Genomic DNA, 922,746 nt, shown 5'->3' with positions numbered 1-922,746 from the left:
CGAAAAATGAATAAAGGCCCACAGAATTTAATTGATGATGATGATGACCCGGAGGGATATCGTAAGATAGACCATTACAATCATGATTCATTAAACAAATTGTCACAAAGTTATTTTGAAGTTTTGCAGAACCTGGGAGAAAATACTTCACGCGAGGGTATTGTTAAAACACCGGAACGTGTTGCAAAAGCAATGCAGTTTCTCACACAGGGCTATCACTTGAATGCAAAAGAAATTTTAGAGTCGGCACGCTTTCGAGAAGATTACAAACAAATGGTTATTGTAAAAGATATTGAAGTATATTCTTTATGTGAACATCACATGTTACCATTTTTTGGCAAAGCACATGTTGCCTACATTCCCAACAATTACATTGTAGGGCTGAGCAAGATACCACGTGTTGTTGATGTCTTTGCCCGCAGATTGCAGGTGCAGGAAAGACTTACTGTTGAGATTCGAGATGCCATTCAGGAAACCTTGTCGCCTCTTGGAGTGGCAGTAGTTATTGAAGCCAGACACCTTTGCATGCAAATGCGCGGTATTCAAAAACAAAACTCTGTAACAACAACTTCTGCATTTACTGGCGAATTCGAAAATGACAGAACACGTAGTGAATTCTTACGCTTAATAGCTGACAAACATATTTAAAGCTCATGACGCAGAAAAAGTTTTTGGTATTTGTTGTTGAAGATGATCGTCATCTGCAGAAAATGATTGTAGATTACCTAACAGAGCATTTTCCTGATATTGAAATCAACCTATATAAGACTGGTGAGGATGCCCTCATTGATTTAAAATTAGGTCCCGATTTAATTATACTTGATTACTTCCTGAGTCTTTATGATAAAGATGCCATGGATGGATTAACCGTTCTTTCACACATCAGGCAAGCCAATAAAACTGTACGTGTAGTAATGTTTACCGGACAGGAAGACCCTGATGTAGCAGCTATGGCTATTAAGATGGGCGCATTTGACTATATTGTAAAATCACCTGAAAGTTTCAACAAACTAAGTGATATTATCACGCAGCTCAAAAAGCAAATTATAAACGAAACTCCTCCCTTTGACAAACGATTGTTGATAGTACTACTCATTGGTATCATCATGCTTAGTGCCTTATTTATATTCAGGCATTAAAAGTGAAAGTAAGACAATAAAAAAATGAAGTTGCCTTATTTAATAGTAGTAATAATATTTGCATTCGGCAGTATCAATTGCCATGCTCAAACAAAAAAGAAAATGGAGAAAAACAATCCTTTATTATGCAATCCTGACAGTGGTATTTGCGAAATCCCGGTTAAAGGACATACTATAACAGAAAGCAGCAACATAAAATCAGAAAAGAAACTAATAAAAGTAATTTACTATACTGACCCGATTTGTTCTTCTTGTTGGGGCATTGAGCCACAGCTACGCAAATTAAAATTGGAGTACGGTAACATTATTGAAATAGAATACAGAATGGGAGGTTTGTTGCCCGACTGGAGTTACAATAGTGGAGGAATAAGTAAGCCATCAGATGTTGCTCACCATTGGGATGAGGTTAGTGTTTATTATGATATGCCAATTGACGGTGATGTTTGGTTAGAAGACCCATTACAATCATCCTATCCACCCTCTATTGCAGTAAAGGCAGCCCAAATGCAAGATCATGAGAAAGCAATTCTGTTTTTAAGAGAGATAAGAGAAATGGTTTTTCTAAAGAAACGGAATATAACAAAGTGGGAAAATTTAGAATCGGCAGCTAAGTCTGTGGGATTAAATTTAAATAAGTTTAAAGAAGATTACGATGGAAGAGCAAAAGAGCTTTTTAATGAAGACTTAGCATTAGGCAAGCAGTTAGGTGTAAGAGGTTTTCCGACTATGTTTTTTACAGATACATTGGGAAGGACAGAAACTGTATTTGGATCAAAACCCTATGATGCCTTTGAGAGCACAATCATTAAACTTCTGCCTGATGTACAAAAAATCAACTATGACAAAAGTACGGCAGCAGTATTTTCACACTATCAGTCATTAACAGCAAAGGAATTTTCTGTACTGACAGGAACAGCAAGACAACAAAGCGAACAAGTACTTACTGATTTGGTGGCAAATGGTAAGTTAGAAAAACTTACAACAAAAAACGGATCCATTTGGAAATTGAAAAATGCAGAACAATAATAAATAGTGAATTGCTTGTATTTGTCAGGTTGCAAGGCTCAAATAGTCGTAATTAAAGAAACACCATTAAATTCCACATTTCACGCTCTTCAAATCACCAATTCTCCAACACGATAATTTCCAAATTCTTCAAACTTCTAACTGTTCATCGAAATAAGAAACTCTTCGTTTGATTTTGTTCCTCTTAAACGGTCAAGCAAAAATTCCATAGCTTCCATTGGGTTCATGTCGGCTAAGTGATTTCTTAAAATCCACATACGCTCCAACATTTTTCTGTCCAGCAAAAGATCTTCACGTCTTGTACTTGAAGCAACTAAATCAATTGCCGGATAAACGCGTTTGTTACTTAGCTTGCGGTCAAGCTGCAACTCCATATTACCCGTACCTTTAAATTCTTCGAAGATTACTTCGTCCATTCTTGAACCGGTGTCAATTAACGCTGTTGCAATGATGGTTAATGAACCGCCTTTTTCTATTTTACGTGCTGCACCAAAAAATCTTTTTGGCTTGTGAAGTGCGTTCGAGTCAACACCACCGGATAATATTTTTCCGGACGCAGGTGCAGTGGTATTATAGGCACGAGCCAGTCGTGTAATGGAATCCAATACAATTACAACATCATGCCCACATTCTACCAAACGTTTAGCTTTTTCTAAAACAAGGTTGGCAATTTTTACATGCTTGTCGGCAGGTTCATCAAAGGTCGAAGAAATAACTTCGGCTTTCACACTGCGTGCCATATCTGTAACCTCTTCAGGCCTTTCATCAATCAACAATACTATCAGATATACTTCAGGATGGTTGGCCGCAATAGCATTGGCAACTTCTTTTAAAAGTACTGTCTTACCTGTTTTCGGTTGCGCAACTATTAACCCACGTTGTCCTTTTCCAATAGGTGAAAACATATCCATAATTCTTGTGCTCATGGTGCTGTTCTCTCCGGAAAGATTTAGTTTCTCAAATGGGAAAAGTGGTGTCAGATAATCAAATGGAATACGGTCGCGAACAATTGTAGGTTCAAGGCCGTTTATCAATTCTACCTTCGTCAGTGGGAAGAATTTTTCTCCTTCACGTGGTGGACGAACTTTGCATTTTACAGTATCACCTGTTTTTAATGCAAACGCTTTAATCTGTGATTGTCCAACATACACATCATCCGGTGAACTTAAATAGTCATAGTCTGATGAGCGCAAAAAGCCATATCCTTCAGGCATAATTTCTAAAACACCTTCTGCATTGATGGCATTATCAAACTCAAAGTAGTCGTTCTGCGGACGAAAATTATTTTGTTGTTGATTGTCCGGAAATCTACGCTCTCTGTTCCTTTGTTGAAAATCGTTTTGCTGTTGTTGCTGCGGCTGTTGATTTTGTTGTGGTCTTTCTTCAATAGCTGTTTTTGCAGGTGGTGTTATAACTTCCTGTGGTGCAGGAGTAACTTCAGTTGTTTTATTGACAACTTGTTGAGGAGATTCATTTTTTTGTGGTACTCCGGCAGGAATAATTCTTTTTCTTCTAGGCTTATCGGCATCATCCTGGGCTTTTGTTTCTGATGTTACTTCATTAGCAACAGATGCTGTTACAGGTTCTTCAACAGGTTTTTCTGCAGCAGCTGGTGCGGCAGCAGGTTTATGTTCCTTTTTCTCATGACGCGGTTTCTCATGACGCGGTTTTTCATCTTTGGGCTTATCGGCTTTTTTTGATTTTGCCAATTCCGGATGTATAGCCTGATGGTCAAGAATCTTATAGATAAGGTCCTGTTTTTTTAAGCCTTCGTAGTTTTCAATGTTAAGCTCTTTGGCAATTTCGCGTAGCTCGGCTACAAGCTTGTCACTAAGTTCGAGAATATCGTACATGAATTTGTAGGTATAAAGTAAAAAGAATTATGTTCTTGTGGATGATAAAATATTATATTGGAATCGGATTTTTGAACGGGGAAAAATGCTTTGGCTTTCGTTCAAATTCTGTGCAAACGTAAAACAATTATTTTTCTTTTGCAAAAAAGATTCTTTAAAAAGCATAATTTCACCACATAACCTATTTTTGACACATTAAAATTTCAGAAACATGATTCAAAGGATACAGTCAATCTATCTTCTTGCAGTAGCTGCTAGTATGGCCAGCTTGTTTTTCCTGCCTTTCAGCTCGGTAGAAACCGCTGAAAATGGTGTTGTTTCCATGCATGTTTTTGATGTTATGGGGCATAAAACTTTTCAGGACAATATTCAAACTCAAAATGCACCATTTTACCCTATTCTGATTCTGACTCCTGTTGTTATTGCTTTAAGTTTATTGAACTTGTTATTATATAAACACCGTTTAAAGCAAATCAGACTTTGCCAGTTGATAATGCTATTGATTGTAGTACTTGTGGTTTTGATTTTTCAACAATCAGAGACCAGAGCAACAGACGTTACACATGTAGTCTATCATATTGGAACCTATATTACAGTTGTTGCAATAGTTTGGGTTTTTCTTGCTTCAAAGGCCATTAAGAAGGACGAAGAATTAGTTCGTTCAGCTGACCGGTTACGCTAAGATATTTTTGTTTTCGAGAGAGCCTCTTTGCGCGAGCTCAATCACATCAAGCTCACCAATTTTATTTTTATCAACGGTAAACTTTACCATTGTGCGTACATGATGAAAACCATGAACACCAGCTGCCCCAGGGTTGATGTGCAGCAGCCCCGGAATTTTAGGGTCTGGCATAACTTTCAAAATATGTGAATGACCGGAAATAAAAAGAGAAGGTCTTTCCGTATAAATGGATTTCTTAATTTCAGATGCATAATTTCCGGGGTAACCGCCAATATGTGTCATCCAGACTTTAACGCCTTCGACTTGAAATTTCTGATGAAGCGGATGAACTTTCCTTACATCCTGCCCGTCAACATTTCCATAAACCCCCTTCAACGGTTTTATAGAAGCTAAAAAATCGCTGACTGCCATATTGCCAAAATCACCTGCATGCCATATTTCGTCCACATCTAACAAATATTTTACTATTGTCTGATCAATAAACCCATGTGTGTCTGAGAGCAGTGCAATTTTTTTCAAAGTGTTGTAAAAAAATCGGTTATTTTCTGACAAATGAATTCCACTTCATCATTCTTTAAATCATAAAACATAGGCAGACGTAATAGTTGATTGGTCAGCATATCCGAAACAGGCAATACACGCCCATCATGCTTAGTGGCATAGTATGCAGATGTATGTAAAGAAATGTAATGAAATACAGCACTGATATGATTCTTTTTAAGATGATCAATTAACTTACTTCTGGTTTCAAGATCGTTTAAAACAATAAAAAACATGTGTGCATTATTGGTAGCATAATCCGGAATTACAGGAAGCTTTAAAAAGCCTTTTGCTTCAAGTGGTTTCAGTAAGTTAAAATAACGATTCCAAATTTCTAGTCTTCTGGTTTGAATTTTATCTATTGATTCTAGTTGTGCCAACAACATGGCTGCAGTAACTTCGCTTGGCAAGAAAGATGAACCTACATCAACCCAACCGTACTTGTCCACTTCTCCTCTGAAAAACGCAGAACGGTTTGTGCCTTTCTCCCGGATTATTTCAGCGCGTTTTTCAAATCGCTCATCATTGATAACCAACATTCCGCCTTCACCGCTTATAATATTTTTTGTGTCATGAAATGAAAATGCAGACAAATGGCCTAAACTGCCCAATGGTTTTCCTTTATAAAAAGAATCAATTGCCTGTGCTGCATCTTCAACAACAAATAAGTTGTGCTTTGCTGCAATGGCATTAATACTATCCATGTCGCAGGCAACACCGGCATAATGAACAGGTACTATAGCCTTTGTGCGCAATGTAATTAATGATTCAATTTTATTTACGTCAATATTTGCTGTATCAGGATTGCTGTCTGCAAAAATTATTTTAGCACCTCGCAGCACAAAAGCATTTACTGTTGATACGAATGTGTATGATGGCACAATGACCTCATCACCTTCTTTTATATCAAGCAGAATAGCGCATGCTTCTAATGCATCAGTGCATGATGTGGTAAGCAAAACTTTTTTAAAGTTATATTTCTGTTGTAAAAACTGATGGCAGCGTTTTGTGAAATTCCCATCACCCGAAATTTTTCCTGAGGTAAATACTTCTTTTATGAAGTCTATTTCCTTGCCGGTAAGATGTGGTTTGTTAAATGGAATCATAATTTTTACTGTCTGATAAATTTTACTCTTTTATTTAATGATTCTGATGTAGCTCCAATAATGTAAACACCTTTACTCAGATAGGGGAGTCTAAAGCTCAAGTTTTTGAAACCGGCATCTGAAGCACCCTGATAAAGTGTGCTTAATTTTTTACCTGCTGCATCATAAAGTATTAAGGTTATTTCTGCACTTGCAGGTAAATTCAACTGAATAGATAATAAATCATCAATTGGATTAGGACTTACCGTCATACTTCCATTTTCCGGCATTAATGAAATGCATTTCTCGTTGTTATCCGGATTCAGATCATTGCTATTGTTTACATTTTTTATACGCACACAAATAAAGTCGGGCAAATCTGACGGATTGATGGCAATACTGGTATGTAAGTCATAATTTTTTTCTGTTGCATAAGGTATTGTTTCATTACCGTTTTCTATAAAAGAACCTTTTCCTTCAGGCTGTATCAATAAATCAAAATTGTTGACAGTTGTGTTTCCTACATTTGACAATAATGCAGATAATGAAAGATAATTGTCGTTAATGGTATAAGACAATGATTTTAACCAAAGGTCAACATAAGGAACAATAACATCAAAAGGTTTTAGCATTTGAGCGGTACAATTAAAAATACTTGAGGCAGTAAGTGTAATTACATAACTTCCGGTATCATTAAAAATATGCGTTGGATTCTCATTTAGGTTCAAGGGTGATCCATCGCCAAAATCCCATGAATAGGATGTTGCACCGGTGGTACTATTAATAATCTGAACATTATTGCCGGGAGCACCTGTTGGCGGCACAATACTGAATGCAATGACCGGTACAGGTTTCATATTCACTACTGAAACAACGGTGTCATTACAACCTCCGGCAGCGTAAGCTATTAGTGATACTGTGTAGTTGCCGGTACCGTTATAAATATTTTGAGGTGAATGTTGTGAAGAAGTATTGCCGTCACCAAAATACCAATGCCATCCGTTTATCTGTGCGCTAACACTATCTGTTTGGTTAATAAAATCAACAGGTGAATTCTGGCAGATTCCATTTGATATGAAAGCTGCATCAGGAGTAGGATATATGGTCAATGTGTCGTAAATTGTTTTTTGGCAACCGAATGAATCTGTCACAGCCATTGAAAACGGATAGGTTCCTGTGGAAGCATATAAGTGTGTGGCGTTAGGTGTAAAGGCATAAGTGTTGTCACCAAAATACCATGTCCATGCATAGGCAGATATATTTCCATTCGGATAATAATTAAATGCAGTTTGTTTTCCTTTACAAACACCGTTATGTGATATGGTAAAATCCGGTTGTGATCGCACAGTAAAATTAAATGATTTGCTATTGCTGCAACCATCTAATGTCGTCACAGTCAATGTTGCTGAAGCACTTCCTGCATTGTTAAATATAGCAAACGGATTGGGAAGATTGCTTGTGTTGCCATTGCTGAACTGCCATTGCCATTGTGAAATGCTGCCATTACTTATAATGCTGGTATCAAGAAAATATATTTCTGTATTGGCACAGCGTAGCGGTTGAACATAGAAGCCTGCAACAGGATTTTCAAAAATCTGAACAAACTGTGATGTGGTGTCCTGGCAACCGTTGTTTGATGTTACACGCAATAACGCATTATAACTTCCCGGAACTGCGTAAATGTGTGAGGGGTTTTGTGTCTGAGAAGAATCACCATCACCAAAATACCAGTTCCATAGCACAATGCTGGAACCACTGCTTACAGTTGATTGATCTGTAAAATTGGTTAAAACTCCCTGACAGCCGTTGCCTGTAACGAATGCTGCAGAAGGCCCTTCGAGAATTTGTATAGTTTGAGAGTAGGATGCAGCACAATCATTACCTGAAGAAACGGTTAGTTGCACTGTGTAATTGCCTGCATTATTATAAACGTGTGATGGATTTTGAAGAGAAGAAGTATCACCATCACCAAAATCCCATTGCCATGATGAAAGATTAAAACCAATTGTACTATCACTGAAAGCAATAGCATTGTATTGACAGTTACTTGTTGGAAAACCAAAGTTTACAGAGGGCGGTGTTGAAATGACTATATTCTGATTGAGTGTGTCGGAGCAACCTTGTGATGAATATGCAATTAATGTTGCCGGATAGCTTCCTGCTGTGGTAAAATAAATAACAGTATCTGTTTGCGTTGAAGTAATACCGCTGCCAAAGTCCCAAAAGTAGCTTAGTGCAGTGCTGTCACTAATTGTTGAAGTGTTTGTTAGGTTTACTGTGTCGCCAAGGCATGTTTGCAATGTCAGAAAAGCAGCATTTGGGGTTGCTTTTACCTGCACAGTATTGACTAAGGAATCAATACATCCCAAACTATCTGTTACTGTGAGTTGCACGTTGTAATTACCACCAGACTGAAATATATGATCAGGATTTTGCAGCTGACTGCTAAGGCTGCCATCACCAAAATTCCATACCCACGACTGTAAGCCTGCAGCCGATGAAGACTGGTCTGTTAATGTTGTTGCAGAATTGGCACACGATAAATTATAAGTGAAGTTTACAACCGGTAGTGCATGAATAGTTATCGGTATTACTGTATCTTTTTCACATCCAGCAGTGATGGTGAGTTTAACTTGATAGGTTCCTGGTGAGGTAAATGCATGTTGTGGATTTTGTTGTGTGGAGGTGGTTCCATCATCAAAATCCCACAGCCATCCTGTAACTGGTCCGGAGGGAGAAGAAGATTGATCTGTAAAAGAGATGCTGTCATTAGGGTTAAAACAAGTATTGCCTGAAAAACTAAACTGCGATGTGGGTCCGGTTATAACAAACACACTATCGAAGGCGATGGATTGATATCCATTTGAATCAGAAACGGTCAATGATAATTTATTCCACCCTGTATTGAAGAAACTGTAAACAGGATTTTGATCTTCACTGTATTTGGTATAACAACTATCGAAATAAAGCATGTCAACAAAGTTCAGGGTAGGAATGTCATTTACAATGAACCTTGTAATTGATGAATCAGTAATTGATTCGGCTTGGTTGGGGCCAAAATAAAAAGCAGGTGATGTATAAACGGTTGGTGTATTAGCGAAGTTATTATCGTTAAACTGCAACCATTTTAATTGTTTATTAGCTGAATCTGTAAAACAAACAAAATAGCTTTCAAATTCTTGTGTAATTGTAACAGATTTGTTGCCAATTGAGCCTGTGCCTGTAAAAACAGATAAGGTAGGGGCGTTGCCAAATCCATTGGCGAACGACAATTTAGTCAGATCGCCATTTTTTGAATCAGTAACAAAACCTACAGGTGGTGCACAAGTTGTTACAATGTCAATGTCTGATAATTTAATACTTCCGGAAATGTTAAAGTTATATAATTCTGTAGGCGTATTTGTCATTGTGTTGCCAAATGAAAGGCAGGAAACATTTCCGTTCCCTGTACTTGCTATAAAGGCATAATAATTTTGGTCAGCATGAACAATTTTAATATCTGCAGGGTTTGCTATTGAGTTAAATGATGGCAATGGAGTTAAAACAGGTGTTGACTGAATTCCACCCGGGAAAGTCATCAAATATAATGTGCTGGTAGGAGAGTAGGCGGCTAATCCATAAACATTGGTATCGCCTTCAACAATAAAGTCAAAGCAATTTAATTTTGTAAAACCACCATTAATTATTGGGCTGATTGCTTCATTTGAAAGATGGTTACCAATATAGCCTACCACAAAATTATTGCTTATGCTGTCCATGGTTATCAGATAATAGCCATTTCCTACTTTTAGCAAATCCATATCAGTCATTGTATTTAAGACATAGTTGCTATACCTGAAATATTTATAGGATGTTAAGCCATGAATTTCGCGTGGACAGAAATCCCATTGATAGGTTAATCCGTTTCCTGTAGAGGTATTTATCAGGGGTAGCGCAGTGCCGCTGCAAACAGTGTCAGGTAATGAGAATGAGGCAGTAGGGCATTGTGCTTGTGCATTTCTGCTTAAACTGAATAACAGTGATAAAGCAAAAAATATTTTCTGCATTTTAAGGTGGTTTTTAAAACAAAGTAAATGTATATATTTTTGACTTAAAAAATGAATGAGTTAATATTTTGTTCCAACAATAATCATAAATTGCAAGAGATACGTAAAATGCTGCCCTTCGGTTACATTTTTCATTCTCTTTCTGAGGCCGGAATTGAATCCGATATTGATGAAACCGGAACCACTTTTCAGGAAAATGCCTTTCTAAAAGCCAGTGCCGTTGCATTACTTACTAAGAAGAATTGTTTTGCTGATGACAGTGGCTTGTGTGTTACAGCATTAAATGATGCACCGGGAATCTATTCGGCACGCTATGCCGGTAAAAATGCCACCGATGCCGAAAATAGGAGGAAGTTGTTGGCGGATCTTTCAGGAATAAAGGACAGAAAGGCCTGTTTTGTTACCGTTATTTGCCTAATTTGTGGTGGTAAGGCAAATTATTTTGAAGGAAGAATCTATGGAAATATCACCCATACAGAACGTGGCAGTTCAGGATTTGGATATGATCCTGTTTTTATGCCTGATGGCTATAATCGAACCTTTGCAGAAATGACAGCTGACGAAAAAAATAAAATCAGTCACAGACAAATTGCATTAGGCAAAATGATTACCTTCTTGAGTAATCTTAAAGTTTAAAGGATTGTAATTCTTCCGGAATTTCAACATTTTTAAAACCAGCCTCAATTAATTTCTCTTTAAACTCTTTTTGAACTTCATATTCGCCATGTACCAAAAAAAGTTTTTTAACCGCAGAGGCATCCTGACAAGACAGATATTTTATCAACTCCAAATAATCGGCATGTGCACTGAAGGAAGAAATTACTTCAACATTGGCTTTCACAGGGTATTCATTACCAAAAATTTTAATGATTTTATCCCCTCGCATTAAATGCCCGCCAATTGACTCAGGTGTACAATAGCCAACAATAAGAATGGTGTTTCGGCTGTCATTAATGTTGTTCTTAATATGATGTTTTATCCTGCCGGCTTCAATCATTCCTGAAGCAGAAATAATGATACAAGGACCTTTCAGGTCATTAATTTTTTTAGACTCTTCAACTTTTCTAACATATTTGAGATTGCTGAATCCAAATGGGTCATCATCATAATGAAGGTAATTTACAAGGTCAGCATTAAAAAACTCACTGTGTTTGCGCATAATATTAGTTGCATCAATAGCAAGAGGGCTGTCAACAAAAACAGGTATTGATGGCAGTTTGTTTTCTGTCTTAAAACGGTCTAATGTGTAAATAATTTCCTGAGTACGGCCCAGGCTGAATGCCGGTATTATCAGTTTGCCTTTTTGATCAACACATGTTTTATTGACAATTTGTAATAATTTCTGTCGTGCATCTGTTGATTGGTCGTGGAGTTTGTTTCCATAGGTAGATTCACACAAAATGTAATCAGCCTGCGAAAAAGGGGCAGGGGCTTTTAAGATTAAGTCATTAAAACGACCTACATCACCACTAAAAGTTATTTGTTTTGTATTGCCTTTTTCTGTAATGAAAACATGTACACTCACGCTACCTAAAATATGGCCTGCATCGGTAAATTCAAAGGCAATTTCATCGTCAAAATGAAAACGTTTGTTGACAGCCACAGGTGCAAAAAGCTTCATGGCTTTTTCTACATCTTCAATTTCATAAATGGCTTCAAGTGCACTTTGTCCGTTCCTTTTTCGTCTTCTGTTGACATATTCAATATCTCCACTTTGAATATAGGCACTATCGGCAAGCATCACTTCACAAAGATCAATAGTAGCTTGTGTGGTAAAGATGGTTTTATTAAATCCTTGTTTTACAAGATTTGGAATATTACCGGAATGATCTATGTGGGCATGTGACAAAATCATCAGGTCAATTTGTTGAGGGTCAAAGTTAAAGCTGCGATTAAGCCTGTCATTATCTTTACCTCTGTTTTGAAAAAATCCGCAATCAAGTAATATTTTTTTGCCGGATGAAGTCTCTATCAGGTGCTTACTGCCTGTAACATTTCGGGCAGCACCATAAAAAGTTATATTCATAAGGATTCAAAAATAATGTATTTATTTGAATAACTTTTTATTAACATTACTTCGATTTTTGCTCAGTGTTTTTAGTTTTGCGGCATAATTCTTTTAAATAAACATCGGTTTATGTCATTTATTCAATATTTTATCCCTCAGGATAAAAAGTTTTTTCCACTTTTTGACCAGGCAGCATTAAACCTGCAGGAAGCCGGAAAAACCATGTGTCAGTTAGTTACCTCAACCGATGCCACTCAACGCAAACAATTAATTCGTGAAATAGAAAGACTTGAACACCGTGGAGATGAAATTACACATGAGATTTTTAAGGAACTGAGCCGAAATTTTATTACACCTTTTGATAGAGAAGACATTCACAGACTGGTGAGTGCTATAGATGATATACTTGATTATATTCATGGTTCATCAAAAAGAATAGATTTATATAAAGTGAAAGAATTTTCTTCAGACATGGTGAAACTTTCTGAGTTGCTTCAAACACAAACAGAAGAGCTAAGACGTGTTATTTATGAGCTGAAGAATAAAAAGAATATGCGCAATATCTCAGAGTCGCTGGTTCTGATTAACTCAATTGAAAATCATGCTGATGATATTTTTGATAATGCAGTAGCAAGGCTGTTTGAAACAGAAACTAATGCAGTTGAGATAATTAAGACCAAGGAAATTTTGTCAGCACTGGAAACGGCAACTGATATGTGCGAAGATGCTGCCAATGTCATAGATTCTATTATAGTTAAAATGGCTTGATGATATGACCCATGCACTTATTGCGATAATCATTCTTGCCTTAGTTTTCGATTTTATTAATGGGTTTCATGATGCTGCAAACTCCATAGCCACAGTTGTATCAACAAAAGTGTTAAGCCCGCTGACAGCAGTTATTTGGGCGGCTTCATTTAATTTTCTTGCTTATTGGATTTTTAAACTAAAAGTCGCAGACACCGTTGCCAAAACAGTAACACCCGACAGTGTAACCTTAATGGTAGTTGCATCGGGTCTTGTTGCTGCTATTATTTGGAATTTGCTTACCTGGTGGTGGGGAATTCCAAGCAGTTCATCGCATACACTTATTGGAGGTTTTGCAGGTGCAGGTATTGCAAATGCAGGAAGCTTTAGTGCGTTGCAGGTTGATAAAGTAATGCCAACGGTCTATTTTATCATTTTAGCTCCAATTCTTGGAATGATTGTGTCGTGGATAATTTCTGTTATTACAATTCATTTGTGCCGAAAATCAAATGTATCTCAGGTAGATAGGATTTTCAGAAAATTGCAATTGCTATCATCAGCGGCATATAGCCTTGGACATGGTGGCAACGATGCTCAAAAAGTAATTGGAATTGTTGGAGCTGCTATGCTCTCACATGGAATGATTTCGGATATTGACCACATACCTGAGTGGGTTCCTCTTTCTTGTTATACAGCTATTGCTTTAGGAACAATGTTTGGCGGATGGCGAATTGTAAAAACGATGGGACAACGGGTAACCAAGCTTACTCCCTTTGAAGGATTTAGTGCTGAAGCAGCAGGTGCATTTACATTGTTTTTTACACAACATTTTAAAATACCGGTAAGTACAACACATACCATTACAGGTTCTATTATTGGTGTTGGACTTACAAAAAGAATTTCTGCAGTTCGTTGGGGTGTTACACTTCAACTTGTTTGGGCATGGGTTCTTACCATTCCTGTTTCCGGGGCTTTGGCAGCTATTATTTTTATTATAGCACGTAAAGTCTTCAGTTAGTTTTTCATTTCACTTTTTCTGTTATGCCGAAAGCAATTTTTATATTAATAAAAGGCATCAATAACTTTTTACGTCAGGACATTAGTTTTTTATCCAACTAAATAGGAGAGTCCGCTATTGACATGTTGATATAAATCACAAACTCTTTTTTGTGTACACATACTTTTGAACATCTCACGCACCGGTTTAAAATCATTATGAAAAGGGCAAGGATGCGACTCTGAACATTTTGTTAAACCTAAGCCGCATTGTTTAAAAACATCTTTGCCGTCAATTGCCTCAACAATATTAATGACGGATTGGTTTCGTTGTTTTAGTGTAATATAAAAACCACCATTAGGACCTTTAACGCTATTTATGATATTGTTCTTTACCAGCTTTTGTAAAATTTTCCCAACGGTATGTTCGTTTTCATTGATGTGTTTAGAAATTTCTTTTATACCGCTTTTGTCTCCCGATTCATACTTCGAACCGAGAAAAATGACTGCTTTAATTGCGGCTTTACAACTTAAACTTAGCATAACTATCGTCCTAAAAATGTTCGACCTTCTTCCGAAATCATTTCCGGATTCCATGATGGATCAAAAGTCAGGTTCAAATCTATTGAATATTCCGGAAACACTTGTTGTACTGCATTTCTAGCATTTTCTGTTATGGATTCACCCATCGGACAAAATTCAGTTGTTAAGGTCATTGTACATGCTATTTTTTTTGCTTCCTCATCGAAATTAATTTCATATATCAATCCTAAGTCAACAACATTGAGTCCTATTTCAGGATCATCAACATGCTCAAGTGCTGCCAAAGCAACTGTACACTTTAAATTGTTATTTGTTTTTACATTCATATTTGCCGGGGTTTATGTGTAACTACTTTTAAAACATTAAACACGTATAGTGAGGCTGCAGTAAGTATGAGAACAGCACCACATTGAATTAATAACAGTTGAATCATTAAACTACCTGTTACAAATAAAAGTAATCCTGCAATATAGGACATACTCATAACTTTAAAAGCTGTGTTACTAAATAAATCTTTTGGGTTAGGAGTTTTTCCGATTCCGGAGCGTTTATGATAAACCTTATTCCACACAATAAATGGTAGTGTTTTAAAGGTCATTCCCAAAATAATTGCAGTTATCCATCCAAAGAAAATTAAAAATCCATAACTCAAAGACAATGCAATATTTTCCTGCGCGTATAAGGTGGCAGTAACAATAGCAATAAGCAACAATATTAATGGAATTATTATCAGCATTACAGCAAGTAATGAAACCTTCATGGGCTCATCAACCTGTTTTCTTATACGATGTTTGAAAGCCGAATAGCAATAAAAAATGAAGAGTGCAATTCCTGCAAAAAGCATTAGCCAGGGCAATAAAATAACTTCTGTAATTTTAATAAAATAGAAAATCAGGATATAAGATATTAGCGCCCCGTTTATGAGTACAAAAATCCACTTCAGCAGTTTTGTGCTGGTATATTTTGAAATCAAGAACATGGGAATCAGTCTTGAGCCTACACCTATTATCAACATCAGAAACCAGCCAATTACACCTGCATGCACATGAAGTGGAAGGTAGTGTAAAGAATCATGCGGAAACATATTGAAAGTAAAGTTATATACTAAGGCAAGTCCTAAAGCACCTGTAAGAAACAACCACAATACCGAGGTAAAAACAAATAAAGCGTGTATGTTTTCTTTCTTGCTATGCGACATGCTTACCCCAAGATTAATTAAATATGCAATGATTGACAATAAGATGAATCTGCCACCCCATTTGGCAGGATTGTGCATGTTGAATGCATAAAATCCATAGACTAGTAATGGAATACCAATTCCGGCAAAAACAAATGAAGCATATGCTAATTTATCACTGTAAAGTTTTCCTTCAATCAGTACAGGTACAAGTTGATGACTAGCACCTAGAATAATCATTGTTCCCCAACCCAATGCCATCAGGTGTGTGATGGCTAAAATGTGAGGCTGAAAGTAATGATCTGTAAAAGCAGAAGAAGACGTTAAAAGTAGTATGGCAGAAATTAAAAAAGCAAATGCGGCATAAATATAAAAGGGCAACACTACTTTATAGGAGGTTGTTTTTATAGAATCAGTAATGATCATACTTTAATTCATAACATCTTAAAAATAAGCAGGTGCACTTCACCATCAGAAATTTCTTTTATTCGATAATCGAATTTTTTTTCAGCTAATTCGGGTAGCAAAAATACAGGAATACGTTTATGATAAACATATAATGCATAATCAGATGGTAGTTTTTCTAATGAATCAAGAATGGTTAACATTGGAAGTGGCATCTCCAAAGCACGAACATCAATAGTTTGAAGTTTGTTGCTGTAATGTTGTATCATTTCATCCCATCCACCAGAAGCGTTAATAGCAGGATTTATTTCGCCCTTGTTGTCTGACTTTTTGTAGAAGTATGTTTCTATGAGGTCATCACTAATGGTGTCTGTATAAGTTATAAAACCTTTTTTCTCTAACATGTTGATGAGTGGAGTAGGCTCAAAAGTGTTAATGATTTTTAAGCATTTTCCCGCTTCCAGACTGTTGACTTTTTCAAGAATCAGGTTTAATGGATCACTGCCTGTAGCTAAAACAGGTCTTACATCAAGTGAAACAATATTCTCCTTTTTTAATGAATTAAAAACCTCAGGCATTTTACTGACCGGTTTCTCAATTGCTTGAATTGTGCTGTCAATCTCAAAACCTAAAGGTTGCAGCTTTACAAAAAAGTCATTTACACTACATCCACCAATTTTTGATGCCATTGCCAAACTTGTACGACCTGCCATAATTTTTCTTAACAACGGATTACGTAGTTTTTCAAACTTAGGACTGATACTTACAATAGCATCAAGTGCATCGGCATTGTGTTTTAGTATAGTAGCAATTTTTGTATTGGCATTTATAGTCATCGAAGAACATTTAATAACAGTACATAATTATAGTAAGATATTGGTTTGATTCACTGTTTTAAACCGTTATAGCACCAATCAGTAATGTACATTCTAAAGGTGTATTATTTTGTATGGCATGCTTTTTCGCTGATGGGAAAATAAAAAATTCACCCGGCTGACCTGAATAATGAGTGCCTTCGATAAAAAACTCCGGATTGCCTTCTAAAACAAATGCATATTCTGTTTTGTCCGGATGTATATGTTCCGGATACTTTGCATGTGGATCAATTTTTACTAACTTAACTGTACCATTGTTGAGATTCAGTAAATCTTTGCCGTAAAAACCACTCACTCTTCCTGATGTCCATGTTTGAAGTGCAGGGTTTATAGTATTTTCCATTGTGTAATTATTTAAAATTTAGTGTTCTGAATACTTTGAATTTGGAAAAACGAGCTTTTTCAGGTTTAATTTATAAAGATGAAATTCACTCATAAGTAACCTGACATAAATACAGAGCTAAAATTGCATCTGGTATCACAAACATAACAAACCATACCTTTCTGCTGCTCTGTATTTATTGACTTTTCGTCTATGTCAGATTTAATGAAACACTACCGGAATTAAATGAACTATAAAGTAATACTAAATGTTTTTTTTATTTTGTTATCAGCTCTTTTTCAAGCTCTAGTGCTTTTGGAAAAAGAATGTTGTTTTCCAGGTGCACATGAGTATGCAAATCTTCTTCAAATTCTTCAAGTAATCTGAACAGTAAACTGTAACTTGCACAAGCATCTTCCGGTAAAGTAAAATCATTACTGAGTGTTCTTATTTCACTCATATTTTTACCTGCCGATTCATGTTCAATCTCCATCATATTGATTGGCCCTTTTACTGATCCGATCGATGATTGCTGGACAGATTCTTTGTTGTTTTTTGCTGCTACCATACGTTTAATATAAGGAAACAACACCTGCTCTTCTTTTACCAGATGTGATGAAAACTCTGAACTGATTGCCTCAACCAACTGATTTATTCTTAATAACTCAGGATGATTATGCCCATGTACCCTTGCAACTTTAGCTGCATATCCGCTGATTTCAGGAAGATTATTTTTTACATACGTGTGATGTGTGTTCACAATATAATCTGCCAGAAAATCCAGATTCCATTCATTGTAGGGTAGTGGTCTGTTGGAAACTACTTTTTGTGCTTTCTGTAACTCTTGTTCAACTAGGGTAACATCAATTCCTTTTTCTTCACAAGCTTGTTTAACCGTTTTCTTTCCACCACAGCAAAAATCAATACCATATTTTTTAAAGATTTGTGCCTTGTGCATGTCTTTTGCTACAATTTCTCCGAGGGTCTCATCGCTTTCGCCACTAATGCGTTTTGAAATTTTTACTTTCCACCACTGGGGACCTTGTTCCAGATATTCCCATGTAAATATGTTGCCACGTTCACCTAAAAGCTGATAATAAAGAGGCTTTGGGTCATGATCGTTATGAATAGTTAAACTCTCTCCCGGACTCAGTTCATCAAAGCGTGCGAAAATGGTAGGATGTTTCATTCTTGGCTCTAATAACGTTACGTTTAAAATGTTGTCAACTTCTGCTTGCATAATAATATGTGTTTGTATAATTAATGGCACAAAAGTAATCAAAGAATTCCAATAAAAGTAAATAAATACTTTTAATATTTACTGATTTTTGTCAGTAATTCGTCAGTTTTTGGTGATTGCCATCAAAAGAAATGAATAATATACTATTCCTAATACTTCAATGTAATGGGGTGTTTAATGCTCTGGTTTAGTCACAGAAAAAAATAGAGAGAAGTTTATTCTTTGTTTTCTTCTGAAAGTGCCGCTTCAATATTTTTATCAGGAATTACCCAAAGAACAGCTGGTATGACAATCAAAATCATACTAATCCATGTTTGCATAAATGCCATCAGGCCGGCTAGTATGTAAATTGCAAATGAGATCATTCCTTTGGTTTTCTGTTTTTTAACAGCTTCAATAAGTTTGGTAGAATAAATATGGTGTGACATGATACACATTTGAAGAGCATAGAAGGCAATAGCACAAGCAGCCAAATTAACAGCGTAAATAAATAGTGGTATTTTCTCTGTAATATTTTCACCCATCCACGCACTAGTAAATGGCAGTAGTGAAAGACAAAATAGTAAACCCATATTGGCCCAGATTATTTTTCCGTTTACGTGATGAACGGTGTGCAATAAGTGATGATGATTGCCCCAATAGATTCCAACATAAATAAAGCTGATTACGTAACTAAAAAATACCGGCCATAAAACTATAAGTGCTTTTAAACTTGTTTCATGCGGTACTCTTAATTCTAAAACCATGATGGTAATTATTATGGCAAGCACACCATCGCTGAATGCTTCAAGTCTTGTTTTATTCATTTGTGTAGTTAATGTCAGGTGATTATAAAATACTTTTTTTAGAAGGAGTTATTAATTTTGTTGCTTATTGATTTTTCAAAACAAAGACTGCTTGTTATATTTTCATACGGGCCGTAGTTTTTCGTTTTTTGAAATTGATGTTTTTGATAAAGTCCTATTGCTTCTTTCATTTTATCACCGGTTTCAAGAATGCATTTTTTGAATTGAAGTTCTGTTGCCCATTTTTCTAATTCATTTAATATTTCAGAAGCAATACCCTGACAACGAAAATCTGGTGCAACATACATTCTTTTTATTTCAACAGTATCTGAATCAAATTCTTTAAATGCTCCACAACCTACAGGCAATTCATCAACATAGGCTATTATTACATTGTTGATTGCATCTGAATGGTTGTATTGTGCAAAGAAATCATTTTTGTCTCCATTTTTAATTTTTAAATCTTTATCAAGTTCTGTTACTAATTTTTTAAAGTTTATATCTTGTGATGTAGCTCTAACTGTTTTTATTTTCGACACTTTAATATTGGTTTAAATTATTACTGTAAAAATATAAATACAATTTAAAAAGTAAAAAGCAAGGTTGCCACAATATTTTTAAGTCAGAATATTACTTAGCTATTGGTTAAATTATTTGTATTAATATTATATTCAGAAAACAAATTTAAGTTTGCTGAATATATAAACACTACGGCAAAACTAATCTATTTTGTTATTTTAAAATTATAGCTATATGAAATTGCAAAACTGGTGGTTTACCACATTACTTGGAACGGAAGAATCAATATTACCCCCACTAAAAGGTGACATAAAAGCGGATGTTGTTATTGTTGGAGCAGGAGCAGCAGGCTTGGCTGCTGCCCATAGGTTCATAGATAAAAAACTTAAAGTTGTTATACTAGAAAAGAATATTTGTGGTGGTGATACGTCCGGAAAGAGTGCCGGATTTTTGACTCCCGACAGTGAGCTGGAGTTGTCACAGCTGATTCGCAGATTTGGAATTACAGGTGCAGCAGACCTCTGGAAAATTGCAACTACAGGTGTAAAAATGATGCATAGCATTGTTGAAACCAATAATATAGTTTGCGATTTTCAGGTTCAGGATAGTTTGTTTTTGGGCATTGGCAAAAGCGGCTGGCAAGACATTATTGAAGAAATGGAGTCCAGAAAATTATTGAAATTCGATCAGCAACTCTATACCAAAGAGAACATTAGAAGTATCATCGGATCTGATGCTTATTCAGGTGCAGTTCGTTACACAGGCACTTTTGGCATTGATGCACTTTTGTATTGTCAGGGAGTGAAGAAATTGTTACTGGAAAATGGAATTGAAATTTATGAATCGTCAGAAGTTGTTAAAATTGAAGATCATTGTGTAAGAACACACTTAGGCTCTGTTAAGGCCGATCAGGTTATTTTTTGTGCTGATAAGCTACAACATGAATTGACACATTATGCCGATAAAGTTTATCATGCACAGACATTTCTTTCTGTGAGTGAACCAATGAGTGATGCTATGATTGCTGACCTGTTTCCGTCAGGCAAGTTTCAGTGCTGGGATACAGATGTGGTTTATTCCTATTTCAGACTTTTGGGAAGTAATCGTTTATTGTTAGGTGGTGGCGATATGTTGACTACTTTTTCTAAACAAGATGTTAACTCTTCAATTGTTATAGATAGGGTTATCAAAAAATTTAAGCATAAATTCCCTCAATTTAATAATCTTGAATTTGTTCAATATTGGCCGGGACGAATTGATTGTACACGTGATTTATTGCCAACTATTGCACGAGATGAAAATAAAAAATGGTTGCATTTTGTTTTAGGCTGCGTAGGACTTCCCTGGGCAACTTTTTGTGGCGACTTTGCTGCACGACATGCGTATGATGACAGCGCCTGTGACGACCATCATTACTATGATTATCTTAGACCCGACAGAGGATTTTTTGTCCCACTTTGGCTCGAAAAAATCTTGAGCAAACAAATAGTTTTTTCACTCAACAATGGTTGGGCCAAATATTATCAGATTGATATAAACACTGCAGAAACAAAACGTATCACACGCATGCGTGAAGCTGAAAATGCTAATCTGCAATAGTTGATTTTTTGTGATAAATATTATACTTCCTTCAACATCAAAAATTAATCTGATTTTTAGTTTCAACTGACAGATATTTGTTCAGTGAATAAATAGTTGTTTTGATTCGAATCTACTTCTATTTCTATATTTTTGTTTTTTTATGTAACATTAAAGAATGGCAATATCAATAAAGACACGTTTTCTGGATACAATTCGCATGGTGAATAAACTGCCTTTGGTAGAAAAATGGTTGGTTCAACAGTCGCAAAACAAACATAGTATTGCACGGAAATTAGTTGGCAGTCAGTATTTGTACAAACCCGGTACCATTCGTAACTGCACCAGAAACGGCATTAATTATCAATTGCACATTAACGATTATCTCGATCATGGTATCTATTTCGGCATGCAAGATCATCTCGATTTTGACAGAGAAAGTCTTCTCCGTTTCATAAAACCTGATTCGAATATTTTGGATATAGGTGCCAATATTGGTGATACCACCTTACAAATGGCAAAAAAGTTAAATGGCAAGGGTCAGATATTTTCATTTGAACCATCACCGGCTGTTTTTGAACGAATGAGAACCAATGTAAGTCTCAATAACTTTAAAAACATTAATCTTTTTAATGCAGGAATGGGTGATGAAGTTGGAGTGCTCAATTTAATATCTCATGGAAGCAATCATTCAGGGGGGGCATTTATAAGTAAGGATGCAAACGATGCTATCAAAGTCGCAGTCGCAACAATTGATAAATTTGTTGCTGACCAAAAACTTTCAAAACTTGATTTTCTAAAAATTGACACCGAAGGTTTTGAGGTTTTTGTCATTAAAGGTGGTGTAAATACTTTTCGGAATTTGAAGCCTTCATTGTTTATCGAAGTCAGTGATTCACTACTGCAGAGAGCAGGCACTTCCGCAAAAGAACTTATTAATCTGTTAAATGAGTTGAATTATCAATGTGTAAGAGTTGACACTCAGGAAAATATTACCGGAGATTATAACTTTGCCAATCAGCATTTTGATATTTACTGCACACCGCTTACATAGTTGAGATTGAGCTAATTAGGTGTTATAATTGATTGCCTGATATTTCAGAAAAAAAACTATCTTTGCCCGCTCAAATTTTTGCAGAAACAATGACTGATAAAAAATCAACCGGTTTTGATGTAGAAGAATCCTTTGATAGGGCTGAATCCTATATACACGAAAACAAAAAGAGTCTCACCATAATACTTGTAGTTGCAGTAGTATTGGTTGGCGGATATTTTGCATACAATCAATTTATTGTAAAGCCACAGCAGGCTAATGCCGAAAAACAAATGTTCATGGCGGAATATTATTTCAAAAATGATTCATTGGATAAGGCTATCAAGGGTGATGGAAACTTTCCAGGTTTTGAAGAAATTATTTCCAGCTATGGTTCATCAAAGTCTGCTAATCTGGCACACTATTACCTTGGTGTAAGCTTGCTTCGTAAAGGTCAATACGATGATGCTATTGCTGCTTTATCTAAATACGATGCCGAAGACGATATTACCGGTGCCATTGCATTAGGTTGCATTGGCGATGCCTACATGGAAAAAGGCAATAAAGAAGAGGCAATGAGCTTTTATAAAAAAGCATCGGATTATGATCAGAATCAATTTACAGCACCAATATATCTGATGAAACAGGCAATGATTTTAGAAATGAACAACGACTATAAATCTGCCTACGATATCTATAACAGAATAAAGAGAGACTTTCCAAACTCCACAGAAGCCCGTCAGGTAGCCACCTACATGGCACGTGCAGAAGCACACATGAACTAATATTCATGGCACTGTATCAGGAAAATAATGCTTTATATAACCCTGCTGAATATCCTGATGCTTCTTCAGTAAAAGTAGGAATTGTTACAGCAAGCTGGAACAGTAAAATCACTTCAAAACTTTTTGACGGAGCTGCAGAGGTTCTTAAAAAATCATCTGTAAAAGAAAATAACCTCATCAGCATTCAGGTTCCGGGTAGTTACGAACTCACTGCCGGTGCACAATGGCTTTTTCAGCATCATACACCGGATGTTGTCATTGCATTGGGCTGTGTCATTCAGGGCGAGACACGTCATTTTGATTTTATCTGTCATGCAGTTGCCAATGGACTGAATCATGTTTCTTTAAAATTCGGCAAGCCTGTAATTTTTGGTGTACTCACTACCGACAATGAAATGCAAGCCCTTGAACGTTGCGGAGGCACTCACGGACATAAAGGGCGCGAAGCTGCTTTCACTGCTTTGAGTATGGCACTTCTCAAATCACCTGCTGCCAAAATCGGTTTTTAAATTTAAAATTGATTTTTGACTGATTAAATTCAGTAACTGTTCTGTTTATTTTTACAATAACGTGATGCTGTATTCTTTACTTTAGCACATTGTAAAAAATTACTATGCCAGTTAATAAAGAAGCACTCGATTATCATGCATCCGGTCGTCCGGGCAAAATAGAAGTAATACCCAGTAAACCATACAGCTCACAACGCGATTTATCATTAGCCTATTCGCCCGGTGTTGCAGAGCCCTGCCTCGAGATTGAAAAAAACATTGACAACGTCTATAAATACACTGCCAAAGGAAATCTTGTTGCCGTAATCTCTAACGGCACTGCTGTCCTTGGCCTTGGCAACATAGGCCCCGAAGCATCAAAACCTGTCATGGAAGGCAAAGGACTTCTGTTTAAAATTTTTGCAGACATTGATGTATTCGATATTGAAATCAATCAAACCAACGTTGATGAATTTGTAAATACTGTAAAAGCTATTTCACCAACTTTTGGTGGCATCAACCTCGAAGACATTAAAGCACCCGAATGTTTTGAAATTGAAAGCCGCCTGAAAAACGAGCTCAACATTCCTGTCATGCATGACGATCAGCATGGCACGGCCATCATTAGCGGTGCAGCACTCATCAATGCATTGGATATTGTAAACAAAAAAATTGACCTCGTAAGAATTGTTGTCAATGGAGCAGGAGCATCGGCAATCTCCTGTACCAAACTTTTTGTTTCGCTTGGTGCACAGAAAAAAAACATCACCATGCTCGACAGCACAGGTGTAATCAGAAAAGACCGGGAAGGTTTAGACGTCAACAAAAGCGAATTTGCTACTGACAGAAACATTAACACACTGGAAGAAGCCATGCATGGTGCCGATGTATTTATCGGTCTCAGCAAAGGAAATATTCTGAGTGCCGCCATGCTCAAATCTATGGCGGAAAAACCTGTTGTTTTTGCTATGGCCAATCCCAACCCCGAGATTACTTATCCTGATGCCAAGAGTGCACGCGAAGATGTAATCATGGCAACAGGCCGCAGCGATTTTCCCAATCAGGTAAACAACGTTATTGGTTTTCCATTTATTTTCAGAGGCGCATTAGATGTTCGTGCAACAAAAATCAACGAAGAGATGAAACTGGCAGCGGTGCACGCCATTGCGCAGTTGGCACGGCAGCCCGTTCCGGAAATGGTTAACCTTGCCTACAACACAAAAAACCTGCAATACGGCCCCGAATACATCATCCCCAAGCCACTCGACCCACGATTAATCTACACCGTTGCACCTGCTGTGGCTCGTGCCGCTATGGAAACAGGGGTGGCACAGGTTAGCATCAACAACTGGGAACACTATGTAGAAGACCTCAAAAAACGACTCAACCTCGACAACAAACTCATTCGTGCCATCGTAACACGCGCCAAACAAAACCCGCAGCGAATAGTCTTTGCCGAAGCCGACAACTACAAAATTCTAAAAGCAGCACAACAGGTCAAAGAAGAAGGCATTGCTCGACCCATTCTGCTCGGTAACCGCGAGCGTATAAAACAAATCGTTACAGAAAACCACATTGACATAACAGACATTCCTATTGTTGACCCACGTGTTGACACAGAACACCTCAACACCTTTGGCGAACTCTTTTTCGAAAAAGCAAAACGCAGAGGCTTCTCTGTTTACGAAGCCAAAAAAGTTATGCGCGAAAGAAACTACTACGGTGCTATGATGGTAGAAACCGGACAGGCCGATGCACTCATCTCAGGACTAACACGCAACTATGCCGACACCATACGTCCTGCTTTACGAATCATTGGTGTGCAGGAACATGGTACCCGCGTTGCAGGCATGTATATCATGATGACAAAAAAAGGACCCTTGTTTTTTGCAGATACCACCATCAACGTAAACCCCACATCAGAAGACTTGGTTGAAATAACGCTGCTCACCGCCAAAGCTGTGCAGCAATTCAACATCAAGCCACGCATTGCACTGTTGTCTTTCTCAAACTTCGGCACGTCAAACGACCCCTCTGCAGTACGCATCAGAAAGGCTGTAGAAATAATGCACGACAAATTTCCGGGCATGATAGTAGATGGCGAAATGCAGGCAAACTTTGCACTTAACATGCAGATGCTGCACGACAGTTATCCCTTCTGCGAACTCATCAATGGTGGTGTCAACACACTCATCTTTCCAAACCTCGATGCCGGAAACATTGCATACAAACTTCTGCAATCTATGGAAGCAGCCGAAGCCATTGGCCCTGTGCTTCTGGGCATGAAAAAACCCGTACACATTCTTCAACTTGGCAGCAGTGTCCGCGACATTGTGAACATGGTTACCATTGCTGTTATTGATGCACAAAGCAGGAAGCAACAGTAGCATTTTGTCTTTGTGTAGAGAATTTTTTGGAGCACAAGCTTCAGTAACTCCATCAGTGGTTCCGTCCTGCTGTCGCCCCGGTGCATGGCACCGCTCTCGCACATAATCCTTGCAGGTCTCCATCAGGGCTAATAGCATCGGCATAAAACATTTTCATGCTGTATAATTATTTGGGCTTAACACTTTTCACCTCATCGCTTTTTCCTTTTACATTGTACGTTAAGTATTTTACTTTCTGCATACCCTGTGCTATAACTATGTCACCCACCTGCTTAAAATTGTCACCGACCTTTTGAGCATTAAACAGCTATTAGGTCATAAAAGTCTGTGCACTACCATGATATATACACATGTAAGTAAAAACACCTAAGCAAAATACAAAGCTCGTTAGACAAAATAGGGTATGAACTGTAAATTTGTACAACTTCTTAATACCGCTATATTTGTGAGGTATTCGGCATGTTTTAGATGAAAAACTTCTTATATATAAATGTTATGTGCAACCCTATTTGACCGACATTGCTAACTTTAAACAGACAAAAAACAAATGACAATGATAAAATTAATACAAGTTACGATTGACAAATACAAAAGTATTCAGAAATCACAAACCGTAAATATTGACCCTTCAATTACGACTATTGTTGGAATGAATGAAGCAGGAAAAACTTCTTTTCTAACTGCCATTGCAAAGACAAACTATTTTACCGCAGACCCAGACTTTGTTTTCGACATAACTCAAGACTACCCAAGAAATGAGTTAATTGATTTTCAACATAGCGAAGATGACTGCGATATTATTCAATGCAAGTATGAAATTTCGACTGACTTGTTAAAGGAGATTGAAGAAGAATTTGGTAAAGGCGTTTTTACAACAAAAGAGTTTACTTATACCTGTCATTATAAATCTAAAACAAGCACATTTGGAGGACTTTCTGCTAATCAGAAAAAGTTTTTAGAGCTTCAAGTTTCTGAATATGCTCTATCAGATGCAACCAAAGAAGCCATAAAGAAAACCGCATCATTGAAAGACATTGCAAACATTGTTGCCGTAGAGGGGGATGATGATTTAGCAGCGTTCAAAACAGAAATAAAAAGAATTATTGACGGAGGCTACAACACGGCATCTTGGACAAATTTGTTAGAATCCTATATTGCTAAAAATTGGATAAAAGCCAAAATGCCTAAGTTTTGGTATTTTGATGATTATTACCCATTAAGAGGAAAAATAAACATCAATAAACTGAAAAATGAACCACCTACAAACGAAAAAGATAAAACTTCAAAGGCGTTATTTGAATTAGCAAGAATAAAACCTGAAGAAATATTAAATGCAACCGAACAGGAATACGAAAAATATATCGCTCTATTGGAAGCATCTTCCAATAAAATAACTAATGAAATTTTCAAATATTGGTCAACCAATAAGAATCTTGACATTGAATTCAAAATTCAGAATACAACTAACCCACAAGGACAGCCAGAAAAAATACTCGATATACGAGTTAAAAGTCAACGACATAAAATAACTCTGCCTTTAGATAGACGGAGCAAAGGATTTAATTGGTTTTTCTCCTTCATAATTTGGTTCAGCAAAATTCAAGCTGATAAAAACTCCGATTATGTTCTTCTATTGGATGAACCAGGTTTAAATCTACACGCCTCTGCACAAGCTGATTTACTTCGCTTCTTTGACGATCTTTCTAAAAAGTATCAAATAATCTATACGACACACTCTCCCTTTATGGTAGAAACAGAACATCTTGACCGAGTTCGCACTTGTTTCGAGACAGAGGAAGGAACGATAATTTCCGATTCCATACAAGAGAAAGACCCTAACACATTATTCCCATTACAAGCTGCATTGGGCTACGACATAGCACAAAATTTATTTGTATCTAAAAACAATTTGCTTGTTGAAGGTCCGGCTGATTTAATTTACTTGACTTTAATATCAAGCATACTTGAATCAGAAAAAAGAACTTTCCTTAAAGACAACATCACAATTGTTCCTGTTGGAGGTTTAGACAAAGTTTCAACTTTTATTTCATTGCTTCGTGGCTCTAAATTAAATGTTGCTTGTTTACTTGACACATTCACCGACCAAAAAGGAAAGCAAAAAGTTGCAGACCTGATTATGCACAAAATTATTAAAGAGAAAAATATTAGATTCTTTAATGAGTTCGCTAACAACGGTAAAACAACAGCTGACATTGAAGACCTTTTCGATAAGGAAGAATATTTGAAAATCTTCAATGCTGCATTCGATAAAGAACATCCAACTATCAAAGTTGCAGACCTTGACAATACTATTGACACTATATTAAAGCAGATAAATAAAGTAATTGGTAAAGAAAGGTTTAATCATTACAGACCAGCTAATAAACTCAACCAACTTGGAGTTGACAAAAGCTACTTCAAACCAAAAACCTTAGACAACTTTGAGAAAATGTTTGCTGAGATAAATAAGTTATTCTAGTGGAATGAGAAGAAGGGCAGCACATAACAGGCGTTTGGCTCAATGGCGGGTGACGTGGTTAATTGAACATTCTACCTCGCATCAACTTTTGTGGTGTATTGACAGTTTAGTGCTCCGAAATCCGCCACTGCGCCAAGCGCCAAACCGTTACCAGCAAGCGTAAAACGACACGACACAACAGACAAAGACGAACTTAGACGAGAAAAAAGTAAACCATTTTGACAGGTGAACACAGACATAGAAACGATACAACAAACGGACAGCGATTAAACCGACACTCATTGCCAACCCTTCTGTGTTTTAATTTTTTCCCCACCGCACAAAAAAAATTGAATTTCTATTGTCATCGCACAAATGGCACATTTGCTTTTGCCCCAACCACACAAGCCAGCCCTTCAGCAAAAGCAAAAGAGCCATTTTTTGCCACCGCACCGATTAAAAACGTAAATTTCGGGATTGAAATATGACATACGAATCAGAGAAAATAACAAGAAAGAAAAGAATTGACCAGCAGCTAATAGCTGCCGGTTGGCATATCATTCCTTACTCTGAGGGAATGGACTTGTCTATTTTGACAAATCACGCAATTGAGGAATTGCAAACAAAAAACGGACCTGCGGACTATGCTTTGGTTGTAAATGGAAATTTATTAGGTGTGGTTGAAGCAAAGAAATTGGAGGTTGGTGCAGCAAATGTGTTGGAACAAGCCAAGCGATATTCAAAAGGTGCAGATAAGACAATTGGTGAATGGAATCAATATCGAGTTCCATTTTTGTATTCTTCTAATGGTGAATTGATTTACTATTTAGATGTAAGAGACAACAAAAACTTAAGCCGACAGATTTACAGTTTTCATAAGCCAGAAGCGATGGAAACTTTATTTAACGCAAAACGAGATACGGCTTTGCAATGGCTGAAAGTCAGGCCCATTAATACTCCCGGACTTAGGCCTTACCAAAAAGAAGCTATACAAGCTTTTGAAAATAATTTGGAAGACGGCAAACGCCTGATGCTTTTAGCAATGGCAACAGGAACAGGAAAAACTTTCACCACAGTTAATCTTGTTTACCGAATGTTGGCTTCCGGTTATGCTAAACGCATTTTGTTCTTGGTTGATAGAAAGTCGTTAGCCGCACAAGCCGTTACTGCTTTTGCATCATTTGACACACCGAGAAATATCAAGTTTAAAGACGAATACGAATTATACTCACAACGCTTTAAGAAAGAAGATTTTGAAGGGGAAGCATACGACCCAACTGTGTTGCCTAATTCCTATTTGACAAATCCTGATGGAACAAAAACCTTTCTTTATGTCTGCACCATCCAGCGAATGGCAATTAACCTTTACGGCAAAGCGGGTGCATTTGGTGAGGATGAAGACCTGTCTGCCGAGCAGGCAGGAAGTGGAGACGATGATGCAGAAACGCTTTCAATTCCATCGCATGCTTTCGATTTGATTATTGCTGACGAGTGCCACAGAGGTTACACTTCAAAAGAAACGAATGTTTGGCGAAATGTTTTAAATCATTTTGATGCCGTTAAAGTTGGTTTAACTGCAACGCCTGCATCACATACGGTTGCCTATTTTGGAAAACCTATTTTCAATTATCCATTGCAACAAGCCATTGACGAAGGGTTTTTGGTAGATTATGATGCTGTGGCTATCAATTCGGAAGTGTTGATGAACGGAGCTTTTTTGAAAGAAGGCGAACAAGTGGGGATGATTGACACTGAAACAGGCAGAGAACAAATTGACCAATTGGAAGATGAGCGGGAATTTACTTCAACAGAGATTGAAGAAAAAATTACAGCCCCCGACACCAACCAAAAAATAATTGAAGAACTAAAAAAATATACTGACGAGTGGGAACAACGCACAGGGCGTTTTCCAAAAACCTTGATTTTTGCATCCAACGACATACCCATGATTTCACATGCTGACCGTTTGGTGAGCATTTGCAAACAGGTTTTTAATCAGGGTGACGATTTTGTGGCAAAGATTACAGGCAGCCCAACGGTGGACAGACCTTTGAAAAAAATTAAAGAGTTTAGAAACAGACCCAATCCGAAAATTGTGGTTACCGTTGATATGTTAAGCACAGGAGTTGACATTCCTTCTCTGGAATACATTGTTTTTCTCCGACCTGTTAAAAGCCGTATTCTTTGGGAACAAATGTTGGGCAGAGGAACACGAAAATGTGATGACATCGGCAAAACTCACTTTGTAATCTTTGATTGTTTCAACGGAACATTGATAAAGTATTTTAAAGATGCCAGCTACAACTTTAAAATTGACCCACCGGGAACCGATACCATAACCATTAAAGAACTGATAGAAAAAATATACAACAACGAAGACCGCAGAGCCAATGCCAAGCGTTTGGCAAAACGACTGCATAGAATTGAAAAAGATATGAGTGGAAATGCCCGTGACAAATTCAAAACCTATATTCCTGATGGCGATATGGGAAAATTTGCCGAGCAGATTTCTAATTTTTTTGATAAGTATAAGTAATGGCAAAATCGTTACCCGAAATATTTGAAAGCTTCACCAGTGTGATGGAATTGCTCCGAAACGAGCAGTTTCAAAAGCTATTGGTGGACTACGAAAGAGCCAAAAAGGTTTTTCTGGTTGGGTATGAGGTGCAGGACGAAGTGAGTTCGATGGTGTTGTTTGAAGCAGAAGGAAGATACGGTTTACAACCAATGGATTATTTACTGGCATTTTCTGAATTTGTAAAACGAAAAGAAAATGAAATTGCCGCCATCAGCATTTTGTTAAACAAGCCAAAAGATTGGAACACCAATGCTTTGAACGAACTAAGGCAAAAACTAAAAGAGAGCAATTATGATGAAGCCAGTTTGCAAAAGGCACACAAAATCGTTTATCAGAAAGATGCCGTTGACATCATCAGCATGGTAAAGCATGCAGCCAAAGAAACCGAACCTTTGTTAAGCCCCGAAGAACGGGTGAACCAAGCCATTCAGAAAGTAACAACCGGAAAAAGGCTGAATGACGAACAACAAAAATGGATGGAATACATCAAAGAACATCTAAAACAAAACATGACTTTAGACGAAGAAGATTTGCAGGAATTACCCGTTTTTGCTGACAGAGGCGGACTGAACAAATTCAAAAAAGTATTTGCAGACGATTACACCAAATTGATTCAAGAAATAAACTTAGCAATAGCAGCATAATATGAGTGATGTAGTAAATAAATTGTGGGGCTTTTGCCATACGCTTCGCCACGAGGGCATTGATTATAACGATTACATAGAGCAACTGTCGTTTCTTCTCTTCCTGAAAATGGCAGATGAAAAAGAAGTGCATCTGCATAAAAAATACAACTGGCAATCGCTGACCAAATTAAGCGGTGGCGATTTGATGGACCATTACACCGACACCCTGCGTGAACTGGCCAAAGAGCAAGGTCTGTTAGGTGAAATATTTACACAAGCACAAAATCGCTTCAACAACCCGGTGAGTTTGAAAAAACTGCTGAACCTGATTGAAGAAGACGAATGGACGAGCATGGATGTGGATGTAAAAGGTGCTGCCTTTGAGGGACTGCTGGAAAAAGCCGCCAGCGAAGGCAAAAAGGGTGCAGGGCAATACTTTACACCACGACCTTTGATACAAAGCATGGTGCGGTTAATGAAGCCCGACCCGAGAGGCAAAAGTTCATTTACCATTTCCGACCCCAGTTGCGGCACAGGTGGTTTCTTAGTATCGGCTTATGAATGGCTGATGCAGGAAAGCAAAGGTGCGCTGCCCCGTGAAGATGTAAAACGCATTCGTGAAAAAACCTATTACGGACAGGAGTTGGTGGCAAGGCCAAGGCGACTGGCTTTGATGAATATGTATTTGCATGGCGTTACCCCGAAAATAAAACTGGGCGATACCATTTACAACACACCCGACAGCACCAGGTTTGATGTGGTGTTGGCCAATCCACCCTTTGGAACAAAAGGAGCAAACCAGGTTCCCGAACGGGATGATTTTACGGTAGAAACCAGCAACAAGCAGTTGAATTTTGTGCAGCACATTATGAGCACTCTGAAACCGGGTGGACGTGCTGCCATAGTGTTGCCCGACAATGTGTTGTTTGAAGACAAAGCAGGTGAAGTATTTGAAATACTGATGCAGGATTGCAACCTGCACACCATTGTGCGTTTGCCCAGAGGAACCTTTACTCCCTACGCACAGGGTGTAAAAGCCAATGTGATTTTCTTTCAGAAAGGTTTGCCCACCGAAAAAGTTTGGATTTACGACAACCGCAGCAACATTGAAGGCATTACCAAAAAAGACCGTCCGCTAACCGACAAGCATTTTACCGATTTTGAAAAATGCTACGGCACCGACCCTAACGGAAAAAGCAAACGAAAAGACGAAGGCGAAACAGGGCGTTTCCGTTGTTTTACAATAGAGGAAATTACAAAACGGAATTACAAACTCGACATTACCTGGCTGAGAGACGAAAGCATAGAAGATGCCGACAGCTTACCCGAACCCAACGACCTTGCCACAGAAGCCATTGCAGAACTGGAAGCTGTGGTGGACGATTTAAAAGAAATATTAACCCTACTGGAATTCAATGGAGAATAGTTTACCACAAGGTTGGGAATTCCCGTTATTAGGTGAAGTAGTTAATATTACTTCTGGTAATTCTTCTTTAACTAAAAAGGTTTACAAAGAAGATGGGAAATATATTGCATTTAGTGGAACTGGCCCTGATGGCAAAGTTGATTTTTTTGAGGAAGAAGGTGAAGCTATCATATTGAGTGCTGTTGGAGCAAGATGTGGTAAATGTTTTAGAGCAAATGGGCAATGGACAACTATTGCTAATACTTCGGTAATTAGAGCATTTGCAAATGACGATAAACATGTTGACTACCTGTTCTATTTATTGAATAATGAAAATTTTTGGCCAAAAGGGGGTTCAGGCCAACCGTTTGTTCAAACGGGAAAGGCACAAAAAGAAATACATATCCCCCTTCCACCCCTTGACGAGCAGCACCGCATAGTAGCCAAGCTAGATGCGGTAATGCAAAAAGTAGAAAGCAACAAACAACGGTTAGAAAAAATACCAATCATTTTAAAACGATTTCGGCAAAGTGTGTTGGCTGCTGCTGTAAGTGGTAAGTTGACGGAGGAATGGAAGAAGAAGAATGGATTTAAAGAATGGGACGAAGTTGAATTAAACTCCGTAATTCCGAAAGGTGGAATTTTTGATGGCCCATTTGGTTCAAATTTAAAAACTGCTGATTACACTGATAAAGGTATTCGAGTTATTCGTCTTGAAAATATTGAACATCTATATTTTGTTCACGAAAAGGAAACTTATATAACAAAAGAAAAATATCAGTCTTTATTGCGTCATACAGTTGGCGAAGGTGATATAATTTTCTCTTCTTTTATTTCTGAAGAAATAAGGGCTTGCATTTTACCTTATTTACCAACTAAAGCAATTGCAAAAGCTGATTGCTTTTGTATTCGACCAGATGAAAATAAAATAGACAAGTTCTTTCTGCTTTTTGTATTGACTTCAATGCGTTCATTTGAACAATTGGTTTTGAATATTCACGGTGCAACAAGACCTAGGATAAACACTACCCAACTAAAAACACTATCGATCCCGCTTCCTGAAGTCGTAGAACAAAAAGAAATCGTCCGAAAGGTAGAACAACTCTTTGCATTTGCCGATAAGTTAGAAGCCCGCTACACCAAAGCCAAAGCCATGCTGGATAAACTTCCCCAAAGCATTTTGGCAAAAGCATTCCGTGGCGAGTTGGTTGCACAAAATCCGGAAGATGAACCTGCCAGTGTTTTATTGGAAAAGATTAAAGCAGAAAAGGAAACCCTTCGGCAAGCTCAGGGGAAAAAAGGCGGCAAAAAAACCAAAGCATATTCCATTGAAGAAAAGCCCATGAAAATAGCTGCGGAGAAAAAAGTAAAATACAAAAAGGTAAAAGCGTAAATGTATTACGCCCTTACTGGGATAAGTTCCAATTGCTTTTTCTGTTTCCAAAACGAAGCAATTTTTACAATGGCACCGATGCCTACAATTAAACCGGTAGCGTTCAGGTAATCGTCCAGCTTTTGATTTAGTGTGTGGTCTTCTTTGTTGCGTATGGTTTTTACGCCAAGAAAAAACTGCAACTCTACATCGCTTATTTTTTTGTCCTTATTGCAATAGGTAAGCAAATGATGTAGGTCCGCCCTGCGGTTTTTCAAGAAGGCAACAAAGCCGTTGTCTTTTTTGTAATAATCTTCCAGCAGGTTTTCCATGATTACGGCCAAATCTTCAATGGCATTTTCGGTTTGGTTTATTTCTATCAACTGAATGGCTTTAGCAATTTTAGCCGTTACATTCGGTTCAATGTCTTCAAAATGTTTGGCCAGATTATCCAGTTCCAGTTTCACCGCTTCGGTAAAACCTTTTTGCCTGCGTATGCTGTCCATAATCAACCGCACATTGGCTTGTTCGGCTTCCTTTCGCTTTTTTCTTTCTTCTTGTAAGGTTTCATTCACCTTCCAAAGACCTAATCCCATAATCACAATGACAACGATTAGGATGATGATTGTATTCTTGTTCATGTAAAAGTATATTCGATAGTTTCAGATTTTATATGATTATTTATTTCCTGCAATGGCACTTATCAAGAGGAAAGCAAGCGAACCCAACACAAGCCCACCTACCCATTTTTCGGCATCGGCACTTTTGCGTTGATTATGGCAAGCCGTGTTGGTATAGGTTTGGCAGTTGTAAGTAATGGGCTTGTAGCTTTCGCCCCTGAGTATTTCATTTAACCCAATTTCAATTACTTTCAAAGGAGTATTGCTGCACTTTTCGTTGTAAATGTAAATCGCTTGTCCTTCAATAAAATCGGCAGCCGTTGTGATGTGTGCCTTTCCATAGTGATAATGATTGTGCAAAAAGTAATGTGTGCCATAAGCATCTTCACCCAAATAAATACCCGGGTGCTTTATTTTGGATAAAGTGCCAATCTTAAAGCGGTAATAAACCTTTCCGCTATGTTCGTTGAAGTAGATTGTGAAAATGCTTCCGTTGTCGTTGACAATTTCAACGCGGTTATTGTAGAGGTAGAAATTTTTCATCGTCCGAATTTTTTTAATGTGTTTTCGAGTTCCCTAAAGGACTTATTGATATCTCTGATTGCCTTTTGATTGTTGCCATTACTGTCTTTCAGCTGTATTTCCTGACCGCAAGAACATTTTATCCGTGCTTCATCAGCTACTTGCCGAATAGTTACAGAAATTGACCGTTTACATTCAGGGCAGTCAATATTTACGGATTGTTTACTTATGTCTATCATCGCTTAATGCTTTTTGTCTTTAGGTGGATTAGGGTCGTTTCCATAAGAGTCTTTATCACGAATGGTTCCGTCAGAACGATGGATAACGACTTCTGATTTATTGTTAATGGCAATCTCTCTTGCAATTTTAATTGCTTCTGCTTGTGTGTTCACAATAGCAGTTTTACGGCTATTGCCTTCGCCTTTTACCGCCCATTCTTTTCCACTTGGGACTACATGTTGATTTTTCTTACTCATGATATTTGACTATTTAAAATTATCCGTTATTCTTTTTTTGTCTTCATTTTCCTTGTCATTCTTATGATACAATTCAATGAAGGTAATTTTTTGTTCTTCAGGAAAGTGAGCATAAATCAATCTCAACCCTGAATTTACCCCTCTTCCTTTCAATGCTTTACAAGCAATTTTCTTAACCTTGATGATACACGTTTCTAAACCCAAATTATCAATACGAAAACTAAACGGTGGTCGTTCATCGGGTGTAACTTCTAGCACTCGTTTAACCACATCTAAATCGTCATTTAGCGTTCTGTATTTTTTTAAAAGGTTTTTCAAATCCTTTTTAAATTCGGTTAATTCGTCAAAGGTCATTGTTCTTCAATTTCATCTCCATAGTTTCTCACAGAGAAAGGAGCATCTCTATAAAAAGCTAATTCATAATTTATTTCTTCTCCTTCCTTTGAAGCAAGCCAAGGCATATCCTTATGAGAATAGTTGCTGATTGCAGCAGCAGACCAATCACTCATTTGTTCTATAACCCTGTCAATGATTTCTTTTTCACTTGCCCTTAATTGAGTTAAATCAGCTTTTTCTAAAGGCAAATAGCGAGTTTGAGGATAACCATGGTATTCTGTTTTCACTCTTTGCAACTGACCTTTTTCAATCATTTGACCAATGATTGTATCTAATTTTTGCGGAACTGGCCCATAAGGTAATTTGCGATATTTAGCACCTGTTAAATGTTCCTCATACAATTCATAATAATTGAAGTCCGAGAAATAGAGCAACTTATAAAGAACCGTTTCACCAACATTTGGCTTACCTGCACAGCGTTCAAGGATATACAACAAGACATTTTTAAACTTATTGACTTGCAAGGTTGGCACTGAAATACGTTCTTCTTCTTTCTTTGCCTTTTTTTCTTCTTTCAAATCAACATCTTGACTTGCAGAAAAATCCTTAGACATAAAATCGTCCAGCGAAAACTCCAAAACCAATGACAGTTTTTGCAATTCAAGAATATCAACGCTTCTGTTTCCTAACTCAATTTGAGCCAAAGACGGTCGGGAAATTTTGACACTTTTAGCCAAATCTTCCTGAGACAACCCTTTCATTTTACGAAGTTCGGTTATCCTCTGACCTATTTGCTTTTGTGACAATTTTATGTTCATATCAATTTATGTTTCGCTGTTTAACGGGACAAAGATAAAGATTGTTTTAATACAAAACAAACATTTGTTTCAATTTAAAACATTTACTACATTTGCCAAATGAAAAGTCAACGCACAAAAGCACACACATTGCCAAGTCGCACGGCCTGTCCCGACCCTTCGGGAAGCCGACACACAAGCCAAAACTTGGCAAAGAGTGTGCTTATCCCAACCCAAGAAGAAATTCAATTTTTTTCTCCCTTCTTCTGAAAATATTAAAAATCCGCAACACGCACAAACCAACACGACAAAGACAATGAAACTCAATAACGACAATGGTTTACAAGGACAGATTAACAGAACCACTGGCTATAACACGGTATTGCCAAAATGGCGGGAGAAGTGCTTCTATGAAACAATTGTGCAAGGTTCAACAGTAGTATTTCTATTGAACTTTAGTGCTAATAATCCGCCACTTCGGCAATACCCAAACCGTCAGGTCGCGCCCCTTTGCGCCCCTAACAGTTGAAATAAACTCTTCTACAAAAGCATCTATAAAACGGATTTCATTGTCTGGAGCTATCTGACTTTCATGGTTTGAAAAAGTTATTCGCTCCCGATTTATTCCTGTTAATGCGGACATTGCTACGTCAAATATTTATTATCTAAACACACAACATTATCCCTATATTTGAACATGTTTTTGAAATTATTTTTTTTCACAGACTGCTGTTATAGCCAATGGCATGATGATACTCGCTAAAACAAACAAACACCTCAATAAAAGACAGTAAACAAACACATGAAAATAGAAAAAATAATTTTTGGATTTTCGCTTTTAATTACAACAGCGGGATATTGCCAGAAAAATCAAATTCAGGTTTTAAGCAATGAAAAGGTGTTTGGCAAAAGCCTTGTTGATAGTTTTGTTGTAAAAGGTATGGAATATGTTTTCCCTGACAGAATTCATGAAACGTTTTTAGACGAAACAACCGGACTTTTAACAGTTCAGCTAAGGGGCTTGAGTAAAAACGGAAAATGGCTTGACAAAAGTGGAAAAATTATTCAATTCGACATTAAAAACCAAAAGGTTTTATGGAGTAAAAAAATCGCATTTCATGCGAGTAATTTACAACAGTTTAGTAAAACAATAATTCATTCTTTTGGAAATAAGAGTTATTGCCTTGATATAAATACAGGAGAAAAACTTTGGAAAGTCAAAAACAATATTTATTTCGTTGACCCTGTGGACAATATTGGTATTGGCTATAAATTTAGAAACTCAACAGGCTATACAAACGAACTCGAAGGAATAGATTTAAAAAATGGTAACATACTTTGGAAACGATATTTATTTAGGGAATTTGGCTGGAACGATGTTTTTTATATAGATGACTCCACTTTAATTGTTGCAGCAGCAGGTTAGCACAAAATAAATATAAAAACAGGAATAGGATGGGACTACTACTCTGTTACTGGTAAAAAAGATTATTCACGAACCGTTGCAGCTAATGCGGCTGGTGCGGCATTGGGCTTACTGACTGGTACTTTTGTAATGTCCACAGGACACAATTTGGTTCGAGATTTAGTTTCAAATACTTTAGTTGATAGTAGCAATATTTATTTTGCCTCAAAAGAAAAACTGGTTAAAATTGATATGCAAACGGGAGAAGTTATATGGAAGTTCCCTTTTCCTGATGACATAGCAAGCAAATCTACAATCTTCATAAAAGGAAACATCATATATATGGTTAATAAAGGGATGGCTTTTATGGGTAACAGACAGTTAGACTTTGGTAAGCCATTTTTTGCTGCTTTTGACGGGCAAACAGGTAATCAAATATTTTTATCGATAATAGATGTCAAAGACGACCCGATATTGAGTTTTGAACTACACAGCAAAGACATATATTTTACTTTTAAAAACAGAGTCGCAAAATACTCAATGGAAACTGGAAATGAAATTTTGCAAAAATCATTTCCAAAAGACGATTTTGGAGAGTTGAAATACTTTGTTGGAAGCCAAGTTTTTATTACAGCTCAAAGCGGTGATTTAATAAATCTCAATCAATCTGACTCTACAAAGTTGTTTGTATTCACAAATCAGTACAAGACATTATCACTTGACGAACAACTTAGCATATCTAAAACAATTGACTTTAATGAGTTGAGTATTTGTTACGAACGAAAAAACGATTTTAAATTCTTCGCAAAAGATAAAAATACTTTGATTGTAAACAAAGAGGGAAAAAGAATTGCGGAAGTTGAAGCGACATCAAATGCATTTATGATTGGCAATACTTTATACGACACACAAGACAAAAATTTTACTGCAACAGATTTGACTAAAGTATTGCAGAATGAATAAAGCCATAGCCACTAATTGACTTCAACTGTCAGGTCGCGCTCCTTTACGCCCAAGACAGGAGAAATAAACTCTTCAACAAAAGCATCTATAAAACGGATTTCGTTGTCTGGAGCTACCTGACTTTCAAAGTTAAAAAAAGTTATTTGCTCCCGATTTATTCCTGTTAGTGTGTGCATTGCTATGATCAATTTTTATTATCTAAATACACTACATTATTCCTATATTTGAACATGTTTTTGAAATTAATTTTTTCACAGACTGCAATTGTGTGTCATACCAACTCAAAATTATATGTTTGAAGAGTTAGAAAAATACAAATCCAAAGACCATTTCTTTTTCTCTGCCAATGAAGAACTTGGCGAAGTATGTAACGCACCTAAAAGCGGAATAGGAATTTATAGCGTTTACGAACTTAAAAATGGACGGGTAAATTTGGTTTACATTGGCAGCTCAGGGAAAATAAAACAGGACGGAACAAAAAAAGTTAGATTAGGTGGAATTTGTGACCGAATTATTAACGGCAAACAATTTGGCGGACCAAGAAGACAAACTTGGAAACAAAAACTGACAGATGAAAAAATAGATGCACTTGACATTTATTGGTACGAAACTTTTAACAAGAAGAATGCGGATATACCATCATTTGTAGAGGGCGTGATTTTACAAAGGTATTTTGAGATATATGGACAACTTCCTAAATGGAACAGAGAGTTCTAATCAATGAAAAGGATAATTGAATCAACTTAACTCAACTCAACTCAACTCAACTCAACTCAACTTGAATTTGACCTAACCTGTCAAGTCGCGCTCCTTTGAGCCCATTTTGCCTTGCCCTGAAATAGGTTTACATCAAAAAGTATGACTCATTGACTTGTTTGAAGATGGTATAAAACATGAAAAATTTCATTTCAATTTACATCAAAACAAAGAAGGCTTCAAGTTGTATGGGGAGTATAGGATAGGGTTGTTTTTGTTTTACTTTCCAAATTTCATAATGTGTATCTAGAAAAGCCACTAAACATTAGTGTATTTATAATTTCATTTGACACATGCATCAGTTCTTCAACATGGCAATTCAAAAGTTCAGTAATTCGTCAACTCATCAACTTTCCGTACGTTTGAGGTCGCGTTTTAGCGTAGCAAAAAATTATAAAAGATAATGTACGATTATATTTCAGGAAAAATAACCCATGCAACTGCCACCTACATTGTTGTTGAAGCCAATGGAGTAGGATATCAACTACAGGTCTCACTGCAAACTTATTCAAAACTTAAAGATGCACAGAGTGCAAAAGTTTATGCCCATTTATCTATTAAAGAAGATGCACACCTTCTTTTTGGTTTTGCCGATGAAGATGAAAGACAGCTTTTCCGTAATCTTATTTCAGTATCAGGTGTGGGTCCGGGCACTGCCAGAGTCATGCTTTCATCGCTAAGCACTACAGAATTGCAAAGTGCCATAACCACAGGCAATGTGGCTGTAATTAAAAAAATTAAAGGCATAGGCGACAAAACCGCACAGCGCATAGTCATAGACCTTAAAGACAAGTTAGGAAAGGCAGGCGCCTCTGCACCGGTTTTATTAACACAAGGCAATACAATTAAGGAAGAAGCGTTAAGTGCTTTGCTTACTCTTGGCTTTAACAGAAATGTGGCTGAAAAAGAGCTAAATAAAGTGATGGCTGGTGGTGGTGAGTTTCAGTCTGTTGAGGTTTTGCTGAGAGAAGCTTTAAAAAATTTATAAATACGAACCTGTAAAAAATACTTCATTTTAACCAAAATAAAGCATTAAAAAAGTGTCCGTAACTGTTGATTTTTACCTTTAAACCGTTTGATTTTTTGTTTTATTTTTAGCCGGAAAATTTTTTATCACTCATTTGTAGGAACCCCAAATATCAGATATTTTGCAAGGACTAAAATTGCTTCGTTATTCAGTATTAAGTTTGTTTGCATTCCCGTTGATGTATGTCAATGGCGGAGGCAGTCCATCATCTTTTTCAGACTATTCAGACCTTACAGGAACACGTACCATTCCATTTCCTGTTGATACTCCTGTTAACCTTCCTTATCCTTTTAACGACAGGTTAACCGACCCATATTCCAACCCTTACGATCATAGCCCGCTTTACGGAACCACACCTTCCAATGTTAATACCTCAGTTGAATACAACCCCGAAACAAGAGAGTACGACATAAATGAAAAAATAGGCAAAGATTTTTTCCGTAACCCTTCCTACATGACATTTGAGGAGTTTAAAGAAGATCAGTTTCGTAAATCAACACAGCAATATTGGAAAGAAAGGGCAGAAGGTGAAGATGCCATTACCCGCAAACCGCTAATTCCTAAAATTTATGTTGCAGGCGAAACATTTGACAGGATATTTGGTGGCAACACCATAGACATTCGCCCACAGGGCTCTGCAGAATTGACTTTTGGAGTTAACATCAACCGCACCGACAATCCACAGATCCCGGAAAAACAAAGACGCCTTACATCTTTTGATTTTAACGAGAAAATTCAAATGAATGTAATTGGAAACATAGGAGAGAAGATGAAACTCAGTGTCAACTACAACACCGAAGCGAGTTTCGATTTCGAAAACCAAATGAAGCTTGAATATACAGGCTATGAAGATGAGATTATCAGAAAAATAGAAGCAGGAAACGTTACCTTACCATTAACGGGGACATTAATAAAAGGTAGCCAGAGTTTGTTCGGGATAAAAACACAGTTGCAGTTCGGAAGACTTGGCGTTACAACAATTTTCTCACAGCAAAAAGGGCAGGCAAGCACCATCAATGTACCTCCCGGAGGTGGCCAGGTCACTAATTTTGATATTGATGGTGATCAGTATGAAGCCAACAGGCACTTTTACATCTCTCAATATTTCAGAGAACATTATGATGAAGCGGTAAGCAAATTGCCTACCATTGTTTCACCCATCAGCATCACCAAAATAGAAGTCTGGATTACTCAGGTAAACTTCAACTCACAGGATCAGACAAGAAACCTCGTAGCCATGCAGGATTTGGGAGAGTACAATGCCTATGCTTCCTCTTTTGTTGGACAAGGCACATCTGTTTATCCGTCAGACCAGCTGTCAAACAACCTCTATCAGAAACTAACAACAACCTATAGTGGTATTCGTAATTTTCAGTCTGCATCTTCTGTACTCGACCCATTATCTTCAGTTTACAATTTTTCGCCACAGCAGGACTATGAGTTAATTACCAATGCAAAAAAACTCAGTAGTACAGATTTTACTTACAATGAAAAATTAGGATTTATCTCGCTTAACTCCGAATTGCGTAATGACCAGGCATTAGCTGTTGCATTTGAATATACGGTTAACGGTAAAGTTTACAGAGTAGGAGAACTCACTACATCTGGTATTGACCCATCTCAACCACTTATTGTAAAACTTATCAGAGGCAGGAATTTTAACACGACACTACCATCGTGGAAACTGATGATGAAAAATGTCTATAATCTGAACGCTTTTCAGATTTCAAGCGAAAAATTCAGATTGGATGTTCTTTACTTCGACAATGCTGCCGGAAGTTATGTGCGTCAGTTGCCTGAGCCAAACGAACCAAAGATTGCTAATAAAAGTCTTATCAGAATACTTAATGCCGATAACCTGAACTCCAGTGGTGATGCAACACAATCCGGTGACGGTATTTTTGATTATGTTGAAGGAATAACAGTAAATAGTGCTACCGGAAGAATTATTCTGCCCTCTGTAGAACCATTCGGGCGTTATCTTGAATCGAAATTTTCAAATACATCAACGGCAGCAAAATATGTGTTTAAAGAGCTTTACGATTCAACCAAAACAATTGCCTTGGCACAGGGCAAAAACAAATTTAAGCTGAAAGGCTCCTATCAGAGTTCATCAGGTTCTGAAATTTCGCTCAATGCCATCAACATTCCACAAGGCTCTGTAAAAGTAACTGCCGGTGGAACTGAGTTAGTCGAAAATCAGGATTATACGGTTGACTACAATTTAGGTCGGGTAAAAATCATCAACACATCAGTACTTAATTCCGCAACACCTATTAAAGTTTCTTTAGAGAGTAATTCTTTGTTTTCCGTTCAGTCAAAGACATTGATGGGTGCACGGTTCGATTACAAGTTCAGTAAAGATTTTGCTGTTGGCGGAACCTTTATGCACCTCAACGAAAGACCTATTACCCGAAAAGTTAACATTGGTGATGAACCTATTTCGAACTCAATTTTTGGTTTGGACGGAACTTATCGTACTCGCTCACGATTCATCACAAAGTTGGTTGATAAAATTCCATTGATTAATACAAAAGAAGAATCATCGGTATCACTCAATGGTGAATTTGCTTATTTACTTCCAGGACATAGTAAAGCAATTGGTAAAAAAGGTAATGCCTATATTGATGCCTTTGAAGGTACACAGAGTACTATTCCATTAAATATTGCAGGTCAGTGGTTTTTAGCTTCTGTTCCAAGATTTCAACCTACACTCTTTCCTGAATTTGATTATGTGAGTGCCACAAACGATACGCTCGGTTATGGTTACAATCGTGCTAAAATAGCCTGGTACAATATAGACCCGACAGCTTTTTACAGAAGTAACAGCACCGTGTCATTATCAGCAGCAGAAAGAAGTAATCACAACGTTAGGCAAATAAGCGAAAAGGAATTATTCCCAAAGCGACAATACAGCAATGGCATTGTTCCTTATATGAATACTTTCGATATTTCTTTTTATCCGGATGAACGCGGACCATATAACTATGAAACGTCTGCACGTGCGGGATTATCTGCAGGAATTAATGCTAATGGTAATCTGGTAGATCCTTCATCGCGTTGGGGCGGCTTTATGCGAAAAGTGGAAACCAGCAATTTTGAAGAGTCAAATATTCAGTACATTCAGTTTTGGCTGATGGACCCTTTCAATGGCGATGCACCCGACTCAAGTTTATCCAATACGGGGACATTGTATTTTAACCTTGGTGATATTTCTGAAGATGTGTTGCGCGATGGATATGAAAGTTATGAGAATGGGTTACCTACTACAGCAACACCGGCAGCATACCGTCAGAATGCATGGGGGCGGACTCCCGTTGCACAGAATGTATTATACGCATTTGACAGAGATGAAAGTACACGTAAGCAGCAGGACGTGGGTTTAGACGGTTTGGGAAATGATGATGAGAAATTGCATTTCCTAACCAACTTTCTCGACTACATTGATGCCAACGTAACTAATCAGACTGTTAAAGATGCCATTCATGATGACCCTTCGTCTGATGATTTCAGTTATTTCAGAGGCGATGCTTATACCAATGCCGATGGAATCTTGAAGCGTTATAAAAACTTTAACGGCACAGAAAATAATTCACCTGTTGCAGGAAGTGGAACTTTTGTTCCTTCAAGCACGCAAACTCCCGATGCCGAAGATGCAAACCGTATTAACGGAATGGAAGTTGACGAAAATTATTTTCAATATAAAGTTGACATTGATCCTTCAAAGTTGGTGGTTGGACAAAATTATGTTAGTGATGTGTTGGAAAATGTAGCTGCATTAAACCTGCCTGATGCATCAGGCAAGACCATCACATGGTATCTTATTAAAATTCCTGTTAACGATCCAACCCGCGAGCGCATCGGACAGATTTCTGATTTAAAATCGGTAAAATTTATTCGTGTTTTCGCAAAAGGATTTAGCGGCCCCAAGGTTCTTCGTTTGGCAAAATTTGAATTCCTGAGAGGTGAGTGGAGGAAGTATGATTACAAACTCACAGGTATTCTAAGTCAGCCTGCAGTGTTTGATGTAGGAGCTGTTTCACTCGAAGAAAATAGTAACCGCGAGCCTATTAACTATGTTCTGCCACCTGATTTTGAACGTGAAATAGATGTTACCTCAACAAATCAGCGTCAGCTTAACGAGCAATCGCTTTCATTTAAAGTTTGCGAACTTGCTGATGGTGACATGAAGGTTTGTTATAAAAACACAACACTCGACATGCGTAATTACAAGCATGTTAAAATGGTTATTCATGCCGAGTCGTTTTTGCCACCGGCAAATCCAACCAACGATGGTGAGCTTTACGCAGTTGTTCGTTTAGGTTCTGACTTTACAGACAACTATTACGACTACCGCATTCCATTAAAAATGACTCCTTTTGGCAGCACCGACCCTACCGTTATTTGGCCAAAAGAGAATGATTTTGATATTGATTTGGATAAACTAACCGATGCCAAGCTGGAACGTAATAATGCCGGTGTTGCTTTTACAGATGAGTACTCGAAGTTGGATGGCAACAATGTAATTTTTATAAAAGGAAACCCTACATTGAGCGAAGTGAAAGTTATGATGTTGGGATTGTGGAATCCAAGCGGTGAGAATCCTGCATTCCCACCACGACCACCGGATGACGGATTGGCGAAGTGTGCAGAGGTATGGTTTAATGAATTCCGTATGTCTGACTTTAATGATAAAGGCGGCTGGGCTACCATCGGTCGTGCGCAGGTAAAACTTGCCGACCTGGGTAATGTATCTGTTTCAGGAGGCTATTCCACACATGGTTTCGGAAGCTTAGAGAGTAAGGTGGGCGAGCGCAGTAAAGAGGATGTCACCAATTATGATGTTGCCACATCGCTTGAGTTGGGTAAATTTTTCCCTTCAAGCACAGGCCTCACAGTGCCAATGTATTTTGGCTATGGTGAAGTTTTCAGCAACCCACAATACGACCCTCTTGACCCTGATATTGAATTCAGCCGGTCAATCAGCAATATTGATGATTCCAAACGCAAGCAAAACAGGAAACGTTTTTCTCAGGATTATACACGAAGGAAGAGTTTGAACTTTACCAACGTCAAGAAAAATAAGACTGGGAAGAATGCATCGAAGTCTAGAATTTATGATATTGAAAATTTTAATTTTACGTATGGCTACACTGAAGTATATAGGAGAAATATCAATACTGAATATGATATTCAGAAAGATTACCTTGGTGCAATAGGCTATAATTTTAATACCAACCCCAAGCCAATTACGCCATTCAGTAAAATGAAAGGTAAGTCGAAGTACCTGCGCCCGGTTAAAGATTTTAATTTTAATTATATGCCGTCAACCTTTAATTTCAGATGGGATGTAAACAGACACTATGGCGAGCTTAAAGTGCGTGATGTAAATGCAGTACTGAATCAGGGAGTTTCAGACAACTCTATTCCGGTGTTGTATGACAAGCGATTTACCATGAATCGTCAATATGGTACAAGTTGGGATATAACCCGTGCATTGAAGTTTGAATTTAATGCCAACAATCAAAGCAAAGTTGATGAACCTGATGGTGCATTAAACTCAGAAGAAAAACGCGATTCTGTAAGGAAAAACTTTTTCAACTTAGGACGCAATACAGATTACATGCATAATGCATCTTTATCGTACAATCTTCCATTAAATAAGTTGCCTATAACAGATTGGATTAGTATAAACACACGCTACAGCACAACCTATCACTGGACAGCATCACCATTAATAGTGAACCCTGACAATGGAAGGTATTATACAAATCCGGCTTTGGGTAATACAATTCAAAACTCAAATTCTATTCAGGTTAACAATAGTTTGAACATGACTTCTCTATACAATAAGTGGAAATTGTACAAGAAGTTAACAGCACCTCCAAAGCCAAAGACTCCAAAAAAGAAGGAGCCAAAAGTTGAAGCAAAAGCACCTGATGCTGCAAAAGACAGCTTAAAGACAAAGAGCGTTAAACCTCCGGAGAAGAAGAAGGAACAAGAAATAAATCCGGCAATAAAAGCCTTAGCGAAAGTTATTTTCAGTTTGAAAAATGTATCGTTTAACTGGAATGAAACCAATGGATTGTTGTTGCCAGGCTTTAACAGACAGAGTGAGTGGTTAGGTCAGAATTGGGATGGCAGCAGTGCACCGGGTTTTGCATTTACTTTCGGTAGTCAGAATCAGGACATCAGAGAACGAGCGGCAAAGAATGGTTGGCTTACAACAGACTCAACTTTTAACAGTCAGTTTACTTCTACCTATACACAAAACATCACAGGAAGAGCCACACTTGAACCTTTTACCGGATTTAATATAGATGTAAACTTTAACCGCAATTACTCATTAAGTACAACTGAAAATTACAGAGCCTTCAACAGCCCTCGTGCTAATGGTCGTTATTATGAAACATTGGCAAGAGTAGAAACAGGTAATTTCAGTATCAGCAATCTGATGTGGGGAACATCATTCACCAAAGACAGAAAAGATTATTCATCTACAATATTTGAGCGCTTTGCCGAAAACAGAAAAATCCTTTCGGAAAGATTAGGTAATGAAAATCCTAACTCTTCCGGTGTGGGCATTGATGGCTACAGAGATGGTTACAGCGGAACATCACAAGAGGTTGTGATTTTGTCATTCCTTTCGGCCTATTCTAAAAAGAGTGCATCACGCATGTCGCTTGATTTATTTCCCTCCATACCACTTCCAAACTGGACAGTACGTTATGATGGACTTACCAAGATTGCATTTGTAAAAAATCTTTTCCAGAGTGTTAACCTCAACCACGGCTATCGCTCAACTTATAATGTAAACAGCTTTACTACTGATGTTTCTTATGTTCCGGGCGGCAATGCACGCGACATCAACATGGATTTTATTCCTAAGCGACAAATAGGGCAGGTGAGTTTAAGCGAGCAGTTTAGTCCATTAATTGGAATTGACATAACCTGGAAAAACAGAAATAATAAATCGTCAGGCAGCAAATCTGCCACAGAGCGTGGTGGTCGTTCTTCCGGTGGAAATTTCACTACACGATTTGAATACAAACGCGATCGTAACATTTCACTCACACTTGCAGGCATTCAGGTAACAGAGGTAAAAGGCCGCGAGTTTACTTTTGGTGCAGGTTATCGTATTCCAAACTTTAAGTTTCCTTTCGGACTGTTTAAGAGTGTTAACTCACGCAGATCTAACGATTTGAATACCACATTAGATTTTTCAGTTCGGAAGAACACTACTATACTCCGAAAATTGGTTGAAGGAACAAATCAGCCAACTGCAGGTTTAACCATCATCTCTATCAAGCTGGCTTCTGATTATACGGTGAGTGAACGACTCAATTTAAGATTCTTCTTTGAGAAAACAATCAATACACCGGTGGTGTCAACTTCTTACCCCAATGCCAATACTGCTGTGGGTATTACGATTAGATTTACGCTGTCGCAGTAGGGTGGAGAATCTTTTTAATTAATTACAACCGAAAAATTTATTTTTACGGAAATTATGCTTGGGAAAATTATGTCATGTAATTGCTAGAGGGCTGCCTCACGGACAAGAGTAAATATTGCCAATGGCCGCTATGTACTTTAAATAAAAACTGGTATTAAAAACAGGAGGTCAGCCTATACCGTAACAGCCTGCTCTTTTACTTCCCTAACGGCATTTACGAAGTTATCAAAAAGATAGCGTGCATCATTAGGGCCGGGCGCGGCTTCCGGATGATATTGCACAGAAAAAGCTTTTTTGTTTTTCACTCGGATACCTTCAATACTTTGATCGTTAAGGTTTACATGTGTAATTTCAATCGCTGTATTTTTGAAAGTATCTTCCGGAATGACTCCGAAGCCATGGTTTTGTGATGTGACTTCTGCACGGCCTGTTACCATATTTTTTACAGGATGATTGATGCCGCGATGTCCATTAAACATTTTAAATGTTTTTATCCCACAGGCTTCTGCAAGTAGCTGATGACCCAGGCATATTCCCATCAGTGCTTTATCGGAATTGAGAATCTTTTTTACGGTATCAACCATGGCAGGCATGGCTGCAGGGTCACCGGGGCCATTGGAAACCATATAACCTTGTGGATTGAATTTTTCCATCTCTTCAAAAGAAGTGTTCATCGGAAAAACTTTTACATAACATCCTCTGTCAGCAAGACAACGTAAGGTGTTTTCTTTTACGCCCAAATCTATTACAGCTACATGTAATGCTGATGCAGGGTCGCCATAAGTGTATGATTTACCTGTTGTGACAGTGCTTGATAATTCAAGCCCTTCCATAGAGGGTACCTTGGCCAACAATGCATTCAATTTTACGAGGTCTGTTTCTTCAGAAGAAACAATAGCATTCATTGCACCTTTGCTGCGGATGTGTTGTACGATGGCACGTGTATCAACATCAGATACAACAACCATATTATTTTCAATAAAATAATCCTGTAAACTCTGATCGGCTTTTTTTCTTGAAAAATGGTCAGAGAAATTACGGCATATCAATGCAGATATTTTTGCTGCTGATGATTCTGACTCTGTCTGGCACACACCATAATTTCCGATGTGTACAGAGGTCATCACCATAATCTGCGATTTATAACTTGGGTCAGTAAATATTTCCTGATAGCCTGTCATACCGGTGTTAAAACAAATTTCACCGGTGGCAGTTCCAATTTTGCCTGCCGACTTTCCATAAAATACCGTACCGTCTTGAAGCAACAATACAGCGGGTGATTTATGTGCGTATTTCATTTCGAAAAGTTTCGCAAAGTTACCATTAAATCGGATATAAGATTTTTTACTTGTAAACAGGGTGTTGAAAAATCAAAGTTGCCCCTCATCCGCAAAACTGTAATAATCGTCACCGGCAATAATCACGTGATCTAATATGTTTATTTCCAGTAATTTTCCTGCATTGCTTAGTTTTGAAGTCAGGTTAACATCTGCCTGACTTGGTTTAGGATTACCGCTTGGATGATTGTGGCAAAGGATAATTCCGGAAGCTAAATTTTCTATTGCCGATTTAAAGATAATACGTGCATCAACCACAGTTCCCGACACACCACCTTTACTGATGTTTTCTGACTTGATAATCTGATTGGCGCGGTCCAATAAAAGTATTCTGAATTCTTCATGCGGCAAATCAGCAAGCATGGCTTTAAAAAAAGCTACTGCATCTTTGCTTGAAATTATTTTTTGTCTTTCCAGAGCCTGAGCCTGTGCGCGTCTGCGCCCTAACTCAAGTGCCGCAACAATTGTAATAGCCTTTACTTTACCCATGCCTTTGTACTTCATCATATCTTTTACTGATAGCTTAGATAATTCTGAAAGCTCGTTACGGGTATTGTTTAGTATCCTTTTGGCCAAATCAACAGCAGATTCCTGACGGGTACCTGAACGGATAAGGATGGCTAGTAACTCACTGTCGGTTAAAGCTTCCTTACCTTTTTCAAGGAGTTTTTCGCGAGGCCTGTCACTCTCCGACCACGATTTAATGTTTTTAGGTTCATCCATACTGCTAAGATAAGGTGTTAAACAAAAAAAGCCCGCATTTTAGCGAGCTTAAAATTCAAAATTATGAGAATTATTTTAAAGCAGCAACGTATTTTGTAATACTTGACTTAAGGTTGGCAGCTTTATTCTTATGAATAAGATTCTTTTTTGCCATTTTATCAAGCATACCGGATACTTCAGGAAGCATCTTTTCAGCTTCTTTCTTATCGGTAGTGGTGCGCAGTTCTTTCAAAGCATTACGCGAAGTTTTTGCCTGATAACGGTTTCTGTCTTTTTTAGCACCGTTGGCGCGAATTCTTTTTACTGCTGACTTGTGATTTGCCATAATTACAGTTTTTACTTTTTATTGATGGATATTAATCCTTAATTATTTTTGTAGCCCGTACGAGAATCGAACTCGTGTTTCCTCCGTGAAAGGGAGATGTCCTAACCCCTAGACGAACGGGCCAAACGTTTTTTTTGAGGCTGCAAATGTATAAAAACAATTTACATTCAAAGCCTTATAGAGCAAAAATTTTTCATTTTTCTGCTATTTGGCTGAAGTATTCATCGTTCTTCATAAAAAAATATCTTTAACAGCCTAAGTTAGACTTGATTAAAGGGTTAAGTTCAGACACGGTTTAACAGCCTAAAATAAAGAGAGTAATGCCTTTTTAACAAGTAAAGGTCTTTTTAAAAGGCTGCTGTAAGTTGCAAGGTATAATTTCTTGGCGACTCAATTTTTAATGGACGCAATGAGTATTCAAGGTTTGTGGCATTGTTTACTAAAAATGATGCTTTAAAAACATCGCTTAGTTTGAACCCTAAGCGAAGGTCATGCACCAAGGTGCCTTTGTCATTTTTTTCGCGATAAGCTTTTACACCTGTAGGTAAAACTGTTTCATCAAGATCATAAAACTTTTTATCAATGTTTTTCATGAAACTGTAAAAACGAAATCCGTAACCTAAAGAAATAAATTTCCATGTTAGCTCAATATCCATTTTGGCAATATGCTGAAATCGGTATTTGAGAATATTTTTTGAGGTGTCTGTGCTGGTGTTGCTGTATGATAATGAGTCGGGTAAAAAATCTGTTGGAGGGTTGTCTGTGGCAAAGATGTAGTCAGGCTCCAGACTTTGGGGCAGTGTATATGTATATCCACCCAAAAAGCTTATGGAGAAATTGCGGACTGGTTTTCCTTCACCCATAATGGAAACTTCAAGCCCTTTAACACGTGAGTTTCCTGTATTCACAAATTTAAATCCGGCTAACTGATCGGGTTGCCATAATGCATAAATATATTCAATGGTGTTGTGATAGCGTTGTTCAAAAACTGCTATATCAGCAAAACCAAAAAAATTTCCTATCTTAAAACCTTGCTTTATTCCTGCTTCTGCATTCCAGCTTGATTCCGGTCTTACCTCCGGATTTGGAAAAACAGAAATTCCACCGGCACCGGTTTCTATAAATTTTTCAGCAATGGTAGGGTAACGATAGCCTTGTCCATAGGAGCAACGGATAAAAGTTCCTTCTGTAAGTTGATAATTTAATCCTGCACGCAAAATGGGTTCTAGTTGTGCATCTTTATTGTTCATTTCAAAATATTCAGCTCTGAAACCAGCTGACACCAAAAGTTTTTTTATCAGCTTTTTTTCCAATTGTATAAATGCTGCATAGTTTTCAAGTGTGTTTTTATTGCTGCCGCTTCCTGCATACAGTGAGGCCTGACTGAATGATTGCTGAAAATAGGCTCCTGATGTAACATTTAATCTTCCTAATGAAATTATTTCGCGGTTAAAACGATATTCAGCAAGATATACATTTGTTTTATTTGACTGATCGTTGCCATTGTCATTATCGGCATAGAAAATACGCGAACGCAGTTGATGTGATGAGCCTTTCTTTCCTGTAAGGCTGATGTAGGGGTCAATATAAAATGTTTTTGAATCGGTAAGTGTCATGGTTTTTGGAAATGCATTGTAAATTCCTGTGCTGTCATTTGCCCATACCAAAGAAAAATTGGAGTGCGACTGCATAAAATTTCCGTTGATACCAGCTGAAAGTCCTTCAATATTTTTGAAACGATGACGGATGTTAAAGTTTAACCTGCCCCAGCGGGATGCAACATCATTATTGCTGATAGTTGTATCCTGAAAAGGCAAAGAACTCATTGCTAAAGGAGGGCCAATAAATCCGTGATCATATAATCCGTTACCTCCAATGATTAAATCCCAGCGATTGATTTTCTCACTATGTAAAAAGTTGATACCTGAAAAAGTTGCAGGGCCATCCCACCACTTTGCTTCTCTGTTTGATGGTTTATCATAAACACCACCATAGGTTCTTAAGTAGGTGTGATAACGCTCTTTTGGATATGCTGTCCTGAAATTAATTGTTCCACTTAACGCTGATGAGCCATATAATACAGAAGAAGCACCTTTAATTACTTCAATCTGTTCAATGTTTTCTACAGGAATAAATTGCCAATCAGTACGACCGGCATCTCCTGTCATTATAGGGAGTCCGTCAATGAGTGTTGCTACACGGCTGCCAACACCAAAACTAAAACCACTGCCACCGCGAATTTGAGGCTCCTGATCTAATATAGTAACACCGGGAGTTTGCTCCAGCACACTGGTTACATTTGTGGTGTTTCTGTTTTCAATAAGCTTTGGACTGATAACTTCCATGCTTACAGTAATATCTTCAATACGCTGTTCGTACTTACTTGCAGAAACAACAACTACATTAAGATTTTTAAGGTTTGATGTTAGGTAGATATTACGGATAGTCTCTATACCATCTTTAATATCTAATGTAAGTGTATCATTTCTCAAACCTGTCAGTGCATATACTATAGTTTGTTTTCCAACAGGAAGATTTATCTCATAACTTCCATCAGCATCAGATGCCACACCTATTGACTTGTCATGGAGAGGAAAAATACCGGCACCGGCAACAGGTTCTCCACTTTGCTTTAAATAAACGTTTCCTTTCAACACACCCATTTGTGCAATGCAGGAAATGCCTGACAGGAGGATTACGATTATTAAGAAAAAAGTTTTTTTTGCGTTACTTAGATAGCGCATATTAATTCCTGATAATTATTTTTCCTGTATTGATGATACCTGTACTGTTTTCTATGGTATAAAAATACAAACCATCCAAAGAAGTAACATCTACGGTGCTTTGTTGTGAGTTAAGTTGAGTGTCTGCTACAATACGTCCTGCAGTATCTATCAACCTGAATTGATAAACACCTGTGTTTTTATAGTTAAATCGAATTTTTTCTTTTATGACATTGCCAAGAATTGTTACTTCATTTTTTGAATTGATAGTATTTACTGATGACGAATTAAAAACCATTGCTATATCATCAATAAAAATCTGACTGTTTACAATCGGCCCAACTCCCTTGCTGGAAGAAAGAATCCAAATAGAATTTGAAGGTGTTGCTGTAGAAAGATAGTTGACAGCAGCCGCAAATCGTGTGTATGTACTAACTGTGGCATTAGGTGTTTCAAATCTCACATATCCAATAGTGTCAGTGTTTGTTGCTCCTAACAGTTGAAGTTCTACAAACCCCTGATCTGTACCTGCAGGAGTGTACTTATACCATCCGGTAATGCTGTCAGGGCGACCGGTATAAGCAATGCCTCCTGAAACACCATAAGGTGGTGTTGTAATCAATGTACCTGTGCTTGCAATACCATTCGCTATGATATTAAAAGCCGGAATTAATTTAGTGGTTAATTTAATTGCATAGTTGCCACTGTGAGCATCTGCACCAGAGGCACGTGCGCATGTTAGCACACCTATTATTGCAGTACTTGGATTCAAATTATTCCAGTCGGCAGGGTCAAAGCGGTTTCCAACAGCATTCCAGTTTTCAAAACCTGCATTGGGGGTTGCATTTTGTGCTTTAACGCCTGAGGTAATTGAAAGGAAGATTATTATTGTGTAGAGTCTTTTCATTTGTTATGGAGTTTGCATTAATTGGGCAAATATAATGCAATGGATTAAAAAAATGTGGCACTTACAAATTACTTACTCACAGTAGGTTGTAACAGAAAAAAAAGGTTTTGTTCTAATTTGATTTTCTCTTTTATATTAAGCAGCCTGAGGGATTCAAGATTATGTTTTTGGGAATTATGATTCATGCTGGCATTAAATACAATGTCACAAGTTGGAAGACTAATGTTTTGCAATGATTTCCAAATGGATTCTGTGAAACAAAACTCAGGAACAACATCGTCAATAAAAATGTCTATTAAAATCAAGTCGTATTTCTCTGTGCATTTCTGTGTGAATTCTATGGCATCTGTTGCATAAATATTTAATCTGTCTGTGGGAGTCAGGTCAAACATTTCTTTAGCAATGCTAATAATCTTCCGGTCAATTTCAACTGCATCAAGTTGTGCTTGCGAATTGTTTTTAAGTAAAAACTTTACAACACTTCCACCACCCATGCCAAGAACTAAAATTTTCTTTTTGTTCTTAATGTTAATATTAAAACGAAGTAATGCTTTTATAAAAACACGGTAAAGACTTCCGTAGCTGTAATTGGCATTTGCAGCGTTCAGAACCAGTTTGCCATTTTCCAAGGTAGTCTCTAAAACGCTATTCACGTCCGATTGATCTTTTTGTATGATGACGGGATATAGAAAGCTAAACAACCACTGAAAAAAAGAATATCTTTTTGCCATCATGCAAATATAGCTTTGGAAGACAAATAGTATTACTTACTTCATTAAAAGTAATTTTAAGTTAAAAAGCGATGGTTAACTTAATTAAGTGTTTTTATTTATTTCTGATTGTTTGATTGACAGTTGCAACAACTTTATCAACGTTTATATCACCTTCTTCCTGACTTACCAAAATTCCATTGGGTTTAAATGTGCTGATAATATTTGAATGTGAAAAATCTATTGGTGAAATCTTTTTATATTTCATAGAAAGCACGTTTGCAAATTCTTTGGTTGCATTTTCATCAGAGCGTAAAAAGGTCCATTGTGGTCCGGTCATTTCATTTTTAATCGAAAATTCTTTAAGGTGCTCAGGAGTATCAGTTTTCGGATCAATAGAAACTAAAACGAGGTTGATTTTATCAATGTCTTTTCGATCAAATTTAGATTCAATCGTTTTCATTTTTGCAACAAGAATCGGACAGGCAGTTTTACATGTTGTATAAATCATAACTACTACCAGCGTCTTGCCTTGTAAGTCATTTAGCTTTATTGTTTTCCCGTCTTGATTTTGCCAGTCAGAGGTGAGATTAAAAATTGAGTTGGAAGGAAGTTGTTCAGTTGCTTCTGTATCCTGCTTGGATTCTGTTTTTTCTTTGCAGGAAACAAGCATTAAAAGCGAAATGCAAAAAAGTGAAATGAGTTTCATAAAATGATAGTGTTATTGTTTAATTATTGTTGTGTCATTAGCACACCGGAATCCTAAATTTCCAATAGTGTAATCAGCTTTGATGGACGTACGGAGTGCAAATCGCATGTATGCTGCATAATTCATGACATCAGTTACCGAAGTAGCACCACCTGCACAGAAAAGGCTCTTGTCATTATATTCTCCATTTCGCGAATCACCGGTTGTCAGTACAGCATTAAAATCATCAGTCCATTCCCATATCAGATCAAACATATTATAAACACCCCAATAGTTTGGTGGGCTTTGTTTTACAGATTTGAATTGCCTGTTTTTTTGAAGATATAGATCAATGATGTCATCTGAATATTTAGGTTTCTTTCTTGCATTGGCTGTAACTTCATCTGCCATAGCTACAAATTCCCATTCATCCAATGTTGGCAAACGTTTGCCAACACTTTGAGCATATGCTTTAGCAGCAAACCATGATACATTACATACAGGAGCATCTTTCAATGCATTTTCAGGTAATGAAATATCCGTAGGCCATGTCTTTAAATAGTTGGTGTCTGCATACAGTCTTTTAATATTTGATTTTTGCCATTGAGGATTTGCAATGACAAATTGTAGAAATTCTTCATTAGTCACGGCTCTTTCGTCCATTAAAAAAGGAGCTACGTTTACCAATGTGGTGTTAGAACCGTAGAATGGTTTATATTCCCCTCCTGGAATATAAACCATCTTAACGGAGCTTTTTATACTATGTAATGTATCAGTTTTATTAACCTGAAAGGTAGTGTAAACAGTTTCCTTTTCGGTTTCTTTAGAACAGGATGCAAAAACAAGTATGAATAAAAAAAAGATTAAGTGTTTCACGTTGCATTTTTTGCTGACAAAAGCGGGTTATTCTTTTGTCAAAGTTTTTGCACTGAATACTTTCTCGTTAGGCTCACCGGTAACTTTAAGTTTTCCAATACAACCTTTGTTAAATGCTCTTGAAAGAGAGTGATCAACCAGAACATATTCACCCGGAACGTCACATTTAAATTCTACAATGGCCGATCCGCCTGCCGGAATCATTGTTGTTTGAATATTGTGCGAAACGGTAGATCCGCCTTCGAGATAAACATTGTCAAAAATTTCTCCAATAACGTGAAATGAAGATGTTAAGTTTGGGCCACCATTTCCAATAAAAAGTCTAACAGTTTCTCCAACCTTTGCCTCAATCATATTAGCTCCAAGTAATGAACCTTTTTTGCCATTAAACAAAACATAATCCGGATTTTCAGCAACTGCTTTGTCATTGTCAAACTCCATCAAACCTTTTTTAACTACTGAAGCTTTTGTGTAAAAGTCACCTTGCATAATGTAGTATTCTCTGTCAACCGGTTTTAACCCGCCTGCAGGTTCAACCAATATAAGACCATACATGCCATTACCAATATGCATGGGTACAGGTGGTGCAGCACAATGATATACATAAAGACCTTTGTTGATTGCTTTAAAAGAAAATGAAGCTTCTTTGCCTGGAGGCGCAGTAGTTGCTGCAGCACCACCACCCGGTCCGGTTACCGCATGCAGGTCAATGTTATGTGGCAATATGCTGCTGGCATCGTTTTTAAGATTTAATGTCACTTCATCACCTTCTCTTACTCGTATAAAGCTTCCGGGTACAGTGTTGTTGAAAGTCCAGAATGTATAAGGAATACTGTCTGCAATAATTCCCTCAATCTCTGTAGTTACCAAATTTACAATGAGTTTTTTTGCAGCCCTGGTGCCGACAGGAGCCGGAACTTTTGGTGCTGCTGTAACCTCTGCTACTTCCGGATTGCCTTCTGCAACCATTGCCAGTGCTGCCTCCGAAGAATTTGTTTCCTGTTTTGTTGTGCTTGTTGAATTACAACTGAGGAGGGCTGTAATCAACAATGTAGTTGTGTAAATTGTGAGATGTTTGTGTTTCATTTTATTTTTTGTTTAAAAATTTGTTTTTAAAAAGTGTGGTGTTACGTTTAGCGAAAACCATAACCATTGCTGATAATCGTTTGCTGCCGGAGTATTTTTTAAATACTTCAGTGTTGATGTCGCTAAATAAAATGAGTATCCACCGGTAAAGGTTGTAAAGGTATTCACTTTTAATGAGAATAATAAATCTAACTCCTGACCAAGATTGCTGTTGTAGTTTTTATTATAGCTGTCACCGATTTTGTTAGTAGAAATAAACTGATGCAATATTGCATTTAGCGCAAGTTTGCCGGTAGTTTTAAAGTTTACTTTTAAATAGCTATCGGATATTCCTGTGTTTTTATGTGGATTGCCTGCATAGTAGTAGTCCATGTTGCCATAAAACTTATGCCCTGTATGAAAGTATGGATTAAATGCATGGTTAATCTTGTTTGTTTTTCCAACATCATTACCACTCACATAATCACTTCCTAGACCCAGATTAAGTTTGTTGGAAATTTGAAATGCAGCATTCGCTGTGATTAAAAAAGCATTTGTATTTATTGCATGTAAATTATCACTGTATTGATAATAAGCTGCAACATGTATATCAGTCTTGTTTTTCTTGAAATAGTTGTTCCAGCCGAATGTTTGTGTGTAGAGGGTGTTGGTGTCTATGGTGCTGCTGGTAGCTTGTTGAAATCCAAGATTGTTTGCAAGCAGTGTGAATCTATAATATTTTCCAACAGGAATATTGGCCCATATTGTTTGCATCCACTTGTAGGGAAATCCATCGGTTGTTGAATACAAATTCCCAGAGGAGTTATTCAGGTTGTTTGCATACAATACTTTGTAATTCTGATTGAAGGCTGCATATCCACGTAACTCAAAAGATTTTTTAAGGAAGTTAATTGCCAGAGCATCATGCGCACGACCTCCTTGTGCCCAATCTAATTCGCCAAAAAAACGCTCATCATCCAAAGAAATAATTTGCCTACCGATTTTTACATTTACACTTGGTGATAGATTGATTTTTGACCAGGCTTCAAATATGGCAAACTGATTACCGCTGTATTCTGCACCCTGCACCATATTTGCCTGACCCCAGATTCCAACAGCCTGCGGAGAAATTTTTACTTCAAGCAAATCTTTGTAAGAGTAGTCAAAAGTAAGGCGAATTCTTTCGCTTACCAATGCTGCCGGTTGTTCTTTTTCTGTAAGTGGCCTAAAGGCACCATCACGTAATTCAAAACGTGTTCTCAGTTGACCTCGGATGTCAAAATTATTTTCTGATTTTAGCGTATCCTGTGCTTGTAAATTTGTAGTAAGTGTATAGGTGAAAAACAGGACAATGAGACCACTATTTACTGCATTTTTGACTTTATAAAGTGAAAGCATAAATAGTATTTTAATTCCGGTGCAAAGGAAGCATCTGGCTATAGATTGGGTAATGATTAAAGTCATTGAAAGTATGTGATAATTATAATAAGTACAAATGACTTAAGTAGGTCATGCCTTGAATGTTTGAAAGGTGGGTAGCTAAAAATTCTGTGTTTCTCATTATATTAACTTCATAAGAAAAGTTTTATACGTTGTTTTTTAAATTAATACTTTTTATTGAGTATAGTTGGTTGATTTTTTAAGCTAGACTATTACTTCTACTTTAGTATTTAAGATATTTTCTTTTTTGCACAAAATAATTTACTGACTTTTATTGAATCACTACCTTTGTTCAAAATTTGCAATCATGAATCTTGAACAAAAAATTATGGCAGAATTAAAAACTGCAATGCTTGCTAAAAATGAGGCTGCTTTACGTGCCCTTCGTGCTGTTAAATCTGCTATTATATTAGCAAAAACCAGTGGCTCAAATGTTGAATTGTCAGAGGCCGATGAAATGAAATTATTGCAAAAGTTGGTTAAACAACGTAAAGAATCTTTAGATATTTTCACCCAACAAAATCGTGCAGACCTTGCAAAAAATGAAGCAGACGAGATTGCTGTGATCGAAAAATTTTTACCAGCAATGATGAGTGCCGATGAAGTAAAAGAAGTGTTGAAGGGAATCATCGCTTCAATGGGGGCAACACAACCATCGGATATGGGAAAAGTTATGGGTGCCGCTTCAAAACAACTTGCAGGTAAAGCAGATAATAAAATGATTAGTGAGCTTGTAAAAAGTTTATTAAGCGGAGGCTGATTATTTTATCAATGTGACAGTTCCATTGTATGAATGACCCTTGCCAAACTTGTCAGTAATGGATATGGTGTAAACATAAATCCCCCTTGGTAATTCATCCCCTGTATTTTGCATGCGACCGTTCCAATTAAATGGAAATGCAGAAGATTCAAATATTTTCATCCCCCAGCGGTTGTAAATAGCCATGCGCTCAGAAACAATATTGGTTCCTTGCGAAGCAAAAACATCATTTCTGCCATCAGCATTCGGGCTGAATGAATTGGGAACGTAATAAGAAAACTGGTCTGTTACTTCAATTGTTTTTGTAATAGTATCTTCACAGTAAGTGTTCGAAGAAATTAAAGTTACTTCATAAGTTCCAATAGTTGTATATCGGTTTGTTGGATTTGTTTCTGATGAAATTACTCCATCACCAAAACTCCAGTTATATATTGTTGCAAATTGAGATTGATTTTTAAAATCAATCTCAGGATTTAGCATTGTTGGTTCTTCAGGTGCAAAAGAAAAATCTGCAATAGGACGATCGAGTGCATTAATGCCGTCAGTGTAGGTAAAGGTGGCAGTACAATTTTCAGGTGCCGGTGTACTAATTGTAAGTACAGGATAATATACGCCTGAAGTTGTATAAGTTATTTGAAAGTTATTACCTTGCTGCAAAAGTGTTCCATTTGAAGTATTCCAGTTATAAACCGAGCCTGCTATTGATTGCGAATTGTCGGTTACATTAACCGTAAGTGGAATACATCCTGTAGTATTCTCGGCAGTAAAAGTAACCACCGGGGTTGGAACTACATTGACAGGAATAATTGCAGAAGTTGAATAATTACATCCATCAGTAGCAGTAAGGTTTACCGATGTTGATGAAGCATAGGTTTGTGTAAAAGTTTGTTGTGTTGATGCACCATTGTTCCAGTTGTATTGATACTGTCCGTTACCGCCTGAAACATTTGCAGTAAAACTTAACAATGTGTTTTGACAAACAGAGTAGGGGCTAAATGTATTTAAAGTTAACTGTGGAAAAACATTAATCGTTGCAGATGCAACAGAGGTACAGCCATTATTATCGGTAACAGTTAAAGTAAAAATAGTATTGGCAGAAGGTGTTGCAAATAGCGTGTCATTAGTCTGGCCATTACTCCATAGAAAGTAATAAGGAGAAGTTCCACCTGATGGTAATGCAGCAACTGTTGAAGCTTGCATTTCGCACACGGTTTGTGCTGCCGGCAAAGCAACAGTAAGTGCAGAGGGTTGTGTAATGGTAAATGAATTTAATGCTGTGCAGCCAACATTGTCAGTAACAGTTACCTGATAATTTCCTGCTGCTAAATTTTGAACAGAAGCTGATGTCTGACCACCTGTCCATAAATAATTATATGGTGCTACACCACCGGCTGCTGTAATCGAAGCTGTGCCATTGCTGCCTCCATTACAATCAACATTGGCCTGTTGCGTACTTTGAATGGTCACTGCCGTAGATGGAAGTATGATGGCAGATTGTGTCAGACTGCAATTGTAAAAATCAGAAACAATAACCGTATAATTTCCGGAAGCAAGGTTGTTGATTTGTGCCGAATTCGATCCGTTTGACCAGAGAAATTTATAAGGAGTTGTGCCACCGGCAGGAACAACAAGTGCAGCACCGTTGTTAAGTCCGCATGAAGTACTGACGGGTGTTGTTGAAGAAGATAAAGCAGAAGCCGGTTGCGTGATTGTAAAAGATTGTTGTTTTGTACAATTATTCTGATCTGTTACTGTGACTGAATAATTACCCATTGTTAAAGATGTTACAGATGAAGTAGTATTACCATTCGACCATAAATATGAAAGTGTGCCTGTTCCACCACTTGCAGCAATGTTAATATTGCCAGTATTGTTGCCAAAACACTTCACGTTTTGCTGACTTACAGTTTGAATCGTTATTGCAGTAGGTGAAGTAATATTGTTTGAAGAAGTAACTACACAACCAGCGTTGTCAGTAACGGTAACAATATAATTTCCTGCAGCCAGATTGGAGGCACTATTACTGTTTGAAACATTATTCGTCCATTGATAGCTGTATGGTTGAATTCCACTTGTAACGTTTATGGTTATGCTACCGTTGTTGGCATTTGCGCAGTTTAAGTTTTGTAAGTTAGCTACACTGATAACAGGAGCTGTTGAAGCAGCAACTGATACGGTTTTGGTTTTTACACACAGGTTTGCATCTGTAACTGTAAGCGTATAAGTTCCTGATGTGAGATTTGTAATATTTGCATTTACAGATCCGTTTGACCACAGGTAGGTATATGGTGCAGTGCCTCCGGTAGCAGAGGTAACCAATGCTCCATTATTAAGGCCACAGTTTGTTGCAGTTGGTGTAATACTACTATTTAGTGCAGCAGCCGGTTGATTGATGGTAACTGAGCTATTCTTAGTACATCCATTGGCATCAGTCAATAAAACAGTATAGGTGCCTGCATATAAGTTGCTGGCCGAATTGCTGTTGCCTCCTGCCGGTGACCAAAGGTAGGTGAGTGCTCCAGTACCTCCCGAACCATTAAAAGTTGCACTGCCTGTGCTTTGTCCAAAACATTTAACATGCTGAACGGTGCCGGCAGTTAATGTTAACTGTGGCGCATTCAAAATAGTAACTACTGCAATAGTTGTACAGCCTGCCTGATCCGTTACTGTTACATTATAATTTCCTGCCGAAAGTGTATTGATGGAATTAACAGTACCCAATCCTGAAGACCACAGATAAGAATATGGAGCAGTTCCACTATTAACAGAAATACTTGCACTACCATTGCTGCCATTGTAGCATGAAACCATTTGCTTGATGTAATTTACTGTAGCAACAGGTGATGTTGAAGTTGCTATAGCAACCGTTCTTTTTGCTGTACATCCATTGACATCAGTAATAGTAATTGTATAAGTTCCTGAAGCTAAATTTTGTGTTGAAGCACCTGCGCCTGAAGGAGTCCATTGATAACTGAGAGCCCCGGTTCCGCCAGAAGCATTTACAGTGATTGCTCCATTATTTAGTCCACATGTAGTGGCAGTAGCCAACGGGTTCGACATTACCGAAGTAAGAGGTTCTATAATGGTGAGGTTGGAAAGTGTAGTCTGACAATTACCATCTGTTACAGTTACGGTATAGCTGCCTGCAGGTATATTCAGCAAATCTTTTGTTGTTGCTCCATTCGACCATTGGTAAGTAGCACTTGCAGAAACACCTGTAACAGACAATGTTATTTCACCATCAGTGCCGTTCTTGCAACTTACATTTTGAATCGTGTTTACTGATGCATTAATGCTATTATTGTCAGGGACATTAAATGTCTGTGTAAAATCACAATTGTTGTTATCAATAACCGTAAGCGTATAATTGCCCGGTGCTAATGATGAAGCACTAGCACCTGTGCCACCTGATGGCGACCATTGATATTGATAAGGTGCTGTTCCACCGGAAATTGTTGTTGCAATAGAACCATTGGAAGCTCCACAGACAGCAGAGACAATATTTTGATTTTGTAAAACCATATCAGGTGGTTCTGTTACCGTTACTGTGGCCAATGCGCTACATGCACCATTAGATGGTGATATTGTTACAGTATAAGTTCCTGCCGTAATATTTGTTGCAGTATTGCTGCTGCTCACATTAGGTGACCATTGATAAGTAAAAGGTCCAATACCACCGGGAGTCAGTGTAATACTTCCGTCATTATCGCCAAAACAAGAAACATCAGTATGTGCGGCAGAAACTGTTGCGCCATTAATATTTATTGATTTATTGGTTGGAACAGAAATTAGGTTGCCACACAAGTCCTGAACCGGATTTACGATGGCAAAGTTGTAAATTCCGGCAATTGATATAGCAGGTGAGAAAGTAACAGTATAAACTTTACTGTAATCAGCTCCACTTGCACATCCTGCAGAGTTTACTGCTGTAATCATATAAGGTCCACCAGGGCCTGTCAAAACAAAATCTGTTGCTTGCACAGAATTGCAGGTTACGTTTTCGTTAAATGTCAAAGTCAATGAACTGCTACCACATGTTAAGGAAGAGGTGGTTAATAAAAAAGGTGGAAAGACATCAAAAATACTTCCTGTAGAAGCAGTAAAATCAATTGTATAGCCCGATTGTGTGGACGAAAAATTACTTACATTAATCACATAAGTCTGACCCGGTGTAACGGGTATCATTGGATTATTTTGTCCGCCACATGGACCGGCAGTCTGATTATTAGGACCTGTAGTTCCATTGCAACCTAGGTTAGGTGCATAATTGCAACTGACTTCTATAGAAGGATTTGTAAAGATATCGGCACAAGTGGCTGTAGTAAGATTGTAAACTGCCCAATCATAATCGTCAGCAGGATTGTTCGGTGTAATTGTAAAGTTAAGATTTCCGAAAAATGGTGTCGTAAATGTGTACCAAACATCATTTCGTTCGCCACTTAACAGACAGGAACTGCCACTATTAATTTCATTAGGAATATTTCCTGTTCCGCTGTATGAAATCACAGTGGAGTAGGTGGTGTTACAGATTGGAATTGCATTCGGACAATCCTGATTTGTAGGAGCTTGTGCCTTAGAAGCAAAAACGGTAACCGCTAAGATGAATACTGTATTAATTAATTTGGAAAAGGTTTTCACACGACAAATATACAATTTCACTTAATAATCAAACACATTCACCAAAAAAATGTAACATTAAATTTTTTAACAAATGCCACTCGGAAATATTATTTTAGATAATTTCGCCCTCTGAAAAATTTTAAATAAGTAAAAAAATGAAAGTTACTGTTGTAGGTGCAGGAAATGTAGGAGCTACCTGTGCAAATGTGATTGCTCACCGCGAATTGGTTAACGAAGTTGTATTGCTCGATATTAAAGAAGGTACTGCTGAAGGAAAATCATTGGATATGTGGCAAACAGCTCCAATTAATCTTTATGATACAAGAATAAAAGGTTCAACTAACGATTATGCTGCTACAGCAGGTTCTGATGTAGTGGTAATTACATCGGGTCTTCCGCGCAAACCGGGTATGAGTCGTGATGATTTAATCGCTACCAATGCAGGAATTGTCCGTTCTGTGACTGAAAATATTGTTAAACATTCACCCAATACCATCATCATCGTTGTTTCTAATCCATTAGATGTAATGACTTATTGTGCATACCTGACATCAGGTTTTGACTCTAAGAGAGTTTTTGGTATGGCAGGTATTTTGGATACTGCACGATATAGAGCTTTTTTAGCTGAGGCATTAAATTGTTCTCCAAAAGATATTCATGCTGTGTTAATGGGTGGTCACGGTGATACCATGGTTCCATTGCCACGCTACACAACAGTTTCAGGTATTCCTGTAACAGAAATGATAGCTGCCGATAAATTAGAAAGTATTATTCACAGAACTAAAGTTGGTGGTGGCGAATTAGTTAACCTGATGGGTACCTCTGCCTGGTATGCACCCGGTGCTGCTGCAGCTCAAATGGTAGAAGCAATTGTAAGAGATCAAAAACGTATTTTCCCATGTTGCGCATGGTTGCAGGGCGAATATGGACAGAAAGATATTTATCTCGGTGTTCCGGTTAAATTAGGTAAAAAAGGTATTGAACAGATTATTGAACTAAAACTCAATACAGAAGAAAAGCAATTGCTCGATGGCAGTGCAAAAGCTGTAAAAGAGGTTATGAACGTACTTGATGGTATGCAGCAACCTGTAAAGTAAATTTCTTCCGATAAAACTATTAAATGCCGCTTGTTGACAGGCGGCATTTGTTTTTTAATAATTACTTAATCTGATGAACTGATATTTTAGCTACATTCGCAGAAATGCATTACAGTTTCAGACTATTGTAATAAATAATTTTTAACCCATTAATTCTCAATGAACATTATACTTGCTGATAGCAATCGTGTTGATTTGCTCCCATTTACATTTATAAGACCCGTGGCAGAGATTCGTTGCGGAATTTTAACCATTACCGAAAAATGGCATCACCTTAGCGGCACACCATGTTCATGGCTGACAGAAAAATATCTCTCCACAAAATATTCTTTAACGAAAGAAAAAGTTAACCTGATTGCAAATGCATCTGTACTCATTGATAAAGCACTTTTCAATGAAGTAAAAACATTGAAAACAGGTCAGGCATTAGTGAAAGGTAATACTGTAATTGCTGTTTGTACCGAACAACAACAATTCGAATCATTGGAAGATGTCAGTTATAGTGAGGCATTTGAAACAGGTCTTGAAGTTAACGTAATTAAATATCCATGGGATATTTTTCGTTTCAATGATAAGGCAATCAACAGCGACTTTCAATTAATTACAGAAGGAAGAAAAAGTGCTGACTATGATTCTTCAAATACTATAATTAATGAACAACAGGTTTTTATAGAAGATGGAGCCAAGGTGATGTGCAGCATTATAAATGCTTCAGCAGGCCCTGTTTATATTGGTCGTGATTCTGAAATAATGGAAGGTTGCATGATTAGAGGACCTTTTGCACTTGGCGAGCATGCTTCATTAAAAATGGGTGCGAAAATTTATGGCGCTACAACCATTGGCCCCCATTGTAAAGTTGGTGGCGAAGTAAACAATTCAGTAATTTTTGGTTATTCCAATAAGGCACATGATGGCTTTCTTGGTAATGCCGTAATTGCAGAGTGGTGCAACCTTGGTGCCGATACCAATAACTCTAACCTGAAAAATAATTATGGTTTAGTAAAAGCATATAACTACCATAAAAAAGATTATATCAATACAGGTTTGCAGTTTTGCGGACTTATGATGGGCGATCATAGTAAGGCTGCTATCAATACCATGTTTAATACGGGCACTGTGACAGGAATTTGCGCTAATATTTTTGGTAGTGGTTTCCCTCCTAAATTTATACCCTCTTTTGCCTGGGGAGGATTTGATGATGAAAGCTTCTTTCAGCTTGATAAAGCACTTGAACTTGCTGCAGAAGTTTATAAACGAAGAGATTTGTTTTTTGATAAAAAAGAACAAGACATTATTAACCATGTCAACATGCTTGAACTCATACTGCCAAAAAATTAATGGCATAAGCATTGACAATATTATATTTTAAACTAATAGCAGCCTGTTGGCTGACAACTTGACGCAACTATGTTCAATCCCGAAGATATTAAACACACACTCATTGGCGGTATAAATGACGATGAACCTGAGTTAATACCATTACTTTCATCAGAAGATGAAGAGCAACTTAATAAAGAAAGCATACCTGACGAATTGTCAATTCTGCCACTACGCAATACTGTACTTTTTCCGGGTGTAGTGATTCCGATTACTGTAGGTCGCGACAAATCAATTAAACTGATAAAGGATGCCTACAAGAGCAATAAAATAATTGGTGTTGTTTCACAAAAGGACACCAATATTGAAGATCCCGGGTTTAATGATCTGAATAAAATCGGTACCGTTGCCAGCGTTATAAAAATGTTGAGACTACCGGATGGAAATACGACCATAATCATTCAGGGCAAACGCAGGTTTTCACTACTTGAAATGACACAGAGTGAGCCCTATCTGAAAGCTAAAGTTGAACCGCTAAACGATATTGTTGCCGCACTTAAGGAGAAAGAATTTAAAGCAACAGTAGATTCTTTAAAAGATATTTCGTTGCAGATTATTCAACACTCGCCACAAATTCCAAGTGAGGCCGGATTTGCAGTTCGCAACATTGAAAGCCCTGCCTTTCTGATAAATTTTATTTCAAGTAATATGCAGATGGAAGTTTCCAAAAAGCAAGACCTGCTTGAAATGACTGATATAAAACAACGTGCTTTAAAAGTGCTTGAGTACCTCACACAGGAGTTGCAGATGCTTGAGTTGAAATCGCAGATACAGAATAAAGTAAAAGTAGATTTAGATAAACAACAACGTGAATATTTTTTAAATCAGCAATTAAAAACTATTCAGGAAGAATTGGGTGGCAGCACACCTGATCAGGAATTGCAGCAGTTAAAGACACGAGCCAAGTCAAAGAAATGGAATAAGCATGTAGCAGAAACTTTCAATAAAGAAATTGAAAGATTAGGACGTATAAATCCTGCGGCAGCAGAATACAGTGTAACTTTAAATTATCTGGATTTATTACTCGAATTGCCCTGGGGCGAATTCACTGAAGATAATTTCAACCTGAAACATGCACAGAAAGTTCTGGACAAAGATCATTACGGATTAGAGAAAGTAAAAACACGCATACTTGAGTATCTGGCAGTTTTAAAACTAAAGAAAGACATGAAGTCACCGATAATGTGCCTTTATGGTCCTCCGGGAGTTGGTAAAACCTCTCTTGGTAAGTCAGTAGCAAAAGCATTAGGAAGAAAATATGTTCGTGTTTCTTTAGGCGGACTACGTGATGAAGCAGAAATCAGAGGACATCGCAAGACCTATATTGGTGCCATGCCCGGCAGAATTATTCAGAATATAAAAAAGGCAAAATCATCAAACCCTGTCTTTGTGCTTGATGAAATTGATAAACTCACCAACGATTTTCATGGTGATCCAAGTTCAGCACTACTTGAAGTGTTGGACCCTGAACAGAATAATGCCTTTTATGATAATTACATTGAGCTCGATTATGATTTGTCAAACGTTCTGTTTATTGCTACGGCAAACAGCTTGAGTTCAATACAGCCTGCACTGCGTGACAGGATGGAAATCATAGAAATTAATGGCTACACGGTTGAAGAAAAAATTCAGATTGCAGTAAAACATCTTATCCCAAAACAGTTGGATGCACATGGACTAAAGAAACACCATGCTACTTTCAATAACAGTGTAATTGAATATATTATTGAATTTTATACCAGCGAAAGTGGTGTTCGTAGTCTTGAACGTAACCTGGCATCAGTAATCAGAAGCATTGCAAAGCGCGTGGCACTGAATGAAAAATATGATAAGAAGGTTGATAAAGATGCAGTGGAAAAAGCATTAGGAGCACCAATATTTTTGCGCGACAGATTTGCCGACAATAGTGTTGCAGGTGTTGTGACCGGACTTGCATGGACATCAGTCGGTGGCGATATTTTATTTATTGAAACGAGTTTGAGCAGGGGTAAAGGACGTTTGTTGCTTACCGGAAACTTAGGTGAGGTAATGAAAGAATCTGCACAGATTGCCTTAGCATATTTAAAGGCACATGCAGCAGATTTTGGAATTGATTATCGTGTGTTCGATAGATGGGACATTCATATTCACGTTCCTGAAGGAGCTACACCAAAAGATGGACCTTCTGCCGGTGTTACCATGCTCACTTCCCTTGCATCAGCGTTTACACAACGTAAAGTAAAATTGAAATTAGCCATGACTGGTGAAATTACTTTGCGCGGAAAAGTGTTGCCTGTTGGTGGTATTAAAGAGAAAATTCTCGCTGCAAAACGCGCAGGAATAACAGACATAATTCTTTGTGAAGACAATGAGAAAGATATTAAAGACATCAAGAGCGAATATCTTAAAGGGCTGAAATTTCATTACGTAAGTAAAATGGGTGAGGTAATTGACCTTGCATTGCTTCAGGAAAAAGTAAAAAAACCATTAAACTTTACTATCAGTCAACCCGAAAGAAAGGAAGTCGTTTAAAATTTATTTTTCTTCTGTGTTAGGTTTGAATTTTGCTTTTTCAATGGCATTGTTCAGTTCAAATCCTATTAGTAATTGAATGCAGTTAAAATTCAGGTAAATTAATATAACTATCAATGTTCCGATAGAACCGTAAATTTTATTGTATTGTCCAAAATTCAGAATAAAAAAGTTGAATGCAATGGAGGTAACAGCAATAAGGATTGTTGCAAGAATACTGCCGGGAGAAAAGAAATGCCATTTTTTACTTCCTCCGGAAGGACCAAAAAAATAAAGTGATGATATGGCAGTGAAGCAGAGTAAAATAAGGATTAGATATTTACCGGCAAGCAAGAGATATACTGAACTTTGATTCAGGTTGAGAATGTGATTATTAATATAATGCAGCATAACCTCAGTTATGATAATGAGTAAAATTGCAATAATCAATAAAGTTGCTAAAAGAATGGTTAGATAGAGTGCAATTAATCTTTGTTTCCAGCCTTTACGTTTTTCATACATAATGGTTTTGTTGAAACCTTCTATCAGTGCAAATACACCATTGGTAGAAACAAGCAATGCCAGAATAAAACCAAATGATAGCAGTCCTCCGTTTTGCCTTACAATAATTTCTTCTATTGTCTTGTATGCTGTGTCGTAAGTGTTGTAAGGCAACAGCGATTGTAAAATACTTAATAGTCTTTCTTGAAAACCATCTATTGGAACATAAGGAATTAAGGTAAAAAGAAAAATGATGGCCGGGAAAATGGCTAAAAAAAATGAAAACGCAATTGCTCTTGCTCTAATTTGTAAATCGCCTTTAAACAACTCACGAAGAAAAAATTCGCCCACATCATAAATTGGAATTTTCTGAAAGCCGGGCAGTGTAATTCTACGTGTATAATTTATAATGAGAGATAAGTATTCGAGCAACCTGCGTTTCATCGGGTTGCTTTTAAACTCATGTCCATGCTTTTAAAAGAATGTGTTAATGCACCTACAGAAATATAATCAACTCCTGTTTCGGCATATTCTTTTATGTTTTGTAGTATAATGCCACCGGAAGCTTCTGTTTCAAAACGACCACCTATCAAAGCAACAGCTTCTTTTAGTAAAGTTGGTTGAAAATTGTCGAGCATAATTCTTTCTACACCACCGGTGCTCAACACCTGACTGACTTCGTTTAAATTACGTGTTTCTATTTCAATGGCAATATTCAGGTTTCTGTTTTTCCTGAAAACATTTGCCGCATCAATTGCCTGTTTTATTCCTCCTGCATAATCCACATGATTGTCTTTAATCATAATCATGTCACTCAGTCCAAAACGATGATTGTGCCCACCGCCAATGCGTACAGCCCATTTTTCGATATAACGATTCAGAGGTGTTGTTTTTCTGGTATCTAATATCTTTGCTTTTGTATGTTTCACTTGTTCGGCATATAAGTGAGTAGTGGTGGCAATGCCGCTCATGCGCTGCATACAGTTGAGTACTAATCGTTCAGACTTCAGAATAGAAAGAACACTTCCTTCTATAGTAAATCCTATCTCTCCTTTATCAACATGCTGCCCATCTTTTATTTGAATATTGATTTGAAGTGAGGAATCAACAGTTTTAAATATGCGTTCTGCAAGTTCAACACCTGCAAGTATTCCTTTATCTTTAATAATCAGTTTGGCCTTGCTGCTTGCATGTGCAGGAATGCAGCTCAGAGAACTGAAATCGCCAGGACCTACATCTTCCTGAAGCGATAATAATATATACTGATCTAAATCCATGAAAATTGTTTCTGCCGCAAAATTCAGCTTTTTGATTCAAAGAATCATGTAAGAATCAATTTTTTTGAAGTACTAAGAATGAATCAGTCGTATGTAAGTATGAATACGCCTTTAAAAAACTGTGGGGAAGGTATTTTTATTCTTTTTCGAAGCGTAACTCCTGAATTGAAGCAGTGCCACCACTTTCTTTTACAAAGAAATAGGTTCTGATATTCTGACCTTGTGTTGTAGTGAACGTTCCAATTGCATAGCGTGCACCTTCTTTGGAAACACCCTTATGGATGATAGTAAAACTTTTTGGTGCGTTTTTGCTGAAGAAATCTTTAAGCACCATTTCTGCCTGGGCTTTACTGTAAACTTCTTCCTGATTAAATATTGTCAGATCAACATTGTTGTTAAAAAAACGTGCAATCTGCTTGGCATCGCCCGAACGAATGGCTGTGCCAATATCATCGAAAACATCAGCCGCCTTTACAACGGTAACTATCAGCAGGACTGAAAGAAGAAGCTTGATGGTTTTTTTCATCATTGATAAATTATGTTTGTGAACTGACAAAAATCAAGCCAAGCGCGCATGGGAATGAAAAACTTATGAATGCATTTTGGCATATATCTTACAGTACTAATTAAACACTTAAAAGTAAATCCGAAACAATATTAGGGCATAAAAATTTACTTTCAAAACTAAATTTCAGATTTTTGTAATATAACATTGTTGAATAACGTATATTATGCATATTAAATTGCTGATGATTGGAAAGAATAAAGACAGTTTTGCCGAAGCTGCTATTGTAGATTATGCTGGTAGGGTGGAAAGGTTTAACGGTTTTGAAATAAAGTACCTCAAAGAGGCTAAAAACAACAAAAACCTTACAGCGGCAATGGATGTTGAGGCTGATTATATTTTTAAAGAGTTAGCTCCAAATGACTATGTAATTCTTCTGGACGAGAAAGGCAAAGAATACACTTCGGTTCAGTTTGCTGCAAAAATTGAGCAGCTCAGGCTTAAAAATTTCAGGCAGTTGGTTTATATTGCAGGTGGAGCTTATGGTTTTTCTGAAAAAGTTTATACACGATCTAACGAGCTGTTCGCCCTGTCAAAAATGACATTCACCCATACGCATGCAAGATTGATTTTTGCCGAGCAGATTTACAGAGCATTTACTATCCTGAACAATCATCCCTATCATCATATTTAATTTCATCGGCACGCAATTTGGTAAGGTGGAAAATCTAATTTTGCGCTTTCAAATTTATTGATCAGAACAAATATATGTGCGGTATAGCCGGCATTTTCAATTTTCAGCATAAACCCGTTGATTTATCAGTATTAAAACAAATGTCAGACACCATTTCCTACAGAGGGACTGATGGTGAAGGTATTTGGATAAATGAACAAAAGAATCTTGGTTTTGCGCACAGGCGATTGGCTATCATTGACCTTTCTGAAGAAGCAAGGCAGCCAATGCATTATCTGGGACGCTATACAATTGTTTACAATGGCGAAATTTATAATTATATCGAACTGAAGGCTGACCTTGAAAAGAAAGGGTATCAGTTTGTATCGCACTCCGACACGGAAGTGATACTTGCAGCATTTGACAATAAGCGTGAGAAATGTCTCGAAGATTTTGATGGTATGTTTGCCTTTGCAATATGGGACAATAAGTTGCAACAGCTTTTTTTAGCACGAGACCGTTTTGGTGAAAAGCCTTTGCGCTACTATATGGATAGTGAGCGGTTGGTTTTTGCATCAGAAATAAAAGCATTGTTCAAAGCCAAGGTTCCAAAGAAAGTTTCTAAAGAGAAGATGGAAAATTTCCTTGAGAATAATGTTTCAATTTATAATACTGAAACTTTTTTTGATGGAATAAAAAAACTGCCACATGGTCATTATGCTTTTGTGCAGAATGGCAATATTGATATCCGTGAGTATTACAGATTGCAATACAGGAACATTGTAGCCATGGACGATCATGAATGTGCTGAAGAGTTCAGAAGATTGTTTTTTTTATCCATAAGCAGGCGGTTACGAAGTGATGTCCCTGTGGCAACATCGTTTTCCGGAGGGCTTGATTCCTCGGGAATAGTGTGTGTAATGCATCAACTTAGAGAAAAAGTTAATTATAAATTATTCTCAGCTCGATTTGACGATGATGTAAAAGATGAAGGTAAATGGATGAAGTATATTACAGATTCACTCCATTTTCCTCAAGTAAATAAGCCGATTGAGCCTAAAGAAATTCTAGAAGAAATTGAAAAAATTGTCTATCATAACGAGATTCCAATTGGCTCAACATCGGTAGCAGCGCAATATCTACTTTACAAGGAGGTAAAAAATCATCATATTAAAGTTATTCTTGATGGTCAAGGTGCTGATGAAATGCTGGCAGGATATGGGCATTACCGTTTTCATTATTTAAACGACTTGTTGCTTCGTTTCAGAGTAATGGAATATATGAATGAGAGGCGGGCATATAATGATAGATATCAAAATTCACTTCCCATTGGACCATGGCAACTCACAAAAATGTTTCTTACAAAAACGGTAAGACCATTTGAGGATAATACACTCGGTTATCAATCTTTTAAAGCAGCACTTTTTAATGACATGGTGCAGAATCTGCAACAGTTATTAAACTTTTCTGACAGTAATTCTATGGCTCATGGTGTTGAAGCCAGGCTGCCATTTTTGTATCATAAACTGGTTGACTTTGTTTTTTCATTACCTGCCAATCAGATTTACAGAAATGCAACTACTAAGTATGTTTATCGTAATGCCATGAAAGGAATTATTCCGGATGTTATTCTTAATCGTAAAGATAAATTAGGTTTTGCACCGCCTCAGGAACGATGGCTTCCGCAATTTAAGCTCCCTGAAAAGTCAAGACTTCGTGAAATGGGTCTAACATATTCTGATAATCATTGGCGCAATTATATCTCAGAAGTTTTTTTAAAAGTAGCAGATACTCGTTATTGATTAGTCGGCTTTACGCAGTAAATGAGCTGTGTTTGCCTGTGCAGTTGGTGTGACAACAACATCATTTATGCAAACATGTGCAGGACGCGTTGCAACAAAATATACAATTTCTGCAATGTCGTCCGCAACTAATGGTTGAAAACCTTTATAAACCGCACTAGCTTTTTCAGCATCACCCTTCAATCTAACCAAAGAAAATTCCGTTTCAGCGGCACCCGGATTTACTGCACTGACTTTTATTCCATGCTCCAGCAAATCAATTCGCATACTTTTTGTCAAAGCATCAACAGCATACTTGGTGGCACAATAAACATTTCCTTTCATGTAAGCATCTTTTCCGGCAATAGATCCTATGTTGATAATGTGTCCACTTTTTTGTTTTATCATCAACGGAATGATATTCTTAGTTACATAAAGCAATCCTTTTACATTGGTATCTATCATTGTGTTCCAGTCGTCAGTTTTGCCATCCTGAATCAAATTTACTCCGGCTGCAAGACCTGCATTATTAACCAATGCTTCAATGTGTTTCCACTTGTTTGGAAGATTTTCAATAGCTTCATTAACTTGTTGTTCGTTGCGTACATCAAAAGGAAGACTGATAACATCTGCTCCAAGATTTTTTATTTCTTCTTCTAAAGTGCGTAGTCTGTCAGTTCTTCTTCCGTTAATAATGATGCTCCAATGGTGTTGTGCAAATTTTAATGCTATGGCTCGACCGAATCCCGCTGTTGCACCGGTAATAAAAATTGAAGGCATAATATTTATTTTTTTAAAAAATTTAACTTACTGTTCCTGTAGCTGTAACCAAAATAAATAATTAGTCCTACAGCCAGCCATATCGAAAATCCAATCCAGTTTGATATCCCCATTTCACTCATCATATAAAGGCAACACACCAACCCTAAAAGTGGAATAAGCGAAAGATTGTATTTCCATGTTAAGACACAAAGATACAGACATGAAATAATAAATATCCATGTAGGTATTTTATGTTTGAAAAGCCCTAGCCCCGATTCGTAAATTTCTTTATGCGACAATCCGTATTCCGTTAGTTTTTGAAGATAGGTATCTTCCTTTAGTTGCGAAAGATAGGTGGCCAGATCATTGTCAGATGCAGCAAAAGCATCAGCATCTTTTAAAGAAACAGTGGACATCAAATCTTTGATTCTTTCTGCTCCTAATGATGAAATCAGATTTTCAGTAGCGTAGGGTTGTGGTGTGTTCTTTAAAAAATTTGTAACGCCTTCTTTATTATATGTCAATGAGAGTATCATAGCAATAATTAGCATTACAGGGAAAATAAATTTCGCATTTACATAAGGTGTTTTAAAACTACCGCGAGGCGCATTAGGGGTTATTTGCATTTTTAATACTCCGGCACAAACCAGTACAAAAGCAAACAACGTTCCAATGCTGCAAAGGTCTGTCACCATGGTAAGGTTCATAAAAAGTGCAGGTATGGCTACTACAAATCCTGTTACAATAGAAGCAAATGAAGGGGTTTTATATTTGGGGTGAATGGTAGCAAATTTTTTCGGCAACAAACCATCTCTGCTCATGCTCATCCAGATGCGTGGCTGACCCAATTGAAAAACCAATAAAACACTTGCCATAGCAACAATAGCGCTGACGGCAATAATTGCCGACATCCATTTTAAATTCAATGCACTGAAAACATATGCCAAAGGATCCCCTACGGCCAATGTGCTGTAGTTTACCATTCCTGTAAGAACTAAGGCTATTGCAATATATAATACTGTGCATATTATTATTGCCCACATCATTCCGCGAGGTAAATCACGTTGTGGGTTTTTACATTCTTCTGCCGTTGTACTAATTGCATCAAAGCCGATGTAAGCAAAAAATACTGCCGACACACCTTTTAAAACTCCCGGAATACCGTTGGGTAAAAACGGATGCCAGTTATCTGTATTAATATAAAATAACCCTACGGCAATTACCAATAGCACAACAGAAAGTTTTACGATTACCATGGCATTACCTGCATTTTTTGATTCTTTTATACCTCTGTAAACAATCCATGTAATGATGAGAATAATTAAAAGAGCAGGTAAATCAGCAACAATATGAAGTGGACCAATTGTTGGTGCGCCCTGCCATGCTAAATAGGCATCGCGCACACCGGCATCAAGACTTTCAAGTGTTCTTCCACTAAGCATCAGCGCACCTGCTTTGCTGAATCCTTTTGCGGCTGTCAGGTAATCCATTGTCATCCATAAAGGCAGATGAATGCCCATACTATCGAGTAGTCCTGTTAAATAATCGCTCCATGAAATGGCAACGGTAATATTTCCAATGCCATACTCCATTATTAATGCCCAACCGATAATCCATGCAATAAATTCACCGAAGGCAACATAGCTGTAAGTATATGCGCTTCCACTAACCGGAACTAATGATGCAAACTCTGCATAAGCAAAAGCTGTGAAACCACAGGCAATGGCTGTAAATAGAAATAATAAAATTACACCGGGGCCACCTTGTGCGCTTGCATTACCTATAGTCGAAAAAATTCCCGCACCAATAATTGCGGCAATGCCCAATGCAGTGAGGTCACGCACGCCTAAATGCTTCGCTAATGAACTATGCTCTGAGGCATCTTCACCGGCACGTTTCATTATTTCAGCTACTGTTTTCTTTCTGAATAAATTCATGAACAGACAATATTATCCGGTCAAAAATATAATAATTTCACCCGCAAATCTATTTTGTTGTTTAATGTTGATTAATTCATTTTGTATTCCCCTATCAATTGGTTGCTATTGAATAATTTTGCGGCTTTCAATAATTCAATTAATTATCCGTTAACACAAAGGTAAAAATCGCTTATTTATGAAAAAGTTTCTTCGCATTTCTTTAATAGTTATTGTCATACTTTTTGCAGCAGCTTTTGTTGCTCCTTTTTTGTTTAAAGATAAAATTATTGCAGCCATTAAAAATGCAGCTAACGAAAACCTGACTGCAACTTTCGATTTTAAGGATTTGGATTTAAGCTTTATACGCAGTTTTCCCTCTGTATATTTAGCATTGAACGATGTTTCTATTGTAGGAAAAGATGTCTTTAAAGGCGATACACTTATTTCAGCTTCATCCGTTCAGATTAAAGCTGAGTTTTGGAAACTCATTACATCAGGAAATACGCAGATAAAATATTTCGGATTAATACAACCACGTATTCATCTTATAGCACTGAAAGACGGAAATGTAAACTGGGATATCACCAAACCTGAAAAAGAAACCCCTGCAAAAGCCGAAGAGTCTTCGCCATTTCATTTTTCATTGAAGAAGTATGAAATATCTAACGGTTATCTTTCATACAAAGATGAGGCTTTGGCAATGAGTACCGTACTCAATAATCTGAATCATACCGGTAGTGGTGACTTTACTCAGGATAATTTTTTACTGAAAACGCTGACTACAATTGATAAACTGACTTATACCTATGCAGGCGTGAGTTATTTGTATCAGGCAAAGGTTAACCTCAAAGCAGATTTGAACATTGAGTCTAAAACATCGAAATACACTTTTGCCGACAATGAATTAAGTATAAACGAATTTCCGCTAAATTTTTCGGGATTTGTTGCAATGCCTGCAGACGATATTTCAATGGATTTGAAATTTAATTCACCACAAACAGATTTTAAATATCTGATGTCGTTAGTTCCGGGTGCGTATAAAGATAATTTTAAAGAGGTAAAGACTTCCGGTAAGCTAGCCTTCAATGGTTTTGTAAAAGGTGTTTATTCAGAACATACCATGCCCGGGTTTGGCATTAATCTTACAGTAGATAATGGTAATTTTAAATACCCTTCATTGCCTGCAGCAATCAATAATGTGAATCTGAAATTAGCTGTCAGCAATCCGGATGGTGAGCCGGATCATACCATCATCAACCTGTCGAAAGCACATGCAGAGTTGGGTGCCGAGCCAATTGACGCACGTTTGTATGTAACAACCCCGGTAAGCAATGCCACCTTTGATGCTATGCTCAAAGGCACTGTCAATTTAGCTAATATTAAAAATTATATTCCAATGGATGAGCCATCGCTTTCAGGAATTTTCAAGAGTGATCTTAGCATTAGCGGAAATATGAATGCTGTGGAACAAAAACAGTTCGAGAAAATTAAGGCTGCAGGATGGATGTCTCTTACAGCAATGAACTATAAACCCAAAGATGGTCACACCACAAAAATTAATGAAATGAAACTCAGTTTTAACCCACGCACTGTTCAGTTAGAAAATTTAGATGCAGTGGTAGGGAAAAGCGATTTCAGAGCTAAAGGAGTTATAGATAATTTGCTTGGTTATTATTTTAAGAAAGAATTACTTAAAGGAGAATTTACTTTAAACAGTTATTTGGTTGACCTCAATCAGTTTATGACAGATGATGGCAATGCTGCTGCTGCCGATAGCACCGCATCAGGCGTTGCCGAAGTTCCGGAGAATATTGATTTTACATTGACCACTTCAATAGGAAAAATTCTTTACGAAAACAAAGTCATTGAGCAACTGAAAGGAAATGTTGCCATGCGCGACCGCACACTTGGATTCAATGATGTTAATTTTAAAATTTCCGGTGGTACGGTTGCACTCAATGGTGTATATCAGACTAAGGAGCGGAATGCGCCATATTTTAATTTTGATCTGGCATTACAGAATTTTGATATTCAGAATACGGTTAAAACATTCAGCACGGTAAGTAAGGTAGCTGCTATTGCCGAAAGGTGTAATGGAAAATTCTCTTCAGCATTTAATGTCAGTGGTAAAATGGATGAGAAAATGGATCCTGTTTTATCTACATTAAACGGAGGAGGCAAGTTAACCACACAAACAGTATCGCTGAACAATTTTGAACCTATCAATAAGTTAGCTGATGCACTAAAGATGCCACAATACAAACAAATGAACCTGTCGAATGTAAATCTGTCGTTTAAGTTTAAGAACGGCAGCATTTATGTTGACCCTTTTGAAACTACCTTGGCAGGCAGTAAGGCAATTATCAGTGGTTATTCAGGTTTTGACCAAAGCATCAACTACGATGTGAAGCTGAGTATTCCTAAGGCACTTATGGGAAGTACGGCATCAGGTGTTGTTAACGGAATGTTTGCCAGTGTAAATAAGGCAACAGGTGCATCGTTCACCATGCCCGATCCGGTAAACGTTAAAGTAAACATGGGTGGCACAGTTCAAAAACCGGTAATAAAAACATCACTTGCTGATGCAGGTAAAGGTTTGGCAGAAGGGGTGAAAGAAAAGGCTATGGAGCAGCTGGACGCCAAAAAAGAAGAACTGGAAGCCAAGGCAAAAGCCGAAGCGGAGCGACTAAAAAAAGAAGCAGAAGAGCGTGTGAAGTCAGAAGCCGACCGTTTGAAGAAAGAAGCTGAAGCCAAAGCCAAAGCCGAGGCCGATAGACTTAAAAAAGAAGCCGAAGAACGTGCTAAAAAAGAAGCCAAGGACAAACTGAATAATATTTTCGGGAAATAGTATTGCCGGTAAACAATTTTTAGCAGTGCTGAAATCATTTTTCAGAGGGTAAAAGTGTTATCTTTGCACCCTCAAAAAAAATAAAATGGGTTTGAAATGTGGAATTGTTGGCTTGCCTAATGTAGGAAAGTCAACGTTGTTTAACTGTTTAAGTAATGCCAAAGCTCAGGCTGCCAATTTTCCTTTCTGTACTATTGAACCAAACATTGGTGTGATTACAGTTCCTGACGAGCGGCTGAACAAACTGGAAACATTGGTAAAACCACAGCGCGTAGTACCTACTACTGTAGAGATTGTTGACATTGCAGGTTTGGTGAAAGGAGCCAGCAAAGGTGAAGGTTTGGGAAATCAGTTTCTTGGAAACATTCGTGAGACAGACGCCATCATTCACGTGTTGCGCTGCTTTGACGACCCCAACGTAGTACATGTTGATGGTTCTGTGAATCCGGTACGCGATAAAGAAACTATTGACTTTGAATTGCAGATAAAAGACCTTGAAGCTATTGACAAAAAAATTCAGCGTATAGAAAAAATTGCCCGTGTGGGCAATGATAAAGATGCAAAAAAAGCCTATGATGTATTGCAGGTTTTTAAAAGACATTTGGAAAGCGGCAATGCGGCACGCAGTGCGCCCGTGCAGCCTGAAGATTTTCAATATGTGGCCGATATATTTTTACTTACAGCAAAACCTGTACTCTACGTTTGCAATGTGGACGAAAAGTCTGTACTTACCGGAAACAAACATGTTGATGCCGTTCGCGAAAAAGTGAAAGATGAAAATGCAGAAGTGCTTGTTATAGCAGCCGCTATTGAAGCAGAGATAACCCAATTAGAAACCTTTGAAGAGCGTCAGATGTTTTTGACTGATTTGGGACTTACCGAATCAGGTGTAGCAAAACTCATTAAGGCAGCATATCGTTTGCTGCAACTGCAAACCTACTTTACGGCAGGCGAAAAAGAAGTTCGTGCATGGACCATCACCAAAGGTATGACGGCTCCACAGGCCGCAGGCGTCATACACACCGATTTTGAAAAAGGGTTTATTCGTGCCGAAGTTATCCGCTATAACGATTTCATTACGCTTGGCTCTGAACAGGCTTGTAAAGAAAGCGGAAAACTTTCTGTTGAAGGTAAAGAGTATGTAGTGAATGATGGCGATGTAATGCACTTCCGCTTCAACGTCTGATTAGATTTTTCTTTGCCACGGCAACAGGTGATGAAATTCTTCAAGCACCTTAAAGCGGTATATCATCATTAAATAAATTACCGTAACTATTACAGAACGATAAATCATATCAATAATTTTATTCTCCATTGAAGGCAATAGGTAGCTGATACCAAAACACAGGAGCATTGCAGCCACAATCACCAGCATTTTCTTATCAAATGGATGCAGGTGATAAAACTTCCAAACCACTGCCGACATAAACACATTGTACAAAACATAACAAGTAACTGTGGCAATGGCAGCACCGTTAAGCCCCAACCAGGGGATAAAAACTATTTGCAAAGCAACAGACACAAGGGCTAAAGCAATAAGAAATAATGCACCCCAACGATATTTATCTGAATTGAAAAGAATAGGAGCATTAGCACCGGTAATCATATTGATTAAAGTTCCGAAGCTGATAATAAGTACTACAGAAGCACCCTGCTGATAGCCTTCAGGTAAAAAACTCAGCAAATTCACAATGTTTATGTTGATGCCCGTAAAAAGCAGTCCGCCTAATGCTAGCATATACAATGATGATTTGCGGTAAATTTCAAGAATATCTTTTCTGTTATCTTCAGCCCAGGCAAATGCAATGCGCGAGGCCGCAATTTTTTCCAATGCCGTAAGTGGTGCTTCAATCACTGTAGGAATAAAAGCTGCAATGGTGTAAATACCTACAAAACTCAGGGGCAAATATTTGCCAAGCATGATGCTGTCTAAATATTTTAAGCCTATTGAAGCTACTCCTGCAAACCACAACAGCAGCCCGTAGTTGACCAACTGAAGAAAATTTTTTTCACGAAAATAAGGCATATCAATTTTAAACTTTGGCTTGTCGAACTGAAAAATGTAAGCTAATAGCAACAGCAATTGCAAACCATATAAAAGCACATAGCAGGCAATAAACTGTTGCAGTGTAATCCATTTCAAAAAGTAGGTGGTAATGACAGCAATCACCAGCAAACGTGCAACCACATCATTTAAAAAAGCAGGTATGGTGGACTTGTAATTGGCATAGCAGTAAACATTAAGGCACGATATGACTGCGAGAATGAATGTGAGCGGAAATACATAATAAAAATATTCGGTAAAGAGTGGCGATTCTTTAATATATTGCCCAACTATAAAATCTTTAAGCAGCCACAATACAATTGCCGTCACCACAAAGCCCAATGCCGGAAACAAAAGCATAAAAGTAAAATAACCATGATGATTCCTATCACTATCTTTAAAAAGCGGGAAATATTTGGTAGTGGCATTGCCTATACCCAATGGCACGAACATGGCCATGAGCATAGAAAAGGAATAGAGAATGCGTGTAAGCCCTAGTTCTTCTTTTGTAAGAAACTGAGGTTGAATGACTATGAGACTCACAAACCCAATGGCAATACCCAAGTAGGTGGTAATGGTGTTCTTTAATCCCTGCCGTTGAATGACGCCCATTTTATAATTAACTCTTGTTTCTTAAATTATTTGGTGTAATTTTGTTAGCAAGAGTAGCCAATAATTAAATTAAATCATGAAAAAATTTTTACTTTATTTCAACCTCTTGGCGTTGATGTGTTTGGTGTTGGAGGCGCAAGGGCAGAAAGAAAATTTTATATGGTGTTTTGGAAATCATGCAGGAATAGATTTTAGAACCAATCCACCATCGTTCCTTAATGGAACAATAAATAATAGTTTAGATAACACATCATCTATCTCGGATTCTGCAGGTAATTTGTTGTTTTATACAGATGGCGTAAACGTTTACAGTGCCAATGGAAGTATTATGCCTGGCGGAGTACCTTTGATGGGTAGTAGCAATGGTGGGCAATGTGCATTAATAGTGCCACGCCCCGGAAGCAATTTATACTATGTTTTTACGGTAGATCAGTATCACAACAATAAGGGCTGCAGGTATAGTATTGTTGACATGAGTTTGAATAGCGGCAGCGGAGCAATAATTTCCAGCAATAATTTATTGTTTACTCCTTCAACAGAAAAATTGGAAGCTGTTTATAATTGCAACGGCAATTATTTTTGGATCATTACCCATCCTTGGGGCTCCAATGAGTTTTATGTATATAAATTAGATGCAAGCGGCTTAATAGCTATGCCGGTTGTCAGTCAGGTGGGCAGTGTTCATGCCAATGCTTTTAACAATGCCATGGGACAAATGACTTTGTCGCCTGACAAACAGCGGTTGGCATGTGCCATTTATGATGACGGACTGATTGAGCTTTTTGATTTTGATATAAACACAGGTATTCTTTCCAATGCCATCACTTTAACCGGGTTTGTGCATCCATGGGGTATTGCATTTTCATCTAACAGTCAGATGCTATATTATACAACTTGGTACACTACAGATATTCATCAGCTAAATGTGTCACTTGTTAATTCTACATCAATATTGAACAGCAAGGTTAATATTGGAACAGTTTCCGGACCCGGTACACAAGGATATTATGCCGGCTATATGCAATTGGCACCGGATGATAAAATTTATATTGCATCGTTTGATGATAATTTTCTAGGCGTTATCAATAACCCAAATGCACAGGGCAATGCAGCATTGTTGGTTGATAATGGTTTTTATTTGCCTGGGGCTGTATGTAATGTTGGAATTTGCAGAAGTGTTTCAAATTATTGTGAGGAGACAGCTGTCAGCGAGTTTGCTTATCAAAATTCGGTGAGTCTGTACTCGCTTACCGAGCCAACAAGTTTAGTTTTAAAAAACAATAGCCACACAACTTTAAGCAAGCTGACATTAAAAATTTACAACGCTTTGGGTCAGGAAGTATATGATGAAAAAATTGAACAGTTGAATTCTTCCTATTTAGTAAACTGTCATCTCCAAGGCAGCATATATTTTGTCTCACTGGAAAATCAAAAAGCTTATTTCAGATTTAAAATTTTATTAAATTAATAACAATAAATCTAAAAACCGCATTATGATGAAAATAAGTAAAATTTTAGTACTGATTGTAACAATATCATCTGTTGTTGAAGTGAATGCACAAACTTTTTCATGGAAACAAAAAGCTACTTTACCCGGGTTAAGCCGGTGGGGAGCCTATAAATTTGTCATTGGCAATTTAGGCTTTGTTGGCGGAGGATATCACAATAGCAGTCTGACTGATTTTTGGCAATACAATCCAATAAACAATGTTTGGACACAAATGAGTAATTGCCCCATAGCAACACGCACTGCAGGTTCTTTTTCAATAGCAGGATATGGTTATGTTGTTGGCGGAATTGTTTCTCCCGGCTCTAACATTACCAATAGTATGTATCAATACAATCCTTCCAATAATACATGGCTGCAAAAAGCATCTTATCCCGGTATTCCAATTTTTGGTGCTGCTTCTTTTGCAATAGCAGGAAAAGGATACTACGGAGTGGGTAATGCCGGTGTTGCAACAGGACCTTACTATAATGATTTTTATGAGTATGATCCTGTGAATGATTCATGGACACAAAAGGCTCAGTTTCCGGGTGCCGGTCGTTATGGTGTTCATGGTGTAGCTACTTCAAACTATGGTTATGTTGGTTTTGGTTTAGATGAAAATACAGGTCTTTTTTATAAGGACTGGTATCAGTATAATCCTGCTACAAATATGTGGATTCAAAAACAGGATTATCCTTTTATACTTTCAAATCCATCTTCTTTTTACATCAATAATAAAATATATTTGGGTACAGGACATATAGATACGTCTGTCTATGACTTTATCTATAGTTATGATGAAACAGCCAATACATGGACTCCGGAGCCTACGTTTATTGGGAGTGGCAGATGGTGTGCTTTTGGCTTTGCAATTAATAATATTGGCTATTTGGGTACTGGGACAGATTTAGGTGGAACAAATACTTATGATGATTTTTATGAGTTTTCACCTGATTCCCTACAAGATTCAGTGTTATGTTTGACATTGAAACCAAATAGTGATGGAGGAAAAGATATTCACGTTCTAAGTGGCTTGCCAAATACAAATGTTGACCCTCATCAGGAATTTGTATTCTGTGGCTGGACATGTCAAGGCTCACCATGTAATGACAGGGCACTTATACAGTTTAATATGTCTGTAATACCTGCAAATGCAACTTTAATAAGTGCCACCTTAGGTCTCCATGCCAACCCCAGTCCGATTGTAATACCTACGGCCAATTATGGCAGTAACAATGCTTTTCTAATTCGGAGAGTGACAAGCCCATGGAGCGAAAGTACGGTGACGTGGAATACACAACCAACAACTACAACACAGAATGAAGTGTTAGTTCCACAGTCAACATCATCCGGGCAAAGCTACCTTAATCTTGATGTAACGGCTTTGGTAAACGATATGAGAAACGACCCACAAAATTCTTTTGGCTTTATGATGCGCTTGGTAAATGAAATCCCCTATAATGGACGTGATTTTGCCTCGAGCGATCATCCTGATTCTACAAAGTGGCCAAGCATTACCTATTGTTTTATCATACCGACAGGCATCAATAACCTACAGGAGTCACAAGCCTACTTTAAAGTCACGCCTACGGTTTTTACTGATAAAATCAGTGTTGAGTTTTTAGCGTTGTCTAAAAAAGTGCAATTTGAAATTTTGGATATTTCCGGAAAAGTAATTTTTAGAAAAGTTGTTGATGGTGTCCCCAATAAATATCAAAAATTGGATGTTTACGAAAACGAGTGTAGTAGTGCTTTGAGGAATGGCGTGTATCTTGTGCGCCTTATAAGTAATGACATTGTAATGACAAAAAGAATAGTCAGGTTAAATTAATAGAGTGGTGAGATTGATTAAAACAATTGCAAGAAACTATGTTTTTCCATTTTTAACCCAAACAGGATTAGTAAAAGTTATTGCCTCCAATGCATCAGGCAACAGAATCATTGTGATGTTTCATGGTGTTGTTAAACAAACTGATTTTGAATTGTCTGTAAATCATATTTCCTGTATAGATTTTGAGAGACAGATAAAATACTATTCCGAAAATTTTAAAATAGTTTCGTTAAGCGATATTTTTAATTCTTGGCATGAGGGTGATGTTAAAGAAAGATTGATGGCTATAACATTTGATGATGGTTATGAGAATAACTACACCAATGCATTTCCCATACTCCAAAAATACCAAGCACCTGCTACGATTTTTGTGGTAACAAAAATACTGGAGTCTCTTGATTATGTATTATGGTATGACCTGATTGATTTGGTAAAGCAAAAAGTAAGTATTGATTTTTTTAAAAACAAAGCTCATTTGCTGTCTGAGAGTAGAAGAGAAATAATAGCCAATTCAGTTAACTGGAATCAGTTAAAAGATGGAATGAAGAAGTTGGATACAAAAGAAAAGGAATTGATTCTGCAGAGGCATGACCCCCAAATTATTCAAACATTATGTCAGGGGAATAAGGAGTATAGAAACGTACTTAATAAGAATCAAATGCTTGAGATGATAGAATCAGGATTGGTTGAGATTGGGTCGCATACACACAATCATCCAAACCTTGACCAGATAAGTATTGAAGAAGCGAAAATTGAAATTGAATATTCAAAAAAACTAATAGAGCAAACATTAAATTATAAAGTAAAATCCGTAGCCTTTCCTGACGGAGCCTATAATGAATCAGTAAAGAAACTTTGTCTCGATGCAGGTTTTAAAAATCTTCTTGCTGTTGATTATAAATTACCATCTGACCAAAGCGATATAAGCATTTTGCCCCGATATTGTGTCAGCAATACCACTACTGTCGAGTCAAATATTGTACAGATTTATAATTCTTTTAGAAAAAAAGGGTTTTAAAAGGTATCTAAATCGGCTTCACAAACTTGAAATGCTTCAATTGGAAAGTCTTCGTCAAATAATAAATAGCCAAATTCTGCACCTTTTTCAGGTTTCAAATACTTTGAAAACTGATTATCCCAATATGTAGCGGGAGAGAAGCGAAATGTTACAATGTCTGCACCGATTAAAAAAGCATAAACTTTTATTTTTTTTATTATCTCTGTAGTTGTGATAAGGCTTGATTTTTCTATATCTCCAATATATAAGAATCCATCAGGTTTAATCCAACATTTTAAATTGCCTTGGTGTAGAATATAACTGCCATTAAATTTTTTATAATTAAAGAATTTACTATTGTGAGGTATTCCACCATAATTTGTAGATATGATTGTGTTTTCGAAAATATCAGAGTGTTTAATCAATAACTTGTTAATAATGTATAAATATAGATTATATATAGGTTTTAAAAATTTAACCTTTTTAGAAATTTTCAATAACGGAAAAGTGTAAATTCTGATTTTATAAACATTTAAGTTGCCTTTGAACTGAAAATTTAACTTGTTTAGCAATACAGGGTATGATTTCTTATTTGGAAACCCATAAACCATTTTAGCTCCATTACCAGCTGCTAATCTATATGTCAGTTTCGCTAATTGAGAGAAGAGAGATTTACCAAAATGACTGCTATGCGTCATTGTGTCACCTGATTGCACTACGTAGTATTGACGCCCTTGATATACATACGGATGTGCATAAACACCGTAAAAAGCAGCAGGTTGATTGCTTTCTTTATGATAAGCTATATATCCGAGGTTGGTAGCTCCAAAAGCATCGGTTTTGTTTTTATTAATAAAATACGCAATGCCCGGGTCAATATTAAAAGCACTTTTTGAGATATAAACCAAGTCTTTGTAATGCTTAGGCTGTAACCGCTCAAAGCGATATTCTGTGTTTTCAGTTATTTCATCCATTTGTTGAACACTTTTAATCGGAGTGAATATACATTTTCAACATAAAGTTTATCCCATGAGTTTGAAAAAAGTAACATTTTTTTATATTGTCCATAAGAAAAAAGTTTATTTGTCAAATCAGCAGGAGGATTTGGTTGATAGAAGGGACTCACTTCTAAAAAGTACGGTTCTGTGTCCAAATCATCATTCTCCCAGGCAACATCAAATGCTCCTGTTGTAATTTGTAGTTTTTTAAAATTTTCAATAATATAATTTCTCCATTTCTCTGGAAAAGAAATAAAGTCAACATCACTTCCATGGCTTGTGCTTGTTGGTTTCCACTCAGTACCTTTGTTTATTCTCCAGTAGTGGAGCAATATCTCATCACCACAAAGTATTACCCTTAAATCTTTTCTGATGTTCAATAATTCCTGTATAATTATTTTGTCATTGTTCTTAATAAAAAGCGGGTCTGATATCAACAAGTTAAGTTCGTTTTCAGAATTGCACTTGTGGACACCCAAGGATGCATGAGAGTGTAGCTCCTTCACCAAAAGTGGAAACCGGTAATTATTGTTTATGTTAACTGATGTTGTATTTGCAATTGCAGTTCTTGGAGTGCGTATATTTAATTCTTCAAATTTTTGGTGCATGAACTCTTTGTTTTCCCAAAACAGAATTTCATAAGAAGAAAGAAAAATTTTGTTTTGTTTATTTTCAGCTTCATGTGCTAAATGCGAAAGTTGCTCTGCATTGCTCATTGTATTTGAGGTATTAAACAAATCGGAAGGGTTATAGCATATCCTTCGGTTTGTGTAGCTGCCAAAATTATTGTTGATATGTAGTTTTATTTTTTGATTGAGCTTTAGTAGTACAGCAATGTTCAATAAATCCAACTCAAGCGAATTAATAAAGTAATTTTTGACAATGCCGGGTATTACAATAATAACACCTTCTTTTCGAGAATAGTTTTTGTAAAAAGCAAGCCAGTTGATTTTGCTTAAACAATACCACAGTCGGAATAATCGCTTAATGTTTCTTTTGATGAAATTCATGACTCTTGCATTTGCAATTTCAATATCGTGGAATAACCGATATGTTTTAGTTTTAATTTTTTAAGTTGACTTATTTCATTTTCATAAAATCTGATGCAACCATGCTCATGGTTATATGATAAATCATCAATAACAATTGTTTTATATTCTAAATAGTATTTTTGAATTAGATTGATTTTATCTTTAGGGTGTTTTACCATTATAGTATTAAAAATATCAGCCTTTAGACCGTTGTTGTTGAGCCATTTTATTGTTGTGAAGTATTGTTTGTAGCTCCGTGCAGTGATAAACACAAGTTTTCTGTTTGAAGGAGCGTATGAATTAATTAGAATATTAATAATTTTTGTATGTGGTTTAAGGTTTAGTAGTCGGTCTTTTTCAGAACGATGTGCTTTACTTAGTGAGGGGTAGGTATCGGCCAGTGTATTGTCAATATCAATAAAATATAAGTACTTGTTTTTGGCAAATAAGGCATTGATGAACCCCAAAAAATTAAACCATACTTTAAATATGAATTCAAAAATTGCTTTCAAAATTATTTGCCTGTTTTGAAAAAATCTTTTAAAGACTGGATGATATAGGTGTTTTCTTCTCTGGTACGTGATGCGAGCCTTATATACTCTCCTTCAAGTCCTATTTTATCACTACATGTTCTTACGTAGATACCATATTTGATTAATAGTGCTGTAACAAAGTCATCGGCCTTTAGCCCATTATTTAATTCCAGAAGAACGAAATTAGCTCTTGACGGATAAACGGTAAGTCCTTCAATTGCGCAGAGCTCATTAATAAATTCTATTGTTTCTTGAATATATTTTACACGAGCCTGATTGTAGTCGTTGGCAAAATCTGTTCTAGCATACAATCGGAAAAAATATTCGCTAAGTCCATTACTGTTCCACAAATACCCGTTTTGGAGTAACGTTTTAATTTTGTCAGGCGACATAATAGCATATCCTGCACGAATTCCTGCAATTCCAAAATCTTTAGACATGCTTTTGATTATGATCAAATTTGAATATTCAGAAAGTAAATTTGCTGTATTTATTGGATTAAAGGAATCATCTTCATATGCAAAATGAATGAAACTTTCGTCTATAATAACATTTTCAACATCTTTTACATTGTCTAATATTTTTCTGATATCATTATGCTCGATATAGCCGCCATCCGGATTATTTGGATTTATGATAACAATAGTATCAGGTCTGTTGCTTTTAATAAATTCAACATACTTGTTGATGTTTAAATGATACTTATCTTCTTTTTCAAGTTTGTTGTAGATTACCTCAATATCGTCTTTAACAAATTCGTAATAAGAGGAGAATGTAGGGATATTTATCACTATCTTCTTTCTTACAAAGTTGTGTATAACTGCCTGAATAATTTCAATAGCACCATTGCCTATGAATACGGAGTTGGAATTGATATGTAAAAAATTAGCAATGATTTCAGCAATAACCTGATTTTGTGATGGATAAAATTCAAGTAGTTCTCTTATTCGTCCTGTTTCAATAATCTCCTGAGTGAAATAATTCAGAAACAAATCTGTAGCATATGGATTGGATAAAAAACAGGCATCAATTTTGATATTTAATTCAGGTAATTTTTGTTTGAATGTAAAGATGCTTGGCGAATGTGATCCTGCTTCATTTTTTAACTGAAGAAATTTTTTTGTTAATATTTCCTCATCAACATCAAATAGCTTTGTATTTCCGGTCATTTATAGTAATATTGCTGTACAAAATTAACCTTTATCATTAATGTTATGAAAATTAAAAGCATTTGTTTTTTTACAATGTTATCCATACAGAGTTTTGCAACTTATGTTTGGACACAAAAAGCAACGTTTCCCGGGGTGGCACGAATAGAACTTGCTTCATTTTCTATAGGAGTAAATGGTTATATAGCATGTGGAATTGGCTCCAATGTCAAATTCAATGATTGCTGGCAGTGGAATTCAACCTCTAATGTTTGGACACAGATGGCATCATTGCCATCCATGGCACGATATGGATGTAGTGGTTTTTCAATTAATAGTAAAGGGTATGTTGTTTGTGGTTGGAATGCTCCGGGTCAACAGCTAAATGAATTATGGGAGTTTTCACCGGTATCTAACAGCTGGATGTTAAAAGCAAGTTTTCCGGGTTCTGCTCGTTATACTGCATCAGCATTTGTAATAAATGATATTGCTTATGTCGGTTTGGGCTATCAGCCCTATACAAATGATTTTTATAAGTATGATGGCATTACTGATACATGGACACAAATTTCGAATTTTCCAGGAGTACCCCGGCAAAATGCCAGCGGTTTTGCAGTTAATGGTAAAGGTTATGTAGTTGGCGGTCATGTTGACCCAAGTACTGATTTAAACGACCTTTACGAATATGACCCTGTAACAGATGTATGGACTAATAAAGCACCTCTGTTTTCTAATGGAAGGTTTGGCGCAAGCGCATTTGCTTTTAACAATCTTGGATTTTATGGTATGGGAGGCACATATCAGGTTAATTTTAATGATTTTTACGAATATAATCCTCTGAACGATGTATGGACATCTATTCCTTCAATTTCTGGAATAGCACGTAAAAGTACCGGAGAGTTCAGCATTGGAAATGCAGGTTACGTATATGGAGGGAATTATCTGAATGGTACTTTTTCAAACGATCTTTGGGAGCTTTCTGATGTTACCTCAATAAAACCTTCTAAGGGGTTTGTAGCTTCTGTATACTATCATATTTCAACATCTGAACTGGTAGTAAATACAAATCTTGATAGAGAGACTTATCTTTACATTTATGATGTCAATGGTAAGATAATTGCCGATTATAATATTAAGGCCGGTCAAAAAGTATCTACACTATTATTGTCATTGGATGCAGGTTTATATTTTTACAACCTTGGAGATTTTAAGTCGGGCAAGTTTGTTGTTAGTTGATAATTACATTTGCTACTGCCTTCAATTTACACTTTTCAACTCCTGGGTATGAAAAGCATATTAGCTACTTTCGCAGATAAAAATTCTCAGTGAAAAAATCAAAACTGATTTTTGTTTTTCCCAACACATCATCATTTGTCAGGCGTGATATTGGCATCATGCAGGAGCAGTATAACGTAATTACTTTTTCTTTCAACCCATCCAAAAAAATATTGCTGCCTATTGTTTTTGTAAAACAGTTTTTGTTTTTGCTATACCATCTGCCGGCTGCCAGAATAGTTGTTTGTCAGATAGCGGCTTATCACAGTTTTTTGCCGGTTCTTTTAGCCAGGCTTTTCAGAAAGCCTTCTGTTATTTTTCTTGCAGGCACAGACTGTGCCCGTTTTCCATCGTTGCAATACGGTAATTTCTGCAAGCCTGTGCTGGCATGGTTTACGGCAGTCAGTGTGCGCTGTGCCACACACCTGGCGCCCAAGCACGGCTCTTTAATTAAGGCACCCTATCACTACGACTTCAGTGGAGCACCCGAGCAAGGTGTTGCCTGTTTTGTAAAAGACCTACAAACACCATACACTGTAATACCCAATGGTTTTGACGAGACTGTTTACTACCCTTTGCCTGTAACGCGCAAGCCTCAATCTTTTATCACCGTAGCTGTGGGTATAGGTACATCTAATATCAATACGCTCAAAGGTGTGGATATGATTGTTGAGGTGGCGCAACTTCTCCCTGCCTGCACATTCACGCTGGTGGGTGTTGAGGGCAGACGGGGGTTGAGTAATTTACCTCCGAACATCACTTGTTTGCCACCACAAGACACCGGGCAACTGCAGCACTTGTATTCCGGGCATCAGTATTATTTACAACTGTCGCTCAGCGAGGGTTTCCCCAATGCCGTTTGCGAGGCCATGCTTTGTGGTTGCATACCCATAGTGTCGGATGTTAATGCCCTGCCTGACATTGCAGCAGGGTGTGGCTTTGTAGTAAAACAAAGAAATAAAGAAATGCTGAAAGCTGCCATAGAAAAAGCTTTGCAGATGAATACAACATCAATGGCGCAAAAGGCTGTGGAACATATCAGAAAGGAATATACGATGCAGAAGAGGAAGGAGCAGTTGTACGAACTATTTGATTATTTACTAAAATCGAATTCAAATGGATTATAATATAGTGGTATTTATTATTAAAAGGTAGTTGTCATATATTGAAGAGTTGATTTTATTTTATTTTTGTGAAATAATATAGAGTAATGGAGAAAACATATCAGGAAGTAGCTGATTACTATGATAAGATTTGGAATGATCTGGAACAAGAGTCAAAAACAGGTGTTCTAAGCCGACATAGAATGATTCTTTTAAAACTTAAACAGGCTGGATTTAATTCTAAATCTACATTACTTGAAATCGGATGTGGTATTGGTACTCTTTCCTCTTATTTGGCGAAGACTAACATTGACGGAAAAGTTGATGCTGTTGATATTAGTCCAGCGACAATTGAATTTGCAAAAAACAAGTACAAAGGACTAAAGAATCTAGAATTTCTTGTTTCAGACATGACAGATTTTTCAATAGATAAAAAGTATGACTTTATCCTTTTTCCAGATGTACTCGAGCATATTCCTGTTGAAGCTCATGAGAATATTTTTAATACAATTAAAAATTTCTGTCATGATAATTCAATAGTTGCTATTAATCTTCCTACTGCCAGAAGTTTGCGTTGGTTTCATAAGAACAAACCCGAAGCATTACAGATAATTGATCAGGATATTGAATCGGATGGTTTAATAGGTCAGCTTTATAAACACGGTTTCTATCTGATTTCAAAAGAAACATATTCATTATATTTTGTTCAACCTGATTACGAATGGTTTGTTTTTAAAGTGCAAAGAGAATTCAATGAGATGGAGTTGAAATCAAAGATATCTGTGTTGTTAAATAATATTAAGTTACGTATTTTAAACCTTATTAATTAAGAAAAGTAAGTGTTTTACTGAGTATCTTGGTGAGTTATATAACTTCAACTAAGTTTAATATTTTCTTTTATGATGGTGGAGATTAATTGTACTCAATTTTTTTAATGACATTGAATTAATAATTGTCATCAACGTAAAAATGGTAGTAGATTTCAGTAAAAACTTTTGAGGTGGCATAAATTTTGACAGCTACACATTGGAATAACCAATAATATTTTTTAATATTAAACCAAGTCATGATCAAATAAGGTATATTTGAATCTGAAACAAAACTTAATAGATATGAAGAAATTTACTACCCTAATTATTCTTTCCCTAGTTTGTATTTCTTTTTCTTTTGCACAGCAGTTTGCATGGACGCAAAAGGCCAACTTGCCGGGTTTTGGTAGGCATTCAGGAATAGGTTTTGCAATAGGACAGTATGGTTATTTAACTACAGGCTTAGATAATGGAAGTTGCTATAATGATATGTGGCGGTATGATCAACAGAATAACTCATGGACTCAGGTTGCGTCAATGCCTGGCAATGGACGATATGGTGCAAGTTCATTTGTTATAAATGGTAAAGCATATGCAGGAATAGGGTGGAACTCTTCTAATCAGAGTTTGTCAGATTTTTATGAATATGACCCGGGTGTTAATATTTGGATATCCAAAGCAGTTTATATTGGTCCTCCTGTTTATACCGCAGTTTCTTTTTCTGTAAATAACTTAGGGTATATAGCAACCGGCTATCCTCTTTCAAAAAAAGTATTTCAATATAATGCTGCCAATGATGCGTGGCAACAAAAGGCAGATTTTTCAGGAGCAGAAAGGCAAAGTGCTGCATCATTTGTCATAAATGACACTGCATATATAGCAACAGGATATTTGAATAATAACCCAACCACAGAATTATGGAGATATAATCAGGCTACTGATAGTTGGTCACAACTGCAATGGCTACCTAATAATGCACGATATGGTGCTGTTGGCTTTAATGTTAATAGCTATGGTATTATTGCTACAGGAGGCAACGGCAATTATTATTTTACGGATTGTTATGCATATTATCCTCCAATTAATCAGTGGATCAATTTACCTGTGTTTACAGGAACTATAAGAAGACATGCATGTAGTTTTTCTATTAATGGTAAAGGGTATCTGTCTTGTGGAATTTCTGCTACAGGAAGTACATTAAACGACCTCTGGGAGTTGTCAGAGGTAACATCTATTGCAGAGGCCACACCGTCAAAGCCCCAAGTTTATTTTAATCAGTCGGCCCAAGTGCTGCATGTTTCAGGATTAAAAAACAAACCCACAACTTTAACCGTCACCTCAATGACAGGGCAGATAGTGTTGCATCAGGTCTGCACTAAAGAAAACATGCAATGGCCACTTGCACTGGCAAAGGGGGTGTACGTTTGCTTAATAGAGGAAAATAAATCTAACTTTAGCTATAAATTTGAGGTAAGATGATTAAGAAAATTAAGATTATTGCTTTTATATATTTTTCCTTAATTACAAGTTTTTCATTTGGCCAAAATTGGATATGGGCATTTTCCGGAGGTAATACATTAACTGAAGAAGCCAAATCAATTTCAACAGATTTGAATGGGAATGCTTTCGTTGCAGGTGTTTTTAAAGATTCAATATTTAATGGTAATAACAAGTTGTATAGTCATGGTAATGAAGATATATTTATAGCCAAGTTTGACAATTCCGGAAATCTTTTATGGACAAGGTGCTTTGGTGGTTCTCAGAATGATGGTTATGGTGTTTGTCTGAAGACTGACTTGTATGGTAATTGTTATGTTACAGGAGCATATTCATATACTGCCCACATTGGTTCATTAACTTTAAGTAATGGTTATAGTAATAATGTTTTTTTGCTAAAATTCAATTCCATTGGCAATATCATTTTTGCAAAAGACTATTTATCTTCAGGAAGTTCAGTAGGCTATGGTATAGATATTGATTTTGCTCAAAATTGTTACATCACAGGCTATTTTTATAATGAGTTGTTTGCAATTCCAAACAATGTTCAATCTGTTGGAAGTCACGATATTTTCATTGCAAAAACCGATATTCAAGGCAATATCATCTGGTCAAGAAGTGCAGGTGGAAATAGTTATGATACAGGTGGAGGTGTTTCAATTGACATAAACGGAAACGTCTATATAACAGGATATTTTAATAATGCATCGCAGTTTGGGAGCATGGTGGTAAACAGTAGTGGGGGTGATGATATTTTTGTTGCAAAATATAGTAACACTGGTAACTTAATTTGGGTTTCAAGAACCTATGGTGCCGGGGTTTATGACTTAGGCTTAAAAATCAGGACTTTTAATGACAAAGTTTATTTAGTGGGGCAATTTGAAGATGTGATTACAATAGGATCTCAAATATTTTCCAGCTTCGGATTAAGTGATGGTTTTGTTTCTATGCTTGATAGTTCTGGTTCTTTTTTATGGACAAAACAATTGGGTGGACAAGGCAGTGATCGTCTTACTGATTTAAATGTTGTGAATAACAATAATGTCTTTATAGCAGGCTGGTGTAATGGTATAGCAGTATTTGACAATGTCATTGTTAGCACAGGAAATAATCAAAATGGAATTATCTGCCTATTAGACGCTTCTGGGAACTTGGTGAATTATAAACTTGCGTCAGGCAATGGAAACAATTTATTTAACTCAATTGCTGTACAACAGTTGGGCGAGGTGTTTGTTGCAGGAGCTGTAGCAGATACTTTATTCTTAGATAATTTAATGATTCATAGCAATGGAGCTTCTGATGCTTTGATTGCTAAAGTTATTTTTGAAGTAAACTCAAGCAATGAAATTAGTTTAGAAGGACTGAAAGTCTTAAATAATATTTTTACTAATGAAAGTAGCCCTTTTCTTGTATCGTCAGTGATGCAAAACCTCCATACTTTAGAAATAATGGATGTAAAAGGTTCTGTTCTTCAAAAACTACCGGCTACTATTTTGTATCCAAATGAAAAGTTTATTATTAAAAATACTTTTCTAAAGAATTTATCATTAGGTGTTTATTATCTTAAGATTGTATTAAAAGATTCAAACAAAACACAGTACTTTAAAATTATTAAAGTATAATATTTTATTTGGGAGAACAGATTATTTTTGTTGCATGAAAGTATCTGTAATATTTTTTAGCTTATTTCTAATTTTATCATGTTCTGATAATAAATCTTCTGAAAAGACAGCAAAACAATCTCCGCCACTGCTCAACAATATTACAGTTGAGACCTATAAGAACGACAGCACTGTTGGGGGTTTTGGCTACAACATCATGGTTGACGGAAGGCTGATGATACGTCAGCCCAATATTCCTGCTGTAATGGGTAATCGCGGGTTTGTTTCTGAGGCTGATGCCTCCAAAGCAGCTGCTCTGGTAGCCTATAAACTAAAAAACAACATCATGCCGCCATCTGTTACCATAGAAGAGTTAGACAGTATAGGCATTAAATAAAAATAAAATTATGGAAGAATTAGGCATAGGATCGCGCATTCGCCACCCCGAGTTTGGCACAGGTGTAGTCATCAACGTCAAACCGCGAACCTACATTGTAGTGTTTACCGAGCGAGGCAAAATTGAAGTTGCCAAAGCCTATCAAAACATTGAGGTGATAGATGCACAACCTGTAACAGACGACCCGGTGAGTTTTGCTGAGGTAGAACGTATTTTTACCGGCATCATCAAAAAATATTCCGACATACAGGAAACAGTACCCCTGCATGGCAAGTGGGTAGGAGGTAAGGTTGTGTTGCATCCCAACAACCCATCGCAAAAGCCCAAAGAAATTCCGATGGATGTTTTCTTTAACAAAATTATCATGGTGCGCGACCGCCTACGGGTGATGGAGCAACGTATCAATGCACACGATAAACTGACAGAAGAAGACAAAGTAAACCTGCAGCAGTACCTTACCCGTATTTATGGCAGCCTCACTACTTTTAATGTGTTGTTTAAAGACGAAGAGGATGTTTTTGTCGGAGAGAAAGGTGCTAAGGAATGAACAAACGCAGCATATTGATTTTTGCCACCGTATCCGGCTTTTGCGCAGTAGCATTAGGCGCCTTTGGTGCACATAAATTAAAAGAGTTGTTGGCACCACAAATGTTGTCGGCTTTTGAAACCGGTGTGCGTTATCAGTTTTACCACACACTTGCCTTGCTGTTTGTTGCCCTTGCAGCAAATGACAACAAAATGCTGAACCGTGCTGCAACATTTTTTATGACAGGTATCATACTCTTCAGTGGCTCGGTTTATGGCTTGGCTTTGTCTTCTGTTTCCGGCAACACCTGGTTTTGGCTGGGACCGGTTACACCCATTGGTGGGCTATGTTTTTTAACAGGTTGGTTTTTTCTAATTTTATATGCTGTCAAAAAGTAAATAATGATTGAACTTTATAACAAGTATGTAGCACATCAGCAGAAGATGGCTGATATCAATTACAGCAGTGCTGTTTTACAATGGGATCAGGAAGTGTATATGCCCCCAAAAGGATCACATTACCGGGCACAACAACTGGCAACATTAGCAGGATATGCTCATGAACTGGCTACGGACAGCCACTATGAAGAAATTATTGAAAAACTACATGACGACACAACTAAACTCAGCCCTGTGCAATGTGCCAATGTGCTGGAGTCGTATCGTGTTTTCAGGCAACAGAAAAAATATACAACAGAATTTGTGGTAGCACTCAATCAATGTATATCAAAAAGTTTTAATGCATGGCAGCAGGCAAAGCAAGAAAATAATTTTAAGTTGTTTGAACCGCATCTGCAGGAGTTGATAAAATATAAAAGGCAGGAGTCGGAGTTGCTGGGCTATGAACAACATCCGTATGATGCACATCTCAACCTTTACGAAACAGGATTGAAGACAAGTTTTCTGGAAACAGTATTCAATCAGGTAAGGCAGAAACTTGTTCCTTACATTCAGCATCTGATGCAGAAGTCACAACCCGATGACAGTTTTTTGTTTAAGCATTACAATAAAGATAAGCAATGGCATTTTGGATTAGACCTGTTGAAACAGATAAATTATGATTTTGAAAGCGGAAGGCAGGACATTTCCACACATCCGTTCACCACTTCGTTTTCTGCTAATGATGTTCGTGTAACCACACGCATCAGCGAGAATGATCTATTTGAAATGATTGGCAGCTGTATTCACGAAGGCGGACATGCACTCTATGAACAAGGATTACCTGCAGATGACTATGGGTTGCCCTCAGGAGAATATCTGAGTTTAAGTATTCATGAATCGCAATCGCGTCTGTGGGAAAATCATGTAGGCAAGTCACAGTTTTTCTGGAATCATAATTTCAAAACATTAAAAAATATTTTTCCGGAGCAGTTGAATGAAGTTAGTGAAAGAAGTTTTTACAAAGCAATAAACCGCATTAAACCTTCACTCATTCGTACCAATGCCGATGAACTTACTTATCATCTGCATGTGCTAATTCGTTTTGAGATAGAGAAAGATATTTTAACAGGGGCCTTGCAGGCTGCACAACTGCCTGAAGTGTGGAATGAAAAGTACAAATCATATCTGAATATAGATGTGCCGTCAGACGCAAAAGGTGTGTTGCAGGATGTACACTGGAGTCACGGCAGCTTTGGTTATTTCCCTACCTATTCCTTGGGAAGTTTTTATGCATCACAATTTTTTCATCAGGCCGATAAGGAAATTTCCGGATTGATGCATCATATTCAAAACGGTAACACCATGCCTTTGCTATTGTGGTTGAGAGATAATATTCATCGTCATGGAAGAACAATACTGGCTGATGAGTTATGTAAAAATGTGACGGGCGAAGTGCTTAACTTTGATTATTTTTATAAATATGCTAAAACAAAATACGATGAACTATATGCTTAACAGAATGAATTGTTGTGCCCTGGTGCTGATGGTTGCCATGGCCGGATCGTGCAAAACAAATAAAAGCACAACTGCGGAAACGCCCAAACAGGAGCCTGCAGCCACAAACCCGCGTATAGATTTGCCGGATAGCATGTACAGGGTTGTTGTTTCATTCATCAGCATTGGTGCCGGAACAGATGCTTCTGCAAAAGAAAAGTTAGATCAGGTTATTCAGCAATATCAGACTGATGTGGGAATGCCAATAGCTCATGAAGAAATTGCATGGGGTAGAGAGGGGGAAGTGGATTTTTGTTTTAAGCTTCTTGGTCAGGATAAAAAATCAAAGGACTCATTTGTGCAGAATTTGCGGGATGCTTTTAAAGGCAACAACTTAGTTCAGATTACTGAAAACACACCGGCATTGCATCAGGCAAGACCTGCTTTTGGCAAATAATTTTTTAAGTGTATAGAAAAAACAAAGCCGCTATGTTTTGCAACACAGCGGCTTTTTGATTTGGTTACAGGTTTAATGTATCACAGATATTTTCTGTGACTTAAATATATTTTCTCCTGTCATCTGTAAAGTATAAATACCTTCTGCCATTCCTTTAAGACTCACAGTTTCTGAAACAGTGTTACCCGAAAATTGATGCTGATATACTATTTGTCCAACGGTGTTGAATAATTTAACATCAACGGTTGTTCCATTGCCTTTCCATCCGAAATTAAGTTGCTCATTGGCAGGATTCGGATATGCATACCACGATAATAGTGGTGTTTCAGAAATGCCAACCAACTCTGCACTCCATATTTCAATATCGTCAAGCAGTGCTTCAACAAGGCTGCCATCATTGGCATCTTCAGCAATAAATTTCAATCGCATGTTTGCTGTAGGCTGCACATAGTCTGCAACACGAAAAGCAAAACGTCTCCAGTTATGGTCTGCAATTATACAGTTTTCTATAGGGACAAAAGTTGTTCCGCCATCATTGCTCACAGAAACCTGCCAGTAATCTTTTCCTGGATCTGCACCCTGATCGTTGGTGTACCAGCGCCAGTACGAAATTGCAGGATTGGAATAGGAGGAAAGGTCGAAGTTGGGCGAAAGCAATGTTGTTTTTCCATCATCAATATCATTTGTTCCGGCTCCATCATTAATACCTGCATTGCCGGTTACTGCGCAAAGGTTGTTAGAGGTGCTTGTATGATCAACAGGAGGTTGTACATAAACCGGTGGTGAACCTCCGGGGTTCAGTATAGAACCTACAGGTGAAGCAATAATCCATTGACCTGTTGTGGCATTGTCACCTGGCATACCCAATGTCCAACCCTGACTGTTGCCTGCATCAAAATAGTCACTGGCCACTAAGTTGTATCCCACCAAAATATAATATGGAACATTAGGGTTGGTATCTGTTACGTTAGGTGGTGTAACACTGAAATGTGTTCCGCATTGATCTGTTGCATCAAGATAGTATGACACTATGGTTCCGTTAGGTTGTCCGGGAATATTTCCCTGATAAACGGTACCATTATAAGTAAAGCTGATTGGATTCCATGTTGCCGAATGATTAATACTGTAATATCCGTTAACGCTGTTGCCTGTACCATTGGCAAAACTTGCAGGGCCGGATGCATTGAGTGTAATGTTCTGGTTCCCCGGAGCACTAAGCACATCATTATGAGTTATTAGTTTTCCAACCACATACATGTTTATGCCATGAATGCCAAAGGCTGAAGCAATTGCACAATAGTTTGGTGTTCCGTTAGTCAGGTCACCATCATTATCATCAATAGTGAGTGCTTCAATTAAAATGTCTGTGTAGAGTTGACCTTCCTGACCATCAGGATAATCAATTGTTGCTGCAAAAGTCTGAACAAATAAATCCTGACGTTGTTGCACGTTATTAAAATTCAATCCAACATCCCACCATGCACCGGCAATAATTTCACCATCGGCATGAACTTCACCCATTATATCATCAGGATAAACTTTTCTTCCCTGATCATAACGTCTTACAAAGTCTGTAGCGCTGTTGGAATAAAAACCTATTCCTAATACAGGGTCTTCTGTTAAACCGTTTGCCCAGGTGTCGGCATAACCTTCGCCAAGTGCACCATTGCTGAAGTTGCCTCCATAGTAAGAATACAAATCGTAATTAATGCCATGTCCGTATTCGTGATATACCACATCGTTGATAATGGAAGTGGCATTACAAGTGCCACCGGCTGCATAAAAATTTAAATCGCCATTATAAAATGCATTACAGTTGCCTGAAACATCAACTATGGTTTGCATCTGAACATCCATCACAGTTTCTGCACCCGACCCCATTAGCTTGGTTACGTAGTAATCGTGTATTTCGTTTACTGAATTGTAAGCAGAAAGTTCCTTGATGTTTGCAGTGCTAAAGGTAATATTGTTGACACCCGGATTTAATGTTGCAGTAAACTGTGGTGTTGTGGCACCGGTTTTTACATTAGCCCAGTTGCCTTCTAATCTGAAAGTGGCAGTAACGGGTGATGAGTTAGGCAATCCCAAATAACCATTGGCATCAGTCACAAAAGGTACACCGGAAATTGAGACAGAAAGATTAGCTAATGGCTCAACAGCAGTGGGCAGATAAGGTTGTGTAGGATAAACTGTTGCAGTAACATTCACATCTGTGTTTGCTGCAAAATAATTAATTTTATTATGACGATAAAGCACTTCACCATTATGTGCATCTACAAGCGTATAGTACTCTCTTGGAAAACTTTCTGCATCGGTTGCTTTAACAGTTACTTCATAAACAAGATGATAAATATTTTTTCCTTCATCAGGCACAGGCAACACTTTCAGGTCGCTGTTTACTGTTGTACCGTTTAATGTTAAATTCAGACCATTGGTTGCTGCTGCAGAAGCTGCCTGTGTACTCAATGTCGGATTAATGTTTACGGTAATATCATTATAAGCATCGCAAATAAACTGATTCACTTTTCCGTCCTTGGTAATTTTTATCTGAACTTTGGACCATAACACTTCCAGTCCGTTATAACGCTGAATGTAATTCACATAAAAATACTTTTTGTTCTGTGCTGTATTACGGAAGAATAAATCACTCAGTGGAAGTCCAAAAACATTCAGTTTGTTGTTGATGAATGACCATGCTGTTGATTGTGCATCTAAAGGCAATCCCACTGAAATTGGTTTACCAAATGCATTGTGTGGAAGTCCGGTTTCTTCGTTAAAAACTACCGACCATCCTTTGTTTTGTTCAGAAAACTGTTGCCACGCTTTTTGTTGTGAAAGGCTTTCCTGACGATTAACATTGGGTAAACGTTTTCTATCTTTAATAAACACTTTAAGATTAGGATCGTCATTACGGTCAAAGCCGTTGTGATCATGGGCTGCATTAAGCAGCAACGGTGCAAATAATGCAACGAGTAAAATTCGCAAAGTCATAATTAAATAGATTTGATTTTTTGGACTGACAAAATTATTCATATAAAATTAAGGTACAAATAAGATTGTGTCATTGATTAAACATATTTTTGGGCTCTTATGAAGTGTTTTCGTAGTGTTTTTGGTTTGAAGGTTCTGGCAATGGTTTTTTTGCTGTTTTCTTCATTTAAAGCACCCGATTTTACATTAAAACTTGCCAAGCTCAAATATGCAGGCGGTGGAAACTGGTACGTCAGCCCTACGGCATTACACAATCTGGCAGTTTTCTGCAATCAGAATATTAATACCAACATTAGCCCGGAAGAGGCTGTAGTAGAGCCCGGAAGCCCCGACTTATTTAATTATCCTTTTGTGCACATGACAGGCAACGGGCGGTTTGTTTTTAGCAATCAGGAGGCCGAAAATCTGAGAAAATATTTAATAGCCGGTGGATTTTTGAATATCAACGACAGCTACGACATGGATAAGTTTGTCCGCCCCGAAATGAAAAAAGTTTTTCCTGAACTTGACTTTGTTGAATTGCCATTCAACCATCCTATTTATCATCAGCGGTATAATTTCCCCAATGGATTGCCTAAAATCCATGAACATAATGGGAAACCGCCACAGGGTTTTGGCCTGATTTATCAGGGCAGGTTAGTTTGTTTTTATGAATATGAAAGTGATATTGGCGATGGGTGGGAAGATCCGGAAGTACATAACGACCCACCGGAAATGCGACAAAAAGCGTTGCAGATGGGCGCAAATATCCTGCAATACGTTTTTAGCGGACAATAAGTTTATTCAAAACCTGAATCAATATTCAGCAGGGAGTCTATTTTAATTGTTTCCAGATAAGGGGCCAAAAGTGCGGAGTTGTCAAACGACTTTATCTTTTTAATACTGTTCTCATTAATGCTGTACCATAGTTCAATGTAAAACTCATTGAAATAAAACAGATTTACTCTGTAGCCATAAACTTCTCTGACATGAAGATGAATTGCACCATTCCAAATATACCAGGTTTGTTCATCATGTGACAGGTTATTGAATTCTTTGCAGGTTACCAACGACATACTTCTTTGTTTAACGATTGTTTTCTTAATTGTTAAACCAAGTTGCAGTCTTATATTTAGTGATGGGGCAACCTTTTGGTCAAAATCACTTTTTATTTGGCAAATGTCAAAGTAAGGAAGTTGAACGCAATGTACTTATTTGCTACTGTTGTACTGAAACACTGAACTGATCACCGGCAATGGTAAAATGCTTGATGTTGACACATAATACAGGCAGTTGAAGATCGTTAGCTACAATTTTTTGCTCTTCAACACCTATTACGTAGTCGGCAACATTCAAATCAGGCTCTATGGTAGTAACAATAATGTCGGCATTATGTGCAGCAGCTTGTTTGGCAATCACCTCATATTTATCATCGAGTGAAAAGGTCTGCTCAATTAATTGATATTTAATTTCTGCATTATTGAGATTGTCTTCAAAATATACGGTATTCAGGTCACTTCTTTTCTGAATATAAGGATCGTGATTGTTTTGTTTAAGCAGCAGTACACTTGCCTTAAATAGCTTTGCAAATTGTATTACAGCAGGCAATTCCTGTTTAACTTCTTTGGTGAAATCAATAGGTACAAGCATCTTTTTCAGTGGACTGAAATCTTTTTGTTGTACAACAATGAAAGGAGTTTTTGAATGGGTAATCAACTTCATGGCATGACTGCCTAAGAAATGTTGAAGGCCTTTAATGCCATGTGTAGCCATCACAATTAAGTCAGCACTAACTTCTTTTGAAAAATCACCTAATATCTCAAAAAGGTTACCTTGTTTTACTTTTTGCTGAACAGTGAGATGTGCAGGAACGGAATATTTGTTTGTAATGTTGCTGAGTTGCTGTTGTGCTTCTTTAGACTTTGTTATGTCATCAACAGCATGAAAAAGGATTATTTCATTGGCAAAAGGAAGTGACAATGCATATTTAAATCCTTTTTCAGTAATATCGGTAAAGTCAACCGGAACTAAAATTTTCATATACATGTTATTTAGAATGATAACATTCCGCAACATAAAAAGTTACATCAGTTGATGACGATATGATGATTGTTCTTAAAGGCCGTTGCCGGCACCACCCCACCAGCCTTTACGCCCGGTGAAAAGTTTTTTCCAGAAACCCGGACCTCTGTATCGGGTTGCATGTTGAGCCTGTGGATTATAAACCAACCCAATACCGAAATGAATGTAGTTATCATTTTTGGTAGCATTAGAGCGGTTTCTTCCCGAAGGGTCTTGTGATCTGTTCAGTCGCCTGTCAGCAAAATAAGAAGCCAATTCGCCTTTTGGAGTAAGCGACAAAGCTTCCATATTCGGATATTTTCCACTAGCATCGTCTAAATAATCTGTCAGGGTAAAATGTTCAGAAAACTCAACCTTCAGTCGCCATTTGGGATTGATTCTTATATACGTACCTATGCCAATTGGAAAAACGGCCTGATAAAGTTTGTAAGGTGCAGGATAATCACCTTCATTGATATATTGCCCTTCTGTACCCAGAGGTTGCAGTGAAACCAATTTCCCATAATACTCAGGATTGCTACCATAATAGCGTGCCCGGGGATTGAAGAAAAACAAACCGCCACCGGCAAAGACATAAGGTATGGCAAGTTTTTTTGTACGGTTGGAAAATAAACTTGCACTCAGTTGAAAAGATATTTCGTCAATGCGGGTTTCAAAACTTAGGTTGCGCTGTTTGTTATCGCGCTCCTTTGTTAAAGAATCTGCACCCTCAATGCTTCCATGATAATAGTTGAGTTGTAAGTTAACATGCCTGGTCAAATGAATACCTATGGCAGCATTACCATAGTTTCTGAAAATTTTTGTTGATGGAACAGGGCTTTTATCATTAAGATCGCCATTGTAATAAAGAATACCTCCTGAAAGAGAAAAGAAGGTGCGGCTTTGACCGTAAATTTGATTTACTGAAAGTAAAAAAAGTAACAGGGTAATTTTTTTCATGCTCACTCCCGATTGATGCAAAAGTAGCTTCTTACATGAACCTACAATCGTAAAACGTCCATTGTTAAGCTTATGTTTTACACAACAATATGTTAAGTAAGTTTGTTCATGATAGCAACGATTTTCCTGTCATTTCAGCGGGCTGCTGCACTTTCATTAATTGCAGAATAGTAGGCGCAAGATCTGCCAGAATACCATTGCTTAAATTGAATTCATGTTGTGGCTGAATAAGAAACAAAGGCACAGGGTTGGTTGTATGTGCAGTATTGGGTGAGCCATCATCGTTAATCATATAGTCGGCATTACCATGATCTGCTGTGATTAAAAATGAATAACCCTGTTCCAAACCGCATTGCACAATTTCGTTTACACAGGCATCAACCGTTTCTACTGCTTTTACAGCTGCCGAAAACACGCCTGTATGGCCAACCATATCGGCATTGGCAAAGTTGATGCAGACAAAATCTGTTTCACCTTTTTTTAGTTCGTTTACCAATGCATCTTTTAATGGTAATGCACTCATTTCCGGTTGCAGGTCGTAAGTGGCCACCTTGGGCGAAGGAATCAGAATCCGCCTTTCTCCACGGAATTCATTCTCGCGTCCGCCAGAAAAGAAAAAAGTAACGTGCGGATATTTCTCGGTTTCAGCGGTTCTTATTTGAGTTTTGTTTGCATTCTGCAAAACTTCGCCTAATGTGTTTTCTAAGTTGTCTTTAGAAAAAATTGTTTTAACACCACTGAATTTATCGTCATACACGGTCATGGTAACGTACTCCAGATTTAGCTTGTGCATATTCTGTTCATGGAAGTCTTGCTGCGTAAGAGCCATTGTTATCTCACGGCAGCGGTCAGTACGGAAATTAAAACAGATAACGGCATCGCCATCCTGTATTGTTGCAACAGGTTTGTTGTTGTCTGAAATACAAATGGGTTTGATAAACTCATCAGTGATATTGTTTTTATAGGAGGCCTCAATACCGCTAACGGCATTGTCGAAGTGCACTCCGGTACCGTTAACCAGTAAATCATAAGCTTCTTTAATACGCTCCCAGCGCTTATCTCTATCCATTGCATAATATCGCCCTACAACAGAAGCAATTTTTCCTGAAGATTTTTGCAGATGATTCTCTAACTCCTTAATAAAACCCAATCCGCTTTTTGGATCGCAATCGCGGCCATCAGTAAATGCATGAATAAAAACATCGTTAACCTGATTGTCCCTTGCAATGTCACAAAGTGCTTTCAGATGGTTGATGTGAGAATGTACACCACCATTGCTCACCAGTCCGATAAGGTGTAGTTTTTTTCCTGTACGTTTTACATAGTCAAGACAGTTGAGTATAACAGCATTGCTATGCAACGTTTTTTCTTCAACTGCTTTGTTGATGAGTGCCAATTCCTGATAAACGATTCTGCCTGCACCAATGTTGAGGTGCCCAACTTCGCTGTTTCCCATCTGGCCATCGGGGAGGCCGACATTAAGTCCGGAAGTAAGTAATTCACTGTGCGGGTATTTGTTATAACAAGAATCTATAAATGGCGTATTTGCTGTATAAACTGCATTGCTTTTGTCTTTTCGGCCTTCGCCCCAGCCATCCATAATAATCAGTACAACTTTTTTCTTGTTCATATTTATGTTTTATTGTTTAATGATGGAATGACGACTTCAAAAATACAGCCCTGCGGATAATTATCCTGAACAACTATTCGGCCTTTATGTTTTAAAGCAATAAAGCGACAGATGTAAAGCCCTAAGCCTGTTCCTTTTGTAGTGCGTGTTTCTTCGTTACCTATACGATAGAATTTTTCAAAAATTTTTCTTTTTTCAATATCAACAATACCGGGTCCGTTGTCGCACACTTGCAAAAAGACATCTTCATTTATCTGAAAAAGTTTTACTTCAATATCAGAACCTGCAGGCGTATATTTTTGAGCGTTCTCCAGCAAATTAAGTACTAATGAGTGAATGCCATTTTTGTCAGCCATGATGTGAATATCTTTCTCAACTTGCACCTTGAATTGATGGCTGCCGGAAGATTGCTGAAATATGATCATCAAATCAGTTAACAAGGCCGAAAGGTTAGTGTTCTGAAAGTGAAAATCCATATTGGACGACTCAATGCGTGTTGCTGTAAGAATATTTTCAACTAAAAAATTTATTCTGTCAGTCTCCAATAATGCCCTTCCCAAAATTTTATCTTTTTGGTCTTTTTCAATTTCTCTTCTGAGCAATGTTTCCAGACTAAGTCTAATGCCTGCAATAGGAGATTTAAATTCATGCGTAATGCTCATCATAAAGTTTTTTTGCTGTAATGCCATCTGAAATTCTTTTTGAAAAGACCTGCGTGCATAATAAATTCCAATACCAAGAAGTGATAAAAAAACCAACCCTTCGCCTGCTACCATCAGATATTTTTCTTTTAGCTTTTTGCGAATGGCATTTTCCTGAATTATGGTTGCTTCTGTTTGAGGCAACGTTTCAAGATAACGTAGTTTTTCATTTCCTAACTCAGAGTTTAATTTCACTAAAAGATACGACCACCAGCCCAATTGCAGCAGCACATAGACCACTAACAGATAGAATATTTTAGTTGACTTCATCAGCTTGTTGTTTCTCTGAATTAAAATAATTTACAACTATTGCAGCTTTTTGTTTACCTATGATTTCTGCAATTTGTTCTGCATGGGCTTCTTTAATTTTTTTTACACTTTTAAAATGAATAATCAGTTTCTCAAATGTGGCATTTCCTATTCCAGGAATTTGCAATATTTCTGACTGCAGAAAATTACGACTTCTTTTATTTCTGTGATGTGTTATCCCGAAACGATGCACTTCATCTCTCAGTTGCTGAATAATTTTTAAGGTTTCACTTTTTTTGTCAAGATACATGGGTACAGAATCTCCGGGGTAATAAATTTCTTCTAATTTTTTAGCTATACCAATGGTTTGAATCTTTTTATTTAAACCCAATTTTTCAAGACCTGTCAATGCTGCATTAAGTTGTCCTTTGCCACCATCTATGATGATAAGCTGCGGCAACGGTTGTTTTTCTTCTAAAACACGTTTGTAGCGTCTGAAGATTACTTCCTGCATTGATGCAAAATCATCCGGTCCTTCAACGGTTTTGATATTAAAGTGTCTGTATTCTTTTTTTGCCGCTTTACCATTAACAAACACACTCATGGCTGCAACAGCATTGGTCCCCTGAAAATTCGAGTTGTCAAAACATTCAATCCTGCGAGGTTGCTCCATCATCCTTAAATCTGTTTTCATTTTCTCCATCAACCGGTCTGTTTTATGTTCAGGATTCAGCTTATCATACTGCGCTAATTTTTCCAACTGATAATATCGCGCATTTTTTTCAGAGAGGCTGAGCAGATGTTTTTTCTCTCCTATTTTTGGAATACTCACTTCAGTACCGGCAGGAAAAGTGTCCGGCATTACATTGACCAATATTTCTGTTGCATCACTTTCAAAACGCTGACGCAATTCTGTCAATGCAAAAGTTATCAGGTCGGAATCTGTTTCTGAAAGTTTCTTCTTCAGCTCAATAGTTTGCGATTGCAGAATGGCACCGTTGATGACTTTCATGAAATTGGCAAAGCCATAATTTTCATCAGAAACAATAGTCACTACATCAACATTATTAATAACCGGACTAACTATTACGGATTTACTCCGGAACTGCTCTAAGGTATCGAGTTTACTTTTTATCTGTTGCGCTTTTTCAAATTCAAGATTTTGTGAAGCTGTTTGCATTTCATCCTGCAAAATACGAATCACCTGATTGATATTTCCTTTTAATATGTGCCTTATGTTTTCAATACCTTGCTGATAGTCTTCTGCTGATTGACGGCCTTCGCATGGACCAAGACAATTGCCTACGTGAAATTCAAGACAAACTCTGAATTTTTTATTCTGAATATTTTCAGGAGTAAGACTAAGATTGCAATTTCTTAGCTTATAAAGCCGGTGAATCATGTCTAACAAAATATTAATCATTTTCACCGAAGCATAAGGGCCAAAGTACTGTGAGCCATCGCGGATTTTTCTTCTTGTATAAAAAATTCTGGGAAAAGGTTCATTTTTAATACAAATCCATGGGTATGTTTTATCGTCTTTGAGGAGGATGTTGTAGCGAGGTTGATGTTTTTTAATCAGGTTGTTTTCGAGTAAGAGCGCATCTAATTCGGTTTCTGTAATAATAAAACGCAAATCAGAAATCTGCCTGACCATAATGGCTGTTTTCCCACTTTCAAAAATGTCTTTTGAAAAGTAACTATAAACTCTTTTCTTCAGATTTTTTGCTTTACCTACGTAAATAATCTTTTCATTTTTATCAAAAAACTGATAAACACCCGGTTCATTTGGAAGTCCTTCAATAATGGCTTTTATATGCTCGTTTTTAACAGCCATTATATATCTGATTTTTGCTCTTGTAAAACTTTAACATAAACAGCTTTTGTTTTTTCTGCTGTTCTTCTGAAAGTATATTCAGAAACTAACTGCTGTGCATTAGTGGAAAGTGTTTTTGCAAGATTACGGTCATTCATTACTGCCATTGCATGTGTGGCAAGTTGTTTAGCATTGCCAACAGGTGCTATCAATCCGGTTTTTTCATGCTGCACAATTTCAGGAATACCACCTGCTTGAGTTGCCACAACAGGAACCTGAGCTGCAAAGGCATCTAAAATAGTTGTGCCAAGACCTTCTGTTTTCGAGGTCATCAGAAAGAGATTGAGCTCCGGTAGCAATTCATTAATATCATTTCTGAAACCGGTAAAATGAATGTTGTCTGTAAGTTTTTTTTCAGCAACTCTAGCTTGAAGTGCATTCATTTCTGTACCATCGCCAATCAGAAAGAAATGAACTTGTTGCGTTTGTTGTAAAATAATTTCTGCCGTATCAATAAAAGTAAATAAGTCTTTATGGTCAGCTAAGGCAGATACATTGCCAATAAGAAAAGTCTCTTTTGGTAATTGATATTCCTGATGCAGTTTTGTTTTTCCTAAAACAAATTTTTCAGTGTCAACTCCGGAATGGACAACTTCTAAAATATTTTTTCTTTTAATAGCAGGTGATGTTATTTGCCTGATTGCATCAGACACACAGATTATCTTTTTAATACTTGAATGATTGTATTTCAAATATGAAAACCAGGAAGAAGAAACAGCAAAATCTACTCTGCGGCTTACCACAACAGGGCATTTATTTCCAAACAGCCAGGCAGAAAGAAATGCAGCAGTATGTGCGTGCGAGTCATGCGTGTGTATGAGGTCAACCTGATTGTCTTTACAATACTTTTTTATCTTTATTGCTAAAGGTAAATTAAGTGCCGTGCCTTTTTGAAAGACTTCTATCTTGCAATCATATTTATTCAGATGTTGAATGATTGCTGCATCCTTAGGACATAATAAAAAACATGTTGTTTGCAGGATTTCAAGCTGACGTATTAGATAGGCTGCCTGCTGCTCGCCCCCACGCCAACCTGTTGCAGTTGATATATGCAGTACCTTCATCAAAGACTTTTTAATTTTTCGTGGTTACGATGTTCCAACAATGAATAGCGTAGATAAACACTTTTGGCAGAATATTTAGCAATGAGCCACCCATAGTATCCATCCAAAAAACCTGCTTTTAAAATATAAGTCTTCAAAAATCTTCCTGCTGTATGTAGCAATGTTTTGAATCCGTTTGAAGATTGCCCTTTAGAAAATTTTGACTTTGCCGCAATAATACCAAACTTAGTTGCCTGTTGCATGTGCTGCTCTATACTGTCAATACTGTAATGAAGTAAATCACCTTTCAAATGCTGTACGGTAGTTTTTTCTGATAGGATAATTTTATCATGAGGGTTTGTGCCTCCCCATTGTGCTTTTGTTTTATCGAACAAGCGTATTTTTACATCAGGATACCAACCGCTATGATAGATCCACTTATCACAATATCGCGTAAGCCTGTTCATGCTGTAAGCAGAAGCGGTATGATTATTTTTAATTTGTTCAATTGATTTTTGTAATGTTTCAGAAAGACATTCGTCTGCATCCAGAGAAAGTACTAAATTATTTGAAGCAAAAGTCAGTGCATGGTTTTTTTGTTCTATGTAGCCTAAAAACTTTTGTTTGACAAACTTTACGGCATAACGACTGCAAATTTCTTCTGTTTTGTCAGTTGATAGCGAGTCCAATACCACAATTTCATCACAAACAGTTAAAAGACTTTTCAGGCATTGTTCAATCTTTTTCTCTTCGTTAAAAGTGATTATTACTCCTGAAATTTTTACCATGGAAGAATTAATATGATGCAAAAATAGTATTATCTCACCGTAAAATAGCGACTCACATTTAAATGCAATTCTATCTTTGCAGCATGTCATTCAATTTAAATCAGACTGAAATCATTCAGGGAAATTATCGGTCGCTGGCAAAAGTTATTTCGCAGGTCGAGAATTCTGCTGATGGTGCAATTGATTTGCTAAGGCATCTGAAGATAAATTATGACATTCCTGTAATAGGATTTACCGGCCCCCCCGGTGCAGGAAAAAGCTCATTGCTTAATGCATTGCTTGCTAAAATGGCCAACAAGTGGCGCATCGCAATCCTTGCAGTTGACCCAACATCGCCTTTTACAAGTGGAAGTATTTTAGGTGATCGTTACAGAATGAATGAATACTTTTTACATCAGAATGTTTATATCAGATCATTGGCAACAAGAGGAAATCTCGGAGGGTTATCAGCCAGAACTATTGAAATTACTGATGTATTGCGGTCATGTGCATTTGATTTTATTTTTATAGAAACTGTTGGCGTTGGACAAAGCGAGGTTGAAATAGCTGCATTAGCCGACACTACAATTTTGGTTTTAAATCCCGGTACCGGTGACGACATTCAGGCATTGAAAGCCGGTATTATGGAGATTGCTGATGTGTTTGTAATTAATAAAGCAGACAGAGATCAGGCTGATGCTCTTGTAAAGCACATTCAAAACATGTTAAGGTTGCGAAATCAGGCACACCATCCTCCAATTTTTAAGACTATAGCAACAGAAGGCACAGGGATTGATTTATTGACAGCATGTTTAATGGATAAAACAAGAAAGCAAACAGATAAACAGCGTTTGTTTTATGAAAAATCCATTCGCCTTATCATCAGCAATAAAATGAGCGATTTTAATTATCAGTCCTTGAAAAATAAACTTCGAGATGCTATGGGCTTAAAGGATTTTAACCTCTATAGTTTTCTTCACGAAAATTATTTTAAGAAGTAGGGGATAAGCAAAGCATACCACGGTGGCTCATACAGGCGAAATCCAATAATGGAGACCCTCTGTTTGAGTAAATTACAAGAAATTTCACAAAAAATTTGAGGATTAAGTTTTTTTGTATTGTTTTGTGCAGGTATAAACCGAAAGAGCATTGTATGCACGATTCAGAAAATAATGGAAACTCAAGAGAGGTAATCTTCTCTAAAGCAGTTAAGGCAGGAAAAAGAACCTATTTTTTCGATGTTAAGTCAACCCGGGCTAACGACTATTTTGTTACAATTACAGAGAGCAAGAAGAAGTTTAACATGGGTGATGACAAACCTTTTTATGAGAAACATAAAATCTTCCTCTATAAAGAAGATTTTGAGAAGTTTATTGAAGGATTGAATGAGGCTGTTGCACACATTAAAAATGGCAATGCCGGAAAATCAGATCAGGATAATGACAGTTCGGGTGGCGGTTCAAACCCGTATAGTGACATTAGCTTTGATGAAGAAACGAGCTGATTAACCACATTTTAGGGTAGTTTGACCCTCATGTTTAAAACTTTTAGCTAAAAATATTTGGTTTTAATAAATTAATATCTACATTTGGTCATCAAAATTTTAATACTATGGCAGTAATAGCATTATCAAAAGCAGAGATGCAAAGCATTCAGAAAATAGGCTCAATGCTAACAGGTCTTTCTAAAATTATTGGAGAAGATCAATTGAATGAGTTTAAGCTTTATGATGAAATTGAAGCAGAGAAAGCAGCTGCACAATCTGTAAGTCGCAAACAAGCTTACTCAAGTAAAGCAACTATCGAAAAACTTATTTAATAGTCCATATTTTAAGTTTGCGGTCATAGCCTGATTATAGGGCTATGACCGCATTTTTTTTGTCCAGTCTCTGATTGACATCAGAATTTATGCTCTTCTTTATTCGGTTTAATTTCTGATTTCTGTATTCTTTGTAGGTTTGAACTTTAATTTTTATGTAATGATCAAAAAAATATTTTTTCTTGCCATTTGTGCTTTTGCAGTTTCCAATCTGTATGCACAAAAAAAATTTACTTATGCCGACATTTGGGGGTCATCGCAGTTTTCTGCTAAAAGTGTTTCTTCCCTAAAAAGTATGAAAAGTGGCGACACCTTTTCAAATACCGACAAAGCCGGAAACCTGATTCGCTACAGTTTCAAAACAGGAAAGGTTATTGACACACTTATGAAAAATGAAGAGTTGCAATCAAAAATCAGGGGTTTTGCATATTCGGAATACACCTTTAGTGATGATGAAAAAAAAGTTTTGCTGAAAACAGCTTCAGAAGCAATTTACAGACATTCAACAAAGGCCGACTATTATATTTTTGATTTTACAAACCGCAAACTAACTCAACTTTCAGAAAAAGGAAAGCAGATGTATGCACAGTTTAATCCACAAGGTAACATGGTTGCTTTTGTCCGTGATAATAATTTATATCTAAAAAATCTTTCAGACTTCAGTGAAAAAATGGTTACTGATGATGGGCAGAAAAATTCTATCATCAATGGCGCTACAGACTGGGTTTACGAAGAAGAATTTTCTTTCAGTCAGGGATATCAATGGTCAAATGATGGGATGTATATAGCATACTACAGGTTTGATGAAAGCAGAGTTAAAGAATTCACACTAACATATTACGACTCACTTTATCCAAAAGAAGAGAAGTATAAATATCCTAAAGCCGGTGAAGAAAATTCAGTTGTGGAAATTTTTGTTTATAATCTCACTACAGGTAAAAGCATTAAAATGCAAACTGGTGATGAAAAAGATCAATACATTCCAAGAATAAAATGGACAAAGTTGAAAGGGCAATTATGTGTATTAAGATTAAATAGACATCAGAACAGTTTGGATTATTTATTGTGCGATGCTGCTTCAGGCAAAGTCACTTTACTCATGAATGAAAAAAATAACACGTTTATTGAGATTACTGATAACCTGATTTTCTTGAATAATGGAACACAATTTATTTACAGCAGCGATAAAAGTGGATACAATCAGATTTATCTGAGAAACCTTAGTGATGGCACAGAAAAAATGTTAACTCATGGTGGTGAAGTAATAACATTTTATGGCTATGATGAGAAAACTAAAAGTTGTTTTTATCAGGTTGCTGAGCCAACCCCAATGGAAAGAGTTGTTTATTCTGTAGACCTGAATCATAAGAAGAAATTATTGTCGCCTGCCAACGGTACTGCATCAGCATCTTTCAGCAGTAATTTTAAGTATTCAGTAATTACACATAGCACAATTGACAAACCTTATATCTGTTATGTTCAGGACAGCAGAGGTAAAAAAATAAGGGTGTTGGAAAATAATGAAAGAGTGGTAAAGAATCTTGAAGCTTATACAATTTCTAAACCTGAATTTTTTGAATTCACTAATTCTGAAAAAATCAGCCTGCATGCATGGATGATAACGCCACCGGGTTTTAAAGCCAATGAGAATAAAAAATATCCTGTTATTGTTTATTTATATGGAGGGCCGGGCAGACAGACAGTCCTTAACCAATGGGGTGGATCAAATTTCCTCTGGCATCAGATGCTTGCGCAAGATGGTTTTATTGTAGTATCGGTTGACAACAGAGGAACTCCGGGACGTGGTAAGGAATTTGCCAATAGTATTTATAAAAACATGGGTCATTATGAAACGATTGATCAGATAGAATTTGCAAAATATCTTCGTGCATTATCTTATGTTGACTCAACCCGTATTGGTGTTCATGGATGGAGTTATGGTGGCTATTTGACTTCTTTACTTATGACAAAGGGTGCTGATTATTTTAAAGTTGGTGTTGCCGTAGCACCTGTCATCAACTGGCGCTATTACGATTCAATTTATACGGAAAGATATTTGTCTTTGCCGGCAGAGAATCCAAAAGGTTATGATGATAACTCACCTGTTTTTTTTGCCGATAAATTGAAAGGTAAGTATTTGCTCATTCACGGGCTAACTGATGACAATGTGCATTTTCAGAACAGTGCAGAAATGGTTATTGCATTAGTAAAGAATAAAAAACAATTCGACTCTTTTTATTACCCCAATCAGGCACATGGCATTTCTCAATCGAGGTGGCATTTGTATGAAATGATGACTGAGTACTTTAAGAAAAACCTATAAATATTTCGTCATAGTTTTATCTCAAACAAAATCAAATTCTAAAATTGTGATTGTAATACTTAATATTAAAGGCCTCTGTGGAATTTTGGATACTAATGTAATTATTAAACGTGGGCAGGATTTACGCAGTTTTATAATCTTTCATGATGCTTTTCTGGCGATAAAAGATGGGCTTATAGAAAACTATGGCACCATGACTGAATGGGAGTCAGTGAAAGAAAAATACAGTACCTATGAATTGGTTCAGGCAGAAGGTAAATATGTGATGCCGGGATGGTGCGATTCACATACACATCTTGTTTATGCAGCCTCGCGCGAAGAGGAATTTGTTGACCGCATCAATGGGTTGTCTTATGAAGATATAGCACAACGTGGTGGAGGTATTCTGAATTCTGCTAAGAAACTTGCCGTTGCATCAGAGGAAGATTTGTTTCAAACTGCAATGCAACGAATAGATTTAATGATTGCAAAGGGAACCACTTCAATAGAGATAAAGAGTGGCTATGGCTTGAGCCTTGAAAGCGAACTAAAGATGCTTAGGGTAATAAGGCGAATTAAAGAAAGCCTACCTCTAAATATAAAATCTACTTTTCTGGGTGCTCATGCAGTTCCGGAGAAATTCAAAAACAATAAGGCAGGCTATGTCAGACATGTTATTGATGATATGATACCTGCAGTTGCTGCTGAAAAGTTAGCTGATTATTGTGATGTGTTCTGCGAAAGAAATTATTTTACACAGCAGGAAACAGAAGCTATACTAAATGCAGGTACTAAGTTTGGTTTAATACCCAAGGTGCATGCCAATCAGATGAGCCGTTCAGGTGGTGTTCAGGCTGGTGTTAACTGTAATGCCATTAGTGTAGATCATCTGGAGTTTGTTGAAGACGAAGAAATTGCTGCACTTAAAAATAGTGGAACAATGCCCGTTGTGCTACCCGGTGCTGCATTCTTTTTGAGTTTACCCTTGCCTCCTGCCAGAAAGATGATTGATGCAGGCTTACCTTTAGCCGTAGCAACGGATTTTAACCCCGGAAGCTCACCCTCAGGCGACATGAATTTTATGATTAGTCTTCTTTGTGTTCAGTATAAATTAAACCCTGAAGAAGCATTTAATGCTGCCACTATCAATGCCGCCTATGCAATGAATATTAGTCATACTACCGGTAGTATTTCTATTGGCAAAAGAGCAGATTTTTTTATAACCAAGAAAATAACATCGCCATATATCATACCCTACTCATTCAATGAAAATGTGGTAGAAGCGGTTTATGTAAAAGGCAAAAAAGTTGTGTAAATATGAGTCATCTTGTAGTTTACAGTAAAGAAGATATTAGTTGGGAAACACGCACCCGCAAGAATGAAACCAAGGTGGGTGAGAATGTACAGGTACTCAAAAATAGTGATGCTTCATTACTTGAACTTTTAAGTCAGTCAGATGCTGAATATGTTTTATTAGGTCTTCCAGAAGATATTGGAATCAGAGCTAATGGCGGTCGTGGAGGCGCATACAGTGCATGGAAGCCGGCATTGTTCAGCTTGTTGAATGTGCAAAGCAATTGTTTTGGCGATGGCAGTAATATTTTGGTTCTTGGTCACATCAACTTTGATGATCTGATGCTTGCTGCCGATGGGATAAATTTTAAGACAGAAAAAGGGCTCGGTAAAGCAAGAGAATTTGTTGAACAGATTGATGAAAGAGTTTTCGAAGTTGTAAAGGCAATTATTCAATCGGGCAAGGAAGCTATAATAATTGGTGGTGGCCATAACAATGCATTTCCAAATATTAAAGCCGCTGCCACAGGACTTCATTTAAATGGGGTTATAAAAACAAAGAGTATAAACTGTATCAATAGTGATGCGCACTCCGATTTTAGAGAAATGGAAGGTCGTCACAGTGGAAATGGATTTCGTTATGCTTTTGAACAAAAGTTTTTGAACAAATATGCAATGGTTGGCTTGCATGAAAGTTATAATGCAGGTAATGTGCTGCAATATATGATGGAGAGACCAGAAAATTTTTCATTGTCATTTTTTGAAGATATCTTTATCAGAGAAAAAATTTCATTTACAGAAGCAGTTGATAAAGCCATTGAATATGTTAAAGACAACTACTGCGGTATAGAAATTGACATGGATACTATACAAAATATTCCTTCAAGTGCCAAAACTTCAAGTGGAATCAGTACCATTCAGGCCCGACAGTATATAACGCGCGCAGCCTCGAAACTGAATACATGTTATTTACATATTGCCGAAGCAGCACCTGTGCTTTCACACATAAAGGCTGATAATAAAACAGGTAAACTTATCGGTTATTTAGTTGCTGACTATATTAAAGCTCGCACTACTTTTAAAAACAGCAAGAGCTGATTCGAGGTTTAATTGTCAAAAACTGTTGAAGTTCATTAAATTCATAAAGAGGATCTTTTGCACGTAGCACCTTTAAAACTTTTTTTATTCTTCAGCGGTGCATTCTTTTTCAAAGTAATTTTGATGTTCTTATCATACATAATTTTCAAAAAGATTAAAACAAAAATAAATGAAGCAGTTGATTGAATGTGTTCCCAACTTCAGCGAAGGGAATGATTTGACTATTATTAAACAAATTACCGATAGCATAGAATCTGTTGAAGGTATAAAATTGCTGAATGTAGATCCGGGAAAGGCTACCAACAGAACCGTAGTAACTTTTGTGGGCGAACCGGCACAAGTAGTAGAAGCAGCATTTAAAGGTATTGCAATGGCAGCCACACTCATTGATATGAGTAAGCATAAAGGCGAACATCCACGAATGGGTGCAACTGATGTTTGTCCTTTTATTCCTGTGGCGAATATTAGTATGGCAGAAACAGCAGCATGGTCAAAGAAATTGGCCGAGAGGGTAGGTAAGGAACTTAAAATACCTGTGTATCTCTATGAAGAAGCACAACCTAACAAGAGTAGAAATAATTTGTCTGTCATAAGAGCAGGAGAGTATGAAGGTTTCTTCAAGAAGATAAAACAGCCGGAGTGGAAACCGGATTTCGGACCAGATGAACTGCCTCCACATTCAGGTGCCACAGTTATTGGTGCTCGCGATTTTCTGATAGCCTATAATGTAAATCTTAACACCAAATCCGTTAAACGTGCAAACTCTGTAGCCTTCGATATTCGAGAAGCCGGGCGTGTGAAAACTGATAGCAATGGAAAAAAAATATTGGATGCTGCGGGTAATGAAATCAGAATACCGGGTAAGCTTAAAGGTGTTAAAGCAATAGGATGGTATATAGAAGAATATGGTATTGCACAGGTCTCTATAAATATTACAAAGTTTAGAGAAACTCCACTGCATATTGTTTTTGAAGAAAGTGCGCGTAGTGCGTATGAGCGCGGATATCGTGCTACCGGCAGTGAGTTGGTAGGCTTGGTTCCATTGCAGGCCATGCTCGATGCAGGAAAGTATTTTCTTAACAAACAACGCTTGTCATCGGGGGTTTCTGATGATGAGTTAATTCATATTGCTGTTAAGTCGATGGGGCTTGATGAATTGTCACCATTCACTCCTGAGAAAAGAATTATTGAATATGTGATGGAGAGTGTTAACAAACCTGTACTGGCAAATATGAGGTTGAATGCTTTTGTTGATGAAACGGCCAGCGAATCTCCTGCTCCGGGTGGAGGATCAATAGCGGCATATTGCGGCTCATTGGGAGTTGCGCTTGCAACCATGGTAGCCAATCTTTCTGCTTCTAAAAAAGGATGGGAAGAACGATGGAATGAATTTTCTGACTGGGCGGAAAAAGGACAAAAACTTAAAAAGCAATTAGTCCACTTAGTTGATGAAGATACAGTGGCATTTAACAAAATAATGGATGCATTTAAGTTGCCTAAAACTTCAGATCAAGAGAAGGCAGACAGAAAACAAGCCATTGCTGAAGCCACACGTTATGCCATTGAAGTACCACTGTCAGTAATGAAAATTTCACTACAGTCAATGGAGCTTATTCAGGCTATGGCAAAAAATGGTAATCCAAATTCTGTTTCAGATGCAGGAGTAGGGGCAATGTGTGCAAGAACAGCTGTTTTAGGAGCAGGACTTAATGTACGTATCAATGCTGCAGCATACACCGATAAAACTTTCGTTGAAACAATTTTAAAACAAGCTGCGGAAATGGAAAACCTGGCAATTACGAATGAAAAAGATATTCTGGAAGAAGTAAACCGTAAAATATCAGGCCTATAAAACCAAATTTAATGTGATACGTATAATATAGTTGAAGATGCAGTAATGAATATTAAAGACAGACTAAAGATTTTCTGGTTTTCATTTCCTGTTCAGTTGGTAATTATGCATGTAAAGAAGAGCCAACTGTTGTTAGTCTATTGGCTGGTTTTATTTGCTTGTGTAACACAAAACTTTGGTAACCGCTTTGGTATTCCTTATCTTTTTCTCGACCCCGAATACATGGGAAAAGTGAGTTGGCTTGCTTTTTTTATTATCGGAATTTGCCTTGGTGTTTTTATTATGGCATATAATATTTCCAGTTATATGCTCAATAGTTTCAGATTTCCATTTCTTGCATGTTTATATAAAACGTTTGAGAAATACTGCTACAACAATGCTGTGCTTCCTGTACTTTTTATTTTCACCTATATCGGTGGCATCTATTATTTTCAGTTGAAGAATCAGTTACTTCCAATCGGTATTGTCACACTCCAGGTTTTGGCTCTCTTGCTGGGAATTGCTTTTGTTATTTTCTCAACATTAAAATATTTTCAACATACCAATAAAGATATTTATAAACTTTTTGGTGTTGCCACTCATGATGGCGATCATGATAACGTGAAATTCGTTTCACCAATCCGTGATAATAAACTTAAACGCCAGCGCAGACGCGGATGGAAAGTTGAAACCTACTTAACCTTCCCGTTTAAACTCCGTTTAGTACGAAGCACATCACACTACAAATCGTTCATGCTTGCATCCGTGTTCAGGCAAAACCACATTAATGCTGCAGTGCTTGAAATGATTATTTTCCTTCTGTTTATTTTACTAGGATTGTTTCGTGACTACAGTGTGTTTAGAATTCCTGCAGGAGGAAGCATATTGCTGCTTTTCACCATGATTATCATGATTGGTGGTGTTTTTCGTTACTGGCTTCGCGGATGGGCTTATACTGCACTGGTTGGCTTATTTATTCTGATAAATTTTTTATCCGGTCTTGAAGTTTTTAATTTCAAGAACAAAGCCTACGGACTTAATTATGATGGAGCACAACCGGAATATTCCATTCAGAAAATGGAGGAAATGCTCAGTCATTACCGCTTACAGAAAGATTACGAAACAGGCTTGGTGAGTCTTAATAATTGGAAAAAGAAGTGGAATGATGCAGGAGTAGAAAAACCAAAGCTTGTTGTACTCAATGTCAGCGGTGGTGGCGTCCGTTCTGCTTTGTTCACCTTTAATGCTATGCTTGAGTTGGATAGTGCACTCAATGGGCAGTTACTAAAGTACACTCAATTTATCAGCGGATCATCAGGTGGATTGATAGGCGCTTCTTATTACCGTGAATTGTATTTGCGCAATAAAGGGTCACAGAAAATATTTGAAAATAAAGATGCTTACCTGAAAAATATTTCAAAAGATGTATTGAATGCTACGGCATTTAGTTTTATCATCAGCGATTTGTTCCTCAATTTTCAGCAGTTCAGTTACCAAGGCAAGACCTATCTTAAAGACCGTGCATATGCATTTGAAGAACAATTGAATGAAAATACCGGACATATACTCGATAAGCAGTTAAATGAGTATTATTTACCTGAGTTAAAATCCGAAATACCGAGATTGGTCATTTGCCCCACAGTGGTGAATGATGGTCGTTTCATGGTTATTTCTCCTCTGCCATCAACCTATCTTCTAAAAAGTAAAAACAACAGTAATTTTAAAGAAGCTATTCCTGATGGAGTTGACCTGATGTCATTTTTTGAAAACCAAGGTGCAGGTAATCTGCGTTATCTTTCTGCATTGAGAATGAATGCAACATTCCCATACATTATGCCTGTTGCACAGATGCCATCAGAACCAACCTTTCAGGTTATGGATGCAGGCGTTCGTGATAACTATGGTGTGCAGACTTCTGTTCGCTATCTCATTGCTTTCAGACAGTGGATAATGGAAAATACGTCAGGTGTTGTATTTGTTCAGATTCGCGATAATAATAAGTATGAACAAAGTAAGATGAGAACAATACGCTCATTATGGGAAAAAGTAATGTCCCCTTTTAAAAACCTGAGCAGCAATTTTATTGTAATGCAGGATTATGTAAATGATAGCTTTTCAGAATATTTAAAAACTTTGTATGGTCGTCAGATTCGGTTTGTTGATTTGCAGATGAACCAAAAAGAAGAACGTATATCATTGAGTTGGCATCTTACTCAAAAAGAAAAACTTTACGTCATTCAGGAAGGGAATAACGAGCTGAATAAATTCAGTATTGAAGCTTTTTGTAATCTGTTAACAGATAAAAAGTCCTGGTAGTTTCAGGTATTCTGATAAAGTTCCTGTATCAATCAAATTCATAGTAGCTGTATTTTTCAAGTGTATAAAAAACCTGGTCTTTCCTGAATGGAATAAATCCCAAATCAGTTTTGTCAAATTGTTTAATTTGATTTTGATTCATTCCTTCTTTACTGTTATTTCTCTTTTTGATTTTATCAGATTTTACAATTTTAAACCGATCAAAAATGGTATCGCTTGAAGTCAGGAATATTGCAGATAATGTATCTTTATTAACATCAATAATCATTGACCCATGATGAATTTTAGAATAAGAATACATTGCCTTATGAGGCCAGTCACCCTGCGTTTTTACAACACCTCCTTGTCCACCCACACCATTCACAACATAAACGGTTCCTTTATAATCAAGAGCAGATTTTAGATAGTATGGTGAATTTCCATCGCTCTTGTCAACTATCATATCTTGTGTTAAGGTTGCTTGTTTGCCATAATGTCCATGAAGTAAAAATGTGCGTTCATAATCATGTGCATGACCACTCATTACCAAATCAACCTTGTATTTTTCAAGCAATGGAATAATATTTTGACGTATATCTGTTGACTCACCCGGTTTATCAGAATTATGTGTTCCGCGACTATATGGCGGATGATGAAAATAGCAGATAGTCCATCGTGCATTGTTTGCTTTCAAATCTGCACTAAGCCATTTATACATTTCGCTTTCTTTATCTGAACGAGCACCATAGCTGTCTAAAACGATAAAGTGAATGTTTGAATAATTGTAGGAATAATACTTCTCAGATTTACTTGCCACACCACCACATTCTCCATTTTCAGGACAGTCAAAAATTTTAAAGTATGGGAAATTTGTTCTTAGTGAAGCACTGTCAAGGTATCCTTTTTTGGCATAGTCATGATTTCCGATTGAAGGAAATACGGGTAGATGTTTAAAGATAGATTTATAAAGATTGAAAACTTTGTAAGTAAACTGTGCATCATAACCATAAGAGTAGGCATTATCACCAAGCCAAATCCATATATCTGCCGGATGATTTTTAGAGTATCTTAAATAAGAATCGCGCACTTCACGTTGTGCAAGACTGCCATTGCCAAAGTCACCAATAGACCAAATTCTTACCGGTTGAATGGTTCCTTTTTTTGGTGCTGTAATAAAATAATTCTCTTCATCGCCCTGTTTATCTTTGTCTGTTGAGCCAATAGTGTAGTAATACTTAGTGCCCGGTTGCAGCCCTGATAACAAAACAGTATGCTCATTAACTTTTGCAGAATCTTCTTTAATATTCCCATATTGCATAGTTTCACCAAAGCGCACTCTGCTGTTCTCAGAAACAAAAGTTCTCCATCTTATTACAACACTGTTTTCTGTAAGCATTTGCAAGTAAGCACCTCTCACAATAGAATCTTTAACATTTACATGTTTTGTTGTAAATGAAACAATATTACTTGCATTACTTGTGTCGGTGTCACAAATAGATTGGATTGAAATCATGTAAGTAGTCATGGGTTGCAGCTCAGTTAGCTGAATACTGTTGATTGAAGAAATCAATGTGTTGGTCTTTCCGGAGACAGAAATTATTTTCAGTTGAAATGATGTACCCGAGTTAACAGTATTCCAGGAAACTTGTGCTAATGAAGATGTAACATCTGTTATTGTAATATTTTCAGGAGGCTTACAATTTGATGCAAAAATTTGAACAGGAAAAGAAAAAAGAATAATTATAATAAATGATTTCAGAATACTATTCATAACAATATTGGATTTAATTTAAAAGGTCATAAAGTTAGTTAAGAACATTATTAGAAGTCTGACTTTTATCAGTTGACTTAATTCAATTATCATTGTTTCATACTTTCGCATCATGAAAATTATAAATACAACCCAGGCACCTGCACCAATAGGTCCTTACAGTCAGGCAGTACAGAGTGGTAACTTACTTTTTGTTTCCGGACAAATTGCACTTGATCCTGCAAACGGACAGTTAATTACTTCATCTATTTCTGCTCAGACAATACGCGTTATGCAAAATATTGAAGCTATTCTTCATGCAGCGGGACTAGATTTTTCCAATATTGTAAAAACAACAATCTTCCTTACCGCTATGTCGCATTTTGATGAAGTGAATAAGGTTTACAGCAGTTACTTCAAAGACAATTTTCCTGCTCGCGAAACGGTTGCTGTTGCCGGTCTGCCAAAAGGCGTTGATGTTGAAATATCTGTAACAGCAGAAGTTGCCTGAAAAATCTAAAAATTTCGTGAAAGTTTTAGATTATTTGAAGTGTGTGATGAATCATTAAATGAATAGAATGATACATTTGCGGTGAAATTTTTCTGACTAACATTTAAAAACTAAAAATTATGGGATTTCTAAAAGAGTTTAAAGATTTCGCCATGCGCGGCAATCTTGTTGATTTTGCTATTGGTGTTGTGGTTGGCGGTGCATTTGGTAAAGTAACCACATCATTCGTTGACGGCATTGTGATGCCTATTGTAGGTAAACTGGTTGGTGGTGCCGACTTCAGTGAGCTTAAATATAAGATACAGGATGGCAGCAAAGAAGTTTTGGATGCAGCCGGAACGGTAACTACTAAAGCAGTACCTGAAGTGTTCATCAAATACGGTGAATTTATTACGGTGTGTTTAAACTTTTTAATCATCGCTTTTGTCATGTTTTTAGTTATCAAAGCAATGAATAATCTTAAAAAAGAAGAGCCGGCACCTGCACCGGCAGGACCTACAAAAGATCAGGAATTGCTTGGTGAAATTCGCGATTTACTGAAAAAATAAAATTTGTAAATAGGGGGGAGGGGTTGAGAGCAATCCCTCCTTTGCTTTATATAAAGACTTTAAAATTTTAAAAATTAAATAATTACAATGAAAAGAATTACTACAATTGTTATTGCTGTTGCAATTGCCGGCAGCACCATGGCTCAATCTTCTGCACCTGTTGATACATCATGGAAAAAAGGTGGCATGGGGTCAATTAACTTCAATCAGGTGGCTTTAAGTAATTGGGCTGCGGGTGGAGAAAACTCAATGTCAGGAGCCGCATTTCTGTCACTGTTTGCCAACTATGCAAAAGACCGTCTCTCTTGGGACAATCAACTGGATTTAGCTTATGGATTACTAAAATCCGGTGATGCCAAAGTGCGTAAAAACGAGGATAAAATAGATCTTAATTCTAAAGTAGGCTATAAGGTTTCTGCAAACAGCAAGTTTTACTATACGTTTTTGTTTAACTTCAAAAGTCAGTTTGCAAATGGCTACGATTATAAAAACGATACTTTGCTAAAATATCCAATCTCTAAATTTTTAGCACCCGGATATTTACTTTATTCAATCGGTATTGATTACAAACCTGATGATGCATTTAGCTTATATTTATCTCCATTAACAGGGCGAACAATTATTGTAAATGACGATATGCTGTCTCAGGCAGGTGCTTTTGGTGTTGACCCGGGTAAAAAATCATTGACGCAATTAGGAGCTTACTTGCGTGCCATGTATAAGAAAGATGTATTTACAAATGTGAATTTCCAAACCAAACTTGAGTTGTTCAGTAACTATCTTGATAATCCACAAAATATTGCTGTAAATCATGAAATTCTGATTGCCATGAAGGTAAATAAATTTATCACCGCCAACATTGGAACACAAATGATTTATGATGATATCATTCCTGTAACTGTAATCAAGGAAACAAGCGGAGTAAAAGAAGCCAAAACCGGTCCACGCCTGCAGTTCAAAGAAGTTTTCGGAATAGGTCTTTCTTATAAATTTTAAGTAGCCATCTGTTTGATTTTCAATATAATTATTAAAATGAGGCCCTATCAAACCATAGGGCTTTATTTTTTTTAGGAAATAAAATATTATAATCAAATAAAAACATATCTTTGCGCACTTATTTTATAAAATCATAGTCTATACCAATGATAGTTACATCTGAAAGGAAAAAAGAACTGTTTAAGCAGTTTGGCGGAAACGATAAAAATACCGGTAATTCTGAAGCACAAATTGCCATGTTTTCTGAGCGCATCAATCACCTGACTGACCATCTTAAAATTCAGCCAAAAGATTATGCTACACAGCAATCGCTAATAAAGCTTGTTGGAAAAAGAAGAAGTTTACTGAACTATCTTCACAAAACTGATATTACCCGTTACCGTAAAATTGTAGCTGACCTCGGTTTAAGGAAGTAAAATTTAAATTGAATACAATAAAATTTCAAAAAGGCAATGGTAAACAATTGCCTTTTTGTTTTTAAATAAGACGATAAAATGAATTTAGGAGTTAAACACACATTTACTTTACCCGATGGTAGAGAGATTTCTATTGAAACCGGCAAACTGGCTAAGCAAGCTGATGGCTCGGTTGTTGTACGAATGGGCGACTGTATGCTTTTGGCAACAGCATGTGCAAAGCAAGATGCAATGCCAGGCGTTGACTTTATGCCCTTAACAGTTGACTATCAGGAAAAGTATGCCGGAGTAGGTCGCTTTCCGGGAGGTTTTTTTAAGCGTGAAGCACGACCATCAGAATATGAAATTCTTATCAGCAGACTCATTGACCGTGCACTGCGCCCAATGTTTCCTGAAAATTTTCATGCCGACACACAGGTGTTGGTAACACTACACTCAGGTGATAGCAATATTTATCCTGATGCTCTTGCAGCCCTTGCAGCGTCAGCAGCATTAACCATAAGTGATATTCCTTTTAACGGACCTATTTCTGAAGTTCGTGTTGCACAAATTGATGGTGCAATGGTTATCAACCCCTATATTACAGATATTGCCCGTGCCACACTTGATTTAATTGTTGCCGGATCAATGGAAAATATTGTGATGGTAGAAGGTGAAATGAGTGAAGTGAGCGAGGCCACCATGCTTGAAGCTATAAAAGCAGCGCATGAAGCAATTAAACTTCAGTGTAAAGCACAATTGGATTTGCTTGAAAAAATTGGTGGAAAAACCAAGCGTGAATACAATCATGAAGTGCATGACGAAGATTTGAGAAAATTGGTTCGTGATGAGACTTACCAAAAAGTTTATCAGGTAGCCTTACAAGGTAATCCAAACAAGAACGAAAGAAAAAAATCATTTGAAGCAATAGTAGAGGAGTTTAAAACACGATTTACTGAGGAAGAGTTGGAAACAAAAGCAGCTTTCATTAATCACTACTATCATGAAGTGGAGTATGATGCTGTTCGTGAAGCTTTATTGGCAGAGAAAAAACGTCTTGATGGAAGAGGCTTAACTGATGTTCGTCCAATCTGGAGTGAAACAAACTATCTGCCAACTGCACATGGTTCAGCCGTTTTTACACGTGGTGAAACACAATCGCTCACAACGGTTACCCTAGGAGGTAAAATGGAAGAGCAGATTATTGATGGAGCCATGATTGAAGGAACTAAAAAGTTTTTATTGCATTATAACTTTCCTCCGTTCTCAACAGGCGAGGCAAAACCTATGCGTGGAACAGGACGCAGAGAAGTTGGTCATGGAAACCTTGCATTGCGAGCATTAACAAAAGCACTTCCACCGGAAACAGAAAATCCATATACCATCAGAGTAGTTTCTGATATTCTTGAATCGAATGGATCAAGTTCTATGGCAACAGTTTGTGCAGGAAGTATGGCATTGATGGATGCAGGAATTAAAATGAAATCAACTGTGGCAGGAATTGCAATGGGATTGATTAGTGATGGAAAGGGACGTTATGCAATATTAAGTGATATACTTGGTGATGAAGACCACTTAGGCGATATGGACTTTAAAGTTGCCGGAACACGTAATGGTATTACCGCTACACAGATGGACTTAAAGGTTGAGGGATTGCCTTATGAGGTGATGGCGCAGGCATTAGAGCAAGCACGTCAGGGACGATTGCATATCATCAGCGAAATGGAAAAAACCATTACTGAACCTCGTGCTGATTACAAACCAAATGCACCACGTATTATTGAGTTTACAATTGAAACAGATCAGATAGGTGCTGTCATAGGACCCGGAGGAAAAATTATTCAAGAGATTCAACGTGAAAGCGGTGCCACCATTACCATTGAAGAAAAGAATAACAAAGGCTATGTGCAGATTGCTGCAGTAGGTAAGGAGAGTATGGATAAAGCATTGGAGCGCGTAAAAGCTATTGTTGCAGTGCCTGAAGTTGGAACCGTATATAAAGGGAAAGTCAAGAACATTACAACCTTTGGAGCTTTTGTTGAAATTATGCCGGGTAAAGATGGCTTGTTGCATATTTCCGAAATTACTCATGAACGTTTAGCAACTATGGATGGCGTTTTTAAAGAAGGCGATTTGGTTGAAGTGAAATTGATTGGTGTAGAAGAAAAGAGCGGTAAGCTGAAATTATCGCGTAAAGTGTTGTTGCCAAAGCCGGAACGTCAACCAGGTGATGCCGGTGACGGTAAACCTCGTGAGCGAAGAATGCCAAGAGAGAATCAAAACTCATAAGAATTAAACCGGTCGTAAGGCCGGTTTTTTTTTGTCCTATATTTAAAACGCTTTATTGCCCTTTTAAAGGTTTTTTTATATTTGTTTGATAAATCAAATCGGTTTGAACCACTAAAATCAAAAAATTATGAAAAAGTCTTTATTCTTTTTTGCATGGGTTTCGCTTTGCCTGACCATTAACAATCAGTTATACGCTCAGCAATGGATAGCACAACCCTCAAACATCAACCCAAACAACTACGTGCAATTTATTGATGCAGTTGATACCAATGTGGTATGGGGATTAGCTTCTGATCGCACTTCGCAGCAAAATCCTGTTCAGGAATTTACACGGACAACCAACGGTGGTCTGACTTGGACAGCAGGCACAATTACCAATGCTGCCAATCACGGCCCATCGTGTATTATGGCACTCAATGCCGACACTGCATGGGTTGCTATGTTTAATGTCAGTGGAGGAGGAAGTATTTTGCGAACCAACGATGGTGGACAAAACTGGACAAAACAAACTACTGCCACCTTTGCAGCACCCAATGGCTTTCCTAATGTTGTGCATTTCTTTGATGCAAATGAGGGCTTTTGTATGGGCGACCCTAATGGTGGATATTTTGAAATTTACACCACAGCAGATGGTGGCAACAACTGGACTCGTGTGCCTCAGACAAACATTGCCGCAAACCTAACCGGTGAATATGGTATTACAGATGTTTATACCAATTATGGCGATAGCACAGCTTATTTCGGTACCAATAAGGGACGCATTTATAAATCAACAGACAGAGGAATGAACTGGACTGTTAGCAGCACGCCTTATGCAGGTTTTATCGGAGCCATCACTTTCCGTGATGCCAACTTTGGCGTTGCCTGTGAGGCTGACAATGCCACTACATCTACAGATTTAATTGTAACTAACGATGGTGGCGCAACATGGAATCTGTTACCTACAACTGCAGCTGGGTTTACCATGAAACAATCGGTTCGATATGTTCCGGGAACTGATTCTACTTTTGTTATCACTTCGCCCTATACTATTTATGGGTCGGCTTTCAGTATTGATAATGGTGTCAACTGGCGACTGATGGATAATTTAATACATTCCGACTGCGACTTCGTAAATGCCACCACAGGCTGGAGTGGAGGTGGCGAACTTAACTCACCTATTTATAAGTGGACAGGTCCAATGACTATTGCTGCAAATGATGCAGCAGTTAAAAGTATTGATGTGCGCACCTCAGTGGGCACAGGTGTTCAAATTCCAAAGGCTACATTTCTGAATAATGGACTTTCAACACAGACCTTTAGTGTTACTATGGATATTACAGGTGGATATTCGTCAACCAAAACCGTTAGTAGTTTAGCATTTAATCAGACACAGCAGGTAAGTTTCGACCCATGGACACCGGGTGCAACCGGAAGCTATACTATTACAGTTTATTCGCAGTTAGCATCAGACAGCGACTTGTCAAACGATACATTAATTAAATCTGCAACTGCATATAATGAGCTGCCAAATTATGGATGGGCAAATAAAGCACAGGCAACTTTTGCAACATTTGGTACAGCATCAGCTTTTGTTCCATCGGTTAATGCTCCTGTTGATTCGGGCTATTTGTTTTCAGCCGGTGGAAGCGATCTTAGTATAATTCAACCCAAGAACGAGCGTTTTGATGCAGTTGTCAATAGTTGGTCAGCAGCAACAGATATGCCATTAGGCATGTATCAGTTCTCAATGCAAAGTGTACAACATAAAATGTATGCCATTGGAGGATATACAGGTGGATTTGTTCCATCAGCAACAAATTATATTTATAATCCGCAAACTAACAGTTGGACATCAGGAACAGCCATGCCACAACCTGTGGGTGATTATGCAGCAGATGTTTACAATGACTCATTGATTTATTTTGTTGGCGGTTATGACGGTACTGCAGATGTTAATGTAGTACAGATTTATAACCCTCTTACAGATAGCTGGACCACAGGAACACCTAAGCCGGGAACTGCTGCATCAGGATTAAGAGGCGGCATTTATAATAATAATATTATAGTTACATGCGGTTATAGCCAGATTTTGCAGGGAGCCATTGATGAAACATGGCTTGGTCAAATAGATCCTGCAAATCCTTCTATTATTTCATGGCAGGCAATAGCTCCATATCCCGGTGGCACCATGACTCGATTTGCAGGAGGCAGTATATTTAAAAATTCATTACCTTATATTTTATTTACAGGTGGCGATCCAACAGGTGGCGGAGTAGAAGTGCGAGATGATGTGTGGGCTTACGATTTAAATAATAGTGAATGGCTTATTGGACCACCAAAACCCACTGCTTGCAGCAATGTAAGTAATTTTACAGGAATAGTTAATAATGACAGTCTGTACATGGCAGTTGTGGGGGGCTATGATGGAATAACAACAACTGCTGCCAATGAATGGCTAAACCTTGGGCCTTCGCCTTTTGTTGGAGTGAAGGAGCTTAACAGTCAATTAATAGTTTCTGTTTCGCCAAATCCGGTTTCTGATGTTGTAACAGTGCAAATGCCGTTACCGTTAGAAAAAGCAACATTGACAGTGTTTGATTTAAAAGGAAGAATGGTGAAAGTGATACAGGCTAATGGCAATAAGATACATATAGATGTTAGAGAATTTGATAATGGTGTTTATGTATTAAAATTGGCAGATAAAAAGAATTCAAGCACTGCTCGATTTACAGTAATGCATTAATTTATCCAAACAAACTCCCCGAGTCAAAGGAGTTGCTCTTATTGCAGATATTTTTAAAATCACAAGGGTAGGGCGAATTGCAATGTTCGCCCTGTTCTTTATGGGGCATTTTTTTACTTTGGATTACTTCTTTGGCAATTAAAATATGTTCTTTAACAAATTTGAGTTGCTCTATGCACCACTCCTTAACACTTTGTGAGACAAATAATGCTTTAACATCATCATCCGGCAAGTCTTTATAATCTGGTTTTAGGTGAATGATGCTGAAGTCTTCCAATTCAAATCCTGCTTCGGTAATGATGTAGTATTGTAATGCTGCATCATTTAAAATGGTTTGATTGATAGCCGTTGAACTTTTTACTTCAAATGCATGAAGCAAGCCACCTTTGCGTACTAAAATATCCAATGCGACTACAACTTCATTGGCAATAAAAGCCGCTTCGTAAATTACAGGTTGTTGTTTTAATAATAATGAATGTGTTTGTTTTGCTGATGAGGCATACTCAAATGGAGTTGCTGGCGATACATCAATACCGCCCGGAAAAAGCTTGTGTGCAATTTTTCCATATTGATGTCCGTGATCAAATTTTTTTTGTTGCTCCGGACTAATCGGGTCGCGGTCTTTGTAGTTAAACTTATAAAAATATAAAGACTTTAGACATTGCAGGCTGCGTATATAACTTGACTTGGAGAGAATATGTTTCACAGAAAAAAATGTTTCTGTAAATGTAGCTAATTAAAGGCTGCTAAAACTTCATTACAAATAAATTCAGCAGCTTTGCCATCACCGAAAATTGCAGGGAAATGTAATGATGCTGTTTTTAGTGTATGATAAGCAGCTGCAATTTTTTCAGAATCTGCACCGGCAATAATAGCTGTACCGGCTTCAACCAATTCAACCCATTCGGTTTCATTTCTTAATATGATACAAGGTTTTTTAAAAAAGTAGGATTCCTTTTGAACTCCGCCTGAGTCGGTAATGATTAAGCTGCATTCACTTTCAAGACGAATCATATCCATAAAAGAAACCGGCTCAATAATTTTTATCAATCTGTTCTTAGCAATGTCTTGCCACAATACATCTTCATGGTTCTGTGCAATTGCTTTTGCCGTTCGCGGATGTAGGGGTATGACAATGGGTTGATTTGCTGATAGTGAAATATTGTTTAATGCTTTAAAAATAGCTTGCAGGTTTTCGGCAACATCGGTATTGTTGTCGCGGTGTATGGTACATAAAATAAATTGCCCGGATGAAATGCTTAAAGACTCAAGAATTTTTGATTTGACTTTAGCTTCAGTGGAAAAATAGAGGGAGTTGTCATACATCACATCACCACAGGCAAATATTTTCGGATTGTTGATAGAGTAGGGAGGTGCCGTTTTTTCAGAAAAACCTTCGTGGGCTAAATTTCTAACTCCGGTTTGTGTTGGCGAAAACAACAGTGTAGAAACATGATCGCAACAGATACGGTTAATCTCTTCAGGCATCAGTTTATTGAATGATCGCATACCAGCCTCAACATGTACTAAGGGGATATGAAGTTTACTGGCAGCTAAAGCACCGGCAAGTGTTGAGTTGGTATCTCCATAAACCAACACGGCCTGAGGTTTTTCTTTTAATAATACAGGCTCGAGCAGGCGCATGATTTCTGCTGTCTGCATGGCATGACTACCGGAGCCTGTTTTCAGGTTGTAATCTTCTGCCGGAATTTGAAGCTCGTTGAAAAATACAGCAGACATTTTTTCATCGTAGTGTTGCCCCGTATGCACAATCACTTCTTTAATTTTATGGCTGAAAGCATTTTTAATAGCCCTGCTGATAGCTGCAGCTTTAATAATTTGCGGACGTGCGCCTATGATGGTTAATAGTTTAATCACTAAGTTTTTTTTAACCCTACAAAGAAAGCAAATAGCATCATTGAAACTAAAGATGGGTTTATCACAATAAAAAAATAGTTGCATTTTAAAAAACATGCAGTATATTTACAATCGAATTTTAAAATCCTCTACCAATGAAAAAGTCTTTTACCCCCCCCCCCCCCCCTCCGCAGCAGCAGTTACTTTTGTAATTGCACTCTCTGTTTTTGTTAACACATTTTCTAATGCACAAATGCAGGCTGCACTCAATGCATCTAATTTCAATGGCTACCACATTGCATGTTTTGGCCAGCAAAACGGAACATTAAGTGTTAGTGCCACAGGTGGCACACCACCCTACCGTTTTGAATGGAGCAATGGCGACAGCGTTGCCACACTCAACAATCTGGCAGCAGGCTATTATTTTGTTCGCGTGACAGACAGCAGCAGTCAGACCGTTGAAGCATTTATTACCCTTACGCAACCCGAGCCTTTGCAAGCAGAAAAACCGGAACCCTTTATTTATGGTAACGATTACAACATAAGCAGCTTTGGCGCTTGTAATGGTATGGCACCGGTAGTTGTAGCAGGTGGTGTGCAACCCTACAATTGTACATGGTATCCCGGCAACCAAACAGGTTTAGCACCAACAAACCTTTGTGCAGGAGAAAACTATTTTACTATCCTTGATGCCAATGGCTGCAAAATATCTAACAGCATTGTATTGAAGCAACCAGAGCGTGACGACTGGACTATGTTTGGCAACACAAGCAGCAACCCTGCTGATAATTTTATTGGCACCAACGATAGTATAGACCTGGTGTTTAAAACAAATGGCAAGGAAAGGTTGAGGATAGCAGCTAACGGAACTACAAACTTTAAAAACAATATCAATCTTGAACAGTCATTATTATTTAAAAACAATGCAAAAATTGCATTCAGGCCGGCTACTACAGGCATTCCTGATATTTTGAGTTTTGGTACCGACCCTGATGTTAACCTACTTTCTGTAAACCCTAATTGCAATCCATCATTAAACACGCCATTGATAAATCAATTTAAAGGCACCATTCAACTTTACGATGTAATTACCAATAACAGTAACCCATTTGGAACATTAAGTATTTTGGAAATGGGTTTTGATGGTTTCAATAGTATTATTGAGGCACAGGGAAACAATACAGCCCCTAATTCCAACCGACTATTGATAAACTATTACTGTGGCAAAGATGTTTTTGTAGGCAAAGCCAATAGTGGCGACCTGACAGCAAACAACAACCTGCTGGTAAATGGCAAAATGGGTATTGGCATCAGCCAGCAAGATTTAAATGCCATCAGCAACTATAAACTGATTGTAGAAGGTGCAGCCGGTGTGCGCGAAATGCGCATTGTTAATCCTGCACAATCCTGGCCTGATTATGTTTTTGCTGACGATTACAAATTAAAGAGCCTATCTGATGTAGAACAATTTGTTGAAAGCAATAAACACCTGCCGGGATTTGCTTCGGCTGCAACCGTGGCATCAGAAGGGCAAGACATAGGCGCATTGCAGGTACAGCAACAGCAAACTATTGAAGAGATGTACCTTCATATAATTGCATTGGAGAAGCGTATCAGCAAATTAGAACAAGAGAACAAAAAACTCAAATCTCAAAAACCATGAGCCGTTATTTTTTAGTTTTAATAGTCTGTTTGATTTACAACTGCGCCAATGGGCAGCAGATAGTACAGCGTACATACTCCAATATTGGCCCAAATAAGATGATAAAAACCTATGACGGAGGTTTTCTGATCTGTGGAAATCACACTTATAGTTCTTTAAAAAGTAATGCACTAATAATTAAAGTTGATAGTATTGGACAGCTTATTTGGACAAAGTCTTTTGAAGATACTATAGGCTTACATAATTTAATTGACATTATAGCTACATCTGATCAGAATTATCTTGCAGTTTTTTTAACAAATACAAGTAATCCTATTAAATTAATAAAGTTCAATAATAATGGCGATATTTTAAACACTACCCATTATATTTCTAATTCTATTTACTCTTTACGTGGTGTGTTCGAGGCAGAAAATGGAAATATTATTGCCTATGGGTTTGCTCTAAGTGCAGCCATTTTTTCGGGGCCAGTTGACTTTTTTATTATGAAGACAGATTCTAACTTGAATGTCATTTGGGCTAAGCAAATTAATTATAAATATCAAAGTCAATTTATTAGAGGCTTAATGTTAAGTGATGGAAGTTACTTGTTTCAAGGTACTGCCTATGACACAACGCCAACACCTACACGTAATGATTTAGTTTTAGCCAAAACAGACACTGCCGGTAATTTTATATGGTTTAAACAATCAGGTAATTATCAAGTGGGTAGTGGCATGGGTAACGGACCGGCAGTAGTAACAAATTATGGTGATATTACTGAGAAAAATGGTTCTATTTATAATGCATTCAATGTTAGTTGGTTTTCAAATTTCTATCAATATGATGTTATCATTCAAAAACTTGATTTGAATGGTAATGAAATAGTAGCCCATCAATATGGAAATGATGCAGGTGGAACACATGACACAAGAACTATTGCATGTACTAATTTTAATGAGATTCTATTTTCTACAAATGGACACTTAGTAAAAACTGATGAGAATCTGAATTTTATTTGGGCTAAAAGGAATCACCCAAACCAACAACAAATATCAATTTTCAACTCATTAACAATATCTGATTCAAATTATATAGGAGTTTTAAATTATACTAATCTTCCACATTCAAACTCTTTACTAGTCAAGACCGATACTTCAGGTGAAATAAGCTGTAAGAATGTTCCTAATGCACCTCTTTTTAACCAACAATGTATCATAGGATCTTTTGATAAAATGAATCTAATTACTTCAAACAATGTTTCGATAAATGTAGTAGGTGTTTTCCATCAATCACAAAATTATACTCTTATAAATGATTCGCTACAATGCTTGACTTCAACTAATTTTGAAGATGAGTTTTCAAAGCAAAACACCATCATTGCTTTACATAATCATATTGTAACAGATTTTTTGAGAGTACTTTACCTTTCAAATGATTATTCAAAATCTCAGCTATTTATTTATTCAGTGAGTGGCAATTTAATACTAAAGATGGAAATTTTACCTCAGCCTATTAACAATATTTCACTTTTAGAACTCCCTTCAGGTTTATATACTTTAATTTTTAAAAATAAAAATTATTTCCAAGCATTAAAATTTGTAAAAATATGAAACGATGTTTTCAACTGTCAATTATCGCGATGTGTTGTTTATTACAACAAATTGTATTATCACAAGATATTATTAATCCTTATTTATCTTATTCAACAAATCAATATCCTTCTATATTTTATGGAGGTAATGTGCCACTAAATTACAACTTCGAGCATCCAATGGTTTTTGGTGATATTTCATCATACAAATCGCCTAATAATTTATATTACTTAGGAGAATATGAGCTCTGTGTCAGAAAACATTTCTGGTGGGATTTATTAGGATTTGAAAATGTGCCTTTCCCTACAAACGTTTCTGTTTCGTACCAATATGAAATGGTGTCTTTCCCCTTTACAATGAATTGTGCTTTTACAAACAGCACTAATCAGAATAGTTCTGATCCTCCAGGATGTAATTTTGAGAGTACACAAGATAGATTTTTATATATGCCCGACCCAAGCAGCACGCAACATGTAAATACTTTAACAGAAGATTATTGGGTTTATAGTGTCAATGGTTTAACATGGTCAAACAAGTTGTATAATAAAACTAATATTCAAAAAATTGATGCAAGTGGTTATTCTTCCGGGGTATTAGCAGGAGCAGGTAGCCCATATATTGCCAACACACTTGTATCAGCAGCTTTTGAAGCTACAAACGGTATTGGAAACAGTAATGGCAATGAAGATAGGAAAGCAATACCTCACACCGTAATTAAACATACATTAAATTTACATAACGGAGTAAATGCTTCACCTTCAAATATTGTATTATCCTATTCTTTTTATTATGACAATACCAGAGGTAGAATGCGTTATTATCCGTTTGTACCAATAAATGCAATAAGTGGTGCTGATGATACACATGATGTAATTTTTGTTCCTGAAATTATTACTAACCTTCACCAGGATAATGCGGGTAATTATGATAAGCCACATGAGTATGATGATTATTATAATAATGATTTGATTTTACCCGGAGGCGCATTAAATTATTTCCCTACAGCTGAGCTACCTCCGAATCCTCTATGCAATAATCCGCCATGCAATTTGCCTTTACCTGGTAATTCCTTTGCAACGGGACCATTCGTTGATTTTATTTACCCATCGCCATATACTTTGTACTCTTCACCATTAAGGAGTTCACGCTCACAATATCTTGCAGGATATGAATTGAATCAAAGTAGTCAAATAGCTCCACTACCCGGCATCCGCCATAGTTACTTTATAGACCAAAACACCGATTTAAACATCATCAACCCAACAGAAAAAGAAATATATAACCCCAGCGAGGCTACCATCACAGCAAGTAACTTTGTGTTTCCGCAAGATTATACTTTTAAAACCATCAGAGGTGTTTATCCCAATGAGGCAGAAGCGCTGGCTTCACGCATAGCAGAGAACGGCTGCGATGCCAATACCGATTTAAGAGAGGTGCCTGTTAAGACAGACCTTACCACAGAAAACACAACCGATGCCATTAACTTTCCGCTGTCGGCACTACCGGCAACGCAGCATCTGTATGCCTCGCGCTATTACCTTGAAAACAACAGCAAGCTAACGGTGCAGAATTGTGTGCGCCTGTTTGACTGCACCTTTGATGTGAAACAAGGTGCCACCCTGCAGTTTGACGATTATCCGGCACACTATGGCAAAGAAGATCATAGCTTCGACAGAGCCAACACACGTTTTAAAATTCAGACCTTAAGCGGTGCTGTGCTGCGCAACTACAACGATGTGCAGTATTTGCAAAATGGTGATATTACACAAACCCTTCCGCTGCACTATAAAGCCATTCGCGAAATATATGCAGGCAGCAATGTTGACCCCGATCAGGATATTCCAAAGCAAAATTACATAGCACAAAGCGGCAGTAACATAACCTTGCAGGCCGGAGAAGTAATTTATTTAAAAGAGGGTTTTCATGCCATGAGTGGCAGCAATGTGTATATCACACCCACATCGGCCGGAGGTTCTGCAGGTCCAGATTTAACTTAAAGTATTCCAACCATGAATCTGAAACAATATGTCTGCTGTATTTTATTGGGATTAACTTCCATAAATTTGAAAGGGCAAGAAATTTTTTCAAAAGTATACGATAGTATAAGAGTATATGATGCTTTTAATCTTGATATAGGTTATATTGCATTTGGAGCATCATGGAATTCAAGTAAGGAATTTGGTTTGATTCTATCTGTTGATGATGAAGGAAATTTTCTTTGGGCGAAAAATATTGAAGATTCTTCTTCAAATCTGACTTTAACCAAGACAATTCGGTTAAAAAACAAACAGTTCTTAAGTATAGGAGCAGCATTTAATCCGCTTAATTTTACTAGTTATAACTTTATAATTAAAACTGATTCTATTGGTAATGTCATTGCAATAAAGAAGATCATGCCATCTGACTCTATTGGAGTTTTTGATGTAATCGAAAGTAGTAATGGTAATTTAACTTTTTGTGGAGGTATAAATTATGGAAATATTCCGCCTTTAGCGATTAATGATAGGCGATTCATAGTTTTTCAATCAGATAGTAATCTGCAATTAATTTGGGGTAAAATGTATAGTGGAAAATGTGAAGCTGGATTTAATGTCATAACTGAAACTATTAATAGTAATTTTGTTTTACAAGGTATGTTTACGGATACAATTAATTATCAGAATGTACCTTTTAACCCATTCAGAAGAGATATAATTGTAGCAACTTTAGATAAGCTAGGTAACATAGTGTGGTTCAAACGAATTGGCAACCCATTATTTCCTACAATACCTTCTTATGGTAAAGGCGTGTGCCAAGCAGGTAAAGTTGTTGTCTTTGATAATGGAGAAATACTCAACGTTTTTTCAACACAGTGGTATCCAACCCAATTTACCAATGGTAAAGATGATGTTATTTTGCAACAATTGGATAGCATGGGTAACGAACTTTATTCAACTAGGTTTGGTGATGAAACTTATGGATCACAAACATTCAACACTTTGACATTTGATGAACGTAATATTGTCTTTGATGCAGGTCAGTTTTTAATCAAATGTGATAGTTTGTTCCAAATACAATGGGTTAACAGTATGGCACAAGCCAATGGCTATGCTCTTTCATATCCATTAGAAGCAATTATTAAGTCAAACAATGACACTGGCTTTATAGGTTTTTTGCCTTTGTGGAAATCTAATAGTGCGCATCTTTGCCTTTTTAAAACCGATAGTTTGGGGCATTCAAATTGTCTTAACTTAGCTGTGCCATTTTTTACAAGCCCTGAAATAGTAGGTTCAGATGAAATTACCAATGATTTGATTACTGACACTTTGTTGGCGAGTTTAGATTCAACTATACAATTTTACAGTAGTAGTTATTTCACTAGCAATTCTATAATATGTAAAACTTCAACAGGTAAATTGGACTCCAATTTGGAAATAGGAATCCAAGTGCAACCGACTTTAGTTCTGGAGAATTTTTTCATTAAGGTAAGTGATGTCACTAGTAAATGGAAATTTGAAGTATTGAATCTAAATGGAAATATCATCATGTCAGAAAATATTCGATGCGATAATCAAAGTATTGATTTGAGCCAATTTGCCAAAGGAATGTATATTGTCAAAGTGTTTAATGAAAATAGTCAATTGTATGTTAAAATAGTAAAGCTATGAGAAATGTATTTTATTTATTGGTAATTAATTTAATTGTTAATCCCGTAAGTGCACAAGATTTGATTAATCCTTATATTCCATATACAGCAAATAATCATCCATCAATGGTCAGCATAGGCAATCCATTATATGTACAAACTGATCAGGCACCCTATATTTTGTTTCACAATCAGACATATTATAATGGAGAGTACGAAATTAGTATGGAAGAAAACTATTGGTATAATTTCATAAATAATACACTCCCTGTTAACCAGTGTTCAAGCAGCGGTGTTTTGAATTTTAGTTTTCGGCTTGCATTGGTTTCTTTTCCATTTGTTAACGAATGTGCCTATACTAATAATGCATGTAGTCAAACGCCAGTCAGAGAATTAACAATGCCCAACGAATTGTCAGGTCATTTTACCTACAATGTTGCTGACTCTGGATGGTATTACAACAGTAACCCTACAATTTTAATGAATTCTAGTGGAATGGTAAAGTTCGCTAGTTGTGGATACTCTGGTGGACAGAGTGGAGGAGGATCTCCAGTGGCAAATACATTGGTAACTAGTTGTTACCACGGAAGCCAATTAAATACACCCTATAGAAGAGCAATACCACACTCAGTCATTAAGCACACTGTATATGCACATTGCGACTACCCACCTAATGAAAATAATATTATTGGCCAATTTAGTTTTTATTACGACAATTCAAGAGGAAGAATGCGGTATTATCCGTTTTTTGCAACCAATGCTGTGCAGGCAGGTCCGGAAAATTATGATGTCATTTTTTATCCTATGTTAATAAAAAATCAAAACGAGATAGACCTCCCTAGCCAAACGTTATATTTAGGAGATGATGAATCAGTTTACGATAACCATATTGTAATCAGTGATGGAGGAATTAATTATTTTAAACATTCGGAAATTAATCCAACATCAGCGTGTGTATCAAATCCATCATTTGCAGTGCCTGTAGAAATAGGGTCTCTTTTTAATGTATGGACACCTAATGCAGTTAACCCAAGTTTTTATTATCCATGCTATAGTTATATTTCAGCGCCATTAAGATCTGCAGAAGGTAATTATTTAGCAGGGTACGAAAAAAACCAACAAAATCAAATTGTTACAAAACCCGGCATCCGCCACAGTTACTTTATAGACCAAAACACCGATTTAAACATCATCAACCCAACAGAAAAAGAAATATATAACCCCAGCGAGGCTACCATCACAGCAAGCAACTTTGTGTTTCCGCAGGATTATACTTTTAAAACTATCAGAGGTGTTTATCCAAATGAGGCAGAAGCATTGGCTTCACGCATAGCAGAGAACGGCTGCGATGCCAATACCGATTTAAGAGAGGTGCCTGTTAAGACAGACCTTACAACAGAAAATCCAACCGATGCCATTAACTTTCCGCTGTCTGCACTACCGGCAACGCAGCATCTGTATGCCTCGCGCTATTACCTTGAAAACAACAGCAAGCTAACGGTGCAGAATTGTGTGCGCCTGTTTGACTGCACCTTTGATGTGAAACAAGGTGCCACCCTACAGTTTGACGATTATCCGGCACACTATGGCAAAGAAGATCATAGCTTCGACAGAACCAACACACGTTTTAAAATTCAGACCTTAGGCGGTGCTGTGCTGCGCAACTACAACGATGTGCAGTATTTGCAAAATGGTGATATTACACAAACCCTTCCGCTGCACTATAAAGCCATTCGCGAAATATATGCAGGCAGCAATGTTGACCCCGATCAGGATATTCCTAAACAGGATTACGTAGCACAAAGTGGCAGTAACATAACCATGCAAGCAGGAGAGGTAATTTATCTTAAAGAAGGGTTTCATGCCATGAGTGGCAGCAATGTTCACATCATGCCCACATCGCCCGGTGGTTCGGCAGGGCCATGCAATTTACCAATAGCGGCACGTATGGCTGCGGCCACACAACAGCATCAACAAAAGAAATATGAGACCTTGCCCGCTCTTAATATTTATCCAAACCCTACTGCAAATGTTGTTAAGCTGCATAACCGTTTTATGCCACTAAAAGCAGAAAGATTGGTAATAGTAGATGTTTATGGCCGCACAGTGTATGAACAAGTAAACTTTAACAGCATATTACATACACCGGATTTCAGTCATGAGCCTAATGGCATGTATCTGGCCAAAGTGATGCAGCAAGGAAAAACAGAAACATTGAAATTTATGGTGCAGCATTGAAATATTATGCTGACTGAATTAAAAGTTACTACACATTTTACAAGAACACGGATGTAAATTATAAAAAAAAACTCAAATCTCAAAAACCATGAGCCGTTATTTTTTAGTTTTAATAGTCTGTTTGATGCACTACTGCGCCAATGGGCAGCAGGTGGTGCAGAAAATGTTTTGGAGTCAATATTTGGACAATCCAAACAGAATTATTGAAGCTGCAAATGGCGATTTTTTATTTATTAACTATCCTATATCAGCAAACAGCTATTACGCTACAACTTTAACCCGAACAGATTCTGCATTAAATATACTTTGGAATAAGGAGTATGTTGTTCCGGGCTACCTTGTCTTTTTCCCTTATATCAAAGAAATTGCACCAGACACATTAATTGTTTGGGGTGGGATAAACGATTCTATTTCAACTCAGCTCATCAATACATTTTTACTAAAGATTGATGGGAATGGAACTGTTATATCTGCAAAGATATTACAAGACCTAAACAACTTTTATATTCATGACATCATCTGGAGTGATGTACAGCAGAAGATGGTATTGTATGGTAAAAAAGTAATAACGGGTTTCTATGACGAGCGCATGCAGATATTAACTTATGACAAGGATTTAAACTATTTATGGGGGAAAGAATATGCTTATGGTTTTCAGGATGATATTATTTCTGCTGATTTTTTTAGTAATAACGGTTTAATTCTGCAAGCTGATGTTAATCACTATATTGATTCGTCCTCTACAGAACCTTGTTGTGGTACGCTTTTGATCCACATTGACTCCACAGGTAATGAATTATGGACAAAAAGAATAGGTAATATACCTAACTTATATTCCGGGAACGGCAGTATCCATGCAGGAGAAATACTTGTTTTGGAAAATCATGAAATAGTAAATGTTTATCATACTACTTATTATAATAATAGTCCAAAGAATGATATTGTTGTTCAAAAAACAGATAGCTTAGGAAATGAAATAAATTCATTAAGGATATCTAATGCTACAAATAATATACATAGTTGTCAGCAGATTTCCAAAAATCAAAATTTAATTTTAAGGTTAAACAATTTCACCAATTTTATTTTAGATCAAAACCTTAATTACATAGATTTTAAACGAATAGTTCCATCAAATAATCAAATAACAATTTTAGATCAACAAATATGTACAAATGGACAGACGGTTGTATTAGGACAGTATATGCCTAGCAAAAAAATAAGTGTCATGCTTACAGATAGTATGTCTAATATCGGGTGTTATCAATATCCTTTTATTCCCTGTCCTTATCAAACTGTTTCTATGCCCAATACTGGTGCATATTACCCATTAAACAGCACTTCTTTAACTGTTTTGGATAGTACAGTTGCCATAAGTGCTTCCGGCAATTGGATTTTACAGGACAGTTTACTTTGTTTATCATCAACTGTGGTTTCAGAAATTATTTTTGATGAAATAAAAGTTTTTCCAACAATGACCTATAATAAAGTATTTATCGAGTCTTCTTTGAACAATCACTTCATGGCAGAGATATATAATACAGTTGGACAAAAATTGGAATATTTTGCATCATTACCTGAAATGGTTGATTTATCTCACCTTCCGAAAGGGGTCTTAATTTTGAGAATAAAGAGTAAAAGTTATTTAAAATCATTTAAACTAATCCACCTATGAAATATTATTTAGAAAGAATTAAGTATTTTTTAAAGCTGACAATTTGTACAGCATTAATGTCGTTCAACTTATGTGCGCAAGATGTCGTAAATTTTTATAAACAACCACCAGTAAATCTGTCAGATTTCTATATTAACAACCAAATAAGTTCATTTTCTCGTGATTTTATTTTTAATAGCCAGTTTTTCAGAGACTACAACAACGGTATATTTTTTAATTCACAGAATTTTGATGGAGAATATGAAATGTGCTTAATACTACACCCATGGTATTATATATTTGTTACGCCTGTTTTAAATATAAACCCACATCCTAGTTATATTTATACAGTTACCTATAATTATGAAGTGGTATCTTTTCCATTTCATAAAGAATGTGCCTATGTAGGTACAGGAGACTGCACAGAACAAACACCTTGCAGCACTCAAGTAAGGAATATGAATTTGCCTGTTGAAGATCAAAACCCCATTCGTCCTCGTCTGAAGTCAAGTACGTGCGTAAGGGACGAGGATATATGTGGTTCTATAACAGGTGTTAATCACCTCCTCATCTATCGCGCACAACGCTACCTATCAGATGTGGACGAGTGGGGATAAACGCATCAACAAATTAGAACAAGAGAACAAGAGAACAAAAAATCAAATCTCAAAAACCATGAGCCGTTATTTTTTAGTTTTAATTGTCTGTTTGCTGAGCTACTGCGTCAATGGGCAGCAGATAGTGCAGAAGGTGTATAAGTTTAATGTGGCAAATGGTTATAATTGTATTTATGATTTTGCAAAGAGTGCAGAGAGTTTCTACTTCATAGCTAATCAAGGTATCAATTTCACCCACTATTATAGTATTATTAAAACAGATACTTTCTTAAACACATTATGGATTAAGGAGTTTACAACCACAGCAGGAGAAATAACGATCAATCAAGTGATTGCACTTTCAAACGATTCGCTTATCATAAATGGGAATTATAGCTATAACAACAAAAACTATTGCTGGTTGGCAAAAACAGACTCTGCATTAAATATTGTTTCGTTTCGTTGTTTGGATATACCCAATTTTGAATACAGTAAAACACAATTATGTAATGGTGATGTTGTGGTATATGGCACACAACGATTTGATGATTCAATAACTCACAGAAAGATATTTTTAATAGCTATGGACACAGAGTTAAATATTAAGTGGAAAAATCAAATAGAGTATTTAGATGGAAATGATAAAATTAAAATAGCTGAGTATCCGGGTAATGGATTAGTGGTACAGGCACAGGCTTATATTACGTTCTCTACACCTACAGTGCCCGGTTTGAATACATTTATAGTACGCATTGATTCAACGGGCAATGTAATTTGGGCAAAGCGAACCGGCACTTTTGGCCCATCGCCAAGCACTATTCCTTATTTATATAGTGGAGATGTTAAAGTTGACCATCAGGGAAATATAATCAGCAGCTTTCAGTCAACGTATTGGAGTATTTTAGACTTTGACAATGTACTTCAAAAACTAGATCCTCAAGGCAATGAAATTGCATGTAAACGATTTGCCAACGTGTCCGGGCAGGATGCATTAGTTGATAATATTTCCATCAGACCTGATGGAAATATTATTCAATTGATGAACAAAAGAGAACATGTAATAACCGATGCTAATCTTAATTTTTTAAATAGAAGAAGATTGTCTACATCTCCTATAGGTGTTTTTTGGAACCAGCTGATAGATGAAAATAATCAAATAATTAATTCAGGAGCAACACTTTCCCCGTACGAGTACGGATTAGTTGTTAAGTCAGATAGTTCTTCGGCAATTGGATGTGGGAACAATCCGTATTTATCAATATCAGTACAAAGTGTTTTGTTTTCTAACACAGATATTACAGGTGACATTATTCTAAGTAATTTTATGACTGCTGATACGACTATTTATTTATCACCAAATAATGTTAGTGATATTTCAGATTCTGTTATTTGTAATAGTGCAACTCAATTTCAGGAGCTAGAGTTTAGAGATATAAAAATATACCCAACCATAGTGGACGATGTTTTGAATATTGGATATACCAATGGAGATGGAGCAACTATTGAAGTCATTAATACTATGGGTTCTGTGCTAATGAAATTGCCAATTAGAAGGTCTATTTCTGTTAAAGAACTTTCGAAAGGAATTTACTTTATTAAACTAATTAAAGATAATGATTTTATAACCTGCAAATTCATTAAACAATGAGAAAGATATTTATCATGTTATGTTTAGCAACAACAAATTCTGCTGGACAAAATGTACTCAATGCTTATAATAATTCATTGAATGATCCAAATGATTATGATTTTGAAAACTTAAATTCTAATTATCTCAATAATTTTATCTATTCAATTCCGCCAGGAAGTGGTTATTACAGAGGAGAATTTGAAATTTATTTTGGCAGGCTTCCGTGGTATCAACTTTTTATTGACCCTGTTGTTGCACTAGGTGCAAGTAGTAGCACTGCAGTGCCATACGTTTATTCAATGAGTTACTTTTATGAGGTAGTGTCGTTTCCATTTCATAAAGAATGTGCCTATGTAGGTACAGGAGACTGCACAGAACAAACACCTTGCAGCACTCAAGTAAGGAATATGAATTTGCCTGTTGAAGATCAAAACCCCATTCGTCCTCGTCTGAAGTCAAGTACGTGCGTAAGGGACGAGGATATATGTGGTTCTATAACAGGTGTTAATCACCTCCTCATCTATCGCGCACAACGCTACCTATCAGATGTGGACGAGTGGGGATAAACGCATCAACAAATTAGAACAAGAGAACAAGAGAACAAAAAATCAAATCTCAAAAACCATGAGCCGTTATTTTTTAGTTTTAATTGTCTGTTTGCTGAGCTACTGCGCCAATGGGCAGCAGGTGGTGCAGAAGGTGTATTTTCAACATGGGCAGTTTGCACAATCACCTGATGATATAGTTGAAATGCCAGATAGCGACTTGATACATATCAGCACACAATCTTCAATTGCCATTGCAAACTATCATTTTACCAATTTAGTACGTACCGACTCTGCCTTAAACACCAAATGGCAGAAGGAGCTAAAAGTACAGGGAGGCACTTTTTCTAGCAGTGATTTATTTCGAATACATAACGATTCACTTATTATAAGTGGAGCTTTCGCAGATTCGGGCAGCTATGATCCTTTTAAAAATTGTTTGGTTAAAACTGATAGTTCAGGTAATGTTGCTAGAGCCATAGCTTTGATTGGTGACACTTTAGTAAGTGGTAGGGCGTTCCTTGCCAACGACAGCACAATAATGATTGCTGGTTGTCAGGGCGAGAAACATAACTTTTACGACAACAGAAGAATGTTTATTGCTGCGCTTGATCTTAACTTTAACTTATTATGGAACAAAGTTTATGTTTATAATGATGATGCGTATATTACCAGAATAGTCAAGTATATTGACAATGGTTTTATCGTTCAGGCTCAAATATTGGAAACCGATACTATTTTTCTTGATCCACCGACTAGTGTTTTAGTAATGCGGCTCGATTCCCAAGGCAATTTAATCTGGGCCAAGAGGATAGGAAATATTGTACCATCTATTTTTGGTGCCACATCTATTTATGCAGCAGATATAGTTGTTGAGCCCAACGGCAATATACTCTGTGGAATTGCAACGCCATATTTTTCTATTTTATATGACGATGTTATCTTGCAACGACTTGACTCATCGGGGAATGAGCTACAAACATTCCGTTATGGAAATTCGCAACCACAAAATAAGGAGCTAAAAAAAATTATCGCTCATAATAATGGTAATTTTATTTTACAAATTAATAGTAATTTTTTTTTAGAGATAGACAGTAATCTTAGTATTTTTAATTCTAGAGTTATTAGTTCAGTACTGAATATTCAGCCAACTACTTTATACGGAATATGTCTTGTATTAAAAAAAGCAAAAAATGGTGGATTTATTAACTGGGGTTATATTAATCAAACATATCACCTATTATTGGCCAGAGCCGATAGCACCTTGAATTTTGGATGTCAACTAATTGTGCCAAAGCAACTTCAAAAACAACTAGTTAGTTTTCCAAATATTGATAGAACAAGTTTTGTCAAAACCCACTCTTGTGTACTACACGACAGCACTATAACAATACAAGTTTCGAATATTAACTATTTAACGGATACTATATATTGCCATTCTTATACTGAGCAACAAGAGCAAATTATTCAGAATTCTATGAAAATTTTTCCAACCATAGCACAGGATAAACTTACTGTTTTAGGGCGAAAAGAGCCTGGAAAATTATATTTTAAAATTTATGATTTGCAAGGAAAAGAGCGAATCTATAGAAAGCTAGAGGATGAAAGTATAGATATAACATCACTGCCTTTTGGCTTTTATTTGCTTAAGATCTATTGTGGTTCTCAAGCCTACAACTTTAAATTCATCAAACAATGAAAGCTTTATTATTTTTTACAGGAGTATTTCTCTCTTCAATGTTGAATGCACAGGAAGTTTTAAATCCGTATAAAAGCTACTCCTATTTATCTGAGTTCAATTATAATAATAGTTTATCTGGTTATCAGAAAAACTTTAGACTCGGTCCAATTAATTCCCCATATTATAATGGTGAGTATGAGATCAGTTTATATAAATTACCGTGGTACAAGTTGTTTATTGATCCGGCATTGGCAACCGGTCAACCGTTGCTGTTTTCTGCCAGCTATACTTACGAAACTGTTTCTTACCCTTTTCAAATTGATTGTGCTTATCAAACAGGTAATTGTACAAACGTTATTGACCCATGCTCAACACAGGCTAGGAGTCTGTCCATGCCAATAGAAGATAGTCAGCATTTTGTTTATAACATAAATGGTTATTTTGATTATGTTAATGCTGCAACAAATGATAAATTGTACGTTCGAACACCACTACGTGATTTTTCTGGCGTTTATTCTAGCGGAAATATGGGAATTCCTAATGGAATCATTGGTAACACTTTGGTTTCAGCAGGGTTTACTTCTTCCGTAGGATTTAGGCAAGATAGATATATTCTACCGCATTCAATTTTGAAGTTAACAATAAATTTACACTGTGGTCCGGATAAGACATCACCAATTATAAGTTCGTTAGTTTACTACTATGACAATACTAGAGGAAAAATGAGAATTTATCCATTTAAGGATTGTAATTTACCAGCTAATCAGACTGACTATGATGTAATCTTCGTTCCTGAGGTATTGTATGGTGACGATCAATATACCAACCCATATAGTGATATTATTCTACCAAACGGAACATTGGATTATTTTCCATTTTCTGAAATAGGTGTTGATGATGCAGCATGTTCTACAAGTATAATATTCCCTAATCCTACTTATAACTATTATAATCCGGAAAATATGTATTTGTATTACCAAAACAATTATCCAACTTCAACACTTGCAAATCAAGCAATGTACAATGATATTTATAGTAATAGCTATTTGCTTTTTCCTAACCCCTATGCACTAAATACCAATCCGCTTAGAGATAGCTATGGAGATTTTTTTGCCGGCTACGAGCCTCCTTCATCAGGTACCTCAAATAATTTAACCCTCAAACCTGGTATCCGTCACAGTTATTTCATAGACCAAAACACCGATTTAAACATCATCAACCCAACAGAAAAAGAAATATACAACCCCAGCGAGGCTACCATAACGGCAAGCAACTTTGTGTTTCCGCAAGACTATACTTTTAAAACAATACGTGGCGTGTATCCCAGCGAGGCAGAAGCCCTTGCCTCAAGAATACTTGAAAATGGCTGCGATGCCAATACCGATTTAAGAAACGTGCCTGTTAAGACAGACCTAACCACAGAAAACACAACCGATGCAACAAATTTTCCACTTTCTGCACTGCCGGCAACGCAGCATCTTTATGCCTCGCGCTATTACCTTGAAAACAACAGCAAGCTAACGGTGCAGAATTGTGTGCGCCTGTTTGACTGCACCTTTGATGTGAAACAAGGTGCCACCCTGCTGTTTGACGATTATCCGGCACACTATGGCAAAGAAGACCACAGCTTCGACAGAACCAACACGCGTTTTAAAATTCAAACCTTAGGCGGTGCTGTGCTACGCAACTACAACGATGTGCAATATTTGCAAAATGGTGATATTACGCAAACCCTACCGCTACACTATAAAGCCATTCGCGAAATATATGCAGGCAGCAATGTTGACCCCGATCAGGATATTCCAAAACAAGATTACGTAGCACAAAGCGGCAGTAACATTACCTTGCAGGCAGATGAGGTAATTTATCTCAAAGAGGGTTTTCATGCCATGAGTGGCAGCAATGTTCACATTACGCCCACATCGCCAGGAGGTTCGGCAGGGCCATGCAATTTGCCAAATGCTGCACGTATGGCTGCTCACATCCAACAGCATCAACAAAAGAAAAATGAGACCCTACCCGGTCTTGGTATTTATCCCAACCCTACTTCAAATGTTGTTAAGCTCCATAACCGTTTTATGCCGCTAAAGGCAGCAAGTGTAATAATACTGGATGTTTATGGGCGAATTGTTTATGATCAGACAAACTTTAACAGCACATTACATACACCGGATTTCAGTCATGAGCCTGATGGCATGTATATGGCAAAGGTAATACACCACGGAAAAACAGAAACACTGAAATTTATGGTGCAGCATTGAAATATTATTTGTTTTGAGTAATGTTGTTTAACACCACAGACAGTTTCTCTGTTAAATTTCTACGGCAAAAAGCTTCAATGTTTTTTGCATCGGATTTAAGTTCGCTTTTCAAAAATTTATTGAAATAATCTTTGAGTATAGTTTTTATACTGGCGACATCATCATAAGCTGCACAATGTCCACTTTGTGTTTCAACAATAATTTTTGCTGCATCGCCATCTGTGGGGCCAATGCACAATATAGGTCGTTTAGCAGCTATATATTCAAAAAGTTTTCCGGTCACCACACCTTTGGCATTGGGAGTGTTGTTGACCACAAGTAGTAGTACTTGTGATTGTTGTTGTATGCGCACTACCTCATCATGAGGAATGTAGTCTATGCGATAAACAAATTGCAGTAAGCCGGCATTTTCTATTGCGCTATTTACTAAAGTATCTACTTTACCGACTAACTTTATCTGAAGGTGATCCTTTAAAGAAGGCTCTTCTATTAAAAGCTGTTGTAAGGCTTTCCATAAGCTTTCAGGGTTTCGTGTTTTTACCATAGTGCCTACATGGGCAATGCTGAATTGTTTATCTGTTGACAGTGCAGCAGCTACAACATCATCATCATCGTAGCCGTTGGTAATACATTCAATCTTTCTGCTAAACTGAGTTGCAAACTCCTCTTGCATGGTCTTTCCTACGGTGACAACGGCATCGGCTGTAGTTACTACAGCTTTTTCCAGGCGGTGATGTTTTTTGTCTGCCCAGCGTGTTAGTTTTAAATCTTTGTAAAAATCAATATTGGTCCATGGGTCACGGAAATCTGCTAACCAAGGCAATCCCGTTTTGTCTATTAGCTGCATGGCTATCAGATGGCAGGTGTGGGGAGGGCCTGTGCTGGCAATGGCATCAACGGTATTGGTATTTAACCACTGCTGCAATGCCTTCACCGAAGGTTTGATCCATAACATCCTTGCATCTGGAATAAAAAAGTTGCCTCGCACCCACACGGCAAAATCCTGAAGAAAGCTTTTCTTTTTCTTTTCTGTCAGAAATCCTGCATGAATCTTCTCGTTTTTTTTACGACCTGTCAGCAGTTTATAAATTACATAAGGCTCTTTGATGGGTACTTTAATAACTTCCAGATTTTTTGGAATGTCTTTTAACAAGGAATTGTCTTGTTCCGGAAATTCGCCATTAGCAACGGTAAACACTACAGGCTCCCAACCAAATTCACTAAGGTATTTTGAGAATTTTAACCATCGCTGCACACCTGCACCACCACTAGGTGGCCAGTAATAAGTGATGATTAATACTTTTTTCAAGGCAATGAACTGTTATTTCTTATCGGTTCCTGATTTTACTTCAATCCATGCACCTGCTGCAAAGAGCAACAGAAGAACAATTGACCCTGCAAGTGAAATTTTTTCTCCTGTAAAGTAAACTTCAGGTTCAAACTTAAATTCTATTTTATGCTTTCCTGCCGGTACTGCCATGGCGCGCAGCACATAGTTTGCCCGCACATAGTCAGCTTTTTGCCCGTCAATGTAAGCATTCCATCCTTTATCGTAATAAATTTCTGAAAATACACAGAACTGCGGCAATGCCGTCTGCGTTTCATAAACCAAGTCATTACATACAATAGAAGTTAATTTTAATGGTAGCCGTAGAGTCATGTTGAGGTGCAAATGATTTTAATGTATTTTCAAATCGCTCGTCAACGAAGGCAATAGTTCGTGGATTGAAATTTTCCAATGCAGCTATTTCTGCATCGGCATTTGCAACATTTTTACAGTATCAACAAACCAGGCAGCACCAATTGCACCGGGATTAAGTTGTGCCTGCAGGCTGTTTGTCCTTTATCCGCTTACAATAAGATATTTGGTGTTGAGCATGTCAAGCACACTCATGTTATTTTTTGAAATACAATTTTCAATCAGTTCCTGATAGCGTTTTAATTTAGCGCCATGATAGCCACCTATGCTGCGATGAAAATAGGAGGTAGAGGCATCGCTGAATGCATTTACTGTTGTGTTCAGTACTCTGAATCCGGGTGTAGTATCCTGCAAAATTTGTGTATCTGCAGCAGTGGGTTCAAAAGGTTTTTGTGTTTTACTTTTTGCCACAAAATTGTTGTCATTGAGGTAGCGTTTTCCAACAGGCCATAAGTCAACAATAAAAAGAATGGCAATAGTAATTACTGCAACGTTTGTTTTTATTTTATCTTTTAACATAAACCATAGTACACCAAAAGTGGCAGCAATAAAAAATAACGAGCGTAATGCATCCATTCTCACGGCACTTTCGCGGTCTTGTTTGATGGCAGTAATCAGCCAGTCATATTGTTTCAGTTGTTCATCTGCTTGCGAGCTAAAGTCATTAAACATACCGGGAAGTAAGGTAAATAGCAAACAAAATCCACCGGTAATATAAAATGCTATTTTGAGTGACTTTAATATATCGTTCTTGTTGGTTTTACCATCAAATATTTCTTTCATTGCAAGAAGAGCGAGCAATGGCATTGTGAACTGGGCAATGGTTAGTATCATACTCACAGCTCTGAATTTATTGTATCCGGGAAAGTGATAAAAGAACAACTCATTGAAAGAAAGAAAATTTTCACCCCACGAAAGCATAAATGATAGTATTGTTGCCACCAGCAGCCACCATTTTTCTTTTCCTTTTATAAGCATAAAACCCGCAACAAAAAGAAAGCAAACAATTGCACCTGCATAAGGAGGGCCTGATGTTGAAAGCATATTACCGAAATAGAGTGGCACTGCCTGAATAAAACTTTTTGCTTGTTGAACAGGCACACCATTGCTTGTTAATGCCTTGTAGGTGGCAGAATTTTCATCCAGCGGACTGACAGATGCTCCACCATGAAAACGTGGAATGATGAGTGTGAATGTCTCACTGATACCATAGCTGTAGCTGAATGCATAATCTTTATCGAGGCCTGATGATTCTTTTTTAGAAGTAAGCTCACTGGGTCCACGAGTGGAATATTTTCCATACTCATAAGTTGCAGCCAGACTGGTATAATTTGGTAAAATGCCTATCACTGCTGCAATGGCCAGTACGGTGGCACTTTTCATAAAGCCACCTAACTCTTTTTTCATGACGGCATCAATGAAATATGCAATGGTCATGACTAAAATTGCAATCATCAGATAATAGGTTATCTGAAGGTGATTGGCATAAAGTTGCAAGGCAAGTGCCATTGCTGTCATGGCACCACCAAACCAAAGCCTCCCTCTAAATGTAAGGATGATACATGCAAATACCAAAGGTATCAAGGCAATGGCATGAGCTTTAGAATTGTGTCCTGCGGCAATGATTACAAAATTGTAACTTGAAAAGGCAAAAGCAATGGCACCTGCAATTCCCATCCTGTAATCAAACTTCAGCACCAGCATCAGAATATAAAAACTTAATAGAGCAAGAAATACATAGGAGGCAGGAGAAGGTAAAAAGAAAAATAAAAGGTCATTGACATATTGAATCAGATTAGCCGGATACAAAGTTGAAATCTGATAGGCGGGCATTCCGCTAAACATAGCATTTGTCCATAAAGGTTCAACATGATATTTATCTCGGAAATCAGTTAGTTCTTTGCTCATCCCTGTCCATTGAGCGATATCATGTTGACTCAGTCCCTTACCTTCGAATAAAGGTAAAAAATAAACGGCTGTTAAGAGTAAAAAAATTACGATGGCTATGCCGTGAGGGATTAACTTCTTGAAGTTTATCTGCATACTATTTCTTTATTGGGCAAATGTAATAGTTTGTAAAGGAATAATGCTGTTGTTTTTCAGGCATAAAAAAGCCTTAACATCGGGGACATTAAGGCTTTTAGCTTATATGGGAAAATTACTTTGCTTTTATGAAGCGCTGTGTTTCTACATGACTGCCAGTGGCTGTAACAAAATACATGCCTGCTGATAGGTCTTGAACATCAACAGAAACTTTTGTATTTGCAAGAACATGGATAGCTTTTATCACCTGTCCTGCAATATTTTTAATCTCTATCAAAATATACTCTCCTTTTTGACCTGCAACATTCATGTTTAATAATTCTTTTACAGGATTAGGATAAAGAATCATAGCAGTAGAAACAAGATGGGTTTCAATTCCTGTTGGTGTAGTGGTGCAGATTTCAAGCCCCCAGCCATTCAATGAGCCACCATCGGAATTAAAATGGTCGGTTATTGTTAATGTCCAGTTGCCTGCTGCTTGTTGTCCATTGAATACACTCAGCGGTGTAACGGCTTTATAAGTGCCACCACCTACAGGGGGACAAGGGAGCGCACCGGGTGCTGCGGCATCATCAAAATTACAATCAAAGTCATTTTCATTACCACAAATCTGATCAAACAATGTTACCGTTGTGTTTTGTGGACTTTTAATACTTATTGTAAGGTCACTAATCCATGTGTGCGTACCGGTAAGACCAACTACATTGACATCCGTAATAGTTCCTGCTGAAGCAATGTTTAATGTTGAAGTAACTGTAGGAGCACCACTTGACGGAATAACAACAGGAACATTTGCACTTGCTAAATTCGAGCAATTGTTGGTTGTAAATGACCATGAGGCGCTGAAGCTATTTGCAAAGCATGAATTATACGACTTCACATGCCAATAGTAGGTTGTACTTGATAGCAACGGGTTAGTAGTAAAAGTGTTTGTGCTGATGCCGGTTGCAGAAGCAATTACATTCGTAAACAATGAATCTGTGGCAACTTCAATATCAAACAGTGTTCCCGGGCTTAAAGCAGCTTGCCAGGTTAAAGTTGCAACAGAAGCGATGCCACTGCTTCCATCAGCAGGCAGTGTTAATGTTGCGGCAGGTAAGTTTACGTCTAAAATATCAAGTGTAACAGAGGTTGACTTTGTTACAGATGGAGAAGTTCCTGTAATAGTAAGATTATATGTTCCGGTCATAGAAGGAGTTAATCCTGTAATCAGCAATTGTACAGGAGTACTGTCATTTACTGCTGTGGCAGGAGTAAATGTTCCAGTTGCACCGGCAGGAAGTCCAGATATAGAAAATACAGTAGTTTCATTGAATGCCAGAAAAGTGTTATACATAAAATTATAAGTAATGTCATTTGGAGGACAAACACTTTGTGTTGAATTACTCATGTTCATCACAAATTCTGATGCCTGAATGTTGATATAGCTTCCGTTTAGTGCATAAAAAATATTGCCTGCACCACGAACCATCACACGTCCCCATTGCGAAGCAGCACCTGCTGGTACTACAACATTGGCACTGCCGTTATTAGGTACGTTGGTTGCAAGTGTATATGGGTAAGTGAATCCGCTGTCGAGAGAAAGAAAAATATTTACGAATGGTGAATTAACCGGAGCAGCATCTGTTCCTGCAACATTCCAGGTTACAGTTTCTGAAGCACCTGCATTCCAGTTTGTAGGTGTGTTTTGTGAAGTAACAACAAATGGCCCTGAGTTAGCAACAGTTACTTGCATTAGATCCGAGGCTGTTTGTCCACCATTCACATCGTTATCTCTAACAATAAAAGAGTAGTTTAAAGTTCTGGCTACATCGGGAGTTTTTTCCCATGTAGGATATAAGTTTTTAAGTACAACACTTCTCAGATTGGGCATATAACGGTTAGGAGATGTTCCGGGTTTTATTGCTCGTGACAAAGGTCCTACCGCCCATGTTGATTGTGGGCTACTGTTTGATGGTGCCTGTGCAGGGTCGTTCTGACACCAGTTGTATGTTAATGATGCCATACCATCAGCATCAGTAGCAGATCCTTCTAAAACAAAAGCTGTGCCTTTGGGAATGGTATAATCAGCACCGGCACTGGCAGTAGGTGGGTTGTTGGTTAAAGCGGTAGTTACTGCGCAAGTGCTGCTACCGGTTTGTACATTGGCAGAAATATCTCTTACATTAACGTAGTTGAAATCATCATCACTATGTGGTTGTATGTTTACAGAGCAAATACCTGCATAGCCCATGATGGAGCTGCCACTGCAGGGTTCTACTTCTGTGTTGCCGCTACCACTTCGGCTGCAGGTGTTCATAATATGATAGCCACCATACTGATGCCCCATTTCATGGGCTACATAATCAATGTCAAAAGGGTCGCCTGTTGGGTTGGCACTTCCAGTCATGCCACGACCTTTATGTGTACCGCTTTGTGAAGAGCTTAAACAAACACAGGCAATACATCCTGCATTGCCACCACCTGTGGTATTAAAGTTATGTCCGATGTCGTAATTGTTTACTCCAATGTATTGATCACAAACCTGAGCTGTCTTTGTATTCCATTCATTAGACCATGGATCTTGTGCGGTGTTTCCATAATAAATCAAAGTGTCATTGTTTGGAACAAATTCCATTGTAATTGCAAGGTCGCGTTCGTAAACACCATTTACACGATTCATGGTGATCGTCATCTGTGCAAAAATGTCGGCTTTTTCATTACCTGGAGTGGTGGCGAAAATATTTCCATACTCAGCGGTGCAAGTCAATGCAAGTCTGTAAGTTCTCAATAGCTGATCATCGGTATTGTTGTTAATGCCAGCCACAGAATTTGTCATGCTTGGTAACTCTGCATCTTCATCGGTTAGGCATTCAAAATTGCGAGCATTGCCGGCTAAAGAAGCTTTGTCATAAACGATGTAGTAATTTATATCCTTGGTATAGGTGTCAATATAATTTGTTGGATTAGTTCCCGATAATATCATGCCATGCAAACCAAACTGTGTAACACTGAAACGCATTGTTGCAGTAGGGTCATCAATACCTTGTGCACAATATGTTTTAATCATTGGATACTTGTTTGAAAGTACTTCAGGCATTATAGGTGAAGCATAAACTTTGAAGGATTGCATTTTCCCATAAGCATCAGGGAATTCAATTATCAGGTTTGATTGCTGACCGCGATTTGGTGCTTGCTGCAATAAACTTTTCAGTTGCTGCAAGTTTAATTCATAATAGTATGCATTTGACGGTATGGTGTTTCGATTCATTTTTTCCAGTCCGGATAAAGAAACCTTCTCAACAGGTTTCCAATAGTTATTTCCGGCAGTTGATTGCCCATAGAGCAACACTGCAATGATTAGCATGGCTAATTTACTTAAAGTAAAGTTTTGCATTTTTATTTAATTTGTTTTTGTTTGATTTGGAAATGCTGCATGAATTTACCTCATGCAACGATTATTCCGCTAAAGTAGCAGTAACAGAAACAAGTATTATTATAGATAGCAGCCAGTTAATAAATGAGTAATCTCAGCCCCTTGTAAAGTTAAAAAAGGGTGTCGTTTTCATGTAATACCAGTAAGGGAACCTTGGTGTTGTATGACACGCTTTTTGCTATACTTGGCTTATACAAGCCTTTGAAGAAGTTTCGATGTCGGGTGTACATCACTAAGGCGTCAGCTTTGAATTTTTTAAGAAAGTGACTTACGCCATTCTGAATTGAAACATCGGTACATACATATCCTGATTGTTTTTGATATTTTACTTTTTTACGTACCAAATCTGTTATTTTTTTGACATCTATTTCATCTTTCGATAAAGTTGTTGTGTCAATATACAGAAATAGCAATTCACTGTTAAACTCCTTAGCAAACGGAATCAGCTCTGATGCTTTGTTCAGGTTGTCATCTGAAAGGTCAGTTGCATAAACAAGTTTTTTTAGCCCGTTAAATTTAACACGTGGTGGAATAAGAAGTACCGGACAAGGTGCATTTTTTACAACACGACCAGCATTGCTGCCAATTAAAAACCGTTCTCCTGCACCACCACCTGTTGTTCCCATAACAATCATATCAACTTTCTTTTCAGATGCTGTCTCCATTACACGTGCAGAGGCTAATCCTTGTTGCAGTATTAACTCTACCTTTAGTTTAGCATACTTATTTACAAAAAACTTCTCTTTGAATTTCTTCAACTTTTTTGCTGCAGCATCATGTAATACTTTATAATCATATTGTACCGTTACAAATGCTACATCACTGTATAAAATTGGTGTTTCGAATGTATGCAGTAGTATTAAACTGGCATTGCTTTTCAGTGCCATTTCACTTGCATAGGCAACAGCATGTGTTGCATTAGAAGAAAAGTCTGTCGGACAAAGAATAATTTTCATATCAATAGCGATTTTGTTATTTTATTAAGAAGTTATCTATAGAAATTAAATCCCATGCTTCAGGTAAAATCAGTAAGGCAACTAGCAAAGCCAATCTGGGGAAAACATGTTGTAAATCCCACATGGGTCGCATGATGCTGAAGGCAAGAGATGCACCAATCATATTCAAGCCTAGGAGGTATAAAGAATAATATTTAAAAAGCCCGATGATTAATAAAAATCCTCCTGCAAATTCTATAAACGATGATAATGTCAGCAGAGGTTTAACAACAGAGAGAGGGAATCCTTTTTTAACTAATTCTGAACGATAAATTTCTGTTACTTTAGTTATGCCTATGGTAAACAGTTTTTCATAACCCTGAAACAAAAACAAAATACCTAGAACTACTCTGCATAGAAATACAGCAAAAACTTCAGGTGACCAAATATTGTACATGATTATTTTTTTACAAAGGTAAAAACTTAAAGTTAGTTATACATGATTTATCTCACAGAATGTTGTGATGTTTAGAAGCTTATGCAAAGGGTATTTAGAAAAGAGAAAGAAAAATATTTTAAATTTGTAACTTTATACATCTATGTTATCATTTATAACAGATCGTTTTAAACAGTATAAAGAGAACGAAGAAAATTATAAGTTAGCTCGTTCGCGATATGTTGTTGCACATGAATATTACCGTTTCAGAATAAGTGTCAGGCAGGCACTTGTTTCTTTAGCCTTTGTTTCATTAGGAATTATTTCAGCTGGATTTGGGTTGAAAGGATTTTTGATGCCAAATAAGTTTATTGATGGGGGCGTGACCGGAATTTCACTCCTTGTAAGTTTAAAGACAGTCATTAGTGTTTCAGTATTAATAGTTATCATTAATATCCCGTTTCTAATTCTTGCCTATAAACAAATTGACCGTAGATTTTCTGTTAAGAGTATTATTGCCATTGTATTTCTTGCCCTTGCAGTTTATTATATCCCATATCCAATAGTAACTAATGATAAATTACTCGTATCGATTTTCGGTGGTTTTTTTCTTGGCATGGGTATAGGCTTTGCCATTCGTGGTGGTGCAGTGCTTGACGGTACAGAAGTACTTGCAATTTATATCAGCCGGAGATCAGGATTGTCAATTGGCGAAATTATTTTTGCTTTTAATATTGTGATTTTCAGTTTTGCCGCAGTGTTAATTTCTATTGAAGTTGCCATGTATTCAATTTTAATTTATTTGGCAGCGTCAAAAACAATTGATTTTATTCTTGAAGGAGTAGAGGAATATACCGGTGTGACAATCATTTCATCACACAGTGATGAAGTCAGAAGGTTGATTACAGAAAAATTAAACATGGGGGTGACGATATATAACGGTAAGCGTGGTTATGGAAAAAACGGACATAATCTTGCGGAAATTGAAATTATTTACACCGTTATTACCAGATTAGAAATAGCTAAACTTAAAACTGAAATAGAGCATATTGACCCTAATGCGTTTATCATTATGAATACCGTTCGTGATACAAAGGGTGGCATGATTAAGAAAAGAACATTAAAAGATTTTTAAATAGTTGTTAGTGTAAAACATCTGTTTGTCATGTAGAAAGTTGATGATTTTAATTTCATAGTAAGGATATATGGAGTTAAAGTGGTATTGAAATTTGAATACATATAATAAAAGACTCATTTTCAAATAATCCGGGAAAGAACACTTTCATTTATTCTAAAACAGTCATCATTGCTACACAAAGCTTTCAATCATCAAAAGCCAGTAATTTAACAACGTAAAATAGAAGATTGGTCATAAAAAAAGCCGCCCATCGGGCGGCTTTTTTTGGTTTTAAATCAATCTGTTATTTCAACTTCAATTTCTCTTTTACCATACTCATAATATCGTCAGAGTCGTTTGTGTAAAGTAGTGCACCAACGCTTGAATCGAATATGTAGGTGTAGCTTTTATCTTTTGCAACAGCTTTGATAGCTTCGTCAGCTTTTTTGATTATCGGAGAATAGACTTCTTCTTTTTTCTTTTGAACAGAAGTTTGTGCAGACTCCTGGAAGTCCTGAATACGGTCGCCTAAATCACGTATTTCTTTTTCTTTAGCAGCTTTAATTGGTTCTGCCATAGAACTGGCTTTTTCCTGATATTCGGCAACTTTTGAATCATATTCTGCAGTCATAGTTTTCATCTGAGCTTGTAATGTTTCACCAAACTTTTGTAAAGTAGAATCTGCTGTTTTAGTTTCCGGCATCATTGCCAGTAATTGTGTGGAGTTAATGTGTCCTAATTTTATTTGAGCTGATGCAAATAAACTGCTACATACAAATACTCCGGCAATAAAAAATTTAATTGGTTTTGTCATGATTAATTTATTGGATGATATAATTTGTTATTTTTTTATTGGTTGTGCTTCGTCAGAGCGTGATGGAGAGTCCATGCTTTTTCCACTGTCTTTGGTGCCGGTACTGCTGCCACTGCCTGATGAACCGGAAGTTCCGCCCGATTTGCCACCACCTTCAGTTACTTTGGCTTTATAGCCCATTGCGTTTAAAATTTCATCGCTCTTGTCGTACTTTGGATTGGTATAAAGCATAGTAAGGTCACTTGATTTGTCAAAGATAACAGCATAGCTCTGATCTACTGCCATTTTCTTTACAGCATTATAAATTTTATCCTGTATTGGCTTTATGAGCTCTTGTTTTTTCTTAAACAAATCGCCCTCATAACCAAACTTTGATTTCTGGAGTTCTTTTACTTCTTTTTCTTTTGCGGTGATTTCTGCTTCACGCTTGCGCTTCATGTCTTCTGTGAGTAATATCTGCTCTGCCTGATAGTCTTTATACAGTTTGTCAATAACTGCATATTTAGCTTCAATGTCTTTTTGCCAATTTACAGAAATCTGATCCAATTGTTGCATAGCTGATTTGTACTCAGGAATATTATCTAAAATATACTGAGAGTTAACGTATGCATACTTCTGAGCCATTACTGAAATGGAAGAGGCTACTAAGAGTGCTAATGCGATGATGATCTTTTTCATTTTACGTTTAATTAATGTGTGCAAAGATATGATTTTAGCTTAACCATATACTAAATATCGTACCACTAACACCAATTGCCGTGAACAACGGATGAATAGGTTTAGAACTGTTGTCCGATAACAAAAGAGAACTTGCCAACACCGGTGCGTGGGTCGTCACGTTGTGGGTCCAGACGCCAGCCGTAGTCAAGACCAAGCAGGCCAAACATAGGCAGAAATACACGAAGACCTACACCACTAGAACGCTTTAAACTAAAAGGGGCAAACTCTCTGAATGTTGACCATGCATTGCCGCCTTCAAAGAAACCCAATACATAAATTGTTGCACTTGGATTGAGTGAGACAGGGTAACGTAATTCAGTCACAAATTTATCGTAGATAGTCCCGCCTACATCGTTACCAATGTTGTCTGTTGGAGTAAGCGCACTGTTTTCATAACCACGCAATGCAATAATTTCACGACCATCAAGTGCATAGCCGGATAGGCCATCACCACCAACGTAAAAACGTTCGAATGGCGACTGCCCGATGCCTTTGTTATAAAAACCAAGGAAGCCAAACTGCATTTTATTATACATAACCAGGTTGCCAAGAAGTTTGGTGTACCAGGCTACACTGAATTTCCACTTATGATATTCAATCCACTTGTATTTTTCTTTGGTATCTAACTTCGAATAATCCTTATTCGTAAATGCCGAGTACGGAGGTGTAAACTGCACAGAAAAAGAAATTTCTGATCCTTTGCGCGGATAAATAGGCTGATCTACACTGCTGCGGGTCAAATTTTCTTCAATAGAAATATTGTTTGATGTTCCATCGGTAAATAAGAATGTGGAACGGTAATTTTTCAGCGTATAAAGCCCGTAATTAATTCCTGAGTAGAGTGTAAAGTAATCGTCAGGCCATTTCAATCTTTTTTGTAATCCAACAGTTGCACCTGAAATAAATATAGCCTGTCTGTTGTCGTTCGATTTTTTTAAGCCATTCGTTTGAATAGAATGATATATTGAAACAGTTAGTGCATTAGGCTTTTTACCTCCAAGCCAGGGTTCTGTAAAGGAAGCATTATATGACTGATAGTAAATTCCGTTTGTAGTAGCACGGATGCTTAATCGTTGTCCGTCACCGGCAGGAAGTGGCCGCCATGCTTTGGTATTTAAAATATTTCTGGCAGAAAAATTATTGAATGTTACACCTAATGTTCCAACAACCTGATTGGCTCCCCATCCTCCGGAAAGTTCTACCTGATCGTTAGGTCTTTCTTCTACTTCATATTCAATATCAACAGTACCATCAACCGGGTTTGGCTTTGGGTTGACTCCCATTTTTTCAGGATTAAAGTATCCTAATTGCGATAATTCGCGTTGTGTTCTGATGATATCGCTTCTGCTGAAAAGCTGCCCGGGTTTGGTACGTATCTCACGTAAAATTACTCTGTCATTTGTTTTGGTGTTTCCTTTAACTGTAACATGATTTATCCTTGCCTGCTTACCTTCATAAATTCGCATTTCCAAATCTATTGAATCATTTTCTGCAGATACTTCAACAGGATCAATATTGAAAAACAAATATCCATCATCCATGTAAAGCGAAGTAATGTCACGGCTAGACTCACTCATGTAAAGTGAACTTTCAAGTCTCTTGGCATTATAAACATCACCCGGTTTTATTCCTAAAACTTTATTTAGTTCAGCAGAGGTGTATTTGGTGTTTCCAATCCAGCTGATATTTCTGAAATAATAACGATTGCCCTCATTAACTTTAATATCAATGTTGATTCTTCTGCTACTGACAGGGTAAATACTGTCACTTATTATCTGTGCATCGCGATAACCTTTCTCGTTATATTTTGAAATCAAATTGCTTTTGTCATCAGTATATTTATCCTCGTCAAATTTCTTGGAGTTGAAAAAATAACGCCAGCGTTGCTCACGTGTGCCTTTCATGGCTCGTTTTAATTTAACACTGCTTACTTCTTCATTGCCTATGATGTTTACTCTGTGAATTTTTACACGCTTGCCTTTGTTGACATTGATAGCTAAAATTTCACTGTTTGTTTCAGTAGTATCTTTAATTGTTGTCAGGTTAACTTCAGTATTCAAAAATCCTTTTTCTTTATAAAAATCAAGTACCTGAGTTTTTACAGTGTTAAGTGCATTATCAGATAGCACTCTTCCTTTTGAAATCTGAATTTTTTCGCGAATTTTATCAGCATGACCTTTTCGTACACCCGTAAATGTAAACTTACTTAATCGGGGTTTTTCCTGAAGTTGAAGGTCAATAAATATTTTTTTACCTTCAATTCTGGTAGCAACAATTTTCACATCGGTTAACAGACCTTGTTTCCAAAGGTTTTCTATTGCCTTGGTAAATTTTTCGCCCGGCACCTTTACTTTTTCTCCGACACTTAGTCCTGATAAAATTTTCAATGCATTTTGATCGAGATATTTTATTCCACTGACAGTAATAGCAGCTATTTCGTACTCTTTGGGATTGTTATAGTCTAACGTTACCTGATCGTCACCAACAGTTACCTGTGCAATGGAAAAAGTTGAAAGCAATATTAAAAAGGTTAGTAAACCTAAAATGTGTTTATGCATGTTTGGCATTTGTTGATTCGTTTACGCCACCAAACCTTCTGTCGCGGTTTTGATAACTAACGATTGATTCAAAAAAATCTTCGCGCCTGAAATCGGGCCAAAGTTTGTTGGTGAAATAAAATTCGCTATAGGCAATCTGCCACAGTAAAAAATTAGATACTCTGTATTCGCCACTTGTTCTGATGAGCAGTTCAGGATCGGGAATTCCGGCAGTGGTTAAATATTTCTCTACTAATGAGTCGTTGATTTCTTCTGCATTAAGTTTGCCGTCTTTAACATCCTGAGCAATGTGTTTTATGGCTCGGGTAATTTCCCATCGCGAACTGTAGCTTAATGCCAGCGTTAGGGTCATTCTGCTGTTGCCAGAAGTTTTATCAATAGCGGCTTTAAGATTTTTCTTGCATCGGCCGGGCAGACTTTCAATATCTCCAATGGCATTTAGTCTGATGTTATTATCCATCAGCGTTTTGGTTTCTTTCGAAATAGTGTTTACCAACAACTCCATCAATGCATTGATTTCAATAGCAGGTCTATTCCAGTTTTCAGTGCTGAAAGCATAAAGCGTCAGGTATTCAATACCCAATTCTGCAGCACCTTCCACAGTGTCGCGAACGGCAGCTACACCATGCTGATGCCCAAACATTCTGAGTTTACCCTGCTTTTTTGCCCATCGTCCGTTACCATCCATAATGATGGCCACATGCCGGGGCAGAAGGTTTGTTATGATCTGATTTTTTATACTCATTCGTCAAAACGAAGGCGCAAATTTAGAATTTTAACCGAATGTTGAAGTTTAACTTTTTAACGCATTTTTAACGATTTTATGTCGTTTCACAAAACATTAATATTCACAATAGTCTTTTAACATTTTTTTGCATTTGAAAGGGAATAGACTTTAGCTGACATTTTGCAACATAAATGAACCTAAATGTGCTGTTTATGAAAACAAGTTAATTTTTTTTCCTGCTCGTAAAAATGTATAAATTGTCCGTAGTTTACTTGCTTAATTTACGCATCTTTGTAAAATGGATTTTCGTATCAACTCACCATTTAAGCCTACCGGTGATCAGCCCCAGGCCATTAAAGAGTTGGTAAAAGGCTTAAACAGAGGCGACAGGCACCAAACCCTTTTGGGCGTAACCGGAAGTGGAAAAACCTTTACCGTTGCCAATGTAATTGAGAAAGTACAACGTCCCACCTTAATTTTAAGTCATAATAAAACGCTGGCAGCACAGCTTTATGGAGAGTTTAAACAGTTTTTTCCTGATAATGCTGTTGAATATTTTGTTTCTTATTACGATTATTATCAGCCGGAAGCATTTATTCCAACTACCAATACTTACATTGAAAAAGATCTTGCCATTAATGATGAGATTGAAAAACTTCGGTTAAGTACAACATCAACCTTGCTTTCTGGACGAAAAGATATTATTGTGGTAAGCAGTGTGAGTTGTATATATGGATTGGGAAATCCGGCAGATTTCTTAAAGGGTATTATCCGAATTTCAAAAGGTGAGCGCATCAGTCGCAATACTTTTTTGCATGCATTGGTAACCGCTTTGTATTCACGTACAGAAACAGAATTTAAACGCGGCACTTTTCGGGTAAAGGGCGATACGGTTGATTTGTTTTTAGCCTACGCTGAACGAGCACTGCGGTTTTCTTTTTTTGGCGATGAAATAGAAGAAATAGAAAGTATTGAACCTGCAACAGGAAAACGGATTGAGATATTAGATCATGTGGCAATTTTTCCGGCAACCATTTTTGTTACCAATGCAAAACAACAACTGAAGGCCATCTGGCAAATTCAGGAGGATATGGTAAAGCAGGTGGACTATTTTAAAGAACAAGGCCGACATCTTGAAGCCAAACGCCTCGATGACAGAGTGACTCACGACCTTGAAATGATTCGGGAATTGGGATACTGTTCAGGTATTGAAAATTATTCACGCTACTTTGATGGACGTGAACCCGGCATGCGCCCTTTTTGCCTTCTCGATTATTTTCCGGAAGATTATATTATGGTCATTGATGAAAGTCATGTAACCATACCTCAGCTAAGAGCCATGTATGGAGGCGACCGTTCTAGGAAAGTTAATCTGGTAGAATATGGTTTCAGGCTTCCTGCAGCTATGGACAACAGACCTTTAAAGTTTGAAGAGTTTGAAACATTGCAACAGCAAGTTGTCTTTGTCAGTGCAACACCTGCTGATTATGAAATGACAAAATCCGAAGGTGTAATTGTAGAACAATTGATTCGACCAACAGGATTGCTCGACCCTTTGATTGAAGTAAAACCTTGCGGTAATCAGGTAGATGATTTGTTAGAAGAAATTGATGTAACGGTAAAGAAGAATGAACGTGTGCTAGTGACAACATTAACTAAACGCATGGCAGAGGAGTTAGCTAAATATTTGACCAAGCTTTCAATCCGATGTCGCTATATTCATAGTGAAGTTGAAACTCTTGACAGGGTAGAATTGCTGCGTGATTTTCGTCTCGGGTTGTTTGATGTTTTAATTGGAATAAATTTGCTTCGCGAAGGTCTTGATTTGCCTGAAGTTTCACTGGTGGCAATTATGGATGCTGATAAGGAAGGCTTTTTGAGAAGCAACCGTTCATTGACACAGACAGCGGGACGTGCTGCGCGTAATATAAACGGTCGTGTGATTATGTATGCTGACAAGATTACAGAGAGCATGAGAAAGACCATTGATGAAACAAACCGCAGGCGCGAGAAACAAACAAAGTATAATATAGAAAATAATATTGTTCCTACACCATTGAATAAATCGCGCGAAATGATTTTACAGCAGACAGTTGTCTCCGGTTCAAAGTCTGCGAATGCCTATGTTGAAAGTGAAGCGATTACTGTTGCAGCAGATCCTGTAGTTCAGTTTATGACAGCAGAGCAGTTGGGGAATGCCATCATCAAAACAAAAAAACAGATGGAGGTTGCAGCAAAAGAGATGGATTTTATAGAAGCCGCGCGCTTGCGTGATGAAATGTTTGAATTACAAAAGCTGATGAAAGATCGTTTTAACAGAGCGGTGTAATTTTTTTTGCGGTTTTTAAAAACATTTAAGCCTCAGGGTAGAAAAAACATAAAACTTCTTCAAACCAATGTCACAGGTTAAAGTGTTTTAAAAATGGCTATCAACTATTATCTTTGTGCATTGTTAAGTTAATAAATCATGACAGTAATTTCAGATAAATTAGATATCAGCAAATTAAAAACACCTACCGGTACAACACTAAGTTGCAAAGGATGGGCACAGGAAGCAGCATTGCGAATGTTGCATAATAATCTTGATCCCGATGTGGCTGAACGTCCCGAAGATTTAATTGTTTATGGCGGCACCGGAAAAGCAGCACGAAATGTAGAGTCATTCCATCTCATCGTAAAAGCATTGCGCGACCTTAATGAAGACGAAACTTTATTGGTGCAATCAGGCAAACCTGTTGGAATTTTGCCAACACATAAAGATGCTCCTAGAGTAATTATTGCCAACTCAAACCTTGTTGGTCATTGGGCTAACTGGGATTATTTTCGTGAGTTGGAAGCAAAGGGTTTGATTATGTACGGACAGATGACGGCAGGAAGTTGGATTTATATTGGCTCGCAAGGTATTGTTCAAGGTACTTATGAAACGTTTGGAGAGGTGGCACGTCAGCATTTTGGCGGCTCACTAAAAAATACATTAAATGTTACTGCCGGACTTGGTGGTATGGGTGGCGCACAACCCTTAGCCATTACAATGAATGAAGGAACATGTCTTGCAGCAGAAATGGAAGAGTGGCGTGTTGATAAGAGAATACAAACACGTTATCTGGATGAAAAATTTTCTGATTTGGATAAAGCAATTGACCGTGCATTTGAAGCAAAACAAAAAGGGGAAGCTGTTTCAATTGCCTATATTGGTAATGTCATAGATTTGCTTTCACGATTGTTGGAAAGAAATATCATCCCGGACACATTAACCGATCAGACTTCGGCACACGATGCTCTGGTAGGATATTTCCCTGAAGGATTAAATGTGGAAGATGCAAAAGTTTTACGCGAAACCAATCCTGAAGAGTATATAAAACGCTCTAAACAAAGCATGCGAAAGCATGTAGAACTGATGATTGCTTTACAGAATAAAGGTGCTGTGACGTTTGATTATGGAAACAACATTCGTCAGCAGGCTTTGGAGATGGGATTAAAAAATGCATTTGACTTTCCGGGGTTTGTACCTGCCTACATACGTCCGTTATTTTGCGAAGGCAAAGGTCCATTCCGTTGGGCAGCACTTAGTGGAGACCCCAATGATATTTATGAAACCGATAAGAAAATTCTGGAACTGTTTCCTGATAATAAAGGTCTGCACCGTTGGATAGCGATGGCCCAAAAACGAATTGCTTTTCAAGGATTGCCTGCACGTATCTGTTGGCTTGGACAAGGAGAACGCGAAAAGGCAGGTCTTGCTTTTAACGAATTGGTTAAATCAGGTAAAGTAAAGGCACCCATTGTTATAGGTCGCGATCATTTGGATTGTGGAAGTGTGGCTTCTCCAAACCGCGAAACAGAAGCTATGAAAGATGGTAGTGATGCCATTGCAGATTGGCCAATACTAAATGCATTGATCAATACTGCCGGTGGTGCAAGCTGGGTTAGCTTACATCATGGTGGTGGCGTAGGCATTGGCTACAGCATACATGCAGGTATGGTAATTGTTGCCGATGGTACTGCTGATGCAGCAACAAGGTTAAAACGTGTGTTGCATAACGACCCGGCTATGGGAGTTCTGCGACACCTTGATGCTGGTTATGATATTGCAGCTGATACAGCAAGAAAACACCGTTTGAATTTGCGTGATAGACTGGCATGAGAAAAAACAGGGGAATATTATTTTTATTGACATTGGTGATGCTGGCATTCACAGCTTGTACACCAGAAAATGATAACACAGGTGATGACAGAGATAAATTTACCGGAAGCTGGACATGCCGTGATTCTAATACAACAACTGGTGTAACAGACCCACTTTATTCGGTCAGCATTTCAAAAGTTGGTGTTGATGATACAATAATGATTTCAAATTTCTACAATCTTGGCGGATCAACATTTGTAAAAGCTGTTGTCAGTGGAACAAGTGTTGTAATCCCTAATCAGTATGATGACAGTTATTTAATAAATGGATCAGGGATTTACAGTAACAGCGAAGTGAAACTCAATTATTCTGCTTCCTTAGGCAGCAATATGAGTAATATTTCTGCGAAATATTCAAGATAACTTGTCAGAGATTTTCAGGTAAATATTTTCTTTTCAGCCTAACATAGTCTGCCGTGAAATACATTCTTAAAATGGTTGCGTAATAATTGTAGGGTTTATGTTGCCATCCCCAGCCAGCCTTTTTATAAAGGTTTTCGTCAGTAAATTTGCCTTTTGAATCACGTTTGTAAACTTGCATGAGCGAATCGTTTTGCAAAATTGAAGAGTCGCGCAATATAAGTGGGTAAGGTGCTGCCTCTAATTCAACTCTGTTGCCAATGGGTTTGTAGTTAAACTCTTTTTTATAATCAGGCAATTCGGCATAGCCAACATTTTTAACAATTCTTTTATGTGCCGACTCGGAAACACTTCTTAAAATCTGACCTAATTTATCTTCAAGCATTATAATTCCCTGTTCGGTTGCAGCTTTTTTTGCATTGAATGATTGATTGTCAAAAAGCATTCCCCATAAACTGTTTTTTAATGAGGTGCTGTCATTATACGAAATAGGGAATGTTGGAATTTGGTCAGTAATGTTAACTATATTGAAACTTTTATGTGTTGCACAAAACTTACGGTTGTATTCATTTACAAATGCCTGATTACCTATCATAGGTGCTGCAAATGCATAGGTTCTGAAATTATTTTTTGCTGAAATTTCCTTGCCTTTAATATTATTGAGCCATGCAGTGGCAAGATTGGCTAAAGAACCACCCTGACTATGTCCTGTAATGATGATGTCGTAAATGCCATCATCGTTAAGTATCTTAATCCTGTCAATTAATTCTACATGCATAAATGCCAATCCTAATGAGTAGCCACTATGAACCGCAGCACTTGTGTCATCAGCAAATTGATAATTAAAATTTTCTCCCTCTAAATTTATAACTCCTTGTGCAGGAATCATGGCTGCATAAATATTTTCAAGCCAGCTTACCTGCTTGTCTGTGGAGCCTCTGAAATGAATAACCGCAGTGTGATTTTTCTTGTAGATCTGAAATTTATTATCCATGCCAAAAACTCCTGAAGTATAAACTTTACGATAATCTTTGGGAATGATGTCTTTATCACTTTTATACAAATCAATAAATGTGAAACTATTACATATAGCAATCATATCACGCATTTCGGATTTGTCTAGGCCTGTTTGTGCATTTAGTTGTGTACAAATCAGAAGCAACAGCAAAGTGAGTCGGAATTTCATTGGATATAGATTAAATTTTCGATTCGTATTGCAATGATAACATTCAAAATATTGCTAAATTGTGCAGATGCTCAAAAGTTTTTCAGAAGCACCTGTAGAAAAATAATCATTTAGTCAAACATGTTCATTTTCATTTCACAAAATGGCTGGTAGTTTTACAAAAACTATTTTGTTTGATACGTAAAAACTATACTTTTACAAACCTTTAAATTTATTATGAGTAAAATCAAATTCATACCGGTTTTGTTAACCGCATTCATCCTTAGTGTATTTAAAAGTAATGCATCTTCCGATGGCTATCAGGTAAAAATAAAGATAACACCTGTTTATAAAGATTCGCTTTATTATCTCGCAAATTACTTTGGAGACAAACAATATATTCAGGATTCTGCAAAAGCAGATGCTGCAGGAATGGTTATTTTTAAAAGTAAAGAGAAATTGCCTGGGGGTATTTATTTGTTTGTTGTTCCGGGAAAAAAGTATTTTGAACTGATAATAGATAAAGAACAAAACTTTACCATGGAAACAGACACTGCCGAGATGGTAAAGAATATGGTCGTAAAGGGCTCTGATGACAATCAGAAATTTTACAACTATCTGCGTTTTGTAATGGAAAAACAAAAGGAGGCAGAGTCATTACAATCTGCTATGCATAACGCAAAGACTCCTAAAGACAGTCTTGATGCTCTTGATAAATTAAAAGACCTTGGCAAGGTTGTAACCGATTTTAAATTAAAGTATATAGCAGATTACCCGGACTTTTTATTGAGTAAAGTTTTTAAAACCTCACAAGAACCCGAAGTGCCTGAGGCACCTTTGTTAGCCAACGGCATGAAAGATTCAACCTTTGCCTATCGTTATTATAAAGCACATTATTTAGACAATGTTGATTTTTCTGATGCACGTTTGTTGAGAACTCCTCTGTTTCATACCAAATTGGATACCTATATCAAAAAACTAGTAATGCAGGTACCTGACAGCATAAACAAAGAAGCAGATATGTTGGTGGCAAAGGCACGGGCAAATCCGGAAATTTTCAAATATGTAGTTTGGTATCTTACCAATACTTATGAGACATCTAATATTATGGGAATGGATGCCGTTTTTGTACACATGGCAAAGACCTATTATACCAAAGATCAGGCAACATGGGTTGACTCAACAACACTGTATAAAATTCAAGAACGGGTAAAAGTCCTCGAACCAATTTTGATTGGTCAAAAAGTAAAGAATTTAATTATGGAGGATTCCAGTGGTACATATCAAGCATTGTATAATATTAAAACGCCATATACAGTTTTGTTATTTTGGGATCCGGATTGCGGTCATTGTCAGAAAGTAGTTCCGGAAGTTGAGAAACTATATAATATTGTAAAAGGAAAAGGGGCAGAGGTTTATGCAATTTGTACAGAGACTGAAATGGAGAAGTGGAAAAAGTTTATTCGGGAAAAGCATTTAGATTGGATAAATGTTGCGGACCCAAAGTATCAGAATAATTTCAGATATGAATTTGATATAACAAGCACACCTCAGATTTATTTGTTAGATAGTAATAAAACAATCGTTGCAAAAAAGATAGATGTGGAGATTCTGGCAGATATTTTATCGAAGAAACTTAACATGAAAATAGAGGGTATTAAAAACCCTGAAAAACCGGCTCATTAAGAATGCTTCTCCAATATTTATATGCACGAGGAGATACATATCAGTTTACGGGAATGGATATTTTCTATTCTCTTTTTCTACTCGTGTTTATATTTTATTTTGCCAAATCCATAAGAGATAAACACATTAAGACAAATCCGTCTTATCGATATTTTTTAAGCGGAATGATGGCTAAAATTGTTGGAGGCATAATGGTGGTGTTGGTCTATACGCTTTATTATTCAGGAGGCGACACCATTTATTATTTCTTTGATTCAATGACCATGTCTAACCTGTTGTTCAAAAATTTTATTCATTTTGGTGATGTGGTGATTAATGGTTGGGAGAATTATAAATTCAGTTATTTAGATAGTACTACCGGAACATTTGTTTACTATCGTAGCCCGGAATCATTTTTTATTTCCAGGATACTTTGGCCATTTACACTTGTCGGATTGCAACAAATGATACCAACAGTAATGTTACTGGCATTAGTCTCTTTTGGAGGAGTTTGGCGTATGTATCAGATATTTATTAAAGAATTCCCGATGCTAGAACGCCCGCTTGCCTACACATTTTTCTTTTTGCCATCAGTGTTTTTTTGGGGGTCAGGAATATTAAAAGATTCGATTACCCTGAGTGCATTAGGTTATTTTTTTTACTCCTTCTACTACGTATTTATTGTACCGAAGAAGGTTTTTAAGAACCTGGTAATAGTAATTATATCTGCATGGATAATTATTTCGATAAAAGCATATATTTTTATAGGTGTTCTACCCGGTGCACTCATTTGGATTGTAAGTAAATTAACCTCTAAAATCAGGGGAGGATTTATCAGAAAAGTAACTTTTCCTTTGATAATGATTATTGTTGGGCTTTCAGGATTTTTACTTCTCAATACTTTAAGTGATGAACTTGGTAAGTTTAAAATTGACAGACTGCTGGATGAGGCAGCTGTTTCAAATGCAGATTTACAGTCGGATTATTACGGAGGTAATTCCTTTAGTATAGGAGAAATAGAGCCAACGGTTCAAAGTATGTTAATTCATATGCCTTTGGCAATCAATGCTGCATTATTCAGACCTTATATAACTGAAGCAAGAAATGTTATGATGATAGTATCAGGTTTGGAGAATCTCTTTATTTTATTATTTACCTTATATGTTCTTTATAAAGTAAAAATTTTCGGCATTTTTAAATATTTCAATAAGAATAGCCTGCTTACTTTTTCATTAATATTTAGCTTGTTTTTTGCATTTGCAGTTGGTATCTCAACAAGTAATTTTGGAAGTCTTGTACGCTACAGGATACCATTGCTGCCATTCTTTGTTTCTTCTTTAATCATAATCAGATATTTGTATGAAAAAGAAAAGGCAGAAAAACGCGAATTAAGTTATAGCTACTACAAAGCAATTACAGAATAAGCAGTTTAAATATATATTAATCTAAAAATATCTAAAAATTTCTTTTTCTAACTGAGATTTCAGGTGGGGGAATAATAATTGTTTTTAAAAAGAAGGAAGCCTGCCTAAAAGAAAATGACTAACCAAAACCGAATTCTAAGTCAGACAGGCGCTCCTTATATGTGTTTTTCATAGCTGTTCACATGGCAAAAATTCCATCATGGCTTCGGAACTATGCAGTAAGAGGATGAAATAGCCTAAAAGTTGCATAACCTTTTAAATTTTTCTCTTTGTATTACTAATTCATTGAATTGCAGTAGATAAATTATTGACAATTGTGTTCAATGAATAAGAATGTGGAAAATTAATTTTCGCGGACTGATTAAAACTATTTGTTTTTATGAAAATTACATTAAATTTACCCCGACTAAGTAAGCCACCACTAAAGCACCAAAGACTACAGATATCAGCCCATAGCGAATAACATTTAATTTTTTTTCGAATGGTATTAAAAAGTATGCTGAGTAGTATTTTTAAAAATGATTTTCAGTCCGCTTTATTACCGGAGCAGAAAATCAATGCCCTCTTTCTAAACCACCTACCTAATTTTCAATTAATCAGTCGGCCTCATGATTAAACATTTACTCACTACATGTATTTTTTTCGCAATCTCATTTAATTCATTTGCACAGAATTATTTAATGAGCAGCACCAATGTATCAACCTGTGCTGGAAATTTTTATGATAGTGGAGGCGGAGGTGCAAATTATGGCCTCAATCAAAACACTACAATGACCTTGTGTAGCAATACAGCAGGACAATGCATTAGGATTTCTTTTACTGCCTTTAATCTTGAAAATAATTTTGATTTTTTAAGAATATATAATGGACCAAATACGGCTTCACCATTAATTGGCTCTTACACCGGAACCACCAGCCCTGGTGTAGTCACAGGTACTTCCGGTTGCTTAACATTCGTTTTTACATCAGATGGATCAATAAACCATGCTGGATGGACTGCCTCAATAAGCTGTGTTACCTGTGCTGCCGGTGGTAGTTGTCTTCAGACTTGTAATGGTGGTCCTGCACCGGTGAATGATGCATGTAGCGGAGCACAAAACCTTGGTACGCTTCCGGCACCTGCAGCATGTCCTAATGGAATAGGGGCATGGGTAAATGTCAGTACAACAAACTTATGTGCAACAGCAGAAATGCCTTATACAACATTAACAGGATGTAATCCATCAGGTAATATGGCAAGTCCTGCAAGTGATGTATGGTATCGTTTAAATTTAACGGGACCTACTTTAAATGTACAGATTTCAGGTGGAATACAAACTCCAAATGTAGCACTCTACTCAGGCACTACTTGTAATAACCTTATTGGTCGTGGGTGTGCTATAGGAGCAGGGGGCATATTGAATACAACTTTTGGTGGACTTGCAGCAGGAACCTATTTTTTGCAAATAAGTGGTGGTAGTTTGACAGACCAATGTGATTTTAATCTTGCATTGCAAAACAATTTTGATTGCCAGGGTTGTGTTATTGTAAATAATCTGGTTGTGAATCCGCCACCGGTGAATGGAACTTACCAGGCCGGACAGTTGGTTAACTTTTGTTATACCATTTCCGATTACAATCAAACATCTGTTAATTGGCTACATGCTGTAGTTCCCACATTTGGTGCCGGATGGGATATGAGTACATTAACCACTGTTATGCCTGCAAACTGTTCGGGTTCAGGTGCATGGGGTTGGTATAATACTAACATTACAAGTTCTGCTACTGGTGTGATTCATGGACCCGGGTTTTATTATGAATCAGGTTTAGGAAGTCCTTTAGGTTTTATGGATGGCAATCCCGGTAATAATTTTGGAGATAACAATGCTACCAATAGCTGTAACTGGACATTTTGCTTTAGTGTAAGAACAATGCCGGCATCACAATGTACACAAGGTGCTAGTTTAAATGTCAGTATAGACACGTATGGTGATGGCGAGTCAGGCTCATGGACTTCACTAGCCTGCACAGGCGATCCGGTAACTGATTTTTTTGCTACACTTTCATGTTGTCAGCCTCCGATAGTAAACCCCAACAATCCACTTTGTGATGGTTATGTAGGAAGTGCAAACGGCATTGCTCAAGGTGCATCTCCATGGACATATATCTGGCAAAACAGCGCAGGGGGAACAATTATGCAGGTCAATAATATCAATAGTGCTCATGCAATTCCCAATCTTGCAGCAGGCAATTATTCACTGACTACTATTGATAATAATGGATGCTCATCAACTACCTATTTTTCTATCACTACACCCCCTGCAATAATTATAGCAGCCAATGCTGTAGGGACAAAATGCAATAGCAATAATGGGGCAATAAATATTTTTGCAAATGGAGGTGTCGCACCTTTGCAGTACAGTATTGATAATGGCACAACATTCAGTGCAGCATCAACATTTAACAATCTTGCAGCAGGCAGTTATACTGTTGTTGTTAAAGATGCCAATGGCTGTACATCATCACAGGTTGTGAATGTAGCCACATCAACAAGTCCTGTTATAAACAATAGTCCTGTTACTCAGGTAAGCTGCTTTGGTGGCAATAATGGAAGTATAGTTGTTAATGCATCGGGTGGAAATCCACCATTACAATTTAGTATTGATAACGGAACAACTTATCAGACTTCAAATAATTTTACCTCATTGACTGCAGGCAGTTATACTGTTGTTGTTAGTGATGTTGATGGCTGTACCTCCAGTGTAATTCTCAATGTGACACAACCAGCACAAATAAATATTTCCAATATTCAAACAACAGATGCAACCTGTGGCAACAGTAATGGTTCATTGGTTGTTACTGCAAGTGGCGGTACAGGAGTTCTGCAATACAGCACTACCGGAGGACCTCCTTATCAGGTGTCAAATACTTTTAATAATCTTGCTGCATTAAACTATAATGTTGTAGTTATTGATGCGAATGGTTGTACGCAAACACTCAATGCACAAGTAAATAATTCATCTGCACCTGTTATAAATACAGCTAATGCATCAGCACTATTATGCAATGGTGATAATAATGCTGCAATTACAATTAATGCAAGTGGCGGAACGGGTGTATTGCAATACAGTATAAACAATGGCACAACATTTCAATCAGGAAATGTTTTTAATGGATTGGCAGCAGGTACTTATAATGTTGTTGTCAGTGATGCAGCAGGTTGTCTGGTTTCAACTTCTGTGGTTATTACAGATCCTGCATTATTAAATGTGTCGGCAAACAATGTTGGCACAACATGTACACAAAGCAATGGTTCTATAACAGTAAATGGTAGCGGTGGTACAGGCACTTTACAATATGCAATGAATGGTGGTTCTTATCAAGCATCAACAAATTTTAATAGCCTTGCCGCAGGTAACTATACTGTTACTGTACAGGATGCCAATGGCTGTACTGCAAGTATATCATCAAATGTTACCGATGCACCTTCAGCAATAATTGTTAATATTAATACAACACCGGTTAGTTGTAATGGTCAATCGGATGCCACAATAGATATTGTTGCAAATTCCGGAACAGCTCCTTTAAATTATTCTATTGATAATGGACTTACCTTTCAGGTAGGAAGTTATTTCTCCGGGCTTCCTGCTGGCAGTTATAATATTGTAGTTAGTGATGCCAATGGATGTACAACTACAGGTAGTATAAATGTTGTTGAACCAACAACGTTAACTTTAAATCTTAATGCAACCAATACAACCTGCAGTCAAACTAATGGAAGTGTGAGTGCAGCTGCTAATGGCGGTACACCTGCTTATCAGTTTAGTATTGATGCTGGTGGTACATTTCAGTCAAGTGCAAGTTTTAGTGGTTTGGCAACAGGGGTTTATTCAATCGTTGTTCAGGATGCAAATGGTTGTACAGCATCGGGTAGTATAAATCTTTCAGATTTACCCGGCCCTCGTATAGACAATGTAGTTACAGTTGACATTAATTGTAATGGTGCAAATAACGGATCAGTTTCTGTCATGGCTTCAAACGGTACGGCACCTTTGCAATATTCAATTGATAACGGTACAACTTATCAGTCAGGAAATGTATTTGGAAGTCTTTCACCCGGTAATTACAATATTGTTGTACAAGATGCCAACGGATGTACTGTCACAACCACAGCAACTGTTGCAGAGCCAACAGCAATTGTGATTAGTGGCACACCCGTTACAGATGCAAATTGCAATGGAGCAAACAATGGAAGTATCACCATCAATGCAAATGGCGGAACAGGCACGTTGCAATATTCAATAGATAACGGTACGACTTATCAGTCAGGAAACAACTTCAGTAGTTTATCACCCGGTAATTACAATATTGTTGTTCAGGATGCCAACGGATGTACTGCAACAACCACAGCAACTATTGCAGAGCCAACAGCAGTTGTGATTAGTGGCACACCCGTTACAGATGTAAATTGTAATGGAGCAAACAATGGAAGTATCACAATCAATGCCAATGGTGGTACCGGTACGTTGCAATATTCAATAGATAACGGTACGACCTATCAGTCAGGAAATGTATTTGGAAGTCTTACACCCGGTAATTACAATATTGTTGTACAGGATGCCAACGGATGTACAGTCACAACCACAGCAACTATTGCAGAGCCAACAGCAGTTGTTATTAGTAGCACACCCGTTACAGATGTAAATTGCAATGGAGCAAACAATGGAAGTATTACTATGAATGCAAATGGCGGAACAGGCACGTTGCAATATTCAATTGATAACGGTACGACTTATCAGTCTGGAAATGTATTTGGAAACCTTTCACCCGGCAGTTACAATATTATTGTTCAGGATGCCAACGGATGTACAGTCACAACCACAGCAACTATTGCAGAGCCAACAGCAGTTGTTATTAGTGGCACACCCGTTACAGATGCAAATTGCAATGGAGCAAACAATGGAAGTATCACCATCAATGCAAATGGCGGAACAGGCACGTTGCAATATTCAATTGATAACGGTACGACTTATCAGTCAGGAAATGTATTTGGAAGTCTTACACCCGGTAATTACAATATTATTGTTCAGGATGCCAACGGATGTACAGTCACAACCACAGCAACTATTGCAGAGCCAACAGCAGTTGTTATTAGTGGCACACCCGTTACAGATGCAAATTGCAATGGAGCAAACAATGGAAGTATCACCATCAATGCAAATGGCGGAACAGGCACGTTGCAATATTCAATTGATAACGGTTCGACCTATCAGTCAGGAAATGTATTTGGAAACCTTTCACCCGGTAATTACAATATTGTTGTACAAGATGCCAACGGATGTACTGTCACAACCACAGCAACTGTTGCAGAGCCAACAGTAGTTGTGATTAGTGGCACACCCGTTACAGATGCAAATTGCAATGGAGCAAACAATGGAAGTATCACCATCAATGCAAATGGCGGAACAGGCACGTTGCAATATTCAATAGATAACGGTACGACTTATCAGTCAGGAAACAACTTCAGTAGTTTATCACCCGGTAATTACAATATTGTTGTTCAGGATGCCAACGGATGTACTGCAACAACCACAGCAACTATTGCAGAGCCAACAGCAGTTGTGATTAGTGGCACACCCGTTACAGATGTAAATTGTAATGGAGCAAACAATGGAAGTATCACAATCAATGCCAATGGTGGTACCGGTACGTTGCAATATTCAATAGATAACGGTACGACCTATCAGTCAGGAAATGTATTTGGAAGTCTTACACCCGGTAATTACAATATTGTTGTACAGGATGCCAACGGATGTACAGTCACAACCACAGCAACTATTGCAGAGCCAACAGCAGTTGTTATTAGTAGCACACCCGTTACAGATGTAAATTGCAATGGAGCAAACAATGGAAGTATTACTATGAATGCAAATGGCGGAACAGGCACGTTGCAATATTCAATTGATAACGGTACGACTTATCAGTCTGGAAATGTATTTGGAAACCTTTCACCCGGCAGTTACAATATTATTGTTCAGGATGCCAACGGATGTACTGTCACAACCACAGCAACTATTACAGAGCCAACAGCATTATCTTATAGCTCTGTTGTAACAGATGCAAACTGCGGCAATGCCAACGGAGGCGTAACAATTAATGCAGCAGGTGGGACATTGCCCATACAATATTCAATAGACAATGGAACAACATTTCAAAGCGGGAATAATTTTACCGGACTCTTAGCCGGAAGTTACCAAGTGCAGTTGCAAGATGCCAACGGTTGTACATTTAGTGGAGTAGTCTCTATACAGAATTTGGCTGCACCGGTAATTAATCAGGTTGTATATTCCGGATTAACTTGTAATGCATCAAACGATGGAACGATTAGTATTAATGCAAGCGGTGGGGTAGGCACATTGCAATATTCTATTGATAATGGCACGACATATTCTTCTAATTTTAATTATTCAAATCTTAGCTCAGGCAATTATTCAATAATTGTTCAGGATGGTGCAGGATGTCAGGCTACGTTTGCTGTTGTGATTACAGAACCTTCAGTTTTAATTGTTAGTCCTATTATTAGTAACACAACATGTACCTCGGCAAATGGAAGTATTGTATTAAATGCAAGTGGTGGTACTTCACCGTATTCTTACAGCATTAACAGTGGCGCTAATTTTCAATCTCAAAATAATTTCAATGCAATTGCAGCAGGGAATTACACTGTTGTAATTACTGATGACAATGGCTGTACTGTTTCGCAACCTGTAGCTGTAATTGATGCACCTGCACCAAATATTAGTAATGTTCAAAAGACTGATATTTCATGCAATGGCTCCAGTGACGGTGCATTTCAAATACTGACTAACGGTGGCACAGCACCTTTGCAATATTCTAGCGACAATGGTTTAAATTATCAGGCACTAAATAATTTCAGCAATTTACCGGCTGGAAACTATAATGTTATTGTGCAGGATGCCAATGGATGTACTGTAACTACATCTATTCAACTTATTCAACCTTCTGCAATTGTTTTAAATCAATCTGCAACACCAAGTACTTGTGGCAATAATGATGGTACTGTTACGGTAACAACAAGTGGCGGAACAGGAATATTTAATTTTAGTATTGATAATGGACTTACCTATCAGTCATCGAATGTTTTTAATCAGTTGTTTGCAGGAAATTATACTGTAACAGTACAAGATGCGAATGGTTGTACCAACACAATTGCAGTTGCGGTCAATAACCTTTCTGCACCTTCTATTCAAACTGTAACACAAACAGACATCACTTGTAATGGAGCTAATAATGGAACTATCACATTGTCTGCAAATGGCGGAACAGGTGCATTGAGTTATTCAATAAATAATGGAACAAGTTATCAGGCCAGCCCGGTATTTCAATCACTAGCTCCCGGAAATTATAATGTTGTTGTTCAGGACGGTAATGGTTGTACAGTTACATCAACTGCGACAATTGCAGAGCCGTTAGCAATTCAGATAAATGTTACCACAACTAACACGACTTGCGGAAACAATAATGGCACAATAGATGTTCTGGCAAATGGCGGAACAGGATCATTAACTTATTCTAATGATGGTGGTTCAATCAATCAGGCATCAGGTCACTTTGGTAATGTGTCAGCTGGTACATATCAGATTGTTGTTACTGATGGCAATGGTTGTACTTCAACTTCACAAATCATCGTTACAGATGCGCCATCACCGGTTATTGCCAATACGCCCTTAGTACAAATTTCGTGTAATGGTCTTAGTGATGGTGCAATTACTATTAATACACTTGGTGGTTTAGCTCCATTACAATTTTCAATTGACAATGGAATTAATTCACAACCATCCGGCCTGTTTGGTAATCTATCACCAGGAAATTATCAGATTCTGGTTACCGATGCTAATGGTTGTACTGCTACTACATCTGCTGTTTTAGTTCAACCGTTAGGAATTATGGCAAACGCTGCGACTATTAATGCCAACTGTGGCACTGCTGATGGAGCTATAACTATTGCAGCAAGTGGAGGCAGTGGGGCATTGCAATTTTCAATTGATAATGGTGTTTCGTTTCAGAGTGCTTCCTCCTTTGGATTTCTTACTGCAGGAAATTATAGTGTGATAATTCGTGATGCTAACGGATGTACCAATACAGTGACAGCTACCGTAAGCAATAATTCTGCTCCTTCAATTTCTGCTGTTAGTGCCACTGATATTACATGTTTTGGTGCAGGTAATGGTGTTATTTCTGTAAGTGCTAACGGAGGTTCTGGCACATTGCAATATTCTATAGATAATGGTGCAACATTTCAAACCTCTCAAATTTTTAATAATGTAGTTGCCGGTAATTATACAGTGGTAGTTCAGGATGCTGGCGGCTGTACTGTTACAGATGTTGTCTCTGTTACAGAGCCATCAATGCTGAATATGAGTAATACCACAAGTGGCTCGACATGCGGAATATTAAACGGTCAGATAAATATTTCAGCAAACGGAGGCACGGCTCCATTTCAGTTTTCAATTGATAGTGGCGTAACATTTCAAAGTACAGCAACTTTTTCCGGATTAACTTCAGGAACTTATCAGTTGCAAGTACAAGATGCTAACGGTTGTGTAATAAATACAACAACGCAGGTTGCTAATGCACCATCGCCACAAATCAATCAGGTTACACATACAGACTTAACTTGTTTTGGAAGTCAAAATGGTACAATATCTATTGCTTCGTCAGGTGGCGCTTCTCCCGTTATGTATTCAGTTGATGGAGGTGTACAGTTTCAAGCCGGTGCTGTATTCAGTAATTTAAATGCAGGCAGCTATCAGATATTGATACAAGATGTTAATGGATGTACAGCTACATCATCAGTGGTGGTAACAGAGCCAAGTGCAATAGCTGTAACATCAGTATCTACTGATGCCACTTGTGGTAACAGCAATGGCACATTAGCAGTAAATACTATTGGCGGTTCAGGGATACTCACTTACAGTATCGATAGCGGATTGAATTTTCAGAGTGGTAGTTTATTTCAGAACTTATTGGCTGGATCATACAATCTTGTTGTACAGGATGCCAATGGCTGTACATCTTCAGCAATTGCATTAGTTAGCAATGCATCTGCACCAGTCATTAATGCTGCACCTGTTACAAATGTATCATGCAATGGCTATAATGACGGAAGCATTGTAATTCAAGCTAGCGGTGGTTTAGGAACATTAACATATAGTATTAATGGAGGTGTTACTTCATTTCCAGGTGGAATATTTAACAATTTGATTGCAGGAAGTTATAATATAATAGTAACAGATTCTACAGGTTGTAGTGTAACGGCTGTTGCAAATATTTCTCAGCCATCGGCTATTCTTTCAAGCACATCTGTTGTAAATGCTATTTGTGGTTCGAACAATGGTGCCATAACCATAACGGCAAGTGGTGGTGTGGGAACTTTACAGTATTCAATAAATAACGGTGGAATCTTTCAGGCAGTAAACATTTTTAATAACCTTGGTGCCGGAAACTATCAGGTAGTTGTGAGTGATGCTAACGGTTGTACGATTGGCGCAGTTGCATCAATTAGCAACGCCAATGCACCTGTTATACAATCAACCAATGTTACTCATGTTAGTTGCTTTGGAGGCAACAATGGTGCAATCGTTATAAATGCTAATGGCGGAACAGGTGTTCTGCAGTATTCCATAAATAATGTTGTTACTTACTCTTTAAATAATACATACACTAATTTGCAAACGGGCAGCTATTCTATTCAGGTTATTGATGCTGCCGGATGTATTGCTACATCTAATGTTGTAATCACAGAGCCTGATGAATTGTTGTTTAATACAACTTCTACCCCTGCTACGTGTGGTAATGCCAATGGACAACTTACATTCAATGCAATTGGTGGAACAGCACCTCTACAATATTCTATGAACAATGGTTCAAGCTTTCAATCCGGTGTGAGTTTTTCAGGCTTGACAGCAGCAAACTATTCAGTTGTTATACAAGACGCAAATGGATGTTCATCAAGTGCTGTTGCAACAATTACCAATCAGGCAGGCCCATCAATTGCTACCGTTATAGCCAATGATGTAAAATGTAATGGAACAGCAAATGGTGTCATTTCTATCAGTGCAAATGGTGGTACAGGGATTTTGCAGTATTCTATCAATAATGGTTCGTCATTTCAACAAGGGAATATTTTCTCCGGATTATCAACAGGTATCTATCAGATAGTTGTTAAAGATGCAAATGGATGCAACATAACATCACAATCTATAATTAATGAACCAGATCCTATTTTGTTAACAGTTATTGAAAACGGTTCAACATGCAGTCAACCCAATGGCGGTATAAATGTTTCTGCAAGTGGAGGCACAGGAGTATTGCAATATTCTGCAAACAATGGAATATCATATCAGGCTTCATCTTCATTCATGAACCTATCAGCAGGAAGTTATACTGTAATGGTTCAGGATAGTAATGGATGTACTTCGCAAATCCCGGCAACAGTTACTGATGCACCTGCACCGGTACTTCAGAATATAGGTGTGACAAATGTTTTGTGTTATGGTAATAGTGATGGGTTAATTCAGGTTCAGACAAATGGTGGCACCGGAACATTAAACTATTCATTAAGCAATGGTGATGTTAGTTTATCAGGAATATTTGACTCACTAGGATGGGGTAACTATGTAGTATCTATTACTGATGCAAATGGTTGCTCTGTATTCGGAAATACAACAGTCACACAACCACAGCCATTGAATTTTTTCGTTAACACAACTGCATCTACCTGTGGCAATGACAATGGAATAATCACCGTGAATAATGTAACAGGTGGTACAGGTGTTTGTGTATTCTCTTTGGATAGTGGATTGACTAATCAGTCACAAAATCAGTTTGTGAATATGAGTGCCGGAAATTATTCAGTGTTGGTAACAGATTCAAATGGCTGCTCGATACAATCAAATGTTTTATTGGCAAATATTGCAGGTCCATTATTTGGTACACTAAATGTTACAGATGCATTATGTTCAGGCTCTCTGAATGGTTCTATCACTGTTAGCCCGCAAGGTGGCACAGGACCGTTTTTGTTTAGTGCAGATAGCGGATTGAATTATCAGGCAGGAAATATTTTCAGTGCATTGTCAGCAGGAAATTATAATTTGATTATACAAGATGCTAACGGATGTTTATCAGACAGTGTTGCAACAATTAATGAACCATTGCCGCTGAACTATCAGGTTGCTTCTGCAGTAGCTACCTGTGGTAGCAGTAATGGTACTATCACATTAAACGCAACAGGTGGTAGTGGAAGTTATCAGTATAGCATTAATAATGGAATAACATTTCAATCAACCGGCACATTTGGTGGTTTGATTCCTTCTGTTTATCCTGTTGTGGTTACTGATGTAAACGGATGTTTGGACAGTGGAATGGTTAGCGTTGCAGATGCGCCATCGCCAGTTTTATCATTAATGTCTGTTAATGACGCAACCTGTAACGGATATACTGACGGTGTTATTTCTGTTTCATCACAGAGTGGTACATTGCCTATTCAATACAATATAAACGGTGGCAGTTGGCAGCCGTCAGGCAACTTTAATAATTTGTCTTCAGGAAATTATTCTGTAATAGTTCAGGATGGTTTTGGTTGTACTGATACTGTTACTGCGTTAATAGCAGAACCGTTAATAATTGCATTACAGACTTCTTCAACGCCTGTATTGTGTAATGGTCAAAGTAATGGACATGCTGAAGTGACAGTAACAGGTGGTACTTCCCCATATTCTTACCAATGGAATGGAGGAGTGACAACTGCTTTTGTAAATAATATTACATCAGGAGCATACTCTGTTATTGTTACTGATGCCAACAATTGCACATCATCTGCTTCTGTAGTTGTTACTGAACCTGCTGCTCTGCAAATGACATTATTAACAACACCGGTAACCTGTTTTGGCTACAGCAATGGTGTCATTAATACAACAGCATCAGGTGGAACAGGAAATCTGCAATACTCTATCGATACCGGAGCAACTTATCAGAATGCAAATGTATTTACATCATTATCATTTGGAAGCTATGCAATACAAGTTACCGATGCAAATGGTTGTACTTTATCTGTTCCTGTTAGCGTTACACAACCTGCTGCTGTTTCACTTATGTCAAGTGCAATTGATGTAAAATGCTTTGGTGGCAATGATGGAAGTTTAACTTTGAATACAAATGGAGGAACAGTACCATATCAGTTTGTTATTAATAATGGAAATCCACAAGCAGGCGCAACGTTTAATAATCTGACAGCAGGAAATTATGTTATTTCAGTTACTGACTCTATGGGTTGTATGAAAACAATTTCAGACTCAGTAGGGCAGCCAACAGCATTAAATGCAGTTGCATCCGGACAGAATGTATTATGTAACGGACAGAGTAATGGCGCAGTTAATGTTGTTGTAACCGGAGGCGTTCAGCCTTATTTATATCAGTGGGCTGGTGGTTACACAACATCGCTTGTAAACAATTTGCCTCAAGGAAGCTATCAGGTAACGATTACAGATTTTAACGGTTGTACTATTCAATCATCAGCAAATATTGCACAGCCAACAGCAATAAATTTGGGATTAACACCTGATCCAACAATTTGTATTGGACAGTCGGCATCAGTAACTGCCAATGCAAATGGTGGTACACCTCCATATGTATATAAATGGAATACCGGACATATAGGTGCTACCTTGCAGGCTTCACCTGTTATCACAACTACTTATAATGTATTTCTAACGGATAGCAATGGCTGTAATTCGCCTTTGCGTTATGCAAATATAAATGTCAATCCTGCTTTAGCTTTGGTATTGACTGATGATGACACATTATGCGAAGGGCAAAACACTACATTAACAGCTACACCTTCCGGTGGTAATGGCGGTCCATATAGCATCACTTGGAATGGTCAAACACAACCTTCAGCTTCAATTACAGTTGCACCATTGCAAACAACCAATTATGTTGCTACGTTGACTGATGGTTGTACGGTAATGCCTGCAACAGCAAATGTTGTTGTTCTTGTTAATCCGTTGCCACAAGTAGTATTTGTTCCATTATCAACAGAGGGTTGTGTTCCGCTTACAGTTGATTTTCAGAACCTGTCATCTAACGGTGCTTCATGGCAATGGACATTTGGAGATGGAGATAAGGACACTCTATTAGATCCTTCTCACACCTATACGCAACCGGGAACTTACTCAGTTGGCCTTTACGCAGTAAGTAATGCAGGATGTGAAAACCAACTTGTTCTTGATGATGCCATTCAAGTTTATGAAAACCCACAAGCTACATTTACAAGCAACAGGATAGAAGCATCAATTCTTGATCCGTGGTTTGAATTCAGAAATCAAAGTATTGGAGCTTCCACTTATCTATGGGACTTTGGCGACCAGCGAACAACGTCAACTGAATTAAACCCGATGTATGTTTATGGCGACACCGGAACCTATCAGATTATTTTAACAGCCACCTCCGAACATCAGTGTAGTGATACTGCTTATGGCGAAGTGCATGTCAGTGGTGCTGTTACTGTTTATATTCCAAATGCATTTACACCAAACAGTGATGGTCGTAATGAATTGTTTTCTGTTTCAGGCGTAGGCTACACAGAATTGCAGATGATAATTTTTGACCGATGGGGAAATATGCTGTTTAATCAGACCTCTTCAAATCCGGGATGGGATGGCATGAATATGTTTAACAATTCAAAGTGCCAGCAAGGTGTTTATGTTTATAAAGTAATTGTAAAGAATATATTCAATAAGCAACAAGAGTTTAAAGGAACTGTTAGTTTATTGAGGTAAATACATGCGATAAAAAATAAGCCCTTCGCAAATTTTTGCGAAGGGCTTATTTTTTAACTTAAGTGTTGTTATGGCTTGGCTTTTGGCTCCATAAGTTTAAAGAATTGATCTAACTGTGGCAGAATAACAATTCTTGTTCTGCGGTTCATGGCACGTCCTTCGACTGTTGTGTTAGGTTGAAGACTAACATACTCACTGCGTCCGGCAGCGATGATGCGTGAAGGATCAACGCCATAATTTTTTTGTAAAACACGCACAACAGAAGTGGCACGTAGTACACTCAAATCCCAATTGTCTTTAATAAATGCTGTATGAATAGATTTATTATCTGTATGACCTTCAACCATAAACTGTACTTCGGGTTGTGCTTTGATTACTTCTGCAACTTTACCTAAAACCTCTTTTGCTTTTGATGTTATCTCATAACTTCCGCTTCTGAAAAGCATTTTATCAGAGATAGAAATAAACACAGCACTTCCCTCTACCTTTATTTCAACATCTTGGTCATTAACATCTTTCAATGCGCCTTTAAGATTCATTACTAATGCCATGTTCAGCGAATCTTTTCTGGACATTTCACGCTGCAGGTCCTGAATAAAAATATCTTTTGCATTGATATTTTCGAGTGATTTGCGGATGCTCTCACTTTGAGTAGTTGTCAAAACAGAAAGGTCAGATAATTGCTTTAACATTGTAGTGCTATTTGCCTTGAGGTAGGTTAGCTCCTTTTCCATTTCAGACATTTTTGCAGATTTTTTTTGTTGTTCATCCAAACAAGCACTAAGCTGATAATTTATCTTATCATAATCTGTTTTCAAAGTGTCGTATTTACTCACCTGAGTTTTGTATTTTTTCTGACTCACACATGAAGTCAACATCATTCCCCCTAAAACAAAAAATAAAAGCCCTTTTTTCATCATTTTTAAAATTAAAAGTTAAACATAATATATTAAGTACAAAAGTACCCATCAATATGGCTACAAATGTTTAAACGAGTATTAAAGTTTCAACAAAAAGAATGTAATATAATATTATCATTAATTGTTCACACATATACCAAACCTATTTGATTGATAAAAAAGCTATTAAAAATTATATTAGATAAACTTCTATTGGTACCTATTGAAATAAAATCATATATTCGTAAGCTCAAACCAATTTATACCATAAGCATGAATAGAATTTTACAATTAATGATTTTTTTTGTTTTCATAATTGGAGCAGAAAAAACAACAGCTTGTTCTGTCGCAGGAACAGTAACCTCAAACCGCGATTCAATATGTTATCAGGACACAATCACACTAACAACCACAGGCTATACCGGAACTGTATTTCAATGGCAGAGTGATAATGGTGGTGGTTGGGTAAACGAAGCCGGTACAGGTGCAACAACTGACACATATACTTTTGTTCCGGGCGAAACCAGACAATACAGAATAATAGTCACTGCAACAGGTTGTCCCGCAGATACCTCAAATATTTTAACAGTTACAGTTGGAGCAATACCTGTTCCATCCGGAACTGGTGCATCACGTTGCGGTTATGGACAACTAACCTTAACCGGAACAGGATCTGCAAGTGGTTCTTTACGCTGGTTTACTTCACCTAGTGGAGGAATCCCTATCGGTACAGGTAATTCTGTAAACGTAACAGTAGGAGCAACAACAACATTTTACTTAGAAGATAACACTTCAGGAGGAGGTGGTGGTGCCAGTCCATTGATAATTACAGAATTTGATATTAATGATTATCCATCAGGTAGTACCGGTGACGACTTGGAAATTCAAAATGTGTCATCATTGCCATTAGATGTTACCGGATGGCGTGTTGCAATAAATAATAGTTATACAGATATTAATGTAGTAAATCCAAATATTCAGACATTAAGCGGTATTATTCCTCCCGGTGGTATTTTGTCTTGGGGCGATGTAACTGCTGCAACTAGTTATTGGGGGTCTAACATACTTTGGAATTCAGGAGCATATCCATCATTTACAGGATGGGCAATAATTCTTGATAATAACAATGTTGTCAGAGATTTTGTTGCGCTAAACTGGCTTGCTGCAGATATTGCGGCAATGAATACAAATATTGGTGGAACACCTGTCACTATTCCTCCCACACTTTGGTCAGGTGATGGCGTAAATATCAGCACCGTTGGTACAAATATGGGTGTTGCACGTATTGGCAACTTAGATAATAACAGTAATACAGATTTTACTATACAAAATCTGGATATTGGTACTACCAATGCCAACTTGATAATTCCATTTCAGGGATTTGGCTGTTCAAGCCCAAGAGTTCCGGTTGTAGCAACCATCAATGCCTCTACACCGGCAACTATTAATGCTACTTCAACAGCATTATGTATGGGTCAATCATCAACTTTAACAGTGAGTAGCAGCAATAGTAATTACAGCTATACATGGACACCTGCAACAGGATTAAATACAACTACAGGAAGTACCGTAACAGCAACACCAACAGTTCCTACCACCTATTATGCAATTGCTGTTGATGGAAATTGTGGTGCAATTGATAGTGTATTTATTGATGTTGGTCCTACTTCTGTTGCCGGAACAGCCTCAGTAACTTCATCAACTTTATGTTCAGGTACTAACACAACACTAAATCTTAGCGGTTCATTGGGAAGTATTCAATGGCAATCAAATACAGGTAGTGGTTGGGTAAATATGAGCGGTGCAACAACAGCACCCTATCAGTTTGCACCGACAGTTACAGCAGATTATCAGGCAATTGTTACCAGTGGTGGTTGTCCTTCAGCAACTTCGAATATGCTTTCTGTTACGGTGATTCCTGTAACAACACCAACCACAGTGAATGATACAATTTGTGCCGGTGGAACAGCCAATCTACAGTCAAGTGGCACAGGCATTGTAAATTGGTTTACTTCGCAAACGGGTGATACGTTGGTTAATACAGGAAATACATATAGTGTTTCACTAGCCTCTACTACCACATTTTATGTTCAGACTGTTGACGGTGGAACCGTATATCATGTAGGTCCTACTGACCGTGGTATTGGCAGTCAGGCAAGCAATGCTCCAAACAACTATGGAATGCGATTTAATGTTTTACAGGAAGTAACGATTGACTCGGTTTATATTTATCCTGTTTCTGCAGGAACAGTTACTATTAACCTTGTTGATTCTACAGGTGCTAATATCTTAAATACTAAAACAGTTACAGTCCCTAATACTTTTAATATTTATCCTGTATATCTTGGATTCAGTGTTACTGGCGGAACTTCTTATAGGTTGGTAGTTGCTTCAGGAAGTGTAAATCTTTATTATAATACTTCAGGTGCAACTTATCCTTATGTAGTATCTGGTTGCCCGGTTTCGATTACAGGATATTATAACCCAAATCCAAATACGGGAGCAGCATATTATTATCTCTACAACTGGGTTATCACCAGTGGATGTAAGAGTGGTTATATCCCTGTAACAGGTGTGGTGCAAGGTCCGCCAATGCCAACCATTACGCCAAACGGTTCGCTTTTAACTTCATCAACAGCTGCAAATTATCAATGGCTGTTGAATGGTAATATTATTCCTGGAGCTAACAGTCAGACCTATCAGACCACTCAACCCGGATCATACACCGTTCAGGTTACAGATGCCACAACAGGATGTATAGTTACTTCATTACCTTTTCTCATTGTTTCTATAAGTGATCCAAATGTCATTGCTGCAGGAGTAGGTATTTATCCTAACCCATCAACAGATAGATTTTATTTGAACTTTAATGAAGCTGTCAAAGGCAATGCTTCGGTGAAGTTATTTAATGGTGTAGGGCAGTTGATTTATGTTACAGAAGTAAATAATGTAACTGGCAAAACTGTAGTGTTAGACAAAGATTTATCAAAAGGTGTCTATTTCTTACAACTGACTACGGAGAAGGGAACGTTTCAGACAAAAATTATTCGAGAATAAAAATCAAAAAGAAACCGCCACAAATGGCGGTTTCTTTTTTTAGGCTTGTGCTGTAGGGCCACCGAAATTCATCGGTATAGCTATACCATCTGTTTGTTTAATTGTGCCATGAGCCTGCTCGTATTTTGCAACATTTTCGGCCAAAGCTGTCATAAGCCTTTTGGCATGTTGAGGTGTAAGCACAATTCTTGATTTAACCTTAGCTTTCGGAACTCCGGGCATCACTTTAATAAAATCAACTACAAACTCGGAGTTTGAATGGGTTATGATGGCCAGATTGGAATAAATTCCGTCTGCAATTTCCTCGCTCAGTTCAATATTTAACTGATTCTCATTTTTATTGTCCATTGTCTCAATTTTTCTCAAAGATACGGTTAATTCGCAAGCCGCCTTATTTTAATGCCTCACTCAAAAAACCCTTTGCATAGAAATAACAATAAAAACTTCAAGATTATTTGTAGAAAGAATAAAAAATCTATCTTTGCGCCCTCTAAAAGAGGGTCCGGTAGTTCAGTTGGTTAGAATACATGCCTGTCACGCATGGGGTCGCGGGTTCGAGTCCCGTCCGGACCGCCTCTTAAAAGCCACTTCAAAATAGGAGTGGCTTTTTTTATTGATTCCTTGTTTTTTATAGGTTTATATAGGAGTAACAACGATCCTATTTTAATTAATTAGCATAAAATAAAAATATTAAAAAACAATGTATATTTATTGTAAAACAATAAATAATTATTATATTTGCAGCCTAAATAATAAATCTATCAAATATGTCAAAAACAGACAACTTCGTATTCTGGGGCCTATATATTATAGCCTGGCTCATTTTTGTAGGCTTATCTATTGAAGCAGGAGGCTTAATCGTAAACTTCTTCTTTAGTCTTTATAAGCCTGAATTTGTCCAAAATCTCTATCAAAAGTTGGATTTAGTTCAAACATATAAAGAAAGCCAACCAGCTTTTTTTAGTGTTTATAGTTTCATTCTCATGATTTCAATATTAAAAGCTGTTCTATTTTACATCGTTATCAGACTCATGCACACCATGGATAGGACAAAACCGTTCAGCACATTTGTAGCGAAACAAATTTCTCAAATTAGTTATTTCACGCTTTCAATAGGATTGTTAAGTTTTATTGGCAGACAGTTTACCAAGAATTTATTGCATCAAGGTTTTGTAACCGACAACTTGAGCCAATTTTGGGTTGACAGTGAAGCATTTATTTTAATGGGAGCAATAATTTATATCATTGCGACTATTTTCAAAAAGGGAGTAGCTATTCAAAGCGAAAACGATTTAACTGTTTAAAGTATGCCTATCATTGTAAATCTGGATGTGATGATGGCAAAGCGTAAAATCTCTCTGAATGAGCTTTCAGAAAGAGTTGATTTGACATTATCTAACCTTTCTATCCTAAAGACAGGAAAAGCAAAGGCAATTCGTTTTAGTACTTTAGAAGCTATATGTAAAGCCTTAGACTGCCAGCCGGGAGACATTTTGGAATATGTGAATGATAAAAAGAAGTTCAATGAACAGTAACATAATCCGAACCGCTAGTTAAATACTTTAATTTTTTAAGAGTATTTAGCCAGAAGGCCTCGATTTTATCTTCGAAATACGAAAGATACGATGGCAACATATATTTCAATTTTAAATGCAATAGTGTTTTTGCTCAATGCCATTTATTTATTTGGAAGAAGTAAATGAATAGTAAAAAATTGAAGTTTGCGAAAAGATGATTGTTTAAATTCCTTTTGTGTTTCGAACTAAGTTGTTTCTTTCACCGTTCCTTTATTTACTTCAAAAAGCCGGATTGATATTTTGATGTCATCAAATATTTTTTTTAATCTTTCCGGATGTGTGTCTGTAATAAAAATCTGACCAAATGTGTGACGGCTTACCAACTCCATAAGTCTTTTTGCTCTGAAGTCATCTAACTTATCAAAAATGTCATCAAGCAATAAAATGGGTTTGGTTTTTTTATGGCGAAACAAATATTCAAACTGTGCAATTTTAATAGCCATTAAAAAAGTTTTTTGTTGACCTTGAGAAGCAATTCTTTTAAGTGGATATTTCTCAAGTTTAAAAATCAATTCATCTTTATGTATGCCTGTTGATGTGTGTTGTAAGGCAATGTCCTTTTGTAAAGAAGATTTCAGCTGTGTGCTAAAATCATCTTGCTCAAGTTGTGTTTGATAGTTTATAGAAACTTCTTCGGCATGGTCTGCCAGATAATTATAAGTCTCATTAAACAATTGTATAAATTCAGCGATAAATTTTCTTCTTTCACTTTCAATTGCACAGCCATATTTTACCAGTTGTTCGTCCCACACTTCCATCATAGATGTGTCGGGCATGCGTCCATGCAATTGTTTAAGATAACTGTTTCGGTGCGTTAATGTTTTGTTGTAGCTAATAAGATTTTCGAGATAGGCCTTATCAACCTGTGAAATAACACTGTCAATAAATTTTCGTCTTTCATCACTACCTTCTGTAATCAAAATATGATCAACGGGTGCTACCATTACCACAGGAAAAAGTCCTATATGGTCACTCAGTCTTTCATACTCTTCACCGCCTCTTTTAACTTGTTTCTTAAATCCGGTTTTTACACCACAGAAAACGTGTTCTTCTTTTTCGTTATCACTAAACTTACCTTGAATGACAAATAATGATTCACCATGTTGGATATTTTGTGTGTCCGAAATATTAAAATAACTTTTCGTGAAAGAGAGATAATAAACAGCATCAATAATATTGGTCTTTCCACTACCATTAGTGCCGGTTATACAGTTTACACCGGAAGAAAAATTTAATTGTGCTTCAGTGTAGTTTTTAAAATTTACAAGAGATAGGTGGGAAAGATACACTTATTGCAGACAAATTGATTGAAGGAATTATTTTTTCAGGTATTGTTTATTCACGTCATCCCAAGATGGAAAATCATTGTAATGCCACATGGCAACTACTACGCCATTTTGTAACAGAACCAAACCCGGATTTGAACGAATAATTGTTTTTAATGCTGTACCATCACAGAAATAATAATCAAACATGTTTTGATTTTCATGGCGGAATAAATCGGTTTCAGCAGCAACTGTAGAAGTCAATCCGAAAAACTGAATTTTATTCTTACTGCATGCATCAGCCAGTTGATTTACCTTACCTTGAATTTTTGTGTTCGACTTATTCAAATCATAAGCAACCAGCATAAATGAATATTCCGGATTATTTAAAAATTCCTGAGTATGATCATTGCCGTCTGCATCAACAATAGTAAAGTCATGAATTTTGGCTTTATCGCCTTCGCGAATTACTTTGTCTGTACGATCAACAAACTCATAATTCTCTAAATCTTCAGGTAGGTTGTTCATGCCAAATTCTTTTATTGTGCCATCTTTCGCTTTATATTTGAAAACGATAACTACACTATCCGGTATTGCATTTGGTGGAGGCAACATACCTATTTTAATGTTGTTTCCTATAGCATAAGGTCTAAAATCAATTACAGGTAAATGCGCATAGGTATAATATGTAAAAATTGAACTGGCAAATAATGCAAAAATTACTACCCAACGAGTCTTTTTAAGTTCAAACAATGGTTTGACTTTATTGCGCCATACGAAGATTATCAAAATCAGTACTAAAAGTACTACATCTTTTCCAAAAGATTGCCATGGTGTAAGTTTTAAAGCATCACCAAAGCAACCGCAATCTTTCACCACATTAAAGTAAGCTGAATAAAAAGTCAGGAAGGTGAAAAATACAATCATCAGCATCAATAGCCAGGTCACTAAATTCATACGCCAGCCAACCAATGTTGCAACACCAAGAACAATTTCTGCAACACAGATAAACTGTGCCATTGCCACAGAAAATGCACTCATAAATGACATGTTGAATACTAAAAAGTATTCATCAAGTTTGTAACTGAAACCAAGCGTGTCATTGGCTTTAATAAAACCTGAAATGATGAATAAAACACCAACTAAAATTCTACAAAGTGTAACAATATATTTCATAATTTCTGTTTGTTATTAATGTCTTTTAAATCATTACAAATAATGTTGTTTTATGCTAATTGTTTTCAATAATTGATAAAAACTTTTTCACACCTGATGTCAATTGATATTTTTGCTCTGTAAATCAGCATATGCAAACATTTACTTCTATAAACTGTCATGGCAAATTAGTTAATCTGCACAAACCTCATGTTATGGGTGTATTAAACCTTACACCGGATTCTTTTTATGATGGAGGTGCATACAACAGTGAAAATGCAATTTTAACACAAGTTGCATTAATGCTGAATGAAGGTGCAACTTTTATTGACATAGGAGGCTCATCTTCCCGCCCAGGCTCTCAAATGCCTTCAGAAAAGGAGGAATGGAGTCGTATCGGAAAAGTTATTACTTTAATTAAACAGCATTTTCCGGAAGTATTAATTTCTATAGATACTGTTTATTCCAGCATTGCAAAGCGTGCAGTAGATTCAGGCGTTTGTATGATTAATGATATTTCTGCCGGTTTAATGGACAGCAGGATGATTGAAACAGTTGCTGTTCTTAAAGTACCCTATCTGATGATGCACATGAAAGGCCGTCCGGAAAGTATGCAGAATAATCCCGTTTACGATAACCTGCTGAAGGAGATAATTGATTTTTTTTCGAAGCAAATAGCGTTATGCAGAAAGGCTGCAATTACTGACATTTTAATAGATCCCGGTTTTGGCTTTGGTAAAACTTTAGAGCATAATTTTGAACTGTTAGCTAAGTTTGATTTATTAAAGATTTTTGGACTGCCTATTGTAGCAGGTGTATCAAGAAAAGGGATGATTTGGAAAACCCTTGATATTACTCCTGCTGAGGCACTAAATGGTACTACCGCTCTAAATATGGTTGCATTAATTAATGGCGCTAAAATATTAAGAGTACATGACGTTAAAGAAGCCATGCAGTGCATAAAACTTTTCAATAAACTTGATTCCGTAAGTTAATAAGGATAAGATTGAGCGTGTGAAAAAATAACTAAACCAACTCGGCAATGACAGTTACACCGCCTTTTGTTTTTTGATTAAGTTCTACATTAATTTTTGCTGTCAGCGGCAGATAAATATCAACGCGAGAGCCAAACTTAATAAAACCCATTTCAGCGCCTTGTTTTACCAAATCGTTTTCGCGAGGATAGTAAACTATTCTTTTAGCTAATGCTCCTGCAATCTGACGTAATAAAATTGTTTTGTTTGAATCTTTTTCAACAACAATGGTTGAGCGTTCGTTTTCTGTTGATGCCTTAGGATGCCATGCAACCAAATATTTTCCCTTGTGATAACGAAGGAACTTTATTTTGCCACTCATAGGGTACCAGTTGGCATGCACATTTATGGGCGACATAAAAATAGAAACCTGAATACGTTTGTCTTTATAGTATTCACTTTCTTCTGTGCGCTCAATAACTACAACTTTACCGTCAGCAGGTGCTATGACATAGTTTTCATTGCGCGTGATATTTCTTTTCGGATAGCGAAAAAACTGAAGAATAAGCAAAAAGAAAACTATGGTTACAATTAAAACTAAAACTGTTATCCAATCGTGTTCTGCACGAAAATTAAGAACAAACAAATTGATGAGAAGGACAGTGATGAGTGTCCCCCACACCCAATTTTTTCCTTCACGGTGAATAGTCATTTTTAGTTGATTGGTAAACGGTAGATTTTAATAATTACCGCGTGATTTTATTCCTAGTTCAATTTTGCCGAGTGCATAAATATATGCAGCAATGCGCATGGTTGTTTTATGTTTCACAGAAGTATTCCAAACATTATGGAATGCTTGTTTCATCCAATGATCGGCTTTGTTGTTTACTTCATCTTCGGTCATATATAAACCTGAACGGTTTTGACCCCATTCGAAATAGGATACAGTTACACCGCCACCATTTGCAAGAATATCAGGAATTACAACAGTCCCTTTTTTACTTAGAATGTGATCAGCCTCATCTGTTGTTGGTCCATTGGCACCTTCAACAATTAATTTTGCTTTAATCTTTGCTGCATTCTCATCAGTAATCTGATTTTCCATAGCACATGGCGCTAACACATCAACATTTAGTGTAAGCAACTCTTCATTAGAGATAAGTTTACCTCCCTTGAATCCTTTAATAACACCTTTATTCGAATTTCTGTACTTAATTGCCTTGTCAATATCAATACCATCAGGGTTGTAAAATGCAGCGGTATGATCAGAAATTGCTACAATTTTTAAACCTTTAGCTTCATAGTGCTTTGCTGTGATAGAGCCAACATTTCCAAAGCCTTGAACTGCAGCGCGGCATTTAGCAGGATTTAACCCCATTTTTGCCATAGCTTCCATTGTGGCAGTCATAACACCACGACCCGTAGCTTCTGATCGTCCTAAAGAACCTCCAAGATGAATAGGTTTTCCCGTAACTACACCTGGAGTAAAACCTCCTTTTAATTTACTGTATTCATCAACAATCCATGCCATTTCCTGAGGACCTGTATTCATATCAGGAGCAGGAATATCTTTATCCACGCCAAATACATCAACCATTGAGGATGTGTATGCCCTTGTTAAACGCTCTAATTCACCTTTTGACATAGTTGAAGGATCACAAGTAATTCCGCCCTTAGCACCACCATAAGGAATATCAGCAACTGCACATTTAAATGTCATCCAAGCTGCAAGTGCCATCACTTCATTTTCGTTTACATAGGTACTGTAACGAACACCACCTTTAGATGGCCCTAATGCTGTACTGTGAATAACACGAAAGCCTTCAAATACTTTTGTTTTTCCATTATCCATTTTAACCGGCATACTGCAATATACCAGTTTGCTCGGCTTTTTCATTATTTCATAAACTTCAGAGTCTAATTTCATGATTTTTGCTGCTACATCTAAGCGCTTAATCATTTCTTCGAATGGATTTTCCTCTTCGTGATTTTGTTTTGCTTTTTTACTATCAGCCATGTCTATTTAAAGATTGTTTGGGAACGCAAAAGTAGGAAAGATTTATATGTTTACAAACCTAGTTTGAAGCTTGATTCCCTTTATTCATTTTAGATGAGATTAATCAGTTTTTAGGTACCTAATGAGACTTAAGGCAGACTTAGCGATTTAATGGGGTATGATATTATGATGTATAGTCAGCAGTGCCTGGTTCTATCAGTTAAAAACTAAATTAAAATGCTATTGAATAATGTTTACTTCCGGTTCGATTTGAACTCCGAAATGGTTAAAAACAGAATCTTTAATTTTTAGTGCAAGATTATAGATCTCAGCACCGGTGGCATTACCGAAGTTCACCAGTACTAAAGCCTGATTTTTATGACACCCTGCATTGCCTTCTCTAAATCCTTTCCACCCACATTGCTCAATAAGCCATCCTGCTGCCAGTTTAATTTTGTTTCCTCCTCCTGGATAATGTGGAATATTGGGATGCTGTTGTTTAATTTTTTCAAATTCTTGTTCAGTAATTTCCGGATTCTTAAAAAAACTGCCTGCATTGCCTATTACGGCAGGGTCAGGTAATTTGCTTCTTCTTATTGCGATAACTGCATCACTTATGGCTTTAACGCTAAGTGTTTTAATACCCTGTTTTTCCAGTTCCGTTTGAATGGCGCCATATTCGGTTTTAAAATGTGGCTGTTTTTTCAGCTCCAGTATAATAGCTGTGATGATGTATTTGCCTTTTGCAGAATTTTTGAAAATACTATTTCTGTACCCGAATTGACATTCAAGATTAGAAAATACTTTTTTTTCTGCACTTTCTATTGCCATGGTTTCAACAGCAACGAGTACGTTTTTTATTTCTACCCCATAAGCACCAATATTCTGAATGGGTGCAGCTCCAGCAGATCCGGGTATAAGTGAAAGATTTTCGAGACCTCCAAGATTTTTTTCTACCGACCACATGACAACATTATGCCATATTTCGCCAGCGCCAACTCTTATCTTTACAAAAGTTTCATTCTCTTCAACAACGTCAATGCCGTTCAGGTTGTTTTTTAAAACAATGCCATCATAATCTTTAAAGAAAAGCATGTTGCTGCCACCACCCATAACCAACAGCGGCAGTACATTTTTATTCTGTTGAAGAAGAAATTTTTTTAATTCGTCTTCATTATTTATTTCAGTAAAATAACGTGCTTTTGCTTCAATGCCGAAGGTGTTTAAATTCTTTAGAGAAACATTTTCACGCATAGGCATCAGTTGATTATGAATTTGCCAATAGCAATAACTTCGTTAGCCGAAATGATTTTTACATAATACATACCCGGAATCAAACCTTGATTTTGTATGCTGTAGGTCTGTTTCTCTCCGTTATTGCCAATATGGTTATAAGGCATATTAACTAATCTTCCTGCTACATCATAAAAGTATAGTTTAAAATCTTTCATTTCTGCTGTTGTAATACTCAAAAAAGCCCTGTCAGAAAATGGATTAGGAAAAATTTTAATTTCTTTTATTTCAGGAGAAAGGCTATTAATGGCAGTAGCTTCATCAACAAAAACACTATCGCATTGCATGCAGTTGTTGAAGTCCTGTGCACAAAATAAATAGTAACCCATGCCCAGATTGGTTGCAACCGAATCAGCAATGCCTAATGCAGGATACAGATAATCATACGGTGGAGTACCACCTGTTGCAGTTGCTACAATGCTGCCATCAGTACAACCGGGGCATGAGGCATCGGTTACAACAAAGCTAATTACCACAGGATCGGGTTCTACAAAAGTAAAAGAGTCAACTGCTGCACACAGGTTGGCATCAGTAACAGTAACAGTATAAGTGCCTGCACAGACGTTTAAAATGGAATCAAACGTTACACCATTCGACCATAAATAAGTATAACCCGGGGTGCCTCCGGAAGGTAGGGCACGAACAAAGCCGTCACAGTTACCATTACAAGCTATGCCTAGAAAATTATTTCCAATAAATATTGGTGCAGGTTCAAAAATTAAAACTGAATCGGAGACAGAACAATTGTTAGTATCTGTAATTGTATAGGTCGTGTAGCCAAAGCACAGATTGGTATTGGTAGAATCTGTTTGAGGAGGCACAGTATTCCATAAATAAGTCAAAGTTCCATTGCCGGTTGCCGTGATGGTAGAAATACCATTACAAAGATTAGCGCAAGTCGCATCGGTATGCGATGCAGAATAAGTTATAGTGGGTGGGTCAACAATCATAACAGAGTCGGTGCCTGTACAGCCTGCAGAATCTGTTATTGTGATGTAATATACACCGGCACATAAACTGTCAATAGAAAGAGAGGTTGTATCGCCTGTTGACCATTGCCATTGAAATGGTGCCACACCTGATGGATTTATAGAAGCTAATCCGTTACATTGTCCTGCACAGGTTGGTGCTATTGTGCTTGGATTTAATAAAACAGGCTGGCTGATAATTTGTACAGAGTCAGTTACAATACATCCAATACTGTCTGTGATGCTTACCGTATAAAGACCCTGACAAAGTGAATCTATTGAAGCTATTGTGTCACCGGTTGACCATATATAGCTTGTTGGATTAATACCTGTAATAGCGGCACTTACTGCGCCAGTGCACACACCGTTACAACCTGCAAATAATGTTGTGAAAGTAATTGGAAGGGGAGGAGCCGGGTTAAGTGAAATGGAGTCTGTTACAGAACAGCCAATGCTGTCACTAATGGTTATGTAATAAACACCAGTACAAAGTGAATCAATAGTGCTTATTGAATCACCGTTTGACCATTGAAAAATAAATGGTGCAGTTCCTGTAGATGTTGCAGTAAGTAAACCATTACATGAGCTGATACATGCAGGCTGTTGTGCTGTAAAAGAAATCTGATTGGCCACAGGTTCTTGAATCACAACGGAGTCTGTTACAGCACAAAGATTACTGTCAGTAACAGTAACAAAATATGTTCCTGCACACAAATTTGTTGCAGTATCTGTTGTTTGAATAGGTGTAGTATTCCACAAATAAGTAAATGGTGCATTTCCGCTCGAAACAACAGATACAGAACCATTACAACTTCCAAAACATGTTGTCGCATTAGTACTGAATTGTAATGTTGCAGCAGCAGGATTAACAATTTCTATTGAGTCAGTTGCCATGCAGCCCGTACTGTCAGTAACGGTAACGTAATAAACACCTGCACAAAGTCCCGTTGCTGTATCGGTTTGTTGTGCAGGAATGGTGTTCCATAAATATTGAAAAGGGGGATTCCCTGTTGATACTACTGCGGCAATTCCATCACAGTTATTGTAGCATGTAGGGTTTGATGAAGTCAGCGTAAGTGTGTTTGGTGCAGGGTTGGTTATAACAACAGAGTCCGTTACCGTACAGCCTGCAGAGTCAATAAGTGTAACAGAATAAACACCTTCGCAAAGTCCGGTGGCAGTTTGTGTCGTTTGGGCAGGAATAGTATTCCAATTGTAGCTTATAGTACCTTGTCCGTTGTTTGATGCCAATGCATTGCCATCACACAATCCAAAACATGTTGGGTTGTTTGATGAAAAGCTAATTGCAAACTGTGCCGGCTCTGTAATAGTTACAGGTTGTGTAATGCTGCAACCGATATTATCGGTAATTGTTACGGAGTAATTTCCTGCGCAAAGGTTTGTTGCTGTGGAATCAGTTTGAGCAGGAGTTGTTGACCATTGGTAGGTAAAGGGAGCATTTCCTGTTGCGGTGACTGTTGCCGTTCCATTACATTGATTAAAACAAGAAGTTTGTGTGGTAGCGATGATGGAATTTGTTAAACAGGTTGTTCTGTATTTAGCAATGTAGGTTGCAGGATTTCCTCCTGCCATTGTGAAAGCACCTCCAACGTGCATCTCATTACCATAATTCAATAATGCATCAACCTGATTGTTTGTTCCACCACTGAGGTTAGTCCATGTGGTACCATCAAAAGCTGCAATATTTGAAGCCGCGTTGCCATCTGCAAGAGAAAAATTACCACCTACATAGAGTGTATTGAATAAATATCCAAGGGCTTTAACTTTAGCTTGTCCACCGGATATACCTCCGGGAATTGCTAACCATGCAGCACCATTCCATTTAGCTACACTATTTGACGAAATTCCACCTGCAGAAGTAAAAGTACCACCACAAATCAATTCACCGTTTATTTCTTTAAAAGCAGAAATACGCATAGATAAACCACTCACACCACCATTTAAGTCAAACCAATTGGTGCCATTCCATCGGGCAATACCACTCACAGTTACACCACCAGCCACACCAAACTGCCCACCGGCAATTAAATCGCCATTGTAAAATGTCAATGCTTCAACATAGTTTGAACCACTGCCAATACCTGAGCCTAATGCAGCCCATGTAGTGCCATTCCATTTTGCAATTCGCTCAGCACTTATACCACCTGCATCAGTAAAAATACCACCTGCATAAATGTTTCCATTATTATCTCCGGTAAGTGCATAAATCTCATTATTGCAGCCTGTACCTAACGGTTGCCATTGTGTGCCGTCCCATTTTGCAATACGGGTTATCGGATTTATTCCTGAAGATAAAAACGAGCCTGCAGCATAAAGGGTATTATTGCTATGGTCATAATATAGCGCGAAAACATTACTGTCAAATCCATTGCCGATAGCTGTATAGGATGTTCCATTCCATGCTGCTACCCGAATGGCAGTTACACCGCTGGCATCTGTAAATCTTCCTCCGATATAGAGAATGTTATTGACAGTATCTTTGGTCATAGCATAAACATTATTGTCCACTCCTGAACCAACAGGTAACCAAAATTGTGCTTGTGCATTTTGCGATGTGCAAATAAAAAGGTAAGTGATAAAACTTAAAAAAGTTAAATAGTGATGAATTCTTCTTCTCATGATTCTCCTTAAATTTATTTTAAATGAAAAATTATTGTGTAATAAGTTCTTTAATAATGATGGTCATCTTCTGTTCTGCTGCATTGGCAACTTTCAAAACTTCTTCGTGAGTGATAAATTCAGGTTCATCACTTCCTCCCAGGTCAGTAATAATGGAGATGGCAAAAACAGGCAGGTTCATGTGACGTGCAACAATGTTTTCAGGTACTGTTGACATGCCCACACAATCGGCACCGATGTATTTAATGTATTTGTATTCTGCCCGTGTTTCAAACGTTGGTCCTGTAACCGCAGCATAAACTCCTGTGTGGCAGGTAAAGCCATGTTTGTCTGCAATGGCTTTTGCAGCTTTAATCATTGTTTTGTCATAAGGTTCACCCATGTCAGGAAAACGTGGGCCTAAATCATCATTGTTAGGTCCAATCAATGGGTTGGTACCCATCAGATTTATATGATCATCCAATATCATCAAATCGCCTACTTTATATTTTGGATTAACACCGCCACTTGCGTTGGATAGAATAATATTTTTTATTCCAAGAAATTTCATCACTCTGACAGGCATTGCTACTTCCTGCATGGAGTATCCTTCATAAAAATGGAAACGCCCTTGCATAGCTACTACCTTTACTCCGTTTAATGTCCCGAAAATAAGTTTGTTGCCATGACCTTTTACTGTTGAAACCGGAAAGCCCGGAATGTCGGCATAGTTTAATTCTTTTTCAATTTCAATTTCTTTTACTAATCCTCCAAGACCCGATCCTAAAATAATTCCTGTCTTCGGAGTAAAGCCTGTGGTTTTGCTGATAAACTCAGCTGTTGCTTTGATTTTTTCCAACATACGATTTTACTATATCTAAAAATTTTATTTCGTTTTCATTGATTACAACTGTAACAGGAATTGAATATACCGGAAGATTCAAAATGAGTGGTTTTATTTCACTGCTGTTGAATTTTACAGCATCTTTTTCTGTAACGACAATTATTTTTTTTTCAGAGGCTAAATTATTAAAAACTACAGTGATGTTTTTAAAATCTTTTGCACAATAATTATGGTGGTCTTTAAAGGTTAACACTATGGTTTTTCTGCTATGAGCACTCAGAAAATGGAGAAGATTTTTATTGGAAGCAATTCCCGTTATTAACAAAATTTCATACGCTGACAATTCTGATAAGTTTAGTTTTTTATCACTATTAAGTGATTGAAGATTTCCATATTGAAACGAACTGAAAAAAACAGGTTTTGCAGGTAGTTGACTGATGATTGACTTTTTTTGTTCTGTTGTTATTGTTGATGGGCATTTGGTAACAATAATCACATCTGCTCTTGATGATGATAATACAGGTTCGCGAAGATTTCCTGCAGGTAATAAATAATCATTAATAAATAGGTCGTTAAATTGTGTAAGTAGCAGATTCAGCCCGGCTTTTACACTACGATGTTGAAATGCATCATCAAGCAAGACTACTTCTGTCTGCGGATAATGTTCTAAAAGATAATCAATGCCTTCACTTCTTTTTTCACTAACAATGAAAGGCACAGATTGAAATTTGCGTTTAATCTGTAATGGTTCATCACCGGTTTCTTTTGCTTCACTGTTTATTTGCACTTCGGCAATGCCTTTAGTGTTACGACCATAACCGCGAGAAACAACAGCTGTTTTGAAATTACTCAACACAGAAAGCAAATATTCTGTATGAGGTGTTTTGCCTGTACCTCCTGTGTTGAGGTTACCAATACATATTACAGGAAGATTTACAGTACGGCTTTTAAGAAGCCCGATGTCGAATAGAAAATTACGCAACAAAACAACCATTCCGTACAGCCACGAAAAAGGAAGGAGTAAAATGCGCAACGACTTCATTGAACAAAGGTATTGATAGAAAAGAATTTATTAAAAATAAGAAAGCCTACCCGATTAAAGGATAGGCTTCTTGATATTGTAAAATATTATTACGCTTGTGCTACAGGTGTAACGTAAACGTATGATTTGTTATCAGTTTTTTTCTTGAAAACAACTTTACCATCAACCAATGCAAAAAGGGTATGATCTTTTCCCATACCTACACCTTCACCTGCATTGTGTTTGGTGCCACGTTGACGTACAATGATGTTGCCTGCAATAGCATGTTGCCCACCATATATTTTAATTCCGAGACGTTTACTGTGCGACTCGCGGTTGTTCTTTACTTTACCTTCGCCTTTTTTATGTGCCATGACTAAAAATGTTTAGTTTATTATGCGTTAATGGAATTGATTTCAATTTTACTCATATACTGACGATGACCATTCATCTTCTTGTATCCTTTTCTTCTTTTTTTCTTAAACACCAGTACTTTGTCACCTTTTACATGGCTGATGATTTTTGCAGATACACTTGCATTGGATAATGAAGGCTTACCAACTTTTATGCTGCCACCATTATCAACCAATAAAACATCGTTGAATTTTACTTCTTCGCCCTCTGCACCTTCTAAACGGTGTACAAATATTTGCTGCTTTTCTTCAACCTTAAACTGTTGTCCTAATATGTTTACTATTGCGTACATGATTAATGTGTTTTTTTACAAACGGACGGCAAAAGTAGTTTTTTTTACTATATTTTCAAATCCTTTGTTAAATTTATTTTCAACTTCAAATATTTGCTTAATCTGTCAAAGATTGAGCCTGATTTCTTTAGTTAAGTCGATTAAATAAAGTTGATTATCAATATAATACAAAATTTTACTCTCCTGTTTTGATTAATTTTATACTTGATATTGCGCCTTTATCAGACACTAATTTGACAAGGTAAACACCTTTTTTGAAGTTCTTTCCGATTAAAATCTTCTCATTTTTTTGAACTTTCAGCGTTTCAACCATTTTGCCGGTAATATCTGTAATGCTTAAAGTGCCACCGTTTTCGCCAATGGATAGTATAGATTCATTGTCAAATGGATTAGGACTGGATGCCAAACTGTTTGCAGCCAAATTTAATGATGGTATGCCAACAGTTCCGGTAACTTCAAATTTATCAAAACCACCTTCAACCACGTGCCCTGTCATTGCCTGATCGGCAGTGTAAACACTAATTTGCATGGTGCTGGTAACAGGAATCAGTCCGTTTAAATTGAATGATTGTGGTACCCAGCTTCCCATGCCGGGAGTTGAAGCACGAACTGTTTCCAAAACAACATTAGTAGTGCCATTTGAAATGCGAATTATCAAAGTGTCATTGGGGTTTGAATTTCCACCGGCATTATAAAACCAACGTGAATAATTTACTGTTGGATTAGTAAGATAGGTTGGGTCAAAAACCGGAGATGTCAATAAAGTATAACCATCATCAACATCGTTAGAGCCCGATGAAGATGCATTTGGATTGTTATCGGTAATATAAGCCTGATTCAGACAATCTGTTTGATCATCGGCATCAGGGTTGGCAAAGCCTGGTCCAAATACAGCGGGTGTTCCATGCGGTACACCTCTTTCCCAGAGATTTTGTGTAGTGCCTGTTATTGTCCATCCGAAATCAAATGAAAAGTCATCATAATAACCTTTATACAAAGTAATAACCAATGGTGCAGGGTTAAGCATGATGTTTGAGTTGAAACAAGTGGTACGATGTCCCCAGCTTCCGGCTACAACCTGATAGTTACCAATTACCATTGAAGGAATAGTAAAATTGCCTAAGGCATCGGCAGTAGTATTATACTCCAATGCACTATCCTGAATTGTAACCATTGCATTAGGTATTGGATTTCCTGTTATGGCTTCAACTACCTGTCCACTTAGTGATGTTGATGCAAGTGGCGACAACTGAACATCAAGTTGTGTTACATTTCCATTGGTGAGAGAAACACCGTTAATTGTTTTGGTAAAGTAACCTGCTGCAGAAACTTCAACATTATAACTACCTGCATTTGCTGTTCCGGTTTTATATTCTCCGTTTGCTTTTGTGTTTTTGGTGATGTTTGTGGTAAGAACTTTTACCGTTGCATTAAAAATGGGGTTGCCTGTAACTGAATCGGTCACAACACCTTCAAGATAACAGGCACGCTGATAAGTAGGTCCTAAAACAAACAAGCCATTATTAATGTCAGAAACAACTAAATTACCTGAGGGTAAATATGGATAAACTCCCCAGTCGCCACTAAAACCATCGCCTGCACCTTGTGTATAGGTGTCATACCATCCAACGTTAACCATGTTTTGCGGACGTGTAACATCTGTAATAACTACACCATCTTTATACCATGAAGTAACAGCATAATCAGCACCATTTTTTTGAATGATGTGTGTATTGTGTACGATAGATCCAGAGCCCGGAGTAATTTGTATTCTGTCCATTTCAATAATGTTGGCAGGATTAGAAATATCATAAGCTGTCAGATAAGAATCAGAAACTTCATCGGTAGTAAACAAATACTGACTATTGGTGGACAGCCATGCATTGTGAGTAAACTGTCCGGGAGTTACTTTAATGCCTAGTGGTATGGGGTTGGCCTTATTGGTAATATCATAAATTGTAAAATCACCGTTGTAAATGTGACAACCAAAATAATAATTCCCTCTGGCAAAGCCATCATGCACATAGGCACCAGGGGTATGGCCAACATAATTAGGACTTAAAGGGTTTGTGCCAATGTCGGCAATGATTGTTGCACCCTGAAATAAATTTGAACCATGCAGATAAACATAGCCATCTTCAATATGCAGGGAGTGAATATTATCCAACTGACCACTGATGGCTCCATTACCTGTCCAGTCAATAGCAGGTGCTGCATTAGGAAGTTGAGAGAGGTCAACAATTTGCAGTCCGCCACCTCCTTCGGTAGTTACATAAGCATAATGGTCGTAGGTTTTTACTTCACGCCACTGTGACTGTGGTCCGGGAACTAAAACTACTTCAGTTGGGTTTGCAGGATTGCTGACATCCACAATAGAGAGTCCGGATTCTGATCCTACAAGCGCATATTCTTCACCCGATGGCGATACCCATCCGCCAATATTAGCAAGGTCGTCATTAGGGTAAGGCAATGTGCCGAGTAAAGAAATATTGAAATTTTGTGCATTAACTGCTGTGGTAAAACCTACAGCAAATAGAAGTGTGAAGAATTTTTTCATGTTTATTTTTGAAAAGACCGACAAAGCTATTAAAATAGCCATTCAAAGGGTTGAATGGTAACATTATCTTAAACTTTAGTTAACAGATGAAAATGTTAGGGTACAGATGAGTAAAATTAGAGGAGACCTTAAAAGTTAAAGTCAATATTGCTTAAACCCGGGTGCACAACTCAGGTTAAATACCAAACTTTTTCCAACTCATTCACAAAGTCTAAATGTTATTGCAAGCAGACACAAAGAAGAGCATTTGATGCTATTGAAGCATTATTTTTTTTGTCGTTATATTTTTCTCTGATTGCAACCTGACAAAATAAACACCTTTGCTTAGACCCGATAGGTTGAATGAATATGCAGAGAGTTGTTCTGAAGTGTTGAAATAGTAAGTTTTTAATGTTTCACCACTTATGTTGTGTATGGAACATACCGTATTACCAAATTTATTTTCAGGAACCAGATAAAAGAATCCGCTGGCGGGGTTTGGATAAATATCAAAGTTTAAACTAAGTTCAGATTCCGGATTATGGCTTTGAACACCTAACACTAAGGGTAAATTACTATAACGAATCAAATAACCACCGATGCGATAAGAAGGATTGTAGCCATCATTACAATTGGCACAGGTAACTCCCGACACACATGCCGGGTTGTTGGGATGACAGATATCCTGATAGCTGGTTTGGAAAATATATTCGAAGTTAAAAGGTGCTTGCGATAAATAGGGGGTTAAATCATAGAAGTAAGGTTTGGGAATTGTTCCTGGGCACCATCCTGCGCGGTTGTATTGCCAGGTGCCTTGCTGTCCTGTACAGCCATCAGGGTTGGGGTTGCAGTCTGTCCATAAATCCTGAGTAAATGTGGCTACATTGTTTATTTTTAAATCGTGAATAGCATGGTAGAACTCAGCTGCATTACCTGTATTGTTGCTACCCCAGCCATGTCCGGTGGTTACTAATCTGAACGTAGCCTTTGATACATTAGAATAGGGTTTTATGACAACAGTATCCATAGGTTGTAAATTGAGTGGGTTGCCAAAGTTGTAGTTGCCTTTCCAAAGTTGTTCAATGGTTGAGTATAGATATGCAGGCGGTGAAGCGTAATAATCAAAGTCAAGATTTATTTGCCATCCTCCTGTTCCCCAGGTTTCAATGTACATACGCAGTTCAATTTCGCCTTGTAATACCGATGCGTAATCGGTAACATCAATCTGATGGTTGCAGGCTACACGATAGGGTGTTATATAACGAAACAACTCCATCCATTCACCATTAGGGGCCTTAAATTCTACCCATGCTAAACGATCCCAGTCATCGCAGCCTCCGGGCACTGCAGGGCAGCTGATGTACAGGTTGGCAACAATGCTATCATATACGCCTACTGATTGTGGCAGCGTATAGGTGCCATAAAACCATTGCGAGCCAATGGTGCCCATATCAATGACACCGTTGGTGATGGTTTGTGCATTTTGTGTTGCGAAAGTATTGGTGACATTCAGGTTAATGGTATCCACATCGGTGTTTCCGTTGTTGCCTGTTGCAGTAACGTAAATGGTGTAGTTGCCATAGGCAGGGGGCGTCCACCATGCCTGATAGTCGCCATCGTTGTAAATGGTGTTTAAGACTACTCCGTTGATATTGTATTCTACCGAGGCAATGGATAATAAAGTAGGTTCGGCAATGCTGGCGTTGGTGTGCAGCAGATAGGGGTAAAGTTGCGGCATTTCCAAGTCATAATCACCGGTAAGTTTGCTGCTTACAGTTGGAAAGTAGGTAGTTAAATCAATCACATCAAAAGATAGTTGTGCATTAGCGGGATAGTATAAGGCATTTCCAGCCTGATAGGCTTGCACCATTACAGTGCCTGTTGCGCCTGTCAAAGTCAGTGTATCACCATTGATTGTTGCCGGACCTGATACAATAGAGTAGGTGATAGGCAGTCCTGATGTTGTGGTGCCTGTTAAAGTAATTGGTGTTGAAACCGTAGATTGCTTAGGCACCGGATTTAGTGAAATAATTTGATTGTTTTGACCGGTAGCACCGCAGCTCAAATCCTGAAATACGTTGAGTTCTGCACACATCACATGAATGCCGGAATAGCTTGAGTCGAAAACTAACCTGATGTACTGTGCATTAACGGCACCAAAATAGATTGCAGCCGTCTGTTGTACACCGCTTGTAGGATTTGGATAAATTAAAACACCGGCAGCTTGTGGACTACCCCATGTGATGCTATCGTTACTCAGATAAACATGAAAATTTTTTACTCTTCCACCGGTGTTGTTGTCACGTGTTAAAAAACTAAAACCATTAACAGGATAAACAGCACCTAGGTTGATTTGAATTTCATGAGGATATGGAGTAGTTATTCCCTGCCATTTGGTATGCCAGAAGGTAGCAGTGTCGTTGTCAATACAATGTGTGGCATGACCATTATTAGGTCCTTCGCCTACAAGTTCTTCGCTGTCTACATAGCTTACTGTCCATTGAGTTTTAGCAATGGCTGTAGTGTCGCAGGCTTGCGAAAAATTTAATGCAAAAACACCGATAAGAAGCAGGTATATTTTTTTCATTATTTAATTTTATTGATTATTTTTTTTCGATAATTATCGACAGCAAATGTAATGATTATAGATAAGTAATTGAGCCTATCCATTCAACTTCATCAAACAACTAAACATGGTGTCGGATTGATATTTGTATCCATGGAAAAGTGTTTGCTCCACAATATTAAGGTTACATTGTTTTGCAATGTATTTAACGTTTTCTTCGTTTTCATCAGCAAAAGCAGAGCAAGTTAAGTACAGAAACATGCCATTATTATTTAAATGCTTGGTTGCATTTTTAGCAATGGTCAGTTGAAGGTCGGTATAGTCCTTAATTTTTTTCTTATCAAAATTCCAAAAGTTTTCAGGAGTGCGACTCCAGGTACCAGAACCACTGCATGGCACATCAGCAATAATTACATTAAATTTTTCACCGAGGTTTAATTCAGCCGTAAGGTCTGCTTGCAGTGTTTTATAGTTTCTGAATGCAGTTTTATTTAATCTTGCTTCTGCATTTTGAAGTGAAGAGGTGCGTAAGTCGGTCAGAAGAAACGAAGCTTTTGGAAAACGGTCGGCTAATAGCAATGTTTTGCCACCTGATCCACTGCAGCAATCCCACATACGTTGTCCGCAGTTACCGGGCAGCAGCGAAAGTGTTTGTTGCGATGATAAATCCTGTATTTCAAAACATCCTTTCGTATAGGATTCAAGGGTAGTTAGTGCTGTGGCAGGGGCAAAACCCAATGCATTACTTATGCTTTTTACTGGGGTAATTTCTTTTAGCTTCAATTCATCTAATACAGATTTTCCAAAACCATTGCGTATTCTTATCCACACTAATGGTTGTAGAAACAAAGATTCAGTAAATAACTTTTTATCAATTTCTTCAGGCAGTAAATCTAAAAACAGAAACGCTTCATCAGGAGTTATGCCTCCTTGTTGTTGAACAAACCCCAGTCTTTCCGAGAGGCAATTGTAGTCATTTTTTGAAATCCGGTATTTTTCAAATAAATATTCGCTTAATAAATTTGTTTCATTGGTAATAAAAAAGCTCAATGCCAATTGTTCTTCAAAACTTTTGTTTGGCATAAGCAAAGCACAGCGATAGTAGGCATAGCATCCCGATGAAATTATTTTTCTGTCGCGGCTGCCAAGTTGTTTGTGCTGCCTGAAATAGTTTTTCAGATAGTGATGCAGAGGTACAGAAAAATCAAAACCGGCAATGATGCCGGTTATATGATTAAGTAATGTTTGTTGACGCATGAATCAGATTTCCATTTTCATCTGCACTTTTTGTGTGGGCGTTTTTACCTGTTCGGTATTGCTTTTTTCTTTTGTAAATTCAAAAAGCTCAGGTTCACTTTCCTTGTCGTTTTTTTTTGAAGGCTCAGCGCTTTTCATTGCAGATGATTCAGATCTTCCTTTGCTTACTTCAGAGATTTTGTGAACAGGAAATTTGGTGAGAATATTGCCAACAGCAGAACGGTTTTTTATCAACATCTCATTAAAGTTTACATTAAATATCGTATTCTTTAATTTAGGTCGTGGCTTTAGCACTATCTGAATGGTTGGGGCATTGTCTGTTCCGGAAATACTTAGATAGATAATCTTAGAGTTCTCAGTTCCTTTGGTCAAATCATATATTTTTTCACGTGTGATGCCGCCAATAGTAAAACGTTTGATAAACAAATCACCTCGTGGGCCGTCTCTGTACACCATATTGTAAACGGTATTTTCATCATTCTTCTCAAACACTTTTATGAAGCGAATGTCTTTACCGTAATAGCTCTTATCCGATATCCGATTCACTACAAACTTACCATCACCTGTAATAGCAAGTACATCATCTATATCTGAACATTCACAAACAAGTTCATCTTTTTTCAAACCAAATCCTGCAAATCCTTCTTCACGGTTTACGTATAACTTGGCATTATTGATAACTACTTTTCTTACTTCAATCTGCTCAAATCCTTCTTCGCTGATAACGGTTTTTCGCTCTTTACCTTTACCATATTTTTTAAGTAACTCTTTAAAATAAGCAATAGCAAAAGGTATCAGATTTTTAAGATTATCTTTTACAACTTTTATTTTATCGTTAAGGGCTTTAATATGTTCGTCAGCTTTCTTAGCATCAAATTTCGAAATGCGTTTTATTTTTATTTCTGTAAGCTTTACAATATCATCCTGAGTGACTTCACGTTTTAAAAGTTTTTTAAATGGATTTAATCCTTTGTCAATGGCCTGAATTACGGCTTCCCATGTTTCGCATTCTTCAATTTTACGATAAATACGGTTTTCGATAAATATTTTTTCAAGAGAAGAAAAATGCCAGTCTTCCATTAACTCACTTAACTCAATTTCCAACTCACGTTTCAATAATTCCAATGTATTGTAAGTTGATTCTTTCAGAATGTCATTTACATTCAGAAATTCTGGTTTACCATCTCGGATAACACAGGAGTTGGGAGCTATGCTTAGTTCACAATCTGTAAATGCATAAAGTGCTTCTTTCGTTTTTTCAATATCCTCGCTGGAGTCAGGATGCAGATAAATTGCAATTTCAACTTCTGCTGCAGTGTTGTCTTCAACCTTTTTAACCTTTATTTTTCCTTTGTCGTTAGCAGAAAGTATTGAGTCAATGAGTGAAGATGTTGTGGTGCCGAATGGAATCTGTTTAATCAGCAGTGTTTTTTTATCCTTCTGTTCGATGACTGCACGCACCTTAATGCGTCCGCCACGCAATCCTTCATTATAGTTTTTGAAATCTGCAATACCTCCGGTAGCAAAATCGGGTAGAATATTTGTTTTTTTATTGCGTAAAATATCAATAGAGCCTTGTATCAGTTCACAAAAATTATGAGGTAATATTTTACAGGCCAGACCAACAGCAATGCCTTCAATACCCGAAGCTAATAATAATGGAAATTTTACAGGCAAAGAAACAGGCTCCTTATTTCTGCCATCGTATGAAAGCTGCCAAACGGTAGTTTTAGGATTGTAAACCACATCGAGTGCAAACTTTGATAAACGTGCTTCAATATAACGTGAGGCCGCAGCAGCATCGCCCGTGTAAATATTTCCCCAGTTACCCTGCATATCAATCAGCAAATCGCGTTGACCAATCTGAATCAGTGCATCACCAATTGAAGCATCTCCATGGGGATGATATTTCATGGTGTTACCAATAATGTTAGCTACTTTATTGTATCTGCCATCTTCCATTTCCCACATGCTGTGCAGGATTCTGCGCTGAACGGGTTTTAATCCGTCATCGAGATAGGGGACAGCTCTTTCGAGGATTACATACGAAGCATAATCTAAGAACCAGGTCTGATACATATTTGAAATATGTGTAGCAGGTTGTTCGACTATGGAGTTAACGGAAGTTTTTACAGGTTTAATATCTTTTTTGCTCATTAGTTACTTTTTTGTGTCGGGTGACAATGAAATAAATCGTTTAAATTTCAATTATGCTTCTGCAATTTCAGGTTCTAATTCTTCTTCAAGTTTAAGGTTGCGGATAATAAAATCTTGTCTGTCGGGTGTGTTTTTGCCCATGTAATATTCTAATAAATGCTGAACGGAGCCTTCGCCTTCAATACGCACAGGCTCGAGGCGCATTTTACGACCTATGAAATTTTTAAATTCATCAGGTGAAATTTCTCCAAGACCTTTGAAACGCGTAATCTCAGGTTTGCTACCTAGTTTTTCTATTGCAGCAACACGCTCTTGCTCACTGTAGCAATAAATGGTTTCTTTTTTATTTCTCACTCTGAAAAGTGGTGTTTGTAAAATATACACGTGGTTATTTTTTACCAATTCAGGAAAAAATTGTAAGAAAAAAGTCAGGAGCAACAGTCTGATATGCATTCCGTCAACATCGGCATCGGTAGCTATTACAATACGGTTGTAGCGTAACTCTTCAAGCCCGTCTTCAATGTTTAATGCATTTTGCATCAGATTAAACTCTTCGTTTTCGTAAACAATTTTTTTGGTGAGACCGAAGCAGTTCAAAGGTTTGCCTTTTAAGCTGAAAACGGCTTGTGTATTTACATCACGTGATATGGTTATTGAACCACTTGCCGAGTCGCCCTCTGTAATAAATAGTGTTGACTCAAACCTTTCAGGTGACTTGGAGTTGAGGTGTGTGCGACAATCACGTAATTTCTTATTGTGCAGGTTTGCCTTCTTAGCACGTTCGTTAGCAAGTTTTTTAATACCTGCTATTTCTTTTCTTTCACGCTCGCTTTGTTGAATTTTTTTCAACCAGATTTCTGCAGTTTCAGGATGTTTGTGAAGGTAATTATCGAGGTTGGTTTTAACGAAATCGTTAATCCAGTTGCGTAAAGACGGACCGTTTGGATAAGTGTTTTGTGAGCCTAATTTAGTTTTTGTCTGCGACTCAAAAACAGGTTCCTGAATACGAATACTTACAGCAGCCTCAATTCCTTCGCGTACATCACTCGGGTCAAATTCTTTTTTGTAAAACTCTCGTACCGTTTTTACTACTGCTTCACGAAATGCAGCAAGATGTGTTCCTCCCTGTGTGGTATGCTGTCCATTTACAAATGAAAAATACTCTTCTCCATAACTTGGTGTGTGTGTAAATGCAATTTCAATATCATTATCTTTTAGATGAATGGCAGGGTAGAGCACCTCTTCACTCAGATTTGCCTTCAACAAATCAAGCAATCCGTTTTGTGAAAAGAATTCTTTACCGTTGAAATTTAACGTTAAACCTACATTCAGGAATGCATAGTTGTTCAACATTCTTTCTATAAACTCATGGTTGAATTTATAATCAATAAACACTTCATTATCGGGAATAAAACTAATAAGTGTGCCATCAGCAAGATCGCATGATTTTTCTTTTTGCTGTTTTTTTAATTCGCCTCTTTCAAATTCTGCAATGGTAGTTTTGCCTTCTCTTACACTCTGAACTTTAAAATATGTGGAAAGTGCATTTACAGCTTTAGTACCTACACCATTAAGTCCAACAGATTTCTGAAATGCCTGTGAATCGTATTTTCCACCGGTATTTATTTTAGAAACACAGTCCACAACTTTTCCTAATGGGATACCACGCCCGTAATCTCTAACAGTAACACTTCCGTTTTCTACAATAACATCAATCTTTTTCCCATATCCCATCACATATTCATCAATGGAATTATCAATCACCTCTTTCAGTAAAACGTAAATACCATCATCGCGCGAAGAGCCATCACCTAGTTTTCCAATATACATTCCCGGTCTGAGGCGGATATGCTCTTTCCAGTCTAAACTTTGAATACTTTCTTCGGTGTAATTATGTGTAGCTTTTTTTGACATGCTTCTGTTATTGTCTTAGTTCTTTTAAATTTAATAAAATGGCTGCAATGCAATACATTGCCCGACCGCTGAAATTATACTTTAAATACAGACAGTTCTGTTTTGGTAAAAATGCCTTTTAAACAAGTGTCTGTTAAAAAAAATCAGGGTGCAAAGATAAGTGGTGGTGCTGCTTTATTTTTCATTTCTTCAACTGTTGTTAAAAAGTATTACTACTGAATTTTAGGAGGTTATCGTTTTAATAAATTGTTTGCATTTATCAGTTGTTTTTATCAATAAAACTGTTTATGAAGCGGCATTTTAACAGGAGAACCTTTACTTTCAGAACAATAATTTAAATAATGATTTCGTTTTCTGGCCGAAAAATTTTTTATAACTCAATAAAATAATCAGGCAAACGTTTTGTTTTTGTTTGTAATTTAGAGCGAAATAAAAAATGGAAAAACAACGCATACTTTGGGCTGATGATGAAATAGATTTATTAAGGCCACACATTTTATTTCTTAATGATAAAGGTTATGAAACTGTTACCGCAAACAGTGGGACAGATGCATTGGAAATTTTCAAGAAGGAACTATTCGATATAGTTTTCTTAGATGAGAATATGCCAGGGCTCAGTGGTATAGAAACGATGCTACGTATAAAAAGTATCAATAGTAATATTCCTGTTGTTCTCATTACCAAGAGTGAAGAAGAGTCTATTATGGAAGACGCAATTGGTTCACAGATTGCCGACTATCTGATTAAACCTGTTAACCCGAATCAGATTTTGTTATCACTGAAAAAGAATCTCGATAACAAGCGATTAATCAGTGAGAAAACAAACACGCAATATCAACAGGAATTCAGGCAGATAGGCATGATGCTTGGTGACAGGCTAGGGCATGCAGAGTGGGCAGAGTTGTATAAAAAACTGGTTTATTGGGAGTTGCAGCTCGATAAAGTTCGTGATGAAAGCATGTCAGAAATTCTGATTCAGCAGAAAGAAGAAGCTAACAGGTTGTTTTCGAAATTTGTTGAAAATAACTATTTCAGTTGGATAAAAAATCCGGAAAACAATGCACCTCTCATGTCGCAACATGTGCTTAAACGCAGAGTTATTCCAATGGCAGAGACATCTGATGTTCCTGTTTTTTTTATTCTGATTGATAACCTGCGTTTCGATCAGTGGAAAGTTATTGAACCTGTGATTAGCGAACTCTTCCGAGTAACAGAAGAAGATTCTTATTTCAGTATTCTGCCAACAGCCACACAATATGCACGAAACAGTTTGTTTGCTGGACTTATGCCTGCCGATATTGAGAAAATGCATCCAAAATGGTGGGTAAATGATGACGATGAAGGAGGTAAAAATTTACATGAAGAAGATTTGCTAAAAGATCAGATCAGTCGCTTAAGAAAAAATATTAAATCCTCTTATACCAAAATCACGAATCTGGATGCAGGAAAGGAGTTGGTTGACAATATTCCGAATTTGTTTGGAAACAAACTCAATGTTATTGTTTACAACTTTGTGGATATGCTTTCACATGCACGTACAGACATGCAGGTAATTCGTGAACTGGCAGATGATGAACCCGCTTATCGCTCTATTACACTTTCCTGGATTGAACATTCGCCATTACTTGAGGCATTGAAGCGTATAGCACAGAAAAATGTAAAGCTTATTATTACAACCGATCACGGCACTATCAGAGTTAAAGAGCCATCAAAAATAATTGGTGACAGAAACACCAATACCAACCTGCGTTATAAGCAAGGCAAGAATCTGAACTATGAAAAGCGTGATGTTTTTGAAGTAAAAAACCCTAATGATGCACTGTTGCCACGTCTGAATGTGAGTACTGCATTTGTTTTTGCTAAACAAGATAAATTTTTCGCATATCCCAATAATTTCAATTATTACGTAAACCATTATCGAAATACGTTTCAGCATGGAGGCATTTCGCTTGAAGAAATGATTGTACCTTTTATTTCATTGGTTAACAAATGAAAGTAATGAGTGAGCATGTTTTTGTTTGTAGTTCTCCGGATGAGTTAAGTAATGTAGCAAAACAAATTCTTGAAGTAATTGGAGAAAGAAAAATAGTTTTGTTTAAAGGCGAGATGGGAGCAGGTAAGACAACTCTTATTAAAGCATTATGCAGTCAACTCAATGTTACTGACAATGTAAGCAGCCCAACATTTTCAATCGTAAACGAATATCATTCTGCCATTGAAGTGATATATCATTTTGACTTTTACAGAATCAATAACCTGAGAGAAGTTTATGATATGGGCTATGAAGAATATTTTTTCAGTGGGCACCGTTGCTTTGTTGAATGGCCTGAAAAAATTGAAGGCATTATAAATTTCGACTATATACTTGTGCAAGTGGAGGCGAAAAACGAAATTCGCACCATAATTGTTACGATATGACAACTGCGCCAAAGAGTGGTGGAATGTTTTCTTCAGAATCGGTATTGCTTCCACGCGAAAGTATGCTCGAAGTTCAGAAGACAAAAAGAGAAGTGCTGATTGGTATTCCGAAAGAAATTTCATTTCAGGAACATCGTATTGCGTTGACACCCGATTCGGTAGCAGTGCTGACAAGTAATGGACATCAGGTAATGGTTGAAACCAGTGCCGGAGACTCTGCAAACTTTACTGATACAGATTATAGCGAAGCAGGTGCAAGAATTGTTTATAGTGCCAAAGAAGTTTATTCGGCTGACATTATTATTAAAATTGCAGCGCCTACCAATGATGAACTTGAATTAATGCACGATAAACAAACATTGTTTTCTGTATTGCAGGTTAATATGCAGAGCAAAGATTTCTTTCTGAAAATGGCCAAAAAGAAAATAACAGCCATTGGTTATGAATATATGAAAGACGACTCTTCACTGATGCCGGTAATACAAGCCATGAGCGAAATTGTGGGCCGTACTTCTATACTTATTGCATCCGAATTATTGAGCAACACGACAGGAGGAAAAGGGGAGTTGCTTGGAGGCATTGCAGGTGTACCTCCATCGGAAGTTGTTATTCTTGGTGCCGGCACAGTTGGTGAAAATGCTGCACGCACAGCCATGGGTCTTGGTGCCGATGTCAAAATTTTTGATGACAATATGTATAAACTCAGACGTGTAATCAGAAATCTTGGCGAACATGTCTTTACCAGTACACTGACGCAGTCCACCATGCTAAAAGCACTGCGTACTTGTGATGTTGCCATTGGCGCATTACATGCAAGAACAGGACGCACACCAATTGTAGTGACAGAAGAGATGGTAAGCGAAATGAAATTCGGTTCCGTAGTGATAGATGTCAGCATAGATCAGGGTGGATGTTTCGAAACGTCTAAGGCAACCAACCACACGCAGCCTACTTTCAGAGAGTATGGTGTGGTGCATTATTGTGTACCTAATATCGCAAGCCGTGTAGCTAAAACAGCTTCACATGCATTGAGTAATATATTTACTCCCATTCTGTTGAATGTTGGTGAGCATGGAGGACTTGAAAGTTTGTTGTGGAAAGATGCTTCTTTTCGTTCTGGTGTTTATCTGTTCAGAGGTACAGTAACCAATAAATACGTCAGTGATTTGTACCGTTTGCCTTTTCGTGATTTGAACTTACTCATGGCAAGTTTTACATTTTAATTTCAGGTAACAAAAAACCCGCACATTGGCGGGTTGATTTTTTTGAACCGACAATTCTTTATGGTATTTCACGATAGTATGTAACTCCGTTGATTGTGATTGCAGCAATAGCATCACAGGTGCCGTCACCGTAGTCTATATATCGAATAGCCTGCTCACCGGGAGAAAGTTCCGCTTTGCCTTTTGTAATAAATCGACATTGCAATGAAATTATTAAAGGCTCCGTAATATTGGCACTGAAAGTAGTTCCGTTAAATGATTTTCCGCTGCCACTGCCTGTAACAGAGTAGATATCATCCTTTACACCATTTATACTATCGGTATTAAAGGTTGTGTTTTCCCCTGCAATCCAAGTGCGTGTACGCTGACTTTGCCAGGTCATTGTTTTGCCATTAGGATTGCTGATATTGATATCTGCATTTATTGAAAATACAGTTTGATTTTGACTGTCTTTTCCGATATTAGTTATTTTTCGCGTGCCTTCAATTTTGTAGTCATTCACAAAGTAATTTTCAAAACTGATAGTGTGTTCATGATTAGCATCACGATAATTTCCTTCAAACTGAACGAATATTTTACCGCGTCTTCTTTTGCCATCCATGCAAGTAACATCAGTTGCTCCAAAGTCTAGCGTCATTTTTTTGATGGTTGCTGTTACATTTTCAATGGTCACTGCTGCGCAACCGATAGCAGTAACTGTTGCAGAAGTGCTGTTTCTGTAAGTCATCAATTGTCCGTAGTCTCCGGCTTGATCTGCCATCTTTGTAACTTCTTCCATTGTGTTTTCTGCTAAGGACATATCTGTTGCCATAGAGTAATCGTAGTCAGCATCACTTTTGTCTTTTTTACAAGATGAAAAACTCATTACGATTGCAAGTGCGACTATTCCGTAAATAACTGATTTGTTCATTTTGGATAATTTTTTAGATGCCTATACGTTAATTCCGGTAAATGGTTTCAGGGATTTATTGTTTAGGTGATTTTAGAATGATTATTCATCAACTATCAGAATTTTTGTGACTGAAAAAGGGTTAGTTATCCTCATTTTTCTGTTCATAAAAAGGCTAATAATCGGATTTAAATTCATTAGCACCCTAAGCACATCAATAATTTTGCATTTTATCTTAAATCAGCAATTAAACATGTTTAGAATGGTCAGGCGAAGTATATATTTGGTGATATTGTTTTTTCCACTGTTGTCGTTGGCACAACAAACCAACATTTACACCGATGTGGAATGGCGTTATAAATCTGCATTGGATTTATTGCGTAAAGAAAAATTCAGTGCAGCACGTGAGGAGTTTACAAAAGCTTTGGAAGAACCAATTTCTGAAGCAGCACGTCAGGATGCAATGTATTATATTGGTCTGTGTGCAGCAGAGTTATATCATCCTGATGCAGAATTTTTGCTGACAGATTTTATTAGTAAATATCCGCAGAGTATTAATGTTTCATTCGCACATTTTCAACTTGGGCGAATTTATTATAAGCAGCGGAAGTATCGAAACGCCATCACTCATTTTGAAGCGGTGGATGTTGCCTATCTGAAAAATGATGAAGTGATTGAATATTATTTTAAGAAGGGTTATAGTTATTTCACACGTAAGGACTATGATAAGGCAGGTAAAAGTTTATCGCAGATCATCAATGTTGAATCCAAATATCAGACAGCGGCACAATATTACAATGCACATGTAGAGTATTCAAGAAATAATAATAAAGCTGCATTGGAACAATTTATGAAACTGAAAAATTCAGAATCATTTGGTCCCTTGGTGCCTTTGTATATCACACAAATTTATTTTGATCAGCAGAAGTATGATGAAGCACTTGACTATGCAATACCGGCCTTAAAAGCAGAAAACACTCAAAACAAAACAGAAATTACCAGAATTGTTGCGGAGTCATTTTATCGTAAGGGAAACTTTGCAAAAGCAATCACTTATTTTGAAGACTACACTAAAAATATACCGCAAACCACAAGACAGGAAAAATATCAGGTCGGTTTTTGCTACTACATGCTTAAAGACTATACAAAGGCAATTGATTATCTCAAGCAGGTGCTAAACCCCAAAGACAAGCTGGCGCAGAACGCCTATTTTCATCTCGCAGACTGTTTCCTGAAAACTGACGATAAACAAGGTGCGTTAACAGCTTTTGAATCTGCATCGAAGATGAGTTATGATCCACAAATACAGGAAGAGGCTATGTTTAACTATGCAAAACTTGCTGTTGACCTTAACATGCAGTCATCAACTATCAGGGTGATGAATGATTTTATGACTAAGTATCCAAAGTCTGAACATAAGGATGAGATAACAGAATTGCTGGCAACGCTCTATATGCAGACAAGGAACTATAAAGAAGCATTAGCTGCATTGGATAAAATTAAAAACCGAACTGCATCTGGAAATGCAGCCTACCAGAAAGTGGCCTATTACCGTGCCGTTGAATTATTCAACGACCACGATTATGAACAGTCAATCAGGTTACTCAATAAGGCAATAACAACCAACATAGATCCGCTCATTCAGGCACAGGCAATTTATTGGAAATCGGAAGCATTGTACAATCAAAATAAATTTGATGATGCTATAAAAGAGTATCGCATATTTATTTTCACACCTGCAGCATTGAAGCTAGGTTTTTATAATCGCTCAAATTACGATATGGGCTATTGTTATTACAAGAAAGGAAATTATAAAGAAGCAGCAACATGGTTTCGAAAGTACATTGCATCAAGGGGTGAGACTGACAACAGTCGTTATAATGATGCATTGGTACGTATAGGAGATGCCTATTTTATGCAACGCGATTTTGCTAATGCAGAAAATTTTTACTCACAGGCAGTAGGATCAAAGGCTTCTTCTTCAGATTACTCATTGTTTCAGAGAGGAATCATTCTGGGAATTAATGGTAACAACAGAGCAAAAGCTGATGCCATGCAGCAATTGATTTCTACTTATCCAAAATCTAATTATGCCGATGATGCTTATTTTGAAAGAGCTAAAGCATTGATGGTTCTCGATCAGGATGCTGAAGCAGAGTTAGCTTATAATAAACTCATTAGTTCGTTTCCTGCCAGTCCATATATCAAAAAATCATTGCTCAATAAAGGTCTTATTTATTTCAATAGTAAAAATGATGAAAAAGCAATTGAAACCTTTAAACAGGTTGTTACAAAGTACCCTTCAACACCGGAGTCGGTAGAAGCTTTAAATCAGATTAAAAATATTTATGTAGCTCAGGGAAATCCCAATGCATATTTCGATTATGTAAAGAAAATCCCCAATAATGCAGTCAGCAGTGGCGCACAAGATTCCATAACTTATGAAGCAGCAGAACAACGCTATATGAAAGGTGATTATAAAAATGCTTCAAATGACTTTGCGCTGTATTTGTCGCGTTTTCCTAATGGCACATACCTATTGAATGCAACTTTTTATAAAGCAGAGTGTGAGTATATGGCTAAAGATTATGTTAACGCACTAAAAGGCTATGAAACGGTAAACAGTGCAACAAAGAATTTATTTACTGAACGTTCACTCATCCGATCATCGGCTATTTATTATACACAGAAAAATTATGATCAGGCACTTACTGCCTATCAGCGTTTAGAGTCTAATGCCGATTATGCAGACAACCTGCTGATAGCACAGACAGGTTCAATGAGAAGTTACGATAAATTGAAAAACTGCAGTCAGGCAATTGTGTATGCCGATAAACTTTTGTCGAATGATAAGACAGATCCATCGGTTATCTCAGAAGCACGACTGATTAAGGCGCGTTGTTCTATGGAAGCTAAAGATTACGCTGCGGCAGCTAAGGAGTTTAACCAGATTGCGAAAGGAAGCAACAGTGAGGTTGTGGCAGAAGCTAAATATACACTGGCATTTATTCAATACAAGTGGGGCAACTATAAAGAGTCGCAGAAAAAATGTTTTGAAGTGATAAAACAAGTCCCTTCTTACGATTTCTGGATTGGCAAAGCGTTTATTCTATTAGGTGATAATTACATTGCACTGAAAGATAATTTTCAGGCAAAGCAAACCTATCAGAGCATAATTGATAATTACGAAAAAAATCCATCAGACCCTGAAGACCTGAAGCAAATTGCAACAGAAAAACTCAATGCACTGATAACAACAGAGGGTGTTCCTCAGCCACAGCAACCTAAGGAGGAGGAAAACAATGAAAACTAAAACAACAATAGAGTCAGGAATGAATACAGCAATCATGTTAAAGCGAACAATATTCTTTAGTGTTTTGGGCTTAGCGTTTTTACAGTCGAAAGCACAAACACGCGACACCATAAAAAACATTGGTGATGAGAACATTATCGTTGTTAAAGACTATCAACCTACCTTGTCTGATGCTGTTAAAATTAGTGACATGCCGGGTGCCGATACATCATCAGTCAAAGAGGTGAAGTTTAAATATAACATAGAAGGTAAACGTGCTGATTTACCTTTTAATACTTCGCCAATAAAGCCTGTAAAAATTAAAGATGATGAAATAAAAATGCTGCACAAGGGCTATGTGCGCGGAGGATATGGAACACACAACACTCCTTATGCTGAATTATTTTATAATGCACTTCGTTCAAAAGAGTTTGATGCAGGAATACATCTGAAGCACCATTCATCAACAGGAAAAATTAAAAACTACGGTAAGACTGACAATAGCGAGAATGCTCTTGAATTATTCGGCAAAAAATTTACTGATTACGGTACACTCAGGACTCAATTAAACTTCGAAAGAAATGTTATTCGTTTTTATGGTTATGATGGAAAGTCAACAGTGTACAGCAAAGCTGAAACACGTCAGTTGTTTAGCGGTATTGCAGGTGAAATAGGTTTTGATAACTTTTCAAAACAGGAGTCAACTTATAAGTTTGATGCAGGCTTGTCATTTTATGGTTATAGCGGGAAGCGCGACACCAGTAAAACAATAGAAAACAGTGTAATATTAGCCGGAAAACTGCAACGTAAAATTGCCGACAGAGATGCATTGGCAAACATAAAAGTTGATTATTCACGTACTAAACTTCCATTTGATACATTGGTTAAAAACACTATTGTGAGTATTAATCCACGTTACACATTGGAGTTTCCGGAGTTTCGTTTAATTGCGGGTCTCAACACAGAGTGGGAGGCAAACAGTGCGGCTAAATTTCATTTGTATCCACACGTAGAAGCCAGATATAAGTTAGCCAGTGATGTTTTAATGATACATGCACAGGTTTCAGGAGGTATGCAAAAAAATACCTATAAGGCAATGACTAAGGAGAATCCATTTACCGGTGACTTTGTTTTACCCGGCAATACAAATAATAAGCTCGATATTTCAGGAGGGTTAAATATCAAGTTAGACAAAGAAATTCTCTTTAGTGCAGGGGCGTCTTTTATGAGATTAAAAGATGCAGTTTACTTTGTAAACGATTCAACCGGTGCATTAAACTATACAACATTTTCCACCATTTACAGCGATGCTGATGTGATTACCTTAAAAGGTGAATTGGTATTTGAGCGCAATGAAAAATTCAATACACACATTGGTGCAACATATACCAATAACAAGCCCGATGGACTTGCCAAGGCATGGTTTGTTCCGGCTGTTGAAATCAATTTGGGTGGCTATATTTTACTGAGAGAAAAGATTATCTTTAAAACAGATATGTTTTATCGTGGCGAACGCTTTGCCGCTGCCTACAATGGCGACTCATTCCAACGCTTAAAGCCCTATTTTGATGCTAACCTTTCAATCGAATACCGCTACTCAAAGATGGTGTCAGTATTTCTTAATGTCAATAATATTGGCTCAGTACAATACTTTAAATGGTATAACTATCCTTCTTACAGGCTGCAATTGCTGGCAGGAGCTTCCTTGTCGTTTTAAGAGCCTGTTTAAATTTCAACGAAAAAAAAGAATAAGAGCACCTAAAAGAGAGGAAAAGATACAATTTATTAGGGATTGACTAAAATCTCTTAAAATGTATCCATCCAATCTAACAGATGCCCAATGGCAAAGAATAGAAAAATTAACGCCTAATGAAAATCGTAAACGCAAACATGATTTACGGCAAGTATGGAATATATTATTTGGTAAAAACAGGCTGTCAATGGAGGCAATTATCCAATGATTTTCCACAGTGGCAGATAGTTTATTACTACTACCAAAGATGGCAAGAGCAGGGAGTATATGATAAAGTATTAGAAAAAATACGCAATCAAACCAGAGTTGAAATGGGTCAAAAAGCAGATGCAAGCACCGGCATAATAGATAGCCAAAGTGTACGCAGTGCCAACAACAAATCGCTCATGAGCATAGACGGCAATAAGAAAGTAAAGGGCATTAAACGGCATGTGGAGGTAGACAAAAATGGATGGTTACTTACGGTAATGGTAAGCGTTGCACATGTACATGACAGCAAAGCAGCCGAACTACTCATGCGCAAACTCAAAGAAAACCATGTGGGGCATTAAACTGCTTATTGCTGATGGCGGATATAGAGGAGAGCTAATTGAAAAAGCAAAAATAGTATTTAACTATGTACTGTAAATTGTAATGAGAACAAAAGAAGAAACCAGTTTTAAACCATTACCCATGCGATGGGTAATAGAGAGAACATTTTCCTGGTTTGACAACGACAGAAGGCTTTGCAGAAATTACGAACTTCTATTTGACTCGGCTGAATCAATGGTTAAATTATCTGCAATAAAATTATTATTGAATAAAACATAAACAGGCTCTAATAAATAACGAAATCTCAACCTGGAAAAAACAACAAACTCTTACGTTATAACTGCAATGGCATAAATATTGAAATCACCCCGGCATGCAACAAACAAAACTTTGCATCATCACAGGAAAAAAGCCTTTACAAAAGGCAATAACATTCTTTTTACAGGCCTGGTTTCGCAACCCAACTGGACCATGTTTTCAGGGCAAATAAAATCCATTACATTTCCCAACCAAAGAGGTCACACTTATAAAAAAAATAAAATTCTAACCTCAAAAATCCCATTCATAAATTCGCAACAATTCGCTATCAGTATCACAACAACTGCCAAACTGTCCCCAAATCCACATCTATAACCCCCAAAATCAAATCAAACAAAACCAAATTCAGTAAAGGTCTGTCAAAACCAACATCAACCAACAGCAAACCCAACTCTTCCAAAACCAAAACCACTCTTAAACATTTTTAAACCTAACTTTCCCACAAACACAACTCAATGCTGTTATAAGTAGATTTTATTGTTTCATATTTTATTCATAAAAATCAGAAAATAAATATCTTGATTTGGGGAGAATAAAAACAAATAAATTTATGTGCAACTGCAACTCTAATTCTATTTCAATTTATTCTTGCAAGTATCCTCAACGATCTGATATGGCTGTTGACGATACTGATAAAGACTTAGCTAATTTTATAGCTTCAACTGATTATACAACTTATTTAGAGCGTTTTGGTCGTACTCCTTTAGCTGGGAGAAAACGATTGTTGACATACAATAATACTACAGTCCAGGCATTGTGGCTACCTACAATAAATAATGCAGATGAAAAGGAAGTTTTATTTACATTTTACAGACTAGGCACGACCAAATATTTAAGTTGGGTTGCCAATACTAGGGGTGAGCTATCAAATTTACTTGATATGAATGGAGAGTGGAAATTACTGACTGTAAATAATGATGTAGCAATTACAGGTTTATATACTGAAAGTAAATGGAATTCTCTTTCATTTAGCCCCGATATTAATCCAAGTGATTTGCCATTTCTTACATGCATGAATCAAATGTTATCAAGTATGGGAGCTGGTAGTATGGTGGTTTGTAGTATGGATTTAGAATTATGCTTACTTGGCCTTGCCATTGATTGTGCCATTCAATCATTATAAAAGTTAGTATAGCAAATGCAGAAAAAGAATATTGACTTATTCAAGATTGGATTTATTTTAGTTGCCTTTGTTTGGTTCTTGTCTGAAATTATTAAGGCAGGTTTAGAAAATATTAGAATTTATCAAATTTTTCTTTTCATTTCATGCATACTTGCATTATACGAAAAGATTAAAGATTATAGAAAAGAAGAGGAGTGAATTTGACTTTCAGTAAATTTCTTTGTTTCAAGATAAATATCCATCCAGTTTTTAAACGACTCGCTTAATTCTTAAGATTGTTTACTTCCAGTAAATATGGATTGTTATCTGTCAAATTATTGCGAATAACATGAAAACAAGTACAACCAACTTAGTCAATTTAATATTATTGATAATAATCTATGGAGGATTTATTTTCGAGATATTCAAAAATCAAGGATTAAGAGCCTGTTTAAATTTCAACGAAAAAAAAGAATAAGAGCACCTAAAAGAGAGGAAAAGATACAATTTATTAGGGATTGACTAAAATCTCTTAAAATGTATCCATCCAATCTAACAGATGCCCAATGGCAAAGAATAGAAAAATTAACGCCTAATGAAAATCGTAAACGCAAACATGATTTACGGCAAGTATGGAATATATTATTTGGTAAAAACAGGCTGTCAATGGAGGCAATTATCCAATGATTTTCCACAGTGGCAGATAGTTTATTACTACTACCAAAGATGGCAAGAGCAGGGAGTATATGATAAAGTATTAGAAAAAATACGCAATCAAACCAGAGTTGAAATGGGTCAAAAAGCAGATGCAAGCACCGGCATAATAGATAGCCAAAGTGTACGCAGTGCCAACAACAAATCGCTCATGAGCATAGACGGCAATAAGAAAGTAAAGGGTATTAAACGGCATGTGGAGGTAGACAAAAATGGATGGTTACTTACGGTAATGGTAAGCGTTGCACATGTACATGACAGCAAAGCAGCCGAACTACTCATGCGCAAACTCAAAGAAAACCATGTGGGGCATTAAACTGCTTATTGCTGATGGCGGATATAGAGGAGAGCTAATTGAAAAAGCAAAAATAGTATTTAAATAAGTAGTTTTTGTTTTCTAAGCACATATAATCTTACTTCTTATCAAAGAAACAGTTGATTTTTGCATCTTTGCTGAGATTTTTTTTTGCCGGTAATTGAAAAGTTTATACTACTTGTTAGCTCTAACTGTGAGTGTCCTCACTTGTTCTGCACAGCGATATCGTAACACGAATCATATGCATGGTTTAGATGTTACCATCAGCAGGTTAGTTCCTAATTTTTCTAAGGTACCCGATCAGAATTTTTTATTTCACGAAAGTTTGACTTATTCTATTGTTGCCGGACAGCGTATCCGTGCATTTGCAGGCATTAATTTTTTGGCACCAGCCAAAGGTGGTGTAACAAGATATGGCTTTCATATCGGATTTCTGGCCGGATCTAAAAACCCTACTGCCGGACTCATTTACGGGCCGGTTCTTTTTCATATAGTCAATAAGACTGCTTATGACAATGGTGCATTACGTAATTATCACAATACCGGTCTTGCCTTTGCCGTTGGAGTGTATTATGTTCCTGTTAGCCAGTTTGTTTTGTCAACTAAAATTGCTCCGGCACTCTATCATTATAGTGTGAGAAAGAAGAATGATATTAAAGTTATTGAAAGTAATGTAGACTCCCGTTCCGAAACTTTTTATATGGGCTTTTATAATCTGTTGAGTCTGAGTGTAGGTTATCGTTTTTAACGTTATGCTGATGGTGTAAAAAATCATCTTATAGAATACCTCGCTTAGCAAATAAACCTTTACTTTTGTGTTCAGTAATTTTATTAAAATGAGCAAGACAAACGAGGTATTAGATCAGGTAATCATAAAATTTGCCGGTGATTCCGGTGATGGAATGCAGTTAACCGGAACGCAATTTACCAACACAGCCGCACTGTTTGGAAATGACCTAAGTACATTTCCTGATTTTCCGGCAGAAATTCGTGCCCCACAAGGAACAGTTGCAGGTGTTTCGGGCTATCAGTTACATTTTGGTAGTGTAAATATTTTTACTCCGGGAGATAAATGTGATGTGCTTGTGGCTATGAATGCTGCAGCATTAAAAGTAAATCTGAAAAATCTTAAAGACACAGGAACTATCATTGCCAACAGCGATGGGTTTGACCCAAAGAATTTGCGACTTGCAAAATATCCGGATGGTCAGAATCCAATTGAAGATGGCTCGTTAGAAAAGTATAATCTTATAGTGATTGATGTCACTAAAATGACCCGTGCAGCATTGGTTGATTCGGGCTTAGGTACTAAAGAGATAGACCGTGCCAAAAACATGTTTGTGCTTGGTTTTCTCTATTGGATGTACAACCGTTCACTCGACAACAGTATCAAATTTTTGGAAGAAAAATTTGGTAAAAAACAAGCAATCCTCGATGCAAATATCAAAGTATTGAAAGCAGGATATCACTATGGTGATACAACAGAAACTTTCCGTACACGATACACTGTTCAGCCTGCAAAGATGAAACCCGGTGTTTATCGTAACATCATGGGAAATCAGGCAACAGCAATTGGATTGGTTGCCGCTGCACAGAAAGCCGGTGTAGATATATTTTTTGGTACTTATCCTATCACACCTGCATCAGACATTTTACATGAGTTGTCAAAATACAAAAGTTTTGGAATAAAGACTTTTCAGGCTGAAGATGAAATAGCTGCAGTATGTGCTTCAATAGGTGCATCATTTGGTGGCTCTTTAGGGGTTACATCATCTTCAGGTCCCGGTATAGCATTAAAGGGCGAAGCTATGGGACTGGCAACAATGCTTGAAATTCCATTGGTGGTTATTAATGTTCAACGTGGAGGCCCTTCAACCGGATTGCCAACTAAGACAGAACAGAGTGACTTAATGCAGGCACTTTATGGCAGAAATGGAGAAGCACCCATTCCGGTAATTTCATCGTCATCACCGGCAGATTGTTTTAACGCAATTTATGAATCCTGCCGCATAGCTATTGAATATATGACTCCAGTTATTTTTCTTTCTGATGGTTATATAGCTAATGGTGCTGAACCCTGGCAATTTCCTACTGCCGATCAGTTAAAGGAATTCAAAGTGAAATATGCAACTGAAAAAAATGGAGAGCATTTTCTTCCTTATAAACGTGATGAAAAGTTAGCACGACCATGGGCAATACCCGGTACAAAAGGTTTAGAGCATCGCATAGGTGGTCTTGAAAAACAACATGAAACCGGAAATATCAGCTACGACAACGAAAACCATCAGTTTATGGTTAAAATGCGTGAAGCTAAGGTAGAGAAAGTGGCAGATAGCATTCCTTTACAACAGTTAGACAGTGGACCGGAAAAAGGTAAACTACTTGTTGTAGGTTGGGGAAGCACCTATGGTGCAATTAAAACGGCTTGTCAGATGGCGCGCAGCGAAGGATATGATGTGGCGCATGCACATCTTACCTACCTCAAGCCATTCCCAAAGAATTTCGGTGAAATGTTGTTCAAATATGACAAAGTGTTGATGCCTGAAATGAACATGGGGCAACTTTCCAGAGTTGTAAGAGATAAATTTATGATACCTGCAATCAGCCTTAATAAAGTAATGGGAATACCGTTTTCCGCAACTGAAATTAAGGAAAAGATTGTTGAATTAATGAAATAATAAAAAGTAAAATTTTAATCAGTTTTTAATAGATAGTATTTTTATGGAAGCAACTGCAACAACGCCCACACCGTTATTTACTTCAAAAGATTTAGTAACCGATCAGGATATACGTTGGTGTCCGGGTTGTGGCGATTATTCAATACTAAAGCAGGTACAGACTGTAATTCCGGAGTTGGGCCTGCCACGCGAACAGATAGTTTTTATTTCCGGTATCGGATGCTCATCACGTTTTCCTTATTATATGGAAACGTATGGTATGCACTCTATTCATGGAAGAGCAACAGCCATTGCCAGCGGACTAAAAGCTGCACGCAAAGACCTTAGTGTTTGGATTGTAACCGGTGATGGTGATTCTATGTCTATCGGTGGAAATCACTTTATACATCTGCTGCGCAGAAACTTTAATGTGAATGTTCTGTTGTTTAACAATCAGATTTATGGACTTACAAAAGGTCAGTATTCGCCAACATCAGAAGCAGGTAAAGTAACTAAGTCAACACCTTTCGGTTCTATTGATCATCCATTTAATCCGGCAGCGTTGGCAATGGGTGCCGATGGAACTTTTGTAGCACGAAGCATGGATCGCGACCCTGTACATTTAAAAGAGATGCTCCGTCAAGCGGCAATGCATAAGGGAACTTCTTTCCTTGAAATTTATCAGAACTGCAACGTATTTAATGATGGTGCATTTGAAGTGTTTACAGAAAAAGCGTCTAAAAAACAAGAAGCACTTTTTGTTGAACATGGCAAACCTTTAGTGTTTGGCCAGAATGGTGAACTTGGAATAAAACTTGATGGATTTAAACCTGTCATCGTTAATCATGCAGAAAAGGGAATCAGCACAAACGACCTATGGATACATGATATGTACGACAGAGTGAAGTCAGGAATTTTAGCACGTTTCTTTGATAACCCCGCTAATGAAGGTCATTTTCCACGCCCATTTGGTATTTTTTATAGAGAAGAAAGAAGTTGCTATGAAGATGATTTGCTGCAACAGGTTGAAGCAGTTATTTCTTCAAAAGGTAAGGGAGATCTTAATAAACTTTTGCGTGGAAATGAAGTTTGGGAAATTCAGTAATCCTCGAACAGCATTAATATTTCTTTATTTTTTAACTGTGAATCCTTGTTTCTGTTAGTACAACAGAATAAATGGTTGTCGTAGGTCGGTTAAGTAATTACAATTTCTGTTTTTAAAAATTCAAATTGATATTATGATTGTATTTATCGGATATCTGGCATCAGCGTTTTTGGCTGTTTCATTGCTGATGAGCAATGCTTTTAAATTCAGATGGTATAATCTTGCAGGGCAAATTGCATTTATTATATACGGATTTCTTATCAATGCAATGCCTGTTATTATTGCCAATGCAATTCTGATGGTTATCAATATTTATCAGATAATTCAGCTTTATAAAAGCAAAGAAGCCTTTGATGTTATTCCTGTTAATGAAAGCGATCCGTTAACTGCACGATTTATAGAGCGAAACAAGAAAGAGATATTGGAGTATTTTCCGAAATTTGAAATTCATAAAACTTCGTCATTTGCCATTATTGTTTTTCGTGACATGACAGTAGCCAATATTTTTATTGCCGATGTATCTGAAGATGGTAATGCTACTGTAAAACTGAATTATACCATTCCAAAGTACAGAGATTATAAAGTTGGAAAATTCTTATTCGAACTGGAGAAAGATTTCTTAATCAAAAACGGATTGAAAAAAATCACATATAATAATCTCAATCATGCAGGACATATTCGCTTTATAGACTCGTTGGGATTCAGTAGAGGCAATGATACAGGAAACTATTTTAAAGTCTTAAGCAAAGATTGATTACTTACTTAATAGAAGTTTCTTTGTTACAGCATGTTTTCCATCACTAACATGAAGCAAATAAACACCGGCAGTTAGTGGTGGTGTTTTTACAGCAATAAAATTTTCTTGTAAATCTGTAATTGTTTGGAAAATTATTTTTCCGGTAACATCAGATAGTTGAATTACAGTTTTGTTTTTCAGCTGTTCAACAAAACGAATATTTAGTTCATCAGAATTGAATATTATTCCGGAAATAAACCCATCATCTGTAATATCGCGAATTCCTGTTGAAGCACTCATCCTGTCAAAGTAAACCCAATTTCCATTACCGCTGTTTTCAATCCATGCTACACCAACATCATTGGTAGTTCCGGAAAATGCAGTAATTGCAGGTAAATGATAGGAAGGTGTATCAACAACATTAAAATCACTGTAAGCAACAGGAGTGCTGAAAGCAGATGGCGTACTCAACGAGGCATTGGTAAACATCATTGGAAAAGGTGTGGGAGGTAGTGTGGCATTGGAATTATAGTAAGTTAAATAACAACCCCAGGCACCAAAAAACTCATAGTGACAGGCATCAAAATTGTAGTTGCTAAAACCATTATTACCGGCAACTATTTGTTCGGCTCCATAATTATTTCCATTATCTGTACTAATACGACATTTTATTACTTGTGAAGTGTCGCCTTCTGTAAAGAAAAACCAAACAATATTAAAATTGTAAACTGACTTGAACTGTTTCTTTTTTACAGCGGTATTAGTGACAATATCAATAAAAGCTGCTGCACCTATTGTACCCGGAACACTTTCATCATAAGTGGCTGCTCTGATTTTAGAAGTAGAAGGATCTCCGTTTACAGGACCATAATAATTTAATATCAATCGAGTACCTGACATATATACTTTAGGTGTTTGTCCGGACGATGTTACTGTTGCCGTGCTACCGCCCCAGGTTAATCCACCATCTAATGTTGTATAACGTTTTATAGTGAAGTTTAAGGGTTCATTAACAAACAAATAAATTACATTGCCTGCCGGTGAACCTGCTGCATCAAAATCTGCAACCGCAGAAGAAGTAAATGCACCAATAACACCGGTTTCTACATTTAATAAATACACACCGGCAGTTGTGCTATACAAACAATAAACGCTATCACTGCCTGTTCGCACCATTTTTGTTTTAGTTATAGCGGTTGCCATTGGTCCTGTTGTATTACTTACAGGAAGCCACGTGTTTCCATCGTTGGTTGATTTTAGTAACTGAATGGAATACATGCCAGCACTGCTGTCAGGCACTGCAAGATATAAGGTGCCATTACTCTTTGCTGCCAAACTATGTTGTGCAACCGGTTTGCCGTTGTAAACTAAAATGTCGTTCCACCATGCAAATGTATTTGATGTGTTAATGACAAATAAGATTAACAAGAATGTGTAGCGTATTTTCATATTCTGTTATTTTTATGCCTCTAAATTAGCTTTTATTTAAATATGAAGAATCTTATTTAACTTATTCTTTTCTATAAAATCTTTGCGTAGTTAGCTATATTCGCAGCCTAAATTTATATCCATGCGGTTATCAATTACTTTATTAACTGTTGCAATAGTTGCTGTTGCATGTAATAATTCAAAAACACCTGTACAAACTCATGATGAGTTGGTACAACACATTGACAGCAGTATTCGTCCCGGTGACGATTTTTTTATGTTTGCAAATGGACGATGGTTTGCCCGAAATCCAATTCCTGCAAGTGAACGTAGCAATGGTATTTTCAGGACTATTAACGACACCATCAACGCAACAATTTTACAGATTTGTCAAACGGCTGCCGGAAATACAAATGACAAAGGGAGCCTAAAGCAAAAAATTGGTGATTATTATTATAGCGGTATGGATACCATCAGTATTGACAAGGCCGGAATTGCACCACTGCATGAATATTTTTCAGAAATAGAACAGATAAAATCATTTGACGATGTGATGATGGTGGCAGCACATTTTCATAGAATTTCTGCTTCGCCACTTTTTGGTTTTTATGTAAACTCTGACGATATGATCAGCTCAAAGAATGCTGTTTTCTTATCGCAAGGTGGATTGGGCTTGCCTGATCGCGATTATTATTTTAATAACGATGAAAGAACAAAGAAAGTCAGAGAGGCATATCCTGAACATTTAAAGAAGATGTTTGAGTTGAGCGGCTATGATGAAAAGAAAGCAACCGATGCCGCTGCTGACGTTTACTCAGTAGAGTTAGCGTTGGCAAAAGTCAGCCGTAAGATGGAAGATTTGCGTGATCCATTTAAGAATTATAACAAGACATCAGTAAAAGAGTTGCAAGAGAAGTTGAAGTTTGTGCCGATGCAGACATTTTTCAGTGGTTTAGGAATGAATATGCCTGATACGGTTATTGTTGGTCAGCCCGAATTTTTTACTTATCTCAATCTTGCCACACAACAGTTTGGAATTGAAATCTGGAAAAATTATTTGCGCTGGCATTTATTACGTGGACTTGCACCTTACTTAAATACTGAGATTGAAAAACAGAATTTTAGTTTCTATGGGACATTATTAAATGGCGTAAAGGAACAACGCCCAAGATGGAAGAGGGTAGTTGAGGACACCGATGGGCAACTGGGTGAGTTGGTAGGACAGATTTATGTGGAGCAATATCTTCCAAAAGGAACTAAAGAAAAGTTGATGGAAATAGGTAATGCTGTAAAAGAAGTTTATCGCAAACGTATAAGCAGTCTTGACTGGATGAGTGATGCCACAAAAACAAAAGCAATTGCAAAGCTCGATGCCATGATTATGAAAGTAGGCTATCCCGATAAGTGGAAAGATATGAGTGCTTTGGAAGTTGATAGAACATCGTATGTGAAAAATGTGATACGCGCCAATGCCTGGCATTTCGACTATATGAAAAACAAATATGGAAAACCTGTGGACAGAACAGAGTGGAGTATGACGCCACAAACATATAATGCCTACTACAATCCATCCAATAATGAAATTGTTGTTCCCGCATGCAATATTACAGTGCCTGGCTATGAGAAAACATTAGCTGACGATGCAATTCTCTACAGCATCATTGGAGGAAGCACATTTGGTCATGAGTTCACCCATGGTTTTGATGATCAGGGAAGCAAGTACGATCAGTTTGGAAATTTAAATAACTGGTGGACTACTGAAGACAGCATTCGTTTTTATGCAAAGACAGGTGCCGTTGTAAATCAATACAATCATTATCTTGTGATTGATAGTTTGTATATTAATGGTGATATGACACAGGGTGAAAACATTGCCGACATTGGCGGTGTTGCAATGGGTCTTGAAGCATTCAAACAAACCAAGCAGTTTAAAGAAAATCAAACAATAGCAGGGCTTAATCCTATGCAACGTTTTTTTCTCGGCTATGCCTATGCATGGATGGTAAACATGCGTCCGGAAGCATTAGCAACAAGAGTGCTTACTGATGTGCATTCACCGGCTAAATTCAGAGTTATTGGCCCTTTGGTGAATATGCCGGAATTTTATGCTACTTTTGATGTAAAAGCAGGAGATAAAATTTTCCTTCCGGAAAATGAGCGTGTACATATCTGGTAGATTATTAACTTTAAAAAAACTTGTGTGATGAGAGAAGAATCAATAAAATATTATTCGCCAATCATTGGTCGCGATTTTGAAATGCTCATTTTCGGAGAAAGTGGTATTCCTGTAATTGCATTTCCAACAAGTATGGGAAGGCACTATCAAAACCGCGATTTCAAGTTAATTGAAAGTGTGGCAACTTATATCAATGATGGCTTTATTAAAATTTATTGTCCTGACAGCATTGATGAGATGAGTTGGTATAACACTCACATTCATCCTTCTGACCGTGTGCGAAATCATATCTTATACGATCAGATGATTTTAGAAGAAGTTGTAAGTCGTGCGCAAAAAGAAACCGCGCATGAAAAAGTAATAACTGCCGGATGTAGTTTTGGCGGTTATCAAGCTATAAACTTTGCATTTCGTCATCCTGAAGTTGTTGCACACACTTTCAGTATGGGTGGAGCTTTTGATATTAAAATGCATCTTGACGGTTTTTACGATGACAATGTTTATTTCAATAACCCACCGGATTATTTGCCCGATTTGGATAACGAGCATTTGTTTAAGATGGGAATAGTTCTTGGCGTAGGCGAACATGATTTTTGTATTGCACAGAACAAACGTCTTTCGGAAATTATGACTAAGAAAGGTATGGCTCATTGGCTCGATATTCGCCCCGGTGCCAACCATGACTGGCCGGTGTGGCGCGAAATGTTTCCGTCATACATTGAAGCATTACAAACAGCAAAGGTTTAGAATTCATAGTTTTTTTGTGAAAAGAGTTTATTGTCTCAGCTAATAGCATGGGGCTGCTTAAACATTTTTCTTTTACCGACAACCAACTACCGTTTACCGATATTTTTTTCTGTTTACTGAGTTTATTGATGCTATAGACCTATTAAGACTGTGAACTTGCTGTGAGGGCAACATATCTTTGTCCTATAATTCATAAAGAAGTAATAAAATGGAAAATCAAAAAGATAAATCAGGAATTGAAGACGTAAGAGAAGATGTATGGCGCAGATTTGAAAAAGATAATCAGCGTGGTAAAATATTTGGCGGCTTGATAATTATTTGTATTGGTGCATTATTGTTTGCCAGAGAAGCCGGTATTTATTTTCCGTCATGGATTTTTTCATGGCCAATGATATTGATAGTTGTAGGAATTTTTCTGGGTATAAAACATGCATTCCGAAATATGGCATGGATGGTGTTGGTACTTATTGGCGGATTATTTTTGATACGTAACAGTTTTCCTATTTTTGAATATAGAAATTTTATCTGGCCTGTTGTCATCATTTTATTGGGTTTGTTTGTTATTGTTAAGCCTTCTAGCCGTTTTCGCAGAGCCTGCAGACGAGGAAGGTTTCGTCCGCAAAATCCACAAGGTCAATATGGAAACTACACTAATATCCCGCCATCAGGAGAAGATTTTCTGGAAGCAGTTGCAGTTTTCGGAAGTATAAAAAAAAACATCATAAGTAAAGACTTTAAAGGGGGCGAAGTATCGGCTGTGTTTGGTGGTGCAGAAATTAATTTTATGCAAGCAGATATCCAAGGTAGGGTAGAGTTGGAAGTGAATCAGGTTTTTGGAGGAACAAAGCTTATTGTTCCGGCACATTGGGAGATAAAATCAGAAATTGCCGCAGTGTTAGGAAGTGTTGAAGATAAACGCCCGTTGCGCAATGCAACATTAACCGATGAAAAGAAGGTACTCATATTACGAGGTACCACTGTCTTCGGAGGCATTGACATTAATAGTTATTAATTTTTAATTTTTTTGTTTTCTAAACTAAATTGAAATGTATTATATAGCGAAAGTAATTTATCAGATAGTTATCAGTGGAAGTAAAAATAATCAGTTTGATGAGCAGCTTTTAATTATTAAAGCACAAACTATTGCCGATGCTTATTTGAAAGCACGTGCAATAGGAGCAGAAAAACAACATGAGTTTATTAATGATAAAAAGAATCCTGTTACATGGAAAATGATTGATGTTGCAGATATTACACCTGTTGAATCACCCGAGCATGGTTCTGTTGTATATTCGCAAGTTATAGAAGAAGACTCAGAATCGTTTATAGATTTTGTTAAACGAAAAGCACTGACGCTTCAAACACAATCACTTCTGTTTGCCTGATGAATAATGATTATTGAGAAATTAAAAAATTCAAGTGACCGGATTGTTTGGTGGCTTTGCTGGTACTTTTTTGTGGCAGCAGTGGTGCATCAGTTTGGTTTCGGCTGGTACTTGTCTTTTGCCGACAGTACAGTGATGCTGCTTTTATTATTTTTTACTTCGTGTAGCACCTATTTTGCATTCAATAAATTTCAAAAAATAGGAAACCGGTTTTTTGTGATATTGTGGAATATTGCCTTATCGCTGATTTCTGTTTTTATTTCAGGGTTGGTACTAACGTACTTAAATGTTGACGATGTAAAGTATTTAGCTTTTCTTGACTCATCAATGGTGGTTCGTTTTGCATGGTTTTTATTGATGAATCTTTTGGTAACTGTTATTTATGGTTTACAGGTAAATATACAGGAACACAAAAAATTAGAAGCACATAATAATGATACTGTCAGCCTGATGAAAGATGCAGAGCTTTCCGGATTGCGATTGCAACTACAGCCGCATTTTTTATTCAACAGCCTGAATTCTATAAATGCATTAATAGGCAGTGAACCTGCAAAAGCAAGAAGTATGGTATTGCAGCTTTCAGAATTTTTACGGGGCACTTTACAAAGAGATAATAAGAAACAGATAACGCTTCAGGACGAATTAAACCATCTTAAAATCTATCTTGAAATCGAGAAAGTCCGTTTTGGGCACCGATTGGTTACTAAAATGGAAATACCTGAAAACTGTTTGAATATGCTGGTGCCCCCGCTGATTTTACAGCCTATTGTGGAGAATGCCATTAAATTTGGCCTCTATGACACCACCGGTCAGGTAGCAATATCATTGCAGGTTGCTTGTAATGAAGGTCATTTGAAGCTGGTTGTTACCAACCCTTTTGATCCGGACACTGCTGCATCACAAAAAGGTACCGGCTTCGGCCTTGACGCAGTGCAAAGACGATTGTATCTGCTTTATGCACGCAACGATTTACTCAAAACAGAAAAAGGTGAAAATGTTTTCCTTACACAAATAAACATCCCTCAAATATGATTAAAGCAATTATAATTGATGATGAGCCTCTTGCCCGAGGCCTTGTATTAGAGTATCTTAAGGCATTTCCAAATATTGATGTTGTGCAGGAATGTAATGATGGGTTTGAAGGATTGAAAGCTATTCAGCAATTTCAACCACAACTGATTTTTTTGGACATACAAATGCCTAAGATTAATGGCTTTGAAATGCTTGAGTTGATTGAGAACCCACCAGGTGTGATTTTTACAACAGCATTTGATAGTTATGCAATAAAAGCTTTTGAAGCACATGCCATTGACTACCTCTTGAAACCATACAGCGAAGAGCGTTTTAATAAGGCAGTCTCTAAATTTTTGGGAGCAAATAGTAATGCACCTGCAATGGATTTAGTTAATGCAGAAAGCAATATTCTACCCGATGAAAAAAATCGTATTGTTGTAAAGGATGGAAGTAAGATTACAATTATTCCTGTTGATGATGTAGTTTACATTGAAGCTTATGATGATTATGTAAAAATACATACACAGAATGGCTTTAGGTTGAAGAAGAAAACCATGTCGTATTATGAAAACACACTTGACAGTGCACGATTTCTTCGTGTACACAGGGGCTATATCGTTAACCTTAGTCTCATTACCCGAATTGAGCAATATGAAAAAACATCACACATTGCATTGCTTAAAAACGGACAGAAAGTTCCATTGAGCAAGCAAGGCTATTCAAGATTGAAAGCTGTTTTAGGAATTTAAATTAATTAGAAAATGCTTTTTTATCTTTATGAAAGCTAATAGTCATTCTTGTTTTACAGGCTTTTTCTTTTTGTGCTTTAGCATCATCAGGGTTTGATTTTTCCAAAAATATAGCAGTTTTACAGGTGTAATTTGTCTTACCAGATTCAACCGAAAGGTGCGTGTTGACTTCAAATTTATAGGCTACGGCATCAGGTTTTATAAATGTGATTTGATAGTGGTTGTTTAGTTTAAGCTTAAATGTGTATTCCTTTGATATTTTCAAGCGGTTTACATTTCCGGACTCATCAGCAATAATAGCAACAATTGAATCATATAAATTATCTTCTGTCGAGATGTTAGTCTTTAGTTTCAGCCACTGAGCCTGACAGTTTACAGTGACGAAAAGCAATATAAACAGAAAACATGTTCTTGGCATTAACGTGCAGATTTTATTTGGTGCTTATACATTTGTACTGTATTTTGTAAACCAAAGTACAAAGCATCACTAATCAAAGCATGACCGATTGAAACTTCAACAATCTGCGGAATGTTTTTTATAAGATAATTAAGGTTGTGCAAATTTAAATCGTGCCCTGCATTAACACCAATGTTTAATGTGGCAGCATGCGTTGCTGCTTTTTGATAATCAGCAATTGCCTGTTGTGGCGATTTCTCAAACTCTGATGCATAGCGTTCAGTATAGAGTTCGATTCTGTCTGCACCAACGGTTGCTGCAGCATTTATTTGTTTTATGTCTGTATCCATAAAAAGAGATACTCTCATACCTTTTTGTTTTAACTCATCAACAATTTTTTTTAAAAATGCTTGCTCACGAATAGCATCCCAGCCTGCATTGGAAGTTAGTACCTCTGGCGAATCGGGCACCAAGGTAACCTGATGTGGCTTTACCAACATAACCAATTTCAAAAAGTCTTCCGAAGGATATCCTTCAATATTAAATTCTGTGGTAACACATTCTTTAAGCTCATAAACATCACGATAGCGGATATGTCTTTCGTCAGGGCGTGGATGAACAGTTATTCCTTCGCCACCAAAACGTTCAATATCTAAAGCTGCTTTAACCACATTGGGAATATTTCCGCCTCGGGCATTGCGCAATGTGGCAATCTTATTAATGTTGACACTTAGTTTACATGCTGTCATATACTCTGTAAATGTGAGACAAATGTACTATGTTTGCCGGCAGATTCGATTTGGGAAGAAATATTCATGAACACAAAGGCTTATATTAAAGATTTTATTCCACCATTAAAAAGTTCCGACACCGTAGTCAGAGCCTTGCAATGGATGCAGGCTTTTAATTTGAATCACCTGCCAGTTGTTGATGGCATAAAATACAAAGGCATTGTAACCGAAAACGATCTGAAAAAGATTGAAGATAAAGAAAAGGTGCTTGCAGATTGTGAATTGGAATACCAGAATGTTTACATTTTTGAGACGCAATATATTTATGATGCATTGGAATTAGTTACCGTAAAAGGTCTGAATATTGTTCCTGTTATCAGTAAAGAAGGTAATTATCGTGGACTTCTTACCTTGGTGGATATTATAGATTGTTTTGCACAAAACAGTTCAGTTAAAACACCTGGTGGTATCATTATTCTGAATGTTGAACGGAAAAATTATTCCATGCAGGAAATTGCCAGAATTACAGAATCTAATGGAGCATTAATTTTAAGTTCATCAGTCAATCAACTCCCGGACAGCGATATTTTTGAAGTTACCTTAAAGGTTGATAAACTTGATCTGTCGCGGGTTCTTGCAGGGTTTTACAGAATGGACTATAATGTTGTGGCATCATATCAGACAAGCGATTTGCCAACTGATTTAGAAGACCGTTATCAGGCATTTATGACATACCTTAATGTTTAAAAGCGCATTTTTAATAAATCTGTTTTTTGTATTTTGTTTTTGCAGTTTTGCTTCAGATTCTCTACAAGTAGATACAAATACAATCTATATAAGACAGATTGTTGTTACAGGGAATAAAGTAACACGCTATTCTGTCATTCAACGCGAGTTAGCCTTCAGTCAGGGACAAACAATGACTGTTGATGAGTTGGATAAAAAAATCACCAAGAGTAGAGAGAACTTATTGAATATTTCACTTTTTAATTTTGTGAACATCAATAAGCAACTTATCGGAAACGATATGTATGTGATAATAGATGTTGTTGAGCGTTGGTATATTTTTCCTGTGCCTATTTTCGAAGTGGTTGACCGTAATTTTTGGGAATGGTGGCGTGATAAAAATCTGAAAAAAGCCAATTATGGTTTTTATTTAAACTGGGAAAATTTCAGAGGCAGGAGAGAGAATGTAAAGTTGTTGCTTAGATATGGTTATTCGCAAAGACAGGGTTTTATGTACAGCATTCCCAGCATTGATAAGAGTCAAAATAATGGGTTGGTGTTTACTGCCTTACAAACAAGAATGCGTGAAATCCCCTACAAGTTGGAAAACAACAAATTGGTGTATTTTGAAAATGGAAATGAGTTTTTGAGAAAGGAATACATTGCAAACATAAGATTCATTCACCGCCAAGGATTCAATAAGACCTATACTTTTACCGGAGGTTATCAGTACAACATTATCTCCGATACACTACTTTCTCTCAACAGAGATTATTTTGTAAGTGGTCATAAGTATGAAAGCTATCCTGTAATTTCTTTTGAATATAAAGATGATGCCCGCGATATCAGGAACTACCCATTAAAGGGCTACTTTTTAAGTCTTGAGTTTACAAAATACGGTTTTGGCATAAGTGATAACGATCCGTCAGTAACCTATATAATAGCACATTTTAAAAAATTCTGGCAACTGAACAATTCATGGGCTACAGCATTTTCTTTTAAAGGTAAATTATCAGGAAACAATGATGTGCCGTTTTATAACCAGATAGCTTTGGGCTACAGAGGCGATTTAGTCAGAGGCTATGATCCCTATGTTATCAATGGTGAAAATTTTGCACTTTTTAAAAGTTTAGTAAAATACGCCATAATTCAGCCTAAATCATTTAATATTCCTGTTGGCTTGCCACAAAGTTTCACTCGAATACCATATGCCCTTTATGCTAATTTATTTTTTGATGCAGGGTATGTTCGCGACAAACGCTTCTATCAAAACAACCCATTATCAAACAAATGGCTCTACAGCTATGGTGCAGGACTTGACTTTGTAACCTACTATGATTTGGTGCTTCGTGGCGAGTTTGCCTTTACCGGAAATGGAAAATCCGGAATTTTTCTGCACCTTACAGCACCAATTTAATAACTTTGCTCGATGACAATTGCCGTATATGCCAGAAATGTAAATGAAAAAGTGCTTGCAGCACTCGATGTTGTATGGACGCAATTACGTCAGAATGAGGTTGATGTTTTGTTGTATGGAACCTTGTATCGTCATTTGAAAAAGTCAGGTAATGAAATGCAAAATGTTCATGTATTCAGCACTTCATCAGAGATAGCAGGTAAAGCCGATTTTCTATTCAGCATTGGTGGTGACGGTACCATATTGGACACCATTAAACTAGTAAAAAATTCAGGCATTCCTGTATTGGGTATCAACACCGGCAGACTTGGTTTTTTATCTATTGTATTGCCTGAGGCAATTACCGAAGCCATAAACAGTATTCTCAAAGGACACTATTCACTCGATAAAAGAGCAATGCTTAGGTTAGAAACCGATAAAGAAATATTTGGTGATGTGCCTTATGCTCTCAATGAACTTGCAATTCATAAGAAGGATAGCTCGTCAATGATAATAATTCATGCTTTTTTAAATGGAGAATACCTAAACTCCTATTGGGCAGACGGACTTCTGATTGCCACCCCCACGGGGTCAACAGGATATTCTTTAAGTTGCGGAGGGCCTGTAATTGCACCTGCATCAGGAAATTTTGTGATTACACCCATTGCTCCCCATAACCTTAATGTGCGTCCTATCGTAGTATCGGATAAAAATGTAGTTTCATTGGAAGTTGAAGGACGAAACCCATATTTTATGGCATCACTGGACTCCAGATCAGTAACCATAGATTCATCCGTACAACTGGCAGTCAGACGGGAGGATTTCAGTTTCAATCTGGTACGGTTCGATAACGATAATTTCCTTCAAACCTTAAGAAACAAGCTAAATTGGGGGCTTGATGCCCGTAATTGGTAAGAATATATTATAATTGTACCTGCAAATATTTGAAATGTTTATTTTTGTCAATAACCACCCGGGCTTATGAACGATAAATACAAGAAATTACTGCTTGTTGGCTTAATTTTAATTCCATTTTTAGGTAATGCACAAGTTGCTAAAAAGCGATGGAAGGCCTACCGTATTGAGTATATTGCAGGACTAGGAGTAACCAACTTTTTAGGTGAACTTGGAGGTGCCAACAGAGTAGGCTCACATGCCTTCCGAGATTTGGAATTTTCAATGACACGTCCTGCCGCTATGATCGGCTATCGCTACAAACTTTCACCAACGTTTGCCTGGTGCTCTAAATTCTCTTACGGAATAGTTTCCGGGGATGATGCATTAACAAAAGAGCATTTCAGAAACCAAAGAAACCTCAGTTTTAAATCCAACATATTTGAATTAAGTACCAACATCGAAATCTCATTCCTGCAAGAACAGGTCGGACACCGCTATAAACTTCGTGGTGTTAGGGGTATGCGAAATGTTGAAATCTCTGCTTATGGATTTTTAGGAATTGGCGTTTTTCACTTTAATCCAAAAGCTAAACTTGACGGACAATGGTATCAACTTCAGCCTTTAGGAACAGAAGGACAAGGTGTTGTTGCATCGAGAAGTAAATATAAGCGAACACAGTTATGCGTTCCTTTAGGACTTGGAGCAAAATATGCAATTGACCGTCAGATAAGCGTAGGTCTTGAATTAGGTCTGCGTTATACATTTACTGATTATATTGATGATGTAAGCAAAAGTTACTATTATGACAGAGGTGGTTCTTTGGTTGAAATCCTTGCAGACCGCAGTCATGATGATAACTCACATGTAGGTGAACAGCGTGGTGACCCCAGATGGAACGATGCCTATGTTTTCGCTATGTTTAATATTTGTTATAAAATAAGAACGGGTAGGGTAAATTATCCTATGTTCTGATGTAATTTTCAGAATATTTTTCCGTTTTTATTGCTGTTTTTCAGCCATGCGCAAAATTTTAATCTTATTTTTTACAATCGTGGTTCTTCAACCACAAAAAACATCAGCACAAAGTAGTGAGTTAGGATTATTGCTTGGTGTAGCTTCCTATAAAGGCGAAATAAACACACATCTTTTTAACCCAGAGGCCTTTAATCCAGCAGCAGGGCTTTATTATAAACGATGCTTAAACAGTTTTTGGTCATTTCGTTTAGGTTTAACTTATGGACAGATAACAGGAAGTGATGCCATAGCCAAGGAGGATTTTAACCAGTACAGAAATCTTTCTTTCAGGAGTGATATTTGGGATGCAAGTGCCTTGTTTGAGTTTAATTTTTTTCCATTCCAGACTGCTTCGGAACACTCTTCTAAAATAGCTCCATATCTGGTTGCAGGAGTTACATTCTTTCATCACAACCCACAAGGTTTTATCAATGGTTCGTGGCACGATTTGCAGCCTCTGGGCACCGAAGGGCAGGGTAGTGGACTACCTAACACAACTGGAAAATACAAACGTGTGCAGTTTGCTTTTCCTATGGGTGGTGGAATAAAATTTAAATTGTCGAACAGGTTTTCTCTTTCTGTTGAAGCTATTGCACGAAGAACTTATACCGATTATTTAGATGATGTAAGTACAGTATATCCCGATCAGAATGAACTGAGGAACACAAACGGTGTTCTTGCAGCTGAACTTTCTGACAGAACAATATTTGCCGGCTCAAATATTAATGCAAAACGTCAAAGAGGAAATGCCTCTGATAAAGACTGGTATATGATGGGTGGCGTCACCATCAATTGGACACTTTCAAAGAAATATACCGATAAGTGTAAACCTTTCCGTACCAAGCTGAGATAATATTTTTACGTACTCAGTTTAATCTTCCACCCAAACTTTTAACTAATTTTGCATTCCGTTTTTTTACGAATGGATTTACTTAAAGATTTAAAAGAAAAATATACAGCACATCCTGCTGTACAGGAACTCTTTTTGCAAATAGGTAAACAAGCTTCAAAAACACACCTTCAAAGTACTGCCGGTTCTGCTTCATCATTTATTGCATCTGCAACTTTTGAACATGAACCTGCCCCAATGCTTTTTATTTTACCCGACAGAGAGGAAGCTGCCTATTTTCTCAACGACATGGAGAACCTGAATCCGGGAAAGAAAGTATTTTTCTTTCCTTCTTCCTATAGAAAGCCGTTTAAACTGAATGCACATGAAAATGCATCTATTCAAATGCGTACAGAGGTGCTCAGTCATATCAATAAGCACAGTCAGTCCTTTATTGTAGTATCGTATGCAGAAGCTGTTGCAGAGAATGTTGTAACACGACATGCACTTGAGAAAAACACTATTGAAGCACGTGTGGGTGAGCATCTAAGCATTGATTTCGTAAATGATTTTCTCACAGAAAACAATTTTCATAGAACTGATTTTGTTTTTGAACCGGGACAGTTTGCCATTAGAGGAGGTATTGTTGATGTTTATTCCTATGCCTATGAGTTGCCTTTCAGAATAGAGTTTGATGGTAATAAAATTGAATCCATTCGCTCATTTGATCCGGTGACACAATTGTCCGAAAAGAATCTTCACTTTGTTACTGTCATTCCAAACATTCAAACTGAAATGCAGCAGAATGTAACAGAGTCGTTTTTTAAATTTCTTCCTGAAAATACTTTAATATGGACGCGTGATCTTTCTTATTCGCTTAGTTACCTTGATGAAAATTTAACAGTGCTTAAAAATCAGTCATCTGAAAATGATGAAACAGAAGAAGGTGATGATCCAAAAATTATTTATGATTCTATTGAAGAAATTAAATCTGTTCTAACGGCCTTCAGGCAGGTAGAGTTTGGTTTAAAAGCATTCTATGAGAATGCAGTTGGAATAAAATTCAATATACAAACACAACCACAGTTCAATAAAAATTTCAATTTACTTGCCGGTTATTTAATAGAGAATAGCGAAAAACAGTTTAAGTCATACATTTTTTCTGATTCGGCTAAACAAGTGGAACGCATCTATGCCATTTTTGACGATTTAAGTTTTAAGAAAGAAATTCAGCGTGACGATATACACTTTAATCCTGTTTACACTTCCTTGAACAAAGGCTTTACCGATTTGGATATAAAAGTCTCTCTATTTACAGATCATCAGATATTTGATCGTTATCATCGTTTTAAACTTCGTAAAAATTACAGCCGCAACGAAGCTATTTCCATTAAAGAACTTTATAGCCTCAAACCCGGTGATTATGTAACACATATTGATCATGGTGTCGGGCGATTTGGTGGTTTGGAGAAATTAAACATAGATGGCCGTCAGCAAGAGGCAATCAGATTGGTGTATAAAGACAATGATATTCTATATGTAAGTATTCACAGTCTGCATCGTATAGCGCGATTTACGGGTAAAGACGGAACTGCGCCATCGCTCAATAAGTTGGGTAGTACATCATGGGCATCGCTCAAACAAAAAACAAAGAAGAAAGTAAAAGATATTGCCCGTGATTTGATTGCACTTTATGCCAAGCGAAAATCTCAGGAAGGGTTTGCCTATGCCCCCGATAATTATCTGCAAACAGAATTGGAAGCAAGTTTTATCTATGAAGATACTCCCGACCAGATAAAGGCAACACGAGATGTAAAGAAAGATATGGAAAGTGCATCGCCAATGGACAGGTTAATTTGTGGTGATGTTGGATTTGGAAAAACAGAAATTGCCATTCGTGCAGCTTTTAAAGCCGTAAACGACAGTAAGCAAGTCGCTATATTAGTTCCTACAACAATATTGGCAATGCAGCATTACAGAACCATTAGCGAAAGATTGAAAGATTTTCCGTGTACTATTGATTACATCAATCGTTTTAAGTCAACTGCACAACAAAGCGAGACACTGCGTAAACTCGCAGCAGGTAAAATTGATATTATCATTGGCACACACAGACTGCTGAGCAAGGATATTAAATTCAGTAATCTTGGCTTGTTGATTATTGATGAAGAACAGAAATTCGGTGTTGCAAGTAAAGAAAAAATAAAATCACTTAAAGTAAATGTTGACACACTAACATTAACGGCAACACCCATTCCAAGAACACTGCAGTTTTCATTGATGGGTGCACGAGATTTGTCAATCATCAACACGCCACCACCTAATCGCTATCCGGTAACAACAGAGTTACATACGTTTAATGACAAAGTTATACGCGAGGCAATTATGTATGAGGTTTCGCGTGGAGGTCAGGTCTTTTTTGTTCACAACCGTGTTCAGGATATTCACGATATTTCTGATATGATCAGGAAACTTTGTCCTGATGTAAAAATAGTTGTAGGTCATGGGCAAATGGACGGCAGTCAGCTTGAAGAAGTGTTGATGACTTTTATTGAGGGTGATGCAGATGTTTTAGTGGCTACAACCATTATCGAATCCGGAATTGATATCAGTAATGCCAATACGATTATCATCAATCAGGCACAAAATTTTGGATTGAGTGATTTGCATCAGATGCGAGGCAGGGTAGGGCGAAGCAATAAAAAAGCTTTTTGTTATTTGGTGGCACCACCACTCACTGTGTTAACGCCAGAGGCACGTCAAAGGCTGCAGGCCATAGAAGAATATTCTGATTTAGGAATGGGATTTCAGGTAGCTTTGCGCGATTTGGATATTCGTGGTGCAGGAAATTTATTGGGAGGCGAACAAAGCGGTTTTATTTCTGAAATTGGATTTGAAATGTATCAGAAAATCTTAGACGAAGCTTTGATAGAATTGCGTGAGTCCGATTTTAAAGAATTATTTCCTGCTGATGATAACAAACCGATTGTTGCCGATTGTCAGATTGAAACCGATCTTGAAATTTTGATTCCTACACGTTATGTAGAGAATATTGTTGAACGATTGAATCTTTACAAAGAGTTGGATGATGTTGAAACAGAAGAGAAACTAAGTGCTTTTGAAAGTCAGCTCCGTGATAGATTCGGGCCTGTGCCAAAACAGGTTAAGGAGTTGTTTGAAACCATCAGACTACGATGGAAAGCAAAATCATTAGGTTTTGAAAAACTTATTTTAAAGAATGGGCAATTAAAGGGATACCTTGTTTCCAATCCTGATTCGCGTTTGTATAAAAGCGATTTGTTTACGCAGATTATCAATTTCGTTAAAGGCAATCCATCACGTTGTCGTATGAAAGAAGATAAAGGAAAACTGAGTTTAACCTTTTATAAGATTGAAACTGTAAACGATGCGAATACCGTTTTCCAGAAGATGCTTAACCCATCTGTGGCTACTGCATAGACTGAATATTGTACATTTGCAACCGCTAATTTGGTCCTGTAGTATAATGGATAGTACGCAGGTCTCCGGAACCTGAGATTCGAGTTCGACTCCCGACAGGACCACTTTTATTTTGATTCCTATTTTACTTGCAGAAATTTTCCAGGCCTCTCCGGATCAGCAATAAACCATGCTGTCTGACCATTTGCATCCTTCCCTAAACGAGCTCCGGGTATTGGCGGATGTTGTCCGTTACCATTTTGCAGATGACCGTTAGACTTGACTTTAAAATGATCACTGTTTTTATCTGAAGGAATGAAGCCGATTTCACAGAGCTCAGATAAACTTTCTTTGAATTTTGAAACTACAAAGTCAACATCAGCATCAGTAAAGGCAAGTGTTAAAAAGCATGGAAAACCATCCATTATGTGAACTCCTTTATAACGCATCATTGCAAAAAGTAATTCAGTGTAATGTGGTTCTGTTTCCCATTTACCTTTGAATAAAGAACCAAAGGTTACTAATTTAAATGGAGAACCTAATTTTTTACTGTGTGCATTTACTTCGTCAACCAATCTTTGTGTTTTAGCATTAAGTTTCTCATATAGGGGCTTACCTTCTTTTTTAAGATACAGCAAGACCTCTTTCATTGCAGCCATAGCCAATGGGTGACGCACAAATGTGCCTGCAAAATAAGTAACACCTACTTCCGGTATAGAATGGTCACCATACTGCCAGAATCCACCATCTAAGGCATCCATGTATTGTTTCTTTCCTGCGATTGCCCCAACAGGCATATTCCCGCCAATTACTTTTCCATAAGTACTCAGGTCGGCATCAACACCATAATATTCCTGCGCACCGCCCAAACGTAAACGGAATCCTGTTATCACCTCATCAAATATCATCAATACATTATTTTCTTTGGTGAGTTTCCTAACCTCATGAATAAATTCCTTAGGATGAAAATCGGCTCTGCGTGACTGGATAGGTTCAATCATAACTGCAGCAATTTCGTCCATGCGCTCACGGATAATCTGTAAACTTTCTTCTGTGCCATAATCAAGAACAAGCATGTTTTGTACCGACTCTGGCATAATTCCCGCTGCTGCAGGAAATGATTTTAATTTTTTTGTTCCGCGAACAATCACTTCATCATTGATACCATGATACGATCCATTAAAACAAATGATAAGATTTCTACCAGTAACTGTTCTGGCTATTCTCATAGCACCGAGTACAGCTTCGCTGCCTGTATTGCAAAACCCTGCACGGTCATAGCCTGTTAGTTCACAAATTAATTGTGCACACTCTCCGGCAAGTGGAGTCTGCGGACCCAGTTCAACACCTTCTTCCAATTGTTTTTTCCATGCATTGAGTAACAAATCGCTACCCCAGCCAAAAAAGTTGGAGCCAAAACCATTCAACACATCTACGTATTCATTGTTGTCAATGTCCTGAAATTTTACTCCTTTAGATTTGTTAACTACAACCTGGTAGATAATTTCTTTTAATGCAGGCTTAAATCCGGTAACCACACGTGGATCGGCAAGTACGCTGCGATAGTCCTGGCAATATTTTTTTGAAGCTTTTGTTTTATCTGTATAAGCTGCAATAAATTGTTTCAGCCATTTTTCTTGCTCCGTAGTAATATCATCAGACGATGCTTTTTCAATTCTGGCAATTGCGCCAAATGGTTTTGCCAGTTCAGCTTTCTCATTCTCGCTGACATCTTCTTTTTTAGTATGAGATTTTATTTCAACAGCTTTTTCAATATGTGCCTGAACCGATGGCGCAAACTGTTGTAGTGGCTGATTCATTTGTTGCATCATCATCTGCATCATTTGCATTTGTTGCATCATCATCATCTGCATGGGGTTCATTCCTGTTGTTTGCATTACGGGTTGTTGCGTTGCCATATTGGGTTGCTGCATTGTCTGTTGCGATGCAACATTTGCTGCAGGCATTGCATCTGCAGGCAGTTTAGCATCCAAATGCGCAGCCAGTGATTGCAATGATGAGAACTCTTCATTGAGTTGTCTGAACGTAATTTTTACTCCATATTTTTTGCTGATGGTTAAGGCTGCTTGTGTCAGAAAAAGTGAATCCAGCCCTAAATCAAGGAAGCTTGCACTGCTGTCGTTGCCAAGTTCCATTCCTGACGATTCTTCCAGAATTGTTTTTAACTCTGCGGTGATAAGATCTTTTCTATTCATTGTTGTTGTATTCGATTGTTGATTATTTACATATCCTGAATTGTTATAAGAATTTTCAGGAGTTGAGTATGAGTTATCGGAATGAGTATTTGGAGTGGTTGTTATTGGGTCAAGCCAATACCTCTTTTTTTCAAAAGGGTAGGTAGGCAGCGCCATGCGTTTTCTTTTTTCAAGAGCATAAAAATTTTGCCAGTCAATAGCAGCGCCACTCATCCAAAGCTGACCTAAGGCAAAAAGTATTTGCTCCCATTCTGCATAATTATCTGCTGTATCACTCAGTGAAGAAATTGCTATTTGTTTGGCAGGTTCTTTTGCCTGTTGTTTAGCTAAAGTAGCAGCAGTATTTCTTGGCCCGCATTCCAATAAGATACGTTGTGGCTTGTCACTCCACAAGGTTTGAATACCTTCAGCAAAACGTACCGTTGCTCTGACGTGATTCATCCAATATTCCGGATTGGTTGCTTCAGCATCTGTAATCCATTTTGAAGTGGCTGTTGAAACAAAAGGTATGGTAGGCTTATTAAGTTTAATTGATTTTACTTTTTCAAGAAATGGTTTCAACATAGGCTCCATCATTGGAGAGTGAAATGCATGTGAAGTCACTAATAACTTCGCTGTTATTTCACGCTTTTCCAATGATTTTTGAAGTGCTTCAATATTTTCTGTCGGACCGGCAACTACGCAAAGTGCAGGACCGTTTATAGCTGCAATAGAACATGAAGAATCAATTTCCTTCTCAATCTCTGTAGCTGCCTTGCGAACACTTAACATACTTCCATGAGGCAGTTCCTGCATCATACGTCCGCGATTTGCAACAAGCATCAGTGCATCTTCTAAGGAAAATACTCCGGCAAAATGTGCAGCGGCAAACTCACCTATGCTGTGACCGATAAAACCCTTTGGTTGAATACCCCAGCTCATCCATAGTTTTGCTAACGCATAGCCGATAGTAAATAATGATGGTTGAGTATAGATAGTTTCTTTTAAAAGATTTTCCGCTTTTTCTTTATCAGCATCTTTTGGATAAAGAATAGTACGTAAGTCAATACCTAAATGAGGTTGCAAAATATTGCAGCATGTGTCAACAGCATCTTTAAATACTATTTCATCATCATACAAGTTTTTGCCCATGTTGACATATTGTGAACCTTGTCCGGGAAACATAAAAATGATTTCAGGATTGCCTGTTGTTAACTCACGCGAAGCAGTTTTTTTAGGATTAGCTTGTTGAATAGCAGATGCTATCTCTTGTACATTACCACCTGAAATAATTCTGCGATGATTAAAATATTTTCTTCCTGTTTGTAAAGTGTAAGCTATGTCTGCAAGACTGGCATTTGGGTTTTTCTCTAAAAAAGATTGTAGATTTTTTGTTTGTAAATCCAATGCATCCTTTGTTCTTCCGGAAAGTAAAAACAAATGTTTCTTTCGTGCAATGCCGGATTCAATTTTTTGAGGAGCTTCTTCTACTACCACATGAGCATTAGTTCCGCCAACACCAAAGGAGCTAACACCTGCACGTAATGGTGTACCATCTTCGGTGGTCCATTTTTTTAATGTGGAATTAACATAAAATGGAGAAGCATTAAAATCAATTGCCGGATTTGCTTTTGAATAATTCAGTGAAGCTGGGAGTATTTTATTTTTTAGTGCAAGACAGGTTTTAATAAGTCCTGCCACGCCTGCTGCCGGTGTCAGGTGTCCGATATTGGTTTTTACAGAACCAACAGCACAAAATTGTTTTTTGTCAGTCTTACTTCTGAATGCCTGAGTGAGTGCTTCAATTTCTATTGGGTCACCAAGCGGTGTAGCTGTTCCATGTGTTTCAATGTATGAAATGGAATCGGGTGACACACCTGCCTTGGCCTGCGCCATAGCAATAACTGCTGCTTGCCCTTCAACACTTGGTGCCGTAAAACTTGCTTTGTCGTTGCCATCATTATTTAAAGCTGCACCTCTTATAACTGCGTAAATCTCGTCACCGTCTTTTAAAGCATCTTTATATCTTTTCAAAATAACGGCCCCAGCACCATCACTAAAAACCGTTCCGTTTGCACCGGTATCAAATGCTCTGGTATGCCCGTCTTTACTAAACATCCCACCTTCATTATAGATATGACCACTGTTTACAGGGACTGTGATAGCCACACCTCCTGCCAATGCCATATCACATTCACGGTTCAAAAGACTTTCATAGGCAAGTGTCACTGCCGTGAGCGATGTTGAGCATGCCGTGTGTACACTCACAGCCGGCCCTTTTGTATTAAATTCATAAGCTAATCGGGTAGCAATATAATCTTTTTCATTGGCTGTCATTGTCTGAAATGAGCCTACGCGGTTAATTGCTTCCTTGTTATGAAAAACATTATTGGGAAAGTAAGTGTTGTTACCCATACCTGCAAACACTCCTATCAACCCGTCATACTTGTCAGGAGAGTAACCTGCATGTTCAATAGCCTCCCATGCTACCTGTAAAAATATTCTTTGCTGTGGATCTGTTACCTCAGCCAATCGTGGATTCATATTAAAAAACGGAGCATCAAATTTGTCGGCATCTTCAATAATACCTCGAACAGCCACATAATTTTCATCGTTTTTTTCTTCTTCCGACACTGCATTATCCAATTCCTGTTTCTTGAAAAATGATACAGTTTCTTTGCCGTCAACAATGTTTTTCCAGAATTCATCAACATTGTTTGCACCCGGAAAACGACCTGCCATTCCAATAACAGCGATACCGTCTTCGACATTTTCAATTTTGCCTTTTATATTGGATGAGAATCGTTCTTGTGCATTCTCGTAAAATGATTTTGTTGCAGATCCGTTATTTAAAAATTTTGTCAAAGAAAAAATATCAGGATGCTGATACATTTTAACAACAGGGAGGTCTAGATTATACTCCTGTCTAAGCTCGGCTATAAATTTTAATGCAAGAAGTGAATTGCCTCCAAGATCAAAAAAGTTGTCATTAATACCAACCTGATCAATCTTGAGTAACTTACTCCATGTCTTGGAAAACGTTTTTTGCAAATCTGTTTCCGCAGCAACAAATATAGTGCCTATGTCAGGTCTTTGATTTGATGGTGCTGGCAAACCTCTGCGGTCAATTTTTCCTGAAGGTGTGCGTGGAAATTCTTCAACCTGTACAAATGCCGAAGGCATCATGTATTCTGGCAGTTTGTCTTGCAGGAATTGACGAAGTTCTCCTGCTAAAATTTTCTTATTGAAATTCGGCAGACAGTATGCAACCAATCGTTTATCTCCGGGCTCATCTTCACGAGCAATTACAACAGCTTGTTTTACTGTTGCATGTTTATCGAGCGTTAATTCTATTTCGCCTAATTCTATTCTGTAACCTCTTACCTTTACCTGACCGTCAATTCTTCCGAGGTATTCAATATTGCCATCGGGCATATATCGGGCAAGGTCACCGGTTTTGTAAAAATACTTGCCTTGTGTATTAATAAATGGATTTTCAAGAAATCGTTCCTTTGTTAAATCATCTCGGTTCAGATAACCTTTTGCAACGCTTACACCTCCAATGTAAAGTTCACCTTCTTCATTATCTGCAACAACATTTCCATCGTCATTCAGAATATAAATTTCAGCATTATCAATGGGTTTACCAATTGAAGGCAATGCAGCCCATTCATCAGGATTTGAAGAAAGTTTGTATGCTGTAACAACGTGCCCTTCTGTTGGTCCGTAATGATTCCAAAGTGTGCAATTTTTATTTTTCTTAAAAAAGTTTCTGATAAACTGCGTTGATTGTAATTGCTCTCCTGCTGTTATTACTTCTTTAAGACAGCTTAAATCTCCTTCAAAATTTTCTGCAACTTCACATAAATGCTGAAGCGCAATAAATGGTAAAAACAGACGGTTGATTTTTTCGTCTGCAACAAAGTTTAAAAGGTTTATAGCATTCAACCGCATTTCATCTTCAATCATCACCAAGGTGCCACCACAGCTTAGTGTAGAAAAAATTTCCTGAAATGAAACATCAAAACTAATGGGAGCAAATTGTAGTGTTTTTGTTGAACCCAAAACTTTGGTATTTTTTAATTGCCATAAAATTAAATTAACCAAAGGTTTGTGAGGCATGGCTACACCCTTTGGCATTCCCGTTGATCCACTGGTAAAGAGTACATAGGCAATATCATCAGAAGAATGAACTAATGCTTGAGTTAGTGGTGAAGAATTATTTTCAAAAATTTCTTCAATTAAAATTTTTTCTGCCTCAGTTGTAGGTATTTTATTCGAAAGGTTTTTATTGGTTATGAGCAACGGCATTTGCGCAGTCTTAATCATATATTCCAATCGCTCTTGCGGGTATTCAGGGTCAAGAGGAACATATCCGGCACCTGCCTTCAGAATTCCAAGTACACCAACAATGAGATTACAACTGCGCTCAATACAAAGCCCAACAAGGTCACCGGGTTTTACTCCTTTGTTTATCAGAGATTGTGCAAGAATTCCGGCTTGCTTTTGTAGCTGCTTATAAGTTAATTTCTCAGAATGAAAATATACGGCAATTTGGTCAGGTGATTTAGAGGCCTGAATATCAAAAAAATCAATCAACAACATATCCTTGTTAAAGGGTGCTTTGGTAAAATTGTAATGGTGCGATTTCATTAAGTTGGTGGTTTAATAACTATTATGTGCCGCCCTTCGGTACAACTATATTGTACGGAAGCGAATATAATAAGTTTCACTTAATGTTTTAGTGATTTTTGGTGTATGTGCCCGATGGCAAATTGTAGTTTGAAAATCAGGATGTAAAAATTTAGCCAATTGAGTGATTACAGGGAGAAAAGACGGAGATTTGTTAAAAAAATTATTCAAATTGATTTGACTGTAATTCTGGCCCTGCATCATAAAAATATAGTGTTCCAAAGCCGGTATTGATATAGTTCTTCTCAGCAACAGTAAATCCCTGATTCCTCAACAACCCTTTGAATTTTCCCTGTTTTAGGTCATCAGTAGTTTTATGACCTCCAACCCATTGCAAGACCTTAAACCCTGCTGCCGAAAAAATAGTTTGAGGTTTTCCCCAATCCATTATAATCAAATGTCCGTCATTGGTCAATATTCGTTTTATTTCCTGCAAGGTTTTAATTTTTTCATCCGGAATTAAATTGCAGAACAACAAACTTGCAACTACTGTAGTGTTGCTTTTATTTTCAAACGGCAAAAGCGAAGCAGGCACATTAATCAGAGAAATTCTATGTTGCGGTAATTTATTCAACTTCCGCTCCAAAATGGACAGTGCTTTTTTATCAACATCAACTGCGTAAATCCGTGCAGCGGGGAATTTTTTTGCAATGGGCAGGGTAAGACCACCTGTACTGCAACCCAACTCAATTAAACTATCATTTTTTACTGTTTCAATTATGTTGATAATAACATCTCGTAATTTTTTTTCAGGCAACAAAATACCAAAAAGGAAATTATAAAAAGGTGTAAGAAAGTGAAAGCGTAGTGATGGAACAAACTCAGCCACTTCTTATGCTTTATGTGTACATTCCTCCATTCACATGTAGTACTTGTCCGGTTATATAGGTACTTAAGTCAGATGCAAAAAATAATACTGCATTAGCAATGTCATCCACTGTTCCACCACGTTTCATAGGTATAACATCTGTCCAACCTTTTACTGTTGCCGGGTCTAAGGCTCCGGTCATTTCAGTTTCAATAAAACCCGGGGCTATGGCATTACAACGAATATTTCGGGAGCCTAATTCTAATGCTACAGACTTTGTAAAACCTATCATTCCAGCCTTGCTTGCAGCATAGTTTGCTTGTCCGGCATTACCTTTTTCTCCAACAACAGAGGTAATGTTGATAATAGAGCCCGAGCGCTGTTTAAGCATTGACTTTTGAATATGTTTTGTGGTGTTAAAACAAGATTTAAGATTTGTGCGTATAACTTCATCAAATTGCTCTTCCGTCATTCGCATCAACAAATTATCGCGTGTTATACCTGCATTGTTTACCAAAATGTCTATCTTTTCAAAATCAACCAAAACCTGATTTATCAATTGTTCGGCTGCATTAAACTGTGAAGCATCACTTTGATAGCCTTTAGCTTTTACACCATGTGATTTTAAAGTATTTTCCAGCTCCATGCCTTTTTCAGGTGAAGACAAATAGGTAAAAGCAATATGTGCACCATGTTGTGCCAACATGAGTGCAATGCCTCTTCCAATACCACGTGAAGCACCGGTTATTAATACAACTTTGTTTTCGAGTAATTTCATACCATTAGATTTTGACAATTGAATTAAAGTTCTACATTTGCGGTTCAAATATATAGCTAAACTTTAAAAGTGATGAAAAAACTATTATTCAGTGTTGCTTTAGTAGCAATGGCGTTAACCGTAAACGCACAAAAATTTAAAATTGGTTTAGGTGGTGGCTTTAACAGCACCTGGCTGATGAATAAAAATGTTTTCGATGCTGATGACGATTTAAATGTTGCCATGTCTTTTGGCGGTCAGTTCGGTTTGAAAACTCAGTATTATTTTAATGACAAATTGGGATTAGAATTAGGTATTATGCGTGCCGGTCACAATCAGAAGTATGATTTGAATGATGGTAATGAACAACTTACTTTAAAATTGCGTTATATGGATGTGCCATTATTGCTTCGTTTAGGTGGTGATAAAGGTGGTTATTTTGAATTTGGACCTCAGTTCAGTTTTCTCAATAGTGCCAAGGATGTTGATGATGATGGCGATTCACATAATGTGAAAGGTTCACTTAAAGGGGCCAATGTTGGTATTGTAATTGGATTTGGTGTGGATGTTGATTTGAGCGAACAATTTACTTTGGCAGCAGGCATGCGTTTAGGTTATGGTTTCAGTGATGTTACCAAGAAATATTCCAATGCTATTGATATGGCAGCAGATATAGATGATATGTCAGGAGCTACTTATTGGGCAAATTTCAAAGATGGTACTTCCGGCAAATTCAGTTATAAAACAACTTCAAGAGTGTATGGTGGTATTCATTTAGGTGTTCTTTATACCATCCCTACAGGAAATTAATAACATCCATTAAATTATAAAATTAGCCGCTTCAATATTGGAGCGGTTTTTTTATGGATTAAGGTTTATTTATTTTTGGCATCATTTTAAATTTTTATAAGTAAAAAAAATGTGTGGCATTGCAGGGTTTGTTGATGAAATAGGTGATGGCGAGAAATTGCTTGCCACAATGCTTAATGCCATAGCACATCGTGGCCCCGATGCCTGTAAAACATACATCCATGAGAATATACATCTCGGACACAATAGGCTGAGCATAATTGATTTAAGTGCAAATGCCAATCAACCTATGCACGACAACGGCCTGACAATTGTTTACAATGGAGAAATATACAATTACATTGAGATTAGAACAGAACTGGAAAAGAGTGGAGAGGTCTTTAAAACAAAAAGTGATACAGAGGTAATTTTAAAAGCCTATCAGCGGTGGGGAGAAAAATGTGTTGAATATTTTGTTGGTATGTGGGCATTTGCCTTGTGGGATCAGCATGAAAATAAGCTTTTTTGCTCTCGTGATAGATTCGGAATAAAACCGTTTTACTACATAAATAGCAATAATAAATTTTATTTTGGGTCGGAGTTCAAGGCATTGAAGCCTACTCCTGTTTTTTCAAATGAAATAAATCAGTATCAGGTGTTGCGTGGCTTGCAAATGGGGTGGATCTGCTATGAGGATGAAACCTACTTTGATGTTATCAAAGCATTACCTGCAGCGCATAATCTGGTGTTTTATCGTGATAAAGCAGAGATTAAAATCTTTCGTTACTGGTCGTTGCAGACAGGTGTTTATTCCAATAAGAGTTTTGATGAAAAGTGCTCTGAGTTTTATGAGTTATTTTCTCAGTCAGTAAAGTTGCATTATAGAAGTGATGTGCCTGTGGCCAGTTGCCTTAGCGGAGGATTAGACAGCAGTGCCATTGTGAGTATGGTGCAAGAGCAGCATCCCGGAATGTCTTACAAGACGTTCAGCATTTATTACGAAGGCAAGGGTGATGTTGATGAGCGACCTTTTGTGAATGAGGTTCTGAAAAAATATCCTGCTCTGAAACCTTATTATTTTTCACCTACCGATAGTCAGGTGGCGGAGCATTTCCATCATGCTTTATATCATGCTGATATTCCAAGTACAGGTTCATCTTTTATTTCTCAATATTTTCTGATGAAACTGATTAAAGAACAAGGAATAAAAGTTGTGTTGGATGGTCAGGGTGCTGATGAATATCTGGCAGGATACAAACATACCTTTTATCGAATGGTTGCCGATGTGCTTTCTTCAGGACAAGTTAGTCAGGCGCTGGCGCTGACAGGCATTGTGGCAAAGAATCAAGAATTATCTTCTATGCAGCATTTAGCACATATAGGCAAAAGTATATTGAGTGTTGTAAACAGTGAACAAAAATTATATGCACTTGAATATCTGAAATATTATCCGTTTTTGGGTAAGGATAAGCATGTTCCATTTTGGTTAGACAAGGTTGATGGCAACAGAACTGATAACTTTTTATACCATCTTCTTTTTAATACAAGCTTACCATCACTGCTGCAATACGAAGACCGTAACAGCATGGCATTTTCTATTGAATCGCGAGTGCCGTTTTTAGATCACCGCTTGGTAGAATTTTCATTTGGCTTAAGCAATGCAGAGAAAGCTAATGGCATTTTTACCAAATGGATTATGCGCAGTGCCTTACAAAATGTATTGCCACCAAAAATTGCCTGGCGCAAGGATAAGAAAGGTTTTGTAACTCCCGGAGAAGTGAAATGGCTCAGAGGTCCTTTGGCACATTTAATAGAAAACGACTTTGGTAAACTCGATTTTCTGAATCAGAATAAGATAAAAAGAATAATTACAGACTATAAGAATGGCGACAATAGCTATGCCTTGCTGGTTTGGAGACTTTGCACATTAGCCTATTGGCAAAAACACTTCTGTTGATATTTATAAGTCGTTTGCTTTTTCAATCAATTCAGCAATATCAAGCACCTTTACAGAATCTTCTTTATTGAAATTTTTCACACCGTCAGTAAGCATTGTCATACAAAAAGGACAGCCTACGGCCACATAGTCCGGTTTGGCTTCCAAGATTTCTTCTGTACGTTCAATATTGATGTCTTTAGTTCCATTTTCCGGCTCTTTAAACATTTGTGCGCCACCTGCACCACAACAAAATCCGTTAGCACGGCTTCGTTTCATCTCAAATAATTCTGCATCCAATTTTTTAATCACATCACGAGGTGCTTCGTACACATCGTTGCCACGACCTAAATAACAAGGGTCATGGAATACAATTTTCTTTCCTAAAAATTTTCCGCCATTAACAATCAATTTACCATCATTAATCAATTGCTGAAGTAACATGCTGTGATGTATAACTTCGTAATGACCGCCTAACTGAGGGTATTCATTTTTAAGTGTATTAAAACAATGTGGACAGGCCGTGACAATTTTTGAAATATTATAGCCATTCATAATTTGAATATTCATCAACGCCTGCATCTGAAATAAAAATTCATTACCAGCGCGTTTGGCTGGATCACCATTGCAATTTTCTTCTGTACCAAGAACAGCAAATGAAATATTACAAGAGTTTAAAATCTTTGCAACTGCTTTTGTGATTTTTTGTGCACGCTGATCAAAACTTCCGGCACATCCAACCCAAAATAATATATCTGGTGATTCATTGGCCGCAAGAAAATCAGCCATTGTTCTTACTTTTAAGGTCATGGTGTATTATTTTCTAATCAATCTTCATTTTTCCAATTCAGGCGGTCAGCAGGTGAAAACTGCCATGGTGCCTGATTATTTTCAATTTTAGTAAACATGCCGTTGAGTTCTGCCGGAGCTTGCGATTGTTCCATTACCAAATACCTTCTCATATCAATGATGATCGAGAGGGGATCAATATTTACAGGACATGCTTCAGTACAGGCATTACAGGTTGTGCAGGCCCATAACTCCTCAGGTAAAATATAATCGTTTAGCAGAGCCTTATTATCGTCATGTTCCTTTCCGAATTTATCAATATTTTTTCCTACTTCGTCAAGGCGGTCACGGGTGTCCATCATAATCTTTCTTGGAGATAATAATTTGCCTGTTGTATTTGCAGGACAAACAGAAGTGCATCGGCCACATTCTGTGCAGGTATAGGCGTCCATCAATTGTTTCCAACTAAGATCGCGCACATCTCTGGCACCAAAGCGCATAGGAGTTTCAGTAGGTGGAGGAGGAGGCAATGATGGATCCATCATTAGCTTAACCTCATTGGTAACACTCTCTAAGTTTGTTAATCTTCCTTTTGGGTTCAGATTACTGTAATAGGTATTTGGGAATGCCATCAGAATATGAAAATGTTTAGAGAAGGGCAAGTAGTTCATAAATGCAAGTATGCCTATGATATGTGCCCACCAGCAAAACCTTTCAATAATAATTAATGATGAGGCAGACACACCGGTAAATAAATTGCTTAGTACGCTGCTTACCGGGAAAGAACCTGCCTTTATATAATGCGCTTCACCTGATTGTTGCAATAGAAAGTCACATGCATTCATAGTCAGAAATAAAGACATCAAAATAATTTCAGTAAAAAGAATAATGTTGGCATCACTACGTGGCCAAGATGTCATTTCCTTGCTCCAAAAACGTTTTAGTTTTAGAATATTCCTTCTTGCCAAAAACACGACACATGCTATAATTACCAAAACTGCCAGTATCTCGAATGACCCTATGAGAAAATCATAAAAGCCACCCATAAAAGATAATATTCTATGTGTACCAAAAATTCCATCAATTATTATTTCAAGTACTTCAATATTGATGATGATGAATCCTGCATAAACTATCAAGTGGAAAAAGGCTGCAACAGGCCTAACGGTCATTTTGCTCTGACCCAATGCAACACGAATCATTGTCATCCAGCGCTGAGAAGCATTGTCTGACCTGTCAAGAGGTTTGCCTAAAAAAATATTTCGCCTGATGCGTCTAATGCTCTTTCCGAAAATGAATATTCCGGTAGCCAGCACAATGGTAAAGATTATTCCCTGAATCATGTATTAGCGTAAATCAATTGATGCAAATGTAATTGAATATTGCTAATTAAAAACCAGCAGTAGTTAGAGGTCGGAAATGTTTAAGTAGTTTGAATCTTTCATAGGAGTGTTATTCATAGGTGTTATTTTCAAACAAGCTTGCAGATTGAGTACTTATATCAAAAATTAAAATTTTATTCTTTTTATGACTTGCTGCATTTAAATAACATTCTATATTTGTTACCAAGTTACGTTTGTGAAAAAAGTAATCTTATCAGTTTTTTTGTGTATTCTGCTAGGCCTATATAATGTATGCACAGCTATACCTATTGCAGGTGAAGAAGCCGATGTTTTTAGTAGAGATCCTGATTCACTTAGGCACCTTTTGTCTATAGAGACTGATGATACCTCAAAGGTTAAACTGTATTGCAACTTAATGGCAGTTTATATTGATGAAAAACTGGATTCTGCATTTTTATTTTTAGAACCTGCATTAAAGCTGGCAGAAAGTATTCAATGGAAGGAGGGTGTTGCCAGTGTTAAAACAGAAGGTGGACGATTGTACTGGCGTAAGGGAAAGTTTGAACAGGCTTTAAGTTATCATTATGATGCCTTGGTTCATTATATTAAAAAGGGTGAGCAAGCAAATATTGGAGCTCTCATCACCTACATTGGTCAGGATTATGCTGACTGGGGCAAATACCCTGAAGCTTTAGTTTATTTTAATAAAGCTGATTCCATTTTTCGAAAAACCGGAGATAAAAGAAAGCTGGCAGGAAACTATCTGCTCTTTGGGTTTGTCTATCAAAGTCAGGGCAGATATTCTGATGCTGTAAAAGTTAACTATAAAGCACTTAAAATATTTGAAGAATTAGGAGATCAGTATGGAAAAGCAATTGCAATATTTAATATTGGTGATGCATATAAGGATTTAGGAAATTACGAAAATGCGCTGAAAAACTATTTTGAAGGAGTCAGAGTTTTTGAAGAAGTGAAAGATAAGTTCAACCTTGCCACTGTTTATGTAAGTATTGGAAATATCTATATACTGAAAGGTGATTATGATGCAGCAACACAAAATAATAAGATAGCTTACTCAATTGCCAAAGGCATAAATAATGGTTATCTGATTGGTACTGCTTTACAGAGTTTGGGTGAGGTTTATTGGCAACAACTTAAATATGCAGATGCATTACCTTATTTTCTTGAAGCAGCAACAGCCTTCAGAGGGGTATCTGATTATTTTGATCTTTCACTGGCGTTAAGTAAGGTAGGAAGTTGCCAGACACAACTCAAACAATATGATGCCGCCAAGCAAAGTTTTAATGAAGCCTATCTGGTTGCCCAAAATCTTGATTCACGTGTACCGCTATCAGCCTATTATCAGGGATCAGAAGTGTTGGATAGTGCAACAGGTAATTGGGAGTATGCTTATAAAAATTATAAACAGTACATATCTTACAGAGACAGCTCGAATAGCACCGAGAGTACCAAAAAAATATTGGAGCAACAGATTAAATACGAGAATGATAAGAAGGACGCCTTGTTGATTGTGGAGCAAAACAGAAAAAGCGAAGTGCAGCGGGTAGTGCGAAATTCAATTATAGCAGGGGCATTAACTATGCTGGTTTTATTAATGGTGCTGTATAACCGATATAAGCTTAAACTTAGAACCAACAAAAAACTGCAGGAAGCTTATGATACTTTGCAAAAAACGCAGCAACAACTCGTTCAACAAGAAAAATTAGCTTCACTTGGCGCACTCACAGCAGGAATTGCACATGAAATTAAAAATCCACTCAATTTTGTAAATAATTATTCCGAACTGAGCAGTGAGTTAATTGATGAGTTTTTAGAAGCAACAGATAAAGAAGAACAACAGGAGATAGGAGTACACCTCAAGCAAAATTTGTTGAAGATTACCGAACATGGAAAACGAGCTGATAGTATTGTTAAGAATATGCTTAAACATTCACGTACCGGTAGTGGAGATAAACAACTTACAGATATTAACCTGATTTGTGAAGAGTATCTGAGTCTGGCGTATCATGGGATGAGAGCTAATGTGCCGGATTTCAATTGCGAATTAGTCTTTAAGTTAGAGCCAAAACTACCTATGGTTAACTGTGTTGCTCAAGATATTTCTCGCGTCATACTCAACTTGATTACCAATGCATTTGATGAAGTACATGAATGTGAGAAGTTGAAAAAAGAGAGCGAAAATTTTATACCAAAAATTGTACTGACAACATTTTCCTCTATGAAGATAATAGATAGAGTCAGTAAACAAGTAATTAAGATATCTGTTCGTGATAATGGAAGGGGAATTCCCGAAGAGTTAAAGCAAAGAATATTTGAGCCTTTTTTTACAACCAAACCTACAGGGCAAGGAACAGGACTTGGCTTGAGCCTGAGCTATGAAATAATTGAGTCGCATGGAGGTGTCTTTGAAGTTAACTCAAAAAAAGGAGAAGGTACAGAGTTCGTTGTTGTGTTGCCTTGTTAATCCGGAAAAGTAGTGTCAATTTTTTAAATTGCTATTTATTAATATTTTTGACAAAGCAGTAATATTTAACTGATTAATGTTAGTTTGAAAATTACATTAATGAAGTACTTTTGCATACGATTTTATTTATCCGATGAGTACAATTAAAATAGGAATACTGAGGGAAGAAAAAGTTCCACACGATAAACGCGTACCATTTAGCCCTGAACAATGTAAAGCTATTATGTCAGATTATCCTGGAGTGGATGTTGTGATTCAACCTTGCAACTATCGTGCTTTCAGGGATGATGAGTATAGGAGGGAAGGAATTGTTTTGCAGGAGGATTTATCAGATTGCGATATGCTCATTGGTATCAAAGAAGTTCCTAAAGATAAACTAATTGCAGGTAAAAAATATCTCTATTTTTCTCACACTATAAAAAAACAACCGCATAATCGCGAAATGTTGAAGAAAATTATTGAGGATAAAATTACACTCGTTGATTATGAATGCTTAGTTGATGATCATGAAAACCGCATTATTGGTTTTGGACGTTATGCAGGTATTGTAGGGGCATACAATGGTATCATGGCCTATGGCTTAAAGTATGGACTGTTTAATTTAAAAGCTGCACATCAGAGTTTTGGTATTGAAGAATTGCATAAAGAGTTAGACAGTATTAAACTTCCGAATATTAAGATAGTAATTACAGGGGGTGGACGTGTTGCCAATGGTGCAATTGAAACAATGGGAATGCTAAACATTAGAAAAGTTACTCCTTTCGAATTTCTGAATTATTCATTCCGTGAACCGGTTTATGTTCAGCTGCATTCCGAAAATTATTACGAACGAAAAGATGGGTCTGATTTCTTGAAGTCCGACTTCTATCACTATCCTGAAAAATATAATTGTACGTTTTGCGACCCCGGATCATATTCTTCATTCACTGATTTATTGGTGCATTGTGCGTATTGGAATCCTAATGCTGCTGCACTGTTTACAAAAGAAGACATGCGTAGTCCGACATTCCGTATCAGCGTTATTGCTGATGTAACTTGCGATATTAACGGGAGTATTCCTTCTACACATCGTGCAACTACTATTGACGATAAATTTTATGGCTATAATCCCATAAATGAGAAAGAAGAAGAAGCATTCAGCACAGATACAATAACAGTCATGTCTATTGATAATCTTCCTTGCGAATTACCGCGTGATGCATCTGAAGGTTTTGGCAAGCATTTAATTGAACGCATTATTCCCCTTTTGATAGGTGATGATAAAGGAAATGTGATTTATAGGGCAACCATAGCTCGTAATGGTGAATTGACTCCACGGTTTGCATATCTTACAGATTACATAAGCTGATATTTATCCTTTTTTAAGAACCTCGATTGTTGCCTTTGGGTCAGTAGAACTAAAAACAGTATTTCCTGCAACAAGTACATCAGCACCTGCAGCAATAAGTTTTTTGAAATTGTTCAGGTCAACACCACCATCAATTTCTATAAGTGTTTTTGAGTTGTGAATGGCAATCAGTTCTTTCAACTCGTGAATTTTTCTGTAAGTATTCTCTATAAATTTCTGACCGCCAAAACCGGGATTCACGCTCATCATACAAATTAAATCGGCTTCAAAAATAATATCGCTTAATGATGCTACAGGAGTATGTGGATTTATGGCCACTCCGGCTTTCATACCTTCTTTTTTTATCTGTTGTAAGGTTCGATGCAGATGTGTTGATGCTTCTAAATGAACGGTAAGTACATCGGCACCTGCTTCCCTAAATTGTTCAACATATCTCTCAGGTTTTACAATCATGAGATGCACATCCAAAGGCTTTTTAGCATGTTTCTTAATGGCTTTTATCACCGGAAATCCTAAAGATATGTTGGGTACAAAAACGCCATCCATAACATCTACATGAAACCAATCGGCAACGCTGGTGTTTATCATTGTCACATCAACACTTAATTGAGAAAAATCGGCCGAAAGAATTGATGGAGCAATGAGATGCATAAGTAGATGTTTTGGCAAAGCTAACCAATATCCATAAAAAAAGAGCCTGACGGCTCTCTTTTTAAAATTCAAATCAAATAACTATTGGGACTAATTCATTTTTGAAGGCACAACCATTCTAAATTCAGGTATCTTAACATAAAACATTTTATTATCGTTAAGGCGTTCCATAAGATAGGTGCCATACATTTTTCCTATTTCCGTATTCAGGTTGCAGCCCGAAACATATTGGTAAAGCTGACCAGGTTCAATAACCGGTTGTTCTCCTACAACACCCTCGCCTTCAACTTCACGTCTGGCATTATCGCTGTCTATGATATACCAATGTCTGCGTTTTAATTTAATACTTTCTTCGCTTTCGTTTGAAATGGTAATCCTATAGGCGAATACATAATGATGTTGAACAGGGTTGGAGTGGGTGGGTTGAAAAAAAGTTTCAACCGTTACTTTTATTCCCGCTGTTACCTCCGTTGACATATACATGATGTGTTGTTGTAAATAATGGATGTAAAATTAAACGTGCCTTTAAGTAAAATGGGGTTGTTTTGGTAAAAGTGCTGTTTTACAGGGCGAAGGTTAAATTTAGCCATATAGGCATTATTAAAGCAAGCAGTTTTATGGTGAAAACTATTAAAATTAGTGTTAAAAATGAAGGTGAAAATCAATTTTAATTGAAGTTTTGTCTTCGCATGTTACTTTTAAAAACAAAAAAGCAGGTGTTTCCTGCTTTTTTGTTTTTAAACATTATATAAGTATCAATTGTCTTGTGTATCTCTTCTGTCTTTAAGCTGACGTAGTAATTCTTTCTTGAAATCTTCTTCTGCCTGATAAAGCATAGCAACTTTTTTAATGGGCAGCACTTGTTTAAACTGGGCATGATATTTTTTCAAAATATCCAATTCGTTTTGTCGGAAAAGAATTTCATCGTCCACAACTTTTTCTACTTCTTTATCAGATAACTGATCAAAGTCTTGTCTGGCACCTCGTCTGTCGCCTTTACGTTTTTGTCGCAGTGTGCTTAGCTCATCTTGAAATTGATTATAAACAGGCCAAAACTTTTTTGCTTCGTCTTGTGTTAGGCTCAGTTTGTTGGTGATGAATCCAATTTTCATGGCTTCAGCCTTGTTTCTTCTGTCCATTTTCTTTTGACCGGGTTGCGCTACTGCCATACCTGCAAAAAGGATAATTAGTGCTGCAATTCCTGCTGATTTCATCATTTTAAATGTCGTTGATATCATAACTTAAGTCACTATAGTTTTCAATAAGATAATTTATTGTTTCAGCGTCAGCATTGTTATCTGTAGGCGCAATAGATTCTAACTGATCGGTGTCTAACATGTCGCTCAATTCATTAACATTTAAAGAATCAACATTTACTGCAACAAAGGCATATTGATTATTATCTGTTTTGTATTGATTATACAAATAAAAACTTCCAGCTAAAAGTATTACAGACAAACCTATTGCAAATTGCGGTTTCAGCAATTTGGAGAACAAAGTTTTAAATGTATTGGTTTCAGTCTGTTTGATTTTTTGTTGAATGGCTGAAGGTAGCTGCTCAAAATAATTTTCTGGAGTATCAAAAAGATGCTTCTTTTCTATTGATGACAGCAACGGTGCTTTATCCTTCAATTCATTGTAAATTTCATCTTTCATAGTAATTTGATGTTTTTAATTAAAAAAGGTTTAAAATGACTGTAAGAATTTTTCAATTTTTTGTGCTGCATGATGATAAGAAGCTTTAAGGGCACCTACTGATGTGCCAAGAACCTCGCTCATGTCTTCGTATTTCATTTCATCATAGTATCTGAGAGAAAATACCACTCTCTGTTTTTCCGGTAAAGATAATATTGCTTTTTGAAGTTTTAATTCTAATTCATTGGCTTTTAGAGACGGTTCATGCTCTGGTTTTTCTGTCAATTCTGCTTCAACATCATGAATAGGAATAAAAAAACGTTTCCTTTTGTTTTTCAGAAATGTATAACATTCATTGGTAGCAATTCTGTAAAGCCAAGTATAAAGTTGTGCATCGGCCCTGAAATTTCCTAAGGCTTTCCATGCTTTGATAAATGTGGTTTGTGTCAAATCATCGGCATCGTCATGATCTACAACCAAATGCCTTACATGAGCATAAATTTTCTGCTGATACTTCCTGACAATGAGGTTAAATGCATAATCGGCATTACCGTTATTAAATTGCTCTAGCAGTTCCTTATCTGAGTAGTGATTCAATGAAAAACCGATTTGTCCTATTCTTTAAATAAAAAAGATTCCCGGTGTTTCACAGGGAAAAAATTAGCCAGCCAATTCCTTTTTGCGTTGCAAAACCTGTTCAACAGCAAAGACAATATTCTTACTGTCGAGTCCGTATTTTGTCATAAGCGCATCAGGTGTTCCACTTTCACCGAATGTGTCTTTTACTCCAACCATTTCTACTGGTGAAGGCGAATGACGTGCCAATAACTGACAAATACTATCTCCAAGCCCTCCGTTTATCTGATGTTCTTCTGCCGTTACTGCACATCCGGTTTTTGAAACTGATTGTATGACTGCTTTTTCATCAAGAGGTTTAATGGTGTGAATATTTATTATTTCAGCAGAAATGCCCATATCGGCAAGTGCCATTCCGGCTTCAATAGCTTTCCAAACCAAGTGACCTGTGGCAAAAATGCTTACATCACTACCTTCATTCAACAATAATGCTTTACCTATTTCAAAGGGTGTATTCTCAGGAATAAATACCGGCCAGGATGGGCGTCCAAAACGCAAATAAACAGGCCCAATATGTTTTGCAATAGCAATGGTGGCTGCCTTGGTTTGATTATAATCGCATGGATTAATGACAGTCATACCGGGCAACATTTTCATCATGCCAATGTCTTCAAGTATCTGATGTGTTGCACCATCTTCGCCTAATGTTAGACCTGCATGAGACGCACATATTTTTACATTTTTACCTGAATAAGTAATTGATTGCCTTATCTGGTCATAAACTCTTCCGGTGGAGAAATTTGCAAACGTTCCGGTAAAAGGAATTTTTCCGCCTATGGTCATGCCTGCAGCTATTCCCATCATATTAGCTTCGGCTATACCACATTGAAAAAACCGCTCCGGAAACGCTTTCTGAAAAGCATCCATTTTTAACGAACCTGTAAGGTCAGCGCATAATGCCACAACATTGGGGTTTGCTTTCCCAACTTCTAACAACCCTGCGCCAAAACCTGAACGGGTATCTTTTTTTTCGGTGAAAGTGTATTTTTTCATTGCAAAATTTTATTTGTTGATGTTAACAGTGATTCCCGATCCTGAGGTGATGCGGAATGTTTTTTCTATTGTATAAATTGCTTCTTTCGAGATTTTTGGTCTGAATACTACTCTGTAGTTTCCGGGTTGCAGTAATATACTTTCGTGGGTGTTGGTTTCGCTAAGGTTACAAACCCAGTTAAGCTTGTTGTCTTTTTCCAGATATACACTTCCGTAGCCAACAGAAACAGATTGAAACGTTGCCATACCCGGATTTGGTATCTGAACGGTAGTGGTTTTGCTCTGTGCAATGTTTACATCATTGATAATTAGCCTTGGCAGACATAATACTTCAAGGTCGTAATTTCCGGTGAGGTAGCGTGTTGTTGTGTTAAAAGCCTGAACATGCAGGGTTTGACTGTCGTCTTTTTTTCTGACAATGCATTGAAGGTTTTTATAATCACTTGTGCCGTCAAATTTTAAAAACAAATCACCCTGCGGACAGTCTATGCCAATAGTGTTGTGTTTGCCGGCAACAATTTTATTGCTGTCTTTTCTAACAGGCGGAATGGTGTTTACAACAATATCATAAGTACCCAATGGATCAATCAGTAAAGTATCCGGTAGTCCTTTGGCATTCAGCGTATGAATAAAATTATAGCGTAAAGCCCCTGAGTAGGTGTCATAAAAGGTCATATTTACATTGGTTTCTGTTGGCCTGTGTTTTTCATCCAGCAGGTTAACCTGAACAGTTGTGTTGTTTAATGCTTGTGAAATAACAACATTGAAAACAGTTCGGAATCCTGTTTCATCAACTGCATCATAATAATTGCCAACACAATTAAATACGTCTTTATACTCTTTAGAAAGTCCGAGTCCGATGACAAAAGGTTTGAGAATAATTCCTTTTCGTTGTAACATTAGCGAAACTGCACACGGGTCACCATTACATTCTTCTATACCATCGGTAATGAGAATAATAATATTTCGTGCCGGGTCGGCTGGAAAGTCGTTGCCACATTCATTAAGCGATTGAGCAATGGGTGTTGTACCACTTGGATTGATTTCCGATAGTCTTTTTTTAATCAGATAGGCTTTGTTCTTTCCAAAAGGAACTTCAAGTCTGGTGTCATCACAATCCTGTGGTGGAAATTTTTTGGTGTGACCATAAACACGCAAAGCCATTTCAACATTGGTAATTTTATCTAAGCTGTCAACCATCTCAGACAATAGCTTTTTGGCTATTTCAAATCGGGTATTTGTTTGCCATTGTGCATACATGCTTTGTGATGCATCAAATAAAAACTCGATCCGTGTAAGAGGTAATGAATTATTTTTTTGCGCCCCGACAGTTGATATAAAAACAATAATATATAACAGAAGGAAAAAAAGTTTCCTAAAGAGCTGCATAATAATTTTTTTTACCGACATTCTATTAATAATCGCCAATGGTTTCAGGCAGTTGTGCCAGTGCTTGTTTTAGCTGTTCATCGTTTGGTGCAATGCCATGCCATTTGTGTGAACCCATCATAAAGTCAACACCAAAACCCATAACAGTAGTCATTAATATAACGACAGGTTTGCCATTTCCTGTATGCAGACGTGCATTTTGGAGTGTTTCAACTACTTGCTTCATTTCGTTTCCATTCATCTGAAGCACATGCCATCCAAATGCCTCCCATTTTGCTTTAAGGTTGCCTAATGAAAGAACATCATTCACAGCACCGTCAATCTGTTGGCCGTTATAATCAACTGTAGCAATAAGGTTATCAATTTTTTTAGCGGCAGCATACATCATCGCTTCCCAAATCTGACCCTCCTGTAGCTCTCCATCACCATGCAGTGAATAAACAATGGTATTATCGTTATTTAATTTTTTTGACTGAGCTGCACCAATAGCAACACTAAGCCCCTGACCTAGTGACCCTGATGACATACGAACACCAGGTAGCCCTTCATGTGTTGTTGGGTGACCCTGTAAACGACTGTTGATGCTGCGGAATGTTGATAATTCTTTAATATCGAAATAGCCGCTTCTGGCTAAGACACTATACCACACGGGTGAGATATGACCGTTTGAAAGGAAAAAGAGGTCCTCGTTTTTACCATCCATGCTAAAACCTGCTGGATTGTGTTTCATAATTTCAAAATAAAGGGCAGTTAGAAAATCGGCACAACCTAAAGATCCACCGGGGTGTCCGCTTTGAACGGCATGTATCATGCGAACAATATCGCGTCTGACTTGAGTGCTGATTTTAACAAGCTGTTCTGTTGTGGGCATGGGATAAAAATTAGGCTCCAAAACTCGGTAAAATGCGTGTTGAACAAAAAGGAAGTTTTTAACAAAAAATCATTACTCAGTATGGAAAGTTTGAGGAGAAAAAATAGCTTTTAAATCTATAAGGAATTAAGATTTATAAAATAGAGGCATCAATAGGAAGCCATACTTCCACAATATTGTAGTATGTTTTAAAAAGTCAGCTTGTTATGGCTGATAATTTTTACTTATCCTAAGTATATCAGAAAGAATAAAAAGGCAAAAACCAAAATCATCCATACGGCAGTAAATGCGCCAGTGCCGCCTTCATATAAAAACGTCTGTCCTTTTTCTTCTACGTGGTGATGTCCCATTGTTTCAAATAATTTTTGCAAAGATAATTCTCAGGAACTTAATTCGCAATATTTTGAGGCAGCAAATTTTTTAGCAGGCCATAAGTTATGTGTTGATAAAAATCATAGGGTTCAATTTTTGAAATATACTGTGACTTGAATTGCAATTGGTTTTCGTAATCTATACATTTGCGCATCAATTAAAAATAATTTAAATTAATTACTATGTCATCAAATAGTGTACTTAGCCTGTTTAAATCATCCATTGGTAAGAAAGTTATCATGGCGCTGACAGGACTTTTTTTAAGTATATTCCTAGTGGTTCACGTAAGTGGAAATCTCCAGTTGTTTAAAACAGATTCAGGTTTGTCATTTAACCAATATTCTGTTTTAATGACTACCAATCCTTTCATTAAGACTATATCTTATCTATTGTACATCACAATAGTATTACATGCCATAAGAGGGATTATGCTGGTGCTTGAAAACAAAAAAGCACGGCCGGTATCTTATGCCATGTATAATGGAAAGGCTAATAGCAAATGGGCATCACGCAATATGGGTTTGCTGGGTACTGTGATTTTGTTTTTTATTGTTATCCATCTGAATGATTTTTGGTATCAGTATAAATTCGGACATATTCCATTTACCATGTATAAGACAGAACTGACTACAGGTAACTTAGTTGAAGTAAAAGAAATGGAAGCCGGTTTTAAAATGGGTTCAAAAATGGAAGAGATGATTGTTGGCGATCATAAATATGTAATTGTAAAAGATTTATATAAAGAGGTTAAAGACGAATTTAAAGAATGGTGGATGGTGCTTATTTATGTTGTTAGCATGGCAGCAGTATCATTCCATCTTTATCATGGCTTCAAAAGTTCATTTCAATCTTTAGGACTCAACCACAGAAAATACAATGGACTAATACAGTCAATAGGCACATGGGTTTTTGCCATTATTATTCCGGCAAGTTTTGCTGCAATGCCGCTATATTTTTTTATTAACCGATAATACTTACTGAAAATTATGACAAACAACATACTTGACGCACATATTCCTGACGGTGAGATAGAAAAGAAATGGAGTAAATACCGTTCAACGGTGCCATTGATAAATCCTGCCAATAAAAGAAACCTTGAAATCATTGTTATTGGCTCAGGCCTTGCAGGAGCCTCAGCAGCAGCTTCACTTGCCGAGTTGGGATATAAAGTAAAAGTTTTTTGCTTTCAGGATTCAGCACGCAGAGCTCACAGTATTGCAGCACAGGGAGGAATCAATGCAGCTAAAAACTATCAGAATGATGGCGACTCAATTTATCGCTTATTTTATGATACGGTTAAAGGCGGTGATTACCGTTCACGCGAAGCTAACGTATATCGCCTTGCCGAAGTAAGTGGAAATATTATTGACCAATGTGTTGCACAAGGAGTTCCTTTTGCCCGCGAATATGGTGGATTATTGAGTAACAGATCTTTTGGTGGTGTACAGGTACAACGTACATTTTATGCTGCCGGACAAACCGGACAACAGTTACTTCTTGGAGCATACAGCGCATTAATGCGGCAAGTTGGAATGGGTGCTGTAACCATGTATTCCAGACATGAGATGCTGGATATTGTGAAAATAGACGGTAAGTGCCGTGGCATCATTGCCCGTAATTTAATTACAGGAGAATTAGAAAGACATTTCGGACATGCTGTACTGATGTGTAGTGGAGGTTACGGAAATGTGTTTTACCTTTCGACCAATGCAATGGGTAGCAACGTTACTGCTGCATGGAAAGCTCACAAGAATGGAGCTTATTTTGCAAATCCTTGTTTCACGCAAATACACCCAACCTGTATTCCGGTATCAGGCGAACATCAATCAAAACTTACCCTCATGAGTGAGTCGCTAAGAAATGATGGACGTATTTGGGTTCCGAAGAAAAAAGAAGATGCAGAAGCCATTCGAGCAGGCAAACTAAACCCTAATGATTTAAAAGAAGAAGACAGAGATTACTATTTGGAAAGAAGATATCCTGCCTACGGTAATTTAGTGCCTAGAGATGTTGCCTCGCGTGCTGCAAAAGAGCGTTGCGATGCAGGCTTTGGCGTTAATGCTACTGGTGAAGCTGTTTATCTTGACTTTGCTTATAACATGAAGTATAAGTATGGTAAAATGGAAGCTACTATGAATAGTATTGAGAATCCTACAGAAGAGCAGCTTTTTGATTTAGGTAAAGCAGTAGTAAAAGAAAAATACGGTAACCTTTTTGACATGTATAAGCAGATTACCGGTGTGGACCCTTACCATAACCCGATGATGATTTATCCTGCTGTGCACTACACAATGGGTGGCTTGTGGGTTGACTATAATCTAATGACCACCGTCCCCGGGCTTTACGCACTTGGAGAAGCTAACTTTAGTGATCATGGGGCAAATCGTTTGGGTGCTTCTGCACTGATGCAAGGTCTGGCTGACGGATATTTTGTGATTCCTTATACTATTGGGGCTTACCTCAGCAGCGAAATCAGAACCAAAGCCATCAGTACCGACCATGAAGAGTTTGTTGCTGCGGAAAATCGTGTGAGAGAAACATTGCAAAAGCTTATGCATATCAAAGGAACAAAATCAGTTGACCATTTTCATCGTCAACTTGGAAAAATAATGTGGGAGAAATGTGGCATGGCTCGTAATGCAGTTGCATTAAAAGAAGCAATAGTAGAAATACAAGAGCTGAGAAAGCAATTCTGGGCTGATGTTCGTATTCCTGGTGAAATGAATGAGTTCAATCCTGAATTGGAGAAAGCAGGCAGAGTAGCAGATTTTCTTGAGTTAGGTGAATTGATGTGTATGGATGCATTGCAACGTAATGAGTCATGTGGAGGACACTTCAGAGAAGAACATCAGACCGAAGAAGGGGAAGCCATGCGTGATGATGACAACTTTGCCTTTGCAGCTGCCTGGGAATTGACCGGTGATTCACAATGGAAAATGAATAAGGAAGAGTTGAAATTTGAAAACATTAAAATTGCACAACGTAGTTATAAATAATATTTTATCAGAAAAATTTAAATAATACAGGTATGAATATCACCCTGAAAGTTTGGAAGCAAAGAAATAATAATGAGAGAGGTCGTTTTGAAACCTATCAGGTTCAGGATGTGTCTGAAGACATGTCCTTTCTTGAAATGTTTGATGTATTGAATGAGCGACTGATTAACGAAGGAAAAGATCCTGTTGCATTTGACCATGACTGCCGCGAAGGAATTTGTGGTGCTTGCAGTATGTATATTAACGGTCGTCCACATGGGCCTCTTCAAGGAGTTACTACCTGTCAGTTACATATGAGGTCTTTTAAAGATGGTGATACCATTGTTGTTGAGCCATGGCGCTCTGCAGCTTTTCCTGTTATAAAGGATTTAGCTGTTGACCGTTCATCATTCGACAGAATAATGGCTGCCGGTGGATTTGTGTCAGTGAATACCGGAAATGCACAGGATGCAAACAGTATTTTAATACCAAAAGATGATGCTGATAAAGCGTTTGAGGCTGCTGCATGCATAGGCTGCGGAGCTTGTGTGGCTGCATGTAAAAATTCTTCTGCTATGCTTTTCGTTTCAGCAAAAGTTTCGCAACTTTCATTGTTGCCTCAGGGTAAAGCAGAAAGACATGAGCGTGTAATGAAAATGGTAGCGCAAATGGACGAGGAAGGTTTTGGTAATTGTACCAACACCGGTGCCTGCGAAGCAGAGTGCCCTAAAGAAATTTCTATTGAAAATATTGCCAGGATGAACAGGGAGTATCTATCTGCAAAAATTTCTTAAACACAATCTATTACCTGAACTTTTTTTGGAAGTATTCGTAATAACAAACGAATAGGTAAATTATTACCATTTGATTCTTTTGCTAAGAATCATTTTTAAAAATTAAATCGCATGACAGCATCAGAAGAAGAAAGAATCAGAAAAGCATTTTCTGATAAAGACTGGCAGGAAATTAAAGCTCAGGATACCTGGCAGATTTTTAAAATAATGAGTGAATTTGTTGAAGGGTTTGAAAAGATGAGCCGCATTGGTCCTTGTGTTTCAATATTTGGTTCAGCAAGAACAAAGCCTGATACAAGATATTTTCTGTTGGCAGAAGAAATAGCTTATCAACTCACACAGTCAGGCTATGGTGTTATCACCGGAGGTGGTCCTGGTATTATGGAGGCCGGTAACAAAGGTGCACAGCGTGCCGGTGGAAAATCTGTAGGGCTTAATATAAAATTGCCTTTTGAGCAAACATCAAATCCCTTTGTAGATCATGACAAGAATCTGATGTTTGATTACTTTTTTGTACGTAAGGTCATGTTTACAAAATATGCTCAGGGCTTTGTTGTGCTTCCCGGTGGTTTTGGAACATTGGACGAATTTTTTGAAGCGTTAACACTCATTCAAACAAAAAAAATAGGCAGGTTTCCAATTGTACTTGTTGGTAAAGAGTACTGGGGCAAAATGTTTGAGTGGCTGCAGACAGTCATGGTTGAAGAAGGCAATATTTTGCCTGAAGACCTATCGCTTTTTAAATTGGTTGATGAGGCACATGAAGTAAAATCACACATTGATTCTTTCTATAGTAAATATTTGCTGAAACCTAACTTTTAAGCCCTACGCCACTCACTGCAAAAAATTGCAGCAGACATGGCAATATTCAACGATTCAACCGGGCTGCTTATATCATCAGGAAATTTAGGAATAGAAATGGGTTGATCAATTAATTGCTGTAGTGACTGTGAAACGCCTCTTGATTCATTTCCAAAAACCAAAACAGCAGGTTTTTTCTTTGCAACAGAATATACAGATTTGCCATGAAGCATTGCAGAATAAAAGGTGGCCTTTTGCTTATTCGCAGAAATCCATTTTTCTATATCAGTATAATAAACATTCACTCTGAAAATGGATCCCATTGTTGCCTGAATAGTTTTGGAGTTATATAGATCAACAGAAGTTGCGGAACAAACTATTTGTTTAATTCCAAACCAATCTGCAATTCTGATAATACTACCAAGATTGCCTGGGTCGCTTATATCGTCAAACGCCAGAATGATATCATTAAACTGTATTTTAGTTTCGGGCTGTTGAGGCATGGCTACTAAAGCCAACACTCCGTTTGGTTGTTTTAGTGAAGATATGCGCGCTAATTCCTGTGCCTTTACCTTAATGAGTTTTTCTTTTAATTTAACTAATATGGCATTGTTTGCTTGTTCAATCCACTCATCCGTAGCATAAACAGCTATGATATTAAAGGCCGAATAAGACAGTTCTGCAACCATTTTTTCACCCTCAACAACAAATTTTTGCTGCTCATGGCGGCTCGTCTTGTCCTTTAATAACTTTATCTGTTTTATTTCTGAACTTGTCAGCATTTGAAGAATACTGTTAAAGGGCATAAAGATAGATGATCAATAAGTTTTATTTTTACCGCATCCGAAAATTTATGCGCAAAAGGCAGTACGGCATTTTATTCATTCTGATATTACTGGTTGTATCCTGCAGCCCCTATAAGCAATTGGATAAGGGTGAGTATTTGCTCAATCGCAATCAGGTAATAATTGACAAACCCGAACTACGAGAAGGGGTTAAAGCAATTATCAAACAGAAGGCTAACAGGAGAATTTTAGGATTGTTCCGTTTTCATCTCGCTGTATATAGTATGGGTAATCGTGGTAAACCAACAAAGTTTAAAAATTGGTTAAAAAATACGGTAGGTGAGGAGCCTGAGGTTTTGGATACACTTTTTACCAAAAAATCTACACTTCAGATAAAGCAATTTATGTCTAAGAATGGCTATTTTGATGCAGAAGTTAAAGATAGTACCATTTATAAAAAGAAAAAAGCCCTTGTTCGTTACACCATTGTTGCACATAAACCATCTTTTATAAAGTATGTGGCACGCGAATGTGCCGATGATAATCTCGACTCGCTTGTAATAAAAGATACTTCAGCATCAAAGCTTCAAGCCGGTATTATTTATAATGAAGGTATATTGCAAGGCGACCGCGAAAGACTGACAAAAAAACTTCGCAACGAAGGTTATTTTCAGTTTTCACCTCAGTTTGTTTCCTATCGTGTTTATACATCAGACACTACAAAGAATATAGCCGTCTTTCAGGATGTTGCTGCATTTTCAAATCCTGATTCAACAATTAGTTCTGCAGCAATGCCACATACAAAGTTTAAATTGAATCGGATAATTTTCAGTCCTGATTATGATCCTTTGAGTCAAAATATTTTAATGATTCAATATGATACAATAGCCTATAAAGGTTATATGTTTGTGAAACGGGCAGGAAAAAAGATGCCTGTGAAACCTGAAGTAATCGTTAATCATACATTTCTTAAGCCTGAAGCTGTTTTCAGACAGAGTGATGCAGACTATACCTATAAAGGTCTAAATTTACTCGGCATGTATCGTTTTGTAAATATTAACTATAGTGTAGTTGATAGCAACAAACTTGATTGTTTTATTAATCTTGGTGCAACTCCAAAGCAAGAGTATAAGACGGAACTTGAAGGGACTAATAACGGAGGTAACTTAGGTGTGGCCGGGGACTTTACTTATAGAAACAAAAATGTTTTTCGGGGTGCAGAAATGTTTGAATTTAAAATCAGAGGTGCATTAGAATCGCAGAAACGATTTACTGAAGATAAAGAAGACAAAGTGTTACTGTTATTCAATACCTATGAGTTGGGTGTTGAAAATTCTATCTATTTACCTAAAGCCATAAAGCCATTTAACCGCTTCTTTAAAAATATTGCAGCAAATCCTGTCACCGTTTTTTCTACTAATTATAATATTCAAAATCGCCCTGAGTTTAATCGTTCTATATTGGATTTCTCTGCGTCCTTAGAATGGCGAAAAGGCAGGTTTGTCAAACAAATAGTAACACCATTTCAGGTAAATTTTGTTAATGTAAAACTTGAACCTGAATTTAAAGCCCGATTGGAAAGCCTTAATGACCCTGTATTGTTCAGCAGTTATGACAACCACCTGATTTCAAATGGACGATATACACTCATCTATAACAATCAGCAATTGAATGAGCCGGGTAATTTTAAATTTTTCAGAACAAATATTGAATTTGCCGGAAATACACTTTATTGGTTCAGACAAATAGAAGGTGCAGATAAGGATGTTAACAGTAGTTATACAATTCTTAACAAGCGGTTTGCTCAATATTTTAGACCTGATGCCGATTTCAGATATTATCAAAACATAAATGCACATAATTCGATAGTGTATAGAATTGCTGCCGGTATTGGTATTGCCTATGGAAATTCAAAAATAATTCCTTTCGAAAAAAGCTTCTATGCCGGTGGATCGAACGATTTACGTGCATTTCGTGCACGTAATGTAGGTCCGGGAATTTTCACCAGTGTAAACAATTTTGAACGTACTGGCGACATAAAGATTAATGGAAATATTGAATATCGCTTCGATATTCTGAAAATTCTGAAAGGTGCATTTTTCCTTGATGTCGGAAATATTTGGGTAAGGAAAAAAGAAATTTCACGTCCCGGAGCGGAGTTTGAATTGGATCGTTTCTATAAGCAGTTGGCTGTAGGTAGTGGGTTGGGTTTCAGATTTGACTTTACCTTTTTTATTTTCAGACTTGATATTGGTGTGCCAATTGTTGACCCACAATATAAAGGTGATGATAAAATGGTTGCTGATGAAGTAAAACCTCGCAGCCTGATTTATAATTTCGGTATTGGTTATCCTTTTTAAAGACTTTTACCAATCCAGAAAATCATCTAATGCACGCCTTTCTTTTTTTGTAGGCCTACCTTCATTGTGCTGTTTGTAAGTACGTGTCGCAATGCTATGCATCTTTATTTTTTCATACTCATCGGCTGGAGTAAGGTCTTTGCAAAATTGATCTTTTATTGCAGCAGCCACTCTGTTTTCTATGGGTTGAATAACCTTAAATATTAAAGTAAAAGAACCACGCCTGATAGATAATATTTCGTTGGCTTTAATTAATCGCGATGCTTTAACAGAGGTACCATCAATAAATATTTTTCCTTTTGCACAGGCTTCGGCAGCTTGCGATCGTGTTTTAAATATTCGAACTGCCCACATCCATTTATCAATGCGCACTTTTTCATGTTGAATATTTAAATTTAAAATTAACATCACTAAATGCATTTATGGTTGCTGAATACCTTTCATCGAAAACTGTATTCTGCCGGTATTATTATCGGCACTCAATACTTTTACCATCACCTGTTGATTTAGACGTACTGCTGTTGAAATATCAGAGATAAATTCATCACTAATTTCTGATATGTGAACCAAACCGTCTTTTTTAATCCCTATATCAACAAAGGCTCCAAAGTTTGTGATGTTGGTAATAACTCCTGGCAGCACCATGTCTGGTTGCAAATCGTTGATGCTTTTTATTTCAGTATTAAATTCGAAGACTTTTATTATACCTCTAACATCCCTTCCTGGTTTAGATAACTCGGCAATGATATCTTTCAGGGTAGGTAGTCCAACTTCATCTGTTGCATATTTAGAAAGATCAATCTTCTGAATCAGACTGTCGTTGCCAATCAAACCGGTTATTGTTGTGCCAATGTCTGCTGCTATATGTTCTACAAGAGTATAGTTTTCGGGGTGAACAGCACTTTTGTCTAATGGATTTTCACCATTAATCCGGATAAATCCTGCACACATTTCATAAGTTACATTTCCCATTCCTTTAATCTTTTTCAATTCCTGACGGGAGTGAATACCGGAGTTGGTTCTTGCAGCTATAATTTTTTTTGCCATTACTTCGCCAATGCCTGAAACGTAAGTAAGTAATTTTTCACTGGCTGTTTCAAGATTAACGCCTACAGTGTTTACACAGTGTTCAATTGTTTGATCCAATACGTTGTTGAGCATGGTCTCATCAATTTCATGTTGATATTGTCCAATTCCAAGTGACCGTGGGTCTATTTTTATGAGTTCGGCAAGTGGATCCATCAGTCTGCGACCAATAGAAACAGCACCACGAACAGTAACATCATATTCAGGAAATTCCTTGCGTCCTTCTGCTGAAGCAGAATAAACAGAAGCCCCGTCTTCATTCACAACAAATATCTGTATTTTGTGATCAAAGCGCAATCGTTGCAAGAAAGATGCTGTCTCACGACCGGCAGTGCCGTCACCAATGGCAATAGCATCAATTTTATATTGATTTACCAACGTTGTGATTTTGTGAGCTGCAATTTTTTGCTGACTTTGTGGTGGGTGAGGATAAATAGTTTCATTATGTAAGAGCCTGCCGTTTTTGTCGAGACAAACAATTTTACACCCACTTTTAAATCCAGGATCAATGGCTAAAATATTTTTTTGACCTAATGGAGGTGCAAGTAATAATTGTTTCAAAACTACTGCAAACAATCTCGCTGATTCTATTTCTGCTTTCTGCCTGTAATGCCCAATAGTTTCATTTTCCATAGAAGGAATCAGTAGTCTGATACATGCATCATCAGCAGCGGTTTTTACCTGTGTATTTAGATAAAAACCTTCATTCTTAATGGTTTCTAATAGAAGATTCAGTAATAAGTTTGTATCAGGCTTAACAGTGACGCGTAATAATTTCTCTTTTTCACCTCTTAAAATAGCTAATAAACGATGTGCGGCACAGCTGTTTATTTTTTCCTTGTAATCAAAATAGTCTTTGTATTTAACAGCTTCTTCTGCTTTTGATTTGATGATTTTTGAGATAACAAACGATTTCTGCTCAAAACATTGACGAAACGTTTTCCTAACCTGATGATTTTCTGATATTAATTCTGCAATAATGTCGCGGGCCCCTTGTAGCGCTTTCTCCGTGTCAGAAAATATTGATGTTATATATTTTTCTGCAATTTGTTTTGCATTTCTGTCATCATGAATGAGTGTTTGAGCAAGAGATTCAAGTCCTGCATCTCTGGCAGTTTGTGCTCTGTTTTTTCTTTTTTCTTTAAAGGGAAGATAAATATCTTCCAGCTCATTTAATGATGTAGCTTCCTCAATTTTTTCTTTAAGCGAATCGTAAACACCTTTAGCCTGAAGTGCATTAATAATGAACCTCTTTCTATTGTTAAAGTCTTCAATTTCTTTTAATAGTTTTTTTAACTCCAACAAATTTTCATCACTTAACCCTCCTGTTTTTTCTTTCCGGTAACGTGCAATAAAAGGCACGGTAGCACCTTCTTCAAATAGCTTTATGGTTTGTTCCAGCTGATGAATAGAAATACCAGTCTTGCTCCTAAAACTGGTTAGTAAAAAAGAATCAGTCAATATAATGAAACAAAAACTTAAGAAATGATATTATTGAGCATAGCCTTCATTAATCCATTTTTCAATGGTGGCAATTGCTTGTGCACTTAATTGAGGTGCCATACGTGGCATTGGTTTAACACCACTTTCGTGCTTTATAGAACCTAATAATTTATGTTTTTCGCAGGCATCTTTCACACCTTCAAAGTAGCTTAAATCAAGTCCATCAGCTTTTTTTGCGGGACTATGACATTTGGTACCACAGGCTGCATCAACAATTGGTTTAATATGCACTGCATAGCTTGGCTTATCTGGAACAGTTACTGGAGTAGTACTACTTGCAGTAGATTTTGACGACTTGCAGGAAGGCATGACTACAGCTGCAGCAAAAACACAAAATGCAGTGGCAATTGATAAGAAGGTGAATGATCTTTTCATAATTATTAAATTTGTTTTGCAAGTATAATGGATTTTCTTGAATTCAAATAAGGGAAGATTCACACATCTCATGTAATTTTACCGAAAATTCTGATTGTGTCCTATAAACCAAATGATTTTTATGCACGTAAAGCAAAGCAAGAGAACTTTGCAGCCAGAAGTATCTATAAGCTTGAAGAGATAGATTTAAAGCATAAATTATTCAGGCAGGGAGATAATATACTTGACTTAGGTGCCTCACCCGGTTCATGGTTGCAATATGCTTCAAGAAAAACAGGGGAGAAGGGTAAGGTTTTTGGCATAGACTTAAAACCGGTAGAAGTTAAATTGCCAAATGTGTTTACTGTTCAGGATAACATAGAAACATTTGATCTGCAAACGCTGTTTGAACGCTATGGTTTTAATGAAAAGTTTGATGTGGTGATGAGTGATATGGCTCCTAATACAACCGGTAACCGTTTTACCGATCAGGCACGTTCGTATGACTTGAGTATTCTTGCCCTTCAAACAGCAAAACGTTTTCTCCGATCCGGAGGACATTTTGTTTGTAAAATATTTGATGGCGAAGATGCTATGAATTTTCGTGATGAAGTAAAATCTTGTTTTGGTGAATGCTATGTTTTGCGCCCAAAGAGTACACGCAACAGCTCAAAAGAAATCTTTGTTACTGGAAAGTATTTTAAAGCCTGATTATTTTAGATAAGAGCTTAATAAGTTTCTGAATTTTAGTTCTCAAGTTACATGGACTTTACTATTTTTACTCAACTAAAAGAAATAGATATGAAGAGAATTTTACTTTGCTTAGCTTTTATAATTGTAGGTTTCATTGCAAATGCGCAATGTAGTATTGACAGTACACAGACTGATCCCGGAATTTATCCCGACACATTATTGCCTGCAACTGTGAATCAAACATACACTCAGGACATCACTTTTGTAATGATTACTGATACTATGGGTATAACTATAACTAACTTTAATATTGCAAATATTACAGGCTTGCCCGTTGGCATGACATGGCAGTGCAACAACTTTGCAAGTGGATGTAATTATGACCCTTCGCAGTCTGTTTATGGTTGTGTTAATTTGAGCGGAACACCATTAATTGCTGGCGTTTACAATGCAACAGTCACGGTTATTGCCACACTTCAGGTTTTAGGTGATCAGACTATTAGTTATACATTGCCGTTTACAGTTTTGCCCGACACTGTTAGTAACCCTGGTTTTTCTATGACCAATAGCAGCGGATGTTTACCATTGAGTGTAACATTTGTAAACAATAACCCCGGTCAGGCGTCATATTTGTGGGATTTTGGAAATGGGATTCAGAGTACACTTGAAAACCCCCCAATTCAGATTTATAACGTACCTGGAGATTACGTAGTAACACAGACAGTAACAGCCAGTGGTTCTCCGCAATATTTTCTGACTGATATTACAGTAGCCAGCATTCCCGACAATTATGGTGCACCGATTGATGTACCTGATATGTATTTTTACTTGTATGATTCACAAGGTAATCAGATATATGATAGTCATCCTTCTGTTTCAAATTCTAATACACCACTGACTTGGACATTGCCCAACATTCCTTTGCAAAATAACAATTACACGTTGCATGTTTGGGATGAAGATGGTGGATTGTTTGGTGCAGATGATGATTTGGGTGCAGTAACCTTTCCGGGGTGGAGTGCCAGTGGAACAGCCACAGGTACATTGGCTGGTGTTTCCGGTTCGTTGGTTGTGAATTATTCTATTATGCAGGTGCCTGTTGCTACAACTGTTCATGCTGACACAGTGCATGTTTACGCAGCTCCTGATACACCTGTTGTAAGTGCCAACATTCCATTAATTTTGTGTATGGGCGATACAGTTGTGTTGACTTGTAACGATACATTGCCGGTTCAGTGGTACGAGAGTGGTAACTTGCTCATTGGTGAAACCAATACAGACTTGGTAGTAACTACATCGGGTAATTTTTCAGCGGTAGTTACTAATGCTCATGGTTGCTCTGCAACTTCAGTAGCTATTAATATTCAGGTTAATCCTAATCCACCAAAGCCAACGTTTTATGTCAATGGAAATACTTTAAACTGCGTACTAAACGGATTTATGTTACAGTGGTATTTTAATGGCTTAGTAATGCCCGGTGAAACCTCATTACAATTAACAGCAACACAGCAAGGAACATATTATGTTGTTGCCACTGATAGTATTACAGGATGCAGTTCGGTATCGGATCCATTGCTATTTACTCCTGTTGGAATAAATCAACTTCAATCTGTTATTTCAGCAATCTTATTTCCAAACCCTGCCGATAAAAATGTTGTAGTACAACTTTCATCAGGTAGAAACGTTTTTACAACTGTTCAACTATTGGATATTAGCGGAAGAGTGTTGCAACAAAAAGATTTGACAATACTACAAGGATTAACGCATCTTCCATTCGATTTAACAGAAATTAGTAAAGGGGTATATCTGATTAAAATAACACAGGAAAACACCTCTAAAACATTAAGGTTCGTGATTAGCCGTTGATTGTTATTGCACAAGATTCATTTCTTCGGTAAGCCATTTGGCACCGGCAAATTTGTCAACGATAAACAGTACATAGCGAATATCTAATGTGATGTTTCTGCATTTCTCAGGATCAAACATAATGTCACTCATTGTACCTTCCCAAACACGATCGAAATTTATTCCGATTAATTGACCTTGTCCATTCAAAACAGGACTGCCTGAGTTGCCACCTGTTGTATGATTTGACGCTAAAAAACATGGAATTATCTTGCCATTTGTTGCATAACGGCCATAATCTTTTTTCTTATGAAGTTCAAGAAGTTTTTCAGGGACATTGAAATCATAATTTGTTGAATCGTACTTTTCTATAACACCATCAAGGGTTGTATAATATTTGTATGTAATTCCATCACGTGGTTCATAGCCTTCAACCTTACCATAAGTAATACGTAGTGTAAAGTTTGCATCCGGATATATATTCTTTTTATTCTCAGCAGCCATTTCTATCAGACCTTTCATATATACTTGTTGCAGATTATTTATCTCAAAGTTAATCTTCTTCATTTCAGGTAGTACCTTTTCGGCATAAGTCAACGAGCATTGTTTGATGAGACTATATGCAGGGTCAGTAAGAAGTTTACTGAGTTTGTTTGCACTAAAAGATTGAATAAAATTCTCTGCACGAATTTGGTCTGCAAACACAGACTTTTTGAATACGTAATCACAATAGCTTGAAGTATTGTTTTTGTGTTTTTTAGCAATAAAAGAAAGGTCAGCTGCAAGCCCTGCAGGTGTTTTGTCAATGTATTCTTTTAACAGCATAGGCATGATGGCTTTGTCAATGCTGACATCATAATTTTTAAAATAACCAGCAGTTGATTTTAATAAAGTAGCTTTCAATTCTGATAGCGCTTTTTCATCTACCGGATTTGTACTACAGATTTTTTCAAGCTTTGAAAATGTTTCAGCAAATGTTAGTAACTCAATTCCTTTTATTGATTCAAAATAGTAGTCGCTAGCAATAGAAAATGGCCTCTGCTTAATGTAAAACTGATTTAGTTTACTCACAACATTTTGATATTCTGTATTGGAATTCTTTTTTGCCCATTGAAAAAAATCAAACTCACGTTGAGACTTTACAGCTAAAGCATTAAGTTTTTTTAGCCCAAGTATTTCACCCTGCCATTTTGTATAGCCGTTTTTTATTGATGAATGTTTGGATGAGTATTGAATGCGAACGGTGTCATTATGTTCCATAGCCTGTTCCATTTTATCTAACCTGATTTTACGAAGTTCAATGCGAACAGGGTCGGTATGATTCATTAATGTTCTTACTGCCTCCATTGGCAAATATTCTTGTGTGCGCCCCGGAAAACCATAAACCATTGTAAAATCATTTTCTTTTATGCCGTTTAGACTTATTGGTAACACGTATTTTGGTTTATAGGGTATATTATCTTTACTGTAATCAGCAGGGTTGTTGTTTTTGTCTGCATAAATTCTGAAAAGGGCGAAATCACCTGTTTGACGTGGCCACATCCAGTTATCGGTTTCATCTGCAAACTTTCCAATGCTTGATGGCGGTGCTCCAACCAATCTAACATCTTTAAATATTTCAGTCACAATCAGAAAATATTTATTTCCATAATAAAATGGTTTTACTTCTGCATTATAATGTGTTCCCTGAATTGCTTTTTGCACCAATACCTGAGACAACTCTTTAATCTGAGCAGCTTTTTCTATTTCTTTTAAACTATCATTTACAAAAGGTAAAATACTTGCTGTAACATCTTCCATGCGAACAATAAAAGTTGCAGTTAACCCGGTGCATGAAAGTTCTTCATTTATATTCATAGCCCAAAAACCATTGGTTAGATAGTTGTCTTTAACGCTGCTGTGTTGAACAACCTGACTGTAGCCACAGTGATAGTTTGTTAGTAAAAGCCCGTTTTTCCCGATTATTTCACCGGTGCAGCCACCACCAAATTGAACAATTGCATCTTTTATAGAAGAAGAGTTCAGTGAAAATAATGAGTCAATAGGAATTTTAAGTCCTTTGCTGTACATAGCATCAGCATTTATGGTTTTTAAAAGTGTAGGCAACCACATGCCCTCATCGGCTTTTGATAGTAACTGACCAAGTACTATGATTGTTGTAAGTAAAGCTCTTCTAAACATGAATTTATATAATTTATGATGGCAAATTTAAACAAAGAATACATGTAGTTTTCATTGATATAAATCAAGTAATTGTGTAACCTTTTGGTCTTGTTTAGGTATAACAGTTGTCTTTATAAAATGAAAAAGATAGCCCAAATAGCAATTATCTGTTTTGTACTCAGTACAACTGTCTATGCACAATCTGCAGAGACGGCCTATCATTACATTCCCCCTTTAGTATCATTACCTACAAGTACAATTGCTTTTAAATTTGAAGAAGGCAAAATTTTCCATGTAAAAATTCCTTCCGAAAAATTACACTTAAAGGTGACAGTTCCCGATGAGCCAACATTGAAAATGCTGACACAAGAACAACAGCGAGAACAAAAAGACGAAGAAGATAAGAGATATCAGGCAAAACAGGACGCTATTGTACAAAACACACAAGTTATTACTGGCAGTTATAATCTTACCGATATTACACTTGATCAGCTGCAAGCACAAGAGAAAGAAGTGGTTGTTGCCGGTGACGACTTAGAAATAAAAGTTATTCCGTTGGCTGTGACACTATCGGATACAATTGCACAACAGCAATATAGTGTCGAAATCGTTAAAGAGAAGAGTGAAGCACGCCAAGAACATTTAGAGATTGCAGAGACTTTGCCTAAGAAGACTTTACAAAAGCCATCAATGGCATTAATCAATATTAGTTATGCTGAAATTAATAGTCAGCAGACAGCAAAGGTTTTAGAGCAAGGTAGTGTACCTAAAATGGACAATTTAAACCTAAAAAATGAATCTATACCGGTGAGTATCAGGCGACAACATGGCTCTGTAATTGGGCGTTATATCCTTGTAAATACCAATTAACCATTCTTATGAAAAATGAAGAAATCCTTCATTTTTCTGATTTTTCACTATTGATTTTTGAAAATTAAATTTGCTTATTATTATTGCAGTGTACAATAGAGAAATATTACAATGGTAAAACAAGCAGAGCAAACTAAAGAAAGAAAAAAGTCGGTTTCAAAAGATCATCATATTGTTCTATATAATGATGATTTTAACACTTTTGATTTTGTGATAGAATCACTGATAGAAATTTGTAATCATGAAAGAGAGCAAGCAGAGCAGTGTTCAATTATTGTGCATAACAATGGACGATGCTCAGTTAAGGATGGCTCGGTAAAAGTATTGCAACCTATGTGTAAGGCATTAGTTCAACGCGGCCTTACTGCAGAAGTAGAATGATCTATTTTCATTCAGAATTTGTAATTTCTGCACACCTAAAACAATTTTTTACACTTAAATAATTAAATATTAATTCTCATGAAAAGAGGTATAAAAATATTGTTGCTTATTTTTTTTGTTTCATGTAGTAATGTTCCTTTAACAGAGCGTAAGCAAATTAATCTACTTCCGGAGTCGCAGATGGTAGCTATGGCTTTAACATCATATAACGATTTTCTGAAAGAGCATCCTCCTGTGGTAAATAGTAACTCAGATGCTCAAATGGTTAAAAAAGTAGGAGAGCGTGTAAAGGACGCTGTTGTTCAATATATGCGCGACCACAACCTTTACGACAGAATAAAGGACTACCGTTGGGAGTTTAACCTTGTTGACAGTAAAGATGTAAATGCATGGTGTATGCCGGGAGGGAAAGTTGTTGTTTATTCCGGATTATTACCGGTAACGAAAAATGAAGAAGGTCTTGCCTTAGTTATGGGCCATGAAATTGCACATGCTATAGCACGCCATGGCAATGAAAGAATGAGTCAGCAGTTGCTAGCTGCAACAGGAGGACTTGCATTAGATGTTGCATTAACTAACAAGCCTGCAGAGACAAGACAGTTATTTAATACAGCATATGGTGTTGGTGCAAACCTTGGTGTACTATTACCATATTCACGATTACATGAAACAGAAGCTGATAAACTGGGATTGATTTTTATGGCAATGGCTGGTTATAATCCTGCCATTGCTCCTGATTTCTGGAAAAGAATGGCGGCAGTATCAGGTAATAAAGTTCCTGAAATATTAAGTACCCACCCAAGCAATGAAACACGTATTCACGATTTAAATAAGTTTATGCCTACGGCAATGAAGTATTATAAGCCACGCCCTTGATCTTTATTTGGCATTAAGTGACTATCCTTTGATAATTTCCCTCATAATTTCAGTTAAAATGCGGCAAACTATTTTTGCATATCTATCACTGGAAAAATGCCCACAGGAAGAATTGCTGGTTACGGTAGAGCAAACGGCAAATAGTTATTTAAAGCTTTATAAAAAATTATTGAAGTTGTAATTTTTCTATCGACCGGTTTCGTGTAGTAATGTAGTTTGTTTTCTGATAATTTTAATAACTATATAAAACAATATACTGAAAGCTGTTCCATAAATCAGAAAATTATTTTGTATGACATTGTTGGTTATTAATTGCCCGGCTGCATAAAAAAGTAAGAATACAATAAATATTGCAGCAAGTCCATTCTTCTCTTTCTTAAGTACCTTCTTCCAGCTGAATGGTAGTGATGGCTTTTTGTAATTTGAAAATTCAGGAATAAATGCCGGTGTTTTCTCGGCCCAGTCGGTATAGGCATTGCCGAACTTCTTTCTCATAAATTGTTCTTCGGCATACATTATACGCTCGTAGTACAACCAATAAACAGCAATAAACAACAATACAAACCAGATGCTTGCAGTAAAAAGAGCAATGCCAAGCCACATAATAAAATTACCAACATACAAAGGATGACGAACCATAGAATACATGCCTGTTTGATTGATAGAGTCAGCAACCTGACCTTCTGAAGTATTGCGACCGGATGTATTTACCGGAGTATGTCCTACAATATAAACACGCATTAACAATCCTAAAAACGATACAATCATGCAGGCATATAAGAACCATTCTTCAGACCTTGAGTTTTCAGGAAAAGGTCGGATATGGTGTACTTTACTCCATAAATAATAAGATAGCCCGAATCCTAAAAGAAACAGCGGTAAAAAGCTGCGATATTTAAAAAGCCAAAGCCCTTGTTTTTCCATTTCTTCTTGTAATGCCATAGTTTGTATGTATGGCGCAAAAATAAAAACAGAACCATACGGAATGGTTCTGTTTTTAAATTACTTTAAAATAGTCCCTAATAACTTAAAACTACAGAATTGGAGTTGCCGTTAATTGTCCAAGATACTTTATATCCGTATGCACAGTTTAAAGTAGTGGCATTACCACTTTGATCAACCCCTAATGTTAAAGCAAAATCACTTGTGTTGACATGATGTATCAGCTCTCCGGAATTGGGTCGCCACAATCCGCAATAAGTATTCGATATAATGGGGGTTGTATAGTAAGTGGTAAAAGCCTCTCCATATCTGTTTGTACCCCACATACTGGAGTTGCTATAAGAGTTTACAGTAGAATCACCATTTGAAGTAAAAGTGAGATAAGGCGCATGATTGCCTGTAGGAGTATATAACCACTCTGTAATACAGGTTTGATTCCATACAGCTGTTGAACCGTCATTGTATGTCACATTCACATTATATGCTCTGCTTCTGTATTTAAAAGTGCTTGTCCCTGCTAAAAAAGTTAACCAGTTATGGCCATTGACATTGGTTAGGGTTTTTGTGCCATTAAACAGGATAGACTTGTTATCACTAAGCCTGGTAATTTTAAAATTATTGTAAGTCAATGTCAGCACCGATCCTGCCATATGCCAGTTGGAGCCGGTTGTGAGTTGTACTTTAATCTGTCCTGAGCGGGTACGCGATGGGCTAAAACAAGGTGTGATACCATCAAAATTGAAAAACAAAATTTTCTGTGCCAGTTGAGAGGAGTCAATAGTTACTCCACATAATGGACTGGATAAAACACCTGCTCCACGCCCAAATGCAGGAATTTCGTTAATGGTGTTGTTAACGTCATTGTCGGCCTGATCGGACTCTGCTTTGAAATTGTTGGAGTCGTCATTAAACTGTTTCGTTTTGGCGTCTAATGCTTGTTGATCTTCTTTTTTACAGGCATAAAAACCTGTTGAGAGGATGGTAATGGATACCAATAAAATGATTTGCTTTTTCATTTATTTCAGAATTTAGAATAAAAGTAAGTATTATAGCCATCGAAAGTTCAGTTTTTTTAACTAAACGTCACATTTCTTAATAAAGTATTTACTTTTCCGGTGACTGTGTAAAATAAGCCAGTAATTCATCTACCGGACGAACAATGATTTTGCCAACCATGAACTTTTTCTCATCGGCAATTTGTTTTAAAATAGTTTTAAAATGAAAAGCAATACTTCCTATGAAATGTACAGGATAGTTTTGGTGCTGTGGATAGGCCAAAACACTTGTTTCAACAAACTCCAGCAGCCCCTTGTAGATGAGTGTCTGAATATAGGGGTGTTGCGCTTCGTCCGATAGAAACTTTGAAAAAGAAGCAAGATATACATTGGCTCCGGGCTGATGATAAACATGATGAATGGCCATTTCCTTATTCATGTTGTATTTCTGAAAAAACTTTTTCGATAAATCATCCGGCATGATACCATATAAAAAATGTGTAATCAATTTCCGGCCAAAATAACTTCCACTGCCCTCATCGCCTAAAATGTATCCTAAACCATGATTGGTAGGGTGGATGTGAGTTCCATTCCAGAAAGCAATATTTGAACCGGTACCCAAAATTGCTACTAAGCCTGCAGAATTAAAACATGCAGCTAAAGCAGCACCTAACATATCATGGTCAACAAATAGTTTTGCATTGGGAAACATATTTTTAAATGCTGATACTACAATATTCTTTCTGTCATCGCTGGAACAACCCGAACCAAAAAATTTTATATCCTTGATGGCATCTGCATATTGAACCAATGTTTGATTTTTTTTAAGCTCATTTAGAATGAAGTCTGAGTTATGAAAAAAAGGATTAAACCCAATAGTTTCAATTTCTGTAGTGAAACTGTTCTTGTCTGTTAAAAGCCAGTTTGTTTTTGTCGAGCCACTGTCTGCAACTAATAGCATTCTTTTTAAGTTTTTACAAATATAAATTATAGTGTTAAAAAACGGTTGTAATCCACCAGACGTTTGTCAAACGGGTTGTGTTGTTTTACTGCTTTGTCTAAATCTACAAGAATAACTTCTCTGCCATTCCATCCTGTCATTTTATTGGTTTGATTGTTGAACAATGCTGCTACTGCTTCAGCACCAAAGCGTGTAGCCATTATTCTGTCTTTAGCTGTTGGGCTGCCGCCACGTTGAATATGTCCAAGCACGGTGACTTTTATATCGTAATCGAATTCTTTTTTCACTGCTTCAGCTATTTTAAAGGCGCCACCACCATCATCGCCTTCAGCAACAATAACCACACTTGATGTTTTTCTTCTCAAAACACTCTCTTTTAGCTTTTCTACTAATGCAGTAATATTAGTTTTTTGTTCCGGCATTAATATATCCTCTGCACCGCTGGCAATTCCGGCATATAAGGCCAGGCATCCGGAGTCTCTGCCCATGACTTCCACAAAAAACAATCTATCGTGTGAGGCAGCAGTGTCTTTTATTTTGTCAACGGCATTAATGATGGTATTTAGTGCAGTGTCAAATCCAATAGTGTAGTCGGTGCCAAAAAGATCGTTATCTATAGTACCGGGTATACCTATGAAAGGAATATTACTAACCTTATTAAACTCTACAGCACCTTTAAATGTGCCATCACCACCAATTACAATGAGGCCATCAATTCCTGCCTTGCAAAGATTAGCGTATGCCATTTTCATACCTTCCTCAGTCATAAAAGTTTTACTGCGGGCAGTTTTTAATATAGTGCCACCGCGTTGCAATATATTACTAACAGAACGGGCATTTAGATCCAAAAATTCATCATGAATTAATCCTTCATATCCTCGCATAACTCCTACTGCTTGTTTGTTATGAGAAATGACAGATCTAACAATAGAACGAATACAGGCATTCATGCCCGGAGAATCGCCTCCTGAAGTTAGCAGCGCTATTTTCTGCATGTTCATAATTTTTTTAATTGATTAGGGCAAAGCTAAATTATTATGTTCGCTTTTTTTACTTTTACACCTTTAAACCATATATCAAATTCAAAAATCACATGACAAAATTTACTTTAATTGCTGCAGTTGCAGTTTTATTGTCGGGTGCATCAATGGCACAAGACAAAGTTTTGGTGAATCAAAATCCAACATTTGGAGCCAGAACACAGTCTGTAAATAAAACAGACTTAGCACATTCAGGAGTACTAGCTCCAAGAGGAGGAAATAGTGCTATCAATGTGGCCTATTCTGATGATTTCAGTCAGCAGAACGACACAATTTCATTAGCTGCAAGAGGCTATCTGACTTATTACAGAGGTACAGGACCACAGGGAGCACAGGCAACATGGTTTCAGCCTGATGGAACAGTGTTTCCAGCCTATAATGGTGCTGCAACTGAGTATGTTGCTGCAAATTATCAGGTAGTGACAGGAACTAATAACATTGACAGCTGGTTAGTAACCCCTGCTTTGAATGTTTCTGCAGGTGATATTATTGCATTTTATGCAAGGTCGGTTGCAGGTTCAATGTGGGTTGACTCAATTCGTGTAATGTACTCTGCCGCAGGCGACTCTACACCAGAAGGTACAACATGGGTTGAATTAGGCAGATTTCAGGCAAGTATAGCCGGTACATGGGATTATATAAACTATCCGGTAACTGCTGCGGGTACTTCAGCACGCTTCGCAATCCGTTATACTGTTGCAGATGGAGGCCCAAATGGTAGTAACAGCAACTTTATTGGAATAGATCAACTTGATATTTATACCCCGCAAGCCATTGATGCCAGTGTTTTTGCAATAAGTAATATGAATTCAGGTTGCGGTTTAAGTGCAACAACACCAGTTGATGTTTCTATCTTCAATTGGGGTGGAAGCGCAATTTCCGGATTTCCAGTATCATTTGTTGTGGATAATGGTACACCTGTTACAGAAACATTTACCGGAACAATTCCTGCCGGAGGGTCATCTTCATTCTTGTTCACCGGTACAGCTGATTTATCTGCAATTGGACCACATACAATAAAAGCTTATACCAGTCTTCCTTCTGATGGTAATGCAGCGAACGATACAACAACAGTTACTGTAACAAACATCCCTCCAGTTGTACTTGGGACTACGCCAGTTACTGAGGGTTTTGAAATGGCATCTGGTACTACACCTCCTCCGGGATGGACTATTGAAGATACAGATGGTGATGGTAATATTTGGGACTTCGCCACTACTTATATGCACAATGGTTTATTGTGTGCTCGTCTTGGTGTAGCAAATCCATTAGCTGCAACTCCTGAAAACTGGTTATTTTCTCCATGTCTGGATTTAACAGCCGGAACCAATTATAGAATTGAATATTGGTACAAGAGTTTTACAGAAACTGCAACCTCATATCAGTTAGAATTGCGTTATGGAAATGCTGCCACTGGTGCTGCCATGACCAATAATATTGCTGTTGACCCATTGTTTACTGATTCAACATATCATTTGGCTTCTCATACGTTTACACCTGCAACATCCGGTACGTATAATATCGGTATTAATGGCTTTGGTTCTAGTGTTGACAATTCAATCAGAGTGGATGATGCCTCAATGGTTGTGACAACCGGTATTAAAGAAACAGATTTGAGTAATAATGTAACGCTGATGCCAAATCCTGCAACAACAGAACTGTTGGTTTCTGCAAAACTTTATGGAAACTCAACACTTACCGTTTATAACCAACTAGGTCAGGAAGTAATTAAGCAAAATTATAATGAGCCTTTCCGTATTGCTTTAGATATTCAATCTTTGAACAAAGGTGTTTATACTCTTAAAATCAACAATGCTGATGGTGTTGTAGTAAATAAGTTTGTAAAACAATAATTAATCTTTTTTATAAAAAAACCACTGGTTGTCAACCGGTGGTTTTTTTATTTTTATGCCAGTATGAATATAGCAGACTCTTTCAATTCAGATAACATTTCTTTCTTTGAAAAGGTGTATCAGGTAGTTCGTTTGATACCTAAAGGAAAAGTCACAAGCTATGGTGCAATAGCTAAATATCTTGGAAGCGCACAATCGTCACGCATGGTTGGATGGGCGATGAACAACAGCAGCAAGATAAAGCCAAGAGTGCCTGCACATAGAGTGGTAAATCGTAATGGTTTGCTTACCGGAAAACATTTTTTTGGAGACAATAATGCCATGCAACATTTACTCGAAAAAGAAGGCATTAAGGTTTCAGACGATAAAATAATTAATTTTAAGAAACACTTTTGGGATCCATCTGTTGAATTAATGCTATAAACACTCATTTACAACTATTATCTTTGCACCATGCATATTACTAAAGAAAAAGTATTAGAAGCTTTAAGTTATGTACAGGAGCCTGATCTTAAAAAAGATTTGGTCACCCTCAACATGATTAAGGATATTGAGATTGATGGAAAAAAAGTCAGTTTCACAGTAATACTCACAACACCTGCTTGTCCATTAAAAGCAGAAATTGAACGCGCCTGTAAAAATGCCATAATTCATTTTGTAGATAAAGATGCTGATGTAACAGTAAACATGACGGCCAATGTTACTACACAGCGCAGTATAGATAATGAAATGATGAAAGGTGTTAAAAATATTATTGCTGTTGCCTCCGGCAAAGGTGGTGTAGGTAAGTCAACTGTTGCTGCCAATTTAGCCGTTTCATTAACAAAAAATGGTGCTAAAGTAGCTCTTGTTGACGCAGATATATTTGGACCCAGCGTACCGATAATGTTTGGCTCAGAACATGAACACCCTTTTATTGAAGAAGTTAACGGACGACAATTAATGATACCTGTAGAGAAGCATGGTGTAAAACTTATCTCTATTGGCTATCTTGCAGATCCATCGCAGGCAATTGTTTGGCGTGGACCAATGGCTTCAAAAGCATTGAAACAACTTTTTAGTGATGTTAATTGGGGCGATATAGATTATATGATTGTTGACCTGCCTCCGGGAACCAGCGACATACACCTTACCCTAATCTCCACAGTGCCACTTACCGGTGCAGTAGTTGTGACAACCCCACAGGATGTAGCATTGGCCGATGCCAGAAAGGCAATAGCAATGTTTCAACTCCCTTCAGTAAATATTCCTGTTTTAGGATTAATCGAAAATATGTCGTGGTTTACTCCTGAAGAGCTTCCCGAAAACAAATATTATCTTTTCGGAAAGGATGGAGGACAAAAGTTAGCTGCTGAAATGAATGTAAAGTTGCTTGGTCAGGTTCCGTTAGTTCAGTCTGTTCGCGAAGGTGGTGATCAGGGAAATCCAATTGCAACAGGAAGTTCAATCGTTGCAGAAGCTTTTAATAATTTATCGCAGTCTGTTGCACAACAGGTGGCAATTCGAAATGCAGTAATTGAACCGGCTCAACGTGTTCCTGCAGCTGGATTTTAAAAAAACGTATTGATGATGGAGTCTGTAAAAAATAATTTGAAAAATAAAGTCGAAAAGGCATTGGATACCATTCGACCTTATTTGAAGTCTGATAATGGTGATGTTACGGTAATGGATATCACACCACAAAATGTTGTGAAGTTAAGATTTGAAGGAGCATGCAGTTCCTGTACAATGAGTGCAATGACATTTAAAGCAGGAGTTGAAGAAACAATTTTGCGTATGGTTCCTGAAATTACTGCCGTAGAAGCATTGAATGTGGAGAATGTTTAAATAGTGATTTTTTATTTCTATAATAAAATAGTCTTGTTGATGTTTTCTTTTAATGAATGATTTCTTCCAATGAAAATAATAACATTTGTTCTTTACCTGTTGTTTTTTACAGGCACTATACATGGACAAACCTTTGTAGTTTTTAAAGGTGATACCATAAACCGTAAAGATACTAAAGGACTAAAACAGGGCGTATGGAAAAAATTTTACAGAACAGACAGCCTGTTTTCAGTAACTACTTTTAAAGATAATAAACAAACAGGTACTACAAAATTTTATTATGAATCCGGAAAGTTGAAGTCAACACTCATCTGGAAGAAACCCGGACAAATTGCTTTTGCAGAAAGTTTTTTTGAAGATGGAAAAAAAATGTCCGATGGTCATTATTTTAATGAACAGAAAGACAGCACATGGAATTATTATAACGAAGAGGGAAAAATTACCTCACAGGAAACTTTTCGTAAAGGCATAAAACAAGGAAAATGGCTTACCTTTTATCCGGAGGGTGGAAAAGTAGAAGAGAAAAATTATATCAATGGAAAGTTGGAAGGGCCATACTTAAAGTTTTTTAAAGATGGAAAGCCAATGTTAAAAGCTACCTATAAGAACGATAAACTTACAGGTGGTTATACCATCTATAATTCCGATGGCGGATTTTATACAACGGGTCAATATAATGTAGGTGACAGGTCAGGTAAATGGATTTTTTATAATGAAAAAGGCAGACCTTGGATTGAAAGTCAATATAAAAATGGATTTGAAGTTAAGACCGATACACTTCAGTAATAATTAAAGTAAATTTGCAAGGTGAGTAAGAAAGGTAGAATTTTAGTTGCCATGAGTGGTGGAATTGATAGCTCAGTTACAGCTATGATGCTGCATGACGAAGGTTATGAAGTTTTAGGCATAACAATGAAAACATGGGATTATGCATCGTCAGGAATATCTGGCAAAGAAACAGGGTGTTGTAGTCTCGACTCCATAAACGATGCCAGAAGTATTGCAGTAGAGAAAGGATTTCCGCATTATATACTTGATATCAGAGGTGAGTTTGGAGATTTTGTAATTGATAATTTTGTTGATGAATATCTTGCAGGACGAACGCCCAATCCGTGTGTTCTTTGCAATACACACATCAAATGGGAAGCATTAATTAAACGTGCCGATATGTTGAACTGCGAGTTTATTGCTACCGGACATTATGCTTCTGTGCGCAATGAAGGAGGCCGTTATATTGTAAGCAGAGGAAAAGATTTAAATAAAGATCAAAGCTATGTGTTGTGGGGGTTAAGTCAGAAGAATCTGGCACGAACACGATTTCCATTAGGCAATTATAAAAAATCTGAAATCCGCAGCATGGCTTTCGAAATGGGTTTTAAAGAGTTAGCCAATAAAAGTGAAAGTTATGAAATTTGTTTTGTTCCGGATAACGACTACAGAGCATTTTTAAAACAAAGAGTTGAAGGCATTGAAGATAGACTTGATGGGGGAGTGTTTGTGAATACAAAAAATGAAGTGATAGGTAAACACAAAGGGTATCCTTTCTATACAATAGGTCAGCGTAAAGGACTTGAAGTTGCATTTGGTAAGCCAATGTATGTTACAGAAATAAAGCCTAACACAAATACTGTTGTTTTGGGTGAGTTGGAAGATTTACAGAAAACTACCATGAAAGTACGCGGATTAAATTTAGTTAAGTATGAATCGCTCCGCCAACCAACAGAAGTACTCACCAAAATAAGATATAAAGATCCAGGCACAATGAGTGTCATTACTCAAACAAATGCAAATAATGCCTCTGTGGAATTTCAGGCACCGGTAACTGCTGTGGCTCCCGGACAGAGCGCTGTTTTCTACGAGGGTAATGATGTAGTTGGTGGAGGATTTATAGATAAAGAATATGGCAAAGTCTAAAAATATTTTCGCACTTATTAGCCTTGCCTTGGTATTGCTGATGGGATGTACTAAAGACAAAGAAACTGTCAATGCCATTGACTATCGTTATTATCCAATAGCAATTGGTGATTCAATGATCTATCAGGTTAGTTTATTTAATAAAGACCTTAACACTTACGATAGTACTTATCAGTTATTAGAAAGAGTCGAATCAATATTCAATGATAATGAAGGCCGGCAAACATATCGCATAGAACGTTATGTACGCAAGACCGATGCTGATGCATGGAGTATTTATAAAGTTTGGACGGTTAACAGGACTTCTATCAACATTGAGAAACAAGAAGATAACATTACCTATATAAAACTTATATTTCCGGTAAAGCTCAATAAAACATGGAATGGAAATGCGAAAAATATTTTTGCTGATGACTTTGAAGATTATAAAATTATTACACTAAATGAGCCAATGCAGACAATGAATTATTCTTTTGACAGCACTTTAAAAGTACAGCAAATAGATTATGATTATGGCTTTGAAAAAAGAAATCATTTTGAAGTTTACGCCACCGGTGTAGGCATGATATACAAAGATCAATATGATTCTTTACAAGGCAGTCCACTTGGAAAAATATTTCATTACACAGAGACATTACTTTATCACAATAAGAAATAGTCATGAAAAAAGTTTACGCATTGATTTTGATTTTTCTGATATCGCAAGAGTTGTATAGTCAGAATCGTTATGCAGTTATGCTGACGGATAAAAATAATTCAACATACAGCTTATCTAATCCATCTGCTTATCTGTCACCGAGGGCAATTAACAGAAGACTTCAGTTTGGCATTGCAATAGACTCTTCCGACTTACCGGTTAATGCAACATATCTTACAGCTATTCAAAACACAGGAGCAGTTATTTTAAATACATCACGCTGGCTAAATGAAGTTACTGTTGATGTATCTGCAAACCCAAGCGCATTAGCCACAATAAATGCATTGCCTTTTGTGAAGCAAACAAAATTGGCTTCACGAACTAGCAATAAAACAAGCAGCAAATTTAGTTTTGAGATGGAGAGTTTAATGCAACGTCAGTCTCAAACACAGAAGGTGGCTTCATCTACAGCCTACTATAATTATGGAAATGCACTTAATCAGATTCAAATGTTGCATGGCGACAAGTTGCATGATTTAGGATTTCGAGGTGATGGAAAAATAATTGCTATGCTTGATGCAGGATTTTATCGTGTTGACAGTATGACAGCATTAGACAGCCTGCGTGCGCATAACAGAATTATAGCTACTTATGATTTTGTTGATCACAATAGCAATGTCTATGACGACCATACGCATGGTTCTATGTGTTTTTCTATTATTGGAGCCAATGACCCCGGCAATATTGTTGGTACTGCCCCCGAGGCTTCATTTTTACTCTACCGTTCAGAAGATGCAGCAACTGAAAAACTTATAGAAGAATACAACTGGGCTACCGCTGCGGAAGCTGCCGATAGTGCCGGTGCAGATATAATTTCCAGTTCTTTGGGCTATACCCGTTTTGATGACTCAACCATGAATCATACCTACAGTGATATGGATGGCAGAACAGCACCCATATCAATTGCAGCTAACATTGCTTCACGAAAAGGAATTGTTGTGGTAAGCAGTGCAGGTAATGAAGGTAATGGCCAATGGCATTATATATCAGCTCCAGCTGATGCCGATAGTATCTTAACCATTGGTGCTGTTGATGCAGCTGGTGCTTATGCATCCTTTAGTGGAACAGGTCCTTCTGCTGATGGCAGAATTAAGCCAACTGTTGTGGCACAAGGGCAAGGTACATTTGTGTCCGACCCTTATTCAAATACTGTTTTTTCGGGTAATGGAACTTCTTTTTCATGTCCTGTAATTGCAGGATTAGTTGCTTCATTGTGGCAGGCAATTCCTTCTGCAAACAATATGCAAATTATTAATGCCATAGTACAAAGTGCATCTCAGTATAGCAATCCTGATTCATTGCTTGGTTTTGGAATTCCTAATTTTGATTCTGCACGTAACTCATTGCTTGCAGTTTTTAATCCATATTATGGTAAAGGTGATTTCATTGAAAAAATATTTCCCAACCCATTTAAAAATCAACTGAACATTAATTTTTATGCAGATAGTAACAGTCAATATACCACAGAAATATTTGATCTGAGTGGAAAGCGTGTAATGATTAAGTATGGTAAATTTATTCCATATACTATCAATAGTATAAACCTTGCTACGGCCAGCTTGGGAAAAAGTGTCTATATACTGCGCATCACTACTGAAAAGCATGTTTTTCAGTCACGAATTTTGAAACAGTAAGTTTCAATGTCATCAATAAGGAAGAAACTAAAAATTTTAGGGACTAACTTTTTATTTTTATTACTTTTTTTAATCCTTGCAGAATTTGGATTACGAATTGCAAATCTCGGATATGACAATGCAGCATTCGAACCCGATTCTGTTCTGCATCATATTCATAGACCTGATTATTTTTTCATTCACTCAAATGCTGCAGAGCATGAATATGGAAATATTCAGGTAAGATATGATAGGATGGGTTGTGTTGTTAACCCGAATGAAAAAAAGACAGAGAATTGCAGGGGAAAAATTTGGTTTTTTGGCGACTCCTATATTGAAGCACTTCAAGTAAATTATGATTCATCTGTTGTTGGAATATTGGAGAAAGATTTTCCTGATGTATGTTTTAAAAATTTTGCTGTTGGTGCATACAGTCCAATTCTGCATTATTTAAAATTGAAGCATTTATTGAAAAGTGATAAACCGGATGTTGCTTTTTTATTTTTATATGCTAACGATGTTGCTGAAGACAAACAATATTTTAACAAAGCAAAGTTTAATGGACAAGAAGTGACGGCTGTTGATGGCGGTATGCCACAATGGAAGTATGAAATAATAAGAAACTCAAACCTGCTTCGATTAGTTCGTAAATTTTATATGCAGATGACTGTAAAATTCGAAAACAATCGGAATTTAAATGAATCTGCTTTGAATGAGAGTAAAGATATACTTGCTGAACCAACATTAACTTACTTAGAAAAATTTGTTGCACTTTGTAAGGATAATAAGATTAGGGTAATTGTATCGTGTATTCCTTCAAAAAGGGATATTCTGAAGACTGATATTAATACAGATAGTTTTTCAAATCAGATAAAAGCATGGTGTTCCGGCAGATGTGATTTTCTTGATTCGCAAAGTCCTTTGCAAAGCTTTTATTTAGAAACCAACAAATCTCCCTATTACAAAAATGATATTCATTTTAATAACTATGGCCACCGCATTCTAGCAACGACCATTGCACAATCACAAACTATCAAGAACTGATTTGATTTTATTAAAGTCAGGAATTTCTCCTGCGTTTTCTAATACTTCCAAGTAGCGTAGAATTCCACTTTTATCAATGAGAAATGCAGCTCGTTTTGTAATACCTTTCATGCCTAACCCAAACAGTTCATATTGTACATGATAAATTTTACCTATTTCTTTGTTGTAATCTGAGACCAACTGGAAGTTCAACTTTTGTTCTTCTTTATATTTTGCCAGCGAATAGATTGTATCTGTTGAGATGCCAATTACTGTACAATCTAAGTTGTTATAATAAGACAAATCATCTCTGACACTGCACAATTCTTTTGTACAAGTACTGGTAAATGCTGCCGGGAAAAATAAGAGTAATACATTCTTTCCTTTCAATTGTTCAAGGGAAAATGGTTGTTTTTCAGAATTGAAACTTTCAAAGAGTGGTGCCGGATGATTAATGTTCAATGACATAATATTTATTTGTTTAGTATTTTATTTCCGTTTGAATTAGTAATTGTGTGGTTCATTAACTGAATAGCAGTTTTTAAATTGTCACCTTCGCAATAACAGCGTAAATGATGACATTTTTCAATCAAATCAGTCATATTAATCAGGGTTATTTTAGAGCCGTGAAAGTGCTGAATAAAATAATCTTTTAGTTTAATGGCTTCATTGTTTGAATTACACCCCAAAGTAGTGTTGCCATGTTTTCTTGGCCCCGGGCCAAACAACTCAAAGAAATAATCTTTTTTACGTAGCACAAAGTCTTTTTTATTGTACAAAACAAATAGGCTATAGTTGTCGCTCTTTTTATATGCAAGAGTGCTGTTTCGTGAATAGTAGTTTTTAAAAGCTTCTATTCCGTCTATTGCCGGTGCAATAAGACAAATATTAATATTTCTGTTATTTGGGGTGGGATAATTGTTTATTGTTGTATCAAACAAAGCATTGGTAACAACTTTCGCACCAAGACTGTGTGATATAATATTAACCTCAGGTGAAGTGGTACGTGACAATACTTGTCTTAATCCATAACCAACTGAAACAGCATTGAGTTGTGCTTTTTCAAAAACCGTAAAAATTTGTTTCATCTGTTTAACACCTTCTGAAATATCTAAATAACTGCCATCCCAAAACACTCTGATATAGGAATATTTTTCAGTACTTAACCGATTAATTGCCGCAATCAATAAGTTATAATCTATAACAGAGGTGAAAACACCTGGTTTATTAACATACGATTTCCTAAAACCATGAATCATAAAAGTTGGAACCAAACCTTTTTTTGTTTGATTGTTGATCTTATCAGCTATAGTTTGAAAAATTGAATCATTAAGAATACTTGTGTTTGATATACTATACTTGTTGAAACGACATTTATATAATGAACATATTGCAGAAAAGTCATTTGGATAACTATTGTAAAAAGAATCTAATGAGCCGGTATTAAAATTCAGTACAGAGTCAGCAATAAAATAGTCGGGATATGGCTTCCCGTTTCTGTCAAAATAAACAGATAAAATAGTGTCATTAAGGTTTCTTTCTCCATACAATACATAATGCTGTGCCGTACTACGAATTGAGGAAAACAGAAATGAAATTGTTAAGATCAGTGAAAAGTACTGCATAAATATTAAAACAGTTTAAAAACACTTTTAACCATTGATAGTTTTAAAAAATAAAGTTTTAAAAAGGCAAAAATATCTTTTAAAAATTTATCTATAAAGTCCTATACTGAATGATTTTAAAGAATTGACAAAAGCAGGTCGCGCGAAGTAGGAGGGACTGGACTTGGCTTAGCCATTGTGAAACATATTATAGAGGCACAGCACCAAACTATTAAAGTGCGTAGTGAAAAGGAGAAAGGTACTAATTTTTCATTCAGCCTGTCCGTAAGTAAGAAATAGAACTTGTAATTAATATTGGAACAATCTTCGCTCCAAATCTTCAGTCATGCCTTTATAGAAGACATTGTGCGATTGTGAATGGATAACATAAACAGTGAACATAAATAAAAAAGTCCGCATTTGCGGACTTTGTGGGAGCAACAGGATTCGTCAGCCGCGGCTGACTGTGCCCTCTGCTAAAGAGTAATTTTAGATTTAAGGAAGTCTCTGCCGGCACCGGTTTTGAAATATTTTTCTCTTTTGAGCGCATCAGATTTAGAAAGAAAAGTTTCTGAATAGACTAATTTCCAAGGAGCTTTATTTTTGGTGTAAGTTCCAAGTAGGCCATTGTTATGCTGGAACAATCTTCGCTCCAAATCTTCAGTCATGCCTTTATAGAAGACATTGTGCGATTGTGAATGGATAACATAAACAGTGAACATAAATAAAAAAGTCCGCATTTGCGGACTTTGTGGGAGCAACAGGATTCGTCAGCCGCGGCTGACTGTGCCCTCTGCTAAAGAATAATTTTAGATTTAAGGAAGTCTCTGCCGACACCGGTTTTGAAATACTTTTCTCTTTTGAGCGCATCAGATTTAGAAAGAAAAGTTTCTGAATAGACTAATTTCCAAGGAGCTTTATTTTTGGTGTAAGTTCCAAGTAGGCCATTGTTATGCTGGAACAGTCTTCGCTCCAAATCTTCAGTCATGCCTTTATAGAAGACATTGTGCGATTGTGAATGGATAACATAAACAGTGAACATAAATAAAAAAGTCCGCATTTGCGGACTTTGTGGGAGCAACAGGATTCGTCAGCCTCGGCTGACTGTGCCCTCTGCTAAAGAATAATTTTAGATTTAAGGAAGTCTCTGCCGGCACCGGTTTTGAAATATTTTTCTCTTTTGAGCGCATCAGATTTAGAAAGAAAAGTTTCTGAATAGACTAATTTCCAAGGAGCTTTATTTTTGGTGTAAGTTCCAAGTAGGCCATTGTTATGCTGGAACAATCTTCGCTCCAAATCTTCAGTCATGCCTTTATAGAAGACATTGTGCGATTGTGAATGGATAACATAAACAGTGAACATAAATAAAAAAGTCCGCATTTGCGGACTTTGTGGGAGCAACAGGATTCGAACCTGTGACCCTCTGCTTGTAAGGCAGATGCTCTGAACCAGCTGAGCTATGCTCCCTAACTATTTTAATGGGTCATTTTTAATGAGCGTGCAAAGATACAGATAGGTTAGTATTCTCCAAATTTATTTTGAAAAATATGGCATAAAAAAACCGCTTTTAAGCGGCCTTTTTATTGCTATCTATTTATGCAGGATTTTCCGGCAAGTCTGTCATAATTTCCTGATCAACAAGAATTCGTCCGCAATGCTCGCATACAATAACTTTTTTGCGTTGCTTAATCTCCAACTGACGTTGTGGTGGAACCTTGTTAAAACAACCGCCACAGCTATCACGCTGAATAGAAACTACAGCCAAGCCGTTGGCAGCGTTTTCACGAATCTTTTTATATCCGCTTAGCAAACGTTCTTCTATAATTGCAGCAGCTTTTCCAGAATATTCATTCAGTACATCTTCTTCCTTACGGGTTTCTGCAATGATGTTGTCTAACTCTTTGCGTTTGTTTTCCAAATCAGATTTGCGATGTGTTAAGTCTTCTTCTGATTCTGTCAGGATTTGTTTTTTAGAGGTGATTTCAAAAGTGTATTCTTTAATCCGCTTCTCACAAAGTTGTATTTCAAGTTTCTGGAATTCTATTTCTTTAGCAAGCGACTCATACTCCCTATTGTTTTTTACATTGTTTTGCTGACCCTCATATTTCTTTATCGCAGCAGTTGAATCTTTAATTCCTTGTTTTCTTTCAGCAATCATCCTGTCAAACTCTGTCATATCATTATTGATATTGCTGATTCTTGTTTCAAGACGTGCAACATCATCTTCAAGATCTTTTACTTCAACAGGTAATTCTCCTCTTACAATCTGAATTCTGTCAATTTCAGAGTCAATTTGTTGAAGTTGAAACAAAGCTTGAAGTTTTTCTTCTGCTGATGCGTCATGAACACCTTTCTTAGGCATTTTAATCTGAAACTGTGAAATGTCGCCAACACTGTATTTGCTTGATAATTTTGCTGCCGTACCCGTATCAATAGCTTTTAAATTACGTGTTTCCGTTAAACGCTTCACTACTGGTTTACTCACCTTGGTAATTACCGGTTCTTCTACTTTCTTACTTCTGCCTTTTGTTTTTGCTTTAGTGTCTGTTTTTGACATGCCTGTACTTGTTTTTTTTACTGCTTTTGATGATGTGACTTTTGTATTTGTTTCTTTCGGTTTGGCTTTTATGTTTTTCTTTTCTTTTTCAGTAGCTTTAGTTTTTGTGGCTTTAGGTGCAGCGGCCTTTTTAGCTGGTTTTGCCGGAGCTGATTTTTTTACCGGAGCCTTTTTTGCAATAGGTTTTTTAACTGCCGGTTTTACAACAGCCTTCTTCTTAGCAGGTGTTTTTTTTGCTGCTGTCTTTTTCGCTGCCGGCTTTGCACTTGTTTTTTTTGCTACAGCTTTCACAGGTTTTTTTGCCGCCATAATCAGAAATATTTTACCGGATTTGTATCCACTTTTGTTAAACGGATGGCAAATGTAGTAAATTTTTTGATTAACAAATCTTTAATCAGCATCATTGTAAACTGCTCGGTCTCATAATGCCCGGCATCTATGAGTAAAATTCTATTATCAGCGTCAAAAAACTGATGATATTTTATGTCTGATGTGATTAAAGCATCTGCACCTGCGTCAATTGCCTGCGGCAGCAGAAAAATACCTGAACCGCCACAAACGGCAACTTTTCTTATTTTCTTTTGGCTTAAGTGGGTGTGCTTTAACACACTACAATTTAAATTTGATTTAACCAGTTGTAAAAAAGTAATTTCATCTATTTCTTCTTTAAGTTGGCCTATCATTCCTGAACCTGTCTGCTGATGCGTATTGGTTAATGTGTAAATGTCGTAGGCAACTTCTTCATAAGGATGTGATTCAAACAAAGCTTTTAGCACCAGATGTTCTCTATGTGCTTCATAAATAACTTCTGTACGAACTTCACTCTCCGTGTGTCTGATTAACTTTTCTCCAATTGTGGGATTCGCTTCTGCTTCAGGTTTAAATGTGCCTTTGCCCTCAATATTAAAACTGCATTCGCTGTAATTACTGATGTTTCCGGCACCTGCTGCAAAAAAGGCTTTCCTGACTTTTTCAGCCTGCTCAATTGGCGTAAAGGTTACTAATTTCTTTAAAATGCCCTGTTTTTGCAACAATATTTTAGCATTTTCAAGACCCAACTGTTGGCATAACTGCCGGTTGACTCCTGTATTTATATTATCTAAGTTGGTATGTAGTGCATAAATTGCAAGGTTGTTTTTTATTGCCTTTATGATTACACGCTCAACATAATTCCTTCCGGTAATTTTTTTTAACCCACTGAATAAAATCGGATGATGTGCGATAATCAAATTGCAGTTTTCTTTGATTGCCTCATCGAGTACGGCTTCTGTAGTATCAAGGCAAATCATTATTCCTTTTACTTCATCAGCGGAATTACCAGTCAAAAGACCGCAATTGTCATAACTTTCCTGATAAGCCAAAGGTGCCCAATTCTCTAATACTTTTATGACTTCGTTGATTCTAATCATTATTTTTTCTGTTATGCAAAAGTAAGAATGCAGGCTGTTTTCAATAGGTTAAAAGCTACTTAAATTAAACAATTAGAAGTTAATTAGTTTTTTACATCACCATTTCATCATATCAACTGCATACTTACTTTGCATTGATTTCAAAACTAAATGAATTTAAACATTAAGAGATGAGGAAAATATTTTTGGCTATCGTTTTATTGTGCATCAGCCATCAGATTAATGCACAAAACAGTGACCGCAAATGGAACTTGGGTTTATATGGCGGTGCTACCCAATATAATGGCGATATGGGACAAGGTTTTTATAAAACCAATCAGCCATTTTATGGTTTCGGTGCTATATCCGTAGGATATTATCTCGGAAAATATGCCGATTTACAAATAATGGGTACAACAGGCGAAGCAGGATTTATTGAAGATCAGGTAAATCGTTTCAGAATAAAAATGACTACGGGAAGTTTGCATTTACGTTTTCATTTCACAAAGCCTGAAGCAGCAGTCAGACCATTTTTATTTGCCGGAGCAGGAATAATAGTTTGGGATAGAAATATTTGGGCACAAAATGGAGATGTCGTAAGTCGTTATGATTATGCATTACCTTCCTTTGGTGGTGGTTTAAATTTCAGACTTTCTGAATCTTTCAACCTAGTTATTCAGGAAACATTTATGCTCTCCTCAGAAGATGATGTTGACAGGCAAGTGAATCAGAACAATGATGGATTTTTATTTCATACTGTTGGCTTAACATTTAATCTTGGCAAAAACAAAGATTCTGATGATGATGGTGTTGCTGATAAGAAGGATAACTGCCCAAATACACCTAAAGGGGTTAAGGTAGATGCATCGGGTTGTCCTGTTGACTCAGATAATGATGGTGTTGCCGATTATATGGATGATTGCCCTACAGCACCGGGAACTCTGCCCTTGAAAGGCTGCCCCGACAGAGATGGTGATGGCATTAGTGATAAAGATGATTTATGCCCGGATGTAAAAGGTTTAGCAATTCTAAAAGGCTGCCCTGACGAAGATGGTGATGGTGTAGCTGATAACCTTGACAAGTGTCCTGAAACCAAGAAAGGATATAAAGTTGATGCAAACGGCTGCCCTTTTGATAGTGACGGAGATGGGTTGGTGAACGAAGAAGATATGTGTCCTGAAGTACCGGGTGTTATTGCCTTGAAAGGTTGCCCCGATAGCGATGGAGATGGTGTAGCTGATTACGAAGACAGATGCCCTACAATAAAAGGTACTATTACAAACAAAGGTTGTCCTGAAATTACAAAAGAAGATGTGAAAAAAATTACTCAAATAGCATCTTCAATTTATTTTGAAAGTAATAGTGATAAACTAAAGCCTGCTTCACTGGTACAACTGGATGCATTGGTCGGAATCCTGAAGAAGTATGATGCAGCAAATTTGTCAATAGAAGGTCATACCGATAATAAAGGCGATGATGCTTATAACCTTAATCTATCGCAAAAACGCTGTGATGCAGTAAAAAACTATCTGATGAGCAAAGGAATTTTTGAATCGAGATTAACAGCTACCGGTTTTGGAGAAACTAAGCCAATTGCCGGAAACGACACTCCTGAAGGAAGAGCAAAAAACAGAAGGGTAGAGCTGAAAACATCTTACTGATTTTTTAGTTCCACTGCCATAGGGTATATTCTCCCTGCCGGTGTATTATTCTGCCTTTGACTTGTTCCGGTAGTTTATTATTATTTAATAAAATCATAGAATAACTTTTGTTATCTGGCTTATGATTTGTGCCTGAGTAAGCAGCATTTGCCTTTTCTCTCCGGTTGATATTTTTCCATTCAATTTTTCTTTCCAGATTATAATCGGTTGTGAAATTATAATACCATTGTTTCAGAAACCATGGCTCGTGGATAATAGCTTTCCATGCCACAGGTGTAGGTCGTTGTGCTTCACATAAAAATGAATCGTCATCAGGGAAGCTCAAAATCTTTGTGGTCACAGGGGTGTTTTCTCTGATCCATTCATGCATCAGTGTTAAATCAGTTTTTTTAAACTGACCAATTGCATAACGAGATTTCAGCCTCTCTATTGGTAGTTGTGAAGCATGTGTAATTAAATAAAAGACAATAATTGATAAAGCAATGACACAGGCAGACATCCACTTAAACTGAAATGTCTTTTCTATCAGTTTTTGCTGTGCTATGAAATGAGCTATATAGAAACTACAGAATATGGTAAGCCAAACCGAAGTTTTAAACCATTGCAATTTACCTACAACCATTATTCCTAAAGCATCAAAAATTAAATAGTAAAAAATCATACCCGCAGCAATGCCTGAAATTATCACAATTATTTGTCTGTTGTATTTTGTTGGAAATCTAAAAAATAACAAACCGGATATCAGAAATAATACACCGCTTTTAATATAATCTACAATTGGAAAAAAGGAAGGTAGATAATGATGTGGATTTCTGAAAACATATAAAATATAATAAAAAAGCATGTCAGGTGTTGCGATTTCTGCAAAAAACTGACGGTAGAATAAAGGTATTAGCATTGGTGAAGCTGACACTAAATAGAAAATTATTATCGTGACAATTTCTTTGATTCTGAATTTGGAAGATACCGATTGCATCAGCAAGAGCAATAAAAACACCTGCATGCCTACCAACGGTTGATACCATGTAGCAAGCCCGCAACAGAGCACAGCTATTCTCATACGCGAACTAAAAGCGTAGTAAAATGTTGCCATACAAAGTGTGTTAGCAAAAACGGTACAAGTCAGCATATTGTCTGAAACAGTATTTCCACCAACTGTAATTTTATTCAATAAGATAATTGCTATGAAAGGAGTTATTGTAGCGGTAATATGGTTCTTGAAAATTACAAATGAAGTTTTTTGAATGTAAAAAATAAATACTGTCAGCAGCAACAACATGAATGTAAAAGCAACAGTTGGTAACGGAAACACAAGTCCGGAATAATATAAAGTGTGATTATAAAAATAACGAACAGAGAAACCCGAAGCCAGAAACTCAGTCACATAATCACCTTGATACAATAGCGGGTTCAGCATTTTGTAAACAGCCGGCAAATGTTCTTCAAGGTCACTACAATTAAATTTGTAGCCGTAAACTGCCAGAAACAACAGGCTGTAAAATATGGACCAAATCCAATATTTACCCGATTGTGACAGTGAATAATTCTGCGACATAATGAACAAAGAAAACATTTTTGTTAATTAGCATCGAAATAAATTGATATGGCTGATCAAAATCTAAGAATTTTGTTGGTGGAAGATGAGCAAACCTTGTCTGAAACAATAAAGCTGAACCTTGAAATGGAAGGCTACTATGTAAATGCAATTGGTGATGGTAAAACCGCCATTAAAGTGTTTAAAGAAGCACGTTATAATCTTGTAATTTTAGATGTAATGCTTCCTGAAATCAGTGGATTTACTGTTTGCGAAGCAATACGTCTTGAGAATCTTGATGTGCCCATTTTATTTCTTTCAGCCAAAAACCACCCAAACGACAGAATTACCGGTCTTAAATTAGGAGGTGATGATTATCTGACCAAGCCCTTTAACCTTGAAGAGTTGTTACTCAGAGTGCATAATCTTATCAGAAGGAGCACAGCCAATAAGGATGCGACATCTCTTTCGACTTATAATCTGAACAACAATCAAATTAATTTTGCACAACTTGAAATAAAACGTGCCGATGGTACTACAACACATCTGACAAAAAAGGAATCGTTATTGTTGAAATTACTGATAGAAAAACGCAATGAAGTTGTTTCGCGCGAACACATTCTTGAAACTGTTTGGGGTTATGATATCTATCCCAGTACCCGAACAATAGATAACTTTATCGTTACATTCAGGAAATATTTTGAACCAGACCCATCCAATCCAAAATATTTTATCTCTGTAAGGGGTGTTGGTTACAAATTTGCCGATCAGGGTTGAGTGCAGCACCTTAAAACATTCGCTATTTTTGACAGGTGAATATTTTAGTCATTGATAACTTTGATTCTTTTACCTACAACCTTGTTCATTATATTGAAAAGGCAGCCGGTGTACGTCCAACAGTTTGGCGCAACAATTCACACGTAATTGATGAGGTTGCTTCATTTGATAAGATTTGCATTTCTCCCGGACCGGGATTACCTTCACAGGCAGGCATTACCAAAGAGGTTATCAGGCAGTATGCATCAGAAAAATCAATACTTGGCGTTTGTTTAGGTCATCAGGCTATTGCAGAAGTTTTTGGGGGCAGCCTTCGTAATTTACAACAAGTTTTGCATGGCGTAGTGCGACCGGTAAATGTATTGGTGCAAGATGTGATATTTGAAAATATACCAATAACGTTTCCTGCTGCACGCTATCACTCTTGGGTAGTGGATCAAACAGGAAGTCAACTTCAGGTTATAGCCGGTGACGACAATGGCGAAGTGATGGCAATAAAGCATGTTCTTTATTCTGTTTATGGTGTTCAGTTTCATCCTGAAAGTATAATGACAGAATATGGACTACAACTTATTTATAATTGGATTCATAAAACCTGAACCATGCATATCAGACAAGCTTCAAAAGACGATTGTAGTGCCATCAACAAATTGGCTCATAGCATTTGGCATAGCCATTACCCAGGTATTATCACCATACAGCAGATTGATTTTATGTTGGAAAAGATGTATAGTATCGAAAAATTAAATCAGTTGCTTGATTCAGGCTCTATAATTTTGGTTGCAGAAGAAGACGAAAAACTTTTAGGCTATATTTGCTTTCGTGAGGAAGCAGAAAACAGTTTTTTTCTTGATAAATTGTATGTGGCTACAGCATTGCAACATAAAAATATAGGCTCACTGCTACTTGAAGCCATGCTGAGCAGTCTGCCTGAGGCTATTGTAGTTCGGCTGCAGGTAAACCGTTCAAATTTTAAAGCGATTAACTTCTATTTCAAGAAAGGATTTGTAATTGAAAGTGCAGCAGACTTTGATATAGGCAATGGCTTTTTTATGAATGATTTTGTAATGATTAAGAAGTAATATGGCAGGTAATACATTTGGTACACTTTTCAGGATAACAACTTTTGGTGAGTCGCACGGACCACTTATAGGTGTTGTTATAGACGGTTGTTATTCAGGCATACAATTGGATTTAGAACTTATAAGAACACAACTTTCAAGACGCAAGCCCGGTCAATCTGCAATTACCACACAACGAATGGAAGACGATGAACCGGAAGTGGTTTCAGGATTAATCAATGGCATCACCACCGGTGCTCCACTAACCTTGCTAATTCGTAACAAAGATCAACGTCCTGCTGATTATGATGCACTAAAAAATACTTACAGGCCATCACATGCCGATTATACCTATGAACAAAAATATGGCATTCGTGACCATCGCGGAAGTGGCAGGGCATCAGCACGCGAAACAGCTGCACGTGTAGCTGCGGGCGCTGTTGCTATGCAAATACTGAAATCCGAAAATATTTCTATCGATGCTTATGTGAGTCGTATCGGCAATATTTCAATTCCTGAAAATATTTCAATTGATACTTCAAAAACGTATCACAATATTTTGCGTTGCCCACATGAAGCCACAGCACAACTGATGCTGAATAGGATTGAAGAAGCTGCACAATCCGGAGATACTTTAGGTGGAATAATATCCTGCACCATTAGCGGTGTTCCTGCAGGATTAGGTGAGCCTGTATTCGATAAATTTCATGCACAACTCGGCAAAGCTATGCTTAGCATAAACGCGGTTAAGGGTTTTGAGATAGGGTCAGGTTTTTTCGGCACTTTGCAAATGGGGTCACAGCAAAACGATGTTTTTGATACAGATAAAAACGGAAAAGTTTTTACCACAACCAATAATTCCGGGGGTGTGCAGGGTGGAATTACCAACGGCATGGACATTACATTTAACGTAGCATTTAAGCCTGTATCAACACTCATGAAACCCCAACAAAGTATTAACGCACAAAATCAGAAAGTGATTATACAACCCGGAGGTCGTCATGATGTTTGTGTAGTGCCACGTGCAACACCAATCGTTGAGGCAATGGCTGCAATTACAACACTCGATTTTTTAATGATTGCCAATGTTGCAAAGCACAAATAGATGTCTTTTTATTCTTTACATTATTCAGATTGTAATAATCACGTAGAATGAGTATTGGCTAAAAAAGAAAAAGGCAATTTCAATTCTTAGAATTGAAATTGCCTTTTCGGTTTAATATTTATTCGGTAATTCTACCGATATGATTTTATTTATTCAATACAACTTTTTGTGTTAACGTTTCACCGGATGCATTCATTCTAACAGTATAAATACCATTACTTAGACCTGTGAAATTTACAGGATAAATATATTCACCTGCTGACATCTGTGATTGATAATTGGTACGAACTATGTTACCTAATACGTCTATGATTTCGAATACTACATCAGCATTTTTCTTCAAATTAACGCGCACCTGACCATAATCTGATGTTATAGGATTTGGAGTAACATTCATATTGAAATTAGTTCCTGATAAATTATGAATGCCGGTAGTAACTGTTGCACTGTTTGCATTTAAAATTCTTCCTGTAGCATAATCAGAAACCCATCCAATGATGATTAAATTGCTTACATTGTAAGTTGCCGGAATATTGTAATTAAATGTCCAGCTGTGAGTGCTACCACTGGTTATGTTAGCCGGCAATGAACCTTGTACACCATCGTTTCCTCCAAGTATTGCACGTGCAACGTGATCGTATTCCATGTTGGCAGCAGGTATCGGATTAGTTTCGTTTTGCCAATTATGGCCAGCGCCCTGAAGTGGCAAATTTGCAGTTTGGTAACTATAATAGTTTGCCTGACTCCATGTTGAAGTTGTGCCCGTTAAATTATCTTCGGTAACAACACAGTTAATCCTGTAATCACCATTCAATGAAGCTGCAAATTGTGGACTTACAGTAAAAGTTCCAATATTGGTACTTGAATTATAAGTTGCAGACACATTTACATCACAAGGTGGAATATCTGAAATAAGGCTGTTGTATTCAGTAATAAAATCTGATGGGTCAACATCTAAATCTTTACGATCAACTAAACCGCTTGGATAGCCGCTGATTTTTGTTCCCATCCATGAATCGTATGCTGTAACAGTCATAGGATCGCCATTATGAACAGCAATCAACATCACTTCCTGACCATGAAGGTTGCGCAATGAATCCATAAAAACAGCACCACGTGGACACCATCCGCACCAAGTGCCGGTGGCTTCTTCAAAAACTACATGTTTAGTTGGTAAAAATGGAAGATAATTTATAATACCATTTAAACTATCATTAATATGGTTTACATCTCCAGCTAAATCAACCCAAAACTTGAAGGAATATGTCCCGATAGCATTTGCATTAATTGGTGTTGTATGAGTAAAATTATAAGTCCCAAGTGGTGCAATATTTAATCCTGTTTTTGTGTCAGTATAAGTAGTGCCATTGAGATCATATTTAAGATTAATAGTATTTATTGCACTCGAACCAAGATTGGTAATCACACCAGAAACGGAAACGTTAGTTGGAGTTGTTACATATTGAGTATAATTTATAGATGATAACTCTGCATCGTTGGCTGGCTGTGTGCCATAAATAAATTCAAAATAACTGTTGTCAGCAGGAGATGGATCTGTACCTGCATTTTGTGCTATGTTTGGAGAACCTGCAACAGAAATTGCTGCTGTTGCGTTTATCTGAATGCCAATGGTGAGCGTTAAAGCTGTTCCGCCATTTCTTTGATCAACCACATAAATTTTATTTGTTGATTCTTCTAAAACAATACTATAGTAAGTATAAGCATTATTGCCAGGGTCAGTATAGGAAGTGAATGAAATCCAATGTTGACGATTTGGTGCAGTGCCGAATGTTTTTGTACAAATGTTATCATTTGTGCCGCTTCCTGAAATTCCCCAGCAACAAACTGAATTGTCAGGAATTAAAGCCGATGGTAATGCAACATTGGCAACCGGTGGAGGTGTTGTTGCACTTGTTGTAAAAGTTAATACTCCGGTTGTAGAGACTTTATAACTTGTAACTGCTGTTCCGTTAAAAGAAAAAGAAAACGGAATGGTTACGGTTGATGACCATTGTGGAGTAGTAGCACTGCCTGGATGAATGGATGTCCATCCTGCGGGTTGACCGCCACCCACCGGGTATTCATCATCAATGTTAAGCCCGCCTGGATTTTGCCCTGCATTTATATGAGGGAAATAATAATACTGTGCATTTGCTGCTAATGCAAAACACAATATGCCAAATAAAAGAGTAAGTTGTTTTTTCATTTTTATGAAATTTTAAGACACGAAATTATCTGTTTTGACAATACCGGAATAAACTTTTAGTTAATTTAAAGTTTTCTTATGATTTTAGTCTTTGAACTTAACTCAAAGCGCTTGCTTCAGGGTAAGTATTAATAGTCTGAAAAGGAGGGGGGGGCTGCCATTGTCAGGCGCGTTGTTCCCAAATCTGAACCAGGTTAACAAGCACCTCAACTGCTTTATTCATATCCTGAACGCTTACATATTCCTCTTTGCTATGAATACCCATTTCTCCTGTAAATATATTCGGACAAGGCATTCCCATGAATGAAAGACGTGCGCCATCAGTACCACCTCTGATATTTTTTCTATCACAGTTGATGCCACTTTGTTTATATGCTTCACAAGCATAGTCCATTACTTCAGGATGATTTTGAAGAACTTCATCCATATTACGGTATTGTTCTTTACTGCTTATTGTAAAGCTTGCCCCTAAGAATTGTTTGATAGATTGTTCTGCCAACGTGCATAGTAGTTGTTTTTGCGCTGCTAACTTTGATGTATTAAAATCACGAAGAATAAAAGTAACTGTTGCGGTTTCTAATCCACCGCTCATACTTACCGGATGAACAAAACCTTCATACCCTTCAGTATTTTCAGGACTTAATTCTTTTGGCAAAAGTGTTATGAAATGGGCTAATACTTTTTGTGCATTAACCATTTTATCTTTGGCATAGCCGGGATGTGCGCTAACGCCATTAAAAGTTATCGTGCACGAATCAGCAGAAAAATTTTCGCCTTCTAAGGTGCCACATTCTCCACCATCGAGTGTGTAACCATAAGCAGCGTTAAGTTTTTTCATGTCCACTTTGTTTACACCACGTCCAATCTCTTCGTCAGGGGTAAATAAAATTTTTATGTCACCGTGAATAATATCCGGTCTGTTTAAAATAAATTGTGCAAAATCCATGATGATGGCAACACCTGCTTTATCATCGGCACCTAACAGCGTAAGTCCCGAGGCCGTTATTATATCATCACCAATCTTTTCGAGTAGATATGGGTGCTTTTTACTGCTGATTACAATATTCTTATCGTCAGGTAAAACGATATCTTCTCCATTCCATTTTTTATGTAGTATGGGTTTTACATTTGTGCCACTACAGTCAGGTGCGGTGTCAACATGCGAACAAAAACAAATTACAGGTACTTTTTTGTTTGAATTACCTTTTATTGTAGCATATACATAACCGTATTCATCAAGAGTTGCATCAATGCCCATTGTTTTTAATTCAGATTCAAGTAACCGGCTTAAGTCCAATTGCTTTTTACTGCTAGGCTGAGTGTCTGAATCAGGATTGGCTGTGGTGTCAATGACTGCATAACGCATCATTCGCTCTGCAGTGGTATGTTGGTAGTTGTCTAACATTTTTTATGAAGTAACTGCACGGGCAATTACAATCTTTTGTATTTCGGAAGTTCCTTCGTAAATCTGTGTAATCTTTGCATCGCGCATCAAACGCTCAACATGAAATTCTTTTACATAACCATAACCGCCATGCACCTGAACTGCCTCAATGGTAGTGTCCATTGCCACTTTAGAAGCATATAATTTTGCCATACTTCCTGCCAGGTCATAATTTCCATGCTGATCTTTAAGCCATGCAGCTTTCAAACAAAGTAGTCTTGCTGCTTCAATTTCTGTTGCCATATCGGCTAACTTAAATTGAATGGCTTGATGTTGACTGATTTCTTTTCCGAAAGCTTTACGTTCCTTAGAATATTTTAATGCAAGTTCATAGGCACCGGATGCAATACCTAAAGCCTGTGAAGCTATTCCTATTCGTCCACCTGCTAATGTTTTCATGGCAAACTTAAATCCAAAGCCGTCTTCACCAATGCGGTTTGCCTTTGGGACTTTAACATCGGTAAACATCAGTGAATGTGTGTCACTGCCTCTGATACCTAATTTGTTTTCTTTTGGTCCGACTGTAAAACCCGGTGTACCTTTTTCTACAATCAGACAGTTGATGCCTTTATGCCCTTTAGCAACATCCGTTTGTGCCATCACCAAATAAACACTTGCTGTGCCACCATTGGTAATCCAGTTTTTTGTTCCATTCAGCAAGTAATGATCACCTTTGTCAATTGCAGTAGTACGTTGTGAAGTGGCATCGCTGCCGGCTTCAGGTTCACTAAGGCAGAATGCACCAATTATCTCGCCTTTTGCTAATGGAACTAAATATTTTTGTTTCTGCTCCTCTGTGCCAAAAGTTTCTAACCCCCAGCAAACCAGAGAATTGTTTACACTCATCACAACTGAAACGGAAGCATCTACTTTAGATATTTCTTCCATTGCCAACACATAGGAAATTGTATCTAATCCTGAACCGCCATATTTTGGGTCAACCATCATTCCTAAAAAACCCAGCTCGCCTAATTTTTTAATCTGCTCTGCAGGGAATTTCTGATGTTCATCGCGCTCAATAACTCCGGGCAACAACTCGTTTTGTGCAAAATCACGGGCGGCCTTTTGTATCATTAAATGTTCTTCGTTTAGTTGAAATAGCATAATCTGAAAATTTTTGCGAATGTACAACATCGGCTCCAAATGTGTATAATGATCTTTTATGACAGGAAAATGCCTGTGGGGTATAGCATTCAACTTATTTTTGCCACTTATGAAGTATTTTATTCTAATAGTTCTGGTTTTGGGTTTTTCTGCTCAATGGACAAGTGGACAAAAAACGCAATGCATCAATCAATTTGACAGCAGTTCTGTTTTAACTTTTCTTGACAAACGAGATATATTACTGCTGCCGGAAGGCTATACACTTGAAACAGTTTCTCAATTTCCATCAATGAAGCCTCAGGTAAGTTTCAATGCTAAAAAATGCCAATGGAAGGTAGTTTCTTTTACATTTTTTACTTCTTACAAAGGTAGGTGTCGTTTAACTAATGGATGCACCATAAAGAAAACCCGTGTCATTATTTTGTCCGGTAGCAGTAAACGGATTCTCAGCTATAAAAGCCATACTCAGGTATTTTCTAACTATGAGTAACTATATTTTGTAAACAATAGCGTTATTCAATTTCATGGTTTTTCATCATCATTTTTTAATTTTTTATGGTGATGTATTGGCTTATGATTTATAATTTCGCAGCCAAAGTGATTTTTGTTTGAATCAATTAGAGGTAGGGTTCATTCAATAAAGTTTGAGTTTCATCAAATCCCAAAATAGCTGTTGCATTTTGTTCCAACATACTTCAGTGACTGGCAATTTCATTATTGTAGCAAGGGTTTTTGCATCAACTTACAGAAAATATTTTATCTTCAGCAATGCTAAATAAAGGAATACCAATATCAGTATCTTTACAATCTTCGTTCAAGAACGATCAAACAGGTAATTTAAAATACAATAAAAAACGGTTGTTTAATCTGTCGTTACTGGCAGTATTAATCGCTGTAAGCATCAGTATCGTTGCCAAACTACTCATTTACTTAATAGATTTCATAACTAATGTTTCATTCTATGGCAGTTTTTCTTTTTCAGATGCCAGCCCTGCCCACAACTCACTAGGTCTGTGGGTTATTATTGTTCCTGCAGTCGGAGGCTTAATTGTAGGAGTTCTTGCTTTTTATGGTTCTAAAGCCATTCGAGGTCATGGCATCCCTGAAGCTATGGAGCAAATTCTTACCAATCAGAGTAAAATTAAACCATCTATAACCTTTCTCAAACCAATTTCATCAGCTATCTCTATCGGCACAGGCGGACCTTTTGGCGCAGAGGGGCCAATAATTGCCACAGGAGGTGCATTAGGTTCAACATTAGGACAGGTGATGAAAATTACTCCTAACGAAAGAAAAATTTTACTGGCAGCAGGTGCCACAGCAGGTATGTCTGCGATTTTTGGAGCTCCTGTAGCTGCTATTTTGTTGGCTATTGAATTGTTGTTGTTTGAATTTTCACCACGCTCTTTTATTCCTGTAGCTTTAGCTTGCATTACAGGATCTGCAGGTCATCATTTTTTCTTTGGCGAAGGGGTTGTGTTTCCCATGAAAGCTGATGTTGAAAGTGCCTCCAATGCTGCTCTTTTCTTTTATTCTACAATGGGAATAGTTGTAGGTGTGTTGGCAGTAGCTACTACAAAAATTGTTTACTGGATTGAAGATTCTTTCGAGAAACTTCCTGTGCATTGGGCTTGGTGGCCTGCCATTGGCGGTGTTGTAGTAGGTATTGTGGGTTACTTCGAACCACGCACCTTAGGTGTTGGATATAATAATATCACCGATTTGCTTTCAGGTTCATTAACATTACAAGTAGTAGTTTCATTATGTGTATTGAAATTTATTTCATGGGCTGTTTCATTAGGCAGCGGAACATCAGGTGGAACATTGGCACCATTATTAACTATAGGCGGAGCACTAGGTGTATTATTAGGCTATGTAGGTAATCAATGGTTTCCTGCAGCTGAAATAAGTATCCCACTTGCAGCACTCATTGGCATGTCGGCTATGTTTGCCGGGGCATCACGTGCTTTTCTTACTTCAATTGTTTTTGCACTCGAAACAACAGGACAATCAAATGCATTATTACCATTACTGGCCTCTTGTACGGCATCCTATTTTATTTCTTACTTCCTGATGGAAAATACCATCATGACAGAAAAAATTGCACGAAGAGGTGTTTATACACCAAGCACCTATGAACCCGATGTGTTAGAAAAAATAAAAGTTGAGCAACTTGCTACAGATAATGGTATAACTATAAGTGAAGATATGAAACTCGGGGAAGTAAGAAGTTGGCTTCAGCAAGAGCCGGATTTACAGGCAAATTATTATATTATTTCCAGCACAGATGGTAAATATATTGGGCTATTAAGTTCAACAAGTATTTTTAGTTCGCATCACCCGACTGATACACTTATCGGTTCTTTAGTTAAACGAACACAACTTTTTGTAAGCAAGTCCGATTCTCTCAAAATGGCAGTACAAACTATGGCTAAAGAGAATGTGGATATTCTACCTGTTGTATCAGAAAAAGAGATAGTAGGAATTTTAACTTACCATCACATCATTTCGGTTTATAATCATGGCATTGATGAACTTGAAACAAAACAAAAACATATCTCTTTAAAACGTCAGCGATTGAAAATTCTTCTCAGAGGCCAGAAGTTAGTTAATATTCTGCGGACACGAAGCCATGAGGAGTAAAAAATTATTGTAGCATTTTTTTGGTGCAGTTTATTATTTTAGCTTCATAATTTTATAGTGGTGATGTTTAAAAAAATATTGTGTTTTTTGCTGTTTTTCATTGTTGCCTGTAAGGATAAAAATAAGCAGCAGCTATCGCCCCAATTAAAGAATGATGAACAATCTGTTGTTCGGCTTTTTGATGCGACTGTAACACAGAAAATTTCGCGTACAGACAGTTTGCAAAAAGTTATTTCGAATATTGACAGTTTAGCAGTAACTGCACCTTCTGTTATTGTAATGAGGGAGATAATTAAAGCAAATTTCAGCCGTAGAAGCGGACACTTTACTGCCGCAGAAGTTTATTTTAGAAGAGCCAGAGAACTGCACAATAACAGAGATTCTCTTTCCTTTTATATTTTTTATGGCTTAGGTTCAACTTATAAGAGCATTGGAAATTTTCCTGAAGGAGTTCGAAATCTTTACCAGGCTGTTGCCATTGGCGAACAGTTAAAAGATACATTAAAAATTACTCAGGCATATTCTAGTCTGTCGCAACTACAAGCTGAAAAAGGAGATATGGGTGCTGCACGAATAACAGTGAATAAAATATTTTCAATTCTTCAGGACAAAACTTATCTGCCGCCTTATCTGAATGCAATGCATACTTTGGCAAATATTGAAGGTCAGACAGGAAATATCAATGAAGCAATGCAGTTGGATTTTCGAGGCATTGCCTTAGCTGACAGTTTAGGCGACCAAATGAGTAAGGTAATGTTTCAGGATAATCTGGCACGCTGTTATCTGATGCAGAAAAATTATAATAAGGCACGATATTATTTTAACAATAATCAGCAAATTGAGAAGCCTTTTAATAATCCGGGATGGAATGCCGATACAGAAATCAACCTTGCAGAAGTTGAAACTAATGATGGTAATTATGCCCTTGCCGAAAACCATTTGAATAAAGCTGTGGAAATATTTTCAGAAAATAGCCAATTGGTAAATATCCTGAAAGCATATACCGTCTATGATATGTTGTATCAGAAGCAAGGTAAATGGCAAAAGGCATTAGAAGCCAAGAAAAAGTATCAGGAAGTATATGCAAATTCTATAAATGCAAAGAGTGAGCAATCGTATGTTGAATTTAATGCCTTATTTGAAACGCAACAAAAGGAGAAGAAAATTTCAGAAATGAAATTGCAGGTTGCACAAGCCGATTTGAGGGCAAAGCAAAAGAATGTGTTGTTGTTAGTTTTGCTGAGTGTTGTAGCAATTGTTTTGATGTTATTCAGGAGTCATCGTGTGAAGTCAAAACTTGAAAGTCAGCAACTTTTGTTGGAAAATGAATTGTTACAAGAGCAGACCTTAAATGTTGCTCAGGAGCAAAGACTTCAGATTTCGCGTGACTTGCATGATAGCCTAGGTGCACAACTTACCTTTGTGAATACGGTTTTGGATGGCATTAAAAAATCCAATGCAAGTATTGACGAGTCATTAAAATCCAGAATAAATACTGTATCGGAGTTTTCGGAGAATGCTGTAAGAGAACTAAAAAATACGCTTTGGGTAATGAACTCAAAGGAAATTAATATTTCTGATTTGAAGTTTAGAATTGCAAACTATATAAATAGTGCAGCTGAAGCTAAAGAAGAAGTTCGTTTTAAATTTAGCTTTGAAACATTTGATAACAGGCAAATTCAGTCTAAGACGGCAATGAATATTTTTAGAGTTATTCAGGAAATAGTAAGCAATGCAATAAAGTATTCTAATGCATCTGAAGTTTCAGTAAGTTTACATCAAAATGATGGTGAACTTCTGATTGATGTCAGTGACAATGGAGTTGGGTTTGATATTGATGCTATGAAAACAAAATCATTTGGACTGAATAATATTTATAAACGAGTGTCGGATATGCAGGGCACTGTAGAATTAGTTTCAGAAAAAGGCTTGGGTACACAATATAAAATTAAATGTTTATTATGATAAAGGTAGCTGTCGTTGATGATAATATTTACGCATTGCGTGCTATAGAAGAAAAGCTTGCGGCATTTTCAGATATTGAACTGGTTTGTGAGGCACAGGGAGGTAAGGAGGTAATTGGCTTTTTAGAAAAAAATAGTAACTTGGATGTTATTCTAATGGATATTGAAATGTCGGAGATGAATGGTATTGAGACTACTGCTATCATTAAACAAAAGTATCCTGCAATTAAAGTTATTATCATAACTGTTTTTGATGATGATGAATATATTTTTAATGCCATTAAATCCGGGGCAGATAGTTATATCCTAAAGGAGTCAAAGAGTGAAAAAGTTTATCAAACTATTTTAGATACTTTAAACGGTGGCTCAGTAATGTCACCATCAATTGCTGTTAAAGCATTGCAATTCTTGAAAAATGCAACGACTGAGAAAATAACAATAAAAAATGTTATACCCACTGTAGTTTTAAGTGTAAGAGAAGTTGAAATACTGGAGCAGCTAAGTTTGGGAATGACCAATAAAGTTATTGCTGAAAGGTTATTTATCTCTCCTTTTACGGTTAAAAGACATATTGAGAATATTTACCAGAAATTACAAGCACACAATCGTATAGACTTGATTGAGAAAGCAAAGAAGGAGAAACTGATATAACTTTTTAAAAATTATCCTTTAGATTAAAACATCTGGATAATTGTTTCCGGCTTTCTTTAGCTATTTAATGCTATGACACCATATAATTCATAAAACAAATTATTACTTATTGTGTTAACTCAATATGCGATATCATGAATGTTAACTCTGCATGATAAAAAATGAATTAAATATGGAAAAATTATGGTTGAACATTTAAAGATAATTGCAATTGAAAAGGCTACGCATGACGTATTGCATATCACCACAGTAAAACCTGAAAATATAAATTATCATGCAGGTCAGGCTGCCGATATTTCAATCAACAAACCCAATTGGGAAAATGAGTTAAGAGCATTTACTTTTACTTCACTTCCAACTGATAAATATATAGAATTTACAATTAAAACCTATCCACAGCATAATGGTGTCACCAATCAATTGCTGACATTAAAGACCGGTGATGAATTGCTATTACATGGTGTTTTTGGCACCATAGCATATAAAGGCGAGGGCGTATTTATAGCCGGTGGTGCAGGTGTTACACCTTTTATTGCTATTTATAAACAGTTAGAAAAAGATGGTAAGGTTGGAAATAATAAACTATTATTTGCCAATAAAACACGTGCAGATATTATTCAGGAAGAGAAGTTCAAAGCATTATTAGGGAAGAATTTTATTAATATACTTTCAGAAGAAAAACTTGAAGGCTTTGAATATGGCTATATAACAGAAGAGCTTTTGAAACGTCATATTGACGGTGAAGGCTATATTTATCTCTGTGGGCCGGAGCCGATGATGGATGCTGTTGAAAAACAAATGAGTATCCTCGGAATAGAAAAAGAACGAGTAGTAAAAGAGGTATTTTAAATCATGTTCAATAGTAATGTTGTCAATTTATTTTTGGAAAATTTAAAAAGAAACAGGATCTTTAACAATATTATTTTATAAAATTATGGTAAGTTACATGCTCACACTTTCTGAACGCATGAATGAGTTGCGATTGAAAGGCTATAAAGAAGATTTTAATATCCAATGCGATGGTATTGATTCTGGCAACGGATGCATTAAGTTATCTCCTGACGATTTTCAGATAGATGCCTACTATCGTTTCGAAGGACAGTCGGATCCGGCAGACGAAGCAATATTATATGCTATTTCATCAGAGAGATATGGACTTAAAGGTTTATTGGTAAATGGCTATGGCGTTTATTCTGATGACATGACCAATGAAATGTTAAAGAAACTAAGTTTTAAATAAGCCTTTTTGGAACTTCTAAAACTAATTGATATTGCCGGGATAGCAGTATTTAGTATCTCTGGTGTATCTGCTGCAATGGAAAAGAAACTCGATGTCTTCGGTGTTTTTATTATTGCTTTTATAACTGCATTGGGTGGTGGCACCTTGCGTGATGTATTAATCGGACAGTTGCCTGTCTCGTGGATGTATAATTTGAATTATGGTTTGATAGTGTTACTAAGTACACTTGCAGCTATGTTCTTTTCTAACATCATTGGCAATTATCAAAAAACACTACTGACATTTGACTCTCTTGGAATCGGTCTGTTTACTGTTGTAGGCATTCAAAAGGGAATACTGCTTGATTTTCATCCTGCCGTTTGTATTGCATTAGGAACAATAACTGCATGCTTTGGAGGAGTCATTCGAGATATTTTGCTCAACAATATCCCCTTGATTTTTCAAAAAGAAGTTTATGCTACAGCTTGTATTTTAGGTGGTGTTGTTTACTTTGCCTTAATACGATTGCAGATGAATGAAATGATAATTGAAGTGGTAAGTATTATTTTTATTGTTGTTTTCAGATTAGTGGCTGTAAAGTTCAATTGGCAATTACCTTCTATTTACAAGATACATAAGAAATAAACTTTGACTACCTGAAAAACGAAGCTAAAGTAAGTTAAAGAACTTGTTGGTTTTTATGCTTGTCTGAATAATTTTTTAAAAACGTAGTTTATGGAAAAAGTAAAATCACATATTGGAACAGAAAATTATAAAGTGACTATTGAATCGCAGTCGGGTAATAGGCTTATTGCTGATGAGCCGGTAGAGAATGGTGGTAAAAATCTTGGGTTTTCACCATTTGAGTTATTAGCCGCAGCACTGAGTGCATGTACAGCAATAACAGTACGCATGTATGCAGACAGAAAAGAATGGCCACTTACTGATGTGAATACTGATATTTCTGTTAGTTGGGATAGAATTAAAAACAAAACAGTTATTCAACGTAAGATAAGTTTTTCAGGAAACCTCTCCGATGAGCAAAAAGACAGACTGATACAGATTGCCAATGTTTGTCCGGTTCATAAAGTATTAACTAATTCCATTGAAATAAATACTTCGCTGCTTTTGAACAATTAGTTTGCTATACAGTGGTTTTGAAATAAAATATGATATATCTCATTTAGTTTTTAGCAAAAAACAAACAACAATGTAACTTATGTCACTGTGAGAACAGTCTGGCATTGGCAATTTTGTGCTGTCATTATAAATGGCAACTTACAATTAGTATTGGTAACTAAAAATTAAAATAACAGATATGTCACAAACACATTATTACGAAGTAAATGTACAATGGAAAGAAGGTAGAATTGGAGAGTTGTCATCGCCCATTCTTGAAAAAACTATTGAGTGTGCTACGCCACCGGAATTTTCTAATGGAGTTCCAAACATTTGGTCACCGGAGCATTTATTTGTTGCAGCAATCAACAGTTGCTATATGGCAACCTATTTGGCAATAGCAGCAAACTTTAAAGTAGAACTTGAAGATTTTAGTTGTCGCACAGTTGCCAAACTCGAGATGGTAGAGGGTAAATACTTGATAACACAGGCAGAATTGTTTCCTGCGGTGAAGCTAAAAGACAGCAGTGATGCAGAGAAAGCACAACGTATTGCTGAAAAGTCAAAAGCCGGGTGTTTGGTTACCAATTCAATGAAGACAGAAATTATAATGACTACAAAAATCAGTTAATGTAACAAGAGTAACAGAGTATCTGAAAAATCATTACTTACTTTGCAATGTGGATTTTAGATACTTTCAAAACACAAACACAACAATAATATTTAAATAATAGCAATATGTTTTTTCAACACGTTTACGACAAAAGTTTAGCACAGGGAAGTTATTTCATAGGCTGTCAGGCAAAAGGTGAGGCAATTGTAATTGACGCACAGCGTGACATTGATGTTTATCTTGAAATTGCAAAACAAAACAACCTGAAGATTACTCACATAACAGAAACGCACATTCATGCAGATTTCTTATGTGGCTCGCGAGAGCTTGCTGCTGCTACAGGAGCAAAAATGTTTTTATCTGACGAAGGTGGTAAAGACTGGCAATATGAATTCAATCATGAAGGTGTAAGAGATGGTGATGTAATTTCAGTTGGCAACCTTACTTTAAAAGTAATGCACACTCCGGGTCATACACCGGAAAGTATTAGTTTTTTACTGACTGATCATCCGGCATCAGATAAGCCTGTAATGGTTTTTACAGGTGATTTTGTTTTTGTAGGTGATATAGGTCGCCCCGATTTGTTAGAGAAAGCAGCAGGAATAATGGGAACTAAAGAGGTTGGTGCCAGACAAATGTTTCAGTCTTTGAAAAAATTTGAAGCATTACCCGAGTATGTTCAGGTATGGTCTGCACATGGTGCCGGCTCAGCTTGTGGTAAGGCTTTAGGTGCCGTTCACAGTTCAACTGTCGGCTATGAAAAAATTCGTAACTGGGCATTTCAATATGGTAATGACGAGCAAGGCTTTGTTGATTATCTTTTGGCTGACCAACCTGAGCCACCAAAGTATTTTGCAATGATGAAACACCTTAATAAAGTAATTCGTCCGCTTTTAGTTGAAGTGCCTAAGCATTCTAAATTGTCTAAAGAAGAATTTCTGTCGGCTTACAACAAAGGTATAGCCGTGATTGATACCAGAAATAAGTTTGAATTTGCAGAAGGCTTTTTACCTGGAAGTTTGAATATTCAGGGCAATAATTCTTTCTCAACCTGGATGGGATGGTTGCTTGATTATCAACAACAATTTATTTTGATTGCTGAAGATAAAACTATTGTTGACTTAACCAGAAAGCTCATGCGAATAGGAATGGATAATATGCTTGGTTACGTGACTGATGTCTCTTCATTTGGTATTGAATTGGAAAAATCAGAAGTAATTAATTTGTCAAAATTTAAAAACACAATTAATAACGAAGGTTACCAAATCATTGATGTGCGTGGTTTAACAGAATTTGAAGCAGGTCATGTTGAAGGGGCTGAACACATTTTTGTTGGAACCTTAACGCAAAATCTTAAGAAGATTAATAAGAAGAAGCAAGTGGTTATACATTGTCAGGCGGGAGATCGTTCAGCAATTGCTTTTTCTTTATTGCATAAATATGGCTTTAAAAATGTGTGGAACTATGCAGGTGGCATGAAGGAATGGGTAGCCTGCAATGAGGCTACAGTTAGTGAACGACAAATGGCTTGTGCAATTTAGGAGCATTGTAAATTTCTAACAGTTAAATTAAAATAAAAAATGATTGGATTAATTAAAAACATGCTGGGTATGGAGAATACTCAACTTACAGAAGCAGTAAAACAAGGCGCATTTCTTATTGATGTACGTACTCCGGCAGAGTTTGCCGGTGGTAGTGCCTCGGGTGCAGTAAATATTCCATTAGATAGAATAGGAAGCCAGTTGTCAAAGTTTAAAAACAAGTCAAAAATTGTGGTGTTTTGTAAAAGTGGTATGAGAAGTATGCAAGCAAAGAATATTCTCGAACAAAATGGAATAATAAATGTTATCAATGGCGGTACCGTTAATGATATTATTAAAATCCAAAATGCAAAATAAAAACACAGTGCCTGTTAGTAATGATTCTCAGACAAACGATTCATCAAAACAATCCTTTTGGAATGAAAGATGGGAAGCAAAAGAAACGGGTTGGGATATAGGTTACCCATCTCCGGCAATTTCAGAATATTTTAGTAAGTTTTCTGAAAAGGAGATTGCTGTTCTCATACCGGGTTGTGGCAATGCTTATGAAGCAGAGTTCTTAGTGAATGCTGGCTTTAAAAATATAACTCTGGTTGATATTGCGCCAAAAGCTGTGGAAATATTAAGGAATAAGTTTGCCGGGAATTCAAATGTAAGGATTCTTTGTGCTGATTTTTTCACCATAAGAGAGAAGTTTGATATTTTAATTGAACAAACATTTTTTTGTGCAATACCTCCAGGCAAACGTAAAGAGTATGTGCATCAAGCAGCAGAAGTTTTGAACCCTAATGGAAGAATTGTAGGTCTCTTGTTTGATATAATGTTTGAAAAAGAAGGACCACCGTTTGGTGGAAGCAGAGCGGAATACGAACAATTATTTAATCCATTGTTTCATCTAAAGATGTTACCATGTTTAAATAGCATTAATCCTCGTGCAGGAACAGAGTTGTTTATAGAATTACAAAAGAAGTAATTAGATTAGATTTTTAAATTTCTTATTTCAAATAAGCTTAGTGTGGGATGACACTGAGTTAATTGACAATTTTAAATTAATTAATGTAGAATAGAATGGGTAAAATTTTTTCAGGATGGAATTGGATGCGTTTCATACGGTTGACTTTGGGAATTTTCATAATCATTCAGGGTGTACAGGACAAAAGTTGGTTAATTTCAACCTTGGGCGTACTGTTTACGATGATGGCGTTTTTTAATGCAGGCTGTTGTTATTCTGGAAGTTGTAAAATGCCTGCTGATGCCAATGATAAAGCGCAATTTAAAAATTCAGATAAGATTTAAGAGATGCAAAAGGTAGTTGTAATTTTATTTCTTTTTTCTGTTGTTTTCAGTTCATGTAAAATGGGGCAGAGAGAAACACTAACAGAGCAACAAGAGAAGGAGTTTGTAACTCAAGGAGATAGTATATCTGATATTATGCAAGGTGTGTTGTTGAAGAATGTTGCCACAGCAATAAATCATGGTGGTACGGAATTTGCAATCGGCTTTTGCAATATGAATGCCATACCAATTACAGATTCTGTTTCTGCATTATACCATGTTCAAATTCAGCGATTGAGCAATAAGAATAGAAATCCGGATAATGCAATTAGAATGTTAGATGATAGTCTGGCATGGCAAAAAATAAAATCGTCTTCTTCAAGTTTTGTCGAACAAAATTCTTCAGGAGAAGTGGTGTATTATAAACCTATTAAGATAGGAATGCCAACTTGCTTAAAATGTCATGGCAGTAGTGCTGATATTGAAACGAAAACATTAGCACTGATAAATGAAAAATATCCTGATGATAAGGCAGTTGGATATAACCAAGATGATTTAAGAGGAATGTGGAAAATTAAATTTAAAGAATAAAATAAGCATGAAAGAATTTTTACGTGCAAATTGGTTAATCATTGCAGGTGTTCTTGCCGGTGCTGCCGGAGGGTATTTGTATTGGAAGTTTGAAGGCTGCCATGACGGTGTATGTGCAATTACTTCAAATGCAATGAACAGCTCTTTTTATGGCGCTTTAATGGGCGGACTGTTCATGTCTCTTTTTCAAAAGCAACCTTAATGTTTTCAAAGTAATTTTTTTTTTTTGGAATTTATAAGGCTGAGTTTTTTTTGAAAGCCAAATCCGTTAGTAGTTTTAATATTTTCCTTTTTTTAATTTAGTTGATAAGATGAAAATAGAAAAAAAATGCAAGAAGTTGTATGATAGTTAGGAAACCTAACTATATTTGCAGCGGTAATAATGCCAAATAACATCATAACACAAACAAAATGAGTAAATCAGTTTTTTATCATGCAGGATGCTCTGTATGTGTCAGTGCAGAGCACGACATTGTAAATTTAATTGGAGCCAACAATGTAGAGGTTGTTCACATTGGTGAAAATCGTAGCCGTATTGCAGAGGCAGAAAGTAAAGGTGTGAAATCAGTACCAGCTTTAGTAACACCTGCAGGTCATGTATTGCACATTAACTTTGGAGCATCAATGGCAGATGTAAAAGGTTAAAAATTTGTCCCACATAGTTAGGATAACTACCTTTGTGGGACAAATTTCTACTTTAGAAATGAAATTAGCAAAGGCAATAGCATTATTAATTCTTGTGTCTGTACCTGCATTAGTGTCAGCACAAATAACAAAAGCAAAAAATATGAAAGTAGCGGTATGGGATACCTATGTAACTAAGAAGGATAAAACAATTATGCATTTCGACATTATAGTACCTTCTGAAATGAAAGATACAACGGTGATTTATAATTATGGTAAAACTTATTTGAAATCAAAAGGGCAGGAGGGACAGCCGCTCTCTTCTAAGGAATGCAGGTTTTGTCACATAGAAACTGTTAAACCTGATTGGCAAGAGGCTGTTGAAAAGCAAGGGTATTTTATTTATGAAATGGAAAATTGTAAGTAAGAATATTGTATTTTTCTCCAGTATTTAAATTCTCTAATGAGCAAATCGGATTTTGACCTGAACTTTCAGAATAGAAATATTGATGGACGTATTGTTGCTGTACTCGAAAGAATTTCACAGGCGTTTCGAGTTTTACTTTGGCAGGAGAGTAAAGATTTTTCACTAAGCCCGATTCAAATACAGGTATTAATTTTTTTGCTCCATCACAGTATAGATAAATGCAAGGTAAGTTATCTGGCAGATGAGTTTAATATGACTAAGGCTACTATCAGTGAAACAGTGAAAATATTAGAGCAAAAAAAACTCATTCAAAAAGTGTACGAAGAGTTTGATAACAGAAGCTACTCTATTCAATTAACAAAGTCCGGACAAACTATTGCAACAGAAACTGCTTTGTTTAGTAAGGAATTTCATAAGCCAATTGCAAAACTTGATGAAGAGGAAAAAGAAAACATGCTTTTGAGCCTTCTCAATATTATTACTCATCTCAACAAAACGGGTGTCATCACCATTCAGCGTATGTGTTTAACGTGTACACATCATGAGTTGACTGAAAATGGAGAGAATCATTTTTGTAAATTATTAAACCGTAAACTGCTTACAAATGAACTTCGTATTGACTGCCCTGAACATGTATTAAAGGAATAACTTCCAAAATAGCTTTTTTATTACAATAAACACGTCTTTTTCAACTTTTAGAATCAATCCCATATTTTATAATAACTTATCTTTGCAGCTTAATTTTATATTACAAATTTTATGAGTAAGTTGATAATTAATCGTTTGGATTATGCCCGCATTAAAAAATCAATAAGTGATGCAAAGCAGTTTAAGTCAATAACTAATGCAGAAGCAGAAAAGTTGCTGCAGGAGTTAGATGCAGCTAAAATTGTTGAACCGGAAGCAATACCTTCAGATGTAGTCACCATGAACTCAATCGTGAAATTGAGTTTTTTAAATAATGACAAAACAATTCAGTTTCAAATAGTATATCCGGAACAAGCTAATATTAAGGAAAATAAAATTTCTATTTTTTCACCAATTGCAACCGCACTCATCGGTTATAAAGTTAATGATGAAGTTGAGTGGATTGTACCTGCTGGCTTAACAAGAATACGCATTGATGAAATCATATATCAGCCTGAAGCTGCCGGTGACTTTAACCTTTAATTCTTTTTGTGCCTTGAGAATAATTTCATATTTAATTTTCGCATTATTGTTTTCTACACATGCTGTAGATGGTAAAACAGTAAGGGCATTGTTTATTGGCAACAGCTATACCGATGTGAATAACTTACCTGAGATAGTTAAACAGATAGCACTTTCTACAGGTGATACGCTTATATATAGTAAGAATGCACCCGGTGGATATACATTTCAAATGCACACAACCAATGCTACTACTATCAGCTTACTTCAGGCCGGTAATTGGGATTATGTTATCCTTCAGGAACAAAGTCAGTTGCCATCATTTCCTGATAATGATGTAGCAATTCAGGTTTATCCTTATGCAGCGGCTTTAGATAGTATGGTAAAGGCTGGAAGCCCCTGTGCAACTACACTTTTTTACATGACATGGGGACGGCAAAATGGCGATGCAACTAATTGTCAGTTTTTTCCACCATTGTGTACTTATTTTGGTATGGATAGTTTATTGCAGTTAAGATATACCATAATGGCCCAAGACAACCATGCTGCTATATCGCCTGTAGCCAAAGTATGGTTTAAAATAAGAGCGGACTTTCCAGCACTAAACCTTTATGCAAGCGATGGAAGTCATCCAAACAATAATGGATCTTTTGCTGCAGCATGCAGTTTTTACTCTGTTATGTTTGGAAAAAATCCGCAGTTGGCAACATATAATTATACAGTTACGGCAACAGATGCTGCTACAATTAAGACAGTGGCAAAGGAAGTGGCATTTGATAGCCTGAGTTTTTGGTTTCAGTATGATTCATTGGTTGCTGACTTTAATGTTTCATCAGTTGCTAATACAGTCAGCTTTTTCAATGGTTCGCAAAATGCCACTACTTATAACTGGTCGTTTGGAGATGGCAATAGTAGCACACAAATAAATCCTGCACATACGTATTTATCATCCGGTACATTTCAAGTTACGTTGATTGCATCTGATTCTGTTTGTGGTATTGCAGATACTGTTGTAAAAACAGTTTCAGTTACAACTTCAGGTTTATTATCACCGGGCTCTTCAAATGTGTTGAATGTTTCTCCTAATCCTGTTTTCGATATATTGACATTTATTTCAAGTAAAAAAGTATCCTCATTGCAAGTATTTACAACTGACGGAAGGTTAATTTTAAATACCAATAAACTTAACCTGTCTGATGAAGAATATTCTTTAAATGTAGCAATGCTTTCTTCCGGTATTTATTTTTTGAAGATTTACGATGATGAATTAGAGTCATCATGTATAAAGTTTACGAAGTATTAGAAAAAAAAGCGGTTGATGAACTTACAAGTTGTGTCACAATATGTAGGTTTATTTATTGAATATATCTGTAAAATATAAATGCTAATTTCAAAAATGAGACTGTTTTTTAAATCAGTTTTTATTGGTATGGGTCAGATTTTTCTTTGCAGAAACATCATTACCGGTATACTTTTTACTATTGGAATTCTTATTGGTAACTTGTGGTGTGGCTTGGCTGCAATGCTGGCTGCAATTGTTGGAACCGGAACGGCTTATCTTCTAAAATATGAAGTGAATGAAATCGAGGAGGGGCTTTATGGTTTTAGTGCCGCATTGACAGGCGTTGTGTTGATCTTTTTGTTTGAAAGCACCTTTCTGATTTGGACTTTGGTTGTTGCAGGAGCTATCCTTGCTGCTTTGTTGCAGCATTATTTCATTCAAAGAAATATTCCTGTATATACATTCCCATTCATTGTAACTACTTGGGTAATTTATTTTTTAGTTAGTAAATTTGGTTGGGCTCAGTTGAATTTACATGAAACAATTTCTTTTAAATCGCAAGCCACTATTGTACTTGCCGGCACCAATGGCTTTGGACAGGTAATTTTTCAGGAATATTTTATTTCCGGTATTTTATTTTTTATAGCTGTTTTTATTTCATCACCTGTTGCAGCTTGTTCTGGACTTATCGCATCATTTGCAGGTGGAGTAGTTGCTTTTATGCTGGGCTATTCACTCAACGATATTACGTCAGGGACTTTTGGGTTCAATGCTGTTCTTTCAGCAATTGCTTTTGCTGGAAATAAATGGTCTGATATTGTTTGGATATTGATTGCAGTTGTAATAACACTGCTGATTCATTTTGTTTTAATCTTTACACAATGTCTGAATGAAGTAGGAGGGGTGTTTACTTTTCCTTTTGTTGCAGGCTGTTGGGTAACCCTGTCACTAAAGTATGGCATCAGTAAATCTAAGAAATTAAATTGGCTGAAATAGCTTTAAAAAAATATATTAAGTGCATTAATGTTACTTAGTGTTTTGTAGAAACGAAATAATAAAGTTCTACTGAGTTTATAAAAGTCCTGAGTTCTTACGAACCAAACACAGCAAGTACAATTTCATTGTCATTGGTCATACTTGTATTACCCGTCAGGTCACTTTATTGTTATTGTTATGAGCTTTCAATATCCACAAGAATTTGTGGAGTAAGTTTGTGCTCGGCCAAGTGTTTGGTAATGGTGTATTTAAGAATTAAGATATTTAATAAAACTTCTTGCCGGCTCTTAACATAGCCATAATCTCTTGCAATCGTTTTACTCGTGTTTCGGGCTTCTTGGCGGTTTGTAGTCTGAAATTGATGGCAAATTTGTTAGTCTTGTTTAGTGATTCGTAATAGACTTTGACAGTTTTGTCTTTTTTTAATTCTTTCAATAAGTCTTCTTGTTCCGTCATTGTGGAATGAGAGTCGTATGCTCTTGCCCAACGACCATCTGCTTTAGCTTTTTCAATTTCAGCAAAACCTCGGATTGTAATTTGCCCTTTTTCGATTAAATTTTCTACAAGAGAAATATTACGTTTCGACCAAATGCTTTGTGCTCTGCGTGGTGTATATTTTTGAAGATAAGATTGTTCATCATAACTTTTTCTTTGTCCATCAATCCAGCCAAAGCAAAGAGCTTCGTCTAATGCTTCTGTAATTTTTATTGACTCAACACCGGAATCTATTTTATATACCTGAAGCCATATACCTTCTTGCAAATCTTGGTTTTTTTTCAACCAAGCTCGCCACACTTTTTTTGATTTAAAAGATTTTATTTTTGCTTCTGCCATTTGTTAGCTCTTTTATAAAATTTAATTGTATAAAAATAGATGGTATAAAAATTCAAACCGTAACAAGGGAATAAAATTGCGATTTGAAAATCTAAATCTCTTTTCTTAAGTAACGTTTAGAGTATTTTATGTTAAGAGGTTTTTAATGTTCGTGAGCTTCACCTTGATTGGTCATTTTTGCAAGAATAAAGAATGCACCATTTACAACTATTTTGCTATTTGCTGGAATGTCTTTAAGCAAAGTAATTTCTGAATACCCAACATCTGTTGTTCCTTTCTTGACAAGAATCTTTTCAAATGTTGTTTCATCTTTGGTTGGTTTTGCTTTTTCAACTTCATCATGTGTATGCCCATGTTCATCGTGCTTGTGTTCTGCTTCTTCGCTTTGAAGCTCTGCCTTGTTTTCATTTACGACTATAAAAATAAAGTCTTGACCTTCATTATTTACGATTGCATTTGTAGGAACTGCATCAACAGTTGCATTTTCCAAGCTTACAATAGCGGTGATACTCATACCGTCAATCAAACCTGTTTTGTTTCCTAGCACTGTAGCATGAACAGCAACAGCTTTTGTGTGTTCTTCAAATGTGTTTGAGATTGCGTAAATTTTTGCATCATACTCTTTGCCTGGGTTATTTGTAAGCGTAAAATGTATTATCTGTCCTTCTTTGAGCTTCTGCAAATCTTTTTCATATACATACAAATCCAAATGCAACTGACTGTTATCAACAATTTCTGCTATAGGATTGTTTGCTTCAACATAAGTTCCTATGTTGACCATGATATTGCTTATTGTTCCATTAATCGGGCTTGTGATGTTAACTGCCGACTGAATGTTGTTAACTGTGAGTGAATGGGTGCTGATACCGATTAATTCCAACTGTTTTTGCAAACTTGATTTTTTGGCTTGTAGTGATTTGAGTTCTGCTTCGGCTTGCTGAAATATTTTTTGTGATGCTGCATTTCCTTCTTTGAGAGTTTTCTGCCTGTCATATTCTGCATTTGCCAATTCGGTTTTTGCAAGGGTGCTTAAATACTCTTCTTGCATGGTGATAAAAGTATTATTGCTTATGGTTGCAATGGTTTGTCCTTTGCTCACACTTGTACCGGTCTGAATCAAAATATTTTTGACTGTCCCGCCAAGCGATGCCGTAGCATTTGCTCGGTTTTGATTGGGCACTTTTAAAATTCCATTGGTTTTGAGTGATGCAGTGAGTTGCTTCTTTTCTAATGTTCCCAACTCAATGCCGATGGATTTCATTTGCTCTGCTGTGAGTACAACAGTTGAAGTGTTATCATGTTTGCCATGATGTTCTTCGCCTTCATGTGCTACTGTATTGTTTTTATTTCCACAGGAAGACAAAAATAGGCAATAGGCAATAAGCAATAGACAAAATGCAATGGGCAATGTGCAATTTGCAGTTCTTGATGATTTATTTATTTGATATTTCATTTTTGATTTTTTAATTTATTGTTTGAATAGATTAACAACTTGCTTATTGCATGTTGCTAATTGATTTTAATATTTATCAGGGTTATTAAGCATGTGATATAATAGTTTTCCTACTTCTTCATTTTTTGCAATCAGTGTTTTATAAATCACCTGCGTGATGTATTTGCATTCTAAGGCGAAGTCAAGCCATACGCCTGTTTCGGAATTCTCAGCATCGCAATCGGTAAGTTTTGAAATGAAATTAGCAGGGTATCTTTTCTTACGATTTGCTTCTGCAAGGTTTGCACAAACACTTCTTGAACTTCTTCTTATTTGATCTGTAAGCGAATAGGTCTCAGCTTTTGGAAATGATTTGCTGACTTCAAATATTTCCATTGAAAGTGAAAACGCTTTTTTGTAAACTGCAGTGTTTTTGAAATTGTAGCTTGCCATTATTTTAAGTTTTAGTTGCAAGTTGCTTATTGCAAGTTGCCTATTGATTTATTAAGAAATTGATGTTGATGATGGATTGATTTACTTCATTAATACTTTGCAAGTAGCCTGTTTTGATAGTTGTTGCATTCTGCAAAGCGGCTGCATATTCCAGATAATTAATTTCACCGTTATTAAATGAAAGTGTTGCTGTGCTGATGATTGTTTCAGCGTTTGACATGGCAGTATTCCTGTAATAATTGTAGTGGAGTAAGTACTGATGGTATTCTGCAAAAGCGTTTTTCAATTGGGATTGCAATAAGAGTTTGCTGTTATCGGCTTCTTTTTGTAATGCTTGCTGTTTGAGTGCTAGCGATTTTATTTTTTTAGCGTTACTCAAAAAGGTTAACGGAACAGTGATGCCAACATTAAATCCTGTGAAGCGTTGACTTTTGTCAAAGTAAACATCAGCTCCGTTCACATTCTGAAAACCTATTATACTCTGGTTCATGTAACCTACTTTAAAATCGGGGAGCGTTTGTGCTGTTTCCACTTTTTTGTTTTGATCTGCAATGAGTGCCTGCTGATACATCAATTTTAATGACGGATTGTTTGCAATGAGTGAAGTGTCAAATGTAGTAGAGAGTGAAAGCGGCTGAAATAATTCATTGCTGCTTATTGAAAAATCATCAGGTGTGTTTAACAGCATTTTCAATGAATTGTATGCTGATGTAATGCCCGTTTCGTTTTGCGAAAGTAATAATTGAAGTTCACCTCGTTTTGTTTCAGCTGTGGTTTTCTCCAATAAATTTGTTTCACCTGCAGTGTAGCGTAGTGTAGCAGCTTTTACAAAGTTGGAATACAAGCTATCCAATTTTTGCAACTCAGTTTTTGTTTGCTGCAAATACAACAACTGATAGTAATACATTTTTACCTGCGCGGTAATTTCGTTCGCTGTTGTCTGTTGCGAAAACTGAGTTCCCAGCATTTCAGCTTTATACAATTTGGATTTTACGGAGTAGTAAGTCGGAAAAGGAATAGTTTGCTGAATGTTGAAACCATTGTCTTTCTGAATGCTGTTGTATTGTCCGTACTGAAAATTGACTTCTGTTTTAGGCAATTCAAAAACAGATTTCTTCAATGCAGTTGAAGATTGCACATTGAGTTGTTGCGATTGAATTTTCAAATTGCTTTTAAGTGCAAGTGAAAGGGCTTGTTCAATTGTGAGAGTTGATTGTGCACGTGAGGCAACAGGCAATAAGCAACAGGCAATAAGCAAAAAGAAAATTGTTGTAAGCATTTGCCGATTGCCTGTTGCTGATTGCTTATTGTTTTTTCTTCCTGAAAACAAAATGTAGAGTAGTGGTAGAACAAAAAGTGTAAGGAAGGTTGCCGTTATCAAACCACCAATCACAACTGTTGCAAGAGGCTTTTGTACTTCTGCTCCTGCACTGTGAGAAAGTGCCATAGGCAAAAATCCTAAGGAAGCAACAGTGGCTGTCATAAGCACTGGACGCAAACGGATTTTTGTTCCTTCTTTTATTCTTTTAAGAATGTCTGTCATACCTTCTTTTTCTAATTGATTAAATGTTCCGATTAAAACAATTCCATTTAGCACGGCAACTCCGAACAATGCAATGAAACCAACGCCTGCCGAAATACTGAAAGGCATATCGCGTATGAGTAATGCAAATACGCCACCGATTGCACTCATTGGGATAGCTGTGTAAATTAACATTGCCTGTTTTATGGAGTTGAAAGTTAAATACAATAACATGAAAATTAGTGCCAACGCAACAGGAACAGCTATCAGCAACCGCTTGCTTGCCGCTTGTAGATTTTCAAATGTTCCTCCATAAGTGTAGTAATATCCTTCCGGCAATTTTACTTTTTCGTTCAGTTGTTTTTCAATGTCCTCAACAACACTTGCCACATCTCTGTCTTTTACATTAAAGCCGATAACTATTCTGCGTTTGCCACCTTCGCGGCTTATTTGTGCAGCACCTAACTCCATTTTTATTACTGCTACTTGCGAAAGTGGAATTTGTGCCCCGTTGGCAGTTGGGATATACAAGTGGTTTACATCTTCAATATTTTCCCGGTGCATACTGTCCAAACGAACCACTAAATCAAATTTACGTTCGTTCTCAAAAACAACACCTGCTTTACTCCCTGCAAATGCTGTGCTGACAATTTGATTGATGTCTTTAATGTTCAAACCGTAATTGGCAATTTGTGAACGATTGTATTTAATTACGATTTGCGGCAGCCCCGAAACCCTTTCAACACTTGGCTCTGTTGCTCCTTCTACATTTTGCACAACCTCATTTACTTTATTTGCATAGCTTAGCAGTGTATCCATGTTTTCACCAAATATTTTTACTGCAACATCCTGACGGATTCCTGTCATGAGTTCATTAAAACGCATTTGTATGGGTTGGCTTTTTTCAAAGAACACTCCGGGAATTACTTCCAGCTTTTCGTAAATCTCATCAGCTAATTCATCATACGATATATCACGCTTCCATTCATTCTGTGGTTTCAGAACAATTATCATATCTGTTGTTTCAGGTGGCATGGGGTCGGTTGGTACTTCGGCACTTCCTGTTTTTCCGACCACCATTTTCACTTCATCAAACTCTTTTATAAGCCGTGATGCCTGCATGGAGGTTTCCAAACTTTGCGAAAGCGAAGTTCCTTGTGGCAGTATGCAGTGAAAAGCAAAATCGCCTTCCTGCAAAGTGGGAATAAACTCACCACCCATTTTTGAAAAGATGAAAACAGAAACCGCAAAGACAAATACGGTTGCCATGATAACAGTTCTTTTCCAGCGAATTGATTTTTCAAGAAGCGGAGTGTATATGCGCTGAAAAAAATCCATCATTCGGTCTGAAATATTCTTTTTGTGAGTGGTTTTTTTGCTCAACAGCAAAGCAGAAGCCATCGGAATATAAGTGAGAGAGAGAATGAATGCGCCTAGGATGGCAAACGAAACTGTTTGCGCCATCGGGCGAAACATTTTTCCTTCAATACCGATTAGCGAAAGCAAAGGCAGATAAACAATAAGGATGATAATTTGCCCGAATGATGCGCTGCTCATCATCCGCTTTGCACTTTCAAAGACTGTTTTGTCCATTTGCTGCTGGTTTATTGGTAGTCCCTTACTAACATTTTTGCTCAAAGCCAATTGCTCATTACTCATTGCTGATTGCCTATTGCCTATTGCTAATTGATGCACAATCGCTTCTACAATTATCACAGCACCGTCCACAATTAAACCAAAATCAATTGCTCCTAAACTCATAAGGTTTGCACTTACACCAAACACATTCATCATTCCCAAAGCAAATAGCATGGAAAGAGGAATGGCGCTTGCGACTATCAAACCTGCACGAAGGTTTCCGAGAAATAGAACCAATACGAAAATAACAATGAGCGCACCTTCCAGTAAATTTTTTTCTACTGTGCCGATGGCACGGCTCACCAAATCTGTTCTGTCAAGAAAGGGTTCAATTATCACATCTTCCGGCAATGATTTCTGTATGGTATTTATTTTTCCTTTAATGCTCTTTACGACTTCTGCGCTATTGTATCCTTTGAGCATCATCACCACGCCACCTACCACATCTTTTTCTCCGTTGTAAGTCATTGCTCCATAACGCACGGCACTACCAAAACGAACTTCTGCAACATCTTTAATTAAAATAGGAATGCCGTTGGGATTTGTTTTAACGACAATATTTTTGATGTCGTCAAACGAGCCTATCAATCCAACTCCTCGAATGAAATAGGCGTTTGGTTTTTTGTCAATGTATGCACCACCTGTGTTCTCATTGTTTTTTTCAAGTGCAGAAAAAATTTCAGGGATGGTAATATCCATCGCCAGCAATCTGTCGGGATTAACCGCCACCTCATATTGCTTGAGTTCACCACCAAAAGAATTTACTTCTGCAATACCGGGAGTGCCGTAAAGCTGCCGGGCAACAATCCAATCCTGCATGGTTCGCAAATCCATTGCAGAATATTTTTCTTCACTTCCTTTCTTAGGGTGTATGATGTATTGATACACTTCTCCTAATCCTGTACTGACAGGTGCTAATTCCGGTTTACCAACTCCATTAGGTATATTTTCTTCAGCTTCTTTCAGTCTTTCATTTATGAGTTGTCTGGCAAAGTAAATGTCAACGTTATCATTGAACACAACGGTAATTACCGAAAGCCCGAAACGGGAAATGCTTCGAAGCTCTTCCAGGTCCGGAAGGTTGGTAATGCTTTGTTCAATAGGATAAGTTACCAACTGTTCTACCTCTTGACCGGCAAGAGTAGGACAAACCGTGATGATTTGTACCTGATTGTTGGTGATGTCGGGTACGGCATCAATAGATAACTTATTTGCACTCCACACTCCCCAAACAATGAGTGCAAGTGTCATCAAGGCAATGATGAATTTGTTCTTTATGCTGAACGCAATGATTTTGTTTAACATTTTTATATTAATTGACAATTAGCAATGTGCAATTGACAATTGCTTACTTATTGCAAATTGCCTATTGCGAAACTTTAAAAGTAAAAAAGCTAATCAACCAATCTTTGGCGGCTGCCAAATGGAAGAATTTACCTCCGATACAAAAGATGAATTATAAACAGAAAACTTCTCTATGTTTATTTGAAGGGAAAATTCAAGATTTGGAAAAGCAACTACTGTAATTGAAGTTGCACAACATGCGCAAAAGCAAAAGGGGCTGCACTGGTCGTTTTCATCGTGATGGTGGTCTTGTGCGGCTGCGTAAGTTGAAGGGATTTTGTGCTGGCTTGTATTGCAGTTGTCCTTACATGGCATACAAAGCAGAACAAGCATATATGCTGCTAAAAAAACTGCTATGTATTTTCTCCATTTCACGCTTCAAATATACGATTTTTAATATTTTATGTTACGATAGTTTAATAAGGCGGTGACGATGATATGCTGATGTATATAGAAAAAGGGTTGTTGGTTAAATGCTTAATCCTGTTATGGGTTTACCGTTCATTTTTTTCGATATAATAATGGTATTTCTTTCAGGCTATTTTAGGGCAAGACAATTGCGCTATTTGATAGATGAGGAATTAGCGTTTCAAATAAAAAAGGCTATCTGCAAAACAGACAGCCTCTTTAATAGAATAGGTTTGGTTTTAATTAATTTCCTAATTCACTCATAAATTTTACACGCATCATACGTATTTCGTCAATGGTGTAGTCGTTTTCGCCCAACTCGATTAGCGCATCTTCTGCACTGTCGCTTTCTGCTGTGCGGAAATAGTCGAAAACATCTTGCTGACGGTCGGCATCTATGACTTCGTTTAAATAATAATTCAAATCTATTTTTGTGCCTGAGGCAACAATACTTTCTAACTCTGTGATAATATCTCCCAGCGGAATACCTTTGGCTTCGGCCATATCATCAAGAGAAATTTTGCGGTCAATGTTTTGGATGAGATAAACCTTGAGTCCCGATTTGTTGACTACGGATTTTACGATGAAATCTTGTGGGCGTTCAATTTCATTTTCTTCTACATATTTTTTTATGAGGTCAACAAATGGTTTTCCATATTTGCTTGCCTTGCCCGCACCAACACCGGTTATGTTTTTCATTTCCTCCATGTTGATGGGGTACTGAATAGCCATTTCTTCGAGTGAAGGCTCCTGAAAAATTACAAAAGGAGGCAGGTTTTTTTGCTTGGCCATTTGCTTGCACAAGTCTTTTAGCATGGCAAACAAGGTTTCGTCAGCCGCTGCACCACCACCACCTTCGGGTTCATCGTCTTCGTCACTGTCGGCACTTTCGTAGCTGTGGTCTTGAGTTATTTTGAAGCTTTGCGGCTTGTCCATAAACTTTTTACCTTCATCGCTAAGTTTGAGCAAACCGTAGTTGTCAATATCTTTAAACAACAGTCCGGCAAGCAATGCCTGACGTACAACAGCCATCCAGAATTTAGCATCCTGATCCATTCCTTCGCCAAAGACTTCTAATTTGTTGTGTTGATAGTCTTTAATTGCTTTGTCGTCTTTTCCAATGAGGACGCTGATGACATGCTCTGCAGCAAATTTTTCTTTTACAGCCTGAACGGTTTCAAGAAGTAATACTACTTCGTCTTGTGCTTCTATTTGTGTTTTTGGATGCAGACAGTTGTCGCAGCTGCCACAGTTTTCTTCTTCGTAACGTTCGCCAAAGTAATGGAGCAGATATTTTCTGCGGCATACAGATGTTTCGGCAAACGAAACAGTTTCGAGTAGCATTTGTTTTCCTATTTCCTGCTCGGCAACCGGCTTGCCTTTCATAAATTTTTCGAGCTTCTCAATGTCTTTAAAAGAATAGAAAGTAATGCAACGCCCTTCGCGTCCGTCACGTCCGGCACGCCCTGTTTCCTGATAGTATCCCTCTAAAGATTTCGGGATGTCGTGATGAATAACAAAACGCACATCGGGTTTGTCAATTCCCATTCCAAATGCAATGGTTGCTACAATAACATCAATTTTCTCCATCAGAAATTTATCCTGCGTTTCGGCACGCACCGGTGCATCAAGACCTGCATGATAGGGCAGGGCTTTGATACCGTTTACATTGAGTGTGCTGGCAACTTCTTCAACTTTTTTTCTGCTGAGGCAGTAGATGATGCCTGACTTTCCTGTATGGTTTTTAACAAATTTGATGATCTCTTTTAGTACTTCAACTTTTGGTCGTACTTCATAATAAAGATTAGGTCTGTTGAAGGATGCTTTAAACAACCTTGACTCCATCATACCTAAATTCTTCTGAATATCGAGCGAAACTTTTTCTGTTGCTGTGGCTGTGAGTGCAATGACAGGAATGTTTCCGAGTGCTTCTATGATGGGCTTTAATCTACGGTATTCAGGACGGAAATCGTGTCCCCATTCTGAAATACAGTGTGCTTCGTCTATGGCCAGGAAAGAAACTTTAATTTCTTTAAAGAAAGCAACGTTTTCTTCTTTTGTTAATGATTCGGGCGCAACATAAAGTAACTTTGTTTTGCCTGATTTGATATCTTTTTTTACCTGGGCAATCTCTGTTTTGTTTAGCGATGAGTTGAGGAAGTGCGCCACAGCTTCATCGGTATTAAATCCTCTTAATGCATCAACCTGATTTTTCATCAGTGCAATTAAAGGTGATACAACAATGGCTGTGCCGCCCATCATTAATGCAGGCAATTGATAGCACATAGATTTGCCACCACCCGTAGGCATAATAACAAAGCAGTTTTCGCCACGCAATACCGTTTGAATAATTTCTTCTTGTTCGCCCTTAAATGTGTCGAATCCAAAATATTTGAATAAGGCGTCCTTTAGTCGAGCATCTGTAGGCTTTTGCTTGTTTGAGGCTGCAATTATAGTTTTTGCAACCGGCTTGGCTTTTTCGACCTCTTTAGTTTTCTTCTCAACTACTGTCTCTTTCACCTTCACTTTAGCCTTGGTGTCGGTTTTTTCATTCTTGTCTTTCACAGATTTCTTTTTCTTTGTTTCTGCTAACATTTTATTTATTATGCTAATTAAAAATTTGAGTTAACTAAATTAGATATTTTTGCTCAATTAAATTGTAACAATTAATTTTTTTTTAAAAAAATCAGAAATAGTTCAGATTGAAATCAAAGCAACAGATAATTAAAATTGCCAAAAAGACCCTTCAGTTGGAGGCGTCTGCTATTGACGGCTTGCAAAAATATGTTAACCATGATTTTTTTGAGACTGTAAAATTAATATTTTTATCAAAAGGAAGGGTTGTTTGTACTGGAATTGGTAAAAGTGCCATTATAGCTCAGAAAATTACCGCCACACTCAACAGTACAGGCACGCCAGCTGTGTTTATGCATGCTGCCGATGCCGTTCATGGCGACCTTGGGGTAATCCAAAAGGACGATGTAGTGATTTGTATTTCCAAAAGCGGCAACACCCCGGAAATAAAAGTGCTGGCGCCCTTGCTAAGGATGGCAGGCAATAAGCTAATTGCTATGGTGGGCGACACCTCTTCCTATCTTGCGCAGCAGGCACATTATATTCTAAACACTACCGTTGCCCGAGAAGCATGTCCGCATAATCTGGCACCTACAACAAGCACTACGGCACAGTTGGCCATGGGCGATGCCCTGGCAGTGTGTCTGCTCGAAAACAGGGGGTTCTCAAGTAAAGATTTTGCTAAATATCATCCCGGTGGGGCATTGGGTAAAAGGCTGTACCTGAAAGTTGGAGATGTTTATAAGAACAATGCCAGCCCACAGGTAAAACCTACCGATGACCTGAAGAAGGTGATTGTAGAAATTTCGGGAAGCCGCCTTGGAGCAACTGCCGTTGTAGATAAAGGTAAACTAATAGGGATAATTACCGATGGCGACCTAAGGAGGATGCTGCATAGAAGTGGCAATACACTGGCAACAAAGGCAAGAGATATTATGACTTTAAAGCCAAAAACTGTTAGCCCCGATACCATGGCTGCCGATGCATTTGTGCTGATGAAGTCAAATAATATTACCCAGTTAGTTGTGGCTGACAAAGGGAAGTATCTTGGTTTTATTCACCTTCACGATTTGCTTAAAGAAGGCATATATTAATTTTTAATTAAAGAAATGTTTTTCAGAAGGAAGCCCGACCCCAACTCAGAAATGAATTTTCTGGATCACCTTGAAGCCTTGCGCTGGCATTTGGTGCGTGCAACGTTAGCCATATTTATTTTAGCCGTTGTAGCATTTATTTATAAAGACATATTGTTCGATAAGATAATTTTCGGACCCAAGAACCCACATTTTATTACCTATAGACTGCTTTGTATGCTTTCGCAGAAATGGTCAATTGATTTATGTATTACCGATATTCCATTTCACCTGATAAGCACCACTATGGCAGGACAGTTTACTACGCACATGGTGGCAGCCGGAATTGCAGGCCTGATTTTAGGATTTCCTTATTTACTTTGGGAAGTTTGGCGTTTTGTGAAACCTGCATTGTCGGCCAAAGAGAAGAAATATACCAGAGGCATAGTGTTTTCAGCTTCTTTTTTGTTTTTCTGTGGAGTAGCATTCGGTTATTTTATTCTGGCACCGTTATCAATAAACTTTTTGGGAAGTTATAAAGTGAGCGAAGAAGTACAGAATGCCATTACACTCGATTCATATATCAGCATTGTAAGCATTATGACATTGGCGTGTGGAGCGGTTTTCGAACTGCCTATTCTCGTTTTTTTCCTCACCAAAATGGGTATTATAAGTCCTCAGTTTATGAGGCGCTACCGTAAACATGCTTTTATTGTAAATCTTGTGGTTGCTGCTTTAATAACGCCTTCGCCAGATGTTACCAGTCAGATGCTGGTGGCGATACCATTGTTTCTGCTATACGAATTCAGCATATTTGTTTCTGTTGTTGTGGCGAGGCAGGAGAGTAAAAACGAATAAAAAATAATCACATGAGCAAAAGTGTAGATGAGTTTAATGACTATCGCGCAAAAATGAATAAGCGCATTCTCGACTCAGATAATCTGGTTTTAAAAAGATTGTACAACCTTGATGCGAATACTTATATGGATGGTGCCTTGCCGGTGCAAACCAAAGAAATGCTTGGGCTTGTTGCCAGCATGGTGCTGCGCTGTGATGATTGTATTAAGTATCACCTTATTCAATGCAAACAAAGTGGTATTACTACAGAACAGATTTATGAAGTGTTTGCCGTAGCCAATATTGTTGGAGGAACCATTGTGATTCCACATACCAGAAGAGCAGCGGAATTTTGGGATGAGATTTGAATTTAAAGTTTATCTGCCTTATTCAGTTGGAATGAAAGGTAAAAGATAGGCTGCTTAGCTGCTAAATATTTTTTTTCATAAGTGGTTTGAATATCCATGTCAACCGGCATCTGCAATTCTTGATATAGGTCTGTTGTTCGGTTTAATATTTTATAGCCGCCATCACTGACAGTCTGCACGGTAAATTCAAATAAACTTTTATTGTCGGTCTTTAAATGAACAATGCCGTTTGGTTTTAAAAAAGTGCTGTATCTTTTGAGGAAAAGGGGAGAAGTGAGTCTTTTGTTCTCTTTCGATTCCTTTGGCTGCGGATCAGGAAAGGTAATCCAAATCTCACTTATCTCATTGGCTGCAAAAAACTTTTCAATGGTTTCCATCCTTATTCTTAGAAAAGCAGCATTCATTATTTTTTCTTCGTTAATGGTTTTTGCACCACGCCATATTCTTGCACCTTTAATGTCAATGCCAATAAAGTTTTTTTGCGGATAACGTTGTGCCAAAGCAACAGTGTATTCACCTTTACCGCATCCTATTTCCAAGACAATAGGTTGCGGTTTTTGAAAAATGGTTTCGTTCCACTTGCCTTTTAAATTAAAATCCGGTGAGTGATAGTTTATTTCCGGCTGAATTACCCTCTCAAATGTCTGCATTTCTGCAAAACGTTTCAGCTTATCTTTCCCCATAATCTTTTATACTCAAATAACGGTAATAGTATTTGCGAAGTTTGTAATTATTACTCCTGACTTGAAGGCAGTGCCATTAAATTGGAAAACAAACGGTATGCTCCGGGCACTCCAGCGGGCAGTTGCCTGAAGAAAGCAAGACCTGTATATACAAAATGCCCTTTGCCGGATTTGGCAACTATCAGACTTCCATTCAATGGACTTTCGCCTTTGTCATTGCAGCTTAATGGGGCTTGATACTTTGGGTCAATATCTTCCGCAAAATAGATTCCACGCTCCTGAACCCATCCTCTAAAATCTTCTGCAGTAATTTTGTTTGGTGTGTTTAATATTTTATTTTCCGGCTCAGTAAATCTAATTTCTGCATATTCATCTGTAACTCTTTTTCTTGATATTTTAAAAGGATATGGGCCTATGTTGTTACCAAGTTTACCCAAGTTGTTGTTGGTATTATATTGTACAATAAAAGTGCCACCGGAAGATACAAAGTCCATGAGTTTGTTTTTATAACCCATAAGCCAATCGTTGGTGTTGTAAGCTCTGACTCCTGCAATAATCACACTGTAATTTGACAGATTGTCGTTCCTGAGATTTTCTTCTTTTAAAACAGATATATTATAACCGGCATTCTGAAGACACTGCATCACTTCATCACCGGCACCTTCAATGTATCCTATTTTGCCTTTAGATGTTTGAAGCTGTAAAGGAACAATTTTTACTTCTGATGGTTTGAAATAATATTGGTAGGGGATGTGCTCGTAGTTGATTTCCTGCAAAGAATATGCTTCTGTATTATTTGGTAAAATACTTACTTGTAAAAATTGATTTGCTATCCTTTGATCAGCATCAGCCTTTGTGTCCTGTTGTATTGTAGCATTAAAAATCAGGCGCTCGTTTTTTGAAAGTTCTTTAACTTCAAATTCAGAAGGATTGACTTTATACCCTGCCGGTATGGTTAATCTAATTTTGCCAGTAAAGGATTTACTAAGACTTCGTACTGTAAGCTTCAGATGGCCGGTTTTATTGTTTATTAAAAGACAAACATTCTCATTAAAGTTTACAGAAACGGGTGGGACTACACTGGTTGTTCTGTATTTTTCGCCCTCTACCGGGTCAATCCATTTGTATCGCACCGGCAGATTAAAGGTTAATAGATGGTCTGAAATTTTTACTCTTACAGATACAGAAAAAACGGCATCATTAACAGGTTTCTCAATCATGTTTGGGTTGTCTAAAACATAACGACCTGATTCAGGTTTGTTTTTCAGCCAATAGTGAATACTATATGGAATGCTTGCAGGCACAACAAACGATTTTTCATGCGACCAGATTTTATTGTACTCAAGCTTTGTACTCATACTTGTATCAGCAAATGGTAAGTATGATATAGATTCAATAGTTGCAGGCGTTTGAGAATATATAATGGAGCTGAGCTTAATAGCGATGCTGTCACCTTGAGTTACATAAGGTTGATTCGAGGTAGCATCAAACCATAAACCTGCACAAGACAAAATAAGTTGCTCGGTTTCCTTAATTTTTAGATTTCTCCAGTGGTTATCCTGTAATTTGTTTAATTCATCATGAATCTTTAGCAAGTCAGGTAAAATAGCAGCAGGGTTTTTCATATCAAATTTAAGCAAGGCTGTTTCAGAAAGGGTCTTTATTGCTTCTGTGCCTTTAATTCTGTTCCAACTGAAATTACTTTTGCAAAATATTGTTGTACATGAGGTGTCGCCATCAATGTTTTTTAAATATTCAAGCATAGAACCTCTGATAATTTCTACACCAAACCCCTGACTCTTGTGCTGACTTCGGCTTAGTGCTGCAATTTCACCACATCCTTTTCCCCACCATGTATTGAAAAACCCAACATCTGTTTTCAATTGGTCATCACGTTGTGTGTTATTATTTCCAAAATTAAAGGTGTTCCAATACAGTGTTTTTGCCTGCCAGGGCTTTAAAGTTTTAAGTTGCTCAGGAAAATATTTATTGTCAGCAGCCATTTTAAAAGCTTCTCCCGCTAAAATTGCACTGGCTGTATGATGCCCGTGTCCGCCTTCGCCAGTAGTAGGAAAGCGGGTAATAATGACATCCGGTTGAATTAATCGGATGATATAAACCACATCTGCCAGTACGCTGTCATGATTCCAGAAAGTAAAAGTTTCTTCCGGTGATTTGCTATAACCAAAATCAATGGCTCGTGTAAAGTATTGTTCTGCACCATCAATTTTTCTGGCTTGCAACAATTCGTTAGTACGGATAATTCCTAAGGCCGCTCCTTGTTCTTTACCAATAAGATTTTGTCCGCCTTCGCCACGATTGAGGCTCAGATAACACGTGCGTAAATGTTTTTCTTTTGATAAATAGGTGAGCAGCCTTGTATTTTCATCATCAGGGTGAGCAGCAATATACAATACCGTGCCAACGGTATTGAGCTTTTCAAGACCTAATTTTATCTCTGACGGATTATAAGACTGTGCAGACAACAAACTGCACCAAAGAGTCAATAAAAAAAGAAAGTGAATTTTTCGAACCATAGATTAAAAAAAACCGAAACTACAATTTTTATCAGTTCATTTTGTTTAATAGTGCAAAATAGGATTAGAATTGAGGGGGCTGTGTTTGTTATAAGGTAGATGTTTTTATTAAAAAGTGAATGGTTTCTGTAGAAGTAAAAGCGTAAATTGTATTTGGAATTTCCTAAACTACTGATGAGAGTTTGTTGTTTGTACTCTTTGTTTACGTTTTCTCACCAATAACTGCCCATGCTTTTCTTCTTAACCTGTGTATTTTTCACAATTCTTCACTTGAGTAAATTGGATTGAAATTTACTCATAAATGATTTTTTTGTCCATGTTTTACACTTTTTTGTGCAAACCTATTTCAGGGCAGGACATATTTTTTTGTGGGTGCCTAATCATTGTCAATTATTTCCTTTACTTTTTGTTCTAACGCTTTTTGGTCAGGTAAATACAACTGATATTTTGAAACGAAAATTTTATTGGTCAATCCACCAGTTGCATACTTTACTGTGAATTCATGTTTATCTGTGGCAATGATAATTCCGATTGGTTCATTGTCTCCTTCGGTATTTTCTTCTTCTTTAAAGTAGTTCAGATATAGATTCATCTGCCCGATGTCCTTGTGTGTTACTTTTTTTGTTTTCAAATCAATCAGCACAAAACATTTTAAAATGCGATGATAAAAAACAAGGTCAATAAAATTGTGTTCGTTGTCAACTGTGATTTTAAATTGTCTTGCCACGAATGAAAAACCTTTCCCAAGTTCCAACAGAAATTTCTGCAAGTTGTCAATGAGTTTCTTTTCAAGCCCTCTTTCTTTAATGATGCCGTCTTTCGGCAATTCAAGAAATTCAAAAACATAAGGGTCTTTCACTGCATCCTTTGCTGAAATTAGTTCATGTCCTTTCTTTGCTAATGCCAACACACCTTTCTTGTCGGTGCTTAATGCCAATCGTTGAAACAAAGCGGAATCAATCTGCCGTTTCATTTCTCTGAAACTCCAGTTTTCTTTAATACTCTGTTTCTCGTAGAAACTTCTTGCCAAGTCGTCCGAAACCGTGAGTAATTCAGCATAGTGGCTCCAACTCAGCAATATGCCGGACACTGTCTGGCGTTTTGCAGATTTGCCAGACACTGTCTGGCGAATTTCAGATTTTCCGAACATCGTCTGGAAATTCGGGTATTTGATATAGAAAAGCCGCATCAGTTGAAGGCTTGAACGACTGAATCCTTTACCGAATCTCGTCTTTAAGTCTTTGGAAAGAGAAACCAACAATTCCGTTCCATACTCTGCCCGCTCTTTTCCTTGCTGCTCATATTCAACAATGTGTCTGCCTATTTCCCAATTGGCTTTCACTAACTCTGTATTGATTGCTTTAATTGCATTCTCTCTTGCTTTTTGCAAGGTTGAACCAATGTTATCAAGTAAATCGTTGTATTTGTTCTTTGATAGTTTCATTCTTTTACTATTTTTATCCATTCAAAGTCTCCCTCATTTCAGGAGACTTTGAATGTAGAAATTGCTACTTACCATTCCATTTAAGTAACATCAACTACATAAACACCCGGCAAATTAAGTTCATAAAACCCTGCACTTGAATGTTTGTGGTCGGTAAACTCAATTGCCAAATTCCACTTTTTAACACAGGGATGGTGATGTATGTTATCTAACCTTTGTTTCATAAACATTTTTTGTATAGTATGGTTTACAGTCAAACGATTGTTCAAATACGTGATGCAGTTTGCCGTCTTTAGTCTGTTCTTTAGGAACGGCATGTTCCATTTTCAACAATAAATCAAATCTACCCGTCTCCTTTAACCTTTTAGCCATTTCATAAGCCTTAAATCATTTGCCGTTTGCCACTAATTTATTTTTTGTGGGCTGATTATTCATTGTTCTTGCTCTTAAATAAACTGTCAAATAAAGTTTTCTGTTTAAAATAAAGTCCGTCACTTTTTCCTCTCACTTGTCCAACAAAGTTGATGTAACCTTCAAGACGATGAATAAATTTTGCCCTGTGTTGGATTTCAATTTCTCCTCTAAAATTAAAGTGTCGCTGTGTTGCTGTGTCAATGCCGTTTGTTGTCATGTCATGTAGCATTGCCCGAATTTTCTTCAATAGTTTTCTGTCAACATTTACTTTTTCATTCACTGTCAAACCTGTTACGGTTTGTTTTCTGTTTGATGATTTCAAACGAAGTTTCTTCTCGTTGATTTGAAAGTTATTTTTCTTAATCAGGTTAATGATGTCAAGAACTGTGTCGTTTGAAATGAGTGTATCAGCTGAAAAAGTTAAATCATCAGCGTAACGGGAAAATAGTAAACCGTTTGTGTTGCAAAACTCTTTCAAGTCATTGTCAAGTTTCAGACAAATGAAATTTGAAATCACTGGCGAAGTTGGTGCACCAATTGGAAGTTTGCCTTCATAAGTTGTCAGTAAAGTCAATGCTGTTGCAACTGAATCATTAAAGTTGAAACACTCGGAAGTAAAAACGTCCTTCACCTGCATTGCAGATATACTTGGAAAAAAATCTTTCAAGTCAATATTCAACACATGCTTTTTACCGATGTGAACTTTAGCATTCTCAACGATATTGCAATGTGTCCCTAAGTAGTGAGGATTCACAACAAAGCCATGCACTTCATTTGGCTTCATCCACAAATAATACGCTTGCAAAAAATAATTCAGTCGCTTCTGAATTGCCTTCAACTTTTTTTCGGGAGCAAAAATTTGTCGTTCACCACCTTTCTTTTTTTTGATTGAATAATTCCTGTAAGTCGGATTGTTTATGATTTCCTCCAACTGAAAAAAAGATGTTTTGAGAAGCCTGCAAAGTTCCGATGGGCTTTCAACTGTCAGAAGGAGTAAGGCATTTAATTCGTGCTTCTTTAAGGACTGCAAACTTTTATGCAAATGATGTGAGCCAACATAAAAATATTTATGAATATGCTTTTTATTCTCTGCCGAAAATTTAAGTATGTCAGTTGCTTGTTGCATAAATAAAAATGAGCCGTTGCAAATTATCTTTGATTTTGTCGTTATTTATGAGAAGCGGAACGCAGTGAGCATCGCAATAAATAGCGATAATTCAATTCTTCCACTCCGTCACGGGTTGCAGGAACACAACCACCATGTCGTAAATGTTTGACATCATAATTTTTCAAGCAACGGCTCAATGTCTTTGATGTTAAAATGGTTCTTCTAATTCTTCTAATCTGCTTTTTGAAAATGTAAATTCGTTTTTGAAACCGTCAAAGTTTCTGTAGTTGGTAAAGTTTGCATCACGCAAAAGTTTTACTGTTCCTAAACTTCCGTTTCTATTCTTAGCCAAAATAAGTTTTGTTAATCCCGCTGTGCTGTTACCGTCTTCATCACATTCAAGTCCGTAATATTCGGGTCGGTAAATGAAAATCACTTTGTCCGCATCTTGTTCAATTGCTCCGCTTTCTCGCAGGTCAGAAAGTTGCGGATGCTTTGAACCGCCTCTTGATTCAACTGCTCTGCTCAATTGACTGGAAGCAATTACACAAACATTTAAGTCCTTGGCAATGTTCTTTAATTCCCTACTGATGTAACTGATTTCAAGTTCCCGGTTGTTACGGTACTTATTTGAACTCATCATTTGCAAGTAATCAACAACAATCACTTTCACTCCATTTTCAGCAATCTGTTTTTGGCAATGGGCTTTCAATGCTGTGAAAGAATTATTGCAACTGTCGTTCACAAATATTTTGTGTTTGCCAAACTCATTTGAAATTGCAGATAAATTATTTTTCTGTTCTTCTGTTAGTTCGTGTTGCAAAATTTTATTGACTGCAATTCCTGAAAGTGAAGAAATGAAACGGCTTGCTAATAAAAATTCAGATAAATCAAGAGTGAAATACAGAACTGGAATAGTTGTAGAAATATTGAGAGACAGATTTACAAGCAATTGGGTTTTTCCCATTGAAGGTCTTGCTCCAATTACAACTAACTCTCCCAAGCCAAAACCGCCAAACATTCTATCAAATTCTGTGAATCCTGTTTTGATTGCATTGCCCGGATGCGTTTCTGCTTGTAACTGATTTATGTTCTTAGAAACAAGGTCGGCAATACTTTTTGATTCTCTAGCAACACTGTTTTGCAATTCCGATTCATAAACTATCTGCTTCAATGAAGCAAGCAACTCTCTTTCGTCAATATTTTGATTGCCGACAAGATTTTCAATTTTATTTTTTATTTCCTGATTCATTTTGTGAAGGTAGATTTAAGTTGTGTTGTAACAGCGATTGTTGAAAAATTATTGTCCTGTAATTGCCCGAAAAAGAATTATCCCTACTGTCAAACCAATTGAAGCAAAGAGTAAAATTTTCAGAAGATTATTTTCTTTAGCAATTTTCTCAAACATTTTGGTAAATTCTTTCTCTGAATTATCAATTCGTTGTTTGGTTGCGTTCTCTGCTGATTCAATTCTTGAAGCCAAATCTTTTTGTTTGGCGGTTAAGTCGTCTTTAATATTTCTTTCAATATCGCCAAGTCGTTGCTGTGTATTTTGTAGTCCTTGATTTATTGAACTTACTTTGTCCATTCAAGTTCTCCCTCATTTCAGGAGACTTTGAATGGACGGAAAACCTGGACACCAAAGTATCCGTGAAGAGGTTTTTCAATTAAAAGTAGGCTTCATCAGCCGCGGCTGATAAGCCAATATAAGCCCTTTAATTTTTTCCAAGAAAATTTCGCTGCATAAAATCAAGCCATCTTAAAACAGAGAAGAGCACTTCTACATTAATATTAGATGCAGTATTCTAAAAGAAAATAACTTTTTTACAACCTGACGGTTTGGCAACTTGACGCAGGTAGGGCATTTTAGCACCACTGTTGATGCGAGAACCGAACTTCAAATATAGCGCAATAGTTCAATCGTTGCAATTTACTTCTGTTTGCGTTCAAACCACTTGTCAAGCGTTCGTTTTTATATATGTGCTGGATTAATCTGTATTTGTCCTCCAATGGCTTTTAAAACTTTCATTATTGTTGCAAATTGCGGCTTTGCTCCATCAGACAATGCTTTATATAAACTTGGTCGGCTAAGTCCGGTTTCTTCCGCTATTTTAGTCATTCCGATAGCTTTTGCAATGTTTCCGATTGCAGTTATAATTTGAGCATCATTTCCATCTTTCAAAACTTCATTAAGGTATTCAGCAATCATTTCGTTGCTTTCTAAATAGTCCGATATGTCAAATTTTGTTGTTTCCATTTTCTTTACTTTTTAAGTTTACTCCAAATATCTTTCGCTTTTTCTATGTCTTTTTGTTGGGTTGATTTATCTCCACCAATCAAGAGAACGATAATTTTTCCATTTTTTTCCTTGAAGTAGATTCGATAACCTTTTGCATAGTTGATTTTCAATTCACTAATTCCGTCACCAACAGGTTTGCAATCTCCAAAATGTTCTTCGGTTTCCAATTTTTGGATTCGGAACAAAATCTTTGCTTTTGCTACTAAATCTTTTAATTTTTTCAACCATTTATCAAATTCTGCCGTTTTCTCAATAAAGTACATTTAATCATTGTATTCATTCGGATACAAAATTAGTGAAATTTTTTTTAAATACTAATATTTATTTCCATTCCATTTCAGTAACATCAACTACATAAACACCCGGCAAATTAAGTTCATAAAACCCTGCACTTGAATGTTTGTAATCGGTAAACTCAATTACCAAATTCTACTTTTTAGCATAGGGATGGTGATGTATGTAATCTAATTTTTGGTCCATAAACTTTTTCGTATAGCATGGTTTACAGTCAAACGATTGTTTAAATACGTGATGCAACTTACCGTATTTAGCCTGTTCTTTAGGAACCATTTGTTCCATTTTCAGCAATAAATCAAATCTGCCTGTCTCCTTTAACCTTTTAGCCATTTCATAAGCCATAAATCATTTGCCGTTTGCCACTATTTTATTTTTTATCCATTATTTCAAAGTCCCCTGAAATGAGGGAGACTTTGAAAGTATGGAAATAGCACTTCACCGGCTCTATTTCCAATTTGTTTGTTACCGGCAGGTTTTCTTTTCATTTTAGTCTTATTGATAAATCCAAATGCCCTCCAAATCCGAGTTCAACTATTTTTTGAAGTGTCGAAATCCGAGCTTCTTTTATGTTGTTCTCTATTTTTGAAATATACGACTTGGTCGTACCAACTCTGTTTGCAAGCTCTTCTTGTGTTAAGCCTTTTTCAAGTCTTGCTTGTTGAAGCATTACTCCGATTTTAAAGTTTTCGTACCCAGCTTCCAATTCATCACGTTTTTTCGTTCCACGTTTGCCGTAGTTTTTTTCTTTAAAATCTTCAAGTGTCATCAAATTTTTATTTTTCGTTTTCATATTCTGTTTTTATTTTAATTGCCATTTCAATTTCCTTTTTTGGTATCTTTTGAGTTTTCTTCTGAAGACCATTAGCCAAAACCACTAATTGTCCTTTGTCGAAAAAACAGAAAATACGAAAAATATCACTTCCTAATTGTACTCGAATTTCGTAAAGTCCTTCCGTATTTTCTATATGCTTTAGATACGTTTCTGGAACTCTTTCTAAATCTTCTACCAAATCAAATGTCCAAACTATTTTCGCTTTTACTTTCTTGTTTTGCTTGTTAAAAAAAGTTTGAAAATAGTCTTTGTAAAAGGTTATTGTTCTATATTTCTTTTTTTCGTTCACTTTGCAAATATACAAAAGTTTCTCTTTAGTGCAACTATATTTTATGGGTTTTTTGTTTATTGTTGTCGGAGAGATTTAGGCGAAGAGTTCGGTTAAACTTCTGGCTAACGGCTGTCTGTGAAAAAATATAATTTCAAAAACATGTTCAAATATAGGGATAATGTTGTATGTTTAGATATTAAAAATTGGTCATAGCAATGCCCACACTAACAAGAATAAATCGGGAGCAAATCACCTTTTCCAACTTAGAGAGTCAGGTAGCTCCAGACAGAGAAATAAGTTTTATAGATGCTCTTGTCCATTCAAAGTCCCCTGAAATGAGGGAGACTTTGAAAGTACGGAAATGGGCTGGTTTTATATGTTTTCAGTTGTTAATGAGTTTGCTTTTACGTCATCATAAAATTTTGCCATAGTAACTTGCATATACGGCATAAGCCATAGAAGGCCTATTCCTAATGTCAGAATACAAAGCAATGCCCAACCTAAAAATCTCAGACATAGACAAAAATACTTCCATTTGTAACCATCCATCATCTTTTTACTTTTATCTATTGCATCCATAGCACCAATTGAATTGTCATCAGCTAAAATGTAGAAGGTCATAGAATAAGATATGGCAGCAATAATACCGGGTATTATAAGTAAAATCATCCATAATAAAAAGAAAAGAATTATTAATAGATAAGCACCTAATGCAGTTCCAAAATTACTAAAGCCTTGAAATATTTGTTCCAGTTTAGCGTCTTGGTTTCTTGAAATGGATAACCCAAAAACGGCAAGACCTAAAGCAAATGGACCAGAAATTATTAATGATGCAATTGGTCCAACAATTGTTATCATTTGTAAAACCACAGAGATTAATAAATATACCACAAATGTTCCAATGGCTAAGCCCCATTTACCTTTTAGAGATTCTCTCGCCATTTGCATTAAAACAACATTTTCAGTTTTCATTTTATTTCTTTTTTATGTTTTCCTACTCATTTGGCTTTTCGGTTTCGCCCCGTTTCTTTAGTGGTCGCTGGTCTCCACTTTTTATTTTTATTCTGTCAGTCATTAATAGTCAAGAACTGTCAAACCGCAAGAACTGTGGTGCTCGTGTCTGTCCTTGACTACTGTGTCGTTTCTTAAACTTGCCCATAACGTCAGTCTGTAAAAAAACAATTTTAAAAACATTTTCAAATATATGGATAATGTTTGTCCATTCAAAGTCTCCTGAAATGCGAGAGACTTTGAAAGTACGGAGAAAGGTAAAAACGGCAAGCTGGCATTAGCCACTGTGGGAAATAAACTTATTAAACAAGCGGTGGCTGTTGCTAAATCCGAATTGCCTTACGATGAAAAATATTCTTCTATAAATGCTTGTTTTTAACCACAGTTCTTGTTATGCACAGTTATACTCTGTCCACAAAGCACAAATGTATGTGGTTCCGTTACAGTTTTTATATGTTCGCCTTAATCAATCCAAAGTAACTTAACATTATTTCCCAACCTTTTCCTTTCGGTATGTGATAAATAGTCATTTCATCAGAAGGTCTAATTGTGCTTTTGATTATGTAATCAGGAAGTGTATGATCTGAAGAATTAACCATATACATATAAAATATTCCGCCAATCAGAAATGTGTATGCACGATGTCCTGATTTAATTCTTATTTGCTTTGGATGACCAATGATGTCAGTTGAAACATCTTTGTCATTTACATATGTCATAAAGTACAAAGGATAATCATCAACCTTTCCAGGATTACCTTCATAAATCATTTTGCGTAACACTTCTTCATGCGGTCCTAAATTTATTTGGTCAAAGAGTGCACGTTTTGAAATACTTGCTCGCCAAAGAACCGACAACAGAAATATTTTGAACTTATGATAATTTATTTTCTTGCAAAGGGTAAACTTCACTCCGTCTTGACTTTTAAAATTATCGCATTCAGGACATTCACTATCTCGTAATGCTCCACCATAAATTGCCTTACGCGCATAATTCTCATAGCCACCTAAAAGTTTGTTGTCACAGTCACTGCACAATAAACCTCCTTCGTATTCGCCCGAAGAAGGCATTTTAATTCTTGGTTTTACTTTGCCAAATTCCGATGCAGGAACAACTCTAATTTTGTGATTGTCGTCATACAATTCCTCATACATAAAGTCAGGAATAATATGAGATTTTGCGATTAGTTGTTTTTCTTGTAAGCAAAGTTTGCACTTTTCCATTGTACAAAAGTTCGATAAAAAATGTCTGTATAATGTTCCGCAGTTTCAAATTAGCACTACCGGTTGTTCGAAGCGTTAAAATTGCACATAACGTCAACATGTGAAAAAAATAATTTCAAAAGCATTTACAAATATAAATTAATTTCAAAAGGTTTCATAAAGTAAAATTATAAACCAGGTGAGTTCTATTTTCATAAAAACGTATCAACCCTTCAATGTTTTTTTAATATTTCAAAGTCCCCTGAAATACGGGAGACTTTGAAGGTATGGAGAAGGAAAATCCTATGCGGGCAGGATTTGTTTATAATCTTGAAGGCTACGTTTATAGTAGTGCAACGGATTATTGCCCCAGCAAAGGGCTTATTGACTTAGTGCTGCTTGAATGATAGTAGGGCACAAGTCTGAAGACTAGCGCCAGAGGGGGACACACTCTCGGCAAAAAATGCGAACAAATAGAAAGAAAGTTTACACCGCAAAGTAGTTCGCATTTTTTGCACTTGCAGAATGTTTGTTAGAAGCACAACACTTTGATAACCGATAAACCCCTCAAAAAAATTATTTCGTTTAATCTTTATGTTATCAGCCGTTATACTGTTCATCGGAGTCGTAACTTTTCAAGTTTGCAAAAATTTTTATTCATTGCTTCAATATTCTTCTCGTGATTCGTTTTCCGTCAATTGTCAAGACAACAAAATACATCCCGTTTGGTTGCCCATTCAAGTCAATGGTTCTTGTGATTGCAAGATTATCTTGTTCACTAAATACAGTTTGAGCTAAAATATTCTGAATAGTGATGGAAACATATTTCATGCTTTGTTTCTGAATTGTTACATCAATGTTAGATATGAATGGGTTGGGGTAAATAGCAATTATTGATTGAAAATCATCTAGTGAATTTACTCCAGTGATATTATTCAATGTGAAATTGTCAATATAGTTCCAGCTGAGAATAGAATCGGCTACTGCAACTGTTATGAAGGAACTATTATTAATGGGAGAAAAAGTCAATGATTGATAAGTCCATGTAATACCAGGGACTGGAACCGTATCTATTAGTGTGCCAAATGATAAACTATCGGCTGAGTATCCAATCTTTAATTTGTTTGGGTTCCAAGATGAAGATTTTATATTCCAGAAAGAAAGAGTATACGTTTGACCACTAATTAGAGGTGAATTTAACGCTAAAGAAAAGGCTTCAAGTGCTATTGGAAAGTGGCAAGCGATTGCAATAAAATAATTTCCATTTTGTGCTGTTCCATATCCGCAACTATTAGTAAGAATATCAAGACCGTCAGAACCGAAGCCGTAACAATTAGTCATGAATCCATTAAAACTGTTATTGGTAGTATTAATCTGACAATTTGCTGTTGTATTTTCAAAATTACCATTCAAGAAATTCTGAGCGTGGGCTAAATTGAAAATAAACAAAATGTGTAGTGAAAGAATTGCTTTTTTCATAACGTCCCTTTTTTTAATTGCTGTTCAAGTTTGCACTGCCGCCAAAGAATGGCTGATAACATTTAAATATCAGCATATTTTCAGCTAAAACATGCTGAATACTGCACAAATATAGCTGTATGTGGCAATTGTACAAATTTTTTTTTCAAATCCTGTTTTGTCTAGCGGGCTTTGTATTTTACTTAGTTTTTTTACCTTAGGGGTATATGTCATGTTAGTAAGCAGGTTTTTATCACCTGATAGCTGTTTCAAGGCCAAAAGGTCGGTGATACTTTCATTGAATCCGATGTTGTTACTTGCTTTGCCAAAGCTGTTTCATGGCTAAAAGACCGGTGATACTTTCAATCTGGTTTCAGTCCAAAAGGCTCAAACTATTTACTAAAACCAAATCAATAAGCCACATGGTTGTTTTATAAATAGAAAATACATGCTTGCCTTTTAAAACTATGTTTTACTAAAGCCATGTCGAATAGCAGTTAACCCCGATTTTATAGTGAATGACTTCTTCATGGTTTTGTCGTAATGCTCGTATGTTTAATTGACAATAGTTTTGATGACTGTTTTAACAAAATGAAGAATATTTTTAGCCTGAAAGTAGTGGTAATTTGTCAGGATATGAAAAAGTCAATTTCGATTATTTCACAAATATAATTGATTACCAACACGATAGCCATTTGAAGAAATTCTTAAAAAAATCTTTTTCAATTAGTTGTAATTCTAAAAAGAATCTCTACATTTGCAGTCCCAAAAAAGTTGGGATTAACATATTGGATAATTAAGATGCCTACAATACAACAATTAATACGCATAGGCCGCTCTAAAATTGAGGACAAAAGCAAGTCCCCGGCCTTAACATCCTGCCCCCAGAGAAGAGGGGTTTGTACACGTGTTTACACAACAACACCCAAAAAGCCAAACTCTGCATTACGCAAGGTGGCCCGTGTACGTTTAACCAACAAATTTGAAGTAACAGCATATATTCCCGGAGAAGGTCACAATCTCCAGGAGCACTCTATTGTATTAATCCGTGGCGGCAGGGTAAAAGACCTTCCCGGAGTTAGATACCATATTGTGCGTGGTGCATTAGATACCTCAGGTGTAGAAGGACGTAATCAGCGCAGAAGTAAATACGGAACCAAGAAGCCTAAAGCCGGTGCCCCTGCAGCTAAAAAATAATCAGAAAAGTTTCAGTTTAAAATTTCATAGATGAGAAAGTCGAAACCCAAGAAAAGGATTTTATTGCCTGATCCAAGATATAATGATCAACAGGTAACACGTTTCGTAAATGGTATGATGGAGTCCGGTAAAAAAGGAACTGCCTATCAGATTTTTTATGATGCTTTAGAAAAGGTTACTGAAAAAACACAGGAGGACGGATTGGAGCAATGGAGAAAAGCATTAAATAATGTGATGCCATTGGTAGAGGTTCGCAGCCGCAGGGTTGGTGGAGCTACATTTCAGATACCATCAGAAGTTCGTCCTACACGCAGAACGGCATTGGGCATTAAGTGGCTGGTAGGATATGCACGCTCACGTAATGAGAAGTCTATGTCTGACCGCTTGGCCGGAGAAATAATAGCAGCAGCAAAAGGCGAAGGAGCAGCAGTTAAGAAGAAAGATGATACACACCGTATGGCTGAAGCGAACAAAGCATTCTCACATTTTAAAGTATAAAAGCAGAGAGACACTATTCAAATGGCAAACGATTTAAGATATACAAGAAATATTGGTATTGCTGCACACATTGATGCAGGTAAGACTACTACAACAGAGCGTATCCTTTACTATACAGGTGTAAACCATAAGTTAGGCGAGGTTCACGATGGTGCTGCTACTATGGACTGGATGGTTCAGGAGCAGGAGCGTGGTATTACCATTACATCAGCGGCAACTACCTGCTTTTGGAATTACCGTAACAATAAATATAAAGTAAACATTATTGATACTCCCGGACACGTTGACTTTACCGTTGAGGTAAATCGTTCACTACGTATTCTGGATGGTTTGGTATTCTTGTTTTCTGCTGTTGATGGTGTTGAACCTCAATCAGAAACAAACTGGCGCTTAGCGAATAACTATAACGTTACAAGACTTTGTTTTGTTAACAAAATGGACCGTGCCGGTGCCGACTTTTTAAATGTGGTTAAGCAGGTTCGTGAAATGCTTGGCGGTAATGCCGTGCCATTGCAATTGCCAATTGGTGCAGAAGAGCACTTTAAAGGTGTGGTTGATTTGATAAACTTTAAAGGTATTGTTTGGAATGAGCACGATCAGGGGATGACATTTACAGAAGTTCCTATTCCTGCCGAAATATTGGACGAAGCAAAAGAACTCAGAGAAAAGCTTCTTGAGTCAATTGCCGAGTTTGATGATAAGTTAATGGAGAAGTATTTCGATGACCCAAATAGTATTACAGAGCGCGAAATTCTTGATGCATTAAGAAAATCATGTATTGCAGGAAAAGTTGTTCCAATGGTTTGTGGATCATCCTTTAAGAATAAAGGTGTTCAAACAATGCTTGACTTGGTAATGGAATTATTACCTAGTCCTGTTGATAAAGATAATATTACCGGAACAAATCCCGATAATGGCGAGCCTGTAAGCCGTAAACCTGATGTAAAAGAGCCTTTCACAGCATTGGCATTTAAGATTGCTACAGATCCTTTCGTAGGTCGTTTGGCATATTTCCGTGCTTATGCCGGACGTTTGGAGTCAGGTTCCTATGTGCTAAATTCTCGTTCAGGTAATAAAGAACGTATTTCTCGTATCTTCCAGATGCATGCCAATAAACAAAACCAGATTCCTTTTATCGAGGCCGGTGATATTGGTGCAGCAGTAGGATTTAAAGATATTAAAACCGGTGATACCCTTTGTGCAGAAAATGCACCAATTGTACTTGAAGCAATGCAATTTCCTGAAGCAGTTATCGGTTTGGCTATTGAACCAAAAACTCAGGTTGACACTGAGAAGTTAGGAACTGCATTGAGTAAATTAGCTGAAGAGGATCCAACGTTCCGTGTAAAAACTGACGAAGAGACAGGTCAGACAATCATCAGTGGTATGGGTGAACTTCACCTCGAAATTATTGTTGACCGTCTGAAAAGAGAATTTAAAGTAGAATGTAATCAGGGTGCACCAGAGGTTTCTTATAAAGAAGCAATTACGGGTAATGTATCACATCGTGAGGTTTACAAAAAGCAAACCGGTGGTCGTGGTAAGTTTGCCGATATACAGTTTACTTTAGGTCCTGTTGATGAAGATTTTGATCCGGTAGCTAACAAATCAAGCCTTCAGTTTGTGAACCAAATTACAGGTGGTAACATTCCAAAGGAGTTTATCCCATCAATCGAAAAAGGATTCAAAGCCGCTATGGTAAATGGTGTTCTTGCCGGTTATCCGTTAAGCAGCCTTAAAGTAGTTTTAACAGATGGTTCATTCCACGCTGTTGACTCTGATGCATTATCATTTGAAATTGCAGCCAAACTTGCTTATAAAGATGCTTGTGCAAAAGCAAAACCAATATTGCTTGAGCCAATCATGAAAGTAGAAGTAGTTACGCCTGATGAATACATGGGAGATGTTATGGGCGACCTTAACAGAAGACGTGGACAGATGGAAGGTATGGACACCCGTGCAGGAGCACAGGTTATCAAAGCAAAAGTTCCGCTTTCTGAAATGTTTGGATATGTAACAACGTTGCGTACCATCACTTCAGGCCGTGCTTCATCAAGTATGGAGTTCTCTCACTATACAGAGTGTCCTCGTGCCATTGCCGAAGAAGTAATTGCCAAGGTAAAAGGTAAATTAGAAAAAGCATAATTGTAGGTTTAAAATAAGAAATTAAATAATATATAAATGAATCAGCGAATCCGAATAAAGCTCAAATCTTACGATTACAATCTCGTTGACAAGTCAGCAGAGAAAATCGTAAAAACCGTTAAGACTACGGGAGCAGTGATCAGCGGACCCATTCCTCTTCCGACTGAGAAGAAGATTTATACAGTACTTCGCTCGCCACACGTAAATAAAAAGGCAAGAGAACAGTTTCAGTTATGCTCTTATAAGCGCTTGTTGGATATATACAGCTCAACCTCCAAAACTGTTGATGCGCTCATGAAACTGGAGTTACCAAGTGGTGTTGAGGTTGAAATAAAAGTATAGTTAAACCCTTAAAGTAAAGAACAATGTCCGGAATAATAGGAAAGAAAATAGGAATGACCAGCATGTTTAATGCTGAGGGTAAAAACATTGCTTGCACAGTAATTGAAGCAGGACCATGTGTTGTAACCCAGGTTAAATCAGTAGCAACTGATGGCTATGATGCCGTACAGTTAGCTTTTGATGACAAAAAAGAAAAGCATACAACAAAAGCGCTGCAAGGTCATTTTAAGAAATCAAACAGCTCATTTAAGCGCAAGGTAGTAGAGTTTAAAGGCTTTACTACAGAGGTAAAACTTGGAGATGTTATCAAAGTTGATATCTGTCCCGAAGGCGAATTTTGCGATGTGGTTGGAACCTCAAAAGGTAAAGGTTTTCAGGGTGTTATTAAACGACACAACTTTGCCGGTGTGGGAGGTGCAACGCACGGTCAGCACAACAGATTGAGAGCCCCCGGTTCTATGGGAGCATCATCGTTTCCTTCTCGTGTACTTCCGGGAAAGAGGCTAACTGGTCACATGGGCGATGAACAGGTGAAGATTCAAAATCTGCAAATTTTAAAAGTTATGCCTGAGCATAATATTTTAATCATAAAAGGCGCTGTACCAGGTGCTAAAGGTTCATATATTAAAGTAGAATTTTAAGCGAAATGGAATTAGAAATTAAACAAAGAAACGGTCAGGCTACTGGAAGAAAAGTAACGCTTAATAGCGAAATCTTTGATGCCAAACCAAATGATCATGCTATATGGCTCGATGTAAAAAGCATCATGGCTAATGCACGTCAGGGTACCCATAAATCAAAGCAACGTAACGAAGTTTCCGGTACAACTAAGAAGTTGAAACGCCAGAAGGGAACCGGAGGAGCACGTGCAGGAAGTATGAAATCGCCACTTTTCGTAGGTGGTGGACGTGTTTTCGGCCCGCAACCTCGCGATTACACCTTCAAAATGAATAAAAAAGTAAAACGTCTGGCTCGTATTTCCGCTCTTAGCTATAAAGCAAAAGATAACAACATAACCATTGTTGAGAATGTATCAATGGAAGCACCAAAAACCAGTGAAGTGGTAAATATTTTGAAGCAATTGGAACTTGCTAATAAAAAAGTTTTGGTGGTGACCGGAGATACCAATAAAAATTTATTTTTGTCCTCCCGAAATTTGCAACGCAGTAAAGTATTAAGTGCCTCAGAAATAAACACTTACGATATTCTTAATGCGCAAAACTTGGTGTTAGAAGAAGGCGCTTTGCCGGTAATTGAAAAAATATTAAACAAATGAGCATCTTAAAGAAGCCAGTTATTACTGAAAAAATGACGCAGAAGTCCGAAAAACTCGGGCAATATGCGTTTATCGTAGATAAAAACGCAAACAAAATTGAAATCAAAGCTGCCATTGAGAAGCTTTACAATGTCAATGTTGTGAGTGTAAATACAGTGAATAATGCTGTAAAATCAAAAACCCGTTTTACCAAAGCTGGTATTCTGCAAGGTAAAAAAGGTGGTCAAAAGAAAGCTTACATTACCGTAGCTAAGGGCGAAACAATTGATTTTTACGCAAGCATCTAAAAATTAAACAATGGCAATCAAGAAATTTAATCCCATTACACCAGGTCAGCGCTTTTTAATTGCGCCAGATCATTCTAATATTACAACAAACGAACCTGAAAAGGCCTTAACAGAGCGTATCAATCGCAAAGGTGGAAGAAATAATACAGGTAAAATGACCATGCGCTATATTGGCGGAGGTCATCGTAAGATATATAGAATTATTGACTTTAAGCGCAATAAAGATGGTGTTCCGGGCAAAGTGGCAACTATTGAGTACGATCCTAACCGTACGGCACGTATTGCATTAGTTCATTATGCCGATGGTGAAAAGAGATATATACTTGCTCCAACAGGCTTAACAGTTGGTCAAACTATTCTTTCCGGAGATAAAGCATCACCTGAAGTGGGTAACGCTATGATGTTGAAAGACATGCCATTAGGTACAATTGTACATAACATTGAATTACGTCCCGGTCAGGGTGGAAAAATGGCAAGAAGTGCCGGTTCGTATGCGCAATTAACAGCTCGCGATGGAAAATATGCTATTTTAAAAATGCCTTCCGGTGAAACAAGAATGGTGCTTTCGACATGTGTAGCAACTATTGGTTCTGTATCAAATTCAGACCATAATAAAGAAAGTGCCGGAAAAGCAGGCCGCAACCGCTGGAAAGGCAGAAGACCAAGAGTTCGTGGTGTGGCAATGAACCCTGTTGATCACCCAATGGGTGGTGGCGAAGGTCGTGCGTCAGGAGGTCATCCGCGTTCGCGCAAAGGTTTGTTAGCTAAAGGTAAGAAAACCCGTAAGCTGAAAAATCAAAGCAATAAACATATCATAGAAAGAAGAAAGAAATAATTCACCATAAATAATAATAAGCTTCAAGCTAATAATATAAAATAAATGAGTCGTTCACTAAAAAAAGGCCCTTTCATTGATGCTAAACTAGAAGGAAAAGTTGCGTCAATGAGTGAGGGTAAAAAGAAGACGGTAATCAAAACATGGAGCAGACGCTCTTTGATATCACCCGATTTTGTTGGACATACATTTGCAGTTCACAATGGTAATAAGTTTATCCCTGTATATGTAACAGAAAATATGGTTGGACACAAATTAGGCGAATTTGCACCAACCCGTACTTTCAGAGGACATGCTGGTAATAAAGATAAGAAATAATGGGAGCAAGAAAGAAAATAGCGGCAGACGCACGCAAAGAAGAAATGAAAACAACCTACATTGCCAGGTTGAATAATTGTCCTACCTCACCAAGAAAAATGCGACTGGTAGCCGACATGATCAGAGGTAAGAAAGTTGATCTCGCTTTGGGCTTGCTTAAATTCAGTAAAAAGGAAGCTGCCGGCAGTATGTATAAATTGTTGTTGTCAGCAATTAATAACTGGCAGGCAAAAAACGAAGGTGTTCGTATTGAAGAACAGCCATTAATCGTATCTAAAGTTTATGTGGACAGTGCCCGTCAGCTTAAAAGACTACGCCCGGCACCACAAGGCAGAGGTTACAGAATTCGTAAGCGTTCAAACCACATTACCTTATTAGTTGACACTGTCAATAAAAAAGAAGAAAACACACAACAAGTAACTGAAAATACAGAAGCATAAATGGGACAAAAAGCACACCCGATAGGAAATAGACTGGGAATCATCCGTGGATGGGACTCAAACTGGTATGGCGGAAAAAACTATTCTGACCGTCTGGTAGAGGACGAAAAAATCCGCAACTATCTGCATGCACGTTTGGCAAAAGGTGGAGTTGCCCGTATTATTATAGAGCGCACACTAAAACTTATTACTGCAACAGTACATACTGCACGTCCGGGTATTGTTATCGGTAAAGGAGGATCAGAGGTAGATAAGCTTAAAGAAGAAATTAAGAAGATTACCAAGAAAGAAGTGCAGATAAACATATTTGAAATTAAACGCCCTGAACTCGATGCACAGTTAGTAGCTGATGGTGTTGCCAAACAAATTGAAGCTCGTATTTCATACAGACGTGCAATTAAGATGGCAATAGCTTCAAGCATGCGTATGGGAGCAGAAGGAATAAAAATTATGTGTGCCGGCCGTATCGGTGGAGCAGAGATGGCTCGTACAGAACAATACAAAGAAGGTCGTATTCCATTGCATACTTTCCGTGCCGATATTGATTTTGCCATTGCAGACGCTCAGACATCTTATGGTAAGATTGGTGTAAAAGTTTGGATTTGCAAAGGCGAAGTATTTGGCAAAAGAGATCTTTCTCCTAATATTGGTATGAACTCAACACCAAAGCAGAATGCAGGCGGTGGCGACAGAAGACAAGAAAGAGAACGTGGTGGAAATGATCGTGGCGGCAGAAGAGGCGGACGTCCAAGAGGAGATAAGAAATAATTATTTAAAAAAGAATTAAGGTTAATTAGCAATGTTACAACCGAAAAAGACAAAATTCAGAAAGCAGCAGAAGATGCGCAACCGTGGTAATGCTACCCGCGGCTCGCAGATTGCCTTCGGATCATTTGGAATCAAATCGCTGGAGAATGCACAGCTAACATCACGTCAGATAGAAGCAGCCCGTGTTGCTCTTACCCGTTTTATGAAACGCGAAGGTCAAACCTGGATACGAATTTTCCCGGATAAGCCTGTTACGCGTAAGCCTGCAGAGGTTCGTATGGGTAAAGGTAAAGGAGCACCCGAATATTGGATTGCCCAAGTAAAACCGGGAACTATGCTTTTTGAAGCAGATGGTGTGCCAGTAGAAACAGCAAAAGAAGCAATGCGTCTGGCAGCACAAAAATTACCTGTTATAACCAAGTTTGTTATTCGCAGAGATTATTCAGCTGCCTAACATTAAAATTTGAAAAACGATGAAACAGTCAATAGTAAAAGATTTAACAACAGAAGAAGTAAAATCACGCATAAAGGAAGAAGTGGAAAATTTACAGAAGCATAAAATGCAGCATGCCGTTTCTCCAATGGATAATCCGATACAAATACGCAGCACACGCAAACTTATTGCAAGGCTGAAAACTGAGTTAAACAAAAGAATGTCACAAACATCAAAATAAATTATTCAATGAGTACTGAAAGAGCATTACGCAAAACAAAAATAGGTGTGGTTACCAGCATTAAAATGCAAAAGACTGTTGTTGTGGCTGAAGAAAAGAAGTTTAAACATCCGATGTACGGTAAGTTTATCAATAAGACAAAAAAGTTTCACGTACATGATGAAGCTAATGCATGTGGTAGTGGCGACCGTGTTTTGATTATGGAAACCAGACCCGTTAGCAAAACAAAACGCTGGAGATTAGTTGAAATTCTTGAAAAAGCAAAATAATTAAAATTTCTCGCCTCTATCAATTGGCAGAATGTTGAAAAGAAATAAAAGATGATACAGTCAGAATCAAGATTAACAGTAGCAGATAACAGCGGAGCAAAAGAAGTTTTGTGTATCCGTGTGTTAGGCGGTACACGCAAAAGATATGCTTCTTTGGGAGATAAAATTGTGGTAACCGTAAAGAATGCTTTACCTGCAGGAAATATTAAAAAAGGTGCTGTAAGCAAAGCGGTGGTTGTGAGAGTAAGTAAAGAAGTAAGACGTAGTGACGGTTCTTATATCCGTTTCGATGATAATGCAGTAGTATTACTCAATCAGGCAGACGAACTTAGAGGTACACGTATTTTCGGACCTGTAGCTCGTGAATTGCGCGAAAAACAGTTTATGAAAATTGTTTCATTGGCACCTGAAGTAATTTAATCAATAAAATCAGAATCATGTCAAAACTAAAGATAAAAAAAGGCGACATCGTTAAGGTTATTGCCGGTGAGTCAAAAGGAAAACAAGGCCGTGTGCTGGAAGTGTTCCCTGAAACAAACAGAGCCAGTGTTGAGAATGTAAATATCGTTTCTAAACATACACGCCCAAATGCACAAAATACTCAAGGTGGCATTGTAAAGAAAGAAGCTCCGGTTAATGTTTCAAACCTGATGCTTATAGATCCTAAATCAGGAAAGCCATCACGTGTTGGTCGTAAAACAGAAGAAGGTAAATTAGTACGTTACGCAAAAAAATCAGGGGAGGTAATAAAATAATGAGTTACACACCACGCCTAAAAGGCAAATATAAAAAGGAGATTATCTCTTCGCTGAAAAATCACTTTCAGTATAAGAGTATCATGCAAGTACCTAGATTAGCAAAAATATGCCTGAGCCAGGGAATTGGCGATGCTGTTAGCGATAAGAAAATTGTTGATGCCTGTGTTGCAGAAATGACAGCCATTGCCGGACAGAAGGCCGTAGCAACTTATGCCAAGAAAGACATTTCTAACTTTAAAGTAAGAAAAGGAGTTCCTATTGGCGTGAGAGTGACTTTACGTGATGAGCAGATGTATGAATTCCTTGATCGTTTGGTTTCCGTATCCCTGCCACGTATCCGTGACTTCAGAGGAATTAACAGCAAAGGTTTTGATGGTAAAGGAAATTATACACTTGGTATTACCGAGCATATCATTTTCCCAGAAATCAACATAGACAAAGTAAGTAAGATTCGTGGAATGGATATCACATTCGTAACTACCGCTAAAACAGACAATGAAGCAATGCAGTTACTTAAAGAATTCGGACTACCATTCAGAACAACCGGTTCTAACTAAAAAATAATTCGAAAAAATGGCAAAAGAATCAATAAAAGCAAGAAGCAGAAAAAGAGAACAGTTAGTTGCAAAATACGCGGCAAAAAGAGCAGCATTAAAAGAAGCTGGCGATTATCAAGCCTTGGCATTGTTGCCTCGTAATTCATCACCTGTTCGTTTACATAACCGTTGTATGATTACAGGTCGTCCGAGAGGTTATATGCGTCAGTTTGGAATTTCACGCGTACTGTTTCGCAAAATGGCTTTAGAAGGAAAAATTGCCGGAGTAACAAAAGCCAGTTGGTAATATTAAACAATAATTAGAAAAATAATTAAAATGACCGATCCGATATCAGATTATTTGACACGTTTGCGCAATGCCGTAAAGGCCAATCACCGCATCGTAGAAGTACCTGCATCAAATACTAAAAAGGAAATTACCAAAATACTTTTTGACAAAGGGTATATTGCAAATTATAAGTTTGAAGAAACTGAAAATAAGCAGGGAAATATTAAAGTAGCTTTAAAATACAATCCGGTAACCAAAATGCCGGCAATTACCCGCCTTAAGCGTGTTAGCCGCCCGGGTTTAAGAAAGTATGTTAGCCATGATCGTTTGCCAAGAATTATCAATGGACTTGGTGTAGCAATCATCTCTACAAGCAAGGGAATAATGACTGACAAAGAAGCACGTCAGCTTCATGTTGGTGGTGAGGTTTTATGTTATATTTATTAATTTAAGAAAGCATGTCACGAATAGGGAAATTACCGGTTTCAGTACCATCAGGTGTTCAGGTTAATGTGCAGGGAAATACAGTTTCTGTAAAAGGCCCAAAAGGCACATTATCTCAAACTATTGCCGATGGTATTACCTTAGAAATGGAAGAAAATAAAGTTGTTGTTAAACGCAGCACTGAGCAAAAACGACACAAGTCATTACATGGCTTGTACCGTGCATTGCTTGCCAACATGATTAAAGGAGTATCACAAGGCTACAAGATAGAGCAGGAATTAGTGGGTGTAGGATATCGTGCCAGCAATCAGGGGCAGATGCTTGACTTAGTACTGGGTCATTCTCACCATGTGGTTTTTGAATTGCCCACAGAAGTTAAAGTAAGCACAAAGACAGAACGTGGTAGCAACCCAACCATCATTCTTGAAAGTCACGATAAACAACTTATCGGTCAGGTTGCCGCTAAAATAAGATCACTACGTAAGCCTGAACCATACAAAGGGAAAGGTATCAAGTTTGTAGGCGAAGTATTAAGAAGAAAAGCTGGAAAATCAGCTGCTAAAAAATAAGTAAAGTAAGAAAATGAAGAATTCAAAAGATTCACGCAGGCTTAAAATCCGCAAACGTATTCGCGGAAAAATCAAAGGTACTAATGAGCAGCCAAGATTGTCTGTTTTCAGAAGTAATAAGCAAATTTATGCACAGATAATTGATGATGTGGCAGGTCAGACATTGGCAGCAGCATCATCAGCAGAAAATGGTGCAGCAAAAGGTACTAAAGTTGAGATTTCAACTTCAGTAGGTAAAATGATTGCCGAAAGAGCAACAGCCAAAGGCATTACTAAAGTAACATTCGACAGAGGTGGATATTTGTTTCATGGCCGTGTAAAAGCATTGGCTGATGGTGCAAGAGAAGGTGGATTAAAATTCTAAAACGAAACAATGATAGCAACAGCAAATAAAAGAGTTAAACCGGGCGAAATCGAATTAAAAGACAGGCTCGTGGCAGTCAACAGAGTAACTAAGGTTACTAAAGGGGGAAGAACATTTTCTTTTGCAGCCATTGTTGTGGTTGGAGATGAGAAAGGTGTTGTAGGTTATGGTCTGGGAAAAGCAAAAGAAGTTACTGATGCAATAACCAAGGCTATTGATGATGCTAAGAAAAACTTAGTGAAGGTAACAGTACATAAAACCACTGTTCCTCATGAGCAAGATGCAGCTTTCGGTGGTGCAAAAGTGTTTTTAAAACCAGCTGCTCCCGGTACCGGTGTAATTGCAGGTGGTGCCATGCGTGCAGTACTCGAAAGTGTGGGCATTCATGACGTATTAGCTAAGTCAAAAGGATCTTCTAATCCTCACAACGTGGTTAAAGCAACCATAACGGCTTTAGCTATGATGCGTGATGCTGTAACAGTTGCCAACCAACGTGGCGTAGATTTAAACAAGGTATTTAACGGGTAATATTATACTCATGGGAAAAGTAATTATCAAACAAGTAAAAAGCGGAATTGATCGCGATAAAAATCAGAAGCTAACGCTAAAAGCATTAGGTTTAAGAAAAGTATATCAGTCTGTAGAAAAGGAAAACACTGATCAGATAAAAGGAATGATTGAAAAAGTTAGACATCTGGTTGAGGTAACAGAAATCAAATAAGAAAAAGAGTTATGAATTTAAGTAATTTAAAACCTGCCAAAGGTTCAACAAAGAAAAGTAAAAGAATCGGACGTGGTGAAGGCTCTGGTCATGGTGGAACATCTACACGTGGTCATAAAGGAGCACAGTCTCGTTCCGGATATTCACGCAAATTTGGTTTTGAAGGGGGACAAATGCCGCTTCAGAGAAGGGTTCCTAAATCAGGATTCAAAAACTTCTTCAGAGTTGAATATACAGGAATAAACCTTGATGTGTTACAAAAACTAAATGAAAAATTTGGTTTAACAGAAATTGATCATAGCATTCTTTGCGAAAAAGGATTGATAGCAAAGCGTGAGTTGGTAAAAATACTCGGACGTGGCGAATTGAAAGTAAAAATGAATGTAAAAGCACATGCATTTTCAGAGACTGCAAAAAATGCAATTGAAGCCGCTGGAGGCACAACCACCATTCAAGAAAAATAATGAAAGAACTGATTCAAACATTAAGGAACATATTCAAGATTGAAGAGCTTAGAACTAAGCTCCTCAATACCTTGTTTTTTATTGCCATTTACCGCCTTGCTTCCCATATTGTGCTGCCTGGCGTAGATCCTCAACAACTTGGTAATTTAAAGGACCAGGCATCGCAGGGTATATTTGGTTTATTGGATATGTTTGCCGGAGGTGCTTTCTCACAGGCATCAATTGTGGCACTTGGCATTATGCCTTATATCTCAGCCTCTATTGTTGTACAGATATTAGGAATAGCAGTTCCTTACTTTCAGAAAATGCAGAAAGAAGGTGAGAGTGGACGTAATCGTTTGAATCAAATTACACGCTGGCTGACAGTTTTAGTGGTGGCGGGTCAGGCTCCCGGCTATTTAGTTAACCTAAGAGCACAGGCACAATCTGCCATCGTTGCCTATGCAAATCCCGATGCACTTTCTCCAACATTATGGTGGATTACCTCTATCATCATTCTCATAGCCGGTACTTTATTTGTGATGTGGCTTGGAGAACGTATTCAGGAAAAAGGAATCGGAAATGGTATATCATTACTTATCATGGTTGGTATTATTGCCCGATTGCCATTTGCCTTACGTGATGAATTTTTATCACGACTCAACCAAACCGGTGGCGGATTAATCATGTTCCTGGTCGAATTGGTAGCTTTATTTGCTGTCGTAGTGATAAGTATTATGTTGGTACAGGGAACTCGTAAAATACCTGTTCAGTTTGCTAAAAAAATAATCGGTAACAGACAATACGGTGGCGTACGTCAGTATATTCCATTAAAAGTAAATGCTGCCGGTGTAATGCCTATCATTTTTGCACAAGCAATTATGTTTATTCCTGCAACAGTGGCACAATTTTTCCCGGATTCATCTTCAATGCAAGGTATTGCACACTCTTTAACAGACTTCCATTCATTGTGGTACAATGTGACATTTGCCATTTTGATAATTTTATTTACCTACTTCTACACAGCTATCACAGTTAACCCCAATCAGATGGCTGATGATATGAAAAAGAATGGTGGATTTATTCCCGGAATTAAGCCCGGGAAACAAACAGCATCATTTATAGATGATGTGATGTCGAAAATCACTTTGCCGGGTTCTATATTTCTGGCAATTGTTGCCATCCTACCTGCATTTGCGAAAATATTAGGTACCAGTACCAATTTTGCACAGTTTTATGGTGGCACTTCATTGTTAATTCTTGTTGGTGTAATACTTGATACCTTACAGCAGATAGAAAGTCATTTGTTGATGAGACATTACGATGGATTAATGAAATCAGGACGTATTAAAGGACGCACATCCATTAGTGCACCTGTTTAAATAAATTAGTTGTGCAGATTGAATATCGCTCCAAAGAGGAGATTGATTTAATTAGAGTTAGTTCTTTACTTGTTGGAAAAACCATTGCAGAAGTAGCCAAACACCTGCGCGATGGAATAACTACCGGAGAGTTAGATAAAATTGCAGAAGATTTTATCCGCTCGCATGAAGCTGTGCCTGCTTTTAAAGGCTATCATGGATTCATCGGATCGTTATGCATATCGGTCAATGCCGAAGTGGTTCATGGAATTCCGGGAGCAAGAGTGTTGCGACTTGGAGATATTGTGTCGCTTGATTGTGGCGTAGTTAAAAATGGATTCTATGGAGATTCGGCCTATACCTTCGCTATTGGCGAAGTAGATCCGCAGGCGGTTAAATTGTTGCAAGTTACACGCGAATGTTTGTATCTAGGTATAGAGAAAGCAGTTGCCGGCAACAGAATGGGTGATGTAAGCAGTAATATCCAAAAACATGCAGAGGCAAATGGATTTGGTGTTGTTCGTGAGTTGGTTGGGCATGGTATAGGAAAGAAGCTTCATGAGAAGCCCGAAGTGCCAAATTATGGTAAGGCCGGACAAGGATTGTTGCTCAAGCCGGGGTTGGTTATAGCAATTGAACCTATGATAAACATGGGAACAAAAAATGTAAAGCAACTCAATGATGGATGGACCATTGTAACAGCAGACCAAAAACCTGCAGCACATTTTGAACATACCATTGCAGTGGATAATGTAAAGGCAGAAATTCTGTCTTCATTTGAAGAGATTGAAAAAAGTGAAAAAGAGAATTTGAATTTATATAAAATAGATTATAAGCAGAATATTATAGCATAGTAAGATCAGAGAAATGGCAAAGCAGACATCAATAGAGCAGGACGGAACGATTACAGAAGCGTTGAGCAATGCTATGTTTAAAGTGGAACTGGAAAATGGACATGAGATAATTGCCCACATTTCAGGAAAGATGCGAATGAACTATATTAAAATTCTGCCCGGTGATAAAGTAAAAATTGAAATGTCACCGTATGATCTGACAAAAGGAAGAATAACTTATCGTTATAAATAACTGAATTAACGAATCGGAATAAAAATAAAGGAGATGAAAGTTAAACCAAGTTTAAAGAAAAGAAGCGTTGATTGTAAAATCGTTAGACGCAATGGAAAATTGTATGTAATTAATAAAAAGAATCCACGCTTTAAGCAGCGTCAGGGATAATTACATCAAAAAAATTAATTGTAACAAAGAAAATAGTTAATATCAAATGGCTCGAATAGCAGGTATAGATTTACCAAGAAACAAAAGAGGTGAAATAGGCCTTACTTATATTTTTGGTATCGGACGTTCTACAGCACAACAGATTCTTGATGAGTGCGGAATTTCGTATGATAAAAAAGTAGATCAGTGGAATGATGATGAACTGAATAAAATCCGTTCTTTCATTAACGACAATCTGAAAATTGAAGGTGCTTTACGTTCAGAAACACAGTTGAATATTAAACGTCTGATGGATATCGGAAGCTATCGCGGTGTTCGTCACCGTTTAGGGTTGCCTGTGCGCGGACAAAGAACCAAGAACAACTGCCGTACACGCAAGGGTAAGCGTAAAACAGTTGCTAACAAGAAAAAAGTAACTAAGTAATTGGAATAAAATATTCCCTCTTCAAAGGGAATAACAATAAATAAACAATAATGGCAAAACAACAACAAGGAGCAGCTGCAAAAACAGCAAAGAAAAAGGTGGTTAAGGTTGAGGCGACCGGAGAGGCGCATATCAATGCTACCTTCAATAACATTATTATCAGCCTGACAAACCTTCAAGGTCAGGTTATTTCCTGGGCAAGTGCAGGTAAAATGGGCTTCAAAGGATCTAAGAAAAACACGCCATATGCAGCACAGCTGGCAGCAGCTGATTGCGCAAAAACAGCGTATGACTTAGGACTTAGAAAGGTAAAGGTATTCGTTAAAGGACCCGGAGCAGGTCGTGAATCTGCAATCCGTACACTCAATGCTTCTGGAGTTGAGGTAAGCGAAATTCTGGACATCACACCAATACCACACAATGGATGTCGTCCTCCTAAAAGAAGAAGGATATAATTTAATTATCACAAGTTAGTTTAAAAATAAAATATTAGAATAATACAATGGCACGTTACATTGGACCAAAAACAAAAATAGCACGTAAGTTTCGCGAGCCCATCTTCGGACCTGACAGATATTTCGAAAAAAGAAGTTATCCTCCGGGAATGCATGGTGCTGCTAAAAAGCGCGCTAAACAAAGTGAATATGCAATTCAGTTAGCTGAAAAGCAAAAGGTGAAATATACTTATGGAATGTTGGAGCGTCAGTTTGCGCGTTTCTACAGTATTGCACTTCGCAAAGAAGGCATTACAGGTGAAAACTTATTAAAACTCATTGAATCCAGACTGGATAATGTTGTTTTCCGTATGGGAATTGCACCAACACGTGCAGCAGCACGTCAGTTAGTGGGGCATTGCCATATTACCGTAAATGGTAAAGTGAACAATATTTCTTCATATATCTTACGTCCGGGTGATGTTGTTGGCGTTCGTGAGCGTTCAAAGTCTTTTGAGGCAATCACAGACTCGCTGGCATCTCGTTCCAATAAATATGGTTGGCTAGAGTGGGATACCACAGCTATGCAAGGTAAATTTGTGACTACACCGGCACGCGAAGAAATTCCTGAAAATATTAAGGAGCAACTTATCGTGGAATTGTATTCTAAATAATTCTTGTAAACCCTGAACAGTAAAACTCAGTAATTAATTAAACAAATAAAACACAAAATATAAAATGGCCATACTTGCATTTCAACGTCCCGACAAAGTGATTATGAATCATTCGACCGAAACTTTTGGTCAGTTTGAATTCAGACCTTTGGAGCCGGGCTATGGTATTACTGTTGGTAATTCTCTTCGTAGAATATTGCTTTCTTCGCTTGAAGGACATGCAATCACCAATATTAAAATCAGTGGAGTTGATCATGAATTTTCAACAATAAAAGGAGTTGTCGAAGATGTAACTGAAATTATCCTTAACCTTAAACAGGTTCGTTTTAAAAAGCAAATTGAAGGTACAGACTCTGAAAAAGTTCAGGTTGTTGTAAACGGTAAGACAGAATTTACTGCCGGAGATATTGCAAAACATACCTCTGCGTTTCAGGTGTTGAACCCTGAGTTGGTTATTTGCCAGATGGATCCTTCTGTAAAACTGGTTATTGACATGACCATTGACAAAGGACGTGGTTACGTTCCTGCAGAAGAAAACAAATCAAACAGCCATCCTTTAGGAACTATTGCAATTGATTCTATTTACACTCCTATTAAGAATGTAAAATATGCAGTAGAGAACTATCGTGTGGAACAGAAGACCGATTACGAAAAATTGGTTCTTGAAATTACAACTGATGGAAGTATTCATCCAAAAGAAGCCTTGCGTGAAGCTGCAGAAATTCTGATTCATCATTTCATGCTTTTTAGTGATGAGAAAATTACATTAGATACAAAGTCTAAAACGCCCGTTGAAGAGTTTGATGAGAACACGCTTCACATGCGTCAGTTGTTGAAATCAAAGTTGGTGGATATGGATCTTTCAGTAAGAGCATTAAACTGCCTGAAAGCAGCAGATGTTGAGACTTTGGGCGATTTGGTTTCTTTTTCAAAAACTGACTTGTTAAAGTTCCGTAATTTTGGAAAGAAATCGCTTACTGAGTTAGAAGAGTTAGTTCGCAGTAAAAATCTCACCTTCGGTATGAACATACAGAAGTATATGCTTGATAAAGAATAATTGAATAGTTTAAAGATTACGTAAAATGCGTCACGGAAAAAAGATAAATCATTTAGGCAGAACACATAGCCACAGAGAAGCATTGCTCTCTAATCTGGCATCATCATTAATTCTGCATAAGAGAATAAACACAACAGTTGCCAAAGCAAAGGCACTTAGAAAATATGTTGAACCATTAATTACAAAGTCGAAGTCTGACAGCACACATTCTCGCAGAACAGTTTTTAGCTATTTGCAGAATAAAGAGGCTGTGAGTGAACTTTTCAGAGAGGTTGCCCCTAAGGTTAACGAGCGTCCGGGTGGTTATACCCGTATTCTGAAAACCGGCTTCAGATCCGGTGATGCTGCAGAAACGTGCATGATGGAGTTAGTTGATTTCAATGAGTTGATGCCAACATCTAAAGAAAAAGGCACAGCTAAGAAAGCTAAAACTACGCGTAGAGGCCGTAAGCCAAAAGCTAAGGCTGATGCTGCAGGTAGTGAGTCAACAGAAACAACTGAAGAATAAATTCAACAGAAAAATTAATTTAATGGGGATGCTGATATCGGCATCCCTTTTTTTATTTTTATGTTTACAGTGATTTTTCCTGAATGTACAATTATGTTTGCTCAAAACACTTCCATACCATTTGCTGAAGCCGGATATTCAACCTTAATTAGTGATTATTTAAGCAACAGTAGTTTTTTAAAAGATTTTATAGCGTTTAGTTATGATGAAGCAGGTTTTAGAGAAGCATTACAGAATCGGTTAAAGTGTAAGACCAACCGCAACATGCTTTGCGAAGTATTGGAAAATCAATATTCAGAAACTGTTTTTCAGGAAGATTGGAAAACTAGTAAATCATATACTGCAATTAAATCTTTGAAAAATGAGCATACATTTACAGTAACAACAGGACATCAGCTCAATATTTTCACAGGGCCTTTGTATTTTATTTATAAAATACTGACAGTAATTAAACAGGCGGAATTTCTGACAAAAGAAAATCCCGGCTTTAATTTTGTGCCTGTTTACTGGATGGCCAGCGAAGACCATGATCTGGCAGAAGTGAATCATATCTCTGTTGAAGAATCAAAAATCGAATGGCAGACAAAACAACAAGGAGCTGTTGGAGGAATGACAACTGAAGGCATGTCTGCTGTTGTTGAAGCATTGAAAAATCAATTGCATAAGAATACTTATTTTCAGGAACTGGCAATCATTCTTGATACTGCATATTTAAAAAATGCGACACAGGCCAATGCTATCAGAAGCCTTGTTCATTCTTTGTTTTCAAAGTATGGATTGGTGATTGTTGATGCAGATGATAAAAGATTCAAGCAACAGGCAATTAAAGTGTTTGAAGATGATATGTTCAACAACACATCATTCAATAGTTTTAAAAAGCTTACAAATTTTGAAAAGAAGTATGGCTTGCAAATTCATGCCAGAGAAATTAATTTGTTTTATTTAGCCACAGAAAAACGTAGTAGGATTATTAAGAAAGACGAGCGATTTGAAGTTGTTGATTCCGGTTTGTCTTTCAGCGGTGATGATTTGAAAGAGCATTTGAATGAATATCCTGAACGATTTAGCCCAAATGTTGTGCTGCGTCCATTGTATCAAGAAATAATTTTACCAAATATTTCCTATACAGGTGGTCCGGCAGAAGTGCATTATTGGCTACAGTTAAAACCCATCTTCGATAAGTTGAATATTTTTTATCCCATGCTTGTACTTCGCAATGGTATGCTGGTTGTAAATTCAGACCAAGCTAAAGTTTTGAAGGAATCGAAACTACTATGGAAAGATTTATTTCATCCGACAGAACGAGTTGTCAATATAGCTTTGAAAAACAAGTATGGTCAAGAGTTAATTATTAGTAAGGAAAGAGAGGCTATTCATCAACACTATGAAGAATTGATACAACGTTTTAAGTCAATAGATGTAACACTTGAAAAGCATATAGGAGCAGAGTGGAGGAGGACAGAGAAAAGATTGATGGCATCGGAAAAAAAACTTTTACGTGCATTTAAGAAAAAGCAAGTTGACGAAACACGTAAAATCAGAAATGCAGTGGAACAATTATTTCCTGAGGGCAAATTGCAGGAAAGAAGAGAGAATGTTTTCCCATATTTGAGTCTTTATGGATTGCCATTTATTGAAGATTTGTACAGTGTTTGTAATCCACTTCCAAAGGATTTTAAAATTGTGGTAACTAAGAAGGAAGTTTAATGGCTTCAGTTGAGGTTATACGGATTAATTTATGGATAAGTATGGATAAACTGTATTTATAAAGTTTGTGAGGTCGTGAAAGTATTACAGCACTTCGTAAATACCGGCTGCGCCTTGTCCAGTTCCAACACACATGGTGACCATGCCGTATTTCATTTTTCTTCTTTTCATTTCATCCAGTAGTTGAACACTTAGTTTGGCACCTGAGCATCCTAATGGGTGTCCTAATGCAATAGCACCACCATTTACATTTGTTATATCAGGATTTAGACCTAATGTGCGAATAACAGCTAATGATTGTGATGCAAAAGCTTCGTTGAGTTCTATAAGTTCAATATCATTTTGCTTGAGTCCGGCTCGTTTCAGAACAGATGGAATGGCATAAACAGGTCCAATGCCCATAATACGTGGTTCTATGGCACTAACAGCATAAGAAACAAATCGTGCTAAAGGTTTTACGTCAAGGGTTTTGAGCATTTTCTCAGACACTACAAGAACAAATGATGCACCATCACTTGTTTGAGAAGAGTTACCTGCTGTTACAGTTCCTTTGGCATCAAAGACAGGCTTTAAGGAGTTTAACTTTTCTATTGTAGTATCCTGTCGTGGTCCTTCATCAGTATCAACAGTGCTTTTATGCGTCAGACGTTTTTCATTGGCATCAAGATAGGTTTCATTGATTTCAACAGGAACTATCTGATCTTTAAATAAATTGTTTTTTATGGCATGTATTGCTTTTTGATGCGATTGAAAAGCAAACAGATCCTGATCTTCTCGATTAATTTTAAAATCTTTTGCAACGGCTTCTGCAGTCAATCCCATGTTCCAATACCATTCAGGATGCTTTGCGGCAACCTCATAATTAGGCACAATACGCCAGCCACCGAATGGAATTGGCGACATACATTCTACACCACCGGCAATAATACAATCTGCAAGGCCGCTGTGAATTTTAGCAGCCGCAATTGCAATTGATTCTAATCCTGATGAACAATAGCGGTTGATGGTCATTCCGGGAACTTTAACGGTGTCCAGCCCCATTAGCGAAATCATTCTGCCGATATTAAGACCTTGCTCTGCTTCGGGGGTTGCATTGCCTGCAATCACATCATCAATCAGGTCAGTATCTAAATGAGGAACTGTTTTTATGAGATGTTTTATAACAGTTACAGCAAGATCGTCCGGTCTTGTATTTTTAAATTTACCCCTTGGTGCCTTGCCAACTGCAGTTCTGAATCCGGCTACGATGTATGCATCCATTTTTCTATTGTTATTAAATAAATTGGTGTTGGTTGCAGGTTGTTCTTGTAAAAAGAAATTTATTTCTTTTCCGGTGTTGCCGGTGGAGGTGTTTTTAATTTAGCACCGGGAGGCAAATTCTTTTTAGCATCTGCGGCTTTTTTAGCTGCTGCGGCCTTTTTAGCCTTTTCTTCAGCTTCCTTGGCAGCTGCTAGTGCTTTTGCATCTTCTCCCATCTTATATTCAGTCTGTCGGATGAGTTTTCCTTTCCTGTCATAGAATTTCCAAAGACCATTTTTTAAATTTAATTTATACGTACCTGAATTTCTGACTTCCCCATCACTGAAATACGTGGTCCATTGACCACTTTTTTTGCCATTCAGGTAGTTGCCTTCAATCTTCGGCTGACCGTTATAATAATACCGCGTAAAAACACCATCCTTAATACCATTAGCGTATTCAATCTCCTCCAATATCTTTCCATAAGGATAATATTTTTTTGCTACTCCGTTTCTCACATCATCTAAATATTCAATTTCCTGATTTAACTCACCAGCTTCATTGTAATATTTCCAAACTCCTTGCCGCTGACCTAACTCATCTGTTTTATTTCGATGTTTTTCTCTACCGGGTGCATAACGTGGTTTTTCTTCACGTTGAGCAAAAGCAAAAGCCGGTAACAGGAATAACAACAATACCAGTTGTTTTAATATTTTCATCTTTTATGATTGGTATGGTAATTCAAATGGCTAAAATAAAAGATTTTTAGGGAAAACATGAATTAAAACAAGAGTTTTTCTACATGTTTTTAAATTTCTAACACTACCATTTAATGTATTTTTTCAGAGTGAAAACAAAAGTAACTATCAGTCAGGTTGTTGAAAACCCTGAAATTTTTTTAAATGCAGATAAAATAGTCGCTAATTAATTTCTCAACGCTTTGCCTGTTGTTAATATTGCCTGAATGCGTTCAAGTGTTTTCTTTTCGCCCAATAAAGAAAGAAAAGCTTCTCTTTCCAGATCAAGAAGATATTTTTCAGAAACTAAAGAAGGTGAACTTAAATTACCACCACACATAATGTATCCCAGTTTTAGCGACAGCATCTGATCATAAGGGCTGATGTAGTTGCCTGCCAACATTGCGCTGGCTCCTGCCTGAATAACGCCAAGGCCTTGTCTTCCTAATACACGAATGTCATTTCTTGGCTGTGGACTCACATATCCGGCATTAGCTAATGATAGCACTGCATTTTTTGCATCAGACAATAGTCTTTTTCGGTTAAGGGTAATGTTGTCAAACCCTTTTCTAAGAATATGTAAATCGAATGCTTCGTATGCCGATGTTGAAACTTTAGCTGTTGCAATAGTCATAAAAAAATCGCGCAATGCATTCGTTTCAATATCTCCGGGTTTAATAGAATCTGAAAAACGAAGTGTCAGTTCTTTTGTGCCACCACCACCAGGTATCAGTCCAACGCCCAGTTCTACAAGTCCAATGTAAGTTTCTGCGGCAGCTTGCACTTTATCTGCATGTAAACTCATTTCACAGCCACCACCGAGTGTAAGTCCTGCTGGTGCAACAACAACAGGAACACTACTATAACGCAAACGCATATTGGTGTTTTGAAATGCTCGTACAGCATAATCAAGTTCATCGTATTCTTGTTCAACAGCAAGCATAAAAACCAAACCAAGATTGGCACCTGCAGAAAAATTAGCTGCTTCGTTTCCTATTACCAATCCTTTAAAATCTTTTTCTGCAAAATCAATAGCGGTATTTATTCCTTGTAATACTTCACTACCAATGGTATTCATTTTGGTTTTGAATTCCAGATTTAAAACACCATCACCAATATCATGTAATAGGCATCCTGAATTTTTCCAAACAATTTTTTCATTTGAAGTATTTTTAAGTATTACTAAACTTCCTTCACCCGGAATTTGATTTAATTTTTTAGCCTGTAAGTCAAAATAAGATTTTTTGCCGTTATCAATTTTATAGAAAGAGGTAATTCCGTTGCTAATCATTTCAGTTACCCAAGGGGCAATGCTGTAACCTTCTTTCTGCATTAATTCTACAACAGATTTTACTCCTAAAATATCCCATGTTTCAAATGGGCCTGTTTCCCAGCCGAAGCCTGCACACATGGCATCATCAATTTTGTAAATTTCATCTGCAATTTCAGGAATGCGATACGAGATGTATGAGAATAATGAAAAAAACATGTGACGATAAAATGCAGCAGCATCATCTGTTCCGGAAAGTAACATGGGCAGCCTTTGTTTCAGGTCGTCAACAGTTTTTGTGCTTTCAAGTGTTTTAAATTTTACTTTAATTGATGGCTTATACTCTAAAGTTTTTAGATCCAATTCAAGAATTTCTGTTTTACCCTCAGCAGATTTGGTCTTTTTGTAAAACCCTTGTTTGGTTTTATCTCCCAGCCATTTGTTCTCAATCATTTTATTGATAAATGGCGGAATTACAAAAAGATTTCTTTGCTCATCATCGGGCAAATTTTTATAAGCATCGTTAGCTACATGCACCAATGTGTCAAGTCCTACAACATCACTTGTCCTGAAAGTTGCAGATTTTGGTCTTCCAATTATAGGTCCTGTAAGTTTATCAATAGCTGAAACCGAAAGGCCTGTTTTTTCCATGGAATGAAATAGCGCCATGATACCGAATACACCAATTCTGTTGGCTATAAATGCAGGAGTGTCCTTACATAAAACAGTTGTTTTACCTAAATAGCGATCACCAAAATGAGCAATAAAATCAATAACATCCTTGTCTGTAAATTGTGTTGGAATAATTTCAAGTAAAGGAAGATAACGTGGTGGATTAAAGAAGTGAGTACCGCAGAAATGTTTTTTAAAATCATCAGAACGACCCTCTGTCATTAAATGAATAGGTATTCCTGAAGTGTTGGAGGTAATTAATGTTCCGGGTTTTCTGAATTTTTCAACTTGCTCAAATAAATTGAGCTTAATATTCAAATCTTCAATAATCACTTCAATAATCCAGTCGCAACTTGAAATGTCTTTTAGATTATCTGTAAAATTTCCTGTTGAAATTCTCTGTGTGAAATTTTTATGATAGAGTGGAGAGGGGTTGCTTTTGATGGCTGTCTGCAAATGAGCATCTGTAATTTTATTTCTAAACTTCAAGCTGTTTTCAACCAATCCGGCTTTTTTGTCTGCTTCTGTAAATTCTTTGGGAGCAATGTCAAGTAACATTACTTTAAAGCCTGCATTGGCAAAGTGACAAGCAATGCGAGACCCCATAATCCCTGAACCCAACACAGCAACTTTCTCAATTTTTCTTCTCATAACACTATCAATAAAAATGAATTCCAAACCTAAGTTAATTAACCAATAGGTTTTTAAAAAAAGGATAAAGTTATGAAAAACTAAAAAATTGTTTTACTCGTTGATAACTAATTGTAAATAGTTTCTTTCGGATGTCTGTAAGAGAGTAAGTTGCAACTTCCATTATCCAACTCGCTCCAATTATTGAATTTTGACTCAATCATTGCCAAACCGCTGGTTGCAAAATGCAAATTCTCCATTCCTGTAAGTAATTTCACCAGTCGTTCTATGCCGGGATTATGAGCAATCATAATTATTGAATTTACTCGCTCATCTAAATTTTTCAATATGGCAAGCATATCTTTAGAACCTGTCATATAAAGGTTCTTTTCAAGCTTAATGTTGTTGGGGTGATAGTCTAGGTGTTTGCAATAAATTAGTGCAGATGAATATGCCCGAACAGCAGTACTGGTCAAAATTAAATCAACGGAGTTGGTGTGAGCTTTTAAAATCAAACTCATCTTTTCAGTATCGTGGCATCCCTTTTCTGTAAGGGGCCTGTCACTGTCATTAATTTTAGAATACTCACGCGTTGCTTTGCTGTGGCGAATAAGAAAAATTGATTTTGACATTGTAAATAGTTTTAAGTTAGTAAAAAGGGGAAAGTGGTATTATTAAACTTGTTTATTCATGGAACAATTTTAGCAAAAATGATGCCTACTTGCAAGCAATATTTTTCTTTTTTATTAAGAAAGTTTATCCCATTTAAAAATGTTTCAATTTTGTTTCTTTGCTAAGGCATGATACAGGAAATGTTAAAATTTTTATCAATAGCGCAAAGCAAAAAACGTGAGAATAAACAGGTTTTAAAAGGTTTATCGAAGTCTAAATCGCCTCAGCTGGATAGCTTTTTCAGAGAAGAAAGTGATGATTTTTTCAGGGAGTTCAGCTGTCTGGATTGTGCCAATTGTTGTAAAACAACAAGCCCCATTTTCAGAGACGTTGATATAGACAGAATCGCAACACATTTGAAGCAGAAGCCGGGAGATTTTGTAGGAAAATACCTACATGTGGATTCTGATGGTCATTATGTTCTAAACCATTCACCATGTCCTTTTTTAGGAACAGATAACTATTGTTCAATTTATTCCGTTCGACCTCAAGCATGTAGGGAGTATCCACATACCGATCGCAAAAACATCAATCAGATTATGGATTTAACTTATCAGAACACCTTGGTGTGCCCGGCAGTGGCGTCTATTGTTGAAAAGTTAAAGGTGGATTTTGTTAAGAAAAATAAATTATAGAAGGATGCAGTTTATGGATTCAAGAGCAACTCATCCAAGTCCATAATCAATTCCAGTTCATGAAAATAGTCGGCAATTTGCCCAAGCATTTCTTTTTCTTTATCAGATAATTCAACTACTCTTGATTTTTTAGTTTCTTGCTTACCGCTGTTGTTTTTGAAAGCGAGTGCAGTAAGTTCCTCATCCGACAAAACATATTGAAGCAAACTCTTAAAGAAGTTTTTTCTTGAGGCCGGGTCAAGTTTTTCAACCATGTGCTGCAGGAGTTTGATACGCTCTGCTTTTCTTAAGTTGAGATACTGGTCAAAGTCGAAATTTTTTACTTTAGAAAGGGTAGATGATTTTTTTTGCTTCTGCTTCATCGCTATGAATTTTTATATTTCATACGATGAATAAGTATGCAAGTTGCAAAAAGAAAAACAAAAATCTTACAAAACTAAAGGTGAAATCTGCTGATTATCTTTTCCGGTAATTAATGCAGCATCAATCTTATTTTTTGGTACTGTGAAGAAGAAAGCAGAACCTTCTCCGGGAGTAGATTCAATGCGGATGTTGCCTCCTGCTTCTTCCACAATTTTTTTAACTATTGAAAGGCCAATACCGGTTGATTCAAACTCATCTCTGGCTTTTAATGTCTGAAATATTACAAACACTTTTTCATGATAGCGATTTTCAATTCCGGGGCCATTGTCTTTAACTTTAAATTCCCAAAACTTTCCTTCTTCGCGGCAACTGATTTCTATATCCTTTTGCTCTTTGTTATTGTGTTTAATACCATTGCTGATTAGATTCATGAATACTTGTTGATACTTAACTTTATCGCCATAGTAATCAGGCATTGTGCCTGAAATTTCTATTTTGCAATTACTATCTGCACCTGCTAAATCAATGGCATTATGTACAATTTCATTAAACGAAAACAACTCTTGTGTACCTTTATGTTTAGATGCTTTAGAATACTCCAGAATGGCATTAATAAGTTGTTCCATACGTTTTACTCTGCCTTTAATAATTTTGAAATTTTCTTTCGACTCCTCAGAAAGGCTGTCTGCACTGTCTGTAGTAATCCAATCTGTCAGGTTGCCGATGGCACGTAATGGCGCTTTCAAATCGTGCGAAACAATATATGCAAATTTGTCAAGCTCTTTATTCGTTTTTTCAAGGTCACTTAAATACTCGCTTAACTGAATTTCTGCTTTTTTACGTTCGTTAATATCACTCATGATAAAAATGAACTTGCGTGAATTCTTTTCACTGTCACTTATTGGTGTAATACTGTCATGCATCCACACTGTGGTTCCATCTTTTCTGTAACGCAAAAGTTCACTGTCACTAAATTTGAATTCGCGCATACTGTTTTGCACTTTCTCAAGATTTTCCTTTTCGGTATCAGGTCCGCTTAAGAATGTTTGAAGTGATTGATTTATTGAATCATAAAATTGATAACCTGTAATTCGTGTAAAACCATCATTAACCCATTCGATGACACCATTTTCATCAGTAATGACAACGGCATTATCAGTTTTGCTGGCTACCAGAGATAGCTTATTCAACTCTTTATTGATGATAGCTAGTTTGTTTCTGGAATCGGTGATGGTAGAAATAACAACATTTTTTTTGCTTTCCAAATTGTTAATCATGCTGCTGATCACAATCAGGCTGACAAGTCCTGTAATTAAATAATCCTGATTGATAAGTGATGCCGTTTGACCAATAAAACTATAATCAATCCAGTTAGTATATTCTGTTATCAAGAAGAAGTAAACCATATTGACAACAGACAGCACTGTAAACCAAATACCATATCTGCTACCAAGCAGCATAAACGATAAAAGGATAAAAGCGATCTGATAAAACATTCCGGAGTTGCGAATACCACCGGCAAAGTAGGTAATATAGTGTAGGGCAGCAAAGCAAGACAAAAGACTAATTACTACTGATAAGGTGAGTTTTTTATGAACATTAAGCAGCAAGTAATTTGAAATAAGTAAAGTTTCCAAGCCTAATAGGATAAATGAGAGGTTTTTTCCCGTTTTAAATACATAAATTGCCTGATAGCAGATGAGACCTATGCCTATGATGGCAACAAGGTTAAAGATTCTGAAGAGGTTGAAACGCTGCTTAGCTAAAATATCATCCTCCTGAATAGAACGATAAATGCTATTGAGCATTAATTTTCTGATTATCCATTTTGCAACGGGTGTATCCATACCTGTTTGTGTAGAAAATTGTGTTAAACTTAGTATGTTTATACGTTACTGACAAATTAAATGTTTTATTTTTGCAGAGAAATGTTTAGGCGATATATTTTGTGATTAATGAATAAACAATTAACAATACTCCTTATTGATGATGATAAGGTTGACAGCATGATAATCAAAAGGGCAATTGCTAAACTTGATTTTCCATATCAGGTTGATACTGCCCATAATGGTCTTGATGCATTGATGATGTTACGTGGCATGAGTGATATTAAAATAAAAAGGCCTGATATTATTTTGTTGGACATTAATATGCCTTTGATGAATGGGTTAGAGTTCTTGTCTGAACTACGTACAGACCCTGAACTAAAAGATATTCATGTATGCGTTTTAACTACATCTGAAGATGATTCTGATGTGAAGACTGCTTATGAGTTTAATGTTGCCGGTTATTTTATTAAACCACTGAATATCAGTGACTTTGATGATCGTTTTCTATATCTAAACGGTTATTGGCAGCGAAATTGCTTTCCGGTTCAATAATTTTAAAATCCCTTAGTAGAAGCATTTGTTTCAGTAGTAAAGTAAATTGGGTGAAAATCTCATCACCTTCGACCTGAAATATTATGCATTAGCCAAATTCTTATTGTGGAAAAGAGTAGTCGCTATATTTTGGCGGGCTAATCTTTTCAATGAACTCCCAAACCCGGTATATTCCACATCTTGATGGAATACGTTTTATTGCAGCCATAATGGTGGTGTTGAACCATTATTTAGCAGAATTAAATTTTGATTATAAGTTCTCTACAGGCTTTTACGGTGTTCAGATTTTCTTTGCTATTTCCGGGTTTCTGATAACAGGAATTTTACTAAGACTGAAAAATGCTGAAGAGCATATTTCAAGACGACTAATTATCAAAAACTTTTTTGCCAAACGTTTTCTCCGACTTTTTCCGCCCTATTATATTTTAATTTTCAGTTATATTTTTCTTGAGTGTTTTGGATTGTACATTGCACAGAAAGGTTGGATAATTTTTTATTTAGCCTATCTACCCAACTGGTTTTTTTATTTTCATGGATGGCAAGGAACCATAGATAATCATCTTTGGTCGTTAGGTGTTGAAGAACAATTTTACCTTTTATGGCCATTTATTTTATTAATGCTGCCTAGGGGCACAGAATTTAAATGGGTTATTTCTATGATTATTACAGGTTATCTTTTTAAATGTGTCATAAGACAGTATTTTATGTTAGGAGGAGACCCATTCTTATTGCCTATCTCGCAAATGGATACTCTTGGCATTGGAGCACTATTGGCATGTGGGCTTGAATATCGTTTGAAGTTTATTGAATCGTTCAAAAAAGCATTACCTTTTTTGCTTCCAATTGCTATTCTGTTAACCTTGGTGACGTCTTATGATAAGCCACGTAATGATCCATTTTTATGTTTAAGCCTGATATTGCTTTCAAGTTGTCTTGTACTAAACGCAGTGGTAGGATTTAAAGGAGTAATAAAAATATTTATGGAGAACAAATGGGTGGTTTATGGAGGTAAAATCAGTTATGGAATATATTTATACCATAAAGTAATACCAACATTGTTTATCAGCTCATTTGAAAGAATAGGTATTGGTTTACCAAACCGATGGCTGACTCTTGTAATTTCAATTGCTTTGACATTTTTAATTTCACATTTGTCGTGGAAATTAATTGAGTCGCCTATTTTGAAGCTAAAGAAAAATTTTGAGCATTAATGATTGGCAAATTCTTCTTTAATCTGCTCGAAACTAGTATTGTTTTCTTTGAAAACTACAGGTAAGTTTTCCGCAAGGGTTTCAAGTAGTTCATCAATATCTTCTATTTGAATATGATTACTTAAAGTAATTCGTAATCCGGTGTGCTTAATACTCACTGCAGGAAATACTGAAAGGTTAAAGAAAAAGCCAGCCTTTTTCATTCGTAATACTGTACTGTAACCAACATTAGGATTTCCAACGCCAATAAAAAATACAGGAGATTGTTCTTTTCTGATGACCAATAAACCGAGTTCTTCGGCTTTTTTATTAAAATAATCAATTTTTGCCATCAAACTTTGTTGCAATGGGATGATTTCATCGCTCATGTGAATCTTACACGAAGCAATAGTTGCAGCAAGAATTGCAGGCGGAAGCTGAATCGAAAAAATAAATCCTTTTCCGCAAGTTTTAACTAACTTAAAATACTCTTCATCAGGAAAAGTAAGTAATCCACCGGCAGTGCCGAAAGCCTTAGTCATTCCTGTTGATAAAAACAATTTACGGTGATAGTATGGAACAGCATTCATCACCATGCCTGTTCCGTGAGGTCCGGTCCAACTCATACCATGGATATCATCAAGATACAGGTGCAATTGTTCATACTTATCTGCAAGTGCATAAAGCTCCTTAACCGGGGCAAAATCGCCATGCATGGAATATACACCATCACCCAAATACCAAATTCGCTGATATCTGTTTTTAAGAACTTTTATTCTTTCTTCAAGAATATCCATTCTGTTATGGCGGACTATATCAATTTTAACATTGCGTAATTTAAGCATGGCTGTAGCAGACTGAATGCTGTCATGCGCCTGAACATCCATGATAATAGCATCGTTATCGCCAACTAGAAGGGGCAGGCCGGTAATATGTCCAAGAGTAAGCGATTGCATCACAAGGGCAGGTCGGCCAAACATTTTTGAGAATAGACTTTCAGCTTCCTCATAGTAGTGTGATGATACATAGGCACGCGATGATGAAAATTGTGCCCCATGGGAGTGAAGTGCTTCTACTGCTGCTTCAATAATTTTAGGATGTTTTTCAATGCCCAGATAACCACAACTGCCAAAAAACAATTTTTTTTGACCATCTAAAGTAATATAACGGCCATCCATTTGTTCATCTTGTGCTTTACAATGCACAATGCCGGCACCAATGGTGATTTTTGCAACTCCGGTAATAACATCTATTGCCTGCTGAAACTTACTTTTCTGCTCTTGATTTTCCATCCCTAACCCTAAAAATGATTCGCGTGCAAAAATAGCGTTTGTAATAGCAAAATACTGCTGATATTTATCAAATTCAGCTTAAATTCTGAACATATCATCGTTTAACGCCAATTTTCGTAAATGTGGGCACACTCTATATCGGTCTTCACCATAGTAGGTAAACAGTTCTTCCAATTTATTGTACACAGTCCGCAAGCCACGTTTATTTGCCCATGTTAATAGCCCCTGTGGGTAATTAACTCCTTTAGTCATTGCAGTTTCAATGTCGGAAGCAGTTGCAATTCCCATCATCAAGGTGTCGGCAGCTTCGTTAACCAACATAGCAAAAATTCTATCAAAAATCTGGTTATGTAGGTTACTATCTAAGGATGGTTGAGGTTGATTGGAGTTTTTATAATCATAATAGCCTCTGTTGCTTTTACGACCAAAAAGTTTTCCCTCAAATAATCGTTTCTGAGTAATGGAAGGTTTATATCTCTGATCGAAAAACATTTGTGTAAATACAGTTTCTGTAACTTTAAAGTTAACATCATTTCCAATAAAATCCATCAGTTCAAAAGGCCCCATTTTAAAGCCACCAATGGTTCTCATGGCATGGTCAATTGTAGCAAAGTCGGCAATACCTTCTTCATAAATTCGAAGCGCTTCACCATAGTAGGGGCGTGCTATTCGGTTAACGATAAATCCCGGAGTGTCTTTGGCAATTACAGGTAGTTTTCCCCATTGGCGCATAGTTTCAACAGCATCTGTTATTACTTTATCTGTTGTATTAAATGTGGGAATTACTTCAACCAATTGCATTAAAACCGGTGGATTGAAAAAATGCAGCCCTATAACTCTATCTTGCTTTCTACACGATGAACCAATTGCAATTACCGGCAGCGAAGATGTGTTAGTAGCTAAGATACATTCGTTCGAGACAATATTTTCTACACTGCTGAACAAACTCTGTTTTACATCAATATTTTCAATTACTGCTTCAATAAATAAATCAGCTTGTTTGAGTTCAGTTAATTCATCTGAAAATTTTATTTGCTTAAAAGTATCATCAGCTTTTGTCTTATCTATTTTACCCTTTTCGACCAATTTATCCAAACTGGAACGTATTAATATTTGGGCTTTTGATAAAGCGTCAGCACTTGAATCAAAAAGGGTTACTTTGCAACCATTGGTTGCCGCTACCTGAGCAATTCCAGATCCCATTGAACCTGCTCCTGCTATTCCTATTTGTTGTTTCATTGTCCTTTAAAAACGGGTTTTCTTTTTTCTAGAAATGCTTTTATGCCTTCGTTATGATCGTAGCTTTTTGCTGCATTGACCTGTTCTGCCAACTCACATTCAAGTTGTGTATTCAAATCATTCATCAGAGATTGATTCAATAATTTTTTGGTAAGACCTAATGCTTTGGTGGGTAAACCGGCTAATGTCTGTGATGTCTGTATGGCTGTTTCCATTAACTGTGCATCATCAACGGCTTTGTAAATCATACCCATAGTTACGGCTTCGGCAGCAGAAACTTTATCGCCTAACATAGTCAATGCACTGGCTCTTTGAAACCCAATAAGTCGAGGCAGGAAGAAAGTTCCACCACTATCAGGTATTAATCCAATTTTACTGAATGCTTGAATGAATAATGCCGATTCTGCAGCTAAAACAATATCACAACATAAAGCAATATTGGCGCCAGCACCTGCAGCCACACCATTAACGGCACATACTATTGGCTTTTCTATATTTCTTATTAGGGTAATAATAGGATTGTAATGCTCTCGTACTATTGCGGCAATGCCTGGACCGTTGGCATCAACAGCTTCAGACAAATCTTGTCCCGCACAAAAAGCTTTACCGGTTCCTGTTATTAAAATTGCACGTATGTTTGAATTGTTAGCTGCTTTCTTTAGTTCATCCTGTAATTGCAAGGACATTTCACGGTTAAAACTGTTGAATTTTTCCGGCCGGTTTAATGTGAGTTTTACAACCTGACCATTTATTTCGTGTAATACTGTTGGTTCCATAATAGGCAAAAATACAGAGTTATTGACTACGTCAGTATAATTTATAAAGGAAGGCGATTTTAGAGTAGGCTATTTGAAGAGTAGTTTAAGTCCAGTTTTTAATTAACGTTTTCATCATACTTATTTTGACTATTAGCCGGGAGTAACCTTAGTATAATGATGTAAATTTCAATTCAGTTATCTTTCTTTGCATTGTCAAAAGAAATATGAAAAGTCAGACATACAAAATTTTGATTGTTGATGATGAGCCTGACATCATTGAGTTTATACAATATAATCTCCGAAAGGAAGGCTACTTGGTTTATACAGCCAAGAATGGCGAAGAAGCAATAGTATTGGCTAAAAAGGAGGTGCCACATTTGATTGTAATGGACATTATGATGCCAGTGATGGACGGGGTAGAAGCCTGCCGTATAATGAGAACAATACCTGCTCTCAATAAAACAATTATTGCATTTTTAACGGCAAGGAGTGAAGATTATTCACAGATTGCCGGTTTTGATGTTGGCGCTGACGATTACATTCAGAAACCGATTCGGTTACCTGTTTTAATGAGTCGAATTAAAGCACTGTTGCGCAGGACAAGTGAATTGCCCGGGGCAGAAGCAACAATAATAGAGATAAGCGGATTAAAAATTGACCGCATGCATTATTTAATCTATCAAGAAGGGCAAAAATTTGAGTTGCCACGTAAGGAGTTTGAATTAATTTCATTATTGGCATCCAAGCCCGGCAAAGTTTTTTCGAGGGAAGATATACTCAGCCGGGTGTGGGGTAATGACATTGTAGTTGGCAACAGAACCATTGACGTACACATAAGAAAAATCAGAGAAAAGTTAGGCGATCAGGTGATTAGAACCATTAAGGGAATCGGTTATAAATTTGAACCATGAAAGAGATTTATTTTTCACTCAAGCTTAATGATGTAATGCTCCATTCTTGCAACAATCAGGTAGTTTATCGAAAGCCTCCGGATTGGCTTTTACACTATCTGCATCATAACCTGCATTGCTTATTACCTGACGAATGGTTTCAGGAGTAATTTTTTCGCCATTATATTTAATTGCAACTACTCTTGTATTGAGATCGAGTTTTGCAAACTTGACACCATGTTGATGTAGTAGTGCCGTTTCAAGTGCTTTCTTGCACATGGTACACTCGGCTGAGGTAGCAATATTTATTTCAGCTTTTTTATTTTGTTGTGCCATCAGTGAGAAGCTGAAGAATGATAACAAAATGGCACCGGTAATTAACTTTTTCATTTTTATTGTTTATTTAATTGTATAACGAAATCCTAAATAAAATGTGCGACCCATTAAAGGCCCCCAAATTAGTGATGCATCAAAATTTTGACCAAATGGCTCATCAGCAGCAACAATTGCATGCTTTTGTCTATAGTCAGTAATATTCTCGCAGCCTAAGTAGAAATCAGCATTTTTAGTTCTCCATGTTGCTTGCGAATTTAATGTTATAAAACTTTCAGAGTATGATTTTAACTCATAACCGTTTATGTGGGTGTCTCCACCTGGAATTCTGCCTTTGCCGGTGTATTTGAGTGTTGCATCAATACTGTATTTTCCTTTTTTTATTTTGTATTCTGCATTCAATAAAGCCTTGTCACGAGGGGTAAGTGGTTTGCTTTTTAGTTCACCTGCAAAAGTTTGTTTAACTACATTGTATTTATAGCCTAACCTCAGCAACAGATTACTTATTGGCTCAATATTTAACTCTCCCTGCAGGTAATGAGAGAAAGATTTCCCATCCAAATTGTAGAAATGAAGTTGATGAATATTTTCCATGTCAATAACCACCTGATGTTTGAACCAAGTATAATAATAGTCTGCATTGAATGATGCATCGTGACCAAACCATTGCATTTTCTTTGTGAAATTAATTCCTGTATTCCATGCTTCTTCAGCCTTAAGGTCATCAATAAACAAGGCTCTTGAAGAAGTAAATACAGAGGTGTTTTCAGCATAAATTCTGGCCGTACGCCATCCTTTTCCGGCAGATAATCGAAGTGCCGTCAATTGGTCAATATTATATTTTATATGTAATCGCGGTGTCAGGAAGAATCCATAAGTGTTATGTACATCAGCTCTTATTCCTGCAACAATTGCCCAATTTAAATCGTTGTTGAATGAATACTCTGCATAGGCACCCGGAATGATTTCGTTGGTATAGGTGCCGACAGAATTAAATTTTTCAGCATAGTGATTATACCGAAAACTCAAACCCGAACGGATGTAATTTCTTGTGTCGTGAATGATAGTTTGATAAATGGTGTTGGCATGAAAACTACGCTGATCGCCAGTATATGTTTTATTGCCAAAATAATTGTCCTGCAAGTGTAAACGTGATAGCGTAAGTAATGCAACACTTTTATAAGGCTTGGCAGGATTTATAGTTCCGGTTTTTGTAAAAACTTCTAATATTTTATTCTCTATACCCACGCCATATAAAGTTGATTTTCCAAAATCATTGTCATAATTAAATCCTTTTTGTCCACCTAAACGGTTTTCATATAAGGCATGCCAGCCAATTTCTCCTTCTAATTTATTTGGAACAGTAACATGCCAGGTGTTCATTACATTTACTTGTTTTGTTAAAGGCTGGTCTAAAAAACCATCTTTATCTCTGTCCACTTTAAGATGATTCATGCTGCCATGCGCAAGAAAAACAGTACTGATATGTTTTTTAAACCGTTGTGCAAGTTGCAGGTTCAACTCTTCGCGACCTTCATTATTCAGGTAGCAATTAATAAAAAAGCGATCGGCATTTTGTGGTTTTTTTAGCTCTATGTTTATTTGACCTGTTATTGCTTCAAAACCATTTATTACAGAGCCTATTCCTTTGTTGATTTGTATTGATTCAATCCATGGTCCTGGTGTAAAAGCCAATCCATGAGATGCAGATAAACCAAAAATCAATGGTAAATTCTGAAACTGTATTTGTGAATAAATGCCATCAAGTCCAAGCATCTGAATTTGTTTGGCACCGGTAACAGCATCACTATAGTTAACATCTATTGTTGGGTTGGTTTCAAAACTCTCACTCAAGTTACAACAGGCAGCTTTCAGTAATTCATGTTGTGTTATCGTAGTTGTATTTATGGGTGTTATAGTTGAAATTGATGTGCTTTCTCTTCGCGATTTTATTTCAACTTCTTTTAAGTCAATGGACTTTTTTAGACGAATTTTCAGATCGTTATCAGGTATATTATTTAAAGTTAATGTATCGGTTTTAAAACCTATAAACTGACTGATGATGGTTAATGGTGTTGCACCTGTGTACAGTATTTGAAATTTTCCATCAAGATCTGTCACTGTATGTTGATCGGTTACAGGAATATAAACACTAACTCCCGGCAACGTTTCACTATTGTCTGATTTTACCACGCCTCTAATCATTATTTGGGCATGACTTTGTAATGATATTACAAGTAATATTATAAATGATAAATTTTTTTTCATTGAAATCTAATTAAAATTATTGATTGATAAAGTAACTATTTAAAAAATAGCCTTGATCAAATAGATAATTTTGAAATCAGAAGGAGTAAAGGGGGGGAGGGTATTGTTTGTTCCTGAATTGAAAATTCTTGAAGGAACATAGAAAAATTGCAAGTGTTCTCTAAAAGTTGAGGCAATTCTACAATGGCCGGAGTTGAAACCTGCACCTTGTTTTCATGATTAGAAAGTTGGTTGGCATCAATTACTGACTTTGAATACTGACAGCAATCTCTTTTAAAACTACAACCTTTATTTTCTTTGTTTGAACAATGCTTAAACTGCTCGAGTGATACCATTGTTTTGTTCTTTTTGGAACAAACCATTTTAAATACAGTTACACCCGATGCTGATGCAATTACGGAAAAGATTAAAACAAATGAAAGAAGTAAGCGAATGCCTTTTCTAAACATAACACAAAAGTAGCAACAACTTTCTGAAATGGCAATGAATTAAGCTAAATATTACTTTCGCAAATAAAATACACCATGCATTTTATAAGGGATGAATTGGAAGAATACTGCATTAAACATACTACTAAAGAAAGTAATTTATTAGAACAGATTGATCGGGATACCAATGCTAAGGTGCTTAATCCCCGAATGCTTTCAGGCCATTTGCAGGGAAGATTTCTGGCAATGATTAGCAAAATGATAAACCCAACAAGAATTTTAGAAATTGGTACTTACACCGGTTACTCTGCAATTTGCTTGGCAGAAGGGTTGGCAGAAGGGGGTAAACTTACCACCATTGAAAAAAATGCCGAACTTGAAAAATTGATTCGTAAAAATTTAAGCCAAAGTAATGTTCCCAATAAAGTCGAATTGATTATTGGTAATGCGTTAACTATAATTCCTGAGTTAAAGGAGGAATATCAATTGGTTTTTATTGATGCAGACAAAGAAAATTATTCAACTTATTTTGAAATGGTTTGGGAAAAATTGCCATCAGGAGGGTTTGTGCTGGCAGATAATGTGCTTTGGAGTGGCAAAGTGGTTGAGCCAACAGTTGCAGGAGATGTTGATACAGTAAATATTAAAATGTTTAACGAAAAGGTAGTAAACAACAGCGAAGCAGAATGTGTTTTACTTCCGGTGAGAGATGGATTAATGTTAATTAGAAAAAGATAAGGGAATGAATCAAGGTAATGATTTAAATTTTTAAGATTAATTTGATAAATGATAAGAAGAAGATTTTTTATGCTTTTTACTTGTTGTATTTGGGGATGTACCAATCCTGTAATACATAGTGATGTAACAGATAGTAATCAACAACCTAAGTTGTTGCAGACTAAAACGGACTCTGTTCAGGAATATATAAAAGTTGATGCTTCAGCAAGTGTAAACAACACAAGTTGGAAGCCGGCTACAGGTGTAGTTAATGTATCTGTTAATCCTGATGGGAAGAAGAATTATGCAATCATGTTAACAGGCGATGGAATTACAGTTGCATTAATTTATAGCGGAAAAGAAAAAAAAGGTAAATTTAAAATAGGTGAGGGGTTTAATGCATCGGTACTGGATGCAAAATCCGCAGTCCATATTTGTAATGATGGTTATATCCTGTTTTCTGAATTTGATACCACAAATAAAGTACTGTCTGGAAAATTCGGTATAGCATGTATGGGAAACAAGGCTTCCGGAGATGAATACAATATCCAGGAAGCCTCGTTTAACCAATTAAAGTGGTAATTAATTTATCGAACCACAAATTACCGGGCATTTCACTGTTGCAACAAATGATGCAGGTGCATTTGCTTCGCCACTTTTTATTAAAGTGGTTTCTGAATGTATGCCTTCAATGATTACAGTTGCGGTTGAATCATTAGCTCCGGTTTTACCAAAGTAGCATACAATGCCATTAGCTTTGTTATTCTTACAAAAAATTTCATCCAGAGCGCGTTTACTGAAAAATGCACCTTTGTGAACGGTTCTGTAAGTTGTATTAAAATTATTGACAGCAATTTGTCCATTATCCCTAGAAATCCAATCTCCACCACCATCTTTTTCAACTTTATCATATCGTAATACATCATCACATGCACATGGAGGTTGATCAATGCCTATTGTAGATTGATTAGCCTCTGCATTGCTTACAAAGAGTTTGTTGAATGCAAATAATGCATTAACTGCCAGCGATGCCAGCAAAACATAACCTGTTACTTTCATAATTTTTGATTTTTGAGTTATTTGATTTAATTATATGGTAATGTAAATGAGAATTCTGTTTCAAGATGGGGTGTGGATTTTACATCCATGTCACCGTTATGCGATTTTATTATTTCATAAGATAAGCTAAGTCCCAATCCGGTTCCTTTACCAAGAGTTTTTGTTGTATAGAACGGTTCGTAAACTCGAGGTAAGTTTTCTTCTTCAATGCCAGGGCCATTATCTGTAATAGTAAGACGTACTGAATTTTGAATTTGGCGTGTTTGAATTTTCAATATCGGTTTATATGTCTTATCAACCATTAATTTATCATTCATAGCATCAAAAGCATTGTTTAATAAATTCATTAAAACTGTTGTAATTTCCTGGAGATTTAATACAATGCCTTTAAGCGACTGGTTAAAGTCGTAGTGGATGTGACAATGGAAGTCCGGGTAATGGGTAATAAAAGAATGGTAAGCAACACTTGTAAACTCATTTACTACCTTATTGATATCTTCAATTGTTCTTTTATCACTTTTGGGTTTAGCATGATTAGCAAAGTTGAGAATTATTTTATCTGCTCTTAATGCATGTTGATATATCATGGCCAAATTATTCTTTAGCTGTTCAAAATTCTCATCATGATTGTTTTGAATTTTTTTGTCAATTTCTGCAATTAATTCACTCGATATTTTGGTAAAATTAATGACAAAATTTAATGGATTGCGAAGCTCATGTGTAATGCCGCTTGACATGCGTCCTAGCGATGCCATTTTCTCATTGTGAATGAGTTGTTGTTGTACTTGCCTTAAACTGTTTAATGCTTCTGATAACTCTCCATTTGCAATTCGTAATTCTGCTTCACGCTTTTGTTTGTAATTATATCTTCTATATAGTCCAATTGTAATTCCAAGTAGCATGAAAACAGTCAATGCAAGTAGCCATTTCTGAAGCTGGTCAGCTTTTTCTTTTTGAAATAAACTATCTAGTTGCGCCTGCTTTTTTTCAGCTTCAATTTTTGCTTTTAAAGTATTTATGGCGCGTTGGTTTTCGGAATTGTAAATTGAATCACGAAGTTGATAATGTTGAATGATGTAATAGTTTGCAGATTCAAAATTTTTCTGATCAGAATAAATTATTGCCATTAACTTATAGATATCCAACTTAAATCTGATAAAGTTAAATTTCTCGGCAATAGATAATGCACGAGTTAGATTTATAAATGCTGCATCATTTTTAGAGGTTTCTATCAATAATTTACTGTAAGGTATCAACGCCATACAGTAGCCATATGGATCAATAATTGAATCCCACTGTGTCATGACTTTATCAAAAAGATTTTCTGCTGCAACAAAATTCTTTTGATTTGTATAAAGACGAGCTAATGCTACATAACATTCATATTCTATTTGTTTGTTTGCTAAATGTTTTCCTATTTTTAATGATTGTAGCAGATATTCTTCTGCCTGTTTATTGTTTTTTAATTCCAGATAACTAAGCCCACATAAATAATAGGTTGTAGCTAGCGAACTGTCATTAGATGCTTTTTTATAAAGTTCTGTTGCAAGTTTAATGTTTGGTAATGCATCAGGGAACTGGCTTTGCAGATAGTAAACAAGTCCGATTTGCAGATAAATATCGGCTTCTCCATTAATGTTACCAACATCTTTATAATATTTTAATGCCCTATAAAAATAATCTAAAGCTTTTGCATCATTGGTTATTCTGAGATAATATTTTCCTGTAAAAACATCACTTTTAGCTATGAGTTCGGGGTTGCCTGTTTTTTCACCAAGATTGCGCAAGGTGTCAGACCAGATTATGGCAGAATCTGATAGTTTATCGTCAACTAAATAATGATAAATGATTGAAGTTACATAATCTGCAGCTTCTGGACCATGTGTATCTCTTAAATATAGATTTATTTTTTTATTTAAATCGTCTGAAGATGCAAATTTTGGATAAAGCAGTACTAATGCTAAAAAAAGTTTAAGTGTTTTAGAACAGAAACTAATAGCACAATTGCATTGTATATCTTTAGGCATACCTGACAGGGCTAATGTTCCCAAAGGTAATTACTTAATACATACAAATTATAACAATTGTATAAAATGTCATTCTTTAACTACAAGACGATAGCCATTGCCATGAACATTCAATAATTCAATGTTTGGATCGTCTTTCAGATACTTCCTGATTTTGGTAATGAATACGTCCATACTGCGTGCTGTAAAGTAATTGTCGTCATTCCAGATTTTACGTAAAGCTATTTCACGAGGAAGAATATCGTTAAGATAGACGCATAATAATGCAAGTAAAGCCGCTTCTTTAGGCGAAAGCTTTTCTTCTTTCCCGAATCCTTCTATTGTACGTAACCTGCTGTTGAACTTAAATCCACCTATGACAAATTCAACCTGCTCGTTAACGGCTTTTACAATATTTTCACTCCTGTTCAGAAGTGCTTTTATTTTAAATAACAGAATTTCAGAGTCGAAAGGTTTGGTTATATAATCATCAGCACCAATTTTAAATCCTCTTATCATGTCCACTTTCATTGACTTGGCTGTTAAAAAAATAATTGGTACATTGCTGTCTTTGGCTTTTATGTTTTCGGCCAAAGCAAAACCATCCATAACGGGCATCATTACATCAAGAATACAGAGGTTAAACTTGCCTTTTTCAAATTTATCAAGAGCTTGTCTGCCGTCTCTATAAAGGTGTACATCATAGTCGTGTAATGAAAGATAGTCTTTGAGAACTAAGCCAAAGTTGGTATCATCTTCAGCTATCATAATTTTGATTTTCCCAGTTAGTATTGACATGTTATGTTTTTAATTTAGTTGGATTGATGAGATTTGTTTTTTGCTTTTAATGGATTTAGAGGTAAAGTAAATTCCATGGTTGTTCCTTCGTCTTTTTTACTTTTTAAAACTTTAATTTCACCATGATGTGCTGATGCAATTGCTTTTACAATGGACAATCCAATGCCATAGCCTTTAACGTCATGGATATTACCTGTCCCTGCTCTATAGAATTTTTCAAAAACATTTTTCTGAACCTCACGACTCATGCCAATTCCATTGTCAGAAATTAGTATGCGAATGTTGTTTTGGATATTTTCTGTGTTGATAGAGATAGTTGGATTTTCCGGAGTATATTTAATAGCATTATCAAGAAGGTTAATTAATGAATTAAATATAAAATCATAATCACCGAGCATTTGATGTTGTGCGGCATTCAAATTAGTTTCTATTACACCTCCTTTAACTTCTACCTGTAGTTTTATCTGATCAATGGCTTTTAGTATCATTTCATGTATATCAAATTCCACCAGATTGAGGTTGATGTGCTTTCGGTCAAATAGTGCAAGTTGCAAAATGTTTTCTACATGTTTGTGCATCCGGTGATTTTCTTCCTTAATAATGTTCATATAGCGATGCACACTTTCGCTGTTTTTTGAAACAACAGGGCTGTTCACAGCATCGGTTGCTAATGAAATAGTTGCAATTGGGGTTTTGAATTCATGAGTCATATTATTGATAAAGTCATTTTTTATGTCAGACAGTTTTTTCTGGCGGAAAATAGTATAGATTGTATAGCCAAATCCGAATAACATTACTAAAATAAACAAAGACGAACTAATAAGCATTACCCACATGGTGGAAAGCACATACGATAAACTTTGAGGAAAATGAAGTGAGAGTAAAATAGGCTTGGCAAGCAGATCGTTGGGAAATAAATCTGTCTTATAACGGCTTTTTAGCAGTGCATTTTTGTTTTCAGGTGCGTTGGTTGACATGATTTTGTTTTCACCAACATTTATGACACCAAATTGATAGGGCGTTGTTATACCTCGGTTTGAAAGTTCTGTTTTTAAAATTGAATCAAGTTGAAAAGGTTTAATTCTATCTTCGATGGTTTTCTCATCAGAAATAAATTCAAAAGCCAGATTTTGCATCACCTTATTCCAATTGTTGATTTTAGCTTCAATTTTGGCACGCTGTTTTTCCAGAATATCTGCTTTAAGAGATAAAAATTTAACAGCGTTGTGCGAATTGGATTTTATGGAATCATCTAAAGTGATTTCCTGACGATTATGCCGAATAGTGATTTTTCTGCCACCACTATATTTTATTTCCATTTTAATGTAATCGTGGTTGTAGTCATCTTGATTTAAAAAGTCAGGTGGCAATGGCGGCTCCACCATAGGTGAAGGTTGAATTGATTTTGCCTGTGCAAGTTTGTTTATATTGGAGTCTTCTGTTGTTGAATCCAGTCCTTCCCATTCCTCATCCAACATTTGACGTTCTCTGAAAAGCGAAAAAATAGAATCATTATTAATTGTTACAAAACTATTACTGAAAATATTGAATGCTTCTTTTTTTTCAAGCTTAATGGCTACCGCAGTTAATGCATCGTTTACTCTCTGATTGAATTGTTGTTCTTTAAGATGATAGTCGTGCAAGATCCAGTTCACCTGCATGGCAATGATGCCTATGAGTGCCGCTGCCATGCAAGCAGAGAGGATGATGATCTTGTTCTTATTCATTACATGCAAATTTAAAACACTTTAACACAGCTTAATTCTGTTTAACTTTTTTTAACCCTGATAGATTTTACTATTACCGTTGTATCATTCCGGTATTTTGCAATTTACCTCTTGTGCAAATCAAAAAAATACAGAAAAACGATTGGTTGGTGTGGATAAGTTTATCTTTATTTTGAAATTGATTGTTTTTGGCAGCAGCTGCTTTTGATAGGAAGAAGATTATCAAATCGGATCTACATCAATTTGCAAAATGATATTTTTTGATACAGGGTTTATCTTGAAACGATCTATTGCAGAAAGCATCATACTTCTTGTATCATTTAATTTAGACTGACGAGAAAATTTTATCAATATTGTTTTGATGTAAAAGTTTTTTATTCTTGAAATAGGTGGTGTCACCGGACCGAGAGTTGATGGTAATTGTTTTTTTAATTCTTTAGTTAAAAAATCAGCTGCCTGTGTGGTTTTCGAATCATCGCGACCTTTGACTGTAATTTCTAATAGTCTGCTAAATGGTGGGTAGTTGAATTTTTTACGTTCAGACATTTCAAAGTTAATAAAAGATTTGAAGTCGTTTTTAACTACCAGGTTAAGTATTGTATGTCCCGGATTGTAAGATTGAATGATAACTTTTCCTTGTTCTTTTTTTCTTCCTGCACGACCACTAACTTGCATTAACATTTGAAAACTTCGTTCATAGGCTCTGAAATCAGGAAAGTTTATTAGATTGTCTGCATTTAAAATGCCCACCAAACTAACATTGTCGAAGTCAAGCCCTTTTGTTACCATTTGTGTTCCTACTAATATGTCTGTCTCACCGGTTTCGAAGCGACTGATAATTTCACTGTAAGCATGTTTACCTCTTGTACTGTCAAGGTCTAAACGTGCAATATTATATTCCGGAAAAAATATCTGTAATTCATCTTCAATTTTTTCTGTCCCAAATCCGTATTGACGGATATCAGTTTCTCCGCAGGATTTACATTTTGATGGCGGTTGTTGTGTAAAACCACAATAATGGCAGCGAAGTAAATCTGCTTTTTTATAATATGTAAGTGCTACATCACAATGCTGACAATGAGGAACCCAATTACATTGATGACATTGCAAAATTGGGGCAAAGCCACGTCTGTTTTGAAATAGTATTATTTGTTTTCCTTTGTCCAATTCTTCTTTTATGGCATTAATTAGCACGGGTGAAAAATGTGATTTCATCTGCCTTTTAAAAGTGAGCTCTTTTATATTCACCAATTGAATTTGTGGTGGTGCAATATCTTTATGTCTTGCAAACAATTCAACCAATCCATATTTTCCATTGATTGCATTATAGTATGTTTCAATTGACGGTGTTGCACTGCCTAGTAATATTTTAGCTTCAAAAAGTTTAGCTAATACAATTGCTGTGTCGCGGGCATGATAACGTGGTGACGGATCAAATTGTTTGTAGGATGACTCATGTTCTTCGTCAACAATTACAAGCCCTAATTTATTAAAGGGCAGAAAAACAGATGAACGTGCACCAATTACAATAAATGGCTCTGAATTAGTTAATCCGTTTTCTATCATTCTCGTATAAACAGAAGCACGTTCATTGTCACTGAATCGTGAGTGATAAACTATCAACTTATTGCCGAAATGTTTTTCAAGTCTTGTGATGATTTGTGTTGTCAATGCAATTTCCGGAAGAAGGTAAAGAGCTTGCCTACCACTTTTCAGACAATCATCAATTAGCCTGATGTACAATTCTGTTTTGCCCGATGATGTTACACCATGAAGTAGCGTTACAGATTTGTCTGCAAAAGATTCATTAATTTTATTTAATGCACTTGATTGTGCTTCGCTAAGTTCGAAGAAGTCTTTATTAAAAAATGATTTTGAGCCCTGTGCTCTTTCAACAAGAATTTCAATCAGTCCTTTTTTTACTAATTGTTTTAATACTGTTGCAGTTGCTCCTGATTTATGGAGCAACACCTTTTGTGGAACCTTACCTTCACTGTAATTTTTTTCCAATAGTATTAATTGCATCAACACATCTAATTGGCGTGGTGCCTTTTTTTCGAGAAGGTCAAATTGTTTCTTAAGATAATCCTGATCTTGCGTTTGCTCTGTTCTCCTGATGAAATTTGACATTGGTATTTTAAAATCTTCACCAATGTTTTCAACGGATAATACCAGCTTTTTCTGAAGTAATTTTTTAACAACAGGAAATACATGTTTGCGGTCAAGAATACGGGATATTTCTTTCAGACTTAATTCTTTTACAGAATGTAAAGCTTCCAGAACCAGAAACTCATCGTCAGTCAAATATTCACTTTCGTTTTCTTTCTCGGTGTTAAGTACAATTTTTGTTTCACTGCTCAAACGCAGTTCTGCCGGCAGTGCTGCCTGCATAACATCTCCCCAAAAACACAAATAATAACTGTGAATCCATTGCCACAAAGCAATCTGTTTTTCTGTAACAACAGGTATTTCATCAATAACCGATATAATTGGTTTTACTTCATAATCGTCAGGTTTTATAACCGCGGTTTCTAAAATTATTGCTGCATAAATTTTCTGACTTCCAAATTGCACCAATACTCTTTTTCCAATTTCTATTTGAGAAACTAAAGCTTCCTGCACTGAATAGGTAAACAAATTAGGCAGTGGCAGAGGCACTACTACTTTAATATAAAATCCATTACTGTTATTCTCTGTCATCCTCTGAAACGTATCCAACCTTTGCGATGAAAAATGTACAATTGAATTACAACTATCAGTAACATTACAACAATAACACCAACATAACCATATGGTGAATACAATTCAGGCATGTTCATTGGCAAGCTTTCTCCGGTTTTGGGATTTTCAAGCTGAAAGTTCATGCCATAAAGACCAACAATAAAAGTTAAAGGAATAAAAATTGTAGATATAATAGTAAGCACTTTCATTACCTGATTGAGTTTGTGACTTACACTGGATAGATAAACATCCATCAAGCTTGCAGTAACCTCTTTGTAGCTTTCAACAATGTCAAGAATTTGAATGCAATGATCGTAAGAGTCTCTGAAAAACAGCTTTGTTTCTTCAGGAACTTCGTCAAATGATGAACGTAAAATATCATTAATTTTATCTCTTTCGGGCCAAATTGCTCTTCTGAACACTATTAATTCCCGTTTTATTTGAAGTATTCTATTCATTGAATCTTGCGAAGGATTGCTTAATAGTTCATCTTCCAAATCATCCAATTTGAGTCCTATTTTTTCAAGTGCCGGATAATAATGGTCTATTACTGCATCCATCAATGCATAAGCAAGATACCCTGCACGAAATGTGCGCATATTCCCTTTGCCATTTCGCAGACGCAAACGAATGGGGTCAAAAAAGTCTTGATATTTTTCCTGAATGGTTATGACGAAATTTTTTCCTAGAATTAAACTTAACTGATCGTTATTAAGTGATTCATCAGTCATGCTAAGCAGCCTGCTCACAAAAAATAAATGACCTTCATATTCATCAACTTTAGGTCGTTGATATACATTGAAAACATCTTCTAATTCCAATCTGTGTAACTGAAAAAGTGTTGTCAGGCTTTCATAAAATGATTTATCTCCAAATCCTGCAACATGTAGCCAGAGTGTTTTTTCACCTAAATTCTGATAGACATTTATTAATTGGTCGAATTGGGTAATATCTGTCTCCTGAAACGATTCTTTGTCATATATAAAACAAAGTGCTTTTGGTGATAAAGCATCAGATGGTATAGAAAAACTTCCAGGCTGTGCTCCGGGATGTGTTGTTTTCTTACGGCTGAGTTTTACGCTTAGTCTTCTGATCTTTGCCATAATTAATTAAATGTGGTTGTCAAAAATAGCGATAAATTTGCCGGCTGAAGAAAGAAAATTATTTTATGCAAAAGTGGTTTCAGTCGTGGTTCGATTCGCCTTATTATCATATTCTTTACAAGGATAGAGATAGTCAGGAAGCAGAGTATTTTTTGGATAATCTTTTGGAGCAAATCCATTTGCCATTAAAATCAAATATCTTAGATATTGCATGTGGCAAAGGGCGCCACAGCATATTTCTTGCAGATAAGGGTTTTTATGTTACAGGCCTTGATTTGTCGGAACAAAGCATTGAATACTGTAAACAGTTTGAGAGACAAAATCTTGAGTTTTATATCCACGACATGCGCGAAATTTTCAGGACTAATTGTTATGACGTTGCGTTGAATTTATTTACCAGTTTTGGATATTTCAATTCAGAACACGACAATCATTTAGCTATACGAACAGCATCATTGTCATTAAAACCCGGTGGTTACTTTATTCTTGATTTTTTTAATCCTAACCTTATCAAAAGCACCTCGCAACAGCAACATACAAAGCAAGTAGATGGAATTGAATTTACAATAAATAAGCACTCAGATGGGAATACCATTGAAAAGACCATTCAGTTTAATGATTCAGGAAAGAACTTTAAGTTTACAGAATCGGTACAAATTATTTCACAAAGTACATTTCTTAAACACTTTGAAGGGGTAGGCTTGATAACAAGACATATCTTTGGAGATTATTCTTTGAATCCATTTGAAGAGAATAGTAGTGAGCGAATGATTTTTATAACTCAAAAACCTCAATGACGGCATCATTTATTATCTTATTTCTTCTTATTACTGGCGGTGGATTACTTTATTTTTTATTAAATAAAAGTAATGACACATTATTAAAATTGTCTCTTGCATTTTCCGGAGCGTATTTATTTGGTATAACCATCACACATTTAGTACCTGAAGTTTTTAGTCAGGGCGATAAATCCATGGGTATTTATGTTATGGCCGGCTTTTTATTTCAGATTATACTTGAATATTTTTCAAAAGGAATTGAACACGGGCATATTCATTTACATGAGCAAAAACAACATGCAATTTTTCCGTTATCTATGATGATAAGTTTATGTATTCATGCATTTTTTGAAGGTGTACCTATGGCAGAAGCTCAGCAGCGCCAATCGCTCATGATGGGAATTGCTATGCATCATATTCCGGTTGCATTTGCACTGATGAGTATGCTGATGAATTCAGGTGTTTCTAAAACAGTGTCTGTCTTTTCATTAGTTGTTTTTGCCGCTATGTCTCCAGCTGGAGCAATCTTTGGTATTTATCTTGGTGACACTTTGATGGCTGAATGGTTTAATAAAATTATGGCAATTGTGATTGGAATTTTTCTGCATATTAGCACCACTATCTTATTTGAAAGTGATAGTAACCATCGTTTTAACTTTATTAAAATGGCTGTAATTCTAGCCGGAGTTATTTTTTCATTGTTAGTATAAAATAAAATCCTCCTGCAAATTTTAACAGGAGGATTTACCACTAAAAATAAACCAAATTAAATTATGAAATTTTTATTTCACGCAACGGCTTTGGTCTTGCCTCATCTTTTTTAGGGATTACTAAAGTCATTACACCGTTGTCATATTGTGCAGCAATTTTTTCACTATCAGCAGTTTCAGGCAAAGTGAAAGTACGCTTAAAGCTTGCATACGAAAATTCTTTACGGGTGTACTTTTCGCTCTGTGTGGCCTGTTCTTCTTTCTTCTCTGCACTGATATTTAGCATGTCATTCTCAATGTTGATTTTGAAATCTTCTTTGCTTAATCCGGGTGCTGCAAGTTCAAGTTTAAATTCGTGATCAGATTCCTTAACGTTTACAGAAGGACTGAATGATTTAGTGATGTTGTTGCTAATCACACCATCAAAGAAGTCGTTAAACAAATCACTGAACATTGGTGAGCGGTCCATCATTCTTGATGCCGGTTCGTTTTTAAATTTAATGAGTGTCATTTTGTTTTATTTTAATTGTTTATGTAAACAGCATACATCAAATTCAATTCCATGGCCTTTTTTATGACAAGAGTGGCATGAATGATAGATTTAACAAGTCAAAATGTCTTTATCGTACTGTAACTAACGACAACTTTTCCGATTCTTTGAGTGAGATTTTCTTTTGGTGTGTGATAAACACTCATCGGAAAATGTTTTTTACTGAAGATATGCTAAAGTTTATAGATTGTTCTCAGTTGAAATAGTTAAAGCTAAAATAAAATAATATTTTTGTGCCTTTTATTCCTTTTTAAGAATTTATGAAAGCATCACGATTTTTATTAATAGGATTAGTCATTGCCGGATTAATTGCTGTTAAGCTGATATTTTTCCCGGGAGTCAAAACATCAAAATTTGGTGGCAAAGCAAATGCTGCTGTAGTTCCTGTTACCGGGTTTATTGTCCGTTCTCAACCTCTCGAAAACAATTTGAAGGCTAATGGAACTATTAATGCTTACGAGCAAACAGACTTACGTGCAGAGATTTCAGGACGCATTGTTGCAATATTTTTTAAAGATGATCAGCCGGTCAAAAAAGGCCAGTTACTGATACAGATCTATAATGATGATTTGAAAGCGAATCTTTCGAAAAGTACAGCGGTATTAAAACAAACTCAAGACCGGTTAAAGCGACAGGAAAAACTGTTGGAAATAGGAGGGGTTAGCACAGAGGAAGTAGAAGAGACACAAACTGAAGCTGCCACTCAGAAAGCAGAAATAGATTATTTGAATCTGCAGATAACCAAGACTGAAATTTATGCACCATATGATGGAATTGTAGGAATCAGAGATATCAGTATTGGGAATTATATAAATTCTTCAAGTGTAATTGCAACAGTTTATCAGGTTAACCCATTAAAAATTGATTTTACTGTTCCTGAAAAGTACCTTCCTTATATAAGTAAGGGAATGAAAATCAAATTTACGACAGATGTAACTAAGAAGGAATATGAAGGAGAAATATCAGCAATTAATCCAATGATTGATCCTTCAACAAGGATGGTACGCCTTCGTGCAATTACTGAAAACAGCGACCGTTCACTCACACCGGGTTCTTTTGCTCACATTCAGGTTGATTTTAAAATCACCGAGAATGCAATTCTAATACCTACTCAAGCTGTAATTCCGATTTTGAAAGGCAAAAAAGTTTTTATCAGTAAAAATGGTAAGGCAGAAGAAAAAATTATTGAAACAGGTGAACGAACACCGGATAAGGTAGAAGTTATCTCGGGATTGACTGTGGGAGATACCGTGCTGACAACGGGAATATTACAGGTTAGAAAAGGAAGTGATATAAAATTCAGTGAGGTAAAGTAGGTATATGGATCTGAGTGAATTAAGTGTAAAACGTCCCGTTCTTGCCATAGTTATGTCTTTGGTGATACTGCTATTCGGTATCATCAGTTATACTTTTCTTGGTGTCAGAGAGTATCCCTCTATTGATCCGCCAATAATCAATGTAAGAACTTCATATCCCGGTGCAAATGCAGATATTATAGAGTCGCAGATAACGGAACCGCTTGAAAAAGTAATTAACGGTATTCAGGGTATTCGATCAATTTCTTCAACAAGCAGCCAGGGAACAAGTAATATTACAGTTGAATTTAATTTAAATTCTGATCTCGAAGCAGCAGCCAATGACGTTAGAGATAAAGTTTCACAGGCTGTACGTACTTTGCCACGAGATATTGATGGGTTACCGGTTGTAACCAAATCTGATGCTAATGCTGACGCCATCATTTCACTCACAGTTCAAAGTAATACAAGAAATACACTCGATTTAAGTGATTATGCAGAGAATGTAATTGGTCAGCAGCTTATCACCATACCTGGAGTAAGTACCCTGCAAATATGGGGACAGCGTAAATACGCAATGCGTTTGAGGATTTATCCTGATAAGCTTGTAGCATATAAGCTCACTGTTCAGGATATTCAGAATGCACTGGATCGGGAGAATGTTGAATTGCCTGCAGGAAAAATTGCCGGTGACAATACTGAACTTGTTGTTCGAACTACGGGGCAGCTGCATAGCGAAGACGATTTTAATAATATGATTATCGTTAATAGTGGTGATCAACTAATTCGTTTTAAAGATGTTGGCCTTGCAGAATTAGGACCTGAGAATGAAGAAACAATTTTAAGGGAATCTGGTATTCCAATGGTGGGAATTGCTCTTGTTCCACAACCCGGAAGTAATTACATCGAAATTGCAGATGAATTTTATAAAAGATTGGACAAAATAAAAGTTGATCTTCCTTCAGATATAAAAATTGGAATTGCACTCGACAATACATCTTTTGTAAAGAAGTCAATTACTGAAGTGGAAGAAACACTTTTCATTGCAATTACACTTGTGGTTATCATAATCTATTTGTTTTTCCGTGATTGGCTTGTAGCCATACGCCCATTGATAGATATACCGGTGTCGTTGGTTGGAGCTATGTTTATAATGTACATAGCAGGATTTTCAATAAATGTACTCACACTTTTGGCCATAGTACTTGCAACAGGACTGGTAGTAGATGATGGAATTGTGGTTACTGAAAATATTTATAAAAAAATTGAAGCAGGACTTTCTCCTAACAGGGCAGCCATTGAAGGAACTAAAGAAATATTTTTTGCTGTTGTCAGCACATCAGTCACCTTAGCAGCAGTTTTTCTTCCTGTAGTTTTTATGGAAGGATTTGTAGGACGCCTTTTCAGAGAGTTTGGTGTAGTCATTGCTGGTGCCGTACTCATTTCTGCATTTGTTTCACTAACATTAACGCCAATGCTAAATGCGCGATTAGTGAGGAAGGATAAAAAGCATTCTAAGTTTTATGAAAAGACAGAACCTTTTTTTCAACGGATGAATAGTGCTTATGAGAATTCGCTAAAGTGGTTCATGGAAGCAAGATGGCGCGCATGGACAATTTTAGGTTCGGCCATTGTATTAATTTTTGTTTTAGGCAGAAGTTTGCAAAGTGAGCTTTCTCCATTGGAAGATAGAAACTGGCTGAGGCTTTTAATTACAGCACCGGAAGGAGCTTCTTACGAATATACAGACAATTTTATTGTGAAAATTTCTGATGTAATTGAAGATTCAATTCCGGAAAAAAAGGGATTGCTTACAGTAACTGCGCCAGGATTTACAGGTGCAGGAGCAGTAAATTCAGGCTTTGCACGAATTGTACTTTCTACACCAGACAAACGTGAGCGTTCACAACAAGAAATTGCAGATCAACTTTCGGGAATCACACGCAAAATGACTGATGCCAGAGTTTTCGTTCTGCAGGAACAATCATTGTCTGCAGGTGGATCACGAAGTGCATTACCTGTTCAATTTGTTCTTCAAAATCAGGAATTCGATAAGCTAAGAGAGGTTGTGCCTTCATTTTTAGATAGAGCAAACAAAAGCCCGGTATTTCAGGGGGTGGATGTCAATCTTAAATTCAATAAACCGGAACTGAATGTTTCCATTGACAGAGCTAAAGCAAATGCATTAGGAGTGTCGGTTGATGATATTGCACAAACACTACAATTGGCATTTAGTGGACAGCGATTCGGATATTTTATTATGCAAGGAAAACAATATCAGGTAATAGGACAGGTAGATCGCGAAAATCGTGATGTGCCCTACGATCTTTCTAAACTTTATGTCAAAACAAATAGTGGGAGCCTTGTTCAACTTGATAATTTAATAGACATAAAGGAAATCAGTAGTCCGCCACAGTTGTATCATTTCAATCGCTATCAGTCTGCAACCATATCTGCGGGACTTGCACCCGGCTATACCATAGGTGACGGAATTAATGAAATGAAACATATTGGCGACAGTTTGCTTGATGAAAGTTTTTCAACTGATTTAACCGGACCATCACGCGACTTTGCCGAGAGCAGCTCTAATGTTTGGTTTGCTTTTGTGCTTGCAATTATATTAATCTATTTAGTATTGGCAGCACAGTTCGAAAGTTTTGTTGATCCATTTATAATTATGATTACTGTTCCGCTTGCTATTTGTGGTGCTTTAATTTCACTATGGTATTTTAATCAGACATTAAATATATTCAGCCAAATTGGTATCATCATGCTCATTGGTCTTGTAACAAAAAATGGAATCCTGATAGTTGAATTTATCAATCAGCTCCGTGAAAAAGGAGTTGAACGTGGCGAGGCAATTATTCTTGGTTCTGTTTCTCGTTTTCGTCCAATTTTAATGACCAGCCTTGCAACTTCATTAGGCGCACTTCCCATTGCATTAGCTTTAGGAGCAGGAGCAAAGAGCCGTATGTCAATGGGAATAGTAATTGTTGGTGGTGTGCTTTTCGCTCTTATATTTACTTTGTATATTATTCCTGCAATGTATTCTGTTTTTTCACGAAAAAAAGAAAAGGAAAGTTATGACTAAGGCTCGGTTAACAGTATTGATTTGTTTTTTCTTTGTACAGGCACAATGTCAACAGGTTTTCACGTTGCAACAGGCTATTGAAAAAGCGATTAGTGATAATTTTTCAATCCGTATTGCCCGAAATCAAAGCACAATTCTCAACAACAATGCAACATTAGGTAATGCAGGCATGTTACCGCAGGTTAATTTGAATGGTAGCTATGTTAAGGCTAATAACAATGTGTTGCAAGAGTTGAGCAATGGCACATCTACTGAAAAACAAAATGCAGGCCAGGCTACAGTTGCCGGCAGTGCAGTATTGGAGTGGGTGCTTTTTGACGGACTTACTATGTTTTCTGAGTATAATAAGAATACCGCACTCTCAAAACAAGGAAAAGAGCAACTGAAGGCAATGATTGAAGATGTGATTGAGAATGTGAGTAAAACATATTTTACAGTTGTAAAAGAAAAATTGTTATTGTCAAGCATCAATGAAACCTTGAAATTTTATGCAGACAGACTTCAGATTGCAGATAGTAAATATAAAATTGGTTCAGCATCTAAGTTGGATTACTTACAGTCAAAGGTAGATTACAATGCAATGCTATCACAAAAGTTGAATAAAGAAACAGATGTTTATAATGCAATGGTTGCGTTAAATCGTTTGTTACAATTTTCTGCTGACACATTACTTAAAACTGAAGACACAATTACATTTGTGGCTATGCCGGCAATAAGTGATTTGATAAATGGCCTACAGGAAAACACAGCATTGCAAGCAAGCAAACTGAATATGGAGGTAAATCGTTTGCAACTTAATTCAATGAAAGGGTTACGATTGCCTGTAATTACAGGTCTTGCAGGATATTATTATAATGAAAGTCGCAACGATGCAGGATTGTTTTCTTTGAACAGAACCAATGGTCCGCAGTTTGGAATTTCTGCACGTTATAATTTGTTTAACGGTTTCAATAGTTCGAGACAAATTAGCAATACAAAATTGAATTACATCAATTCGCAAATTGAATATCAGCAAACACGAACAAACCAAATTGCTGATTTAAGTAGCACATGGAATGCATTTCAAAAAGCGCAGGAGATTCTTACATTAGAAACGGAAAATACTGCTGCCGCCCGTGAAAATGCAAGTGTATATCTTGCCAGCTATCGCCTTGGCAGTGCAAATCTTTTACAGTTGAATCAATCGCAGGAAAGCTTGTACAATGCTTTAGTGCGGTTGGTAAATGCACAGTATAATAACAAAACTACTGAAATACATTTGCTGCGTTTGGCAGGTAAATTAATAAAATAGGCTAAGGCTTAGTCAGGCTTTTTTGCAATTACCGTATAGAAGCTTGGGTTAAACGCTTCAAAAATTCCAATGCCACCTTTTATATTTGTAGGAAAGACTGCAGGCGAACCAAATGGACTACCACTGCTTCCGGCCTGTGATTCTGCCATACGCCAAAACTTGTAACTTTCTTGTGTTATGGTGCAAAACTTTACCATTATGGTATCACCGGCTTTAAAGAATCCTGCTTCTTCATTCTCATCTTCAAGTGCTGTACTGTTGGGTAAGTGTCCTCGGTTATAAGCAAAGTCAAAAGCTTTTCCGTTAATAAATTTATCTTCAAACACAGAGCCAGATGGTGCAATAAACATTTTATCTTTATTTAAACGTTTAGCAAACCATCGGTAACAATTACCTAAAGTGTCAGGATCTTTTAAATGAGCCCAAACATAACCTAATGAGTCTTTTCCTTCCTGAATTTTAAACCAAACACTATCTAATGGAACAGCAGGTAGCATTTTAGTTTCAGAAGTGAGTACATCATTATCGGGTGTAATGATTCGTAATGTGTAGTTTTTACCTGTTTGCCCAATAATTTTTGGTGAAAAATAAAAGTAGCCGATTGACGGATCAACCTGTAAAAGTGTATCTGTAATATCACCATCAGAAATAATAACTATAGCATTTTTAACCATGTATTGTTGCAATGCTGCAGAGTCAACAGGCGAAAAATAATCAGCAGTTTTAGAAAGCATGACATAGGCAGGTAATCCATTTTCGATATATCCCTCTACAACATATTGTTGTTTTTGTTTGGGGAGATTTACGGTAATATCTTTTTCGCAAGAGCTGAATAATATTGTTGCCGCTAAAATTAATGCAAATGATTTTAGATGATTTGTTTTCATGTACATCAGAATTTAAAATTATAAGTTACGGAAGGAATAATTGGAAACAACGAAACTTGTTTTGCCTGAATTTGAAATTCACCTGTTTCTTTATCTACTTCATTGTTGAAATATATAAAATATGGATTCATTCTGCTGTAAACATTATAAATGCTAAAATTCCAACTTGATTCAAAACGTTTAGTCTTTTTCTTGATATATGTTGCAGATAAATCCAGACGATGGTAAGCTGCCATTCTGTACGAATTTCTGTCGCCATAGACATCATAAATTTGTCCGCTTGACATGTTAGGTAATCCGCTCGAAACAACACCTTGTAAATCCAATGGTCCAAACATGAAGTATCTTGAAACAGGCAGGGTAGTGGCATTACCTGTTGCATAAACCCATGTTAAACCAAATGTCCAACGTTTGCTTGCATTATAAGACACTACTACAGAAATATCGTGGCGTCTGTCATACTTTGCAGGAAATGTTTTTCCATTCATTATGTCCGGAAATTTTCTATCGGTGTAGCTAAGTGTGTAACCTACCCATCCATTTAATTTTCCTTTTGCTTTTTTGATAAAAAATTCAGCACCATAGCTCCAGCCTTTACCAAAAACAAAATTGTTATCGGTATTATTTTTTACATCATCATCAGCCTGCGCCCCTTCACGATATTCAATTTGATTACGCATGGTTTTATAGTAAACTTCTACTGATGTTTCAAACATATTCTGATGGAAGTTTCTGAAATACCCGGCTGCATACAATCTCCCGTCTTGTGGTTTTACCCTATCGCTGCTTGGAACCCAAACATCCGTAGGCAGCGTTACCGAAGTAAACGATGCTAAATGAACATATTGATAGTTTTGCGTGAAGGATGCTTTTATGGATGAGTTTTTGTCCAAAGAATATTTAGCAGATATACGTGGTTCAAGTCCGTGGTAGAATCCAACGGTTTCATTGGTTTTATAAAAAATAGTATCAATAGTTTCATTATCTTCATTTTTAACATAGCGTGTAAAAGGTCCTGTAAAGTCGAATAATGAATAACGCAGGCCGGCACTTACAGACAATTTATCACTAATAGTCCAATCATCATTAATGTAGGCTGCGGCTTCATGAGCATATAGACGATTTACTCCGCCAAGATCAAAGTCTGTTGAATCCTGACTGGCCTCTGCACTCGTTGGTGTAAAACGATGGTAGGTATAATTTACGCCAAACTTAATATTGTGTGTGATAATCGGAAACCAGTTAAAATCAACTTTTGCATTATAATCTCTGATGCCTGAAAAAATATTGAAACTAAAACTTTCCTGTTTGGCGTTAAAAGCAAATTTGTAATCAGAAAAAATAATTGAAGTATTCACAAATAATTTATCACTGAATAAATGGTTCCAGCGTAAAACTGCAGTTGCATTACCCCAGGGGATTCTGAACTTAAATCCTGTGTCGGCACTCTTAAAGTTGAAAACATCTCTTCCAAAATATCCACTTAAAAAAAGTCTGTCTTTATCAGAAAGCTGATAATTTATTTTGGCATTCAAATCATAAAAGTAATAGGTGTTATTAGCAGCGTTTGAGCCTTTTTTTACAAACGGTGGACGTTGAAACAAGTCAATGAATGTTCGTCTTCCGGATACAATGAATGATGATTTTTCTTTTTGGATTGGCCCTTGCAATGTAAGTCTGGATGCAATTGGTCCTAATCCACCTTCAACTTTAAATTCTTTGTTATTTCCTTCTTTAAGAGAAATGTCAAGTACAGATGCAAGTCGCCCACCGTAATTTGCAGGCATTCCACCTTTAATCAACGAAACGTTATTGATTGCATCAGAATTGAACACTGAAAAAAAACCGAATAAATGGGATGCATTATAAACCAATGCTTCATCCAATAAAATCAAATTCTGATCGGGGCCACCACCACGAACGTAAAATCCTGTGTTTCCTTCCCCTGCAGACTGCACTCCCGGCAAAAGTTGTATGGTTTTTAAAATATCAACTTCACCCATAAATGCAGGTAGGGTTTTAATCTGTTCAACATCAAGTTGAACGGTGCCCATTTGTGTGCTGTTTACATTCTGATCTTCTTTTTTTGCAGTAATAACAACCTCTTGTGCTTCTATATATTTATTACGCAGATTAATATTTAATCTAACATCTTTTGCAGGTTTCATTTTTTGAAGGAAGTCACTAAATCCAACAAATGAACTCATCAGTGTAATACTGTCAGCTCCATCGACTGTAATAGAATAATAACCGTAGGTGTTGGTCTGAACACCCTTCATAGTTTCACGGAGATATACATTAGCGCCAATTAATGCTTCACCGGTGGATGCATCTTTAACGTAGCCACTAATTGTAAATCGGGTTGATTTATCCTGAGCGTTTAATATTTGAATCTGTAGAAATAAAAGTAAAAAGAGCGTGTATTTTCTGAACATAAATTTTTTGTACGGGGCTGCAAACTTATCATTTCATTACGAAATTTTGATTCAATTTTTGAAAATGTTAACATATCTTTTATTAGTTTTAAATATTAGGGATAAAAAACATATTGCCGTAAACTTGTTGATAATTGTGTTGTTCCTCATAATCATAACAGAAAATATTGCTTAAAATTGTTGACTAATAAAAAAGTAATGAAACAGAAACCAATTTACTGCTTGTTTTTTTTAATCTTCATTCTTCAAGGAGCATTCGCTCAAGATTTGAGTAAGATGAATTTTTCACTGGCAAAGAAGTTGGCCGGGCCTAATTCATTCACACGTCCTTTATCGTTGTTTGCCCAAGGCGATGTTGGAATTATTCAGAACTATGTTCTACAGAATAGTGGCAAAGTAAAGTTTGTTGCAGGAAACATTGTTTCAATGATTTTGCCATTAGGTGCAGTTAATGGGTTGATAGCATTACATGGTGTTGAGGCTGTTGAAGACAATGGAATGCAACTTGTTGCGCTGGATGATTCTATGCGTGTGCGTAACAACATAAATCCTATCCAGAATGGTATGGCTCCTTTGCCACAGGGTTATGATGGCAATGGCGTAGTTATGGGTTTTATTGATTCAGGAATTGATTTTACGCATCCAGATTTTAAACATACTAACGGCAGTACACGTGTGTTATATATATGGGACCATAATTTAACGGTGGGAAATGCACCAATGCCCTATAATTACGGAACTGAATTTACAGCAGCTGATATTGATGCAGGAAATGCTTCAACTCATGTAGATAACAGTAACGGACATGGCACACATGTCACCGGTATGGGTGCCGGTAATGGACTTGCATTGAACGACCATAAAGGTGTGGCACCTGCTGCTGATATTATTTCTGTATGTGTAAACTGGAATCTTTCAGACAATGATTGGTTAACCACAGTTGCTGATGCTGTAAATTATATTTATTCAAAAGCTTTTGCACTTAATAAGCCATGTGTAATTAATATCAGTGCCGGAACTTATTATGGCTCTCATGACGGAAAGGACTTGCAGGCTCAGGCAATCTCCAATCTCATTTCTCAACGTAACGGCAGGTCGTTGGTATGTGCTGCAGGTAATGCAGGAAACATCCCCATTCATGTACAGCACTCACATGCTGTTTCTAGTGATACATCGTTTACATGGTTTAGCTATAACCCGGCCTATGGCAATTCTATTTATTTAGAAATGTGGGCTGATGTAGCAAACTTTGCGCAGATGAAATTTGCAATTGGTGCAGATAATGTAACCTCTGGTTATGAACTTCAGACAATGGGGAACTATTATACGGTTTCTCAAAACTTGGGAACAATTAGGACTGATACGTTATGGGGTGTTTCAGGAAGCCGTATTGCGCTTGTACAGCGTTTTGCTTCACTTGCCAACGGACGTTACAGTATGATTTTTAATATTATTCCGGACAGTACTCAATATCGCTTCAGACTTTCTTCAACACAAACCGGAAAGTTTGATTTATGGAGTTTTCAGATGACACCATCTTCAGCACTGCCAACACCACAACAGTTTCCTGAAATAGTAAATTATATTGCACCCGATTATGACCAGACTATCGTAAGTAGTTTTTCATGTAGCGACAAAGTAATAACTGTTGGAGAACATAAGAACAGGATGACTTATATGGACTGCACCAACAATCTTTTTGTTTCAACAACCAACTATACTCCCGGAACATTGGCCCCTCAAAGTAGTCATGGTCCTACACGTGATGCACGTCTCAAACCTGAAATTTGTGCCAGCGGTGGAATGTCTATTGCTGCAGGTGCTTATAATGTGTTACCCAATCTTCCTGTCACCAGTAAGGCATTAGGCTGTATGCATATTAGAGATGGAGGTACTTCTACAGCATCACCTGTTGTTGCCGGCATTGCTGCGTTAATTCTTCAACGCTATCCAAATGCATCATGGCAGGAAATTAAAAATTGCATTACACAAAATGCAATGGTTGATTCATTAGTTATAGGTACAATACCAAACAATAGTTGGGGATATGGCCGTGCTGATGGATTTGCAGCCATGCTTGGTTGTAGTTTTCTTACAATCAATGAACACAACTCACAAATAGGCACTATTTATCCAATTCCTTTTAATCATTCTTTTCAGATAAATGCAATGAAACAACTATCAACAATAAAAATATTTAATCCATTAGGGCAGGTAGTTTATCAGACATCATTCAATAGTGATGCATCACAAAAAATAACAATCACACCATCATTACCCACAAAAGGTGTTTATTTTGCTCAATTGATTTCTACTGATGGATATAAGCAAACCATAAAATTGATTTATCAGTAATTGATATTTGTGAATTCTATTCTTCTTTAATCAGTCGGAATGATTGTTTGTATGAACTTGTGAAATGAATTAATAAGTATTTTTGTATTATAAAAACTCTATAAAATGAAAATAATACTTACATTATTTTTGGCAGCAACAGTTTCTATTTGCAATGCACAAAACGTAATTCTTTCCGGAAAAATAACAAATCCGAAATCAGATTCAATTATGATATCTGGCGATAACTTAAAGAAGAGTATAATTATTTATTTAAATAAAGATGGGTCATTTTCCGACACGATGAAGTTGAAGAGAGATTATTATAAAATTACGCATGGCGATGAGTTTACTGACGCTTTCCTAAAACCGGATGATAAACTTTATTTTACACTTGACACCAAAATGTTTGATGAATCGGTAAAATACAAGGGTGTTGGAGAAAATGAAAACAACTACTTAGCTCAAAAAATACTTTTAGAAGAGAAGTTAGAGATATTAGATAATATGACTGTGATTTGTCGTTATGATGAAACAGAGTTTTTAAAAACCGTTGATTCCGCTGCTATCCTTAAAACTGAATTGCTAAAAGGATTTGTTTTAGACAAAGAATTTGCTGCTGCCGAAAAAAAAGACATTGAGTTTGCCCGGTTGGATAACATAGCAAGTTATGAAATGTATCATAGATATATAACTCATGATAATGAATTTAAAGTATCTGAAAGTTATCCTGATGTTTTTAAAAATTTAAATTTTAATGATGAGTCATCAGTACAGAATGAGCGTTATTTGAAATTATTGTCAGATTATTTTACCAAACAAGCATTTAAACAGATTCGAGAAGATTCTACTCAGAATTTTTTAATGGAATTTTCAAATGCCGTTTTGGAAAGGGTGCAGAGTGCTTTGGTTAGAAATAGTTTAGTAAGTTTGGTTGCCGAAGATGGTCTCAAGCGTGGAGATGATTTGAAAGTTTCTTATGCTGCTTTAAAGAAATTGGTTTCTGACAAAGATGTGCAAGTAAGCTTAGATGAAAAGTATGCGTTATTGAGTAAATTACAGAAAGGTAATACTTCACCTGATTTTTCTCTTCAGGATATTAAAGGAAAGACTTTTTCGTTGAGCGACTTCAAAGGTAAGGTTGTCTATATTGATGTTTGGGCAACATGGTGTGGTCCATGTAAGGCCGAAATGCCCTTCATGAAAAAAATTCAAGAAGACTTAAAAGGAAAGAATATTGCTTTTATTGGAATTTGTACTTGGGATAAGCAAGAAAGCTGGAAGAAATACTTAGAAGAAAACAAATTGCAAGGAACACAACTTTTTGCACCTGATAAGGAAATACCATTTCTAAAAGAATATGATATAAAAGGTATTCCACATTTTATACTACTTGATAAAGAAGGCAAAATAATTGAGGCTGATGCAGCACGCCCATCTGATCCACAGTTAAAAAAGCTAATTGAGTCATTGCTGTAATGCTTGTAATTTTCAATCACTTCAAGTACAACTCTTTTTACTTTCAAAACATTCCATCGTACAAATATTATAACTTTCCTACCTAACAATAACATCATAATCATACCCTGCTCTTATCAATGCTCTTTTTGCAGCATCAAATGCAAACGGTGTTGGATTGGGAGGATGCAGTGGAACTTCAGGTGTGTTTGCAAGTTGTTTCAATAAATTCTGCGTCTGGGCATGTGTTAGCGACTCACATATATCATAAAGCCCTCCTTGTTTCTCCTCTTCAAAGTCATGTTTTTCGAGAATATGTTTTATTACTTTAATTAAATCATTTGTAGGTGGCGGAACCATTAATGCTGTCAATGCACCATGTTCCAGTCGGAATTGCGGTAATATCTCTTGCATTTTGATCATGTCAATAGCTTTTGCTGCCGGAAACAAAATGTTTTCTTCCATTTTAATATGTCGTAATAAACCTGAGCGAAAAGGCATATAATAGTTCATGTCTATTTCATGGATTGTAATAATTGCTTGGTCTAATAGTTTTTCCAGACGATGATGATCGGCCGTGAAAAACTGATGTAATGGTTTGTTCATCTGATTTCAAATGAGAATTCTAAAATTACAAATTTCGGAAGAATATTTTAACTTTTATGTCAGAAACATTTTATGCAACTATTCTTATGTTTGCAACATAAAGGAGTATGAGTACAATAACTGAAAAAGAAGCTGCAGAAAAGATTAATCAGTTGACTGTTGATCTTAACCACCACAATTATTTGTACTACGTAAAGGCTCAGCCCGTCATCAGCGATTATGAGTTTGATGTGATGTTGCAACAGTTGATAGCACTGGAAAAGCAATTTCCTAAGTTGTTGACTCCGGAATCACCTTCACAGCGAGTTGGTGGATCTATCTCTAAAGAGTTTGAAACAGTCACTCATAATTATCCAATGATGTCGCTGGGTAACACCTATTCAGAAGAGGAATTACGTGATTTTGATGAAAGAATCAGAAAAATAGTTGGCGACAATTTTGAATATGTGTGCGAGTTGAAATTTGATGGTGTAGCCATTGGACTGACCTATCAGAAGGGTAAACTACTTAGGGCTGTGACACGTGGTGATGGTGTTCGTGGCGATGATGTTACCGCCAATGTCCGAACCATCCGCTCAATTCCACTAAGTCTCATGGGTAACAATTTTCCTGAAACTTTTGAAATCAGAGGTGAAATCATTCTCGATAAAAAGACTTTTGAAAGAATTAATAATGAACGTGCAGATATTGGCGAAACACCTTTTGCAAACCCAAGAAATTCTGCTGCCGGTACACTTAAACTACAAGACAGCAGCGAAGTTGCCAGACGTAAACTCGATTGTTTTCTCTATGCTCTTTATGGCGATTTTGATTTTTCCACACATTATGATGGACTTAAAATGGCTGCACAATGGGGATTTAAAATCTCTGAGCATTATAGGCTTTGCAATTCGATAAACGAGGTATTGATATTTATTGAAGCATGGAAACTAAAAAGAGAATCATTGCCTTTTGATATTGATGGTATCGTTATTAAAGTAAATAACTTCCGTCAGCAAGAAGAGTTAGGCTTTACTGCCAAGTCGCCCAAATGGGCTATTGCCTACAAATACAAAGCGGAATCTGCTACAACTATTCTTACAAATGTTGTCTATCAGGTTGGGCGTACAGGAGCCATTACACCGGTGGCTAATTTAAAGCCTGTTTTATTGGCGGGGACAACTGTAAAACGTGCCTCACTACACAATGCCGATCAGATTCTGAAACTCGACTTACATCTGCAGGATACCGTTTTTGTTGAGAAAGGAGGAGAGATTATACCTAAAATTACCGGAATAGATATTTCAATGCGACAAAACGGGGCACTGCCGGTCAATTACATAACACATTGTCCTGAATGTGGTACAGAGCTTATCCGTCAGGATGGGGAGGCTAACCATTACTGTCCAAACGAAAACGGTTGTCCACCGCAGATAAAAGGACGATTGGTGCACTTCACTTCACGCAAGGCAATGAATATTGATGGACTTGGTGTTGAAACAATTGACCAGTTGGTAGAAGCCAACTTATTAAAAAATGTTGCCGATATATATCAACTTAAATCCGAGCAGTTGCTGCAACTTGAAAGAATGGGAGAGAAAACAGTAAGTAATTTGTTGGAGGCAATTGAAAAATCCAAGAAAGTTCCTTTTGAACGGTTACTCTTTGCCTTAGGAATTCGATTTGTTGGTGATACAACAGCAAAAAAGTTAGCACGTCATTTTGGTTCATATTTTAAAATCAGTCAGGCCACATTGGAAGAATTAGTGCAGACACCGGAAGTTGGCGATAAAATTGCATCAAGTATTTTTGACTTTGTTCATCACGAGGCTAACATTAAAATGGTAGAGCAACTGCAGCAGGCAGGACTGTTGTTTGAACTTGATGCGGCTGCTATGCAGGAGGCAGGCACAAAATTAAAAGGATTGAGTTTTGTGATTACAGGAGTATTTCAGAAATTTGAACGCGATAAACTAAAAGAAACAATTGAGATTAATGGAGGAAAGGTTTCCGGCTCGCTCAGTGCAAAGACAAGTTACCTGCTTGCAGGTAGCGACTGTGGACCAGCCAAACTGGAGAAAGCAGAGAAACTTAAAATTAACATCATCTCAGAAGACGATTTCTTAAATATGCTTCAATGAAAATAGGTAAGGCAATAAAACAAAAAGCTGCAAGCTATTTATTTTACAGAGAATTGCAACGTCAGCATCATCAGCCGCGGACTACTAGTTTTGGCAACGCCCGCACCATAGGTATTTTGTATGACGCCACCGTTGAGCGAAATTATGAAATTGTAAAGGCCTATGTCAAACATCTTCGTGACGATTTCAAGAAAGATGTTCTTGCACTTGGATATTACGATGGTAATGAACTTCCGCCAATGCGTTTTTCAAAACTTGGTCTAGATTTTTTCACTAAGAAAAATCTTAACTGGCATTTCAAGCCTTCGCATCCAATGATATCCAAATTTGTCAATCTGGATTTTGATTATTTGATATGCCTTAATGTAGATCGTTGTATGCCGTTAAGATATATCAGTGCTGCAACTAAGGCAGGGTTTAAAATCGGGCGCTATGAAAAAGGATATGCAGGGCTTTATGATTTTATGATAAGTGTTAATGGCCAGGTAACCTTACCACAGTTTATAGACCATGTAAATAATTACCTCAAACATATTGGGCACGATAAATGAATAAATTCACAGGTACTGGTGTTGCATTGGTAACACCTTTCTTAAAAAACGGTAAAACAGATTTTGATTCACTTGGCAGGATAGTCAATCACGTGATTAAAGGTGGTGTTGAATATTTAGTAATAATGGGAACTACCGGTGAATCGGTAACGTTAACGAAAGAAGAGAAAAAGGATATTTTAAAGTTTATTGGCGAAGTCGGTAATAAAAGAACTCCTGTTGTTTATGGAGTAGGTGGAAACAACACTCTTGAAGCAGCACGTGAATTAGAACACATTGATGCAAGTATGGCAGATGCCATACTTTCGGTTTCTCCATATTACAATAAGCCAAGTCAGGCAGGCATCGTGCAGCATTACAAAACACTTTCATCAGCAACTAAGTTGCCTATAATCCTTTATAATGTACCTGGCAGAACAGGCAGTAATCTCTTACCACAAACAACTCTGGAAATTGCCGCCAAATACAAAAATATCATTGGTATAAAAGAAGCTTCGGGTAACATGGAGCAAATTATGTATCTGATTCAAAATAGAAACAAAGGCTTTTTAGTTATTTCCGGTGACGATGCCATAACAATGCCTTTAATTGCTGCCGGTGCAGATGGTGTAATATCTGTAATTGCCAATGCCTACCCAAAGCAGTTCAGCACGATGGTTCGGCTTGCACTGCAAGGAAAGATTGTGGAGTCACGTAAGCTTCATTATCAACTTCTTGACTTAATACCTTTATTATTTGCAGAAGGTAGCCCATCAGGTATTAAATATGTATTATCACAAATGGGGATTTGTCAGAATTATTTCAGACTGCCTGTTGCCCCAGTCAGTAAAAAATTGGAACAAAAAATTAATACATTAATTAAAGGCATCTGATTTAAATAATGCGCTACTTGTTTTATATGGGTCATCCGGCCCATTTTCATTTGTTTAAAAATACTATTATTGCATTGAAGCAGTCAGGCCACGAAGTGCAAATCCTCATTAAGAAAAAAGATATTCTTGAAGATTTGCTCAGACATGCGGGCATGCAATACATCAATATCAATCCTGAAGGCAGGCGGGATGATAAACTCTCCATTGCTTTAAAATTACTTAAACGCGATTTTCAGTTTTATAAAATATGTTTACGTTTTAAACCACATATAATGATGGGTACATCTGCTGAAATTGCACATGTTGGGAAATTACTCGGCATCAGAAGTATTGTTGTTAACGAAGATGATGCAGAGGTTGTTCCATGGTTTGCTAAATTGGCTTACCCATGGGCGACAAATATTCTTGCACCACATTGTTGCAGTGTGGGTAAATGGGAGCATAAAAAAATTGGTTATAAAGGTTATCATGAATTGGCCTATCTGCATCCGGCACATTTTTCTCCCCAAAGAGAAAATATAAAAAATTTGGGTAATGCACCTTTTTTTATTCTTCGTTTTGCAAAACTCACAGCACATCATGACGAAGGTCGAAAGGGGATAAATACTTTAATTGCTGAGAAATTAATAAACATACTTTCTAAATATGGCCGTGTTTATATAACCTCAGAACGTGAACTGGAACCACAGTTTGAGCAATATCGCATTGCTATAAATCCTCTGCATATTCATGATGCACTTTACTTTGCACAGATGTATATTGGCGATAGCCAGACTATGGCCGCAGAAGCGGCAGTTTTAGGAACACCTGCTATTAGATTTAATGACTTTGTTGGACAGATTAGCTATCTTGAAGAACTTGAAAAAGAGTTTGCATTGACGTTTGGTTTTAAAACAAACAATGCAGACGCCATGTTGACCCACATAGAATCTTTATTAAATCAACAGGACTTAAAACAGCAATGGCAGGATAAACGAAGTAAAATGCTTAGCCAATGTATTGATTTAAACCAATTTATGATTAAACTGTTAGCGAATTAATAAGTAAACAGTTATAAAGTAATGTTAAGATGGTGTTTGAAATGTTTTAAAGAAAACACTTGCGTAATCTGAAATTCGTGTTTATCTTAGCAAACCAAAATCGAATTATTTAACATTTTTCAACTTTTTTAAGTATTGATTTTTAAAACCGATAGCACTGAGGCAAAACTTTTGCAATTAGAAGAGTTTGCTGAAATGGATGCAGTATTGGCAACAAAAGCCAAAAACGATGTCCACAATGAAAGGTTTGTCATTAATCTTATTGAGAAATATGTTGACACAGCGCGAAGTGATTGTTTCACATTTGCTGTAAACAATCATGATGATGCAAGTCAGTTAGCTGATGATTTTTACCATGCAATTATCCACTTTAAAAGAGTCAATAATTTTCATTTTATCAATAAACAGTTCGAAGCAATAAATGCCAAGCTGCCAGTGGGGGGTATTTTTATCAGTAAGGTCGAAACCAACGACTTGCGTAAGCAACGACTGATGGAGAAATATCCACCATATTTGAATAAACTGTACTATTTCTTTGATTTTATTTTTAAACGAGTATTTCCAAAACTTCCTGTAACACAACAGATTTATTATGCAGTTACAAAGGGACATAATCGTGTGTTGTCTAAGACAGAAATGTTGGGAAGACTCTATTCATGTGGATTTAGAGTTTTAGAAGAGCGCTATATAGGCAACCGGCTTTATATTGTTTCAGAAAAATTTCGTGAGCCTGCTTATGATGAAGACCCAAGTTATGGAATAATATATCCGATGAAACGTGTTGGTAAAGGAGGAAAAATTATCAGCGTTTACAAATTCAGGACAATGCATGCATATGCTGAATATCTACAGGAGTATATTTATGAAAAAAACAACCTCGAGGAAGGAGGTAAGTTTAAAGACGATTTCAGAGTGAGCCGTGTTGGTCGGATGCTTCGTAAATATTGGATTGATGAGTTGCCAATGATATTGAATGTGTTCAAAGGCGATTTAAAAATTGTAGGTGTGCGCCCGTTGAGCAGACATTATTTGAGTCTTTATTCAAAAGAGTTGCAGGAGATGCGCAAAAAATTTAAACCCGGACTTATTCCTCCATACTATGTTGACCTTCCTAAAACGATGGAAGAAATTATGGATTCGGAAATGCGCTATTTAAAAGCCTATCAGAAAAACCCATTCCTTACTGATATTCGCTATTTTTTGATGGTGTTTTATACCATCCTTTTCAAGCGAGCCAGAAGTAAATAGTTACCCGATATTCCTTTAGTTATTTTTTTCATCTTTGCGCAATCATAGCTTTAATTTTTATGAAGGTAAGTCGTTTGATTTTTATTTTGATTCTGATATTCGCAGTCCGGTTGGATTCTTCTGCACAGTATGTGCCGCAGTCAGTATTCAATAAACCGCTTTATGATTTCCTAGACGACTTGGCAAATCTGCATATCATCACGCTTAATGATGCAATAAAACCTTATTCGAGGAAACAAATTGCCGAGGCCTTGCAAACAGCCGAAGCTCAAAAAGAAAAACTAAATGCCACACAGCAAAAGCAACTTGCATTTTATTTGAAGGACTTTAATAAGGAATTGTTTACGGGAAAAGGATTTAGAAAGCGTTTGGATTTGTTTTATTTTAAAGATTCAACTTTTAATATTACAGTTAATCCTGTTGGTGGATTCAGTTATTTTAAAAATGAAAATGACAATATGTATCGTCAGTATGCCGGTGGCGAATTCTGGGCTACTCTAGGAAAAGGCCTTAGTATTTTTGGAAGCTACCGTGACTATACCGATAGCAGAGCTGTTGCCGATAGTAAATTTCTGAATGACCTTCCAGGATATAATTATAAATACAAAGGTGCTGTTGGCTCGCCAAAACGAGGTGGCAGTTTTGATGATACTCGTGGAGGCATTGCCTATGCATGGAAATGGGGGCATGTTGGGGTAGTAAAAGATAATTTTGAATGGGGTAGCAATAATCATGGAGCAAATATTATTTCAACAAAAGCGCCATCATTTGCACGATTAGAACTTAAACTAAATCCAAAGAAATGGTTTGAGTTTAACTATTTTCATGGGTGGCTATATTCTGAAATTAAGGATGATTCTGCAGCCTATTTTTCGAGTAATCCACCTAATCACAGAGAGGTTTATTTTTCGAAATATTTTGCAGCTAACATGTTTACCGTAAAACCTTTTAAACAATTCAATTTCAGTTTTGGGAACTCTATTGTATATAGTGATCAGCTTGAAGTTGCTATGTTTATTCCGTTTATGTTTTTTAAATCACTTGATCATAGTAAGACAGGGCAGGGTAGTAACTATTCAGGTCAAAACTCACAACTGTTTTTTAACATCAGTTCACACAATATTAAATATACTCACCTTTATGTCTCACTATTTGTTGATGAAATTGCGTTTGGACGAATGATGGATAAGGATGAACATTCAAATTTTTACAGCCTAAAAGCAGGCACTGCTGTGATGTTACCGTTTTATACATCAGCTACTATTATTGCCGAATATACAAGAACAAATCCAGTTACGTACAGACACTTTGTTAATACTACAACCTATGAATCAAATAGATTTAATATGGGACATTATCTCCGTGATAATGCCCAGGAAATATATCTTGGTGCACGTTGTATGCCAATATCAGGTTTGTACATTTCAGCAGGATACACATCCGCAGCCGTTGGTCCTGTTTATCCCTATACAGGAAAAGACAAATCAGGACTGGGATTGCCATTTTTAAAAACAAAGGAGTATGAATTTACATCACTTGATTTGAATGTAAAATACGAACTGCTTAACGATATTTTTTTATCTGCAGGGGTTAAAATCAATAATAATAAAGGTGCTATGGCAAACGTTTATACTGCACCATTTTATTATGGTAAGAATGGTAAAACAACAACACTTTTCGGTGGATTTAATATAGGATTTTAAAATGAACTTTGATAATTTAACCACAGCACTCATCATCATTGCACCAACATTTATTGTTGCAGGGGGTATGTATATGCTCATTAAAAATATGTTAGAGCGCGATTACAGACTTAAGCTTCTTGAAGCAAGACGGCTGATACAAAAAGACATGTTGCCATTAAAACTTCAGGCTGTAGAGAGGATGGTTGTTTTTCTGGAGCGAATTCAACCTGAAAATATATTATTCAGAATTTTGCAACCCGGAATGAATGTTCGCGATCTTCAGGTTGATTTGCTTGCTGCCATTCGTCAAGAGTATGAACATAATGTTAGTCAGCAGGTGTATGTTTCTATACAAAGTTGGTCTTTAATTACAAAAGCAAAAGATGACATTATTGCAACTGTAAATCTTGCAGCAGACTCAATGGATAAAACAGAAAAGGCAATTTTGTTAAGTCAAATTATTTTACAGCGTTCATCAGCAGGTAATAATTTTGCCGGAGCAGCAATTCTATCGCTCAAGAGTGAGGTGGATAGTTTATTATAAAGCTCTTTTTAATACCTTAGCCCGTCATAGGGTATGTCTTTTTCAACACGAATCATATTTAAAACAGCAGTTACGCTGCAACTTCAAAAGTTGCTGAAGTTAATTACTGCTTCACCCAATGGTGTGACAATACTTTGTTTCCATAGGATTTCATCTCAATATGATTACTTCTGGCAGCCTATTTATCCGGAAACCTTCCGTTTAATGCTGGAATCTTTGGTAAAAGAATATCAAATTATTCCTATTAGTCAGATTGAAAATTTAGCTGGTAAAAGCACCAAGCCTCCATTGGTTTTAAGTTTTGATGATGGCTATAAAGATTTTATTGACGAGGCAATGCCTTTATTACAGTATTATGAAGTGCCAAGCAATCATAATATTGTGATAGATTGTGCTGATGGTAAAAGCTATATCTGGACACAAAAGCTGAATCATTTATTTAACTTGTTGCGCAATAGCAGTCGTTTTTCAATAAATGTTGCATTAGATAAAAGCTTTGTACTTGACATAACTCAACCATGCAAAAATTGGTTCGTGCATTATTACAAAACTTTATTTTATCTGTTTAAACTCGAGGCAAGAGAGCGAGATGAATGCATAACAACTTTAGAAAGATATCTGAACATCAGCCCAAACGATTATCCTATTAGCATGATGAATTGGGACGACATTAAGTTTTTAGCTAAGAACAATGTTGAAATAGGGTCACACACAACATCACATGTCAGTCTTTCTTCTGTAAAGAATGAAGCAGATTTTGCACATGAATTAGATTACTCCAAAAAAAGAATAGAAGAAACACTTAAATGCGAATGTCCGGTAATAGCTTTGCCTAATGGCCTATCAAATGAAATTGTTAATCAAAGAGCATCTGATGCCGGCTACAAGGCAGTTCTTTGTCTTGCAGGCTCAGGCAGTAGTGCAGGAAAATCTACAGATAAAATAAAATTTTATAATAGATTAAATATGATTCAGGAGCCGGTTAACTATATGAATGTAAGAATCAAACTTTATGAAAAAGGTTTTACTAAATGAGTGATTTAGTTTTACGTCAATTACAAGTTGATGAGCTAAATTTGTTGCCTCAGCTAATGCAAGACTGCTTTGGCATGCAGGTTGACGAAGATTATTTTAAATGGAAATACTTAAATAATCCTGCCGGAAATTTTATTGGTTTTGGTGCATTTCATGGAAATAGATTAGTAGGCTTTAAAGGAGTGTTCCCCGGTTTGTATAATGCGAATGGGATTCAGACAACTATTTATCAATCCGGAGATGCCATGACTCATCCTGATTTTCGAAGACAAGGATTGTTTGAGAAGTTAGCAACTTGCTGTTTTAATAAAATAAAAGAAAAAAATCCTCTTATTGTGATTGGCTTTGGCGGCACAAAATCTACTCCCGGATTGATTAAAATAGGGTGGAAGCACCTTGCTGATGTGAGGTATTTCTTTAAACATAAATTGCAGCTTAAATGGAGAAATTTGTTTTCAAAAAGATTAAAGGATTATCATATCTCTGAAACTTCTGATTTAAATGATATTGTTGCATTATACAATAAATATAGAGCAAAAAGAGATATTACTCCAATTTATAGCCATTCATTTTTAACCTGGCGGTTGGCCAATCCGCGCTTTGTGTACCGTTGTGTGCTTTGTAAAAAGTCTAACGAAAATGTAGGCTTTTTAATTTACTATCAGGATGGCGACAAACTTTTTATACTTGATTATTGTGGTCAAACAGAGAATACATTAAAGGCATTATTCAGATATGCCGGCAAAGTTTGTTTAGAGAAAAATTTAATAGGTCTCATCACAATTGCAATACCGGAATCATCTGAGGGTCAGCAATTGAAACGGTGTGGATTTTTGCAAAATCCGTTAAATACCGGACCAATGAGTGCTAAAATTCCCTTTATAGTTCTGACAGAACCTAAATTAAAGGATCGGTTTCTTCATCAAAATCAATGGCTTGTAATACCCATTTGCCATGATGCGTTATAAAAACTATGGCTATAAATACTCACTTAGGACTAGATTTTACTAATTTGTTAAAAATGGCATTTTTTAGACATTGGACTTCTAAAAAGTAAGTACTTTTATCCAATAATTTTAAAATCAAATATTTATAATAATGAAAAAAATCTCTACCATTTTAACAATGGCGTGTTTAGTAGTGGGTTTAGCAAATGCTCAATCACAGCGCTATGTAGTTGTTGAAGAGTTTACCGGTGAAACGTGTGGCCCATGTGCAGCAAATAATCCGGGTTTCAACGCCAAGTTGAATGCAAACTCTTATACTTTACCAATAAAGTATCAGAATAATATTCCTTCAAGCGGGCCTAATTTTTATACTTATAACACTATAGATATAGGTAACAGAACATCATATTATGCAAACAATTATTCACCTCATGCATTTTTAGATGGTAATGTTTGGAATGGCAATGCGGGTTCGTTCCCGGTTGCAACACTTAATTCGAGAGTGGCATCAACATCACCATTTACAATAGATGTTACACACAGTTTTTCACCTACCTTCGATATCATTTATGTTCATGCTGTTATTCGTGCTACACAAGCTGTTTCCGGACTGTCAAGTTTAAAAGCTAGAATTGCAATTACAGAAAAAGACAACTATGGTTATACCTCTCCAAACGGAGAATCGCACTATTCTGATGTGATGCGTAAAATGTTACCCAATGGTACAGGGACGGTATTACCTGCAACATGGGCTGTAGGTGATTCAGTAGTTTTAGATGAGCAGTGGACAATAAACGTTCCATCCAATATTCCTACAGTATATCTACCTTATTGGCCAATGCTTCGTGCTGTAGCCTTTGTTCAGAACGATGCAACAAAAGAAATTATGCAAGGTGGCAGAAGTACTGTTGCAGCAGTTGTTCCATTAGCTGCAATTACAAATCTTTCTACTATGTTTTCTTGTACTAGTTCATTAGACCCAGCAGTTACTTTAACCAACTATGGAGGAGGTGGAAATTTAACTTCTGCCGATATTGAATTTGGAATCGCTGGACAGACAATGCAGACTTATAATTGGTCTGGTACATTAGCAGCCGGTGCATCAACTGTAATAACATTACCTAATATGACTTTACCCGGTGGTGGCATGCAAAACTTTACTGCTAAATTGACAAGTGTTAATGGAAACCCGGATTATTATAACATCAACCTGAACTTTAGTGCACCTGTTGCACAAGCAGCAGCACCAACTACATCATTCAGTCAGGATTTTCTTTCAACAACGTTTCCTCCGGCAAATTGGATTTTGAATAATGTTGATAATGGCTATACCTGGACTAGAAGTGCAGTAGGTGGTTTTCAATTAACTCCCGGTGGTTCTGCAAGAATGAATTTTTATAATTCAGCAAATGGTCAGGTAGATGAACTTTTACCATATACACCTGTTGATTTTACCAATGCTTCAAACCCTCAATTGACTTTCAGTGTGGCATATTGCCAATATTCAAATGAAAACGATCGTTTAGAAGTGCGTGTTTCTACCGATTGTGGCGCAACCTGGACATCTGTATATAATAAAGCAGGTGCAACACTTTCAACCACTGCTGCACAAACTGCCTCCTTTACACCATCATCAGCAGCGCAATGGAGAGCCGAAACAGTTTCGCTTGCTAATTTTGTAGGACAGCCTTCTGTATTATTTGCCTTTAAAGCAACATCAGGCTATGGTAACAACCTTTATGTTGATGATATTAATTTAACAGGTGTAACTTCTGTTCATCAGATTGAAGGTGTTACCTCATTGCAGGTTTACCCAAATCCTGCATCTGATGTGTTGAATATCACTGCTACTTTGGAAAAATCGCTTCCAATGACCATTTCCTTAACCGATATTTCAGGAAGACAGTTGTTTCAGAAAAATCTCGGCACTGTTTCTGTTGTAAATGAGAATGTAAAAACTTCGGATTTTGCAGCAGGAGTTTACACGCTTGAAGTACGTTCTGGTGATGCAGTTTCTTATCAAAAAGTAACAATTAAATAAATTAAATAAAATGCTGTCCCGGAATCAATGATACCGGGACAGCTTAAAAAAAAATATTATGAAGAAAATTATACTAGCACTAATTTTAATTTCATCAACAAGTTTGATTAAAGCACAAAGCTTTAGTTATACAGGCTTGTCTGCAGATGTTTATGGCTCTGTTGAAGATAGTTTGTTGCATTCTTATGTATATGTAATCAACAACAGTCAAAATACAATTGACGCAAGCCTAAATGCCTATGATGTTTACAAAGTTCCAGGAACAGAACATAACTTTTGTTGGGGAATTTTATGCTATGGAGTAGGGGTAATGTCATCTGCTATTCCGGCAACCATCAACGCAGGTGCAACAGAAGGATCATTCAGAGGTGATTATCTTGGTCATGGTTATGTTGGAACTACAACGGTAGCTTATACTGTTTTTGATGGCAACAACCCGCTTGATTCAGTACAGTTTGCTATTAATTATCACATTACACCTGTTGGTGTAAAAGAAGTAAATAAGGCAAATAGCATAAGTGCACCTTCACCAAATCCTGCTCGTTCAATTACAGCATTTAATTATAATGTTAAATCAGGAAATAAGGCTGAAGTTAAAGTTGTAAATATGTTGGGTAAAACAGTTAAAAGTTTTAGTGTAAGTACTTCGACAGGAAATATAGTACTTTCAACAGCCGATTTGCCATCAGGAGTTTATTTTATCTCTCTTTTTGTTGAAGGGAAAAATTCAGCAGTACAAAAGTTAGTAGTAAACAGATAAAATTCAATTTAAAAAAAATCAATGAATCATTTTAAGAAATTAGTTGTTGCATTTATCTTTGTTTCATCTGTAGCGTCTGCACAAGTGTTTCAGTCACGTCCAATTCCCGTGGTAGATATTAAGGACATGAATGGAAAAACTATAAGTACGTCATCACTAAATAACAATGGTAAGCCCATGGTACTAGATTTTTGGGCTACCTGGTGTAAGCCATGTGTGAATGAACTTACAGCCATAAGTGAGCATTACGAAGAATGGCAGAAAGAAACAGGAGTTAAGATTGTAGCAATAAGTGTTGACGATGCACGCACAATGGCAAATGTTAAACCATTTGTTAATGGCAAAGGCTGGGACTACGAGGTATATGTTGATCCAAATGGTGATCTGAAAAGGGCACTTAATATTGGAGCAGTACCTTATGTTTTCTTAGTTAACGGTAAGGGCGAAATTGTTTCAGTTAAAACAGGTTATGCACCGGGCGATGAACATAAAATGTACGAAGAAATTAAAGCACTTACCAAAGAATCGAATTAATAAATAACTATTGACTTTTCATGAATAAAATAATAAAACTTATAACCGGCAGAATATTGCCGGTTATTTTTTTAGGTGCACCGGCATTAACGCAAGCACAAAATTCGCCAGGCGAAATACATGGTAGTTTTCAGATTGACGGACAATATTACATTCAGGATTCAACCATTAGCGCACCTGAAGTTGCAGAGAAATATTTGCTTAATGGTTACGGAGATCTGGTTTTTACCAAAGGCAATTTTAAAGCAGGTGTTCGTTATGAAACTTATCAGAATGTATTGCTTGGCTACGACAAAAGATTTAATGGCAGCGGAATTGCACATCGCTATGCCGAATATGACAATGGTGAATTAGCTATTACTGTAGGAAATTTTTATGAGCAGTTTGGCAGTGGATTGATTTTACGTTCCTATTGGGAGCCCACACTTGGTTATGACAATGCATTGGATGGAGTTAGAGTAAAATTTAAACCGTATAGTGGAATTCTTATTAAAGGTGTTATTGGAAAGCAACGTTATTATTTTAAAACCGGAGAAGGTATTGTTAGAGGGGTAGATGCTGAAGTAGGTATAAACGATTTGATTAAAAAGTGGAATGATAAAAAAACAAGAGTGACAACCGGTTTTGGATTTGTAAGTAAGTATCAGAAAGATGATGATAATGTTTATATCTTACCTGAAAATGTTGGTGCATTTGCCGGAAGGCTCGATGTTACAAGAGGAAAGGTAACCATCAATGCGGAGTATGCATATAAATACAATGACCCATCATCATTAAACAGCTATAGTTATAAGTTTGGCGATGCAGCACTTTTGAAAGCAACCTATTCTCAGAAAGGATTGGGAATATTGCTTGCGGCAAAAAGAATTGATAATATGAACTTTCGTAGTGAACGTAATGCAAATCTAAACGACTTGTTGATTAATTATCTGCCTGCATTGACAAAATATCATACCTATTCGTTAGCTTCAATTTATCCTTATGCAACACAACCTAATGGCGAATTTGGCTACGAGGCTGAAGTAAACTATACAATTAAAAAAGGCACAAAATTGGGAGGAGATTATGGAACAAATATTATTGTAAATTATTCGGGAGCCAACTCATTGAGTACTGAGCCTGTTGCTAATAAAGATCTCTATAAAAGTGATTGGGGAAAATTTGGTAAGGATGTTTACTACAAAGATTTTAGCTTAGAGATTACACGAAAGATGTCAAAAAATCTAAAAATTACATTGATGTATATTAATCAGGTTTATGATAAAGATAAAATTCAATTTCAGGGATCAAAGCAGTATGGCACAATTTACGACAATATCATTGTAGCAGATCTTACCTTTCAGTTAAATGAAAAAAATGCTATTAGAACAGAATGGCAAACATTACAGTCAAAACAAGATTATAAGTCATGGCTTGCCGGGCTGATTGAATATTCATACTCACCAAATTGGTTTGTTGCTGTATCTGATCAATATAATTATGGCAATGAGAAATCTGACCATCGAATCCATTATTTTAATTGTTTTGTTGGATATACAAAAGATTCGCACCGTATAACTTTAGGCTACGGACGACAACGTGAAGGTTTATTCTGTGTAGGAGGTGTGTGCAGACAAGTTCCATCAAGCAATGGGCTTACAGTGTCAATAAGTACAAGTTTTTAATAAATTAAATGTTCAGGAAAATGAAAAATATATTTTGGTTAGCAATTGCAGCTTTTACTGTTACAATAATTGTTTCATGCGATAAAGTTGAAGGTCCATATAAAGAAGAAAATTCAACTAACATTGGCTCACTTCCAGGTACACTCAACGACATTAGAGTGCTCAATGCAACTACAACGTCTGACGATGTTGATGTGCTTGTTGCCAAGTTTTCACTTGAGTCAGTGTCACCCAAAACAATTGCAGTTCAGTTTACCTGGCATGGAGCACAGTCTAATGTGGTAACAGAAGTTGCAACCGGCAATGATGCTATATTTGATAATGATTCTGTTTACATAACAGCTCCGGCACCTTTCGGAACACTAACGTTTAAATATTCTGCAACCATTAGTGATACGCTTACAGGTCAGGCAGATTTTGTGGTTCCATATACACCTGCAAATCCGGTGAAAAAAGTATTACTCGAAGATTATACCGGGCGTAAGTGTGGCAACTGCCCACGTGCACAGCGAATAATTGCTAACACGTTGGAGCCACTATATCATGAACAATTGGTTGTTGCTACTAACCATGCCGGAGTTTACGCAGTTCCTGATAATCCACCAAGCTGTTTCTCCGAAGATTTCAGAAATCCCAACTCTGATGAGTTGAATACTTTTTTTGGTTTGTCAGCATATCCTTCAAGTATGATTAACAGAGTAGGGTACCCAACCACTCATATTAAATACTACAACAGTTGGCAATCCACAATTTCGCAGGAGTTAAGTAAACCGAACGATGCTTTTATAAATATCTATTCTGCATATAATGAAAGCAATCGCACAGCACAACTTACTGTAAGCACAGAGTTTTTGAACAACCTCGGAGATGATTACAAATTGGCTGTTTTTCTTATTGAAGACAGTATTCACGGATGTCAACTCGACTATGACCTTACAACACCTACACAGATAGATTCTGCATATATTCACAGGCATGTGCTTAGGGCAGCATTGAATAGCTCTTTTGGAGAGAACCTAATTACCGATCCTGATCTTACAACAAAGTATATCAGACTTTATAACTATCAGATTCCTGATAAGTATAATGTTGACCAGTGTTATATTCTGGCTTATGTTTATCAGACTAACAACTATTATGTGTTGCAGTCTGAACTCAGAAAGATAAAGCCATAAACCGGCTGATATTTTTAGTTTAAAGTTTTTTCCTTTGTTGTATTCTGCTATTCATACTTCGTATATTCAAACACCGTTGAGGTTTATGAGAGCGGTTACTGATGCAGATAGTGTGTATTCTCTTGAGTTCGATGACGATTATTGTTCCGTTGAGATAATTGAAGGAACAATGGCAGAACAAATAGCTAAAGAGTTGGAGGAATATTTTTCAGGAAGGCGCAAGGAGTTCACTTTAAATTTAAAACCTCGGGGAACAGCATTTCAGCTTCAGGTTTGGGAGAAACTAAAGTCTGTGCCCTACGGAAGAACCATTTCTTATAATGAACAGGCAATACAGTCAGGCAATGTAAAAAACATACGAGCCACAGCAGCAGCCAATGGAAAGAACCCGATTGCAATTGTCATTCCATGCCATAGAGTAATTGGAACATCAGGTGCATTAACAGGTTATGCCGGTGGCTTGTGGCGAAAAGAAAAGTTGCTACAGTTTGAGTCAGGAAGTCAACAAATGGATCTTTTCAGTCATTAAAGATTTGCTATTAAAAAGTTCGGCCGATACCGATTACATAACGGAGTTTGAGATAATCTTTTTCTGCATAAGGGGCACTACTTAATAAGAATGGAAAATCACAGCGTATAGTAAGTGGTTTTATGGCATTAAAGCGCCCCATTTTTTTAATGGTAAATGTTGTTCCAATGCCTGCATCACTTTTCAGATTGGTGAATTGAATTGACTTGTTGGAATTGTTGGTTGCAATGACACCTGCATCACCAAAAAAGTAAAGATCGGCCTTTAACCATTTTTTAGTGAATGCCGGGCGTAAAGAAATCAACCTGTCAAAATCTATCTCTAAACTAACAGAAGCACCACTGATGGCACGATAAAAATATCTTTGTTCGCCATCTATGTTCTGTGGCACCAGATAACCTGCATAGCCTCTTAAATTGAGTCCGCCACCTTGCTGAAAGTGATTTGTCTTGTCGCCATAACCCAGCCACTTGTAAGGGACAAATGCACGTGATCTGGTCCATGCACTTTCCATCAACTCCTCCGGATTAGCTCCGGCAAGATATAATGCACTTTCCATCGGAACATTTTGCCCATATCCATATTGACCGAATACTCTCAAGCGCCAATCTATTTTGCCTGTTTCGTATCTTGTGATATTGGTCAATGAAAGTTTAGAATAAGAGTAATCACTAAATAATGATGCTGATGTGTTTTGTATGGCAACAGAACCATTCCATTTATTTTTTCTGTAGTGCGCCTCTGCACCTAAGGTTACAGAGGTGTTCATTAAGGCCGACTGCCATTCGTTCGGGTATAATAAATATTCAAGTGTGTTGGTATTTCTTCTATACATCAATTTGTATTCAGTAAACAGTCTTACCTGGTTATTTAAAAAAGTCAGATCGCCACCTGATTTTGCAAATGTTAAACCATCAAGCATTCCGCCACCAATCCAGAAATTAACTCCCGATGCAATAAACTTTAATGGTGTTTTATAATTTATTCTGAATGATGCGGGGTCATTTTTATTGATGTCTGCCGTTTCGCTCAAACTGTTTTGACCCACGGTGGTATTAATCCATATATCACCTGAAAAAAAGTGCATGGCATTCATATAATTACTTTCTGCATGTACACCAACTTTTAGTCCGTCATAATTGTTGAACCAAACATCCGGACGAATGTAAAACACATAACTTTTCCAGTCGGAATAGGCTGGTTTCTGCCATTTATCGAAGACAAGTTTAAATGGTCGTGGCAAGCGGTTGTCTAGTCTATAGGCATCACCTAAACGATCAGTTGTGTCTATTACAATACTGCTTATACCACATGGAATTTTAATTTGTGCCTTATAGGTATTTCTTAATTTATCCCAACCTTCCCATTTAGGTAACACCGTAGCATCTGTTTGTTTTACAAACAAGTTATTGGGAATATGATAGTCGTACTTTACACCACAGTTTGAATATACTGAAAAATCAATAGAAGATTGCATTCGTCCTTTGCGTTTAAAGTAAACATTGAAAGAATCTTTCTCTTCACTTTTCCTAAACTTACATATTTTATAATCTAATTTTTTATTGGTTTCCATCCATTGATCAAAAAACCAACTTAAATCGGTTTTAACATATTCTGTAATGCTGTTTCTGAAATCTTCGGGATAGGGGTGGCAAAATTTCCATTTTGAAACATAGTGCTGCATAGCTTTTAAAAACAAACTATCGCCTAATAAATATTGCAGGTTATATAGCATTGTTGCTGTTTTAAAATAAACCATACCGTAACCGCCACCATGACCTAATGCACTGCTAAAGCCATCACTGTGTGTGTTGATAAATCCATCTTTATCATTAAGAACATAATTGTAATAAGGTCCATAGGCCATCATCATCTGATAGGTTAATGGCTCTGTTCTTTTTTGATCTTTCCAAGTAGGCTCCCTTTGAGGTATATGATAACCTTCAAGCATTTCCATACCCCAAGATTTCAGTAACTGCGCAAATCCCTCGTCAAGCAAAGGTCTGTAGGTTTCATTATTACCTACCATACCATAAAACCAATTGTGGCCAATTTCATGACACAGTAAACCTCTGAAACCAGGATCAGTACCATTGTCCATTGTTATCATCGGATATTCCATGCCATCATTAGCATCAGCGGTTACAATTTTAGGATAGTCATACATTCCAAAGTCGCGAGAAAACACTTCAATAATGCGTGCCGTGTATTCAGCAGCACTTTGCCATCCGTAACAATGTTGCTCTCGCGCTATAGCTACACAGCGAATTCCATTCCAGTAAGCATCAGCAAGACGATAGGAGGGGTCGGCAGTGAAAGCAAAATCATGAACGTTTTCTGCATGAAATTTCCAGGTTTTTGTGCTTCCATCTGCTGCAATAATTGTGGAAGGTTGTTGTGAAACAGGTCTCTCTTTAAAATTTCTAATATCAAGTTTTTTTCGTAAATCATCCGGTAAAACCTCCTTCTCATTAACTAACACACCTGTTGCTTCTACAATAAAGTTGTTGGCAAAGGTTAGTTCCACATCATAAACCCCATATTCTCCATAAAATTCTCTGCCCAGATGCTGATCGGTATTCCATGCACGATGCGAATCATAAACACACATTTTAGGATACCATTGACAACCGTTGTAATGTTTGTTGCCTTCGTTTTCAAACATCTGTAAACGCCTGCGTTGACCGGTTTTATCGTAATAAGTTTTAAAATCAATTTTCAGAACAAGATCATGCCCCGGTAATAAAGGTTGTGGCAGCATGATTTTCATGATGGTATTGTCAATTGTTTTTTCTGTTTGTTTGTTAATTAATATGCCATTGACAGAAAGCGTGGTTAGACCGGTGATTTCAATTCCTAATCCCTGCGATTCATATTTTCCATAGCGTACCTTGTTTTGATTGGCTTTGTATAAGTCGTCCAAGTAACTTCCGGGAACAAATGCATTCTGATAGAGATGCATAAAAATAAATTTCAATGTGTCGGGAGAATTGTTTCTGTATGCAAGTTCTTCAACGCCACTGATGATGTCTGTTTTCTCATCAATAGCAGCTTTTATGTTATAATAAACATCTTGCTGCCAGTAGTCTGTGGTAGGCTTACGATTTTTCCAATAAAATTTATTCTGTTCCGAAGTATATTGATCCAACTGGGCAAAGCTTACAAATTGAAATACAAAATAGCACAGTGAAAAAGTAAAGACACGTTTCATTAATTGACAGTTGTAGTTTAAAGGCAAATGTAACGTATTCTTGAAATTTTTGTCTTATTGGACAAAGGGACAAATGCTGTCAATCATATATCAAGCAAAAGAATATGAAGCTTCAAATAATTAAAAGCCAAATTAGCATACGGGGATAATCAAATATATTTTTTCTTGACTTCGCATCTTTTTAATGCAAGTTCTGCTTCTTCAAGAACAGCATTTGTTAGGGTGGAGGTGATACATTTTTTATAGTTTCCAATAGCATCATCGAGCCTGCTTTGCATTTCGTAAAGTTTGCCTAACAGCATATAAATAGTGTCTTTATGCGTACCTTTTATAGCCATAGCTTTGTTGAGCATTGAAAGAGCTTCAGGAAATTTTTCCTGTTGCAGCATTAAGCTTGCATAGCCGGTAAAAGCATCAGTATTCATATCGGCAATGGCAATGGCTTTTTTATAAAATTCTTCTGCAGTTGTTGAGTTTTGAAGTTTATTAAAATAAATATCTGCCAGAGTGATATGTGCTTTTGAAAAATCAGGATAATCGGTAACTATTTTATTGAGCATATCTATTGCTTGGGGCAGTTGCCCTTCTGAAAGCGACTGCCTTGCAATAAATAGAAGTTTTTCGGCTTCTGCTAATGCAGATATATTCATAATTTGCTCAACAACTAAATGTCTTTATACGTGGTTAACCCTTTTGGGTTACACGTTATTCAATGTCTAAAAAAGCGCAATTTATAGCAATGTTAAGCCTAAGGCAAGATTTTAAAAATTATTAATTCTATGTACTCTGAGTCAATGAGATAAGTTGCCTGCCAATGTCTCTGACATATACATTTTTAAGTTATTTCCTGTCCTTTTTCTCAAAAACGAACCAAAGAAAAGGACACCAACAAAGCCAACTGTATATTTTCAAAGAATTATACATGTTGTGAAATTTGCTTTATCTTTCCTTTTCTTTTGTCTTGATACAAAAGAATCAAAAAATCAAGACTGTCTGAAAAAACACTACAAAAGCCGGCTACTACACACAACAAGTATAACGCAACGTCTAATGCAAAGGCATGAATTCAATTTTAGTAAGTAATTGTTTCTTTGAAATTTAACAATATTACAAAAATCACCAATTTGGCAAATCAACTATTCAACCTGAGTCATTGCTTTTAATTGTTCAGCATTTTTATACCCACTTTCACGTTTAATCAATTTGCCGTTTTCATAAAAAAGCAATGTGGGTAATTCATTTATCTGAAGCGTTTTTGAAATTAATTGGTTTTCATCTTTATTCAATCGCACAATTTTTACTTTGTCTTTCCATGCAGTATCTAATGAATCCAACATAGGTTTCATTTTTACACATGGCGGACACCATGGAGCGTTAATATCAACTAAAACTTTTCCACTGCTTGTCAGCAGGGCATAGTTATCAAGACTAATACCTGCTTTATCTGCTTTTTTCCCTTCAACTGGCAGGTTAGTATCTGTCCAGGCAGCGTAACCGCCTTCCATATCATAAATTACTTTGAATCCCATTTTTTCAAAATATTCGCAGGCTTTGGCACTGCGACCACCGGAATAGCAATAAACAAAAAGTGGCTTTTCTTTATCGAGATATGGTGCACGGTTTTCAAAATCCTTGCTGTTGACATTCATATTCAAAGCATTTTTTAGATGCCCATCATTAAACTCTTCAGGTGTTCTGACATCTACAATTTGTGCCTCCGGAGTTTCATGAAGCATTTTTGCAAATACTTCAGGAGTGAGTAGTTTTCCTTTCTGACTGTTGGCAACGCCACAGCTTGCTAATAAAACTACAATAATGAGCAGCGATTGAATGGATTTGATGTTCATGATACTATTGATTTTGCTTTTGTAATTTGTGTGTTGATGGCATCATCTTCAATGAGTCCGTCTTTTATTCTTACAATACGGTGAGCATGCAGGGCAATGTCTTCTTCATGTGTTACAACTATGATGGTATTGCCGCGTTGATGTATTTCCTCAAAGAGCAACATAATCTCTTCAGAAGTTTTTGAATCAAGATTTCCTGTGGGCTCATCAGCAAGTATGATAGAAGGGTGATTGACCAATGCCCTTGCCACAGCCACACGCTGACGCTGACCACCGGATAACTCATTTGGCTTATGCATGATCCTGTCGGCCAAGCCAACACTTTCAAGCACTTCTTTTGCCCGCTGCAAACGCTCTTCTTTTGAAACACCTGCATACACAAGAGGCAATGATACATTTTCAAGAGCTGTACTTCGCGGTAACAGATTAAATGTTTGAAAAATGAAACCTATTTGTTTGTTCCTTACCTCGGCAAGTTCATTATCTGTCATACCGGAAACAGAGATATTATTCAGATGATAAGTCCCGCTTGAAGGCGTGTCAAGGCAACCGAGAATATTCATCAGTGTGGATTTTCCTGAGCCGGAGCTACCCATTAATGCAACATATTCATTCTTGAATATGTCAAGAGAAACTGACCGCAACGCATAAATTGTTTCTGTTCCGACTTTATAAAGTCGTGAAATATCTGCAAGTGAAATAATAGACTGTGGCATGATTGAATTGTACGTGGTAAAAGTAATAAATTACGACTAATGATTAAGTTACTAAATGTTAATACCTGATTACAAAGTGTTGACGCATAAGGTCTGTATCAAAAAAAACAATACCCATCATAAACAAGTCAATACTAACAACTACTGAAGGATGTTGTTTGATTTCCTTCCAGGCTTGTTTCATTTCCAGGCTGTAATTAATATCATCAAAAACAAACACACTTTTATCATGTGCCTTTTTCAAACATTGTTCAAAGTAATTAATTGTTGGAAGATAGCGGTGATTGCCATCAAAAAAAACAAAATCAACTTTGTTCAGAGAATGTAACAACGATGGAAGTGACTCGTCAAAGTTTCCTTGTATGAATTTTATTTTTTTATTCAGATTTAGTGAAGTTAGCGTAGCGTGTGCAATGTCGGATACGGTTTTATTTCCTTCAATGGTATAGATATTTTTACAGCCGGATAATGCCAAATAGCCTGTTGTAATACCTAATGATGTTCCTAATTCAATAATGTTTTCTGGCTGAAAGTGATTGGACAGCCTAAAGAGTAAACGAGCATATCGTGGAATTTTTAATGACTTGGCGGCAATGTCAGAAACACTTCGGACATTACTCTTATCACCTGCGCCTAATTCAATAAATTCAATTTTATTTTGATTTGATTTTAGTGCTTTTCGTTTTTCTTCAATGGGTTCAAATACCGGTAATTTTTTATCGGGATGAATTACCTGAGTAGTTAGTTGATAAACAAATGGCGAGTGCACATTATGTTTGTTCCATGCCTTGGAATAATATGAAATGTACTGTAATGCAAGAGATAATGAAGCCGGCATCAGAAAGTGATTTTTGCCATTAGCATCTTTTTTCTGTTCCAGCACGGAACCACAATTTCGTCAGTACTGATTTGTTTTGAAGCAAATGGAACCAATAAAATCCGCTCTTCAGGCTTGATGATTTCTTTTGATTCTGTTTCACCATTTCTTTTTATTCTGAAATAGGCAACACCATTGTTTCTGTCAGTGCGGGTGTTGTAAAGTAAACTGATATCGCTTTCTGTCATGGCTAAGGCAAACGAAGAATATTTACCATAGTCATTAGTCGAAACCTGATCTTTTCTCAAAACAGCATCCCAGTCAATGGAACCATCAGCATTGATAGAAAAAGTAATAACGTTATTGAAGTGATATTCAAAATTACGAATGTAGTTCTGCGTAAAATAGTCGTAATAGGAGTAGTCTGTTACATAAGAAACCTCGGTAACCAACACTGCACCGCCATCATTTCTTAAAATCACTTTTTCTATGCTTAGGTTTTCAATTCCTGCTCTGCTTCGGTCTAAATTCTGACCGGCAAACATACGTGCTAAGGTTGCCTCTCCAATAGGTTGCCTTATCATCAGTAAAGAATCATTAACAGAAGTTCCCAAACTGGCATAAATTATTCCTGACTTGATAGAAACGTTGTCGGTATAAAAAGCAGCAAGAACTATTTTTTTGTTTATGGCATCATATGCTATAGCACTGCTGCTTAAAATCAGGTTACTGGTATTGATTGCATATTCTATGGCACCACTGTTTCCGTTTGTAGAAACAAACAGTTTGTAAGCATCCCACCGTTTGCGGTTTTCACTTTTTTCTTTAGAGTAGTAGCTGCCTTCAAGAATAAAGTCTGCATCATCTGTTAACAGCCAGTTTTCGTAGTTGAAATTTTTTTCAGGATAGGGTACTTCAAATTGAAGTTGTCGCACAAGTTTAAAATCACTGTCAACAATCAGGCAATGTAGTTGCTGTAAGCCATTTTGCTTCTTTTCATTTTGAATAAGGCCAAAATAGTTATTCCCTTTCGAAGCGATAACTTTTATCTTATCTAAGTTGCTTGTTCTGTCAAACAGAATAGTACCAATTTTGTTCCGGGTTGAAGATTCGTTTCCATTGTCATCTAATGTGGTAATAAAAATGGATATTTGATTGTCTTTACCTTCAAAGGAAGATTTAATTAAAGCAACCTGACCGTTAATCACTGTTATAGTTTCCAGTTTCTCATTCTCGCCTCTAGGCTCAATTTTCTTCGACCATTTTAATGTGAGATTCTGGTTATAACAAGTGACTTTATATTTACGTGATTTGAAGCCTACTCTGTCACGATCGTTTTCAAATGGCAGATTACTTTGAAAAACAAAAAAAGAATTGTCATTATATCCGGCTGTTTTTATATAGTCATAAGAATAAGCATCAAGTTCCTGTTGTGCATAGGTAACTTTTTGTGCTTTGGTAACTTGTAAGCAAGCAGAAAACCAGACAAAAAGGAATATTCTTTTAAAGGTCATTTATTTTTTGTTCAAATGTAGGTTAATTCAACGAAAAACAGACATTTTATTGCTGAAACTAAAATGAAATACAGAGATTAAATTGAATATTGCAATAGTTGAAAACTACCATTTCCTTTCTTCATTGATTCATGAATGGAACAGTTGGTTTAGTTCTTGAATATAAGGTTAAGGTTTTGGACTGATTGATAGGTTTCTTTAATTAACCGCTCTGTAATTTCATTACAAGTAAGTATATCATCAATAAGTTCAACGGTTTGCCCGGCAGTCCACAATGTTTTGTAGTTACCCGGTTTAATTGCTTGCTCCAATGCTTTAATACCCTTGTACTGCACCAGCATTTTGAAATACTTTTTTGTTGTGGCGTTGTTGCTTAAAAACTTCTCCAACCAGTTTTGTTTATAGCCTATTTTTTTTGCATAGGGTGTGTTAATGATGTTGCATGGTGTGCCGGAAAGCCTTTCTGTCATCACAATATTATCCATGCCTGATTTCAAAATACAGTTTTTGTAATCATCACTTACTTCTGCTTCTTTAGATGCTATATATCTTGTGCCTATACTTACTCCTGCAGCACCTAATGACATCATTGCAGCAATGCCATCACCGGTGGCAATACCTCCGGCTGCAATCACAGGAATGGACGGAAAGTGTTTTTGTAAAGTGGGAATCAGCACTGTTTGTGCATAAGGACCTGCATGTCCGCCTGCGCCCTGACCAACGGCAATAAAGCCATCGCAACCAAAATTTGCACATTTCTCAGCATGTGTAATATTGGTTACATCACAATAAACTTTTGCTCCATAGGAATGTGCTGCTTCAATCACTTCGCGTGGGCTTCCTAAAGATGTAATGTAAAAAGGCACTTTGTTTTCAACACAAATTTTTAAATGCCCATTATACATCGGATTGGTTTTTTGTACAATTAAATTGACACCGAAACTTCCTTTTTTTCCTGACTTGAATTGTTGTAAACGTTTAATTAACTCATCAAGTTCGGCATGTTTTCTGTAGTTTAAAGTTGGAAACACACCCATTATCTCTGTTTGTATTGCCGATTGCATCATGGCCTCATTGCTGACCAAAAACATTGGCGCCATAATTATGGGATAAGTTATGCCGGTTTGATCGGTAAAATTGGTTTTCATACAGTGCAGTGACTACTTAATCTGATTCGGTTTGCTGCAATTTTTTTGTAAACTTTATTTCTGAATGTAATGGGAATAATTGTCAATATTCCGGCTAAAAGTCTCCAGCGCCCATTTAGATGAAGCAAAATTTTTATGACTGCATCACTCTGAGTATGAACCCTACTATTTTCTATCAAAACTATTGAGTTTAAATTTTCAGGATTTATAAAATGTTGAGTTAAAATAACTTTCGTGTCAATCTGTTTATTGTCAGCAAAGTTAAATTGAAGCTTAGCATCATGTTTTTTAATGAACCGTATGCATGATCTGCAAAAAGCACAACTGCCATCAAAAATCAACAAGGGCTTTGAGTTGTTTAATAAATCAATATTGTTCATATTGCAATAATAAAAAACATTTAAATACTTTTTATATTTTTATGCAGTACAATAAAGCTAATTGAAGTATGGAAGTAACACGACTTATAGATTTGTTCCCATATCAGCTTTCACGCTTTCCTAAGGCAGATGCTTTGGCAGGAAAGCAGGATGGTGTATGGAAAAAATATGCAACAGCCGAAATAATTGAAATAGTTAATAATCTCAGTTATGGATTGCTGCATTCAGGAATTAAACCGGGTGATAAAATAGGTATTATAGCCAACAACAGACCGGAATGGAATTTTGTTGATCATGCTTGCTTACAAATTGCTGTAACTGATGTTCCACTTTATCCTACCATAAGCGAGAATGATTTAAAGTTTACACTCAACCAGTCATCCGTGCGTTATTTGTTTGTTTCCAATGCCGGATTATATAATAAAGTTCAGCAAATAAAGAGTGATCTTCCTGCTCTTGAAAAGATATTTTTATTTGATCGTTATCAGGATCTGCCACATTGGAGTGAATTACTTGATCTTGGTCGTCAACATCCAAAAATAGAAGAGGTTAATCAGATTAGAGATAGCATAAAACCTGATGATTTGGCAACCATTATTTACACATCTGGAACCACAGGGAATCCAAAGGGTGTAATGTTGTCGCATAATAATCTTGTAAGTAATTTTAAATTTTGTGATGTATTGTGCCCGTTTCATGAGTCGTGGAGAGCGTTAAGTTTTTTGCCACTGAACCATGTATATGAAAGAATGCTTTCCTATCTCTATGTTTATTTTGGTGTTTCAATTTACTATGCTGAAAGTTTAGACACTATAGCAGATAATTTAAAAGAAATTAAACCTCAGATTTTTGTAACAGTACCGCGCTTGCTTGAGAAAGTTTATGATAAAATAGTCTCAAAAGGTGCTGAGCTGAAAGGAATAAAAAAAGCTTTATTTTTCTGGGCTTTGAATCTGGGCTTACGATATGAATTGAAAGGTGTTAATGGTTGGTGGTATGAGTTTCAGCTGCGTTTAGCCAACAAACTAATTTTCAGTAAATGGCGTGAGGCATTAGGTGGCAATATACAGGCAATTGCATCGGGTGGTGCTGCATTGCAACCACGCCTGGCACGGGTGTTTCACGCAGCAAAAATACCTGTTCTTGAGGGATATGGGCTTACAGAAACCAGCCCCGTAATAGCAGTGAATAATTTTCAACCCGATAGTATTAAATTCGGCACTGTTGGAACGGTACTCGAAAATGTTGAAGTGAAAATTGATTCTGACGGTGAAATTTTATGTAAAGGCCCTAATGTGATGCTTGGTTATTATAACAGTGCTGATTTAACAGCAGAGGTTATAGACGCTGAAGGTTGGTTCCATACTGGTGACATTGGTGTTTTTGAAAATGGAAAGTTTTTAAAAATAACTGACCGTAAGAAAGAAATCTTTAAAACATCAGGAGGAAAATATATTGTGCCTCAGATGATAGAAAATAAACTGAAGGAATCACGGTTTATTGAGCAGGCAATGGTGATAGGTGAAAATCAAAAGTTCGCTTCAGCTTTTATTGTTCCGAATTTTGCATTTATTAGAGACTGGGCTACAAAGAAAAATATTGCTGTAAACTCCAATGTAGAGATAGCCGCCAGCAGTGTAATAAAAAAACGTATTGCCGAAGAAGTGGAAGTAGTGAATAGAACACTGGGACATTATGAAACGATTAAACGTTTTGAGTTGCTGGACCACGAATTCAGTATAGAACGCAATGAGATGACACCAAAGCTTAGCTTACGTAGAAAAATTATTCTGGAAAACTATAAAGATAAGTTAGCAAAAATTTATAAGGATACTGAGTGAATTAATTTTTCCGGATGATTACAAGAAAGCAACCAGTTAGCATGGTGTATTCAAAGGCATTGATAAAACCTGATGGTGAGGTTTTGAATTATTCTGATACATCATCAGGTAATGAAGTATTGGTGTTTATTCATGGATATCCATTTGACCAGTCCATCTGGAAAGAGCAGGTAATAGCTTTGTCTGAACAGGCGCGCATCATTACCTATGATGTTCGGGGTTATGGAAGCAGTTCAAAAGGAACAGAAAAGTTTTCTATTGATTTATTTGCTGACGATTTAATTTTTTTGTTGAATTCTATACAAGTAAATAAAGTTATTGTCTGTGGTTTGTCCATGGGTGGATATATTGCACTGAATTTAGTAAAGCGATATTCAGAAAGAATCAAAGGGCTTATTTTGTATGATACGCAATGCTATGCAGACAACGCCCAGGCAAGGGCAAAACGCTATGAAAATATTGCCTTAATTCGAAATGGCGGAAAACAAAAGTATCTCGAAGATATGTGTAAGATTTTGTTTTCGCCAGTAACATTTCAGCAGAATGGCGAAATAATAAAAATAACATTAGACCTTATGTTGAAGGCCACCGATGAAGTATTGATACAAACATTGGAAGCAATGGCAGAAAGAGAAGAAACGTGCAGCATACTTTCTGCAATTAAAATTCCGGCAATGGTACTATGTGGCGAACATGATATACTTACTCCTCCGGAAAAATCTGAATATATGCAACAACAAATTCCGGGAAGTGTTTTACATGTAATTGCAAATTCCGGTCACCTGGCTCATCTTGAAAATAAGGACGCATTTAATCAACACTTAAATAACTTCCTTAAATCGTTTTAGGTTTTTTGTTTTTTCTTCTTGGCAGCAGGAAACAGAACATTGTTTAAAATCAGTCGGTAGCCCGGACTATTAGGATGTAAATTAAGGTCTGTTGGTGGGTCGCCAACCATGTGCTGATAGTCTTCCGGGTCGTGACCTCCGTAAAATGTCCATGTTCCCTTGCCAAAATCACCATGTATGTATTTAGCTTCATTAGCTGCTTTATTTTCACCCATGATGATAACATCAGGCTTGATATAATTTTTGTTGAATGCTGTGGTCTGACCCATAAAACCTTTAATTACCTGCATATGATTCTGACAAAGCATGGTAGGCACAGGATCCCACTTAGCTGAAAAATCAAATAATGTAAACACATCTTCATCACGAGGTACTCTTCTTGTTGTTGTGACATCAATATTTGAAAAACGATATTCAAGTGGATTAACACTTAAAGTATAATTTCTAAATGCAAATGTTTTTGAAAAGTCCAAATGATCATTATAACTAGGTGTAGTGCCATCACCATCATACATACTTTCACAAATATCCAAGCCTTCAGCAGAGAGTGCAATGTCATACGTGTCAGTACCGGAACACATAGTAAATAAGAAGCCGCCACCTGCAACAAACTCTTTTATTCTTTTTGCTACGGCAAGTTTCATTTGCGACACTTTTGCGAATCCAAGTTGCTTAGCCATACTTTCCATGCTTCTTTGCTGCTCCTGATACCAGGTTGCATTTCTATACATATTATAGAATTTGCCATACTGTCCTGTAAAATCCTCATGATGCAAGTGCATCCAATCATACAGTGCTAATTTACCTTGAACAATTTCTTCATCGTAAATAATGTCATAAGGAATTTCTGCATAAGTCAATGCAAGAGTAACTGCATCATCCCAAGGGCGCTTATCTTTAGGAGAATAAACACAAATTTTAGGTACTTTTTCTAATTTAACTACATCTTCATTGACTTGTGGATCTAATATCTCAGAAACTATCTGATTGGCCTGACCTTCTGAAATAACATTGTAACTGACACCACGCAATTTCAATTCACTTTCAAATTTCGGATTCTGAATAAACATAAAACTACCGCCTTTGTAATTCAACATCCAGTTAATTTCTACACCACTTTGAAGAACCCAGTAGGCAATGCCGTAAGCTTTTAAATGATTTGCTTGCGTATCATCCATTGGAATTAGAATCTGTGCAGCATGGGCTTGCAGATTTATTAATGCAAAAAGTGTGATTAATGTTGTTTTAATCCGCATGACCTTTAATGTTTGCTATTGTATAATGAATGACTGACTCAGCCATTTATTTTCGTTTGATGTATTTAAAAAGTAAATGCCCGGTTTTGAATTTAACTTTATCCTGTTGCTTCTTTGATAAAGTTCTCCTTTTGAAATTATTTTACCCCTTGCATCTGTAATGGTGTATTTACAATTTACTTTACATAATACATTTACAAAATCACGTGCCGGATTAGGGAAAATTTGTAGCTTTTCGTTACCTTCATCTTTTGCTTCAATGCCTGTTGTAACAAGATTGTTGGCTGATAAAATCCACAAATCAGGATCAAACACAACCGAATCTACCTGCCATGGGATTGCCGCAGTAAATTGTTGTCCTGAAAAAGTATGATTAAATACCAACAAAGTGTCAATGCCATTACCATAAAACCGAACAGGTACAGGCATTTCAAAAAATGAGACAGAAGGGTGTGATGTAGTCTGATCAATTTTTAGCCACACTGCAGGGTTGTTCTGATTCCATGTAATATGATAGGAAGGGTAACCTTGATTGTAATACCATTGGTTAAAAAAAGTACTCAGATTTTGTCCGCTTGTATTTTGTAAGTGGCCTATTAAGTCAGGAGTTTTTGCAAAACCATATTTTAATAATGGGTCGTTAAGATAATCGGTTAATGCATTAAAAAATATAGAATCGCCAAGTTGCCAACGCAGCATGTGCAACAAATACGAACCTTTATTATATGTTAGGCGTCCATTAAATATCCTGCTAACATCATTGGTGTCTGTACAAAACACAGAGCCATCAGGTTGCGAGGTGATATTATTTATTTTTTGTCTTTTCCAATTATACCACAACGATGGATAATAACGCTCTTTTGTTAATCCTTCAAAATAAGTTGCAAAACCTTCGTTTAGCCAAATATCCTCCCAGCTAGCACATGTAACTAAATCACCAAACCACTGATGTGCACATTCATGGGCCATCAGATCCTGACTAAAGTTTACCATAAAACTCATGGTTTGATGTTCCATGCCACCGCCCCAGTTAAATTGCGCATGACCATACTTTTCATTACTGAAAGGATAAGGAATGGTTAAGCTGTCATATAGATGGATGATTGGAATTATATCGGGCGTCTGCAATTGCGCTGACGATAAATTTTCAGGATAAACATAGTTGAGTACCTGCAAAGAGTCTCCACCGGCCATTGGCACATAGTCGGAATAAATAGTATAGTTTGTTACTGCAATGGCAATAAGATAAGATGCAGTAGGGTAGTTGCTTTTCCAATGCGTTGTCTTTTGATTACCTGTAGTAATTTCAGAAATTAACTTTCCATTAGATGCAACTTTGTATGCTGTATCAGCAGTTACAAAAACATCTATGCTATCTACTTTATCTGTAAGCGAGTTTTTACATGGCCACCAATCACTTGCGCCAAAAGGCTCTGACAATGTCCACAAAACAGGTACACCATTGTGAGTACTTTGATTAAATGAACCAAAACCTGAGGTGGGTGGCACACCATGATAAAAAATTTCAACACTATCTAATTGCCCGGTTGAGATTATTCCGGGAAGCAGAATAGTTATAATGTCATTATTACTTGTGTAGGGCAATAAAGTTGATTGATATTGAATACTGTCAATGGTTAGTGCTGAAGAAAAATCAAACTCCAATTTGCTTAAAGGTGCTTTTACCTCAAACAATGTAAAAACATTTCCGGAAATATATACTGAGTCCGGATTTATTGTCCAGTTAAAACGATTGTATTTAACATCAAAATCACTTCCTGTTGTACTTATATTGTTTAAGCTATTAAGCTTTGAATTGTCTGCAAGGATATGTTTACAATGTACATGACCATCATCCTGGCTGAAACATAAAAACGGAGATACAATAAAAAGAAAAAGAAGTGTCCTCATTATTTATCGGCATACTTGTATTCGCGGAGTAACAAATCAATTTCAGTTATCAATTTGTTGACGTCAGTAGAGTCAGTTCCGTCATAATAACCTCTGATTCGCTTTTCTTTGTCAATCAGTGCAAAGTTTTGAGTGTGCACAAAATCATCCGGTCCGCCATCACCTTTTGTTGCAGTTACTAAATAAGAAATGCGGGCAAGGTCATAAATCTTTTGTTTGTCACCAGTAACAAAATGCCATTTTTTAGCATCTGCATGATGCTTATCGGCATACTCCTTTAAAACAGCAGGTGTATCATATTCCGGATTTACAGAATAGGATAAAAACATTACATCTGGATTTGATTTATAATGCTCAAAAACACGCTGCATCTGAGTAGTCATAACAGGGCAAATGCTTCGGCACGTGGTGAAAAAAAAATCAGTTACATAAATTTTATTGGAATAGTCTTTATCGGTTACTGTATCTCCGTTCTGATCAATAAAAGAAAAAGGAGCAATAGTATGATTGGATTTGTTTTGTTCATCCTGCATACCATAAACTGGTAATGTTCGCAATGGGCGATCTTCGTTGCATGATGTCCACAATAAACCTAATGTAATAGTCATTAAAATGAGAAGCCATTCCAAAGCTGGAATTGACCAAAGTTTTTTACAACTAATGCAACTCATTTTTCTTCAAGATAGGTGAGAGGTTCTTTTAGAAAATCTTCTTTACATGCCGTGGCACAAAAACCATAAATTTTTCCGTTATACATGGCAGTATCTGAGAATTCTTCTTTAACTGACATTTTACAAACCGGATCAATATCTGATGCCAATGCAATAGCCGGTTTTGCAGGAAAATCTTTTTCTTCAAGTGCCGGTGCTGTCTTCTGTTCAGGTTCTGAAGTTTTGGGCTGGCAGGCCGTAAAAAGAATTAATAATGCTACTACTACTTTCCTCATTTTTTTTGTTTATTTGAACTTTACAAAGTTATTAAAAACAACCTTTATCAGATGAAGGTTTCGAGTATTATTTATAAACGCATTAATCGAAAATATATTATGAGAAAACAAGTTTACACTTCGCTGACGATACTTATAATTTTAGGAATGAGTACTCAGGTTAATGCGCAAGAAAAAGCTGCAATTTACCATCCTGAAAGAAATGCATTTGAACAAGTAAAGCAGGCAGAAATAACAGCAAAGAAAGAAGGAAAGCATGTTTTTTTGATAATTGGGGGCAATTGGTGCAGATGGTGTCGCATGTTTGATACATTCAGCAAGGCAGAATTATCAGTTGACTCTGCATTTAATGTAAATTATGTTGTTGAACATATAAACTACAGTAAAGAAAATAAAAATGATTCATTGATGCAATTACTGGAATTTCCGCAACGATTTGGGTTTCCTGTTTTTGTAATTATAGATACCAATGGAAAAAGGCTGCATACGCAATCTACAGGCTATCTTGAGCAAGGGGAGGGATACGATAAAGAAAAGGTTATTGAATTCTTAAACCAGTGGACTCCTGAAGCAATGAATCCGGCTAACTATAAGAAATAACTTTAGCTCTTAATAAGCCGGATTTTTTATTGAAGCACCTTTCTGATTGTAAAATAAAGCCATCTGTTTATTGCCCTGAATTTTATAGATGCGGCTTAATGAGTCATATGCAGTGACACAATTTGGGTAGAGTTGAATGTTTAATTTCAGAATCTTAATTGCATCATCCAGCTGACGCTTGCGAATGAGTTGCTTTCCTAAGGCTAAATATTGTGTCATACTCAGATTAGGTTCCTCTTCAACCGATTTTTTAACTTTATATGCTGCAAGCTCTTTCTGAATACTATTCATTCGGGAAATAAAGAAATCTGCAGGTATTGTTCCGTCCATCAAATCTTCGCTATACAGTTCAAGGCTTTGCTTAAGTTTGTTTATACCTTCAATGCCATGAGTTTTGTTTTTTTTATAATCAACCATCAATTTTTCTCCTTGTACCAACCAAAGCGAATCTTTGTTGGACTGAAGAAAACGTTCAAAAATCACAATGTTGGCAAGAGCAATCTGAGAGTAGTTTTGTGATTCATTTTTAAATCCACCACACTCTGTTTTCCAAATTTGTGTAAACAAGTCAATCCCGCCTTTTTTAGGAGCAAGCTCATTAATGACACAGGCTACATTACCCGGTCCGGCATGATAGGCATGCATCACAAGTAGTCGAAACCATAAATCATCTTCACTAAACTGAATGTTTTTTTCATTCAGCAGGGTTTTCACCTTTGGAATACAAGAGCTTTTTAAGAGTTGTGAGGCTGCATAGGCAGACTTATTAAGGTCAGTTCTTTCGTCAACATGCTTGTTAACTTTCAAACCAAACTTAATTGCAACACTTTTCATCAATTGAAAGGGGCCATTAGCACCAACATAAGATTTATTGTGATTTTTTCCGGGATTTTCAATAAGTAAAATTGTTTGTGCATACCAAGGGTCAACATTATTGTTTTTAAAAATCTCAACAGACTTTCCGATAACCGGAATAACCCTTTTGTATTCATAAAACTCTTTTTTTCCGAATGTAACGTAAAGTGTAGTATTGGTATCAAGGCCATTTGCTAAGTTGATAAACTTCTTATAGGCTGCCTTTTCTGATTCCGACTGACATTTCCAATCTTCAAAGGGTGTTTTATGTAATATGCAACGTGTAGAGGCAACATTAACCAACGCTGTATCAGCTGACTGTTTTATTACTTCCTGCCAGAATCTAACCTGTTGAAGCGTGTCCCATCTCTCTGAAAAAACATTTGCATTGGAAACAAAACTCAACCGGGTTGTATCATCATAACTGCAAACAATCCTTTTTAATAAAGGAGTATCTGCATTTATCTGAAGACTAATGAACAGAGGTAAAAAAGTAAATGCGATTTTTTTTAACATCATTTGCATTTATAGTGATACGGAAATAAACATAACCTGTTTAGACTTTTTTTATTGTTTTCTTGCATCTTTTGCAAAGGTAAGTTATTAAAATTGAAATATCGTGCGACTGCAAGGTAAGCATAATTGGTTTTCAACACAAGATTATTAACTATTATTTGAGTAATTAAAACACTTGTACTATTCATTGATTCGATAAAATGCAAAGGGAGATTCATTCTCAGAATCCCCCTTCGCTATAAACCAAACCTATGAAAAACTATCTATAATCCGAATCCATAATAGGCTCTCATGCCATTGGGATAAACTCCTTCAATCAGCACACCACCTTTTTTGTTGGCTAATGCAGATTCAATATCGTCAGGAGAATTGATTTTCTTGTTGTCAATGCTGGTAATGATAAAACCTTCGCGGATACCGGCACTTCTCAATTTGCCTGATTGCAAACCTGCAACCTTTACGCCATTGCTTATCCCTAATTGTTTTTTCTCTTTATCAGTCACTTCTCCAAATTCAGCACCCATCATATTGACATTGTTATTGGCACGTTCAACACTTTGTCCTCCGCTGTTGTCACGCAGTACTATCTGATAATTTTTTTCCGAACCATTGCGATTAAGAGTTAGATTAACTTTATCACCGGGGCCGAAACGGCCAATTTGTTCCTGAAGTTCACTAGCAGAATTTACTGTTGTCTCACCAACTTTTGTTACCACATCACCGGGTTTTATTCCGGCAGCTTGTCCGGCACCACCGTTTACAACACCATCAATATATACACCCTGCATAGATTTTAATCCTTTATTCTGCGCCAGTTGCTGATCAATATCACGCAAGGTCACTCCAATAAATCCACGTTGTACCTTACCATATTCCAATAAATCTTTTGTTACTTTTCGTACAATGTTTGCTGGAATGGCAAATGAATAGCCTGTATATGAACCTGTGTTGGAAGCTATGGCAGCATTAATGCCAACCAAATCACCATTAAGATTTACTAATGCTCCACCGCTATTGCCGGGGTTTACAGCAGCATCCGTTTGAATAAATGATTCAATTGGAAATTGCTGATCGTTTAAAATGTGAATATTACGACCTTTTGCTGAAACAATACCTGCTGTTGCAGTAGATGTTAAATTAAAAGGGTTTCCAACGGCCAGTACCCATTGACCTACTTTAATGTCATCTGAATTTGCAAATTTTGAATAAGGTAAACCTGTCTGATCAATTTTAAGTAATGCCAAATCTGTTGAAGGATCTTTACCAATAACTTTTGCAGTGAAAGTTCTCTTGTCATCTAATGTAACATCAACTTTGTCTGCATTGTCAACAACGTGATTATTGGTAACAATATATCCATCATCAGAAATAATTACCCCAGACCCTGCTGATTGTTGTGGTTGCGGTGCGCCATAACCGGGAGCACCCCAAAAGTTAAATGGATTAAAAAAATTCCCACTTACAGGTTGTGAAGGATAAGTTGTTTTAACGTGCACAACTGCCGGTACTGCTTTTTCTGCAGCTTCTGTAAAGTCAAACATGGCTGCTTCAGTATTACCTGCCATACTTACCCTTTTAAGGGGCACTACATTATCTTGCTGACCAAATAAAACAGGCTTTTCTGTTTGTTTGTAAATGGCCAAAGAAGTAAAGCCTCCAATTGCTGCAATGGCAAGTATTCCGGCTACCTTTTTAATCTGTCTTATCATTATTTTAATCTTGAATATTTTACTTTCTATTTCGACAACGAAGTTATATCACTATCAGTGAAATGACTATGAAGTACATGTTAACAATCGTTAACAATATTTCAGAATATTCACGTAGCTTTACAACGTTTAATCTTAAGATTTAGTTTTTTAAAGAATAAAAATGCATCTAAAATTCAGCAAGTATCAGGGCGCGGGCAACGATTTTATTTTGGTTGATAACAGGTCAGGCAAGTTTAGCACACTGAATCCAAAGCAGATTGCTATGTTATGCAACAGGCATTTTGGTATTGGTGCAGATGGTGTTATTTTTATTCAACATAGCAGAAATTCTGATTTTGAGATGGTTTATTTTAATGCCGATGGTCGTATTGGCAGCATGTGTGGTAATGGCGCACGATGTGCTGTTTTGTTTAGTAAACAAATAGGTGTTGCTGGTAAAAAGACACAATTTATGGCCTATGATGGTTTGCATACTGCAAAAATTAATGCGGTAAATAATTTATCCCGAGCCATTGTGAGTGTTTCAATGTCCGATGTGTTGGAGATAAAAAAGCACAATGGAAATTTTGTGTTGAATACAGGCTCACCACATTATGTGAAGTTTGTTGATGATACAGAAAAAATTGATGTTGTTAAAGAAGGGAGAAGGATAAGAAACAACAGTACTTTTAAAGCAAAAGGTATCAATGTAAATTTTGTTGCATATAAAAACAAAGCATCAAACATCAGAACTTATGAACGTGGAGTAGAAGATGAAACTCTTGCCTGCGGAACAGGTATTACAGCTTCAGCAATTGCTGCCCACTATTCAGGTTTAACAAAAAGCACTTCTGTAAATATGATTGCACGTGGCGGAAGCCTGAATGTTACATTCTCTGCTAAAGATAATCATTACAGTAAAATTGTCTTAACAGGTGCTGCCATGAAAGTTTTTGATGGTGAAATTAAAATCTGAATTTAGCAGATATCATAGTATGAGTTCCTGCTTGAGGGTAGTAGAAATTTTCATTAACCTTCAAGCCATCATATAAGTAACCATAAGTATAGCCATTGCTTGAATACATTTCATTAAATAAATTAAATACAGAAACTCCTGCTTCGGTTTCAATGCTTTTGAATATTTTAAAAGTATAATGTGCAGATATGTTTGTGTAGGCAAAGGCATTTAATGATTTATCTTCCGAAGAGGTGTTATCCAAATATTGTTTTCCAACATACTTTTCGGTGAGTTTAATGCTAAGCTTTTTTAAGGGTTTTAATTCAATACCGGCAGCAGCAACTATCGAAGGAGAAAATGCAATGTTTGTTTTGTTATAAGTATTTTCCTGCTGACCAATGTAATTAAAATCTGCATCGTACTGATCAACAAATTCCATATAGTTCAGAATTTTGTTTTCACTTAAGGTTACATTACCTGAAATGGATAATATTCTACCTGCATTAAAATTACATTCTGCTTCTAAACCTCTTCTATAACTGTTTTTTACATTTTGTCTGGTATAGTTGCCAACATCATTAATTTTCCCTGTTAAAATCAATTGGTCATTGTATTGCATATAATAGGCGTTTATACTCAATTTTGTTTTTTTTATTCTTATTGAATAGCCCGCTTCAAAATCTATAAGATTCTCTCGTTTGGGTCGTGATATTGAAGTTGACTCGGTAAAATCATCTCTTGATGGTTCTTTGTTTCCAATCGCAAAAGACAACCATCCGCTTTCATTTTCATTTCTTAAAAAAGTAACTCCTGCCTTTGGATTGAAAAAGTGAAACTCTGCCACCTGATTAGCTGTTTTAGCAAAATCATCAAATCCTGTAAAACGATAATGCACGTAACGATATTGCATGTCTGCATATACAATGAAATGTTCACTCATGTTTAATGTTCCTTTTATCCAATGGTTGAGATTGTTTTTTAACCCGTTATTTTGGTAGTAAGTGTAATTTTCAGATGCTATTGGAATATAGTCTCCTTTAACTATTTTGCCATAATGATCACCATCATACTGATTGATACCGCCTCCGGTTTTTATTTCAATGTTTTTATTCTCGTAAGTTAAAGAGTAAATCATACCATAAAAATAATTGTCGAGCCATTTTCTTCTTACAAGATTTGTTTTGGTAATTACTGTATCCTGAATTTGTAAAGAGGGCAAACCATAGTCGCTAAACTTTGCATTTTTTTTAAACTCTTCATAGTAGCCTTTTCCACGTGTCATGTGTGCTGCAACATTTAATGTAAACAGGTTGTTTATCTGATGCGAGAAATGTAATTGATAATTGTCCTGTTGGTAGTTGTCTGTTTGTCCCGGATATAAATAGTAATTGTATTTCCTTCCGGATTCGAGAAGGTTGGTAGCATCTTCTTCATCTAAACCGTTACGGTAAATATAATTCATCATTCCCTGTTTGTCATTTTTATATCTTGACTCCGGAACACCATACCATGATTGATAAGTTTTTTCGATTCCGGAAAAAATTACTGCTTTCAGCATCGACTTTTTTCCAAAATACCCTCCTGAAAAATAAAACGATTTTAAATCTGATGTTGCTCTATCTACATATCCATCAGACTTAACTGAAGATAATCTGGTTTCAAAAGCAAAACTGTTTTTCAATAATCCGGTACCGGCAAGTAGATTTACCTTTTTTGTATTGAAGGTTCCGTAACTCAAGTTAGTTTCAGCATATGGTTGCTCTGATAAATGATCTGTAAGAATATTAATACTTGCACCAAATGAGCCTGCACCATTTACAGAAGTACCTACACCTCTTTGAACTTGTATCTGATTGGTTGAACTAAGCAGGTCTGGCATGTCAACCCAATACATACTTTGCGATTCCGCATCATTAATGGGAATACCATTTATGGTAAAATTAATTCTTGTTGCATCACTTCCGCGCACACGAATACCTGTGTAGCCAATGCCTGCACCTGCATCACTACTCACCACAACACCTGTAAGTTGGTCCATAATTGAAGGTACATCTTTTCCGGAATTCATTGCTTCAATTTCATTTTTATTCAGACTGTTTTGTGCAATGGGTATTTTGCTTTTCATTCTTGAAGACTGAATAATTACCTCGTCAGTTACAAACGCTTTTTTGAATAGTAACACCTCTATATGTTGGTTACTTGTCAGGTTAATTTCACTACTGTATTCATGATAGCCAAGCTGATATACTTGCAAAGTGTATTTGCCTGGTTTGAGATTATAGAATGTGAATCTTCCTTTTTCATCTGAAAAATTTCGAAACAGCGATTCTTTAAGGGTAACCACTGCATGTTCAATTTTTTTACCATCATTCGTTGTCACAACTCCTGATAGGTCGAACTGCGCATTAGAAAAGCGGCAGAAGCTTAAAGCTAAAAGTAACAGAGAAATTTTTTTAACCATCTTATTATTTTTTAAGTAACATCACAAACAAAAGGTTGCAGGTGCAATTAAAGAATGTTACCTATCCCTACGCAGGCATTATCCTGATCAGGTTATGGGTATAATCTCAGCATTCCTTTCATTAAAGGAAGCACCCCTTTTGATGACACAAAGTAATTAATCATTTTCCGGAATCACAAAAAAACAGACTATGACATTTTCAATTTGTGGAAATCTTTTTGAACATATGATGCAATTTGGTTGAATATTTTTTTGGATTAATGATTTTTTTACTATTAACTTTGTATGATAAACCGAAACAATTTATGAGGCAGCTACGCATTCAAAAGTCCATAACCAACAGAGAAAGCCAATCGTTGGAAAAATACCTTCAGGAAATAAGCCGCGAAGGCATGATTACTGCAGAGGAAGAAGCAAATTTAGCTCGCAGAATTCGAGAGGGCGATGAAGAGGCATTGAGTAAATTAACTAGAGCTAATTTGAGGTTTGTTGTGTCTGTTTCCAAACAATATCAGAATCAAGGTTTAAGCCTTCCTGATTTGATTAACGAAGGCAATCTGGGACTTATCAAAGCAGCATCACGCTTTGATGAAACCAGAGGATTTAAGTTTATATCTTATGCTGTATGGTGGATCCGTCAGAGTATATTGCAGGCTATTGCTGAGCAGGCTCGCATTGTCCGACTTCCGTTAAATCAGGTAGGTTCTCTAAGAAAAATAAATAAAGTTTTTTCAAAATTGGAACAAGAATATGAACGTGAACCTTCTGCAGAAGAAATAGCTGAAATAATGGAAGTGCCGATTGAAAAAATTTCCGACACATTGAAGTCGCCCGGCAAACATGTAAGTATGGATGCACCATTTGCAGGTAACGAAGAAGCAACCTTGCTTGATGTTATGCAAAATAATGACGCGCCTGATGCAGATTACGGACTCATGAATGAGTCGCTTCGTAAAGAAATTGACCGTTCCTTAAAAACACTGACAGAGCGTGAACGCGATGTAGTTAAGTTGTTTTATGGAATAGGAGTTTCGCATAGTTTTTCATTGGACGAAATAGGTGCAAAATTTGGTTTAACGAGAGAACGTGTTAGACAAATAAAAGAGAAAGCCATAAGAAGATTGCGTTCAGGTTCCAGAAACAAATTGCTTAAAGATTATTTAGCCTGATTTAAATTTTAAGGTCAATGTTTTACCTTCGCCACATCAACAAAGAATGGCGCAGAAAAAGGTTATAATTTCCGTAATTAATGATATAGCTACTGATCAACGGGTTAGAAGAACAGCGTCAGCATTTTCTGAGCTTAACTATCAGATTATTATTGTAGGTCGAAAGTTGCCGCAAAGTTTGCCGGTTTATGAGATGAATGGTTTGCAAGTAAAGCGTTTTAATATGCCTATAAACAAAGGTCCATTGTTCTATGCATTGTTTCAAGTGAGACTTATCCTCTTTTTAATTTTTAAAAAAGCTGATGTGCTTTTTTCAAATGACTTAGATACACTCTTGCCGAATTATTTGGTGTCTCGACTGAAAGGAAGTGTGTTGATTTATGACAGCCATGAGTATTTTACTGGTGTTCCTGAATTGCAAAAAAATCACTTTGCACGCAAAATATGGACAAAGGTTGAATCTTTTATTTTTCCGAAACTAAAAAATGTCATTACAGTTAATCGTTCAATTGCAAATCTTTATAGCCAGCAGTATGGTAACATTGTGCATGTTGTTCGTAATGTTCCTGATAAAACAAATAGGATTATTTTCGATGTAGTCCAATGGAAACGCTCTGTCGGGTTTTCTGATGATAAGAAGGTGTTTATCTTACAAGGGGCAGGAATCAATATTGACAGAGGGGCAGAGGAGGCAGTTGAAGCTATGAAAGATGTAGATGCTATGTTACTTATTATTGGAGGAGGTGATGTTTTTCATCAGCTGAAAGAATTAGCACATAAACATAATGTAGCTCATAAAGTGATTATTCATCCTAAGATTTCACGTGAGGAATTGATGGCGGTAACCGCATCATGCTTTGCAGGACTTACATTGGATAAAGACACCAACATCAATTATAGATTCAGTTTGCCTAACAAGCTTTTTGATTACATACATGCAGAAATTCCTGTTATCGCAACAGATTTGCCAGAAGTAGCGGCAATTGTAAATGTGTACAGAACAGGAATTGTACTGTCTCAAAACTCACCTCAAGCAATAGCTAATGCTATGAATGGCTTAATTAGTGAAAAAGAACTTTATGACGATTATAAAGAAAATTGTAGAATTGTAGCAACAGATTTATGTTGGCAAAGTGAAAAGAAAGTATTGATTGATTTGATTTTATCCTCTGAGCGAACCCAATAAACTTTAAGACACATTGTGAAGAACAGCGGCAGGCATTTACATATTATTAGCTTTGATATACCATATCCTGCAAATTATGGTGGTGTTATTGATGTGTTTTTTAAACTGCGTGCTCTTGTTTCTGCCGGAGTAAAAGTTCACCTGCATGCATTTCAGTATGGCCGCCAGTCTTCAAGAATTCTGGAAGAGTTGTGTGAGTCAGTACATTACTATCAGCGCGATGTTTCTAAGTCTCAGCTATTCCTCAAAGAGCCATATATTGTTGTATCACGCTCGTCAGAGCAACTGATTAAAAACCTTCTTTCTGATGAGCATCCCATTCTGTTTGAAGGATTACATAGCACACATTTTTTGAACGATGAAAGACTGAAGCAGCGAAGGAAAATTGTCAGAACACATAATATAGAACATGAGTATTATAAAAATTTGGCTAAGGCAGAATCAAACATCTTTAAGAGATACTATTACTATAACGAATCAAATAAATTAGAGATTTATGAAAATATTTTATCAAATGCAGACGTGATAGCTGCCATTTCGCCTAACGACACCCAATATTTTAAGAGTAAGTATGGAAATGCGCATTACATTCCTGCATTTCATTCCTTTACAAAAGTAAGTTCCAGAGTCGGCAAAGGTGCTTATGCATTTTATCATGGCAATCTTGCTATTGGCGAAAATGATATGGCTGCACTCTATTTAGTGCAGGAAGTTTTTAAAAACTCACCCGTAACCTTACTCATAGCCGGCAGCAAACCGGGTGTTAATTTAAGAGATGCAGTTCAGAGAAAGAATAATATTACTTTACTCAGTGACTTGAATACAAAGCAGATTAACGATTTGGTTTTGGATGCACATATAAATGTGCTGCCAACTTTTCAGCCGACAGGGATTAAGCTCAAACTGCTTTCTGCACTTTTCAGCGGCCGTTTTGCACTCGTAAACACCCCAATGGTTCAAAATACGGGATTGGAGCAACTTTGCACTGTTGCAGACACGCCCGAAGCTATGCGCGAGGCACTTTCTGTAATGATTAAGCAGGAATTTACACAGATAGATATTTCGCTACGGGAAGAAATTATTATGGAAAAATTCAACAATAAGGTCAATGCTTTAAAACTTAAAAATTTGATTTTTTAAATTTATTTTTACTTTTGAAAAAAAATTCAAAATGCTTCAGATAACAGGAATACTAAAACAGAAATTTGCAGAACAGGTAGTAACAGACAAATTTCGCAAAAGAGAATTTACACTTACAATAGATGCAAAATCATCATACCCCCAAATAGTTATTTTTCAACTGGCAAATGACAAATGCAGATTGATAGAGAGTTTTCAACCGGGTGATGAGTTATCGGTTTCTTTTAATATTAAAGGCAGAGAGTGGAAATCTCCATCCGGTGAGATTAAATATTTTACATCGCTCGATGCATGGAAGATTGAAAAAACTTCGGCAGGAGAGGCTCCAATGGAGTCGCCAATGCCAACTATGTCCGAATTACCTCAGGAGGATTATAAAGACGATTTGCCATTTTAGTCAGTTATATTTATTGAAGCATAAAATCACAATTGAATCCTAATTGTAAATTTTCAAACAATGAAAAATGATTTTAAGAATGAAAAATGGGCGCTTGTAAAGCCTCCATTTAAGTTTACCAATAATCTGAAAATTGAAGTGTCAAATTTTGGAAGAGTCAGAACCTCAACCAAAATTGCAGAAAACAGAGTCCTTAAAGGAACCTTGATTAATGGATATCCTATTGTGAGATTTAAGCTTTTTAAGAAAAGAGATGATAGCGTTCAAAAACAGCTGGACCAGAAGCGAAGAAGAATTGAAATATTAACAGGTAAACTACGCGATTTAAAATCTGAATTAAAATCTCATAAAAAGAATTCACCAGCTTATAACAACCATAAAAAGAAAATTGATTTTGCTGTTGCAGAGTTGAACGGCCTAAAGGAAGTGTATAGAAAAGTATTCAGAAAAGATGAGTTGGGGCGTACCATTAACTATGCTCCATTAGTACATCGTCTGGTTGCTGATAATTTTGTGAAACAACCTTCTAAGAAGCATGATATTGTTACCCATAAGGATTATAACAAAGGCAACAATCATTATTCAAACCTGAAGTGGATGACTCAAGAAGATAATATTGAACATCAGAAGAAAAGTCCTGTTGTTATAAAAGAGAAAAAGAAACGGATTGGCAAACGCCCTGAAAATGCGTCAGGTTATAAACTAAATGAAAAGAAAGTAGCTGAAATAAAGAAACGCATTCATAAAGGCGAAGCATTATCAAAAATATCTGATCGTTTTCATGTTTCAGAAACACAACTCCTTCGCATTAAACGAGGAATAAATTGGGGTGATGTAAAAATATCACGTTAAAGTTATTCATCGTCATGATTCTTTTGTTGTAACTTGTTTTAATGCAACATATATTTTTTTTTCTCTCTAAAATTTTAGATTTTTTATTATCGCCACTCAGCTGGATAATAATCCTGTTGCTTATTTCTTTAATTACAAAGAATAAGAAGCGTAGTCGAAAGTGCTTATTTTGGGGGGTAGGGGCAATGCTGTTTTTTAGTAATCCATTTGTATTGAATTTGGTGATGCATACCTGGGAAGTTAAGGCGGTTCCTATTGATTCAATACATAAGGAGTATGATGCTGCAATCATGATGGGAGGTGCTATTAGATATGTAAACGGACAGATGCAGCGACCTGTTTTTGGTTCAGGTGCCGACAGATATGTTCAATCGCTTGAATTATTTTATCGGAAAAAGGCAAAGCATATCATTGTTTCCAGTGGTTCGGGCAGTTTGGTTTATACAGACGTTAAAGAAGCAGATTTATTACGTGACCAGATGATACGTATTGGTGTACCTGCAGATAGAGTGATTTCAGAAAATCAGTCACGAAATACCTACGAAAACGCAAGAAATACAGCTGAGATTCTTCGTAAATCGGATTTTAAACCTCCATATCTATTAGTAACATCTGCATTTCATATGCGAAGGTCATTGTTGTGTTTTCAAAAGCAAGGAATTGATGTGGTGCCTTATGCTGTTGACCAGCATTCCGGTCAAATAATGTTTACTCCTGACAAACTTTTCCTGCCATCACCGGAGGTGATACTTGATTGGGATTTGCTATTCCATGAATGGTTTGGAATAACAGTTTATAAAGTAATGGGGTATTTATAGTGGAGTTTTATTAACCCCGACTCAGTATTCTTACAGCTACTTTTGAGCCAAACGTTTTAGTGCTGTAGCATAAATACTCAAATTGAATTTGATTTTCTTTTGTGAATTCCATAAAAGCTTTGTACTCGTGTTGTTGCCAAAATGGGTAGTTAAAATATTCATCAAATAGAATAATTGTATCTTTTACAATTTGTTTATTTAGAAAGTCAAAAACTGTTTTTGTTGATGAATACAAATCACAATCGATGTGCAAAAATGCCAAAGGCGATTGGTATTTTTCAATAAAACCTGGAAGGGTTTCATTAAACCATCCTTTATGCACAATCACATTTGATTCGAAATAAGGTAGTTTATCTAATGCGAAATGTCCTGCTTTATGGGTAGATAGCCATACTTCGGGCAATCCCTCAAAAGAGTCAAATGCATGTGTTTCTTTTTTAGTTGTTTTAGCAATGTGATTGACTGAACCACCCTTAAAAACTCCAAATTCGCAATACAGTCCATCAATCCTTACTTGTTGTAGCGCAAAATCCAATGCTTCCTTTTTACTTTGCAACATTGGCACCTCACTCATGTTTTGTTCTATAAATTCACAAGTTGAATTTAATGCACGAATGCGTAATTGAGTTTCAATATCTAATGCAAAGGATGATTTAAAGTATTTTCTTTGAGATTCTACAAAGTAACGACTCTTAAAATAGCTGTTTTGTACTTTTAAAATAGTATCTTTAATTTTATGCAACACAATAAAATATATTTGAATATAAGAATATAAAAAACCTTACGATCCAATCAAGTGACGCAAATTATGGATTTGTGTGTCCCATAAACGTTGTGTTTCTTCAATATCGTCTTCTGTTGCAAAGTCAGATACCATGAGTGAAACATCTGATGTCAATTCATCGGTTGTAATTTCAAATTCTATAAAGGCATCATCACTATCGTCCAGCCACTTGAATCTAACCATTTGGTTTTCTCTTTTATGAGTCATCTTGGCTGATTGCTCATCGCCATCCCAATGGAAAGTATAAACACCTTCACGAATAGTCACATCATCAGCAAACCATTCTGATAATCCTGATGGGGTTGATAAAAAACCATATAATATTTTGGGAGAAGACCGCATCGGAAACTCCATTTTCACTTTTTGCTTTTTCTGCACTGCCTTCATTGTACGTTATTGTTTAATTTTTACAATAATAATAAAAAGAATTATACAATCCTAACTTATTTCTCTAAGCCATTTCAGCCTTCTTACTCATTCGTTTACGCTCATTTTCATCAAGATATATTTTACGCATTCTGATGTTTTGTGGAGTTACTTCAAGATACTCGTCTTTCTCGATATATTCCATAGCCTCCTCTAATGAAAACTTTATTTTTGGAGTAATCCTCGCATTATCATCACTACCTGAGGCTCTGATGTTGGTTAGTTTTTTCCCTTCACAGACGTTTACTACCAAGTCGCCTGGACGAATATGCTCACCAATTATTTGACCGCCATAAACTGTTTCGCCTGGATCAATAAAAAATGCACCACGCTCTTGTAATTTATCAATAGAGTATGCAGTTGAACTACCGGCTTCTTTAGCCAGCAATACACCCATGTTTCTTCCGGGAATTACACCTTTTACAGGTTCATAGGAGTTGAAACGATGTGCCATAATAGCTTCACCGGCTGTTGCAGTTAATACTGCATTTCGAAGTCCGATTAAACCTCTTGCAGGAATATTAAATTCAAGTCTTTGTAAATCGCCTTTGGGCAACATGCTTGTAAGTTCACCTTTTCGCTGTGTAGCAAGTTCTATAACCTTGCCTGCTACTTCTGAGGGGGTATCTACAACCAAATGTTCTATTGGCTCGCAACGCATGCCTTCTATTTCTTTATACAAAACCTGTGGCTGGCCTAATTGAAGTTCATAGCCCTCTCTGCGCATTGTTTCAACAAGAATAGAAATGTGTAGGATTCCACGACCATAAACAAGATAAGCATCCGGTGAATCAGTTTCTTCAACACGCATGGCCAGATTCTTTTCTGTTTCTTTATAAAGGCGATCACGTAAATGGCGAGAGGTAACAAACTTTCCTTCTTTACCAAACAACGGACTGTTGTTGATGGTAAAAAGCATACTCATTGTTGGCTCATCAACGGCAATAGATTTTAATGCCTCAGGACTTTCAAAATCTGCAATGGTGTCGCCAATTTCAAAATCATCTACACCTACAATTGCTGCAATATCACCACTGCTTACACTTTCAACTTTTTTTCTGCCTAGTCCTTCAAAAACAAACAATTCTTTTATTCTGGATTTTTTTGCACTTCCATCGCGTTTCATCAATGTTACAGGCATATTCTCCTTCAATGTTCCTCTCACAATTCGGCCAATTGCAATTCGGCCAACATAGTTGCTGTAATCTAAAGATGTGATAAGCATCTGCGGTGTGCCTTCAAGAGATTTTGCCGGAGGTGTTTTTTCAATGATGGCATCAAGTAAAGCTGTAATGTCAGATGTTTCTGTACGCCAGTCGGTACTCATCCAGCCATGCTTACTGCTACCATACAATGTTGGAAAGTCTAACTGTTCTTCTGTTGCTTCAAGGTGAAAAAATAAATCAAAAACCGATTCATGAACTTCGTCCGGACGACAGTTTTCTTTATCAACTTTATTAATGACTACGATAGGTTTGAGTCCTAGAGCCAGTGCTTTCTGCAAAACAAAGCGAGTCTGTGGCATGGGACCTTCAAAAGCATCAACTAATAAAATTACACCATCAGCCATAGTAAGTACACGCTCTACTTCACCGCCAAAATCTGCGTGGCCCGGTGTGTCAATGATATTAATCTTAACATCTTTGTACTGAACAGATACATTTTTAGCCACAATAGTAATCCCTCTCTCTCGTTCAAGATCATTATTGTCAAGAATCAATTCTCCTGTTTGCTGATTTTGTCTGAAAACCTGTGTCTGATGTAGTATTTTATCAACTAATGTTGTTTTACCATGGTCAACGTGGGCAATAATTGCCACATTTCTGATATTTTGCATGAAAATTTTATTTGGGGTGCAAAGATAAGACTTTTTACAGCCCGAATATTGATTATCAATAATAAAAGTAAAAAATCAGCTCTTTTTTTGTGGAGTAAGCCCAAGCTCAGAGCCTTTTTTAAGCATTAATTCAAAAGCGGCCTGTTGGTCATTTGCGCATTCGCCATCTAAAATAGCCTCGCGTACAAAATCCTTTATGATTCCAACATTAGGTCCGGGTGAAATACCAAATGTATCCATTATTAATTGTCCTGTAATGGGTGGTTGCCAGTTTCTTATTCTGTCTTTCTCTTCAACTTCTTTTAGCTTTTGTATAACCAGCTCAAAGTTGTTACGGTATTTGGCCTTCTTGTATTCATTTTTTGTAGTCACATCAGCCTGACACAACAACATTAAATCATCAATATCATCACCCGCATCAAACAACAATCTGCGCACTGCTGAATCGGTAACTATTTCTTGAGCAAGTACTATGGGTCTCAGGTGCAGTAAAACTAATTTCTGAACGTATTTCATTTTTTCATTGAGAGGTAATTTTAATTCTCTGAAAATAGGAGGGACCATTCGTGAGCCTTTGTCTTCATGCCCATGAAAAGTCCACCCATGCCCCGGCTCAAAACGCTTTGTAGCCGGTTTAGCAATGTCGTGCAGAATAGCAGCCCAGCGCAACCACAAATTATCAGTGACTTTAGCAATGTTATCCAGTACTTCCAATGTGTGATAGAAGTTATCTTTATGACCTTTGCCTTCAAAAAAATCAACTCCCTTCAGGTTGTAGAGCTGAGGAAATATTAACTTCAGCAATCCTGTATCCATCAGCAATTTGAATCCGGTTGATGGAACAGGTGAAGCAATAATTTTATTCAGTTCATCGGTGATGCGTTCTTTGGAAACTATACCGATTCTGTTTTGTTCGTTATGAATAGCTGCAAGAGATTTTTCTTCAATGCTGAAGTTGAGTTGTGATGCAAAGCGAATGGCACGCATCATGCGAAGCGGATCATCGCTGTAAGTTGTTACAGGGTCTGCAGGTGTGCGAATGATTTTATCATTCAGATCCTGCATGCCATTAAACGGGTCTATCAGTTTTCCATAATCTTCGCTGTTGAGGCTAAATGCAAGCGTGTTGATAGTAAAATCACGCCTAAGCTGGTCATCTTCTATGGTGCCTGGCGAAACCTTTGGCTTGCGCGAATGTTGATTGTATGACTCTTTTCTTGCACCTACAAATTCTATTTCAAAACCTTCAGATTTTACCATTGCTGTACCGAAGTTTTTAAAAAAAGCAAACTCTCCATCAAGCGCAGCAGCAAGTTCTTTAGCTACGGCAATGCCGTCACCGTTAACTACAATGTCAATATCCTTTGAAGGTCTTTTTAAAAAACAATCACGCACAAATCCTCCAATGACAAATGCTTTTAAATTATGCTTCTGGCAAAGTGAAGCAATCTGCCGGAACAAACTATGTTCCAACAATTCTGTTTGCAGATTATTTTCTGATAACTTTAACTTCGCCATTGTTCAAAATCCTGATTATGGAGGATGGGGTGTGTTTCATGTTTTCCTGTTGCCTGTATTTTACTACATAGTCAACTCCTGAGAGTATGGAATGTTCAATGTCATTAAATACAGCCGGTGAGGACATGTCGCTCAGGTTTGCAGAGGTGGAGATTATTGGTTTTCCAAATTTATGAATCAGCATTTTACAAAATGAATCTTTCACCAATCTGATGGCCGCAGTTCCATCATCAGCAATTGCCTTTTCTGAGATAGTGCTGATTTTTTCATAAATTATTGTTACAGGTTTTTCGGAGTATTCAATAATATCCCATGCAACCGCTGGAACATTTTGTACGCAACGATTCAACATAGCTTCATCACTTACAAGGGTAATCAAACTTTTTGATGCACTACGGTTTTTAAGTTTAAATATTTTTTCTACCCCTGCATCGTTTGTGGCATCGCATCCAATTCCCCAGATTGTGTCAGTAGGATAGACAATTAGTCCGCCATGTCTTAATATTTCAAGGCAGGATTTAATATCTTCTTTAAAAATTTCGGAGCTTGTATTTTTCATCACAATGCAAAGAAAACAGATTGAACGAATTTTTACTATTTAATTATTGAGCTAAAGATTTCAGAAAGAAATCAGTTGTTATTGCGGATGCCATCAAGCACTTTTTCCATTTTAGAACCGCGACTGCCTTTAACTAAAATTGTACTTTCATTAATAGCATGATTTTGTAAATAGTTGCAAGCATCTTCGGCTGTTTTAAACCGCAGTGCATGATCATTGAGTGTAGTGTGCAGGAAATTTTCACCTACTAAAATCAGTAAGTCTTTTTCCATATTGCTCAATAAGTCAACAATATGTTGATGTTCTGTATTTGCATCCTTTCCAAGTTCAAGCATCTCTCCAAGAATAATTACTTTATTGCCCTCATAATTTTCTGAAAGATTTTTTAATGCGGCTTCCATACTGGAAGGATTGGCATTATATGCATCAATGATAATGGTATTACTTCCTGAAATCTCTATTTGCGAACGTTGATTTTCCGGGATGTAACCTTCAATTGCTGTCTTAATTTTGTCAGATGTAACATTAAAATATCGGCCAATGCATATTGCAGCTAAAAGGTTTTCAAGATTGTAGTCACCGGTAAGGTGAGTTGTTATTTCTGCAATCTTATTTTGATTCTCGAACCAATTAAATTTAACCACAGATGCTGGAGTAGAAAGCTCGCCATAGATGCAGGTGTCCGGTTGCGTACTGTAGAAAATTACTTTTTGATAATTATGGAGGTTGTTTGTCAGTAGTTCATTGTTTTTACGGCAGAAAATTATACCGTCATTTTCCATCAGGTGTCTGTACAATTCGGTTTTTCCTTTAATAACTCCATCAATACCTCCAAATCCTTCGAGATGAGCTTTGCCGATGTTTGTGATGAGTCCGAAGTTAGGCATTGCAATCTTTGACAGCTCATGAATTTCTCCCTGATGGTTAGCTCCCATTTCAATTACTGCAATTTGATGTTCATTTTTTAATCGCAATAATGTTAGCGGAACACCAATGTGATTATTGAGATTACCTTCGGTAAATAGAACGTTATATGACGAACCAAGTACACGGCTTATTAATTCTTTGGTTGTAGTTTTTCCATTACTTCCAGTTAAGCCAATAACCGGTATTTTCAAAACTTGCCTGTGAAAGGAGGCTAATTGTTGCAAAGTTGTTAGTACATTTTCGACCAAATAAATGTTCTCACCATTTATTGTGGAGTCATCCACAATTGCTGCAATGGCACCCTGCTGTATTGCTTGTGTTGCAAATATGTTCCCATTAAAAGAAGGTCCCTTTAATGCAAAATAGATATTTCCTTTGCAAAGTTTCCTTGTATCTGTACAAACGCCTGTTGAGTTCAGGAATAAACTATGTAAATGTGCTATCATTTATATTCAATAACTTTCAAAAAGAAAGCCCCAAAAAAGGGGCTTATGTAATTTTATTTAAACATGGAAGGATATTATCCTTTCTTAGATGCTTTTTGATTAAAACCAACAGGGCTGCCTACACGTACCATTGAACAACGGAAACCAATCCAATCAGTAGATTGTTGTTGATCTAAGAATCTTCTTGTACCTGGCGACATCCAATATGCACGATCTTTCCAGGAACCTCCTTTAATTACGTGGGCATTGTCATCAATCATTGTTGTGCCACCCATTTTATATTCAATATTATCAGGCTCATCACCATCAATATCGTTAATGTAATCAGCTTTAGTATAATTTCTACGTGATTCATTTTCTTTTTCATCTACTTCGCGCCATACCATTCGGCCAAGACTATCCTTTTCAGCATATTGACCTTCTTCATCAAGAAGCGGTGTTACAAATACGTTACCTCTATATGGATTAAAGTCATCCATGTCTTCAGGAGATAATGGGCGATAAACATCTTTAACCCACTCAGAAACGTTACCTGCCATATTATATAAACCATAGTCATTTGGCAAGTAAGAAAATACCGGGGCAGGACGGTCTGCATTGTCATTTAATGCACCAGCTGTTCCCATCATGTCACCACGACCTCTCTTAAAGTTCGCAAGCATTTCACCTTTATATTTTTCAGAAGAGTTTCTCACTACGTGACCATTCCAAGGGTAAATTTTTCTGTCGGTAACACGTTCATAAACGGTATTTCCAATTAAGCCCAATGCGGCATATTCCCATTCTGCTTCTGTTGGAAGTTCGTAGCGTGGCAATAGAATGCCATCTTCCATACGAACATTACGTTCATCACGATTTGGGTTCAAATCCTCAAGTTTACTTTTTACCAAACCTTCGTATTGCCCGGCAAGATAAGCATCAGTATTAAAGTTATCTTCGTTTACCTGTGCAGGGTTAACACGTAATATTCCTTCGCGAACTAAGATTTGTTCATTTACACGGTCGGTACGCCAGCTGGCAAAATCATTGGCTTGTAACCAATTTACACCAACAACAGGATAGCGCTGATAAGCAGGGTGACGTAAATATAACTCAACCATTGGTTCGTTATAACCTAATTTACTTCTCCAAACTAAAGTGTCAGGTAATGCTTTTTTATAAACCTCAGGATAGTCAGTGCCATAAACGCGATCCAACCAATAGAGATACTCTAAATAATGTACATTGGCTATTTCAGTTTCGTCCATGTAAAAAGATGAAACAGTTACTCTGCGCGGAATATTATCCCAGTCATAAGGAATTTCTTGTTCTGTACGGCCCATAGCAAATGTTCCGCCTTCAACAAGAATTAAGCCTGGACCTGTTTCCTGTTCAGTATATGGAGTAACTTCAAATCCGCCATTCTTTTCATCATTATACTTCCATCCTGTGGTTGAAGATTTCTCTTTTTGCTTGCAAGCATTTGTTGCCATCACTGCTAGTGCAACGAAGGCAAGGGTTTTTGCATTTTTACGGAGATTCATTTTTACGTATTTGGAAACTTAATATGGTTTTATCATTAAACTAAAATGTGGGGCAACTTATTGCCTTGAACCGTTTTTTCTTTGGACGGCATTCAAACTGCAAACCTAAAGAAATTTCATGAGATCCGGCAGTAACATTATTATTTAATTTAGAAACGGTAACATCATAGGAATAACCGAACTTAAACATGTCTTTTTGTAACCCGATGAGGGCAATGAAACTGTCGCTTGACAGAAATTTTTTACCTGTATAACCTCTGTACCACAAACCACCTACAATGGGTGATTTTATGACATACAGTCCAAAGTTGAGTTGGTTGAAACCTTGCTGTTGCTGATAAAGAAAGTTTGGAGAAATGAATGTACCTTCCAATTTACCTCTATAAGTTGAAGCACCTTTTAATGGTAATAAAGCACCAACGTGTGCTGTATATTTTCTTGGTAGCGGACTTGATCCCTCAACAATAAATGCCTGATCGGGCTCTGTAATATGATGAACAGCAAAACCGCCATAAACTTTAGAGCTGTAACCTATAACACCGGCAGAAAAATCAGCAAAGCCTCTTTTTTCTGCAGGACGTACTTCTTGTGTTTCGAACACATAACCATAGCGTGGATCAATCATATCGCCAAAGGTCAGTTTGTCCCAGTCTAATTTTTCCTGAACATAGGTGGCTTGCAGACCGGCACGAATTGAGAAATTTCTTGAAATGTTTAAGTTATAAGAATAGATACCGGAGAAATTGGTGGTGTTCAGAGTTCCGTTACCAGCTTTGTCATTCATGATGATTAAGCCCAAGCCACCTGAAATGGCTTCAACATGCTGATCGTATGAAGCACTTAATGTAATGAATGTTTTATTTAAACCCGGCCATTGGTTACGGTAGTTCAATGCCAGCCTTGGGCAACGTACCGAACCGGCAAATGCAGGATTCAGATATATCGGATTGGCATAAAACTGCGAAAACTGCGGATCCTGGCCAAAACAAATAGCTAACTCCAGGCTGATAATCATGGTAAGTACAATACGCTTAATCATAGTTCATTTACTTTTCAAACTTAATTTTATACGTATAGTACTAAAATAGTTACAATTCTGCACGAATATATTGGTGGTTAAAATCTAATCGGAACAAAGTTAGGCATTAATTATTTTAATTTCAAACAAAATAAAATCCAATATTGCATGTTTCATACATGTTGTATTGTTTGAGAAGCATATTTTTGAACCCAATTACCATAACATGAAAAGTTTTTTTGCACTTCTTTTTTTAATAGGATTGACGTATGTTGCAGATGCGCAACAAGATGCGTTAATTAAACGCACTTATTCTATTGATTGGCGCAGTAATGTTGTTCTGAATGGCGAAAGCAGGCTTAATTTTACCAATTGCTTTTATAAACCGGACAGCAAGATGCCCTATTTCTCTATCGGCCTGCCTTTATCTGATAATACAAAAGTGGCAGACGTTACTATTGAAAATCCTGTTTATGAGTCATTAAATAGTATGAATACAACCGATGAGGTTACTTCAGAAATACATCCCGCAACAAAACTTTCTTACTTTAAAGGTAAACCGTCTTTGTATGTTGAGTTTGTTCCAATAAGAAAAAATCTTGTGACCGGTCAAATAGAAAAATTAGTCTCATTTAATTTAAAAGTGACATCTGGTCAACAAAGTCTGAAAATAGGTGCTACATCTTCACAGGTATATGCTGCAAACTCAGTTCTTGCCTCTGGTGAATGGTATAAAATTTCAGTTACTGAAGATGGTGTTTATAAAATTACATACAGCTTTCTGAAAGATCAGTTAAAAATTGACTTAACAACTTCATCGCCTCAGTCATTCAGACTATTTGGAAATGGGGGCGGCATTTTACCATTATTAAACTCTCAGTTTCGATATGATGATTTGCAAGAAAATGCTGTTTTTGTAAATGATGGAGGTACAGCAGGAAAATGGGATGATCAGGATTATATTTTATTCTATGGTCAGTCACCGGTTCAATGGCTTTTTAATACGGCACAAAACAGATACTACCACCAGGCAAATTATTATTCCGATTCAACATTTTATTTTATTACACTTAATGGAGGAACAGGAAGTCCAAAAAGAATTCAGCAGGCAACATCATTATCGGTGACACCGGATTTTGTAGTAAACAGTTTTGATGATTATCAATACCATGAACTAGATAAAGTAAATTTTGTTAAATCGGGACGTGAATTTTATGGAGAGTCATTCGATATAAATCTTAACCAGTCTTTTTCATTTACTTTTCCAAATATATTGCAGCAAAGTGTGACAATAAAAACAATTTTTGCCGGTCATTCGCCCGGTGTTACCAGTTCGGCATCGGCACGATATCTAAATCAGACCTTGTTTTCTGGTACCTATACAACGGGTTCACAATACACAGATGATTATGCAATGGAACGAACAACTACTTCAACGTTCTTACCTTCTGCCGGTGATGTGGTTAAAATTGACTTTACGTTTACTCCAGCTAATACAGAGTGCATTGGCTTCTTGAACTATATAGAATTATTGGCAAAACGTGCACTAACATTTGCAGGTAATGGTGTGACTGATCAAATGTTTTTCCGAAGTATGGAAGCTACCGGTGCCGGTAAAACGGCTCAGTTTAATATAGCTTCGGCACCTGCAGCAATGATTGTTTGGAATATCACCGACAAATTAAACGTAAGACAACAAATTCACAATAGTGGTTCGTTTATTACACAGGTTGACAGTACACAGCAATTTTTAGCTTTTGGAGGAAATAATTTTTTAACACCCGGTGCAATTGGTACTGTGCCAAATCAAAATTTACATGCTTTGCCACAAGCCGATTTCATCATCGTAACACATCCATTGTTCGAAGATCAGGCAAACCGTATTGCAGATATGCATAGAACTTTAGATAACATGTCTGTTAATGTGGTGAGAACAGATTTAATTTATAATGAATTCTCTTCGGGAGCACAGGATATTGCAGGCATACGCAATTTTGTAAAAATGTTTTATGACAGAGGAATTGGAAATGGTACTGAGCCAAAATATCTTCTTTTATTTGGCGATGGCTCCTATGATAACAAATATCGCAGACCAAACAACACCAATTTTATCCCAACCTTTGAATCTGAAAACTCTTATTCGTTTTTAAGCTCATTCGTTGCTGACGATTTTTATGGTTTGATGGACGACAATGAAGGGTTGTGTTCAAGTAGTGAAAAAATTGATATTGGTGTAGGTCGTATCATAGCACAAAACATCGGTGAAGCCAAAACGGTTACAGATAAGACAATTCAATATGCGTCATTGCCACAAAGCAGTGGTTGTCCGGGTTGTGATGGTAGTGGAGGAACATTAGGCGACTGGCGCAATGTGGTAACTTTTATTGCTGATGATGAGGATGGACCATTGCATGTGCCACCTGCAGAGTCATTCGCCAACTACATCAATACTTATCATAAAGCATATAATATTGATAAAATATATTTGGATGCATACAAGCAAATTTCAACACCTGCCGGTCAGCGTTATCCTGATGTGAATGATGCCATCAATAAGCGCGTAAACAAGGGTTCATTAATCATTAATTATGTAGGTCATGGTGGTGAAACCGGATGGGCAGAAGAACGCGTACTTACCAATGATGATATTAACTCATGGACAAATATTAATAAATTGCCGGTATTTATTACGGCAACTTGTGAATTTAGCAGATGGGACGATCCGGCAAGGACATCATCTGGCGAAAAAATATTATTGAGTTCTACAGGTGGTGGTGTGGCATTATTTTCAACAACACGTTTGGTATTTGCAAGTAGCAATGAAGTCCTGAACAGAGCCTTGATAAAGTTCATGTTTGATGACCCGTCTTTTAGATTGGGCGATATTATGGTAGCCAGTAAAACCGACCCCGGAAATTTGAATCTGAATACACGCAATTTCAGTTTGCTCGGTGATCCTGCATTACGATTACATTATCCTAAATTCAGTATAGAAGCTACACAAATAAATGCCCAGCCTATAATTGCATTAAACGACACTTTAAGCTCGTTGGAGAAGGTAACAATAGCAGGAAGAATTGTCAAGGGTGGACAGGTTCAATCTGATTTTAATGGGTTTTTGTATCCTACAGTTTATGATAAAGCTTCAAGCATAACCATGTTGCGCAATGATTTATCAAGCCCTAACATAACTTTTAAGCTACAGAAAAATGTTTTATATAAAGGAAAAGCCACAGTAAAAAATGGTGAATGGTCTTTTACTTTTATAGTTCCTAAAGATATTTCCTATCAGTTTGGGTTTGGGAAATTAAGTTTTTATGCTGAAAATGGCGTTGAAGATGGTGCAGGATATTTCGATAGCATAGTTGTTGGAGGGTCTTCGGCCAATATTATTTCCGAAACAGACGGGCCAGAAATAAAATTATATCTTAATGATGAACGCTTTGCTTTTGGTGGTACTACCAATGAAAAGCCAACTATTGTATGCTTGCTCTCAGACTCCACTGGAATCAATACAGTTGGCAATGGAGTTGGGCATGACATCACTGCAATGATTGACGGCAAGGTTGACCCCGTTTATGTGCTTAATGATTATTATGAAGCAGACCTAGACAGTTATTCCAGTGGAAGAGTGGCCTATCCACTTTCAAAGCTTTCTGAAGGAAGGCATACGCTTAAAGTAAAGGCCTGGGATATTCTCAACAATTCAAGTGAGTCTTACACAGAGTTCGTTGTGGCTTCTGATGCATCATTAGCACTAAAGCATGTATTAAACTACCCTAATCCGTTTACCACACACACACAGTTTTCATTTGAATATAACAAGCCTTGTGAAGATTTAGATGTTCAGGTTCAGATTTTTACCATTTCAGGTAAACTGGTTAAAACCATTTCTAAGAAGATAATTACTCCGGGTACAAGAATTGATGATTTAACATGGGATGGTAGAGATGATTTTGGCGACAGAATTGGCCGTGGAGTATATATTTACAGAGTAAAACTAAACACTGCTGATGAGTCGGCTTCTGAAACACAAAAACTGGTGATTCTCAAATAGAAACCTTTTTTATTTTTTATCGTATATTTGCCAGCCGCTTCATAAAAATAACATCATAAAATAAAAACCACTTATTGTCGTTATTGAAATTTAGCTTTTAAAACTTATTACTGAATTACTTTATACATGAGATATAAATTATTATACGGTGCATTATCTTTAGCAGTACTTGCTATACAAAATCAGGCATCTGCACAAAATGATAAGGCCAACTTATTAGGTCAGATTAATACCATAACCACAGCAGTTCCCTTTCTAATGATTTCTCCGGATGCCCGTGCCGGTGGTATGGGTGATGCCGGTGTTGCTTCATCAGCAGACGTTAACAGTATTCACTGGAATCCGGCCAAGCTGGTGTTTGCAGACAAAAAGATGGGTGTTGGAATTTCTTATACTCCTTGGTTGCGTAAATTAGTACCTGATATCAATCTGGCATACGTAAGCTTTTTTACCAAGCCCAATGATGTTTCTGCAATTGGTGCATCGTTACGTTATTTTTCTCTAGGAAATATTGACTTTACTTCTGAAACAGGTGATCCAATGGGCTCCTATAAGCCCAACGAATTTGCTGTTGATGTAGCCTACTCTCGAAAATTGGGAGATGAATTTAGCGGAGGTATTGCACTTCGATATATCCATTCAAGTTTAACAGGAGGAATTACAGTAGGTGGCAATGCCACTAAAGCCGGAAATTCTGTTGCAGCCGATGTTTCTTTCTTTTATAAAACCAATCTTGAAATCTCAGGAAAAGATGCAGAGTTCGGTGCAGGTTTAGCTATCACCAATATTGGATCAAAAATGTCTTATACCGATAAAGGAACTAAAGATTTTATTCCTATTAATTTGCGTTTAGGCCCTTCTTTGAAAATAAAGCTCAACGACTATAACGAGTTGGCATTTTTGGTTGATTTCAATAAACTTTTGGTGCCCACACCACCTGTTTATTCTGATTCAACAATTGCAGGTGAAGAGAATCCAATAATTTTCGCAGGTAAAGATCCAAATGTTGGCGTGGCACAAGGGATATTTCAATCTTTTGGTGATGCTCCGGGAGGAGGAAAAGAAGAGTTACGCGAAATTAATATTGCCGGAGGTTTGGAATATTGGTATGATAAGCAATTTGCATTTCGTGCAGGATATTTCTACGAAAACAAAACCAAAGGCAACAGAAAGTATTTTACTTTAGGTATTGGCTTACGCTACAATATTTTCGGTCTTGATTTTGCTTATCTTATTCCGACAGAGCAACGCAATCCATTAGAAAATACCTTACGTTTTAGCTTGTCATTCAACTTTGATTCAATCAAAGGAAGCGATGGTAATAACGATTAAACAGTGACTTTCAGAGTAGGTTTTGGTTTTGATGTTCATCAGTTAGAGCCTGGCATACCGTTTTTTTTAGGAGGTGTTCGCATTGAACATCATCAGGGAGCCAAAGGTCATAGCGATGCCGATGTGATTATTCATGCCATTTGCGATGCATTACTTGGTGCAGCAGCACTCGGTGACATAGGCAAACATTTTCCGGATACAGCAAGTGAATTTAAAGGAATAGATTCCTCAATTTTGTTGGCAAAAGTTGTTTCCTTATTAAAGGACAAGTCAATTACTATTGGAAATATTGATGTCAGTGTGGTATTGGAAAAGCCTAAAATTGCACCCTATATTCAGGCAATGCGAGAAAAATTAGCTTCAGTAATGCAGATTGAATTAGATTGCATTTCTATTAAGGCAACTACCAATGAGAAAATGGGTTTTGTTGGTCGTGAAGAAGGTGTAGCAGCTTACGCAGTTGCTCTTATTAACCGGCAGTAGGATTGAAATTCTGTGGCTCATTACCACGTCCCGATTCGATTTTGTAATAAAATACTTCTGCAATTTTTTGTGCTCTTGATTTTGCTGTATCTGCATTTTTGCCTTCGAACAAATTATCTACTGTTGCTTCAAATAGATGAAGCCAGTGTTTAAAATGTTTCATTTCTATTGGTAATTGACTGTGTGCTTCAAATGCACTTCCATTATATAACGGTTCGTTGAAGAGTATGCTACGCCAGAAACCATACATTTTTTTCAAATGTTCGGGCCAGCGATCTTGTATGATGTTATTGAAAATTGGTCCCAGTAAATCATCTTCGCGAATAGCACTGTAAAATGTATCAACCATTAACGTCACATCATCAGGTGTAATTATGTCATGTTTATTTTCCATGCTCTTTTTTTAATTTTTCTTTAATTGTAACGTCTCTGTTATCATTATAAATAATTTTTAATTTCTTGGCTGATGGCTTTTTTAAGAATGAATTGAAAATACTCTGTGACTCTAAATGATTTTTTAAATAAGTCACTCCTTTTATTTGATTTATATTAAAAACCGAAGATTGCTTTCCAAAACAATAACCAATAACACCTTGATGTCTGAACACGTAAGTACATTCTTTACCATCCGCTAACGGATAGGCAATTGCAGCATCATGCCAGCCTTCGCCCATTTCTATACAAGCATCCTTAAAACGGTTGTTATAGTTAGCTTTTTCATGATAGTCAAGTTCGGTTCCATTGCATTGTTTAATTTGTTTATAAAAACAGTTGTCATTATAGTTTTCAAGATTATTGAGGCAACGACAAAGATTGAATTTTGCAGTCATGTGCGAAAGAAAATCATCAGCGGCTTTTCTTGTGCCAAAGAATCTTATCGGTTGCAACTCTGTTTTTGAAATCTCATGAATTGAAAAGCTTGACAATTCATTAATAAAGCCATTGATGTAAACCCCGAAGTTTTTTTCAGATTTAACTGCTCGGTTAAAGAAGGGTTGATATTCTTTAATGTATTCAACTTCGAGCAGGCATGCAAGCAATTCACATCCGGTGTCCATGAAACTTATATCGTGCATTAGCGCTTTAATCTTTTTTGATTTTGAATTGTTGTTGCGAAAATGTGATGTTACTCTCTTTTTGATATTTTTTGCTTTTCCGATATAGAGAATTTCATTATTGTTGTCTGTAAAAAAATATACACCCGGAGTTTCAGGTAACTTGTTTATTAGTTCATGCGGAATTTCAGTATTCTTAATAGGTACACTTCGGTGAAGCAGTGTGTGTTCAAGACCTTTTTCTGCAACTATTTTCTCTAAAATTTCACTCGCTGCAATTGCATCATTCAAAGCACGGTGATGCCCTTCTAAAAGTATTCCAAGATTTTTTGTGAGATTTCCTAATGAGTAAGAGCCAAAACCGGGGAAGAATTTTCTGCTCAAAGAACAGGTGCAAATTACTTCTGCATTAAATTCTATTCCGCAGCGTTTAAATTCTGATTTAATAAAACTGAAATCGAATGAAGCATTATGCGCCACAAAAACTTTGTCATTAAGCAATTGAAACAGTTGCCAGGCAATTTCATTAAAGCAGGGTGCATTTTCTACCAATTCGTTGGTAATGCCTGTCAGTCCTATGATAAATGATGGTATTTCTGTTTCCGGATTTATCAGTGTAGAAAAACGATGTTCTATTGTTTTGCCATTATGAATTACAACTGCAACTTCTGTAATACGACTACCTTGTGATAGGCTTCCTCCTGTAGTTTCTATGTCAACAACTGCGAACATGCCGTTACCGTTATCTTTTCTTATATTTCAATTTTATAAGCACAGTCAAAATGGCCTAAGGGGCATGACTTGTAGCCGTGCAAGCCACAAGGCCGGCAACTCATTTTACCAACTTGTTTAATGACACTTTTGTCAGACAATGGGCCAAAGCCAAATTCAGGAACTGTAGAACAGAAAAATGATGTGACAGGAGCATTTACTGCCGATGCAAGATGGAGTGGTGCAGAGTCGTTTACATAATTCATTTCGGCATGTTGCATAAGCGCTGCTGATTCTGTTAATGTCAGCTTCCCGCATAATATTTCAATATTCGGATGTGATGAAAGCAATCTTATTTCATTACAAAGTGCTAAATCAGTTGGTGCACCAAGAAAATATATTTTGATGTTGTCTGGAATAGTCAGAATTAACTCTGCCCATTTGGCCGAAGGTAGTTGTTTGGTAAACCAGACTGAAGCCGGTGCCATGCAGACAAAAGGTTTTGATTTTAATGGCAGTACTTTTTGAATTTCTGCCTCTGTAAAATGCAAGTGTGGTTTTTGATATTTAATATTTATTAAGTCAGAAATCAATGAAAAGTTTCGATATGTTTCATGGTTTTTGCCGATAATATGTGCTGATTTTTTATCGTAACAAAATGAAAATGGGTTTTTATCGAAACCTCTTTTATTATTCGATTTCGCGAATAAAGTCATTAAACCTGTACTGAAAAATCGTTGCAAGTTAACAACCAAGTCATATTTTTCTTTTCTGATTTGAAGAATGAGGTTTATGAGATTAAAAAATTTATTTTTCTTTTTATCCCACACATACAATTTGTTGACAAAAGGATGGTTTTTTAATATTGTTTCATTGCCTTTTCTTAACACAAAATCAATCTCAGCCTTTGGAAAAGTCTGGTGTATGGATTCAATTAATCCGGTAGCTAAAATTACATCTCCAATAAATGCTGTCTGTACAATTAATATTTTATGCATACTCTAAAGTCTCAGACGGCAACATCATATTCGCGCAAGGCATCGTTGAGTGATGTTTTATTGTCTGTAGATTGTTTTCTTTTACCTATAATTAGTGCACATGGCACCTGATAGATGCCGGCTGCAAAAGTTTTGGGAATTGAACCGGGAATAACCACAGAACGTGCAGGCACAATGCCCCGATATTCAACAGGTGAGTTTCCTGACACATCAATTATTTTTGTTGACATAGTAAGTACAACATTGGCTCCTAGAACTGCCTCTTGTTCAACACGAACGCCTTCAACAACAATACAGCGCGAACCAATAAAACAATTGTCTTCAATAATAACAGGTGATGCCTGAACAGGTTCTAAAACCCCTCCAATGCCAACCCCTCCACTAAGGTGCACATTTTTACCTATCTGTGCGCAACTGCCAACAGTAGCCCAGGTGTCAACCATGGTTCCACTGTCAACATAAGCGCCAATATTTACAAACGATGGCATCATTATCACCCCCTTTGCTACATAGCTCCCATAGCGTGCTATGGCATGTGGTACTACACGAACACCTAAATCTTCATATCCTGTTTTAAGATCTATTTTATCGTAAAACTCCATTGGTCCCGCGTGATGTACAGCCATTTTCTGGATTGGGAAATATAATATGACAGCTTTTTTTATCCATTCATTAACCCTCCAGCCATTATTGCCTTGCTCTGCAACCCTAATTTTTCCTTTATCAAGATCTTCAATAACAGAACGGATTACTGTTTTATGGGATTCATTGTTAAGTAACTCTCGGTTTTCCCAAATATCATTGACTGTTTTTTCTCTGACCGGCATAAATATTTTTTTCAGCTACAAATATAGCCACCTTAAAGCATTCATAGCTTGTTGTTTTTTATTTTTGCATCTTTCAAGACAGACATGCCACGCATACTTGCAGTTGATTATGGAAATAAAAGAGTGGGTCTTGCAGTTACTGATCCTTTACAGATAATTGCAACTTCGCTCACAACTGTTCATGCATCAAAGGCAGTGGCGTTTATTAGTGATTATTTTAATTCGGAAGAAGTAGAAGAAGTTGTTGTTGGCAAACCTGTACAAATGAATAACACACCATCTGAAATTGAGAAAAACATATTATTGTTCATTAAAAAACTCAATGAAAAATGCCCAAGTGCAAAAGTGGTTAGATATGATGAAAGGTTTACCTCAGTTATGGCACAACGGGCATTGATAGAAGCCGGTTATAAAAAAAAACAAAGACAAAATAAGGCATTGGTTGATCAGACCAGTGCTGTAATATTATTACAATCTTATTTGGAACATAAAAGAAACTTTTTGAAAATATGATATTACCGATTATTGCCTATGGTGACCCTGTTTTGAAGAAAGTGGGATCATCAATCGATAAAGATTATAAAGGACTTGGACAATTAATAGAAAATATGTTTGAGACTATGTATGCTGCATCAGGTGTCGGATTGGCTGCTCCACAAGTTGGAATTTCCATCAGACTTTTTGTTGTTGACACCAAACCATTTGCAGAAGACGAACCGGAATTGGAAAATTTCAAGAAAGTCTTTATCAATCCACAAATTATTGAAGAAGTAGGTGATGAATGGAAGTTTAACGAAGGTTGTTTGAGCATTCCAGGCATCAGAGAAGATGTTTTGCGAAAAAAAATAGTTCATCTGCGATATCAGGACGAAGAATTTAAGACACATGAGACAGTTTTTGAAGGATTAGCAGCAAGAGTGATTCAACATGAGTATGATCATGTTGATGGTAAGTTATTTGTAGAAAAATTGTCTCCTTTTAAAAAACAATTGATAAAAGGAAAGCTGCGTGACATTACCATCGGCAAAGTTGATGTTGATTACAAAATGCGTTTTCCAATAAAGAAATAGCAGCGATGTTAATATTTCTGATTGGTTTTATGGGAGCCGGAAAATCTACTCAGGCAAAAAAGCTAGCTGCCAGATTGAATTTTGAAAGTATTGACCTTGATGAATTAATTGAGCAAGTAAACAAACAGTCTATTTCAGAAATTTTTAAGGCAAACGGAGAACACCACTTTCGTAAAATTGAAAGTGAAGCTTTAAGAACAATTTCTGAGCAACAAAATACAGTTATCGCTACAGGTGGTGGTACACCTTGCTTTTTTGATAATATGCAATGGATGAATGAAAAAGGCATTACAGTTTATCTGAAGTTGCATCCGGGGACAGTTTATCACCGTATTGCACCATCTAAATCCAAACGCCCTTTAATCTGTGATATGAACGATGCAGATTTAATGGAGTTTATTATGGAAACAATGACTGTAAGAGCGCCTTTTTACAATCAGGCAAAGATTCAAATTTCGGGACTAAATCTTAAAACTGAAGACCTTGTGAATGCGCTTCAGCCATTTATAAAACAGTAATGCAATAGAATTTCAGGTTAACAGTTTTTGTTTATGTTTACCGTTCAAAACAAAAAATATGAAAATATTATTATTCTTTTTGCTACTGCCAACCATGTTAGTAGCACAAACATTTCAAAAAAATTCAGGTGAGAGCAATGAAGATTTTGTCAAACGAATTGCACCGGATTCGGCAAATGAAGTAAAATACCTTCTCAGTGATACTTTTAATACATCAACACAAAAAGTTGTTTATGCCTATAGCATTTTTGAACACGGCAATCTGATAACCAATAGCGACAGTACTTTAACGTATTTTTTATGTATTCTTACTCCAACTTCAGTGGGTGCAATGGATTACAGTAAACAGCAGTTTCGTATGGTGGCAAGCTATAAAAAGAAGGCAAGGATAGAAAATGCAGAAATTATTAAGTCTGGTAGGGAAAAGAAGCTTCAGGTGTATATTGCTGAACTGGTACGAGGTCCCGGAGGCGTACCAAGAGATGTGAAGCGCACTTTTGTTTACAAGCAGGAAAAAGAAAGTAGAATGTTTACTGATACTTTCAGAGAGGTATTGGGCGATTATTAAAAAACACTTTATGAATAAGGCACACGAACTTGATTTTAAAATTTTTGGTGATGACATTCAGGCTTTGGAAGTTGAGCTCGATCCATCAGAAGGAGTAAGGGCTGAAGTAGGTATGATGATGTATATGGAAGATGATATAGAAATGCAGACCAATACCGGAGGTGGAATTTTTAAGGGATTGAAGAGAATGATAACCGGTGAAAGTTTTTTCATCACCAACTATTTAAATCATGGAAAACAAAAGCGGAAAATAACTTTTGCTGCACCTTATCCGGGGAAAATAATACCTGTTAATCCGGCTGAATATGGAGGGCGTTTTTTGTGCCAGAAAGACGGATTTTTATGTGCTGCAATGGGCATCGAGATTAATGTTGCCTTTACAAAGAAATTGGGTGCAGGACTTTTTGGTGGAGAAGGGTTTATCCTACAGGAGTTAGCTGGTGATGGCTATGCCTTTATACATTCAGGCGGCACAATTATTAAACGAGAGTTGGCTGTTGGTGAAAGACTGCGTGTTGACACAGGATGCTTGGTAGCCTTTGCACCTACCATAGAATATGACATTAAGTTTATAGGAGGTTTTAAAAATGTTCTTTTCGGAGGAGAAGGGTTATTTTATGCACATCTTACAGGTCCGGGCACAGTTTATTTACAAAGTTTACCCTTTTCAAGAATGGCAGATAGAATTATTGCCGCATCAAAATTGGGTGGCGCAAGAGAAGAAAACAGGGGATTAGGTGGGCTTTTAGGTGGATTTATCAGTGGTAATGAATAATCGTATTATTTTGCCTGTTGTAAAATATTGGATAATGTGTTTTTCTTAATCGTAAGAATCTCCCACTCGCCCAAATTTTCAAATACTTGGAGGAAAATATTCAATAGCGAAACCAATTTAGGTTATTTTCGTATAGTTTTTATTAAACCACCAATGACAAAGGAAGATGGCATCGCAATTTATCCCGGTAGATTTTAACCCTTTTGAAGAAGTTATTCCGGACAATTTTTTTACCACATCAGAAGAGCAACGTGAAATCTGGACATCCGTACAAATCGGGGGTGATTCAGCATCATTAGCATATAACGAAAGTGTTACACTTTATCTGAAAGGATTGTGTAATCACGAGCATCTTCTAACAGCTTGCAAAAATGTTGTTCAAAGACATCAGTCACTTCGTTCCACTTTCAGTGCATCAGGCGAAACATTTCAGGTACATGAGCATGTAAATATTGAAATTCCAATTATTGATTTAACCGACCTGAGTCCGTCAGATAAAGATGCACGCATACTTCATTTTTCGCAGCGTGAAGTATCTATTCCATTTGATCTGATGAAAGGCCCTGTTATCCGATTTGCTATTTTTAAAATTTCCAATTCAGATACAGCATTAGTCATAACAGCACATCACATTGTTTGTGATGGATGGAGTATTGGCATAATCATGCAGGACATCAGTAAATTTTATTCTGCCTTGGTAAATAATTCGCAACCTGACCTTGAACCGGTAATACCATTTAGTAATTATGTTCAACGACAGGAAGCAAGGAAGTTGAGTGGTGAATATAAACATACAGAGGATTATTGGCTCAATTTATACTCAACAGATATACCTACAGTTGACCTTCCGGTTAACAAAGCCCGCCCTGCTGCACGTACCTTCAATGCGAAACGATTTGATATAACTATTGATGCAGGTTTGGTAAATGATTTAAGAAAACTTGGAGCAAAGAACGGAAGCAGTTTTGTAAATACCTTGTTTGCTTCATTTGAAATTTTTCTTTTTCGTTTAACATCCAATCCATCATTAGTATTAGGACTTCCTGCTGCCGGACAGTCGGCTTCCGGAATGTATGCTATGGTTGGTCATTGCGTTAACCTTTTGCCAATTAAAAGTTTCGTTGATGAAAACATCTCGTTCAGCGAATATTTAAAAACCAGAAAACCTTTGATGTTTGATGCATTCGACAATCAGGAATTTACGATGGGAAGTTTGCTTGGAAAACTACCATTGCAACGTGACCCTTCAAGAATTCCATTAGTGCCCGCTGTGTTTAACGTTGATCTTGGCATGACACAAGGTGTTTCTTTTCATGGTCTGAACTATGAATATACCTCAAATGCCAGAAAGTTTGAAAACTTTGAGTTGTTTGTGAATGCAACAGGAATGGGTGATAAACTCATCATTGAATGTACTTACAATACCGACCTTTTTGAAGAAGAGATGATGCAACTGAGAATGCAGGAATTTGTAATGCTTCTTAATGGATTGGTTGAATATACTGATAGCCCGATAAAGCATTTGCCATTACTTACTGATGATGAAAAAAGAAAATTGTTTATCGAATGGCCTGTGGTGAAAGAGAATAACCTTCGCAATGAATGTATTCATACTTTAATAGAAAAGCAGGCATCCTCACATCACGACACAGATGCAATTTGGTTTAATGGACAAACAGTCAATTACAGTCAACTAAACCAACGAGCCAATCAGTTAGCGCATTTTCTAATAAAGTCAGGTGTTAAACAGGAAACTTTAGTTGGCATTTGTCACGACAGGACAGACGATTTAATTGTTGCCATGCTTGCCGTTCTAAAAGCAGGAGGTGCTTATGTGCCTTTAGACCCAAATTATCCTGCTGACAGGATTGCATATATCATGAGCGATGCAAAAGCACCACTTTTGATTACTTCTTCAAAATATTCTGAACAGCTATCCAAAACGGGAACAAAGTTAATTTGCTTAGATCAACAAATAACGGAGATAGCTAAGGAGAAAACATCAAATCCTGATTTAAAGAATTCTTCGGATCAGTTAGCATATATCATCTATACGTCAGGGTCAACAGGAAAACCAAAGGGCGTGGCAATTGAACACCGTAATGCTGTTGCTTTAATTGACTGGGCAAGTACCGTTTATTCTTCAGAGGAGCTTGCCGGTGTGCTTGCTTCAACATCAATATGCTTTGACTTATCCATTTTTGAAATATTTTTTACGTTAAGTAATGGTGGACGCATTGTTTTAGTGAAAGATGCCATGGCTTTAAATGCTTTACCTGAAAGTGCTGGTGTAACATTGGTCAACACAGTTCCTTCCGCTATTGCAGAACTTCTCAAACTTAATAATGGAGTTCCATCAAGTGTAAAAACAATAAACCTTGCAGGCGAACCATTGCCGGTTGAGCTTGTTCAGAAAATTTATTCGCAAACAACGATACAGAAGGTGTATGACTTGTACGGACCATCTGAAGATACTACCTACAGTACATTTACACTCAGAAAATCTGATGGCCCATATACAATAGGAAAAGCTATCACAAATTCGCAGGTTTATATTTTAGATAAAAACAGAAGGCCGGTTCCAATTGGTATTGCCGGAGAGCTTTATATGGCAGGTGATGGTCTGGCACGAGGTTATCTCTATAAACCGGAAATGACAGAAGAGCGTTTTGTGCCTAATCCATTTATTCCCGGACAAAGAATGTACAGAACCGGTGACCTTGGGAAGTATATGGCTGATGGAAATATAGAATTTTTAGGCCGGATTGATAATCAGGTAAAGATTCGAGGATTCAGAATCGAGCTTGGTGAAATAGAGTCCATGTTGCGATTAAGAAAAGAGATAAAAGAACTTGTGGTGATGGCACGAGAAGATCAGCCGGGAAATAAAATTCTGGTTGCATACCTTTCTGCCAATATAGGAAAGCAAATTGATGTAAACGAATTACGACAATATCTGCGAACAGAACTTCCCGAATACATGATACCAACGGTATTCATGATTTTAGAAAATATTCCACTGACACCTAATGGAAAAATTGACAGAAAAGCATTGCCGGTTCCAGATGTGGAAATCAAAGCAGAAAGTGCAAATTTTGAAGAACCTCACAATCCTTTAGAAAGTTTGCTTGCAGGTATTTGGAGTGAAGTGCTGGGAATTGATAAAATTGGTATTCATGATAACTTTTTTGAACTTGGAGGACACTCTTTACTTGGAATAAGAATGATGGGTGCCATAGAACAAAAGACAGGAGTTAAGTTAGATTATCCAACATTATTTCGTGCTTCAACCATTTCGCAATTAGCAAAAGTGATCAATGCAGAGGAGTTGAACATTGACTGGCCTATAGTGGTTCCCTTACAACCCAATGGAAAAGAAAGACCGTTGTTCTTTATTCACATGCACAATGGAAACATTCAGCGATGGAGAGTGCTTTTAAAGCATTTAAATAAAGACCAGCCTGTTTATGCTATTCAACCTCGCGGACTTGATGAAAAGTACGACTATCATTATTCTGTTGAGGCTATGGCAACATTCTATATAGATGAAATTAAAAAAATTCAACCTGTAGGACCTTATCGCTTTGCCGGATTATGTTTTGGCGGAACAACTGCTTTTGAAATGGCGCGACAGCTAAAAGCAAAAGGCGAAACAGCTGAACTTGTTTTTATGATTAATAACTATGCACCGCCAGCCAACCCAATGCAATATAAAATTCGCGAAACATGGGATGAGTTTAAAGGCATGACATTGGAAAGTAAACTCGAGTTTGCACTGGAAAAAACGAAAAATGCAGGAAAAAAAGTTTTAAGTAAGCTAACAAAGGTTTTTGATTCCGGAAACACAGCAACTGCTGATGTTAAAGTAAATACTAAGCCAGACATTCGTTGGGTAAATTCAGTCGCCTTACTCAATTATCAGCCCGAAGGTGAATATTCTGAAAAGGTGGTTTTAGTAAAAACCGGTGAAGAAATTGCCAAACATTATGATGAGACATTAGGTTGGAAACGTCTGATAGGTGGTGAGATAGAAATTCTCCAGATTCCTGGAAGCGATAACGATACAATCATTACCCATAAAGAATATTATACACAGCTAGCGCAGTATTTAAATCAGGCATTAAACAATATTAAATAATCTCTGAGATGGAATTGCAGTTACCTCCGGCAGAGGATTTTTGTAATGGTTTGTCAATTCAGGATAATGAATGTTTGGTATTTGTATTTTCTTCTGACGTGTTTGCAGCAATAGAAGGAGATTTGAAAAAACTGTTAAGTAAGGGGGAAACAGAGCGTCTTCTTAAATTCAAATTTGAAAAAGACAGCCGGACATATTGTATTGCACATGGGTTAAAAAGATTGCTGCTGGCGTCATTACTCAAAACAAACGAACAAATAGAGATTGCTGCACACAGTAATGGAAAGCCATTTGTAAAGCATCAGCATAAGAGTATGGCTATACATTTTAGTTTAAGTCATTCGGATAAAATGATAGCACTGGCATTTCAGAAGAACCACCCATTGGGGGTTGATATAGAAAAAATTCAACAGGCAGATAAATATGAAAATGTAATACAGCAATATTTTACTTCTGATGAGCAAAAACAAATTGCACATTCAGACAATGCTGCATTTTTTAAAATCTGGACTCAAAAGGAAGCCATTGGAAAAGTTAGCGGTCGGGGGATTGCTAATTTGCCTGAAAATACCATTCCTGAGAACTATGAAATAAGCACAGTGCCTCTGGATGGATATATTTTAAGTACATGTTTTTTCAGAGATAATGAGATTCGTTTTATGACAATTAATGTGCAGAATGTTTTAGATCAGATAAATATACTATCTTTGCGGCCTTAATTAACATTATAATCAACCGGATAATTTTTTGAAAAACACTGATAATTCCGGTTCTTCCTACTTCACATGAATAAGACTTCTTTCCATGAGCTTTCGTTAAGTCATGAAATGCTTCAGGCTATTGACGAAATGGGTTTCACCGAGGCTTCGCCCATACAAGCACAAGCCATACCTGTATTAATGCAGGGCGAGGACGTAATTGGGCAAGCACAAACCGGCACCGGAAAAACTGCGGCTTTTGGTATTCCTTTGCTCGAAATGCTCGATCCTAAAGCTAAAACTACCTCTGCAATAGTAATGTGCCCAACCCGTGAGTTGGCAGTGCAAGTTGCACAGGAAATTAAAAAGTTGGCCAAATATAAAAAGGGCATGGTAGTACTTGCTGTGTACGGTGGCGAACAAATTCAAAAGCAGATAAATGCATTAAAACGCCCTGTACATGTAATTGTTGGTACACCGGGCAGAATTATGGATCACTTGGACAGAAGAACTATAAACCTGTCTAAAATTAAGATGGTAGTGCTTGACGAGGCAGACGAGATGTTGAATATGGGTTTCAGAGAAGACATGGAAGCTATTTTGCAACATGCACCTGACGAGAGGCAGACGGTTTTATTTTCGGCAACCATGCCAAAGCCTATTCTTGAAATCACCAAAAAATTTCAAACCAATCCTAAGTTAGTTAAGGTCACCAAACAAGAGCTTACTGTTTCATCCATAGAACAAATCTATTACGATATTCCATCATCGCAGAAGGCAGATGTAATTGCACAGTTGGTTGAGTTACACAACTTGAAATTGATGCTTGTGTTTTGCAATACTAAACGTAAGACTGATGAGGTGACGGAGCAGTTTCAGCAGTTAGGTTATAAAGCAGAAGCTATACATGGAGATTTAAGACAAAATCAAAGAAACAATGTATTGGCTCGTTTCAAAAAAGGTGATGTGAATATGCTTGTTGCAACGGACGTTGCTGCACGAGGTATTGATGTTGAAAATGTGGATGCAGTATTCAATTTTGATTTGCCTTTGGATGAGGAAAATTATGTGCATCGTATTGGTCGTACCGGCCGTGCCGGAAAATCCGGAAAAGCCTTCAGTTTTGTTTCCGGACGTAATGATATGGCTAAAATCCGTGAGATTGAGGATTACTCAAAAGTGAGAATTGAAAGACATCAGCTGCCATCAGGAAAAGAGCGCATTGAGTTGGCTAAAATTAAATTGGCAGCAAGACTGAAAGTGCTACTTGAAGAAGGTGATTTGGAGCAGTATGAAAACATGTTTGCAACATTCAAACAAGAAGGATTAACATTACATCAACTTGCGGCTTCATTACTTAAAATGCATTTTGCACCTATGTTGCAACAAAGTCAAAGCAAGTCAAGCAGTCATTCTTCCGGCAGAGAAGAACGATCGGGAAGAGGCAAGCGCGATAGCGGAGGTAGTAAAGGTAAGCGAGGTAAACACAGTGGCGAATCAGATATGATACGTTTGTTTTTAAGCGTTGGCAAAAAAGATAAAGTAAGTAAAGGTGATATTGTTGGCGCTGTCTCAGGATTAAGTAATATGAGCAGCAGCAATATTGGTGTTATTGATATTTACGATAAGTTTTCTTTCATTGAAGTCAATGGAGAGTTTTTGAATGATGTGCTTTCCAATGTTAACGGCAATAAAATAAAAGGCCGTAAAGTAAATGTTGAAATAGCTAAAGACTAATTTATTCCTTAGTGAAAGTCAGTAAATAGTCTTTTTCTCTTCTGTAATGAATATTAATAGTATCATTTTTACTGTGCTGCACTTTAACAGTAGCTACGCCTGCATTAGACAATGAAAATGGTTGAATACGCACACAGTTTTTAAAGTCAATTCCTGATACATTGAAATATTTGATGGCAGCTTCTTTAATACACCAACATGTGAGTGCATGAAGATTTTTCTCCTGAAGAAAAAGAAAAGCAATCTCTTCATCATTTAGAAAATAATCCAAGCCCGATTCAATATTTCTATCTGTCATTTCAATATCAATACCGGCACTTCTTGATTGGGTAATCATTAATGCAGTATAATTTCCGGAGTGTGAAAAGGAAATTGCATTGTTGCCATCAATGTAAGGTTTGCCTGTATCGAGATAGTGTAGTTGAAGTGTATTATTTTTTGTTACGTGCCTCAGCAATTTTATGCTAAGCTCCTTTTGAAACAACTTTCTGCTTTTTTTATCTGAAGGATAGTTTGCTTGCACTATATACAATTGACAATTGTTGTTGATTTCATTCAGTATAAAAGAAAACTCCGTTTGCATGGTGCTAAAATAGCAGTTGTTTGTTGATGATGTTTAATTTTGCTTCATGACAGATCCTGACGTTTTTCAATTTGGTATCCGGGTTACATCCGAAGTGGCAACGGTTCAGATAGGAGAAGCAGCAATGACATACTTTAAAGTAACTAATATTGATGCCTTATATGCAGCATTAAGCCAGCTCGATAGTAGTGATGATAATGTGATGGATGAGCGCATACCCTACTGGGCAGAACTATGGCCCTCTGCAATTGCTTTGGCAGAATATGTAAGTGAACTTGAGAATTCTGAAGTTTCGTTTATTCACGAAATTGGTTGTGGTATGGCATTGCCTTCGGTGCTATGCGGCAAACTGGGTCATAAAGTTATGATGAGTGATTATGTAGAGGCGCCACTGCAATTTGCTGAGGCAAACTGGCATCTGAACAACACCTCCCAACCGCACACCATGATGCTTGACTGGAGAAACATACCTGACAATATTGAAAAATGTGATTTACTCTTGGCTGCCGATGTAGCCTATGAAAGCAGAATGTTTCCTGCCGTGATTAATGCTTTTCAACGCCTGACTAAAAATGGAGGAAAAATTATTTTCACCGAGCCCAACAGGAAGTTCACTTCAGAATTTTATAAGTTATTACAGAATAATTTTCCTGAAATTAATACCTCCGAGAGGTTGGTTTTTCTCAACAACCATCAGCATAAAATCAAACTCTCTGTCATAGATGTTTGATGTTTTAGAATGTGATTTTTAAATGGCTTTTAAAAAGCCAGCCAATTTTTTGCCGATAAGATTATTGTCATATTGTGTTCTGGCAAGTATTTGTGCTTCCCTTGCAATGTTGTTTAACAGGTTAGGATTGTTTAATAATGAAAGAATGGTTTTTGTAAAATCCTCCGGGGTATCGGCAATAAGAATATTTTTTTTATCAGTATAATTAATCCCTTCTGCACCGGTTGATGTTGATACGATAACTTTTCCTGCGGCAAGACCTTCGAGAATTTTTATTCTAATACCACCGCCACTCAGTAAGGGTACAACCATAATCTGTTTGTTTTCCATAAACTTCAGTGCGTCTTTTATTTCACCTGCAACAATCAGGTTTTTTGATTTAATACTGAAATATTTCGGGTTCATGTTTTTACCGGCCAGAAACAAATGCACCTTAGTTGATTTTTGTTGAATCAGTGGCCAGATATCTTTCAATAGCCAGTCAACGGCTTCAATATTAGGGAGCCAGTCCATTGATCCAAGATGAAATAATGAAAGACTATCAGCATCCATCTGTTCTATGTTCTTGTATTTGGCAGTATTCATTCCTGTTGGCGCCACTTCAATAGGAATATTACAGCCATCTCTCAGAAAAAGATTTTTATCTATCTCCGATATAGCGATGATTGCATCAAAGTTGTTTATCACCTTGTTCTCATAGCGTTTAAGTCTGTCGGATAAAAAATAAAGATAAGCCTTTTTTAATGGATTTTTTGTTGCTTTAGCAAGTCTTTTCCAGATAAGCCATTCCACATTATGCGCCCGCAATATGCACTTGGCTTTGCTGAATGTACGCACTGTTTGTAGGTAAGGGCTAAGAAATAATCCTTCAAACAATATGAAATCAAATGTTTCCGATTGCAGCAGTTCTTTCAGCTTTTGGTGAAACGCTTCCGAGTCAAAACGGACAATGTTATATGACTCGTTTGGTTTGAACAGATTGGCAAAAGCATCCCATGCGTTTACAGAGGCATCAAGAAAAACTGTTTCCAATTTATATTTTTCAAGCAATGCGGCATCAATGGAATTTATGTCCATAAAATGTTTTTTGGTGTTGAACGAAAGCATTTTTACCTCTGCGCCCGATGCCGTGAGTGATTCGGCAAGGTTGTACATGGCAATGGTGGCGCCATCATAAGGCGGCAACGGAATACGCAAACACAGTTGAAGGATTTTCAAATTACGGTAGGATTCTAAACTTATGTGCAAACGTAATAATTTAACGCCCTTAAATCCTGTTGATAAATTAATTTGGATATGAAAAGGAAACCCCATTAATTTTACAAAGCTTAAAAAATAACATTACTACCAAACTAAAATCCCAACTATCATGGAACCAACAGGCATTACCAAGCCCGTCTTATAACAGAGCTATTGTTAGCACGCCAATGATAAATCCTGCTCCTGTTTGGTATTATGGAAATGTTGCTGCTTTACTTCCAAATGAAATGACACCAGGTGGATGCATGGACTTTCAACCGGCAACACTTGGCTATGACTGCGACCCGTCTGCACTGCGCGCACAGCAGCAGTTGCTTACCGATGTGGCTGCCCGGGAGGGATATTATGACAGCCTTGATGCCGACATGCAGTACTGGGCGCAGAGGCAGGTGTATGAGCTGCTGCTGAGCGATGACAGTCTTATGCTGCAAGAAACCCCTGCCGACACATTGCTTACGCTGTGGAAAGACAGCGTGGCTGCGGGCAACATTGGCGCGTTCAGAACCGTTGCCGATTCGGCTATAGCCAATGCCGCTTATGCTGCTGAACTGAACTACAACATAACTCCTCTTAACCATGCCGAAGAAAACGAGCAGGCAGTGTATGCCCTGTATTTTGCATTAGCCGGTGAGCAGCCCGACTCGGCACAGTACGAAGCACTGAGCGCCATAGCTGCCGAAAATGCCATAAGCGGTGGTGGCGGAGTTTACATGGCGCGAGCCATGATTGATACCAATGCCGATGATGTTACCGGAATAGCAAGCCTGCGAATGGCTGCAAATGTGGCGGGCAATAAAAACATAAGCGGAACAGGCAGGCTTTATCCTAACCCAGCCAATACATTTGTATATTACCAAGACAACTTAGGTGAGAATGAAAACGGAATTATAACGTTATTGGATATGCTCGGTAAAGAATTAAAAGGATACAAGCTGACAAAAGGTAATAATTTAATTTCAATACCGGTATCCGATTTGGCAAAGGGCATGTATATGGTTAAGATAAGAATAACAAATCGTGACGATAAGATGATTAAATTAGCAGTAAAATAACTGTATATTTGTGGAGGCTTGCTCAAAAGCAAGCCTCCTTTAATTATGAATAAGGTTCTGATAGGTTTATTTTTGTTTTTATCATTAAATGCAAATGCGCAAAATCTGGTATTAAATCCTTCATTTGAAGATACCATTGCTTGCCTGCCAAGTACTTATGTAATGCCATGTAGATTTTGGTATACAGCATCAAATAATACTCCGGATTATTTTAGTGAACAACCTGATTTTAATTGTATGATACCAGCTCCGCAAAGTACCATAGGATATCAATATGCGAGAACAGGAATTGCTTATGTAGGGTTATTTACTTTTTTTCCACCATTTAACAATCAACGTGAATATATAGGAGGAGAATTATCCGACACATTAAAGCAGGGGCATGAGTATTGTGTCAGCTTTTATGTATCGGTTGCCGAGAAGTGCAAATATGTTACAGACGGCATAGGTTTATACCTTTCTGTTGACAGCGCTGTTGATTATACCATAAACACCAACCTTTCGTTTGTTCCTCAAATTTCAAACCCTGCGGGCAACATAATTTATGATACGCTTAACTGGGTGCAGATTTCAGGAACATACATAGCCAATGGCGGAGAAAAATATTTGACCATTGGCAACTTTAAAGATGATGCTAACACAATGATTGATTCTACTTCATCAACGGGAAATAGTGCATACTATTTCATAGATGATGTAAGTGTAATAGACTGCACGGTGGGGATAAATGAAGTAAATGATAATTTAAGTGTAGGTAAGCTATACCCCAACCCTGCACGAACAGCGGTGTACTATGAAAGTGAGTTGAATGACAATGAAAATGGTTTGCTGGAATTGTATGATATGCTCGGCAATAAATTATCGGCATATACATTAAATCATGGTAAAAATAAAATTACCATAGAAACATCAGGTTATGCACGTGGAGTGTATATGGTTAAAGTAAATATAACTGACAGGCAACCTGAATTTATAAAACTGATATTGCAGTAAATAACCTATCTTTTTAATATGAAAAAGTTAACAATTTATTTATGCTTGTTTTTTGCGAGTAAAGCAGATGCTCAAAATCTTGTTTTGAATCCTTCATTTGAAGATACTATAGCCTGCACAGGCACCTATGCTATGCAATGTAAATATTGGTATTGGGCAACTTATGGTAGTCCTGATTATTTCAGCGAACAGCCTGATATATTTTGCGGAACATCTTACGTTCCGCAAAGTGGAGGTGGATACCAATATGCAAGAACAGGAATTGCTTATGTAGGATTGGGTGTTTACACAAAACATGTTTCCCCAAATCATATAAATAGAAGAGAATATGTAGGAGGAGAATTATCCGATACATTAAAGCAGGGACATGAGTATTGTGTCAGCTTTTATGTTTCGGTTGCAGAGGAATTCAAATATGTTGTGGATGGCATAGGGTTATATCTTTCTGTTGACAGCGCTGTTGATTATACCATAAACACAAACCTTTCGTTTATGCCTCAAATTTCAAACCCTGCGGGCAATATAATTTATGATACGCTTAACTGGGTGCAGATTTCGGGAACGTACATAGCTAATGGTGGTGAAAAATATTTGACCATTGGCAATTTTAAAGATGATGCTAACACCGCAATTGATTCTACAAGTGCAAGTCTAATTGAAAGTTATTTTTTCATTGACGATGTAAGTGTAATTGACTGCACAGTTGGTATTAACGAAGTAAATGATAATTTAAGTTCAGGCAAATTGTATCCCAATCCAGCCACAAAGGTTGTTTACTTTGAAAACAATCTTTCTGAAAAAGAAAACGGAACATTGCAGCTTATGGATATAACAGGCAGAGAAATGGCAAGCTATAAACTTAATAAAGGAAATTTGCTTGCCATACCAACACCTTATGCAAGAGGTGTGTACTTGGTTAAAATTAATATAACAGGTAAACCCACAGAAACCGTTAAATTGATATTAGAGTAATTAAATTATGATTTAATTTTGCAAGGAGGCTGAACTATCAGTCTCCTTTTTAACATGAGAAAAATATTTATTGTCATATTTTTATATCTTGTGTCAAATGCAAATGCGCAAAATTTGGTGTTAAACCCAAGTTTTGAAGATACAATAGCTTGCCCAACAACAACAGCAATCCCAATGCAATGCAAATATTGGTACACGGCTAATATAGGCAGTCCTGATTATTTCAGTGAACAGCCTGATATATTTTGCGGAACCTCTCCTGTGCCTTTAAGCAATGCCGGTTATCAATATGCCAGAACAGGGATTGCTTATGTAGGATTAGTAACACTTATGCAGCCTTTAAATCCAAATTATCTAAATAGGCGAGAGTATATTGGAGGAGAACTTTCTGACACATTAAAACAGGGGCATGAGTATTGTGTCAGCTTTTATATATCGGTTGCAGAGGAATTAAAATATGTTACAGACGGCATAGGATTATACTTATCTATTGACAGCGCTGTTGATTATACCATTAACACCAACCTTCCGTTTGTACCTCAAATTTCAAACCCTTCAGGCAACATAATTTATGATACGCTTAACTGGGTGCAGATTTCGGGAACGTACATTGCCAATGGCGGTGAAAAATACCTCACCATTGGTAATTTTAAAGATAATGCTAATACCTTGATTGATTCCATAAATAACAATGTTCCCCAAAGCCGATATGAATCGTACTTGTTTATAGACGATGTAAGCGTAATAGACTGCACGGTGGGGATTGGCGAAGTAAATAATAATAAAGATATTGGCGAAGTAAATAATAATAAAGATATAGGCAGGCTTTATCCGAACCCAGCCAATACAGTTGTATATTACCAAGACAACTTAGGTGAGAATGAAAACGGAGTTTTAACTTTATTGGATATGCTCGGTAAAGAATTAAAAGGATATAAGCTGACAAAAGGTAATAATTTAATTTCAATACCGGTAGCTGATTTGGCAAAAGGCATGTATATGGTAAAGATAAAAATTAATGGCAGAACGGACGAAAATAAAAAGCTGTTAATACAATAAAACTTAGTAAATTTGGGGTAGAATAACGTAGGTGTCATACGCCAAATAATTTAAAATGAAAAAGTTTTTAATTATCGTTTTATGTTTTATTGCATTAAACAGCAATGCTCAGAATTTAGTTATTAATCCGTCATTTGAAAATACAATACCATGCTGGATATTCATTAATCTTGGCACATGGCAAATGCAATGCACCAATTGGTATTCAGCATCAGGTGGCAGCCCTGATTATTTCAGCGAAACGTATGACCCTTTCTGTTACGCCTTACCTGTACCTGATAATAATATTGGATATCAATACGCCCGTACAGGTGTTGCTTATGTAGGTTTGTCTGCTTTTACTTCAGCCCCATTTACAAACTATAGAGAATATATAGGAGGAGAATTATCCGATACATTAAAGCAGGGGCATGAGTATTGTGTAAGTTTTTATGTATCTGTAGCGAATAAGTCTAAATACATCGTAGATGGCATAGGATTATACCTGTCAGCAGATAGCACAGTGGATTATTCAATTGATACTAATCTTTCATTTGTACCGCAAATTGAAAATCCAGCCGGAAATATTATTTATGATACGCTTAACTGGGTGCAAATTTCGGGAACGTACATTGCTTCTGGTGGTGAAAAATACCTTACTATTGGTAATTTTAAAGCTGACTCTAATACAGCTATTGATTCTATTTCTGGCCCAATAATTTTCTCTTACTTTTTAATAGATGATGTATCGGTTATAGACTGCACGGTTGGTATTAACGAAGTAAATGATAATAAAGATATAGGAAGGCTATATCCAAATCCAGCCAATACAGTTGTTTATTATCACGATAACTTGGGTGAGAATGAAAACGGAGTTTTAACTTTATTGGATATGCTCGGTAAGCAATTAAAAGATTATAAGCTGACAAAAGGCAATAATTTAATTTCAATACCTGTATTTGATTTATCAAAAGGCATATACATTGTAAAGGTGGAAATTATGGGGTGTAACAGTGAAATAATTAAATTGGTCGTTAATTAAATAATTATTTTTGTGAGGAGGCTTTGTGCCTCCTCACAATTTTAAATTATGAAAAAATTTATTATTTGTTTATGCTTGTTTTCTGCTATTAAGGCAGATGCTCAAAATCTTGTTTTGAACCCTTCATTTGAGGATACCATAGCCTGCACAGGCACCTATGCTATGCCATGCAATTATTGGTATTGGGCAACTTATGGCAGTCCAGATTATTTCAGCGAACAACCTGATATCAATTGTGTGGTACCTGCCCCACAAAGTACCATAGGTTTCCAGTATGCACGAACTGGAATTGCTTATGTAGGATTGGGATTATTTACTCAACATATAATCCCTACTTTTATTAATAAGACGTGAATATGTGGGTGGAATATTGTCGGATACATTAAGGCAGGGGCATGAGTATTGTGTCAGCTTTTATGTATCGGTTGCCGAGAAGTGCAAATATGTTACAGACGGCATAGGTTTATACCTTTCTGTTGACAGCGCTGTTGATTATACCATAAACACCAACCTTTCGTTTGTTCCTCAAATTTCAAACCCTGCGGGCAACATAATTTATGATACGCTTAACTGGGTGCAGATTTCAGGAACATACATAGCCAATGGCGGAGAAAAATATTTGACCATTGGCAACTTTAAAGATGATGCTAACACAATGATTGATTCTACTTCATCAACGGGAAATAGTGCATACTATTTCATAGATGATGTAAGTGTAATAGACTGCACGGTGGGGATAAATGAAGTAAATGATAATTTAAGTGTAGGTAAGCTATACCCCAACCCTGCACGAACAGCGGTGTACTATGAAAGTGAGTTGAATGACAATGAAAATGGTTTGCTGGAATTGTATGATATGCTCGGCAATAAATTATCGGCATATACATTAAATCATGGTAAAAATAAAATTACCATAGAAACATCAGGTTATGCACGTGGAGTGTATATGGTTAAAGTAAATATAACTGACAGGCAACCTGAATTTATAAAACTGATATTGCAGTAAATAACCTTAAATATGAAAAAGTCAACTATTTGTTTATGCTTATTTTTATCATTAAAGGTAAGTGCACAAAACTTGGTATTAAACCCAAGTTTTGAAGATACGATAACCTGTCCAATTGGAACATGGGCTATGCAGTGTCGTTACTGGTATTCAGCATCAGTTGGCAGTCCTGATTATTTCAGCGAGCAGCCTGATATATTTTGTTCAACATCTTATGTTCCGCAAAATCAGGTAGGCTTTCAATATGCCCGAACTGGTATTGCTTATGTGGGGTTAGGCCCATTTGTTTCGACTACATTTCCTTCTTTTGCTAATAGACGAGAATACATAGGGGGAGGTTTGTCGGATACATTAAAGCATGGGCATGAGTATTGCGTCAGCTTTTATGTTTCGGTTGCCGAAGAATTCAAATACGTTGTTGACGGCATAGGTTTATACCTTTCTGTTGACAGTGCGGTAGATTATACCATAAACACCAACCTTTCATTTGTTCCTCAAATTTCAAACCTTGCGGGCAATATAATTTATGATACACTTAACTGGGTGCAGATTTCAGGAACATACATTGCCAATGGTGGTGAAAAATACCTTACCATTGGTAATTTTAACGATGACATAAATACATTAGTTGACTCCACATCAGGAACATTAATGGGAGCTTACTTGTTCATAGATGATGTTTCAGTAGTAGATTGTACGGTGGGTATAAATGAGATAGAGAGTTATAAGAATAAAATAAAGCTGATGCCGAACCCAACCAATTCAGAATTAAGAATTGAGAATGCAGAATTGAAAATTAAAAATATGGAAATTACGGATGTGCTTGGAAATGTGGTTTTAATTGAAAGCGTAAAATCAGATGAGAAAAATATCAAAATAAATGTGAGTAATTTTACTAAAGGAGTTTATTTTGTAAAAGTGTTTAGTGATAAAGGAATTGCAATTAAAAAGTTTGTTAAGGAATGATGTTACAGGGCACATCAGAAGATACCCTGTTAACAAGGTGGTATGACAGCACGGCTGTTTACAATATAGGTTTGTTTAAAACAGTGCTTGACTCTGCCGATGTTAATCCGGAGTATGCTTTAACATTAAACGAAAGCATTGCTCCCGACAACCATGCCGAAGAAAATGAAAAAGCCGTTAATGCCATATACCTTGTAACATGGGCTGTTGATAGCTTTGAATTAACTACCGAACAGTATGATATACTCTATGCGATTGCCAATGAAAATCCGTTAACGGGCGGCACAGGAGTGTATGCGGCAAGGGTAATGCTCGGGCTTCATATTGATGATGATTATGAATCCATCGGCAGCCGAATGGCTAATCCGAATGGCACACAAAGCGCTGCTGTTGCTGATAATAAAATATCATTAATGCCAAATCCTGCGATAGAGAAAACTATTTACAGCAATCAACTTGAAAAAAATCAAAAAGGTGTTATAAATATATATTCCAAATTTGGTGTAAGGGTGAGCAGCTATTTATTGCATGAAGGATATAATAAAGTTCTCATAGATTTGCATGAACTTGCACAAGGAGTTTACATTATAAAAACAGAAGTAAACGGTAGAGTTACAGATATAAGAAAGTTGGTAGTAATTAAGTAATAAAATAAAAAGAGCAGCTAACCACTGCTCTTTTTTATTACCTTTGTTATATGAAAAAAATAGCTCTATTGCTTTTTGTTATGGCTTCGCAAAATGCGTGGGGGCAGAACCTTGTTTTAAATTCTTCATTTGAGGACACAATACCTTGTTCCATTTTTCAAAATAACAATTATCCTCAAATGCCTTGCACAGGCTGGTATTGGGCAAGCGGTGGCAGTTGCGATTATTTTAGTGAGCAGTATTTGTGTATTTCATCCCCCGCACCAAATAATGCCGCTGGTTTTCAATATGCGAGAACAGGTATAGCGTATTGTGGATTTTCACTTTTCACAAACTTTTCGCCTCAATTCAATAATTTTCGCGAATATTTAGGGGGGCAACTAAATGATACATTAAAGCAGGGGCATACCTATTGCGTTAGCTTTTATGTGGTAAAATCAGATAGCGGCAAATATTATACAAGCAATATAGGAATGTACTTGTCACCAAACAGCTCGGTAGATTACAGCACGGCTTTAAATTTACCCTACATACCTCAAATAGTAAACACTAACGGAATTATTTATGATACGCTAAACTGGACACAAATAAGCGGCAATTACGTTGCGGGGGGGGGGGGAAATATTTTATCATTGGTAATTTTAATAATGATGCAAATACGACTCTTGACTCCAATAATCAAACTAATAATGCTAACACTGCTTTTTCGTATTATTACATAGATGATGTTTCGGTGGTTGATTGTACGGTGGGTATAAATGAAATAGAGAGTTATAAGAATAAAATATCATTAATGCCCAATCCGGCAAAAGATGAATTAAGAATTATGAGTGATGAATTAAGAATTAAAAACATTGAAGTTTGCGATGCGCTTAATAATGTAGTGTTAGTTGAAGGTGCAGAGGCAATAGAAAAAAGCATTAAAATTAATGTCGGTAATTTTGCAAGCGGAGTTTATTTTGTAAAGGTTTTTAGTGATAAAGGTATTGCAGTTAAAAAGTTTGTTAAGGAATGATGCTGCTTCGTAGGTGCGAAGCTGTGCTTCGTTGCCTTTTATTTTAATGGCTTGCAGCCATAATTTTTATCTCTCTTTCGCTAAAAGCTAAAATAATAGAATGGCACGAGCGATACACTCGCGCCTACTTAAATAAAAAGTCATCAAGCCGTTTTTTCCGGAACAGTTTTTTGAAAAATGACTTATAAGAGTCCATATCAAACAAGGCGGAGTCGTGTGTGGCTTTGTAAACCATAAAAATTCCAATAGGCAACAACACTAATGACGATTGCCACATGCCTCTTTCTACACTGATGATTCCTTCTTTTGCCATCTTTTCTCCTGTGATGGAAATAATGTGATAGCAGAGGAAGAATGCAATGGAAATTACAATAGGTAGTCCAAGACCGCCTTTGCGGATGATGGCACCTAAAGGTGCTCCAATTAAGAACAGCAATAAACAGGCAATTGATAAAGTGAATTTGCGATGCCACTCAATTTGATATTTTACATAGGCACGATTTCTGCTCTCTAAATCATCATCAGCACTTTCTATATACGATTTGATGACACGACATTGCGACAAAGCTGTTTCAAATTTGGTGTTGTTTAGTTTGATGCTATCAGTTAGAAAAGGTTTTGCAATGGCATTGCTAACATGGATAAACAATGTTGAGTCCTTTAAAAACTGATAATATGGTTTTATATCTCTTACAAACCGTGATTTACGTTGCGCTGCCTGTAATTTAAAAGTGTCAATCATGGCATTTAATTGTTTCACATTCATCATCTGATAATTGTCTTTAAACAAGTCTTCGTTTGTTCGGTTCAGTTGAAAAGAAGATAGATCAAAACGAATTGTTTCTGATTGAAATTGTGTTCTGAGCAAGGGGTTGGTGTCATAATTTTTTTTGCGGTTTTGTTGTTCTTCGTATGAGTGTCCGTTCAATAATGTTAAAATAAGATAACGTTTATCATTGGTCATTACCATAGTGCCACTATCGGCAACCACAACTTTTTTATTTCCCATGTTGTGTGTATGATCATAAATCATGATGTTTTTGATTGATTTACCATCATCAGCTTTTTTACCTATTTTAATACTGTAGCCATCAATGCCATTGTAAAAAACACCTTCTTTAATAAACAATGCCGGCTTTTGTTGACGCACATCATAAAGCAGCGAGCCCATTTTAAGATTACTGTAAGGTAAAATGTTGTTTGAAAAATAAAAGGCGCCTAAAGAAATTATTATTGCAACCACTACTAATGGGCGCATTAACCTTTGTAAAGAAATACCTGCTGATTTTGTGGCAACAATCTCATAGTGTTCTGCCAGATTGCCAAAAGTCATTATTGATGACAACAGAATGGCTAATGGTAATGCCAAAGGAACTAATGTTGTTGACGTGTAAGCAAGTAGTTTGGTGATAGTCCACCAGTCAAGCCCTTTGCCAACAAGGTCGTCAATGTATTTCCACAGAAACTGCATTAAAAGCACAAAGAGTGCAATAAAAAATGTCATGATAAAAGGACCGATAAAAGAACCTAAAACGAGTGTGGTGAGTTTCTTAAATGGTAATTTCATCTATGGTCTGTAGCTGATATCAATACTCTGTTTTGTCAGTTTTGTTTTGCCATGAGTTAAAAACACCGGCAGCCTGTTGGTTAGGCAGATGCACCATTTTTATTTTTCTCTCAGCAGGATGAATATTTATTTCATTGTAAATAAATTCATCATCAAAACCTATTGCAGCAGCTTCCTGTCTGGTATTGGCGAAGTAAACCACATCAGGCCGTGCCCAGTAAATTGCACCCAGACACATGGGGCAGGGCTCACAGGATGTATATATTTCGCAACCATCTAACTGAAAACTATTCACCACCTTACAGGCTTCGCGAATGGCTACCACTTCTGCATGTGCAGTGGGGTCGTTGGTGGAAGTTACTTTATTATTTCCTTTGGCAATAATTTTTCCGTCTTTAACTATTACGCATCCAAAAGGGCCGCCCTCATTGTCTGTGATTGCTTTCTTGGACAAGGCTACAGCCTCTTCCATAAAATGATTGTGATTGTTCATTCATTAAAAATTAAAACTGATATCTTGTTTGATATCGGGATGGAGACTGTATGCAACAGGACATGTATGTGCTGCATTTTCTATTATTTTCTTTTCCTTATCCGAATAATTATTTTTCGGAAAAAACAATTTCACTTCAATAGCGCTGACCCTTCGCGGATCCGAAGCCATTGTTTTAGTGACTTCGGCACGCGTACCATCAATAGAAAATTGATGAGTCCTTGCAGCGATACCCATTATAGTGAGCATACAATTGGCTAACGAGGTAGCCAACAGGTCGGTAGGGGAGAAGGCTTGCGCTTTTCCCTGATTGTCGAGAGGCGCATCGGTGATTATTTCATTACCTGAAAAAACATGAACCGATTTTACGCGTAATTCGCCTATATATGTAACTTCTGATGTGGGCATAATTATGATTTTATAAGTAAGTGCCTTGCATTTTGAAGGCTTGCATCTGTAACCACTTCACCGCTTAGCATTTTTGCAATTTCAACAACTCTTTCGTCAGGAGTAAGTGTTTTTATTCTTGATTGAGCAATACCTTTTTCAATATGCTTAAAAACAAAGTAATGCGTTTTACCTTTTCCGGCCATTTGTGGCAGATGTGTTATGGCAAGAACTTGCCTGCTTTTTGAAAGTTGTTCAATGAGGTTACCAACTTTATGTGCCACCTCACCGGAAATGCCTGTGTCGATCTCGTCAAAGATGATGGTTGGCATTGATGTTTTGTTTGCGATGAGTGCTTTAATACATAACATCAATCGCGAAAGTTCACCACCGGAAGCCACCTTCGACAATTCCATTACCGTTACTCCCTTGTTTGCCGAAAACAAATAGCGAACAGCAGTTGTTCCTGTGGCTGTCAACTCTTCTGTTGACGTAAGGTCAATTTCAAACTGAGCATCGTTTAACGAAACCTCTTTCAGTAATTTTAAAATATCTTTTTTGAAATTTTGTGCAGCTTTTTGCCTGTTGCTATGAAGTTCTGCAGCAAGTTCCTTTAGTTTAAAATAAAGCTGCTGTGTTTGTTTATCACATTTCTCAATATCATCAGCAAGTGAGTGAAAAGTTTGAAGCCGATTGGCAATTTCCTGTTGCAGAACAATCAGTTCGTCAGCATTTTTTACTCTGTGTTTTTGTTGTAACTTGTTATAAGCCGAAAGTCTGTCATTTAATATTTCAAGCTGTGATGGATTTAAACTAAACTGACTTTTAAGTGCAGTTATTTCTGATGAAATATCTTTCAGTTCAATGTTGCACGACTGAATTCTTTTAAGAATATCTTCTAACGATGGATGTAAACGTGCTATGCCATTTAAACGGTTTACTGCCTGAGTAATGTTTGAAACTACATTGGTCTCACCTTCAGACAAAACATCACTTGTGCTGTCAAGTGCCAACACTATATTTTCAGTGTTGTTGAGCAGTTGTAGTTCCGATTCAATTTTTTCAAACTCACCATGTTTTAATCCGGCAGATTCAAGTTCGTCAAACTGAAATTGCAGAAACTCTGATTCAGCAATACTTTTACTTTCCAACTCTTTCAACGAGGTAAGTTCTTTCAATAAATTTCTATACTGAATATATTGATTGCTGTAATCATTTAGCAACTTCTGATTGCCTGTTGTAATATCGAGCACGTTTAGCTGAAATGCTGATGTGTTTAATGTCAATGTCTGATGCTGCGAATGAACATCTACCAAATAGCTGCTAAGTTCTTTCAGTACAGAAAGGTTTACCGGAGTGTCGTTAACAAATGCACGCGATTTACCTTCAGAATTAATTTCCCTTCTGATGATCGTATTGTTTTCAAAATCTATATCGTGCTGCGAAAAAAAATCTCTCAGGTTGTAATGTGAAATTGCAAATTCAGCTTCAATAACACATTTGCCGTTCTTGTCGAAAAGTGTTTTTGCATCGGCACGCTCGCCCAAAACAAGTCCCATTGCACCCAGCAGAATAGATTTTCCTGCTCCTGTTTCACCTGTAATAATGCTTAACCCATCAGAAAAATCAATATCCAGTTCCCGGATAAGTACATAATTTTTTATAGCAAGACGAGTTAACATGCGAAGCAGTTTTTTTTAATAAAGTATGGCAGATTATTTAATAGTATGTCCCATTTTATCACGCTTTGTCTGCAGGTAATGACGGTTATGTTCATTGGACTCGATTTCTAGCGGTATAATTTCAACAATCTCCAAGCCATATCCGATGAGGCCTGCTCGTTTGGTAGGGTTGTTGGTCATAAGTTTTAGTTTGGAAACACCTAAATCACGCAGAATTTGTGCGCCAACGCCATAATCTCTCTCATCCGGTTTAAAACCCAGTTCCTGATTGGCTTCAACGGTATCTTTTCCTGCTTCCTGTAGTTTATAGGCTTTTAGTTTATTCAATAATCCGATTCCACGTCCTTCCTGATTCATATAAACAATGACACCTTTTCCTTCTTTTTCAATCATCTGCATGGCTTTATGCAATTGTGGTCCGCAGTCGCAGCGACATGAGCCAAAAATATCACCGGTAAGGCAGGAGGAGTGAACCCTCACTAAAATAGGTTCGTCTTTTTTCCAAGCACCTTTTACTAAGGCAAGATGCTCTTGTCCTGTTGTATTTTGTTTATAGGCGAAAAGCTCAAAACTACCATAGGCAGTAGGAAGTTTCACCTCCACTTCGCGTTCAATGAGTGATTCTGTTTTCAGTCTATAGGAAATAAGGTCCTCAATAGAAATTATTTTCAGATCAAATTTCTTGGCAATTTTTACCAGATCGGGTAGTCGAGCCATCGTTCCATCTTCGTTCATAATCTCAACCAAAACACCGGCAGGCTCAAATCCGGCAAGACGGGCAAGGTCAACACCGGCTTCAGTATGTCCTGCTCTCCTTAAAACACCACCATTTTTACTTTTCAGAGGGAAAATATGTCCCGGGCGACCAAGGTCTGAAGGTTTTGTTGCGGGGTCAATTAATGCTTTAATGGTTTTCGAGCGGTCGGAGGCAGAAATTCCTGTGGTGCAACCATTCCCGAGTAAATCAACAGACACGGTAAATGGTGTTTCGTGAGAAGATGTATTGGTGGCAACCATCATATTCAAAGCTAACGCTTCGCAGCGTTGCTCTGTTAAGGTGGCGCAAATCAAACCCCGGCCATGGCTTGCCATAAAATTTATCATTTCGGGAGTGGCATTGTGGGCTGCAGTAATAAAGTCGCCCTCGTTTTCACGGTCGGCATCATCTACTACTATTACAGCTTTACCATTTTTTAGATCGGTTATAGCTTCTTCTATACTATTCAATTTCATTGTATTGTCAGGAGTCATTGTCTCTGTATCTGTTTTTGCAAATTTACAACAAGCTTTTCAATGTTTAGTTAAAATTCTTACAGCAGGAATGGATACTTTTTTTGACATTTTTCTGTATGTTAAGATGAAGTGAAGATTGCAATAGGTATATAATCTTACATACGTAATGTACGTTTATAGTAGTGTAACAAAAGGATAAAGGCCTGCGTTAAATTGCACATATCGTTCTTGATAAAGATTATTACTAAGATAGTTTGGTTTCAGGTTAATATTAAAAATGATTCAGCCTTAGCCCTGTAAGGCTAAAAGTTGAGTCACCTAAGAAAAAAAATAGTTTTAGGTTGGTTTCAGGTGTGGGCTGTCCCGTAAGATGGCCCGACATCTGCATTTTAAATTAGGATTTGGTTTTAGGGTTATACTTTTAAAAATCACCGCCAACGTGGCGGTGATTTTTTGCTTTTAAACGTTTTTGGTCTTTACACATCGAAACGTGAATAACTTTCAATTAAAAGAAAGGTTGTTGGTAAGATAAATCGTGCTATATTTGCCGACATAAACATTATAAACTTTATTAAAAAATGAAAAAATTAAGCTTATCAAAAACACTTTTGACAGGTGCTGTAGTAGCCCTAATGGCAGCAGGATTTACCGCATGTAAAAAAGACAGCGATCCTGATCGTAAGAAATTCTTAGGTTCTTTCTCTGTAACTACAGGAACTATTTCATGTGGTGTAACAGGAAATGGAACTATTGCAGCTGGTACTGCTGTAGTTATTACAGAAAATTCAGGTGGTGATGAAAAAGTAAACGTTAGCGTTGGTGGCCAATTATCAGTAGTTGCTACTGCAAACGGTAATACCATTACTCTTGACAACCAAACTGTAAGTGGATTTACTTACACAGGTACTGGTACATTAAGCAGCAACACATTAACATTGTCTATCAATGAGTATGATGCTACAGTTCCTGAGAATTGCGTTTACAGCATGACTGCAAACAAATAATTGTTTTGCATAAAACATAGAAAAAGAGGGCATTGCCCTCTTTTTTTGTTTAAGTCAGTTTGTATTTGTTAAAGAAATTGAATTTTCTACACTTTACTTCTATCAGTACAAAAAGCATGGTTGAAGTAGTGTTCAATATTATTAGAGTATGACCATAAAAAAAAAGCTACCCTTTTGGGCAGCCTTTTTTATCTATTACTTAAAATAAAATTATTTCAATTTATCTTTAAGCTTCTTAGGTGCATTTTCACCTTCTTTCTTTCCTGCATCTGTAGCATTTTTTGTTTCAGCGCCAACCTTATCTTTCAAAGAACCGCCTTGTTTCTGTGGTTCAACTTTCTTAGGCTCTTCTTTTGCAGGTTTTGAAGCAGGTTTAGTGGCCCCTTTTTTACCTTTAGCAGCTTCTTCAGCAGCAGCAATAGAATCTTGTGCAGCTTTTTCGGCAGCAGCTTGTGCTTCTGCAACCATGGCCATTGAGTCCTGATAGGCTTTCTCAGCAGCTGCAGCATTTACAGCGTCAATAGAATCTTGTACTCTTTTTGCCTCAGCGGCTTTCTCTTCTGCGCTTGGTCCGCAGGCGCTCAGCAGAAATAGGCCTGCTACAGATAGCGCTAGTAGTGATTTTTTCATTTTTTTATTGAATTGATTGAAATTTGTGGCGAAATTAATACTTTAATAGGCAGGTTTTCAATATTTTTTTGATATTAGATATTAACAGCTTAAAGTTAATGGTTATTAACACTAAAGTCATCTGCTTTTAATGGTTACAATGCCTATAAGTTATATTTGCCGACTGCATGTCGAACAGAAAAATTGTATTGTTTTTATGGGCATTCCTGATTGCGGTATATTCGTTATTACGCATTTCCTTTGTCATTCTAAACTTTAGTTCTTTCAGTCTAAATAGCCCCACAGAAATTTTAATGGTGCTTTTTGCCGGTCTTCGCTTTGACCTTAGTGCTATTTTTATAACAAACGTGCTTGTTTCAGTCATATTACTATTGCCGCTTAAGTTTCATCAAAAATCAGCAAGAATTGTAATTACATCATTGTTCTTACTCTCAAATCTCCCATTTCTGCTTTTTAACCTAATTGATGTCGGTTATTTTCATTTTACACAAAAACGTACTACTGCCGATTTTTTTGGTGTAGCCATGTTAGGCGATGATTTCTTCAATATGTTACCATCGTTGTTACGCGACTATTGGGGGCTGTTAACCGGATTTCTGATTCTTTCTGTTGTACTTTATAAGTCATTTCTGTGGTTCATAAAACAGAGAACAGGAAAAAGCAGATGGTGGTTTGTTGAAATTGCAGTTACCATTGGTTTAACAGTTCTTTTATTCAGAGGTGGATTACAGTACAAACCTATTTCAGTACTAACTGCAGCACGCTATACAAGCAATCAGAATGTAGCAACAGTACTCAACACCACATTTACCATCCTGAAAACAATTGGAAAAGATGAACTGAAGAACTACGACTTTGACAAGAAGATTCCTTCAGATTTGACATACTTCAATCCGCAGCATAGTTATGCAAACTCAGGAGTATTTAAACCAATGAATGTGGTATTAATTATCATGGAAAGTTTTGGTAAAGAATATACAGGTTATTTTAATCAGGGCAAGGGTTATACACCGTTTTTAGACTCATTAATGCAGCACAGTTTAACGTGTACCAATGCCTTTGCCAATGGCAAGAAATCTATTGAAGGCATACCGGGTATTGTTTCAGGAATTCCCGCATTAATGAACACTCCATACATCAGTGGGCAATACAATAGTAATAACCTGAATAGTCTGCCTTTTCTGCTAAAAAAATATGGTTATACTTCTTCGTTTTATCATGGAGGGAATAATGGCACAATGGGTTTTGAGAATTTTACCAAAATGGCCGGGTATGATCATTATGTTGGAAGAAATGAATATGGCGACAAAGATTATGATGGTACATGGGGGGTTTATGATGAACCATTCTTTCAGTTTTTTTGTCATGAATTAAATAAACAAAAACAACCTTTTGTTGCCACCATTTTTTCACTTTCATCACATCATCCTTATGCAATACCGCCTCAATACAATTCAAGATTTAAAGAAGGTGAGCAGCCAATACATCAGTCGGTGCGATATGCCGATTATGCACTTCAGCAATATTTTGATTGTGCTAAAAAACAATCATGGTATCATAACACACTTTTTATTATTACAGCAGATCATACAGGGCCTTCAGTGGTAAGTCAGTATCAAACACGAACAGGAATTTACGAAGTTCCAATTGTGTATTTTGCTCCTGATGACAGCCTGCTACAAGGGCAGTATGAAAATGTTACGCAACATACCGATATAGTTCCCGGGGTATTAAATTATTTGCATTATCCGGACAGTTTTAAGTTTTTCGGCAATAGTATTTTCGATAAAACTGTAAGCATCCGTTTTGCGGTTAGTTTTCTTGATGGCTCCTATCAGTTGATTACCAACAACAGCATTTCTGTTACAGACTTTGACTCAGAGTATCATTTTGTACTGCGTAATGCAAAAGCAGTGAACGATTCTGCAGAAGCTTCAAACACATTAAAAGTATTTGTTAGTTTGTATAACAGAAGCATGATTCACAATAAACTTACAGAAGATGAGTAGCGGCAAGCGTGTAATGTTTATTTTAAATCCCATAGCAGGGCATGGGCTCAATGAGAATATTGTTGCTGTTGCTAATGAAACGCTCAGTAAGTATGCAATTGAAAGTGTCTTTAAGAAGACTGAATTTGCAGGACATGCAACTACACTTGCAGCAGAAGCTGTAAGAGATAAAGTGAATTTGGTTGTTTGCGTTGGTGGCGATGGTACTGTAAACGAAACTGCACAAGTATTGAAGGATAGTGAAACGGCTTTGGCTATTATACCAACCGGATCAGGAAATGGACTTGCCCGACATTTACGCATACCAATGGATTATAAAAAAGCTATTGCATTATTGATTGAAGGAAAGCAAGTTGCAATTGATACCTTTTTGGTTAATGGCAGGTTTGCCGTAAACCTTGTAGGAGTAGGTTTTGATGCACTTGTGGCACATCGTTTTGCAGCGCTAAAAGTTAGAGGGTTGAAGTCTTACATCAATACTGTTATACGAAGTATTTCTGACTTTGAAGAAATGAAATTTATTGATGTAGAAGGGAAGCAACAAAGAGCATGGATGATGTGCATAGCCAACAGCTCGCAGTTTGGCAATAATGCACGCATTGCACCTCATGCACAGGTCAACGATGGCTTGCTTGATATTGTACTTGTAAAGCGACCTTCTATAATGCAAATGATACCTTTTGCAGTTAAAATGTTCAATGGTAAATTAGGAACATCCAATAGTTACAAGTGCATAAAGGCAAAAAAATATTCAGCACAATTTAATAATGCTCAGCCATTGCATATTGATGGCGAACCTGCAGGGATGGTCTCTTCTGTTGAAGTACAGATAATTCCGCAATCATTAAATATTATTATTCCATAAAATGTCAAAGAAGAAAAACGAAAGCTCAGGAATTGTTTACAGCACCAATCCTGATTTTAAATTCAACAACAATAACAACATTGAATCTGTTACACCGGCACCGGCACAGCAGGATTTAAGAGTTATGAGAGACAGTAAGCAACGTGGCGGAAAAACTGTGACACTGATAAAAGGATTTGTAGGAAAAGAGGAAGATATTGAAAAACTCACAAAGATGTTAAAAACAAAATGTGGTACAGGAGGAACTTTTAAAGATGGTGAAATTATTATACAGGGAGATCAAAGAGAAAAAGTTTTTGATTTATTATTAGCCGCAGGATACAAGGTAAAAAAAGCAGGAGGATAGTATAAAAAAAGCCATCAGTAAACTGACGGCTTTTTTGAGGTCGAGAGTAGATTTGAACTACTGTAAAAAGTCTTGCGGACTTTTGCCTATACTCTCGGCCACTCGACCTAGTAATGTTGAATAAATTTCAACGAAAACAAAGAAATAAAGTTTCATCAATTATACAAAATACTTTTTGGTGAATGGCGTGTTTTATTTGGTAAAAGTATTTTTGGCTGATTTTACCTCTAAAAATAGTTAATTTAAGAATCTGACAATTACTATGATTATACTCAAAATTGAGTATTTTTTAAGAGATAAATTATTTTATGAGAAGCATCTTCAAAGCAGTGTAGGTCATATTTCTATGTGAAAAACACTTTTAGTTATAATTCAGCGGATTGTTTTTTTTTCAGGACCTCTAAAAAATCAACTGCAATCTGTTTTCTTGAAAATTTGCTTAACACAAATTGTTTTCCGTTTTTCCCTAATGTTGTGCATAGTGTTTTGTTTTCATAAAGGTTTTCCATGGCAGAAGACAGTTCATTTACATTTTCCGGCTCAAAATAAATTCCTGCATTCGCCTGATTGATAAATAACTCTCTTGCTTCGCCATCAACGCCTAATAAAATAGGTTTCCCGAGTGCACAGTTTTCGAAAATTTTAGATGGAATAGCGCCTTTAAAAAGATCAAGACGTTTGAGAGGAATAATTGCAGCATCGGAGGCAGCAACTACTTGTAGTGCGACTTTTTTGTCAACTGCACCGGTAAAAATAAAATTATTTAAACCAGATTTATCTGCTAATGTTTTCAAACTTTCCAACTCAGGACCATCACCACAAAAGATTATAATTACATTTTTGGAAATAAATTTTTCTGCTGCATGAATGATAATTTCCAATCCTTGTGCATGGCCCATCACGCCTGTATAGCTAAAAATAAAACTATCATCTGAAAGATTGAAATTCTTGCGACATTCGCCCTTGTTGAGATTTAAATTAACCACATCATCAGAAATTCCATTGGGTAGCCAATGCAGGTTCTCTAAATGTGTTCGCTCTTTAATGTTTTGAATGATACCCTGTGTTTGTCCGGTAATCAGAAAAGATTTTCTATAAAGAAAAAGTTCAAGACGCTCAGCCATCTTCAAAAGAGATTTATTGGTAATGACACCAAGTTTTTCGGCTGACTCAGGCCAGAGATCGGAGATGTTAAAAATAAATTTTGATCTTTTTATTCTGGAGAGGAGCCACCCTGTTAGTCCTAAAAACAAAGGAGGACTTTCACAAATGATGATATCCTGTTTTTTAAGTTTTAAAATGCCCCAGATGAACGAAGAAATCACAAACGAAAAATAATTAAACAGTCGCGGAATAACAGAGCGGCTTTTGCCGACATATATCCAACTTCTGAGAATTACAATTTCATTAATGCTCTCTGAAATAAAATACTGGCCTTTATAGTTGGCGTGAATTTGATTCTGCGGATAATTAGGCATTGCTGTAAGAACGGTTATTTCATGTCCTTCATTTTTTAACTGTAACGCAAGGTCTGAAAGGCGATTTTGCGGAGCGCCAGTCTCAGGAGGGTAATATTGAGTAAGGATGGTGAATTTCATGGATGGCAAAGTTAATTATTGAGGTATTCATTTACCATTTGGTTAATGCTTTGTTCCCACTCAAAATATTTGATAACATAGATTCTTCCATTCACGCCCATCTCGTTTCTCTTTTCCGGATGGTTGATAAGGAATAATATTTTTTCAGCAAGTTTTTCTGGAGTTACCTCATCAATTAAGAAACCGGTTTTATTATCTTCAACAACTTCGCAAAGCCCACCCACGTTTGTTGCAATAACAGGCTTTTCACAAGCTGAAGCTTCGAGAACAGAAACGCCCAGGCTTTCATACACAGAGACATTTATAAAGATATCAATGGCATTATGATATTCTACAACTTTATTTTGTTCTACCTTTCCGGTAAATATGACATCATTACCTAAACCTAAATTGTTTACTTGTTGTTTGAGCTTACTTTCTAAAGAGCCACCACCAACAATCAGTAATTTGCAATTGTCAATTTTATATTTGTTTTTCAGGATATTTAATGCTTCAATTACAAGAGGAATATTGTAAACCGGTTCAAGCGACTTAATGATTCCAATTGTAATACCTGAAAATCTTTTATCAGAAGTAGTTGGTCTGAATAATTTTGTGTCAACTCCAAAGGGTATAACTTTAACTTCTTTAGATACTAGGTCGTTTAATTGACGTTTTAGGTATTGGCTTGAACACATTAGCTTATCAGAGCTTTTAAGGATTTTTTGCAAGAGCAGTTTATGAAAAAAACTTTTACGTGGAAAATCAATAATGTCACTTCCCCAAACTGAAATATAGAACGGTTTAAATTTTGAAAGATAGCCAAGCAATCCATAACTTGTTGCATAATGTGCATGTACTATATCGGGTTTAAATTGTCTGATTACTTTACTTAAAGCAGGTAATGCTGCGAGATAGGTTATTTTAGATAAATGATGTTCACCTTTTTTGGAGCGATTATTTACAAACAGTTTTATATTCTTTTCGTTTATCCAAAGAGTATCAGTCGGGCTCATAGAAAAGACTGCAATCTCAAAGCCTCTTTCAGCAAGTGCTATGCACCATTTTTTGGTGTGGATAGAGTCTGCATTAGCAAGCAGCAAAATCTTCATAGCTTATGAGGATGGTAGTGGATTATAATTTTCGCTGCGTAATGAAGCAAGTAAATAGGCGGTCAGATATGTCATGTTGGGAAGAAAAGACTGTTGTGACCAAAAATCTGAAAAAATAAATATTCCTAACATGATTGCTACTGCAGTTTCAAAACTCCTATGGCTTGAAGAACGGTAATATTTTATAATCAAAATTATTATACAACTAAGCCAGAAAAAATATGCTGTAATGCCAACTATTCCTGTTTCTGCCAACACTCCTAAAAATGTATTATGTGTACTCAGTGGTAGATTTTTATCATTACGTTCTAATTGCACTCCGAATTTTTGAGGTAGTGAATCTAACTGTCGAGGGAAGCTGCCGCTTCCAATACCGGTTACAGGATGGCTAAGAAAGGCTCCAATACTTTTATCCCATAAATACAATCTATATTGAATGGTGCCACCGCCAACTGAATGTTCGTCTTCTTCTAAGTGAATTTTTCCTTCTTTGATAGCATCTTCAAATCGTTCCTTTGCTGCACTGATAACTGATTGCATGGAATAAAGTGTAATGCTATGAACAATAGTAACAACTACTAAAGTTATAGCAAATCTTTTAAAGAAACCTTGTTTATAGGCAATTATGATAACTACAATCATGCCTACTGCTAATTGGATTAATGCTGCACGTGTTTGTGTAGCCATTATTCCGGTAAGTAAAATATTAATGGCAAATATTAAAATAATTAAATTCTGTGATTTTGTAAGTAAGAATAAAAACAGAATGAAAAGCACCATCATCTGATATGATGGTATTCCGAAGAAAATGCCTCTTAGATGTCCTCCTGTTTGAATGACCATGTTTAAGCCAAGAAAACATTCAATCAATAACCCACATGCCAATCCAGCAATAAAAATATTTCTGTTGGCTTTAGATTGCAACAGGTTGGTCAGGATAATTAATCCTAATAAAACTTCGGCAAACCTCAGAATGCTGAAATATTGAATGGATTCATATTGTTTTGCAAAGAGCAGAGAAATTACTCGGGTTGCCATTACTAGTAAGAGGGCAATCAGAATTCTTCTTTCAATACCTGCTAAAACCCGAAGCCTGATTATGAAAAAAGCAGTTGAGAAACTTATTATTTCTACTAAGTTAAAAAGACTAATCTTATAACTTCCGGGCAGTTGAATAAACCAGTCGAATGCAATACTTTTAGAGTAAGGCACTGCCATAAAAGATGTAATTGCCAGGCAGAAGCATAAAATCTTTTGAAGCAGTTGATACGTGTTGTTGGCCGGTATGCTATTGGGAGTAACAGTCATTGTCTTGAACTGCAAAAATAAAAATAAGGTTATAGCAGGGGTAGAGAATTACCTTGAATCATCCCTGATTTCTGAGGTTACACCAGAAATGCTATAGATCCAATAAATGACATAAATGAGATATAGCGATTGAAGTGCTGTAAATAAGGTGACCACAAGCAATGGATTATTAAAATAAAAGCCACCTAACAACAAAGAAATTACCATCAAAATATTTCCGGCAATTGTTATTGTGAATTGTCGTTTTTGCTTGCCCATGATGATAGGAATCTGCCCCAATGGTGTTCTGATAAAGTCAAGAAAAAACCAGGGAGCAAGTATTTGAGCATACTCGCCTGACTGCCGCCAATTTTCGCCAAAGACAAAAGCAAAAAGTTGTGGCCCTGCTAAAATTAATGGTAACACAATTGGTATAGCTATGAAAGCAGTGCGTTGAATAGATTTTTTAATAATGGGCTGAATATTTTTTCCTTCATTATACTGATGTGCTGCATCCTGTATAAAAACCTGTCCCATGCTGTATCCTATCAGGTTAAATGGAGCTTGTAAAACCCTCATGGTAAGTCCGTACAGACCTACAACAGCAGGGCTGAAAAATGCAGTCAGAAAATAGATGACTCCGTTAATTAGCAGCATATCGGCAATAGATTGCCATAAATTTACTTTAGGAAAAGCTTCGTATTTTTTTGCAACATTTTTTAATGCAGTCAAATCAAAGCCAAGCGTAAATGGTTCAGACTGCTTTTGAATATTAAAGTATAGCATGATGGAGGCAACAACACCGCCTGTAACAAAGCCTGCAAGCAATCCCATTGAAATAAAACCTGCAAGCCCTGGGAACGATGGCTGCATCATATCGCAAACAAACGATTACCGATAGTCCGGTAAGTAAACTCATGAAAGTGGCTAAATGACCAAAATCTTCGGGAGTGTAAAGCCTTGAAAATAATGGCGCCAAAGCTACGCTAATAAGCTGCGCAATGACGCTACCCGTTATAAGGGTTCCCAGATTACGGTAATATGTTTTATGTTCAGTTGCTGCCATGAGAACTGCCTGAAGGCTGTTACTTGGCGTAATTTACCGCACGTTTCTCACGGATAACCGTAACTTTTACTTGTCCCGGATAGGTCATCTCTGTCTGAATTCTTTGTGCCAGGTCGAAGCTGAGTGTATCGGCTTGCTGGTCACTAACTTTTTCGCTTTCAACTATAACACGCAATTCACGTCCTGCTTGTATGGCAAATGATTTCTCTACACCGGGATAGGAGAGGGCAAGTGCTTCGAGGTCTTTTAGTCGTTTGATGTATTGCTCAACTATTTCGCGTCTTGCACCCGGGCGCGCACCTGATATGGCGTCACAAACCTGAATGATAGGGCTGATAAGGCTTGTCATTTCAATTTCATCGTGGTGAGCACCAATGGCATTGCATACTTCAGCATTTTCTTTATTCTTTTCGGCAAGTTTCATTCCGAGAATTGCATGTGGTAATTCAGGCTCATCGTCAGGCACTTTTCCTATATCATGTAATAGGCCTGCACGTTTGGCAAGCTTGGCATTTAATCCCAATTCACTGGCCATAATGGCACAAAGGTTGGCAACCTCACGTGAGTGTTGTAACAAATTTTGACCATAAGAAGATCGGTATTTCATTCTGCCTACCATGCGAATCAATTCAGGTGCAAGACCGTGAATTCCTAAGTCAATACAGGTGCGTTTCCCGGTTTCTATAATTTCTTCTTCAAGTTGCTTGCGTACTTTATTCACCACTTCTTCAATTCGTGCAGGGTGAATACGTCCGTCACTCACCAACTGATGCAGCGCAAGTCGTGCTAACTCGCGTCTGACAGGATCGAAGCCACTCAGAATAATTGCTTCGGGAGTATCGTCAACAATAATTTCTATTCCTGTTGCAGCTTCAAGTGCTCTGATGTTTCTTCCTTCGCGACCAATTACACGGCCTTTTACGTCATCGTTCTCAAGATTGAAAACAGTAACAGAATTTTCAACAGCATGCTCTGTTGCCACACGCTGAATGCTTTGAATGATGATGCGTTTTGCTTCTTTATTGGCAGTTAATTTAGCTTCATCCATAATCTCTTTGATATAAGATTGTGCATGAGTGCGGGCTTCGGCTTTGAGTGTTTCCATTAACTGCGTTTTGGCTTCATCCTGGCTGATGCCTGCAATTTTTTCAAGAGCCTGAACATGCTTTTGAAGTGATTTGTCAACTTCCTGCTTACGGGCTTCTACAATCTGCATCTGTCCTTTGAGGTTGCTCTGCAAGGCTTCATACTCCTGATGTTTGCGAGAGTTTTGTTCAAGTTTTTGATTCAGTTCACGCTCTTTTTGTTTGATACGGTTTTCTGAGTCAGAAATTTTCTTGTCTTTTTCAGCAATCATCTTCTCATGCTCTGATTTTAGCTGGAAAAATTTTTCTTTTGCTTCAAGAAGTTTATCTTTTTTAATAACCTCACCTTTAGCTTCTGCTTCCTTTATCAGCGTATCCGCCTGTTGTTGAGCTGCACCTACTATTACAGCATTGTTCTTTTTTGTTACGAGGAAGGTTATAATTGCTGCTATCAATGCCGCACCTATTCCAACTCCTATGATTATTGGATCCATTTTTTAATAAAATAATTTTATATCCCCATAGGGATTTTTTGTTAAACTTTCATTCTGCAAAACACGAAACCAATCTTAAGGCTAAAGATTTGAATTCAGTTTAACGTTTTTGAAAAAGCCGAATGAACAAGCTGCACAGCAATGCACAGCAATGATTATGGTTCTTTAGTATTTATTAAACAACTCCGGCTGCGCCAGAAAACCGTTTAATAATGCATCCAGCGACTCCAGTTTTTCCATACGAGTATTTTCTGATTTCTTGCCGGAAGCCTGTTGGCTTATGAGTTCTCCGGCAATACTAAATGCACACATTGCCAGAATATCCTGATTGTCATTAACTGCATAAGATTTACGTAATGCAGCAATTTTATCATTTAAAAGCTTTTCAGCTTTTAAGATATTCTCTTGATCGGCTGCAGGAACCTTTAGGTTCAGTTGTCTGTTGCCGACATTTATAAGCATGGATACCGTTTCCATTTTATTCTTACTTATCCAATAATGCAAGACACTTGTCAATCTCCTGCACGTATTCGTCAATTCTTGATTTCAAAAATTTATTCTCTTCTTTTGTTTCTGTTGTTTCGTTGGTGGCTAAATTAAGTGATTTATTTGTTTCCTCCAACTGAGTCAACTGTTGCCCCTGCATATCAATCTTTTGCTCATGGTGGCGCATCTTTTCTGTAAGGCTTTTAACCTGCTCTGTCAATTGACGGTTTTCATCTTCATACATGGCTTTTTCTTCTGCCAGGTTTTTATTGAGTTCAATTAGTTTTTGAATTTTTGATTCAATAGCTTTGATTTTTTCGAATTGCTGATCCATAATTATTTGATTAAATGGTTTTTGATTCAGTAAAAATATTATTCCTGATTGTATTACGACCTCATCAAACTAAAAATTAGCAACAACACTTTGTTAATTATTCAAAATAAGGGCAACTGTCCTTAAAACATAATACTTTGGATTGTAATTGTTTGTTATAACTCTGTTTAAGTAATTGAAGTTATTTATTTGTAAAACAGTTGTTTGTACGAAATAATAGATGTTATTGTGTTAAACATCGCTATCTTCCGGTTTAGTTGAAACCTCTTATTTTTGCCAACTTCATGACTAAGTATTTTTTCACATTCCTTTTTGCTTCTGTAATTTTAATTGCTCAGGCTCAAAAAACTCCTTCAAAAATAGAATTGGTACATGCCAATACTTTGGAAGGTGATGATGCTTTGGGTAAAGATGTAAGACGTCTTTTAGGAGAAGTGGTTTTTAAGCAAGAAAACACATTTATGTATTGCGACAGTGCCTATCTCTATGCTGCAACAAACAGTATGGATGCTTTTGGGAATGTGCGGATTGAACAAGGCGATACCATTAGTCTAACTGGTGACATTTTAAAGTATAATGGCAACAGCAGACAAGCGCGTTTACTCAACAACATTATTTTTAGCGACAGAAAAATGACTCTTGTTTCACAAAACCTCAACTATAATCTTGATACAGGTATTGCAGATTATGTTGATGGCGGTCGGATTGTTGATGGCGCGGATACTTTAACCAGTCGCTTTGGCACGTACTTTAGTAATCAGAAAAAATTAGCATTTAAGAAAGATGTTGTATTGAAGCATCCCGGATATAGAATGGAAACCGACACCCTGGTTTATGGAACGGTTAATAAGGTTGCCGAATTTTATGGCCCATGTTATATTCGTTCAAACGACAGTTCCGTTATTTACTGTGAGAACGGGTGGTACAATACGATGACCGATAAAGCCTTCTTCAGTAAAAATGCTTTTGTTCAGAATAAAAATCAAATTCTTAAAGGCGACAGTATGTTTTTTGACAATAAGTCCTCAGCCGGAGAAGCATTTAAAAATGTTAGCATTACGGATACAACAGAAAAAATCGTTGTCAATTCTGACTATGGATATTATAATGGGAAGAGGGGCAATTCTTTTATGACTGGCAATTTACTGATGACTAGGATGTTTGAAAAAGACAGTTTGTATATGCATGGCGACAGTCTTACATCATTGTTTGATTCAACAGGAAAAGCAATTTCTTATGCGGTTTACCACAATGTTAGAATGTATAAGAAAGACTTGCAGGCAACTTGTGATTCTCTGATATACACTGCTGCAGACAGCATGTTGAATTTATATCACAATCCGGTGATGTGGAATGAAGCCAATCAGCTTACTGCAGATTCTATTTCAATGCTTATTACTTCTGCCGGTATTCAAAAATTGTTTCTTAATCAGTCTGCATTTATTACCTCTAAAGAAGACAGCATTCGGTTTAATCAACTTAGAGGAAAAACCATGGTTGGACATTTTAAAGACAATATGTTGAGTAAAATTGATGTTTTCGGCAATGGTCAGAGTATTTATTTTGCTAGAAATAAAAAGAACGAACTAACAGGAGTCAATCGTGCCGACTGTAGTAACATGATTATAATAATTAAAGATAGCAAAATCAGTAAACTTAAACTTATAGAAAAACCTGATGCAACATTTTATCCAATTGGCGAACTTGCAGCCTCAGAGCTGATGTTAAAAGGGTTTAACTGGCAGGAAAGTAAGCGCCCTGTGGACAAGAATGATATTTTTAGAAAAAATTAGTACAAATGTTTAAACTTAAATTACCAACAGACCCACGATGGGTAAATATAGTTGAGACAAATATTCCTGAAATTCTTACTGACCATGCCTGGTGTGAGCAGAAGGCTGCAAGCAATGCCATATCCCTGATTGTTCGTTTTCCGGAATATACAGAAATGGTGAAAGTATTATGTGATATTGCCAGAGAAGAAATGGAGCATTTCAGAATGGTGGTTGAGAAAATGGAACAGCGTGGCTGGACTTTGGGTCCCGAGAGAAAAGATGATTATGTGAACCGTATTTATCAGTTTCAGCGCAAAGGAGGAACCCGTAACCAGCGAATGGTTGACCATCTGCTTTTTGCCGCAATGATAGAAGCACGCAGTTGCGAAAGATTCAAAGTGCTAAGTGAAAACATAAAAGACAATGACCTTGCCGCATTTTATCGGGAGTTGATGATAAGTGAAGCCAATCACTACACAACATTTATAAACTTTGCAAGAGAGCATGCAACAGATGATGATGTAGAAAAACGTTGGGAGGAATATCTTGCATTTGAGGCAGAGATTATTGCTCAATTTGGTAAGAAGGAGACTGTGCACGGTTAATTTAAATGAAAGTAAGACAAACAGTGTTATGAAAGATATTTCGATTATTATTCCTATTTATAATGAAGAGAACAACATCCATCTGTTACATGAAAGTCTCACTTCTGTTGTTTCAAAAATCAGCAACAGTTATGAACTTATATTTATTAATGATGGCAGCCGCGACAATAGCCTTTCAATGGTAAAGGCACTTGCTGCAAATGACCAACATGTTTACTATATAAACTTCAGCCGCAACTTTGGACATCAAATTGCTGTTAGTGCAGGACTGGATTTTTGTACCGGAAATGCTGTAGCCATTATTGATGCCGACTTGCAAGACCCACCGGAGTTGATTCAGGAAATGTATCAAAAAATGAAAGAGGGATTTGAGGTTGTTTATGCAAAACGGAAAAGCAGAGATGGCGAAAACTTTATAAAAAAATTTACAGCAAAAATTTTTTATAGAATACTTGCCCGAATTACCTCTGTAGAAATTCCTGTTGACACCGGAGATTTCCGCATTATGGATCGTAAAATCGTTGATGTGCTTAAACACATGCCTGAGCAACAGAAATATTTGCGTGGACAAATACCCTGGATTGGTTTCAGGCAAACCTTTGTAGAATACGACCGCAAAGAGCGGCATGCTGGCGAAACAGGTTATACCTACAGAAAAATGATGCGTTTTGCTATTGATGGGATTACCTCATTTTCAACAGCTCCATTAAAATTTGCTACTGCCAGTGGCTTTGTAGTTTCTTTTATTTCTTTTATCTGGATATTGTATGCACTTTACTCACGCTTTATCATTAAAGATTATGTGCAGGGATGGACATCTATAATGATTGCTGTCTTATTTCTTGGAGGGGTACAACTTATTTGTATTGGAATCATTGGAGAATACATCAGCCGCATGAGTGCCAATATCAGAAACAGACCATTATATGTTGTGCAAGATACCAACATACAATCATGATAGCATAAAGAAAAGTTTTATGAGTCACAACCATCAGTACTGCAACTTTCTCCAGAGGTTATTTGTAAACCGGATTGCGGATTAGTTTCAAGCCATTCACTGTAAGATTTGTTCAATGTGTCGAGAAATACTTCTGTTGGTTGCGCACCTGAAATAGCGTACTTTCTGTTGAAAACAAAAAAAGGAACTCCGGTTACACCGATTGCTCTTGCTTCCTGAATATCCTGATCTACTTCATAAGCATAAAGGTCGTCTGCCAATGCTGTTGTAACCTCTTCTTTAGTTAATCCTGATGCAATGCCAATAGCAATTAATTCAGCATCATCAGCAAGGTTTTTTCCCTCGGTAAAATAAGCGTTAAACATATTTTCTTCAACCCGGTCGGCAAGTCCTTTCTTTTTTGAAAATTGAATAACACGATGTGCCTTGACCATATTGGCAACTACTAATTTGTCTAGTTGATAATCCAGTCCTGCTTGTTTGGCCATGGCAACCACATGTTCATGCATTTTTACCGACTGTGCAAGGCTGATGCCTTTTCTTTCGGCCAGATATTCATAAACATTAAGTGGTTTCTCAAATTCCAGTGGAGTTTCAGGATCTAGCAAATAGCTTTTCCATTTCAACTCTATATTATTCTTGCCTGCAAATTGTTTTAATGCATTTTCATAGTGACGTTTGCCGATGTAGCAAAAGGGGCACATAATGTCGCTCCAGATTTCAATTACCATTTTTTTTAAATATTATTTTGACGGATAAACAACAACTACTGAAAATAGTTTTTTAAGTGATGGCTATCCACTGTTGACAGTGTTGATGAAGAATTAGGTAAGGAGATAATTTGATAATTCAGAATTGTTATTACGTATTGCAGATAACCTTGTGCTTTAACCTAAGGAATATAAGAGCCTTTTCTCCATCGTTGAAAAGGCAGGCACAAAAAAAGCCTCGCTTATTGACGAGGCTTTTTCTACAAATCAAAATGAAACTTTTTTATTTTTTCTTGGTCTCAGCTGTCTTAACAATTTTTTCTTCAATACGTGCAGCCTTACCTGAAACATTACGCAGGTAATAGATTCTTGCTCTACGAACAACACCGCGTTTGTTTACATCAATTTTAGTAATTTTAGGGCTGTACAGTGGAAAAATACGTTCAACACCTACACCATTAGAAATTTTACGAACGGTAAATGTTTGTGTAGCTCCATGTCCTTTACGTTGAATAACTACGCCTTGAAACTGCTGCTCGCGCTCTTTATTACCTTCAATAATTTTATAGAAAACGGTAATGGTATCACCAGCTTTGAAATCCGGAGTATCTTTTACCGGTATTAACTGTTTTTCTGCTAATTTAACTAAATCCATCGCTTTAATGTTTTGATGATGATAAATTTTGGGAGTGCAATAATAGTAAAAAAAGCTTTAGGGAAATAAGATTTCTCCTAACTTTTTAAAATTTATTTAAAAAACCGCATTTTATTGAAAAACAGTTATTTGCTGTTGTTGTCAGATAAGTCCGGTCTTCTTATTTGGGTACGTTCCAGGCTTTGTAGGTGCCGCCATTCATTAATAAGGCTTTCATTACCGGATAAAAGAACTTCAGGAACATCCCAGCCTTTGTAATTTGCCGGTCGGGTATAAACAGGTGGTGCCAGCAGGTTATCCTGAAAAGAGTCAGACAGGGCCGAGGTTTCATCATTTAATACTCCCGGAATAATTCTGATGATACTATCACATAGTACAGCTGCGGGTAGTTCACCACCTGAAAGAACATAGTCGCCCACAGAAATTTCGCGTGTAATAAGATGCTGCCGCACTCTTTCATCAACACCTTTGTAATGACCACAAAGGATGATGATGTTTTTTTTCAGCGACAGGCTATTGCTCATTCCCTGGTTAAGTTGTTCGCCATCGGGTGACATATAGATGACTTCGTCATAAGTTCTTTTTGATTTAAGGTCTGCAATACAGTGGTCAATAGGTTCTATCATCATCACCATTCCGGCACCACCGCCAAAGGCATAGTCGTCAACGCTTTTATGTTTGTTGGTGGCATAGTCGCGAAGGTTAATGATATTTATTTCAACAAGATTTTTCTGAATGGCTCTTTTAAGAATAGAATGACTGAAAGGGCCTTCAAGCAAACCGGGATGTACTGTTATAATATCAATGTGCATCATCAGATTTCAGTGGTTTTGGCCTGGTTCCAAAAAACATCCATTTGCGCCAACGATAGTTCATGTAACGTTTTTCCTGATTCCTTAACCTTTTCTTCCATATACCTGAAACGTGAAATAAATTTTCTGTTAGTGCGCTCTAATGCCTCATCAGGATTCAAGTTGTGAAAACGTGCGTAATTGATTAAGGCGAATAAAACATCTCCTAATTCGGCAGACATTTCTTTTTGGTCTTTGCGAGACACTGCTTCCTGAAATTCGTTGAACTCTTCTTCAACTTTTTCCCACACCTGCTCGGGTTTTTCCCAGTCGAAACCTGCACCCCGAGCTTTCTCCTGGATGCGTTGGGCTTTTACCATACTGGGTAATGAGCGTGGCACTCCTTCTAATACAGATTCCTTACCTTCTTTCATTTTTAACTTTTCCCAGTTACGTTTTACTTCTTCTTCATCGGCAACAGCAATTTTTTGTCCATCGGCAGCAGGATAAATATGTGGATGACGCGAAATTAATTTTTCACATTCTGTATTAATTACATCAGCAATGTTAAATAAGTTTTTTTCTTCAGCTATGCGCGAATAAAAAATCAGATGCAGCATAATGTCGCCCAATTCTTTTTTAACCTCTTCCAAATTGTTGTCTAAGATGGCATCACTCAATTCATAAACCTCTTCAATGGTGAGATGCCGTAGCGACTCAATAGTTTGCTTTTTATCCCATGGGCATTGTGTACGCAGTTCGTCCATGATGGTACAAATTCTTTTAAAGGCATTTAATTTTTCTTCCATTGTTAAAAGCATTTTCTTTGCAAAGGTATGATTCATAAAGAAGGCATTAGTTTTCTGTCCACACTATTTTTACTCATGATGACTGTTGCTGTACAAGGGCAGCAAGTCACACATGGTACGTGGATACTTGGCGCAGAGGGGCATTATGGTTTTGTAATGGCTCACCGGCCTTCTGTTCAACCACTGCAGCATAGCCATCTTGGTGGTATGATGATTACATTATCACATCAGGCAGATGGCAAGCGGACATGGCAGCAACATTTTCATTTTCCTGAAACAGGAGTTAAATATGGTTTTTTTGGTTTGGGAAATAAAGAACAGTTAGGTTATGGTCATGTAGTATATCCATACATTGACATTCCACTCGGCAGGTCAGAAAAGCCATTTCTGCATTTTCAATTTGGATGGGGATTGGGATATGTTACAAAACCTTATAACAGAAATGAAAATTATCAGAACGTAGCTATTGGCTCACATCTGAATGCTGTTATTGCATTTAACCTTCACTCGGAGTTTTGGTTTACTAAACGAGATAGAATAGCTCCTGCCATAGGGCTGACGCATTTTTCAAATGGAAGTACAGCAATGCCAAACCTCGGTATTAATTTAATCTCGACACAACTACATTACAGCCATTCTTTTGGTGAGCCAAAAAGTATTATCAAGCAAGAGTCTCTGCCATTTGAAAATAGAAACCGATTCACGATTTTTGGAGCATGGGCATTTAAACAGGTTTATCCTCTAGCGGGACGCACCTGGTATGCATGGACGCTTTCTCCAGCATTTTTAAGACAGTACAGCCCTAAATCAGCGGCAGGCATAAGCGTTGATATGTTTTATGACCCGACTATTAATTACAGACTTGAATATGAAGACATGAAAACACAAGGTACGTGGTCAAATTTTCGTGGAGGTGTTGCAGGAGCGTATGAGATTATTTTTTCAGATTTTTCTGTTATACTGCAAATGGGTGTTTATGCAAAAAATGATTGGAAGAAAGATGGCTTGTTCTACAACAGATTAGGTATGCGTTACCGCATTTATGATGGAATGTTTGCTTGCATCAACTTGAAAACACATATTGCAAGAGCCGATTTTATAGAGTGGGGGATAGGATATAATTTTAATAAAAAAGCATGGAATTAAAAGAACTATTGTTGTGGGTAATTGCGTCAATACTGGTGCTGAATTATCTGTTGAGTATGAGTTTGTCTATTTTAAATTTATTAAATTTATCAGAAAAGCAACCGGATGAACTGAAACAATTTTATGATGAAGAAAGGTATAGAAAATCACAACAATATGAACATGAGAAAAGCCGCTTTGGGATGCTTAGTGAAACAGTCATGTTTATCATATCATTCTTTTTTCTGATTTATGGTGGTTATGGTTGGCTTGATGGCTGGACACATGGTATTACTACAGATTTGTTATGGTCCACTTTGCTGTTTTTTGGAATTTTTGCACTCTTCAGTGATTTAATAAGCATACCGTTTTCTCTTTATTCCACCTTCGTAATTGAAGCACGTTATGGATTTAACAAAACAACATTTGCTGTCTTTATTTCAGACAGAATTAAAGGATATTTTCTTGCCGGAGCATTAGGTGGAAGTCTATTGGCCTTGTTTGTTTTGTTTTATCAATATACAGGAAGTGATTTTTGGATTTACATGCTTGTAGTCTTTGCTTTCTTTATGGTATTATTGAATATGTTTTACACTTCGTTGATTCTGCCAATGTTCAATAAACTTACTCCGTTGGCTGATGGTGAAGTGCGTACTGCAATTGAGAATTATTGTCAGAAAAACAAATTTGAAATTACAAACCTCTATGTAATGGATGGAAGCAGACGATCATCAAAAGCAAATGCGTTTTTCAGTGGATTAGGCAAAAAGAAAAAGATCGTACTTTTTGACACCCTGGTAAATAATTATTCGAAAGATGAGTTGGTTGCTGTGTTGGCTCATGAAGTGGGACATTACAAGAAAAAGCATACACTTTTTTCAATGATATTTTCTATACTCCAAACGGCTTTAATGTTGTGGTTACTTTCTGTTTTTATCAATAATGAATGGTTTTCATTAGCTTTGGGAGGAACAGACTACAGCCTGGCATTAAGTCTAATAGCGTTTACTTTATTGTATTCGCCTTTATCACTTATTACAGGAATTCTGATGAATATTTATTCCAGAAAGAATGAATTTGAAGCGGATAATTTTGCAAGAGTAACATTCAGTGCAGAAGCGTTAGCAAGTGCATTAAAAAAACTCAGTTCAGATAGTTTGTCAAACCTTACCCCGCATCCAATGTATGTATTCTTTTATTACTCGCATCCGCCTTTATTGCAGCGGTTAAAAGCGTTGCAGGTGTAGTTCTGATTTCTACTTTTTAAAATTAAAGTTATAGCGGTTTAACATGCAATGTCAACAACATTGTGCGAAAAAAATCATGAAACAACTGTAAAGTTGAAATAAACTTCTGTTATTTGTAACTATAGCTACAGGCATGGAGTTGTTTCATATAGGATTTTTAACAGTAAGATTACTTGATATAATTGATGTATTAATTGTAGCATGGGTGCTGTATAAACTTTATCGTTTGCTGAAAGGTGGTGTTGCTATGAATATCCTGATTGGTATTCTCACTATATATTTTCTCTGGTGGCTTTTTGTGAAAGTGCTCGATATGCAATTGCTTGGTGCATTGTTTGGACAGTTTATTGGTGTTGGGGTCATTGCACTCATCATTGTTTTTCAGCAGGAGCTGCGGAGGTTTTTAATTTTTGTAGGCTCAAATACCATTTTCACCCGTGGCGATTTTTTTAAAAATCTTTTTCATGGAAATTTCAAGCTGCAACAACCTGTTGAGTTAAGTGTAATGCCCATTGTTCGTGCCTGCGTTTCAATGTCAAAAACAAAAACAGGAGCTTTGATTGTTGTTACCAGAAAAACCGATTTGAATTTGTTTGAAGGTACCGGTGATTTTATGGAAGCCGAAGTTTCCAAACGGCTTTTAGAGAGTATTTTTTTTAAAAATAGCCCTTTACATGATGGTGCTGTCATCATTCGTGGCAATAGAATTCGTGCAGCACGCTGTGTTTTGCCGGTAACAGAAAGTTTGGACGTTCCTGCAAATTATGGAATGCGTCACAGAGCGGCATTGGGTATAACAGAACAGAGTGATGCAATTGCTCTGGTAGTTTCGGAAGAAAATGGACAAATTTCTATTGCTGCAGGTGGATCGTTTTATGCCAACCTTTCGCCAGATGAGTTGGAAAAGAAATTAAAAGAACTGATGGAGTGAGGTATGCTGCCATCATATCAAAATAGAAATTTTGATTTTGTAAAGGCTTTCTTGCGGAGCAGATACCTGCATATTTTAATATTTGGTTAAAGTATGGTTAAATCATAAAGTTAAGCTGTTGATTAATATCATATTTGCCTCTTACAGAAATTAGATTAGCGGATATTTTAATTCATCTATCTTTGGCAGAGAATTTTTAATATGTCATCCGTATCATTCAACAATCTGAAGGTTGCATTTGCTTATAAGAGCGATGCAGATCTTAAAAGAGCCTATTGGTTATTCAAGCTCATCAATGTTAACTTTCTCGTAAAAATTGGTCCCGGAATCACCAATGCAGTTTTGAAAATGGGTTTACCTATTAAGCCATTGATAAGGGCTACCATTTACAAACATTTTTGTGGAGGAGAAACCATTGAACAATGCACAGAAACGATAAATAATCTAGGAAAATTTGGAGTAGGCTCTATCTTGGATTATTCTGTAGAAGGACACCACAACGAATCTGATTTTGATCATAGCTGTGCAGAAATTGTTAAAACCGTAAAGCATGCAAGTGGAAAGAAGAACATTCCGTTTTCAGTATTTAAGGTTACCGGTGTTGGCAGGATGGATTTGTTAGAGCGTGTCAGTAGTCAGGTTTTACTTACTGAAGCTGAAGAAGCAGAATTTCAGAGATTAAAAGCCAGAGTTGAATCAATTTGTAGGACGGCAGCAGAGAATAGTGTGCGTTTGTTTATTGATGCTGAAGAAACATGGATTCAGGATGCTATTGATACCATGGTTGATGACATGATGTTGAAATACAATAAAGAAAAAACGCTGATTTTTAATACCGTTCAACTTTATCGTCATGACAGGGTTGCATTTATGAAAGAGAATATTGCAAAAGCCCGTTCAGGCAATTACAAAGTAGGATATAAATTAGTGCGTGGTGCGTATATGGAAAAAGAAAGAGAACGCGCAACAACGAATGGTTATCCTTCACCAATACAACCCGATAAAGCAGCATGTGATCATGACTACAACGAAGCAGTAAAGTTGTGTATTGATAATATAGACATGGTTGCTGTTTGTGCAGGCACACACAATGAAGAGAGCAGCGCCTTACTCGCAAAACTCATGGAAGAAAAAGGAATTGCAAATTCTGATGAGCGTGTTTGGTTTTCCCAACTGCTTGGCATGAGCGACCACATCAGTTTTAATCTTGCCAATGCAGGTTATTGCGTTTGTAAGTATGTGCCTTATGGACCTGTGGTGTCTGTGTTACCTTATTTATTCAGACGTGCTGCTGAAAATACCAGTATGAGTGGTCAGATGGGTCGCGAATTGAGTATGATTACGCAAGAGATTGAAAGACGTAAGAAAGAAAAATAGTTTAAGAAAATCGAGCAATATCCACATCTGCCATTAATGGTTTATCGTGTGCAAGATGACTGGCAAAATGTTTTGAAAAATAAGGTGCCAGCATAATACCTTTTGTGCCAAGCCCATTAAATATTCCAATGTTTTTATGTTTTGGATGTATGCCGATAAAAGGTCTTCTCTCTTTTACACTTGGTCTGATGCCTGCTTTCTGATCAACTATTTCAAAGTCTGTTTTCAAAACTGCATGCAGCTTTTCGGTTAAAGTGTTTCTGGCGCTTTCTGTTGTGTCTGTTGTTAAATCATTCCATTCGTAGGTTGAGCCTACTCTGAACAACTGATTGCCTATTGGCAGAATAAAAATGCCATGATTTATAATTTGTTTTTCTGAAAGTGTATTGCAACGTATTGTCAGTATTTCTCCTTTGGAAAGCTGATAGGGCAGATAATTAAAAAATGGATTACTGATGCCATCTGCACCTTCACAGAAAATTATTTTATGAGCTTCTATATTTTTATAAATTATTTTATTGGAAAATTGTAAATCGTTAAAGTTGAATTTTTCTGAATGGATAATCCCCATCTTCAGGTATTGGGTTTTTAAAACATTAACACATGCAGAAATATTTACATAGCCACTGTTTTTTAATTCAATTGCACCATAAGGGCAATGGACAGATTCAATTGTGTCAGGTGCTAAAAAGCAATTTATGTATTTGCCGATGTCGTGACTTGATGCACGATTTTGCCATTCATTCCATTCTTTAACAGAAGCCGGAATTTCCACCACCGGCATTTCATGAATATAAGTTTCCCCAAAGTGTGTTCCTAATTGAGAAAAGAGTGCTTTTACTTCTGCAAGGAGTTCATCAGCCATCCATGTTCTTACAATGCGCCTTCCTGTAACCGGTAAAAAAATTCCTGCCGAAACCTGTGATGCAGCGGTGTTATTGAACTCATCAATAATTACAACTTTTTTTTCAAACTGTAAAAGATTCCATGCAAGTAAACTTCCGGCTAAACCATTTCCGACTATGATAAAATCAGTTTTCATGTGGGAAGGTTTGTTCTTGTCATAGCAATTTAATTCGTAAATCTGATGCTTAAAAGAGAGTTGAACACAATGCTATAGGCGTTCAATAACAAATTCGGCTTTATTCATCTTTCTTCTTTTTACGTTTTTTCTTTTCATCTTTTTTGCCGGAATCATCTTTGGTGGCATCTTGTTTTTTATCTTCCTTGGTGTAGGCAACCAATGCTAGTTGAGTTCCTTGTTGACTGATTGCAATTCTGTAAAAATTCCCAACCGACTTACTGAAGTCTGCAAGTTCTGTCCACCCGTTCTCAGGCTTACTACGGTCAAACATCATCAATTTGCCTTCGTAGCCGATAAGCAGTTTACCATCTTTTGTCCACACATAATCTTCAACACCTTTTTTAAGTTGGCAAACACTTCCAATCAATCCTGAATTTATTGAAAACGACATAAGCATATATCCGTTGGTGTCTGCTTTGTCAACATAGCTTATTTCATTATCACCGTCAGGAATAACAGCAATACAGCGTCCAATATTTTTTGCCAATGGGATAAATTGCTCACCCGGCATTTCGTAAATATTTAATTCCATTACATTGTTGTTTAGATCAGCAACAGCATAGGTGCTGTCATTTGCAATACAGTAATAGGCAACAGAATCAGATACACCAAGAAGCTGAAATTCATTAGTTCCATCCATTAGTATTCTGTACAAACGCTGACCTTTATCTGCATCAACTCTCACAACAGTAAATCCTAAATCATCTGTCGTCACCCGTGGTGAAAATTCACTTTCAGGTGTTTCTGTCAGCCTTGTGTTGGTGCTGTCTTCAAGGTTATAAACAAAAATATCACTCTGTAAAGTGTCGTAATAGGCTACATAATAAACTTTACTGCCGTCTTTAGAAAATGAAGGTTGATTGTCATATCCGGGGCGATGTGTGATATTCAGCGGAGCAGTAAAAAAATATTGTCCTTCGCGGTTCATGCCAAAGCTTGTTAGAAAAATATCTGTTGACATTTGTTGTGCAGATGTTGTCAGTACAGAAAAAATTGTAAGTACTGATAAATAGAATCGTGTCATTTATGTTGTGTTTTTATGATTTTCAAAATGGTGTCGCGTGATGATATAGTTTTTGTTGTAATATCTAAGCTATCAATTTCTGTTTTACTATGCTTGTATGTACGGAGGCGAATTTCCGATTTTTCGTCTAAAAATAAAATTTTTGCAGAATCTGGCATAAAACCAATAAAAATATTTCGTGCAAGGGTTTTGTTAAAGATACCTATTCTCTTTACAACCTTAAAGGTAGCTTCATTGTTGTTTTGTTTGATTAAGCCTTGTTCTTTCAAGAGGTAGTAGTTCTTGTTTAGAAGCATCTCATGTGCATTTTCTGTGTTCAGGTAACCCATACTCAGAATAGTAAGCATTTTAGATGGCGCTATTATAAACAAAGGCAAACTCAGCATAAAAACACCGAAATATATTTTTAAAATAAGGGGAAATTTTCGTCTGACAATGAGTGTAAATGGAATAATGCCACTACATATAATAGCAGCAAAAAGCATGACTACTCTTTCTTCGTGTACAGCGTTTCTATAAATCAAATACAGAGCAATTGAAGTTATGTGCAAGGCAATGGCAATATAGCTAAAAAGTACAGGAATGCGTGGGCTTACCATGAGTAAAATCAAGGATAGCACAAAGCATGAGATTATAGTAATGAGTAGAAAATTCAGGAGTGCTACCATTTAATAAATATTAAGCCAAAAATAGCCAAACAACAGGGTGTTTGTTCAACTCCGGTTGTTGTTTTTTCCATTCAGAAATTCTTTGTGTCTTAATTTTTTCATTTTCACACTGCAATGCAGAAGCTATGCAAAGACGGGTTGATGGTTGCAGGTTATTCAGAAAATCATCAAACAAAGCATTATTGCGATAGGGTGTTTCAATAAATATTTGTGTTTGATTGCGTTGTGCAGATTCTTTCTCTGCTTTTTTTATTGCATTATTACGTTCTGTTTTTTCTTTTGGCAGATAGCCATTAAAAGCAAACTGCTGCCCATTGAGTCCAGAAGCCATTAGTGCTAAAAGTATAGATGATGGGCCTGAAAGTGGCACTACCTTTATTTGCAATTTATGTGCTTCGGCTACAATTAATGCACCAGGATCGGCAACAGCAGGACAGCCTGCATCGCTCAGCATACCAACGTTTTTTCCTGAAAGCAGGTTACTGAAAAATGATGTTTCAAAAACGTTGCCGTCATGCTTGTTGAGTTCATGAATGATGAGTTGCTGTTGTGGTGTAGGGATGTTGCAATGTTTAAGAAACTGTCGGGCTGATTTTGAATTCTCGACAATAAACTCATCCAATGAATGAATAATTTCAATAACAGTTTGAGGCAGATAATCTATTGCCTGAATGCTACCAATAGCAGTAGGAATAAGGTATAAAATTCCTTTTGTTTTTTTGTCAGACAAGTGCGGATTGAGCATAAGCAAACTTTTTCAAAATGCGTTGACAAGCATCGTCAAGTAAGCTAAATACATGCTCAAAATCACTTTGATCGCCATAGTAGGGATCGGGAACAGTTTTTTTGCCCAGTCCTGCATAATCTAATAAAAGATGAATACGTTTTGCCTCAGTTGCATCATTGGCATATTCCAACAGGTTTTCGTAATTATTGTTATCCATTGCAAAGATGTAGTCAAAATTTTTGATATCATCTTTGGTAAAACTACGAGCCCTTTGCACTGAAATGTCAATTCCATATTTGGCGGCAACAGCTATTGAACGTTTATCAGGTAACTCACCGGTGTGATAGTTTATCAAACCGGCCGAATCAACTTGGGCAGCAATACCTGCCTGATTGAGTTTATTTTGCATTATGCCCTCGGCAATTGGAGAACGGCAGATGTTGCCGAGGCAAACCATCAAAATTTTCACCTTAATTTTTGTGATTAAGATTTATTCGCTTTTGCAGATCGCTAATATAGCCTTTGAATTTTTTATCAGTCTCCATCAGGTTGTTGACTGTACGGCATGCATGTAAAACAGTTGCATGGTCTTTGCCTCCACAATGTGCACCAATTGCTGAAAGAGATGATTTTGTGAGGCTCTTAGAAAAATACATTGCCAACTGACGTGCCTGAACCACTTCACGCTTGCGTGTTTTTGATTTTAAAGTTTCTAAAGGCAATTCAAAATAATCACATACTATTTTTTGAATATAGTCAATAGAAATTTCATGTACAGTATTTTTCACAAACTTGTCAATCATTTGCTTGGCAAGTTCAAGAGTGATAGGTTTTTTATTTAATGAAGTCTGTGCAATGATAGAAATGAGTGCACCTTCAAGCTCTCTGATGTTTGTTGTAATACTATAAGCAATATATTCAACAATTTCAGTAGGTAATTCAATGCCGTCATTATACATTTTCCTTTTCAGGATGGCAATGCGTGTTTCTAAATCTGGCGACTGCAGGTCGGCAGACAACCCCCATTTAAAGCGAGATAATAAACGTTGTTCAATACCTTGTAAATCAACCGGTGCTTTATCAGAGGTTAGAATTATCTGTTTATTATTCTGATGGAGGTGATTAAAGATATGGAAGAAGACATCCTGTGTTCTTTCTTTACCAGCAAGAAAATGAATATCGTCAATTATTAAAACATCCATCATTTGATAAAAATGTACAAAGTCGTTTGGTGAATTGTTTTTTACTGCATCAACAAACTGATTCATGAACCTGTCGGCAGGAACATAAAGTACAGTCTTATTCTGGAAATTATTTTTTATTTCAATGCCTATGGCATGAGCAAGATGTGTTTTTCCTAATCCTGTTCCACCATATAATAATAATGGATTAAAAGAAGTTCCACCGGGTTTGTTGGCAACAGCATAACCTGCAGAGCGTGCAAGACGGTTACAATCTCCTTCAATAAAATTGTCAAAAGAATAATTAGGATTCAGTTGTGAGTCAACATCAATCTTTTTTAGTCCAGGAACAATGAATGGATTTTTTATGGTTGTATTTAAACTAACCGGCATTGCTACCTGAGGATTTTTTAGGTTGCCTGTACCTTTTGCAGGAATTTTCACTGCATAAGGTTTTGAGCTGTTCATGTTATTCTCCATCAGGATAGAGTATTCCAAACGGCCTTCAGCACCTAATTCTTTTTTAATGCTTTTGCGCAACAGTTGTATAAAATGCTCTTCGAGCCATTCATAGACAAACTGGCTGGGTACTTCAATAGTAAGTACGTGCTTTTCTAGTTTTACCGGCTTGATAGGTTCAAACCATGTTTTAAAATTTTGTGGACTTACATTGTCGCGTATAAGCTTCAAGCAATTTTCCCACACTTTTTCAACATTTTTCTCTGTCTGTTTCAACACTAATTGTAATTTTAAAAGTTAAGTATTGGTTTGAGGTAAAATTTGGTTTTTAAAGATAGAAGTAAATTTTCAATTGTAAGATAAAATTCAAAAATTATTTTTTGGTGGTTCTCGTTTTTTAATCGAGGTGCAAATATGCTGTGAATATTTTTGAAAAAAAAATTAAATTGCTCTTGCATAATTCAAAACTTTTAACGTAGTGCTATCGGCTGTCAATGTACGCATTTTTTTATCAACAAAAAAATCAATTCTGCCTAATTTTATTCCTGCCCAACCGACCTGAGCCACCAAAACATCTTTATTGTCACGATTTTTATATACGAATGGTTTGTCAATGAATGTATGCGTATGACCACCGATTATTAAATCTATATTGAGCGATTTCTTTGCCAAAACATCATCACTTACCTTTTTATTTGGGTATCTATAGCCTAAGTGTGAGAGGCAAATAATTAAATCGCACTTCTCATTGAATTTTAAATGATGTGCAGTTTCTGCGGCTTTCTCCAAGGGGTCAAGATATTTTGTTTCTCCATACATTTTCTTGTCAACCAACCCTTCCAGTTCAATTCCGAGGCCGAATACTCCAATTCGTACATCTTCTTTTTCAAATATTTTATAAGGAATGGTTTTACCCGCCATAGATGTTCCTTTGAAATCGTAATTGCAAACTATTAGAGGGAAGTTTGCATGTTTCAATTGACTTGACAGTCCATCAACACCATTGTCAAAGTCGTGATTTCCAATAGTGCCGGCATCATATCCAAGTTGCGACATCAATTTTAGTTCTACTTCGCCACCAAATAAATTAAAGTAAGGTGTACCCTGAAAAATATCACCTGCATCAAGAAGTAAAACATTACGTTCTTTATTTCTGATATCATTAATAATAGCAGCACGTTGTGCTACCCCGCCAAGACCAGGATATTTTGGGTCGTTGGCCGGAAATGGATCTATGTGGCTGTGAACATCGTTGGTATGGAGTATGGTTATTTTTGTAACCCTTCTTTTTGCCAATGCCTGAAATGGTAATCCCGTGAGATTGAGTCCTGCAACGCCCACAGCAAATGTTCTTATAAAATCTCTTCTATTTGTCATAAATAATCCTCCCTTCAATTTTAGCAGATAATTTTTCTCCTTTTTTATTTTTTTCTTCCAGGTATTTAATGAGTAGGTCACGAAGTTTCATTCCTGTAGATATTTTTTTTTCTGCATCTGATAAAAAAGATAAATTGTCACCACCATTGGCAAGATAATCAGATGTTGCCACAACATAACTTTTAGAACTGTCGAATGGCATACCTTGAATTTTAGCTTCTGTTACGTTTGAATCATGAATGCGCATTGTTAATCCGGACACGGGCATACCCCCTTTAGCCGCAATAAAATTGATAAGTTTTGAGGTTGTTTCTCCATTCAATACCAGCAATACCATTTCGTTTTCAAATGGCATCAACGAGTATATATTACCTATGGTAATATCGCCTTTGGGCAGTGCTGCTCGCAAACCGCCATTGTTCAGAAAACAGAAATCAATTTTAGAAAAGCTATTATCATGGAAATCGTTTTCCACTTGTTTTAATGCTGCATCTGCAGTGAAATTTCCAAGTAAACCTTCTGGAGTCTTTTTCTGCATGCTCATTTCACTAACAATAATTACACGATCCATAATGGAATCAATGGTGTGCTTATAGGATGAATACGAATTTAAGATTGAGGAATCAACTTGGGTGTAGCCGGGTTTATTAAGAGGGTAGGTGGTGGTTTCTGTTTTTACTAAGTGTGCACTTTGTTTGCATGATGAAAATATAATCGCAATAGCAAGTAAAATATTTCGGAAAGACATACTGGTAAAGGTTCTCAAAATTGAATGCTAAAAGTAATGAACCAAATTATATGAAATGGTTAAAAAAAAATATTTTTTTTGGAATCGGTTTTTTTCAATCCTATTTTTATTTTATGCCAATCTCATTCTCTTATATGTTTATTAGCCATGTCATTGCTGCACAAGTACAGAATTGATAACTTTGCGCCATTATAAAGAACTCAATATCATTATTTCATGCACCTTCGCTTTAAATTAATACTTGTTGTACTTGTTCTGTTCAGTATCAGTGGTTTTGCACAGCGTACAGACAAATCATTCCGAATAAAGGTTTCTGATAACAGAAACTTGCAGTTTACCTCTTATGAATATTTGTTAAAGGATGACAGTGTGAAAATAAGTGGTGTTTCCGACTATGGTAAATCGCGTGTAGTTTATTTAGCAAAGAAATTGAAATCAAAACAAAAGAAATCAATCAGAAACTTTTTAAAAGATTTTCCGGTTGACTCATTGCAAAAAGAATACTTTGATGATTATGCAAACTTCGGTTATATCTCATCCGATCATTTTCCGAGAGTAATTGAGCTTGAAATAAGAATAGGGTTGAAACAGCATTTCAGTAAAGCTTCAAATGCCTACGTTAAAAATTATGCAAGGATGATAGATTTTCTCAATACATTGATAAATGATGATGTAGTAAAAATAAATTATCCGGAATCTGATTTTAAAAAGACTTTTTAAGCCATGAGAACAAAAACATCCAAACAGTTAAAGGTTAACGTTGTTACTCTTGGTTGCAGTAAAAACGTAGTTGATTCCGAAGTGCTGATGGGGCAGCTACGTGCCAATGAAATAGAAGTGGAGCATGAGTCGAAACGACAAGCAGAAATTGTAATTATAAATACCTGTGGTTTTATTGATAATGCAAAACAAGAGTCAATAGACACAATTCTACATTATGCAAAGGAGAAGGAAAAAGGTAAAATCGAAAAGTTGATTGTTACAGGTTGCCTTTCCGAAAGATACAAACCCGATTTAGAGAAAGAGATTAAAGGAATTGACAACATTTTTGGAACACGTGATTTACCATTACTTCTTAAAACACTTGGAGCAGACTATAAGCATGAGTTGATTGGAGAGCGGTTGGTAACAACACCACGTCATTTTGCCTATATGAAAATTTCAGAGGGTTGCGACCGTCCTTGTTCTTTTTGTGCCATTCCATTGATGCGCGGTGCACATATTTCAAAACCAATAGAAGAGTTGGTGCAGGAAGCAAAAATTTTAGCAGCCAAAGGCACAAAAGAATTACTGCTTATAGCACAAGATTCTACATTTTATGGATTGGACATTTATAAGGAAAGAAAACTTGCGAGTTTGATGGAGCAGTTGTGCACCGTTGATGGTATTGAGTGGATTCGCCTGCATTATGCATTTCCTTCAGGGTTTCCACTTGATGTCCTTGATGTAATGCAAAGAGAAAATAAAATTTGTAAGTATTTAGATATTCCACTTCAGCATGCCAGTGACAGTATGTTAAAGAGTATGCGCAGGGGAATTACAAGTGATAAAACAAGGGCGTTGTTAGACACCGTGCGAAATAAAATTCCAAATATTGCCATTCGTACAACATTCATTTCGGGTTATCCGGGCGAGACAGAGCAGGATCATGAAACATTAATACGTTTTCTTGAAGAATTACGATTTGAGAGGGTGGGAGTTTTTACTTATTCGCATGAGGAAAACACGCATGCTTACACATTGAATGATGATGTTGATGAAACAACCAAGCAACGCAGATTAGACGAATTGATGCAGGTACAACAGAATATTTCTGACAGCATAAATCAGAAAAAAATCGGAAAAAGTTTCAAAACACTTTTCGACAGGAAAGAAGGGAACTATTTTGTTGGAAGAACAGAGTATGATTCACCGGAAGTTGATAATGAAGTTTTAGTAGATGCTAATGAAAATTATGTACGTGTAGGTGATTTCGCCAATATAAAAATTACTTCTGCCGAGGCGTTTGATTTATATGGTACACTTAGTTAAACTTTTTTTACAAGAAGTTGTTTTACATCTGTTAATTACAAAACAATGAAACTGTTACTTATTATGTTCGCATTTCTTTTTGGCCCTGCTTCAACAGCTACTTCAATTTATGAGTTTAAAGTAGATGGCCTTTCCGGAGGACAGATTGACTTTTCAAAATATAAAGGCAAGAAAATATTGATTGTAAATACAGCCTCTAAATGTGGATATACACCACAGTACAGCGATTTGGAAAAACTGTATGAACAATATAAAGAAAAATTAGTTATTGTTGGATTTCCGGCAAACAATTTTCTGTGGCAGGAGCCAGGCAGTAATAATGAAATTGCAGAGTTCTGTAAGAAAAATTATGATGTAACTTTCCCGATGGCAGCAAAAGTTTCTGTTAAAGGTAGAGATATGCATCCACTTTTTCGTTGGCTTATAGAACAACCAAATGCAGATTTTACAGGTGGCATTAAATGGAACTTTGAGAAATTTTTAATTGATGAAAACGGAAAACTTATACATCGCTTTCGTTCAAGCGTCTCACCTACAAGCACTGAGATTACAAAATATCTTTAGTCTGTTTAAAATAATTCATTCGACTGATTCCACTGCAACGAATCAGTAATTGAACTATCAGCAGGCATTACGATTTTCAATGCCGGTCCTTTAAGTTTTACCTGTGGTTGAAGATTGAATGTATCTATTGGCGAAATCCAAGTTTTAGAAAGCATTCTATTGCTAACGATTTTGAAGTAGGAGGCAAGATAAGGTTTTAAGTTGCCTTCTTTATCAAAAGAATAACGATAATATTTTGGTCTGGGGATTATTGAGGCAAGAAAGATACTCTCTGCAAGATTCAGTTGCGAAGGAAGCTTACTGAAATAAAATTGTGATGCTTCTTTTATTCCATAAATTCCGGGACCCCATTCAATTGCATTAAGATAAATTTCAAACATCCGCTCCTTGCTTACCAGCCCTTTGTTTTCTATTAACCAAACAATAAGCATCTCCTGAAGCTTACGCGAAATGGTTTTTTCTCGAGACAGAAACACATTTTTCACCAATTGCATGCTGATAGTGCTGCCACCACGAACAAACCTTTTTGCCTTAATGTTTTCAATCATACTTTCTTTAAAGGCATCGGGAATAAAGCCACGATGGTAGAAAAAAGATGGATCTTCAGAGGTGAGAACAGCATATTGCAGATAGTGACTGATTTCATTTAGAGGCGTAAAATCACTGTTTTCAGGACCAATGAGAAAGCTTCGCTGAAGTCTGTCACCATCATAGGCATCAAACAAAAACGTGTTGTTTATTCGAGAAAAATTTTCATCGCCATATTTTTCAATTACCAACTGATTAGCTGTTAAGCCTGAATTGAATATCAGTGAATCGGGGGCTTCCATGTCTAGTGCAAAGTTCAAATCAAATTTTAATCTTCCTTTTGCTTTAAAATTTTTGAAATGGTAGAAAATACCCTTAGGGAGCGATTCAAAGAAGTCATCAGCACTTTCATCAAATGATAATGAAAGTGCATATCGGGGTGATTGTTTTCTGTCGTAAGAGGCTTTTGTTTTAAAATTTATTTTATTGATTGTAATATTTGCAGCACTATCGGTTTCAATCTGCTGATTATTGAATGAGCAAATTCCTGAAAACGAAAGTTTGCTAAAATCAACATCATCATTGGCAATGCGCCAATAGTTTACTCTCAGGCTATCCAGTTCTGTCTTAACCTGAAATATTGTATCCTTTTTTGAAGTTTGTTTTATTTGTAAAGAAATAGCCGAATAGGAAATTTTTGGTTTGTTGTCAACATCAAAGAATGGAAGCCAGTTTTCACCGGATAGTTTTTTAATGTTTAAGGACATTTCATTTTTATCACCATCCATTATAAAGCCTGCCTGCCATTTTTCGGTTTGTATATGGTCGTTGCTGTAAGCAGTAAAGCGACAATTCCCTCTGCGGTTTATGATTTCAGGAAAGTAAAAGTTTCTGGTTTCTTTATTTCTGATTACAGTTATTTTACATCGCTTCAAATTAAAACTTAAGTCAGAGAGGTCTGTTATCTTATTCCAAATGGTAAATACTTTTGAAGCTTGAGTACTTTGTACCTGTGATTTTTCGGTTACTTCCGGTTTGGATTTTCTGAAAAGGAAGGAATAATTACTAATTGAATCTCCTGAAGCAATTTTAATATTAATGTCAGACGCTAAAAAATTGGAAACAGGATTTTTCAGACGAATAAGTTTCAGCAAGGAAAGCTGCACCATAAAAGTATCTGCATAAAACAAGGTATCATTTATAGGAGAAACCAAACTGATGCTTTCAATCTCAATTACTCTAAGTCCATTGAATTTAATTTTTCCAATACTGATGTTGCCTTGGGTTTTAGTATGGAAAGAAGTACAGAAGGAGTTTATTTTATTACGCACGATGGATTCCCTAAGTAGGATAACTCCGCCAACTGCCACAACGAAAACAGTAAGAATAATTATAAAATATTTTTTTATCAAAGCAACATGATATCAGCAGTATTATTCCTGACTAAAATTATAATAAAAGCGATTTCAGTAAATTATTTTACCAAATCAAGCATGCCATAACCTTCATGTGTCATCACTCCCATACCATTATGCCAAACAAAACGGTGAACATCCGGGTGTGCATGCAGTGTAAAAGGAACTAAATATCCAATCATATTTTTACCGTCAGCACTTCTGTAAACGCGGGCAAATTTTTTGTTTGCCGCTGAAGCTTTTTGCATATACTCAGCATCAGGTTGTACATCAAATTCCGCATAAGAACTTATAGTTGCCTCCGGCACACCTGACTTTTCCATGGCATCAAGAGTCGTATTAAACAAAATGTCAGAAAAGTTATGTGATGTAGGATCAATCTGCTCTGTACTGCGTGTTGTATCTTTTATCGGATCAAAAAGCACCAAAGGCGAAATGCAGAGATAACGCATTTGTGTGTTAAACTCAGGATCAGGAGTGACTTCTTTGCCTTTTGGCAGTAAATTCATCCTGCCTATTGGAAGAAAATTTTTCTCAAATATTCTGTTGCTGAGTTTAGTTATTAAGTCATCATTACTACTTGATATTACTAAAGTAATTTTAGATGATAAAAACTTCATGAATCCATTTTGAATTTTTGAGGTTCCTTTAAGTGATGAAAAACTTAGCTGATTCATGTTGCCACCTACATCATGAACAACAGTTTTTATACTGTCATAAATTAGTTTTTGATGATGCAATGGAATACTATTTCCTGTAGTATTGTCGCGGGTGAATGAAATTTTTACTCGCATAATTGAAAAATATTAATCAGTTTAGTTAGTAAATAAAGTTTGGTTATGTCAATGAAAATTAGAATTGTTCCAAAAGTAAAAAAATAATTTACAAATTCATATATCCGAATATTAAAAATTTAAAGTAGAAATAACAGGGTAATGGTCTGACAAATGTACTAATGGTCGAATATAGTCTATGGTTTTAATGTCTTTACTGTGTAAAATATAATCAATTCTTAGTCCCGGAAAAATGCCTGCATAAGTTGATGACAGCCCTTTTCCACAGCTAAGAAAACTATCTGTAAGTCCATTGCTTATTTGGTTGTAGGCAAAGGAGGCAGGCGTGTCATTAAAATCACCGGCAATAATTACTTTATAGGGGCAGGCCTTTATATGAGCAGTAACTTGTTCCACCTGATGGGCTCTTTTAATAAATGCCTTTTTCAAACGCTGAAATATTTGCTTCGAGCCACTCATTTTCTGAATGTTGTCTTTATTGTTGAATTCACTCACAAAGATATAGTCGTTTTTTGCCAATCTAACAGATTGCAAGTGTATATTGTAAACTCTCACTGTGTCGTTTCCAATCAACAAATCGGTTGCAATACATCCATTGGCAGATTCTTTATCTGTAAATACGGTTTCTTTGTTAAGCATCGGATATTTACTGAATGTAGTTATACCCCATTCATCAGAATCGCGTTCTATAATGGGTAGCAGGGCATGAACATTGGTAATTTTTAACAATGATTTTAAAGAATCGGTATTGTTAAATGGTGCCAATTTACTTGTATAGTATTCTTGAAAACAATAAATACCTGCATCGCTTTTTTTAAGAAAGTTAAAAATGTTTCTTCTTGTTTCCAGATTATGTGTCCAATTGTAAAGATCAAATACACGCACATTAAAAGAAAGAATTTTTATTGTGTTTTCTCCGGAAGCTTTTTGATTTGACAAAGAATAATTCCAATGAGCAACAAAAGTAGGTAAGCCTGCCAGCAATGGAATCAGAACAACCGGTATCATTTTTTTATGTCTGAAAGATAAAATCAGCATCCAGATTATTGCAATCAGATAGAGATAAATAAATATAAGCCCGAATAGTGCAAGGAACCAGATTTTTGCAGGACTAATATATGCTGCGGCTACAGCAAAGGAGGTAACAACAGCCACGGCAATGGTAATTAGCCATAGCACCAGGTTAAGAGCAGATTTGAACATTAATCCTGATTTTTACTTGCTTTAAAAAGAAGTTCTTTTTCTTCGTTAGTGAGGCTTGCATAGCCTGAGCGGCTTATTTTATCCAGAATTTTATCAATGGTTTCCTGATTGTTTGCCTTTTTGTTGTGATACGATTCGTCAGAAGCATCTTTGCGAAAAACAACTTTGATTGAAGGTTTTTTCTTTTGGGTAATCCTGTCAATCAGGCGTTGAAGTCCACCTGTCAAATCACGACCTTTCTTTAATTGTTTGATATAGATGAAACCAAAAATAGCACCACCAATATGAGCAATGTTTCCACCTGCATTATTGCCTGTAATACTTAAAAGGTCAATTACAAAAAGTGCAATAGCAATATATTTCAACTTTACTCGCCATTGCGGCAGAAAAAGTGCTACTTCGTAATCAGGTAATAAAGTTGCAATGGCAACAGTTATGGCAAGAACACTTGCAGAAGCACCTAAGGCAACAGCAATGTCAACTTCGCGACTGAAGAGTGGAAAAAGATTGTAAAATGAAATAAACAACAGAGAACCACACAAGCCTCCAACAAGATAAAGTGGTAATATTTTTTTTTCACCAAGGTATTCTGTAAAAAGACGGCCCATAAAAAACAACCACAACATATTAAACAGAATGTGAAGAAAATTTTCGTGATAGAAACTATAGGTAATTAATGTCCATGGGCGATAAATTAATGATTTTACTGATGAAGGGACAGCCAGCCAGTCGGTCAAAAAGCCACTTACAGTGCCGTCAGGAAAATTAAAAAGTCGCAGTACGACATCACCCAAATTGACAAACAAATAGATAATTGCATTGACTACAATAATCTTTTGCAGCATATCGAGCGACTTGTAATTACTTTTCACATTATGAAGCATGTTCAGAAAAGTTGTGACCTATTATTTTTCTGCCAATAGCGAAGTAATAAATATCCGAAAAGCATACCTCCAAGATGTGCAAAATGTGCTACATTATCTGTTGGGTTGCTTTGCCAGGCGGAATACAACTCTATGCCACCAATAATGAGTACTAAATATTTTGCTTTGAGCGGAATAAAAAAGTAAAGATAAATTAAAGTGTTTGGAAAAAGTATTCCAAATGCCATGAGAACACCATACACAGCACCGGAAGCGCCAACAGTTGGTATATTGGTTTTGAAACGAATGTATTCGTCAATTGCCTGACGTGCCTGTTCAATAATCATAGGGCTATCGCCATGAGCATACCAGTTTGATTTAATGCTTTCTACTGCCATGGCATAATCAGGATTAAGATATTGATAGGGGATATGGTCTCTGATAAAAACGCTGAATGCATCGGCACCAGGGGCGTTCAAAAATGCATCGGCTTTGGACTGTAAGGAATACAACTCGTAATATCCAACAGCAGTGTGAATGAATGCTGCACCAAGTCCTGTAACCAAGAAAAAAATCAGAAATCTTTTTGGCCCCCACAAATTTTCCAAGATACCACCAAACATCCAGAAGGCAAACATGTTGAGAAAAATATGGGTTAGGCTGCCATGTAAAAACATGTATGACAAATACTGCCACCAATGAAAATGTTCCGAAGCAGGCAAATAAAGCCCGGCAAAAGCATTAAGGTCAAACCCGATTTTGTTGAGTGCCAGATCAGCAAAGAATGCCAATGCACTAACGATCATAATATTTTTAATTACATCAGGTAACAGTTTGAAACTTGAAGGTCGAAATTCCTGCATAAAAAGCGATTACAAATTTTGGTAATCCATTGTTAAACGGTACGAAGATAGGTTTCCGTATTTAATCATTTCCAACAGATGTTATTTTCTTTGGTTTAAATAGTCATTAGCTTTTTTCAAACTTTCGGTCAATTTCATTCTTTTCTAATTTAAAAATTATTGCTTTACCACTTTTGGTAAAATAAGGCATTTCACATTGCATCAGGTCATTAAAAAGAACAGCCATCTCTCTTGCGGAAAGCACTTTGCCACTTTTTAGACATGCACTGCGTGCAATAGCAATAGCAACACGCTCCATTGGATTATATGCAGATGCTTCGCCACTGATAAACTCATCAATTAGCACTTCAATAATTTTCTTTTCTGTTCCGGTCTCCAAATAGGAGGGAACAGCATTAAGTACAAATGTATTCTGACCAAATGGCTGCAAGTCAAACCCCGAGCGGTTAAGGTCTTCCAGAAGCGATGAAACGGTAGCAGCCTGCCTGTTGTCGAGTTCTATCTGTTGTGGAAACAAACTTTGTTGCATAACAGTGGGTGTGCCTTTCATTTGCAAAAGTGTTTTTTCAAACACAATTTTTTCATGGGCTAATTGCTGGTCAATAAGCCACATTTCATCAGGCATTGCTACAGTAACATAACTGTTGAACAATTGCATAAATGACGATGCGTTAATTTCTTCAACAGGAGTTATTGGTAATTTTGTTTGTTGTGCACCAGGTGTATTTGCAATCTCATAGAGTTTTTCCCATTGTCCATTCTGTTGTTGATTGGGTTTGTTTGTTTCTGTAAATGGATTGTAGTTAACATTTACTTTCACCTGAGGCTGCACTGGAACAGTGTTTAACTGAGATAACGGTACGTTAAAAGCCTGCTCCTGATTAAAGTCTAAAGTGGGTGCAATGCTGAATCGGCCTAATGCACGTTTCACAGAAGAACGCAATATGGCGTAAACAGATTTTTCGTCTTCAAGTTTTACTTCTGTTTTAGTCGGGTGAATATTAACATCAATTCGTGACGGGTCAACTTCAAAAAACAGAAAGTACGATGCAAAAGTACCCTGAGGTAACAACTCATTGAATGCTATTGTGACAGCATGATTAAGATAGGCATCTTTTACAAATCGGTTATTGATAAAAAAATATTGTTCGCCTCTGACTTTTTTGGCAAACTCAGGCTTGCCGACAAACCCTTTAATATTTATAATAGTAGTGTCTTCTTCTACAGGCACCAATCTTTCATTATAAGCTGCCCCAAAAACCTGACATATACGCTGACGTTGATGTGTTGCAGGCAGGTTGTAAACTTCCATTCCATTATGCTGAAGGCTGAATGCAATTTCAGGTCGGGGTAGCGCCACTCTCAGAAACTCATCTATTACATGACGTGCTTCTACGGGCGTAGCTTTAAGAAAATTTCTTCTTGCAGGAACATTAAAGAAAATATTTTTTATAGTAATGATGGTGCCGGATTGCATCACACATGGTTCCTGAAGTTTAAATTCCGATCCTTCAATTTCTATGCGTGTTCCGGTTTCATCTATTTCTCTTTTAGTCTTTAATTCAACCTGACAGACTGCAGCCACAGAAGCCATTGCTTCGCCTCTGAAACCCATAGTTCTGATAGCATATAAATCATCAGCCTTGCGTAATTTAGAAGTTGCATATCGTTCGAAACAAAGACGCGCATCAGTCTCACTCATACCGCAACCATTGTCTGTTATCCGTATCAGATTTTTTCCGCCATCATTAATACTCACGTCTATTCGTGTGGCACCTGCATCAACAGCATTCTCCATCAACTCTTTAATTACCGATGAGGGTCTTAAAATAACTTCGCCCGCTGCAATCTGATTGGCAACAGTATCGGACAACAATTGTATCACATCTGCCATGCGGCAAAGTTAATCATTGGCAGGTCAATTTTAAAGAATTGTAAGGAGTTACTTAATGATTATTTATGGAAATTATGGTGGGCTGTACATCAAAATGCTAATTGGCAATATTAAAAAGTACATTTATACATTGGTATTGGTAAAAAGCCCATCTGATATTCAGTTTTTACAGTATTTGTTTTGGCACTATACTGCTGATTCCAGATATTTTGTGTGTTGAAGACATTATTCAGATCAATGGAAATTTCATGTGTCAGTCTCTTTCTGTTTATTCTGTAGCCTATTTTCAGATCGGTACGGAAATAATCTTTTCTGCGGTGTTCAAAGGCATGGTCTTCATCATATTCTGTCTCTCCTGCAATCTGAGATGCGGCAAAGTCAATTGGAATATATCTGCGCCCACCTGCATAGGTTGTTTTAATATTGATTGAAATGGTGTTTTTATTTCTGATAGTCCATTCTTTTCCGCCCAGCAAATTGAATACAAAATTACCATTAAAAGCAGTGTTGCGTTCAATGCCATCAGAGCCTTTATACTTTGATTCAAAAAGGCTGGCTGTAAACAGAAAATAGTATCCTTTACTGTAAAATTTCTCTGCAGTAAATTCAAATCCGTAGTTATAGCCGGTGCCTTTGTTTTCTAAACTGTCTATTCCTGCAATGCCAAAGTCGGCTCCTTCATTCAGCACGGAGAAAAATGTAGGACGTTTTTCAACAGGAGCATTAAATAAATATTGATAATACACCTCTGTTTTTATTCTGAAAACTTTTGAAATATTTCTGTCGAAGGCCAATACTGCATGATAGCTCTTTGTCATTTTTAAATTTTGGTTCGTTTCATAATAGGTGCCATTATCTTTTAATGTTTTCACAAAATAGATGTACATGGGTTGTAACTGACTATGTAATCCGGTGCCAAAGCTCAGCGATTGTTTTTCGTTGATTTCCCATTTGGCTCCAATTCGTGGTTCTATACTATATGTATTGTTGTAGTTAAATATTTGTGAGTAAACTCCACTGTTCAATGAGAGTTGATCGGAAAAACGATGTTGCCATTCCAAATAAAGTTTGGTGAGTAGGGCATTGCCGTTATAATCTGTGTAAGATTCCCAGACATTGTCCACAACACCACTGTCGCGATAGGTATAGTGATACTGTGAAAGGCTGAATCCGGTTTTTAAAAAGTTTTTTGAAGAGAATTTTTTGTTAAGGCTGAAGTCAGCACTGTATTTTTGCTGATCGGATTTGTTTCTGTAATAGGGTTCAGCATAATCCACAAAGTCAGGCAGGGTGTCCACTTTATATTTTTGTCCCGCAATAGATGCAGAAAGGCTGAATTTGGTGTAGGTGGAATTGTTTAAAAAGAATGTATGCATCAGCCCAACAACGCCCATGGTATTATCGAAGTAGCCATTTTGCCTTTTATCATCAACATATAGATTTTTTTTTGTAGTGTCTCTGTCCTTTTCAAGAACTTCAATACCACTGATTCCACCCATACCAAACAACGTAAATTTTCCGGCTTTGTTGGTCGGAATATTAACATTAAAAGAAACATCCTGATATTTCGGTACAGCAGTTCCTGTTCCGAAGTTAATGCCCAATGCACTAAATACACCAAGTGTAGAATAGCGATAATTGACCAGATAAGAAGAGCCTTGCTTTTTACTGATAGGTCCTTCGGCACCGGCTTCAAAACCATTAAAACCCACCTGAGCCAGAAACTCATGTTTTTCGTTGTTGCCGGTTCGCATTTGCAAATCAAAAACACCTGCAAGAACATTTCCGTATTCTGCCGGAAAGGCACCGGTAAGAAAATCAGACTTATCTAAAACATTGTTGTTTAGAATTGAAATAGGGCCACCGGTAGTACCTAATGAGCCAAAATGGTTGGGATTTGGAATTTCAACACCGTTTAGTCGCCATAATAGGCCTGTTGGTGAATTACCTCGAATGATGATGTCATTTCTGGAATCGTTTGCGCCACTTACACCAGCATAATTGGCTGCCATACGTGATGGATCGCCCACACTTCCTGCATAGCGCGAAGTTTCTTCTATCGTAAATGATCTTGCACTGACTGTTGTAAGTTCATTGTTGGGTTTATCTTTTTGTTTTTCAGCAACAATAGTAACAGCTTTTGCAGTAACGACCGACTGTTCCAGTTCGATATTCAATAACACTTCTTTACCAGATGTGATGATACTTGTAATCACCGTTTCACGATAGCCGAGAAAAGAAATTTTAAAAGATTGTCTGCCAACGGGAATATTATTTAGCCTGAAGTTTCCATTTATGTCGGCAGTAGCACCTATGAAAGCTGAAGAATCAAGCCAAACTATCGAGGCGCCAATTAAAGGTTCTTTACTCTGTTTGTCTGTAATTGTACCTCTGACAGTCTGAGTAGGATTTTGGGCAAATGCAAGTGTAAAACCAAGAAATATATAGGCGAGGGCAAAAAATCTTTTCATATAATATTTGGAGTGTTTAAAAAAATCGGTAAAAAAATTGATAATTTAAAATATGACGTGCAAAAAAACATATTAGTTACACACATTAAAAAATATTTATGTTAAACCTGCTATTTTTTCGTAAAATTGGAAGGTAAAAATCAAATGGCTGTTGATAACACATTCGTTACATTTGCAGTCAAACAGTTTTAATTATGAAAATAGTACCAGCAATCAGGTTAGCTGAAGTAGCTTCACTCCTGAAAGCAAAATATATTGGCGATGCCGGCTTTCAGATTTCAGGTATCAATGAAATACATAAAGTAGAACATGGTGACCTAACATTTGTAGATCATCCTAAATATTATGATAAAGCACTTAATTCTGCAGCAACAACTATTCTAATAAATAAAGAAGTTTCTTGTCCGGAAGGCAAGGCATTAATCATATCAGACGATCCGTTCAGAGATTATAATCTGCTTACAAGAAAATACAGACCATTAACTTTTAGCATGCAGCAGGTTGACCAAACTGCTGTAATTGGTGATGGAACTGTGTTGATGCAAGGTAGTGTTGTTGGTGCACATTGTAAAGTTGGTAAAAATTGTCTGATATATCCCGGTGTAGTTATTTATGATCATTGTGAAATTGGTGATAACGTAATCATTCATGCCAACAGTGTTATTGGCGCTGATGCCTTTTACTTTAAAAAACGTCCTGAAGGATTTGATAAAATGCATACCTGTGGCCGTGTTATTATTGGTGACAAGGTTGAAATTGGAGCATGCTGTACAATTGATAAAGGTGTTTCTGGAGATACTGTTATTGGCAATGGAACAAGAATGGATAATCATGTTCATGTAGGCCATGACACTGTAATAGGAAAAAACTGTTTGTTTGCTGCACAGGTGGGCATAGCAGGAGTTGTCACTATTGAAGATGATGTAATCTTATGGGGACAAGTAGGAGTTCAAAAAGACCTGACTATTGGCAAAGGTGCAGTGGTGCTCGGACAATCGGGCGTTGGTAAAACATTAGATGCCGGCAAGACCTACTTCGGCAGCCCCACAACCGATGCCCGCCTGAAAATGCGAGAACTTGCATTGATGAAACGACTTCCTGAAGTGTTTGAGTTTCTGGATAACAAAGAAAAGTAATGGAAGAAACCACCGATAAACTTACTGGCGACCTTCAGTCAAAGAAAGTACAGTTGCATTGGCTTTTACAAATTACAAAAGCAATTAACTATAATCTTCCGGCAGAGCAATTGTATCAGATTTACGAAACAGTATTGCATGATCATTTAAAGGCAGGTAAACTTTCTTTGTTTGTCAATGAGAATGGTTGGAAGCAGGTTCTTTCCTATGGTATGAAAGAAGAACTCGGTCGTTTGCAGCCTGAGTTGTTTTTGAATGAAATATCATTTTCAAAATCAAAAACTGTTGTCACGCCACAGTGGCTAGAAAAAGATGAATCTGTTATTCCTGTTTACCACAATGAAATATTACTTGCGTATTGTATTGTTGGTGCTATAGATCCGAGTCAGTCAATTTCAATTAAGGAAGTTGTGCCTTTCATTCATACTATTACAAACATTATTGTGGTAGCTATTGAAAACAAACGTTTAAATAAAGAAGCTGTTGCACAGGCAGGTTTTCGTAAAGAACTTGAGCTGGCAGCAGAGATGCAGGAAATGCTGTTTCCTACCGGCCTATGTGGAAATGAATATTTCGAAATAGCAACACATTATCTTCCACATCAGCAAGTGGGAGGAGATTATTACGATTTTATTTCGCTCAGCAAACACGAGCATATTTTTTGCATGGCAGATGTTTCAGGAAAAGGAATGGCAGCAGCATTGCTAATGTCTAATTTTCAGGCAAACCTGCATGCGCTAATAAAAAACCGACCTGTGCTGACAAACTTAGTTGCAGAACTGAATGATTGTGTGAGTAAGACAGCTAAAGGAGAAAAGTTTATCACTTTTTTTATCGGACTGATCAATTTTAAAGAAGGCAAAATTAATTATGTAAATGCAGGTCACAATCCTCCGGTATTATTTAGTAAAAACAAGACTGTACTTTTAGATAGAGGCACAACAGGTTTAGGCATGTTTGATGAATTGCCATTTATAAATGAAGGCCATGTAATAATAAATAATGGTGATTCGGTTTTTTGTTATACCGATGGTATTACAGAGCTTGAAAATCTAAAAGGTGATTTTTACGGTATGGAAGCATTAAAATTATTTATAGAAGAGAATATGAATAATTCAAGCCTTGACGGTTTTCATAAAAAGTTGATTGCACATTTGGATCAGTTCAGAGAAGGAAATAGTTTTAGCGATGATGTTACCATCTTGTCATTACGCTCGCTCTGTTGAAGGGCTTATTTGCTTTTTATTGTGATAATAATCCATCACTGTAATGGCAGCTACGAATGCCCAAAATGGAATAGAGGCTTTGTCCTTATCTAAGAAATTATTTAAAAATCCATGAACAAGATAGGTGATTAAGCCAACCTGCATAGATAGTGCAAGCACCTTAATGTTGTTAGATTCCGATTGCAAGAAGACCCTTGATGCTTTGTAAAGAACTACCACAGCTAATGCAACAAAAATTAGCGTTCCCAACAGACCTTGTTCGCTTAATGGGCCAAGATATTCGCTATGTGCATTTCCTTTATCGCCCAGATTTGTACTAATATAAGTTTTTTCAAACTGAAGCTGATATACAGAATACTGAAACTGATAGGTGCCGGGTCCCCATCCAAAGACCGGTTTGTCTAAGAACATTCGCCATGCGCAACTCCAACGGTTTAGACGTTCCACATTAGAGGCATCGGTTTTTATATTCGTCATGGATTTTAAGTGGCCACGATAGTCATTCTGTGAATACTCTTTTGTCTTTCCGAATTTGTATAAAACAGTTGACTGAAAAATCTGAAATCCTACAACCATTGAAACTATAATTGCTACAACAGCCCATGTTTTTAATCTGAATACATAAGCAAGCATAGAGACAAGTGCCACAGCCAGGCTGAGCCAGGTAGCACGTGTGTAGGATAATACTATTGCAACAATAACTAAACCGGAAATCATCAATGCAAAGAAGCGGTACATAAAAGATTTATGCTTTAACAGCATCAATCCAAAAATTGGAGGTAACAATAATGCAAGCACAGCAGCATATTCTGTGTGGTCATTGTAAAATGGTGTCATCACCCAGTGTGCAGATTGCTGAGTAAAACCATTTAAGCTATGACGAGTGATGGTGTAGATTATAGTTATTGCCATTCCAACGGCATAGAACCATATAAACTGACGAATTTTTTTTTCGTCTTTAAAAATGGAGGTGGCAAGCATAAAACCAATTACAACAAACCACAATCGTGCAACAAAATGTTTTATTGATACAAGAAACATGCTGCTGGTGAAGCTGGTAACCAGCATCCATGCAAGATGAATGAGTATGAGAATTGTTATCGGATGTTTTATAAAGGACTTTTCATAACGGCCATCAATAAATTTAGACAGAAGATATATTATCATCATACCAAATAATATTGGCTCTGTTGGCAAACTGACACCAATACCTAAATCTGTTTTTGATAAATTAATTGCTAAGGGTGTACAGAACGCAGTAAAAAGAAATAATTTATCGAGATGATAAAGTGCAGAATAACCGATAAGAATTCCTGCAGGTAGAAGAAGAAGCCAATAGAACTCCGTAACGAGGCTTGCCACAGCCATAAGCATATAAACCGCTGTAAGGCCATAGAACCATCGAAGCGAATTTTGCTGAATGGCTTGCATTCAATTAAGTATTTTGTGGTTTCTTTTCCTGTGAATTTTCGTAGATAATGATAACTACAAAAGACAAGAAGACAACAGAGGCAGTAAACATCAACATGATTAAACTACGAACGGGATAGGCTTTTTTATCCGGAATCATTGGTGTTGTTACCACGTTAGAATAAGATATCTCTTTTGTAAGGTCTTTTTCTGCATTTTCAACATACTGCTTATAATTGTTATAAACACTTCGGGTATAGTTGTTTTTTTCATTTAGGGTAACATAATCAGATCCATATTGTTGAAGTTTCAGAAACATATCTTCCAATCTTAAATTATTGCTTTTATTTAGAATGGAAGTATAATAAGCTCTTGAAATTTCACGTGTTTGCTGTGAAAATTCTATGATGCCTGATTTTAGTCGTAGCTCCGTCAGTAATTTGTCTGAAGAGTCCAGCTCGGCTTTTTTCAAATCAAATTGAGACTTTGCCACAACATAAGCCTCCATGGTTTTTTCTCTGTACAGTTTTCTTGCAAGTCGGTTTCCTTTTTCAATTATGGAATCAGCCATTTGTTTGGCTTGAAGTGGGTCAGTATCCATCACTTCAATTTTCACAGACTCAAAGTCTGTTTTGTTGATACTTAAATTCCCGGCAAGCTGTTTGAAAACCGTTGTTAATGCAGTTTTTTTTGTCGAGTCAATTTCATAATGTGAATAAAGTTGGAAATCTTTTATCAACTCCATTTTTATTTCATCCGACTCTAACAATTGCAATAACTGCTCCGTTGAACTCTCTGTTGAGTAAGGACTCAGGTTAACCGGATATAAAATTGCAGTTGATTTATACATGGGAGGAATAAAAAACGGCAGCGTGAAAATAAATGACAGTACAATAGATATTATTGCTACAATCATCAATTGCCTTTTCCATTTTTTAATCAATTGAATCAGACTTAATGAGGCATAGTTTTCTTCGAAAACAGGGGTATTATTCATTATGAAGGAATTTATTAAAGAGCCGCAAATGTAAACAAATTAGCGTTTCGCTATTGTTGCTCTTTCATAATTGATTTTAGCTCTGAAATACGAAGTAATCCTAAAGAAAATGCAAGTATTGGTGCCAGTAGAATTATGGATAGTATTGTCTTAATATCCGGATAATAGCGGACTGCAATATTTGCTATTAAGGCAATAAGCGTAAAAAACAGCAACAACTTGCCCATGAGTTTCCAGTCTGGTTTCCAATTAAGGATTTTTACAGCCAAAATTATTTGTGCCAGTGCCATAATTACTTGTGTGATTAGGCCGGCAAATGCTGCACCGGAAGCTTTGTATTGTGGAATTAAAAACAAGTTAAGTGAAATATTCAAAATCATACCACCTAATGCAGTAAGGTTAAGGTTTTGTAAGCTTCCATTGGCAGTAAGCAACGTTCCAAAAATGTATGATGTTGAAATACAAACAAAGCTAAACATCAACATTGTGAAGACAGGGGCCGACAATGCACCATGCTCATGATAAAGCAGGTTCATAATGTCATTACTGAAATACAGTCCTATTGCAGCCAAAGTCAATGCAGGAATCATTAAAAGTTTAAAAGCAAGGTTTGTTAGCGGCTGAATATCTAGATGTTTTTTTATCATGTGCGAAAACATAGGTAAAAGTAGTGAGGCAAATAAAAATCCAAACATGTTTACAGCATCTAAAATTCTGTATGCCTGTGCATAAACACCTGCATAAAAAGCCCCATCCGGCAACAGTCTTTCCAGCATTATAGAATCTATTCTGCTATAGAATGTCATCAGCAAGATGAGTAAAGCAAAAGGAAGCGATTTTTTAAGTATAGCAATATAAAATGCAGGTTGCCAGTTTAATTTCTGAAAGCTGATTCTGCCTTGTAAAAAAACAATAGCAACTACGGCTGTAATCAGATAAGATGCCGATTGTGCATGTACAAAATTTTCAATATTTAAATAGGTGCCATTGTTATAACAAATCAGATAGCCACAAATAAGTATCATTAAAAAACGATCGGTTACAGAAACAATGCTGTCCTGTTTAAAAAGATGTAATCCTGAAAGGTTTGAGCGTAGGTATAATATAAATGAAATGAAAAATTGATTGGCTAAAAGTATTATTAATAAATGAATATCTTCTTTTGAATAACCAATCGCCATTCCTAAAATCAGACTTATTAATACGTATGCACCGGCTAATAAAAACCGAAGCATAATTATTCCGGAGAAATGTTTGGATACTAAATGCTGATGCTGTGAGATGTTTCTGTTGTTGTAGTTTGTTATTCCTGCATCAAGAATGATGTTTAACAGAAAAGAAAAGTTTAATAATGCATAATATTTCCCGTAGCCTTCTGCGCCAATCATATTCTGTACAGTGCGATCAATGCCAAAAATCCAGAATGGCTTGATGAGTAGATTCAACAGCAGAAGTAAGGCCAGATTAGTGATAAACTTTCTTTGCATTCGTTGCAAAAGTAGGATAATTAGTGCGAAAAGTTCCCGAGCATTAGCGTGATGATTTGAAATTATAAAGTTTCAGCGCTATATTTTTTATTTCAAAATCAGACCCTTTGGGATTGTTAATGTAAAAAGTAACACGGTCTTCAGCATTTCGAATTGCAGGCATAACAAATTCATAATTAAACAGCATCCATTCATTAATTTTTTCTCTGGGAATATCATTGATTCGGAGGTTTTCATTATAATAAACATTTCCATTTTTATCAGCATAGTCGAAACAAACTGTTGCTTGTGTACAAGCCTTAAATTCATGTTCTTTCCGTTGGAGAGAAACAATGGCTTTCATGGGTTGCTGTAAGTTTGTTGCTGATGGTATTGTAAGCCAGGCATTCCTGTTTGTTTGTTTATCAAATCTAAAAGTTAGTGAAGACAGTTTGGACGTTGGGCTTTCAGTAATTTCAAGGTTTAGCTGTGTAGTATAAAATGGTGTATCCTGTTGTGGAAGATAGGCTTCCTCATTTCCATTGCCTACAGAGGCAAAATAATCCGAAGAAGTCTTCAAAAAAACATAACTATATTTTTTGAAATTCATTCCGTCAGGATGGATGATGTCATTGAGGTATTGCCAGGTTTGTAATGTGTTTAACCCTGCAACGCCTAAGCAAAATAATGATAAAAGGATTTTGTTTTTTTGCCATATTAAATTTATTGATGCAGCAATTGGCAAGGCCATCAATCCATACCAGTCAATAAAACTTCTGTTGCCAAATGCCGGTTCAGACGACCAGTTCCACCAAGATGATAGTAAATACCAAACTAAAACAATTAAGGTGGCGGATGCCATTGATAGCCTTAATGAGTGGCGGGAAAGTAACCACAAACCTGGTATAAGCAGGAGTAATAAAGGCGAGTAGATAAATAGTCCGTTTCTGAAACTGAAAAGTGTTTTAAAAAGAGCTGGATTTGTGAAGTAAAACCCTTCATCACCATAGCTCCAGGGGAAAAACATGCCACATTGTATAAAATTTAAAATGGGCTGAATGCTAATGATCATTAAGAATAATAATCCTGACAGTAATAATATTACTGTTTTAGATTTAATTATATCAAGTAATTTTTGTTTACCAAAATAAAGCAAAGGAAACAGGATGACAATAAAGTTCAATGGTCGTACTAATGTAATTAATGCTAAAGTCAATGCTAAACCGAGAAGAAAGCGGTTTTGTGTTTGCTGCGAAAGGCAAACAGAAAGGTAAATGAAGACTGTGATAAAAAAGAATGAATATGCATGCGACATTGTAGGATGGAAGAGGGCGTAGTAACAAAGATTTGAAGCTGCAAAAACCATTGTTGCAGTTAGCAAGCAAGTCAATCTATTAAAATTTAATAAGCGCAGTGTTTTATAGATAAGAAACAATCCTGACAAAGCATAAAAAATAGCTGCAATGGAAATGAAAAACTGGACTAAAGACTCATAGCCGTTAGTAGCACCATGAATTACTATTTGTGCCAAGCACCCAATTAAGTAAAAAGGTGCCATTAATACAGCAACTCCTGCATAAGTTTTTAAAACAGTTTTGTCATTTTGTTTTGTAAGAAATCTTTGATTGAAATAACGTGCTATTTTCTGATTCTGCGATTTGAAATAATATTCAAAGCTTAAGTCATGATAAATAATTATGGCAGGTAAATAAGCTACATAGCCTTTGCCATCACTATCAACAATTCTTTCATATTTTTCATTGCCAAAAGTTCGTTGTTGCCAGAGGTAAGTGACAGATGTCAGACATGCCATAAGTGCAATGAAGATAATGCTCCTTTTCATGATAGCCGATAACGAATTAAACAGTACAAGGCTCTTAGACCATCTGTCAGTCCAATTTTTTTACCCATGTGTTTGCTGCGTGCTTTATAGGAGACCGGAACTTCGACATAGCGTATATGGCGTTTACGCAGTAGTTTTAAGGTTATTTCCGGCTCAAAGCCAAAGCGGTTTTCTTTTAGTTGGAGGTCTTGCAGCAACGAGCGGTCAATTAGTTTGTAACAGGTTTCCATGTCTGTAATTTTTTTGCCCACAAGTACGCTGGTAACGGCCGACAGTATCTTGTTGGCTATAACTGTTTTAATCGGAATAGGAAATTTTTGTCTTTTTAAAAAACGCGAGCCATAAACAACTTGAGCATTTGTTTTAACAGAAGCCTGAATTAACACATTGTAGTCTTCCGGATTTAACTCAACATCAGCATCCTGAATGATGATGTAATTACCTGTTGCAAACGATATGCCTGTTCGTACTGCAAACCCCTTTCCTTTATTTTCTTTTAAAGAAATCACTTCAGAAATCAGGTCGCTGTTTTTGCTGGCAAATTTTCTGATAACCTCTAAACTGTTGTCTTTTGAATGATCGTCAATGATGATAACCTGTTTGGAGATGTTATGAATGAGTTTTACCGATTTAACTTTTTCAAGAACCTGTTCAATGGTTTGGGCTTCGTTAAAAACGGGAATGATGATACTCAGTTTTTCTATCACTTCGCTAAAACCGATTTAATATCAGGGAGAAAATAATTCTCACCTTTTAAAATTTTTCCGTCCTCACGATAGATGGGCTTGCCATTACTGTCGAGTTTGCTCATGTTGCTACGATGTATTTCATTAAATACCTCAATGATTTTATGCTGTAGCCCATGAGCAATGATGGTTCCGCATAAGATATAAAGTTTGTCGCCCAAAGCATCGGCAATTTGTACCAGATTGTTTTCCAAAGCTGCTTCCAAATACTCGTCATTTTCTTCCTGCATTAACTTATGCCGGAGCTCGATAATATTTTTATCTATTACAGCTTGTGGATTTTCAAAATATTGAAGTCCAAAAGTTGCATGAAACTCTTTTACCTTATTAATAGTTTCTGTTAGTGTTTGCATTTTGTTATGTTTAGTAGCGTAGCAAAGCTGAACAAAAAAGTTCAATATAACAGGTTGTGACGAACAACTGTTAAAAAAAATATTCAGAATATATACTGGAGCATTAATACATCTTGCGACTCATTCTTGTTAATGAGCCAATCTTTCAATGACCCACATTCTTTAAATCCTGCTTTCTGAAAGAGTGATAATGAACTTTTGTTCGAGACCTGAATGTAACAGTAAAGCTGATGCATGTTTAATACAGTATTTGCATAGTTTTTTAAACATTCAATACTTTGTGCGGCATAGCCCTTTTTTTGTTCGCTTAGATCACCGATTAGAATGCCTACACCTGCTCTCCTGTGGACAGGCTCAAACTGATACAGGTCTATAAAACCAATTTGTTTAATAGGGTTGAGCAATTCAATTACAAAACGTTGCTGGCGTGTTGTAAAAATGTCATTCTGATCTTGTTTGAGAAATTCAGAAATGGTGTAATTTGAAAATGGTTTTGTGGTGTCACTCAGCAGCCAGTAGTCCGAGTTGTTTTCCCACTGATACATCAGTGGCAGGTCGTTAGGCTCGCAGGCACGAAGCTTTATATCTGCTGTTTGTAACATACAGGCAAAAATATAAAATCATACTGACTTGCTTATTGTTTACAATTGCAGGCAGGCGAAAAATAGATAGTTGTATAAGGCAATAAGTCGTGGACTCTTTTTTGTTGCTCTTCGTTAAAAAGTATTCCACGAAGCTCTAATTTTTTCAATACACTTGAAAGGCTTCTGATTTCATCAGGAATATCAGACAGTTCATTATCCCAGAGGTTTAAAACCTCAAGATTATGAAGCATACCTATTTCAGGAGGCAGAGCCTCAATACGATTGCGGTCGAGTGTCAAAGTCTGAAGATTTTTAAGTGTACCTATGCGCTGTGGTAAAGCAGTGAGTTTGTTGTTGTTTGCATACAAACGTTGCAGGTTGTTCAGCTTGTAAATTTGTTCGGGCAATTCAGTTAAATGATTTCTGCTGACATTTAGCTCCCGTAGTTGTGTAAGTTCAAATACTTGTGAAGGTATCTCTTTTAACTTTTGTTTTGACAGGTCAAGTCTGAATACCGAATCCGGATTTTGCATTGCAGCATTCAATGAACGAAATACTGGCATTGAATCGATTTCAGCATCGTCCCACAACTCTTGTCCATGAGCAGTAGCTGTTATCAGCAAAATCAGTAGTATGACGAAATTGCGTTTCATGACCCGTTTAACGTAAATTTCAGGATAAAAGTTTAATCGCAGCTAATTTATCTGCCTTCATGGCCTCAATCAGTGCTGTACTGTTTTCAAATTTTTGCTCATTACGTATAAATTCTGACATACAAATGGTAATCTTCTCTCCGTAAATATCAGAATTAAAATCGAATAAATTAACCTCTATGGAGCGTAATCCATTGTCGAAGGTAGGCCTGTTTCCAATACTCATCACCCCATCAATCCATTGACCACGAACCAAGGTTCGGGCTGCATAAACTCCATTTGAAGGGATTAACTTGTAATCTTCACGTATGTGGAGGTTGGCCGTTGGAAACCCAAGGCTGTGACCTAATTTTTTGCCATGAACTACAGCTCCGGTCAACTCATAATCATATCCTAAAAACTCACGGGCAGTTGCCACATCGCCTGCAAGTAAAGAGTTTCTGATTTTTGTTGAACTTACTGCAACATCATTTACCAGTTGTTCATGTATTCTTTCAACAGAAAAATTGTAAACCGGTGCCAGTTCTTCCAAATCGGTATAAGAACCTTCTCTGTTACGTCCAAAATGATGGTCGTAGCCGATGATTAATTTTTTTACACCCAGTTTGTTGACTAATATATCACGTACAAATTCGGTGGAGCTCATTCTTGAAAATTCTTTCGAAAACGGATGGATGATGAGATGATTAATACCTGCTTTTTCCATCAACATGGTTCGCTCTGCTATTGTATTCAGCAGCTGAATTCCATGGTCGTCAGGAAATAAAACCATTCGTGGATGCGGAAAAAAGGTGAGTACTACAACCTGCCCGTTTACCTCACCGGCAATTTTTTTCAGCCTTTCAATAATCACTTTATGTCCGAGATGCACACCATCAAATGTGCCAAGGGTTATTACGGCATTGCTGACCTTTTCAAATTGGTCTATATGGTTATATATTTTCAAAAATCCGATTGATAAAGTGCAAAAATACAAAAGAAATAAAAGCGTGTTAAAAACAAAACCATCAAAGCGGCTTGACAATTATAAAATACAAATGCAGCTTTATTATTCAAAATCGGGATAGAGTAAATATTTTTTGCGAATAACTTTATATGCCTTCAAACTTTCTTCCCAGGTTCGTCTTATTTGATCTTCGGTGAAGCCTGCCACAATCTGCTTACGTAATTTGTCAGTGCCGGCAAGTTTGTCGAAGTAATCGTTAAAAAATTTATCTTTCTGTTGATAGTTGTCGTAAATATTTTTAATCCAAAACAAGTAGAGTTTTTTCAGTGATGGAATATAAAAATTTCCAAAATCACGCAGGTCAAAACCATTGCACTTTTGATTTTCATAGAGTGGGGGTAGTTTCATTTCCGGATTTTTTTTAGGTGTAAATTCAAATGGGCCTTCCGTGAAACCGGGGTAACCAACAACCTGAAACGGATATGCAGTTCCGCGACCAATGCTCACAATGGTTCCTTCAAAAAAGCACAATGAAGGATACAGATAAACAGCTGTCATGTTTGGTAAATTAGGCGAAGGATTAACAGGCAGTTTATATCTTGTTTCATGCGTATAGCCTTTCATGCTGATAACTGTAACATCACACTGCTCTTTACTGGCAAGCCATCCTTCGCCATTCAGCATTTGCGCATATTCACCCATTGTAAGACCATGAACTACAGGTATTGGGTTTAGACCGACAAAAGATTTGTATGCAGGTTCAAGCACCGGGCCATCAACATAATAACCGTTAGGATTGGGTCTGTCTAAAACAATCAGTTTCTTTTTGTTTTCTGCACATGCTTCCATCACATATTGTAATGTTGAACTGTATGTATAAAAACGTGTGCCTACATCCTGCAAGTCGAATAGGACAATGTCAATATCATTTAAATCATCAATAGTGGGTTTTTTATGATTACCATAAAGTGAAATAATGGGTAAGCCAGTTCTTTTATCTTTTCCCGATTCAATGTTTTCTCCTGCTTCTGCAATGCCGCGAAAGCCATGTTCAGGAGTGAATATTTTCTTGATTTTAATATGCTTGGAAAGTAGCATATCCACCAAATGTGTTTGACCAACAATACTTGTCTGATTTGCAACTACAGCAACATTCTTATCACTGATGAGCGGCAGGTAACTTTTGGTTTGCTCCGCACCGGTAATTACACTGTCAACCATTTGAGCAGTGCTTTGATAGCTGATAATAATTGATAGTAAGACTATCCAACGCTTCAAAAGCATAAATTTGAATCCGAATTATCAGCAAGAATAATAAATTAGTTGAGATACTCATACTTCATAGCAAGGCGTTTTTTCACAAGCAGTGTTAACAACCAGCGAATGTCAGGTACTGTTCTGGCTATAGCGGTAACCAGCATTGCACTAAGTGTAATGGTGATGCTTGTTGCTGTTGCAATAGTGACAGGCTTTAAAAAAGAAATAACATCTAAGGTTGTTGGCTTTGGTGCACATATCAGAATAAAACATTTTGACAACAATCAATCCTATGAGGAGATTCCGGTAAATTTAGATCAGAAATTTATAAACAAACTCAAGAGCGATTCAAGAATCAGCAGTGTTAATGCTTATGCTACCAAGGCCGGAATAATTCGTACTTCTGAAGATATATTAGGTGTGGCTGTGAAAGGATTGGATTCAAATTTCAACTCCGGTTTTTTTGATCCGAATATGCTTGAAGGAAGTTTTAATTTTCAGATACATTCGGGTGTTTATCCCGCAATAATTTCAAAAAGTGTAGCAGACAAGATGAAATTAAAGCTTAATGACTCTTTTGTGGTTTATTTTATTGATGAACCACCGAGGGCGCGGAAATTTAAAGTCAATGGAATTTATTCCACAGGTCTTGAGGAGTTTGATAATCTCTATGTGTTTTGCCCATTATCTGTTATTCAAAAATTAAATAGCTGGAATTCGCTTCAAGCCGGGGGCTATGAAATAAATCTGAAAAACATAGACGACCTTGAATCTGTAAATGAAAGTGTATATAGAGAATCTGGATTTGAATTGAATGCACAATCAATAAAAACAATATATCCTGAAATTTTTCATTGGCTTGAATTGCAGGATGTCAATGTTATTATCATTCTTGTTTTGATGATACTTGTGGCCGGGATTAATATGGTTTCAACTTTACTGATAATTTTATTAGACAACACTACAACAATAGGTCTGTTAAAAGCTATTGGTGCAGAAAATACAGGCATCAGAAAAATTTTTCTTATGGTTTCCTCAGGAATTGTTGGAATTGGTTTGATTGCCGGAAATGTTGCAGGACTTTTATTGTGCTGGTTGCAATATCGTTTTCATTTGGTTAGTCTGCCACAGGAATCATATTATGTTCCATATGTTCCGGTAAATTTATCAGTCACTAATATTCTGATGATTAATGCAGGTACTTTAATTGCATGCATTTTGGTGATGCTTATTCCCTCAATGATTGTTTCGCGTATAAGCCCGGTAAAAGCCTTACGTTACGAATAAAATCAATCTTTTATTTCTTCAAAATCAACATACTCGCCTTGGTTGTTGTTGCGGTTGTTATTGTTTGTGTTGGTGTTTATGGTCACATCGCCTTCCTGCCTGGTAGTGTTCCTTTGCGTTGTGTTGTTTTTCGGCTTTATAAAACTTTTATAAATCTGAATCACCACCCAAACAACAACTATTGTATAAAAGACATCACGCATGTTCTGATATTGTAAAAATTATTTTGATAAATACATACTTTTTTCCTTGTACAAATTACGGAAATAGGCATCATTAGTACTTTCTATAAATCGGATGGCTTCACCTGTTGATTTCATTTCGGGGCCTAATTCTTTGTTAACATCGGCAAACTTCTCGAATGAAAACACAGGTTCTTTTATAGCATATCCAAATTCAGCAGGCTTAATGTTGAAGTCTTTTAATTTTTTTATCCCAAGCATCACCTTAGTTGCAATGTTAATGTAAGGCACCTGATGTGCTTTGGCAATAAACGGAACTGTTCTTGATGCACGCGGATTGGCTTCAATAACATAAACTTTTTCATTCTTAACAGCATACTGTATGTTAAGCAAGCCTTTTACATTGAGTGCCAGTGCCAGTTTATGTGCATAATCTTTTATCTGACTGATAACAACATCACTTAAACTGAATGGAGGCAATACTGCATACGAATCACCGCTATGAATACCTGCCGGTTCAATGTGCTCCATGATGCCTATAATCTGAACATCTTTACCATCGCAAATCAAATCAGCCTCACATTCTTCTGCACGATCAAGAAAGTGGTCAATGAGTACTCTGTTGCCCGGAAGATTTTTTAGCAGTTTTATTACTGCACGTTCTAATTCTTCATCGTTAATGACAATACTCATTCCTTGCCCACCCAACACATAACTTGGACGAACCAAAACAGGGTAGCCGACTTTATTGGCAACAACAAGTGCTTCTTCTGCACTTTCTGCAACACCATATGGAGGGTAGGGTATTCCTAAATCGTGAAGTAAATCAGAGAAACGTCCGCGGTCTTCTGCCAGATCCATGTCTTCATATGAAGTGCCAATTATCTTTATACCTTTTTCATTGAGATACTGCGACAATTTCAGAGCCGTTTGTCCACCTAACTGAACAATAACACCATCTGGTTTTTCATACTCAATAAGCTCGTAGATGTGCTCCTGATAAACCGGTTCAAAATAAAGTTTGTCGGCAATGTCAAAGTCTGTGCTTACAGTTTCGGGATTACAGTTAACCATGATGGCTTCATAACCCGACTCTTTTGATGCGAGTACACCATGTACACAGGAATAGTCGAACTCAATACCCTGACCAATACGGTTAGGGCCACTTCCCAGTACTAAAATTTTCTTCTTATTGCTTACAATACTTTCACTGGCTGTAATTTCATTGCCATTACTGTCTTGTGCAGGTCTTTCGAAAGTGCTGTAGAAATAAGGTGTCTTTGCTGCAAACTCTGCCGAGCAGGTGTCAACCATTTTGTAAATGCGTTTTACACCCATCTCTTTTCGCGTTTCATATACTTCTTCAGCAGTGACATTACCTAAGATATGTGCAATTTGATAATCTGAAAATCCATTCTGTTTTAAGTCAAGCATAAAGTCTGGAGAAAGATTTTTAAGACTATGTCTTCTCAGTTCTTGCTCCATGCCTACTAATTTCTGAATCTCTGTGAGAAACCATTTATCAATTTTTGTATGGTTGTGAATAGTCTGAATTGGAAGGCCTAATTTCAAGGCGTCTTTAACATGAAATATTCTGTCCCATGATGGATGCTCAAGAGAATAAATAATGTCATCAACTTTGTGCCATCCTGTTCCGTCTGCACCAAGGCCATGGCGATTAATTTCCAAACTTTGACAAGCCTTTTGTAGCGCTTCATTAAAACTTCGGCCAATACCCATCACTTCACCTACGGATTTCATTTGTAGGCCCAATGTTCGGTCTGCGCCATGAAACTTATCAAAATTCCATCGCGGTATTTTAACAATCACATAGTCTAAAGCAGGTTCAAAGAATGCAGAGGTGCTTCCGGTAATTTGATTTTTTAATTCGTCAAGATGATAACCGATTGCAAGTTTAGCAGCAATTTTAGCAATTGGATAACCTGTTGCTTTTGAAGCCAAAGCTGATGAGCGTGAAACTCGCGGATTTATTTCTACGGCAATAATATCTTCTGTATCGGGGCTCACAGCAAACTGTACGTTGCATCCACCTGCAAATTTTCCGATAGCACGCATCATTTTAATGGCCATATCGCGCATGCGCTGATAGGTGTAATCACTCAGTGTCATAGCAGGTGCAATAGTAATACTGTCACCTGTGTGAACACCCATTGGGTCAAGGTTTTCGATAGAGCAAATAATGATGACGTTATCGTTAGCATCACGCAGCAGTTCCAGTTCATATTCTTTCCATCCGAGAACAGCTTTTTCCACCAATACTTCATGAATAGGTGATGCTTGTAGTCCGCGCATCAACCTATCTTCAAACTCTTCTTTCTTCATTACAAAGCTTCCACCGGTTCCACCTAAAGTGTATGACGGACGAATTACCAATGGATATCCAATGCGCTGTGCAATTTCTTTGCCTTCAAGAAAGGAGTTGGCAACAGCAGAAGGCGGAACACCAACACCAATTTCAATCATCAGCTTCCGAAAAGATTCTCTGTTTTCTGTGGTTTCAATGGCAGCAATATTCACCCCAATAATGCGAACATCATATTTTGCCCAGATACCTCTTTCATCGGCTTCTTTGCAAAGATTCAATGCAGTCTGACCTCCCATAGTTGGCAGAACCGCATCAATCTTTCGTTCATTCAATATTTTTTCAATGCTATCAACTGTAAGCGGCAGCAGATAAATATGATCTGCCGTTACCTGGTCGGTCATGATGGTGGCAGGGTTAGAGTTGATGAGGGTCACTTCAATTCCTTCTTCGCGTAAAGAGCGTGAGGCTTGGGAACCACTGTAGTCAAACTCGCAGGCCTGACCTATTACTATGGGGCCGCTGCCTATGATGAGAACTGATTTGATAGAATTATCTTTGGGCATCTGATTCTGAAATTGAAGCGCAAAATTAGCTAAAACGCCAATGCTTTGTCTGCAATCTTATGAACAACAACAGATACTTATGTGGATAAACTATGAAGATAGCAGCAGTGCTGACACTCAGGTTTTAGAAAGTATTCATCTAACAAGCTTTAATGACTTGCTCGCAAAAAATTACCATTGTGGTCGAAAAATAAATCTACATCATTATCCAACTCAACCTTCTGACCCAGTTTTGTTTTTTCCCAACTTGTAATTTTCTGATTGGGGTAGTTGTTGTGCACCAATTCAACAATGGTATCGTTCAATAACTTGGTTGGAATACCATGGTTTGACTCTATCTCTGTCAATGAATTGTTTTTGTCAAAAGTAAGTGATGTATGGTTGCTTAATATTATTTCAAGCTCTTTGTTTAACAGTTCTTTTTCTTGTTTGGCAGAGATAATTTTGATGTTTTCAAAATGTTGTGATACCAATAATTTGACCTGTTCAGGAATTTGAGCAACGGGAATAATTTTTTCCTGCGCTTTTAACGACAAGCTGAAAATGGTCAATAAGCCTAATAATAAAGATTTTTTAAGTAACATTTTATTTGGTTTTTAAAACAAATAGGATAGTCCAAAGGTAGTAAAAAAACGACTCTCAGAGTCGGCAATGGAATGACCACAGGCAATATCAATCTGAAATGTAGGGTGTATTAAAAACAATATTCCTGCATCGGCATTGTGTTGAGTGTCAGATTTTGTGGTGGTCGCAAAATACTCTGCAAAAACAGAAACTTTGTTTAGAGGTGAGTATCCTATATTGAATGTATAATTAAATGTTTCAAATTCATCTGAAACACCTGCATTGTATGAAATAGTAAACTTTTCATTCAATTCATTTTCGAATGCTAATTTTAGTTCATACGGAATTTTATTACCTCTGAATTCCTTTGCTGCAAGTTTTTGAAAAGAGACATAGCCCACAAATGTAAGGGCAGGCAGTTACTTTTTTTGCCCCATAATTTTTTGTTTAACACTCATTGTTAAAGGTAATAAGCCCTTTAAGTCACCAACTTTTCCGGCATCGGCAAGCAGCCGAATTTCTGTGAATCTTGTTATTCCATAGCGAAGCATCAGATTGTTTACAAAATAGTTTTCCCCAGTTGTAATACCTTCTTCGATTTGAAGCTTGTTTTTAGTTAATGTATAAACACCATCGCTTTGGTCCGGCCTGTCGGTATTGATGCTTTCTTCTTGCGCAAGACTTTGCGTAACCATAAAAAGCATAAAAATAAAAAAAGGTAATTTCATATAATGACTTATACTCAGGTGGCAAATTTAGATTATTAGAAATTAAGGAAGATGTTAGTTATGACACATCATCATTACGTGCACAATGTTATTTGGACATGGCTTGTCGCTTCAAATTATCAGGCATTTTTTCAATGGCATAACGTAAGGCAGTACGCGGCATCACTGTTTTATTTGCCATTACATATTGGAAAACATCTCGCTCATTATACTGACAGGCAGACTTCAGCATCCACCCATATCCTTTCTGTACTAAATCATCATCATCAGTAAGAAGCAGGTCTGCAATCATAAAAATTTCAGAAAGAAATAATCCTTTTCGTGCCGGCACTATCAGCGAAACTGCTGCTGCACGTCTCATCCACCTGTTTTTTGAGATTGCCCATTTTGTCAGTATATTAACTTCTTGCGGAAACTTAATCAGGTAACTTCCAATGGTATGATTGCAAAATGTATCACATGATGCCCAATTGTTGACATGTTTATTTATCCAGCTTTCAAAAATTTTAATATCACCAACTTCAATTTTTTTGTGAATGGATTCTGTAAACATACATGCAATGATGGATTCTTCCAGATATGACGACTGCCAAAGATTTTCACATATATCAAAAATATTTTCTTTAGATAGCAGCTTTATTTGTTGTAAATATTTTTTGCCAATGCTTCTAACAACAGGCGATTTGACTCCGTAAACTTTTGCTATTTCACCTGATTTGAAAAACCGCGAAGCAATGTTGCGTACTTCTTCACTTGCAATATTCTTTAGTTCCTTTCTTATACTTTGAATAATTTCTTTATTCATTTTTTTTAGCAATTAATTTTGTTGTAGTATAATGGTCTGCAAAGTAAAATGTAAAGTGCCATCAGATGTAAAATAACAGAAAAAATATTTTAGTATAAATCATCAGAGATTGTTTTTATTCGTGATAAATGAATCAAAATTGGCTATTCAAAACAATCATATAGATTACATTTCCCATACAGTATTTCAATTAAAAACAGAAGTGATGTTGAAAAACTTTATTTTTTATTTGGTATAATCTTTGAAATGGTAGGTGAAGACAAATATCAGAAGTGCGTTAAAGCAAACTGATATTGTCTGCAATAAGTATAACTCCAAATTAATAACCAGCCAAATGAAGAGTTTAACCACCTTTGTTGTTTGTATAATGGTTTCAATACAAACAACAGCACAAAACAACTGCGGCAATCCCTTGCAAGTTAACATTTGTCCCGGTGTAACACTATTTAATCAAACCAATGCCGGCATGGGGGATGACATTGCAGGACCATCATGTAACATTGTAGGTGAGGATGTACTCTATCAGGTAAACATTTCAAATGGAGCCGACAAACTTTTTGTTTCAATTAAAAATTGTACAGGTCCATTCAGGGTTTTTGCAGAAAAGGTTTGTGGATCGTGTATGCCTTTGGGAAGTATTTATTCTATATTGCCGGAATGCGATCTAAGTGTTAATACCTCAAATGATACAATACTTTATGTTTGGGTTGATGCAGCAACAACAATTAACTATGATATAGCTTTTGGCAGTGATACTAATTTTACAGTAATAAATATACCTAATACACAGGGCAATCTTTCGTTTGACGGAAGTGTATGTGCAACGCCTCCTTTTGAGCCAACAAAACCTTTCTTTCAGATAGCAGTTAATGGGGTTTATCAAACTGCACCATTATTTTTCTCACCATTAAATGTTGTCGATACTGTATGTATAACTACTTTTTTTAAAAATACAACAGGAGTCGAAGGAGTAAAAAGATTTGTGTTTGATTTTCCTGCATCCGGATATTTGAATCCACAGATTGCACCAGTAATTCCCGGATTTTATAATGCGGGTAATTGGGTGGCAACAGCATCTAATGGCGGGCAAACCTGGACAATGCAATTTATAGATGCTGCAGGTATTGGCAGAGGTGATTTTACCGGTACGCCAAATACGTGTTTAGCTTATGAGTTCTGTTTTACATTAATACCAATTTCAAACATTCCTCAATATACTAATGCAGAAGTTCATATTACCTCTGATGGATTTGGAGCAGGTTTTTTCGGAGTGATTCAACAAGGTTGTTGCCCTTCTTTTTCTACAAAATGCACCACAAACTTTACTTCAGGAGGTGCTGTTGGCGGAGCCCAAGGATTTGGATTTGGCTTTAACGATCCCGGTGCATTGCCTGTTGAGTTGCTATCATTTACTGCAAAAGCCGAAAAAAATAGGGTGAAGCTTAATTGGGCAACAGCATTTGAAAAAAACAACAGTCACTTTACAATTGAGAAGTCTGCAGATGGTTTGCAGTGGTCAAAATTGGCCAGCATAAATAGTCAGGGCAATGGAAATGTTCAACAGTATTATAACTATACCGACAATTATCCTGTGAGCGGCACTTCATGGTACAGATTGTCACAAACAGATTATGATGGAAAAACAGAAACGTTTCCTGCACAAAGAGTTTATGTAAGCCCTTATCATTATTCTATATTTCCCAATCCGGTAAAAGATTTATTGACTATTCAGTTTGACACTGATGAAGCACCTAAGATACAGATGTATAATCCGGTTGGCAATAGGGTTTCTGTTCCTATTGAATGGTGCAGTGGAATGGTTAAAATTAATACCTCTCAACTACCAGCAGGTTTCTATTTTTTAAACATTGAAACTTATGGTGTGGCTGAAAAAGAGCAAATTGCTATTGTCAGATAATTATAGTTGATTTTTTGTTTAGTGATTTATTAGTTATTAGTATTTAAATAAAAAAAGCTGCCTATGACGCAGCTTTTTTATTAAAATTGTAATTAAGAATCACATTCTTTCAATCACCATAGCGCTGGCACCACCACCACCATTGCATATTGCGGCACCACCAATTTTTGCATTATTCTGTTTTAAAACATTTAGCAGTGTAACTAATATTCTTGCACCGGAGCATCCTAATGGATGACCTAATGCAACTGCACCACCATTGACATTTACTTTTACAGGGTCAAGATTCATTTCTTTCATATTGGCCAAAGCAACTACAGAAAATGCTTCGTTGAGTTCTACAAACTCTAAGTCAGACATTTTTAGGCCTGCTTTTTCAACTGCTCTTGGCAATGCCTTTGATGGAGTAGTAGTAAACCATTCAGGTGCTTGCTCTGCATCGGCATAACTGCGGATACGCCCAAGGGGTTTCAGTCCCAAGGCTTCTGCTTTTTCTTTACTCATTAATATTAATGCAGCGGCACCATCATTCATGGTTGAAGCATTGGCAGCTGTTACGGTTCCTTCTTTACTGAAAGCGGGTTTTAATCCCGGAATCTTATCAAAATGTACGTTTTTATATTCTTCGTCTTCTGCAAAAATAACCGGATCCCCTTTGCGCTGCGGAATTTCGACCGGAACAATTTCATCCTTAAATTTTCCTTCAGCCCAGGCATCAGCACTGCGTTTGTATGATTGTATTGCATAGGTATCCTGATCCTGACGTGAAAAATTACATTCTCTTGCGCATAAATCCGCGGCATTTCCCATTGCATAATTATGATAAACATCTGTCAATCCATCTTTAGCCAAACCATCAATGGCAGAAACATCACCATATTTATTTCCCCATCGCATATTTTGCATATAGAATGGAACATTACTCATGCTTTCCATACCTCCGGCAACAATTACATCATTGTCGCCAAGCATAATGCTCTGTGCTGCTAACATTACAGCTTTCATTCCCGAAGCACAAACTTTATTGATTGTAGTACATTGAACGGTGTCGGGCAAGCCTGCAAACTTCGCAGCCTGACGTGCGGGCGCTTGTCCTAAGTTGGCTTGTAAAACACTACCCATATACACTTCTTTGATTTCTGATGGGTTGAGTTTGATGCGATCAATAGCACCTTTAATGGCTATTGCACCCAAGCGGGTTGCAGAAAATGATGACAGTTTGCCACCGAAACTTCCCATTGGTGTACGCACTGCCGATACAATATATACTTCTTTCATTTTGCAGAATTTTTAATTATAAACCGCAAAAATATGAAAAGTAACTTGTAAAATCCGACAGGGTTTACTGTTGGTTCCGGTATAGAGGAGAACCAATAGACTTTTTGCCTGGCAGTGCGTACGTCAATGTATTATAAAACAACATTTTCCATTAATTGGTCATGCCGTAATTAAGCTCAACCTGAAATTTTTCATTTATAGCGCCAATTCTTTTTGCCGCAGCTTCAGACATTTTAAGAATTTGTTTGTCATTGTCGCCAGTGTCGGGCAATGTACCAACAACTTTCACAAAAACATAATCGCCATTCATTCTATTGGTGACTTTAATTATTGTGCCGGGAGGAGCATTGCGATGTAAGGCATAAAATTTACTTTGATTTATTTCACCATCTCTTATCCACGAAGCCATTCCCGATTCATTTACCTCAATTACAGCACCCGATTTACCACTGCTGCGCTTTACTTCTGTGCGCATGGGTTTATACTCCAACTCACTGGGTGACGGTGATGGAGGTATTGCTTTATTACTAGCCTCTGCAATTAATTTTGAATCGTTTTTTACTTCACTGTTTTTTGCTTCTAACTTTTTGTCATCAAGTGGCTGAAGAATAGGTTCGCTTGTGGTCTCCTGTTTTTTAACTTCAGTTTTTAATGAAGCACTCTCCGTAGTTGCAACAATTAATTTCTGACCAGCTTTTATTCCGTCATTTTCAAGATGATTCCATTTGCGAATATCGTTTGCACTTACATCATATTTTCTTGCAATACCAAAAAGTGTTTCACCCTTTTCAATAACATGTAACTTGTTATTACTTTTTACGGAAACAGGAATTGCAGCAACCGGCTTATTGATTTTTATTTCGGCAGAAGTATCAGACTTACTTTCACTTTTATCGTTGGTGTTTTCAATAGGAATATTAATAATTTGTCCGATTTTTAAATCGTTAATGCCCGGATTAACTGCTTTTAATTCATCAATTTCTTTATGATATTTTCTGGATAAACCAGACCAGGTATCTTTAGCTACAACCTTATAAAGCTGACATTTTTTGCCTGCAATTGTTCTGAAACCATTCTGTGCAATGGTAGTTGAAATGCTGAGCGCTGCTGTGGCTATTAATAAAGAAACTTTGATTTTCATCCCGATCGCTTTTATTTTTACAATACTAAAAAAATCCCTTCCTCGTAAATGAAGTTACTTTAATTGGTTTTGAACAAATTAATTAACATCAAAACGACAGTTGTAAGTAGTAATTGTGCAATTTTGAATATTCAACTCAAATGAAATGAGAAAATTGTTTTTTGCTTTAGTGTTTTTGTTTTTTGCCGTTACATCAGTTAGTGCCGGCATTGTTTATAGGTTTAACTTTCAGTCTGAAGTAGATAGAGGAATGGCACGCATTTTCAGTAAGGCATTGCGTGAAGCACATGAACAGAAGGCAGATTTGTTTTTAATTCACCTCAACACTTATGGAGGCATGCTTGATGCTGCCGATAGTATCAGAATTGCAATACTGAATTCAAAAATCCCTGTTGTAGTATTTGTTGATCCAAATGCAGCAAGTGCCGGTGCACTCATCTCTATTGCATGCAATAGAATTTATATGCGAAGTGGTTCAAGTATTGGTGCTGCCACTGTTGTTACAGAGCAAGGTGAAGCCGCGCCTGATAAATATCAATCGTACATGCGGAGTATTATGCGGGCAACTGCAGAGAAAAGAAATCGCGATCCACGTATTGCTGAGGCTATGGTAGATCCAAGAGTGGTTATTCCGGGAGTAAATGATAGTGGAAGAGTGCTGACGTTTACGGCAGAAGAAGCTTTGGCCAATAAATATTGTAATGCCATTGTTGAAACAGAAATGGATATCTTAAAATTAGAAAATCTGAATAGTGATAAGATTATTGAATTTCAACCTTCATGGGTTGACAAAATAATTAGTTTTTTAATTCACCCCGCATTAAGCAGTTTACTTATTCTGATTATGCTTGCAGGGTTGTATTTTGAATTTCAGGCACCCGGAACAATTTTCCCGATTGCAGCATCTTTTGTTGCCGCAATCTTATATTTTGCACCATTATACCTCGAAGGACTTGCCGCCAATTGGGAGATATTGCTTTTTGTAAGTGGTGTGATTTTATTGGCTCTTGAGTTTTTTGTCATTCCTGGTTTTGGTGTTGCAGGCATTGCCGGAATAATTTGCACTACCATGGGTTTTGCTTTGAGTATGCTCAACAACAAAGGATGGGATTTTACACTCACAAGTCCGACACAAATAACACAAAGTATTTTAATAAGTCTTGGTGCCATGCTTGGTGCTGTGTTTCTGATACTTTATTTTATCGGAAGAATTAATGACTCAAAGCGCCTCAGTAAGTTGACGCTTCAAACTACACAACCTTCCGAACATGGTTTCAGGGCGCATACAGATATTGACATTATTCAACCCGGTATGCGTGGAACAGCATTTACTGCCTTAAGACCTTCCGGAAAAATTATGGTTGACGGCAGGGTGTATGACGCTGTTGCAGAAACCGGTTGGATTGAGAGGCAGGAACAGGTGGAAATTGTTTCTGTGGGCCTAACCTGTACTGTCAGAACCTGTTAGGTGTGAATATCTTTGTTTAAATCCCTTTTACAAGATGGTGTTAGGATGATATGATGCATATATATTTGCAACAATTACTAATCATCAATAGTAATAACTTATAGAACCACTAAAAATTTAATAAATGAAAAACATCCTTAAATTTTCTATCGCTGTACTTTTAATGGCTATGTATGCCTGCAAAGACTATAAACCGGAAGTAGATAGACTTAATCGTGAACGTGACTCTTTGATTAGCACATCTTTTCTTAAAGACAGTACTATAGATTCATTCCTTGGCGACTTCAACGGTATTGAAGCAAGTTTAGACAGTATTAATCAGATTCACGCTTCCATTACTCTTGATCGCAAACGCGACCCTGAAATGGGCGGAACAGTAAAAGACCGCATCCGTAAAAACATGGAGAGTATTGCTTCACTGCTAGATCAGAACAGCCAGCGTATTGCCGAACTGACAAGGAAACTGAAAAACAGTGGCGTGAAAAGTGCACAGCTTAACAAAATGATTACTTCCTTGAACCTTAAAATTGCTGAGCGCGATTCTATGATTGCTAATTTAAACAATCAACTTGGTGATGCTAAAATCGAAATTACAGGGTTACGCACTAATATTGAAACGTTAAACTCAACCATCGGTGAGCGTGATAAAACTATTGAAGAAAAAGTTAGTCAGATTAACACTGCATATTATGCAGTAGGAACTTACAAACATTTGCGCGACAAAAAAATTCTGAATAAAAAAGGTGGATTTATCGGTATCGGTAAGACCAAAACAGTAAATCCTGATATTGATAATTCAGCTTTCATAAAAGTTGACATCAGGCAGTTTGCATCAGTAGAGTTAAATACAAAGAGTGTTAAGATTATGTCTTCTCATCCTGCATCGGCATATACTTATGAAAAGGACAAGAAAAAATATCAGTCTTTGAAAATTACCAATCCCGATTTGTTCTGGAGTAATTCCAAATATTTGGTAATTGTTACAAAATAGTTTTAGAGAATTTTTATTAATAAGGTTGATCTTGGTATCAACCTTTTTTTTTAGCTATTTTTGAAACGATGAAGCCATTTGTTATTCGTGTTTATGGTATTCTGATAAATAAGAATGCAGAAGTGCTACTTACTCATGAGAAGGAAGAGGGTAACGTATTTACCAAATTTCCCGGTGGTGGACTTGAATTTGGTGAAGGTCTGCGCGAATGTTTAGTGCGCGAATTTTTAGAGGAAACGCAACAAAGGGTAGAAGTAATGGAACATTTTTATACGACTGATTTTTTTGTTGAATCTGCATTTAACCCCGGCTTGCAACTTATCAGCGTTTATTACAAAGTATCGTGCGAGAATTTTATCCTGCCCCAAGATGCAAATGATATTCATTTTTTCTGGAAACCGTTGAAGGAACTCAATGGCGAAGTAACAACCTTCCCTGTTGACCGATTAGTTGAAAAACTACTGATGTGATTATCTGTTGCAAATATCCTTGTAAGCACAGTATTTGCAGCGTGCAGTGTCTGTTGTCATCGTAAAATCCGATTCCAATAATATTTTTCTGATTAAAGTAAACAACAATTCTTCAAAGTTTGTATGATCGGTCATGGAATAGTGTTCTAACTTTTCTAAGCCATCAGCCATTTGCCTTAGAGGGTAAATTCCGGCATATACTTTTTCATTACCGTGTGTTTTCACAAACATCCAGCAGTAGAGTAAAAGCTGAAAATCAACCTTGGTTTTTGGTTCATTTGTTAGCTCATCAAGATTCTTAATCTTTTTTAAAGTATCATTGCCTGTCTTATAATCTATTATTCTGTATCCTTCAGCTACTTTATCAATACGGTCAAAAATTCCTTTAATCTTTACCGTAATACCGTTACCAATATCACAAACCACCACTTTTTCTTTTTCTAATTCATGAGGTGAAAAAGTTTCACTTTTTAGATCGGCAGCTATTATGCTTTCAATGTATTTAGTTAATATTTTTTCTATGATTAGGGTGTATCCTGTTCCCTGATAGTGTTTGTCATATTCCTGGGCAATAGATGCTTTTATAAATGATGAAATAGATTCTCGGAGTTGGGCTGCACTGTTCTTGTTGAATTCAACATCAATTATCTGTTCATAAATTCCACTTGCTGCATTGTGCAAAATTTTTCCGAATACAGCCGCATCAATCTCTTCACCGCTATCATCGGGCTCTCTGATTTTTTTTATTTCTTTAAAGTAATATTGTAATGAACAATGGATAAAACTGTTGAGTGTAGAAGCAGAAAACCTTAATTTATTCTCTGCTACCATTGACAATAAATGTTTTGTCAGTTGCTCATCTCTTTTAATTCCGGGTGTAACGTAATTGTAACGATATGGCGGTGTTGTAATAATTTGATGACTTACCTGCCAGTTGCTGAAATGGTTTTTCATTTCATAAAACAATTGCAACAAATATCGGCTTCTTTCGCCACTTGCAAACTCATTGACTTCGGTGTTATATATAAAGTCAATCTCTGATGCACGCTGCATCAGTCGCCAGAAGTGATAGGCAGTAATAGCATCCTGCTCATCGAGCAATGGAAGTCCAAAACTCTTTCTGATGGTAAAAGGAATAAATGAGTGATTTTGTTTTGATTTTGGAACAGACCCTTCATTGACATTCAGAAAAAATATGTTTTCAAAATCCAGTGTTCGTGTTTCGAGTAATCCCATAACCTGAAGCCCTTTTACAGGCTCACCACTGAATGGAATTCTTGCAGTGTCAAGCATTTCTACGATTATCATCTGTAAAGATTGCTCATTCAGAATTTCTGAATATGGTGTTACCATTGTTTGAAGTTCAAGCAGCTCATTCAGTACAAATCCGGCAATTTCTTTTTCATGATGATTAGGCTCCATAGCATTATAAAGCAATCTTAGTAATTGAATATATCGGTCAAAAACCGGAGCAATTATCAGTGATTTTATAAACTGACTGATATTTTCGGGAAGTTCTTTTAACGGAATGTTTATCCCTGCAACATTCAAATTACGTATGTCGTGTTTTAACAATAAAGCATAAGGGTGTGCAAGATAATTTTCTAATGCATGGGTAGAAACCATCTTCTGCTTAGAAGTTTCTGAAATTTGTTTGAGTAAAACATTTAATGTTTCAATAAAACGATACAAATGAGTTTCTTTTAATGGAAATCCCATTGTGATATTTACATGCTCAATCTCTTCGGGTAATGATTGCAACAACAAAGGCAATAATTTTTCATCTGGTAAGACAATAACTGTTTTGTCTGGATTGAATTTTTTCTGTGCAATAAGGGTCTTTAAACGATCAGCCAAAAATTTAAATTGACCAGTGATTAACGGCACACCGGTTACACAAATGTTCTTAGGTATATCTTTGAAATACGATTCCTCCCATTTAAAACTAGTTTGTGTGATGCTGTTTTTTCTGAAGAACAGTCCAGCCTCCTGGGTTATGTTTTTTGTGTAATACTCATCAGCATCCCAGAATATTTTCCCTTTGCCACTTAGGATATATTCAAACAATTTTTGTTCTGCTGGTGCCAATGCATAAAACCCGGCAATAATAATCTTGCTGCAATCCAGACTTTTTAAATATTTTTCGGGTGACAATGCCAATTGTTTCATCGCTTTGCCTGCAGTTGTCTTATTGCTTTTGTTTAATACTGCATCCAGTTTTTCATACAACTTCGGCAATGCCTGCCAGGCATATAAAAAGTTTTGTTTTAAAGTAGAAGATTTAACTGCGTTGAACAATTCAAAAAACTGTTTTAATTGTTCTCTAAATTCTTCGTCATCCTGAAAAACAGATTCTATTTCATGATATGATGTCAGGTCAGCAAACAGTTCATTGTAATTAACTAAGTAAAGATCTATTTCATCAAAGTCACCGAGAATCATTTCGCCCCATGGTGCAAAAGATGCAAAATCATAATCAGGAAAAAATGGCTTGTAAACTGTGAATAAATCAAGAAGAACTTCTTTCTTTTCAGCAATACGAAGAGGTGTGTAATGTTCAACAAAATCACTTATTGATAGGATTGAAGGTAACACAACAGCTTTATTTATTTTTTTTGCAAGCTGTATTTTAAAAAGTAAAGCCGCCCTTCTGGTTGGAAATACAACAGTATAGTCTGCAAAATTATTTCCGTCAACAGAGGCAAGAAGCTCATCAACAATACGTGATAAAAATGAATCAATTTTATTGCTCATGACCAACACTTTCATAAAGCAGACTACTGTAGCTGCGCGATTTTGCATTCAGATACTTTGCTGAAGCTTCCATCAATTGCGAAGAAGTTACGGCATCAATCTTTTTATAAATGTCTTCTATGGCAGTTACTTTTTTGAAGTTTAATAAACTTCGTGCATTAGAGATAACCACATTCGATTTGTTTTCCTTAGCCAATGCCAATTGACCTTTAAATTGTTGTTTGAACTGGTTGAGCTGTAAAGACCCTATTTTATTATCAGTAAGTTTTTTCATTTCAGCTATGGCAAGATCAATGCTTTTATTCAGGTATTTTTTGTCTGTTGCCAGATAGACATGAAACATGCCTGTGTCAGTGTAGGAATTAAATCCGGATTCAATGGCATAAGTATAGCCGTATTTTTCGCGAACACCTAAGTTGAGCTTTGAGTTCATACCCGGCCCACCAAGAATATTATTCAACAATGCAACAGTCATTCTGTCTGCCTGATAGAGTGAAGGTGCTACTGTTCCCATGATAAAATGACATTGTGCACTGTGTTTTTTAATCACAGCCTTTTCAGCAGTATATTTTTTAAATGGTTTTAATCTTTCGCCAACTTTGGCAAGTCTGTAATTACCAAAATGATGCTCTAATTGCCTGATTACTTTTTCTGTATTCAATGATGTTGCAATTGACAGTACCATATTGGATGGAATGTAGAACTTTCGGGTAAATGCAATCAGGTCTTTCTGTTTAAAACTTTTTACAGATTTTTCAGTGCCTAATATTGGATTTCCCAATGGATTTTTTTTAAATACTATTCCTTCAAAGTCATCAAAAATCTGCTCTCCCGGATTGTCGAGATAAGACCTTATTTCATCACAAACAACTTCCTTTTCTTTTTCAATTTCGCGAATATTATAAACAGAGTTGAATGTAATATCGCTAATAAGTTCAAGTGCACGCTCAAGATGGAGTGATGTAACAGATGCGTGAATGCATGTCTCCTCCTTGCTGGTAAAGGCATTTAACTCACCGCCTACTATTTCAAGACGATTTAAAATATGAAACGATTTTCGTTTGCGCGTTCCTTTGAACAACATGTGCTCAATGAAATGTGCTAATCCTTCTTTTTGAATTTGTTCGTTTCTGGTTCCTGCTTTTATTAATAATGCACAATGTGAGACTTCAGTGTTGTTTAAAGAAGTTAAAACAATTTTCAGTCCGTTTGATAGTGCAAAAGTTTTTGTTGAATGATCCATAGTTTCTGCAAAAATATGGTTTCATAGTCAGTCAACGATTGGCTGAATGCATATCTTTACCTGATAAAACAAAAATACCTGTTATGCAACAGCAAAAATGCCTGAATGTTTTTATTTTATTCATTTTGAGTTGTCTTTATACTTCAGATATTGAAGCGCAACAATACAAGTTTGCAAAGCGTGTTGGAGGCACACAATTTGAAAACGCAATGGGAGTTGCATTAGATAGCACCGGAAATATTATTGTGTCAGGTTATTTTTCCGGAACAGCAGATTTTGATCCGGGCAACACCAATTATCCATTAACTAGCAATGGAGGAAATGATATTTTTCTTGCCAAATATGATAGTGCCGGTAATTTTATCTGGGCTATGAATATAGGTAGTGTAGGCGAGGAGTTTAATTACTCAGATCCTGCTGTTGATGAATACGGCAATATCTATTTATGTGGCGTGTTTAATGTAAACACAAATTTTAATCCTAAAGGAAATGTTGTAATGGCTACAAACAGAGGGCAACAGGATGGTTTTATTGCAAAATATGATTCATCCGGAATGTTGCAGTGGGTGAGAGGTGTGGGTGGTATGTTAAACGATGATGTTTACCGTATTGATTATAAGGATTACCTGGTTTTGTTTGCAGGCGCATTTACTGACTCTTCTTATGTTGATGATGGATTGACAGTCACGCCACTCTATGGAAGCGGTAATTCAGATGTGGTTTTTGGAAAATTTAATCCGAATGGAAATTTATTTTGGCTCAATGCACTAATGGGCTCAGGAGAAGATCACTCCTATAACATCACAGCAGGAATCAATGGCAAAGTATATCTTACAGGTACGTTTGAAGACACTTTGATTTTTGATTATGGCTCAGTAAATCCCGATACACTTTTTGCTGACGGACTTGCAGCATTTACTGCCTCATATAGCAATTTTGGAAACTATTATTGGTCTTTTCCAATAGAAAATGCATATCCGTTTGGATTAAAGGTTGATCATAACGGAGATATTCTGACCTGTGGTCAGTTTTCAAATTTTGCAGATTTTGATCCGGATATTGATACAATGGCGCTGATGGCACAAGGTAGTTTTGACGGTTATTTTGCAAAATATACAAATGGCGGTAGTTATGTTTTTGCAAAAAGAATTGGTGGAAACGGCTCTGATATTTGCTATACTATTGCTGAACTTTCAAATAGCTCAATCTTGGTAAGTGGTTATTTTTTTAATACTGCCGATTTTGATCCTGACGTGACAGTTGCATCATTAAACAGTAATGGTTTTGCTGATATCTATCTGGCACATTATGATTCAATGGGTAACTATTTGTCTGCTTTTGGATGTGGCAGTACTGCCTTTGATTTTTGCCGAAACATGACTTGCAATACCTTTGACGAAGTGTTTTTATGTGGGGGCTTTGAGCAGAATGTTGACTTTAATCCTGCACCTGCGGTAAACACATTGGTGAGTGCCGGGTCGCGCGATGGCTACTTTGCGAAGTATGCCTTTCCAACAACATCTGTGTCAAGTATTAATGCTGCAAACCTGCTGGTTTATCCTAATCCTTTTGTTAATGAGATAAATATTTCCGGTAGTTTCAGTCAAACTCAACTTATATTAACTGATGTGTTTGGCAATACAATTTACAAAGCGAACATTAACGCTCAGACAACAATCAATACAGAGCAATTGTATTCCGGACTTTATTTTCTGACCATTGTTTCAGGTGAAGATGTGAGTACAAGAAAACTGATGAAAGTGAAATAGAATTACTACTGATTATATAAGATGTTTGAGTGTTAAAAGTTGATATTTGAAGAATGTCTGGCTTTGAAATAGGTTTACAATTTTAGTGCAAATTTCTCTCTTTGCTCAATTGCCTAGTCATAGTATTTCAATACCACCGAGGCAGGCACTTGTCGGCTGCAAAAAAAAGCTGTTTTGGGTAGCTTTAAAAGTTCGATATTACCAAGACTTTCTTTTATCATTCTTCGTAATAATAAGAGTAGTCAATACCCTTCATAAACATTTCCCTATCGTTGATTTTAGTGGTGAGGGCTTTTGATATGACTTGTGATAAAACTGAATAATCAACTGTGCTAATTATCATAGCATTCATGTAGTTCTCTTTGCTGATTTTGCTCCAGTCCACACATTTTTTCAGATATTTTTTTAGCATCAAATCAAGCCATACTCTCGTACTTCTGCCGTTGCCTTCCATAAAAGGATGTGCTTTGTTCATGGCGGCATATTTTTGAATAATCTCATCAAACTTTTTTTGAGGCATGGCATCTATTTTTTGCAAAATGGTTTTTAAATACTGGGCATAAACGAATTGATATCCACCTTTTGAAATACTTTTTTCCCTGATTTGCCCTGCAAAATCATACAAGCCGCCAAACAAATAAGCGTGTATTTGTTGCAGGCCTTTGGTAGTTCCTACTTCAAATTCGTTGATAAGATTACTTTCAAAAAGGGTGTAAGCCTTCTTTTTGCTTTGTCCGTCAATGCTGGTATCGCTGTATAGAAACCAGTCTAAAAACTTCATTGCCCTGTTGTTGGGAAAATTCTTGGCTAATGCTGTTACACCATCGCTGTCCAACATATCAGCCAACCGCTTTTTACCATCAGGAGCTAAAAATTTCAATTGGGTAGTGGCACTAACCACTTCGCTGTTTTCTTTTTTCAACTTTGCTTTTAGATACTTCCAATAGTTGCGGGTTTTATTGTAATCACCTTCTTCATTCAAAACACTCACAATATCCAATACACTAAAATACCATTTAGAATGTTCTTCATCCCAAACAGCCCGTACCTCACGGTCGTTAAAAAAACGGATGGATATTTTTAGCTGTTCTTTTTTCATTTGTCAATTGTCTGAACCTTGATTACAGTAAGTTTATTAGGATTGCCATGATTATACGAATTTGTATTTTTTATTGAATAACCTTTTAAATTGCAAACTTTTTGAACCGAAGTTGATAAGCAATCCTGTTTGTAAATTGTTTCCAAATAATTCATTGTCTGATGCCAGTCGCTTTTTAAATTTTACTGCTTCGGCTTGGTCAATAATGTGGTCATCGTCTTTTGAAAAGTAATCACGTAAAATGTCAATTGGCATTTTCTGCATTCCAACATGCAGTCGGCAAATGCGGTGAACATCGTCCTTGCCCTCAACAACTGTCGCACCCGATAAGCTGTCGATTTTGTCTGCAACTTCTTTCCAACTTCTCAGGTTAAAATATCCCACACAAAAGTCTGTCCGCTGTGATAATTCAAGCGCTTCATTCAGTCCTTTGGTTAAGTGGTTTTCTATATTATCGTAAATCTTTGGCATTATTTCACAATATAATTTTAGTCGGTTAAATTAAAGAAAATAACTCTATCTGTTATATTCGTTAATGTCTTTGTACGGTTACCAAAGAATTTTAAAATATTTTTTGAGCGGTGATGGAAAAATTAATACACAGTATGGAGGCCAAATAGAATCGGCTTATTTGATGTCCGTTTAAAATATGGTCTATATGTTGGTTACTTGTCAAAATGGTTGGTCAATGTTATAAACTAATATTTTGGTTGTGCGTTCAATGCTTGCGGTGTCGCTTTACCATTGACTATAACAGATTATTTTATGAAAATTATTGCTTGTTAATATTTACAAACATAATAACATTTCATTGCTTTTTGATTTGTTTTTGCAATAGCTTTTTTCAGATAGCGTGAAGAGTCGAGTTAATTTCGTTTCTGTTTTAGTTATTTGTGTTGCTGCTTTCAGTTTCTTTAGATTTTAAGGTAATTGGAAAATAAAAAACGCCATGTTTTTACATGACGTTTTTTTTAAAAGTTACTTTTATTGTTTCTACTTATATATTGGTGTTATGCCCATGTTGTAAAACATGAATGACCAAATATCTGCTTGCTCCTCGATTATTTTTGAAGTAGGCTTTCCGGCACCATGACCTGCTTTAACATCAATGCGGATTAACTGTGGCCTGTTGCCTTTATATCGCTCTTGTAAGGTGGCAATAAATTTAAATGAGTGTGCGGGTACAACTCTGTCATCATGATCGGCAGTGGTTACCATAGTGGCAGGATATTCTACCCCTTCTTTTATATTGTGTAGTGGAGAATAAGCGTAAAGGTTTTTGAAATTTTCTAAACTATCGCTGCTACCATATTCAACAGCCCATCCCCAACCAACGGTAAATTTATGATAGCGTAGCATGTCCATAACACCAACAGCAGGAAACGCCACACGATATAAATCAGGTCTCTGCAACATACATGCTCCCACCAGCAATCCTCCATTTGAGCCACCTTGAATGGATAGTTTAGATGGTGACGTGTATTTTTCTTTGATGAGATATTCTGCTGCTGCAATAAAATCGTCAAATACATTCTGCTTTTTCAGAAGTTTACCGGCTTCATGCCATTTTTCTCCGTACTCACCACCACCACGGATGTTTGCCATGGCAAATACTCCTCCATTTTCAAGAAGTATAATTCTTGAAGTGCTGAAAGTGGGTGTCAGGCTGATGTTAAAACCTCCATATCCATAGAGTAGTGTAGGATTGTTACCATCGAGTTTAATGCCTTTTTTATAAACTAGAAACATGGGAACTTTTGTTCCGTCCTTACTGTTGTAAAATACTTGTTTGGTTTCATACTCATCAGGATTAAACTTTACATCAGATTTTTGCCAGATGTCTGACTTGCCTGAAGCAATGTCATACTTATAGATTGCAGGAGGATAGGTGAACGATGTGAAAGTGTAAAAAATCAATGCGTCTTCTTTATCACCACTAAATCCGAATGCACTGCCTAATGCCGGTAAGGCAATTTCATGTTCGAGATTACCTTCTAAGCTATATTGATAAACATGTGTGGTTACATCTTTCAGATAAGAAACAAAAAGTTTACCTCCTCCTGTGGCTGCACTTTCCAGCAATTCAGTCTTTTCCGGAATCACATCTTTCCAGTTTTCTTTTTTAGGATTTTTTGGATCAACTAAAATTACTCTTTGGTTGGGTGCACCGGCATCTGTCTGTACAAGCAGTTTGTCGCCAATGTTGTTTATAACACTGTAGTTATCTTCAAATCCTGCAAACAAAAGACCAAAATCTTTTTGATTGCTTTGTAAATCTTTGTAATACATTTCTGTTCCATCAGTGCCCTCAGAAACATAAATAATAAGAAAGCGTTCGTCTTCTGTTACAGAGGCACCATAATAGCGCAAGGGTTTGTTTTTGTTTTCATATACCAAAACATCTTTATCCTGAGTGTCGCCCATGCGATGGTAATAAATCTTGTGGTATTCGTTTTTCTGCGAAAATTCTTTTCCTTTTGGAGGGGCATCATAACGTGCATAATAAAAACCATTGTCTTTCCATGATGCACCGCTGAATTTTACCCAATCAAGTTTGTCACCCATCAGTTTTTTTGTAGCAACTTCCATTACATAGATGGTTTGCCAATCACTGCCGGATTGATTAATGGCGTACGCAACATATTTTTTATCTTTAGAAAAGCCTAAAAGTGAAACTGCTGCAGTTCCATCGCTACTCATGGTGTTGGGGTCGAGAAATACTTCCGGTTTTCCGTCAAGACCTTTCTGATAATAGATGACACTTTGGTTTTGCAAACCATCATTCTTGCTGAAAAAATAATATTCGCCAGCACGAAATGGATTTGAATACTTTGGATAATTAAAAATATCGGTAAGTCTTTCTTTTATTTTATTTCTGAAGGGTATTTTTTCGAGATAGCCAAAGGTTACTTTGTTTTCTTCTGTCACCCATTTTTTTACATCTTCGGCAGTATCGTTCTCTAACCAACGGTATGGGTCAGAAACTTTTACGCCAAAATAGTCATCAACCTGATCAGATTTTGCAGTTGCAGGATAGATTAATTTTTCTGAAGTGGCCTGTTCAGATGCAGGTTTACATGAAATAAAAATTGAAGTGATTACTACTACACTCATTAATGGTTTAATCATTTTAATTTAATATTGTGTTTGAATGTGCAAAATTAGCGTTAAGCATTCTTTTTTGTTTGTATTAAAACTTAATTATTGGTTAAAGTATATGTTTGTTTATAATGTAACTGTAAATATTGATAATGATGTTGCCGCAGAATGGCTGCAGTGGATGCAAAAAGTTCATATTCCTGATGTGTTAAGCACAGGATGTTTTCTTGAAAACCGAATTTTCAGGGTGTTGGCTGATGAAGATAGCGGTGGAAAGACATATTCTGTTCAATACTATTTTCAGACAATGGAAGATATAGAATGCTATCAGAATAATTATGCAGCAAAACTTCAACAGGAGCACACTGCGCTTTATAAAGATAGGTTTGTGGCTTTTCGCACTTTACTGGAAGTAGTGTGTTGAAAGTAAGTTGTATAGGTTTAATGTTATAGAAATAACATGCTCCAGGATTATTGAGACTGAGTATTTTATTTTATTACTAAAAACAAAACTGCCATGAATATTATTCATGGCAGTTTTGTTTTTTTGAATCAAAGTATTATGAATGGCTGTGTTCAGTATGAGCTGATTTGCTTCCGTATGCGGGGCACTTTTCACGGCTTTTGCATGAATTCAATGAAACAATTAGAGATAAAAAGGCTAATGCAACAAGCAATTTTTTCATTGTCAATGAGATTTATAGTCGGCAAAGAAATAAAAATCAAACCAAATGCAGCATATAATTCACAAATGATGTGAAAATACTTATTAACAATTGGCTATCATAAAACGCATGAACTTAAAATTTATTTCAAGAGTAAATGTTTGGCTCTGTGTCTTTATTTTAGCAGGCAATTAGAAGTATGGAGTCAAGCCAGATAAAAATTGAAGAAAGTTGGAAAACAATGCTTCAGGAGCAGTTTAACATGCCTTATTTTGAAGAATTGAAGAAATTCATCAGGCAAGAAGCTACCATTCATAAAGTTTTCCCCCCCGGTCCACAAATTTTCAGTGCCTTTGATTATACACCCTTTGAGCAAGTAAGAGTGGTGATAATTGGTCAGGATCCATATCATGGAGCCGGTCAGGCTAACGGGCTTTGCTTTTCTGTATCGTCAGGCATAAAGCCTCCGCCTTCATTAGTAAATATTTTTAAAGAACTGAAGAGTGATTTAAATATTCCAATTCCTCCACACGGAAATCTTGAAAAGTGGGCACGTCAGGGTGTGTTTTTATTGAATGCAACATTAACCGTACGACAGAGTATGGCCGGATCGCATCAGGATAAAGGTTGGGAGTTGTTTACCGATGCTGTGATTAAAACTTTGTCTGAACATAAGTCCGGATTGGTTTTTTTGCTCTGGGGACGTTTTGCACAAGCAAAAGAAATTTTGATTGACCGGAGCAAACATCATATTCTTAAAGCTGCGCATCCTTCACCATTCTCTGCAACAAAATTCTTTGGATGCAAGCATTTTTCTGAAACAAACAGCATATTGACATCAGAAGGATTTAAACCAATTGATTGGAATATTAATTAATGTGCATGCATACAGTAAGAAAGTTTTTATTTAATTTCTCAATCTGTTTTTTATCAGTAAATCTGTCATTGGCACAATATAGACTTGTGTTTAATGGTGATCCTGTTTCAGTAAAATACAAAAAGGAATTTGGAGATTCAGTTTTGTTGAAAAAGGAGATAGCCAGAGTCATCAACGAATTTCAGAAGGATGGCTTTATTGCAGCATCAGCAGATTTTTTGGTTAAAGACAGCAACATTTACAGTGTTTATCTTCATAAAGGCAATCGCTATAGGTGGGCAAGAATAGCAGGTGGCAATATAGATGAGCGTGTATTAAATGAAACAGGTAATAGTGAAAAAAAATGGCGTGGCAGCAAGGTCAGTCCACCCAAATTGGCACAAATGTTTAGATCGCTTTTGCAGTGGTATGAGGATAACGGCTACCCCTTTGCTGAAGTAAGATTAGATAGCTTGATTTTTGAAGGAGAGCAAATTTCCGGAGTATTAAGAGCGAATAAAAGTGAACTTGTTCGTGTTGATAGCATCATTATTCGTGGTGATTCTAAATTAAGCAGAACATATTTGTTTAATTACCTGCGCATTAGTCAGGGCAATATTTATAATGAAAGCATCATTCGTAACATTTCAGTCAGATTAAAGGAGTTGCCAATGGTTTCTGAATATGCACCGTTGATTGTTGCATTTGAAGGTGGTGGAGCAGTGCTTACTTTATTTCTGAACAATAAAAAAGCCTCACAGGCTGATGGAATTATTGGTGTGTTGCCGGATGCAACCAAGAGCGGAAAAGTGAACATCAGTGGCGAACTAAGGCTTAAATTGTTGAGTGCCTTTGGTCGTGGTGAACAGTTTGAAATCAACTGGAAGCAGCCATTGCCTAAAACACAGGATTTAAAAACATCATTAAGCTATCCATTTCTTTTCTCGCTTCCATTTGGTCTTGAAGGAGGATTAAATATTTACAAACGCGATACTTCATACGTTGATGTTTTGTTAAAAGGAGGCATTCAGTACCTTATGAAAGGAAATGACAGACTAACATTAGTTGTTACCAATAAAAAATCATCACTGCTTTCAACATCTTCTTATAGAAATGCAACTGTTCTCCCAACCTTTGCAGATGTAAATATTACAACTTATGGAGTAGTGTTGAAAAAAGAAAAAGTTGATTACAGACTCAATCCTCAACGAGGGTTTATCGTTGATTTATCGGGTGCTGCAGGAGTAAAAAAAATTTTAAAGAACAGCAACATCAACAGCGAATTGTATAAGGGGCTAAAATTAAATAGTGATATATATAAATTTGAAGGCACAGCCGATTTTTACCAATCATTGTTTCCGCGTATAGTTTTAAATGCAGGATTTGCATTTGCATGGATGCAGGCTGATGATGTTTTTCAGAATGATCAGTTCCGATTTGGCGGACTAAAATCTTTAAGAGGATTTGACGAAGATGTACTCTATGCAACATCATATTATTTAGGTAAGCTGGAATTGCGTTACCTCCTCGACAGAAACGCCTATTTGCAGTTGTTTTATAATCAAGCTTATTATGCATCAGAAACCAGAGATGGGAATATTTATGACATACCTTATGGAATGGGTGCAGGAATTACTTTTGAAACCAAACTCGGAATTTTTGCTTTAAATTATGCAATAGGCAGTCAGCAAAACAGTGTCATACAGTTCAGGCAGGCAAAGGTGCATTTCGGGATTGTAAATTATTTTTAAGTGGTTGATTTCCGGTGGTTTTTATTGAAATACCCTTAAACGAAACCTGAGTGCTTCGTAGGTAAATTTAGTATTTTATCCCATAATTGTCTCTTTTACTTCTGAGTGATTTTATCAAAATAAATGCAAAGTTTATATATAGAGTTTTGCCATGTCGTTTAACCAAATGGGGTAACATGGATGGAGTATGGAGATAACAGTATGAATTGCAATTATAATTACCACCATTACATATAGAATTTTGAAAACTTCAGTAGATTTGTTAGGAAGCAGAAAGGCTACCATCAACCACCACTAAACAAAGTACACATCTAACTCAAAGAAAAATATAAACAAAAAAACTATGATAATTAGAGAAGCTAATATTGAGGATATAAAGCAAATTCAACACGTTAGAAATTCTGTAACTGAAAACACTTTATCCAATCCAAATGTAGTAGCAGACGAAGATTGCGAAGAATTTATTACAATAAGAGGTAAAGGCTGGGTTTGCGAAATAAACAAACAAATTATAGGTTTTGCAATTGCAGACTTGAAAGAAAGCAATATCTGGGCTTTGTTTTTAGACCCTAAATTTGAAAGAAGGGGTATTGGTCAAAAACTACACCAAACAATGTTGGACTGGTATTTTACACAGACAAAAGTTACAGTTTGGCTAGGAACTGCTTCTAATACCAGAGCAGAAAAGTTTTACAGAAAAGCAGGGTGGAAAGAAGTTGGAACTCACGGACCAAAGGAGATCAAATTCGAAATGACATATACTAATTGGGCAAAAAGATCGAACCGTTCATGTTAATCCAAGTATAAGAAGTCCAAAAAAATCCGAAACGAAGTTTTGTTAAAGTATGTTCAGTTTTACAGCACTACAAGTAGTAGGTCAAAGCCAAAGATGTTTTTTGTAGTTTGATGTTCTGCACTCTCAATGTCACTACCGCCAATTCAAGAGACTTTGGGTGATTAAGTTGGTAACTTCATTTTTTTACATCTAAAACAATTCTACGTAATTACAAAAACGAGCAGGGCTTTGTTTCCATATTTACATTGCACAGTTTCGTGATGTGTGCTGACTATTTTATAGACTTAGAATAGTTTAAAACCTTTTGTAGAACAGAAGCCGAAGGTGCAATCATTATTTTATCAATATGATCCATCACGTTGACAATGTTTTCGAACTCTGTTTCTGCTTCCGGGCAGGTGTCAATTTTTTTTTGAATCAGCACCGATTCTGTAATCTCGGTTTCGTTAAAGTAGTACAGAATAAAATCGTTAGTAGTAAAATTTTCGTACATAGGCGTAATAACTTATTTACAGTTATAACGCAGCACTTAATGCCTTATTACATACGTTTGAAAAAAAATCACGCTGCCAGCACTAACTTTTTCTTCTCAATCACTTTTCTAAGGTTTATAAGAGCATAGCGCATCCTGCCAAGTGAAGTGTTAATACTCACACCGGTAGCATCAGCAATTTCTTTAAAACTCATGTCAGCAAAGTGTCTCAGAATGATGACTTCTTTTTGCTCGTAAGGCAGTTCTTCAACCAGTAGGCGAACTTCCTTATAAATCTGCTCCCGAACTATTTTGTCCTGAACATTATCATCCATAAGCTGTAGCGATTCGATGATAGAATAATCCTCTTTGTCATGAACCATTGGCATGCGCTGGTTGCGCCTGAAATGGTCAATAACTAAGTTGTGGCTGATGCGAAGAACCCAAGGTAAAAATTTACCTTCTTCGTTGTAGCTGCCTTTTTTTAAGGTGTTGATTACCTTAACAAAGGTGTCCTGGAAAATATCTTCGGCAAGTTCTCTGTTATTGACAAGAAAGAGAATGGCAGAAAATATTCTTTTCTGATGTCGTTCAATTAGAACGTTTAAGCAGTCTTCGTTACCTTGTTGGTACATTTCGACCAGTTCTCGGTCGTTTAAAGCAGGCTGTTGCATAGTGAACTCTTTTTTGGAAATAAGTGATAAAGTAGAGTTTTATGCTATAGTTTTCCTCCTGTTTGAAATGTAATTATTGTGAGATGTTTTGAGATATAGAACGTATTGTTTTTATTAATGTTGTATAACTCAGAAAATATTTTTATTAATTATTCAGTAAACATAAAGAAAAAATCCTGCCAATGTAACTTGCAGGTAATAAGTGACAGGATTTTTCAGTAAAACTTCACTTCCGAAGGAATATCGGAGCTTAAAATCTTTCCGTCATGCTAAAGAAAAATGCGCCTTCTATAGCAGCATTTTCATTGCTGTCGGAGCCATGAACAGCATTGGCTTCAATACTTTTGGCATAAAGTTTACGAATAGTACCGGCATCTGCCTTTGAAGGATCTGTAGCACCAATAATTTTTCTGAAATCGTCAACGGCATTGTCTTTTTCCAGTATTGCCGCAACTATAGGACCTGATGACATATATTTAACCAAGTCATTATAAAAAGGTCTTTCACGATGAACCGCATAAAACTCACCTGCGCGTTCTGCAGTTAAATGTGTGTACTTCATTGCTTTAATCTTAAATCCGGCCTTAATAATATGGTCTAAAATTGCACCAATATATCCATTGCTTACTGCATCAGGCTTTAGCATTGTAAAAGTGATGTTACTCATAATTAAATGTTTGTATTTTTTTGTGGCTGCAAAAGTAGTTGATTTCAGCTTTGGTTTTGCTGATGCAAATAACCTACATTTGTAAAAATCGCATTCAGCAAGTTTATGATACCAAAATTTGAGCAACACAGCATAGAGCAATTAAAAAATCTTTTATCGGAACCAAAAAGAATTGTAATCACCACACATTATAAACCGGATGGTGATGCTATAGGCTCACTCCTGGGATTGTACAATTTTCTTTCAGCAAAAAAACATAAAGTAAAGGCTGTGGTACCGAGTGATTATCCTGAATCCATCAGTTTTATGAAAGGCAATCAGAAAGTTTTAAACTACGAAGAAAAACCTCGTGTAGTAGCAAAGGCTTTTGCTGAAGCAGATATTATTTTTTGTCTTGACTTTAATGAGTCAAAAAGAGTTGAGGCTATGGAAGAAGTAATGATGTCAAACAAAGCCTTTAAAGTAGTTATTGACCATCATTTATATCCAAAAATAGATTGCGATATTTTGTTTTCGTTTCCTCAATCTTGTGCAACAAGCGAGTTGATTTTCCACTTTATATTTGCATTAGACAATAAGTATAAAATGAAACCGGAAGTGGCAGAGTGTATCTATACAGGTATTATGACTGACACCGGTTCTTTCAGATTTTCGTCAATGAGTGCAGATACACATCGTGTTTTAGCGGCATTGCTCGATACAGGCATGAACCATGTTAAAATTCATGAAACTATTTCCGATAATTTTACCGAGGAGAGAACACGGTTTCTGGGATATTGCCTAAAAGATAAAATGCAAGTCATACATGCCTACAATGCAGCCTATATTGCATTAACAAAAAATGAGTTGGAACAGTACAACCATCAAACGGGTGATACAGAAGGGATTGTCAACTACCCACTGAGTATTGGAGATGTTACTATGTCTGCCTTGTTTACTGAAAAAGACGATATAATTAAAATATCATTCCGCTCCAAAGGGGATTTTTCTGTTCGTGACATGGCTTCAAAGTTTTTTAACGGTGGCGGGCATAAGAATGCTTCGGGCGGTAAATATTTGGGCAGCCTTGACGAAGCAGTTGAGCATTTTATAGCTGCCTTGGCCTATTATAAAGACCAATTACAAATTCCTGAAACGGTAAAAGATTAATTTTTTTTTACATTAGCCGCGCTTTAAATTAAATTAAACGTATGAATCAAAGTGTACAACAAGGACATCCTAAGGGACTGTATGTGTTATTTGTAACAGAGATGTGGGAGCGTTTCAGCTATTATGGAATGCGCGCAATCTTTATTCTTTTCATGGTAAAAGCATTGATGCTTGACAAAGCATTTGCTTCAAACCTTTATGGTAGTTATACCGGATTAGTGTATCTAACACCATTATTAGGCGGATACATATCGGATCGTTATTGGGGCAATAGACGCTCCATCATTGTAGGCGGCCTATTAATGGCTATTGGTCAGTTTACTTTGTTTTTCAGTGGTTCAATGATTAGTTCAACACCAACAGGCACTGATGCCACTGCCAGTATGTTAATGTATTTAGGACTTGGATTTTTAATTTTCGGAAATGGATTTTTTAAACCCAATATTTCTACAATGGTAGGTCAGCTTTATCCAAAGGCTGATAAAAGAGTAGATGGTGCATTTACAATTTTCTATATGGGTATTAATCTGGGAGCATTTTTTGCTCCATTGGTTTGTGGATATTTTGGCGATACCAACGATCCTGCTGACTTTAAATATGGGTTTCTTGCTGCCGGCATAGGAATGGTTATTGGTGTACTCACTTTTGTGATGCTCAAGAATAAATATATAGTAAGCCCGGATGGTTCACCGATAGGTATGCCTAAAGTTGTTACCACACAAGCCGTTAATGCAGAAGGAGAAGCAGATATCCCATCGTTCAACATGTCTAAGATTCTCATGTGGCTGGCTATTGGAATAGGATTGTTTTTTGTTTTCAAATCCCTTATTGAATTCGATTTAATAGGCTCAATTATTTATGCAGGTGCTATTGCCGTTCCAGGTCTTATTATTACAGATAAGTCTTTGACTCATGTTGAGAAACAACGCATCTGGGTAATTTTTATACTTTGCTTCTTTGTAATTTTCTTCTGGAGTGCCTTTGAACAGGCCGGTGCGTCACTTACATTCTTTGCTGATGAACAAACTGACAGAAACCTATTTGGGTGGGAAATGCCGGCAAGCTTTTTTCAATCATTCAACGCAATATTTATTGTGATTTTTGCTCCGATTTTTGCTTGGTTATGGGTGCGATTAGGTAATGCTGGAAAAGAACCCGGTTCACCATTAAAAATGGCAATAGGACTTTTCTTACTCTCAATTGGCTATTTAGTAATTGCTTTTGGTGTAAAAGGAGTAGAGCCCGGAGTAAAAGTTTCCATGTTTTGGCTAACAACATTATACCTGCTACACACATTTGGTGAGCTTTGTCTGTCTCCAATAGGACTTTCAATGGTTGCTAAGTTAGCACCGCTTCGTTTTGCATCATTGTTAATGGGAACGTGGTTCTTGGCCAACTCTGCTTCCAATAAATTTGCAGGTACACTAAGTTCATTATATCCTCCGGGACAAGGCGAGTTTAAAGCTGCTGCCGACAAAGGAATTGACCTTCCTTCTATACTCAATGGCTCAGTTACAGCTACTGCCGATCAGTTAAAGGTGCTGGCTGAAGCAGGTATTCCACATCATTTTCCAATGTTTATGGGCATGCAGATTTCAAGCCTCTACGATTTCTTTATGATATTCGTTATAATGAGTGCCGCAGCTTCAGTATTGCTATTCATTATTTACAAATGGCTTGTTAAAATGATGCATGGTGTGCAATAACAATTAATTGTTAACAACTTAGTTGAATAGTTAATAAAAAAAAACTTCATCTTTTATTAATCACCATACTTTTGTCCCGTCAAATCAAACAATAAAAAAAGAAAAATGAAAAAATTATTCACATTAATGGCTGTTGCAGGAATGTTTGCAATGGTATCATGCGGCCCAAGCGCTGACGAAAAAGCTGCTGCGGAAAAAGCAACTCAGGATTCAATTGCTAACGCAGAAGCAGAAATGAAAGCTGCTGAAGAAGCTGCAATGGCTGCATCTGCTGCTGCTGCTACTCCTGATTCAGCTGCTGCTGCTCCTGCTGCAGATTCTGCTGCTGCTGCTGCACATTAATTTTAAAAAATTAAGGAAAAAAACCACCGTCAGGTGGTTTTTTTTTGTTCTGACTTTTGTGGATTTGAACTGCATTTATCACAAGCACCGGATTTACTTCTGAATTTTTGAATCAGATAAATTGTTGCTCCAATGGCTATGATACCAACTATGATTTCTTGCATAATTATATAAAACAAAACTACTCTAATTAAGTTAACTTTGCCGCACTTTTTATATAACAATGAATTTCGACAGAAAAGATTTGAGTGACGACCAATTAATCAGACTTTATCATGAGTTGGTACGTCCTCGTATAATTGAGGAAAAGATGCTTGTTCTGCTACGTCAAGGTAAACTGGCAAAATGGTTTTCAGGCATCGGTCAGGAGGCTGTTTCTGTGGGTGCTGCCATGGCACTTAATAAGGACGAATATGTTTTGCCTATGCACAGAAATCTTGGGGTTTTCAGTGTTCGTAATATTCCTTTACACCGTCTGTTTTCGCAATGGATGGGTAAGCCCGGTGGATTCACAAATGGCCGCGATCGTTCATTTCACTTTGGAACACAAGAGTATAAAATAATTGGAATGATATCCCATCTTGGCCCTCAATGTGGCATTGCAGATGGAATTGCATTGGGAAATATTCTTAAGCAAAATAATAAAGCAACAATTGTTTTCTCAGGTGATGGCGGTGCAAGCGAAGGCGATTTTCATGAGGCAATTAATGTGGCTGCTGTATGGGATCTGCCTGTTATTTTTATTGTAGAAAACAACGGTTATGGGTTGTCAACACCTTCATCAGAACAGTACAGATGTAAAAGTTTTGCCGATAAAGGGATAGGTTACGGCATTCAAGGTGTTAGTGTTGATGGCAACAATATTTTGGAAGTTTATAATACACTGAATGAACTATTGACTGACATAAGAAAAAATCCGCGTCCAATAATTTTTGAAGCTCGCACATTTAGAATGCGAGGTCATGAAGAGGCTTCCGGGACAAAATATGTTCCTCAACAATTGTTTGATGAATGGGGCAAGAAAGACCCTATCGTGAATTATGAAAATTATCTTTTAGAAAATAAGATTCTTTCAGCAGCAGAGATTGAAAGTGTTCGTGTAAAAATTAAAACAGAAATTGAAGAACATCTTAAGATAAGTTATGCAGAGTCTGATCCTGAGGTCAACACAGAAAATGAGTTACGTGATATGTTTGCGCCATCAGAAAATACAGTCATCACGGCTTCAGGAGGAGCCACAGATAAAAGATTTTTGGATGCCATTACTGACGGACTTCGTCAGGGTATGCAACGACATAAGAATTTAGTCATAATGGGTCAGGATATTGCTGAATATGGCGGAGTTTTTAAAGCAACACAAGGTTTTGTTGAAGAATTTGGTAAATCGCGTGTCAGAAATACGCCAATTACAGAGTCAGCAATAATTGGAGCAAGTTTGGGATTGTCAATTAACGGCTTTAAGTCTATAGTAGAAATGCAGTTTGCCGACTTCGTTACATGTGGCTTCAACCAAATTGTTAACAATCTGGCAAAGACACATTATCGCTGGGGACAAAATGCAGATGTTGTGGTACGCATGCCCACAGGTGCTGCCGTTGGAGCAGGTCCATTTCACTCACAGTCAACAGAAGCATGGTTCTTTCATGTGCCCGGATTAAAAATTCTTTACCCTGCATTTCCGGGTGATGCAAAAGGATTATTGGCTGCTGCTATTGAAGATCCAAATCCTGTTATGTTTTTTGAACATAAAGCGCTCTATAGAAGTGTTAGCGGCCTTGTTCCTGACAGCTATTTTACTACACCAATAGGTAAGGCAAATAAAATAAGAGAAGGCTCTGATTTAACTATTGTAACCTATGGTTTAGGTGTACATTGGGCAATGGAAGCACTGGATGAATACAAAAATATTCAGGCTGATTTAGTTGATTTGAGATGCCTTTTGCCTTGGGATAAAGAAACAGTTCTGGAATCTGTAAAACGAACGGGAAAAGTTATTGTATTTCACGAAGACACATTAACCGGTGGTATTGGTGGTGAAATTGCAGCTGAAATTTCGGCTGCTTGTTTTCAATGGCTGGATGCGCCTGTAATGCGATGTGGCAGCCTGGATACTGCCGTGCCAATGTCAAATAATTTGGAGTGGAATTTTCTGCCAAGAGAAAGATTTAAACAAATGTTAAAGCAACTGGCAGATTATTAAAATGTAAGTTACTTTTTTTCAACGGCCCATTTTATTGCCTCACCAATAGAGTATTTACCAGCAATAGTCATAAATTCACTTGCTGTTGCCCATATTCCTGATGATGATTTATGCTGTTTTAATTCTTCTATTTTAATTTCATCAAACCAAACCTTGCCTGTGCCATTCAAAATTCCTGTGATGCTCATTGTATGCGCACCATCAGGAACAGACATTGCAATTGAATAAGTTTTCCACTTTGTTTCGGCATTTTTAATAAAGCCACTACTCTCAGTTAATTTTTTTCCTGAAGCATCTCTGATAATAATATTAAGGCCTGTATTTCCATTCAGTTCTTCGGCTCTGCATGAGAAAATCACTTTGTAATTTTTTATATCAGAGTTCTGAAGTGAAATGCTCTGGCTAAATGTGCATGTGGCCTGATTTTGATGTGCCAATTCTAAACAATGTTTACCTGAAAATGGGGAAACATTGCTGAATCTTATCTGTCCGGTTCCTTTACAATCTAATATCCATCCACTTTGAGAAGAAGTGTTTATGTCCTCCTCAAAACCACTATTCAAGAGTGTCTGTGCCTGAATTTGGTTTGTACCAATACACAAAAATAAAATCAGAATATGGCTTAATTGCATGATTGCAAATAAAGAAAATTCATTGCAAACATTCACATTTTGTAGTTAATATAAATGAATTGATTGCAAGAAAAGTATGTTGATATATTTTACATTTGCTTGCAAGAAAAATTTATTATGTTTCGTTACTCATTACCTTTCATTTTTTTAATTTCTACAACAACTTTACAAGCTCAGCATAAGAGGCTTAGCATGGAAGATGCCATATTAAATGCAAGAACCAGACTTGCTCCTGCAAACCTTTCGCAGTTAGGATGGATTAAAAATTCAATTTCGTATTACTATGTTGACAACCGCTTGTCTGATGCAACTTTGTTTGTTGGTGATGACGGTATTGTACATGATGAGAAAATTATTTCGCTTTCGGAGATTAATGATAAACTCAAGCGAATAAAAGCAGATACTCTTGCCCGTTTTCCCATTGTGGAATGGAAGAATGATAAAGTCTTTGGATTTTTTAACGGGAACAAAGAGTTTGAATATGATAAAACACAGTATGCCATTCGTAATTCAAGAATTTTGTTGTTGCCTGATAGTGCATCGCAAAAAGATACCGACCCTGTAACAGGACGTATAGCATATACAATTAAAAATAACCTTTTTGTGTATGATGCAGGAAAAAATATTACCGTTGCAAAAGATGTGTACCCACATATTATTTACGGCAGTTCTGTTCATCGTAATGAGTTTGGAATAACAAAAGGAACATTTTGGTCACCCAAGGGGAACAAACTTGCATTTTACAGAATGGACGAAACCATGGTTAAGGATTATCCTATTGTAGATTGGAGTAAAAAACCGGCAGAAGTAAATCTGATAAAATATCCGATGGCAGGTGGCACAAGTCATCAGGTGACGGTTGGTGTATTTGACATGATTAATAATACAGTTGTTTATCTTAAGACCGGTGAACCAAAAGATCAATACCTGACTAATGTAGCATGGAGCCCTGATGAGAAGTATGTTTATATTGCAGTTTTAAATCGTGATCAGAACCACATGAAACTGAACTGTTATTCTGCATCAACAGGGCATTTTATAAAAACACTTTTTGAAGAGAAAGATGATAAATATGTAGAGCCACAAACACCAATAGTTTTTGTGCCCGGTCATGACGATCAGTTCATCTGGCAAAGTCAGCGTGATGGCTACAATCATTTGTATTTATACAATACCGATGGAAAGCTAATCAGGCAGCTTACTAAAGGAGAATTTGTAGTCACTGAATTTAAAGGATTTGACAAAAAGTCAGAACGTGCATATTACATGTGCACTGCATTAAGTCCAATTGACAGAGATTTATATTACGTTACTCTTTCAGACGGGAAAATGAAAAGAGTTTCCGGGGATAATGGAATACACTCATGCTATTATAATCCAGAAAATAATGAAGTTCTGGATGTGTTCAGTAACGTCAACACACCACGTAAAATTAAACTTATATTGCCAAATGGATCTGATGCAAGAACAATGCTAACAGCTGAAAATCCGTTAAGTGAATATGAATTGGGCGGAATGAAAATCAATACACTTCAGAGTGTTTCCGGAGAGTTGCTTTATACACGCACCTATTATCCACCTGCAATGGATTCGTTAAAACAGTATCCGGTGATTATTTATGTTTATGGTGGACCACATACACAATTGATTTCAAACTCATGGCAAGGCGGGCAAGGTGACTTGTGGTTTTATTATCTGGCGCAGGAAGGATTTATCGTTTACACAGTAGATGGTAGAGGCAGCGGCAACAGAGGAAAACAGTTTGAGCAAGCTATTTTCCGTAACTGTGGCAATGCAGAGATGGAAGATCAGCTAACGGGATTAAAATATTTAAAATCGTTACCATATGTTGATTCAACACGAATAGGTGTTGATGGCTGGAGCTATGGTGGTTTTATGGCTATATCACTGATGACAAGGTTTCCCGGATTGTTTAAAGTGGCTGTTGCCGGTGGCCCGGTGGTTGACTGGAGCATGTATGAAATTATGTACACAGAGCGTTATATGGATACTCCGACAACAAACGTTGATGGCTATGAGAAAAGTAATTTATTGAATTATGTAAAGAATATTAATGGCAAGCTGATGCTTATTCATGGGACTAATGATGATACAGTTGTTTGGCAGCATAGTTTGATGTATTTGAAAAAAGCTATTGATCTCGGAAAACAAGTAGATTACTTTGTTTACCCAGGACATCCGCATAATGTTCGCGGTAAAGACCGTGTACATTTAATGAATAAAATTACAGATTACTTTAAACAAAATCTTTGAAACAAAATCTGATTGATGAGTAAGAAAATTATTTTTAGCCTTATACTTTATTTCTATGTCGTTTCAACTTATTCGCAAAATCTAAAACGCTGTCCACAGACCACATCAAAAGAATCGGCTAAGAAGACAGAAGAAGCTGAAAAGCTATTTAAGTCAGTTAAAAGCTATGAGGATGCCGTTGAATTATGTAATGAAGCTATTGAAGCAGACAGCACATTTGCAAAACCTTATCTACTTATGGGTGATGCAGCTTATAGAAAGAAAGATTTTAAGTTAATGGCAAAGGCTTATAAAGGCCTGATAAATGTTTGTCCTGACGCATCTGAAAAAGCAATTTACAGATTAGCAACATATTATTATGAGACAAAGAAGTACGAGGAAGCTATTTCTGTTTACACTACATTTTTAGATTTACCTCCTTCAGACACCAACGCTGCTGACGATGCCGAAGTGAAATTATTCAGAGCAAAGGCGTTTTTAAACCCTGTAGAGTTTAAACCTGTGTTGGTAAAAGGATTAAGTACGCCAGACCCTGAATATCTCCCAATAATCTCTGCTGATAATGAATTGTGTTTTTTTACCAGAAGGTTTGAATACCAGAGCAAAAATATGCTCACCTCAACTAGTGTAGAAAAGTTTATGTTAAGTCATAATCTAAATGGTAAATGGGATGCAGGAACACCAATGGAATTACCTTTCAACAAACAAAACAGTGGTAATGAAGGTGGGCCTACCATTTCACTTGACAATCTGCACTTGTTTTTTACAGTCAATGTAAAGGGTAATTTCGACATTTATACTTCAGACCTGACACCTAAAGGATGGTCGGAGCCAAGAAGTATAGGGAAAGCAAACGATCCAAAGTTTTGGGATTCACAGCCATCACTTTCTCCAGATAACAGAACCTTATATTTTGCCAGTTTCAGAGATTCTGTTTTACAGACAAGTGACATTTATGTAGCAAAAAAAACTAATGGCGATTGGAACAGCGCAAATCCCATAACCGGACCTATCAATACTTCACGTAATGAAAAAGCACCATTTATGCATCCTGATGGAAAAACACTTTATTTCAGCAGTGATGGGCATGCCGGCATGGGGGGATATGATATTTATTATTCCAAAAAAGACGAAAAAGGTAACTGGGGAAAACCGGTAAATCTGGGATATCCCATTAACACCGATGCAGATGAGGTTGGTTTTTTTGTGAGTACAGATGGTACAAAAGGATATTTTGCAAGTAATAAATTTGGGACAGGAGGTTATGATATTTATTCATTCGACATGCCGGTGGAGGCAAGGCCGGAGAAGATGGTTTTATTCAAAGGCCAATTGAAAAACGATGACAATGAAGTGCCTGACAGTGCCCGTATTGAAGTTAGAAATATTGCATCCAAACAGGTTGAGCAAATAGATTACGATGCATACAGTGGTAAATATGCCGGTGTTTTACAAGCTAATTCTGAGTATTTGTTAACGATTCAAAAGGATGATTATGCCTTTACCTCAAAACTTATTGATGCATCAAAAGTAGATTCACCGGCTGTGACTGTTGAGCTAGACCTGAGAAAAATAAAAGAAGGAGAAGCCTACAACTTGAATGATATACTTTTTGAAACGGATTCTTATCAAGTAACAGATAAATCAAAAGCAGTAATTCAGGATTTTGCAAATTTTCTGAAAAGCAATCCAAAATTAAAGGTTGCTATTTATGGTCATACAGACAATTCAGGCAAGGCAGAAGATAACTTGCTTCTGTCTAAAAACAGAGCCAAGGCTGTATATGACTATTTGATAACCTTAGGCATTGAAGCAACACGGCTTTCTCATAATGGATTCGGACAAACAAAACCTGTTGCTCCAAACACAACTGAAAAAGGAAAATCGCTAAACAGACGTACAGAGTTTGTAGTGCTAAAAAAATAATTCTTATGGAGTTTGTGGTTTTAGTTGATGAGCATGATAGAGAAGTTGGTGAAGCAGAAAAAATGCAAGCTCATAAACTTGGATTACTACATAGAGCATTTTCGGTTTTGGTTTATAACGCAAAGGGCGAAATGCTTTTACAGCAAAGAGCAGCAATAAAATATCATAGTGGAGGACTTTGGTCAAATGCATGTTGCGGCCATCCACGTCCGGGTGAAAACATTGAGGAGGCAGCAAATAGAAGACTTAGAGAAGAGATGGGCTTCAATTGCAATCTGAAGTTCAGTTTTAAATTTATTTATAGAACATCTTTTATTAATAGACTCATCGAACATGAACTGGATTATGTTTTCACAGGAGTATATGATGATGAAGTGATTCCTGAAATTAATGAGGTGCAAGCTATGCGATGGATAACAATGGACAATTTGAAGAAAGAAATTACTGAAAATCCCAATGATTTTTCTGTTTGGTTCCAAAAAATAATTGCTGCTTTATAATTCCTTGTAATTTAGCTGATAAAGTTGAAATAAATTACAGAATCAAACGTTTTGCTTGACAGCAATTACTTATTTTTGGTTCCCATGAATACATTCAATTTCAGAAGCAGGAATTTTATCCTGTCTGTTTTAATTTTCAGCATGCCACTTCTGGCATTTGCGCAGTCAAATCAGGAGAAGCTCGTTCAGTTAAGTGGAGTAATAGTGACTGGTGATAGTTTGAGTCCGGTACCCTACACGGGTGTTATGATTAAGTCGAGCAGTAGAGGAACAGTATCTGACTACTATGGCTTTTTTTCAATTGTGGCGCATGTTGGTGATGAGATTGAATTTTCTTCTGTCGGATTTGCAAAAACTATTTTTAAAGTACCTGATACGTTAACAGAAAATCGATATTCATTGATTCAGATGCTTAACCGTGATACCATATTGCTTAATCAGGCTGTCATTTATCCATGGCCTACACGAGAGCAGTTTAAACAGGCATTTCTCGATCTTAAAGTTCCGGATACAGACTTGGATCATGCACGCAGGAATCTTGCACTTGAAACTATGCGCGAAGAAAGTATTCGAATTGATATGGACGGAAGTATGAACAGTAAATTTGTTTATCAGAAGCAACAAACAAAATTGTATAATACAGGGCAGCTACCTGTAAACAATTTACTTAACCCAATAGCATGGGCAAAGTTCATTCAGGCATGGAAAAGCGGTGAGTTCAAGTCAAAGTCCAAAGACGATTAATGAGGCACCTTGTTATTTTTCTTTCCTTATTTTTTTACTGTAACTCATTGAACGGTCAAGATGCAACTGCGCGTATTCATGGAAAAATAACCGGCACAGACCGAAAGCCCTTGCCTGGTGTCAGTGTTGGTGTTGCAGGTACTCCACTCGGTGTAATTTCTGATGAGCATGGCGAATACTCCATTACTGTTCCTTCTAACCGTGAGCTAAGTATTGTTTTTTCATCAATCGGGTTTGAGCAGGCAACCGTAAAACTAATTCTTGCAGAAGGCGAAAAGAAACAATTAAACAGAAGCATGTTGCCATCAATTGTGCCTTTGCCTAATATCACCATTACTGATCCTCGTGAAAGAAGTGGCACACTGATAAAAATTGACCCCAAAGCAGTAGAAGAAATTCCAAATCCATCAGGGAATTTTGAAACCATATTAAAAACAATTGGCAGTGGCGTTGTTTCAAACAACGAACTTAGTTCAGAATATTCTGTACGTGGTGGAAACTACGATGAAAACCTTGTTTATGTGAATGATGTGGAAATTTACAGACCACAATTAGTGCGTTCAGGATTGCAGGAAGGACTAAGTTTTATCAATCCCGATCTTGTTTCAGGAATAAAATTTTCTGCCGGTGGTTTTGATGCTATTTATGGCGATAAAATGTCTTCAGCACTTGATATAAAATACAAACGGCCAACTGAATTTGCCGGAAAAATCACTTATGGTTTGCTTGGTGGTGGCCTGAGTCTTGAAGGTACAAGTCGCAACAATCGTTTTACTTATTTGATAGGAGCAAGACAAAAGTCAACAAAGTATTTGCTGGGTACACTTGACACAAAAGGAAACTACAAGCCTGTGTTTTATGATGTACAGGCATTGTTAACTTATGATGTGAGTGAAAAAACCACTATATCTTTATTGGGTAACTTTTCAAAAAGCAGATACAATATTGTTCCACAAACACGAACTACAGATTTTGGTACGGTAAGTCAGGCATTGCGTTTTACAGTGTATTTTGATGGTAAGGAAGTAGATGACTTTTCAACTACTACCGGAGCAGTAATATTCAGTCATAGTCCAAAGAAAAATATTAACCTCAAACTTATAGGTTCAGTTTTTAATACAAGAGAAGAAGAAACTTTTGATATACTTGGTCAGTATTTTCTGGATGAACTTGAAAAAGATCCAGCTTCACAAAATTTTGGTGAAGTAAAACTCAATCTCGGTGTAGGCTCTTTCTTGAATCACGCACGTAATTTTCTGGATGGGAAAGTTTATTCAGCAGAACATAAAGGCACATATAATTATCGTCACAATGAACTGTTATGGGGTATTCGTTTTCAACACGAACAGTTTAGTGATCAGATTAAAGAGTGGAATTACATTGATTCAGCAGGATACTCATTACCACATCCGCAGGATAGTATTGGAGGAAGCCTTCCATCACAACCTCAATTATTATTACAAGATGTAATCAATCGTGATAACAGTCTTTCAAGTAATAGGTTGAGTGGATATCTGCAACATAATTTTTATTTCAGCAATTCATCAAATTTTATTCTGACGCCAGGTGTACGTTTCACATGGTGGAGTTTAAATCATGCATTAAATATCAGCCCACGCATTGCACTTGCCTATAAGCCAAGGTGGAAACGCGACTTTAATTTCAGACTTTCCGGAGGGTTTTATTATCAGCCACCCTTCTATAAGGAGTTGCATAATCCTGACGGAAGTTTAAATCTTGACTTAAAATCACAACAATCAATTCATGTAGTAGGTGGAACCGATTATTATTTTAAAGCCTGGGGACGCGATTTTAAATTTGTCACAGAAGCATATTACAAATGGCTGAATGACCTCATTCCTTACAAAGTTGATAATGTCCGCATTCGATATTTAGGTAAAAACAATTCCAAGGGTTATGCAACAGGAATTGATTTTCGAATCAATGGGCAGTTTGTTAATGAAGCTGAATCGTGGGCAAGTCTTTCGCTTTTAAAAACAGAAGAAGATATTCAGGATGACGTTTATTACATCAGATTAAATGCACGTGGTGATACAATCAGAGGATATACCATTGATAAGCAAGCAGTGGACAGTATTCAGGTTATTCCGGGTTATTTGCCAAGGCTAACCGATCAGCGACTCACCTTCAGTATATTTTTTTCGGACTATCTTCCTAAGTTTCCAACATTTAAGATGCACATGACGCTAGTTTTTGGAACAGGATTCCCCGTTGGGCCTCCAGGTAATAATCGTTATACAGATATTAACCGATTTCCTTTTTACAGGCGTGTAGATATCGGGTTTAGTAAAATATTTATTGACGAAAACAGAAGAGCAAAAAGTCGTTTTACTGCTTTAAACAAATTAAAGGCACTTTCTCTTTCGCTCGAAGTCTTTAATCTTTTTCAGGTTAATAATGTTGTTTCCTACACCTGGGTAAGTGATGTTTATGGTACTAAGTATGGAGTGCCTAATTATCTTACCGGAAGACAATTGAGCTTAAGACTCAGCGCTAAGTTCTGATAGAATCCTGAATAAATTTGTTGGTTTTACCTACCAGAGAATATTATATTTTCCTGATTCCTCATCTTTACATCATCAGCCGATGTGTTAATTCATTCAGTATGTTTTTCAGAATATTTTAAATTTGAATTTTGATTTAAATTTTAATTTTTCAGCGTATGCGTAATCAATCCGAAAACAGGTTTCTGACCGAGCGACAGTCGAGAATTGGCGAATTTCTATTTACACTTAAAGTGGTAAAAGAATTTATAAAAGGATTCAGAACATTACATTTTGTAGGACCGTGTGTTGCCGTATTTGGCTCAGCTCGATTTAAAGAAGACCATCATTATTATCAGTTAGGCCGTGAAGTTGGGGCTAGCGTCAGCAGATTAGGATTTACTGTTATGACAGGTGGCGGACCTGGTGTTATGGAAGCAGCAAACAGAGGAGCAAAAGAAGCAGGAGGTTTTTCTGTAGGCTGCAACATCATTCTTCCTCGGGAGCAACAACCCAATATGTATCTTGATAAATTGGTGGAGTTTCATCATTTTTTTGTAAGAAAAGTACTGATGTTTAAGTATTCTTATGCTTTTGTGGTTTTGCCCGGTGGCGTTGGGACAATTGATGAAATGTTTGAAGCTTTAACCTTGATTCAAACAAAAAAAGTGAGTGATTTCCCTGTAGTACTTATGGGAAAGAATTACTGGCAGCCTGTTATTGACCAACTCAAGGTATTTGACGAACATAAAACAGCTTTACATACAGAGTTAGATTCTTTGCTGATTACCGATAGTTTAGATGAAATGACAGAATATCTGCGGGTAAAGGCCATTGAAAGATTTAAGTTATCCAAAGCCATGAAATTCAACCGTTCGAAATGGTTTCTTGAAGAATGAACCGGACTGTTGGCAATTATTCAATAAAAACTTTCGCAATTCATTTCTAACTTATATTTTTATCCTGTTTTTCAGAGTATTTACAGGACTAAATGAAAGTATTCCGCCTTTGCTTTTTTATTTTGATTTCCTCAATGCTGCAAGCACAGGATATTCACTTTTCGCAATTCTATAATTCCCCATTAACACTTAATGCGGCAAACACCGGATTGTATGAAGGAGATTTTCGTTTTGCAAACACTTATAGAAGCCAATGGTCAAAACTTGACCCAGGCTACAGAACAAATGCTTTTACATTTGACAAAACACTTTATACAGGTGCAGATAAAATTAGTGGCGGACTGTTGTTTATCTATGATCGCTCTGGCATTAATCGTTTGCAGAGTATCCGTTTAGGATTATCAGCTGCTTATCATCGTACGTTTGGTGTGCACAGCATAAGTGCAGGTTTTCAATGGAATTATATTTTTAAATCTATTGACAGAAGTAAAATTACAATGCCTGAGCAGTTTAATATGAACACCGGATATTTTGATCCGTCAATGCCTTCAGGCGAAATGGTGCTTGATGAAAAACGTTCTTTCGGTGATGTTAATGCGGGCTTGATTTATCAGGTTGAATTAAATAAACATTTTATTCAGGCAGGTGCTTCGTTTTTTCATCTGAATAAACCGGGCGATACTTTTTTTAACAGCAAAAATAAATTACCAATTAGAACCTGTTTAACTGCTTCAGACAAAATTGGAATTGGCAATGATTATTTGCTTCATTTACGTTTATTGATGATGCAGCAGGTGAAAGCCAATGAGTATGTTGGTGGAGTTACACTTGCAAAACAACTTAGTAATGGAGAATCAAAATTTACAGAAATTAACGGTGGATTATATGTGCGTACAGCGCCCGGTAGCGGCACTGATGCAGTGATTCCCGTAATTGGCATTAAATATGATTTGTTTGATATTGCATTGAGTTATGATATTAATATTTCATCTCTTCACACAGCAACTGCAAGCCGTGGTGGATTTGAAATTTCTCTTATCTACACAGCATTAAGTTCACGTTTGTTTAAAATAAAAATTCCCTGTGAACGCTATTAAAACAAGAATCTTTATTTTGCTGACATTACTGATCAGCTCTGTTCATTTGTTTGCACAGCAAGGAGATGAATTGAAGAAATATGGCACTGCACAATTAAAGCGCTTGGGTACTTATGCTGCAAAGATTAACGATTTCAGCAGTTCGGCAATGTATTACGAAGAATATTGTAAACGTAAACCTACAAATGAAAAAGTATGGTTTCTATATGCAGAAAGTCTTCGTAAATCTAAAGATTACCGCAAAGCTGAAGATGCTTATATGAAAGCGTACAACCTGAATCCAAAGCGAAATGCATTAGCATTATATCATTATGCCAATGTGCAAAAATCTCTTGGCAATTACAAAAAAGCCGAAGAGTACTTTGCGAAGTTTAAAAAAGAATATTCAGGTGCAGACAAAAGTGTTTATACCAAATTAATTAAGAATAGTGGCGATGCTGCCAAATTTGCTGACAGCCTTATGCATAGCCCTTCAAAAGTTGCTATTGAACATTTACCGGAGGATATCAATACATCACACGTAGAGTCATCTCCATTTTATATAAACGATTCAACAATTATTTATGGTTCACTGAGAACAGATCAGACAACTTTTGATTTTAATCCGAAAGATTCAAGTGCTGACGAGCCCTTTCGAAAAATTTATGTTGCTGTTCGCGATAGTGAAATTTGGAAAGATGATGGTGAACTACCCGGATTTTATAATTCCAACAACTATCATACACTCAATGGTGTTTATTCACAAGACAAGAGCAGGTTTTATTTTACACGCTGTAAAAGAAACCGTCAGAATAAAGTTATATGTGCCATATATGTAAGTTTCTTGAACAATGGAACATGGACAGAGCCTGTTTCTTTAGGTGCAGAGGTTAACGATCCAAAATATACATCAACGCAACCTGCCATTGGTCTTAACACACAGAAAAAAGGGAGAGGAGATAATTTATTTTGTCAGCGATCGCGAAGGGGGTAAAGGTGGTTATGATATATGGTACACTTCTTTTGATAACAGAAACAAAACCTACAAACCACCAGTAAATCTTGGATCGAAAATAAATACCTCCGGTGATGAAGTAACACCCTATGTGGATGCACAAACACAAACATTTTATTTCAGCTCTGATGGATGGCAGGGGCTAGGGGGGTTAGATATCTTTAAGTCAATTGGTGGAATGAAAAAATGGACACATCCTGTTAACCTTGGCTATCCTGTAAATTCCAATTATGATGACTTATACTATGTGCTTTCACCAAGTAATAAGGACATTGGAATGATTGTTTCCAATAGAAATGTTACAGATCATGGCATGAATAAGGGGCCTTGTTGTGATGATATTTTTGAGTTTAATATTTTAGATGCTGTGCGACTAAATGTTAAAGGATTTTTGTATGAAACTGATTCAACACAAAAGGGGAAAAAGTTGTCAATGATGCCTGTGCGAAGGGCACGTATTACTCTGGAAATGAAAAATGCTGAAGACTCTACCTTTATTCCTGTCAGTACAAGTAACACTGATGAAACAGGTCATTTTAATCTTACTGTTTCACCTAGACAGGAATATCGAATTACAGCTCGTAAAGAAGGTTACCTTTATGAATCGGTAGCCTTAAGTACCATGAACAAAACGCGTTCCGGTGATATCTCTATTGACATACACATACGTTCAATTCCTGAAACACCATTACTGCTTACAAACATTTATTACGAATTTGCAAGTCCTTTACTAACAGCAAAGGCAATGGATGCACTTGATACTACTTTAGTAATCTTTATGCAAAGAAATATTGACCTTGGTGTTGAAATCAGATCACATACCGATGCCATTGGGTCTGATGAATCCAACATGACACTTTCACAGAAACGTGCTGAGAGCGTAGTGAATTATTTAGTGGCAAAAGGAATAAATGCCAACCGGTTGCGTGCAAAAGGGTTTGGCGAAACCATGCCTGTAGCTCCAAATACAAAACCTGACGGTAGAGATAATCCCAAAGGAAGGCAATTAAACAGGCGAACTGAATTCAAGATTTTGGGTAAAATGCGTGATGGAGTAATCCGCGAAGAAACCGATTTCTGATTTTATTTTTTCCAGGTAGTATAAACAGCATCGTGCTTTTTACGATCAGGTTCTATACTTCGTAAAGGCGCACACGGTTTTAATGTGGCATTTAATTCATGAGGTAATTGTTGATAAAGCTCAGTTCCTTTTGTTTTCCAGTCAAGCATTTCATCACTTACATCCTTAATGATTTTTGCAGGATTGCCGACAACGATTTTCCGGTCGGGAATAACCATGCCATCTGGCACAAAACATAATGCACCAACAATGCAGCCATCTCCAATTACAGCATTGTCCATAATCACAGCATTCATTCCGATCAAGGCATTTTTGCCAATAGTGGCACCATGAACTATGGCGCCATGACCAATGTGTGCACCTTGCTTTAAAATTACTGTAACACCGGGAAACATGTGAATAGTGCAGTTCTCCTGAACATTGCACCCATCTTCAATAATGATTGTCCCCCAGTCGCCACGAATGGCTGCACCCGGAGCAATATATACCTGTTTACCTATAATTACATCACCTGTAACTGTTGCCTGTTCATGGACAAAACTATTGCTGTCCACTACCGGCCTGAATCCGTTAAATTCGTAAATCATTTGAATGATTGCTATTTTTTGTTACCTTGCAAATGTAAAGTTATTTGATGTGCCAAATCATGAACAATTGTTGGTAACTATCTGCAAGTTTCAATCTTTCAGAAGTTTATTTTTGTGCTAAAACCATCATATACATGACAAGATATTTTGTTACATTATTTTTTACGCTTACATGTTTGATTTCATCAGTCAGGTCACAGACACTAAAGAGTTTTAATACAGATCCTTCAAGCTATCTTCTTGATTTGAAATCGTTTTTTGAAGAGACAAATAAAAAAGAAGCCGAGAAGATTATGGAGGAATTCAAACCGGTTTATCTTGGGAAGTTTAATGCGCAGCAACAACAGACTATCATTACAACAAGTAATCTGATGCTGAAGAAACGCATGAAAGCTTTTCCTGATTTTGTTACCTACACATCTGTGCTGAATGCTTATGCTTCCAGCGGACAAGATGCAGCAACTTTTACTTCATGGCATACTGCTTTTGAAAAAGCAATAGCAAAACTTAGTGTACGAAAATTGGGTGACTTTCTTGAAATTTCGCAGTTGCTTTTTCGTAACAACACATTGTATGAGTCAAGCGCTGTTGCATGGAGTTCAAGTAATAATAAATTTGCATTTGGGTTCGACTCTTTGCCAAAAGTTACTTTTTCCGGAATGACATTACGATGTTTTGGAAAGGGTGATAGCTCTGCTATAGAAGGAACAAAAGGAGTTTATTATCCCAATAACCTTATGTTTTATGGCGATGGAGGGACAGTGAATTTTACTCGTGTAGGAATAAGTGTTTCGGAAGCAAATGCCATTGTCAAACGTTATGCTATCAATTTAAAAGGATCGGAATATGCAATGGATTCTGTTGCGTTTACCTACAAGAAATATTTTGATCAGGAGCTTAAGGGTCGTTACATTGATAAATTGTTGGCTAACGTAAACGACTCCAATGCTACATACCCAAGGTTTTACTCTTATGCTGCCAATCTCGACATAAAGAATATGGTGAAAGATGCCGATTACAAAGGTGGGTTTTCATTGCAGGGAAGTAAAATGGTAGGCTCAGGCAACAGACGTCAGGATGCATCAATCACTTTTAATTTAAATGGCAAACCTCAGTTGAAATTGCTTTCTCAGGGTTTTATTTTTCGTCCTGACAGAATAGTTTCTGTAAATGCTGCAGCTGTAATTTACTGGGAGAAGGATTCAATTTATCATCCCGGAGTTGAGTTTAAATATATTTATGGTGATAAAACAGTAACACTTACAAAGAATGGTCAAACAGCAATCAATAGCCCCTATTTTGACAGCTATCATAAAATGGATCTTGATTTTGATCAGTTGATATGGAAAATTTCAGACCCATTGATGGATCTTAAGATGATTTCCGGTGGTGGCGAAAGTAAGTTGAAATTTGAGTCAGTAAATTTCTTTTCACGACAGCGTTTTGATAAAATACAAGGACTCTCTGAAGTACATCCGCTTTTTAAAATTAAGCAATATGCAGAGGAGCATAATGTAAAAGTTATCAGTGTGCCGGAGTTTTCTGAATATATGAAACTTACTGAAAATACAGTACGCAATCAAATTCTTCAATTATCATCATTAGGATTTATTTCTTATGATGCCGATGCGGATAAGTTTATTGTCAAAGACAAGGTGATGTACTACCTCAATGCGCGCACCGGTAAGGTTGATTATGATGAGTTGAAAATTGAATCCATGATTTCAGGATTGTCTAATGCAACCATCAACTTATTGAATTTTGATATAAATATGCGTGGTGTAAGTCATGTATTAATCAGTGATTCGCAGGAAGTTTATATTCAGCCTTTGGATCAGGAAATGACACTTAAAAAAAATCGTGACATTGTTTTCAATGGGCGTGTCCATGCAGGAAGACTTGATTTTTACGGTAAAGAGTTTACTTTTAACTATGCCGATTTTAATATTGACTTAAAAAATGTGGATTCACTGCGATTTAAAGTTCCGTCAGACACTGTTGATGAAAGAGGAAGGAAAAGACTCATTCCTATTAAAAGTATTTTGCAACAGTTGAACGGAAAACTTTCTATTGATAATCCAACCAATAAGTCAGGGTTTGTTCCAAATGAAGAATACCCCATTTTTGTTTGTACCAACAAGTCTTTCATTTACTATGATTATCCTGAAATATTTGGTGGTGTATATAAACGCGATAAGTTTTATTATCATCTCGATCCATTCAGCATTGACAGTCTCAACACACTTACCAAAGAGGGACTGGTGTTTGAAGGAAGTATGGTATCCGCAGATATTTTTCCTGAATGGCGCCAGCAACTTACGGTGCAGCGAGATTACTCTCTGGGATTTGTTACCAACACGCCCGATGCCGGATTTGCAGCCTATAGTGGCAAAGGGAAATATCGTCAGCAAATCAGTTTAAGTCACGAAGGATTCCTTGGAAAAGGGGAGGTGGATTATTTGAGCAGCACTTCAAAATCAAACAACATTATTTTCTTTCCTGACAGCATGCATGCCGTTACTCAAAGTTTTGCGGTAAGAAAGGAACAGGTTGGTGCTACACGTTTTCCTGACGTTAAGAATGAAGATGTGTTTGTTAACTGGCGACCTAAAAATGATAAGATGTATGTGTTTAAAAGAAGCAAAGATTTTGTGTTGTTTAATGGTGAAGCAATCCTCGATGGAAACTTAGTGTTGATGCCTTCAGGAATTAATGCCAATGGCATTATCCGCTATCAACAGTCTCAATTAATCAGCAATAATCATTTTATTCACGAACACAGCTATGGGTCAGATTCTGCAGAATTTAAACTCAATACAGATGCCGGTGATTTGATGGCATTGCATACACAAAATGTCAAGGCTAATATTGATCTTGATAAACGTATTGGGGATTTCAGCAGTAAAGGTGATAAAGCTAAAGTTGAATTTCCTGTCAATGAATACATTTCTTTCATAAGAGATTTCAAATGGTTTATAGATAAATCAGAACTTGAATTTGGTGGTTCAGATGCAAGTGCTGACAAGGCAAATGAGTTTGTTTCTGTAAACAAACAACAGGATTCCTTGCGTTGGGATGCACCATTGGCAACCTACAATCTAAAGTCATACTTACTTAAAGGGTTTAAGGTGAAGGAAATTTTGGTAGCGGACGCCTCAGTAATTCCTGACTTGGGAAATGTTGTCGTAGAGCGCAATGCTGTCATGCGGCCATTAGTTAATAGCAAGGTAATAGCCAATACTACTTCACGCTATCACACTATGCTTAATACAAATATTACCATTCAAAGCAGAATGAATTATTCGGGTGATGGTAATTACGAATATATGGATCAGACAAAGGTGAAACATAAAATTAAGCTTACACAGATTGGAGTGGACACGTCAAAACAAACATTTGCCATTGGCGAAATCCCAGATTCATCTCGGTTTTTTATTAGCCCGACAATTCAATATAAAGGTAAGTTAAGAATTAATGCGCCAAAAGAAAATCTCTACTTCAATGGATTTGCAATTGTTAATCATCACTGCAATACTTTTGAACACAATTGGTTTGGCTTTGCGGGTGACATTGACCCTAAAGGAGTGAACATTCCGATTCAAAGCCCAGCTAACGAAAGTTTGCAGAAACTTTATTCAGGAATTTATTTCGGCAGCGACAGCACCATGATGTATCCTGCATTTTTATCAATGAAGAAGCATAGTTCAGATGCAGAAGTTATTTCTGCTGAGGGTTATCTGACCTTTGATAATAATTCTCAACAATATAAAATATCTGGTACCATACCTGGAACAGATTCAACCAAATCGGCAAGTGTTATTACTAACACTGTTATTCTTGATGATAAGCGATGTCAGTTAATTGGGGAGGGCCGCATAAATCTCACTCAGGATTTTGGTCAGCTTTCGATTACGAATTTTGGTATGGTTAACTATTCAACGATTAATGACTCTATAGGGTTTGATGCAGTTATGGCAGCAGACTTTATGTTTAATGATGATGCACTAAAACAAATGGCCGAAATGTTTAACTCTATTCCTGCATTGCAGCCATTTATGGATGACAGACCTGTTTATAGAAATGCTTTAACTAATATGATTGGAAAAAACAAAGCAGAAAAGTTGTTGAATGAAACAGGATTATATGGTTCTGCACGAAAAGTTCCTTCCGAGTTGCAGCATACTTTGGTGCTTAGTGAGCTTAAGTTTTATTATAATAAGGAGCGTGCCTCTTATATCTCTGTTGGAAATATTGGTCTTGGAGTTATTGGTAAGACTTATGTAGGCAGAATGGTAAAAGGAAAAGTTGAGATAATGCGAAGACGTAGTGGTGATGTATTGAACATTTATCTGGAAGCATTACCTGATATGTGGTACTATTTTAATTATCAGCGTGGTGTTTTACAAACAATTTCTTCTGATGAAAAGTTCAATAAGCCAATTGATGAAATGAAACCTGAAAAACGAGTAGCATCAGAAAAAGGCGGACTTGAACCCTATCAGTTTATGCTTGCCACAGAAAGAAAGAAGAATGAGTTCTTGAAGAGAATTAAAGATGCTGACTTGTAAGATTGGAATTAATAAATTTTATGTATTTATTTTGAATCTTTAAATTATTTAAAGTCTAATAAGTAAAAATTATTGGATGCAACGAGAACATCATTATAAGGCAAATATTGTTTGGACAGGAAACACAGGATACGGTACCAAAGATTATTTAAGCTATGATAGAAGTTATCTTGTAAAAATTGAGAATAAGTCTGACTTGCATTGTTCTTCTGATCCGGCATTTCGGGGTGATAAGACTAAATACAATCCGGAAGAATTGTTGTTGGCTTCATTGTCATCATGCCACATGTTGTGGTATCTGCATCTATGCTCCGATGCTGGTGTTGTTGTCAAAAGTTATTCAGATAATGCTACCGGTATTATGAATGAAACTTCAACCGGTGCCGGACAATTTGAATCAGTAACACTTAATCCGCTTGTAATAATAACAGATGCTTCTAAAATGGATTTTGCAATTTCATTGCATAAAAAAGCCAATGAGTTGTGTTTTATTGCAAACTCTGTAAATTTTAAAATTTATCATAGTCCTATTATAACTCTTGAAACCGGATGAATGTAAGTATTCACCTTATTGAAAATGCTGTTTTAACATTCCTTCAAGACCGAAACACACAGTACTTTATGATTTTTTCATATTTTAGCTGCGTTTTGGTACTATTATAGTTAATGTCAAAATAAAATATAAAAACATATTCAAATGAAAAACACATTCTTTACAATGGCATTTGTTCTTTGTGCTTTTTTTGTCAAAGCACAATCATCTAATGTTATATTATTCACTGAAAACGGTGAGAAATTTTATGCAATTCTAAATGGTGTCAGACAGAATGCAAATCCTGAAACAAATGTGAAAGTAACAGGGCTTAATGCAAATTTCTACAAATTAAAAGTGATTTTTGAAGATACTAAGTTGGGTGAGAAGGATTTTAATCTTGCATTTAACCCCGGCATGGAAACTACATTTAGCATTAAGTTTATAGCTAAAAAGAACAGCTATAGCCTGCGCCCTTTAAGTGAAGTGCCTTTGGCACAAGCGCTTCCTCCGGCAGCTAACCAAACTGTTGTTGTTTACAGTGAAATACCAGCCCCGCCACCTGCTGCATCAACGGTGACTCATACAACAACAACCACAACAACAGATGGAACACCCATACCTGGTGATAATGTGAATGTAAACATTGGTTTAAATATGAATGAAACGGGTGGTGGTATCAATATGAATGTTTCCGGTGGTACTATGCAAACTACTACCCATACTACAACTACTACAGTTACACATACCACTACATCAGAGCCGCCTCCGGTAGCACCTGCACCACCTGCACCCGTTGTTTATCTGCCGGGTTATAATGGTCCTTATGGTTGTCCTGTCCCGATGGCACCACAGGATTTTTCTGACCTTAAACAATCAATTTCTTCAAAGTCATTTGAAGACAGTAAAATGACCATTGCAAAACAAGTGCTTAGGAGCAATTGTCTTTTCACCTCTCAGGTAAAGGAACTTATGGGTCTCTTTACATTTGAAGAATCTAAATTGGATTTTGCAAAGTATGCCTATGATTTTACTTATGATATAGGAAATTATTTTAAAGTTAACGATATGTTTACCTTCGAGTCGTCAATAGATGATTTGAATAATTATATCAATAGTAAACATTAAGAAATTAATTATTTAAAAAGGCCGGGAACATTTGTTGCCCGGCCTTTTTTATTGCAAATGCCTTAAAGATTACTAAATGTACTATATAACTTCTGTAAATAACTTTTTGCAGATATCGTGTCTGCAATTGCATAATATGGTCTTTTATAAATGAATTTTTTATTACTCAAATCATACACAAATGTACAACTGTCTGTTATCCATCCTTCGGCATCATCCATACACAAATAAGCAAAGCCGTGTCGCTTGCGGTTAAGTAAATCGTTGCTCCAGTTAAACATACCTGCATTTAAACCTAATTGATGCATTAGAGTAGCCGGGATATCGTGATGTGAACCGGTGCTGTAAACATTTTTATTTTTATAAATATTTTTTACAACATTGCCAGCCATTACCATTGGAATGTGCCTTATGTAATGACTGTAGTACGACCTGTCGCGAGGAATTTTATTGCCATGATCTGCGACTACAACAAATAAAGTATTTTTAAACCAAGGTTCTCTTTTTGCCATTGTCAAATAATTCCTTAAACTATGGTCTGCATACCATGCAGACCCTTTAAACAATTCATTCGGGTTTTCATTTCCAAAAGGTGATTTCATTGGAATATCGTAAGGCTCATGCGAGCTTAATGTCATCACAACAGAAAAGAAAGGCTCTTTAGTCTGATTTAAATCGTTCAGATTTTTTTCAAAAACAAATTCATCGTGTGCTCCCCATTTGGCACTCAATTGCTTTTGTTTAAATTTCTTTTTACCGGTTATTTGTTCAAACCCCAAGTTGACTAAATAAGTGTTCAGGTTTGAAAAGTCAAGATCGCCACCATAATAAAAAGAAGTGCTGTAGCCTTGCTTCCTAAGTTCAGCAGGTAAGGAGGGGAGTTTAGCAGTCTTATCCGGAAAGCGCATTATGGATTGATTAGGCTGAGCCGGAAATCCACTAAGAACTGCCACAAATGCCTGATCTGTACGTGCACCACTGCTGTAAATATTTCTAAAAGATAATCCATTGTGAATCAATGAGTCTATTGTGGGCGAAACACCGGCTTCACCACCCATAGCACCAACAACATCAGCTGAAAAGCTCTCCAGCATAATGATTACAATATTTGGTCTTTTATTGTTCAGCACCGACATTATATCAACAGGTGTTTGAAATAGCTTTTTTACATTCTCTTCAGCAAACTCATTACTATAAAATTTGTAAAATGCAGCATTTTCACTTTTAGTTTGATTGAGATTGTGTCCCAAGTGCCAAGCCGGATTTGTGGCAATGTGATTGAGTGTGATATTTTCACTGAAAGCAGCTGCACTCTCATTTACTGGCAGCATCTGCAAGCCACCACGAAACATGATTACCAACAGTATTCCTGTGACAGTAAATTGAAATAAAGATTGAATAATTGAAAGTTTAATATCAAAAAAGTGTTTTGTGATTTTTCTGAATATATACCAGGCAAGCAGAAATAGAAGTGTAATGAATATGATGCCTCCAAACAATTCAAAGTTATTTATCGACAAAAACATCTGCCGCCAGTCTGCAAGAAATGTCAGAGCACGGTAGTTGATAAGCACACCCCATGAACGATATAGAAAAAGATTGCTGACATGCAATAGAATTAAGATAAACAATATGATTCCATTGTAAGTAAAAAATAATTTTTTAATAAAATTATTACCTGTCACAACATACAATAGCAATAAAATTAACGACAGGGCAGAAATATATGCAGTTGCGGAAATATCTAACCTTATGCCATAAAGTAATGTTAATGGCAATTCATTCAGTTGAATATTTGCTGAGTTAAACTGCAGAAACAGGAAAAAGATGATTCTGAAAATACTGAAGAACAACAGCCAGTAAATGGTCAGCTTTAGAAAATTTGTAATCAAACGCATGTTAATCTGCTTTAATTAATTTTCCGTTGCCTGTGCCTTCATGTACAACACTGTCGGGATTACCGAAGTAATATATGTCGCCTACATAAGAAATTTTAGCTGTGAGCCATTGTTTAGCTCTGACATATTCTTTGTTAGCACCTTTGTTTTCTGTAAAGGTAACATCTGTATTCAAGTTGCTTGCATCAGTAATGCCGTTGCCGTTATTGTATAAATAATGCACTCCAACATAGCCATGAAATACAAAATCAGCGGGTCCGGTATGTATGTTTGTCCGCACTGCTTCTGCGTTAAATAAAAAAGTTACCTTGCCTGATGCGCCCCAATTGTTGAATATAAACTCATTATGTCGAATAGTGTCCATTAGGTCAATATTACCTGAGCCATTTAAAGTTAGCTCTTCAATATCAGGCATCCATACTGTAACTGTAAATTTATTTTTAAAGCTGCGAACCCAGTTGCATACATTTTCGTTTCTGATGTAAAGCATGCTGTCTTTTACTTCTGTGGTTATGCCTTCAATTAATTTTGAACCTGCCTTTACTTCAACTTTAAAATCATAACCAGGATAGATTTTTACATTTACATTATTACTTGCTTTAATACGGTTGAATCCTGTAATATTTCTTATTTCTGATTTGTCATTTCCCGTTCCCTTAAAGCAATCTAACATGTGGTCTTTCTGACAAGAGCAAAAGACAAACATCATAAGGATATAAATCCAATTACTGATTTTTGCCATAGGCCAGAATAATCTCTTTAACTAAACGATGACGCACAACATCACTTGCATCAAGGGTAATAAAATCAATACCATGAATATTTTTCAAAATTTTCATTGCCTGAATCAATCCAGATGGTTGTTTGTTAGGCAAGTCAATTTGTGTTACATCACCTGTGACAATAAACTTTGCAGCAGGCCCCATTCTGGTAAGAAACATTTTTAGCTGACTCTCTGTTGTGTTTTGTGCCTCATCAAGAATAACAAAAGCATGGTCTAATGTACGACCACGCATAAATGCCAAAGGCGCTACTTCAATAACTCCGTTATCAATAAAGGTCTTTAGCTTCTCTCCGGGAATCATATCAAACAATGCATCATAAAGCGGACGCAAATAAGGATCAATTTTTTCTTTTAGGTCACCGGGTAAAAATCCAAGATTTTCACCTGCTTCAACAGCGGGACGTGTTAGAACAATCCTTTTGATTTCTTTATTCTTTAATGCACGTACAGCCAGTGCCACGGCAGTATAGGTCTTTCCTGTACCTGCAGGACCAATTGCAAACACAATGTCGTTTTTATTACAGCTGTCAACCATTTTTTGCTGATTGGCAGTTCGTGCTTTTACAACAACGCCATTGGGGCCAAAGACCAAAACATCACTGCCGTTTCCTGTTGGTGGATTTACTAAAGTTTCAGCATTTTGTTCGTTAGTAATCAGCTTTTCCAATACATTGTTATCAAATTTTCCGTAGTGATGAAAATACTCAATGATACCTGTGATTTTTTTTGCCACCCAATGTATTTGCTTTTCATCACCTAAAATTTTAAGCTCATTACCTCTGACAATCAACTTAAAAGCAGGAAATTTTTCTCTTAATAAATCTAAATTACTATCGTTGATACCAAAAAACGCTACAGGATTCTCTAAATCAACAGGTATGGTTAACTCACTCAATTTTACAAAGGTTTAATGTATGCAAACCTAATTTTTTTAGACTAATCAGAAGCAATTTTTCTTAAAATTCCGACAATCTTCACTAACATCAGAAAGTTTATAATTTATCAATATAGTTATCAGCAATGACAACGCTACCGATAATTTTGTGAAATTAATTCCGGCAGCATTCATGTCATTAATTACACTCACAACAGATTGGGGACAAACCGATCACTACGTAGCAGCGCTAAAGGGCGAATTGTTCAGCATGCTGCCGGGGGTTAATATAGTTGACATCAGCCATCAGATTCCTGTTTACGATTGTGTTAAGGCTGCCTTTGTTTTTAAAAATGCATTTTATTTTTTCCCTCCTCAGACAATTCATTTAATCTGTGTGGATAAACAGCCGAATACAAGAGAAGACACCAATAGAGGTTGGATGGTTATTCAATATGGAGAATGCACAATCGTTTGTCGTAATAATGGTATTTTTACTTTGGTGAGTAAGCAGGAACCCCTAAAGGCAGTTTACATTAAAGGTTCGGAAGATGTGAGTGTGGCACATGAGAAAAGTTTTTTAGTCACATTGTTACATGATTTGGTAAACAATAAACCTTTGGTAGAAATAGGACTTCCTGTACAATCTTTTTATCAGTCGTCAATGTTTCAACCATCGCATGATGTTAATACTATTCAGGGAACGGTTATTTATGTTGATACCTTTGGAAATGTTATTACCAATATTGAGAAAGAGTATTTTGAAAATGTTGTAGGAGAAAAGCGATTTGAAATTGATTTGCCTCGACATCGTGAATTTATTACTCAAATTAATAATCGTTATGACGATGTAGAACCAGGTAAGATGGTGGCTTTGTTTAATTCATCGGGCTATCTTGAAATTGCAATTAATCAGGGTGACATTTCTTTGTTGTATGGATTTGAGTATGGTAATCAAATCAGAATTTTTCTAAAATGATAACACGTATTGTGCGATTGCCTGTTAGACCTGATGAGGGAAAAGCTTTTGAAAAACTTTTTACTTCAATAAAAGAAAAAATTGCCTCCTTTGATGGATGCAATTTAGTTGAGTTGCATAAAGATGTAGCCTCTTCGGATTATTTTACTTACAGCCTTTGGCAAAGTGAAAGTCATTTACAGGCCTATTTAGATTCATCGTTTTTTACTGATGTTTGGCCAAATGCTAAGAAAATGCTGCATCAACGTGCCAGCGCTTGGTCGCTTGAAAAAGTATGAATGTTTTTAAAAAAGAAAATCGTTTTTTGTGATAGTCATTGATTGAAACAATTTGATTTTTGAAAATCTAAATTAGTAGTGCATGATAGCTAACAAAAAAAGCTGCCCTTTTGAGGCAGCTTTTTTATTGTTTAACAATATGAATTATTGTTTTACAAACTTAACTGTAGATTGTTGTTTTTCATTATTAACAGTAAGTGTATAAACTCCTGAAGAAAGATTTTGAGTATCTAAAGTCAGTGTGTTGCTGCCATTGTTAACAGACTGTGTGCTTGAAACAATATTTCTTCCAAGAACATCACTGATGGTAATGGTCATGGTTGAAGTTTTTGCAGACTCAACAGCTATGTTCAATGTGTTTTTTACAGGCACAGGATAAACTCCTGTAACTGCAAATGAAGCACCATTAAGTTCTTTTATTCCGGTTGGGCAAATTACACCCTGAGCCAAGAACTCAACCATTACAGAAGCACCTGTGTAAGTACAGTTTGGATCAAGTGTTAGTGCCGTAATGTTTCCGGTTCCTGTTGCATTACCATAAACTACCGGTGTAATATAAAACACACCTGCACCGAAAGGATTTGTAGCATTGTTAGTTAAATTTGTTTGGAATATTCCATTGCTTCCAACAGAGATTGTTCCAGTACCACCAACAACAGCACCTGTTGACATTGGGTCATTATTACCACTGATGTCTGCATTTGAAACCATTATGCTGAACCCTTTTGTTGTACCAACTGTAGGAGCTTTAATTCCGGAAACAGTAATTGTTAAAGTACTGTCGTAGCAAATAACAGGTTTATTTAAAACAGTTAAACCTGAATTAATTGCAGTGTCTCCACAGGCAATTACTGATTGGTTAGTTACCTGAACACAGAACTGACCAGTAGAAACAGTTCCTTGTAAGCTAAATCCATCTACAATCATATAATAAACGGTACCTGGAGTGGTAGTAAAGTTTAAGCCTGCAGGATAATATGTAGTAGTTGCATTAGGGCCATCTTCATTACAGGCAACAGGAGTAAGGTTACCACAAGTACCTGTATAAATGGCTATTTGAGTATCACCATCATCAATAGGATCGGTGACACCTGCACAGGTATTGGGTGCTTCAATAAAATAAGTGTTACCATCACCGGTGAAAGTAAACCACAGAGTGTTATCTAAAGAAGGTGCGCCTCCATTACCATCAGGTTCGCCAAAACATGCAAAGCCTGTTGTAGGGTCTTGTGGCCCTGTAGTTGCATTAGTATTATCGTATGGGCCTGATGAAGTTAATGTTCCTGGCGCCTGACCGAATTGTGTATTGATGTTTATAGCACCGGCACAATCATCATTTAAAGGATTATTGCTAAGAGTTCCTGAAAACTTCCAAGCTCCACCCGGGCTACCGGCAGCAATATATTCTGCACCATAGCCGGTTGAAGAGTTAAGGAAATCAAAAGTAGTATGAGAGAAGTTGGTGTCAAGTGCAGTCCAGGTTAAACCTAAATCGGTACTGTATGAAGAACCAAAACCATAAGTAGCGTTCGATCCACCACTAACATAAATGTTTGAACCACCTACGGCTTCAATTTCTGTTGGATAGAAATTACCAGTAGGCGTAATCGTATTCCAGGTAGCACCACCATCAGTTGTTTGTTTAACAATATAGGTAGTAGCATTAACCTGAGTAATTATTCCATTGTTGGCATCACTGAATGCAATGTCAGAAATATCCTGACGATTTCCGTTTGCTGTATAAGCAGGAAGTCCTGATGCAGATTTTGTCCAGGTTAGTCCATTATCACTTGAATGTAATACATCACCATAAGTAGTAGCAAACCAAATGTTGCTGCCAACAGCAGAAAACAAGTTGGTGATACCATATTCGCCTGCATTGGTTAAAGCAGGAATGTTGGCAACAGGCACTGCTGTCCAGTTTGCACCACCATCGTTGGTAGTATAAAGCTCATAACGTTTGTTAGCACCGGCACCAACAGGATCACCCATGGTAAATCCATTTTGAGAATCAGAAAAGTAAATCACATTTCCAAAAGAAGTGCCTTGTGAATACATCCCTGCTGTTGAATTTTGTGTCCATGTTGTTCCACCATCAACCGTTTTGTAAATCATTCCACCGCCTGCATTGATGTTGCACATCATTACAAAACAAGTGTCAGCATTTAAAGGCCAAATGTTAGAGATAACCCATCCGGAGGCTACAGGAATAGTTCCTGTGGTCCATGTGTTTCCACCATCTATTGTTTTGGCAAAATCTGAAGTATATTGGCTGGTAGCTACACCATTCCACAATGCGCCCCAGCACGTATTGGCATCTACAGTTTCCATATCGAACATGTAGCCGTCATACGTCATGGGTACATTTTGACTAATCCACTGTGCTTGCGTAAATAACGAGCCTACAGCAGCAATTAATGTGAGTAATGTTTTTCTCATGATAATTTGATTTTAATTTGAATTTTAATTTGTTGCAAATGTAATTAACTTTAACATAAAATTGAGCCACGAAAGCTATTTTTGAATAATAAATCTGCCATTAGCAATCAACGACTTATCGGTTTTCAGGTGAATGAAATATTCTCCGTTTTTCCATTTGCTTGTTTGGATCACATATTCACTTTGCCCTGATTGTACTTTTATGCGGTCAACTTCTCTTCCTTTGATATCTATAATTTGGGCTATGCCGCTATCACCCGGTTCCAAATTTAGTGTTAAGGTGATGTGATTTTTGGCCGGATTGGGAACTATGTTTAAATTGAAATTCTGCATGTTGTTTAACTGTTCATTATTCACAGTAAAATCTCTGTAACCAAGTACATATTCTCCCTTCTTCAAAGTGTCAACAGAAAAAGAACCTCTTTTATCCAATGGTGAGCCCATAGTTTGAGAAGCAGAAATGATTTGCCAGTCGCCAGCAGTGTTTTCGCGATACAATAATACCAGACTGTCTTCACGGCCGGTAATCAAAGTGTTGTCAATATATCCGGTTAGCCCATTGGTTGAGCCATCATACTGAAACGAAATTTTACTCACAAATCCTGGATTGAAAATACCTTCAGCTTGCCAATAATGATAATCACTTAATCGTATTCCGGGGTTGCTGCCTTTAAATCCATCGGGCTGTACCCAATGATGTTCTATTCTTACTGTTGATGGTGATGCTCCAACAGATTGTACATTTAATGTTGTATTTGTTTCTTTCATAATCTGTAAACCCGTAGTTGTAATTATTTTCTCGTAATCCGATATTGCATCGCTGATTTTTTCACCTCTGTCTAATGCTATCCATGTTGCATTTGCCATCAGCAATGGAATATGAAACATTTGTGTGGCAGAGTCAATTTGTATGCTCACAGTAGTGTCAGTAATGCCATCACTAAAGGTAATATCTACGGGCATGGAATAAATGTGTCCATTGCTGCCTTTATTACGCTGACGGGTGTAAACAAAGTAATGATCCAATCCTCCGGGAACATATATTGCAGAGTCAATAGAAAAATGTGGAAATCCCGGAGTGTAAACCCAATCTGTAAAAAAACGTGAATAGTCTGTTCCTGTGGAAGAAGTAAATGCATGTTCCATGTCAATACTCGATGCATTGCTATAAGCAAAAGTGTCTAAATAATGTTGCGCTCCAACTTTAAATAATGAATCGCCTGCATAATTTCTTAAAGTATGAACAATATCGGCACCTTTTTGATATGCTGTATTTCCATAGGTAACCGAGGTCGGAACGTTATTCAATGCAAGATATCCACCATCGGTAATATGTGCCAGTTGCAATACTTTTCTGTGATTTGTCCTAATCCAGTCTTTATACGCTGTTGGTCCATAAATTGCTTCTGTAAACAACGCTTCATTGAAAGATGCCCAGCCTTCGTTTAGCCACATGTCTTCAGCAGTTTTACAGGTCACCTTATCGCCCCACCACATGTGCGATAACTCATGTGCCCACAATGTTTCATAACCAAGTGTGCCATTAATAAAAGCCTTGCCAATGGCAATGTTAGTGGCATGTTCCATGGCACCACCGGTAAAATTTACCAATGTATATCCTATTTTATTGAAGGGGTAACTCCCATAATACTGTGTGAACAGATTTATTGCTGCCGGCAGGTTAACAAACGTGGCTGACACTGCCGCAGTATCGGCAGGCAATGCTGCAATTTCAATAGGAACACCATTGTAAGTTCTCGACCATGAAGTGTATGGTCCGGTTGCCATACAAGCTAAATAAGTTGGAATATAATCATTCATTTTCCAATGCCAGGTGATGGTGTTGTTGGCATTAATGAGTGAATCATTTAAAAAACCATTGCAATAGGCTTTTTGTGTCAGTGGTGTTGTAATATAAAATTCATATTTACTTTTATCATCAAAAACATCAAGACAAGGAAACCAAACTTTACCTAAGTTGTGAGGGTCGGCAGTAAAACCTACACCGAGATTAAAGGCCATGTTCGGAAAGAAATAAAATCCGCCAAATCCTGATGCATCTTTTTTCGGACTACCTTGATATGCTACGGTTAAACTTATAGTGTCATTCGTGTTTAATACAACAGGAAGACTAATATTTAGTTTATCGTTTTGATAGGAATAGGGTAGGTTTCCCAATGGATAATAAACAGAATCAACAGTCAGCTGAAACAAATCCATTTCAATGGCACTTAGATTATTTTGATTGGCAACAATTTGTATTTGTGTTTTTGCTTTAATTTGTTTGCCGGTAAAGTCAATAGTATCAATACTGATAATGTACTTTTCTATATGAAAAGTGTCTGCTATTGAAGTCATAGCCGACAAGCCGGTGTTAAAGGAAAATATACCCAACAACAGGAATAGTAGTTTTAAATTAAATGATTGAAGTTGTTTTGATTTTAGATGATATAGAAATGAATTCATAAATAAAAATTAATGCTGACATAATTGAACTTTCAAATATAGAAATTTTTAACCTAGAAATAATGACTAAAATTTTCATAGCATCATTTTCTTTTTATTTGCATTTAATATTATCGAAATTTAATGATTGAGTTTGAACATCAGGTTAGAGTTAGATATGCCGAAGCCGACAGAATGGGATATGTGTATTATGGAAACTATGCTGTTTATTTTGAAGTGGCAAGAGTAGAAATGCTGCGCAGTCTTGGTTTACCTTACAAGTCACTTGAAGATAAGGGAATTATTTTGCCGGTATCTGATTTTTCTGTTCAATATAAGAAACCGGCATTTTATGATGACTTACTGACGATAAAAACTACCATCAGAAAAAAGCCTTCTGTACGAATTGTTTTTGACTATGAAACCTTTAATGAAAAGGGAGAGTTACTCAATACTGCATCGGTAACACTTGTCTTTGTGAGTAAGGCAACAGGTAAGCCGGTTAACCCGACTGATGAATTTAACATAGTGTTTACACCATATTTTCAGAATTAGACAACCTGTTTTATTTTGTTTTACTTAGCTTTGGCAAAAGATTTTCACATTAATCAAAATCAACTGAAATAACTGACTAAATATTTTATGAGTTTAAAACGAGCGTATATTTTCCCCGGTCAAGGATCACAATTTTCCGGAATGGGAAAAGATTTGTTTGAACAGTCTGATGCCGCCAAAAGAATTTTTGAGAAAGCAAACAGCATTACAGGATTTGCTATTACAGAGATTATGTTTGGTGGTACCGATGAAGAGCTGAAACAAACTAAGGTTACACAACCGGCAATTTTTATTCATTCCTGTGCAGTCATTGCTTCGCTTGGAGAAAATTTTCATCCCGACATGGTTGCAGGTCATTCATTAGGCGAATTTTCAGCATTGGTAGCTAATAGATGTCTGAGTTTTGAAGATGGGCTGAAGCTGGTGATGGAACGTGCACTCGACATGCAAGCTGCATGTGAATTAAAGCCTTCAACTATGGCAGCTATTCTTGGTCTTGAAGACGAAAAAGTGGAGACAATATGTGCTGGAGTTAATGACGTTGTTGTTTGTGCCAATTATAACTGTCCCGGTCAATTGGTTATTTCCGGAACTATTGAAGGTGTAAAAACTGCATGCGAACAACTCACTGCTGCCGGTGCAAGACGTGCTTTGCTTCTTCCTGTAGGAGGAGCATTTCACTCACCACTGATGGAGCCTGCTCGTGAGAGGTTAGCCAATGCCATTGCTAACACAACTTTTGCAATACCGGTTTGCCCTGTCTATCAGAATGTAAATGCATTGCCTTCATCCGACCCACAACAAATCAAGCAAAATCTTATTTCACAACTTACAGCACCCGTTCGGTGGACACAAACTGTTATTAAAATGGTGAATGACGGTGCTACTGATTTTATCGAAGCCGGACCCGGAAAAGTTTTGCAAGGACTTGTAAAGAAAATTCATAAAGATGCACAGGTAATGAGTGCATAATTTTTAATCATTAATAATAATTATAAATGGAAAAAGCAACACAATATTCAGAACAAAATAAAGATCGTTTCCTCAGTGAATTGCTGGAACTTCTGAAAATACCCTCCGTCAGCGCTGACTCTAAACATAAAGCTGATATGGTTCGTACAGCAGAGTTTGTTAAGTTAAGCCTTGAAAAAGCCGGTGCCGACAAAGTTGAAATTTGCCCAACAGGTGGACATCCTATTGTTTATGGAGAAAAAATAATTGATCCTAAGCTGCCAACAGTTTTGGTGTATGGGCACTACGATGTACAGCCGCCCGATCCATTGGATTTATGGCATTCACCACCGTTTGAACCGGTAATTAAAAAGACAGACCTTCATCCCGAGGGAGCCATCTTTGCACGTGGTTCATGTGATGACAAAGGACAGATGTTCATGCACGTAAAAGCCTTTGAAAGCATGATGAAAACATCTTCGCTGCCATGTAATGTAAAGTTTATGATTGAAGGAGAAGAAGAAGTAGGCTCATCAAACCTTGGCATTTTTGTTAAAGCCAATAAAGAAAGACTTAAAGCAGATGTAGTATTGATTTCAGATACTTCGATGATTGCCAACGACACACCCTCTATTGATGTTGGATTGCGCGGTCTGGCCTATATGGAAGTTGAAGTTACAGGACCTAACCGCGACCTTCACAGTGGTGTTTATGGGGGTGCTGTTGCAAATCCTGCAACAATACTTTGTCAGATGATTGCATCGTTACATGATGAAAATAATCATATCACTGTAAAAGGGTTTTACGATGATGTGTTGACGGTGAGTGATGCTGACAGAGGAGATTTGGCTAAAATACCTTTTGACGAAAAAGAATATATGAAAGATTTGGGCATTAATGAGGTATGGGGCGAGAAAGGATATACTTCCATTGAGCGAACCAGTATCAGACCAACACTTGAGGTAAATGGTATTTGGGGAGGCTACACCGGTGAAGGTGCTAAAACTGTATTACCCTCAAAAGCATTTGCAAAAATCTCCATGCGTCTGGTACCGAATCAAAGCTCAGACAATATTTCCAAGCTTTTCGAAAAGCATTTTCTATCCATTGCACCACCTTTTGTCAAAGTAAAAGTTTCTGCCCATCACGGTGGCGAACCTGTTTTAACTCCTACAGATAGTGTTCCATTTAAAGCAGCCAGTATGGCAATGGAAAAAACTTTTGGTAAGAAACCGATAGCCACCAGAGGTGGCGGAAGTATTCCGATTGTTGCACTGTTTGAAAAGGAGTTAGGTCTGAAAACGGTGTTGTTTGGCTTTGGGTTAGACAGCGATAACCTGCACTCTCCCAATGAAAAGTATGGTTTGTTTAACTTCTATAAAGGCATAGAAACAATACCTTACTTCTTTCAATATTTCACAGCGTTGAAAAAATAACACCAAAGAAAATTACCTTTTCAAACAAAGTTAAATTTTTAAAATCCGTTACTTAATTTATTATACTAATGAAACAAATATTTATTCTTGCCTGCTGTGCAGTTTCTCTTGCAGCAATTTTTGCATTTAAGAAAAAAGATCCACAGCAAACTGTATCACTTACAGCCGCTAAAGCGCCCAAAGCAATTGATTTGTCCAACTTCGACAAGAGTGTAAATCCCGGAGATGATTTTTACCAATATGTAAACGGCAACTGGCTAAAAAAGAACCCGCTGCCTGCCTCAGAAACACGATGGGGCTCTTTCAATGTGCTGGATGATATTACACGTCATAGAGTACTTACTATACTAGAAGAGACAGCAAAAAATAAAGATGCTGCAGAAGGTAGCTCCACACAGAAGATACGTGATTTCTATTTGTCTGCTATGGATACTGCACTTATAGAAGAATCAGGTTTCTTACCCATTGTTCCGCTGTTCGAAAAAGTTGATAAGGTAACAGATAAAAATCAACTACCTGCACTGGTGGCTTATCTGCATACTATAGGCATTAACAGTTTTTTTAATTTTTATGTTGGTCAAGATGATAAGAAAAGTGATCAGATAATTATCACGCTTTATCAGGGTGGGCTGGGATTGCCTGACAGAGATTATTATCTTAAAGATGATAAAGAGTCAGTAGAAATCAGAGCGAAATATTTATCGCATATCAAAAACATGTTTCATTTAATGAGCATTCAGCCGGAGGGAAATGCTGTAGGAAATCTGATGAGTCTCGAAACAGAGTTGGCAAGAATATCACGCTCACGAGTTGCGTTACGCGATCCGGAAAGTAATTACAATAAGATGGTTACCGAAGATTTTAATAAAGAAATGTCTGCATTTTCTATGGAGAAATACTTTGGCTCGTTTGGTGTAAAAGAAAATGAAATCATTGTTGGACAACCAGAATTTTTTAAACGGTTCAATGAGTTAATGGAAAAACTACCATTGGAAGATTTAAAATTTTATCTTAAATGGGATATACTTAACAGCCGTGCAAGTACATTAAGCTCAGACTTTGTTAAAACAGATTTTGAATTTTATCAGGGCGTATTGAGTGGTGCTAAAGAAATGCGTCCACGCTGGAAGCGTGTATTAGGAACCATGAATGGTACTATGGGTGAGTTGATAGGAGAGTTGTATGTGAAAAAGTATTTTAGTCCGGAGGCAAAAGATCGTGTCAACAAAATGGTAGATAATCTTATTACAGCCTATCAGCAACGCATCAAATCACGCACCTGGCTCGAAGATCAGACAAAAGTTGCGGCATTGGCAAAATTAGAAAAGGTTATCCGAAAGCTGGCTTATCCTGACAAATGGCGCGATTATTCTAAGATGATTATTAAAAAAGATTCTTATTGCAATAATGTGAACCGTGCAGCTGAGTTTTGGTTTCAGTACAACCTTTCAAAATTAGGAAAGCCGGTTGACAAAACAGAGTGGGGCATGTCGCCACAAACAATCAATGCCTATTACAATCCGGGCTTCAATGAAATTGTTTTTCCTGCAGCTATCATGCAGCCACCATTTTTTGATCCGCTTGCTGACGATGCTGTTAACTATGGCTCTATGGGTGCAGTGATTGGTCATGAGCTCACACACGGTTTTGATGATCAGGGTTGCCAGTATGATGCCGATGGTAACCTGAAAAACTGGTGGACAGATAAAGACAAAACACTCTTCAATCAAAATGCTCAAAAACTGGTAGCACAATTTAATAGTTACGTAGTAATTGATTCACTCACCATCAACGGACAGCTTACTTTAGGAGAGAACATTGCTGATTTAGGCGGACTGACTATTGCCTATGCAGCATTCCAAAAAACAGAAAATGCCAAGTCCAAAACTTTGCTTGACGGCTTTACACCACAGCAACGTTTCTTCATCAACTTTGCACAGGTATGGCGCAACAACATACGCCCCGAAGAGTTAAAAAAACGTTTGAAAACAGATCCGCACAGTCCGGGTAAATTTCGCGCCAATGGCACCGTGCGAAATATGCCGGAGTTCTACGAAGCCTTTAAGATTACAAAAGAAAACAAGTTGTATTTGGCTCCGGAACAGAGAATGGAAATATGGTGATTAAGTTTTTAGATACCCTATAATTGATTCTTACTTTTGTGATAAGTAAAGTAGAATTACGAAAGATAGGTATTAGCTTTTAAAATTGCAATTGAATTGTCAAAAAGCCATCCGGTTGCGAATGGCTTTTTTAATAGTTTATAACTTCAATACACCCGATAAGTTCAAGGTTTTCCATAAGGTAAATACAAAAAAGATTAGCGCCAAAGGGTGCATTTTATTATTGATCTTTTTCATCTGTAGCATTATTATCATTAAGCCAACTTTTAAATTCAGCCGTGTTAATAAACCTCTCTTTATTGGCATTATATTGAATTAGCGCTAAAGCTTTCCGGAACGAATGGCTGAGTCGTATCTGTTTTTCTGCAAGGCTTTTTTGGCTCTTAAGTTCTTTGTAAATAGAAAAAATTACTTTTTCTTCTTCACATGAAGGTTTTTCAATCCATTCTATTCTTTCATGATCATTATGATTGGAAAATTTCGTATCAAAATGTGCTTCCAACTTTTTAATGTATTCGTTTTTGATATTACGGGTTTTCCCATTAATAATTTTACTTAACTGTCCCTGGGTAATACCAAGCACAGGAGCCAATTCTTTTAATTGAATACTTCTTGTTTTAATAAACTCCTTTATTTTTTCATAGATTTTCATTGTGCTGTATAAATGTGGTTTGGAATCACTAAGTAAATGTTTTTTCTTAAAAAAAGCAAGTTTTTGAAGAATATTATAAAGATCCATAAGCAAAAAGATTTTATATTTTAAATAGGACATGTATTCGGTTTCCTTTTTTTTCCTGTTATTTTCCTATGAGGAAAAAAATAATCTCCAATAGGAAAAAAATAGAGGCTATGATAAATCGCTTTTCCCCCTTTTCAGCTATAGGTTTGTAAAAAATTGTTAAAACCAAATAAATATGAAATCATTCAAACAAACATGCAGTGCAGCTTGCGTTAGCTTGTTCACTGCTCTGCTTCTGCTGATGGCGGCAGCAGCAAATGCACAACCATCCGATGCCTTTGTGAGCATGAGAACCACTCCAACAGTAGGCATAATGCATGGAACTTACTACATTGAAATTCCCGACACAGTAAACATAACAAATATTGAAATTAAATTAGGAACCGACTGGAATTTATATGACATGATAAATGAATCGTTTGTTTACGATACACCGGCAAGTCTTCCTCCGGGTTTTTCCTATTCGCGCAGCGGAAATATTATTGCCGTTGACATTGGCGATTATGACCAACAGAGTGCATATTTTGGAGAAGTACGCATTAAAGAATCGGGCGTATGGAGCAGCGTTTATTCATTTGTTTCAAATTAATTCTTAAACTATCTATCATGAAAAAATATATCCAACTGATTTTAACGGCAGCGCTTATACTGAGCGGGCTGCTGTCGTTAGCAACAACCTACACCTGGACAGGCGGCACAAGCACAGCCTGGAACACCACATCCAACTGGTCGCCTGCAGGCGTGCCGGGAAGTGGAGATTATGTGCATATTTATAGTGCTACTTTCAATCCCACCCTGCCCGGCAAAAAAACACTTAGCGGAATGACCATGCATAGCGGAACCTTAAATTGCAATGGCGATACATTGGTATTGAACTCCGGATCTAGCGTATTTAGTGGAGGCACTATCAGCAATGGAAGGCTTGAGCTTACAGGCACGCAAATGACATTTGGCAGCACCACGTTTAATGTGGTGATTAATGCAGTGGTGAGCCGTATTGATCTCAATGCCGCTACGTTTAATAATTATTGCTATTTTGAAACCATTACCGATGTACCCGGCACAGGAAGCGGTGGAGCGGTGTTTAACGACAGCGTTTACCTCTATCATAATTATACAGGTGCAGGAGTGTGGGTAATGAACAACAGCACAGGGCACCGCTTTAACGGTAAGGTAACCATACATAACAAAGGAACAAAAGAAATAACCTTTGCAGGAGCGGGCATTAATGTGTTCAATGGCGATATGGTTTTAATAAATACCGGAGCAGGAGGAATTCTGCTGGGTAACGATACGCTTACAGCAGGGCATACCATAAGCATAGGCAGCGGAGGTTTTTCAGCAGGTGATTTTAATGCCACTAATTTTTATCAGGATGGCAGCACTGCCATAAGCCTCACCTTTACAGGATCGGCATTGCCAAGCATAACAGGAGCTACATTCGGAGGTGATTTCAGCATTACATCCAACTCGCTGTTATTTAAAAACTGTAATTTTAACGGAACGGCATCGTTTACCGCCACAGGCAGCGGCAGCAGCAGTTGGTATGGCGGCAATAAGTTTTATGGCAATGCCACCTTTACCAACAATGCCAGCGCGGGTAACCTGCGGCTTGATGCCGATACTTCCAATACCTACTATGCCGATGCCACCTTTGGCGGCTCACGCGAGCTGAGGGTGTGTTATGGTGGTGATGTAAGTTCGTTTTACGGAAACATAACCACAGCAAACAATACCACCTTTAATGCAGGCACAGGCACCTTGTGCCTTGCAGGAAGCGGAACACAATTATTAAGCTTTCACAGCAACACGCTTGTGAAAAACTTGATGCTGAACAAAAGTGGAGGCAGTGCAACACTGGCAACTGCATTGGCTGTAAGCGGAACGGTAACGTTTGCAAAAGGCACGCTCACCACCACAAGCAGCAATTTGCTTACCATAAACAACGGTGGCACTGTGAGCGGAGCAAGCGACAGCAGTTATATTGACGGGCCTGTTAAGAAAATCGGCAACAGCGCATTTGTGTTTCCAACAGGAAAGGGAAACAGCTGCAGGGCAATTGGAATTTCTGCACCTTCAAACACAACCGATGCGTTTACGGGAGAGTATTTTGCAGGAGCATTACCAAACGACCCAAATGCACGGCAATCAGGCATTGATTATATAAATGGAAGCAACTATTGGAATTTAGCGCGGAATACAGGCAGCTCACAGGTTAAAGTTACCTTATCTTGGAATAGATACAGCAGTGTTTTTGACAGCTCAAAAGTTAAATTGGCAAGATGGAACGGTACGCAATGGAGTGATTTGGGAACAGTTGCCTTATCCGGAGACAGAACTGTTGGTTCGGCAACAAATGCCAGCAACCTAAACAGCTTTGGTAACTTTACTTTAGGATACACGGCATTTGTGTTTGCATCATGTATTTCAGGTGCAATTGCACCTGATTACTATTATAATTTTGATGCCAATAACTTTGCTAGTTCCAGCCCTGCCATATTTTCTACGACACTGTCTTCAAGTGGAACTAATACACTGGTAAGTAATTCCGGAATTCCAAATACAGGTTATTCATTACTTAGCGATAACGGAACAGATTTATATGTACCCAATGTGTTAATTGATCAAACATCTGAATATTTTGCAGTTGAAATGTATGTGAGGTTTGATGGAAATTTTGCAAACAGAGCTTCTGCCGGATTTTTTAGAATACAAAATGGCGTACACAGCGCATCAATTGATCAAACCGGTATCAGTTTTAGTACCGATTATTCAGGAATAACCGGATCGACAGCAATACCTTATGAAAGTTTTTTTATTCCTTTCGATGGAATTAATGAAAAATCTTTTGGTTATTATACTAACGACTCATGGCATTACTTCTGTTTTGTTCATAAAAAAATTGCTGCTCATCATTATCAAAAGCAAATATGGATTGATGGAAAACTCAATGAAGGTTTTAGTAAAGATATTATTAATGCATCAATAACAGGCCTTTTTATAAATGGAACCGGGATGGATTTAAATTTAAAAACCAGTAGTGAGCATACGAACATGGGTGGTTATTTCGATCAGGTGGCTATTTATTTACAAAATGAATTGTGTGATAAAACAATTGAACAACATGGATTAAATACCACTTCTTTAAATGTTTTCACCCAAAACACTTCGCCCTATAGTCCACTTACATTTACAAATGCCGGACAGTATGATGAAAACGATTATCCGTTTGGATACGCTCCCGGAACAGGAAATTACAGTGAAGTTAAAAATGTTATTGAACAACTGAAAGCATATCCTTTACCAAGATACAAATCTAATAGAACATTAAGGAGAAATTTTAATTGGTTAGGGAGTAACTATCTTGGAGAACATGATGGAACAAGACCCCCACTGGCGCAAGTCTTCAGACTTGCGCCCTACTATCATTCAAGCAGCACTAAGTCAATAAGCCCTTTGCTGCCGCAATAATCCGTTGCGCTACTGTACACATAGTCTTCAGGGTTATAAACAAATCCTGCCCGCACAGGATTTTCATGTATGTAATTTAATTTTTGTTCTTGCATTCTTGCATCAGTTAATTCAACAGGATGATTATCCTGTTGCCAAAACTGCCAGTTTGTATTGTTGGAATTTCTTTCACCAGCCCGTTTAAAAAGATTAAACATCCATTCGCGCCTGCTTTCCTGAGAATTTTCCATAATTGCCCCTGTAATTTTATAGGCTGTAAATTTTTTAAGGTCGCGCATTATATCAGGCAGCACACATGTTCCGTTTTTAGAAATAATCATGTGTACATGATTGGTCATAATAACCCAAGCATGAACCACTAAGCCTTTTTCTTTTTGGCAATGTTTTATACTGTCAATTAAAATATCTTTATAACCGTTTCTTGTAAAAACATCAATCCAGTTTATAACCGAAAAAGTAACAAAATATATGGCATCAGGAGTGTGAAACTTATACTTGGAACTCATGGTTGCAAATGTGCAATTTTTAATGACAGGATGGCACAAGTCTGAAGACTTGCGCCAGTAGGGGAGTAACTATCTTGGAGAACATGATGGAACAAGATCCTTAAATGTACAGCTCGAACTGTATAAAAATTGGTATTATTTATTCAATATTTGTGAAAACACGAGAACATATCTTGATCCCGAAAATCAACAATATATTAATTATGCAGCAACAAATTTTAATTCAACTGATGAAATAGGAATTATAACAAATCGTGCTCAATTAAGTTATAGTACAAGTGATCTTGGACATTCATTGCCATCATCTCTTGTTAATAAAGTGCCTCCTGGAATTACCAACTCCTGGATCAGGGAACAAAACGCTACAAGCTTTACAAATTTTGGTACTGTTACCGTTAGTGATGAGGATTTTTATCTTTATAAGTCAAGTATGTTTTATAATTTTGAAGGAAACAACAGTGGTACACATTTTTGGAATTACAGCCCGGCATTTGGAACAGGAACAGGAAATATTTTTTCAAACAAAAGAGATGTGTATGCAACAGATGGATTATTGCAGAATGATTATTTACAAACTATTTTAAACGGAATTTCTGCAAAAGTCAAAGTAATTTCTGAAAATAATGAGGTTTCTCATAAAGCAATTTATAATTTAAGAAATACATTATCTTCTACTCCATTGTCATCTGCTTACATTACATTTTTATCTGGAAATGCTGATACACCATTAAAATGGGAAGAATTTATGGCAACAAAGGGAAAAGAACTTGACAATGATTATAGGGACAATTTTATGAATATTTCAAAACTTGTTTCTGATGGAACCATATTTCTAAATTATGCTGTTGATGGTCATTGGAAGTTAGTAACTAATAACGGAATCAATTACGATCAAGCAAGATACCGCTATAATGAATTAAGAGAAACCCAATCGGTTGTACAATACGGTTCAACGCCCGTAAATGTCAGGCTTGCTACGCCTGACTTTTATCCAAGAAGACCAGAAGACTGGCTTAGAGAATCTCGCTCTGCAGATCACGGATTTTTATGGCTGACCAGAAGCAAAAAAGAAGAATTAAATAACGGGGATTATATAAATGCGCCATTTGTTGCACCCGGATGGGCTCATAATGAAGAAGATAATTTAAGACCCGGGCAATGGCTTGGATTGTTAAAGGCAGTCTCTGTTCTTGGATCTGATTTCTTTCATGTTTTTGCACTTCCAGATGTTGTTGAACCTAAAGGTTATGTTTGGCAAGCTGCAACACCTGCTTACGCACATGCAATAGCGGACCGATTTGCTGATTTAATTATAGATGGACATTTGCTTGAAGGTGACAGATTACAAGAGCCGGGTAATTCTGCTGCGCCCGATATGATGTACGCCTTTAAATCTAGTTCACCTGATGTGTTGGTGCTTTCCAGAAAAGATAATGCTATAGAAAAATACGTCATCACCGGTACCGTTCAACCTTACTCCAATGTAAAAGGCAATGCTCCTTTGGAAAAAGCAGCCAAAATACATTTGGCTGATAATGCAGGCGGAAGCACATCCACTTACGACTTGCAGTTTAACGTTCGCAGGCAGGGCAGCACTTACATTTTCGATGCTTCTGTTAATCCTCCTGTATTCTACCAGCTTGATGCATGGCATGAATATAAGCACCCTGACCGCTGGAGCAAAGATTTTTGGTTTGAAGCCGAGGTGTGGGATAATGTTTCTGCACCTGCAAATGTAACCCGTGTTACATCTGTACCGGGTGGAACATCTTCTGGTGATTATAGAAACTTTACCACTTATATTTCTTTTGCAGCAGGAAGTGCCCCTGTTGAATATAAATTTCACCCCAGAGTTGATGATACCGATTATTATGTTTGGATAAAAGCCAAAGATGCCGGTTCAGGCAGCCAGCTTGAAATTAAATTGGACGGTACTCCCGTTTGTACGTTAAGCTGTATTAGCAGCAGTGACTGGAATTGGTATCGGTTTTTGCCAAACAGTTTATCTCCTATTTTATTGAGCCAACTCGATAATCAGGAATATACATTATCCATTAACAGCATTAACGGAAACGTGTTAGTTGACCAAATAGTTATTGCCGAAGACAAAAACCTTGCTTTGCAGCCGCAGCCCGATGTGTGCGGCACATTATCTTCAACATTGTGCGTCAGCAGCACATTTACTATTAATAGTGGAAATAACATTGCAAGCGCAATCAGCGTTATAACTCCTGATGTGGTATATCTTACGGATGATTTTACGGTAGATGCCGATTTTAATTTATTTAACAACAAAACAGTAATTTGCAGCCAGGGAGTGGGAATATATGTTGATGCAGGCAAAAAGCTAGATGTACAAGACAGCCGTTTTTTCGGTTGTAATGTGTTATGGAAAGGCATTGTGCTTGCTGACGGCACTTCCGAGCTGGAAATAACCAATTCCGATATGGAAGATGCCGAAGCAGCTATTGCAATTAACGGCAATTCCTCATCCATTACAAATATTAATTTATCCAATACCTTATTCGACCATAATTTTTACGGCATAGTTGAATTAGGGGCGGGCGTAACGGATTACAGCAATATGCAAATACATAATTGCATTTTCAGGTGCAGCGGAAGAGCGGTTTATGAATATGGCGACAAATCGTTTAACCATATTCTGCTCCTCGCGCCATCCGATTTAACCATTGGCGCAGCAAATGAGCAAAATGTTTTTTCTGACATGGACTATGGTATAAGATTAGTAAACCCCGTTGACTATAACATCCGGTACAATTATTTTAAAGATGCACCGGGGCGTGTACCCGATGTGTCACAGGCGCGGTTACTGGCTTATCCGCTTATAACCTCGCCCACCGGCTACGGAGCTTTAATATTGGGCGAAGCCGCCAATGCCAATGATGATAAAATTATTTTGCACAACACATTTGAAAACATGAGGTATGGCATTGGCAATGTAACTGAGCAGTTGAGGATGGAACAAAACACAATAAACAACTGTGCCGAAGCAGGGTACAGGATGTTTAACTGCAACGGAAAGCTTGCAGGCAGCTTTGTTAAATGCAACCAGAATGCCATGAGCAACAGCAAAAACAACATTTTGGTTGAAAAATGCGGCAGCAACACTATTCAGATTACCGGTAACGATTTGCATGTAAAAACACCTGCCGATTTAACTGTTCCTACTTCTGCCGTTTATATAAACAGCACAGCCACCACAGGCAATGCCGTTTCCGTTGACCATAATAACATTTATGCAACTGGCGATTATGGCATAAGGGTATTATATGAGCAGGGCGCAAACAGCGCAGTAACTATTACAGACAACTCCATAACCGGAGCGCGAATAGGAATATATGCCAACAACACACCGGGCATAAGCGTTGGAACGGACGGCAGCAGCCTTTTGCCCAACACCATTGCTATGGAGGCTGATGACGGATTAGAAACAAGCCAAATGTATTCAGGCATATTTATACAGGACTGCAACGATGCTGTTATTAAAGCGAACGACATTTATAACAACAGCGTTGTTGCTTATAATGCTGATAAAATACGCGGCATTGCTGCCGACAATTCTCAAAACCTGAATATATGCGGCAACGGCATTACACGCCTCGGCTATGCCCTGCGCTTTGAGGGCGATTGCCAAACCACGCGGCTGAAAAATAATGTGATGACTGATTATAACAAAGGTATTTGGTATGAAAACGCACAATTTTCACCTCAGGGAACTGCAAATAACGCATGGGATAATCAATGGATTACTTCAAACAATGCTTTAATGAAAGTGGATGGATACTTGCAGGTAGCATCACCTTTTAAATGGTATTTTCAAGGAGATGAAACAGACGTAAATAATTTATTTACTCCTGATCCTTATAATGGGAATGTTATTTTAGCGGATGATAATGAAGCAAGTTCAAATACTGATTGTGCAACCGCGTTATTTACCAATGTCGATATTGACAGAGATAAAGAATTTGGTCCCGTAGTGGGTGATTCTGCTGTGTACGATAGTTATGCAGATGAGGCTAAATACCTTGCTAAAGAAACCCTGTTCAAACGGCTCAGCGCTGACACCACACTGCTCACCACAGGCAGCGCGGCTGACTCATCATTCCGCGCATTTTACAATGTCATGCTCAATGCCAACATAGGCAAGTTTGACTCCGTAAAGCAGGCTATTAAAGCCGATGACATTGCTGCTGCTGCAACCATTAACAGCAGCATTACCGAAAGCAATGATATGGAAGCCAACTATAAGCTCATCAACAGCCTTATTATCGGCAAGCTGGCAGCAGGTGATACGCTTGATGCAACAGACACCACAGCGTTGGAAAGCCTGCTGGCGCAGCACTGGCTCATAGCGGGCAAGAGCGTTTACAGTGCGGCAGCCTTGCTCGGTAAGGAATATTACTCTCCTGAATTGCCCGCATTGCGGCAGGGTGGCAGTCATACTCAGAATGAATTGCCTGAAAAAACACTGCCGGCTGATAAGGTACGCATACAACCTAACCCAGCCAACAGCTTGCTGTTGGTAACAGGAATGAGTGATGGTAAAAATGAAATGCAGGTTTACGACCTTTATGGCAGGTTATTATTTACAAAGCAAAATAACAGCAGCAGTGGCGTAATTGACGTATCTTCGCTGGCAGAAGGTATTTATAATCTGAGGATACGAAATGAGACAGATGAGTATTTTAGAACGAGATTTATTGTAATTAAATAATTTGAAATCACTTAATTTAAAATGCTTACTAATGGCAGCAACATTTTGTTGCTGCCATTTTTTTTCTTATGCGCAAAATAGAAATAGCGTATGGTGCTTTGGCGATAGTGCGGGAATAGATTTTGGTTCGGGATTACCTGTTACTTTTCAATCAGGAATGGATAGTCGGGGAAGCTGTGTCAGCATTTCAGACAATAACGGGAATTTACTTTTTTATGCAGCAACAATGTACAAGTATGCCATAAGTATTGATAATTCAACCTTTGTTTTTAATTCAACAGGATCAGTAATGCAAGATGGAGATTCTATTGTTGGAGAAGGTTGGTATCAGGAATTGGTAATTGTTCCTAATCCTGCCAACGACAGTGTATATTATCTTTTTTCAATAAATGTCACTGGTAATAACGGACTTGTTTACAGCATCATAGATATGAAACAGAATGGTGGATTAGGAGCAGTTACTGCTAAGAATATACAACTGCAAAGCTTTGAACAAGTGGATTGCTTAAATGCCGTTAAACATGGTAACGGAAGAGATTGGTGGCTAATATTCAGAAAATCAGATGCACTCACATTTAGTTCAAATAACGATTGGTACAGCTATTTAATAACTCCTAACGGAATTCAGAATTTATCCGTTCAGTCCGTTGGTTCGCAAAACAGAACAGGAGGAGCGCATACCAATTTTTCGCCTGATGGCGAAAAATTGGTATTTACCAATTGGTTGGGTTTGATTGAAGTTTATGATTTTGATCGTTGCACAGGATTGTTAAATAATCCCGTTACTATAGAACCTGATTTAGGTAACCCTCCTTATCCATTTATTTGGAGTTGTGAGTTTTCTCCTGATGAAAGTAAGTTATATGTTACCACCAATCAAACTACTTCATATTTATTTCAATACGATTTAAACGCACCCAATATTCCCGGAAGCAAAGATACTCTATGGTCATTTAATTTATTTCCTTATGCAATAGGAGGATTAAAGTTGGCTCCTGATAACAAAATCTATTTGAGTAATGTGTATTATAATGCCTCTAATTATTATCCTTACAGGGATAGTGTTTACAACATGTACAATATGAACTTATCAGTAATTAACCAACCTGATAGCTTAGGCGCAGCATGTGATTTTCAGCCGTACAGTTTTTATCTCGGAGGCAAAAGAACATATCTTGGTTTACCTAATAATCCTGATTATGAGTTGGAGGCGGTAGCGGGTAGTGTGTGTGATACACTTACAGGCATAGCTCCCTCTCCTTTGGAGAGGGGTGGGGTGAGGATATTTCCCAACCCCGCCAACAGCACATTGTATGTTAGCGGAATGCCTGAAGGCAAAAATGAAATAGAGGTGTATGATATTTACGGCAGATTATTATTAAAGAAGAATGCTTCTGCAGCGGGCAGCATTGATGTATCTTCGCTTTCTGACGGAGTGTATAACCTTAGAATAAAGAATGAAGCAGGCGAATATTTTAAAAAACGGTTTGTGGTTATTAAATAATTTAAAATTTTCATTAATGGCAGCAACACTCTGTTGCTGCCATTTCTTTTCCTATGCGCAAAACCGTAATTCGGTGTGGTGCTTTGGCGACAGCGCTTTAATTGACTTCAGTGATACTTCAAATATTATAGTTGGCTCATGTGGATTAGATACCAGAGGTTCATGCGCATCAATTGCAAATGAAAATGGTAAACTTCTTTTCTATGCCGAAACAAGAGCCACAATAAGTGGCAACACCACATTAGTTTTTGATACAACTCATCAGGTAATGCAAAACGGAAATAATATTGTTGGCAGAGGTTGGTATCAGGAATTGGTAATAGTACCCAATCCGGCTAATGACAGCACCTATTACTTATTTTCTATTGGAGTAACGAGCATATATGGCTTATATTACAGCATAATTGATATGCGGCTGAATAACGGCTTGGGGGCTGTGACGGTTAAAAATGTTCAACTGCAAAGCTTTGAGCAGGTTGATTGCTTAAATGCCGTTAAGCATGGCAATGGAAGGGACTGGTGGGTATTATTCAGAAAAGCAGGTTCTTTATCAAATGGCAACAATGACTGGTATTCTTATTTAATTACACCTGTCAGCGTTCAGAATTTTTCCATTCAGTCAATAGGTTCATTAAACAAAACCAACTCAGGATATACCAATTTTTCGCCATCAGGCGAAAAATTGGTATTTACCAATTTGATTGGGTTGGTTGAGCTATATGATTTTGACCGTTGTTCAGGATTATTGAGCAATCCTGTTACCATTGAACCGGAAGCATTGCCATCAGTGCCATATACTTGGAGTTGTGAATTCTCACCCGATGCAAGCAAATTATATGTAACAACAGCAGATGATACTACTTACCTATTTCAATATGACTTAAATGCGTCAAATATCTCACAAAGTAAAAATACACTTTGGACAACCAACTATCCTCTTTATACTGGAGGCGGATTAAAATTAGCTCCAGACAATAAAATTTATTTAGCCAGCATATATTATAATGGAGTTCAATTTCCTTATCCATATCAGGATACTGTTTATAATATGTACAATATGAACTTGTCAGTAATAAACCAACCTGATAGTTTAGGAATTGCATGTGATTTTCAGCCTTACAGTTTTTATCTCGGAGGCAAAAGAACATATCTTGGTTTACCCAATAATCCTGATTATACACTGCCTGCAATATCAGGCAGTCCCTGTGATACATTAACGGGTATAGCACCTCTTGCAACATCAGCAAAGGGAGCGGAGTTGTTTGTTACCTACATGGCATCATGGCAAAAATTGTTTGTAAATGCGCAGCATTTAAAAGGGAAAAATATAACACTAACCCTATATGATGTTACAGGCAAGCTAATTTATAACACTGCGCGAGTGCTCTCCCCTTCAGGGGTTGGGGGTAGCGCAGGCGGTTATTTTACACAGGATATTAATTGCAGCGCACTTGCAAAAGGCATGTATATTGTTTCTTTGCAAACAGAAAAAGAAAGATTGGTAAATAAATTTGTTGTTGAATAACTTTTGTTTTAAATGAAATCACTCCGATACATAAGCGCAGCATTTTTACTATGCTGCGCTTATTTTGCAAATGCACAAAAGCAAGGCAGCGTGTGGTGCTTTGGCGACAGTGCGCTGGTTGATTTTAGTGATACTGCCAATATCATAACAGGCAGCAGCATGGTAAAATCGCGCGGCAGTTGTGCAAGCATTGCCGACAGTGCCGGAAGCCTGTTATTTTATGCAGGTTATAATACAGATACATGGGCTGCCGGAGGTCCGCCATTTCAAAATGGTGAAATTTGGAATAAACAACATCAAATCATGCAAAATGGTGATTCTATTGTTATGCAAGCCTGGTACCATGAAGTTTTAATTATTGATAATCCATCTAACAACAATCAATATTATGTTTTTTCCATTGGCGTAACGGGTAGTAGTCAGTTAGGTTTATATTATTCCATAGTTGATATGAGCGCTAATGGCGGATTAGGCGAAGTGATTCAAAAAAATGTACAGTTGCATAATTACAAAAGCGCTGACGGATTAACAGCCATTAAGCATGGCAACGGAAGAGACTGGTGGATTATTAACCGGAGGTGGAATAATATTAACAACACTTTTTACAAATATTTGATTTCGCCAGCGGGTGTTTCCGATTCCATGCCGCAAAATATTGGGTTTGCAACTAATCATGGGTTTGGCAGAATTCAATTTTCAAATAATGGCAATAAAATGGTATATTATACCTTGGTTGGCTTATTGGAATTGTATGACTTTGACAGATGCACAGGGCAATTAAGTAATTTACAAACCATTTACCCTGAACTCACACAGGCTCCCTTACGCTGGTATTGGGGAGCATGTTTTTCGCCTGACGATAATTTACTTTATATATCCGGCATACCCATACAATCAACCGACACATCGCGGCTGTATCAGCTTGATTTAACGGCAACCAATATAGCTGCCAGTGCCGATACATTATGGCAAACTCATTTTAATGCATCTATGGGATTTCTTAAATTAGCTCCTGACGGTAAAATTTATTTAGCAACAAGCTATTATCAATATTATCCTTATAAGGACACTATGTATAATAATACCAATATGTATTTAAGCACCATTAACTCTCCCAACAGCTTAGGCTCAGCATGTGATTTACAACCCTACTCATTTTATCTTGGTGGCAAAAGAACTTACGGAGGTTTACCTAATAATCCTGATTATACACTGCCTGCAATATCAGGCAGCCCATGCGATACATTAACGGGCATAGCACCTCTTGCAACATCAGCAAAGAGAGCGGAGTTGTTTGTTACCTACATGGCATCATGGCAAAGGTTGTTTGTAAATGCACAGCATTTAAAAGGAAAAAATATAACACTAACCATATACGATATTTCAGGCAAGTTATTTTACAACACTGCGCGTGCGCTCTCCCCTTCAGGGGTTGGGGGTAGCGCAGGAGGTTATTTTACACAGGATATTAATTGCAGCGCACTTGCAAAAGGCATGTACATTGTTTCGTTGCAAACAGAAAAAGAAAGATTGGTAAATAAATTTGTTGTTGAATAACTTTTGTTTTAAATGAAATCACTCCGATACATAAGCGCAGCATTTCTTATATGCTGCGCTTATTTTGCAAATGCGCAAAAGCAGGGCAGCGTGTGGTGCTTTGGCGACAGTGCGCTGGTTGATTTTAGTGATACTGCCAATATCATAACAGGCAGCAGCATGGTAAAATCGCGCGGCAGTTGTGCAAGCATTGCCGACAGTGCCGGAAGCCTGTTATTTTATGCAGGTTATAATACAGATACATGGGCTGCCGGAGGTCCGCCATTTCAAAATGGTGAAATTTGGAATAAACAACATCAAATCATGCAAAATGGTGATTCTATTGTTATGCAAGCCTGGTACCATGAAGTTTTAATTATTGATAATCCATCTAACAACAATCAATATTATGTTTTTTCCATTGGCGTAACGGGTAGTAGTCAGTTAGGTTTATATTATTCCATAGTTGATATGAGCGCCAATGGCGGATTAGGCGAAGTGATTCAAAAAAATGTGCAGTTACATAATTACAAAAGCGCTGACGGATTAAAAGCCATTAAACATGGCAACGGAAGAGACTGGTGGATTATTAACCGGAGGTGGAATAATATTAACAACACTTTTTACAAATATTTGATTTCGCCAGCGGGTGTTTCCGATTCCATGCCGCAAAATATTGGGTTTGCAACTAATCATGGGTTTGGCAGAATTCAATTTTCAAATAATGGCAATAAAATGGTATATTATACCTTGGTTGGCTTATTGGAATTGTATGACTTTGACAGATGCACAGGGCAATTAAGTAATTTGCAAACCATTTATCCTGAACCCACGCAAGCTCCATTTGGTTGTTATTGGGGCGCATGTTTTTCGCCTGACGATAATTTACTTTATATATCCGGCATACCCATACAATCAACCGATACATCGCGGCTGTATCAGTTTGATTTAACGGCAACCAATATTGCTGCAAGTGTTGATACATTGCGACAAACTCATTTTAATGAAACTATGGACGATTTAAAGCTTGCTCCTGACGGTAAAATTTATTTAGCAACAAGTTATTATCAATATTATCCTTATAACGACACTATGTATAATAACACCAATATGTATTTAAGCACCATTAACTCTCCCAACAGCTTAGGCTCAGCATGTGATTTACAACCCTACTCATTTTATCTTGGTGGCAAAAGAACTTACGGAGGTTTGCCTAATAATCCGGATTATGAGTTGGGGGCGTTAGCGGGAAGTGCGTGTGATACGTTGACAGGCATAAGCCCCCTAAATCCCCCAAAGGGGAACTTAATAAACATTTACCCCAACCCTGTAAACAACATCTTGTTTATATCAGGATTAAGCGATGCAAAAAATGAACTGGTTGTTTACGACATTTACGGGCGACTGATAATAGAAAAACAAACTAATGGCACAAATGGCAGCATTGATGTATCTTCGCTTTCTGACGGAGTGTATAATATTAGAATAAAGAATGAAGCAGGCGAATATTTTAAAAAACGGTTTGTGGTTATTAAATAGTTTAAAATGTTTAATAATGGCAGCAACACTTTGTTGCTGCCATTTTTTTTGCGTTTCACAAAATAGGAACTCGGTATGGTGTTTTGGTGATAGTGCTGGTATTGATTTTTCAAGCGGAATACCTGTAACTTTTTCTTCTTCTGTTGACGGAAGAGGCAGTTGTGTAAGCATTGCGGATAGTAATGGACAACTGTTGTTTTATGCGGCTACTATGCGTGCATATGCTTCTAATACAGAGATGGCAACTTTTGTTTTTGATAGAAATCATGATATAATGCTTAATGGGGATTCTATTGTAGGCAGGTTGTGGTATCAGGAATTGGTTATAATTCCAAATCCTGCAAATGACAGCACATATTACCTTTTCTCAATAAGTATTACCGATACATTTGGTATTGTTTATAGCGTAATAGATATGCGATTGAATAACGGCTTGGGTGCTGTAACAGTTAAAAATGTTCAACTGCAAAGCTTTGAACAAGTGGATTGCTTAAATGCTGTTAAGCATGGCAACGGAAGAGATTGGTGGTTATTATTCAGAAAATCAGATGCACTCACATTTAGTTCAAATAACGATTGGTACAGCTATTTAATAACTCCTAACGGAATTCAGAATTTATCCGTTCAGTCCGTTGGTTCGCAAAACAGAACAGGAGGAGCGCATACCAATTTTTCGCCTGATGGCGAAAAATTGGTATTTACCAATTGGTTGGGTTTAATAGAACTTTATGATTTTGACCGTTGCACAGGATTGTTAAATAATCCCGTTACTATAGAGCCTGATGCGGGTATGCCACCCTATCCTTTTACATGGAGTTGTGAATTTTCACCCGATGAAAGTAAGTTGTATGTAACCGCATCTCCAAATACTACTTACTTATTTCAATATGATTTAAACGCAGCGAATATTTCGCTTACTAAGGATACGTTGTGGGCGTTGACTTTTCCAAATTATGCTGGGGGTGGTTTAAAACTTGCATCCGATGGCAAAATTTATTTGGCATGTTGGTACAACAATGGAATTATGTTTCCTTACCCATACCCTGATACTGTCTATAATATGTACAATATGAACTTGTCAGTAATAAACCAGCCTGATAGTTTAGGTTCGGCATGTGATTTTCAGCCTTACAGTTTTTATCTTGGCGGTAAGAGAACATACTTGGGCTTGCCTAATAATCCGAATTATGAACTTGGAGCAATAGCAGGTAGTGCGTGTGATACACTAACAGGTATAGCACCTCTTGCAACATCAGCAAAGGGAGCGGAGTTGTTTGTTACCTACATAGCTTCATGGCAAAAGCTGTTTGTAAATGCGCAGCATTTAAAAGGAAAAAGTATAACGCTAACCATATACGATGTTACAGGCAATCTAATTTATAACACTGCGCGTAGGCTCTCCCCTTCAGGGGTTGGGGGTAGCGCAGGAGGTTATTTTACACAGGATATTAATTGCAGCGCACTTGCAAAAGGCATGTACATTGTTTCGTTGCAAACAGAAAAAGAAAGATTGGTAAAGAAATTTATAGTTGAATAACTTTTGTTGTAAAATGAAATTACTCAAATTCATAAGCGCAGCATCCCCGTACCCGCGAAGCTGTGCTTCGTGGGTTTTGTGTTTGGAAGTTTTACTTCAATCATATACTGATCTAAAAATTATCATTTTTGCATATATGCAAACAACAAATGTCTGAAGTTTATAAAACTTTTCCGGGCGGTTTATATTTTGTAACAATTACAACCATTGGCTGGGTTGATATTTTCACAAGGCGATTGTATCAGGATATAGTTACAGACAGTATTATTTACTGCCAAAAAAACAAAGGGCTGCAACTATATTGCTACTGCATCATGCCAAGCCATGTTCACATAATTGCATCAAGAGAAGAAGGAACTTTAAATGATTTAATGCGTGATATGAAATCTTTTACCGCTAAAACGATAATGCAGTCTATAGAAGAAAATATGCTGGAAAGCAGGCGCGAATGGTTGATGAAAGAATTTAAGTTTTATGGCAGACTATCATCACATAAACAGGAAAAACAGTTTTGGCAACACGATAATCACGCATTTGAATTATACTCTAACCGCATCATAGACCAAAAGGTTGATTACATACATCGTAATCCTGTTGAAGCAGGTTTTGTTGATGAACCGCATTTATGGAGGTTAAGCATCGCAAACGAAAACAGCCCGATTAAGGTGTTAAGTATGTAAGTGTTTTTTATCGGAAGCGCAGCTTCCCTGCACAAACCCCACGAAGCACAGCTTCGCAGGTACGGGGAAGGATGTCATAATCATTAAAAACATCTCCTAATACACCATAACGTCCCTCAGAAATAAAAATAAAACTCGATTTCTTTTTAATCATCTGCCTCTATAAAGCAGCGTATAAAAAAAGGCTGCCTCAATTTATTGTTTTGAAACAGCCTCTTTTAATTATTTTAAAGTAGGTTTACTTTACCGACTCAACAATTGCTTTAAAAGCGTCCGGATTGTTAAGTGCAAGGTCGGCAAGAACTTTGCGGTTAAGTTGGTTTCCTGCTTTATGCAGTTTACCCATAAACTCGCTGTAAGACATATCATAGTTTCTTACCTCAGCATTAATACGCTGAATCCATAAGCCGCGAAAGTTGCGTTTCTTTGTTTTACGGTCGCGGTAGGCATATTGCAAACCTTTTTCTACGGTGTGTTTGGCAACGGTTAATACGTTACCTCTTGCGCCCCAATTTCCTTTGGCGCGGTTGAGCAGTTTTTTACGTCTTGCTCTTGATGCTACTGAATTTACCGAACGTGGCATGTGTTTTAATTTTTGGTGTTAGCGCTCCGCCTTGCGGAATCTTGATGCTAATTACCTGGTTAAACTTAATTGAATAATATTTTTTATGCTATTGAAAGCATTCTTTTTACGTTAAACTCGTCAGACTTATGAACGATGGCTGCATTGGTTAATGCACGCTTGCGCTTAGTTGACTTCTTGGTAAGGATATGGCTTTTGAAAGCATGTTTTCTTTTTATTTTACCCGTTCCAGTAACACTGAATCTTTTCTTTGCACTGGAGTTTCTTTTCATTTTCGGCATGATGCTTCTAATTTTTATTTGTTTATTATTTTATTTACTTCTTCTTTGCAAGTGGTGCCAGGTGCAGAAACATGCGGTTGCCTTCTAATTTCGGAAGCATTTCAACCTTTGCATATTGCTCCAACTCCTGCGCAAACTTCAGGAGGATAATTTCTCCTTTTTCTTTATAAGCTATGCTTCGTCCTTTAAAGTGAACATAAGCTTTAACTTTTGCTCCCTCTTCAAGGAATTTGATGGCATGTTTTAATTTGAAATTAAAGTCATGTTCATCGGTATTGGGCCCGAAGCGTATTTCCTTTACGACAGACTTCGCTGCTTTTGCTTTTTGCTCTTTGTCTTTTTTCTTTCTTTCGTAAAGAAATTTTTGATAGTCAACTATTTTACAAACCGGTGGTGTGCTGGTATTTGATATTTCTACCAAATCAAGCCCCATATCCTGTGCCATGTTCAACGCAGTCTGGGTGTCATATATTTGGGGTTCTACATTATCACCAACTAATCTTACTTGTGGTGCGTGAATTCGTCCGTTAATACGGTGCTCCTCTACTTTAGGCCGGGGCAATCGTCTGTCTTGAAAACGACCGCCTGGCGGCTTGGGTGAACCTGGTTTGTTAAATGTTGCTATATAGCCTCCTTTTTACTGGTTTATTAATAATTGATTTTCAATTTCCTTTTTCACTAATTGGCAAAATGCTTCAGGTGTCATGCTACCTTTATCTCCTTCTCCGTGTTTACGTACCGAAACCTGCTGCTCATTCATTTCTTTCTCTCCCACAATCAGCATAAAAGGCACTTTTTTTACCTCTGCATCCCTGATTTTTCTGCCAATTTTTTCCCCCCTTTCGTCAACGAGGGCGCGAATATCGTAATTATTTAGTAACTGTGAAACAGATTTTGCAAAATCATTAAACTTTTCACTGATGGGCAGTATGGCTACTTGCATAGGTGCAAGCCACAAAGGGAAATTACCTGCATAATGCTCAATCAAAAATCCGATAAAGCGCTCGTGCGTACCTAAGGGCGCACGGTGTATGCAAAGCGGTGTTTTCATGGTATTGTCGGTATCGCGGTAGGTGAGTCCAAAGCGTGCAGGTACAGCAAAGTCAACCTGATTGGTGGCTAATGTAAACTCACGACCAATGGCACTCCACACCTGTACATCTATCTTAGGGCCATAAAAAGCACTTTCGTCAGGTACTTCAACGTAGGGTATGTTTGATTCAATTAATACACGTCTTACCATATCTTCGGTTTTGAGCCAAAGTTCAGGCTCGTTTACATATTTTTTTCCTAATTTTTCAGGTGAGTGGGTAGAAAAACGCATGATGTATTTTTCGATTCCGAAGATTTTAAAATACTTTAAGTACATGTCGTTAACTGCCTTAAACTCAGATGCAAACTGTTCTTCTGTACAATAAATGTGAGCATCATTCATCTGAAGGCAGCGTACACGCATCAGTCCAAATAGCTCACCCGATTGTTCGTAGCGGTAGCAAGTTCCATATTCAGCCAGTCTAATGGGTAAATCGCGATAGCTGGCATTAAGATTCCCGAAAATTTTGTGGTGATGTGGACAGTTCATGGGTTTCAGGTAGTACTTTTCTCCATCCATTTCCATTGGCGGAAACATGCTTTCTGCATAATATGGAAGGTGTCCTGTAGTCAGATACATGCTTTCCTTAGCCAAATGAGGGGTGCGGACACGCTTGTAGCCGGCTTCATTTTCTGTACGTTTTGCAAGATTTTCTAATTGCTCTATTAAAACACCTCCATTCGGCAGCCATAGCGGCAGACCGGGGCCAACCTCGTCATCAAACATAAATATTTCGAGCTCTTTGCCTAACTTACGGTGGTCGCGCTTTTTGGCTTCCTCCAGCATGGCTAAATATTCGTCCAACTCTTTCTGCTTTGGAAAAGTAATGCCATAAATACGTGTCAGCTGTTTGTTCTTTTCATCGCCTTTCCAGTAGGCACCGGCAAGGTTCATCAACTTAACGGCTTTAATATAACCGGTATGTGGAATATGCGGCCCGCGACATAAGTCAGTAAAACCTCCCTGAGTGTAGAACGTAATGTTTCCGTCTTCGAGGTTTTGTAAGAGGTCTAATTTGTATTCGTCATTTTTATCTGTGAAATATGCAATGGCTTCTTGTTTGGGAACCTCTTTTCTGATAAAGACATTATTTTTTCTGGCAAGCTCAATCATTTTATCTTCAATTTTCTTGAAGTCATCACTTGAAATTTGTTTGCCACCTAAGTCCACATCGTAGTAAAAACCATTTTCTACAGGAGGTCCAACCCAGAATTTGATTCCCGGAAAATAAAACTCCAAAGCTTCGGCCATCAGATGTGCCGATGAATGCCACATAGTATTTTTACCATCCTGACTATCCCATGTCAGTAATTCCAATGCTGCATCACTGTTTATAGGTCTGGAAAGGTCTGATACCTGACCATTAATTTTTGCTGCAAGTACGTTGCGTGCAAGCCCTTCGCTAATGCTCTTAGCTATTTCCATTGCAGTGGTTCCGTCAGGATATTCTCTGACGTTTTTATCCGGAAAAGTAATTTTCATTCTTAAAAAAATTTCGGCAAAGATAATTAACTAAACATGCAGGTAAAAAAAACTATTGACTTAGGTTTCTGCTTTTCTCCTTACATTTGCCCATGCACCAAACTATACTAATCATTGACTTTGGCTCACAATACACACAACTTATTGCCAGAAGGCTTCGTGAGCTAAATGTTTATTGCGAGATACATCCTTATAACCACCTGCCTGAAATAAGTGATACCATTAAAGGAGTTATTTTTTCAGGGAGCCCTTTCTCTGTGCGCGACACACAGGCACCATTTTTTGATACAAAAAGTTTTTTCGGTAAAACACCTGTGTTAGGTCTGTGCTATGGAGCACAAATGCTGGCCCATCAAAATCAAGGCGAGGTGGTGGCATCAAAAATCAGAGAATATGGACGTGCCATTCTTAAAATTAATTTTGATGATGATATTTTTAATGATGTAAATGACAACAGTCAAGTATGGATGTCGCATGCCGACACCATTCGTAATGCGGGTAATGATTTTGAAGTTATAGCACAAACTGACGATGTTGCCGTAGCTGCTTTCAGACATAAGCATTTGGCTGTTTATGGCTTTCAGTTTCATCCGGAAGTGTATCATAGCAAAGAGGGCAAGAAAATGTTGGCTAACTTTGTTTATAATATTTGTGGCTGCAGGGGTGACTGGACACCATCCTCATTCGTAGATGAAACTGTTGCTCATTTACAAATGAAGTTAAAAAACGATAAAGTAATTCTTGGACTTTCAGGCGGTGTTGATTCAAGTGTGGCTGCATTACTTCTTCATAAAGCAATCGGAAAAAACCTCTATTGTATTTTTATTGATAATGGTCTGCTTCGTAAAAACGAAGCACAACATGTGATGGAAGTTTTCAAGCCATTGGGGTTGAATATTAAATGTGTAGATGCAGCTTCTGTTTTTTATGATGCATTAAAAAATATATCAGATCCTGAACAGAAGAGAAAAACCATTGGCAGGGTATTTATTGAAGTTTTTGATAAAGAAGCACATCTTATATCTGATGTTCGGTGGCTTGCACAAGGCACTATTTATCCTGATGTAATTGAGTCGGTTTCTGTAAAAGGCCCTTCTGCAACCATTAAGTCGCATCACAATGTTGGTGGGCTTCCGGAAAAAATGAATCTTCAAATTGTGGAACCATTACGGTCGCTTTTTAAAGATGAAGTAAGAAAAGTAGGTAAGGAGATGGGATTAAAAGAAGAGTTGTTGAACCGTCATCCATTTCCCGGTCCCGGATTAGGCATTAGAATATTGGGGGAAATTAGTGCAGAGAAAGTAAGGATGCTGCAGGAAGCCGATCATGTTTTTATTTCCTTATTGCAAAAGCACAATCTCTATCAAAAAGTGTGGCAGGCAGGGACTATTTTTCTGCCGGTTAATTCTGTTGGCGTGATGGGCGATGAGCGTACTTATGAAAATGCTATCTGCATCAGAGCAGTTACCAGTACCGATGGTATGACTGCTGACTGGGCTCATTTACCATACGAGTTTTTAAGTATTGTTTCCAACGAAATTATCAATAAGGTAAAAGGAATAAACAGGGTTGTTTATGACATCAGTTCAAAGCCACCTGCAACAATTGAATGGGAGTAGGGTTATGAATTTTAGAAGCAGCAAAAAGTATTTGAGTTGTGCACTGGCAGTGATGTTGCTGGCAGGCTGCAGTAGCAGTAGAAAAACTACACAACCGCCACCACCGGCACCCACACCCAAGCAGGTAGAGCAACCGGTTAAAAAAACTGAAGTAGTACATGAAAAACCTGAGAAAAAAGATATCAATATTGGATTGATGTTACCATTAAATCTGCAACAGCAAATACAAATGTTTGATGATACATCAGGAAATGCCACACCGGATTATAATAATTTGAGCACCCTGCAGTTTGCAGAAGGTGCATTGCTGGCAGCAGACAGTTTAAAATATTTAGGAATCAATGTTAATTTACACATTGCAGAAACCCCTGCAGATAGTTTTGCTCTTTGGCGATTGTGGCGGCAAAACAATTTTGTTAAGTGCGAGGCTGTAATAGCGTCTGTTCCATCGTCTTATATTCCGGCAGTTGCTCGTCTGAGTTTCAACAACAAACAAAGTTTGATTCTTACACAAGCTTCAAACACCAATTTTAAAACATCTAACGAGCATGTTTATATGCTTTCGCCTTCAACCCATACACAGTGCATGGTGGCAGCTAAAGAAATTGCAGCTCGATTTCCCGATTCCAAATTTATTTTACTTGCCCGTGATGTAAAACCGGATAAAGACATAGCACAGATTTTTAAAGAGAATTTACCCGCAAAGCAACTGAAGCATTTTATAACCAGTAATTTTTATCCGGATTCTGTTTGTAAAATATTAAAATCAGAAAACGCTGTTTTGATTATAGCCTCGTCTGCCGAAGCCTATGTCAATACCATACTCAATCAGGTAAATGAATGTATAGAAAAACCTGCATTTGCCTTTGGCCTTCCTACCTGGGAAAATTTTGAGAGTATAGATTTTAATATTCTTAAAAATTTGCGAATTACTTTTTTTACATCAACATATTTAGATTACCATGCCGCTTCAACCAAGAGTTTTAGAAACAGTTTTATTAATCATTACAAAACCGAGCCTTTATTAGCTGCTTTTCAGGGCTACGAAGCCGTGATGGAGTATGTGAAATCAAATGCTGCACATGGCACATTTAAATCTAATTATTTGCCTACGTTAAAGATTAAATTTGTCAAAGATGCTGCCAATGGCATCAAAGAAAATCAAGGGATAAATCTTATTGAAATCAAAGATTATACGTTGGTTCCAATGGAATAGCGTTTTGTTTTATTTTGCAAAATATTGATTTGTAATTAGTTGTAAAGCAAGACAGTGAAATAGACGTTACAGTAAAAAAATATGAAAAGCATTTGGCATTAAACAAAAAATAATTACTTTTGCACTCCCTTAATAAAATTGAGTAGTTATGTCCCGTATATGTGATTTGACCGGAAAGACAAGTATTGTAGGAAACAATATTTCTTTTTCCAATCGTAAAACGAAGCGCAGATTTAATCCGAATTTGCAAACTAAAAAGTTTTTTATTCCGGAAACGGGCGAGTGGGTAACTTTAAAAGTTTCAGCTTCTGCTATCCGCACCATCAATAAAAAAGGAATTTCAGCCTGTATAAACAGTCTGATAAAAAAAGGACACATTTAATCTTTTAGCATCATGGCAAAAAAAGGAAACAGAGTTCAGGTAATCATGGAGTGCACAGAGCACAAGAACAGTGGTATGCCAGGAACATCACGTTATATCACAACAAAAAACAAGAAGAACACTACAGAGCGTTTGGAGTTGAAGAAATACAACCCCATTCTTAAAAAAGTTACTCTTCATAAAGAAATTAAATAATTTAAAGCTTAAATAAAATGGCTAAGAAAGTAGTTGCAACACTTAAAACCGGTAAAGGAAAAGAGTTTTCCAAGGTGATTAAAATGGTGAAAGGTGCCAATGGAGCCTATTCATTCAAAGAAGAGATTGTGCATAACGATCACGTAAAAGATTTTTTGAAAGAGAAATAATATTTATGAGACCGAATGACAGCTTTCTTCCCTCAGGAAGAAGGCTGTTTTTGTTTTAATACTATAACAAAAAGAATCAGACTATGGGATTTTTCGGACTGTTTTCGAAAAAAGATAAAGAATCACTTGAGAGCGGATTAAATAAAACTCGTGAAAATTTTTTTACAAAAATTACCAAAGCAGTAATTGGTAAGTCAACAGTTGACGATGAAGTGCTCGATAATGTGGAGGAAATTTTAGTGTCGTCTGATGTTGGTGTGGATACAACCTTGAAAATTGTAAAACGTATTCAGGATAGGGTAGCACGTGATAAATATGTAGGAACCGATCAGCTAAATAACATTTTAAAGGAAGAAATAGCTGCACTACTTGCCGAAAATAAATCAGCTACTGTTGCAAATCTTATTGACGAAAGTAAAAAGCCATATATTATTATGGTGGTTGGTGTGAATGGAGTGGGTAAGACAACTACCATTGGTAAATTAGCCTATCAGTTTAAACAGTCAGGAAAAAATGTGTTGTTGGGTGCTGCGGACACTTTTCGTGCCGCTGCAGTAGATCAATTAAATATTTGGGCCGACAGAGTTCAGGTGCCTATAGTGTCGCAGGGAATGAATGCCGACCCTGCATCTGTTGCATTCGATACTGTAAAGTCAGGTGTTGCGCAGAACAGCGATGTAGTAATTATTGATACTGCTGGACGCCTGCATAATAAAGTTAACCTCATGAATGAGTTGACTAAAATTAAACGTGTTATGCAAAAAGTTGTGCCTGATGCACCTCATGAAATATTGTTGGTGCTTGATGCTTCAACCGGTCAGAATGCTATTGAACAGGCTAGACAGTTTACAGCAGCAACAGAAGTAAATGCACTTGCATTAACAAAATTAGACGGTACTGCAAAAGGTGGTGTAGTGATTGGTATTTCTGATGAGTTTAAAATTCCGGTAAAATATATTGGAGTGGGAGAGAAGATGACAGACCTTCAGGCTTTTGATAGAGTCAGTTTTGTTGATTCACTTTTTGCAAAATAGTTGTTTTATAGATTCTCTAGTAGTTGTTTCAGGAATTCCTTTATGAATCAATTGTTTTTTGTCCACTTTTTCGAGGATTCTAATTTGAAGTTCTGTTACCTCACGGCTTTTATCTATTCGGCATAGTTTTATTAAATGTCATTTTATTCAAATGGATTCTCTGTTTGTAATTTGTTACATTTTGTCCAATTGAACTGCTATTCTTTGTTTTACCAATTTTTGTTTTATTCACACAGTTCTTTCGAAAAAGACTAAAAGGAAAACGAAAATTATTATGTCAGTCCAGAAGGCAAATTTTTCATTTATACCTAAAGTTTTTTTAAGTCCGTGATGAACTTCTGCAATACCATAATGTAGTCCACTTGCAAACGAACTTACAATTCTTCATTCTGGTTTAAAAAAGGAAATTATAGCTACAAGTCCTAAACAAATGTTAGCAAACCCTAATTCACGAAGGATTGGAGAACTATCGGGGCTGTAGAGGTGGGAAATTTGTTTTGCAGTAAATTCAGGTCTCTTTACCTGTTTTATACCGGCTAAAAATAAGCGAAGCCCAGCTGCTGAGCAAATGAACGATTTGCTGAATAAATCAAATGTAAGAGTGGTGTCAGTTATTAAGTTCTCGCCAATAAAATCAATTGTTGGTAAAACAAAGTCAGAATACTTACACCAATCATGTAAAAACTGTTTTGTCGGTCATCTGTATTATTGGTTACTGCCATATTTGTATGTCCAATAATGTAAGACAATATACTTAACTTCAAGGATTGATTGTCAAAAATATATATGCAACAAGGTTTACCAACAGAACTACACCATAAACTGCATTACTTCTACCGCCAATAAGTGAGAGCATCACAGTAAATATTGATATTACCAAGAGTATGATGGATAAAATATCTAATCCTAAAACAATAGGAAAATCATAGATATAACTTGCCACTGAAACTGCAGGAATGGTTAGTCCAATGCTGGCTAAGGCAGAGCCTAATGATAAATTAAGACTGGTTTGCAATTTGTTGTTTTTTGCGGCACTCACTGCGGCAATCCCTTCTGGCAACAAAATTATTGCAGCGATAATTATTCCTACTAAACTTTTGGGTAACCCTTGACTGACTATTAACTGTTCAATAGGTATTGATAAGATTTTTGCAAGTAGAACTACTATGGTTAAACTGATAAGCAAGAACACTAAGCTAATAACAAGAGATGTGTTTGAAATAAGATTTACCTTCTTTTCATTATTTTTAATATCGGTGTCATCAGAAATAAAATACTCCCTATGTCTAATTGTCTGTGCAGATATAAATGCTGTATAAATTGCCAAACATGCGAAAATTTCAAAAAGCAATTGTGTTTCAGTGTAGTATGGTCCAACTTCACTATTGGTAAAGGTTGGAAGTATCATAGTAAATGCAACGATAGATACAAGAGAAATCAGAGCAATTTTCACAGAATGTGGAGAGAAAGTTTGTGTATGAAACTTTCGTCCTCCGATAAACAAACATAATCCAACAATTCCATTTAGAATAAGCATCACTGCGGCATAAACGGTGTCTCTAGCAAATGCTGCATAATCTTTGCCTCCTGTTGTCATTAAAGAAACAATAATGGCTACTTCAATAATTGTAATTGAAACAGCTAAAATTATAGTTCCATAAGGCTCTCCTACACGGTGCGCAATAATTTCAGAGTGATGTACTGCTGACATCACACAAAATATTAATAGTATGCCGGCTATTGTTTGAAAAACAAGGTTATTGTCTAAAAGTCCGGATAAATACAATAGACAAGCTAACACAGGGATTGAGGTTGTCCATTGATAAAGTTTTCTGATTTTTCTCATTCAGACATTATTGTTTGGCAGATGGTTGATTTGTATAGTAAGTAACGATAGACTGTGAAAATATACAATATTAACAAAAGGCGCAAATATCTCAACTAATGATAAAAACAGAAAATAGTAAAGGTCAATTGGATTAAGTTTGAAATATGGATTACATAGTACCAACAGATTGGCATAAGATTGTGGTAGCGTGTTTTAGTGTAACAAGTTGACAACGATATCGCAATACGGATTATCGAAACCTTTATTGACCAGCTTGATTTGTTGCAGTTGCATATTTTTTATTTTCACTTTGTTGGACCCCTTTGGGGTCGCAGGTTGGTAGATAATGTTTTGTTCTATAAATATATGACTCCATCAGGGACAAACCTGTTCTGGTTTTATAACTCCCCCCTAAACGCTTTTGGGCTCAAAGTGACATAATCTGCCTGAATCAGGATTTAAATGATTTGAGTAGGAACATAATGTTACCACTTGTATTAAATCTTTCATCATTTAGATTTCAGTTCGTTAAACTTTGCCTTCATTGTAGGGTTACCATGCGTCAACTTTTTAATAGTCAAATCGTCTGCTTTGTCATTTGCCAACCGTAATTGGTTTTCGCTTGTTGTAAGTTCTTCTTTAACTTTGTTCATGGCAGCTATTGAAGCATCAATTTTTTTTATTGCTTCTTGAAAATGACTTTGTGCTGAGAGATAATTCTTAGAAAAGCCGTCTCTGAATTTGTTTAACTTTTCCTCAAAATTCGTAATGTCTAAATTTTGATTTCTTACTCTATTAAGTTCAGCTTTATAGTGTAAAGAGTTCATTGCTGCATTCCTGAGGAAGGTGATAATTGGTATGAAAAACTGTGGTCGTATAACATACATTTTAGGATACTTGTGTGATACGTCAACAATTCCTGAATTATAGAGTTCGTTGTCTGCCTCTAATAGTGTTACTAAAACGGCATACTCACAATTCTTTTTTAAACGGTCTTTATCAAGTTTGTCAAAAAAATCTTCATTTCTCTTTTTATTGGTAGTTTCATCGCCCTCATTTTTCATCTCAAACATGATTGAAATCACTTCATTATTTTCTTCATCAGTTTCTCTAAAGATATAGTCGCCTTTGGTTCCTGAACTTGAGTCGTTGTCTTTTTCAAAATAGGATTTTTGAAAGGCTGTCGCACGAAGTTTATTAAACTCAACTTCACAATGTTGTTCAAGTGTTTCTCCAACCATTTTAGTTGAAAGTTTTTGCTTCATATCTTTACGAAGAGCAATTTCCTCATCTTTCAGTTTAATGATTTCATCTTTTGTTTTAAGTTCAGCAGAATGTTTTTCGTTTAATGACTTTTCCAGTAGTTGCTTCTCAGTGTCTTTATTCTTTAAATTATTAGCTAAGTCATCTCTTTCTTTTTCAATCTTTTTTACTGCTTCAGCAACACTAAGTTTTTTCTCGATGTCAGCATTACTACTCTTGGTTTTCAGTTCTGCAATTGCTGTGTCTTTTTTGGCAAGTTCAAGAGCATTGTCTGCTTTCAACTTTTCCAGTTCTTTATCTTTCAATGCAAGTTTTTCTTGCAGCACATTTTTATGTTTTGCATCAGCAAGTTTGACTGCATTCTCTTTGTCCTGTTCAGCAAGGTTTAGTCGCTTTTGAAGCTCTTCTTCAAATTCATGGTCTCTTACTTGTTTCAGTATGTCAGCAAAACCTGCTTCATCTACCTTGAAAGCCTTCTTACAGTTTGGGCAAATAATTTCGTTCATTTTTTTATACGCTTATTTGTTTTGGTGTTTTCTAAAAATGGGTGCTAACTCACAAATATACATAAGTGTTTAAGTTTTACAAACAAATGGTTGTGATTGTGATTATACCTCATCATCTTGCTTTTAAGTTCTAAAATATATTGCAGGTTTTTATCGTAATAAGGTTTTTATTATACTTCTAAAGAGCAACTGCAGTACAACTTTAGTTGTTATGTTTAACCAGAAGAGAATGGTGTTTTATTCCTATGCTGATAAATTTGTTTTTGCAATAAAAAACATTTCAGCCATCAATTTTACTGCAATATATTTCTCAATCATTCAATCTACATAATATTTAATAAGATGCATTCTTATTCAAAATAAAACTATTGCCAAAAATTCTATCTCTTAAAGTTAAAATACGGTATCTGATTTTTTATAAACGTTGTACACACAAATTTAAGATTAGTATTTATTGTAAAGAAGACTTGGCTTTGTGATGCAGATGCCACATAGATTAGTTAAAAAGTGATAAAAAGATTTTAAAAGAATTGGAGGGAGGCGACTATTTTATTTCTTTTAACTCCTGCCATTTTTGATTATTCATGTTGTCGTCAAGGTTAGGATTGTAATCAACTTTATCGGTACTGATATATTCGCCATCGTTATTCATCCAATATTGATTGTAACCGCTTTCAACTTTATACTTCTGTCCGCTTTCATCCACGACATTTGTTCTTTCATAAATTCCATCAATGGTTCGTTCCTGCATTCTGTCCGATGCAGCATTTCTTTCACGCCAACCACTCATAATGGCATCGTTTATAGCATTGGTTTTATTAATATGTGCACGCTGTGAGGCTTCAAAATTTGCCTGATTTTGTGCCATCCTTGCATTAAACTGTGCCCAACTTCTACCGGCTTTTTCTGCCTCCGATCTGTTGTAAGCCATAATGGGTTCGAGTTCGAAACGGGTATTGGCCAATGAAAATAAAAGCTGTTTTTTGGCCTTTTCAAAAATGTCTTTATCGGCTTCTAACCCTGAAGCATAATAACTCCACATGCGAAGCTGTTCTGTAGTGCTAATAGAGAAATGCAACAACAAAAAATACGGGTTACCATCAGAAGTTTGCCAATCTGTGCCAATTGCAAAAGTTTTTTTATCCATTGGCATTGCCTGATATAATTGGTCGCTATACCACTTATCAATTCTTGTTATTTCGGGCAACTCATAATATTTTATAAACGTAAGTCCCTGATTGCGGCACACCGGAACTAAATCTTGTTGAATGAATTGTTCAACTCCCGGAAAATCTCTGACCTGCTGCCCGCTTTGATTATAAATATACTGTGTGTTTTGATCAAATGGGTAATTGAACATCTGCAATGGATAGTCCTTTACCATAATTCCTCCGGGGCCTGTAATGGTGGGTTCTCCATTTTGCCTTGAGTTATTAATTTTCCAAGTTGATGGCATTGGTATGGTAGATTGCAAATTTCCATTGGCATCGCGTAACTCATATGCAATTAGTTTTTCCCAATTGTTATTTTTATCAGAGGAGCCTCTTCCTGAGGCATGTGTTGTTGTGCCTGATTCATTTCCTTCATCGGCTTCTTGTACGGAAGATTCACCACTGCCGCAAGATGTAAAAATAGTAATGAGTAATCCGTATCCTATCAATTTTAATGTTCTCATCTTTTATTAGTTTAGTAGCATGTAAAACTAATAATATTTGAAACAATCAGTTATCACCATTCATGGTGATAATTGAAATAAATTAGCCCTTAATATTTGATGCTTTCAGAAGAAAATAAAATCGGAAGAAGCGGTTGACAAATAAAAACTAAAGGATACTGTCTATTATCTTCTCAACAGAAACACCATCGGCTTCGGCCTTATAATTGCGAACTAAACGATGGCGTAGTATTGGAACAGCAACAGCTTTTACATCTTCTATATCAGGAGAAAATTTACCGTTGATAGCTGCATGACATTTAGCACCTATTACTAAAAACTGTGATGCACGCGGACCTGCTCCCCATGCAACATAGTCATTAATCATAGCAGATTTGTTTTCCGAACCCGGACGTGTTTTGGCGGTTAAACCTACTGCATAATGCAACACATTGTCGGGGACAGGGATTTTGCGGATAAGTTCCTGAAAAAAAATAATTTCATTTTCTTCCAGTACTTTTTCCACTTTGCCAATTTTATCACCGGTAGTGTTTTTTACAACCAGAACTTCTTCTTCAAATGAAGGATAATCCAGAAAAACATTAAACATAAATCGGTCGAGCTGTGCTTCAGGAAGGGGATAGGTGCCTTCCTGCTCGATGGGATTTTGTGTTGCCAATACAAAAAACGGATTAGGCAATTCATAACGTTTTCCGGAAACGGTTACAGACCTTTCCTGCATTGCCTCAAGAAGTGCAGCCTGCGTTTTTGGAGGGGTACGGTTAATCTCATCGGCAAGAATTATATTGGCAAATACAGGACCTTTGATAAATTTAAAGTGTCTGTTTTCGTCTAATATTTCTATACCTGTAATGTCACTTGGCATTAAGTCGGGTGTAAACTGAATGCGGCTGAATGAAAGGCCTAATGCCTGTGATATAGTGTTTACTAACAGCGTTTTTGCTAGTCCGGGAACACCAACAAGAAGGCAATGTCCTTTGCTGAAAATAGAAATAAGCACATCGCGTACCACCTCATCCTGACCGACAATTACTTTTCCAATCTCTGTTCGGAGTTTCTGATAACTGTTGACTAAACCTTTTATTGCTTCAACATCTGAAGTATAGTGTTGATTCATTTTGAATTATTTTTTGTGTTAGTTAGACCATTTTTTTATTTCTTCGCAATGACTGAATTCAGGGTCAATTCTTACGTAGGTTGATTTCCGCTTTCTCACTATCCAGTCATCCATCAACTTAGCTTGTTTATGGCTTAATGCAGCCTGCTGAATACGTTGATAGTCGTCTGTAAGATTAGCAACGTGTGGTTGTGTGCGTTTTTTAAGCAGAAATATTTTATAATACTGTGCTCCATCGCGTGATGTGATTAATGCAGGGTTGCTTACTTCGCCTTCTTTTAGTTTGTCAAGCTGAAAAAACACCATGGCATCTACCTGATTGGCTTCAAAACGGGTATTACCTGTTGCCGGGTTAACCACATTGCCGCCATTGTTTTTTGAATCTTCTGCATCTGAGAATTGTATTGCTGCATCTTCAAATTTCATTTTACCACTTCTGATGTCAAAAGCAATACTATCTGCCTTAGCTTTTGTAGCTAACAAATCACTATTACTAACTTCTGGTTTCAGTAATATGTGACGTACATTGATTGTTTCTCCTCTGCGATCAATTAATTGTACCACGTGATAGCCAAATTTTGTTTCAATGATTGGTGAAATTTCACCTTTTTTCAATTTATAGGCCACAGCTTCAAACTCCGGAACAAACTGCCCTCTGGGCACATAACCCAATTCTCCGCCATTCTTTGCAGAGCCTGCATCCTGCGAATAAAGAATTGCAAGTGTTGCAAAATCCTCTCCTTTTAACAAACGGGTTCTTATATCTTCAAGCCTTGTTTTAACTTTACTTTTTTCTTCATCGGAGACAGCAATCTTAAATGCAATTTCTCCGTATTCCAATTCGGAGTTAATGTAAGGCAGGCTGTCTTTGGGTATGGAATTGAAGTATGCTTTTACATCAGCAGGTGATGCAGATGCTTTTCCTATTATTTTTTGTTGCATGGTTTGAGCCAGCAATTGTTCTTTTACTAAAGGACGAAATTCGTCTTTAATTTCAGGAACAGACTTCTGATAGTACTCTTCCAGTTTTTCTGTTGAGCCGTTAAATTGTTCTGTAAAATAGGCAATTCGCTTTTCAATTTCGCCTTCAACCTGCGCATCACTCACTGTAACACTGTCAATATTTGCATAGTGAATAAGTAATTTGGTAAGCAGCAACTGATCGAGTACATCACATTTTGCAGCCTCATCTTTGTAATGTCCTTGCGCAAGATACTGTTGGTATTGAGCCTCAAGGTCGGATTGCAGAATGATTTTATTTCCAACAATACCGATTATCTGATCTATGACAGTATCGGATTTTTGAGAATACAACTGCGAGGGTATAATGAATACCATGAAGAGAAGAACGGTTCTATTTATATATTTCAAAGTCATTATTTTTAAGTGCTTGATCAAATGCAGATTTCTGCATTTGCTCTATCAGAGCAAGTTTTCTTTTGTTTATAATCAGGTTCTTTATATTGTCTTTTACAAAGTCAAGTGGTGAAACACTTTCATTAGTTTTAAAATCGGTAATTTTTATAAGATAAATGTTTACTGAATCAGCAGTTTCAATATTTCTGTTGTTACGTAAAAACTCTTCTTTGTCATAAGTTTTAATCGGTACTCTTTTTAATAAGTCGTCAAATTGCATCCAATCGTTGTCGTTTAGAGAGTAGTCAATAGCATATTGAAAACAAAACTCTTCAAGAAGTTGCCTGTCTTTTTCTTTTGATGAGTTAAACCATGTTTTAAGTTTATCAATCTTTGGAGTTTTTTTAGCTGCTTTTATAAATGTGGCTTTTACAATATTACTTTTCAATAAAAAGTTTTGCTTATTATCATTGTAGTATTGTTCAATTTCCTGTTCTGTAACTGTTGTGTCAAGTCGCTGACGAACCAACTCTTGCTCGTAGGCAAAAGTGATTAAGGAATTACGATATTCCTGCAACTGCCGCTCTACATTTTTGTGTTCTTCAAGTAGATTACTTTCTGCCTGATGCAATACAATATTTTGTTTTATCCAATCGTCAATAAAACTTTTTACAATCATTGAACTGTCTTGTGGCGTGGCATCTTTAGGAACAAGATCTTTAATATCGTGTGAATATAAATACTTATCATAAACGCGGGCAATGGCATTTTTATTCTTATCCTTTTTGAAGTTTACCGGCAGATTGTTACAACTCATTAAAAAAACAGTTCCGGCAAATGCTAAAAGCAAGCCGGAACCATTAAATGTTATGTGTTGTTTTTTCAATATACTTTTTCTTACTTGGCAAACATAGATTTTAAAACATCTTCGTTTACTGAATAGCTGTATTTTTTACGCAATTCAGTGATCCATGATTTTTCAAGAAAATTCTGATAGTCGGCAGTAATCAATCCGCGTGCTTCGTCTAATTTTTTAGGTTGTGCTGCAAGTATAGATTTTACATCTACAAAAACCACCTGATTGTTATTATTCATATCAGCAGATAACCCCGTCTTCCATTCAAGTTTGTCAATAATTTCATTATCACCTTTAGCGTATTTACTGTCTTTAATGTTTATATTCAAAGATGAATCTTTGTTTAAAGTTGCTGCAATTTCACTGTCGGATTTTTTCTTTTTAATCATTTTTCTTGCCTCTTTTGCAACAGCAGCATCTTTACAAGTGTAAATTACAGCGTCTAAACGCTCACCCCACATGTAATTGTTTTTGTTTTTCTCATAAAACTGCTCTAATCCTGTGGTGTCTTTCACTGCTTTACTCCAAACCATTTTGTCTGTAAGGTCGAATAATAAAATACCATCTCTGTATTCATCCATCAATGCTTTAAAGTCTGGATATTTTCTATCTAACTGCGATTCTTCAAGTGCAATGCAAGCATCGGTCACAAAGTTCTCATACTGCGAATATGCTATTGCCTGAGAGGTGATGTCTTTTCTTTTTGTTTGATGCTTTGCAAGGTATGCTGCAAAATCAAATTCCGTATATTCTTTACCTGCCAGGTTAAACAAAGGTTTTGTTTTTTTCAATGCTGAAGAGTCGTTATATGTTCCATCGGCAAGTGTAGTGTCAAGCGATTTAATATAATCTTCTTTGTTGGCAACAAATTCTTTAAAGTTGTTTTCCTTCTTGATTTTAGCAACTAAAGAAGCTCTGCCCATTTCGTTACGGCTGTCGCGCATAATCTGATTCTTCAATTCATTTTTCTTTTCATCGAATGATGCTATACCACGTTTTTCTATACGTTTTATGATATGCCATCCATAAGCAGATTTTACAGGTGCCGAAACATCATTGTCTTTCAACAATGCAAAAGATGCCTTTTCGTATTCCGGTACCATTTTACCTGTTCCGAACCAAGGTAGTACACCGCCATTTACGGCAGAGCCTTTGTCATCAGAATATTGTTTTGCCAAATCATCAAATTTTTCACCTGCCTTGAACTTGGCATATATTTCATCTATCTTACGTTTAGCTTCTTTTTGTAAAGAGTCATTATCAGTTTTGTTAACTTTAATCATGATATGCGCAGTGTGTATTTCGCCAACTGCAGGACGAATGTCACTTACCTTAATGATATGATAACCGAAACGGGTTCTTACCGGCATTGATACCTGACCGGGCTTGGTATTGTAGGCAGCAGTTTCAAATGGATAAACCATTTGCAAGCCAGTAAAATAACCAAGGTCTCCACCATTTTCTTTTGCCGATGGATCTTCAGAACTATCACGAGCCATCTTTTCAAAGTCTGCACCTTTTACAATTTTTTCTCTGATTTTCATGATTCTGTTGTAAGCAGCCAAAGTATCTTTGGGTAGGGCATCACTGCTTAGTTTTATCAGGATATGGCTTGCTCTAACATCGTTTTGCAGTCGGTTATATGCCTCTTTAACTAAGTTGTCATTCACATCCTTGTCGGTGAGATAGGGTTGAGCCAATTGTTTACGATAGCCTGTTAGTTCATCTTTAAAAGCTGCCGAAGTATCCATTTTCAGCGATTCGGCTTCTTTAACTTTAAGTTTATAGTTGATAAAAAGCTCCATATAATCTCTGATGGATTTTTCATCGTTTGCTGTACCTTTATTGTTGTTTTTGTAATAAACCCTTTCGAATTCGGAGCGGGTGATGTTTTGTCCGGCAACATTAACTAAAACAGGATCGTTGGTTACTGCCGTTGTTGTGGCAATTACAGCTTTTGTTGGTTTTGCCACAGCACTGTTTGTTTTCTTTTGTGCATAGGCATTTGTGAACAAGCAGGAAATTAAAATAATTCCCAATGCATTAAAATTTTTCATTGTCTTGAAATTTAAGGAGGTGCAAATTTAAAAAAATTGATTAAACAGCTAACTCGGGCTAAAATATACGGTCGCTTATGAATCAAAAATGAAAGTGAAGAAAATGTGACTTAGTCGTACGACTCAAACTTAATGGCTTTCTTATCATATCCCATGGCCTCCAAGCGCTGACGAGCTTCTTTTAGCATATCGGCCCAGCCGCAGATAAAAAACTTTGCAGGGCGTTTATCAGCAAAAATTTCCTCATATATCTGATGCACATATCCTTTGCGCCCGGTCCATCCTTCGTTTTCCCGTGATAAAACAGGGATGAACTTAAACTGAGGATAATCTTTTTCCAGCTGTTCCATTTCCTGCCGGTAGAGTATGTCTTTTGTCCAGCGATTTCCAAAAACCATGTATAAGTTTTTATGTGGAATTTTACGATTAAGGATGTCAATTACCTGCGAACGTAATGGCGCAATTCCTGTGCCTGTACATATAAAACATAAATCTGTATCAATAGGTTCAGGAATCTGAAATTTACCTAATACTCTGGAAAGTTTAATGGTGGTTCCTACTTTGTAATTCTCCCACATATAGGGGGTTCCCATACCTTTTGGATTTAGTACTATACAAAGTTCAAAAATATTGTCGGTAGTAGGGGCAGAGGCTATTGAATAGCTTCTGTTGGTATATTTAGAGTCAATAGGTAAATCAACCATCACAAACTGTCCGGCTTTAAAACTAAATGGACGCTCATCGGGTACTTTTATAAAATAGCGTTTTACTACATCGTTCTCATCAATTATATCAATAATTGTTGCATCGTAAAATTCGTAGGCCATAATTTCTTTGTGTTAGATTGATTAATTTTTTCGCAGCCAAAATAAATAAAATCATAAAACAAAAAACGGTACCCTAATTAAAGAATACCGTCATTAACCATATACAATGAAAAAATCATCCTAAATAAGCCTTCAGAATTTTACTTCTGGAGGTATGTTTCAATCTGCGAATAGCTTTCTCTTTTATTTGCCGTACTCTTTCGCGTGTAAGTTCAAATCTTTCTCCAATTTCTTCAAGAGTCATTGCAGGTTCGGGTGTTAGCCCAAAATACAGTCTGATGACATCAGCTTCGCGGGGGGTTAAGGTTGTTAGTGCACGTTCAATTTCTCTTTTAAGTGATTCGCTCATCAATGAAACTTCCGGGCTTTGTCCATCTTCTGTAGGAATTAAATCAAGCATATTGCCATCCTCTCCCTGCAAGAGTGGTGCATCCATAGAAATATGTTTTCCTGCCGAACGAAGGGTATCGTTTATTTCATCAATGTTGGCATGAAGTACGTTTGCAATTTCCTCGTTTGAAGGTTCTCTTTCGAAATCTTGCTCAAGCTGTGCGTATGTTTTATTTATCTTATTGATAAAACCTAATTTATTTACAGGAAGCCTGACAATACGTGCCTGTTCGGAAATAGCTTGTAAAATGCTTTGGCGAATCCACCAAACCGCATACGAAATGAATTTAAACCCACGGGTTTCATCAAAGCGATAAGCAGCTTTTATTAGACCAAGATTACCTTCATTTATCAAATCACCAAGTGTTATACCCTGATTCTGATATTGTTTGGCAACAGAAACCACAAAACGAAGGTTCGATTTTGTCAACATTTCTAAAGCATGTTGGTCGCCCTCTTTAATTTTTCTGGCATACTTTACTTCTTCTTCCGATGTCAGTAATGGCAACTTACCAATCTCACTCAGGTATTTGTCTAAAGAATAGGTCTCGCGGTTGGTAACTTGTTTTGTAATTTTTAACTGACGCATAGTTTAATTGTTCTCCTGAAAATAATTATGAATAGTGAAACGCAACTGCACTGCAACAGTTACAGCACTATGAAAAGGTATTTGTATGAAAAGCAGTATATTTTCAATTAATCTTTCATAAACAATGAGAAGTAAAAAGAATAAGTGCAATTGTTTTAAATCAAAAACTTTGACAATACCTCTGAAAAACAGGATTTTGTGGAAAAAAGTAATGACAAAATTCTGATGAAAAAATTATGTAATGAAATAAGAAAAAAAAGTCTTTTTGCACATGTTTTTTAAATTTGCAGTGAATGAGAACTGAATTAGAACAAGAAGGAAATGCATCAGAGCATCTGGAGCAGGACGAACTCTTTGAGCATCACCGCATAATAGTGGATAGTGGGCAAGAGCAGGTGAGAATAGATAAGTTTCTTACCTCTAGAATGGCAAATGTTACACGCAACAGATTGCAGGTAGCCATTGATAATGGAAGTATTTTGGTAAATAATCTACCTACAAAGGCAAATTATAAGGTTAAACCCGGAGATATAATCAGAGTTGTATTACCTTATCCGGTTCGTGAAATTGAATTGTTATGCGAAGATATTCCTTTGAATATTGTGTATGAAGACAAATATATTGTAGTAGTAAATAAACCGGCTGGCATGGTTGTTCATCCTGCTTATGGTAATTATACCGGAACTTTGTCCAATGCAATGGCCGGGCATTTTTATCCTGAATTAAAAGGTCAGGCTTTGCCAAAAGATGTTTTTAAACCAGGCATGGCACACCGTATTGATAAAAACACATCGGGGTTGCTGGTAGTTGCAAAAGATGAGGATACACTTAATTATCTGGCTTTGCAGTTTTATGAACGCACCATCAGCAGAAACTATATTGCATTGGCATGGGGAGATTTAAAACTAGATAAAGGCGAAATAGAAGGCCATGTGGGTAGGAATAAAATCAACAGAAAAGTTATGGATGTATTTCCTGATGGCAGTCATGGCAAGTATGCAAAAACGCACTATGAGGTTATAGAACGGTTTGGATATGTTACTTTGTTAAAACTTAAATTAGAAACAGGGAGAACACATCAGATTCGAGTACACATGCAACATATTGGTCATCCTTTGTTTGGTGATTTTGAATATGGTGGCGATAAGATTTTAAAAGGCACAACAGAAAATAAATATAAATCATTTATACATAATTGTTTTGAACTGATGCCCTATCAGGCACTACATGCACAGTCACTCGGTTTTATGCATCCAGTAAATGGAGAGAGAAAATTTTTTGAAGCAGATCTGCCGGAGAATTTTCTGAATTTGTTGGAAAAATGGCGCAATTATACATCATCGTCACATCGTGACGGATGAAAGACATGACATCAAAGGTTCATTATTTTCAGAAAGAATATATTTGCGTCAAATCTTTATGCGTGATTTTTGTTGAATGATTAATGCCGAAAACATTACTCTTTTATTAGCAGCCTACATGTTTGGCTCCATTCCATCTGCTGTTTGGATAGGAAAGGTTTTTTTCAATACTGATGTTCGCGAGTACGGAAGCGGTAATGCCGGTGCAACAAATACATTTCGTGTGTTAGGCCCCAAAGCGGGAGTGCCTGTATTATTGATGGATATTGCCAAAGGCTGGATAGCAGTACAATTAGCTACTTATTTTGGGGAATATATGCCTGCAACACAACAGTTTATTAACTTTAAACTTACACTTGGTGCGGCAGCTTTATTAGGACATATTTTTCCTGTCTTTGCAGGATTCAGAGGTGGTAAAGGAGTAGCTACATTACTCGGAATTCTATGGGGTGTCAATCCACCTGCAGCAGTAATATGTATGGGCGTTTTTTTACTTTTCTTTTTAACAACAGGCTATGTTTCATTAGGCTCTATGGCTGCTGCTGTTTCTTTTCCATTTATTGTTATGTGGTGGCTAAATGAAACAGTAACGAGTATGAATGTTTTTGCAATTGCAGTTCCAATACTGGTGTTAATTACACATCAAAAAAATATTGAGCGTATTCTTAAAAGAACAGAGAACCGGGTTTACCTTTTCAGACGAAAGCACTAGAGATTTTAACACCTTTCAATAATTACTGCATAGCCCTGTCCTACACCAATACACATGGTGCAGAGTGCATATTTCTTTTTCGTTAGTATTAGCTGATGGGCTGCTGTTAGAATTATTCGCGCTCCCGACATTCCTAACGGATGACCTAAAGCAATGGCGCCTCCATTCGGATTTATTCTTTCATCCTTATCATCAAGTTTCCACTCACGGATGCAGGCCAACGACTGTGCTGCAAAAGCTTCGTTTAATTCAATTATATCAATTTGATTCCAGGTAAGTCCGGCTTTTTTCAGAGCAGCATTGGCAGCAGGAACAGGGCCTATGCCCATAATACGGGGTTCAACTCCGGCCACTGCCGATGACACTATGCGCACCATGGGTTTAAGTTCTGATGATTTAAGTGTTTCTTCGTTGGTAATCAAAAGTGCACACGCCCCATCATTCACACCTGATGCATTGCCAGCAGTCACACTTCCCTCTTTTCTGAAAGCAGCTTTTAGCTTTGAAAGAACTTCAATGGTGGTATCAGGTTTAATAAACTCATCATTTGAAACGAGTAAAGGATCACCTTTTTTTCGGGGAATGAGTACAGGTGTTATTTCTTGATTAAACCTTCCCTGGCTATTTGCCTTAGTTGCTTTTTGTTGAGAGTGTAAGGCAAAAAGATCCTGATCTTTTCTGTTGATGTTATATTGCACTGCTACATTTTCTGCTGTTTCTCCCATGGAGTCGGTGCCAAACATTTCTTTCATGCGAGGATTCACAAAACGCCATCCGATACTGGTATCAAAAAGTTGTACATCGCGTGCAAAGGCTGCCGAAGATTTTGACATGACAAACGGTGCTCTGCTCATACTTTCAACTCCACCGGCAATCATACAAGAGGTGTCGTCTGTGCGAATAGCACGGGCAGCACTAATTACTGCCGACATGCCAGAGGCACATAAACGATTCACAGTTTCGCCAGGTACCGTCACCGGTAGCCCTGCAAGTAAAACAGCCATACGAGCCACATCACGGTTGTCTTCTCCGGCTTGGTTGGCACAGCCTAAAATTACATCTTCAATTTTTTCTGGAGACAAACTGGCATTTCTTGTCATTAGCTCTTTAATCACCAGTGATGCCATATCATCAGGACGTACTGAAGACAATGCGCCACCATAGTTACCCACTGGTGTACGAATGCCATCAACTATATAAGCTTGTTTCATTTTTATTTAAAATATTCTTTGCTGGTACGATAAACAGTGCCTTTGAAAAAAGCTACTTTGACACCTTGCTGATTGCTGATAGTAATTTGATAGACTCCAATGCGATTGGTCAATGAAAGCTCTTCTGCTGTTGCAGTGAGTGTGTCGCCATTGTTTACCGGAGCAGGGTAGGAAATAGAACATTCTAAAGCCACAGATAACCTACCATAGGCATTGGAAGCAAAAGCCAGGGCACTGTCGGCTAAAGAAAATGCAATGCCACCATGTATTAAGCCGAAGCCATTGAGCATTTCTTCACGCACCTGCATTTGAATGATACTTTTTCCGGCTTCCATAACCAAACATTTAATGCCTAACCACTGACTGAAACGGTCATGTTCCATCATGTGGTTAACAACTTTTTGAGCATGTTTATGATTCTCCATGTGGGCAAAGATAATGAATGGTAACAAGGTACAAAAACGAGTAATATAGTGAAAAAAGCAAGGGCCTATTTTTTTTCCAATGCACCAATATCAGGGGCAGCACCTTGCGGTCTGATATTTCCGTCAATGTCTGTGTTGAGTTCAGGAACTGTCAGCAAGGCACCATCACCGGCATCAATGGCAGGAGACGTATCTTTTAATCTGAAATCATACTTGGCATAATCTTCAAACTGCGGATCCTGATTTTTAAATGTATTGATAAAAGCAGGTATTACACTCACAGGAGTCACTTTTTCGTCAACCTTTATCAGGCAATTTCTGAAACTGTAAGTATCTGCCAGACTGTCGAGCAAATCTTTTTCAATTTCATTGTCGTTATTGCCATAAATAATACAATTGTCAACGGTGATGCTTAGCGGAATGTGAACATTGGCAGTGCCATCATTCACAAAATCATTCATAAAAAATGCAGGCGTGCTGCGCTGCGAGTAGCGCCAATAATTGGCAATGGTATTTTGTTTTAAGGTATAATTACCGCCTTGCGAAAAAACAGCACCGTAACTTTTACAGTCGCTGATAATGTTGTTATAGGCTGTAATTTGAAAACTTCGTGCCAGCAAACCCACAGTCATATTTCGAATAACACTGTTGTAGATGTTCAATTGTGTAGGTGCATCACCGATGGTGCCGTCATACTGTACATCTTCGGCTTGCACACCATACAAACCATTTTTAATGATGGCATGATTGATTGTATTGACACCACCTTCGTTAATCCAGATTCTGTCCCACTGATTGGGGACCTCGCTGTAGGAATTTTCCAGGCGCGAACTGGTAAACAACACCGGATGTTCCAAAGTGCCATCAACTTGTAGATTGCCATACCTGTAAACCCATAAACCTGAATTGTTGTAGAAGTAAACTTTTGTTCCGGCATTAATCTTTAGTGTAAGACAACTATCAACCACAGCATAGCCATAAACAACATAGGGTAATAAACTGTCCCATTCAATAACAGTTCCACAAGGCGAACCTTCGCCAATGATGGAGTAGGGTAGTCCGCTGCCATCAGAAAATGTAATGGCATGTTTTGGTGTGATGAAGTGAGCATTTTTTCCATAAGCCACCAAATCTACATCCTGTATATTTCCATTGGTTTCAAAGATTATAGAGTCTGTAACAATAAATGGTGTTTTGTCACTTGTAGGATCAATAGTTACTTCAATAAAAATCCAAAGACTATCCTTGGCACGTATTTCAATGTCGTTAAGACTGTTGGCAGCTACACCATCAACATTCATTCTAAATGGAGAGCTTGTGCCACCTGCAAGTCTGATGGAAGAAATTTTTATAGGTCGATTATGATTGTTGTAAACCAAAAGGTATTGCGTGGTACTTCCTATTGATGCAAAAACGGTATCGAATAAAACCGTGTCTTCAGAAAAATTGAGTTTGGCAGAAGCATCGGTCAACAACTGATCTTTCCTGCAGGCAATAAGAACAACAAATAATTGTAATAAAAAAAATCTGAAAAAGTTGTTTTTATGCATGTTTTGTTTGGCTCAATAATTTGTACAGAATTTGAAAAGTATCTTTATGAAATTAGCTCAGTTAAATACCGGCAAGTTATTTACTAGAAGTAGCATTTCCGATAACAAGTCCAACATTAAAATAAAATGTACCGTATCGTGCTTCAGACTTGTAATATGCGGTGTTATCAAGTGCATCAGAAAGTCCGATACTATAACCTAAATCAAAAGTTATTATCCAGAAATCAACTCCAAGACCTGCATCAAAATTAAAAACACCATTATTGAAATTGTCTTCAAGTTCTCCAAGAGATACTTTGTCCAGGTCATCGCTCTTGGCACTTTTTGAAACTAAAACATTATAAGAAGGCCCAAGACTGAATCTGATTTTTGCATTTTCATCATCAAGAAGATTCAGTCCAAGACGAGCATTAAGTTTAATATCACTGCGTTGAAGATCGGTTTGAATATTTAAAGAATCATTGATGAAGGCTGTGGAGGTTTGCCAATAATAGATTCCGGGTTGAACATAAAACCGTCTTCCAATTCTGAAATCGGCACCGGCATGCCATCCCACACGTGCTTTGGTAGATTCATCGCTTTCCAGGTTTCTAAGTTTTGCAACAGACAAACCTACCTGAGGATTGAATGCAAACTGTGCAAATGATGCCATGCTACTCAGAAGTGCGGCCGTCAACAAAAGAATTCTTTTTGAAGTCATAAGATTTAAACGATAAAAATATAAAAATCTTATTAATCTGATGATATTAAAGGGAAATAAGTTGTTAACTTTCTAAAACTTTTCCTGTTTCTAATTTAATAATTCTAGCAGGAAAACGCTCAATCAAGGAATAATTATGTGTAGCCATTATTACTGAACATCGCGACTTACTGAGTTCAAAAAATAAGTTCATAATTTCATTACTTGTTTCAGGGTCGAGGTTACCCGATGGTTCATCAGCAAGAATGAGTTCGGGTTCGTTAAGTAATGCACGTGCAATGGCTAAACGCTGTTGTTCTCCTCCTGAAAGTTCATGTGGCATTTTGAATCCTTTAGTGCCTAAGCCCACTTTTTGCAGAACTTCATTTATCCTGTCGTCAGTTTTTTGTTTGTTGGTCCAACCTGTGGCTTTTAAAACAAATAGTAAGTTGTCTTTTGCAGTGCGGTCACCTAATAATTGAAAATCCTGAAATACGATGCCTAATTTTCTTCTTAAAAACGGGATTTCTTTATTCTTAAGCTTATTGAGACTGAATCCTGCAACATTGCCTTGTCCCTGATTTAATTTAATGTCACCAAATAAAACACGGAGCAACGAACTCTTTCCGCTACCAGTTTTACCAATAAGATAAACGAATTCATTTTTCTGAACATGCAGGTTGACACCTGTGAGAATCAGATTTTTTTTAACGTAAATGTTAGCTTCCTGAAGTGAAACAATGGTGTCCGTCATAAGTCTATTTTTTGAACCTTACCGAATGGGATTTCGGCAATTATTTTTAAAAGATATTCTTCTTTATCCGAAAGTCCGGCTTTGGCAATGGCTTTCTCCGGTCTGTCTGCTCTGAAATAGGCAATGAGTGTAAAGTTATCATCGCGCATTTGAACATAATCCGGAATTTTGGCTGTGCCTTTGATTTTAAGAAGATACATTATGGCAAATGTATATAGTCGTATTACTTGAAGATTTATATAATCAAAGTAATTATGCACTTTCATTTGTTCAAGAAAACAAATAGCCGGTATGTTGTTGAAATTCTAAAACAGCTTTGTTAAAAGTTTAAGAAATTTGTTGAGAGGTGTAATTTTTATGAAGAAGCATAGATATAATTACCTTTTTAAATGATTTTATAGGTTTAATATTAGACTCTTACATCAGGTTCCGGATGACCTATTCTGTTAATAGTAATTTTTGCTCTATGCAAAGAATTTTTCTGAGGTGATTTATTGATAGGAAATTAAGATTTTCTTACAAAACTACAATACATACCTTTTTCATGAGCGGTCACTTTTAAGGGGAAATAATTTTGATGGTAACAATAAAAAAGTGCCAGAAGTTTATTGACACAACATCAAAATCTGTTGCCTATGCGCAAGAATTTACTCAACATTTTTCTTACCTTGCTGATAGCTGCCGGTATGCACTACAAAAGTATGGCTACACACAGCATGGGTGCCGACCTTACCTACGAATGTGTAGGTGGAAATAATTATAAAATCAGGGTGGCTTTTTATCGGGATTGTATTGGAATCAATGCCCCGAACAATGTGAATGTTACCATAAGCTCTGCATCATGTGGGCAGCGCTTTACCCGCACACTTTTTCCTGTTCCCGGAACCGGGCAGGAAATAACACCACTTTGCCCTAATGCTTTATCAACCTGCAAAGGTGGGGTGTTTACCGGCATTCAGGAGTGGGTTTATGAAAGAGTGGTGACACTGCCGGCACAGTGTACGGACTGGACTTTTAGTTATGAGCTATGTTGTAGAAATGCTGCAATCAATACCATTACAAACCCATTGACAAATACTTTCTATATCTATGCTACTTTAAACAATACGATTTCTCCTTGTAATACTTCACCGGTTTTCAGTAACAAGCCGGTTCCTTTTGCATGTCTGGGTCAGGAATTGTGTTTTAATCATGGTGCATCAGATGCAGATGGCGATTCGTTAGTTTATGAGCTGATTACACCCAAACAAAATGATTCTACAGATGTAAGTTATATTGCACCATTTAGTGCATCGAATCCGTTAACGTCAAATCCTCCGGTAAGCTTCAATACCTCAACAGGAGATATTTGCATGACACCCACACAACTTGACATAACAGTAATGGCTGTATTAGTTAAAGAGTACAGAAATGGTGTGTTAATCGGCACTGTTGAGCGAGATATTCAGGTAACAGTAATCAATTGTAACAATACCCTGCCTACTTTATCAGGAATAAATGGCACCAATCAGTTTTCTGACACTATCTGTGCCAATCAGCCCTATTGTTTTAATGTTTATTCTAATGACCCTGATGCAGGGCAGAATCTAACTGTTGAGTATGACAGTTCTGTGACCTCAGCAACATTTACAACAGCAGGAACTCCACATCCAACGGGTACTTTCTGCTGGACACCCACAGATTCAGATATCAGCGGAGCGCCACGTTGCTTCACAATAAAAGTTACAGATGATAATTGCCCATGGCTGGGTAGTCAGATTTATTCCTATTGTTTAACAGTTGTAGGGGTTAGTGTAAATGCAGGTCCTGATCAGTTTATTACTTGCAGTGACCTTGCAACGGTTACGGCAACAGCTTCCGGTGGAACCGGAGGGCCATATACTTACCAATGGAGTAATGGATTTACCAATCCAACACAAACTGTAGGGCCGGGCACTTATATAGTAACAGTCAGTGATGGCATGTGCTCTGCTACGGATACTGTTGTAATACAATATATCTCTTTCCCTACGGCTAATTTTTCTGCTTCGCCTGCTTGTTTGAATGAAGCAATAACTTTTACAGATCAGTCAACAGTTTCAGGTAGTAGTATTATAAATTGGTTTTGGGATTTTGGTGATGGAAATACAACTACTGATCAAAATCCTACGCACACTTATGATAGTGTAGGCACATATAATGTTATGTTGGTTGTAACTACCAATTTTGGTTGTATAGACACCATTATTCAGCCTGTAACAATAAATCCACTACCAGTTCCGGTATTTACGTTGTTGCCGGGTTGTGCAGGCACAGCAGTTACATTGACCAATAATACGTTGGACAGTGTTATAAACTGGAATTGGAATTTAGGTAATGGACAAACTTCAACACAACAAAATCCATCAATTGTTTATTCCGATTCAGGGACCTATTATGTAAGTGTTACCATAACAGATATGTTTGGATGTACGGGCACAGCCAACGATTCGGTGACAATAGAGCCTGCTCCAATTGCAGCATTTACATTTACAGGCCCAACATGTATTGGCGATAGCTTTCTACTTAGCAATACATCAACAGGAAATATTATTTCTTATTTATGGAATTTCGGGGGTACGGATACTTCAAACTTACAAAACCCTATTGTCAGCTTTAATACTCCAGGTGTTCATCCGGTTACATTAACAGTAACATCAGCCAACGGTTGCGTCAGCACCTATGTTCAAAATATTACCATATCGCCACCTCCTGTTGTTAATGCCGGTGTTGATGCTGTAATTTGTCTTGGTCAGTCAGTGACAATAACTGCCAGCGGAGGATTAGCTTATCAATGGAGTAATGGACAAAATACCAACCCGATTAACGTTAGTCCTGCACAATCCACTACCTATACAGTTACAGTTACTGATGTTAATGGATGTGTTGCTGTTGACTCTGTTCTTGTAAACATAAATCAATTGCCTGCGGTAGTTGTTTCACCACCACAATCAATCTGTTTTGGTGATACTGCAACGCTTTCTGCTTCAGGAGGCGTAAGTTACTCATGGAATCCTGTTGGGTTGACAGGTTCAGTAATAAATGTAAATCCTAATGCATCATCAGTTTATACCGTTACTGTTACTGATGCAAATGGATGTACTGCAAATGCTCAAGTAAATTTAGTTGTGAATGCAATACCTATCGTAAATATTCCGACAACATTTGTTTGTGCCGGAAGTTTCACAACTATTGATGCAGGAAATACAGGTTCAACATATTTATGGTCAACAGGTGATACAACACAAACAATTGATGTTACCGCACCTGGCAACTACGCAGTAACGGTGACAAATAGTTTTGGGTGCTCTTCAACGGATACAGTATTGGTAACGCCCGGAGGCTCAATTACCAACAACCAGGCAAATATTTCGATGTGTCAGGGACTTACTGCAACATTGGATGCTGGCAATCCGGGCAACAGTTTTCTTTGGTCAACAGGAGCAACAACACAAACTATTATTGTGTCGGGCAGTGGTCAGTATTCAGTTACTATCACAAACCTTAACGGATGTACAGCCACAATAGTAAGTACCGTTCAGGTTAACCCATTGCCTTCGGCTGCTATTGCAATTAATGATGCTTGTATAAATCAAACCATTCAGTTTTCTGATAGCAGTACAATAAGCGTTGGAACTATTTCAAACTGGCAATGGAACTTTGGCGATAGCATAGTGTCACAAGCTCAGAATCCAACACATAATTTTGTGAATATAGGAACTTACAACATAAGCCTTGTAGTTACTTCTGCAGCGGGTTGTATGGATTCTACTTCACAGCCCATTACTATTTTTCCAAAACCTGTTGTGGCATTTACTGGCGCTAATACATGCCCTGGCAGTGCTATTCAATTCCAAAACAGTTCTTCTGTGTCAAATGGAAGTATCAACACCTATCATTGGAATTTTGGTGATGGCACAACTTCTTCGGCCTCGACACCTTCTCATACATACACTTCATCAGGAAATTATCAGGTTGCACTGACTGTAAACTCATCTGGCGGATGTGTGGATAGTCTGATTCAGCAAATCACTGTATATCCAAAACCTGTGGCTCAGTTTACGGCACCTGCTGTATGCCTTAATCAGCAAACTAATTTTAATAACCAGTCAACAGTAAATGGAAATAATATCAGTTCATGGGCTTGGAACTTTGGTAACGGTAATGTTTCTAACGTACAAAGTCCGTCAATGACTTATCAATCGCCAGGAGTTTATAATGTTCAGTTGATTGTTCAGACAGTACATCAATGTTCTGATACTATTATTAAGCCAATTACAATTCATGCATTATCTATGGCAGATGCCGGTATCAATCAATCGGTTTGTTTAGGGAATCAGGTTGTTCTTACAGCAAGTGGTGGGTTAACCTATAATTGGACACCTGTTGCTTCAAATTCAAATGTATTAGCACTGACACCTCTGACAACACAGACCTATTATGTAAGTGTTACTGACAGTAATAATTGTGCTGCAACAGACAGTGTTGTTGTAACAGTGTTATTACCTCCAACAGCAGACGCAGGTGTAAATAAAAGTATCTGCAAAGGTGGTTCAACTACATTAACAGCAACCGGTGGTGGCACCTATTTATGGACGCCAACTTCGCAAACATCGTCTGCGTTAACAGTTTCACCGGCAAATAGCACAATGTATTCTGTAGTGGTGACAGCACCCAATGGATGTACAGCATCCGATTCAGTATTTGTAACCGTAAATTCTTTGCCATTGGCAAATGCCGGCCCTAACAGAAATATTTGTCAGAATCAGGCTATATCTTTTTCAGCAAGTGGTGGAGTTTCTTACCTCTGGTTTCCGACAGGTGACACTACTGCCACCATTACGGTTAATCCGGCAACTACTGCTTCCTACACTGTTGAAGTGACCGATATTAACGGTTGTAAAGCAATGGATACGATGATTGTTACCGTATTGCCTCGCCCAATCGTGAATTTAACTGATACTTTTGTTTGTATTGGCTACAATGCGACATTAGATGCAGGAAATGCAGGCTCAGCCTTTCAATGGATTCCAAATGGTGAAACAACACAATCTATTCAGGTTTCAACAGCAGGAAACTATGGCGTAATTGTGATTGCTGCCAATGGTTGTACTGCTTATGATGAGGCAATTGTAACAGTTAGTGACTCGCTGATAAATAGTGCTGTTAATGTTGCAATTTGTTCAGGTCAGACAACTACACTTAATGCCGGTAATGCAGGTTCGACCTATTTATGGTCAACAGGAGCTACAACAGCATCCATTACAGTTGCTTCACAGGGGACATACACAGTGACTGTGACAGGTACAGATGGATGCTCTGCAGTCTTTAATAATCAGGTTAATGTTAATCCATTACCACTACTGCAATTTACTGCATCACCATTATGTTTTGGCAGCCCAACACAGTTTGTGAATCTCTCAGGCATTCCTTCAGGCAGTATCAATAGTTTCTACTGGAGCTTTGGCGATGGTACTACTGATACTTCTGCTAATACCTCTTATCAGTATCCATTAGCAGGAACATACAATGTATCGTTAGTTGCTGTTTCAGCTTCAGGTTGTGCAGATTCCTTAACACAACAAGTTACAGTACACAATATTCCTGATGCAAAGTTTGCAGCTAACAATGTCTGTAAAAATATACAGACTACATTTAATGATCAGTCATCTGTTGCAAATGGAACTATCGTTGCATGGGATTGGGATTTTGGCGATGGTGTATCTTCTCAAAGTAAAAACCCTTTACATACCTATGCTTCAAACGGAATCTATCCTGTTGATCTGAGAGTAACTTCCAATCATGGATGTAGTGATTTATACACTGATACTGTAGAAGTATTTGCATTACCTCAACCACAAATAGCATTGACAAATAATTGTATTAATATTCCTGTTAGTATGATTGATGCTTCTGACACTTCAGGCATTTCAACTACAAACTGGCAATGGAGTTTTGGTGACGGTAGTTTTTCTTCAATCCAGTCACCTGTGCATAGTTATGCAACGGCAGGCAACTACATGGTGACACTACAAACTACAAATAGCAATGGTTGTATTTCTAATGATACAACCTTTATTGATGCATATCCAAATCCGATGGCTGCTTTTACAGGTGGTCCGGGTTGTGAAGGTGCACCTGTAAGTTTTACCAATAGCAGTACAATATCATCAGGTACTATCAACGGATATCAATGGCTTTTTGGAGACAGCAGTTCAAGTCAGGTAACAAATCCTGAACATACATTTACTCCAGCAGGAAACTATACAGTTACATTAATTGCTACTTCCGATCAGGGATGTATTGATTCTACACAGGCAACTGTTGTGATACATCAGAATCCTGTTGCACAGTTTCAATATTCAAATCATGCAGGATGCGGACCTTTGCCTGTTCAGTTTTATGACTACTCACAGTCACCAGACGGAAGTATTGTAAACTGGGACTGGAGTTTTGGTGATGGCAATACTGACTCTGTTCAGAATCCATTAAACACTTATGTGCAAACCGGAGTTTACAATGTTGTGCTTACAGTTACATCTCAATTTGGTTGTGTAAATACTGATACTGCTTACAATGCAGTAACGGTTTACCCAAATCCAGTTGCAGGCTTTACCCCTGATCCGCATGAGACAAATATTTTAAATCCTGTAATTAATTTTATCAACCAAAGTGCAGGTGCTGTTTCATGGGATTGGACTTTTGGTGATGGACATACTTCCGGTAATTATTCGCCAACACATGCCTATGGTGATACAGGGTGGTATAATGTTAGTCAGATTGTAGTGAATTCATTCGGTTGTCGTGACTCTGCTTATGATAAAGTTTATATTGCACCAATAACAACCTTTTATATTCCTAATGCATTTACTCCTAATAACGATGGCACCAATGAAGAGTTTGACATTAAAGGGATAAATATTCTTGATTACACACTGTTAATACACGATCGTTGGGGTGAGTTGATTTTTGAAGGCGATAATAAAGGATGGGATGGCAGAGTAAAAGGTAAATCAACAGCAGCCAAGCAGGATGTTTATGTCTATACCGTTGTTGCTAAAGATGTATTTGGCAAATATCATAAAATGGTTGGGCATGTAACTTTATTAAGATAATTATTCTTCGGCTACAGCACCGCCTTTATAAAGTTGTTTGGCATATTTAAGAGAAGGAGAAGGAATAAATTTTCCTAACCCTAATTTATTCCATACGGTATCTATTCTTTCAATTGTAGCTGCCTCTGAGGCAAGGATATTTGGCCAGTCGCGCTGAAAGCCATCGTAAGCTTTTGTTTTTCTTGTACCATCAAAAATAATTGTGGTTCCGTTTGAATGTTCAATAAAAAAGTAATCTCTTTTCGGATCAACATTGTTGGAGAAACGCCATACATTGTCTGCAATATCATTAATGTTGAGCGTGTGTTCTAAAAATATAATTGTTTTTACTGAAGTAAAAAAAGGAATCGTCAGGAGTGACTTAGCTGCTTCTTTCACATGATTTTTTCGACTTTTTTCTATTGATACAAAAACAACAGAAATGTTTTTATTAAATAATGTTGCGTTTAAGCCATTTATCTCAGGCATGATCTTTTTTACTTCGTCAATGCCGGGTATGTTCGCTGTAGAGGCCACAAAAGGTTTTGTATCAAATAATTCTTCTGCAAATTTTTTGGTAGCATCAATACCTAATTTTCCTCCAAAAGCCATAGTAGAGCAGGAGTGGTCTAAAACATCTGTTGGCCCAGAGCTGAACGTGAAATCTGTTGAAGGATTGGTGTTTTCTGATATGTATTTAGCTACTTCCTCATTGTTATGAATATTCACATCACCATCAACTACAATCATCATTTTAGTAAACATCATTTGCCCGGCTCCCCATAATGCATTCATTACCTTCAGTGCTTGCCCTGGATAGTCTTTTTTTATTTTTACAATAACCAGATTATGAAAAACGCCTTCAACCGGTAGCACCATATCCACAATTTCAGGAACCATGGTCATTTTAATAGGAGCAAGAAAAATTCTCTCTGTGGCTTTTCCTATCCAGGCATCTTCCTGTGGCGGAATACCTACTATTGTTGCAGGATATATGGCATCTTTTTTATGTGTAATACAGGTTATATGGAATTTCGGATAATAGTCCGCCAACGAATAATATCCTGTATGATCTCCAAAAGGGCCTTCTAAAATTAACTCTTCATTAGGGTCAATATAACCTTCAATTACTATGTCGGCATCAGCAGGAACCTGCATGTCCTGAGTCAGGCATTGAACTAATGAAACACTTTTTTTGCGGATAAATCCTGCCAGTAAAAATTCATCAACCCCATCGGGCAATGGTGCTGTGGCACAATATGAATAGGCAGGGTCGCCACCAAGTGTAACTACTACGGGCATTCTTTGATTTGCCTTTTTATATTCATTAAAATGTCGGGCACTCACTTTATGTCTATGCCAATGCATTGCAGTCATATCCTTTCCAAAAACCTGCATTCGGTATAAACCGACATTACGAATGCCTGTATGCAAATCCTTAGTTTGAATGACAGGGAGTGTAAGGAAAGGACCACCATCTTCAGGCCAGCATTTCAACACAGGGAATCGTGTAATGTCAATTTCTTTCATCACCACCTGCTGACAATCTCCACGACCTGAAATAACTTTTGGCATCCATGAAGCTATGTTACTAAGTTGTGGCAGCATTTTTAATTTATCAATAAAACTGCTTTTGGGAGCAGTCATGTTTTTAAATAACAGCTCAATTTCTTTTGCAACATCATCGAGATTTGCAACACCCAATGCCATGGCCATTCTCTTTTCAGTGCCCATGCTGTTGATGAGCAATGGAAAATCATAACCTGTATTTTCAAATAATAATGCAGGTCCGTATTGCTTTGAGATGCGGTCGGTGACTTCTGTTATTTCCAGATGTGGGTTAACATATTCCTTTATCCGGACTAATTCGCCACTTTGCTCCAAAACCTGAATAAAATGTGCTAAACTTTTATATGCCATGAAAAACAATGTATATGAATTGCAAAACTAACAACAATGAATGATTTAATCGGCAATTGAAAACTACAGAAGTTAAGGTTTGCTGGAATAGCTTAATTTTGCATGAATATTATACTATGACAGTTTATATAATACTTACTGCTGTTATCACTGCAGTTGTAGTTTACTTTATTGTTCAGCAAAAGCTGAATGCAGAAATCAGAAGTATCAAACAATTGCTTTCTGAAAAAGAAATTGCTGTGGGCAGTATGGAGGTTTCGTTACATGAAGCAAGATCAAGAATTCTTGACGCAGAAAATTTGTTTTCGCAAGAGCGTGATTCAATGCTGAAATTAACTGCAGAACATGCTTCATTGAATACAAAAAACACTGATTTGCAGGAAAAACTAAATGCGCAAAAAACAGAGATAGAGCAACTGCAACAACGGTTTAAAACTGAGTTTGAGAATCTGGCAAATAAAATCCTTGAAGAGAAAAGTGTAAAGTTTACAGAGCAGAACAGAATAAATCTTGACTTAGTATTAAATCCCTTGAAAGAAAAGATTAAAGATTTTGAAGACAAGGTTGAAAAGACCTATAAAACAGAATCATCAGAACGTATCTCTTTAAAAGAACAGATTAAAAATTTGCTTGATTTGAATAAACAACTTAGCAGTGAAGCAAACAATCTCGCTACTGCATTAAAAGGTGACAATAAAATGCAGGGTAACTGGGGTGAAATGGTGTTGGAAAAAATTCTTGAGTCGTCAGGACTTATTAAAGATCAGGAATACAGAACGCAGGTTGTTACCACAAACATTGAAGGAGACAGAATTAAACCTGATGTGATGGTTTTCCTTCCGGAGCAAAAACATTTAATCATTGACTCCAAAGTGTCGCTTGTGGCTTATAGTCAAATGATTTCTTCTGCGGATGAAACGGAACGAAGCAAAGCAACAGCATTACATATTCAGTCTGTAAAAAATCATATAAAACTTTTAAGTGAAAAGGGTTATCAGACAGCAGCCGGATACAATACTCCTGATTTTGTTTTGTTGTTTATGCCAATTGAACCTGCTTTTAGTGTTGTTATGCAAGCTGATCCTGAAATTTATCAATTTGCATGGGATAAAAAGATTGTGATTGTAAGTCCCACCACATTGTTGGCAACCTTACGAACGGTTGCCAGTATCTGGAAGCAAGAACGTCAGGTGAAGAACGCATTACTCATTGCCGAAGAAGGCGGTAAGATGTATGACAAACTAGTGCTGTTTATTGCCGATATGATATCCATTGGAAAGAAAATGGATGGTGCTAAAGAAGATTATGTTGAAGCTATGAAAAAACTGACAGATGGGTCGGGAAATCTTATAGGCAAAGCACAAAAAATGAAAGAACTTGGAGCTAAGGCACAAAAAAGTTTGCCTCAGTCATTAATTGAAAGAGCAGGTGAATAAATTAATCATTGTGTTACTGTTTTTTTTAGCGTCTTGCAGTGGAGTGCACCGCATCAGTAATAGTGATTTATCATGGTTGTATCGGGATAGCCGCAAAGAAAAACCTGAATTTTTACTTTATAACCATGCTAATGACAGCAGTACTATCTTTTTAAAAATGCCCGTTTCATTTGTACCATATCAAAAAAACAAGAGTGGAGAGCAAAGTGCAGACATGTTCCTGAAAATAACTGTGTTCCCATCATACGAGAATAAAAAAATATTGGATACATCATCGTTTCATTTCACTGCTCCCTTTACAGATGATTCAACAGCATTTATATTAAAACGATTTTATGTAAGAAGGCCTGCAGATAAATCCTTACTCATGTTAAATCTTTACGATGTTCAAGGTGAGCTACTCAATCAAAGCTTTCTAAATGAGGATAGCAGTACGCAGGGAAGCAATGCATTTCTTTTTTATGAAGAAGGAAAAGATTATCCACTATTTTCAACCGTATTAGGTACAACAAAAAATATCAGCATTACATGCAATGATACAAATCAACTGTTGTGGGTGCGTTGCTTTTTCAGAGAATATCCCATTGCACACCCACCCTTCAGTAATAAGCAGCCTGTTGTATTCTCATATAATTCCGATAGCACATTTCACCTTCACCGCGATACATCCGGATTTTATCAATTTAGGAGTACCGGAAAAGGAATCTATCATTTGCAGTATGATACCATACAAAAATCAGGTGCTGTGTTGTATAATTTTGGAGATGATTATCCTCTTGTCACCGATGCCAATCAGATGGTAGCAGCATTGCGCTATATGACTACGGCAGGAGAATATGAAAAGATACAACAGGCAGCGGATAAAAAAGAAGCTATTGATCAGTTCTGGATAGATGTTTCAGGAAGCAAGGAGAGAGCAAGGTTTCTGATAAAAATATTTTATACCAGAATGCAAAATGCCAATCGTTTTTTCACCTCTTATCTTCAAGGATGGAAAACCGATAAGGGAATGATATATCTTATTTTTGGTTCACCAAAAACTGTTTATAAAACAAGCGAATCGGAATTTTGGGATTATGGATATTTCAAAGGTTATGGCAACCTGAATTTTACTTTCAAAAAAATAGAAAACCCTTTTACGGGTAATGATTACATTCTTGTCCGATCAGCTGCTTATGAGCCTGTTTGGTATATTGCCGTTGACCATTGGCGACAAGGTAGAATAATACAAACTAATGAGTAATGAACAATTAATTTATGGCACACGTGCTGTTATGGAAGCCGTGAATGCAGGAAAGGATATTGAGAAAATATTTATTCAAAAAGGCATCAACAATAGTTTAGTGAATGAGCTAAGGCAACTGCTTGCTAAGAATAACATCCCTTTTCAGGTGGTGCCCGATTTTAAACTAAACAAACTTACCAAAGGAAATCATCAGGGTGTTGTTTGTATTTTATCCACCATCACCTATTACAAAACAGAAGACATTATTCCCTTGGTGTTTGAAAGAGGGGAGGTGCCATTGTTTCTGATGATTGACCGTGTTACAGATGTCCGCAACGTAGGTGCTATGGCTCGCACTGCTGCCTGTGCAGGAGTACATGCTATCATAATTCCCGATCAAGGTTCAGCGCAACTGAATGCCGATGCCATTAAAACTTCGGCAGGCGCATTACACAACATTCCTGTTTGCCGTGAGAAAAATCTTAAACTCACGATTGAATATTTGAAAGGTTCCGGAATCAAAATTGTAGCAGCAACAGAAAAAGCCAGTCAGCCTTATTTTGCATCAGACCTGAAAGTGCCTTGTTGTATCATCATGGGAAGTGAGGATAGTGGCATTTCAACCGAATATCTGAAGCGTGCAGACGAGAAGGTGATTATACCTATGAACAATGTAGTTCAATCGTTAAATGTTTCTGTTGCCGCAGGCATCATACTTTTTGAAGCATTCAGGCAGCGAAACAACTAAAATACAGTTAACTAAGTCTTTCACGTTCATCAACAATTTTAATTTAAAAACTCCTGCTGCGATTTGCGGAAATCATATCTGTAAATTGTTTTATTTGCATCAATACAAGATGGTGGAATATATTGATTCCCGACACTAAATTTTTTTATGGATTTTCAAGCAACAAATAAGAAGAACTATCCATCTGAAATTGTTCAGATAAAACGGACAGGTAATGTGTTTTTAATAGAAGCTACTAATTGTAGTTTAGAAGTGCAGGTTTATTCGTCAAGAATAATTCGTTTTCGTTATGGAATAGATTATTTATCAACTGATTTTTCCTATGCCAAAGCACCCGATTTTAATTTCACAGAAACAACAATTGAACAGATAGAAGATGATAGACAGTTTGTGATAAAAACTTCTGAAATTATTTGCCGGATTGCACGCGACACATTGAGTATTTCGCTCTTTACGATTGATGGAAGGTTGATAAATTGTGATGATGGAGGATTTCATTGGGAGCCTAACCCCGGTTTTGGAGGTCATTATGTTTATTGTACAAAACAAATTCAGGAGCATGAAAACTTTTTTGGACTTGGTGACAAAGCAACTTCACAGAATTTGCGAGGTAAAAGATTTTTAAACTGGGGTACCGATACTTATGGATTCGCTAAAGAGCAAGATCCATTGTACAGAAATATCCCTTTTTATTTTGGCTTGCATCACAACATTTCATACGGTATATTTTTCGATAACAGTTTTCAGACGTTTTTTGATTTCGGTAAAGAAAGTAACACTCATGCAAGTTTCTGGGCAGAAGGCGGACAAATGTCTTATTACTTCATTTATGCACCAACGTTGTTGCAGGTAGCCGAAGAGTATTGCAAAATAACAGGACTCCCTGAATTGCCGCCAAAGTGGACATTAGGTTATCATCAAAGTAAATGGAGCTATTATCCCGAATCAGTTGTTAAGGAACTGGCAGGGCATTTTCGCAGTAAGGCAATTCCATGTGATGTCATTCATCTTGACATTGACTACATGAAAGGCTTTAGATGTTTTACCTGGGATGAAGAACGTTTTCCGGATCCTAAAAAGATGATTGCAGAATTGCGTGAACAAGGTTTTAAAATTATTGTAATCATTGATCCGGGAATAAAAAAAGATAAAGACTATTGGGTTTTTCAGCAAGCATTGGAAAAAAATTATTTCTGCAGACGGCAAGATGGCGACTATATGGAAGGAAAAGTGTGGCCTGGAGATTGTTATTTTCCTGACTTCACACATCCTGAAGTGCGGAAATGGTGGAGTGGCTTGTATAAAGAATTAATGGAACAAGGTGTGAGTGGTGTGTGGAATGATATGAATGAACCTGCAGTTTTTGAGATTGCAACATTTCCAGATGATGTAAGACATAATTATGATGGATTGAATGTTAGCCACCGCATGGGACACAATGTTTATGGTATGCAAATGGCCAGAGCAACGTATGAAGGGCTTAAACAATTTGTTCCGGAAAAAAGACCTTTTGTTTTAACTCGATCCGGATTTTCCGGTGTGCAGCGTTATGCAGCAGTTTGGACAGGTGATAATGTTGCCTCATGGGAGCATATTTGGGTAGCCAACATGCAATGTCAGCGGTTGAGTGTATCGGGCATTTCGTTTTGCGGAACAGACATTGGTGGGTTTATTGGCGAACCTGATGGAGAACTGTTTGTTCGTTATATACAGATGGCAATTTTCCATCCATTCTTCAGAGGCCATTCCAGCAGCGACCAGGGCGACAAAGAACCGTGGGCTTTTGGTGCAGCCTATGAGGCACTCATCAGAAAATCTATTGAGTTAAGATACCAACTTATACCATACATATACACCACTTTCTGGCAGTATGTAAACAAGGGAACACCCATGATACGACCCTTGGCATTCCTTGCACAAGATGATGTTGAAACTCACATGCGCATGGACGAGTTTGGTTTCGGAGATCAATTGCTGATTTGCCCTATCAACAAAAGTGCTTCCAGCGGACGCTCTGTTTATTTGCCTAAAGGAAACTGGTATTACTACTGGAACGATAAATACTATCGTGGCGGACATGAATATGATATTGAAGCACCATTAGACCGCTTTCCGCTCTTTGTTAAAGAGGGTGCAGTAATACCACATCAGCCAGTAGTACAACACCTGAATGAAAACACACCTCAACCAATCACTTTGCACATTTATTATTCAGTAAATAGAAATGTAAGCTATTTTTATGAGGATGATGGTGACAATTATTCCTACAAAGAAGGTAATCTTTCTGTGAAGAAGTTTACGGTTTTTGGCAATCGAAGACAGATGAGAATCATTTGCGAAAAAACAGGTGCATATCAATCAGCCAATGCTGAATGTCGTTTGGTGCTTCATGGACTTCCTTTTCGCCCACATCAGTTGATGATTGATGATAAAGAAATTTCTTTATCCAGACGGTTGCGCGACAAAACACTAACCATCAATGTAGCAGCCAACTTCAGCAGAATAAAAGTTAGTTGAGGTTTGGATAGATGAAAATTACACCCTTGAAATAAAAATGCCGGAAACACTGTGTTACAAAAGGTAGCAATAGTGCTGTCAAAAAAGCAATGATTACATTAGTCTTAATTTTGTTCATTTGTGGTGTAGCGAACTAAGAAAATGAATATTGAACAGATAACAAAAAGGGCTTGCGAAGCCACTGCAAAGGCAGCAGCATTTATACAAAAGGAGAGTTTGACATTTGATAAATCAAAGACAGAGCAAAAAGGCCTGCACGATTTGGTGAGTTATGTAGATAAAACGGCAGAGAGAATTCTGGTAGAAGCATTTCAGAAAATATTACCCTCAGCAGGGTTCATCACAGAGGAGTCAACCATTTCTAAAAGCGAGAATGAACTACAATGGATTATAGACCCTCTTGACGGCACAACTAACTTTATACATGGTCTGCCTTGCTACTGTGTGAGCATTGCTTTAAGGCAAGGCGATACGTTAGTGATGGGCATTGTGCATGAAATTAATTTTAATGAAACATTTTATTGCTGGAAAAACGGTGGGGCATGGCTTAATGGCAAACGTATTCATGTTTCCAAAACGGATAAACTACAAAATGCGCTTCTGGCAACAGGGTTTCCATACACCAATTATTCCAGAATGGAAGAGTATATGAAAGTCTTTGACTACTGCATGAGAAATACCAGAGGTTTGCGAAGGTTAGGCTCTGCTGCTGCCGATTTAGCTTATACAGCCTGTGGAAGATTGGATGGCTTTTTTGAATATGGTTTAAATTCCTGGGATGTGGCAGGTGGTGCTTTATTGGTAAAAGAAGCAGGCGGCAAGGTAGCCGATTTTTCAGGAGGCAATAATTTTATTTTTGGCGAAGAGATTGTTGCCTGCAACAGCGGTACCTTTGAAGAATTTATGGAAGTCATTAACCGCTCATTTAAGCAGTAGCATGAACCATCGGCAGATTTTTTTACAACATGTAGCACAAACCAGTCAGGCACCATTGGCATTACAGCTGCAGCGCGCAGAAGGATGCTTTCTTTATGATACAGATGGAAAGGAATATATTGATTTGATATCGGGTATTGCAGTCTGTAATATAGGACACAATCATCCTGAAATTAACGAAGCTATTATTAAACAGGTTGGGCAATATAGCCACACCATGGTGTATGGCGAATTGGTACAAAGTCCACAAACATTGTTTGCACAAAAGCTGGTAGCCCACTTACCGTCAACACTCAATTGCACCTACTTCGTCAATTCCGGAGCCGAAGCAATTGAAGGCGCCATGAAGTTGGCAAAACGCACCACAGGAAAAACTCAGATGGTAGCTCTCACCAATGCCTATCATGGCAGCACGCAAGGTGCATTAAGTCTGATGAGTAATGAGTATTTTACATCAGCGTTCCGCCCATTGATTCCCGGAATACAGTTTTTAGATCCGGAAAAGCCCGATTTCGAATTACTCACCGGTCAAACCGCTTGTATGGTGATGGAACTGATTAAGTCAGAAGAAGGCTGCAAGCCACTGTCTAAAGAATTTGTGCAACAGGTTGCTGCTATCTGCAAGGCAAAAAATATTCTGCTTGTAATTGATGAGTGTCAGACCGGTTTCGGACGCACAGGAGAGTTGTTTGCATTTAGAGGGTATGATATCACTCCTGACATTCTTGTCCTTGGCAAAGCCTTAGGTGGCGGAATGCCACTGGGCGCATTTATAACAGATAAGGCAATCATGGATAACCTAACCCACAGTCCTGTGTTAGGTCACATTACCACTTTTGGAGGCCATCCGGTGTGCTGTGCAGCAGGTCTGGCTGCTTTCAGCTATTTGACAGAGAGTCAATGTTACCTTGATGCTATAGAGAAGAGTTTACTTTTTCAAAAGCTTTTAAATCATCCTAAAATAAAGTCAGTTTCAGGGAAAGGACTGTTGCTCGCTGTGGAGTTCGAATCAGAAGATTATTGTCTTCAGGTCATCAGGCAATGTATCGAGCACGGCTTGTTTACCGATTGGTTTTTGTTTGCACCACAATGCCTTAGAATAGCACCTCCTTTAACAATCAGCAATCAACTCATTGAACGTTCATGTGAAATAATACTGAACGTGCTAAATAATTAATCGGTTTCTTCATATTTCGGCAGTATTTTTGTCTTCATGTACATGAAGATATTTATTTTTAACCTTTCAAAACACAGAAATTATGAATGTATTAATTGTTGAAGATGAGCGCAGCCTCTCTCATGAAATGGAAATTTACCTGACAAAACAGGGCTTGCATTGCGATGTTGCATTTACAGGTGCCAAAGCATTAGAAATGATGTGGGTTAATTCCTATGATTTTGTATTGCTGGATATTGGTTTACCCGATACCAATGGCTTTGAAATCTTAAAAGAAGCCAAAAAGAATGCTATTGACAGTGCATTCATTGTACTGACAGCACGAAGCGAAACAGACGATAAAATACTAGGTCTGGATTTAGGTGCTGATGACTATTTAGCCAAACCATTTTCGCTGCCTGAACTACATGCACGCATGCAGGCAATTTTAAGAAGAAAACACGGACTTAAAGTACAAATGATTGACATCAACGGTTTCATGATGGACTATCAGAACCGTACGCTAACATACGAAGAAGCACCTGTTGTTTTGACTAAAAAAGAATTTGACTTATTGCATTATCTGGCATTGCATAAAGGCCGGGTGTTGTCACGTTCGCAGCTAACAGAACACATTTGGGGAGATGTAATGGATGATGATTACGATTCAAACTATATTGATGTCCACGTTAAAAACCTTCGTAAAAAATTAGCTGCTCATGCACCAATTGAATGGTTTGAAACAGTTCGTGGAATAGGCTACAGGTTGAATGCCCAATGATTAACCTTACCTTTGGCGGGAGATGAAGCTCCAGTTAAAACTTGCTATATATAATGCCCTGAGTAAAGCTCTTGTGTTGCTGGCGTTCGGGGCATTAATGCCTTTTATTGTAGAAAAGGTTGTTTATAATCACATTGATCAAAGATTAAAAGCGCGCACATCAAAGGTATTGCGTATTATAGAAAAAGGCGGACTCAATGACATTGCACGAGAGTCTGACTGTACATTTGAAAGTTACAATATCCTTAAAGAAGAATTCATCCTGATAGAACCACTTTCGGGAATGAAGGATGTAAAGCCAACAGTAATTACCAACGAAGAGTGGGAAATTGATGGAGAGAAATTGAATCACCGCATCATCCGTCAGTCATTTATTTACGATAACCAGATTTACAGTTTACAGATAGGTGAGGGTATAGACTCTCTCAATAAACTTAAAAACACAATTAGCAAACTTGCTCTTTGGGCTACCATTCTCACCATTATCGTTTCAATATTTGTTGATTTTGGCTATGCACGTCTGTTGTTACGTCCGTTAAACGAAATTGTAGAACGAAAACTTAAAGGCACAAAGGATCCTGTGCATTTTAATGATGTACCTGTTACAACAACTACTCTTGAATTTCAGCAGCTTGATATTAGTTTAACTGAGTTGATGCAACGCATCAAAGCTGCATTTCTAACTGAAAAAGAATTTATTTCTAATGTTTCGCATGAATTGCAGACGCCAATTTCAATTCTGAAAACGAGATTTGAAAATATGCTCATGGATGAAAAGATTGATGATGAAGTAGCTGATAAGCTTGATGATTCAATCAGAAAGTTGAACAGGATGAGTAAAATCATCAAATCATTGCTAATGATTTCAAAAATTGATAATGAGCAATTTTTGAAAAATGAAACGGTGAATATAAAAGCTTTGATTCAGGAGATTGTTGAAGATTTTCAGGAGCATTTAAGTACTAAAAATATCAGGCTTTATATACAGCATCTGGATGATTTTGAGTTTCCAAATGCAAACAGGACTTTACTTTTCACACTTTTCAGCAACATTATCACTAATGCCATAAAATATAATGTGGAGAACGGGCAAATTGATATTAGTGCTACTAAACAAGGTAGTGTTTTTGTGGTTGAAATCAGAGATACAGGGGTGGGTATTGTAAAAGAGAATCTCACACATATTTTCGACAGGTTTAAGAAGTTTAATAAATCAACAGAGCCAAGTTTTGGATTGGGGTTGGCTATTGTTAAAACCATTTCTGATTTTCATCGTTTAACGTTGAGTGTAAGTTCGGAAGCTAACAAAGGCACAACTTTCAGAGTGGAATTTCCTGTATCTTCATTCACATAAATTTCACAGGTAAATATGTAAATTTGCTTCCGATAATTAAGAATGAAATGAATGCTTTAAATCTGATTTTATTTTCTTCCTTTATTGGTTTATCTCTAAACGCTTTAGGTCAAGATCAGGTACGTTCAATCAAAACAGGTGGTCGTCCGGCCGAGGTAAAAGAAATCAATAACACTCCTGTCATCATGATTCATAAATCAAAAGATGCACAAGAGAACAGAACTTCGCCAATGCCGGCCAAGAAAAACAATCATCGCTGTATCAAAAAAATAGGTGCCTGTACAGAAGGTGGCGAAAGGACAAAAGAGCTTAAAGAGCCGGTTAGAATCAACGAGAATCAGTAATCGCCTATGGTGAGCATCACTAAGGTGCACGCTTCTTCACATTCAATACCTTGTTTTTCTGCTTTGTTTTTTAATGATTCGTTTTCAGCTCCCGGGTTAAAAATAATTCTTTTAGGATGTAGTGATAAAATATACTCCTCTAACGGTTTTTGTCGGTCGGCATTAAGATACATTGTGACAGTATCAATTCCTTTAAAGTCGGAGAGGTCTGTAATAATAGTCACATCTTCCACTTGTGCAGGTTTACTACCCACTGCTACCACAGGATGACCAAAATAACGTAACTTATAAATGGCTTTGTTAGAGTAACGTGCCGGATTTGCTGAGGCGCCAAGAACCAAGGTTTTCTTCTTCATTCGTTTACGATTCTATATAGTTTAAATCTTTGGCATAACTTTCTTTAATGCCAAACAAAGATAAGAATGCTCCGGCTATTGCTATAACTCCTACAATAAACATGGAGTCTATCATGTTCCATCCAAACGAATCGCGAAAAAAGGCAAGAAGAAAGGTTAAAATTGCTAACGAACCCCGCACCATATTGGGCACAGTGGTAGTAACAGTAGCCCTGATGTTGGTGCCGAACTGTTCTGAAGCTGTTGTAACAAATACAGCCCAGTAGCCTGATGCAAAACCTAATAAGGCACATATAAAATAAAATACACCAACACTTGCATGACTCATCATATAGAGATAAACAGGTGTTATACAAATGGCGATGATTAGATACAATACCAATATTTTTTTTCTGCTTTTCAATTTCTGACTCCAATAGGCACTTAAAAAATCACCTAAACATGTTGCCAAATAAAAATACATGATAGCATCACCACCGTTAACACCGGATATGCCATTCATTTTTGCAATTTCAGGAGAAAAGACAACTAAAATTCCTATCATGTACCAGATAGGAACACCCACAGCAATACTACTCAGATAGGTTAAAAATCTTTTTCTGTTATTGAACAACATTATCAGATTGCCTCGTTTGCAACTGTGCTCCTGAAGATTTTTAAACATGCCACTTTCATAAACACCTATTCTTAAAAACAGTAAAACCAAACCCATAACACCGCCAATTATGTATGATGACTGCCACGTTACAAAGTGCCCGAGAATGTTTGCAAAAACAGCTCCCAATACACCAAAAGAAACTACAATCATGGTTCCATAACCCCGGTGTTCTTTAGTCATGGTTTCATTCACTAAAGTAATTCCTGCACCCAGCTCTCCCGCCAAACCTACACCTGCGATAAAACGCAAAACAGTATAGGTGTTGATTATTGTTGACGAAGTATAATCAGCCAGCTCTTTTACATAGGCATTAGCAATATTAGCAATAGAGTACATGATAATAGATCCAAATAAAACGGAAACACGACCTTTTTTATCACCCATAATTCCCCATAGAAGTCCACCGGTAAGCATACCAATCATCTGATAACTTAAAAGGTGCAAACCATACTCAGTAACCAATTCGGGTTCGGTAATGCCCAAACCGTTAAGACTGGGGGTACGTACAATACCAAACAAAATCAAGTCATAGATATCAACAAAATAGCCTAATGCAGCCACAATGACGATAATGTTCAGTGGATTTTTAGTCTCTGTATGTTGGGTCATTTACCTGAATGAGTTTTGAAAAAATGCAAGGCTGCCCAGTTCTGATTTTGCTTCATGCTTGAAAGTTTCAAGCCATACTTTCCAAAAGCTTGTGTAATGAGCTCAACATCTTCTGTCAGAAAACCACTCACCAATAATTGGCCACCATCAGACAATGCAATATTGTAAGATGCAATATCTGCCAATAGAATATTTCTGTTTATGTTGGCAAGAATAACTTCGAATTTTAGATCTTTGAGTGATAAGGCATCACCTTGTAACACTTCAATGTTTCTGATTTTATTGGTTTCAATATTTTCAATACTGTTCAGTACACAGTTAGGGTCGTTATCAATGGCAGTTGCAGTAATGCATCCAAGCTTCGATGCAAGTATAGCCAGTATGCCTGAGCCACATCCCATATCTAAAACATGTTTATCAGCAATGTTGGCTGCCAGCATCAGTTCCATCATCATGGCAGTTGTTGCATGGTGTCCTGTGCCAAATGCCATCTTTGGTTGAATTATTATTTCAAGTTCATTGTCTGAAGCATCAGGATGAAATGGTGCACGCACATAAATATTTTTAACCTTAATTGGTGGGTAGTTTTTTTCCCACTCTTCATTCCAGTTTTGACTTTCAATTTCTTCTATATGCCAGTGCGCAGAACAAAAATCATTTGGCTGCAAAAATTCTATGGTATCTAATAATGATTCAGTAAAATTTTCTTTTCTGATAAATCCATCAAAGCCATCTTCTTTTTCTTCAAACATTTCAAAACCAATTTCTGCAAGTTGGGCTATCAGTATTTCACTGAATGGCTGAACAGGGTTTACCTTACAATGTATAGCTATATATGAATTCATTGGAGGACAAATAAAATCAATCAGCTTTATTTATGCAAACAATGTTGATAGGCTGAAGAAATATTTACAGGAAATCAGTAATTGACTTCCGGTTTCTTGAGTTGTTCATTAACCAATTTTGAATAAAATCCATTTTGTTGAATCAATGACAGGTGTGTGCCACATTCAAGTATTTTACCCTGATGCAATACAATTATTTCATCGGCATGTTTTACAGATGAAATGCGATGACCTAAAATTAAAGTTGTGCTATGCTGGAAATAAGGTAACAGGTTTTGCAGCAATTGCTCTTCTGTGCCGGTGTCAAGTGCAGAGAGACAATCGTCAAGAATTAAAAACTGAGGTTTTTTCATGATAGCACGTGCAATGGAAATACGTTGTTTCTGACCCCCACTCAGATTAACACCCCGCTCACCGAGCATAGTATTAAAGCCATCTTTAAAATGAACTATTTCATCATAAACCATTGCGGTTTTTGCAGCCTCAATTAACGATTCTTGACTATACTCTTTTGTTCCAAATGCAATGTTGTTGGCAATGGTATCAGAAAATAAAAGCACATCCTGAGTGATGAAGCCAACCTGCCTTCGCCACCATTCAAGATTGATGTTTTTAAGTGGTATATCGTTAACCAAAACTTCGCCATGCGTTGGATCGTACAGCCTTGACATTAGATTTGCTATAGTAGTTTTACCTGATCCTGTAGTGCCAACAACAGCTATAACTTTACCTGCTGAAAGTTGCAGATTAATATCCTCCAAAACAAAATCTTTGTTTTTTCCGAAAGAAAAAGAAATATTTTTTAATTCAATGGATTTGATTTTGTCAGGTATTTTGCCTGTGTTGTTGTGTTTGATTTCAGGCTCCGTATGCAAGAAGCTATTAATTCTGCGCTGGCTGGCATCTGCTCTTTGGATGAGAGTGATTATCCAACCTAACATACCCACAGGCCACATAAGCATATTGAGATAAATAACAAACTCTGCAATATTTCCATAGGTGATTTGCTTTTTATCAACCAAAATTCCACCATAATAAATTACAGTAACCGAACTAATGCCTACAAGCAACATGATAGCTGGAATAAACAGTGCGTTTATGCGAGCCAATTGCATGGTTTGATTAAAATAATTTTTTGCCTGATTATAAAATAAACCTGCAAAAACATGCTCTTTAGAAAAAGATTTAACTATTCGTATTCCTGCAAAAGATTCCTGTACATTGGTAGAGAGTTCGCTTAAAGCTACCTGAACTTTTTCGCTCTTGGTGTTGATGATTTTCTGCACGTAATATATCAGGATAACCAGAATCGGTAACGGAAATATTACTACTAATGTTAAACCGGGACTGATGTTCATCATGGCTATAAAAACCACAATAATCATCACTGTTATATTGACCAAATACATGATGGCAGGACCAGTGTACATACGCACCCTGCTCACATCTTCGCTGATTCTGTTCATCAGGTCACCGGTGTTGGCCTTGGAATAAAAATGCATATCAAGTTTCTGATACTGATCATAAATCTCATTTTTCATATCAAACTCAATGTGCCTCGACATAACTATTATGGTTTGACGCATCAGAAATAGCAAAACGCCACGTAAAAAAACCACACCAAAAATACCCAATGCATAAAGTGTTAAAGTTTTGGCCGAATCGGAATAATTATGATGGGTGCCTGTAGAAATAAAATCTATTGCTTTTCGGGTTATTTGTGCCGGTAAAAGGCCGAAATAGTTGGCAAATAGCACAAAAACTAGTCCAAGGGCAAGCCGACCTCTATATTTTACGAAAAAGCGATTTAATGTTAACAGATCGGACATGTAAATGAAATTTTTGTTCAGAGCAAAAAAAAACTACTTTTGCGACCTGTTTGCAGGTCGTTGGGGTTGCAAATTAAACTGAATTAACAATCAGATAAAAACATTGTAAATGATTGAATTAAAAGAAATGAAAGAAACAATAGCAACTGCCAATAGTGTTTTTGCACAAGTTACTGATATGAAACACGAACAGGTTGTGTTTTGTTATGACCATGAAACCGGTTTAAAGGCAATTATTGCCATACATAATACCAATTTAGGGCCTGCTCTTGGCGGAACGCGCATGTGGATGTATCAGAATGAAAATGATGCATTGACTGACGTACTTCGTTTATCACGCGGAATGACTTATAAAGCAGCAATTTCCGGACTAAACTTAGGTGGTGGAAAAGCTGTAATAATTGGTGATAGCAAGAAAGATAAAACAGAAGCCTTGTTCAGAAAGTTTGGTCAGTATGTGAACTCTTTAAGTGGCAGATACATCACTGCAGAAGATGTGGGTACTTCAACTAAAGATATGGAGTATATCTCTAAAGAAACCAAGCATGTAACAGGTTTGCCTGAGTCAATGGGTGGAAGTGGCGACCCTTCACCGGTGACTGCCTATGGTGTTTATATGGGGATGAAAGCTTCTGCAAAAGAAGTTTGGGGAAATGACAGCCTAAGCGGCAAGAAAGTGTGTGTACAGGGTGCAGGTCATGTTGGAAGTAATTTGGTAAAACACCTAACGGCAGAAGGTGCCAAGGTATATGTTACAGACATTAACAAAGAAGCCTTGCAACAGGTAGCAACAACCTATAAAGCAGAGGTAGTAGCTCCAGACAGTATTTTTTCTTTAGATGTTGATATTTATGCGCCATGTGCTTTAGGTGCAACCCTGAATACAGAAAATATTAGTAAACTTAAATGTGCCATAGTTTCCGGTGCTGCAAATAATCAGTTAGCTGACGAAGTTGTTCATAGCAAAATGCTTATGGATAAAGGCATATTGTGGGCACCTGACTTTTTAATTAATGCCGGTGGACTTATTAATGTTTACAGCGAGTTGAAGCAATTCAGTCGTGCCGAGGCGCTAAAACAAACCGAACATATATACAAAGTAACTTTAGATATTTTCAAAAAGTCAAAAGAAGAGAAAATTCCTACGTTGATAGCTGCTATGCAAATGGCAGAGAAACGTATTTATGGAGGTAAATAATTTATTGTAAACAAAAACTTTTTCGTTCTTATTAGATTTAATAATTTATGTTAGCCAGACGTCATTTAAGGATTCGGGTAATGCAAGTATTATATACTTATTTTCAAAGTGAAGGATATAATGTGACCAAAGCAGAAAAAGAACTTGTAGAAGGAACCAATCGCCTTTATGAACTTTATCTTGCACTTTTGCAATTGTTGATTGAACTTGCAGAGCAAGAACAACTGTATCGTATAGATGTAGCATCGAAGTTTATTGTAAATAAAAGAGAGTTTGTCCGCTCTTTTGAAAAGACTGCTTTTATAACATGGTTGAAAAACGATGAGCAGTTTTTAGATAATTGTAAGAAGCATAAAATCAGTTGGCAGGCCGATATGGAAGCTGTAGGAAAATGTTTTTACAAACTAAGGCAGCATCCTGCATATCGTGAGTTTACAATGACCAATACTGAGGTTGTTGAAATGGACTGGCTTCTTAAAATGTATAAAGAAGAAATACAGCAGTCGGAATCTGTCAATGGAGTTATTGAAGAAAAGAATATCTGGTGGGCAGAGAGTCTTGAGCTGGCACATGTTATGGTGGTGAAGACTATCAGACAGTTTTATACTACAGAGCAACCGGCAATTTTACCTTTGTTTAAAGATGATGCTGAGGATCGTGATTTTATGATTAGGCTTTTAAAGGAAACTATTAAAAATGATAAAGAGTGGACTACTATAATCGCAGAACGCACCAAGAATTGGGAAGTTGACCGTATTGCATTAAGCGATATGATTATGCTAAAAATGGCAGTCACAGAGGTGATGAAGTTTGATCAGATACCAGTAAAAGTTACCCTTAACGAATATATTGATATTTCTAAAGATTACAGTACACCACAGAGCAAGGTTTTTATTAATGGTGTTTTGGATAAGATTGTTGAAGAACTACGCAAACAAGACAAATTCAAGAAAACCGGACGCGGACTTGTGGAGAATTGACCTTTATGGTGTAATGTAGTGAGGTGTGATGGTGTGGATTTATAATTCACTTTTTTTGAAAAGAGAGGACCCGCAACTTTAGCCTAAAGAAAAATATAGTGTTCCAACTAAACTGTTTTAATTTTCTTAATGGCAATTGTTATCATCATTTGTGCTGCAAGATAGGTGAGTGCAATCCAAAATGATGCATAAGGGAACGATGCTTTAAAATTATTGATGGCATCCAAACTGTCAGTAATGATATAGAGTATGGTGCCTGTAAGTAAGCAATAAAAAACATTTCGTGGTAGTTGATCTTTTGTCAATGCTGACGCTATTCCTGTTAATGTAAGTGCAGATGCATAAATTAACACCGGTATGGTAAGGTCATTCAAATGGGGTAGTAATGTCCAAAGCAGTATGCTGCCATAAGTTATAAATAACAAGGCACAGAAAATGAGATACAGAAGATTGATTTGTTTAAAGGAAATAAGATAAAAGCAAATGATAATATACATGATCTGCATAGCAAGAAAAACAATTATACCTGCCATAAATATCCAATGACTTACTTGACTATAAAGATTAATAATGTCGCCAATCCATGCCAGACTGAGGGCAGCAACCATGCGTTTTTGAATTAGCGTTAAATTACCTACACTTAATCCTTCTGAAAAATACCATAGTAATATGGGTATTAATAAAGGCTTTGTAATAAATACCAACCATTGAAATGCCATAAGGTGAGCAACAAGATGAACCACTGATATAGCAATAAATATTATCAGTTTACTATTCATTATATCTGTTTTGAAGTGTTCATTGGTTTAACATCACCTGATGTTTTATTTAAATGAATGGTGTGAATGGCGATGTAAAGTATGAAATAAAAATACAAATATTCAAATTAAAGTTTGGTAATAAAGTGAATAAACAATCTGTTTGCCTCAGCGAACAGCATTTTGTACTTTTAGCAATGAAACTAAAAGTTTTTCAAGTAGGTCAAGTCGTAGCATATTGGCTCCATCACTCAAAGCTTTGGCTGGGTTTGGATGTGTTTCAATAAAAATTCCATCGGCACCGGCAGCCATTGCTGCACGGGCAATGGTACTGATAAGTTCAGGTTTTCCCCCTGTAACACCGGATGATTGATTGGGCTGTTGTAAAGAATGTGTAACGTCCATCACCACAGGCACATTAAATTTTTTCATCTCAGGAATGCCACGCATATCAACCACCAAATCACCATAACCAAGCATGGTGCCACGCTCCGTAACCATTACCTGATGATTACCCGATTGTCGTATTTTATCTACGGCAAACTTCATGGATTCAGGAGAAAGAAACTGCCCTTTTTTTACATTAACAGTTTTCCCTGTTCGTGCCGCTGCTACCAACAATTCTGTCTGGCGGCAAAGAAATGCCGGAATCTGAAGTACATCAACATAATCTGCGGCTAGTGCAGCCTCATGGCTTTCGTGAATATCTGTAACGACAGGTAACTCATAACGCTGACGGACTTTGCGAAGTATCTCAAGTGAAGGAACATCACCAATACCTGTAAATGAATCAAGTCTTGAACGGTTGGCTTTTTTGAAACTTGCTTTAAAGATATAGGGTATCTGAAGCTTGTCAGTGATTTCTTTTACTGTTCCTGCAATATCCATACACATCTGTTCTGATTCAACAATGCATGGTCCGGCCATTAGAAAAAAATTTCCTGCGGCTGTATGTTTTAACTGTGCAATATTCTGAAGCATATTTATCTAATGCATTTAAATTAAAATGGTGTTATTCTACATACAAAACTAATCCTTTTAGGTATTCGCCTTCAGGATGAAAAACAGAAATGGGATGATCGGCAGGTTGAGAAAGTATATGCAGGATTTTTATCTGCCTCTGTGCTTCTCTTGCACTCTGAAAAATCAATTTTCTGAATGTTGGAACATCAACAGCCTGTGAGCAAGAGAATGTGAAAATAATACTTCCGGCCGGTGCCTTGAGAAAGACAGCTGTGTTTAGGTTCCGATAGCCTATCATAGCATTACGCACAGCATCAAGTCGTTTGGCAAATGCAGGGGGGTCAACTATCCAAACCTGATAAGCGTTTTTATTTTCTTTTAGAAAAGCAAAAACATCATCACAAAAAAAATGATGATTTGCTGCATCGTTTAACTGAACGTTTTGGTTAGCCCAATTTTCTGCACGGCTTGAACTGTCAACAGAATGAACCATTGCAGCGCCTGATTTTAATGCATAAATTGAGAACCCACCAGAATAAGCAAATAAATTTATTACGTTTTTACCCGAACAATAATTACCCAACAATTTTCTATTTTCACGCTGATCAATAAAAAATCCTGTTTTCTGACCTTCAAACCAGTTTACATAAAACTGATGTCCGTTTTCTCTTACTACTTCAAATTGCTTTTCGCCTTTGAAAAATCTGTTTTCGTCATTTTCAAAAAATGAATCTTCGCTCTTATCGTAAATGGTGTTTAACGAATGAGCGTAAATTTTATCTAATGCTTCAGCAATAATATCACGATGTTTGAACATGCCTTTTATATGACATTGTATCACTGCACAATCGCCATAAATGTCAATAATTAATCCTGAAAGCCCATCACCTTCGCCATGTACCAAACGATATGCATTAGTTTCTTTGTTGTTAAATAAATGTATGTTTTTCCTTAGCTGCAATGCATTGGATAATTTTTGAAACCAGAATGCCTCATTCAATTCAACTTTAAAAAATGCAAGAAGCCTGACAGCAATACTTGAATGATGAAACAATCCTGTTCCAAGAACTTCGCCATCATGCGAAAGAAGTATCACAGCATCACCATTTTTCAGGTGTGCAGGCATTTTTTCTAACGCACCAGAGAAAACCCAAGGGTGAAAATTTAATATGCTTTTTTCTTTTCCTTTCTTTAAGCGGATTTCAGGATAGGGTAGTGCCATCTATTTTTGGAATGTGGCAGCTACAACCAGGTCTTTTCCACCTGATGCATAATTATAAAAACCTACTCCTGATTTTTTACCTAAGTTACCCGCTGTAACCATATTTACCAATAGTGGGCATGGTGCATACTTTGGATTTCCAAAACCATCATGCAATACACGTAAAATAGCAAGACAAACATCAAGACCTATGAAATCGGCTAACTGCAATGGCCCCATCGGATGTGCCATACCTAATTTCATTACCTCATCAATTTCATGCACTCCGGCAACACCTTCGTAAAGCGAATAGATTGCTTCGTTAATCATTGGCATTAAAATTCTGTTGGCAATAAATCCGGGGTAGTCATTTACTTCAACAGGAATTTTATTGAGATTAACAGAAAGGTCGAAAATTATTTTTGTCACTTCATCACTAGTCTTATATCCACGAATAACTTCAATAAGTTTCATTACAGGTACAGGGTTCATAAAATGCATACCAATAACCTTGTCGGGTCTATTTGTTACAGAGGCAATTTTTGTAATTGAAATGGAAGAAGTGTTTGTGGCCAAAATTGCATCAGCTTTGCAAGAACTGTCTAACTCTTTAAAAATACTTAGTTTAATATTTTCGTTTTCTGATGCTGCTTCAATAACAAGGTCTGCATTTTTAACACCGTCAGATAGTTTAGTGTAAGTAGTTATACGTTGCAATGCAGCATCTTTATCAGCAACAGTCACTATGCCTTTAGCTACCATACGGTCGAAGTTTCCTGTAATGGTCTTAATGGCTTTTTCTAATGACGTTTCAGAAATGTCTATCAGCGAAACTGTGTTTCCATATTGTGCACAAACATGTGCTATGCCATTTCCCATTGTTCCTGATCCGATTACTGCAATGTGTTTTATCATGAGATGCTTTTTTTAAGATTGTAATTTGAAAATATTTGTTAATTTAAATTGTCGTTAGCATTATTTACCGCGCCCCTGAAAAATAATTTTAACTGTGTAAAAAAGTATTTTAAAGTCAAGTGCCAGCGACATGTTTTCAATATAAATGATATCGTACTTAAGTCGTTCAACCATCTGACCAACATTTTCTGCATATCCAAATTTTACCTGACCCCATGATGTAATTCCGGGACGAACTTTATGTAAGTGTCTGTAGTGAGGAGAGTATAGCATTATTTGATCAATAAAAAATTGGCGTTCGGGGCGAGGGCCCACAAGCGACATTTCGCCAACAAGAACGTTAAAAAATTGTGGTGTTTCATCAATCCTGAACTTACGCATTATTTTTCCCCAAGGTGTTATTCTGCTGTCGTCTTTACTGGAAAGTTTCGGTCCACCGGATTCAGCATCAAGGTACATGCTTCGGAATTTATAAATGTTAAATGGGTTTCCATGCAATCCTATTCTTTCTTGTTTAAAAATAACAGGCCCTTTGCTTGTCAGTTTTACAATGAGTGCAGTGATGATGAAGGTGGGAGTGAGCAAGACTAAAAAAACAAATGATACAATAATATCCATCAGTCGCTTGGCATATTGCTGCCATGCAGGCATCAGTTGAGGATAAATTTCTATGAGCGGTGCACCGAAAATAGAATTCATTTTTACTGAACCGGAAAGAATATCATACATGTCAGGAATGATTTTAATGATGGCATTGGTATCTTCCAGCTCATTAATAATTCTGCCAATATTTTCATGTTCTGACGATTCAATAGCAATGATTACTTCTTCTACCTGATGTTTGTTAATGGCATCGGGAATATTGGCGATACCACCAAGGTGTGGGAGTTTTCCTCCCAGATATTCACCATTCTTTTCATCAACATGAACGAATCCTACAAATTTATTTCCCTGACTTATTTTTTGTGTTTCTAGTTCTTCAAAAATGTGTAATGCATTTTGACTGCTTCCAACCAATAGAGTATTGAATCCAATTTTTCTTTTTTTGATTTTGTCACCTGTAACAGTTGTAATTATTAACCGGAAAAAAACTGTTATGATATAATGAATGATGAGTAATGTGAGAAACGTGTTGTAGTAGCTTTTATATGTAACAATAGTGTCGTCCAGCAGCAAGGCAAAAAATATGATGGTGACACCAATTAAAGAGGCAAGTGCTGTTTGTGCCAGATCGCGCAAACGTGATTTACGATATATGTTATTGTAGGTGCCAAGAAATGCATAAAATAAAACCCAACAAACAGGCAATATTAAAATGCCCGTAAAAAATTTAGGATCGGCAAGTAGTTCTTTGCTGAAGTGAGTGTCACCGGGTTCTATATATGTTTTCCGATAAATAAAAAACATGGTCCAGGCCATCAATGCAGAAAGGAAATCGGCAATAATATATTTGATGACTTGTAAACGCTTATTCATTTTTGATAAATAACAGGAGCAACGAAACTTTAATTATGAACTACCTTAACATTGTCGAAGTAAAAACTCTCATTTGTACTTGCATCAGTACGCTGCATTCCAAAAAGCACTCTGAAACGTTTTGCTGTAGGTGTTTCTTGCATCTTTGGTTTTAGCTCAATGTAAATTTTATTCCAATCTGTTTTTGTATTTAATGTGATAATGGCGTTGTTGATTACATTGCCAAATGGATCAGTTGCTTGTAATATCACTAGAAAAGGAGCAGAATTTTTATAATTCATTTCTAAAAAAACATTGGTGCCATTGTTGGGTAGAATCATTTCTTTAGATTTTACTTCAAAATTATACATGCCTGAATCCAATCGTACAACACCATAGCCACCTTCCATAGCTTGTGATACATCAAGCTCTCCGAGCATACCAACAGGACTGTCACCACTTTTCTCGAATGAAAACAATCCTGAAAAATCTTCCATTAATGGAAATGTAAGGTTGTCAATATAACTTGTTGACAGGTCATTGATATGAACAACTTCTCCGGCTTTCAAGTTCACGGTTTTGTCAACAAATTTATAATATGGGTATTGCAAATGTGTGGCATTGATTCCATTCAGTAAAATTCCACCTTGTATGTAGATAGTGTGTGTGCCTGTTTCTAAAACCGGAAACTTACACGGCATTTCATAAGCACCCACAGCCTGATTGTCCACATATACCCAGGCATCAACTATTTTATGTGATGCACTTCCTTGTGAAGTTAAATCTGTTGTGAGCTTAATGGTGTCAATCTGAATATAGGCAGGGGTTGGCTCTGCAGGGTTTATGATGTTACATGCTTGCAGAATTGATGCTGTTGCAATTGCAGTGAAAAGTTGTTTATGCTTCATCATGACTCAATGAATTTTTGCTGTGACAATTTTTCCATAATTTGATTAGCAACCTTTAATGCTTTGTAACCATCTATTGCACTAACAATAGGCGTTGTGTTATTTTCTATTGCAACTGCAAAGGTTCTTAACTCTTCTTTTATTGCATTACTTTCTTCTACAACAGGGTTGTTGAATTCAATGGTTCTGTTTGGCTTTCCATTTCCAGGGTCAATGATAATGGCAAACGGACTTTCATTTTCTGTTGTATTGCGCATGGAGATTATTTCTGTTTTCTTTTTCAAAAAATCAACAGCTATATAAGAATCTCCCTGAAAGATTCTTGCTTTACGCATGTTTTTCATGGAAATGCGGCTGGCTGTTAGGTTGGCAACACATCCATTCTCAAATTCAATTCTTGCATTGGCAATATCCGGTGTATCGCTTATGATTGAAACACCACTGGTGTTTATATATTTTACATCCGACTTCACAATGCTTAATATAACATCAATGTCATGAATCATCAGGTCAAGCACAACAGGTACATCGGTGCCACGTGGATTAAATTCAGCCAAACGGTGTGCTTCAATAAACATGGGTTGATGTATTTTATTTTGTGCTGCTACAAATGCAGGATTGAAACGCTCCACATGTCCTATCTGGATTTTCAATCCCTTTTGTTCTGCTAAAGCAATCATTTCTTCAGCTTCCTGAAGGGTGTGTGTAATAGGCTTTTCAATAAAAATATGTTTACCTGCATTTAAAGCTATCATTGCATATTTGAAATGTGAAAGCGTTGGAGTTACAATATCCACCACATCACATGCTGCGATCAGGCTGTCTGCATCAGCATAGGTCGCTATGCCTAAAGTTTCAGAAACCTGCTGGCGTGTACTTGCATCATTATCATAAAAGCCTTTTAGATGATATGATGGTAACTCTTTTAAAAGTTTGAGATGTATTTTACCCAGATGGCCTGCGCCTATAACTCCTATTGAAAGCATGAAAAAATTTGCGCAAAAATAGGTGTAAAATGGCTACCTTAAGTAAATTAACAAAAGCAATTAAATGTTTTTTCTCATTGCATAATGCTGAATGGTATCGAACAACAAGAAGGTTTTGGCTTCAATGTGATAACCGTTGCGTTCGTAAAATGGAACTGCATTTTCGCGGGCTTGAAGGTAAATTGTTTTGCAATGATTTGATTTAGAGATATTTTCTGCGGCTTTTATAAGGTAATCGCCTAATTGTTGGTTTCTGTATTCAGATTTTATTCCCATGAATCGAATTTGGGCTTCGTCATTAGTGTTGTAATGTAATCGGCAAACGCCAACCATTAAATCGGCAAATATCAGGCAAATATGAATTGCTGAATGGTCGTCATTAGCCATTTCGCTGCCCGGAGGTTGACCCCAAGGAGCCCTTAATATGTCATATCTGAGTTGGTAGTACTGATTCAGTTCTTCTTTGCTTTCGGGATGAGCAGCTATTATTCTTTGTCCACTTTTCTGATGAAAAAATTCAGAAAGAACAATCATGCGTTAGTAGAAAAATCTTTTTACAATAACCCCCTCTGTAGTCTGCATACGTAGCACATATACACCTCTTGAAAGGCGAGACGTCTGTAAACGACAAGTGTTGCTGTCAGAGCAAATGGTTTCCAGCATGAGTCGTCCTGCAGCATCCATAAGCATAATGCTGACAGGTGTTTTATTGGATTCTGAAAATTGAAGCAATACCTGCTCATGATTAAAATCCGGTAAGACTAAAACATCACCGTCATAGGCATCAAAACGCACTGCTAGTGTGGCTTTTTCTACTGTGGTACCATCAAAATCTGTTTGAAAAAGTTTGTAATAATTGATGCCGCGCAATGGTCTGTTATCTACATAATCGTAACGTTGAGGTACGTTGGTTGTACCTGCACCATTTACTTTGCCAAGGTCTGTATAGTGTAAATTGTTTCCGGATTTTTTCAAGGTGAAATAATGGTTATTTAATTCAGAAGAGGTCAACCAGTTGAGTTTAATTTCGTCATTGTGGCGATTGCCGTTAAAAGACAACAATTCAACAGGTAAAGGATTGCCCGGTAGTGCAATTACAGAGGCTAATGTAACCGGACCATAATCCTTTGTTGAATCGGAAGTTATTGTCCCTGCAGCAGCACTGCCAGTGGTTCCTGTATTTCCTAAATCATCCCATGATGCACCGTTAAAGCGTGCTACTCTCAGGTCGGGAAGGCTGGTAACACCACCACTGTTACCATCCCAGTAAAGTGTAATTTTTCTCTTATCACCACTCTCTTTTGTCATATACCAATACTCCATGCGGCTTACGTGGTCGAGCGGTGGATTCACCACATTGTTGTAAATTACAGTTGGGTTTATGTGGAAATACTCTGTGGTAAAAGATTCTGCACTTTTTGCTGATATGTTTATTTCATCAACAGCAAAAGAACCATTGGTGTTTATTGTTGCACCTGTGCTGTTGTTGTTGTTTATCCATCGGAAGCCAATAAGTAAGTTTGGTAAGTCGTTGCAAGCAGCAGGAAGATTAAGCGGGCCAAAAGCTGTCCAGCGTTTATATAAAGCACAACCACCTACGGTGCTGGAACGCGCAAGTGTGTTTAATAATGTCCAAGTCAATCCATTATCTGTACTATATTCAAGTAAAGCTTTATCTGTACTTAGTGAAGGACTTCTTAAATCGCCAACGTTAATGTATTTAAAACTCATTGAAATATTTGATTTTCCTACTGTATTAATTGGTGGAGAAACTGCTCTGATGTCAGTAGTAGGATTAAAACCACCACTTGTTAAAGTATCGTAAATGGCACCACAATCACCGGTTGGACAGATGAGGCAACTTGCACAAGGCGAAGTACTTATATGCAAAGTGGCATCACCACCTGTAGCGCAACCACCGGAACAGGTGTTGACAGGTCTGCCGGCTTCGGCACAGCTGACATAAAACATATTAGGTCTATTGCCATTAGTGCCTGAGTTTGTTACAGACCAAGAACCATTAATACCGGTATAGCCGTTGGCATCACATAAAGAAGTGCATCCATTGTTAAAATTTTCTGTCCAAAATAAGCCGGAATCTACGGGAGCTCCAGAGGCTGATAATCCTGCAGGCTGAACATCATTTGCCATACCAACAGGAAAAACAAAGGCAGAGCTGCCTAACTTTTTTACAGGGCCTTCAACAAAACTATTGTTGTTTGATACGGTATTTGCTTTTGCCCCCACATTAAAAATTAATGGGTTGGTGGTACTGGTATAAATTTTTCCTCCATTAAAGTTCACCAATGAATCAACCATCAAAGAACGATTTAAAGTAATACTTGCGGGAACAAGTTTAGCCATTGTCAGTTCATGAATCTGAAAATGTCCGTTGCCCCAAACGGTGCTGTTGCCATTTCCGGAAAAAACCAACCTGCGCCCATAGCCATTATAATATTTCCAGGTGCCATCCATATAAACATCGCCCCAAATTTCAGTTCCTGTACCAATATTGTTGTAGGTATTTCCAGGTCGGATAATAACATCACCTCTTACCTGAACACCTATAGTTGCATTGACATCGTTGTTTGTAAAGTTGACGTAGTTTGTGCCTGCTCCTCCTATATCCATGCTGCCTTTGATAATGGGATAGCTTGCGGAACCATTAAAATGTGAATTTGCGAAGGAACCGGTAATAAATGGCGTTGATGTATAATTCTCGTAAATAAAATTTGGATAATAGGCTTGCGATCCACCATTAGTTGTGCTTACAGAAGGATTTGAAGCACCTACCTTTCTGAAAATCCAATTTGCTGTTGCAGGAATGGAGATTATTCCACCCTGATAGCTTGATTGCCAGTTATTGCATGACGAAACTGTACACTTAACAATTGTTGCGCCAGCACTAATTTGCCAGGTAGCTCCTGCGTTAAATGTAATATTTGCAGCTCCGTATAAAGAATCTATAAAAGTTCCGTTAATAATTAAATCTGCAGCAGCACCATTATTGATGGTTAGATTAGCATTAGCTGTGGCAATTAATGTTGCACCCGGGCTTACAACTACCTCATCAATAGTTGCACCGGTAGTGATACGGACATCAGTTCCGGCCATTATTGTTATTGTTTGATCGGCCGATGTAGGCGTTGTTCCGGCAGGCGACCATGGACCTCCAGGCCCTACGCTACTTTGCCAGGTACTTGTTACATTCCAATTGCCGGATGCAACGGATTGATAATATAGAGCCATACATGTCTGCTGATACTAAACCTGCAAAAAGTGTGGCTACAGAAAATCCTGAAAAACGCTTTCAATGTCAAAACAGTATTTTATGGTTCAATTGGCAAAAGTACTTGATATAATTCTAAAACAATGCATTTTTTTTACTGCTGTCAGTAATTTATTTTTTACGAAAGAAAATGAATTTTGTTTTTGATGACTACATTAAAAGAAACGGCTTTTTTCATATAAATAACAGAGAAATAAGGAAAGTAATTTATCAACATTTTAGAAGAGAAAGCGGATGATAAACACTTCATTTTGCTTTTCGCAGACAACCGGAAATTCTATAACAGTTTGATTTATTACTTTTGCGGCAATCAAAATAGTAAGTGTTTAACGTGGCAGAAGCTGGATTTTTAAAGACAGAGAAAGAAATTTTTACGGAGTATATGATCAGCAATGGGCTACGCAAAACACCGGAGCGTTATGCTGTACTTGAAGAAGCCTATCAAATTAATGGACATTTTAATGTGGACATGCTTTTTGAGCTGATTCAAAAACGTAAGTTGAGAGTAAGCCGGGCTACCGTTTATAATACTATTGAGCATTTATTAAAATGCGGTTTGGTAACAAAGCATCAGTTTGGCGAGACCAAATTTATTTATGAAAAGTCGTTTGCCTATAAACAACACGACCATCTTATTTGTGGCGATTGTGAAAAGGTATTTGAATTTTGCGACCCTAGAATTTATCAGATTCAGTCAACTGTAGAAAAATATTTAGATTTAAAAATAACACAACATGCCCTGAATTTTTATGGAAAGTGTAATAAACTCAAACAAACAGGGTCGTGCGAATATTTTAAAGTAAAAAAACAATGAATTTTAATTTTACAACTTCAGAAAAAGGAAATTACTGCATTATTAAACTTTCGGGCAACCTCATTGAGAAAAGGCAGGCTAATGAGTTGATGGACGAAATCAGTACTTGCATAATCAGAGATATGAAATCGTTTGTGCTCGATTTTACCGATTTGCGTTTTATGAACAGCAGTGGACTTACTGTATTATTAAATATACTAACTAAGTCGCGTAAAGCAGGTGGCGACACCATTATTTGTAATATAAACAGTCAGTTAAAATCTGTTTTTACTATTACAAGATTGACAGAGGTTTTTACCATAAAAGAAAATCAGGAAGCAGCCATTGCTGTCATCTGACAAATAAAAATATTATGAAAATAGACGTATTGCTTGGACTTCAATGGGGCGATGAAGGCAAAGGAAAACTGATAGATGTTTTAGCACCCGACTATGATGTGATTGCACGCTTTCAGGGCGGGCCTAATGCAGGACATACCTTAGAATTTGATGGTATAAAGCATGTACTTCACACCATTCCATCAGGTATTTTTCGTGAGAATAAACTAAACATCATTGGTAATGGTGTAGTTATAGATCCACTAATTTTCAAAAAAGAGTACGATTCGTTGTTGAAATTAGGAGTAGATATAAAGAAAAATCTTTGGGTATCACGCAAAGCACATCTCATATTACCAACGCATCGTTTACTTGATGCTGCATCAGAAGCAATGAAAGGTAAGACAAAGATAGGTTCAACACTGAAAGGAATCGGTCCTGCCTATATGGATAAAACCGGACGTAACGGTTTGCGTGTTGGCGATATAGAAAGGCATGATTTTAAAGATGTGCTTAATACATTACTAAACAAACATGCCGAACTGCTTGCATTCTACAAACACCCTACAGTCAGCAAAGAAGACCTCGAAATGTGGCTCGAGAGTATTTCAACTCTTCGTGAAATGAAATTGGTTGACAGCGAGTATGAAATAAACAATCTGATTAATTCCAGTCAACGAATATTAGCAGAAGGTGCGCAAGGTTCGTTACTCGATATTGATTTTGGTTCCTATCCATTTGTTACATCCAGCAATACTATAACTGCAGGTGCTTGCATCGGACTTGGTGTTCCTCCTTCGGCAATCGGCAAAGTTTTTGGTGTATTCAAAGCATATTGTACCCGTGTAGGCAGTGGCCCATTTCCATCTGAGCTAAATGATGCTACAGGCGAAGAACTTCGTAAGAAAGGGAATGAGTTTGGCAGCACCACCGGACGTCCAAGACGTTGTGGATGGCTCGATTTGCCTGCTTTGAAATATGCTGCAATGGTAAATGGCGTGACCAGCCTGATGATGATGAAATCTGATGTACTTAGCGGTTTTGAGAACCTGCAGGTCTGTAATTCATATAAAGTGAATGGGCAGTCTTCGGCACGAATGCCGTTTAATATTGTGAATGAAATTCCAGAACCTGAATACCTTTCTTTTAAAGGATGGCAGAGTGATATCAGTAAGACAAAAAATTTCGAGAGTTTACCATCTGAATTACACAACTACGTACAAGCAATTGAAAAATACACAGGTCTGCCATTAGATGTTGTATCGGTAGGCCCTGACAGAACGCAAACAATAATCAGAAAATAAAATGAAAATATTTTCAGCATTTCTGGTCGGTATTCTTTTTTGTTCAAACGTTTACGGGCAACAGCTTTCTATAGAGAATAAGCCTGCTTTAAACGAAGAGTCAAAGAGTGTTGATTCATGGGTTGTACATTTAGATCAGGATATGAGCTATTGTATTTCTACGTATAGTGAATTCATGCGAAAGAATTTTGATTATCGTGTTAGTCGTAGAAGTAAAAGTGTGCATGCTGTAGATAAAAAAATGTTTTCTGAAATTTCAAATCTGCGAATTGACCAACGTGCCATATTTACACAGGAGTCTAAAGGTACAGCTGTTGCATTTCAATTCAGCCCCGGTTATGATATACATTTTGGCAACACCATGTATAAAGAAGAATTTGACCGTGCAAGAGCCTTGGTTGTAAACTATGTGCATTTTCATTACAAAATGTTTTATAATGATCAGATAAAAAGTCTGAAATCGAAAATTAAAGGATTAGAAAAAAATATCAGTAACAATCAGTCAAAAGTTGAAAAGAATACCAAAACAATCAGCCTGAATGCAGAAGACATTTCAAATAAAGCTGTAGGAGCAGATAAGTTAGTCGAGAAAAATGAGAAGTTAGAAAAGGAAAATGTTGCTTTGGCAGCGGAGGTGGATAAATTCAGAACACAGATAACACAATTAGAAACAGAAATAGACAATGCAAACCAAAGCCTTAAAGTGGTTGAAGCATTTAATTAAAATATACAATGAGTGAAAAAAGTGAACATGTAAAGTGCCTGATTATAGGATCGGGTCCGGCAGGATATACAGCAGCAATTTATGCAGCAAGAGCAGATTTAAAGCCTGTAATGTATCAGGGATTGCAACCCGGTGGCCAGTTGACAACAACAACAGAAGTAGAAAATTTTCCTGGTTATCCAAAAGGAACCATGGGGCCTGAAATGATGGAAGAGTTTCGTCTGCAGGCTGAACGGTTTGGCACCGACATCAGATGGGGCTATGCATCATCGGTTGATTTTAAGGGACCTGTACATAAAGTAATCATTGACGAAGAAAAAGAAATTACAGCCGATACAGTAATCATTGCAACAGGGGCATCGGCCAAGTGGCTTGGGCTGGAGAGTGAACAACGACTTAATGGTTTTGGTGTTTCTGCATGTGCAGTTTGTGACGGATATTTTTTCCGCAATCAGCATGTAGCAATTGTTGGAGCAGGTGATACTGCTGCTGAAGAGGCAACTTACCTTGCGAAGTTATGTGCAAAAGTATATATGATTGTGCGCAGAGATGAAATGCGTGCATCAAAAGCGATGCAACACAGAGTAATGAACACTGCAAATATTGAAGTTTTATTTAATACAGAAACCAAAGAGGTTATTGGTGAAAAAACAGTGTCTGGTGTAAAAGTTGTAAATAATGTTACCGGTGCAGAACGTCTGCTTGATGTTACCGGCTTTTTTGTGGCAATTGGACATCAACCTAATACTGATATTTTCAAAGAATGGCTTGATATGGATCAAACCGGCTATATCATTACCAAAGCGGGGTCAACCAAAACAAATATTGAAGGTGTTTTTGCATGTGGCGATGCACAGGATAAAATTTACAGACAGGCTGTTACCGCTGCAGGAACAGGCTGTATGGCAGCGTTAGATGCCGAACGATATTTGGCTGATAAAGGCATTCATTAGAAAAAATCATTAGCATTGTTTTGTTAAAAATTTTATTTCAACAGCAAAAAACCTTGTTGTATGAATGGTAAATTTGTTTGAAATGAATATTACAGACACTTTTAAACATCAAGGATTAAGGCGACAGCTAATTGCAGAATTAAAGACTAAAGGAATAAATGAAGCAGCTGTTATTGCTGCCATGACAAAAATTCCACGTCATGCATTTATGGATAATGCATTTATTGAATCGGCCTATATAGACAAAGCCTTTCCAATTGGTTCAGGTCAAACAATTTCACAACCCTATACTGTTGCTTTTCAATCAATGTTGCTTGGCATTCAAAAAGGTGATAAAGTGTTGGAAATCGGAACAGGTTCGGGCTATCAGACATCTGTGCTTTGCGAATTAGGGGCTAAAGTATTTTCTATTGAGCGACATAAATTGCTTGCCGATAAAGCAAAACTTTTACTCGAAAAGCTAGGGTACATGCCTAAAATTCATTTTGGCGATGGCTTTAAAGGTTTGCCTGCATTTGCACCATTCGACAAGATAATTATTACCTGTGGTGCACCCGATATTCCGCAATCATTGTTTGAGCAGTTGAAGACGGGCGGTGTTATGGTTGTTCCCGTTGGTGAAGATGTTCAGGTGATGAAAACCGTTATAAAAAAGCCAGATCAAACCATGGAAGTAGTCGATTTTAACTCATTTCGCTTTGTACCCATGTTGAACGATAAAGTAAGAAGTTAAGATAGTCAGATATTCTGCCATAGCAATTCCTTTTTAATTATTTTTACATTTAATCTGATGCAGGCAACATTTGTCTGTTAAAGTGAGTCTTTATAAATGGAATGCATTCAAAACAGTTATGACAGACCGTGAACTAATTGAAGGCTGTATTCGCGGTGACAGAAATTGCCAGAGAGCTTTGTTCGAAAAGTTTGCCGGCAAAATGAAAGTCGTTTGTATGCGCTATGTCAATAACCACGATGATGCAGAAGATGTTTTACAGGAAGGGTTTATTAAAGTATTCAAATATATAGCTAAATTTAGTTTTGAAGGATCGTTTGAGGGTTGGATAAGAAAAATAATGGTCAATGCAGCACTTACAAAAATTACACGCTACAGTTACAAAGAAGAAGTAGCCATGGTTCATACCAACATGCCTGTTTACGACTATGGTGATGTAATTGCTGATATGTCTGCCAAAGAACTGAAAGCACACATCAATGCTTTGCCTGATGGTTACCGGTTGGTTTTTAACATGTATGTGATAGAAGGATTCTCACATAAGGAAATTGCAGAAAGTCTGCACATTTCAGAAGCAACATCGCGCAGTCAGTTATTAAAAGCACGGTTGGCTTTACAACAAAAACTAAAAAAAAATAAAATAACATACAGTCATGCAGGATGAACAATTTGATGATCTGATCAGACAAAAGTTGAATTCTGAAGAGGAGTCAGTCAGTACCGGGCTGTGGAGTAGGGTAGAAGCAGAATTGCCTGTTGCCAAGCAAGGGGTTTTTAATAGGAATTTACTTTGGTTGTTACTGTTTTTACTTATTCCTTCCGGAATAGGGTGGTATTATTTTACTTCAAATCAAACAGAAATTTCTTCTTTAAATGATAATCAACCTAACAAAGCAGAGGCAATTAGTAATAAATCATCTCTGGTAAATATTGCAGATAACAAATCAGAACAAGACAATTCAATTAAGTCAGCGAACAATGATGCTGCCAACAATTCAATAAGAAACCATTCAGCTAAAAGTAATTACAGTACCGTCTTAATCAATAATAACGCAGTTCCAAAAACTTTGGAACCATTGAGGGTAATTGCATCAACAACCAAAGAAAACCCTAAGGTTAATAATAGTGAATGGGATTTGCTTAAACCAATACAAATAACCTTACCGGAATCAGAAATCAGTCAGGCACTAATTACCCACAAGCCGGCTTCGGAAATAGAGAAGACAAAAAAAGGAATTCGCGTTTTTACAGATGTCTATTATGCTCCAGAATTTACCCAACATACACGGGATTTAGGAAGTGGTAATACTGCATATCTGAAATTAAGAAGAAACACAGAGAAAAACATATATTCTCATAGCCAAGGAATAAGAGCGGGCTTTTGGCTGAACACCAATTTCTTTTTTAAGACCGGTATTGATATTTTTGATATGAATGAGCGACTCAGCTATACATTTATTCCGGGCATGGGAAATCTTCCTGTAGGCATGCGAATTGATTCTATTAATGGTTACTATATCAATCCACTCACAAACGCTTTGGTTGCCGACACCATTGTGGGTTCTGTTAATGCTACAGGTGAAATCATCATTTCAAATCACTATCGTTTTGTTAATGTGCCAATAATGTTTGGATGGCGATATAACAGAGGACTATGGAGCATTCAAAGTAGTGCAGGGATATATATGAATATTTATTCAGGCTATAAAGGGAAAATTATTCAAGAAAATATGCAGTCGCTGATAGATATTTCTTCAGCTGCTACACCTTATAAACAAAACATCGGTTTAGGCATTTCAGGTGAAGTTATTGCTACCTATAGTATTTTTCAAAATATTGAAGTACTCATTGGTCCTAAATATAATTATCATTTAAGTGATATCAGTCGCAAAGGCGCACCTATTCGTGAAAAAATGAGTAGCATCGGTATGTTTTCAGGCATTAGATTAAATTTCTGATACATAAAAAAAGGCAGCCTAAGCAAAGGCTGCCTTTAAATAAAATATTAACTCACACTTATTTTTGTTTAACCAATTCTATCATACAATTCATAGCAACCTCGTCACTCACCACAGCACCTCCGGATGTCAAAGTTTTATTCCAGGCTATTCCATAATCTTTACGGTTAACCTTTCCTGTCAACTTAAATCCTGCCTTGGTATTCCCCCATGGATCTTCAACAGTGCCTATATGTGTAGCTTCTAAAGTAACACTTCTTGTTACACCTCGCATAGTAAGATTTCCTACAACCTTAAATTTTTTATCACCGGCAGGTTTAAATGATACACTGGTAAAAGAAATTTCAGGATGGTTTGCCATGTCAAAAAAATCTGAGCCACGAAGATGCTCATCACGTTTATCGTCATTGGTATTTATTGACAATACAGGTGCTTTAAACTCAACCTTGCTGTCTTCAAAATTATCTTTTGTTGAAGTCATAGAAGCAGTGAAGTCTTTAAAATGACCGTCAACTTCTGCAATAAGCATGTGTGTAACGGTGAATCCAATTTTAGAATGACTCTTGTCTGCAGTCCATTTTGTTTGTGCATGAAGGCTGAAAGTGATAGCTACTGCAAATGCACTTAGAAATAATTTTTTCATTTATTTTATATTTTTTGATTTATGGTGCAATGATAGAACTACGGGTTGCACTAAAAATTAACCTAGGTTAACTTTATATAAATTAATTAAAAATTCAGTTGTAACTTTGCATTTAACAATGAATAAAAACAGTTAGAAAAGTTTTGTCATCAAATAATTGCAATGAATTTCAATAGCCTTATATCATGTTGAAGTTTTTTCTTAAAGCTTGGTTAGGTATAACAGCTATAGGGATTTCCATACTGATGTATGACAGTTGTGAACAACAAAAAATTATAGAGTATGAAAAGTCTTTACCCAAACAACCAGAGTGGGATAGTGCCACATCACCAACCTATCAGGAGTTAATGATACAAAGAAGAAGATTTGAAGAAAGACATAAAAATGATAAAATGAGAAAAAAGAAAGATAAGCCTGTTCAAGATAGTTTAACAAAGGAGCAATTGCAACAAAGAGAATGGATAGAAGACATGGTGGAGTCAGAAATAGAAAACAAGATGGATTAACCACACTTTTTTTTATTTATTTTTATTCTTTACCATAATCAATTTCATCAACGAAAAAAATCTCATAGACAGAACATTAAACAGAAGCAAGCAAAGCAATATTGCAAAGTTGTGATTTGTCCGCCCAGTTTTACTGTTCGGACAAGCTCACCCAGTTATACTACCATTCGGACAGATCCGCCTGGTTATACTGTTCGGGTAAACTTTCAAACGATGTGGTGGAGTTTACCGCCCTATTTCGAATGGTGGAGTTTACCTCCCTATTTTATCTCCGTATGGAGGGCGAGCAAGCCTCGCCCTAAAGTGATTTGTCCGCCCGGATGACACCGGTCGGACGGGCCCGCCCAGTTATACTACTATTCGGACAGATCCGCCCAGTTATACTGTTCGGTTAAACTTTCAAACCATGAGGTGGAGTTTACCTCCCTATTTCGAATGGTGGAGTTTACCTCCCCAATTTATCTCCGTAAGGAGGGCGAGCAAGTCTCGCCCTAAAGTGATTTGCCCGCCCGGATGACACCGGTCGGACGGGCCCGCCCAGTTATACTGTACGGGTAAACTTTCAAACCATGTGGTGGAGTTTACCTCCCCATTTTAGCTCCGTAAGGAGGGCGAGCAAGTCTCGCCCTAAAGTGATTTGCCCGCCCGGATGACACCGGTCGGACGGGCTTTCAAATTTTATCTTTGACAACGTTCTTACAAGATTATAACGAATTTTTAGAACAAGAAGCCGTTGTGATTTGCTTTCAAATTTTATCTTTGACAACGTTCTTACAAGTTTTGAGAGAATTAAACTGCTCCTGATTGGGTTGTGATTTGCTTTCAAATTTTATCTTTGACAACGTTCTTACAAGAAAAAGTCAATCAGTAATATCTTAAACTTAGTTGTGATTTGCTTTCAAATTTTATCTTTGACAACGTTCTTACAAGCCCAATGCTTTTTTCCCATACAGACGAATTGTTGTGATTTGCTTTCAAATTTTATCTTTGACAACGTTCTTACAAGGACCACAACGTTAAATTGGTGACAGAGAAAGTTGTGATTTGCTTTCAAATTTTATCTTTGACAACGTTCTTACAAGTGCTTTTGTTGTGTGCAATACCCACCGCAGTTGTGATTTGCTTTCAAATTTTATCTTTGACAACGTTCTTACAAGCTTTCTGAAATGAGTTAATGAATAGTTATTGTTGTGATTTGCTTTCAAGTTTTATCTTTGACAACGTTCTTACAAGGGTTAAGCGACAAGAGAGAGCGCAAGAGCGTTGTGATTTGCTTTCAAATTTTATCTTTGACAACGTTCTTACAAGAGTACAAGGGCTATTGGTTATCGTCCACCGTTGTGATTTGCTTTCAAATTTTATCTTTGACAACGTTCTTACAAGCAGCACTAACCGACCATCAAGCAAGACTGCGTTGTGATTTGCTTTCAAATTTTATCTTTGACAACGTTCTTACAAGAAACAGCAAAGGTTCTTACAGAAGAATTGGGTTGTGATTTGCTTTCAAATTTTATCTTTGACAACGTTCTTACAAGCCACTGAACTGCGGGTTAACGGTTCCACCGTTGTGATTTGCTTTCAAATTTTATCTTTGACAACGTTCTTACAAGTGTCTTGTGGTTTTATATCGCCAATTTTGAGTTGTGATTTGCTTTCAAATTTTATCTTTGACAACGTTCTTACAAGAACTCGTGGTGTAGTGTAGCGTACTAACTGTTGTGATTTGCTTTCAAATTTTATCTTTGACAACGTTCTTACAAGAAAGTAATTGCCTTTAGTCAAAGTACTGTAGTTGTGATTTGCTTTCAAATTTTATCTTTGACAACGTTCTTACAAGTAATTAATCAACAGATTCTACGTTCTACCTGTTGTGATTTGCTTTCAAATTTTATCTTTGACAACGTTCTTACAAGTTCGCGGATAGTATGGCTTCTTGAGTTTAAGTTGTGATTTGCTTTCAAATTTTATCTTTGACAACGTTCTTACAAGACCATTGCCAGCAGACACCATGTCGCAGCAGTTGTGATTTGCTTTCAAATTTTATCTTTGACAACGTTCTTACAAGTTAGTGAATTGGCACTGCCACGGCCATGGCAGTTGTGATTTGCTTTCAAATTTTATCTTTGACAACGTTCTTACAAGCAGATCAGTTTAATCCGGTTTCCGGAGAACGTTGTGATTTGCTTTCAAATTTTATCTTTGACAACGTTCTTACAAGATTGCAGAACCTGCAGGGACTGGCGTTGCAGTTGTGATTTGCTTTCAAATTTTATCTTTGACAACGTTCTTACAAGTATTGTTTACTGTTTTCTAAATTCTGTATTTGTTGTGATTTGCTTTCAAATTTTATCTTTGACAACGTTCTTACAAGGTTTAAGATTAGCAACATGAGAGCAGCGCGTTGTGATTTGCTTTCAAATTTTATCTTTGACAACGTTCTTACAAGATGCAGAATCTAAGCTCTTACAAGTTCTTGCAGTTGTTGTGATTTGCTTTCAAATTTTATCTTTGACAACGTTCTTACAAGAAGTGAAGTTGTTGAAAATTGCATAGCATGTTGTGATTTGCTTTCAAATTTTATCTTTGACAACGTTCTTACAAGCTTTCCTGTTAAAGATGTTATGTCTCAACAATTTATGTTTTGTTTAAGGTTTTAAAAATCAGGTTAAGAACTAAAAATCCCGCTGCATCAGTGGGATTTTTCATTTCTGTTGCAGCTTTTTTTAAAAGCCATTTTTTAAAACAACTCCAATTGTTGACTGGTTTGCTGCTTTTGTTGTTCTTTTTTTCCATAATAAACTTCCATTTGTCCAAACTGTTTGTCTGTAATTTGCAATATGCCAATTTTTCCTTCAGAGGGTAACGATTTTTTTACCCTATTGCGGTGTACTTGTGCATTTTCGCTGCTGTTGCTATGACGGATGTACATGCTGAACTGAAACATCTGAAAACCATCCTGCAATAAATCTTTCCGGAACTTGGCTGCCAACTTACGATGCTTCTTGGTTTCTGTTGGCAAGTCAAACATTACAAGTGTCCACATAACACGATAGGCATTTAGGCGTTCGAAACTCATGATAACTCCGGGTAAAGCAATTTTCTTTGTTCTCCGGCAAAACATTTTACCAATGATGTTGCCGTGCGTTGTGTGGCTACCATCAGCGGGCTGCTTTCGCCATCGAGTGTAACATCTATTACCGGAATACCCAACAGGTGTGTTTTAATTTCTTTGTTCAACTCATCTGATATTCCCTGTTTTAAAATAATTTCAATAATCAGTTTGTCCACATAAGGTCGGTAGGGCTCCATCAGGTCATCGGCAAGGCAATAGGCATTGTAGCGGTTGTGGTGATGAATGCCTTTGGTGGGCAACAGTCCTGCAGCTACTATGCTTCTGGCCATGATGGCGCGCAGTATGGCATAGCCATAATTCAAATAATTGTTCGGAGGCAATCCATCGCGTTGCCGTCTGAAAAGGTTACCCGGTGCATGAGCCATGTCTGCAGGTAGTTTGGTAAAAACATTAGTCCAATAAAAAGCTGCGGCTGTGCCTTCGGCATTTTCGCTGTCGCCACTTTTCACATTGTTGTAAACAGGGTAGAGGCGTGCTGCATCAATTTGTTGATGTTGCAGCACTGCCGCCTGGTTTTTTATTTTTTGTACAATGGTTTGTTGCCACAGTTGTTTGCGCAAAGGCTCGCTGGCCTCTAATTGATGCTGGTAGCGCTCATGCTGAAGCGTGTTACCTTGTAAGGGCAGCAGCAATCCGGCAGGATGCCTTGTGTTGTTGCAGGTAATAACAGCCACATTGTTTTCCATCAGGGCATCCAACAGTCCATGTGTTATGGTTATCTGTTTATGGTCGAGCACTACTACACCAATATCTTCAACCGGTATGGTAGCCTGTGCCTGCTGCTTAAATAAGTTGTCGAGTTGCTTGTTTTTTTCTACTTCGGGCAGGCGCACCGTCAGCTGGCTGTTGGTCAGGCTCAGGTAAGCAGGGTTGCCAAAGTATAGCGTGCGTTTGATCATTTAATTTCTATTGAGAATTACTTCTTATTTTTTAAACTATTAATTCTCTGTAGTTGCTCCAAGTCTAATTTATCTTTTGTGCGACCGGTGTTAAATTTCATAGTAATTAAATGATAATAATTTACCACTGGAACCTTTATATCTTTAACCTGAAAGAAAACTTTTTCTTTCCAGGCATCTTCAAAATCAACTAAGTTTACCTGGGTTAAAAAATCAATTTGTATAGGCGGTTCACCAAGAGAAAATACCTGAGCCTGATTAAAATCGTAATGTTTGACCGTTTCAACAGCATTTTCATTTTTACATAATTCGCCAAAAACCGTTAGGAACCGCTCTTTATTTTGGTCATTGGGGTTTATCCAGAAATCAATATCACCGGTATAACGACCATAGCCATGATAATTTACAGCATAACCTCCAATCAGAAGAAATTCAACTTCGTTATGAATTAATTTTTCAATAACAGAAACGAAAACCGGCTCAAGAATTTTCATCAGTAGGGTTTATTTTAAACTTGCTCAGTATGCTTATTTTTTCATCTTCCGAAAGATTATTATTTTGTGTTGTTTCACGTAATTGTTGTAAATATGCCATTCGCTCTTCGGGATTCATATTGGAAGTATGCAATAACATACGCTCTTCTGATTGTTGAAGGGTACTTATTTTAACAGTTTTAAAATATGATGATCCCTCTTTCGCTTCATCAGGTTGATGAGAAGGGTTTGGGTAGAATTTAATATTAGAGAAGGGTATTATATTGCCTAATCTACCAACATTGAGTTTGATACAAATGTCTTTGATCTGTTTGCCTTCAAAGCTTGCTGTCTTGGTATCGAACGACCCTGTTGTTTTCTTTTTTTTCTCATCATAGTTCATATCTACTTCTTTTGCAACAATAGCCTTTGCAATTCTGTTAGGTCTGAAATAACAAGTAGATCCAGAAAAATCATTGACAAAGAATATTCTTTCCTTTTGTTCTTTTGTTAAATTATTAAAATCAATTGCATTAATATTTTCTCTTTCATCTTCGGTAGGAACATACACTAAATCATCAGGAGAAAGATGGAACTGAAGCCTCAATTCATGAATTTCTTTCTTTTTTTCTATTGTCTTGTTTTCAGGAACAGAGCTTATTCTTTGCTTTAGTCTTTCAATTACTTTATCCAATGGAATAGTTTCAAAATTTCTATTTCCTTCTTTATCTAAATAAATGCCAAAAAACAAATTAGGAGCACCTTGTACATATTTGTTCTTTTTATTTCCCTTTATTCCTAACTGAAAGCGTCCTGTCCCTTTTTCATAAATTCTTACTTTGAAAATTGGTTGATGAAATTTACCATTATTAAATTGGGAAATATTTTTGTTCATTTCTTCAATGCCTTCAGGAGAGAAAGCAAATTCGGTATTATAGGAAACTTCACCTTTACTATTAACAATTTTGAATTTATCTTGCGTCAAATAATTTGTGAGTATTTTCTGAATACCTGTATCCGTGATTTTCTCAATTTTACTTAGATTAAAATTTTTATCTAAAGCCTTACGAGTAGCTGTTGTTATTTCACCTTTTTCTTTGTCCACCTGTACCCAGGATAATTTAACCAATCCTGAAACTGTTTCTTCGTGCAAAGGTTGACGAACAGCCCAATTTCTATCTTTGGATTTTTCTTTACTTTCCTTATAAGTTAATCCAGTAAATTTTGTTTTATTAATAACACGCAAGTTCTGCTTAAAGCTTACCACTATTTTTTCTAATTCACTTTTTGCATCAACAGTAAAACTATCCCAAGGTTTTAAATAGTCTTTAGGAACAGTTTTCGTTATTTTTTCATCAGTTTTTTCCCATACATTATTATCGTTTCTTCTCCATTTTTTCACTTTCACAGTTTCCATTTTTCTTAGTTTCTTGGCAAGCCCCATTTGCAAATGGTGTTTTTGAGATTTTGCATTTTCATTATTCAAATACTGTATGTGGTCTCTCGTTGCACAGGCTATTACCAGAGCATCTAATGCGTGATGGCGATGGTCTATTCGTTTCTTCTGAAATCCTTTGGAAAGTTCTAAAGGGATAGCAGGTATTGTATGTCCTTCTTTATTTTTTGTTGTAAAGTTTGTTGTGTTGGTAAGATGATTCATTCGTTCAAAACGTGGCAGAATTAACGTATTCCAAACGTCATTCAGTCCCCATTCTTGCCTTAATGTGGAAGTGATTTTTCCATTTCCGGGAAGAATATTTTTAGAGTTTACCCCGTCATCATCTTTGTCTGTACGCACGATGTTTGATAATACATTTGAAATGAATTTGCTGATGTAGCGGGTGTCATTGAGTTGTCGTTCAATCATCTTATCAGGAATTTCTTCCAACAACAATTTATTGCGTTTTGAACGGTTTTTATCGTAGTGTTCTTTTACAAATGTTTTGTATCTATCTTCTGAAAGAATCTCAACGGTATTTTTAGTTCCATCTCCTAAAGTAACTTTCTCTCCGTGATGATTTTTTATAAACTCCAACCCCAATTGCTTGTCTTTTAGGCTGTTTACGGCTGCTTCGCATATTACTTTATTACTTAGGCTATCATCAAAATAGCGGGACTTCGGAATGATGTGTTCTATCTGATAATCCGGTGTAAATAACTTGCTTAAAGGAATTATTTGCCCAGTGTAAGGTGATTTGTATTTCTGTTCCAGCCAAAGTTTATATTTATCAACTTCTGTTTTTGTGGGCTGTTTTTTGGCATCACTTTCTTTGAATTTTTTGATAATTTCAGATACCTCATTCGGAATTTCAATGCCCGAATTTAATACCCCATCTTCATATATTTTTAGAATTTCCTGTTGTGTAGGAGAGAAGGCTTTTACAGGATTATTCCCTTTTTTGTAGAAAGCAGGAGTATCTCCTTTTTCGTCCTTATAATCTTCTTGATTTTTAAAATATTCATCATTAGCAAACTCCATTAATAAGGTTTTAATGCGGAGATTGGTGTTTTCGTTTTCTGTTATTTGGTTGGTCATCTGCTTGCGGTCTTCGGCTGTGTTTTTCATTTCCCGCCCCAACTCAATATGAATTTCATCAAAAAAATCCTCTGCTCCTTTTCCATAGTGTTGCCAAATGTCTTTTACGACACACAAAGTTTCTGTCATTACTTGCTCAACTATTGGATTACGAAGCGAATGTTGTTTAAATTCATCCAAATATTTTTCCAAATCAGCAATGGATTTCCATTTTCCACTAATTTCTGCTTCTGAATGACGGTCGTAAACAATATATTGTGCTAACCACAATTGCAGTCCTTGAAAATCTTCGTTTTTATCTAATTTCTCTTTGTGTGCTTGCTCCCTAACCCTGTTTTTGATACTTTCATCAACTTCTGCATTTTGCAAATTTTGAATGCGTTGTTTGGTATTTCCGTCTATTGCATCAAAATTCCAATATTTCCCTATCCGCATCAAAGGCAATAATTTCTTTATTGCTTTCTCGGAAAATGAACCGTAGCTTTTTTCTTTCCATACCAAATTTTTAAAGTTATATACAAAACAACCTTTGTCAGGATTCTCTAAGTCTCGACTCTCTTTGGGTATATAATATAGTTCTTTCTTTTTCGCAAAAGATTCTAAAGCTTTTTCAAATTCGTTTTTATCGTTTACGGAATATATGATGTGCCAAAGTTCTTGCTCAATTTTTTTTGTCAGAAAATTATCAGGGAGATTGGTAACTTTTTCAAGACGAGTACGGATTTGCGAACCAGTTTCATTCATTGGGTACAGTTTAGATTCGTCCTTTTCCGAATTATACACATAATTCCAACGATGTTTATTTATTTCTTTTGCGGTTTCCTCTTTTAATGCTTTCGGTTTTGTATCAGGAAATTTTTCCTTGACTTTTGGAACGATGAGATAATGCAAAATATCTTTATGATTGACTTCTTTTTTCGTCATCAGAAAGCTAAACAGATTTTCCTTATCACTTGTATTTTTTATAAAGTCATCCGTTACATCTTTATCATCATCCTTCTGATAAATTTTTAAATTGAAGAGCCATTGCCAAATTCTAAATTCCTGATAATATGGATTAGATTTCGGAATGGCTTTTAAGTATTCTTTCACCTCAATATCCTTCCCATTTTCATCTTGTTCAAAAACATTTTTAATCGTATTTCCTTGTTCGTCTTTTTTATTGATTTTGTGCAGTTGGTATTCCAAAGCACAATTTCCGATAGAAGATTTCTGACTTTTAAGTGGTCGTTGATAGAAAATAATATCATCTAAAAACAGATGAATAAAGTCTCGTTTACCCAATGAAAGTTGATGTGCTTCATTGTTCCGGTACAATTCTCTTACACAATCGTTGTACAATTCATTTGTAAATAATTCGGGTTGCAGTTCAATTTGCTTTTGCAAGATTTGTCTTAATTCTACTTTATAAAATTTCCGCTCGATGGTACGAACCAATTTTCCTATTATTTTTTGTTTTGGATTTTTTAATAGCGTATCGTAGATATATGTGCCAACGGTACCTGCAAGATCATTGTTTGTTTTGTGTTCTTTAATGTATTTATCTAGATCGTTTTCAGTCTTCTTTTTTATCAGAGTCCAGTCATCTTCTTTTGGTGCTCTAAAACTTCTACTTTCTTTTCCATCAGTATCAATTTTTACAGTTCTATCATCATTCAAATCTGTGGTAACAATAAATTCTCGTATTTTATCTTTCCAATCAGATAAATCAACATTACTTTCTCTACGATAAATCCAGCCATTTTCTAAAACCAATGAATACCAAATCTTATCCTGTTTTTCTTCTATTACATCTACTATTTTGATAGATTGTTCCCCTTCTATTTCTTTTGCTTTTTTCTTACTTGATTTCGGTTTCCTACTTTTGAGTACACTTGCATCTATCTTTAAAAAGAAACTTTGTTTTTCCTTTCCAGTATTATCTGCATATTTTGTTACAATAAAATCTTGATACGAATCTTTCCAATTTAACAAAGAAGTTTCACTTGTGCGGTAATAGGTTTCTCCATTTTCTAAAATTAAATTGTATTTAATTTCGGGTTTTACATCTACTACTTTCAATGAATGAAATTCAACCAATTTATTAGGATTTTCCTCCTGATCTTCCCCTCTTAATTGATAATATCCTCTTTTTTGATTGAAATTTAAAATAAGCCACGCCAACTGTTCTTTGCTTATTGCTTTCTCAAGAGCTTTTTTTCTTAAATAATATATCGTCCAGTCGTAGGGTATTTTGGTTTCTTCTCCATTTTTCTTTATGTAAAATAACTGAGGTTGAGATTTTTTAAAATCTTCAATCATTTCAATGAATAAATCTTGAAACAAGAACTCAAACTTATCTTTTCCGTTATCTTTTTTTCCGTTCTTCTTCCAAGCTAATTTAGGTTCGGTTTCTTCCAGAAACTGTCCGAATCGTTTTTCAAAATCTATTTCTTTGGTATAATGTTCGGGCAAAAATCCTAATACATTCAATACACGGTGTAGCCTTTCTCTTCTTAAAAGGTTTCTTTCTCTTAATCGTCTAATACCTCTAAAGTTTGTTCTGTCAGCTGTTTTAGAAATTTTTACTCCTTCTGCAAATTTCCCAATCTCTCCTTCGTCCATAGGAATTATCCGACTTCCCATTCCGAGAATTTTCTTTTGTTCATTGTCAATCAATGCCCATCCAATAGAATTTGTTCCTAAATCTAATCCAAGTATTTTTTTCATAACATTATTAGTAATTAATATGAGCGAATAAAGTTATAAAAGAATAGATGAATTTTCCAGTAAAAATTTGCAAAATGAAATTTTATTTACATTTTTGCATATTGAAAGCAAATCACAATAAGGATTATTCCATTGTGAAAACATCTACTACGGGGCATTCGCAAGCGTGCCTCGTTTTTATTTATTTTGGCAGCATATTTTTAACGTGCGCTTTTTACTCATAGTTTTTTTTAGTTCTGTTGCTCATCAACTCATGTCACAAGACACATCGTTTGTTGTTTATGGCCACCGCGGCTGTCGTGGCTTGATGCCTGAAAATACCATCCCTGCTTTTTTAAAAGCTATTGAGTTGGGTGTTTTGCATCTGGAGTTGGACGTGGTAATCTCTGCCGACTCGCAAGTGGTAGTCTCGCACGAGCCTTGGATAAACAACGAAACCTGTCTGATGCCTGATAGCACTCCGTTGGTAAATTACAGTCGTGGCAGATACAATATGTATCAGATGACTTATGAGCAGATAAAAAGTTATGACTGTGGCAGCAAGTTTAATCCAAAGTATCCGGGACAGCATAAAATGAAAACCTACAAGCCATTGCTTGATGAAGTGATTGCTACTGCCGATTCATTTTCTTGTAGCAAAACTGGAGTGATGCCTTTTTATTTTATTGAGATTAAAAGTCGAAGCGATTGGTACGGCAAATTTCAGCCCGACCCAAAGACCATGGTTGATTTAGTCGTGAAAGTGATTTTGCAATACAGCGAAAGAGAAAGGTTTATCGTTCAGTCGTTCGACAAGGAAGTATTGCGGATTTTACACTCTCACTATCCTGATATTACCATTGCAGCTTTAAATGAAACACAACGTGATGCTGAAACTTTTTTTAATGAGTTGGGTTTTGTTACACCTATTTATTCACCCTGGTATGTTTTTGCAACAGCCAATACCATTAATTTTTGTAAGCAGCATAACATTAAACTATTTGCATGGACTGTTAACAATGATAAAGTGTTTCTGAAACTGAAATATGGTGGTGTGCAAGGCATCATTACCGACTATCCCGATCGCTACAGATAATTTGTCCAGAGACGGTTACACTCATTCACCACTGCGTTGCCTGATTGGTTTTTAAGAGATAAATTCCATGAAGAAAATAGGCCTGATTGCAGCAGGAATATTCTTTTCAGCATTGAAAGCGCAAGAATTGTTAAAAAGTTAATTACTACTTCATGGTTAGTGTAGCTATTTTTGAAGCCTAATTTAATAATCAAAATTACGATGCTTAAATCAATTTCATTAGTTGCCTTAATGGCTTTATTTGTTTCCGATGCGTTTGCACTAAATCCTTCAAAGGAGTATAAGGTACTTCCAGACAAGTACGGCATGACTTATAAGGAAGAAAAAATAAAAACACCTGATGGTGCTATTCTCAATGCATGGATGTTTGAACTTCCCAAGAAATCTACCAACTGGATTATTATGAGTGGTAGTGGTGATGGCAATATGGCTGATAATATTGAAATTGCCAATTCATTTTTGAGTGCAGGATATAATGTTGCGATGTATGACTATCGCGGCTATGGCAGCAGCAGCGATTTTAAAATAGATCCTGATTTATTTATTTATCCTCAGTTTATTGTTGACCTTAATGCTGTATGTGATTACTTGCGTAAATCCAGAGCCATCACCAAATTTAATTTGTATGGCAAATCAATAGGAGCAGGGCTCTCTATTGGAGTGGGTGCCAACAGAACAGAAACACAAAAAGTTATTGCCGATGGCCCGTGGGTAGGTTTGGAAGTGATGAAGAAAAAAATTAAAGACAAGACAGGAAAAGAAGCGGTGATGCCTTTTGGTTTTGACAAGAATCACGAGCCAATGTATGCTATGGAAAAGCCAAAAGGAATTAAAAGTCTGATGGTGATTGTTTCACCACAGGACAATTTGGTTAATCCTTCTGATATAAAACAAATAAAAGGTATCAGCGAAACGTATGTAGTAAAAAACTCACCATCAAATGCAGAGAATTTCACTACAGACAAAAATGTTTATTTTGAAAAAATAGCAAAGTTTTTGTCGAATTGATTTTTTAATTGAAAAATTTAGACCGGCATCTTTTAAGATTTGCCGGTTTTTTATTGCCTGCCATTTCCTGCAAGCGACTCCATAACTGAAGTGACAATGCTTAGTATTAAAGAAAAAAGCAGAGCAATACCAAATCCATTTACTTCAAAACCATCAACAAGTCTGTCTGTAATTACAATGATGATGGCATTGATGACAAGTAGAAACAAACCCAAGGTGATGATTGTAATTGGTAGCGTGAACAATATTAAAACTGGCTTGATCAATGCATTTAAAAAAGCCATTATACAGGCCACCATCAGTGCAATGCCAAAGCTTTGAACATGAACGCCCGGCAGGATGTAAGAAACCATCATGACTGCCAGTGTTGAGATAATCAGCTTTATAAGAAAATTCATATAATGTGTTTTTAAATTTAAATTTTACTTCCAGACTTTAACTTTGAAACAAGCCATGATTTTTCAATAGGCACAAGCCAGTTGCTAGTAAGTTCGCCTTTGGTTTCAATGATATTATTAAAGACCAAAGTTGCCTTATCATGCCGATTACTCTCTGCCTTTTCCACTATTTGATTGACGCTGTAAGTTGTAATTGAATTATTTTCCATTGCGGCAATGCGCAGCCGGTTAAAGAAATCGCAGCCAATAAGCTGGCCGCATGCACGGATAATATGATAGACCTTGTCTATGGAGCAGCCACTGGCAGCAGTCATGTTTTCATCAACAGCAATAACAATAAAATAATTGTGCATAAAAGTGAATGATGCTTTTAATGTTTGTTGATGTGCAGTCCAGTCATTGATAAAATACATTAGCAATGGTGTGATGGATTCAATATTTTTTTCAGTCAGTTCTTTATCTGACTGAAAAATCCAGGTACGTGAATCATCAGGTAGTTGTTCGAAGGGAACGTACATAATTTAAGTTATTCTTGTTACATTTAATATACCACTCAAAGAAGAAAGTTTTTTCATCAGTTTGGTCAGGTGTTCGGTATCGTGCACAAACAGCATGATGGTTCCTTCAAACAAACCTTCATTACTTTCGATAGAGATAGAACGCATATTTACTTTTAGTTCGCTTGAAATAACCTTGGTGATGTTATTGACAACGCCAACATCATCCATACCTGTGATTCTGATGCCTGCCAGAAATGAAATTTGTTCCTGACCTGTCCATTTGGCTTTTACAATCCTATAAGCATAGTTACTCATAAGCTGCATGGCATTGGGGCAATTCACACGATGTATTTTTATTCCGTCATTGATGGTGATAAAACCAAAAACATCATCACCGGGAATAGGATTGCAGCAGGGCGACAGTTTATAATCAATTTTATTCAGGTTTTCTCCAATCACCAACATGTCGGAAGTGCCTCTGGCCTGCGTCACCAAATCTTCCAAGGTGGGCTCTGTGCGTGTATTGCGAACGCGCTGATCTTTATAATTTACAGCCTCACGCAATTGTTTCAGGTCAACAGCATCCATTGCAATGCGGTAGTACAACTCCAACACATTAGGTAGTTTGTAGTACAACAAAATGTCGTTCATATTAACTTCTGCTGCCGGAATTTTTAGATGTTTTATTTTGCGGTCGAAAATTTCTTTGCCTTGCTCACCAAGAATTCTTTTTTCATCTTTTAATGCAGACTTAATCCGGCCTTTTGCCTTTGCCGTAATCACAAAGCTCAGCCAGTCTTCTTTAGGGCGTTGTTTGTCTGAGGTTAAAATTTCAACCTGATCGCCACTGTTGAGTTTGTGTGATATGGGCACTAAGCGGTGATTTATTTTTGCTCCAATACACCTGCTGCCAATATCCGTGTGAATTTCGTAGGCAAAGTCAAGAGCTGTACTGTTAACAGGTAAAGTTTTTAAATCGCCTTTAGGTGTAAACACAAAAATTTCGTCAGCAAAAAGATTGAGTTTAAAATCATCCACAAAATCAAGTGCATTGCTATCCGGATTTTCGAGCATTTCTCTGATGCGTGTCAGCCATTCATCCAATGCAGACTCCTGTGATGATTCTTTGTATTTCCAATGTGCTGCAAAACCTTTTTCAGCAGTTTCGTTCATGCGCTGCGAGCGAATCTGCACTTCAACCCATTTTCCTTGCTCACTCATAACAGTAGTGTGCAGCGCTTCATAGCCATTTGATTTTGGTGTAGATATCCAATCGCGCAGCCTGTCAGGATTGGGGCGGTAGCTATCGGTAACAATGGAGTAAACTTTCCAGCAATCGGCTTTCTCCTGATTTTGAGGTGTATCAATAATTATTCTGATAGCAAAAAGGTCGTAAATTTCTTCAAAGGTAACTCCCTGTTTTTTCATTTTCTCCCAGATGGAGTGAATGGATTTTGGACGCCCTTTAATTTCGAATTTAAATCCCTGATGATTTAGTTCATCTTTAATTGGATGAATAAATTCTGCAATAAATTTATCACGTTCTCTTTTTGATTCGCGAAGTTTATCAGCAATACTTTTATAAACTTCAGGTTCTGTATATTTTAAAGCAAGGTCATCAAGCTCTGTTTTAACATTGTATAATCCCAGGCGATGAGCCAATGGTGCATAGAGGTAGGCTGTTTCAGAAGCTATTTTCAACTGCTTGTCGCGTGCCATACTGCCGAGGGTGCGCATGTTATGGAGTCTGTCTGCAAGTTTGATGAGTATCACCCGCACATCTACACTTAATGTCAGCAACATCTTTCTGAAATTTTCTGCCTGCAATGAACTTGTATGATCAAAGACTCCTGCAATTTTTGTCAGACCATCAATAATCTGTTCTGCAACAGGACCAAACAAGTCCCTGATGTCTTCTAATGTAAGATAGGTGTCTTCAACAGTGTCGTGCAGCAATGCACAAACCACAGGGATGGCAGAGCGAAGACCGATTTCTTCAGCAACAATTTGTGCAACGGCAATAGGGTGATAGATGTAAGGCTCTCCTGATTTTCTGCGCATATCTTTGTGCGCTTCAAGTGCAGTGTCAAATGCTAGCCTTATAAGTTTTTTATCTTTTTTATCAAGATTGGATTTGCAGGCACGTAATAGATGCCGATAGCGCTTACTGATTTCTTTTTTCTCTGCTTCAAGGTCAATAGCATCTTTTCTGCCTTTTCCTGAATCGGTAACAGCAGGAAGATTATTTTTATCTGAATTATTTTCGGAACCCATCAGCATAAAAGTACAGATTTTTATATTACCTGCAAATTTTAATCAGCAGAACAAATCAAACAAGCCAAACACATATTTAGTTTTCTCTTTCGCGTAAGCGTAATGCCGTTACAACTTGTTTGGTATCTCTTGAAAAATCACCTTTAAGCATCCAGTCATAATAGCTCGGGTCGGTTTTAAAAACGTCAGTTACCAGGCGGCCTTTATATTTCCCAAAATTAAATACTTCGCGCTTTTTGTCATCATACACTATTCTTCCCGCCAAATCAACGTTTTTGATGTTATTACAAAATGAGTGCAGAAATGATGCATCAGGTTGTAGCTGATCGCTATATCGTTCCAGTTGCGCTTCCAGAACTTCATAGGTTGCTCTAACATCTGCTTCTGCAGAATGTGCGTCAATTAACTCTTTATTGCAATAGAATTTATATGCAGCAATCAATGTGCGTTGTTCCATTTTATGAAAGATGTGCTGCACATCAATTAATTTTCGGTCACGTATGTCAAATTCAATACCTGCTCTTAAAAATTCATCAACCAGCAAAGGCACATCAAACCGGTTTGAATTATATCCGGCAAGGTCAACATTTTGCAGATAATGATTTACATCGTTTGCCACTTCTTTAAAAGTAGGGCAGTCTGCAACATCTTTATCATATATACCATGAATTTTTGATACGGCTTCAGGAATGTGCATTTCAGGATTTATACGCCAGGTTTTATTGGTCTTTGTACCATCGGGAAGAATTTTTAAGATTCCCAATTCGACAATTCTGTCCATACCAATTACTACTCCTGTAGTTTCAAGATCAAAAAAAGCAAGCGGTCTATATAGCTTCAGATTCATTTTATTTTCCTTCTTTAACCGGAGGGGTAAGTTTAAAAGTTTTTACCAATTGCATTTTAGGTTCATTGCCTGTGATGATAAAATCTTCATCGGCACGACCAGACTTTACACCTTTTACTTTAACCTTATAATTTCCAGGACTGAGATAAACATAGAGTTTACCGTTTGAGCCGTTTATTGTTTTCACTCCTGATGATTCACCGGTATCGTTTCTGATAATCAAACAATTTGCGTCACGTGCAAAAGCACCATCAGCCTTTAGAAATGTAAAATCACAAACAACTTTTTCTTGTTTAATGATTGGGTTGGCACACACAAATTTTACAATATCCAGTTCACCAAAACCATTTTCAGTAGCCTTACTTACAAAACCTGTTTTACAGTCGGCAGTTAAGGAGAAATATTTATCATCGTCAGTAGTATTTAAAGGATAGCCGACATTTTTTGCAGCACTCCAATCCATAGATTCATGTGGCTTGGTACTATAAAAAATATCAAATCCACCAATGCTATTATGCCCTTCTGATGCAAAAAATAATGTCTGATTATCAAAAAACAACCAAGGGTTTATTTCATCATATTTTGTATTTACAGCATCACCAAGATTCACCGGTGCTGACCACTCATTTTTACTGTTTAAGGTTGTCATCCAGATGTCTTTTCCGCCTTTTCCGCCTTTAATATCTGCTGAAAAATAAATCGTTTTTCCATCATCTGTCATGCAGGCGCCATCAACTCTTGAAGCTGGAAATTTATTTATTGCTACTGCTTTCTCGAAGGATTTTCCGTTGAGTTCTGCTGTATATAATGGAGATGAAATGCTGCCACCTTCTTTAGAAATCAACAATTTATCACCGTTTGCATTTAATTGTAAAGGTTCTTCATAGTACATGGTGTTGATACTGGTGCCAAGATTTTTGGCTTTACTGAAGCCCGTATCTCTTTTTGTATAATATCCGTCTGAAATTATTTCGCCATATCCATCAACAATGGCCCCGATGTTTCCTTTTCTGTTTGAGCTGAAGTAAATATTGTTGCCAAGCATATCACAAACAGGTCTGTAATCGTTATTTGGTGAATTAACCAATTTACCCAAATTGGTAAAGTTTACTGCAACAGGTGTTTTCTTCATATCACGGAAGTGATAGCACCATTCCACATTGTTTTCAAGATTTAGTTTTGCATTAACTTTTCCGCCATGAGCTATTTTAAATTTCTCAAAAGCATCTGCTGCATCATCAGTCTCTTCAAGAATGAGGAGAGCACGACCGGTATAATAATACACATCTTTTGGAACATCTTTTCCTTCGGCTGCTTTTATCAGAAAACCTGCAGCTGATTTTTTGTTTACATTGGTGTATAAATAACAGATGCCAAGTCTGTAATTAAACTCAGTATTGTTCGGGTCGTTTTGCTGAAGTTGTTTATAAATGGGCAGTGCCGATTTGTAGTTATCACTCTTAAAATATTCTGCACCTGCTTTTTTCAATTCAGAAACCTGATCTTTTCCTAAAGCAACTTTTTTTTCCAGCTTTTTAGATTGTTGTGCAACTGCAACATTCAGCCAGAGTAATGGAATAAAGGCAAATAAAAATCTCATAATTAATTACAATAAATTTCTGTTAATATCAAACTGTTCAAGATAGTCAGCTACTTTACGAAGAAAACTACCGCCAAGACTTCCATCAACAATTCGATGGTCATAAGATAAAGAGAGGAACATCATTTGACGGATACCGATTGTGTCACCAAATTCGGTTTCAATTACAGCAGGTTTTTTACGAATGGCACCTACAGCCAAAATGGCAACTTGTGGCTGGTTGATAATTGGTGTACCCATAACATTTCCAAAAGTACCTACATTGGTCAATGTAAAAGTGCCACCTGCAATTTCATCAGGTGAAAGTTTGTTTTTGCGTGCTCTTCCACTCAAGTCATTTACTGACTTTGTTAATCCAACAAGATTCATTCTGTCGGCATTTTTTATCACCGGAACAATCAGGTTGCCACTCGGTAATGCAGTTGCCATACCTATATTAATGTTTTTCTTGAGAAGTATTTTTGTGCCGTCAAGAGAACAGTTAATCATCGGAAAATCTTTTATGGCACGTACTATTGCTTCTATAAACAATGGTGTGAAGGTGATTTTTTCTTTCTCTCTTTTCTCAAAATCATTTTTGACTTTATTACGCCATAATACCATATTGGTAACATCTGCCTCTACAAAAGATGTCACATGCGGGCTGGTATGCTTTGACATGACCATGTGGTCTGCAATCAATTTCCGCATTCTGTCCATTTCAATAATCTCAACATCTCCATCAGTCATTGGTATGGCTGCAGGTGCTTTGGTTTGTTGAATTGTTGCAGACGGTACAGATTCTGCTGATGTAGTTTTTGCTATCTGCCCATTGCCGGATTTTCTGTTCTCAATAAATTGAAGAATATCTTTTTTAGTTACACGACCTTCGGCACCGGTGCCGGTAATGGCATCTAACTCTGCTGAAGAAACATTTTCCTGTTGTGCAATATTTTTTACTAATGGTGAATAGAATTTTGACGATGAAACTCCCATGCTTGCAGCAGCAGCCGGTTGTGTTGATAATACAGGTGCAGGTGCAATTTTTACCTCTTCTGCCTTAGGGGCTGATGGAATAGGCGCTGCAGATGATGCAGAATCACCAATAATAGCTATGGATTTTCCAACGGCAACAACATCGCCTTCGTTATATAATTGTTTTACTAATATTCCTGCTGTTGTAGAAGGCACTTCAGAGTCAACTTTATCTGTTGCAATTTCAAGAATTGGTTCATCCTGTTCAACGCTATCTCCTTCTTTTTTTAACCATTTAGTAATTGTTGCCTCAGCAACACTTTCGCCCATTTTAGGCATCTTCAATTCAACTTGTGACATAGTATTTTACGTGCAAAATTTTATTGCTCAAAGTTACAGTTTTAATTAAATTAGTCAGGGTAGTTTTTTATATTTTATTGACATGCCGTTACTTTAAACAACTTAGGATAGGAGGATAGCAGATAAATAATTTAGCCTAGCCACTAATCTTTAAGAAATATTAATCTGTTGACAGTTGTCATTCAGGCTAAACCATATATTTGCATCATTGGTAAAAAACTTTTAAAATGAGAAAATTTCTACACACTTACCTGATAGCAGGTCTTACATTTTTTACATTTCAATCAATGGCTCAGGTTCAGTATCCTGGCATTATTGATTCTACCTTTGGGGTAAATGGTAAAGTAACTTCATCGTTTAATAGCTTTGCTTGTGTAGCGCGAGCCATAGCTGTGCAATCAGATGGAAAAATTGTTGTTGCCGGTGAAAGTCACAACGGAACTTTTAATCGTTTTGCAATTGCCAGATATCTTTCTGATGGCACAATTGACAATCAGTTTGGAACAGGAGGGAAAGTTGTTTTTTCAATTGGTACAGGTAATAGTGTGGCGCGTTCTATAGCAATACAAAATGACGGTAAAATAATTGTTGCCGGTAATCTTGAAAATCAAACCTATTCACGTTTTGCAATGGCAAGGTTAACCTCAAACGGTGTACTTGATAATCAATTTGGTGCCAATGGTATTGTACAGACAGCATTAGATTTGGGATTTGATATTGCTTATGGTGTAGCAATAGTTCCATCTTCAGGAAAAATTGTTTTGGGTGGTGTTTCATTTGATACATTAGCAAATGGCGAGTTTGCAGTAGCAAGATACAATACAAATGGAACCCTGGATGGTGGATTTGGAAATAGCGGAAAAGTGAGAACACCATTAGGCACACAATGGGATCAGGCAAATGCTTTGGCCATAGAACCTGGAACAGAAAAGATTGTTCTTGCCGGTAGAACACTTTCAAACTATGCTTTAGTTAAATATAATACCAACGGCACCTTGGATCCAAATTTTGGTTTAAATGGAAAAGCTATTTATACCATAGGCTCAATGTCTGAAATCATCAATACAATATATATTAATCCTGATGGAAAAATAGTTGCCGGAGGTACTTCACAAACCGGTTCAAACACAGACATGGCGCTGATGCGGTTTTTAAATAACGGGCAGATTGATAATGCCTTCGGTGCAAATGGAATATCGCTTTTTGATTTAGGAGGAACAGACATTCTTTTTTCTATTGTTCCTCAAGGTGATTATCTGGTAGGTGCAGGCTCAAGTTATATAGGTGCTGCTGGCGATTTTGTAGCATTGCGTTTTGATACAATAGGCGCTTTCGATTATGTTTTTAACAATATGGTTGGTTTTAATATAACTTCATTTGGCAACTCTTCCGGTGCTAATGCTGTTGCAGTACAGCAACCCGATTCAAAGATTATTCTTGTTGGGTCAGCTATGGTTGGTACTGTCAATAATTTTGCAATGGCACGCTACACCAGTGATTTTACTTTCGTTGGACTAAATGAGATAAATGCTTCACAAGCTAAATTACAGATGATGCCAAACCCTTCTTCAGATTTTGTAGCTATAGAATATTCAAGACCATACAGCCGTATAGTGATAAAAGATATGACCGGAAAAACAGTTGAAGATATAACTTCGGGAAGTTTAATTCGAAGTTATACATTAGATGTAGAAAACTATTTGTCAGGTGTTTATACAGCAACTGTTTATTTTGATTCAGGCATTAAAGTTCAGAAATTCATTGTGGCGAATACAAAAAATTAATAAATTCAAATAATAACATAACTTTTATTTAACCATCACCGGCAAAAGAAATTGCGTTCTTAGCCCAATATTAAATGTATAACTATGCTTAAAAAAATCACAGCTTTTGCTATTGCACTAATAGTATGCAGTACAGCAATGGCACAAAAAAACCTGCCTTCCAACTTTCATATGAAAAAGTTGGCCAATGGCCTGGAGGTCTTGGTTATTGAAGACAACTCTGTTCCATTAGTTACAATAGAAATTTGTGTAAAGAACGGTTCCTTTACAGAAGATTCTGCCTACAATGGACTGTCGCATCTTTATGAGCACATGTTCTTTAAGGCAAACAAGGCAATTCCATCTCAAGAAAAATTTCTTGAAAGAGTTAATGAGTTGGGAATATCTTTTAACGGAACAACATCTGATGAGCGTGTGAACTACTTTTTCACATTAAGTAACAAACTCATCAATGAAGGTCTTGAGTTTATGAATAACGCCATACGTTATCCACTATTTCTAGAGCAGGAAATGAAAAACGAAAATCCTGTTGTTGATGGTGAATTTCAACGTGCAGAATCGAATCCTGCATTTTTCTTATTTCAGGATTTTAACAAACAAATGTGGGGTGCTAATTATGTACGTAAAAATGCCATCGGTATTCATGATGTAATATTATCAGCCACTCCGGAAAAAATGAATGTAATAAAAGATAAATATTATTATCCAAACAACTCTATTTTAGTTATTGCCGGTGATGTTGAACACAATGCTGTTTTTGAGAAAGCAGATAAAATGTTTGGTGACTGGAAACCTTGCGATTTTGATCCATTTCAAAAATGGCCTATACCTGAGTTTACACCATTAGTTGGACAATCAAAATTTCTTACAGTAGATAAGAACGCAAAAATGCCTATCATGCTTATGGGTTTTCATGGGCCTGATACAAGAAATGATGTGAAGTCAACCTATGCGGCAGATGTGTTTTCTACTATTCTTGGACTGACATCTTCCGAGTTTCAAAAAACATTGGTTGATGGTGGTTATGCACTTCAGGCAGGTTTAGGTTATCAGACTTGTCGCTATACCGGACCCATTCAGTTATTTATGGTTCCTAATCCAATGAAGATAAAATCTTTTTATGGTAAACTCATGGAGCAGGTAAATCGCTTTGATGCACCTGATTATTTTACTGATGAACAGCTAGAGACGGCTAAGAATAAACTCATCATGGATGATATTTATAACAAAGAAAAAACATCGGCATATGTGCATACTGTTACATTTTGGTGGGCATCTGCAAGTATAGACTATTATACTACCTACAATGACATGATTAAAAAAGTTACAAGAAAAGATATTGCTGATTATGTAGATAAATATATCAAAGGAAAACCTTCTGTAACAGGTCTGCTCTTAAATCCTAAAATGAAAGAGTCTCTTGGAATTAATTCTGCTGATGAAATTTTAAAATAAAAAAATCGAACTATGAATAAGTTATATAAATATTTTGCAATAGGTGCAGCTATGATATCAGTACAGGGTGCTGCTCTTGCACAAGCAACAAAAGAAGTTAATGTTGATGGCCTGAAATTAATTTTGCGCCATACGCCAAAAGAAGTAATCAGTGTACGATTATATGTAAAAGGAGGAACTGCTAATTATACAAAGGAGAAGGAGGGGGTAGAGAGCCTTGCATTTTCCATTGCTATGAATGGTGGAACAAAAAAATTGGATAAAGTTGCTTTTAATGATGCTGCCGAAAAAATTGGTACATCATTCGAGTCATCTTCGGGATTGGATTATGGAAACCTGAGTATGACATGTATTAAACCCAATTGGAATGAGTCGTGGAATCTATTTGCTGATGCAGTAATGAATCCGGCCTTTGACTCAAAAGAGTTTGACTTGGAAAAGGAAAAGGCTTTGTCAGGTGCAAAGCAACGTGAATCCGATGCTGATGGTTCATTGAGTTCAATTGCAATGGAAGAAACATTCAAAGGCAGAAACTATGCAAAAGACCCACAAGGTTCTGTTGCAAGCATTGAAAAACTAACATTAGCTGATATTATTAGTCATTATAAAAATGTTATAGGAAAAAAACGTTGCTACTTAGTTGTTGTGGGCGATGTTAATGAAGCTGATTTAGTGAGTAAAATAAAAGCTACATTAGGAAAAATGCCTGTTGGAACAGCACCGGTTGTGGAACCCAAATTGGTTATTACTAAAGGTAGCGAAGTTATTGTTGACCGCGATATTGCTACAAATTACCTGATGGGAATTATGAGTGCGCCATCATTGGCAATTGATAAGGGCGTGCAGATGGATTTAGCAATGCAAATGCTTTACGATAGGTTTTTTGTAGAGCTTAGAACAAAACGCAGCTTGTCTTATGCACCGGCTGCCGGATATATGCGCAATGCCGTTTCATCCCCATATTCTTTTATCTATATTACAACCACAGATCCTAAAAAAGCAATAGATGTAATGGTTTCTATTATTGATTCTATTAAAAAAACAGGATTTACCGAAAAAGAGCTCAAAGATTTACGTCAGGGATATCTTACTAACTATTATCAGAAGTTGGAGACATCAGAAGCACAATCAGGTGCCTTGGGACGTAGCGAAGCAACAGGGTCATGGAAGTTGGATGAGACACTTTCTGATATGGTTAACAATGTTAAGCTGAAAGATTTGAATAATACTTTTAATGAATATACAGCAGCTATAAAATGGTCATATCTTGGAAAGAAAGATGCAATTTCTAAAGATGATTTTAAACAGACCAAACACGGTAAAGTGTTGCAAAGTCCATATTGATATTTAGTTTTTAGTTAAAAAAGGACGGTGTGCAAATGCATACCGTCCTTTTTTTATTAAACTGTTTTAACAAATTTCATACTTCATGTAAGTTTTTTTGTCAGCAGACAATTTGTTATGACTACAATAGTCTCCGTTTTTATAATAAAACGGATAAATCTTACACAAGGTCAATCTTAAATTAAAATAAAATGTGTTTTACTTTAAGAATGAAAAGTATTAAAAAGAAAACTAAATAATTGCCAACACAGACCGTTTTCTTGCAAATGCAATAATGAAGGCTAGTCGAATGCTATTAGGTATAACTGCAGTTTATATTGCCTGCGTTGGCACGAGAAAAAAAGTCAAATCAATCAAAAGCTTCTTTTCAAACAACGTGCCAAAAATTTGTTGAACCAAAAAAAATTCAAATGGCACAAAAAATCTACTTCGCAAATGCTGTCAACGAAATGACAACAGAAATCAGGAGTTTAATTAACCGACAGTTCAGGAAATTCAAGATCCTGAGTTTGTCATTATTATTACTTCATGTAATCTTTGCTGCATTATCACTGCTTCAGGTTGCAAATGCACAAACCTATGCACCGGTAAGCTACTGGACTTTTAACAGCAGTCCTTTTAATAAGGACTCAATGAATCGTACCAATATGGATTTTACTTCCTATGGTTGTGGTTACACAGTTTCTAATAACAGTGCTGTGGGTAAAGGTTTAATTTTAGGCAGCAATGGTGATAATATTAACACTGGTAATTTTGTGCCAGATACATCATTTGCCATTGAGTTTTTATTTAAGCCGGGCTATCAATTCAACCAAACTTTACTATTCAGAAGAATGGATGGAGGATTTTCCGCTAATTTTAATTTTGATGGAATTTATTTCTATACCTATACTTCAGGTAGCGGTTCAGACGAGTTGAAAGTTAGCTTTGATGGAATTGGTAAACGCTCGTATGGATATTTTGTTGATGGCAACTGGCATCATATCGTATTTCAATACAGTTCACTTACCGGAAAAAAAGAAATATATATTGACGGAGAATGTCCATCTGGATATTCAAAAACTATTTCAGGAAAGATTGTTAATGGCTCGAATACAAGTTTATTCTGGAATCAAGGTGTTAGTTATATGAAATACTTTGGTGAATATGATGAGATTGCTATTTACAACAGAACTGTTCCTTCCAAGTTAATTTATCAGCATTATAAAGATGCAGTGCAAACCAACAAGGCTTATAGCTTTAACCTTACTTTCAATGGTAATTTACCAACAGCATCACCAGTAACGGCAGGTTTGGATAACACAGAATTTGCTCCGGGGCATCCAAATCCAAATGTATCTGCAATTGATCAATTGAGAAGTTATCCTGTAGCTCGTTATAAAGCAGGAAATACATTATTGAAAAATTTCAATTGGGTGGATTTAATGTATATGGGTGGCCGTTTTCAAAGCGGTGTATCTGATGCACAGTCAGCAACAAACAGTACTGCCATTAATGAAGAGCTTGCTAAAAACTGGAACTACATGATTCAGCTTCGTCTAAGCATGGATCAGTGGGGAAATGCATGGGCAAATCTTGCTAATCAAAATCCACAATTAGGAACGTCTTTAATTACACTTCGTGCACAGTTGAATCCTTCATTAATCAGAAGTCAGAATTTGTCTGCTGATAAATACCTTCAAAATTCTTCAGGTAATTTTATTGATCCAAATGGAAACAACTCATCAACTAAGTGGTGGAGACCTACAGCACCTGTAAGTGCTTATTCCGGTGATGGCAATCAAATGAAGTCAAACGTTCAGGATGTGTTGAATGCTTTGACAAGACCATTAACAATGATAAATGAGAATGGAGAAGTGTTTGCATGGAGTACAGATGCTGCATTAGCTGCTGACCCTGCAGTGGTTGCTGCAAAGAATGCTTCGGGTTTGGATTTCCAGACTTTTCAAGCAAGAAAATTTAAAGAGAACGAAACACAATCATACCGTGATGTTATCATGGATATTCCGGCATTATCTAATACAAAATTTACTGAGTATGGAATTGATGGCTTTCCTCAATATCGTCAAAAATACAGTGAAGCCCGTTTGGTGAATTCAGCAATAAATGGTCAGCGTTACAGTACGCCTGATTTTTATCCACGTTGGCCATACAACTGGCGCAATTGGATAACTGCATGGCATGGTTGGCAGTGGATAGTTGATAGCCGTTATTATGAGTTACAAGCAGGTGATAATTTATTCTCTCCATTTGTTGCAGCAGGTTGGGATGTTAATGAAGATAACAATATGCGTCCTGCACAGTTTATGGGATTGCTAAAATGTCTGAACATGATTGGTGCTGAATTTTTCTATACAGGTTATTTTAACGAATCAGGAAATTACAACCCACCAAATCCACCACCTGCAAACCCTGCAGGTTATGCATGGCAAACAGCAATGCCCAGTTATGCACAAGCTGTTGCTAGCCGCTATGAAGAATTCTTACGCAATGGTAGTGTAATGCCTGGCGATGTACCTGCATATTATAGCGCACCTTCAGGTAAACCGGGTTATACTTTCTGGGCTGGTGACTTACGTAAATTAGTTGTAGTAAGAAAACATAATACACAATCTAAATTTGCCATTACCGGAACCATTCAGCCAAACACAAGTATGGTTGGCGGTGCAGAAAATGAAAGTGTAGCAACAATTACACTAGATGGTCAACAGGTAAAATTCAAAGTAAGACGTCAAGGCAGCACTTATATTTATGATAAAACAAATGCATCATCTCCTGTATTTTATCAGTTAGATGAATGGCATGAAAAGTCTCATCCGTCATTCTGGTCAAAAGATTTTACAATTGAATCAGAATTGTATGATAATACCAACGCAACATATAGCTTGAAGACCATTCAGCCTCAAGGTGCAGCCGCAGGCGATTATACTAACTTTACTACTGCAGTTGTGTTTCCTTCAACACAATCTACATTTACGCCATTAGAATATGTGTTTCAACCAAGAAGCGCAGCGCAAGCAAACTTATATTTGTTTGTTCGAGCAAGAAGTACAGATGGGACTTCAACAGGTTTTGGTGTTGCTGTTGACAATGGTGCATCAAAATCTATCGGTTGTGTAACTGATACAAACTGGACATGGTATCGTTTAGATGCATGTTCACAGCAGGCTATTCAGTTTAGCGGTCTTAGTGTTGGAAGTCATACAATTCGTTTTACTCCAACAAACAATAAGTTAATGATTGATAAATTCATTTTATCGGCAAATAATAATGTCATCACAAACTATTCAATGGTGGCTTGCAATTCCGGTGGAACAGCTACTATCAATGCCGGTGGACCAACAACATTCTGTCAGGGTGGAAATGTAACATTAACTGCCGGAGCAGGCAATTCATACTTATGGTCAAATGGTGCAACTACACAATCAATCACTGTTTCACAAGCAGGAAATTATGTAGTTACTGTTTCACAGGGTAGTGGTTGTGCTGCTATCAGTAATCCGGTAACAGTTACAGTAAGTTCTGCTCCTGCAGCTACAATTTCTGCAAGTGGATCAACAGCATTATGTCAGGGTGCTTCTGTTACATTAACGGCTAGTGCTGGTGCATCATACCTATGGTCAAATGGATCAACATCACAATCAGTAACAGTAAACACAGCCGGCAATTACGTAGTAACAGTAAGTAATGCGCAGGGTTGTTCATCAACATCAGCAGCAACAAGTGTAACTATGACTGCAGGTGGAACAGCAACTATTACAGCCGGTGGGCCAACAACTTTCTGTCCTGGTGGTAGTGTAACATTAACTGCCAACACAGGTTCTTCATACTTATGGTCAACAGGTGCAACCACAAAATCAATAACTGTCAATACAGCAGGTTCATATTCTGTTACAGTTAATAATGGATCGTGCAGTGCAACATCTGCTCCAACTTCTGTAACAGTTAGTAATTCGGCAACAGCAACTATCACTGCCAATGGACCAACCACATTTTGTCCGGGTAGTAATGTTACTTTAACTGCTAATGCAGGTTCATCTTATCAATGGTCAAATGGAGCAACTACTCAATCAATAACAGTTAGCGCAGCCGGTTCATATTCAGTAACCGTAGCTAATGGGAATTGTTCAGCTACATCGGCTCCAACAGTTGTTGCTGTGAGTAATAATGCAACTGCAACTATCACAGCCGGTGGTCCTACTTCTTTCTGTCAGGGCGGAAGTGTAACATTAACAGCCAACACAGGCACTTTATATTTATGGTCAAATGGCGCAACAACAAAATCAATAACTGTTAATGCATCTGGTTCATACTCTGTAACGGTTAATTCAGGTAGCTGTTCAGCAACGTCTGCCCCAAAGGTTGTAACAGTAAGTCAAATACCAACAGCTACAATTACGGCTAACGGGCCGACTAGCTTCTGTCAAGGAGGTAATGTAACTTTAACTGCCAATACAAGCACATCATATTTATGGTCAAATGGTGCAACAACAAAATCAATAACTGTTAATGCTGCCGGTTCATATTCTGTAACCGTTTCTAATGGAAATTGTTCAGCTACATCGGCACCACAAACTGTTACAGTGGCATCAAATCCAGTTGCAACAATTACACCTAATGGTTCTACCATGCTTTGTTCAGGAGCAAGTGTAGTATTAAAAGCAAGCAGTGGTTCATCATATTTATGGTCAACAGGTGCAACAACACAATCCATCACTGTGTCTGCGGCAGGAAGCTATACCGTAAAAGTTTATAATGTACAAGGATGTGTAACTACATCTGCTCCATTGGCTGTTACTACAGGTGGTGCATCTGCAACAATTATTGCTAATGGCCCAACTACTTTTTGTCAGGGTGGTGGCGTAACATTAAGTGCCGGTGCAGGAACATCTTATCAATGGTCAAATGGAGCAACTACTCAGGATATTAATGTGAGTACATCAGGAAGTTATGTTGTAACTGTTTCTAATGGTTCATGTTCGGCAACGTCAGCACCGTTGGTTGTTACAGTGAATCCATTACCTGTAGCTACTATAACTGCCAGTGGTTCAACAACCATCACACAAGGTCAGTCAGTAACTTTAACTGCATCAGCAGGTAGCAGTTATTTGTGGTCAACCGGTGCAACAACTTCTTCAATTACTGTAAATACAGGGGGAAGCTACACTGTAAAAGTTACTAATGCACAAGGATGTTCTGCTACATCATCACCAATGGTCATAACCGTAGTAAACAATTCGCAACCTGCATCAATAACAACTACTGCTGCTAACAATCAGATTTGCTTGGGTCAATCTGCAACGCTTACTTCAAGTCCTGGAATGCAATACATTTGGTTACCCGGGTTACAAGCTACACAAAGTATAGTTGTTACTAATCCCGGCACATACACTGTAAACATCAGAAACAGTGACGGTTCTACATCAACTGCTAATATCACCATCGCTCAGGCACCAACACCAAACAAGCCTGAAGTTACCTACACTTATGTTACAGGCACAATGTATCAGCTTAAAGCATTTGAACCAAGTGCAGCATCTTACCAGTGGAATGGTGGTCAGACAACGCCAACAATATCTGTAAATGCATCAGGTGTTTACTCAGTTGTAGCCAAGAATGCTTATGGATGTCAGTCACCGGCAGCAAAAATTCAAGTTAACTCATTAGAGCCTGCACCTTGTGCTAAACCTGATATGTTAAGTGCGTTTAATATTATTGATAAAAAAGCTTCGTTGATGTGGAATCCTGCTGTTTCGGCCGATTCATTCAGAGTTGCTTATAACGTAATGGGAAGCTCAACAGTGATTGTAAAATATGTTCGTTCACGAAACAATATTGATATTAACGAATTATTACCTGCAACTACTTATCAGTGGAGAGTTACTGCAATCTGTGCAGGTAGTGCAATCGTAAGTGCAACAGAAGTATTTACTACACTTAGTGGCCCTACCGCTTGCGGCAGTACTGTTGTAAATACATTTACCACTAATGTTACCAACAGTTCAGCACAGCTCAATTGGTATGGTACACGTGCAACTAACATCACCATACGTTACAAAAAGTTAGGCGCATCAAGCTATACCTATAAGTCACTTGCTACTAACAATACTACAGCATGGGGATTTAATTTAACAGGTTTAGTTTCCGGAACTACCTATCAGTGGAGCGTAAAGACTGAGTGTGGAAATGTATCAAGCAACTACAGCAGCGATAATTATTTTACTACTACAAGTGGATGTGATGTGATAAGTGGAATTACTATATCAAATGTAATGTCAAACAGAGCTACTGTAAGCTGGAATCCACAACCAGGTGTTTCCTATGTGGTGATAAAATACGCACCGTTAACAAGTAATTCGTGGAAATATGCCTATGTCAGAGCCTCTGCAGGACATACCATTATCAGAAACCTTAGTCCGGGAGTGTTGTATAATGTTCAGCTCAAATCTATGTGTACTTATTCAAACAATTCTGCTTATAGTTCTATGGAGAATTTCACAACAGGCAATGCACGATTGGGAGAAGCTACTTCTGAACTGATGATCAATGCTTATCCAAATCCTGCAGATGACCACATTACCTATGCCTTTGATGCAAAGAAAGAAGGTTATTACTTTATCAGAGTTAGTGATATTGCCGGTCGGGTTTTATTGAACGATAAGAAGATGGCTTCTGAAGGAAACAATGGTGGCGACATTGACCTGAGAATGTTTACTCCGGGAGTTTACACGCTAACCATCACAAAAGGTAGTGAAGAGAATCATATAAGATTTGAAGTGAATCGCTAAAAACAGAAACAGTAGCTTCAGAATAGGGGAGACCGTAACTGGTTTCCCTTTTTTTATGGTAAATCTTCATTGAACAGTTTATGTATAGTTGTTATTATTGCCGTATGATATTGAAAGCTAAATGCCATGTTTTAATTTTTGCGTTGTCGCTGCTGACTGTTTTTGTTAAAGGGCAAAAAGTTTATGTCGTTGCCAAAGTAAATGGCAACGATCCTGCACTACCTTTGCAGGGATTAATGATTGTAAATAAAACCACCGGAACAGGTTTTTTTTCAGCTGATAATAATTCGTTTCAGTATGGTTTTAATAAAACAGATACTATTATGGTGAATGCGACAGGCTATTCTGTAAAAAAGCTGTGTTTTAAAGATTCGATGCAAAAAGACACATTCAGAATAGCAGTCTTGCTTGAAAAACCAGTTGTTACCTTGAAACCTGTAATTATAATTCCGCCTCGCGAACTCGAAGTCATTCAAAAAGATATTGAAAAGCTCGGCTATAAAAAAGAAGACTATATGGTTTCTGGCATTGATGCATTTGAAAGCCCGATTACTTTTTTGTATCAATCTTTCAGCAAACGAGAGAGAGCTAAACGAAATATTGCCCAACTGAGAAACGAAGACAATAAACGAAAATTACTTAAAGAGTTATTTCGGAAATATGTTGACAATGATATGATAACTCTGGATGAAGAAAAGTTTGACGACTTTGTTGATTTTATTAACGTCAGCGATGAGTTCTTGAAAAATTCTACACAATACGATTTTATCCTTTATGTAAAGAAAAAGTTTGAGCTCTATAAAACATTAAAGAAATAGGAGGGAAATCATTTTTGTAAAAATCCGGGTAGAATATCCTTTGATGCTGCAGCCATTTCTATTTGCATTAATTTTTCTGAAGCTTCAAGCGCACGGTTAACAGCAACAGTAATCAACTCTTCAACTTCGTGTTTATCTCCAATTTTAAATAACGATTCATTGATGGTTATTGAGCGTATGCGGTTATTGCCGTTGGCTTCGACTACAACCTTGCCATTTTCTGCTTCTCCTGTGACAATTACTGTTTCCAGTCTGTCTTTTATCTCTTGCATTTTTTTTTGTGCCTCGGCTAACTTTCCAAACATGATTTCATTTTTTTTATGCAAAGTTAAGGATACCGGCTAAATGCTCTGAAATTTGACTGCCAAAAAGTTGAAACAGTAAGTTCAATGTAAGGTTTGAAGAAGTTTTGATGTAAAAAAAAAGAGCATCTGCCGTAAAAGAATCTAAAAATTTAAAAGTATGCGCTTTTTGACTGTATTTGTTTTTTGTTTCGTTTTAAGTCAGACATCCAATGCACAACGCGAATTGATAGAGTGGAATGATTCACTATCCTTAAAAATGGAAGATTATAAAGGGCCAATAACATCGCCTGACAAAAACCTGCATATTTCAACCAACTGCGGCTTGTATTGTATTCCGCAGATTGTTGGCGACACAGCCATTTTGACCATTATTGCATACATGGATAAAAACAAATCGTGGGTACGTAAAAAAGATGTAACACCGGCATTGTTGGAACATGAAAAAGGTCATTTTGATTTAACTGAAGTCTTTGCCCGTAAGATGAAAAAGCGGGTTTTGGCTTTAAAGACCAATAAGCGCACCTTCATAAAAGACGTGCAGGAAGTGTATGACAAAACATGGGTGGATCTGCAGAAGCAACATCAGGCTTACGATAAAGCAACAGAGTTTTCCAATGTAGAATTTGCACAGCGAACCTGGCAGAATTATATTAAAGAACATTTAGTGCAGTATCATTTTTATGCCAGCCAAACTATTCGCTTTCCGATAAAGGATTAACACATTGTTACATTTTTTATTTTTGGCCAATGGAAGAACGTGTAAAGTCCGATTTATCTAAATTTAATCCATCAGAATTTGACCGTGGCGCATCTTCATTAAAATTTTTTCTGTGGCATTGGGTCAATGTTATTTTTTTCATCAGCCCTTTTTGCCCTTCGAGTGCAATACGATGTTTTTTGCTGCGCCTGTTTGGTGCAAGGATAGGGAAGGGCGTAGTCATCAGCAAGCCCGGTGTTAATATAAAGTTCCCCTGGCGATTGACAATTGGCAATCATGTTTGGATTGGCGAAAACGCATGGATTTATAATCTTGATCAGGTAACTATAGGAAGCCATGTAAACATAGCACAAGGAGCTATGATACTTACAGGCAATCACAATTATAAAAGCTCAAGGTTTGAAACCATTTTTGGCCCTGTGACAATTGAGGATGGTGTTTTTATTGGAGCAAAAGCTATTGTTTGTCCCAACGTAACATGTTATTCTCACAGTGTGCTGGCAGCAGGTTCTGTGGCTACATCAGGACTTAAAGCTTATGGCATCTATCAGGGCAACCCCGCAGAGTTTAAAAAGGAGCGTGTGATACAGCATTAAATAGTTAATGAAGAACATGGTAGTTTTTTTGATACGAGAAAAGTAAATCATTATTTTTTAAAAATCAATCAAAACCGTGAACTATTTTTCCAAAATAAATTTGGAATTTCAATTAAACAGATTTAATTTTGGTTTGCATTTGGATAGATGCATGACATAATTACAAACCAAAAAACCATGTTTATGAGAGCTATTACATTACCCCCCCCCCCCGCAAACAATTTTCTGAAAAGCACCTTTAGCAGGTTAAGGAAAAATGTTTTGAAGACAAGAATTATTGCATTATTGCTGGTGTTGCTTCCGTGCTTTTTAAAGGCGCAATATGCTGTAGTAGGCAACACAGAAGACTGCATGAATAATATTTCAGTATATTCAGTCAGCGGAACACCATTACCTGCAACATACACATGGAATGTATCCGGTGGCTATATCGTAAGTACGGGCACAGGCACAGTGAGTATAGGTTGGAGTGCAGTGGGTTCAGGCTCTGTTGGTGTTACTTTGTATGATGTTTCCGGAACAGTAATAGGAACACCATCGCTTGCTGTAACAGTAAACCCATTACCACAGCCTGTATTAACCACAGATTTCACCAATAACTGTGTTATCTATAAAGAGCATGAAGGACAGGTAATGCCCACAGTAGTAAACGACACCTGCTGGCATGTTTGTGAAAACGGAACTGTTCATTACTTCGCAAATCCCGTTAACGTTGGTTCGGTATTAAATTGGAGCGTAACAGGGGCACAAAGTTTTACAGTCATTTCAAACAATGAGATAGGAGTTTTGTGGGGAAGTGCCGGCAACGGAATGGTTTCTGTAACGGAGACCGATGGCAATGGTTGTGTAAATACGACTGAAAAATGCATTGAGATAATTGAATCGCCACTGGCAATAATAACTGCATATCCCGGAGATGTGGATTGTCGTTTAGGAGGCTCAATTGCTGTCTGTCTTGAACAGAATGCTTTGTTTTTTGGTAATGCTGATCTTGGAAATTCAGGCTCGCCAATTGTAAGTTGGTTGTGGGATTTTGGTGATGGTACTTTTTCGACACATAGAGATGAAGTACATTCATGGCTAACCCCCGGAACCTATCACGTAACGCTCACCGTAACCAATGCTTGCGGTTGTACAGGCATATGTTATGTAACGGTAGAAGTTGACCCGGTAAATGGTGTGAATATAGAATGCCCGACACCGATATGCCAAGGCGATACAGGTAAATATTATACCGATGCAGTGAATTGCAGTTCTTATAACTGGGTAGTTACCGGTGGAAACATACTTTCACCAACGCCTTATGGCAGTAGCATACAGGTAGAATGGACAGGAGGCAGCGGCAATGGAATTTTATGTTTAGATAATACTAACGGTGGGTGTGGCAATTATTGCCCGAGTGAAACTTGTGTTGAGATACCAATTATTTCTACAACAAGTAGTATTGACGGGCCAACATTAGTATGTAAAGGCTCTCAGACAAAATACAGTGTTCCTGCCATGACGGGTTGTGTTTATAACTGGCAGATAACAGGCAGCAATGGTACAATTATTTCAGGTCAAGGCACCAACGAAATACTGGTAGATTGGGCAAGTGCGGGCACATCAACCCTAAGTGTAAATTATAACAATGCCTTATTAGATTGCGGAGGCACTGCAAGCATAACAGTTGAAACCAAGCAGCCTTTTAGCATTAGCGGCCCCACAAAAAGTTGTCCGGGAGCAGATGTAGTGCTAACTGCTGTTAATCCTGATAACGTGCTGTTGGATTGGACTCTGACAGATGCTTCTCAAAACACTATATATCTTGGTAGCGGCACCGGTATTCCTGATTTTACTATTACAGGGTGGACTTATCCGAGTGGCACCTATATTATTACAGCATTAGACAATACCAACAGTTATTGTAATTACATTGCAAGCATCACTATTGAAATAACAGACGCCCCACCGGCACCGGCACTGCCTGTTGGCGATAACCCAATATGTCCGGGCACAGTACATTTGTATAGCGGCACAACATTGAATGCCGGATATTATTTAGAATGGAGTACAACACAAGGATTGCCTGCAACAGGCACAGGCAATGAATTGTCAATAGGCTGGATTAATACAGCGCCTCCGCATAACTATTCCATCAGTTTGGTACAGGTAGAGTCTTCTACAGGATGCAAATCAATGCCAACGGTATTGCCTATACAGGAAAGATTATACATCAACCCTGTCATAACCGGTAATTTTACACCCTGCATAAATAAACAGGTAACCTATCAGATTTCCAATGCTGCTCCTCAGGGTAATTATATATTCGACCAATTGGAATGGGTAATCATTCCAGCTACAGCAGGCAGCATCATCAGCGGGCAAGGCACTACCAGTGTAACCGTGCAATGGAATAACCAGCCTTCTCCCTCCGGTGTTTACGATACGTATCTTCAGGTAAAGACATCACTTTGTGGTTCGCCCCCAATCTCTTACCCGAATACGGTGTTCGACCCACCCAACATTTCACTGGGCGGAGCACCTTCTTTGGCTATTACAGCATCACCCAATCCTGCTTGTGAAAATACGCCTATAACATTTACAGCCGTACCGGCACTACCGGGTAATTATACCTGGAGTTTTGGTGATGGCAATAGCGGCAACAGCCCATTAACAGCATCGCATTCTTATGTGCTGACTCAAGGTGCCAACCTCACAACCTTTGATGTTACCCTGACGGTTGATGATGGCGGCTGCCAGTCTTATGCCAGCACCAAAGTTGACGTTAATCCTGCTCCCTTACTTTCACTGACCCTTTCGCCTTTGTATTTCTGCCCACCAACTACGACCAATATAACAGCCACGTTAGTGCAACAATCAGGTAGCTTTAATTATTCGTGGAGTAATAATGCCTCCAATAATACCAACATTAATACACTTAATTACTTAGACACACAACCATTCGGTATAACTATTACCAATACAGTAACCGGTTGCGCATCATCACAAACCATTTCAATTTCAACTTGTTCGCCCAATCCTATACCGTGTAATCCCGATCCAATAAACATTAGTTTTACAGCCACGCCTGCATCAGATTGTCAAACGATAGATTTTACAGAGAGCTTCAATCCTACACAGGCAAGTTTCTTATTGGATTTTGGTGATGGCGTTACTAGTAGTCAGCCTAATCCAACACATACATACAGCACTGCCGGACAATATAGCGCCTGTTTGTATGCCTACGATAATACCGGGCAACAGTATTGCGACCATTATTGTGCACCAATACCTTTAGCCCTTATTCCTGATTTTATAACCTCGCTGCATTGCAGCAGCACACCGGGAAGCTATGATGTGGAGTTTATTGACCTATCAGCTTTTATCACTCCAATAACCTCTTGGGAGTGGTATTCAGGCACCACACTGCTAAGCACAAGCAACCACCCAACCATTACTTTGGCAGCAGGCACCTATAACATTAAACTAAAAATAGGAAATGGTACCAAATATTGCGAACGCACACTAACAATAAATATACCAGCACCACCCGTAGCATCATTTACCGTTGCAGGAGGACCCTTTTGCAAGGCGCAAACGGTAGTGCAGCTAACGGCAAGCAACACCAACGTGCATCATGCCCTTTGGGATTTTAATGATGGTGCTACTTTTATCCCACAAAACCCGGCTTCCTCTATTAATGCGCTGAAAGTGTTTGGAGCTGGATTCATTATTTATAATGTACAACTAACCGTTACCGACAAATACGGCTGCACCTACACAAGCACACAACAGGTAACGGTTAACGACAATCAATTAGGAGGGGTAATAAGCCCTGCATCTGTGTCTTTTTGCCCGGGAGCAAATGGAAGTTTGGAGTTAGATTTTATTACAACTCCAGGACCTTACACACAACCCACCTCATGGTTATGGACAGGAGGAATTACCACACCTACACTAACGGTAATTCAAACAGGGCAATATTTTGTTACCGTTAGTGATAATAACGGCTGCAGCTACAGTCCGGCAAAACCGGGTCAGGCAGCAGTGGTTAATGTACCAAAGCCTGTTGTTTGGGGTGATTTGACACTGTGCGAAGGCGATGCCATAAATTTAGATGGTAATCAAGGTAGTGCCGTACAGTATAACTGGACAGTGGTTGACCCCAATAATGTTACTACAACCTTTAGTCAATCGTCCATTCATATTGCAGGTGCCGTTGCCGGAACCTATCATGTAACACTTGACATTACCACAAACGGCTGCAGCCGCAGCACCTCTGTGGATGTTGATGTAAATCCGTTGCCCCCATTGCCCGATATTCAAAGCAGTGTAGCACATGCCTGCGAAGGACATCCCATAGACCTGACAGTTATGAATGCCGGTACCTACTGGGTAAACTGGAGCAATGGCGCAAGCGGACCTGTTGTTACGGTTTACAATGCCGGTGGCTATCAGGCAACACTCACTGATGCCAATGGCTGTACTAATCATGCAACCTTTGAAGTGCATGAAAACCCCTATTCAGGATTTATGATGACAGGCTGTGTACAATATTGCGACACGTTGCCTGTAACCGTATTCGGTAGTGGAAATTTGTCATTTGAAAAATGGATATGGTATGTTGATGGTGTTGCTCAAACTTCGGGACAGCAAAGCCCGGTCCAAAATCTTAATATGGGATTGCTCAGCCCGGGTGTGTATGTAGTAAGACTACAGTTGGTAGTTGCATATCCTGATGGGACAAATTGCGAAATGATGTCTGATGCTCTTGAAATTACCATTATACCATGCCCTTGCAGGCTTTATCCCGAAGGTAAAATTTACTGCATGAACGAAGTAAATGGTGATGTACAATCATTGAATAATTATCACTTCGAGATAGTAACCAACTACAGTTGTTCTGCTAATCCCAATGTCATGGTGACTTCGCCAGATGGCGGAGTGTCAATGCTGCCGAATTCAAATCCACCGCAACTGCTCACCGGCATATTATCAACCTACAGTGCTTACCCGAACAATGTTTGTTTTGACATTAACATAACTGATCCTAACAAGCCGGAGTGCAGCTGCAACTACCTCTATTGTATGAAATTGCCCAAATGCGGAGTTCCTGTAGGCTGTGGCACAGAAGCTAAAATAGACAATGTTCAATGTATTGGTCATGATGCCAATGGCAACAGAATCTATAGTTTTACACTTACGCTGCTAAATTCGCCACAGCTATTCTCTATGTTCACGGCTCAGGGTGGTGTTTTAGGCACCATGCCGGCCACGGTTGGTCCCGGCACGACTATTATCAACAGTTCAATAACCGTAAACAATAATGCAAGTTTCTTTTGCATAACTTTACATGGCTATAATTTTACTACCTACACAGCTTGTAAAACATCTGGTTGCTCTGGTAATTTGCCTCCTTGTGGTATTATCTCAAGAAACGGAGAGAAAAACACTACCGCACCACTGCTTCGGGTAAGCTATCAAAATGATGGTAACGATGCTGTTCAGATTTCGACACTAAGCCTGATGCCTAACCCCGCTAAAAACAGCGTTACCCTACGTTACAGTGCCCGTACAGGTGGTATTATTACCATCACTTCTGCTGTTGGACAAAAAATGTATAACGAAAAAGTGACAACAGAAGGTCTGGTAGAACTTTCTACACAGCAATGGCTGCCGGGAATATATTTTGTTACCCTGCAAAGCAATGCAGGAGATTGTTTGGTTCAAAAATTAATCATCATCAAATAACATTCACAATGAAAACAAACTTAAAATTATTTCTCTTATTCATGATGGTGTTTGCAAATGCAACAGCACAAACACCCGGTTGGCAGTGGCTGTCGCGTGTTGGCGGTTATAGCGGCAATGGCAATGGTGGCAGTGGGCCTGACGAATGGGTAAAAGATGTAAAGACCGATGCACAGGGCAACGTGTATGTCTGTGGAAGGGTATGCTATGGAGCCAACTTTAATGGCGACACCATGACTACCTATCAGGGCTATTTTACCTTGTTTATGGCTAAGCTAAACTGTGAAGGAAACTTAGTGTGGGTAAGAACGGCAGGCTCTACCGGAAATACAGCTGATGGAGAGGCTTATGGTCTTGCATTGGATGATTATGGCAATATCTATCTTACTGGATTTATTAGTGCCAACCAATTCAGTCCTACCCAGTTTTTTGATACACTGATAACAGAAGAAACACATGATTTTTTCTTAGCCAAGTTTGATACGTCAGGCAATTATAAATGGGCAAAAATTGCAGGGCCGGGGCCGGGAGTAACCGGGACAGGTGGATTCAAGATTCAAATTACAGATGACGATATGATTAATGTTTACGGTACTGGAGGTGGAGGTTCTTCGGGAGTTTTTTTCCCGGGCTATAATATTAGTTTAAGCTGGTGCTTTTCAGCACGTTTTGATACTTCCGGAAATATTAACAGGCTTCAGAACTTAGGTAGTGTATATGGTCCAAGACAAAATGATTATAAAATAAGCCCAACAGGCGATCAGTACATTACAGGATTTTTTTATTTAGACTCTATGGTAATTGGTGATACCACATTATATAAAATTACAACAGCATCAGGTGGCAGTGATTTATTCTTAGCAAAATTTGATTCATCAGGAAATTTTAAATGGGTGAAACAAATAAGTGATAGTGTCCCAAGTGGGAACAAAGGTTATGGAATTTCATTTGATCCACCGAATATTCTTTTAGTAGGTGGTATTAATGCTTCGGTAACGTTTGATGGTTTCACATTCCATAATAATTACGATACAAGTATATATTCTAATTTTCCATTTATTGCAAAATTTAGCCCTAGTGGGAATTGCATTTGGGCTACAAACTCACATCATAAATATGTTACCATGGCGACAGGTGGAATAACTACTTTGAGTAATGGAGTGTCCTATTACAGTGGTTTTTTTTCAGGACCGGCAAAATTCGGTACAGATTCCTTTGCCAGCACAGTACTAACGGATATTTTTTTGGCTGAAGTATCGCCTTCGGGAGTAATTACATCCGGGACAAAAATCACAAGCATGGGTGGCGGTGATGAGCCACAGTGTATAACGCACGATAGCAGCGGCAACGTATATGTTGGCGGTAGCAACAGAAGCAGTTTAACCCTAAATGGTGTATCCTACCCTTTTCAGGGAGGTGAATCCGATGGTTTTATAGCCAAGTGGGGTACTAACTGTACGGTGGGAATAGCAGAACAGGAGTCTATGCCGGCAGAAGATTTGTTTTTATATCCTAACCCGGCTAAAAACAGCGTTACCCTACGTTACAGTGCCCGTACAGGTGGTATTATTACCATCACTTCTGCTGTTGGACAAAAAATGTATAACGAAAAAGTGGCAACAGAAGGTCTGGTGGAACTCTCTACACAGCAATGGCTGCCGGGAATATATTTTGTTACCCTGCAAAGCAATGCAGGAGATTGTTTGGTTCAAAAATTAATCATCATCAAATAACATTCACAATGAAAACAAACGTAAAATTATTTCTCTTATTCATGATGGTGTTTGCAAATGCAACAGCACAAACACCCGGTTGGCAGTGGCTGTCGCGTGTTGGCGGTTATAGCGGCAATGGCAATGGTGGCAGTGGGTCTGACGAATGGGTAAAAGATGTAAAGACCGATGCACAGGGCAACGTGTATGTCTGTGGAAGGGTATGCTATGGAGCCAACTTTAATGGCGACACCATGACTACCTATCAGGGCTATTTTACCTTGTTTATGGCTAAGCTAAACTGTGAAGGAAACTTAGTGTGGGTAAGAACGGCAGGCTCTACCGGAAATACAGCTGATGGAGAGGCTTATGGTCTTGCATTGGATGATTATGGCAATATCTATCTTACTGGATTTATTAGTGCCAACCAATTCAGTCCTACCCAGTTTTTTGATACACTGATAACAGAAGAAACACATGATTTTTTCTTAGCCAAGTTTGATACGTCAGGCAATTATAAATGGGCAAAAATTGCAGGACCGGGGCCGGGAGTAACCGGGACAGGTGGATTCAAGATTCAAATTACAGATGACGATATGATTAATGTTTACGGTACTGGAGGTGGAGGTTCTTCGGGAGTTTTTTTCCCGGGCTATAATATTAGTTTAAGCTGGTGCTTTTCAGCACGTTTTGATACTTCCGGAAATATTAACAGGCTTCAGAACTTAGGTAGTGTATATGGTCCAAGACAAAATGATTACAAAATAAGCCCAACAGGCGATCAGTACATTACAGGATTTTTTTATTTAGACTCTATGGTAATTGGAGATACAGTACTTTACAAACCGTATAATGCAGCCTGCCCCACATGTTGTAATATATTCTTAGTTAAATTTGATTCGACAGGGCAGTTTCAGTGGGCTCGTAATTTTGGTGATACAGTTTATAGCTTTAACAAAGGCTATGGGTTATCTATGTTTGGGCCAGATATATTATTAACAGGAGGACTTAATACTGCTGCAAATATTGATGGTTTCTCACCAACAAATAGTTTAAGTACTAACATATATATGGATATACCTTTTGTTGCAAAGTTTAACTCAAATGGTGTTTGTACGTGGTTTACAAACTCCCAACATAAATATGGTAGTTGGGCAACAGGAGGTATAACAACTTTGAGCAATGGAGTATCATACTACAGCGGTTTTTTTGGCGGACCGGCTAAGTTTGGTACGGATTCTTTTGCAAGCACAGGATTAACGGATATTTTTTTAGCAGAGGTATCACCATCAGGAGTAATTACATCCGGGACAAAAATCACAAGCATGGGTAGTGGTGATGAGCCACAGTGTATAACGCACGATAGCAGCGGCAACGTTTATGTTGGCGGTAGCAACAGAAGCAGTTTAACCCTAAATGGTGTAACCTACCCTTTTCAGGGAGGTGAATCCGATGGTTTTATAGCCAAGTGGGGTACTAACTGTACGGTGGGCATAGCCGAACAGGAGTCTATTCCGGCAGAAGATTTGTTTTTATATCCTAACCCGGCAACAACAGAAATAAATATTCAGAATAAAGTGCAAGGTATTACCAACATAACAGTTTATGATGTTGTAGGCAAAAAAATATTGAGCAAAAAAATACTGAGTAAAGAACTGTTAGTTAAGATAGAAGTATCGTCATTCTCACCGGGCATGTACATTGTAAAAGCCACAGGCAATGGGTATCTGTCAACTGCCAAGTTTGTGAGGGAGTAGGGGTGAAATTTTTTAACATGAATATTACCTTGAAACCCTTTCTAAACCCTCTTTAGCATGTGGATAATTATTTTGTCTCAATTGTAATGCTTTGGTGTAATCCTCTTTGGCAGCAGTAATATTGCCTACATATTCATAACACAATCCACGATTGTAATAGGCTTCTGCATAGTTGGGGTCTGCATTAATGGCATCGGTATAGTGTTTAATTGCCTGGTCATAAACTTTCAGGTATTCATGATGTATGTAGCCTAAGTTGAAATGCGCATTCTTGTTTTTTGGGTTTATCTGAATAATGTCTGTATAAAACTGTATGGCTTTGTTAAACTCCTGATTGTCCTGATACCATAAACCAAGTCCGTACATAGCTTCTTCGCTGTTTGGTTTAATTTTTAATGCATTTGTATAATAGTCCACACAAAGTTTGTTGTTCTGCAAATACATCAATAAACCTAATTGAATCTGTGCTTCATAAAATTGTGGATCTATGGCAACAGCATTTCTGAAAGCTGTGATGGCAGCTGCTGTATCTTTTTTCTCTTTTAAGTTAAAACCCTGCATCAGTAAAGCCTTGGTGTTTTTTGGGTCTTTCTGTAATACCGTATCTAAGTAAAGTAATGACTGCTCCTGATTGTTGGTATATAAAAATATTTCGGCTAACTTAAAAGCAGCATCAAAGTTTGAAGGTTGCATTTGGCGCACTTTCACTAATGCATTGCGAGCGTCTTTTACTTTATTCATTCTGAAACTAAGGTCGGAATAAAGCATCAGATATTCCGGGTCGGATGGTTTGATGTTAATGGCTTTTTCCATATCGAAATACGCCAAATCAAACATACTTTTTTGGGCATAGGCAGTGGCACGGTCGAAATAGTTTTTTGGATTGGTGCTGTCGGCTTTTATGTTTTCTGTGAGTAAAGCAATTTTATCTTTTGTTTCCTTAGTTTCATTTTTGTTATTGGTGCATGCTGCTATCAGAAGCACTGAAGTGCAAACTAAGTAGAATCCTGTAAATCTCATTTTTATATTATTGTTGTGCAAATATCGTTATATAATGAAAAAAGCCACCGAAATTCGGCAGCTCCTTTCTTTTACCAATAAACAAATAATTATTTTTCTAAGCTGTTTTTAAATTCATGGCTTCTTTAATCTTATTTTCAATCTCATCGGCAAGCTCAGGATTGTCGGCAAAAAGTTGTTTCACCGAATCACGTCCCTGACCAAGTTTGGTATCGCCATAGCTGAACCACGAACCGCTTTTCTTTACAATGTTTAGTTCAACACCAAGGTCAACAAGTTCTCCGGTTTTAGAAATTCCTTCGCCATACATAATGTCAAATTCTGCCTGACGGAATGGAGGAGCTACTTTGTTTTTAACCACTTTAACACGTGTGCGGTTACCTGCAACACTGTCACCATCTTTTATCTGTCCAATTCTGCGAATGTCTAAACGTATTGATGCATAATATTTCAATGCATTACCACCGGTTGTTGTTTCAGGATTTCCAAACATGACCCCAATTTTTTCGCGAAGCTGATTGATAAAAATGCAGCAACATTTAGTGCGATTGATACTTGCAGTAAGTTTACGCAATGCCTGTGACATCAATCGTGCCTGCAATCCCATTTTAGAATCGCCCATTTCGCCTTCAATTTCACTCTTTGGCGTTAGGGCAGCAACAGAGTCAATAACGATTATATCAATGGCACCGGATCGAATAAGGTTGTCTGCAATTTCAAGTGCCTGCTCGCCATTGTCGGGTTGCGATATTAGAAGATTCTCAATATCACAACCTAATTTTTGAGCATAAAAACGATCGAATGCATGTTCTGCATCTATATAGGCTGCAATGCCACCATTTTTTTGTACGTTGGCAATAGCGTGAATGGCTAATGTTGTTTTACCTGAAGATTCGGGTCCATAAATTTCAATTACACGTCCTTTAGGAAGTCCGTTAATGCCTAAAGCAATATCTAATGAAATACTTCCTGTCTGTATGGCTTCAACCGGTTCAATGGCATCTTCGCCCATGCGCATAATAGTGCCTTTACCATAGGTCTTATCTATGCGCTCAATGGCGGCTTGTAAAACTTTTAATTTCTCTTTGTCGGGTGCTTGTACTGTGCTCATGTGTCTTATTTTTTTGAATGTTTATTCCGACAAAGTAATGGTTTTCGGCAATTCTGATTTATGAAAATTCAATATTTTGTTTTCAACAGCGGCAATGCCGTCCTCGTTGTGATTGTAAATCTGTTATTTAGGTCTGATTTTTATTTTTAAATCAACAGGTTTAGTGACTGCATTACAATCAAATTGGAAATTTTAAGGTTTTAAATGAATTTATGTAAACGGCATATAATCAATGTGTTATATGATTGTTAGGTATAATTACTGCTAAAAGGGATTTTTATTCAGATTCTCAGAAACGCTTCATCACACGGGCAACTTCTCTTTTTGCTTCCTGTTCTTTTTCTGTTTGTCTTTTATCAAACATTTTCTTTCCTCTGGCTAAAGCAATTTCAAGTTTTGCAAATCCCTTTTCATTAAAGTAAATACGTGTTGGAATTAATGTTGTACCCTTGGTTTTTAATTTGGTTTGAAGTTTTACCAACTCACGTTTATGCATCAGTAATTTTCTGTCGGACTTAGCAATGTGATTTGCATATCCGCCTTGCTTGTACTCTGCAATGTGAATGTTTTTTACCCACAGTTCATTGTTTTTAAAAACACAATAGGCATCAGTTAAATTTACTTGTGCCTTGCGCAATGATTTTACCTCAGTACCCGTAAGTACGATGCCGGCTTCAAACTTCTGCTCAAAAAAATAGTCGAAAGAAGCTTTTTTATTGACAGTTTCGGGAGCAAAATCTTTTTTAGCCATAACGGTTGCAAAAATAAAATTATACTACCAACATTGGGCATTTCACTTTGTGCCGTACTTTGTCAATTGTTGTTCCAAGTAAAAAATCTTTTAATCCTTTATGACCATGCTGTCCCATTACAATTAAACTTGCATCAAAATCATTTACAATTTCAGGAATAACATTTCCGGGGTTGCCATGCGCAATCTGATACTCGGCAAAATAACCCATGCCTTTCAATGTTTTAATATAATGTTCTAAGTGTTGTTTGTCATGTTCACTTTCCATGTCTTCAATTTCTTTACCGAAGGTTAATGCACCTGCACTTTCCACAGCATGAATCAATAGGTAGTGTGTATTTAGTCCGCCAACACTTAAAGCATTTTCAATGGCTTTTTTATCACTCGAACTAAAATCCAATGCAATGGCAATGCGTTTGTATTTTACGTTTTCCGGAGTTGAAATCTGACTTGGTGTGTCATGAAATACTTTTGACCGAAATGAGGTTTTACCGATTATTGGATAGAAAATTGTCAGAAGCAACAACCATCCAATGCCTGCACATGCAATGCCTAATAATATTTTCCATAACAAAAGTGTGTCGCTGTGAAAGATAACACTCACTTCTTCTGCAACAAGTTTAATGTTTAACCCAACAATGATCAGAGCACACACCCATGACAAAGTTTTAATGACCGGCCCAATGGCAAATTCGCCCATTTTATTTCTGTCACTCACAAAATGAATGAGTGGAATCACTGCAAAGCCCAACTGTAAACTAAGAATCACCTGACTTAAAACAAGCAACTCACCGGTGCTTCTTTCTCCAAAAACATGAATGGTGATGAGTGCAGGCACAATTGCGATAAGGCGTGTAACTAATCTGCGCACCCAAGGTTGAATACGAAGGTTAATATAGCCTTCCATAACAATCTGTCCTGCTAATGTTCCGGTGATGGTAGAACTTTGTCCTGCTGCAATTAATGCTACCGCAAAAAGAATAGGGGCAAGATTGTTTCCCAACATGGGAGCAAGTAATTGATGTGCATCCTGAATTTCTGCAATTTCAAAAAGTCCTGACTTGTGAAACACTGCTGCAGCAAGCACTAAAATGGCTGCATTGACAAAGAATGCCATGTTCAATGCAATTGCACTGTCGGCAATATTAAAGCGGATTGCACGCCAGATAGATTTGCTACTTTTTTCAATTTTTCGTGTCTGCACCAATGATGAATGCAGATAAAGATTGTGAGGCATAACAGTGGCACCTATTATTCCAATAGCAATATACAGTGCCTCATTACTCAATGCAGAAGGTATAAGCCCTGAGGCAACTTCTGCCATGTTGGGTTTGGCAAAAAATATCTCAGCTAAAAATGAAAAGCCGATTATTGCAACTAAAGAAATAATAAAAGCCTCCATTTTTCTGATACCTAAATTGATGAGAAACAAAAGCAAAAAAGTGTCCAATACAGTTATTATTACACCTGTGGCAAGAGAAATTCCAAAAAGCAATTGCAGTCCAATGGCCATACCTAATACTTCTGCAAGATCGCAGGCTGCAATGGCAATTTCTGCAAGTACATACAGGCATATATTTACAAAATGCGGATAGGTTTCTCTCGATGCCTGTGCAAGGTCGCGGTTACGAACAATTCCTAAACGGGCACTCAGGCTTTGAAGCAGCAATGCAATAAGATTACTCATTAGCAACACCCAAAGCAGCTGATAGCCAAACTTACTTCCGCCTGCAATGTCTGTTGCCCAGTTGCCGGGGTCCATATAGCCAACGCTGACCAAATATGCCGGACCGAAGAAGGCAAAAATCTTTTTAAACATTGAGCGCTTTCCGGAAGTGTCAACCGATGCATTAACCTCCTGCAGCGAGGGCTGAAATTCTTTTTGCTTCTTCATTTTACTCTGATAATCCACAAATTCTCTGCAACATCACGACTGATCTGCAATACTTTTTTATTGTTAACTTTTACTTCTAAAGAATTGTCGAACTGATTAATGTCTTTTATGAGTAATCTTGCTCCCGGGGTCAGCCGATGCTTAGATAAAAATTTCAATAAGGCAGGGTTCTGATCTTCCACAGAACGTATTTCAACAATACTGTTTTGCCCGGCTTCAGAAAGGCGAACGGTTTTTAATTTTTCTATTTCACCTTTGCGATTCGGAATAGGGTCACCATGCGGGTCAGTTTTTGGGTTGCCTAAAAAATGTTCTAACCGGTTGCTTAATTCATCGCTGGTGGCATGTTCTAACTCTTCGGCCATTTCATGCACTTCATCCCAGCTGAAACCTAGTTTTTCTGATAAAAATACCTCCCATAAACGATGCTTTCTGATAATGTTTAATGCCACCTGCTTGCCTTTGTCAGTCAGCCTTGCACCATAATATTTTTCATAGTCAACCAGCTTTTTTTCTGATAGCCTCGATAACATATCGGTAGCTGTGGCAGCTTTAATCTTTATTGCTGCAGCAAGGTCAGAGGTCAACACATTTTGATGATTTCCATCAGAAAGTGTATAAATCTGCTTAATATAGTTCTGCTCGGTAGGTGATAATTGATAATACATGTTTTCAAAATTTAGACAAATGTAAGAATAAAAATTAGATTCGTCTAAAAAAATAATCAAACATAAAGATTACTTAGTTACCCAATTCTGCTGGTTTAGTTTTAGTTTTGCACTATGTATAAACTTTTAATCAAACCTTTTCTGTTTCTATTCTCTCCGGAACAGGCACATCATCTTGTGTTTAAAATGTTGAAAATGGCATTTAAAATTCCGGGTGTTAGTACTATCATAAAATCTTTATATGTTATTGATGGCAAACAGTTACCGGTTGTTTTAGGGAATCTTAAATTTAGTTCACCGGTAGGGCTGGCAGCCGGGTTTGATAAAGATGCTTATCTATTTGATGAATTAGCAGCTTTTGGTTTTGGATTCATTGAAATCGGAACCGTAACACCACGTCAGCAACCGGGTAATCCCAAACCCCGATTATTCAGACTTCCGGCAGATGAGGCTCTGATTAATAGAATGGGATTTAACAATGAAGGTGTTGATGCCGTTGTTGAACGACTTAAAAAACGAAAGACAGGTGTTTTAATTGGTGGAAATATTGGAAAAAACAAACTCACTGCCAATGAAGATGCGCTTGATGACTATCTGATTTGTTTTGAAAAATTGTTTGATGTGGTGGACTATTTTGTGATAAATGTGAGTTCGCCAAACACTCCGGGTCTGCGTGCATTACAGGAAATAGAACCATTGACAAAACTATTGAACGGTATTCAACAAAAGAACAGAAGCTATAGAAATCCAAAACCTGTCTTTTTAAAAATAGCGCCTGACCTTACTTTTGAACAAATAGACGAAATTGCAGTTTTAGTTGAAGAAACTAAACTGAATGGATTGATTATCAGTAATACTACCATAAGTAGGGAGGAATTAAAAACTGATACTGAAACAATTGAAAATATAGGTGCAGGTGGTTTAAGCGGCAAACCTCTGAGAAGCCATTCAACAGAAATAATCCGTTATCTTTCTCAGACAAAAAAGGTAAAATTTGACATCATTGGTGTGGGTGGAATTCATTCTGCATCTGATGCTATTGAAAAAATAGAGGCTGGAGCCAAGTTGGTGCAGCTTTATACGGGTTTTATTTATGAGGGACCAGGATTGGTTAAAAAAATCAATCATGCTATGATAAAAAGATGAAAAACTAGTTTGTTGAATACTTGCTGTCATTGCTGTGGAAGTACTTTAATTACTTTTTTATATTTGAAACGTCATTAAAACCAATGAATCACATTGCCGGAAAAATTGAAAATAATAGAATGTCCTCGTGATGCCATGCAGGGAATGCATGATTTTGTTCCCACGGACTTAAAAATTGAGTACATCAACAAGTTGCTTGAAGTGGGTTTCGATACCATTGACTTTGGCAGTTTTGTTTCGCCTAAAGCCATTCCACAAATGCGCGATACGGCAGAAGTATTGGCAGGACTTAACAAAAGCTCAACTAAACTTCTAGCTATTATTGCTAATGTACGTGGTGCTGAAGATGCTGTAAAGCATCAGGCAATAACCTATCTGGGTTATCCGTTTTCTATTTCCGAAACATTTCAGAAAAGAAACACAAATGCCACAATTCAGGAATCTTTGGTAAATTTAAACACCATTCAACAGTTGACACACAATTCCGGTAAAAAGCTGGTCGTTTACATTTCCATGGGTTTCGGTAATCCTTATGGTGATGAATGGAATGTTGATTATGCAGCACGTTGGATTGATAAAATTCAGGCCATGGGTATCGAAACAATTTCTCTGGCCGATACGGTTGGTGTGGCTAAAGAAGCAGACATTTCATATCTGTTTAATGAGGTTATCAGAAAATTCCCTAAGGTAGAATTTGGAGCCCATTTGCATACCACCCCCGGTAACTGGCTTAGCAAGCTGGCAGCGGCTTATGATGCCGGATGCAGGCGATTTGATACGGCAATTCGGGGCTTTGGCGGCTGCCCAATGGCAACTGACAAATTAACCGGAAACCTTGCAACCGAAAATGCAGTACAATACCTTTTAGGAAAAAATAAAAATTTAACAATAGATATACAAAAACTGAATGATTGCATCTTATTCTCAAACCGCATCTTCAATGAACATTAAAAAAACAATTTCATTCACTAAAAAAATTTTTACGCTTTTAGTAATACTCGGCTTAGCATCTTCAACCCTCGTTCATGCACAAAAAGGCAGCCTCGAGCTTTTAGGTAACGTTAAACAAAGCGGTAAAGGCCTTGAAGGAGCAGAAATCAGTATAATGAAAGGTAATGAACAAGTGGACAACATTCTCTCCGGCAATGGGGGTAAGTTTATCATAAACCTTGACCTTGATGCGGTTTTTACACTTGTATTTTCAAAAGCAGGTTGTGTTACTAAGTCAATTGTATTTGATACCCGCGTACCGGAGCCGGTAAAAAATCAGTTATTATCGAATAGAAAATTCGGCATAGAATTATTTAAAGTGCCTGATGGCGTTGAGCAGCCTAAGGAATTGTCAAAGCCCGTTGCCAAATGGAGTTGGAATGATGCTTATGACGATTTTGATTATGATTTAGAGTACAGCAATGCCCGTAAGCAAGAAAACGAAGTGGTTAAAAAACAGTTGGAAGAGCAGGCCATAGTTCAGGAAAAGCAGAAAAAGGATTCGTTGGCAAAAGCACGTTTAGATTCCATCAATCAGGCAAAAGCTGATGAGCAGGCACGCCTTGCAGAGCTTGCAGCAAAGAAGGCAGAAGAAGCCAAACAGAAAAAAATAGAAGAGGAAAGATTGGCAGCTTTAAGTGCTGCAAAAAAGCATGAGGAAGACAGTTTACGTGCAGCACAACTTAAAGCCGATGCAATAGAACGGGCTCGACTTGCTGCACTGGAAAAAGCACGTCAGGATAGTATTGCAAAGGCAAATGCACTTGCCGATCAGTTGGCGCGTGAGCAGGCAGCGGAACAAAAGCGTTTGGCAGCATTAGAAAAGGCCAGACAAGACAGTATTGCTAAGGCTGATGCAGCAGCAAAAGAGCAGCTTGCAGCATTAGAGAAAGCACGACAAGATAGCATTGCTAAAGCAGATGCAGCAGCAAAAGCGGCAGAAGCAGCACGATTGGCTGCATTGGAAAAAGAGAAAAAAGATTCATTGGCCAAAGCCAAGGCTGAAGAAGAGCGGTTGGCAAAAGAACAAGCCAAGGAGCAAGCCCGTTTAGCAGCATTAGAGAAAGCACGACAGGATAGCATTGCCAAAGCAGATGCAGCAGCAAAGGCAGCAGAAGAAGCACGTCTTGCAGCATTAGAAAAGGAACGTAAAGACTCTCTTGCCAAGGCTAAAGCAGAAGAAGAGCGGTTGGCTCGTGAGCAAGCAAAAGAGCAAGCCCGTTTGGCAGCCTTGGAAAAAGCAAAACAAGACAGCATTGCTAAGGTTGATGCAGCAGCAAAGGCGGCAGAAGCAGCCCGTTTAGCAGCATTGGAAAAAGCCCGTCAGGATAGCATTGCTAAAGCAGATGCGGCAGCAAAAGCAGCAGAAGCTACACGATTGGCAGCATTAGAAAAAGCAAGACAAGACAGCATTGCCAAAGCAGATGCGGCAGCAAAAGTTGCAGAAGCAGCACGGTTGGCTGCGTTAGAGAAAGCAAGAAAAGACAGTGTAGCCAAAGCAGAAGCTGAGGCCAAAGAGCAAGAAAAGTTGAGGTTAGCAGCCTTGGAAAAGGCCCGTCAGGATTCTATTGCACAAGCAAAAATATTAGCAGAGAAAAAAGCAAAAGAAGAAGCAGCAGAACGTGCCCGACTTGCAGCGTTAGAAAAAGAAAGACAGGACAGCCTAGCTAAAGCACAGGCCTTAGCAGCTGCTGAAGCAAAACGTAAAGCACAAGAAGAAGCAGAAGCACAACGACTGCGTGACATCGAAGCTCAAAAGCAGGCTCTGGCAAAAAATAATGAGCAAAATGATAAGAAACAAAATACTGCTACGCTACCGGTTTTTGTTGATAAAGATTATGCCGAAGGGCTTACCGAGGAAACGCTCGATGAATCCAACCGGAAAATTTACCGCACCATCATTAAAAAATCTAATACAACTGATGTGTTTTCAAAAGTGGTTTATAACTGGGGTGGAGTATATTTCTTTAAAAATACTACCAGCATGTCTGAGTCTAACTACAACAATGAATTGAGAAGGTATAAAGAACAGTTAGGAAAATAGGAGTTTGTTAGCATAGTTTTAATTTATTTAGCATAATTTAATACGTTAAATTAAAACTAATTATCAGCCATTCTTAATAACTCATTTACTGTTTTCCAGTTTCTGGTTGTAGCCGTGACTTTAAATTTGTTTTCAAAAAAACTATTTGTCAGTTTAGTTTTTCCATACCCATCTGGACAGTACAAGTAAATACATCTTTCGTCTAAAAAATAGCGCTCGTTTTTTAGACTGATATCATTAGTTTCTGTCGAATTAATGTTGTCTGGTTGTTTTTTAAGAAAGGTAACATGAAAAAATGCTTCATTTAATTTCTTGTCTTTAGTATAAGGATTGGCTGCAATACAGTTTGCTAATTCAGACTTCGACAATGTGATAACCGGTACTTCAAAACCAAATTTTTGTTGGATGGCCTTTTCTAATTTTTTACTTAGAGCATCACAGTTATTTTGTGCCGATTGAAAAACAATGTTGCCACTTTGTATGTAGGTTTTTACTTGTTGCATTTTTAATGTTGAACAAAGTTCTTTTAATGCATCCATTTTAATCAGTCTATGTCCACTGACATTTATTCCTCTGAGAATAGAAATATAAGGAGTCATATTAAAACAGAAATACTAATTACTTTTAGTCACGCTAAATTTTTCAACGGTGTTTTTTATCGGTGGCAGACTTTGAAGATAAATGAACAAAGCTGCAAGATCAGTATGATTCATACCTGCATACATTGTCCAAGGCATTGTTGTTTGAAAAGTGCCCGGAGTAACTTTTACATTGGTATAAACGCTGTCAGAATACATTTTAAATCGGTCAACAAACTGTTGACTTGTCCAAGTTCCAATACCAGTTTCTTTATCAGGAGTAATGTTTGCAGAACGAACAACAGTGTTTCCGGGGAGCATAAATTCAAATCCACCGGCATAAGGCTGACCAACAATTTTACCCTTTATCTGTTTGGTGTGACATTCCATACAGCCAGAAGCTGTGGCAATATATTTTCCATAACTTAATTGGTCGCTCTGAGGAGGAATTTTTGTAAATGATGGTTTCTTAGGAATAGTATTGATAATAAAATTCATTGGAAAATCGGATGATGATATTTCTGTCTTGTTTTCAATTGGTTTTAAGGTGCGGATATAAGCAATTATAGCTTCAATATCATTTTTGTCCAATTGTCCATAAAGAAGATGTGGCATAATAGGGAAGAGGGCACGACCATCTTTGGAAACACCGGATGTAACGGCACGGAAAATTTCACCATCTGTCCAATCATGCAAATGAAATGGCGTAATGTTGGGTGCAACATACTTACCCGGAAATCCAAAGTGTTGATCGAATGTTTCACCACCTTTGCCTTCAGTGCCTGCAACCATAGGTCCTGCAAAATAACTCCAGTCGCGGGTCGAATGACAGTCAATACATAAAGTTACATGATGTGCTAAATAACTCCCACGTTGAATTTTTTCAGCAGTTGCTTCAATTTTAATATCTGGAGGTGGACCAACATCAGGTAGTGCCAATTTTACATACGTTAAAAATCCAAACACTACGAGTAATAATATCCCTAATGAATAGACAATGACTTTAATAAACTTATTCATCTTAATTAATTTAGTGATTACTTTTTGAATCAAACAAAAGCAGGGTTGCAAGCATTGATTCAGCTACAAACTTAAATAGGAAATCTATTTAATTGATAACTAAAGTGATTTATTTTTTGAAAAAATAAGCCTTATTTTAATGAAATCTTCTTCTTTTTGTCCATTTATAGATTTCCATCCACAATACAGATGTTGCAGCCACAAACAGTGTTATGATTATTTCTTTAAGATTAAGCCCTGTAAGTTTGAAAAAGTCTGCTAAAGCCGGTACATATAGAATCAGTAATAGAATAAATAATGTTGAACCAATGACAAATGGGAATAAGATGTTCTTATGCTTGAAACAAGTTATAATACTGTAATAAAAAGATCGGTTTACCAAACTTAAAAAAACATTGGCAAATATTAAGGTTGTAAATACTAATGCTCTTGTTTTTTCTTCATTGCCACCAAACCAAACACTCCATTGATAAACAAATAATACACCTAAGGTTATCGCTAATCCCTGAATAATACTTGTTGTCAGTTCTCTCCAGTTTAAAAAAGTTTCAGTCATGACTCTTGGTTTTTGCTTCATGATATTCTTTTCAAGAGGTTCGTTTTCGTAAACAATAGAACAGGTTGGGCCCATAACTAATTCTAGAAAAATTACATGTACGGGAGTAAAAATGTGAGAGAAAACCCATCCCAGAAACAATGGTAGCGTGACTGTTAAAATTATTGGGATATGAATGGAGATGATATATTGAATAGCCTTTTTCAGGTTGGAATAAATTCTTCTGCCTGCAGCAATACCTACAATTAATTTATCCAAGTCATCATTAGTGATGACTAATGATGCTGCAGCCTTTGCAATTTCGGTGCCTTTGTTTCCCATGGCAACACCAATATGAGCGGCTTTTAATGCAGGACCGTCATTCACACCATCGCCTAACATGGCCACAATTTCTCCTTTCTTTTTCAAAGCATTTATTACAGCAAGTTTAGACTCAGGATACATACGTGTAAAAAGTGTCTTGTTTTCAACTTCCTCTATCAATTGTTTTTCGTTTAGGTTGACAACATCTTTTCCTTCGATAGCCTCGGTAATATTCAATACGCCTGCTTGTTTGGCAATAGTTTTGGTTGTTGCATTATTATCGCCAGTAATAACTTTTACTTTTATGCCAGCATCGTAAATTTGTTAAAACACAGTTTGAATACCTTGCTTCGGAGGGTCGTAAAAAACTACCAACCCAAGAAAAGTAAAACTTAATTTTTGTTGTATTTCAGGAAATTCATTGCCTTCAAAATGCGAAAGTGCAACTCCTAATACTCTATATCCTTTATTGCCAAAATCATGAATCACATTTAAGATATTCTCTTTTTCGCTTTCAGAAAGTACAGACACATTGATGATGGCCTCCGGAGCACCTTTGGCTGCAATGATTCTTTTCTTGTTTGCATTTTCAAAAATGTGTGTCATCATTGGAGGCTTTCCTTCTAAAGGATATTCATGTATCATTTTGAATTGGGTGCGCTCATCTGTTTTTTGAGTCTGGGCATAAACATGATGTAGCGTTTTTTCCATTGGGTCAAATGGCATTGGCTCGCTGCTCCACATAGCAAAGTCTATGAGTGTTTTCAAGTCACTGTCTGCAAACTCCGACTCGTCATATATTTTGTTGGTTTTTAGGAGATATAGATGTTTAAGATGCATGGAGTTTTCAGTAATAGTTCCTGTCTTATCAGTACAAATTACAGTAGTGCTGCCTAAGGTTTCAACAATATTGCTGCGTTTTATAATTACACCATCGCGCATCAGCTTCCATGCGCCTAAAGCTAAAAAAGTGGTAAATGCTACTGGAATTTCTTCCGGCAGTACAGACATGGCAAGGGTTAATCCACTCAATAAACTTTCAATAAGATTTTTTGTATTCAGGTAACTGATGATACAAACGAGAAGAAAAATAATACTTCCGAAAATAGCCATCGTCATGACAAATTTTTGAATTTGTTTTTGTAATGGTGATGATTCTTCTTTTATTGCAGCAATAGAATTTCCAATTTTTCCTAACCTTGTTTGCCTTCCAATTTGTTCAACTTCAAATACAGCCAGTCCTGAGGCAGCCATAGTTCCGTCATAAACAAGATTGTCCTTGCTTTCACTGTTTTTATACACTGAAAGACTCTCGCCTGTAAGTAAAGATTCGTTTACAGAAAAATCATGACTGTACATGATTTTACCATCTGCATTTATCATTTTCCCTTCTTCTACAATACATAAATCTCCAACTACAAGATCGTGCGTTGGTATTTTAATAACCTGCGAATTTCGGATAGCCGTACTCAGTGGTTCATTTAATTTTTCTAAAGCTTCAAGTGCTTTTTTACTTCTGTTGTCCTGATAAAAAGAAATGGCAGAGACTGCTACTATTGCCAGAAACATAAAGTAGGCTTCACCTCGATCGCCAATAATTAAGTAAATAATAGCAACAGCAAGAAGCAGTATGAGCATAGGCTCCTTCAATAATTCCAGTACCCAATTAAAAATAGTATTGCCTTGCTTTGTGTTTTTCTGGTTTATTCCATACCTTGACCGTGACGATTCAACCTCCTTATCGGTTAATCCTCTTAAATGAGCAGGGATGTTATAATGCATAAGATGCTATAAATTTTATGACCTAAGCAGTTGAGTTTGGGGTCAATTCGATTTTAATTTTATGCAATTATATGTTTAAATAAAGAAGTATAACTTTAGAATGCATCTAAATTTTGAGAAGTACCTAACAACTTTATCGGAAGTTATATATTAACTTACAAATAGCTGGTAAACTTCATGAGCTTTTTTATCTTTGCACGAAAGAGTAAGAATTAAGTTTTAGAGTAAAAACAATTGCAGATATGACAGAAGGTTCGGTTGAATCAACAATAATAAATCAGGTTGCTGAAATTACATTTTTTCACCCTCAGAGTAATTCACTTCCCGGAGCACTATTACGCAAACTTGCAGCCACAATTGAAGAAGCAGGTAACAATGAAGCGGCTAAGGTTATTGTTCTTCGCAGCAAGGGCGAAAAAGCCTTTTGTGCAGGTGCATCATTTGATGAGCTGATAAGTATAAACAGTGAAGCACAAGGCAAAGATTTTTTTTCAGGTTTTGCAAGTGTAATTAATGCTATGCGAAAAGCACCAAAGTTTGTACTTGCAAGAGTACAAGGTAAGGCTGTTGGTGGTGGTGTAGGTTTGGCATGTTCGGCAGACTATACCTTAGCACATGTTTCAGCATCGGTTAAACTTAGCGAGCTTGCAGTGGGAATCGGGCCTTTTGTAGTAGGTCCTGCAGTTGAAAGAAAAATTGGTACAGGTGCATTTACGCAACTTACCGTAAACGCTACAGACTGGCAAAGTGCAGATTGGGCTAAGGAAAAGGGAATGTTTGCCTCTTTGCATGATAACATTGAAGAATTAGACGGTGCTATAAATAAATTGGCACAGCAACTTGCCGCCAGCAACCCTGAGGCAATGAAAATGTTAAAACAGATTTTCTGGAAAGGCACTGAAGGATGGGATACATTGTTGATGGAAAGGGCAGCAATGAGCGGTAAATTAGTTATGTCTGATTTTACACGAAATGCCATTGAGAAATTTAAGGCCAAAGCAAATTAAAATCATCCTTTAGCATTAGAAAAATGATTGCAGAAAAAAAATTGGAATCGCAACCTATATCAACAGAAATTGTTCTCAAAGCATTCAGACTGATGTGTACAGCGCGTGCCATGAGTGATTTGTACGAGGAGAATGCAACATTTACTGCTAAGTATGTGCATGCCTGCTCGCGCGGACATGAGGCAGTGCAGATAGCATTAGGCCTTCAGCTTAAAAGCATAGATTATCTCTCAGCATACTATCGTGACGACAGTATTTTACTTTCAATAGGAATGACTCCCTATGAACTGATGTTGCAGCTTATGGCAAAACGTGATGACCCGTTTTCCGGTGGACGTACTTACTATTCTCATCCTTCGTTAAAGCGTGATGATATGCCAAAGATTCCACATCAAAGCAGTGCTACAGGAATGCAGGCTATACCTACCACAGGGATTGCACTTGGTATGCGTTATCTCGAAAACCAAAAACTTACTGGATATGCCGAAGGCGAATATCCTGTTACAGTTTGTTCTCTTGGCGATGCCTGCGTAACGGAAGGTGAAGTTTCTGAAGCCTTTCAGATGGCAGTGCTTAAAAAGCTTCCAATACTTTATTTTGTTCAGGACAATGAGTGGGATATTTCTGCTCATGCTTCAGAGATTCGTACCATGAATGCTTTTGAATATGCAGAAGGATTTAAAGGATTGGAAACACGCAGTATTGATGGCACCGATTTTTTTCAGTCATACAATACTATCAAAGAAGTTCTAGATATTATACGTGCAGAACGCAGACCATTTTTGATTCATGCCAAAGTACCATTACTTGGACATCATACTTCAGGTGTTAGAAGAGAATGGTATAGACATGATTTGGAGGAAGCAAAGAAAAAAGATCCGTTACCAAAGTTTATACAACAACTTGAAGAAGCAGGATTTACCTCTGACGAGTTGGATACAATAAAGAATGAAACACGAAGCCTTGTTGAAGACGACTTTATAAAGGCCAAGGCAGCTGATGATCCACTGCCCGAAGATTTGTTCAAACATGATTATGCTCCCACAACGATAACAACAGAAAAGGGAATTCGTGAGCCTGCCGGTAAAGAGCCTACCGTTATGGTTGATTGTGCATTATTTGCCGTTAAAGAATTATTGCAGAAGCACCCTGAATGTCTTTTTTATGGGCAGGATGTGGGTGCTCGTTTGGGCGGAGTTTTCAGAGAGGCTGCTACGCTGGCCAAAACTTTTGGTGATGAACGTGTTTTCAATACACCTATTCAGGAGGCATTTATTGTCGGGTCAACGGTTGGGATGAGTGCTATTGGATGTAAACCAATTGTTGAAGTACAGTTTGCAGATTATATTTGGCCCGGCTTGAATCAGCTATTTACAGAGGTGAGCCGTTCCTGTTATTTAAGCAATGGCAAATGGCCTGTATCCTGCATTATCAGAGTGCCAATAGGCGCTTATGGCAGCGGTGGGCCGTATCATTCTTCAAGTGTTGAAACAGTAGTGTTAAACATCAGAGGTGTTAAAGTAGCATATCCATCAACCGGTGCCGACCTGAAAGGATTGATGAAAGCAGCATATTATGACCCAAACCCTGTGGTAATATTTGAACATAAGGGACTTTACTGGAGTAAGATTAAAGGCACAGAAGATGCACGCACTATTGAACCCGATGAAGAATATGTTATCCCATTTGGAAAAGCACGTTTTGTGCAAAAGGCAGAAGCCTTGCAGGATGTAAATACACTGACAGTAATTACTTACGGTATGGGCGTTTATTGGGCAAAGGCAGCGGCACAGGATTTTAAAGGAAGAATTGAAATTATTGACTTGCGCACACTCAACCCATTAGATGAAAATACAATATTTGACTCGGTAAGAAAGCATCATCGGTGTTTGGTGCTTACAGAAGAGCCTTTAAAAAACTCTTTTGCCGAAGCACTTTCAGGTCGCATACAACAGCAATGTTTCACTGCATTAGATGCCCCTGTTGTTGCTATGGGCTCGGAGAATATGCCTGCAATTCCATTGAATTCAACTTTGGAGTTTACTATGATACCCAATGCACAGAAAGTTTCTGAACAGATGAATTACCTTTTAAATTATTAGAATAATGCATTATCGTTTTTCAGTATCCAATGCAGTTTCACACTTTGTTGATGTTGAACTAACCATGCCTGTTAATGATAATGAAACTTTATTAAAACTTCCTGTATGGCGACCCGGCAGGTACGAAGAAGGAAACTTTGCAAAAAATATACGCAACTTTAGTGTTCAGGATAAGAGTGGGAAGGAAGTGAAATGGAAAAAAGTTTCAAAGAGTGTATGGCAGCTGCAAACAAAAAAAAATGATATTATAAAAGTCAACTATCAGTACTATTGCAATCAGCTTGATGCAGGTGCCTGTTTTGTCAATGACAGGCAGATTTATATCAATCCTGTACATTGTTGTTTTTATACCGATGCCAACAGGGGCAATGCCTGCACCGTTGAGATAGTAAGCAACTTCAAAAAAGTAGCAACATCGCTCACACAATTAGAAAGAAATATTTTTTCGGCTAAGAATTTCGATGAATTGGTTGACAGCCCTTTTATCGCTTCAGATGAGTTGATGCATTATGGTTATACTGTATCTGATTGCAGTTTTCATATATGGATTCAGGGTGATTTTAAACCTGATGTTGAACGACTGATTGAAGATTTTAAATCTTTTACACAGATACAATTGAATATGATGCAATCAATTCCTGTAAAAGATTATCACTTTTTAATTGAGGTTGTGCCACATGCTTTTTATCATGGTGTTGAACATTTGGCATCTACAGTTTTAGTGATTGGGCCTTCGGCAAAACTTAATGACAAAGAATTGTATAATGAGTTACTGGGTGTTGCTTCGCATGAATTGTTTCATGTATGGAATATTAAAACCATAAGGCCATTGGAAATGCAACCTTATAATTATGACAGCCCAAATTATGCTGAAACCGGATTTGTCTATGAGGGAGCAACAACATATTATGGCGATTTGTTTTTGGCACGCTGTGGCTTTTTCAATGAAGAAGAATACTTTAATGAGTTGAATATCCGCATCAACAAACATCTAAGCAATGAAGGCCGGTATAATTATTCAGTTGCACAGTCATCTTTTGACACCTGGCTTGATGGATATGTACCCGGGATACCCGGTCGCAAAACTTCTATTTATGATGAAGGCTCATTAGTATCGCTTATGCTTGATTTTTTGATTCGTAAATATTCTGATGGAAAAAATTCATTAGATGACATTTTTATTGAATTATATAATGCCTTTGGAAAAAATGAAATTGGCTATACAGCTAACGATTATTTAAAAGTTGCTTCAAAAAAAGCCGAAAAAAGTTTAGAAACTTTCTTTAACGACATAGTTTACAAAGCTTGTAGCTATCAACCTTTACTTGAAGAAGTACTGTTGTTTGCAGGATTGGAATTAGAAGAGATTCCTTCTAAGAAGAATGCCGAAAGATATTTTGGTTTTAAGACCAACGAAAATGCAGCGCTGCCTGAAGTAATAAGTGTTTCATCCGGTTCACCTGCATTTGAGAGTGGGCTTGCTGTTGGTGATTTGATTATGGGCGTTGATGGTCAGAAGGCGGATAGATTTTATGATATACACATGAGTCAAATTGCAGGGCAGAAAACTAGTTTGCTGATTGCACGGGGTAACAGAATAAAAACTATAGAGATGATGACTTCTTCAAAAAGATATTTTTCGACCTGGAAAGTAAAGCACATAAGTGAAAAAAACGCTGAGCAAGAAAAGTTTTTTAACCAATGGACTAATAACTTTCAGACAAAGCATACACAGAGCAGTTTATAGAAAACGAATTTCCAAAGCCCCTGTGCCATATTTTGCTTGATTAGCCATAAAGACTTTTAGGTCAGCATAGTTTTTAATTTCATTCATTATAGCATTTCGCAATATTCCATTGCCAATACCATGAATGAATATTAGTTGCTTGTAGTTTTTAACTATAGCATTATCCATTTCTTTTCTGAAAGTATTTATTTGCAGCGCAAGCATTTCGCTGTTTGTCATATTTAATGAATCACCGGTTAGATGTTCTATATGTAGATCAATTTCCTTACTGATATCAGAGTCACTTTGCAGCTGTTGCTTTCTGTTTTTTTTAATTTCAGGAGTTTTGACAGGCTGGTTGCTGTCAAATTTTTTTATTAAGTCTTTTATCTGAATGTCATCTGCAACATTCAAATTAATGAGGCTTACTTTTTTTGAAGATGAAAGAAATCCTGATTCTTCATTTTTTGTCTGACTCAACTCAGGTAATTCAACAGCAATATCCTTCGTAAAAGGTCTTTTATAGTCTCCAACGGCAGCAATTAATATTTGAATGTAAAACGATTCTATATTAATTAATTCAGAACGTTTAATTGTAGAAAGGCATACATAACTATTGGGTTTTAGTTCTCCGGTATGTAGAATTGTATGATTATTGTTGCTTCGTTTTCCGAAAATCAGCAATAACAAATTGGGAGTACCATTTACCAATAAATAATCAACACTGCCTGTAAGTACCCTGTCGGCCTTTGAAGGAATGGCATAAAATTCAATAATATTATTATTCAGGTCGAATGGAATTTTTTGTTTTAAAGTACTTGGTTCAGATGATGCTTCCTGAACATCAGTTTGTATTTGCTGTTTTATAAAGGGAACAGTCACTACCAGCTGTGTTTGTAAAGTTTCCATAGTAAATCCGTCTTCCAATTCAATCAATACTCTTCCATTTTGTAATACTTCAAGAATAACACCGTTCAGTTTTTCGTCTTTAAAGCTGACTTTATCGCCCTTTTTCATGATTGAAAAAATTAAAAAAGCACATCAAATGATGTGCTTTCAAGTTTAAAAATAATACTACTAATTTTCTTCGAAATTCTCATCACTCCCCATTTCAACATCGTTAAACTCTTCATTGTCTTCGTCAGTGGTTTCTTCTCCTTCTTCGCCTTCAAGTGTTGCAGTGTCATCTTCGTCATAGTCATTTTCTCCTCCAAATTCTTCTGCAACTGAATTGCTTTCTTCACTTACTTCTGTGTCAATAATCTCATCATCTTCAAGTACAGGAGCAACCTTCACCTTAAACTGACTTGGTGCATCACCGGATACTTTTCTTATATGCGGATAAGTAAGTTTTACATCAGCAGTTGCCATGATTTTTATCAATTCAATATGGAACGCCCAAACGCTTTCGCAGTCAATTAAAAAATAAATTTTCTGATGGGGGTCGGTAATGTAGCTTTTTAGAAATGCTTTTTCAGTTTTTGCAACTGTTTTTCCATCACGATTGGTCTTATCAATATTGGCAATTTCTACACCTTTTTTCCAACTGTCATTACTCATAAAAAATGATGCAGTTCCACGGTTCTCAAATTTAATTGATGATAGAATAGCTTGATGAAAATCGCCAAAGGTTTGCTCTGAGGTAACTTCTATTTCACGATAAATATCTTCGAAATCTTCGAATGATACTTTAAAACGATATACAGCCATGTATAAAATGATTGATTTATTGTTGCAAAATTAGTTTTTTGCTGCAGATTTAGAAAAATTTATTCGCCAACCTGAAGAAAATATTTTAACAAAGTTAACAACGGGATGTGATAAATTTATTTGTTAAAATCAATGATTGTATTCAAAAAAATATTTAATTTTGATTAAATAAATTTAGTCATGCAAAAAAAAATAATTATTACCACGTTTCTGATAGCATTTTTTGCTATGCATGGATATGCAGAATGGATTAAAATCACCTCTGATGTTCCTTCAAAATCTGCTGTTGTTGTCAGCGGCACTCCTGATAATACCGTCATGGAAATTGCATTATCCGGATTCGAAAAACATAGAGTAAAATCACTGGTAGGGGAGTACTACACCATTTCAAGCCCCGAAATGACTCCGAGAATGGAAGAAGGAACCCCTGACCTGCCTAAATTCGCCTTGTCGTTGATTATTCCTGATAATGAAAATATGAGTTTGAGTATTGAACCGGTTGAAGAACTTACTTTTCAGAATATTCAAATTGCACCATCAAAGGGAAATTTGTACAGAGATATTAAACCATCTGATGTGCCATATCGTTTTGGTGATATTTACAGTCAAGATGTATTTTTTCCTTCTAACAAAGGTTTTTTGCGTAGTCCGTTTATACTTCGCGATTTTCGTGGACAAACGGTTGTCATAAATCCATTCAGCTATAATGCAGTGACACAAACATTAAAAGTCATTTCAAAAATTAAAGTTACCATGCAGCAAAAATCAGGTGAAAGTTTGAATTTGCTGAATAGAACCTCATCGCTTCAGAAAGTTGATCGTGATTTTGCAAATATCTATCAGAATATTTTTCGCAATGCAGGCTCATACATCAATTATTTACCTCTGAGTGAAGATGGCGAAATGCTGATTATTTCTGATGCATCATTTATGCAGGCAATGCAGCCTTTTATTGACTGGAAAATTAAAAAAGGATTGCCTGTGGCAATGGTTGATGTAGCCACTGCAGGAGGTACAGCACAACAGATAAAAACCTTCATTCAGAATTATTATAGTACACATAACCTGAAATATGTTTTATTGATAGGCGATGCGCAGCAGATTCCTACTCCAGTTTTATCAGGTGGTGCATCAGACCCATCTTATGGATATCTTTTGGGAAACGACTCTTATGCAGAAGTCTTTGTTGGACGATTTAGTGCGCAGACAGTGGCAGATGTTACAACACAGGTTCAACGATCAGTTGAATACGAAATGCTTCCAACGCCTGGTGTAACTTGGTATTCAAAAGGAATATGTATTGGCTCTGATCAAGGACCGGGTGATGATAATGAAATGGACTTTCAACATCAGCAGGTAATACGTGGAAAAGAACTGGCTTTTACATATAATGCTGTTTCAGAGTTGTATGATGGCTCTCAGGGTGGAAACGATATGTCTGGTAATCCTACTGCTTCTATGTTATCATCAGAAATAAATAACGGTGCTTCAATAATTACTTATACAGGTCATGGAAGTTCGGCATCATTAGGTACCACAGGTTTTTCAAATGCTAATGCAACAGGATTAACAAACATCGGTATGCTGCCATTTATCTGGAGTGTGGCATGTGTTAATGGTGAGTTTGCTAATGCTACTTGTCTTGCAGAGGCATTTTTGCGTGCACAGTATAATGGACAGCCTACCGGAGCAGTAGCCACATTTATGTCGAGCATCAACCAATCGTGGAATCCGCCTATGGATGCACAGGATGAAATGGTTGACTTGTTAGTTGGCACTAATGCCTCCAACATTAAAAGAACTTTTGCTGGACTGAGTATGAATGGCTGCATGCACATGAACGATCAGTATGGTGCTGCAGGAGATGAAATGACAAATACATGGCATTGTTTTGGAGACCCTTCTTTGAATGTTCGTACAGCAACACCTTATTCTATTACGGCAAGTCATAGTCCTGTATTGTTTCCTGGTGCTTCTCAATTGGCCGTTACGTGTAATACAGACAGTGCGCTTGCTTGTTTAAGTGGTAATGGACAGATTCTTTCAACAGGAATGGTGATAGGAGGGAATGTGATTCTAAATTTCAACACCATTAATACACTCGACACTTTGTATTTAACCATCACAGCATTTAACGGCATTCCATACATGGTAGCAATTCCTGTTGTTGCAACTACAGGACCTTTTGTTTCGCTGACAAGTAATGTTATTAATGATGCTGCAGGTAATGCAAATCAACTTGCAGATTATAATGAGGTTGTAGATGTTGATATTATTCTAGAAAACTTTGGACAGGGCAATGCCGTTGGGGTTGGATTTGCAGTAACCTCTACTTGTCCTTATGTTACGATAAACAGCAGCAGTTTGAATCAAGTGAATATTCCGAGTGGAAACACTGCCGGCATTTTAAATGCATTTAATTATACAGTAGCAGCTTTTGTCCCCGATAACACACCTGCAGTTTTTGATATTGTAATAACAGATTCGACAGGTACAGTGTGGAATACTTCCATCACACATTTGCTGAAGGCTCCAGTGTTGCAAGTTTATTCTATTACAGTGTCTGACCCTACTGGAAATAATAATGGTGTTCTTGAGCCCGGAGAAACTGCTGATATAACCATAAAAACAAATAACAAGGGACACAGTGCAACTACTGCTTCAACAGCTACGATGGCAACAAACAGTCCTTATCTTACTATCAACAATACTTCCTATAATACCGGTGTTGTGCAGGCATTATCTGATGTTGATGCTACCTTTAATGTTTCGCTTGCATCAAACATTCAGATTGGTTCAACATTCGATTTGCAATTTAATATTGATGCCAATCCATATTCCGACAACAAGACCTTTAACATGGTTGCTGGAGAGATATTAGAGAATTTCGAATACGGAAATTTCACTACATACCCCTGGCTTAATAATGGAAGTCATCCCTGGACTATTACCAACAGTGGAACTTATCAAGGAGCATATTCCGCACGTACTGCAATAATTGCTGATGGTGATACTTCTGATTTGGCAATAACAGTAAATGTTTTTAATAACGATTCTATATCGTTTTATATGCTCATATCAAGTGAATCAGGATGGGATTTCCTGAATTTTTACATTGATGGGGCATTGATTGATTCTTATTCCGGTGTATATGGATGGGCTTATAAATCATATCCAATAACTATAGGACAGCATACACTTACATGGGCATATATGAAGGATGAAGTATGTTGCACAGGCGGACAAGATTTGGCGATGCTGGATAATATTCAGTTCCCACCATCAACAATGGTGACTTCAATGAAAGATTTTAATTCAGGTAACAACGTCTCTGTTTATCCAAACCCTGCTCAGGATGAGTTAACAATAGTAACAAAAGATTTTAAAAATGCTGAAGTGAAATTATTCGCAACTGATGGTAAACTGATTTATTCAGCATCTAATGTCATTTCTGATGTATATACGTTGCCTCTAAATGATATTTCACAAGGCTTGTATTATCTACAAGTAAGAGCAGCCAATAAACTTTACAACACAAAGATTATTAAACGGTAAAAGAAAACTCCCGTTTTGCAAAACACCGGAATCATTTTTTTGATTTCGGTGTTTTTTTATGAGTAATAAGAAATGATGAGGCGAATTGAATACAATGAAGAGAAATAGATTGTTTAATAAATCTGAATCCTACATTCTGAATTATTTTAAGAAATGCAGAGGTGCTATTCTACTAAAATAGCATTAACAGCCTTTATCAAATGGTCAATGACATATTGTTGTTGTTCGTCAGTGAGATTGTAAAACAATGGCAATGAAATTTCTCTTATGTAGTTGTCTTTTGCTTTTGGAAAGTTCTCTATGCTGTAACCCATTTTTTGGTAAAAAGAAAAAACAGGAACCGGAATAAAGTGCACATTCACTGCAATATCGGCATCAAACATTTTTTGCATAATGGCATCACGTTGTTGCTCTGTACAGTTTTTTATTCGGATTGGATAGAGGTGATAAGAACTTTCGCGCCAGCTTGATTTAAATTCTGGCAGCTGTGCCCAGGCATACTTCGCAAATGCATCATTGTATTTTGTAACAATTTGTTTCCTTCGCTCTAATGTGTCTTTATAACGTTCAAGTTCTACAAGGCCTATAGATGCCATGATGTCTGTCATATTACACTTAAAACCGGCTTCAATAATATCGTAGCGCCAATTACCCTTTTGCATTTTTGCCAGAGCATCTTTGTTCTGTCCATGCAGCGTGTAAATACACAAATAGTCATAAACGCTTTGATTGTCGAAAGATTTTGGCAAGTTTAATGCAATGGCACCACCTTCGGCAGTGGTGAGGTTTTTTACAGCATGAAAAGAAAAGACTGTTACATCTGTGAGTGCTCCGGTTTTTATGTTGTTTGATGAAGCACCAAATGAATGTGCTGCATCAGATAAAATCAAAATACGTCCTAATTGCTGCTGCACTTCATTTGCAGGTACAAATTTATTCTTGATATTCTCTGATTGAACAATACTGTTGATTTTTTGAAAATCGCAAGGCAAACCACCAAAATCAACAGGCATAATCACTTTTGTATTTTTGTTGATGGCTTTTTCTAATTCAGCGGGTAAAATATTAAAATCATCTCCCACATCAACAAAGACAGGTTTTGCATTGCAGTGTATAACTACATTGGCAGTGGCAGAGTAAGTATAAGCAGGTAAAATCACCTCATCTCCTTCTTTGACACCAAACCAGCGAAGCATTATTTCAAGACCTGCTGTGGCAGAATTTAAGGCAAGCATATTAGGTACATTACAGTAAGCCGCAAGAAGTTTTTCAAACTTCTTAGTCTTAGGTCCTGTAGTTATCCAGCCAGAAAGGAGTGTGTCTGCTACTTCATCAATAACACGCTGATCCATGCGAGGTGGTGCAAATGGTACTTTCATAAATTGAAATTAGGCTGTAAAACTACGTATTGTTTTGTTCGTGAACGCACTTTTAGTTTCAGTAACGTTTTTTGTGCTGAAAATGGCATAAAACAAACAAAATAAAATAATACCTGCCTGTCTTTCTAAGATTGATTCTGTGAGCATATTCAATAAAAAAATACATTGAAATGCTATAAATAAATAATGCCTATTCCTGATGGCATAGTAGAGTGGAATCAGCATCATAAGCATTAATAAAGAAATCCCTGTCAGTCCAAAAGCAACTCCCGTTTGGAGATATTGATTATGCGGATTGAAGTGATTCTGATGTGCATAAGTGAATTTATTTTTCAGGTAGATAGAATCCAAACTTGACTTAACATCGCCTGTACCAACACCAAAAAGCGGATTGCGTTGAATGACCTCATAAGCATTTATCCAAAGAGGAATTCTTAGGGTCGTACTATTATATTCCGTTTTTGAAAAGTCAACGTAGTTTGTGTTTTCGCTTAAAAAAATTTCTACTTGCTCAAAACGGTTAATCTTTTTGAATACAAAATAATCTATTGTCAGTACAGAGGCTGCAAACAATGCTGCAAGAATGAAATAGCGTATGTAATTGGGTGACGAAATTATTCTCACAACGGTATAAAATAAAATTGTTGCGTACGATACCACGGTAGCAAGTCTGCTCGAAAGCAAGGTGATATTGACTAAGAAAAATAAAACCATCAATGCCCAGTATGCTTTTTTTAATGTCTTAGTTTGTGAAGAAGTGTCAAAAAGTATTTCTAAAATAAATAATATGGCAAGATTTAAATAAATTGTAAGGTACTGCACATGCATTCCCTTTGAAAGAGCAACATAATAAAAGGAACTCATGTTGCCATGCTGCAGATATTGATTAAATGAAATCAATAGATTATATAAGCAAATTATGCCACAACCGGCTATAAAAAATAATTTATAAGTCTTAATCATCTCACGCGAAATAGCATTAGAAGAAAAAAACAGAGGGAAAATAAGGAAAGAGCTTTTTGCTGTTATTTCAATCCATCCTGCATATTGCGATTGTGTGTAAAGCATACCTATGCAATGTAGCAGAAAATAGGAGAGAGGCAACCACAACAAAGGATTCTGAATTTTAATTTGATATTTACCGGTTAGCCATTGCAGAACGAAAGACATTAGCAAAAGTCCAAGTGCATAATTTATCCATGGCTGGTCAAATGGCAGTAAAAACCCTGTTAGCCAGAATAAGTAATTAAAGATTAATGCTTGTTTGTCCTGAACCATTTTACAGAATGCAAATCAAACAAAATTTCCGGTTGGACAGGTTGGATTCTATTCGCCAAGATAAATTTTTTATGAGGTTTGCAAAATAGTTCATTGTATGTCTATCATAATTTGAATAAAATACTATATTTGACAAAAAAATAAATAAAATGAAAAAACTATTAATCATCAGTTTATTCTTAATAGGTTTTGTATCTATTACCTATGCACAAAAAGTTAATGAGAAAGTACAAATAAAGTCAAATAGTGCCTGGTATCCCGGTAAAATATTAAAGATTAATGCTGAAGATCATACCTATTATGTAACTTATGACGGTTGGGATGAAAGTTGGAATGAGTGGGTTACCGCAGATCGGCTAAAAGATTTTTCAAAAGAAGCACCAGCACAACCATTAACAAAGTTTAAAGTTGGTGATAGAGTTGAAGTAGAGTATGGAATGATTCCTGAGCCTGCAACAGTAATTGAGGTAGGAGAAAATAAATACCATATTAAGTATGATAAAACTGTTTTTAAGGATAAATGGGTTACAGAAAGAGAAATAAAGAAACTATAAACAGTGAACAATATTTTGCAAGGGTGATTTTTAAGTAAGTCGCCCTTTTTTATTTTTGACAAATGATTAAGGAAATTAGAGATAAATATTTAAAAGAGTTTACGGAAGAAACTTATGCTGATTTTTTAGCCTATTTTAATAATCTTTACGACAAAAAAGTAGAATTCCGAATTGCAGAGTCACCTGTATTTATTACAAAAGAGTTAAAAGAGTTGCTCATTGAAGCAGGCAATGAAATTTTAATGCAATCCTTGGCTCCTGATTACCTGCTGAAAAGTGAGCAGGCTATACCTCACGGATTAAAAGTTCCGAATGAACATAAACATCCGCATTTTATTGCGATAGATTTTGCCATCTGCAAAGATGATAATGGAAATTATTTACCTCAGTTAATAGAGCTGCAAGGGTTTGCTTCTCTTTTTTTCTGGCAGGATTTACTGCCACGCACTTATGAAAAATATTTTCAAATACCTGATGGCTTCAGTCATTTTTTTAATGAATGGAACATAGAGAAACATCGCACATTGATGCGCAAAGTAATTCTTGGTAAGCATAATTCAAAGAATGTTATCTTACTTGAAATAGAACCCGAGAAACAAAAAACATGGATTGACTTTTGGGAAACAAAAACACATACGGGAGTTGAGCCGGTTTGTATTTCGAAAGTAATGAAAGAAGGGAAAAAATTATTTTATGATTTAAATGGTGTAAAAACCCCAATTCACAGAATTTATAACAGAGTCATTTTTGATGAGTTGCTTCAACGAAAGGACCTGATTAATGAATTTAATCTGACTGACGATGTTGAAGTGGAATGGGCAGGACATCCAAACTGGTTTTTCAGAATAAGTAAATACACCATGCCTTTTATTAAGAGCAGGTTTGCATCGGAATGTTATTTTTTAAGTGACGTTGACATGTCTCAATTGAATTTAAATGATTTTGTTTTGAAGCCCTTGTTTTCTTTTGCTGGTAGTGGAGTATTGATAGATGTTACAACAACTGATATTGAAAATATTCCATTTGAAAAAAGAAAGGAATATGTACTTCAGCGTAAAGTAAATTATGTGCCATGTATGGAAACACCCGATGGTGCTGCAAAAGTCGAAGTTCGCCTACTCTATATTTGGGATGATGCTGATGCCAAACCGCAGTTGGTACTTAATCTTACAAGATTAAGTAAAGGTGCGATGATTGGTGTTAGTCACAACAAGAATAAAACCTGGGTGGGAGGAAGTAGCTCGCTGATGGAAATTTAATTTGGTGCTGCTTTTTTATTTCTTTTTCTGAAAGTCTCTACTAAGTCTGAAACAGTGTTAAATTCTTTTCTGTAAAAAACACCAATTCCTTGTGTGTATTGCGAGTTTAGGTTGTTGATGAGATTATTTGTATTGGTTTTATTAAAAGCCTTTGCACGAAGGTTTCCGTCTTTGCTGATTTTAAATTCTACCTGAAAATCACCAATGATGCTAGATGTTTGATTACTGTTGTTTGCAACACCAACATTACTTTCAACAGCAACTCTGTTTCTGAACAACTCAGTAGAAATAGAAACATCAAACTCATCTTTGTTAAGTGCATCACCGGGACGATAGTTTAAACCTATATTAAATTTATCACTTAACTGCGATGCCCAGTTCGATAGCTGCTGCGAAACAAACTCACTAAGGTTCTGACCAACTGCATTACCAGAACCGCTTTCTTCAGAGGTGTTTTTTCCTTCAGGTGGTGAAAAACGGTTTAACACGAGAAGGCTGAAAACCTGCCTGTTCATTTCGCGTTCATTACCTAAAATACTGCTCAGACTTGTGCGTACTGCAGGTGTAGCATTTGGTACGTTGACATTAAAAACCACATCTGGGCTCATCAGATTATTCTTTAACTGCAGCAATACTTCAACCGGTACTCTGCTGCGGTTTGACGAGTCAGGTATCAAATCAAATGTTGAAGCTCGAAGGTTGTATTTGGCATTGATGTTTATTGTTGCATCATAGGGAGAGCCTGCCCATTGAATCTGTCCACTCTGAATTTTAAATCTTTTGTTAACGATATTTTGCAGTGTAAACAAATAATCACCTGCAAGAATATTGTAGTCGCCATACATGGAAAAATCACCTGCCTGCGAGATCAACATCCTTAAATTTCCTGTACCATTGCCGCGCATCACATCACCAACCTTTGAATCAAATATCAGCTGAATCTCAGCATCGGGTGTTGCTTCAAGTTGTAAATCCATTTGTATTCCGGTCAAGTCAACTTTATTGTTGATGACAACATGCTTGGTGGCTGTATCATTGACATTGATAAAAGTTATAAAACTACTTTGTGTAACTTCTTCAGGGTTTGAAAGTGGAATGAAAATCTGTGTGCCTGCTTCCGAGCGTGCCACGACATCTAATTTCAACAAGTTTAATGTTCCAATAATTTTAGCATATCCTGTTGCAAATGCTTTACCATAAAACAATTCGTTTTGAGAAGCATTGGTGTTCAGACATTGTAGTTTCTTTGCATCAACTTTCAGACTGAAAGTGAAATCAGTAAAATGATTATGAAATATTTTTCCATCAACAGACCCTTTGTGATTTTGATCGTCTGTAATTCCAACATTGTTGAATGCAATATACTTTTCATCAAAGACAATGTCCTGTTCAGGTAAAATGGCGTATCGTGTATTAAGATAATCAATCAGCATGGAAGCCCGTTGTAGTCTTGCTTTACCGGTTAAGTTAGGCGCTTTTGCTAATCCTGTAAGATTTAATTCACCGGTTGCAAGTCCTGTAATTTTACTTGCAAATCCTTTCAGGTATCTTTCTAATGGTGCTATACTTAGTTTATCAAATTTAATATTAAAACTTAACTCATCGTTTTTAGGTTTGAAAATATAATCACCTTTTACAACGGCACTGTTTCTGTTATTCTGTTCAATGGCACCTTCAATATGCAATTTCTTTTGGTCAGTCAACCAGTCAAAACTTACAATGGCATTACCTAATGATTCGTCATTGAATGCAAAACTGTCAACACGCATTTCGCCTGTAATGATTGCTGTCTGATAAAGCGAACTGAAATTTAAGGTACCACTTGCTGCGCCACCTGTTTTTATATCATACATGGCAAGTAAATCATTTAATAGCGGAATTTTAAACTTAAATAGATTTAAAATCAATACATCTTCTTTGTTGTGGCTGACCTTGCCCTGCAGCATTAGTGATTGACTTTTGTTGGTAAACAACACATTGCTAAATGAAATAGATGCTGAATCGAATAAAATCTCGTTTGAAGGATCAACCTGCCACTTCTCGCCTTTAAACTGTAACAATGATTCAAGTAGATGAAAACGTGTTGCACCATTTGTGTAGGTCTGCTCTGTAGCAAGACGAACTTTTGATGTAGAAAGCGAATCATTGGCAACGGTAAGTGAAATAGATGATTTGTTTTTTTGTGTCTCTGCATCAAACAAAATGTTTTTTAATATCAAACTGTCAGAGATTTTGATCTGAGAGGCAGACAAATCAATGTTCAATAAATTGTTTTTGTTGTTTGAAGTGAGTTTAATGTTTTTGTTTTCAATGTTATTGTAATTAATCCACGGTGATGTTGCTTCCATTTCTATTTCACAATGCTGACGGTTTAGCCTTCCGGAAAACACTGTTTGATTGCTTACCGACAGCCCAGGAGTAAATATATTCAACACAGAGTTCACATTTTTTATTTTTCCATCGAATGAGAAAATGGTATTGGTCTTCTCTATATCAGGTGCAAGTTTGAGCATAAAGGGTGGCAGATGGCAGTTGAGCACATGACCGAATGAATAAATAATTTTTGATAAGATATATTGACCATTAATATTTAAATCTAATAAATCAGAATTGACATTAAAGTTTCTGTTGTTATTCTCCATCCCCGACTGAACCAATATTTTTTCTACAAAAGCAGATTTAAATTCTTCAGAGTAATTAATATTTTTTAGTAGTAGTTTTCCTTCAAATTCATCAAAATTAAATCCACGCATGTTTAGGTTTGCTTCAGTAGAAAGCAATGCAGAAGTATCTCTTTTAATGAGGTTAAGTTTTGTCAATGCAGCGTTTTTAACTATAGCATTAAAGTCAAATAAAGGCTTTTTCTCTCTGAAATCAATACTCCCTTTAAACGAGACCTGAGCATTTCTGTCAATCATGTTTAATGCTCCGTTAAAAAGTTTCCGGGCTACATCGGCATCTAAGTTGATGTTTGAATAGTCATATCCGTTTAAATTTACATGACTCACCATTCCTGTCATTCGTGCATTAACTTTCTCTGATGTAAATCCTGTACCATTTAGCTGTGCGTTAAAGCTGATTGTTCCTACAGCATTTCCCAAACGCCAGAATTTACCAATATCAAAATTATCAGCTGTTAGTTTTCCTGAGTACGTTGACTCGTCAGCTTTGTTTTTAAATTTCAAATTTACATCGGTTGACAGATTGCCAATAGCTGTTGTAATGTTGCCATACGAAACAAAATCGTTATAAAATCCGGTAAATACACCTCTGTAAACAATCTTTCCTAACTCAGAAATGTTATCAGGTACTTTTATGTACTGCTGCTCTGTAAATGGATATTGTTTAATAGATTCAATATCGGCCTTGTCGGTTGATAAATGTTTTATGTTTAGATTAATAAAAGTGGTGTTTACATCTGGTAAACCATTAAGACTGACATCACCTTCAAATCGTGTATTTTTGCCATAGGCTATTTTAAGTTTTTTGGTTTTAAGGTTACTGACTGTACCTCTTGCAGTGCCACTAAATTCAACACGTTTATCTAAGCCAAAAAGCTCTTCGGCAAAATACTGAATGTCGTTTGATGAAATTATACTTTCATTAAATTCACCTTTCATCATCACTTTATTGATGTAGTCTCCAAAGTCTGTAATACTGTTGTATGACATACTGTAGTGTCCGGCATCAATAGAAGAGTAGGGAGTGCGTATCAGAACTTTATTAAACGACATACTGTCATTATAAAATGCAGCATACGTACTAAATGAGTTTATTTTAAATCCTGATTTTTCTTTCAGAGATATTTTACTGCCATAAAAAGAAAACGAGCTGTCAGTTGGTTTTATGTTGTAAAGGTTTGCACTAAAGTCTGAAACATCAATATCTTCAAAATCAATACACGGTGTTTTATCATCCCATTTAAAATCGCGATAGGTGAAATGTATATTGCTTAAAATTACCCTGTTCACAGCAAAATAGAATGGTGATGCTGTTGTGTCTTTTGAAGGCGAACTGAAATAATTTACAATAAAATCGAAGTTCATATCGCGTGTACTTTTCGACTTTGACAACGCAATTCGTGCTTTGTCTAACTGCACTTCATCAAGAATCAGTTTTTTATTTCTTATAAATAATGATTGAAAGGCCACTGTTGCCGTAAGGTGTTTGGCATATAAAAGTGTATCCTCTTGCTGGTCGGCAATAAACACATCATCAAGATAGACACTCTTAATCAACACAAACCTTACTCCGCCAATATGAACTGTTGTATTTAATTCAGATGATAAGTATCCGGTTACACGGTCAACAACCCAACTTTGAACTTTTTGAAATCGTAAGCTGACAGAAAACAAAAAAAGCAGCAGCAGTAATGCTCCTGTTGTAATTAGTAATATTTTAAAAAACTTCCTGATGACCTGTTGTTTTGAAGCGGATAAAAATAGTGTAATTATTTAAGTGTAATTGCCAATACCACCCTAAAAATAATGCCACACCCTTGTTATTTTATCTTAAATTCATTGCATTGAGATGGTTAATGATATGTGTTTTGAATCCTGACCGATAAACTGATTTTTCCTCCTAACTTTGCTGCCATATTTTTAGTGTGTAAAAAGGTGACGGAAACGAATAAAAAAGACATAGTAATACTTGGCATTGAATCATCATGTGATGAAACCTCTGCTGCTGTTAGTCGCAATTTGCATATTATGTCAAACGTTATTGCCAACCAAACAGTACATCAGAAATATGGTGGAGTGGTTCCCGAATTAGCCAGCAGGGCACATCAGTCAAACATTGTTCCCGTTGTGAATCAGGCTTTGCAAGAAGCGGACATTAACCTTAAAGATATTGATGCAATTGCATTTACCCGTGGACCCGGACTTATTGGCTCACTAATGGTAGGTGTTTCTTTTGCCAAGGCTATAGGTGCTGCATTAAACAAGCCACTAATAGAAGTCAACCACATGAAAGCACACGTACTTGCTAATTTTTTAAGTTTAGAAGGACAGGAGGGCAGAACTCCATCATTTCCATTTTTATGTCTCACAGTTTCCGGAGGCCACACACAAATTGTCAGAGTAACTTCACCTCATCAAATGGAAATACTTGGGCAGACACTTGATGACGCTGCCGGTGAGGCTTTTGATAAAATTGCCAAAGTATTTGAATTACCATATCCCGGTGGGCCGCTTATTGATAAATATGCACAGCATGGCAACCCAAAAGCATTTCATTTTCCGGTAGCAAACCTACCCGGACTTAATTATTCCTTTAGCGGATTAAAAACTTCTGTTCTATATTTTTTAAAGAAACAACTTGTTCAGAACCCCACTTTCGTTACTACAAACAGAGATGATTTATGTGCCTCCGTACAATATACCATTGTAAAAACACTGATGCTTAAATTAAAGAAGGCAGCAATTGAAACAGGCATCAGCAATATTGCCATTGCAGGCGGTGTTTCGGCAAACAGCGGACTACGAAAAGCCATTACCGAAGAAGCAGTTAAGAGTAACTGGCAAGTGCATATTCCACCTCTTTCGCTTTGTACCGACAATGGTGGCATGATATGCCTTGCGGCATACTTCAAATATCTTGCGGCAGATTTTTCAACACTTTCTGTGGCTCCAAGTGCCCGTTTCGTGTTCTGATTTTATGTTTATTTGTTGACAATGTGCCTGTTCAAAACCTTGACACACAGGGGTTGTTTAGATAGAATTACATATTACCTTTGTTAATTAATCTATAAAAATATAATCATGGAAAACCAAAGTAAAGGGAATAATCGTATTTGGATTGTTTTATTTGCTGCTTCGGCATTGTTTAACGTTTATCAATGGCGCAATCACACATCAACCACAGAGGTTTTTGAAGTTACCAAAGACAGCCTCATTACAGCACGTGTTGATGTTGAAAAAGAATTGGGTGCCACTATTGAAGAGCTAAACAAGTACAAGGGTATCAATGACAATCTGGACAGTCTTTTAACAGAGGCCAATAGTAAAATAGATGAACAGAAAGTACGCATTCAGAAATTATTGAAAAGCGAAGGCAACAGCACTGCTTTAAATAAAAAACTGATGGCCGAATTGGAGTCACTCAAAAAATTGCGTGATGAATATTTGGATAAGATAGATGCCCTGATGGTAGAGAATCAAAAGCTTAAAGATGATAATACACAATTATCAGGCACTGTAGAAACACTTTCAAAAAATTTAGAAGCAACTGTCAACACAGCATCGGTATTGAAGTCCGAATATTTCAAAGTTTCTACTTTCAAGAAGAAAGGCAATGGCAAATTTGTGTCAACGGCTTTATCAAAACGTACTAATAAAATGGATGTATGTTTTTCTGTTCTTGAAAATAAAATTGCCAAATCAGGCGAAAAAAATGTTTATCTCAGAATCATTGAGCCGGGTGGAAAGGTTATGGGCAATCGCTCTACAGGATCAGAATCGTTTAAAATGGCTAGTGGAGAAGAGGTAATGTGTACGGTTGTTTCTTCTCTGCGCTACGAAAACGCAACTGTTGACAATTGCCTGAGTTATGAGGAGAATGATAGAATATTTACCCCTGGAACCTATCTGATAGAAGTGTATATTGATGGTAACCTCAGTGGTGCCACATCGTATGTTTTAAGATAGGTTTTTGGCACACACATCAAGTTTAAAACTTGAAGATGAGTGATTAATTGCCTCTATAGAAAGTTATTTTGTTTTGAGAGAATTACCTCTGGCTTCAGTCAGAGGTAATTTTTATTTTATACCTAAAAAATATAAATTGGATTTCTCCACTCTGAAGATTGACTTTACTTTATTGTTTTTCACCGAATCGTTTCATCACTTAAAAAATTACCTTTTCCTGATAGCATAAATCAACTCATCTTCATAGCGGTTGTTTTTATAGATAATTTTTTCAAGGCGAGCCTCCAAGACAAAACCTGTTTTTTCTAAAACTCGCTGCGATGACCTATTGCTGCCAAAAGGGCGTGCAAAAATTCTATCTATTTCAAAATTGCCAAAACCATATTCCACTATTTTATTAATAGCCACGGAAACAAATCCTCGGCCCCAATATTTTTCTGCAAGCCAATACCCAAGCTCTGCATTTTTTAAAAAAATATCATTCTGCGGATGAAGTCCAATAGCACCTATTGCCTCACCTTCAAAATCAATTGCAAATATCTGTGCCGGTTTTAAACTGTTAACCCTTCTGATAAATTCCAATGCATGTTCTTTTGTATAAGGAAAAGGAAACTGATTGGTCATATTATTTGCAATTGCACTGTTATTGGCATGCAAAGCAAATATTTCTGCATCGTCAATTTGTAAATTACGCAATACAATTTCTGCCATCAGTAATTATTTTACAATAGCAATTTGTTTCACCATGTTAAACGATTTTGCCGTATAGCGGATATTGTAAATGTCTTTAGCAAGAGTAGAAACCTGTGTTACCTGTTTATGATAACCTGCATCAAGTGTCCATTGTTCTTCCATAACCAATTGCCCAATGGTATTAAATACTTTCATGCTTATTTGTGTTTTTTCAGGTAGATAAATGTCAGAAACAAAAACATCTTTTGCCGGATTTGGCATCAGGTTTATGTTTACTGTTGCAGGATTTTCTGTGTTACATGAAACTAAAATAGCAGGAAGTATATTAGCTCTCCCATCAAAATCGTATTGCTTCAATCGGAAAAATGCACGTTCAGTATTTTGGTCAATTGTAAACGAGTAAAAATTCTGTTTGATAGTGGTGCCATTACCTTGAACACGACCTATAGAAACAAAGTTGTTTCCATCTGCGGATTGTTCCAACTCAAAATAATGATTGTTTATTTCAGATGCAGTTATCCAATGCAGGTTAACTGTGTTGTTTTTACATTCTCCGGTAAAAGAGAGTAGTTCAACAGGAAGAGGATTGGATTCCGGTGCAATATTAAAATTTTCTGTATTGCTGAAATTATTCCAATTGGTACGCAACACCGAACCTAACACTGGTGAAGCACCCGGAGTTACAGCACCGCCAATATCTTTCCACCATACAGGCGGGGCAGCCTGTCCCCATTGACAAAGTTTTAGTAAAGGCCATGACGCAATTGCATCCTGGGCATCATCGGCATAAAGAGAAAACTCAGCTAATGAACTACCGGAAACTCTGTTTATTTTTTGATACCATCCTGCATTTACTGCACCTAAGGTTGGCTCACGTACAGCACGGTTATAACCATCAGTATTCGGGTCATTATTAACCATGCGTACGGCAAATGTATTTGGTGATGCACTTAAGGGTTTAATTTCTACAGGGCGAAATCGTGCCGGAGGAATTGAAGAACCTACAGGAAATAAATACACAGAAGTGGTGTTGGTGTTTCGCCACAACTTACCATTACCTGTGCTACTCACAAAACCTTGAACAGGAGTTGAATTAAGCCCCCCTGTGCGTGTAATAGCAACAGGTGAAGTATTGGTAACATGCATCACATTTCCTTGTGTGGCAAGTTCCCTGTCGTTTAACTTCAGTAATCCCTGAACCGTTGCATCAATGTTTTGTGTTTTAATACCTGTGCCGGTAAGATTTAAAGTAAAGAAGAATGTAGGGGTAGTGCCTCTTATGGTTTGGTTTGCACCAAACAGTTCCACTTCACCGGGGCTACTGTTAATGAAAGCATTTCCTGATGAATTGTTTGTCCAGTCACCTTGTATGCGCACCTGACCTGAATTATCCCATGTACCAATGTTAATCAGGTTATCCTGATTGATGACACCACCTTCAACATGCATCATTGCTGTAGGTTGAACAAAAATCAGAGAACCGTCATTGACGATAAGTCCCGTTCCCGGAGAAGGACATGTAACAACATTGATATAATTTGTTCTTGTAAAGGAGTTGTTTCCAAAAGCATTTGTTGCGGTTAATGAAACATTGTAGGTGCCTGCAGTAGCATAACTTACAACAGGATTTTGTAAGGCAGATGCAGCCGGTGCACCACCTGTAAAAGTCCATGCCCATGAAGATGGTGAGTTGGTTGACTGATCAACAAAAGTTACGGCCTGACCTTCACAGATGGTAGTTGGGAATCCGGAAAAAGATGCAACAGGAGCAGAGCAAAGATTTACTGTGATATATGCAGTAACTGTTTTAGTGTTTGATCCACCACTGTTTGTTGCTGTTAAAGTAACAGTATATGTTCCAGGTGTGTTGTAGGTAACAACTGGGTTTTGTGCTACAGATGAGAGCGGTGTGCCACCTGCAAATGTCCATGACCATGATGTAGGTGAATTTGTTGAAAGGTCAGTAAAGTTTACAGTGCCTCCGGAACATAAGGTTGTTGGCGATGCGCTAAAGTTGGCAGCAGGTGGTGCCGGGCAGTTATTTACAGTTATATAATTTGTTTTAGTTAATGTGTTGCTGCCGTATGCATTTGTTGCAGTTAATGTAACATTATAAACTCCTCCTGTGGCATAGGTAATCACAGGATTTTGTGCAGTAGATGTTCCGGGTGTTCCTCCGGGGAAAGTCCAACTCCAACTTGTAGGTGTATTGGTGCTTAAATCAGCAAACTGAACAGTACTACCTTCACACACTGTTGTTGGGTTTCCGGCAAAGTCAACTGTTGGTGGTGGACAGGTTGCAACCTGCACATAATTGGTTTTTGTTAGTGTATTGCTTCCAAAAGCATTGCTGACAGTCAACGTAACTGCGTAATTGCCGGGTGCGGCATAAAAAATTACCGGAGGGTTTTGTCCAGAAAATGTATTGGGTACGCCACCGGGAAAAGACCACGACCATGATGTTGGTGTATTTAATGAAGCATCAGTAAATGTTACATTTAGTGAATTGCATCCTGTAAGTGGCGTGCCATTAAATTCGGCAATAGGTGCATTGATTGCACAGCTACCTGCAGTGAGTGCAACCATAGCTGTTGGACCGCAGGCATTAGTTACTACACTACGACTCATAATATCATTACCACCGGCAGTTTCACTTACGGGGGTTAGTGTACGTCTGTCAGTATTAGGGCCAATGGCATAATTCATTACTGTTACAGGAACAATAGTATGTCCCAGCTGATGGCTGTGACCAAGTTCATGCAAACAAACCGATTCAAAATCAAAGTTACCACCACCTGTTGCAGCAGGACCATAATTCCAGTTTATTCCTCCTGTCCCGTTGGTGCGAAACTTTAAATCGTTTTCATTTAGATACCACACACCTGTTGCACATGCACTGTAATAGCTGTAAGAAATACCAAGAACACCGGCAGGCAATGCACACGAACCATCAAAAGTCACTAAGTTGGTTCCGTCTAAAGCCTGACAAGTTGTTGCAGTAGTTCCTGAACGGTTGAAGTTTACAAATGTACCACAGCGCCATGTTTGCAATGCACGTTCAAATGCAGCAACAGCTGCAGCATTACCATTAAATGTTGTGTTGTAACGAAAAGTATATCCTCCGGTTCCGTTGTTGTTAATTAAATCCGGTTGATAATAATTTCCACCGCTAACAACATTCGATTCATTGTAGTTAATGGTTAAAGAAATTGCAGAAGTTGTAGTCTCGCCAAGATTGTTTGTAACTCTTATTAACCCACTTCCACCTTGTGAAGGTACCCAAACCTGTATTTGTGTGTTTGTCCAAGATACAACATGATTTTGTGGCGCAGAAATATAACTTGCCCCTCCTGTATTGGCATCAGGAAATTCAACGTTTGAAGTTCCGTTTACATAGGCAGCACCAAAATTATTCCCGTTAATTGTAATTGTTGAAAATGTTCCTGCCGTTGTTGTTGCGGGTACAATAGAAGCAATTGTTGGCGGAATCATTATTTTATTTACAGATGGGGGTGTTGGTTGTGGTGCTGTGGATGAAATTCGTTGAACGCCACCAGTATTATTGATAATCTGATTTCGTAAGGCATTGATGTCACTGTAATTTTCGAACGAGCCTGTTGCTGTATTGCTTGTTTCATCAAACAAAATAAAACTCTGACTCAATGCATATCCTTCAAATATTCCTGACAGTTTACTACCTGAAGGCTGACTGTGAGGAATCAGAAAAAATATTCCGCTTTGTCCCGGTTTAATAGCTAATGATGGTTCTGTTTTAATCATGATGTTTCCGACAGTACCACCTTCTGTAATCAAAGCAATCTGACTACCTTGAACAGCGCCTTTATATACAGCAGAAACAGATAGTGTAGTGGAAGTGTATATAAAATCGCTGCTGTTGTTCCAGTAACTGTTTTGCTGTATGGCCGTGGCTTCAACAACAACAGTGGCATTGTTGATTCTGTCTTGTAAAGAAACAGGTGTCATCATACACTGCGACCATGCCGTTACCGGTAATAGTAATATTATTAGATAGTAAACAAACTTTTTCATACTCATGTAGTTTTTAATGATGAAATGAGCTTGCTATTTAGAGTCACTTTGTTGTGTAAAATCTCTTGATTTAATTAACGGTGTATCTTTCGATTTTTCGTTTATAGAAATTTTTTGTGGAATAGGTTTGTAGTAAATTCCTGCAGATTCCGGTTGACCAAACAATGAAGGAACTAAATACTTTCCTGCGGCATCACCTGTTTTTGGTAATTCAACCAAGCGGTTATCTGGATTTTGTTGTAAATAGGGATCATTCCTTTCGGCAGTCAGTGTCCAACTAACCTTCATTCCGGCAACGCCTCCGGCAATGACGAAGTTATTACCGGAAACTTCAGTCTTAACATAAAGTTGTGCGGGTGCACCAATAGGAGTGAGGTTGTAGTTGTAATTGGTGTTATTAATACTGTTGAAATAAGATGGCAGTTGAATAGTTGCCTCGCCATTCGCATCAAGCACAACATTTCCTCTGTAATAGTTTAATACTTCGTTCGACTCCATGGAGAAATGTTTCAGAAACTTTCCTGATGGGTCAAGTGGATGATCAATGACAAAAGTTTTTGTGCCGGAAGCAGCTAAATCACCGTTCGCAAAAATTGCATAACGTGTAGGACTGTTGGGCGCAGCCACTTCTTGCCCAAGAATACCAATTGCATTAGCACCTGTTGATGTATTATCTCCAGCAACTGCAATTGAAGTGGCGTTGGTTCCTGATGCTGTAGCTACAACACCCCATACTGCATAAGGTGACGCTCCCATTCCAGCCTGACCAAATACTCCTGTACCATTATTTGAATTACCAATACCGGTAACACCTTCATTCCCTCCAAAAAAGGATACACCTATTACACCCGAACCATTTGCAGAATCAATGCCTGTTACGCCAGCTCCACCAAGATAACTTGTGATAATGGTTTTTCTATTACTGCCCCAAACTGCACTGCCCGAAACAGCTGCAGAACTGATGTTTGAAAAATTAATTATACCGAAATTATTTCCTCTAAATGAGCCTGCCGAACCAGTTACTAAATATGTTCCTGCAAGATTGTTACCTGTAGCAAGCAGACCTGTTCCATTGGCATTAGAATTCTGAAACATACCTGCAAAAGCATTTGTTGCTCCTGAAAAACCCACAGTTCCATAACCGGAAGAAGAACTCCCCCATACGCCAACACCGGTGCCTGAATTAGCTCCTGAAACACCAATACCCGTTGTAGCTGAATAGCCATTTAATGCAAATGCACCAATTGGACTAAGTGCTCCACTACTACCATTAGTACTTCCTGTTGCATAAACAGAAAATACATCGCCATTGTTGATACCTACAGAAGTGTTGTTTACTATTATTTCTCCTCCAGATCGAATACGCATTCTTTCGTTTGTGGCAGCATTGCCATTTGTTTTAAATAAAATGTGTGTGTTTGTTAATGTTCCAAGAAAATTCTTTGTAGTATCAATTGAACTATTCCCCAGTGTAAGCCATGCTGTTGAATCAAGCAAGCCACTTGAGCCTACATTGAGTGTACCTGTGGGATCGGCCATAACAAAACGATTACCTACACCGGTTAGCGTTGATGATCTGATTTTTCCAATGACATCTAATTTTTGCATTGGAACATTGGTACCAATACCTACATTTTGTGCCTGACTAGCACTTGCAATCAGAATAGTGAGTACAACAGATAAAATTCTTTTCATCTTAATTCAATTTAGAGTAACTTCAAAGATATGTTAAGGAAATCAAAAACAAAGTATTTTGTAGAAAAATATCGCTAAAGGGTCTTGTAATGATTTCGTAATATTATCCACAACTGACAAAAATCACGCCAAGTCGCACTATCAAAAGGGGTACTTTCGCGACTTAATTTTAAAATTATGAAACGATTCAAGTGCCTTTTACTTCTACTACCTTTTAGCTTAAATTTAACATTAGCTCAAGATGTTGATACTATTGAAAATAAACATCTTACAAATATTAAACAATTAACTTTTGGTGGTGATAATGCCGAAGCTTACTTTAGTTTTGACAATAACAAATTGGCTTTTCAATCAAACAATAAAGCATGGGGTGTAGAATGTGATCAGATATTTTTATTAGACCTCAACAACTGGAAAGCAGATAGTAAACCTCCTTTAATCAGTACCGGTAAAGGCCGTACTACCTGCTCATATTTTATGCCGGGAAATAAAACCATTCTTTATGCAAGCACACATTTGGGAGGGGATAAATGTCCTGAAACAGGTGACCTTAGACGTGGTGGAAAATACCTATGGCCGATTTTTAATACCTACGATATTTTTGTTGCAGACCTGAATGGTAAAATTGTAAAACAACTCACCAACGCACCGGGCTATGACGCAGAAGCAACTGTTTCTCCTGATGGAAAAAAAATTGTTTTTACAAGTGATCGCACCGGTGATCTTGAATTATGGACAATGGATATTGATGGCCGCAATCAAAAGCAAATCACCTTTGGATTGGGTTATGATGGAGGTGCATTTTTTTCACCGGATAGTAAACAATTGGTATTCCGCTCATCAAGACCAAAAACTCCTGAGGAAATTCAAGAATACAAACAGTTGTTAAGCGAAGGTTTGGTGGCACCAACAAATATGGAAATCTATACGTGTGATGTTGATGGAAAGAATCTAAACCAAATTACACATCTAGGCAAAGCAAACTGGGCACCCTTCTTTCATCCATCAGGAAAAAAAATTCTTTTCTCATCAAATCATGAATCAAAATCCGGATTTAATTTTCAGTTGTATATGATTAATGTTGATGGAACAGGATTGGTACAAATTACCGATCAGAGTGTATTTAATGCATTTCCTATGTTTTCTCCTGACGGCAAGAAGTTGATATTTTCAAGTAACAGAAACAACGGAGGCACACATGACACCAATCTGTTTATTGCCGATTGGAAAGATTAACCTTATTGTTGATTTTTTGTTGTTAGTAAAACAAAAATGCAATGTTGATAGAGATTAACGAGAATAATATTGATGACAGAAAAGTCAAGAAAGTTATTGAATGTCTGAATGAAGATGGCATTATTATTATTCCAACCGATACCGTTTATGCTTTGGCTTGCAGCATTTACAGCTTGCCAGCCATAGAGAAAGTAAGTCGTTTTAAAGGTGTAAAACCTGAAAAAGCTAACCTTTCTTTTCTGTGTAATGATTTAAAAAACATTGCAGAATATACCAAACCTTTTGACCGTAGTGTATATAAGTTGTTGAATCGTTCGCTGCCAGGGCCTTTTACATTTATTCTTGAAGCATCAACCAAAGTGCCCGGTATATTCAGAGCAAGAAAAAAGAATATTGGTATTCGAATTCCTGATCAAAAGGTAACTTTAGCCATCATTCAGCAATTGGGGCATCCCTTAATGTCGGCCTCCTTGCATGCTGTCAATGATCCGATTACAGATTACTTAACCGATCCTGATGAAATTTATGAAAGGTTCAGTGAAATGGTTGATATGATTGTGGATTGTGGAGCAGGAGGTAATGTGCCAAGTACAATTGTTGATTGCACATCAGACGAAATTACTGTTGTGCGCGAAGGTAAGGGGGTGTTAACTTAAACCGGATGTTTTTTATAAAAGACACAAACATCTCTTAATCCGCAAGTACTGCATTTAGGGTTTCGAGCTGTACAAACATAACGTCCATGCAGAATAAGCCAGTGATGTGCAGTGGCAATTAATTCTTCGGGAATATGTTTTACCAATTGCTTTTCTGTAGCCAAGGGTGTTTTTGCATTGCGTGTAAGACCTAACCTTGCTGCCACACGAAAAACGTGTGTGTCAACAGCCATGGTTGCTTTGTTGAATACAACAGATGAAATTACATTGGCAGTTTTTCTTCCTACACCCGGCAACTGAATGAGATCTTCAAGTTCTGATGGAACAATACCTTCGAACTTTTCTAAAAGCATTCGTGCCATACCGACAAGATGTTTTGCCTTGTTATTTGGATAGCTTATGGATTTAATATACTCAAAAACTTCTTCCGGTTCTGTTTCTGACAGTTTTTTAGCAGTTGGAAAGGCTTTGAATAATTCAGGTGTAACCATGTTTACTCTCTTATCTGTACATTGAGCAGAAAGAATAACTGCGACTAAAAGTTGATATGGATTTTTGTAAACCAATTCTGTTTCTGCCACAGGCATGTTTTTCCTGAAATAGCTGATTACAATTTTATATCGCTCTTTTAGCAACATAAAATCAGGTTTTTTCTATTAAGAGATTCTTGTACTCATAAAACCCTTTTTTTGTCAAAGCCATTTCTGCAGCTTTTATTGCACCAATTGCAAATCCTTTTCTGCTGAAAGCATTGTGAGTAATTTCAATAGTGTCAACTTCATTACGGAAAGAAACAGCATGAAAACCTGTTACTTCGTCAATGCGTTGTGCGTAAATGGGAAGTTTACCTTCTTCATCATTAATGGTCCATCCTGAATATTGTTTGTTGTGCTTCAGAATATCATTTGCCAGAGTAATAGCAGTTCCACTTGGAATATCTTTTTTATGAATGTGATGCACTTCTTCAATCCATGCATCATATTTCATAGGAGATATAAGTCGAGAAAGTATTTCGTTGATGATAAAAAAAATGTTTACACCGGTGCTGAAGTTAGAAGCATAAATAACCGTTCCATTATTTTGAATACAATAGTGCTCTAATTCTGCTTTGTGTTCATACCAACCAGTGGTACCAATAATTACAGGAACATTTGCATCAATACACAATTTAGCATTGGCCACAGCAGTTTCCGGTCTTGAAAATTCTATGGCAGCATCAGCATTTTGTATAGACTCTTTATTCAGTTGATTAAAATTTGCAGTGTTGATTTTTAAAACGACAGTATGTTTATTCTCATCAGCAACAGCTTCGATTTCTTTGCCCATTTTACCATATCCCAACAATGCAATTTTCATATCTTATTTAATTAGTAAACTCAATTTTAGGCCGGCAAATGCAGTATGACTCATGGGTTGTACTCCGGGTTGCACCTTTAAGGATAAATCATCACTGACATCAAAATAAAACAAGTGTGCATCTACTGCAGCATCAACTACATTTAACAAATAAACAACACCCATTCCGATAAAAGACAGGTCGCGGTTTCTGCGATAATAATTTTTTAAAATCCGCAAGTCCTCATCAGAGTAAATGCCTTCAAACTTATCTACTGTAGCACTGTTGTCATCGAGTCGCCATTTATAGGCATCTTTATAAACCACATACTCTTTGTTGTTGTCTATTGCAAAATAAGTTAACACGCCTGTAAGTCCATAGATTACAGGAATCTTCCAATACTTTTTATTATAAGCCTGACCCAATCCGGGTATAATAGCAGAGTAGATGGTAGCTTTATGAGGAGAGTGTTGATGAATCTTTTGAGATAAAACAGCAGCCTGTTTAACTGTATCGTCCTGAACAACAATATTTGTTTTGGCCTTAAAAATCATGGTGTCCTGTTGGGCATTTACGCAGTAAGCCGTAAAAAACAGAACAACCAATAGCCACAGCCTCATGCAGACAAAAATTTAAGCGTCAAGAATATCGAGTAAACGATTTAAATCGTCAGTAGAAAAATAGGTGAACATTATTTGTCCCGAACCGTTTTTGCGATGCTTCACTTCTATCTTTGTTTCAAACTTATCTTCCAGACGTTTCTGAATATGTTTGTATTCTATTCCTTTAATAAATTTTTCGCTGATGCTTGGTTGTTTCTTCTCATTTTTTGATGAGCCGCGTACTATATCTTCAACCGAGCGAACACTTAAATCATTCTCAAGAATTTCATTAAAGATTTTCAACTGCATAACAGGGTCACTAATGCTGATGATGGCACGTGCATGTCCCATACTTATTTTATCATCACGAAGGGCAGTTTGAATTTGTGGTGGTAACTTTAACAAACGAAGATAGTTGGTTACCGTTGTGCGGTCTTTACCTACACGAAGTCCAAGGTCTTCCTGCGTTAGTTTACATTCATCAATAAGTCTTTTATAGCTGATGGCTATTTCAATTGCATTTAAATTTTCGCGTTGAATGTTTTCAACCAATGCCATTTCAAGCATGCTCTGATCGTTTGCAAGACGAATAAAAACAGGAACACTTGTTAAGCCTACTAATTGTGCTGCACGAAATCTTCTTTCACCCGAAATTATCTGATACTTATCGGCAGAAAGTTTTCTTACTGTAATAGGTTGAATCAGTCCATGCACTCTGATGGAGTCTGCAAGGTTTAATAATTCTTCTTCTTTAAACTCATTACGTGGCTGAAATGGGTTGGCTTCAATTCGGTCAACAGGAAGGGATGTAATTTGTGCATTAGGCGTTACTGTGCCAATCTCTTTAAATTCATTTACAGATACGCTGTTGTCAAGCAAGGCACTTAGTCCTTTACCAAGACCCGATTTTTTTTGTGACATTCTATATTTTGGTTTTAATCTGAAACCGTAGTTTAAATTTGAAACGGTTTTAGGAATAATTTAGTTCATTCTAACTTTTTTTGTTTCTTCTGCCTTAAATAATTTTTCACGTTGTGTAGGCACCCCGGTTAAATTATTTTTTTGCAGAATTTCTCTTGCCAGATTCAGGTAGTTAATAGCACCTTTGCTGCTGGCATCATGCATAATAATTGTTTCGCCAAAGCTGGGAGCTTCGCCCAATTTGGTATTACGCTGAATGATGGTACTGAATACCATATTTTGAAAATGTGTTTTTACCTCTTCAACAACCTGATTGCTCAGTCGCAGACGCGAATCGTACATGGTTAGTAAAATACCTTCAATTCCCAGATTTGGATTTAACCTGCTTTGAACAATGTTGATGGTGTTGAGTAATTTACCGAGACCCTCGAGTGCAAAATATTCACACTGAACAGGAATAATTACGCTGTCGGAAGCGGTGAGTGCATTGATGGTTACCAAGCCTAATGATGGAGAACAATCTATAATAATAAATTCATAGTCTGCAGAAATTTTATCAATTACCTGCTTCATCATATATTCTCTGTTTGAGAGATTTATCATTTCAATTTCTGCACCAACCAAATCAATGTGAGCAGGCAGCAGAAACAAATTTGGTGTTTGTGTTTCCTGTATTGCTTTAGATGGATCAAGATCATTGATGATACATTCGTAAATACTGTTGGTGATTTTTCGTGGATCAAATCCAACACCACTGGTGCTGTTTGCCTGCGGGTCAGCATCAATCAACAGGGTTTTATATTCGAGCACTGCCAAACTAGCTGCCAGATTTATAGCAGACGTTGTTTTTCCTACTCCTCCTTTTTGATTTGCTATCGAGATTATTTTAGCCATTTATTTTATTTTTCTTTTGTTTTTTTATGTTAAAAAGTCATTGCACTGCCAATGTCCATTAAAATGAGTTCCTTGCCTGCATTGTTGAATTTATCTTTTGCCTCTGCATGATCAATCTTAATCTGTTCGAATGTATCGTAATGCATACCAATTATACGGTCACATTTTACAAACTCCGAAGCAATTAAAGCATTGTCTATTCCCATAGTAAAATTGTTGCCTATAGGAAGCATGCACAAGTCAATTCTTTTGTAATCACCTATAAGTTTCATGTCATAGGTTAGGGCAGTGTCACCGGAATAGTAGAGATTGCCTTCTGCTGTTTCCAATAAAAAACCCATCGGATTGCCGCCATAAGTACCATCAGGGAAAGAACTGCTGTGAATGGCGTTTACACATTTCAGCTTGCCGAAATCAAATAGTTTGTGACCGCCAATGTTCATGCTATGCACTTGATTGATACCCTTATCCTGAATCCAGTTACAGATTTCATAATTACTAATTACCAATGCATTGGTTTGACGTGCAATTTCAACAGCATCGCCAATATGATCGCCATGTCCATGAGAAATAAGGATATAATCGGCCTTAATCCTCTGAATCTTAATGTCCACAGCCAAAGGGTTACCGGTAATAAATGGGTCGAACAGTATGCTTTTTGAGGCAACTTCGAGCAGAAAACAAGAATGTCCGTAGTAAGTAACTTTCATCTTAATCAGTACAATACATCGCTTTTATAGCAATTCACAAAAATAGCTGCATTATGGTTTGCACATTCATAAAATTATAAACAAAATGGCAAGTTAACGGGCTATTCATATAGAGTTATTAACATTCAAAATGCGAATAAAAGAATCTCAGTTTTATTTTCTCCGGCATGATATTGCTAATGATATAAGTCTATATTTGCGCGGATTTAAAAAAAGCATATAATGAATAAATTTAATGTAACAGTTTTTGGTTTTCTGGCAATGGCCTTTAGCGCATGTGGACAGAAAAACACAGGTGGATCACAAGCCATCACAACAACTTTAGACTCTGTGAGCTATGGTATTGGAGTTTCTATTGGTGAAAACATGAAAAAGGACGGACTTACTGACATGAATGTTGACCTAATTTCAAGAGGTATATCCGAGGCTTTGAAAGGTGAAAAAACAGCTTTAACAATGGAGCAGGTTCAGGCATGTATTGGTGCCTATATGGGCGAAAAGCAAAAAGTGAAAGATCAGGAAGCGAAAGCCAAAGCAGGTGTTAACTTAGAAAAAGGTAAAAAATTCTTAGAAGATAACGGCAAGCGCAAAGGTGTGATTACATTACCAAGCGGCCTTCAGTACGAAATTATTAAAGAAGGTAATGGTCCAAAACCAACAGCAACCGATAAAGTAACAACACATTATCATGGAACAACTATTGATGGTAAAGTATTTGACAGCTCAGTGGAGAGAGGTCAACCTGCACAGTTTGGCGTTAATCAGGTAATTCCGGGATGGACAGAAGCATTACAATTAATGCCTGTAGGTTCTAAATGGAAGTTGTTTATTCCTTCAAACCTAGCCTATGGCGAGAGTGGAGCAGGTGGGGCAATTGGTCCAAATGAAACATTGGTTTTTGAAGTAGAATTAATTTCTATTGATAAGTAATCAAAGCAAAAATAAAATGAGAAGCTGTCTGTAAAGGCAGCTTTTTTTATTTCTTTCCGTATTTCTCGGGATCCATCTTTGCAGCTTTATCATAATAGAAAGCGGAGTTTTGTTGATCGCCTTTAAAACGATAGGTCAGGCCAAGATAGTAATATGCCTGAGCCAGATTTGGATCAAATTTTATTGCTTTCAAATAGTTGGTTACTGCCTCATCATATAGTTTCATCATTCCGCAGGCACTGCCTAAGTTCATCCATGCTTCGGAATAGGAGGGATTCAACAGAACAGCTTTTTCGTAACATGCTTTTGCCTCCGGTATTTGACCCATATTAAAATATAATGAGCCTAAGTTGTTCTGAATCATTGGGTCGTTAGGTGCGGCCTTCATGGCAAGCTGATAGTTCTCGAATGATTTCTTATAATCTTTTCTTTTATTATAAATAATTCCCATTTGATTATAAGCATCACCAAATGGAAAAATAGCAACTGACTTTTCCAACTCACTCAATGCCAGTTTTTGAATAGAGTCTTTTTCCTGATCTGTTTTTCCGTTTTGAAAATCGTCTTTTGCTAAAAGATTCCCATAGTAATAATGTGTTCTTGTACTGTTTGGGGAAAGGTTAACATCGTTAGCATACAAAGTGTAGTTCGATTTCCAGACGGTATTTCTTGTAATTGTTTTATATGCGAATGCCCCTGCAACAGGAAATAATATTAGAAAAACAGTCAGGTTGGTTTTAAAAAAGGAAGAAACAGTTTCGGCATTTTGGTTTTTGCTTAGCAATGATAATGCATAAGCTACAGCCATACAAAAACCAAAACTGGCAGTATATAAAAATCGTTCTCCAAAAGATGAGCCTATCATATAAAAAATGTTGGCATAAATACTCATGGAAATAAAATAGAACAGTATGGTAAATGACAACAGTTTGTTTTTCTTCCATAAAAGAACAGCCCAAAGCAAAAGTCCTATATGAATGGCCAGGGAAAGAATAAACCAGATGTTTCCCATTCCGACCAATGGTATCTGATTAAATGAGTAATCGAAAACTAAAGGGTGAGGAATAAAAAGAAGTTTTAAATACATTCCTAAAATCATAATGGACGTTGCAAATTTCTGATCATAAGATTTTGCTGCCATCAATAAATTGTCGGCAATTGAAGGATCGCCACTTGCTATTTTACTAAGAACAGAATGACGAATTATAAGAAACAGAAACGCAAATGCTACCAGTGTGAGTATTGGTTTTATAGCTGCGCTCCAGTTTAATGAAGTTTCTTTTTTAACAGACTTTATAAAAATCAGCAACGGAAGTATTGCTAAAAAAGTTATGGATGATTCTTTGGAAAGCAATGCTGTGAAAAAGCAAATAGAGGTTAAGACTAATGTGGCAATTTTTTTTGTCTGAACATAACGTACTAAAAAAATACAGGCAGAAATGCAAAGCAGAAAACTCAGTATTTCATCAACACTCTTTATGTTGGCAACAACCTCTGTGTGCACCGGGTGCAAGACAAACAACATTGATGCAACAAAAGAAAAAATCAAATTTGGAAAAAGCAGGTAACAAAAATTAAATAGCACAATTCCTGTAACCCCATAAAGAACAATATTCAGTAAATGTAGTGGCAACGGATTGTCGCCAAACAAATTCCATGAAATGGCAAAGATTGATTTTGGAATAGGACGATACAGTTCATCAGTGCCTAAATAATATCCACTTCTATAGGATGAAGAAAAAATCTGAGGTATAGCTTTTACGCCTTGTTTGGTAATACGGTTTTCAAGAATTACAGAATAATCATCTAACACAAATCCATGATGCAATGTGTTTAAATATAATATCACACCACACAATCCACATATTAAGGCAAGAATTCTTCGAAGAATTTTAATATTACGATTTCTTGCCTCAGCAACTTTTTGCTGTTGTTTTCTCTGATGTGCTTCAGCAATACTCTCTTTCTGTTTCTTGCTTTTTGCCATCGTTATTTTTCAGAAATTGAGTCTTTGTTTCCGTCAATTTGCTTCATTACATCTTCTGCACTTTTACCAAGATTTAATATTGAGAAACGTGCACTTTCAGCCATTTCATTATTAGGATATTTTTCCAAAAACTCATTGTAATATTTCCTTGCGTTTAATGTGTCTTCCAGGTTATTCTCGCTAATATATCCTTGCAGAAAAAGCGAATAGGCGGCTCTGTTACTTTTTGGATATTTCTCTGTAATGATTTTAAAATACTCTAATGCATTGTCATAGGCAGCAATACCAACAGAAACATCGCCAGCTTTAAACAGATACTCAACAGACAAAGTATCGTCAGGGAATTTTTCTGCATAATAGCGGTAATGAATGATTACTTCGCGGGCCAGTTTTGTGTTAATGCGTCCGTTTTTGTTTTCGTACAAAAGTTTTTCTTTAGCGTCTATTTCGTCTTTTAGCTGTTGCTTGGTATTAGTACATGCTGCAAGTAACATACATGGCAGTACACAAAAAATTATTGTTCTTATTGACATTTTAATTAGATTATTTAAATGGTGAATCGGGTTCTTTTGCTACAAAATTATAAACTATTTTATCCATCCAAGACGGAAAAAATTTGTTTAACCATACGGTAAGTTTTCCATTGGTGGTTAACACAAGGTCGCGTTTACGGTGTAAAACAGCATTGTAAATTTCATAAGCTACTGCTTCAGGCTTCATTAATTTAGATTCGTCCAAAGGAGACTCTTCCTGCTGATGGCCATCTTTATTTAAAGCAGTATTTCGGATGTTACTTGCTGTATAACCCGGTGCTGCAACTAAAACATGTAAATTGTTTTTTAAATTTTCAATACGCAAGGATTCCAGAAAACCTTCCATAGCAAACTTACTGGCACTATAGGCACAACGTGCAGGAAGCCCTTTCTTACCTGCAATTGATGAAACACCTACTACAGAGCCTTGCGATTTTATTAGATAGGGTAAAGCATATTTTGTGCAATTAACTGTTCCCCAAAAATTAATATCCATAACCTGATGCATCACGTTTATTGAAACATCATTCAATAAAGCACGCATAGAAATGCCGGCATTGTTAATCAGAATATCAATACAGCCAAAGGTCTCAATAGTTTTCTGAATAAGATTTTTACAATCTGCTTCTATTGCTACATCTGTTGGCACTGCAAGACAATTGCCGTAAAGAGATTTCAACTCACTGCCAATGCGTTTAAGTTTCTCTTCATTTCGTGCTGCAATAACAATGTGACAACCTTGCTGTGCAAAGTATCGTGCACAGGCATTACCTATTCCTGATGTGGCTCCTGTAATAATGACGACTTTATTTTTCAATGAAAAAAGTGAATAAAATGCTCATGGCAAAAATAAGTAGTTTTGCAGCCTATGCAAGTTATTGAAGTTAATACTGCCGGACATAAGAAAGATTTTTTATTACTTCCAAAGCAGATTTATGCCTCTGATGCTAACTGGATTCAACCATTAGACGATGATATTGAATCTGTTTTTGATGCTGCTAAAAATAAATTTTTCAAACATGGAGAGTGTACGCGATGGATTTTAAAAAACAGCAGGAATAAAGTTGTTGGCCGTATTGCAGCTTTTATTGATAAAAAAACGGCAACAAAGAATAACAAACAGCCAACCGGTGGCATGGGATTTTTTGAATGTATTGATGATAAAGAAGTTGCATTTAAACTTTTTGATACAGCAAAGGACTGGCTTGCCAATAGAGGCATTGAGGCAATGGATGGCCCAATAAATTTTGGCGAACGCGACAGCTGGTGGGGACTTCTTTCCGAAGGTTTTCATGAGCCGCCATATAAAATGAATTATAATCCAGCATATTATCAGGAGTTTTTTGAGTCGTATGGATTTGAAATTTATTTCAAGCAATATTGCTATGGACTAAAAGTACGCAGCGAGCTGGACGGGAAATTTAACGATCGTCATGCCTTGATAAAGGCCGATAAAGACTATAAAGCAATACATATCAAAAAATCACAACTAGAAAAGTTTGCAGAAGATTTCAGAGCTATATATAACAAAGCATGGGTGAAGCATGGCGGCAAGGAGTTGGAATCAAAACAAGTACAGCAAATTTTCAAAAAGATGAAGCCTGTAATGGATGAAAAAATAATTTGGTATGTATATTATAAAAATACACCTATTGCATTTTGGGTTAACCTGCCTGACATCAATCAAATATTCAAACATTTTAATGGCAGGTTTGGGTGGTTTGAAAAATTGCGGTTTATTTTAATGCTGAAGCGAAGAGTTTCAAAGAGAATGATTGGGCTTGTGTTTGGAGTTATTCCTGAATTTCAGGGCAAGGGTGTAGATAGCTTTATGATAATAGAAGGGGTCACCATTATTCGTAAAGAAACGCAGTACGAAGATTGTGAATTACAATGGATAGGCGATTTCAATCCTAAAATGGTGTCGGTCGCTGAGTCATTAGGCTCATGGCGTAGCAGGACACTTATTACATACAGATATCTTTTTGACCGTACTAAGCCATTTGAAAGACATCCGATTTTTACATAAAAAGCTGCTTATTGTTAATAAAAAAGCAAAAATCTTTTGTTAATTAAAACGGATAACAATACTTTTGCGCCCTCGTTATTAAAAATCCCGATTCCGTAGCTCAGCTGGTAGAGCATTACACTTTTAATGTAGGGGTCCTGGGTTCGAGCCCCAGCGGGATCACTTAAAAACGATTTATTTAAAGACCACCTTTGTAACTCATTGGTGGTCTTCGCTTTTAATGTAGCCCAAACAGTCGTTTTCTACAAGCCACACTATATGCGTACGTCAACAAGCTGTTTTAATGGTACAAGAAATAGTCTTTGAGCTATTTGTGTTATTAGATTATAACAAACTTTGCAGTATCTGACTTGAATTAAAGTCTTTTCCTATCTGATAACAACCTCTTTAATAAAATCACCTTCGAGGGCAGTGTTGAGCATTCTCATTATTTTTTCGCGACCATAACTGAGTTCTTCTTTTAAGGGTGCAGAATTGAGATAAATATATAATGTGTGATCTTTAAGAAATAACTTTTCTGTTCGTTTTCTGATCATCTCGCCCATAATTTCATCCCAACTTTGTTGCAGCTTTACCTGATTGATTCTATCACGCAATTTGTAGGTGTCCAACAGTTGCTCAATAACTTCTTTAAGACTTTCCTCATTTGTTTTTCTGAACATGTCACAAAGTTAAATTTTTGAAAGAAATGTAAATGTCTTGTGCAAAAAATTAAATTGAATGAAAATTTTGAAACAACTGACTGAAGTAAAAATACTTTAGATTTGCTCAATGTATTTAAGGCTGACAGGACTGTTTTTTTTACTTTCGTTAGGAGTAGCCGCACAGGACGTTCGGTATGATTATGTAGAGGACTTGCCATTGCGTTATTCCAATGAATATTCCATTGGCGCTACCCTGCATAGCAGCGGTTGGGGAGGTAATGTTTCGTAAAGGCAAAAACCTGACAGTTAACCGAAAACGAATGTTTGAGATAGAAATGGTGAGCATGAAACATCCAAAGGAATATAAATCGGTAAGCTATCTTGTCTGAACGACCTAAGACTTTTGTTTTTGGAAAAATGAACTCTCTATTGGTTCTACATGGAGGTTTTTGTTACGAACGTGTTTTATTTGATAAGGCAGAACGCAAACATTTTGAAATCAGATGGAACTCAACCGGTGGGCCATCGTTAGGACTTACCAAACCTGTGTATTTGATATTTGCCACCGGAAATGGCCAGCGTGTGGTTGAAAAATACGATCCAAATAATCAAAATCATGACAAGCAGAGTATTTATGGAAAAGCAGAATTTACAAAAGGGCTAGATGAGATGAAACTATATCCGGGCGTGTTTTTAAAGTCGGGTGTGATGTTTGAATACAACATAATGAATGATGGAATTACAGCAGTTGAAGTGGGAGTGATGCTTGATGCTTATGCCAAAAAGATTCCTATTATGGCATTTGCCAAAAACAAGCAGGTGTTTTTTAATCTTTACGGCACCTTTATGCTGGGACGTAAAAAATAATTAAAGCCATGCTGAATGATGTTGTTCATTTTTCAGAAAAGAGAGTTTAACTTCTTCTTGAAACAACCCGAATACAGCAGATCCGCTGCCACTCATAGAAGCATAATATGCCCCGGCTTGATAAAGGTTTGTTTTTAGTTTTTCTATTTGAGGAAATTGTTTAACAATAGTTTTTTCAAAATCGTTTTTCAGAAAATGCCTCCATTCTCCTTTTGGCATAGCTATAATTTCTGCAATATTTCTCTCAGGTATTTCAGGCTTTATCCTGCTATAGGCCATTGCTGTGGAGATAGCTATTGAAGGCTTTATTATTACTAAAAAACTTCCTCTTAAAATTTCAGGTGCAGCATTCAGTATTTCACCTTTTGAAGTAGCAAAAGATGGTTTGTTGGAAATAAAAAACGGACAGTCAGAGCCTAATTTTAATGCATACTCCGATAGTATTTCATGACTAATATTTAAACCAAACAAATTGTTTAAAAGCAGAAGCGTGTGTGCACCATCAGATGAGCCACCACCAAGTCCTGCACCTGTAGGTATTTGCTTATGCAGAAAAATATGTATAGGCGGCAAATTGAATTTATCTTTAAGAAGATGATAGGCTTTGCAACATAAGTTCTGATTGGTTGGACCATCAACCGATAATCCGGATAAATGAAAACTGACTTCAGGCTGTGATTTGCTATAATTTTTATTCTCCGTTATTTCTAAAATGTCGCACCAGTTGGTAGGATAGAACAAGGTTTCCAATGTATGATAACCATCTTCAAGACGAGAGGTTATAAATAACCCCAGATTGATTTTAGCATTTGGAAAATTAAGCATAATTGCCGGCAAAGATAATTTTTAGTCAAGTTTCAACAATCAACAGACATAATCAAATAATGTTACTTTTGCCATTGCAAACAAAATTAGCATGTCCAATTATCTTGATTTTGAAAAACCAATTGAAGAGTTATATGAACAGTTGGAAAAGACAAAACAAATAGGAACTAAAGGCAAAATTGATGTAAATAATCTTTTATCTGAGATAGAAGAAAAAATTCAGGTTGCCAAGAAGCAAATCTATTCAACCCTGACTCCATGGCAGCGTGTGCAGCTTAGCCGACATCCGGACAGGCCCTACACTTTAGATTATATAAACGCAATCACTGACAATACATTTATTGAACTGCATGGCGACAGAAATGTGAAAGACGATAAAGCTATGGTTGGTGGTTTTGGTACTGTTGACGGAAAGACAATTATGTTTATTGGCCAGCAAAAGGGAAACAATACCAAGTCGAGACAATATAGAAACTTCGGCATGCCCAATCCTGAAGGTTATCGTAAAGCATTGCGCTTGATGAAGCTTGCTGAAAAGTTCAATAAACCTATTGTTACTTTTATTGATACACCCGGTGCATATCCCGGCCTTGAAGCAGAAGAACGTGGACAGGGAGAAGCTATTGCACGCAATCTATATGAGATGTCAATTTTGAAGGTGCCTGTTATTTGTATCATCATTGGTGAAGGTGCTTCTGGTGGTGCATTGGGAATTGGTGTTGGCGATAAGGTTTTGATGCTTGAAAACACCTGGTACTCTGTAATATCACCTGAATCGTGTTCAAGTATTTTATGGCGCAATTGGGATAACAAAGAAAAAGCCGCCAATGCTTTGAAATTGACGGCAACAGACATGCTTTCTTTAAAGCTGATTGATGGAATCATTAAAGAGCCTGCAGGTGGTGCCCACAGAAACCCCGAAGAAATTTTTGCCACCGTAAAAAAAGAGATAAACATGCAACTGGGCGGCTTACTGAAAGTAACTGCAACGGACAGAGTAAACAATAGAATTGACAAATTCTGTGCTATGGGTGTGGTGAGTAAAGACTCATAAGCCCTGTGGTGCTTTATCGCGAATGGTAAATTGATAATTATCCGTTAAATATTTAAAAGAGGAATTTTTTTTCAATTCCTCTTTTTTTAACCTCCGCATTATGGACAAAACAAAACTTCTTCTTTTTATCTCATTACTATTAGTGAATGAGAAAATAACTGCACAACAAGGCATCAACAATAATTGGCTGATGGGATATTCAAGTTGGGGGGGCACGCCATTTGGGCAAACGAAAATTGATTTTTATAATGGCACACCGACTTTTACATACGATAGTATTGAGATGGATTTCAGACATACTCATGGAAATATTTCCGACCAATCAGGTAACATGATGTTTTACACCAATGGTTACTATTTGGCGGATGCCACTAATGATACTATGCAAAATGGGAGCGGGCTTAATCCCGGAGCTTACGCCAATTTTGCGTCAGATGGTTTTGCTATACCTCAGGGGGCATTGATTATTCCTAAGCCTAACAGCACTAACCTTTATTATCTTTTTCATAATTCTGCTGATGGATATTCACAGCCCATACCGAACAGTATCTCTTATAACTTTTACGTAACAACAATTGACATGAGCGGAAACGGAGGGTTAGGAACTGTTTTAAGTAAAAATGTTTCTTTATTAACCGACTCTATGAATCCGGGCAAAATAGCTGCTACCAAACATGCGAATGGAAGAGACTGGTGGGTTATGATTCACAGGGTAAATACCAATAAATTTTATAAGTTTTTGGTAACACCTTTTGTTATTTTGGGGCCTTACTCACAAAACATTGGGGTTATAAGAGGTGATGGTGCAGGGCAAGCATGGTTCTCTCCTGACGGAAAAAAATATGCTTACTATTATGTAAATGATGGCTTGGATATTTTTGATTTTGACAGATGCAATGCAACTTTAAGCAATGCAGTGCATGTTACTATGCCATTTGAGAATGGGTATAATGTGGGTATGGCAATTTCACCAGGTTCTAATGCTTTATATGTTTCCAATACTCAGCATGTATATCAGTTTGATTTAACAGCGACAAATATTGCGGCATCACAATTGACGGTTGCAACGTATGATTCATTTGTATCAGTTTTCCCCGGGTTTCCTAATGGTTTTGCCACATTGTTCGGATTGTCTGCCCTTGCACCCGATGGAAAAATTTACATTACTACAGGCAATAGCACTATACACATGCACACGATAGACAACCCAGATGTAATTGGTATGGGATGCAATGTAAACCAACACAGTGTTCAATTACAATCAGTTTATTTTAATACGCTGCCCAATCACCCAAATTATTTTTTAGGGTGTGATACTACTTGCACAACTTGCTTGGTTGGTCTGCCTGATTTCCCCGAAGGAGAGGCTTTAACAGCAAGAGCCTTTCCTAATCCTAGCAATGGGACTTTTACATTGCAGTTTGCTGTACAAAAGATAAGCGGAGAGATGGAAATATATGATGTGATGGGAAATTTGGTTTTAAAAGAATATGTAGCTCCTTGGAGCCAGTATAAGAGAGTTAACATTGATGGTTTGGCAAAGGGAATTTACCTGTGCAAGTTAAAATGGAAACATACCGAGACAAATTTAAAAGGTGATAAGAGAGTAGCATCTTTTAAGTATTAGCGGGGAGTGAAAAAATATATTTGCTGCATTTTTAAGACTTAGCGAGAATCAGTTGCCGCCAATAGCCAGTATGATTCAAAAAATCATTTAAATTTAAAATGCAAAAGTCGCGTTGCATTTAAGATAGCTAATAAGGCCACACCTACATCAGCAAAAACAGCTTCCCACATGGTAGCAATACCACCGGCACCTAACAATAACACCATGGCTTTAATGGCAAAGGCCAACGTGATATTTTGCCAGACAATTTTTTTGGTTTGTTTTCCAATTTTTATCGCTAATGGAATTTTAGCAGGATTATCGTCCTGAATCACAACATCGGCAACTTCAATGGCAGCATCACTTCCTAATCCTCCCATCGCTATGCCAACATGACTGATGGCAATGGCAGGAGCATCATTAACACCATCACCAACAAAAGCAACGGTTTGCTTTTTATTGATAAAAGTTTTTATTTTTTCAACTTTAGCCTCAGGTAGTAATTCACCATAGGCATGAGAAATTCCGGTTAGTGCAGCAACTGAATCTACAACGGTTGATTTGTCACCACTCAACATAGTCACATCAACATTCATCTGCTTTAATTTTTGTATGGCAACTGCTGCAAATGGCTTAATGTTGTCTGAAATGGTTATGTAGCCTATAAATTTTCCATCAAAGGCAATTGCTATAACAGTATTCATTATAGAAGCATGTTCAATATCAAATGCAACGTTATGCAGTGATAGTAGTTTGAAATTTCCTACTAACAATTGTTTGCCGTTAACTAATCCTTTCATACCATACCCTGAAATTTCTTCTACCTGTTCCAAATCAATTGTTGTAGTATTTCCGATATAGTTATGGATTGTTGCAGCAATAGGATGTGTACTATGTGACTCCAATGCATTGACCATTTGCAAAATAAAATCCCTGTCTTTCTCAAATAAAATTTTTACATCCAGCACTTTAAAAACACCTTCAGTAATTGTTCCTGTTTTGTCAAGCACAACCTGACTGACAGAGGCTAGAAGATCTAAAAAGTTGCTTCCCTTCACCAATATGCCATGCCTGCCTGCAGCACCTATACCTCCAAAATAACCCAAAGGAATACTGATGACCAATGCACAAGGACAGGAGATGACTAAAAATATTAAAGCTTTATAAAACCAGTCTCGAAAAATATAATCATGCGCAAAAAAGTAAGGCAAAAAAGTGATGGCAATAGCAAGCCCTACAACAATTGGAGTATAAACTCTTGCAAACTTTCTGATGAATAATTCTGTAGGGGCTTTCTGTGCAGCTGCATTTTGAATTAGCACAATCATTTTATTCAGTTTGCTATCTTCATAGGCGGCTGTTACTTTAATTTGTACAACAGTATTCAGGTTAATCATTCCGGCAAGAACTGCATCTCCTTTAACTTTTGCATTTGGCATACTCTCACCTGTTAATGCCGCTGTGTTAAATGTTCCTTTTTCAGACAATAAAATACCATCAAGTGCTGCTTTTTCTCCGGGCTTTAAAAGAATAATTTCATCAACAGCAACTTCACTTGCAGCCATTTCAACGGCATTGTTGTTCTTGAAAACAGTTGTAATATCAGGACGTTGGTCGAGTAAAGTTTTAATATCTGATTTAGCCCTGTTTGTTGCCAATGTCTGAAACAATTCGCCAATAGCATAAAATAACATCACTGCAACACCTTCGGGATATTGCTTTATAGCAAATGCACCAAGGGTAGCAATTGTCATAAGAAAAAACTCTGAGAAGATTTTTCCTTTTATAAGTCCCCAACAGGCCTCCTTTATTACCGGAAATCCTACGGAGACATAAGCTATGATGTACCAAACTAAGCGAATCCATCCGTTAAACCAGGAAAAAGTATTCCAATAATCAAAATGCAAACCTGCAAGTAGAAGTACTAAGGAAATTAATCCCGGCAGCCACTTTGAAAACAAGCTTGACTCATGATTTGCATGGTCATGGTTATGAAGAGAATGATCGTGATTTGAATCTTTCAAATCAATGTTACCGGCATTCTTATTAATGTTGACTTCCGGAGTACAGCAAAGTTGTTTGCCCTCAAAGTTGTAAAGGTGCTTGTGCTTCATGCCATAAATTTTCTAAATACAAAATTATGGCAGATGCCAATGCAATGCTATTGCAAAGTTTGTTTAATGCATTTTTCACAAATGCCTCGTGCAAAAAATGTGATATCGTCAATTTTAAATCCAGTAATATTACTTTGAGGAATGGCAATATCGGTTTTACATGTTGTCTGTTTGCAAACTTTACAGTAAAAGTGAAGATGTTGGTCGTAGTGCGTATTTTCTGAGCAGGCAGAGCCACATAAAGTGTATTTTGTAATATTATCTTCCTGAATCCTGTGGATTATTCCTTTCTCTTCAAATGTTTTTAAAGTACGATAGATTGTAATTCTGTCGGCATATTGAAAATGTTTCTCAATCTCTGTTATAGATAATGCAGCAGTTTGCTTTACGAGGAAATTGTAAACTAAAATTCGCATACTTGTTGGGCGCGTATTTCTGGCAGATAAAATACTTTCTGTTTGTAGGTTTAAGAGTATCTTGTTGTTCATTGAATTTATTAGAAGGGGTTATTTCCAGAAAGGGTCTGTTAAATTGTCAATAAATTTTTCTTCTTTATGGTGTTTATTTATCATATCAAATTGCTCAGATGTTGCAATGGCTTCAATTTCTTTAAAGAGTACTCTCTCTTCAAATCGAATGTGAGCTTCTAATGTTTTTTCGAGTAACTCAAGGTTGGTGTTTGTTGAAAGCTTTGTTTCAGAGTTGCACAAGTCAGCAAGCAAACGATGTTCTTTAATTACTCTTTGAATCATCTCATTACCGGAGTCCATAACAGGAAACAAATATTTTTCTTCTATTTCAAAGTGCGGAATGAGATGTTCATTATAAAACCAAACAGCATATTTTGCCATACGGTAAGGATCAATTTGCTTTTTAATGCCCATTCTGATTTTAGAACCGAAAAGTAATCCTTGATAATGCTCTCTGCTTATAGACTGTATTGCCTCATGTCGTTTTATTGGTTTGGTGCTCATAATAATTTGCTTAGTGCTTTCTGCAAAACCACAGCTTGATTGTGCTCGGTATCTTTTGCTCCGTAAAGTAAAGTAAGATTTTGCTTTTTTGCAATTTCAGCTATTTGTTTTAGTATATCTTTTTTATTGTGAAGTTCTTTAGAATATCGCGCTACAAATTCTTTGAATTTTTTTGGGTCGTGACCAAACCATTCTCTTAGCTCTGCTGACGGTGCAATATCTTTATTCCATTCATCAATGGCTGCATTTTCCTTTTTTACACCTCTGGGCCAAAGTCTGTCAATTAACATTCTATAACCATCAGTTTTATCCGGTGCTTCATAAATCCGCTTTATTTTTATTGAAGACATAGTTGATATGGTTTTATAAATACTTAATGCAAACAAAATTGTTGTGACTATGGTTTTATACAACCGCCAATTTATTTTATTTAAAAACACTATAAAGTTGTTCTCTTTGATTTAACAACAATTATAATGACAATAAGAAAAGTTATGATTGCGGGCAATGCTACAAATAAAAGTCCCAAGCCGGGCCTGTTGGTTTGTGTTTTCGGATCATAGTTAAAGCATGAAAATATATTGCTTTTTGTTGGTAGGCGATAGGAGGGAGTAAACACGTTGTGAATACTGCTTATCAGCATCTTTATATCATTTGCTGTTCTGATGCCTAACAGTTTTTTTGTAATCAGGCCATTGGTATTAATACCTACCAGCAATGCATCGTGGTCAAACTGCTTGGTAATGCTATCCCATTTCGGGTTAAAACTTATAGATTTAATTAGTGCATTAATGCTATCGGTAACCGCAAAATTCCATTGATTATTATTTTCCAATCGGTATTGTTTTGCAAGATTAGCCATGTCATTTAAATCATCTCTCGGGTCAAAACTTACAATCAGTATATTAAAATCTGAATTGCTTGGTATTTGACTTATATTTTCTTTTAGTTGCAGTAAGAAAGGATTGCAAATACCATAACATCTAGTAAAAACTAAAGCTACGATCAGTGGCTTCTGACCATATAGAGATGCAACAGACGTTGCTTTGCTATTTCCTGATATTAGCAGAGGTGCATTAAATATTTTTCCGTAAATATCCTGCTCTTCTCTTAAGTCAGAGTGAATATCGTTAGCACAAACAAAATAACTACAACATGTTAACGCGAAGAAGCAGACAAAATAACGAAACATCGTTTAGCAATATTATAAAAGAAAATTAAAATGGCAATCAGGTATATGATAGCAAAAAATGCACCTACCTTTGCAAGATAAGGCCCTGATGTGAGTTCAACAGGATATGTGCTATATCTTCTTGGAATAGAATTTGCACCTGCTACATAAAATGCCATCAGGAAGCCAATGCCGCCTATAATAAGAAGCACCAATGTATATTTAGTCAACTTACTTAAAACAAGTTTGTCAACATATTGTGTGGAGAACCAATAAAAAAATCCAAGACTAAATAAAACATTACCCATTGCATTGTATGTGTGAAAGTGTGCAGGAACCCAAAGTGTATTATGTAACATGATATTATTTGAAATGGTTGCATCAATAACAGCTCCAAGACCACCTATTACCCAGCCAGCAACGCCAAGAAAGAATAATAAATTGGTAATTGACCATCTTACTTTAACTCCATAAACTGCTACAACAATACTGAAAACTGTTACTGCTGCTGAAGGAATACTTGCAAGATAAGATGCTAACTGACCAACAATTTGCAATGCTTGTGGTTGTACAAAGTCCATGTAAAGGTGGTGAAAAAATGCTGTTAAAATAAAAACCATAGCACAATTCCATGCAAATGAAATGTACCAGGTCATTTTCCATTTTGGTCTGTCGCTTACTTCTCCAAAAATTTCATAGATAACAGCCAAACCCAGATAAAGCATTTCATTAGCAATAGTATGCCCGAAGAAATAAATCAGGTTTTTCATCAGCAGCGCATCATTAACAAAATTGCCGTTTGAAAAATACTCTGCAAAATAAAGTACGATGACAATTACTGCTGCAATCAGCGATGCAATTACACCAATTAAAGTTACAGTAGCTATGAGTATAAAAGGTGGCGTTTCTACTGATGGATTACTTTTAAAGTGTTGCCAGGCAAAAGCTTGTGACAAGGTGTATTTTTTAAGTATCTGAGCCATTAGACTAACACTCCAGACTAACCAACCTACGCCTAAAATAGTTAATGAAATAAGAAATAATGGAGTGGACCAACTCTCTGAACCAAGATCTCTGAAAGGCAAAGGATATAGAAAAGTCCATCCGGTACTAAACTTGCCAGCATAGGTTGTAATCCACAACATGACAACCCCAATAACGGTGAGGATAAAGGCAAAAAGATTAACACCATAACTTGTTTTAACATATCGTTGCAAAAGATAGTTTACGGCAACCATACCGGCAGCAAACCAAATTCCAATCATTGTTAATCCATGTGTTGTCATGTTGGTATAAAAAGTAAGTGGCGATTGTTCAATAACTTTTCCCTGATTGAGTCTCATAAGAATTCCAAGTACAATGCTTGCAATAAAAAGTACAAGAATGACTATTATCCAGAGTGCGCTTATTTTTTTTAGTTTAAGTGAATCTATATTCATGATGTAAAATATTATTAAATAACTTTAAATGTTGTTTGCATTACGGGATGCCCAGTGCCACAAAACTCAAGGCAAAAAATGTGATACTCACCAGGCTCAGAAAATTTATAGCGCAGGTTGTTGATATAGCCCGGCATGGCCTGTACTTGTGTAATGAGTCGCATTGAAGGATCGTAAACAGCAAAACCATGATTGACATCAAAACTTGTTACCCGGAATTCTACCAGTTGATCATGAGAAATTGTTATTGTTTCACCACTTGGACTTTTAGGGTCAATTGGTTTTGTGGAAAGAAAAAATGAAAATTGTATTGTGCCAACATGAATCACTGTTGAAGGTGTTTCATTTGCATAGGTGAAGTATGGAGATTTTGGTAATGTTGCAGCGGCAAAAATGCCAAGCACTACAATTAGAATCAAGGTGAACCAAAAACGTTTTTTTAATACATTTTTTGTTCCGCCTGCATCTTTATCTGCGTTGAGTGAAGAAACAAATACTGATACAAAAAAGATTGTTCCAATGCCAACAAGCAGCATAAAAAATAACATAATGGATTGTTGTTGCATAACTTTTAGTTTAAACAATTAGAATGAGTTGATGAGTATGATATTCGTGATTAACCTGATGTAAACGATTAACCAAAAACTCAGAATAAATAAAGCAATCGTAAAATTGTTGAATCTTCTCGAAATGAAGCTGACTTTTTTTGACTTTAGAAAAACGGCAAAGCATTGCCATCAAGCCAGCGGAATTTTTATTACCTCCTAAAAAAATTTCCCGTTGATGTAATATAACCTTTTTGGGGGTTACTGGTGCATATGACTTAAAGCATGCTACCACGTATCCGTTAAACTACATTTAGTAGGCACAAACGTATAAACTATTTCTGTTGATTGCAAATAAAAGTAATACATATACTTCTATATAAAGCAAATAAGGTGTAAAGTGTTTAAAACAGACACAGGAAACATGCAATGCAAAATCATGTAATGATTCTTTGTAGATTATTGCTTATGCTTTTTTCTTATAGTGAAGTAATAATTACACCACATAATGCTATTATAGTAATAACCAGAATAATTTCGAGAATAACTAAAATTCGATCTAATGCCTTTTTCGCGAATTATTTCATGATCAATTTTTGGAGGTTGTTTTGACATGGCTGTTATAATATTTAAAACTCCGGCTCAAAGCCGGAGTTTTTCTGTTTTGGTTAAAGGCTACTTAATGACAAGTTTTTTGGTATAATTAATCTCAGAAGTGGAAATTTTAAACATATATAATCCTTTTGATAGTCCTGAAATATCCAGATTTAGAATATCATCAGTTGGCTTTATTATTTTTTCCAAAACAACCTTTCCTTGTAAATCAATGAGGTTGATTTTGCCTGCTACTATTTCATTATTTAGTTTAACTAATAAATACTCACTTGCAGGGTTTGGTAAAATTTCAAATGTTGTTTTCTCATTTTCTATAGTGTTCACCAATACACCATTGCTGCAAACTTTGGCACACCAGATGTGAGTATTATTACTTTCGTTCCAAAATATGGCATTACAACCGTCTGTGTCATCAATAGTAGTCATGACGTTATTGCTAACAGAAGCATTATTGGTTGCTAAATCAATACCTGATGCAGGCCATGTCAAAGTGCCATTAGATCTTATGCGTTGGCCAATGATTGTTTGAAGATTTGCAGAATTATATGCAACAAAAATGGCATTGCTGTCGCTGATAGCAATTTTTTGATAACCATAATAGATATGAGATATTCCAATTTCTACACCATTGGCAGTCCATTGGGGAACCCCATTCGTATTATATTCCTGAATATATAATGTTGTTTGGTTTGCAATTCTATTGTCGCCCCAGGAAACATAAAGTTTATTATTGCTAAATATAGCATGCGGGTGGTATTGATATGTGTTTGATAAATTAACAATATTCTTTATTTGTGGTGACCAGGTAAAATTGCCTGATGCATCTAATTTGGTTAAAAGTATTCCTGAAGTATAAGATTCCCATACAACATAAATATTTCCGGAGTTATCGTAAAGCAAATAGTGTAGTCCATTAAAACCATTTAGATTCACACCTTGTGCAACATCTACGGCTGTTGGCCATTGCGGCACACTTTGCATATTATATTTTTGGATATAGATACCACTGCCCAAGCCATTGCCTCGCGATAAACTGTAAAACGTATTTTGTGGTCCTTTGTAAAACAAATAAGTATAACCGGGTAATGTTGCAGTTTTTGAATTGGCCCAAAGTTTATTGCCATTGGCATCTATTCTGTTAAATTTAGGTCCGGAAGAACCACCATAGTAAACAACAGAATAGTTGATGAAGGCACCGGAATCATTCGGAATGGCCTGCATTGAATAAGTTTCAATGCCAAGAATACTTGCAGCAGCACTGCTTTTTTCTATCAGTGTTGGCTGTGCCCATACATCGTTTCCACTAAAATTTACTTTTTTTACCAGTAATGAATCCCCATAAGTTGTGGCGTTTTGTATCCATGTAAAAATTATTCCGTTATTAAACAGGGTGCAATGAAATGCCTGAACAGATTGTGTTGTATGCTGAATGATGATTTTGCCATTGGCAGTCCATTGTGCATTACCGGCAGCATCCAAATGCTGACCGTAAAGTTTTTTAATAGTACCGGTTCTGTTGTCAATCCAAAAGGTGAAATAGCCACCATTGCCATCTTTTAGAATCTGAAGATGAGACTTTGTCGCGGTAGCATTACAAACAGAAAGAGGCTGTGCTGGGCTACTGCTGAATTGTGCCTTTGTATTATATGTAGTTAGCAGAATCCACAATAAAATGTATAAGTTTTTCATTTTGATTTAAATTTAATTGTAATTATTTTCTGAAATAGATTTCAATAATAGCAAGTGATATCGGATGATTTATCTTCCGATTATTAAGCGGTAAGAAAAACTTATTAAACGGTTCAATTGATATTATATCAATTACTATCTTGCACTAAATTGCTGCCAAAATCAACACACATAGATGAACCGTTTCGTTACTTATCTATTTCTTTTTTTGTTGTTAAGCCTGACTGGCAGGAGTCAGGATGCTTCTAAGATTCCTTTATATCTGAATGACTTGAAGCAGGCAGCCCATGATTCTGCAAGAGTGGAAGCGTATCGTAATTTATGTTTTAATTATAGCATTGCTAATACCGACAGTGGAATTTACTATGGTAAAAAAGGCCTTGAAATTGCATTAAGAATCAAGTTTGATAAAGGCATTGGTGATTGTTACAATAGTTTAGGATGGTGTTATTCACGGAAAGGCGACTATGCTGAAGCCAAAAAATATCTCACACTTGCACTTCAATATTTTGAACAGACAAACGATAAATGTAATATAGCAGTTGTGTTAGCCAACATCGGCAGCACCTATTTTAATCAGAGTTTATATGCTGATGCATTAGAGTATTTTATAAAAAGTGTGAATTTATCCAAGGGATGTCAGGATTCATCAAGAAGACCTGCAGGCATGTATTCTATTGGCATTGTTTACAACAGTCAGAAAGAGTTTCAGAAAGCAATTCCTTACTTCAGAGAAGCAGCTGAAATTAGTGTACAGATTAAAGATAGCAACAAACTGGCCGATTGTATTAATGGAATTGGTAATGCATATCTTGGTTTAGAATTTTACGATAGTGCATTCTATTACCTGCGCCAATCTTCTGCAATGTATCAGAAGTTATCTAACATTAGCGGAGCAGCTTTTGCAGCAGAAAGTTTAGGTAGTATTTACCTTATCCAGAAAAATTTTGACATGGCGCTAATGCAGTTTGAGTTTGCAAGAGAGAATTTTGAAAAATCGGGCAGTAAAAATGATTTATGTTATGAGCTTACTTTGATTGGTGACGCTTATAGACAATACGGTAAAGTAAACTCCGCAATCATCTATATGAAGATGGCTTTGCAGATTGCTGACAGTAATAAGTTTCAGGCGTTGCAGTTACAGACATTAAATTCTTTGAGTGAGCTTTATGCCTTAAAGCACGATTTCCAGAATGCATATTTAACTTTTAAACAGGCTTCGGAGATAAAGGATACCATCAATGAAACAAAGCAGCAAGCTAAACTTGATGAGATAAAGACAAAATTTGAAACTGAGCAAAAAGATAAAATTATTGAACTGCTTAACAGAGATAAAGCAATTGAGAAATCAAATGCAGAATGGCAGCGGCAACTAAAGAATATTTTTATAATAGGAGCAGTGATGCTGTTGCTCATCATATTAAATCTGTATAACCGCTTTACTTTGAAGAAAAGAGCTGCACAGCAGTTAGAACAAAAAAACATCATCATTGCAAAAGAAAAGGAGCGTGCTGAGCGGAGTGAGAAGTTTAAGCAACAATTTCTGGCCAATATGAGCCATGAAATCAGAACGCCATTAAATGCAATTTTCGGAATGACTGAATTGCTACAGGAAACCAAGCAAGATGAGCAAAGTAGCAAGTATTTACAAGTCGTAAAACAATCATCAGAAGGTTTACTTGTAATAATAAATGATATTCTGGATTTATCAAAAATAGAAGCAGGAAAAATGGAGCTTGAAAAAACTCCATTCAGATTTAAAGAAACTATTGACCATGTGTATCAAACCTTTTCTCAAAAAGCAAGTGGTAAAGGACTCGATTTGAAATTTTCTGTAGGGGAAAATGTGCCAGAGTTTATTATAGCAGACCCATTTCGTATTACACAAGTTCTTATAAACTTAGTAGGAAATGCAATCAAATTTACTGAGAAAGGCTTTGTGATTGTATCTATTAAGCAAATAAGACAAGCACAACAAAATGGTAAAGCATTTTGTGCACTTCATTTTGAAGTGTCTGATAGTGGCATTGGGATACCTGAAGGTCAGCAGGAGAAAATATTTGAATCTTTCAGTCAAACGCATGCTGGAAATTCCAGAAAATTTGGCGGCACAGGCCTTGGTTTAACTATTTCTCAAAGCCTTGTTCAGCTGATGGGTGGTAATATTGAAGTGAGTAGTACAGAAAACCAAGGCACAGTGTTTTCATTTACAATTGAAGTAGAAGTTGCAGATTCTTTTGAAGATTTACAGAAGTTGAAGCATGTTCCTTCGCAAGTAGCAATTTCTAAACAAGGTTTTTCGGTTTTGCTTGTAGAGGACAATGAGTTTAATCAGATATTAGTAAAAGATGCACTTAATAAAAAAATGCCTGAAATAGCGTTGAAAATTGTTGGAACAGGAAGTGAGGCATTAGAATTTTTGAAAACAAAAATGGTCGATTTGATTTTAATGGATATTTCAATTCCGGAGATGGATGGATATGAAATTACACATATCATTCGAAATGAACAAAATGAGTCTGTTAGAAAAATTCCTATAGTTGCAATCACAGCAAATATTTCTCAGCTTGAAAAAGAGAAATGCATTGCTGCAGGGATGAATGACTACTTGTCAAAACCATTTAAAATTTCGGAGCTGACTGATGTAATCAATCGTTTTAAGATTGAAGCGTTTGAATTGACAGACAGCAACAAAAGTAAGATTGAAGCAATATCATCCACTGTTGATTTAGCATATTTAAAGGATTTTACAGATGGTGATATTCAGGAAATGTCGCGATATGTTGACATATACATTGAAAGAATCCCTGAAGTTTTTGGAGAGATAGAAATTTCTTTAAAAGCAGATGATGAAAAACATGTAATTGTATTATTACACAGCATTAAGCCTTTGATTGCTGCTGTTGGTTTGACTGAGTGTGCACAAAAAATTTCAGAACTTGAGAAACAGAAAGACACAATTAAGAAAAATAAGCTGATGCCTGTTGTATTACTTATCAGAAAACAATGTATGGCAATGATTGAATCTTTGAAAATGTGGAAAAGTGTAAATTCCATGGGCTAAAAGTATAATTGTACACTAATAATATTTTATTTGTCGAGTGAAAAATATAAAAGCCATTGTAGTAGATGATGAAGCGTTCGGCAGAGAACAGATAAAGTCATTGTTAAAAAAATACTTTCCTCAAATCGTATTAGTTGCAGAAGCAGCTAACTCAACAGAGGCATTAAAGCAGGTATATTTTCATAAACCGGATTTGGTTTTTTTGGATGTTGAAATGCCCGGTAGCAATGGTTTCGATTTGCTTGAGAAAATTCAGGAACATGATTTTGAAATCATATTTGTAACTGCCTTTGATCAATATGCCCTTAAAGCAATAAAATTTTCGGCATTAGATTATCTGCTTAAGCCGCTGAGAAAAGATGAATTTATACATGCAGTTCAGGAATTTCTTAACAGACAGAAAAATGCATACGACAGAAAATCTGTTATTAATAATCTTATCAGAAATTTAAAATCTGTTGAAGAAAAATTATTTCGTTTGGCAGTAAACACATCAGGTAAAACATATTTTCTTTTGCCTGATGAAATTATCAGATGTGAAGCTGATGGTAATTACACAAGAATTTCCTGTAGCAATAAGGAGATGATACTTGCTTCAAGAACTTTAAAAGAATTTGACGATTTACTCAATGGTTATAATTTCATCAGAGTACACAGGGCGCATCTGGTTAACAAAAACCATATAAGGTCATTTAATAACGAAAACAAATTGGTGATGAGCGATAATTCGGCCATTGAAGTTTCCAGGAGAAAAATGGGAGAAGTACGCAGTTTATTCGGGCAATAGATTAATAAACAGTGTTAATCAAATAGAGCCAACTCCGGATAGTCAACAGGATTCAGTATTTCCGGAACATTACGATTAACTCTTGCACTGTTTGCCGTTTGCGAAATGGAATGTGCTGTCATATCGCTTTCATTGTATGGTTTAATCATTGATTTAATTTCGTCAATAGCGATATTTGGATCAACCCATTTTTTTTCCTCTTCCTTAGCAATAATCAATGGCATTCGCTTTTTAACATTATGAATTTTTTCCATTAACGGATTGGCTGGAGTTGTCAGAATGCTGAAAGTATGATGTAGTTCTCCAGTACTTTTGTCGGCCCAGATTTCATAAATGCATCCTAAAGAAAATATTTCTGACTGAATTGTTTTAATAAAGTAAGGATACTTCTTTTTGTTTATTTCGCGCCATTCATAAAATCCGGATACAGCTAACAGGCATCTTTGTTTGGCAATACTTTTTCTGAAAGAAGGCTTTTCAAAAACCGTTTCGCCAACGGCATTCAGTGTTTTTGTTTTTATTTCAGAAGCGCTTTTAGTGTCTTTTATCCATGAAGGAATGAGTCCCCACTCAAACAAAAAAAGCCCATCATACCTGACTATTGGCAAAAACGGATGTGCAAATCCGCTGACAAAGTAGTAAAGCGGCAGTTCTGGTTGAGCTGTTTCAAAACTGAAAGTTGCCCCAATAACATCTTTATAACGTTCGGCATATTTTTGTTGCCGGGTTTCCATTATTGCTATATTGTAACACATAAAAATTTACATATTTAACAATAAAAATCGGCAAAAAATTTATCAGCCAATCATAACAGGCATAATGAGCATCAGAATATCCTCTGCTGCATTGGTGTGATCTTTTCCGGGAGTCAACAGCCCAGCACGGTTTGACAATGACATGTGCAGATGAATCTCTTCTGTGTCAAGATTAGAAACTATATCAGCAAGAAAGCGTGCATTAAATGCAATGTCCATATCAGCACCATCATAAGAGCAAGTTAAACGCTCGTTGGCTTCGTTAGCATAATCTACATCTTCAGCAGAAATTGCCAATTCACTTCCTTTGATTGCAAGTTTTACCTGATAGGTAGTTTTGTTAGAAAATATAGAAACACGTTTTATGGAATTCAAAAATGCTACTCTGTCAACCGTTAAAACATTTGGATTGTCAACCGGAATTACTGCTTCGTAGTTTGGATAACGACCATCAATTAAACGACAAATCAAATCATAGTTGTCGAAGCTGAAAAAAGCATTTGCCTCGTTATAGTCAACTTTTACACGTGTTTCTTCCTGAGGTAAAATGTTTTTTAGCAGGTTAAGCGGCTTTTTAGGTAAAATAAATGAACCGGCTTCTTTTGACTTAATATCTGTTCTGCGATAGCGCACCAAACGATGTGCATCTGTTGCCACAAAAATGGTGCTGTCCTGAGAAAGCTGACAAAACACACCTGACATAACAGGTCGTAAATCATCATTGCCGGTGGCGAAAATGGTCTTATTAATTGCCTCATGCAAAACTGATGATGGCAATTCGATATGGTTGCTTTTTTCTAGAATAGGTATGCGTGGAAAGTCTTCGCCATTCTGACCATTGAGTTTATATTTTCCATAATCGGAGCTAATTTCAACAGTATGATTTTTTTCATTGATGGTGAAAGTAAGAGGCTGCTCATTAAAAGTCTTTAAGATGTCGAGCAGAATTTTTCCGGGTATGGCAATTATCCCTTTGTCTTTAGATTCAACCTTAAGTCTTGTGGTTATAGTTGTTTCAAGGTCAGAAGCCGACAAGGTGAGTTCGGTGCCATTCACGGCAAACAGAAAATTGTCTAAAATCGGCAGGGGAGAGTTGGTGGCTAAAACCCCACTAATAGATTGTAAATGTTTTTGAAGTACAAGGCTGGAAACAATTAGTTTCATAAATATTAAAAGTTAGGAGGCAAATATAATCAGATGGAACTTTGTGAAGGCTAAATTAAAGAAAAATTAAAGACTACCGAATCCCTTGATTCTGTCGGGTTTACTAAACAATTTGTCAAATACATGATACTGAACCACTACCAAATTGGTGTCGTTATTCCATGAGGCATACATTCTGTCGGGATCAAATTCACGCAAAAGCCCTGTTCTCTCATCAACACTTGTCATAGTTCCTGTGTCAACCGGCTTCAGGTACATTTCAATCTTGTCTTTTTTCCCATCAACACCTTCAACTTCCAATATTCTTATGGGTTGTGTTTTTAATAACGAATCACGATAGGCAACATCAAGATTGTAGGTTGGGCGTTCAAAACCTATAAGTTGGTACTTGGCTAAGTATGCAACTAACTGAGATTGAAAAATTTCTGATGGCACTGTTGCAGTCAAACTTGAATAGTAAACATAATGATCATCATCTTTTTTTACGCTGAACGATTCTTCAGGATGTTGATTATTCTGGACTCTTACAGATGCTATCTGCCCCTCACCATATTGAAAAATAATACGACTCCGCCATTCATCGGCACTGGCAAAATAGCGTGTTGTAAGGTAGCCATTAAAGCCCGGAATATGTATTACAAATGGTACTGCAGAATTTTCAATGTACATAAAGGTGCCTAGCATATCTTGTGTTGGCCCGCCAACGTAATAGGTTTTAATTTTATCTCCTTTGCTGAAAATCTCAATTTTTGTACCTGTGCTGCTCAACTCTTTCAGTACGTTTTGCAAGGCTGCTTTGCCTACAGGGCTTCTTACTTCAATTTGTTTTATGGTTTTTAGTAAAAAGTTAATTGCATCCTGTCGCGCTGGATATTTACCATTAATTGTCCAAAGTGCAGGACTTTTTCTTTCAAGCAATGCTTTGTTACCTTTTTTATCAGCAAGAAACATTTTATCAATTGAAGCTGTATCGGCAACAGCAAAATCTCGCAGTTCTTTTTTAATAGTGCTATTGCTGCTGTTGAAATAATAATATCCGGTTACAGAAAGTAACAACATAACCAATAGAAGTAAAATTCGGTTTTTATTCATTATTTTATCAGGAGAATTTCTTTTTCCGCAAAAACAACTTAATCATTGCGAAAAGAATTATTAAAATAACAGGTAATGCAACATTTACTATCTGCAGCATTTTTTTATCAGGGTCAAATCGTGTTTTATCTAACAGGCGGAGTTTAAATTCTTTTGCTCTAAGAGTCATCAACCCCGAATTGTCACATAAATAATCAATACAGTTTAGCAATAGATTTTTGTTTCCATAAAACTGCCCTGTATAACGATCTAAACCAAGTGGATAAACCGTGTTGCTGCTCCGTTTATAATCATTACGAATAACATCACCATCGGCAATTACAATCATGCTTGTAGTTTGACCATCTGATTTGAAACCTATAGTACTGTCTGTAGCAATCTGATATGGAATCCGGTTTGCATAATTAGAGCGAAAAGAGCCTTCCAGCAATACGGCAAGATTTGCAGGTGGGTTGCTATAATCTTTTTCATCGGGTTCCTTACGCAGGATATTTAGACTTACTACTGCCGGTGATTGAACAGTTTTACAATAGTGAGAACTTTGCAACAAAATAGTTTTTTTTATGTGTGCCGAAACAATGGTGTCAATACTTCCGGCAAATGCAAAACGTATGGCATTAAGATTATTGACAATAGGATGCTTGGAGGTTGGTGTCACAAGTGGATAATAAAACCAGGGTAACATAGAATTCTGCGGACGGTTGCCTACATAACCTGTTAAAATAGGGATAGGCACTGCCTGTAAATCCATCACCAAATCTTTATTCAACCTAACACCATAACGAAACAACATGTCATCAAGATTCAACTCTTTTGGAATAGCGATGAATTCATTTTTTCTTGCCAAACTATCCATATCGGCATTCATCATATCGAGCAGCCAAAGCACCTTGCCACCACGCATAATAAACTGATCTATGATAAATTTATCTTTTTCATCAAATGCAGAATCTGGTTTTGCTATCACCAGGCAATCATAATCTTTTAAGGCATTAAGCTGATTTTTGATTTGCAAATAATGTGTAGGGTAGGAGGCTGAAACAGATTTATAGAAATCGGCCAAATACGGTTTGTCTAATTCACCCTGACCATGTAAAATACCAATGGTGGCAGGTCTTTTGGCAGAAATTTTAGAAATGGCGTTGATAATCTCATATTCCAGATTCTGAATAGACGTGTTTACCATCTCTTCTGCCGAAGCACCCATTCTGTCTTTTAAAAGTAACAAAGGTTGTTCTTTTGACAGATAGTTAAGTATTGCTCCCGGAAATAAAATTCTTTCAGATGTACCTTCAGCACTTCGTTCAGAGATATTGGTGGGTTGAAGTCCTTTGTCTGCAAGTTGATTGTAAAGTTCATTGCGCTGCTTGCTGTCTGTTAATGCTGATGGGTCAATAAAATCAAACTCAAGATTTGAGCCCGCATAACTTTTCATTTCCATCAGCATGTCGCGTGTTGCAGAACTCAGTCTTTGAAAACCTGCAGGTAAGTCACCTGTCAGATAAACTTTAATATACACAATGTCTTTAAGCTGTTTTAGCTTTTCTTTTGTGGTGGATGAAAGGGTAAAACGTTTCTCAGTGGTGAGGTCATAGCGCCAAAATAAAAATTTACCTGCTGCATTAAGGCTAATAATTACTAAAAGTAAAAGTAAAAACTGATAAAGATTGGCACTACTTTTCTTCTTCATATCACCACTTTCTGCTTTCAAGTTTCAAACGGGTAAACACTAAAAACAATGCTGTAAGGCTGATAAAATAAATTACATCGCGCGAGTCAATTACACCCCTGCTCATTGAATTGTAATGTGCAACAATGCCAAGTTGATCAATCAAGTTTGCAACAACACCTGTTGAGAGAATGGTTGCAACAGACTGAAATCCTGAGTAACATAGCAGACATAAAAACATGGCAATGATAAATGCCACCAATTGATTGTCGGCTAATGAAGAAGCAAAAACACCAATGGCAACAAATCCTGATGCCAGAAAAAATAGTCCAATATAACTGCCTGCAATTCCTCCCAAATCAATATTTCCTAAAGGTGCAGCATACTGATATACTGTAAAAACATAAACCAATGTTGGTATCAATGAAAATATGACCAATACCAATCCTGATAAATATTTTGCCAATACAATCTGAAATTCTGTTAATGGTTTGGTAAGCAATATCTCCAAAGTACCTGTACGTTTTTCTTCCGAAAACATGCGCATGGTTATGGCAGGAATCAAAAACATATAAACCCATGGAGTAATGTTGAACAAACTATCTACGGCAGCATAACCACTTTCTGCAATATTCAGGTCATTGCCCGGAAACACCCACAGAAATAATCCAATCACAATTAAAAAAACAGCTATAGAAATATATCCTATAAGTGAGTTCAGAAAACTATTTATCTCTTTTTTTAATAGTGAATACATAATGGTTTAAAGCAGCAATGCTGAAATAAAGACTGCCAAAAATACAGTTTCGTTGCATATATGTGCTTGTAGATTATGAAAGTTTTAGGAAGCTTATAACAACAAAATTGTTAATTAATAATTTGCTTGCAGAAGTGCTTTTCAGTGAAGCCAAATTTCTTAATCTTGCTTTTTGAAAAATCATGGGAATTTACGTTAAATCTTCAGCATGCATCAGTGCCAGAAATACTTTTGGTGAAACTGATCTTTCAGACTTTAGCTTGCGGTCAGAAAAGTTAATGGCAAGAGAGCCTGTTTATAGCATGATAGCGCCTGCCGTTTTGCGAAGAATGGGAAAGGCCATTAGGATGACCTGTGGTGCAGTGAGTCAGCTTGAATTGAAAAGCAACCCTGTAAACGGAATAATAATAGGTACTGCAAATGGTGGCATGGAAGACTGTATTCGTTTTCTGAATCAGATTGTACAGTATGATGAGGGCACATTGACACCAACAAATTTTGTTCAAAGTACACCCAATGCCATTGCATCAACCATTGGAATGAACCTTCAATGTCGCGGTTACAATATTACACATGTTCACCGTGGCAATGCATTTGAAAATGCTTTGCTCGATGCATTTATGTATTTAGATGAAAACAAAAATGCTTCTTTATTGCTTGGGGGAATTGATGAAATTTCTGATTACAACTATAATATAGAACGCCTGGGTGGATGGTATAAAACTGAAATCCCTGCTAACGGTTTGTATGAATCCAAAACAGAAGGAAGTATTGCAGGAGAAGGTTGTGCAGTGTTTTGTTTAAGTAAACGGCCACAAAATGCATTGTTTGAAATTGTTGATGTCAATACCATGCACAGCACCGATGTAGATTCAGTACAATCAGGAATAAAGCAGTTTTGTGATAAACATGCTTTAAATCTTTCGGAGACTATGTTGTTGTCAGGTCACAATGGTGATGTAAGAAATGAAGCATTGCATCAAGCAGTTGAAAATGTATTTGATAAATCAACAGTCATCAGATACAAACATTTTTTCGGTGAGTTTCCAACCGTTTCAGCACTTACACTTTGGCTCATTGGTCAGATTGCGACAAGCGATGCTGTTTTGCCGGATCATTTCTATTTACGTAAGACAGAAACTAAAATTAAAAACTATCTTATCTGGAATCATTACAAAGGCTATCAGCATGGATTTATATTATCAAAACCTTGCCAATGAATGAATCAATGATGCTCTGCAAGCTCCATCCAGCGCATCGTCTTTTCATCAATTTCATGAATCACTTGTTGAAAGCGGTTGCTCACTTCCGTTAATTTTTCATGGGTAAGATCTGATTCGCCCAACTGTTGTTCCAACATAGACTTTTCCTCTTCAAGCAGCATAATTTCATTCTCTAGCTTTTCATACTCCTGTTTTTCTTTGAATGACAGTTTGCGTTTTTTGCCGGATACTGTTTCTTCCGGTTTTACTTTTACCACAGTTGCTTCTTTTTTCTGCTCTCTCTTTTGCTCCTTAAGTTTTTGTCTGTAGTCATAGTAATTACCATTCAGGACACTGATTTTGCCATCACCTTCAAATGCCCAAATGTGGTCTGCAACCCTGTCCATAAAAAAACGGTCGTGCGTGACAATAAGTACACATCCTTCAAACGAAGCTAAATAATCTTCAAGAACAGAAAGCGTCTGTATGTCTAAATCGTTTGTAGGCTCATCCAATATCAGAAGATTTGGATTTTTCATCAGTATGGTAAGCAAATAAAGTCTTCTTTTTTCACCACCACTCAGCTTTTCTACATATTGAAAATGCATGGATGGGTCAAACAGAAAGCGCTCAAGCAATTGTGATGCAGAAATTTTTCGTCCACCGCTCATTGGAATAAAGTCAGCGATCTCACGTATTACTTCAATAACTCGCTTCTGGTCTGAAATGTTTTTTGACTGCTGCTCAAAATATCCGGGCACAATGGTTTCACCCATTACAATCTTACCTTTATCGCAAGATTCTTTGCCCATGATAATATTCAACAAGGTACTTTTTCCCGAGCCATTGCTTCCAACAATACCAATCTTTTCACCTTTACGGAGAGAGTAGTCAAAGTTGTCAATTAGTTTCAGGTTGCCAAACGATTTGCTTATACGGTGAATTTCTAAAATTTTACTTCCTATTCTCGAAATGTTGACATCAAGCTCCACATTCCCTTGTTCAGATTTCTTTTTGGTTTTTTCTTCCAGAACATGAAATGCGTCAATACGTGATTTAGATTTTGTGCCGCGTGCTCGTGGTTGTTTCCGCATCCAGTCCAATTCCGTACGGTAAAGATTTTTTGAACGTTGTAAGTTGGCCGATTCCATTTCATCACGTTCAGATTTCTTCTCTAAATAATAGCTGTAGTTACCTTTATGTCTGTACAATTTTCCGTCTTCAAGCTCAAGGATTTCATCACAAATCTCATCCAAAAAATATCGGTCGTGTGTAACAAGTAACATCGTTATATTGGTTGATGCTAAAAACGATTCCAGCCATTCTATCATGTCTAGGTCCAGGTGGTTTGTAGGCTCATCCATAATAATAAAGTCAGCCTCATCAATCAACACTTTAGATAGTGACAATCGTTTTTGCTGCCCACCTGAAAGTTCATTGACCTTCTGATGAAAAAAGGGAACACCTAATTTTCCGGCAACAGATTTTATCTTGCCCAAATGTTTTTGCTCCTCTTCAGAGAGCTCATAGTGCGGTTTCTCATTCAACAAAGCATCAGCAATGTGCGTGTTCTCTGTAAGGCAATCTGCAACTGTGGCCGACTGCGGCAAAATATTTTCCTGTGTAAGGTAACTCAGTTTCAACTGATTTCTGAATGTAACAGTTCCTTCGTCAGGAACATCAAGTCCTGCTAAAATTCTAAGTAGTGATGTCTTGCCGGTGCCATTTCTTGCTACCAATGCCAGTTTTTGTCCTTTGGCAATTCCAAATGATATGTTGTTGAATAAAATTCTGTCGCCAAAACTCTTGCTGATATTTTCTACCGATAAATAATTCACCTGCTTTTTTATTGAAGCGCGAAAGTAGCAGTTATTGTGCTAATAAATGATAGGTTATATTGTTTTTATAAGGATTGATGGTAGTTTTTCATTTTTCCAACGCACTCACTTTTGCTAAAAGTATTATTGACAAAAATCATTTTTATATTAGTTAAATATTACCACTATTGCGTTGATAATTATTTTATTTCAGCACAGTACATGTGTAGTTATTTATCACTTTTGAAAGATGCGATTTAAGAAAAGCACATGGATAGTAGCTTCAACAATTCTTGGCATAGTAGCATTGCTGCAGTGGTCATTTATTACTGTTAAAGAGAACGAATATCAGCAACAGGCATTAGAGGTTTACCTCTCAAAAACTGCTCAAGATTTCTCTGGCGAAATCGAAAAACTTAAATCCCTTGCTGACAGCGAAAAAATAAACACTCGTCAGTTAGTTGAACAATTTAAAGCCTGTCGTATTGCCTATAAAAAACTTGAAGGTTTCACCGGATATTATTTTGCTTATACAGAGCGCGACCTCAACGGCCCACCAATTCCAATGGTTGAAGAAGAACCGCAAAGTAAATATGTACGTCCGCCACATGGATTGCAGGTAATTGAAGAAATTATTACCGAAAAGCCATTGAATAAATTGCATCTGCGCGAAGAGTTAAATCACACACTTAAACTTGCAGCAAAACTGTCGCTGTCGTTCAAAACATTAAAGCCCTACGACTATCAGTTGTTTGAAATTATGCAACTACGTCTTGTGAAAATTTACACGCTGGGTATAAACAATTTCGACTGTCAAATTATAAAAACAGGAATTGCGGAAACAAAAGCAGCACTTCTTTCTATCAGTAACATTCTTAATATCTCTTATCGCAATGCCGATTTCTCCATGGTCAACAACAGCATTGACGCTGCAGTTTCATTTCTCGACCGTCAGCAGCTTAGCGTAAACAAAGGCATGGAGTTTGACTATTTTTCATTTTATCGTAACTATGTTGTACCTATAAACCTATCACTCATCAAAGCAAGAAAAAGTATTTTGAATTTTGACCCTCAAAATATCAGAGCATTAAATCTTGATGCAGCAACCCTTTTTGAGAAAGAAGCATACAACACCTATTTTTTTACAAAAATGCAACGCAGTAATACTGGCGACATGCTTCCTTTTCTTGGCAAACTTTTATTCTTTGATCCCATTCTTTCGGTCAACAATTCGGTGTCATGTGCATCGTGCCATAAACCAAATATGGCATATACCGATGGACTTCCAAAATCTTACGGTTTTTTAAAGAACGATACATTGCCAAGAAACACACCAACCATACTCAATGCTGCCTTGCAGCGCAATTTATTTATGGATGCCAGCGTATTGGTTCTCGAAGATCAGGCAAAAACTGTTGTTCAAAATGAGAGAGAGATGCACGGTGATTTTAAAGTAGTTGTAGCCAAACTCAATCAATCATCAGCTTACAAAAAAATATTCAGTCAGGCCTTTGCCGGAACAAAAGATACAGCCATCAGCGAAGAAGGAATTCTAAAAGCATTGGCAGAATTTCAACGCACACAGTTGTCTTTCGATTCACCATTCGATAAAGCCATTCGCAGTGAAGGTACGTTAGAACAACCTGTCATTGACGGTTACAATATTTTTATGGGTAAGGCCAAATGCGGACACTGTCATTTTGCAGGCCTCTTTAATGGTACAACACCACCGCAGTACAGAGAGAGTGAGTTTGATATTATTGGTGTACCATCAACCAACAAACGACCCTATAAACTAGACGGGGATCTTGGCCGCTACAATGTTTTTAAAAATGATGAACTTAAATATGCATTCAAGACAACTACGGTCAGAAATATTGCTGTCACAGCACCCTATATGCACAATGGTGTTTATAAAACACTCGAAGAGGTTATAGATTTTTATGACAAAGGTGGTGGGGCAGGACTGGGTATTCACATTCCGAATCAAACCCTGCCCGATGAAAAGCTAAAACTCAACAAGGAAGAGAAGAAAAAATTAATATTGTTTCTGCAATCACTCACAGATACTTCTGTCGTTGTGCACTTTAGCGGACAGTTGCCTGCTATTGACGATGTCGCCTCGCCATTGAATAAACGTATTGCAGGTGGCACAGAATAATGTAGTTTCATCAATTTCTATTACTTTAGCCGCAAAACAACATAACTTATGTACAATTTGTTAAAAGGAAAACGGGGAATCATTTTTGGTGCATTGGACGAAAACTCTATTGCTTGGAAAACCGCACAACGTGCACATCAGGAAGGAGCAATGTTTACACTAACCAATGCTCCTGTTGCAATGCGGATGGGCGAAATAAACAAACTTGCCGCTGAATGTAATGCACAAGTCATAGCAGCAGATGCAACTTCTATTGAAGACCTCGAAAACCTGTTTACCAAATCAATGGAAATTTTAGGCGGTAAACTCGACTTTGTTTTACATAGCATTGGCATGTCGCCCAATGTCCGTAAAGGAAAACATTACACAGCACTTGACTACGATTTTTTTCATAAAACATTAGATGTTTCTGCCTTAAGTTTGCATAAAACATTGCAAACTGCGTTAAAACTTGATGCACTGAATGAGTGGAGTAGTGTAGTTGCACTCACCTATATAGCAGCGCAACGTGTTTTCCCTCACTACAACGATATGGGCGATGCAAAATCACTTTTAGAAAGCATCACGCGTAGTTTTGGGTATCACTATGGCATGGCAAAAAAAGTCAGGATAAACACCATTTCTCAGTCACCCACTGCCACCACTGCCGGTAGCGGTATAAAAGGGTTTAATGCATTTTATAATTATGCCGATGTCATGTCGCCTCTTGGCAATGCCTCTGCCGATGAATGCGCAAACTATACTGTTATGATGTTTTCTGATTTCACTCGAAAGGTTACCATGCAAAATCTTTTTCATGATGGGGGTTTTTCTTTCACAGGTGTCAGCCTCAATGCAATGGAAAAATTTATGGAGCCATAGTTCATTTTAAAATAAGCATCTGATTACTTTATTTGAAAATTTGAGAAGGCAATTTGTAATTCATCGTCACTTAAAATCACAAAATCCTACTCTGTAAACCAAAAAATCCTAAACCTTAAATTTAAAAGTAAGCAACTTTAAACCGTTAGTAATATAATTCAAAAATAAAATTTATTTTTGCGCATCTTTTTAATTTTCAATAAGCAATGAGCGTTTTAGTCAATAAAAATTCAAAAATAATAGTTCAGGGATTTACCGGAACAGAAGGCACTTTTCATGCAGGACAAATGATAGAGTATGGAACCAATGTTGTAGGTGGTGTAACTCCCGGCAAAGGTGGAACCACTCACTTAGATAAACCTGTATTTAATACCGTTGCCGATGCTGTAAAACAAACCGGTGCTGATGTAAGCATCATTTTTGTACCTCCGGCTTTTGCTGCCGATGCAATTATGGAGGCTGCACAGGCTGGCATAAAAATAATTGTAGCCATAACAGAAGGAATACCTACAAAAGATATGATACAAGTGCGCGACTATCTGCGCGACAAAGAAGCTCGTCTCATTGGTCCAAACTGCCCCGGGGTAATAACTGCCGGTGAATGTAAGGTTGGTATCATGCCTGGTTTTGTCTTCAGGAAAGGACGCATTGGTATAGTTTCTAAATCGGGAACACTGACATACGAAGCTGCCGATCAGGTTGTAAAAGCAGGTGCAGGCATTTCTACTGCTATTGGCATTGGTGGAGACCCTATTATTGGAACCACCACCAAAGAAGCAGTTGAGCTTTTTATGAATGACCCGGAAACCGATGGAATCATCATGATAGGTGAAATTGGGGGTAACCTTGAGGCAGAAGCTGCAAGATGGGTTAAAAACAACAATAAAAAACCAGTCGTTGGTTTCATTGCTGGACAAACTGCTCCTCCCGGTCGTAGAATGGGACATGCCGGAGCCATAGTTGGTGGCGCTGACGATACTGCCGCGGCTAAAATGAAAATCATGACTGAATGTGGCATTCACGTTGTTGCATCCCCTGCAGAAATTGGTGAAACCATGGTGCGTGTACTCAGTAAAGTAACTGCATAAAAATTTTTTCTAAAACCAAATCAATCTAAGCCGCATTCCCTGAGTGCGGCTTTGTTGTTTATATTAAAATATAGTTTTAAAACTGCTTTCATTCTTTTGAGAATGGATTTCGCCATACCTAAGACCCTAGTTCCGGATGATTTATAACAACATCAAATCAAAATGTTTAATGCACGCTACACTTTAATATAATTCAGAAAATCACTTAAAAAAAACTATGAACGCTGCATTAATAACCAGCTTACTATCTAAAAAATATTTTTACCGACTTAGAATCATTTCCTGATGTGACTCTGAAAAAATAAACACCTGCACCTAACTGATGTAAACTCAATTGGTCAGAAACAGCACTGCCGTTATATGATTTTGTAAAAACTTTTCTTCCTGCAACATCAAAAATATCCACTCTGAAATCTACGGTCTTTAGAAGCAGCACACTAAAGTCAAGAACACCGTATATACTTTGTCCATAAACACTCACATTCACATTCGAAGCATCAGGATAAATAACGCCAAGACGATCAATTTGCAGATTATCTATAAAAAGAGCATTGGCATTACCCGAAGTATATTCAAATCGTAAAATCACATTATTAAAACTATTCAATGCTTTCAGATTAACAGAATCTTTACGCCATTGGTCAGCACCAGGAATAAATACATTTGACGCACTGCCTTCGGCTGTTGTAAGTGCCGTTCCTGTTTTCTCAAAAATCTGATTAAATGAACTACCACAATCTGTTGATGCCAATATTTTTAAGCTAGCTTTTGTGCTAATGCTGTTGTCGTTCAAGGAGGCTACATCAAAAGCAAGGACTGGTTCTGCTAGTGTAGTCAAATCAAATGGCTCTAATTGTACAATATCTTTTCTTCCTGCTGCTGTTTGCAATGGTGCATAAAACCAAAGTGAAGAACTGCCATTAATTGAGGCCAACCTGCTTCGCATAAAAGTTGCATCATTGTCAGCATTCAACACCAACCAGTTGTCAGCAGGAAATCTTTTTGCTTCAAAATCCTGATTGTAGGGTAGGGCAGTGGCACCTGTAATGGTAATTCTTTTTACAATGATATTGTTTGACAAATTGCCATCGCCACTAAGGGTAGCACTTACATTCAGATAATGTGTTCCTATTGGAACTGTCAACATATCTAAAACAACTGTTGTAGTAGCTCCTGCAACCAAACTACCTGTCCAGTTTTTGTTTACTGCTGCATTATCATCAAGCTTAACAGAAAATGTAAGAGCGCTAATAGTTCCCACTCCTTTGTTTTTAATTACTACCGAAGGCGTAATGCTGCCCTGACAATATATGGTTTCAACATTAATAATATTTTGTAATGCCACATCAATTGTAGTAGTCGTGTCCATACATCCTTTTGAGGTAAGTAATGCAGCTCTGCTGTTATTTAATGCATCCTGCATACGCAACGACTGACCTGCGGTAAAAATATTCATAGCATAGTCGTCAGTGTAGTCAAGAAAGTTCATGAACATATCCCCATCGGGATTGTTGCTGCAACTGATAGTTGGAAAATTTGGTGTGCCAAAATGCTCTGATGCCTGATTGGGTGTGTCTGCAACATTATCTGTGCCGGTGCATGTGCCGCCATCATCACCCCATATATGTATTAGATTCAACCAGTGTCCAACTTCATGTGTCAGCGTACGACCTAAGTTATAGGTTGGATGCACACCAACATTGTCAGGACCGCCAATTGTTGAATAACTTACAACAACACCATCAAGTGTATCGTTTGCTGTACCGGGCATGGTTGCATAGCCAAGCAGATTGCCTGTAAGATTACAAATCCAGATGTTCAGATATTTACTTTTTGACCATCCTTTAGCACCACCTGTTGCTGTTTTTTTCACATCATCACCCGTACTGAACGATTGCGTGGTTGTTTGTTTTCTAATGATACCTGTTGTAGGCTTGTTATTTGGATCACGCTTAGCTAAGCAAAATTGAATGTTGGCAGCTGCTGAAACACCTAAAAATGGTGATGGTGTACTCTGTCCATCCTGATTTAAACGACTGTAATCGTTGTTAAGAACATCAAGTTGCTCTAATATTCTATCGTCCGGAATATTTTGCTCTGCAGTATTATATACTACATGAAAAACCACAGGAATTGTGATAGTTGCAGTCATGGTTTTGTTACTCTCTGTTCTTGCAATAGCATTTGCCTGCTCATGCTCATAGGCTTTTCGTAACTGCGGGTTTTCTGCAAGCCATTGTTCTAAATAAACTTGTGTTCCGCAACGTTCGGTTTGTGCATTAACGAAGTAATTTAATAGTAAAAAACAGATTAAAAAAAATCTTCTTAAAAACATTGAACAGACAATTTAGTATGACAAATTTAAACTAATATTTTTATTTTAATAGGGTTTGGTACATATCCTTAACAGTTGTAATCATTTTATCCCATCCGAATTTATTCTTTTCTGATTGTACACCTGCTGTAAATGGTATTGCCAATTGCTCTATAAAAAAACTATCAATGGCCTTGGCAATTGCATGGGGATTCACATCAGTCACAAATCCAGAAACACCGTCAGTAACCATTTCCGGCAGTCCTCCTACATTGGTTACAACCATAGGTTTATCGAAGCTGTATGCAATTTGTGTAACACCGCTTTGTGTTGCCGATCTGTATGGCTGAACAATAAGGTCAGCAGCACTGAAATAATAACGCACCTCATCTTTTGGAATATATTCATCTTTCATGATGATTACACTTTCCAGATGATGTTCTTTTATCAGACTCAAGTATTCATCTTTCGATTCATAAAATTCTCCGGCAATAATAAGTTTAAGATTTCTATTTTTTATCAATGGCATTGCCTGCAACAAAATGTCCAATCCTTTATACTTTCTGATAAACCCGAAAAAAAGTAAATATTTAAATCCTTTATCAAGGTTCAGTTTTTCGCAGGCTTCGTCACGGCTTACTTTATCACCAAAAATTGAGTAGATAGGATGTGGGGTGATGCTTACAGGCTTTTTAGGATTAAACTGTTTTATATCTTCAGCAACCTTTTCAGACATCACTATAAATGCATCACACGACTGAATAAAATATTGCGTCAGTGATTGGTCACCAATCCGCTTTTCATGCGGAATAATATTGTCGGCAATAGCCACAACCGGCAAACCATGTTTATGAAGCCTTCTTGCAATAAATCCAAGGCATGGTGCCATAAAAGGCAGCCAGTAACGAAATATTACTAAATCGGGCTTTTTACTTTTGATATAGGCAGCTGCCTTCAACCATGATTGCGGATTAATCGAATTAATCAATGGTGTTATCTTGAAATCAAAATATTGTGAAGAAGTTTCCATCTGCGTTTTACCCGGAAATAGTAAAGCAGGATATTGTAGCGTAAAAGAGACAATCTCAGATGAAATTTCATTAGCATTCAAATATGAACATAATGCCTCATTGAGATTGGCTATTCCACCACGAAAAGGGTAGGCAGGGCCAACAATAATTACCGAATTCAGCTTACGGCCTTCATTCATATCAGGTCTCAGATCAGTTTAAATTGTCTTAGGTGATGTAAAGCATGTTTATGCAACAGTTGAATATTTTCGGCAAAATTCAATTCACCAAAAAATGGATTCATTACTTTTTTCTCAGGATTTTCTGAAAAAAATATTTCAAACTCTCTTATATTATTTTCAACACGGGCAATTGCAGCAGCCAAATCAGGTAATTTGGTTGCCGCAGGTGTTTCACTCATCAACGAGTTTTTTGTATTGGGTTTAAAATCTTTTTCGCTTAACATAAATGCACGTGTTGCTTCAAGCTTATCGGGTGGTGTTATTAATGTGTGATTGTTTTTTCCGAAGGCATCTTCAATGGCATCACCAAAATGTTCAACCATTTGTTGTGCATTCATTTTGCCCCATTCAGGAACTTCACTTCCTCTTAGCTTTTTAAGGAGTTCAATAAAGTTAATTTTTAGGAATTGTAATTTCTCAGGGTTTATCATGTAGTATATTTATTTTAATGGTTTTGTTTATCTGATTACTTGTAAATCTAAGAAAATAAATTCCGTTTGACAAGTTACTTATATCAGTCTGTAATGTGTTTTTTGTTTTCTGTAAATAAGTTTTAGTAGTTACAAGGTTCCCGAATGTATCATACATTTCAATTTTTACGGAACCAGAAGTTGAATGAGGCACATGAACATTCACAACAGCTGCAGCAGGATTTGGATAAACCAAAATTGCGTTTCCTTGATTTTCTACTTCGGAAATGCCAACTGTGTTATATTTAATTTGTGCGGCAGTTGCTGCTGCTTCAATTTCATTAAGGCTGTCGCCACCAAGTAATGCAAATGCCACCTTCACAGAGTCGTTAGGTAGTACTAAAAACGGTCCACTACTCAACAGCATGCTAATGTCAGTACCATTACCATTCATGCCTGCTTGTGCTCGTCCTGAACCATTCATACTTTGATATTTTTCCTGTTTACTGAAACCGTCATAAATATTTACACTTCCATCACTGCCATCATTGTTGTATGCATAATAATGCGCTATGCCTGGAGTCAGTAATTTTATTGCTGTATAATTGTTGCTGGCAGTAACTTCAAAAGCATAACCCATATTTAAAGTTGAATCAAACATTGCTCTGTTTGTTGCATACGTATTTTCTGTAATGTCCCAGTCGGCATAGATGCCCGCATACAAATCGCTGTAAGTATTATTGCTGTTGTTGGTAATTATATACTCTGCAACTACAAATTTGCGTTCGGCAGGTGTACTCCATACATAGGTATTATGTGATACGTTAACTCCAATCGGTAAACTGTTATTATTGTCATTAAACTTTGTAGTCAAATCAAACTCCGAAACAACAGAAGGAACAATGGCATGGACATAATCTATTGGAGCAAAATGTTCATTAATAGCTCCTGCCGGTGTACCTGCAACAGCATCACTCACCATACTATCATTAACACCAATCATTAAACTTCCTGAATAGAGTAAGTTTGGCCCTTCGTTTTGCGTAAAACCAATGCCCTGCGAGTTTCCGGAATCATTAAATCCAATTCTGCCTTTACTTGTAATGCTTACGCCAATGTCATTCACTAAAACATTGATATAATCAACATTCACAGTCATTTCAAACTGCTGTATGTCAACATAGGTGCCTGCTGTAAATGTCATAGTGAAAACAACTTTTGTATTCTTTGGTATTGATGGATCAATAACTGCCAAAAATGGATTACTACGGTTACTATCGGACTGCATAGTTGCCATACTTCCGGCAAGAAAGGAGTTGTTTAAAAATGAGATGTCAGGATTGTTTGCCTGTATGGTAACAGATAAGTTACTGACAGGGTCAAGCAGGTTGAAAAATACAGCACTAATTCTGACTGTATCGTTAGGCGAAAAAGCATTATCGTTATTATCAGTATTTTTTATATCAAATGCTCTGACTGATGTTGCCGGCTGTGTGAGTGCATTCAGTAAATTAACTCTTCCTTTACCGAGCATATTGATAAAAGGTGCATTACCCGGAATGGAATAAATATCATCACATGTTGCACGGATTCTTTCACCAATCTGTAAAGCATTTAATGTAGGAAACTGTGCTTTTACCAAGGCAGCAATGGCAGAAACCTGAGGTGCTGCTTCCGAAGTTCCGCCCGAGTACCAATAGGGTGGGTTACTGTTTGTAGGAAAAATCGAAAATATTTTATCTCCGGGAGCTGTTACATCAACATAGCTGCCAAAACTGCTACCCGATGTTGGTGATGACGTCCATTTTACATCAGCAGAATCAGTTCCCCCAACACTCAATACATATTGATATGATGCCGGAAAAAATGGTGCATCGTTGTTGGCATTTCCTGCTGCAGCAACTACCAGTGCATTTTTATTAAATGTTGCATAGTTAATAACATCCTGCGAAAATTGAGAACTGCCAAAGCCACCCCATGAGCAGTTAATTACTGAGCAACCATGGTCGGCAGCATACACAATTGCATCATAGCCATTTACAATAACATTCGACCCGGGCGAGCAGCTGACAGGTAAAAATTTGGTTTTAAAGCCTACTCCGGCAATACCTGTTACGTTATCAACTTCTGCATTAGAAATGCCTGCAACAAAATTTCCATGCAATGGAACAGACCCCTGAACATCATTTGAGTTAAATGCCACGTTCCATCCGCGATAGTTGTCAATATAACCATCACCATCATCGTCAATACCATTTATTGGGTCGGCATAGTTGTATTTTAACTGATTAATCAGCTCAATATGTGCTGTATCAACTCCGGTATCAGTAATGCCAATTACAATGTTGGTATCACCTTTCTGAATATCCCAGCCATCAAAAGTATGTATGTTAACGTGATGATATTGATATTGCGGAATAGCTAAAGTATCATTGGGGATATAAAGCAGTTTGTCAATAAAAGATGGATCGGCATACTGTACCTCTTTGCAAGATAGTAGCATGGAAGCGGCTTTTTCAATTGGGATATCAATATTGAACTTTATAGCATAAATCAATGACAAATCAGTCAATGGAAAACCAAAAGCTGTTTTGCCTTCAACAGGAGGTTTGTGATGCGAGAATTTCTTTTTAACTTCAGTTACCGAAAGTTTATTAAATACTTTTATCAAATCGGGTGAGTTTATGTAGCTGTCGTTACATAGATTTCGATAGTCAGATTTTATTCTTAAAATCATAACACCTTTCTCAAAATCGTCATTAGTTATGCCTGCTGTAAAATGAAACTGCTTTTGAGCATAGGTGACGGTCAAAGTAAAAATAGACAGTATAAAATAAAAAACCGTACTTTTTAATATGAGCATTTTTAATTGAAATACCATTCTGTAGTGTTTTTTAAATATTACGGTAAAATTAAGGATAAATAAACGAAGAAATGAAACAATAAAGTTTAAAAAATAAAGGCAATAATAGAAATATTCTATTTTTATGCCGCTTTAAGTAAAAATGAAAAAATGGAAAAGCGTCAGGTAATTTTAAATTCCGAACAAATACAGCAAAAACTAAGACGTATTGCTTGTCAGATTTATGAGGATAACATCAACGAAAAAAATATTTTTATTGCCGGTATTGCAAGAAGTGGTTACGTTATGGCAACCAAGTTGAAAGATATTATTGTTGAAAGCTATCCGCTTAAAGTAAATATGCTGGAGGTGATTATTGATAAATCAAACCCATTGCATCCAAACATTAAAGGAATTGACAATACGGCATTGCTAAAAAATAAAGTTGTCATTATTGTAGATGATGTGCTCAATTCAGGTAAAACACTTATTCATAGTCTGCGTCCATTTTTGGAAGCAGATGTTAAAAAAATCAGTACTGCATTGCTTGTTGACCGCGATCACAAGCGTTATCCTGTGGCTACAGATTTTGTTGGACTTACGCTTTCTACCACCACCCACGAACATATTGTTGCCGATTTGAAGAAAGGGAAAAAAGATGTTGTTTATATAGCATAAATCATGTCGCTAAAACTTCTGAATACTTTTACAATATTGCTGATGGCAGTACAAAGCTTTTCGCAGCAGGTAAAATTCCATCAGGAGTGGCTCGATAATCCGGCCAAATACAGTACGGAAATAGAAGAAGTTTTTACCAGCGATACCATAGATACTTTTCAAAAAGAGGAATATAAATCTTTCGCAATTTTAGAAAATGGTTATGCTAAATCAAAAATTAAAAATACTGCAGACTGGAAAGGTATTCCCTCCGGATTTTATGCAGACACCATCATTTTTATATATACACAGTATCCTAAAAACATCAATTTTTGGTTGACAAACTATCACACTTTATTGGCGCAACGATTGAAGAATTTATTTAAACTTTCACCTGACCTCAATAGTGAACAAACTAAATTTAAAATACTGCTACAAACTTCCTGTAATACAGATGATGAAGCAAAAAAAATGTTTCATGGCATAGCTATTCATTTGGCCCCAATAAAAAGTGAGCCTGTCAAGCAACAGGAAAATATTATCAAGCAGCAAGTTTATGACGATACTTTAAAAAACAATAAACACACTGATCAGAATACTATTACCACCAGAAAAATCAACAGTTTTATTGCCAACAACGGGGGAATTACCGATAGCGTTGTATATAAGATTTTTTCACGTCATCCTGAATGGGATAATTGCTTAGTGATAATGGACTGGACAGGCAGCATGTATCCTTATGGTGCACAGGCTGTACTTTGGCATTCGTTGAATCTTAAACAATCAGGTATAAAATATTTCGTTTTCTTTAATGATGGTAATATGGAAAAACGGAAAAAAATAGGGAGGACAAGAGGTGTTTATTTTGAAAAGGCAGAAAACATCAATAAAATAATTGGCTTGTTAAGTAAGGTTAAAGCCAAAGGCAATGGTGGCGACCCTGAAGAAAACGATGTGGAAGCTATATTGAAAGGCATTCAGAAGTATCCTGATTTTAAAAACCTGATATTAATTGCCGATAACAATTCCTGTATGCGTGATTATTGTTTGGTAAAAGATGTAAAAGTTCCGGTTAAGGTTGTTCTCTGTGGAACCTACAGCGGCATCAATCCACAGTACATAAACTTAGCTTATAAAACAAAAGGCAGTATTCATACTATTGAAGATGACATCAGTGATTTTTACAACCGGACGAATACCGATGCAACATTTATGATAGATGGATCGGAATATCGTTATAATACAAAAAGAGATTTATTTGAATATCTGGCAAAACCCGATAAGGACGACCCGCATTTTTGCGAACCTTTTTATAAAAAGAAGAAGTGTAAATGTGAGAAATTGAATTATTAAATTATTTTCAGAGATGAAATTTTTCTACCAAGTTTGCAGCAGACAATATTTTGTAAAACACTTTTTAGTTTTTGGGCTTCTTATGATTGGGATATTTTCCGGCAACGTTTTTTCTCAAAAAGGTGTTGCAACAATCGGTTTTCAGTTTAAACCAATTTTTAATAATGACTTTTTCCGCACAGGTGCACAATCTGCAGAGCAGGGGCAGGCAAAAGTTACCATTCAACCCAATTCAGGTTATTGTGCAGGCATGGTTATCAGGCGTGGTTTTACTGAGCGTCTTTCTATTGAAACGGGAATAAACTATACAAGAAGAAATTATCAGATTCAGATTGCTGACTCGGCATTGAGTCATAAACGTAATTATAAATTTATAGGATATGAGATACCGATTTCGGCCTTGGTATATATCAGACTTGGACAAAAGATGTACATAGATGCCTCGTTAGGTAACTCATTCGATTTTTACCCGTCAGACATTTACATTGGTGATGATAATTTTGAAAGCGAAGGGTTAAGAAAAAGCTGGATTAAACCTGCAATCATTGCCAATGTAGGTGCAGAATACAGAACAGAAAAAGCAGGGTATTTTTATCTTGGAGTTTCGTTTCATCGCCCATATAGTTTTATTTATCGTTCAAGAACCTTAATTACAGGCAGAAATTATAAAGTATTTGAAACCGATATTTCAGGTAATTATCTGACAATAGATATTCGTTATTTTTTTCACGAAGACCCTTTGAACAAACAGCGAAAGAAATATCCTGAGGATGATTGAAATTAAGTTAAGATATTTCTTTTAAATTAGATTTCAAAAAAAGAGCACCAGCAATACCCGATAAAACAGAACCTGCAATAATGGCAATTTTTGCAGTGTCGAGAAGCAAAGGTTCTTTAAATGAAAGTGAAGCAATAAAAATAGACATGGTAAAGCCTATTCCGGCTGTTAAGCCAGCGCCAAAAATCAGCTTTAAATTAATTTTTCCGGGAAGTGAACACCATTTGTATTTTACAGCAATCCATGAAGCTGCTGTTATTCCGAATGGTTTCCCAATAAGCAAACCAAAACCAACCCCTAAGCCAACAGTAGAAAACAATCCTGAAACATTATCAAGAGATAAAACAATGGCAGTATTAGCCAATGCAAAAACAGGAAGAATAAAAAAATTCACAGGTATGTGAAGTTTATTCTCGAAGGATACAAGTTTGTTTAATGGAATTGTAAATGCTATAAGTACACCTGCAATAGTTGTATGCACACCGGAAAGCAGCATAAAATACCAGATGACAATGCTTGCAATGATCCAAAGAAATAAATTGAAAAATCCTTTTCTTGAAAGAAACATCAGTGCGCCAATAATGACTAAACTGCTGATTAAAAAAGATAGATGAAAGTTCTCAGGTTCAGTGTAAAATAAAGCAATAATAATTATAGCCCCAAGATCATCAATGATAGCTAATGCTGTTAAAAAAATTTTCAATGCAAATGGGACTCTTTTTCCCAACATGGAAAGCACGCCAAGAGAAAATGCAATATCTGTTGCGGTAGGGATAGCCCAGCCATGAAGTAGGTGAGTGTCTTTGATATTAAACACTGCATAGATTATAGCCGGAACTATCATTCCGCCAAAAGCTGCAATAACGGGTAGCATGGCATTGCGCCTGTTAGCTAATTCGCCAACATATAGTTCGCGTTTTATTTCCATGCCAATCATCAGAAAAAACACAACCATTAGTCCGTCATTTATTATATGGATTACACCTACATCGTAATCCATTATAGCTAGATGACTTTGCCAAAACCCTACATACGCTGCTGTAATGGGAAAATTACTTAGCAACAGCGATACCAATGTTAGAACAATTATTATGAGCCCGGATAATTTGCCTTGCTCTGCAAGTTGACGTATTGGGTTTATGATTTTACCTCCAATCATTTTACAAAACTAAAATTTATAGAGAAATTATTTTTAATTAATACAAGATGTATTCAAATTAATGCAATTGCAATAGACGGTTGGTTACCAATTAGGCGAAGCGAATCATGGAATTCCAAGAAAAAAGTGGACAAATTTTTAATGTCCTAAAAACCTGTTTAAAGTTGTATTCAAATTAATGCAATTGCAAGTATCAACATAAAGATAATTCACTTTGTCATTTGGTCTTCGTATAATTGCAAAACACGATTGTTTATTGAGTTTGATGAGGTTTCGGGTTTTAATATTGTATTTTTTATTTTTCAGTACGTCAATAAGTGCATGGTCCTCACCATATCTAGACTATAATGAAAGATGTAAAAATGCCTATGAACTGATTTTTAAGTTGCGTTTTAATCAGGCTTTAGATAGTCTTGACGCAGAGAGAAAGGAACATCCTGACAATCTCATTCCCGGATATCTGTATCACTATCATTTATTCATTAAAACATTTATTGGAGAAGAGCAGGCTGTTTTTAACGAGCTGAAACATAACCATGAAATAATTACCGGAAAAATTAAAGCAATGCCTGTAGTTTCTCCTTTACGCAATTTTTGTCTTGCCGAATGTTACTTGATGACAGCATTGTCCAAACTGAAATTTAAAGAATATCTGACTGCCGCTTTGCAAGTAAAAAAAGCATACGGTTTACTTACTGAGAATCAAAAAAAGTTTCCTGAATTTGAATTGAATTTAAAAAGTCTGGGTGTATTGCATGCTTTTATCGGTGCAGTACCTGAAAATTATCAATGGTTAGTAAAGATTGCCGGAATGGATGGCAGCGTTTCGAATGGAATAAAAGAATTGGAACAATCGTATATGTTAACAAGAGAAGAGAGTGATGATTTTCATTTTATGAATAAAGAAATTGCGTTTACCTATGTTTTTACCAGAAATCAATTGAAACCTGACCCGGAGTGGGTATTAAAGTTTTTATCAGGGATGACATTGGAAAACGAGCCTTTGGATTTGTTTTTTTCAACCAATATTTATTACACAACAGGACAAAGTGCCAAGATAATTCCACTTTTAGAAATGTATAATCCTTCTGATGAGGTTTATCCGATACATTATTTCCAATTTCTTTTAGGAATGTCTAAACTTAATAAGTTAGATTATTCTGCATTCACATATTTCAATAATTATGTTAAATTGCATAAAGGGAATAGTTTTGTAAAAGCGGCATATCAAAAAATGGCATGGATAAAATTATTACAAAATGACAAAGTGGGCTACGATTCACTTATTACTGAAGTTAAGAACGTTGGTAATGATTTTACTGATGAAGACAAACAAGCACAAAGTGAATTGGTTACTCAGCAGGTGCCAAATGTTTATCTCCTTAAAATCAGATTATTGTTTGATGGTGGATACTATCAGGAGGCATTAAAACTATTGGCAAAAGGCTCAATTGAGGCAAAGACAGCTAAAGATCAGTTAGAATATAAATATCGGTTGGCAAGGGTATTGGATAAGCTGGAAATGAATGAGCAGGCCAAGGAGTTTTATCTTAAAACTATTAATCATGGTCAGAATCTGAAATTGTATTATGCAGCTGCAAGTTGCAATTTTTTAGCACAGATGTATGAGAAAGAGAAGAACATGGTTATGGCAGAAAAATATTATAAGAAATGCCTCAGTTTACGCGACCATGAATACCAGAACAGTTTAGATCAAAAAGCCAAGTCAGGATTAAACAGAATTGCCGGTGGCAGGTAATATTCAAAAAATTACTATTTAACATAATATTAATTATAAGATTGAATATTGAGGTAAACGGGTGTAAATTCCATTAAGACCCTGACATTTTTATAGCCTGAATTCAGTTAAATGCATTTTCATTCTTCAGCATAATTTTTTGATTCTTTTTATTAAAAATTTTATTGCTGCTTAAAATTACTCAAACATCATTTTTTTTAGAAGTGTACTATGGCTTGGAATTTTTTAAGACTGTTATTTTTAACGCATATAGTAGCCGGAGAAATAATTTTAAAGTCCCCTATTGAGTTAATCGTTTTGCAGTAGTTAAAAGACCAAAAGTAGTAATAAGAATAAGTTGTAACTTATTTAAATGCAGTTTCGTAGATTTGGTTAATTAAAGTAATTTATAGTTATTTATAGTGAAGCAATGTATAAAACCAATATTGCTTTAAAGTTATGTGTCATTTTCGATACATTATTGGAATAAGTACTTTATTTTGTTGCAGATAGAAAGCGCTAACGTCATTCCTGATTACGAATTTTTATACCTCAGTGGATTGAATAAGTTTGTATTATTTAACATAATATATTGCAATTAAAGAATATCCTAAATATCTCCTATTTTAAAAGTGTTTTTGCAAATAAGTTTTTCGCAACATAAGGTTTCGATAAAATTTATACTACTTTTATCCTCGTAAAACCACTAAATCAAATTGTTATGTTAAAGAAGATATTAATTGGCTTTGTCATCATCGTTGGACTATTATGTCTTGGTTCACTATTAATCCCCAACAACTATAAGATTGAGCGCGATATTTATATTAAAGCGCCTGCTTCTGTTGTGTTTAATCAGATTAACAATCTGAAAAACTGGGAAAAATGGAATACCTGGCTTAAAATGGATACAACCATGAAAATTACTTTTAATAATATCGAGGCTGGTGTTGGCGCACAATATCAGTGGACATCCAACAACAAGAATGTTGGAAATGGTACTATGCAGATTAAAAAGAGCGTGCAAGATCAATTAGTAGAATCTGAGCTGCTTTTTGAAGGTGAAGGCAATGCTATTAATGGTTTTAATATCCAACCTGCAGGTGACAGTGTTAAACTAACCACCTATTTTGAAAGTGAAGTCGGTTGGAACCCACTGCACAAATACTTAATGCTAATTTTCAAAGGCATGATGGTTGATATGACCGATAATGGATTAAAAGCTATTAAAGAACTAGCAGAGAATTTGCCTGCACAACCCGGATTTGAGTTTAATATTCAACAAGTTGAAATGACTACCTCTATTCCATATTTAGCTATCAGATGTACTTCAGGTTTGGACTCAATAAGCTATTTTATTGGATCAAGTTATGCTCTGATAGATGCAGCAATGAAAAAGCAGAAATTGGAAATGAGCAAGACCATTCATCCATTTGCCATTTATTACAAATGGGAAAATAATCTTTTTGAATACGATGCTTGTATGCCATTGAATACAGCAGGTAAATCAGACGGAAATATTGTAGCTGGCGAAGTCAAAATAGGTAAATACCTGATGACTCAGTATTTTGGTAATTATGATAATTCCAACAAAGCTCATGAGGCACTCGTAAAATATGCTAAAGATAACAGCATAAAAATCTCCGATGCACCTCTTGAGTTTTACATTACAGACCCTTCAACTGAGAAAGATACTACCAAGTGGCAAACCGATATATACTATAAGATTAATTGATTTGTCCATAAAAGTATATTGCACTAGGGCTAAATGGTTGTTTTAGCCCTTTTTTGTTGATTTTTCAGTTATTTCAAGCCATTTCATCTTCAACAAAAGTAACTTAATAATTATCAAGCAAATTAGTTTTATTTATCAATGCAAATGCCTATCTTTGCGCGCCCGTTTTAACAGGTATATTCATAAACAATAAATAAAGTCTAACAATTTCAATTATTAAAAACAAAACAATTAATGAGTGAAGTAAAACACAACGTTCCACCAACAGATTTTGATTGGGACAACATTGGCAAAACAGCCGACATTTACAAATCTGATGACCGCCAGCGTATGGAGGCCATGTACGATCAGACCCTGAACACACTTACAGAACATGAAGTGAAAATGGGTTCTATCATCAGCATTTCTGATAAAGAAGTGGTGGTAAACATCGGATTCAAATCAGACGGAATGGTTCCTTTAAACGAGTTCCGCCACATGCCCGACCTCAAAGTTGGCGATGAAATTGAAGTGTATGTAGAAACCCGTGAAGATAAAAACGGGCAATTGATATTATCACACAAAAAAGCACGTGCTCTTAAATCGTGGGAGCGTGTGAATGTAGCCCTCGAAAAAGATGAAATTATTCAGGGTTATGTTAAATGCCGTACTAAAGGCGGACTTATAGTTGACGTTTTTGGTATTGAAGCATTCTTACCAGGTTCACAGATTGATGTGAAACCAATTCGCGACTATGATGTGTTTGTAGGAAAAACTATGGAATTTAAAGTGGTTAAAATCAACCATGAGTTTAAGAACGTAGTTGTTTCTCACAAAGTACTTATTGAAGAGGAACTTGAGAGTCAAAAGTCAGAAATCATGTCCAAACTTGAAAAAGGACAGGTTCTTGAAGGTACAGTTAAAAACATCACCTCTTATGGTGTATTTATGGACCTTGGTGGCGTTGACGGCTTATTGCATATTACTGATATTTCATGGGGACGTATCAACCATCCTGATGAAGTATTGAAGCTGGATGATAAAATTAATGTTGTAATTCTTGACTTTGACGAGGACAAAAAACGTATTGCTCTTGGCTTGAAACAACTTACCCCTCAACCTTGGGAAGCACTTGACCAAAACATTCAGGTTGGCGACAAAATAAAAGGAAAAGTTGTTGTCTTGACAGATTATGGTGCTTTCATTGAAGTAATTCCGGGAGTTGAAGGTTTGATTCACGTATCAGAAATGTCATGGTCACAACATTTACGAAGCCCACAAGACTTCCTTAAAGTTGGTGACGAAATAGAAACTGTTATCCTTACACTTGATCGTGAAGAGCGCAAAATGTCACTTGGCTTAAAGCAATTGATGCCTGACCCATGGGTTAATATTATGGAAAAATATCCCGTTGGCTCAAAGCATACTGCAAAGGTTCGCAGCCTAACAAACTTTGGTGTATTTGTTGAGTTGGAAGAAGGTATTGATGGTTTAATTCATATCTCTGACCTTTCATGGGCTAAGAAAATTAAGCACCCTGCTGAATTTACCAAGGTTGGCGAAAACATTGAAGTTGTAGTTCTTGAAGTTGATTCAGAACACCGCAGATTGAGTCTTGGACATAAACAGTTGGAAGATAATCCATGGGATACTTACGAAACTATTTTCCGTGTTGATACTGTTCATTCAGGTGTTGTAGGAAAAGTAACGGACAAAGGTGCTACCATTATATTTCCATCATTTGGCGTAGAAGGTTTTGCCCCATATCGTCATCTGATGAAAGAAAACGGCTCTCCTGCAAAAGCTGATGAAACACTTGATTTTAAAGTAATCGAATTCAGCAAAGAGAACAAGAAGATTGTTGTATCTCACAGTCGCTTGTTCGAAGAGGCAAAAGCATCTGAAAGGACAGCTCGCGAAAACGAGAAAGCTAAAGATGAAAGTGAGGCATTTAAGTCGGTAAAGAAAATCAAAGAATCACAGGAAAAAACTACCTTGGGTGATTTGAGCGTTCTCTCTGCACTTAAAGATGAAATGAAGAAAAATGAAGCAGAAAATAATTAATCTGCCGATTCATCAATAAAATCAAAAAGCCGCGTTTTAGCGGCTTTTTGATTTTAAGTCCATTCCATTAACATAAATTTATGATGACAGTTTCAGGTAATTTTCTTTTGTTTCGGGCAAAAGTTTAATTTTGGCACAACGACCATTTTTAAAAACAAATTTATGCCATCGGTTTGCTTTTACTTTCAGGTGCATCAGCCTTTCAGAATAAAACATTACAGTGTTTTCGACATTGGTAAAGATCATTTTTATGAAGATGGCGAGAAAAACAAATGGATTATGGACAAGGTATCTGAAAAATGCTACCTGCCCGCCAATAAGAAAATGCTTGAGCTGATTAAACGTCATAAAGGCAAATTCAGAATAAGCTATTCTCTCAGTGGTACTGTAATTGAACAGATGGAACTGTTCAGACCTGATGTGCTTCAGTCGTTTGTTGAACTGGCTAAAACAGGTTGTGTTGAATTCCTCTCTGAAACATATTTTCATTCACTAAGTTTTTTATTTAACAAAGATGAATTTGAGAGACAAATAAAAGAACACGATCAGAAAATTGAGCAGTATTTTAAACAGAAGCCTACCGTTTTCAGAAACACCGAATTAATTTACAACAATGAGCTGGCTGCTTTTATTGAAAAGATGGGCTTTAAAGGTATTTTGTGCGAAGGTGTTGACCGTTTATTGAAAGACAGACATCCCAATCAATTACTGAAACCAACAGGTACAAAATCAATTAAAGCCTTGCTTAAAAATTATCGGTTGAGTGATGACATTGCTTTTAGATTCTCCGACAAAAACTGGAGCGAATGGCCATTGCATGCAGACACATTTGCAAGTTGGGTGCATAAAGTAGCCGGCACAGGCGATGTGATTAATCTGTTTATGGACTACGAAACTTTTGGCGAACATCAATGGGAAAGCACAGGTATTTTTGATTTTATGGATCATCTGCCTCGCGAGATATTAAAACATCCTGACTTTGGATTTATGACACCTTCACAGGTAGTTGATACCTATACAGCACGAGGTGTGTATGATGCTCATGAGTTTATCAGTTGGGCAGATAGCGAACGCGATCTCTCTGCATGGTTAGGAAACAATATGCAAGAGGAAGCACTCACAAAAATTTATTCAATAAGTGACAAGGTGCTTGGGTCGGGCAATAAAGATTTAATTGACGTATGGGGCAAACTGCAAACCAGCGATCATTTTTATTATATGAGTACTAAGTTTTGGAGCGATGGCGATGTACATAAATATTTCAGCCCTTATAACTCACCATACGATGCTTATATTTTTTACATGAATGCATTTTCAGACTTTGAATCAACATTATCAGAAGAAAGTAAACCAAAAAAGAAAACTATTGCAAGAAAGCCTGCCGTGCCACGCAATAAGAAGCCTGCTGCTGAATAAAATTTTTCTTCAGTAATTTAAATGGAACATTTCAGAGAGTCGCTGCTGATTTTGATTTCAACACCTATTTACCTTGTTGTTATTGGTGCTGAGATATTTTTTTCTGCCCTTAATGATTTACGGCTCTATTCAAAAAAAGGAACTCTTGTCAATCTCTATCTCATGCTGTTGAATTTGGGGCTTGATATTTTAATGCGAACTGTAAGTCTGTTAGTTCTAAATTATTTTTTCGATTTCAGGATTATTAACTCCTACCCTACCGTATGGATTTACTGGGTAGCTTTATTTCTTGCAGAAGATTTTATGTATTACTGGCTGCATCGGATAGACCATTTTTGTCGGTTGTTCTGGGCTGTTCATGTCACACACCACAGCAGCGAAGAATTTAATCTAACTGTAGGTTTCCGTTCTTCTGTTTTGCAACCACTGTACAGGTTCATCTATTTTATTCCACTTAGTTTCGTTGGCTTTAAGGCTATTGACATCATGTTTATATACAGCGCAACGCAAATTTTCGGAATATTGGTTCATACACAAACCGTGGGTAAATTAGGATGGCTCGAATATTTTCTGGTAACGCCATCACATCACAGAGTACATCATGCAAGCAATGTTTGTTATCTTGACAGAAACATGGGAATGGTTTTGATTATTTGGGATAAATTGTTTGGTACTTTCCAGAAGGAATTGGAACATGAACCTGTTAAGTATGGTCTGACACAAAACCTTCAATCTAATAACCCTGGCAAAATTGTTTTTCACGAATGGCAGGATATCATCTGCGATTTGAAAAAGAAAACGTCTTTTAAAAATAAAATCATGTACTTGCTTGGCCCTCCGGGATGGAGTCATGATGGCAACAGAAAAACAAGTGCACAGCTGCGCAAAGATCTATTGAAAAAGAAATAGCTTCATTTATTTCTTGATTCTTGAACTGAAAATTTTCCTTATCTTTTCTACCTTAGGCTATATTACAAACTGACAGTATGGTTCATGTCCATTCAGTTTAAAATACTCCTGATGGTAATTTTCTGCAGGGTAAAATTGTTGCGCTCGTGAAATTTCAGTCACAACAGGTTTGCCAAAGGTATTTTCCTCATTCAATTTTCTCTTATAAGTTTCTGCTATTAGCTTTTGTGCCTCACTGTAATAAAAGATTACAGAACGGTATTGAGTACCTACATCAGCACCTTGCCTGTTCAATGTAGTTGGGTCATGGCTTTCCCAAAACACTTCGAGCAATTCAACATAGGATATTTTGCTTGGATCAAATACTATCTGAATACACTCTGCATGTCCGGTGTTTCCCGTACAAACCTGCTGATAAATTGGGTTAGCAACTGTACCACCGGAATAGCCTGATGTTGCTGAGATGACGCCATCAATTGTTTCAAAAACAGCTTCTGTACACCAAAAGCAACCGGTACCGAAAGTTGCTGTGTCTGTTCCTATGTTGGTTTGCATATTTGTAGAATTAATATTTTCTTGAGGTGGCAGTGCTTTATTCTGACAACCTACAAACATAATTAATACGATTAATCCTTTCATGTAATACATTTTTTTATACTATCAGAAATAAACAAACTAAAATTGCTTTGGTTTAAATTCCTCAATGGTTCAATTGCATTCTTCTGTTTGCTTCTATACACCACATCCATTCATCACAAAATACTGTAGCTCTTTTTTCTGTGCCTTCAATATCAATCGCTGTTCCGTCAGCATCAAAGTTTTTATCAATTTGTGGCATTGGAAACATAGCAGGCACTGTCCATGCTCTGATTTTCCATAAAATAAACTGCAATGAAGTAATTGCCTGCATACCGCCAAACATTCCATCAGAAACAGTTGCAATAGCAACAGGCTTTCTTCTCCATTCATCATACATCAGGTCAATTACATTTTTCAATGATGCCGGATAGCCTCCATTATATTCAGGTGTAATTATTAATACGCCTTCAGATTGCTTAATGTTTTCTGCAAAGGCAACAACTTCCGGAGACTTATTCTTCTGAAACCTTAATCGTTCTTTAAATAATGGAAAGTTTAGTTCATCCAAATCTGCAATACTAACATCAGCCTGATATTTCTTGATTAGAAAATTTTTAAAAAAAAGTGCTGCACGATGGCTCTTCCGTCCATCACGCACACTGGCACTGATTATGATAAGTTTCATCCAATAATATTTTACAATACAAATAAAACGAAAAAGTAATTGCTATCTTCACAGTCTTATGTTTTCATCAGACGAAATAAAGCATGTCAGCACTGCTGACTTTTTTGAAATTAAAAGAGCCATCACCGATAAAATTTACACTTGTTATGGTGAAATTGGTACCATAGCTAAAGAAAAACTAGCAAGTGATTTTAAAATCGAACCTTCGATAGTAAATCGCAGTAAAATTTACAGAGGAGAAAATCTGGAAGGCTTACCCTGGATAAATTGCGATGCTCCCGGGTGGTTTAATAAGGATGAAACTTTAGCAATTCGCTTTTTGTTCTGGTGGGCCAGGCATTATAGTGTTACGCTTCATTTAAGTGGCAAATTTTTGAATATGTTTGATTATGATAAAATGCAATCACCTCAATCAGAAAAAATATTGCTGTGTATTAACGAAAAACCCTGGCGATATGATTTGCATGAAGACAACTACATGCCGTTAAATCAAATTCAGGATTTAAAATCAACCTGTCTGAAAATGGATTTTATCAAACTCTCTATTGCATATCCAATGGAAACTTTGCATAATTTTAAGTCTCACAATCAAAAAGCACTTATGTGTTTATTGGGAATGCTCAGAAATGATTAAACAGCAACTTCCATTTTAAACTCACTGGTAAAATGAAATTGAACTTCAGGATAATTCTTGATCATTTGGTCTAGCATCCATTGTGAGTCGGCAAGATAAACAGGGTTTTGGTCTTTATCGAATGCAATATTATTCATTTTAAAACGCATAAATTCATCTAACTTATTCTTGTCTTTGGAGGTTAGCCAGCAGGCTTTTGAAATATTCTGTGTAATAAATTTACAGGAAGCTCCATACTCATTCTGCAATCTGTATTGAATTACTTCAAATTGTAGTTCACCAACAGTGCCAATGATTTTTCTGTTGCCTCCATTCTGAATAAACAACTGCGCCACTCCCTCATCCGTTAGCTGCTCAATACCTTTTTCAAGTTGCTTTGTCTTCATGGGGTCGGTATTGATAAGTTCTTTGAAAATTTCTGGTGAAAAACTTGGAATACCTTTAAACATTAAATCCTCCCCTTCTGTTAAAGTATCGCCAATTTTAAAGTTGCCTGTATCATACAAGCCAATAACATCACCCGGAAAAGCTTGTTCTACTATACTTTTTTCCTGTGCCATAAAGGTTGCAGGATTGTTAAAGCGCAAGTCCTTATTCAACCTTACATGATGATAAAACTTGCCTCGTTCAAACATACCGGAACAAACTCTTAAAAAAGCAATCCTGTCGCGATGACGTGGGTCAATATTGGCATGAATTTTAAAAACAAATCCAGAAAATTTAGGTTCGTCTGGTTTTACTGAACGAACATCCGTCTGCCTTGATTTTGGTTCCGGAGCTATTTCAATAAAAGTATCTAACAGTTCTTTAACACCAAAATTATTAACTCCACTACCAAAAAATACAGGAGCCAACAAACCTTCTCTATAAAGCTGCTTGTTAAATGGTTCATAAACTCCTTCAATCAATTCAACATCCTCACGCAACTGTTCAGCATAACGTCCAAGATGTTTCTCCAGAAGTGGATCCTGCATATCTTTTACCGGAAGTATATCATCTTCTGTTGCTTTTTGATTGGCTCTGAACAACATCAGACTTTTATGGTGAAGATTGTAAACCCCCTGAAAAGTTGAACCACTGCTGATTGGCCAGCTCAGTGGACGGGTGTGTATAAAAAGTTTTTCTTCCAGTTCGTCCAACAAGTCGAATGGATTTTGCCCTTCTCTGTCCATTTTATTGATGAAAATAATTACCGGAGTGTTACGCATACGGCAAACTTCCATCAGCTTTTCTGTTTGAGGCTCTACTCCTTTAACAGAATCTATAACCAGTATTACGCTGTCAACAGCTGTAAGTGTACGGTAGGTATCTTCAGCAAAATCTTTGTGTCCGGGTGTATCAAGCAAATTTATCTGGCAGTTTTTATAGAAAAATGTCATCACAGATGTTGCAACAGAAATACCTCTTTGCTTTTCAATCTCCATAAAATCACTGGCTGCAGTTTTCTTAATCTTATTGGATTTAACGGCACCTGCAACCTGAATGGCACCACCAAAAAGCAGCAGCTTTTCTGTTAAGGTTGTCTTACCGGCATCAGGGTGTGATATAATGGCAAAAGTTCTTCGTTTCTCTATTTCCTGATTAATTGACATGCTTTTGATTTTCAGACGGCAAAAGTAATCATTCATCAGCCATGTTTTGATGTTCGTGTCGTCTTAAATTCCTTTAAATCAAATAATGTATATTTGCCACTTAAAGGCAATGGAACTACTCACTGATCTTTTCAGGTTTATCATCCAACGAAAAAAATACTGGTTGGCTCCACTCATTCTGGTTATTCTGCTGATGAGTGTCTTAATAATCATAGGCGGCAATCCGGCACTGGCACCTTTTATCTATACCTTGTTTTGATGGAGCAAAAGATTTGGAAGACTTTGTTAGCGTTAATTTTTATCCTTCAGATAATATTTATTTCCTTGAACATAAGTTTAGCATGGTTTTATACTAAAGGCTGGATGCTTGTTCTGGCTGCTTGTTTATCAGCACTACTCCTATTTGCATTCCCCATTGCAACAATAATATACAAAACATGGTCTGCCATTACCAATTTTATTGGTGCTATCATTTCACGTTTAATATTAACAGTCATTTACTTTTTAGTTTTATGGCCTATATCAATTCTTCGCAAGTTGACCGGAAAAGAAAAAGGCTTATTTCGGCAAAAGTCTTCTGCAGCAGAAAGTTATTTTACTGACAGTTTAAAAACATTTAAGTCTCATGATTTCAAAAACCCCTGGTAAAATTTGATATGAACATAGTACAAAAACTTTCCATTATCATTCCAGCCTACAATGAGGCAGCCACCATCCACCTTATTCTTGACAAGGTTTTAAGTGTTGAACTTCTTAACAACATTAAAAAAGAAATTATCATTGTTAACGATTGTTCTAAAGATGCCACCAAAGAGGTGATTGAAGCATATATTGCTGAACATCCTCAAGCTGACATGCGCTTATTTAACCAACCGGTAAACATGGGCAAGGGTGCTGCACTACACAAAGGCATTGAATTGGCTACCGGAGAATATTTAATCATTCAGGATGCCGATTTGGAATACGATCCAGAAGAGTACAATTTATTGCTCAAGCCTGTATTGACAGGTTTTGCTGATGTGGTTTACGGCTCGCGTTTTTTAGGAGGTAATCCACATCGTATTCTTTTCTTTTGGCATTCCATCGGAAACAAGTTTCTCACCTTTGTCAGCAATATGTTTACCAACCTCAACCTTACCGATATGGAAACATGCTACAAGTTGTTTAACACAAAAATGGTTCAATCGCTTCGGTTGAAAGAAAGGCGTTTTGGATTTGAACCTGAGGTAACTGCAAAAATATCACGCATTCCAAATGTTAGAATCTATGAAGTAGGTATTTCTTATTATGGCAGAACCTATGCCGAAGGAAAAAAAATCGGATGGAAAGATGGCTTTCGGGCACTGTGGTGTATTGCACGTTTTGGGATTTTAAAGTAATCAGGTATATTTAATTCTTAGATAAGCAATGAAACAAACAAAAACTGCTTTATATTTTTCTGATTTCAGTGTCCCATTTCTATTTATGTTCTTGGGACTATATTTTGGTGTAATGCCCTACTTCCATTGGGACTTAAGCCACATACCGGGTGATTATGGCGATGCTCGTTTTAATAATTATGTTCTAGAGCATGGTTATAGTTATTTATCAGGAAAAATTTCTGAATATTGGAATGCACCCTTTATGTATCCCTATAAGAATGTCATGGCACTTTCTGATAATCTTTTAGGCACATTGCCAATATATGCTCTATTTAGATTTTTTAATGCTGATGTGGAATCCTCATACCAGTATTGGATTATCACTCTCTTTGTTTTAAATTATTGGTCATGTTATTACGTTCTTAAAAAATTAGGCTGCCATACTGTGGTTGCTGCAGGATGTTCTTTTATTTATGGCTTCGGGCTTTATAATCACGGTCAGATTTTTCATATTCAGGTATTTCCACGTTTTATTGCTCCATTAACGATTTATTGGGCTATCCGCTTTATTCAAACTTCTGAATTAAAATATTTCTCATTTCTTTTGTTAGGATTAACCTATCAATTTTACTGTGGTATTTATTTAGGGTTCTTTTTATGCTATTTCCTGCTATTTCTTTTTATTGCTGCTTTAATTGTAAATCGTAGACTGCCATTTCAGTTTAATAAAAAACAATTGATGTATTACCTTGCTTCCATGGCCGTGATTGCAATTTTAATGTTACCACTATTTTTACCCTATATACAAACTACTCATCAAGTAGGAACCCGTCCCTACATTGACTCTTTAAACTCGCTGCCAAGATTGAGGTCATATTTTTTTACTTCACCAGCTTCAGTAACTTGGAGTTTTTTGTATCCCTATACAGCGTTTAAGTTTTTTAACTGGTGGAATCATTTATTGTTTCCAGGTATAATTCCCTGGATAGGTGTTTTGTTAAGTCCTTTGATTTATTTTAAATTGAAAAATCAAACTGATAAAGCCAAATTAATATTACTGTTAATAGTTGCCTTTTGGCTTTCTTTTATTTTTTGTATTAACTATAAAGGATATAGTTTATATAAAGTGATTTATTTGCTCCCAGGGTTCTCCTCTATGCGCTCTGTAGATCGAATAATGAATGTTCAGATATTGTTTTTTATTTTTCTCACCGCATTGACCCTGAATTATTTTTTTAATAAACTACGGCATAAAGTGATTTTAGCAGTAGCTCTTGCAGCAGTAATTGTAATTGACAACTATTTCATTCCAGAGCCTCACCGCAGTATTTCAAAACATGAAATCCAGGAGATGGCTTCTTACTATCGTAAAATAATTTCCGAACAGCATAACTCTCAATATAAAGCCGTAGCAGTTTTTCCGGTAGAAATGGATTTAACTAAAAATGAGTACAGAAACTTTACAGCAGTAACACAAACAATAAGCATTATGTTGGCCTGTCAGGAACTTAATCTTAAATGTGTAAATGGTTATTCCGGGTTTAACCCTGGATCGTTTCTCAATCTTTTTGAATATCCAGATAGCAGTAATTTGCAAAAATGGTGCAATGAAAATAATATATCTATAACAGACATTCAGGTGATGAATGATTTTGAAATTGGTGGTTATACATGTGATACTATTCAGATTATGACATACGATTCTATGTACTGGTGTTGGGATAAAAATTACAATAATTTTATTATGGCAAACCGAAAAGATGCACAATCATGGGAAACATTCAGTGCCATAAAATTTCAATCTGGTAAATCACTTTTATCATCCATGGAATTGGAGTATTTAAAAGTTGACCCCTACAATAAGAGGTTAATTGGTTTTAAAAACACATTCAAAAACTCTGACTTAGTATCTTTTCAGCCATGCAATGATAGTAATAGGTTTTATATTAAGTTGTATGGAAAGTATGCTACTGTTAACAGTAGCACACGTGAAGTATTTCTGACGGATGCACCAGATGGGTTGTTATCTGAATTCTATGTAAAATCAATGTAATGAAACAGCTTCTTCAAAACAGAAATGTAGTTATCTGCTTTGTGCTAATGCTATTTTTATACTTTCCTTTATTCCTTCACTTGCAAAAGGAATCTGTTTTTCTATGGGATGAATCCCGACTTGCATGGAATGCTATTGAAATGAGTAAGAACAATAATTTTATTGTTACATACTTTGAAGGCAAACCTGATTTATGGAATACCAAACCACCCTTGTTAGTTGTTTTGCAAGCATTAAACATAAAAGTTCTTGGTGTTAATGAACTTGCATTGAGGTTGCCTTCAGCCATAGCGGCATTTATTACATGCATTGTTTTGTTTTACTTTTTAAAAAAACAGACAAATCAAATGTGGCTTGGTTTTTTTGCGGCCATGATACTTGTTACTTCTCAAGGTTATGTTAATTATCATTGCTCAAGAACAGGCGACTATGATGCATTATTAATTTTGTTCACAACACTTTTTTGCCTTAGTTTTTTTAATTACCTGCACACTAAGCAAGGGAAGTATTTGAAACTATTTTTTGGGTTTCTGACGTTAGCAATCCTGACCAAAGGAATTCAACCGCTTATTTTTATTCCTGGATTACTGATATATTTTTTATCTGACTATAAGGAGTTTCGTTCTTACATTCGAATAAAACCATTAATGTTTTATGGATTTTTATGTGTTGGTTTGACTCTTGGATATTATTTGTTGCGAGAATCACTTAACCCCGGTTTTTTAAAGGCTGTTTTTAATAATGAAGTTGGCGGACGCTATTTGTCCACAATAGAAGGTCATCTTCATCCTTTCAGCTACTATTTTGATTTAATAAGAGAAGTACAGTTTCAATTTTGGTTTATTCCCATGATTTTTGGAATCATCATAGGGTGGTTAAATAAGAATAAAAAAATAAAAATGCTAACTGTGTTTAGTCTAACTATGATTTTACCTTATTTATTGATTATTTCTAATGCGCAAACCAAACTTGAATGGTATGACTTACCGGTATTTCCATTTTTAGCTTTACTTGCTGCTATTGCGATTAATGAATTGTTTTTACAATTGAAAAATATTCCAAATTTTAGTGAAAGATTAACCATCAATGTTATCCCTTATCTGCTAATGTTTATGTTGTTTCTTATACCTTATCAATCTATAATTAATAAAGTATATTCTCCGAAGAGTTTGGACATTCAAAATGAAAGCATACCATTAATGCTTAAAAGATTACCACCAGAAAAGAAGAGCTATGCGATTTGCTGGGACAATGGCTATGGTCCACATATAAATTTTTACATTGAAGTCTTAGCTAATAAAGGTATTACTTGCTATTACAAGTATTATAAAGATTTAGAGCCTGGAGATATTGCTATTGCTAGTCAGGACCACGAAAAAAATTATATAGAAAAGGAATATAAGAATACAATTTTGTTAGAAAAAAATGCAGCCAAAATGTATAAGATAGAGAGGCGTAATTAATCTAAATCCAGTTTCTCAAGCTTTATTGCGCCTAAATCTAATGTAGGAATCTTATTATCTTTAAAGTTAGCCGTATCGGGTAAAACATCACCCCTAACCATAGTTTGCATTGTTGCAGAGGCCATCCAATGGTAAAATGGAAAACTGCCTAAAAGCTCGAATGTTCCATCTTGTTTAGTTACCGTATGAAACGAACTTGACCAGTATTGATTCCATGCCATTACAACACCACCTTCAATAGGTTCACCGGAGGAGTCAACTAATTTACCCTTTAGACAGCATACATTTGCATTGGAATAGTTGTAGTAGTTTGCAAGTTTTTCACATGCAGCAGCATCCTTATTGGGCTTGGCATTTTTGAAAAATTCAATGGTTTCTTTTGGTGTTCCCAGAACTTCTTTTCCTTTTGACGTTTTTGATATTCCCTTTCTGTTAACTACACCCATAAAATTTGAATGGAATTCGAACCAATCCACATCTTTATATTGCCACCACGTATAACCAATACCACCACAATTGCAGGTTTGTTTAAAGGTAGCCTCTGCAAATGCTTTCTGCACACTATAAGGCACGGAATCATTATCAGCCGGCACAGATGTTTCACCGATAATCCATGGCTTTCTTACATATTTACCATACCAGTAAATTTCATTACGTACTTGTTCTGGTTCGTATTCATACGGATGATAAGAAATAAAATCAACATTCAGCGTATTGGGATCCCACTCAAAGACTTCTCTGATACCCGTTAAACCAATAGTAATAAGTTGATGCGGTGCATTTTCTTTTGCTAACTTATTCCAGGCTTTGGTGATGTGATAAGGTTCGGTTTTGTTTCTCTCCAATGAATCGAAATACAATGGCTCATTAAATAGGTCATAGGCCATCAATGTTGTGTCTTGACTAAAATGTTTCATGATTCTTCCCCAATGTTTTTCTGTTGCAGGCACTTCATGAAATAACCTTGCTAACAGAACCACTCGCAGACCTGCTTGATTGGCTGCAAGGAGCATATCATTTAACGCATTATAATACAAACTGTATATTTCTTGAGAATTAAAAAGAAACATGGTGTCTTTATCGTTTCCTTTATCAGCCTTAATATACAACTCATCAGAATTTTTTGTAACAGAATATTGTTCGCCAACGCCAACAATCCTTATCGAGTTGAACCCCATGTCAGCAATGAGCTGAAAATCATTTTTTAATTCTTCCAGACTGGAATCTTTGTTTGTGAAACGGTAGCGATTACCTTCATCATACCCTTTATAAGCTGATGGCCAAAGTTGTTTGCCATCTGTTTGCAATGCCACTCGATAATTCACCGCCAATGGAAAAAATGGCTTTCCGTTTAAATAAAATTTCTGGTCTTTAATGCTTACAAAGCCGGGCTTATTGACTTCAGCAACTTTTTGTTTACAACCTTGCGGCACTATTGCTGTGGTAATAATGGATAAAGTTATGAATAGGAGTTTTATTTTTTTCATTGATCTTATGTTAAGTAAATACTACCACATTGCAATATCATTATATCTTTCAACAAAACGATACATTTTTTTTCTTTTTTGCTTCAACGATTTTAATGCCATGAATTCATCGTAAAGAGCTTTGTTGTCTTCAATGGCAAGGGCTACATTCTCAGGAGTAAACTCATCTATTCTGCCGTTAGCTAGAATAAATAAATTGATTTGTGAAGTATATTTAGCTTCTGTTACCACAGGTGCTAATCCTGCTTTTAAATTAGGATAGCTCTCTCTGAAAACAGAAACCGCGCCTGAGGTAGAAAATTTATGAAAGCGATCGTTTAAATAAATGTAAGGTATCCCGTTTTCGACATAGCCCCAAAGGCTGTCGCGATTAACTTTCTGCTTGTCGCCTGCTGATGTGGCATAATATAAGTTTTGTGTATTGGCCCACTTACTTATGCTGAAAGCAGAAGAGTCATAATAAGATTTGATGAGTTGTTCTTTTTTAACAGTGGGTCTGTTACTCTTTAAATCTTCAGAACTAAAATAAACACCATCGTTGAAGTGATGGTGATGTATGGTGTCAGTACTTGCCGCATCTTGACCAAAGGTTGTGCCGGTAGAAAAGTATAGTGTTAAAAATAAACTAAAAAATATCTTCATACTTTATTGGTGATGTGCAAAGAAACAAAAATCAGTTCTTATAAATAGCATTTATTGTTGCATAAATTGAACCTCATGAAGGTGAGCGTAAACTCCTTTCTTTTCCAATAGAATATGATGGTTTCCATCTTCGACAATGCTACCTTTTTGTAAAACAATGATACGGTCGGCCTTTTCTATTGTTGATAAACGATGGGCAATAATAATTGAGGTACGGTTTTTAGTCAACACCTCTGTTGCATTAACCAAAAGCTGCTCCAGCTTATTGTCAACGCTGCTTGTTGCTTCATCGAGAATAATAAGTTTGGGTTGATGTGCAAGGACTCTGGCAAATGATAAAAGCTGCCTTTGCCCTGTGCTGATTAGCCCTCCCCTTTCTCCGGGATTGTAATGAAGCTGACCGGGTAATTTTTCAATAAAATTCCAGGCTCCTGTCTGTTTCAATAAGGCTTCTATTTCTATATCATCTTGATTTTTATAAAGTGTTATATTGTTTTTTATGCTGTCAGAAAACAAAAAAACATCCTGAAGAACCACGCCAATAGCATTTCTCAGACTGTACAAATCATATTCTCTGATATCAACATCATCAATTAATATCTGGCCTTTTTGAATTTCGTACAATCGGTTAATCAAACTTACAATCGTAGTTTTACCTGCACCTGTGGAGCCAACAATAGCCACAGATTGTCCTGCAGGAAGTGTAAAGGATAGCCCACGCAATATCCATTCCTCATTTTTATAGGCAAACCACACGTTTCTGAATTCAATTTTGCCTGTTATTTTATCAGCTTTTTTCACTCCATTATTTATCTCTGTAAATGGCTCATCTAATAGTTTGAAAACACGTTCGGAACTCACCATACCCATTTGTAAGGTATTAAACTTATCAGCCAGTTCGCGAATTGGCCGGAAAAGTTGGTTGATGTATTGAATAAATGCTACCAACAAACCCAGGCTGATAGTACTTTGAAGCACATTTAATCCACCATACCATACAATGAGTCCGATAGATATTGCTGAAAGGATTTCGACAACGGGAAAAAACAAACTGTAATACCAAATTGAGCGTATGTTGGCATCACGGTGATTGGAATTGATGTCGGTAAACTTTTTCATTTCTTCTTCTTCACGGTTAAAGAGTTGCACAATACGCATTGCAACTAAATGTTCCTGAACAAACTCATTTAACTTAGCTACCTGTATGCGTACATCATTAAAAGTTTTTCTGATGTTTTTCTGAAATACTCTGGTGGCAACAAAAAGAACAGGAATAGTTGATAAAGAAATTGCAGCAAGTTGTGGATGGATGTAAAACATTACAGTAATTATTACAACAACCTGAAGCATATCACTGATAATAAGAATCAACCCATCAGAAAAAATGTCTGCAATGGTTTCCATATCGCTTACCAAACGGGTAATTGTTATTCCAAGTGGAGTTTTATCAAAATAGGCAAGCCCAAAAGCGCTGACTTTCTTAAACAAATTATTACGCAATGAAAGAATTACTTCCTGCCCAAGTCGGTTTGTTAAGGTTGTATAAACAAGCTGAAGCAATGATTGTAGCAGAAGAACACCAAACATAAAAGCAACAGTGCGTGTAAGACCATTGATGTCATGTTTTGCAATGTCAACATCAAGTGCCTGCTGTGTAAGCCAGGGCCGTAATGGTGCCAATGCGGCAAGCATCACTGTAATAACTACTGTAGCTGCAAAAAGAAACCTGAAAGGCTTAACATAGAACATAATCCTGTTTAGTACCTTCCTGTTAAATGCAGTCCCGCTTGTTGACATAATTCTTAAATTGGTTACAAAATTCACACTCTTATTGATTAGTTCAAAATGAAAGCACTCTTCAGCAAACAAAATTCAGCTGTAATTGCTATTTTTGCACGATAATGACAAGGGAATCTACTGTAGCTTTTCACACCTTAGGTTGTAAATTAAATTTTGCTGAGACTTCGACAATTGGCCGCCAGTTGCATGATGCAGGCTATAAAAAAGTTTCGTTTTCTGATGCTGCTGATGTTTATGTAATTAATACCTGCTCTGTTACTGAAAATGCTGACAGAGAGTGTCGCCAACACGTCAATAGAGCTCTAGCTTCAAACCCTGAAGGATGTATTATTATAATTGGCTGTTATGCACAATTAAAACCAGATGCAATTGCCACCATACCGGGTGTTAGCCTTGTTTTAGGAGCAAGTGAAAAATTTAACATTCCGCATTATTTGCAAAAGCTTAAAAAGCAAACAGAGGCGCAGGTTTTTTCTTGTGATATTGCCGGGCATCATCAATTTACTAGCAGCTATTCCGAAGGCGACAGAACACGTGTATTTTTGAAAGTACAGGATGGCTGTGATTATAGTTGCACTTTTTGCACCATTCCTCTAGCACGTGGAGCAAGCAGAAGCAACACAGTTGAGAATGTTGTTGATAATGTAAAACAAATTGTTGATAGAGGTGCAAAAGAAATTGTTCTTACAGGTGTTAATTTAGGTGACTTTGGAAAACTTCCGGGTGAGAAAAAACACACAACAGAATTTTATCAGTTGGTTTATGAACTTGATGCTTTGGATGCTGATATCCGTTTCAGGATTTCATCCATAGAACCTAACCTGCTGACAGAAGAAATCATTGAATTGGTTAGCCGTTCTAAAAAATTTATGCCTCATTTTCACATTCCACTCCAAAGCGGTTCCGATAAAATTCTAAAACTGATGCGCAGACGATATCTGACATCACATTACACATCACGGATAAATAAAATTAAAGAGTTGATGCCTGATGCTTGCATTGGTGTAGATGTGATTACAGGATTTCCCGGTGAGTCGGATGAGGATTTTCTTCAGACTTATAAATATTTGAATGAAGCCGACATTTCATACCTGCATGTATTTACTTATTCCGAAAGATCAAACACACCTGCTATTGAAATGAAACCTGTAGTCCCCATTGCGGAAAGGAAAAAAAGAACCCAAATGTTACGCATACTTTCGGAAAAAAAACTCGGAATATTTTATCGCTCACAAGCAGGTAAAACAGCTAAAGTGCTTTTTGAACATGAAGACAAAAATGGAATAATGTCAGGCTATTCCGAAAATTATGTTAGAGTTTCAACACCTTTCAACAGCGAATTAGTAAACAAATTGATTGAATGTAAAATCGGAATAACCGATAATGACAGTCATGAAATTAACTGTACAATTTTAGAATCTATCCCGGTTTAATATTTAACATCCATGTACCCTACTCTATCCGATGCACTCCATGATTTACTGGGCATAAATATTCCTTTGCCAATTCAAACATTCGGGCTCATATTGGCATTGTCTTTTTTTCTGGCTGCATATATTTTAGTTTTAGAGTTTAAACGAAAAGAGCAGAATGGTTTATTAAAATCTTTCACTGTTACTACCATTAAAGGAAAACCAGCAACTACATTAGAGCTATTTTGGTCAGGTGTTGTTGGATTTATTGTTGGATTTAAATTGCTTGATGCCATTTTGAATTATAGTGACCTTGTTAATGATCCACAAACATTTTTATTGTCATCAAGAGGTAATGTCATTGGAGGAATATTGCTTGGGGCCTATTCTGTGTGGAGTAAATACAAAGAAAAGGATAAGCAAAAATTAGCAGTTCCGCAAACTGTTACAGAAGTTGGTTATCCTCATCAGTTTGTAATGAATATTACAATAGCAGCTGCGGTTGCCGGATTAATAGGTGCCAAAATATTTCATAACCTGGAGAATTTTGATGATTTTTTAAAAGACCCTGTTGATGCATTAATTTCATTCAGTGGACTAACTTTTTTTGGCGGATTGATTTGTGGTGCAGCTGCCGTAATATGGTATAGCAGTAAAAGGTTAAATGTGCCCCCTTTAGTGATGTGTGATGTTGCTGCACCGGCATTAATGCTGACCTATGGAACAGGCAGATTAGGATGTCACTTTTCAGGTGATGGCGACTGGGGCATTGTAAACACATTGGCAAAACCATCATGGTTCCCTTTTCCGGATTGGATGTGGAGTTATAACTATCCGCATAATGTAATTGGCGAAGGTGTTCCTATTGAAGGCTGTGTTGGAAAACATTGTTTTGAGTTGATACCTCCGGTTTTTCCTACGCCATTATATGAAGCGATTGCCTGTATTATTCTTTTCTTTGTTTTATGGAAACTACGAACTAAAATTGTTACTCCCGGAATACTTTTCTTTGTTTACTTATTTTTCACTGGTATAGAACGCCTCGCTATCGAACAGATTAGAGTTAACACCAAATACCACATTTTTGGAAAAGCTATTACACAGGCAGAGATTATTGCTGTGGCATGCATTATTGTTTCAATCGTTGGAATTACGCTTTTAAGAAGAAAAAATTCCGCTTCGACTTAAAGTCTGTTGACTTTAGAAAGATAAAATAGTATTTTGGCCAAGATTTTATAACCAAAACCTTTTCATGTTCCATAAAAGCTTTTTTACAGCATTAGTATTTTTATTTCTTTCTACCTCTCTTTTTTCACAAAAACGAATCAAAATTCCTGTACTTGATTATAGCACGGTGGATGAATTTGTTTTAAAACTAAAGCCCGAACAATGTAGTAGCATTGATACATTGGCTGCTGTAATCAGTAGAGAGTTTGACCGCCCTCATTTTCGTTTCAGAGCTGCATTCCGATGGGTAACTGAAAACATTATGTATGACATAAAAAACCAACGTCATCCGTTAAAAGCAAATGTTAGTGCTAACGATGTTTTTAAAAATAAAACAGCACTGGCCGAAGGTTATGCAAATATTTTGAATACAATATGTGCAAGAATGAGTATAACATGCCTTTCGGTGAATGGATTTCTTAGACGAAGCGAATTGCCCGGAACAAAAATTAAAAAACCAAATCATATTTGGAATACAGTAAAACTTTATGATAAGTGGTATATAATGGATGTGATGCTGGCAAGTGGATATTTTGAAAATGGTGATAAGACTTTTACAAAACGTTTTACCGAGAGATATTTTGCATTGCATCCGCGTCAGGTAGTTTTAACACATCTTCCTTTAAATGGAAACTTTCAATATTTAGATACAATTGTTGACAAGAATACTTTTCTCAAATACCCTAAAGTTTATGATTTCTTTTTTGATAACGGCATATATGCCTTAAGACCCGCTGATGGTGTGATACCTGTTTACAAAGGTTTAAAGAAACGTTTTTATTTCAAATCAATGGATAGTCTTGCAGTTGGTAAAATTGAAATTCGTGACGGAAAAAAATCTGAAAGATTGCAAAATACATTTACTCAGGTTGATAGTCTTGTATATTTCGATTATTTGTTTGAATCGAATAAGAAAAGAACATTGGATGTTTTTGTGGACGGACTACCTTTTTGTACTTACTTAATTGTTTCTGACAAAAAGAATAAACGTAGGGAAGAATAATGTTATCCAAATTGCACTGAAGTCATATTGATTGAACCGGCAACTAACTTATCGTTAAAAAATTCAGCATTTTCATTTTTTTGTTGCAGCCCAAGAATATACATTAATGGCAAATAATGATCTGGTGTGGGTACAGCCAGCAAAGCAGATTTACTGAGGGAGGTATAATTAATTAATGCCTGATGATCATTGTCTGCAATTTTTGATTTAAAAAGTTGATGCATTTCAACTGCCCAATCATAGCCAAAGCCAACTTCATCAATTTTATTCCATGCAATTTTCCCAAGGTTATGAACCATGTTGCCGCTTCCAATAATCAACACCCCCTTTGTTCGAAGCGAAGCAAGTTCTTTCCCTAATTGATAGTGAAAAGATGCCGGTTTATTAATATCAATGCTGATTTGAAGCACAGGAATATTTGCATCAGGATACATTCTTCTTGTAACAGTCCATGCTCCATGATCAAGGCCCCAATCATGGTCTAAAGTTGCATTTACCGACTTGAAAAGGTTTTTTGTTTTTTGAGCTAATTCAGGACTGCCCGGTGCATTATACTGTACATCATAAAGTGCTTGTGGAAATCCACCAAAATCATGAATGGTTTTGGGGTTATTCATTGCAGTAATAAAAGTTCCTTTTGTCAACCAATGTGCAGAAACAACAACTATTGCCTTTGGCAGCGGTAACGACTGACCTAATTTTTTCCATTGATTACTGAACTCATTGTTTTCAATGCCATTCATTGGAGAGCCGTGTCCTATAAACAACACCGGCATCTTATCGGTATTGCTCAAGTCATCAGTAATGTTTTTAAGAGAACTTAAAGTTCCAACAGCTCCTATACCGGCAATTGATGCTAAAAATTCTCTGCGATACATTTTATTTTTAGTAATTATTTAAGTACGAATAACGTGCAAAACCTGTAAAAAGTTTTTAAATATATTACTAAAGTCCAATATTGGTGGCCAGCGTTAATTGCACCAATAATAGTTTAGCGGTAGCTATTAATTCTTAAACATACTTAGCAACTGCCCAATGGTAGCTTTTAATTGTCTGCGGTCAACAATTTTATCCAGAAAACCATGCTCAAGAACAAATTCAGATGTTTGAAATCCTTTAGGTAAATCTTTACCAATAGTTTCTTTAACAACACGCGGACCGGCAAAACCAATTAATGCATTTGGTTCACCAATATTTAAATCACCAAGCATAGCAAAAGAAGCTGTTACACCACCTGTAGTTGGGTCTGTAAGTAAACTTATATAAGGCAATCCGGCATCTGCAAGTCTGGTAAGCTTTGCTGAAGTTTTTGCCATCTGCATTAAAGAAAATGCTGCTTCCATCATACGTGCACCACCCGATTTGTTTATAATCATTAATGGTACTTTATGTTGAATACTGTAATCAATTGCCCCTGCAATTTTTTCTCCCATTACAGAACCCATACTTCCCCCTATAAACTGAAAATCCATGCATGCCACTACTAAGTCGTTTCCGTTTACCTTACCAACAGCAGTACGCATTGCATCTTTCAATTTCGTTTTAGAAATGGTATCGCGCAATCGGTCTGTGTATTTTTTTGTATCAACAAAACCTAATGGATCGGCAGAGGTCAGTTCTGTATTAAACTCTGTAAACTGATTATCATCAAAAAGTATGTCAAAATATTCTTCAGACCCAATTCTATCATGATAACTGCATTTTGGACATACATATCTGTTTTCTGTATGCTCCAATGATGGAACAATAGCTTTGCATGAAGGACATTTATACCATAATCCCTCCGGAGTTTCTTTTTTCTCTTTGGTAGAGGTGGTAATTCCTTCTTTAATTCTTTTAAACCAAGTCATGTATGTATCAGTTTACGTTAATGAAATGTTGGGTTTATCAACTGATGTACTGTGTAAAATTCTATGCTAAAGTAACTTCTTTTGAAAGATATACATTCTGAATAGCATTTAACATTTCAACGCCTTCTTTAAATGGTTTCTGAAATGCTTTACGTCCAGAAATCAAACCTTGCCCTCCTGCTCTTTTATTTATTACTGCTGTTGTAACGGCTTCGGCCATATCTGTTGCACCTTTTGATTCTCCACCTGAATTGATTAATCCCATACGTCCATTATAGCAATTCAATACCTGATATCGGCATAAATCTATTGGGTGATCAGAAGAAAGTTTTGTATAAACATCTTTATGTGTTTTGCCGAAATTGATAGCTGTATAACCTCCATTAAGCGTTGGTAGTTTTTGTTTGATGATATCGGCCTGAATAGTTACTCCAAGATGATTTGCCTGTGCTGTTAGATCTGCAGCAGTGTGGTAATCTACACCATCCTTTTTAAAACCCGGGTTACGTAAATAGCACCAAAGAACTGTTGCCATTCCCAATTCGTGCGCATGTTCAAAAGCTTGTGCAACTTCAACTATTTGCCTCGATGATTCTTCACTTCCAAAATAAATTGTTGCACCAACAGCTGCAGCACCCATATTCCATGCTTCGTCAATTGTGCCAAACATTATCTGATCAAATTTATTTGGATAGGTCAGGAATTCATTGTGATTTATTTTCACAATAAAAGGTATCTTATGTGCATATTTTCGAGAAACCGATGCCAGTACTCCATACGTTGAAGCAACTGCATTGCAACCTCCTTCAATGGCTAACTTTACAATATTTTCAGGATCAAAAAACATTGGGTTTGGTGCAAAGCTTGCTCCTGCAGAGTGTTCAATTCCCTGGTCAACAGGAAGAATAGACATATAGCCTGTGCCCGATAGCCTGCCATGATTATAGAGCGACTGCAAACTACGCATAACCTGATTACTTCTGTTTGAAGGAATAAAAATGCGGTCAACAAAGTCACTCCCCGGCTGATGTAATGTTTCCTTTGGAACTGTTTTACAAACGTGGTTTAATAATTTCTCAGCATCTTTTCCAAGTAATTCCGTAATTTTGTTCAACATAATATGTATTTAAATGTCAGTTAAGTGTGGCAAAACTACATTTTTTTTTATTCCATACCATCATACTTATACTGTTCTGTACATTAATATTTTTACATTAATTATCTTGAAATGAAAATTGTAATTCCGGTTGCCGGTATTGGTACTAAACTTCGCCCCCATACACACACGCAGCCAAAAACTTTGGTGCCGGTTGCAGGTCATCCCATTCTGGCTCATATCATTGATTATTTCGTACAGTCAGGATATGATGAGTTTGTATTTATTATAGGTTATATGGGCGAAAAAATTGAAGAATTTGTAAAAAGCAAATATCCTTCTCTTAAAGCCGTATTTATAGTACAGGAGCCACGTGAGGGTACCGGTCATTCTGTTTGGTTTGCCCGCAACCATGTTCATGCAGAAGATGAAATGCTCATTGTTTTGGGTGACACAATTATTGATTTTGACATTCATGTTTTTAAACAAGCAGAACATTCTCTTTTAGGAGTAAAAAAAGTTGATGACCCGCGAAATTTTGGTGTCGTTGAATTGAATGATGATGGTTTTGTTTCCAAGCTGCATGAAAAACCGGTTATTCCAAAATCTAACCTTGCTCTAGTAGGAATCTATTTTATCAAGCAGGCAGGGCATTTATTTGAAGCGCTTAATTACATTATTGAAAATAACCTGAAAACACGCGATGAATATCATCTGACTGATGCCATGATGCGTATGATTGATGATGGTGAGAAAATCAAAGTCTTTCATGTGGGCAATTGGTTTGATTGTGGAAACAAAGAAAGCCTCCTTGAAACTAATGCTATTTTGTTAGACCGTATCGCAGAAACAAATACCAAACCACAGAAGTTTCCAAACACGATCATCATTCCTCCGGTGAGTATTGCCTACAACTGCGATATTTCCGATTCCATTATTGGTCCTCATGTTTCTATTGGCGAACATACCATTGTAAAATATTCTATAATTAAAGATTCAATTATTGGCTCGTATTCGCAATTAGAATCTGCCGTTTTACATCATTCTGTAATTGGAAGTGATGCTTTTTTAAAAGGTCTAAGTCAGAGTCTGAATATTGGTGACAGTACTGAAATTGATTTTAGCTGATGTTATCAACATATTTGCTAAAATTAATGGTTATATTTTTTTATTAATCGCGTATTTTTTTGATAATTATATTAGTTAAAAAACTATTTTTGAATTGTAAATTTCAAAATCAATAAAATATGAAAAAATTATTTACTCTACTTACGGCTGTAGCATTAGGAAGCCTAACATCCAATGCACAACTTATTTATGACAATGGTTCTATTGTTAATCAACCGGGTGCCGGAGCGGGTGGAGCCAATGTTTCTGCCTTACATGATGGATTGAATTCATTAGGTATTGGACATGCTGTTTCCAGTGGCTATCGCGTTGCAGATGATTTTATCATTCCTGCAGGTCAAACTTGGACCATTGACTCCATTGTTTTTTTAGCTTATCAAACAGGCTCGGGTACTACTTCAACAATGAATGCGGTGAACTGTGCTATTTATGATGGTGCACCGGATGTTGGAATATTACTTTTTGGAGATCAAACTACTAGTTTGTTACAGAACACCTACTTTTCTAATATTTACCGAACTTCAGAAACAGCATTGACAAATACGGATCGTCCGGTAATGCGCAATGTTATTGTACCACCATCTGCATGGAGTCTTAGTGCAGGCACTTATTGGATAGATTGGCAAACCGGTGGAACTTTGGCTTCAGGACCATGGGCACCTCCTCTTACCAATGCCAACACTACAACAGGTAATGGCATGCAATATGATCCTACAAATGCAGTATGGGGACCTTGTAATGATGGTGTTACTCTTACACAACAAGGTTTTCCATTTGAAATTTATGGAACTATAACAACTTCCATCAACAATGTTGAAGCAGAGAATATCTTGACAGTAATGCCTAATCCTTCAAATGGTACTTTCAGGATTAATGCTTCTTTTACAGGAAAGACTAATCTTGAAATTAGTGTTTCCGATATGATGGGTAAAACAATTTACTCCAATATGCTGAATGATATTTCTGTTGTATCAAAAACTGTTGAACTTAAAAATGCCGCTAAAGGTGTTTACATTCTAATATTAAACAGTGATTCAGGAAAAACAATAACTAAGAAAATTGTTATTGAATAAATTTAATTAATTAAACAAAAAAGAGGCTGTCTCAAAACAATAAATTGAGGCAGCCTTTTTTTATATACTGCTTTATAGAGGCAGATGATTAAAAAGAAATCAAGTTTTATTTTTATTCCTGAAGGACGTTATGGTGCATTAGGAGATGTTTTTAATGATTATGACATCCTTTTTTTGATTTTTTTCAGTTCAAGAGTGCTTTTTGTTTGAGATTAAATCCGATCAGGCACAATCCGGCCTCTATCTCTACTTTAGGAATAGATCGCAGCATGAACCGTTTAAAATTTTTGTTTTGCTTGAGGCAAGCAAACACAGGCTCTATGGTGTAGCATCTTTTTTTTCGATGGGCGATGCCTTGTTCACTTTTCAAATTTTCATTGGCTTTATTTTTCAGTTGGATCAGTTGCTGATTGACTTCGATTGTTCTGTTGTTTTTTGATTGATGACATACGCTTCTTAACGGGCATCCGTTGCAGTTTTGCGTCTGGTATTTTTTTACCTGTTGTGTATATCCATTTTCGGTTGTGCGTGTTGAAGTACTGATGTATTGCATGCGTTGACCCATTGGGCAGTAGTAGCAATCTTGCTCCTTATTGTAATAAAGTTCATCACTCTTAAATCCTTTCTTATAGGTGGCTTTGCGCTTTTGTTCTTTATCAAAGGTGTTGTATTTAACATAGCCCTCAATGCTGTTGTTTTGCAGGAACTGATAGTTTTCGTGCGACCCGTATCCGGCATCTGCTGTGATGCTCTTTGGATAACTACCGTAAAGTTGTTGATATTGATTGATGTGCGGAATGAGAGTAGTGGTGTCGGTTGGTTTTTGATGCAAGCTGTAGTTCACACAAAATATTTTTTTACCGGGACATGAACTGGCTTGTAAATTATATCCGGCTTTAAGTTGTCCGTTACGCATGTGGTCTTCCTTCATACGCATAAAAGTTGCATCCGGATCGGTTTTGCTGTAACTGTTTCGATTACCCAGTATGGCCTCTTGTTGCTCATACTTTTCCATGCGCTTTACAAAATCGGTTTTTGCTTTTTTGATTTGGTCAAGAGTTTTTTTTTCAACCTGTTTGTTTTTCAATGCCTCATCAATCTGCGCTGCCACAGCTTTTACTTTTGCTGCATCGATGTTCTTAAAATCAATCGGTTCGGTATCTTTTAATTCTTCTACGGCAACTTGCTGGCTGTAGTTCCACAACGCTTCTAACTGTTTTGCTATTTTTTCCTTTTGCGTTTTGATGGCTTTGCCCCACACAAAGGTGTATTTGTTGGCATTGGCTTCTATCTTGGTGCCATCGGTATAAACTTCTTCTATACTAACCAGTTCTTCCTTTACCAACAGGGTTACCACCTGGGCAAATATTTCTTTAATCTCATTTTTTAATTTCGAACTGCGAAAACGGTTAATCGTATTATGATCCGGTGTACTCATACCCGTTAGCCACATGTAATGGATGTTCTCTTTCAGGGCCGCTTCTATTTTACGACTGCTGTACGTATTGCTTAAATAAGCGAACACAATGGCGCTTAATAGCATACGTGGATGATATGAACTTGTACCACCTCCTTTATACTGATCAATCAGCCCATCTATTTTAATTTCGCTGATGATTTGTTGTACTACACGCACCGGATGATTCTTATCAATGAGTTCATCAAAACTCGGTGGCAACAACATTTGCGGATTAAACTGATATGGTTTGAATACTATATTGGTTTTGCTCATGCAACAAATTTAGTTGCATCACCTTTCCTTCTTTCCCTTTTGGATAACTATTCTTTTTTTGTTAATAACCTTTGATTTTCTAAAAAATCAAAAGAGGCTGCCTACTTTTGAGACAGCCTCTTCTTTGTTTTTAAGTAACAGAAAATTAACTTAATTTCAATTTATTATTTTATCCAATTCAAATATAGTAAAACTACATATCCATCTTCTGCCAACACCAAACTATCAGGATATGGATTTTCAATAAGTGAATCACCTGCAACAACAGAAAAGTTAAAAGATTTCATTAAGGTTGAATCTATAGCCGGTGATGAAATACTTTTTTCAAAATCATAAATATCAAATTGTACATTACTGCCAATTGCACGTAAAGGATATGGCGTAGTCAAAAAATAAGGCAGAGGCAAGCTATCAGGATTTACATTGTCAAAATGAAAACTCTGAACAAATTCAGGATAGTCAATAGAGTCAATATCTTTGAAACGGTAAAAAATATCTGCACGACCTGCTGTGTCAACAGAGTCTGCTACATCCCAATTGTTTCCCGAAGGATCTGTTGCCGGCATTTGTGCTAAAAGAATTGCACGTATTGAAACACCGCTGCGTGTTCCATAATATTGAGAAGGACCGGTGCCGGGGTCATTATAATCTTTCTGACATGCAGCAAACAGTAGAATTATTGACAAATAAAAAAGACCTGATTTAATATTCATGAGAACTATAAACTTTAATAATTGGTGCTAAAATAAAAAAGCCACCTTAAAAAAGGCAGCTTTTTGATATTTTATAATGCAGTTATTTATTTACCGCGAACTTTACTTTCACTTGAAACGGTCAGTTTTTTACGACCTTTTGCTCTGCGAGAAGCCAATACCCTACGTCCGTTAGCCGTAGCCATTCTTTCACGAAAACCATGTTTGTTTTTTCTCTTACGCTTTGAGGGTTGATATGTTCTTACCATAATAATTCAGTTTTTATTAATGCTGCAAAATTCTTTTTAGAGGCGGCAAAGATATAATTAATTCTTTTATACTAAAGGCAAGTAGATTATTTTTTTTTCTTTATAAAATTCTTCAGGAATAAATGCTGTAACATTTTCTGTAAATAGCTTATTTTCAAATGGTTTTAGCTCTTCGGTTAAATCTCCTCCCTTTAAGCAAATCAAACCGTTTGGCATAGAACTGTTACCCTTAGAATTTATTTTACCCCTACTCCATTTTACTAAATCTGCCATCGGTGCAGTTGCTCTTGAAACAACAAAATCAACTTTTTCAGATACGTCTTCAGCACGTTTGTTGAATACCACAACATTAGATAACCCAAGTTGATTGGCCATTTCTATAACAGCCTCAGTCTTTTTACGTATAGAATCAACCAAATAAAAGTTGGTTTCAGAGAAATAAATAGCCAGCGGTAAACCGGGCAACCCACCACCTGTGCCAATGTCCATAACTTTAGTTCCTTTACCAAAATCAATAAACTTAGCTATAACTAATGAATGTATTAAATGATGGAGATAAAACTGTTCTATATCTTTTCTTGAAACAAGATTAATTCTCTCATTCCATGACTTAAACAATTCAGCAAACAAGATAAATTTTTCCTTCTTTTCTAAAGATAATTCCGGAAAGTAGCGTTGCAACAATAAAACTCCGCCTGACATCACTTATGGACGATGTTCAGAGTTTTTCATAATCTGATACAGAAACTCACGTGCTCTGAACAATTGAGCCTTTACCGTTCCCAGAGGTAAATCCATGTTGGTTGCAATTTCTTCATAACTCAATTCCTGAAAATATCTAAGTTCGATGAGTGTTCGGTATCTGGGTTTTAGCTTATCTACAACTTCACGCATGGTTTCCATTTTCTGCTTCTTCATTAGTTTTTCTTCAGGGCCAATGGAATCTGATTTAATTTCTAATGCAACATCTTCTCCGTTTTCATTTTCATAGCCTTTGTCAATACTCAACATCTGCTTTCTCTTTTTACGGATATAATCAATGCAATTGTTGGTTGCTATTTTAAACAGCCAGGTACTAAAAGCATAATCCGGTGTATATTGATGGATGTTTTTAAATGCCTTGCCGAATGCTTCAATTGTCAAATCATCTGCATCGTCACGGTTGTTCACCATTTTCAGCAACATAAAATAAATGGAATCTTTATAGCGCGACATCAATTCGGCATACGCTTTCTGATTGCCATGGTCAACTGCATCGCGTACCAACTGATAATCTACAACAGCTTTGTCACTGAGGTTGGGATTAACTTCGTTTTTATTTTGTGCTTCTTGTGCAGTTTTGGGACTTTTTACTTCCATGTTTTAGTCTTTATTAAACGATTGGAGATGGCAATAAAAGGATAAACAACAGCTATCCATATATCGAATACCGGTATAAATGGAATTAAGTCGCCTTCCTTTAATTTTCTTAAGCATGAGCCAAAAATAATCATTTGAAAAACCAAACGTAAACTAAAGGCAGCAACAACGTATTCAATTTTAAACTGAATTATTAACAATGCAATAAATAAAACAAGGAAAGAAATATGTGAAAAATAGTATGCGCCTAAAAGCATTTTATGTTTAAACTTATATAGGCGAGAAGCACTTATATGTCTCTTCTTCTGTCTGAACCAGTCTATAAAATCAGTTTTGGGTTGTGAATAAGTAAAAGAATCGGGGTTAATCTGTACTGAAAGATTCTCTGCAGTGGCTGTATCATTTATAAAAAGATCATCATCGCCTGACATGATATGTTGATGGCGGGCAAAGCCTTTATTCTCGAAAAACAAAGAACGCTGATAAGATAAATTTCGACCTACGCCCATGTATGGATTTCCTGCAAGAGCAAACGAAAGATACTGCATAGCATTAAAGGCAGTGTCAAATCTTACCCATCGGTTTAAAATTGACGAAGACTTAATATATGCACCATAGCCAATTACAATTCTTGTTTGTTGCTTATAAGGTTGCATCATTAGCCGCATCCACTGATTGCTTGCCGGATAACAATCTGCATCAATCAATAACAGATGATCAAATAAAGCAGATTTTATTCCAATTGTTAATGCAAACTTTTTACCATGCTGATAACGTTCCTGTTCCTTAATAGAAACAATTTTAAGGTGCTTGTATGTTGAAGACAATTCTTCAAGATATTTTTCCGACTCATCCCACGAACAGTCATTAACTACAATAACCTGATATCGCGGATAGTCTTGTTCTAATACTTGTTGCAGATTTGCTTTTAAATTCTTCAGTTCATTTCTGGCACAAATAATTATTGAAACAGGCGGCTCAATTTCTGAGACTGGCTCATTTACTGTTTTGTGTAGTGCCAATCGCACAAAAACAAATAAATAGTAGATTAATTGTATGGCAAAAAATGCCACAAGCAAATAAAAAAGTAACAATGAAATATTATTTATGGTTACAAAAGGCGGTATGGGAATCAAAATAACTTTGGTGTTGATAAGCGCGCAAATGTATGAAGAGTCATTGCAGAAGGCTTTTTTATCTTTGTAAAAATATTAACAACACTTTTTGCAAAAATTACTGAATCTATGTATTTTTCTATTGAAAAGTCTGATAAGGAAAGTAAAGCCCGTTCGGGCAAAATAGAGACCGCACATGGCGTAATAGAAACGCCAATCTTTATGCCCGTAGGTACTGCAGGTACCGTAAAGAGTGTAACCCAGCGTGATTTGAAGAATGATGTGAAAGCACAGATTATTTTGGGCAACACATACCATCTCAATTTACGTCCCGGCATTGAAGTGCTGCATCAGGCCGGAGGGCTGCATCGTTTTATGAATTGGTCACTTCCAATATTGACTGATAGTGGCGGTTATCAGGTTTTTTCACTAAGCGAAACACGAAAAATTACTGAAGAAGGTGTAAAGTTCAGCTCGCACATTGATGGAAGTAAACATTTTATTTCGCCTGAGGTGAGTATGGACATACAACGCTATATCGGTGCCGATATTATTATGGCATTTGATGAATGTACGCCCTACCCTTGCGAACATAGAAGAGCAAAAAAGTCAATGGACATGACACATCGCTGGCTCCAACGTTGTATAACTCATTTAGAAAAATCGCCTGCTAAGTATGGCTATGAACAAACATTGTTTCCTATTGTTCAAGGGTCAGTTTATAAAGACTTACGTGCAGAGAGTGCAAAAGTGATTGCCGATGCCGGAGCAAAAGGAAATGCTATTGGTGGTTTATCGGTAGGTGAGCCGGCTGAAATTATGTATGAAATAACTGATGCTGTTACAGCTATTTTACCCGTTGAAAAGCCACGTTATCTGATGGGTGTAGGAACCCCGGCAAATATACTTGAATGCATTGCATTAGGTATAGACATGTTTGACTGTGTGATGCCCACAAGGAATGCACGTAACGGTATGCTTTTTACTTCTGAAGGAATCATCAATATCAGAAATGAAAAATGGAAAAAAGATTTTTCGCCTATTGATGAAGCCGGTTATTGTTTTGCCGATATAGATTATTCGAAAGCCTATTTAAGACATTTATTTATCAGCAAAGAAATGCTTGCTGCACAATTGGCAACGCTACACAACCTGTCTTTCTACCTTTGGTTAGTTACAGAAGCAAGAAAGAGAATTAATGATGGGATCTTTATTTCCTGGAAAAACTCAATGGTGAAAAAAGTTAGTCAGCGATTATAATACACTATTGAAAAACAAACTGTTTGTCAGCTACATTATAAATAATGCTTTTAACAGATTGGTTCTGATAACTTGTAATTTTAAGGTTATTTTATGATAAATTAATAAGTATTTTTCGGTCATGAAAAAAGCATGGGAAAAAGTACCCGATTTTTTGAAGAACAAATATGCAATTTGCATCATTGCATTTGTTGTGTGGCTTGCTTTTTTTGACAAGAACGATTTTTATGCGCAATATCGTTTCAGGCAACAGCTGAATACTTTAAAGAGTGACAAAAGTTATTATGCTGATGAACTTGAAAAAAGTAAATCTGATTTGAACGAATTAATTTCATCACCTGCCAACCTCGAAAAATTTGCAAGAGAAAAGTATCTGATGAAAAAAGATGACGAAGATATTTTTGTCTTTGTAGAAAAATAATAGCCGGAATTTTTAATCCCGGCTATACTGTCGTTTTAAATCTTCACTTCTTCCTGCGATTTTTCATTCTCAAAAACAAAGTTTTTGTTTTTATCAATATCTATCTTTATCACGTCATCTTTATTAATCTTACCGGCTAAAATCTGTTTCGACAATTCGTTGAGGATTTTCTTCTGAAGTACACGTTTCAGCGGACGAGCGCCAAACTGAGGGTCGTAGCCTAATTGTGCTACCCACTCTATTGCTTTATCAGTAATTGAAAGTCTGATGTCATTTTTTGCAAGCATATCAACAGCATGATTAAACTGGATGCGAACAATCTTTTCTATTTCACTTCGTGTCAACGGACTAAACATGATGACTTCGTCAATGCGGTTCAGAAACTCTGGTCTGATAGATTTTTTAAGCAGTTCAAAAACATCGTTTTTAGTTTTAGCAAAAACATCATCTCTGTTAGCATCATTCATTCCATCAAAGTTTTCCTGTATCAGATGTGCTCCAATATTGCTGGTCATGATGATGATGGTGTTTTTGAAATTGGCAGTGCGACCTTTATTGTCTGTCAGCCTTCCATCATCAAGCACCTGCAACAAAATGTTGAACACATCAGGGTGTGCTTTTTCAATTTCATCGAGGAGAATTACCGAATAAGGTCTTCTTCGAACGGCCTCTGTCAGTTGCCCACCTTCGTCATATCCTACATATCCCGGAGGCGCGCCAATCAATCGTGACACGGTGTGTTTCTCCTGGTACTCACTCATGTCAATACGGGTCATGTTGTTTTCGTCATTGAACAGATAGGCTGCCAGCGCTTTAGCAAGCTCTGTTTTTCCTACACCGGTCGAGCCCAGAAATATGAATGAACCAATAGGCTTTCTCATATCTTGTAGCCCTGCACGGCTTCTGCGTACGGCATCAGCAACAGCCTCAATAGCATCTTCCTGTCCTACCACCCGTTTGTGTAGCTCTTCTTCAAGGTGCAGTAGTTTCTCACGTTCACTTTGCAACATGCGGTTCACCGGAATGCCTGTCCACCTGGAAACTACTTCGGCTATATCTTCGCTGTCAACTTCTTCTTTCATCATGGCACCTTTGTGGTGCATGGCGTTAAGTTGTTCCATCAGTTTGGCTAAGCTTTCTTCAGCTTCTCTGATTTTTCCGTAACGTATTTCAGCCACTTTGCCATAATCTCCTGCACGCTCTGCCTGGTCTGCTTCAAGTTTAAGGTTTTCAATTTTCTCTTTAACTTCCTGAATCTTTTCAACTACTTCTTTCTCACTTTGCCAGCGTGCTTTTACAGCATTACGTTGTTCATTAAGTTGTGCAATTTCTTCTGATAATTCATTTACTTTCTTAGTATCGTTTTCTCTCTTTATTGCTTCGCGCTCAATTTCAAGTTGCATAATACGTCTGTTCAACTCATCCAACTCTTCAGGAACAGAGTCCATTTCAAGCCTTAATTTTGAAGATGCTTCATCAACAAGGTCTATTGCTTTATCGGGCAGGTATCGGTCGTTGATATAACGCTGCGACAATTCCACTGCAGCAATGATGGCTTCGTCTTTTATTCTGACTTTATGATGCGTTTCATAGCGTTCTTTCAAACCACGCAGAATAGAAATTGCCGATTCTGTATCAGGCTCTTCAACCATCACTTTCTGAAATCTTCTCTCTAAAGCTTTATCTTTTTCAATGTATTTCTGATACTCATTTAGAGTTGTTGCACCAACAGCCCTGAGTTCGCCACGTGCTAATGCAGGTTTTAAAATGTTTGCTGCATCCATGGCTCCTTCGCCACCACCGGCACCAACAAGTGTATGTATTTCGTCTATAAACAAAATAATTTCGCCTTCTCCACTGATGACTTCTTTTACAACGGCCTTCAATCGTTCTTCAAACTCGCCTTTATACTTTGCTCCCGCAATCAATGCCCCCATGTCTAAGGAGTAGATGGTTTTGGATTTTAAGTTTTCCGGAACATCACCATTGATGATTCTATGTGCCAGCCCTTCTGCAATGGCTGTCTTGCCCACGCCAGGTTCTCCTATAAGGATAGGGTTGTTCTTTGTTCTCCGTGATAATATCTGAAGCACTCTTCTTATTTCATCATCACGGCCTATAACGGGATCTAACTTGCCGTTTCGTGCCAGCTCATTGAGATTTCTTGCATATTTATTTAACGAATTATAGGTTTCTTCTGCACTGGCAGAAGTTACCCGCTCGCCTTTTCGCAGTTCGTTGATGGCATTTGTTAAATCTTTTATATTACAACCTTCTTCTTTCAACAGCTTTGCAACTTTGTCTTTACCGGCAAGCATAGCCAGCAAAAGATGTTCTACCGACACAAACTCGTCCTTGCTTTCTTTTAAAGATGCAAATGCTTTTTGAAAAAGTTCATTCACCTCTGATGAAAGATAAATCTGCCCACCGCTGACTTTGGGATAAGATTCTGTAAGTGAATTTAATTTTGTCGTTAATGTATTTAAGTTGACGTTCATTTTTTTCATCAGGTAGGGAACAACATGCTCGTCAACTTCAAGCATTGCTTTGAGCAAATGTCCGGTTTCTACTGTTTGTTGCCCAAATGATTTTGCCAGAAACTGTGCCTGCTGTAAAACTTCTTGCGATTTGATGGTTAATTTATTTATGTCCATGTTCTTTATTGTATTACTTTTTACTATCACAAATTTAACCAATCCAAAAAAAAATGATTTTACCGACATTTCGTCATAAATTCAGTTAGTGGCCGGTCATTTTTTCAATATTAGGTAATGAAAACGACATTATTTCATCTTAAAAAGTGTGATTTTTAAAATCCTCAACATAATCGTTTGAGAAGTAAACTGATATTGTCGCCACGTTTTGTGAAATGGTCGCCATGTTTTGTGAAGTGGTCGCCACGTTTTGTGAAGTGGTCGCCACGTTTTGTGAAGTGGTCGCCACGTTTTGTGAAGTGGTCGCCACGTTTTGTGAAGTGGTCGCCACGTTTTGTGAAGTGGTCGCCACGTTTTGTGAAATGGTCGCCACGTTTTGTGAAGTGGTCGCCACGTTTTGTGAAGTGGTCGCCACGTTTTGTGAAGTGGTCGCCACGTTTTGTGAAGTGGTCGCCACGTTTTGTGAAGTGGTCGCCACGTTTTGTGAAGTGGTCGCCACGTTTTGTGAAGTGGTCGCCACGTTTTGTGAAGTGGTCGCCACGTTTTGTGAAGTGGTCGCCACGTTTTGTGAAGTGGTCGCCACGTTTTGCGAAGTGGTCGCCACGTTTTGTGAAGTGGTCGCCACGTTTTGTGAAGTGGTCGCCACGTTTTGTGAAATGGTCGCCATGTTTTGTGAAGTGGTCGCCACGTTTTGTGAAGTGGTCCCCCTCTGGCACAAGTCTTCAGACTTGTGCCTCCCTTTCATTAAAAAATACACATTTGCAACCATGAGTTCCAAGTATAAGTTTCACAATCCTGATGCGATATATTTTGTTACCTTTTCAGTTATAAACTGGATTGATGTTTTTACAAGAAACCTCTATAAAGATATTTTAATTGACAGCATAAAACATTGCCAAAAAGAAAAAGGCTTGGTAGTTCATTGTTGGGTTATTATGACCAATCATGTACACATGATTATTTCTAAAAACGGAACTTGGGTATTGCCTGCTATAATGCGCGACCTTAAAAAGTTTACAGCTTATAAAATTACAGGGGCTATTATGGAAAACTCATAAGAAAGCTGGCGCGAATGGATGTTTAATCTTTTTAAACGGGCTGGTGAAAGAAATTCCAACAATACAAACTGGCAGTTTTGGCAACAGGATAATCATCCTGTTGAATTAACTGATGCAAGAATGCAAGAACAAAAATTAAATTACATACATGAAAATCCTGTGCGGGCAGGATTTGTTTATAACCCTGAAGACTATGTGTACAGTAGCGCAACGGATTATTGCGGCAGCAAAGGGCTTATTGACTTAGTGCTGCTTGAATGATAGTAGGGCACAAGTCTGAAGACTTGCGCCAGTGGGGATGATAGTAGGGCACAAGTCTGAAGACTTGCGCCAGTGGGGTAATTTCTAAAAACGGAGCTTGGGTATTGCCTGATATAATACGCGACCTTAAAAAGTTTACAGCTTATAAAATTACAGGGGCTATTATGGAAAACTCACAGGAAAGCAGGCGTGAATGGATGTTTAATCTTTTTAAACGTGCAGGCGAAAGGAACTCCAATAATACAAACTGGCAATTTTGGCAACAGGATAATCACCTCATTGAATTAAGTGATGCAAAAATGCAGGAACAGAAATTAAATTACATACATGAAAATCCTGTGCGGACAGGATTGGTTTATAATCCCGAATAATATGTTTACAGCAGTGCAACGGATTATTGTGGTAGTAAAGGACTTGTTGACTTGGTGCTGCTTGAATGATAGTATGGCACAAGTCCGAAGACTTGCGCCAGTGGGGGAAAATATCAATCCAGCCAATGGTTGTAAATGTTACAAAATATAAACCGCCCGGAAAAGTTTTATAAACTTCAGACATTTGTTGTTTGCATATATGCAAAAATGATAATTTTTAGATCAGTATATGATTGAAGTAAAACTTCCAAACACAAAACCCACGAAGCACAGCTTCGCGGGTACGGGGATGCTGCGCTTATGTATTTGAGTAATTTCATTTAAAACAAAAGTTATTCAACAATAAATTTATTTACCAATCTTTCTTTTTCTGTTTGCAAAGAAACAATGTACATGCCTTTTGCAAGTGTGCTGCAATTGACATCCTGTGTAAAATAACCGCCTGCGCTACCCCCAACCCCTGAAGGGGAGAGCCCTCGCGCTGCACTGTAAATTATTTTTCCGGTTATATCTATTATTTTTAATTCAACTTTTTTTCCTTTTAGGTGCTGCGCATTTACAAACAGCTTTTGCCATGATGCTATGTAGGTAACAAACAACTCCGCTCCCCTCTCTAATGGAAAGGGGTTGGGGGTGAGGTTTGTAAGTGTATCACAGGGGCTGCCTGACATTGCAGACAGTGTATAATCTGGATTATTGGGTAAACCTACGTAAGTTCTTTTGCCGCCAAGATAAAATGAGTAGGTTTGTAAATCACATGCTGAGCCTAAGCTGTTAGGAGAGTTAATGGTGCTTAAATACATATTGGTATTATTATACATGGTATCCTGATATGGATAGTACTGATAATAATTTGTAGCTAAATAAATTTTACCGTCAGGAGCTAATTTAAGAAATCCCATAGTTTCATTAAATTGAGTTTGCCATAATGTATCACCGCTGGCAGCTATATTGGTTGCCGTTAAATCAAACTGATACAGACGCGATGTATCAGTTGATAGCTGAGGAATACTGGTAATATACAATAAACTGTCATTGGGAGAAAAACATGCTCCCCAGAAGTTTCTCAAAAATAATTGCGGGTTTTCTGTGTATATGGTTTGCAAATTACTTAATTGCCCTGTGCACCTGTCAAAATCATACAATTCCAATGTTCCTGCCAAAGTATAAGCTATCATTTTATTTCCTTTATTAGAAAATTGAATTCTGCTGAATCCATGATAAGTAGCAAACCCAATATTTTGTGGAATGGAATCGGAAACCCCTGAGGAGGTAATAAGATATTTATAAAAAGTGTTGTTAATGTTATTCCATCTTCGGTTAATAACCCACCAGTCTCTGCCGTTGCCATGCTTTATGGCTGTTAGTCCGTCAGCGCTTTTGTAATTATGCAACTGCACATTTTTTTGAATCACTTCGCCTAATCCGCCATTGGCGCTCATGTCAACTATTGAATAATATAAGCCATAATCTAACGTTACACCAATATTAAAAATATAATAAAGGCTATCTGAATCCGGAAATGGAACAATGGTTATTTCATTATACCACCCCCCCCCCTTCATAGAGTCTCCATTAGCCATTACCTGGTGGTTGCTATTATATGCTTTAACGGGGTCTGTACCTGCAATAATAACAGTAGGGTCATAGGAAACATAAAATAAAAGATTTCCGCTGCTGTCGGCAATGCTGGCACAACTGCCGCGCGATTTTACCATGCTGCTGCCTGTTATGATATTGGCAGTATCACTAAAATCAACCAGCGCACTGTCGCCAAAGCACCACACGCTGCCTTGATTTTGCGCATTTGTAAAATAAGCGCAGCATATAAGAAATGCTGCGCTTATGAATCCGAGTAATTTCATTTTATGGCAAGGATTATTCAACAACAAATTTATTTACCAGTTTTTCTTTTTCCGTTTGCAAAGAAACAATGTACATGCCTTTTGCAAGTGCGCTGCAATTAACATCCTGTGTAAAATAACCTCCTGCGCTACCCCCAACCCCTAAAGGGGTGAGCACTCGCGCAGTGTTGTAAATTAACTTACCTGTAACATCGTATAGGGTTAGCGTTATATTTTTTCCTTTTAAATGCTGCGCATTAACAAACAATTTTTGCCATGATGCTATGTAGGTAACAAACAACTCCCCACCCCTCCCCAAAGGAGAGGGAGCTATGCCTGTAAGTGTATCACACGCACTACCCGCTAATGCAGGAAGCATATAATCAGGATTGTTGGGCAAACCTCCGTAAGTTCTTTTGCCGCCAAGGTAAAACGAGTAGGGTTGTAAATCACATGCTGAGCCTAAGCTGTTAGGAGAGTTAATGGTGCTTAAATACATATTGGTATTATTATACATAGTGTCCTTATAAGGATAATATTGATAATAGCTTGTTGCTAAATAAATTTTACCGTCAGGAGCTAATTTAAGAAATCCCATAGATGCATTAAAATGAGTTTGCCATAATGTATCGGCACTGGCAGCTATATTGGTTGCCGTTAAATCAAGCTGATACAGCCGCGATGTGTCGGTTGATTGTATGGGTATGCTGGATATATATAATAAATTATCGTCAGGCGAAAAACATGCTCCCCAATACCAGCGTAAGGGAGCCTGTGTGAGTTCAGGGTAAATGGTTTGTAAGTTGCTTAACTGACCGGTGCACCGGTCAAAATCATATAGTTCAAGTAATCCTCTTGTATTATAAAATATCATTTTGCTCCCATTATTTGAAAAACAAACTCTGCTTAAATCAACATTAGTAGCAAAACCAATATTTTGCGGAATGGAATCGGAAACCCCTGCGGGGGTAATAAGGTATTTATAAAAAGTGTTATTAATATTATTGCATCTTCGGTTAATAATCCACCAGTCTCTTCCGTTGCCATGCTTAATGGCTGTTAATCCGTCAGCGCTTTTGTAATTATGCAACTGTACATTTTTTTGAATCACTTCGCCTAATCCGCCATTAGCGCTCATATCAACTATGGAATAATATAAACCTAACTGACTACTACCCGTTACGCCAATGGAAAAAACATAATATTGATTGTTGTTAGATGGATTATCAATAATTAAAACTTCATGGTACCAGGCTTGCATAACAATAGAATCACCATTTTGCATGATTTGATGTTGTTTATTCCAAATTTCACCATTTTGAAATGGCGGACCTCCGGCAGCCCATGTATCTGTATTATAACCTGCATAAAATAACAGGCTTCCGGCACTATCGGCAATGCTTGCACAACTGCCGCGCGATTTTACCATGCTGCTGCCTGTTATGATATTGGCAGTATCACTAAAATCAACCAGCGCACTGTCGCCAAAGCACCACACGCTGCCTTGCTTTTGTGCATTTGCAAAATAAGCGCAGCATATTAAAAATGCTGCGCTTATGAATACGGGTAATTTCATCTTATGGCAAGGATTATTCAACAATAAATTTATTTACCAATCTTTCTTTTTCTGTTTGCAACGAAACAATGTACATGCCTTTTGCAAGTGTGCTGCAATTAACATCCTGTGTAAAATAACCGCCTGCGCTACCCCCAACCCCTGAAGGGGAGAGCCCTCGCGCTGCACTGTAAATTATTTTTCCGGTTATGTTCATTATTTTTAATTCAACTTTTTTTCCTTTTAAATGCTGCGCATTAACAAACAATTTTTTCCATGATGCCATGTAGGTAACAAATAATTCCGCTCTCTTTGCTGATGTTGCAAGAGGAGCTATACCAGTTAGTGTATCACACGCACTGCCCGTTACCGCCCCCAACTCATAATCGGGATTATTGGGCAAACCTCCGTAAGTTCTTTTGCCACCAAGATAAAATGAGTAGGGTTGTAAATCACATGCTGAGCCTAAGTTGTTAGGAGAGTTAATGGTGCTTAAATACATATTGGTGTTATTATACATAGTGTCCTTATACGGATAATATTGATAATAACTTGTTGCTAAATAAATTTTACCGTCAGGAGCTAATTTAAGAAATCCCATAGATTCATTAAAATGAGTTTGTCGCAACGTATCAGCACTTGCAGCTATATTGGTTGCCGTTAAATCAAATTGATACAGCCGCGATGTGTCGGTTGATTGTATAGGTATGCTGGATATATAAAGTAAATTATCGTCAGGCGAAAAACATGTGCTCCAATACCAGGGCAATGGAGCTTGCATGAGTTGAGGATAAACAGTGTTGAGATTGCTTAACAATCCGGTGCATCGGTCAAAATCATATAGCTCCAATAACCCACCTCCATTATAATGTGCTAATTTATTTCCAGAATTAGAAAACTGCATGCGTGCAACCGCAGCATTGTTAGCATAACCAATATTTTGCGGCATAGAATCAGAAACCCCTGAAGGGGTAATAAGATATTTATAAAAAGTGTTGTTAATGTTATTCCACCTCCGGTTAATAATCCACCAGTCTCTTCCATTGCCATGCTTTATGGCTGTTAGTCCGTCAGCACTTTTGTAATTATGCAACTGTACATTTTTTTGAATTACTGCACCCAAGCCGCCATTGGCGCTCATATCAACAATGGAATAATATAAGCCTGACTGACTACTACCCGTTACTCCTATGGAAAAAACATAATATTGATTGTTGTTAGATGGATTATCAATAATTAAAACTTCATGGTACCAGGCTTGCATAACAATAGAATCACCATTTTGCATGATTTGATGTTGTTTATTCCAAATTTCACCATTTTGAAATGGCGGACCTCCGGCAGCCCATGTATCTGTATTATAACCTGCATAAAATAACAGGCTTCCGGCACTGTCGGCAATGCTTGCACAACTGCCGCGCGATTTTACCATGCTGCTGCCTGTTATGATATTGGCAGTATCACTAAAATCAACCAGCGCACTGTCGCCAAAGCACCACACGCTGCCTTGCTTTTGTGCATTTGCAAAATAAGCGCAGCATAGTAAAAATGCTGCGCTTATGTATTTTATCGCCTTCATAAAGACAAAGCTACCGCATTACGGCAAATTTTGCTTTGTGAATGCTGCCCGAAGGCGATTGAGTTATTAACAGGTAAATGCCCGCAGGATAAGAGCTGACGTTAAGCGAAAGTTGCCCGCTGCGCACATCCGTTTTATAAATACATTTTCCCGTTCCGTCATAAACGGTTAGCGTATTATCATCCGCCTTTAATCCTGTTATGGTTAAAACGGTATTTACCGGGTTGGGCATAAGCGTTATACTCTCCGTTGTTTCTTTATCATCTTTTTCGTTAACCACCGTGTTGCTTAACCTTGCGCCCGGCTCAGGCTCCACTACGGGGTGTATTTCCATGCCCAGCATGGCGGCAGCCAGGTAAATGGAATTGCCCGCCTGGTACCAGTTCATGGCGGCTATGGATTGCAGTGTGGTGGAATCATGCGCTGACAGTGCCGAATCAATGGCTAAGGTATTGAGGAAAATGCTCATCACCGTTTTGGTGTAAAGCTCAATGTCATTATCATCAACCAACGCAATATTAATGGCATCGGCAGTTGTTAAGGTGGCAACATCACTGCTGTATTGCCGCACATTTTCGAGCTTGCCTATGTTGGCATTGAGCATGGCATTGTAAAATGCACGGAAGGATAGTTTACAGCTTCACAAGCTTTTTTGCAATGGTGCTTTTTTCTGTGTGGATAGTTAAAAAATAAACACCATTGGGAAGAAAAGATAAATCCAACTCATAAAGCGTTTGCGCTACTTTTTTTTCAAAAACAATTTCTCCCATTGAATTAAAAATGGTTGCTTCTTTTATCTTAGTGCTGCTGTGTTGCTGATACTGAAAAGCAATTTTGTTAAAGAATGGATTAGGAAAAATATTGATGGCATTTTGTTCTGTTATTTCTTTTACAGAAGTTAAAGTATCGCAAATGCTTCCTGTTAAAGCCCCCAACTCATAATCCGGATTATTAGGTAAACCAAGATATGTTCTTTTGCCTCCGAGATAAAAACTGTAAGGCTGAAAATTACATGCCGTACCTAAACTATCAGGCTGGTTTATTACTGATAGGTTCATGTTGAATACGTTGTAAACGCTGTCTGGATAAGGATAAGGAAACATTAATTGATTATCATACCATGATGACATATAAATTTTATTATCAGGAGCTAATTTTAAACCACCTCCTGCATATTTAGGACTACTGATAGTCCAAAGAGTGTCTTTACTGGTTGCTATATTGGCTGCGTTTAAGTCATATTGAAACAAATAAGTGGTGGTGTCGCAATTAGATATGTATAACTTACTTTCATCAGGAGAAAAGGCAACACTCCACAATGCCGGTGTGGGCGATACTAATACTCCGGTTTGTATTTGATGTTGTAATGTTAACTGCCCTGTACATCTGTCAAAATTCAAAATTTCTATCAGTCCGTTATAACTGGTTACAGCAACTTTATTTCCCGAAGGTGAAAATGCAATATCAGCATTGTTAGAATAGATAGGACCACCTACATTTTGCTGAGTGTAATTACTTATGCCGGATGGGGTTATTAAATAAGTTAAAAACTCATTGGAAGGATTAAACTGTGGGTCGCGCCTGAATATTACCCACCAGTCTCTCCCATTACCATGCTTAACAGCATTCAGGCAATCTACCATATTGAAACTTTGTAATTGAACGTTTTTAACAGTTACATCACCCAATCCATTATTTAGTTTCATATCCACTATACTATAATATAAACCATGTATTGAAGCAACATCTATAGAAAATAAATAATAGGTGCTGTCATTGGCAGGATTAGGTACTATTATCATTTCATTATACCATCCTTCTCCTGCGATTGCATCACCATTTGACATTAGACTATTTTGTGCATCAAATACACGCCCAGTAAAATTACCGAATCCGGCTCTTGTTGCTGCTGAAAATAATAATTCGCCATTATTATTACTAATAGAAACACATGATCCTCTACTATCCAAACCACATGTCCCCACTATAATATTTGAAGTATCGCTAAAATCAATTAAAGCACTGTCTCCAAAACACCAAACGGAGTTTTGATTTTGAGCATAAACGAGTTCACTCAATAAAACCATTAGAATGATTAACAGTTTTTTCATCTCTTAAAATTAAAGCCTGCCTTACAAAGATAAGGCAGGCTTTAAAAGATAATTGTATTTTTTTACTTAATTTTTACCAGTATGTTGTTAAACAGCATTTTATTATCATGGTAAATTTTCACCATATAAAAGCCTTCTTCTAAACCGGTAACATCAATTCTGCTGCTGTATGTTTTTAATAACACCACCCTGCCTGTAACATCATAAATTTTTACTGTGGCATCATCAGGCAGTTCACCCGCAAAATAAATTTCACCGGTTGCGGGGTTAGGATACATGTTTATTGCTGCACCTGATACATCATCGTTATCGTTTGGTTTATCAGGTATGTTATTATTAACCTTACGTAATGCCGGTAATTCAGGCGAATAATATTCTTTACCGAGCAAGGCTGCCGCCTGGTAAACGCTTAAACCTGCCACCAGCCAATGCTGTTCAAATATGCTTTCGAGCGCAGTTGTATCAGAAGCATCAAGGGTATCACCCACAGCCAGTTTTTTAATGATAAGGCTATTAATAAACCGGCTGTTTTCCTCCATTGCATTGTCTTCTGTTATGCTCCCATTAATGGCTTCGGCAGCCACCAGATCATTACTTTGCAAGGTGCGGTTAACAGAATCCAACCTGCCTATGTTGGCAGTAAGCATGGTATTATAAAATGTGCGGAAGGATAGTTTAAAGCTTCACAAGCTTTTTTGTAATGGTATTTTTTTCTGTGTGAATAGTTAAAAAATAAATACCATTTGGAAGAAAAGATAAATCCAACTCATAAAGCGTTTGCGCTACTTTTTTTTCAAAAACAATTTCTCCCGTTGAATTAAAAATGGTTGCTTCTTTTATTTTAGTGTTGCTGTGTTGCTGATACTGAAAAGCAATTTTGTTAAAGAATGGATTAGGAAAAATATTGATGGCATTTTGTTCTGTTATTTCTTTTACAGAAGTTAAAGTATCGCAAATGCTTCCTGTTAAAGCCCCCAACTCATAATCAGGATTATTAGGCAAACCTACGTAAGTTCTTTTGCCTCCGAGATAAAAACTGTAAGGCTGAAAATCACATGCCGAACCTAAACTATCAGGCTGGTTTATTACTGACAAGTTCATGTTGTACATATTATAAACAGTATCCTGATAAGGATAAGGAAAAATAATTTGATTATCATACCATGATGACATATAAATTTTATTATCAGGTGCTAATTTTAAACCGCCTCCTGCATATTGTGGGCTGCTTATAGTCCAAAGCGTGTCTTTTGATAAAGTAATATTAGGTGCATTCAAATTATATTGAAACAAATAAGTGGTATCATCTGCTGTTGTTACATATAATTTGCTTGCATCGGGTGATAAAGCACAACTCCATGTATATGGCACTGATGGCAATGCTTCCGGTTCAATGGTAACAGGATTGCTTAATAATCCTGAGCAACGGTCAAAATCATATAGCTCTGTTAAACCAATCCAATTGGTATGTCCTCCGCTAGTTTTGTTTAATGAACCTATTGACTGAACGGAAACATTCTGAATGCTGTCAGGTGTTATTAAATAAGAATACCAGTCATTGTTGCCATTTGATAAAGAACCTGCTTTTCTGAATAATACCCACCAGTCTCTTCCATTGCCATGTTTAACAGCATTCAGGCAATCCACCTGCTGAAAACTTTGCAATTGAATATTTTTAACTGTAACTGCACCCAATCCATTATTTAGCCGCATATCAATAATACTATAGCACAAACCAAAAGTGGTAGTACTTCCAATAGAAAATAAATAATAGGTGCTGTCATTGGCAGGATTAGGCACTATTACCAATTCCTGATACCATCCTTTGCCAAATATAGAATCACCATTAGCCATTATTGAATTTGTGGAGTTAAAAACAATGGTTGAAAATGCGGGATTTGAACCTGAATAAGGCATTGTTGCTGCATAAAAAAGTAAATTCCCGTTATTGTCTGAAATGCTGACACAGCTTCCTCTACTATCCATACCGGATTGAAAAGTTACAGGTACTCCCGAACCAAAATCTATTCCCGCACTATCACCAAAGCACCAAACAGAATTCTTGTTTTGTGAAAAGCAAAAAAAATGGCAGCAACAGAGTGTTGCTGCCATTAGTAAACATTTTAAATTATTTAATAACCACAAACCGCTTTTTAAAGTATTCGCCTGTTTCATTCTTTATTCTAATATTATACACTCCGTCAGAAAGCGAAGATACATCTATTACACCACTGCTGCTATTATTTTGCTTTTTCAATAATAACCTGCCGTAAAGGTCATAAACCTGCATTTCGTTTTTGCCTTCAGGCATTCCGCTAGCATACAATGTACTGTTGGCGGGGTTGGGATATAACCTCACTCCCTCCCGATAGCTATCGGGATTCTCCAAAGGAGAGGGAGCAATACCTGTGATTGTATCACACACACTTCCCGCTAACGCTCCCAAATCATAATCGGGATTATTGGGCAAGCCGTAATATGTACGTTTACCGCCTAAGTAGAAACTGAACGGTTGATAATTACATGCTGCGCCAATATTATCAGGCTCGTTAATTACACTCAGGTTCATGTTTATGTAATTATACATGCTATCTGCATAAGGATAACTGTTTACACCCGGGCTTTTATAAGCACGGCTGTAATAAATTTTTCCATCAGGAGCTAAACGTACTGCTCCGGGTTCAATTGGAAATAAATAATCATCAAGTGTATCGCAGCTTGCAGGAATATCTGATGCAGTAAGATCAAACTGTAATAAATAGCAATTAAGCAACAATGGATAGCGATTGGTAGCAATATAAAAAACACTGTCATTGGGAGAATAAGCCCCCTCCCAAAAAACTCTGTTGTAAGGGAGTGAGGTTATTTCAGGATAAATGACATGAGGATTGCTGATGACACCGCTGCAACGGTCAAAATCAAATTCGCACATATAGCCATAAAGATTAATATTCATAATCTTAGTATAAGAGTTATTGAATATAATTTTTTGGAAATCCATGTCCATGGCATCATTAAAATCATAAAACACGGGATTAGAAATGCCATTAGACGTAACTAAAAAAACAGCAAAGCGATTTAATGTAGTAAGGTTAGCATCCGAAAATTTAGTAACTAACCACCAGTCCCTGCCATTGCCATGCTTAACAGCCTGCAAACAATCGGCTATACGGTGATTAGTAATCTGCTGCCCTTTGATAATAACCTCACCTAAACCGGGTGTTCCCCATACGGTATTCATATCAATAATGGCATAAAAAATACCGTCAATAAATCCACGAACATTAGTATAAAATACATAATATTTATTTTGTCCGTCAGAGAAAGGTACTATCTGCAACTCATTATATGCTCCCCCCCCCCCCCATGGGATATGAGTTAGTCATGGTATCATGTAAGGCATTCCACACCATAGTTCGTGCAATGGTCATATAAGTATTACTATAAAATAAAAGATTACCGTTGTTGTCTGCTATGCTAACACATGAGCCTCTGCCTTCAACAGATGAGGTAAAAGGAACAGGGTTATTTATGTTACTAAAATCAATTCCTGCGCTGTCGCCAAAGCACCAGATGCTATTTCTGTTTTGTGCAAAAGAATGGGTGGCGGTTATTATCAGAAGCAGTACAACGCTTTTTTTCATACAGCAAATTTACTCAAAAAAAGGGGCTTTTTAAGCCCCCTTTTTTGTTTTTATTTACCTTATAACAGTTAATTTACTTGTTTGCTTAAACGTTTTGTTTATAAGCAAATGCCCCGTATAAACTCCCGGTGAAAATCCGGCAACTGAAAATGCTGTTTTGCTATCGTTCTTGCCAAGCTGAATTGTTTTTACCATCATACCCATGTTGTTGTAAATAACAAGGCTTGAGTTTTCTCCGAAAATACTATCATATTCAAACAGTACATTTTCTGAAGCCGGATTGGGGTAAAACCTCACCCCAACCCTCTCCAAAGGAGAGGGAGCAATACCTGTGATTGTATCACACACACTTCCCGCTAACGCTCCCAAATCATAATCGGGATTATTGGGTAAACCTAAATATGTACGTTTACCGCCTAAGTAAAAACTGAAGGGCTGAAAGTTACAGGTAGCTCCTAAACTATTAGGCTCATTAATTACTCCCAAATTCATGTTTATGTAATTATACATGGTGTCTGCATAAGGATAGCTGTTTGCAGTGAGACTTTTGTAGGCACGACTAAAATATATTTTACCATCAGGGGCTAAACGTACTGCACCTGTTCCAATAGGTACTATTGCCGAATCTAATGTATCGCAGCTTGCCGGAATATCAAACGCTGTTAAATCATACTGTAACAGATAGCTATAATTAACACCGGATACAGTATTTGTAGTAGCATAAAAAACGCTGTCATCAGGAGAATACGCGCCCTCCCAAAAAATTCTGTTATAAGGAAAAGTGGTTATTTCAGGATAAATAACATGAGGATTGCTGATGACACCGCTGCAACGGTCAAAGTCAAACTCGCACATATAACCTACAGTATTTATGTTCATTATTTTTGAACAGGAGGTATTAAATATTATTTTTTGAAAATCCTGGTCAAATGCTATTCCAAAATCAAAATGGAATGGACCTGATATGCCGCTGGGAGTTATAAGGTATTCTATAAACCTGTCGGTATGTGTTAAATTAGCATCTGACATTTTTGTAACTAACCACCAGTCCCTGCCATTGCCATGCTTAACAGCCTGCATGCAATCGGCTATTCTGTTTGTATTTATTTGCTGCCCTTTGATAACAACCTCTCCCAAACCGGGCGTTCCCCATACGGTATTCATATCAATAATGGCATAAAAAATACCATCAAGTCCTCCTGTAACATTTTTATAAAACAGGTAATATTTATTCTGTCCGTCAGAGAAAGGTACTATCTGCAACTCATTATATGCTCCCCCCCCCCCCCATGGGATATGAGTTAGTCATGGTATCATGTAAGGCATTCCACACCATAGTTCGTGCAATGGTCATATAAGTATTACTATAAAATAAAAGATTACCGTTGTTGTCTGCTATGCTAACACATGAGCCTCTTCCTTCAACAGATGAGGTAAAAGGAACAGGGTTATTTATGTTACTAAAATCAATTCCTGCGCTGTCGCCAAAGCACCAGATGCTATTTCTGTTTTGTGCAAAAGAATGGGTGGCGGTTATTATCAGAAGCAGTACAACGCTTTTTTTCATACAGCAAATTTACTCAAAAAAAGGGGCTTTTTAAGCCCCCTTTTTGTTTTTATTTACCTTATAACAGTTAATTTACTTGTTTGCTTAAACGTTTTGTTTATAAGCAAATGCCCCGTATAAACTCCCGGTGAAAATCCGGCAACTGAAAATGCTGTTTTGCTATCGTTCTTGCCAAGCTGAATTGTTTTTACCATCATACCCATGTTGTTGTAAATAACAAGGCTTGAGTTTTCTCCGAAAATACTATCATATTCAAACAGTACATTTTCTGAAGCCGGATTGGGGTAAAACCTCACCCCAACCCTCTCCAAAGGAGAGGGAGCAATACCTGTGATTGTATCACACACACTTCCCGCTAACGCTCCCAAATCATAATCGGGATTATTGGGTAAACCTAAATATGTACGTTTACCGCCTAAGTAAAAACTGAAGGGCTGAAAGTTACAGGTAGCTCCTAAACTATTAGGCTCATTAATTACTCCCAAATTCATGTTTATGTAATTATACATGGTGTCTGCATAAGGATAGCTGTTTGCAGTGAGACTTTTGTAGGCACGACTAAAATATATTTTACCATCAGGGGCTAAACGTACTGCACCTGTTCCAATAGGTACTATTGCCGAATCTAATGTATCGCAGCTTGCCGGAATATCAAACGCTGTTAAATCATACTGTAACAGATAGCTATAATTAACACCGGATACAGTATTTGTAGTAGCATAAAAAACGCTGTCATCAGGAGAATACGCGCCCTCCCAAAAAATTCTGTTATAAGGAAAAGTGGTTATTTCAGGATAAATAACATGAGGATTGCTGATGACACCGCTGCAACGGTCAAAGTCAAACTCGCACATATAACCTACAGTATTTATGTTCATTATTTTTGAACAGGTTGTATTAAAAATTATTTTTTGAAAATCCTGATCAAATGCTATTCCAAAATCAAAATGGAATGGACCTGATATGCCGCTGGGAGTTATAAGGTATTCTATAAACCTGTCGGTATGTGTTAAATTAGCATCTGACATTTTTGTAACCAGCCACCAGTCCCTTCCATTGCCATGTTTAACAGCCTGCAAACAATCGGCTATACGGTGGTTACTAATCTGCTGCCCTTTGATAATAACCTCGCCCAAACCGGGCGTTCCCCATACGGTATTCATATCAATAATGGCATAAAAAATACCATCAAGTCCTCCTGTAACATTTTTATAAAATAAATAATATTTATTCTGCCCGTCAGGAAAAGGTACTATTTGTAACTCATTATATACCCCCCCCCCCCCCATGGGATATGAGTTGGTCATGGTATCATTCAAGGCATTCCAAACTAAAGTTAAATACGTGTATGTATTACTATAAAACAATAAGTTACCTGCACCATCAGCAATGCTTGCGCAGGAACCTCGCCCACGCATAGCAGTTGTTATTGGTACAGGATTACTGATATTACTAAAATCAATACCTGCGCTGTCGCCAAAGCACCAGATTGAATTTCGGTTTTGTGCAGTTGCATAAAAACTCGTTGCCAAAAAGAAAACAATAAATAATTTTCCTGATTTCATACCTCAAATATAAAAAAAAATCCCGCCTCATTAGCGGGATTTTTTTGTAAACTATTACCTGATAATTGTTAATTTATTGGATTGGCTGTAAGCATTGTTTATAAACACACGGCATAAATACATGCCCGGAGGCAAATCATTAATGCTAAAAGTTGTACTTATAGAACCCTTCGTCAATATGATTTTTTTAACCATTACTCCTAAGTTATCATACACCTCTATCTGTGAGTTTTCACTTACTGGTTCTGAATATTCAAATCTCACTTTTTCTTTTGCAGG

778 protein-coding genes, 5 tRNA genes, 2 pseudogenes, 1 CRISPR repeat array and 1 riboswitch (1 of these 787 only partly in view) are annotated in these 922,746 nt (G+C 36.9%); of the genes and pseudogenes, 404 read left to right on the top strand and 381 right to left on the bottom strand.

The window, feature by feature from the left end; genetic code table 11:
• The 4 genes from V9G42_13375 to V9G42_13360 form a co-directional block, all read left to right on the top strand.
• Positions 1 to 10: the 3' portion of a 6-carboxytetrahydropterin synthase gene (locus V9G42_13375; protein MEI2760414.1), read on the top strand. 410 nt of this gene lie to the left of the window's left edge; 10 of the gene's 420 nt are visible here — the last part of the coding sequence; its start codon lies off the left edge, out of view; it ends in the stop codon at positions 8 to 10.
• Complete coding sequence (folE, locus tag V9G42_13370) at positions 7 to 648, top strand: GTP cyclohydrolase I FolE (protein MEI2760413.1); 642 nt, start codon at positions 7 to 9, stop codon at positions 646 to 648. Before V9G42_13375 ends, folE begins: the two co-directional genes overlap by 4 nt.
• Before the next feature lie 5 nt (positions 649 to 653).
• Positions 654 to 1,139, top strand: a complete 486-nt coding sequence (locus tag V9G42_13365; GenBank protein MEI2760412.1) for a response regulator — start codon at positions 654 to 656, stop codon at positions 1,137 to 1,139.
• A 102-nt stretch (positions 1,140 to 1,241) separates the two neighbouring features.
• Positions 1,242 to 2,165 (top strand): ClpXP adapter SpxH family protein, encoded by a 924-nt coding sequence (locus V9G42_13360; protein ID MEI2760411.1) that lies wholly within the window; start codon positions 1,242 to 1,244, stop codon positions 2,163 to 2,165.
• 137 nt (positions 2,166 to 2,302) lie between these two features.
• Here V9G42_13360 and rho read toward each other — a convergent pair whose 3' ends face one another.
• Complete coding sequence (gene rho, locus V9G42_13355; protein ID MEI2760410.1) at positions 2,303 to 4,018, bottom strand: transcription termination factor Rho; 1,716 nt, start codon at positions 4,016 to 4,018, stop codon at positions 2,303 to 2,305.
• A gap of 211 nt (positions 4,019 to 4,229) precedes the next feature.
• On the opposite strand from rho, the gene V9G42_13350 reads away from it, so the two are divergent.
• A complete protein-coding gene (locus V9G42_13350) occupies positions 4,230 to 4,700 on the top strand; it encodes a DUF4293 domain-containing protein (protein MEI2760409.1) in 471 nt (156 codons plus the stop codon).
• Here the strand turns inward: V9G42_13350 and V9G42_13345 are convergent.
• The 3 genes from V9G42_13345 to V9G42_13335 are packed head-to-tail and all read right to left on the bottom strand — an operon-like array spanning position 4,692 to position 10,371.
• The gene (locus V9G42_13345; protein ID MEI2760408.1) at positions 4,692 to 5,219 is read right to left on the bottom strand and encodes a metallophosphoesterase family protein; all 528 of its coding nucleotides are present in this window, start codon (positions 5,217 to 5,219) and stop codon (positions 4,692 to 4,694) included. The two genes, V9G42_13350 and V9G42_13345, sit on opposite strands and share 9 nt — an antisense overlap.
• Complete coding sequence (gene rffA, locus V9G42_13340) at positions 5,216 to 6,346, bottom strand: dTDP-4-amino-4,6-dideoxygalactose transaminase (protein MEI2760407.1); 1,131 nt, start codon at positions 6,344 to 6,346, stop codon at positions 5,216 to 5,218. Before rffA ends, V9G42_13345 begins: the two co-directional genes overlap by 4 nt.
• Positions 6,347 to 6,351: 5 nt before the next feature.
• Positions 6,352 to 10,371 (bottom strand): PKD domain-containing protein, encoded by a 4,020-nt coding sequence (locus V9G42_13335; GenBank protein MEI2760406.1) that lies wholly within the window; start codon positions 10,369 to 10,371, stop codon positions 6,352 to 6,354.
• Positions 10,372 to 10,422: 51 nt separating this feature from the next.
• Between V9G42_13335 and rdgB the strand changes: the two genes are divergently transcribed.
• Positions 10,423 to 11,007 carry an RdgB/HAM1 family non-canonical purine NTP pyrophosphatase gene (gene rdgB / locus V9G42_13330; GenBank protein MEI2760405.1) on the top strand — a complete coding sequence of 195 codons (585 nt, stop codon included), beginning with the start codon at positions 10,423 to 10,425 and terminating at the stop codon, positions 11,005 to 11,007.
• Here rdgB and V9G42_13325 read toward each other — a convergent pair.
• Entirely contained in the window at positions 10,997 to 12,397 is a 1,401-nt protein-coding gene (locus V9G42_13325; protein MEI2760404.1) for an MBL fold metallo-hydrolase, read from the bottom strand. The two genes, rdgB and V9G42_13325, sit on opposite strands and share 11 nt — an antisense overlap.
• A gap of 111 nt (positions 12,398 to 12,508) precedes the next feature.
• On the opposite strand from V9G42_13325, the gene V9G42_13320 reads away from it, so the two are divergent.
• Together V9G42_13320 and V9G42_13315 are read left to right on the top strand one after the other, a co-directional pair.
• Positions 12,509 to 13,147: a DUF47 family protein gene (locus V9G42_13320; GenBank protein ID MEI2760403.1), complete on the top strand. Its 639-nt coding sequence runs from the start codon at positions 12,509 to 12,511 to the stop codon at positions 13,145 to 13,147.
• A 4-nt stretch (positions 13,148 to 13,151) separates the two neighbouring features.
• A complete protein-coding gene (locus tag V9G42_13315; GenBank protein ID MEI2760402.1) occupies positions 13,152 to 14,144 on the top strand; it encodes an inorganic phosphate transporter in 993 nt (330 codons plus the stop codon).
• 89 nt (positions 14,145 to 14,233) lie between these two features.
• On the opposite strand, the gene V9G42_13310 is transcribed toward V9G42_13315, so the two are convergent.
• From V9G42_13310 to V9G42_13275, 8 genes are all read right to left on the bottom strand, one after another.
• The gene (locus V9G42_13310; GenBank protein MEI2760401.1) at positions 14,234 to 14,665 is read right to left on the bottom strand and encodes an Rrf2 family transcriptional regulator; all 432 of its coding nucleotides are present in this window, start codon (positions 14,663 to 14,665) and stop codon (positions 14,234 to 14,236) included.
• A 2-nt stretch (positions 14,666 to 14,667) separates the two neighbouring features.
• Positions 14,668 to 14,991, bottom strand: coding sequence for a metal-sulfur cluster assembly factor (locus V9G42_13305; GenBank protein MEI2760400.1), 324 nt, complete (start codon positions 14,989 to 14,991; stop codon positions 14,668 to 14,670).
• Positions 14,988 to 16,268 carry a cytochrome C oxidase subunit I gene (locus tag V9G42_13300; GenBank protein ID MEI2760399.1) on the bottom strand — a complete coding sequence of 427 codons (1,281 nt, stop codon included), beginning with the start codon at positions 16,266 to 16,268 and terminating at the stop codon, positions 14,988 to 14,990. The genes V9G42_13305 and V9G42_13300 overlap by 4 nt, the downstream gene beginning before the upstream one ends.
• 8 nt (positions 16,269 to 16,276) lie before the next feature.
• Positions 16,277 to 17,083, bottom strand: coding sequence for a DUF2249 domain-containing protein (locus tag V9G42_13295; protein ID MEI2760398.1), 807 nt, complete (start codon positions 17,081 to 17,083; stop codon positions 16,277 to 16,279).
• Between the two features lie 58 nt (positions 17,084 to 17,141).
• The gene (locus V9G42_13290; protein MEI2760397.1) at positions 17,142 to 17,465 is read right to left on the bottom strand and encodes a cupin domain-containing protein; all 324 of its coding nucleotides are present in this window, start codon (positions 17,463 to 17,465) and stop codon (positions 17,142 to 17,144) included.
• A gap of 256 nt (positions 17,466 to 17,721) precedes the next feature.
• A complete protein-coding gene (gene ric / locus V9G42_13285) occupies positions 17,722 to 18,684 on the bottom strand; it encodes an iron-sulfur cluster repair di-iron protein (protein MEI2760396.1) in 963 nt (320 codons plus the stop codon).
• A 215-nt stretch (positions 18,685 to 18,899) separates the two neighbouring features.
• The gene (locus V9G42_13280; protein ID MEI2760395.1) at positions 18,900 to 19,490 is read right to left on the bottom strand and encodes a TMEM175 family protein; all 591 of its coding nucleotides are present in this window, start codon (positions 19,488 to 19,490) and stop codon (positions 18,900 to 18,902) included.
• Between the two features lie 38 nt (positions 19,491 to 19,528).
• Positions 19,529 to 20,008 (bottom strand): GNAT family N-acetyltransferase, encoded by a 480-nt coding sequence (locus V9G42_13275; GenBank protein MEI2760394.1) that lies wholly within the window; start codon positions 20,006 to 20,008, stop codon positions 19,529 to 19,531.
• Positions 20,009 to 20,222: 214 nt separating this feature from the next.
• Between V9G42_13275 and V9G42_13270 the strand changes: the two genes are divergently transcribed.
• The 11 genes from V9G42_13270 (at position 20,223) to V9G42_13220 (ending at position 34,719) form a co-directional block, all read left to right on the top strand.
• Positions 20,223 to 21,587: an FAD-dependent oxidoreductase gene (locus tag V9G42_13270; GenBank protein MEI2760393.1), complete on the top strand. Its 1,365-nt coding sequence runs from the start codon at positions 20,223 to 20,225 to the stop codon at positions 21,585 to 21,587.
• 157 nt (positions 21,588 to 21,744) lie between these two features.
• Positions 21,745 to 22,620: an FkbM family methyltransferase gene (locus V9G42_13265; protein ID MEI2760392.1), complete on the top strand. Its 876-nt coding sequence runs from the start codon at positions 21,745 to 21,747 to the stop codon at positions 22,618 to 22,620.
• An 89-nt stretch (positions 22,621 to 22,709) separates the two neighbouring features.
• Complete coding sequence (locus tag V9G42_13260) at positions 22,710 to 23,384, top strand: tetratricopeptide repeat protein (GenBank protein ID MEI2760391.1); 675 nt, start codon at positions 22,710 to 22,712, stop codon at positions 23,382 to 23,384.
• A gap of 5 nt (positions 23,385 to 23,389) precedes the next feature.
• On the top strand, positions 23,390 to 23,893 hold the full coding sequence (ribH, locus tag V9G42_13255; GenBank protein ID MEI2760390.1) for a 6,7-dimethyl-8-ribityllumazine synthase: 504 nt from the start codon (positions 23,390 to 23,392) through the stop codon (positions 23,891 to 23,893).
• Positions 23,894 to 23,997: 104 nt separating this feature from the next.
• Entirely contained in the window at positions 23,998 to 26,259 is a 2,262-nt protein-coding gene (locus V9G42_13250) for an NADP-dependent malic enzyme (GenBank protein MEI2760389.1), read from the top strand.
• Positions 26,260 to 26,494: 235 nt separating this feature from the next.
• Positions 26,495 to 26,629 (top strand): tyrosine-type recombinase/integrase, encoded by a 135-nt coding sequence (locus V9G42_13245; protein ID MEI2760388.1) that lies wholly within the window; start codon positions 26,495 to 26,497, stop codon positions 26,627 to 26,629.
• 183 nt (positions 26,630 to 26,812) lie between these two features.
• Positions 26,813 to 28,738 (top strand): AAA family ATPase, encoded by a 1,926-nt coding sequence (locus V9G42_13240; protein ID MEI2760387.1) that lies wholly within the window; start codon positions 26,813 to 26,815, stop codon positions 28,736 to 28,738.
• 463 nt (positions 28,739 to 29,201) lie between these two features.
• On the top strand, positions 29,202 to 31,253 hold the full coding sequence (locus tag V9G42_13235) for a DEAD/DEAH box helicase family protein (GenBank protein ID MEI2760386.1): 2,052 nt from the start codon (positions 29,202 to 29,204) through the stop codon (positions 31,251 to 31,253).
• Positions 31,253 to 31,939 (top strand): type I restriction-modification enzyme R subunit C-terminal domain-containing protein, encoded by a 687-nt coding sequence (locus V9G42_13230; GenBank protein ID MEI2760385.1) that lies wholly within the window; start codon positions 31,253 to 31,255, stop codon positions 31,937 to 31,939. The genes V9G42_13235 and V9G42_13230 overlap by 1 nt, the downstream gene beginning before the upstream one ends.
• A 1-nt stretch (position 31,940) precedes the next feature.
• Positions 31,941 to 33,347, top strand: a complete 1,407-nt coding sequence (locus V9G42_13225; GenBank protein ID MEI2760384.1) for a class I SAM-dependent DNA methyltransferase — start codon at positions 31,941 to 31,943, stop codon at positions 33,345 to 33,347.
• Entirely contained in the window at positions 33,337 to 34,719 is a 1,383-nt protein-coding gene (locus V9G42_13220; protein MEI2760383.1) for a restriction endonuclease subunit S, read from the top strand. Before V9G42_13225 ends, V9G42_13220 begins: the two co-directional genes overlap by 11 nt.
• Before the next feature lie 5 nt (positions 34,720 to 34,724).
• Here V9G42_13220 and V9G42_13215 read toward each other — a convergent pair whose 3' ends face one another.
• From V9G42_13215 to V9G42_13185, 7 genes are all read right to left on the bottom strand, one after another.
• Positions 34,725 to 35,339 carry a hypothetical protein gene (locus tag V9G42_13215; protein MEI2760382.1) on the bottom strand — a complete coding sequence of 205 codons (615 nt, stop codon included), beginning with the start codon at positions 35,337 to 35,339 and terminating at the stop codon, positions 34,725 to 34,727.
• Between the two features lie 36 nt (positions 35,340 to 35,375).
• Complete coding sequence (locus V9G42_13210) at positions 35,376 to 35,861, bottom strand: hypothetical protein (GenBank protein ID MEI2760381.1); 486 nt, start codon at positions 35,859 to 35,861, stop codon at positions 35,376 to 35,378.
• A complete protein-coding gene (locus V9G42_13205; protein ID MEI2760380.1) occupies positions 35,858 to 36,079 on the bottom strand; it encodes a hypothetical protein in 222 nt (73 codons plus the stop codon). The genes V9G42_13210 and V9G42_13205 overlap by 4 nt, the downstream gene beginning before the upstream one ends.
• Positions 36,080 to 36,082: 3 nt before the next feature.
• Entirely contained in the window at positions 36,083 to 36,316 is a 234-nt protein-coding gene (locus tag V9G42_13200; GenBank protein ID MEI2760379.1) for a DUF2188 domain-containing protein, read from the bottom strand.
• Between the two features lie 9 nt (positions 36,317 to 36,325).
• Positions 36,326 to 36,670, bottom strand: a complete 345-nt coding sequence (locus tag V9G42_13195; GenBank protein ID MEI2760378.1) for a hypothetical protein — start codon at positions 36,668 to 36,670, stop codon at positions 36,326 to 36,328.
• On the bottom strand, positions 36,667 to 37,470 hold the full coding sequence (locus tag V9G42_13190; protein ID MEI2760377.1) for a type II toxin-antitoxin system antitoxin SocA domain-containing protein: 804 nt from the start codon (positions 37,468 to 37,470) through the stop codon (positions 36,667 to 36,669). The genes V9G42_13195 and V9G42_13190 overlap by 4 nt, the downstream gene beginning before the upstream one ends.
• A gap of 424 nt (positions 37,471 to 37,894) precedes the next feature.
• Entirely contained in the window at positions 37,895 to 38,092 is a 198-nt protein-coding gene (locus V9G42_13185; protein MEI2760376.1) for a hypothetical protein, read from the bottom strand.
• A 159-nt stretch (positions 38,093 to 38,251) separates the two neighbouring features.
• On the opposite strand from V9G42_13185, the gene V9G42_13180 reads away from it, so the two are divergent.
• Both V9G42_13180 and V9G42_13175 read left to right on the top strand, forming a co-directional pair.
• Complete coding sequence (locus V9G42_13180; protein MEI2760375.1) at positions 38,252 to 38,875, top strand: hypothetical protein; 624 nt, start codon at positions 38,252 to 38,254, stop codon at positions 38,873 to 38,875.
• A 129-nt stretch (positions 38,876 to 39,004) separates the two neighbouring features.
• Positions 39,005 to 39,817 (top strand): hypothetical protein, encoded by an 813-nt coding sequence (locus V9G42_13175; GenBank protein MEI2760374.1) that lies wholly within the window; start codon positions 39,005 to 39,007, stop codon positions 39,815 to 39,817.
• 11 nt (positions 39,818 to 39,828) lie between these two features.
• Here V9G42_13175 and V9G42_13170 read toward each other — a convergent pair whose 3' ends face one another.
• A complete protein-coding gene (locus tag V9G42_13170; protein MEI2760373.1) occupies positions 39,829 to 39,993 on the bottom strand; it encodes a hypothetical protein in 165 nt (54 codons plus the stop codon).
• Between the two features lie 115 nt (positions 39,994 to 40,108).
• Here V9G42_13170 and V9G42_13165 point away from each other — a divergent pair, with 115 nt between their 5' ends.
• The 3 genes from V9G42_13165 to sprA all read left to right on the top strand — a co-directional run bounded on the left by V9G42_13165 (position 40,109) and on the right by sprA (position 49,053).
• Positions 40,109 to 40,534 (top strand): hypothetical protein, encoded by a 426-nt coding sequence (locus V9G42_13165; protein MEI2760372.1) that lies wholly within the window; start codon positions 40,109 to 40,111, stop codon positions 40,532 to 40,534.
• Between the two features lie 442 nt (positions 40,535 to 40,976).
• Entirely contained in the window at positions 40,977 to 41,561 is a 585-nt protein-coding gene (ruvA, locus tag V9G42_13160) for a Holliday junction branch migration protein RuvA (protein ID MEI2760371.1), read from the top strand.
• Positions 41,562 to 41,736: 175 nt separating this feature from the next.
• A complete protein-coding gene (sprA, locus tag V9G42_13155; GenBank protein MEI2760370.1) occupies positions 41,737 to 49,053 on the top strand; it encodes a cell surface protein SprA in 7,317 nt (2,438 codons plus the stop codon).
• Between the two features lie 173 nt (positions 49,054 to 49,226).
• On the opposite strand, the gene carA is transcribed toward sprA, so the two are convergent.
• The 11 genes from carA to V9G42_13100 all read right to left on the bottom strand — a co-directional run bounded on the left by carA (position 49,227) and on the right by V9G42_13100 (position 59,805).
• Positions 49,227 to 50,351 (bottom strand): glutamine-hydrolyzing carbamoyl-phosphate synthase small subunit, encoded by a 1,125-nt coding sequence (gene carA / locus V9G42_13150; GenBank protein ID MEI2760369.1) that lies wholly within the window; start codon positions 50,349 to 50,351, stop codon positions 49,227 to 49,229.
• A 72-nt stretch (positions 50,352 to 50,423) separates the two neighbouring features.
• Positions 50,424 to 51,113 carry a DNA repair protein RadC gene (gene radC / locus V9G42_13145; protein MEI2760368.1) on the bottom strand — a complete coding sequence of 230 codons (690 nt, stop codon included), beginning with the start codon at positions 51,111 to 51,113 and terminating at the stop codon, positions 50,424 to 50,426.
• Between the two features lie 70 nt (positions 51,114 to 51,183).
• Positions 51,184 to 51,438, bottom strand: a complete 255-nt coding sequence (gene rpsT / locus V9G42_13140; protein ID MEI2760367.1) for a 30S ribosomal protein S20 — start codon at positions 51,436 to 51,438, stop codon at positions 51,184 to 51,186.
• Positions 51,439 to 51,489: 51 nt separating this feature from the next.
• A tRNA-Glu gene (locus tag V9G42_13135) sits at positions 51,490 to 51,561 on the bottom strand.
• A gap of 224 nt (positions 51,562 to 51,785) precedes the next feature.
• Positions 51,786 to 54,101, bottom strand: a complete 2,316-nt coding sequence (locus tag V9G42_13130) for a TonB-dependent receptor (GenBank protein ID MEI2760366.1) — start codon at positions 54,099 to 54,101, stop codon at positions 51,786 to 51,788.
• A gap of 82 nt (positions 54,102 to 54,183) precedes the next feature.
• A complete protein-coding gene (locus V9G42_13125; protein MEI2760365.1) occupies positions 54,184 to 55,068 on the bottom strand; it encodes a T9SS type A sorting domain-containing protein in 885 nt (294 codons plus the stop codon).
• Positions 55,069 to 55,136: 68 nt separating this feature from the next.
• Positions 55,137 to 55,802 carry a spermine synthase gene (locus V9G42_13120; protein MEI2760364.1) on the bottom strand — a complete coding sequence of 222 codons (666 nt, stop codon included), beginning with the start codon at positions 55,800 to 55,802 and terminating at the stop codon, positions 55,137 to 55,139.
• Between the two features lie 91 nt (positions 55,803 to 55,893).
• Positions 55,894 to 56,487, bottom strand: a complete 594-nt coding sequence (locus V9G42_13115) for an SCO family protein (GenBank protein MEI2760363.1) — start codon at positions 56,485 to 56,487, stop codon at positions 55,894 to 55,896.
• A 12-nt stretch (positions 56,488 to 56,499) separates the two neighbouring features.
• A complete protein-coding gene (locus V9G42_13110; protein ID MEI2760362.1) occupies positions 56,500 to 57,342 on the bottom strand; it encodes a formylglycine-generating enzyme family protein in 843 nt (280 codons plus the stop codon).
• A gap of 27 nt (positions 57,343 to 57,369) precedes the next feature.
• On the bottom strand, positions 57,370 to 58,428 hold the full coding sequence (gene nirK / locus V9G42_13105; protein ID MEI2760361.1) for a copper-containing nitrite reductase: 1,059 nt from the start codon (positions 58,426 to 58,428) through the stop codon (positions 57,370 to 57,372).
• 12 nt (positions 58,429 to 58,440) lie between these two features.
• Complete coding sequence (locus tag V9G42_13100; protein MEI2760360.1) at positions 58,441 to 59,805, bottom strand: hypothetical protein; 1,365 nt, start codon at positions 59,803 to 59,805, stop codon at positions 58,441 to 58,443.
• 349 nt (positions 59,806 to 60,154) lie between these two features.
• Here V9G42_13100 and V9G42_13095 point away from each other — a divergent pair, with 349 nt between their 5' ends.
• On the top strand, positions 60,155 to 60,607 hold the full coding sequence (locus tag V9G42_13095) for a GatB/YqeY domain-containing protein (protein MEI2760359.1): 453 nt from the start codon (positions 60,155 to 60,157) through the stop codon (positions 60,605 to 60,607).
• Here the strand turns inward: V9G42_13095 and V9G42_13090 are convergent, their stop codons facing one another.
• Positions 60,608 to 65,245: a gliding motility-associated C-terminal domain-containing protein gene (locus V9G42_13090; protein MEI2760358.1), complete on the bottom strand. Its 4,638-nt coding sequence runs from the start codon at positions 65,243 to 65,245 to the stop codon at positions 60,608 to 60,610.
• A gap of 137 nt (positions 65,246 to 65,382) precedes the next feature.
• Between V9G42_13090 and mdh the strand changes: the two genes are divergently transcribed.
• The 3 genes from mdh (at position 65,383) to lon (ending at position 70,212) form a co-directional block, all read left to right on the top strand.
• Entirely contained in the window at positions 65,383 to 66,324 is a 942-nt protein-coding gene (gene mdh / locus V9G42_13085) for a malate dehydrogenase (protein MEI2760357.1), read from the top strand.
• A 159-nt stretch (positions 66,325 to 66,483) separates the two neighbouring features.
• Entirely contained in the window at positions 66,484 to 67,662 is a 1,179-nt protein-coding gene (locus V9G42_13080; protein MEI2760356.1) for a GlmU family protein, read from the top strand.
• 69 nt (positions 67,663 to 67,731) lie between these two features.
• Complete coding sequence (gene lon / locus V9G42_13075) at positions 67,732 to 70,212, top strand: endopeptidase La (GenBank protein ID MEI2760355.1); 2,481 nt, start codon at positions 67,732 to 67,734, stop codon at positions 70,210 to 70,212.
• A gap of 3 nt (positions 70,213 to 70,215) precedes the next feature.
• Here lon and V9G42_13070 read toward each other — a convergent pair whose 3' ends face one another.
• The 3 genes from V9G42_13070 to V9G42_13060 form a co-directional block, all read right to left on the bottom strand.
• Entirely contained in the window at positions 70,216 to 71,136 is a 921-nt protein-coding gene (locus V9G42_13070; GenBank protein MEI2760354.1) for a YihY/virulence factor BrkB family protein, read from the bottom strand.
• Positions 71,133 to 71,969, bottom strand: coding sequence for a carboxylating nicotinate-nucleotide diphosphorylase (nadC, locus tag V9G42_13065; protein ID MEI2760353.1), 837 nt, complete (start codon positions 71,967 to 71,969; stop codon positions 71,133 to 71,135). Before nadC ends, V9G42_13070 begins: the two co-directional genes overlap by 4 nt.
• A 136-nt stretch (positions 71,970 to 72,105) precedes the next feature.
• Positions 72,106 to 72,498 carry a DUF4783 domain-containing protein gene (locus tag V9G42_13060; protein MEI2760352.1) on the bottom strand — a complete coding sequence of 131 codons (393 nt, stop codon included), beginning with the start codon at positions 72,496 to 72,498 and terminating at the stop codon, positions 72,106 to 72,108.
• 202 nt (positions 72,499 to 72,700) lie between these two features.
• On the opposite strand from V9G42_13060, the gene V9G42_13055 reads away from it, so the two are divergent.
• Together V9G42_13055 and asnB (V9G42_13050) are read left to right on the top strand one after the other, a co-directional pair.
• Positions 72,701 to 73,168: a 23S rRNA (pseudouridine(1915)-N(3))-methyltransferase RlmH gene (locus tag V9G42_13055; GenBank protein ID MEI2760351.1), complete on the top strand. Its 468-nt coding sequence runs from the start codon at positions 72,701 to 72,703 to the stop codon at positions 73,166 to 73,168.
• 74 nt (positions 73,169 to 73,242) lie between these two features.
• Entirely contained in the window at positions 73,243 to 74,949 is a 1,707-nt protein-coding gene (gene asnB / locus V9G42_13050) for an asparagine synthase (glutamine-hydrolyzing) (GenBank protein MEI2760350.1), read from the top strand.
• On the opposite strand, the gene V9G42_13045 is transcribed toward asnB (V9G42_13050), so the two are convergent.
• Entirely contained in the window at positions 74,950 to 75,708 is a 759-nt protein-coding gene (locus V9G42_13045; GenBank protein ID MEI2760349.1) for an SDR family NAD(P)-dependent oxidoreductase, read from the bottom strand.
• 5 nt (positions 75,709 to 75,713) lie between these two features.
• Positions 75,714 to 77,627, bottom strand: a complete 1,914-nt coding sequence (locus V9G42_13040; GenBank protein MEI2760348.1) for an amino acid permease — start codon at positions 77,625 to 77,627, stop codon at positions 75,714 to 75,716.
• 178 nt (positions 77,628 to 77,805) lie between these two features.
• On the opposite strand from V9G42_13040, the gene V9G42_13035 reads away from it, so the two are divergent.
• Positions 77,806 to 80,457, top strand: a complete 2,652-nt coding sequence (locus tag V9G42_13035) for an AsmA-like C-terminal region-containing protein (protein ID MEI2760347.1) — start codon at positions 77,806 to 77,808, stop codon at positions 80,455 to 80,457.
• 85 nt (positions 80,458 to 80,542) lie between these two features.
• Positions 80,543 to 81,643, top strand: coding sequence for a redox-regulated ATPase YchF (gene ychF / locus V9G42_13030; protein ID MEI2760346.1), 1,101 nt, complete (start codon positions 80,543 to 80,545; stop codon positions 81,641 to 81,643).
• Here ychF and V9G42_13025 read toward each other — a convergent pair whose 3' ends face one another.
• The gene (locus V9G42_13025) at positions 81,644 to 83,113 is read right to left on the bottom strand and encodes a polysaccharide biosynthesis C-terminal domain-containing protein (protein ID MEI2760345.1); all 1,470 of its coding nucleotides are present in this window, start codon (positions 83,111 to 83,113) and stop codon (positions 81,644 to 81,646) included.
• Between the two features lie 76 nt (positions 83,114 to 83,189).
• On the opposite strand from V9G42_13025, the gene V9G42_13020 reads away from it, so the two are divergent.
• From V9G42_13020 to V9G42_13010, 3 genes are read left to right on the top strand one after another with little or no spacing between them, the layout of a single operon-like run.
• Entirely contained in the window at positions 83,190 to 84,581 is a 1,392-nt protein-coding gene (locus V9G42_13020) for a T9SS type A sorting domain-containing protein (protein ID MEI2760344.1), read from the top strand.
• A 25-nt stretch (positions 84,582 to 84,606) separates the two neighbouring features.
• Positions 84,607 to 86,433, top strand: a complete 1,827-nt coding sequence (locus V9G42_13015) for a DNRLRE domain-containing protein (GenBank protein ID MEI2760343.1) — start codon at positions 84,607 to 84,609, stop codon at positions 86,431 to 86,433.
• A gap of 7 nt (positions 86,434 to 86,440) precedes the next feature.
• Positions 86,441 to 87,451, top strand: coding sequence for a polysaccharide deacetylase family protein (locus tag V9G42_13010; GenBank protein ID MEI2760342.1), 1,011 nt, complete (start codon positions 86,441 to 86,443; stop codon positions 87,449 to 87,451).
• On the opposite strand, the gene V9G42_13005 is transcribed toward V9G42_13010, so the two are convergent.
• The 4 genes from V9G42_13005 to V9G42_12990 are packed head-to-tail and all read right to left on the bottom strand — an operon-like array spanning position 87,448 to position 91,161.
• On the bottom strand, positions 87,448 to 88,404 hold the full coding sequence (locus V9G42_13005; GenBank protein ID MEI2760341.1) for a hypothetical protein: 957 nt from the start codon (positions 88,402 to 88,404) through the stop codon (positions 87,448 to 87,450). The two genes, V9G42_13010 and V9G42_13005, sit on opposite strands and share 4 nt — an antisense overlap.
• On the bottom strand, positions 88,392 to 89,438 hold the full coding sequence (locus V9G42_13000) for a hypothetical protein (protein MEI2760340.1): 1,047 nt from the start codon (positions 89,436 to 89,438) through the stop codon (positions 88,392 to 88,394). Before V9G42_13000 ends, V9G42_13005 begins: the two co-directional genes overlap by 13 nt.
• Positions 89,435 to 89,971, bottom strand: coding sequence for a hypothetical protein (locus V9G42_12995; protein MEI2760339.1), 537 nt, complete (start codon positions 89,969 to 89,971; stop codon positions 89,435 to 89,437). Before V9G42_12995 ends, V9G42_13000 begins: the two co-directional genes overlap by 4 nt.
• 2 nt (positions 89,972 to 89,973) lie before the next feature.
• Positions 89,974 to 91,161 (bottom strand): histidinol-phosphate transaminase, encoded by a 1,188-nt coding sequence (locus tag V9G42_12990; GenBank protein MEI2760338.1) that lies wholly within the window; start codon positions 91,159 to 91,161, stop codon positions 89,974 to 89,976.
• A gap of 75 nt (positions 91,162 to 91,236) precedes the next feature.
• Here V9G42_12990 and V9G42_12985 point away from each other — a divergent pair, with 75 nt between their 5' ends.
• From V9G42_12985 to V9G42_12940, 10 genes are all read left to right on the top strand, one after another.
• Positions 91,237 to 92,376: a kelch repeat-containing protein gene (locus V9G42_12985; protein ID MEI2760337.1), complete on the top strand. Its 1,140-nt coding sequence runs from the start codon at positions 91,237 to 91,239 to the stop codon at positions 92,374 to 92,376.
• Positions 92,377 to 92,465: 89 nt separating this feature from the next.
• Entirely contained in the window at positions 92,466 to 93,542 is a 1,077-nt protein-coding gene (locus tag V9G42_12980) for a glycosyltransferase (GenBank protein ID MEI2760336.1), read from the top strand.
• 83 nt (positions 93,543 to 93,625) lie between these two features.
• Positions 93,626 to 94,348 carry a class I SAM-dependent methyltransferase gene (locus V9G42_12975; protein ID MEI2760335.1) on the top strand — a complete coding sequence of 241 codons (723 nt, stop codon included), beginning with the start codon at positions 93,626 to 93,628 and terminating at the stop codon, positions 94,346 to 94,348.
• Between the two features lie 282 nt (positions 94,349 to 94,630).
• Entirely contained in the window at positions 94,631 to 95,806 is a 1,176-nt protein-coding gene (locus V9G42_12970; protein ID MEI2760334.1) for a kelch repeat-containing protein, read from the top strand.
• The gene (locus V9G42_12965; GenBank protein ID MEI2760333.1) at positions 95,803 to 97,446 is read left to right on the top strand and encodes an SBBP repeat-containing protein; all 1,644 of its coding nucleotides are present in this window, start codon (positions 95,803 to 95,805) and stop codon (positions 97,444 to 97,446) included. The genes V9G42_12970 and V9G42_12965 overlap by 4 nt, the downstream gene beginning before the upstream one ends.
• Before the next feature lie 34 nt (positions 97,447 to 97,480).
• Positions 97,481 to 97,822 (top strand): DUF4907 domain-containing protein, encoded by a 342-nt coding sequence (locus V9G42_12960; GenBank protein MEI2760332.1) that lies wholly within the window; start codon positions 97,481 to 97,483, stop codon positions 97,820 to 97,822.
• A gap of 10 nt (positions 97,823 to 97,832) precedes the next feature.
• The gene (locus V9G42_12955; GenBank protein ID MEI2760331.1) at positions 97,833 to 98,369 is read left to right on the top strand and encodes a hypothetical protein; all 537 of its coding nucleotides are present in this window, start codon (positions 97,833 to 97,835) and stop codon (positions 98,367 to 98,369) included.
• A complete protein-coding gene (locus tag V9G42_12950; protein MEI2760330.1) occupies positions 98,366 to 98,746 on the top strand; it encodes a DUF423 domain-containing protein in 381 nt (126 codons plus the stop codon). Before V9G42_12955 ends, V9G42_12950 begins: the two co-directional genes overlap by 4 nt.
• Positions 98,747 to 98,749: 3 nt before the next feature.
• Positions 98,750 to 100,243 (top strand): carboxypeptidase M32, encoded by a 1,494-nt coding sequence (locus V9G42_12945; protein MEI2760329.1) that lies wholly within the window; start codon positions 98,750 to 98,752, stop codon positions 100,241 to 100,243.
• A complete protein-coding gene (locus V9G42_12940) occupies positions 100,227 to 100,679 on the top strand; it encodes a hypothetical protein (protein MEI2760328.1) in 453 nt (150 codons plus the stop codon). The genes V9G42_12945 and V9G42_12940 overlap by 17 nt, the downstream gene beginning before the upstream one ends.
• A 72-nt stretch (positions 100,680 to 100,751) precedes the next feature.
• On the opposite strand, the gene V9G42_12935 is transcribed toward V9G42_12940, so the two are convergent.
• Positions 100,752 to 103,670 carry a T9SS type A sorting domain-containing protein gene (locus V9G42_12935; protein MEI2760327.1) on the bottom strand — a complete coding sequence of 973 codons (2,919 nt, stop codon included), beginning with the start codon at positions 103,668 to 103,670 and terminating at the stop codon, positions 100,752 to 100,754.
• A gap of 141 nt (positions 103,671 to 103,811) precedes the next feature.
• Between V9G42_12935 and V9G42_12930 the strand changes: the two genes are divergently transcribed.
• Positions 103,812 to 104,447, top strand: coding sequence for a DUF4159 domain-containing protein (locus V9G42_12930; protein MEI2760326.1), 636 nt, complete (start codon positions 103,812 to 103,814; stop codon positions 104,445 to 104,447).
• A gap of 2 nt (positions 104,448 to 104,449) precedes the next feature.
• Here V9G42_12930 and V9G42_12925 read toward each other — a convergent pair whose 3' ends face one another.
• From V9G42_12925 to V9G42_12890, 8 genes are all read right to left on the bottom strand, one after another.
• Positions 104,450 to 104,725 carry a hypothetical protein gene (locus tag V9G42_12925; GenBank protein MEI2760325.1) on the bottom strand — a complete coding sequence of 92 codons (276 nt, stop codon included), beginning with the start codon at positions 104,723 to 104,725 and terminating at the stop codon, positions 104,450 to 104,452.
• Between the two features lie 142 nt (positions 104,726 to 104,867).
• Positions 104,868 to 105,689: a universal stress protein gene (locus V9G42_12920; protein MEI2760324.1), complete on the bottom strand. Its 822-nt coding sequence runs from the start codon at positions 105,687 to 105,689 to the stop codon at positions 104,868 to 104,870.
• A 75-nt stretch (positions 105,690 to 105,764) separates the two neighbouring features.
• Positions 105,765 to 106,670 (bottom strand): hypothetical protein, encoded by a 906-nt coding sequence (locus tag V9G42_12915; GenBank protein ID MEI2760323.1) that lies wholly within the window; start codon positions 106,668 to 106,670, stop codon positions 105,765 to 105,767.
• Positions 106,671 to 106,776: 106 nt separating this feature from the next.
• A complete protein-coding gene (gene gpmI / locus V9G42_12910; protein ID MEI2760322.1) occupies positions 106,777 to 108,300 on the bottom strand; it encodes a 2,3-bisphosphoglycerate-independent phosphoglycerate mutase in 1,524 nt (507 codons plus the stop codon).
• A 2-nt stretch (positions 108,301 to 108,302) separates the two neighbouring features.
• Entirely contained in the window at positions 108,303 to 109,271 is a 969-nt protein-coding gene (locus V9G42_12905; protein MEI2760321.1) for an ATP-binding protein, read from the bottom strand.
• Complete coding sequence (uvrC, locus tag V9G42_12900) at positions 109,258 to 111,087, bottom strand: excinuclease ABC subunit UvrC (GenBank protein ID MEI2760320.1); 1,830 nt, start codon at positions 111,085 to 111,087, stop codon at positions 109,258 to 109,260. Before uvrC ends, V9G42_12905 begins: the two co-directional genes overlap by 14 nt.
• Positions 111,087 to 112,190, bottom strand: coding sequence for a glycosyltransferase family 4 protein (locus tag V9G42_12895; protein MEI2760319.1), 1,104 nt, complete (start codon positions 112,188 to 112,190; stop codon positions 111,087 to 111,089). Before V9G42_12895 ends, uvrC begins: the two co-directional genes overlap by 1 nt.
• Positions 112,190 to 112,957, bottom strand: coding sequence for a glycosyltransferase family 2 protein (locus tag V9G42_12890; GenBank protein MEI2760318.1), 768 nt, complete (start codon positions 112,955 to 112,957; stop codon positions 112,190 to 112,192). Before V9G42_12890 ends, V9G42_12895 begins: the two co-directional genes overlap by 1 nt.
• Positions 112,958 to 113,040: 83 nt before the next feature.
• Between V9G42_12890 and meaB the strand changes: the two genes are divergently transcribed.
• From meaB to V9G42_12850, 8 genes are all read left to right on the top strand, one after another.
• A complete protein-coding gene (gene meaB, locus V9G42_12885; GenBank protein MEI2760317.1) occupies positions 113,041 to 113,937 on the top strand; it encodes a methylmalonyl Co-A mutase-associated GTPase MeaB in 897 nt (298 codons plus the stop codon).
• Between the two features lie 152 nt (positions 113,938 to 114,089).
• Positions 114,090 to 114,440, top strand: coding sequence for a DUF3276 family protein (locus V9G42_12880; protein ID MEI2760316.1), 351 nt, complete (start codon positions 114,090 to 114,092; stop codon positions 114,438 to 114,440).
• Positions 114,441 to 114,547: 107 nt separating this feature from the next.
• Complete coding sequence (locus tag V9G42_12875; protein ID MEI2760315.1) at positions 114,548 to 114,754, top strand: hypothetical protein; 207 nt, start codon at positions 114,548 to 114,550, stop codon at positions 114,752 to 114,754.
• Between the two features lie 160 nt (positions 114,755 to 114,914).
• Positions 114,915 to 117,077, top strand: coding sequence for an alpha/beta fold hydrolase (locus tag V9G42_12870; protein ID MEI2760314.1), 2,163 nt, complete (start codon positions 114,915 to 114,917; stop codon positions 117,075 to 117,077).
• Positions 117,078 to 117,123: 46 nt separating this feature from the next.
• Positions 117,124 to 118,371, top strand: coding sequence for an imidazolonepropionase (gene hutI, locus V9G42_12865; protein MEI2760313.1), 1,248 nt, complete (start codon positions 117,124 to 117,126; stop codon positions 118,369 to 118,371).
• A 2-nt stretch (positions 118,372 to 118,373) separates the two neighbouring features.
• The gene (locus V9G42_12860; GenBank protein MEI2760312.1) at positions 118,374 to 119,447 is read left to right on the top strand and encodes a formimidoylglutamase; all 1,074 of its coding nucleotides are present in this window, start codon (positions 118,374 to 118,376) and stop codon (positions 119,445 to 119,447) included.
• Positions 119,448 to 119,616: 169 nt separating this feature from the next.
• On the top strand, positions 119,617 to 121,299 hold the full coding sequence (ftcD, locus tag V9G42_12855; GenBank protein MEI2760311.1) for a glutamate formimidoyltransferase: 1,683 nt from the start codon (positions 119,617 to 119,619) through the stop codon (positions 121,297 to 121,299).
• 45 nt (positions 121,300 to 121,344) lie between these two features.
• Complete coding sequence (locus tag V9G42_12850; protein MEI2760310.1) at positions 121,345 to 123,594, top strand: hypothetical protein; 2,250 nt, start codon at positions 121,345 to 121,347, stop codon at positions 123,592 to 123,594.
• A gap of 28 nt (positions 123,595 to 123,622) precedes the next feature.
• Here V9G42_12850 and V9G42_12845 read toward each other — a convergent pair whose 3' ends face one another.
• Positions 123,623 to 125,344 (bottom strand): metallophosphoesterase, encoded by a 1,722-nt coding sequence (locus tag V9G42_12845; GenBank protein ID MEI2760309.1) that lies wholly within the window; start codon positions 125,342 to 125,344, stop codon positions 123,623 to 123,625.
• 109 nt (positions 125,345 to 125,453) lie between these two features.
• Here V9G42_12845 and V9G42_12840 point away from each other — a divergent pair, with 109 nt between their 5' ends.
• The 6 genes from V9G42_12840 to V9G42_12815 all read left to right on the top strand — a co-directional run bounded on the left by V9G42_12840 (position 125,454) and on the right by V9G42_12815 (position 132,787).
• Positions 125,454 to 125,834, top strand: coding sequence for a RidA family protein (locus V9G42_12840; protein ID MEI2760308.1), 381 nt, complete (start codon positions 125,454 to 125,456; stop codon positions 125,832 to 125,834).
• Between the two features lie 119 nt (positions 125,835 to 125,953).
• The gene (gene mscL / locus V9G42_12835) at positions 125,954 to 126,382 is read left to right on the top strand and encodes a large-conductance mechanosensitive channel protein MscL (GenBank protein MEI2760307.1); all 429 of its coding nucleotides are present in this window, start codon (positions 125,954 to 125,956) and stop codon (positions 126,380 to 126,382) included.
• A gap of 87 nt (positions 126,383 to 126,469) precedes the next feature.
• Entirely contained in the window at positions 126,470 to 127,378 is a 909-nt protein-coding gene (locus V9G42_12830) for a DUF3078 domain-containing protein (protein MEI2760306.1), read from the top strand.
• Between the two features lie 146 nt (positions 127,379 to 127,524).
• Positions 127,525 to 127,794 carry a 30S ribosomal protein S15 gene (gene rpsO, locus V9G42_12825; protein MEI2760305.1) on the top strand — a complete coding sequence of 90 codons (270 nt, stop codon included), beginning with the start codon at positions 127,525 to 127,527 and terminating at the stop codon, positions 127,792 to 127,794.
• A 78-nt stretch (positions 127,795 to 127,872) separates the two neighbouring features.
• Entirely contained in the window at positions 127,873 to 130,062 is a 2,190-nt protein-coding gene (pnp, locus tag V9G42_12820) for a polyribonucleotide nucleotidyltransferase (protein ID MEI2760304.1), read from the top strand.
• Between the two features lie 127 nt (positions 130,063 to 130,189).
• Positions 130,190 to 132,787 (top strand): YCF48-related protein, encoded by a 2,598-nt coding sequence (locus V9G42_12815; protein MEI2760303.1) that lies wholly within the window; start codon positions 130,190 to 130,192, stop codon positions 132,785 to 132,787.
• A 1-nt stretch (position 132,788) separates the two neighbouring features.
• On the opposite strand, the gene V9G42_12810 is transcribed toward V9G42_12815, so the two are convergent.
• Positions 132,789 to 133,493, bottom strand: a complete 705-nt coding sequence (locus tag V9G42_12810) for a hypothetical protein (GenBank protein ID MEI2760302.1) — start codon at positions 133,491 to 133,493, stop codon at positions 132,789 to 132,791.
• 26 nt (positions 133,494 to 133,519) lie between these two features.
• Positions 133,520 to 134,665 carry a UDP-N-acetylglucosamine 2-epimerase (non-hydrolyzing) gene (gene wecB / locus V9G42_12805; GenBank protein ID MEI2760301.1) on the bottom strand — a complete coding sequence of 382 codons (1,146 nt, stop codon included), beginning with the start codon at positions 134,663 to 134,665 and terminating at the stop codon, positions 133,520 to 133,522.
• Between the two features lie 94 nt (positions 134,666 to 134,759).
• Here wecB and V9G42_12800 point away from each other — a divergent pair, with 94 nt between their 5' ends.
• The 11 genes from V9G42_12800 to V9G42_12750 all read left to right on the top strand — a co-directional run bounded on the left by V9G42_12800 (position 134,760) and on the right by V9G42_12750 (position 152,108).
• Positions 134,760 to 136,307 (top strand): hypothetical protein, encoded by a 1,548-nt coding sequence (locus tag V9G42_12800; GenBank protein ID MEI2760300.1) that lies wholly within the window; start codon positions 134,760 to 134,762, stop codon positions 136,305 to 136,307.
• Positions 136,308 to 136,405: 98 nt separating this feature from the next.
• Positions 136,406 to 137,899 carry a hypothetical protein gene (locus tag V9G42_12795; GenBank protein ID MEI2760299.1) on the top strand — a complete coding sequence of 498 codons (1,494 nt, stop codon included), beginning with the start codon at positions 136,406 to 136,408 and terminating at the stop codon, positions 137,897 to 137,899.
• Positions 137,896 to 139,878 carry a hypothetical protein gene (locus V9G42_12790; protein ID MEI2760298.1) on the top strand — a complete coding sequence of 661 codons (1,983 nt, stop codon included), beginning with the start codon at positions 137,896 to 137,898 and terminating at the stop codon, positions 139,876 to 139,878. Before V9G42_12795 ends, V9G42_12790 begins: the two co-directional genes overlap by 4 nt.
• Before the next feature lie 12 nt (positions 139,879 to 139,890).
• The gene (locus V9G42_12785) at positions 139,891 to 141,528 is read left to right on the top strand and encodes a T9SS type A sorting domain-containing protein (protein MEI2760297.1); all 1,638 of its coding nucleotides are present in this window, start codon (positions 139,891 to 139,893) and stop codon (positions 141,526 to 141,528) included.
• Entirely contained in the window at positions 141,525 to 143,744 is a 2,220-nt protein-coding gene (locus V9G42_12780) for a T9SS type A sorting domain-containing protein (GenBank protein MEI2760296.1), read from the top strand. Before V9G42_12785 ends, V9G42_12780 begins: the two co-directional genes overlap by 4 nt.
• An 88-nt stretch (positions 143,745 to 143,832) precedes the next feature.
• On the top strand, positions 143,833 to 145,416 hold the full coding sequence (locus V9G42_12775) for a T9SS type A sorting domain-containing protein (protein MEI2760295.1): 1,584 nt from the start codon (positions 143,833 to 143,835) through the stop codon (positions 145,414 to 145,416).
• Positions 145,413 to 146,012 carry a hypothetical protein gene (locus tag V9G42_12770; GenBank protein MEI2760294.1) on the top strand — a complete coding sequence of 200 codons (600 nt, stop codon included), beginning with the start codon at positions 145,413 to 145,415 and terminating at the stop codon, positions 146,010 to 146,012. The genes V9G42_12775 and V9G42_12770 overlap by 4 nt, the downstream gene beginning before the upstream one ends.
• Before the next feature lie 58 nt (positions 146,013 to 146,070).
• Positions 146,071 to 147,639, top strand: coding sequence for a T9SS type A sorting domain-containing protein (locus V9G42_12765; protein ID MEI2760293.1), 1,569 nt, complete (start codon positions 146,071 to 146,073; stop codon positions 147,637 to 147,639).
• Complete coding sequence (locus V9G42_12760) at positions 147,636 to 148,187, top strand: hypothetical protein (GenBank protein MEI2760292.1); 552 nt, start codon at positions 147,636 to 147,638, stop codon at positions 148,185 to 148,187. Before V9G42_12765 ends, V9G42_12760 begins: the two co-directional genes overlap by 4 nt.
• A gap of 58 nt (positions 148,188 to 148,245) precedes the next feature.
• Complete coding sequence (locus V9G42_12755) at positions 148,246 to 149,865, top strand: T9SS type A sorting domain-containing protein (protein ID MEI2760291.1); 1,620 nt, start codon at positions 148,246 to 148,248, stop codon at positions 149,863 to 149,865.
• Positions 149,862 to 152,108, top strand: a complete 2,247-nt coding sequence (locus tag V9G42_12750) for a T9SS type A sorting domain-containing protein (GenBank protein ID MEI2760290.1) — start codon at positions 149,862 to 149,864, stop codon at positions 152,106 to 152,108. Before V9G42_12755 ends, V9G42_12750 begins: the two co-directional genes overlap by 4 nt.
• 4 nt (positions 152,109 to 152,112) lie before the next feature.
• Here V9G42_12750 and V9G42_12745 read toward each other — a convergent pair whose 3' ends face one another.
• The 6 genes from V9G42_12745 to V9G42_12720 all read right to left on the bottom strand — a co-directional run bounded on the left by V9G42_12745 (position 152,113) and on the right by V9G42_12720 (position 160,657).
• The gene (locus V9G42_12745) at positions 152,113 to 153,417 is read right to left on the bottom strand and encodes a glycosyltransferase family 4 protein (protein ID MEI2760289.1); all 1,305 of its coding nucleotides are present in this window, start codon (positions 153,415 to 153,417) and stop codon (positions 152,113 to 152,115) included.
• Between the two features lie 12 nt (positions 153,418 to 153,429).
• The gene (locus V9G42_12740; protein MEI2760288.1) at positions 153,430 to 153,768 is read right to left on the bottom strand and encodes a YfhO family protein; all 339 of its coding nucleotides are present in this window, start codon (positions 153,766 to 153,768) and stop codon (positions 153,430 to 153,432) included.
• Positions 153,769 to 153,951: 183 nt separating this feature from the next.
• A complete protein-coding gene (locus V9G42_12735) occupies positions 153,952 to 155,850 on the bottom strand; it encodes a hypothetical protein (protein MEI2760287.1) in 1,899 nt (632 codons plus the stop codon).
• 115 nt (positions 155,851 to 155,965) lie between these two features.
• A complete protein-coding gene (locus tag V9G42_12730) occupies positions 155,966 to 159,226 on the bottom strand; it encodes a reprolysin-like metallopeptidase (GenBank protein MEI2760286.1) in 3,261 nt (1,086 codons plus the stop codon).
• 149 nt (positions 159,227 to 159,375) lie between these two features.
• Positions 159,376 to 160,221 (bottom strand): universal stress protein, encoded by an 846-nt coding sequence (locus V9G42_12725; GenBank protein ID MEI2760285.1) that lies wholly within the window; start codon positions 160,219 to 160,221, stop codon positions 159,376 to 159,378.
• Positions 160,222 to 160,237: 16 nt separating this feature from the next.
• Entirely contained in the window at positions 160,238 to 160,657 is a 420-nt protein-coding gene (locus V9G42_12720; GenBank protein ID MEI2760284.1) for a DoxX family protein, read from the bottom strand.
• A 142-nt stretch (positions 160,658 to 160,799) separates the two neighbouring features.
• Between V9G42_12720 and V9G42_12715 the strand changes: the two genes are divergently transcribed.
• Positions 160,800 to 161,771 (top strand): YitT family protein, encoded by a 972-nt coding sequence (locus V9G42_12715; GenBank protein ID MEI2760283.1) that lies wholly within the window; start codon positions 160,800 to 160,802, stop codon positions 161,769 to 161,771.
• Positions 161,772 to 162,057: 286 nt separating this feature from the next.
• On the opposite strand, the gene V9G42_12710 is transcribed toward V9G42_12715, so the two are convergent.
• The 4 genes from V9G42_12710 to V9G42_12695 all read right to left on the bottom strand — a co-directional run bounded on the left by V9G42_12710 (position 162,058) and on the right by V9G42_12695 (position 166,590).
• Entirely contained in the window at positions 162,058 to 162,567 is a 510-nt protein-coding gene (locus tag V9G42_12710; GenBank protein MEI2760282.1) for an OmpH family outer membrane protein, read from the bottom strand.
• 27 nt (positions 162,568 to 162,594) lie between these two features.
• A complete protein-coding gene (locus V9G42_12705) occupies positions 162,595 to 163,245 on the bottom strand; it encodes an OmpH family outer membrane protein (protein ID MEI2760281.1) in 651 nt (216 codons plus the stop codon).
• A 101-nt stretch (positions 163,246 to 163,346) separates the two neighbouring features.
• A complete protein-coding gene (bamA, locus tag V9G42_12700; protein MEI2760280.1) occupies positions 163,347 to 165,845 on the bottom strand; it encodes an outer membrane protein assembly factor BamA in 2,499 nt (832 codons plus the stop codon).
• On the bottom strand, positions 165,838 to 166,590 hold the full coding sequence (locus V9G42_12695; GenBank protein ID MEI2760279.1) for an isoprenyl transferase: 753 nt from the start codon (positions 166,588 to 166,590) through the stop codon (positions 165,838 to 165,840). The genes bamA and V9G42_12695 overlap by 8 nt, the downstream gene beginning before the upstream one ends.
• Positions 166,591 to 166,870: 280 nt before the next feature.
• On the opposite strand from V9G42_12695, the gene uvrB reads away from it, so the two are divergent.
• From uvrB to V9G42_12680, 3 genes are all read left to right on the top strand, one after another.
• Positions 166,871 to 168,901, top strand: a complete 2,031-nt coding sequence (uvrB, locus tag V9G42_12690) for an excinuclease ABC subunit UvrB (GenBank protein ID MEI2760278.1) — start codon at positions 166,871 to 166,873, stop codon at positions 168,899 to 168,901.
• A 138-nt stretch (positions 168,902 to 169,039) separates the two neighbouring features.
• Entirely contained in the window at positions 169,040 to 170,716 is a 1,677-nt protein-coding gene (gene hutU, locus V9G42_12685; GenBank protein MEI2760277.1) for a urocanate hydratase, read from the top strand.
• On the top strand, positions 170,713 to 171,120 hold the full coding sequence (locus V9G42_12680) for a hypothetical protein (GenBank protein MEI2760276.1): 408 nt from the start codon (positions 170,713 to 170,715) through the stop codon (positions 171,118 to 171,120). The genes hutU and V9G42_12680 overlap by 4 nt, the downstream gene beginning before the upstream one ends.
• Before the next feature lie 4 nt (positions 171,121 to 171,124).
• Here the strand turns inward: V9G42_12680 and V9G42_12675 are convergent, their stop codons facing one another.
• Entirely contained in the window at positions 171,125 to 172,303 is a 1,179-nt protein-coding gene (locus V9G42_12675; GenBank protein ID MEI2760275.1) for a hypothetical protein, read from the bottom strand.
• Positions 172,304 to 172,519: 216 nt separating this feature from the next.
• Here V9G42_12675 and V9G42_12670 point away from each other — a divergent pair, with 216 nt between their 5' ends.
• From V9G42_12670 to V9G42_12660, 3 genes are all read left to right on the top strand, one after another.
• The gene (locus V9G42_12670) at positions 172,520 to 173,968 is read left to right on the top strand and encodes a redoxin domain-containing protein (GenBank protein MEI2760274.1); all 1,449 of its coding nucleotides are present in this window, start codon (positions 172,520 to 172,522) and stop codon (positions 173,966 to 173,968) included.
• A 2-nt stretch (positions 173,969 to 173,970) separates the two neighbouring features.
• Positions 173,971 to 175,371 carry a hypothetical protein gene (locus V9G42_12665; GenBank protein MEI2760273.1) on the top strand — a complete coding sequence of 467 codons (1,401 nt, stop codon included), beginning with the start codon at positions 173,971 to 173,973 and terminating at the stop codon, positions 175,369 to 175,371.
• 680 nt (positions 175,372 to 176,051) lie between these two features.
• Complete coding sequence (locus V9G42_12660) at positions 176,052 to 189,209, top strand: PKD domain-containing protein (protein MEI2760272.1); 13,158 nt, start codon at positions 176,052 to 176,054, stop codon at positions 189,207 to 189,209.
• A 68-nt stretch (positions 189,210 to 189,277) separates the two neighbouring features.
• Here V9G42_12660 and V9G42_12655 read toward each other — a convergent pair whose 3' ends face one another.
• Positions 189,278 to 190,129, bottom strand: coding sequence for an OmpA family protein (locus tag V9G42_12655; GenBank protein MEI2760271.1), 852 nt, complete (start codon positions 190,127 to 190,129; stop codon positions 189,278 to 189,280).
• Between the two features lie 252 nt (positions 190,130 to 190,381).
• Here V9G42_12655 and V9G42_12650 point away from each other — a divergent pair, with 252 nt between their 5' ends.
• Positions 190,382 to 193,165: a T9SS type A sorting domain-containing protein gene (locus V9G42_12650; GenBank protein ID MEI2760270.1), complete on the top strand. Its 2,784-nt coding sequence runs from the start codon at positions 190,382 to 190,384 to the stop codon at positions 193,163 to 193,165.
• 39 nt (positions 193,166 to 193,204) lie between these two features.
• On the opposite strand, the gene V9G42_12645 is transcribed toward V9G42_12650, so the two are convergent.
• Positions 193,205 to 193,513 carry a DUF3467 domain-containing protein gene (locus V9G42_12645; GenBank protein ID MEI2760269.1) on the bottom strand — a complete coding sequence of 103 codons (309 nt, stop codon included), beginning with the start codon at positions 193,511 to 193,513 and terminating at the stop codon, positions 193,205 to 193,207.
• A gap of 151 nt (positions 193,514 to 193,664) precedes the next feature.
• On the opposite strand from V9G42_12645, the gene V9G42_12640 reads away from it, so the two are divergent.
• The 3 genes from V9G42_12640 to V9G42_12630 all read left to right on the top strand — a co-directional run bounded on the left by V9G42_12640 (position 193,665) and on the right by V9G42_12630 (position 194,700).
• A tRNA-Asp gene (locus tag V9G42_12640) sits at positions 193,665 to 193,738 on the top strand.
• 194 nt (positions 193,739 to 193,932) lie between these two features.
• On the top strand, positions 193,933 to 194,469 hold the full coding sequence (locus V9G42_12635) for a DUF2975 domain-containing protein (GenBank protein ID MEI2760268.1): 537 nt from the start codon (positions 193,933 to 193,935) through the stop codon (positions 194,467 to 194,469).
• 3 nt (positions 194,470 to 194,472) lie between these two features.
• A complete protein-coding gene (locus V9G42_12630) occupies positions 194,473 to 194,700 on the top strand; it encodes a helix-turn-helix transcriptional regulator (GenBank protein ID MEI2760267.1) in 228 nt (75 codons plus the stop codon).
• A gap of 227 nt (positions 194,701 to 194,927) precedes the next feature.
• Here V9G42_12630 and V9G42_12625 read toward each other — a convergent pair whose 3' ends face one another.
• Positions 194,928 to 196,031: a DNA replication/repair protein RecF gene (locus tag V9G42_12625; GenBank protein ID MEI2760266.1), complete on the bottom strand. Its 1,104-nt coding sequence runs from the start codon at positions 196,029 to 196,031 to the stop codon at positions 194,928 to 194,930.
• A gap of 27 nt (positions 196,032 to 196,058) precedes the next feature.
• A complete protein-coding gene (locus V9G42_12620) occupies positions 196,059 to 197,183 on the bottom strand; it encodes a BT_3928 family protein (protein MEI2760265.1) in 1,125 nt (374 codons plus the stop codon).
• A 131-nt stretch (positions 197,184 to 197,314) separates the two neighbouring features.
• On the opposite strand from V9G42_12620, the gene folP reads away from it, so the two are divergent.
• A complete protein-coding gene (gene folP / locus V9G42_12615; GenBank protein MEI2760264.1) occupies positions 197,315 to 198,157 on the top strand; it encodes a dihydropteroate synthase in 843 nt (280 codons plus the stop codon).
• A 31-nt stretch (positions 198,158 to 198,188) separates the two neighbouring features.
• On the opposite strand, the gene V9G42_12610 is transcribed toward folP, so the two are convergent.
• From V9G42_12610 to V9G42_12550, 13 genes are all read right to left on the bottom strand, one after another.
• Complete coding sequence (locus V9G42_12610; GenBank protein ID MEI2760263.1) at positions 198,189 to 198,848, bottom strand: phosphatidylserine decarboxylase family protein; 660 nt, start codon at positions 198,846 to 198,848, stop codon at positions 198,189 to 198,191.
• Between the two features lie 27 nt (positions 198,849 to 198,875).
• Positions 198,876 to 200,153 (bottom strand): Glu/Leu/Phe/Val dehydrogenase, encoded by a 1,278-nt coding sequence (locus V9G42_12605; GenBank protein MEI2760262.1) that lies wholly within the window; start codon positions 200,151 to 200,153, stop codon positions 198,876 to 198,878.
• A 219-nt stretch (positions 200,154 to 200,372) separates the two neighbouring features.
• A complete protein-coding gene (gene murB / locus V9G42_12600) occupies positions 200,373 to 201,386 on the bottom strand; it encodes a UDP-N-acetylmuramate dehydrogenase (GenBank protein ID MEI2760261.1) in 1,014 nt (337 codons plus the stop codon).
• Positions 201,387 to 201,391: 5 nt separating this feature from the next.
• Positions 201,392 to 205,033 carry a T9SS type A sorting domain-containing protein gene (locus tag V9G42_12595; protein MEI2760260.1) on the bottom strand — a complete coding sequence of 1,214 codons (3,642 nt, stop codon included), beginning with the start codon at positions 205,031 to 205,033 and terminating at the stop codon, positions 201,392 to 201,394.
• 31 nt (positions 205,034 to 205,064) lie between these two features.
• Positions 205,065 to 205,874, bottom strand: coding sequence for a purine-nucleoside phosphorylase (locus V9G42_12590; GenBank protein ID MEI2760259.1), 810 nt, complete (start codon positions 205,872 to 205,874; stop codon positions 205,065 to 205,067).
• Positions 205,846 to 206,898 (bottom strand): tetraacyldisaccharide 4'-kinase, encoded by a 1,053-nt coding sequence (gene lpxK, locus V9G42_12585; protein MEI2760258.1) that lies wholly within the window; start codon positions 206,896 to 206,898, stop codon positions 205,846 to 205,848. The genes V9G42_12590 and lpxK overlap by 29 nt, the downstream gene beginning before the upstream one ends.
• 89 nt (positions 206,899 to 206,987) lie before the next feature.
• Positions 206,988 to 207,251, bottom strand: a complete 264-nt coding sequence (gene rpmA / locus V9G42_12580) for a 50S ribosomal protein L27 (protein MEI2760257.1) — start codon at positions 207,249 to 207,251, stop codon at positions 206,988 to 206,990.
• A gap of 20 nt (positions 207,252 to 207,271) precedes the next feature.
• Positions 207,272 to 207,583: a 50S ribosomal protein L21 gene (gene rplU, locus V9G42_12575; GenBank protein ID MEI2760256.1), complete on the bottom strand. Its 312-nt coding sequence runs from the start codon at positions 207,581 to 207,583 to the stop codon at positions 207,272 to 207,274.
• Between the two features lie 175 nt (positions 207,584 to 207,758).
• Complete coding sequence (locus V9G42_12570) at positions 207,759 to 210,140, bottom strand: choice-of-anchor B family protein (protein ID MEI2760255.1); 2,382 nt, start codon at positions 210,138 to 210,140, stop codon at positions 207,759 to 207,761.
• 253 nt (positions 210,141 to 210,393) lie between these two features.
• Positions 210,394 to 212,706, bottom strand: a complete 2,313-nt coding sequence (locus V9G42_12565; protein ID MEI2760254.1) for a discoidin domain-containing protein — start codon at positions 212,704 to 212,706, stop codon at positions 210,394 to 210,396.
• Positions 212,707 to 212,781: 75 nt separating this feature from the next.
• On the bottom strand, positions 212,782 to 213,942 hold the full coding sequence (locus V9G42_12560) for a methyltransferase domain-containing protein (GenBank protein MEI2760253.1): 1,161 nt from the start codon (positions 213,940 to 213,942) through the stop codon (positions 212,782 to 212,784).
• Between the two features lie 3 nt (positions 213,943 to 213,945).
• On the bottom strand, positions 213,946 to 216,099 hold the full coding sequence (locus tag V9G42_12555) for a DNA gyrase/topoisomerase IV subunit A (protein MEI2760252.1): 2,154 nt from the start codon (positions 216,097 to 216,099) through the stop codon (positions 213,946 to 213,948).
• Between the two features lie 51 nt (positions 216,100 to 216,150).
• Positions 216,151 to 218,013, bottom strand: a complete 1,863-nt coding sequence (locus V9G42_12550; GenBank protein MEI2760251.1) for a DNA topoisomerase IV subunit B — start codon at positions 218,011 to 218,013, stop codon at positions 216,151 to 216,153.
• A 436-nt stretch (positions 218,014 to 218,449) separates the two neighbouring features.
• On the opposite strand from V9G42_12550, the gene V9G42_12545 reads away from it, so the two are divergent.
• From V9G42_12545 to V9G42_12535, 3 genes are read left to right on the top strand one after another with little or no spacing between them, the layout of a single operon-like run.
• The gene (locus tag V9G42_12545) at positions 218,450 to 220,006 is read left to right on the top strand and encodes a PglZ domain-containing protein (GenBank protein ID MEI2760250.1); all 1,557 of its coding nucleotides are present in this window, start codon (positions 218,450 to 218,452) and stop codon (positions 220,004 to 220,006) included.
• A gap of 5 nt (positions 220,007 to 220,011) precedes the next feature.
• Positions 220,012 to 220,431 (top strand): tRNA (adenosine(37)-N6)-threonylcarbamoyltransferase complex ATPase subunit type 1 TsaE, encoded by a 420-nt coding sequence (gene tsaE, locus V9G42_12540; GenBank protein MEI2760249.1) that lies wholly within the window; start codon positions 220,012 to 220,014, stop codon positions 220,429 to 220,431.
• Complete coding sequence (locus V9G42_12535) at positions 220,428 to 221,654, top strand: alanine dehydrogenase (protein ID MEI2760248.1); 1,227 nt, start codon at positions 220,428 to 220,430, stop codon at positions 221,652 to 221,654. Before tsaE ends, V9G42_12535 begins: the two co-directional genes overlap by 4 nt.
• A 58-nt stretch (positions 221,655 to 221,712) precedes the next feature.
• On the opposite strand, the gene V9G42_12530 is transcribed toward V9G42_12535, so the two are convergent.
• Positions 221,713 to 222,564: a hypothetical protein gene (locus V9G42_12530; GenBank protein ID MEI2760247.1), complete on the bottom strand. Its 852-nt coding sequence runs from the start codon at positions 222,562 to 222,564 to the stop codon at positions 221,713 to 221,715.
• A 241-nt stretch (positions 222,565 to 222,805) separates the two neighbouring features.
• Between V9G42_12530 and V9G42_12525 the strand changes: the two genes are divergently transcribed.
• The 10 genes from V9G42_12525 (at position 222,806) to V9G42_12480 (ending at position 235,085) form a co-directional block, all read left to right on the top strand.
• Entirely contained in the window at positions 222,806 to 225,856 is a 3,051-nt protein-coding gene (locus V9G42_12525; GenBank protein MEI2760246.1) for a tetratricopeptide repeat protein, read from the top strand.
• Positions 225,846 to 227,552, top strand: coding sequence for a hypothetical protein (locus V9G42_12520; protein ID MEI2760245.1), 1,707 nt, complete (start codon positions 225,846 to 225,848; stop codon positions 227,550 to 227,552). Before V9G42_12525 ends, V9G42_12520 begins: the two co-directional genes overlap by 11 nt.
• 152 nt (positions 227,553 to 227,704) lie before the next feature.
• A complete protein-coding gene (locus V9G42_12515) occupies positions 227,705 to 228,139 on the top strand; it encodes a transposase (GenBank protein ID MEI2760244.1) in 435 nt (144 codons plus the stop codon).
• An 82-nt stretch (positions 228,140 to 228,221) separates the two neighbouring features.
• Positions 228,222 to 228,398 carry a transposase gene (locus V9G42_12510; protein ID MEI2760243.1) on the top strand — a complete coding sequence of 59 codons (177 nt, stop codon included), beginning with the start codon at positions 228,222 to 228,224 and terminating at the stop codon, positions 228,396 to 228,398.
• Between the two features lie 589 nt (positions 228,399 to 228,987).
• Positions 228,988 to 229,560 (top strand): hypothetical protein, encoded by a 573-nt coding sequence (locus tag V9G42_12505; GenBank protein ID MEI2760242.1) that lies wholly within the window; start codon positions 228,988 to 228,990, stop codon positions 229,558 to 229,560.
• A gap of 574 nt (positions 229,561 to 230,134) precedes the next feature.
• Positions 230,135 to 230,569: a transposase gene (locus tag V9G42_12500; GenBank protein ID MEI2760241.1), complete on the top strand. Its 435-nt coding sequence runs from the start codon at positions 230,135 to 230,137 to the stop codon at positions 230,567 to 230,569.
• A gap of 241 nt (positions 230,570 to 230,810) precedes the next feature.
• The gene (locus V9G42_12495; protein ID MEI2760240.1) at positions 230,811 to 231,317 is read left to right on the top strand and encodes a hypothetical protein; all 507 of its coding nucleotides are present in this window, start codon (positions 230,811 to 230,813) and stop codon (positions 231,315 to 231,317) included.
• A gap of 88 nt (positions 231,318 to 231,405) precedes the next feature.
• Positions 231,406 to 233,247 (top strand): 2-oxoacid:acceptor oxidoreductase subunit alpha, encoded by a 1,842-nt coding sequence (locus V9G42_12490; protein ID MEI2760239.1) that lies wholly within the window; start codon positions 231,406 to 231,408, stop codon positions 233,245 to 233,247.
• A gap of 43 nt (positions 233,248 to 233,290) precedes the next feature.
• Entirely contained in the window at positions 233,291 to 234,331 is a 1,041-nt protein-coding gene (locus V9G42_12485; GenBank protein MEI2760238.1) for a 2-oxoacid:ferredoxin oxidoreductase subunit beta, read from the top strand.
• A 133-nt stretch (positions 234,332 to 234,464) separates the two neighbouring features.
• On the top strand, positions 234,465 to 235,085 hold the full coding sequence (locus tag V9G42_12480) for a hypothetical protein (protein ID MEI2760237.1): 621 nt from the start codon (positions 234,465 to 234,467) through the stop codon (positions 235,083 to 235,085).
• Here V9G42_12480 and V9G42_12475 read toward each other — a convergent pair whose 3' ends face one another.
• Positions 235,086 to 236,516: a T9SS type A sorting domain-containing protein gene (locus V9G42_12475; protein MEI2760236.1), complete on the bottom strand. Its 1,431-nt coding sequence runs from the start codon at positions 236,514 to 236,516 to the stop codon at positions 235,086 to 235,088.
• Between the two features lie 121 nt (positions 236,517 to 236,637).
• On the opposite strand from V9G42_12475, the gene V9G42_12470 reads away from it, so the two are divergent.
• From V9G42_12470 to V9G42_12445, 6 genes are all read left to right on the top strand, one after another.
• Positions 236,638 to 238,671 carry a M13 family metallopeptidase gene (locus tag V9G42_12470; protein MEI2760235.1) on the top strand — a complete coding sequence of 678 codons (2,034 nt, stop codon included), beginning with the start codon at positions 236,638 to 236,640 and terminating at the stop codon, positions 238,669 to 238,671.
• A 27-nt stretch (positions 238,672 to 238,698) separates the two neighbouring features.
• Positions 238,699 to 239,418 carry an alpha/beta hydrolase-fold protein gene (locus V9G42_12465; GenBank protein MEI2760234.1) on the top strand — a complete coding sequence of 240 codons (720 nt, stop codon included), beginning with the start codon at positions 238,699 to 238,701 and terminating at the stop codon, positions 239,416 to 239,418.
• 208 nt (positions 239,419 to 239,626) lie between these two features.
• A complete protein-coding gene (locus V9G42_12460) occupies positions 239,627 to 240,430 on the top strand; it encodes a DUF5668 domain-containing protein (GenBank protein MEI2760233.1) in 804 nt (267 codons plus the stop codon).
• A 34-nt stretch (positions 240,431 to 240,464) separates the two neighbouring features.
• Positions 240,465 to 240,803 carry a DUF4288 domain-containing protein gene (locus V9G42_12455; protein ID MEI2760232.1) on the top strand — a complete coding sequence of 113 codons (339 nt, stop codon included), beginning with the start codon at positions 240,465 to 240,467 and terminating at the stop codon, positions 240,801 to 240,803.
• A 6-nt stretch (positions 240,804 to 240,809) separates the two neighbouring features.
• Complete coding sequence (locus V9G42_12450) at positions 240,810 to 241,835, top strand: histidine kinase (GenBank protein ID MEI2760231.1); 1,026 nt, start codon at positions 240,810 to 240,812, stop codon at positions 241,833 to 241,835.
• On the top strand, positions 241,832 to 242,566 hold the full coding sequence (locus tag V9G42_12445; protein ID MEI2760230.1) for a LytTR family transcriptional regulator DNA-binding domain-containing protein: 735 nt from the start codon (positions 241,832 to 241,834) through the stop codon (positions 242,564 to 242,566). Before V9G42_12450 ends, V9G42_12445 begins: the two co-directional genes overlap by 4 nt.
• Before the next feature lies 1 nt (position 242,567).
• Here the strand turns inward: V9G42_12445 and V9G42_12440 are convergent, their stop codons facing one another.
• Positions 242,568 to 242,984: a hypothetical protein gene (locus V9G42_12440; GenBank protein MEI2760229.1), complete on the bottom strand. Its 417-nt coding sequence runs from the start codon at positions 242,982 to 242,984 to the stop codon at positions 242,568 to 242,570.
• Positions 242,984 to 243,712, bottom strand: a complete 729-nt coding sequence (locus tag V9G42_12435) for a pyridoxine 5'-phosphate synthase (protein ID MEI2760228.1) — start codon at positions 243,710 to 243,712, stop codon at positions 242,984 to 242,986. Before V9G42_12435 ends, V9G42_12440 begins: the two co-directional genes overlap by 1 nt.
• Before the next feature lie 66 nt (positions 243,713 to 243,778).
• On the opposite strand from V9G42_12435, the gene V9G42_12430 reads away from it, so the two are divergent.
• The 7 genes from V9G42_12430 to V9G42_12400 all read left to right on the top strand — a co-directional run bounded on the left by V9G42_12430 (position 243,779) and on the right by V9G42_12400 (position 252,119).
• Positions 243,779 to 244,441 (top strand): CBS domain-containing protein, encoded by a 663-nt coding sequence (locus V9G42_12430; GenBank protein ID MEI2760227.1) that lies wholly within the window; start codon positions 243,779 to 243,781, stop codon positions 244,439 to 244,441.
• Positions 244,434 to 245,837, top strand: a complete 1,404-nt coding sequence (locus V9G42_12425; protein ID MEI2760226.1) for a POTRA domain-containing protein — start codon at positions 244,434 to 244,436, stop codon at positions 245,835 to 245,837. The genes V9G42_12430 and V9G42_12425 overlap by 8 nt, the downstream gene beginning before the upstream one ends.
• Before the next feature lie 12 nt (positions 245,838 to 245,849).
• Positions 245,850 to 246,731, top strand: a complete 882-nt coding sequence (locus V9G42_12420) for an NAD kinase (GenBank protein ID MEI2760225.1) — start codon at positions 245,850 to 245,852, stop codon at positions 246,729 to 246,731.
• 66 nt (positions 246,732 to 246,797) lie between these two features.
• On the top strand, positions 246,798 to 247,685 hold the full coding sequence (locus V9G42_12415; protein ID MEI2760224.1) for a DUF6089 family protein: 888 nt from the start codon (positions 246,798 to 246,800) through the stop codon (positions 247,683 to 247,685).
• 46 nt (positions 247,686 to 247,731) lie between these two features.
• Positions 247,732 to 248,580 carry a DUF6089 family protein gene (locus tag V9G42_12410; GenBank protein ID MEI2760223.1) on the top strand — a complete coding sequence of 283 codons (849 nt, stop codon included), beginning with the start codon at positions 247,732 to 247,734 and terminating at the stop codon, positions 248,578 to 248,580.
• Between the two features lie 69 nt (positions 248,581 to 248,649).
• Complete coding sequence (gene mfd / locus V9G42_12405; GenBank protein MEI2760222.1) at positions 248,650 to 252,015, top strand: transcription-repair coupling factor; 3,366 nt, start codon at positions 248,650 to 248,652, stop codon at positions 252,013 to 252,015.
• Positions 252,016 to 252,047: 32 nt separating this feature from the next.
• Positions 252,048 to 252,119: transfer RNA gene (locus V9G42_12400), tRNA-Arg, on the top strand.
• Positions 252,120 to 252,134: 15 nt separating this feature from the next.
• On the opposite strand, the gene V9G42_12395 is transcribed toward V9G42_12400, so the two are convergent.
• The 3 genes from V9G42_12395 to fabG all read right to left on the bottom strand — a co-directional run bounded on the left by V9G42_12395 (position 252,135) and on the right by fabG (position 260,467).
• On the bottom strand, positions 252,135 to 258,842 hold the full coding sequence (locus V9G42_12395) for an amino acid adenylation domain-containing protein (GenBank protein MEI2760221.1): 6,708 nt from the start codon (positions 258,840 to 258,842) through the stop codon (positions 252,135 to 252,137).
• 202 nt (positions 258,843 to 259,044) lie between these two features.
• The gene (locus tag V9G42_12390; protein ID MEI2760220.1) at positions 259,045 to 259,710 is read right to left on the bottom strand and encodes an L-histidine N(alpha)-methyltransferase; all 666 of its coding nucleotides are present in this window, start codon (positions 259,708 to 259,710) and stop codon (positions 259,045 to 259,047) included.
• Between the two features lie 10 nt (positions 259,711 to 259,720).
• Positions 259,721 to 260,467, bottom strand: a complete 747-nt coding sequence (gene fabG / locus V9G42_12385; protein MEI2760219.1) for a 3-oxoacyl-[acyl-carrier-protein] reductase — start codon at positions 260,465 to 260,467, stop codon at positions 259,721 to 259,723.
• A gap of 72 nt (positions 260,468 to 260,539) precedes the next feature.
• Between fabG and V9G42_12380 the strand changes: the two genes are divergently transcribed.
• Complete coding sequence (locus V9G42_12380; protein MEI2760218.1) at positions 260,540 to 261,256, top strand: porin family protein; 717 nt, start codon at positions 260,540 to 260,542, stop codon at positions 261,254 to 261,256.
• Positions 261,257 to 261,365: 109 nt separating this feature from the next.
• Positions 261,366 to 263,192, top strand: coding sequence for an asparagine synthase (glutamine-hydrolyzing) (gene asnB, locus V9G42_12375; GenBank protein MEI2760217.1), 1,827 nt, complete (start codon positions 261,366 to 261,368; stop codon positions 263,190 to 263,192).
• A gap of 3 nt (positions 263,193 to 263,195) precedes the next feature.
• Here asnB (V9G42_12375) and V9G42_12370 read toward each other — a convergent pair whose 3' ends face one another.
• The gene (locus tag V9G42_12370; protein MEI2760216.1) at positions 263,196 to 263,981 is read right to left on the bottom strand and encodes a (Fe-S)-binding protein; all 786 of its coding nucleotides are present in this window, start codon (positions 263,979 to 263,981) and stop codon (positions 263,196 to 263,198) included.
• Between the two features lie 17 nt (positions 263,982 to 263,998).
• The gene (locus V9G42_12365) at positions 263,999 to 265,303 is read right to left on the bottom strand and encodes a (Fe-S)-binding protein (protein ID MEI2760215.1); all 1,305 of its coding nucleotides are present in this window, start codon (positions 265,301 to 265,303) and stop codon (positions 263,999 to 264,001) included.
• Between the two features lie 235 nt (positions 265,304 to 265,538).
• Here V9G42_12365 and V9G42_12360 point away from each other — a divergent pair, with 235 nt between their 5' ends.
• Together V9G42_12360 and V9G42_12355 are read left to right on the top strand one after the other, a co-directional pair.
• On the top strand, positions 265,539 to 267,788 hold the full coding sequence (locus V9G42_12360) for a tetratricopeptide repeat protein (GenBank protein ID MEI2760214.1): 2,250 nt from the start codon (positions 265,539 to 265,541) through the stop codon (positions 267,786 to 267,788).
• 133 nt (positions 267,789 to 267,921) lie between these two features.
• Positions 267,922 to 269,136 carry an NAD(P)-dependent oxidoreductase gene (locus V9G42_12355; protein ID MEI2760213.1) on the top strand — a complete coding sequence of 405 codons (1,215 nt, stop codon included), beginning with the start codon at positions 267,922 to 267,924 and terminating at the stop codon, positions 269,134 to 269,136.
• A 3-nt stretch (positions 269,137 to 269,139) separates the two neighbouring features.
• On the opposite strand, the gene rpe is transcribed toward V9G42_12355, so the two are convergent.
• The 9 genes from rpe to V9G42_12310 form a co-directional block, all read right to left on the bottom strand.
• Positions 269,140 to 269,787 (bottom strand): ribulose-phosphate 3-epimerase, encoded by a 648-nt coding sequence (rpe, locus tag V9G42_12350; protein MEI2760212.1) that lies wholly within the window; start codon positions 269,785 to 269,787, stop codon positions 269,140 to 269,142.
• Positions 269,788 to 269,877: 90 nt separating this feature from the next.
• The gene (apaG, locus tag V9G42_12345) at positions 269,878 to 270,264 is read right to left on the bottom strand and encodes a Co2+/Mg2+ efflux protein ApaG (protein ID MEI2760211.1); all 387 of its coding nucleotides are present in this window, start codon (positions 270,262 to 270,264) and stop codon (positions 269,878 to 269,880) included.
• Positions 270,265 to 270,542: 278 nt separating this feature from the next.
• The gene (locus tag V9G42_12340) at positions 270,543 to 271,004 is read right to left on the bottom strand and encodes a hypothetical protein (protein MEI2760210.1); all 462 of its coding nucleotides are present in this window, start codon (positions 271,002 to 271,004) and stop codon (positions 270,543 to 270,545) included.
• Position 271,005: 1 nt separating this feature from the next.
• Positions 271,006 to 271,443: a hypothetical protein gene (locus V9G42_12335; GenBank protein ID MEI2760209.1), complete on the bottom strand. Its 438-nt coding sequence runs from the start codon at positions 271,441 to 271,443 to the stop codon at positions 271,006 to 271,008.
• A 30-nt stretch (positions 271,444 to 271,473) separates the two neighbouring features.
• Positions 271,474 to 272,019: a sigma-70 family RNA polymerase sigma factor gene (locus V9G42_12330; GenBank protein MEI2760208.1), complete on the bottom strand. Its 546-nt coding sequence runs from the start codon at positions 272,017 to 272,019 to the stop codon at positions 271,474 to 271,476.
• Positions 272,020 to 272,082: 63 nt separating this feature from the next.
• Positions 272,083 to 273,051, bottom strand: coding sequence for a transketolase C-terminal domain-containing protein (locus V9G42_12325; protein MEI2760207.1), 969 nt, complete (start codon positions 273,049 to 273,051; stop codon positions 272,083 to 272,085).
• A gap of 9 nt (positions 273,052 to 273,060) precedes the next feature.
• A complete protein-coding gene (locus V9G42_12320; GenBank protein MEI2760206.1) occupies positions 273,061 to 274,440 on the bottom strand; it encodes a VWA domain-containing protein in 1,380 nt (459 codons plus the stop codon).
• 25 nt (positions 274,441 to 274,465) lie between these two features.
• Positions 274,466 to 275,311, bottom strand: coding sequence for a transketolase (locus V9G42_12315; GenBank protein MEI2760205.1), 846 nt, complete (start codon positions 275,309 to 275,311; stop codon positions 274,466 to 274,468).
• Positions 275,312 to 275,535: 224 nt separating this feature from the next.
• Entirely contained in the window at positions 275,536 to 275,661 is a 126-nt protein-coding gene (locus V9G42_12310; protein MEI2760204.1) for a hypothetical protein, read from the bottom strand.
• A gap of 204 nt (positions 275,662 to 275,865) precedes the next feature.
• Between V9G42_12310 and V9G42_12305 the strand changes: the two genes are divergently transcribed.
• The 4 genes from V9G42_12305 to V9G42_12290 all read left to right on the top strand — a co-directional run bounded on the left by V9G42_12305 (position 275,866) and on the right by V9G42_12290 (position 280,274).
• Positions 275,866 to 276,654, top strand: coding sequence for a succinate dehydrogenase cytochrome b subunit (locus tag V9G42_12305; protein MEI2760203.1), 789 nt, complete (start codon positions 275,866 to 275,868; stop codon positions 276,652 to 276,654).
• A gap of 15 nt (positions 276,655 to 276,669) precedes the next feature.
• Positions 276,670 to 278,679 (top strand): fumarate reductase/succinate dehydrogenase flavoprotein subunit, encoded by a 2,010-nt coding sequence (locus V9G42_12300; protein MEI2760202.1) that lies wholly within the window; start codon positions 276,670 to 276,672, stop codon positions 278,677 to 278,679.
• A 32-nt stretch (positions 278,680 to 278,711) separates the two neighbouring features.
• Positions 278,712 to 279,452 (top strand): succinate dehydrogenase/fumarate reductase iron-sulfur subunit, encoded by a 741-nt coding sequence (locus V9G42_12295; protein MEI2760201.1) that lies wholly within the window; start codon positions 278,712 to 278,714, stop codon positions 279,450 to 279,452.
• A gap of 111 nt (positions 279,453 to 279,563) precedes the next feature.
• On the top strand, positions 279,564 to 280,274 hold the full coding sequence (locus V9G42_12290; GenBank protein ID MEI2760200.1) for a TIGR00730 family Rossman fold protein: 711 nt from the start codon (positions 279,564 to 279,566) through the stop codon (positions 280,272 to 280,274).
• Here V9G42_12290 and V9G42_12285 read toward each other — a convergent pair.
• A complete protein-coding gene (locus V9G42_12285) occupies positions 280,271 to 281,035 on the bottom strand; it encodes an RNA methyltransferase (GenBank protein ID MEI2760199.1) in 765 nt (254 codons plus the stop codon). The two genes, V9G42_12290 and V9G42_12285, sit on opposite strands and share 4 nt — an antisense overlap.
• A 71-nt stretch (positions 281,036 to 281,106) precedes the next feature.
• Between V9G42_12285 and V9G42_12280 the strand changes: the two genes are divergently transcribed.
• Positions 281,107 to 283,398 (top strand): BamA/TamA family outer membrane protein, encoded by a 2,292-nt coding sequence (locus V9G42_12280; GenBank protein MEI2760198.1) that lies wholly within the window; start codon positions 281,107 to 281,109, stop codon positions 283,396 to 283,398.
• A 6-nt stretch (positions 283,399 to 283,404) separates the two neighbouring features.
• Here V9G42_12280 and V9G42_12275 read toward each other — a convergent pair whose 3' ends face one another.
• Genes V9G42_12275 through V9G42_12265 form a run of 3 tightly spaced genes read right to left on the bottom strand, consistent with a single transcriptional unit; the run spans position 283,405 to position 286,362 of the window.
• Complete coding sequence (locus tag V9G42_12275) at positions 283,405 to 283,806, bottom strand: S4 domain-containing protein (GenBank protein ID MEI2760197.1); 402 nt, start codon at positions 283,804 to 283,806, stop codon at positions 283,405 to 283,407.
• A gap of 12 nt (positions 283,807 to 283,818) precedes the next feature.
• A complete protein-coding gene (locus V9G42_12270; protein ID MEI2760196.1) occupies positions 283,819 to 285,945 on the bottom strand; it encodes a Tex-like N-terminal domain-containing protein in 2,127 nt (708 codons plus the stop codon).
• Between the two features lie 30 nt (positions 285,946 to 285,975).
• Positions 285,976 to 286,362, bottom strand: a complete 387-nt coding sequence (locus V9G42_12265) for a hypothetical protein (protein ID MEI2760195.1) — start codon at positions 286,360 to 286,362, stop codon at positions 285,976 to 285,978.
• 96 nt (positions 286,363 to 286,458) lie between these two features.
• On the opposite strand from V9G42_12265, the gene V9G42_12260 reads away from it, so the two are divergent.
• Both V9G42_12260 and V9G42_12255 read left to right on the top strand, forming a co-directional pair.
• Positions 286,459 to 287,052: an RlmE family RNA methyltransferase gene (locus V9G42_12260; GenBank protein MEI2760194.1), complete on the top strand. Its 594-nt coding sequence runs from the start codon at positions 286,459 to 286,461 to the stop codon at positions 287,050 to 287,052.
• Between the two features lie 90 nt (positions 287,053 to 287,142).
• Positions 287,143 to 288,900, top strand: a complete 1,758-nt coding sequence (locus V9G42_12255; protein ID MEI2760193.1) for a T9SS type A sorting domain-containing protein — start codon at positions 287,143 to 287,145, stop codon at positions 288,898 to 288,900.
• Positions 288,901 to 288,903: 3 nt separating this feature from the next.
• Here V9G42_12255 and V9G42_12250 read toward each other — a convergent pair whose 3' ends face one another.
• Complete coding sequence (locus tag V9G42_12250) at positions 288,904 to 291,060, bottom strand: S46 family peptidase (protein MEI2760192.1); 2,157 nt, start codon at positions 291,058 to 291,060, stop codon at positions 288,904 to 288,906.
• A gap of 120 nt (positions 291,061 to 291,180) precedes the next feature.
• Here V9G42_12250 and V9G42_12245 point away from each other — a divergent pair, with 120 nt between their 5' ends.
• From V9G42_12245 to V9G42_12235, 3 genes are all read left to right on the top strand, one after another.
• Positions 291,181 to 291,912 carry a hypothetical protein gene (locus tag V9G42_12245; protein MEI2760191.1) on the top strand — a complete coding sequence of 244 codons (732 nt, stop codon included), beginning with the start codon at positions 291,181 to 291,183 and terminating at the stop codon, positions 291,910 to 291,912.
• A 111-nt stretch (positions 291,913 to 292,023) separates the two neighbouring features.
• Positions 292,024 to 292,293 carry an ATP-dependent Clp protease adaptor ClpS gene (locus tag V9G42_12240; protein ID MEI2760190.1) on the top strand — a complete coding sequence of 90 codons (270 nt, stop codon included), beginning with the start codon at positions 292,024 to 292,026 and terminating at the stop codon, positions 292,291 to 292,293.
• 78 nt (positions 292,294 to 292,371) lie between these two features.
• Entirely contained in the window at positions 292,372 to 293,169 is a 798-nt protein-coding gene (locus V9G42_12235; GenBank protein ID MEI2760189.1) for a M48 family metallopeptidase, read from the top strand.
• A 186-nt stretch (positions 293,170 to 293,355) separates the two neighbouring features.
• On the opposite strand, the gene V9G42_12230 is transcribed toward V9G42_12235, so the two are convergent.
• The 4 genes from V9G42_12230 to pfkA form a co-directional block, all read right to left on the bottom strand.
• Complete coding sequence (locus V9G42_12230) at positions 293,356 to 294,111, bottom strand: isoprenylcysteine carboxylmethyltransferase family protein (protein ID MEI2760188.1); 756 nt, start codon at positions 294,109 to 294,111, stop codon at positions 293,356 to 293,358.
• Between the two features lie 77 nt (positions 294,112 to 294,188).
• Positions 294,189 to 295,127: a hypothetical protein gene (locus V9G42_12225; protein MEI2760187.1), complete on the bottom strand. Its 939-nt coding sequence runs from the start codon at positions 295,125 to 295,127 to the stop codon at positions 294,189 to 294,191.
• A gap of 88 nt (positions 295,128 to 295,215) precedes the next feature.
• On the bottom strand, positions 295,216 to 296,067 hold the full coding sequence (locus V9G42_12220; GenBank protein MEI2760186.1) for an N-acetylglucosamine kinase: 852 nt from the start codon (positions 296,065 to 296,067) through the stop codon (positions 295,216 to 295,218).
• Positions 296,068 to 296,093: 26 nt separating this feature from the next.
• Complete coding sequence (pfkA, locus tag V9G42_12215; GenBank protein MEI2760185.1) at positions 296,094 to 297,062, bottom strand: 6-phosphofructokinase; 969 nt, start codon at positions 297,060 to 297,062, stop codon at positions 296,094 to 296,096.
• 98 nt (positions 297,063 to 297,160) lie between these two features.
• Here pfkA and V9G42_12210 point away from each other — a divergent pair, with 98 nt between their 5' ends.
• The 9 genes from V9G42_12210 to V9G42_12170 all read left to right on the top strand — a co-directional run bounded on the left by V9G42_12210 (position 297,161) and on the right by V9G42_12170 (position 306,055).
• Positions 297,161 to 298,960: a choice-of-anchor J domain-containing protein gene (locus V9G42_12210; GenBank protein ID MEI2760184.1), complete on the top strand. Its 1,800-nt coding sequence runs from the start codon at positions 297,161 to 297,163 to the stop codon at positions 298,958 to 298,960.
• A gap of 63 nt (positions 298,961 to 299,023) precedes the next feature.
• Positions 299,024 to 299,383 carry an MGMT family protein gene (locus tag V9G42_12205; GenBank protein MEI2760183.1) on the top strand — a complete coding sequence of 120 codons (360 nt, stop codon included), beginning with the start codon at positions 299,024 to 299,026 and terminating at the stop codon, positions 299,381 to 299,383.
• 30 nt (positions 299,384 to 299,413) lie between these two features.
• Complete coding sequence (locus V9G42_12200) at positions 299,414 to 300,514, top strand: Mrp/NBP35 family ATP-binding protein (protein ID MEI2760182.1); 1,101 nt, start codon at positions 299,414 to 299,416, stop codon at positions 300,512 to 300,514.
• A 12-nt stretch (positions 300,515 to 300,526) separates the two neighbouring features.
• On the top strand, positions 300,527 to 300,787 hold the full coding sequence (locus V9G42_12195) for a NifU family protein (protein MEI2760181.1): 261 nt from the start codon (positions 300,527 to 300,529) through the stop codon (positions 300,785 to 300,787).
• 69 nt (positions 300,788 to 300,856) lie between these two features.
• The gene (locus tag V9G42_12190; protein MEI2760180.1) at positions 300,857 to 301,573 is read left to right on the top strand and encodes a hypothetical protein; all 717 of its coding nucleotides are present in this window, start codon (positions 300,857 to 300,859) and stop codon (positions 301,571 to 301,573) included.
• Between the two features lie 21 nt (positions 301,574 to 301,594).
• A complete protein-coding gene (mnmA, locus tag V9G42_12185; protein ID MEI2760179.1) occupies positions 301,595 to 302,701 on the top strand; it encodes a tRNA 2-thiouridine(34) synthase MnmA in 1,107 nt (368 codons plus the stop codon).
• Complete coding sequence (locus V9G42_12180; GenBank protein MEI2760178.1) at positions 302,688 to 303,359, top strand: hypothetical protein; 672 nt, start codon at positions 302,688 to 302,690, stop codon at positions 303,357 to 303,359. The genes mnmA and V9G42_12180 overlap by 14 nt, the downstream gene beginning before the upstream one ends.
• A 2-nt stretch (positions 303,360 to 303,361) precedes the next feature.
• Entirely contained in the window at positions 303,362 to 305,032 is a 1,671-nt protein-coding gene (locus tag V9G42_12175) for a S8/S53 family peptidase (protein ID MEI2760177.1), read from the top strand.
• Positions 305,033 to 305,038: 6 nt separating this feature from the next.
• Positions 305,039 to 306,055 (top strand): hypothetical protein, encoded by a 1,017-nt coding sequence (locus V9G42_12170; GenBank protein ID MEI2760176.1) that lies wholly within the window; start codon positions 305,039 to 305,041, stop codon positions 306,053 to 306,055.
• On the opposite strand, the gene V9G42_12165 is transcribed toward V9G42_12170, so the two are convergent.
• Positions 306,035 to 306,502: a peroxiredoxin gene (locus tag V9G42_12165; protein ID MEI2760175.1), complete on the bottom strand. Its 468-nt coding sequence runs from the start codon at positions 306,500 to 306,502 to the stop codon at positions 306,035 to 306,037. The two genes, V9G42_12170 and V9G42_12165, sit on opposite strands and share 21 nt — an antisense overlap.
• Positions 306,503 to 306,507: 5 nt before the next feature.
• Positions 306,508 to 307,659 (bottom strand): alpha/beta hydrolase, encoded by a 1,152-nt coding sequence (locus V9G42_12160; protein ID MEI2760174.1) that lies wholly within the window; start codon positions 307,657 to 307,659, stop codon positions 306,508 to 306,510.
• Between the two features lie 108 nt (positions 307,660 to 307,767).
• On the opposite strand from V9G42_12160, the pseudogene V9G42_12155 reads away from it, so the two are divergent.
• Positions 307,768 to 307,938, top strand: a pseudogene (locus V9G42_12155) (ATP-binding protein).
• A gap of 176 nt (positions 307,939 to 308,114) precedes the next feature.
• Here V9G42_12155 and V9G42_12150 read toward each other — a convergent pair.
• From V9G42_12150 to V9G42_12125, 6 genes are all read right to left on the bottom strand, one after another.
• On the bottom strand, positions 308,115 to 308,378 hold the full coding sequence (locus V9G42_12150; protein ID MEI2760173.1) for a GIY-YIG nuclease family protein: 264 nt from the start codon (positions 308,376 to 308,378) through the stop codon (positions 308,115 to 308,117).
• Positions 308,379 to 308,434: 56 nt separating this feature from the next.
• Entirely contained in the window at positions 308,435 to 308,698 is a 264-nt protein-coding gene (locus tag V9G42_12145; GenBank protein MEI2760172.1) for a GIY-YIG nuclease family protein, read from the bottom strand.
• 56 nt (positions 308,699 to 308,754) lie between these two features.
• Entirely contained in the window at positions 308,755 to 309,018 is a 264-nt protein-coding gene (locus V9G42_12140; GenBank protein MEI2760171.1) for a GIY-YIG nuclease family protein, read from the bottom strand.
• 12 nt (positions 309,019 to 309,030) lie between these two features.
• Positions 309,031 to 309,105, bottom strand: a tRNA-Val gene (locus V9G42_12135).
• A gap of 127 nt (positions 309,106 to 309,232) precedes the next feature.
• Positions 309,233 to 310,504, bottom strand: coding sequence for a C4-type zinc ribbon domain-containing protein (locus V9G42_12130; GenBank protein ID MEI2760170.1), 1,272 nt, complete (start codon positions 310,502 to 310,504; stop codon positions 309,233 to 309,235).
• A 2-nt stretch (positions 310,505 to 310,506) separates the two neighbouring features.
• Positions 310,507 to 311,604, bottom strand: coding sequence for a Nif3-like dinuclear metal center hexameric protein (locus V9G42_12125; protein ID MEI2760169.1), 1,098 nt, complete (start codon positions 311,602 to 311,604; stop codon positions 310,507 to 310,509).
• 170 nt (positions 311,605 to 311,774) lie between these two features.
• Between V9G42_12125 and V9G42_12120 the strand changes: the two genes are divergently transcribed.
• A complete protein-coding gene (locus tag V9G42_12120) occupies positions 311,775 to 313,244 on the top strand; it encodes an OmpA family protein (GenBank protein MEI2760168.1) in 1,470 nt (489 codons plus the stop codon).
• 4 nt (positions 313,245 to 313,248) lie between these two features.
• On the opposite strand, the gene V9G42_12115 is transcribed toward V9G42_12120, so the two are convergent.
• Entirely contained in the window at positions 313,249 to 314,799 is a 1,551-nt protein-coding gene (locus V9G42_12115) for a DUF6798 domain-containing protein (protein MEI2760167.1), read from the bottom strand.
• A gap of 48 nt (positions 314,800 to 314,847) precedes the next feature.
• Between V9G42_12115 and V9G42_12110 the strand changes: the two genes are divergently transcribed.
• From V9G42_12110 to aroC, 4 genes are read left to right on the top strand one after another with little or no spacing between them, the layout of a single operon-like run.
• Positions 314,848 to 315,555, top strand: coding sequence for a response regulator transcription factor (locus tag V9G42_12110; protein MEI2760166.1), 708 nt, complete (start codon positions 314,848 to 314,850; stop codon positions 315,553 to 315,555).
• Positions 315,556 to 315,590: 35 nt separating this feature from the next.
• A complete protein-coding gene (locus tag V9G42_12105) occupies positions 315,591 to 316,154 on the top strand; it encodes an aminodeoxychorismate/anthranilate synthase component II (GenBank protein ID MEI2760165.1) in 564 nt (187 codons plus the stop codon).
• A gap of 3 nt (positions 316,155 to 316,157) precedes the next feature.
• A complete protein-coding gene (locus V9G42_12100) occupies positions 316,158 to 316,637 on the top strand; it encodes a GNAT family N-acetyltransferase (GenBank protein MEI2760164.1) in 480 nt (159 codons plus the stop codon).
• A 1-nt stretch (position 316,638) separates the two neighbouring features.
• Positions 316,639 to 317,721 carry a chorismate synthase gene (gene aroC / locus V9G42_12095; GenBank protein ID MEI2760163.1) on the top strand — a complete coding sequence of 361 codons (1,083 nt, stop codon included), beginning with the start codon at positions 316,639 to 316,641 and terminating at the stop codon, positions 317,719 to 317,721.
• A 145-nt stretch (positions 317,722 to 317,866) separates the two neighbouring features.
• Here aroC and V9G42_12090 read toward each other — a convergent pair whose 3' ends face one another.
• The 3 genes from V9G42_12090 to V9G42_12080 form a co-directional block, all read right to left on the bottom strand.
• Complete coding sequence (locus tag V9G42_12090) at positions 317,867 to 319,927, bottom strand: Omp28-related outer membrane protein (GenBank protein ID MEI2760162.1); 2,061 nt, start codon at positions 319,925 to 319,927, stop codon at positions 317,867 to 317,869.
• Positions 319,928 to 320,090: 163 nt separating this feature from the next.
• Positions 320,091 to 321,332 (bottom strand): peptidase T, encoded by a 1,242-nt coding sequence (gene pepT / locus V9G42_12085; protein ID MEI2760161.1) that lies wholly within the window; start codon positions 321,330 to 321,332, stop codon positions 320,091 to 320,093.
• Positions 321,333 to 321,335: 3 nt separating this feature from the next.
• The gene (locus V9G42_12080; protein ID MEI2760160.1) at positions 321,336 to 322,475 is read right to left on the bottom strand and encodes an acyl-CoA dehydrogenase; all 1,140 of its coding nucleotides are present in this window, start codon (positions 322,473 to 322,475) and stop codon (positions 321,336 to 321,338) included.
• Positions 322,476 to 322,584: 109 nt separating this feature from the next.
• Between V9G42_12080 and V9G42_12075 the strand changes: the two genes are divergently transcribed.
• From V9G42_12075 to V9G42_11975, 21 genes are all read left to right on the top strand, one after another.
• Positions 322,585 to 322,965, top strand: a complete 381-nt coding sequence (locus V9G42_12075; GenBank protein ID MEI2760159.1) for a hypothetical protein — start codon at positions 322,585 to 322,587, stop codon at positions 322,963 to 322,965.
• 278 nt (positions 322,966 to 323,243) lie between these two features.
• Positions 323,244 to 325,118, top strand: a complete 1,875-nt coding sequence (locus tag V9G42_12070) for a chloride channel protein (protein ID MEI2760158.1) — start codon at positions 323,244 to 323,246, stop codon at positions 325,116 to 325,118.
• Positions 325,119 to 325,181: 63 nt separating this feature from the next.
• Positions 325,182 to 327,083: a sensor histidine kinase gene (locus tag V9G42_12065; protein MEI2760157.1), complete on the top strand. Its 1,902-nt coding sequence runs from the start codon at positions 325,182 to 325,184 to the stop codon at positions 327,081 to 327,083.
• Positions 327,080 to 327,733, top strand: a complete 654-nt coding sequence (locus V9G42_12060) for a response regulator transcription factor (GenBank protein ID MEI2760156.1) — start codon at positions 327,080 to 327,082, stop codon at positions 327,731 to 327,733. Before V9G42_12065 ends, V9G42_12060 begins: the two co-directional genes overlap by 4 nt.
• A 183-nt stretch (positions 327,734 to 327,916) precedes the next feature.
• Positions 327,917 to 328,582, top strand: coding sequence for an FAD-binding oxidoreductase (locus V9G42_12055; GenBank protein MEI2760155.1), 666 nt, complete (start codon positions 327,917 to 327,919; stop codon positions 328,580 to 328,582).
• A gap of 97 nt (positions 328,583 to 328,679) precedes the next feature.
• The gene (locus tag V9G42_12050; GenBank protein ID MEI2760154.1) at positions 328,680 to 328,973 is read left to right on the top strand and encodes a phosphoribosylpyrophosphate synthetase; all 294 of its coding nucleotides are present in this window, start codon (positions 328,680 to 328,682) and stop codon (positions 328,971 to 328,973) included.
• 6 nt (positions 328,974 to 328,979) lie between these two features.
• The gene (locus tag V9G42_12045) at positions 328,980 to 329,597 is read left to right on the top strand and encodes a trimeric intracellular cation channel family protein (GenBank protein MEI2760153.1); all 618 of its coding nucleotides are present in this window, start codon (positions 328,980 to 328,982) and stop codon (positions 329,595 to 329,597) included.
• Between the two features lie 90 nt (positions 329,598 to 329,687).
• On the top strand, positions 329,688 to 330,092 hold the full coding sequence (locus V9G42_12040) for an OsmC family protein (GenBank protein ID MEI2760152.1): 405 nt from the start codon (positions 329,688 to 329,690) through the stop codon (positions 330,090 to 330,092).
• A 178-nt stretch (positions 330,093 to 330,270) separates the two neighbouring features.
• The gene (locus V9G42_12035) at positions 330,271 to 330,702 is read left to right on the top strand and encodes an OsmC family protein (GenBank protein MEI2760151.1); all 432 of its coding nucleotides are present in this window, start codon (positions 330,271 to 330,273) and stop codon (positions 330,700 to 330,702) included.
• Positions 330,703 to 330,809: 107 nt separating this feature from the next.
• Positions 330,810 to 332,225 (top strand): MBL fold metallo-hydrolase, encoded by a 1,416-nt coding sequence (locus V9G42_12030; GenBank protein ID MEI2760150.1) that lies wholly within the window; start codon positions 330,810 to 330,812, stop codon positions 332,223 to 332,225.
• Positions 332,226 to 332,264: 39 nt separating this feature from the next.
• A complete protein-coding gene (locus tag V9G42_12025; GenBank protein ID MEI2760149.1) occupies positions 332,265 to 332,582 on the top strand; it encodes a rhodanese-like domain-containing protein in 318 nt (105 codons plus the stop codon).
• Positions 332,572 to 333,198 carry a methyltransferase domain-containing protein gene (locus tag V9G42_12020; protein ID MEI2760148.1) on the top strand — a complete coding sequence of 209 codons (627 nt, stop codon included), beginning with the start codon at positions 332,572 to 332,574 and terminating at the stop codon, positions 333,196 to 333,198. Before V9G42_12025 ends, V9G42_12020 begins: the two co-directional genes overlap by 11 nt.
• A 95-nt stretch (positions 333,199 to 333,293) precedes the next feature.
• Entirely contained in the window at positions 333,294 to 333,521 is a 228-nt protein-coding gene (locus V9G42_12015) for a hypothetical protein (protein ID MEI2760147.1), read from the top strand.
• A 3-nt stretch (positions 333,522 to 333,524) separates the two neighbouring features.
• Entirely contained in the window at positions 333,525 to 334,091 is a 567-nt protein-coding gene (locus V9G42_12010) for a DUF3365 domain-containing protein (protein ID MEI2760146.1), read from the top strand.
• Positions 334,092 to 334,098: 7 nt separating this feature from the next.
• Positions 334,099 to 334,293 carry a DUF6132 family protein gene (locus V9G42_12005; GenBank protein MEI2760145.1) on the top strand — a complete coding sequence of 65 codons (195 nt, stop codon included), beginning with the start codon at positions 334,099 to 334,101 and terminating at the stop codon, positions 334,291 to 334,293.
• Between the two features lie 209 nt (positions 334,294 to 334,502).
• Positions 334,503 to 334,736: a thioredoxin family protein gene (locus V9G42_12000; GenBank protein ID MEI2760144.1), complete on the top strand. Its 234-nt coding sequence runs from the start codon at positions 334,503 to 334,505 to the stop codon at positions 334,734 to 334,736.
• A gap of 58 nt (positions 334,737 to 334,794) precedes the next feature.
• Positions 334,795 to 335,142, top strand: a complete 348-nt coding sequence (locus V9G42_11995; GenBank protein ID MEI2760143.1) for a DUF2024 family protein — start codon at positions 334,795 to 334,797, stop codon at positions 335,140 to 335,142.
• 36 nt (positions 335,143 to 335,178) lie between these two features.
• Positions 335,179 to 335,790 carry a MarR family winged helix-turn-helix transcriptional regulator gene (locus V9G42_11990; GenBank protein MEI2760142.1) on the top strand — a complete coding sequence of 204 codons (612 nt, stop codon included), beginning with the start codon at positions 335,179 to 335,181 and terminating at the stop codon, positions 335,788 to 335,790.
• Positions 335,791 to 335,901: 111 nt separating this feature from the next.
• Positions 335,902 to 336,312: a nucleoside diphosphate kinase regulator gene (gene rnk / locus V9G42_11985; protein ID MEI2760141.1), complete on the top strand. Its 411-nt coding sequence runs from the start codon at positions 335,902 to 335,904 to the stop codon at positions 336,310 to 336,312.
• Positions 336,266 to 337,594 carry a PKD domain-containing protein gene (locus V9G42_11980; GenBank protein ID MEI2760140.1) on the top strand — a complete coding sequence of 443 codons (1,329 nt, stop codon included), beginning with the start codon at positions 336,266 to 336,268 and terminating at the stop codon, positions 337,592 to 337,594. Before rnk ends, V9G42_11980 begins: the two co-directional genes overlap by 47 nt.
• A 93-nt stretch (positions 337,595 to 337,687) precedes the next feature.
• Positions 337,688 to 338,569 carry an urea transporter gene (locus V9G42_11975; protein ID MEI2760139.1) on the top strand — a complete coding sequence of 294 codons (882 nt, stop codon included), beginning with the start codon at positions 337,688 to 337,690 and terminating at the stop codon, positions 338,567 to 338,569.
• 264 nt (positions 338,570 to 338,833) lie between these two features.
• Here the strand turns inward: V9G42_11975 and V9G42_11970 are convergent, their stop codons facing one another.
• From V9G42_11970 to recQ, 5 genes are all read right to left on the bottom strand, one after another.
• Entirely contained in the window at positions 338,834 to 339,403 is a 570-nt protein-coding gene (locus V9G42_11970; GenBank protein MEI2760138.1) for a YdeI/OmpD-associated family protein, read from the bottom strand.
• A 142-nt stretch (positions 339,404 to 339,545) separates the two neighbouring features.
• A complete protein-coding gene (locus V9G42_11965; protein ID MEI2760137.1) occupies positions 339,546 to 340,856 on the bottom strand; it encodes an efflux RND transporter periplasmic adaptor subunit in 1,311 nt (436 codons plus the stop codon).
• Positions 340,857 to 340,922: 66 nt separating this feature from the next.
• Positions 340,923 to 341,288, bottom strand: a complete 366-nt coding sequence (locus tag V9G42_11960; protein ID MEI2760136.1) for a four helix bundle protein — start codon at positions 341,286 to 341,288, stop codon at positions 340,923 to 340,925.
• A 40-nt stretch (positions 341,289 to 341,328) separates the two neighbouring features.
• Complete coding sequence (locus V9G42_11955) at positions 341,329 to 345,753, bottom strand: CusA/CzcA family heavy metal efflux RND transporter (GenBank protein ID MEI2760135.1); 4,425 nt, start codon at positions 345,751 to 345,753, stop codon at positions 341,329 to 341,331.
• Between the two features lie 690 nt (positions 345,754 to 346,443).
• Positions 346,444 to 348,795 (bottom strand): DNA helicase RecQ, encoded by a 2,352-nt coding sequence (gene recQ / locus V9G42_11950; protein ID MEI2760134.1) that lies wholly within the window; start codon positions 348,793 to 348,795, stop codon positions 346,444 to 346,446.
• Between the two features lie 107 nt (positions 348,796 to 348,902).
• Here recQ and V9G42_11945 point away from each other — a divergent pair, with 107 nt between their 5' ends.
• Genes V9G42_11945 through V9G42_11935 form a run of 3 tightly spaced genes read left to right on the top strand, consistent with a single transcriptional unit; the run spans position 348,903 to position 351,052 of the window.
• On the top strand, positions 348,903 to 349,868 hold the full coding sequence (locus V9G42_11945; GenBank protein ID MEI2760133.1) for a KpsF/GutQ family sugar-phosphate isomerase: 966 nt from the start codon (positions 348,903 to 348,905) through the stop codon (positions 349,866 to 349,868).
• A gap of 15 nt (positions 349,869 to 349,883) precedes the next feature.
• Complete coding sequence (gene tatC / locus V9G42_11940) at positions 349,884 to 350,705, top strand: twin-arginine translocase subunit TatC (protein ID MEI2760132.1); 822 nt, start codon at positions 349,884 to 349,886, stop codon at positions 350,703 to 350,705.
• 11 nt (positions 350,706 to 350,716) lie between these two features.
• A complete protein-coding gene (locus tag V9G42_11935) occupies positions 350,717 to 351,052 on the top strand; it encodes a carboxymuconolactone decarboxylase family protein (GenBank protein MEI2760131.1) in 336 nt (111 codons plus the stop codon).
• A 2-nt stretch (positions 351,053 to 351,054) separates the two neighbouring features.
• On the opposite strand, the gene trmB is transcribed toward V9G42_11935, so the two are convergent.
• From trmB to V9G42_11860, 15 genes are all read right to left on the bottom strand, one after another.
• The gene (gene trmB, locus V9G42_11930) at positions 351,055 to 351,735 is read right to left on the bottom strand and encodes a tRNA (guanosine(46)-N7)-methyltransferase TrmB (GenBank protein MEI2760130.1); all 681 of its coding nucleotides are present in this window, start codon (positions 351,733 to 351,735) and stop codon (positions 351,055 to 351,057) included.
• A 50-nt stretch (positions 351,736 to 351,785) separates the two neighbouring features.
• Positions 351,786 to 354,272, bottom strand: coding sequence for a PIG-L family deacetylase (locus V9G42_11925; GenBank protein ID MEI2760129.1), 2,487 nt, complete (start codon positions 354,270 to 354,272; stop codon positions 351,786 to 351,788).
• Between the two features lie 376 nt (positions 354,273 to 354,648).
• Positions 354,649 to 355,716, bottom strand: coding sequence for a PDDEXK nuclease domain-containing protein (locus V9G42_11920; GenBank protein MEI2760128.1), 1,068 nt, complete (start codon positions 355,714 to 355,716; stop codon positions 354,649 to 354,651).
• Between the two features lie 80 nt (positions 355,717 to 355,796).
• Entirely contained in the window at positions 355,797 to 355,940 is a 144-nt protein-coding gene (locus V9G42_11915) for a hypothetical protein (protein ID MEI2760127.1), read from the bottom strand.
• Between the two features lie 203 nt (positions 355,941 to 356,143).
• Complete coding sequence (locus V9G42_11910; protein ID MEI2760126.1) at positions 356,144 to 357,256, bottom strand: reverse transcriptase family protein; 1,113 nt, start codon at positions 357,254 to 357,256, stop codon at positions 356,144 to 356,146.
• Between the two features lie 190 nt (positions 357,257 to 357,446).
• The gene (locus tag V9G42_11905) at positions 357,447 to 358,490 is read right to left on the bottom strand and encodes a DnaB-like helicase C-terminal domain-containing protein (GenBank protein MEI2760125.1); all 1,044 of its coding nucleotides are present in this window, start codon (positions 358,488 to 358,490) and stop codon (positions 357,447 to 357,449) included.
• 48 nt (positions 358,491 to 358,538) lie between these two features.
• On the bottom strand, positions 358,539 to 358,826 hold the full coding sequence (locus V9G42_11900; protein ID MEI2760124.1) for a hypothetical protein: 288 nt from the start codon (positions 358,824 to 358,826) through the stop codon (positions 358,539 to 358,541).
• Positions 358,827 to 359,210: 384 nt separating this feature from the next.
• Positions 359,211 to 359,495, bottom strand: coding sequence for an addiction module antidote protein (locus V9G42_11895; GenBank protein MEI2760123.1), 285 nt, complete (start codon positions 359,493 to 359,495; stop codon positions 359,211 to 359,213).
• Between the two features lie 5 nt (positions 359,496 to 359,500).
• Positions 359,501 to 359,800, bottom strand: a complete 300-nt coding sequence (locus V9G42_11890; GenBank protein MEI2760122.1) for a type II toxin-antitoxin system RelE/ParE family toxin — start codon at positions 359,798 to 359,800, stop codon at positions 359,501 to 359,503.
• A 166-nt stretch (positions 359,801 to 359,966) separates the two neighbouring features.
• On the bottom strand, positions 359,967 to 360,164 hold the full coding sequence (locus tag V9G42_11885) for a hypothetical protein (protein ID MEI2760121.1): 198 nt from the start codon (positions 360,162 to 360,164) through the stop codon (positions 359,967 to 359,969).
• A 151-nt stretch (positions 360,165 to 360,315) separates the two neighbouring features.
• Positions 360,316 to 360,624 carry a helix-turn-helix transcriptional regulator gene (locus V9G42_11880; protein MEI2760120.1) on the bottom strand — a complete coding sequence of 103 codons (309 nt, stop codon included), beginning with the start codon at positions 360,622 to 360,624 and terminating at the stop codon, positions 360,316 to 360,318.
• Positions 360,608 to 360,955, bottom strand: coding sequence for a type II toxin-antitoxin system RelE/ParE family toxin (locus V9G42_11875; protein MEI2760119.1), 348 nt, complete (start codon positions 360,953 to 360,955; stop codon positions 360,608 to 360,610). Before V9G42_11875 ends, V9G42_11880 begins: the two co-directional genes overlap by 17 nt.
• A 354-nt stretch (positions 360,956 to 361,309) precedes the next feature.
• Positions 361,310 to 361,909 (bottom strand): DUF975 family protein, encoded by a 600-nt coding sequence (locus V9G42_11870; protein ID MEI2760118.1) that lies wholly within the window; start codon positions 361,907 to 361,909, stop codon positions 361,310 to 361,312.
• A 488-nt stretch (positions 361,910 to 362,397) separates the two neighbouring features.
• Positions 362,398 to 363,171: a hypothetical protein gene (locus V9G42_11865; GenBank protein ID MEI2760117.1), complete on the bottom strand. Its 774-nt coding sequence runs from the start codon at positions 363,169 to 363,171 to the stop codon at positions 362,398 to 362,400.
• Between the two features lie 636 nt (positions 363,172 to 363,807).
• The gene (locus V9G42_11860) at positions 363,808 to 364,629 is read right to left on the bottom strand and encodes a T9SS type A sorting domain-containing protein (GenBank protein ID MEI2760116.1); all 822 of its coding nucleotides are present in this window, start codon (positions 364,627 to 364,629) and stop codon (positions 363,808 to 363,810) included.
• A gap of 780 nt (positions 364,630 to 365,409) precedes the next feature.
• Between V9G42_11860 and rpsL the strand changes: the two genes are divergently transcribed.
• The 34 genes from rpsL to bshC all read left to right on the top strand — a co-directional run bounded on the left by rpsL (position 365,410) and on the right by bshC (position 385,182).
• Positions 365,410 to 365,805 carry a 30S ribosomal protein S12 gene (gene rpsL / locus V9G42_11855; GenBank protein ID MEI2760115.1) on the top strand — a complete coding sequence of 132 codons (396 nt, stop codon included), beginning with the start codon at positions 365,410 to 365,412 and terminating at the stop codon, positions 365,803 to 365,805.
• 30 nt (positions 365,806 to 365,835) lie between these two features.
• Positions 365,836 to 366,303: a 30S ribosomal protein S7 gene (gene rpsG / locus V9G42_11850; GenBank protein MEI2760114.1), complete on the top strand. Its 468-nt coding sequence runs from the start codon at positions 365,836 to 365,838 to the stop codon at positions 366,301 to 366,303.
• A 21-nt stretch (positions 366,304 to 366,324) separates the two neighbouring features.
• Positions 366,325 to 368,448, top strand: a complete 2,124-nt coding sequence (gene fusA / locus V9G42_11845; GenBank protein ID MEI2760113.1) for an elongation factor G — start codon at positions 366,325 to 366,327, stop codon at positions 368,446 to 368,448.
• A 36-nt stretch (positions 368,449 to 368,484) separates the two neighbouring features.
• Entirely contained in the window at positions 368,485 to 368,790 is a 306-nt protein-coding gene (gene rpsJ / locus V9G42_11840; protein ID MEI2760112.1) for a 30S ribosomal protein S10, read from the top strand.
• Positions 368,791 to 368,813: 23 nt separating this feature from the next.
• Entirely contained in the window at positions 368,814 to 369,431 is a 618-nt protein-coding gene (rplC, locus tag V9G42_11835) for a 50S ribosomal protein L3 (GenBank protein ID MEI2760111.1), read from the top strand.
• Positions 369,432 to 369,436: 5 nt separating this feature from the next.
• A complete protein-coding gene (gene rplD, locus V9G42_11830) occupies positions 369,437 to 370,066 on the top strand; it encodes a 50S ribosomal protein L4 (protein ID MEI2760110.1) in 630 nt (209 codons plus the stop codon).
• Positions 370,063 to 370,353, top strand: a complete 291-nt coding sequence (rplW, locus tag V9G42_11825; protein ID MEI2760109.1) for a 50S ribosomal protein L23 — start codon at positions 370,063 to 370,065, stop codon at positions 370,351 to 370,353. The genes rplD and rplW overlap by 4 nt, the downstream gene beginning before the upstream one ends.
• Positions 370,354 to 370,363: 10 nt before the next feature.
• Positions 370,364 to 371,188 carry a 50S ribosomal protein L2 gene (gene rplB, locus V9G42_11820; protein MEI2760108.1) on the top strand — a complete coding sequence of 275 codons (825 nt, stop codon included), beginning with the start codon at positions 370,364 to 370,366 and terminating at the stop codon, positions 371,186 to 371,188.
• 45 nt (positions 371,189 to 371,233) lie between these two features.
• Positions 371,234 to 371,506: a 30S ribosomal protein S19 gene (gene rpsS, locus V9G42_11815; GenBank protein MEI2760107.1), complete on the top strand. Its 273-nt coding sequence runs from the start codon at positions 371,234 to 371,236 to the stop codon at positions 371,504 to 371,506.
• Positions 371,506 to 371,946: a 50S ribosomal protein L22 gene (gene rplV, locus V9G42_11810; GenBank protein MEI2760106.1), complete on the top strand. Its 441-nt coding sequence runs from the start codon at positions 371,506 to 371,508 to the stop codon at positions 371,944 to 371,946. Before rpsS ends, rplV begins: the two co-directional genes overlap by 1 nt.
• On the top strand, positions 371,947 to 372,714 hold the full coding sequence (gene rpsC / locus V9G42_11805) for a 30S ribosomal protein S3 (protein MEI2760105.1): 768 nt from the start codon (positions 371,947 to 371,949) through the stop codon (positions 372,712 to 372,714).
• A 31-nt stretch (positions 372,715 to 372,745) separates the two neighbouring features.
• On the top strand, positions 372,746 to 373,168 hold the full coding sequence (gene rplP, locus V9G42_11800) for a 50S ribosomal protein L16 (GenBank protein MEI2760104.1): 423 nt from the start codon (positions 372,746 to 372,748) through the stop codon (positions 373,166 to 373,168).
• Between the two features lie 19 nt (positions 373,169 to 373,187).
• Complete coding sequence (rpmC, locus tag V9G42_11795) at positions 373,188 to 373,388, top strand: 50S ribosomal protein L29 (protein ID MEI2760103.1); 201 nt, start codon at positions 373,188 to 373,190, stop codon at positions 373,386 to 373,388.
• Between the two features lie 8 nt (positions 373,389 to 373,396).
• Positions 373,397 to 373,657, top strand: a complete 261-nt coding sequence (rpsQ, locus tag V9G42_11790) for a 30S ribosomal protein S17 (protein MEI2760102.1) — start codon at positions 373,397 to 373,399, stop codon at positions 373,655 to 373,657.
• Positions 373,658 to 373,708: 51 nt separating this feature from the next.
• Positions 373,709 to 374,077: a 50S ribosomal protein L14 gene (gene rplN, locus V9G42_11785; protein MEI2760101.1), complete on the top strand. Its 369-nt coding sequence runs from the start codon at positions 373,709 to 373,711 to the stop codon at positions 374,075 to 374,077.
• A 17-nt stretch (positions 374,078 to 374,094) separates the two neighbouring features.
• Positions 374,095 to 374,412 (top strand): 50S ribosomal protein L24, encoded by a 318-nt coding sequence (gene rplX / locus V9G42_11780; GenBank protein MEI2760100.1) that lies wholly within the window; start codon positions 374,095 to 374,097, stop codon positions 374,410 to 374,412.
• On the top strand, positions 374,412 to 374,972 hold the full coding sequence (gene rplE / locus V9G42_11775) for a 50S ribosomal protein L5 (protein MEI2760099.1): 561 nt from the start codon (positions 374,412 to 374,414) through the stop codon (positions 374,970 to 374,972). Before rplX ends, rplE begins: the two co-directional genes overlap by 1 nt.
• Positions 374,973 to 374,988: 16 nt before the next feature.
• On the top strand, positions 374,989 to 375,258 hold the full coding sequence (gene rpsN / locus V9G42_11770) for a 30S ribosomal protein S14 (GenBank protein ID MEI2760098.1): 270 nt from the start codon (positions 374,989 to 374,991) through the stop codon (positions 375,256 to 375,258).
• A gap of 30 nt (positions 375,259 to 375,288) precedes the next feature.
• Positions 375,289 to 375,687 (top strand): 30S ribosomal protein S8, encoded by a 399-nt coding sequence (gene rpsH / locus V9G42_11765; protein MEI2760097.1) that lies wholly within the window; start codon positions 375,289 to 375,291, stop codon positions 375,685 to 375,687.
• A gap of 11 nt (positions 375,688 to 375,698) precedes the next feature.
• The gene (gene rplF, locus V9G42_11760; protein ID MEI2760096.1) at positions 375,699 to 376,253 is read left to right on the top strand and encodes a 50S ribosomal protein L6; all 555 of its coding nucleotides are present in this window, start codon (positions 375,699 to 375,701) and stop codon (positions 376,251 to 376,253) included.
• A gap of 13 nt (positions 376,254 to 376,266) precedes the next feature.
• Positions 376,267 to 376,617 (top strand): 50S ribosomal protein L18, encoded by a 351-nt coding sequence (rplR, locus tag V9G42_11755; GenBank protein MEI2760095.1) that lies wholly within the window; start codon positions 376,267 to 376,269, stop codon positions 376,615 to 376,617.
• A 12-nt stretch (positions 376,618 to 376,629) separates the two neighbouring features.
• Complete coding sequence (gene rpsE / locus V9G42_11750) at positions 376,630 to 377,145, top strand: 30S ribosomal protein S5 (GenBank protein MEI2760094.1); 516 nt, start codon at positions 376,630 to 376,632, stop codon at positions 377,143 to 377,145.
• 10 nt (positions 377,146 to 377,155) lie between these two features.
• Positions 377,156 to 377,338 carry a 50S ribosomal protein L30 gene (gene rpmD / locus V9G42_11745; protein ID MEI2760093.1) on the top strand — a complete coding sequence of 61 codons (183 nt, stop codon included), beginning with the start codon at positions 377,156 to 377,158 and terminating at the stop codon, positions 377,336 to 377,338.
• Between the two features lie 11 nt (positions 377,339 to 377,349).
• Positions 377,350 to 377,802: a 50S ribosomal protein L15 gene (rplO, locus tag V9G42_11740; protein ID MEI2760092.1), complete on the top strand. Its 453-nt coding sequence runs from the start codon at positions 377,350 to 377,352 to the stop codon at positions 377,800 to 377,802.
• Positions 377,802 to 379,163 (top strand): preprotein translocase subunit SecY, encoded by a 1,362-nt coding sequence (gene secY / locus V9G42_11735; protein MEI2760091.1) that lies wholly within the window; start codon positions 377,802 to 377,804, stop codon positions 379,161 to 379,163. Before rplO ends, secY begins: the two co-directional genes overlap by 1 nt.
• Positions 379,164 to 379,174: 11 nt before the next feature.
• On the top strand, positions 379,175 to 379,996 hold the full coding sequence (map, locus tag V9G42_11730; protein MEI2760090.1) for a type I methionyl aminopeptidase: 822 nt from the start codon (positions 379,175 to 379,177) through the stop codon (positions 379,994 to 379,996).
• Between the two features lie 13 nt (positions 379,997 to 380,009).
• Positions 380,010 to 380,228: a translation initiation factor IF-1 gene (gene infA / locus V9G42_11725; protein ID MEI2760089.1), complete on the top strand. Its 219-nt coding sequence runs from the start codon at positions 380,010 to 380,012 to the stop codon at positions 380,226 to 380,228.
• A gap of 33 nt (positions 380,229 to 380,261) precedes the next feature.
• Complete coding sequence (gene ykgO / locus V9G42_11720; GenBank protein ID MEI2760088.1) at positions 380,262 to 380,378, top strand: type B 50S ribosomal protein L36; 117 nt, start codon at positions 380,262 to 380,264, stop codon at positions 380,376 to 380,378.
• A gap of 46 nt (positions 380,379 to 380,424) precedes the next feature.
• The gene (rpsM, locus tag V9G42_11715) at positions 380,425 to 380,802 is read left to right on the top strand and encodes a 30S ribosomal protein S13 (protein ID MEI2760087.1); all 378 of its coding nucleotides are present in this window, start codon (positions 380,425 to 380,427) and stop codon (positions 380,800 to 380,802) included.
• 50 nt (positions 380,803 to 380,852) lie between these two features.
• Positions 380,853 to 381,257: a 30S ribosomal protein S11 gene (gene rpsK, locus V9G42_11710; protein ID MEI2760086.1), complete on the top strand. Its 405-nt coding sequence runs from the start codon at positions 380,853 to 380,855 to the stop codon at positions 381,255 to 381,257.
• Between the two features lie 47 nt (positions 381,258 to 381,304).
• The gene (gene rpsD / locus V9G42_11705; protein ID MEI2760085.1) at positions 381,305 to 381,910 is read left to right on the top strand and encodes a 30S ribosomal protein S4; all 606 of its coding nucleotides are present in this window, start codon (positions 381,305 to 381,307) and stop codon (positions 381,908 to 381,910) included.
• 64 nt (positions 381,911 to 381,974) lie between these two features.
• Complete coding sequence (locus V9G42_11700) at positions 381,975 to 382,967, top strand: DNA-directed RNA polymerase subunit alpha (GenBank protein ID MEI2760084.1); 993 nt, start codon at positions 381,975 to 381,977, stop codon at positions 382,965 to 382,967.
• A 25-nt stretch (positions 382,968 to 382,992) separates the two neighbouring features.
• A complete protein-coding gene (gene rplQ, locus V9G42_11695; protein MEI2760083.1) occupies positions 382,993 to 383,475 on the top strand; it encodes a 50S ribosomal protein L17 in 483 nt (160 codons plus the stop codon).
• Between the two features lie 60 nt (positions 383,476 to 383,535).
• Positions 383,536 to 385,182, top strand: a complete 1,647-nt coding sequence (gene bshC, locus V9G42_11690) for a bacillithiol biosynthesis cysteine-adding enzyme BshC (protein ID MEI2760082.1) — start codon at positions 383,536 to 383,538, stop codon at positions 385,180 to 385,182.
• A gap of 84 nt (positions 385,183 to 385,266) precedes the next feature.
• On the opposite strand, the gene V9G42_11685 is transcribed toward bshC, so the two are convergent.
• From V9G42_11685 to V9G42_11670, 4 genes are all read right to left on the bottom strand, one after another.
• Positions 385,267 to 386,442 (bottom strand): acetyl-CoA C-acyltransferase, encoded by a 1,176-nt coding sequence (locus V9G42_11685; GenBank protein ID MEI2760081.1) that lies wholly within the window; start codon positions 386,440 to 386,442, stop codon positions 385,267 to 385,269.
• 59 nt (positions 386,443 to 386,501) lie between these two features.
• Entirely contained in the window at positions 386,502 to 387,140 is a 639-nt protein-coding gene (locus V9G42_11680; protein ID MEI2760080.1) for a toxin-antitoxin system YwqK family antitoxin, read from the bottom strand.
• Positions 387,141 to 387,345: 205 nt separating this feature from the next.
• The gene (locus tag V9G42_11675; protein ID MEI2760079.1) at positions 387,346 to 389,751 is read right to left on the bottom strand and encodes a 3-hydroxyacyl-CoA dehydrogenase/enoyl-CoA hydratase family protein; all 2,406 of its coding nucleotides are present in this window, start codon (positions 389,749 to 389,751) and stop codon (positions 387,346 to 387,348) included.
• A 107-nt stretch (positions 389,752 to 389,858) separates the two neighbouring features.
• Entirely contained in the window at positions 389,859 to 390,362 is a 504-nt protein-coding gene (locus V9G42_11670) for a histidine phosphatase family protein (protein MEI2760078.1), read from the bottom strand.
• 180 nt (positions 390,363 to 390,542) lie between these two features.
• On the opposite strand from V9G42_11670, the gene V9G42_11665 reads away from it, so the two are divergent.
• On the top strand, positions 390,543 to 391,037 hold the full coding sequence (locus V9G42_11665; protein MEI2760077.1) for a YkgJ family cysteine cluster protein: 495 nt from the start codon (positions 390,543 to 390,545) through the stop codon (positions 391,035 to 391,037).
• Positions 391,038 to 391,048: 11 nt separating this feature from the next.
• Here the strand turns inward: V9G42_11665 and V9G42_11660 are convergent, their stop codons facing one another.
• Both V9G42_11660 and V9G42_11655 read right to left on the bottom strand, forming a co-directional pair.
• Positions 391,049 to 391,399 (bottom strand): hypothetical protein, encoded by a 351-nt coding sequence (locus V9G42_11660; protein MEI2760076.1) that lies wholly within the window; start codon positions 391,397 to 391,399, stop codon positions 391,049 to 391,051.
• Positions 391,400 to 391,465: 66 nt separating this feature from the next.
• Positions 391,466 to 393,247 carry an ATP-binding protein gene (locus tag V9G42_11655; GenBank protein ID MEI2760075.1) on the bottom strand — a complete coding sequence of 594 codons (1,782 nt, stop codon included), beginning with the start codon at positions 393,245 to 393,247 and terminating at the stop codon, positions 391,466 to 391,468.
• A 108-nt stretch (positions 393,248 to 393,355) separates the two neighbouring features.
• Here V9G42_11655 and V9G42_11650 point away from each other — a divergent pair, with 108 nt between their 5' ends.
• Together V9G42_11650 and V9G42_11645 are read left to right on the top strand one after the other, a co-directional pair.
• Complete coding sequence (locus V9G42_11650) at positions 393,356 to 393,781, top strand: response regulator (protein ID MEI2760074.1); 426 nt, start codon at positions 393,356 to 393,358, stop codon at positions 393,779 to 393,781.
• A 149-nt stretch (positions 393,782 to 393,930) separates the two neighbouring features.
• Entirely contained in the window at positions 393,931 to 394,992 is a 1,062-nt protein-coding gene (locus V9G42_11645; protein MEI2760073.1) for an acyltransferase, read from the top strand.
• Here the strand turns inward: V9G42_11645 and V9G42_11640 are convergent.
• The 3 genes from V9G42_11640 to V9G42_11630 form a co-directional block, all read right to left on the bottom strand.
• Complete coding sequence (locus V9G42_11640; protein MEI2760072.1) at positions 394,989 to 396,263, bottom strand: aminotransferase class I/II-fold pyridoxal phosphate-dependent enzyme; 1,275 nt, start codon at positions 396,261 to 396,263, stop codon at positions 394,989 to 394,991. The genes V9G42_11645 and V9G42_11640 overlap by 4 nt on opposite strands.
• Before the next feature lie 78 nt (positions 396,264 to 396,341).
• Positions 396,342 to 397,502 (bottom strand): 3-hydroxyacyl-CoA dehydrogenase NAD-binding domain-containing protein, encoded by a 1,161-nt coding sequence (locus tag V9G42_11635; GenBank protein MEI2760071.1) that lies wholly within the window; start codon positions 397,500 to 397,502, stop codon positions 396,342 to 396,344.
• Positions 397,499 to 398,278: an enoyl-CoA hydratase-related protein gene (locus V9G42_11630; GenBank protein MEI2760070.1), complete on the bottom strand. Its 780-nt coding sequence runs from the start codon at positions 398,276 to 398,278 to the stop codon at positions 397,499 to 397,501. The genes V9G42_11635 and V9G42_11630 overlap by 4 nt, the downstream gene beginning before the upstream one ends.
• Positions 398,279 to 398,484: 206 nt before the next feature.
• Between V9G42_11630 and V9G42_11625 the strand changes: the two genes are divergently transcribed.
• Positions 398,485 to 399,171, top strand: a complete 687-nt coding sequence (locus V9G42_11625) for a response regulator transcription factor (protein MEI2760069.1) — start codon at positions 398,485 to 398,487, stop codon at positions 399,169 to 399,171.
• A 24-nt stretch (positions 399,172 to 399,195) separates the two neighbouring features.
• Here the strand turns inward: V9G42_11625 and V9G42_11620 are convergent, their stop codons facing one another.
• The 3 genes from V9G42_11620 to V9G42_11610 are packed head-to-tail and all read right to left on the bottom strand — an operon-like array spanning position 399,196 to position 402,200.
• Positions 399,196 to 399,540: a heavy-metal-associated domain-containing protein gene (locus V9G42_11620; GenBank protein MEI2760068.1), complete on the bottom strand. Its 345-nt coding sequence runs from the start codon at positions 399,538 to 399,540 to the stop codon at positions 399,196 to 399,198.
• Positions 399,541 to 399,549: 9 nt separating this feature from the next.
• Positions 399,550 to 401,751: a TonB-dependent receptor gene (locus V9G42_11615; protein MEI2760067.1), complete on the bottom strand. Its 2,202-nt coding sequence runs from the start codon at positions 401,749 to 401,751 to the stop codon at positions 399,550 to 399,552.
• Between the two features lie 56 nt (positions 401,752 to 401,807).
• Positions 401,808 to 402,200: a hypothetical protein gene (locus tag V9G42_11610; GenBank protein MEI2760066.1), complete on the bottom strand. Its 393-nt coding sequence runs from the start codon at positions 402,198 to 402,200 to the stop codon at positions 401,808 to 401,810.
• 75 nt (positions 402,201 to 402,275) lie between these two features.
• Between V9G42_11610 and V9G42_11605 the strand changes: the two genes are divergently transcribed.
• Entirely contained in the window at positions 402,276 to 402,917 is a 642-nt protein-coding gene (locus tag V9G42_11605; GenBank protein MEI2760065.1) for an O-methyltransferase, read from the top strand.
• A 48-nt stretch (positions 402,918 to 402,965) separates the two neighbouring features.
• Complete coding sequence (locus V9G42_11600; GenBank protein ID MEI2760064.1) at positions 402,966 to 403,478, top strand: hypothetical protein; 513 nt, start codon at positions 402,966 to 402,968, stop codon at positions 403,476 to 403,478.
• On the opposite strand, the gene V9G42_11595 is transcribed toward V9G42_11600, so the two are convergent.
• From V9G42_11595 to corA, 6 genes are all read right to left on the bottom strand, one after another.
• Positions 403,479 to 403,955 carry a hypothetical protein gene (locus tag V9G42_11595; GenBank protein ID MEI2760063.1) on the bottom strand — a complete coding sequence of 159 codons (477 nt, stop codon included), beginning with the start codon at positions 403,953 to 403,955 and terminating at the stop codon, positions 403,479 to 403,481.
• A gap of 26 nt (positions 403,956 to 403,981) precedes the next feature.
• Positions 403,982 to 405,982, bottom strand: a complete 2,001-nt coding sequence (locus tag V9G42_11590; GenBank protein MEI2760062.1) for a tetratricopeptide repeat-containing sensor histidine kinase — start codon at positions 405,980 to 405,982, stop codon at positions 403,982 to 403,984.
• 69 nt (positions 405,983 to 406,051) lie between these two features.
• Positions 406,052 to 406,729 carry a response regulator transcription factor gene (locus tag V9G42_11585; protein ID MEI2760061.1) on the bottom strand — a complete coding sequence of 226 codons (678 nt, stop codon included), beginning with the start codon at positions 406,727 to 406,729 and terminating at the stop codon, positions 406,052 to 406,054.
• A gap of 44 nt (positions 406,730 to 406,773) precedes the next feature.
• Complete coding sequence (locus V9G42_11580; GenBank protein MEI2760060.1) at positions 406,774 to 408,486, bottom strand: HAMP domain-containing sensor histidine kinase; 1,713 nt, start codon at positions 408,484 to 408,486, stop codon at positions 406,774 to 406,776.
• Positions 408,487 to 408,708: 222 nt separating this feature from the next.
• The gene (gene priA, locus V9G42_11575; GenBank protein MEI2760059.1) at positions 408,709 to 411,186 is read right to left on the bottom strand and encodes a primosomal protein N'; all 2,478 of its coding nucleotides are present in this window, start codon (positions 411,184 to 411,186) and stop codon (positions 408,709 to 408,711) included.
• Positions 411,183 to 412,310: a magnesium/cobalt transporter CorA gene (corA, locus tag V9G42_11570; protein MEI2760058.1), complete on the bottom strand. Its 1,128-nt coding sequence runs from the start codon at positions 412,308 to 412,310 to the stop codon at positions 411,183 to 411,185. The genes priA and corA overlap by 4 nt, the downstream gene beginning before the upstream one ends.
• Before the next feature lie 65 nt (positions 412,311 to 412,375).
• On the opposite strand from corA, the gene V9G42_11565 reads away from it, so the two are divergent.
• Positions 412,376 to 413,107, top strand: a complete 732-nt coding sequence (locus V9G42_11565) for a class I SAM-dependent methyltransferase (protein ID MEI2760057.1) — start codon at positions 412,376 to 412,378, stop codon at positions 413,105 to 413,107.
• Entirely contained in the window at positions 413,104 to 413,799 is a 696-nt protein-coding gene (locus V9G42_11560; GenBank protein ID MEI2760056.1) for a ZIP family metal transporter, read from the top strand. Before V9G42_11565 ends, V9G42_11560 begins: the two co-directional genes overlap by 4 nt.
• A gap of 61 nt (positions 413,800 to 413,860) precedes the next feature.
• Here the strand turns inward: V9G42_11560 and V9G42_11555 are convergent, their stop codons facing one another.
• Positions 413,861 to 414,310, bottom strand: coding sequence for an Hsp20/alpha crystallin family protein (locus tag V9G42_11555; GenBank protein MEI2760055.1), 450 nt, complete (start codon positions 414,308 to 414,310; stop codon positions 413,861 to 413,863).
• 299 nt (positions 414,311 to 414,609) lie between these two features.
• Here V9G42_11555 and V9G42_11550 point away from each other — a divergent pair, with 299 nt between their 5' ends.
• The 3 genes from V9G42_11550 (at position 414,610) to V9G42_11540 (ending at position 420,026) form a co-directional block, all read left to right on the top strand.
• On the top strand, positions 414,610 to 415,665 hold the full coding sequence (locus V9G42_11550) for an efflux RND transporter periplasmic adaptor subunit (GenBank protein ID MEI2760054.1): 1,056 nt from the start codon (positions 414,610 to 414,612) through the stop codon (positions 415,663 to 415,665).
• 4 nt (positions 415,666 to 415,669) lie between these two features.
• Positions 415,670 to 418,735, top strand: coding sequence for an efflux RND transporter permease subunit (locus tag V9G42_11545; GenBank protein MEI2760053.1), 3,066 nt, complete (start codon positions 415,670 to 415,672; stop codon positions 418,733 to 418,735).
• A 64-nt stretch (positions 418,736 to 418,799) separates the two neighbouring features.
• Positions 418,800 to 420,026, top strand: coding sequence for a TolC family protein (locus V9G42_11540; GenBank protein ID MEI2760052.1), 1,227 nt, complete (start codon positions 418,800 to 418,802; stop codon positions 420,024 to 420,026).
• 8 nt (positions 420,027 to 420,034) lie between these two features.
• Here V9G42_11540 and V9G42_11535 read toward each other — a convergent pair whose 3' ends face one another.
• On the bottom strand, positions 420,035 to 420,913 hold the full coding sequence (locus V9G42_11535) for a DUF4249 domain-containing protein (protein MEI2760051.1): 879 nt from the start codon (positions 420,911 to 420,913) through the stop codon (positions 420,035 to 420,037).
• A gap of 5 nt (positions 420,914 to 420,918) precedes the next feature.
• Complete coding sequence (locus V9G42_11530; protein MEI2760050.1) at positions 420,919 to 423,348, bottom strand: TonB-dependent receptor; 2,430 nt, start codon at positions 423,346 to 423,348, stop codon at positions 420,919 to 420,921.
• 276 nt (positions 423,349 to 423,624) lie between these two features.
• On the opposite strand from V9G42_11530, the gene V9G42_11525 reads away from it, so the two are divergent.
• Together V9G42_11525 and V9G42_11520 are read left to right on the top strand one after the other, a co-directional pair.
• On the top strand, positions 423,625 to 425,703 hold the full coding sequence (locus tag V9G42_11525) for a S8 family peptidase (protein ID MEI2760049.1): 2,079 nt from the start codon (positions 423,625 to 423,627) through the stop codon (positions 425,701 to 425,703).
• Positions 425,704 to 425,808: 105 nt separating this feature from the next.
• Positions 425,809 to 427,161, top strand: coding sequence for a TlpA disulfide reductase family protein (locus tag V9G42_11520; protein MEI2760048.1), 1,353 nt, complete (start codon positions 425,809 to 425,811; stop codon positions 427,159 to 427,161).
• A gap of 78 nt (positions 427,162 to 427,239) precedes the next feature.
• On the opposite strand, the gene V9G42_11515 is transcribed toward V9G42_11520, so the two are convergent.
• Entirely contained in the window at positions 427,240 to 427,746 is a 507-nt protein-coding gene (locus tag V9G42_11515) for a hypothetical protein (protein MEI2760047.1), read from the bottom strand.
• Between the two features lie 107 nt (positions 427,747 to 427,853).
• Between V9G42_11515 and ligA the strand changes: the two genes are divergently transcribed.
• The 15 genes from ligA to V9G42_11440 all read left to right on the top strand — a co-directional run bounded on the left by ligA (position 427,854) and on the right by V9G42_11440 (position 444,491).
• Positions 427,854 to 429,866, top strand: coding sequence for an NAD-dependent DNA ligase LigA (gene ligA, locus V9G42_11510; protein ID MEI2760046.1), 2,013 nt, complete (start codon positions 427,854 to 427,856; stop codon positions 429,864 to 429,866).
• The gene (locus V9G42_11505) at positions 429,863 to 430,417 is read left to right on the top strand and encodes a hypothetical protein (GenBank protein MEI2760045.1); all 555 of its coding nucleotides are present in this window, start codon (positions 429,863 to 429,865) and stop codon (positions 430,415 to 430,417) included. The genes ligA and V9G42_11505 overlap by 4 nt, the downstream gene beginning before the upstream one ends.
• Entirely contained in the window at positions 430,414 to 431,289 is an 876-nt protein-coding gene (gene dapA, locus V9G42_11500; protein MEI2760044.1) for a 4-hydroxy-tetrahydrodipicolinate synthase, read from the top strand. The genes V9G42_11505 and dapA overlap by 4 nt, the downstream gene beginning before the upstream one ends.
• Before the next feature lie 8 nt (positions 431,290 to 431,297).
• On the top strand, positions 431,298 to 432,329 hold the full coding sequence (locus tag V9G42_11495) for a DUF354 domain-containing protein (GenBank protein ID MEI2760043.1): 1,032 nt from the start codon (positions 431,298 to 431,300) through the stop codon (positions 432,327 to 432,329).
• Positions 432,330 to 432,464: 135 nt separating this feature from the next.
• Positions 432,465 to 433,577 (top strand): sugar transferase, encoded by a 1,113-nt coding sequence (locus tag V9G42_11490; protein MEI2760042.1) that lies wholly within the window; start codon positions 432,465 to 432,467, stop codon positions 433,575 to 433,577.
• Positions 433,578 to 433,636: 59 nt separating this feature from the next.
• On the top strand, positions 433,637 to 435,280 hold the full coding sequence (locus tag V9G42_11485; GenBank protein ID MEI2760041.1) for a hypothetical protein: 1,644 nt from the start codon (positions 433,637 to 433,639) through the stop codon (positions 435,278 to 435,280).
• Position 435,281: 1 nt separating this feature from the next.
• Entirely contained in the window at positions 435,282 to 435,806 is a 525-nt protein-coding gene (locus tag V9G42_11480; protein ID MEI2760040.1) for a hypothetical protein, read from the top strand.
• A gap of 33 nt (positions 435,807 to 435,839) precedes the next feature.
• Positions 435,840 to 436,841 carry a polysaccharide deacetylase family protein gene (locus V9G42_11475; protein ID MEI2760039.1) on the top strand — a complete coding sequence of 334 codons (1,002 nt, stop codon included), beginning with the start codon at positions 435,840 to 435,842 and terminating at the stop codon, positions 436,839 to 436,841.
• Positions 436,838 to 437,809, top strand: a complete 972-nt coding sequence (locus V9G42_11470; GenBank protein MEI2760038.1) for a GNAT family N-acetyltransferase — start codon at positions 436,838 to 436,840, stop codon at positions 437,807 to 437,809. The genes V9G42_11475 and V9G42_11470 overlap by 4 nt, the downstream gene beginning before the upstream one ends.
• 130 nt (positions 437,810 to 437,939) lie before the next feature.
• Positions 437,940 to 439,829 carry a choice-of-anchor J domain-containing protein gene (locus V9G42_11465; protein ID MEI2760037.1) on the top strand — a complete coding sequence of 630 codons (1,890 nt, stop codon included), beginning with the start codon at positions 437,940 to 437,942 and terminating at the stop codon, positions 439,827 to 439,829.
• Between the two features lie 58 nt (positions 439,830 to 439,887).
• A complete protein-coding gene (locus V9G42_11460; GenBank protein ID MEI2760036.1) occupies positions 439,888 to 440,589 on the top strand; it encodes a T9SS type A sorting domain-containing protein in 702 nt (233 codons plus the stop codon).
• 21 nt (positions 440,590 to 440,610) lie between these two features.
• On the top strand, positions 440,611 to 441,123 hold the full coding sequence (locus V9G42_11455) for a TlpA disulfide reductase family protein (protein ID MEI2760035.1): 513 nt from the start codon (positions 440,611 to 440,613) through the stop codon (positions 441,121 to 441,123).
• Positions 441,124 to 441,143: 20 nt separating this feature from the next.
• Positions 441,144 to 442,787, top strand: coding sequence for a DUF6029 family protein (locus tag V9G42_11450; protein ID MEI2760034.1), 1,644 nt, complete (start codon positions 441,144 to 441,146; stop codon positions 442,785 to 442,787).
• 20 nt (positions 442,788 to 442,807) lie between these two features.
• Complete coding sequence (locus V9G42_11445; protein MEI2760033.1) at positions 442,808 to 443,962, top strand: Omp28-related outer membrane protein; 1,155 nt, start codon at positions 442,808 to 442,810, stop codon at positions 443,960 to 443,962.
• Between the two features lie 85 nt (positions 443,963 to 444,047).
• Entirely contained in the window at positions 444,048 to 444,491 is a 444-nt protein-coding gene (locus V9G42_11440; GenBank protein MEI2760032.1) for a methylated-DNA--[protein]-cysteine S-methyltransferase, read from the top strand.
• 10 nt (positions 444,492 to 444,501) lie between these two features.
• On the opposite strand, the gene V9G42_11435 is transcribed toward V9G42_11440, so the two are convergent.
• The 7 genes from V9G42_11435 to V9G42_11405 all read right to left on the bottom strand — a co-directional run bounded on the left by V9G42_11435 (position 444,502) and on the right by V9G42_11405 (position 453,744).
• Positions 444,502 to 447,702 (bottom strand): M1 family metallopeptidase, encoded by a 3,201-nt coding sequence (locus V9G42_11435; GenBank protein MEI2760031.1) that lies wholly within the window; start codon positions 447,700 to 447,702, stop codon positions 444,502 to 444,504.
• Between the two features lie 149 nt (positions 447,703 to 447,851).
• Complete coding sequence (locus V9G42_11430) at positions 447,852 to 448,352, bottom strand: tetratricopeptide repeat protein (GenBank protein ID MEI2760030.1); 501 nt, start codon at positions 448,350 to 448,352, stop codon at positions 447,852 to 447,854.
• Between the two features lie 486 nt (positions 448,353 to 448,838).
• Complete coding sequence (locus V9G42_11425; GenBank protein ID MEI2760029.1) at positions 448,839 to 449,549, bottom strand: rhodanese-like domain-containing protein; 711 nt, start codon at positions 449,547 to 449,549, stop codon at positions 448,839 to 448,841.
• Positions 449,546 to 450,265: an ABC transporter ATP-binding protein gene (locus tag V9G42_11420; protein MEI2760028.1), complete on the bottom strand. Its 720-nt coding sequence runs from the start codon at positions 450,263 to 450,265 to the stop codon at positions 449,546 to 449,548. The genes V9G42_11425 and V9G42_11420 overlap by 4 nt, the downstream gene beginning before the upstream one ends.
• 58 nt (positions 450,266 to 450,323) lie before the next feature.
• A complete protein-coding gene (locus V9G42_11415; GenBank protein ID MEI2760027.1) occupies positions 450,324 to 451,148 on the bottom strand; it encodes a class I SAM-dependent methyltransferase in 825 nt (274 codons plus the stop codon).
• Positions 451,103 to 452,596: a hypothetical protein gene (locus tag V9G42_11410; GenBank protein ID MEI2760026.1), complete on the bottom strand. Its 1,494-nt coding sequence runs from the start codon at positions 452,594 to 452,596 to the stop codon at positions 451,103 to 451,105. The genes V9G42_11415 and V9G42_11410 overlap by 46 nt, the downstream gene beginning before the upstream one ends.
• A gap of 149 nt (positions 452,597 to 452,745) precedes the next feature.
• On the bottom strand, positions 452,746 to 453,744 hold the full coding sequence (locus V9G42_11405; protein MEI2760025.1) for a nitronate monooxygenase family protein: 999 nt from the start codon (positions 453,742 to 453,744) through the stop codon (positions 452,746 to 452,748).
• A gap of 448 nt (positions 453,745 to 454,192) precedes the next feature.
• Here V9G42_11405 and V9G42_11400 point away from each other — a divergent pair, with 448 nt between their 5' ends.
• Positions 454,193 to 455,965: a long-chain fatty acid--CoA ligase gene (locus V9G42_11400; protein ID MEI2760024.1), complete on the top strand. Its 1,773-nt coding sequence runs from the start codon at positions 454,193 to 454,195 to the stop codon at positions 455,963 to 455,965.
• Positions 455,966 to 455,979: 14 nt separating this feature from the next.
• The gene (locus V9G42_11395) at positions 455,980 to 456,813 is read left to right on the top strand and encodes an alpha/beta hydrolase (GenBank protein MEI2760023.1); all 834 of its coding nucleotides are present in this window, start codon (positions 455,980 to 455,982) and stop codon (positions 456,811 to 456,813) included.
• On the opposite strand, the gene V9G42_11390 is transcribed toward V9G42_11395, so the two are convergent.
• Genes V9G42_11390 through V9G42_11375 form a run of 4 tightly spaced genes read right to left on the bottom strand, consistent with a single transcriptional unit; the run spans position 456,810 to position 460,926 of the window.
• On the bottom strand, positions 456,810 to 458,069 hold the full coding sequence (locus tag V9G42_11390) for an asparagine synthetase B (protein ID MEI2760022.1): 1,260 nt from the start codon (positions 458,067 to 458,069) through the stop codon (positions 456,810 to 456,812). The two genes, V9G42_11395 and V9G42_11390, sit on opposite strands and share 4 nt — an antisense overlap.
• Before the next feature lie 15 nt (positions 458,070 to 458,084).
• Complete coding sequence (locus V9G42_11385; protein ID MEI2760021.1) at positions 458,085 to 459,980, bottom strand: M1 family aminopeptidase; 1,896 nt, start codon at positions 459,978 to 459,980, stop codon at positions 458,085 to 458,087.
• Entirely contained in the window at positions 459,980 to 460,588 is a 609-nt protein-coding gene (locus V9G42_11380; GenBank protein ID MEI2760020.1) for an SCO family protein, read from the bottom strand. Before V9G42_11380 ends, V9G42_11385 begins: the two co-directional genes overlap by 1 nt.
• A 59-nt stretch (positions 460,589 to 460,647) precedes the next feature.
• A complete protein-coding gene (locus tag V9G42_11375; protein ID MEI2760019.1) occupies positions 460,648 to 460,926 on the bottom strand; it encodes a YHS domain-containing protein in 279 nt (92 codons plus the stop codon).
• Between the two features lie 99 nt (positions 460,927 to 461,025).
• On the opposite strand from V9G42_11375, the gene V9G42_11370 reads away from it, so the two are divergent.
• Positions 461,026 to 461,526, top strand: coding sequence for a DUF255 domain-containing protein (locus tag V9G42_11370; GenBank protein MEI2760018.1), 501 nt, complete (start codon positions 461,026 to 461,028; stop codon positions 461,524 to 461,526).
• A 9-nt stretch (positions 461,527 to 461,535) separates the two neighbouring features.
• Here the strand turns inward: V9G42_11370 and V9G42_11365 are convergent, their stop codons facing one another.
• Both V9G42_11365 and V9G42_11360 read right to left on the bottom strand, forming a co-directional pair.
• Entirely contained in the window at positions 461,536 to 462,900 is a 1,365-nt protein-coding gene (locus V9G42_11365) for a transglycosylase SLT domain-containing protein (protein ID MEI2760017.1), read from the bottom strand.
• Positions 462,901 to 463,160: 260 nt separating this feature from the next.
• On the bottom strand, positions 463,161 to 464,606 hold the full coding sequence (locus tag V9G42_11360; GenBank protein ID MEI2760016.1) for a Do family serine endopeptidase: 1,446 nt from the start codon (positions 464,604 to 464,606) through the stop codon (positions 463,161 to 463,163).
• Between the two features lie 163 nt (positions 464,607 to 464,769).
• On the opposite strand from V9G42_11360, the gene dapF reads away from it, so the two are divergent.
• A complete protein-coding gene (gene dapF, locus V9G42_11355; GenBank protein ID MEI2760015.1) occupies positions 464,770 to 465,564 on the top strand; it encodes a diaminopimelate epimerase in 795 nt (264 codons plus the stop codon).
• On the opposite strand, the gene V9G42_11350 is transcribed toward dapF, so the two are convergent.
• A complete protein-coding gene (locus V9G42_11350; GenBank protein MEI2760014.1) occupies positions 465,554 to 468,007 on the bottom strand; it encodes a TonB-dependent receptor in 2,454 nt (817 codons plus the stop codon). The two genes, dapF and V9G42_11350, sit on opposite strands and share 11 nt — an antisense overlap.
• 47 nt (positions 468,008 to 468,054) lie before the next feature.
• Positions 468,055 to 468,155, bottom strand: a riboswitch (TPP riboswitch).
• A 157-nt stretch (positions 468,156 to 468,312) separates the two neighbouring features.
• On the opposite strand from V9G42_11350, the gene V9G42_11345 reads away from it, so the two are divergent.
• The 6 genes from V9G42_11345 (at position 468,313) to V9G42_11320 (ending at position 473,569) form a co-directional block, all read left to right on the top strand.
• On the top strand, positions 468,313 to 469,176 hold the full coding sequence (locus V9G42_11345) for an RNA polymerase sigma factor RpoD/SigA (GenBank protein MEI2760013.1): 864 nt from the start codon (positions 468,313 to 468,315) through the stop codon (positions 469,174 to 469,176).
• A 46-nt stretch (positions 469,177 to 469,222) separates the two neighbouring features.
• Positions 469,223 to 470,362, top strand: coding sequence for a glycosyltransferase (locus tag V9G42_11340; protein MEI2760012.1), 1,140 nt, complete (start codon positions 469,223 to 469,225; stop codon positions 470,360 to 470,362).
• Between the two features lie 15 nt (positions 470,363 to 470,377).
• Entirely contained in the window at positions 470,378 to 471,502 is a 1,125-nt protein-coding gene (locus V9G42_11335) for a glycosyltransferase family 1 protein (protein MEI2760011.1), read from the top strand.
• A gap of 31 nt (positions 471,503 to 471,533) precedes the next feature.
• Positions 471,534 to 471,899, top strand: a complete 366-nt coding sequence (locus V9G42_11330) for a DUF3127 domain-containing protein (protein ID MEI2760010.1) — start codon at positions 471,534 to 471,536, stop codon at positions 471,897 to 471,899.
• Positions 471,900 to 471,959: 60 nt separating this feature from the next.
• A complete protein-coding gene (locus tag V9G42_11325; protein ID MEI2760009.1) occupies positions 471,960 to 472,751 on the top strand; it encodes an HNH endonuclease in 792 nt (263 codons plus the stop codon).
• 224 nt (positions 472,752 to 472,975) lie between these two features.
• Positions 472,976 to 473,569, top strand: coding sequence for a YdcF family protein (locus V9G42_11320; GenBank protein ID MEI2760008.1), 594 nt, complete (start codon positions 472,976 to 472,978; stop codon positions 473,567 to 473,569).
• A 10-nt stretch (positions 473,570 to 473,579) separates the two neighbouring features.
• Here the strand turns inward: V9G42_11320 and V9G42_11315 are convergent, their stop codons facing one another.
• The 8 genes from V9G42_11315 to V9G42_11280 all read right to left on the bottom strand — a co-directional run bounded on the left by V9G42_11315 (position 473,580) and on the right by V9G42_11280 (position 482,628).
• On the bottom strand, positions 473,580 to 474,314 hold the full coding sequence (locus tag V9G42_11315; GenBank protein ID MEI2760007.1) for a class I SAM-dependent methyltransferase: 735 nt from the start codon (positions 474,312 to 474,314) through the stop codon (positions 473,580 to 473,582).
• Between the two features lie 36 nt (positions 474,315 to 474,350).
• On the bottom strand, positions 474,351 to 474,740 hold the full coding sequence (locus V9G42_11310; GenBank protein MEI2760006.1) for an START-like domain-containing protein: 390 nt from the start codon (positions 474,738 to 474,740) through the stop codon (positions 474,351 to 474,353).
• Positions 474,741 to 474,804: 64 nt separating this feature from the next.
• Positions 474,805 to 476,616: a translational GTPase TypA gene (gene typA / locus V9G42_11305; GenBank protein ID MEI2760005.1), complete on the bottom strand. Its 1,812-nt coding sequence runs from the start codon at positions 476,614 to 476,616 to the stop codon at positions 474,805 to 474,807.
• Between the two features lie 75 nt (positions 476,617 to 476,691).
• Complete coding sequence (locus V9G42_11300) at positions 476,692 to 478,134, bottom strand: HD domain-containing protein (protein MEI2760004.1); 1,443 nt, start codon at positions 478,132 to 478,134, stop codon at positions 476,692 to 476,694.
• Positions 478,106 to 478,693, bottom strand: a complete 588-nt coding sequence (locus tag V9G42_11295; GenBank protein ID MEI2760003.1) for an L-threonylcarbamoyladenylate synthase — start codon at positions 478,691 to 478,693, stop codon at positions 478,106 to 478,108. Before V9G42_11295 ends, V9G42_11300 begins: the two co-directional genes overlap by 29 nt.
• Positions 478,694 to 478,764: 71 nt before the next feature.
• Positions 478,765 to 480,066: a UDP-N-acetylmuramoyl-tripeptide--D-alanyl-D-alanine ligase gene (murF, locus tag V9G42_11290; protein ID MEI2760002.1), complete on the bottom strand. Its 1,302-nt coding sequence runs from the start codon at positions 480,064 to 480,066 to the stop codon at positions 478,765 to 478,767.
• Between the two features lie 74 nt (positions 480,067 to 480,140).
• Positions 480,141 to 481,589 carry an SUMF1/EgtB/PvdO family nonheme iron enzyme gene (locus V9G42_11285; GenBank protein MEI2760001.1) on the bottom strand — a complete coding sequence of 483 codons (1,449 nt, stop codon included), beginning with the start codon at positions 481,587 to 481,589 and terminating at the stop codon, positions 480,141 to 480,143.
• 40 nt (positions 481,590 to 481,629) lie between these two features.
• The gene (locus tag V9G42_11280) at positions 481,630 to 482,628 is read right to left on the bottom strand and encodes a type IX secretion system membrane protein PorP/SprF (GenBank protein MEI2760000.1); all 999 of its coding nucleotides are present in this window, start codon (positions 482,626 to 482,628) and stop codon (positions 481,630 to 481,632) included.
• A gap of 205 nt (positions 482,629 to 482,833) precedes the next feature.
• On the opposite strand from V9G42_11280, the gene porU reads away from it, so the two are divergent.
• The 3 genes from porU to ispF all read left to right on the top strand — a co-directional run bounded on the left by porU (position 482,834) and on the right by ispF (position 488,479).
• Positions 482,834 to 486,664, top strand: a complete 3,831-nt coding sequence (gene porU, locus V9G42_11275) for a type IX secretion system sortase PorU (protein MEI2759999.1) — start codon at positions 482,834 to 482,836, stop codon at positions 486,662 to 486,664.
• A 126-nt stretch (positions 486,665 to 486,790) separates the two neighbouring features.
• Positions 486,791 to 487,996 (top strand): type IX secretion system outer membrane channel protein PorV, encoded by a 1,206-nt coding sequence (gene porV / locus V9G42_11270; protein ID MEI2759998.1) that lies wholly within the window; start codon positions 486,791 to 486,793, stop codon positions 487,994 to 487,996.
• Between the two features lie 3 nt (positions 487,997 to 487,999).
• Complete coding sequence (ispF, locus tag V9G42_11265) at positions 488,000 to 488,479, top strand: 2-C-methyl-D-erythritol 2,4-cyclodiphosphate synthase (protein ID MEI2759997.1); 480 nt, start codon at positions 488,000 to 488,002, stop codon at positions 488,477 to 488,479.
• On the opposite strand, the gene V9G42_11260 is transcribed toward ispF, so the two are convergent.
• The 4 genes from V9G42_11260 to V9G42_11245 are packed head-to-tail and all read right to left on the bottom strand — an operon-like array spanning position 488,466 to position 492,070.
• On the bottom strand, positions 488,466 to 488,873 hold the full coding sequence (locus V9G42_11260; GenBank protein MEI2759996.1) for a group III truncated hemoglobin: 408 nt from the start codon (positions 488,871 to 488,873) through the stop codon (positions 488,466 to 488,468). The two genes, ispF and V9G42_11260, sit on opposite strands and share 14 nt — an antisense overlap.
• Positions 488,863 to 490,266: an exonuclease domain-containing protein gene (locus V9G42_11255; GenBank protein ID MEI2759995.1), complete on the bottom strand. Its 1,404-nt coding sequence runs from the start codon at positions 490,264 to 490,266 to the stop codon at positions 488,863 to 488,865. Before V9G42_11255 ends, V9G42_11260 begins: the two co-directional genes overlap by 11 nt.
• A gap of 20 nt (positions 490,267 to 490,286) precedes the next feature.
• The gene (locus V9G42_11250) at positions 490,287 to 491,243 is read right to left on the bottom strand and encodes a glycosyltransferase family 9 protein (GenBank protein MEI2759994.1); all 957 of its coding nucleotides are present in this window, start codon (positions 491,241 to 491,243) and stop codon (positions 490,287 to 490,289) included.
• A gap of 11 nt (positions 491,244 to 491,254) precedes the next feature.
• Complete coding sequence (locus tag V9G42_11245; GenBank protein ID MEI2759993.1) at positions 491,255 to 492,070, bottom strand: 2,3,4,5-tetrahydropyridine-2,6-dicarboxylate N-succinyltransferase; 816 nt, start codon at positions 492,068 to 492,070, stop codon at positions 491,255 to 491,257.
• A 48-nt stretch (positions 492,071 to 492,118) separates the two neighbouring features.
• Here V9G42_11245 and ruvX point away from each other — a divergent pair, with 48 nt between their 5' ends.
• The 8 genes from ruvX (at position 492,119) to V9G42_11205 (ending at position 501,574) form a co-directional block, all read left to right on the top strand.
• Entirely contained in the window at positions 492,119 to 492,583 is a 465-nt protein-coding gene (gene ruvX, locus V9G42_11240) for a Holliday junction resolvase RuvX (GenBank protein MEI2759992.1), read from the top strand.
• Positions 492,580 to 493,140 carry a peptide deformylase gene (def, locus tag V9G42_11235; GenBank protein ID MEI2759991.1) on the top strand — a complete coding sequence of 187 codons (561 nt, stop codon included), beginning with the start codon at positions 492,580 to 492,582 and terminating at the stop codon, positions 493,138 to 493,140. Before ruvX ends, def begins: the two co-directional genes overlap by 4 nt.
• Before the next feature lie 5 nt (positions 493,141 to 493,145).
• Positions 493,146 to 493,658, top strand: a complete 513-nt coding sequence (locus tag V9G42_11230) for a shikimate kinase (protein MEI2759990.1) — start codon at positions 493,146 to 493,148, stop codon at positions 493,656 to 493,658.
• 58 nt (positions 493,659 to 493,716) lie between these two features.
• Positions 493,717 to 494,226, top strand: a complete 510-nt coding sequence (locus tag V9G42_11225) for a hypothetical protein (protein ID MEI2759989.1) — start codon at positions 493,717 to 493,719, stop codon at positions 494,224 to 494,226.
• 10 nt (positions 494,227 to 494,236) lie between these two features.
• Positions 494,237 to 495,001, top strand: coding sequence for a TIGR00266 family protein (locus V9G42_11220; GenBank protein MEI2759988.1), 765 nt, complete (start codon positions 494,237 to 494,239; stop codon positions 494,999 to 495,001).
• 166 nt (positions 495,002 to 495,167) lie between these two features.
• Complete coding sequence (locus V9G42_11215; GenBank protein MEI2759987.1) at positions 495,168 to 499,139, top strand: amino acid adenylation domain-containing protein; 3,972 nt, start codon at positions 495,168 to 495,170, stop codon at positions 499,137 to 499,139.
• Positions 499,140 to 499,147: 8 nt separating this feature from the next.
• Positions 499,148 to 499,858 (top strand): 4'-phosphopantetheinyl transferase superfamily protein, encoded by a 711-nt coding sequence (locus V9G42_11210; protein ID MEI2759986.1) that lies wholly within the window; start codon positions 499,148 to 499,150, stop codon positions 499,856 to 499,858.
• A gap of 66 nt (positions 499,859 to 499,924) precedes the next feature.
• Positions 499,925 to 501,574 carry a DEAD/DEAH box helicase gene (locus tag V9G42_11205; GenBank protein ID MEI2759985.1) on the top strand — a complete coding sequence of 550 codons (1,650 nt, stop codon included), beginning with the start codon at positions 499,925 to 499,927 and terminating at the stop codon, positions 501,572 to 501,574.
• A 1-nt stretch (position 501,575) separates the two neighbouring features.
• Here the strand turns inward: V9G42_11205 and V9G42_11200 are convergent, their stop codons facing one another.
• A complete protein-coding gene (locus tag V9G42_11200; GenBank protein ID MEI2759984.1) occupies positions 501,576 to 502,157 on the bottom strand; it encodes a 4'-phosphopantetheinyl transferase superfamily protein in 582 nt (193 codons plus the stop codon).
• A gap of 46 nt (positions 502,158 to 502,203) precedes the next feature.
• Here V9G42_11200 and V9G42_11195 point away from each other — a divergent pair, with 46 nt between their 5' ends.
• Positions 502,204 to 502,887 carry a methyltransferase domain-containing protein gene (locus tag V9G42_11195; GenBank protein MEI2759983.1) on the top strand — a complete coding sequence of 228 codons (684 nt, stop codon included), beginning with the start codon at positions 502,204 to 502,206 and terminating at the stop codon, positions 502,885 to 502,887.
• Between the two features lie 18 nt (positions 502,888 to 502,905).
• On the opposite strand, the gene V9G42_11190 is transcribed toward V9G42_11195, so the two are convergent.
• Positions 502,906 to 504,105, bottom strand: a complete 1,200-nt coding sequence (locus V9G42_11190; GenBank protein MEI2759982.1) for a glycosyltransferase family 4 protein — start codon at positions 504,103 to 504,105, stop codon at positions 502,906 to 502,908.
• 209 nt (positions 504,106 to 504,314) lie between these two features.
• Between V9G42_11190 and V9G42_11185 the strand changes: the two genes are divergently transcribed.
• From V9G42_11185 to V9G42_11135, 11 genes are read left to right on the top strand one after another with little or no spacing between them, the layout of a single operon-like run.
• Entirely contained in the window at positions 504,315 to 505,199 is an 885-nt protein-coding gene (locus tag V9G42_11185) for a T9SS type A sorting domain-containing protein (GenBank protein MEI2759981.1), read from the top strand.
• 45 nt (positions 505,200 to 505,244) lie between these two features.
• On the top strand, positions 505,245 to 506,192 hold the full coding sequence (locus V9G42_11180; GenBank protein MEI2759980.1) for a T9SS type A sorting domain-containing protein: 948 nt from the start codon (positions 505,245 to 505,247) through the stop codon (positions 506,190 to 506,192).
• A gap of 18 nt (positions 506,193 to 506,210) precedes the next feature.
• Entirely contained in the window at positions 506,211 to 507,164 is a 954-nt protein-coding gene (locus V9G42_11175; protein ID MEI2759979.1) for a T9SS type A sorting domain-containing protein, read from the top strand.
• A gap of 54 nt (positions 507,165 to 507,218) precedes the next feature.
• A complete protein-coding gene (locus tag V9G42_11170; GenBank protein ID MEI2759978.1) occupies positions 507,219 to 508,223 on the top strand; it encodes a T9SS type A sorting domain-containing protein in 1,005 nt (334 codons plus the stop codon).
• A 55-nt stretch (positions 508,224 to 508,278) separates the two neighbouring features.
• The gene (locus V9G42_11165) at positions 508,279 to 509,244 is read left to right on the top strand and encodes a T9SS type A sorting domain-containing protein (GenBank protein ID MEI2759977.1); all 966 of its coding nucleotides are present in this window, start codon (positions 508,279 to 508,281) and stop codon (positions 509,242 to 509,244) included.
• Between the two features lie 48 nt (positions 509,245 to 509,292).
• Positions 509,293 to 509,598: a hypothetical protein gene (locus V9G42_11160; protein MEI2759976.1), complete on the top strand. Its 306-nt coding sequence runs from the start codon at positions 509,293 to 509,295 to the stop codon at positions 509,596 to 509,598.
• A 4-nt stretch (positions 509,599 to 509,602) separates the two neighbouring features.
• Entirely contained in the window at positions 509,603 to 510,250 is a 648-nt protein-coding gene (locus V9G42_11155) for a T9SS type A sorting domain-containing protein (GenBank protein ID MEI2759975.1), read from the top strand.
• A 12-nt stretch (positions 510,251 to 510,262) separates the two neighbouring features.
• Positions 510,263 to 511,216, top strand: coding sequence for a T9SS type A sorting domain-containing protein (locus V9G42_11150; GenBank protein MEI2759974.1), 954 nt, complete (start codon positions 510,263 to 510,265; stop codon positions 511,214 to 511,216).
• Entirely contained in the window at positions 511,213 to 511,863 is a 651-nt protein-coding gene (locus tag V9G42_11145; protein ID MEI2759973.1) for a T9SS type A sorting domain-containing protein, read from the top strand. The genes V9G42_11150 and V9G42_11145 overlap by 4 nt, the downstream gene beginning before the upstream one ends.
• A 50-nt stretch (positions 511,864 to 511,913) precedes the next feature.
• The gene (locus V9G42_11140) at positions 511,914 to 512,585 is read left to right on the top strand and encodes a hypothetical protein (GenBank protein ID MEI2759972.1); all 672 of its coding nucleotides are present in this window, start codon (positions 511,914 to 511,916) and stop codon (positions 512,583 to 512,585) included.
• A gap of 26 nt (positions 512,586 to 512,611) precedes the next feature.
• Positions 512,612 to 512,878, top strand: coding sequence for a T9SS type A sorting domain-containing protein (locus tag V9G42_11135; protein ID MEI2759971.1), 267 nt, complete (start codon positions 512,612 to 512,614; stop codon positions 512,876 to 512,878).
• 124 nt (positions 512,879 to 513,002) lie between these two features.
• Here the strand turns inward: V9G42_11135 and V9G42_11130 are convergent, their stop codons facing one another.
• From V9G42_11130 to V9G42_11110, 5 genes are read right to left on the bottom strand one after another with little or no spacing between them, the layout of a single operon-like run.
• Positions 513,003 to 514,445, bottom strand: a complete 1,443-nt coding sequence (locus tag V9G42_11130) for an LptF/LptG family permease (protein ID MEI2759970.1) — start codon at positions 514,443 to 514,445, stop codon at positions 513,003 to 513,005.
• A gap of 19 nt (positions 514,446 to 514,464) precedes the next feature.
• Positions 514,465 to 514,938 carry a nucleoside deaminase gene (locus V9G42_11125; GenBank protein ID MEI2759969.1) on the bottom strand — a complete coding sequence of 158 codons (474 nt, stop codon included), beginning with the start codon at positions 514,936 to 514,938 and terminating at the stop codon, positions 514,465 to 514,467.
• Positions 514,939 to 514,941: 3 nt separating this feature from the next.
• A complete protein-coding gene (locus V9G42_11120) occupies positions 514,942 to 515,346 on the bottom strand; it encodes an OsmC family protein (protein ID MEI2759968.1) in 405 nt (134 codons plus the stop codon).
• A 2-nt stretch (positions 515,347 to 515,348) separates the two neighbouring features.
• On the bottom strand, positions 515,349 to 517,007 hold the full coding sequence (gene recN / locus V9G42_11115) for a DNA repair protein RecN (GenBank protein ID MEI2759967.1): 1,659 nt from the start codon (positions 517,005 to 517,007) through the stop codon (positions 515,349 to 515,351).
• 33 nt (positions 517,008 to 517,040) lie between these two features.
• Positions 517,041 to 518,258: a bifunctional 3,4-dihydroxy-2-butanone-4-phosphate synthase/GTP cyclohydrolase II gene (locus tag V9G42_11110; GenBank protein MEI2759966.1), complete on the bottom strand. Its 1,218-nt coding sequence runs from the start codon at positions 518,256 to 518,258 to the stop codon at positions 517,041 to 517,043.
• Between the two features lie 560 nt (positions 518,259 to 518,818).
• Between V9G42_11110 and V9G42_11105 the strand changes: the two genes are divergently transcribed.
• The gene (locus V9G42_11105; GenBank protein ID MEI2759965.1) at positions 518,819 to 519,244 is read left to right on the top strand and encodes a hypothetical protein; all 426 of its coding nucleotides are present in this window, start codon (positions 518,819 to 518,821) and stop codon (positions 519,242 to 519,244) included.
• Between the two features lie 210 nt (positions 519,245 to 519,454).
• Here V9G42_11105 and V9G42_11100 read toward each other — a convergent pair whose 3' ends face one another.
• Complete coding sequence (locus V9G42_11100; protein ID MEI2759964.1) at positions 519,455 to 519,874, bottom strand: hypothetical protein; 420 nt, start codon at positions 519,872 to 519,874, stop codon at positions 519,455 to 519,457.
• 167 nt (positions 519,875 to 520,041) lie between these two features.
• Here V9G42_11100 and V9G42_11095 point away from each other — a divergent pair, with 167 nt between their 5' ends.
• From V9G42_11095 to V9G42_11085, 3 genes are read left to right on the top strand one after another with little or no spacing between them, the layout of a single operon-like run.
• A complete protein-coding gene (locus V9G42_11095) occupies positions 520,042 to 521,883 on the top strand; it encodes a sulfatase-like hydrolase/transferase (GenBank protein ID MEI2759963.1) in 1,842 nt (613 codons plus the stop codon).
• Entirely contained in the window at positions 521,876 to 522,748 is an 873-nt protein-coding gene (locus tag V9G42_11090; protein MEI2759962.1) for a diacylglycerol kinase family protein, read from the top strand. The genes V9G42_11095 and V9G42_11090 overlap by 8 nt, the downstream gene beginning before the upstream one ends.
• A gap of 1 nt (position 522,749) precedes the next feature.
• Complete coding sequence (locus V9G42_11085; protein MEI2759961.1) at positions 522,750 to 523,094, top strand: translation initiation factor; 345 nt, start codon at positions 522,750 to 522,752, stop codon at positions 523,092 to 523,094.
• A 365-nt stretch (positions 523,095 to 523,459) separates the two neighbouring features.
• Here V9G42_11085 and V9G42_11080 read toward each other — a convergent pair whose 3' ends face one another.
• The 7 genes from V9G42_11080 to V9G42_11050 all read right to left on the bottom strand — a co-directional run bounded on the left by V9G42_11080 (position 523,460) and on the right by V9G42_11050 (position 530,535).
• A complete protein-coding gene (locus V9G42_11080) occupies positions 523,460 to 524,692 on the bottom strand; it encodes a glycosyltransferase family 4 protein (GenBank protein ID MEI2759960.1) in 1,233 nt (410 codons plus the stop codon).
• Positions 524,693 to 524,703: 11 nt separating this feature from the next.
• A complete protein-coding gene (locus V9G42_11075; GenBank protein ID MEI2759959.1) occupies positions 524,704 to 525,783 on the bottom strand; it encodes a glycosyltransferase family 4 protein in 1,080 nt (359 codons plus the stop codon).
• 3 nt (positions 525,784 to 525,786) lie between these two features.
• Positions 525,787 to 527,091 (bottom strand): O-antigen ligase family protein, encoded by a 1,305-nt coding sequence (locus V9G42_11070; protein MEI2759958.1) that lies wholly within the window; start codon positions 527,089 to 527,091, stop codon positions 525,787 to 525,789.
• Between the two features lie 48 nt (positions 527,092 to 527,139).
• Positions 527,140 to 527,946, bottom strand: coding sequence for an oligosaccharide flippase family protein (locus V9G42_11065; GenBank protein MEI2759957.1), 807 nt, complete (start codon positions 527,944 to 527,946; stop codon positions 527,140 to 527,142).
• 209 nt (positions 527,947 to 528,155) lie between these two features.
• Positions 528,156 to 529,715: a ribonuclease Y gene (gene rny / locus V9G42_11060; GenBank protein ID MEI2759956.1), complete on the bottom strand. Its 1,560-nt coding sequence runs from the start codon at positions 529,713 to 529,715 to the stop codon at positions 528,156 to 528,158.
• A 165-nt stretch (positions 529,716 to 529,880) separates the two neighbouring features.
• Positions 529,881 to 530,192 (bottom strand): cell division protein ZapA, encoded by a 312-nt coding sequence (locus V9G42_11055; GenBank protein MEI2759955.1) that lies wholly within the window; start codon positions 530,190 to 530,192, stop codon positions 529,881 to 529,883.
• 7 nt (positions 530,193 to 530,199) lie between these two features.
• Positions 530,200 to 530,535, bottom strand: a complete 336-nt coding sequence (locus V9G42_11050) for a hypothetical protein (GenBank protein ID MEI2759954.1) — start codon at positions 530,533 to 530,535, stop codon at positions 530,200 to 530,202.
• A 284-nt stretch (positions 530,536 to 530,819) separates the two neighbouring features.
• On the opposite strand from V9G42_11050, the gene V9G42_11045 reads away from it, so the two are divergent.
• Genes V9G42_11045 through V9G42_11035 form a run of 3 tightly spaced genes read left to right on the top strand, consistent with a single transcriptional unit; the run spans position 530,820 to position 533,873 of the window.
• A complete protein-coding gene (locus V9G42_11045; protein ID MEI2759953.1) occupies positions 530,820 to 532,328 on the top strand; it encodes an OstA-like protein in 1,509 nt (502 codons plus the stop codon).
• A gap of 5 nt (positions 532,329 to 532,333) precedes the next feature.
• Positions 532,334 to 532,915 (top strand): tRNA-(ms[2]io[6]A)-hydroxylase, encoded by a 582-nt coding sequence (locus V9G42_11040; protein ID MEI2759952.1) that lies wholly within the window; start codon positions 532,334 to 532,336, stop codon positions 532,913 to 532,915.
• A 28-nt stretch (positions 532,916 to 532,943) separates the two neighbouring features.
• The gene (locus V9G42_11035) at positions 532,944 to 533,873 is read left to right on the top strand and encodes a glycosyltransferase family 2 protein (GenBank protein ID MEI2759951.1); all 930 of its coding nucleotides are present in this window, start codon (positions 532,944 to 532,946) and stop codon (positions 533,871 to 533,873) included.
• Between the two features lie 17 nt (positions 533,874 to 533,890).
• Here the strand turns inward: V9G42_11035 and V9G42_11030 are convergent, their stop codons facing one another.
• The 4 genes from V9G42_11030 to mazG form a co-directional block, all read right to left on the bottom strand.
• The gene (locus V9G42_11030; GenBank protein MEI2759950.1) at positions 533,891 to 534,604 is read right to left on the bottom strand and encodes a DsbA family oxidoreductase; all 714 of its coding nucleotides are present in this window, start codon (positions 534,602 to 534,604) and stop codon (positions 533,891 to 533,893) included.
• A gap of 262 nt (positions 534,605 to 534,866) precedes the next feature.
• The gene (rplS, locus tag V9G42_11025; GenBank protein ID MEI2759949.1) at positions 534,867 to 535,238 is read right to left on the bottom strand and encodes a 50S ribosomal protein L19; all 372 of its coding nucleotides are present in this window, start codon (positions 535,236 to 535,238) and stop codon (positions 534,867 to 534,869) included.
• A 125-nt stretch (positions 535,239 to 535,363) separates the two neighbouring features.
• Positions 535,364 to 536,050, bottom strand: a complete 687-nt coding sequence (gene trmD, locus V9G42_11020) for a tRNA (guanosine(37)-N1)-methyltransferase TrmD (protein ID MEI2759948.1) — start codon at positions 536,048 to 536,050, stop codon at positions 535,364 to 535,366.
• Positions 536,051 to 536,052: 2 nt separating this feature from the next.
• Complete coding sequence (gene mazG, locus V9G42_11015) at positions 536,053 to 536,838, bottom strand: nucleoside triphosphate pyrophosphohydrolase (protein MEI2759947.1); 786 nt, start codon at positions 536,836 to 536,838, stop codon at positions 536,053 to 536,055.
• 27 nt (positions 536,839 to 536,865) lie between these two features.
• Between mazG and V9G42_11010 the strand changes: the two genes are divergently transcribed.
• The 4 genes from V9G42_11010 (at position 536,866) to V9G42_10995 (ending at position 541,518) form a co-directional block, all read left to right on the top strand.
• Entirely contained in the window at positions 536,866 to 537,984 is a 1,119-nt protein-coding gene (locus tag V9G42_11010; protein ID MEI2759946.1) for an acyloxyacyl hydrolase, read from the top strand.
• Entirely contained in the window at positions 537,975 to 539,210 is a 1,236-nt protein-coding gene (locus V9G42_11005; GenBank protein ID MEI2759945.1) for a M48 family metallopeptidase, read from the top strand. Before V9G42_11010 ends, V9G42_11005 begins: the two co-directional genes overlap by 10 nt.
• A gap of 133 nt (positions 539,211 to 539,343) precedes the next feature.
• Positions 539,344 to 540,141, top strand: coding sequence for a diadenylate cyclase CdaA (gene cdaA / locus V9G42_11000; protein MEI2759944.1), 798 nt, complete (start codon positions 539,344 to 539,346; stop codon positions 540,139 to 540,141).
• Positions 540,142 to 540,342: 201 nt separating this feature from the next.
• Positions 540,343 to 541,518, top strand: a complete 1,176-nt coding sequence (locus V9G42_10995) for a proline dehydrogenase family protein (protein ID MEI2759943.1) — start codon at positions 540,343 to 540,345, stop codon at positions 541,516 to 541,518.
• Position 541,519: 1 nt separating this feature from the next.
• On the opposite strand, the gene V9G42_10990 is transcribed toward V9G42_10995, so the two are convergent.
• The 8 genes from V9G42_10990 to V9G42_10955 all read right to left on the bottom strand — a co-directional run bounded on the left by V9G42_10990 (position 541,520) and on the right by V9G42_10955 (position 548,786).
• Positions 541,520 to 542,560: an FAD-dependent oxidoreductase gene (locus tag V9G42_10990; GenBank protein MEI2759942.1), complete on the bottom strand. Its 1,041-nt coding sequence runs from the start codon at positions 542,558 to 542,560 to the stop codon at positions 541,520 to 541,522.
• A 100-nt stretch (positions 542,561 to 542,660) separates the two neighbouring features.
• Positions 542,661 to 543,626 (bottom strand): hypothetical protein, encoded by a 966-nt coding sequence (locus V9G42_10985; GenBank protein MEI2759941.1) that lies wholly within the window; start codon positions 543,624 to 543,626, stop codon positions 542,661 to 542,663.
• Complete coding sequence (locus V9G42_10980) at positions 543,623 to 544,294, bottom strand: hypothetical protein (GenBank protein ID MEI2759940.1); 672 nt, start codon at positions 544,292 to 544,294, stop codon at positions 543,623 to 543,625. The genes V9G42_10985 and V9G42_10980 overlap by 4 nt, the downstream gene beginning before the upstream one ends.
• A 10-nt stretch (positions 544,295 to 544,304) precedes the next feature.
• On the bottom strand, positions 544,305 to 545,039 hold the full coding sequence (locus tag V9G42_10975; GenBank protein MEI2759939.1) for an SAM-dependent methyltransferase: 735 nt from the start codon (positions 545,037 to 545,039) through the stop codon (positions 544,305 to 544,307).
• Positions 545,017 to 545,478, bottom strand: a complete 462-nt coding sequence (locus tag V9G42_10970) for a low molecular weight protein-tyrosine-phosphatase (protein ID MEI2759938.1) — start codon at positions 545,476 to 545,478, stop codon at positions 545,017 to 545,019. The genes V9G42_10975 and V9G42_10970 overlap by 23 nt, the downstream gene beginning before the upstream one ends.
• Before the next feature lie 13 nt (positions 545,479 to 545,491).
• Positions 545,492 to 546,940, bottom strand: coding sequence for a chromosomal replication initiator protein DnaA (gene dnaA / locus V9G42_10965; protein MEI2759937.1), 1,449 nt, complete (start codon positions 546,938 to 546,940; stop codon positions 545,492 to 545,494).
• A 162-nt stretch (positions 546,941 to 547,102) separates the two neighbouring features.
• Entirely contained in the window at positions 547,103 to 548,038 is a 936-nt protein-coding gene (locus V9G42_10960) for a metallophosphatase (protein MEI2759936.1), read from the bottom strand.
• Positions 548,028 to 548,786: a 5'-nucleotidase gene (locus V9G42_10955; GenBank protein MEI2759935.1), complete on the bottom strand. Its 759-nt coding sequence runs from the start codon at positions 548,784 to 548,786 to the stop codon at positions 548,028 to 548,030. The genes V9G42_10960 and V9G42_10955 overlap by 11 nt, the downstream gene beginning before the upstream one ends.
• A gap of 216 nt (positions 548,787 to 549,002) precedes the next feature.
• Between V9G42_10955 and V9G42_10950 the strand changes: the two genes are divergently transcribed.
• The 3 genes from V9G42_10950 to V9G42_10940 are packed head-to-tail and all read left to right on the top strand — an operon-like array spanning position 549,003 to position 551,381.
• Positions 549,003 to 549,506 (top strand): hypothetical protein, encoded by a 504-nt coding sequence (locus tag V9G42_10950; GenBank protein MEI2759934.1) that lies wholly within the window; start codon positions 549,003 to 549,005, stop codon positions 549,504 to 549,506.
• Between the two features lie 3 nt (positions 549,507 to 549,509).
• Positions 549,510 to 550,817, top strand: a complete 1,308-nt coding sequence (rimO, locus tag V9G42_10945) for a 30S ribosomal protein S12 methylthiotransferase RimO (GenBank protein MEI2759933.1) — start codon at positions 549,510 to 549,512, stop codon at positions 550,815 to 550,817.
• A gap of 45 nt (positions 550,818 to 550,862) precedes the next feature.
• Positions 550,863 to 551,381 (top strand): glutathione peroxidase, encoded by a 519-nt coding sequence (locus V9G42_10940; protein MEI2759932.1) that lies wholly within the window; start codon positions 550,863 to 550,865, stop codon positions 551,379 to 551,381.
• A 5-nt stretch (positions 551,382 to 551,386) separates the two neighbouring features.
• On the opposite strand, the gene V9G42_10935 is transcribed toward V9G42_10940, so the two are convergent.
• The 7 genes from V9G42_10935 to V9G42_10905 all read right to left on the bottom strand — a co-directional run bounded on the left by V9G42_10935 (position 551,387) and on the right by V9G42_10905 (position 561,412).
• The gene (locus tag V9G42_10935) at positions 551,387 to 553,240 is read right to left on the bottom strand and encodes a biosynthetic peptidoglycan transglycosylase (GenBank protein MEI2759931.1); all 1,854 of its coding nucleotides are present in this window, start codon (positions 553,238 to 553,240) and stop codon (positions 551,387 to 551,389) included.
• Positions 553,241 to 553,383: 143 nt separating this feature from the next.
• Positions 553,384 to 554,118 carry a CRISPR-associated endoribonuclease Cas6 gene (locus V9G42_10930; GenBank protein ID MEI2759930.1) on the bottom strand — a complete coding sequence of 245 codons (735 nt, stop codon included), beginning with the start codon at positions 554,116 to 554,118 and terminating at the stop codon, positions 553,384 to 553,386.
• Positions 554,119 to 554,229: 111 nt separating this feature from the next.
• Positions 554,230 to 555,321: an endonuclease/exonuclease/phosphatase family protein gene (locus tag V9G42_10925; protein MEI2759929.1), complete on the bottom strand. Its 1,092-nt coding sequence runs from the start codon at positions 555,319 to 555,321 to the stop codon at positions 554,230 to 554,232.
• Positions 555,321 to 556,193 carry a rhomboid family intramembrane serine protease gene (locus V9G42_10920; protein MEI2759928.1) on the bottom strand — a complete coding sequence of 291 codons (873 nt, stop codon included), beginning with the start codon at positions 556,191 to 556,193 and terminating at the stop codon, positions 555,321 to 555,323. The genes V9G42_10925 and V9G42_10920 overlap by 1 nt, the downstream gene beginning before the upstream one ends.
• Before the next feature lie 14 nt (positions 556,194 to 556,207).
• On the bottom strand, positions 556,208 to 557,047 hold the full coding sequence (locus V9G42_10915; GenBank protein MEI2759927.1) for a rhomboid family intramembrane serine protease: 840 nt from the start codon (positions 557,045 to 557,047) through the stop codon (positions 556,208 to 556,210).
• Positions 557,048 to 557,153: 106 nt separating this feature from the next.
• Positions 557,154 to 558,941 carry a DNA mismatch repair endonuclease MutL gene (mutL, locus tag V9G42_10910; GenBank protein MEI2759926.1) on the bottom strand — a complete coding sequence of 596 codons (1,788 nt, stop codon included), beginning with the start codon at positions 558,939 to 558,941 and terminating at the stop codon, positions 557,154 to 557,156.
• 110 nt (positions 558,942 to 559,051) lie between these two features.
• Positions 559,052 to 561,412 carry a TonB-dependent receptor gene (locus V9G42_10905; GenBank protein MEI2759925.1) on the bottom strand — a complete coding sequence of 787 codons (2,361 nt, stop codon included), beginning with the start codon at positions 561,410 to 561,412 and terminating at the stop codon, positions 559,052 to 559,054.
• Between the two features lie 194 nt (positions 561,413 to 561,606).
• Between V9G42_10905 and V9G42_10900 the strand changes: the two genes are divergently transcribed.
• On the top strand, positions 561,607 to 562,548 hold the full coding sequence (locus V9G42_10900) for a UDP-3-O-(3-hydroxymyristoyl)glucosamine N-acyltransferase (protein ID MEI2759924.1): 942 nt from the start codon (positions 561,607 to 561,609) through the stop codon (positions 562,546 to 562,548).
• Positions 562,548 to 563,774 (top strand): PP2C family protein-serine/threonine phosphatase, encoded by a 1,227-nt coding sequence (locus V9G42_10895; protein ID MEI2759923.1) that lies wholly within the window; start codon positions 562,548 to 562,550, stop codon positions 563,772 to 563,774. The genes V9G42_10900 and V9G42_10895 overlap by 1 nt, the downstream gene beginning before the upstream one ends.
• Here the strand turns inward: V9G42_10895 and V9G42_10890 are convergent.
• The 10 genes from V9G42_10890 to V9G42_10845 all read right to left on the bottom strand — a co-directional run bounded on the left by V9G42_10890 (position 563,757) and on the right by V9G42_10845 (position 574,056).
• Positions 563,757 to 565,205, bottom strand: a complete 1,449-nt coding sequence (locus tag V9G42_10890) for an O-antigen ligase family protein (protein ID MEI2759922.1) — start codon at positions 565,203 to 565,205, stop codon at positions 563,757 to 563,759. The two genes, V9G42_10895 and V9G42_10890, sit on opposite strands and share 18 nt — an antisense overlap.
• A gap of 4 nt (positions 565,206 to 565,209) precedes the next feature.
• A complete protein-coding gene (locus V9G42_10885) occupies positions 565,210 to 566,181 on the bottom strand; it encodes a Wzz/FepE/Etk N-terminal domain-containing protein (protein MEI2759921.1) in 972 nt (323 codons plus the stop codon).
• A gap of 50 nt (positions 566,182 to 566,231) precedes the next feature.
• Positions 566,232 to 567,668 carry an oligosaccharide flippase family protein gene (locus tag V9G42_10880; protein MEI2759920.1) on the bottom strand — a complete coding sequence of 479 codons (1,437 nt, stop codon included), beginning with the start codon at positions 567,666 to 567,668 and terminating at the stop codon, positions 566,232 to 566,234.
• 43 nt (positions 567,669 to 567,711) lie between these two features.
• Positions 567,712 to 569,490: a hypothetical protein gene (locus tag V9G42_10875; GenBank protein MEI2759919.1), complete on the bottom strand. Its 1,779-nt coding sequence runs from the start codon at positions 569,488 to 569,490 to the stop codon at positions 567,712 to 567,714.
• Complete coding sequence (locus V9G42_10870; protein MEI2759918.1) at positions 569,487 to 570,197, bottom strand: glycosyltransferase family 2 protein; 711 nt, start codon at positions 570,195 to 570,197, stop codon at positions 569,487 to 569,489. The genes V9G42_10875 and V9G42_10870 overlap by 4 nt, the downstream gene beginning before the upstream one ends.
• The gene (locus V9G42_10865; GenBank protein ID MEI2759917.1) at positions 570,194 to 570,589 is read right to left on the bottom strand and encodes a nucleoside triphosphate pyrophosphohydrolase family protein; all 396 of its coding nucleotides are present in this window, start codon (positions 570,587 to 570,589) and stop codon (positions 570,194 to 570,196) included. Before V9G42_10865 ends, V9G42_10870 begins: the two co-directional genes overlap by 4 nt.
• Before the next feature lie 83 nt (positions 570,590 to 570,672).
• The gene (locus V9G42_10860) at positions 570,673 to 571,191 is read right to left on the bottom strand and encodes a GNAT family N-acetyltransferase (GenBank protein MEI2759916.1); all 519 of its coding nucleotides are present in this window, start codon (positions 571,189 to 571,191) and stop codon (positions 570,673 to 570,675) included.
• Between the two features lie 32 nt (positions 571,192 to 571,223).
• Positions 571,224 to 571,826 (bottom strand): leucine-rich repeat domain-containing protein, encoded by a 603-nt coding sequence (locus V9G42_10855; GenBank protein ID MEI2759915.1) that lies wholly within the window; start codon positions 571,824 to 571,826, stop codon positions 571,224 to 571,226.
• Between the two features lie 19 nt (positions 571,827 to 571,845).
• A complete protein-coding gene (locus V9G42_10850) occupies positions 571,846 to 572,772 on the bottom strand; it encodes a bifunctional riboflavin kinase/FAD synthetase (protein ID MEI2759914.1) in 927 nt (308 codons plus the stop codon).
• Positions 572,773 to 572,874: 102 nt separating this feature from the next.
• A complete protein-coding gene (locus tag V9G42_10845) occupies positions 572,875 to 574,056 on the bottom strand; it encodes a DUF1343 domain-containing protein (protein ID MEI2759913.1) in 1,182 nt (393 codons plus the stop codon).
• 99 nt (positions 574,057 to 574,155) lie between these two features.
• On the opposite strand from V9G42_10845, the gene V9G42_10840 reads away from it, so the two are divergent.
• The gene (locus V9G42_10840; protein MEI2759912.1) at positions 574,156 to 575,316 is read left to right on the top strand and encodes an FtsX-like permease family protein; all 1,161 of its coding nucleotides are present in this window, start codon (positions 574,156 to 574,158) and stop codon (positions 575,314 to 575,316) included.
• Between the two features lie 2 nt (positions 575,317 to 575,318).
• Here V9G42_10840 and V9G42_10835 read toward each other — a convergent pair whose 3' ends face one another.
• From V9G42_10835 to V9G42_10810, 6 genes are all read right to left on the bottom strand, one after another.
• Positions 575,319 to 575,519: a hypothetical protein gene (locus tag V9G42_10835; GenBank protein MEI2759911.1), complete on the bottom strand. Its 201-nt coding sequence runs from the start codon at positions 575,517 to 575,519 to the stop codon at positions 575,319 to 575,321.
• An 18-nt stretch (positions 575,520 to 575,537) separates the two neighbouring features.
• Positions 575,538 to 578,387 carry a carbamoyl-phosphate synthase large subunit gene (carB, locus tag V9G42_10830; GenBank protein MEI2759910.1) on the bottom strand — a complete coding sequence of 950 codons (2,850 nt, stop codon included), beginning with the start codon at positions 578,385 to 578,387 and terminating at the stop codon, positions 575,538 to 575,540.
• Positions 578,388 to 578,536: 149 nt separating this feature from the next.
• Positions 578,537 to 578,971, bottom strand: coding sequence for a PepSY-like domain-containing protein (locus tag V9G42_10825; protein ID MEI2759909.1), 435 nt, complete (start codon positions 578,969 to 578,971; stop codon positions 578,537 to 578,539).
• 12 nt (positions 578,972 to 578,983) lie between these two features.
• Positions 578,984 to 579,352, bottom strand: a complete 369-nt coding sequence (locus tag V9G42_10820) for a transporter (GenBank protein MEI2759908.1) — start codon at positions 579,350 to 579,352, stop codon at positions 578,984 to 578,986.
• Between the two features lie 18 nt (positions 579,353 to 579,370).
• Entirely contained in the window at positions 579,371 to 579,679 is a 309-nt protein-coding gene (locus V9G42_10815; protein MEI2759907.1) for a hypothetical protein, read from the bottom strand.
• An 88-nt stretch (positions 579,680 to 579,767) separates the two neighbouring features.
• Positions 579,768 to 580,484 (bottom strand): DNA alkylation repair protein, encoded by a 717-nt coding sequence (locus V9G42_10810; protein MEI2759906.1) that lies wholly within the window; start codon positions 580,482 to 580,484, stop codon positions 579,768 to 579,770.
• A 334-nt stretch (positions 580,485 to 580,818) separates the two neighbouring features.
• Here V9G42_10810 and V9G42_10805 point away from each other — a divergent pair, with 334 nt between their 5' ends.
• A complete protein-coding gene (locus V9G42_10805) occupies positions 580,819 to 582,402 on the top strand; it encodes a T9SS type A sorting domain-containing protein (protein MEI2759905.1) in 1,584 nt (527 codons plus the stop codon).
• Between the two features lie 99 nt (positions 582,403 to 582,501).
• Here V9G42_10805 and V9G42_10800 read toward each other — a convergent pair whose 3' ends face one another.
• Both V9G42_10800 and V9G42_10795 read right to left on the bottom strand, forming a co-directional pair.
• A complete protein-coding gene (locus tag V9G42_10800) occupies positions 582,502 to 583,680 on the bottom strand; it encodes an acetyl-CoA C-acyltransferase (GenBank protein ID MEI2759904.1) in 1,179 nt (392 codons plus the stop codon).
• 151 nt (positions 583,681 to 583,831) lie between these two features.
• Positions 583,832 to 584,821: a LysM peptidoglycan-binding domain-containing protein gene (locus V9G42_10795; GenBank protein MEI2759903.1), complete on the bottom strand. Its 990-nt coding sequence runs from the start codon at positions 584,819 to 584,821 to the stop codon at positions 583,832 to 583,834.
• 145 nt (positions 584,822 to 584,966) lie between these two features.
• On the opposite strand from V9G42_10795, the gene V9G42_10790 reads away from it, so the two are divergent.
• The 3 genes from V9G42_10790 (at position 584,967) to V9G42_10780 (ending at position 587,750) form a co-directional block, all read left to right on the top strand.
• Entirely contained in the window at positions 584,967 to 586,289 is a 1,323-nt protein-coding gene (locus V9G42_10790; GenBank protein ID MEI2759902.1) for an NfeD family protein, read from the top strand.
• Positions 586,290 to 586,413: 124 nt separating this feature from the next.
• Positions 586,414 to 587,280 carry a hypothetical protein gene (locus V9G42_10785; GenBank protein MEI2759901.1) on the top strand — a complete coding sequence of 289 codons (867 nt, stop codon included), beginning with the start codon at positions 586,414 to 586,416 and terminating at the stop codon, positions 587,278 to 587,280.
• A gap of 68 nt (positions 587,281 to 587,348) precedes the next feature.
• Positions 587,349 to 587,750: an NUDIX hydrolase gene (locus V9G42_10780; GenBank protein MEI2759900.1), complete on the top strand. Its 402-nt coding sequence runs from the start codon at positions 587,349 to 587,351 to the stop codon at positions 587,748 to 587,750.
• On the opposite strand, the gene V9G42_10775 is transcribed toward V9G42_10780, so the two are convergent.
• Positions 587,751 to 590,504, bottom strand: coding sequence for a PD-(D/E)XK nuclease family protein (locus tag V9G42_10775; protein MEI2759899.1), 2,754 nt, complete (start codon positions 590,502 to 590,504; stop codon positions 587,751 to 587,753).
• Positions 590,494 to 591,747 (bottom strand): pitrilysin family protein, encoded by a 1,254-nt coding sequence (locus tag V9G42_10770; GenBank protein ID MEI2759898.1) that lies wholly within the window; start codon positions 591,745 to 591,747, stop codon positions 590,494 to 590,496. Before V9G42_10770 ends, V9G42_10775 begins: the two co-directional genes overlap by 11 nt.
• 83 nt (positions 591,748 to 591,830) lie before the next feature.
• Between V9G42_10770 and V9G42_10765 the strand changes: the two genes are divergently transcribed.
• A complete protein-coding gene (locus tag V9G42_10765; GenBank protein ID MEI2759897.1) occupies positions 591,831 to 593,516 on the top strand; it encodes a T9SS type A sorting domain-containing protein in 1,686 nt (561 codons plus the stop codon).
• Positions 593,517 to 593,733: 217 nt separating this feature from the next.
• Here V9G42_10765 and V9G42_10760 read toward each other — a convergent pair whose 3' ends face one another.
• The 3 genes from V9G42_10760 to V9G42_10750 all read right to left on the bottom strand — a co-directional run bounded on the left by V9G42_10760 (position 593,734) and on the right by V9G42_10750 (position 597,744).
• Positions 593,734 to 594,615 (bottom strand): Fic family protein, encoded by an 882-nt coding sequence (locus V9G42_10760; protein ID MEI2759896.1) that lies wholly within the window; start codon positions 594,613 to 594,615, stop codon positions 593,734 to 593,736.
• A 51-nt stretch (positions 594,616 to 594,666) separates the two neighbouring features.
• Positions 594,667 to 595,086: a hypothetical protein gene (locus tag V9G42_10755; GenBank protein MEI2759895.1), complete on the bottom strand. Its 420-nt coding sequence runs from the start codon at positions 595,084 to 595,086 to the stop codon at positions 594,667 to 594,669.
• A 522-nt stretch (positions 595,087 to 595,608) separates the two neighbouring features.
• Positions 595,609 to 597,744: a prolyl oligopeptidase family serine peptidase gene (locus tag V9G42_10750; GenBank protein MEI2759894.1), complete on the bottom strand. Its 2,136-nt coding sequence runs from the start codon at positions 597,742 to 597,744 to the stop codon at positions 595,609 to 595,611.
• 88 nt (positions 597,745 to 597,832) lie between these two features.
• Here V9G42_10750 and V9G42_10745 point away from each other — a divergent pair, with 88 nt between their 5' ends.
• The 4 genes from V9G42_10745 to V9G42_10730 all read left to right on the top strand — a co-directional run bounded on the left by V9G42_10745 (position 597,833) and on the right by V9G42_10730 (position 601,782).
• A complete protein-coding gene (locus tag V9G42_10745) occupies positions 597,833 to 598,138 on the top strand; it encodes a DUF4286 family protein (protein MEI2759893.1) in 306 nt (101 codons plus the stop codon).
• 440 nt (positions 598,139 to 598,578) lie between these two features.
• Positions 598,579 to 599,256, top strand: coding sequence for a uracil-DNA glycosylase (gene ung / locus V9G42_10740; protein ID MEI2759892.1), 678 nt, complete (start codon positions 598,579 to 598,581; stop codon positions 599,254 to 599,256).
• 5 nt (positions 599,257 to 599,261) lie between these two features.
• Complete coding sequence (locus V9G42_10735; protein MEI2759891.1) at positions 599,262 to 600,986, top strand: BamA/TamA family outer membrane protein; 1,725 nt, start codon at positions 599,262 to 599,264, stop codon at positions 600,984 to 600,986.
• 343 nt (positions 600,987 to 601,329) lie between these two features.
• The gene (locus tag V9G42_10730) at positions 601,330 to 601,782 is read left to right on the top strand and encodes a GNAT family N-acetyltransferase (GenBank protein ID MEI2759890.1); all 453 of its coding nucleotides are present in this window, start codon (positions 601,330 to 601,332) and stop codon (positions 601,780 to 601,782) included.
• Positions 601,783 to 602,053: 271 nt separating this feature from the next.
• On the opposite strand, the gene V9G42_10725 is transcribed toward V9G42_10730, so the two are convergent.
• The 3 genes from V9G42_10725 to V9G42_10715 all read right to left on the bottom strand — a co-directional run bounded on the left by V9G42_10725 (position 602,054) and on the right by V9G42_10715 (position 603,598).
• Positions 602,054 to 602,275, bottom strand: a complete 222-nt coding sequence (locus V9G42_10725) for a hypothetical protein (GenBank protein ID MEI2759889.1) — start codon at positions 602,273 to 602,275, stop codon at positions 602,054 to 602,056.
• A 68-nt stretch (positions 602,276 to 602,343) separates the two neighbouring features.
• A complete protein-coding gene (locus V9G42_10720) occupies positions 602,344 to 602,928 on the bottom strand; it encodes a sigma-70 family RNA polymerase sigma factor (GenBank protein MEI2759888.1) in 585 nt (194 codons plus the stop codon).
• Positions 602,929 to 603,178: 250 nt separating this feature from the next.
• Positions 603,179 to 603,598: a nucleoside-diphosphate kinase gene (locus tag V9G42_10715; protein MEI2759887.1), complete on the bottom strand. Its 420-nt coding sequence runs from the start codon at positions 603,596 to 603,598 to the stop codon at positions 603,179 to 603,181.
• Positions 603,599 to 603,700: 102 nt separating this feature from the next.
• Between V9G42_10715 and V9G42_10710 the strand changes: the two genes are divergently transcribed.
• From V9G42_10710 to V9G42_10700, 3 genes are all read left to right on the top strand, one after another.
• The gene (locus tag V9G42_10710; protein MEI2759886.1) at positions 603,701 to 604,744 is read left to right on the top strand and encodes a bifunctional oligoribonuclease/PAP phosphatase NrnA; all 1,044 of its coding nucleotides are present in this window, start codon (positions 603,701 to 603,703) and stop codon (positions 604,742 to 604,744) included.
• Between the two features lie 41 nt (positions 604,745 to 604,785).
• A complete protein-coding gene (locus V9G42_10705; protein MEI2759885.1) occupies positions 604,786 to 606,450 on the top strand; it encodes a peptide MFS transporter in 1,665 nt (554 codons plus the stop codon).
• Between the two features lie 105 nt (positions 606,451 to 606,555).
• The gene (locus tag V9G42_10700) at positions 606,556 to 606,792 is read left to right on the top strand and encodes a hypothetical protein (protein MEI2759884.1); all 237 of its coding nucleotides are present in this window, start codon (positions 606,556 to 606,558) and stop codon (positions 606,790 to 606,792) included.
• A gap of 29 nt (positions 606,793 to 606,821) precedes the next feature.
• On the opposite strand, the gene V9G42_10695 is transcribed toward V9G42_10700, so the two are convergent.
• Positions 606,822 to 606,956 carry a hypothetical protein gene (locus V9G42_10695; protein ID MEI2759883.1) on the bottom strand — a complete coding sequence of 45 codons (135 nt, stop codon included), beginning with the start codon at positions 606,954 to 606,956 and terminating at the stop codon, positions 606,822 to 606,824.
• A 59-nt stretch (positions 606,957 to 607,015) separates the two neighbouring features.
• Here V9G42_10695 and V9G42_10690 point away from each other — a divergent pair, with 59 nt between their 5' ends.
• Complete coding sequence (locus tag V9G42_10690; protein MEI2759882.1) at positions 607,016 to 608,992, top strand: dehydrogenase E1 component subunit alpha/beta; 1,977 nt, start codon at positions 607,016 to 607,018, stop codon at positions 608,990 to 608,992.
• 8 nt (positions 608,993 to 609,000) lie between these two features.
• Here the strand turns inward: V9G42_10690 and V9G42_10685 are convergent, their stop codons facing one another.
• Positions 609,001 to 609,624 carry a hypothetical protein gene (locus tag V9G42_10685; protein MEI2759881.1) on the bottom strand — a complete coding sequence of 208 codons (624 nt, stop codon included), beginning with the start codon at positions 609,622 to 609,624 and terminating at the stop codon, positions 609,001 to 609,003.
• A 192-nt stretch (positions 609,625 to 609,816) separates the two neighbouring features.
• On the opposite strand from V9G42_10685, the gene V9G42_10680 reads away from it, so the two are divergent.
• The 9 genes from V9G42_10680 to V9G42_10640 all read left to right on the top strand — a co-directional run bounded on the left by V9G42_10680 (position 609,817) and on the right by V9G42_10640 (position 621,643).
• Positions 609,817 to 611,898: a DPP IV N-terminal domain-containing protein gene (locus V9G42_10680; GenBank protein ID MEI2759880.1), complete on the top strand. Its 2,082-nt coding sequence runs from the start codon at positions 609,817 to 609,819 to the stop codon at positions 611,896 to 611,898.
• A 15-nt stretch (positions 611,899 to 611,913) separates the two neighbouring features.
• A complete protein-coding gene (locus V9G42_10675; protein ID MEI2759879.1) occupies positions 611,914 to 613,824 on the top strand; it encodes an OmpA family protein in 1,911 nt (636 codons plus the stop codon).
• A gap of 5 nt (positions 613,825 to 613,829) precedes the next feature.
• Positions 613,830 to 614,324, top strand: a complete 495-nt coding sequence (gene idi / locus V9G42_10670; protein MEI2759878.1) for an isopentenyl-diphosphate Delta-isomerase — start codon at positions 613,830 to 613,832, stop codon at positions 614,322 to 614,324.
• 84 nt (positions 614,325 to 614,408) lie between these two features.
• Positions 614,409 to 615,068 (top strand): carboxypeptidase-like regulatory domain-containing protein, encoded by a 660-nt coding sequence (locus V9G42_10665; protein MEI2759877.1) that lies wholly within the window; start codon positions 614,409 to 614,411, stop codon positions 615,066 to 615,068.
• Between the two features lie 47 nt (positions 615,069 to 615,115).
• Positions 615,116 to 617,593: a TonB-dependent receptor gene (locus V9G42_10660; GenBank protein MEI2759876.1), complete on the top strand. Its 2,478-nt coding sequence runs from the start codon at positions 615,116 to 615,118 to the stop codon at positions 617,591 to 617,593.
• 158 nt (positions 617,594 to 617,751) lie between these two features.
• On the top strand, positions 617,752 to 618,471 hold the full coding sequence (locus V9G42_10655) for a TIGR00730 family Rossman fold protein (protein MEI2759875.1): 720 nt from the start codon (positions 617,752 to 617,754) through the stop codon (positions 618,469 to 618,471).
• Between the two features lie 92 nt (positions 618,472 to 618,563).
• Positions 618,564 to 619,568 (top strand): PorP/SprF family type IX secretion system membrane protein, encoded by a 1,005-nt coding sequence (locus tag V9G42_10650; protein ID MEI2759874.1) that lies wholly within the window; start codon positions 618,564 to 618,566, stop codon positions 619,566 to 619,568.
• The gene (locus V9G42_10645; protein ID MEI2759873.1) at positions 619,555 to 620,541 is read left to right on the top strand and encodes a tetratricopeptide repeat protein; all 987 of its coding nucleotides are present in this window, start codon (positions 619,555 to 619,557) and stop codon (positions 620,539 to 620,541) included. The genes V9G42_10650 and V9G42_10645 overlap by 14 nt, the downstream gene beginning before the upstream one ends.
• Positions 620,474 to 621,643, top strand: a complete 1,170-nt coding sequence (locus V9G42_10640; protein ID MEI2759872.1) for an OmpA family protein — start codon at positions 620,474 to 620,476, stop codon at positions 621,641 to 621,643. Before V9G42_10645 ends, V9G42_10640 begins: the two co-directional genes overlap by 68 nt.
• A gap of 2 nt (positions 621,644 to 621,645) precedes the next feature.
• On the opposite strand, the gene V9G42_10635 is transcribed toward V9G42_10640, so the two are convergent.
• Entirely contained in the window at positions 621,646 to 622,230 is a 585-nt protein-coding gene (locus tag V9G42_10635) for a transferase hexapeptide repeat family protein (protein ID MEI2759871.1), read from the bottom strand.
• A 134-nt stretch (positions 622,231 to 622,364) separates the two neighbouring features.
• Here V9G42_10635 and V9G42_10630 point away from each other — a divergent pair, with 134 nt between their 5' ends.
• The 3 genes from V9G42_10630 to V9G42_10620 all read left to right on the top strand — a co-directional run bounded on the left by V9G42_10630 (position 622,365) and on the right by V9G42_10620 (position 628,458).
• Positions 622,365 to 626,798 (top strand): hypothetical protein, encoded by a 4,434-nt coding sequence (locus V9G42_10630; protein ID MEI2759870.1) that lies wholly within the window; start codon positions 622,365 to 622,367, stop codon positions 626,796 to 626,798.
• Positions 626,799 to 626,874: 76 nt separating this feature from the next.
• Complete coding sequence (locus tag V9G42_10625; protein ID MEI2759869.1) at positions 626,875 to 627,351, top strand: OsmC family protein; 477 nt, start codon at positions 626,875 to 626,877, stop codon at positions 627,349 to 627,351.
• Positions 627,352 to 627,495: 144 nt separating this feature from the next.
• Positions 627,496 to 628,458: a DUF4476 domain-containing protein gene (locus V9G42_10620; GenBank protein MEI2759868.1), complete on the top strand. Its 963-nt coding sequence runs from the start codon at positions 627,496 to 627,498 to the stop codon at positions 628,456 to 628,458.
• A 62-nt stretch (positions 628,459 to 628,520) separates the two neighbouring features.
• Here the strand turns inward: V9G42_10620 and V9G42_10615 are convergent, their stop codons facing one another.
• From V9G42_10615 to V9G42_10605, 3 genes are read right to left on the bottom strand one after another with little or no spacing between them, the layout of a single operon-like run.
• Positions 628,521 to 630,356 carry an LTA synthase family protein gene (locus tag V9G42_10615; GenBank protein MEI2759867.1) on the bottom strand — a complete coding sequence of 612 codons (1,836 nt, stop codon included), beginning with the start codon at positions 630,354 to 630,356 and terminating at the stop codon, positions 628,521 to 628,523.
• Position 630,357: 1 nt separating this feature from the next.
• Positions 630,358 to 631,098 carry a head GIN domain-containing protein gene (locus tag V9G42_10610; protein MEI2759866.1) on the bottom strand — a complete coding sequence of 247 codons (741 nt, stop codon included), beginning with the start codon at positions 631,096 to 631,098 and terminating at the stop codon, positions 630,358 to 630,360.
• Entirely contained in the window at positions 631,082 to 632,035 is a 954-nt protein-coding gene (locus V9G42_10605; protein MEI2759865.1) for a PhoH family protein, read from the bottom strand. Before V9G42_10605 ends, V9G42_10610 begins: the two co-directional genes overlap by 17 nt.
• Before the next feature lie 172 nt (positions 632,036 to 632,207).
• On the opposite strand from V9G42_10605, the gene V9G42_10600 reads away from it, so the two are divergent.
• Entirely contained in the window at positions 632,208 to 632,993 is a 786-nt protein-coding gene (locus V9G42_10600) for an SAM-dependent chlorinase/fluorinase (protein ID MEI2759864.1), read from the top strand.
• Complete coding sequence (locus tag V9G42_10595; GenBank protein ID MEI2759863.1) at positions 632,990 to 633,271, top strand: antibiotic biosynthesis monooxygenase family protein; 282 nt, start codon at positions 632,990 to 632,992, stop codon at positions 633,269 to 633,271. Before V9G42_10600 ends, V9G42_10595 begins: the two co-directional genes overlap by 4 nt.
• A 144-nt stretch (positions 633,272 to 633,415) precedes the next feature.
• On the opposite strand, the gene V9G42_10590 is transcribed toward V9G42_10595, so the two are convergent.
• Positions 633,416 to 635,710: a T9SS type A sorting domain-containing protein gene (locus tag V9G42_10590; GenBank protein MEI2759862.1), complete on the bottom strand. Its 2,295-nt coding sequence runs from the start codon at positions 635,708 to 635,710 to the stop codon at positions 633,416 to 633,418.
• 75 nt (positions 635,711 to 635,785) lie between these two features.
• Positions 635,786 to 638,176 carry a M1 family aminopeptidase gene (locus V9G42_10585; protein MEI2759861.1) on the bottom strand — a complete coding sequence of 797 codons (2,391 nt, stop codon included), beginning with the start codon at positions 638,174 to 638,176 and terminating at the stop codon, positions 635,786 to 635,788.
• Between the two features lie 123 nt (positions 638,177 to 638,299).
• On the opposite strand from V9G42_10585, the gene V9G42_10580 reads away from it, so the two are divergent.
• The 4 genes from V9G42_10580 (at position 638,300) to V9G42_10565 (ending at position 643,220) form a co-directional block, all read left to right on the top strand.
• Positions 638,300 to 638,710, top strand: coding sequence for a thioesterase family protein (locus tag V9G42_10580; protein MEI2759860.1), 411 nt, complete (start codon positions 638,300 to 638,302; stop codon positions 638,708 to 638,710).
• Positions 638,711 to 638,797: 87 nt separating this feature from the next.
• Positions 638,798 to 639,682 (top strand): ACP S-malonyltransferase, encoded by an 885-nt coding sequence (gene fabD, locus V9G42_10575; GenBank protein MEI2759859.1) that lies wholly within the window; start codon positions 638,798 to 638,800, stop codon positions 639,680 to 639,682.
• 26 nt (positions 639,683 to 639,708) lie between these two features.
• On the top strand, positions 639,709 to 641,097 hold the full coding sequence (locus tag V9G42_10570) for a dipeptidase (protein ID MEI2759858.1): 1,389 nt from the start codon (positions 639,709 to 639,711) through the stop codon (positions 641,095 to 641,097).
• 68 nt (positions 641,098 to 641,165) lie between these two features.
• On the top strand, positions 641,166 to 643,220 hold the full coding sequence (locus V9G42_10565) for a M13 family metallopeptidase (GenBank protein MEI2759857.1): 2,055 nt from the start codon (positions 641,166 to 641,168) through the stop codon (positions 643,218 to 643,220).
• A gap of 220 nt (positions 643,221 to 643,440) precedes the next feature.
• Here V9G42_10565 and V9G42_10560 read toward each other — a convergent pair whose 3' ends face one another.
• Positions 643,441 to 643,959, bottom strand: coding sequence for a helix-turn-helix transcriptional regulator (locus V9G42_10560; protein ID MEI2759856.1), 519 nt, complete (start codon positions 643,957 to 643,959; stop codon positions 643,441 to 643,443).
• A 175-nt stretch (positions 643,960 to 644,134) separates the two neighbouring features.
• Here V9G42_10560 and V9G42_10555 point away from each other — a divergent pair, with 175 nt between their 5' ends.
• Both V9G42_10555 and V9G42_10550 read left to right on the top strand, forming a co-directional pair.
• Positions 644,135 to 644,548, top strand: a complete 414-nt coding sequence (locus V9G42_10555) for a hypothetical protein (protein ID MEI2759855.1) — start codon at positions 644,135 to 644,137, stop codon at positions 644,546 to 644,548.
• 17 nt (positions 644,549 to 644,565) lie between these two features.
• Complete coding sequence (locus tag V9G42_10550; protein MEI2759854.1) at positions 644,566 to 647,430, top strand: hypothetical protein; 2,865 nt, start codon at positions 644,566 to 644,568, stop codon at positions 647,428 to 647,430.
• Here V9G42_10550 and V9G42_10545 read toward each other — a convergent pair.
• Positions 647,385 to 647,936, bottom strand: a complete 552-nt coding sequence (locus V9G42_10545; protein ID MEI2759853.1) for a transposase — start codon at positions 647,934 to 647,936, stop codon at positions 647,385 to 647,387. The genes V9G42_10550 and V9G42_10545 overlap by 46 nt on opposite strands.
• A gap of 319 nt (positions 647,937 to 648,255) precedes the next feature.
• Between V9G42_10545 and V9G42_10540 the strand changes: the two genes are divergently transcribed.
• The 7 genes from V9G42_10540 (at position 648,256) to V9G42_10510 (ending at position 660,992) form a co-directional block, all read left to right on the top strand.
• Positions 648,256 to 652,671 carry a T9SS type A sorting domain-containing protein gene (locus V9G42_10540; GenBank protein ID MEI2759852.1) on the top strand — a complete coding sequence of 1,472 codons (4,416 nt, stop codon included), beginning with the start codon at positions 648,256 to 648,258 and terminating at the stop codon, positions 652,669 to 652,671.
• 31 nt (positions 652,672 to 652,702) lie between these two features.
• Entirely contained in the window at positions 652,703 to 654,175 is a 1,473-nt protein-coding gene (locus V9G42_10535) for a T9SS type A sorting domain-containing protein (GenBank protein ID MEI2759851.1), read from the top strand.
• Positions 654,176 to 654,191: 16 nt separating this feature from the next.
• Positions 654,192 to 655,700 carry a T9SS type A sorting domain-containing protein gene (locus V9G42_10530; protein MEI2759850.1) on the top strand — a complete coding sequence of 503 codons (1,509 nt, stop codon included), beginning with the start codon at positions 654,192 to 654,194 and terminating at the stop codon, positions 655,698 to 655,700.
• A gap of 12 nt (positions 655,701 to 655,712) precedes the next feature.
• On the top strand, positions 655,713 to 657,257 hold the full coding sequence (locus V9G42_10525) for a hypothetical protein (GenBank protein MEI2759849.1): 1,545 nt from the start codon (positions 655,713 to 655,715) through the stop codon (positions 657,255 to 657,257).
• A 12-nt stretch (positions 657,258 to 657,269) separates the two neighbouring features.
• Positions 657,270 to 658,775 (top strand): T9SS type A sorting domain-containing protein, encoded by a 1,506-nt coding sequence (locus V9G42_10520; GenBank protein ID MEI2759848.1) that lies wholly within the window; start codon positions 657,270 to 657,272, stop codon positions 658,773 to 658,775.
• A 16-nt stretch (positions 658,776 to 658,791) separates the two neighbouring features.
• Positions 658,792 to 660,312 (top strand): T9SS type A sorting domain-containing protein, encoded by a 1,521-nt coding sequence (locus tag V9G42_10515; GenBank protein ID MEI2759847.1) that lies wholly within the window; start codon positions 658,792 to 658,794, stop codon positions 660,310 to 660,312.
• 149 nt (positions 660,313 to 660,461) lie between these two features.
• Complete coding sequence (locus tag V9G42_10510; protein ID MEI2759846.1) at positions 660,462 to 660,992, top strand: transposase; 531 nt, start codon at positions 660,462 to 660,464, stop codon at positions 660,990 to 660,992.
• Between the two features lie 238 nt (positions 660,993 to 661,230).
• Here the strand turns inward: V9G42_10510 and rplT are convergent, their stop codons facing one another.
• The 4 genes from rplT to thrS all read right to left on the bottom strand — a co-directional run bounded on the left by rplT (position 661,231) and on the right by thrS (position 664,431).
• The gene (gene rplT, locus V9G42_10505; GenBank protein ID MEI2759845.1) at positions 661,231 to 661,575 is read right to left on the bottom strand and encodes a 50S ribosomal protein L20; all 345 of its coding nucleotides are present in this window, start codon (positions 661,573 to 661,575) and stop codon (positions 661,231 to 661,233) included.
• An 83-nt stretch (positions 661,576 to 661,658) separates the two neighbouring features.
• On the bottom strand, positions 661,659 to 661,856 hold the full coding sequence (gene rpmI / locus V9G42_10500; GenBank protein ID MEI2759844.1) for a 50S ribosomal protein L35: 198 nt from the start codon (positions 661,854 to 661,856) through the stop codon (positions 661,659 to 661,661).
• Between the two features lie 34 nt (positions 661,857 to 661,890).
• Positions 661,891 to 662,418 carry a translation initiation factor IF-3 gene (gene infC, locus V9G42_10495; protein MEI2759843.1) on the bottom strand — a complete coding sequence of 176 codons (528 nt, stop codon included), beginning with the start codon at positions 662,416 to 662,418 and terminating at the stop codon, positions 661,891 to 661,893.
• A 75-nt stretch (positions 662,419 to 662,493) separates the two neighbouring features.
• Positions 662,494 to 664,431, bottom strand: a complete 1,938-nt coding sequence (thrS, locus tag V9G42_10490) for a threonine--tRNA ligase (protein ID MEI2759842.1) — start codon at positions 664,429 to 664,431, stop codon at positions 662,494 to 662,496.
• Between the two features lie 92 nt (positions 664,432 to 664,523).
• On the opposite strand from thrS, the gene guaA reads away from it, so the two are divergent.
• From guaA to ftsY, 6 genes are all read left to right on the top strand, one after another.
• The gene (gene guaA / locus V9G42_10485) at positions 664,524 to 666,050 is read left to right on the top strand and encodes a glutamine-hydrolyzing GMP synthase (GenBank protein MEI2759841.1); all 1,527 of its coding nucleotides are present in this window, start codon (positions 664,524 to 664,526) and stop codon (positions 666,048 to 666,050) included.
• 4 nt (positions 666,051 to 666,054) lie between these two features.
• The gene (locus V9G42_10480; protein MEI2759840.1) at positions 666,055 to 667,266 is read left to right on the top strand and encodes a hypothetical protein; all 1,212 of its coding nucleotides are present in this window, start codon (positions 666,055 to 666,057) and stop codon (positions 667,264 to 667,266) included.
• Positions 667,267 to 667,414: 148 nt separating this feature from the next.
• The gene (gene rpmB / locus V9G42_10475) at positions 667,415 to 667,648 is read left to right on the top strand and encodes a 50S ribosomal protein L28 (protein MEI2759839.1); all 234 of its coding nucleotides are present in this window, start codon (positions 667,415 to 667,417) and stop codon (positions 667,646 to 667,648) included.
• Between the two features lie 12 nt (positions 667,649 to 667,660).
• A complete protein-coding gene (gene rpmG, locus V9G42_10470) occupies positions 667,661 to 667,843 on the top strand; it encodes a 50S ribosomal protein L33 (GenBank protein MEI2759838.1) in 183 nt (60 codons plus the stop codon).
• 17 nt (positions 667,844 to 667,860) lie between these two features.
• A complete protein-coding gene (locus tag V9G42_10465) occupies positions 667,861 to 668,013 on the top strand; it encodes a DUF4295 domain-containing protein (protein ID MEI2759837.1) in 153 nt (50 codons plus the stop codon).
• 83 nt (positions 668,014 to 668,096) lie between these two features.
• On the top strand, positions 668,097 to 669,047 hold the full coding sequence (gene ftsY / locus V9G42_10460; protein MEI2759836.1) for a signal recognition particle-docking protein FtsY: 951 nt from the start codon (positions 668,097 to 668,099) through the stop codon (positions 669,045 to 669,047).
• Positions 669,048 to 669,807: 760 nt separating this feature from the next.
• Here the strand turns inward: ftsY and V9G42_10455 are convergent.
• The 9 genes from V9G42_10455 to V9G42_10415 form a co-directional block, all read right to left on the bottom strand.
• The gene (locus V9G42_10455) at positions 669,808 to 670,893 is read right to left on the bottom strand and encodes an ionic transporter y4hA (protein MEI2759835.1); all 1,086 of its coding nucleotides are present in this window, start codon (positions 670,891 to 670,893) and stop codon (positions 669,808 to 669,810) included.
• A 491-nt stretch (positions 670,894 to 671,384) separates the two neighbouring features.
• A complete protein-coding gene (locus V9G42_10450) occupies positions 671,385 to 672,644 on the bottom strand; it encodes a DUF2130 domain-containing protein (protein MEI2759834.1) in 1,260 nt (419 codons plus the stop codon).
• 544 nt (positions 672,645 to 673,188) lie between these two features.
• On the bottom strand, positions 673,189 to 674,319 hold the full coding sequence (locus V9G42_10445) for a hypothetical protein (protein ID MEI2759833.1): 1,131 nt from the start codon (positions 674,317 to 674,319) through the stop codon (positions 673,189 to 673,191).
• A 148-nt stretch (positions 674,320 to 674,467) separates the two neighbouring features.
• Positions 674,468 to 675,436: a MoxR family ATPase gene (locus V9G42_10440; protein MEI2759832.1), complete on the bottom strand. Its 969-nt coding sequence runs from the start codon at positions 675,434 to 675,436 to the stop codon at positions 674,468 to 674,470.
• An 18-nt stretch (positions 675,437 to 675,454) separates the two neighbouring features.
• Positions 675,455 to 676,774 (bottom strand): peptidylprolyl isomerase, encoded by a 1,320-nt coding sequence (locus V9G42_10435; protein MEI2759831.1) that lies wholly within the window; start codon positions 676,772 to 676,774, stop codon positions 675,455 to 675,457.
• Positions 676,775 to 676,790: 16 nt separating this feature from the next.
• The gene (locus V9G42_10430; GenBank protein ID MEI2759830.1) at positions 676,791 to 677,678 is read right to left on the bottom strand and encodes a hypothetical protein; all 888 of its coding nucleotides are present in this window, start codon (positions 677,676 to 677,678) and stop codon (positions 676,791 to 676,793) included.
• Between the two features lie 11 nt (positions 677,679 to 677,689).
• Positions 677,690 to 679,705, bottom strand: coding sequence for a peptidylprolyl isomerase (locus V9G42_10425; GenBank protein ID MEI2759829.1), 2,016 nt, complete (start codon positions 679,703 to 679,705; stop codon positions 677,690 to 677,692).
• A 110-nt stretch (positions 679,706 to 679,815) separates the two neighbouring features.
• The gene (locus tag V9G42_10420) at positions 679,816 to 680,532 is read right to left on the bottom strand and encodes an FAD-binding oxidoreductase (protein MEI2759828.1); all 717 of its coding nucleotides are present in this window, start codon (positions 680,530 to 680,532) and stop codon (positions 679,816 to 679,818) included.
• A 115-nt stretch (positions 680,533 to 680,647) separates the two neighbouring features.
• Positions 680,648 to 681,511, bottom strand: coding sequence for a sigma-70 family RNA polymerase sigma factor (locus V9G42_10415; protein MEI2759827.1), 864 nt, complete (start codon positions 681,509 to 681,511; stop codon positions 680,648 to 680,650).
• A gap of 293 nt (positions 681,512 to 681,804) precedes the next feature.
• Here V9G42_10415 and V9G42_10410 point away from each other — a divergent pair, with 293 nt between their 5' ends.
• Positions 681,805 to 682,872, top strand: coding sequence for an RluA family pseudouridine synthase (locus tag V9G42_10410; GenBank protein ID MEI2759826.1), 1,068 nt, complete (start codon positions 681,805 to 681,807; stop codon positions 682,870 to 682,872).
• A 76-nt stretch (positions 682,873 to 682,948) separates the two neighbouring features.
• Positions 682,949 to 683,584 carry a glycerol-3-phosphate 1-O-acyltransferase PlsY gene (gene plsY, locus V9G42_10405; GenBank protein MEI2759825.1) on the top strand — a complete coding sequence of 212 codons (636 nt, stop codon included), beginning with the start codon at positions 682,949 to 682,951 and terminating at the stop codon, positions 683,582 to 683,584.
• 5 nt (positions 683,585 to 683,589) lie between these two features.
• Here plsY and pcaF read toward each other — a convergent pair whose 3' ends face one another.
• From pcaF to V9G42_10375, 6 genes are all read right to left on the bottom strand, one after another.
• Complete coding sequence (pcaF, locus tag V9G42_10400) at positions 683,590 to 684,795, bottom strand: 3-oxoadipyl-CoA thiolase (GenBank protein MEI2759824.1); 1,206 nt, start codon at positions 684,793 to 684,795, stop codon at positions 683,590 to 683,592.
• Positions 684,796 to 684,797: 2 nt separating this feature from the next.
• Positions 684,798 to 685,220, bottom strand: coding sequence for a hydroxyphenylacetyl-CoA thioesterase PaaI (gene paaI, locus V9G42_10395; protein ID MEI2759823.1), 423 nt, complete (start codon positions 685,218 to 685,220; stop codon positions 684,798 to 684,800).
• A gap of 65 nt (positions 685,221 to 685,285) precedes the next feature.
• Positions 685,286 to 686,770: a choice-of-anchor Q domain-containing protein gene (locus tag V9G42_10390; GenBank protein ID MEI2759822.1), complete on the bottom strand. Its 1,485-nt coding sequence runs from the start codon at positions 686,768 to 686,770 to the stop codon at positions 685,286 to 685,288.
• A gap of 76 nt (positions 686,771 to 686,846) precedes the next feature.
• Positions 686,847 to 687,470 (bottom strand): outer membrane beta-barrel protein, encoded by a 624-nt coding sequence (locus V9G42_10385; protein ID MEI2759821.1) that lies wholly within the window; start codon positions 687,468 to 687,470, stop codon positions 686,847 to 686,849.
• Positions 687,471 to 687,534: 64 nt separating this feature from the next.
• A complete protein-coding gene (locus tag V9G42_10380) occupies positions 687,535 to 688,203 on the bottom strand; it encodes an ATP-binding cassette domain-containing protein (protein MEI2759820.1) in 669 nt (222 codons plus the stop codon).
• Entirely contained in the window at positions 688,200 to 688,403 is a 204-nt protein-coding gene (locus V9G42_10375; GenBank protein MEI2759819.1) for a fructose-6-phosphate aldolase, read from the bottom strand. The genes V9G42_10380 and V9G42_10375 overlap by 4 nt, the downstream gene beginning before the upstream one ends.
• Before the next feature lie 435 nt (positions 688,404 to 688,838).
• Between V9G42_10375 and V9G42_10370 the strand changes: the two genes are divergently transcribed.
• Entirely contained in the window at positions 688,839 to 695,336 is a 6,498-nt protein-coding gene (locus V9G42_10370) for a PKD domain-containing protein (GenBank protein ID MEI2759818.1), read from the top strand.
• Here the strand turns inward: V9G42_10370 and V9G42_10365 are convergent, their stop codons facing one another.
• On the bottom strand, positions 695,337 to 697,235 hold the full coding sequence (locus tag V9G42_10365) for a menaquinone biosynthesis decarboxylase (protein MEI2759817.1): 1,899 nt from the start codon (positions 697,233 to 697,235) through the stop codon (positions 695,337 to 695,339). It lies immediately after the preceding gene.
• A 116-nt stretch (positions 697,236 to 697,351) separates the two neighbouring features.
• On the opposite strand from V9G42_10365, the gene rmuC reads away from it, so the two are divergent.
• The 9 genes from rmuC (at position 697,352) to V9G42_10320 (ending at position 707,732) form a co-directional block, all read left to right on the top strand.
• A complete protein-coding gene (gene rmuC / locus V9G42_10360; protein ID MEI2759816.1) occupies positions 697,352 to 698,671 on the top strand; it encodes a DNA recombination protein RmuC in 1,320 nt (439 codons plus the stop codon).
• Positions 698,664 to 699,914 (top strand): GWxTD domain-containing protein, encoded by a 1,251-nt coding sequence (locus V9G42_10355; protein MEI2759815.1) that lies wholly within the window; start codon positions 698,664 to 698,666, stop codon positions 699,912 to 699,914. Before rmuC ends, V9G42_10355 begins: the two co-directional genes overlap by 8 nt.
• Positions 699,907 to 700,644 carry a 23S rRNA (guanosine(2251)-2'-O)-methyltransferase RlmB gene (rlmB, locus tag V9G42_10350; GenBank protein MEI2759814.1) on the top strand — a complete coding sequence of 246 codons (738 nt, stop codon included), beginning with the start codon at positions 699,907 to 699,909 and terminating at the stop codon, positions 700,642 to 700,644. The genes V9G42_10355 and rlmB overlap by 8 nt, the downstream gene beginning before the upstream one ends.
• A gap of 147 nt (positions 700,645 to 700,791) precedes the next feature.
• Positions 700,792 to 703,161, top strand: a complete 2,370-nt coding sequence (locus tag V9G42_10345; GenBank protein MEI2759813.1) for a glycoside hydrolase family 31 protein — start codon at positions 700,792 to 700,794, stop codon at positions 703,159 to 703,161.
• A gap of 141 nt (positions 703,162 to 703,302) precedes the next feature.
• Positions 703,303 to 704,097: an inositol monophosphatase family protein gene (locus V9G42_10340; GenBank protein ID MEI2759812.1), complete on the top strand. Its 795-nt coding sequence runs from the start codon at positions 703,303 to 703,305 to the stop codon at positions 704,095 to 704,097.
• A gap of 1 nt (position 704,098) precedes the next feature.
• Positions 704,099 to 705,274, top strand: coding sequence for an aspartate aminotransferase family protein (locus V9G42_10335; protein ID MEI2759811.1), 1,176 nt, complete (start codon positions 704,099 to 704,101; stop codon positions 705,272 to 705,274).
• A gap of 82 nt (positions 705,275 to 705,356) precedes the next feature.
• Positions 705,357 to 706,034 carry a response regulator transcription factor gene (locus tag V9G42_10330; protein MEI2759810.1) on the top strand — a complete coding sequence of 226 codons (678 nt, stop codon included), beginning with the start codon at positions 705,357 to 705,359 and terminating at the stop codon, positions 706,032 to 706,034.
• Positions 706,035 to 706,056: 22 nt separating this feature from the next.
• Positions 706,057 to 707,388, top strand: coding sequence for a HAMP domain-containing sensor histidine kinase (locus V9G42_10325; protein ID MEI2759809.1), 1,332 nt, complete (start codon positions 706,057 to 706,059; stop codon positions 707,386 to 707,388).
• Between the two features lie 47 nt (positions 707,389 to 707,435).
• Positions 707,436 to 707,732 (top strand): hypothetical protein, encoded by a 297-nt coding sequence (locus V9G42_10320; protein MEI2759808.1) that lies wholly within the window; start codon positions 707,436 to 707,438, stop codon positions 707,730 to 707,732.
• Here the strand turns inward: V9G42_10320 and V9G42_10315 are convergent.
• From V9G42_10315 to V9G42_10300, 4 genes are all read right to left on the bottom strand, one after another.
• Entirely contained in the window at positions 707,726 to 708,088 is a 363-nt protein-coding gene (locus tag V9G42_10315; GenBank protein ID MEI2759807.1) for a CoA-binding protein, read from the bottom strand. The two genes, V9G42_10320 and V9G42_10315, sit on opposite strands and share 7 nt — an antisense overlap.
• Positions 708,089 to 708,092: 4 nt before the next feature.
• Positions 708,093 to 709,355: an MFS transporter gene (locus V9G42_10310; GenBank protein ID MEI2759806.1), complete on the bottom strand. Its 1,263-nt coding sequence runs from the start codon at positions 709,353 to 709,355 to the stop codon at positions 708,093 to 708,095.
• Complete coding sequence (prmA, locus tag V9G42_10305) at positions 709,352 to 710,200, bottom strand: 50S ribosomal protein L11 methyltransferase (protein ID MEI2759805.1); 849 nt, start codon at positions 710,198 to 710,200, stop codon at positions 709,352 to 709,354. The genes V9G42_10310 and prmA overlap by 4 nt, the downstream gene beginning before the upstream one ends.
• Positions 710,201 to 710,274: 74 nt before the next feature.
• The gene (locus tag V9G42_10300; GenBank protein MEI2759804.1) at positions 710,275 to 712,029 is read right to left on the bottom strand and encodes an ABC transporter ATP-binding protein; all 1,755 of its coding nucleotides are present in this window, start codon (positions 712,027 to 712,029) and stop codon (positions 710,275 to 710,277) included.
• A gap of 109 nt (positions 712,030 to 712,138) precedes the next feature.
• On the opposite strand from V9G42_10300, the gene V9G42_10295 reads away from it, so the two are divergent.
• Positions 712,139 to 713,227 carry a Glu/Leu/Phe/Val dehydrogenase gene (locus tag V9G42_10295; protein MEI2759803.1) on the top strand — a complete coding sequence of 363 codons (1,089 nt, stop codon included), beginning with the start codon at positions 712,139 to 712,141 and terminating at the stop codon, positions 713,225 to 713,227.
• 80 nt (positions 713,228 to 713,307) lie between these two features.
• Positions 713,308 to 714,207 (top strand): transcription antitermination factor NusB, encoded by a 900-nt coding sequence (gene nusB, locus V9G42_10290; GenBank protein MEI2759802.1) that lies wholly within the window; start codon positions 713,308 to 713,310, stop codon positions 714,205 to 714,207.
• A 107-nt stretch (positions 714,208 to 714,314) separates the two neighbouring features.
• Here the strand turns inward: nusB and V9G42_10285 are convergent, their stop codons facing one another.
• The 9 genes from V9G42_10285 to V9G42_10245 form a co-directional block, all read right to left on the bottom strand.
• Complete coding sequence (locus V9G42_10285) at positions 714,315 to 714,986, bottom strand: lysoplasmalogenase (protein MEI2759801.1); 672 nt, start codon at positions 714,984 to 714,986, stop codon at positions 714,315 to 714,317.
• 147 nt (positions 714,987 to 715,133) lie between these two features.
• Positions 715,134 to 715,934 carry a 3-deoxy-8-phosphooctulonate synthase gene (gene kdsA, locus V9G42_10280; protein ID MEI2759800.1) on the bottom strand — a complete coding sequence of 267 codons (801 nt, stop codon included), beginning with the start codon at positions 715,932 to 715,934 and terminating at the stop codon, positions 715,134 to 715,136.
• A 43-nt stretch (positions 715,935 to 715,977) separates the two neighbouring features.
• On the bottom strand, positions 715,978 to 717,150 hold the full coding sequence (locus V9G42_10275; GenBank protein MEI2759799.1) for a class I SAM-dependent rRNA methyltransferase: 1,173 nt from the start codon (positions 717,148 to 717,150) through the stop codon (positions 715,978 to 715,980).
• Positions 717,151 to 718,041: a 3-hydroxybutyryl-CoA dehydrogenase gene (locus V9G42_10270; GenBank protein MEI2759798.1), complete on the bottom strand. Its 891-nt coding sequence runs from the start codon at positions 718,039 to 718,041 to the stop codon at positions 717,151 to 717,153.
• 63 nt (positions 718,042 to 718,104) lie between these two features.
• Positions 718,105 to 719,520 (bottom strand): sugar transferase, encoded by a 1,416-nt coding sequence (locus V9G42_10265; protein ID MEI2759797.1) that lies wholly within the window; start codon positions 719,518 to 719,520, stop codon positions 718,105 to 718,107.
• Positions 719,521 to 719,549: 29 nt separating this feature from the next.
• Positions 719,550 to 720,410: a hypothetical protein gene (locus V9G42_10260; GenBank protein MEI2759796.1), complete on the bottom strand. Its 861-nt coding sequence runs from the start codon at positions 720,408 to 720,410 to the stop codon at positions 719,550 to 719,552.
• The gene (locus tag V9G42_10255) at positions 720,407 to 721,393 is read right to left on the bottom strand and encodes a Gfo/Idh/MocA family oxidoreductase (protein ID MEI2759795.1); all 987 of its coding nucleotides are present in this window, start codon (positions 721,391 to 721,393) and stop codon (positions 720,407 to 720,409) included. The genes V9G42_10260 and V9G42_10255 overlap by 4 nt, the downstream gene beginning before the upstream one ends.
• A 60-nt stretch (positions 721,394 to 721,453) precedes the next feature.
• Positions 721,454 to 721,927 carry a GNAT family N-acetyltransferase gene (locus V9G42_10250; GenBank protein MEI2759794.1) on the bottom strand — a complete coding sequence of 158 codons (474 nt, stop codon included), beginning with the start codon at positions 721,925 to 721,927 and terminating at the stop codon, positions 721,454 to 721,456.
• Positions 721,928 to 721,930: 3 nt separating this feature from the next.
• Positions 721,931 to 724,642 carry a T9SS type A sorting domain-containing protein gene (locus V9G42_10245; GenBank protein MEI2759793.1) on the bottom strand — a complete coding sequence of 904 codons (2,712 nt, stop codon included), beginning with the start codon at positions 724,640 to 724,642 and terminating at the stop codon, positions 721,931 to 721,933.
• A 371-nt stretch (positions 724,643 to 725,013) separates the two neighbouring features.
• Between V9G42_10245 and V9G42_10240 the strand changes: the two genes are divergently transcribed.
• From V9G42_10240 to V9G42_10205, 8 genes are all read left to right on the top strand, one after another.
• A complete protein-coding gene (locus V9G42_10240) occupies positions 725,014 to 725,496 on the top strand; it encodes a transcriptional repressor (protein MEI2759792.1) in 483 nt (160 codons plus the stop codon).
• Positions 725,493 to 725,834, top strand: coding sequence for an STAS domain-containing protein (locus tag V9G42_10235; GenBank protein MEI2759791.1), 342 nt, complete (start codon positions 725,493 to 725,495; stop codon positions 725,832 to 725,834). Before V9G42_10240 ends, V9G42_10235 begins: the two co-directional genes overlap by 4 nt.
• 14 nt (positions 725,835 to 725,848) lie before the next feature.
• Complete coding sequence (locus V9G42_10230) at positions 725,849 to 727,117, top strand: adenylosuccinate synthase (protein MEI2759790.1); 1,269 nt, start codon at positions 725,849 to 725,851, stop codon at positions 727,115 to 727,117.
• 1 nt (position 727,118) lies between these two features.
• Positions 727,119 to 727,841 (top strand): hypothetical protein, encoded by a 723-nt coding sequence (locus V9G42_10225; GenBank protein MEI2759789.1) that lies wholly within the window; start codon positions 727,119 to 727,121, stop codon positions 727,839 to 727,841.
• A gap of 8 nt (positions 727,842 to 727,849) precedes the next feature.
• Positions 727,850 to 728,794, top strand: a complete 945-nt coding sequence (gene trxB / locus V9G42_10220; protein ID MEI2759788.1) for a thioredoxin-disulfide reductase — start codon at positions 727,850 to 727,852, stop codon at positions 728,792 to 728,794.
• Between the two features lie 88 nt (positions 728,795 to 728,882).
• Positions 728,883 to 729,527 (top strand): protein-L-isoaspartate(D-aspartate) O-methyltransferase, encoded by a 645-nt coding sequence (locus V9G42_10215; protein MEI2759787.1) that lies wholly within the window; start codon positions 728,883 to 728,885, stop codon positions 729,525 to 729,527.
• 118 nt (positions 729,528 to 729,645) lie between these two features.
• Positions 729,646 to 730,191: an RNA polymerase sigma factor gene (locus tag V9G42_10210; protein ID MEI2759786.1), complete on the top strand. Its 546-nt coding sequence runs from the start codon at positions 729,646 to 729,648 to the stop codon at positions 730,189 to 730,191.
• Positions 730,181 to 731,485, top strand: coding sequence for a hypothetical protein (locus V9G42_10205; protein ID MEI2759785.1), 1,305 nt, complete (start codon positions 730,181 to 730,183; stop codon positions 731,483 to 731,485). The genes V9G42_10210 and V9G42_10205 overlap by 11 nt, the downstream gene beginning before the upstream one ends.
• 58 nt (positions 731,486 to 731,543) lie before the next feature.
• Here the strand turns inward: V9G42_10205 and V9G42_10200 are convergent, their stop codons facing one another.
• The gene (locus tag V9G42_10200; protein MEI2759784.1) at positions 731,544 to 732,128 is read right to left on the bottom strand and encodes a YceI family protein; all 585 of its coding nucleotides are present in this window, start codon (positions 732,126 to 732,128) and stop codon (positions 731,544 to 731,546) included.
• A gap of 185 nt (positions 732,129 to 732,313) precedes the next feature.
• On the opposite strand from V9G42_10200, the gene V9G42_10195 reads away from it, so the two are divergent.
• Complete coding sequence (locus V9G42_10195) at positions 732,314 to 732,634, top strand: hypothetical protein (protein ID MEI2759783.1); 321 nt, start codon at positions 732,314 to 732,316, stop codon at positions 732,632 to 732,634.
• 667 nt (positions 732,635 to 733,301) lie between these two features.
• Positions 733,302 to 735,236: a CRISPR direct-repeat array (repeat unit 36 nt; unit sequence GCTTTCAAATTTTATCTTTGACAACGTTCTTACAAG).
• Between the two features lie 135 nt (positions 735,237 to 735,371).
• On the opposite strand, the gene cas2 is transcribed toward V9G42_10195, so the two are convergent.
• From cas2 to cas9, 4 genes are read right to left on the bottom strand one after another with little or no spacing between them, the layout of a single operon-like run.
• Positions 735,372 to 735,710, bottom strand: a complete 339-nt coding sequence (cas2, locus tag V9G42_10190) for a CRISPR-associated endonuclease Cas2 (protein MEI2759782.1) — start codon at positions 735,708 to 735,710, stop codon at positions 735,372 to 735,374.
• Complete coding sequence (gene cas1 / locus V9G42_10185; protein ID MEI2759781.1) at positions 735,707 to 736,666, bottom strand: type II CRISPR-associated endonuclease Cas1; 960 nt, start codon at positions 736,664 to 736,666, stop codon at positions 735,707 to 735,709. Before cas1 ends, cas2 begins: the two co-directional genes overlap by 4 nt.
• Positions 736,667 to 736,683: 17 nt before the next feature.
• Positions 736,684 to 737,160 carry a nucleotidyl transferase AbiEii/AbiGii toxin family protein gene (locus V9G42_10180; GenBank protein ID MEI2759780.1) on the bottom strand — a complete coding sequence of 159 codons (477 nt, stop codon included), beginning with the start codon at positions 737,158 to 737,160 and terminating at the stop codon, positions 736,684 to 736,686.
• On the bottom strand, positions 737,147 to 742,384 hold the full coding sequence (gene cas9 / locus V9G42_10175) for a type II CRISPR RNA-guided endonuclease Cas9 (protein MEI2759779.1): 5,238 nt from the start codon (positions 742,382 to 742,384) through the stop codon (positions 737,147 to 737,149). The genes V9G42_10180 and cas9 overlap by 14 nt, the downstream gene beginning before the upstream one ends.
• A 253-nt stretch (positions 742,385 to 742,637) precedes the next feature.
• On the opposite strand from cas9, the gene V9G42_10170 reads away from it, so the two are divergent.
• Together V9G42_10170 and V9G42_10165 are read left to right on the top strand one after the other, a co-directional pair.
• Complete coding sequence (locus tag V9G42_10170) at positions 742,638 to 743,459, top strand: glycerophosphodiester phosphodiesterase family protein (GenBank protein MEI2759778.1); 822 nt, start codon at positions 742,638 to 742,640, stop codon at positions 743,457 to 743,459.
• Between the two features lie 201 nt (positions 743,460 to 743,660).
• On the top strand, positions 743,661 to 744,467 hold the full coding sequence (locus tag V9G42_10165) for an alpha/beta hydrolase (GenBank protein MEI2759777.1): 807 nt from the start codon (positions 743,661 to 743,663) through the stop codon (positions 744,465 to 744,467).
• Positions 744,468 to 744,517: 50 nt separating this feature from the next.
• Here the strand turns inward: V9G42_10165 and V9G42_10160 are convergent, their stop codons facing one another.
• From V9G42_10160 to V9G42_10135, 6 genes are all read right to left on the bottom strand, one after another.
• Positions 744,518 to 744,865 (bottom strand): phage holin family protein, encoded by a 348-nt coding sequence (locus V9G42_10160; GenBank protein MEI2759776.1) that lies wholly within the window; start codon positions 744,863 to 744,865, stop codon positions 744,518 to 744,520.
• Positions 744,866 to 744,882: 17 nt separating this feature from the next.
• A complete protein-coding gene (locus tag V9G42_10155; protein MEI2759775.1) occupies positions 744,883 to 745,383 on the bottom strand; it encodes a hypothetical protein in 501 nt (166 codons plus the stop codon).
• A gap of 3 nt (positions 745,384 to 745,386) precedes the next feature.
• On the bottom strand, positions 745,387 to 747,639 hold the full coding sequence (locus V9G42_10150) for a bifunctional (p)ppGpp synthetase/guanosine-3',5'-bis(diphosphate) 3'-pyrophosphohydrolase (GenBank protein MEI2759774.1): 2,253 nt from the start codon (positions 747,637 to 747,639) through the stop codon (positions 745,387 to 745,389).
• A 76-nt stretch (positions 747,640 to 747,715) separates the two neighbouring features.
• Complete coding sequence (locus V9G42_10145; protein ID MEI2759773.1) at positions 747,716 to 748,486, bottom strand: exonuclease domain-containing protein; 771 nt, start codon at positions 748,484 to 748,486, stop codon at positions 747,716 to 747,718.
• 1 nt (position 748,487) lies between these two features.
• Positions 748,488 to 750,086, bottom strand: coding sequence for a tetratricopeptide repeat protein (locus V9G42_10140; GenBank protein MEI2759772.1), 1,599 nt, complete (start codon positions 750,084 to 750,086; stop codon positions 748,488 to 748,490).
• A 6-nt stretch (positions 750,087 to 750,092) separates the two neighbouring features.
• Positions 750,093 to 751,400: a dihydrolipoamide acetyltransferase family protein gene (locus tag V9G42_10135; protein MEI2759771.1), complete on the bottom strand. Its 1,308-nt coding sequence runs from the start codon at positions 751,398 to 751,400 to the stop codon at positions 750,093 to 750,095.
• A 227-nt stretch (positions 751,401 to 751,627) separates the two neighbouring features.
• On the opposite strand from V9G42_10135, the gene V9G42_10130 reads away from it, so the two are divergent.
• From V9G42_10130 to V9G42_10110, 5 genes are all read left to right on the top strand, one after another.
• Complete coding sequence (locus V9G42_10130) at positions 751,628 to 753,184, top strand: T9SS type A sorting domain-containing protein (protein ID MEI2759770.1); 1,557 nt, start codon at positions 751,628 to 751,630, stop codon at positions 753,182 to 753,184.
• Positions 753,185 to 753,268: 84 nt separating this feature from the next.
• Positions 753,269 to 754,639 (top strand): pitrilysin family protein, encoded by a 1,371-nt coding sequence (locus tag V9G42_10125; protein ID MEI2759769.1) that lies wholly within the window; start codon positions 753,269 to 753,271, stop codon positions 754,637 to 754,639.
• 12 nt (positions 754,640 to 754,651) lie between these two features.
• Complete coding sequence (locus V9G42_10120) at positions 754,652 to 755,983, top strand: pitrilysin family protein (GenBank protein MEI2759768.1); 1,332 nt, start codon at positions 754,652 to 754,654, stop codon at positions 755,981 to 755,983.
• A gap of 410 nt (positions 755,984 to 756,393) precedes the next feature.
• Entirely contained in the window at positions 756,394 to 762,771 is a 6,378-nt protein-coding gene (locus tag V9G42_10115) for a fibronectin type III domain-containing protein (GenBank protein ID MEI2759767.1), read from the top strand.
• 104 nt (positions 762,772 to 762,875) lie between these two features.
• Positions 762,876 to 763,589: a hypothetical protein gene (locus tag V9G42_10110; GenBank protein ID MEI2759766.1), complete on the top strand. Its 714-nt coding sequence runs from the start codon at positions 762,876 to 762,878 to the stop codon at positions 763,587 to 763,589.
• Between the two features lie 8 nt (positions 763,590 to 763,597).
• Here V9G42_10110 and V9G42_10105 read toward each other — a convergent pair whose 3' ends face one another.
• Positions 763,598 to 763,894: a YbaB/EbfC family nucleoid-associated protein gene (locus V9G42_10105; protein MEI2759765.1), complete on the bottom strand. Its 297-nt coding sequence runs from the start codon at positions 763,892 to 763,894 to the stop codon at positions 763,598 to 763,600.
• Between the two features lie 166 nt (positions 763,895 to 764,060).
• On the opposite strand from V9G42_10105, the gene V9G42_10100 reads away from it, so the two are divergent.
• The 5 genes from V9G42_10100 to V9G42_10080 all read left to right on the top strand — a co-directional run bounded on the left by V9G42_10100 (position 764,061) and on the right by V9G42_10080 (position 774,410).
• Positions 764,061 to 764,612 (top strand): DUF922 domain-containing protein, encoded by a 552-nt coding sequence (locus V9G42_10100; protein MEI2759764.1) that lies wholly within the window; start codon positions 764,061 to 764,063, stop codon positions 764,610 to 764,612.
• A 29-nt stretch (positions 764,613 to 764,641) separates the two neighbouring features.
• A complete protein-coding gene (locus tag V9G42_10095) occupies positions 764,642 to 765,208 on the top strand; it encodes a WcaF family extracellular polysaccharide biosynthesis acetyltransferase (protein MEI2759763.1) in 567 nt (188 codons plus the stop codon).
• A 147-nt stretch (positions 765,209 to 765,355) separates the two neighbouring features.
• Positions 765,356 to 770,941 carry a PKD domain-containing protein gene (locus V9G42_10090; GenBank protein MEI2759762.1) on the top strand — a complete coding sequence of 1,862 codons (5,586 nt, stop codon included), beginning with the start codon at positions 765,356 to 765,358 and terminating at the stop codon, positions 770,939 to 770,941.
• Positions 770,942 to 770,949: 8 nt separating this feature from the next.
• Positions 770,950 to 772,674: a T9SS type A sorting domain-containing protein gene (locus tag V9G42_10085; protein ID MEI2759761.1), complete on the top strand. Its 1,725-nt coding sequence runs from the start codon at positions 770,950 to 770,952 to the stop codon at positions 772,672 to 772,674.
• Positions 772,675 to 772,682: 8 nt separating this feature from the next.
• Positions 772,683 to 774,410: a T9SS type A sorting domain-containing protein gene (locus tag V9G42_10080; protein ID MEI2759760.1), complete on the top strand. Its 1,728-nt coding sequence runs from the start codon at positions 772,683 to 772,685 to the stop codon at positions 774,408 to 774,410.
• Positions 774,411 to 774,434: 24 nt separating this feature from the next.
• Here V9G42_10080 and V9G42_10075 read toward each other — a convergent pair whose 3' ends face one another.
• The 5 genes from V9G42_10075 to V9G42_10055 form a co-directional block, all read right to left on the bottom strand.
• Positions 774,435 to 775,430, bottom strand: coding sequence for a tetratricopeptide repeat protein (locus V9G42_10075; GenBank protein ID MEI2759759.1), 996 nt, complete (start codon positions 775,428 to 775,430; stop codon positions 774,435 to 774,437).
• A 97-nt stretch (positions 775,431 to 775,527) separates the two neighbouring features.
• Positions 775,528 to 776,541 carry a recombinase RecA gene (gene recA, locus V9G42_10070; protein ID MEI2759758.1) on the bottom strand — a complete coding sequence of 338 codons (1,014 nt, stop codon included), beginning with the start codon at positions 776,539 to 776,541 and terminating at the stop codon, positions 775,528 to 775,530.
• A gap of 289 nt (positions 776,542 to 776,830) precedes the next feature.
• Positions 776,831 to 777,292, bottom strand: coding sequence for an SsrA-binding protein SmpB (gene smpB / locus V9G42_10065; protein MEI2759757.1), 462 nt, complete (start codon positions 777,290 to 777,292; stop codon positions 776,831 to 776,833).
• Between the two features lie 19 nt (positions 777,293 to 777,311).
• Positions 777,312 to 779,186, bottom strand: a complete 1,875-nt coding sequence (locus V9G42_10060; protein MEI2759756.1) for an Nramp family divalent metal transporter — start codon at positions 779,184 to 779,186, stop codon at positions 777,312 to 777,314.
• Positions 779,183 to 779,854, bottom strand: coding sequence for a metal-dependent transcriptional regulator (locus V9G42_10055; protein MEI2759755.1), 672 nt, complete (start codon positions 779,852 to 779,854; stop codon positions 779,183 to 779,185). The genes V9G42_10060 and V9G42_10055 overlap by 4 nt, the downstream gene beginning before the upstream one ends.
• Positions 779,855 to 779,968: 114 nt before the next feature.
• On the opposite strand from V9G42_10055, the gene V9G42_10050 reads away from it, so the two are divergent.
• The 3 genes from V9G42_10050 to V9G42_10040 all read left to right on the top strand — a co-directional run bounded on the left by V9G42_10050 (position 779,969) and on the right by V9G42_10040 (position 784,034).
• Positions 779,969 to 781,000, top strand: a complete 1,032-nt coding sequence (locus V9G42_10050; protein ID MEI2759754.1) for a quinone-dependent dihydroorotate dehydrogenase — start codon at positions 779,969 to 779,971, stop codon at positions 780,998 to 781,000.
• A 135-nt stretch (positions 781,001 to 781,135) separates the two neighbouring features.
• On the top strand, positions 781,136 to 781,951 hold the full coding sequence (locus V9G42_10045; protein ID MEI2759753.1) for a hydroxymethylglutaryl-CoA lyase: 816 nt from the start codon (positions 781,136 to 781,138) through the stop codon (positions 781,949 to 781,951).
• On the top strand, positions 781,941 to 784,034 hold the full coding sequence (locus V9G42_10040) for a hypothetical protein (protein MEI2759752.1): 2,094 nt from the start codon (positions 781,941 to 781,943) through the stop codon (positions 784,032 to 784,034). The genes V9G42_10045 and V9G42_10040 overlap by 11 nt, the downstream gene beginning before the upstream one ends.
• 56 nt (positions 784,035 to 784,090) lie before the next feature.
• Here V9G42_10040 and V9G42_10035 read toward each other — a convergent pair whose 3' ends face one another.
• From V9G42_10035 to V9G42_10025, 3 genes and pseudogenes are all read right to left on the bottom strand, one after another.
• The gene (locus tag V9G42_10035; protein MEI2759751.1) at positions 784,091 to 784,633 is read right to left on the bottom strand and encodes a DUF1697 domain-containing protein; all 543 of its coding nucleotides are present in this window, start codon (positions 784,631 to 784,633) and stop codon (positions 784,091 to 784,093) included.
• A 15-nt stretch (positions 784,634 to 784,648) separates the two neighbouring features.
• Complete coding sequence (locus V9G42_10030) at positions 784,649 to 785,632, bottom strand: cytochrome c (protein MEI2759750.1); 984 nt, start codon at positions 785,630 to 785,632, stop codon at positions 784,649 to 784,651.
• A 136-nt stretch (positions 785,633 to 785,768) separates the two neighbouring features.
• Positions 785,769 to 788,273, bottom strand: a pseudogene (locus V9G42_10025) (cation-translocating P-type ATPase).
• Positions 788,274 to 788,515: 242 nt separating this feature from the next.
• Here V9G42_10025 and V9G42_10020 point away from each other — a divergent pair.
• Genes V9G42_10020 through V9G42_10010 form a run of 3 tightly spaced genes read left to right on the top strand, consistent with a single transcriptional unit; the run spans position 788,516 to position 793,129 of the window.
• A complete protein-coding gene (locus V9G42_10020) occupies positions 788,516 to 789,280 on the top strand; it encodes an enoyl-CoA hydratase/isomerase family protein (GenBank protein MEI2759749.1) in 765 nt (254 codons plus the stop codon).
• 23 nt (positions 789,281 to 789,303) lie between these two features.
• On the top strand, positions 789,304 to 791,382 hold the full coding sequence (locus V9G42_10015; GenBank protein MEI2759748.1) for a thiamine pyrophosphate-dependent enzyme: 2,079 nt from the start codon (positions 789,304 to 789,306) through the stop codon (positions 791,380 to 791,382).
• 4 nt (positions 791,383 to 791,386) lie between these two features.
• Positions 791,387 to 793,129, top strand: a complete 1,743-nt coding sequence (locus tag V9G42_10010) for a M61 family peptidase (protein ID MEI2759747.1) — start codon at positions 791,387 to 791,389, stop codon at positions 793,127 to 793,129.
• Here V9G42_10010 and V9G42_10005 read toward each other — a convergent pair.
• Both V9G42_10005 and V9G42_10000 read right to left on the bottom strand, forming a co-directional pair.
• Positions 793,124 to 794,125 carry a Smr/MutS family protein gene (locus V9G42_10005; protein ID MEI2759746.1) on the bottom strand — a complete coding sequence of 334 codons (1,002 nt, stop codon included), beginning with the start codon at positions 794,123 to 794,125 and terminating at the stop codon, positions 793,124 to 793,126. The genes V9G42_10010 and V9G42_10005 overlap by 6 nt on opposite strands.
• A gap of 60 nt (positions 794,126 to 794,185) precedes the next feature.
• Positions 794,186 to 794,818, bottom strand: a complete 633-nt coding sequence (locus tag V9G42_10000) for a hypothetical protein (GenBank protein ID MEI2759745.1) — start codon at positions 794,816 to 794,818, stop codon at positions 794,186 to 794,188.
• 180 nt (positions 794,819 to 794,998) lie between these two features.
• Between V9G42_10000 and V9G42_09995 the strand changes: the two genes are divergently transcribed.
• Entirely contained in the window at positions 794,999 to 798,373 is a 3,375-nt protein-coding gene (locus tag V9G42_09995; protein MEI2759744.1) for a C25 family cysteine peptidase, read from the top strand.
• Between the two features lie 164 nt (positions 798,374 to 798,537).
• Here the strand turns inward: V9G42_09995 and V9G42_09990 are convergent, their stop codons facing one another.
• Entirely contained in the window at positions 798,538 to 799,752 is a 1,215-nt protein-coding gene (locus V9G42_09990; GenBank protein ID MEI2759743.1) for a DegT/DnrJ/EryC1/StrS family aminotransferase, read from the bottom strand.
• 9 nt (positions 799,753 to 799,761) lie between these two features.
• Complete coding sequence (locus V9G42_09985; protein MEI2759742.1) at positions 799,762 to 801,030, bottom strand: O-antigen ligase family protein; 1,269 nt, start codon at positions 801,028 to 801,030, stop codon at positions 799,762 to 799,764.
• 149 nt (positions 801,031 to 801,179) lie between these two features.
• Between V9G42_09985 and V9G42_09980 the strand changes: the two genes are divergently transcribed.
• Both V9G42_09980 and V9G42_09975 read left to right on the top strand, forming a co-directional pair.
• Positions 801,180 to 801,584, top strand: a complete 405-nt coding sequence (locus V9G42_09980) for an agenet domain-containing protein (GenBank protein ID MEI2759741.1) — start codon at positions 801,180 to 801,182, stop codon at positions 801,582 to 801,584.
• A 62-nt stretch (positions 801,585 to 801,646) separates the two neighbouring features.
• On the top strand, positions 801,647 to 802,843 hold the full coding sequence (locus tag V9G42_09975) for a hypothetical protein (protein MEI2759740.1): 1,197 nt from the start codon (positions 801,647 to 801,649) through the stop codon (positions 802,841 to 802,843).
• Here the strand turns inward: V9G42_09975 and V9G42_09970 are convergent.
• Positions 802,840 to 807,198, bottom strand: a complete 4,359-nt coding sequence (locus V9G42_09970) for a translocation/assembly module TamB domain-containing protein (protein MEI2759739.1) — start codon at positions 807,196 to 807,198, stop codon at positions 802,840 to 802,842. The genes V9G42_09975 and V9G42_09970 overlap by 4 nt on opposite strands.
• Positions 807,199 to 807,459: 261 nt before the next feature.
• Between V9G42_09970 and tsaD the strand changes: the two genes are divergently transcribed.
• Positions 807,460 to 808,497 carry a tRNA (adenosine(37)-N6)-threonylcarbamoyltransferase complex transferase subunit TsaD gene (tsaD, locus tag V9G42_09965; protein MEI2759738.1) on the top strand — a complete coding sequence of 346 codons (1,038 nt, stop codon included), beginning with the start codon at positions 807,460 to 807,462 and terminating at the stop codon, positions 808,495 to 808,497.
• A gap of 108 nt (positions 808,498 to 808,605) precedes the next feature.
• Positions 808,606 to 809,490: a hypothetical protein gene (locus V9G42_09960; protein ID MEI2759737.1), complete on the top strand. Its 885-nt coding sequence runs from the start codon at positions 808,606 to 808,608 to the stop codon at positions 809,488 to 809,490.
• Positions 809,491 to 809,697: 207 nt separating this feature from the next.
• Here the strand turns inward: V9G42_09960 and V9G42_09955 are convergent, their stop codons facing one another.
• The 3 genes from V9G42_09955 to V9G42_09945 are packed head-to-tail and all read right to left on the bottom strand — an operon-like array spanning position 809,698 to position 815,928.
• Positions 809,698 to 810,201: a GNAT family N-acetyltransferase gene (locus V9G42_09955; GenBank protein ID MEI2759736.1), complete on the bottom strand. Its 504-nt coding sequence runs from the start codon at positions 810,199 to 810,201 to the stop codon at positions 809,698 to 809,700.
• A 6-nt stretch (positions 810,202 to 810,207) separates the two neighbouring features.
• Entirely contained in the window at positions 810,208 to 814,233 is a 4,026-nt protein-coding gene (locus V9G42_09950) for a PKD domain-containing protein (protein ID MEI2759735.1), read from the bottom strand.
• Between the two features lie 33 nt (positions 814,234 to 814,266).
• Positions 814,267 to 815,928, bottom strand: coding sequence for a hypothetical protein (locus V9G42_09945; protein ID MEI2759734.1), 1,662 nt, complete (start codon positions 815,926 to 815,928; stop codon positions 814,267 to 814,269).
• A 177-nt stretch (positions 815,929 to 816,105) separates the two neighbouring features.
• Here V9G42_09945 and V9G42_09940 point away from each other — a divergent pair, with 177 nt between their 5' ends.
• Both V9G42_09940 and V9G42_09935 read left to right on the top strand, forming a co-directional pair.
• Positions 816,106 to 817,164, top strand: coding sequence for a hypothetical protein (locus tag V9G42_09940; protein MEI2759733.1), 1,059 nt, complete (start codon positions 816,106 to 816,108; stop codon positions 817,162 to 817,164).
• Between the two features lie 41 nt (positions 817,165 to 817,205).
• Positions 817,206 to 817,820, top strand: coding sequence for an L-threonylcarbamoyladenylate synthase (locus tag V9G42_09935; GenBank protein ID MEI2759732.1), 615 nt, complete (start codon positions 817,206 to 817,208; stop codon positions 817,818 to 817,820).
• Here V9G42_09935 and nth read toward each other — a convergent pair.
• From nth to V9G42_09905, 6 genes are read right to left on the bottom strand one after another with little or no spacing between them, the layout of a single operon-like run.
• The gene (nth, locus tag V9G42_09930) at positions 817,817 to 818,458 is read right to left on the bottom strand and encodes an endonuclease III (protein MEI2759731.1); all 642 of its coding nucleotides are present in this window, start codon (positions 818,456 to 818,458) and stop codon (positions 817,817 to 817,819) included. The two genes, V9G42_09935 and nth, sit on opposite strands and share 4 nt — an antisense overlap.
• A gap of 4 nt (positions 818,459 to 818,462) precedes the next feature.
• Positions 818,463 to 819,176, bottom strand: a complete 714-nt coding sequence (dapB, locus tag V9G42_09925) for a 4-hydroxy-tetrahydrodipicolinate reductase (protein ID MEI2759730.1) — start codon at positions 819,174 to 819,176, stop codon at positions 818,463 to 818,465.
• Positions 819,177 to 819,179: 3 nt separating this feature from the next.
• Positions 819,180 to 819,776: a DUF5683 domain-containing protein gene (locus tag V9G42_09920; GenBank protein ID MEI2759729.1), complete on the bottom strand. Its 597-nt coding sequence runs from the start codon at positions 819,774 to 819,776 to the stop codon at positions 819,180 to 819,182.
• Between the two features lie 12 nt (positions 819,777 to 819,788).
• On the bottom strand, positions 819,789 to 820,679 hold the full coding sequence (locus V9G42_09915) for a ParB/RepB/Spo0J family partition protein (GenBank protein MEI2759728.1): 891 nt from the start codon (positions 820,677 to 820,679) through the stop codon (positions 819,789 to 819,791).
• Positions 820,680 to 820,739: 60 nt separating this feature from the next.
• Complete coding sequence (locus V9G42_09910; protein ID MEI2759727.1) at positions 820,740 to 821,573, bottom strand: AAA family ATPase; 834 nt, start codon at positions 821,571 to 821,573, stop codon at positions 820,740 to 820,742.
• Between the two features lie 29 nt (positions 821,574 to 821,602).
• Entirely contained in the window at positions 821,603 to 822,283 is a 681-nt protein-coding gene (locus tag V9G42_09905; GenBank protein ID MEI2759726.1) for a metal-dependent hydrolase, read from the bottom strand.
• 222 nt (positions 822,284 to 822,505) lie between these two features.
• On the opposite strand from V9G42_09905, the gene V9G42_09900 reads away from it, so the two are divergent.
• On the top strand, positions 822,506 to 823,213 hold the full coding sequence (locus V9G42_09900) for an FKBP-type peptidyl-prolyl cis-trans isomerase (protein ID MEI2759725.1): 708 nt from the start codon (positions 822,506 to 822,508) through the stop codon (positions 823,211 to 823,213).
• Between the two features lie 46 nt (positions 823,214 to 823,259).
• On the opposite strand, the gene V9G42_09895 is transcribed toward V9G42_09900, so the two are convergent.
• From V9G42_09895 to V9G42_09885, 3 genes are read right to left on the bottom strand one after another with little or no spacing between them, the layout of a single operon-like run.
• On the bottom strand, positions 823,260 to 825,200 hold the full coding sequence (locus tag V9G42_09895) for a tetratricopeptide repeat protein (protein MEI2759724.1): 1,941 nt from the start codon (positions 825,198 to 825,200) through the stop codon (positions 823,260 to 823,262).
• Positions 825,201 to 825,202: 2 nt separating this feature from the next.
• Positions 825,203 to 825,733 carry a tetratricopeptide repeat protein gene (locus V9G42_09890; protein ID MEI2759723.1) on the bottom strand — a complete coding sequence of 177 codons (531 nt, stop codon included), beginning with the start codon at positions 825,731 to 825,733 and terminating at the stop codon, positions 825,203 to 825,205.
• A 10-nt stretch (positions 825,734 to 825,743) separates the two neighbouring features.
• Entirely contained in the window at positions 825,744 to 826,550 is an 807-nt protein-coding gene (locus V9G42_09885) for an SDR family oxidoreductase (GenBank protein MEI2759722.1), read from the bottom strand.
• A 51-nt stretch (positions 826,551 to 826,601) separates the two neighbouring features.
• Here V9G42_09885 and V9G42_09880 point away from each other — a divergent pair, with 51 nt between their 5' ends.
• Both V9G42_09880 and V9G42_09875 read left to right on the top strand, forming a co-directional pair.
• Positions 826,602 to 827,762, top strand: coding sequence for a hypothetical protein (locus V9G42_09880; GenBank protein ID MEI2759721.1), 1,161 nt, complete (start codon positions 826,602 to 826,604; stop codon positions 827,760 to 827,762).
• Positions 827,763 to 827,851: 89 nt separating this feature from the next.
• Positions 827,852 to 827,924, top strand: a tRNA-Lys gene (locus tag V9G42_09875).
• A gap of 206 nt (positions 827,925 to 828,130) precedes the next feature.
• Here the strand turns inward: V9G42_09875 and V9G42_09870 are convergent.
• Complete coding sequence (locus tag V9G42_09870) at positions 828,131 to 828,424, bottom strand: DUF721 domain-containing protein (protein ID MEI2759720.1); 294 nt, start codon at positions 828,422 to 828,424, stop codon at positions 828,131 to 828,133.
• A 109-nt stretch (positions 828,425 to 828,533) separates the two neighbouring features.
• On the opposite strand from V9G42_09870, the gene V9G42_09865 reads away from it, so the two are divergent.
• Positions 828,534 to 828,695 carry a hypothetical protein gene (locus V9G42_09865; protein MEI2759719.1) on the top strand — a complete coding sequence of 54 codons (162 nt, stop codon included), beginning with the start codon at positions 828,534 to 828,536 and terminating at the stop codon, positions 828,693 to 828,695.
• A 128-nt stretch (positions 828,696 to 828,823) separates the two neighbouring features.
• Positions 828,824 to 829,273: a hypothetical protein gene (locus V9G42_09860; protein ID MEI2759718.1), complete on the top strand. Its 450-nt coding sequence runs from the start codon at positions 828,824 to 828,826 to the stop codon at positions 829,271 to 829,273.
• On the opposite strand, the gene ispE is transcribed toward V9G42_09860, so the two are convergent.
• A complete protein-coding gene (gene ispE, locus V9G42_09855) occupies positions 829,274 to 830,098 on the bottom strand; it encodes a 4-(cytidine 5'-diphospho)-2-C-methyl-D-erythritol kinase (GenBank protein MEI2759717.1) in 825 nt (274 codons plus the stop codon).
• A 91-nt stretch (positions 830,099 to 830,189) separates the two neighbouring features.
• Here ispE and V9G42_09850 point away from each other — a divergent pair, with 91 nt between their 5' ends.
• Both V9G42_09850 and V9G42_09845 read left to right on the top strand, forming a co-directional pair.
• On the top strand, positions 830,190 to 831,152 hold the full coding sequence (locus tag V9G42_09850) for an acetyl-CoA carboxylase carboxyltransferase subunit alpha (protein ID MEI2759716.1): 963 nt from the start codon (positions 830,190 to 830,192) through the stop codon (positions 831,150 to 831,152).
• Between the two features lie 100 nt (positions 831,153 to 831,252).
• Positions 831,253 to 832,779, top strand: coding sequence for a T9SS type A sorting domain-containing protein (locus tag V9G42_09845; protein MEI2759715.1), 1,527 nt, complete (start codon positions 831,253 to 831,255; stop codon positions 832,777 to 832,779).
• An 83-nt stretch (positions 832,780 to 832,862) separates the two neighbouring features.
• On the opposite strand, the gene V9G42_09840 is transcribed toward V9G42_09845, so the two are convergent.
• From V9G42_09840 to V9G42_09805, 8 genes are all read right to left on the bottom strand, one after another.
• Positions 832,863 to 834,872 carry a heavy metal translocating P-type ATPase gene (locus V9G42_09840; protein MEI2759714.1) on the bottom strand — a complete coding sequence of 670 codons (2,010 nt, stop codon included), beginning with the start codon at positions 834,870 to 834,872 and terminating at the stop codon, positions 832,863 to 832,865.
• 47 nt (positions 834,873 to 834,919) lie between these two features.
• The gene (locus V9G42_09835) at positions 834,920 to 835,360 is read right to left on the bottom strand and encodes a transcriptional repressor (protein ID MEI2759713.1); all 441 of its coding nucleotides are present in this window, start codon (positions 835,358 to 835,360) and stop codon (positions 834,920 to 834,922) included.
• Positions 835,361 to 835,378: 18 nt separating this feature from the next.
• A complete protein-coding gene (locus V9G42_09830) occupies positions 835,379 to 835,846 on the bottom strand; it encodes a hemerythrin domain-containing protein (GenBank protein MEI2759712.1) in 468 nt (155 codons plus the stop codon).
• A complete protein-coding gene (locus V9G42_09825) occupies positions 835,843 to 836,196 on the bottom strand; it encodes a DUF488 domain-containing protein (protein MEI2759711.1) in 354 nt (117 codons plus the stop codon). Before V9G42_09825 ends, V9G42_09830 begins: the two co-directional genes overlap by 4 nt.
• An 89-nt stretch (positions 836,197 to 836,285) precedes the next feature.
• Positions 836,286 to 837,038 (bottom strand): SCO family protein, encoded by a 753-nt coding sequence (locus tag V9G42_09820; GenBank protein ID MEI2759710.1) that lies wholly within the window; start codon positions 837,036 to 837,038, stop codon positions 836,286 to 836,288.
• Positions 837,005 to 838,456, bottom strand: coding sequence for a cbb3-type cytochrome c oxidase subunit I (locus V9G42_09815; protein MEI2759709.1), 1,452 nt, complete (start codon positions 838,454 to 838,456; stop codon positions 837,005 to 837,007). The genes V9G42_09820 and V9G42_09815 overlap by 34 nt, the downstream gene beginning before the upstream one ends.
• Before the next feature lie 14 nt (positions 838,457 to 838,470).
• Complete coding sequence (locus V9G42_09810; protein ID MEI2759708.1) at positions 838,471 to 839,022, bottom strand: hypothetical protein; 552 nt, start codon at positions 839,020 to 839,022, stop codon at positions 838,471 to 838,473.
• A gap of 654 nt (positions 839,023 to 839,676) precedes the next feature.
• Positions 839,677 to 841,305: a T9SS type A sorting domain-containing protein gene (locus V9G42_09805; protein MEI2759707.1), complete on the bottom strand. Its 1,629-nt coding sequence runs from the start codon at positions 841,303 to 841,305 to the stop codon at positions 839,677 to 839,679.
• 175 nt (positions 841,306 to 841,480) lie between these two features.
• Between V9G42_09805 and V9G42_09800 the strand changes: the two genes are divergently transcribed.
• Positions 841,481 to 844,369, top strand: a complete 2,889-nt coding sequence (locus tag V9G42_09800) for a tetratricopeptide repeat protein (GenBank protein ID MEI2759706.1) — start codon at positions 841,481 to 841,483, stop codon at positions 844,367 to 844,369.
• A 37-nt stretch (positions 844,370 to 844,406) separates the two neighbouring features.
• Positions 844,407 to 845,156, top strand: a complete 750-nt coding sequence (locus tag V9G42_09795; GenBank protein ID MEI2759705.1) for a LytTR family DNA-binding domain-containing protein — start codon at positions 844,407 to 844,409, stop codon at positions 845,154 to 845,156.
• Between the two features lie 14 nt (positions 845,157 to 845,170).
• Here the strand turns inward: V9G42_09795 and V9G42_09790 are convergent, their stop codons facing one another.
• The 5 genes from V9G42_09790 to gldF all read right to left on the bottom strand — a co-directional run bounded on the left by V9G42_09790 (position 845,171) and on the right by gldF (position 850,593).
• Positions 845,171 to 845,890 (bottom strand): SOS response-associated peptidase, encoded by a 720-nt coding sequence (locus V9G42_09790; protein MEI2759704.1) that lies wholly within the window; start codon positions 845,888 to 845,890, stop codon positions 845,171 to 845,173.
• A 63-nt stretch (positions 845,891 to 845,953) separates the two neighbouring features.
• Complete coding sequence (gene dnaN / locus V9G42_09785; protein ID MEI2759703.1) at positions 845,954 to 847,075, bottom strand: DNA polymerase III subunit beta; 1,122 nt, start codon at positions 847,073 to 847,075, stop codon at positions 845,954 to 845,956.
• 66 nt (positions 847,076 to 847,141) lie between these two features.
• Complete coding sequence (locus V9G42_09780) at positions 847,142 to 848,167, bottom strand: DUF4340 domain-containing protein (GenBank protein MEI2759702.1); 1,026 nt, start codon at positions 848,165 to 848,167, stop codon at positions 847,142 to 847,144.
• Positions 848,168 to 848,174: 7 nt separating this feature from the next.
• Entirely contained in the window at positions 848,175 to 849,878 is a 1,704-nt protein-coding gene (gldG, locus tag V9G42_09775) for a gliding motility-associated ABC transporter substrate-binding protein GldG (GenBank protein ID MEI2759701.1), read from the bottom strand.
• Entirely contained in the window at positions 849,859 to 850,593 is a 735-nt protein-coding gene (gene gldF / locus V9G42_09770) for a gliding motility-associated ABC transporter permease subunit GldF (protein MEI2759700.1), read from the bottom strand. Before gldF ends, gldG begins: the two co-directional genes overlap by 20 nt.
• Positions 850,594 to 850,775: 182 nt before the next feature.
• Here gldF and V9G42_09765 point away from each other — a divergent pair, with 182 nt between their 5' ends.
• Positions 850,776 to 851,813 carry a beta-ketoacyl synthase chain length factor gene (locus tag V9G42_09765; GenBank protein ID MEI2759699.1) on the top strand — a complete coding sequence of 346 codons (1,038 nt, stop codon included), beginning with the start codon at positions 850,776 to 850,778 and terminating at the stop codon, positions 851,811 to 851,813.
• Positions 851,814 to 851,818: 5 nt separating this feature from the next.
• Here the strand turns inward: V9G42_09765 and V9G42_09760 are convergent, their stop codons facing one another.
• Positions 851,819 to 853,633, bottom strand: a complete 1,815-nt coding sequence (locus tag V9G42_09760) for an ABC-F family ATP-binding cassette domain-containing protein (GenBank protein MEI2759698.1) — start codon at positions 853,631 to 853,633, stop codon at positions 851,819 to 851,821.
• Between the two features lie 229 nt (positions 853,634 to 853,862).
• On the opposite strand from V9G42_09760, the gene V9G42_09755 reads away from it, so the two are divergent.
• From V9G42_09755 to sucD, 3 genes are all read left to right on the top strand, one after another.
• The gene (locus tag V9G42_09755; GenBank protein MEI2759697.1) at positions 853,863 to 855,773 is read left to right on the top strand and encodes a cytochrome c peroxidase; all 1,911 of its coding nucleotides are present in this window, start codon (positions 853,863 to 853,865) and stop codon (positions 855,771 to 855,773) included.
• 48 nt (positions 855,774 to 855,821) lie between these two features.
• Entirely contained in the window at positions 855,822 to 856,634 is an 813-nt protein-coding gene (locus V9G42_09750) for an SDR family oxidoreductase (GenBank protein MEI2759696.1), read from the top strand.
• Positions 856,635 to 856,840: 206 nt separating this feature from the next.
• Entirely contained in the window at positions 856,841 to 857,722 is an 882-nt protein-coding gene (gene sucD / locus V9G42_09745; protein MEI2759695.1) for a succinate--CoA ligase subunit alpha, read from the top strand.
• A gap of 244 nt (positions 857,723 to 857,966) precedes the next feature.
• On the opposite strand, the gene V9G42_09740 is transcribed toward sucD, so the two are convergent.
• Genes V9G42_09740 through V9G42_09725 form a run of 4 tightly spaced genes read right to left on the bottom strand, consistent with a single transcriptional unit; the run spans position 857,967 to position 864,561 of the window.
• Complete coding sequence (locus V9G42_09740) at positions 857,967 to 860,057, bottom strand: M43 family zinc metalloprotease (protein MEI2759694.1); 2,091 nt, start codon at positions 860,055 to 860,057, stop codon at positions 857,967 to 857,969.
• Positions 860,058 to 860,097: 40 nt separating this feature from the next.
• Positions 860,098 to 861,246 (bottom strand): glycosyltransferase, encoded by a 1,149-nt coding sequence (locus V9G42_09735; GenBank protein MEI2759693.1) that lies wholly within the window; start codon positions 861,244 to 861,246, stop codon positions 860,098 to 860,100.
• Positions 861,247 to 861,254: 8 nt separating this feature from the next.
• A complete protein-coding gene (locus V9G42_09730) occupies positions 861,255 to 861,719 on the bottom strand; it encodes a hypothetical protein (protein MEI2759692.1) in 465 nt (154 codons plus the stop codon).
• On the bottom strand, positions 861,706 to 864,561 hold the full coding sequence (locus tag V9G42_09725) for a S8/S53 family peptidase (GenBank protein MEI2759691.1): 2,856 nt from the start codon (positions 864,559 to 864,561) through the stop codon (positions 861,706 to 861,708). The genes V9G42_09730 and V9G42_09725 overlap by 14 nt, the downstream gene beginning before the upstream one ends.
• Positions 864,562 to 864,711: 150 nt before the next feature.
• Between V9G42_09725 and V9G42_09720 the strand changes: the two genes are divergently transcribed.
• Genes V9G42_09720 through V9G42_09710 form a run of 3 tightly spaced genes read left to right on the top strand, consistent with a single transcriptional unit; the run spans position 864,712 to position 867,328 of the window.
• Positions 864,712 to 865,218: a phosphoribosyltransferase family protein gene (locus V9G42_09720; protein MEI2759690.1), complete on the top strand. Its 507-nt coding sequence runs from the start codon at positions 864,712 to 864,714 to the stop codon at positions 865,216 to 865,218.
• A gap of 3 nt (positions 865,219 to 865,221) precedes the next feature.
• Positions 865,222 to 866,550 carry a hypothetical protein gene (locus tag V9G42_09715; GenBank protein MEI2759689.1) on the top strand — a complete coding sequence of 443 codons (1,329 nt, stop codon included), beginning with the start codon at positions 865,222 to 865,224 and terminating at the stop codon, positions 866,548 to 866,550.
• A gap of 13 nt (positions 866,551 to 866,563) precedes the next feature.
• Entirely contained in the window at positions 866,564 to 867,328 is a 765-nt protein-coding gene (locus V9G42_09710) for a hypothetical protein (protein ID MEI2759688.1), read from the top strand.
• Between the two features lie 7 nt (positions 867,329 to 867,335).
• Here V9G42_09710 and nhaA read toward each other — a convergent pair whose 3' ends face one another.
• Positions 867,336 to 868,487 carry a Na+/H+ antiporter NhaA gene (gene nhaA, locus V9G42_09705; GenBank protein ID MEI2759687.1) on the bottom strand — a complete coding sequence of 384 codons (1,152 nt, stop codon included), beginning with the start codon at positions 868,485 to 868,487 and terminating at the stop codon, positions 867,336 to 867,338.
• A 286-nt stretch (positions 868,488 to 868,773) separates the two neighbouring features.
• On the opposite strand from nhaA, the gene V9G42_09700 reads away from it, so the two are divergent.
• The 5 genes from V9G42_09700 to V9G42_09680 all read left to right on the top strand — a co-directional run bounded on the left by V9G42_09700 (position 868,774) and on the right by V9G42_09680 (position 876,325).
• A complete protein-coding gene (locus V9G42_09700; GenBank protein ID MEI2759686.1) occupies positions 868,774 to 870,246 on the top strand; it encodes a hypothetical protein in 1,473 nt (490 codons plus the stop codon).
• A 700-nt stretch (positions 870,247 to 870,946) separates the two neighbouring features.
• The gene (locus tag V9G42_09695; protein MEI2759685.1) at positions 870,947 to 871,957 is read left to right on the top strand and encodes a GyrI-like domain-containing protein; all 1,011 of its coding nucleotides are present in this window, start codon (positions 870,947 to 870,949) and stop codon (positions 871,955 to 871,957) included.
• A gap of 234 nt (positions 871,958 to 872,191) precedes the next feature.
• A complete protein-coding gene (gene rpsA, locus V9G42_09690; GenBank protein MEI2759684.1) occupies positions 872,192 to 874,000 on the top strand; it encodes a 30S ribosomal protein S1 in 1,809 nt (602 codons plus the stop codon).
• Between the two features lie 162 nt (positions 874,001 to 874,162).
• Positions 874,163 to 875,416 carry a glycoside hydrolase family 57 protein gene (locus V9G42_09685; protein ID MEI2759683.1) on the top strand — a complete coding sequence of 418 codons (1,254 nt, stop codon included), beginning with the start codon at positions 874,163 to 874,165 and terminating at the stop codon, positions 875,414 to 875,416.
• Between the two features lie 21 nt (positions 875,417 to 875,437).
• Positions 875,438 to 876,325, top strand: a complete 888-nt coding sequence (locus V9G42_09680; protein ID MEI2759682.1) for a sterol desaturase family protein — start codon at positions 875,438 to 875,440, stop codon at positions 876,323 to 876,325.
• A 57-nt stretch (positions 876,326 to 876,382) separates the two neighbouring features.
• On the opposite strand, the gene msrA is transcribed toward V9G42_09680, so the two are convergent.
• Both msrA and V9G42_09670 read right to left on the bottom strand, forming a co-directional pair.
• Positions 876,383 to 876,964, bottom strand: a complete 582-nt coding sequence (msrA, locus tag V9G42_09675) for a peptide-methionine (S)-S-oxide reductase MsrA (protein ID MEI2759681.1) — start codon at positions 876,962 to 876,964, stop codon at positions 876,383 to 876,385.
• Between the two features lie 61 nt (positions 876,965 to 877,025).
• A complete protein-coding gene (locus V9G42_09670) occupies positions 877,026 to 877,589 on the bottom strand; it encodes an NAD(P)H-dependent oxidoreductase (protein ID MEI2759680.1) in 564 nt (187 codons plus the stop codon).
• A gap of 58 nt (positions 877,590 to 877,647) precedes the next feature.
• Between V9G42_09670 and V9G42_09665 the strand changes: the two genes are divergently transcribed.
• Positions 877,648 to 878,223: a hypothetical protein gene (locus V9G42_09665; GenBank protein MEI2759679.1), complete on the top strand. Its 576-nt coding sequence runs from the start codon at positions 877,648 to 877,650 to the stop codon at positions 878,221 to 878,223.
• On the opposite strand, the gene V9G42_09660 is transcribed toward V9G42_09665, so the two are convergent.
• Positions 878,220 to 879,815, bottom strand: coding sequence for a peptide chain release factor 3 (locus V9G42_09660; protein ID MEI2759678.1), 1,596 nt, complete (start codon positions 879,813 to 879,815; stop codon positions 878,220 to 878,222). The two genes, V9G42_09665 and V9G42_09660, sit on opposite strands and share 4 nt — an antisense overlap.
• Positions 879,816 to 879,924: 109 nt before the next feature.
• Between V9G42_09660 and V9G42_09655 the strand changes: the two genes are divergently transcribed.
• Positions 879,925 to 880,074 carry a DUF5989 family protein gene (locus V9G42_09655; protein MEI2759677.1) on the top strand — a complete coding sequence of 50 codons (150 nt, stop codon included), beginning with the start codon at positions 879,925 to 879,927 and terminating at the stop codon, positions 880,072 to 880,074.
• Between the two features lie 88 nt (positions 880,075 to 880,162).
• On the opposite strand, the gene V9G42_09650 is transcribed toward V9G42_09655, so the two are convergent.
• Positions 880,163 to 880,312, bottom strand: a complete 150-nt coding sequence (locus tag V9G42_09650; GenBank protein ID MEI2759676.1) for a hypothetical protein — start codon at positions 880,310 to 880,312, stop codon at positions 880,163 to 880,165.
• 159 nt (positions 880,313 to 880,471) lie between these two features.
• On the opposite strand from V9G42_09650, the gene V9G42_09645 reads away from it, so the two are divergent.
• The 3 genes from V9G42_09645 to V9G42_09635 are packed head-to-tail and all read left to right on the top strand — an operon-like array spanning position 880,472 to position 884,692.
• Entirely contained in the window at positions 880,472 to 881,194 is a 723-nt protein-coding gene (locus V9G42_09645; GenBank protein MEI2759675.1) for a glycosyltransferase family 2 protein, read from the top strand.
• 28 nt (positions 881,195 to 881,222) lie between these two features.
• Positions 881,223 to 883,229, top strand: a complete 2,007-nt coding sequence (locus V9G42_09640; protein ID MEI2759674.1) for a hypothetical protein — start codon at positions 881,223 to 881,225, stop codon at positions 883,227 to 883,229.
• On the top strand, positions 883,229 to 884,692 hold the full coding sequence (locus V9G42_09635) for a glycosyltransferase family 39 protein (GenBank protein MEI2759673.1): 1,464 nt from the start codon (positions 883,229 to 883,231) through the stop codon (positions 884,690 to 884,692). The genes V9G42_09640 and V9G42_09635 overlap by 1 nt, the downstream gene beginning before the upstream one ends.
• On the opposite strand, the gene V9G42_09630 is transcribed toward V9G42_09635, so the two are convergent.
• From V9G42_09630 to V9G42_09620, 3 genes are read right to left on the bottom strand one after another with little or no spacing between them, the layout of a single operon-like run.
• Positions 884,689 to 886,179 (bottom strand): hypothetical protein, encoded by a 1,491-nt coding sequence (locus V9G42_09630; GenBank protein MEI2759672.1) that lies wholly within the window; start codon positions 886,177 to 886,179, stop codon positions 884,689 to 884,691. The genes V9G42_09635 and V9G42_09630 overlap by 4 nt on opposite strands.
• Positions 886,180 to 886,200: 21 nt before the next feature.
• Entirely contained in the window at positions 886,201 to 886,821 is a 621-nt protein-coding gene (locus V9G42_09625) for a hypothetical protein (protein MEI2759671.1), read from the bottom strand.
• A gap of 51 nt (positions 886,822 to 886,872) precedes the next feature.
• On the bottom strand, positions 886,873 to 888,618 hold the full coding sequence (locus V9G42_09620) for an ABC transporter ATP-binding protein (protein ID MEI2759670.1): 1,746 nt from the start codon (positions 888,616 to 888,618) through the stop codon (positions 886,873 to 886,875).
• Positions 888,619 to 888,722: 104 nt separating this feature from the next.
• On the opposite strand from V9G42_09620, the gene mtaB reads away from it, so the two are divergent.
• The 3 genes from mtaB (at position 888,723) to V9G42_09605 (ending at position 892,263) form a co-directional block, all read left to right on the top strand.
• Entirely contained in the window at positions 888,723 to 890,054 is a 1,332-nt protein-coding gene (gene mtaB, locus V9G42_09615; protein MEI2759669.1) for a tRNA (N(6)-L-threonylcarbamoyladenosine(37)-C(2))-methylthiotransferase MtaB, read from the top strand.
• 12 nt (positions 890,055 to 890,066) lie between these two features.
• Positions 890,067 to 891,221: a prolipoprotein diacylglyceryl transferase family protein gene (locus V9G42_09610; GenBank protein MEI2759668.1), complete on the top strand. Its 1,155-nt coding sequence runs from the start codon at positions 890,067 to 890,069 to the stop codon at positions 891,219 to 891,221.
• Between the two features lie 64 nt (positions 891,222 to 891,285).
• Positions 891,286 to 892,263 carry a transglutaminase domain-containing protein gene (locus tag V9G42_09605; GenBank protein MEI2759667.1) on the top strand — a complete coding sequence of 326 codons (978 nt, stop codon included), beginning with the start codon at positions 891,286 to 891,288 and terminating at the stop codon, positions 892,261 to 892,263.
• A gap of 2 nt (positions 892,264 to 892,265) precedes the next feature.
• Here the strand turns inward: V9G42_09605 and ygiD are convergent, their stop codons facing one another.
• The 3 genes from ygiD to V9G42_09590 form a co-directional block, all read right to left on the bottom strand.
• The gene (gene ygiD, locus V9G42_09600; protein ID MEI2759666.1) at positions 892,266 to 893,141 is read right to left on the bottom strand and encodes a 4,5-DOPA dioxygenase extradiol; all 876 of its coding nucleotides are present in this window, start codon (positions 893,139 to 893,141) and stop codon (positions 892,266 to 892,268) included.
• A gap of 126 nt (positions 893,142 to 893,267) precedes the next feature.
• Positions 893,268 to 894,113, bottom strand: coding sequence for an acetyl-CoA carboxylase, carboxyltransferase subunit beta (gene accD, locus V9G42_09595; GenBank protein ID MEI2759665.1), 846 nt, complete (start codon positions 894,111 to 894,113; stop codon positions 893,268 to 893,270).
• Between the two features lie 61 nt (positions 894,114 to 894,174).
• Positions 894,175 to 895,230, bottom strand: a complete 1,056-nt coding sequence (locus V9G42_09590) for a class I fructose-bisphosphate aldolase (GenBank protein ID MEI2759664.1) — start codon at positions 895,228 to 895,230, stop codon at positions 894,175 to 894,177.
• A gap of 111 nt (positions 895,231 to 895,341) precedes the next feature.
• Between V9G42_09590 and V9G42_09585 the strand changes: the two genes are divergently transcribed.
• Together V9G42_09585 and V9G42_09580 are read left to right on the top strand one after the other, a co-directional pair.
• A complete protein-coding gene (locus tag V9G42_09585; protein MEI2759663.1) occupies positions 895,342 to 896,337 on the top strand; it encodes a sugar phosphate nucleotidyltransferase in 996 nt (331 codons plus the stop codon).
• Positions 896,338 to 896,456: 119 nt separating this feature from the next.
• Entirely contained in the window at positions 896,457 to 897,410 is a 954-nt protein-coding gene (locus tag V9G42_09580; GenBank protein ID MEI2759662.1) for a T9SS type A sorting domain-containing protein, read from the top strand.
• A 184-nt stretch (positions 897,411 to 897,594) separates the two neighbouring features.
• Here the strand turns inward: V9G42_09580 and V9G42_09575 are convergent, their stop codons facing one another.
• From V9G42_09575 to V9G42_09550, 6 genes are all read right to left on the bottom strand, one after another.
• Entirely contained in the window at positions 897,595 to 899,142 is a 1,548-nt protein-coding gene (locus V9G42_09575; protein ID MEI2759661.1) for an IS1182 family transposase, read from the bottom strand.
• Positions 899,143 to 899,306: 164 nt separating this feature from the next.
• Positions 899,307 to 899,855, bottom strand: a complete 549-nt coding sequence (locus V9G42_09570; protein ID MEI2759660.1) for a hypothetical protein — start codon at positions 899,853 to 899,855, stop codon at positions 899,307 to 899,309.
• 86 nt (positions 899,856 to 899,941) lie between these two features.
• Entirely contained in the window at positions 899,942 to 900,103 is a 162-nt protein-coding gene (gene rpmH, locus V9G42_09565; protein ID MEI2759659.1) for a 50S ribosomal protein L34, read from the bottom strand.
• Positions 900,104 to 900,169: 66 nt separating this feature from the next.
• Positions 900,170 to 900,805: a 16S rRNA (guanine(527)-N(7))-methyltransferase RsmG gene (rsmG, locus tag V9G42_09560; protein ID MEI2759658.1), complete on the bottom strand. Its 636-nt coding sequence runs from the start codon at positions 900,803 to 900,805 to the stop codon at positions 900,170 to 900,172.
• 3 nt (positions 900,806 to 900,808) lie between these two features.
• Positions 900,809 to 901,462, bottom strand: a complete 654-nt coding sequence (locus tag V9G42_09555) for a sigma-70 family RNA polymerase sigma factor (GenBank protein MEI2759657.1) — start codon at positions 901,460 to 901,462, stop codon at positions 900,809 to 900,811.
• The gene (locus tag V9G42_09550) at positions 901,453 to 902,598 is read right to left on the bottom strand and encodes a glycosyltransferase (protein MEI2759656.1); all 1,146 of its coding nucleotides are present in this window, start codon (positions 902,596 to 902,598) and stop codon (positions 901,453 to 901,455) included. The genes V9G42_09555 and V9G42_09550 overlap by 10 nt, the downstream gene beginning before the upstream one ends.
• Before the next feature lie 108 nt (positions 902,599 to 902,706).
• On the opposite strand from V9G42_09550, the gene tgt reads away from it, so the two are divergent.
• On the top strand, positions 902,707 to 903,837 hold the full coding sequence (tgt, locus tag V9G42_09545) for a tRNA guanosine(34) transglycosylase Tgt (protein ID MEI2759655.1): 1,131 nt from the start codon (positions 902,707 to 902,709) through the stop codon (positions 903,835 to 903,837).
• Positions 903,838 to 903,958: 121 nt separating this feature from the next.
• On the top strand, positions 903,959 to 904,258 hold the full coding sequence (locus tag V9G42_09540; protein ID MEI2759654.1) for a septum formation initiator family protein: 300 nt from the start codon (positions 903,959 to 903,961) through the stop codon (positions 904,256 to 904,258).
• Between the two features lie 35 nt (positions 904,259 to 904,293).
• On the opposite strand, the gene clpB is transcribed toward V9G42_09540, so the two are convergent.
• Positions 904,294 to 906,912 carry an ATP-dependent chaperone ClpB gene (gene clpB, locus V9G42_09535; GenBank protein ID MEI2759653.1) on the bottom strand — a complete coding sequence of 873 codons (2,619 nt, stop codon included), beginning with the start codon at positions 906,910 to 906,912 and terminating at the stop codon, positions 904,294 to 904,296.
• Positions 906,913 to 907,127: 215 nt separating this feature from the next.
• Between clpB and V9G42_09530 the strand changes: the two genes are divergently transcribed.
• The 3 genes from V9G42_09530 (at position 907,128) to V9G42_09520 (ending at position 908,602) form a co-directional block, all read left to right on the top strand.
• Positions 907,128 to 907,970, top strand: coding sequence for a transposase (locus tag V9G42_09530; protein MEI2759652.1), 843 nt, complete (start codon positions 907,128 to 907,130; stop codon positions 907,968 to 907,970).
• 18 nt (positions 907,971 to 907,988) lie between these two features.
• Positions 907,989 to 908,231, top strand: a complete 243-nt coding sequence (locus V9G42_09525) for a hypothetical protein (GenBank protein ID MEI2759651.1) — start codon at positions 907,989 to 907,991, stop codon at positions 908,229 to 908,231.
• A 104-nt stretch (positions 908,232 to 908,335) separates the two neighbouring features.
• Positions 908,336 to 908,602: a hypothetical protein gene (locus V9G42_09520; GenBank protein MEI2759650.1), complete on the top strand. Its 267-nt coding sequence runs from the start codon at positions 908,336 to 908,338 to the stop codon at positions 908,600 to 908,602.
• Positions 908,603 to 908,934: 332 nt separating this feature from the next.
• Here V9G42_09520 and V9G42_09515 read toward each other — a convergent pair whose 3' ends face one another.
• From V9G42_09515 to V9G42_09455, 13 genes are all read right to left on the bottom strand, one after another.
• Complete coding sequence (locus V9G42_09515; GenBank protein ID MEI2759649.1) at positions 908,935 to 910,467, bottom strand: T9SS type A sorting domain-containing protein; 1,533 nt, start codon at positions 910,465 to 910,467, stop codon at positions 908,935 to 908,937.
• Between the two features lie 13 nt (positions 910,468 to 910,480).
• Entirely contained in the window at positions 910,481 to 912,022 is a 1,542-nt protein-coding gene (locus V9G42_09510) for a hypothetical protein (GenBank protein ID MEI2759648.1), read from the bottom strand.
• Positions 912,023 to 912,035: 13 nt separating this feature from the next.
• The gene (locus V9G42_09505; protein MEI2759647.1) at positions 912,036 to 913,580 is read right to left on the bottom strand and encodes a T9SS type A sorting domain-containing protein; all 1,545 of its coding nucleotides are present in this window, start codon (positions 913,578 to 913,580) and stop codon (positions 912,036 to 912,038) included.
• A 10-nt stretch (positions 913,581 to 913,590) separates the two neighbouring features.
• Positions 913,591 to 914,184 carry a T9SS type A sorting domain-containing protein gene (locus tag V9G42_09500; protein ID MEI2759646.1) on the bottom strand — a complete coding sequence of 198 codons (594 nt, stop codon included), beginning with the start codon at positions 914,182 to 914,184 and terminating at the stop codon, positions 913,591 to 913,593.
• A 28-nt stretch (positions 914,185 to 914,212) separates the two neighbouring features.
• Positions 914,213 to 915,691 (bottom strand): T9SS type A sorting domain-containing protein, encoded by a 1,479-nt coding sequence (locus tag V9G42_09495; GenBank protein ID MEI2759645.1) that lies wholly within the window; start codon positions 915,689 to 915,691, stop codon positions 914,213 to 914,215.
• Positions 915,692 to 915,753: 62 nt separating this feature from the next.
• Positions 915,754 to 916,338, bottom strand: coding sequence for a T9SS type A sorting domain-containing protein (locus V9G42_09490; protein ID MEI2759644.1), 585 nt, complete (start codon positions 916,336 to 916,338; stop codon positions 915,754 to 915,756).
• Between the two features lie 28 nt (positions 916,339 to 916,366).
• Positions 916,367 to 917,803 carry a T9SS type A sorting domain-containing protein gene (locus tag V9G42_09485; GenBank protein ID MEI2759643.1) on the bottom strand — a complete coding sequence of 479 codons (1,437 nt, stop codon included), beginning with the start codon at positions 917,801 to 917,803 and terminating at the stop codon, positions 916,367 to 916,369.
• 16 nt (positions 917,804 to 917,819) lie between these two features.
• Positions 917,820 to 919,031: a T9SS type A sorting domain-containing protein gene (locus V9G42_09480; GenBank protein MEI2759642.1), complete on the bottom strand. Its 1,212-nt coding sequence runs from the start codon at positions 919,029 to 919,031 to the stop codon at positions 917,820 to 917,822.
• Between the two features lie 4 nt (positions 919,032 to 919,035).
• Complete coding sequence (locus V9G42_09475) at positions 919,036 to 919,335, bottom strand: hypothetical protein (GenBank protein MEI2759641.1); 300 nt, start codon at positions 919,333 to 919,335, stop codon at positions 919,036 to 919,038.
• 54 nt (positions 919,336 to 919,389) lie between these two features.
• On the bottom strand, positions 919,390 to 920,598 hold the full coding sequence (locus tag V9G42_09470; GenBank protein MEI2759640.1) for a T9SS type A sorting domain-containing protein: 1,209 nt from the start codon (positions 920,596 to 920,598) through the stop codon (positions 919,390 to 919,392).
• Positions 920,599 to 920,602: 4 nt separating this feature from the next.
• Entirely contained in the window at positions 920,603 to 920,902 is a 300-nt protein-coding gene (locus tag V9G42_09465) for a hypothetical protein (GenBank protein MEI2759639.1), read from the bottom strand.
• A gap of 53 nt (positions 920,903 to 920,955) precedes the next feature.
• Positions 920,956 to 922,467, bottom strand: a complete 1,512-nt coding sequence (locus V9G42_09460; protein MEI2759638.1) for a T9SS type A sorting domain-containing protein — start codon at positions 922,465 to 922,467, stop codon at positions 920,956 to 920,958.
• A gap of 54 nt (positions 922,468 to 922,521) precedes the next feature.
• Positions 922,522 to 922,746: T9SS type A sorting domain-containing protein (locus V9G42_09455; protein ID MEI2759637.1), on the bottom strand; the 225-nt coding region annotated here is incomplete at its 5' end.

This window comes from Bacteroidia bacterium, assembly GCA_037045145.1.
In the GTDB taxonomy this organism is placed as follows: Bacteria; Bacteroidota; Bacteroidia; order AKYH767-A; family OLB10; genus OLB10.
The sequence above is the reverse complement of the archived record's forward strand: the minus strand, read 5'-3'. Positions and strand labels throughout refer to the sequence as shown.

Excerpts from the sequence above, each read along its gene's own strand:
- folE (MEI2760413.1), top strand. The coding sequence starts at position 7 with ATGAATAAAGGCCCACAGAATTTAATTGATGATGATGATGACCCGGAG.
- V9G42_13365 (MEI2760412.1), top strand. The coding sequence starts at position 654 with ATGACGCAGAAAAAGTTTTTGGTATTTGTTGTTGAAGATGATCGTCAT.
- V9G42_13360 (MEI2760411.1), top strand. The coding sequence starts at position 1,242 with ATGGAGAAAAACAATCCTTTATTATGCAATCCTGACAGTGGTATTTGC.
- rho (MEI2760410.1), bottom strand. The coding sequence starts at position 4,018 with ATGTACGATATTCTCGAACTTAGTGACAAGCTTGTAGCCGAGCTACGC.
- V9G42_13350 (MEI2760409.1), top strand. The coding sequence starts at position 4,230 with ATGATTCAAAGGATACAGTCAATCTATCTTCTTGCAGTAGCTGCTAGT.
- rffA (MEI2760407.1), bottom strand. The coding sequence starts at position 6,346 with ATGATTCCATTTAACAAACCACATCTTACCGGCAAGGAAATAGACTTC.
- V9G42_13335 (MEI2760406.1), bottom strand. The coding sequence starts at position 10,371 with ATGCAGAAAATATTTTTTGCTTTATCACTGTTATTCAGTTTAAGCAGA.
- rdgB (MEI2760405.1), top strand. The coding sequence starts at position 10,423 with ATGAATGAGTTAATATTTTGTTCCAACAATAATCATAAATTGCAAGAG.
- V9G42_13325 (MEI2760404.1), bottom strand. The coding sequence starts at position 12,397 with ATGAATATAACTTTTTATGGTGCTGCCCGAAATGTTACAGGCAGTAAG.
- V9G42_13320 (MEI2760403.1), top strand. The coding sequence starts at position 12,509 with ATGTCATTTATTCAATATTTTATCCCTCAGGATAAAAAGTTTTTTCCA.
- V9G42_13315 (MEI2760402.1), top strand. The coding sequence starts at position 13,152 with ATGACCCATGCACTTATTGCGATAATCATTCTTGCCTTAGTTTTCGAT.
- V9G42_13310 (MEI2760401.1), bottom strand. The coding sequence starts at position 14,665 with ATGCTAAGTTTAAGTTGTAAAGCCGCAATTAAAGCAGTCATTTTTCTC.
- V9G42_13305 (MEI2760400.1), bottom strand. The coding sequence starts at position 14,991 with ATGAATGTAAAAACAAATAACAATTTAAAGTGTACAGTTGCTTTGGCA.
- V9G42_13300 (MEI2760399.1), bottom strand. The coding sequence starts at position 16,268 with ATGATCATTACTGATTCTATAAAAACAACCTCCTATAAAGTAGTGTTG.
- V9G42_13295 (MEI2760398.1), bottom strand. The coding sequence starts at position 17,083 with ATGACTATAAATGCCAATACAAAAATTGCTACTATACTAAAACACAAT.
- V9G42_13290 (MEI2760397.1), bottom strand. The coding sequence starts at position 17,465 with ATGGAAAATACTATAAACCCTGCACTTCAAACATGGACATCAGGAAGA.
- ric (MEI2760396.1), bottom strand. The coding sequence starts at position 18,684 with ATGCAAGCAGAAGTTGACAACATTTTAAACGTAACGTTATTAGAGCCA.
- V9G42_13280 (MEI2760395.1), bottom strand. The coding sequence starts at position 19,490 with ATGAATAAAACAAGACTTGAAGCATTCAGCGATGGTGTGCTTGCCATA.
- V9G42_13270 (MEI2760393.1), top strand. The coding sequence starts at position 20,223 with ATGAAATTGCAAAACTGGTGGTTTACCACATTACTTGGAACGGAAGAA.
- V9G42_13265 (MEI2760392.1), top strand. The coding sequence starts at position 21,745 with ATGGCAATATCAATAAAGACACGTTTTCTGGATACAATTCGCATGGTG.
- V9G42_13260 (MEI2760391.1), top strand. The coding sequence starts at position 22,710 with ATGACTGATAAAAAATCAACCGGTTTTGATGTAGAAGAATCCTTTGAT.
- ribH (MEI2760390.1), top strand. The coding sequence starts at position 23,390 with ATGGCACTGTATCAGGAAAATAATGCTTTATATAACCCTGCTGAATAT.
- V9G42_13250 (MEI2760389.1), top strand. The coding sequence starts at position 23,998 with ATGCCAGTTAATAAAGAAGCACTCGATTATCATGCATCCGGTCGTCCG.
- V9G42_13240 (MEI2760387.1), top strand. The coding sequence starts at position 26,813 with ATGATAAAATTAATACAAGTTACGATTGACAAATACAAAAGTATTCAG.
- V9G42_13235 (MEI2760386.1), top strand. The coding sequence starts at position 29,202 with ATGACATACGAATCAGAGAAAATAACAAGAAAGAAAAGAATTGACCAG.
- V9G42_13230 (MEI2760385.1), top strand. The coding sequence starts at position 31,253 with ATGGCAAAATCGTTACCCGAAATATTTGAAAGCTTCACCAGTGTGATG.
- V9G42_13225 (MEI2760384.1), top strand. The coding sequence starts at position 31,941 with ATGAGTGATGTAGTAAATAAATTGTGGGGCTTTTGCCATACGCTTCGC.
- V9G42_13220 (MEI2760383.1), top strand. The coding sequence starts at position 33,337 with ATGGAGAATAGTTTACCACAAGGTTGGGAATTCCCGTTATTAGGTGAA.
- V9G42_13215 (MEI2760382.1), bottom strand. The coding sequence starts at position 35,339 with ATGAACAAGAATACAATCATCATCCTAATCGTTGTCATTGTGATTATG.
- V9G42_13210 (MEI2760381.1), bottom strand. The coding sequence starts at position 35,861 with ATGAAAAATTTCTACCTCTACAATAACCGCGTTGAAATTGTCAACGAC.
- V9G42_13205 (MEI2760380.1), bottom strand. The coding sequence starts at position 36,079 with ATGATAGACATAAGTAAACAATCCGTAAATATTGACTGCCCTGAATGT.
- V9G42_13200 (MEI2760379.1), bottom strand. The coding sequence starts at position 36,316 with ATGAGTAAGAAAAATCAACATGTAGTCCCAAGTGGAAAAGAATGGGCG.
- V9G42_13195 (MEI2760378.1), bottom strand. The coding sequence starts at position 36,670 with ATGACCTTTGACGAATTAACCGAATTTAAAAAGGATTTGAAAAACCTT.
- V9G42_13190 (MEI2760377.1), bottom strand. The coding sequence starts at position 37,470 with ATGAACATAAAATTGTCACAAAAGCAAATAGGTCAGAGGATAACCGAA.
- V9G42_13185 (MEI2760376.1), bottom strand. The coding sequence starts at position 38,092 with ATGTCCGCATTAACAGGAATAAATCGGGAGCGAATAACTTTTTCAAAC.
- V9G42_13180 (MEI2760375.1), top strand. The coding sequence starts at position 38,252 with ATGAAAATAGAAAAAATAATTTTTGGATTTTCGCTTTTAATTACAACA.
- V9G42_13175 (MEI2760374.1), top strand. The coding sequence starts at position 39,005 with ATGTCCACAGGACACAATTTGGTTCGAGATTTAGTTTCAAATACTTTA.
- V9G42_13170 (MEI2760373.1), bottom strand. The coding sequence starts at position 39,993 with ATGCACACACTAACAGGAATAAATCGGGAGCAAATAACTTTTTTTAAC.
- V9G42_13165 (MEI2760372.1), top strand. The coding sequence starts at position 40,109 with ATGTTTGAAGAGTTAGAAAAATACAAATCCAAAGACCATTTCTTTTTC.
- ruvA (MEI2760371.1), top strand. The coding sequence starts at position 40,977 with ATGTACGATTATATTTCAGGAAAAATAACCCATGCAACTGCCACCTAC.
- carA (MEI2760369.1), bottom strand. The coding sequence starts at position 50,351 with ATGAAATACGCACATAAATCACCCGCTGTATTGTTGCTTCAAGACGGT.
- radC (MEI2760368.1), bottom strand. The coding sequence starts at position 51,113 with ATGGATGAACCTAAAAACATTAAATCGTGGTCGGAGAGTGACAGGCCT.
- rpsT (MEI2760367.1), bottom strand. The coding sequence starts at position 51,438 with ATGGCAAATCACAAGTCAGCAGTAAAAAGAATTCGCGCCAACGGTGCT.
- V9G42_13130 (MEI2760366.1), bottom strand. The coding sequence starts at position 54,101 with ATGGGTGTGTTGAAAGGAAACGTTTATTTAAAGCAAAGTGGAGAACCT.
- V9G42_13125 (MEI2760365.1), bottom strand. The coding sequence starts at position 55,068 with ATGAAAAGACTCTACACAATAATAATCTTCCTTTCAATTACCTCAGGC.
- V9G42_13120 (MEI2760364.1), bottom strand. The coding sequence starts at position 55,802 with ATGATGGCAAAAAGATATTCTTTTTTTCAGTGGTTGTTTAGCTTTCTA.
- V9G42_13115 (MEI2760363.1), bottom strand. The coding sequence starts at position 56,487 with ATGAAACTCATTTCACTTTTTTGCATTTCGCTTTTAATGCTTGTTTCC.
- nirK (MEI2760361.1), bottom strand. The coding sequence starts at position 58,428 with ATGAAACACAAACATCTCACAATTTACACAACTACATTGTTGATTACA.
- V9G42_13100 (MEI2760360.1), bottom strand. The coding sequence starts at position 59,805 with ATGCTTTCACTTTATAAAGTCAAAAATGCAGTAAATAGTGGTCTCATT.
- V9G42_13095 (MEI2760359.1), top strand. The coding sequence starts at position 60,155 with ATGAATCTTGAACAAAAAATTATGGCAGAATTAAAAACTGCAATGCTT.
- mdh (MEI2760357.1), top strand. The coding sequence starts at position 65,383 with ATGAAAGTTACTGTTGTAGGTGCAGGAAATGTAGGAGCTACCTGTGCA.
- V9G42_13080 (MEI2760356.1), top strand. The coding sequence starts at position 66,484 with ATGAACATTATACTTGCTGATAGCAATCGTGTTGATTTGCTCCCATTT.
- lon (MEI2760355.1), top strand. The coding sequence starts at position 67,732 with ATGTTCAATCCCGAAGATATTAAACACACACTCATTGGCGGTATAAAT.
- V9G42_13070 (MEI2760354.1), bottom strand. The coding sequence starts at position 71,136 with ATGAAACGCAGGTTGCTCGAATACTTATCTCTCATTATAAATTATACA.
- nadC (MEI2760353.1), bottom strand. The coding sequence starts at position 71,969 with ATGGATTTAGATCAGTATATATTATTATCGCTTCAGGAAGATGTAGGT.
- V9G42_13060 (MEI2760352.1), bottom strand. The coding sequence starts at position 72,498 with ATGATGAAAAAAACCATCAAGCTTCTTCTTTCAGTCCTGCTGATAGTT.
- V9G42_13055 (MEI2760351.1), top strand. The coding sequence starts at position 72,701 with ATGCATATTAAATTGCTGATGATTGGAAAGAATAAAGACAGTTTTGCC.
- asnB (MEI2760350.1), top strand. The coding sequence starts at position 73,243 with ATGTGCGGTATAGCCGGCATTTTCAATTTTCAGCATAAACCCGTTGAT.
- V9G42_13045 (MEI2760349.1), bottom strand. The coding sequence starts at position 75,708 with ATGCCTTCAATTTTTATTACCGGTGCAACAGCGGGATTCGGTCGAGCC.
- V9G42_13040 (MEI2760348.1), bottom strand. The coding sequence starts at position 77,627 with ATGAATTTATTCAGAAAGAAAACAGTAGCTGAAATAATGAAACGTGCC.
- V9G42_13035 (MEI2760347.1), top strand. The coding sequence starts at position 77,806 with ATGAAAAAGTTTCTTCGCATTTCTTTAATAGTTATTGTCATACTTTTT.
- ychF (MEI2760346.1), top strand. The coding sequence starts at position 80,543 with ATGGGTTTGAAATGTGGAATTGTTGGCTTGCCTAATGTAGGAAAGTCA.
- V9G42_13025 (MEI2760345.1), bottom strand. The coding sequence starts at position 83,113 with ATGGGCGTCATTCAACGGCAGGGATTAAAGAACACCATTACCACCTAC.
- V9G42_13020 (MEI2760344.1), top strand. The coding sequence starts at position 83,190 with ATGAAAAAATTTTTACTTTATTTCAACCTCTTGGCGTTGATGTGTTTG.
- V9G42_13015 (MEI2760343.1), top strand. The coding sequence starts at position 84,607 with ATGATGAAAATAAGTAAAATTTTAGTACTGATTGTAACAATATCATCT.
- V9G42_13005 (MEI2760341.1), bottom strand. The coding sequence starts at position 88,404 with ATGGATGAAATAACTGAAAACACAGAATATCGCTTTGAGCGGTTACAG.
- V9G42_13000 (MEI2760340.1), bottom strand. The coding sequence starts at position 89,438 with ATGAATTTCATCAAAAGAAACATTAAGCGATTATTCCGACTGTGGTAT.
- V9G42_12990 (MEI2760338.1), bottom strand. The coding sequence starts at position 91,161 with ATGACCGGAAATACAAAGCTATTTGATGTTGATGAGGAAATATTAACA.
- V9G42_12985 (MEI2760337.1), top strand. The coding sequence starts at position 91,237 with ATGTTATCCATACAGAGTTTTGCAACTTATGTTTGGACACAAAAAGCA.
- V9G42_12975 (MEI2760335.1), top strand. The coding sequence starts at position 93,626 with ATGGAGAAAACATATCAGGAAGTAGCTGATTACTATGATAAGATTTGG.
- V9G42_12970 (MEI2760334.1), top strand. The coding sequence starts at position 94,631 with ATGAAGAAATTTACTACCCTAATTATTCTTTCCCTAGTTTGTATTTCT.
- V9G42_12965 (MEI2760333.1), top strand. The coding sequence starts at position 95,803 with ATGATTAAGAAAATTAAGATTATTGCTTTTATATATTTTTCCTTAATT.
- V9G42_12960 (MEI2760332.1), top strand. The coding sequence starts at position 97,481 with ATGAAAGTATCTGTAATATTTTTTAGCTTATTTCTAATTTTATCATGT.
- V9G42_12955 (MEI2760331.1), top strand. The coding sequence starts at position 97,833 with ATGGAAGAATTAGGCATAGGATCGCGCATTCGCCACCCCGAGTTTGGC.
- V9G42_12950 (MEI2760330.1), top strand. The coding sequence starts at position 98,366 with ATGAACAAACGCAGCATATTGATTTTTGCCACCGTATCCGGCTTTTGC.
- V9G42_12945 (MEI2760329.1), top strand. The coding sequence starts at position 98,750 with ATGATTGAACTTTATAACAAGTATGTAGCACATCAGCAGAAGATGGCT.
- V9G42_12940 (MEI2760328.1), top strand. The coding sequence starts at position 100,227 with ATGAACTATATGCTTAACAGAATGAATTGTTGTGCCCTGGTGCTGATG.
- V9G42_12935 (MEI2760327.1), bottom strand. The coding sequence starts at position 103,670 with ATGACTTTGCGAATTTTACTCGTTGCATTATTTGCACCGTTGCTGCTT.
- V9G42_12930 (MEI2760326.1), top strand. The coding sequence starts at position 103,812 with ATGGTTTTTTTGCTGTTTTCTTCATTTAAAGCACCCGATTTTACATTA.
- V9G42_12925 (MEI2760325.1), bottom strand. The coding sequence starts at position 104,725 with ATGTCGTTGGTAACCTGCAAAGAATTCAATAACCTGTCACATGATGAA.
- V9G42_12920 (MEI2760324.1), bottom strand. The coding sequence starts at position 105,689 with ATGAAAATTTTAGTTCCGGTTGACTTTACCGATATTACTGAAAAAGGA.
- V9G42_12915 (MEI2760323.1), bottom strand. The coding sequence starts at position 106,670 with ATGAAAAAAATTACCCTGTTACTTTTTTTACTTTCAGTAAATCAAATT.
- gpmI (MEI2760322.1), bottom strand. The coding sequence starts at position 108,300 with ATGAACAAGAAAAAAGTTGTACTGATTATTATGGATGGCTGGGGCGAA.
- V9G42_12905 (MEI2760321.1), bottom strand. The coding sequence starts at position 109,271 with ATGAAGTCAACTAAAATATTCTATCTGTTAGTGGTCTATGTGCTGCTG.
- uvrC (MEI2760320.1), bottom strand. The coding sequence starts at position 111,087 with ATGGCTGTTAAAAACGAGCATATAAAAGCCATTATTGAAGGACTTCCA.
- V9G42_12895 (MEI2760319.1), bottom strand. The coding sequence starts at position 112,190 with ATGAAGGTACTGCATATATCAACTGCAACAGGTTGGCGTGGGGGCGAG.
- V9G42_12890 (MEI2760318.1), bottom strand. The coding sequence starts at position 112,957 with ATGGTAAAAATTTCAGGAGTAATAATCACTTTTAACGAAGAGAAAAAG.
- meaB (MEI2760317.1), top strand. The coding sequence starts at position 113,041 with ATGTCATTCAATTTAAATCAGACTGAAATCATTCAGGGAAATTATCGG.
- V9G42_12880 (MEI2760316.1), top strand. The coding sequence starts at position 114,090 with ATGCACGATTCAGAAAATAATGGAAACTCAAGAGAGGTAATCTTCTCT.
- V9G42_12875 (MEI2760315.1), top strand. The coding sequence starts at position 114,548 with ATGGCAGTAATAGCATTATCAAAAGCAGAGATGCAAAGCATTCAGAAA.
- V9G42_12870 (MEI2760314.1), top strand. The coding sequence starts at position 114,915 with ATGATCAAAAAAATATTTTTTCTTGCCATTTGTGCTTTTGCAGTTTCC.
- V9G42_12860 (MEI2760312.1), top strand. The coding sequence starts at position 118,374 with ATGAGTCATCTTGTAGTTTACAGTAAAGAAGATATTAGTTGGGAAACA.
- ftcD (MEI2760311.1), top strand. The coding sequence starts at position 119,617 with ATGAAGCAGTTGATTGAATGTGTTCCCAACTTCAGCGAAGGGAATGAT.
- V9G42_12850 (MEI2760310.1), top strand. The coding sequence starts at position 121,345 with ATGAATATTAAAGACAGACTAAAGATTTTCTGGTTTTCATTTCCTGTT.
- V9G42_12845 (MEI2760309.1), bottom strand. The coding sequence starts at position 125,344 with ATGAATAGTATTCTGAAATCATTTATTATAATTATTCTTTTTTCTTTT.
- mscL (MEI2760307.1), top strand. The coding sequence starts at position 125,954 with ATGGGATTTCTAAAAGAGTTTAAAGATTTCGCCATGCGCGGCAATCTT.
- V9G42_12830 (MEI2760306.1), top strand. The coding sequence starts at position 126,470 with ATGAAAAGAATTACTACAATTGTTATTGCTGTTGCAATTGCCGGCAGC.
- rpsO (MEI2760305.1), top strand. The coding sequence starts at position 127,525 with ATGATAGTTACATCTGAAAGGAAAAAAGAACTGTTTAAGCAGTTTGGC.
- pnp (MEI2760304.1), top strand. The coding sequence starts at position 127,873 with ATGAATTTAGGAGTTAAACACACATTTACTTTACCCGATGGTAGAGAG.
- V9G42_12815 (MEI2760303.1), top strand. The coding sequence starts at position 130,190 with ATGAAAAAGTCTTTATTCTTTTTTGCATGGGTTTCGCTTTGCCTGACC.
- V9G42_12800 (MEI2760300.1), top strand. The coding sequence starts at position 134,760 with ATGCAGTATATTTACAATCGAATTTTAAAATCCTCTACCAATGAAAAA.
- V9G42_12795 (MEI2760299.1), top strand. The coding sequence starts at position 136,406 with ATGATAAAAACCTATGACGGAGGTTTTCTGATCTGTGGAAATCACACT.
- V9G42_12790 (MEI2760298.1), top strand. The coding sequence starts at position 137,896 with ATGAAACGATGTTTTCAACTGTCAATTATCGCGATGTGTTGTTTATTA.
- V9G42_12785 (MEI2760297.1), top strand. The coding sequence starts at position 139,891 with ATGAATCTGAAACAATATGTCTGCTGTATTTTATTGGGATTAACTTCC.
- V9G42_12780 (MEI2760296.1), top strand. The coding sequence starts at position 141,525 with ATGAGAAATGTATTTTATTTATTGGTAATTAATTTAATTGTTAATCCC.
- V9G42_12775 (MEI2760295.1), top strand. The coding sequence starts at position 143,833 with ATGAGCCGTTATTTTTTAGTTTTAATAGTCTGTTTGATGCACTACTGC.
- V9G42_12770 (MEI2760294.1), top strand. The coding sequence starts at position 145,413 with ATGAAATATTATTTAGAAAGAATTAAGTATTTTTTAAAGCTGACAATT.
- V9G42_12765 (MEI2760293.1), top strand. The coding sequence starts at position 146,071 with ATGAGCCGTTATTTTTTAGTTTTAATTGTCTGTTTGCTGAGCTACTGC.
- V9G42_12760 (MEI2760292.1), top strand. The coding sequence starts at position 147,636 with ATGAGAAAGATATTTATCATGTTATGTTTAGCAACAACAAATTCTGCT.
- V9G42_12755 (MEI2760291.1), top strand. The coding sequence starts at position 148,246 with ATGAGCCGTTATTTTTTAGTTTTAATTGTCTGTTTGCTGAGCTACTGC.
- V9G42_12750 (MEI2760290.1), top strand. The coding sequence starts at position 149,862 with ATGAAAGCTTTATTATTTTTTACAGGAGTATTTCTCTCTTCAATGTTG.
- V9G42_12740 (MEI2760288.1), bottom strand. The coding sequence starts at position 153,768 with ATGACTCTACGGCTACCATTAAAATTAACTTCTATTGTATGTAATGAC.
- V9G42_12735 (MEI2760287.1), bottom strand. The coding sequence starts at position 155,850 with ATGCAGATAAACTTCAAGAAGTTAATCCCTCACGGCATAGCCATCGTA.
- V9G42_12730 (MEI2760286.1), bottom strand. The coding sequence starts at position 159,226 with ATGCAAAACTTTACTTTAAGTAAATTAGCCATGCTAATCATTGCAGTG.
- V9G42_12725 (MEI2760285.1), bottom strand. The coding sequence starts at position 160,221 with ATGAAAATTATTCTTTGTCCGACAGACTTTTCTTCTAATGCAACACAT.
- V9G42_12720 (MEI2760284.1), bottom strand. The coding sequence starts at position 160,657 with ATGTACAATATTTGGTCACCTGAAGTTTTTGCTGTATTTCTATGCAGA.
- V9G42_12715 (MEI2760283.1), top strand. The coding sequence starts at position 160,800 with ATGTTATCATTTATAACAGATCGTTTTAAACAGTATAAAGAGAACGAA.
- V9G42_12710 (MEI2760282.1), bottom strand. The coding sequence starts at position 162,567 with ATGACAAAACCAATTAAATTTTTTATTGCCGGAGTATTTGTATGTAGC.
- V9G42_12705 (MEI2760281.1), bottom strand. The coding sequence starts at position 163,245 with ATGAAAAAGATCATCATCGCATTAGCACTCTTAGTAGCCTCTTCCATT.
- bamA (MEI2760280.1), bottom strand. The coding sequence starts at position 165,845 with ATGCATAAACACATTTTAGGTTTACTAACCTTTTTAATATTGCTTTCA.
- V9G42_12695 (MEI2760279.1), bottom strand. The coding sequence starts at position 166,590 with ATGAGTATAAAAAATCAGATCATAACAAACCTTCTGCCCCGGCATGTG.
- uvrB (MEI2760278.1), top strand. The coding sequence starts at position 166,871 with ATGGATTTTCGTATCAACTCACCATTTAAGCCTACCGGTGATCAGCCC.
- hutU (MEI2760277.1), top strand. The coding sequence starts at position 169,040 with ATGACAGTAATTTCAGATAAATTAGATATCAGCAAATTAAAAACACCT.
- V9G42_12680 (MEI2760276.1), top strand. The coding sequence starts at position 170,713 with ATGAGAAAAAACAGGGGAATATTATTTTTATTGACATTGGTGATGCTG.
- V9G42_12675 (MEI2760275.1), bottom strand. The coding sequence starts at position 172,303 with ATGAAATTCCGACTCACTTTGCTGTTGCTTCTGATTTGTACACAACTA.
- V9G42_12670 (MEI2760274.1), top strand. The coding sequence starts at position 172,520 with ATGAGTAAAATCAAATTCATACCGGTTTTGTTAACCGCATTCATCCTT.
- V9G42_12665 (MEI2760273.1), top strand. The coding sequence starts at position 173,971 with ATGCTTCTCCAATATTTATATGCACGAGGAGATACATATCAGTTTACG.
- V9G42_12660 (MEI2760272.1), top strand. The coding sequence starts at position 176,052 with ATGAGCAGCACCAATGTATCAACCTGTGCTGGAAATTTTTATGATAGT.
- V9G42_12655 (MEI2760271.1), bottom strand. The coding sequence starts at position 190,129 with ATGATGAAAAAAGGGCTTTTATTTTTTGTTTTAGGGGGAATGATGTTG.
- V9G42_12650 (MEI2760270.1), top strand. The coding sequence starts at position 190,382 with ATGAATAGAATTTTACAATTAATGATTTTTTTTGTTTTCATAATTGGA.
- V9G42_12645 (MEI2760269.1), bottom strand. The coding sequence starts at position 193,513 with ATGGACAATAAAAATGAGAATCAGTTAAATATTGAACTGAGCGAGGAA.
- V9G42_12635 (MEI2760268.1), top strand. The coding sequence starts at position 193,933 with ATGTCAAAAACAGACAACTTCGTATTCTGGGGCCTATATATTATAGCC.
- V9G42_12630 (MEI2760267.1), top strand. The coding sequence starts at position 194,473 with ATGCCTATCATTGTAAATCTGGATGTGATGATGGCAAAGCGTAAAATC.
- V9G42_12620 (MEI2760265.1), bottom strand. The coding sequence starts at position 197,183 with ATGAAATATATTGTTACACTTTGTAGAATTTTAGTTGGTGTTTTATTC.
- folP (MEI2760264.1), top strand. The coding sequence starts at position 197,315 with ATGCAAACATTTACTTCTATAAACTGTCATGGCAAATTAGTTAATCTG.
- V9G42_12610 (MEI2760263.1), bottom strand. The coding sequence starts at position 198,848 with ATGACTATTCACCGTGAAGGAAAAAATTGGGTGTGGGGGACACTCATC.
- V9G42_12605 (MEI2760262.1), bottom strand. The coding sequence starts at position 200,153 with ATGGCTGATAGTAAAAAAGCAAAACAAAATCACGAAGAGGAAAATCCA.
- murB (MEI2760261.1), bottom strand. The coding sequence starts at position 201,386 with ATGCGTGAAAATGTTTCTCTAAAGAATTTAAACACCTTCGGCATTGAA.
- V9G42_12595 (MEI2760260.1), bottom strand. The coding sequence starts at position 205,033 with ATGAGAAGAAGAATTCATCACTATTTAACTTTTTTAAGTTTTATCACT.
- V9G42_12590 (MEI2760259.1), bottom strand. The coding sequence starts at position 205,874 with ATGTTGGAAAAAATCAAAGCAACAGCTGAGTTTATCAGCAAAACCACA.
- lpxK (MEI2760258.1), bottom strand. The coding sequence starts at position 206,898 with ATGAAGTCGTTGCGCATTTTACTCCTTCCTTTTTCGTGGCTGTACGGA.
- rpmA (MEI2760257.1), bottom strand. The coding sequence starts at position 207,251 with ATGGCACATAAAAAAGGCGAAGGTAAAGTAAAGAACAACCGCGAGTCG.
- rplU (MEI2760256.1), bottom strand. The coding sequence starts at position 207,583 with ATGTACGCAATAGTAAACATATTAGGACAACAGTTTAAGGTTGAAGAA.
- V9G42_12570 (MEI2760255.1), bottom strand. The coding sequence starts at position 210,140 with ATGAAAAAATTCTTCACACTTCTATTTGCTGTAGGTTTTACCACAGCA.
- V9G42_12565 (MEI2760254.1), bottom strand. The coding sequence starts at position 212,706 with ATGAAAAAAATATACCTGCTTCTTATCGGTGTTTTTGCATTAAATTTT.
- V9G42_12560 (MEI2760253.1), bottom strand. The coding sequence starts at position 213,942 with ATGCGTCAACAAACATTACTTAATCATATAACCGGCATCATTGCCGGT.
- V9G42_12555 (MEI2760252.1), bottom strand. The coding sequence starts at position 216,099 with ATGAGCAAAAAAGATATTAAACCTGTAAAAACTTCCGTTAACTCCATA.
- V9G42_12550 (MEI2760251.1), bottom strand. The coding sequence starts at position 218,013 with ATGTCAAAAAAAGCTACACATAATTACACCGAAGAAAGTATTCAAAGT.
- V9G42_12545 (MEI2760250.1), top strand. The coding sequence starts at position 218,450 with ATGGAAAAACAACGCATACTTTGGGCTGATGATGAAATAGATTTATTA.
- tsaE (MEI2760249.1), top strand. The coding sequence starts at position 220,012 with ATGAGTGAGCATGTTTTTGTTTGTAGTTCTCCGGATGAGTTAAGTAAT.
- V9G42_12535 (MEI2760248.1), top strand. The coding sequence starts at position 220,428 with ATGACAACTGCGCCAAAGAGTGGTGGAATGTTTTCTTCAGAATCGGTA.
- V9G42_12530 (MEI2760247.1), bottom strand. The coding sequence starts at position 222,564 with ATGAACAAATCAGTTATTTACGGAATAGTCGCACTTGCAATCGTAATG.
- V9G42_12525 (MEI2760246.1), top strand. The coding sequence starts at position 222,806 with ATGGTCAGGCGAAGTATATATTTGGTGATATTGTTTTTTCCACTGTTG.
- V9G42_12520 (MEI2760245.1), top strand. The coding sequence starts at position 225,846 with ATGAAAACTAAAACAACAATAGAGTCAGGAATGAATACAGCAATCATG.
- V9G42_12515 (MEI2760244.1), top strand. The coding sequence starts at position 227,705 with ATGAAAATCGTAAACGCAAACATGATTTACGGCAAGTATGGAATATAT.
- V9G42_12510 (MEI2760243.1), top strand. The coding sequence starts at position 228,222 with ATGAGAACAAAAGAAGAAACCAGTTTTAAACCATTACCCATGCGATGG.
- V9G42_12505 (MEI2760242.1), top strand. The coding sequence starts at position 228,988 with ATGTGCAACTGCAACTCTAATTCTATTTCAATTTATTCTTGCAAGTAT.
- V9G42_12500 (MEI2760241.1), top strand. The coding sequence starts at position 230,135 with ATGAAAATCGTAAACGCAAACATGATTTACGGCAAGTATGGAATATAT.
- V9G42_12495 (MEI2760240.1), top strand. The coding sequence starts at position 230,811 with ATGCATGGTTTAGATGTTACCATCAGCAGGTTAGTTCCTAATTTTTCT.
- V9G42_12490 (MEI2760239.1), top strand. The coding sequence starts at position 231,406 with ATGAGCAAGACAAACGAGGTATTAGATCAGGTAATCATAAAATTTGCC.
- V9G42_12485 (MEI2760238.1), top strand. The coding sequence starts at position 233,291 with ATGGAAGCAACTGCAACAACGCCCACACCGTTATTTACTTCAAAAGAT.
- V9G42_12480 (MEI2760237.1), top strand. The coding sequence starts at position 234,465 with ATGATTGTATTTATCGGATATCTGGCATCAGCGTTTTTGGCTGTTTCA.
- V9G42_12475 (MEI2760236.1), bottom strand. The coding sequence starts at position 236,516 with ATGAAAATACGCTACACATTCTTGTTAATCTTATTTGTCATTAACACA.
- V9G42_12470 (MEI2760235.1), top strand. The coding sequence starts at position 236,638 with ATGCGGTTATCAATTACTTTATTAACTGTTGCAATAGTTGCTGTTGCA.
- V9G42_12465 (MEI2760234.1), top strand. The coding sequence starts at position 238,699 with ATGAGAGAAGAATCAATAAAATATTATTCGCCAATCATTGGTCGCGAT.
- V9G42_12460 (MEI2760233.1), top strand. The coding sequence starts at position 239,627 with ATGGAAAATCAAAAAGATAAATCAGGAATTGAAGACGTAAGAGAAGAT.
- V9G42_12455 (MEI2760232.1), top strand. The coding sequence starts at position 240,465 with ATGTATTATATAGCGAAAGTAATTTATCAGATAGTTATCAGTGGAAGT.
- V9G42_12450 (MEI2760231.1), top strand. The coding sequence starts at position 240,810 with ATGATTATTGAGAAATTAAAAAATTCAAGTGACCGGATTGTTTGGTGG.
- V9G42_12445 (MEI2760230.1), top strand. The coding sequence starts at position 241,832 with ATGATTAAAGCAATTATAATTGATGATGAGCCTCTTGCCCGAGGCCTT.
- V9G42_12440 (MEI2760229.1), bottom strand. The coding sequence starts at position 242,984 with ATGCCAAGAACATGTTTTCTGTTTATATTGCTTTTCGTCACTGTAAAC.
- V9G42_12435 (MEI2760228.1), bottom strand. The coding sequence starts at position 243,712 with ATGACAGCATGTAAACTAAGTGTCAACATTAATAAGATTGCCACATTG.
- V9G42_12430 (MEI2760227.1), top strand. The coding sequence starts at position 243,779 with ATGAACACAAAGGCTTATATTAAAGATTTTATTCCACCATTAAAAAGT.
- V9G42_12425 (MEI2760226.1), top strand. The coding sequence starts at position 244,434 with ATGTTTAAAAGCGCATTTTTAATAAATCTGTTTTTTGTATTTTGTTTT.
- V9G42_12420 (MEI2760225.1), top strand. The coding sequence starts at position 245,850 with ATGACAATTGCCGTATATGCCAGAAATGTAAATGAAAAAGTGCTTGCA.
- V9G42_12415 (MEI2760224.1), top strand. The coding sequence starts at position 246,798 with ATGAACGATAAATACAAGAAATTACTGCTTGTTGGCTTAATTTTAATT.
- V9G42_12410 (MEI2760223.1), top strand. The coding sequence starts at position 247,732 with ATGCGCAAAATTTTAATCTTATTTTTTACAATCGTGGTTCTTCAACCA.
- mfd (MEI2760222.1), top strand. The coding sequence starts at position 248,650 with ATGGATTTACTTAAAGATTTAAAAGAAAAATATACAGCACATCCTGCT.
- V9G42_12395 (MEI2760221.1), bottom strand. The coding sequence starts at position 258,842 with ATGAAATCGCACCATTACAATTTTACCAAAGCACCCTTTAACAAGGAT.
- fabG (MEI2760219.1), bottom strand. The coding sequence starts at position 260,467 with ATGAAATTACTCGAAAACAAAGTTGTATTAATAACCGGTGCTTCACGT.
- V9G42_12380 (MEI2760218.1), top strand. The coding sequence starts at position 260,540 with ATGAAAAAACTATTATTCAGTGTTGCTTTAGTAGCAATGGCGTTAACC.
- asnB (MEI2760217.1), top strand. The coding sequence starts at position 261,366 with ATGTGTGGCATTGCAGGGTTTGTTGATGAAATAGGTGATGGCGAGAAA.
- V9G42_12370 (MEI2760216.1), bottom strand. The coding sequence starts at position 263,981 with ATGACCTTAAAAGTAAGAACAATGGCTGATTTTCTTGCGGCCAATGAA.
- V9G42_12365 (MEI2760215.1), bottom strand. The coding sequence starts at position 265,303 with ATGATTCAGGGAATAATCTTTACCATTGTGCTGGCTACCGGAATATTC.
- V9G42_12355 (MEI2760213.1), top strand. The coding sequence starts at position 267,922 with ATGAGTACAATTAAAATAGGAATACTGAGGGAAGAAAAAGTTCCACAC.
- rpe (MEI2760212.1), bottom strand. The coding sequence starts at position 269,787 with ATGCATCTCATTGCTCCATCAATTCTTTCGGCCGATTTTTCTCAATTA.
- apaG (MEI2760211.1), bottom strand. The coding sequence starts at position 270,264 with ATGTCAACGGAGGTAACAGCGGGAATAAAAGTAACGGTTGAAACTTTT.
- V9G42_12340 (MEI2760210.1), bottom strand. The coding sequence starts at position 271,004 with ATGATGAAATCAGCAGGAATTGCAGCACTAATTATCCTTTTTGCAGGT.
- V9G42_12335 (MEI2760209.1), bottom strand. The coding sequence starts at position 271,443 with ATGAAAGATGAAATTTACAATGAATTGAAGGATAAAGCACCGTTGCTG.
- V9G42_12325 (MEI2760207.1), bottom strand. The coding sequence starts at position 273,051 with ATGAAAAAATACACTTTCACCGAAAAAAAAGATACCCGTTCAGGTTTT.
- V9G42_12320 (MEI2760206.1), bottom strand. The coding sequence starts at position 274,440 with ATGCAGCTCTTTAGGAAACTTTTTTTCCTTCTGTTATATATTATTGTT.
- V9G42_12315 (MEI2760205.1), bottom strand. The coding sequence starts at position 275,311 with ATGCCCACAACAGAACAGCTTGTTAAAATCAGCACTCAAGTCAGACGC.
- V9G42_12310 (MEI2760204.1), bottom strand. The coding sequence starts at position 275,661 with ATGGGACATCACCACGTAGAAGAAAAAGGACAGACGTTTTTATATGAA.
- V9G42_12305 (MEI2760203.1), top strand. The coding sequence starts at position 275,866 with ATGTCATCAAATAGTGTACTTAGCCTGTTTAAATCATCCATTGGTAAG.
- V9G42_12300 (MEI2760202.1), top strand. The coding sequence starts at position 276,670 with ATGACAAACAACATACTTGACGCACATATTCCTGACGGTGAGATAGAA.
- V9G42_12295 (MEI2760201.1), top strand. The coding sequence starts at position 278,712 with ATGAATATCACCCTGAAAGTTTGGAAGCAAAGAAATAATAATGAGAGA.
- V9G42_12290 (MEI2760200.1), top strand. The coding sequence starts at position 279,564 with ATGACAGCATCAGAAGAAGAAAGAATCAGAAAAGCATTTTCTGATAAA.
- V9G42_12285 (MEI2760199.1), bottom strand. The coding sequence starts at position 281,035 with ATGCTGACAAGTTCAGAAATAAAACAGATAAAGTTATTAAAGGACAAG.
- V9G42_12280 (MEI2760198.1), top strand. The coding sequence starts at position 281,107 with ATGCGCAAAAGGCAGTACGGCATTTTATTCATTCTGATATTACTGGTT.
- V9G42_12275 (MEI2760197.1), bottom strand. The coding sequence starts at position 283,806 with ATGTTAATTTTAAATTTAAATATTCAACATGAAAAAGTGCGCATTGAT.
- V9G42_12265 (MEI2760195.1), bottom strand. The coding sequence starts at position 286,362 with ATGAAAAGATCATTCACCTTCTTATCAATTGCCACTGCATTTTGTGTT.
- V9G42_12255 (MEI2760193.1), top strand. The coding sequence starts at position 287,143 with ATGAAGAGAATTTTACTTTGCTTAGCTTTTATAATTGTAGGTTTCATT.
- V9G42_12250 (MEI2760192.1), bottom strand. The coding sequence starts at position 291,060 with ATGTTTAGAAGAGCTTTACTTACAACAATCATAGTACTTGGTCAGTTA.
- V9G42_12245 (MEI2760191.1), top strand. The coding sequence starts at position 291,181 with ATGAAAAAGATAGCCCAAATAGCAATTATCTGTTTTGTACTCAGTACA.
- V9G42_12240 (MEI2760190.1), top strand. The coding sequence starts at position 292,024 with ATGGTAAAACAAGCAGAGCAAACTAAAGAAAGAAAAAAGTCGGTTTCA.
- V9G42_12235 (MEI2760189.1), top strand. The coding sequence starts at position 292,372 with ATGAAAAGAGGTATAAAAATATTGTTGCTTATTTTTTTTGTTTCATGT.
- V9G42_12230 (MEI2760188.1), bottom strand. The coding sequence starts at position 294,111 with ATGGCATTACAAGAAGAAATGGAAAAACAAGGGCTTTGGCTTTTTAAA.
- V9G42_12225 (MEI2760187.1), bottom strand. The coding sequence starts at position 295,127 with ATGAAAAAGCAAATCATTTTATTGGTATCCATTACCATCCTCTCAACA.
- V9G42_12220 (MEI2760186.1), bottom strand. The coding sequence starts at position 296,067 with ATGCTATTAGTTGCAGACAGTGGCTCGACAAAAACAAACTGGCTTTTA.
- pfkA (MEI2760185.1), bottom strand. The coding sequence starts at position 297,062 with ATGCAGAAAATAGCGCTGCTAACTTCAGGAGGCGATTCTCCGGGCATG.
- V9G42_12210 (MEI2760184.1), top strand. The coding sequence starts at position 297,161 with ATGACAAAATTTACTTTAATTGCTGCAGTTGCAGTTTTATTGTCGGGT.
- V9G42_12205 (MEI2760183.1), top strand. The coding sequence starts at position 299,024 with ATGAATATAGCAGACTCTTTCAATTCAGATAACATTTCTTTCTTTGAA.
- V9G42_12200 (MEI2760182.1), top strand. The coding sequence starts at position 299,414 with ATGCATATTACTAAAGAAAAAGTATTAGAAGCTTTAAGTTATGTACAG.
- V9G42_12195 (MEI2760181.1), top strand. The coding sequence starts at position 300,527 with ATGATGGAGTCTGTAAAAAATAATTTGAAAAATAAAGTCGAAAAGGCA.
- V9G42_12190 (MEI2760180.1), top strand. The coding sequence starts at position 300,857 with ATGAAAATAATAACATTTGTTCTTTACCTGTTGTTTTTTACAGGCACT.
- V9G42_12180 (MEI2760178.1), top strand. The coding sequence starts at position 302,688 with ATGGCAAAGTCTAAAAATATTTTCGCACTTATTAGCCTTGCCTTGGTA.
- V9G42_12175 (MEI2760177.1), top strand. The coding sequence starts at position 303,362 with ATGAAAAAAGTTTACGCATTGATTTTGATTTTTCTGATATCGCAAGAG.
- V9G42_12170 (MEI2760176.1), top strand. The coding sequence starts at position 305,039 with ATGTCATCAATAAGGAAGAAACTAAAAATTTTAGGGACTAACTTTTTA.
- V9G42_12165 (MEI2760175.1), bottom strand. The coding sequence starts at position 306,502 with ATGTCATTGAACATTAATCATCCGGCACCACTCTTTGAAAGTTTCAAT.
- V9G42_12160 (MEI2760174.1), bottom strand. The coding sequence starts at position 307,659 with ATGCAGTACTTTTCACTGATCTTAACAATTTCATTTCTGTTTTCCTCA.
- V9G42_12150 (MEI2760173.1), bottom strand. The coding sequence starts at position 308,378 with ATGCGGACTTTTTTATTTATGTTCACTGTTTATGTTATCCATTCACAA.
- V9G42_12145 (MEI2760172.1), bottom strand. The coding sequence starts at position 308,698 with ATGCGGACTTTTTTATTTATGTTCACTGTTTATGTTATCCATTCACAA.
- V9G42_12140 (MEI2760171.1), bottom strand. The coding sequence starts at position 309,018 with ATGCGGACTTTTTTATTTATGTTCACTGTTTATGTTATCCATTCACAA.
- V9G42_12130 (MEI2760170.1), bottom strand. The coding sequence starts at position 310,504 with ATGGCGGCAAAAAAACCTGTGAAAGCTGTAGCAAAAAAAACAAGTGCA.
- V9G42_12125 (MEI2760169.1), bottom strand. The coding sequence starts at position 311,604 with ATGATTAGAATCAACGAAGTCATAAAAGTATTAGAGAATTGGGCACCT.
- V9G42_12120 (MEI2760168.1), top strand. The coding sequence starts at position 311,775 with ATGAGGAAAATATTTTTGGCTATCGTTTTATTGTGCATCAGCCATCAG.
- V9G42_12115 (MEI2760167.1), bottom strand. The coding sequence starts at position 314,799 with ATGTCGCAGAATTATTCACTGTCACAATCGGGTAAATATTGGATTTGG.
- V9G42_12110 (MEI2760166.1), top strand. The coding sequence starts at position 314,848 with ATGGCTGATCAAAATCTAAGAATTTTGTTGGTGGAAGATGAGCAAACC.
- V9G42_12100 (MEI2760164.1), top strand. The coding sequence starts at position 316,158 with ATGCATATCAGACAAGCTTCAAAAGACGATTGTAGTGCCATCAACAAA.
- aroC (MEI2760163.1), top strand. The coding sequence starts at position 316,639 with ATGGCAGGTAATACATTTGGTACACTTTTCAGGATAACAACTTTTGGT.
- V9G42_12090 (MEI2760162.1), bottom strand. The coding sequence starts at position 319,927 with ATGAAAAAACAACTTACTCTTTTATTTGGCATATTGTGTTTTGCATTA.
- pepT (MEI2760161.1), bottom strand. The coding sequence starts at position 321,332 with ATGTTAGACAACTACCAACATACCACTGCAGAGCGAATGATGCGTTAT.
- V9G42_12080 (MEI2760160.1), bottom strand. The coding sequence starts at position 322,475 with ATGCTATTTCAACTAAACGAAGAACATTTAATGATACAAAAGGCCGCC.
- V9G42_12075 (MEI2760159.1), top strand. The coding sequence starts at position 322,585 with ATGAAGTATTTTATTCTAATAGTTCTGGTTTTGGGTTTTTCTGCTCAA.
- V9G42_12070 (MEI2760158.1), top strand. The coding sequence starts at position 323,244 with ATGCTAAATAAAGGAATACCAATATCAGTATCTTTACAATCTTCGTTC.
- V9G42_12065 (MEI2760157.1), top strand. The coding sequence starts at position 325,182 with ATGTTTAAAAAAATATTGTGTTTTTTGCTGTTTTTCATTGTTGCCTGT.
- V9G42_12060 (MEI2760156.1), top strand. The coding sequence starts at position 327,080 with ATGATAAAGGTAGCTGTCGTTGATGATAATATTTACGCATTGCGTGCT.
- V9G42_12055 (MEI2760155.1), top strand. The coding sequence starts at position 327,917 with ATGGTTGAACATTTAAAGATAATTGCAATTGAAAAGGCTACGCATGAC.
- V9G42_12050 (MEI2760154.1), top strand. The coding sequence starts at position 328,680 with ATGCTCACACTTTCTGAACGCATGAATGAGTTGCGATTGAAAGGCTAT.
- V9G42_12040 (MEI2760152.1), top strand. The coding sequence starts at position 329,688 with ATGGAAAAAGTAAAATCACATATTGGAACAGAAAATTATAAAGTGACT.
- V9G42_12035 (MEI2760151.1), top strand. The coding sequence starts at position 330,271 with ATGTCACAAACACATTATTACGAAGTAAATGTACAATGGAAAGAAGGT.
- V9G42_12030 (MEI2760150.1), top strand. The coding sequence starts at position 330,810 with ATGTTTTTTCAACACGTTTACGACAAAAGTTTAGCACAGGGAAGTTAT.
- V9G42_12025 (MEI2760149.1), top strand. The coding sequence starts at position 332,265 with ATGATTGGATTAATTAAAAACATGCTGGGTATGGAGAATACTCAACTT.
- V9G42_12020 (MEI2760148.1), top strand. The coding sequence starts at position 332,572 with ATGCAAAATAAAAACACAGTGCCTGTTAGTAATGATTCTCAGACAAAC.
- V9G42_12015 (MEI2760147.1), top strand. The coding sequence starts at position 333,294 with ATGGGTAAAATTTTTTCAGGATGGAATTGGATGCGTTTCATACGGTTG.
- V9G42_12010 (MEI2760146.1), top strand. The coding sequence starts at position 333,525 with ATGCAAAAGGTAGTTGTAATTTTATTTCTTTTTTCTGTTGTTTTCAGT.
- V9G42_12005 (MEI2760145.1), top strand. The coding sequence starts at position 334,099 with ATGAAAGAATTTTTACGTGCAAATTGGTTAATCATTGCAGGTGTTCTT.
- V9G42_12000 (MEI2760144.1), top strand. The coding sequence starts at position 334,503 with ATGAGTAAATCAGTTTTTTATCATGCAGGATGCTCTGTATGTGTCAGT.
- V9G42_11995 (MEI2760143.1), top strand. The coding sequence starts at position 334,795 with ATGAAATTAGCAAAGGCAATAGCATTATTAATTCTTGTGTCTGTACCT.
- V9G42_11990 (MEI2760142.1), top strand. The coding sequence starts at position 335,179 with ATGAGCAAATCGGATTTTGACCTGAACTTTCAGAATAGAAATATTGAT.
- rnk (MEI2760141.1), top strand. The coding sequence starts at position 335,902 with ATGAGTAAGTTGATAATTAATCGTTTGGATTATGCCCGCATTAAAAAA.
- V9G42_11980 (MEI2760140.1), top strand. The coding sequence starts at position 336,266 with ATGAAATCATATATCAGCCTGAAGCTGCCGGTGACTTTAACCTTTAAT.
- V9G42_11975 (MEI2760139.1), top strand. The coding sequence starts at position 337,688 with ATGAGACTGTTTTTTAAATCAGTTTTTATTGGTATGGGTCAGATTTTT.
- V9G42_11970 (MEI2760138.1), bottom strand. The coding sequence starts at position 339,403 with ATGGCAGAAGCAAAAATAAAATCTTTTAAATCAAAAAAAGTGTGGCGA.
- V9G42_11965 (MEI2760137.1), bottom strand. The coding sequence starts at position 340,856 with ATGAAATATCAAATAAATAAATCATCAAGAACTGCAAATTGCACATTG.
- V9G42_11960 (MEI2760136.1), bottom strand. The coding sequence starts at position 341,288 with ATGGCAAGCTACAATTTCAAAAACACTGCAGTTTACAAAAAAGCGTTT.
- V9G42_11955 (MEI2760135.1), bottom strand. The coding sequence starts at position 345,753 with ATGTTAAACAAAATCATTGCGTTCAGCATAAAGAACAAATTCATCATT.
- recQ (MEI2760134.1), bottom strand. The coding sequence starts at position 348,795 with ATGTTAGCAGAAACAAAGAAAAAGAAATCTGTGAAAGACAAGAATGAA.
- tatC (MEI2760132.1), top strand. The coding sequence starts at position 349,884 with ATGTTTTTCAGAAGGAAGCCCGACCCCAACTCAGAAATGAATTTTCTG.
- V9G42_11935 (MEI2760131.1), top strand. The coding sequence starts at position 350,717 with ATGAGCAAAAGTGTAGATGAGTTTAATGACTATCGCGCAAAAATGAAT.
- trmB (MEI2760130.1), bottom strand. The coding sequence starts at position 351,735 with ATGGGGAAAGATAAGCTGAAACGTTTTGCAGAAATGCAGACATTTGAG.
- V9G42_11925 (MEI2760129.1), bottom strand. The coding sequence starts at position 354,272 with ATGGTTCGAAAAATTCACTTTCTTTTTTTATTGACTCTTTGGTGCAGT.
- V9G42_11920 (MEI2760128.1), bottom strand. The coding sequence starts at position 355,716 with ATGAAACTATCAAAGAACAAATACAACGATTTACTTGATAACATTGGT.
- V9G42_11915 (MEI2760127.1), bottom strand. The coding sequence starts at position 355,940 with ATGAAACAAAGGTTAGATAACATACATCACCATCCCTGTGTTAAAAAG.
- V9G42_11910 (MEI2760126.1), bottom strand. The coding sequence starts at position 357,256 with ATGCAACAAGCAACTGACATACTTAAATTTTCGGCAGAGAATAAAAAG.
- V9G42_11905 (MEI2760125.1), bottom strand. The coding sequence starts at position 358,490 with ATGAATCAGGAAATAAAAAATAAAATTGAAAATCTTGTCGGCAATCAA.
- V9G42_11900 (MEI2760124.1), bottom strand. The coding sequence starts at position 358,826 with ATGGACAAAGTAAGTTCAATAAATCAAGGACTACAAAATACACAGCAA.
- V9G42_11895 (MEI2760123.1), bottom strand. The coding sequence starts at position 359,495 with ATGGAAACAACAAAATTTGACATATCGGACTATTTAGAAAGCAACGAA.
- V9G42_11890 (MEI2760122.1), bottom strand. The coding sequence starts at position 359,800 with ATGTACTTTATTGAGAAAACGGCAGAATTTGATAAATGGTTGAAAAAA.
- V9G42_11885 (MEI2760121.1), bottom strand. The coding sequence starts at position 360,164 with ATGGCTAAAAGGTTAAAGGAGACAGGCAGATTTGATTTATTGCTGAAA.
- V9G42_11880 (MEI2760120.1), bottom strand. The coding sequence starts at position 360,624 with ATGAAAACGAAAAATAAAAATTTGATGACACTTGAAGATTTTAAAGAA.
- V9G42_11870 (MEI2760118.1), bottom strand. The coding sequence starts at position 361,909 with ATGAAAACTGAAAATGTTGTTTTAATGCAAATGGCGAGAGAATCTCTA.
- V9G42_11865 (MEI2760117.1), bottom strand. The coding sequence starts at position 363,171 with ATGGAAAAGTGCAAACTTTGCTTACAAGAAAAACAACTAATCGCAAAA.
- V9G42_11860 (MEI2760116.1), bottom strand. The coding sequence starts at position 364,629 with ATGAAAAAAGCAATTCTTTCACTACACATTTTGTTTATTTTCAATTTA.
- rpsL (MEI2760115.1), top strand. The coding sequence starts at position 365,410 with ATGCCTACAATACAACAATTAATACGCATAGGCCGCTCTAAAATTGAG.
- rpsG (MEI2760114.1), top strand. The coding sequence starts at position 365,836 with ATGAGAAAGTCGAAACCCAAGAAAAGGATTTTATTGCCTGATCCAAGA.
- fusA (MEI2760113.1), top strand. The coding sequence starts at position 366,325 with ATGGCAAACGATTTAAGATATACAAGAAATATTGGTATTGCTGCACAC.
- rpsJ (MEI2760112.1), top strand. The coding sequence starts at position 368,485 with ATGAATCAGCGAATCCGAATAAAGCTCAAATCTTACGATTACAATCTC.
- rplC (MEI2760111.1), top strand. The coding sequence starts at position 368,814 with ATGTCCGGAATAATAGGAAAGAAAATAGGAATGACCAGCATGTTTAAT.
- rplD (MEI2760110.1), top strand. The coding sequence starts at position 369,437 with ATGGAATTAGAAATTAAACAAAGAAACGGTCAGGCTACTGGAAGAAAA.
- rplW (MEI2760109.1), top strand. The coding sequence starts at position 370,063 with ATGAGCATCTTAAAGAAGCCAGTTATTACTGAAAAAATGACGCAGAAG.
- rplB (MEI2760108.1), top strand. The coding sequence starts at position 370,364 with ATGGCAATCAAGAAATTTAATCCCATTACACCAGGTCAGCGCTTTTTA.
- rpsS (MEI2760107.1), top strand. The coding sequence starts at position 371,234 with ATGAGTCGTTCACTAAAAAAAGGCCCTTTCATTGATGCTAAACTAGAA.
- rplV (MEI2760106.1), top strand. The coding sequence starts at position 371,506 with ATGGGAGCAAGAAAGAAAATAGCGGCAGACGCACGCAAAGAAGAAATG.
- rpsC (MEI2760105.1), top strand. The coding sequence starts at position 371,947 with ATGGGACAAAAAGCACACCCGATAGGAAATAGACTGGGAATCATCCGT.
- rplP (MEI2760104.1), top strand. The coding sequence starts at position 372,746 with ATGTTACAACCGAAAAAGACAAAATTCAGAAAGCAGCAGAAGATGCGC.
- rpmC (MEI2760103.1), top strand. The coding sequence starts at position 373,188 with ATGAAACAGTCAATAGTAAAAGATTTAACAACAGAAGAAGTAAAATCA.
- rpsQ (MEI2760102.1), top strand. The coding sequence starts at position 373,397 with ATGAGTACTGAAAGAGCATTACGCAAAACAAAAATAGGTGTGGTTACC.
- rplN (MEI2760101.1), top strand. The coding sequence starts at position 373,709 with ATGATACAGTCAGAATCAAGATTAACAGTAGCAGATAACAGCGGAGCA.
- rplX (MEI2760100.1), top strand. The coding sequence starts at position 374,095 with ATGTCAAAACTAAAGATAAAAAAAGGCGACATCGTTAAGGTTATTGCC.
- rplE (MEI2760099.1), top strand. The coding sequence starts at position 374,412 with ATGAGTTACACACCACGCCTAAAAGGCAAATATAAAAAGGAGATTATC.
- rpsN (MEI2760098.1), top strand. The coding sequence starts at position 374,989 with ATGGCAAAAGAATCAATAAAAGCAAGAAGCAGAAAAAGAGAACAGTTA.
- rpsH (MEI2760097.1), top strand. The coding sequence starts at position 375,289 with ATGACCGATCCGATATCAGATTATTTGACACGTTTGCGCAATGCCGTA.
- rplF (MEI2760096.1), top strand. The coding sequence starts at position 375,699 with ATGTCACGAATAGGGAAATTACCGGTTTCAGTACCATCAGGTGTTCAG.
- rplR (MEI2760095.1), top strand. The coding sequence starts at position 376,267 with ATGAAGAATTCAAAAGATTCACGCAGGCTTAAAATCCGCAAACGTATT.
- rpmD (MEI2760093.1), top strand. The coding sequence starts at position 377,156 with ATGGGAAAAGTAATTATCAAACAAGTAAAAAGCGGAATTGATCGCGAT.
- rplO (MEI2760092.1), top strand. The coding sequence starts at position 377,350 with ATGAATTTAAGTAATTTAAAACCTGCCAAAGGTTCAACAAAGAAAAGT.
- secY (MEI2760091.1), top strand. The coding sequence starts at position 377,802 with ATGAAAGAACTGATTCAAACATTAAGGAACATATTCAAGATTGAAGAG.
- infA (MEI2760089.1), top strand. The coding sequence starts at position 380,010 with ATGGCAAAGCAGACATCAATAGAGCAGGACGGAACGATTACAGAAGCG.
- ykgO (MEI2760088.1), top strand. The coding sequence starts at position 380,262 with ATGAAAGTTAAACCAAGTTTAAAGAAAAGAAGCGTTGATTGTAAAATC.
- rpsM (MEI2760087.1), top strand. The coding sequence starts at position 380,425 with ATGGCTCGAATAGCAGGTATAGATTTACCAAGAAACAAAAGAGGTGAA.
- rpsK (MEI2760086.1), top strand. The coding sequence starts at position 380,853 with ATGGCAAAACAACAACAAGGAGCAGCTGCAAAAACAGCAAAGAAAAAG.
- rpsD (MEI2760085.1), top strand. The coding sequence starts at position 381,305 with ATGGCACGTTACATTGGACCAAAAACAAAAATAGCACGTAAGTTTCGC.
- V9G42_11700 (MEI2760084.1), top strand. The coding sequence starts at position 381,975 with ATGGCCATACTTGCATTTCAACGTCCCGACAAAGTGATTATGAATCAT.
- rplQ (MEI2760083.1), top strand. The coding sequence starts at position 382,993 with ATGCGTCACGGAAAAAAGATAAATCATTTAGGCAGAACACATAGCCAC.
- bshC (MEI2760082.1), top strand. The coding sequence starts at position 383,536 with ATGTTTACAGTGATTTTTCCTGAATGTACAATTATGTTTGCTCAAAAC.
- V9G42_11685 (MEI2760081.1), bottom strand. The coding sequence starts at position 386,442 with ATGGATGCATACATCGTAGCCGGATTCAGAACTGCAGTTGGCAAGGCA.
- V9G42_11680 (MEI2760080.1), bottom strand. The coding sequence starts at position 387,140 with ATGAAAATATTAAAACAACTGGTATTGTTGTTATTCCTGTTACCGGCT.
- V9G42_11675 (MEI2760079.1), bottom strand. The coding sequence starts at position 389,751 with ATGAGAAGAAAAATTGAGAAAGTTGCTGTGTTGGGTTCAGGGATTATG.
- V9G42_11670 (MEI2760078.1), bottom strand. The coding sequence starts at position 390,362 with ATGTCAAAATCAATTTTTCTTATTCGCCACAGCAAAGCAACGCGTGAG.
- V9G42_11665 (MEI2760077.1), top strand. The coding sequence starts at position 390,543 with ATGTTAAAATTTTTATCAATAGCGCAAAGCAAAAAACGTGAGAATAAA.
- V9G42_11660 (MEI2760076.1), bottom strand. The coding sequence starts at position 391,399 with ATGAAGCAGAAGCAAAAAAAATCATCTACCCTTTCTAAAGTAAAAAAT.
- V9G42_11655 (MEI2760075.1), bottom strand. The coding sequence starts at position 393,247 with ATGGATACACCCGTTGCAAAATGGATAATCAGAAAATTAATGCTCAAT.
- V9G42_11650 (MEI2760074.1), top strand. The coding sequence starts at position 393,356 with ATGAATAAACAATTAACAATACTCCTTATTGATGATGATAAGGTTGAC.
- V9G42_11645 (MEI2760073.1), top strand. The coding sequence starts at position 393,931 with ATGAACTCCCAAACCCGGTATATTCCACATCTTGATGGAATACGTTTT.
- V9G42_11640 (MEI2760072.1), bottom strand. The coding sequence starts at position 396,263 with ATGGAAAATCAAGAGCAGAAAAGTAAGTTTCAGCAGGCAATAGATGTT.
- V9G42_11635 (MEI2760071.1), bottom strand. The coding sequence starts at position 397,502 with ATGAAACAACAAATAGGAATAGCAGGAGCAGGTTCAATGGGATCTGGA.
- V9G42_11630 (MEI2760070.1), bottom strand. The coding sequence starts at position 398,278 with ATGGAACCAACAGTATTACACGAAATAAATGGTCAGGTTGTAAAACTC.
- V9G42_11625 (MEI2760069.1), top strand. The coding sequence starts at position 398,485 with ATGAAAAGTCAGACATACAAAATTTTGATTGTTGATGATGAGCCTGAC.
- V9G42_11620 (MEI2760068.1), bottom strand. The coding sequence starts at position 399,540 with ATGAAAAAGTTAATTACCGGTGCCATTTTGTTATCATTCTTCAGCTTC.
- V9G42_11615 (MEI2760067.1), bottom strand. The coding sequence starts at position 401,751 with ATGAAAAAAAATTTATCATTTATAATATTACTTGTAATATCATTACAA.
- V9G42_11610 (MEI2760066.1), bottom strand. The coding sequence starts at position 402,200 with ATGTTTAGAAAAGGCATTCGCTTACTTCTTTCATTTGTTTTAATCTTT.
- V9G42_11605 (MEI2760065.1), top strand. The coding sequence starts at position 402,276 with ATGCATTTTATAAGGGATGAATTGGAAGAATACTGCATTAAACATACT.
- V9G42_11600 (MEI2760064.1), top strand. The coding sequence starts at position 402,966 with ATGATAAGAAGAAGATTTTTTATGCTTTTTACTTGTTGTATTTGGGGA.
- V9G42_11595 (MEI2760063.1), bottom strand. The coding sequence starts at position 403,955 with ATGAAAGTAACAGGTTATGTTTTGCTGGCATCGCTGGCAGTTAATGCA.
- V9G42_11590 (MEI2760062.1), bottom strand. The coding sequence starts at position 405,982 with ATGCCTAAAGATATACAATGCAATTGTGCTATTAGTTTCTGTTCTAAA.
- V9G42_11585 (MEI2760061.1), bottom strand. The coding sequence starts at position 406,729 with ATGATAGCTGAAGATGATACCAACTTTGGCTTAGTTCTCAAAGACTAT.
- V9G42_11580 (MEI2760060.1), bottom strand. The coding sequence starts at position 408,486 with ATGAATAAGAACAAGATCATCATCCTCTCTGCTTGCATGGCAGCGGCA.
- priA (MEI2760059.1), bottom strand. The coding sequence starts at position 411,186 with ATGACAGAGAATAACAGTAATGGATTTTATATTAAAGTAGTAGTGCCT.
- corA (MEI2760058.1), bottom strand. The coding sequence starts at position 412,310 with ATGGCAAAGATCAGAAGACTAAGCGTAAAACTCAGCCGTAAGAAAACA.
- V9G42_11565 (MEI2760057.1), top strand. The coding sequence starts at position 412,376 with ATGCAAAAGTGGTTTCAGTCGTGGTTCGATTCGCCTTATTATCATATT.
- V9G42_11560 (MEI2760056.1), top strand. The coding sequence starts at position 413,104 with ATGACGGCATCATTTATTATCTTATTTCTTCTTATTACTGGCGGTGGA.
- V9G42_11555 (MEI2760055.1), bottom strand. The coding sequence starts at position 414,310 with ATGACACTCATTAAATTTAAAAACGAACCGGCATCAAGAATGATGGAC.
- V9G42_11550 (MEI2760054.1), top strand. The coding sequence starts at position 414,610 with ATGAAAGCATCACGATTTTTATTAATAGGATTAGTCATTGCCGGATTA.
- V9G42_11545 (MEI2760053.1), top strand. The coding sequence starts at position 415,670 with ATGGATCTGAGTGAATTAAGTGTAAAACGTCCCGTTCTTGCCATAGTT.
- V9G42_11535 (MEI2760051.1), bottom strand. The coding sequence starts at position 420,913 with ATGAAAACAAATCATCTAAAATCATTTGCATTAATTTTAGCGGCAACA.
- V9G42_11530 (MEI2760050.1), bottom strand. The coding sequence starts at position 423,348 with ATGTTCAGAAAATACACGCTCTTTTTACTTTTATTTCTACAGATTCAA.
- V9G42_11525 (MEI2760049.1), top strand. The coding sequence starts at position 423,625 with ATGAATTTTTCACTGGCAAAGAAGTTGGCCGGGCCTAATTCATTCACA.
- V9G42_11520 (MEI2760048.1), top strand. The coding sequence starts at position 425,809 with ATGAAAATAATACTTACATTATTTTTGGCAGCAACAGTTTCTATTTGC.
- V9G42_11515 (MEI2760047.1), bottom strand. The coding sequence starts at position 427,746 with ATGAACAAACCATTACATCAGTTTTTCACGGCCGATCATCATCGTCTG.
- ligA (MEI2760046.1), top strand. The coding sequence starts at position 427,854 with ATGAGTACAATAACTGAAAAAGAAGCTGCAGAAAAGATTAATCAGTTG.
- V9G42_11505 (MEI2760045.1), top strand. The coding sequence starts at position 429,863 with ATGAAAATAGGTAAGGCAATAAAACAAAAAGCTGCAAGCTATTTATTT.
- dapA (MEI2760044.1), top strand. The coding sequence starts at position 430,414 with ATGAATAAATTCACAGGTACTGGTGTTGCATTGGTAACACCTTTCTTA.
- V9G42_11495 (MEI2760043.1), top strand. The coding sequence starts at position 431,298 with ATGCGCTACTTGTTTTATATGGGTCATCCGGCCCATTTTCATTTGTTT.
- V9G42_11485 (MEI2760041.1), top strand. The coding sequence starts at position 433,637 with ATGAAGGTAAGTCGTTTGATTTTTATTTTGATTCTGATATTCGCAGTC.
- V9G42_11480 (MEI2760040.1), top strand. The coding sequence starts at position 435,282 with ATGAACTTTGATAATTTAACCACAGCACTCATCATCATTGCACCAACA.
- V9G42_11475 (MEI2760039.1), top strand. The coding sequence starts at position 435,840 with ATGTCTTTTTCAACACGAATCATATTTAAAACAGCAGTTACGCTGCAA.
- V9G42_11470 (MEI2760038.1), top strand. The coding sequence starts at position 436,838 with ATGAGTGATTTAGTTTTACGTCAATTACAAGTTGATGAGCTAAATTTG.
- V9G42_11465 (MEI2760037.1), top strand. The coding sequence starts at position 437,940 with ATGAAAAAAATCTCTACCATTTTAACAATGGCGTGTTTAGTAGTGGGT.
- V9G42_11460 (MEI2760036.1), top strand. The coding sequence starts at position 439,888 with ATGAAGAAAATTATACTAGCACTAATTTTAATTTCATCAACAAGTTTG.
- V9G42_11455 (MEI2760035.1), top strand. The coding sequence starts at position 440,611 with ATGAATCATTTTAAGAAATTAGTTGTTGCATTTATCTTTGTTTCATCT.
- V9G42_11450 (MEI2760034.1), top strand. The coding sequence starts at position 441,144 with ATGAATAAAATAATAAAACTTATAACCGGCAGAATATTGCCGGTTATT.
- V9G42_11445 (MEI2760033.1), top strand. The coding sequence starts at position 442,808 with ATGAAAAATATATTTTGGTTAGCAATTGCAGCTTTTACTGTTACAATA.
- V9G42_11440 (MEI2760032.1), top strand. The coding sequence starts at position 444,048 with ATGAGAGCGGTTACTGATGCAGATAGTGTGTATTCTCTTGAGTTCGAT.
- V9G42_11435 (MEI2760031.1), bottom strand. The coding sequence starts at position 447,702 with ATGAAACGTGTCTTTACTTTTTCACTGTGCTATTTTGTATTTCAATTT.
- V9G42_11430 (MEI2760030.1), bottom strand. The coding sequence starts at position 448,352 with ATGAATATATCTGCATTAGCAGAAGCCGAAAAACTTCTATTTATTGCA.
- V9G42_11425 (MEI2760029.1), bottom strand. The coding sequence starts at position 449,549 with ATGAACATCAAATCCATTCAATCGCTGCTCATTATTGTAGTTTTATTA.
- V9G42_11420 (MEI2760028.1), bottom strand. The coding sequence starts at position 450,265 with ATGCCACAGTCTATTATTTCACTTGCAGATATTTCACGACTTTATAAA.
- V9G42_11410 (MEI2760026.1), bottom strand. The coding sequence starts at position 452,596 with ATGACCTTTAAAAGAATATTCCTTTTTGTCTGGTTTTCTGCTTGCTTA.
- V9G42_11405 (MEI2760025.1), bottom strand. The coding sequence starts at position 453,744 with ATGAAAACCAATTTTACCGATCAAACCGGCATAACTTATCCCATAATT.
- V9G42_11400 (MEI2760024.1), top strand. The coding sequence starts at position 454,193 with ATGGAAGTAACACGACTTATAGATTTGTTCCCATATCAGCTTTCACGC.
- V9G42_11395 (MEI2760023.1), top strand. The coding sequence starts at position 455,980 with ATGATTACAAGAAAGCAACCAGTTAGCATGGTGTATTCAAAGGCATTG.
- V9G42_11390 (MEI2760022.1), bottom strand. The coding sequence starts at position 458,069 with ATGCGGATTAAAACAACATTAATCACACTTTTTGCATTAATAAATCTG.
- V9G42_11385 (MEI2760021.1), bottom strand. The coding sequence starts at position 459,980 with ATGAGGACACTTCTTTTTCTTTTTATTGTATCTCCGTTTTTATGTTTC.
- V9G42_11380 (MEI2760020.1), bottom strand. The coding sequence starts at position 460,588 with ATGACTATTACATTAGGTTTATTGTGGACATCATGCAACGAAGATCGC.
- V9G42_11375 (MEI2760019.1), bottom strand. The coding sequence starts at position 460,926 with ATGAGGAAAGTAGTAGTAGCATTATTAATTCTTTTTACGGCCTGCCAG.
- V9G42_11370 (MEI2760018.1), top strand. The coding sequence starts at position 461,026 with ATGAGAAAACAAGTTTACACTTCGCTGACGATACTTATAATTTTAGGA.
- V9G42_11365 (MEI2760017.1), bottom strand. The coding sequence starts at position 462,900 with ATGATGTTAAAAAAAATCGCATTTACTTTTTTACCTCTGTTCATTAGT.
- V9G42_11360 (MEI2760016.1), bottom strand. The coding sequence starts at position 464,606 with ATGATAAGACAGATTAAAAAGGTAGCCGGAATACTTGCCATTGCAGCA.
- dapF (MEI2760015.1), top strand. The coding sequence starts at position 464,770 with ATGCATCTAAAATTCAGCAAGTATCAGGGCGCGGGCAACGATTTTATT.
- V9G42_11350 (MEI2760014.1), bottom strand. The coding sequence starts at position 468,007 with ATGGTTAAAAAAATTTCTCTGTTACTTTTAGCTTTAAGCTTCTGCCGC.
- V9G42_11345 (MEI2760013.1), top strand. The coding sequence starts at position 468,313 with ATGAGGCAGCTACGCATTCAAAAGTCCATAACCAACAGAGAAAGCCAA.
- V9G42_11340 (MEI2760012.1), top strand. The coding sequence starts at position 469,223 with ATGGCGCAGAAAAAGGTTATAATTTCCGTAATTAATGATATAGCTACT.
- V9G42_11330 (MEI2760010.1), top strand. The coding sequence starts at position 471,534 with ATGCTTCAGATAACAGGAATACTAAAACAGAAATTTGCAGAACAGGTA.
- V9G42_11325 (MEI2760009.1), top strand. The coding sequence starts at position 471,960 with ATGAAAAATGATTTTAAGAATGAAAAATGGGCGCTTGTAAAGCCTCCA.
- V9G42_11320 (MEI2760008.1), top strand. The coding sequence starts at position 472,976 with ATGCATACCTGGGAAGTTAAGGCGGTTCCTATTGATTCAATACATAAG.
- V9G42_11310 (MEI2760006.1), bottom strand. The coding sequence starts at position 474,740 with ATGAAGGCAGTGCAGAAAAAGCAAAAAGTGAAAATGGAGTTTCCGATG.
- typA (MEI2760005.1), bottom strand. The coding sequence starts at position 476,616 with ATGCAAAATATCAGAAATGTGGCAATTATTGCCCACGTTGACCATGGT.
- V9G42_11300 (MEI2760004.1), bottom strand. The coding sequence starts at position 478,134 with ATGGCGAAGTTAAAGTTATCAGAAAATAATCTGCAAACAGAATTGTTG.
- V9G42_11295 (MEI2760003.1), bottom strand. The coding sequence starts at position 478,693 with ATGAAAAATACAAGCTCCGAAATTTTTAAAGAAGATATTAAATCCTGC.
- murF (MEI2760002.1), bottom strand. The coding sequence starts at position 480,066 with ATGATAGCACATTTACATAGTTTATTCCTGAACTCAACAGGCGTTTGT.
- V9G42_11285 (MEI2760001.1), bottom strand. The coding sequence starts at position 481,589 with ATGAATCTCCGTAAAAATGCAAAAACCCTTGCCTTCGTTGCACTAGCA.
- V9G42_11280 (MEI2760000.1), bottom strand. The coding sequence starts at position 482,628 with ATGATTAAGCGTATTGTACTTACCATGATTATCAGCCTGGAGTTAGCT.
- porU (MEI2759999.1), top strand. The coding sequence starts at position 482,834 with ATGAAAAGTTTTTTTGCACTTCTTTTTTTAATAGGATTGACGTATGTT.
- porV (MEI2759998.1), top strand. The coding sequence starts at position 486,791 with ATGAGATATAAATTATTATACGGTGCATTATCTTTAGCAGTACTTGCT.
- V9G42_11260 (MEI2759996.1), bottom strand. The coding sequence starts at position 488,873 with ATGGAAAATAAACATGACATAATTACACCTGATGATGTGACGTTAATG.
- V9G42_11255 (MEI2759995.1), bottom strand. The coding sequence starts at position 490,266 with ATGTTCGCAGTTGTTGACATAGAAACTACAGGAGGAAGCCTATCACAA.
- V9G42_11250 (MEI2759994.1), bottom strand. The coding sequence starts at position 491,243 with ATGCATAAAATATTAATTGTACAGACAGCATTTATTGGAGATGTAATT.
- V9G42_11245 (MEI2759993.1), bottom strand. The coding sequence starts at position 492,070 with ATGCCGGTCAGAGAAAAAACAGTCAATGATATTTGGGAAAACCGAGAG.
- def (MEI2759991.1), top strand. The coding sequence starts at position 492,580 with ATGATATTACCGATTATTGCCTATGGTGACCCTGTTTTGAAGAAAGTG.
- V9G42_11230 (MEI2759990.1), top strand. The coding sequence starts at position 493,146 with ATGTTAATATTTCTGATTGGTTTTATGGGAGCCGGAAAATCTACTCAG.
- V9G42_11225 (MEI2759989.1), top strand. The coding sequence starts at position 493,717 with ATGAAAATATTATTATTCTTTTTGCTACTGCCAACCATGTTAGTAGCA.
- V9G42_11220 (MEI2759988.1), top strand. The coding sequence starts at position 494,237 with ATGAATAAGGCACACGAACTTGATTTTAAAATTTTTGGTGATGACATT.
- V9G42_11215 (MEI2759987.1), top strand. The coding sequence starts at position 495,168 with ATGGCATCGCAATTTATCCCGGTAGATTTTAACCCTTTTGAAGAAGTT.
- V9G42_11210 (MEI2759986.1), top strand. The coding sequence starts at position 499,148 with ATGGAATTGCAGTTACCTCCGGCAGAGGATTTTTGTAATGGTTTGTCA.
- V9G42_11205 (MEI2759985.1), top strand. The coding sequence starts at position 499,925 with ATGAATAAGACTTCTTTCCATGAGCTTTCGTTAAGTCATGAAATGCTT.
- V9G42_11200 (MEI2759984.1), bottom strand. The coding sequence starts at position 502,157 with ATGCAAACGGAGTTTTCTTTTATACTGAATGAAATCAACAACAATTGT.
- V9G42_11195 (MEI2759983.1), top strand. The coding sequence starts at position 502,204 with ATGACAGATCCTGACGTTTTTCAATTTGGTATCCGGGTTACATCCGAA.
- V9G42_11185 (MEI2759981.1), top strand. The coding sequence starts at position 504,315 with ATGATAAATCCTGCTCCTGTTTGGTATTATGGAAATGTTGCTGCTTTA.
- V9G42_11180 (MEI2759980.1), top strand. The coding sequence starts at position 505,245 with ATGAATAAGGTTCTGATAGGTTTATTTTTGTTTTTATCATTAAATGCA.
- V9G42_11175 (MEI2759979.1), top strand. The coding sequence starts at position 506,211 with ATGAAAAAGTTAACAATTTATTTATGCTTGTTTTTTGCGAGTAAAGCA.
- V9G42_11170 (MEI2759978.1), top strand. The coding sequence starts at position 507,219 with ATGAGAAAAATATTTATTGTCATATTTTTATATCTTGTGTCAAATGCA.
- V9G42_11165 (MEI2759977.1), top strand. The coding sequence starts at position 508,279 with ATGAAAAAGTTTTTAATTATCGTTTTATGTTTTATTGCATTAAACAGC.
- V9G42_11160 (MEI2759976.1), top strand. The coding sequence starts at position 509,293 with ATGAAAAAATTTATTATTTGTTTATGCTTGTTTTCTGCTATTAAGGCA.
- V9G42_11150 (MEI2759974.1), top strand. The coding sequence starts at position 510,263 with ATGAAAAAGTCAACTATTTGTTTATGCTTATTTTTATCATTAAAGGTA.
- V9G42_11145 (MEI2759973.1), top strand. The coding sequence starts at position 511,213 with ATGATGTTACAGGGCACATCAGAAGATACCCTGTTAACAAGGTGGTAT.
- V9G42_11140 (MEI2759972.1), top strand. The coding sequence starts at position 511,914 with ATGAAAAAAATAGCTCTATTGCTTTTTGTTATGGCTTCGCAAAATGCG.
- V9G42_11130 (MEI2759970.1), bottom strand. The coding sequence starts at position 514,445 with ATGAAATTACCATTTAAGAAACTCACCACACTCGTTTTAGGTTCTTTT.
- V9G42_11125 (MEI2759969.1), bottom strand. The coding sequence starts at position 514,938 with ATGAACAATCACAATCATTTTATGGAAGAGGCTGTAGCCTTGTCCAAG.
- V9G42_11120 (MEI2759968.1), bottom strand. The coding sequence starts at position 515,346 with ATGCCCACATCAGAAGTTACATATATAGGCGAATTACGCGTAAAATCG.
- recN (MEI2759967.1), bottom strand. The coding sequence starts at position 517,007 with ATGTTAACTCGTCTTGCTATAAAAAATTATGTACTTATCCGGGAACTG.
- V9G42_11110 (MEI2759966.1), bottom strand. The coding sequence starts at position 518,258 with ATGACTCCTGACAATACAATGAAATTGAATAGTATAGAAGAAGCTATA.
- V9G42_11105 (MEI2759965.1), top strand. The coding sequence starts at position 518,819 with ATGAAAAAATTAAGCTTATCAAAAACACTTTTGACAGGTGCTGTAGTA.
- V9G42_11100 (MEI2759964.1), bottom strand. The coding sequence starts at position 519,874 with ATGAAAAAATCACTACTAGCGCTATCTGTAGCAGGCCTATTTCTGCTG.
- V9G42_11095 (MEI2759963.1), top strand. The coding sequence starts at position 520,042 with ATGTCGAACAGAAAAATTGTATTGTTTTTATGGGCATTCCTGATTGCG.
- V9G42_11090 (MEI2759962.1), top strand. The coding sequence starts at position 521,876 with ATGAGTAGCGGCAAGCGTGTAATGTTTATTTTAAATCCCATAGCAGGG.
- V9G42_11085 (MEI2759961.1), top strand. The coding sequence starts at position 522,750 with ATGTCAAAGAAGAAAAACGAAAGCTCAGGAATTGTTTACAGCACCAAT.
- V9G42_11080 (MEI2759960.1), bottom strand. The coding sequence starts at position 524,692 with ATGAAATTCACCATCCTTACTCAATATTACCCTCCTGAGACTGGCGCT.
- V9G42_11075 (MEI2759959.1), bottom strand. The coding sequence starts at position 525,783 with ATGAAGATTTTGCTGCTTGCTAATGCAGACTCTATCCACACCAAAAAA.
- V9G42_11070 (MEI2759958.1), bottom strand. The coding sequence starts at position 527,091 with ATGACTGTTACTCCCAATAGCATACCGGCCAACAACACGTATCAACTG.
- V9G42_11065 (MEI2759957.1), bottom strand. The coding sequence starts at position 527,946 with ATGATGCAGCCATCGTTCCCAGGGCTTGCAGGTTTTATTTCAATGGGA.
- rny (MEI2759956.1), bottom strand. The coding sequence starts at position 529,715 with ATGGATCCAATAATCATAGGAGTTGGAATAGGTGCGGCATTGATAGCA.
- V9G42_11055 (MEI2759955.1), bottom strand. The coding sequence starts at position 530,192 with ATGGAAACGGTATCCATGCTTATAAATGTCGGCAACAGACAACTGAAC.
- V9G42_11050 (MEI2759954.1), bottom strand. The coding sequence starts at position 530,535 with ATGGATCAGCAATTCGAAAAAATCAAAGCTATTGAATCAAAAATTCAA.
- V9G42_11045 (MEI2759953.1), top strand. The coding sequence starts at position 530,820 with ATGACTAAGTATTTTTTCACATTCCTTTTTGCTTCTGTAATTTTAATT.
- V9G42_11040 (MEI2759952.1), top strand. The coding sequence starts at position 532,334 with ATGTTTAAACTTAAATTACCAACAGACCCACGATGGGTAAATATAGTT.
- V9G42_11035 (MEI2759951.1), top strand. The coding sequence starts at position 532,944 with ATGAAAGATATTTCGATTATTATTCCTATTTATAATGAAGAGAACAAC.
- V9G42_11030 (MEI2759950.1), bottom strand. The coding sequence starts at position 534,604 with ATGGTAATTGAAATCTGGAGCGACATTATGTGCCCCTTTTGCTACATC.
- rplS (MEI2759949.1), bottom strand. The coding sequence starts at position 535,238 with ATGGATTTAGTTAAATTAGCAGAAAAACAGTTAATACCGGTAAAAGAT.
- trmD (MEI2759948.1), bottom strand. The coding sequence starts at position 536,050 with ATGCACATTGATATTATAACAGTACATCCCGGTTTGCTTGAAGGCCCT.
- mazG (MEI2759947.1), bottom strand. The coding sequence starts at position 536,838 with ATGGAAGAAAAATTAAATGCCTTTAAAAGAATTTGTACCATCATGGAC.
- V9G42_11010 (MEI2759946.1), top strand. The coding sequence starts at position 536,866 with ATGATTCATAAAGAAGGCATTAGTTTTCTGTCCACACTATTTTTACTC.
- V9G42_11005 (MEI2759945.1), top strand. The coding sequence starts at position 537,975 with ATGGAATTAAAAGAACTATTGTTGTGGGTAATTGCGTCAATACTGGTG.
- cdaA (MEI2759944.1), top strand. The coding sequence starts at position 539,344 with ATGGAGTTGTTTCATATAGGATTTTTAACAGTAAGATTACTTGATATA.
- V9G42_10995 (MEI2759943.1), top strand. The coding sequence starts at position 540,343 with ATGTCATCCGTATCATTCAACAATCTGAAGGTTGCATTTGCTTATAAG.
- V9G42_10990 (MEI2759942.1), bottom strand. The coding sequence starts at position 542,560 with ATGAAAACTGATTTTATCATAGTCGGAAATGGTTTAGCCGGAAGTTTA.
- V9G42_10985 (MEI2759941.1), bottom strand. The coding sequence starts at position 543,626 with ATGACACGATTCTATTTATCAGTACTTACAATTTTTTCTGTACTGACA.
- V9G42_10980 (MEI2759940.1), bottom strand. The coding sequence starts at position 544,294 with ATGGTAGCACTCCTGAATTTTCTACTCATTACTATAATCTCATGCTTT.
- V9G42_10975 (MEI2759939.1), bottom strand. The coding sequence starts at position 545,039 with ATGCTCAATCCGCACTTGTCTGACAAAAAAACAAAAGGAATTTTATAC.
- V9G42_10970 (MEI2759938.1), bottom strand. The coding sequence starts at position 545,478 with ATGGTTTGCCTCGGCAACATCTGCCGTTCTCCAATTGCCGAGGGCATA.
- V9G42_10960 (MEI2759936.1), bottom strand. The coding sequence starts at position 548,038 with ATGACAAATAGAAGAGATTTTATAAGAACATTTGCTGTGGGCGTTGCA.
- V9G42_10955 (MEI2759935.1), bottom strand. The coding sequence starts at position 548,786 with ATGTCTTTCCGAAATATTTTACTTGCTATTGCGATTATATTTTCATCA.
- V9G42_10950 (MEI2759934.1), top strand. The coding sequence starts at position 549,003 with ATGCACCTTCGCTTTAAATTAATACTTGTTGTACTTGTTCTGTTCAGT.
- rimO (MEI2759933.1), top strand. The coding sequence starts at position 549,510 with ATGAGAACAAAAACATCCAAACAGTTAAAGGTTAACGTTGTTACTCTT.
- V9G42_10940 (MEI2759932.1), top strand. The coding sequence starts at position 550,863 with ATGAAACTGTTACTTATTATGTTCGCATTTCTTTTTGGCCCTGCTTCA.
- V9G42_10930 (MEI2759930.1), bottom strand. The coding sequence starts at position 554,118 with ATGCGAGTAAAAATTTCATTCACCCGCGACAATACTACAGGAAATAGT.
- V9G42_10925 (MEI2759929.1), bottom strand. The coding sequence starts at position 555,321 with ATGTTCAAATCTGCTCTTAACCTGGTGCTATGGCTAATTACCATTGCC.
- V9G42_10915 (MEI2759927.1), bottom strand. The coding sequence starts at position 557,047 with ATGCAGGAATTTCGACCTTCAAGTTTCAAACTGTTACCTGATGTAATT.
- mutL (MEI2759926.1), bottom strand. The coding sequence starts at position 558,941 with ATGGCAGATGTGATACAATTGTTGTCCGATACTGTTGCCAATCAGATT.
- V9G42_10905 (MEI2759925.1), bottom strand. The coding sequence starts at position 561,412 with ATGAAAAGATTTTTTGCCCTCGCCTATATATTTCTTGGTTTTACACTT.
- V9G42_10900 (MEI2759924.1), top strand. The coding sequence starts at position 561,607 with ATGAAAATAGTACCAGCAATCAGGTTAGCTGAAGTAGCTTCACTCCTG.
- V9G42_10895 (MEI2759923.1), top strand. The coding sequence starts at position 562,548 with ATGGAAGAAACCACCGATAAACTTACTGGCGACCTTCAGTCAAAGAAA.
- V9G42_10890 (MEI2759922.1), bottom strand. The coding sequence starts at position 565,205 with ATGCAAGCCATTCAGCAAAATTCGCTTCGATGGTTCTATGGCCTTACA.
- V9G42_10885 (MEI2759921.1), bottom strand. The coding sequence starts at position 566,181 with ATGAATAATACCCCTGTTTTCGAAGAAAACTATGCCTCATTAAGTCTG.
- V9G42_10880 (MEI2759920.1), bottom strand. The coding sequence starts at position 567,668 with ATGCAAAGAAAGTTTATCACTAATCTGGCCTTACTTCTGCTGTTGAAT.
- V9G42_10875 (MEI2759919.1), bottom strand. The coding sequence starts at position 569,490 with ATGAAAAGGAGCATTATCTTCATTGCACTTATGGCATGTCTGACATCT.
- V9G42_10865 (MEI2759917.1), bottom strand. The coding sequence starts at position 570,589 with ATGCAAACACTAACAGAAACTATTAATAAGGTAAAAGAGTTTCATGCA.
- V9G42_10860 (MEI2759916.1), bottom strand. The coding sequence starts at position 571,191 with ATGTTACAAACAGCAGATATAAAGCTTCGTGCCTGCGAGCCTAACGAC.
- V9G42_10855 (MEI2759915.1), bottom strand. The coding sequence starts at position 571,826 with ATGAAACGCAATTTCGTCATACTACTGATTTTGCTGATAACAGCTACT.
- V9G42_10845 (MEI2759913.1), bottom strand. The coding sequence starts at position 574,056 with ATGCTTTTGAAGCGTTGGATAGTCTTACTATCAATTATTATCAGCTAT.
- V9G42_10840 (MEI2759912.1), top strand. The coding sequence starts at position 574,156 with ATGTCAGGTACTGTTCTGGCTATAGCGGTAACCAGCATTGCACTAAGT.
- V9G42_10835 (MEI2759911.1), bottom strand. The coding sequence starts at position 575,519 with ATGCGTGATGTCTTTTATACAATAGTTGTTGTTTGGGTGGTGATTCAG.
- carB (MEI2759910.1), bottom strand. The coding sequence starts at position 578,387 with ATGCCCAAAGATAATTCTATCAAATCAGTTCTCATCATAGGCAGCGGC.
- V9G42_10825 (MEI2759909.1), bottom strand. The coding sequence starts at position 578,971 with ATGTTACTTAAAAAATCTTTATTATTAGGCTTATTGACCATTTTCAGC.
- V9G42_10815 (MEI2759907.1), bottom strand. The coding sequence starts at position 579,679 with ATGAAATTACCTTTTTTTATTTTTATGCTTTTTATGGTTACGCAAAGT.
- V9G42_10810 (MEI2759906.1), bottom strand. The coding sequence starts at position 580,484 with ATGAATAAAGAAATTATTCAAAGTATAAGAAAGGAACTAAAGAATATT.
- V9G42_10805 (MEI2759905.1), top strand. The coding sequence starts at position 580,819 with ATGAAGAGTTTAACCACCTTTGTTGTTTGTATAATGGTTTCAATACAA.
- V9G42_10800 (MEI2759904.1), bottom strand. The coding sequence starts at position 583,680 with ATGAAAGAAGTATATATTGTATCGGCAGTGCGTACACCAATGGGAAGT.
- V9G42_10795 (MEI2759903.1), bottom strand. The coding sequence starts at position 584,821 with ATGAAAATCAAAGTTTCTTTATTAATAGCCACAGCAGCGCTCAGCATT.
- V9G42_10790 (MEI2759902.1), top strand. The coding sequence starts at position 584,967 with ATGAGAAAATTGTTTTTTGCTTTAGTGTTTTTGTTTTTTGCCGTTACA.
- V9G42_10785 (MEI2759901.1), top strand. The coding sequence starts at position 586,414 with ATGAAAAACATCCTTAAATTTTCTATCGCTGTACTTTTAATGGCTATG.
- V9G42_10780 (MEI2759900.1), top strand. The coding sequence starts at position 587,349 with ATGAAGCCATTTGTTATTCGTGTTTATGGTATTCTGATAAATAAGAAT.
- V9G42_10775 (MEI2759899.1), bottom strand. The coding sequence starts at position 590,504 with ATGAGCAATAAAATTGATTCATTTTTATCACGTATTGTTGATGAGCTT.
- V9G42_10770 (MEI2759898.1), bottom strand. The coding sequence starts at position 591,747 with ATGGATCATTCAACAAAAACTTTTGCACTATCAAACGGACTGAAAATT.
- V9G42_10765 (MEI2759897.1), top strand. The coding sequence starts at position 591,831 with ATGCAACAGCAAAAATGCCTGAATGTTTTTATTTTATTCATTTTGAGT.
- V9G42_10760 (MEI2759896.1), bottom strand. The coding sequence starts at position 594,615 with ATGAAAAAAGAACAGCTAAAAATATCCATCCGTTTTTTTAACGACCGT.
- V9G42_10755 (MEI2759895.1), bottom strand. The coding sequence starts at position 595,086 with ATGCCAAAGATTTACGATAATATAGAAAACCACTTAACCAAAGGACTG.
- V9G42_10750 (MEI2759894.1), bottom strand. The coding sequence starts at position 597,744 with ATGATTAAACCATTAATGAGTGTAGTAGTAATCACTTCAATTTTTATT.
- V9G42_10745 (MEI2759893.1), top strand. The coding sequence starts at position 597,833 with ATGTTTGTTTATAATGTAACTGTAAATATTGATAATGATGTTGCCGCA.
- ung (MEI2759892.1), top strand. The coding sequence starts at position 598,579 with ATGGAGTCAAGCCAGATAAAAATTGAAGAAAGTTGGAAAACAATGCTT.
- V9G42_10735 (MEI2759891.1), top strand. The coding sequence starts at position 599,262 with ATGCATACAGTAAGAAAGTTTTTATTTAATTTCTCAATCTGTTTTTTA.
- V9G42_10730 (MEI2759890.1), top strand. The coding sequence starts at position 601,330 with ATGATAATTAGAGAAGCTAATATTGAGGATATAAAGCAAATTCAACAC.
- V9G42_10725 (MEI2759889.1), bottom strand. The coding sequence starts at position 602,275 with ATGTACGAAAATTTTACTACTAACGATTTTATTCTGTACTACTTTAAC.
- V9G42_10720 (MEI2759888.1), bottom strand. The coding sequence starts at position 602,928 with ATGCAACAGCCTGCTTTAAACGACCGAGAACTGGTCGAAATGTACCAA.
- V9G42_10710 (MEI2759886.1), top strand. The coding sequence starts at position 603,701 with ATGATACCAAAATTTGAGCAACACAGCATAGAGCAATTAAAAAATCTT.
- V9G42_10705 (MEI2759885.1), top strand. The coding sequence starts at position 604,786 with ATGAATCAAAGTGTACAACAAGGACATCCTAAGGGACTGTATGTGTTA.
- V9G42_10700 (MEI2759884.1), top strand. The coding sequence starts at position 606,556 with ATGAAAAAATTATTCACATTAATGGCTGTTGCAGGAATGTTTGCAATG.
- V9G42_10695 (MEI2759883.1), bottom strand. The coding sequence starts at position 606,956 with ATGCAAGAAATCATAGTTGGTATCATAGCCATTGGAGCAACAATTTAT.
- V9G42_10690 (MEI2759882.1), top strand. The coding sequence starts at position 607,016 with ATGAATTTCGACAGAAAAGATTTGAGTGACGACCAATTAATCAGACTT.
- V9G42_10685 (MEI2759881.1), bottom strand. The coding sequence starts at position 609,624 with ATGCAATTAAGCCATATTCTGATTTTATTTTTGTGTATTGGTACAAAC.
- V9G42_10680 (MEI2759880.1), top strand. The coding sequence starts at position 609,817 with ATGGAAGATGCCATATTAAATGCAAGAACCAGACTTGCTCCTGCAAAC.
- V9G42_10675 (MEI2759879.1), top strand. The coding sequence starts at position 611,914 with ATGAGTAAGAAAATTATTTTTAGCCTTATACTTTATTTCTATGTCGTT.
- idi (MEI2759878.1), top strand. The coding sequence starts at position 613,830 with ATGGAGTTTGTGGTTTTAGTTGATGAGCATGATAGAGAAGTTGGTGAA.
- V9G42_10665 (MEI2759877.1), top strand. The coding sequence starts at position 614,409 with ATGAATACATTCAATTTCAGAAGCAGGAATTTTATCCTGTCTGTTTTA.
- V9G42_10655 (MEI2759875.1), top strand. The coding sequence starts at position 617,752 with ATGCGTAATCAATCCGAAAACAGGTTTCTGACCGAGCGACAGTCGAGA.
- V9G42_10650 (MEI2759874.1), top strand. The coding sequence starts at position 618,564 with ATGAAAGTATTCCGCCTTTGCTTTTTTATTTTGATTTCCTCAATGCTG.
- V9G42_10635 (MEI2759871.1), bottom strand. The coding sequence starts at position 622,230 with ATGATTTACGAATTTAACGGATTCAGGCCGGTAGTGGACAGCAATAGT.
- V9G42_10630 (MEI2759870.1), top strand. The coding sequence starts at position 622,365 with ATGACAAGATATTTTGTTACATTATTTTTTACGCTTACATGTTTGATT.
- V9G42_10625 (MEI2759869.1), top strand. The coding sequence starts at position 626,875 with ATGCAACGAGAACATCATTATAAGGCAAATATTGTTTGGACAGGAAAC.
- V9G42_10620 (MEI2759868.1), top strand. The coding sequence starts at position 627,496 with ATGAAAAACACATTCTTTACAATGGCATTTGTTCTTTGTGCTTTTTTT.
- V9G42_10615 (MEI2759867.1), bottom strand. The coding sequence starts at position 630,356 with ATGCGTTTGATTACAAATTTTCTAAAGCTGACCATTTACTGGCTGTTG.
- V9G42_10610 (MEI2759866.1), bottom strand. The coding sequence starts at position 631,098 with ATGGCAAAAATCAGTAATTGGATTTATATCCTTATGATGTTTGTCTTT.
- V9G42_10600 (MEI2759864.1), top strand. The coding sequence starts at position 632,208 with ATGTCATTAATTACACTCACAACAGATTGGGGACAAACCGATCACTAC.
- V9G42_10595 (MEI2759863.1), top strand. The coding sequence starts at position 632,990 with ATGATAACACGTATTGTGCGATTGCCTGTTAGACCTGATGAGGGAAAA.
- V9G42_10590 (MEI2759862.1), bottom strand. The coding sequence starts at position 635,710 with ATGAGAAAAACATTACTCACATTAATTGCTGCTGTAGGCTCGTTATTT.
- V9G42_10585 (MEI2759861.1), bottom strand. The coding sequence starts at position 638,176 with ATGAATTCATTTCTATATCATCTAAAATCAAAACAACTTCAATCATTT.
- V9G42_10580 (MEI2759860.1), top strand. The coding sequence starts at position 638,300 with ATGATTGAGTTTGAACATCAGGTTAGAGTTAGATATGCCGAAGCCGAC.
- fabD (MEI2759859.1), top strand. The coding sequence starts at position 638,798 with ATGAGTTTAAAACGAGCGTATATTTTCCCCGGTCAAGGATCACAATTT.
- V9G42_10570 (MEI2759858.1), top strand. The coding sequence starts at position 639,709 with ATGGAAAAAGCAACACAATATTCAGAACAAAATAAAGATCGTTTCCTC.
- V9G42_10565 (MEI2759857.1), top strand. The coding sequence starts at position 641,166 with ATGAAACAAATATTTATTCTTGCCTGCTGTGCAGTTTCTCTTGCAGCA.
- V9G42_10560 (MEI2759856.1), bottom strand. The coding sequence starts at position 643,959 with ATGGATCTTTATAATATTCTTCAAAAACTTGCTTTTTTTAAGAAAAAA.
- V9G42_10555 (MEI2759855.1), top strand. The coding sequence starts at position 644,135 with ATGAAATCATTCAAACAAACATGCAGTGCAGCTTGCGTTAGCTTGTTC.
- V9G42_10550 (MEI2759854.1), top strand. The coding sequence starts at position 644,566 with ATGAAAAAATATATCCAACTGATTTTAACGGCAGCGCTTATACTGAGC.
- V9G42_10545 (MEI2759853.1), bottom strand. The coding sequence starts at position 647,936 with ATGAGTTCCAAGTATAAGTTTCACACTCCTGATGCCATATATTTTGTT.
- V9G42_10535 (MEI2759851.1), top strand. The coding sequence starts at position 652,703 with ATGGCAGCAACATTTTGTTGCTGCCATTTTTTTTCTTATGCGCAAAAT.
- V9G42_10530 (MEI2759850.1), top strand. The coding sequence starts at position 654,192 with ATGGCAGCAACACTCTGTTGCTGCCATTTCTTTTCCTATGCGCAAAAC.
- V9G42_10525 (MEI2759849.1), top strand. The coding sequence starts at position 655,713 with ATGAAATCACTCCGATACATAAGCGCAGCATTTTTACTATGCTGCGCT.
- V9G42_10520 (MEI2759848.1), top strand. The coding sequence starts at position 657,270 with ATGAAATCACTCCGATACATAAGCGCAGCATTTCTTATATGCTGCGCT.
- V9G42_10515 (MEI2759847.1), top strand. The coding sequence starts at position 658,792 with ATGGCAGCAACACTTTGTTGCTGCCATTTTTTTTGCGTTTCACAAAAT.
- V9G42_10510 (MEI2759846.1), top strand. The coding sequence starts at position 660,462 with ATGTCTGAAGTTTATAAAACTTTTCCGGGCGGTTTATATTTTGTAACA.
- rplT (MEI2759845.1), bottom strand. The coding sequence starts at position 661,575 with ATGCCACGTTCGGTAAATTCAGTAGCATCAAGAGCAAGACGTAAAAAA.
- rpmI (MEI2759844.1), bottom strand. The coding sequence starts at position 661,856 with ATGCCGAAAATGAAAAGAAACTCCAGTGCAAAGAAAAGATTCAGTGTT.
- thrS (MEI2759842.1), bottom strand. The coding sequence starts at position 664,431 with ATGAAAATTACTTTTCCGGATAAAAACGTCAGAGAATATCCTGACGGA.
- guaA (MEI2759841.1), top strand. The coding sequence starts at position 664,524 with ATGCACCAAACTATACTAATCATTGACTTTGGCTCACAATACACACAA.
- V9G42_10480 (MEI2759840.1), top strand. The coding sequence starts at position 666,055 with ATGAATTTTAGAAGCAGCAAAAAGTATTTGAGTTGTGCACTGGCAGTG.
- rpmB (MEI2759839.1), top strand. The coding sequence starts at position 667,415 with ATGTCCCGTATATGTGATTTGACCGGAAAGACAAGTATTGTAGGAAAC.
- rpmG (MEI2759838.1), top strand. The coding sequence starts at position 667,661 with ATGGCAAAAAAAGGAAACAGAGTTCAGGTAATCATGGAGTGCACAGAG.
- V9G42_10465 (MEI2759837.1), top strand. The coding sequence starts at position 667,861 with ATGGCTAAGAAAGTAGTTGCAACACTTAAAACCGGTAAAGGAAAAGAG.
- ftsY (MEI2759836.1), top strand. The coding sequence starts at position 668,097 with ATGGGATTTTTCGGACTGTTTTCGAAAAAAGATAAAGAATCACTTGAG.
- V9G42_10455 (MEI2759835.1), bottom strand. The coding sequence starts at position 670,893 with ATGAGAAAAATCAGAAAACTTTATCAATGGACAACCTCAATCCCTGTG.
- V9G42_10450 (MEI2759834.1), bottom strand. The coding sequence starts at position 672,644 with ATGAACGAAATTATTTGCCCAAACTGTAAGAAGGCTTTCAAGGTAGAT.
- V9G42_10445 (MEI2759833.1), bottom strand. The coding sequence starts at position 674,319 with ATGAGAACATTAAAATTGATAGGATACGGATTACTCATTACTATTTTT.
- V9G42_10440 (MEI2759832.1), bottom strand. The coding sequence starts at position 675,436 with ATGAATCAACACTATACTTCAGATGTTGAAGCAATAAAAGGTTTAGTC.
- V9G42_10435 (MEI2759831.1), bottom strand. The coding sequence starts at position 676,774 with ATGGTATTCATTATACCCTCGCAGTTGTATTCTCAAAAATCCGATACT.
- V9G42_10425 (MEI2759829.1), bottom strand. The coding sequence starts at position 679,705 with ATGAAAAATTTTAATGCATTGGGAATTATTTTAATTTCCTGCTTGTTC.
- V9G42_10420 (MEI2759828.1), bottom strand. The coding sequence starts at position 680,532 with ATGGCCTACGAATTTTACGATGCAACAATTATTGATATAATTGATGAG.
- V9G42_10415 (MEI2759827.1), bottom strand. The coding sequence starts at position 681,511 with ATGCGTCAGTTAAAAATTACAAAACAAGTTACCAACCGCGAGACCTAT.
- V9G42_10410 (MEI2759826.1), top strand. The coding sequence starts at position 681,805 with ATGAGAACTGAATTAGAACAAGAAGGAAATGCATCAGAGCATCTGGAG.
- plsY (MEI2759825.1), top strand. The coding sequence starts at position 682,949 with ATGATTAATGCCGAAAACATTACTCTTTTATTAGCAGCCTACATGTTT.
- pcaF (MEI2759824.1), bottom strand. The coding sequence starts at position 684,795 with ATGAAACAAGCTTATATAGTTGATGGCATTCGTACACCAGTGGGTAAC.
- paaI (MEI2759823.1), bottom strand. The coding sequence starts at position 685,220 with ATGGAGAATCATAAACATGCTCAAAAAGTTGTTAACCACATGATGGAA.
- V9G42_10390 (MEI2759822.1), bottom strand. The coding sequence starts at position 686,770 with ATGCATAAAAACAACTTTTTCAGATTTTTTTTATTACAATTATTTGTT.
- V9G42_10385 (MEI2759821.1), bottom strand. The coding sequence starts at position 687,470 with ATGACTTCAAAAAGAATTCTTTTGTTGACGGCCGCACTTCTGAGTAGC.
- V9G42_10380 (MEI2759820.1), bottom strand. The coding sequence starts at position 688,203 with ATGACGGACACCATTGTTTCACTTCAGGAAGCTAACATTTACGTTAAA.
- V9G42_10375 (MEI2759819.1), bottom strand. The coding sequence starts at position 688,403 with ATGTATCTTCTTAAAATCAAAGGCACAGCCAAAATTCCGGATTATGTT.
- V9G42_10370 (MEI2759818.1), top strand. The coding sequence starts at position 688,839 with ATGCGCAAGAATTTACTCAACATTTTTCTTACCTTGCTGATAGCTGCC.
- V9G42_10365 (MEI2759817.1), bottom strand. The coding sequence starts at position 697,235 with ATGGCATATAAAAGTTTAGCACATTTTATTCAGGTTTTGGAGCAAAGT.
- rmuC (MEI2759816.1), top strand. The coding sequence starts at position 697,352 with ATGACAGTTTATATAATACTTACTGCTGTTATCACTGCAGTTGTAGTT.
- rlmB (MEI2759814.1), top strand. The coding sequence starts at position 699,907 with ATGAGTAATGAACAATTAATTTATGGCACACGTGCTGTTATGGAAGCC.
- V9G42_10345 (MEI2759813.1), top strand. The coding sequence starts at position 700,792 with ATGGATTTTCAAGCAACAAATAAGAAGAACTATCCATCTGAAATTGTT.
- V9G42_10340 (MEI2759812.1), top strand. The coding sequence starts at position 703,303 with ATGAATATTGAACAGATAACAAAAAGGGCTTGCGAAGCCACTGCAAAG.
- V9G42_10335 (MEI2759811.1), top strand. The coding sequence starts at position 704,099 with ATGAACCATCGGCAGATTTTTTTACAACATGTAGCACAAACCAGTCAG.
- V9G42_10330 (MEI2759810.1), top strand. The coding sequence starts at position 705,357 with ATGAATGTATTAATTGTTGAAGATGAGCGCAGCCTCTCTCATGAAATG.
- V9G42_10325 (MEI2759809.1), top strand. The coding sequence starts at position 706,057 with ATGAAGCTCCAGTTAAAACTTGCTATATATAATGCCCTGAGTAAAGCT.
- V9G42_10320 (MEI2759808.1), top strand. The coding sequence starts at position 707,436 with ATGAATGCTTTAAATCTGATTTTATTTTCTTCCTTTATTGGTTTATCT.
- V9G42_10315 (MEI2759807.1), bottom strand. The coding sequence starts at position 708,088 with ATGAAGAAGAAAACCTTGGTTCTTGGCGCCTCAGCAAATCCGGCACGT.
- V9G42_10310 (MEI2759806.1), bottom strand. The coding sequence starts at position 709,355 with ATGACCCAACATACAGAGACTAAAAATCCACTGAACATTATCGTCATT.
- prmA (MEI2759805.1), bottom strand. The coding sequence starts at position 710,200 with ATGAATTCATATATAGCTATACATTGTAAGGTAAACCCTGTTCAGCCA.
- V9G42_10300 (MEI2759804.1), bottom strand. The coding sequence starts at position 712,029 with ATGTCCGATCTGTTAACATTAAATCGCTTTTTCGTAAAATATAGAGGT.
- V9G42_10295 (MEI2759803.1), top strand. The coding sequence starts at position 712,139 with ATGATTGAATTAAAAGAAATGAAAGAAACAATAGCAACTGCCAATAGT.
- nusB (MEI2759802.1), top strand. The coding sequence starts at position 713,308 with ATGCAAGTATTATATACTTATTTTCAAAGTGAAGGATATAATGTGACC.
- V9G42_10285 (MEI2759801.1), bottom strand. The coding sequence starts at position 714,986 with ATGAATAGTAAACTGATAATATTTATTGCTATATCAGTGGTTCATCTT.
- V9G42_10275 (MEI2759799.1), bottom strand. The coding sequence starts at position 717,150 with ATGGCACTACCCTATCCTGAAATCCGCTTAAAGAAAGGAAAAGAAAAA.
- V9G42_10265 (MEI2759797.1), bottom strand. The coding sequence starts at position 719,520 with ATGAATAAGCGTTTACAAGTCATCAAATATATTATTGCCGATTTCCTT.
- V9G42_10260 (MEI2759796.1), bottom strand. The coding sequence starts at position 720,410 with ATGATGAAGCATAAACAACTTTTCACTGCAATTGCAACAGCATCAATT.
- V9G42_10255 (MEI2759795.1), bottom strand. The coding sequence starts at position 721,393 with ATGCTTTCAATAGGAGTTATAGGCGCAGGCCATCTGGGTAAAATACAT.
- V9G42_10250 (MEI2759794.1), bottom strand. The coding sequence starts at position 721,927 with ATGATTGTTCTTTCTGAATTTTTTCATCAGAAAAGTGGACAAAGAATA.
- V9G42_10245 (MEI2759793.1), bottom strand. The coding sequence starts at position 724,642 with ATGGCTCTATATTATCAATCCGTTGCATCCGGCAATTGGAATGTAACA.
- V9G42_10235 (MEI2759791.1), top strand. The coding sequence starts at position 725,493 with ATGAATTTTAATTTTACAACTTCAGAAAAAGGAAATTACTGCATTATT.
- V9G42_10230 (MEI2759790.1), top strand. The coding sequence starts at position 725,849 with ATGAAAATAGACGTATTGCTTGGACTTCAATGGGGCGATGAAGGCAAA.
- V9G42_10225 (MEI2759789.1), top strand. The coding sequence starts at position 727,119 with ATGAAAATATTTTCAGCATTTCTGGTCGGTATTCTTTTTTGTTCAAAC.
- trxB (MEI2759788.1), top strand. The coding sequence starts at position 727,850 with ATGAGTGAAAAAAGTGAACATGTAAAGTGCCTGATTATAGGATCGGGT.
- V9G42_10210 (MEI2759786.1), top strand. The coding sequence starts at position 729,646 with ATGACAGACCGTGAACTAATTGAAGGCTGTATTCGCGGTGACAGAAAT.
- V9G42_10205 (MEI2759785.1), top strand. The coding sequence starts at position 730,181 with ATGCAGGATGAACAATTTGATGATCTGATCAGACAAAAGTTGAATTCT.
- V9G42_10200 (MEI2759784.1), bottom strand. The coding sequence starts at position 732,128 with ATGAAAAAATTATTTCTAAGTGCATTTGCAGTAGCTATCACTTTCAGC.
- V9G42_10195 (MEI2759783.1), top strand. The coding sequence starts at position 732,314 with ATGTTGAAGTTTTTTCTTAAAGCTTGGTTAGGTATAACAGCTATAGGG.
- cas2 (MEI2759782.1), bottom strand. The coding sequence starts at position 735,710 with ATGAGTTTCGAACGCCTAAATGCCTATCGTGTTATGTGGACACTTGTA.
- cas1 (MEI2759781.1), bottom strand. The coding sequence starts at position 736,666 with ATGATCAAACGCACGCTATACTTTGGCAACCCTGCTTACCTGAGCCTG.
- V9G42_10180 (MEI2759780.1), bottom strand. The coding sequence starts at position 737,160 with ATGAAAATTCTTGAGCCGGTTTTCGTTTCTGTTATTGAAAAATTAATT.
- cas9 (MEI2759779.1), bottom strand. The coding sequence starts at position 742,384 with ATGAAAAAAATACTTGGATTAGATTTAGGAACAAATTCTATTGGATGG.
- V9G42_10170 (MEI2759778.1), top strand. The coding sequence starts at position 742,638 with ATGTCACAAGACACATCGTTTGTTGTTTATGGCCACCGCGGCTGTCGT.
- V9G42_10165 (MEI2759777.1), top strand. The coding sequence starts at position 743,661 with ATGCTTAAATCAATTTCATTAGTTGCCTTAATGGCTTTATTTGTTTCC.
- V9G42_10160 (MEI2759776.1), bottom strand. The coding sequence starts at position 744,865 with ATGAATTTTCTTATAAAGCTGATTATCTCAACACTGGCAGTCATGATG.
- V9G42_10155 (MEI2759775.1), bottom strand. The coding sequence starts at position 745,383 with ATGTACGTTCCCTTCGAACAACTACCTGATGATTCACGTACCTGGATT.
- V9G42_10150 (MEI2759774.1), bottom strand. The coding sequence starts at position 747,639 with ATGGGTTCCGAAAATAATTCAGATAAAAATAATCTTCCTGCTGTTACC.
- V9G42_10145 (MEI2759773.1), bottom strand. The coding sequence starts at position 748,486 with ATGAATCTGAAGCTATATAGACCGCTTGCTTTTTTTGATCTTGAAACT.
- V9G42_10140 (MEI2759772.1), bottom strand. The coding sequence starts at position 750,086 with ATGAGATTTTTATTTGCCTTTATTCCATTACTCTGGCTGAATGTTGCA.
- V9G42_10135 (MEI2759771.1), bottom strand. The coding sequence starts at position 751,400 with ATGTCACAAGTTGAATTGAAGATGCCTAAAATGGGCGAAAGTGTTGCT.
- V9G42_10130 (MEI2759770.1), top strand. The coding sequence starts at position 751,628 with ATGAGAAAATTTCTACACACTTACCTGATAGCAGGTCTTACATTTTTT.
- V9G42_10125 (MEI2759769.1), top strand. The coding sequence starts at position 753,269 with ATGCTTAAAAAAATCACAGCTTTTGCTATTGCACTAATAGTATGCAGT.
- V9G42_10120 (MEI2759768.1), top strand. The coding sequence starts at position 754,652 with ATGAATAAGTTATATAAATATTTTGCAATAGGTGCAGCTATGATATCA.
- V9G42_10115 (MEI2759767.1), top strand. The coding sequence starts at position 756,394 with ATGGCACAAAAAATCTACTTCGCAAATGCTGTCAACGAAATGACAACA.
- V9G42_10110 (MEI2759766.1), top strand. The coding sequence starts at position 762,876 with ATGATATTGAAAGCTAAATGCCATGTTTTAATTTTTGCGTTGTCGCTG.
- V9G42_10105 (MEI2759765.1), bottom strand. The coding sequence starts at position 763,894 with ATGTTTGGAAAGTTAGCCGAGGCACAAAAAAAAATGCAAGAGATAAAA.
- V9G42_10095 (MEI2759763.1), top strand. The coding sequence starts at position 764,642 with ATGGAAGAACGTGTAAAGTCCGATTTATCTAAATTTAATCCATCAGAA.
- V9G42_10090 (MEI2759762.1), top strand. The coding sequence starts at position 765,356 with ATGCATGACATAATTACAAACCAAAAAACCATGTTTATGAGAGCTATT.
- V9G42_10085 (MEI2759761.1), top strand. The coding sequence starts at position 770,950 with ATGAAAACAAACTTAAAATTATTTCTCTTATTCATGATGGTGTTTGCA.
- V9G42_10080 (MEI2759760.1), top strand. The coding sequence starts at position 772,683 with ATGAAAACAAACGTAAAATTATTTCTCTTATTCATGATGGTGTTTGCA.
- V9G42_10075 (MEI2759759.1), bottom strand. The coding sequence starts at position 775,430 with ATGAGATTTACAGGATTCTACTTAGTTTGCACTTCAGTGCTTCTGATA.
- recA (MEI2759758.1), bottom strand. The coding sequence starts at position 776,541 with ATGAGCACAGTACAAGCACCCGACAAAGAGAAATTAAAAGTTTTACAA.
- smpB (MEI2759757.1), bottom strand. The coding sequence starts at position 777,292 with ATGGCTAAAAAAGATTTTGCTCCCGAAACTGTCAATAAAAAAGCTTCT.
- V9G42_10060 (MEI2759756.1), bottom strand. The coding sequence starts at position 779,186 with ATGAAGAAGCAAAAAGAATTTCAGCCCTCGCTGCAGGAGGTTAATGCA.
- V9G42_10055 (MEI2759755.1), bottom strand. The coding sequence starts at position 779,854 with ATGTATTATCAATTATCACCTACCGAGCAGAACTATATTAAGCAGATT.
- V9G42_10050 (MEI2759754.1), top strand. The coding sequence starts at position 779,969 with ATGTATAAACTTTTAATCAAACCTTTTCTGTTTCTATTCTCTCCGGAA.
- V9G42_10045 (MEI2759753.1), top strand. The coding sequence starts at position 781,136 with ATGCAGGGAATGCATGATTTTGTTCCCACGGACTTAAAAATTGAGTAC.
- V9G42_10040 (MEI2759752.1), top strand. The coding sequence starts at position 781,941 with ATGAACATTAAAAAAACAATTTCATTCACTAAAAAAATTTTTACGCTT.
- V9G42_10035 (MEI2759751.1), bottom strand. The coding sequence starts at position 784,633 with ATGACTCCTTATATTTCTATTCTCAGAGGAATAAATGTCAGTGGACAT.
- V9G42_10030 (MEI2759750.1), bottom strand. The coding sequence starts at position 785,632 with ATGAATAAGTTTATTAAAGTCATTGTCTATTCATTAGGGATATTATTA.
- V9G42_10020 (MEI2759749.1), top strand. The coding sequence starts at position 788,516 with ATGACAGAAGGTTCGGTTGAATCAACAATAATAAATCAGGTTGCTGAA.
- V9G42_10015 (MEI2759748.1), top strand. The coding sequence starts at position 789,304 with ATGATTGCAGAAAAAAAATTGGAATCGCAACCTATATCAACAGAAATT.
- V9G42_10010 (MEI2759747.1), top strand. The coding sequence starts at position 791,387 with ATGCATTATCGTTTTTCAGTATCCAATGCAGTTTCACACTTTGTTGAT.
- V9G42_10005 (MEI2759746.1), bottom strand. The coding sequence starts at position 794,125 with ATGAAAAAGGGCGATAAAGTCAGCTTTAAAGACGAAAAACTGAACGGT.
- V9G42_10000 (MEI2759745.1), bottom strand. The coding sequence starts at position 794,818 with ATGGCTGTATATCGTTTTAAAGTATCATTCGAAGATTTCGAAGATATT.
- V9G42_09995 (MEI2759744.1), top strand. The coding sequence starts at position 794,999 with ATGCAAAAAAAAATAATTATTACCACGTTTCTGATAGCATTTTTTGCT.
- V9G42_09990 (MEI2759743.1), bottom strand. The coding sequence starts at position 799,752 with ATGAAAGTACCATTTGCACCACCTCGCATGGATCAGCGTGTTATTGAT.
- V9G42_09985 (MEI2759742.1), bottom strand. The coding sequence starts at position 801,030 with ATGGTTCAGGACAAACAAGCATTAATCTTTAATTACTTATTCTGGCTA.
- V9G42_09980 (MEI2759741.1), top strand. The coding sequence starts at position 801,180 with ATGAAAAAACTATTAATCATCAGTTTATTCTTAATAGGTTTTGTATCT.
- V9G42_09975 (MEI2759740.1), top strand. The coding sequence starts at position 801,647 with ATGATTAAGGAAATTAGAGATAAATATTTAAAAGAGTTTACGGAAGAA.
- V9G42_09960 (MEI2759737.1), top strand. The coding sequence starts at position 808,606 with ATGGAAAACCAAAGTAAAGGGAATAATCGTATTTGGATTGTTTTATTT.
- V9G42_09955 (MEI2759736.1), bottom strand. The coding sequence starts at position 810,201 with ATGGCAGAAATTGTATTGCGTAATTTACAAATTGACGATGCAGAAATA.
- V9G42_09950 (MEI2759735.1), bottom strand. The coding sequence starts at position 814,233 with ATGAAAAAGTTTGTTTACTATCTAATAATATTACTATTACCGGTAACG.
- V9G42_09945 (MEI2759734.1), bottom strand. The coding sequence starts at position 815,928 with ATGAAAAGAATTTTATCTGTTGTACTCACTATTCTGATTGCAAGTGCT.
- V9G42_09940 (MEI2759733.1), top strand. The coding sequence starts at position 816,106 with ATGAAACGATTCAAGTGCCTTTTACTTCTACTACCTTTTAGCTTAAAT.
- V9G42_09935 (MEI2759732.1), top strand. The coding sequence starts at position 817,206 with ATGTTGATAGAGATTAACGAGAATAATATTGATGACAGAAAAGTCAAG.
- nth (MEI2759731.1), bottom strand. The coding sequence starts at position 818,458 with ATGTTGCTAAAAGAGCGATATAAAATTGTAATCAGCTATTTCAGGAAA.
- dapB (MEI2759730.1), bottom strand. The coding sequence starts at position 819,176 with ATGAAAATTGCATTGTTGGGATATGGTAAAATGGGCAAAGAAATCGAA.
- V9G42_09920 (MEI2759729.1), bottom strand. The coding sequence starts at position 819,776 with ATGAGGCTGTGGCTATTGGTTGTTCTGTTTTTTACGGCTTACTGCGTA.
- V9G42_09915 (MEI2759728.1), bottom strand. The coding sequence starts at position 820,679 with ATGTCACAAAAAAAATCGGGTCTTGGTAAAGGACTAAGTGCCTTGCTT.
- V9G42_09910 (MEI2759727.1), bottom strand. The coding sequence starts at position 821,573 with ATGGCTAAAATAATCTCGATAGCAAATCAAAAAGGAGGAGTAGGAAAA.
- V9G42_09905 (MEI2759726.1), bottom strand. The coding sequence starts at position 822,283 with ATGAAAGTTACTTACTACGGACATTCTTGTTTTCTGCTCGAAGTTGCC.
- V9G42_09900 (MEI2759725.1), top strand. The coding sequence starts at position 822,506 with ATGAATAAATTTAATGTAACAGTTTTTGGTTTTCTGGCAATGGCCTTT.
- V9G42_09895 (MEI2759724.1), bottom strand. The coding sequence starts at position 825,200 with ATGGCAAAAAGCAAGAAACAGAAAGAGAGTATTGCTGAAGCACATCAG.
- V9G42_09890 (MEI2759723.1), bottom strand. The coding sequence starts at position 825,733 with ATGTCAATAAGAACAATAATTTTTTGTGTACTGCCATGTATGTTACTT.
- V9G42_09880 (MEI2759721.1), top strand. The coding sequence starts at position 826,602 with ATGCAAGTTATTGAAGTTAATACTGCCGGACATAAGAAAGATTTTTTA.
- V9G42_09870 (MEI2759720.1), bottom strand. The coding sequence starts at position 828,424 with ATGTTCAGAAAAACAAATGAGGAAAGTCTTAAAGAAGTTATTGAGCAA.
- V9G42_09865 (MEI2759719.1), top strand. The coding sequence starts at position 828,534 with ATGTATTTAAGGCTGACAGGACTGTTTTTTTTACTTTCGTTAGGAGTA.
- V9G42_09860 (MEI2759718.1), top strand. The coding sequence starts at position 828,824 with ATGAACTCTCTATTGGTTCTACATGGAGGTTTTTGTTACGAACGTGTT.
- ispE (MEI2759717.1), bottom strand. The coding sequence starts at position 830,098 with ATGCTTAATTTTCCAAATGCTAAAATCAATCTGGGGTTATTTATAACC.
- V9G42_09850 (MEI2759716.1), top strand. The coding sequence starts at position 830,190 with ATGTCCAATTATCTTGATTTTGAAAAACCAATTGAAGAGTTATATGAA.
- V9G42_09845 (MEI2759715.1), top strand. The coding sequence starts at position 831,253 with ATGGACAAAACAAAACTTCTTCTTTTTATCTCATTACTATTAGTGAAT.
- V9G42_09840 (MEI2759714.1), bottom strand. The coding sequence starts at position 834,872 with ATGAAGCACAAGCACCTTTACAACTTTGAGGGCAAACAACTTTGCTGT.
- V9G42_09835 (MEI2759713.1), bottom strand. The coding sequence starts at position 835,360 with ATGAACAACAAGATACTCTTAAACCTACAAACAGAAAGTATTTTATCT.
- V9G42_09830 (MEI2759712.1), bottom strand. The coding sequence starts at position 835,846 with ATGAGCACCAAACCAATAAAACGACATGAGGCAATACAGTCTATAAGC.
- V9G42_09825 (MEI2759711.1), bottom strand. The coding sequence starts at position 836,196 with ATGTCTTCAATAAAAATAAAGCGGATTTATGAAGCACCGGATAAAACT.
- V9G42_09820 (MEI2759710.1), bottom strand. The coding sequence starts at position 837,038 with ATGTTTCGTTATTTTGTCTGCTTCTTCGCGTTAACATGTTGTAGTTAT.
- V9G42_09815 (MEI2759709.1), bottom strand. The coding sequence starts at position 838,456 with ATGAATATAGATTCACTTAAACTAAAAAAAATAAGCGCACTCTGGATA.
- V9G42_09810 (MEI2759708.1), bottom strand. The coding sequence starts at position 839,022 with ATGCAACAACAATCCATTATGTTATTTTTTATGCTGCTTGTTGGCATT.
- V9G42_09805 (MEI2759707.1), bottom strand. The coding sequence starts at position 841,305 with ATGAAAAACTTATACATTTTATTGTGGATTCTGCTAACTACATATAAT.
- V9G42_09800 (MEI2759706.1), top strand. The coding sequence starts at position 841,481 with ATGAACCGTTTCGTTACTTATCTATTTCTTTTTTTGTTGTTAAGCCTG.
- V9G42_09790 (MEI2759704.1), bottom strand. The coding sequence starts at position 845,890 with ATGGAAACCCGGCAACAAAAATATGCCGAACGTTATAAAGATGTTATT.
- dnaN (MEI2759703.1), bottom strand. The coding sequence starts at position 847,075 with ATGAAACTAATTGTTTCCAGCCTTGTACTTCAAAAACATTTACAATCT.
- V9G42_09780 (MEI2759702.1), bottom strand. The coding sequence starts at position 848,167 with ATGAATAAAAACCGAATTTTACTTCTATTGGTTATGTTGTTACTTTCT.
- gldF (MEI2759700.1), bottom strand. The coding sequence starts at position 850,593 with ATGTATTCACTATTAAAAAAAGAGATAAATAGTTTTCTGAACTCACTT.
- V9G42_09765 (MEI2759699.1), top strand. The coding sequence starts at position 850,776 with ATGGGAATTTACGTTAAATCTTCAGCATGCATCAGTGCCAGAAATACT.
- V9G42_09755 (MEI2759697.1), top strand. The coding sequence starts at position 853,863 with ATGCGATTTAAGAAAAGCACATGGATAGTAGCTTCAACAATTCTTGGC.
- V9G42_09750 (MEI2759696.1), top strand. The coding sequence starts at position 855,822 with ATGTACAATTTGTTAAAAGGAAAACGGGGAATCATTTTTGGTGCATTG.
- sucD (MEI2759695.1), top strand. The coding sequence starts at position 856,841 with ATGAGCGTTTTAGTCAATAAAAATTCAAAAATAATAGTTCAGGGATTT.
- V9G42_09740 (MEI2759694.1), bottom strand. The coding sequence starts at position 860,057 with ATGTTTTTAAGAAGATTTTTTTTAATCTGTTTTTTACTATTAAATTAC.
- V9G42_09735 (MEI2759693.1), bottom strand. The coding sequence starts at position 861,246 with ATGAATGAAGGCCGTAAGCTGAATTCGGTAATTATTGTTGGCCCTGCC.
- V9G42_09730 (MEI2759692.1), bottom strand. The coding sequence starts at position 861,719 with ATGATAAACCCTGAGAAATTACAATTCCTAAAAATTAACTTTATTGAA.
- V9G42_09725 (MEI2759691.1), bottom strand. The coding sequence starts at position 864,561 with ATGCTCATATTAAAAAGTACGGTTTTTTATTTTATACTGTCTATTTTT.
- V9G42_09720 (MEI2759690.1), top strand. The coding sequence starts at position 864,712 with ATGGAAAAGCGTCAGGTAATTTTAAATTCCGAACAAATACAGCAAAAA.
- V9G42_09715 (MEI2759689.1), top strand. The coding sequence starts at position 865,222 with ATGTCGCTAAAACTTCTGAATACTTTTACAATATTGCTGATGGCAGTA.
- V9G42_09710 (MEI2759688.1), top strand. The coding sequence starts at position 866,564 with ATGAAATTTTTCTACCAAGTTTGCAGCAGACAATATTTTGTAAAACAC.
- nhaA (MEI2759687.1), bottom strand. The coding sequence starts at position 868,487 with ATGATTGGAGGTAAAATCATAAACCCAATACGTCAACTTGCAGAGCAA.
- V9G42_09695 (MEI2759685.1), top strand. The coding sequence starts at position 870,947 with ATGTTAAAGAAGATATTAATTGGCTTTGTCATCATCGTTGGACTATTA.
- rpsA (MEI2759684.1), top strand. The coding sequence starts at position 872,192 with ATGAGTGAAGTAAAACACAACGTTCCACCAACAGATTTTGATTGGGAC.
- V9G42_09685 (MEI2759683.1), top strand. The coding sequence starts at position 874,163 with ATGCCATCGGTTTGCTTTTACTTTCAGGTGCATCAGCCTTTCAGAATA.
- V9G42_09680 (MEI2759682.1), top strand. The coding sequence starts at position 875,438 with ATGGAACATTTCAGAGAGTCGCTGCTGATTTTGATTTCAACACCTATT.
- msrA (MEI2759681.1), bottom strand. The coding sequence starts at position 876,964 with ATGAAAGGATTAATCGTATTAATTATGTTTGTAGGTTGTCAGAATAAA.
- V9G42_09670 (MEI2759680.1), bottom strand. The coding sequence starts at position 877,589 with ATGAAACTTATCATAATCAGTGCCAGTGTGCGTGATGGACGGAAGAGC.
- V9G42_09665 (MEI2759679.1), top strand. The coding sequence starts at position 877,648 with ATGTTTTCATCAGACGAAATAAAGCATGTCAGCACTGCTGACTTTTTT.
- V9G42_09660 (MEI2759678.1), bottom strand. The coding sequence starts at position 879,815 with ATGTCAATTAATCAGGAAATAGAGAAACGAAGAACTTTTGCCATTATA.
- V9G42_09655 (MEI2759677.1), top strand. The coding sequence starts at position 879,925 with ATGGAACTACTCACTGATCTTTTCAGGTTTATCATCCAACGAAAAAAA.
- V9G42_09650 (MEI2759676.1), bottom strand. The coding sequence starts at position 880,312 with ATGACTGTTAATATTAAACGTGAAATGATAGCACCAATAAAATTGGTA.
- V9G42_09645 (MEI2759675.1), top strand. The coding sequence starts at position 880,472 with ATGAACATAGTACAAAAACTTTCCATTATCATTCCAGCCTACAATGAG.
- V9G42_09640 (MEI2759674.1), top strand. The coding sequence starts at position 881,223 with ATGAAACAAACAAAAACTGCTTTATATTTTTCTGATTTCAGTGTCCCA.
- V9G42_09635 (MEI2759673.1), top strand. The coding sequence starts at position 883,229 with ATGAAACAGCTTCTTCAAAACAGAAATGTAGTTATCTGCTTTGTGCTA.
- V9G42_09630 (MEI2759672.1), bottom strand. The coding sequence starts at position 886,179 with ATGAAAAAAATAAAACTCCTATTCATAACTTTATCCATTATTACCACA.
- V9G42_09625 (MEI2759671.1), bottom strand. The coding sequence starts at position 886,821 with ATGAAGATATTTTTTAGTTTATTTTTAACACTATACTTTTCTACCGGC.
- V9G42_09620 (MEI2759670.1), bottom strand. The coding sequence starts at position 888,618 with ATGTCAACAAGCGGGACTGCATTTAACAGGAAGGTACTAAACAGGATT.
- mtaB (MEI2759669.1), top strand. The coding sequence starts at position 888,723 with ATGACAAGGGAATCTACTGTAGCTTTTCACACCTTAGGTTGTAAATTA.
- V9G42_09610 (MEI2759668.1), top strand. The coding sequence starts at position 890,067 with ATGTACCCTACTCTATCCGATGCACTCCATGATTTACTGGGCATAAAT.
- V9G42_09605 (MEI2759667.1), top strand. The coding sequence starts at position 891,286 with ATGTTCCATAAAAGCTTTTTTACAGCATTAGTATTTTTATTTCTTTCT.
- ygiD (MEI2759666.1), bottom strand. The coding sequence starts at position 893,141 with ATGTATCGCAGAGAATTTTTAGCATCAATTGCCGGTATAGGAGCTGTT.
- accD (MEI2759665.1), bottom strand. The coding sequence starts at position 894,113 with ATGACTTGGTTTAAAAGAATTAAAGAAGGAATTACCACCTCTACCAAA.
- V9G42_09590 (MEI2759664.1), bottom strand. The coding sequence starts at position 895,230 with ATGTTGAACAAAATTACGGAATTACTTGGAAAAGATGCTGAGAAATTA.
- V9G42_09585 (MEI2759663.1), top strand. The coding sequence starts at position 895,342 with ATGAAAATTGTAATTCCGGTTGCCGGTATTGGTACTAAACTTCGCCCC.
- V9G42_09580 (MEI2759662.1), top strand. The coding sequence starts at position 896,457 with ATGAAAAAATTATTTACTCTACTTACGGCTGTAGCATTAGGAAGCCTA.
- V9G42_09575 (MEI2759661.1), bottom strand. The coding sequence starts at position 899,142 with ATGAGCAAAACCAATATAGTATTCAAACCATATCAGTTTAATCCGCAA.
- V9G42_09570 (MEI2759660.1), bottom strand. The coding sequence starts at position 899,855 with ATGAATATTAAATCAGGTCTTTTTTATTTGTCAATAATTCTACTGTTT.
- rpmH (MEI2759659.1), bottom strand. The coding sequence starts at position 900,103 with ATGGTAAGAACATATCAACCCTCAAAGCGTAAGAGAAAAAACAAACAT.
- rsmG (MEI2759658.1), bottom strand. The coding sequence starts at position 900,805 with ATGTCAGGCGGAGTTTTATTGTTGCAACGCTACTTTCCGGAATTATCT.
- V9G42_09555 (MEI2759657.1), bottom strand. The coding sequence starts at position 901,462 with ATGGAAGTAAAAAGTCCCAAAACTGCACAAGAAGCACAAAATAAAAAC.
- tgt (MEI2759655.1), top strand. The coding sequence starts at position 902,707 with ATGTATTTTTCTATTGAAAAGTCTGATAAGGAAAGTAAAGCCCGTTCG.
- V9G42_09540 (MEI2759654.1), top strand. The coding sequence starts at position 903,959 with ATGAAAAAAGCATGGGAAAAAGTACCCGATTTTTTGAAGAACAAATAT.
- clpB (MEI2759653.1), bottom strand. The coding sequence starts at position 906,912 with ATGGACATAAATAAATTAACCATCAAATCGCAAGAAGTTTTACAGCAG.
- V9G42_09530 (MEI2759652.1), top strand. The coding sequence starts at position 907,128 with ATGGTCGCCATGTTTTGTGAAGTGGTCGCCACGTTTTGTGAAGTGGTC.
- V9G42_09525 (MEI2759651.1), top strand. The coding sequence starts at position 907,989 with ATGTTTAATCTTTTTAAACGGGCTGGTGAAAGAAATTCCAACAATACA.
- V9G42_09515 (MEI2759649.1), bottom strand. The coding sequence starts at position 910,467 with ATGAAATTACTCGGATTCATAAGCGCAGCATTTCTTATATGCTGCGCT.
- V9G42_09510 (MEI2759648.1), bottom strand. The coding sequence starts at position 912,022 with ATGAAATTACCCGTATTCATAAGCGCAGCATTTTTAATATGCTGCGCT.
- V9G42_09505 (MEI2759647.1), bottom strand. The coding sequence starts at position 913,580 with ATGAAGGCGATAAAATACATAAGCGCAGCATTTTTACTATGCTGCGCT.
- V9G42_09500 (MEI2759646.1), bottom strand. The coding sequence starts at position 914,184 with ATGCTCAATGCCAACATAGGCAAGCTCGAAAATGTGCGGCAATACAGC.
- V9G42_09495 (MEI2759645.1), bottom strand. The coding sequence starts at position 915,691 with ATGAAAAAACTGTTAATCATTCTAATGGTTTTATTGAGTGAACTCGTT.
- V9G42_09490 (MEI2759644.1), bottom strand. The coding sequence starts at position 916,338 with ATGCTTACTGCCAACATAGGCAGGTTGGATTCTGTTAACCGCACCTTG.
- V9G42_09485 (MEI2759643.1), bottom strand. The coding sequence starts at position 917,803 with ATGGCAGCAACACTCTGTTGCTGCCATTTTTTTTGCTTTTCACAAAAC.
- V9G42_09475 (MEI2759641.1), bottom strand. The coding sequence starts at position 919,335 with ATGAAAAAAAGCGTTGTACTGCTTCTGATAATAACCGCCACCCATTCT.
- V9G42_09465 (MEI2759639.1), bottom strand. The coding sequence starts at position 920,902 with ATGAAAAAAAGCGTTGTACTGCTTCTGATAATAACCGCCACCCATTCT.
- V9G42_09460 (MEI2759638.1), bottom strand. The coding sequence starts at position 922,467 with ATGAAATCAGGAAAATTATTTATTGTTTTCTTTTTGGCAACGAGTTTT.